Source organism: Pectobacterium aquaticum (genome assembly GCF_003382565.3).
Taxonomy (GTDB): domain Bacteria; phylum Pseudomonadota; class Gammaproteobacteria; order Enterobacterales; family Enterobacteriaceae; genus Pectobacterium; species Pectobacterium aquaticum.
In genome coordinates, this window is sequence record NZ_CP086253.1 from 2,188,267 (window position 1) to 3,111,012 (window position 922,746).

The window sequence follows — 922,746 nt, forward strand, 5'->3', positions numbered from 1 at the left end:
GTTACCAATCCTCACCTATACTCGCTTCACTGCCCGATTTGCCAACGAGCGGCCATGTCGGGTGTGGTGGAACGAAAACGCGAGGAGTAGGTATGGGTATTCTGTCCTGGATTATTTTTGGCTTGATTGCGGGGATTCTGGCTAAGTGGATTATGCCCGGTAAAGACGGCGGCGGTTTTATCCTGACGGTGTTGCTCGGAATTGTTGGTGCGGTCGTAGGGGGTTACATCAGCGTTTTCTTTGGGTTCGGCCGTGTCGATGGCTTTAATTTCGGCAGTTTTGTGGTGGCGGTTGTCGGCGCGCTTGTCGTGCTGTGGGGATACCGCAAGATTCGGGATTAATTTTGTATCCGTTGCCCCTGTGCAGGGGCAACGTGCTTCCTTTCTTATTTCCTGTCTGATGGTTTTTCCCGCATATTCTTGGTGCTGTCAGTGCGCCACGCCTAATGCGTTACGATGCTATCCAGCGCCCGCAGGTGTTCCGGTTGCCATGACAGATTGACTTCGGTGCCGGCTTTCCAGTGCGGCTGAATCTCGTTGGCGGGGAGTTTCACCATAAACTGCGGCTGGCCTGCCACTTCCGTCATCATCCTGACGTGATCGCCCAGATAGATGAACTGCTGAATGCGGGCTTTGACGTGCTGCATGCCGTCATCGACGTGAGCCGCGTTGACGTGAATACGTTCTGGACGGATGCAGAGCGTAATTTTTCGGCCTGACGAGCTAGGACGGACTTTCAGTGCGCGTAGCGAAGTGCCGTCGTCCAGCGTTGCTCGATAGAATGCGCCTTCGGCCTCGGCACGCGTGGCGAGCAGCGTATTGTTTTCGCCGATAAACTGCGCCACAAACGCATTCTCCGGTTTTTCGTAGATGTCGCTGGGGCTGTCCATCTGTTGAATCACGCCATCGTTAAACACGGCGACGCGGTTGGACATGGTCATCGCTTCGCTCTGGTCATGGGTGACGTACACCACGGTTAACTCCAGCGACTGGTGTAGCTCTTTAATTTCCAACTGCATATGCTCACGCAGTTGCTTATCCAACGCGCCCAAAGGTTCATCCATCAGCACCAGCTTTGGCTCGAAAACCAGTGCGCGAGCCAGCGCCACACGCTGCTGCTGGCCGCCGGACATCTGGGCGGGATAGCGATCGGCTAGACTGGTGAGCTTCACGCGATCCAGTACCCGATCCACCTTCTCTTTGATATCGGCACGGTTCAGGCGGCGGATGGAGAGTGGAAACGCCAGATTCTCCGCCACGGTCATGTGGGGGAACAGCGCGTAGTTCTGAAACACCATGCCGATGTCGCGCTGGTGCGGCGGGAGATGGTGCAGCGGGGCGTCGCGCAGCATAATTTCCCCCTGCGTCGGGGTTTCAAAGCCGGCGAGCATCATCAGACTGGTGGTTTTTCCCGAGCCGGATGGCCCAAGCAGGGTCAGAAATTCACCTTCATGGATATCCAGATTAAGGTTTTTTACGATCAGGCGGTCGCCGTCATAGGTCTTCTGAACATTCTTGAAGCTGACATAATTTCTCATTTTTCACTCTCCGGCAGTCACTTGTTATTCATAAGAATGCATAAACCATGCCGGATGTTTAGCGAGTAGAAAATACCGCGTTGCAATGCGTCATAACGCCATTGTTCACGACAACGGGTGCGCAGTAATGGGGCGCATCGAGGGCGGGTGGCACCGTAACGGTGCGAAGGAACGCATATAAAAACGGGAGCTGTCAGGCGTCAGAATGAGGGGGATTCAGCGCCTGAATACAGGCCACAATCACGGAAAAAGCCTGCGTCATGTGGCTCTCTTCCACGCTGGCGTAGCCCAGTAATAAACCGCGCTGCGGCGTCGGTTGCAGATAGTAGCTGGAAAGCGGTTTGACCATCACGCCACGGCGCAAAATCGCAGCACTCAATACAACATCATCGATGTGGGAAGGCAGGCTGAGCAGCATATGCAGCCCAGCGTTGCTGTTGTCTCCGACGTAATCTGCCCCCAGATGCTGTTCGATTAGTGACGTCAATAGCGCGCGACGTTTGGCATACAGCAGACGCATACGGCGGATATGCGCGGCGTAGTGGCCTTCGCGGATAAACTGCGCGAGCGTCGCCTGCGTGAGCCAGTGCCCGCCGCGATAGAGTTCGGAATGTGCCGTCTTCAGCGACTGCGCCAGCAGCGGTGGTAGCACCATGTAACTCACACGCAGGCCGGGGTAGAGCGTTTTACTGAATGTGCCGATGTAGATCACCGGCGATTGCGCCTGTAACCCTTGTAACGCGGGAATCGGGCTACCGGAAAAGCGAAACTCGCTGTCGTAATCATCCTCAACGACCCAGCAGCCGTGCTCCTGCGCCAGTGCCAGCAGCCGTTGACGCCGCGCCAGACTCATCACCGCACCCAGCGGATACTGATGTGACGGTGTCACGCAAATCAGGCGTGGAGCATCGTCGGGTGAGAGCGCTTCTGGCGGTACCAGCCCTTGTTCATCCACATCGACGGGAGCAATGCGCAGACCGTTAATCGTCAGGACATTACGAATGCCCCAATAGCAGGGATCTTCAATCCAGGCCAGATCGCTGGGGTTGCACAGCATTTTAGCCAGCAAATCCATCGCCTGATGAGTGCCTTCGGTAATCAGAATCTGCTCCGGCGTACATTCCACAGAACGGGCGACGCGCAGGTAATCCACCAATGCCAACTGTAGTTCGGGGCAACCGCCAATCGGCGAATAGGAGAGCTGTTCGGGTCGAACACGCTTTGTCAGGCGCGTTTGAATACGCCGCCATAAATCATGAGGGAAGCTGGCGATATCTGGGATGCCGGGCATAAACGCCCCCCATTGCCGGACGGAAGCACCGGCATAGCCCAGTAGATGCATGCCGCGACGCGAGAGCTCATGCTTAGGCTCACGTATCTCCCCGGCGTTGTCGCTGTTCACCGGCTGCATATTGCCATCGGGTAACTGTTCCGTGACGAAAGTCCCGCTTCCTTTGCGCGCTTCAATATAGCCTTCTGCCAGTAGCTGTTCGTAAGCCGTCAGTACGGTATTGCGCGACAGCGACAACTGCTGCGCCAGATCGCGTGATGACGGCAAACGCTCGCCAGCGGCAATCGCGCCATCAAGAATTGCTAGCCGAATGCAGTCGTACAAACGCTTGTTCAGCGCGCCGTCTTGTTGGTTTGCTAAACGCTGAAGCAATAAGTCGGTCAGAAGTGAGCGCAAAAAGTGGATCCTTCAAATATTCAAAACTGGCACTGGATTATAGAACCATCTCGCGTCTAAATGACATCATCATCTTGTAACTAAACTAGCAATCATCGTTCGACTCACCATCGTTCAACGACTAACCGATGTGTTTGAGATACCGGAGCAGACCATGAAGAATAGCGAACTGAATCAACGCCGTCTGGCCGCCACACCGCGTGGTGTGGGTGTCATGTGTGATTTCTATGCCGAGCGTGCGGAAAACAGCACCCTGTGGGATGTGGAAGGGCAGGAATTTATCGATTTTGCCGCCGGGATTGCGGTACTGAATACCGGCCACCGCCACCCGAAGATTGTCGCGGCGGTGCGTGAGCAGTTGGATCGCTTTACCCATACGGCCTACCAGATTGTGCCTTACGGCAGTTATGTCACGTTGGCCGAGCGCATCAACGCGCTGGCACCCATTGACGGTGCGGCAAAGACCACGTTCTTTACCACCGGTGCTGAAGCGGTAGAAAACGCGGTGAAAATCGCTCGCGCATACACCAAACGCCCCGGCGTGATCGCCTTCAACGCGGCGTTCCACGGCCGCACGCTGCTGACGATGACGCTGACGGGCAAAGTGGCACCGTATTCCACAGGGTTCGGCCCGTTCCCCGGCTCTATTTTTCACGCGCTTTATCCGAATGAGAAGCAAGGCATCACCGTTGAACAGGCGTTGGAAAGCGTCGAACGTCTGATGCATACCGACATCGCCGCCGATCAGGTTGCCGCTATTCTGCTGGAGCCGGTACAGGGCGAAGGCGGTTTCCACGTCGCGCCGCCAGCCTTTATCAGCGGGCTGCGTAAACTGTGTGACGAGCATGGCATCCTGCTGATTGCCGACGAAGTGCAGACGGGCTTTGCGCGTACCGGTAAGCTGTTTGCGATGGAATATTATGCGGAGAAAGCGGATCTGATCACCATGGCGAAAAGCCTGGGCGGCGGCTTCCCGATCTCCGGTGTCGTCGGTCGTTCTGACGTCATGGACGCTCCCTCGCCGGGCGGATTGGGCGGCACCTATGCGGGTAACCCACTGTCGGTTGCTTCGGCGCTGGCGGTATTGGACGTGATTGAAGAAGAGAAATTGTGCCAACGCGCACAGCGTCTGGGTGCCGCACTGGTGGAAACACTGGAGAAAATCAAAGCGCAGTGTCCGGCACTGGTGGCGATTCGTGCACAGGGGTCGATGGTGGCGGCAGAGTTTAACGATCCGAATACGGGTAAACCGTCGGCAGAAATTACCCGCCAATTTCAGAAAAGCGCGTTGGAAGCCGGTCTGCTGCTGCTGACCTGTGGCGTACATGGCAACGTGATCCGTTTCCTGTACCCGTTAACGGTGCCTGACGATCAGTTCAGCAAGGCGATGAACATCCTGACGCGCGTATTAACACGATAGAAGAGAAGCTATGCAACTGAAATCATCCATTTCATTGAAACAAAAAACTTTATTCCGTCAACACTGCCTGATTGACGGCGAGTGGCAAGACAGCCAAAGCGGTGAACGTCTGGATGTCACCAATCCGGCGACGGGCGCGGTGTTGGGTAGTGTACCGTTAGTGACGGTGTCACAAACTGAGCGGGCGATTGCCGCCGCAGAGTTGGCGTTAGTTGAATGGCGTAAAAAGACGGGAAAAGAACGTGCCGCGCTATTGCAGGCGTGGGCGCGCCTGATTATGGACAATCAGGAAGATCTGGCTGCGCTGCTGACGGCGGAGCAGGGAAAACCGTTGGCGGAAGCGCGGGGCGAAATCGCCTATGCGACCAGCTTCATCGACTGGTTTGCGGAAGAAGCCAAGCGCATTGAAGGCAGCGTGCTGCAATCCCCGCAGGGGCAGCAGCGTTTGCTGGTGATTAAGCAGCCCATTGGCGTGTGTGCCGCGATTACGCCGTGGAATTTCCCGGCGGCAATGATTACGCGTAAGGTCGGGCCCGCGCTGGCGGCAGGCTGCACGATGATCGTTAAACCTGCCGAGCAAACGCCGTTTACCGCGCTGGCGCTGGCGGAACTGGCGCAGCAGGCTGGTATTCCGCGCGGCGTATTGCAGGTCATCGTCGGTGATGCGCAGTCGGTCGGTAAAGTGCTGTGTGATAGCCCGGTGGTGCGCAAGTTGAGCTTTACCGGCTCGACGGAAGTGGGCCGTATCCTGATGGCGCAAAGCGCGCCAACGGTGAAAAAGCTGTCGCTGGAGCTGGGTGGCAACGCGCCGTTTATCGTGTTCGATGATGCCGATGTGGAGCAGGCGGTGAAAGGCATTCTGGCCTCCAAGTTCCGTAATAGCGGTCAGACCTGCGTCTGCGCCAACCGGATCTACGTGCAGAACGGTATTTACCCGACGCTGGTCGAACGGCTAGTTGAGGAAGTGCGCAAGTTGAACGTCGGCGACGGTACACAACCGGGCGTGACGCAGGGGCCGCTGATTGATGCCGATGCGGTTAGCAAGGTTGAACAGCACATTGCTGATGCGTTATCGCGCGGGGCAACGCTGCTGTTGGGTGGTAAACGCCACGAACTGGGCGGCACGTTCTTCACGCCAACCATCGTCGGCGGGGTGACGCGCGAAATGCGTTTTGCCCGCGAAGAGACGTTCGGGCCTGTGGCACCACTGTTCCGCTTCAGCGATGAGGCCGAGGCGATAGCGATGGCGAATGATACCGAGTTTGGGTTGGCAGCTTATGTCTACACGCGTGATGCCGTGCGTCAGTGGACGGTGCCGGAAGCGCTGGACTACGGCATGGTCGGCATTAATACCGGGTTGATCTCGAATGAAGTCGCGCCGTTTGGCGGGGTGAAGCAGTCTGGGCTGGGGCGTGAAGGGTCACGTTTCGGTATCGAGGACTATTTGGAAATGAAATATCTCTGCGTTGATCTTTCACGGTAGACCGTCGGTAAGAAACGCGTGTCGATAGCCCCTATCGGCACGCGCACACCCGACGCGCAATGTGTCCGGATGGTGCAAGACAATGGTGGCTTGCACCACAACATGGCAAAAATGGCGAAATGGCATCAGATGTAGAGGGGGGTTGTGTATCTCTGATGCTTCTCCTCACCGTTCCCGCCGTCGCGATAGTAAAACATCAATAAAATTTTCGAATTGGCACAATTTATGCTCATATTTTTTTGCGTGATTATCATGATACATGATGCATCAAAAATGCAGCGCACAAAAATTGTGGTTCGTATTTGACCTTATTACGTTGGCTAACACTCCAGGAGCAAAACGATGTCCAAACTCAACAACACATCCAAAGCGAAAGGCCTCTTCAACCGTCCGGTACTGAAGAAAATGGCGGCCGCGGCTTTTCTGGTGACGATGGCCTGTCAGGCGCAGGCGGAATCCTTCACGGTGATCTCATTCGGCGGGTTAAACAAGGATGCGCAGGATAAGGCATTTTACAAACCGTTCGCTACGGCGGGCAAAGGCACGGTGGAAGCCGGCGAGTATAACGGTGAAATGGCGCGTATCCGGGCGATGGTGGAAACCGGACAGGTAGGCTGGGACGTCGTAGAAGTCGAAGGCCCTGAACTGATGCGAGGCTGTAGCGAAGGGCTGTTTGAACCGCTGGACTGGTCAAAACTGGGCGATCAATCTCAGTTTGTTAAAGGCGCGGTGACCGAGTGCGGTGCGGGGATTTTCCTGTGGTCTACCGTGCTGACCTACAACGCAGAGAAGCTGAAACAGGCACCGAAAAGCTGGGCCGACTTCTGGAATGTGAAAGATTACCCCGGCAAACGTGCGCTGCGTAAAAGTGCCAAATTTACGTTGGAAATCGCGCTGCTGGCCGATGGCGTGAAGCGTGACGATCTCTACACGGTGTTGGCGACGCCAGAAGGTGTCGAGCGCGCCTTTAAGAAATTGAATCAGATCAAATCGAATATCCAGTGGTGGGAATCCGGTGCACAGCCGCTGCAATGGTTGGTGTCGGGCGATGTGGTGATGACGTCTGCCTATAACGGCCGCGTCTCGGCGGCGCAGAAAGAAGGGCATGACTTCAAGATCGTCTGGGCTGACAGTATTTACGATCTGGATAGCTGGGCGATCGTCAAAGGCTCCAAGCACAAGGCACTGGCGGAGCAGTTTATCGCGTTTGCCAACCAACCGGAAAACCAGAAGGTATTCGCCGAAAACATCCCGTATGGCCCAACGCACGTCAAAACCACCAGCCTGCTGGCACCAGCGGTCGCCGCCAATCTGCCGACCGCACCGGATAATCTGGCACAGGCCTTGCAAGTCGATACTGAGTTTTGGATCGATCATGGCGAAGAGCTGGAGCAACGTTTTAATGCCTGGGCCGCGCAGTAACGCCGCAGTGAGTGACCGTACGTGATGATGGAGAAAGAGCCTATGTCCCAAAGCGATGTCGTCGCCGCTGTAGCGTCTGGCGGAAACGAAGAAAATTCGACCTTGAAGCAGCAACTGTCGCTCGCGCAGAAAGCCTATAAAAAACGCTCTCTGCTGCTGATTGCACCGCTGTTTCTGTTTATCGTGGTGAGTTTTCTCTTCCCAATCACCTCGATTTTGGGGAAAAGCGTCTCCAACCCAGAATTGCGTGACAATATGCCACAGACCATTGCCGCGATGCGGCTTTGGTCGGGCAACGCTGTACCGGATGAAGCCGTCTTTCGGGCGCTGGTTAGCGATCTGCGCGATGCCCGCAGCAGCGGTAAGTTAAGCACGATCACTAAACGGTTAGGGTATGAAGGGGCGGAATACCGTACGCTGATTACCCGTACACTGCGTAAGCTGCCCGCAGAGGGCAGCGGCGACATACGCGCTCAATTAATACGCGAACAGCCCATGTGGGGCGAGTTGGCGACCTGGCAAACGTTCGATCGCGCGGCGCGGCCTTTCACCAGCTATTACCTGCTGGCGGTGTTTGACCACAAAGTCGATGCCACCACGCAGCAGATTGTCCCGCAGCCTGCCGATCAGGCGCTGTATGTCGATGTGCTGCTGCGTACGCTGCTGATGGCGGGTGTGGTGACGCTGCTGTGCGTGGGGCTGGGATACCCGCTGGCCTATTGGCTGGCGAAACAGCCCTCTAACCGCGCCAACCTGTTGCTGATTCTGGTGCTGTTGCCGTTCTGGACATCGCTGATTGTGCGGACGGCAAGCTGGATTGTGCTGTTGCAGTCCGGTGGCTTGATCAACCGTTCGCTGATGCACATCGGCATGATCGACGAGCCGCTGGTACTGGTGTTCAACCGCATCGGTGTCTACATCTCAATGACCCACATTTTGCTGCCGTTCTTCATTTTACCGCTGTACGCGGTGATGAAAGGCATTTCCCCGAACTACGTACGCGCGGCGATTTCGCTGGGTGCACATCCGTTTATCGCCTTCTGGCGGGTTTACGTGCCGCAAACCTACGCGGGCGTGACGGCAGGGGCGCTGCTGGTCTTTATGATGGCGATTGGCTACTACATTACGCCTGCGCTGCTGGGCGGGCCGAGTGACCAGATGCTGAGTTATTTTGTCGCGTTCTTCACCAATACCACCATGAACTGGGGAATGGCGGCCGCGCTAGGGACGCAGTTGCTGATCATCGTGACGCTGCTGTATGTCGTGTACATCCGTGTCACGCGCACCAATGCGGAAGCCGCGGCGCACTAAGCACACCTTATATTGGGGAGATAACAAATGAGACAGCAGGGTGAAGTGGTGATCCGTCTGTGGAACACGTTCTTTAATTTCTATGGGGCGGCGATGCTGTTGTTTTTAATCGTGCCCGTACTGGTGATTGTGCCGCTCTCATTCAATGCCGGTTCGTTTCTGAGCTATCCGTTGACGGGATTTTCCCTGCGCTGGTATCGCGAATTTTTTAACTCCAGCGAGTGGCTGGGCGCGTTGGGCAACAGCCTGCTGATTGCGCCGCTTGCCACGCTGCTGGCGACGGTGCTCGGCGTACTGGCCTCCGTCGGGCTGGTGCGTGGTGAATTTCGCGGGAAGTCACTGGTAATGGCGGTACTGATTTCACCGATGATTGCGCCGGTAGTGATTGTTGCCGTAGGGATGTTTTTCTTTTTCGCCAAACTGTCGCTGCTGAATAGCTATCTGGGGCTGGTATTGGCCCATGCGATGCTCGGCGTGCCGTTCGTGGTGATTACGGTCACGGCGGTATTGAAGAACTACGATCACAACCTGACGCGCGCCGCCGCCAGCCTGGGCGCTTCGCCGCTGCTGGCTTTTCGCAAGGTCACGTTCCCGCTGATTGCCCCCGGCGTGTTCTCCGGTGCGCTGTTTGCTTTCGCGACCTCGTTTGATGAGGTGATCGTCACGCTGTTTCTTGCCAGCCCGCGCCAACGCACGCTGCCGCTACAGATGTTTGCGGGTATCCGCGAAAACCTCGACCCGACGATAGCCGCCGCCGCCACCATGATGGTCGGTGCTGCGCTTATCCTGCTGATCGTGATGGAGATTTTACGCCGCCGCTCGGAGCGGCTACGGAGTGGGAACTAATCTGGCAAACATCATCAAAAAACAACCAGTGTAAGCGGCTCGGTTGTTATCCGGCGTAAGAAATTATGCTGAGGAGATAGCAGGCTTAGGATGAGCGGCATGGATGCCGCGAAAGCTTGCGCCACGTAGGGAACGTGTCGCAAGCGGTCCGTTAAGCCTGATACCGACGAAGGCATCGCGCAGCGACATAATTAGCGCCGAAAAGCCAGGGTTCGCAGGGCGACGGCGAGTGAGCCGCCCTGCGTCGGGCGCGTGCTACGAGGTAGCATGAAATAACAGTACTGTAGCGCACGAAACGCTCTCTGATTCGGCATAAAAATGTGTTTAAGAGTGCGCTTCGTTAAGAGAAAAGACCGGTTTTCGCTGAAATTTTTTTCAGCTTTTTTTAAAACCCAATTGATGATGCATCAAACACCATTTTGATGTGTGCTGTGTAAAAAATGATTGTACAAAGGCTCAGGAGATTCGGTATGACAGTGCAAAAAACACTCTTGCTGACCGGTGCCAGCCGGGGAATCGGGCATGCCACCGTTAAGCATTTCCACGCGGCGGGGTGGCGGATCTTTACCGCGTCGCGCCAGAACTGGGCGGAGGAGTGCCCGTGGGCGGAAAAGTTGCTTAATCACATTCATCTTGATTTGGAAGATATCGACAGCCTGCAACAGACGTTACCGCTGATTAAGGAAAAGCTGGGCGGGCGGCTGGATGCACTGGTCGATAACGCAGGAATTTCACCAAAGGGTGCCGACGGGCAGCGGCTGGGCGTGCGTGACACGGACTATGCGGCCTGGCTGCGGGTCTTCAACGTCAATCTGTTTTCCTGCGCACTGCTGGCAAACGGCTTGTTCGACGAGCTAAAAGCGTCACAGGGCTGCGTGATTAATGTGACCTCGATTGCCGGATCGCGCGTTCATCCCTTTGCCGGCGTGGCTTACGCCACGTCAAAAGCGGCGCTGTCTGCGCTGACGCGGGAAATGGCCTTTGATTTTGGCCCACACGGCGTTCGTGTGAATGCGATTGCGCCGGGGGAAATTGAAACCTCGATTCTGTCACCAGGGACGGACGACATCATTGAACGGCAGGTGCCGATGCAGCGTTTAGGTAAACCCGAAGAAGTGGCAAGCCTGATCTATTTTCTCTGCACCTCCGGTGCTTCTTATGTCAACGGCGCGGAAATCCACGTTAACGGAGGGCAGCATGTCTGACGGACGACGCACGGCACGTTTTTCCACTTTTCCCTCCGAGGCGTCCAATCAGCCGGTTTTTGCCGACGTTGCATCGCATGGCGATGATCTGATGACGCAGGCGGCTCCGCAGGTTTCCTGTCAGCAGGCATTGGCTATCGCGCAGCAAGAATATGACTTGTCTGGGCAGATGGCGCTGCTTCAGGGCGAGCGCGATATCAATTTCTGCCTGACGGTCACGCCCGATGAACGCTACATGCTGAAAGTCATCAATGCGGCGGAGCCCGCCGACGTCAGTGATTTTCAGACCGCGTTGCTACTGCATCTTGCTCAGCAGGCACCCGAATTGCCCGTACCGCGCATCAGGCCGACAACAGCGGGTCTGCCAGAAACGTGCGTTGAAATTGATGGCGTACTACTGCGCGTGCGACTGGTGAGCTATCTCGCAGGCATGCCGCACTATCTGGCTTCGCCTTCAACGGCACTGATGCCGCAACTGGGGGGCACGCTGGCGCAGTTAGACAACGCGCTTCACGGCTTTACGCATCCGGCGGCGAACCGTTCTCTACTGTGGGATATCAGCCGCGCAGAGCAGGTGCGTCCTTATCTCGATTTCGTTCCTGAGCGACAGCAGTATCAGCATCTTCAGCGCACTTTTGACCGTTATGACAGCCATGTCGCGCCCGAATTGGCGATGCTACGCCGCCAGGTCATTCATAACGATCTGAACCCGCATAACGTGCTGGTAGACGGTTCGTCGCCGACGCGGGTCACCGGCATTATCGATTTTGGCGATGCTGTCTTTGCCCCGTTAATCTGCGAAGTGGCGACGGCGCTGGCGTACCAGATTGGCGATGGCGCGGACCTGCTGGAACAGGTTGTGCCGTTTGTTGCCGCCTATCACCAGCACAGACCGCTGACATCGGCGGAGATCGCGCTGTTACCGGATTTGGTTGCGACCCGCATGGCGTTGACTCTGACGATTGCGCAATGGCGGGCATCACGTTACCCCGACAATCGGGCGTATCTGCTGCGTAATGTGCCGCGCTGCTGGCACAGTTTGCAGCGCATCGCGACCTATTCCCATACCCAGTTTGTGACTCGCCTACAGCAGGTTTGCCAGGAGAACGCGCGATGAATCAGAGAGAAATCACGCCTGAAATGACCACGACAGAGGCGCTGCTGGCGCGCCGTCAGCGAGTATTGGGCAGCGGCTACCGTCTGTTTTATGAAGAACCCCTGCATGTTGTTCGCGGTGAGGGGGTGTGGCTGGTCGATCATCAGGGGAAACGCTATCTGGATGTGTATAACAATGTGGCCTCGGTCGGACATTGCCATCCGGCAGTGGTTGAGGCGATGGCGCGACAGAGCGCACAGCTCAATACCCACACGCGTTATCTGCATCATGCAATTGTCGATTTTGCAGAAGATCTGCTAAGTGAGTTTCCTGCTGAGTTGAATAACGTGATGCTGACCTGTACCGGCAGTGAAGCCAACGATCTGGCATTGCGCATTGCCCGACATGCCACGGGAGGAACGGGCATGTTGGTGACGCGCTGGGCATATCATGGCGTGACCAGCGCGCTGGCAGAGCTGTCGCCGTCGCTGGGGGAAGGTGTTGCGCGTGGCCGCCATGTGAAGCTGATTGACGCACCGGATACCTATCGTCAGCCCGGCGCATTTCTTACCAGCATTCGTGAAGCGTTGGCGCAGATGCAGCAGGAGGGGATTCGTCCTGCCGCGCTGCTAGTGGATACGATTTTTTCCAGCGATGGCGTGTTTTGCGCGCCGAAAGGTGAACTGGCGCAGGCGGCGGCGCTGATCCGTCAGGCGGGCGGACTGTTTATCGCGGATGAAGTACAGCCGGGTTTTGGGCGCACGGGGGAATCAATGTGGGGCTTTGCGCGTCACGGTGTTGTCCCCGATCTGGTGAGTTTAGGGAAACCGATGGGCAACGGGCATCCTATCGCCGGATTGGTTGGACGTTCCGCGCTGTTCGATGCATTTGGGCGAGATGTCCGCTATTTCAATACGTTCGGCGGCAATCCGGTGTCCTGTCAGGCGGCGCACGCGGTGCTGCGAGTGATTCGGGAAGAGCAGTTGCAGCAAAATGCCCTGCGGGTTGGTGATTATCTGCGGCAAGGGCTACAGCAACTGGCGCAGGATTTCCCGCTGATTGGCGATATTCGGGCTTACGGTTTGTTTATTGGCGTAGAACTGGTCAGCGATTGTGAAAGTAAAGCGCCTGCAAGTGAATTTGCGTCGCAGGTCGTGAATATCATGCGCCAGCGCGGTGTGCTGATCAGCGCAACGGGGCCAGCGGCGAACGTGCTGAAAATCCGCCCGCCGCTGGTGTTTCAGGAAGAACACGCCGATGTGTTTTTAACCACGTTGAGCGACGTGTTAACAATCATCGACACCCGCACGTGGGAATAATCAGTCGCGCGGGTGACGTCAAAAGGGAAGGGGATTAGATACGGAACGCTGCAACGGCATGGCTGAGTTCATCCGCACGCTCGGACAGCGAACTGGCGGCCGCGGCGGCTTCGTTCACCAGCGCGGCGTTTTGTTGCGTGACCGTTTCCATCTGTGAAATCGCGATATTAATCTGCCCGATGCCCAGACTTTGTTCATTGCTGGCGGTGGAGATTTCGGTCACGATCGATGCCACGCGTTTGATGTCTTCCACCACGCTTTGAATCATGCTGCCCGCGTCGATGACGGCATGGTGTCCATGATTTGCCTGTTCGACGGACGTCCCGATCAGTTCTTTGATCTCTTTCGCCGCGTTGGCGCTGCGCTGTGCCAGCGTGCGGACTTCGCCTGCGACGACCGCAAAGCCTCGGCCTTGTTCGCCCGCACGGGCGGCTTCCACGGCGGCGTTCAGCGCGAGGATATTGGTCTGGAACGCGATGCCATCGATCACGCCGATGATATTGGTGATTTTCTCTGCGGATGACACCATTTGCTGCATTGCTGATGTCACATCGCCCATCATCTTGCCGCCGTCAACAGCGCGCTGTGAGGCGGTGGTTGCCAACTGGCTGGCGTGAGCGGCATGGGTGGCGTTCTGTTTGACCGAGGACGTCATTTGTTCCATTGATGCCGCGGTTTCTTCCAGTGAACTCGCCTGCTGCTCGGTTCGTGAGGAGAGATCGATATTACCGCTGCTGATCTGGCTGGATGCGGTTGCAATAATGTCGGCGTTGCTGTGTACACGCTCTACGATATCGGTTAGGTTCAGCACCATTTCTCGCAGTGCAGTTTGCAGCTGTCCCATTTCATCGTTCGACGTAATTTCGATGCGGTGCGTCAAATCGCCATTTGCCACTTTTCTGGCTAAATCTACGGCATTTTTTATCGGTACGGCAATCGAGAGAATCAATCGCCAGCCTGATAGGGCAACGATAACGATCCCCGCCAAAAGGGTAATCACTACGGAAAGTAATATATTACTGAAACTATTTTGTGATTCAGAATAGAGTGCTTGCCCCACATCAGATTGTAATTTAATCAACTGGTCGGCAATCTTCTGTAGCGGGGCGTATTCGCTTTTTAATGTGTGGTTAATAATATATTCCAGCGTGTCTTTGTCATTTTTTTGTATTGCATGAATAGCGGGAAGGATAACTTTTTCATTGTACTGCTTGTATAAGACAACGTACTGTTCCTCTAATGTTTGTTCATCGCCTGTTAAATAGGTTTTGCTGTACAAGTCCCATTGCACATCATAAATCTTTTGTGCTTCTTTGATGTGCTCCAACCCCGTCTTGACGTCGTTCGGCTGTGAGAGGTCAACGCTGGCGATTTCAAACATCATGTTGTTCATCTGTCTGGTTACATTGCCCAGATACTCCAGAGCGACCAGCCGATCCTGATACAGCGTTTTCATCGACTGGTTGGTATTGTTCATACCAAAAAGCCCGATAAGAGAGACAACCAAAAGCAGTAATGCCATTAATGACATTACTGAGATTAATTTAAATTTAATGCTCATAAGTACCTCTGAATTACTCCGGGACAAGGAGCGGTATTCTTATATCGACAAAGAAAAGAGAATATTTATGTTGAGATAAACTAAAATTTAAAAATGGCATCAGGGGACTTGCGATAGCGTCAATTTACATTGATTTACAAATAGAATAGTATTTTATGCTGGTTTATGGAATGTAATAACTATATTGTCCTGCATGGAAAGTTAGCGTTACAGCTAACTGACGGAAATAATAGTTAAGGTAACGCCATCGTTGTCCTTTTTTTAAAAACCAGACGCAGCATTTTTTTAAAAAAATGAAACAAAACCAAAGTGAGAGAGACCTCTTGCTTGCCCGTGGCATGACCGGAGCTAGCGGGTTGAGCCACGGCACGCTATTGATCAATAGCAATAAAAGCCAGCATCGTTTCGCTGCCGTCCAGAATATCGGATTGGATTGCCTGTCGAGCGGCGCTGGCATCGCGCCGCTGGAGCGCCGCGAAGACCTCTTCGTGATGTTCGATCGCCATCTGAACGGAAAAATGTGCATAGGCCTGTGCAATTAGCGGGCCCGTACGCATCCACAGGCTGCCGATAAATTGCGTCAACAGCGGCATACGCGCCGCCTGCGCCAGAAACAGATGAAATTCGCTATTTAACCGCAGCGCTTCGCGTAGATTTTTCTCGTCGATCGCCAGACGATTCTGGCGAATATTCTCTTCAATCTGCCCCAGCATCTTCGGCGTAATGTGCGCGGCAGCCAGCTCGGCACCCGTGCCTTCCAGCGCCAGCCGCAATGTGCGGATCTCAATAAACTGGGCCTCGGTCAATTGAGGGACGCGGATATCGCGCGGCGTCTTGAGCACCAGCGCCTGTTCTTTCGCCAGTTGCAGGATCGCATCTCGCACCGGCGTGACGCTGGTACCAACCTGTGCGGCGAGCTCCCGTATTCTCAGGCGATCATCCGGTTTGAGTTGGCCAGTAATTAACGCCTCACGCAGCATGGTATAAACGCTGGAGCCCAGATAGCTGTGATTGATCTGCCCAATTGGATAATTCACTGTTCCCCCAGAGAGAAGCGCCACGCAACGTGATGAAATAAACATGAGTTCGCGCCGCAACAACCCGCGGCGATGAGGCGTTAATATACAATATGATGCATCAACGAGGCTATGGGTGTGTATCGCACGGGTGAAGAATCGACAAGAAAAGATCATGAAATACGCAGTAGGGTAAGTAGGGTAAGTAGGGTATGACGAGGTGTAACCAATCTAAAATTATTGGTTAAGGAAATATTTTATCGCGACTTAACGCAAACCCATTGTTATAAAATTATATATTACCTGACATATTGAGGGTAATGCCTTCAATCGATAGAAATTTCTGTTACCCTATGGGTATTTGAGGTTTTCTGTGGCTACCGTTACCGTCCATTGTCCCCGATGCCATTCAGATGAAATTTATCGCCATGGTCGTAGTACTTCACAACACGAGCGCTTTCGGTGTCGGTCATGTAAACGTGTTTTCCAGTTGACCTACACCTATGAAGCGCGGAAGCCGAGAGTCAAAGAACAAATCGTTGATATGGCGCATAACGGTTCCGCTCTTCCCTCTGTGTAAAAATAAATTGCAATCCTAATATTCTCATTTTGGTATGGTATTAAGTGATATCATTAAAATTGAAATCATTTCATAAGATAAATAATCCCATCCTATCTTTTTCTGATATTGCATCTGTCCCCACATGAAAGCGTGATCTCATTTTGTCTATTCAATATTTTTAACTATATCGTTCTCTTTTTCTTCGTATGTGTTTTTATTTAATCCTGTAAACTCGATGCTAATTATCCTAATGGAAGCGGGGAGATTATCCTCGGGCGGGAAATATATTAATGAAGGACCATGCGCTTTTTATTCCAATTTTATTTTTGACGATTCCATCTCGTCGATCCGATCCTGCGCGTCGCTGACTTGCGATCCGCTAGTTAGACCGTTGCCGTTTTAACGGCTGATCGTTGTCGTTTGTCGGTACGGGTTTTATTCATTAAGTGAAGGAAATCACAATGCAATACACTGGGAAGTACCTGAAGAAAACAGTGCTGATGCTGGCCATGATGGCTGGGCTCAGCGTCGGGCAAAGTCAGGCGGGCGTCGAAATTGAGACGCGCTCGCTGGATCAAATCTATCAGAGTGCGTTGAGAGAAGGCGGTACGGTTACTGTCTATGCTGGCGGTGACGTGCAGTCACAGCAGGCTGGTTTCAAGCGGGCGTTTGAGACACGTTTTCCCGGCATGAAGCTGAATGTGATTGTCGATTACAGCAAATACCATGATGCCCGTATTGATAACCAACTGGCTACCGGCACCCTGATTCCTGATGTTGTGCAACTGCAAACGGTGCAGAATTTCCCTCGCTGGAAAAAAGAAGGTGTGCTGCTGAATTACAAAGCGCGTGGCTGGGACAAAATTTACCCAGAATTCCGTGATGCAGATGGTGCCTGGACCGGTGCCTATGTCATCGCATTCAGTAATTTGGTCAACACTCAGCTTCTGGATGAAAAATCCTGGCCGCGCGAGGTTAATGATTACCTTCGTCCCAGCCTGAGAGGCAATTTGATTCTGGCTTATCCGAACGACGACGATGCGGTGCTGTTCTGGTACAAGCTGGCCGTGGATAAATACGGCTGGGATTTTGTTAAAAAATTGCAGGAGCAGGATCCCGTCTACGTGCGCGGTACCAACGTACCCGGTGCTGAGATCGCGACAGGAAAATACAGCGCGACCTTTACCAGTTCCGGTGCGCTTGTGCCAGCAGCAGATGCTGTGACCCGCTTTGTTCTGCCGAAGTCCGATCCTTTTGTTTCCTGGGCGCAACGTGCCGCTATCTTCAAACAGGCTAAACACCCGGAAAGCGCCAAGCTGTACCTGAGCTGGGTGCTGGATCCGCAAACGCAGACTCAGGTCTCGCGTATGTGGTCGGTGCGTACCGACGTTGAGCCGCCAGTGGGTTACAAACATATCTGGGAATACCGTAACACTCGTCCGCAGGAATTTGCTGATTTCATGTACGATCGCGGTGCGGTAGAACGTTTTCGCTCACAGCTGAGTTTGTATGTGGGGGAAGCGAAAGGCGAACCCACGCCGGGATGGCTTGGTGTGCACCCGGAAGTGCCTTTGGTTAACTAACGCTTGAGATTATTGCGTTACTCCATGCTGGTCACGTTCATCGTGGCCGGCATTACGTTCTGTAAGCTCCACATGTTAAGCACTTCTCGATTAAACACCACGCGATTAAGAATCACACCCGAGAATGGCGGCCTTGTTCTGTGAATAATTGAGCAAGATCACAAGAGGGGATTGCCAATGGCAGCGAACCACCATTGGCGTGTTGAGGAGTAACGCTTATTTCTTGTTGTTGGGCTTCAAGGTTTCGCCAACGTTCAACAGGAAGATCTCGTTATCGCGAGTGGACACGCGAGTTGAGCCATCTTCCATACGGTAGCCGCCTTCGGTGAAGCCGGCACCATTCAGGAACGGCGCAACGGACTGTGGCTGATTGCGCACCGCAGCTTCCAACGCTAACAGGGCATAAGGCTCGATGGTATCGACATCGGCATATTGTCTGTTGGGCTCGGCCATAAAGAAGCCGTTTTGATAACGTGTGCTGATAATGTTATCGCCCACTTTTTCCGCCAGCGACAGATAGTCTTTCACTTTGCTAGCCTGATACAGATCCAGCAGCGCGAACAGGGCGTAAGGATCGTTGTTCTTGGTGGCGAGGTCCACTTTAACCTCTTTACCCGGTGCTGAACCTAATTCACCCAGTCCCTGTGCGCGAGCAATGCCGCGTGCAACACGCCACAGCTCGGCGTCCGGTAACACGGTATAGGCGCGAGCATAGGAAAGCAGGAATGAATTGTCCGCAGGATAAGGCTTGATCACGGTGCCTTTTTTGCCGTAGTAACCGTCACGCGGCAGAACGTAGTTGGAGAGATCTTTGCCGTTAGCCAGCATCGGACGGAATGTGTTATCCGACTCGTTATAGGCATATTTGGCAAAGGCTTTCAGGCCATCGGTTGTCCACGTCAGAAGTTCTTTGCCTTCCGCGCCTAAATCTTTACCCAACTGCAGCTGCATGAGCGCATTTTCGGAATAGATTGTGCTGGTGCGTCCTTTCAGCATCATATTGCCTTCCAGCGCAGTGGGGCCGAACTCTGGGCCAAACTGACGCTGGGCGCGATCGCCGTATTTGGAATGCGTATCGGCATCGTCAGTCGTTTCATCGCGCTTCAGCGCCTGCGTAAACTGATATACGCCGAGCCCGGTCGCTTTATCCCGCGGCAGCACATACTGCTGTGCCAGACGTTTTGCCCAGACCAGCGCGCCGTCTTCTTTATTGTATTTGTACAGCAGCGAGGCGGAATAGATCAGATCGTTACCCGCATTCAGGAAGCTGAGGCCTTTGGTGGCGAAGAAGGGCGGCTGTTGCTCAAACTGGCTTTGCCAGAGCGCACCCATTTTTTGTCCGTATTTACCGTGGCGACTGGTTTCCATGATCTTCCAGTCATAAACGTGCGCATTCCAGAAACCGCGAATAAAGCGTGCGGTTGCATCTTTATCGACGCTGAACATCAAATCGTAGTAGGGATAGGCATTTTTCAGCTCATGCACCATCTCTTTTTCGCTCGGTCCTTCCGGCTGTAGCGTTTTTAGATCCACAAAACGGTGGCCGCCCCAAATCAGCAGGCCGCTCTCATCCTGATAGTGCTGAAAGTGATACTTCACTATCGCTTCGGCACGTTGCTTATAGCTGGGGTTTCCGCTCAGGTTACTGAGCCCGATCAGCACACGCATTAGGTTCTGTTGCGCGGAGAAGTTGGAGAGCACGGCCTGACGACCATCGGGGAAGATCCACTCCATCTGTTTGCCTGTGCGAGGATCGACACCATCAGCAAGTAATGGCGTAGGCGACTGGCCGTGATAGTGGTCGCCGGCTTTGGTCAGCACGTTATCAACATACTGATTGACGATGGTGAGGCGGTCAGGCGTCGCGGCGCTGGCCTGTAAAGCGACCAGACCCGCAAGGAGCGACAGCGCAAATCTTTTCATTTTATTTACCTGTGATGATTCATGCTTGTAATAAAAGGATCCCGCTTGATGAACAGGATCCCCGAGAAAGATGGCATAGCAGTAAGCTGCTGTTAGAAAGGTAAGCCGTTGTTAGAACGTATAGGTGAAGCCGACCTTTCCTTTCCCTTCACGCGATTTCACATCGCGCCCGCTGGCGACATCTTCAACGCCAACGTGGGCTGTCCAGTTGTCGTTGATGGTGTAAGCCACGTCGAAATCCTGTTGGTAGTTATGCTTTTTGTTGTTTTGCAGCACGTAATCCGCGTGATAGTAGTAAGCGGTGTACGCCAGCGTGAAATTGTCGAAACCTTTGTAGGCCACGCCCGCTTCATAGCGGTGACGGTGAGTGTCATCATCCGTGCTGGTACGTTTGCTGCGGGTGATTTTTCTGAGGTCGTAGCGATATTGCGCATGAAGATCCGTCTTATCAGTCACCGACCAGGTCAGTTTCAAACCTGGCGTATAGCGGGCGCCGGAACTCTGGCTAGCGCCGATGTCGCCTACCGTGCCTTCACCGCTGGTGCCGCCGGAATAGAAGCGCGCTTCCAGATTAGGCGTCAGGGTTAATTCAGGCGTTAAGCGGTAGGCATAGCCGGTATAAAAAGCATAAGAATTCGAGACGACATCATCGATGGTCAGATCTTTATTCTTATTATAAAAATTCAACTCAACGCCAACGTACAGGCCATTATCCATAAAATGCCGCATACCAATTTCATCACCGTGATAGCGATTCATGGTTCCCCAGCTATGTTCATAGCTGAGTTTGGTATCAGAGGCTGACGCGGAAATAGCATAAATTTGGGCAAAGAGAATACCGGCCACAAGGTAGCGTTTTTTCATTATGGGCACCATTAATATTGAACGTTAATTATGAAAACTGTGCGCTGATAGACAAAATTCATTCATGAATTCATTTTCTTCATCAACACGGTAGGAAATACGGCGTATTTCCTTTATAAAACTCTGTGTTTCTTAGAAAACGTAGTTGAAACCAATTTTGATTTTCCCCTGACGGCTTGATGATGTGCTGGATTGGCTAATATCATCATACTCAATGTAAGGAGTTAGCTGTTTGTTTAACTTATATTGAACTTTGAACTGATGTTCATAATCCGTTTTCCCATTATCGTAAACCGCGTATTCTCTTTCCGTGAATTCACCCTTGCTATATTTATACGATTTTGTGGTGTTATCGCCGATGTAGTAGTTAAAGACGTAAGTCAGATTAATATTATCCAAACCAGAATACGTTACCCCTGCATCCAGACGATGGCGTCCGGTGTCGGATTTTGATAAATAAGATTCCCCTGCGTAACCATATTTGTCAGAGGTGGAAATGGTTGAATAGCGTGAGCTGCGAGAGGGCTTTTTATATTCATAGCGGTAGCGGCCATAAGTAGACCAGTCGCTGTTAATGCGGTAGTTATATTTCAACCCCGGTTGATACATCATGGTGGCATTGCCGATGGAGAATTCAAAGCTAGGCGTTAAGGTGGCGGCCTTGCTTAACTTGAAGTCTTTACCGATCACCATGCCGCCAGAGCCGCCCTGCATGTCATCATAGGCAACGTCGTAGTTGCTGTTCCCGCCTGCTGACGTACTGAATTTGACTTCGTACGACCAGCCGTTGGTTTTCTTATGAATGAGCTTAATGGAGTCTGCGTGGCGGCGGTCTTCTGTCTTCCAATTATGTTCATATTGGAAAGTGGTTTTGCCGTCGGTTTCTGCCTGGGTGAGGAAAGGCGTGAATCCGGCACAAACGATGAGTAGGTTACGTGTGTATACTTTCATTCTATCTTTCTCTTTTTTGATGAATAAATAATATTATTGACGAGCGCAGTCTCTATCTTTAAAACCAGACAGTGGATGTCATTTTTTGGGCGTAAAAATAGAATCACCAGGAATGATGATGACGCCATTTATAATGTCAGGCAGGGCTTTCTCCCTGGGTAAATCAGCTTGCTATCAATGCATCGATGACTCCTTATATACGACATGGCAAATGAACATTTCACCTATCGTGATGAATGATGCTGATGAATGAATGCCAAAAATGTACGCCATTTACGGGTTCATCTAATTATAAGTAAACTTGATAATTAGGTTGAGTGGCATTATGGTGGAAGGAAAACATCGTTTCATTTATACTGATCACATATTTGGTTACTTTTTGAAATTTTTTGAAATTATTTGGTCTGATTATTTTCAGCGTCAGAAATAGGTGTAACGGAAAAATAGTTGTCAGAGAAGGAGAGGCATCTCTTGAATGTTCGTGATGATAATGATAAGTGATTGAATACCTGTTAACCTGTAATTTCCCTTATATCTCCGCTATCATTCCGAAAATAATCTGTGGAAAGTGATTCCCATAAAAATGAATAAGTCGCTATAAATAGCTAATAACGATCAAACCACGCTGATGCGTCAGCATCAATGTCAACGCTTAAATCTCGAAGGCTTAGATTTCAAAACCGGGGGCAACGTCTTTCACTGGCTTTTTACACTCTTCCGGTTTGGGTTGATTCGCCGGAAGGTTTTTACAGTCCGGCGCAAAAGGATTCAGCGCATCGTGATTCAGATAGAGTACAAACAGGATCAGAATGAGGAGGGGGATCAGGATACGTTTTCTTTTCATGGTTATCTTTAGTTGCGTTGCGGAAGATGTAGATATGTTAAAAAACAGGAAAAATTCTAACGCATTACACGGCTTTTGTCTTTAGCACGCTCGGTTTCCACCTTATTGTAATGGTTCGGCATGACGATATCGGCGGAAGTGAAGATGAAAAAGAGGCGATTTGCGGCGATGGGAAGCGACGGAACTGTCGATTCTGGCGCAGCAGACCGCGAAGAAGATCGTTTAAGCGAACACTTTCCCTGCGCATTAACCACAGCAACCGTGCTCCGCAATGGCGCACGGTTGTTCCTTTTTTGTGCATGAAAATTGAGCGTTTCAATCTAATTTCATAAAAATCAATAGGGTAAAAGCTGGCATGGTTTTCGCTTTAGTGAATTCAATCTTGTATACCAGATGGGATTCACATCATGCCAAGAATGACAGGACTCACGCTTCAGGAATGGAAACAGCATTATCAACAGCAGGCCGATCGCGTGGGCGAGACGCTAGGCGCGCTGCTCGCCAGTTTGTCGCCGGACGATCCGGCCTGGATCGCGCTGGCGACACCTGAGCACCTTCAGGCGCAGATCGCGGCGTTATTGCCTCAGTATCGTGAAAACCCAGACGCACTACCGCTGTTCGGCGTTCCCTTTGCCGTCAAAGACAATATTGATGTCGCGGGCTTACCGACGAGCGCGGCGTGTCCGGCCTTTACCTATCTGGCTGATAAGGATGCGACTGCCGTTGCCAAACTGAAAGCGGCGGGGGCGATTGTCGTAGGCAAAACCAACCTCGATCAGTTTGCGACCGGTTTGGTCGGCACGCGCTCGCCGTTTGGTGCGGTGCCGAATACCTTTAATGGTGAATACATCAGCGGGGGTTCCAGTTCGGGCTCGGCTTCAGTGCTGGCGCGCGGGCTGGTTGCTTTTTCGCTGGGAACGGATACTGCCGGGTCGGGGCGCGTTCCCGCTGGGTTTAACAATATTGTCGGCCTGAAGCCGACGAAAGGGTGGCTATCGGCAAGCGGTGTCGTACCGGCCTGTCGCCTGAATGACACGATTTCCGTGTTTGCACTGACCGTCGAGGATGCGTTTACCGTCGCCGAACTGGCTGGCGGGTACGATGAGACGGATGCCTACTCGCGCTGTCATCCGGGGCGGTCACCGGCTGCGCTGCCAGCGAAGCCGCGCTTTGCTATCCCCAGCGATCCGACCTTTTTTGCTGACGCTGTCGCACAGGCGGCATGGCAGCAGGCGCTGGTCGAATTAGAAGCGACGGGCGCGACGCTGCATCCCATCGATTTCAGCATTTTCACGCAATTAGCCGATCAGCTTTATCAAGGCCCCTGGGTGGCAGAACGCACGGTTGCGGTGGGCGACATGCTACAGCAGCCAGAAAACATGGACCCAGTGGTGCACGGCATTGTGGCGAGCGGCGAGCGTTTCAGCGCGGTAGAGGCCTTTAAAGCGGAGTACCTGCGTGCCGAACTGGCGCGACAGATTCAGCAAACGCTGGCGTCGTTCGATGCGTTAGTCGTGCCGACCTCGCCGACGATCCACACGCGTGAGGCGATGAAGCAGGAACCTGTGCGCTACAACTCCCAGTTAGGTACCTACACCAATTTTACCAATCTGGCCGATCTTTCGGCGCTGGCGCTGCCAGCACCTTTCCGTACCGATGGTTTGCCAGCGGGTATCACGCTGATTGCGCCCGCCTGGCATGACCGTGCATTGGCGAGTTTTGGTCTGCGCTGGCAGGCTCAGTTGGCGCTCACGCTGGGCGCAACGGGAAAAGCGCTGCCTGCGGGAGCGGTTACCTTGCCGCCTTCGGCATTGCACGTCCGCCTTGCCGTTGTCGGTGCGCACCTGACGGGCATGCCGCTGAACCATCAACTGACCCGCCGCGATGCGGTGCGGGTGGAAGAGACGCACACGGCGGAAAACTATCGCCTTTATGCGCTGGCGAATACGCAACCGGCCAAGCCCGGTTTAGCGAAAAGCACCGACGGTGCAGCGATTATCGTCGAACTGTGGGACATCCCGCTGGCGCGCTTTGGTGAATTTGTCGCAGAAATTCCCGCGCCGTTAGGCATGGGTACGCTGACGTTACTCGACGGGCGACAGGTGAAAGGCTTTATCTGCGAACCGGCTGCGCTGAGCGATGCCGTGGATATCACCGAATTCGGCGGCTGGCGTCACTGGCTTGCCCGTCAGGAGGTATCCCATGTTTAAGACCGTGCTGATCGCTAACCGCGGCGAAATTGCCTGTCGCGCCATACGCACGCTGAAACGTCTGGGAATAACCAGCGTGGCGATGTATTCCGATGCGGATAAAAACGCGCAGCATGTGAAAGACGCAGACATCGCCATACCGATTGGCGGCGAGAAGGCCAGCGACAGCTATCTGTGTATCGATAAAGTGCTTGCCGCCGCGCAGCAAACGGGAGCAGAAGCGATCTGGCCGGGCTACGGCTTTCTGTCAGAGAGCTTGCCGTTTGCCGCCGCCTGTGAAAAGGCGGGCATCGCGTTTGTCGGGCCAACCGCGCAGCAAATTGGTGAATTTGGCTTGAAGCACCGTGCCCGTGAATTAGCCGCTGCCGCTGGTGTGCCGATGACGCCGGGAACGCCGCTGCTGGCCTCGTTGGAGGACGCGTTGGCCGCCGCCGAAGACATCGGCTATCCGATAATGCTCAAAAGCACTGCCGGAGGTGGCGGCATTGGTCTGACGCGCTGCGCGGATGCGGTGGCGTTACGCGCGGCGTGGGAGAGCGTACGTCGTTTGGGCGAACAGTTCTTCAGCGATGCAGGTGTTTTCATCGAACGCTGTATCGATCGGGCGCGTCACGTCGAAGTGCAGATTTTTGGCGATGGTAAAGGTCGCGTGGTCGCGCTGGGCGAACGCGACTGCTCATTGCAGCGGCGCAACCAGAAGGTCGTGGAAGAAACACCCGCGCCGCATTTGCCAGCCGCCACGCGCGCGGCGCTGCTGGCCTCCGCCGTGAAGCTGGGCGAACTGGTCAGATATCGCAGCGCGGGAACGGTGGAATATATCTACGACGCCGAGCGCGATGCGTTCTTTTTCCTCGAAGTGAATACCCGTTTACAGGTTGAACATCCGGTGACGGAGTGCGTCACCGGGCTGGATTTGGTCGAATGTATGCTGCGTGTCGCGGCGGATGAACCATTGGACTGGGCGCAACTGATGCAGGCTCCGCATGGCGCCGCGATTGAGGTGCGTATTTATGCGGAAGATCCGCTGAAAAACTTTCAGCCTAGCCCCGGCGTGCTGACCGAAGTCGCGTTTCCCGATGACGTGCGGGTTGATGGCTGGGTGAGCACCGGCACCGAGGTGTCGGCGTATTACGATCCGATGATCGCCAAGCTGATCGTTCACGCGGAAACCCGTGAACTGGCGCTGGAGAAGATGCAACAAGCGTTGAATGCCACGCGTTTGCACGGTATTGCCACTAACCTTGATTACCTGCGCCAGATTATCGCTACCGATGCGTTCCGTAATGGAACCGTGTGGACGCGGATGCTCGACAGTTTTACGCCATCTGCCTCGGTGATTGAAGTGATTCAGCCCGGTACCTGGAGCAGCGTGCAGGACTATCCCGGACGCCTCGGCTATTGGGATATCGGCGTGCCGCCGTCTGGCCCGATGGACGACTTCGCATTCCGTCTGGCAAACCGTATCGTCGGCAACGATGAAGCTGCGGCAGGGCTGGAGTTTACGTTGCAAGGCCCGACGCTGCGTTTCCACCACGAGGCGGTGATTGCGCTGACGGGGGCTGATTGTCCGGCGACGCTGGATGGCGAAATGGTGCCATACTGGCAGCCGCTGACGGTAAAGGCCGGACAAACGCTGACGCTGGGGCGCGCGCAGTCCGGCTGTCGCACCTATCTGGCGGTGCGTAACGGTATTGATGTGCCGCAGTATCTCGGCAGTCGTTCGACCTTCGCGCTCGGGGAATTTGGCGGCCACGCCGGACGAACGCTGCGCGTGGCAGATATGCTGGCGATTTCTCAACCCGACTTGCCCGCCTGCACCACACCCGCGCCCGTGAGTGCACCGCAGGCCGTGGACGCCGCGCTGATTCCGCAGTATGGCAACGAATGGCGCATTGGCGTGCTCTACGGCCCGCACGGCGCGCCGGATTTCTTTACCCACGCGGCGATTGATGAATTTTTCGCGGCGGAATGGCAGGTGCATTACAACTCGAACCGACTCGGCGTGCGTCTGGTGGGGCCAAAGCCAAGCTGGACGCGGGCGAACGGCGGCGAGGCGGGTCTCCATCCTTCCAACGTTCACGACTGTGAATACGCCATCGGCGCCGTGAATTTTACCGGTGACTTTCCGGTGATCCTCACGCGGGACGGGCCGAGTCTGGGCGGGTTTGTTTGTCCGGTCACCATTGCCAAAGCGGAGCTGTGGAAAGTTGGTCAGGTTAAGCCGGGCGATCGTATTCGTTTCCACCCGATCAGCGCGGATGAAGCGCTGGCGCTGGAAAAGGCGCAGTCTGACTGCGTTTCTACGCTGGGTACAGCTCATGCCCCTGCGTTTGACGTTCCCTCGCTGGCGACAACGGCATTCGGCTCCGCCACGGTGCTGGCTACGGTACCCGCTACGGCGACCACGCCAGCCGCCGTGTATCGTCAGGCGGGAGATAACTACGTTCTGATCGAATACGGCGATAACGTGCTGGATCTGGCGTTGCGGCTGCGTATTCATCTGCTGATGGTGGCGATCCGCGCCTCAGAAACGGCGGGAATAGAAGAACTGTCGCCCGGCGTGCGTTCGCTACAAGTGCGCTACGACAGTCGAATTATCCGCCAGCGGGCGCTGTTGGGCGTGCTGCTTCATCTGGAACGTCAGCTTGGCGACGTAAGCCAGATGAAAGTACCGTCGCGCATTGTCTATTTACCGATGGCGTTTGAAGACAGCGCCACGCTCGGCGCGGTGGAACGCTACCGCGAAACGGTACGCGCCAGCGCGCCCTGGCTGCCGAATAACGTCGATTTCATTCAGCGCATTAACGGGTTACCACGCCGGGATGACGTGCGCGACATTATTTTCGATGCCAGCTATCTGATTCTGGGATTAGGTGACGTTTATCTCGGTGCCCCCTGTGCGGTGCCGATCGATCCGCGCCACCGTCTGCTGAGTTCCAAATACAACCCAGCGCGCACCTTCACTGCCGAAGGTACGGTGGGTATTGGCGGGATGTACATGTGCATTTATGGCATGGACTCGCCGGGCGGCTATCAACTGGTGGGGCGCACGCTGCCTATCTGGAACAAATTCCTCAAAAACGATCAATTCATCGCGGGTGAACCGTGGCTGCTGCGCTTCTTCGATCAGGTGCGGTTTTATCCGGTCAGCGAAGCCGAACTGACGGCGCTGCGCGATGACTTCCGCGAAGGACGCGCGGCGATCCGCATCGACGAAACCGAGTTTGATTTTGCTGAACACTCGCGTTTTCTGACGGAGCAGGCCGACGATATTGCCGCGTTCCGTAAGCGTCAGGCCACGGCGTTTGAAACGGAAGTGGCGCTGTGGCAGCAGGAAGATGACAGCACGCCGCAGGAAGTGGTTTCTGCCGCTCCTGTAGAGAACGACGAAGACGCGTTTCAGGTCAGTGCGGATATGAACGGCAACATCTGGAAAGTGCTGGTGAACGTGGGGGATGTTATCGAAGCCGGACAACCGCTGATTATCGTCGAAGCCATGAAGATGGAGCTGACGATTAGCGCGCCGCAGTCTGGTCGGGTGAAACGCATCGGCTGCCAGCCGGGGCGACCGGTCAGCCCCGGTGATGCCTTGCTGTGGTTGGAATAGAGACTGGAATAAAAGGACAAGCTGAATCAACGGCGAGGCGGAGAAAACGATGCGAGCAGGCACACAAAAGAGCAGCAAAGATCGCCCGGAAGCGCTAGCGGAGCGAGTGTATCAAACGCTGAAAAACGACATTTTCGACTTTCGTCTGATGCCGGGCGACCGCTTTAGTGAAAATGAAATTGCCGAACGGATGTCGGTCAGCCGTACGCCAGTGCGTCAGGCGCTGTTCTGGCTGGAGCGAGAAGGCTATGTCGAAGTTTATTTCCGCAGCGGCTGGCAGGTTCGTCCGTTTGATTTCGAATATTTCGAGGAACTGTATGACTTTCGCATCGTGCTGGAGCGCGAAGCCATTCGGCGGCTGTGTGGGATGCCGCCGGGGCGCTGCGCTGAGCTATTGGCGGACCTAAAACGCTTCTGGATTGAAGAACCGCGTCTGGACGATGGCAAGATCGTCTCCCGCTACGACGAAGGGTTTCACCGTGGGCTGGTGATGGCGGCAGGCAACAGCGAAATGGCGCGGGTTCACGGCGAACTGACGGAGAAAATCCGCATTATTCGCCGTCTCGATTTCACCCGCGAAGATCGTATTGACGCGACCTATAAAGAACATGCCCGCATTTTGCTGGCGATATTGCAACAGCACACTGAGGAGGCGCAGCGCATTCTGACCGACCACATCGCCGTCAGTAAGGCCGAAGTCAGAAAGATCACCTTACATATGCTACAGCAGGCGCGGCCTCAATCTGTTTCAACCGCATCTGTTTCACCTGACGCATCACACGATTCCATTCTCACTCAACACGACTTAAGGGCTAATAAATGAAAAGACGTTCATTGCTAAAAGTTTTTGCGCTTTCTGCGACAGTGGTTGGTATGGGGTTGACCTGGAGTGTGCAGGCGGCGGACACCATCAAAGTCGGCATTATGCATTCGCTGTCCGGCACGATGGCGATTTCGGAAACGCCGCTGAAGGATGTGGCGCTGATGACCATTGATGAAATCAACGCCAAAGGCGGCGTGTTGGGTAAAAAACTGGAACCGGTGGTGGTCGATCCGGCCTCGAACTGGCCGCTATTTGCCGAGAAGGCGCGTCAACTGCTGACGCAGGACAAAGCGGCGGTGGTGTTCGGCTGCTGGACATCGGTATCGCGTAAATCGGTTCTGCCGGTGTTTGAAGAGTTAAACGGGCTGCTGTTCTATCCGGTGCAGTATGAAGGCGAAGAGATGTCGCCGAACGTGTTCTACACCGGCGCGGCACCGAATCAGCAGGCGATCCCAGCCGTGGAATATCTGATAAGCGAAGACGGTGGGGCGGCGAAGCGTTTCTTCCTGTTGGGTACTGACTATGTGTATCCGCGTACCACCAACAAGATCCTGCGCGCGTTCCTGCATTCGAAAGGCGTGCAGGACAAAGATATCGAGGAAGTCTATACGCCGTTTGGCCACAGTGATTATCAGACCATCGTTTCCAACATCAAGAAGTTCTCGACGGGCGGCAAGACGGCGGTGGTTTCCACCATCAACGGCGATTCCAACGTACCGTTCTATAAAGAGCTGGCGAATCAGGGAATCAAAGCGACCGACGTGCCGGTTGTCGCGTTCTCTGTCGGTGAAGAGGAACTGCGCGGGATCGACACCAAACCGCTGGTCGGCCATTTAGCCGCGTGGAACTACTTTGAGTCGGTCGATAACCCCACCAATACCGACTTCGTGGAAGCCTACAAAGCCTATGCCAAAGCGAAAAACCTGCCGAACGCGGGCACGGTGGTGACCAACGATCCGATGGAAGCAACCTATGTCGGCATTCATATGTGGGCGCAGGCGGTAGAGAAAGCGGGTACTACGGACGTGGATAAAGTGCGCGCCGCGATGGCCGGCCAGACCTTTGCCGCACCGGATGGCTTTACGCTGACGATGGACAAGACCAACCACCACCTGCACAAGCCGGTGATGATTGGCGAAATTGAGGAAAACGGTCAGTTCAACGTGGTCTGGCAAACCGATAAGCCGGTTCGTGCCCAGCCGTGGAGCCCGTACATCGCCGGTAACGATAAGAAGCCCGATCATCCAATAAAAGCAGCACAGTAAACGTCGTCTCTACACGCCCCGTCCAGCATATCGGACGGGGATACTCCCTCTCTTATATGGCGGACATTGCGATGATGAGTCATCGATTATCTACGTTTGTGCTGTCGCTGTGTCTGATGTTTCCGCTGCTGGTACAGGCCGGGCCTGCGACCGATTTCGCCGCCGCCAGCCGCACGCAGCAGGCTGAACTGCTGCAACAATGGGCCGCCGCGCCAGAACCTGCACGCTTACCGCTGTTACAGGCATTGCGCGACGAGTCGGTTGTGCTTGATCGGAACCAGCAGCCGTTTAGGGATGTGCAGGGCACATTAACGCCGCTGGACGGGAACGCGGAACCGGTTGGTGCGACCAAAAAACTGTTTATGAATAACCGCCTGCGCGGTCTGGTTGCCACCGCGCTGGCCGCGCATCAGCTCGTCAGCGATGATGCCGCAACGCGCCTGAATGCGGTACGGCAACTACAGAGCGACAGCAGTACGGAACAGTTGCCGTTGTTGGTACAACGCCTCAACGTAGAGAAAGATGCGCAGGTACATGAGGCGCTGAATATCGCTATTGCGACCCGGCAATTGAGCGATCCCAACCCGCTGGTGCGCCTTGAGGCGGTCAAACGCTTAGGGCAGACCGGCGACCCGCAAATGCAGGCGCGCTTACAGCCGTTAACGCAGGTACAGAACGAACCGGATACCGGCGTGCGTGCGGCGGCGAAGGAAAGTTTGGATCAGATTAAGCATAGTTTGATTGTCGGCGATCTGCTGGGGCAGGCGTTTACCGGACTGTCGCTCGGCTCTATCCTGCTGCTGGCGGCGCTGGGGTTGGCGATCACCTATGGGCTACTGGGCGTGATCAACATGGCGCACGGCGAAATGCTGATGCTGGGCGCGTACGCAACCTGGCTGGTGCAGTCGCTGTGCCAGCAGTTTGCGCCGAGCTGGCTGGCGTATTATCCGCTGCTGGCGCTGCCTGTGGCCTTCTTTATCACCGCTGGCGTCGGTATGGTGCTGGAACGCACGGTGATTCGTCATCTTTACGGCCGACCGCTGGAAACGCTGCTGGCGACCTGGGGTATCAGCCTGATGCTGATCCAACTGGTGCGGATGCTGTTCGGTACCCAAAATCTGGAAGTCGCCAATCCCGCATGGTTATCCGGCGGGCTGCGCCTGCTGCCAAATCTGGTGCTGCCGTATAACCGCATCGCGGTGATTGTGTTCGTTCTCGGCGTGCTGCTGCTCACCTGGCTACTCCTCAATAAAACTCGCCTTGGCATGAATGTGCGGGCAGTGACGCAAAACCGGGCGATGGCGGACTGCTGCGGCGTGCCGACCGGCCGCGTTGATATGCTGGCCTTCGGGCTGGGCTCCGGCATCGCTGGCTTGGGCGGTGTAGCGCTGTCGCAACTGGGGAACGTCGGGCCGGAGCTGGGACAGGGCTACATCATCGATTCATTCCTTGTTGTCGTGCTGGGGGGCGTCGGGCAACTGGCGGGGACGGTGGTCGCCGCCTTCAGCCTTGGCATTCTCAACAAAGTGCTCGAACCGCAGATTGGCGCGGTGCTGGGCAAAATCGTCATTCTGGTACTGATCGTACTGTTTATTCAGAAACGGCCACAGGGGCTGTTTGCATTCAAAGGACGGGTGATTGACTGATGACGCAATCTATTACGCAACCCATGACGATAACCCTGACGCAGCGTGCACCGCGGCTCATGCTTGTCCTGGGTTCGATCGCTTTTCTGGCCTTGCTGATCCTGCCGTTTCTCGCGCTGTTGCCCGCAGAGCATCCGCTGGCGATCTCCACTTATACGCTGACGCTGATCGGCAAAATCCTGTGCTATGCGATTGTCGCCGTTGCGTTGGATCTGGTGTGGGGCTATGCCGGGCTGCTGTCGCTCGGTCACGGCCTGTTTTTCGCGCTGGGCGGCTACGCGATGGGTATGTACCTGATGCGGCAGGCTGCTGGCGAGGGAATGCCCGCGTTTATGTCATTTCTGTCGTGGACGGAACTGCCGTGGTTCTGGGCGGGAACCCAGTATTTCGCCTGGGCATTGTGCCTGATCGTGCTGGTGCCGGGCGTGCTGGCGTTTGTGTTCGGCTGGTTTGCGTTCCGCTCCAAAATCAAAGGCGTGTATTTCTCGATCATGACGCAGGCGCTGACCTACGCCGGGATGCTGCTGTTCTTCCGTAACGAAACCGGCTTTGGCGGCAATAACGGGTTTACCGGTTTTACGACGCTGCTGGGTTTCCCTATTACGGCCACCGGTACGCGTATTGGACTGTTTGTCGCTACCGTGCTGTTGTTGATCGCCAGCCTGCTCGTGGGATTTGCGCTGGCGCGCAGTAAATTTGGTCGCGTGCTGACGGCGGTACGCGATGCAGAAAATCGTCTGATGTTCTGCGGTTACGACCCGAAAGGCTTCAAGCTGTTTGTCTGGACACTTTCCGCCGTGCTGTGCGGGCTGGCGGGGCGCTGTATGTGCCGCAGGTCGGCATCATCAATCCGAGCGAAATGTCGCCGACCAACTCCATCGAAGCCGCCATTTGGGTGGCGCTGGGCGGGCGCGGGACACTGGTCGGGCCGCTGCTCGGCGCAGGGATCGTCAACGGGGCGAAAAGCTGGTTTACCGTGGCCTTTCCCGAATACTGGCTGTTCTTTTTGGGGCTGATGTTTATTCTCGTCACGCTGTTTTTGCCGCGTGGCGTGATTGGATTACTGACGAGGAAGAAACATGACTGAGTCTTTATCTGTGCCACCGGTTCCAACGCCTGCACAAACCGTCGCGACTCAGCCCGTATTGATGGAGCCAAAGTTCGCGCAGCCGCATCCGTCGGATCGCCATCGGCATCAGACCGATCCGGTGCTGCAACTCGACAAGATTAACGTGAGCTTTGACGGTTTCCGCGCGCTCACCGATCTCTCGTTGCAGATTGGCGTGGGGGAACTGCGCTGCATCATCGGCCCAAACGGCGCGGGGAAAACCACGCTGATGGATGTCATCACCGGTAAAACGCGACCGGATAGCGGCAAAGCGTTTTACGATCAGTATACCGACCTGACGACGCTGTCGCCGGTAGATATCGCCCGCGCGGGAATTGGCCGGAAATTCCAGAAGCCAACGGTGTTTGAAGCGCTGACGGTGTTTGAAAACCTCGACATCGCGCTGAAAACTGACAAATCAGTGTGGGCAAGCCTGCGTGCCAGACTGAACAGCGAGCAGCGTGACCGGATTGACGACACGTTGGCGCTGCTGCGGCTCGGCCACGAACGGCAACGGCCCGCAGGGCTGTTATCACACGGGCAAAAGCAGTTTCTGGAAATCGGCATGTTACTGGTACAGGAGCCGCATCTGCTGCTGCTCGATGAACCCGCCGCCGGGATGACGGACGCCGAAACGGCCTATACCGCCGAGCTGTTCCGCAGTCTGGCTGGCAAACACTCGCTGATGGTCGTGGAGCACGACATGGGCTTTGTCGAGAGCATCGCCGACCGTGTCACCGTGCTGCATCAGGGGCAGGTGCTGGCGGAAGGATCGCTGCGCGAGGTACAGGCGAATGAACAGGTGATTGACGTTTATCTGGGGCGCTAACATGTTAGAGATTGCTGAACTGAATCAATATTACGGCGGCAGCCACATCTTGCGCGGCCTGTCATTTGAGGTGAAACCCGGCGAGATTACCTGTCTGCTAGGGCGCAACGGCGTCGGGAAAACTACGCTGCTGAAATGCCTGATGGGGCTGATTCCCGCGAAGTCCGGCACGATTCGCTGGCAGGGTGAAGCGATTAACTCGCGCAAACCCTATCAGCGCGTGCAGTCTGGCATTGCCTACGTGCCACAGGGGCGGGAGATTTTTCCTCGGTTGACGGTGGAAGAAAACCTGTTGATGGGACTATCGCGCTTTCCGGGCAAACAGGCGCGGCAGGTGCCGGATGAGATCTACCAGCTTTTCCCCGTGCTGGATGAGATGAAACAGCGGCGCGGCGGCGATTTGTCCGGCGGGCAACAGCAGCAATTGGCGATTGGTCGTGCGCTGGCCTGTAAACCACAGTTGCTGATTCTGGATGAGCCAACCGAAGGCATACAGCCGTCGGTGATTAAAGAGATCGGGGCAGTGATTCGCCAACTGGCACAGCGTGGCGATATGGCAATTCTGCTGGTCGAGCAATTTTACGACTTCGCCGCCGAGCTGGCCGACAGCTATCTGGTGATGTCACGCGGGGAAATCATCCAGCGCGGACGGGGTGAAACGATGGAACAGGACGGCGTGCGGGGGCTGGTGGCGATTTGAATGTGATTACTTTAACCCTACGCCGCCAGGACAAAAGTTTCGGGCCGCTCAAGCTAGCTGTGTAATATATAGCTTTAAGAAGATAGTTCATTGTCTATCTTCAGCTAAAAAGGAAACTTAAGGATGAGTACATGGCTGAAAATTTTTGCCGTGCTTGGCATCACTGTTATTGCTGTTGCGGTCGGTTCTCTATGGCCCTACATCAAAATGAATTTTGCTGGAAGTGCACATTATACAGAGCAGGACAAAAGGGAATATGCGTTCTATACCCCCGATTTTCTAAAAACAATGCCACGTATTACCGATCGCTATGACTTCAATTTTTCAAACGTAACCGGCCCGGAAGCTAAAGTCTGGACGATGAACTTCTATGGTACTGAAGATACCAGCAAGGTTCATACTTATCTGACATCGATGGGTTATGAGAAGCAGGAGCGTTGCGATGTTGAGGCGGAATGCTGGCGAGCGGCGGGCACTAAGGACGTCGTGACGGTTGCGACGTTTGATACGGATAACAGCGTGATGGTTCAGGTTTACAGCAGTCCGTCTACTGCGCCACTACCGCCGGAATAACCGTGTAACGACGCAAATCATAGTGTCATTTCTGCTTTGCCTTACTGTATTTTCCATTGGGTGATTTCAAAGTTAACATATATGAATTATCATATGTGTACCTTGAGTGCGTTGGGACCAAAAATGTTACAGCCCGTCCAACTTTTCAAAATCCTTTCCGATGATACTCGGCTATCCATCATCTTGCTGCTTAGAGAAGCGGGAGAATTGTGCGTCTGTGATATCTGTACTGCGACTACGGAATCTCAGCCTAAAATTTCCCGCCATATGGCGATATTACGTGAGTCAGGTTTGGTTCTAGACCGCCGTGAAGGAAAATGGATTCATTATCGATTGTCTCCACACATGCCTGCTTGGGCTGCAGAAACGATTCATACCGCATGGCAATGCCTGCGTGATGACGTGCGTCGGTGTCTGGCTAAATCTGCTTCTTCTTCATGCTGAAATAGGAAGGGGTATATTCTTTTTTCCATATATGATGAGGTTTGAAATGTTATTGGCAGGAATCATATTTTTACTGACCTTGATCTTGGTGATTTGGCAACCCAGAGGTCTCAGTATCGGATGGAGTGCCAGCATCGGGGCCGTATTCGCGCTGTTCTGCGGGGTTATTCACCTCAGCGATATTCCGGTTGTTTGGAATATTGTCTGGAACGCGACGGCGACGTTTATTGCGGTGATTATCATCAGCCTGCTGCTTGATGAGTCGGGATTTTTTGAATGGGCGGCACTGCACGTATCGCGATGGGGAAACGGGCGCGGGCGTCTGCTGTTTACCTGGATTGTCTTACTGGGCGCTGCCGTTTCTGCGTTGTTTGCCAACGACGGCGCCGCGCTGATCCTCACGCCGATTGTGATTGCGATGCTGTTGGCTTTGGGCTTCAGTAAAGGTACGACGTTGGCGTTTGTTATGGCTGCCGGATTTATTGCTGATACGGCTAGCCTGCCGCTGATTGTTTCTAATCTGGTTAACATTGTGTCTGCCGATTTTTTCAACCTTGGGTTTGCTGAATATGCATCGGTTATGGTTCCCGTCGATATTGCAGCGATTATCGCGACGTTGATTATGTTACACCTGTTTTTTCGCAAGGATATCCCTGCAACCTACGACGTATCTCGGTTAAAAGTACCGGCAAGTGCCATTAAGGATCTGGCAACGTTCAGAGCGGGTTGGATTGTTTTGGTGCTTCTGCTTACCGGATTTTTCGTCCTCGAACCTTTGGGGATTCCCGTCAGTGCTATTGCGGCCGTGGGCGCAACTATTCTGCTCGCAGTGGCAAAAAAAGGTCATGCCATCAATACGGGTAAGGTACTGCGTGGTGCGCCATGGCAGATCGTAATTTTCTCACTCGGTATGTATTTAGTGGTCTATGGCCTGCGCAACGCGGGGTTAACGGAATATCTTTCCAGTATTCTGAATCTGTTTGCGGAGAAAGGACTGTGGACTGCCACACTTGGCACTGGCTTTATGGCCGCGCTGCTTTCCTCAATCATGAACAATATGCCCACCGTGTTGATTGGTGCCTTATCTATCGACGGCAGCACCGCATCTGGTGTTGTTAAAGACGCAATGATTTATGCCAACGTCATTGGTTGCGATTTAGGACCCAAAATTACGCCTATTGGCAGCCTGGCGACACTGCTTTGGTTACATGTGTTATCACAGAAAAACATGACGATCGGTTGGGGATACTATTTCCGTATCGGAATTGTCATGACACTGCCTGTGCTGCTTGTCACGCTGGTTGCGCTGGCGCTGCGGCTATCCATCACGTTGTAATGAGATATTGATATGAGCAAAATAACGATTTACCACAACCCCGACTGTGGCACTTCGCGTAATACGCTGGAGATGATCCGTAATAGCGGCGCAGAACCCACGATTATTTACTATCTTGATACGCCGCCTTCGCGTGATGAATTGGTCACACTGATTGGCGACATGGGAATGACGGTTCGTACCTTGCTGCGCAAGAACGTAGAACCTTACACACAACTGGGGCTTGCTGAAGAAAGATTCACTGACGAACAGCTCATTGATTTCATGTTGCAATATCCGATCCTGATAAACCGTCCGATTGTCGTTACTCCGTTGGGAACCCGACTATGTCGTCCATCAGAGCTGGTGCTGGATATTCTCCCCGATCCGCAGCGAGGCGAATTCACCAAAGAAGATGGTGAAAAAATCACTGATAAATTGGGTCAACGCGTGAAATAGAGCCAGAAGGGGTCATCTGGCTCTATGCGTTTTCTCACAGCACCTTATTCAAAAAGTTGATCGTTCGCGGGTGGCGAGGATGGTTCAGCACCTGCCAGGAATCGCCGCTTTCGACAATTTTTCCGTCTACCATAAATACGACGCGGTCAGCGACTTCGCGCGCAAAGCCGATTTCATGTGTGACGACAACCAGCGTCACACCAGATTGGGCCAGTGATTTGATGACATCCAACACTTCCCCAACCAGTTCGGGATCGAGCGCGGACGTCGGTTCATCAAACAGCATCACTTTCGGCTTAAGTGCCAGCGCGCGAGCGATGGCGACGCGCTGTTGCTGGCCGCCAGAAAGGTGACGGGGATAAGACTGTGCTTTATGGCGCAGGCCGACGCTTTCCAGCAGAGTAAAGGCAATATCTTCCGCTTCCTGACGCGAATACAGCTTATGCGCCAGCGGGGCTTCAATGATGTTTTCCAACACGGAAAGGTGGGGGAACAGATTAAAATTCTGGAATACATAGCCGACGTTGATGCGTTGACGTAGCACGTCCTTTTCTTTTAACTCATAGAGCGTATTCCCTTTGCGACGGTAGCCGATGTAATCGGCGTCGATGCGGATAAATCCTTCGTCTACGCGTTCAAGATGGTTAATGGTGCGCAGCAGCGTGGATTTCCCTGAGCCGGACGGGCCAAGGATCACGGTGACGGAGCCGGGAGCTAGTGTCAGCACGTAGACAATTGAGGTACCTTTAGCGAGGCTGATGATCTCGTTAAAACCGGTAGGCAGAATAGAACGCAGCGCCTGCGGCAGAATGATGCGCACGGTGCGTTGACCGTACCGACATGCTTAACTTTGCCCGTCAGCTCTGCTTTGTAGGCACCGATCACGTTGGGGCCGAAATAGGCATCGGAACGGCCGGATTGCAGACTCAGGTTGGCAATGCGTGTTCCGGATGCTGTTCACGGGAAAAGTTTTTCGCCGATCCTTCCAGCGGCGATGTCACCACGTTCCAACCTGCGCGGCCGTTGCTGAGATGGTCGAGGCTGGCGAACTGCCGGGCGGTGGTAAACGGTTCGGAATACGACGTTGAGAGTGTGCCAACCAGACCAATATGCGTGGTGACGGTAGCCAGCGCGGACAACAGTGTCAGCGGTTCAAAGCGATTGAGAAAGTGGGGGATAGATTTTTCATTGATATACAGGCCGTCGGCCACGAAGACAAAATCAAATTTCCCTTGTTCGGCTTTTTTTACCGCATCCAAAACAAAGCCAAAATTAATGCTGGCGTCGGGTACGACGTTTTTATGCCGCCATGCGGACATATTTCCCGCTGCGCCCTGTAATAGTAAACCCAGTCTTAATTGTCGATTTGCAGATGTTTGTTTTTTACTCATTGTCAGAAACCTTTTTATTAATTGAATGTGCTTATTATTAATTGAGCGTACTTATTGTTAATTAAACGAACTTCCATGAAAGTGAAAACAGTCCATCAATAAACCGTCAGCTAATAAACAAGCCATCAATAGGCATTCACGTATTCAATGAAAGGTTAATAAGACGTTAATAGCGTGTTTTCACTATTGATTAGGCGAGGCGTGATGTAAAATAACAAAAATGGATAATGAAATTCAAAAATTTCAGATTATGATATGGCTTGTTTTGTTAGTATGATGTTAATAATCATGTTTCTCGCCGTATCTAAAGGAAGTATTGAATGTCTGATTTGATAGCTGAACGACACGTCACCGCGAATGACGCGATTCTCTCTGCGGCGGTTGCCACGGTTGACCGGCAGGCGTTTCGTGATGCGATGGCAAGGCTGAGCGCGGCGGTCAATGTCGTTACGACGGATGGCCCGGCAGGTAAGGCTGGTTTTACGGCGTCCGCCGTGTCCAGCGTCAGTGATTCGCCGGGCACGCTGCTGGTGTGTCTAAATCGCGGTTCGTCGGTGTATCCCACGTTTCAGGCGAATACGCATTTGTGCATCAATACGCTGGCGGCCCATCATGAAGCGCTGTCGTCGCTGTTTGGGAGCCCGTCGTCTACCGAAGAACGGTTTGCCGCGGCGGAGTGGGACGTGTTACACACGGGTTCACCGGTGTTGCGGGACGCGCTGGTAGCGTTTGACTGTCAGGTTGAAGAGGTGGTGAGCGCGGCGACGCACGATATCTTTATTTGCCGGGTATTAGCGATTAAGCAGGGCGAAAGCACGGATGGTCTGGTGTATTTTTCCCGTCGTTATCATGCTGTTCGCGGTTAATGAAATACACTAACCAGACGCCAAGCCTTGCAGATAAAGTGCGTCGAGCGGGGGCAATGGATAGATCGTAAAGACGCTGCAAGTACCTCCCTGTAAGCTCGAGCCGCGCGGATATGAATCTCATCCCTGAGATTCACCCTTTCAGGGCCGTCGCAAGCGACGTTCAAAGGCGTTCCTAACGCCTTTGTCCTTGGCGCGGACGCTTTACTCTTCTATTCCATTGCCCCCGTTTTCGTTCTGAAAATAGGTTTTTCACCAGTTTTCCAGCGTGAATGATTTAGGGAATAACCCCCTCCGCCGAATTGATCGCGCGGAGGTGATTGTGTTTGTAGGTGATTGAATTTGTAGATAAAAATATTACGATGAAGACAGGACGGCCTGTGGTGAGGTGACTTTCGTGGTGTTCAGGCGATGCAGTGCCGCTTCCGCTAACTGTGCGAAATAGCGAGAAGCTGGCGCAATCGCGCTTTCATCTGGATTGAACTGAGGATGATGCAAACCAAATTCGCTGTTTGAACCAATGCTGACGAACGTGCCCGGTACATCCTGAAGGTAAAGCGCAAAGTCCTCGCCGCTCATTTGCAGTTCGGCGTTTTCTACCTGATAGCCTGCGTCTCGGGCAATTTGCTTGCTGAAATCAGCCCATTCACTGGTGTTCACAACCGCAGGCGGGCCAGGATACCATTTCAGTTCCGCTTTTGCACCCAGCGCAAGGGCGATGCCGCCAATCAATTGCTCTATTCGTTCCGGTATCTCCGCGCGAATCGCAGCATTGTAGGTACGAACCGTCCCTTCCAACTCTACCGTTTGCGGCAGGACGTTCCAGGTGTTGCCGCCCTGAATGCGCGTGACGCTGATGACCAACGACTCCAGCGAGCTGAAGCTACGGCTGGGCAGGGTTTGCAGCGCATTGACGATATTGCAGGCGGTGACGATGCTGTCGATGCCCTGTTCGGGTTTGGCCGCATGTGCGCCTTTGCCCGTAATGTGAATAGCGAAGCGATCCACGTTGGCATAAAACGGGCCGCTGCGTGTCGCGAAGGTGCCAGCAGGAAGTTCAGGCGCGTTGTGCAGACCGAAAACGGCCGCGACATCGGCGAGCGCACCGGCGCGGATAAGCTGTTTGGCGCCGGTCGAGACTTCTTCTGCGGGTTGGAAAAACAGCCTGACTTTACCCGGTAAGACAGATTCGCGTTTTTTCAACAAACAGGCTGCACCCAGCATCACGGCGGTGTGGAAATCGTGACCACAGGCATGCATGACGCCCGCGTGCTGAGAGCGAAACGGCACATCGACTAACTCTTCAATCGGCAGCGCATCAATATCGGCCCGCAGCGCAATCGTCGGGCCGCTGCCGTGACCGATTTCGGCAACGACGCCCGTGGTTAACGCAAGGGGCAACTGGCGGATGTCTTTCTCTTGTAGCCAGCGGGTAATGTGCGCGGTGGTTTGGTGTTCCTGATTGGACAATTCCGGGTACTGATGCAAGTGCCGTCGCCAGTTAATTACCTGTTGCTCGAATGACGTATCACAACAGGGGATAGATTCAGCCATATCAATACACCTCCTTAACAAAACGTAAACACGCTAAAGGTAGCCGATAGCCACTCTACGGATAAATACCGTCTGGTTATATTTCATGCTTTTTATGATGGCGCTTTTTTGTATTCATTTATTATGAATATTTCTGCTAACAAATTCTGTTATTAATATTTATTTTTTACACCTTTATGCAACATTCTTCTTATTCTGTTTTTCGCTATGACTGTTGTTTTTGTTATGACTATTTATTGCTGTGAATAGCGCTAGCACGCTAACGAATAGTCGCTGAAAATAAGGAAACATCGTGGGATATACGCTCAGTTTATTAGATCAAAGCCCCATCGCCGAAGGAATGAATGCGGCGCCATTACCTGAACAGACGCCACAGCGCTTTCTGCTGGGTGCCAGTCAGGAGAGTGCGCGGTTAGCTGCCTCGCTAGGCTGGAGTTTTGTGTTCGCCGGGTTCATTAACGCCAGTGAAACGCTGCTGACGGAGTCTCTCTTGAGCTATCGGGAGTTGAAGCCCGCCAACGCCCAGACGCTGCTGTCACTGTCGGTGATTGCCGCCGAACGTCATGAGGATGCGGAGGCACTGGCCAGCACGCAGCATAATTATAAAGTTTATATTGAGAACAAGCCGCCGCTGACGGTAGGCAGTCAGGAACAGGCTGATAACTTTGTTCGGCAGGCGGGCGCGACGGATTTCCGTATCGTACAGGAGCCGCGTCATGTGCTTTACGGCACGCCGGAACATATTCATCAGCGTCTGGATAGCTACCATCAGCGCTTTGGCGTGGATGAGTTCATCATTCATACGCCTGTAACGTCACCCCGCGAGCGTGAGGCGTCGATTCGGCTGCTGGCGCAGCGTTGAAAACGTGAGCGATGAAGCGCCATAGTGAATACTGATATAGTAGCACCAGTGGTGTTTTTTCAGACAAAACCTTACATATTCCCCCTGCTTGATTGTTCTATACTCAGTAATAAGCAAGATAAGTTTTACTGACAGAGAAGATGAATAGGGGGAAGAAAAATGATTGGTCTCAACCTAGTTTATCCAGTGTCATATAGCTCAATGCCTGACAAACCCGATCATGTTCAGGGCATATCCCGCTCGTCTCATCTGTCTGGTTACCCTAATCAGGACGCGTCTACCCGAACCCGGACGACGTACGAAAATAACGCATCGGTCTTTAAACCACCGATAGCCGATGGGATTAATCGCCCGACGGCAAATAACCAGCTTAATGTTTACGTTTAAGACGGTATCAAGCGGATAAAAATGGGCAATCACGTACTGTAAACGATCGTTTCGGTGCGTAGGTTGCCCTCTTTTTTTCACTTTATTTGCATCAAGCCCTCCTAAAAAAGCATCTTCTTCTATAGTAGTCATTACGCTAGGGATAGTCGGTTTAATCGCCTATTTTTTAGCGTGTCGGCTTTCTAAACTGCGTCGCTTTTGTGTTTCCATGAGCATTGGAATGGCAAATATTTCTATGAGAGAGAACAGATGAAGAAATTACTTAATATTGCATTAATAAGAAGATTTACTGTTATTGCACTGTTTGTTTTTTCAGCATCGGCATGCTCATTGAATCAGGGTACTAGCCATTTCGAAAAAGCATTGCTCACGCCTGAACAGATCAACGAAGCAATCGTTTATCAAAAGGATGCGGATAAAAATAGCGATGTTAAACCGAAAGAGGGGGAAAAATGGTTTAACGTCATCTTAGGGCAGGAGCCCATTATCATTAGCGCCCCCCATGCTACCGAACCGTTTCGGGATGGAAAATATCGTTTCTCTGACGGAGGCGGAACGGCAGCGCTGGCAATCATGTTGGGAAAACTGACGGGTTCGACGGTCATCTATACAACAAAAGCCTCTCCTTCAGACCCCAACTACTACGATAATAATGATTATAAAGCGAGACTAGCCGAATTAATAAAATCACAAAAGCCGAAACTCATTATTGATATCCACGGCAGCCACCCTTACCGACCCTATGATGTTGATATCGGAACCATGAAGGGAAAATCTCTGCTGGGTAAAGACGAACTGGTGACCAAACTCATCACCTCATTGCGAAATGAAGGTATTTCCAATTACTCAAACAACTATTTTGCCGCCTCCAAGAATGAAACCGTCACAAAGTTCGGCGCAGCACATGGCGTACCAACGATCCAACTTGAGGTCAACAGCGTTTGGATGGTGCCAAGTGAGGGTAATTATGAATCACATCGGTTTGCGCAATTGCTCCAGGGCATGGTTCGTTACGTCAATAGCGTAAAATGACAGTCGAACACGCACGATTGAATCACGTCGATCGGTTTATCTGTATTAACTCAGACCTGATCTAGCAATGTTGCTGCGCAGAGCTAAACGTAATCTTACTGGCAGCCCTGTGCCAAAAGCGGATGTTACTTATCCTGACTAAGCAAAAGACAAACGGCAGCATCTATTCGTCCAGTAGTGCTTCAATATCAGCGGACATGATTGCCGTGAGTTTTAGGGTAATCTTTTCTACAGGCCAGTCCCACCATGCCAGCTTCTCCAGTGCCAGAATGTTTTCATCTGTGAAGCGTTTTTTAATGACCCTGGCCGGATTACCACCGATAATTGAATAAGTGGGAACATCAGAGGTAACGGCTGAACGTGATGAAATGATTGACACGTTGCCGATCTTAATGCTTGGCATAATCAGCGCTTGGTACCCAATCCATACATCATTACCCATTATGTTAGCCATGGCGATCGGCTAACGCAGGAAACAAAACGTGAGATCCTTTCCCAAAACGTTCAAGGTGCTACCCATTGGGAGAAAAAATCCCGCTAAGTCACGTTATCACAGTGACGTCTCGGCATACTCCAGAGAAGCTATTTTCCCTTTGTACAAAAGGCTTTTCGCTGTTTTGTGGTTGCATATTACGACTCTATTATGTAGATTTAATAGACAGCTGACGATGGCGTCAACTGACTTGATAGGTTCCACATGGGTGGAGCAATCGCCATGAGACACATGGGTGTCCAGGCTAAGGTGGGTATATGTTACACGCACAAGCTAAAACGAAGAATCAGCGCTCGATTCAAACCATTCGTGACAATACGAGTGTAATCGCGAGCTTTGAGCCTCGTTCTATGTTTCCTGACACTGTTGAAGTGCGTAGGATGCTGAACCGTACCCAGAAGGATTCGCAGCACTTCATCGTTACCCTGAAAAGCGACCTCAAGCGAGCGCTGGACACGACTGTTGTTAAGCCATTTGCGGAGATCGCCATTCGTGGTGAGAACCTGCGCTTTACCGTGAAGCCTGAAAAGCAATATCCAAACCTGTCTTTAAACGACGAAGTTATTGGAATGATTGAAACATCAGTTGCTAATTTCATGGAAAAGCACTTTTCTGCTCACGTCAATCACCGTGAAGCTAAAAATCAGGATTGCAAAAAGGAATGGCACCTTCTCTAATCGGCGACAATTACGCCAAAGATCTTTCCCAACTCCCGTCTTTCCCAGGCGGGAGTTTTGTTTCACACACATCATGCTTTATCCTGCCTGACGATGTCGTAATTCTCCGCCTAACGGAAACAACCTACGATAGCGCCGATTATCATCACATAGCAGTAGTCGAAGAAGTTGCCTTCACCGATCCTGAGTTCATTGCCAGCCACATCGACGATTTGCGTGACAACGACGGGTTGGAGGACAGTGAGATCGTTGATCGCATCATGGTTCTTGAGATGGAGGACGAGGACAAATCTGAAGTGATAGCTCGATTTGCTTATGACAATTTCTCTTTCATAGACCCAAACGAAAACCAAGCTGAAGGTAAGCAAATACGAGGCGCTTATGTTACGCCTGAACGAGCTGGTGCTGGTTTAGCGGGGCAGATTTACCGTCATCTGACGGAAGTCCACAAACATCTAATCTGCGATAACACCCAAACAGTTTATGGGGCAGCCCTATGGGCAAATACAGTTCGCAACGTTGCCGGCCGCGTTGATATTTACAACGCAGCTAAACATGAGTATGTCGAAGAGTTAGGTGATGGAGCCAAAGGGGTAAAAGGCTTCATACCTTGGGACATCGGGAAACTAAACCCCTCATCGTTGGGCAAGTGGCAGCAATATCCCTTCAACTCGGACATCAAGCAATGTTATTACCTGGTGTTGATCATTTCAGCTTAAAGAAACCCTCTTCGGCGGGTTTTATTCCCCCAAAATCAGATCATTGCCTACAAGCTGGCCTTTACGCCGTGGCCGCTTCGCATTAGCCTAATAGGCACATTGACCTGCCCCCAGTATTCAATACGACCGTCAGTTAGTAGTGGTGTGGAGTTGCGAACTTCCGCTGCTCGCTCATAGCTGCCCGTCAACTTTGTGCCAAGAGCGGACAGACTTAGGTGGTACAGATTATTGTCGTAATTGCGGGAACTGGAATCTTCACCCTGCAATTGGCGCTCTTGTGTTAGTTATGCATTACGGAATGTTTTTCGCCATTCTCTGGGGCTGACACCGAATTTTTCCCGAAACTGCAACCTGAACGTTGCAGCAGACTGAAAACCCACTTTCTCAGCGACCTCTTCTACAGGAAGATCCATGTTCTCCAGTAACTCCTGACTCTTATGCAACCGTGCTGCTGTAATCCACTCAATGACGGACATACCGGTCGCTTTCGTGAAATGCCGCGTCAGCGTCCTGCGGCTCATTGAGGCGTATTCGGCCAGAGAATTAATATCGTGCGGCTCCAGAAGGCTCTTTAGCAGGTAATCAAGCACCATGTTAATTCTACAGTCGGCGGTCTTTTGCGTGACGGGATGATTAATATACTGTGCCTGACCACCTTCACGGTGGGGAGGCGTGACCATCCTGCGGGCAATGCTATTAGCCGCAAGGCTGCCAAAATGTTGACGAATAATATACAGACAGCAATCCATCGCTGCAGCCGATCCCGCGGATGTAGTCAGTCCATTGTCATCAACATAGAGTTCATTCAGATTTAAATGAACGGATGGAAACAGCTCCCGAAAATCATCCTCATATTCCCAGTGAGTTGCTGCCATATGCCCATCCAGTAACCCTGCATAAGCCAATACGAAAGTGCCCAGGCACAATCCCACTATCTGGACTCCCGCTTCACGTGCTTTTACCAGCCCGTCAAGCAGAGGACTGGATGGTCGTTTCCGCACATCTCCCCAGAAGGGCACAATGACGATATCAACCTGCGTTAGCACCTCCAGATCATGATCGGCCTGTATTACCGTTCCTTCCTCAGACCAGATGAGACTTGGCTTTTCAGCACATATCAGGCGGGTAAAAAGCTGTTGTTCTGTGACGGTACCACCAAAAAGAATCAGCGGAACTGATACGTGATACGTGCTGAAGCCCTGGGTAACAAGAATGGCAACTGAGATCACAGATATTTACTCCCGGAGGATCGGTTGGTGTCAGAACGTGACAGCTTCGCCGTCAGAAGGCGCTGAAACATAGCTCTGAATATGGTTAACGTATGCATAATCCAGAACTTCCTGTCGTGTGACCAGACAGTGGTTTACAGCTTCCATGTGGGTGGCAACTATTTGGGCTTCAGGCAAGACAAAGTGAGCCTTCAAAATATCCTCTTTACCAAAGATGATTGCGCCAAAGCCCAGAACATGAGCCCAACCGGTATTCATAATCAACACACCAGGCATATATTTGCGCATGTTTTCTTCAATGGCTTTCACCCAGATCGAATCACCAACAAGATATAAAGTTTTTTCTGCTGGATGACGGAACACAACACCACTGGCATCGCCAAGAATTTCGGCCATCTGCGGGTTAGCATAGGCTTCATCTGAACCGTGTTGGCAAGCTGTCTTAATCAGTTCAATATCTTCAAAGCGGCTGGTTTCGGTCAGAGTAACCAGATTAGTAAAGCCCTGAGCACACAGCTGTGTTTCATCGTTCTCATTCTGGACGTAAATCAACTTATCCTTTGGCACAATATATGCTGCGGCCAGATCCCAGTGGTCCGAGTGCGTATGGGTAATAATAATTGCATCCACATCAAGCAGTAAGCTTATATCCAGAGGTAATTCCACCATAGGATTACGAATTTCTGAGCGAGCCGTTCCCTGAAAACCTTCCACTGCATCTTTATCAGAAAGCATGGGATCGATAAGGAACTTCTTACCTGCATATTCGATGATTTGGGTCGCATTACGGACCTGAGTAATTTTCATTTTGTGTTCTCCCGAACGCTATTTAACTTGGTAAGAGCCACGGTAACCATGGCCCGATAACAAATTTTAGTGATAATCGGGCAACCCTACTATGTCTTAAAGGCCAAGTTTCGCTCATATCGGGTCAAAATAGTGCCAGTAAGGTCAGCAGCATAAGCCAAATCTTTTATGTCCGTATCTCGCTGTGAGTTCAATTGGTCGATGCAACGCTATCCTTAAACAGGGTTGGGTTTTCTGAGTTTTCTATTTATGTACAACAATATTGAGCTATTTGTGGTTAAGGCTGCTCAATAACATAATCAACGTGCAATAAAGTGTTTATCGTGGCTGTCTGCACTCTTTTTCATAAAACAGTGGACAAGTCTAGCTTACGTCGTTAACCTACCTACTAGTTGATTGGTTGTCACTAACGATAACCACACTCTTTTCTTAAGAAATCCCTGGAGCCATTATGTCTATTACCGTTAAACCTTCTGCAGCCGCAAATGCTATCCACATGACCCGTGAAGCCGTACGCACTCAGCCTGGCCTGGGTAATCTGACTTTCCAGATGAAAGCCCGTTCCAACGGCGGGTTAACCGTTCGCACGGAAACCGGCGCCACTATTCAGAACGGTATTGTTGATGACAGCCGTGTGGGTAAATTCTCCAATATCGGGGATGAACCTGCAGGTTTACTGGGTACTGATACCGGGATGAGCCCGACCGAATACATTATGCAGGCGCTTGCGGGTTGTTATACAGCCACCCTGACTATGATGGCCGCTGAAAAAGGCATCGACCTTGACGGCATTGAGTTGGATCTGAATTTCGATATCGACCTTAATGGCTTCCTCGGTCTCAACAGCACTGTGCGTAAAGGTGCTAAATCCATTCGCGTTGATGTTCACATGACGAGCAAGACTGCAAGTCGCGAGGAGTTAGAAGCGCTGGTCAGCGAAATGAAAAATACTTCACCTATCCATGACACGCTGGCTAACCCTGTAGAAATGATTACACGCTTAGTGTGAATAAATGATCTGATGTAAAAGACGTAACGATGCCATCACGAAAAACAGGATGGCTGTTACCATCAGGACAGAACAATAGTTAGTTAGTGATACACCTTGCTACCCCAAAAATGCAGGAATATAATCTACCAACTAGTAGATTATATGGAGCAATTATGACAACCATGACGCGGGAAAGGCTGCTCAGTGAGGCCGAACATCTGATGCGCGAAAAAGGCTATTCGGCATTCAGTTATGCTGATTTGTCTAAAATCGTCGGTATTACCAAGGCCAGCATTCATCATCACTTTCCGACCAAAGATATTCTGGGCGAAGAAGTGGTGATTCAGGCATTGGCGGATACTCAACGCGTGTTTGAACAGATTGAGGCCGCAGAAAAAACCGCAGCGCAAAGAATCGCTGCTTATGTTGACCTTTTTGCACAGAGTCATCGCGCATCACTGTTACCGCTGTGCTGTGCATTGTCCGCTGAGACAGCCAATCTGCCCAGCAATATCACTGACCAGACGTCGCGCTATTTCGATATGCAGATTGAGTGGCTAATGAGCGTTGTTTCACGTGGAATTGCTGCCGATGAGATTGCGCCGCAAGGTGAACCCTCTGACCTGGCTTTGATGATCATTAACCTTTGCGAAGGTGCAAGCGTCGTGGCCCGTGCTACGGCGAGGCCAGAAGTTTTTAGTAGCAGCCTCAAATACATAAAGCTGCTCCTTAATACCCGTTAATCCGGAGATTGACAAAATGTTAGACTGGAACAATTACCGCACAGATTTAATGCAACGCCTGGGTGAACTCGGCAAGCTAACCCCGGATACCATGAAAGGCGTGGTTGCTCTGGGAAATGCAGGCAACAAAACAGATCTTCTGGGTGCTAAAGTTCGCGAACTTATTGCAGTGGCGTGCGCAGTTACCACGCGCTGTGACGGTTGTATTGCCTTCCACGCTGACGCTGCCGTTAAAGCCGGCGCAACGGATGCGGAAATCGCCGAAGCACTGGGCGTTGCGATCAACCTTAATGCGGGCGCGGCTGTCATTTATTCAGCACGTACCCTGGATGCAGTAAGCCAGGCTCGCGGTTAAGCGTTAAATATTTCCTCTTTAAAAGGGCATTATTGCCCTTTTTTAATGTCCGCAATTGCCTGCGCATATACCGCAGGCGATTTCACACCCGGTATGCGTTTTACCAGTTGTCCTTCATGAAATATCAGTACCGACGGTAGACCCCATATTTCATATTTGGTCGTCAATACCGGCGCCTGATCGACATTGACCTTTCCTGTCTGGATATCATCATCGAGCCGTTCTACAAACAGACTGAACATCTCTTCGCTTGCCTGGCAGGGCGGACACCACGGAGCAGAAAAACGCACGACTGATATCCCCTCGTACTGTTCTATCTGCCGGAAATTATCTTCGTTATAAGACGTTAAGTTACGCATGTTGATGACCTCAATGAGTTCGCGGGCGTTTACGCAGGTGGCCGTTGCGTTAAACAAATATCGTAATGGTTTTCGTTGACCTACCTACTAGATGGTTGATATAGTGCCAGCCATCAGATGTTTACGCAACTGCAATCCGACGATGTTCAGTCGGTGAGTCTGCCGGACGTTGTCATTCCCCTGTGGGGATAAACCATTTTTGTCTTTGTGAGGTACACGATGAGTAAGCTGTTCACCCCCTACAACCTGTCTGGCATGACATTAAAAAATCGTGTGATTATGGCGCCGATGACGCGCACCCGCACTATGAATGACGTACCGGACGAGGTCGTGGCTTTGTATTATGCACAGCGTGCTTCCGCTGGTCTGCTCATCACCGAAGGTATGCCTGTTTCAGAAGAAGGCCGTGGCTATCTCTATACTCCGGGCATTTACAATGACGCACACGTTCAGGGCTGGCGTAAGGTGACGAAAGCGGTTCATGCCAAAGGTGGCCGTATTTTCGCCCAACTCTGGCACGTCGGCCGTATGTCTCACACCACTCTTCAGCCGGGCCACATTGCACCGGTTTCAGCGGGCACCGTTCAGGCGGTCAATACCACTGTTTTTGCGCTGACCGAATCCGGCGAGCCGGGCCCGGTTGTGCCAAGCCAGCCACGCGCACTGGAAACCCATGAAGTGAAACGCATCACCGCCGACTTTGTACATTCCGCGCGTCTGGCAATGGAAGCCGGTTTTGACGGCGTGGAAATCATGGCGGCGAACGGGTTCATCTTTGACCAGTTCCTCAGCAGCGAATTAAACACCCGCACCGATGAATACGGCGGCTCCGTGGAAAACCGTCAGCACTTCCTGCTGGAAACTATTGATGCCGTGGCTGACGCGGTGGGTAACAGCCACGTTGCCGTGCGCCTTTCTCCCTTCGGCCGTATTTATGACCTCGCGCCGTATGAGGGGGAAGAGGAAACCTGGGAAGCCATCACTGACGCTCTCGGTCAGCGCGAACTTGCCTATGTGCACCTTTACTATCAGCCGGTGTACACCAAAGCCCCGCTGCCGGAAGGATTCCGCCGCCGTTTCCGCAACTCTTTTAAAGGCACCATTATCGCTGCAGGTGGTTTCACTCGCGATATCGCCGAACAGGCACTTGAAGCCGATGAGCTGGATTTAGTGGCGTTTGGCGTCCCTTACATCGCCAACCCTGATCTGGTCGAAAGAATGCAAAACGGCTGGCCGCTGGCAGAAAGTGACCGTACCACGTACTACGGCGTCAGTGGTTCTCCGGAAAAAGGCTATACCGATTATCCGGTCTGGCAGGCTGAATAAATCCAGTGCAGGCGCCGTTCTTCGGGAAGTTAACGCGTCTGTCCCACAATCGTTGAGGAGTCATCATGAAAACGCTTAAACCTACTCTCACCATTGATATCTGGTCAGATTTAGTCTGCCCGTGGTGCTGGATTGCTAAAAAACGATTTGAACAGGGGCTGAACAGTTTTGAGTTTCGCGATCAGGTGGTGATCCGTCATCACAGCTACCGTCTGGCTGGCGGTACCCCAACAATGCCTTTCAGAGAGGCCATCGTAAAAAAGCTGGGTAGCCAGCATTCGGCAGAACTGATGATGAATCAGGTGGAGACCGCCGGTAAATCTGAAGGCCTCACCTACAACTTCGACACCATGATGTTTGGTGATACCGAAGATGCGCACACCCTTCTGACTGCCGCGCGTAAAGCTGGAATAGCGGATGCCGTCGAAGAACGCTTTTACCGCGGCAGTATCACTGAGGGTCGCTCTCTCTTTGACCGTAATGAACTGGTTGCACTGGCCGTTGAAGCGGGCATGGCAAAAATCGACGCTGAAGCCGCTCTTGAAAACGACGATTTCCGTGCTTCCGTTGCCGGCGATGAAGCTCATGCACGCTCCATCGGCGTCAGCGGTGTCCCGGTCTTTGTGATGAACGAAAAATACGCTATCAGCGGTGCTCAGAGCGCAGATAACTTTTTGAACGCCCTGCGTCAGGTATGGGATGAGCAGCAAACTGAGTTTTCAGCCACTGCGGGTCAGACCTGCGGAACCGAAGGCTGCAGCATTTAGCCCGTCAACCGTCGGCACTGACCGTGCCGTCAACTTCTTACCTGTAAATATAGGAGTATGAAAATGAGTGAATTTTTTAAAGGTAAAAAACTACTCGTCGTCGGCGGCACCAGTGGCATGGGACTGGCTGTCGCGCGCATGGTGCTCGAAGCAGGCGGTAGTGTTGTTCTGACCGGCAATAAAAAAGACAAAGCGGAAGCCGTGCAAAAAGAGCTGAGCCCACTGGGCCCGGTTGCGGTTATTGCGGCAAACCTGATGACCGAAGAGGGCATGGAAACCATTCGTCAGGAAATCAACACCAACCACCGCGATATCAGCCTGATGGTCAATGCTGCCGGGATTTTCATTCCCAAAGATTTCACCGAGCACAGCGTTGCCGATTACGACATGTATCTTTCGCTTAACCGCGCCACGTTCTTCATAACGCAGGACGTCGTAAAGAACATGCTGGCGGCGAAGCTGGAAGGATCTATTGTCAACGTCGGGTCGATTGGCGCACAGGCTGCGCTGGGTGACTCACCGTCTTCTGCCTATTCCATGGCAAAAGCGGGTCTGCATGCCCTGACGCGTAATCTGGCGATAGAGCTGGCCAGTGCCGGGATTCGTGTGAATGCCGTGTCACCGGGAATCGTGCATACGCCAATTTATGAAGGGTTCATGGATAAAGCCGACATCGCCGATGCGATGAAGTCTCTGAACGACTTCCATCCGTTGGGGCGCGTCGGGACAGCGGAAGATGTAGCCAATACCATGCTGTTCCTGCTGTCTGATAAAGCATCATGGGTCACCGGGGCTATCTGGGACGTCGATGCCGGCATCATGGCCGTCAGACGCTAATCAAAGCACGTTCAAATGAGCCGCCCCTTACCGGGCGGCATTTTTTTGCAGACCTGACGCTGGATCCCCCGCGCCTGACTATCGCATCGGAAAATCACAATATCCGCCAGACCGCTACTTCCGCCAACCGTTGAGGGTCAGACTGTCGGTTTCTTTTCCTGAGTCACCATCACTATACCAACCAGTACGGCCAGGGCTGAAAAAACCATTCGGGAAGTCAACGATTCACCGAGAAACACGACCCCTCCCAGCATGGTCAGGCAAGGGACGCTGAGCTGGATTGTGCTTGCCGTAATCGAGGCGAGGGAGGGTAAGAGGGTGTACCACAGCACGTAGGCTCCGGCTGATGCGACTGCTCCTGATAGCAATGACAGACTAATGCCCGCGGCATCGTAGTGACCCTCTTTTATAGACAGTACTGAAAGAATGAGCGCCATTGGAACGGCCATAACAAAGTTTGCTGCCGTGGCTGCACCCGCGTTTTGTGTCTTCCTCCCCGTTATCGAATATGCAGCCCAGGCTAACCCGGCCACGATCATCAGAACCGCACTAAAAATGGGGGGCGCTTTAGCTCCAGGTAACAAAAGTATGGCAATGCCCGCTAATGCGAGCATAAGACCGCTTGCTCGCAATACTGACAGTGACTCTCCCTTAAATAATCCGTATATCACCATCGCAAGCTGTACTGCACCAAAAAGTAACAGCGCCCCGGCGCCCGTATCAAGATGGATGTAGGCGACTGAAAAGAAAACCGCATAGACCATCAGATAGAACCCGCTTAACGGACGCCATACGGATATGGAGCTTTTGGTGTGAAGAAACAGGAATGGCAGCAGGACCAGCGCACCGCTGAGCAAGCGTAAGCTGCTGAAGGAAAAGGGATCAATATGTCCCCCTTTGAGTGCCAGACGACAAAGAACAGAGTTTGCCGCGAAAGCTAACATGGCCAGACATACTTTCAGGGCAAGTGCAGTTTTAGCCATTCAGTGAATCCTCAGGAAAAAATAACTACCAATTAGTTGGTAGTTTACATCGAATTTTGAAAGATTAGAAAGCACAACATTCGGTACTCACATTCTCACGAGAACGCCTGGCTTCAGACATCATCGTCGTATGTTTCTGACGGCTGAGGGATATTACATCATGCAAAATACGTTGCCGATATTATCATTTCATGGGTTACGTGGTATTTGTCAAAAGGATTTTCTGATCCAAATAAAATGAGAAAATTGGCTGTGTGTACCCAAACTAGTGGTTCCATCCACCTCTTAAGATCTTAGTGTGTACGGATTGTATAACGTCTGCTCCTCGCTCACAGCAGCCTGTCAGATTTGACTGTGTTCTGCCCGCGCAAACTGTCAGTTCACGTCTAAGCTAATGCAGTTTATCTGCAATCTACGGGTGGTCCGTTTTTGTTGCCGTGAAAAACGGGGTCTGAAACGACCCCGTAGCAGATTCAAACGGGCGGGTTACCGTACGGCCCGTTCTGAATGGAATCTCTGACCTGTAATTCCGACAAGAACAGATTGTCTTTCGAGAAATAGCCGCCGTCCAGCATCGCGATCAGGCGGTTAATCACTTCGTTGATCATATCGCTCACCGGATCTTTGACGCTGGAGAGCGACGGTTTCAAAAACGGGGCGGTGGGAATATCGTCGAACCCGACGACAGAAACGTCGTGCGGTACGGCAACGCCAGCGTCATCCAACGCTTTTATCGCGCCAATCGCCATATCGTCATTGCTGGCGAGAACGGCGCTGAACGATACCCGGTTATCGCGCAGGGCGTTAATGGCAAGCGACCCGCTGCGCGGCGTCCATTTTCCTTTCACAATCAATTCATCCCGTACCGCAATATTGGCCGCCGTCAGGGCATCTTTATAGCCGGAAAGGCGTTCGATAGCCGTCGGCGAATCCAGCGAACCGGTGATAAAAGCGATATCTCTATGGCCGCGCGCGATCAGATGCTGCGTGGCGTTATAGCTGGAACCTTTGTGATCGCAGCAGATGCAGTGGCTCTGGTGTTTACGCAGTTTACGGTTGACCACCATGATCGGCTGCTTGTGCTTCTCGATGATGTCGTCCATTTCATCCACGTTGAGAAAACGGGGATAGATGATGATCGCATCACAGCGTAACCCCAGCAGGAATTGAATTGCGGCTCTTTCTTCATCAGCGCTGTGTTTACCATCGACCAGAATCAACTGACGCCCGTTGTCTTCCAGTTTCTTGGCGGCCTGTGACAGCAGTTCGTTAAAATAGCTGCCGTTATAGAGCGTGTTGGTCACCACCAAACCAATACAGGCTGATTTGCTGGTCGCCAGATTCCGTGCCAGTAAATTGGGCCGATATCCCGTCTCCTCAATGGCCTGATAGACCAGCGTTTTGGTTTCTTCACTGGTATAGCCTTTGCCCGATAGCACGCGCGACACCGTCGCTTTTGATACGCCTGCTTTCTTCGCCACTTCCTGCATTGTCGACATGAGACATCCTGAGACGTTGAATACTCCCATCATTTTACACACTTTATCTCCGTCATACGTCAAGTTGCCTGTGTGTTGGCCGCAAGGGGATGAGTGCGGGTGCGATCGAGAGAAGGATCACATTTCTATGGCGATCGTGGTCACATAAGTAAAATATTAACAATTAATCTATTGAAATTACATTAACGTATAAACACTATCATGTGGAACCGGTTACCCATCGGCGTTTCATCACGTTGCATGGAGCAGGGATACCGGCATGAATACTTTCATAACTGTATGAAATTGAATAATAAATGTGTGCGCATCAAGTGACATTCCCGTTTTGGACGCGTTGAGCGGTGTGTTGAATCTGGTGTAGCGTGCGCGATTACGAGAGATTGTTTATCCATGTCAAAGAATTATGCGGCTGTATCCCGTTCGATCATCGATGCCATCGGTGGTGCTGATAACATCGCTGCCGTGACGCACTGTATGACCCGTCTGCGCTTTGTGCTGAAAGATAATGATGCCGCGAATGTGGCCGAATTGAAGGCGATAAGCGGCGTGCTGGGCGTCGTGAAAAATGATAACCAGTGTCAGGTCATCATCGGCAACACCGTTTCTCAGGCGTACGCCGAAGTGGTGAAACTGCTGCCGGAAGGCGCGGAAGCTGAAAAAACCGTACCAGTGAACAATAAAATTACGCTGCGACGCATCGGAGCGGGGATTCTGGATGCGCTGATTGGCACGATGTCACCGCTCATTCCGGCAATTATCGGCGGCTCGATGGTGAAATTGCTTGCCATGATCCTCGACATGACCGGGCTGTTTGAGAAGGGCGCATCGACGATAACGATTCTGAACGTGATTGGCGACGGCGCGTTCTTCTTCCTGCCGATCATGGTGGCGGCGTCTGCTGCGGTAAAATTCAAAACCAATATGTCGTTGGCGATTGCTATCGCTGGGGTGCTGGTGCATCCGACGTTTATCGATCTGATGGCAAAAGCGGCGCAGGGTCAGCAGGTGGTGTTTATGGGGCTGACCGTCACGGCGGTGAAGTATACCTACACCGTGATTCCGGCGCTGTGTATGACCTGGATTCTGTCTTACATTGAAAAATGGGTAGACCGCATTACGCCAGCGGTGACCAAAAACTTCCTGAAGCCGATGTTAATCGTGCTGATTGCTTCTCCGATTGCCATCATGCTGATCGGCCCGATTGGGATCTGGATTGGTAGCGGAATTTCTGCGGTGGTGTACACCGTGCATGATTATCTGGGCTGGTTGTCCGTTGCCATCATGGGCGCTATCTGGCCGCTGCTGGTGATGACCGGTATGCACCGCGTGTTTACGCCGACTATCATTCAAACCATCGCCGAGACGGGCAAAGAAGGCATGGTGATGCCGTCTGAAATCGGTGCAAACCTGTCGCTGGGGGGCTCTTCACTGGCGGTCGCGTGGCGCACCAAAAACCCGGAACTGCGCCAGACGGCGCTGGCGGCGGCGGCATCGGCCATTGTTGCTGGGATCTCGGAACCTGCGCTGTACGGTGTGGCTTTGCGTCTGAAGCGTCCGCTGATTGCCTGTTTAATCACCGGTTTTATCTGTGGTGCCGTTGCCGGTATCGGCGGTCTGGCAAGCCATTCAATGGCCTCGCCGGGGCTGTTTACCAGCGTGCAGTTCTTCGATCCGACCAATCCGATGAGCATTGCCTGGGTATTCGGCGTCATGCTTCTATCTGTCGTGATTTCCTTCTTCGTCACCTTGCTGCTGGGCTTTGAAGACATCCCGGTAGAAGAACAACCGGAAGAGAAACGCATACAGGGCGACAAGGTTTCCACGCCGCAGCACGCAGCGAACACGAATTAAATGAAGCACTAATTAGCTGAAGTACGAAGGAGAAGAGCGTATGTCTGCATCAACATTTCCCAATGGGTTCTTATGGGGGGGCGCGATTGCGGCCAATCAGGCAGAAGGTGCGTACCTCGAAGGCGGTAAAGGGCTGACGACGGTGGATATGATTCCCCACGGTGTGAATCGTCTGCCGGTAAAACTAGGGCAAGAACCGCGTTTTGCGCTGCGTGAGGATGAGTTTTATCCCAGCCATCAGGCGATCGATTTCTATCATCGCTATAAGGAAGATATCGCGCTGATGGCAGAAATGGGGTTCACGGTGTTCCGTACCTCTATCGCCTGGAGCCGACTTTACCCAAACGGGGATGAGCTGACGCCCAACGCAGACGGCATCGCCTTTTATCGCGATGTGTTTGCCGAGTGCAAGAAGTACAACATTGAGCCGCTGGTGACGCTGTGCCATTTCGATGTGCCGATGCATTTGGTCACCGAGTACGGCTCATGGCGTGACCGGAAAATGGTGGAGTTCTTCGCTCGCTATGCCCGAACCTGTTTTGAAGCCTTCGACGGGCTGGTGAAATATTGGCTGACGTTCAATGAAATCAATATTTTGCTGCATAGTCCGTTTTCTGGCGCTGGGTTGGTGTTTGCCGACGGGGAGAATCAGGAGCAGGTGAAATACCAGGCGGCGCACCATGAACTGGTGGCGAGCGCGCTGGCGACGAAAATTGCGCATGAGGTTAACGCGGAAAATCAGGTCGGCTGCATGCTGGCTGGCGGCAACTTTTATCCGTGGTCGTGCAAACCGGAAGATGTCTGGGCGGCGCTAAATAAAGATCGAGAGAATCTGTTCTTTATTGATGTGCAGGCACGCGGCACCTATCCGGCATATACCGGGCGTTTGTTTAAAGAGAAGGGCATCACGATTGCGTCAGAGCCGGGCGATGATGAGATTCTCAAGAACACGGTAGATTTTGTGTCCTTCAGCTATTACGCCTCCCGCTGCGCCTCAGCGGATATGAACGAGCACAATAGCAGTGCGGCGAACATCGTGAAATCGTTAAAGAACCCGCACATCAAGGCAAGTGAATGGGGCTGGGGAATTGATCCGCTGGGTCTGCGCATCACCATGAACATGATGTATGACCGCTACCAGAAGCCACTGTTTTTGGTCGAGAACGGGCTGGGTGCGAAGGACGAGATTAACGCACAGGGCAAGATTGATGATGACTATCGCATCAGCTACCTGCGCGAGCACATCAGCGCGATGGCGGACGCCATCGGCGACGGCATTCCGGTCATCGGCTATACCTCATGGGGCTGCATCGATCTGGTCGCTGCTTCTACCGGTGAAATGAGCAAACGCTACGGTTTCATCTACGTCGATCGCGACGACCAGGGCGAAGGGACGTTAGCCAGAAAGAAAAAGAAATCGTTCTACTGGTATAAGAAAGTCATCGCCAGCAACGGATCTGACCTGAGCTAAAGGCAATAAGGTTGCTCAGCAATTCCTACGATAGCCCCCTGACGGAGACGTCAGGGGGCTATTTGTTTTCAACAATGCGAAGAATGTAAATTGCATTAGACCAAACCAAACCCTCAATGATTTTTCATGGCCTAATTGTTATGTTATAACATAACACTTGATGCGTGAGGAGATTACCGCGACGAAGGTTTAAAAGCGAAACATTTGTGGTGATGAATCATCCCTAAGCGGAAAAGTAAAAATGCAAACGACCTTGAATCATTAGAGAGTGTGAAATATGGCTGACGTTGTAGCTCGACAGAAAGCAGATGCAAGATTACCTGTGACCGTACTATCCGGCTTTCTCGGCGCGGGAAAGACCACGTTACTTAACCATATTCTGAATAATCGCGCTGGCCGACGCGTCGCGGTGATCGTCAACGACATGTCAGAAGTGAATATTGATGCTGCACTAGTGAGGGAGGGCGGCGCTGAGCTTTCACGAACGGACGAGAAATTGGTGGAGATGAGTAACGGTTGTATCTGTTGCACGCTGCGTGAAGATCTCCTGATCGAGGTTAATCGGCTGGCAAAAGAAGGGCGTTTTGATCAGTTGGTCATTGAATCAACCGGTATCGCGGAACCGCTTCCGGTCGCGGAGACATTCACGTTTGCGGGTGACGATGGGGAAAGCCTTTCGGAAGTGGCTCGGCTGGATACGATGGTGACTGTTGTCGACGGGTATAATTTCTTAAACGATTACGCTTCAGTGGACAGCATTCATTCACGTGGAGAATCGTTAGGCGAGGGTGACGAGCGCAGCGTGGTGGATTTGCTGATCGACCAGATCGAATTCTGCGATGTCATTATCCTCAACAAGACGGATCTTATTGATGCGGCGCAACAGCAGAAGTTAGTTGCGATTATTCGTTCACTGAATCCGAGCGCAAAAATACTGCATGCACAGTTTGGTGCTGTGCCGTTGAACGAGGTGCTCAATACGGGATTGTTTGATTTCGACAAAGCGGCGCAGGCTCCAGGATGGTTGAAGGAGCTACGCGGCGAGCATACGCCTGAAACTGAGGAATATGGCATCGCCAGTTTTGTTTTCCGCGCGCGTCGGCCGTTTCATCCTGCCCGCTTCGCGCAGGTCATGGAAAATTCGCTCACCGGGGTTGTCAGATCCAAAGGCTATTTTTGGTTGGCAAGCCGCCCGGAATATGCCGGATCGTGGTCTCAGGCAGGCGGTGTGGCGCGTCAGGGGCTGGCTGGTTCATGGTGGGTCAGCGCGCCAAAAGAAAGGTGGCCGACAGATAGTGAATCGCTAGATTACATTCGTTCCATATGGGTGGATGGCGTGGGTGATGCGCGGCAGGAACTGGTGTTTATTGGTATCGATATGGATGAATACGCGCTGCGAACTCGTCTGGAGGCCGCACTGCTGACGGACAAAGAAATGGCAGAAGGTCTGGCGATGTGGCTAAATTATCCGGACCCGATAGAGCCCTGGTTTGCGTCATAACGTGTGGGGAATCTAGAAAAGGCCTGATTGCTCAGGCTATGAGGGGATTTATCGTCCCCGTACGTTTCGAGGACGATAAATTTTTCGATGAAAAACGGCATTGTGGTGCAGAAAAAACGATATCACGGAATACGAGAGCCCGTTTACCGCGCTTCCACGTTGAAGTACGCTACGGCGGCGGGCCGACGAACGTATTCTGGCGCAAGTCAATAGACGGTCCACTGGCATTCCAGAGTTCAGAGTCGCGGGGGAGGAAGCGGGAGGTTCGTTTTCTGCTCCGCACAATAGCGGGGAAAACAGGGAACTCGTACCGCAGCCTGCGCCGAATCGAGGCTGCTTAATGCAGTCGTCGGCGGTTAGTGGGGGGCTGACGTACAGGGCACTTTAGGGCTTCAAATGACACATTGGGGGTGAGTAAACGGCGCGATTCTAGCGAAGGAATTCTCCGACAACGAGTTTTTGTATAAAAAATGCTATTCTTTCCTGTAGTTGTAGAATGCGCTGTCACGTGTAAACGTAGTAAAAAGGCCAGAGGTTATCGACGTTAGCGTGATAAGAATGGCGCGTGGTGGGATAGGGGAGTGCATACAATGAATAGCAGGGGAATATGATGAAAATCAGTGTGATAAAGAAAGGGATTGCGGGGCTGTTACTGGTGCTGCCGCTGCACGGGCTTGCTGAGACAAAGGATCCAGATTTGTTCGCTGGCTATACCACGCAGGATCTCACCGCGGCATTACCTGCGCGACTGTTGAACATGGTTCAGCGAGACAACGTGGTCGACCCGGCAAACCACATGGTGCAGACCGAGTATGTTGACCCTACGACAGGCAATAAAGCGTTGGTTTCATTGTTTATGCTGCCGCCTGATAAAGATGGCAATGTCCCGATTGCCTCCAAGCCCAGCGATCTGGATGCAGTGATTGCCAGTACCGAAAAAGAGATGCTGCGCCAGCGTATTAAGCCCGACCAACGTGCGGGAAACATTGACGGTGCGACGCCTTTTCGCTGCTTACAAACGATTCTGAATAACAAGGTTCTGCATTCGCTGTGTTCGACGCTGATTAAAGGGCGCGTGCTGGAAGTACAGGCGATCAACACGGTCGATAATATTCAGGATGAAGTCGGGCTGAATAAGGTCATTGGGCAACAAAATGAATTTGTTATCGGGATGGGAAAAACGCTGCTGGCGCTTAAAAAGTAATATGTACTGACGCCGCAGGCAAACTCTCATCAACATTTCTGAGCGAAGGCGAGCACCTTCGCTTTTTTTGCACCCAAAATCCCCCAGTTCTCCCTTGCCATATTCTCAGCGTTCGTGCATAACTGCCGGTGCCAAAGGGGCGATGCCTGAAATCAGGCATGACGAAACGACATTCATTACGAAATATATTCATCACGAAATGACACCGGATAAACGCTATGCTTTTGTTACTCGTTTTGGCTGTGATTGTAGTCGCCGTTTACGGCTGGTTAAAACAGCCGCAGTATGTATCACCAGAGGTCAAGCCCCAGCCGGAAAACCCACTCTTTCGCGATGGCGCGTTTCATAACCCGGTCGCCCGCCCAACGGTGGCAAGTCAGAGCCGTTGGGCTCTGCTGTACCGATTTCTTTTTGAGAAAGATGATGGTGCGTTGCCAGATACCCATTTGCCGTCGGAAAAAACCGATCTGCACCAGTTGAGTAAAACGGATAACGTCATCATCTGGATGGGCCATTCCAGCTATTTCATTCAACTGGAAGGGAAAACGTTCCTGCTGGATCCGGTATTTAGCGACAACGCTTCGCCGGTGCCACGCACCAACGTCGCTTTCAAGGGCAGCAATGTGTATTCACCGGATGATGTTCCCACCATCGACTATCTGCTGATCACCCACGATCACTGGGATCATCTGGATTATCCCACGCTGAACGCGCTACGCGGGAAAATCCGTCGCATCGTCACGCCAACGGGCGTGGGGTCCTATTTTGTAAAATGGGGTTTCCCGCAGAAAGACATTACGGAAGGCGGCTGGTTCAGTTGTCTGAAAGAGAATGGTGTCGACATCCATGTACTTCCGACACAGCATTTTTCTGGCCGACTCCTCAAGCATAATCAAACGCTGTGGGGTTCATTTGCGCTGATTACGGAACAACATCGTCTGTATCTCGGCGGAGACAGCGGCTATGGTGCGCATTACAAAGCGATCGCTGAGCGTCTGGGCGGATTCGATATCGCGATACTGGAATGCGGGCAGTACGATCGGGACTGGCCCCACGTTCACATGACGCCGGAAGAAAGTGCGCAGGCGGCCAGTGATTTGCAGGCAAAAGCGGTACTACCGAGCCATAACAGCAAATTTAAGCTGGCGCACCACCGCTGGAACGATCCGCTGGAGCGCATTTCTCAGGCGAGTGAAAATCAAGACTGGCGACTGATGACGCCCCGCATTGGCGAACGCGTTCAGGTCGATAACCCGCAGCAGGCGTTTAGCCAGTGGTGGAATTTCAGTTCTATGAAGTGATGCTGCATATCTCAACGAATCTATGCTGTGTCCCTTAACTATTTATTGTACAACTTAGCATGGGTAATAACTGTGCAAAAAAACTTTTAAACGATAAAAATCGCTCCAGAAACGCTTAATATTCAACCAAAAATCACATTTCGGAAAGGGTTCCTACAGTACTTTTTGGTATGTGGGGAGGTTAAGGGACACACTCTAGCTAGCGATCCTCTGAATCAATAAAAGCCTGCCCGATGTGATCAGGCAGATATAATGCTATGCGCGCCAGAAGAAACGTGAAAAAAGCATCAAAATAGGGTAAATCTCCAAGCGTCCCATTATCATCGCTGCACACATTAAATATTTAGCCTCATCTTTGAGAGTACCAAACGTTGAGGCGGTTTCACCAAACCCTAATCCCATATTGTTAATGCATGCCGCGACGGTAGCAAACGAGGTGAGTAAATCATATCCCATCATATTCAGTACCCAGATGAAAAAGATTGTGAAAAGCATATAAAGGAAGAAGAAACTCCATACAGAATGCATGACACGATCATTCACCGTACTGCCACCTACTTTTATATTCATTAATGCACGTGGATGAGCCAGTTGATGTAATTCATGCCGACTTTGTTTCAGCAAAATCAAAAAACGTAATGTTTTAATGCCACCACATGTTGAACCAACACACCCCCCAAAAAAACTCATAAATAACAAAAACACAATAGTGTGAGTTGGCCAGTTCGCATAATCAGCGGTTGCCAGACCGTTATCAGTCATCATGGAACTGGCAAGGAAAAAGGCATGGATGAAACTATCAAACATGTTATACATCCCCGCGTGCCATACTTGCCAGGTAGTGAGGAGAACAACAATACATGTCACCAGCAGAAAGAAACGAAGTTCGGCATTACGCTGAAAAGGTTTCAGGGTACGTTTAGTGATAGCGATATACCATAAGGTAAAATTAAATGCGGAAAGCAGCGAAAATAAACCCGCAACGAATTCAATAGCATGGTTGTTGTAAAAACCGATACTTTCCGTTTGGGTCGAGAAACCGCCTAGTGATACAGTTGATAAACCATGACACAGTGCGTCAAAAGCAGGCATACCTGCAAGCATGTAAGAAAAAGTACAGGCTAATCCGAGCAGTGAATATGTTAACCAGAGACTGCGTGATGTATCTGCCAGTCGAGGCGTCAGTTTTTCTTCTTTAAAAGGACCTGGCATTTCCGACTGATAAAGTTTTGCTCCACCAATACCTAATAAAGGGAGTACTGCAACGGCAAGGACAATAACCCCCAAACCGCCAATAAAATTCAGTTGAGCTCGATAATAAAGATAGGCATGTGGCAGTGAACTAACATCAGCCACAACGGTAGCGCCAGTTGTGGTTATACCGGAAACACCTTCAAATAATGCATCGGCAAAGCTTAAGTTCAGTGCGTCATCCTGCCATATCGGGATGGCGCTAATAAGAGAAAATAATATCCAAAACAGAACGATAATGATAAAGCCATCTCGGGTTCGTAGTTGTATTCCTGCTCGCCGGGTCAGAACCCAGGCTATGCCTCCGAGAGAAAAAAAAGTAATGAACGTACTGAGAAAAACAAAAAAACTCTTCTCTTTGTTCAGCAATGCAATAACCATCGGTGGCAGCATGGAAAAACTGTATAAAAAAACTAAAAAACCACAGATATGTGTTACTACACGAATTTGGGATGAATTAATAGAATAATGGTTTTTCAAACGAAAGCTCCCAAATTTAAAATGAAAATCCACGCAACTGCGTGGATTTTATGAGGTTTGTTAGTCTGCATACAATGCTGTGAGATCGCATGAGACAACAGAGTCTATTTAGACGTTGAACAGGAAGTTCATCACATCGCCATCTTTTACGATGTATTCCTTGCCTTCTGAACGCATTTTTCCGGCTTCTTTCGCGCCTTGTTCACCTTTGTAGGTGATGAAATCGTCATAGGCGATAGTCTGTGCGCGGATGAAGCCTTTTTCGAAGTCGGTGTGGATCTTACCGGCGGCCTGCGGTGCGGTGGCGCCGACAGGGATGGTCCATGCACGAACTTCTTTCACGCCAGCGGTGAAGTAAGTTTGCAGGTTCAGCAGCTCATAACCTGCACGGATCACGCGGTTCAGACCCGGCTCTTCTAACCCTAACTCCGCCATGAATTCTTCACGGTCAGCATCGTCCAGCTCGGCAATATCTGATTCAACGGCGGCGCAGACGGCCACAACGACAGAGCCTTCAGCCGCTGCGATTTCGCGCACTTTATCGAGGTATGGGTTGTTTTCGAAACCGTCTTCGTTGACGTTAGCGATGTACATCGTTGGTTTCAGTGTCAGGAAGCTCAGGTAGCGGATAGCTGCTTTATCTTCATCGCTTAAATCCAGCGAACGCAGCATGCCAGCGTTTTCCAATTGTGGTAAACATTTCTCCAGCGCGGCCAGCTCAGCTTTAGCATCTTTATCACCGCCTTTGGCTCTCTTCTGCACGCGATGAATGGCGCGTTCACAGGTGTCGAGGTCAGACAGTGCTAATTCAGTGTTGATGACTTCGATATCATCAGCCGGATCCACTTTGTTGTTGACGTGGATGATGTTGTCGTTTTCGAAGCAGCGTACAACGTGGCCGATGGCTTCCGTTTCACGAATGTTGGTCAGGAACTGGTTACCCAAACCTTCACCTTTGGACGCGCCTTTTACCAGACCAGCGATATCAACAAATTCCATGGTGGTAGGGAGGATACGCTGTGGCTTAACGATTTCAGCCAGCTTGTCCAGACGTGGATCGGGCATCGGCACTACGCCAGTGTTCGGCTCGATGGTACAAAACGGGAAGTTGGCCGCTTCGATGCCGGCTTTGGTCAGCGCATTGAACAGAGTGGATTTACCGACGTTAGGCAGCCCAACGATACCGCATTTGAATCCCATGTTTATATCACCTTAAATAACTTATTAATCAGGCAATTACTATCTATTGCCTGTCAGAATGGAAATATTTCGGCAGATTATACACGGAATGGCGATTTATCTCGATCTGCCATCCGCATTCTGACCAGATTATGCCGCTTTGAAGGCATGCAAGCGGTTCATCGCTTTGATCATGTCTTCTTTCATCAGGATTTCTGTGCAGCGTACGGCTTCGTCAATGGCATCGTCGATCAGCGTCTGTTCGCTCGTCGGCGGTTTGCCCAGCACAAAGCCAGTCACTTTGCTTTTATCACCCGGATGGCCGATACCGATGCGTAAACGATGGAAGTTCGGGTTGTTACCCAATTTACTGATGATGTCTTTCAGACCGTTGTGGCCGCCGTGGCCGCCACCCAGCTTAAGTTTGGCAATTCCCGGTAATAAATCCAGTTCATCGTGTGCAACCAGAATTTCATCAGGTTGGATGCGGTAGAAAGTGGCCATTGCCGCGACGGCTTTGCCGCTCAGGTTCATGAACGTGGTGGGAACCAGCAGACGAACATCTTGCCCAGCCAGATTCAGGCGGGAGGTGTAACCAAAAAATTTGCTTTCTTCTTTCAGCGGCTGACGGTAAGCGTCCGCCAGACGATCGACAAACCAGGCACCCGCATTATGGCGGGTGGCGGCATATTCCGCGCCAGGATTAGCCAGGCCGACAATTAATTTAATGCTGCTCACGGTATATTCCAGATTACGTGCTTAAACTTACGCAGGGTAGTGTGATAAACGAAAGCGCTAGTTTACACACCGCATGAGGGATAGCCAAATATCGGTGTTGGAATGTAAAAATATTGTTATTTGTTTAGTGGTGTGATTATTCGGATTTTTGTCTATTTGTTTGTTTAAACGTAAAAAAATATTAATCATTCCCCTTATCTGTGATCCCTCCCGCAATCATCTCAGTACATTGTTGCCTATAATTACATCAACAATAAGAGAGTAAACAGTAATGGCACTCCGATTCATCCACAGAATTAATCTGGAGGTGGCAGATGAAACGCAAGAACGTGACAGTACTCGGTAATGTATTGATGGGTATCGGGATGATCATGATGATTGGCGGCATCGGTTTTTCTATCGCCAGCCAGTTCCCGAAACTGAATGTTCCTGAATATATGACTTACATTGATCTGGTCAGTATTTTTTCTGGCGCAATATTTTGGTTGGCGGGGGCGCGTATTAGCGGGCGTGAAGAAGTCGCGGATCGTTACTGGTGGGTTAAGCACTTTGATAAGCGTTGTCGCCGCCAGCGCCATCCATAATCGTTAATGGCGCCATAGGCGTGAATGAAAATTGAACATGAGAGCCGCTGTAGCTTTGCTATGGCGGTTTTTTGTTTTTATAGTGATAGCGTTTTTACAGTGATGAAAAATAAGAAAGCCACCTTGTTACAGGTGGCTTCATCATTATCGTTTGTCATCGGTTACCCGATCAGCGGCGATTAATGTTCAAACATCGCAGAAATGGATTCTTCGTTGCTGATACGACGAATCGCTTCGGCCAACATCCCGGACAGCGTTAGCGTACGAACATTCGGCAGTGAACGAATGTTTTCCGCCAGCGGAATGGTATCGCAGACAATCACTTCATCAATGACAGAGTTCTTGATGTTCTCGTAAGCATTGCCTGAGAAAATCGGGTGTGTGGCATAAGCGAATACACGTTTAGCCCCACGTTCCTTCAGTGCTTCCGCCGCTTTGCACAGCGTGCCGCCAGTGTCGATCATATCGTCAACCAGTACACAGTCACGGCCAGCGACGTCACCGATGATATGCATCACCTGAGAAACGTTGGCACGCGGACGGCGCTTGTCAATGATCGCCATATCGGTATCGTTCAGCAGTTTAGCGATTGCGCGAGCACGCACAACGCCACCGATATCTGGAGAAACCACGATCGGGTTTTCCAGATTTTGTTGCAACATGTCTTCCAGCAGGATCGGGCTACCGAATACGTTATCTACCGGGACATCGAAGAAACCCTGAATCTGCTCAGCGTGCAGATCCACAGTCAGAACACGGTCAACACCCACGCTGGACAGGAAGTCAGCAACGACTTTCGCGGTGATTGGCACACGTGCGGAACGCACGCGACGATCCTGACGGGCATAGCCGAAGTAGGGGATAACGGCGGTAATACGTCCCGCGGAAGCGCGACGCAGAGCATCGACCATCACAACCAGTTCCATTAGGTTGTCATTGGTGGGTGCACAGGTGGACTGGATGATGAAAATATCACCACCGCGTACATTTTCATTGATTTGCACGCTGACTTCGCCATCGCTAAAACGACCGACAGCGGCGTCGCCAAGGCTAGTGTACAAACGGTTGGCAATACGTTGTGCTAGTTCCGGGATGGCGTTACCAGCAAAAAGCTTCATATCAGGCACGAGAAGAACCTCAGGCTTGCGTCCAGAGAAATATTGCACCTGCCAAGCAAGGAAAAACAACAGGTACAACATGCATACGGGTGTATGAATTAAGTTTGCTACAGACTGGCCGCATGGCAGCCGGTGTGTGGCAAAACCTAACGTTGCCCAGAAAGCGTACGGTGTAGCGGAGAGATATTAACACCTCTCGCGACGAAACCGTTTAACCATTCCGGGGCCTGGTCAAGCACCTGACGGGCTGCGAACTCGGTGTCAAACTCTGCAAACACACAAGCCCCCGTTCCAGTCAGGCGCGCCGGGGCATATTCTAGCAGCCATGAAAGTAGCTGTTCAACCTCACGAAAACGTTTTCTTGCGATAGCTTCACAATCATTGACGAAGGTCTGGTTTAATAAAGTTTCTAAATCACGAATTGGCGAATTCCGCGTCAATTCAGGATCGCTGAAAATCAACGGTGTGGCAATACTCACGCCAGGGTGGGCGACCAGATACCATCTTTCTGGCGGATTTGCGGGGGTTAACTGCTCGCCAATGCCTTCGGCAAAGGCAGAATGCCCACGAACAAAGACGGGAACATCGGCACCCAATTGCAGCCCCAATTCGGCCAACGTATCTACGCTCAGCCCGCTTTGCCATAAATGGTTGAGGGCAACTAAAACGGTTGCTGCGTTGGATGAACCACCGCCCAGTCCGCCGCCCATCGGCAGGCATTTCTCAATACTGATATCTGCGCCGAACCGGGCAGGGCGAATATTGTAGCGTTCGCAGTGCTGCTGCAATAAGCGTGCGGCGCGGACGATCAGATTTTGCTCGTTTTCTACACCGTCGACAGGGGTAAGCAGGTTAATCTGCTCGTCATCACGCGGCCGAATCGTCAAGGTGTCACCATAATCCAGAAACTGGAATAGCGTTTGCAGCAGGTGATACCCGTCTTTTCTCTGTCCGGTGATATAAAGAAACAGGTTCAGTTTGGCGGGGGCAGGCCATGTCTCGATAACCGTCGGTTGCATCGCTTATTTAACCATCCAGTTATTCATCTTCAGCTTAATACGCTGGTCACCCTGAACCAGCTCCAGACTGGTTGGCAGCGGAGGTGTCAACTCAGTGTTGTAACTCTGATAGCTGACATTCCAGTTTTGGTTGCCCTGACGATAGGTGATGGTTTTCAGCAGATAGCGTTCATCCAGCGTGAATTCGGTGGCGTCACCTGGGATGCCGAGAATCCACTGGCGCAGATTGTTCAGCGGGATCGCCATGCCAGTCAGTTGCTGAATCATGTATTCGGCATCCTTACCCACGTAACGCTTGCCCTGATTGTCGGTGATTTGCACGCCGTCAGGTTGGGCTCGCAGTTCTAATTCGGTGCTGCCGAGCGGGTTGGTCAACAGTAGCCGATAACGCTGCGGTGGTGTGTCCTGCCAGAAGAAATTGGCTGATACTCTTTTGCTATCGGAGATATAGGCAAAAGCGCCGCGCGTCTGATATTGGCTGAGCTGCTGGACCTTTTGCTGGTGCTGTTGCCACTCTGGCGAAGTGGCACTTTTACCCGTTTGAGTCGGTTGATTAACGCTACAGGCAGCGAGCAATATGCTGGCTAAAGGCAGTAAACGCAGGCATCGGACGGTTTTGGTTGGCATGTCGGTCGTATCCTGTAAATGAACGAAGTTCGTGAAATACGTCACGCTAACGGGCTTACCGCTCAGCGTCAATGATTGTTATTCGTTAATGGCGTTTATTGTTTTTTGTCAAAAAGTGACTACCTCAGACGAGGTGTATCGCGTGCTGTCGCTTTTCTTGCACTCCTGCATCAAGTAGAATGCGGTTCAAACGAAATCCATACTAAGACCGGTATTACTCAGAAACAGCCTAATGACCCTGCTTGCGCTTGGTATTAATCACAAAACCGCACCGGTTTCTCTGCGTGAACGTGTTGTGTTCTCACCAGATAAACTCGGGGTGGCCCTCGACAGTCTGCTACAGCAACCGCTGGTGCAGGGCGGCGTTGTGCTGTCTACCTGCAATCGTACGGAACTCTACCTTAGCGTTGACGAACAGGAAAACCAGCGTGAGCAGTTGATTCGCTGGCTGTGTGAATATCATCAATTGCGCCCGGAAGACGTCAACGGCAGCCTGTACTGGCATCAGGATAATGCTGCCGTTAGCCATTTGATGCGCGTTGCCAGCGGTCTGGATTCCCTCGTGTTAGGCGAACCGCAGATTTTGGGACAGGTGAAGAAGGCGTTTGCCGAATCACAGCGTGGTCATTCCCTGTCCAGCGAACTGGAGCGGTTGTTTCAGAAATCCTTTACCGTCGCCAAGCGGGTTCGGACGGAAACGGATATTGGTGCTAGCGCGGTGTCGGTGGCATTTGCTGCCTGTACGCTGGCGCGGCAGATCTTTGAATCACTGGCGGATGTCACCGTGCTGCTTGTTGGTGCTGGAGAAACCATTGAACTGGTCGCTCGCTATCTTCGCGAACACAAGGTACAAAAAATGGTGATCGCGAACCGCACCCGTGAACGCGCGCAGGCGCTGGCAACGGAAGTGGGCGCAGACGTCATCACGCTGGCAGAGCTGGACGAACAGCTCGTTCAGGCCGATATCGTGATCAGTTCAACGGCAAGTACGCTGCCGATTATCGGAAAAGGGATGATGGAACGAACGCTCAAGGCGAGACGGAATCAGCCAATGCTGATGGTAGATATTGCGGTTCCGCGCGATATTGAGCCGGAAGTCGGCAAATTGCCGAACGTTTATCTCTACAGTGTGGACGATCTGCATGCGATCATTCAGCATAACCTTGCGCAGCGCAAAGCGGCGGCGGTGCAGGCTGAATCTATCGTGCAGCAGGAAAGCTCTGACTTCATGGCGTGGCTGCGTGCGCAGTCCGCGGTGGAGACCATTCGCGATTATCGTGCTCAGGCCGATGAATTGCGTGCGGAAATGACGGCCAAGGCGCTGGCTGCCATCCAACAAGGCAATGATGTTGAAGCGGTGATTCAGGAACTGACCCACCGTTTGACCAACCGTCTGATTCACGCGCCGACCAAGTCCCTTCAGCAAGCCGCTCGTGACGGCGACCAACACCGGTTACAAATTTTACGTGACAGCCTTGGGCTGGACTAGCATTCATCTCTACTATTTATTTCTACTACAGGATTTAACCGCCCGCATGAAGCCTTCTATTGTTGCTAAACTGGAAGCGTTACAAGAACGCCATGAAGAAGTCCAGGCGTTACTCGGTGAGCCCAGCGTCATCGCTGATATGGATCGCTTTCGCGCGTTGTCGCGAGAATATGCGCAGCTCACTGATATTACCCGCTGTTTCCAGCAATGGCAGCAGGCGCAAGAGGATCAGCAAACCGCAGAAATGATGCTGGACGATCCTGAAATGCGCGATATGGCGCAGGAAGAGTTGAAAGAAAGCAAAGCGACTATTGAAGCACTGGAGCAGCAGCTTCAGGTGCTGTTGTTGCCGAAAGATCCCGACGATGAGCGCGGCTGTTTTCTGGAAGTGCGCGCCGGAACCGGCGGTGACGAAGCGGCAATCTTTGCCGGCGATCTGTTCCGTATGTATAGCCGTTATGCTGAAGCACGCCGTTGGCGTGTTGAGGTGGTGAGCGCCAGCGAGGGTGAACATGGCGGTTATAAAGAAGTTATCGCCAAAATCTCTGGTGATGGAGTGTACGGCCAGCTCAAGTTTGAATCCGGCGGTCATCGCGTTCAGCGTGTTCCTGCGACTGAATCTCAAGGGCGCATTCATACCTCGGCCTGTACGGTCGCCGTGATGGCGGAAGTGCCAGAAGCGGAGATGCCGGACATCAACCCGGCGGATTTGCGTATCGATACCTTCCGCTCTTCTGGCGCGGGCGGTCAGCACGTTAACACCACCGATTCCGCCATCCGTATTACCCACTTGCCAACCGGTATTGTCGTGGAGTGCCAGGACGAGCGTTCACAGCACAAAAACAAAGCCAAAGCGTTGTCGGTGTTGGGCGCGCGTATTCGTGCCGCAGAAGTGCAGAAACGTCAGTTGGAAGAAGCGTCAACCCGCCGTAACCTGCTCGGCAGCGGCGATCGCTCTGACCGTATTCGTACTTACAATTTCCCGCAGGGAAGGGTGACCGATCACCGCATTAACCTGACGCTTTACCGACTGGATGAAGTCATGGAAGGGAAACTGGACACGCTGATTCAGCCGGTCGTGCAGGAATACCAGGCCGATCAGCTTGCTGCGTTGTCCGAGCAGGAATAATGACGTATCAGGATTGGTTAATCTCGGCCACGGCGCAGCTTGCGGCGGGAGAAAGCCCGAAGCGAGATGCGGAAGTTTTGCTGGGGTTTGTGACTGGCAAGTCCCGCACGTTCCTGCTGGCGTTTGGTGAAACTGAGCTGAACGCGGCTGAACAGCAGCAGTTAACCGAGCTGCTGCTGCGTCGTGAACAGGGGGAACCTATTGCCTATTTGATCGGCGTGCGTGAGTTCTGGTCACTGCCGCTGGCCGTGTCACCCGCCACGCTGATTCCTCGTCCCGATACCGAATGTCTGGTCGAACAAGCCTTGCTACGCCTGCCTCAAACGCCGTGTGCTGTGCTGGATTTGGGCACGGGAACCGGTGCGATTGCGCTGGCGCTGGCGAGTGAACGGCGTGATTGCCGGGTGACTGGCGTTGATGTTCAACCCGATGCCGTTGCGTTAGCGACAAAAAACGCCCAGCAATTGGGGCTCGACAACGCCCATTTCTTATCCGGAAGCTGGTATTCACCGCTTGATCACACCCGCTTTGCGCTTATCGCCAGTAACCCCCCGTATATTGATGCCGATGATGTGCATCTGTCGCAGGGCGATGTCCGTTTTGAACCTGCCAGCGCGCTGATTGCCGCCGACAACGGACTGGCGGATTTACGCACGATTATTGAATCCGCGCCGCATTATTTGGACGACGGTGGCTGGCTGCTGCTGGAACATGGCTGGCAGCAGGCTGATGCGGTGCGTCAGCTATTGCAGGCCCGAGGATTTACACAAATAGAAACCTGTCAGGACTATGGTGGCAATGACCGCGTGTCGTTAGGACGCTGGTCGGATGCCCCAATTTATTAGGAGCAATGGACGTGATAACTCTTTACCCAGCCACGATATATCTGCATCTGGCAACGGTTGGTATCAGTATTTCCCTGTTTGTGATTCGTTTTTTTTGGCTGTGCCGGCAATCCGCTATGCTGCAACAGCGCTGGGTGAAAATCCTGCCGCATATTAACGACACCTTGTTATTAATCAGCGGTATTGGTTTAATCGTTCTCAGCCATACGTATCCGTTTACTCCCGAGCAAAGCTGGCTGACGGAAAAACTGTTTGGCGTTATCATTTATATCCTTCTTGGCGCTATCGCCTTGGGGAAACGCCCCCGTAGTCAGAACGTTCGCTGGCTGGCGTTTGTATCTGCTTTACTATGCTTTGGTGCGGTCGTGCTGTTGGCACTGACGCAGTCACCGTTGCTGATGGAATAATTATGAGTGCTATTGCTGATTTTGAATTCAACCAGTCACTGCTAAGTGATGGTGTCGTGTTGGTTTCACAGGCGATTCGCCGCGACTTTCCCGCTCAGGATGTGCGGCAAAATCTGCAACAGTTGGTTGAGAGCGCCCGAGCCGCTATTCCTGACGATCTTGAGCAAGATCTTCAGCTTGAAAAACTGATTGAGCTGTTTTATCACACTTGGGGATTCGGTGGTGCGGGTGGCGTTTATCGCCTATCTGATGCGCTGTGGCTGGATCAGGTGCTTGAATCTCGTCAGGGCCTGCCAGTGTCGCTGGGTATCATCTTTCTGCATATCGCCAATGAACTCGGTCTGCCGCTGATGCCGGTGATTTTCCCGACGCAGCTGATTCTGCGCGCCGACTGGCTTGATGAAGAGATGTGGCTGATCAATCCGCTAAATGGCGATACGCTGAGTGAACATGTGCTGGAAGTGTGGCTGAAAGGGAATATTGGCCCGTCAACCCGTCTGCTGGATGAAGATCTGGATGAAGCCGAGAATGTCCTGATCGTGCGTAAAATGCTCGACACGCTGAAAGTCGCCCTGATGGAAGAAAAACAGATGGAGCTGGCGTTGAGAGCCAGCGAAGCCGTGCTGCAGTTTGACCCGGACGACCCTTACGAAATCCGCGATCGCGGCCTGATTTATGCTCAACTGGATTGCGACCATATTGCGCTGTCCGATCTCAACTACTTCGTTGAACAGTGCCCGGAAGATCCGGTGAGTGAAATGATCAAAGTACAGATTCACTCGATAGAGCAGAAACAGATTGTCTTGCATTAAAACAACAGTCTTACATTAAGAAACCGTTTTGCAGTAATGCTACGTTAATTTATTTCCCGACATGAAGGTAAAAGTATGACGAATAAAGTGGTCAAGATAGGGGATATCCCCGTCGCCAATGATCTGCCTTTTGTGCTGTTTGGCGGCATGAATGTTCTTGAATCACGCGATCTGGCGATGCGCATTTGTGAGCATTACGTCACGGTCACGCAGAAGTTGGGCATTCCTTACGTGTTCAAGGCGTCATTCGATAAGGCTAACCGCTCCTCGATTCACTCTTACCGCGGTCCCGGTCTGGAAGAAGGGATGAAAATCTTCCAGGAACTGAAACAGACATTTGGCGTAAAAATTATCACTGACGTGCATGAATCGCATCAGGCCCAGCCCGTTGCCGATGTGGTTGATGTGATCCAACTTCCTGCGTTTTTGGCACGCCAAACCGATCTGGTGGAAGCGATGGCGAAAACCGGTGCAGTAATCAACGTGAAAAAACCGCAGTTCGTCAGCCCGGGGCAAATGGGGAACATCGTCGATAAATTTATCGAAGGTGGCAACGATCAGGTGATTTTGTGCGATCGCGGCAGCAACTTCGGTTACGACAATTTGGTTGTCGACATGCTGGGTTTCAATGTCATGAAGCACGCTTCCAACGGTGCGCCAGTGATTTTTGACGTGACGCATGCGCTGCAGTGCCGCGACCCGTTTGGGGCGGCGTCCGGTGGCCGTCGTGGGCAGGTCACTGAACTGGCGCGAGCCGGTATGGCTGTCGGTCTGGCAGGGCTATTCATTGAAGCTCACCCGGATCCTGCGAATGCGAAGTGTGATGGTCCGTCTGCGCTGCCGTTGGATAAGCTAGAGCCGTTCCTGCAACAGATCAAAGCGATTGACGATCTGGTGAAAAACTTCCCAGAACTGGATACCAGCAAGTAATTTTACTCACTAAAAAACCCGCGATATCGCGGGTTTTTATGTTTATAACGTTCGCCGTTTTCTACGACACAGCGCGATGTCTGTTATTTATAGAGATCGGCACTGATGGTCATGTTGTTGCCTTTGCCTTCCCACTGTCTGGTGATGTGGTAGTACTTGGCACCTTTCTCGCCCGCACGTTTAGCAACGGCTTCGGATATTTGTGTCGTATTGGTGTAGTTCCCGCGGAACTGAATAGAGTCGAAAGGCACCATCTGTGCGGCTGTGGCGTTGTTCAATTCCTGAATTTGTGCGCCATCAGGCAATGTTACCGTGTAACGTCCACCTTTTGACGACTGCGTTTCAAAAAAGTTGCCCACGCTGCGGCTGGGGCTATCGGAGTAAGCAACGCCTGGAATTTCTACTTTCGCTGCCTCTGCACCACCAGCAGCTAGTGCAGCGCGACCCGCATCAGAATCTGCAGGGATCGCATCAGGTTTCTGAAGCTGGCGTTTTGGCGCATCGGCTTTATAGATAAATGCGGTAGCTTTTTGATTAGCACTATTCGAATTCACATCAACCTGACGAACGATGTAGAACGAATAGGCATTTTTCTCTTTTGCTGCTTTCGCAATGGCGTCGATCAGGTCAGGCTGAGTGCTGAATAAACCGCTCACCGTGACGGTGTCATAAGGCTCCAGCAGATAGGCTGCATCTTTCGGCAGCTCTTTCACGCCGTAGATAGTGCGATATTGCACGTTCTGTTTTGCTTTAGGAGCATCTCTATGGTATAGGTCGACGGTCACGTTCCAGTAGTCGCCTGAGTTAGCATCCGTCATAGACTGAACATAAAACGACGCTGCACCCAACTTATCAGCCCGTGTTGAGGATGCCGCGACCGCTTCATTGATCGCGTTAAAACGCCCTTTAAATGTAATTCTTTCAAAGGGTTGCAGGTTTTTTGCCTGTTCAGGCGTAAGTTCCTGCGCAGCCTGCGCTGAAAATGCCGAGAGTGATAACAACAATGTGGATGCAATAACAGTAGTGTTCAGCTTCATAAAAAAATCCTTTCGCCTTCCTGCCACTCGAATTATTTAAGGTATAGCAATCAACCTGTAACGGAATGGGGCTGATTATCGCACGGAATAAATTCTTGTGCTTTAGCATTTTCAGCGGGCGGAAAGGCCATGACACTTCGGCTTGCAACAAGAAAAGTGCTAATAATAACGGTTAATGATTGTTTTGGCATCATAAGGGATATTTATACAATTTATCGTATTAACAACCTTGTAACACATCGTTTTTGTGAAACAGCCCAGAAAAATACTTCTATAATAATGCTACAAAAGGCAGAGAAGACCATGATTTTCGACCAAGAAAGGCTGGCAGAACCTTTGATAACTCGGCTTTTCTGTGAAATTCATTTTATTTATGGATCATCGATCACATTTTCAGTACGTTATAAATGAGTTCGCCTACCGTGAGACGCCTCAAAAAACGTGTGGTAAGAAGATGATAAGTCTCTCTTCCTACCGCGTGAATGCGGGGATACAGGGTGCAGTAGGTCTCGGCGAATTCGTATAACAGAATAGGGTGAGAATAATAACCTTCGTTAAAATAAGCGAAAAGGGTATCAGCATGCGTATTGGTGTACCAAGAGAGCGGTTGGCCAATGAAGCCCGTGTAGCAGCGACGCCGAAAACGGTTGAACAGCTGCTGAAACTGGGCTTTACGGTCTCGATAGAACGTGAAGCGGGAAAACTGGCAAGTTTTGATGATGCGGCATACGAAGAAGTCGGTGCGTCGATCGTTGACAGTTCGGAAGTCTGGCAAGCCGATATCGTCCTGAAGGTGAATGCACCGCAGGATGATGAAATCGAACTGACCCGCGCGGGCAGTACGGTTGTCAGCTTTATCTGGCCAGCGCAAAACCCAGAGTTGCTGGAGAAGCTGGCTGCCCGTCAGGTGACGGTGATGGCGATGGATTCCGTGCCGCGTATTTCGCGCGCGCAGTCATTGGATGCGCTCAGCTCGATGGCTAACATCGCGGGCTATCGTGCCATCGTTGAAGCCGCTCACGAATTTGGCCGCTTCTTTACTGGACAGATTACCGCTGCAGGTAAGGTTCCGCCTGCTAAGGTCATGATTATCGGTGCTGGCGTGGCCGGTTTGGCTGCGATCGGTGCCGCAGGTAGCTTAGGAGCTATCGTTCGTGCTTTTGATACCCGCCCTGAAGTAAAAGAGCAGGTTAAGAGCATGGGGGCTGAGTTCCTCGAACTCGACTTTGAAGAAGAAGCGGGCAGCGGCGACGGCTATGCCAAAGTCATGTCCGAAGCCTTTATCAAAGCGGAAATGGAACTGTTTGCCGCTCAGGCAAAAGACGTCGACATTATCGTCACTACCGCACTGATCCCTGGAAAACCGGCACCGCGCCTGATCACCAAAGAAATGGTGCTGAGCATGAAACCCGGTAGCGTGATTGTCGATTTAGCGGCGCAAACGGGCGGGAACTGCGAACTGACCGTAGCCGATCGTGTCACTGTGACGGAAAACGGCGTCAAAATTATCGGTTACACCGATTTGCCTAGCCGTCTGCCGACGCAATCTTCACAGCTTTACGGCACGAACTTGGTTAACCTGCTGAAATTACTCTGCAAAGAGAAAAATGGCGAAATCGACGTCGATTTTGACGATACCGTGATTCGCGGTGTGACCGTCATTAAAGAAGGTGAAATTACCTGGCCAGCACCGCCGATTCAGGTTTCCGCACAGCCACAGCAGGCGAAACCTGCCGCTGCGGTAGTGAAGGAAGAAGCTAAACCAACGTCGCCGTGGAAGAAATATGCGTTCCTCGTCATCGCCATCCTGCTGTTTGGCTGGCTGGCCGATGTTGCGCCTAAAGAGTTCTTGTCTCACTTTACCGTTTTTGCGCTGTCCTGCGTGGTGGGCTATTACGTTGTCTGGAATGTCAGCCACGCCTTGCACACGCCATTGATGTCAGTCACTAACGCAATATCAGGCATTATCGTTGTCGGAGCATTGTTGCAGATCGGCCACGGCGGATGGGTGTCGTTCTTCTCGTTCATTGCCGTATTGATCGCCAGCATCAATATTTTCGGTGGTTTCACCGTGACTCAGCGCATGCTGAAAATGTTCCGTAAAAACTAAGGGGTAACACATGTCTGGTGGATTAGTAACTGCTGCATACATTGTTGCCGCAATTCTCTTTATTTTCAGTTTGGCTGGGTTGTCCAAGCACGAAACGTCGCAACAAGGGAACATCTTCGGTATCAGCGGTATGGCGCTTGCGCTGATCGCGACGATTCTGGGACCGGATTCTGGCAACGTGGGTTGGATCATCATTGCTATGGCGATCGGTGGATCAATCGGTATTTATCTGGCGCGTAAGGTTGAAATGACCGAAATGCCAGAACTGGTCGCGATTCTGCACAGCTTTGTGGGCTTGGCAGCGGTACTCGTTGGCTTTAATAGCTTCCTCGACCACGGTGAAATTACCGATCCGGTGATGGTCAATATCCATTTGACGGAAGTCTTCCTGGGTATCTTCATCGGTGCCGTGACTTTCACTGGCTCGGTTATTGCGTTCGGTAAACTGCGTGGCAATATTTCCTCCAAGCCATTGATGCTGCCTCATCGCCATAAAATGAATCTGGCGGCGCTGGTTGTATCTTTCCTGCTGTTGCTGGTTTTCGTCAATACGGGCAGCGTAGCGTTGCAGGTACTGGCGCTGATTCTGATGACGGCGATTGCACTGGTATTTGGCTGGCATCTGGTTGCATCGATTGGCGGTGCGGACATGCCAGTCGTCGTTTCTATGCTGAACTCCTACTCTGGTTGGGCAGCGGCAGCAGCGGGCTTCATGCTGAGCAATGACCTGCTGATCGTGACCGGTGCTCTGGTGGGTTCTTCTGGTGCGATTCTGTCTTACATCATGTGTAAAGCGATGAACCGTTCCTTTATCAGCGTGATTGCCGGTGGTTTTGGTACGGATGGCGTGTCCTCTGGTGAGAGTGAAGAAGTCGGTGAATACCGTGAGGCTTCAGCGGAAGACGTGGCTGATTTACTCAAGAACTCAACTTCAGTCATCATCACGCCGGGATACGGTATGGCCGTCGCGCAGGCGCAGTACCCTGTGCATGACATCACCGCAAAACTGCGTGCGCGTGGCATCAACGTTCGCTTTGGTATTCACCCGGTTGCAGGGCGTCTGCCTGGTCATATGAACGTGCTGTTGGCTGAAGCAAAAGTCCCTTACGACATCGTGTTGGAAATGGATGAAATTAATGACGATTTCACCGATACTGACACTGTGCTGGTCATTGGCGCGAATGACACCGTTAACCCTGCGGCGCAAGAAGATCCACACAGCCCAATCGCTGGTATGCCAGTGCTGGAAGTGTGGAAAGCGCAGAATGTCATCGTGTTCAAGCGTTCCATGAATACCGGTTACGCGGGCGTACAGAACCCGCTGTTCTTTAAAGAGAACACGCAGATGCTGTTTGGCGATGCCAAAGACAGCGTTGAGGCGATTCTGAAAGCACTGTAAACGTGACAGGAAGTAGAAAACGAAAGGGGCGATTTCGCCCCTTTTTTACATCTCAAATATAGCGATACGTGGCATCGCCCAAAAATAATGCCAGCACTGAGGCTGGCATTATTTGGTGCTGAGCGAGATGAAACAAGCAATCAGCTGTTACCGCCGTCTTCTAACATAATCGGTGACACGAAATCATCGGGTTTGATTGCAAGTAAATCGCACTTCAAGTGATCGATCACATGCTCGACGGTATTGCCGATAAAGGCAGCGGAAAGGCCGGTTCTGCCCAGCGACCCTAACACTACCACACCCGCCTGCAAATGTTCTGCCAGATCGGGAATCACTTCTTCCGGCAGCCCTTTTTCTACGTGCGTCACGCGTTCATCCAGACTGAACTTCTGCCGTAGGGATTTCATAGCGATAAGGTGCTGCCCGCGAATCGCATCGTTGTAGACGCTGGGATCGAAGTCAGGTAGTTCAATGGCGATATTGATGGGGGTAACAGGGTAGGCACCGACCAGATGAACCTCGGTCTGATCAACCTGTTGTGCCAGCTCCAGCGTTTCCGATACCAGTTTGATATTGAGCGGATCGTGATAAGGGTCTTCGCTAGCCAGATTGACAGCAACCAGCGCACGGCCTTCGACTGGCCAAGGCTGATCTTTTACCATCCAGACGGGGCAAGGACATTTGCGCAGTAGCTGCCAGTCGGTTGGCGTAAAGATAACCGCTTCCAGCCGATCGTGCTGATGCGCCATTTTCAACAACAGGTCATGTTGCCCGGAAATGACTTCCCGAATAATGGCTTCAAAAGGCTTATTGTGCCACACCACTTTGATTTCTATCGAAACGCCAGCGTCAAGGTAGTATTTGCACTGTTCCGCAATCCACTCAGTCCGTTGCTGAATAACGCCCTGACGCATTTCCACCCGTTCATCGGGAGAAAGCAGAGTGGTCATTTCATAAGAGAAATCATAAATCGGCAGAAATGCCTTGATACGGCCGCCAAGTCGTTGAACCAGGTAAACCGCCCGACGCAGCGCTGGTTGGTCATCCTGATTTGGGTCAATAGCTACCAGTAAGTTCTGATACTTTGCCATAGCTCCTCCAAACAGCTGTTACTCCACAGCCTGTCATTCAAGAGTACCGCAATGGAATCGTTTTGGACAACAGAGATAAGCCGCAGAATAACAAAATAGGAAATATCACGGAGGGTGCGGAAAGGAGGGGATAACATTGACGTTGCCACAGTAAAAAAAGCGGCAACGTCAAATGGTTAGGCTGGAAAGATCATTTGCGTGAGGAACCGGCTAATTCGGAAAGGGCATCAATATTCTCGATCGTGATGTATTTTCCTTTGACCGCCAGCGTACCGCTTTTCTGGAAACGCCCCAGCAGACGGCTGATGGTTTCAACGGTCAGCCCCAGATAGTTACCGATATCACCACGCGTCATGGTCAGACGGAACTCACGCGGCGAGAAACCACGTTGCGCGAAACGGCGGGAAAGGTTGTAGACAAATGCCGCCAAACGCTCTTCAGCATTCTTTTTCGACAGCAGTAAAATCATGTCCTGATCGCCACGAATTTCACCACTCATCAAACGCATCATCTGCTGGCGTAAGTTAGGCATTTTCCCTGAGAGATCGTCCAGCGTCTCGAAAGGAATTTCGCAGACCATTGACGTTTCCAGCGCCTGCGCGAAGCTCGGATGTTGGGCGGTCCCGATAGCATCAAAGCCCACTAAATCACCTGCCAGATGAAAACCGGTGATCTGCTCGTCGCCTTGCTCCGTGATGGTATAGCTTTTTATCGTCCCAGAGCGGATGGCGTAGAGCGATCTCAGTTCATCGCCAGCCTTAAACAGCGCCTGCCCCTTCTGGATAGGCTTCTTCCTTTCAATGATGTTGTCGAGCTGGTCGAGCTCGTGTTCATTCAGGGTGAAAGGGATGCATAGCTGACTGATACTGCAATCCTGACAGTGGATTGCACAACCGCCAGACTGGATGCGTCGGATAATTCGCTTTTCCGGGATCATAGGCTTTGCTCAGGCAATAATTGATATTGGTCAATTTTAACAGCTTTTATCGGCTCTGATAAGACCGATAATCACCGGAATAGACCAATAAATAGTGAACTAACTATAATTTTTCAATTTTTCTGGGAAATATTTCGATATATAAGACCTGTGCGGAGATAATATTTTCGCCCATTACGTTACTGAACGGTTAACACGTTGATTAATCCGAATCACTTATGATGATAAGCAATTCTGAGGGCATTTTCGGATGTCTCGAAGCGCAAAAATTATAACGGAAAACTATTCTGTTGAAGTAAAGCGCTGTTTGGGTAAATAGCCTTCGTGAGCGAGCAGCCACTGCTTACGGTGAATGCCACCCGCATAGCCCGTCAGCGCGCCGCCAGTACCGATAACACGATGGCACGGAACCACGATGCTGACAGGGTTGGAGCCGTTTGCCATGCCGACCGCACGCGCTGCGCTGGGGCGTCCCAGTAGCGTTGCAAGTTCTCCGTATGTGGTAATTTCTCCGCAGGGGATTCGACGTAATTCCCGCCAGACCTGCTGTTGAAATTCGGTCCCTACGGAAGCTACGGGCAGCGTATCAATAATCGCTAATTCACCATCAAAATAGCGTTGCAGGCTGTCTGTCAGACCACCGGGATTATGACGCGATTGTAACGAAAAGGGATCATTTCGATAACTGCGATTGAGTGAGCGAAATAAATCGTCTTCATACTCGCGCCACTCGACGGCACGCAAATGATTATTTTCATCAGCAATAATCAATAACTCCCCGAGCGGAGTTGCCATAGTGTCCTGAAAAAATGTCTGCATAGTGATTCCTTACGCGTTTGTCGCTTTCTTGCTTCTCTCGTGAGTAACGTGCCGATTATCCGGCATCCTCAGACGGATTGAAAATAAAGTTTGAATGTGGCGATCGGCACCCCGCTAGAACAAATCCCGTTGACGTACGAACACTTAGGAAAGGCAATGCACATCCAACGTGAGGTATGGAATGCACTTCATCTAACATTACTAATAAAATCAATCGCTAATGTGTAAAATGCTCAATTTGTATTTATGAGAGATGGAACATGCCAATCTTCATCCTACTGCCAGACAACATCATTGTATGGCAATAATATGAAGGTGAACGATGTTGGGATGTTCTATTTTTTTATGGCAAAGGCATAAGCGTGTAGGTAGGGCTTGTCATCATGAAAATTACTCTACCAGTCCCTTACTCGATATGTGCCAGTCAATCCAGTGAACGTTTTAGCATCCTGTTTTAGGTACGAAGAGCTATGTGTCCTACGTTATTTGGAGGAAATACGCAGAATGAAAAAAAAATATGCCGTAGTGGGAACGGGAGGCCGCGCGGGCCTTTACCTGGAATCGATCGCCAGGGATTATCAGGATCAGGGACAATTTGTGGCTTTTTGTGATACCAACCAGACGCGAATGAATTATGCCAACCAGATTGTCCATAAATATGGACACGATACTGTGCCGACGTATTGCGCCGATCAGTTCGAGCAAATGATCGCGGAAACCAAGCCGGATGTGGTTATTGTGACGTCTCTGGATCGGACGCATCATCACTATATTATCCGGGCAATGGAATTAGGCTGTGATGTCATCAGTGAAAAACCGATGACGATTGATGAAGAAAAATGTCAGGCAATTATTGATGCGATTAACCGTACTGGTCGTAAATTACGCGTGACCTTTAATTACCGCTACGCCCCGCATCACAGCAAAATCCGTGAATTAATTGCCGCTGGGTTAATTGGTGAAGTTTATTCCGTTCATTTTGAGTGGCTGCTGAATACTGAGCACGGGGCGGATTATTTCCGTCGCTGGCACCGTGACAAACGCAATAGCGGCGGACTGTTGGTTCACAAATCCACGCACCATTTTGACCTAGTGAATTTCTGGCTGAATAGCGAACCGGAAACGGTCTATGCGCAGGGCGATTTACGTTTTTACGGTAAAGCGAATGCGGAAGCGCGCGGTGTCACAGAATTTTATTCCCGGTCACATAATAGCGTGGCGGCAGAAAACGATCCGTTTGCACTGCATATGAATAAAAGCGAACAGCTGACCGCTTTATATTTAGATGCCGAACATGAAGATGGCTATTACCGCGATAAAAGCGTGTTCGATGACGGCATTAATATTGAAGATGTACTGGGTGTGATGGTGCGCTATAAGAGCAAAGCCATCATGACGTACTCATTAAATGCCTATTTGCCCTGGGAAGGGCTGAACGTGGTGTTTAATGGCAGCAAGGGCCGGTTAGAAATGAAACTGGTAGAAAAATCTTATGTAAACGGAGGCGGACAAAAAGAAGATGAAGGTGCGCTGAATGAGTGTGAAATAAAGGTCTATCCGATGTTTGATGAGCCTTATATCGTACCTGTTGAATTTAAAGCGGGCGGACACGGCGGCGGCGATCAGGTCATGTTAAACGATCTGTTTGGTACACCGGAACCCGATCCATTACATCGCGCAGCAGATTATCGTGATGGCGCAATGTCTATTTTAACCGGCATCGCTGCCAATCGATCATTACGCACCGAACGGCCAGTGAAAATAAGCGAACTGGCCGTTAACCTGAAAAGAGGGAATTAATCAGAGTACCTGCCATTTCAGGCAGCAAACGCTTCCGCATCCGTAGTACCTGTCTGTCCGCATACTGGCAGACAGGCGGAAACCTCCGAATATTATTATAAGGGTTTTATTATGGCGAAAACACGGAACACATTATCTCACCTACTCCTACTCTGTGCAGCGCTTCCCGTAGGCGCGGCATTTTCTCATCCTGCTGACGCCGCCGAGATCCGCATCTCTTGGTGGGGCGGCAACCAGCGACACGAGGCTACGCTAGCAGCGATTAACGCATTTCAAAAAGCCAACCCGACGGTTACTGTTAAAGCTGAATATGCTGGCTGGGACGGCTACCTTTCCCGTTTATCAACCCAGATGGCTGGTGGGCAGGAGCCTGATGTTATTCGTATCGACTGGAACTGGCTGCCGCAGTTTTCCCGCAATGGTGACGGCTTTTATGATTTGAATAAGCAAAAAGATATTCTGGGGCTGGGAGATTTTTCGCCTAACGCCCTGAAAACGGCGGATGTAAAAGGGAAGTTGCAAGGTCTCCCGATTTCGATGACGTCCCGTAGCATGATTTACAACAAAACCACCTGGGATAAAGCAGGCGTCGCCTATCCGCAAACCTGGGATGAGCTGTTCGCCGCCGGCCCGGTGTTTAAACAAAAACTGGGCGACAATTATTACCCGCTTGGCGTTGCTCAAGGTTCAAGCGATGTGCTGGATATTCTGACGCTCGGTCGTAGTTACATGGCACAGAAATACGGCATTGATATGATCGATGAGAAGAAGCAGATCATTGCCTATAGCCGCGATCAAGTACGGGAACTTTTCGGCTTTTATAAAAAGCTGGTTGATTCTCATGTGATACCCGATCAGCGCTATTTTTCCTCATTCGGCCGTACCAACGTCTATGAGATTCGTCCCTGGATTAATGGTGAATTAGCCGGTATGTACTTATGGGATTCAGCCATCTACACCTACTCCAGCAATATGCCGAAGGAGGCTCTGCTGGAAACGGGGCCATTCCTCACGATGCCCAATGCCAAAGATTCGGGGCTGACCACCAAACCGTCTTCGCTGTTCGCCATCAGCAAGAACAGCAAGCATCCTAAGGAAGCGGCGATGCTGATGAGTTTCATGCTGAGTAACCCGGAAGGCGTGAAAGCATTAGGATTGCAAAATGGGATGCCTGCTAACCCGAAAGCGCAAAAATTGCTGGAAGATATCGGCGTGATTAACCCCGGTAATCTGTTAGCGAATGCCTATCGGGCGGCCGCGGAGCAACCTGCGTCTAAAGTGCCTGTTTCACCGTTTATGGAAAATCAGGAGCTGGTTCAACTGTGGACGAGCAGTCTGCAAAAACTGGATTACGGTAACGGAGAAGTGAATAAGGTTGCCGATGATTTTCTGAACAGCGCTAACCGTGTATTAAAGCGTGCCATTCGATAACCAACGATGGCTAACGTGCGATGCCACATCTTTTGCGATATGGCATCGTGACGTTTTTTACACTGTGTCTATGGCCTTTCTGCAGTGAGCTGTACCGTGCTGATGGTGCGTGCGCGAAACCCCGCTTCACAATAGCAAAGGTAAAACACCCACAGGCGCTGGAAAGGTTCATCAAAGCCCTGAGCATTCAGCATATGCCACTGCTGATAAAAGCGCTGTCGCCATTCGCTGAGGGTGCGGGCATAGTCCTGACCGATATCAAACAGATCGCGGGTGATAAAATCGGTATGCCGCGTCATGGTGGTCGTCATCGCAGTAATTGAGGGCAGAAAACCGCCGGGAAAAATGTAGCGTTGGATAAAATCGACATTACGGCTGTAATGGCTGTAGCGCTGATCGGCAATCGTGATCGCCTGAAGCACCATGCGGCCTTGTGGACGCAGCAATTGCTGGCAGCGTTTGAAGAAGGTGGGCAAATACGCTTTTCCGACCGCCTCAATCATTTCGACCGACACCAGTTTGTCATACTGACCGGTCAACGCACGGTAATCCTGTAGCAGCACCGTGACTTTATGGCTCAGCCCCGCGTGCTGAATGCGCTCAACCGCGTAATCATACTGCTGCTGCGACAGCGTGGTGGTGGTGACGTGACAGCCATATTCCCGCGCGGCCAGTTCGGCTAATCCTCCCCAGCCGGTGCCAATTTCCAGTAAATGATCCGTTTCACAGAGTGCCAACTGTTCGCAGAGGCGACGCAGCTTGGCGCGCTGAGCGTCTTCCAGCGTCATTTCGGGTTGCTGATACCAGGCGCTGGAGTAGAGCATCTCGCTATCGAGAAAGCTGCGGTAAAAATGATTGCCCAGATCGTAATGGGCGGCGATATTTTTCTGTGCCTGCTGCGGGCGATTACGACGGCACCAGTGGATGAAACGATGAAATGGCCCCGTCAGCCAGCCAAAGCGCGTTTCAAGCGTATCGATTAGCGCCTGATTTTGCGCCAAAAGCTGGAGAACGAGCGTGAGGTTGGTTGAGCTCCAATCACCATCGATATAGCTTTCGCCGGCAGCGATACTTCCCCCCAGCAAGACACGGCGATAAACGCGGTGGTGATGTATCGTGATTTCACCTTGCAGCGTCGCGTGTTGATCCCCGAATAACGTTTCATTGCCTTCTGGTTCGCGAAGGCGCAACCCTCCGCCGTCTATTCGACTAAGCAGAAGAAACACCACTTTTCTGGCCCGAGTATAGCGAGCGGTATTGCTCGGGTGACGCACCAACTGTGTTTCCGTTGAACTCATGGGGTGTCCTTCTTTCCAGACTGCGGATGAGGATAAACGGGCGAGCGTTTAATCCACAGTTTCAAAGCCTGCCAATATATGGTGCAGGCGGTTTTCATCGTCATTAACGGCAGAGACCAAAGCTGAGCACGCAGGGTGGCACGAGTGAGCGGCTGACGATGCAGCACCAGCGTCGCGTCAAACTCGCGCCCTTGTCTGTGATTCTCGATGTGGATCCGCAGACGTGCGTCGGGCGGCGTGAGACGCCAGTGATACACCATGTCCATCGGGTTAAAAGGCGACACATGAAACGCTTTGGAAACCGGCGTAGAACCATCGGGGACGACGGCATAGGTATGACGTTCGTTCCAAGGGGTATTCCGCACTTCTGCCAATAACCAGCGTAGTTCGTTATGCTCATCGTACAAATAATAGAAATTGACCGGATTGAAATAGCAGCCCAGATAGCGTAGCTGACACAGCAGCAGCACTTTTCCTGTGAGGCGTTCCTCAGTTAGTTCCGCAATCCTATCCTGTGCTTTGGTTTTGATGTCGCCGCCACCGAGGTAATCGCCGCGACAAAATGACGCAGGGGAAAAGCGCTCCAGCGCAATGCCGACATGCGGCAACGCGGGGATCTCATCTAAATCGATTAACGTCATAAATAACGTATAGTCGAAACGATGCGTGACGGGTGTGAAGCGTCGATGCCGAACCTTGCCAACATACAAGGCGCTATTCATCTTGCACACTCTGATGGAGGAGGTTGACGACATCCAGCCCGCTTCTTACGCCATCTTCATGAAAGCCGTTGTACCAATAGGCGCCACAAAACCAACTGCGGTTGTGCCCATTAATACGTTCGCGCTGCTGCTGGTACGCTGTCGTCTGTTGAGTAAACACCGGGTGATGATAAATCGCGTGGTGCAGTATTTTATTCGGGTCGATATCCTGCTGGGGGTTCAGCGACACACAGAAGGTGGTTGATGAACGAATGCCTTGCAGAATGTTCATGTTATAGGTCACGGAGGCCCGTGCGTGGCTAAACGCCTGATCGACTGGCAGACGGTAATTCCAACTTGCCCATGCTCGCGGGTTATGAGGCAGAAGCCGAGTGTCGGTATGCAGGATCACGTGGTTCGGCTGATAGTGCATACCGCCGAGGATTCGTTGTTCATCGGGCGTACTCGTTGCCAGCAGCGCCAGCGCCTGATCGGAATGGCAGGCGAAAATCACCTGATCGAACCGATACGCCTGCTCGGCGGTATGCACCGTAACACCCGCTTCATCGCGCATTACCTGACTGACGGGTGTCTGAATGTGGATCGTTGCCCGATCGCGGATACGTTCTGTGAGTCGCCGCACATACTCCCGTGAACCGCCGGGAACCACCATCCACTGCGGGCGATTGACCAAATCCAGTAGCCCGTGATGGTTGAAGAAGGTCAGGAAAAGCGAAAGAGGAAAATGCCGCATGTCCTCAAGCGACGATGACCAGATCGCGGCCCCCATCGGCAAAAGATAGTGCTGGGCAAAGAACGGCGAGAATTTTTCCTGCTGCAATAAATGGCTTAGTGTCAGCCCCTGATAATCACCGCTGGCAAGATACCGCTTGCACACGCGATTAAAGCGCACAATCTCCGCAACGAAACGATAGAAACTGGGGCGGAGCAGGTTGCTGCGCTGGGCGAAGAGCGTGTTTAACGTATGGCCGTTATATTCCAGACCGGAAACTGGATTACTGACCGAGAAGCTCATTTCTGTCGGCTGACCGGTTAACCCCAACTCATCCAGTAGCGCAATAAAATGGGGGTAGGTTCGCTCGTTGTAGACAATAAATCCCGTATCGATGGCGTAGGTCGTGCCATCCTGAACCACATCGACCGTTGCCGTGTGGCCACCCAGATAATCGTTCGCCTCAAACACCGACACCTGAAAGCGATCGGATAATCTGAGTGCGCAGGTTAAACCAGAAATACCGCTACCGATGATGGCAATCTTCATACTTTTACCTTACTAACCGGCTGGCGAGCAGACGTTGCCATGACTGTGGGAGGACAGAAATCGCGTTGAGCAACAGTGCAAAGGGAAGGCGATCTCGCGAGCCAGCAAATCCAGCGATAGGCTGAGGGCGAAGTAGGCCAGCGCTGCCTTTGAGGCGCCATAGGCTTCCGCTCGATTTTTTCCTCGTCAATGACGCCGCTATCCAGATACTCACAGGTTCCCGCGTTGAGAATCACCAGATCGGCCGTGACACCGTTCAGCGTCTGCTCGATTCCAGAACTCGCCCCAGTAATCAACACGCGCGTCATGCTTGAAGTCTCGATTTCAGATAACCGATTAGCGGGCCAAGCAGAGGAACATGCTGATAAAGCATCTCGCCCATATCGTAATAATCATGCTGGTAGATAACTTTGTTGTCGGCGAAGATCAGGTGGCTACAGCCAGCTAATGTCAGCGGCGCGTTACGCTTTAATGACGGGTGTGCATAGTGCATCGTCCAGAACATCGTCGCACCGCCGCGGAAGGTATGGACATCGGCGATCTCGAACTGACAGTAGCTCAGCTTGTCGAGTGAATGAGAAAAGTAGCGATGCAAAGCACTCAACCCATGATGGCTGGAAACGGGGTCGATAAAGTGAATATCCTGATGATAGATATCACTCAGCTCCGTTAATCTCTCGGCTGTCAGTTCTCGATAAAATGCCCTTATTTTCAGCAGAATAGGCTCATATTCATCATTCTCTACCGAGATGTCGTCTTCCTCACGCGCTTTTTCTATCGTCATAACCACTCCTGTTAAGGTCACCCACTCCCACGCGGTGGAAATGGCTAACAGATAGAGGAACGTCAACGCTTATTAATTGAAAGATATCAACTTAGGTATAGATTGAATCCACCGTTCGTCAAATAAGATTTTGAGGAATGGCTAAGGGTGAGAAGTACATACGGAGGGATGGTATTGCAGAAAAAAAGAAAACATGGCGCAAAATGTAGTGACAACGTCACGCCATGTTTCCTGGGTCGACAGCGGTAGACTGAATGTTATTTCTCAGCGGGTTTAATCAACGTCAGAATCGTGCCCAACTGCTCACGCTGTTCCGCGCTGACTTCGCGCGCAGCGGAATAGCCCGCATTCTGAATAATCATCTCATTCAGGCCAACCAGCCAGTCATAGATATAAAACGCCGTATTATTGGTGGGCGTCAGCGACAGTTTGGTTAAGCGCTGAGAAGCACCGAAGCTGACCGCCTGTTTTTCGGGTTTGGCGAAAATCTTATGACCGCGATTGATGCGGCTGGCAGGGCGCAGGGATTCATCAAGCTGCTGGAAGCCTAGCCAGGCAACGAAGTCACCAAGAATAGTCAGCACGCGTGAAACCTGACGATCGGCTTTATTCTCGCGGTTGATGCCCAACTGCTCGCCGTCGACCAGCATATCGACCAGCGCCTCTTCGATCCGTAAGCGGATGCTGCCGGTAATCAATTCTTCGACCAGCATTTCGATCGTCGCTTTCGGCACGTTCAGCAGATCGAGAAACGGGGCATTTTCCGGCAGGCCGCGTAGATAGTTAATCCAGTAACGATAAACGGCATGCGCATAATCCGCCTCATAGCCGTGATCGATGGTCAAAATTGGTGGTGCAGGCTGATCGATCGCGATCGGTTCATCGGCAAACAGATCGATTTCGATCCCGACACCAAACGGATCGCTATTGGCCGACGGGGCAGAAAGGTCTTCGACATCGGCGTTGAAACCGCCATAGCTTGCCCCTTTTTGTTGCAGATACAGACGACGCAGTTCATCACGCGAAGGCAGCAGCCGTTCCAGCAGTTCACCGTGTACGCCGGTGCGAGTCTGGAGCGATTTGAGCAAGGTTTCTGCGATGCGCTGTTTTTCCGCCGGATCGTCAACATCAACGGGCAGATACCAGTTACCCAGCAGGTTATCGCTGAGTTCACGTTGAAGCTCGCTAAGCTGTTCGCTGATGCGCCCCAGTTTTACATCTCGGTGGACTTCCGCGCCCAGCCACGTTGCCATCCGCGCTACGCCGCGTTTATCCATTGCCAGCATCGTTCCCCAGGCGTCGCCCGGATTACCCACATAGCGCTGTACCGCGGCATCATAGTTTTGCCCGTGCGTAATACGGCGATCGTGACGGGTGACCGCCCAAATCAGCCCCGGTTTACGGTGACTACGCACCTGTGCGTTTTCGCCTTGCGTCTGTTTAACCCAGTGATCCAGCGCCTTGCCGACCACTTTAACGTCGGATCGGTTGCCTGCGGCGCTGCATACCATCAGTACGTTCATTTCCTGATTATCGGTATAGCGCTCCAGCAGATAGGCGCGTTTCGCACGCAATAGCGTGTGCGCCAGTGGATGTTGTGTGCTTTGCTGTGTTGCTGGTGGCGCGTTCCGCGTCTCGCGGATCTCACCAAAGCCGGGGAAATCCAGTACATCAACCTGCTCGAACAGCGCTTCTTTAGGCGGCAAATGCAGTGGGATAAGCAACTCCGCCGTCAGCATCGTTAACTCAGCCAGCGAAAGCTCCGTCGTTTTCCCCGCACGGCCATTCTGAACCGGCCGCACCAGCACGCCGGGATCGTCGGCGCTGTGCAAGCGTTCCAGCGCCGAACCGTCGATTAGACCGTCTGCCGGATTTAACTCATCATCCACCAGTATCCGCAGCGGTGCTAACAGCTTGCGCGTACTGGCCAGATGTTGCAGCGTGTGGCTGAAATGACGATAGGCGGTGGTCAGCGAATTCAGCTCGCCCCACAGTACGGAGAAGAGTTGGGCGCGATCGTCAACGGTGAGGTAAGGCGCTAATTCAATCGCAACCGGCCAGAAGTGGGCTTCCAGCTGTTTTTGCCGTTTAACATCGTGACGCGCGAGATAGTCCCAGAGTTCGACGACTTCATCGCGGCTCATCCCCTCAACGGATTCTGGCTGACGGTGCATCAACAGGGTTTTAATGTGTTCGGCAATATGGCGCTCGTCCAGCTCTTCAAACGTGGTCTCTTGATTGAGATCGTTTAAAAACGCGTTGGCCATGATCTTGCCGATATCCAACTCGCTGAGCAGTTGCAACTGAACGGGGAACGATTTGTTCTTCACGCCCGACTGTCTGCTAAAGCGCGTGACGAGCGCGGTTGCTCGGTCGGACGGATTAATATGATCGATAAAATCCAGCGATTGCCCCTCAAACGAGGTTTCCAGCTTGCCGTTTTCGCCCCCGGCCAGCGATGTGATCAGGTAGGACTTTCCCGCCTGAGACAGGCCAAAAAAGCCGATGGCAATGTCTTTCTGCGCCACGTCGGACAGATGCTGTGCTTTATTGTGATTGCGGCGCAGTTTGACGATCAGACGGTCAGCTTCGATATCCAGACGCGGGGCATTCTGGCGTGTGCGGTCAACCCAGTCGATAGCCTGTTCAACACCTTGCACGACGGCCTGTAGCTGGCCGTGAAGTCGGGTAGAGAGCTGTTTGGGCGTTAATCGTTTCATTTTTTAAATACACTCCCACTATCGATCCAATAATGGGTCGCACCTGAGCCGTTAGCGGATAATGTGTTCAATTTTAGTCGTAAATGATGTGGTGGAACGCGCGTGCCGTCTTCCAGCACCGCATCGGCAATCTCAAAGCGCTCGGGGCTGTCTTGATCGTCGCTTTTCGTCACGGCCAACCGGACGCGCAGCTTACTGTCGCCGACGACCTTGCGCGCTAAATCCTGATCGACGATTGAGAGCATATAGAGCGAAGATGCAGGCCAGCGTTCGTTGTCCAACTGGCGGAAGCCTAGGCAGAGTGAACCACGCACCTGGAAACTGAGTTTCGGGTCAAGCTCGAAATCCGGCGCATCCAGATCGATATCGCTGTAGTAAACGTTATCCAGCGTCAGCGCGTTGCTGCTGTCCATCATGCCGAGGTAGCGCACCGTAGAATAAGGTTGGAAATCACCAACCTTAAAGTAAAAGCCCGGCAGGCGCAGATCGAGCGCCAGCAGGCACAGCATCGCGCCGACGGCGGCAGTGGATTTTGGGTTATCGATGCGCCCGCGTTTGTTAAACGGATACCAGTCATTGGTGTGATAACCATCGAGCGACAGCATCCGGTTAATCGGCAGCGGTTGCAGGTGGCGGAACAGCGCCTGAATTCCTGGGAAGCGCGAAGGGCGACCGGTCAGCAGCAGTACATCGCACGAATACAGCGATACCACTTCAGACATTAGGCGCAGATTCTGCGTGATGTTCATTTTGTTAGACAGGAATTCGCCGTGCAGCTTGTTTAGTTTAAGAATCAGCGGCACCTGCAAAATATCGAAGACTTTGTCGCTGACTGGCAGTTCGCGCTGCACTTCCGTATTGATGTATTCCAGTACTTTTTCCGTTGGTACCTGTTCCAGCAATTCGCCGAAGGTCGATTCGATCTCGGCGCTGGTGTCTAGTGGATCAAAGCGCTCATAGGTTTCAAGAATCGTACGGCCGATCGGGATGAATACCTGCAATGTTACCTGCTGACGCAGCGTGAGCTGTGCGTCCATACGGCCTTCATTGCCAAACAGCTTCGCCATCAGTGCATCTGGGCTGGCCATTCCGGCGGTTTTCAGCGCGGCCTGTAGCGCGGGGAGGATATAAAGCTGAATCACATCCAATAAAATATCGTCGCCCGCGACCTTAAAGCCTTCACGGAACAGCAGGCGCGGAATAATTTTAACGTTGTTGCCGACACCGTCATCGAGCAGATATTGCGTAATGGCGAGGTCAGTGGTGCCGCCACCGATGTCGATTGAGGCAATGCGCAGCGTTTTGCCCGCAGGTTCGCCCTCATCGAGCTCTTTATCGGGGCGCGCCATGCTGGCGAAGAAATCTTCCGCACGGCCGCCAAAGTTCACCTGCGCTTCGTTATACAGGTAAACCATCTGTCCGCATGTGGCTTCATCCCATTCGATTTGCACGTCAGGCACCGGAACTCGGCTCTGCTGCTTGTCGGCTGGCGTGGTGAAATCCTCATCCATCGGGTGCCAATCCATCGCTTTCCAGACCAGCGCGATCGCTTCATGCATGCGGCGGCGGAAAATTTCACGTTCGGGTTTCGGCATCGCGGAAGGCAACGTCAGAATGATATTTCGCAACTGGCGCGGTGCGCTGCTGTGGATCATCTTCAACCGCTGAGCGGCGCTGTTCATCTGCATCAGCGCTTGGGCCAGCAGTTCGGAGAGCATGAATGTCATGATCGAACTGCGGCTGTAGTGCGGTGAAAACACCGGTAGGCGCTCTTCCAACGGCTGGTTGTAGAGCGGCTGGCCTTCATCATTCAGCATGATGGTCAACGGCATGGCTGTCGCTAACGGTTCAGTCTGCGAATGGGCATCCGTCTGGCTAAAACGCCAGCCTGGTGCATAGCTTTCTTCGTCCCACAGATAGCGGCGCGGGCTGGAAATACCACTCGATCCTTCCGTTCCCTGACGCAGCAGCGCCATGTGGCTGGCTTCGCGTCCGACGCGAGTGATTGACGGCCAGATGAACGCGTCATCACGACCGCTTTCCACGGAGAAGTTGTCTTTACCGAACTTCGCCTGCGAGAACTCAACGCGGCTCTCAAACAGTTCGTTGTACAGATAATGTGGCTCACTCAGATCGCGCAACTGCAGTTCATAGGTCTGTTTCAGGCCGTTGCTTTCGTCCGCATGGTCCTCAACCAAAATGCCACAGGTGTGCGAGTTACCGACGTCTAAAATCAGGTCAACGTTGACCGCCGGTTCCTGCAGCGTGCTGGTATTGATGCGAATTTCTGGTATTTCGAGCTGGTTGCCCAGCATATCCAACACATTCAGGTAATGTGCCTGATATTCAAACCCTCTGAGTGCCACTTTTATATCGTGGCTGTCACGGTTTTCCAGCGCTTTAACCCGCTGAGTAAAGACTTCGCGCAGCCAACCGTCTACCCAGGTTTCATCAAGAAATTCACCCAGCTCATCGCTGTGATAGGCCAGCGCGAAACTCCCGCCAGTTTTGATGTCATTGGCATTAGGTGCCAGCGACTCGAACTCGTGGCCTTCTGGATAGGTTTTGGTATCGAATGCCAGACAAATGCGGTGCGTGTTGCCGTCCTGATCAGGCTTATCCAACGCAAGAATCTGCATTCGCGCCCAGTTATCCGGCCCGCCCATGAAAGTGCGCGGCGGGTTAAAGCGGAAGAAGGGCAGCGGCAGCCAAATGTTCTCTAGCAGCTTCAGCGATTGCTCAAGCGAAATACTCAGTTCAGGCTTCACGACTTCCGGCGGCATCCCAGAGGCAGAAGGCAGCAGGAATTTGTCCGACTGTTCATCGTACAGTAGGTGCAGCAGGGGGCCGTTAGCACTTTTACGTACATAGCGGTTAGGTTGTTCAGCCGAAAATCGCGGCTTTAAAGCAAAATCCAAAAACTGAATTCCACTGTCCTGAATCAACGTAATGCGTTGTTTATAATCGGTAATCGTCGCCAGCATGATTATTTACTCTCGCGCTTTATCGTCATCGGGAAAACGGTATCTGTGTCGTAACGACCGATACACTCCGCCGCGGTGCCGGAAGCGCCTTGTTTACAGACCAGTTCTGGCATTTGGAAACGAGAATTATCGGAACAGCGGGCACCGGAGCGACTGTTGATGATCAGATTGCCAGAGCTCATTAATCCTGCTTCAACATTGGCGTGACACGTGACGCCGTCACCGTGAGTGATACGCGCAGTACCTTTTCCATTTTGAATCTGGTAACGCAGGCTAGGCGGCCTGCCCGTAATCGGGGCTTTGCTATCAACAATGACGCGCCAGTTGCCGTTCAGGAACTTGATGGAGCCAATTTTCACCGCGTCGGCTGGCATGACCAGATCATCTTTGCCTGCAGGAATCGCTGGCACTTGCTCGACAACGGGCTCAATTGGTGCAGCAGCAGGCTCTTGCGGTTCCGTGACCGCAGGCGCTTCCGGTTTGGCCGCATATGCTACAGGTGCCGTAGCGATTGATAGCTCAGCGGCTTTCACGACCTCTTTTTCTGCAGCAGGGGGAACAGGTGTGCTTTCTTGCTGTGGCGCAGATTCAGCCGGAGTAGAAGAAGGCAGGGCACGTTTTTCTGGCTTGACCGTCGCAGCTAAATCGGATGTTGGCTTGTCGTTTTGTCCTGACATGCAGCCCCGTATTTGCAGTGACAACATCGCTAATAGCGCAGCGGCAGGCAACAGCCACCACAGTCGGAAGAACGGCGCACGAGCAGTCACTGCCGCAGCGGCGACAGGCGCAGGCGTTGGCACGATGGGTTCCGGTGGGCTGGTAAGATGTTGTTCTGGCTCGGGAACGGGTTCAACCAGCGGTAATGTTGGGGCGCTTGCTGCGGGGGCGGGTGCAACAAAAAGCGGTTCCGCTTCCTTGATGAGCGGTCGCAGGCAGTCTAATGCATCAAGTCGGGATTTTTTATCGAGATTGACAAAGCCCCAGAACGTTAAGACCGGTTTACCATCAACCAAATAAACGTGGTTTGCTCCAGGGAACTGTATCGCTTTTGCCAGCAGGACACCGAAAAGTTTCTGCCCGGCTTTTTCCGCATTTTGCGCACGTTGGCTGATGTCAGCAACAGCAGCTTGATAAGTTTCCAGTAACGCCAGCGCCTTTTCTCGTTCTTCTTCGCTCGCGGCAATCCAGGAGGTGACTTTTCCGTCAACCGGCGAATACCAGTCAATGCGGTCGCCATGCTCGTTGGGTTGGGGAATCGCCAGACAGTCGGCAATCTGCTGTTGTTTTCTGAGACGTAACGTTTCCCGCAATTGAAGTGCTGATGCATAAACTGGCTGCCCGTTCTCACCCAGCGCCAGAAAATCATCCAAACTTCCACTACGTAAAAATAATTTTGCCACGCAAAAGAGACCTTTTGTAATGATGCCTAAAGCAGAAAATAGAGTGTAATCTGCGACAGGGTATACTGTAGTGCGAATGATGGCGAATCAAACGCTTAAAGAAGTGATAAAACTAACAAATATTTGAGTAATAGAAAAAGTGGGAAACAGGAAGTTTACGCACGTGCAGCAGATGACGTCCAGATAATATGATGAAAACGTTGATAAAAACGATGCCTTCTCTTTCAGGCGTGATTTACAGAAACGAGGGATGCTGAGCGACGTCAGCCTCCCTCAAGGCAGTGAAAATTAAAGCTGGACGTTACCCGTGATCAGGTAAGCGGATGAGGTGCTTTGTGACATCGGCGGCAGCGTATCACTGAGGACATTGCCTTTTACGTCGGTAAATTCAATGGGAATATCGTTCATTCCAACGTGCTCAACAATAAAGTGGTTATAATCGGTTTTCTGCGCAGCAATCCATTGGTTATTGCGCATATATTTCATCTCAATAACAGGATATTTCACGTTCCTGAATTGCACCGCAGCCCAATAAGGGTTTGAACCTTCCTTTATTCGATAAATAACGTTGCCCTTTACCGGCGCTTCGATCAGCGTCCAGTCGATATTAATTTTCCCCTCTCGTAGATCGCCTATTTTCTCAAACGCGTTAAACGATAAATCCAGCGCACAATCACCACCTTCAGGATAGAGGTCCGTGACATAAACCACTGTACTGCCTTTTGGTCCATTCACTTTCAGGTAAGCGCCAGCCAGCGACGCCTTCACGCCGCGATAATCCAACTGGTTCCGATTTAATGCCGTGATCTCCATGTTCTGCGGGATCGGATCCAGCAAAAGGGCACCGCCCTGATAGCCAGAGCCCGTCGCAGTGGCGTAGCCGTAACAGATGTCGTCCAGTTCCCACTGGGCGTGGGCGGTATTAATCAGGGGAATAACGCATAATGCAGACAAGGCTAATGAGGTTATTTTATTCATGTTTCACATCCAATATGATTCAAGATTAATAACATAGGTGAGTGGTAAAATAAAAAACCAAAACGGGAATCCATTTTTTGGCATATTGATAATATGGGGTTTTGTATAAATAGGCAAATAGGCTTTATCTTAAAAAAGTAAAGCAGTGAATATATCACTAGGTTTATTTCTATAGAGTGAAACAATTATATATGTGAATAATCGATTTGGATTTAGATAGCATCATCCAAAAAGCGAAGGCGGGCTGCCCGGTGTCAAAAGTGCTCAAAGCCGAGATTACGCAGGAGTATCAGTTGAATTAAGGACAAGTCGCTGAACGAAGGCTGTTCCATGCTTTACCGATAAAACTGATGTTGATAAAAATGCTTACTAGCGTCCGACCTGAATAAAGCCCTCAAAAAAACACATGGATATGAAGGAAGTAGCTCTAGACATAACTGCTGCAATGAAAAGGTGAGCGACGTTTTAACTACATGATTTCCAGTGGAAAGGATTGATTCGTGAAGTAATTGTGCATTAAACAATATTTAACATAATATACATTATGCGAACCAAAAGAAGCATTCGCGGAAACTGGCCGTTACGTTGAGTAAATCCCCGCATCCACAAAACTCTTTTTTGCCTATAATGCACTGAACTAAGCGACGAGTTTAAATCATGGCGATGGCAATTCTACAAACTGAACAGGAATATCTGGCGGCTCTCTCAGAGGTTGAACCGCTGTTCGATCTCGACATGACTGTAGGTTCGGCTGAAGAAAACCGATTTCTATCGTTATGCACAGCCATTCATGAATACGAAAAAAAACATTTTACTGAGTGCTACAAAAAACAGCGCAGCTAATCTGCCGCGCCGCAATCATTACCCAGAATAAGCTCAGGAACTATTGCGGCTTGGCCAACGGCGGACAGCAACAAAAGCAAGTTTTGTTACTGACCGTCGTTATCATAAAGAGATTATGCGCGATGCGCATCAAACACCCTGTGACGCGCCCCATGCATCATACTGCGATTGTATCCCCAGCCACATTTCAGCGCTGACATGCAGAGCTATTTCTAACTGTGCAGCAATGTCTGGCGTGATCTTCATATCGCCGCTCAAGAGCTTTTCTACTATGTCCTGCGGCAAATTAAGCTGCTTTGCCGTTTCTGCAACAGAATGATGGCCGAGATATTCCCGTAACACGTCAGCAGGATGCGATGGATTATGCATAATATTATGAGTCTCAGATTTTATCACATTGATTAATAATGTTTTTTAATTTTGCGAGCAATATAAATCTTGCGCATGCGCAAGAAATAGAAGGTTCCGGTTAGTGTACTTACCTCCTCGCAAGCTGCGGGGGTAAGCACGCTAACGCTTCACCTTCTTGGCTTGCAGAACAACCACAATATCTGTCTTGCTCTGCTCCGATCCTTTGGTGCTGAATACGGAAGGTAAAAATGACAAGCCCGTATTCTGGTCAGTCGATTTATTATCAGCCAAACCGCCAATCAAAATGATATCGCCATCGTTAACTGAGACCGATGTTTGAATATTGCGCTTCATCAGTGTTGGCGAGTTATTCACGCCAGTATCGGTTTTGGCGAAACTGGACAGTTCCTGGCTAATCGTCAGGTCGATGATCTGAGCGCGAACCTCAGGGAAAACGTTAAAAATGACACCACTGGAACGGTATTCGACGGACTGTACCGCATTTTGTCCCTGAAACGTCACATTGCTGATCACCGGCACATCAGAGCCGACTGAGAAACTGGCCGTGCTGCCAGAACGTGCCCGGAGAGATGGCGAACTGACAACCCGAAATCGACTATCAGTGTTGAATAACTCATATAACGCATTGAGATTGCCCGAAGAAAATTTCACAAAGTTATCCATGCTGGCGTTGCTGCCAGATGATCCTATCTGGATCGAAAAACGTTGATTTAACAGTTTAGCCGCGATCGCCAAACCGGAGCCGTTACGTTCTGTGGTCTGGACTTCATAGACATAACCGCCGACATAGATTTCATCACTGGGGGTATCAACGGAAGGAATAACCTGTTGTAACCGTTGAATATCTTCTGATGTGCCATAAAAAACCAATACATCACCCGGCGCAGACACATTAAAGCCATTTTGCACTGTCAGCGAGTTGTTAATGGTGCCAGAACGATTATCTGACACGCCAAATTTACCCTCTGGAACAATGCTGGCCAGCACCGATGCCAGATAAGCAACACTGCGGTATTTTGGTTGATAAACATAGGGATTTTTTGGCGTTTTCTTCTCAATCACAGGCAAATTATAGATGTAATCGACACCATTTTTTGAGGATACACCGATGTTCATATTCTGGAGATAACGCGTGAAAAAGTCCCGTGCATCCTGATCTTCCGTGATATGAAACGATACCAAGCGGTTATCAGTAATGACTTCTGGGGCAAGCATAAACGGCCGCTTAAATACCTGAGAATAAATGAAGGTGACGGATTTGGGCAGCGATACACCATCCAGTTGAAAATCAACACCTTTCGCCAATACCGCTGGCGCCATAAAAAGCATGAAGAACAATGATTTATTCATTTCATACTCCCGCTAAAATAGGTTACTCGTTCGTTATCTATCAGCGCATACATCATCATCCCCTGCCCTATAAAAACCTCTTTGCCAATCAACCGGAAAACTCCATTGCTGTCAGAAATAATGACGAAATCGGCCCCATGAGCTTTTAATGTGCCAGAAATTTTCCACGTTCTGGACAGCGGTAGTGTCGCAACTGGTGGTGAAGGTGCCGCCACAGAAGATAAAGGCGCTGCTGGTTCTGTTTTTTGTGCATGCACAATTTTTTGATTATTTTCCTGCCCTCGGTTAAGGAAGGAATAAACAAAGAAAATAGCGACGGAGATCGACATGATGGAGAAAAAAAGCACAACCCAGAGTTTGGTCTGACGAAAAATGTTCTGCCTTTTATCAACACGCGCCTCTTTGGCATTCTTCTCATCATGAGAACGGTACAAAGAAAAATACTGTGGGTTATATTTTTCCTGATAGCTGGACGTCAGATATTTTGTAAAAGGTTTTGCCCCCATATAAACATCGACGCGATACCGTTTAGCCAATCCTAACGCCAGATGTTTTTGCATGCGGTATGTGGTTTCAATACGTGATTTAATAAAACGGCAGAGCGTCCCCAAATCCTGAGAGATAACGACGATATCACAGGTAAATCCGCTATCCTTATCTGAGAAATGGCGATGTTCAGCAAAAAAAGAACGATGCCCCTTCAGCAACATTTTATCTGTTTCCCAGAAACGCCATGCTTCGTCAATACAGATTAAATCACCGGGTTTGCAAAACGTATCACCTGCCCCTTTATAAGGCAGAAAGTCTTCCTTATTGACATCATCATCAGAAACCGGAATAACAATGCCGGGTGTAATATCTTTTAGTTTTTCATCATTAAGAATGAACTTCATAAAGTTATCATGGGTTACTCCTTCAATGTTCGTCACAATACGACGACCATTTAGAAAAGCAGGCAGCATAACCGAACGAACCACTTCGTATGTTTTGCCTGACCCATTAATGCCAATATACGCGGTAATCGACATAATTTACCCTATCAGCGGAATGCGTCGAATAATGAATCGAGTCAACCAAGCTGAAAGTACAATTTTAATCCCATATGGCAACATCATCAGATTGGCGAAATACCAGACCGAATCAGGAAATTGTGCAAAGACTTCCCGAATATTTATATCGACGGGTAATCGTTCCTGAAGCAAGGGAATAGCCTCAGAAACGAAAAGGTAAATTGCAGTGAAAAATACGAATTTAATGACGATACTTTTAAATAACCAGACAAGAATAGAGTTTAATGCGGAAATAAGAATACCAAACATAATCTCACCTATGCACTGAGTATGATTCGTAAAGCTGCAAGTGACCAGAGAATAGAAGCAAACAGTTGTATTAATGTTCGGAATTTCTCAAGTAAAGTACAATGCGCATCTACTGTGAAAGTTCGGTTATTCCATTCAAAGGAATACGTTGGACATTGTGCGGTTCTGACAGGAATATCGTAATTTTGCAGAAAAGGCATTAAGGAAAAAATGGGGCTCAATATATCCCGTCCGGTGGGTATATTTGATAACTCCGGTGGTGATATTTTAGGGTCTGTTCCTATCACGGTATTATTACCGGATGAAGGAACTGATTCAGCAGGTAGTTCACCCGTAAAAGTGGCATCAGGTTGAATAAAATCCCCCACGGTTGGTTTACTCGATGATGCTGCGGATACATCTGCGGCGGTAATCGGATCACTGGCTGGATACGTTTGCGGTGAGGCAGATTGCCAAATCTTATTCGCTATTTCAGCCGTCACTTCTGGGGATAATTGCGTATCGAGTTCAGCTTGGGAAATACCATCAATCGCTTGCTGTATAGGCAATGATGTCACTGTGTATTGGTCTGTTGATGGTGAATAGTTTTCCTGACAGGAGGCAATCGCTTTGGATGAGTTACTACAATTAACAAGATTAGCGCTACCTGTTTGCCACACATCTTTTTTATCAGCGTCTCTATAAATCACTACGGTTCTTAAATCCTCACGTGTGCTGTCACGTTCATAGGAACGAATTTCATATGCTTTACAGTAATCGCTATTAAGAGAACATATATTGGCTAGTACTTCAGCCAGAGTGGATCCATCATTAGCACGATATTTCCAATAAACGCCTTTGACCCCCACTTCTTTCGACGGATCGTAGACCTTCACTTGTACGGTCGATTCATCCATAAAGAACCATGCTAATGCCCCTGAAGCCGCTAAGATAATCAGTTTGCCGCGGCCAACCAAAGCGCCACTCAGCATCGTACTCATCCACGAACGACCCGTAACCGTCCCCAATCGTAACACGGATGATGATTGTGCTATGGAAGCAGATGATTTACTGATATCCGTTAGCGTACTGTAATAACGTGGATCATTGACGGAAAAGCCGCGTGAAATGAGTTTACTTTTAACGGTATCATTAATAGCCGTGGTGACATGACTGGCTGAATAAGCGAATACGGATGGCGATAATAACAATGAGGCAATTAACAACGGGATCTTCATATCATTCACCATTTGAAAGAATATCAGATGTAATTAAATAGCATTATAAAAAGATGAGATAATTAGTCGTTAACCTTTAAATCCAACAATAACAGCCCAAGCAGATAGCAGCCCCCAAGCAAAGACAATGATAAGAATATTATCAGCCATATAGCACCTCAGCCATGCACAAAGGGGGATATGACTCCCCCCACTTTTGTGCATGCACAAACTTACGCACCGCGCACCATTGAGCGAATATGTCGGATACCTGCGACAGCTAACGCAATACCGATAGCTCCGGCAGCTATCGACATTAAAACAGCAATCACGCTGGAGAAATCAATATTTGCCACCAAGGGAGCAAAATCAATAGAACCGGAGGTTGTTTCGGCGGCACTGACAGATTGCACTGCAACCATTGCCGGAATAACCAATGTATTAACAGCAATACGTTTCATTTTCATAATTCACCTATGTGTTTTTAACAGCACGAACAATAATTCCGAGTGTATAAGAGACTAACCATAAACTCAGAATTGAGGAAAATCCGACACCCCAGACTTGAGCTAAATAGACATAATCCAGTTGGGCGATATTTTCTGAAATTGTTAATGTTATTTTGCTACATACTGCTGAGGGGTCACAAATGGAGCCTTGAATGTCAGTCATTTCTTCTCTTCGGGGATCAATACGATACGCCCTATTTGAAGTTGATTATAAGAGCCAACCCGAAACGATGACGAATGTAACGTATAGAAACCTGCCTGATAAGCTGGCTGTCCCTCTTCAAGGTTTATTTTAATTAGTTCGGGATAATCCCCGCCTAACCAAGCATACCCCAATTGCTCAAACATTTTATATTCTTTCCCGGTTTTTGCTGATACCCCAGAACGGGAATCAAATGTTACCTGAGACGGTTTTATTTCAACTCTGATCATTTATCATTCTCCATTATATATATAATTTAAGCAACACGTAAAAAATTAGATTTTCGATACCATTCAGGAATTGGACAATCGGATACAACGACCTCTCTTTTATTACGTACAAATACCGGACTAAATTTTGAAATATTACAGCGTTGGGCAATATCAATACCTATCTTGCGTAATCTGGCTCGATGCGTTTGAACCTGTTTTTTGTCAAAATTAAAACTATGACCGTGCATCCATTGGATAGCATACATAGCGGTGGTATTGGCTGAACGGGTGTTATCAACGACGCCCTGACGGATTAAATGTTCGCTAATAGTATCAAAGTCCATAGACGTCACCATTAATGATTTATCAAGAGATATAAACGCATCATGTAGCGTGGTTAAAATTGAATAGTCAGTCAATCCCCAGAACAACAAGCCATGTTTTTGCAAAAAACGCGATTTCAGTTTTTGTTCAAAGCGAACAACGCCGTTTTCTTCACAAAACTCAATAACGCGCTGTAAATAACGCACTTCATCAGAATTTTTACCAAATCTGTTTTCAATCTTACATAAAGCATGCAATTTCAATTCATGAGCTTTGTTATACACCGTGGGGTAAATTAATGTGGCGTTGCCCTTTTTTGATAACCAGTCAACAGATTTACCGTTGCTATGTAATCTGGGCATACTATTTCGATAAGGTAATGTCGATAACCCAGAAATATAGTCATCTTCATTCGCCTTCCCTACCCCACGATTTGATGTTAAATGAATTTCCCTGATGCAAGCGCCGTCAGTTACCAGTCCTGCTCGTTCATTTTCTTTTGCCTGACGGGGCCAAATTTTGGTGCATTTGGTGAATGCAGGCAGCCCCAATTCAGAAAGGATCGTGTTATAAACCTGTACGCAGGCATCAATAGTATGAATACCAAAGAGATTTTCTAAGCGATTCCAACGTGAAGGATTGCCTGACATTTTCAGCACAGAGCCTCTCACAGAGATAGACACCTGATCGCAGAACGATCCTTTATGTTGGAACACCGGTTGGCACAGATCGCTGGCCTCCCCACTATCAACGTGGATTCGTAGATAAGCGACATCGCTCAGAATGGGTAGTTGATACCCAAAATCCTGTTCGATAGTCAGCCAGTCGAAGAACATCCGCGCCTCTTAATATGCATGCATACAGTTATGCCATGAAAAAAATGTATCACTTGTCATGCATGTATGCAAGCGTAACCTTACGAGAGCATAACTGTTTAACTATAATGCTCAGAGACAAAAGATGAGGTATCTATGACCACACCCAAACGAACAACGATGGCCATCGTGGCAGAGCGCAAGCTAAGATTAGAAAGAATGGCAATAGATGCTAGCCATACTGCTGGCCGTGCGATCACCTGGACGGATATAGTGAATCATCTGATTGATAACTATGCCAAAGATGCGGCGAAAGACCTCATTCACGCCAGTAAGGCATCCAGAGAGACGTCAGAGTAAAAAAGATAAAAACCGTGGGAAACCACGGTAAAGTTCGGGTGTCACTGAACCCCGAACCGCTTCGCGGTGAAGTTATTGACGAATGAATCTTGTCGAAAAACACAATGATAAGAACTTATGTTTTTAAATAAAAGTGGTATTTAACTCAAGGAGTATGAAATTGACCTCAAAAGAATATGCTCAAAAAATAGCAACCCAGTTATGGGATGCACCACATAACTATAAAGAAATATTAATAAATGCTGAACGTGTTATCAATAATGCCTTCCTTACCAAGGAAGCCAAACAACGATTTTGGGTAGAGCTGTATCATTACCTTGGCGGTAATAAAAACATATCGACAGCCAGTCAAGATTCAGCAAAATTACATGAATTAATAGCAAAAGCCAAATCGATTGTCGTGCAAAAAACACAGCAAGGTAACTGAACATGACAACTGAAAATTACAATGTTATATCCCTGATTGTTTATATAATTTCGGCGGTAATTGCTTTAGGCATGCTAAAAGTTGCAATTGCTCAATTAGATAAATTAACTTATCAAGTTAAAGAGGCTGTAAAATCTAATGAAGAAGCAATAAAATCAAATAGAATCAATGAGTTAGGTGCATTCCTTGAAATGGAGAGTCAGATAAAAACAAATAGGCTGGAATTATCAAAGGCAAGCATTCACGCTTTGGATTTAAAAGACAAGGGAAAACAGGATGAATTGGACTCTGCATCTTTATATCTCAATGAATGCATCGAGAATTATTTAAATTCATTGGATAGGTTATGTTTTTGCATTATTAAAGGTTATTTTGATAATGATGATATGAAAATTGAATACAGACATGTACTAAATGACGCAGTAAAAGAGAATCCGACATATTTTCAGCAATCATCTAAGCATCGAAATATTATAAAGATCCATGAAAAATGGGCAGATAGTTAATGGTTCGCATAATGACGTTATGCTAAAGAGGCCGCTGCGGGATTCGATTTTCGCAGCGGCCTTTTCAACATAACGTGTCGTACATTATGCGAACCAAAAGAAGCATTCGCGGAAACTGGCCGTTACGTTGAGTAAATCCCCGCATCCACAAAACTCTTTTTTGCCTATAATGCACTGAACTAAGCGACGAGTTTAAATCATGGCGATGGCAATTCTACAAACTGAACAGGAATATCTGGCGGCTCTCTCAGAGGTTGAACCGCTGTTCGATCTCGACATGACTGTAGGTTCGGCTGAAGAAAACCGATTTCTATCGTTATGCACAGCCATTCATGAATACGAAAAAAAACATTTTACTGAGTGCTACAAAAAACAGCGCAGCTAATCTGCCGCGCCGCAATCATTACCCAGAATAAGCTCAGGAACTATTGCGGCTTGGCCAACGGCGGACAGCAACAAAAGCAAGTTTTGTTACTGACCGTCGTTATCATAAAGAGATTATGCGCGATGCGCATCAAACACCCTGTGACGCGCCCCATGCATCATACTGCGATTGTATCCCCAGCCACATTTCAGCGCTGACATGCAGAGCTATTTCTAACTGTGCAGCAATGTCTGGCGTGATCTTCATATCGCCGCTCAAGAGCTTTTCTACTATGTCCTGCGGCAAATTAAGCTGCTTTGCCGTTTCTGCAACAGAATGATGGCCGAGATATTCCCGTAACACGTCAGCAGGATGCGATGGATTATGCATAATATTATGAGTCTCAGATTTTATCACATTGATTAATAATGTTTTTTAATTTTGCGAGCAATATAAATCTTGCGCATGCGCAAGAAATAGAAGGTTCCGGTTAGTGTACTTACCTCCTCGCAAGCTGCGGGGGTAAGCACGCTAACGCTTCACCTTCTTGGCTTGCAGAACAACCACAATATCTGTCTTGCTCTGCTCCGATCCTTTGGTGCTGAATACGGAAGGTAAAAATGACAAGCCCGTATTCTGGTCAGTCGATTTATTATCAGCCAAACCGCCAATCAAAATGATATCGCCATCGTTAACTGAGACCGATGTTTGAATATTGCGCTTCATCAGTGTTGGCGAGTTATTCACGCCAGTATCGGTTTTGGCGAAACTGGACAGTTCCTGGCTAATCGTCAGGTCGATGATCTGAGCGCGAACCTCAGGGAAAACGTTAAAAATGACACCACTGGAACGGTATTCGACGGACTGTACCGCATTTTGTCCCTGAAACGTCACATTGCTGATCACCGGCACATCAGAGCCGACTGAGAAACTGGCCGTGCTGCCAGAACGTGCCCGGAGAGATGGCGAACTGACAACCCGAAATCGACTATCAGTGTTGAATAACTCATATAACGCATTGAGATTGCCCGAAGAAAATTTCACAAAGTTATCCATGCTGGCGTTGCTGCCAGATGATCCTATCTGGATCGAAAAACGTTGATTTAACAGTTTAGCCGCGATCGCCAAACCGGAGCCGTTACGTTCTGTGGTCTGGACTTCATAGACATAACCGCCGACATAGATTTCATCACTGGGGGTATCAACGGAAGGAATAACCTGTTGTAACCGTTGAATATCTTCTGATGTGCCATAAAAAACCAATACATCACCCGGCGCAGACACATTAAAGCCATTTTGCACTGTCAGCGAGTTGTTAATGGTGCCAGAACGATTATCTGACACGCCAAATTTACCCTCTGGAACAATGCTGGCCAGCACCGATGCCAGATAAGCAACACTGCGGTATTTTGGTTGATAAACATAGGGATTTTTTGGCGTTTTCTTCTCAATCACAGGCAAATTATAGATGTAATCGACACCATTTTTTGAGGATACACCGATGTTCATATTCTGGAGATAACGCGTGAAAAAGTCCCGTGCATCCTGATCTTCCGTGATATGAAACGATACCAAGCGGTTATCAGTAATGACTTCTGGGGCAAGCATAAACGGCCGCTTAAATACCTGAGAATAAATGAAGGTGACGGATTTGGGCAGCGATACACCATCCAGTTGAAAATCAACACCTTTCGCCAATACCGCTGGCGCCATAAAAAGCATGAAGAACAATGATTTATTCATTTCATACTCCCGCTAAAATAGGTTACTCGTTCGTTATCTATCAGCGCATACATCATCATCCCCTGCCCTATAAAAACCTCTTTGCCAATCAACCGGAAAACTCCATTGCTGTCAGAAATAATGACGAAATCGGCCCCATGAGCTTTTAATGTGCCAGAAATTTTCCACGTTCTGGACAGCGGTAGTGTCGCAACTGGTGGTGAAGGTGCCGCCACAGAAGATAAAGGCGCTGCTGGTTCTGTTTTTTGTGCATGCACAATTTTTTGATTATTTTCCTGCCCTCGGTTAAGGAAGGAATAAACAAAGAAAATAGCGACGGAGATCGACATGATGGAGAAAAAAAGCACAACCCAGAGTTTGGTCTGACGAAAAATGTTCTGCCTTTTATCAACACGCGCCTCTTTGGCATTCTTCTCATCATGAGAACGGTACAAAGAAAAATACTGTGGGTTATATTTTTCCTGATAGCTGGACGTCAGATATTTTGTAAAAGGTTTTGCCCCCATATAAACATCGACGCGATACCGTTTAGCCAATCCTAACGCCAGATGTTTTTGCATGCGGTATGTGGTTTCAATACGTGATTTAATAAAACGGCAGAGCGTCCCCAAATCCTGAGAGATAACGACGATATCACAGGTAAATCCGCTATCCTTATCTGAGAAATGGCGATGTTCAGCAAAAAAAGAACGATGCCCCTTCAGCAACATTTTATCTGTTTCCCAGAAACGCCATGCTTCGTCAATACAGATTAAATCACCGGGTTTGCAAAACGTATCACCTGCCCCTTTATAAGGCAGAAAGTCTTCCTTATTGACATCATCATCAGAAACCGGAATAACAATGCCGGGTGTAATATCTTTTAGTTTTTCATCATTAAGAATGAACTTCATAAAGTTATCATGGGTTACTCCTTCAATGTTCGTCACAATACGACGACCATTTAGAAAAGCAGGCAGCATAACCGAACGAACCACTTCGTATGTTTTGCCTGACCCATTAATGCCAATATACGCGGTAATCGACATAATTTACCCTATCAGCGGAATGCGTCGAATAATGAATCGAGTCAACCAAGCTGAAAGTACAATTTTAATCCCATATGGCAACATCATCAGATTGGCGAAATACCAGACCGAATCAGGAAATTGTGCAAAGACTTCCCGAATATTTATATCGACGGGTAATCGTTCCTGAAGCAAGGGAATAGCCTCAGAAACGAAAAGGTAAATTGCAGTGAAAAATACGAATTTAATGACGATACTTTTAAATAACCAGACAAGAATAGAGTTTAATGCGGAAATAAGAATACCAAACATAATCTCACCTATGCACTGAGTATGATTCGTAAAGCTGCAAGTGACCAGAGAATAGAAGCAAACAGTTGTATTAATGTTCGGAATTTCTCAAGTAAAGTACAATGCGCATCTACTGTGAAAGTTCGGTTATTCCATTCAAAGGAATACGTTGGACATTGTGCGGTTCTGACAGGAATATCGTAATTTTGCAGAAAAGGCATTAAGGAAAAAATGGGGCTCAATATATCCCGTCCGGTGGGTATATTTGATAACTCCGGTGGTGATATTTTAGGGTCTGTTCCTATCACGGTATTATTACCGGATGAAGGAACTGATTCAGCAGGTAGTTCACCCGTAAAAGTGGCATCAGGTTGAATAAAATCCCCCACGGTTGGTTTACTCGATGATGCTGCGGATACATCTGCGGCGGTAATCGGATCACTGGCTGGATACGTTTGCGGTGAGGCAGATTGCCAAATCTTATTCGCTATTTCAGCCGTCACTTCTGGGGATAATTGCGTATCGAGTTCAGCTTGGGAAATACCATCAATCGCTTGCTGTATAGGCAATGATGTCACTGTGTATTGGTCTGTTGATGGTGAATAGTTTTCCTGACAGGAGGCAATCGCTTTGGATGAGTTACTACAATTAACAAGATTAGCGCTACCTGTTTGCCACACATCTTTTTTATCAGCGTCTCTATAAATCACTACGGTTCTTAAATCCTCACGTGTGCTGTCACGTTCATAGGAACGAATTTCATATGCTTTACAGTAATCGCTATTAAGAGAACATATATTGGCTAGTACTTCAGCCAGAGTGGATCCATCATTAGCACGATATTTCCAATAAACGCCTTTGACCCCCACTTCTTTCGACGGATCGTAGACCTTCACTTGTACGGTCGATTCATCCATAAAGAACCATGCTAATGCCCCTGAAGCCGCTAAGATAATCAGTTTGCCGCGGCCAACCAAAGCGCCACTCAGCATCGTACTCATCCACGAACGACCCGTAACCGTCCCCAATCGTAACACGGATGATGATTGTGCTATGGAAGCAGATGATTTACTGATATCCGTTAGCGTACTGTAATAACGTGGATCATTGACGGAAAAGCCGCGTGAAATGAGTTTACTTTTAACGGTATCATTAATAGCCGTGGTGACATGACTGGCTGAATAAGCGAATACGGATGGCGATAATAACAATGAGGCAATTAACAACGGGATCTTCATATCATTCACCATTTGAAAGAATATCAGATGTAATTAAATAGCATTATAAAAAGATGAGATAATTAGTCGTTAACCTTTAAATCCAACAATAACAGCCCAAGCAGATAGCAGCCCCCAAGCAAAGACAATGATAAGAATATTATCAGCCATATAGCACCTCAGCCATGCACAAAGGGGGATATGACTCCCCCCACTTTTGTGCATGCACAAACTTACGCACCGCGCACCATTGAGCGAATATGTCGGATACCTGCGACAGCTAACGCAATACCGATAGCTCCGGCAGCTATCGACATTAAAACAGCAATCACGCTGGAGAAATCAATATTTGCCACCAAGGGAGCAAAATCAATAGAACCGGAGGTTGTTTCGGCGGCACTGACAGATTGCACTGCAACCATTGCCGGAATAACCAATGTATTAACAGCAATACGTTTCATTTTCATAATTCACCTATGTGTTTTTAACAGCACGAACAATAATTCCGAGTGTATAAGAGACTAACCATAAACTCAGAATTGAGGAAAATCCGACACCCCAGACTTGAGCTAAATAGACATAATCCAGTTGGGCGATATTTTCTGAAATTGTTAATGTTATTTTGCTACATACTGCTGAGGGGTCACAAATGGAGCCTTGAATGTCAGTCATTTCTTCTCTTCGGGGATCAATACGATACGCCCTATTTGAAGTTGATTATAAGAGCCAACCCGAAACGATGACGAATGTAACGTATAGAAACCTGCCTGATAAGCTGGCTGTCCCTCTTCAAGGTTTATTTTAATTAGTTCGGGATAATCCCCGCCTAACCAAGCATACCCCAATTGCTCAAACATTTTATATTCTTTCCCGGTTTTTGCTGATACCCCAGAACGGGAATCAAATGTTACCTGAGACGGTTTTATTTCAACTCTGATCATTTATCATTCTCCATTATATATATAATTTAAGCAACACGTAAAAAATTAGATTTTCGATACCATTCAGGAATTGGACAATCGGATACAACGACCTCTCTTTTATTACGTACAAATACCGGACTAAATTTTGAAATATTACAGCGTTGGGCAATATCAATACCTATCTTGCGTAATCTGGCTCGATGCGTTTGAACCTGTTTTTTGTCAAAATTAAAACTATGACCGTGCATCCATTGGATAGCATACATAGCGGTGGTATTGGCTGAACGGGTGTTATCAACGACGCCCTGACGGATTAAATGTTCGCTAATAGTATCAAAGTCCATAGACGTCACCATTAATGATTTATCAAGAGATATAAACGCATCATGTAGCGTGGTTAAAATTGAATAGTCAGTCAATCCCCAGAACAACAAGCCATGTTTTTGCAAAAAACGCGATTTCAGTTTTTGTTCAAAGCGAACAACGCCGTTTTCTTCACAAAACTCAATAACGCGCTGTAAATAACGCACTTCATCAGAATTTTTACCAAATCTGTTTTCAATCTTACATAAAGCATGCAATTTCAATTCATGAGCTTTGTTATACACCGTGGGGTAAATTAATGTGGCGTTGCCCTTTTTTGATAACCAGTCAACAGATTTACCGTTGCTATGTAATCTGGGCATACTATTTCGATAAGGTAATGTCGATAACCCAGAAATATAGTCATCTTCATTCGCCTTCCCTACCCCACGATTTGATGTTAAATGAATTTCCCTGATGCAAGCGCCGTCAGTTACCAGTCCTGCTCGTTCATTTTCTTTTGCCTGACGGGGCCAAATTTTGGTGCATTTGGTGAATGCAGGCAGCCCCAATTCAGAAAGGATCGTGTTATAAACCTGTACGCAGGCATCAATAGTATGAATACCAAAGAGATTTTCTAAGCGATTCCAACGTGAAGGATTGCCTGACATTTTCAGCACAGAGCCTCTCACAGAGATAGACACCTGATCGCAGAACGATCCTTTATGTTGGAACACCGGTTGGCACAGATCGCTGGCCTCCCCACTATCAACGTGGATTCGTAGATAAGCGACATCGCTCAGAATGGGTAGTTGATACCCAAAATCCTGTTCGATAGTCAGCCAGTCGAAGAACATCCGCGCCTCTTAATATGCATGCATACAGTTATGCCATGAAAAAAATGTATCACTTGTCATGCATGTATGCAAGCGTAACCTTACGAGAGCATAACTGTTTAACTATAATGCTCAGAGACAAAAGATGAGGTATCTATGACCACACCCAAACGAACAACGATGGCCATCGTGGCAGAGCGCAAGCTAAGATTAGAAAGAATGGCAATAGATGCTAGCCATACTGCTGGCCGTGCGATCACCTGGACGGATATAGTGAATCATCTGATTGATAACTATGCCAAAGATGCGGCGAAAGACCTCATTCACGCCAGTAAGGCATCCAGAGAGACGTCAGAGTAAAAAAGATAAAAACCGTGGGAAACCACGGTAAAGTTCGGGTGTCACTGAACCCCGAACCGCTTCGCGGTGAAGTTATTGACGAATGAATCTTGTCGAAAAACACAATGATAAGAACTTATGTTTTTAAATAAAAGTGGTATTTAACTCAAGGAGTATGAAATTGACCTCAAAAGAATATGCTCAAAAAATAGCAACCCAGTTATGGGATGCACCACATAACTATAAAGAAATATTAATAAATGCTGAACGTGTTATCAATAATGCCTTCCTTACCAAGGAAGCCAAACAACGATTTTGGGTAGAGCTGTATCATTACCTTGGCGGTAATAAAAACATATCGACAGCCAGTCAAGATTCAGCAAAATTACATGAATTAATAGCAAAAGCCAAATCGATTGTCGTGCAAAAAACACAGCAAGGTAACTGAACATGACAACTGAAAATTACAATGTTATATCCCTGATTGTTTATATAATTTCGGCGGTAATTGCTTTAGGCATGCTAAAAGTTGCAATTGCTCAATTAGATAAATTAACTTATCAAGTTAAAGAGGCTGTAAAATCTAATGAAGAAGCAATAAAATCAAATAGAATCAATGAGTTAGGTGCATTCCTTGAAATGGAGAGTCAGATAAAAACAAATAGGCTGGAATTATCAAAGGCAAGCATTCACGCTTTGGATTTAAAAGACAAGGGAAAACAGGATGAATTGGACTCTGCATCTTTATATCTCAATGAATGCATCGAGAATTATTTAAATTCATTGGATAGGTTATGTTTTTGCATTATTAAAGGTTATTTTGATAATGATGATATGAAAATTGAATACAGACATGTACTAAATGACGCAGTAAAAGAGAATCCGACATATTTTCAGCAATCATCTAAGCATCGAAATATTATAAAGATCCATGAAAAATGGGCAGATAGTTAATGGTTCGCATAATGACGTTATGCTAAAGAGGCCGCTGCGGGATTCGATTTTCGCAGCGGCCTTTTCAACATAACGTGTCGTACATTATGCGAACCAAAAGAAGCATTCGCGGAAACTGGCCGTTCCACTGAGCAAATCCCCGCATTCGTAAAACACCATCTACCTAACGAAAGAAAAACCAAGCTGTATTAATAAGACCGTTATCTACCTCAAAGACGGCAATACTTTCTATTGGCTCCGCTGAAAGCCCATGAATTAACTCATGGTCAAACACCTTATTGCCTAACACGGTACGAGATACCAATTCCGCTCTCAGTTTTGGGCAGGGCGTCCGCATGAGTGATCAACATTTAACCATTGACGTTAATCCAGCCATAAGAACTTGCTCCAAGAACACGGGTTTCATCATGCAGCGTTTTTGTTTCATCGGTACGCTAATCTTCGTTGGCTCGGCTCTGAGCATGTTCAGCGCCATGTGCCTTAACCCTGCCAAGTTTTCTGCGGCGTTTTCTCGGTAAATCTGGCAAGCATCCTCTCGCATACTGACATCTAAAATCCAATGCATGGACTCGATACCCCAATGGGCCCGTATCGCATCTCCGGCCTGCTCTGGGGTTAGTTTGGCTGAACTGATGTAGTAGCGGTACTCCAACTCTGGCGCTTTGCCTTTTGCTGCGCGGTAACTTTCGACCATGACTATGCTGGTTAGCCCGAGCCAGGCAGAGAAATCCCCAACCATATCACTGGCATCCAGTACATGGTAAGTGCGTGCCTCCACTCGGCTTTTCTGCTTCTCAACTTGAGATATGCCCCTGTCAATTGGCGCGCGCCGATGTGGGGTAAAAGCGGCCTGTATCGCTGCCGCTAACTTGCCTTGATTGCCCTTAACTGCCAATAAGTAGTCGCCACCTTTGCTCGTAATCGCCTTGGCAATCTTGGTCTGACAGGCCATCGCATCAATTGTCACGATGGCACCTCGCAAGTCCAACATCTGAATCAGCGCGGGTATCGCGGTGATTTCATTGCTTTTAGCATCAGTTTTAAGCTGGCCCAATACGAGTTGGTTGGCGCTGGCATAGGCACTTACCATATGGATGGTGCTTTGCCTGTCGTCTCTGTCATAAGAGCCGCGCAAAGTCTTGCCATCAATAGCGACGACTTCACCACAGGTTAACTTGTGCACGGCTTTCATCCAGGCGAGAAAACAATCGCGGAATTCAGCGGGCTCAATATTTGAAATTAGGCGAGCAAAGGTATCATCAACGGGCACACCTTTTTCAAATAAGCCCTGTTTAAGGAACCAGTCATGATGGCCGAGAACGTACTCACGAATGTCAGTCCAGCCCTGGCCTCCCGCTATCACTGCGCAGATTGAAGCAAACAAAATATCAAACAGTGGGTAATCCACTTTTGCGCTTTGTCGTTCATCGCGGATGATACTGAAATGCGCTTTGATGGTATCTAAATTCATGGTCACTCCTCAAAAGAGGAGCATAAGATCATAGTCGACTCGTCAGGTCAATGTTGACGTCGAATTGTGCAAAAAACGTTCATGATCTTGCCCTGCAGTTTTGGGTTGTTGAATCGGTTATTCACGTAAAACTCTCTCAGCGCCTCTTTTCCTACCATCGACGGCGTTTCTGCTGGCATACGATACGCTTTGAAATCAGGTGCAAAACATGACACGAATGCATCTATGTCATGTTCGTTATAGGCCTTAAACTGTGCCGCTACGGCCAATTCTGGTGACATGGTTTCTCTCCGATATGTGTTTTTCTATCGTGCCTGAATAAGTAAGTTGTGTGCCAATTATCAAGAAATCAGGAAGGTTCGCTTTACGATTTATCTGAGCCTCAGAGCGTTTTCCTCTACAATGTATTTTCCAGCCCGCTTATTAGGTACATTCCCATGCCAAGACTGACTCAGAAAGACATGACTGAAAGTGAACAACGTCAGCTTAAGACGTTACTCGATCAGGCGCGAAAAAAACAGGACCGCCCGCTGACAAACTCTGAGAGTAATCATATTAAAGACGATTACATCGATAAGCTTATGAAAGAACGTGAAATCGTAGCAAAACAGGCAAAGGCCGAGAAAAAGAAAAATAAGTTTAAACCTGATTCCTCAGCGACTTATGAATGGTCAGCTAGTACAAACCTACGGGGCCGCCGCTAACGTTTACGTCGTGGGCGCTTGTGTCCTTGGCTTGACACCATTACCGAAAAAGATGCCGAGCGGCCGCAATTCGCACGCTCTGGCTTAACGCTTCCAACGATGCAGAACGGATATTCCAACAGTGCCAATACAGACGAATATCGATAGGATTTCCGGCTTGAAATGGTACTAATTCGCCTTTTCCCGTATGCGATGATGCCATATTTTCTGGGATCATCCCCCACCCTAGCCCTCTGAGAATAGCACCGACAAAAGCCGCTGTTGAAGGAACAAATTGCTGCGGCGGTTCAATCGCCTCTGGAACCAGTGATGCTATAAATAAGGACTGTAATCTGTCTTTATTGTTAAATATCAGGAGCGGCGCTTTTTGCAAACTGTCCGCATGGATGCCATCCGCAAAGTACGTCTCGTGAAAAATCGGTGAGCAATACGCGCGGTAACGCATCGTTCCTAAATATTCTACGCCACAGCCTTGAATCGGTTCCGGGCTGGCGCTGACCGCTGCCATGACCCGACCTTCACGCAGCAAGGTTGCTGAATGTTCCTGATCCTCGACGAGGATATCGAGCAAAATACTGGATTGGTGGCAAGCATCGTCCATCGCATCCAGAAACCACCCGTCTATTGAATCCGCATTCACAGCCACTGAAAGACTCTGTCTGGTCGGCATTTCAAGCGTGCTGAAAAGCTCATTCTCCAACATATCTATCTGTTCTGCGTGTCGAAGTAACGCTTGCCCCGTCAGCGTTGCTCGACACGGATTTCCCCTTACGATCAGTACCTGACCAAGCTGATCTTCTAACTGCTTGATACGCTGGCTGATGGCAGACGGCGTGACGTGGAGTTTGCGGGCCGCAATTTCAAAACTGCCGCTACGGACAATCTCCATGAACGCTCTCAGGCAAGGGTAATTCAAGTGCATGATTATTTTTTCTTAACAATATCAGGATGATTTAATCTGCCTTAATTAAAGGTTAGATACAACTTTCACAAAGTGACGAATGCCATATTCGATGTTGAAGAAAATTCAGGTGGGATGTGGAGCAAAAATCACGAGAGGATTGAATATGTCACCCAGCAACCGTTAGGTAGCCGGGTGACGGCGTCACTTTTTTACTTTAACAACGCACGAGGTGACACGTGGTGCTGTTCCAAACGAAAATGCTCTATCGCCTGCGCTAACGACATAGACTGATCTTCCAGCGAACTGGCTGCAGCCGACATCTGCTGTACCAGCGCGGAGTTTTGCTGCGTCACACCATCCATTTCATTGACGGCAATCGTGACTTGGCTAATGCCCTTCGCCTGCTCATCCGATGCCGTGACAATCTCACCGATGATACTTTGCACCGAGCTGACGGCGTGTGTCATATCCTGCATGGTTTTACCGGCATCGTTCACCAGTTTAACGCCGCTTTCAACGCGCTGGCTGGATTCCTCAATCAGTGCGGCAATCTCTTTCACTGCGCTGGCGCTGCGCTGTGCCAAGCTGCGAACTTCCGATGCCACAACGGCGAATCCTCTTCCCTGCTCACCCGCTCGTGCCGCTTCTACCGCGGCGTTCAACGCCAGAATGTTGGTCTGGAAAGCGATACTGTTAATCATGGTGGTAATATCGCCAATTTTCTTCGCACTCTCATCAATCTGCGACATCGTCTGAACCACCTGACTGACCAGCGATTCGCCACGCTGAGCAATTTTTGTGGCATTCTCTGTCAGCGTCGTGGCCTGGTGGGCGTTGTTGGCATTGTGTTTCACCGTTGCGGTAATTTCTTCCATACTTGCTGCGGTTTGTTCCAGCGCAGCCGCCTGCTGTTCTGTACGCGATGCAAGGTTGAGGTTACCGCTGGCAATTTCCGCTGCGCCTTGTCGCACGGAGTCACTGGCGTCTTTGATCTGTCCGACCACCTGACGCAGTTGTGACTGCATCGTATTCAGCGCGAAGAACAGACTACTGCGATCGTTGGGTTGCACATCAATCACATTGCTCAGTCGACCTTCCGCAACGGCCAGCGCAATGGTAGCGGCTTCGCGTGGTTCGCCACCCAGTGGTTTAAGCACTTTGCGGCTGAATACCCAACCCAGCAGCGCGCTCACCAACAGAATGCTGATCACCATCATGATGACGGCATTCATCAACTGGCGTTCAGAAGCGGCCATCACCTGACTCACTGGGACAACAATGGCCAAATGCCATTTATCTGTGCTGTTGCCGATAGTAATGGGTTGCCAGGTAATCAACGCTTCTTCACCCAGAATGGCATCGTCGTGTTGTACCACTGAGGACGTGAAATTGTCCGTCGGTCCTTGCCAGGCTTTGCTTGTCTGAGATTTATCAGGATAAGAGATGACTTTACTCGCACTGGATAGCAGCATCGCGTAACCGCCACCTTCCCAAGGCTTAATCCGGTTAATTTTGTCCTGTAATGACGCAAGCGAAATGTCTGAAGTCACGACTCCCCACAGTTTCCCCTGACTGACAATCGGTGCGGCGACTGACGTCAGCAGCGTTGGAACGCCATTGTAAGCATAAGAGTAGGGTTCGATGAGCGTATCTTTCTGGCTCTTTTGCGGCAACAGGTAGTAATCGCCCTGGCCGGGAGTCAGGAAGGACTGCAGAGGGTGCATTTTGTAATTGCCAGCCTGATCGCGGTCAACAAACCAGGCGTAGCGTCCTTTAGGCGCCTGGCCTGGCTGTTCGGCAAACTCGGCATCACGGCCGTCAAACACATTCTCTTCAAAAATGACTGAAATCGAGAGGTATTCTGGGTTATCCCGCAGAGCATACTCCGTCATTTTATCGACCACCGCGCGGTCTTTAATGCCGGCTGCGGGCAAGGCAACCAGCCCTTGTCCGAGGTTATGCGCCACATCTCGGGCGTAGTTGAGTTCCTGTTGAATTCTTAATGCTTCACTTTGGGCTATTTGCTGTAAATAGCGTTCGGCCAGAGATTTTTGTTCTTTACTAGACTGCCAACTGAGCACCCCAATGGTGACAGCGAAACCGAGTGCGATAGTTAATGCGCCAGTTAACAATACCTGGCCGCGGGTGCTCATTGTCTTTTTTTGTATTAATTGCTTGGCCATTATGGCTCTCCTGATGTTGACCCTGATCGTAATCAACATTCCCTTGCAATGAGTTCCCTGCTACTTGTCTATCGGCGCTTTTTTTTTGAACTTTAGCTGAACAAGAGATAAGGGGCTGAGGGCAGGTATTGTCGGAGAGCACTTTTTACGTCATAAGCTCAATCACAGTCTGATTCCAGATTTTTGTGCATGTTAAAGCCGGTCATCTGGAAACCACTTTTTTCATATAACCCCTTGGCAATCGGGTTATTCGTGGCAACTCTCAGCCCGATTTCGCTAATACCTAATGCGGTTAGCGCCACATCCATTGCGGCAAGTGAGGCTTTACCAAAACCGCGGCCTCGCCACGTAGGCAGGAGACAAAAATCAGAGACCCAGGCAGAATTCTCTTTCAGAACCACCCACAAATAACCAATGATGACACCTGCGTTATTTGAGGAATGAATGCACCATAACTTATTGGCTGCCGTGTGAACGCCCTGCGGTAGCGCAATATCGATCGATTGCGTGGCGATCGCCCTCGCCTTTTCTGCGTCATATCCTCGGGATTCCTGTAGATCCTGAGCATATTCAAGAATAAAAAACTGGCGATACTCGGGGTAATTCCCTTCGGCCATATCCGCTAAATTTACCATTGTGTTCATCATCCTGTTTCCCCTTAGCTGGCAATCCTGACTGTCCTAACGTTTATAACAAAAAAGCCGCCAGTGAGTGCGATCTCACTGGCGGCTTATGGTAAACGAAAAGCGGCTTAGCCTCTCAATTTACTGTGATATTCGCCTTTCAGGGTATTGATTTCAGCTAACATCGCTTTGGCTTCGCTCAGTTTACCGGCATCCGCCAGAGCCTGTGCGCTGTCCACTTTTTGCAGAATTTTATCCAGACCTTCCACATAGGCTTTTCTGTCTGGGCCATCGGCAGGCTGTTTGGCGAAATCAGGCGGCACCTGCGTTTTAGCGTGCTCAACGTGCTCACGGAATGTGCTCAGCGCGGTTTTCAGCGCGGCGGCATCATCCGCTTTAGTGGCGGCGGTATAACTTTTCTGCATACCACGCATATCTTCCGACGTGGTGGCGTTTGCCAAAACAGGGGTCAGCAAACTACCGGCCAACAGCACAGAAAAACAGATCTTGGTCATTTTATTCATCTTGAACTCTCGCTTGTGTTCCACAGCACGACATACTCAGAGAATCTGACCACCATAAATCGGCCAGCCCAATATTGCTCTTGTTATATTGCGTCCTACGCCATCACATACATCACGCAGCAATGACTAGGTTAATTCTATGGTTATTATCGCCAAGATGTTAAATTATTTTTAATTTGTCCTGCGTTTGCCGCCTTCCTGAAACTCGAATTATTCAGGGTATATCTCAGCCTGTCAGTGTGATTGTGTTATGGGCATAGCATTGCCGCTCGCCCTGCTTTCTTGTAACCTCCCTTGCTACAAGCCTAATCCTGAACACAAAAATCTGAAACTACTGGACGTTACATGACAGCTCATACTTCTAAAGATCCTTTGCATGGTGTAACACTTGAAATGCAAGTCAATGCGCTGGTTGCCCGTTTTGGCTGGGTTGAGTTGGGTAAACGGATCAACATCAATTGCTTTAAAAGCGATCCGAGCGTCAAATCCAGTTTAAAGTTTCTGCGTCGGACCCCTTGGGCGCGTGCTGAAGTTGAAGCACTGTACCTTGATTCTCTGGACGGTTCCGCTCTCGTAAAACCAGATGATAGTGCTGTTGATCCTTGGGCTAATAGTCGCAGAAATAAGAGCTAATCAACGTGAAAAAGCCAGTCGTACTTATTGCCGCTGCGCTTCTACTTGTCAGTTGCGCGTCTAAACCACCGAGTTCGCTTGTCACCCCCCTTCCTTCTGTCCAACAGTCGCTGCCGGCGAAATCTCAGCAGAATAAGGAACCCATGCGCGGTGTGTGGCTGGCGACCGTCTCCCGCTTGGATTGGCCACCGGTGGGATCCGTCAATGCCAGCAGCCCTGCTATCCGCATAACTCAGCAGCAGGATGCGCTGAAAGGGAAGCTGGATAAATTAAAAAACCTCGGTATCAATACCGTATTTTTTCAGGTTAAACCTGATGGTACCGCGCTCTGGCGTTCTAAAATATTGCCTTGGTCAGATATGCTAACGGGCAATATTGGTCAGGAACCGGGCTACGACCCACTCCAGTTCATGTTGGATGAGGCGCACAAACGCGGTATGAAAGTTCATGCCTGGTTTAATCCCTATCGCGTCTCCGTTAACACTAAGTCGTCAACGGTGACAGAGCTAAATCGCACCTTGTCGCAAAATCCTGCCAGCGTATTTGTGTTGCATCGTGACTGGATCCGCACGGCCGGCGATCGCTTTGTGCTCGACCCAGGTATCCCAGAAGCGCGAAGTTGGATCACCAGTATCGTGGCCGAAGTCGTGGCGCGTTATCCTATTGACGGTGTGCAGTTCGATGATTACTTCTATGCTGAATCATCCGGTTCGATACTTAACGATGGCGAGACCTTTAAAAGATATGGTCAGGGATTTCGCTCAAAGGCAGACTGGCGGCGATACAATACACAGCAGTTGATTGAGCAGGTGTCGCACACTATCAAGCAGTTGAAACCCGAGGTTGAATTTGGCGTCAGCCCTGCAGGCGTATGGCGCAACCGATCACACGATGCAGCAGGCTCAGACACGCGAGGCGCGGCGGCTTACGATGAAGCTTATGCCGATACTCGCCTGTGGGTGCAGAAAGGGTTGCTGGATTACATTGCCCCACAGATCTACTGGCCTTTTTCACGTGATGCAGCGCGTTATGATGTCTTGGCAAAATGGTGGGCGGATGTGGTGAAGCCCACAAACACACGCCTCTATATTGGCGTTGCGCTGTATAAAGTGGGTGAACCCTCAAAGAATGAACCTGACTGGACAATAAATGGCGGCGTGCCGGAGCTGAAAAAGCAGCTCGATTTGAACGAGTCTATGCCGCAAATCAACGGGACGATTCTGTTCAGAGAGAACTATCTCAATCAACCACAGACCCAGGAAGCGGTTAATTATCTCAGAAATCGCTGGGGCAGTTAGCGCTATACGAAAGAAAGCCCGCATAAAGCCTGATAACAGACTTAGCGGGCTTTCTTTTTAATACTTAAATTTCAAAAACCTTACCGCCTACTGGCACGCCTTGCCCGCTCTTATAATTGCCCCGAACAACGTCTTCGGGGCGAAGATTATTAAATTGTGCATAGTTTGCGACGGCATCGTCCGTAAAACGCCCTGATTCGTCGTGGCTGACATGCGCGCTGCTCTGCTTACGGTAGTAAGTGATGGTAATGGTTTTGGGATTACTCATCTGTTGAGTCATATAAGTAGCCATTTTTCCTCCGTCTATGATTGTGAATATCGATAAATGCCACTCGGTCTGCTGTGGCATGGTCGATAATAGAACTCGACATCGGCTGTCACCAGTGATGGTATGGCATACTGCTTTTTGCCTGTGCCGTGCAAAAAATCAATCAATATTTTGATAAATAAATAATTTATTCGCTCTATATGAATAAAAAGCAGCTTTGACATAGGGCGTTTGACGGGAATTTCTCGTGTGGTTATCTGTCTTTCTATTTAATTTTCCCCAGTGTTAGGAAAGATTTTTTGCTTATTTAATAAGCATGTAAGATTGTTGTGGCATCATGATTAACAATCAATCACTCAAACAATTGATTTATATATGAAAAAATAAAAGTTTCTAAACGAAATAAATCATTGAGTCGGTGACTGAAAAACCCTATATTGGCCGCGTTTTTCTTATAGCAGTTACATGTTTAATTCATTTATTCAACTGTGGTTGCCTGCGAGCACACGGTTGTAGGAGAGATATGATGACGGATAAAGTCCGTATTGACAGTTTAGGTGCGAATTCATTAAACGGAAACAATGAAACCTATTTGGCAAGGCAAGCTGAATTTGAATCGAACGTGAGGAGTTATCCACGCAAATTGCCTCTAGCAATTGCGAAAGCTGAAGGCGTGTGGATTACCGATGTTGAGAATAATCAATATCTTGATTGTCTGGCAGGGGCGGGAACGCTGGCGCTTGGACATAACCATCCTGACGTGCTGCAAAGCATCCAACGTGTCATTACTAGCGGCTTGCCGTTACATACCCTTGATCTGACAACGCCGTTGAAAGATCAGTTCTCCGAGTATCTGCTTTCCTTACTGCCTGGTCAGGGCAAAGAGTACTGCCTCCAGTTCACGGGCCCTTCTGGCGCCGATGCTGTTGAAGCTGCGCTGAAACTGGCAAAAAAATACACCGGTCGTGCTGGTGTGATCAGCTTCTCTGGTGGCTACCACGGCATGACGCATGGTGCGCTGTCGGTAACGGGTAACCTGTCACCGAAAGAAGCGGTCGACGGTATGATGCCTGAAGTCCAGTTTATGCCTTACCCGCATCAGTACCGCTGCCCGCTGGGCATTGGCGGTGAAGCTGGCGTTAAAGCATTGACCTACTACTTTGAAAACCTGATCAACGACGTTGAGAGTGGCGTACGCAAACCCGCGGCAGTCATTCTGGAAGCGGTTCAGGGTGAAGGCGGCGTTAACCCAGCACCTGTTGAGTGGTTGCAACGCATCCGTAAAGTCACGCAGGAACACGGCATTCTGTTGATCATCGACGAAGTTCAGGCGGGTTTTGCACGTACAGGTAAATTCTTCGCCTTTGAACACGCTGGTATTGAGCCAGATATTATCGTGATGTCTAAAGCAGTGGGTGGTGGCTTGCCATTAGCTGTTCTGGGTATCAAAAAGCAGTTCGATGCCTGGGCTCCGGGTCACCATACCGGTACTTTCCGTGGTAACCAACTGGCGATGGCAACCGGCCTGACGACGCTGAAGCACCTCAAAGACAATCAGGTTGCAAACAAAGTCGCTGAGCAAGGCGAATGGCTAAAAGCCAAGCTGGCTGAGCTACAAAAACGCTATCCGGTGATCGGCCACATTCGCGGTCTGGGATTAATGATCGGGATTGAGATTGTTAAACCTAATGAAGCGCAGGATCACATGGGTTGCTACCCGGCTGACGGCGAGCTATCGGCCCTGTTGCAGAAAAAATGCTTTGAAACGGGTCTGATTCTGGAGCGCGGTGGCCGTCATGGTTGCGTTCTGCGTCTGCTGCCTTCCCTGCTGATCAGCAATGCTGAATTGGAAATCTTCCTGGATAAATTTGAAAACGCCCTGCTGTCTGCTGGCGTGAAGCCAGTCTGAGTGGAGCGAATGACCACGATGTCCCAATTAGTGGAAACAGAAGCAGTGGAAACAAAAATTAACCCGATTCTGGCCTCTTCTGCACAGAGTATCGAAGCCTATCAGGAAGCGATTACGCAGAGTAGTCAAGCCGTCATGCAGTGGCTGCAACAGCCTGAGATGTATCAGGGGAAAACCGTTGCTGAACTGCGTGAGCGCATCACGCTGGATTTTAATCCGCAGGGTCTGGGTAACCAGATCGCTATTGATCGTGCAATTGAGTACTTTTTGAAAGACAGCCTGTCGGTGCATCACCCACAGTGCGTCGCTCACCTGCACTGCCCGAGTTTGGTGGTCAGTCAGGCGGCGGAAGTCTTGATTAACGCCACGAACCAGAGCATGGACTCCTGGGATCAAAGCCCGTCAGCCACCATCATCGAGATGAAGCTGATTGAGTGGCTGCGTACTCAGGTTGGCTATCAGTCTGGTGACGCTGGCGTGTTCACCAGTGGTGGCACCCAGAGTAACCTGATGGGGTTGATGCTGGCGCGTGATGCCTTCTTTGCCCGTCAGGGACATTCGATCCAGCAAGATGGATTGGTTGGTAACCTGAAGAAAATTAAAGTGTTCTGTTCTGAAAATGCCCATTTCTCGGTGCAAAAGAACATGGCTTTGCTGGGTCTGGGTTATCAATGCGTTACGCTGGTGAAAACCGATCGCTTCGCGCGGATGGATCTGAACGATTTAGCGGAGAAAGTGGCGCTGGCCAAGGCTAACGGCGAGCAGATTCTGGCGATTGTGGCGACGGCAGGTACTACTGATGCCGGTGCGATCGATCCTCTGCGGGCGATTGCAACACTGGCGGCAGAACACCAGATTTGGGTACACGTTGATGCAGCCTGGGGCGGCGCACTGCTGCTGTCAGAGAAGTATCGCGATTATCTGGACGGCATTGAGTTGGTGGATTCCATCACGTTGGATTTCCACAAACAATTCTTCCAGACCATCAGCTGCGGCGCTTTCTTGCTGAAAGAAGCTCGCCACTATGAACTGATGCGCTATCAAGCGGCTTACCTGAACTCTGAGTTCGATGAAGCACAGGGCGTCCCTAATCTGGTGTCGAAATCATTGCAGACGACGCGTCGTTTTGATGCGCTGAAGCTGTGGATGGGTCTGGAAGCATTAGGCCAACAGCAGTATGCGGCGATCATCGATCACGGTGTTACGCTGGCGCAGCAGGTTGCGCAGTATGTGGATGGGCATGCTTCACTGGAATTGGTGATGCAGCCACAACTGGCAAGCGTACTGTTCCGTTTCCGTCCGCAACAGCTGGCGACAGCGGATGATGCGACTATCGCTTTGCTGAACCAACGCATTGGCGATGCACTGCTGGAATCAGGTCGTGCCAACGTAGGCGTCACCGAGTTTAACGGTGTGACCTGCCTGAAACTGACGTTGCTGAACCCAACTGTCAACCTGGACGATGTCAAAGTCCTGCTGGATCTGGTTGAAAGCACGGCACAGCCTCTGCTGACCGCGTAATCCCCCTGCTTTACCGCATGGTGAAAAGCCGATAACACTTAACAGGTTATCGGCTTTTTCCGTTCTACACTGCCCCTTGGAAAGTCTCAGAGTAGGCAAATTAATCTGTCAGGATGCGGGCGAATTAATACGAATATCCCGGCTTTTTCGGCAATGTATCCAACTGAGGTTTGATGAACGGGTCGTAAACGTCATCTTTCCAGCGCTCCGGCTGGATTTCGTTTAACGCGACAGAAAGCGATTCGTCGGAAGAACCGAAATGCTTCTTCAGGACCGCAGCAAGATCTTCCGCGACGGTTTTCTTCTCTTCTTCAGACAGATTTCTTGGGAAGTGTTTGACATCGATATGGGGCATGGAATGGTCCTTTTCAGTGATGAAACAGCACATTGGTTAATTAAGATAGCTAGTTAGTCACTTTTCGACAACTGGGCATTCTTCGGCATTCGCCTCTCGTTCTGAGGGGCGATTATTCCTGAACCACATCGTTGAAACCCGAGTAACGCTTGACCCATGGTGAATTGCACGGCTAAATGATGGCATGCCTTTCATTATTTATATTGGTATCAGGCACAAGCAAAATATGAAAACGGTCAGGGAGAAATAAGAGCATGATTATTTTTGTTACCGGTGCAACGGCTGGGTTTGGTGAGTCAATTACGCGTAAATTTATTAGTGCGGGCCATAAAGTGATCGCGACGGGTCGCCGTCAGGAACGGCTGGATGCGCTGAAGGCAGAACTGGGTGATGCGCTGTATCCGTTAAAACTGGATGTACGCGACCGTCAGGCGATTGAACAAGCAGTTGCCTCCCTGCCAGCCGAATGGCAGACAATTGATGTGCTGGTGAACAATGCTGGACTGGCGCTGGGTCTGGAACCTGCGCATAAAGCATCGGTAGATGATTGGGAAAACATGATCGATACCAACAACAAAGGGCTGGTGTTCATGACGCGCGCGCTGCTGCCAGCCATGGTGGAGCGTAATATCGGGCACGTTATCAACATCGGTTCTACTGCAGGAAACTGGCCATATGCAGGCGGTAACGTGTACGGTGCCAGTAAAGCGTTCGTACAGCAGTTTAGTCTTGGGTTGCGTGCCGATCTGTCTGGCACCCAAATCCGTGTAACAAATATTGAGCCGGGTCTGGTCGGTGGAACCGAGTTCTCGGCCGTACGTTTTAAAGGGAACGACGATAAAGTCAGTAAAACCTATGACAACACGACGCCGCTGACCGCCGAAGATGTGTCTGAAGCCGTTTTCTGGGTGGCCACCCTGCCAGCACACGTCAATATCAATACGTTGGAAATGATGCCGGTCAGCCAGTCTTTTGCTGGGCTAAGCATACACCGCGAAGGCTGATAACCACCAAGAACGTGCATTAAGGGCATGAATGAATGCTGTTTCATGCCCTTTTCTTTTGTCAGCGACGCCTTCAGTGCGGTGCGGTGCGGTGCGGTGCGGTTATAGTGCCGTTGAAGCGAAGGATGTATACTTCTTGTTATAGGTAACCTTCCTTTTGCACAACGCGTGGAGGTTACAGGGAACGGCGGTCGCCTTTATGTTGTCTATTGCTTGCCGTGCGCGTTATCGTTTTGCGGCACCGGCGTTTGTTTTTATCATTCGTTCTGTCAAGGTGAAACATGAACCACTACTCTTTTTCTTCTCTGATTCGGGCTCTCATCCCGCTTTCTTTGGTAATCGTTTCCGCTGCCTGGCAGCCTGCTGCACTGGCAGAGACGCGGCATATCATTGTCGATTCAGGCGACAGCGCGTTGTCAAAAGAGGCGGCGCGTCAAAGCAAAGAGCAATGGGATTCAACCCGCTCATTACGTAATAAAGTCAATAACCGCGTTGAGAAAGAATTCGATAAAACTGAGAAAGCGATTGATGGGCGTGAAAAATGCAACGCCAGCTACAACGTCAATGCTTACTGGGAAAATACCACCGATCGCTGTCTCGATCGTCGTACTGGCCGCCCCGTTACCCCCTGATTTTTTACCCACGCCTTCTGGCGTGGGGTTCCCTTTTCTTTTTCCGTTATTTTTGTCTGGTTTCAGCATGCCCCGGCCGCTGGCTTGCTGGGATCATTCTGGCGGAAAGCAGTGTGATAGCGGCGATAAGTGCCGAAACGATAAATACGCCGTGGATTGACGAGGCGACTTGCGATGCCAGCGTATCGAGCTGGTTTACGCTCAGCAGGATGCGCTTGGCCGGATCCATTAGCGTCTGGAGTGGATCGCTCACTTCCGGCAATCGCCAGTGCAGACTGATGTTTAGCGTCGCGCCAAGGATTGCCGTTCCCAATGCTGAACCCAGCATGCGGGTAAACATGGCGGAAGCTGTCGCAATGCCGCGAATGGAGTAGTCAACCGAATTTTGTATCGATACCAGGAACGTCGTGCTACTCAACCCCATTCCCGAGCCGATCAAAAATGCTGCGAGCCGCGCCCAGATGAGGTTGCTGTCCGGTTGAACAGTCAGAAGCGTTAGGCTGCCGATAAGCAGCACAATACCGCCGAGCATTGCCGTAAACCGGTAAGACGTCCACAGCATTAAGCGCCCGCTTAGCGTGCTGGCCAGTGGCCAACCAATCGACATCATCGCCAGTATGCTGCCAGCTTCCAGCGGGCTTTTACCCATTACACCCTGAATAAACGTCGGCAAAAAAGCGCTCACGCCCATCATGGCTGCTCCGACGACCAATCCGCCGAGATTGCTGGCGATAATGACCCGATTGCGCCACAGCGCCAATGGAAACAGCGGCTCCGGCGTGCGCTTTTCCTGTCGAACCAGCAGAATGCTGCCCACGGCGGAGATCGCAAGCAGCGGGATCACCCAGTAACCAAACACCTCAGCCTGTAGCAGCGCCATCAGCAAACTGGCGACGGATACAATCAGATAGAACGCCCCCATCCAGTCCAACTGATGCTGGCGTACGGCATTGATCGTTGGCAGATAACGAGCCAGCAGGAAGATGGAGAATAGCCCAATCGGCACGTTAACCCAGAAGACCAGCGCCCAGTTGAAGTGTTGTACGATAAACGCACCCAGCAGCGGGCCGATAATCGCGGAAAAGCCCCATACGCTGGACAAATAGCCCTGTATTTTCGGGCGCTCGGTCGAACTGTACACATCAGCAACAATGGTGAAGGCAATCGGCGTAATCGCGCCCGCTCCCAGCCCTTGCAAAGTGCGGAAGACGATTAGCCAGCCCATCTGCGTCGAGAATCCGCACAGAATCGATCCAAGCAGGAACACGATCATGCCAAAGAAGAATATCTTTTTGCGGCCATACAGATCGGCCAATCGGCCATAGATCGGAATACTGATTGACTGTGTCAGCAAATAGCCAGCAAAAACCCAGCCCAATAGGGAAAACCCGCCTAAATCCGCGATGATGGTCGGCAGCGCCGTGGCGACAATTGTCACTTCAATCGCGGCCGTGAACATAGCCAACATACAGGCAATTAAAATCCAATGGCGATGTGGGACAGGTGTCTGCTGCTGGTTATTCTCTGTTTTCATTATATTTTCAGGATAAGAAGAAAAACTGCCTGTGAGTATAACAGGTGGCGTGGCGGAGAAAATTTATTCCCGCAGAGAAGCGGGAATAGAAGACGAAAGAAATTAATAGCTGACGGCAGAAAGATCGATATAAGACGAGAGATCCCGCTGTTCGGCGCGCGGCAAGTAAGGCAGTTCACCCAACTGCGGTGCCGGAATTTTTTTCCGCAGAACGTGAATGATTTCTGCGTAATTCGCCAGTCCGGGGTTAATACGGTTAGCGACCCAGCCGACCAGCGGTAAACCATCGTTGATGATCGCCTGCGCCGTCAGCAGCGCATGGCTGATACAGCCCAGTTTGATGCCAACAACCAGCACAACAGGCAACTGTTCCTGCACCACCCATTCGGAATACGGACGCAGATCGTTCATGACGGTTCGCCATCCGCCCGAGCCTTCAACCACCACGATATCAGCCGTTTCACCCATGTGGCGCAGGCCTTGCGTCATCGTGCAGTAATCAATGGTTCCTTCGCTGGCGCTGATTTCATCTTCCCGCAGTGCGATAGGATTCACCATGTTATAGGGCAATTCGAGCGTGGATGCGGCCTGTAGCAGCAGTGCATCTTTATTACGCAGGCCTGCTTCCGTCTCTTCGCACCCTTTTGCTATCGGTTTGTAGCCCGCAACCGATTTGCCTGCCAGCGCCAGTTTTTGCAGTAGCGCCTTGGATACCACTGTTTTGCCAACGGCGGTATCAGTACCAGTGACAAAAATACGTTTCAACATGGGATAACTCCAGACCACCTGAATACCAAAAAACAAGCACAGCTAAAATGCTTTCCAAGCGTGAAAGTCTAGGCTATGCCTCATTCAGGCAGTTTGCGTTAGCGCAATGTTTTGTTGCTCTACGGCTTTATGGTTATCCCTGTAGCAGTTTAACCAGCAGCGATCCATTGTAGAGCGCGTCCTTGACGAGTGCGGCACCAGGCATCGTGCCCTGATTATAGAACTGGGTCGCTTCCACCTGGATGTTGTGGCTATAGGGCGGGAATGATTGCTGTTGAATACAGCCTAAAATGGCGGGGTGTAAAATACTGGCGGCTTTATTCAGGGGGGAGCCCACCAGAATTTTATCGGGATTAAAGAGATTCACCATGATGGCGACTATACGGCCTACGTTATGGCCGACATCGTTAATGATATCTTTGGCTAACTGATCGCCATTGAGCGCAGCGTCACACAGGTTCTCAACGCTAAGCGGTGAACCGTGCAGAAGCGAACTCATGGACGTATTCATGCGCTGTTGCGCCAGTTCCAGCATATTTTCCGTGCTAGCGACCGTTTCCAGACAGCCGTGATTGCCGCAGTAGCAACGTTTGCCATAGGGATCGACCTGCGTGTGCCCGATTTCGACTAGATTCCGGCTTCTCGCATGGAGGATACGACCGCCGGTAATCACACCCGCACCGACGTTATGGTCGATCACCACCTGAATCACATTTTGGCAATCGCGCGATGCGCCGTATAGCGCTTCGGCCATCGTCCAGGCGCAGATATCATGCTGCAAATACACCGGCAGCCCCGTGCGCTGTTCCAGTGCTGGACCAATCTCCATTTCTTCAACGTCATAAAATGGCATCCGGTGAATCATGCCCTTACTGGCATCAATCATGCCTGGTGCGGTAATCGCGATTGCCGTTAGCCGTTCCAACCGCTTTTGATGACGAATAAAAAACTGGTCGATTTCATTCAAAATACGATCGAGCAGCGGCTGTGGCGACGCGGCGGGAAGCGGGATTTCTTCTTCCACAACCAGCTTGCTGCTGAGATCGCGCAGCGCCAATAACAGGGTATTATGGCTGATACGTGCGGAAAGATAGTGCCAGGCCTCGGTATCCAGAATTAGGCCGATAGCGGGACGTCCTCTGCTGCCCACATCCTGATATTCAGTTTCCTGCACCAGATGAGCTTCCAGCAGTTCGCGGACGATTTTGGTAATACTGGCGGGCGCGAGCTGAGCGCGTTTAGACAGTTCGATACGTGATATCGGGCCGTATGTATCGATCAGCCGATACACTGCACCGGCATTCATTTGTTTGATTTGATCGATGTGTCCTGGTTGACCGTCGGCTATCACAAACCTAGCTCCTACTCATTCGCATTATTGCTGGCACTGCTGTTGAAAAATTTATCTTTATTATTGCGGTATGACTATTTTTCACGCTGCAAAATAAAAAAACTGCGGGTATGGTGGGGCTTTTCACTAAACTCGTCAAATATTTGATTCGTTATGTGATTTAGCGCGCATATTTTAACGATTATCCACCCAGCATCAGCGACATCAGCACTTTCGCCGCTGCACTTTGCGGCTGATGTCGCGCCGTCACCAGCCAGACTTCCGTTGTGGCGTCCTCTTCTTCCAGCAGCAAATACTTCACGCCATCGACCCGAATACGCAAGAACGACGCTGGCAAGATGGACACGCCCAATCCCGCCGATACCAGCCCGACGATGGTCATTGCCTCGCCCACTTCTTGCGTAATGTAGGGGCTGATGCCATAGCGTTTCAGCAGCGTCAGCGTGTCGTCATACAGCGCCGTTCCAACCGCGCGCGAGAAGAAAACGAACGGCTCATTCGCCAACTTTGTGATGTTGATTGCTCGCCCTGCGTCCTGCTGCGCTAACGGATGGGACTCCTGCACGACGGCAATCAGCGGTTCACGCAGCAGCAACTGATGGTCCAACGCGTCCGGCAACGGATTATTGCGCATAATGCCGATATCGAGCTTACCGTTCAGCAGCGGTTCAATTTGCTGCTTGGTGTTAAGCTCCATCATCTGAATATGCACTTCCGGGTAGGTTTGGCGAAAACGCAGCAGGCTGCTGGAGATCTTTTTGATAAACGGTGCGGACGAGGTAAAGCCGATCGTTAATTCCCCAATTTCGCCGCGTTGAATGCGGGACGCCCGCTCTGCCGCCTGATCAACCTGACTGATAATCGACCAGGCCTCTTTCAGAAACATCTCGCCTGCTGGCGTGAGCTGGACATTCCGGTTATTGCGCGCCAACAATTTCGCCCCCACCTGCTCTTCCAGAATCTGAATCTGTTGGCTCAGTGGCGGCTGGGAAATGCGTAATCGTTCTGCGGCTCGGCCAAAATGCAGCTCTTCCGCGACCGCGATAAAATAGCGAAGATGACGTAGTTCGATATTCATACTTTAAACATATCAATCATGATTATTAATATATTATACAAAATAATATCACTCTTCTATGATCCTCTCATTGTTGTTTTACGCCTGATTTACCTTTCCCGGTAAGGAATTATTGTGAGTAACCTGCCATCTTCTGCACCGAACGACTGGCCTATTTCTACGGCCGACGATGCGGATGATATTGCCCCTAAATCTTCTGGTAAAACGCCTTATATCACGCGTGGTACGCCACAATTTATGCGCGTCACGCTGGCGCTGTTTTCTGCTGGTTTAGCGACGTTTGCCCTGTTGTATTGTGTTCAGCCGCTGTTGCCGGTGCTATCTCAGGATTTCGGTATTTCGCCAGCGACCAGCAGCCTGTCGCTTTCCGTATCGACCGTGATGCTGGCGTTTGGGCTACTGTTCACCGGCCCACTCTCCGACACGATCGGTCGTAAGAATGTGATGGTTGTGTCGCTGATGCTGGCTGCAATCTGCACCGTCATTTGCGCGTTTATGACCAGTTGGAACGGCGTATTGATTATGCGGGCAATGATGGGTCTGTCGTTAAGCGGTGTCGCGGCCGTCGCCATGAGCTACTTGAGTGAAGAAATTCACCCCAGCGTGTTGGCGTTTTCAATGGGGTTATATATCAGCGGCAACTCGATTGGCGGCATGAGCGGACGTCTGGTTAGCGGCGTTTTAACGGACTATTTCCCGTGGCGGGTTGCTATCGGCACAATCGGCGTACTGGCACTCATAGCCGCGATCACGTTCTGGCGTATCCTGCCGGAATCACGCCATTTCCGACCCGGTTCGCTGCGCCCGAAAACGCTGCTGCTGAATAGCAAACTGCACTGGCGCGACGCGGGTTTGCCGCTGCTGTTCCTTGAGGGATTTTTGCTGATGGGCGCGTTCGTTACCCTGTTTAACTACATTGGGTATCGGTTGCTGGCTCCGCCTTATTTACTTAGTCAGGCGGTGGTTGGCTTACTTTCCGTGGTTTATCTCACCGGAAGCTACAGCTCGCCGAAAGCCGGTGCATTAACGGCCCGCTACGGACGCGGCCCGGTGCTGAGCATTGCGATCCTCCTGATGCTAGCGGGACTGGGTATGACGGCACTGAGCCCGCTATTCGCGATCTTTGGCGGGATGATGCTCTTTACCGCAGGTTTCTTCGCCGCTCACTCGGTAGCCAGCAGTTGGATTGGCCAACGAGCGCGGCGCGCGAAAGGTCAGGCGTCATCAATGTATCTCTTTTCTTACTATCTGGGTTCAAGTCTGGCCGGCACGCTGGGGGGGTTCTTCTGGCATTCATTCGGTTGGATGGGGATTGCCGCGTTCCTGAGCGCCCTCTTATTTCTCGCGCTGGCAGTCAGCCTGATACTCAAACGCCGCCTTTAAACCTCTTTCTTACCGGAGTTTGCCTGAATCAGGTAAACTCCGCGTTGTTTCCGCTCACACCCACGATGCCCCCCGTTAATCCTGCCCGAAATAATGACGACCACGATTGCTGAAGTGTCCATTTATCAGTATAAAGATAAGTATGTTGTAACTAAAATGAAGTTTACCTATGAATCACTACGCGCTAATCGATCGCATGAACCGTTGTTTCCAAACGTTAGAGACCAAGCTGGTTCTGATGCAACAACAGTTTGCCGAATATCGGCTGCTAGTTGGTCGCGTCTATTCCCTTCCGCATGTGGAAAAAGGAACGGAGCACGATCCTATCGAGCATATCGCCGTCACGCAGTACGTTGGACAAGAGGCGCGCGATAAAGGGCTAATGCATTTTCAGCGTCTGTTCATTCACCACTACCCGGAAACGCTCAGCAGTAAAAGCGCTATACGCTTGCCGGGCGCACTCTGCTTTTCCGTCAATGCCACCCAATATCAGCAAGCACAGTTGCTCATCGCGGAAATTAACGCATTGAAAAAAGAGCTGGAGCAGATTATTACCGTCGAATCGGGGCTAGAGCCAGAACAGCGCTTTGAGTTCGTCCACACGCATTTGAAAGGATTGATCACGCTTAGCGCTTACCGCTCGCTGACGCTCATAACCAACCCAGCGTCAGTCCGTTTTGGCTGGGCGAATAAGCACATCATTAAGAACATGACACGTGTGGAGCTACTGGAAAAATTGACCAAAAGCCTGAATGCGGCAAAAAACGCAGCACCGTATACCAAGGCGCAGTGGATTGAACATATCGAGCAGGAAATTGACGCGGTCTTGTCGCTGCCGGAAGACGCCATTTTGAAAATTAAACGCCCGGTCAAAGTCCAGCCTATCGCCCGCGTGTGGTATCCCGAACAGCAGAAACAGGTTCAGCATCCCTGCCCGTCACCCCTGCTTGTGCTTTGTCAGCAGGAATCCGGCGGCGACATCCCTATTATCGGCGAACTCAATCCTTATGACGCCAACAACATCAAGCATAAATACAAACCGAAAGCGGCCGAACTTCGCCTGCTCATTCCGCGTTTGCACCTGTATACCGATGCGCCGGAATGAAAAAGAAAAAGCCTGCGGGTAAACACCGGCAGGCTACGGGATAAAGCGCTGACTATCGCGACATTACTTTTTCAGGCTACCGACCATCTCTTCCGGTCGAACCCACGCATCAAACTGTGCTTCGGTTAGGTAGTTCAGTTTGAGCGCAGCCGCCTTCAGCGTCAGCCCTTCTTTGTGCGCTTTTTTGGCAATTTCTGCCGCTTTGTCATAGCCAATGTGCGTGTTCAGCGCCGTCACCAGCATCAGCGATTCATTCAGCAACTGATTGATGCGATCGCGATTCGGTTCGATTCCTACCGCACAGTGCTCATCGAAGCTCTTCATGCCATCAGCCAGCAGACGAATCGATTGCAGGAAGTTATGAATCACCATAGGACGATAGACGTTCAGCTCAAAGTTACCGGACGCCCCGCCGATATTCACGGCGACATCGTTGCCCATCACCTGACAGCACAGCATCGTCAGCGCTTCACACTGAGTCGGGTTGACCTTGCCTGGCATGATGGAACTGCCCGGCTCGTTTTCAGGAATGCTCAGTTCGCCGATACCACAGCGCGGGCCAGACGCCAGCCAGCGTACATCGTTGGCAATCTTCATTAACGATGCGGCCAGCCCCTTCAAAGCACCGTGCCCGTGAACCAGCGCATCACAGGTCGCCAGCGCTTCGAATTTATTCGGCGAAGTCACAAACGGCTGCCCGGTCAGTTCCGCCAGTTCCGCCGCCACGCGCACCGCATATTCGGGATGGGTGTTTAGTCCTGTTCCGACTGCGGTGCCGCCCAGCGCCAGCTCGCAAATGTGTGGCACACTGTTTTCGATATGCTTCAGGTTATGCTGCAACATCGCGGCCCAGCCGGAGATTTCCTGCCCCAACGTCAGCGGCGTGGCATCCTGTAAATGCGTACGGCCGATCTTGACGATATCCTTAAACTGCTCAGCCTTGGACGCCAGCGTGGCATGTAGCGCTTTCAATTCAGGAATCAGGTGTTCGTTGATCGCGACAACAGCGGCGACATGCATCGCCGTCGGAAAGACGTCGTTGGAACTCTGACTTTTGTTGACATCATCATTCGGATGAACCAGCCGATTGTTGCCCCGTTCTCCCCCCAGCAGTTCACTGGCGCGGTTAGCCAACACCTCGTTCATATTCATATTACTTTGCGTGCCAGATCCCGTCTGCCAGATTGCTAGCGGGAATTCCCCAGCATGCTGACCTGCCAACACTTCGTCTGCCGCCTGAATAATCGCATTTCCCCGATCGGCAGACAGAAGCGTAAGATCCATGTTGACGCGTGCTGCCGCGCGCTTGGTTTGCGCCAGTGCATAAATCAGCGCGCGGGGCATTTTCTCTTCAGAAATACGGAAGTGTTCCAGCGATCGCTGTGTCTGTGCGCCCCATAATCGTTCAGCAGGCACATCAATCGAACCCATTGAGTCTTTTTCACTACGCGTCGTGCTCATTACCTTTCCTCCTTAAAACACACATTCAACTAGTAGAAGACATCGAATCACATCGCAGGGCCTATTCTGATAACACTCACTGGCCTTATCACGCTTATTGGGCTACTAACACTGTCTGGCATCGCGCTACATAAAACATTACCATGAAGCGAAGAAGATGCAGTGTATTCATAATTACTCAAGCAATTAACAGCTAGCATCACAGAAATTAACAATTAATGTAATAGCAGGGAGCCGACATGCAAAAAATGCTCAATTGCGTCCAGCACTACGCCTGGGGCAGCAAATACGCCTTAAATGAGCTATATGGCATTGATAATCCCAGTAATTTACCGATGGCGGAGCTTTGGATGGGTGCCCATCCAAAAAGCAGTTCGGCGATTATTGATGAAAAAGGCAACACCCGCAGCCTGCGAGACGTGATTGCAGAAGACGCAACCACCCATCTTGGCGCAACGATCGCGCAACGTTTTGGCGAATTGCCCTTTTTATTTAAGGTATTGTGCGCAGAACAGCCGCTTTCCATTCAGGTTCATCCCAGTAAATCGTCGGCAGAACAAGGCTTTGCGAAAGAGAATGCCGCAGACATCCCACTCGATGCAGCCGAAAGAAATTACAAAGATGCCAATCACAAACCGGAATTGGTCTACGCATTAACGCCCTTTCAGGCCATGAATGGGTTCAGAGAATTATCTGAAATTGTGCAGTTGCTAGAGCCAGTTGCTAGCGCACATCCGTCAATCACCGCGTTTTTACAACAGCCCGACGCGAAGAATCTCGCCATGCTGTTCACCAACCTGCTGAGTATGGAAGGTGAGCAAAAATCGCGCGCGCTCGGCGTCTTGAAAGCCGCGCTAAATAGTCAAAATGAAGAGCCTTGGGCGACTATCCGCGCGATTACACAATACTACTCCGACGACAGCGGATTGTTCTCCCCGCTTCTGCTGAACGTTATTACGCTGCAACCCGGCGAAGCCATGTTCCTGTTTGCGCAAACGCCGCATGCTTATCTGAAAGGCGTGGCATTAGAAGTCATGGCGAACTCAGACAACGTGCTGCGTGCTGGGCTGACGCCGAAATACATTGATATTCCAGAGCTGCTGGATAATGTCGTGTTCGAAGCCAAACCTGCAAACCAGTTGCTGACGACGCCACACCGACAGGGTAATGAACTCAGCTTTCCGATTCCTGTTGAAGATTTCGCTTTTTCGCTGCACGAACTGAGCCAGAGCCCGCAAACGCTCAGCCAGAATAGTGCCGCCATTGTATTTTGTATTGACGGCCATGCCGTCCTGCAAAAAAATGAGCAGCGGCTCTCGCTATATCCGGGAGAATCCTGCTTCATTTCCGCCAGTGAATCACCGATAACGGTTGAGGGACAGGGGCGTCTCGCTCGCGTATTTAACCGATAACTTGTTCCATACGCTACGCTTACCTACGGGTAAGTCGCCAGCGTTTCGCGTTGAAAACGCGCATTTTTTTACTAAAGGATGAATAAAAATGAAGAAGTCGTTAGTCGCCGTAGGCGTTATTGTTGCTCTGGGTGCCATCTGGACGGGTGCATCCTGGTACACTGGCAAGCAGATGGCTCAGCAAATTGATGGTTTTACCGATACGCTGAATACCCAGCTCAAGCAAGCCTACCCGAACGCTGGCCTGAAAGTCGTCTATCGCGACTATAACGGCGGCGTATTCAGCAGCACCCTGGCCTATGTTTTACAGACAGACGGCACAGCAAAAGGTGCCCAATTCCTTGCGCCCGGTGAAGAACTTGTCTTTAACGAAACCGTGTCTCATGGGCCATTCCCGCTAGCACAGCTCAAGAAATTCAACCTCGCTCCGGCGATGGCGTCTGTCCATACCGAGTTGGTCAACACGCCAGCCGTCAAAGCCTGGTTTGAGCTGACGAAAGAGAAGCCGTTCTTTACGGCTGAAACTCGCGTCGCTTACAGCGGTGATACGCAGTCACTCGTTACGCTGGCCCCTATCGACTATCAAACGCCAGAACAGAAATTCGCTTTCAGCGGGGCGCAAGCCGTGTTGGATATCGGGCACGATCTGCGCAGCAGTAAGCTGGATACCACCATCAACAGTGTGAAGATGGAAAGGAAAAACGACTGGGGTCAAACCGAGAACGTCGATCTCACCGATTTCTCCATCAAGGGAACTAACAAAAAAGGCAAATTCGATCTTGATTTAGGCGATGGCAATCTGTCCTTTAAAACGATGACGTTTACCGTAGAAGGCGGTGAACCTGTAACGTTGAGCGGCTTCTCTCTGCAAAGCAGCGCAACGGAAGATGATAAAAATCTGGCGGGCAAACTGGCCGTAACGCTGGGATCGTTAATCATAGGTGACCGTAATCTGGGTTCTGGTAATGTGAGTATGTCCATTTCACAGCTTGACGGCGCGGGCACCAAGCAGTTAATCACCGCCTATCAGGCACAGGTGCAGAAACTGTTGCAGGATCCGACTGCTATCGATCCTGACACTTACCAGCATGACGCTGCCATGTCGGTTCTGCAATATCTACCACAGTTACTGAAAGGCAATCCGCGCGTTGAAATATCCCCGATTAGTTGGAAAAACAGTAAAGGTGAAGGGACGTTCACGCTGGCACTGGATTTAACCGATCCATTGCAGAGTGCGGATAAAGCGAACGATGCAACCCTGTCGGATGAAGAAAAAATCATTCGTCAGTCGGTCAAAAAACTCGATGCTAAACTCAACGTACCGCTGGATATGCTGACAGAGTTGATGGTACAGAGCAGCCCAAAAACCGCCAATGCTGAAGAGCAAAAACAGTTAGAGGATATGGCGAAACAGCAGGCTAACATGGTGGCCGAGATTGGTCAGGGAAACCAACTGAGCGTCACCAAAGACAACACCATTACCAGTTCACTGCACTATGCCGATGGCCAAATTGATTTCAACGGCAACAAAATAGCGCTGGCTGATTTCATCGCACCGTATTTCTCCATTCCAACGGAAGAAGGTGAAGAGTCACTGCCTGGCGCACAGGAAGAACCCGTCACACCACCGGCGCAATAATTCAGCATATCGTGTTATGTGCTAAAACATACGGTGGCCGCACTCGCCGCCACCGTTTTTAAGTTGAACGCTCGTGCTACGGGTCAGGAAAAGCAGTAACAGGTTGTTTTTGCTTAATGATTGTTCAGAATAGTGGAGTTTTGGCGCTAACTGTTGGCTATTTACCTCGATTTCTTTTTATACTTTGTCGTATGAAAAACAGTAATCAGACAATAACATTATGATTGATTCACTCCTGCCATTGACAGACATCCACCGCCATTTAGATGGTAATATCCGCGCCCAGACTATTCTGGAGCTAGGCCGCCAGTACAATATAGCGTTACCTGCCAGCGACATCGAAGCGCTCCGCCCTCACGTCCAAGTCACCAAGAATGAACCTGACTTACTGAGCTTTTTACAAAAGCTCGACTGGGGTGTAGCCGTACTCGGTTCACTGGATGCCTGCCGCCGCGTGGCTTACGAGAACGTTGAAGATGCCATGAAAGCCGGGTTGGATTACGCAGAACTGCGTTTCTCTCCCTACTATATGGCGATGAATCATAAACTGCCGATTGCTGGCGTGGTTGAAGCCGTGATCGACGGCATTACCGCGGGCAGTCGTGATTTCGCTACCGATATCCGTCTGATTGGCATCATGAGCCGGACCTTCGGCACCGAGGCCTGCCAGCAAGAGCTGGACGCTCTGTTGTCCCAGCGGGATCGCATCGTCGCGCTCGATCTGGCTGGTGATGAATTGGGTTACCCCGGTGTGCAGTTTACTTCTCATTTCCGACAAGCCCGCGATGCTGGCTGGCACATTACGGTTCACGCAGGTGAAGCGGCCGGGCCGGAAAGTATCTGGCAGGCGATTAACCATCTGGGCGCAGAGCGCATCGGGCATGGCGTAACCGCTATTATCGATCCGCGTCTGATGACGCACATGGCGGAGCATGGCATCGGCATCGAATCCTGTCTGACCTCTAACATTCAAACCAGCACTGTTGAATCACTGGATAAACATCCGCTGATCCACTTCCTGCGCTATGAAATCCCCGCTACCATCAACACGGACGATCCTGCGGTTCAGGGCATAGAGATCCGTCACGAATATGAGATCGCGGCCCCACTTGCTGGCCTGACGGCGGTAGAAACTCGCAAAGCACAGGAAAACGGCCTGAACATTGCGTTTATCAGCGAACAGGAAAAGCAGCAACTGCGCGAAAAGGTTCTGCGTAAACGCGGTGGTGCGCAGTAGTTTGTATCAACAACACATAGAAAACGGCCAACTCTTGTTAGCCGTTTAATGCGCATTTTTAAAGATAAATTATAGAGATCAGCTACTTGGGTTTGCTGAAGAGTGATGCGTGGTAATCAACCACTGTTTCTGTTTTGCGTCCCAAGCGTAAGTGTAGGTATAGCGTGCTTTGGCTACGCTACCATCACCGAATGTGAACGTGTAGGTTCCGGTATCAACCGCGTCATTACAACCGATGCGGATCGTGCTGGTATCAATCTTACCAACCGGCTTTTTCGCCAGGAAATGTTCGAAGTAATCAATACGCTCTGCGTCAGTCGTACGCGGTTGATCGGACAGCGTTGGCAGCAGCACCGCGTCTGATGCATAGTTTTTCGCAACTTTCTTCGCATCACCCGTTTGCAGCGATGCATTCCAACGGTCAAATAACGACGCAATTTCTTTTTGACTGGTTTTCACACATTCCATACTCTGTGCAGCCTGCACAGAGGCGGAAGCCAACGTCCCTAACATCGCTAAAGTTAACACCGTTTTTTTAAACATATTTCCCTCGTTCTCAAATAATCATCATCAACTGTGTCTTGCTCTATCGACAATTCCTCTCGATGAGCAACTATTGTTATAACGTAATGCAACAAAAAAGTAACACCAAAATGAAACTATCACTGTAATATATTATTTATTGTATTTCCGTCTAGTTACACGTGTTTGTTACAAATGACAACGCCCTCGGGCTGTGTAAGGCCGAGGGCGTTTTGTATGATGCCAGAAAACGATAATTTCTTACTGACGAGGCGTATCCTGTTCCTTGTTTATCCGCTTGGCATAACGCTGAGCCAGCGCGGCGCAGACCATCAGCTGGATTTGGTGGAAAATCATCAGCGGCAGCACCATCGCACCGACAGCAGCGGCAGGAAACAGCACGTTTGCCATCGGGATCCCATTCGCCAGGCTCTTCTTCGAACCGCAGAATACGATGGTGATTTCATCGGCGGTATTAAAGCCCAGCTTACGGGCAACCAGCGTATTCACCACCAGCACAATCGCTAGCAGCACGACTGAGCAGCCGACGACGGCCAGCAATGACCAGACGTTGATCTGTCCCCAAATCCCCTGCACAACAGCCTCGCTGAAAGCGACATACACCACCAAAAGAATTGATGACCGGTCAGTAATATTAATCAGCTTACGGTGACGTTCAACCCACTTGGCAATCAGCGGGCGAGACAGGTGACCAATCACGAAAGGCACCATTAACTGCATGATAATAGAGCCAATAGCGTGCAGTGTATCCGTTTCTCCCCCTTGCGTCTGCATTAGCAAACCGACCAGAATCGGCGAGAGAAACACGCCCAAAATACTGGATGCCGAGGCGCTACAAATCGCCGCTGCGACGTTGCCACCGGCCATTGAGGTATAAGCAATCGCCGACTGCACTGTCGCTGGTAGCGCACACAGATAGAGGAAACCCAGATACAAGGTCGGCGTCAGCACCACGGGCGACAACAGACTCATACCGATTCCCAGCAGCGGGAACAGAATAAACGTGCTGGCAAACACCACCAGATGCAAACGCCAGTGCCCCATACCCGCACTAATCGCTTCACGCGATAGCTTCGCACCGTGCATAAAGAACAGCAGAGCAATCGCCGCCGTGGTCAGGTGCTCAAAGAAAACCTTCACGGCGCCTTCAGCAGGAAGAACCGACGCTGTCACCACCACAAAAATCAGAACCAATAAGAATTTATCAATACGTAACCGTTGTAACCACCCCATGCCCGACACCTTTCCCCTGGCCTGTTATCAGCCGAATGAACACGCTAACAAGACGGGCGATCCTAAGATCGCCTGTTTAAACAAACCATTAACTATCTGGAATAAAACGCGGTAAATCTAGCTATTTTTCACCGTGACGGCTTTTTTCTGCTCGTGGGAAAGCAGCCCCAGCTCGATCAGTTCCATCACCTGAATCGCCTGATGCACGCTGACGGGGTTTTCGCCTTTCCCCGTCAGTGCATCGCGCACTGCCGCGTAGTAAGCCGGATAATTACCCGGAATCGTGGCGATCGTTTGCTCCGCCGTTATGCCATCGCGAGACAGCGTCAGCACACCATTGTGCTTATCCTGCCCCCAGTCGGCCAGCGGTGGGCGTTCGCCCGCTTTCAGACGATCTTCCTGTGGATCGAGACCATATTTAACAAAGCTGCCGCGCGTGCCATGCACGGTGTAGCGTGCAGACGCCGCCGCCACCAGCATGCTGGCGTGCAGGACAACCCGGCGTTGTGGGTAAATCAACGTTGAGTGGAAATAATCTGTGGCCTTACTGCCCGGCCTTAGCTGCGCCATATCCACCTGAATCGCCACCGGCAAGCCAAACAGTTCCAATGCCTGATCCAGCAAGTGTGGCCCAAGGTCGTACCAAATCCCGCTGCCTTCACTGCCGTCTTCCCGCCAGCGCTGGCGCACTTCGGGACGGAAGCGATCGAAATGCGATTCCATATACACCACATTTCCTAACGTTCCCGCCGCCAGCAGCTGTTTAAGTGTCAGAAAATCGCTGTCCCAGCGGCGGTTATGGAAAACAGAAAGCATTTTTCCGACGCGGTCGGCAATCGCACCCAGATCGTATGCTTGTGACAACGTCACGGTAAACGGTTTATCGACGACAACATGCTTGCCCGCTTCCAGCGCCTGTTTCGCCAGCGGGAAGTGCGTGTCATTAGGGGTAGGAATAACTATGAGGTCAATATCGGGATCGTTAAATAACGCCTGAGGATCTTTCTCTACTCGCAGATTGGCCCAATCTGCATGCACTTTTTCAGCACTGCTGCTGGACACAGCCACCAGCTCCATACCTGCCGTACCGGCAATTAACGGCGCGTGGAATGTCTTACTGGCATAGCCATAGCCCAGCAGCCCAACACGAACGGTCTCACTCATGACGATTCCCCTTAACTTATTTTGACTTTGTGATTTCTCACTCAGTATATACCCGCCATCCGCCAGATTGCAGAGAGGGATAACAGCAAGGGGAATCTGTCATATTTCGGAACGTTAGCCACTCACAGCGCTGGGCATCCGTTCTCCCCACACCACGGGCAGCGTTTTGGCTGCCGGATAGTTGATTTCACTGCTGCGACGGCGGAAATCGCTGGGGCTGACGCCGACCCGCTTACGGAACACGCGTGAGAAATACAGCTGATCGTCATACCCCACCACGCGACCAATGTTGGCAATAGACTCCTGTGTTGTCTGCAATAACAGCTTGGCGCGAATCACGCGCTGATCTTCACGCCAGCGCAAAATATTAATGCCCACCTGTTCACGGAACAGATGCGCCAACCGCGACGGCGACAGACAAACATGCCGCGCCACTTCGTCAATACGTAGCTCTCCAGCCAGATTGCTGGTAATAAACTGGCAGGCTTCTATCACACGCGGATCCATGATCTTCTGCGGGCTCTGTGGATCTTCCTCCATCGCGCGGAGCAATAGACGCTCCAGCAGATTCATCCCCAATTCTTCTGAAAAACGACGCCCGGAACGCTGGGTCTGCTCGATATTGGCAAACAGCCTGTCGAATTCCAGCAGCAGTTGATTATTTGGCAGGCTCATACGACCAATACCGCTACTTTTGGTATGCCATTCCAGCCAGTCAGCCCAGTAAGCGCGCGGGCGAAAATAGACCCAGCGGTGATACCAACAGTCGCTGCTCGGTGAACGACCATAAAAATGCTTCGATTTCGGCGGGAACAGCAGCAGGTCACCGGGATTACAGAAAAAGGTCTCATCGCCATCAAAGACCTGACCCTGACCTTTCATGGTGAGGTTAATGATGTAGCCTTTCATGCCATCGGGACGATCGATAAAGAAGTCGAGCGGCCCTTCTGCCAGAATCGGTGTCATACCTGCCACAAGATAAGCGTTGAACGAATATCCCGGCAGCAGCGGATTAGGCTGGGAGTCATGCGCCATACGGTGATACATCAAGCCTCCGGTACACGCGAGTAATGAGAGAACGCGGCAGAGTGATGACCCTGCCGCACGGGCATTTATACCGTTTTCTTCGCCAGCTGTTTGTAGCGGTCGAAGATAACCGCCGCAAGCAGAATCAGACCGCGCACCACATATTGGGCAAACGGCGAGATGTTCAGCAGGTTCATCGCGTTTTCTACCGTACCTAAGATCAGCACACCAGCGATGACATAAGAAATTTTACCGATCCCACCTTTCAACGACACACCGCCCAGCACGCAGGCAGAAATCACGATCAGCTCATACCCGATGGAGGTCATCGGCTGGCCGCTAGTCATACGCGATGCCAGAATGATCCCTGCTGCCGCCGATACCAGACCGGATAAGGCGAAAATGATGATCTTGGTACGTACAACGGGCACCCCGGCCAGACGCGCCGCCTCTTCATTGCCCCCAATCGCCAGCGTATTACGGCCAAAGGTGGTTTTATTCAGCAGCAGGCCAAACAGAATCATGCAGCCGATGGTGATCCAGATTGGCGCTGGCAAACCCAGCCAGTTGGCATAGCCCAGTTCGAAGAAGCGCTCATCTTCAATCCCTACCGCTTTACCATCGGAAATGATGTACGCCAGACCGCGCGCAATCTGCATCGTTGCCAGCGTCGTGATCAGCGCATTGATCTTCAAACGGGCAATCACAAACCCGTTGAGCAAACCGAACGCCACGCCCAGTAGCAGCCCGGCACCGACGCCGATCCACAGGCTTTCACTGATATTGATCACCACCGCCGTCGCCACACCAGCACAGGCAATGATTGACGCAACCGACAGGTCAAAATCACCGGAAGCCAGACAGAACAACATCCCACAGGCCACCATGCCAGACATGGAGATCGCCAGCCCCAGCCCTTTCATATTGATAAACGAGGCGAAGTTGGGGACGAAAATTGCACAACCAAAAAACAGCACGGCAAATACCACCAGCATGCCGTAGTTATCCCAAATACGGGATAATCCCGCGCCGTTTTTCTTCTTTTCTGAAGTTGCAGACGTAACCGTTGACATTATTTTACTCCTTCGCGGTCAGGCAACCGCAGATTCGATATCGGGGGTTCGTAACATGGCCAAACTGAGCACCTTCTGCTCCGTGGCATCGGTATGCAGCAGCTCACCAGAGATGGCTCCTTCGCGCATGACGATAATCCGGTCGGCCAGCCCAAGCACTTCGGGTAAATCGCTGGAGACAAACAGCACCGCGATCCCCTGATTCGCGAGTTCATAGATAACATGATAAATTTCGTGCTTCGCGCCGACGTCAATGCCGCGCGTGGGTTCATCGAGCAAAATGACCTTCATCTCTTCGGACAGCCAGCGGCCAAGAATGGCTTTCTGCTGGTTTCCCCCAGAAAGATTCATAATCAACTGTTCATCGGACGGTGTTTTGATGTTCAACGCCGCAATGCGCTTCGCGGCGTTATCCACTTCCCACTGATTATTAATAATAAAACCGGCTTTCAGGCTCTTACGCCTTGCGCTGATATTGATATTGTCACGCACCGAGTGCACCGGAATGATGCCGTCGGCTTTGCGATCTTCCGGGCAGAGCATCACCCCCTGACGAATCGCATCAATGGGGGAATTCACCACCAGCGGTTTGCCATCCAGCAGCACCTGACCGCTGGTGATTTTGGTCGCGCCAAACAACCCTTTCATCAGTTCGCTGCGGCCAGCGCCCACCAGACCAAATAGCCCGACAATTTCCCCCTGCTTCACGTTCAGGGAAACCGTGGATTTCACCCCCGGCGCTTTTACATCTTTCAGCGTCAGACGCTCTTCGCCGTGCGGACGCAGCGCATAGCCATAGATATCCCCCAGGTTACGCCCTACCATCGCCTGTACCAGCGACTCATGGTTCACCTGCTGCATATCGTCGAACGTGCGCACATAGCGGCCATCTTTAAACACGGTAATGGCATCACTCAGCGCAAAAATTTCTTCCATCCGGTGCGAAACGTACAAAATAACCCGGCCTTCACTGCGCAATTCCTTAATCACGCGGAAAAGCTGCTCGATTTCACGGGCAGACAGCGAACTGGTCGGCTCATCAAAAGCAATAATTTTGGCGTTACGGGCAAGCGCCTTGGCGATTTCCACCATCTGCCACTGCCCGATAGAGAGGTATTTCAGCGGGGTATCAGGATCGATATCCAACCCCAGATGCTGCAACTGAAGTTTGGCTTCATAACGCAGCAGCGAATAGTTCACCATGCCGTATTTATGCGGCAGTTGACCTAAGTAGATGTTCTCGGCGACCGTCATTTCCGGCACCAGATGCAGTTCCTGATAAATGATAGCAACGCCCGCATTCAAGGCATCCATCGTGTTGTTAAACTGCACGGGCTTGTCCTGAATATGGATCTCGCCCGCCGACGGTGAATAGTTACCGCTCAGGATCTTTAACAGCGTCGACTTGCCCGCCCCGTTTTCCCCCATCAATGCATGGATCTGGCCGGCATGGCAGGAAAAACTGATATCCGAAAGCGCCTTAACACCGGGAAATTCTTTACCAATCCCATGAAACGACAAATAGGGTGACTGTGCTGTCATGTCTGTTTCCTCATAACGATGCAGGTAGAGCGCGGATAACTTCGATCAGGATAACGTCGACCAGCGTCATGCTGACCGGCGTTATCCGCGTCTTTACGAAATTAGGCGTGATTACATCAGACCTTTTTTCTCCAGTTCGACCTTAAAGTTGTCACGCGTGATCAGCACCACGTCGGTCACTTCGGTGAATTTCTCTGGCTCCACGCCTTTGGTTACCCAGTCGTTCAGCATCTGGATACTCTTGTAACCGTGAATATCCGGGCTCGGCAGCAGTGAACCAAAGAAGCCCGTTGCCTTATCTTTAGACAGCTCACTCACCGCATCCACGCCGTTGATACCGATACCAATGACGTTTGCGGCTTTAAAGCCCTGACCTTCCGTTGCACGCACGCCACCCAGCACAGTGTTGTCATTCATGCCGATAATCAGCCAGTTTTTCACGCCCGGATGCTGAACCAGCATGGAGTTAGCGGCGTCAAACGCGCCGGGGATATCGTTAGATTTGGTCGGTACTTTGTAGATCTGTTTTTCTGGGAATCCTGCGGTTTTCAGCGCATCCATGGAGCCAGACGTGCGGCGACGTGCGGTATCCAACTCATCAGCGGTAATCGCCATCACGGCGGTTTCCTCTACTTTCCAGCCGCGTTTGGTCATCTCTTTATACAGTTCCTGCCCCTGACGCTCGCCAATTTTGGTGGCTGCCATCATCACCAATGGCACAGTATCCATCGGTTGGCCTTTGGCGTTCACGAATTGGTCATCAACCGCGATCACTTTCAGATCGTAGCTGCGTGCTTTTGCGATAATGGCAGGCCCCAACTTCGGATCCGGCGTACAGATAACGAAGCCTTTCGCGCCACTGGCCGCCAGACTGTCGATCGCGTTCAGGGTCTTTTCACCATCGGGAACCGCGATTTTTATCACATCAAAACCAAGGTCTTTCCCTGCTTTATCCGCGAACTTCCATTCCGTCTGGAACCAAGGTTCTTCCGGCTGTTTAACCAGAAAGCCCAGCTTTACGTTCTCTGCCATAGCTGATTGTGACATAACAGCGGCCAACCCGATTGCTGCCAGCGCCTTAGTGAATTTATGCATGATGTTCTCCGGTGTAATTATCTTTTCATTCGTCAGCAACGCTGAGACGAGTTCGAGTTCCTGGTAGGGTATTTCCGGTCTGGATAAAGGAAAAACACAGACTTAGCACGATTCCTTTACTCAGTAGCATTCAGACGCTTTATGTTTTAGTCGTTATTCCCAGTAAGAATGTAGAGCTTTATCACAGTCCGGAACAATGACAGGTTTGTACATACATTTAGCGAATTTAACCAATCATTAACCTTTGACCCGCTTCACAAAATGGCTGCTGGCGACAGAAAAATACATACTTCCAGCTAACCGCTCCTCACCGCCTCTCGTTATCCCTGCCATCGTAAACACCAACGATCTGGGATTAATGAGGAGCAAAGCATGAGTGCGGGCGCTATTACGATTGGTCTCGACTTCGGCAGTGATTCGGTACGCGCCTTAGCCGTTGACTGCCAAAGCGGGCAAGAGCTGGAAACAGAAGTGGTCTACTACCCCCGCTGGCGCGAGGGGAAATATTGTCAGCCTGCCAACAACCAGTTCCGACATCACCCACTGGACTATATTGAATCGCTGGAACAGGCGGTTAAGGTCGTCGTTTCACGCCTGACGAACGAACAGCGGCAGAACATCATCGGTATTGGCGTGGACTCCACCGGGTCAACTCCCGCACCGATTGATGAGCAAGGTCAGATCCTCGCCCTACGCCCCGAATTTGCCGACAACCCAAATGCCATGTTCGTGCTGTGGAAAGACCACACCGCAATAGAAGAAGCGGAAGCCATCAACGCACTGTGCCGGAGCGGCCAATTCCCAGATTACACCCGTTACATCGGCGGCGTTTATTCATCCGAGTGGTTCTGGGCCAAAATCCTGCATGTTTCCCGCGCCGACGCAGCGGTGCGTCAGGCCGCCGTTTCCTGGATCGAGCTGTGTGACTGGGTGCCCGCCCTACTTTCCGGCACGCAAGCACCTGCCGATATTCGCCGTGGCCGGTGCAGCGCCGGACACAAATCACTCTGGCACCCGAGCTGGGGCGGATTGCCGCCGAAAGACTTCTTGCACGCACTCGATCCCTGCCTGACAGAGACATTACAGTACCCGCTGTTTACCGATACCTGGACCGCCGAACAGCCAGTCGGCACCATCACCGCCGAGTGGGCACAGCGGCTCGGCATCCCCGAAACGGTCATTCTGGCGGGCGGCGCGTTTGACTGTCACGTTGGCACCGTCGGCGCGGGCGCACAGCCTTATACGCTGGTCAAAGTGATTGGCACTTCTACCTGCGACATTCTGATCGCCGACGACGCACGCATTGCCGATCGCACCATCGCTGGTATCTGTGGGCAAGTCGACGGCAGCGTGGTTCCCGGTTATATCGGTCTCGAAGCCGGGCAGTCCGCTTTTGGTGATATGTACGCCTGGTTCGGGCGACTGCTGGGCTGGTCGTTACAGGAAGCAGCGAAAGATCATCCTGAACTCAAAACGTCATTACAGGCGATGGAAGCCAAGCTGCTGGAGCGACTGACCCACAGCTGGGCAGAGAACCCGACGCTGGATCACCTGCCGGTCGTGCTGGACTGGTTCAACGGTCGCAGAACACCATTCGCCAATCAGCGACTAAAAGGCGTGATTACCGATCTCAATCTGGGCACCGATGCCCCCACGCTGTTCGGCGGTTTTATTGCTGCAACGGCCTTTGGCGCGCGCGCCATTATGGAGTGCTTTGAAGATCAGGGCGTTCCCGTCGAGAACGTGCTGGCGCTGGGCGGCATCGCGCGGAAATCCCCCGTCATCATGCAGGTGTGTACCGACGTGATGAATCGTCCTTTGCAGATCGTCGCCTCCGATCAGTGCTGTGCACTTGGCGCGGCGATCTTTGCTGCCGTCGCCGCTGGCGTTCACGGCGATATCCCGACGGCACAGCAGCATATGGCCAGCGGCATCGAGCGCACCTTAATGCCAGACAGCCTGCGCGTCGCCCGTTATCAGCAGCTTTATGAGCGCTATCAGCAGTGGTGCCGCCTCGCGGAACCCGCCTATAGCCCAACGTCTACGGCAAAAAACTAATTTTTATCCCTCTGGGGATCACGTTACAGGAGTCATCATGGATCATTTTAAGCAGCTTGAAGTCTGGTTCGTCATCGGTAGTCAACACCTCTATGGGCCAGAAACGTTACGTCAGGTAAAAGAGAACGCGGAAAAAGTCGTCGCCGGATTGAATCAACAGGCCAACCTGCCCGTTAAGCTGGTGCTGAAACCGCTGGTGAAAACACCGGACGAAATTCTGGCGCTGTGTCGCGATGCCAACTATCAGGATAACTGTATCGGCCTGCTGACCTGGCTGCATACCTTCTCTCCGGCCAAAATGTGGATTGGCGGCCTGAGCGTACTCAGTAAACCGCTGCTGCAATTCCACACCCAGTTCAATGCCGAAGTGCCATGGGACACCATGGACATGGATTTCATGAACCTGAACCAAACTGCGCACGGCGGACGTGAATTTGGTTTCATCGGTGCCCGGATGCGACAGGCGCATCAGGTTATCGTCGGCCACTGGCAGGATAAGAACGCCCATGCCCGTATCGGCAAATGGATGCGGGTTGCCGCCGCCATTCAGGAAAGCAAACAGCTGAAGGTTGCGCGCTTTGGTGACAACATGCGTGAAGTCGCCGTCACCGAAGGCGATAAAGTCGGCGCGCAGATCCAATTCGGCTACTCCGTCAGCGCCTGGGGGCTGGGCGATTTAACCGCCGTGGTCGATGCCGTATCCAAAGGCGATATCGATGCGCTGGTCGAAGAGTACGAAACCAGCTATCAGTTAACCGACGCGGTGAAACTCAACGGCGCGAACCGTCAGAACCTGCTGGATGCGGCACAGATTGAACTCGGGATGAAACGCTTTCTGGAACAAGGCGGTTATCACGCGTTCACCACCGATTTTGAAAACCTGTACGGTTTGAAACAGCTGCCGGGACTGGCGGTCCAGCGTCTGATGCAGCAAGGCTACGGCTTCGGTGGCGAAGGCGACTGGAAAACCGCCGCGCTGCTGCGCATTATGAAAGTGATGGCCGGCGGGCTGTCGGGCGGGACATCCTTCATGGAGGACTACACCTATAACTTCCAGAACGGTAACGATCTGGTCGTCGGTTCCCACATGCTGGAAGTCTGCCCGACAATTGCGAAAGAGCAGAAACCGATTCTGGATGCGCAATACCTGGGTATTGGCGGCAAAGCCGACCCTGCCCGTTTGATTTTCTCAACGCCGGCTGGGCCGTCCCTCAACGCCAGCGTGATCGACATGGGCGACCGTTTCAGAATGCTGGTTAATCTGGTCGATACCATCGAACAGCCGCGCCCGCTGCCGAAACTGCCGGTTGCCCGTGCCATCTGGAAAGCGCAACCATCGCTGGAAGTGGCAGCCGAAGCCTGGATTCTGGCTGGCGGTGCGCACCACACCGTCTTTAGTCAGGCGTTGGATCTCGAACACATGCGGCTCTACGCCGAGATGCAGAACATTGAACTGCTGGTGATCGACAACGAAACCCGACTCCACGAATTCAAAGATGCGCTGCGCTGGAATGAGGTGTATTACAAACTTTGTAGCCGCTAAGTCCGATCTCAGGGGCAGGTTGTCTATGGATACGTGTCCGTGAACAATCTGCCCTTTGTAGGCACTTGTATAGGCACTCACTACCCCACACTCTGATTTTCCATCGCCCTGCCGCCCGACATTGCCCTAAACGCCGTAGTATTTTCCTGTCAATCTATTATTTTTCATTTTCATTCGTTTGTTGTTGAAAAATAAGCGTACTTTTTTCATCCCCCTCTGGACAGGCTTTTTCGCTTGAATATACTTAGTCATCTCAACCACATAACTATTAGACCAATCACCATGACCGTTTATGACTATTTGCTCAAATTCAGGAAAGTCAGCTCAACAGAAAGTTTGGAAAAACTCTTTGATCATCTCAATTATTCTCTGACAGACAGTCAGGAAATCATCAACATGTATCGTGCTGCGGACCATCGGCGGGCTGAGTTGGCATCCGGCGGGCGCTTGTTCGATCTCGGCTGCGTGCCAAAATCCATCTGGCATCACGTTCTGTAGTGGGTAGCAACGAAAAGAATAATTATGCAATAATTTCCTTCCGGAATATTACACCGAACGCTTAGCTCGTTACTGTATAATAGCTTGGTGCTTCGCTTATTAAGCGAAGCTGACCTTCCGCCTCTTGAAGGGGACGGTGATAACCCTACTTTGGGTATGTTGTCGAAAACCCAACAATGCCTGATAATAGTCCGGTTTTGTTTTCTAGGCACCGTAATGACCGAATACGCATTGCTCTTTGTTAGCATCCTTCTGGTAAATAATTTCGTCTTAGTGAAGTTTCTTGGGCTGTGCCCCTTTATGGGCGTGTCCAAAAAACTGGAGACGGCGATTGGTATGGGCATGGCGACCACGTTTGTGATGACTGTCGGCTCCATGTTTTCCTGGCTGGTCAACGAATTTATTCTCGTTCCGCTTGATATTCTCTATTTACGCACCATGGCTTTTATTCTGGTGCTCGCCGTGGTGGTGCAGTTTTCCGAGATGTTCGTGCGCAAAGTCAGCCCTGAGCTATATCGCCTGCTGGGGATCTTCTTGCCGCTGATTACCACCAACTGTGCAGTGCTTGGGGTTGTTCTGCTCAACATCAACCTGTCACACGGTTTCCTGCAATCGACGATTTATGGTTTTGGCGGGGCGGCCGGCTTCTCGCTGGTGATGGTGCTTTTTGCCGCCATTCGTGAGCGTCTTGCCGTGTCGGATATTCCTGCGCCGTTCCGCGGTTCGTCTATCGCACTGATCACCGCAGGCCTCATGTCGCTGGCGTTTATGGGCTTTACCGGACTGGTGAAATTCTGATGAGCGCTATCTGGATTGCCATTGTGGCATTAAGTGCACTAGCACTATTCTTCGGCCTGGTGCTCGGCTATGCCTCCCGTCGGTTTGCAGTCGAAAACGATCCCATCGTGGAAGAAGTGGAAGCCATGCTGCCACAAAGCCAGTGTGGCCAGTGCGGCTACCCTGGCTGTCGGCCCTACGCCGAGGCGGTCGCGCTAAATGGCGAAAGTATTAATAAATGCGGCCCCGGCGGCGAAGCGATGATGCTGAAGCTGGCTGAAAAGCTCAACGTCGATCCGCAACCGCTGGAAGGTGACGCCGATGTTCAAGCCCCCGCGCGCCATGTTGCCTGGATCGATGAAAGCAACTGCATCGGCTGCACCAAGTGCATTCAAGCGTGTCCGGTTGATGCCATCATCGGCAGTACCAAAGCGCTACACACCGTCGTCAGCGATTTGTGCACCGGCTGCGATCTCTGCGTCTCCCCTTGCCCGACGGACTGTATCGAATTACGTCCTATCGCGCCGACTCCCGCTAACTGGAAATGGGATCTCGATACGATTCCAGTACGCGTTATTCAAGTAGAACGACATGCTTAAGCTGTTTTCCGCCTTTAAAAAAGACAGGATCTGGGATTTCGACGGTGGCATTCATCCGCCGGAAATGAAGACGCAGTCCAGCCAGACGCCGCTGCGCCAGATTCCGCTGCCAGAACAGTTCATTATTCCGCTCAAGCAGCACCTTGGGCCGGAAGGCGAGATCTGCGTCAGCGTCGGCGATAACGTCCTGCGCGGTCAACCGCTAACGCGGGGAAAAGGCCGCACGCTGCCCGTTCACGCACCGACGTCGGGAACGGTGAACGCGATTCGTCAGCACACGACAGCGCACCCGTCTGGTCTGTCAGAGCTCAGTATCATCATCGTGCCGGATGGCGACGATCGCTGGTGCGAGCGCCAGACCTTTACGGATTACCGCGCACAAAGCGTTGATACCCTGCTTGCCCATCTGCATCAGGCTGGCATTGCGGGCTTAGGCGGTGCAGGTTTCCCTACCGCGGCCAAGTTACAAGGCGGGATGCGCGGGATTGAAACCCTGATTATCAACGGCGCAGAGTGTGAACCCTATATCACCGCCGACGATCGACTCATGCAGGAGTGCGCCGAGGAGATTATTCAGGGCGTCGAGATTCTGTCATTCCTGTTGCAGCCCAAACGCATTCTGATTGGGATAGAAGATAACAAACCGGAAGCCATCAGCGCCCTGCGATTGGCCTTGGGTAAACGCAGCGACATGCAGTTGCGCGTCATCCCAACCAAATATCCGTCAGGCGGTGCCAAGCAGCTCACCAAGATTCTGACTGGCAAGGAAGTCCCGTTCGGTAAACACTCCGCCGCCATTGGCGTACTGATGCAGAACGTCGGAACGGCTTTTGCCATCAAACGTGCCGTGATCGACGGCGAACCGCTCACCGAGCGCGTGGTGACGCTGACCGGCGAAGCCTTACGCCAGCCCGGCAACGTCTGGGCACGACTAGGGACACCGGTACGCCACCTGCTCAAACAGGGCGGTTTCCACGTCAATAAGCAGCCGATGGTCGTGATGGGCGGGCCGCTGATGGGCTTTACGCTGCCGTCGCTGGATGTCCCTATCGTCAAAATCAGCAACTGCCTGCTCGCGCCGTCACATGCAGAAATGGAGCCGGTTGCTGAAGAACAGTCCTGCATTCGCTGTAGCAAATGTGCCGATGCCTGTCCGGCGGGACTCTTGCCGCAGCAGCTTTACTGGTTCAGCCGCGGGCAGGAACACGAAAAAGCCCGCAATCACCATCTGTTTGACTGCATCGAATGCGGTGCCTGCGCTTATGTCTGTCCTAGCAATATTCCGCTGGTGCAGTATTACCGTCAGGAAAAGGCTGAAATTCGGGCCATCGATGAAGAGGCACAGCGTGCTGCACATGCCAAAGTGCGCTTTGACGCTAAACAAGCCCGTCTGGAACGAGAAAAAGCCGCTCGCGAGTTGCGCCATAAACAGGCGGCGGCTGGCGTATCAACCACGGATAAAGATGCTGTTCAGGCCGCACTGGAGCGCGTACGCCGTAAGCAAACCGCCGCAACAGAGGTCGGTTCGCCAATCGAGGTAATCCCCGATGCACAGCCGGATAACAGCACGGCCATCGCCGCGCGCGCTGCCCGCAAAGCCTTAGCACGTGAAGAACGGGCGCAGCAGGAAACGCCTGCGGCCAATGTTCCTTCTGCCGAGCTTGATGACCCACGCAAAGCGGCGGTAGCCGCCGCCCTTGCTCGCGTTAAAGCGCGTAAAGCTGCACAGCAGTCTGAGGCAAGCCCAGAAGGTACAGAAGACGCGGCAACGCCTGTGGTTTCCAACGTGGTGCCAGAACCGATTGCCGTTGTTGAAGTACAAGAGCAGGAAGATCCACGTAAGGCTGCTGTGGCTGCCGCAATCGCTCGCGTTAAAGCCCGTAAAGCCGCGCAGGCATCGTCATATCAAGAGGAATAAATGGCTTTTAGAATTGCGAGTTCACCGTTCACACATAACCAGCAGCGCACACAGCGCATCATGCTATTGGTCATTCTGGCCTGCCTACCGGGCATGCTGGCGCAAGTCTATTTCTTTGGTTACGGTAACCTGATTCAGGTCGGATTGGCATCCGCCACTGCGCTTATCGCAGAAGGCGTGACATTGTCACTGAGAAAATTCGCCATACGCACCACGCTGGCTGATAATTCCGCCCTACTGACCGCCGTGCTGCTCGGTATCAGCCTGCCGCCGCTAGCCCCCTGGTGGATGGTAGTCATGGCAACTGTCTTCGCTATCATTATCGCCAAACAGCTGTATGGCGGTTTAGGGCAAAACCCGTTTAACCCCGCGATGATTGGCTATGTGGTGCTGCTGATCTCTTTCCCAGTCCAGATGACAAGCTGGCTGCCGCCTGTGCCGCTGCAAACCATTGCCGTCAGTTTCCATGATGCATTAGTTATCATCTTTACCGGACATACGCCTGACGGGTACATCATGCAGCAGTTGATGCACAACGTTGATGGCGTCAGTCAGGCTACCCCGCTGGACACGTTTAAAACCAGCCTGCGCGCCGGCCAAACGCCGCAGAACATTCTGAAACAGCCGATATTTGCCCAATCGCTGTCAGGCATTGGCTGGCAATGGGTGAATATTGGTTTTCTCATCGGCGGACTGTTTTTGCTGATGCGTGGCACCATTCGCTGGCATATTCCGGTCAGTTTCCTGCTGTCGCTGCTGTTCTGCGCCTCGTTAAGCTGGATCATTTCGCCGGAGAAATTCGCGCCACCGATGCTACATCTGCTGTCTGGGGCGACGATGCTTGGCGCCTTTTTCATTGCGACCGATCCCGTTACCGCATCAACCACCAACCGGGGACGTCTGATTTTCGGGGCACTGATTGGGTTACTGGTCTGGCTGATTCGTACCTACGGTGGCTACCCGGACGGCGTCGCGTTTGCCGTTCTGCTGGCAAATATCACCGTGCCGCTGATCGACTATTACACCAAGCCACGCGCTTACGGCCACCATCGCTGAGGAGACGCCTATGATGACGACAATGCGCCGCCACGCGACAACACTGGCCCTGTTTGCTGCTGGCACTACCGCATTAACTGCGGTGGTGAACATGTTAACGGAACCGACGATCTCGCATCAGGCGATGCTGCAACAAAAGATACTGTTGGATCAGGTGGTTCCCACCGAGTTATACAACAGTGACATGCAAAAAGAGTGTTACGTTGTCACTAACCCTGCGCTCGGATCGTCAGCGCCACACCGCGTGTTTATCGCCCGTCAGGACGGAGAACCGGTTGCCGCCGCACTGGAAAGTACCGCACCGGATGGCTATTCTGGTGCTATTCGGCTGCTGGTCGGGGCTGATTTTCACGGTAAAGTACTCGGCGTTCGCGTCACCGAGCATCATGAAACGCCGGGACTGGGTGATAAAATCGAAGTACGAATTTCTGACTGGATCACCCGATTCAGCGGACAAACGGTACAGGATGAGCGGGATGCCCGCTGGGCAGTGAAGAAAGAAGGCGGCATGTTTGATCAATTTACCGGCGCCACCATTACGCCGCGCGCCGTCGTTAACAGCGTAAAACGCAGCGCCCTTTACCTGCAAACGCTACCGTCACAAATCAACACGCTGTCCGCCTGTGGAGAGAACCAATGAGTCAAACCAAAGCACTTTTCGTTGAAGGGTTATGGAAGAACAACTCGGCACTGGTTCAATTGTTGGGCCTTTGCCCCCTGCTGGCCGTGTCATCCACCGCGACTAACGCGCTGGGATTAGGGCTGGCAACCACGCTGGTTCTCACCTGTACCAACATGGCCGTCTCCGCGCTGCGCCGCTGGGTACCAGCGGAAATCCGTATTCCCATTTACGTCATGATCATCGCCTCGGTGGTCAGCACCGTACAGATGCTGATCAACGCCTATGCCTACGGCTTATATCAATCGCTGGGAATTTTTATCCCACTGATCGTGACGAACTGTATCGTTATCGGCCGCGCCGAAGCCTTCGCGTCCAAGAATGCGGTTTTCCCTTCGGCTATTGACGGCCTGGCAATGGGGCTGGGAGCCACCAGCGCACTGGTGGTACTCGGTTCTCTACGTGAAATTCTGGGTAACGGCACGCTATTCGACGGCGCAGATTTGCTGCTGGGCAGTTGGGCTAAAGCGCTGCGCATTGAGGTTGTTCACCTCGATTCGCCTTTCCTGCTGGCGATGCTGCCACCGGGCGCGTTTATTGGTCTGGGGCTGTTGCTGGCCGTGAAATATTTGATCGATGAGAAAATGAAACAACGCCGAGCCCGTGCCGCTTCCGCCGAAGGGAAAGCGGTGCCGACAACGGGTGCCGTAGGGGAATCGCTGTGAACAAGGCTAAGCGGATTAAGATCTTAACGCGTTTACGCGACAACAATCCCCATCCGACCACTGAATTGCAGTTCAGTACGCCGTTTGAGTTGCTGATCGCCGTACTGCTTTCCGCACAGGCAACCGATGTCAGCGTCAACAAGGCAACCGCAAAACTCTACCCTGTCGCCAACACGCCCGAAGCCCTGCTTGAACTCGGCGTAGACGGCGTGAAAGACTACATCAAGACGATCGGCCTATTTAACAGCAAAGCGGAAAACGTCATCAAAACCTGCCGTTTGTTGCTGGAAAAGCATCAGGGACAGGTTCCCGAAGATCGCGCCGCGCTGGAAGCCTTACCCGGCGTAGGACGAAAAACGGCAAACGTCGTTCTGAACACCGCGTTTGGCTGGCCAACGATTGCCGTTGATACGCACATCTTTCGCGTCAGTAACCGGACAGGATTCGCACCGGGTAAAAATGTCGAACAGGTAGAAGAAAAACTGCTGAAAGTCGTTCCGGCAGAATTTAAAGTCGACTGCCATCACTGGTTAATCCTGCATGGTCGTTACACCTGTATTGCCCGTAAACCGCGCTGTGGCTCCTGCCTGATTGAAGATTTATGTGAGTTCGGCGAAAAGGTCGACGCCTAATCTGTCGAGGTCTGGTAGAATCCCCTCTCGCCAGACCTTCTCTCCGTTATTCCACACTCCGCCTCGTCTTTCGCTCTCTCACTCTCAACGTGATCCGCGTGTTCTTTGCGTCCTACTGCTCAGGCAACGATGCTCTCAGGCGGTTTATTCGATGCACTGCAGCGTATTCCTCTATCAAAAAGCCTGTATAAAAGTACAAGTAACCACTATTTAAGGCTAATAAGCTATTTTTAATAGAAAATTTAGTGATTGAAAATAACTTAGAGTGATTATAACAGCATTCATCTTATTGCATGCTATTGATGTATTTTTATACTCACTACATATATAGTTATATGCAAAATATTAAACCGCATATTCATTCATAGTTAATGATATTATCTTGATTTCAACAAAAAGGCAGATTATATCCCTTTCTTAAAAACAAAATATGACAAACCGAGATAATCATTTGAAGTGACAGCAAGTTATGAAATTAAACTCTGCATAAGATTTAATTTCTGGTCTTATCCCGCAACAAAAACCACTTGTAACAAAATATGTAAAAAAGCTTGTCTGTCCGTAAAATCACGTCAATATAGCGCCGTTTTTCCTCACCATAACTAGTCAAAAGAGGTTGCAGTTTCACTGTTTCACTCTTGTTATTTTCTCGTTAAAAAAACGAGATAGGTAAAATCAGAGGTCCTTGTGTCAACAGCAAACAACAACAGCGAATCCCCCGAAAGCGTCAGCATGAACGCCTTCAAACAACCAAAAGCGTTTTATCTCATCTTTAGCATCGAGCTGTGGGAGCGTTTTGGTTACTACGGCCTGCAAGGTATTATGGCAGTTTATCTGGTCAAAATGCTGGGCATGTCGGAAACCGACTCCATTACTCTCTTCTCCTCATTCAGTGCGCTGGTCTACGGGTTTGTCGCCATTGGCGGCTGGTTGGGTGACAACGTCCTCGGCACCAAGCGTGTGATCGTGCTGGGTGCCATCGTGCTGGCGATCGGTTACACCATGATTGCCTACTCAGGCCACAGCGTGACGTGGGTGTATATCGGTATGGCTACCATTGCCGTCGGCAACGGATTGTTTAAAGCCAACCCGTCAGCCCTGCTGTCTACCAGCTATGCAAAAGACGATCCGCGCCTGGATGGTGCTTTCACCATGTACTATATGGCGGTGAACATCGGCTCCTTCTTCTCTATGCTGGCTACACCCGTGCTTGCCGCAAACTATGGCTGGAGCGTGGCCTTCTCCCTAAGCGTCGTGGGTATGATGCTGACGCTGGTTAACTTTATGTTCTGCCGCAAGTGGGTCAGTACACAAGGTTCTCAGCCAGATTTCCAACCAATCAATCTGCAGAAACTCGCTGTCACGCTCGCAGGTATTGTCGCACTGGTCGCACTTTCCACCTGGCTGCTGCACAACCAGAGCGTCGCACGTTGGATTCTGACGCTTATTTCCCTAGCCGTTGTCGCCATCTTCATCAAAGAGATGCTGGCAGTGAGCGGTGCAGAACGCCGGAAAATGATTGTCGCCCTTCTGCTGATGCTGGAAGCCGTTGTCTTCTTTGTGCTGTACAACCAAATGCCAACATCGCTGAACTTCTTTGCTATTCGCAACGTTGAACACGCCATTTTAGGTTTTACCTTTGAGCCAGAGCAGTATCAGGCGCTCAACCCGTTCTGGATCATGGTTGCCAGCCCGATTCTGGCTGCGGTTTACAACAAAATGGGCGACCAACTGCCGATGGCGCACAAATTTGCGGTGGGTATGGTGCTGTGCTCCGGCGCGTTTTTGGTGCTGCCATGGGGTGCCAGCATGGCAAACGAACAGGGTATCGTGTCCGTCAACTGGCTGATCCTCTGCTATGGCCTGCAAAGTATTGGAGAGTTGATGATTTCCGGCCTGGGTCTGGCGATGGTCGCTCAACTGGTACCACAGCGCCTGATGGGCTTCATTATGGGTGCCTGGTTCCTGACGTCAGCCGGTGCCGCCATTATCGCAGGCTACGTTGCGAATATGATGGCCGTGCCTGAGAATGTCGTAGACCCGCACGCGTCTCTTGAGATTTATAGCAATGTCTTCATGCAGATTGGTATCGTCACGGGCATCATCGCCGTTCTGATGCTGTTGACCGCGCCGAAACTGACGCGTATGACGCAGGATGTCACCGACACCCCTGCAGACGCCGTCACGACGACCGCCTCTGCCTGATAACCGGGCAGAACACTTTACGGAAATGATTGTGTGAAGTGTTATTGGTGAAGAGTGAGTGATCGCCAGATGACAAAAAGCCAGACACTGTCTGGCTTTTTTACGTTAGTGCTCATGCACGTCTGGTAACGCTTACTTCACTGGCAGCGTCACATCTTTGAACATTACCTCAATTTCATCATTTGAACGTAGCGCAACGGCAGAATCGACGACATCGCGCGTTAAATGCGGCGCAAAGCGCTGGATGAAATCGTACATGTAGCTGCGCAGGAACGTGCTGCGGCGGAAGCCAATTTTCGTCGTGCTGTAGCTGAAGATGCTGTTCGCATTGATGGTCACCAGATCGGTTTCTATCTCCGGATCGACCGCCATATTCGCAATCACCCCGACACCCAATCCTAAACGCACGTAGGTCTTAATCACATCGGCATCCGTTGCGGTAAAGACGATACGCGGTGTAAGGCCAGCGCGGTTAAACGCGGTATCCAGCTCGGAGCGCCCCGTAAAACCAAAGGTATAGGTAACGATGGGATAAGCGGCCAGTTCTTCGATAGTAATATCGGTTTTGGACGCCAGCGGGTGATCCGGTTTTACCACCACCGCGCGATTCCAGTGGTAGCACGGCAGCATGATCAGATCGTCGTACAAATGCAGTGCTTCGGTCGCAATAGCAAAATCCGCAGATCCTTTCGCAACGGCTTCAGCAATCTGTGTCGGTGAGCCCTGATGCATGTGCAGCGACACGCGAGGATAGCGATCGATGAAACCTTTAATGACGCTTGGCAGCGCGTAACGCGCCTGCGTGTGCGTGGTCGCGACATACAACGACCCTTTATCGGGATAGGTATGCTCTCCGGCAACCGCTTTGATGGCATCGACTTTCGACAACACTTCACGCGCAATGCGGATGACTTCCTGTCCGGCGGGTGTCACCTGTGTCAGGTGTTTTCCACTACGGGCAAAAATCTGAATGCCCAACTCATCCTCCAGCATGCGGACCTGTTTACTGATCCCTGGCTGTGAGGTGTACAACCCTTCTGCGGTAGAAGACACATTCAGGTTGTGATTAACAACTTCAACAATATAACGAAGCTGTTGTAGTTTCATAATTTATCCCATTCCCAATTGAAGTGTGCACGTGGCATCTCACAACGTTCTGACGACGTTCCGTTTTATTGATTTTGATTGCGTCTTAACCGCCTGGCGCATATTTCCATCAATTAATGTCATTTAATCATAAAAACTATTTTTATATAACCATTTCTGCATGGCGGCAGCGATAAAGAATGCGGTGCATGCGATTATCACCGAGGTAAACCGCATCATTCTCTATCACGGATCAACAATCCTCATGCTACTGCGGGACAATCTTCATGCATCTGTTTTATTTAGATATTTCCTGCGATCAAAAAAGCCAGCCTTGCGGCTGGCTTGATGTAGCGCTCTCTTACACATAACCCAGTTATGTGTAGGGTTACTGAAAGAGGTTACTTCTTCCCTTCAACCCATTTGTCATCAATGTAAAACGCTGACCAGCCCGTTGCCTTGCCGTCTTTCTCTGACGAGACATATTGCTGTTTGGTCTTACGGCTGAAACGCACCTGCGTTTTGTTGCCGTCTTTATCGACCACAGGCGCTTCCGCCAGATAGCGCAGTTTTTCCGGTAAACGATCCTTGAATCGGACCAGTTCTTCTACCAGCGGTGCCCGCGTTTCACGAGATTTCGGGAACGTATTAGCGGCAAGGAAGACCCCTGCTGCGCCATCACGTAATACGAAATAGGCATCAGACTTCTCGCAAGGCAACTCAGGCAACGGCACCGGATCTTCTTTCGGTGGCGCGACATCGCCATTACGCAGGATCTTACGCGTGTTACTACACGTCTCGCCGGTGCACGCCATGTATTTACCGAAGCGCCCCATTTTGAGGTGCATCTCGGAGCCACATTTCTCGCACTCAACAATCGGCCCATCATAGCCTTTAATGCGGAACTCACCGGATTCGATCTCATATCCGTCACAGGCGGGGTTATTTCCGCAAACGTGCAGCTTACGCTGATTATCAATCAGGTAGCTGTCCATCGCCGTACCACATTTTTCACAGCGACGCCGAGCACGCAGCGCGTTGGTTTCGGCATCATCACCTTCCAACACGTTCAGCACTTCGGTTTCCGGTATCAGGTTGATCGTGGTCTTACAGCGCTCTTTCGGTGGAAGTGCATAGCCGGAACAGCCCAGGAACACCCCAGTACTGGCAGTACGAATCCCCATTTGACGAGAGCAGGTTGGGCAATCAATGCTGGTTAACACCATCGCATTGGGGCGCATTCCGCCTTCTTCAGGATCCTGTTCAGCCTTTTCCAACTGCTGGCTAAATTCGTTGAAGAATTCATCCAGTACCGCTTTCCATTCCGCCTGATTATTGGCGACCTGATCGAGGCGACTTTCCATCCGAGCGGTGAAATCGTAATTCATCAATTCGCGGAAGTTTTCTTCCAGTCGATCGGTAACGATTTCACCCATTTTTTCGGCATAGAAACGGCGGTTTTCCACTCGAACGTAGCCGCGATCTTGAATGGTGGAAATAATAGAAGCATAGGTAGATGGACGGCCAATCCCGCGTTTTTCCAGCTCTTTAACCAGAGAGGCATCGCTGTAACGTGCCGGTGGTTTAGTAAAATGTTGCCCTGGCAGCAGCTTCTGCAACGACAGCGCTTCGCCCACTGCCACCGTCGGCAACGTGCGATCTTCATCATTTTTACGCAGCGCAGGCATGACTTTCGTCCAACCATCGAAACGCAGCGTACGACCTTTGGCACGCAACTGATAATCAGCAGCTTCCACGATTAACGTGGTGGAATCGTATTGCGCCGGTGTCATTTGACAGGCGACAAACTGACGCCAAATCAGCTGATACAGCTTCTGTGCATCGGCTTCCATATCTTTCAGGTTGTCAGCCAGCACGCCAACATCGGAAGGGCGAATCGCTTCGTGCGCTTCCTGCGAGTTTTCTTTGCTGCTGTAAAGGTTTGCTGACTCCGGCAGATAGCGCTTGCCGAACTCTTCACCAATATAGCCACGCACCATCGTCAAGGCATCCTGACTGAGGTTCGTTGAGTCGGTACGCATGTAGGTAATGTAGCCCGCTTCGTACAGACGCTGCGCCATCATCATGGTCTTTTTCACGCCGAAGCCAAGGCGTGTACTGGCAGCCTGTTGCAGCGTGGAGGTGATGAACGGTGCGCCCGGTTTGCTACTGGTCGGCTTATCTTCACGATCGGCAACCACATAACGCGCGTGCTCAAGCAGACTGACCGCCGCATGCGTTTGTTCTTTATTAACCGGTTTAAACGGCTTGCCGTTGTGGTGTGTCACCTGCATTTGCAGTTGAATATCGCTGCCTGCCAGCAAATCAGCGTGCAGTTCCCAATATTCTTCCGGCACGAACGCTTTGATTTCACGCTCGCGATCGACAATCAGGCGTACCGCAACCGACTGTACGCGCCCAGCGGACAGACCACGGGCGATTTTTTTCCACAGCAGCGGAGAAACCATGTAACCCACCACGCGATCCATAAATCGACGTGCCTGCTGGGCATTCACGCGGTCAATATTCAACGTGTCGGGTTTTTCAAACGCCTGTTTAATGGCATTCTTCGTGATTTCGTTAAACACCACGCGGCTGAAACGCTGATCGTCACCACCAATGATTTCCCGCAGGTGCCAGGCAATGGCTTCCCCTTCGCGGTCAAGGTCGGTTGCGAGATAGATGTGGTCAGCATTTTCCGCCAGCATTTTTAATTCGGAGACAACCTTCTCCTTACCCGGCAGTATTTCGTAGTTGGCTTTCCAGCCATGATAAGGGTCGACGCCCATACGATTAACTAGCGCGGATTTCTCATCCTTTTTGACTTTCTTTTTCGTTTTATCTTTAGTCGTTGAGTCCGCGCTCTTTTTACTGACTGAGCCACTCGTCGGCAGATCGCGCACATGACCGACGCTGGATTTCACCACGTAGTCATTGCCTAAATACTTATTGATCGTTTTGGCTTTTGCCGGGGACTCGACGATAACGAGAGCTTTACCCATATGTACTATTACCTGCTGAATTCTTCTGAAAATCAGATATTTTTCGGGGCATCCAGAGCGGATTCTACTGACTGCGCAAAATCCCACACTCTACCTGATAAATACTGCCACGCAACCTAATTAGCATGGAAACGCGGTTTTATCCGCTTCCCGCCACACTGAATATCGGCAGGTAAGCACCTAAAATGTAGTCCATTTGCATCATAATCTACGCTTTACGCTGAAACCGTATCGCAGTACCCTTCCTCTTGATGCAACAGTTGAAATAACCGCATTGCGTGTTGAAATCGCTGTGTTGATTTTAGAAATAGCCTTGTTGATAGAGTGCAACGCCCCCTTTTTCAAGGGTGAGTACAGGAGTAACAATCATGTCACATGAACATCAGGTTAACGAAGAAAAGCGTCCTATTGACCGCCAGAGCTTATTAATTGAAGCCAATGACATCATTAAACATCACGATGATTATTTGCATGGCATGGTCGCTGATAGCGTAGAACAAAAAAACGGCGTGCTGGTTTTTCGCGGTGAGTTTTTTCTCGATGAGAACGGAATACCAACCTTAAAAAGCACCGCGGTATTTAACATGTTCAAGCATCTTGCGCATGTTTTATCCGAAAAATACGACTTGATCGATTAAAAACGAATGCCCGCAAATTTGCGGGCATTTGATAATGCAGTACCAGTCATATAGACCCTAAATAATTCGAGTTGCGTGAAGGCGGCAACCGAGCGAATCCCCAGGAGCTTACACAAGTAAGTGACTGGGGTGAGTAAGGGCAGCCAACGCACAAGCAGCTTGAAGTATGACGGGAATAGCAATTACAGCAGGGGTTTTGAACCACGTTGCCACCAGCGCAACATCAGTCGTTCTGCGGTATCGCCTGCGCTGCCCGTCAGACGATCCAGCAGGCGTTTACGCCGTGTATAGCGAACGCTTAACACTTCATGACTGGCCATTTCAGCAATCAGCAGATCGTCACTGGTGCCGATAACGTCAATCAACCCCAGATCTTTCGCCTGAGTACCAAACCAGTGTTCTCCCGTCGCTACCGAATCAATATCCAGCGAAGGGCGCATCTGCTGCACAAAATCCTTAAACAGCGTATGTGTGACATTCAGATCTTCGCGGAATTTCTCACGGCCTTGTTCGGTATTCTCACCAAACAGCGTCAGCGTACGTTTGAATTCACCCGCGGTGTGCAGCTCAACATCAATGTCTTTGTTTTTCAGCAAACGGTGGAAATTGGGGATTTGTGCCACAACGCCAATAGACCCTAGAATCGCAAACGGCGCCGCTACGATGCGGTCAGCCACGCAGGCCATCATATATCCGCCGCTGGCAGCCACTTTATCCACGGAGACCGTCAAACGCACGCCGCCCTGGCGTAAACGCTGCAATTGCGAGGCAGCCAATCCATAACCGTGCACCACTCCGCCTGGGCTTTCTAGACGCAGCAATACCTCATCTTTCGGTTTCGCCACGGCGAGCACGGCAGAGATCTCTTCACGCAGCGAACTGACTTCGCCCGCATCCATACTGCCGTTGAAATCGAGCACATACAGGCACGGCTTAACATTTTTCTCTTCGCCACGTTTGGCGCGTTGTTTATCTTGCTTCGCGGTTTCTTTTTCTTGCTTCTTTTCTTGTTTAGATAACAGCTTACGCTCGGTGTCGCTCATACAGGCAGTCTGCATTTCGCGCTGCATTTCCTGATATTGTTCACCTAGATTCGTGACCTGCAACTCACCTTTATGTGGGCGTTTACGCTGCGTCATCCCGAATGCCAGAACGACTAACGCACCAATCGCCACCACGATGGTGAGTACCTTAGCCAGGAATAAACCGTACAGAGAAAGTAATTCCACAAACACCGTCCTCATTGACTGCGTATTAATTAATGTTGGTTTACTCACCAACCATGGCGTTGACGTCGAGCGCCATTCCCTTCCTATAACCTAACTGATGGCACGCAATATGGCGATGTTATTCCTGCGGTTTTTAAGCCTAATGCTGCTTTTTACAACAGCACGGGGATAAATAGAGGCAGTCTCATTGAAAACAGTCGACATTTGAGGCATAACACCCCCATTCACCCTGCTCGGATGCGCCGTTATCTGACGTTCCGATCGGCACGACTGACGCATATCGTCGTGCCGACACGCGATGGCAGGTCTATTATCTGAAGCGTGGCTGTTCTGCGCCACGGCAAGAGGAATTCATTGTGCATTACCAACCTAAAATCGATTTACTGCAAAACCGCATCATTCTGGTCACCGGTGCGGGCGACGGCATTGGTCGGGAAGCTGCGCTGACCTACGCCCGCTACGGCGCACACGTTATCTTATTCGGACGGACAGAAAGTAAACTTCAGTCGGTTAAACAGCAGATCGAGCAGGATCACGGCACACCAGCGCACGTGGTTGTTTGCGATATGCTGGCTTTATCCTCCGCACAATGCTTTCAACTGGCTGACGAATTGGCTCAGATTGTGCCGCACCTGGATGGCGTTCTTCACAACGCCGGATTACTTGGGGAAATCGCCCCTATCACACAGCAAACGCCGGAGATCTGGCATCAGGTTATGCAGGTCAACGTCAACGCAACCTTTATGCTAACGCAGGCGCTGCTGCCGCTGTTATTGAAATCACCTTGCTCTTCTCTGGTTTTCACCAGTTCCAGCGTGGGCCGCGAAGGTCGTGCCGGCTGGGGAGCCTATTCCGTCTCCAAGTTCGCGACAGAAGGTTTGATGCAAGTGCTGGCTGAAGAGTATCGTTCACACAATCTGCGGGTGAACTGTATTAATCCTGGCGGAACGCGTACGGGAATGCGTGCGTCAGCCTTCCCTAACGAAGATCCGATGAGACTAAAAACGCCAGCAGATATTATGCCACTGTATCTCTACCTGATGGGCGATGACAGTCGCCGCAAGACGGGGATGAGTTTTGACGCACAGCCGGGCAGAAAAGCCGGTCTAGCCGAATAATAGAGAAGAGCCGCACGATGAGCGATGAACGCCACCAGCAACGCCAACAGCGCCTGAAAGAAAAGGTCGACGCCCGCATTGCCGCCGCGAATGAAACGCGCGGTATCCTGATCGTCTTCACCGGTAACGGGAAAGGAAAAACCACAGCGGCGTTTGGTACCGTCACGCGAGCGATAGGCCACGGATTACGGGCGGGCGTGATCCAGTTTATTAAAGGCGAATGGCCAAACGGTGAGAAGAACCTGCTGCAACAGCACGGCGTGGAATTTCAAGTCATGGCGACGGGCTTTACCTGGGATACACAGAATCGCCAGACGGATACCGAAGCGGCACAGCACGTCTGGCAGCATGGCAAACGCATGTTGGCCGATCCACAGCTCGACCTGGTCGTGTTGGATGAACTGACGTATATGATTAGCTATGATTATCTGGATTTAAGTGACGTTGTCACTGCATTAAAACAGCGCCCTGCCAGTCAGACGGTCATTATTACCGGACGAGGTTGCCATCGTGACTTGCTGGAAATGGCGGATACCGTGACGGAAATGCGTCCGGTAAAACATGCGTTTGATAGCGGAATTCAGGCGCAGCAAGGTATTGACTGGTAGCCGTTAGTTTTTCATTGTTGATAAGCAAAGCGAAATGAAAACGGGCAGCGAAAACTGCCCGTGAAGCGTATAGAGAGAAGATTATCCGTTGCGCTTAGGCTTTGGCGAGGTACGGCGCGCCGGAGCGCTGTTGATCTGGCTGTGACGTTTTACCGCACGGCGGATCTGGTTCGCCTTCACTCGGCGGCGTTCGCGCTCAACTGGCAGTTTCGATACCGTTTCTGCCGGAAGTTGCACTAATTCACGCAGATAGTTCAGCTGTTCCAGTGGCATTTCTGTCCAGCCACCGCGTGGAATACCTTTCGGCAGCGTAATATCACCGTAGCGCACGCGAATCAGGCGGCTAACCTGCACGCCAACCGCTTCCCACAGACGGCGAACTTCACGGTTGCGCCCTTCGGTCAGCGTCACGTTATACCACTGGTTCAGACCTTCACCGCCCTGATAGCGGATAGTACGGAACGATGCAGGACCGTCTTCCAGCTGTACACCTTTACTCAGCTGTTTGATCTTTTCATCGTCAACGACACCGAAGACCCGCACGGCATATTCGCGCTCAACTTCACGGCTGGGGTGCATCAGGCGATTGGCTAACTCACCGTCGGTCGTGAACAGCAGCAGACCGGAGGTGTTCACGTCCAGACGCCCTACGGCAACCCAGCGAGAGCCCTGAATTTTTGGTAGACGGTCAAATACCGTCGGGCGGCCATCAGGATCGTTACGGGTGCACAACTCACCTTCCGGTTTATAGTACATCAGTACGCGGCACACGGACTCTTCGGTTTCCTTAACGGTAACCACATGACCATCGATACGGATTTTGGTGGCTTTCGTCACTTCAACGCGATCGCCCAGAGTGGCAATCTTACCGTCAACGCTGACGCGTCCAGCCTGAATGATACCTTCAATTTCGCGGCGTGAACCATGTCCGGCGCGCGCCAGAACTTTTTGTAACTTTTCGCTCATTGAGCAACCTCTAGTGTCGCCTTCCCAGGCGTCGGGGGGAGTCATAACTGCTGATAAAATTCAGCCGTTACGTAAAAATTGAATGTACGTAAAAATCGTGTGTACGTAAAAATCGTTCATCGTATTAAAAACTGGCGCGATTATACCGATCTTCGCGCCATTTGTATTCCCATTGTTACCGCTCGTCGCTGCACTTATAGAAACGGCGTGACATCACCAGTGCCTTCACGGGCGACGCGCGGCACGGACTCGGTCAAGTCGATAACCGTCGTCGGCTGTTGACCCAGCGAGCCGCCATGAATAATCAAATCCACCCGTTTTCCCAATCTATCCTGAATTTCTTCTGGATCGGATTCGGCAAAATCATTTCCTGGCAGCATCAGCGTGGTCGACATCAACGGCTCATTCAGCGCAGCCAGCAGCTCCAGTGCGATAGGGTTAGACGGCACGCGCAGGCCGATGGTTTTACGCTTTTCATTCATTAAGCGGCGAGGCACCTCTTTCGTCGCTTTCAGAATAAACGTGTAATTACCCGGCGTATTATTTTTAATCAACCGGAAAGCCGAGTTATCAACATGGGCATATGTCGAGAGTTCAGACAGATCGCGACACATCAGCGTGAAGTTATGATCGCTACCCAGATCGCGAATCCGGCAGATGCGTTCCAGCGCGTTCTTTTCGCCCAACATACAGCCCAACGCGTAACCGGAATCCGTTGGATAAACAATCACCCCACCTTTATGCAAAAATTCCACCGACTGATTGATCAATCGCGGCTGCGGATTCTGTGGGTGAATATAAAAAAACTGGCTCATGACCCTACCTCATACGTCTGACATTGCGCGGCGTTGTGTATTTCAACCCGCGTCATCGTGCAATAGGATTATTATAGAACGTGTTGGCGGTAAAAGATTGTTATTCCATGAATTTGTTATTTCCAAAAGAGATCCATCGCATCAACGCGACTATGCGCTGCCAGCCTTCACCAATAGCGGATGGTGCCAAACAGGTTCGACATCGGCCGGTAGCCACAGCTTGCGACCTAGCTCAATCCAGGCGCATGGCAGGTGGAAATCCGATCCTTGCGACGCCATCAGGTTGAAGTCGCGCGCATAGCGTCCCAACTGCGTGCGCTCATCAGGTGCCTGTTGGCATTGCGCCACTTCCATCGCGATCCCGCTGCTTTCTGCGAAGGTAGCTAGCAGACGCTTTAACCATTTGGCCGTCAAGTCGTAGCGCCCCGGATGCGCCAACACCGACACACCGCCGGATTGATGAATCGCCTCAATCGCTTGCGGGATGGTGCACCACTGCGGTGGCACGTAACCGATTTTGCCTTTCGCCAGATATTTTTTGAACACCTGATTCATATTCGCCGCGATGCCCAGTTCGATCAGGTAACGCGCAAAATGCGCTCGTGTAATCTGTCCTCCCGTCGCCAGACGCTGTGCGCCAGCCAGCGCATCGGGAATGCGGTTTTTTTCCAGACGAGTCGCAATCTGTTCCGCCCGATTTTGCCGACACGCCGCCTGCTGTTGCAGCAAACCCGTTAACGCTGGGTGTGCACTATCCATCCCTAATCCGACAATATGGATCTCATGGTTTTCCCACAGCGTGGAGATCTCCACGCCGGGAATCAACCTCAGCGGCAACCCCTGCTGTGCAATCGCATTCTGCGCTTCGTCAAGCCCAGCCGTCGTGTCGTGATCGGTAATCGCCAGCACGCTCACCCGCATGTCTACCGCGCGACTGACCAGCGCTGTCGGCGTTAAAAGGCCATCAGATGCCGTGGTATGGCTATGCAAATCATAAAGTGGGAACGACGATATCGGTTGAGAATCTTCTGGCACAAGCCTATCCATTAACAAGAATAATGCGAAGACCGCATGATGCCATCAATAGGGCGTAAATGGTAATGCCCGCCGTTTCCCTGAGTAATAAAATAATCCTATTGAAGGTGTTGACATTTTATCGCCGAACCCGTTAACTAGTACACAAGTTCGGTACACAGACAGTAATCAGAATACAAACAGTGAGATGATGATAATGGCAACGCAGAAAATGATGAAGCATGGTTGGTGGCGCTCTTCCCTATCGCGGGTGGACTAATCACGCATCGCTGTTATCACACATGCAGATATTCCCAGGCCCGCTTAACTAAGCGGGCTTTTTATTTGATGGGCACAACATTAAACGGGTAGCAAGAATGCAAACAACACAACCTAAACTGGAACTGCTGCGTACCGAGGCCGTTTACCGTAACGACCCCAGCGCCATCTTCCATCAGCTCTGCGGTGCCAGACCGGCAACGTTGCTGTTAGAGTCGGCTGAAATCGACAGTAAGGAAAACCTGAAAAGCCTGTTAATCGTAGATAGCGCGCTGCGCATCACCGCACTGGGCCAACACGTTTCCATTCAGGCACTCACGGCAAACGGCGCCAGCCTTCTGCCGCTTCTGGATGCCGCGTTGCCAGTAGAAATTACCAATCAGCCGCGTCCGAATGGCCGTGAACTCACCTTCCCGCTGGCAGATGCGATGCAGGACGAAGATGCTCGCCTGCGCTCGCTGTCCGTGTTTGATGCCTTACGCCAGATTCTGACGCTGGTTGCCTGCCCGACAGACGAACGTGAAGCCATGTTCCTCGGCGGCCTGTTCGCCTACGATCTGGTCGCGGGGTTTGAAGAACTACCCGCGCTGAGCCAGCAGCAGCGTTGCCCGGATTTTTGCTTCTATCTGGCAGAAACGCTGCTGGTGCTTGACCACCAAAAACGTGTAACCGCGCTACAAGCCAGCCTGTTTACACCGAACCAAAGCGAAAAGCAGCGTCTGCAACAGCGTCTGGAACAGCTACAACTTCAGCTCACCCAGCCAGCGCCTGCGCTGCCGCGTCAGTCCATCGAAGACATGACGCTGAGCTGCAACCAGAGCGATGAAGCCTTCGGTGACGTCGTCAGTCAGATGCAAGAAGCTATCCGTATCGGTGAAATTTTCCAGGTCGTGCCGTCGCGCCGTTTCTCTCTGCCTTGTCCTTCACCGCTGGCCGCCTACCAAACGCTGAAGGATAGCAATCCCAGCCCTTACATGTTTTACATGCAGGATCAGGACTTCACGTTGTTCGGTGCCTCGCCGGAAAGCTCACTGAAATACGATGCCGACAGCCGTCAAATTGAAATCTACCCCATTGCCGGTACTCGCCCGCGCGGTCGTCGTGCCGATGGCTCGCTGGATCGCGATCTCGATAGCCGTATTGAGTTGGAAATGCGTACCGACCATAAAGAATTGGCTGAGCATTTGATGCTGGTCGATTTAGCTCGTAACGATCTGGCGCGCATCTGTCAGCCGGGCAGCCGTTACGTTGCTGATCTGACCAAAGTTGACCGCTATTCCTTTGTCATGCATCTGGTCTCCCGTGTCGTTGGTACGCTGCGTGAAGATTTAGATGTGCTGCACGCCTACCGTGCCTGCATGAACATGGGCACGCTGAGCGGCGCACCGAAAGTCCGGGCCATGCAGCTGATTGCCGAAAGTGAGAAAACCCGGCGCGGCAGCTACGGCGGCGCCGTCGGCTACTTCACCGCGCACGGCGATCTGGACACCTGCATCGTTATCCGCTCCGCCTATGTCGAAGACGGTATTGCCACCGTTCAGGCCGGTGCGGGCGTGGTGCTGGATTCTAACCCTCAGGCCGAAGCCGACGAAACACGTAATAAAGCCCGAGCCGTACTGCGAGCCATTGCCAGCGCGCACCATGCAAAGGAGATTTTCTGATGGCTGACATCCTGCTGCTCGATAATATCGATTCATTCACCTACAACCTGGTGGATCAACTGCGTGCCAGCGGTCATCAGGTCGTGATTTACCGCAACCATCTGCCTGCCGACGTCATCATCGCGCGCTTACAGCAAATGGAAAAACCGATCCTGATGCTCTCTCCCGGCCCCGGCACGCCAGCCGAAGCGGGTTGTATGCCTGAACTGCTGCAACGTTTACGCGGTCAGTTGCCGATTATCGGCATTTGCCTCGGCCATCAGGCCATCGTGGAAGCCTACGGCGGCCATGTTGGTCAGGCAGGCGAAATCCTGCACGGCAAAGCGTCTGCCATCGACCACGATGCCAGCGGTATGTTTAGCGGTTTACCGCATCCATTGCCCGTTGCCCGCTACCACTCGTTGGTCGGCAGCAACATTCCGTCAACGCTGACCGTCAACGCACACTTCAACACGATGGTCATGGCCGTGCGAAACGATGCGGATCGCGTCTGCGGTTTTCAATTCCATCCTGAGTCGATTCTGACCACGCACGGCGCTCGACTGCTGGAACAAACGCTGGACTGGGCACTGGCTTAATGAGGGATACGATTATGCAATTGTCTTCTACACAACAGTCTTCTAAGAGCCGGGAACCGTCTACAGCTCAGGATGTCATGACCATGCAACACATACTGGAAAAATTATACGGCGCGAACCCTATCAGCCGTCAGGAAAGTCAGGCGCTGTTTGGTGCCATTATTCGTGGTGAACTGGAAGCCAGCCAGCTGGCAGCGGCGTTGATTAGTATGAAAGTGCGCGGCGAACATCCCGATGAGATCGCCGGTGCTGCCACGGCTCTGCTGGCCGATGCGCAGCCGTTCCCCCGCCCTGACTATTTATTTGCCGATATCGTCGGCACAGGCGGAGACGGTACTAACAGCATCAACATTTCGACGGCCAGTGCCTTCGTTGCTGCCAGCTGTGGCCTGAAAATCGCCAAGCACGGCAACCGCAGCGTATCCAGCCGCTCCGGTTCCTCAGACTTGCTCTCCGCTTTCGGCATTAAGCTGGATATGAGCGCACAGGATTCCCGTCAGGCGCTGGACGATCTGGGCGTGTGTTTCCTGTTTGCTCCGCAATACCATCTGGGCTTCCGTCATGCCATGCCAGTTCGTCAGCAGCTCAAAACGCGCACCGTCTTCAACGTGCTGGGGCCGTTGGTTAACCCCGCTCGCCCCCCTCTGGCGCTGATTGGCGTGTATAGCCCCGAATTAGTTCGCCCTATCGCCGAAACGCTGAAGGTGCTGGGCTACCAACGTGCTGCCGTCGTACACGGCGGCGGGATGGATGAAGTCGCGCTTCATGCACCGACGCAGGTTGCTGAGTTGAACAATGGCGAGATCGAAACCTACGAACTGACGCACCGCGATTTCGGGCTGGATGCGTATCCGCTATCGGCATTACAAGGCGGTACGCCAGAAGAAAATCGTGACATTCTCGCGTCACTGCTACAAGGTAAAGGTGAACGTGCGCACGCCGCCGCGGTTGCCGCCAACGTTGCGCTGCTCCTGAGATTATTCGGACAAGAAGATCTGCGCCAAAATGCGCAACAGGCGCTTGAAGTCATTCATAGTGGACAGGCTTATCAGCGCGTTATCGCCCTGTCCGCCAGAGGATAATGGAACCATGCAGGAAACCGTATTACATAAAATTGTGCGTGATAAAGCGCTTTGGGTTGCGGAACGAGAAAAAGCACAGCCGCTGGCCTCTTTTCAGCATGAGATCGTTCCCAGCCAGCGCGACTTTTATCAGGCGCTGAAACAGGATAAGCCCGCCTTTATTCTTGAATGCAAAAAGGCTTCACCGTCGAAGGGATTGATTCGCGATGATTTCGACCCGGTAGCGATAGCTCAGGTCTATAAAGATTACGCGTCTGCTATTTCCGTTTTGACTGACGAAAAGTATTTTCAGGGCGATTTTGCCTTTCTGCCGCAGGTTAGCGCAGCAGTACATCAGCCGGTGCTGTGCAAAGACTTTATTATTTCGCCTTATCAGATCTATCTGGCTCGCTACTATCAGGCCGATGCCATTCTGCTGATGTTGTCCGTGCTGGACGACGAGCAGTATCAGCAACTGGCCGAGGTGGCGCACAGCCTGAAGCTGGGCGTGTTGACAGAAGTCAGTAATGAAGAAGAGCTGCTGCGGGCGATTCAGCTCGAAGCACGCGTCGTTGGGATCAACAACCGCGACCTGCGCGATCTCTCGATTGACCTCAACCGTACCCGAACACTCGCACCGCGTCTGCCTGCTGGCGTCACCGTGATCAGTGAATCCGGTATCAACTGCCAGGCACAGATTCGTGAACTCAGCGCCTTTGCTCAGGGCTTCCTGATCGGCAGTTCGCTGATGTCTGAGCCGGATCTGAACGGCGCAGTACGCCGCGTTATCCTAGGCGAGAACAAAGTCTGCGGCCTGACGCGCGCAGCAGATGCACAGGCCGCCTATCAAGCGGGTGCGCTCTACGGCGGTTTAATCTTCGTCGCCAGCTCCCCACGCTATGTTGACGCCAAACAAGCCGCCGACGTTATGACAGGCGCCCCACTGCGCTATGTCGGTGTTTTCCGCAATGCGCCCGTCGAACACATCGTTGCTATCACAACGCAGTTAGGGTTAGCGGCCGTTCAACTGCACGGTGATGAAGATCAACAGACCATCGACCGGTTACGTCAGCAATTACCCGCGACCTGCCAGATTTGGAAAGCATTAAGCATCGCGGATGTGCTGCCAGAACGCAATTTTACCCACGTCGATCGCTACGTGTTTGACAACGGTCAGGGCGGCAGCGGTAAAACCTTTAATTGGTCGCTGCTGGCGAATCAGTCATTGGATAACGTGCTGTTGGCCGGTGGCCTGAATAGCGATAATTGCGCACTGGCGGCACAGCAAGGTTGCGCAGGACTGGATTTCAATTCCGGGGTCGAAAGCGAACCGGGAAAAAAAGACTCACATAAAATTGCTGCGGTTTTTGCGACATTACGTCAGCCGCAACACTAAAACAGACGGGAAAATTATGACATTACTCAACCCTTACTTCGGTGAATTCGGCGGACAATTTGTTCCGCAGATCCTCATCCCGGCGTTACGCCAGTTGGAAGAGGCTTTCGTCAGTGCACAAAAAGATCCTGAATTTCAGGCCGAATTTACCGATCTGCTGAAAAACTATGCGGGTCGCCCAACAGCGTTAACCTTGTGTCAAAACCTGACTGCTGGGACGAAAACCAAGCTGTACCTGAAGCGTGAAGATTTACTGCACGGCGGTGCGCACAAAACCAATCAGGTGCTCGGACAGGCTCTACTGGCTAAGCGCATGGGTAAAAGCGAAATCATCGCCGAAACGGGGGCGGGCCAACACGGTGTCGCAACGGCGCTGGCTTGCGCCCTGCTCGGCCTGAAATGCCGCGTTTATATGGGTGCAAAAGACGTTGAGCGCCAGTCGCCGAACGTGTTCCGCATGCGTTTGATGGGGGCGGAAGTGATTCCGGTTCACAGCGGTTCTTCCACGCTGAAAGATGCCTGCAACGAAGCGCTGCGTGACTGGTCTGGCAGCTATGAAACAGCACACTATCTGCTGGGAACAGCGGCTGGTCCGCATCCTTATCCAACTATCGTGCGTGAGTTTCAACGCATGATTGGTGAGGAAACCAAAGCGCAGATTCTGGAAAAAGAAGGTCGCTTGCCGGATGCGGTATTAGCCTGTGTCGGCGGTGGCTCTAACGCGATTGGGATGTTCGCTGATTTCATCGACGATACTACCGTCCGTTTGATCGGCGTTGAACCTGGTGGCTTGGGTATTGAATCCGGGCAGCACGGCGCACCGTTAAAACACGGCCGCGTGGGTATTTATTTCGGCATGAAGTCCCCGATGATGCAAACGTCCGACGGACAAATTGAAGAGTCTTACTCGATTTCCGCCGGGCTGGATTTCCCGTCCGTAGGGCCGCAGCACGCCCATCTGAACAGCATTGGTCGTGCCGACTATGTCTCGGTTACCGATGATGAAGCGTTGGATGCTTTCAAAGCACTCTGCCGCGGTGAAGGGATTATTCCCGCACTGGAATCCTCCCACGCGCTGGCACACGCCTTGAAGATGATCAAAGCGGAGCCAGAGAAGGAGCAACTGCTGGTGGTCAACCTGTCCGGCCGCGGTGATAAAGACATCTTTACTGTGCACGATATTTTGAAAGATCGGGGAGAAATCTAATGGAACGCTATCAACCGTTATTTAACCGCCTGTCAGAGAAAAAGGAAGGCGCGTTCGTTCCTTTTGTTACGCTGGGCGATCCCTCTCCCGAGCAGTCCCTGAAAATTATCGACACGCTGATTGCGGCCGGTGCCGATGCGTTGGAGCTGGGCGTGCCCTTCTCTGACCCGTTGGCGGATGGCCCGACCATTCAGGATGCCAATCTGCGCGCCTTTGCCGCAGGCGTCACGCCGGACCAATGCTTCGACATGCTGGCAGCCATACGTCAGAAATATCCAGAAATCCCGATTGGCCTGCTGATGTATGCCAATCTGGTCTTCAGCAACGGTATTGATGAATTTTATCAGCGCTGCGCGCAGGTTGGCGTCGATTCAGTTTTGGTGGCAGATGTGCCGGTGGAGGAATCTGCGCCGTTCCGTACGGCGGCGCTGCGACACGGCATTGCCCCCATTTTTATCTGTCCGCCTAATGCTGATGATGAACTGCTGCGCGAGATCGCTTCTTATGGCCGTGGCTACACCTATTTAGTCTCACGGGCGGGCGTGACTGGGGCAGAAAAGCGCGCACAGTTGCCGTTGAATCATCTGGTTGCCAAACTGAATGCGTATCATGCTGCCCCGCCGTTACAAGGATTTGGTATTTCCGATCCCGCTCAAGTACGGGAAACGCTAGCCTCAGGCGCAGCGGGTGCCATTTCTGGCTCCGCGATCGTACGGATTATCGAAAAAAATCTGAACCAGCCCGACGTCATGCTGTCAGAGTTACACGCCTTTGTAAGTGAAATGAAAGCCGCTACGCGTTCATAACACGTTTCAGGTGCGCGATTTGTGCTTCATACAAGTCCTATCGCGCGCCGAATAATGTTTCAAATTATTTCTCATTTGATTAAATATTAATAATTTCAATTATTATTCAATGTCTGATTTATTATAATTGTAAGCAATGTTTTCCAATTGAAATAATTATTTAATTTCACATCAAAGAAATAAATCAAATAACCATTATTTTTTAAACCGCATAAATCCCACCAATAAAATACGAAGACAATCACAGAAATGAGATCATTTTAAATTTTCTCTTTTTAACGATCTTGTTCACATTACTGTAAGAAATAATAAATAGAATGGAACCGCTGAACAAAAGTGGCAGCGCGTTTTTAAATAATAATTCTCTTTGACTTGGGATAATAAAATGAAAGTTAAAATATTGACGATGATGGTAACTTCTTTAATCAGCTTAAGCTCTATGGCTGTAACGATTGACTATCGCCATGAAATGAAGGATACGGCAAAGAACGATCATAAAGATCGTCTGCTGATGTCCCACCGTTTTGATAACGGTTTTGGCCTGTCAATGGAAGCCACGTGGAAACAGTCAGGTAAAGACAATACGCCAAATAAACCCTATAACGAAACGGTCAGCAACGGTACTGAAGTCACTGCCAGCTACCTGTACAAATTCGATAAAACCTTTGGTTTGGAAGCTGGCTTAAATATGGTTTCCACTTCTGACAACAACAACTACCGTCCATATATCAAAGGAACGGCCAACATTACCGATTCCCTGTACTATGGCCTGCGCTACCGTGCATCCTACCTGCGCAAAAGTGACAGCATTGGTACTTCAGCCCCTTCAGATATGAAAGGCTACACCATCACCAGTACATTGGGTTACAAACTGCCAGCGAACTTTGTGGTTGAATACGAATTTGAATACGACAAGAAAACTAAAGCCGGTTCTGTTGGCTACATTGCTGACAACGACAACTATGGCCTGACTCACAACGTTAAATTAGCGTATAAATATGACAAAAACTGGACTCCTTACGCTGAAGTCGGCAACGTTGTTGGCAGCACAACAACGGACGAGCGTCAGACTCGCTACCGCGTTGGTGTACAATACAGTTTCTAAGGGCTAACGCTATCTAGATAATTGCTGTAATAAAAATAGCGTTTCTTTATTAGTTTGTTATTTCCTGTCTATCAAAACGGCAACGTTATTTACGTCGCCGTTTTTTATGGCGTGCCATCCCTAGCCGCCACCCTTACGGGCCGTTGCTAATGCAACGTTAAAAATTTCTCCCGGAAATTTTTTATTCATCAAACTACATTAACAATCACAATCAGAAGCGATAGCCTAAGCCAAACATAAAGACCCATGGATCAAGCGTAGTATGGATACTTTGCTGATTGTTCCCGGCTTTAAATTTCACATCGGTATCAATATCCATCCACCACACGGACATGTTTACCAACCAATTTTTATCCAGGTTGTAATCCAAGCCCGCTTGTGCAGCAACACCCCAAGAATTTTTCAGGCTCAGATCGCTCAGCCCTGCACTTTTCCCCGTATCATTAAATTTCTCATCGAAGAACAGGGTGTAATTCAGGCCAACGCCCAAATACGGGCGCAATTTATCTTCTTTATCACCAAAGTAGTACTGTGCCACCAGAGACGGCGGCAGGTGTTTCACTTCTGCGATTGTCCCCGTGCTTTGTAAGCCGACTTTATGGTTAAACGGCGTAGCGGCCAGCAATTCAACCCCAATATTATCCGTCACCATGTAGCTGAAAGTCAGACCCAGTTGCGTATTGTTATTCACCTGAAAGGATCCCAAGCTACCCAGCACGTTATCGGAGCTTTCAACCGGTCGTACGGTTGCCGATCCCGCCCGAACAATGAAATCACCCGCTTGATGAGCCTGTGTCAATGCAGGCATGAGCGCCGCTGCCAACAATAAGAAAGATGTCTTTTTCATTACCCACTCCATTTATAGGGTTTAAATTTCGAGCGAAATATACCCCTAAGTAGGTATTCTTGTTTTAAGCCAGATCACATCTTTTAAAGATTTTACGCCCAAATTGAACGAAATCATTTATCACTAACTGATTAAATTTCATGAAATTGATCCAGATCAATAGTATCGCAAGGCATCAAATACGCCACAGGTGACGATAAGCGCCACGATGAGTAGCCATGCCACACTGACCTCATTAGTGAGGCGAAACATCGTTGACGGGGTGCCACAGCGCGAATTAACAGGTTACAATTGGGAGTTAAGTTCTCTCTGTCGATTTATCTTTTTCAAGGAGCCTGCATGCCTATCACGGCTAACACGTTGTACCGTGACACGATGAATTTCACCCGCAACCAGTTCATCAGCATCTTAATGCTGTCACTGTTGACGGCATTCATTACTGTCATACTGAATCATGCACTATCGCCTTCTGGAGACGAGTTACAGATTCTGAGTAGTTCCAGCAGCGATCTGTCATCTTCTGTCGAAGCTGGCTTGATGGATATGATTCAGCAGATGACACCGGAACAACAAACCGTGTTACTGAAAATGTCAGCAGCAGGCACCTTTGCTGCGTTAGCGGGCAATGCGCTGCTGACGGGCGGGGTTCTGATGCTGATCCAGCTGGTTTCTGACGGACAGCGCACCAGTGCACTGCGAGCAATTGGCGCATCGGCACCTTTTTTACTGCGTTTGCTTATCCTGATCCTGCTGTGCACCCTGCTCATTCAACTTGGCATGATGCTTCTGGTCATCCCTGGCGTACTGCTGGCTATTGCGCTGAGTTTATCACCCGTGATTGTCGTCACGGAAAAAAGCGGAATTTTCAACGCGATTAAAGTGAGTACTAAACTGGCTTACGGTAACCTGCGTGCAACCGCGCCTGCCATCGTGATGTGGCTACTGGCTAAAATCGCTATTTTGTTGATCGTGTCGAAGTTACCGATTTCCTCACCGACCGTGCTCGGCGTGGTTCTGAACGGCTTAGGCAACCTGATCTCCGCGCTCCTGCTCATTTACCTGTTCCGCCTTTATATGCTGCTGCGCGCTTAGCTGCCGCTCTCTGCCTATGCTATCGCTCTGGTGGCATAGGTTCCGCCTGATATCCGTTCGCTATCAACCCAATCGTAATTTTCTGCAAATTATTACAATATCTCGGGAATGGTGTTCGACAATAAAGGATAATGGCATGAGCTATCGGATAACTCTCGCGAGTTAAGGTTACGACACTGTTGAGTGATGGATTGACATAATGAAGCAACTTCTTGATTTTATACCGTTGGTCGTTTTTTTTGCGGCCTATAAACTTTATGACATCTATATCGCATCGGGTGCGCTGATTGCGGCAACGGCCCTGTCACTCGTGGTCACCTGGGTGATGTACCGTAAAATAGAGAAAATGACGCTGGTCACCTTTGCCATGGTCGTCGTTTTCGGTTCGCTAACGTTGGTATTCCATAACGATCTGTTTATCAAGTGGAAAGTCACCATCATCTACGGTTTGTTCGCCATTGCCCTGCTGGTTAGCCAGTTTGTGATGAAACAGACCCTGATTCAGAAAATGCTGGGTAAAGAGTTAACCTTGCCGCAACCCGTCTGGGGGAAACTGAATTTCGCCTGGGCTATGTTCTTTCTGGTGTGTGGGCTGGTTAACATCTATATTGCTTTCTGGTTACCGCAAAACGTTTGGGTTAATTTCAAAGTCTTTGGTCTGACCGGCGTGACGCTGCTGTTTACGCTGATTTGTGGCGTTTATATCTATCGTCACTTGCCTAACGATCAGGAAAAGTCAGAAGAAGAAAAAAGCGAGCAACAGCAATAGCCAAAGCGAGATAGACACAATGAGCACACAAAACGTGTTACCACAGGGCGAACTGGTTCTCCGCACGCTGGCAATGCCAGCTGATACCAATGCGAACGGGGATATTTTTGGCGGCTGGTTGATGTCGCAAATGGACATCGGCGGCGCGATTCTGGCGAAAGAAATTGCCGAGGGGCGTGTCGTTACCGTACGGGTTGATGGGATGTCGTTCTTAAAACCTGTCGCCGTCGGCGATGTGGTTTGCTGCTATGCACGTTGTTTACGTACTGGCCGTAGCTCTATCAACGTCAATGTTGAAGTGTGGGTGAAGAAAGTCTCCTCTGAACCGATTGGTCAGCGCTATCGGGCTACCGAAGCATTATTCACCTATGTCGCCGTAGATGAAGAAGGCCATCCGCGCGAACTGCCCGCAGGTAAAAGCAACTTCACGCCAAGCGAGTGATATCGGGTAGCGTAAGCACTTAATTTGTTAATTGATGTGTTGTTACCGGATATAAAGGCATAACGAAAACGGGGCGTCATCTTTGCAGATGACGCCCCGTTTTTTTTCATATCAGCGTGAATTATTCGACTGCCGCCCCGCCGTCAATGTTAAAGACGATGGTCACCACCAAATCTTTGCCCGGCTTATCGGCTTCATAACGCCATTTACGCATGGCCTGTTTGATATCGCGTTCGAACATATTACGCGGCTCGGCAGAAAGCACGCGCACGTTGTCAACACGTCCAGACTCATCCACATCAAACTGCATTTTTACCCGCCCTTCAACGCGCAGGGAAAACGCGCGCGCCGGATACTGCGGCTGTGCGCGGCTCAACGGACGTGGCCCACTTGACTGCGTGCTTGCTGCGGGCGCGGGTGCCTGTTTCACTGGCGCATTCGTCACATTGCGCGTCGGCTCTTCGCTGGTAAACGGCGAAGGTGGCTGTTTTTCAACAGTCGGCTCACGTTTAACTGGTTTCGGCTGCTCAACCTTCTTCACAGGCTTGGGTTCAGGTTTCGGCGGCTTAGGCTTGGGTTCGGGTAATGGCATCGGAACCGGCTGCGGCAATGGCTCCGGTTCTGGAATCGGTTCCGGCTCGGGCTCGGGCTGCTTGATCGGCTCAGGCTCTGGAACAGATTTGGCTGTTGGTGCCGCCTCATAGGCCGCTGGGTTCACCATCACAACGCTGATAGGCTTGGATTCCTGCGGTAATTCGATTGAATGATTAAACGAGGCGTACAACAAACCTGCAATCAGTGAACCGTGAAAACCTACTGAAAGTATGAATGGCCATGAGTAGCGGCGGGTCAAAAAAAACTTTTTTTGCGGCATAGTCTGTCTTTATCCTCTTATGCCGCCCAAGTTTAAATGCAAATAGCAATCATATTCAATAACAACCCGTGGAATTGTTAAAAAAACCAAAGTCGTGGGGGGATTACGCTGGCAAATCAACCTATTGTCCTCGCACTATTGTCTTCAAACAACATCACGTATGATGGTAGAAACACGTTTCTCTTACCCGATAGCGTTTGGCCGCTGGGGTATCAACCCAGTCACAAAACGTAAAGGTACTTTCCCACCTGTGAGGTCGCTATGTTCTACGTCATTTATGCTGAAGATAATGTTGATTCATTAGCAAAACGCCTGTCGGTCAGACCGGACCATCTTGCCCGTTTACAGGCATTACGCGATCAGGGCCGATTGATTACCGCAGGGCCTTTGCCTGCAATCGACAGCGACGATCCCGGTCAGGCTGGTTTTAGCGGCTCCGTGATTATCGCCGAATTCACATCGCTGGATGAGGCAACAGCATGGGCCAACGCCGATCCTTACCTCGCGGCGGGCGTCTATAAACACGTTAGCGTGAAGCCATTCAAGAAAGTGTTTTAAGGGTTAATACTCTAAATAATTCGAGTTTCAGGAAGGCGGCAAGAGAAGGAATCCCGATGAGCTTACTCAAGTAAGTGATTCGGGTGACTGAACGCAGCCAACGCACATGCAACTTGAAATATGACGAGTAATTGATAAAGGTCATGGTTGTACTAAAATGCCATGACCTTTTTCGTCTCTCCCAAAAGCTGAAATATTTTAGTCATTTAACAATGATAGTTTGGCCGCTATTCACTTATAGAGGGTCAGCAATCATGTTAATGCCTGCGATTTTGCGAAACGGTGTTGTACCTATCCGCCGCCGTCATCGCCTCAGTATTCTCTCCGGATTGTTATTGATCATTGGGTTATTTTCTTTTCTGCAATTGGTTTCCGTCGGCGTCATTTCGCAAACGATGACTCAGGTTCGGCAAGATATTTCCGCTAACGAGAACCTGCGTCAGCAACAAGCGTTAATGGATAAAGCACGGATGGAAGTGATGAGTGCCAGCGATAAACTCAACCGCGCGGGCATTTATCTGTTAGTAGACAAAGAAACGGGGTCTGAAGGTAGCTGGCATAGCTTGATGGATGAGGCGGAAGTGTCTCTCAAACAGGCACAGGAGCACTACCAATTACTGGGGACGGTTACAACGGCTGAAGCGGACACCGCGGCGTTTATCGATTTGAAAAAGAGCTATAACCAGCTTTATTCCGGGCTTGTCGAGCTAGCTGAGGGAATAAAAACCACCAATCAGATCGATATTTTCTTTGCCGTTCCGGTACAGGCTTACCAAAGCGATTTTACCCAGAAGTATTCACACTACCTGCAAGATACCGATGCGCTACAAAAACAGCATGGCCAACAATTTTTATCCTCTCTCGATAACGCAAAAACGATTTTCATTACAGTTCTTGGCCTCTTGCTGGCGATCGCCATCACCGTATGGATTGGCGTAAGTCGTATCATTATTCGTCCGCTGACGCACATCATTGCCCATTTAAAACGGATCGCCGAGGGTGACCTTTCGCATGCGGTCAATACAAAGACGCGCGGTACACGCGAAGTTGAACAACTTAACGCCAGCGTCATTCAAATGCAGGAAGGTTTGGTAACCTTGGTCAATCAGGTTCGCCAGGGCGTTGACCATATGGTGACGCAGGTCGATCGGGTAGCGGCAGATAACCATCGGCTTTCCGAACAGGCAAACCGCCAATCCCACGAGCTCAAAATCACCACCGAGCATATTATTCAGCTTAGTCAGCATCTTGAGCAAAATACCCAGCATACCCAACAGGCCAATTTGCACGCAGAAGATACCAGCACAATCGCTGCGCAGGGTGAGACGATGATGAATGACGTCAAAGCGGCGATGTCAGACATTGCAGGCAGAACGCGTGAGATGACAGAAGCCATAGGGATGATTGAGAACGTGGCGTTTCAGACGCATATTTTGTCGTTGAACGCCGCCATTGAAGCCGCACGAGCCGGGGCGATGGGCCGAGGTTTTGCCGTTGTCGCACGGGAAGTCGGCACCCTGGCTTCGCAAAGCAGCCATTCTGCACAAAATATTAATGTACTGATTCGTGATTCTGATAACAGCGTAACCGCCGGAACGCGACTGGTGAACAAACTGAATGACAGCCTGCAGAACATTATTCAGACAGCGAAAGGGACTGGCGCGTTTCTGAGCGAGATCTCGGAAGTATCGCACCAGCAGAACGAGAGCATTCATGAAGTCACCGCCCGGCTCAGTACGCTGAACGACACCGTCAGAGAAAATGCGGGACAGGTTGAAGCCTCCGCACACACCTTCGCCTCACTGCTCGAGCAAACGGAACGCTTAAATAGGTCAGTCTCGCTGTTTATCCTGCCCTCAACAGAGGCTGAGGTTAACCTGATGATTGATCAGCAAGAAATGACACCGCGCATTCCGGCTATGGGATGAGCCGATAAGGGAATAAGCTAAAAAAAATAGCGACCATACTTCAGGTCGCTATTTTCCTCACTGGCTTACCAGTCGTAGGTTACCGCATAGAGCAATGCCCGCCGTTGCTGCTTTTGTTGCAGATAACGGGCAGAGCGAATATGGCGATACGACCGTGATTGAGCCTCCAACCAGCGACTTCTTCTACGCTGAACCTGACGCAACATCCGCCAGCGGGCCACTTCATTCCGACTGCGTTTCATTATGCGACTCTTGTTAATCCACTCGCGCTGGGCATTATACCCCCCTCATTCACGGCGACAATCCGTGAATCACGCTCACCGCCATTCTCTTCTTATATAACGTTTATCCCCTAAATAATTCGAGTTGCGTGAAGGCGGCAAGAGAGGGAATCCCGATGAGCTTACATAAGTAAGTGATTCGGGTGACTGAACGCAGCCAACGTACATGCAGCTTGAAGTATGACGGGGATATTCAGAGGAAAGGCATTTCCCCTTTTATAAATCTATGCGTACACTTTGTTAATTATTTGCAGAAGGGAACAGTGCCGCTTTTATGTCGACATTTTATACCGTAATAAGTTGGTTACTGGTTTTTAGCTACTGGTTGCTGATTGCAGGTGTGACCCTGCGTATTCTGATGAAACGTCGGGCGGTGCCTTCTGCGATGGCTTGGCTATTGGTGATTTATATTCTGCCACTTGTCGGTATTGTCGCTTATCTTTCGTTTGGCGAGCTCCATCTCGGCAAACGCCGAGCCGAACGTGCCAGCAAAATGTGGCCATCAACGGCGAAATGGCTACGCGAATTAAAAGAATATCGCCGTATTTTCGCAACGGAAAACAGCGAAGTCGCTAGCGCGTTATTTCAGTTGTGCGAAAGGCGGCAAGGGGTTGGCGGCGTTAAAGGCAATCAGTTGCAGTTGATGACCACGTTTGATGACACCATTAAAGCGTTATTGCGAGATATTGAACTCGCGCGTAACAACATCGAGATGGTGTTTTACATCTGGCAACCCGGTGGTCTGGTTGAGCAAGTGACCTCTTCGCTTATCGCGGCAGCACGACGCGGGGTACATTGCCGTATCCTGCTAGACTCAGCTGGCAGCGTACAATTTTTCCGCCAGCATCACCCTGAGCTGATGCGCACCGCAGGGATCGACGTGGTCGAAGCTCTGAAAGTCAATCTGTTCCGTGCGTTCCTGCGCCGCATGGACTTGCGACAGCATCGTAAAATCATCCTGATCGACAACCGTATTGCCTATACCGGCAGCATGAATATGGTCGATCCCCGTTTATTCAAACAAGATGCGGGCGTTGGGCAGTGGATTGATCTGATGGCACGCATTGAAGGCCCAGTGGCGACCACATTGGGGATTATCTACTGCTGCGACTGGGAAATGGAGACAGGCAAGCGCCTGCTTCCGCCACCGCCGGATGTTAACGTTATGCCGTTCGAACAGGAGAGCGGCCACACCATTCAGGTTATTGCCTCCGGCCCCGGTTACCCAGAAGAGATGATTCATCAGGCGCTGCTGACGTCCGTCTACTCAGCACGTAAGCAGTTGATCATGACGACCCCCTACTTCGTGCCCAGCGACGATCTGCTGCACGCTATCTGCACCGCCGCCCAGCGTGGGGTCGATGTCAGCATTATCGTTCCATACAAAAACGACTCGGTATTGGTCGGTTGGGCCAGTCGTGCGTTTTTCACAGAGCTGCTCGACGCAGGCGTGAAAATTTATCAATTTAAAGACGGGTTGCTGCACACTAAAAGCGTACTGGTCGATGGACAGCTCAGCCTGGTTGGTACGGTGAATCTGGATATGCGCAGCCTGTGGCTGAATTTTGAAATTACGCTGGTGATTGATGATGCTGGATTCGGCAGCGATTTAGCCTGCGTACAGGAAGATTATATCGCTCGTTCCCGCCTGTTAAACGCCACACAGTGGCAAAACCGCCCTTACTGGCAACGTATCGTCGAGCGGCTGTTCTACTTTTTCAGCCCTCTGCTATAAATACGCGTTTTCCCGTGTTCTAATAAGGCTATTGGGAATTAACAGGAATGACCTTATGGATTTGAATAATCGCCTGACCGAAGACGAAGCATTGGAACAGGCCTACGACATCTTTTTGGAACTTGCGGCTGATAACCTCGATCCGGCAGATATTCTGCTGTTCAACCTGCAATTCGAAGAGCGCGGTGGCGCAGAGTTATTCGACCCTGCTGAAGACTGGGCCGATCACGTTGATTTCGACCTGAACCCTGACTTTTTTGCCGAAGTCGTCATTGGGCTGGCCGAGAATGAAGGTGAAGAAATTACCGATATTTTTGCCCGCGTGCTGATTTGTCGGGAAAAAGATCACAAACTTTGCCACATTTTGTGGAAAGAATAACTCGTTTCGCCTCAACACAAAGCGTCTAAAAACGCAGATGATTCTATTTACGAAACGAAAACGGTGATAATGGAATAGAAGAGTAAAGCGTCCGCGACAAGGATGTCGCGGCTCGAGCGTACAAGGATGTATTCACAGCGTCTTTACGATCTATCCATTATCAACGCTCAACGTACATTGTCAGCAATGCAAGGCGTCTCCCGCAGGAGACGCCTTTTTTACATCAGTCACCGATAAACGGGTTACTGAACTTCCGCTTCCTGCACCGGTAACAACGCCTGCGGATCGACCTTCAGACACGAAACGGCGTGCGTAAAGCTCCCTTCCAGCAAGGGACGGGTTTTCGAGCACTCAGGGCCGACAACCGGACAGCGCGTGCAGAACACACAGCCCGATGGCGGATTGATTGGCGAAGGCAAATCCCCTTCCAGCAGTTGTATCTTCTTGTTCCGCTCCTGATCGGGATCGGGCGTCGGCACAGCGGACATCAGCGCGCGGGTATACGGGTGCTGCGGGTTTTTATAGACCTGATCGTACGTTCCCAGTTCTACCGCATGACCCAGATACATCACCAACACGCGATCGGAAATGTGCTTCACGACCGATAAGTCATGAGCGATGAAAATCAGCGACAGACGCATTTCGCGCTGTAGCTGACGCAGCAGGTTCACCACCTGCGCCTGAATCGACACGTCCAGCGCCGAAACTGGCTCATCACAGATAATCAGCTTCGGCTCCAGAATCAGCGCGCGCGCGATGCCGATACGCTGACACTGTCCGCCAGAGAATTCATGCGGATAGCGGTTGATCAGGTTCGGCAGCAGCCCAACCTTCAGCATCATCGCTTTCACACGATCTTTCACCGTCTGCCGATCCAGTTCTGGATGATAAACGTTTAACGGCTCGGCAATAATTTCGCCTATCGTCATACGCGGGTTCAGCGATGCCAGCGGATCCTGGAATATCATCTGAATATCGCTACGTGCGGCGCGCCATTCATCGGCACTCATGCCCAGCAGGTCTTTCCCCAGCCAGGTAACGCGTCCGTCGGTCGCTTTTACCAGACCGATAATGGCACGCGCCAGCGTAGACTTGCCGCAACCGGACTCCCCCACCACGCCCAACGTTTCGCCTTCATATAAACGTAGCGTCACGCCATCAACGGCTTTCAGTTTTTTCGGCGGCTGCCAGAACCACTGCTTATCATCTCTGACGTCAAAGTGGACTTTCAGATCGTCCACTTCTAACAACACCTTTTTCTCGTCCGCATTGTTCATACCACCTCCTCAATCGCTCTAAAGCAGGCGCGCAAGCGGCCATCACCAAAAGATTCCAGCGCTGGTGCGCTATGGCAGAGATCCATCGCATACGGGCAGCGTGGTTGGAACGGACAGCCTTTCGGTAAGCGTAATAAGTTAGGCGGATTGCCCGGAATGGTTGCCAGCACTTCATCTTCCGCATCCAGACGCGGCACGGCGTTGAGCAGGCCAACAGAATACGGGTGACTCGGATGATAAAAGACGTCGCGTGCAGCCCCGTATTCCATGGTGCGTCCGGCGTACATCACCAGCACTTTGTCACAAATACCCGCCACCACACCCAGATCGTGGGTGATCATGATGATAGAGGTATTGAACTCACGTTTCAGCTCGTTCAACAACGTCATAATCTGCGCCTGAACCGTCACATCCAACGCCGTTGTCGGTTCATCGGCAATCAGCAGCTTCGGCCGGCACAGCAGTGCCATTGCGATCATCACGCGCTGACGCATCCCGCCGGAAAACTCATGCGGATACATCTTCATACGCTTACGCGCTTCCGGCATTTTGACCGCATCCAGCATTTTGACCGACTCTTCAAACGCTTCGCTTTTGCTCAGGCGTTTGTGCAACATCAGCACTTCCATCAGTTGTTCGCCGACGCGCATGTACGGGTTCAGCGAGGTCATCGGATCCTGGAAGATCATACTGATTTCTTCAGCACGCAGCTTATTCAACTGGCTTTCAGGCAAATTGAGAATCTCTTTGCCACGAAAACGTGCAGATCCGCCAATACGGCCATTACGCGCCAGCAGTCCCATCAACGCAAACGCGGTTTGTGATTTACCAGAGCCAGATTCACCCACAATCCCCAGCGTTTCACCGGCGTTGAGTGTGAAGTTCAGGTCGTTAACCGCCGTCACATCACCGTCCTGCGTGTTGAACGTTACCCGGAGATCCTGAACATGTAGCAGCGCGTCGTGCGCGCCAGTTAACTCAATTTTGCTCATGTTGATATCCCTCAGCGATCTTTCGGGTCGAGGGCATCACGCAGGCCATCGCCGATAAAGTTAAAACAAAACAGCGTGACAACCAGAAACGCCGCCGGATAGAACAGTAACCACGGCGACACTTCCATTGAATTCGCACCATCATTCAGCAAAGCACCCCAACTGCTCAACGGTTCCTGCGTTCCCAGACCTAGGAAGCTCAGGAAGGATTCGAACAGGATCATGCTTGGCACCAGCAGAGAGGCATACACCACCACCACGCCCAGCACGTTAGGCACCACGTGGCGCAGCACGATACCGCGCGTGGAGACACCGGAAACCATCGCTGCTTCAATGAACTCTTTACGTTTCAGGCTCAGCGTCTGGCCGCGCACGATACGCGCCATATCCAGCCAAGACACCATGCCGATAGCCACGAAGATCAGCAACATGTTCTGCCCGAAAAACGTCACCAGCAGAATAACGAAGAACATGAACGGGAATGAGTTGAGGATCTCCAGCAGACGCATCATCACCGAATCCACTTTCCCGCCCAGATAACCCGACATCGCGCCATACAGCGTTCCGACGATCACGGCAACCAGCGCCGCAGCAACGCCAACCATCAGCGAGACGCGGCCCCCGATGGCAACACGAACCAACAGATCACGACCCGAGGAATCCGTACCAAAATAGTGTCCAGACGTCATATCCGGCGCAGCCGACATCATTCCCCAGTCCGTATCCGCGTAGTCAAATGCCGACAACATCGGGGCGAAGATAACGAACACGGTAATCACGGCTAAAACAAGCAGACTGGCCAGCGCCGCACGGTTGTGCATAAAGCGCAGGCGCGCATCCTGCCACAAACTGCGCCCTTCGATCTCAGCCTGCTCGGTGAAATTCTCTAACGCTTTAACGTTTTTTCGATTCCAAAACATAACGCCCCCAATTAATAGCGAATTTTCGGATCGATAACAGCGTAGAGCACGTCAATGATCGCATTAAATAAAATGGTTAAGCCACCGACCAGAATCGTCAAACTCAATACCAGTGAATAGTCGCGGTTCAGTGCACCGTTCACAAACAGTTGCCCAATACCCGGTAAACCAAAAATGGTTTCAATCACCATTGAGCCGGTAATAATCCCTACAAACGCCGGCCCCATATAAGAGAGCACGGGCAGCAACGCGGGTTTTAACGCGTGACGCAGGACGATGCGGCGCATCGGCAGCCCTTTGGCACGCGCGGTGCGGATAAAGTTAGAGTGCAAAACCTCGATCATAGAACCTCGGGTAATACGCGCAATGCTGGCGATATAAGACAAAGACAACGCCACCATCGGTAAAATAATGTATTGGATGGCCCCGCCGTTCCAGCCACCGCCGGGCAACCACCGCAGCGTAATGGCAAAAATCAGCACCAGTAACGGTGCGACGACAAAGCTGGGAATCACCACCCCCGTCATGGCAAAGCCCATCACGGTATAGTCCCATTTCGTATTCTGATTCAGCGCGGCGATCACGCCTGCACTCACCCCAAAAACGATGGCAAGAATGAATGCAGCGACCCCTAGTTTTGCAGAAACGGGGAAAGACGTCGCGACCAAATCGTTCACGGAATAGTCTTTGTATTTAAAAGAAGGCCCAAAATCACCCTGTACCAATTGCAGCAAGTAGTTACCGTACTGCGTCATAATAGGGTCGTTCAGATGGTATTTGGCTTCAATATTCGCCATCACTTCCGGCGGTAAATTACGCTCTCCGGTAAAAGGGCTGCCGGGTGCCAATCGCATCATGAAGAACGAGATGGTGATCAGGATAAAGAGTGTTGGAATCGCCTCTAAACAGCGGCGAAGAATAAATTTTAACATTGCTCGTACCTATAAAAGGCTGGCAGCACCGCTGCGTGCGCCAGCCATTATTATTAGTGCTTGATGATATAAAGATCTTTCACGTAAACATTATCCTGCGGATCTTTGCCCGTTAATCCACCCACATAAGGTTTCACCAGTCGGGTATTGGCATAGTAGTAAACGGGTACGATAACTGCATCTTTATTTAGCAATGCTTCAGCCTGTTGATATACGGCAGCACGCTCTTCTTCGGTTTTCACCTGTAAAGATTTCGCCACCAGCGCATCAAACTCTTTGCTCTTATAGTGTGCCTTATTATTGCTGCTGTCCGACAACATACTGTTCAGGAAGGTAGACGGCTCGTTATAGTCGGCACACCACCCGCCACGCGCCAGATCATGCGTTCCCTGTTGGCGAGAGTTGAGGAACGTTTTCCACTCTTGATTTTCCAGTTTCACTTCCACGCCAATGTTCTGCTTCCATATCGAAGACGCTGCAATCGCCATCTTTTTATGAAGATCGGATGAGTTATAGAGCAAATTAAACGTCAGCGGTTTGTCTGCGGTGTAACCGGCTTCCGCCAGCAGTTTCTTCGCTTCTGCGTTACGTTTTTCTTGTGGCCAGGTGAACCATTCTGGGGTCTGCGCGTTGAAACCATCAATATATGGCGGTACAAAACCATAGGCAGGAATATCGCCTTGGTTTTTCACCTTATTGGTCAGAATATCCTGGCTCAGGCCCAGACGCAGCGCGGTACGCACCCGCACATCGTTAAACGGCGGCTTCTGATTATTGATTTCGTAATAGTAGGTGCATAAGTACGGGTCGACTTTCACTTCATTCGGGATTTCTTTCTTCAGCTTTTGAAACAATTCAATCGGCAGTTGGTTATAGGTCATATCAATTTCGCCGCTGCGATAGCGGTTGACGTCAGTCACTTCCGAAGCAATAGGCAGGTACGTCACCTGATTAATCACGGTGTGGGCGTTATCCCAATATTGCGGGTTGCGCTCCAGCACTATTTTTTCGTTCACCACCCAGTCTTTCAGCTTGTAAGCACCGTTGCCGACCCAGTTTTGCGGCTGCGTCCATTTTTCACCGAATTTTTCAACGACGGCTTTATTGATTGGGGACATCGCGACGTAAACAGGCAGCTTATAGAAGTAAGGCACCGCTTCGGACAGCGTAACCTCAAAGGTATGATCGTCGATCGCTTTCACGCCCAGCGTATCCGAGGATTTCTTGCCAGCGATGATGTCATCGATATTCAGCAGATGACCATATTGCAGGTAGCTGGCGTAAGGCGATGCCGTCTTTGGATCGGCCAGACGCTGCCAGCTATAGACGAAATCGTGTGCAGTAACCGGCTCACCGTTGGACCATTTGGCATCTTTACGCAGGTGGAACGTCCACACTTTAAAATCTTTGTTATCCCAGCTTTCTGCTACGCCGGGACTGGTTTTGCCGTTAACGTCGGAAATCACCAACCCTTCCAGCAGATCGCGCGACACGTTGGATTCCGGCACGCCTTCGATTTTATGCGGGTCAAGAGAGGAAACTTCAGCACCGTTGTTACGAACCAATTCCTGTTTTTCTGCTAACTGAACGCCGGCGGGAACGGTCGCGGCAAAGGCAGAAACAGCCATCGTGCTACTTAATGCTGCGATAATAGCGGCAGCGATTCTTTTTTTAGTTGTGATGTGTGTCATTATTTTCTCCTGTAATGTTGTCGTGTTAGTTATCCCAGCACGATTCCTGAATTAGAGCACTGTGAGAAAACGATTAATCGATTCGACTCACAACCCATTCCCACAGAGCAGGAATGGGTAACCAGAGAGTAAACACCAAATTAATCGCTGTTCGCTCACTTCATTTGCATCAAACCGTAAACAGCGGTGGATTAATGCTTAATGATATAGAGATCCTTCACCCGTAGATTATCCAACGGATCCTTGCCGGTAATACCGCCGACATAAGGTTTTACCAGTCGGGTATTCGCGTAGTAATAGACCGGCACGATCGTCGCGTCTTTATCCAACTGCGATTCCGCCTGCTGATAAATCTCTGCGCGTTCATCGTCCGTTTTTGCCTGAACAGCCTGCGCCATCAGCGTGTCGAACGCCGCGCTCTTATAATGGGCCGTGTTATTGCTACTGTCTGACAGCATGCTATTCAGGAACGATGTCGGTTCGTTATAGTCCGCACACCATCCGGCACGCGCAACGTCATAATTGCCTTGATGACGCGTGCTGAGATAAGTTTTCCATTCCTGATTTTCCAATTTCGCGTCGACGCCCAGATTCTGTTTCCAGACCGAGACCGCTGCAATCGCCAGTTTCTTATGCAGATCTGACGAGTTATAGAGCAAACTAAACGTCAGCGGTTTCTCTGCGGTATAGCCCGCTTCCGCCAGCAGTTTTTTCGCTTCTTCATTACGTTTCGCCTGTGGCCAGGTAAACCACTCTGGCGTATGCGCTTTCAAGCCGTCCGTAAACGGAGGAATATAACCATAGGCGGGAATATCGCCCTGATTTTTCACTTTATTGGTCAATATGTCTTGATCAAGCCCCATGCGCAGAGCCGTACGTACCCGTACATCGTTAAATGGCGGTTTCTGGTTGTTGATTTCGTAATAATACGTACAGAGGAAAGGATTAACGTTAACTTCTTGTGGAATTTCTTTTTTCAGCTTCTGAAATAGCTCAATGGGCAATTTATTATTGGTGACATCAATTTCACCCGCACGGTAACGGTTAACATCCGTCACTTCAGAAGCAATCGGCAAATAGGTGACCTGATTAATCACGGTCTTGGCGTTATCCCAATATTGGGTATTACGCTCCAGCACAAGCCGCTCATTCACAACCCAGGATTTCAGGCGGTAGGCGCCATTCCCTACCCAGTTTTCCGGCTGAGTCCATTTATCACCAAATTTCTCCACTACCGCTTTATTTACCGGAGACAGGGATGAGTGATTCAGTAATTTATAAAAGTAAGGGATCGGTTCGCTTAATGTCACTTCCAGCGTATGGTCGTCGAGCGCTTTTACGCCTAACGTATCAGGAGATTTCTTGCTGGCGATAATGTCATCGATATTCAGCAGATGACCATACTGTAAATAGCTGGCGTAAGGAGAAACGGTTTTCGGATCGGCCAGACGCTGCCAGCTATAAACGAAATCTTGTGCGGTAACGGGCTCGCCATTCGACCATTTGGCGTCTTTGCGTAAATGGAATGTCCAGACTTTAAAATCGCTGCTTTCCCACCGCTCGGCCACGCCAGGAATCGGGTGTCCATCCGGATCGGAAATCACCAACCCTTCATATAGATCGCGCGCGACGTTGGATTCCGGCACACCTTCTATTTTCTGCGGATCCAGTGATGACACTTCAGCACCATTGTTTCTCACCAGAGCCTGCTCTTTCGCCAGCTCAACACCGGCAGGTACAGTCGCAGCCTGAACATTCACGCATGACGCCATCACTGCTGCGGCAATCATGCTGGTAACAAAGCATCGTTTTGTTTTGCGAGTTTTCACTTTATAAACGCCCCTGTCTTGATACAACGCCATACCGGACTCCATGCGTAAAAATTGCCGTTACATAGAGCAGAAAAGATCGCCCATTATCCCAATAAATCATAAAATTAATTTATGGATGAATAACGAATAGCGGGTCGATACTCGAAGCTATCAAAAGCAGACACATTCGCCAATATTTTTACATTGATGTTGCTTAATTTTCTTTACTACAGGCTGGTAAATGTTTTATTTCAATCGTCTAATAAAATCATTAACCCATTGATAAGCAATGATTTTTCAATCAATTTTCAGATATTTTTAAAATATTCAGCAATTTATAAATTTTGAGCAAAAAAACATCGTAGTGGGTTTCATCATTTTCACAGCACAAAAATGATGATGCATGCTTATCTTTCGGCGTCATCACCTGACCAGAATGTTATTATTTTAACAAATTCGTTACTCATCTTGCACAAGATGAGTACGCGATTCCCTTAGGGTAGGCCACACGTAAAATAACTCACTCAATTAAGATATAAGCATCGTTTATGCGAACACGTTTTATACGAACAGGTCATTCCGGTTATGTGCACAGCGTTGTGCCCAGAACGCTCCCAACTCTGTCGTACTCCGGTGCCCGCTCCATCCCTTACCATCCCTTTTGGGTATAAAATCAGCTAATTTATCTGGTTAATGATAGGTATTATCAATATCAATTTGCTGAATGGTGTCAGCTTAAAGAAAAGTCGATACGGATCACAAAAAAAACACCCACAAATAGGTATGCTCAACGCATGCTGTAACGGACACGTAGATCTTCTTCGTTTTGACGTAATTTCAAAACAATATTTCAAAAATTTATGATATTGGCGGTTACAGTATTTTAAAAAGCAATAATTGCACCACAACGGCGGCTGACAAGCTCTTTGAGTCAATTAATGCGAAATAGGCAGAAAAGATTAGCAAGGTAACGAAACCACACCCCGTTCGTTTATCTATACTGTTCTATCCTGCGAACAATTGACTGAAAGAGTTTACCATTTATCAGGAGAGCATTATGGCCGTAACCAACATTGCTGAACTTAACGCATTGGTCGAAAGAGTGAAAAAGGCACAGCAGGAATTTGCCACTTACACTCAGGAACAGGTGGACAAAATCTTCCGCGCTGCCGCACTCGCAGCATCGGATGCCCGTATCCCACTGGCAAAAATGGCGGTTGCCGAATCCGGCATGGGGATCGTGGAAGATAAAGTCATCAAAAACCACTTCGCCTCCGAGTACATTTATAATGCCTATCAGGATGAAAAAACCTGCGGCGTCCTCTCTACTGATGACACGTTTGGTACCATTACGATTGCCGAGCCGATTGGCCTGATTTGCGGTATTGTTCCCACCACTAACCCCACGTCTACCGCTATTTTTAAAGCGTTGATCAGCCTGAAGACCCGTAACGGGATTATCTTCTCTCCCCATCCACGTGCAAAAAATGCGACCAATAAAGCCGCTGACATTGTTCTGCAAGCGGCCATTGCGGCAGGCGCACCGAAAGACATCATCGGCTGGATCGATCAGCCTTCCGTCGACCTGTCCAACCAGCTTATGCACCACCCCGATATCAACCTGATTCTGGCGACTGGCGGCCCGGGCATGGTGAAAGCCGCATACAGCTCCGGTAAACCGGCGATCGGCGTCGGCGCAGGTAACACGCCTGTTGTCGTTGACGAAACCGCAGATATCAAGCGTGCCGTTGCGTCTATTCTGATGTCGAAAACCTTCGATAACGGCGTAATTTGTGCGTCAGAACAGTCAGTCATCGTGGTAGACAGCGTCTATGATGCTGTACGTGAACGTTTTGCCACCCATGGCGGCTACATGCTGAAAGGAAAAGAACTGCATGCCGTGCAGGGCATCCTGCTGAAAAACGGTTCACTGAACGCCGACATTGTGGGGCAACCTGCACCGAAGATCGCGGAAATGGCGGGCATCACTGTGCCTGCAAACACCAAAGTGCTGATCGGTGAAGTGACGGCCGTTGACGAATCCGAACCGTTTGCCCATGAAAAACTGTCTCCAACGCTGGCGATGTACCGTGCGAAAGACTTCAATGACGCCGTCATTAAAGCGGAAAAACTGGTGGCAATGGGTGGCATCGGTCACACATCCTGCCTGTATACCGATCAGGACAATCAGCCAGAGCGCGTGAATCATTTCGGTAATATGATGAAAACGGCACGTATCCTGATTAACACCCCAGCGTCTCAGGGCGGTATCGGCGATCTTTACAACTTCAAACTCGCGCCGTCTCTGACGCTGGGCTGTGGCTCATGGGGCGGAAACTCCATCTCCGAAAACGTCGGTCCGAAGCACTTGATCAACAAGAAAACGGTAGCCAAGCGAGCAGAGAATATGTTGTGGCATAAACTTCCTAAATCCATTTATTTCCGTCGCGGCTCGCTGCCTATTGCCCTTGAAGAAGTCGCTTCCGATGGTGCAAAACGTGCATTTATCGTGACCGACCGCTTCTTGTTCAACAATGGCTATGTCGATCAGGTGACGTCTGTACTGAAACAGCACGGACTGGAAACCGAAGTGTTCTTCGAAGTTGAAGCTGACCCGACGCTGAGCATCGTGCGTAAAGGTGCAGAACAAATGCATTCCTTCAAGCCGGATGTGATTATTGCGCTGGGCGGTGGTTCTCCAATGGATGCCGCGAAGATCATGTGGGTGATGTATGAGCACCCGACGACACACTTCGAAGAGCTGGCGCTGCGCTTTATGGACATCCGTAAGCGTATCTACAAGTTCCCGAAAATGGGCGTAAAAGCCAAGATGGTGGCGATTACCACCACATCCGGTACGGGTTCCGAAGTCACGCCGTTTGCCGTGGTGACCGACGATGCCACCGGGCAGAAATATCCGTTGGCAGACTATGCGCTGACGCCAGATATGGCGATTGTTGATGCCAATTTGGTCATGAATATGCCGAAATCGCTGTGTGCGTTTGGTGGGCTTGATGCAGTAACCCACTCACTGGAGGCCTATGTTTCTGTGCTGGCAAACGAATATTCAGATGGACAGGCGTTACAAGCGCTGAAACTCCTGAAAGAAAACTTGCCAGACAGCTACCGTGACGGTGCGAAAAACCCAGTTGCCCGCGAGCGTGTGCACAATGCTGCGACGATTGCAGGTATCGCGTTTGCCAACGCCTTCCTCGGCGTTTGTCACTCCATGGCGCATAAGCTGGGCTCAGAGTTCCATATTCCGCATGGCCTGGCTAACGCCCTGCTGATCTCAAACGTCATTCGCTATAACGCGAACGACAACCCGACCAAGCAAACGACGTTCAGCCAGTATGACCGTCCACAGGCTCGCCGCCGTTACGCGGAAATAGCCGACCACCTGCGTTTGACTGCTCCAAGCGATCGTACCGCGCAGAAAATCGAGAAATTGCTGAACTGGCTGGAAGAAATGAAAACTGAGCTGGGGATCCCAACGTCCATTCGTGAAGCGGGCGTGCAGGAGGCCGATTTCTTAGCTAAAGTAGATAAACTGTCAGAAGATGCGTTCGACGATCAGTGTACTGGCGCTAACCCGCGTTACCCGCTGATTTCAGAGTTGAAACAGATTCTGCTGGATACTTACTACGGTCGTAAGTTCTCTGAAGAAGAAAAAACGGAAGCGGCTGAACCTGCAGTAAAAGCCGCTAAAACTGGCAAGAAAACCGCTCACTAACGTTCTTGCTATTACCGCCTTAGCCTAAAGGCGGTTTATCTCTCAACGATGCCCAACTCTTTTAAGGTTGGGCATTTTTATTACTCGTCCTCAGCATAGATACGCATCACTGCGCCGTGTATTCATCGCCCTGCCTGTAGGATATTTAATCGATTTACTCGCTTTCTTTACGGGTTAATCCCAGCGCAATTTTATAATGTTTACGGCATACGGAAACATAGCTCTCATTACCGCCAATAACGACCTGCTCTCCTTCGTGAACGGCATTACCTTGTGCATCTAACCGCAATACACAGTTGGCTTTACGGCCGCAATGACAGACCGTTTTTAACTCGATCAACTTATCTGCCCACGCTAATAAATAGTGACTCCCAGAAAACAAATCTCCACGAAAATCAGTACGCAATCCGTAACACAATACCGGAATATCTAATTGGTCTACGACATCGGAAAGCTCACTCACCTGCTCGCGGGTTAAAAATTGACATTCATCAATTAACACACAATCTACAGGTTGAACGCGGTGCGCTTTCTCCAGCAATCCAAATAAGGATGTCTGCGGATTAAATAATAATGCCGGAGAAGAAAGGCCGATCCGTGAACTGACTATCCCCACGCCATGCCGATTATCTATTTCTGCAGTGAACACCAGCGTACGCATCCCACGCTCCTGGTAGTTATATGACGACTGCAATAGCGCCGTCGATTTCCCTGCATTCATTGCAGAATAATAAAAATAAAGTTGGGCCACTCGGTCACTCCAAAAGGCAGGCTATATGATCTTCGGGTCGTAAACACTTATTGTAACAACTCGTCTTCACGCTGCGCAATGGGCTATTCATCGGCCATATTTTGTCCATACACCCACCAATGGCGGTCTGTTATGATAAAAGAGATAAACGTTCCTTATAACAACGGCGCGGCATCAATAAGTCATTCTCTGCCGTTTGAGGGAGAAAATCGGCATACCAAATGTATTTTTTTGATAACAGGAAAGTATTTATATTTATGCAACATACGATGCGAGATCTGTTTTAAAAATGATATTTTTTAACAAACTTACAAATTTGACTATTGCAGAAAGGAAAATAGCACTCTATTATCACACCACACGCCACCAATAATATTATTTGAGATTATCACAATGAGCGAAGCACTAAAGATTCTTAACAACATCCGTACTCTGCGTGCCCAGGCAAGAGAATGTACCCTGGATACTTTGGAAGAAATGCTGGAAAAACTGGAAGTCGTGGTTAATGAACGCCGCGAAGAAGATAGCCAGGTTCAGGCTGAAGTTGAAGAACGTGCGCGTAAATTGCAACAATATCGCGAAATGCTGATGGCAGACGGTATTGACCCTAACGAATTAATGCAGTCTTTAGGCTCAGTTAAGGTTGCAGGTAAAAGCAAGCGCGCTGCCCGCCCAGCAAAATATCAATACACTGACGAAAACGGCGAACTTAGAACCTGGACCGGTCAGGGTCGTACACCGGCAGTAATCAAGAAAGCAATCGAAGAGCAAGGTAAATCTTTAGACGATTTCCTGCTGTAATCGTTTATAAATACTGAATACAAAAAAACCCCCGATAACTATCGGGGGTTTTTCTTTGGTAGCGCATATTGCAAAGAGAAAACAGATATGTCGCCATTTTGGGATGCTCTCTGTTTTTTGTAAACAGAGAGCAATCACTACATTCTGTTATTTTTCCTCGGCTTCAATTGTTTCCTGCAGCCACTGCGCAAACTCCTGACCTAAACCATCATGGCGTAAACCATATTCCACGAATGCCTGCATATAGCCTAATTTATTACCACAGTCATGGCTCACACCTTTCAGGTGATACGCTTCTACTGTTTCTTTTTCCATCAACATTGCGATGGCATCGGTTAACTGAATTTCATTACCTGCGCCAGGCGGTGTTTTCTCCAGCAGAGACCAAATATCCGCAGAGAGGACATAACGGCCAACGACGGCTAAATTAGACGGGGCTTCGGAAGCCTTAGGTTTTTCAACTACACCAACCATAGGTGCGCTATCCCCTGCTTTTAATTCCACACCTTTACAGTCGACCACGCCATAGCTACTTACATTCTCAACCGGCTCAACCATAATCTGGCTACGGCCTGTCGTAGAAAAACGCTGTAGCATTTCGCTCAGGTTATCTTTCTTCAGATCGGATTCATATTCATCAATAATCACATCCGGCAGAATAACCGCGACAGGCTCATCCCCAACTAACGGATGCGCGCACAATACGGCATGACCCAGCCCTTTGGCTAACCCCTGACGCACTTGCATAATGGTAACGTGCTTAGGACAGATAGATTGAATCTCTTCCAACAGTTGACGTTTAACGCGTTTTTCCAGTATGGCTTCCAGTTCAAAACTGGTATCGAAATGGTTTTCGATAGAATTCTTAGAAGAGTGTGTAACAAGAATAATTTCATTAATCCCAGCGGCGATACACTCATTAACAACATATTGGATCAGCGGTTTATCTACCAACGGCAGCATTTCTTTAGGAATGGCTTTGGTGGCAGGCAGCATACGCGTCCCTAATCCAGCAACTGGTATGACCGCTTTTTTTACTTTTTTATTCACAATCGACATAAACAGCCTCTTATATACCGTTCAAATAATGAACTTTATTTATCTAATCCAAATAACCGCAAGAGTATAACGATTTTAACAAGGGCATGCTTGTCCCAACGTTACCGTTCAATAAAAATAAGATAACTCCCTACATAGTAGGAAATAAAAAATAATACCGAAAGAGAGGTATTACCCGAATCCCGCACCATCAGACTATTCTGTCGTCAACATCAGTCGTAAACGGCCACTGCCGCTCCATATCTGGCATTGCCATGCTTCACACTGATAATTCAGTTGGTTGAGATAAGCGCCTTCAAGCGTGCCTAAAGGGACACCACTCTTCAACGCTATCTGCTGTCCGTTAACGTTCAACGTCGCATTTAGCCCAGCGGAAATCAGTATCAACTGTTTTAACTGCTGATGATAATATCCTACGAGTAAAGGAAAACGGCCGTCTAGGCTCGCCTGCCGCAATAACTGGTTTACCTGCTTTAATAACGTCGGCAGATACGGCAAACGGTGTTGTTGATCGGCCAAATGCTCCTGAAGCACCCCATTGAACAAGGTCCGAAGCAGTAACGCTGCCAGCGTCCCATTATTATTGACGCCCTGAGTGACATCAAGGCAATAGAACGCTAGCTCAGTCTCCGAAAGCGCGGCAATATCCAACACCAGCGCTGGTTGTTCTGCTGCCGTCAACTGACGATAGTTAATACGGCAACGAGCAAGCGTTTGCTGAACGGGCGGCTGTAGCTGAGCAAGCAGTTTGGTGACCGCTTCAGGAGATTGATTCAGGGAATCCATGTCCTGCATGAGTTGATCCATCTCATTCAGCTGTGAGGTGAACATATCAGGATACAGACAGGACATCACGGCTTCACGCAAACGTGCATAGTCACGAATCGGCTTCAACAACACATCCTGAACACCAAGCCGCAAGACCTTGGCGATGTCTGCCATCTGGCTGGTTGCAGAGATGATCAGTATTGGCGTGTCGTTGTCTTTCAAGCGCAGACGTTCAAGGAACTCGATTCCTCCCATCGTCGGCATATTCAGATCGCAAATCATTAAATCGGGTTGGTTATGTTCAAGAGTACTTAACGCATCTAATCCATTAATGGCTTCCTGAACTGAAGCTCCAAGAGAAGTCAGATAACCAGCGAGCACAGAGCGAAAAACAGCCTCGTCATCAATGACTAAAATATGCTTACCCGCCAGTGGTTTTTCCATCAGTACCCCTTACTTCAAACACCGAATAATCACAGTTGCTTTAGCGCCAGTGTGCCTGATAGACAGCACACTTAGTCTCCTTCGCTACCTGTACTTTAACTACATGCAGCGCGCTTCACTATGCCTCTTTAGCTAGCGGCAACAATTCATCACGCCTCTTTTGCACCGCCTTATAACCCGCCTCAATCGCTTCCTGCGCCCGATGAAAATCTAAGGTAGCAATCTGGGGACAATACGGTTGCAGCAGCACATCTGGTGGATCGCCCGCCATCCGCGTCATCTTCAACCGATTTTCCAGAATCTGGATCGACGTACTCATTATCTCCATCGCCGTTGGCGAACTTTCCGCTGGCTGGCGACGGCTTCGTAGTAAACGTTCACGAATTCTGCTACGCCAATCTTGTGGAACATTCTCCACATCAATGTCCGACGCCGTCGGTTTGATCGACAGCAAATCCTGATGATTAAGGCTGGCGTCGTGCTGGAGATCAACCGCGATAACAATGTCGGCCCCCATTGCCCGTGCCAGAGAAACGGGAACGGGGTTAACCACCGCGCCATCCACTAGCCAGTAATCGTTAAATCGAACGGGGGATAGCAGGCCTGGCATACTGCAAGACGCCCGCATAGCCTGATGCAAGTCGCCTTCCGTCAGCCATAGCTCACGCCCTGTACTAAGGTTGGTCGTCACTACGCCATATTTGATAGCACAGTCTTCAATCTGTGTTGTATGTAACAAATGCTTCACACTATTAAAAACACGATCGCCACGCAACAAACTACCGCGTTGCCAGGAGAGATCCATCAGACGAATCACATCCCAGTAGCCGAAGCTTCTTACCCAGCGATCCATTGAGGATAAACTGTTTGTGGCATACGCCGCACCAACCAGCGCACCGATAGAACAACCGGCCACAACATCAACCTTTACCCCCATTTCTGTTAACGCATTAAACACACCAATATGCGCCCATCCTTTCGCTGCCCCAGATCCCAAGGCTATTCCAATTTTTTTCCGCTGCATGATCGATCCACCTGCCTTCATTTTAGCGCACATTGCTACACGTAGAGTTTCTTAGGTAACATATCGGCATCCTGCATAGTGATCTGTTTATTATCTATCAGTTTTTATCTTAAATTTTCTTCAGGAGACGTCGTGTCAGAATTTTGCCCCTGTTGCAGTGGGTTGCAGTATAACGCATGCTGTCAACCCTACCTCACGCATGCCGCAACAGCGGCTGAACCCGCCATATTAATGCGATCGCGCTATAGCGCCTATGTCAAACACGATGTCGATTACCTTATCGCTACCTGGCATCCCGATCTTCAACCCGAGAAATGGCGTGAGTCCCTCGCGGAAAGTTGCCAGAATTCGCAGTGGCTCGGCCTTACTATACTGGCAACGTCTCCTGGAAAAACGCCCGATGAGGGGTATGTGGAATTCGCCGCACGTTATCTATCTGAAAGCGACAACCAGCGAACAGAAGTGATGCGAGAGCGCTCACGCTTCCTTCGTCAGCATAATCGCTGGTACTATATAGACGGCGTTCATTTGCAGACCGGCAGAAATGAACCTTGCCCGTGTGGTTCCGGCAAAAAATACAAAAAGTGTTGCGGACAATAGAACACAGGCAGTCCCCCACGCGGCCTTATTGCTGCGTTACCCTAAGATCGTTATTTTAGTTTTTGGACAGGATCCACACGCTCATGCAATCCCAAAATATACAAAGAAAAGTATTACGAACCATTTGCCCCGACGCAAAAGGGCTCATCGCGAAAATTACGAATATTTGTTATAAGCACGAACTGAACATCGTGCAAAACAATGAGTTTGTCGATCATCGCACTGGCCGCTTTTTCATGCGGACCGAGTTGGAAGGGATTTTCAACGACACTACGCTGTTAGCCGATCTGGATAGCGCACTTCCCGAAGGGTCTTCTCGCGAATTAACCGCAGCTGGCCGTCGTCGCATCGTCGTTCTGGTGACGAAAGAAGCCCACTGTTTGGGCGATCTGTTGATGAAAAGCGCCTACGGTGGTTTGGATGTCGAAATCTCCGCCGTCATCGGCAACCACGATACCTTGCAGACGTTGGTTGAGCGGTTTGATATTCCTTTCCATCTGGTCAGCCATGAAGGTCTGACTCGCGAAGATCACGATCAAAAAATGATCGCGCAGATCGACCAATACAAACCCGATTACGTCGTGCTGGCGAAATATATGCGAGTGCTGACACCGGCGTTTGTTCAGCACTACCCAAATCAGGTGATCAACATTCACCATTCGTTCTTACCCGCTTTTATCGGTGCTCGCCCGTACCATCAGGCTTATGAGCGCGGTGTCAAAATCATTGGTGCGACGGCACACTACGTCAACGATAATCTGGATGAAGGTCCGATCATCATGCAGGACGTTATTCACGTCGACCATACTTATTCGGGCGACGACATGATGCGTGCAGGGCGAGACGTTGAGAAAAATGTCCTGAGTCGTGCGCTGTACCGCGTGCTGGGACAGCGTGTTTTTGTCTACGGTAACCGCACCATTATTCTGTAATTGGTTGATCGGGCATCTTTTTGTATAAGGATGCGCCGAACGGAATAAAAAAACGGCAACCGCATTTATTTTTGATATATACCGCTTTACAGGGGCGCGGCATTTGATATGATGCGCCCCGCTTGAAGCGAAAGCGTCTTGCAGTAAGGCCAGTGGTGGGGTTCCCGAGCGGCCAAAGGGAGCAGACTGTAAATCTGCCGTCACAGACTTCGAAGGTTCGAATCCTTCCCCCACCACCATTTCAAAGCAGTACTTCTGAATTACATCCCAACGACAAAGCATCAAATTCCCGTCAGGGGAAGGTGAGAACCTTCGACCAAGGTTCGACAAAACCGGCACGGTTTTGAGCAACGCGCAGCGTTGACCCGCAGGGCGAGGAGCGAAGCGACGAGTTATCCTTCCCCCACCACCATTTCAAAGCAGCACTTCTGAATTAAATCCCAACACCAAAGTATCAGATTCCCATTAGGGGAAGGTAAGAACCTTCGACCAAGGTTTGACAAAACCGGCACGGTTTTGAGCAACGCGCAGCGTTGACCCGCAGGGCGAGGAGCGAAGCGACGAGTTATCCTTCCCCCACCACCACTCGCCCCCATAATCAGCGCACTATATAGAATGGGGAAAATAGCCTTATGCCTTCCCTTTCCAGCGCCCAGGAACATAAGAGAACACAGGGAGCTGCCACGACCAGCGGATTGCCGCCAGACGCACGGCCAAACCAATGCTGAATGACGCTAGCAGATTAATATCGTGATTAACGTTAAGCGACTTTAACCCAAGATAGAGAAGTGCGACTAAAAGCGAGACGCTGGCGTACAGCTCTTTTTTCAGCACCATGGGCGTACGGTTACAGAAAATATCACGCAATATCCCACCGAAAATCCCGGTTACGATACCCGCCATCACCACCACCGTCGTTGAATAATTCAGTTGCAGTGCGACGTTGCAGCCAATAACCGTAAAGGCAATCAGCCCCATCGCATCCAGTACCAGAAATAAACGATGCAAGTGGTGCATAACGCGCGCAATGATAATCGTGAAAAGGCCTGCGCCAATGGTGAGATAAATATAGCCAGGATGCTGCGTCCAGCCGATGGGATAATTACCAAGAAGAATATCGCGAACGGTGCCACCGCCAAGCGCGGTGATAAAGGCAATCATGCCTACGCCAAAAATATCCATATTACGACGTCCGGCAGCCAGCGCCCCAGACATCCCTTCAGCCGTAATCGCGATCAGATAGATGTAAGTCAGCACACAAGTTATCCTGTGAAATGTGCCACTCCCTCTGTCCGCTTTACCTGAGAGTTTACGCAGCAGTGCTGCTTGCCCCTTCGGTGGGTTGCGTTGCAACCTCTCTCCAGTTGGCTTCAATGGAATTCGCAGTTAGGGTAGCCTGAGCGATTATGGGAGTTTGCGCCTTCGGCGGAGCGCCATTTTATACCCTAAATAATGACGGGTATGCGCCCTCTCTCCTGCGAGGTGCGGAGTATAGCGGTCGACAAGCCTCATGTTCAACTGAATATAAGTGAATCTTATTTTTAACGATTCCCATCTGCGCCAACCGTCTCTGAAGCCACAGCAATAAGCCCCGTAACCCTATTCGAAAGCGTAGCCTCGCCGTGACGCCATGCCCCATTTTCTGCTACCATCTGGTCACATTTTTTAGCGAATGGCAGCGAACATGAAAGTTGTATCTTTTAATATCAATGGCCTGCGGGCGCGCCCTCATCAGTTGGCCGCCATTATCGAACAACACCAGCCGGATGTGATCGGGTTGCAGGAAACGAAAGTCCACGATGACATGTTTCCGTTAGAGGATGTCGGCCAGTACGGCTACCACGTTTATTACCACGGACAAAAAGGTCACTACGGCGTCGCACTGCTGTGTAAAGAGCAGCCCATTGCGGTTCGTCGCGGTTTCCCAACGGATGAAGACGATGCACAGCGCCGGATCATCATGGCAGATTTTGCCACCGAGCACGGCACACTCACCGTCGTTAACGGCTATTTTCCGCAGGGAGAAAGCCGCGACCATCCGGTGAAATTCCCCGCCAAGACGCGCTTCTATCAGGATCTGCAAACCTATCTGGAACAGCACCATAGCGCGACACAACCGCTGATTGTGATGGGTGATGTCAATATCAGCCCTACCGATCTGGATATCGGCATCGGCGAAGAGAACCGTAAGCGCTGGTTGCGTACTGGTAAATGTTCTTTCCTGCCGGAAGAGCGTGAGTGGATGGCGCGTTTGCAAGGCTGGGGGCTTATCGACACCTTCCGAGCCGCGAATCCAGACAGCAACGATCGTTTTTCGTGGTTTGACTACCGTTCCGCCGGGTTCGATGACAACCGTGGTCTGCGTATTGACCTGATTCTTGCCAGCACCTTTCTGGCCGAGCGCTGCATCGCCACCGGTATTGATTACGATATTCGAGGGATGGAAAAACCGTCCGACCATGCACCGATCTGGGCACAGTTTTCGTTATAAGCGTTTTCGTTGTAGAAATTTTCGTTGCAGAGATAATACGCGGTGAAAATAACATCACCGCTGTGCATCCAAGCCACAGCGGTGATTAATAATAGGCGAAAGTATTAAGCGTAATGCTCTTTAACCCACCGTTATTACTTAACCAACTGCCATATCAGGTTATTCGTTCCCAGCGTTTGCTTGTCCCGTACGCATTGCAGAATCACGCCTTCGACTTTTACCACCGCGCCTTCAGAATAATTCCGGTTTTCATACACGCAGCAACGCAGGCAGTTGTTATTTTGCTCACGCACCGCCGTCCCTGCTCCCCACACTTCCGGTGGAACGGGAACAACAATATCTGCTCCGCCACGATTAGCCTGCGCCAGTGCGGGCAGCACGAGCATCACACTGGCGACACACAAAGACACTAACGATTTCATTGCTCCTGCTCCTTCGCTTTTTTAGCCTGAGGCTTGCGCCGTTTTGATGCACCCGACGGCGGTGCAGAAAGCCCTTTAAACGCCCTCACCGCACCGTTTTGTTTCGCCTGCTGAATCAACTCCTGCAAGGAATTCGTCAGTGGTTGCATAAAATCCTGATAGCGACATTTTTTCTCGCTAATTTGCGTCAACGTGGCTTCCCAATGTGCGGTCATGTCAGGATGCGCAGCGCTCGCAGGCAATGAGTGAATCAACGCCCGCCCCGCTTCACTCGCGTGAATATAGCGGGCTTTCTTAAACAGAAATGTCCGTTTAAATAATAACTCGATAATACCCGCGCGCGTCGCCTCAGTTCCTAACCCATCGGTCGCCCGCAGGATTTTTTTCAGTTCTTTGTCCTGCACAAAACGCGCGATACCCGTCATTGCTGACAACAGCGTGGCATCGGTAAACGGTCGCGGCGGCTGTGTTTGACGCTCAACCACCTCACCGCGTTCACACAGTAACTCATCACCTTTTGCTACCACGGGCAACGGCATACCTTCGTTTTCTTCGTCCCGCTCTTTGCCACCCAACAACGTGCGCCAACCGGCTTCGGCCAGAAATCGCGCTTTAGCAATAAACTTACCGCCCGCGATATCCAGTTCAATGACGCACTTGCGAAACACGGCGTCTGGGCAGAACTGCATGATGTACTGCCGCGCGACTAAACCATACACCTTGCGCTCATTCTCCGTCAGCGAGGCACTTGCGCTGCGGGCGGTGGGAATAATCGCGTGGTGAGCATCAACCTTACCATCGTCCCAGCAGCGGTTACGTCGATCCACATCCATCACCGGCTGTGGCAACAGATCGGGCTGGTGTACGGATATCGCATTCAAGACGGCATGACGCCCAGCAAAATGTTCTTCTGGCAGATAGCGACAGTCAGAACGCGGGTACGTAATCAGCTTATGGGTTTCATAGAGCTTCTGGCACACGTCCAGCACCTGCTGCGCACTCAGCCCGAAACGCTTTGCGGCTTCGATCTGTAACGTCGACAACGAATAAGGCAACGGCGCAGTTTCTGATTCCCGTTTATCATTATAGCTGGTGACAATCGCGGGCTGGCCTTCGATACGCCTGACGACATGTTCCGCCAGCGAGCGATGCAACAATCGCCCTTCTTCATCCTGATAAGGTTCGCAGGATTCGCTGGGCTGCCACATCGCGACAAAACGCTCATCGGCAGGCGTCACGATATGGGCTTTCACTTCAAAGTAATCTTTGGAAACGAAGTTTTCTATCTCTTCATCTCGTCGCACCACCAACCCCAGCACCGGTGTCTGCACGCGGCCAACCGACAGCACGCCGTCATAGCCCGCATTGCGCCCTAACAGCGTATAAGCACGGGTCATGTTTATGCCGTAGAGCCAATCTGCGCGGGAACGCGCCAGCGCCGACACACACAAAGGGATGAACTCTCGGTTCTCACGAAGACGAGAAACGGCACGTTCTACCGCCTGTGGGTTGAGATCGTTAACCAAACAACGGCGTACCTGCTGGCGTTTTTCTTCCGGCAGAGAAAGGTATTCCAGCACCTCATCCACCAGCAGTTGTCCTTCACGATCGGGGTCTCCCGCGTGAATCACTTCGGTGGCATCATTCAGGAGTTTTTTTATGGCATTGAGCTGCTTACTGACCGAGGGCCGCGGCTGCAGCAGCCATTTCTGGGGAATGATAGGGAGATCGGCAAGCGACCAGCGGGCATAGCGCGCATCATAAACATCCGGCTGCGCCTGCTCCAGCAGGTGCCCCACGCACCACGTCACAACATCATTCTGGCCGCAGGCAATAAAGCCATCGCCGCGTCGATGCGGTTTGGGTAACACGTCTGCAATCGCCCGCGCAAGGCTGGGCTTTTCGGCAATAAAAAGTCGCATTATTCACCATCAAGCAGACTGGGCATTTCCCGCGTAACTCGCGGGAAAGCACGCTGTAAAACAGGGTGGAAATCGATATTATTCAAGAGATGACGATCAGAAGTAGTGAACAAACGCATCGGTATCAAGCGGCGTGACCGTGGTCGATGCTTTGAGCACGGGTGTTCCCAGATAGAGGAAACCGACAATTTCATCCTGCTCACGGCAGTTGAACGCTTCACGCACCAGCGTATTATGCGTCCAGGCGCCGCTACGCCAGATACCATTAAAGCCCTGCGCCAATGCCGCCATCTGCATGGCCTGAACCGCACAGCCTGCGGAGACAATTTGCTCCCAAAGCGGGACTTTCGGGTTCTCTTCGCAATGCGCAACAACGGTGATAATCAGCGGTGCGCGATAAGGTGCCTGACGCGCTTTCTCGATACCGGCTTCGTCCAACCCTTCCTGCTGCGCTGCACGGGTCAGTAGCGAACTAAAACGATCCAAGCCGTCATTTTCGATCATAAAAAAGCGCCACGGCTGCATGGCACCATGATCCGGCGCACGCATACCGGCGTGGATAATGTTATTCAATGCGTCACCCGTCGGTGCGGGTGCGGTCAGGCGCGAGGCCGAACGACGATTCAATAGCAATTCAAGAGCATCCATCGCACATCTCCTGTCTGGCAATATAATTTCTGCGGTACAACTCAGTTCTACGGCAAGCCACTTCTACAGTAGAAATGACGGTACGGCAACGTTGCGCGCCACGTTAGCACAAGTAGAAGTTTTGTTACAAGATAACCCCTGACAGGGCGTGCTTCTGCGGCGATTTAATGCTGACTTTTTACTGTCCGCTCATTAGGATACTATCACTCCTTGTGCTTCATCACTTGCCAGAGGGCGAGTTGAAGGACGTAGGGCACACGCTGTTTACCCGTTCATGGAGATATCATGCGCACATTGTGGCGAATTTTTAGCGGATTTTTTAAGTGGACATGGCGTCTGCTTAATTTTATCAGAGAATTTATTCTCAATATTTTCCTTATTGCTCTGATTTTAGTGGGTGTTGGGATCTACTCACAGGTAAAAACGACGCCGGAAGCGGCCACTAAGGGTGCGCTGCTGGTCGATCTGACGGGCGTGGTCGTTGATCAACCCACCGTTAACAACAAACTGCGTCAATTAGGACGCGAATTCTTCGGCGCATCGAACAATCGTCGCCAGGAGAACTCACTGTTCGATATCGTCGACAGTATTCGTCAGGCAAAGAGTGACGACAACATCACGGGAATGGTGCTGGATCTCAGCGACTTTACCGGTGCCGACCAACCGTCTCTGCAATACATCGGTAAAGCGCTGCGCGAATTCCGCGATAGCGGCAAGCCTATTTATGCGGTCGGCGACAGCTACAACCAGTCTCAATACTATTTGGCCAGTTTTGCCAATACGGTGTCATTGACGCCACAAGGCAGTGTTGATCTGCACGGTTTCGCGACCAACAATCTCTATTTCAAGTCCATGTTGGACAAGCTGAAAGTGACCACCAATATCTTCCGCGTGGGAACCTATAAATCAGCCGTTGAGCCGTATCTGCGTGACGATATGTCACCTGCTGCGCGTGATGCCGATGGCCGTTGGATCAATGCTCTGTGGCAGCAGTATTTAAATACCGTTTCCGCTAACCGCCAGATTACGCCTCAGCAGCTCTTCCCAGGTGCAACCAACATCCTTGCAGGCTTGCAGGCCGTTCAGGGCGACACCGCACGCTATGCGCTGGATAACAAGCTGGTCGATGAAGTGGCATCACGTTCCGTGACCGAGCAATCGCTGGTTAAAGCATTCGGCTGGAATAGCCAGAAGAACAACTTTAATTTCATCAGCATTTACGACTACACCATCAAACCGCCGGTGCAAAATAACAACCAGATTGCGGTTGTATTTGCCAATGGCGCCATCATTGATGGCCCGGAAACGCCAGGAATGGTCGGCGGTGATACCACGGCGGCACAAATCCGCGCCGCGCGCCTCGATCCCAAAGTCAAAGCACTGGTACTGCGCGTCAATAGCCCGGGCGGTAGCGTCACCGCGTCGGAGCTGATCCGCTCAGAGCTGATGGCGCTCCGTTTGGCAGGTAAACCAATCGTGGTCTCCATGGGCGGTATGGCAGCATCGGGCGGCTACTGGATCGCTACGCCAGCGAACGCAATCATCTCCAGCGCCAGTACGCTGACCGGTTCTATCGGTATTTTTGGCGTGATTACCACGTTCGAAGAGTCGCTGGAAAGCCTTGGCGTCCACACGGATGGCGTTGCCACTTCTCCGCTGGCCGATCTGTCAATCACGAAATCGCTGCCGCCTGAATTCTCGCAGATGATGCAGTTAAGTATCGAACGCGGTTATAAGAACTTCATTGATATCGTAGCGCAGGCGCGTAAGAAAACGCCTGAGCAAATCGATCAGATCGCGCAAGGTCACGTCTGGATCGGTAGCGACGCGAAAGAAAATGGTTTGGTCGATCAGATCGGCGATTTTGATGATGCCGTGAAGAAAGCGGCTGAGTTGGCAAAACTGGGGCAATATCAGTTGAACTGGTATGCCGAACAGCCAGGTCTGCTCGACACGATGCTGAATCAGGTGAACGCTTCCGTTTATGCCCTGCTGCCCGTTGCCGTCCAGTCTATGCTGCCAGCACCGGTCGCGCAGTTGGCGGAAGTGGTCCGGTCACAGCCGTCCATCATGAATAACCTGAACGACCCGCAGAACCGATACGCATTTTGCCTCACCTGCGGAGAAGTCCGGTAGCGTTTACATTGGTCGCGATATGTACCCTAAATAATTCGAGTTGTGTGAAGGAAACCAACGCACAAACAACTTGAAGTATGACGGGCCTGGCCCGGTAATAGTCATTACTTATGATGATATTACCGGGCTATTTTTCCCTCTATACTTGATTTTTAATCCTGACTCACACCACCATGCGAAAGAAATCCATTTACGTCGCCTACACGGGCGGCACCATCGGTATGCAGCGATCAGCCAATGGCTATGTTCCGGTATCCGGTCATTTACAGCAGCAGTTGGCAAACATGCCGGAATTCCACCGTGAAGAGATGCCGTCGTTCACGATTCATGAATATGACCCGCTGATCGATTCGTCTGATATGACGCCAGCGGATTGGCAATCCATCGCGGACGATATTCAAAACCACTATGATGATTACGACGGTTTCGTGATTCTGCATGGTACTGACACGATGGCGTTCACCGCCTCTGCGCTCTCGTTTATGCTGGAAAATCTTGCCAAACCGGTTATCGTGACAGGGTCACAAATTCCGTTAGCGGAATTGCGCTCGGACGGCCAGACCAACCTGCTGAACGCACTGTACGTTGCGGCTAATCATCCGATTAATGAAGTCGCCCTCTTCTTCAATAACAAACTGCTGCGCGGCAACCGCACCACCAAAGCTCACGCGGACGGCTTTGATGCCTTCGCTTCCCCCAACTATCCGCCGCTGCTGGAAGCCGGTATCCATATTCGTCGGCTGGCGCCCACCGTGGAATGTAGCAACTGTCCGCCGTTGAAAGTGCATCACATTACGCCGCAGCCTATCGGGGTGATTACGATTTACCCCGGCATTTCTGCCGATGTCATCAGCAATTTCCTCCGTCAGCCAGTAAAAGCGCTTATCCTGCGCTCCTATGGCGTTGGCAACGCACCGCAAAGCCCCGGGCTGCTGCATGAATTACGTGAAGCCTCTGCTCGCGGCATTGTGGTCGTTAACCTGACGCAGTGTATTTCTGGGCGCGTTAACATGGGCGGCTATGCGACAGGCAATGCGCTGGCGCATGCAGGCGTTATCAGTGGCTTTGACATGACGGTCGAAGCCGCATTGACCAAGTTGCATTACTTACTGAGCCAGCAAGATCTAAGCACCGATGACATTCGCCAGTTGATGCAGCAAAACCTGCACGGGGAATTGAGCGATAAAGACTGAGTCAATCACGGAGTCGTAATGAAAAAAGCATTGCTATTAGTTGATCTGCAAAATGATTTTTGTCCCGGTGGCGCATTGCACGTTCACGAAGGCGACCGCGTCATTGAGGTGGCTAACCGCGCTATTGAAGCCTGCGTCGCCGCTGGCGTTCCAGTGATTGCCAGTCAGGATTGGCACCCCGCTAATCACGGCAGTTTTGCGGTTAATGCAAATACCACGATCGGAGAACTCGGTGAGTTAAACGGTTGGCCGCAGATCTGGTGGCCGGTTCACTGTGTGCAGGGAACAACCGGCGCTGATTTTCATCCAGCACTGAATCAATCAGCCATTCAGTGGGTAGTGCGAAAAGGAACCCAGCCGGAGATCGATAGCTATAGCGCTTTTTTCGATAACGGACATCGGGTGAAAACCGAATTGGATGCGTGGCTACACGCCAATCACATCACCCATTTGATTATTCTGGGGCTGGCGACCGATTATTGCGTCAAGTTCAGCGTGCTGGATGCCATTGCGCTGGGCTATCACACCGAAGTCTTGGTGGATGGCTGTCGTGGCGTAAATCTTTCGTCAGATGACAGTGAATCCGCATTACTGGAAATGACGCAACGTGGGGCGATACTGACGGATATGGCGCAGTTTCTTACTACGTTGTCTGCCACCCACTAACGCTACGGCTACTGACAACGGGAACAGCGGCAGCCGTTGCGGCTGCCTGCTTATGTTTTACGCGTTGGGTTTCAGCGTAATAATGGCGTCAGCGATGTTAAACTCGCGCTTCAGCTCTTGCTTACTCTTCATCACAATTTCGCCATCAGTGCCAATCGTCATGTGCTCAGCCTGTTCGTTATGGCGAGCCTGCCACATCATCACCATTTGCAGGCAGTTTTCTTTCTGTTCAGCCGTCAACGCGACACCGTCTGGCCATTTGCCCAGCTCCACCGCCGTGACTAACCGTTGGTAAATTTCTGGCGTCATAGCGTCGATCAGATCATTGAGTTCCATATCCGGTTTCTGCTCCGAGAAAGGTCAGATTTATTCTTACTGGGTTTCTGTGCTAACAGCGTTTTTAGTAGCTGAATCGTTTAAAGCAAGCTATCATCTAGTTTATCGCCGTCGCACCTATCACAGACAGATTACCCGTCAACGCGTTCGCCATCAACGTCGTCGATGAAACTCAGTGAAGCCGAATTCACGCAGTAGCGTTCGCCCGTGGTTTTCGGGCCATCAGGGAAAACGTGCCCCAGATGCGCATCACATTGCCCGCAGCGGATCTCAATACGGCGCATATTGTGTGAATCATCTTCCAGATAGCGAATCGCCTCTGAGGAAACAGGCTGATCGAAGCTTGGCCAGCCACAGCCGGAGTCGTATTTACTGTCGGAATAAAACAGCGGAGCCTGGCAGCACAGGCAGTGATAAGCGCCAGTGCGCTTGTTATGCAGCAATTTGCCTGAAAATGCAGGTTCCGTACCACGTTGCTGGGTGACATAGCGCTGCATCTCTGTCAATTCAGTATTGTCGGATGGGGTACGCGAAGCAGAGTCGTTAGTCATAGGAAGTCTCACAGCGAGTGTTATCAATTCAATTAATCATTGATTATAACAAAAAATTAACAACCTGACAGACCGTTCTGGCCTAATATTAGGAATGTTATTAGCATCAATATTTAATTGTGATGCGAATCACATATTGAGATCACACAGGCTTTATATGATGCATTTCACCCTCATATCAGGCTTAGATGTTACTTAGTTACAGGGTCGAGCGGTTTTCGCACAAAGTTTGGTCATAGGTTTGACTTACAGCAACTATTGACACGATTCCGCTTGACGCTCAGCAAGGTTTTTGTAATTTTACAACCAACCTTTTATTCACAAACCAATAGCTGGTGGAATATATGACTATCAAAGTAGGTATCAACGGTTTTGGCCGTATCGGCCGTATTGTTTTTCGCGCTGCGCAAGAGCGTTCTGACATTGAGATCGTTGCAATCAACGACCTGTTAGATGCTGATTACATGGCGTATATGCTGAAGTACGACTCAACTCATGGTCGTTTCGACGGCACCGTTGAAGTTAAAGATGGCCACCTGGTTGTTAACGGCAAAACCATTCGTGTTACCGCAGAGCGCGATCCTGCAAATCTGAAGTGGAACGAAGTCAACGTGGATGTTGTTGCTGAAGCAACTGGCCTGTTCCTGACTGACGAGACTGCACGTAAACACATCGCTGCTGGTGCGAAGAAAGTCGTTCTGACTGGTCCATCTAAAGATGACACCCCAATGTTCGTTATGGGCGTAAACCACAAAACTTACGCTGGTCAGGAAATCGTTTCTAACGCATCTTGCACCACCAACTGCTTGGCTCCGCTGGCAAAAGTCATCAACGACAACTTCGGTATCGTTGAAGCACTGATGACCACCGTTCACGCAACCACTGCAACGCAGAAAACGGTTGATGGCCCGTCTCACAAAGACTGGCGCGGCGGCCGCGGCGCAGCACAGAACATCATCCCATCTTCTACCGGTGCTGCTAAAGCAGTAGGTAAAGTGATTCCTGAGCTGAACGGCAAACTGACTGGTATGGCGTTCCGCGTTCCTACCCCGAACGTTTCTGTTGTTGACCTGACTGCACGTCTGGAAAAACCTGCTTCTTACAAAGAAATTTGTGCGGCAATCAAAGCCGCTTCTGAAGGCGAGCTGAAAGGCGTTCTGGGTTACACCGAAGACGAAGTCGTTTCTACCGATTTCAACGGTGAAAAACTGACTTCCGTATTCGATGCTAAAGCTGGTATCGCTCTGAGCGACAACTTCGTGAAACTGGTTTCCTGGTACGATAACGAAACTGGTTATTCAAACAAAGTTCTGGATCTGATCGCTCACATCTCTAAATAAGCGTCAGCGATGATTCTGTGAAAAAAGGGCGACGTGATGTCGCCCTTTTTTATTGTTTATTGCAGATTTCTTTTTACCACGAAAAACAATCAAAAAAAGGCACTATCATGCATAACACAATGTTCTCACTCCCCGTCACGAAACAAATTAGCGCCACCCTCACCCAGCGTCAGTTGGACCAATTACCCATCATTGTCGTTGATCACCCTGAAGTTCGCGCGGCAGTCGCATTACAAGGTGCGCATCTGCTCAGTTGGCAGCCAACAAACGAAGAGCCGGTGCTCTGGCTGAGCGACAATACGCCTTTTACTCATCACGTTGCGATTCGCGGCGGTGTCCCGATCTGTTTCCCTTGGTTTGGCCCTTTCGCCGATCCTAATCACGGTTTTGCCCGTCTGCTGCCGTGGGAATTTACCGCCCACAGCGAAGATGAACACGGCGTACAGCTCACGTTCACGCTGCAAGACAATGAAGAAACGCGCAAGAGCTGGCCGCATGCGTTCACGCTCATCGCCCGCTTCAAGCTGGGTAAGGAATGTGGCATTGAACTGGAAGCGCATGGTGATTACAGCATTACCAGCGCGCTGCATACCTATTTCAATATCGGCGATATCAGCAATATCCGCATTGCTGGCCTGGGTGAGTCTTTCATTGATAAGGTGGATCAGGGCAAGCTGACAACGCAGCAAGGCGATCTGGTCTTTACCGACCGTACAGACCGCATTTATACCCAGCCGCAGGACACCAGTGTGGTACATGACGCGGTGCTGAAACGTGCTATCGAAGTGCACCATACGCACCATAGCGATGTAGTGTCATGGAACCCCGGTGCTGAGCTCTCTCGTACGATTAGCGATATGCCAGATGAGGGATATAAAACGTTCGTGTGTGTGGAAACCGCGCGAATTAATCAACCGTTTGTCGCCTCCGCCAAGGCGCCGGCTCGTTTGGCAACGGTTATCCGCATAAAGAAATAACCACCGCTGTAATTAGCTATATGGGTGTATGGCGAAACCGCTATACACCTCTTCTGCAAATCCTTTCCTTCCGCTACACCACATCCAAATGCTGTTTACGCGTCGGCGGTGGAAAGGTCTGATCCAACTGCCCGAGATCGTCCTCAGACAACACCACGTCCAGCGCTTTCGCATTTTCCTGCACATGCTTTACAGAACTGGCTTTTGGAATAGCGATCACGCCCGGCTGGCGAATCACCCACGCCAGTAAAAGTTGAGCAGGCGTGATGTTATGTTCACGCGCAATGCGGTTCACCACCGGATGTGAGAATAATCCCTCACGCAAGCGCCCTGCCTGCGCCAGCGGGCAATACGCCATCACCGGAAGCTGCTGTTGCTGACACCACGGTAACAAATCAAACTCAATGCCGCGCGAGGCCAAATGGTAAAGCACCTGATTAGTCATGCAGCGCTGTCCGCCATTTAGCGACCACAGCTCCTGCATATCCTCAAGATCGAGATTGGAGACGCCCCACTGGCCGATTTTTCCCGCCTGCTGTAATCGCTCCATCGCTGCGATCGTATCCACTAACGGGATGCCACCACGCCAGTGCAGCAAATACAGGTCAATGTGCTCGGTTTGCAGTCGCTTCAGGCTGCGTTCACACGCTTGTATCGCCTTTTCGCCTCCCGCATTGTGCGGATAGACTTTCGACACCAGATACACGCTATCACGGCGGCCACGTATCGCTTCACCGACGACGTCCTCCGCCCTGCCTTCCGCATACATTTCGGCCGTATCAATCAGCGTTAACCCAAGATCGATACCCGTTTGCAGCGCCGTCACTTCCTGCGCTTTCATTCGGGCATCTTCGCCCATGTACCACGTTCCCTGACCGATCGCCAGTACGCGTGTGTCATCTGGAAAACGAATCGCTTTTGCCACGCGTTCCTCCCTGTTTGTCGTCAACGTAACCAGTTTACCCTCAACCTAACATGGCATTCGGCGCACCATAAATGTGCAAATGGGGTGATATCACCCCATTATTGTACGGCAGATGCACTATGCTTACGAAGAGCATTAAAAGCGCTCATGAAAAGCATCAGAAGCGATAGCTGACGCCCGCGCTCATTAAGATGCTGTGGTTACTATCAACGATGGGGCTGTCTTTCATTTCGTCAGACAAACGCGTGTAACGACCCACGGCCCAGGCGCTCCAGCTTTGGTTAATTTGATAACCCGCGCTCAGTTCAAGATACGGGGCCCAGCCATCACCAGGGCTATACTGGTTAAAGCCAGAACGAGCGGACTCCTGTGCGCTAACACCGTAGTAATACTGGTTCATGTTTTCACTGAACCAAGAGGCACCGATACCAGGGGTGATACTCAGATCACCCATTGAGAAGCGGTAAAGGTAGGCGGTATCCCATATGAAACCGTTGCTGTAATCCAGCGTATCCCCTGCCAACACGGTACGAATTTCACCCCAGTCGGCGGTATGACGATAAGCTGCACCCGCCATCAGCGTACCGCGGCGTTTGTCCAACTGCTTCATACGCAGATCGTCACTATCTCCCGGTTTAAACCCTAAAGGCAGGTAGTACGCCGTTAAAGAGAAACGATTTGCGCCGTCATTCCACAGGTAGTATCCACCACCCAGCCCGCGGAAATAAAAACTTTCACTTTCATAATTCAGTACAGGAAGCGGATAAACATCATTATCAACACCACGGTACACAGACGTTGAACCCGCAGCGCCAAGGCCCAGCGAGACATCTGCGGCATAGGCTGAAGGCAGGAGCACAGCACCAGAAACCAGTGCGGCCAGCATACATAGTTGAGGTTTTTTCACAGTTTTCTATTTCCTATTACAGATAAATATCATGAAACATGATAGGCCAATTAAACACGTTCGTGCCCAGGTTATATAAAAATAACATTAACGAATACCCTAACTATTCGATAGGTTTTACGTGCGCTAACGTCGGTAATAGGCCGAGTTCTTAAGGCTGAGCGCCTATTCCCTATAATGTTACACGGATTTTCCTGAAAGTGAGTCCTTGAAATATCTTAAAAATACGTCTGTGGACTAGAGGAAATTTTACGGATGCAAACTACGCTTTAATACAGAAGGTGACGTCTTCCTGACCAGCAGGAATGAATAAAATCACGACGCCCTGACGCGACAAGTTGGCATAAGGGTTGCTGGACTCAGGAGATTTCTTCTTTCGGAGGGCAATACATTAATAGGCATATATTCCACACGCTCTCTTAATCTGTGCTAATCGACGAAGGACGGGCATCGCTATGAATATATTTGATCACTACCGCCAGCGCTACGACGCTGCCAAGGACGAAGAGTTCACTCTGCAGGAATTCCTTACTATCTGTCAGCAGGATCGCAACGCTTATGCGAACGCAGCTGAACGATTGTTAACGGCTATCGGTGAGCCTGTAATGGTGGATACCGCCCAAGAATCACGAATGTCGCGCCTATTCTCAAACCGGGTGATTGCTCGCTACCCTGCTTTTGAAGAATTTTACGGTATGGAAGAGGCTATCGAACAGATTGTCTCTTACCTGAAACATGCTGCGCAGGGACTGGAAGAGAAGAAACAAATTCTGTATCTGTTGGGGCCGGTCGGCGGCGGGAAATCCTCTCTGGCCGAACGCCTGAAAGCGCTAATGCAGCGCGTACCGATTTACATCCTCAGTGCCAACGGCGAACGCAGCCCGGTGAATGACCATCCGCTCTGCCTGTTCAACCCGCAGGAAGATGCCGCGATACTCGAGAAAGAGTATGCCATTCCACGGCGCTACCTCGGCACCATCATGTCACCGTGGGCAGCCAAGCGCCTTCAGGACTTTGGCGGTGACATCACCAAGTTCAGAGTAGTCAAAGTGTGGCCATCAATTCTGGCGCAAATTGGGATCGCGAAGACCGAGCCTGGCGATGAAAACAATCAGGACATTTCAGCGCTGGTCGGTAAAGTCGACATCCGCAAGCTGGAGCATTTTGCCCAGAACGATCCCGATGCCTACGGTTATTCCGGCGCACTGTGCCGCGCGAACCAGGGCATTATGGAGTTCGTCGAGATGTTCAAAGCGCCGATCAAGGTGCTCCATCCACTGCTGACCGCAACACAGGAAGGCAACTATAACGGGACGGAAGGCATTGCCGCCCTGCCGTTCAACGGTATTATTCTGGCGCACTCCAATGAATCTGAGTGGGTGCAATTCCGTAACAACAAGAACAATGAAGCGTTTCTTGACCGCGTGTATATCGTGAAGGTGCCGTATTGCCTGCGCGTATCCGAAGAAGTCAAAATCTACGACAAATTGCTGGATCACAGCGAGCTGACACATGCCCCTTGCGCGCCCGGCACGCTGGAAACGCTGGCCCGCTTCTCCATTCTGTCACGCCTGAAAGATCCGGAAAACTCCAGCATCTACTCCAAGATGCGGGTGTACGACGGGGAAAGCCTGAAAGATACCGATCCGAAGGCGAAGTCCTATCAGGAGTATCGCGACTACGCAGGCGTAGATGAGGGAATGAACGGCCTGTCGACCCGCTTTGCGTTCAAGATTCTGTCGCGCGTCTTTAACTTCGATCACAGCGAAGTCGCGGCCAACCCAGTACACCTGTTCTACGTACTGGAACAGCAGATCGAGCGTGAGCAATTCCCGCAGGAGTTGGCAGAGAAGTATCTGGAGCACCTGAAAGGGTATCTGACGCCGAAGTATGCCGAATTTATCGGTAAAGAGATCCAGACCGCCTATCTCGAATCCTATTCCGAATACGGCCAGAACATTTTTGACCGTTATGTTACCTATGCGGATTTCTGGATTCAGGATCAGGAGTACCGTGATCCAGATACTGGTCAGCTGTTTGACCGCGAATCGTTAAACGCCGAGCTGGAAAAGATCGAGAAGCCTGCGGGCATCAGCAACCCTAAAGACTTCCGTAACGAGATCGTCAACTTTGTCCTGCGCGCCCGAGCCAGCAATAGCGGCCGAAATCCAAACTGGACCAGCTACGAGAAGCTGCGCACGGTCATTGAGAAGAAGATGTTCTCCAATACGGAAGAGCTGCTGCCTGTGATTTCGTTTAATACCAAAACCTCAACGGATGAACAGAAGAAACATGATGACTTCGTCGATCGCATGATGGAGAAAGGCTACACTCGGAAACAGGTGCGTTTGCTGTGCGAATGGTATCTGCGAGTGAGGAAGTCATCATAATGACGCACGATGCTGGCAACAGCGTTTGGGGGAAACATGGCCTATTTTATTGACCGACGACTGAACGGCAAAAACAAAAGCACGGTGAACCGCCAACGCTTTCTGCGCCGCTATAAGTCGCAAATAAAACAGTCGATTTCCGAGGCCATTAATAAGCGTTCGGTGACCGACATCGAAAGCGGGGAGTCGGTGTCGATCCCCAATGCAGACATCAACGAACCGATGTTCCATCAGGGCCGTGGAGGACGCCGCCACCGCGTCCACCCGGGCAACGATCACTTTGTACAGAATGACAAAATCGAGCGGCCACAAGGAGGTGGCGGCGGTGGTTCCGGTCAGGGGGATGCCAGTAAAGATGGCGAAGGCGAGGATGAATTTGTCTTTCAGATCTCCAAAGACGAATATCTGGACCTGCTGTTTGAAGATCTGGCGCTGCCGAATCTGAAGAAAACCCAGCATCGGCAAATGAACGAGTACAAAACGCACCGCGCTGGGTACACCGCTAACGGCGTTCCTGCCAATATCAGCGTGGTACGTTCGCTGCAAAACTCGCTGGCACGCCGTATGGCGATGACAGCGGGGAAACGACGCACGCTGCATGAACTGGAAGAGACGCTGGAACAGCTGGCGCATACCGAACCTGCACAATTGCTGGAAGAGGAACGGCTGCGGCAGGAAATTACCGAACTGCGCCAGAAAATCGCCCGCGTGCCGTTTATCGATACGTTTGACCTGCGCTACAGGAACTACGAGCGTCGGGCTGAGCCGTCGAGCCAAGCGGTGATGTTCTGTTTGATGGACGTGTCTGGTTCGATGGATCAGGCGACAAAAGACATGGCGAAGCGCTTTTATATTCTGCTGTATCTGTTCCTCAGCCGAAATTATAAAAACGTCGACGTCGTCTACATTCGCCACCATACGCAGGCGAAAGAGGTTGATGAACAGGAGTTCTTCTACTCTCAGGAAACCGGCGGCACCATTGTCTCCAGTGCATTAAAGCTGATGGAGGAAGTGGTTCGCGAGCGTTACGATCCGTCGCAGTGGAATATCTACGCGGCACAAGCCTCGGATGGTGATAACTGGGCTGATGACTCCCCGCTGTGTCACCAGATTCTGGCGAATCAGCTTCTGCCGATGGTCCGTTACTATAGCTACATTGAAATCACCCGGCGTTCGCACCAGACGCTCTGGCGCGAATATGAAGCACTGCGCGATAGGTTCGATAATTTCGCTATGCAGCATATCCGCGATCAGGATGATATTTACCCTGTCTTCCGTGAGCTTTTCCGTAAACAAACGGTAGGACATTAACTCCCTCTCAGTCGGCCAGCTATCGGTTAATGATTAATCGTTAGCTGGCTGATTTTCTCTTTCCAGAGTTGAAATCACTACCTCATCGTGACATTGTCACAAAGATAACGCTTTCTTTCCGCCAGTGTGCGCATTACCCTGTCGAACCCATAAAACATAGATTTCTGTTTTTGTTATGCAACGATTTGTTCTGATTTTACTGACTCTGGTTCTACTCGGCCCTCTGGGCATCGACATCTATTTACCGCTTATTCCCGCCATCGCCGTGGCGCTGAACAGCCCAGAATCGCTGATTCAGTCCACCGTCGCACTGTTTATTCTGATCATGGGATTAGGCCAACTTCTGGCGGGGCCGCTGGTCGATAAGTACGGTCGACGCCCAATGGCGCTGGCTGGTGTGATTATCTATCTCATCGGCGCGGTCATGGCTGCGCTGGCGACCAGCGCCACGCTGTTCATCCTCTCACGCCTTTTTCAGGGATTAGCCGTCTGCTGTACCGCCGTCGCCATTTTCAGCAGCGTGCGTGACAAACTGAACGGTGACGATGCCGCCAGAACCTATGGCTTTCTTAACGGCACGCTGAACATTGTGCCAGCGCTGGCGCCGCTATTCGGTGGGCTTTTGGCCGAGGCCTTCGGTTGGCGGGCCCCTTTCTGGTTCCTCTCGGGTTACAGCATTCTGGTACTGGCACTCGTCATCCGCTTCCTTCCCGAAACGCGACCAGATTCAACGTTGCCCGTACACGGCTTGCCGCTGCGCCAATACGCACGTCTGTTATCCGATCGCCACTTTCTTGGGTTCGCCTCAGTCAACGCGGGCGCGATGGGGATGGCGTTAACCTATGTCACCTTCTCTCCTGTAGTGTTGATGAATGAGGCCCAGCTCACGCCGCTTGAGTTTTCGATTGCCTTTGGCGTAAACGGTTTTTGGATCATGCTGGTCAGCTTCTTTGCGAATCGCATTATTCGCAAAGTCGGCCGGCCACGCTGTCTGGCTATCGGTAGCCTGCTGATGGGTACGGGTTTTCTTTCGCTGCTTAGCGGTGTCGTTCTCTTACCGGAAGCGATGCAAAACACCTGGCCAACCTACATGCTGCCTGTCGCGCTGGCCTGTGCTGGTCTGGCATTTTTGATCGGGCCGTCCACCAGCTATGCGCTGGAGCCTTATTCCAATGAGGCGGGGATTGCGTCGGCGATGGTAGGATTTGTGCAGATGGCGGGCGGCGCGGCGCTGGGCCTGATTGCTATGGCCATTCCTCTGCCGTCAAAAATCTCACTAGCGCTGGTCATGCTCTGTGCCGCCCTGCTAGCGATACGCGCCCGCCTGCTTACGCGGCACCACAAGAGCAGCATTACATCACTGCCCCGCACGTAGTTCAAAACTAAGTAGTTCTAAACCTAAGTAGTTCTAAACCTAAGTAGTTAAAACCTAACGAGCATACCTTTCCACGGACAAATCATCGGCTTCAATCTCCGGTGATTTGTTCGACAGCATATCCGCCAGCAATTTCCCCGATCCACAGGCCATTGTCCAGCCCAACGTGCCGTGCCCCGTATTCAGGTACAGATTTTTCAGCGGTGAGCGACCCACCAGCGGCGTGCCATCTGGCGTCATCGGACGTAATCCCGTCCAGAAGGTTGCTTGCTCAATCGGGCCGCAATGAGGATAGAGATCGCGCACCACCATTTCCAGCGTTTCACGGCGCTTGGGATTCAGCTCGGTGTTGAAGCCCACGACTTCAGCCATTCCACCAACGCGGATACGACGATCAAAGCGGGTAATCGCTATTTTATAGGTTTCATCCAGCACGGTAGAAACCGGTGCCGAGGCGTCATCTGCTAGCGGGATCGTCAGCGAATAGCCCTTCAGCGGATAAACCGGAATATCAAACCACTGACGCAGTAATCCGGTGGAATAGGAACCGCAGGCCATCACATAGGCATCTGCCACGATGATTTCGTCGTCGCACTGCACGCCCGTGACGCTCTGCCCTTCAACCCGCAACTGACGAACGTTACGCCCCAGTTTAAAGGTGACACCAGCATCGGTAGCCATCGCCGCCAGTTGACGAGTGAACAGTTGGCAGTCGCCCGTCTCATCATGCGGTAAACGCAGCCCGCCGGTCAGTTTTCCCGCTACGTTCGCCAACGCAGGCTCAACCGAGGCCAGCTCATGACGCGTCAACAGTTGATACGGTACGCCAGCCTCTTCCAGCACGGCGATATCACGTATCGCATTTTCATACTGCTGCTCAGTGCGGAACAGTTGCAGCGTTCCACCTTGCCGACCTTCGTACTGGATGCCGGTATCCTGCCGCAGCGCTTGCAAACAGTCGCGGCTGTATTCCGCCAGACGCACCATCCGCGCTTTATTGGTTTTATAGTGGCGTGCATCGCAGTTGATCAACATTTGCCACATCCAGCACAGCTGTGCAGCCGTAAAGTCCGGCCGGATGGCCAGCGGCGCATGGCGCTGAAACATCCACTTTATCGCTTTCAGCGGTATGCCCGGCGCAGCCCAAGGCGCGGCGTAGCCAGGAGAAATTTGTCCGGCATTCCCGGCGCTGGTTTCCAACGCGGGCTCCGGCTGTCTGTCGATCACGGTAACATCATGCCCTGCCTGCGCAAGATACCAGGCGGTACTTACGCCAACGACGCCACTTCCCAGAATCACAACCCGCATGCTACCGCTCTCCCTTTCTCTCCGTTAAAGACCGTTTAATCTGCTAGAAAACTATTTATTTAATGGAACAAAACACTAGGTAACAGGTAAAACTGAAGACTACTCTAGCATTTGGGAAGGAATTGTCACCCGCCTCGGCGATAACATTTATCTATTGTTATCTCTTCGATCCGTTGCTTCTCCATTGGGATCGTAACGAAATAACTGTGAAATCATTCACAAAATACGTATTCGTTTTTTAGCTGAAAAACAGAATAAAAGTAAAAAAGGGGAAAATGTTAAAGTCCAAGTTAATTAATAAGTTAGTTAGATTGCTTATTTTTAAATCGTGATAATCATCACAGCAATTGAATCAACAACATCACTGTCAAGACACTCAAGCCCGTAGTTAAATACAAATTTGCGACATTCATCAAAAAAACGCCTTATCAGTTTAATAACATTGTGTTCACACGGTGGTTATTCATATTTCCAGAGGGCGACGATGAAAATTGGATTAGTCATTAGCGGCGGCGACGTTAGCGGAATAAATAACTTCATCTTTCAGGTGAATAGAATGACTGCCTCTGACATCATCATTTTCGATGGTGGAATTAATGGCCTTATCGATAACTGTTGCAAAGTGCTCACTCGCCGCGATTTAGTGGATTATTCCCTCTCAGCAATGCCCCTGATTACTTCAGGGAGAAAAACCGGAAAGTGTCGAAAAACAGACTATGAGCACATCGTCAAAAACATTCAAAAACAAAAACTCGACGCGCTCATTATGGCTGGAGGAGATGGCTCATTCCAATTTCTAAAAAAACTCAGCCACTATGGTATTCATTGCTATGGCGTAGGAATGACGATTGATAATGATATCTCAGGGAACAGCTATACGATCGGTTTTTCTACCGCCTGTGAGCAGGTAATGAGTGAAGTAGAGAAATTGCGAAATACAGGCCGTGGACTACAAGGTCGGGTATTCATGATTGAATTACTCGGCGGGTATTGTGGCGAATTAACCTTGCAGGCGGCATTAAAGAGCAACGCAGATATCGCACTCATTCCAGAATCACCGTGGGATATTGAACAATTATCACAATGTATTCGGGAGAAAATCGCGGAACAAAACAGCGTAATCATTTTATGCTCTGAAGGTTATACCCATGAGTATACTCCTGGCTTTCAGGGCGCTATCGACACCATTATCAAGAAACTAGAGCATAAGATTGGCATCCGTATCCGAAAAACCATTTTGGGATATGGTTTACGAAATGGCGCGCCCACCGGGGAAGAAATTATTCAGGGCACCCTGTTAGCAGAAGAAGTGGTTCGGTGCATTAATACCGGACTAACCAATAAAATCATCATTATCAATAATAACAACAAAGCCATTCCTATCGACCTGGAGGATTCCGAACGACGTTTGGTTGATGTCGACAGTCACTTTTATAAGCTCGCGAAAGCCCATCACCTTATATGAGGCCATGATTATGTTGAAAGTACTTTGCGTTTGCGGTTGTGGATTAGGTTCCAGTTTCGCTATCGAAATGAGTGCGAAATCCGTACTAAAAAAATTAGGTATTGATGCAGAAATAAATCACACCACGATTTCAGAGGCCTCTGCCTTCAATTATGACGTCATCCTAACCCAGAAAATATTTGCTGACATCCTGAATAGTGATGCCAGTGAAGATGAGAAAAAAAGAATCATCATTCTTAATAAATTGACCGACAAAGATGAAATAGAAGAAAAAATTTTAGCGTATATCCAGGCTCATCAATAGCATGAGGTGAAAAATGAACACCGTTATCAATTTCATTGTGAAAGATTTATTAGGCCAGGCATCCATACTCATCGCACTGATCGCCATGATCGGATTGATTTTACAGAAGAAGTCAGTAGGAAAAATTGCAGAGGGAACCTTCAAGACGCTGCTGGGTTTCCTCATCATGATGGCAGGGATTAACATCATCGTTGATACCCTGACTTATTTGAACAACATATTTACCCAAGGCTTTGGCATGAAAGGCTACATCACCGATGTCGCCGCCATCGCCGGGTTGGCCAACCGCGAACTTGGGTCAGAAGTCGCGTTGACGCTCATGGTGATCTTTGCCGTTAACATCCTTATTGCACGCATTACTCCCTTTAAATATATCTTCCTAACGGGACAGGCTCTGCTGTGGATGGCAACCATCGGCACCGTGATCGGCTATAAATCAGGCTTGACCGGCGCGACACTGATCTTAACCGGAGGCATATTTGGCGGCATTATGGCCGTGCTGATGCCCGCGCTGGCGCAGCCGATTGTCCGTAAAATCACGAATTCCGATGATGTTGCACTGGGGCATTTTTGTACCATCGGGTATCTGGTTCAGGCCGCCGTCGCGCGGTTAGTCGGTAAAAACTCCAAATCCACGGAAGATTTAACGCTGCCTGATAATTTCAAATTCCTGCAGGATACCTACCTGTCGATGGCCGTCGTCATGGTGCCGATGTACCTCATCCCTGCCGTGGCAGCGGGACCGACCTACATCGCGCAGTACGCCAACGGCGTCAATTATCTGATGTATTCCTTCATGCAGTCCATGCAGTTTGTCGCAGGCGTTTTCGTTCTCTACAGCGGTGTCCGTCTGCTGCTTAATGAGCTGGTTCCCGCATTTCGAGGTATCGCCATGCGGCTGGTTCCTAACGCCAAACCCGCGTTGGATTGCCCGGTGCTCTTCCCCTATGCGCCCAACGCCGTGATTGTGGGCTTCCTCGCCACCACCGTCGGTTCCATTCTGGGAATGCTGATCTTCCCAATGTTTGGATTGGCGATGATTTTGCCAGGTTTACTGACCAACTTCTTTGCGGGCGGCACAGCCGGTATTTTCGGTAACGCCATGGGAGGACGGCGTGGCGCAGTCATCGGCGGCGTGGTTCATGGTCTTTTTATTACGCTCTTGCCCGCTATTCTGGTGCCATTACTGGAAGTCTTCGGATTTACTGGCGTCACCTTCAGTGATTCCGATGTCATCGGCACCGGCCTGATATTAGGACATGCCTTCCAGCAAGATTGGTTATTTGTCGCCGCCTTTGTCGCGTTCGTTGCCTTCATTGCTTTTATTGCGAACCGAAAACTCTCGCAATAGCGTATTGGCCTGTCGTCATTATGCAAATAGCTTAAGGAGTCACTATGTTTTCTCTACTCAAACGCTTTTTATCCCCTGGTCCCTCTTCCGACCATCGCGATAATACGGATGACAATCGCGTCAGGGAAATTGAGGAAGAATTAGCAGAGCTTGAATCTCGGTTAGCACAAGATCCGGGTCATAGTGAAACGCAAAAAATGCTAATGATTAAATACAATCAGGCCATTCAACTATTTTCTTCTCATCCTGACTATCGGGAGCGCGTTGATCGTATTTTTATTCAGATAGATGAACTCAGAAATACCATTCGGAAAAATATATGAGGATTTATGAGCATAAAAAATTTCCTTTTGCAGCATGATTGCATTCAACTCGGCGTAATATGTGAGACATGGGAAGACGCTATTTATTGCGCCGCGCAACCGTTAATTCGCGCAGAATGTATCACAAAGCACTATCCTATCGCGGTGATAGAAAACACGAAGGAATTCGGCCCTTATTATGTATTTGATGAAGGCATCGCTATTCCCCATGCACGCCCTGAATGTGGCGTTCGGGAGAATTGTTTTAGTTTACTGACGTTACAGACGCCGCTCTCTATTCAGGGCAGTGAACCGGTGGATATTTTAATTATGTTCGGCGGCATTAACAGTGATGCGCATATTACGGAAGGTATCGCCTCAATCGTCAATCTATTAGAAAAGGACGACATGCTCTCTCGTATTCGAAATGCCACTACGGCAGATGATATTGTCGGAGTATTATGAAAAAGCTTATTTTAGTAAATGGTATTCCCGCATCAGGGAAAAGCACGGTAGCACGTATTATTGCGGATGAATTGAGTTTCCCTCGGTTAAGCCTTGATGAAATAAAAGAGCCGTTCATGATGCAGTTCTGCGATGCCATTGATAGAACGTTAAACAGAAAACTGGGAGTCGCCGCCTATCAGGCCATGTTTAATATCGTTAGACAAGCTCCTGAAAATAGCATTCTGATTCTTGATGCTTGGTTCGGTTTTCGCGAAAGATCCGTATTACAGGACTACCTGGCCTCGTGTGGCATCAACCATACGATTGAAATATGGAATGCCATCTCATCCGATCGGGTAGCGGCGCGATATCAAGCCAGAGCTAATGAAAGAATAAAAGGCCATCCCGGCAACGAGTATCTGCCGGAATTAATTTCACTCGCGCATCAGGCGCAGCCGATGGGTATGGGGAAATGTTACACGGTTGATCAGGATAAGGAAATTAATCATCAGGAATTAATTCAATGGATCAAAACACACCTAGATTAATCGCTTATTTATATTGCTTTTTATGAGGGTAATGATTATGAACACCATGACAACAGCTGAACACCGAGGGTATCAATTAATTTGTAACTCAACAGGCGCTATGATGGTTATTGCCTGCGATCAACGTGGCGGTATGCGAACATTATTAGCACCGACATCAGAAGCACAGGCCGCGATTACCAATGAAACATTAGGAAAAACAAAATATGACATCACTCGCTATCTGGCGGCTGAGGCAGGCTGTGTACTGGTTGATCCGATCTGCGCCATACCGGGTCTTATAGACGAAAAGATTTTGCCCCGCGATACCGGCCTGCTCATCGGGCTTGACGCGTCAGGGTGGGAAACAACGCCAGAAGGCTACCGCATCTCCACAATGGTTGAAGGCGTAACGGCACGTAAAGTGCGTGAATGGGGTGCCACCGGCGGAAAAATCATGATCTACCTTCGCCCAGATAGACCTGACGCCAATACCCGTAACCTTGCCACACTCCGTACCGTGATTCAGGACTTTGCACAGGAAGATTTACTGCTTGTCGTTGAGTTTCTGACCTACCCTCTGGAAAATGAATCTCGCGACGCCTATACCCGCCTCTTGCCCGAACTCATTCCGGCAGGCTGCCAGGCTTGTATCGAGCAAGGCGCAAAAGTCTTGAAGATTCCTTATCCTGGATCGGATGAGGCCTGTGCACGCGTGACTGCACTCTGCGGCGACATTCCCTGGGCCGTCCTGTCTGCCGGCGTCGATCACGCCACCTTTCTCCCTCAGGTAGAGAGCGCGTTGAAAAATGGCGCCTCTGGCGTGATTGCCGGACGCTCTCTGTGGAAGGATTGCATCTCGCTCGATCGCAACGTATCTAAAGAGAAGCTGTCTACGATTGCCGTTTCCCGTCTCAACGATATTCAGGCGCTGTTAAAACGGTATCAACACCGCTAGTTCAGGTGGCATTTCGCGCTCTCTCTGGGAGAGCGCATTTCCCTATCAGCATTTCCCTATCAATAAACAGCGTAATACCGATTTCTTTTTTCTCTTCTCAGCGACCTTTTTCCATCAAACACGCTCAATTCGTCAATTGCCGCGTTGCCAAAGCTCAGCTATAACTAAATGAACAACGATGATTTTTTGACAGGAGCCAGCGGGAAGGCAGTAAACGAGATCTCACGTACAGACTTGTTATGTTAGGGGGCGCGCTGATGGCTATATCGACGGATAATCAGGTAAAAAAAACACTTCGCCTGAGTGATGGACCGGACTGGACGTTTGAGTTATTGCAGGTTTACCTTGATGAGATTGATCGGGTGGCGAAGCTGTACCGTCTGGCGACCTATCCTCATCAGATTGAAGTCATCACTTCAGAACAAATGATGGACGCCTATTCCAGCATAGGCATGCCGATCAACTATGCCCACTGGTCGTTCGGGAAGAAATTTATCGAAACCGAACAGCGTTACAAACACGGGCAGCAGGGGCTGGCATACGAAATCGTCATTAACTCCGATCCCTGTATCGCGTATTTGATGGAAGAAAACACGCTGCCAATGCAGGCGCTGGTGATGGCGCATGCCTGCTACGGGCACAACTCATTCTTCAAAGGTAACTACCTGTTCCGCAGTTGGACCGATGCCAGCTCCATCGTCGATTACCTGCTGTTTGCCCGGCAGTATATCGCGCAATGCGAAGAGCGTTATGGCGTGGACGAGGTGGAACGCCTGTTAGATTCCTGCCATGCGCTGATGAATTACGGCGTTGACCGCTATAAGCGTCCGCAGAAGATTTCGCTCGAAGAGGAAAAGTCCCGCCAGAAAAGCCGTGAGGCCTACCTGCAAAGTCAGGTTAACGATCTCTGGAAAACATTACCGCGTCGCGAACAGGGTGCCGCACCAGAACAAGCCAGACGTTTTCCTCAAGAGCCACAGGAAAACCTGCTCTATTTTATGGAGAAAAATGCGCCGCTGCTGGAGCCCTGGCAGCGTGAAGTTCTGCGTATCGTGCGGAAAGTCAGCCAGTATTTCTATCCGCAGAAGCAGACTCAGGTGATGAATGAAGGCTGGGCCACGTTCTGGCACTACACCATTCTGAACCATCTCTATGATGAAGGTCGGGTCACCGAGCGCTTCATGCTGGAGTTCCTGCATAGCCATACCAATGTGATCTATCAGCCGCCGTACAATAGCCCTTACTACAACGGGATTAACCCGTATGCGCTGGGCTTCGCGATGTTTCAGGACATCAAACGTATTTGTCAGTCACCGACCGACGAAGACCGCTACTGGTTCCCCGATATCGCGGGTAAAGACTGGCTCGATACGCTGCATTTTGCGATGCAGAACTTCAAGGACGAGAGTTTCATCAGCCAGTTCCTGTCGCCGAAATTGATGCGTGATTTCCGGCTGTTTACGGTTCTGGACGACGATCGCAATAATTATCTGGAAATTGCCGCGATTCACGACGAAGAAGGCTATCGTTTGATCCGACAAGAGCTCTCCGCCCAGTACAACCTGAGCCATCTGGAACCGAACATTCAGGTCTGGAACGTGGATTTGCGCGGTAATCGGGCGCTGACGCTGCGCTATGTTCCGCATAATCGCGCACCGCTGGATAAAAGTAGCCAGGAAGTGTTGAAGCACGTCCACCGCCTGTGGGGATTTGACGTCTATCTGGAGCAGGCTAACACGGATGGCAGCATCGAATTGATTGAACGCTGCCCGCCGCGTAACGGGACTACATCCACATAACGGAACTCGGTTCGCAGGTCAGCGACACGACCAAAGACAAAGGGGATTCAGGCAACAACCTGAATCCCCTTTTCACAATGAAACTGCGGTATGAGCCTTAGCGGCGTACTTCTGCGATATCCCGCGGGATAGCACTCTGCATACTGTGCCAGATCGCTCCGCTTTCTTTACCGTAATGTCTGACGACATCCATCACCTGATCGTAGCGCTCTTCGCTACGCAACGCTTCCAACCGACCGTAAAAATCCACCGCCAGCTTGCGGGCTTCCGGATTGGAAAAATAATAACGCCCTACGCGAATATACAGCCCTTTCAGGCCGTTCAGGATCAGACCATAAATCGGATTGCCAGAGGCAAAGGCCAAACCACGGAACACGTTGTAGTCAAGCTGCGCAAAAGCTTCTGCGCTATCGTCTACCGCACTTGCCTGAGTTAATACCTCACGCACTTTTTCCGGGTTATGGCGTAACGCCGTCCGAATAAAAATAGCAGCGATGTTGGTGCGCACGGCCAGCAGGTTATCGATCAGTTGCGGCACGCTATCGTGATCGAGTCGCGCCAGCGTTTCCAGAATATTGAGCCCGGAGGTTTCCCAAAAATTGTTAATCTTTGTGGGTTTCCCGTGCTGTATCGTCAGCCAGCCATCGCGGGCCAGGCGCTGAAGGACTTCACGCAGGGTCGTACGGGTCACGCCAATCAGTTCGGAAAGCTCTCTTTCCGCGGGCAAAATAGAGCCAGGAGGAAAGCGGTTATTCCATATACTTTCGATAATGTATTCTTCCGCGAATCCAGCCGGACTTTGCGCCTTTATAACCATGTGTTTGATAATCCGTAGCGGTGATTGCCGAAAAAAGCTAAGTCATAATACCAGACGAAAGAATCATGATATAGCGCCGCACTCGGGCACCGAACCCTTTCAATGAAAAATTGTGACTGCAAACCGCTCTCTCGCGGCGTAAAACAGTAGACTTCTGCCCGTTTGTAAAGTTTTTACGATATGATAAAAACCATCAAACTATTCTAACGAATAAGGATTCCTCTTCCATTATGATCGGCATGCCCCTTCACCGCGCGCTGTTAAAAAATTTCCTGGGATACGCGCCAGACTGGTACAAACTGACTATTTTTTGCTTTTTGCTGATTAATCCGCTGCTGTTCTATTTTGTCAGCCCGTTTTGGGCCGGTTGGTTACTCGTTGTGGAGTTTATTTTTACGCTAGGCATGGCGCTGAAGTGTTACCCGCTACAGCCTGGCGGCCTGCTAGCACTACAGGCCATCCTCATCGGTATGACCAGCCCGCAGCAGGTCTGGCATGAGGTCACGGGGAATATTGAAGTCCTCATGCTGCTGGTGTTTATGGTGGCAGGCATCTACTTCATGAAGCAACTGCTGCTCTTTGTGTTTACCAAATTGTTGCTGCGCATCCATTCCAAGACGCTGCTTTCGCTTGCGTTCTGTATCGCCGCTGCCTTTCTTTCCGCGTTCCTTGATGCGCTGACCGTGATTGCCGTTGTTATCAGCGTCGCTATCGGGTTTTATGGTATTTATCACCGCTTCGCTTCCCAACAGGGTGAAGACGAGGCCGATATCAGCGATGACAGCACGCTAAGCAGCGAGGAGCATCATCGTACGTTGGAACAATTCCGGGCATTCTTGCGCAGTCTGCTCATGCACGCTGGTGTCGGTACGGCATTGGGCGGCGTGATGACGATGGTTGGCGAACCTCAGAACCTGATTATCGCGAAAAGCGCCGGCTGGGATTTCGTCAGCTTCTTCCTGCACATGTCACCCGTGACCGTCCCGGTGTTTATTTGCGGTATCCTGACCTGCGTGCTGGTTGAGCGTTTTAAACTCTTCGGCTATGGCGTAGTTCTGCCAGACAACGTGCGTCGCGTGCTTGAAGATTACGATCGGGACATGACAGAAAAGCGCACGCCGCAGGATAAAACGCGTTTACTCGTGCAGGCGGTGATTGGCATCTGGCTCATCATCGCGCTGGCGTTTCATCTAGCTGAGGTCGGGTTAATTGGCCTTTCTGTAATTATTATGGCGACGACGTTCTGCGGCGTGACTGAAGAACATGCGATTGGTAAAGCGTTTCAGGATGCCATGCCGTTTACCGCATTGCTGACAGTTTTCTTTGCCATCGTCGCCGTCATTATCGATCAGCACCTATTTTCACCGATTATCCATTACGTCCTGCAATCTTCTGAAAGTGCGCAACTGACGCAGTTTTATCTGTTCAACGGCCTGCTCTCATCGATATCGGATAATGTCTTCGTTGGTTCGGTTTACATTAACGAAGCGCGCAGTGCCTTTGAGAACGGCCATATATCGCTTTCTCAGTTCGAGTTGCTCGCCGTGGCAATCAATACCGGCACCAATCTGCCTTCTGTCGCAACACCGAATGGGCAAGCCGCGTTTCTGTTCTTGCTGACATCCTCCCTGGCACCACTGATTCGTTTATCTTACGGACGCATGGTGGTGATGGCGCTGCCCTACACGATTGTGATGACGCTGGTCGGGTTGTTTTGTATTGAGTTCACGCTGGTACCGTTTACTGACTTTTTGATAAATAATCACTGGATTTCTTTGCCAGATTTGACCATATCGGGCAGTCACTCATAATCACGATCGTGTATAGTAATCGCGGCAGCGACAATTTCGGCCTTGATGATGTTATCAATACCCTTTTCGCCGCCGCAGAATGACAGAAAAGCATCAAATAAACATATCGTTACGTTTTGCACAGTGAAATGATGGCAGTGAAGTCAGAACGGTTTACACTGCTGCTTTAATCATGTTTAGCATGGAATATTTTTATGTTGCGATTTCTTAATCGTTGCTCACGCGGGCGTGGTGCGTGGCTGCTGCTAGCGTTTACTGCTTTAGTGCTGGAATTGACCGCGCTCTATTTTCAGCATGTGATGTTATTAAAACCGTGCGTGCTGTGTATCTATCAGCGCTGTGCGCTGTGGGGCGTGTTCGCGGCAGGTATTGTTGGTGCTATCGCGCCATCAACGGCGTTGCGTTACCCAGCCATCGCGCTATGGATATACAGTTCTTACGAAGGGGTCCGACTGGCATGGAAACACACGGATATTTTGTTAAATCCGTCGCCGTTTACCACCTGTGATTTCTTTGTCAGCTTCCCGTCATGGCTGCCTTTGGACAAATGGCTTCCGGCCATTTTCAATGCGACAGGTGATTGCTCAGTACGTCAGTGGGAATTCCTTTCCATGGAAATGCCACAATGGCTGCTTGGCATCTTCGCCGCTTATCTGTTGGTTGCAGTGCTGGTCTTAATCGCTCAGCCTTTCCGACCTAAGCGTCGCGACCTCTTCAGCCGCTGATCATATACCCTAAATAATTCGAGTTTCAGGACAAACGTAAACGTTTGAACAACGCAAGGCGTTGGCCCGTTAGGGCGAGGCTTATTTATAAGCCTTGTAACGCGGCAAGTGAAGAAATCCCGATGAGCTTACTCAGGTAAGTGATTCGGGTGACTGACAAACCAGCCGGAGGCTGGTTTGAACGCTGCTTGCAGCGGCCCCAAAGGGGCGAGGCACACGCAAGTGTGCCGAGTAGCGTAGCCAACGCACATGCAACTTGAAGTATGACGGGTATAGACCGAAAAGCCCGACGAAAGTCGGGCTTTTGGTAACTGTTTCTACGCTTACAGGCTTGTGCCACCTCTCACGGCTGTGGTCTGTAGATATCGCGATAATGGCCTAATCTTTCGTTAAAAAAAGGCCTTTTTTCCTGCGGGATTCTTCGTGATATTTCATCTGCATCGATCTTTTTTGCCTGACTTTCCATAAAAGCGATAGTGGAAGCCGCAAAATCGGTATACTGCTCACTGTACTCAAGAATAATTTTCTCAAAGTTAATCACATGCTCTCCCTCCTGCTGGTTACGTGGCTCTAAAATTATACAACACGCTGGCGATTGCATAGCGGAAACACTTGCTATTCCTTCTGTAGCTCATCAGAAACCAGTAAAACTTATTGCTTCCTAATACATTTCTACACACGATGAGAAAAAATGCTTAGAAAAAACAATAAATAAGTATTTCAGTCAAACTGTGTGACGAAAGTCATTATTTTACAATTTGGATTCAGACTTATTGGCTGACGGCTCATCGCCTAAAGGAAGATCAACACCATGCCGGGGCAACATTGTATCGAGCGCTTTATCAATTCCTTTTCGTGCTACTGCAGTAGGTTCATCGCTAAGTAGCGCAAAGCCGCCAACAATTATGACCGTCGTCACCACGGTTGCCAGAAGACCTGGAACGCCAGAAACCAGCCAGCGGCCCACTTTTTTCCCGAAGCCTGGCTTTTGTAGATGATCGCTATAATCTGAAGCGCGCTCACCCCATTTTAACCAAATGTCCTGTTCAAGTTTTTTAATGCGATCGGCGTAAGAAAGATCGACTCGATTACTTACTCTCGTTGTCAGCTCATCAACCATAGCCTGAGCTTTGTCACGGTAAGACTGCAAACGACCGGGGGATATAACAATGTGGTCATGAAACTGTTGCAGCTCTTTTTCTATCTGAGCTTCACTGAGCCCAAGCTCCTGCCGAGATTTAACCGCAAGTTCGTCTTTATCACCTTTATACATGGCATAGGCAATAAGCTGTTCTGGATCATTGGGGTCTTTTACAAGTTCTGAAAACACCCATCTCTTTGGTTGCTGAGACATTTTTCTTCCTGAAAACAAAAACGCCCCAATAAGGGGCGAAGTCCATGTGAAATGACGAAGTTACCCTTTTCGTACCTTGTTAAAGGCATCCTTGAATATTTCACGTCCCTGAGCCTGAGATAATACAGCACCTGTTGAACCACTTTTTACAACAGAATTAGCTGATGAAGTTATTCGTTGTGCTGCCACATCCGCAACTGCGGATCTGGAAATATTGCGAATTTCTTCAGGGCTGAGAGTTGGCATGCGATATACATTGCTCATTTTTCAACTCCTTTTAAACCTGTCACAAGTTTATCAAATGATAAAGAATTCGCATCTTTTTTATTCTATTAGTGAGTAATCAAACACTATCGCGCCCATTCCGGCTTATTCAGGATATGGTCCTGCCAGTCCACCACCTCACTCTCACGCACGGCGATATGACGCACGGAGATGCGCTCACGGTGCATGGCCGTTTTATTACCGCAGACCAGCGGGTGCCACTGCGGTAAATCTTCACGTTCATGAATCAGGCGATAAGCACAGGTCGCGGGTAGCCAGTTAAACGTCAGCAGGTTTTCACGCGTCAGCTTAATGCAGTCCGGCTCGTACTCGAAGCGTTTCTCATAGTTACGACACTGGCAGCTTTTAATATTCAGTTGATTACAGGCGACGTTAGTAAAGTAGATCTCCTCCGTATCCTCATCAATCAATTTATGCAAACAGCACTGACCGCAGCCATCGCACAGCGACTCCCATTCATCGTCAGACATCTCAGACAACGTTTTTTGCTGCCAAAAAGGGCGTTCAGTCATGTCTCTTCCCGTTACCTTAGTTGTTAAATCGATAGCGTTGTAAATAAAGATGCGTGATTCTGGCAGGCGCAGCGGGGAAATGTTGCTGCCCGTCTTCAACACGGGCAGCCAGAGGCGTTAGATAATACGCGTACTTAACGTCCGGTCATTGACCGTAATCGTCAGCATATCGCCAGACAGGATCGGACCGACCCCTTTTGGCGTACCCGTTAAAATAATATCGCCCGCGCGCAGCGTAAAGAAACGGCTCATGTAAGCAATCAGCGGCAGAATCGGCGTAATCATATCACGCGTGTTGCCCTGCTGGCGCACTTCATCATTCACTTTTACACCCAGATCGGTTTGCTGCGGATCGCCAAACTCGGCAACCGGAATGAAACCGGAGATCGGGCAAGAACCATCGAACGCTTTGGCTTTCTCCCACGGTTGCCCCGCCTTTTTAAAGTCGGACTGCAAATCACGCAGCGTCAGATCCAGTGCCACACCATAGCCCGCAATCGCCCGAGCGACGCGTTCTTCATTCGCCTGCTTTAACGGCGTACCGATCAGTACAGCCAGCTCAACTTCGTGGTGAACCGAACCCAGATTTTTGGGAATGGCAACGGGCTGGCGTAAGTCACACAGTGCGGTTTCAGGCTTGATGAATAAAACGGGCTCGCTCGGGGTCGCATTTCCCATTTCTTTGATGTGTTCTGAGTAGTTACTTCCTACGCAAACGACTTTATTTACTGGAAAATCAAGCAGCGCGCCCTGCCAGTCTCTGTGTTGATACATGGGTATTCTCCTGCCCTGTCTGTTGGATTATCGCTGCTTTCGTGGCACAGAACACGGCCAAAAGGAAAACAGCTATATAAGAACACGATGGTGCAAAACCATCGTTATATCATCGTAACGGGGGTTACCCCAATAGATTTCAGGCGAGCAAGGCAGGGGATCCGATGAGGGAGAAACGAAGTCCTATCCCATCAAAAAATCGAATCAATTAAATTGTGGCGGGATAAAGTTCAAAAGATGAATATTTATCGCGCGGAATATCCTGCAAATGGCTGAGATATTCCACGCCAAATTATGTTTTCGGCTTTATCTGAAAATGCACTTTGGTATTATTTTTTTACATTTATACCGGCGTGGTTAATAAGCTCTCGACCGGTGGAGGAACTTGCAGATAAAAACCCTGCTCCTGTAGCGCAAATTTCACTTTTTCTATATCGGCATTCGCCAGTTTTTTACGCCCATCCAGCGGTAAAAGCATGGACAAGTGCGGCGTGCCAAAACTTCTCATTAATTCTTCTGGCACGCGTGAGAAATCGTCTTTTTTTTCAACATAAAGATAGGTCTGATCGCGTTTAGCACTTCGATAGATCACACAAAACATTTTTTTTACTCTATTTGATGGGAATGCCATCTTGCCTGTATATAATTGTGACTATAACATGCTTACAGCGCTCTGGAATATCATGCCTTAAATGTTACTCTAGGGATTAAAAGATGCTGAAACTGAGTCAGGATAGATGTCACAAACGCCAATAGAGCTAAAAGGCAGCAGCTTTACCTTATCGGTTGTTCATTTGCATGATTCCCAACCCGAGGTAATTTACCAGGCACTACAGGAAAAAATAGAGCAAGCGCCTGCTTTCCTGAAAAATGCCCCCGTTGTCATTAATGTTGCTGCATTAACAGCGGAAACCGACTGGATAAAATTACAGCAGGCGATTTCATCAACCGGCCTGCATGTCGTTGGCGTCAGCGGATGCACCGACGACGTATTAAAGAAAACTATTGTGCAGGCAGGGCTTCCCCTTCTGAGCGAAGGTAAAGTACAACGCCGGGTCGTCGAGCCCGTCGCCGCCGTTCCTGCCGCAGTGAAAACGAAAGTCATCAACACCCCCGTTCGATCCGGCCAACAAATTTACGCTCGGAACTGTGACTTAATCGTCATAAGCAGCGTGAGCGCGGGTGCTGAGGTGATTGCCGATGGCAATATTCATATTTATGGCATGATGCGCGGCCGAGCCCTCGCAGGCGTTTCTGGCGATGTTCATAGCCAGATATTCTGTACGCATCTGGCCGCAGAACTGGTCTCAATTGCTGGCCGTTACTGGCTAAGCGACCAAATTCCTGAACCGTATTTTGGGCAGCCAGCACGGATTAATCTGAACCAGCTGGACAATGTTTTAACGATAAAACCTCTAGACTAGAATCTCCCAAGGAAACATTTATGGCACGCATCATTGTTGTTACATCGGGTAAAGGGGGCGTTGGCAAGACCACATCAAGCGCAGCCATTGCTACCGGTTTAGCCCAGAAAGGAAAAAAAACGGTTGTCATCGATTTTGACATTGGTCTGCGTAACCTCGACCTGATCATGGGATGCGAGCGTCGCGTAGTGTATGACTTTGTCAATGTTATTCAAGGTGATGCCACGCTGAATCAGGCACTGATCAAAGATAAGAGAACCGATAATCTCTACATTCTGCCAGCATCACAAACACGTGATAAAGATGCGTTAACGCATGAAGGCGTAGAGAAAGTGCTCAACGATCTGGGTGAGATGGAATTCGATTTTATCGTGTGTGATTCACCCGCGGGGATTGAAACCGGTGCGTTGATGGCACTCTATTTCGCAGATGAAGCGATTATCACCACCAACCCGGAAGTCTCTTCTGTTCGCGACTCCGACCGTATTCTGGGTATTCTGTCTTCTAAATCACGTCGTGCCGAGCGTTCTGAAGATCCAATCAAAGAGCATTTGCTATTGACGCGCTACAACCCAGGTCGGGTGAGCCGTGGCGATATGCTGAGTATGGAAGACGTTCTTGATATCCTGCGGATCCCGCTGGTTGGCGTAATTCCAGAAGACCAATCCGTACTCCGTGCTTCTAACCAAGGTGAACCCGTGATTCTCGATACTGAAGCCGATGCTGGTAAGGCTTACGCAGACACCGTTGAACGTCTGCTTGGCGAAGAGCGTCCTTTCCGTTTTGTTGAAGAAGAGAAGAAGGGTTTCCTTAAACGACTTTTTGGGGGATAAATTATGGCTTTACTGGACTTCTTTCTGTCCCGCAAAAAAACGACAGCCAATATTGCCAAGGAACGGCTGCAAATTATTGTCGCGGAGCGACGCCGGGGAGATAGCGAACCCCATTATCTGCCGCAATTAAAGCGAGATATTCTTGAGGTTATCTGTCGATATGTACAGATTGATCCTGAGATGGTGACCGTTCAGCTTGAGCAAAAAGGAGATGATATTTCCGTGCTTGAGTTGAACGTTACCTTACCGGAAGCGGAAGAAACGCCTAAATGATTTTTCTGCTGTAGTATCCCCTGCTTTTACGCAGGGGATATCTATTCCCGTCTTACATCAAATTAAGTGCATTTCATTTCGCAATAAACTGTATATTCAGCCAGTATTTTGTTTCTTGTTGTATTTTTTCACCGTATTCTTATCACCCTATTTGCTGCTTTTCTCATGATTGCTTCATCACAGCAAATAAGGCGTATTGATAAGACGTATTTACCGATGATTAATAATCTTGCACAATTTCACGCAGTTCATCACCATATAACTGGCCGCGCCAGCCAGACAACATTTCCGGCATTCCCGTATCTTGCCCGCTTAATTTCCAGTGCCAATTCAGCAGACGATTAATTTGGCGACGTGAGGCCAATAGCTCGGCGGATAATCCACTCTGTTCGCTCACACGCTGCACCAGTGCTTTAATATCTTTAAACACTTTTTTATAGCTGGGATAGTCGATCAAATTATTCACCGGCGGTGGGCAATCCGCATCAGCAATACCGTCCGTCTGTGCAACACAGTCCAGCAGTGTTTTGCCGTGGTAGCGGATTTCAGGGCCGCTCAGCCCCAGCGAACTCAGTTCACCCAGCGACGTCGGCAGACAACGCGCCACCTGCAACAGATTCTCTTCACGAACGACAAAATTCACCGCGCTGTCTCGCTCACGAGCTTTACGCAAACGCCACTCGGCCAGACGCTGAAGGCAAGCCAGATTCCGGCCACGCAGTTGCCAGGCGTTGCCAAATTCGCGATAGGCCAGCGCAGGTGCCAGGATATCCTGTTTACGCTGACACAGCAGGAGACATTCATCCAGCGCCGCGTTCATCCACCCTGCTGCTTGCGTATCAGCCACCAGTTGAATGGCCATCGGCAACAAATAGAACACATCGGCAGCAGCGTAATCACACTGTTTTTCGCTCAGCGGACGTGCAAGCCAGTCCGTTCTCGACTCACTTTTATCCAGCGTCACGCCCATGTAGTCGGCCACTAGCGCAGCAAAACCATACGAGAGCGGCTTACCTAAAAATGCGGCCAGAATCTGTGTATCGATGAAAGGCGTAGGCAGTGTTCCAAACGCATTGAGAAACACTTCCAGATCTTCACTGCTCGCATGCAGGAATTTAGTGACCTGTTCGTCACGCAGTAACGCCTGAAAGGGTGCCCAGTCGGTAATCGTTAGCGGGTCGATGAGTGAAAGCTGTTCGCCGTCATACAATTGAATCAACCCTAATTGCGGATAATACGTGCGGGTTCTGACGAACTCCGTGTCCAATGCCACCTGCGGAAAGCGTCGCGCCTGGGTGCAAACCTGTTGTAACCCAATGTCGGAAGTGATCAACTGATAATTCAAAACGTCATTCTCTTGGTTGTTTTTACTTTACGGTTCTGGGTCAAATCCGTATCGCCGTAAAAAAGAACGCCGGATAAACCGGCGTGAAAACATCATATCGCGTCCTGCCTCTCTCTGGCAGTCGTTTTTCGTAGAAAATCGTCAGGCGGCAGCATCTTTCTTTGCCGTTTTCTCACCGCGTAACTCGCGCCGCAGAATTTTCCCCACGTTAGATTTCGGCAAATCGTCGCAGAATTCGATCTCTTTAGGCACTTTGTAGCCAGTAAGGTTACGTCGGCAGTGAGTAATGAGTTCCTCTTTCGTTAACGCGTTGTCGCGTCTGACGACAAAGGCTTTGACTGCTTCACCGGAGACCTCATTCTCCACCCCAACCACCGCGGATTCAGACACGTTGGGATGACGGCTGATCACATCTTCAATTTCGGTCGGATAGACGTTAAAGCCGGAAACCAGAATCATGTCTTTCTTACGGTCGATGACTCGCAGGAATCCCTCATCATCGGACGTGACAATATCACCCGTTGCCAGCCAGCCATCTTTTAACACTTCATCCGTAGCGGCAGGCTGCTGCCAGTACCCTAACATCACCTGCGGCCCACGCACCCACAGCTCACCGGATTCCCCCGGACCTGCGTCGTTACCATTATCATCAATGATTCTGACATCCGTTGATGGCATCGGTAGCCCAATACTGCCGCTGTAATGCTTCAGATCGTACGGGTTGCCCGATACGACCGGAGAACTCTCTGTCAACCCGTAGCCTTCGAGCAGATGTTTACCGGTCAATTTTTCCCAGCGCTCGGCCACCGACTGCTGTACTGACGCGCCGCCTCCCGCGGACAGCCGCAGTGCCGAAAAATCCAATTCGTGGAATTCTTTATTGTTGAGCAACGCGTTAAATAACGTATTCACGCCAGTGATTGCGGTAAATGGATACTGTTTCAGCTCTTTCACCACCGCTGGAATATCGCGGGGGTTAGTAATCAGGAGATTCTTCCCACCGAGTTCAAAGAACAGCAGCCCATTCACCATCAACGCATAGATGTGATACAGCGGGAGTGCGGTCACTACCAGTTCAGTTCCTTCACGCAAAACAGCACCGTATGCGCCTTTACACTGCTCAAGATTCGCCAACATATTGCGGTGTGTGAGCATGGCGCCTTTAGCGACGCCCGTGGTACCGCCGGTATATTGCAGAAATGCCAAATCGGAGTTGATCATATCGGGACGAATATACTGCTGGCGGCGCCCTTCCTGCAAAACACGACGAAATGATATCGCATCCGGCAGATGGTATTTAGGCACCAGCCGCTTAATGTACTTCACCACGAAGTTGACCAACGTCCCTTTTGCCGTAGAGAGCTGGTCACCCATGCGGGTCAGGATGACGTGCTTCACTGCCGTGTTATGGACAATTTTTTCCAACGTATGCGCAAAGTTAGATACGATAACAATCGTACTGGCGCCGCTGTCTTTTAGCTGATGTTCCAGCTCACGCGGCGTATACAGTGGGTTAACGTTGACAACCACCATACCCGCACGCAACACGCCAAATAGCGCAACGGGATATTGCAGCAAATTGGGCATCATCAATGCTACGCGATCGCCTTTCTGCAATTTAAGCTGATTTTGCAAATAGGCCGCAAATGCTCGGCTCCGCTCTTCCAACTTGCGAAACGTCATCACTTCACCCATGTTGACGAACGCGGGCCGATCGGCATAGCGCTTCACGCCATTTTCAAACATGTCAATCAACGACGAATAGCGATCCGGATCGATTTCCGCCGGCACATCCGCCGGATAGCGTGATAACCAAATTTTTTCCAAGACGTCACTCCCGAGATATTTTTTTAGTGGCATCGTTGTCACCCTCAGAGGCTTATCGTTATTAACATTATTTTAACCCGACCTACCAGTTAACGAACAAACAATGTTCAGGTTGCGAGAACGATCACTAATTTATTCTTTATTCAAAAAAAATCAGGCAACCTGCGTCGCCTGATTTCTTCACACCGAACTAAATAATTTTAGAATCTACCCCATAGGGCGTTATTGGCGCAGTCAGTTTGGACACGGACAGCGCGGAAAAACCGGAGCGTACACGTAGTACGTGAGGATTTTGAGCACTGCCCAGGTTCAAAATGACAAGTAAAATAGCCCTACTCTTATTCTGTCACGACATTCTCAATCCGTGCCGGACCAGGCCAACTGCCGTCAAATCCCCACCCTGAGCCCCAGCCGTAGCCGTAACCTGCTCGCCATCCCCACGGGCCATAGCCATAGCCGCCGGGTGGTGTTATCAGACGCTGTACGACATTCCAGCGTTTGTAGCCTTGCGCGTCGATCACAACATAACGATAGGGTTTATCACCAATAGCGCCCTGTTCGGTGCCGACAATTGGCCCGACAACGGTGACCAGTTGATCTTTAAAATCGACAGGTTCCAGAAAGCGATTCACATAGGCGATAAAGCGCCCTTCTGACGGCATATCCAGCAGCGGTTTCGCGCCGCTATCCAGCGGCATGCTGGCAATTTCCAACCGCGTTTTATTCGCTTCATTGCGGATGCTAACCACCCGTCCGCCAAAACGTGATTCCTGACCGATATAAATCTGCGGCGCATTCATCACACGCACCAAATCGTCCTGCGGCGTTGGCGACGTGCCTTTAATGGCATCCGGCACCGTGACACAGCCAGAAAGCAGCAGCGCTGTCGCAACCACTATACAGAAGCGTGTTTTTTTCTGATTTATACGCATTTTTTTCATGTGCACAACCATGACACAATCTCCGTCTCAGATATCTGATAGTTAGACTGCTTAGCATCAAATAAGTTGCTGTTTATACACGTCATACTTCAAGCCTGACAGGCATTCGGACTACTCGCGTCCGGGCAATTTCTTCCAGGTCACTTCATTACGCAGGTAGCGCGGTTGCGCATTTTCAACGCTGACCGCTTTTCCTGCCTGCCAGAGCTGACAGGCCAACGGCAGCATGTCCTGCGCCTGCGGCAGCAGCACGTCACCCTTCGCTAATACCAGTGAGGAATGGCTGACCAGTTCAGGATAGGTTTCCCATCCGGTGCCTACCGTGGCCCATTCACCTGACAGCGCGGCAGTTAACACCTGCACCTGTTCAGGTTGCAATACGGCCTCCTCAGACTCGCCCTGCCAGCTACCGTCAGCGTTACGCTGATAGCAGCCCCAGTACACTTCACCCATCCGCGCATCAATGGCCGCCAGCACCTGCGTTGCCTGCGTTAGACGGAAAGCTCCCTGTGCCATCGTCGCCAGTGACGAGATGCCAAGCAGCGGTAAATCCGCTCCCAGCGCCAGCCCTTGGGCAATACCGATGCCAATTCGCACGCCGGTAAAACTTCCCGGTCCCTGACCAAAGGCCAGCGCATCAAGATCCTTGAGCGTCAGGCCGCTGTCGGCCAACACCTGCTGAACCATCGGCAGAATACGTTGTGTGTGTTCACGGGGACAAATTTCGAACAGAGAATGAATTTCACCTTCATTCCAGAGCGCGACGGAACAGGCTTCCGTTGCGGTATCAAGCGCTAGAATTCGCGTAGACATGCCAACCTCAGGCAGGATAAATAAATCTTAATGGACCGTATCATAGCATAAGCCCCTGTCGTGCCGCAGCCCTTCCCACCACCAGTCAGAACCATGCAGCAATCACCAGTTGGGAATTATGTGTTACTCGTCAGGAAAGTAATCGCCTGCTCAATATCGCGAGTACGCGGCGTCGGCGGCAGGCTGTTAAGGAACACGGCACCATACGGACGCATCACCAGTCGATTATCGCAAATCACAATCACACCGCGATCCTCAACGTCACGGATGAGGCGGCCCACGCCTTGCTTCAGGGTAATCACCGCATCAGGAACCTGCACATCGTCGAAAGGCTCGCCGCCACGCAGGCGGCAGTCTTCAATACGCGCCTTCAGCAGCGGATCGTCCGGCGAGGTAAATGGCAGTTTATCGATAATGACGCAGGAGAGCGTATCGCCACGCACATCCACGCCTTCCCAGAAGCTACTGGTCGCCACCAGCAAGGCATTACCTGCCGCCACAAACTGCGACAGCAATTGCGCCTTGCCAGTTTCACCCTGTAACAGCACCGGTAGCGTCAGCGTGGCGCGGAATTCGGCTGCCAAATCGCGCATCATCTGATGCGAGGTACACAGCATAAAGCAGCGTCCCTGATTCGCCTCAATCAACGGCCGCAGCATCGCCGCCAGCCTTTTCGCCGCACCGGGACGATTGGTTTCCGGCAAATTGCGGGGGACGCAGAGCAGCGCCTGATTGGCATAATCAAACGGGCTGGGTAACAGGAGCGTGTTCGCGTTATCCAGCCCCAGCCTATCGGTGAAGTGGAAAAGTTGATCGTTAACAGACAGGGTCGCGGAGGTAAACACCCAGGCCGCAGGCTTCTCTTTTATCAGTTCACGAAAGCGATCGGAGACGGACAGCGGCGTCAGCGCCAACACGAAATGACGTGAATTACATTCATACCAGTAGCTGTAACCCGGTAACTGCACGTCTTTCAGCCGTTTCAGGCGGTTGCGATAGAGCGTGGCGCGCTCAAAAGCGGCATCCAGCAACGCTGAACGCCCGAGCGACAGTTTCGCGACGTCGTAACACAGCTCCAGCGCATCATCCAGCAGCACCAACGCACGCTGAAGCGACGGCTGTTCGAGTACATCACGCAGATTACCGCGAAACCCCGGATCGCCGAGCGCCAGCCGAAAATCCTGCGTACTCTGCGTCAGGCGATCGGCACTTTTTTGCAATTGAGAAGCGTCACGCACTTCGGTGCGGTAAGCAATGATGATGTCTTTCGCCAGATCCAGCAGTTGGCGGCTGGAAAGCTGCTGGCCAAAATATTGGCTGGCGATATCGGGAATCTGGTGGGCTTCATCGAAAATGACGACGTCACTTTCTGGGATCAGCTCGGCAAAACCGCTCTCCTTCACCACCATATCGGCCAGATAGAGATGATGGTTGACCACCACGATGTCGGCATCCATCGCTTTACGCCGCGCTTTCACCACGAAGCACTCTTTATAGTGCGGACAGTCGCTGCCCAGACAGTTATCGTTGGTGCTGGTCACTAACGGCCAGATCGCGCTGTCTTCTGCCACGCCTGAACAGGTCGTGACATCGCCTTCCGTCGTTTCCGACGACCAGCCACGCAGCCGAACCAGCTCGCTCAGCGTTTCACCGGGTAAATCACCGCCGCCGAGCGATTGCTGTTCAAGCCGTTCCAGACAGAGGTAGTTCGAGCGACCTTTCAGCAGCGCTACTTTGCCTTTGTACTTCAGCGCTTGCGCGATCGTCGGTAAATCGCGGCTATAGAGCTGATCCTGTAGCGCTTTCGAACCGGTTGAAATGATGACTTTTTTATCTGAACGCAGGGCGGGCGCAAGGTAGGCATAGGTTTTACCAGTTCCGGTTCCCGCTTCCACCACTAGCGCTGTTTTATCGTCGATGGCCCGCATGACGGCCTGCGCCATCTGCCGCTGTGGTTCACGCGGCTTGAAGCCGGTGATCGCTTTGGCCAGCACGCCGTCATTAGCAAAATCATCAATTACACGATCGTTCGTCACGCCTGCTCTCTTGTTCAAGGGAATGCTTTTACTCGTCATACTTCAAGTTGCGTGTGCGTTGGCTGCGCTCGATCACCCGAATCACTTACCTGAGTAAGCTCATCGGGATTCCCTCGCTTGCCGCCGTCCTGAAACTTGAATTATTTAGAGTAAATTTGTAAGCCGCTAACCGTTTCAGGTCGTGGCAAAATATCGCGCTGATTATGCCAAGAGTCACCCGACGCTACCACCTTAAATCAGGAAAGCGTGCCGCAACCTGCTGTGTTAGGCTTGGCGGCTGGTATTGATGTCATTATTTTAACTATTCCCACCATTTTTAATTATCCTCACAATGGAGACCCCCCACCTCATGGCAATCACACGAATGAATCCTGAAGCCCGCTGGTCAGACGCCGTCATCCACAACAACACGCTCTATTACACCAGCGTGCCAGAAAATCTGGATGATGACGCACAGGCGCAAACGGAAAACGCGCTGGCCGCGTTAGATGCGATTCTGAAACAGGCGGGAACGGATAAGAGCAAACTGTTGGACGTGACGATTTTTCTCGTCGATGCGGATGATTTTTCTGCAATGAACGCCGCGTGGGATGCCTGGGTCGTGCCAGGCAGCGCGCCTGTGCGCTGCACCGTGCAGGCTAAGCTGATGCACCCGAAATTCAAAGTCGAAATCAAAGCGATTGCGGCAATATAAGCTATCGTCTTAGATAATCTGAAGAGGAAGAAAGGTGGTTACTGCTCTTCCTCTTCTTCCCCATCGTCAAAATCGTGCTCTTCGTCGCTGTCATTAAATTCGTCATCCTCTTCGTCAAACATCATCGCGACGGTGTCACCTTGATGATTCTGACGGATCTCCGCAGCAACCAGTGCTATCGCCTGGCCGCTGCTCATGCCCTCAGACATGAGTTCCTGAATACGCTCTACGGCATCTTGTTGCTGCTTGTGCGTCAGCGCGGGCATACCTGCAATCATGATATTTTCCTAGTTGGTAAATTCGCCTGTATCATCGCACGCCCGCTTCGGCATACACCAGCATTTCCGCTTTGTGGTACGCTGTGGTCAGTAAAATCGACACGCTATCGACACAACCACACAGTGAACACAACACGAAAAACATGACTGCCGCCAATACGACTCACGTACCTAACGCAAGCGATTCAACCACCGCAACGGGCTCCGCCGTTATCTATCACGCGCTGCCTTACTACCCGACGGTGCTGCTCGATCGCTTTGCGCCCTTTTCCCAACAGCCGTGGGCGATGTTGCTGCATTCCGGGTTTGCCGATCATCCGCATAATCGCTTCGATATTATGGTCGCTGACCCGCGAGTTACGCTTTGCACACGCGGAGGCAAAACGGAAATCATACGTGACGGCGTCACGAATACCGTAGAAGGCGATCCGTTTACCTTATTGCAAGAGCAGCTTGATTCACTCGCGTTGCCCGCGGAAACACATCCTGATTTCCCTTTTCAGGGGGGCGCACTTGGCCTGTTCGGCTATGATCTGGGGCGTCAGATTGAAACGCTGCCCGCACAGGCCGAGCAAGATATCGATTTGCCGGATATGGCGGTGGGTCTATACGACTGGGCGCTGGTTGCCGACCACCATCGGCAGACGTTAACGCTGATCGTACATCATTCCCTTCAGGCAAAGCTCGACGGGCTAGCGACTCCGCCCGTTAACGCCCCAAAAGCCGATTTCAGCCTTACCAGTAGTTGGCAGCCGAATATGTCACGCGAGGCGTACGGCGAAAAATTCCGCAAAATACAGGACTACCTTTTGGCGGGAGACTGCTATCAGGTCAATCTGGCACAGCGTTTTTCCGCGACTTACGATGGTGATGAATGGCAGGCATTTTTACGATTGTCAGCGGGCAATAAAGCGCCCTTTTCCGCTTTTCTGCGCCTGCCGGAAAATGCCGTCATCAGTGTATCGCCGGAACGTTTTCTCTGGCTGGAAAATCACCGCATTCAAACGCGCCCGATTAAAGGCACACTGCCGCGTCTCGCCCACCCGAATGCCGATAAACAACAGGCGGTGCGGCTCGCTAATTCGGAAAAAGATCGCTCAGAAAACCTGATGATTGTCGATCTTCTGCGTAACGACATCGGTCGCGTCGCGGTACCGGGCAGCGTCCGCGTGCCGGAACTGTTCGTCGTCGAACCTTTCCCCGCCGTGCACCATCTGGTCAGCACCATTGAAGCACAGCTACCGGATGATTGCCCTGCAACCACGCTATTACGCGCCTGTTTCCCCGGCGGCTCAATTACCGGCGCACCCAAAATCCGCGCCATGCAGATTATTGAAGAACTGGAACCCCAGCGCCGCAATGCCTACTGCGGCAGCGTCGGCTACATCAGCCTGTGCGGCACTATGGATACTAATATCACCATCAGGACGTTACTCACCGAACGCGGCAGAATTTACTGCTGTGCGGGCGGCGGCATCGTCGCCGACAGTCAGGAACAGGCTGAATATCAGGAAACGTTTGATAAAGTGGGTCGCATCCTTCCACTGCTGGATGGATCCCAGACAATTCAGGTACCGAATAAATGAGTGAGATCGCCTTGCCACCAACGGCTTTTGCGCTGAACGACTTTATTACGCGCTTTCAGTTACAGCTTCCGCCATCGCTGCGGCCTGTGCACCAGTTGCGTCAGGCTGCGGTTCTGGTGCCGATTATTTGTCACTCTACCCCCACGCTGTTATTGACCCGACGTTCTGCTTATCTCCGTAAACATGCTGGACAAGTCGCATTCCCCGGCGGTGTAGCAGACAATACGGATCGCTCAATCATCGAAACGGCGCTGCGTGAAGCACAGGAAGAAGTGGCTATCCCACCGGAAAATGTAAAGGTTTTGGGCGTTCTCCCACCGTTGGATAGTGCCAGCGGTTTTCAAGTCACGCCTGTCGTCGGACTGATAGACGCACATACGCGCTTTCATCCCAATGAAGCTGAAGTCGCCGAGCTGTTTGAAATGCCACTGGATGAGGCTTTTGCGTTAACACGCTATTACCCGCTGGATATTAAGTACAAACAGCAGCAGCACAGGGTTTATCTCTCTTGGTATCAGCAACAATTTGTTTGGGGGCTGACTGCCGCTATCATCCACCAGCTCGCCTTACAGATTTCCGACAGGCCCTAGGCTCAAGGCCGCGTTCAGCGGCTTTTAGCTCACCACTTCTTTTCTTTCACTAAATATCCTTATTTAAAACGAGGATTTTACGATTAAAAAGCATCCGCTTATATCATTTACAATGACTTAGATCGTATTTAGGATAAGTTAAATTATGTGATGACATAAGTTTATTTCATGCGAAAAAGAAAACCATACGACATATTCCACACTACAATAGCGCGATTTGACGAGTTTTATTCTAATCTTGGGGTATATATCCACTAGAATTCAGGTCATGTCTCGCTGAAACCGAAATCATTAGATAATTCGCAGCATAACTATCTGATTATGATGAAGGAACCGGATGCAGGCGGTCGGGTAATAAGAGTGGGTACGACCCTGAGTCTTTGAGGAGTTTCGCGTGATAAGCGTTTTCGACATGTTTAAGATCGGTATTGGCCCCTCTAGCTCTCATACGGTTGGACCGATGAAAGCCGGTAAGCAATTTGTCGATGAATTGATCACCCAGGATCGGCTAACCGCCACCACGCGCATTGCCGTCGATGTGTATGGCTCGCTGTCGCTGACGGGTAAAGGCCACCATACGGATATCGCTATCATTATGGGTCTGGCGGGCAACATGCCGGATACCGTTGATATTGATACCATTCCCAGTTTCATCCGCGATGTTGAGCAACGCGAACGCCTGCTGCTGGCTAACGGGCAGCACGAGGTCGATTTCCCACGCGAAGGCGGTATGGTTTTCCGCAGTGAAAATCTGCCGCTGCACGAAAACGGCATGACTATCACTGCCTTTGCCGGCAATAAAGAAATTTATAGCAAAACCTATTATTCCATCGGCGGTGGCTTCATCGTTGATGCAGAGAATTTTGGCAAAGACAGCCCCACTGATGTATGCGTTCCCTATACGTTCAATTCCGCCAAAGAGATGCTGGATCACTGCAAACAGAGTGGCCTGTCGCTTTCTGGGATGGTGATGCGTAACGAGCTGGCGCTGCACAGCCGTCAGGACATTGACGCTTACTTTGCCGATATCTGGCAGACAATGCGTGCCTGTATCGATCGCGGCATGAACACCGAAGGTGTTTTACCCGGCCCGTTACGCGTGCCAAGGCGTGCCTCTGCGCTGCGCCGTATGCTGGTGTCTTCCGATAAGTTGTCCAACGACCCGATGAACGTGGTGGATTGGGTCAATATGTTCGCGCTGGCGGTGAATGAAGAGAACGCCGCAGGTGGCCGAGTGGTTACCGCGCCAACGAACGGCGCATGCGGCATCGTCCCGGCTGTCCTTGCTTATTACGACCACTTCATCGAGCCCGTTAGCCCGACCATTTATATTCGTTACTTCCTCGCAGCAGGCGCGGTAGGCATTCTGTACAAAATGAACGCTTCCATCTCCGGTGCTGAGGTAGGCTGTCAGGGTGAAGTGGGCGTCGCCTGCTCCATGGCCGCCGCTGGACTGGCAGAGCTGATGGGTGCAAGCCCGGAGCAGGTTTGCGTCGCCGCTGAGATCGGCATGGAACACAATCTGGGCTTAACCTGCGATCCGGTCGCTGGCCAAGTACAGGTTCCGTGCATCGAACGTAACGCGATTGCTTCCGTTAAGGCGATTAACGCCGCCCGTATGGCGACACGCCGCACCAGCGAAGCACGCGTCTCACTGGATAAGGTGATTGAAACCATGTACGAAACGGGTAAAGACATGAACGCTAAATACCGCGAAACCTCACGGGGCGGACTGGCGATCAAAGTACAGTGTGATTAAAAAGCCGTGTGATTAGCCCGCACCCCTTCGCTTTTTCTTTCCACCGATTAAAAAGCCCCGCCACATTGGCGGGGCTTCATTTTGTCATCTACTTACGCAGAACGGCTTACGCGTCTTCATCCTCTTCCCGATCGATGATGCGTTCTACACGCACCAGTTCAATACGGTATTCGGACACCTCGATGATATGGAAGCGCAGGTTGTACAACTCGATGATGGCACCGACTTTCGGGAACTCATCACTATGTGCCAACAGCATCCCCGCCAGTGAAGCGTACTCTTCCTTCGGATCAACCAGCTCGCTGCTATCCACCACCTGTTGCAACGCGTGTAGATCCGTTCCGCCTTTCACCAACCAGCCTTCGCCGTCTGGGATGATATCCAGCGTTTCGTCTTCATCCGGGAACTCACCCGCAATCGCTTCCAGCACGTCCAGTGGCGTGACCAACCCTTGCACTACGCCAAATTCGTTGGCGATGATGACCAGGCTACCTTTCGCACGACGCAGAACGGGCAGCAGGTTAATCACATCCAGCGTTTCCGGCACGACGATTGGCGGGTTAGCCGCAGCAAAGCTTTCCACATCGGTCTGCGTTTCCAGCGCCACCAGCAGATCCTTGGCACGAACGACGCCGATAAGCTCATCCAGCGAGCCACGACAGATTGGGAACAGGCTGTGAGGCGTATCGAGCAATTGCATACGGATCTGTTCGACAGAACTTGCACTATCTACCCAGGAAATTTCAGTACGCGGCGTCATCACGCTGCGCAGCGAACGCGAGGCTAACGTCAGCACACCGCTGATCATATTGCGCTCTTCTTCAGCGAATTCCTCTGTAGTGAGTTTCTTCTGCGCTTCATCCGCATCCACGTCGTCCGTGTTTTTCCGTGAGCCCATCAAGCGCAAAATAGCCTCTGCGGTACGTTCACGCAAAGGACGGTGCGACTGGTGCTTCATAAAGTTATGACGGGCAATTTGGTTAAACATTTCGATCAGGATAGAGAAACCAATCGCAGCGTACAGATAGCCTTTCGGGATGTGGAAGCCAAGACCTTCCGCCATCAGGCTCAGACCAATCATCAGCAAGAAGCTGAGACACAGAACAACCACCGTTGGGTGCTGGTTGACGAAGTTGGTCAATGGTTTAGAGGCAATTAGCATGACGCCCATTGCGATGATCACCGCCGTCATCATGACGCCCAGATTATCCACCATGCCTACCGCGGTAATCACAGCATCCAGAGAGAACACGGCATCCAGCACGACGATCTGTGCCACAACAGCCCAAAAACTGGCATGAGCGCGATTGCCGTTGCCGTCGTGCGTTTTATTCTCTAGACGTTCATGTAGCTCCATCGTGGCTTTGAACAAGAGGAACACACCGCCGAACAGCAAAATCAGGTCACGGCCCGAGAAACTGAAATCACCAACGCTAAACAGCGGACGCGTCAGTGTGACCATCCAGGAAATCAAAGACAACAGCCCCAGACGCATTAACAGCGCCAAGCTTAAACCGATAATGCGGGCTTTATCTCGCTGTTTGGGGGGTAATTTATCCGCCAAAATGGCGATAAACACCAAATTGTCGATACCCAGAACAATTTCCAGAACCACCAGCGTCAATAAACCTGCCCAGATTGAAGGATCTAGCAAAAATTCCATGTCAGACTCCAGAAAATGAACGAGCAGATGACATCAATGCATGAGCCGCATTGAATGGTAATAAAAAGAGTTGGTGTGAATCAGAGAGATTCTGAATGGGGTCTGAGTGACCAGCTGAGTACAGAAAACCGCCAGCATTAGCGGGAAAACAGAGAACGTTTTGTCGGTGACAGTCCATGGGAAGGGCTGATGCCCGGTGCTCCTAAGCAATTTAAGGGACGTTTACTCTAACAGGTTGTTACCAATTTTCACAAAGAATTTCTTAGACCAGATTCGCATTGATAACACGCCTAAATTTTCCCATTCAGCGCCCTTTTAGCCCTTGGTTTAACTGGTCAGCATTAGAGCATCATCACACTATTTATTTTTTCGATAAGTAAAATAAATCTGTCAGTCACGATTTCTCGCCTGACAACCTGGAGGAATACACTGAATGTCATGAATCCACGGTAAAATTTTTTCTTGCAGCCATACTAATACCGCGACGGTTAACGTTCAGTTTGTGAACGCTGACTCGGTTCCTGACACATTGACTCTTTTTTGATCGTGAACGTGAGGAGGTAGCAAGTGAGTATTGCCATCATGTTATGCACTCACGGCGCCACTGCGGGACCGCTGTTAAAGACAGCAGAAATGATTCTTGGCGAGCAAAGTAATGTCGCCTGGATTGATTTTGTTCCTGGAGAAAACGCCGAAACATTGATAGAAAAATATCAGGAAAAGCTCACGCAGTTAGACACATCACAAGGCGTGCTGTTTCTCGTTGATACCTGGGGCGGCAGCCCATTCAACGCCGCCAGCCGCCTCGTCACCCACAAAGAAAACCATGATGTTATCGCTGGCGTGAATATTCCCATGCTAGCGGAAACCTTTATGGCTCGGGATGATAATCCGTCCTTTTCCGATCTGGTTTCTATTGCATTGGAAGCCGGCAGAGATGGCGTAAAAGCGCTAAAACATCAGGAAGCCGCCAAAGCCACGTCCCCTTCTTCTCCACCGCCCCCAAAAACCAACGCCATCCCCACACCGGCAGGACCCGGCGAACACATGAAGATTGGGCTGGCTCGTATCGACGACCGTCTGATCCATGGTCAGGTCGCCACCCGCTGGACGAAAGAAACCAATGTTTCGCGCATTATTGTTGTCAGCGATGAAGTCGCCGCCGATCACGTGCGTAAAACGTTGCTGACTCAGGTCGCGCCGCCGGGCGTTACCGCGCACGTCGTGGATGTGGCAAAAGCCGTTCGTGTTTATGACAACCCGAAATATGCCGCCGACCGCGTGATGCTGTTGTTCACCAATCCGACGGATGTATTAACGCTGATCGAAAATGGCGTAAATATCACCTCGGTCAATATTGGTGGGATGGCATTCAAACAGGGGAAAACGCAGGTCAATAATGCCGTCTCTATCGATGAAAAGGATATTGCGGCATTCCGTGAATTAGATAAACGCGGTATTGAATTGGAGGTTCGTAAAGTATCAACCGATTCCCAGATTAAAATGATGGACTTGATTAACAAAATGCCGCGTTGATACCTATCGTGCTACGACGGTTATTAACGCTACTGTCACCATCAATAATAGTTTTATAGACCTGACGATTTTCAAGATAGGTATTTATGTCGATATTAAAAAGCTTTACGTCGATATTGAAAACTTTACGTTGACCTTGAAAAACAACGGGGATGGCGATTTATTTTTACTCAGACACATTTTATAGGAGAAGTACGATGGAAATTACCACACTTCAAATTGTGCTGATATTTCTCGTCGCATGTGTTTCGGGGATGGGTTCGATTCTTGATGAATTCCAGTTCCACCGTCCACTCGTCGCTTGTACGCTGATTGGCGCAGTATTAGGTGATTTAAAAACTGGGATCATTATTGGCGGTACGCTTGAAATGATCGCGTTAGGCTGGATGAACATCGGTGCAGCTGTAGCACCCGATGCGGCGCTGGCGTCCATTATCTCAACCATTCTGGTTATTGCTGGCGGTCAGGGGATCGGCGCCGGGATTGCTCTGGCCATTCCGCTCGCTGCCGCTGGGCAAGTCTTAACCATCATTGTTCGTACCATCACGGTTGCGTTCCAGCATGCGGCAGACAGCGCGGCAGAGCGAGGTAATCTGACGGCTATCAGTTGGATTCACGTTTCTGCCTTGCTGCTTCAAGCCATGCGTATCGCGATTCCTGCGGTAATCGTTGCCGTTTCCGTTGGCACCGACGCCGTTCATGCGCTGCTGAACTCCATCCCAGACGTTGTCACTAACGGCTTGAATATCGCCGGTGGGATGATCGTCGTCGTCGGTTACGCGATGGTCATCAACATGATGCGCGCGGGTTACCTGATGCCGTTCTTCTATCTTGGTTTCGTTACCGCCGCCTTCACTGAGTTCAATCTGGTGGCGCTGGGCGTAATCGGTATTGTGATGGCGGTGCTGTATATCCAACTCAGCCCGAAATATAACAAGGTTCAAGGCCAGCCTGTTTCATCAGGCAACAACAACCTTGATAACGAACTGGATTAACAGGAGTGAGAAAAATGGTCGAAAATACGAATGTTAAAAAACTCACTGACGGCGACATCCGCGCGGTGTTTATCCGTTCCAACCTGTTTCAAGGCTCCTGGAACTTTGAACGTATGCAGGCGCTTGGCTTCTGTTTTTCCATGGTGCCAGTGATTCGTCGTCTTTATCCTGAAAATTCAGAAGAGCGTAAACAAGCAATCAAGCGCCATCTGGAGTTCTTCAATACGCAGCCTTTTGTTGCCGCTCCGATACTCGGCGTAACGATGGCGATGGAGGAGCAACGCGCGAACGGCGCGCCCATTGACGATGCAGCAATAAACGGCCTGAAAGTCGGGCTGATGGGGCCACTGGCTGGCGTCGGCGACCCGATCTTCTGGGGTACCGCCCGTCCGGTATTCGCTGCGCTAGGCGCAGGGATTGCCATGAGCGGCAGCCTGTTGGGGCCAGTGCTCTTTTTCGTCCTGTTTAACCTGGTTCGCCTGCTGGTGCGTTACTATGGCGTCGCCTACGGCTACCGCAAAGGGATCGATATCGTCAGCGACATGGGCGGTGGTTTCCTGCAAAAAATGACCGAAGCAGCCTCTATCCTCGGCCTGTTCGTCATGGGGGCATTGGTCAATAAATGGACTCACGTCAACATCCCGATGGTGGTGTCGACAGTGACGAATCAGAGCGGGGAAACCACAGTGACCACCGTTCAATCCATCCTTGACCAGCTTATGCCGGGGCTCGTTCCACTACTGCTGACGTTCGGCTGTATGTGGCTGTTACGGCGCAAGGTAAATGCGCTGTGGCTGATTATGGGCTTCTTCGCTATTGGTATCTTCGGGTACTGGATCGGTCTGCTCGGCGTGTAATGTTCAATGGCCGGGTGCCAATACGCCCGGCCATTTTTATTCACGGACACAAATAGTTAACGGACAAGGGTAATACGGATGACGATGACGGATATCACTCTGGTGGTGTTAATTGCATTAGCACTGGTTTATGCCATCTACGATGAGTTCATCATGGACAAACGCAAAGGGAAAACACACCTCCTCGTCCCGCTGAAGCGGATTAACCGGCTCGATACGCTGATTTTTATCGGCTTAGTCGGCATTCTTATTTATCAGAATGTGATGAGCAATGGTGCCATTATCACCACCTATCTTTTGATTTCGCTGGCCTTCATGGCGTGCTATCTCGCTTATATTCGCCGCCCCAAACTGGTTTTTAAATCAACCGGGTTCTTTTATGCGAATATATTCATTCCTTATATCAGAATTAAAAATATGAATTTATCTGAGGATGGCGTATTAGTTATCGAACTTGAGAAACGTCGATTATTGATACAGGTTGAACAGCTCGACGATTTAGAGAGAATATATAAATTTATGATTGAAAATCAATGAGATAAGCTTACCTTTAAATTATTTAAAATAACGTTGGCTATACACCTCATGTTTAGATGGTATTTTAACCACAATAACTCTGTCGTTATTTTATACGATGCCTCATTACCAACGAACAAATGAAAATAATTATCAATTGCATTATTAACACGTAAAACTTTTAGTGTTGTTTGCACCATAAATAATATGGTAAGGTTGCGCCGTCATTGGGGAGTAGCCGATTTCTGATTAGTCATTATTCATAGTCACTCGTCAGAAATGCTCGTATCAACATACTCGTTCTATCTCCATATTATCGGGGCATAAACGTGGTGCGGGCGGCCAAGCGTGATTGGCAGGCGAGACCATAGACACGTGGCATCATCATTCGGGTTGGGGATGATCTGCGTGTATATGGTTAATCGTCCAGCCGAGGCTACTTAAAATGAACATGTCAGCAACACTTATCCTAGCATTGGGTATGTCAATGGATGCCTTCGCCGCGTCAATCGGTAAAGGTGCCGTCCTGCATAATCCCCGTTTCCGCGATGCCATTCGTACTGGCCTCATTTTTGGTGTTATCGAAGCTATCACCCCGCTCATCGGCTGGGCACTCGGTTTTTTTGCCAGCCAATATATTCTCGAATGGGATCACTGGGTTGCCTTTACGCTGTTACTGATTCTGGGTGGCCGCATGATCGTTGAGGGGCTCAAGGGTTCTTCGGACTGCCGCTGCGAAAAAGTCAAAAATCATAGTCTGGCACTGCTAGTTTGTACCGCGGTTGCCACCAGCCTGGATGCCATGGCAATTGGCGTCGGTTTAGCTTTTCTTCAGGTCAATATTTTCCATACCGCCATGGTCATTGGCTGTGCCACCATGATTATGGTAACGCTCGGAATGATGATTGGCCGCTATATCGGCCCGATTCTCGGCAAAAAAGCAGAAGTTATGGGCGGGCTGGTTCTGATTGGTATCGGCTGCAATATCCTGTACGAACACCTCGGCTACGCCGCCTGATATACCCGTCATACTTCAGATCAACGGGCAGCCCGACTATCGCGCTGCCCGTTTTTATTCTTCTTGATTACGCAACTACCGCGTCGCTATCAACACGCTGATGCAAGCGGACAATAAAGTCCGTTTCACAACTAAACGCGGTGGCCGCCTGCAGCCGCTCGCTGACGTCTGGCGTTGCCCGCCAGGCAAAAGGCGTCATTTGCAATAGCGCCGCAGCCTCACTCCCAGATAGCGGCATCGGATACGCGAGCGTTTGCTGATCCATAAGCTGAAAGCCTGCGAGCACTTCATCTTTGCTCGGATGTAATAACACCTCATCGTAGACTTCTGCTTTCAGTTGATAAAGATGTCGTGGCCCCGGAGATACCGTCACCACCCAACCGCCAATCTTAACGGTGCGCTGTAATTCCGCGTCATTACACGGCGCATAGATCTTTACCACAGCATCAAGGGATTGGTCCTGAAAAGGCAGCCGCTGGCTGGAGGCGACGCAAAACTCAACGTTGTCATACCGCTTTGCCGCCCGCTGAATCGCCGCCTTGGAAACATCCAGCCCGTATATCGTCATCGTTTTGCGCGATGTAAGACGATGAGCAAACTCTGCGGTGTAATACCCTTCGCCACAGCCGATATCCAGCAGCGCCACAGCGCCATCCGCCACAATACGATCAACGTGCTGCGCAACGGCGTCGCGCAGCGGTTGATAGTGACCAGCGTCCAGAAAGCTGCGCCGCGCCTGCATCATTTCAGCGCTATCGCCAGGCTGTTTTGAACGCTTAAACTGTACTGGCAGCAGATTGACGTACCCTTCTTTCGCACAGTCAAAGCTATGTTTACCACACGTCCATTGCCGCGGGTGTCGCTCCAGAGGTAACTGGCATAGCGGACACTGATAACTCATCGGCACATTTTCCTCATTAACAACGTCTGAATTGCATTATGGGTGTAGATAAAAGTATCACGGGTGCAGATAAAACGCAGACAACAAAAAACCCGCACCATGGCGGGTTTTGCAACAGAGCTGTAAAATTACAGCGCAGTGACGTTTACTGCAGAAGGACCTTTCTGGCCATCCTGAATTTCGAATTCTACGTTCTGGCCTTCAGCCAGAGTTTTGAAGCCGTTGCCTTGAATTGCAGAGAAGTGTACGAATACATCTTTGCTGCCGTCAGCAGGAGTGATGAAACCAAAGCCTTTAGACTCATTGAACCACTTAACCTGACCTTTAATCTTTGCCATTTCAAATATTTCCTTTAATTGTTTAAACCGCCAAAAAGGCGTTATACAGACAAACCAAAGTCGTTACTGCTTGAGGCACTAAGATAAGGATCGGCAGAGAAGCAGCATGCAACGCTAAAGGTTGAACTTAAGTCTTCTTTACTGAAAATGCCATTCATATACAGAACTGTACCTCGTTTTACCCAGAAGCGTTATTACACACTATGTAAACGATGGCAAGGGCTTTTTTATCAGTCGTGGACATGCCGCACAAATTCGCGTCATCCTTGATTCATTAATACACGATAATGCCCGCTGACGCCTATATTCACAGGCGGCATCTAACACAGAACAATAAGCGCATTTCAGATTCTATTATGCAAAAAAATACGCGACAGCTCTCGCATTTTTGGCAAAGAGGCATCAGCAATCATAACAAAAAGCTATAATTGGCGCTCTGCTATGAAAGAATATTGACCATTAACAAAAAAGCGTGCCCAACTACAGTCACGCTTATATCAATGTTTAAAATCGATTGCCATTTTATGCTATCTGTATCTTTTGCATTAATATATTACATAATAGAAATTATTTATAACCTAACATTTCGTCACGTTAGGAATTAACTGCTTTGAACCAGCAGCACTAATAATACCACCAAAAAAGTCAATAAGACTAAACTTGCCAGTTTCCAACGTCGCTCTGATTTTGTGCTCATATCACTTACAGTCCTTTTGTATCCAATAGAGACATCTCTCACATTCTTTATGGTTTATCGGCAGTCGTCGGCATTTTCTTAAGGATGCATCAGATTTATCTCTTCTTTTGGCGTAAATTTCACCATGCGTATCGCGATGTATAGTCGCGCAACAGTTCACTACCGTTACCGTTAGACTTTCGTGGTAACCTTAAGTACGATTCATTAAATTAAAGCAACATTTCTGTTACCAAAGGAGCATGATGCGTTCCTTACCCGCGCAAGCGCGTGCTATGTGCCTGCGAACAGTGACTTATTGTGTCATGAGACCCCCTCCACTATTCATTCTCCGCGCTTTTCTGCCTCTTGACTTAAATGATATTGATAATTATTCTCAAGTAATGTTTTCACGGTTTGTAAGGATATCCGCATGATTGGTTTTCACACTCATTTACCTGCCCTACTCCATCGCATCGCGCTACCGTGCGCTCTACTGCTTTTAGTCAGCACCTCCGCTCAGGCGGTTGAAAAGCTTAAAGTCATCACGACCTTTACCATCATTCAGGATATCGCACAAAATATCGCAGGTGATGCCGCGACGGTTGAGTCCATTACTAAACCCGGTGCGGAGATTCATGATTATCAACCGACACCGCGTGATATTGTTAAAACACAGTCTGCACAGTTGGTGCTGTGGAACGGCATGAATCTCGAACGCTGGTTTACGCGCTTTTTCGAGAACGTAAAAAATGTGCCTGCCGTTGTCGTGACGGAAGGTATCACGCCGCTTCCTATCCGCGAAGGTGCCTATAATGGCAACCCAAACCCGCATGCCTGGATGTCCCCTTCCAATGCATTAATCTATATCGAAAATATCCGCAAAGGTCTGGTGCAGGCCGATCCTGCCAATGCAGAGACGTATAACCGTAACGCCAAAGCTTATGCAGAAAAAATTAAGGCTCTCGACGCGCCGCTGCGCGAGCGTCTTGCCCGTATCCCAGAACAGCAACGCTGGTTAGTCACCAGTGAAGGTGCCTTCAGCTATCTGGCGAAGGATTATCAGTTCAATGAAGTCTATCTCTGGCCAATCAATGCTGACGAACAAGGTTCGCCGCAGCAGGTGCGTCGGGTTATTGATACTGTGCGAGAGAAGGCTATCCCTGTCGTATTCAGCGAAAGCACCATTTCTGATAAGCCAGCAAAGCAGGTCAGCAAAGAAACCGGGGCGAAATATGGCGGCGTGCTGTATGTTGATTCGCTGTCTACAGAGAAAGGTCCTGTACCGACCTATATCGACCTGTTACAAGTGACGGTGGAAACCATCGCTAAAGGATTTAATCAATGAGTAGTGATCGAGCAGTACAGTCATTAGACGTCAATGATGTTTCGGTTACTTACAGCAACGGGCATCAGGCTATTCGCCATGCTTCTTTTTCCCTAACCGGTGGAACGATTTGCGCCTTGGTTGGTGTCAACGGCAGCGGAAAATCGACGTTGTTCAAAAGCATTATGGGGTTGGTCAAACCAACCTCAGGGCAGGTATTGCTCAACCAGCAACCGATCTACCAAGCACTGAAACAAAATCGGGTTGCCTATGTTCCACAAACGGAAGACGTAGACTGGAATTTCCCCGTTTTGGTTTCCGACGTAGTCATGATGGGCCGCTACGGGAGGATGAATTTCCTGCGCATCCCCAGCAAACAAGACCGCGCTATTGTGGCGGAATCGCTGGAGCGCGTCGGGCTCTCGACACTGCAACATCGCCAGATCGGTGAACTGTCCGGTGGACAGAAAAAGCGCGTCTTTCTGGCACGGGCGCTGGCTCAACAAGGCAGCGTGTTGCTGCTGGATGAGCCTTTCACCGGCGTAGACGTTAAAACAGAGAACGCGATTATCGACCTGCTCCGCACCTTGCGCGATGAAGGGCATTTGATTCTGGTGGCAACCCATAACCTCGGTAGCGTGCCTGAGTTTTGTGACAACGTTATCTTGGTCAATCGTACCGTTTTAGCCGCAGGGCCGACGCACAGCACCTTTACCCAAAGCAATTTGGAGAAAACGTTTGGGGGTGTTCTGCGACACATCAACCTCGGAGGTTCTCATCTTCACGATGATGACGATGTCCGCTCGGTGACCGTATTAACAGACGATGAGCGTCCGGCCGTGTTCTATGGGTCGACCAAGAGCGATCCTCCTGCGTCACGCGTGATACCGGAGGAGAAACAGCCCTGATGATCGATATCCTGTTGCAGCCATTCAGCTATAACTACATGGTCAAGGCGATCTGGGTCAGCGCGATTGTCGGCGGCGTGTGTGCTTTTCTTTCGGCGTACCTGATGCTGAAAGGCTGGTCGTTGATGGGCGATGCGCTCTCCCACTCTGTCGTCCCCGGTGTCGCAGGAGCCTATGCTCTGGGCCTGCCCTACGCGGCGGGTGCATTTTTTACCGGCATGCTCGCCGCACTGGCAATGACCCTGATTCGTCACATTACCCGATTGCGCGAAGATGCGATTATCGGCTTTATTTTCTCAACGTTTTTCGCTGTCGGCCTGCTGATTATTTCACTCAACCCGACATCGGTTAACGTGCAGTCCATCATTTTCGGCAATATTTTAGGCATCGCCGACGAAGATGTCCTGCAAGTTGAAATCATTATCGGCGTGACGTTCGTGATTCTCTGCCTGCTGTGGAAGGATCTGTTGGCCGTGTTCTTTGATGAGAACCATGCCCGCTCGATCGGTCTTTCCCCACTGAAGCTGAAAATTCTGTTCTTTACGCTGCTGAGTGCCTGTACGGTCGCGGCACTGCAAACTGTCGGCGCAATTTTGGTGATTGCGATGGTGATTACGCCCGGTGCCACCGCTTATCTGCTCACCGATCGATTTGGTCGTCTGGTTGTGATTTCTATTGCACTGGGTGCGATCACCAGCGCGGTTGGAGCGTACCTGAGTTTCTTCCTCGATGGCGCAACCGGTGGCGTGATTGTCACGTTGCAAACCGTCGTCTTCCTGTTGGCATTTGTCTTTGCACCCAAGCATGGGTTGCTGGCCTCGCGCCGCCTGCGGTTACGCGATCAATCAGGAGATGCATTATGACGCTCATTAGCTGGCTCATCGATCCCCTGTCTTACCCGTTTATGCAGCGTGCGCTACTTGCCGCCGTCGTCACCGGTACGGTCTGCGCCGTGCTGTCGTGCTATCTGGTGCTGAAAGGCTGGTCGCTAATGGGGGATGCCATTTCCCATGCCGTGCTGCCCGGTATCGTTGTTGCGTTCTTACTGGGGATCCCGTTGGTCATCGGCGCTTTCGTTTCCGGTATTTTTTGTGCGGTCGCGACGGGATACGTGAAAGAACACAGCCGGGTCAAAGAAGACACGGTAATGGGGATCATCTTTTCTGGCATGTTCGCGCTGGGGCTCGTGATGTTTGCTCGCATCGATACCGATCAGCACCTGAATCATATTCTGTTTGGTAACGTGCTGGGCATCACTCAGCAAGAGCTAACGCAAATATTATTGATTGCTGGAGTGACGCTGGCCGTTATTTTATTGAAACGGCGAGATTTCATGCTGTACTGCTTCGATCCCAATCATGCCCGCGTTATCGGCCTGCCCGTTAAGCTGCTGCACTACGGATTGCTGAGCCTGTTGGCAATGACCATCGTTGCATCATTACAGGCCGTCGGCGTTATTCTGGTGATCGCGATGCTGATTGCACCGGGCATTATTGCCTTCATGGTCTGTAAGCGCTTTGAACGGATGGTTATCGTCGCCACGCTGGTTTCCGTCATTTCCTGTATTGCTGGCACCCTGATCAGCTTCTACATCGATGGTGCCACAGGTCCTTGCATCGTCATCGTTCAGGCACTGTTTTTCGCGCTGTCGCTCACCTACCACCAGCTTAAACAACGTCGTCAGGCCGCATCTCAGTCTGTCACCAACGCGCTGTAATCCTCCAGCCCTCAGCTTTTTAGCATGACGTAACCGGAAAATAACCGTCGGTTACGTCATCAATCCGCTATTTCATTACCTTATCTAACGGATTGAGCGTCATCCTAACCCCGCTATTTTTAATTCCGACTATACTTGTTTCTCATTATCTCGGCCTATCGGTTATCACTGTGCGATAGATTCCATTTTTATTGTGCTCAATGGGTTATCGTAAACGAATCACCCCCAGTGAACAGCAGAGTATCTGGCAACATCAACGGGAGGATGACCTTATGTGGCAAGCTATCAGCCGACTTTTGGAAGAACATCACGGTACTGCGGATATTCAGGAGCGTCGAGAACTATCCGGTGGTGAAATACATCCAGCCTGGTACGTCCGCTACGGTGAGCATGACGTCTTCGTAAAATGCGATAGTCGTGAAATGCTGGCCAAATTCACGGCTGAAGCCGATCAACTTCACTTGCTGAGCCGCAGCAATACGGTGCGTGTACCTGCCGTCTATGGTGTCGGTAGCTCACGCGATAACAGTTTCCTGCTGCTGCAATATCTGCCCGTCAAACCGTTGGATGCACACAGCGCCTGGTGCCTGGGTGAACAGTTAGCACGCCTGCATCAATGGAGCGACCAGCCACAATTTGGGCTGGATTTTGATAACGACCTCTCAACAACGCCTCAGCCAAACAGCTGGCAGCGACGCTGGGTGACCTTTTTTGCTGAACAGCGTATTGGTTGGCAGTTACAGTTAGCGGCAGAAAAAGGGATGCATTTTGGTCACATTGAAACACTGATCGCACGCGTTGAGGAACGTCTGGCAGGACATCAACCCCAGCCGTCGCTCTTGCACGGTGACCTATGGCCAGATAATTGTGCGAATAGTCAGGATGGCGCTTATCTGTTCGATCCGGCCTGCTATTGGGGAGACAGAGAATGTGATTTAGCGATGCTGCCGCGCTATCCTTCCCTGCCCGTGCAAATTTATGATGGTTACCAGAGCGTGTGGCCGCTGGATAAAGGGTTCATCGAGCGTCAGCCCATTTACCAGATTTATTATCTACTTAACCGAGCCAATCTTTTCGGCGGCAAACACATTGTTGAGGCACAACAGCTCATTGAGCGGCAGCTTTTAATCTAAGGCGAAATGGTTGCACTGATATGAAGAGCTTGATCTAAGGTGAGAAGAATACCGCGTCTGGCGCAACGGCTGCGCCAGACCGTTAATCAGACTGGCAACCCTAATAAACGTAACACCAGATAGCCAATACCCGCGATAATCACCGGCAGGATATAAAGCGGAAAGAATTGCACAAAAATCGTGTGTCCAGGAACAATAACACGTGATTCCAGCGTTTCACGCGTGTTCCCACCATCACCTTTCATTTTTTCCAGAATCAGTTGATCTTCAATACCTTCCTTAATAGCCTTCGCCTGACGAGACATCCGGGCACCCGAAACCTGCAAAGCCAGGCCAATAAAAATCAGGATGTAGATCAACCAAAACATCAGCGTCGCCCCACTGAAAAAACGCGTAAAATCAGGTACCGGCGAGTTGTACCAAAAAATATTCAGGAAAGGCGTATTAAAGCGCACCATGTCGACCATCAGGTGCACAAAATCCAGGAGAACAGCATCAATACCCTGTTTTTTCTGGGTATACGCGTAGAGATAATTAGCCAGCGAGACGAAGGTTGAAAGCAGCGCGGGGATAAAAAGGATCCATCCGGCAATGCGTTTAACGACGGCAATTCGGCCAGCCTGTTGATACGTCATGAGAACCCCTTCTTAGCGACGCAACATCGGTAATGTATCGTTTTAGTACGACGGGTAGCCTACTGTAACTTTACGCGCAGTCAACACTTTATCTCCCGCATAGCCAGAGTCGTACCCTGCAACTCGACTTATTAGGGTATAGTTTATCCGTAAACTTTCTTTTCTTTTGCTGACGGAGCCAGTGGTATGTCCTTTGATTCTTCTATACGCGCGGCGATTTTCGATATGGATGGGCTGCTGATTGATTCAGAACCGTTGTGGGACAAAGCCGAACTGGAGGTTATCGCCTCGCTTGGCGTCGATATTTCACGACGAGACTCCATGAAAGATACTCTGGGTTTACGCATCGATATGGTGGTCGAACTCTGGTATCAACGCTCCCCTTGGACGACACCTGCCCGAGACGAGGTTGTCCGCCGTATTGTCGATCGTGCGATGGAGCTCGTTGCTGAACAGCGTCCCCTCCTGCCCGGCGTCGAACATGCACTGCAACTGTGCCGTGAACAGAATCTCAAAATTGGACTGGCTTCCGCTTCGCCGCTCCGCATGCAGCAGCAGGTGCTGCGAATGTTTAACCTGGAAAACTACTTTGATGTCTTAATGTCAGCCGAAACACTGCCATATAGCAAGCCTCATCCAGAAGTGTATTTGAATGCAGCAAACGGACTCGGCGTTCCTCCGACACAGTGTGTGACGCTGGAAGATTCGGTGAACGGCATGATCGCAACCAAGGCGGCACGCATGCGTTCAATCGTTATTCCACAGGCTGAGTTTCGCGATGACGCACGCTGGGCGCTGGCCGATTATAAGCTGGATTCTCTGGATCAGCTTGCTACTGAGCATTTAGCCTGAGAATTTTGGTGTAGGAATTAGGAACAACGAAGTAAAAGAATAGAAAGCAACCATCGCAGGATATGACGAAAGCGTGGCCAGTCTATTGGCTGACCACGTGTTGAGGCATTATAGGAAATCCGCTCGCTTAGGCGAGAAAGCATCGATCAGTACGCTGCCATCTTCCAGCGAGACCACACCGTGCATCTCGTTTTTCACCGCCAGATAGGCGTCGCCGGTTTTCAGGATACGTTTTTCACCTTCGATCACGACCTCAAAGCTGCCAGCGGCAACATAAGCAATCTGATCGTGGATTTCATGGAAGTGCGGCGTACCAATTGCACCTTTATCAAAGTGCACGTAAACCATCATCAGCTCATCGCTCCAGGTCATGATTTTACGTTTAATGCCACCGCCCAACTCTTCCCATGGCGTTTCATCATCAATAAAGTATCTTCTCATCATCCTCTCTCCTCTAACGCTTTTATTGCCCATACCTTTTTATTGCGTCAACAAACCGTGCACGACCGACAACAAGGGTATGGCTATGGATTGCGACATTTTAGCCACATCAGTACCAGAAGAAACATAAAATAAGCAAAACCATGACGGCCCTCAAGAAATAAATAAAACATTATTTCATTTTTATTGAATTCGCATCCCATCCAAACTATCATCCCGCATAACAAGAAAGAACCGGGCAGGTTGAGGAGCAGGTGACGTTGTCACTGCCACGCAGCATCATCTGTTTCGCCCGGCGCTTTCACCAAGAACGGTTAGTCATGAAATGGCCGTTTTTCACATGATGGGCAGCAGCAGGCAACGCGTCATTGAGTAATAAAAAACGAGCGGGCGGTGATTTCACCGATCTGGTCGATGCATTCCGGTGTTAGCACCAGACGCTACACCTTTATCTGGGGCATGGTTGGCGAGAATCACGTTTTCGGTGACATGGGTCACGTCAAGGTTAGCGAGTTACGTTAATCGCTTTCAACCGGAATTACCGGTGTTCCCTACAGTAACAGCTAACGACTAAGTATTTTGTCGCTTATAGAGAGATTACAGATATGATTTTAAATTCTTTTGATTTGCAAGGTAAAGTTGCTCTGATCACGGGTTGTGATACGGGTTTGGGTCAGGGCATGGCTATCGGTCTGGCACAAGCAGGTTGTGATATCGTCGGCGTCAACATCGTTGAACCGAAAGATACTATCGAAAAAGTCACCGCACTGGGACGCCGCTTCCTCAGCCTGACCGCCGACATGAGCAATGTCTCTGGTCATGCTGAACTGGTAGAGAAAGCCGTTGCTGAATTTGGTCACGTTGACATTCTGGTCAACAACGCCGGTATCATCCGTCGTGAAGATGCGATTGAGTTCAGCGAGAAAAACTGGGACGACGTAATGAACCTAAACATTAAGAGCGTTTTCTTTATGTCTCAGGCCGTTGCTCGCCAGTTCATCAAGCAAGGTAAAGGCGGTAAGATCATCAATATCGCTTCTATGCTGTCCTTCCAGGGTGGTATCCGTGTACCTTCTTATACCGCATCAAAAAGCGCCGTTATGGGCGTAACCCGTCTGATGGCGAACGAGTGGGCAAAACACGGAATCAACGTCAACGCCATTGCACCGGGATATATGGCGACCAACAATACCCAGCAACTGCGCGCCGATGAAGAACGCAGCAAAGAAATTCTGGATCGTATCCCAGCTGGCCGTTGGGGTTTGCCACAGGATCTGATGGGTCCATCCGTCTTCCTGGCATCCAGCGCATCTGACTACATCAATGGTTATACGATTGCCGTTGATGGTGGCTGGCTGGCTCGCTAAGGGAAATTTTTCTTAGCAGCATTTCGCCAACCTACGATAAAAAGCACAATTCCGGTTGTGCTTTTTATTTGTTTTTCAAGTTGTTATTTCGATTTTCATGATTCTTTCTCCTGTCAAAATCCTTTCTTAAAAAAAAATCAAAACAACGTTCCGACTTTGATCACACTTTCGATATTGCGTGCATGACGGCAAGGTTAATAGCGCAATATAATCAATCAAAACAGTGTTTCTATTTATAAGGAACTGTTCACACGGTTCCATAAGAAGGTACTCCATGAGTATTTTTGAAAACTTATACACCAGCAGGAAATCGCAGCTCGACGAATGGGTTGCAGCACTTGATAGCCACATTGCCTGCGTTCAGGATAAAGGCCGCAGCCAAAGTCAGCCGACGTTATTATTGGCTGACGGTTTTGATGTGGAAAATTATGCACCTGCGATGTGGCAATTCCCAGATGGGCATAGTGCACCTATTTCTAATTTTGCCAGCCAGCAAAATTGGCTAAGAACGCTGTGTGCCATGAGCGTCGTTACGGGTAATGAGCGTTACCAGCAGTACGCTATCGCACAAAGCGAATATTTCTTGGATCATTTCGTTGATGATAATAGCGGCCTGTTTTTCTGGGGCGGTCACCGCTTTATTAACTTGGATACGCTGGCAGGTGAAGGGCCAGAATCCAAAGCTCAGGTGCATGAATTAAAACACCACCTGCCCTATTACGCGTTGTTGCATCGTGTTAATGCGGAAAAGACGCTGAATTTCTTTCAGGGTTTCTGGAACGCGCACGTTGAAGACTGGGATTCACTGGACCTAGGTCGTCATGGTGATTACAGCAAAAAACGCGATCCAAACGTTTTCCTGCATGCACGCCATGATGTCGTCGATCCGACACAGTGGCCTGTTCTGCCATTAACGAAAGGGCTAACTTTTGTTAATGCTGGCACAGACCTGATTTACGCCGCTTTCAAATACGCAGAATACACGGGCGATAGCCACGCCGCAGCGTGGGGTAAGCATCTTTATCGCCAATACGTTCTGGCACGCAACCCAGAAACTGGTATGCCCGTGTATCAGTTCAGTTCACCACAGCAGCGCCAACCGGTGCCGGAAGACGACAATCAGACGCAGTCTTGGTTTGGCGATCGCGCTCAGCGCCAGTTTGGCCCAGAGTTCGGTGAAATCGCGCGCGAAGCCAATGTGCTGTTCCGTGATATGCGCCCACTGCTGATTGATAACCCACTGGCAATGCTGGATATCCTCCGCACACAGCCTGATGCAGACATGCTGGACTGGGTTATCTCTGGACTAAAAAATTATTATCAATACGCCTACGATGTGGCCAGCAACACGTTGCGCCCAATGTGGAACAACGGCCAGGACATGACAGGCTACCGTTTTAAACGCGATGGCTATTACGGCAAAGCGGGAACGGAATTAAAACCGTTTGCATTAGAAGGTGATTATTTATTACCGCTGGTTCGTGCTTATCGTCTGAGTGGCGATGAGGACCTGTACGCTCTGGTTAACACCATGCTGACGCGGCTGAACAAAGAAGACATTCAGCATATCGCCAGCCCAGTACTTTTGTTGACCGTTATTGAACTGGCTGAGCACAAACAATCAGAATCCTGGGCACATTACGCCGCGCAGTTGGCTGGCGTTCTGTTTGAACAACATTTCCATCGTGGTTTGTTCGTTCGCTCCGCACAGCATCGTTATGTTCGTCTGGATGATACCTATCCGCTGGCTTTACTGACTTTCGTTGCCGCTTGTCGCAACAAATTAAACGATATCCCGCCGTATCTGACACAAGGTGGATATGTTCACGGTGATTTTCACGTTAACGGGGAAAATAGAATTGTTTATGACGTGGAATTAATTTATCCAGAGTTATTAACAGCTTAATTTTATGTTTTTTTTAATGGTTCACAATTAATCAATAGGTAAGCATTATGAATGAAAACAGAATGCTGGGGTTAGCCTATATCTCCCCCTATATTATAGGGCTGATAATTTTTACCGCTTTCCCCTTTGTTTCGTCATTTATCCTCAGTTTTACTGAGTATGACTTGATCAATCCACCTGAATTTACGGGGCTAGAAAACTATCACCGTATGTTCCTGGAGGATGATCTCTTTTGGAAATCCATGGGTGTCACCTTTGCCTATGTATTTCTGACCATTCCATTGAAATTAATCTTCGCATTGTTAATTGCGTTTGTACTTAATTTCAAATTACGTGGTATCGGTTTCTTCCGTACTGCTTACTATGTGCCTTCTATTCTAGGCAGCAGCGTGGCCATTGCCGTTCTGTGGCGTGCACTGTTCGCTATCGATGGCTTGTTAAACAGCTTCCTCGGCGTATTTGGCTTTGACGCCATCAACTGGCTGGGCGAGCCGTCGCTGGCACTGATGTCGGTAACGCTGTTGCGCGTATGGCAGTTCGGTTCCGCCATGGTTATCTTCCTGGCTGCATTGCAGAACGTTCCGCAATCTCAGTATGAAGCGGCGATGATCGACGGTGCATCCAAATGGCAAATGTTCCTGAAAGTAACGGTACCATTAATTACGCCAGTTATTTTCTTTAACTTTATCATGCAGACCACCCAGGCGTTCCAAGAGTTTACGGCACCTTACGTCATCACTGGCGGTGGTCCAACACACTACACCTACCTGTTCTCGCTCTATATCTATGATACGGCATTCAAGTATTTTGATATGGGCTACGGTGCTGCATTGGCATGGGTTCTGTTCCTGGTTGTTGCGGTATTTGCGTCTATCTCCTTTAAGTCGTCAAAATACTGGGTGTTCTACTCCGCTGATAAAGGAGGAAAAAATGGCTGACATGCATTCAAACCTGACTACAGCACAAGAAGTTGCTGCTGCAGAAGTACGCCGCACACTGCGTAAAGAAAAATTCAGTGCCGCGATCCGTTACGTGATACTGCTGTTCGTTGGTTTACTGATGCTTTATCCACTGGCGTGGATGTTCTCAGCGTCGTTCAAGCCGAATCATGAGATTTTCACCACGTTGGGTCTGTGGCCTGCTCACGCCACCTGGGACGGTTTCGTTAACGGTTGGAAAACCGGTACGGAATACAATTTCGGTCACTACATGATTAACACGTTCCAGTACGTGATTCCGAAAGTGGTTCTGACCGTCATTTCCTCGGTGATTGTGGCTTATGGCTTCGCTCGCTTTGACATTCCGTGGAAGAATTTCTGGTTTGCTACGCTGATTGCCACCATGCTGTTGCCAAGCACCGTGTTGCTGATTCCGCAGTACCTCATGTTCCGTGAAATGGGCATGTTGAACAGCTATCTGCCACTGTATTTGCCAGTAGCGTTTGCAACACAAGGGTTCTTTGTGTTCATGCTGATCCAGTTCCTGCGTGGTGTACCGCGTGATATGGAAGAAGCCGCCCAGATTGATGGCTGTAACTCCTTCCAGGTACTGTGGTATGTGGTCGTGCCGATTCTGAAACCAGCCATCATCTCTGTTGCGCTGTTCCAGTTCATGTGGTCAATGAATGACTTTATCGGTCCGCTGATTTATGTCTATAGCGTGGATAAATATCCGATTGCGCTGGCGCTGAAAATGTCTATCGACGTGACTGAAGGCGCTCCGTGGAATGAAATCCTGGCCATGTCCAGCATCTCCATTCTGCCATCCATTATTGTTTTCTTCCTGGCACAGCGTTACTTCGTACAAGGTGTGACCAGCAGCGGAATTAAAGGTTAATAGAGGATTTATCATGGCTGAAGTTATTTTCAAAAAGCTGGAAAAAGTATACAGCAACGGTTTCAAAGCGGTTCACGGCATCGACCTGACCATTAAAGACGGTGAATTCATGGTTATCGTCGGCCCATCTGGCTGTGCGAAATCCACTACGCTGCGTATGCTGGCGGGTCTGGAAACCATCAGCGGCGGTGAAGTCCGTATCGGTGAGCGCGTTGTTAACAATCTGGCGCCGAAAGAGCGTGGGATTGCCATGGTGTTCCAGAACTACGCCCTCTACCCTCACATGACGGTAAAAGAGAATCTGGCGTTTGGTCTGAAGCTGAGCAAACTGCCTAAAGAGCAAATTGAAGCGCAGGTCGCCGAAGCGGCCAAAATTCTGGAGCTGGAAGAACTGATGGATCGTCTGCCACGCCAACTGTCTGGTGGTCAGGCACAGCGTGTGGCCGTAGGCCGCGCCATCGTTAAAAAACCAGATGTGTTCCTGTTTGACGAACCGTTGTCTAACTTGGATGCCAAGCTGCGTGCGTCCATGCGTATCCGTATTTCTGACCTGCATAAGCAGTTGAAGAAAAGCGGCAAAGCGGCGACAAGCGTATATGTTACCCACGATCAGACTGAAGCCATGACCATGGGTGACCGTATCTGCGTGATGAAACTCGGTCACATCATGCAGGTCGATACGCCGGATAACCTGTACCACTTCCCTGTCAACATGTTCGTTGCTGGTTTCATTGGCTCACCAGAAATGAACATCAAGCCATGTAAACTGGTCGACAAAGATGGTCAGGTTGGCGTTGTGGTGGGTAACAACGCGCTGGTGTTAAACAGTGAGAAGCAAGACAAAGTCCGCAGCTATATCGGACAAGACGTCTTCTTCGGTGTTCGCCCAGACTATGTTTCCGTGTCAGATACGCCATTTGAAGGCAACCATTCTCAAGGTGAGTTGGTTCGCGTAGAAAACATGGGCCACGAATTCTTTATGTACATTAAAGTCGATGGCTTTGAATTAACCAGCCGCATTCCTTATGACGAAGGTCGGCTGATTATCGAGAAAGGACTGCATCGTCCGGTATATTTCCAGTTCGACATGGAAAAATGCCATATTTTTGATGCAAAAACAGAAAAAAATATCTCTCTTTAACAGGAGTAGTAACCGATGAAAAAAGCGATCCTACACACGTTAATAGCTTCATCTCTGGCATTAGTGGCAATGCCTTCTTTAGCCGCTGATAATGTTGAATTGAGAATGTCCTGGTGGGGCGGCAACAGCCGTCACCAGCAGACACTCAAAGCGATTGAAGAGTTCCATAAGCTGCATCCAAACATCACCGTGAAAGCGGAATACACCGGATGGGATGGTCACCTGTCTCGCCTGACAACACAAATTGCCGGTAACACCGAGCCAGATGTGATGCAGACCAATTGGAACTGGCTGCCGATTTTCTCTAAAAACGGCGATGGTTTTTACGATCTGAACAAGGTTAAAGATTCTCTGGATCTGACCCAGTTTGAGTCAAAAGAACTGCAAAACACCACAGTCGAAGGGAAACTGAACGGTATTCCTATTTCCGTTACGGCTCGCGTGTTCTATTTCAACACCGAAAGCTGGAAAAAAGCCGGTCTGGAATACCCGAAAACGTGGGACGAGCTGCTGAACGCCGGTAAAGTGTTCAAAGAAAAACTGGGCGACCAATACTACCCTATCGTATTGGAACACCAGGATTCTCTGGCTCTGCTAAATTCTTATATGGTTCAGAAGTACAACATTCCAGCGATTGATGTAAAAGGTCAGAAATTCGCCTACACCGATGCGCAATGGGTTGAATTCTTTGGCATGTATAAGAAACTGATCGACAGCCATGTCATGCCTGATGCGAAGTACTATGCCTCTTTCGGTAAGAGCAACATGTATGAAATGAAGCCATGGATCAGCGGCGAGTGGTCTGGTACTTACATGTGGAACTCCACTATTACTAAGTACTCTGACAACCTGCAACCACCCGCAAAACTGGCATTGGGTAACTATCCGATGCTGCCTGGTGCGAAAGATGCCGGCTTGTTCTTCAAACCTGCACAGATGCTGTCTATCGGTAAGTCAACCAAGCATCCTAAAGAATCTGCTCAGTTGATCAACTTCCTGCTGAACAGCAAAGAAGGTGCGCAGGCTCTGGGTCTGGAACGTGGTGTACCGTTGAGTAAAGCCGCTGTGGCTCAGTTGACTGCAGATGGCGTGATCAAAGATGATGCACCAGCCGTTGCTGGGTTGAAACTGGCGCTGTCGCTGCCACATGACGTTGCCGTTGCCCCTTATTTCGACGATCCACAAATCGTTTCTCTGTTTGGTGATACCATCCAGTCTATCGATTACGGTCAGAAATCGGTGGAAGACGCAGCGAAATACTTCCAGCGTCAATCAGATCGTATTCTGAAACGTGCAATGAAGTAATGTTGCACACCTTTTAGACGCTTATTCATCCCTGCCGTACTGACGGCAGGGATTTTTCATTTAAATTAAAACAACCGCCCTATCCAATTCGATCTCCTTCACAATTTGAAACCCCATTTTACTTTTTGTTACCCAAGACGATCTCGATCACAGAACGTAATTTAATAATAAATAGAATAGAACTTGTCCCAAAAAGAGTAACGCGTCTTTCGAAATAAAGCATTAGAACCATCCTAACCAATAGGGAATATAACGATGAAAGTTAAATTACTAGCTCTGGCAGTTACCTCATTAATTAGTGTGAATGCAATGGCGGTGACTATCGATTACCGTCATGAAATGAAAGATACGCCAAAAAATGATCACCGCGATCGTTTGTCAATATCACACCGTTTTGATAACGGCTTTGGCCTTTCTGCCGAAGCAAAATGGCGTCAGGCAAATAACGACAACACGCCGAATAAACCATTTAATGAAACCGTCAGCAATGGTACAGAAGTGGTTGCCAGCTATGTGTATAAAATTAACAAAACCTTCCAAGTTGAACCAGGTTTCTCTTTAGATTCAAGCTCTACTTCTAACAACTACCGTCCTTATTTGCGTGGGCGTGCGGCAGTTACTGATGATTTCTCTGTTTCTTTCCGCTATCGCCCATACTATTTAAGAAACAGTGGACTTAATATTGGAAAAGCAAACAGTGATCCTTCCGTTGAAAAAGGTTACAATTTAACAACTGTATTAAGTTATAAATTCCTGAAAGATTTTCAAGTTGATTATGAGTTAGATTATAAAAAAGCAACTAAAGCTGGAAAAACACTCTACGACAACGATAATGATAATTTCGATCATGACGTAAAACTTTCTTATAAATGGGATAAAAACTGGAAACCATATACGGCTGTAGGTAACGTAGCTGAGGATGGAAAAACAGATCGCCGTCAGACTCGTTTCCGTGTTGGTGTGCAATACAGCTTCTAATAACGGCCTTGTTATTTAAATAAGCGTCATTAGTTGGCAAAAGGGATGTTAGTGTTAATTGATTAGTCAACGGTATCTTATCATTAACATCCCTTTATTATGATGTCCGTCGTAGGTTAAATTAGTTACGTTTCGTTGTTACCTGTGGCGTTGTTATATGTAATTTAGTTACATGCGCTTTAGCTGTTGAAATGGCTGTGTCTGATTTACCCTCTTCGTGTATGAATGTTATTTCTTTATTAAAGTTTGCGGTTCAGGGTGGTCATTTTTTCTCCGATGTGATGGCTACCCTATTTTTTACCATCGCCCAACGATTTCCCCCTCATTCCCTTTGTCAGGTGATCTATCATGATTGTTCGTTCTCTGCTTGTCGGAGCCATTATGATGTCGGTAAATGGATTAAGTTACGCCCAACCTGTTTTCCCTGTCTGGCCACACGGTGAAGCGCTGGGTGCCTCTTCTTCAATGGTACAGCAGCAAGTGGTCGATCGCAGCAAAGATCCCTCTCTTCCCGATCGGGCAGCAACCGGCATTCGCAGCCCCGAAATTACCGTTTACCCAGCAGAGAAGCCCAATGGCATGGCGTTACTCATCACGCCCGGCGGTTCTTATCAGCGCGTCGTGTTGGATAAGGAAGGTAGCGATCTGGCACCGTTCTTTAATCAACAGGGCTATACCCTTTTCGTGATGACCTATCGCATGCCAGGTGAAGGCCATAAAGAAGGTGCTGACGCCCCGTTAGCCGATGCCCAGCGAGCCATAAGAACCTTGAGAGCCAATGCCGAGAAATGGCACATTAACCCACAGCGTATCGGCATTATGGGATTCTCCGCTGGTGGTCATGTCGCTGCCAGCCTGGGAACCCGATTCGCCCAGTCTGTTTACCCAGCGACGGATGCCATTGATAGCGTAAGCGCACGCCCTGATTTCATGGTGCTGATGTATCCCGTGATTTCGATGCAGGCGGACATTGCGCACGCCGGTTCGCGCAAGCAGCTAATCGGTGAGCAGCCGACGGAAGCACAGGTAGTACGCTATTCGCCAGAGAAACAGGTTACCGCTCAGACGCCCCCAACGTTTCTGGTGCATGCCGTTGACGATCCATCAGTGTCGGTTGATAACAGCCTGGTGATGTTCAGCGCGCTGCGGGAAAAGCAGATTCCCGTCGAAATGCATCTGTTTGAGAAAGGGAAACACGGTTTCGGCCTACGCGGCACCAAAGGACTTCCTGCGGCAGCCTGGCCTCAGTTGCTGGACAATTGGCTGCGTGTTTTACCGATAAGCAACGAACAGCCGAAATAAATCATTACGCCGTCACCGCTTCCGCAGGCAAGGATAATCTCTTATACTGTATAAAATAACAGTTTCATTTGAGAAATTTCATGACTGCGGAAGGACACCTGCTGTTTTCTGTTGCCTGCGCGATTCTGGCTAAAAAAGTTGAGCTCTCGTCTGCGCTGGCTACCGGAGACTGGTGGCACATTATTCCCGGTGCACTCCTTACCGCGCTGCTGCCCGATATCGATCACCCCAAATCCGTCCTCGGGCAGCGCCTGAAATGGCTTTCTTCACCGATTGCTCGCCTCTTTGGCCATCGCGGGTTTACGCACAGCCTCCTTGCTATCGCCGCGGGTATTTTCTTTATTCAGACGCGCTTGCCGCCAGACTGGCCAATTCCGACTGATGCTTACCATGCCATGATCGTCGGTTATCTGAGCCATATTCTCGCAGATATGCTGACGCCATCGGGCGTCCCTCTGCTGTGGCCCTGTCGCTGGCGTTTCCGTTTGCCAATTTTAAACAGCCAAAAAGGCAATCAGTTGGAACGCTTTCTGTGTCTTGCCTGTATCGGCTTTTCGCTGTATCAGCCACAAAAGAATCTGGACTGCTGCACCTACGAACAGTCATTTCGCTTTTTACGGTCAGCGCAAACCTACCTCTTTCAATACGTGAAATAACCACGTTACCTGGCGTAATACCCTAAATAATTCGAGTTGCAGGAAGGCGGCAAGAGAAGGAATCCCGATGAGCTTACTCAGGTAAGTGATTCGGGTGAGTGAGCGTAGCCAACGTACATGTAACTTGAAGTATGACGGGTATAGACATATCTCTGTAACATGATGGAAAAAGACCTGCTATCCTGTGCGCGTTTGTTATTTTTCATCGCAAAAAATCACGCTACCTCCGCCGATCTCCATTACCGCGTGAGATCGTGGGCAGCGTGACGCGATTCACTGATAGGGAGCAAAGCCGGATGAATTTTCCGCTACTCATAAATATTCTGCTATTTGTCGCATTACTGCTCGGATTAGGTTACGCCAGCCGTAACCCATCCTGGAGTCTGGCAAAAAAAGTGTTGCTGGGGCTGGTTGTCGGGGTGCTATTTGGTCTGGCACTGCATCTGATTTATGGTGGCGACAACCCAGTTGTTAAGCAATCCATCTCATGGTTTAACATCGTCGGTAATGGCTATGTGCAACTGTTACAGATGATCGTCATGCCGCTGGTCTTTATTTCCATCCTCAATTCCGTTGCCAAACTGCATAACGCCTCGTCATTAGGGAAAATCAGCGTATTGACGCTGTCCACTCTACTCATCACCACACTGATTTCCGCGTTGGTCGGCGTTTTTGTAACCAATCTGTTTGGTCTAACTGCAACCGGACTGGTGCAGGGCGCCCAGGAAACCGCGCGATTAACCGCGATTGAAAGCAACTATGCGGGTAAAGTTGCTGACCTTAACGTGCCTCAGCTTATCCTGTCATTCATTCCTAAAAACCCATTTGCTGAGCTGACGGGTGCCAATCCGACGTCTATCATCAGCGTCGTCGTCTTCGCCGCGTTCCTTGGCGTTGCGGCGTTGCAGTTGCTGAAAGATGACGCAGTAAAAGGCGAACGCGTTTTAACCGCCATTGACACACTGCAATCCTGGGTGATGAAGCTCGTCCGACTGGTGATGAAGTTGACCCCGTATGGCGTCATGGCGCTGATGACCAAAATGGTCGCCAGCTCTAACCTGCAAGACATCCTCAAGCTGGGCAGCTTCGTTGTCGCGTCCTATCTGGGTCTGGCGATTATGTTCGGCGTCCATGCGCTGATTCTGTCGTTCACAGGCATCAATCCAGCTCGTTTTTATCGCAAAGTCTGGCCGGTACTGACGTTCGCGTTTACCAGTCGTTCCAGCGCAGCGACAATTCCACTTAGCATTGAGGCGCAAACGCGCCGCATTGGTGTACCGCAATCTATCGCCAGCTTTGCGGCGTCTTTCGGCACGACAATCGGTCAGAATGGCTGTGCAGGGCTTTATCCAGCAATGCTGGCCGTGATGGTCGCGCCAACGGTCGGCATCAACCCGCTGGATCCTGTTTGGATCGCGACGCTGGTCGGTATCGTCACCATCAGTTCTGCCGGCGTAGCCGGTGTGGGTGGCGGCGCCACCTTTGCCGCATTAATCGTTCTGCCTGCGATGGGGCTGCCGGTAACGCTGGTCGCACTGCTCATTTCCATTGAGCCGCTTATCGATATGGGCCGTACCGCGCTTAACGTCAGCGGCTCCATGACGGCCGGTACCGTCACCAGCCAGTTAATGAAGCAGACGGACAAAACGGTTTTTAACGCGCAGGATGACGCTGAGTTGACGCACCGCTAAGCCACGCTTGCTGGACAAAAGAAAACGCCGACGGGTGATGCTGTCGGCGTTTTTTTATGACGGACATCCTTGTCCGTCACCCTACGGGCCGTTGCTACGCAACGTTGAAAAACGTTCCCTACGTTTTTTTATGACGCTTTAGTGATAACGATTTCGTCTAATTACGTTACTTAGCGCTGTGGATTGGTGTCATAAGCTTGGCAGCTCTGAAAACCTTTATTGAGAACATAACCCGTGTCGTTGTAGCTCACGAAATAATTCTGCGCGGTGCCATCGCGGTTTTTCAGCAGGTAATCGCTACAGGTGCCTTTGGCATTCACCAGACGTTTTTCCACTCCGCTACCAGCGAGTTGATGAACCTGCTGCTTCGTCATTCCCACTTTTACATCTTTCACCACAGGTTCGTTGACATAGCTTTCTGCCTTGTTATAAGCCGAACATCCCGCGAGCATGACAGCACCTGCTGCCGCAATACATACCAGTAATCTGTTATTCTTCATTTCATCACCTCATTATTAATGGGTCACCCTAAGGCTAGTTGGCGGCGCCCCCTTTTTCAAATCATAACGCAGGGATGTAACCTATTGGCCGATAGTCGAAAACGGGTTATCTATAGGGAAAATGACTACCTGACAGCTTGTTCTTTTTCTTCACGCCGATTCGTTTTACACTCAGGGTATCGTAATAATTCTTTTGCAGTATCAATAAGTTCAGGAGAGGATGGCATGTCATTACAAAACGACATTATCACTGCGTTGGGAGTGAAAAGCAGTATCGATCCAGCACAGGAAATCCGTGTTAGCGTTGATTTTTTAAAGAATTATCTGAATGCTCATCCGTTCGTTACGTCGTTAGTTTTGGGCATCAGCGGTGGTCAGGACTCTACGCTGACCGGTAAACTGTGCCAGACGGCTATCACGGAATTACGCAATGAGACCGGAAATTCTCGCTATCAGTTCATCGCCGTTCGGCTGCCTTACGGCGTGCAGGCGGATGAAGCCGATTGTCAGGATGCCATCGCTTTTATCCAACCGGACCGCGTATTAACCGTCAACATCAAGCCCGCCATTGAGGCCAGTGAAGCCACCTTGCGCGCCATTGGCGTGGAGCTTTCCGATTTTGTAAAAGGCAATGAAAAAGCAAGAGAACGCATGAAAGCGCAGTACAGCATCGCGGGCATGAATGCTGGGCTCGTCGTCGGCACCGATCATGCAGCAGAGGCGGTAACCGGCTTTTTCACCAAATACGGTGATGGCGGTACCGATATCAACCCGATTTTCCGGTTGAACAAGCGTCAGGGTAAAGCGCTGCTGCACGAGCTCGGCTGCCCTTCACATCTTTATACCAAAGCCCCCACCGCCGATCTGGAAGAAGACCGTCCCTCCCTCCCCGATGAGGTCGCGCTGGGTGTGACCTATGAAAAGATCGACGACTATCTGGAAGGCAAACAGATCGAGGCTAACGATGCGGCCATTATCGAAAACTGGTATCGCAAAACCGAACACAAGCGTCGTCCGCCGATTACCGTTTTTGATGACTTCTGGCGATAAGTCATCCCGATGAGCAAACCGGGCGTGGATAACTTCGTCCGGTTTGTTTTTTGATTTTTTCTGTACAGATTTCATAATCAGGTATGAATATGACGCCACAGCGCGCCACGCTCACGGGCCTACTGGCGATCGTTTTATGGAGTACATCCGTTGGGCTTATTCGCAGCCTGACCGAAGCGCTCGGCCCCATCGGCGGAGCAGCGATGATTTACTCCACCAGCACGCTATGTCTACTGGCCTTTTATGGTCTTCCCCGCATTAAAACGCTGCCAAGAATCTATTTGTTCGCGGGCGGTGCGCTGTTTGTCTGCTACGAGATATTTCTGTCGCTGTCTATCGGGCTAGCGAATAGCCGCATGCAGGCGATGGAAATCGGGATGATTAACTATTTGTGGCCCAGCCTGACCATTCTTTTTTCTCTTTTTATCAATCAGCAGAAAAGTCATTCTCTACTCTGGCCTGGCCTCGCGCTATCACTGGGTGGCATCGTGTGGATGATGAAAGGAGAAAGCGACTGGACACCAGAACGGCTGTGGAACAATGTTCTTGCTAACCCGCTGGCCTACGGTCTGGCGTTTTCTGCAGCCTTGACCTGGGCGCTCTACTGCAATATCACTAAACGTTACGGGCAGGGAAAAAGTGGCGTCTCGCTGTTCTTTTTCATCGCCGCACTCGTGCTATGGATTCAGTATTCCTTCAGTGCCGAAGGTGCAATTTCATTAACTTTGCCGAGATCGCTGCAACTGCTCTTTATGGGCGCCTCAACCGCGCTGGCCTATTCCGCCTGGAATGCTGGGATTCAGCATGGCAACCTGACGTTGCTGGCAACTGCCTCTTATTTCACGCCCGTGCTTTCCACACTATTGGCCGCGCTTTGGCTCAACATCACGCCCGCCATTTCATTCTGGCAAGGCGTCGCAATGGTCACGGCAGGTTCACTGCTTTGCTGGTATGCGACACGCTCATCCCCGAGCTGACAGGTTGGTTCGGTCAGGCCTGATTGCTATCTCCCTCGGCGAGGGTTCTCCTCGCCTTTTTCCCTCTGCTTTCCTGCATAGATGTGACTTCAGAGGTTTCCCTCGCAATAAATTGCATTTAAAATATATCTATTATGGTTTTATCAGGACAGGACGCACATGGCGAGAAAACCCCTGGGAAAATACCGACAGCGGGAGATCCGTACCGTTGGATTGATGATCGAGCTGTATGAAAAGCATCATCCTGAAACCGACGATAACGCGCAGTATAAAGATTTATTCAACTACGCCATCAAGCGTCTGGAACGCTGCCAGTTCGGTGAAGATAAACCCGCGTGTAAGCATTGCCCCATTCACTGCTATCAACCCGCCAGACGTGAGGCGATAAAATCGATTATGCGCTGGTCGGGGCCACGGATGTTGTTACGCCACCCGATTCTGGCAATACGCCATTTAATTGACGATCATCGGCCAGTACCGGATTATCCGAAAAAAGAGACCGCGCCAAAAGTGTCAACCGGGCGGGCAACCCGTTTAGCCTCGCAACATACGGCACCAGCGGATACCGACGCGACGTTGAAATAGATAATATGAAGACGAATTAAGATAGGAAAAGGCCGCTTGCGCGGCCTTTTTGGGTGACTCTGTTACTCTTTGGGAGAGGCGTTCTCTACCCTGCTTTTTAGCTTTTGCCCCGGACGGAACGTGACCACACGGCGCGCCGTAATCGGAATATCTTCGCCAGTTTTTGGGTTACGTCCCGGACGTTGGTTCTTGTCTCGCAAATCAAAATTGCCAAAACCTGACAACTTGACCTGCTCGCCATTTTCCAAAGCGCGACGAACTTCTTCAAAAAACAGCTCGACTAGCTCTTTGGCATCCCGTTTGCTCAGCCCGAGCTTCTCAAACAGGTATTCTGACATTTCAGCTTTAGTAAGCGCCATAGGTTCAATCCCTCAAGGATGCTTGGAATCGCTGTTTTAATGCTGCTACGCATTCTGCAACGGTAGCGGCAATTTCCTCTTCTGCCAGTGTACGCGTGGTATCTTGCAGGGTCAGACTGATAGCCAGACTCTTATAACCTTCCGCTACGCCCTTCCCTCGGTACACGTCGAATAAGTTTACGCCAACTAACTGATTTGCGCCAACTTTCTTACACTCGGCCAAAATATCGCCCGCAGGGACATTTTCAGCGACCACAACGGCGATATCGCGACGGTTCGCCGGGAAGCGGGAAATCTCGTTCGCCTCAGGCAATACGCGGTCTGCGACCTTATCCCACAACAATTCGAACACCACGGTGCGCCCGTTAAGATCCAACTTGCGCTCCAGTTCTGGGTGAATAACGCCAATAAATCCAATGCGTTCTCCGCACAGATAAATAGCAGCACTTTGTCCTGGATGCAATGCCGGATTATTTTCGGCCTTGAACTCAACTTCAGACAACTTGCCCGTCAATGCCAGTACCGCTTCCAAATCGCCTTTTAAATCATAGAAGTCAACGGCCTGACGCGCCAGATCCCAATGCTCTTCATAACGCGTGCCAGTAATCACACCCGCCAGCATCAGATCCTGACGAATACCCAGGTCAGCACGGGTGTCCGGTACAAAACGAAGACCGCTTTCAAACAGGCGCAGGCGGCTTTGTTGACGGTTTTGGTTATACACCGCAGCACTCAGCAAGCCACTCCACAGCGATAAACGCATCACCGACATCTCTGCGGAAATCGGGCTCGGCAGACTCAGCGATGCTTCATTAGGGTGGATGAGTCCCTGAATTTTCGGGTCAACAAAACTGTAAGTAATTGCTTCCTGATAGCCGTGATCGACTAATAATGTCTTCACGCGCTTCAATGACAGTGACGCTTCGCGATGCGAGGTCATGATCAAGGGGGCCTGAGTCGGAATATTCGGAATGTTGTTGTAGCCGTAAATACGCGCGACTTCTTCAACCAGATCTTCTTCAATTTCCATGTCGAAGCGCCAGCTCGGTGCCGTCGCCTGCCAACCTGCATCGGTTTTCGCGACGTTACAACCCAAACGTTGCAGAATATCGCTCACCTGCTCATCCGCAATCACATGGCCAATCAGACGATCCAGCTTCTCACGGCGCAGCGTAATCGTTGCGCGAGTTGGTAAATCTGCCTCGCTAGTCACATCAACGACCGGACCTGCTTCACCACCACAGATATCAATCAGCAGTCGAGTCGCGCGTTCAATGGCTTTGTGCTGTAACGCTGGATCGACACCACGCTCGTAGCGGTGAGACGCATCAGTGTGCAAACCGTGACGACGTGCGCGTCCAGTAATCGACAGGGGATTGAAATAAGCGCATTCCAGCAGAACGTTTTGCGTTTCTTCATTGACGCCAGAATGCTCGCCACCAAAGATACCGCCCATCGCCAGCGCATTCTGCTGGTCAGCGATAACCAGCGTATCCGCGTTCAGCTTCGCTTCGTTACCATCCAACAGCGTCAGGGTTTCGCCCTCTTTCGCCATACGCACGATAATACCGCCGCTGAGACGGTCAAGATCGAACGCGTGCATTGGTTGACCGAGCTCCAGCAGAACGTAGTTAGTCACGTCCACCACCGGATCGATAGAACGAATACCACAGCGGCGCAGTTTTTCACGCATCCACAGCGGCGTTGCCGCCTTAACATTGATGCCTTTCACCACACGGCCTAAGTAACGTGGGCATGCCTGCGGCGCATCGACCTGAATCGGGAAAGTATCCTGAATCGTTGCGGTAACGGGCTCAATAGTCGGTTCATTCAACGTCAGTTGATTCAACACGGCGACATCACGCGCCACACCGATAATGCCTAAGCAATCAGCACGGTTCGGCGTCACGCTGATTTCAATCGCGTTGTCATCCAGCTTCAGGTACTCACGAATATCCGTGCCAATCGGCGCATCGACTGGCAGCTCGATGATGCCATCATGATCGTCGGAAATGCCCAACTCGGAAAATGAGCACAGCATGCCTTCAGACGGCTCGCCACGCAGCTTGGCGGCTTTGATTTTAAAATCGCCCGGCAGCACGGCACCGACCGTTGCCACGGCCACTTTCAGACCCTGACGGCAGTTCGGCGCGCCACAGACGATATCCAGCAGGCGCTCACCGCCTACATTGACTTTCGTCACACGCAGTTTGTCTGCGTTCGGGTGTTGCCCACATTCGACGACTTCACCGACAACCACACCGTGGAATGCGCCAGCAACAGGCTCAACGCCATCCACTTCCAACCCTGCCATCGTGATCTGTTCAGATAGCGTTTCACTGTCAACCGCCGGATTTACCCACTCGCGTAACCAGAGTTCACTGAATTTCATGATGTATACCCGCCTTACTTAAACTGTTTGAGGAAACGCAGATCGTTTTCGAAGAATGCACGCAGATCGGTCACGCCATAGCGCAGCATCGTCAGACGCTCCATGCCCATACCGAACGCGAAGCCGGAATACACTTCAGGGTCGATACCGACATTACGCAGGACATTCGGGTGCACCATACCGCAGCCCAAGACTTCCAGCCATTTGCCGTTTTTCCCCATCACATCCACTTCAGCAGACGGTTCAGTAAACGGGAAATAAGACGGACGGAAGCGAACCTGCAAATCTTCCTCAAAGAAATTACGCAGGAAATCATGCAACGTGCCTTTCAGGTTGGTGAAGCTGATGTCTTTATCGACGATCAACCCTTCCATCTGATGGAACATCGGCGTGTGGGTCTGATCGTAATCGTTACGATAAACACGGCCCGGCGCGATGATACGGATAGGCGGTTGCTGCTTTTCCATGGTACGAATCTGAACGCCAGACGTCTGTGTACGCAGCAGGCGTGTAGCATCAAACCAGAACGTGTCGTGGTCAGCACGCGCAGGGTGATGCCCTGGAATATTCAGCGCATCAAAGTTGTGATAGTCGTCCTCGATTTCTGGCCCGGTTACGACGGAAAAACCCAGCTCGCCGAAAAAGGTTTCGATGCGATCTATGGTACGCGTCACCGGATGCAAGCCACCATTTTCAATGGTGCGGCCCGGCAGGGAGACATCGATGGTTTCTTGCGCCAGACGTGCATTTAGCTCAGCGGATTCCAGCATGTGCTTACGGGCATTCAGCGCGTCCTGAACGTCTTGCTTAGCCTGGTTAATGACAGCACCAGCCGCAGGGCGCTCTTCAGCCGGCAACTCGCGCAGCGAGGTCATCTGAAGGGTTAAGTGACCTTTTTTGCCCAGATATTCGACACGCACATTTTCCAGTGCGGCAACATCCTGAGCCTCTTCTATAGCTGTTCTGGCTTTGGCAACCAGCTCTGCGAGATGTGGCATTGTGTTCCTCTTTTTCTGCCTATGTGGCCAACGGTCATGATTGAAGAATGTCGTTTTACTCAAAACGATAAATGTTACTAAAAACAAGAGTAAAAACCGATTATTGTAAACAAAAAAGCCTCCCTATGGGGAGGCTTAAGCGCTACTTTTCGTTTCTTTTCTTACGCGCAAAGCCCCCTGAATTCAGGCGCTAAAGTAAAAAAAGAAACGGAAAATAGCAGCGTTCATACTTGCGTTACCTTGTCTTGTAAATAAGAAAAAATAAACCTGTAGCGCTCGACGAAAAGAGGGAGCCAAAGCTCCCTCTCTCAACTGACTTACGCCAGTGCTGCTTTCGCTTTTTCGACCAGCGCGCTGAACGCTAACTTATCGAATACTGCGATATCAGCCAGAATCTTACGGTCAATTTCAACAGAGGCTTTTTTCAGGCCGTTGATGAATTTGCTGTAAGACAAGCCGTTTTGACGAGCTGCCGCATTGATACGTGCAATCCACAGCTGGCGGAATTGACGTTTACGTTGACGACGGTCGCGGTAAGCGTATTGACCAGCTTTGATTACTGCCTGGAAGGCAACACGATAAACACGCGAACGGGCACCGTAGTAACCTTTCGCTTGTTTCAATATTTTCTTGTGACGTGCACGGGCAACTACACCACGTTTTACGCGAGCCATATGCTCTCTCCTAAAGTCTTATTCTGAATTAAAAAAAGGTTACTTATGCGTACGGCAGACATGCGATAACAAGACCCAGATCCCCTTTGGAGACCAGACCTTTTGGACGCAGGTGACGTTTACGCTTAGTTGACTTTTTGGTCAGAATATGACGCAGGTTAGCATGCTTACGCTTAAAACCACCGCTTGCGGTTTTTTTAAAGCGTTTAGCGGCGCCACGTACTGTTTTGATCTTTGGCATTGTTATTTCCACTTCGCATTGTTAATAAAACGAATCAGATAAGGCGAACAACGCTGTACAACACAGAGGTTGTACAGCCTTGCTACTTGAATGCCTTACTGTTTCTTCTTCGGTGCTAGCACCATGATCATCTGGCGGCCTTCGATCTTCGATGGGAAGGATTCGACAACTGCCAGTTCACTCAGATCGTCACGAACGCGGTTAAGCACTTCCATACCAATCTGTTGGTGCGCCATTTCACGACCGCGGAAACGCAGTGTGATTTTAGCTTTGTCACCATCTTCAAGAAAGCGAATCAGGTTGCGTAGTTTGACCTGATAGTCGCCATCATCGGTACCAGGTCGGAATTTGATTTCCTTGACCTGAATAACTTTTTGTTTTTTCTTCTGTTCCTTTGTGGCCTTACTCTTCTCATAAAGGAACTTGCCGTAATCCATAATTCGGCAAACCGGCGGCTCGGCGTTCGGACTGATTTCGACTAAATCAACACCTGCTTCTTCGGCTTTTTCTAATGCTTCATTTAGACTTACGATGCCCAGCTGTTCGCCTTCGACGCCTGATAGGCGTACCTCGTGTGCGCGAATCTCTCTGTTGATGCGATTAGGACGCGCCGGTTGAACTCGTTTTCCGCCTTTAATACTTATACCTCCAATTGATGAAGACTACGGCTGCGAATCTCTTGTTGCAGCTTACTGATGACTTCACTGACGTCAAGGCTCCCCAGGTCTTTACCACGACGAGTACGGACAGCAACTTTTCCTGCCTCGACCTCTTTGTCGCCACAAACCAGCATATAGGGAACACGTCGTAAAGTGTGTTCGCGGATTTTAAAGCCTATCTTCTCATTTCTCAAGTCTGCTTTTACACGAATGCCCGCTTCTTGCAGTTTTCGGGTCAATTCGTTGACATAATCAGACTGGCTATCAGTGATATTTATAATCACCGCTTGAACTGGGGCTAACCAGGTCGGGAAGAAACCGGCGAATTCTTCGGTCAGAATACCGATGAAACGCTCCATTGATCCCAAAATAGCCCGGTGAATCATCACCGGAACCTGACGCTCGTTGCTTTCGCCAACGTAAGACGCGTTCAGACGGCCCGGTAATGAAAAGTCGAGTTGCACCGTACCACACTGCCACGCACGATCCAAACAGTCATGCAGGGTAAATTCAATTTTTGGGCCGTAGAACGCCCCTTCACCCGGCTGATAGGCGAATTCGATGTTGTTTTCAGTCAACGCGGCGGCCAAGTCGGCTTCAGCGCGATCCCACATCTCATCGCTACCAATACGTTTTTCAGGACGCGTAGACAGTTTCACCACGATTTTTTCAAAACCGAAGGTGCTGTACATGTCATACACCATCTTGATGCAACTGTTCACTTCATCACGAACCTGCTCTTCCGTACAGAAGATGTGTGCATCGTCCTGAGTGAAGCCACGCACGCGCATTAAGCCATGCAGAGAGCCAGACGGTTCATTACGGTGACAGCTACCGAACTCAGCCATACGCAGCGGCAGATCGCGGTATGATTTCAATCCCTGATTGAAAATCTGTACATGACCTGGGCAGTTCATTGGCTTGATGCAGTATTCACGGTTTTCTGATGACGTCGTGAACATCGCTTCTTTGTAGTTTTCCCAGTGACCGGTTTTTTCCCACATCACGCGATCCATCATGAATGGACCTTTTACTTCCTGATACTGGTACGACTTCAGCTTCATGCGTACAAATGCTTCCAGCTCGCGGAAGATCGTCCAGCCGTCGTTGTGCCAGAACACCATACCTGGCGCTTCTTCCTGCATATGGTACAGATCAAGCTGTTTGCCGATCTTGCGGTGGTCGCGCTTAGACGCTTCTTCAAGACGTTGCAGGTAAGAAGCCAGTTGCTTTTTATCTGCCCATGCAGTGCCGTAAATGCGTTGCAGCATTTTGTTTTTGCTGTCGCCACGCCAGTAAGCGCCGGACGTTTTCTGCAATTTGAAATGGTGGCAGAAACGCATATTCGGTACGTGCGGACCACGGCACATATCGATGTATTCTTCATGGTGATACAGACCCGGACGATCGTCACGACTGATGTTCTCATCCAGAATCGCTATTTTGTAGGTCTCGCCGCGTGCAGCGAAGGCATCGCGCGCTTCCTGCCAACTGACTTTTTTCTTAATGACGTCATAGTCAGTGTCGGCAAGCTCGTGCATACGCTTTTCGAGCAGCTCAATATCTTCCTGAGTCAGGGTACGGTCGATATCAACGTCATAGTAAAAACCGTTATCGATAACGGGACCAATCGCCATTTGGGTATCTGGCCACAGTTGCTTAATCGCATGACCCAGTAGATGCGCACAGGAGTGACGAATAATTTCCAGACCGGCTTCATCTTTAGCGGTGATGATGGCTAACTGTGCATCAGTATCGATCTTATCGGTAGCGTCAACCAGCTCGCCATTGACACGTCCTGCGATACAGGCTTTTGCCAGACCGGGACCAATATCGAGTGCAACATCGAGGGGAGAAACGGCGTGGTCGTAATGACGCTGACTTCCATCAGGAAGAGTGATAACTGGCATTATAATTCCCTTATTTACAGTGGTGAGCCACACGAAAGCTCACATGCAAAAAATCGTATATCAATTGAAAATCGAAAGTGTTAACCCTGCTATTTCTCTTTACTCTGTGAAATATATACACATGATGCGAACACTAAAGGTGCGCATTAGCGTGACATGGATAACGTCGGGGCAATAATACACTTTATAACTTACGTGTTAAAGCCGGATGGGTAGCCTGTTCATCTTTGCATCGTGATGCACAGGCTACGGAGGAGGTTACGGTGTCTGCACAGACTTCAGCGATGCATTATTTTTGCGGGAGAATCGGAAGCCAAACCAAATAACGGCAATCCAGAACGGAATTAAGATGACCGAAATACGAATCCCCGGAGACAACAGCATAATCACCAGAATCCCCGCCAGAAACGCCAAGCACAGGTAGTTACCCCACGGATACCAGAAGGCTTTGAACGCAGGAACAATGCCCTTCTCTATCATCGCCTGACGAAAACGCAGGTGCGCAAAGCAGATCATGATCCAGTTAATCACCAGCGTTGAAACCACCAGCGCCATCAACAGTTCAAAGGCTTTGCCTGGCATCAGATAGTTGATCGCTACACCGAACGATGTCGCTAATGCGGACAGCACGATAGAACGAACAGGGACACCACGTGCGTTGACCTTCGCAAGAGATTTTGGCGCATTTCCCTGTTTTGCCAAACCGTACAGCATCCGGCTATTGCAGTACACACCGCTGTTGTAAACCGATAACGCTGCCGTGAGTACCACGATGTTAAGTACGTTTGCCACTATATTGCTATTCAGCGCCTGGAAAATCAGAACAAACGGACTCCCGCCATCGACAACCTTTCCCCACGGATAAAGCGATAACAAAATAGACAGCGCGCCAATATAGAAAATCAGGATGCGATAGACCACCTGATTGGTCGCCTGCGGAATAGAACGCTTCGGGTCGGCCGCCTCGGCAGCGGTAATCCCCACCAATTCCAGACCGCCGAATGAAAACATGATCACCGCCATCGCCATGATCAATCCGCTTGCGCCATTCGGCATGAATCCACCGTGGATCCATAAGTTACGCACCGTTGCCGTTTCACCACCATTGCCACTCAGCAGCAGCCAACTACCGAAGACAATCATCCCAACGATGGCAAGCACTTTGATAAGGGCAAACCAGAATTCTGTTTCCCCAAACATCCGCACATTGACCAGATTGATAAGGTTGATCAGCACGAAGAATATTGCGGCGGACAGCCAGGTTGGCGTTTCAGGCCACCAGTATTGGATATAAATCCCCACGGCCGTCAGCTCAGCCATCCCGACCAGAATAAACATCGCCCAGTAGTTCCAGCCAGCCAGAAAGCCCGCAAAATCGCCCCAATACTTATAGGCAAAATGGCTAAACGAACCCGCTACCGGCTCTTCCACCACCATCTCACCCAGTTGTCGCATAATCAGAAACGCAATCATTCCAGCAATCGCATAGCCCAATAAAACGGACGGCCCTGCCATTTGGATAGTCTGCGATATCCCTAAAAACAATCCGGTACCAATCGCGCCACCCAGCGCAATCAGTTGAATATGTCGGTTCTTTAACCCTCGTTTTAAAACCAATTCCTGTTGATCAGTTGCTATGTTGTTTTGAGCATTTGCCATGTTGTTTTTGTGCTTCCTGTAAAGCCTTCTTCATTTTATAACAATGCCCGCTCACGCCATCAGCATGAAGAATGACGTAAGCAGGCAAAGGGATAGGTGTTTTACGCGTTACACAGTGATTGAGCCATTAACGTTCCGGGATGACACTTTTAAACGTTAACTCCACATCATCACGATCGCGCTCAGCGGCAAGCGCCTCAGGCTCACTTTTCTCTGCATTCTGGGGCAGCAATTTTTTCAATAACGTTAACTGCTGGCGTTGCTGCTCTACGATCTCCTGCAGCAATTTCACTTGCTCATTCGCTCTGACACTCGCCCGATTAACAAAAAACCAGACCAGCGCGGCCAGCAGCACAATCAGCAAGACAAAAACCACTTCTAATATGTTCACAACGACTCCGCTTATAACCACTTATGACAGGTACCTGTGAGCTATCTTACCACCGTGGCATAGCCAAGTTCGATACCCAACCCTATCCGTTATCCACATCGTGTGGATGCGCATCGCTATCGTATTGGTGTAAAAATAAAAAAAAGCCTGTCAGCAAGGACAGGCTCTGGCATTGATAGGGAATATCAGAAAGGGTAATCGTGGTAGCCCATTTGCTCAGAGATATTTCTGGCTGCGGTGTGCAGCATAGCGACATATTCGTGTTTATTATCTTCTGAAAAACGAATCGTTGGGAAAGAAATACTAAGACCCGCAATCACTACGCCAAAGCGATCAAATACGGGCACAGCGATACAACGCAGCCCTTCTTCTTGCTCTTCGTTGTCTTCTCCGTAGCCTTGCTCACGCACGACATCCAATTGATTGAGAAGATCTTCAGCAGTACAGAGTGTGTGTGGCGTGCTGCGCGTGTATTCGACAGTTGATAAAATCTCTTCCACTTCACCGCGATCACGCCAAGCCAACAGCACTTTACCAATTGCGGTACTGTGCAGCGGATTACGGCGACCGATACGCGAATACATACGCAGGTTATACATCGAATCAATCTTGTGGATATAAACGATGCCGTCTTCATCCAACGCGCCAAGGTGGATCGTTTCCCGCGTTAGCGCAGACAACTCACGCATCTGTATATCCGCACTGCGGATTAAATCTACGTTCTGCAATGCCTTTGCCCCAAGTTCAAACAACTTGAGCGTCAGCGAATATTTCTCTGATTCACCTTCCTGCGCAACATAGCCCAGGGATTTCATCGTCTGCAAGAAGCGGTAAACGGTACTCTTGGACATCATGACGCGCTGAGAAAGTTCGGTAATACCAATTTCTCTCTCTTCACCTAATGCCTGTAAAATACCAAAAACCTTTAAAACGGACGACACGGAATCGGGTTGTTTATCTAAATCTGCACTAGCCATTTTTGTGGTTACCCTACTCAGGTTTTTTTGTTTTAAAAAAAATAGAACAATGGTTTTAGTATAAAGGGAACGCTTTGATTATGGCAATGGAGCAATAACGATAATCAAGTTAAGCTTGAGAAATAACCGCGTCAGAGACTTAATAAAATAATATGTAAGAAAATATTTTAAAATAATCCGCGCCATAAAATGTGACGCGGATTTATTAGTATTATTAATGCCAGACTGAATCAGGAACCTTCGCCAGATACAGCGCAGGTTTTCCATCTACGTCAGAAGTAAACAGAACTTGTTTATTATCCGGCGTAAAGGAAGGATGTGGGTGAGTAACCTGACGGTCACCTTCCAACACCTCCCAAGAGGTATTGTGCTGTGCAATGCGATGTTCTTTGCCAGTTTTCAGGTTGAAAACATACAGGAACGGATCGTTCTCAATTTTGTAGCCGCCATCATCCTGCACGTCGACTGGTGCATCGGAACCATCGCCCACCAGCAGCGTACCGTCATAGTTACTCATCAGGTGAGAACACGGCGGCATGACGCGCAGTTGACGATCTTCCAGCGTAACGGGATCGATGCTGCGGATGTAGCGATTGGTATCGTCTTTAAGGTAAGAGACGTAAATCATCGCTGAACCATCTGGAACCCAGAATTCGTGAGTGCAGCTTTCGCCTTCCGCATGCTCTTTGACTTTACGCATGTTGGTGCCATCTTCGTTGATGAACCACATACGGGCATCAACCAAGTCATGCGGACCTTCGTGGCAGAACGCAACCGTGTTGTCATCACCAGGACGATAGATTGGGTGACCCAGCCACTGATTTTCCTGAAGAATAGTCTCTGCTTCCCCCGTGACTAAATCGACACGAATCAGACGACAGCATGGATTAGTGAAGTAGAATTCCTGGAATTTTTTCCAATCGGTCAATGGCTTCCAGTCTTCTTTTTTGATCTCAATACCGACCATTTTAGTGCAATCAGAGTTGGCAACCCAGGTGCCGTAGCCGACCCAATCGTCAGGCACCTGATAAATCGTTTTCTCTTCCAGCGTAGCCAGATCGACACGCATCAGATTGCGGGTATTTTTAACGTAATACAGTGCATCGTCATTAGGAGACAGGAAGCCACCGAAAGTGTTGTCGCCTTTCCCTTCCGTCAACTGCGTGGCGCTCTGCTCTTTTAAATCGAGCAGATAGTAATTCCACGGGCCATCAAACGCAGCGCCAAACAGCAACTTGCTGCCGTCATTGAAGAAACACTTCTGGTAGAAATAGTTACGATGGCAGATAACATCGGGCGGGGTTAAGCGCACAACTTCGGTGCCGGTTGCTGAATCCTGATAGGTATGAAACGTTAGGGGGATCTTGTTACCTTTGGCCATCCGTAAATCCTTAGAACTTATCATGAAGAATCTGACGCCACACGCGGATACTCTTCGATAACCTGACATTTCGTTCGCCCAATAAATCGGTCATCCCGACATCGGTTGTCCAAAAATCAGGCCACCAATCTCATGCGAGACGCCTGTTATATCGGCATTATAGAAACAATGTTTCATTTTTCCGTGATCGTGGTTTTATTTTATAAAACATTCTTCCTATTTTCACCACCTGTTTCAGATCGAATGAAAACATTCGGGCGGAGAAAACGCAGGATCGATGAGCCAATAAATGCAGAAATAACAAAGGCCCGTGTGGGCCTTTGGGAAGGTGTGTTGTGAATTATTTCAGGTATTCGCCGGAGCGCAGTGCTTCGATTCGTTTATCCAACGGCGGGTGTGACATGAACAGTTCGCTGAAGGATTTCGATTTTCCGTTAATGCAGAAAGCCATCATGCTGCTCTCTTCCTGCGGCTCATAGCTGGTCTTCAGGCGCTGCAGTGCAGCGATCATTTTCTCACGCCCCACCAGCTTAGCTGAACCGGCGTCCGCATGGAATTCACGGTAGCGTGAGAACCACATGGTGATGATGCTGGCAAGAATACCAAACACCAGTTCCAGCGCGGTGGCGACAGCAAAGTAAACCAGCGGGTTACCGTTACTGCTTTCACCTTCGTCACGGTTGCCGGACAGGAAACCGGAAACGACTTGTGCGATGAGACGAGAGATAAAGATAACAAAGGTGTTGACGATCCCCTGAACCAACGTCATGGTCACCATGTCGCCATTTGCGATGTGGCTAATCTCATGCGCAATAACGGCTTCCGCTTCGTCACGGCTCATATTTTGCAGTAAACCAGTACTCACGGCCACCAGCGACGCATCACGACGAGCCCCCGTCGCGAACGCATTGATGTCCGGCGCATGGTAGATTGCCACCTGTGGCATCGCGATACCAGCTTGCTGTGACTGTGAACGAACCGTTTCCATCAGCCAGCGTTCAGTTTCGTTACGTGGTTGTTCAATGACTTCACCGCCAACGGACCGTAACGCCATCCATTTAGACATCAGCAGTGAAACAAACGCACCGCCAAAGCCAAACAGCCCAGCCATAATCATTAAGCCCTGGACACTGCTGGACTGAATTCCCGTCAGGCTGAGTACCAGCCCGAAAACCAACATCACCGCCAGGTTGGTGATCAGGAAAAGCGCAATACGCATCATAAAGGTCTAATTTCCTCTTGCAGAAAGATAAAGTTTGCAACACCTACATCGTATGGGTTGCCGTGGCATTTTCAAGCATTCTTAACTTTTCAGTGACTAAATCCACATAACTTTACACTTTTCAAAAGGAAAACAGCGTCCAGCCTGAACTTGCTTACTCAGTACAATATTCGATTAGCTCTGCACGTGTGCCATATCCGTACGCATTGAGGCCTCAACGGGTTGATGTTTAGGTGGTTTAACCCACAGGGTAATCAGTAGCGAGATGACTGACATAATGATGATGGCCATAAAGGTGGCTTGGAAACCGCCCAACTGCGCGGCGATAAACGAACCAGATAATGCACCGATACCGAATCCCTGATAAATCACGCCGTAGTTTTTGCTGTGATTTTTCAGACCGAAGAAGTCACCAACAATCGCCGGGAACACCGTGATATTGCCACCAAAGCAGAAGGCAATGGCGCTGACACAGGTAAAGAACAGAAGCGGATTAAGCGGCAGGAATGTCATCACTGACACCGCCAGAATAGTCACGAACAGGGTAAAACTGATCACCCGCATACGTCCGACATTATCGGAAAGCGCGCCAAGCACAATTCGTCCAACGGTATTAAAAATCGCAATCGCAGACACGGCATTGGCCGCCATTGCCATATCCATTCCGGCCATTTGCACGCCGATATCTTTCACAATGCCAATCAAATACAGGCCGCTCATGCACGCGGTGAAGAAGATAATAAACAGCAAATACGATTCTTTGGTCGCCAACATTTCAGCCAGCGAGAAATCACGCGCCTGCCCCTTAACCGCAGCCTGTTGAACCGGTACTGCAGCAGGTTCTTTCAGTAGTGAGCTACCAACCAAAACCATCGCCATGACAATAATGCCCCAGTAGAAAAAGGCTTCTGACACACCGACTTCCGCAATCAAAAAGCTGTTGACGTATTTGAACAGCAGGCTTCCGGTACCAAAGGCGCCAACAGAAATTCCTGCAATCAACCCTTTCCGGTTAGGGAACCATTTGATCAGATTGGACAGCGTCGTGATGTATGCGGTGCCGTCCGCAAAACCGACAACAACGCCCATCAGCAGATAAATCAGCGTCAAAGACGGGCTTACTGCACTCGCCATCAGCCCCGCGCCCAGCGCGATACCAGCGATCATCGTTAAGCGGCGCAGACCAATACGTTCCTGAAATTTACCGGCAAACAGCGTGGCAAAGGCCAGACAGAAACTGGTGATGGAAAACGTCGTCGCCACAGAGCTCAGCGTCCAGCCGAATTTGTCCACCAGCGGCTGGTTGAATAAACTCCAGGTGTAAATCGTGCCGAGTCCCATTTGGGTGATGATAGTACCGAGGACAATCAATCCCCGGTTAACAGGTGTGGTATTCATGGGCTTTCCCCTACATCAAAAATTGGTCCGATTCACTCGGCACGCTAAAAAATATAAGCTGATGTGGAGAAGAGAAAATCCATCAAAACACTGTCAGCTTATGGGCTGAGGCCAGTATACAAGCGGGCTGACAGTGGTTGTTCGAATGGGGAATGAGATGCCTGAAACGCGGAATGAAATGCCGTTAAAGACGCATCAATGACCTGAACGCCTTTATCTTGCTTCGGCTTACCGGGACTTCAAAATCCAGCTCGTTCAATCGCAGAATATAGGTATTGTTAAACCACGGCACAATTTCACGGATTTTCGTCAGGTTGACGCAGTAAGAGCGATGGCAACGGAAGAAGTACTCTTCCGGCAAGCGACTGCAAAACTCCGTAATATTCATCGGCATGATGAATTCTTCACGCCGAGTATAAACCAGCGTGACCTTTTCCTGCGCAGCCGCATAGTAGATATTGTTAATGTCCGTGACGATAATCCGTTCGTCTTTCATCAGGTTAATAGTGTGCTGCGCACTTCTCGGGGCACTCGCCTGCGCGCCCGTTTCGACAGCCGGTGCTATTTGCCGCTGCTGCCAGGTTGTTTCCAGTTTACGCAGCATCGTGATGATGCGTGATTCATGATACGGTTTGAGAATGTAATCGAAGGCTTCGACTTCAAACGCCTCAACCGCATGTTCTTTGTACGCCGTAATAAAAATGATGTAAGGTTTATGCGCGAATTTGCTGATATTTTGCGCCAGCCAGACGCCATCTAACGAGGGGATATTGATATCCAAAAAGATCGCATCGACGTCGTTATGTTGCAGATATTTCAGTACATCCAGCCCGTCATCAAATGTCGCCGCAATCGTAATATCACTGTGCTGCTTGATGAGGTAACTCAGCTCTTGCTGCGCGAGGAACTCATCCTCAACAATAATGGCTTTCATGGGTTGCCTCCTGTTTGTTCAGCAGCAGAATATCTCGGTTGTGGCACCTGAATGGCATCCGGCAACGCCGACGGGGTTTTATCTTCTCGTGGAATGTAGAAATAAATTTCGGTCCCCGGTTCCAGTCGGCGAATATGCAGCCCATCGCCATAGAGCAAACGGACCCGGTGATGGACATTCAGCAAGCCAATTCTATTCCCTGGCAATTCATTGCGCGCGACGCGATCCATCGTTTCCTGACTGATACCATTACCCGTATCTTTTACCGCGACTAGTAGCTTATCGCTCTGCTCCTTCACGGACAGCACCACGGTTCCTTTGCCTCTGCAAGGCTGGATACCGTGCACAATCGCGTTTTCTACCAGCGGCTGAATTAACAAGCTGGGGATTTTGTACGCTAAATCGTCGTCGATATCGTAAATCACCGTTAACTTGGCTCCGAACCGCGCCTGCTCAATCGCGATATAATCCTGAATTTGGTATAGCTCTTTCTTTATATCGATCAGCGCATCGTCGTTGAGTTCGAGGTTATAGCGCAAATAGCGAGACAGATTGATCACCAGTTGGCGCGCGGTATCGGGATTAATACGAATAGATGAGGAAATCGCATTCAGCGCATTAAAAAGAAAGTGCGGATTGATCTTACTTTGCAGCGCTCTCAGTTCCGCTTTATTTGCCATATCACGCAGTTGCTCGGTGCGGGACACTTCAATTTGCGTTGACATGATTTGCGATAAACCGACAGCCATCACGCGTAATGAATAGGTAATTTTATGCGCATGGCGATAATAAATTTTCAGCGTGCCGGTCACCTGCCCATGCTCCCACAGCGGGATGACAATCATCGAATGGATTTCCGGCGTCAGATGCTGTTCATCATTATTTTTAATGATGATTTTCCCGTCATGAATCGCCTGTTGCGTCATTGGGCTAATAATATCGTGTCCGATATTATATTTTTTTTCCCCAATCCCCACATACGCCTGAATGTGCTGCGTGTTCGTTATTGCCACTGCATCTGCATTAATTTCAGTCCGAATGATCCTACAGATGGCCGTCAATGAATCGCTGTTAATATTGCGGAAATACGGCAGTGTCTTGTGTGCGATATCCAGCGCGAGTTTGGCCTGCCTAGCGGCAATGACCTCTTTTTCATTCGCCACGCTTTGCACCAGCAGGACGATCAGGCCGATACACACGGAGCCAAGAATCATCGGCACCGCAATCTTTGAGACAATATCCAGCCCCAACTCAATCGGCGTCGCCCATGCCACAACCAGCAGCATGGTTAACGACTCACACAGCATGCCGCCCAGAATACCGATGCTCCACTGCTGTTCTTTTTTGACTTTCTTATTGATGTAGCCAGAAGTGATACCGGCGATGATGCTGGTAATCAGGCAAGGTACGGAGGTGATACCATCAATATCAATGAGATAACGGTGTGCCCCCGCAATGATGCCAGTTGCAATGCCTACCCAAGGACCGAAGAGAATACCGCCGGACATCACGGCAATCACACGCACGTTGACGAGCGACCCTTCAACATTAATGCCGGAATACGTACCAAACAGCGCAAACAGCGAAAAGATGGCCGTCACCGTCACCCGCTCTCCAGGCGAGTGCTGCTCTTTTTGCAGTAATTGCCGGAACTGACGCGTTCTTGTCAGGAAAAACAGACAAATCAGCATCAGCGCGGCGCGGTCGAAGACCGCAAGGAGCATTTCAAATATTTCGTGCACGGGACATCCGGTACAGGGTTACGAGCCAGAACTATAGAAAAAATGTGATCCAGATTCCACTTTTTAGTCTGTGAACCGTGTGGAGAGCGCAAAGTATGAAAGCCAGCGGATGCTGGTTTTCGGTAGGACAGGATAGTAAAAACGCTGTTCGTCTACCTTGCTTACACGTCTATTGGCTTATTCAGTTTCAGCAACTGGGTAAATTCCTCCGCAGGCATCGGATGTCCAAACAGATATCCCTGCGCTTCCTCACACCCTTTACCCCGCAGACGCTCGCTCTGCTCTAAGGTTTCCACACCCTCTGCAATCACACCCAGACCGAAACTTTTCCCGAGATACAGGATCGCTCGGACAATCGCCGCATCCGGCGGAGACTCGCACATGGTTCGGACAAACGTTTGATCGATCTTCAGCCGAGTCACCGGGTAGTTTTTAAGCATGCTGAGCGACGCATAGCCCGTTCCATAATCATCAAAGGCAATACCGATTCCTGCTTCACGCAACGTATTTAACGGCTGCAACATACTTTCATCATACCGCAGGATGATATTCTCCGTGATTTCCAGCTCCAGAGAACGGGGTTGTAACCCAGTACGCGCAAGAACATCCATAATCTTTTGCGCCAACATACCGGTACGAAACTGCGCGCTGAAAAGATTAATGCTGATACGAAAATAGCTGTCACTCGCCTGACACCATTCTGCCGCCTGCCTGCATGCCGTTTCGACGATCCAATCCCCGACACGTTCTGCCCATGGGCCGTTTTCCAGTGCAGTAAGAAACGCGGCTGGGCTAAGCACCCCTCTTTCTGGGTGACGCCAGCGCAGCAGCGCCTCCGCCCCAACAATCTCATTCGTCGCCAGTTTGACCTGTGGTTGATAGAACATCTCAAACTCATGCTGCTCGTAAGCGCGCACAAATTCTAACTGGAAAGCATGCTTAGCTTGAAAGACCTCAAGTAGTTCTCGCGTAAAAAAGCGGTAGCAGTTTCGACCTTCAGACTTCGCCTGATACAGCGCTAAATCCGCGCTTGTCAACAGATCCTGCACGGTCAATCCATATTCTGGGTACAGCACCGCACCAATGCTGGCACTAATATTGATTTGATGATCGTCAATAATCATCGCCCGCGAAATTTCATGAATAATTTGCTCTGCGATTTTGCCTGCGACCTTTTTGTCACTCAGACCAGGAAAAAGCAGCGCAAATTCATCACCGCCCATTCTCGCCACAACATCACCGGAGCGAACCGTGGCTTTTATTTTTTTGGCGACATGCACCAGAATATTATCGCCGCAGGAATGCCCCAGACTGTCATTCACATCTTTGAATCCATCCAAATCGACCATCATGATACAAACCGCAGGTTCATTCTTTAGCGCGGTTTCCAGGCTGGATTTCAGCAACGTCCGGTTTGCCAACCCAGTTAACGGGTCCAGATGCGCCAGCAAAAACAGCCGTTCTTCATTTCGCCGCCGTTCTGTAATGTCACGCAATATCGCGCCATAGTTAATATTATCGTTGTCTTCCCACATAGAAACCGATAATTCGACTGGAACCAGACTACCGCCTTTAGCTTGTACGTTGAGCTCCAGCGTTACGCCTTTCATCAGCGAATCCCGATCGGTGACCAAGTGGTTAAGCTGCACGACAAAGGCATCGGGCACGATGGTATTAATACTGCGGCCAATAATCTCCTCGTCAGTATATTCCAGCATGTGTTCCGCTGCGGTATTCCAGAAGGTGATCATCCCCTTCTCATTAACGCACAAAATGGTATCAGGCGAGGTATTGGCAATATTTTCAAAACGCACCTGACTGGCTTTCCGCGCCAGTTCCAAACGTCGCATTTCCAGCTTATCCATCACTAATGAAGCCAGATCCTGCAAATTGTGCTCATCACGTTTGGTGAATGCCGTTCTGGGTTTCAAATCGATAATGCACAAGGTGCCGATGGCATGCCCAGACAACGTAATGAGTGGAATGCCAGCATAAAAACGAAGGTAGGGAACGCCCACAACCAGCGGATTATTTTTAAAACGCGCATCCTTAAGGGCATCGGGCACGACCATGATCTTTTTCTTTAGGATCGTATGGGCACAAAAAGAGATATCGCGAGACGTTTCGCAAAAAGGAACGCCTACGCTGGCAGCAAACAGTTGGTGTTCAGCCTCTACTAGCGACACCAATACGATAGGCACGCTGAAGATGTTAGCGGCCAGACTAATCAGGTTACTCAGACCTGGATCAAATAATACGTTCTTAATGCCATACTCACGAAGAGCAGCAAGACGTTTGTCTTCATCTTTGCTTATTGGGGCACGACTCATGGGTTCCCCCTCCCATCGTATTAATGTTCATATTAGACAAAAATTTAGCGATAAATCCAAAATATTGCAGCAATGATAAGAGCAGCAGGCCAACGTTAGCAAACTCAGGCCCTTCTCTTGCCAAGAGTCAAGACGTATGGTAACTGAGTATTGAGTATGGCAAAAGATCCAGACTCTATCCTCCATGCAAATCATGAATAACAACAAGTAGAAGCATGAATTAAGATAATAGATGAAACGCGAAATAGAAAGATACCGCCGCACTCACAACGTTGAGCGATAAGGCCAGAAAAGAAAGGAGAAGGGTTGGTATATTCAAGTACTTCGACCGGATAACGGCAACCTATTATCAAGTTATTAACAGAATATAACCAACCAGAGAATAATCAGGCGGGGAAATAGGTTATTGAATGCTCAGGTGTATCATTTTTTGCTCGAATCACGACATCCCAAATCCCTGTATAAGGCACCGTTAAATACACTTCGCCTTCCGCATGACGGCAAATAGAGTCCTGCGTAGCACTATTCTCTTCAGTCATGGTTTCCTGTTCACCATTGCTCATTTGCACTTCAAATGTATTAGTACACCGGACAATTACCGTATCACCACCAAACAGACTTAAACACGTGCGAATTACAGACATACATCCTCCGCGACACGCAGTCATGCGCATGCTTAATGAAACGAATTTATTGATTATATTTCCCACAACGGGATGCCCATAAAAGCAAAATGCATACGGCCAGATTGTGATTTAGATCAAGTGACCCACATGTTTAAAGCAAATCAGGGGGAGGAATAAGACGATACTATGACTGCCTGATACTTATTAGGATTCTTGATAATCGAGCGATAGCGCTTAGGGATGCCGACGTTATCTCATCCTGCCACACAGGATTAGCGCCACAAGATAACAACTTAAATCGTATTTCAAGTTGTATTTATGTGCAATTATTACACGTACCAATGACGAACGGCGGTGGCTTTTTTTAAACAAGATTCATACCCGCTTGATAAATGACAACCTAGGTTGTACATTGATCAGATGAAAACGACACTTGCAGAACGATTAAAGACCGCCAGAACTGCACAAGGGCTTAGTCAAAAAGCACTTGGCGACATGATTGGCGTATCTCAGGCCGCCATACAGAAGATCGAGGTGGGGAAAGCGTCGCAGACAACCAAGATTGTTGAGCTTTCCAATGCACTACATGTTCGCCCTGAATGGTTGGCAAACGGCGAAGATCCAATGCGTAGCAGCGAAGTCACTCGCTCGCTTCAGGAACCCAGCATTCCGCCAAAATCCGAATGGGGCACCGTATCAGCTTGGGATAGCACGACAGAACTATCAGAGGACGAGGTGGAAGTGCCCTTTTTAAAGGATATTGAGTTTGCCTGCGGCGACGGACGCATTCAAAGTGAGGATTACAACGGCTTTAAGCTCCGTTTCTCTAAAGCTACGCTGCGTAAGGTGGGGGCAAATACGGACGGTTCAGGCGTTCTTTGCTTCCCGGCTGCGGGTGACAGTATGGAACCCATCATTCCTGATGGAACCACCGTTGCGGTTGATACTAACAACAAACGCATCATTGATGGAAAGCTGTACGCCATCGCTCAGGAAGGCGGCGGCAACGACAAACTAAAACGAATCAAACAACTTTACCGCAAGCCGGGCGGTCTTCTCGTGATCCATAGCTTCAATCGCGAGACTGACGAAGAAGCCTACGAATCTGACGTCGAGATCATTGGCCGCGTGTTCTGGTATTCGGTGCTGCTGTAACACTAAATTAGCGGTATCCCGCGCTATAGCGCTCTCTTTTCTCTCATCAAAGCCGGCGGACCAATACGGACGCCGGCTTGTTTGATCAATACATGTTTTGCCAATAAAAGGGCTACCAGTAACCGCTTTACCAATAAACGTTTCAGCGCTAAAAAACGTTTACCCCCGCCCAAGTAACCTTACCTACGCGCAACAATTTTATACAATCCTCATGCTATTGTTTCATCAACCCTTGTTGATGTTGTGTTATTCATCCTGTCAATGTTGTTCCTTTCCCGCCCTGTGGCGGGATTTTTTGCCCCTCATCTGGCCTTTTTTGCGTGTAGCCTCGCGGGTTGTCATTTCTTTTTACAACCAAAAACAACTCAAATTAAAACTAAAGATGTTGACATAAAAACAACTATAGTTTTAAAATAGACACATGACAGCAGGGCATCCCTGCAAAGGTAACAACTCAGTTTTCACGTCAGTAACAACACACATAACAATAGGGTGATTTATGACTGAACCACAATTTCGCAGTAAAGGTCCTGAGCTTCTGGTCGAACTTTCTCAACACGTTGCCGATACGGTCAAAAACGTCACGGAGTTAGATCCACAAACCGCCGAGCTGGTCGGCAATGCCGTTGCCAAACATATGATGACCGTATGGGGCGGACAGAACGTTTATTTCCCGATGGGAATCTCCTGGCGCGCATCTCAACGCGATCTTCAAATCTATGAAGAGTTTGACGGGCGCAATCACAGCGCTCTGGCTAAAAAATATAATGTCTCACTGCAATGGATTTATAAAATTGTCAGAACGATGCGAAAAGAGGAACTACAGGCAAAACAGCATACCCAGGCATAATGCAAAAAATCATGAATTAAACTCTCAGGCGCTAATTAAAAGAAAACAATAAAAAAGATGATTTAATAATAACTATAATCTTTGCTTTTAATAAAAATGACCTAAATCATAAGAATTGTGCAAATGTAGCAAGGTATTCCTATACGCTGACGTCGGGCAACATACGCAATTTGAAGCATAAAAGATATATTCAAGATAATACCGTCTGGTAATTAATAGAATGGGTACGTTTGCGTATCCATTCTTTTTTATATCTCTCATTTTGCTCTTAGAAAAATCGTCCTTCTGCACTCTTGTCTCTCTTCTTATTCAAATCAATCAGCTAAAAAAACCACAAACATGCATTTACAATGCACAAATCAATTTTTAACCATTCCGAGCGTGATAACGTTGCCCCACAATCCCTTCGGTGTATTGAAGGCGCCGAGTGAAAAAAATAAATGGGGGCAATTGAGAGCAATGAGCGAGAAAGCAAGAAAGCGGTGGCAACGCCGCCCCGGAACCACTGGCGGTAAACTTCCCTGGAATGACTGGCGCAACGCCCTAACCTGGCGCAGAGCAACACAGATTCTGCTATTGGCGATCAACGTTTATATCGGTATCACCTTCTATTTTTGGGTACGCCACTTTGAAACTGGCGGCACGAGCCTTTATATGTCAAGGCCGGGCGGTATTGAGGGCTGGTTGCCAATTGCCGGATTGATGAACGTGAAACTCACGTGGGAAACGGGTAATTTTCCCCCTATCCACCTTGCGTCAATGCTATTACTTCTCGCATTTATTCTCACCAGCCTGTTACTGAAAAAATCGTTCTGCTCCTGGCTATGCCCTATCGGCACGATTTCCGAGTGGGTAGGTGCATTGGGGAAAAAAATAGTTGGACGTCAATTCATTCTTCCGAAGTGGCTGGATATTCCGCTGCGTAGCCTGAAATATCTATTATTAAGCTTTTTCCTCTATGTCGCCTTATCGATGCCAGCACAAGGCATTTATATGTTCCTGATGTCGCCTTACGGCTTAATCGCCGACGTCAAAATGCTCGGCTTCTTCCGCAATATCGGCACCATCACGTTAGTCTGCGTTTTTCTTTTTACGTTTGTCAGCCTGTTCGTCCGCCATTTTTGGTGCCGCTACCTTTGTCCCTACGGTGCACTCATGGGGGTATTTTCGCTGCTGTCGCCTTTCAAGATTCGCCGCAACGCCACCCGTTGTATCGATTGCGGCAAGTGCGCCAAGGTCTGCCCGTCTAACATTCCGGTAGATAAACTGATTCAGGTGAGAACAGCGGAATGCACGGCCTGCATGACCTGCGTCGAATCCTGCCCGGTGGCCTCAACGCTCCATTTTTCGCTGATGAAGCCCTCAGGCTCGCAGGAAAAAGGCAGCGAAACAACTAAACCGCTATGGCGACAAACTGCATTGTCCGGTATCACGATGACGCTACTGGTGCTCGGTATCCTTTTCGGCATGATCGGCTTTGCGATGTACATCGGCGGCTGGGACAGCCCGATTCCCGAACACATGTATTTCCGGCTCATTCCCGACTCACAAAGTATTGGTCATCCATAAAGAAAAAGGGGCCAAATTGGCCCCTGATGTTCATCTGCGCTGAATAGCAGATTACATATTATCGATGATGTCCTGCGCAAACTCGCTACATTTCCGTAGCTTAGCGCCTTCCATCAGACGTTCGAAATCGTAAGTCACGGTCTTGTTCTTGATCGCGCCTTCAACGCCCTTAACAATCAGGTCAGCCGCTTCGAACCATTGCAGGTGACGCAGCATCATTTCAGCAGACAGAATCACGGAACCTGGGTTCACTTTGTCCTGACCCGCATATTTAGGTGCAGTACCGTGCGTGGCTTCAAACAGTGCGCATTCGTCACCGATGTTCGCGCCTGGGGCAATACCGATACCGCCAACCTGTGCTGCCAATGCATCGGAAATGTAATCACCGTTCAGGTTCATGCAGGCGATCACATCGTATTCAGCAGGGCGCAGCAGGATTTGTTGCAGGAATGCATCGGCGATCACGTCTTTTACCACGATCTCTTTGCCGGTGTTCGGGTTCTTGATTTTCACCCATGGGCCGCCATCGATCAGCTCACCGCCGAATTCTTCACGCGCCAACTGGTATCCCCAGTCTTTGAACGCGCCTTCGGTGAATTTCATGATGTTGCCTTTGTGCACCAGCGTGACGGAATCACGGTCGTTGGTAATCGCGTATTCGATAGCAGCGCGAACCAAGCGTTTGGTACCCTCTTCGGAACACGGCTTAATACCGATACCACACTGCTCAGGGAAACGGATTTTGTTAACGCCCATTTCTTCACGCAGGAATTTAATCACTTTGTCTGCTTCAGCAGAACCTGCTTTCCACTCGATACCTGCATAGATGTCTTCGGCGTTTTCACGGAAGATCACCATGTCGGTCAGTTCAGGCTGTTTAACCGGGCTAGGTGTACCTTCGTAGTAGCGTACCGGACGCAGGCAAACATACAGATCCAACTGTTGGCGCAGTGCAACGTTCAGAGAACGAATACCACCACCGACTGGCGTTGTCAGCGGGCCCTTAATCGCCACACGGTATTCACGGATCAAATCCAGTGTTTCTTCTGGCAGCCAGACATCTTTACCGTAGACCTGCGTGGATTTTTCACCGGTATAGATTTCCATCCAAGAAATCGCGCGCTTGCCCTGATAGGCTTTCTTCACAGCGGCGTCAACGACGTTGATCATGGCAGGCGTGACATCGATACCGATGCCGTCGCCTTCGATAAACGGAATGACCGGGTTGTTTGGAACAACCAGTTTGCCTTGAGCGTCAACCGTGATTTTCTGACCTTCTGTCGGTACAACTACTTTGCTTTCCATTAACCTCTCCTTCGAGCGCAATTTTGTTAATGACTTGTAAGATGCGTGTCAATACTACTTGAATATTTAGCCCGCGCCAATCGCAAACCATTTGAGTATAATGCTTTTGTTATCCGCGACTATAAAGATGATGAATAAATTCTCTGTTAAAAATCACAAAGTTAAACGATTCAGCTCACAGCCAGCAAGAAAAAGGCAGCCAGACAACGCGCCGCGCCGCATCGTTTTGTTCAATAAACCTTTCGATGTCTTGCCGCAATTCACTGATGAAGCTGGCCGCCGGACGCTGAAAGATTATATTCCGATTAGCGGTATTTATGCCGCCGGGCGTCTGGATCGCGACAGCGAAGGCCTGATGATTCTCACCAATGACGGCAAACTTCAGGCTCGACTGACCCAACCGACGCAAAAAACGGCCAAAATTTACTATGTTCAGGTCGAAGGTATTCCTGACGACGCCGCATTGACGCGCTTTCGTACGGGTTTAGATCTGAATGACTGCAAAACACTGCCCGCCGGTGCGGAGATCGTACCGGAACCCAGTTGGCTGTGGCCGCGTAATCCCCCTATCCGCGAGCGTAAAAGCATTCCCGACTGCTGGTTAAAAATCACGCTACATGAAGGCCGTAATCGGCAAGTCCGGCGTATGACGGCAAATATCGGGTATCCTACCTTGCGTCTGATTCGATACGGCATGGCCAATCAGACCGTAGAAAACCTGTTACCTGGAGAATGGAAGGAGATAATGGATGTTTAAACCCCATGTGACAGTCGCCTGTGTGGTACAGGCCGAAAACCATTTTCTGGTCGTCGAAGAGTTAATTAACGATAAATTATTGTGGAACCAGCCCGCGGGCCATCTGGAAGCCAACGAGACACTGATTCAGGCTGCAAGCCGTGAGCTGTGGGAAGAAACGGGCATTCAGGCTACACCACAGAGTTTCTTGCGTCTGCACCAATGGATCGCGCCCGACAGCACGCCATTTTTACGCTTTTGCTTCGCGCTCGATCTGCCTACGCGGGTCGCAACCCAGCCGCACGACAGTGATATCGAATGCTGCCGCTGGCTGACCGCCGAGGAAATTCTGCATTCGCGTCAGCTTCGTTCACCACTGGTGGCCGAAAGTATTCGCTGCTATCAGCAGCAAGAACGCTATCCGTTAACCGTATTGGGCGCGTTCAATTGGCCATTTTAGGCATCTTGCTATTCCTGCTGTGAACGGACTTCACCACCGCACGGCAGGAATAGCGATGCAGCCCTCAGTTCAACATGCTAAAATATTCCGCTTGTTTTTCGCATCAATGCGTCAGTAAATTTCAGTTCGTGAGACTTCCATGTCAGATAACAGCCAGAAAAAAGTGATTGTCGGTATGTCCGGCGGTGTTGATTCCTCCGTTTCCGCTTACCTGTTACAGCAACAGGGCTATCATGTTGAAGGCCTGTTCATGAAGAACTGGGAAGAGGATGATGACACGGAATATTGCTCAGCGGCCACCGATCTTGCCGATGCGCAGGCCGTTTGCGACAAGCTGGGTATCGAACTCCATACCGTCAACTTTGCCGCTGAATATTGGGACAACGTGTTTGAACTCTTCCTTGAAGAATACAAAGCGGGCCGTACCCCCAACCCCGATATCCTGTGCAATAAAGAAATCAAATTCAAAGCCTTCCTGGAATTCGCCGCTGAGGATCTCGGGGCAGACTACATCGCGACAGGCCACTATGTCCGTCGTCACGACGTTGACGGCAAAAGCCGTTTGCTGCGCGGCATGGACGGCAACAAAGACCAGAGCTATTTTCTTTATACGCTGAGCCACGAACAGATCGCACAGAGCCTGTTTCCGGTCGGTGAGCTGGAAAAACCGCAGGTACGTAAAATTGCCGAAGCGCTTGAACTGGCAACCGCGAAGAAAAAAGACTCGACCGGTATTTGTTTCATCGGTGAGCGCAAATTCACCGATTTTCTGGCGCGCTACCTGCCCGCACAGCCGGGTCCGATTCTGTCCGTCGACGACAATAAACCGATGGGACAGCATCAAGGGCTGATGTACCACACGCTGGGGCAGCGCAAAGGTCTGGGTATTGGCGGCGTCAAAGACGGCGGCGAAGACCCTTGGTACGTGGTAGATAAAGATGTCGCCAACAATATTCTGTATGTCGCGCAGGGTCACGAACACCCTCGCCTGATGTCGTACGGTTTAATCGCACAGCAGTTACACTGGGTCGATCGTCAGCCTCTCACCGCTGAATTACGTTGTACGGTGAAAACACGTTATCGTCAGGCGGATATCCCCTGCACCGTCACGCCACTGGCCGACGATCGCATCACCGTGCGTTTTGATGAGCCTGTCGCAGCCGTGACTCCGGGCCAATCCGCCGTCTTTTATCTGGACGACGTTTGCCTTGGCGGCGGTATCATTGAAGAACGCTTACAGGAGTAACCGTGGCTAAGAACTATTATGAAATTACGCTGGCGCTAGCGGGCATTTGCCAATCGGCGTATGTAGTCCAGCAACTGGCCCATACCGGTAGCTGTAATAACGATGTGCTGCATACCTCGCTGAACAGCGTGTTAAATCTCAATCCGGCGTCTACGCTGGCCGTTTACGGTAATGACGAGCAGAACCTGAAAGTTGGGCTGGAAACGCTGTTAGGCATTCTGAACACCAGCAGTAATAAAGGCGCGGGCGCGGAATTATCACGCTATGCTTTCAGCCTGATTGCGCTAGAGCGCAAACTGAAAGCGAAACCCGCCGCGCTTGACGAATTGGGCAAACGCATCGGGCAGTTGGAGCGCCAACTGGAGCATTTTGACCTGCTCTCCGAGACGATTGTGAGCGCGCTAGCGGCGATTTACGTGGATGTCATCAGTACGCTTGGGCCACGTATTCAGGTTATCGGTTCACCGGACGTGCTGAAAAACAGCCAGGTGCAGGCTAAAGTGCGTGCCGCGCTGCTGGCCGGTATACGTTCTGCGGTACTCTGGCAGCAAATTGGCGGCGGGCGCTTACAGCTGATGTTCTCACGCGGCCAGTTGGTAAAAGAAGCGAAACAGATATTGGCGCGTTGTTCATCCGTTTGATGCTATTGTTGCCGCTATCCTTGGTGCTGCTGGTGTGATTCACGCCAGCGTCACTAACCCGTTGCAGTTATTGAAACGGCTTGTTATTGAAATCGCCGTTCTTATTGAAATTAATCGTTATTGAAACCAATCTCAGGAGTTGCTTGCGATGGAATTATCCTCACTGACCGCCGTTTCCCCAATTGATGGACGCTACGGCGATAAAGTCAGCACGTTGCGCACCATTTTCAGCGAATTCGGTTTGCTGAAATTCCGTGTGCAGGTTGAAGTACGTTGGCTGCAAAAACTGGCAGCCTGTGCAGAGATCCAGGAAGTTCCTGCATTTGACGCTGACGCAAACGCTTTCCTTGATAAAATTGTCGCCGAATTCAGTGAAGAAGATGCGGCCCGCATTAAAACCATCGAGCGCACGACCAACCACGACGTGAAAGCCGTTGAGTACTTCCTGAAAGAGAAAGTTGCCGCTATTCCGGCGCTGCACGCCGTCAACGAATTCATCCACTTCGCCTGTACGTCAGAAGACATCAACAACCTGTCTCATGCACTGATGCTGGATACCGCTCGCCGCGACGTGATCCTGCCGCACTGGCGTCAAATCATTGATGCGCTGAAAACGCTGGCGCAGGAATATCGCGATATCCCGCTGCTTTCCCGTACACACGGCCAGCCCGCTACGCCGTCCACTATCGGTAAAGAGTTTGCTAACGTGGCTTACCGTATGGATCGCCAATATCGCCAGCTGCAACAGGTTGAGATTCTGGGCAAGATTAATGGTGCCGTTGGCAACTATAACGCCCATCTGGTTGCCTACCCAGAAGTGGATTGGCACCAGTTCAGTGAAAGCTTTGTTACCTCGCTAGGCATCAACTGGAACCCGTACACCACGCAGATCGAACCGCACGATTACATCGCCGAGCTGTTTGACTGCATCGCGCGTTTCAACACGATTTTGATCGATTTTGACCGTGATATTTGGGGCTACATTGCCCTGAATCACTTCAAGCAGAAAACCATTGCGGGCGAAATCGGTTCTTCCACCATGCCGCATAAAGTGAACCCAATTGACTTCGAAAACTCGGAAGGCAACCTGGGTCTGGCGAACGCCGTTCTGGGGCATCTGGCTAGCAAACTGCCAGTTTCCCGTTGGCAGCGTGACCTCACCGACTCTACCGTGCTGCGCAATCTGGGCGTCGGCGTGGGCTATGCGCTGATTGCGTATCAGGCCACGATGAAAGGCATCAGCAAACTGGAAGTGAATCGCGATCGTCTGGCTGACGAACTGGATCACAACTGGGAAGTGTTGGCAGAGCCAATCCAAACCGTGATGCGTCGCTACGGCATTGAAAAGCCATACGAGAAGCTGAAAGAGCTGACGCGTGGCAAACGCGTTGATGCTGCCGGTATTCAGGAATTTATCGATGGCCTGGCGTTGCCAGAAGCGGAAAAAACGCGCCTGAAGGCGATGACGCCAGCCAACTATATCGGCCGTGCTATCGCGATGGTCGATGACCTGAAATAACCGTTCTCAAACCCGATCGCAATCCCTCTCTGGCGGGCGCCCTGCCCGCCAGTTAGCTGCCGCACCATACTCTAAATAATTCGAGTTTCAGGTAGGCGGCAAGGGAAGGACAAATTCGTCGGGAACGAATTTGACCAGCCAAAGGCTGGCCTTCGGTGAGAGACAGGATGTCTCTCATTTCATCCCGATGAGCTTACTCAGGTAAGTGATTCGGGTGACTGACTGAAGCCAACACACATGCAACTCGAAGTATGACGAGTATGACCATTTCCAGCCTGTTTATACCCGGTTTACCCTCCCTGTGGATAATTTAACAAATCAAATAAATACCGTTCGCTGCGTATAATGTTGATACGCGGAAGAGACATACATGAAAGACATGGCCATAGCCGTATTTCGATAAACATGGCCATTTCTATTCGACAGAGGATATAGCGATGCGAATTCTGGTCGTTGAAGATAATGCATTATTGCGCCACCATTTAACCGTTCAGATGAACGAAATGGGGCACCAGGTTGACGCCGCATCTGACGCCAAAGAAGCGGATTATTTTCTGCATGAGAATATGCCAGACATCGCCATTGTCGACCTTGGGTTGCCCGATGAAGACGGCATGAGCATGATCCGTCGCTGGCGCGCCCATCAGGTCAAGCTCCCGATTCTGGTGCTGACCGCCCGTGAAGGCTGGCAGGACAAAGTGGCGGTGCTGGAAGCCGGTGCGGACGATTACGTCACCAAGCCGTTCCATATGGAAGAGGTCGTAGCGCGTTTGCAGGCACTGATGCGGCGCAACAGCGGGCTGGCATCGCAAGTCATCAGCCTGCCGCCCTTTGAGATCGACTTATCGCGTCGTGAACTGGTGATCCACGGATCGCCTATCAAGCTCACCGCGTTTGAATACACCATTATCGAGACATTGATTCGCAACAAAGGAAAAGTCGTCAGCAAAGAGTCGTTGATGTTGCAGCTGTACCCCGATGCAGAACTGCGGGAAAGTCATACCATCGACGTGTTGATGGGGCGGTTACGCAAGAAAATTCAGCAAGCAGAAGCCCCGGATGTGATCACTACCGTACGCGGACAAGGATATCGCTTTGATATTGATATCCCTTCAGGCTCAGCATGAGCGATAAGAAACCGCCCTTCTCGCTGCGTATTCGTTTTTTACTCGCGACAGCGGCCATCGTGCTGGCGCTGTCGCTCGCCTATGGCGTCGTCGCCATTATCGGTTACAGCGTCAACTTTGATAAAACCTCATTCCGTTTGCTGCGCGGCGAAAGTAACCTCTACTACAGCCTTGCGCAGTGGCGCGATAACCAACTGAATATCGTCACGCCGTCCGACGTTGACATCAATTTTCCCACACTGGTGTTGATATACGACGTGCATGGCAACGTGTTATGGCGAGAAAAACACGTTCCCGAGCTGGAAGCGCTAATCAAGCCGGAATGGTTGAACAAGACAGCCTATCACGAGCTAGATACCGACACCGATACCAGCAGCGCGGTATTAACGGGCAATACCTTATTGCTGAGCAGCCTGCGAGCGCTGAACGGCGCGCAGAGTAATGCGTTAACGCACTCCATCGCCGTGAACGTTTACCCGAAGACCGAACATCTCCCTTCCATCACGATTGTTGTCGTCGATCGCATCCCGCAGGAACTCCAACAGCAAGACGTGGTGTGGGAATGGTTCAGCTATGTGTTGATCGCCAACCTTCTGCTGGTGCTTCCCCTGCTTTGGCTGGGCGCTCACTGGAGCCTGCGTCCTATTCAGCATCTGGTAAAACAGATCGCCGAGCTGGAAAAAGGCACGCGCGATCAACTGGATGAAAATTCGCCGCGCGAGTTGTTCAGTCTGGTGAAAAACCTAAATATCCTGCTGAATAACGAACGCCAGCGCTACCATAAATACCGCACAACGCTCACCGACCTCACCCACAGTTTGAAAACACCATTGGCGGTTTTACAGACCACGTTACGTGCACTGCGAACCGGCAAAGAGATCACTATCGATCAGGCTGAACCTATTATGCTGTCGCAGATCAGCCGTATCTCGCAGCAGATTGGTTATTACTTGCATCGCGCCAGCGTGCGTTCTGAACATAATCTGCTGATACGCGAAGTGCACTCGGTTCCGGCGCTGCTGGACGGTTTATGTTCCGCGTTAAATAAGGTGTATCAGCGCAAGGGCGTGGTGTTGACGCTCGATATTCCGCCCGAGCTGACCTTCGTCGGTGAGAAAAATGATTTCATGGAAGTGCTGGGCAATATTCTTGATAACGCCTGTAAATACTGTCTGGAATTTGTCGAAATTAGCGTGCAATACTCCGATCACAAACTGCATCTGATCATTGATGATGATGGCCCCGGCATCCACGAAAGCAAGCGCGAAATGATTTTCCTGCGTGGGCAACGCGCCGACCGTATGCGTCCCGGACAAGGTATCGGCCTTGCCGTTGCGGTCGAAATTATTGAACAGTATCAGGGGGAGATCCTCATCAGCGACAGCGTACTGGGCGGTGCCCGGGTCGAAGCTATTTTCTCCCGCCAGAACCTGAACCAGAATGAGGGGTGAAAGGCAGTACAGCGCGCGATGCTTCCGCTATACTTATCGCCAATATACTGATTGTTTTAAAATACTGATTATTTCAAGAAAAATCATGTCTTCAAGAACAGTCATTTCCTCAAAAAAACACGCTTCTGGAAAACGGTATGAACTATCAGCTCAATCTCGACTGGCAGGATTTTTTAGCGAACTACTGGCAAAAACGTCCGCTCCTGATTAAAGGCGGTTTCACGCATTTTATCGACCCCATTTCACCTGACGAACTCGCCGGTTTAGCGTTGGAAAATGAGGTTGATAGCCGTCTGGTCAGCCATCAAAACGGCCGCTGGCAGGTAAGCCACGGTCCTTTCGAGAGCTACGATCATCTGGGAGAAACTAACTGGTCGCTGTTGGTGCAGGCCGTCGATCACTGGCATGAACCCTCTTCTGCCTTGATGCAGCCCTTTCGACAACTGCCGGACTGGCGCACCGATGATTTGATGATTTCATTTTCCGTTCCCGGCGGTGGCGTAGGACCACATCTGGATCAGTATGATGTTTTCATTATTCAGGGAACGGGACGTCGCCGCTGGCGCATCGGTGAAAAAATCCCGATGAAGCAGCACTGTCCGCATCCCGACCTGCTGCAGGTCGATCCGTTTGACGCCATTATTGATGAAGAGCTGGAACCGGGCGATATCGTCTATATTCCGCCGGGCTTCCCGCACGAAGGCTACTCGCTGGAGAATTCGCTGAACTACTCAGTAGGGTTCCGTGCACCGAATGCTCGCGAGTTGGTGAGCGGCTTTGCGGATTATGTACTTTCCCGCGAACTCGGCAGCTATCGCTATAGCGATCCCGAGATCCCCTCCCGCGATCATATCGCCAGCGTACTACCGCAAGAGTTGGATGCGCTGCAAAAAATGATGCTGGAGCTGGTGCAGCAGCCGGAGCATTTCCAGAACTGGTTTGGCGAATTTATTTCCCAGTCCCGTCACGAGCTCGATCTCTCACCGCCGGAGCCACCTTATCAGGCAGGCGAAGTGTATGAATATCTGCAACAGGGTGAACCACTGCGTCGTTTAGGCGGCCTGCGGGTCATCTGCGTTGGAGATAGCTGCTTCGTTAACGGGGAAAAAGTGAACAGTACGCACAAGGCGGCGCTGTTTGCGCTGGCTGAGCACCCTACTATTGGTGCAGAACGGCTAGGCGACGCGCTGGAAGATCCCTCTTTCCTCGCACAGCTCACGGTGTTGATCAACAGTGGTTACTGGTACTTCGCGGATTAAGACCAATCTTGAATACGGGTTAGTACAAAGATAAGGCGGGAATGTCCCGCCTTATTCATCTATGGAAAATGGAAACACTTACGGCTTCGCGCGCAGCGCCGTCAGTTCAGCAATACGCATAATCACAGATACCGCCTTTTCCATGCCTTCTAACGTGACAAATTCGTGTTTGCCATGATAGTTGTAGCCGCCGGTAAACAGATTCGGGCACGGTAGCCCTTGAAATGACAAGTGTGCGCCGTCGGTGCCGCCACGAATCGGCTTCATATTCGGCTCAATGCCACAATCCCGCATCGCCTGCTGCGCCAACGCGATAATGTGCGGATGCTGCTCAACCTGCTCACGCATGTTGTAATAGGTATCGGTAATCGTGACTTCAATATAGCAATCTGGGTGCAGCCCCGCACCGACCTTTTCCGCAATATCCAGCATCGTCTGTTTACGCTGTTCAAAGCCGTTGCGGTCAAAATCACGCACGATGTAATGCAAATCTGCGCGTTCCACAGATCCTTTCATGGTGTGAAGATGGTAGAACCCTTGATAGCCTTCCGTCTGCTCCGGCGATTGACTCTCCGGCACCTGCTGGTGATAGCGCGAGGCCAGCGTCAGCGCGTTCACCATCACGCCTTTGGCGCTACCGGGATGCACATTGTTGCCCACGATTTTCACCTGAACCGACGCGGCATTAAAATTCTCATACTCCAGCTCGCCGACACCGCCGCCGTCTACGGTATAGGCCCACTGTGCGTTAAACGCTGTGACATCAAAAAACTGCGCGCCCTTGCCAATTTCTTCATCAGGCGTAAAGGCAATACGAATATCGCCGTGCGGTAGCTGGCTTGTCTTCATACGCACTAGCGCGGTCATAATTTCTGCGATCCCCGCTTTATCATCCGCGCCCAGCAACGTTTTGCCATCGGTCGTAATCAGCGTGTGTCCCAGTAGCTGGTGCAGCACCGGGAACATCACGGGTGACAGCACTTCATCCCCCATGCCCAGAGCAATATCACCACCGCGGTAGTTTTCTAGAATCTGCGGATTCACATTCTTGCCGCTAAAATCCGGTGACGTATCCATATGCGAAATAAAGCCGATGGCCGGAACGGGCCAGGCAACGTTTGCCGGAAGCGTCGCCATCAGGCAGCCCTGCTTGCTCAGTACAACTTGCTCAAATCCCAGTTCGAGCAGTTCCTGCTGCAACGCACGCGCCAGTTTCAACTGACCGTCGGTGCTCGGCACCTGCCGAACGCCGGATTTAGACTGTGTATCGAACGAAACGTAATTCAAAAATCTGTCGAGTAATTTATCCATCTTATTTATGTCCGCTGAACCCTGAAAGGCATTATGGATAGGGCTACCCCGGTAGATATTGCGTCAGGTCAGTTTTTTCCCGATTTAACACACTGCCAGACCAGAGGTCAGGCCAAAAAGCGGCGGTGGCGTCACGAAGAATGCCTAAATCAGGTAACAATAGGGAAACATTTGCGCTAATTCAGTGACTGAATCACCACCAATCGTTCGCCCACCAGCCCGCTGAGCAGCGGCACGTTTGTATTTCAAAGCTACGCCCTGTTTCCTCATCTCAGCGAGTTTGAGAATGTGGCATTCGGCCTGCGCATGCAGAAAACACCCGCCGCAGAGATTACACCACGCGTGACTGAGGCGCTGAAAATGGTGCCGTTGGAAGAGCTTGGCGACGGCATGCAGGCGGAAGGCATGGCCGTTATCGCAACGTTCTGCTGTCTGCTGCTCGGCTATCCGTTTGCCTTTAATTCTGGCGCGCTTACCGAAAAAAACTCAGCCGCTGCTGCTGTTTCTACTGATTGTGCCGTTTTGGACCAACTCACTAATCCGCAATTACGGGCTGAAAATTTTTCTGAGTACACGCGGCCATCTGAATGAATTTCTGCTCCGGCCAATGCCAAAAACGTTGACGGCGCGATGAAACTGATCGACTTCCTGCTGCGCCCAGAAGTAGCGGCACAGGTCGAGGAAACCATCGCGAAAGGCGAATGGCAGAACGATGTCGGCAGCGCCAGCACACTGTATGAAACCTACTTCCAGCAGCTAAAAGCCGGTCGTTAATCGCGCACGCTGTCACGACGTTACGACGTTACGACGTTACGACGGCTTCTCTTATGGGAAGCCGTTTTTCACATCACCTAGCAAGCTATAACAGCTAAACCTATCAAATTGACAGCCAAAAGCATTATCCTGACGGCATTAGGAAAATAATTACGCTCCGCTTCTTCTATAATGATTCAACACCCACTGGAATCACGATAAGGAGCACCACTATGCTGCAACTCTCCAGCCACAGTTTTCAGGACGGCGACACTATCTCAGGCGAATTTGCGTTTGCCGTACCGCGTCTGGCCGAAGCCTGCGGGTATAAATCCTCAGCGCGTTTTTCCGAACGGTTTAAAAACCGTTTTGGCTGTTCGCCAACCCAGATTCGTTAATCGTCATCTACAGCACCGCGCTTTCATCCCAAAACGCTCAACGTAAGTTAAAAAAACGCCCTGTTGGATAAACCAGACAGGGCGTTTAATTATCGGAACGATTTTAGCGAATTACTCTTTTTCTTCCTGTGCCAAATCGTTAGCAATTTTCACCGTTTCATCCAGATAAGGATCGGGTGCCTGATAATCTTTCGGCAGATCTTCCAGCGATTTGAGCGGTTTTTTACCTTCTCTCGCCAGTCGATCATTCACCCGCTTCAGACGCATCGCTTCATCATCGTCATTCTCTTTCTCGCGCTGAGCCAGATTGAGCGACACGAGGTTGCGCTTATCCTTAAGCTCGTTGTAGCGGGCAATATCTTGCGCGACATACTGGAATTCAGGATCTTTGGCGATACGCTCCTGATGATGTTCATTCAGTTTGCTAATCAGCGCCTTCAGATCGCCGCTATTCGTGTAGTTAGCCGCTTTGATGCTGTCCCACGGTAACGCATTGTCTTCAAATTTCTCACCGGTATCGACCGTTTCCGTGCCGGTTGGCATCATCACGTCAGGCGTCACACCTTTCATCTGCGTACTGCCGCCGTCAATACGATAGAACTTCTGAATCGTGTATTGCACGGAACCCAGCGCTGGCCAGTCAGGGCGCAGCATCTGATCGTAAATCCGATTCAGCGAGCGATACTGCTGCACGGTGCCTTTACCAAACGTCGGTTCACCCACGATCAAGGCGCGGCCATAATCCTGCATTGCCGCCGCGAAGATCTCGGAAGCGGAAGCACTGAAGCGATCTACCAGCACCACCAGCGGGCCTTTGTAATACACAATACCGTCGGTGTCGCTGTCTTCACGCACTTTGCCATTATTATCGCGTACCTGAACCACTGGGCCGCCTGGGATAAACAGACCAGAAAGTCCTACCGCTTCAGTGAGCGCGCCGCCGCCGTTCGTACGTAAATCAATCACAATGCTGCTGACGTTCTGTTTTTCCAGCTTCTGAAGCTGAACCTTCACGTCATCCGTCAGGCCGACATAGAAACCGGGGATGTCCAGCACGCCGACTTTATCTTTACCGACCGTCTTGACGGACATTTTCACCGCGCGGTCTTCAAGGCGAATGCGTTCACGCGTCAGCGTGACAATGCGGGTTTTCGTCCCCTTTCCAGCAGGCAAGATTTCCAGACGTACCTTACTGCCTTTCGGCCCTTTAATCAGCGCAACGACATCATCCAGACGCCAGCCGATAACATCCACCATCGGTTTGCCGTTTTGGCCTACGCCAACCACGCGGTCACCAACGGTAATGTTTTTGCTTTTCGCTGCCGGGCCACCGGGCACCATGGAATTGATCATGGTGTAGTCGTCATCCATCTGCAGCACCGCACCAATCCCTTCGAGCGACAGGCTCATTTCGGTATTGAATTGCTCAGTGTTACGCGGTGACAGGTAGCTGGTGTGCGGGTCAATTTCACGCGCAAAGGCGTTCATGACGAGTTGGAAAACATCTTCGCTATTGCTCTGCGCCAGACGGCGAATGGCAAACTGGTAACGCTTGGTCAGCGTCTCTTTGATGTCTTTATCATCTTTACCGGTCAGTTTCAGGCTGAGCCAGTCATATTTTACCTTGGCATCCCACAGACGATTAAGTTCACCTGCGTTCTGCGGCCAAGGGGCTTTGCTGCGATCGAGCTCAAACGTCTCATTACCCGTTAGATCGACCGGTTTATCTAGCAGCGACAGTGCATATTGAAAACGCTCAAACCGACGCTTCTGTGCCAGATTGTACAACGCGTACGGAATATCTAGTTGACCGGATTTCAGCGCGTCGCCCAACTGGGATTTTTGCCCAGAAAATTGGGCCACATCAGAGGCCAAGAGCACGTTGTGGCTGTAGTCCAGCATGTTGAGATAGCGGTTAAAAATTTTCTCAGAGAACTGCGCGTCCAGCATAAACTGGCGATAGTGCGAACGCAGGAAACGTGAGGCCACCCTGTCGCTAACGGTAGCATGTTGAGGCTCCTGATGTAGCTGAGGGATCTGCTCAACACGCGTAATGTTTTCATTTGCAAAACTAGAGCCCGCCAGCAGTAAGCCTGCAATGGCGGTTATTCTAACTAAGTTGTTCATGCCCAGGTTGGCCTCCGTATCAGAACTGCAAGTGTTCTGCGCGTACAATCATTGCCAATCCAGAAGCCAATTGTACTCTGACTTCGCCTTTGGCAATTTCAAGCACGGTGGCATCCATGGCGTCTTTGCCGGCTCTGACTTTGATTTCCTGACCGATTTGCAGTTTGGAAACATCCGTAACCGCTACCCGTTGAGGCTCATTGCTGGCAGGCTTTGCCTGACGAGATTGAGCATTAGCGGATTGCTGAGAAGAGGACTGCGATTGGCCGGAAGAAGGCTGACGTGGATTACGCGGTGCGTTGTTTCTGTTTTGGGATGCATTGTTTTGGGATGCATTGTTTTGGGATGCACGGTTTTGAGAGGCATTGTTTGAAGCATCACGGCGCGGCGCACGTTTCTGAGCGGGACGAGGAGTACGCGCTGCTTCTGCCGATTCCCCGGCTGCTTCACGTTTTTTCGCCTGTTGCTCTGCACGCTGAGCCTGAACTCGCGCTTTCGCTTCTTCCAATTGCTTACGAGCATGATCGACATGCTGCTGTTCCAACTCACCGCATGGGTTACCATCCAGATCCACACGTTGGGCACCCAATTTTACACCGTACAGATACCGCCAGCTTGAGGTGTAAAGACGCAGCGCAGAGCGTAATTGCGTCTTACTGACGTTATCGGACTCCGGAACACGCTCAACAAGATCCTGAAAAATACCGATCTTTAACGGACGAGTATCACCTTCAATGGTGAAACAAAGTGGGAACCGCTCTGCCAAAAAGGCAATGACTTCTTTACTACTGTTCAACTTAGGTTGATTTTCCATGAAATTTCCTGATTACAACGGGTTTGCCAACCGGCGCAGGCATGAACAGGCGTCATTATAATGACGCCATCGGCAATTGCCACGTTAACCTTGCTTCAACGTGAGAGAATTGATGAATGTCATCACATCGCTCGCTTCCAGTTGAGCACAAAGTACGCTCACCACCGCCTTCAGCCCTTCTTCATCATCCGCGTCAAAACGCTGATAAAGGGGACTGTCAATATCCAGAACGCCAATCGGTTGCCCGTTAACGACAAGCGGTAGCACAATTTCAGCGTTACTCGCGGCATCACAGGCGATATGACCAGGGAACGCATGGACATCATCCACACGCTGAATGCGATTTTCAGCTATCGCCGCACCGCATACACCTTTGCCAACCGGAATACGCACACAGGCAACCTTGCCCTGAAACGGTCCCAGGAAAAGCGTGTCGTTATCCAACAGGTAAAAACCTGTCCAGTTAACCCCATCCAAACGCTCAAACAGCAGCGCACTACTGTTTGATAAAATCGTAATAAAACGGTTTTCATCCGCGATAAGCGATGACATGTCGCGAATGAGGTCCTGATAAAATTCTTGTTTGTTCATACTTGCTTATTCATAAAGTATATCGTTGTCTTTTCAAAACAGTGCGAACCATTCCCGCACAGACTGCATTAGCATCGGTTACAGAATGCCATAAGATTAGCGCCTTCGCGCGAAGAATCATCCGCTTTACTGTAACGCTGTCGTGCATATCGTGCTATTTCCACCTGTAAAATAATATCGGGCAGAGATCAGAGCCTTATTATGAATTTATCATTCCGTGAGCCTTCAGTTACACTAAATAGCGGTGAATACGTTATCTATCGTGAATATAACAGGACTTAACACCTTTTACTGGATCGCAGGAAAGATGAAAATACAGAGTATAGCCAGCCCTGCGCCGTTTCCTTCTCCCCGGCCACCGTTAACCGATGGCGCAAAAAGTACCGTACCTGCGATCGAACGCTATCATCGCTGCCCTGAATGCGATGCCTTTTTTGCGCTTCCGCCATTGAAGCAAACTCAGACGGCGAGCTGTCCGCGCTGCGATGCCAAAGTCAGTTCAGGCCGAGATTGGAGCATTTCTCGGCTGACTGCGATGGCCGTTGCCATGCTGGTACTGATGCCGTTCGCCTTCACTGAACCGTTGATCAGTATTCGGCTGCTGGGCGTCACCATCAATGCCAGCCTGTTTGAAGGCATTTGGCAAATCACCCGTCAAGGTCATCCGCTCACGGCGAGTATGGTCGCCTTCTGTACCGTTGGCGCACCGCTCACGCTGGTTTTTTCTCTGTTATACCTGTTCTTTGCTCCCCGCATCGGGATGAATCTGCGGCCCATCCTGCTCATGTTGCAACGGCTAAAAGAATGGATGATGCTGGATATCTATCTGGTCGGCATGGCCGTTGCCGCAATCAAAGTCCGTGAATTCGCGGATGTTCAGGCGGGAATCGGGCTGGTCGCCTTTCTGGCGCTGATGATCTTAAGCCTGTTGACGCTGATTCACTTAAATACCGACCAGCTTTGGCAGCGGTTTTATCCGCGCATGAGACCCTTGATTTCGCCGGATCGCTACCGAGTCTGCCTTTCCTGCCATTTCACCAGTTCACCCGACAACCGAGGGCGCTGCCCCCGTTGCCATATTCCACTTCGCTTGCGTCAGCGACAAAGTCTGCAAAAATCCTGGGCAGCGCTCATTGCCTCTATCGTTTTACTGTTCCCCGCCAACCTGTTGCCCATATCGATTATTTATGTCAACGGTGCGCGTACGGAGGACACGATTTTTTCCGGTATTCTTTCGCTTGCGTCAGGCAATGTTCCGATCGCGCTGGTGGTCTTTATCGCCAGTATTCTGGTGCCGTTTACTAAAGTTATTGTGCTGTTCGGGCTGCTGGTGAGTATCCATCTTCGCTCAGAAGGCAACATAATGATGCGCATGAAGATGCTGCGCGTTATCCGTTGGATCGGTCGCTGGTCCATGCTCGATTTATTTGTGATTGCTCTGACGATGTCGCTCGTCAACCGCGATCAATTACTCGCTTTCACCATGGGGCCTGCTGCCTTTTACTTTGGCGCAGCGGTGATTCTCACTATCCTTGCTGTTGAATGGCTGGATAGCCGACTGATGTGGGATAACACTGATGTGGAATAACAATGCAAGATAATACGCCAGGGACACCAACTGAAGCTACCGTGAAGAACAAGCGTCGCCTGTCGCCGTTTTGGCTGCTGCCGCTGATTGCGTTGATGATTGCCGGCTGGCTAATTTACACCAATCAGCAGGAGCGCGGTGCAACGGTCACTATCGATTTTGTCTCCGCTGACGGCATTGTCGCTGGGCGTACCCCCGTACGCTACCAGGGCGTCGAAGTCGGCACCGTGCAAAATATCAAACTGAGTGAAGACTTGCGTACCATTCAGGTCGAAGCCAGTATCAAAAGCGATATGAAGGAAGCGTTGCGCAGCGGCACGCAGTTCTGGCTGGTTACCCCGAAAGCCTCTCTCGCTGGGGTGTCAGGGCTGGATGCGCTGGTGGGCGGTAACTACATCGGGATGATGCCCGGTTCTGGCGAGCCGCAAGAGCACTTTTCCGCGCTGGATACGCAGCCCAAATACCGCGTGAATACTGGGGAACTGCTGATTCATCTTCATGCCGACGATCTCGGCTCACTGAATACCGGTTCGCTGGTTTACTACCGTAAAATTCCAGTAGGGAAAGTCTACGATTACACGGTTTCTCAGGATCGCCGCGGTGTGATGATTGACGTGCTAGTTGAACGCCGCTTTACCCATCTGGTGAAGAAAAATAGTCGCTTCTGGAACGTGTCCGGCTTTAATGCCGACATCAGCGTCAGCGGCGCAAAAATTGAGATGGAAAATCTGGCGGCGTTGGTTAACGGCGCGATCGCGTTCGATTCGCCGGAAGAGAGCGAGAATGCGGGTGCCGAACAATCCTATCGCCTCTATCCCGACCTGGCACAGAGCCAGCGCGGTGTGAAAATCACGCTGAATTTGCCTTCCGGCGACAGCCTATCCGAAGGCCGCACCCCGCTGATGTATCAGGGGTTGGAAGTCGGCTCGCTAAATAAAATCACGTTGAGCCCAGACAACGGCAAGGTCAGCGGAGAGCTCATCATCGATCCTTCCGTGGTTTCGCTGATGCGGGAAGGCACGCGTATCGAACTCAGCAAGCCCCAGCTTTCACTCAGTGACCTGAATGTCTCACGTCTGCTGAGCGGCCCAACGCTGACGCTCATCCCCGGTGAAGGCGAACCGCGTCAGCATTTTGACGTACTGGATAGCGGGCAACAACAGCTCACCCAGCCCGGCGCGCTTTCCATTCAGCTCACGGCTGCACAAAGCTATGGCATTGATAGCGGCCAACCCGTGCTGCTGCACGGTGTCCAAGTCGGTCAGGTCGTCAAACGTACGCTGGACGAACAAGGTGTCAGCTTCCTTTTGGTGATCGAGCCGCGATATCGCCAGCTATTACACCGCGACAGCAAATTCATCGTGAACAGCCGTGTGAATGTGAAGATGGGGCTGGATGGGATTCAAGTGCTGGGTGCCAGCGCGCAAGAATGGGTCAGCGGTGGTATTCAGGTTTTACCGGGCAGCAAAGGTGACGTTCAGGCGCGTTACCCGCTGTTCAGCGATCTCGAAAAAGCCGAGGAAGGCATTCGCGGTGCCACGCCGTCCCCGACTCTCACCTTAGTGACCGACAGCCTGCCGGATATTCAGGACGGCTCCATCGTGCTGTACCGTAAATTTCAGGTAGGCGAAATCATGCGGGTGCGACCGAAGGCGGATACCTTTGAGGTTGACGTTTATATTCGTCCCGAACACCGCAAGTTACTGACGGAAAACAGCGTGTTCTGGGCAGAAGGAGGTGCCCGAGTGCAGTTGAATACGTCGGGCCTGACCGTGCAGGCTTCTCCGCTGAACCGAGCGCTTAAAGGGGCGATCAGTTTTGATAATCTGGAAGGTGCACCGGAAATTAAAAGCGGCAAACGCGTCCTCTACAACAACGAAACGGCGGCGCGCGCCGTGGGGAGCCGCATTATTCTGCGCACCTACGATGCCAGCAAACTCGCGCCGGGCATGCCGATCCGCTATCTGGGAATCGATATCGGTCAGTTGGATTCGCTGAAGTTGTCCGAGCAGCGTAATGAAGTGCTGGTGCAGGCTGTCCTCTACCCTGAATATGTGCGTAATTTCGCCCGTTCCGGGACGCGTTTTTCCGTCGTCACGCCAGAGATTTCCGCTGCCGGTGTGAATCATCTGGAGACACTATTCCAGCCTTATATCAACGTCGAACCGGGTAACGGCAGCGTAACGCGGAATTTTGAGCTGCAGCAGGCCACCATCTCTGATTCTCGCTATCAGGACGGCTTGAATATCAGCGTTGATGCACCGGAAGCCGGCGCGTTGCAGGTTGGTACGCCGGTGCTGTTCCGCGGCATTGAAGTCGGTACGGTAACCGGGCTGTCGCTGGGCACGCTTTCCGACCGTATCGCCGTGTCGCTGCGCATCAGCAAACGCTATCAGCATCTGGTGCGCGACAATTCCGTCTTCTGGCTGGCTTCGGGTTACAATTTGGAATTCGGCCTGACGGGGGGCGTCATCAAGAGCGGAACCTTCCAGCAGTTCATTCGCGGCGGTATCGCGTTTGCCACACCGCCCAGTACGCCGCTCGCCCCCAAAGCACAGGAAGGAAAGCATTTCCTGCTGAGGAACGAAGAGCCTAAAGAGTGGCGGCAATGGGGTACAGCGATTCCGACACCGAATAATTAACGCTATCACCTGACAGGGCAGCGATCGTTGCCCTGTCGTTTTCACGCGTCGCTTTGCCGTTTTCACATGATGTATGAAGGATCCGTGCTACACTTTGCCGCTTCTTCCCCTCGTTTTACTGAATAACCTGTACGGAACCACGCCGTGGCAAAATTTACCCCAGCCAACCTGCCTGCTGAATTTCTCGACACCATGCGGGACATCATGCCTTCATCGCTTTCGATGGAGGATTTTATTGCCGCCTGCCAGCGTCCGCTGCGTCGGAGCATCCGCGTTAATACGTTAAAAATTAGTGTCGATGCCTTTCTTCAGCTCGTGCAACCCTATGGCTGGCAGCTTGAGCCGATTCCCTGGTGTCAGGAAGGTTTCTGGCTGCTGAATGCAGAAGAAGAAAATACGCGGCTAGGCAATACGTTGGAGCACCTGAGCGGACTGTTTTATATTCAGGAAGCCAGCTCCATGCTCCCCGTCAGCGCCCTGTTCCATCGTGACGATGCGCTGGAAACGGTCTTGGACGTCGCGGCTGCGCCGGGCTCCAAGACGACGCAGATTGCGGCGAGACTGAATAATGAAGGGGCTATCGTCGCCAATGAGTATTCAGCCAGCCGAGTAAAAGTATTGCATGCCAACATCAGCCGCTGCGGCGTCAGTAATACCGCGATTACACACTTCGACGGACGGGTTTTCGGCGCGGCGCTGCCGGAATATTTTGATGCGATTCTGCTGGATGCCCCATGTTCGGGTGAAGGCGTAGTGCGTAAGGATCCAGCGGCGATGAGCCACTGGTCACACGAGAGCATTACCGATATTGCTGCCACACAGCGCGACCTGATTCTGAGCGCGTTCCATGCTCTGAAGCCCGGCGGCGTGATGATTTACTCTACCTGTACGCTGAATAGGCACGAAAACCAGCAGGTCTGCCATTGGCTACAGGCGCAATTTTCTGATGCATGCGAATTTGAATCGTTACACGATCTCTTCGCCGACGCCGAACGCGCCACAACGGAAGAAGGCTTCCTGCACGTCTTCCCACAGATTTATGACAGCGAAGGCTTCTTTGTTGCCCGTTTACGGAAAACCGCCAGCGTGCCGCCCCTGCCGCGTCCGGGTTATAAAGTCGGTAAATTTCCATTTTCTCCGGTTGCCCCCAAAGAGGCTGCATTACTCGCACAGGCAGCAGGTAAACAGGGTATTCACTGGGATGAGGCGTTACTTCAACTGTGGCAGCGTGATAGCGAAATCTGGATCTTCCCTGCGGCGTTAACTTCCGCTTTTGGCAATATCAAATTCTCACGTATTGGCATTAAGCTTGCTGAACGCTTCCCTAAAGGTTTCCGCTGGCAGCATGAAGCGGTTGTCGCGCTGGCCGATCCGAATGCAGACAATGCCTACGCGCTGACCGATCGCATCGCCTGCGAGTGGTTTCAAGGTAAAGACAGCTATCCGGAACCGCTTCCTGCTGCGGATGAGCTGATTTTAACCTACCAGAACACACCTGTCGGTCTGGCAAAACGCATCAGCAGCCGGATAAAAAACAGCCTGCCGCGCGACTTAGTGCGGGATGGCGCAGCCTCCGCTCAGCCTCTTTCTAAAGAATAAATGCGGTTTCTACATCAGGTGGCGATAAAACCACCTGATGAACCGCCCATTCTCCCTTTCCTCACTGATTTTCATCTACAATTATCCTGACAGAAGAAAATCGGTAATGTCTGGAGAGCGACATGTTTGCGTTAGTGATATTTGTTTGTTATCTCGGGCATGGCTGTGACGACTTGGTCGTCGGTGCCTACAACACCGAAGCGCAATGTCTGCAAGCGATGGATGAACAGCGCCTGCGTCGCGCAGGTTGCTTCCCCATTGAAGAGTATATTGATGGCTTCTGGATCCCCGCCCAGGAGTACGCTGATTTTTAGTTTTCCCGCCTGAGTATTCTCATCGACACACGCCAAAACCGCGCATGCCAAAATGAAAGTGATTAGCGTGTGCGGCGTTATATTCCGGCCCCAGCGAGTTACCAAAAAAGCACACTGAATTTTAGAGGAATTATGTTCATTCGCTATACAGCAATTAATGAAGCTGAGTGCTTACGGGTTGATGAGGAATAAAGCAATATAGGCTGCTGGGTTCTGAATATAAAATGCAGCACGCGGCGATGAGATATAAAAACAAAAACCCCCAGCTTTACGCTAGGGGTTTTCAGTGCTTTTCTTGACCGCTCCGGTTAAACCATCATCGCTATCGCAAGAGAAGCATTAATTCATTTGGCTTTATTGTAGCGCGACCTTTTACAGTGCGACAACGTTGCCAGCTGATGGACCTTTCTGACCATTTTCAATGGTGAACTCAACCTTTTGGCCTTCGTCCAGCGTTTTGAAATCGTTGCTCTGAATAGCAGAGAAATGTACGAATACATCTTTGCTGCCGTTGTCAGGAGTAATGAAACCAAAACCTTTACCAGCGTCAAACCATTTTACTAAACCAGTCATTTTATTAGACATAGAAATTACCTTAATTTTATAGCGCCTTCCGGCAAATAGGGCCTGTGCACAGAATTTAATTAGCAACAATAAGGAGGCTCAAAAGAAGGGATATCTATGGATAACACTTTGAAATGAGAACTGCTTTACTAAACTGCTTTTTACGTCTGCGAATCAAACCGACGAGCCATTAACTCATGTATCAATATCTTTAGCAAGTATTTATTAAAAAAAACCTTTAAAAGGCTCGTAGAAACGAAATTCGTCTCGTCTCAACATCTTAATTGACAAAAATCGCCAACCGATAGATCAGAAAAACAGCGCCATATGAGGTTCCACCCGTACTATTTTATGAGTGCATACAAAGTACAGAGTAAGCCAAAGGCATCGAAGGCTAGATGCATTATTTCTCATATTGATTTTTTGAAGCAAAAAAAGACTGAATACGATTCCTGTATTCAGTCTAGGGAAATGGCTCTTGGGAGAGCCGTGCGCTAAAAGTTGGCATTTATACAAGCTGTGCTAGCCCTGTAGACTTAAGCTTAGCCAACTCCCCCGCGTTTTCCAGCCTTAGTCTATTCGCAATTATCACAAATGGAACAGGTTTCACACTTTACTTTAACCACAAAGAAGCAATTATTTAACATCAATAAGTAAATCAATTACTTCATGATTTAGTGTCTGGCTGACACAGTTGCTCAGCACGTTCGATAAATGGCTGGAGGCTTTTTTTCTGTCCAGGATGTTTAGGGTCGTCTAGCCAGATGACGTCTATCGGCTGCGCACTCACCTGTCCAGATTTCATTTGCGCAATAGCAACATCGTTTAGCGGATATTGCATCAACGTACCGGTATGTAAGGCGTACAGCGCATTACCAGGACGGCAAATCAGTTGAACTTCTTCACGCGTGAAAGCCCAGCGATCTCCGTATTCAAACCGGCTGATATTTGCCAGTTTAGCGGCAGCAAAAGCATTCACTGAAAGTGAGGCAAGCACGACAGATAGCAAAAATTTCTTCATCATGGTATTCCCGACATGGCGTATTCAGACAATGATGTGTGTGAGTTTTTCGGCCTTATCCGGATCAGAGAAAGACAGCCTCAAACCTTATAAAACAGAAAGTTGTATATTACGACTGACGAGATCATAACGACAGCGAAAGGTGAAGTCGAGTGCGGATTTCAGGAATAATATTGGTCGTTTGGTACGGGCAGAAAGGTCGTTCGGGAGGGGAAAAGGCGAGATAAGGAGAATATTATCCCGCGTCATTCAACTAGTCATTGGCCGACAGAAGCGTCGCTTGTCATTAGGTTGACGGTGCTGCCGCAGACATTTTTTTCAGATCCTGATCGATGAAGAACAGGCCGCCTTCGCTGGCTTTGACTAACGCAAGTTTGTCCAGAATAGAACGGAACAGTTTCTCTTCTTCGTGCTGCTCAGCAACGTACCATTGCAGGAAGTTAAATGTGGAGTAATCCTGCAGCGCCATCGCCTCATGTGCCAGCTCATTAATTTTTGCTGTAATGAGCTGTTCGTGTTCATAGGTCAGCTTGAAGACATCAGCCAGTGAATCAAAATCAATCGGAGGTGCAGCAATCGCGCCTAATACAGGCAGGCTTCCGGTGTCGTCCAGATAGTCAAACAGGCGCTGCATGTGCTGCATTTCTTCCTGAGAATGCGTCTTCAGGAAGCTGGATGCGCCTTCAAAACCTTTGTCACCGCACCATGCACTCATTTGCAGATACAAATTCGCGGAATAAAACTCCAGATTAAGTTGCTCATTCAGCTTCTGAATCATTTCTTTTTTTAACATGCTAACTCCCTATTTTCCCGGCAGGTGAAATTATTTAGGGCATTATGCCTGAAAAAATAAAATAAAAAACACTTTATTAACATTGATAATTAATTAACAAAAATAATAATTAAATCAACAACATGAGATAATGTTATTGATATTTATTATCACTTAACCCTCAAGGTAAATATATTATTGCGAATCGTTTTTATTATCAAAAAATAACAACCGCGAGAGATATCATTTATGACGCTTTGGTATTAAAAATGATTCCCATTTCGTAGTGAGAATAATAAACATCCACATGATAAGGTGAACACTTGCCATTTCTCTGTCACTACTTTACCGTGACACGCATCAGTCTGTGGCCAATAGGCAGGAGAAAATGGTATGGGATACAATCTGGCAGAATTGTCCAAAGAAGATATGGATAAAATTAACGTGGACTTGGCGGCGTCAGGCGTTGCCTTCAAAGAACGTTACAATATGCCGGTCATACCAGAGGTCGTTGAGAGAGAGCAACCCGAGCACTTGCGTAACTACTTTCGCGAACGCGTGATGTTTTACCGCCAGCGGTCGCTACAGTTCTCTCGTTTACCCTACGAACCCAAGTCTAAATAGCAATTCCCCTCTAAAGCTGCCTTGCCGTGGAAAACATCCCTTTCCACGGGTTACATTCTTACACAGCAAAAACGATTTTCTGCTTGCATATCGGCCCGCACAAGAGGTTAATGGAGTAGCAACCTACCCTTTTATCACACGAGGCAAGATATGAGTAAAGGTTTGGATAGCAAAAAGAACAGTAAGAAGAAGCCACTAAAAACGGCAGCCGAAAAACGTGCCGATAAAAAGGCGAAGAAACCACAGGCTGATATTACCTGAGATGTAATGTGACCTAAGTAATGAGCCATGCCGATCGGGTAAACCCCAAAATGGGTTTACCCTCATAATCACAGTTGTTATCTCTTATTCGCGCGCATCCTCAACCATTTCAAGCACCATCAGCAGAAAAGCATATTCCAACGCAATATCATCGTACCGTTTGAAACGACCGGATTTTCCGCCGTGCCCCGCATCCATATCGGTGTATAGCAGCACCAAACGATCGTCTATTTTGACTTCCCGCAATTTCGCCACCCACTTCGCAGGTTCCCAATACTGAACCTGAGAGTCGTGTAACCCGGTAGTCACCAGCAAATGCGGATAGCGTTGCGCGGTAATTCCATCATAGGGGCTATATTGCTTGATATAGTCATAATAGATTTTTTCATTCGGATCGCCCCACTCGTCATACTCGCCGGTCGTCAACGGGATAGACTCATCCAGCATTGTCGTCAGCACATCAACGAAGGGAACCTGGGCAACAACGCCCTTAAATAGATCGGGAGCCATGTTCACTACCGCGCCCATCAATAGTCCACCCGCACTGCCCCCCATCGCGAACATCTTATCCCTGTCACCATAACCTTTTTCTATCAATGCCTGAGACACATCGATGAAGTCGGTGAAGGAATGCATTTTATTGAGCAGGCGACCATCGTCGTACCACTGTTGACCTAGCTCACCGCCACCGCGTATATGCGTTAAGGCAAAGACGAACCCTCTGTCCAGCAAGCTCAGACGGCTAACGCTAAAATCGGGATCCATACTATGGCTATAAGCGCCATAGCCATAGACCAGTATCGGGTTCTTACCAGGGCTGAAATGGTCGCGATGATAAACGAGGGAAACAGGCACATCGACGCCATCTCGAACCGTGATCCACAAGCGTTCGCTCCGGTAATTGTCTGGGGAGAAATCCTTCACTTCGGCTTGTTTAAGTAACTGCTGTTCCCCCGTATCCAGATTCAATTCATACAGCGTACTAGGCGTTGTCATTGATGAATAGCCATACCGCATCAATGCCGTTTCTGGCGTAGGGTTGTACGACAGCCACGTCACATAGCTCGCATCATTAAAGGTGATCGCTTTTTCTTCCTGTGTATGCCAGTGAATCTGGCGTAAGCGGGTCAAACCGCGTTCCCTTTCTTCAACCACCAGCCAATCACGGAAAAGCTCAAAGCTCTCCAGCACACGGTTTTCACATGGTGCAATCAGCGTTTCCAGCGTTTGTTCATCGGGCTTATCTGAACGGTAGAGGCCAAAATTTTTACCTTCTCGATTGGAGCGCAGATAAAACTTATCCTGATAGTGATCGATGCCATATTCATGATCTTTTCGACGTGGAATGCCTACCTGCGGCACCGCGTCCGGGCGCGTAGCGTCAAGCAATAGCACCTCGCTCGTCGTGGTGCTACTGAGATAAATGGTGATGTAGTGCTCTGATGTCGTTTTACTCAGGCTAACGTAATAGGTATCGTCTTTCTCTTCATAGACCAGCTCATCCAACGCCGGATCGCTCCCCAGACGGTGGCGATAGACCTGATACGGCAACAGCGTTTTCTCATGTTTGCGCACGTAATACAGAACTGTTGAATCCGCCGACCATTCTGCCCCTGCGGTTACATTTTCGATCACATCCGGTAGCCATTCGCCGCTGTTCAGATCGCGAAAACGAAGCGTGTACTGTCGACGGGATAAAAAGTCCTCCGAGAGCGCCAGCAGCGTGTTATCAGGGCTAACCTCAAGCGTGCCGAGACTATAAAACTCATGCCCTTCCGCACGTTGATTCCCATCCAGCAGCGTTTCCCATGCGTCTGTTGCCTGCTCAGGTTGACGCAGATAGATGGCATACTCTTTACCCTGCTCATAGCGACTTTGGTAGCAATAGCCTTTTCTGACATACGGCACAGACATATCCGTCGACGGAATCCGTTTGACCATTTCGTCATACAGTGACCGTTTGCGTGCGTCATGAGGTGCCATGACGGCTTTGCTATAGGCATTTTCCTGCTTCAGATAGTCCAACACCTGCGGATCGGTACGCTGGTCATCACGCAGCCAGTAATAATTGTCGATGCGCGTATCGCCATGTGTACTTAGTGCATGGGGTCTTTTTTCAGCTTGAGGTGTCTTCATGGCGTCGGATCTCGTTGTCTTGACATAAAATTTTCGTATTGCAAGAAGAGTGGCACGATTGCCCGGCAATGCCAAGCCACGTCCTTATCTCTTGGTGCGCTTTTGCGCATCGCCTTCCACTGCATGCCCTCTTTAATGCGCACGCAAACGTTTTCGTTTATACTGCGGCCATTTTTCACAACCCGATCAGGTATAAGGTTATGTTAACGATTGGAACCGCCCTGCGTGCGGATGCCACACGAGTGATGCTGCTTGGCTCCGGTGAATTAGGCAAAGAAGTGGCGATTGAGTGTCAGCGCTTGGGAATCGAAGTGATTGCGGTCGATCGCTATGCCGATGCCCCCGCCATGCAGGTTGCGCATCGTAGCCACGTCATCAACATGTTGGATGGCGATGCATTAAAAGCGTTGGTTGAAGCCGAACGTCCTGATTACATCGTGCCGGAAATCGAAGCCATCGCAACTGACATGCTGGTGACGCTGGAAAAGCAGGGTCACCATGTTGTTCCTTGTGCCGAAGCGACGCGCCTGACAATGAATCGCGAAGGTATCCGTCGTCTGGCCGCTGAAACGCTCGGCGTTCCCACTTCCACCTACCGTTTTGCCGACAGCGAAGAGAACTTTCGTCAGGCAGTAGAGGCGATTGGTTACCCTTGTATTGTTAAGCCGGTTATGAGTTCCTCTGGCAAAGGGCAAAGCCTTATTCGCTCTGCTGAGCAGTTAGATCAGGCGTGGCACTATGCCCAGCAGGGTGGACGAGCAGGCGGCGGACGCGTCATCGTGGAAGGGCTGGTTAATTTTGATTTTGAGATCACCTTACTGACGATCCATGCGGTTGACGGCATTCATTTCTGTGCGCCAATCGGTCATCGACAGGAAGACGGCGACTACCGTGAATCCTGGCAACCACAGCAGATGAGCGCGCTGGCACAGGAACGCGCACAGAAGATGGCCAGCGATGTCGTGAAAGCGCTCGGCGGCTATGGCCTGTTCGGCGTTGAGCTGTTCGTCTGCGGCGATGAGGTTATTTTCAGTGAAGTCTCCCCTCGCCCGCACGATACCGGCATGGTGACGATGATTTCTCAGGATCTGTCCGAGTTTGCACTGCACGTGCGTGCTTTCCTGGGGCTGCCCATTGGCGCAGTTCGTCAGTATGGCGCATCGGCTTCCGCCGTGATTTTACCGGAACTGGATAGCAACAACGTGCGTTATCAGGGGCTGGAAAGCGCACTGCTGCCTCATACGCAAATTCGTCTGTTTGGTAAACCGGATATCAGCGGCAAGCGCCGTATGGGTGTCGCGTTAGCCAGTGCGGAAACCACGGATGATGCCGTAGCCATCGCCAAGCGCGTTGCAGCGGGCGTAAAAATCAGCGGCTGATACCGTTCTATTGCTGACGGGTGAAATCAGACATCACTGACGACAGATAAATTGCACGACATAAAAAAAGGCCACTCGCAGTGAGTGGCCTTCGTCATTCAGTCACGAGCAAACTTACGCTTTTGCACCCGCAACGGCTTCACGTGCCAGTTCCGTAATACGCGCGAAGTCACCGCTTTCCAGCGCGTCGTTCGGCACCAGCCAGGAGCCACCCACGCACAGCACGCTTTTCAGCGCCAGATAGTCGCGGTAGTTATTCGGCGTAATACCACCGGTTGGGCAAAAACGGATCTGAGCAAACGGACCTGCGATCGCCTGAAGCGCTTTCACACCGCCATTAGCTTCCGCTGGGAAGAATTTGAACTCACGCAGGCCGTAATCCATACCCAGCATCAGTTCAGATACGGTGCTGATACCCGGGATCAACGGGATATTGCCTTCCGTTGCGGCTTTCAGCAGCGGCTCAGTCAGGCCTGGGCTGATGGCAAACTGCGCACCGGCCTCAACGACCGCAGCCAGTTGCTCAGGGTTTGTTACCGTACCCGCGCCCACGATGGCTTCCGGTACTTCTTTCGCAATCGCGCGAATCGCTTCGATGGCGCAGTCGGTACGCAATGTCAGTTCCAGAACGCGAACGCCGCCCGCGACTAACGCTTTTGCCATCGGCACCGCGTGTTCCAGTTTGTTGACCACAATCACAGGAACAACGGGACCCGTTGTCAAAATCTGTTCCGCGCTCGTTTTCCAGTTTTTCATCAAAAGTTATCTCCAGTCATGCCCGAAGGCATCATTAATTATATAGCGCGCCCCTGCCACAGGGATCTGCGTCGCCGCAGATGTCCGACCGCACCGTGAGCCATACATTAAAAACTGTGCGAGGCCGACCGTCCTCGGCCAGCCCCCCATTACTGACGTATTATCAAAAAATTACTCAAACTCATTCCAGGAACGGCCATCGCGGGTAATCATCGCCACGGATGCCACCGGCCCCCAGCTTCCTGCCTGATACGGCTTCGGTGCATCGTTGTCCATCGACCACGCATCCATGATGGAATCCACCCACTTCCAGGCTTCTTCCACTTCATCACGACGGACAAACAGCGCCTGAATCCCACGCATGGTTTCCAGCAGCAGACGCTCGTAAGCATCCGCTAAATGCTGCTGATTAAAGGTTTCCGAGAAGCTCAGATCCAGTTTTACCGTTTGCAGGCGGTGTTTGTGCTCTAACCCCGGGATTTTGTTCAGAATCTGAATTTCCACACCTTCATCCGGCTGCAAGCGAATGATCAGCTTGTTCTGCGGCAACTGCTGGTAGGAATCATGGAACAGGTTCAGCGCTGGGTTTTTAAAGTACACGACGACTTCTGAACATTTGGTCGGCAGACGTTTACCCGTACGCAGGTAGAACGGCACGCCAGACCAGCGCCAGTCGTCAATATCAACGCGAATCGAAACGAAGGTTTCCGTACTACTGCTTTTGTTCGCGCCCTCTTCTTCCAGATAGCCAGGCACTTTATGTCCCTGAACAAAACCCGCCGTGTATTGGCCGCGTACCGTCGTTTCATGCACGTTGGAGCGATCGATACGACGCAGTGAACGCAGCACTTTCACTTTTTCATCACGGATGCGGTCTGTCGTCAAATCAGACGGCGGCGACATCGCAATCATCGTCAAAATTTGTAACAGGTGGTTCTGGATCATATCGCGCATCTGGCCGGCTTTATCAAAATAGCCCCAGCGCCCTTCAATCCCAACTTCCTCGGCTACCGTGATCTGCACATGGTCGATCGTCCGGTTGTCCCAGTTTGAGGAGAACAGGGAGTTGGCAAAACGCAGCGCCAGCAGGTTCAGAACGGTTTCTTTACCCAGATAGTGGTCGATACGGTAAACCTGACACTCGTTAAAGAATTCCGCGACCTGATCGTTAATGACGCGAGAAGACGCCAGATCGGTCCCAAGCGGTTTTTCCATTACCACGCGCGCGGGCTCTTTATTCAGCCCTGCGGTTCCCAACCCTTTGCAGATCGCACCGAATGTACTCGGCGGCATGGCAAAATAGTTGATAGTAGTCCGGTTTTTCTGGTCAAGCATCTTGCCCAGTTTGTTGAACGCTTTGGTGTCTTCCACATCAAGATTGCAGAAATCCAGCCGACTGCTTAGCGTTTCCCACAACTTATCGTCGATGGCTTCTTTCATAAAGGTGTCAAGCGCTTCGCGCACGACGCGGGTATACTCCGCTTTATCCCAATCCGCACGGCCCACCCCGATAATTCTGGTGTTCGCATGGATGTGACCTGCTTTTTCCAACTGGTAAAGGGAAGGCAGCAATTTACGGCGTGCCAGATCGCCCTTAGCACCGAAAATAACCAGATCGCACGCTTGGGCTGTTGAAGTTACCGCCATGTTCATCTCCTCGTTGCAGGATGCTGTAATTTTATTACAGCGATAATGTACTCTTTTTGACTACAGCCAGTAAACCCATCATAAAAATGCCAAATAATGGTCGGCATTGACTGAAAATCATGCATAAATCGGTCTGTGCAGTGGCTGAAGTCACTTATGCATTCGCCCTAAAACGAAATTTTTCGTCGTTTCTGACAGTCGATTACTTTTCTGAAAGTTAGACACATGTCATGTTCTGGCAAAAAAAGGACCTAACTTAGCCTGTTGCCCTCTGCCAACCACTACAGGGTCGTAGTATATTTTCACGACGTGCATTTTTTCACGTAATGCATGCCAGTGTACCTTTAGTTGGAATTGGAAAAAACTTACATGGCCCTTGTCGTATGAATATGCTGGAAAAAATCCAGAGTCACTTAGAACTCTTGAGCAAATCAGAAAGAAAAGTTGCTGAAGTGATACTGAGCACTCCGCAGACGGCCATTCACTCCAGCATCGCAACCTTAGCCAAAATGGCCGATGTCAGCGAACCAACGGTTAATCGTTTTTGTCGCCGCCTTGAAACTAAAGGTTTTCCCGATTTTAAACTACATCTGGCGCAAAGTCTGGCAAACGGTACACCGTATGTGAACCGTAACGTTGAAGAAGATGACAGCGTTGACGCCTATACCAGTAAAATTTTTGAATCCGCCATGGCTGGTCTAGAGCAGGTTAAATCCAGCCTGGATGTCACCGCCGTGAACCGCGCCGTGGATTTGCTGACGCAGGCGAAGAAAATCTCTTTCTTTGGTCTGGGTGCTTCCGCTGCGGTCGCACACGATGCGATGAACAAATTTTTCCGCTTCAATATCCCCGTTGTCTATTTCGATGACATCGTTATGCAGCGCATGAGCTGTATGAATTCCAGCGACGGTGACGTCGTGGTATTGATATCCCACACAGGCAGAACCAAAAGTCTGGTCGACATGGCGCAGTTGGCACGCGAAAACGACGCGACCGTTATCGCCATTACCTCGGACGGCACGCCGCTGGCGCGTGAGGCGTCGTTGGCCTTGCGGCTTGATGTGCCTGAAGATACCGATGTTTATATGCCGATGGTGTCCCGCATCGCTCAGTTGACGCTGATCGACGTTCTGGCGACGGGCTTCACGCTACGCCGCGGGGAAAAATTTCGTGATAACCTGAAACGGGTCAAAGAGGCCCTGCGTGAGTCACGCTTTGATAAAGACGAGCGATTGATTAACCCCTTCAGGTGATAGATAAGTTTTACGTTATGCTTTGTTTTTTAGCTATATTTTGTACCCTAAATAATTCGAGTTTCAGGCAGGCGGCAAGCGAGGGAGTCCCGATGAGCTTACTCAAGTAAGTGATTCGGGTGACAAATCTGCCGGGAGCAGATTTGAACGCTGCTTGCGGCGGCCCTTAAGGGCGAGGCCCACGACGGGCCGAGTATTTAAGCGCAGTCAACGCACATGAAACTTGAAGTATGACGGGTAATGGAAAATGAGCGGTATCATCAACCTGTTTCATCTTGATATGGTCAGAGACTACGGGCATGGAAAGATGGCAGGGATTACCTGTACAGTATGATAATCAGACTCAACACGATGTTCGGATAACGCAGGTGAAATAGTTTTGTTGTAAAGTGACATTTTGCACCGTTATTCGACGCTTAATCGCAACACTACAGCTTCACAAGTGAACGGAGTTATACATGTCCAGACGGCTCAGAAGAACCAAGATTGTCACCACCCTGGGGCCCGCTACCGACCGTGATAATAATCTCGAAAAGATTATCAGTGCGGGCGCGAACGTAGTACGAATGAATTTCTCTCACGGCACAGCAGAAGATCATCAATTACGTGCCAACAAAGTTCGTGAAATTGCGGCTAAATTAGGCCGCCACGTTGCCATTCTTGGCGATCTGCAGGGTCCAAAGATTCGTGTTTCTACCTTCAAAGAAGGGAAAATTTTCCTGAATATCGGCGACAAATTCTTGCTGGATGCCGATTTAGCGAAAGGCGAAGGCGATAAAGAAAAAGTCGGGATCGATTACAAAGGCTTGCCAAGCGATGTAGTGCCTGGCGACATCTTGTTACTGGATGACGGTCGGGTACAGTTGAAAGTCCTTCAGGTTGAAGGTCTGAAAGTTTACACCGAGGTCACCGTTGGTGGGCCCCTGTCTAACAACAAGGGCATCAATAAACTCGGTGGTGGTCTGTCTGCCGAAGCCCTGACGGAAAAAGATAAAGCCGACATTATTACCGCCGCAAAAATTGGCGTCGACTATCTGGCGGTCTCTTTCCCGCGTACTGGTGAAGACCTCAACTACGCACGTCGACTCGCACGCGATGCAGGCTGTAACGCTAAGATCGTATCAAAAGTGGAACGTGCCGAAGCTGTCTGCTCAGACGCCGCTATGGATGACATAATTCTGGCTTCCGATGTGGTGATGGTCGCGAGGGGCGATCTGGGCGTTGAAATCGGCGACCCAGAGCTGGTAGGGATTCAGAAGAAGTTGATCCGTCGCGCTCGTCAACTGAACCGTGCGGTCATTACCGCCACGCAGATGATGGAATCGATGATCACCAACCCGATGCCAACGCGCGCCGAGGTGATGGACGTCGCCAACGCCGTGCTGGATGGTACCGATGCCGTGATGCTGTCAGCAGAAACCGCTGCGGGCCAGTATCCGGCTGAAACCGTTGCGGCGATGGCGAAAGTGTGTTTAGGCGCGGAGAAAATCCCAAGCATCAACGTCTCCAAGCACCGCCTTGACGTGCAGTTTGATAACACGGAAGAATCCATCGCGATGTCTTCCATGTACGCCGCCAACCACCTGAAAGGGGTTACCGCGCTGATCGCCATGACGGAATCTGGCCGTACCGCCCTGATGATGTCCCGTATCAGTTCCGGTCTGCCGATTTTCGCGATGTCTCGTCATGAGCACACGCTGAACCTGACCGCGCTGTATCGTGGCGTTACTCCCGTGCATTTCGACAGCTACACGGACGGCGTTGCTGCCGCCAATGATGCAGTGATCCTGCTGCGTGACAAAGGGTTCCTGATGTCTGGGGATCTGGTCATCGTCACACAAGGTGACATCATGGGTACTGTGGGCACCACCAACACGATCCGTATCCTGCGCGTGGAATAATCAGTACCATAACCGCTCTGCTGCTGAGGTGGCGGACGGTTCATACCAGCAAAAAGCCGGACGATTTCTCGTCCGGCTTTTTTATCTATGCGGCCTATCAGCCCGCTCTTATCTACCGTATAAGCTAATTACGGTATAAATCATCCCGACAGTACGGTTCAATCTCACCCGGTTTGCGGGTTTTCAACAGCTTCAGAATCCAGGTGTACTGCTCAGGGTTCGGTTTGACCAGAATTTCCACTTCTTCATTCATACGCCGCGCAATATATACGTCATCCGCATCCGCTAGATCGTCCATCGGTGGGCGAATAAACACATCCAGACAACCGTCTTTAGCGTTATACACCGGGAACAGCGGCACGATATCCGCACGACACACTTTCATCAGCCGTCCGACGGCAGGCAGCGTTGCCTTATAGGTCGCAAAAAAGTCAACGAATTCGCTGTGCTCAGCGCCGTGATCCTGATCGGGCAAGTAATAACCCCAGCACCCAGAGCGTACAGAGCTGATAAACGGCTTAATACCGTCGTTGCGAGCATGAATGCGGCCACCAAAACGACGGCGTAACCGATTCCACCAGTAGTCCACCAGCGCATTCTTCTGGTTGTGGAACATGGCAGCCATACGCTGACCGCGCGAGGTCAGCAACATCGCGGGGATATCAACCCCCCACCCGTGCGGAACCAGAAAAATCACGTTCTTCTCTTGTTCCTTAATACGATCCAGAATGTCTTCGCCATGCCAGCGAACATATTTCTCGATTTTCTTCGGGTTCCGAATTCCTACTTCCACCATCATAATCATCGACTGAGGGGCTGTCGCAAACATGTCATCGATGATAGCTTCGCGCTGTGCTTCCGTTAATTCCGGCATGCAGTACAGCAGATTAATGCGGGCACGGCGGCGTGCGCCTTTTGATATTCTCCCGACAAAACGCCCTAACCCACCCAGCACCGGATTTCTTAATCGCGCAGGAACATAGGCAGCGAGCGCCATCACACCAACGCCTAACCAAACCCCCCAATAACGCGGATGAAAAAAGGCGCGTTGAAACTGGGGAACAAATTCAGCGTTCGATTTTTTTTCTTTTTCCATGCCTAAACTCTTCAGATCAATCAATAAACATAATCATCATTGCCGCTCGGCGTTTAGCAACACCAACGACAGTTACGCAAAAACACGCCAGCTCGATAATAAAAAATCAGGAACCTGTGTTCTATCAAATGTTCTATAAATGAAAATGCCGGCAGCAAGCCCCACCGGCATAACATGCAATCAATATCTATCCTAAATAATTCAAGTTGCATGAAGGCGGCAACCGCATGAATCCCCAGGAGCTTACACAAGTAAGTGACTGGGGTGAGTAAGGGCGGCCAACGCACAAGCAGCTTGAAGTATGACGGATATCATTAATCAAACTTAAGCTGCGGTACCACTTCCTTAACCTGCGCAAGATAATCACGACGCTCTTTACCCGCCAGCCCTTCAGAACGCGGCAGTTTAGCCGTTAACGGGTTTACTGCCTGCTGGTTGATCCAGAATTCGTAGTGCAGATGCGGGCCAGTGGAACGACCGGTGTTGCCAGACAACCCGATGCGATCGCCACGTTTCACTTTCTGCCCCGGTTTAACCAGGATGCGATGCATATGCATATAGCGCGTGGTGTACTGACGACCGTGGCGGATGGCCACATAGTTCCCCGCCGCACCGCTACGTTTCGCAATTACGACTTCCCCATCCCCAACTGCCAGAACCGGTGATCCGACCGGCATAGCAAAGTCGACACCTTTATGCGGCGCGACGCGCCCTGTGACTGGGTTCAGACGACGTGGATTAAAGCTGGAGGAAATGCGGAATTGTTTCATGGTTGGGAAACGCATAAAGCCACGCGTCAAACCGGAACCTTCACGATCGTAGAATTTACCGTCTTCTGCACGAATCGCGTAATAATCTTTGCCTCCGGTATTCAAACGGACGCCGACCAACTCGCTCTGCTCGCTTTTACCCTCGAGCATTTCGCGGGACATCAAGACAGAGAAGGTATCGTCTTTGCGTAATTTACGGAAATCCAGTTGCCATTGCAGCGCTTTGATCACGTCCCGCACTTCTGTGCTGGTCAAACCGGCATTTTTTGCACTGCTAACAAAGCTACCACCGACACGGCCATTCAGGACACTATTGCGCCATTCGCCTTTCAGCGTCTCAATACGCTCTTTAAAATCGTTACCCGCGCGCTCATAAATGCGTGTTTCACGGCGGGACATCTGCCAAGTCAAACTTTGCAGGTCGCCGTTTTCTGCTAAAGCCCATGAAATTTGCTGACCGACTTTCAGGTTCCGCAAATCTTTATTCTGCTCTGCAAGCTGGGTGATATCTGCAATATCAATACCGTACTGCGTCAAAATGCTGCTTAAGGTATCTCCCGTAGAGACCACGTACTCATGTATGTCACCTTCATCGGCACCCTTATCATCCAGCTCATCTTGTGGAATATCATCATCCGGCGAGGGTTGGTCTATCGGTTCACTGGCTTCAGGTGTCAACGTACGTAGCTGGCTGGTTTCCAGATCGACATCTTTCACAATAACAGGAGCATCATCGACAACAGGAGCATCATCGACGTGGGGATAAACAAAAGGCCGCCAAACGGCAACAGCCAATGTCACAACGGTAAGCGACCCCAGCATGACACGATGGGGCCGAGGTAAGCTGTTATACGCCAGAGCGATAGTTCGGACTATCTGCTGCACTTATTCGTATCCTCATGATTTTTCCTCCAGGCAGCTCACATACTGGTTTGATAGCTGCAACAAGAAATCGGCATAGCTATCTCTACCCAGTGCAATATTGCTTCCCAATGGATCGAGCACACTCGAGCGCACGTCGGTTCCCTTGGCAACAGCATTAATAACGGCTGGCCTGAATTGTGGTTCAGCAAAAACGCATACGGCTCTGTGCTCAACCAACTGTGTTCGTATTTGGTGTAAACGCTGTGCTCCGGGTTGGATTTCGGGGTTAATCGTGAAGTAACCCAACGGGCTTAACCCGTAATGTTTCTCAAAATAGCCATAGGCATCATGGAACACGAAATACCCTTTACCCCGTACAGGCGCCAGCATCTTAGCAATTTTTTCATCTGCCTGCCCGATTTTATCCGTGAAATAAAGCAGATTCGCGTCTAGTTTGTCCTTATTCTGAGGCATAAGTTCCAATAATTTTGCATGAATGGCTATAGCCGCCTGTTTTGTCATCTCCGGCGACAGCCAAATGTGCATATTGTACTCACCATGATGGTGACCATCGTCGCCGTCATCATGGGCGGCATGGCGATGATCGTGGCCTTTTTCATGGTCATCATGCACCTGTTCATGGTCATTTTCATGATCGTGTCCAGCCTCTTTTTCCAGCTCAGATTTAATCGCGGGGAGCGCGGAAAGCGCGATTTGCTTTTCAGGTGAGACTTTCGCTAACGGCTTTCCGAGAAAGGCTTCCATTTCCGGCCCAACCCAAATCACCAGTTCAGCAGACTGTAAACGCTGGACATCAGACGGACGCAAGGCATAATCGTGGGGCGACGCGCCATCAGGTAACAAAATCTCAGTGGGCGTCAGCCCATCGGCAATCGCCGACGCAATGAATCCCAAAGGACGAATTGACGTAATGACCGCAGCGGATGCCGTGCTAATTGATATCCCGCTTGCGAGTAGCGCACTGGCAAAAAACACACTTTTTAACCATTTTTTTTGCTGAGTAGATTTTTTTTGTTGAATAGATTGCTGCATGAAAGTCGATCCCATCGATTTTTATGGTGTTATTTGTTATATTATAACGTCACATGAGTTATGCAAACCGAATTCTATGTCCACATTGGTATCACTTAATAATATTTCAGTTACATTTGGCAGCCGCAAGATTCTGTCAGATATCTCTCTTACCTTGCAGGCAGGTCGAATTCTGACGCTACTTGGGCCGAATGGCGCAGGGAAATCGACGCTGGTGCGCGTGGTATTAGGTCTACTGTCGCCCACCTCCGGCTCGCTGGTACGGGATCCCGCGCTGCGTATCGGCTACGTTCCGCAGAAGCTGCATCTGGATACCACCCTGCCCTTGACCGTCAGCCGTTTTATGCAACTGCGCCCCAGCGTGAAAAAGCAGGATATTTTACCGGCGCTCAAGCGGGTTCAGGCTGCACATCTGCTGGAACAGCCGATGCAGAAACTTTCCGGTGGCGAAACCCAACGCGTCCTGCTGGCTCGTGCACTGCTCAATCAGCCCCAACTGCTGGTACTCGATGAGCCGACGCAGGGTGTCGACGTCAATGGGCAACTGGCGCTGTACGATCTCATTAACCAATTGCGGCAAGAATTCCACTGCGGCGTGCTGATGGTGTCGCACGATCTGCATTTGGTGATGGCGAAAACCGATGAAGTTCTCTGCCTTAATCAACATGTTTGCTGCTCCGGCACACCTGAAGTGGTTTCACTTCATCCTGAGTTTTTAGCGATGTTCGGCCACCGCGGCGTGGAGCAATTGGCAATTTATCGCCATCATCATAATCATCGTCACGATCTACAGGGACGTATCATTCTGAAAAGACAAGGTGGAAACGACGCATGATAGAACTGTTGTTTCCCGGTTGGCTGGCGGGGATGTTGCTGGCGATTGCGGCTGGCCCGCTCGGCTCATTTGTCGTCTGGCGACGGATGTCTTACTTCGGTGACACGCTGGCGCACGCATCTTTACTCGGCGTCGCCTTCGGTCTGCTGCTGAACATCAACCTGTTTGCTGCCGTCATCGCCGTAACGCTCATTCTGGCGTTGGGACTTGTCTGGCTGGAGCGACGCCCCTATCTGGCTATCGATACGTTACTCGGCATCATGGCACACAGCGCTCTGTCGCTTGGGTTGGTGGTCGTCAGCTTGATGAATAACGTGCGCGTGGACTTGATGGCTTACCTGTTTGGTGATTTGCTCTCCGTCACAACAGAGGATCTGTGGGTGATCGCCGCTGGCGTCATCGTTGTGGTGGCCATTATGTGCTGGCAATGGCGCGCACTACTTTCTATGACGATCAGCCCAGAGCTGGCGCACGTGGATGGCGTGAAGCTACAGCGCACCAAGCTGCTCTTGATGCTGACCACCGCGTTAACGATTGGTATCGCCATGAAATTTGTGGGTGCGCTGATCATTACATCACTGCTGATTATTCCCGCCGCTAGCGCCAGACGCTTCGCACGGACGCCGGAACAAATGGCAAGCATCGCGATTATTATAGGAATGATTGCCGTAACGGGAGGTTTGGCATTTTCAGCTGGTTACAATACGCCCGCGGGGCCGTCTGTGGTGCTGTGCGCATCGCTGCTGTTTATTGTCAGTCTGATTAAGCGACAACGCGCCTAACCTATCAATCACTCAATAGTACAAAAACTCAATAGCAAAAAGCCCTTCCGGACACGTGATTCAGAAGGGCTTTATATTTTGAAGGCTGCTCGATCCGCGTTTATTGCCGGTTAGCCATTATCTGGAATGTACATTGTGCTTGGCGGAAAATGCGGTCCGCAGCGGAAGAAAGATGACAGATATCGGCTCACATTTATAAAAGACTGCCACACGAAACATTCCCATAAGAGATTTAGATACAATGAGTTACGGCTTACAACGTAGCGATAGCATACTGGGTGACGAGCTGTCGTCATCCCAGCGAAACATAAAAAAGGTGTTCACATGAGTTCCTTATATCAATCGATGATTGCCGCTATCGAACAATCGATTAAGGCATGATCATTCCCGAAGTGATTATGCACCAGTTAGCACCGCTGGTTTCCGCCTCAGACTCGCTGCCTGCCATTCTTCTGTCTGTGTTGCTGTGCCAGCTTTTCTGGTTTTCGGGGATCCACGGTTCGCTGATTGTCACGGGCACCATGAATCCATTCTGGATGACCAATCTAGCCGTAAATCAGGCTGTGCTGGCAGCGGGTGACGTCTTACCACATATTATTTCTTAGGCGATACGCTTTTCACCCGTTAACCTAAATCTTCACGCGTTAAGCCAAAATGTCGATACGCATGCTGCGTCGCCATGCGACCGCGCGGCGTACGCTGAATGAACCCTTGCTGAATCAGAAACGGCTCCAGCACGTCTTCAATCGTTTCTCGCTCTTCACCAATCGCTGCCGCTAAATTGTCCAAACCAACGGGGCCACCCATGAATTTATCGATGATCGCCAACAGCAGCTTACGATCCATGTAGTCAAAGCCTTCGGTATCTACCGCCAGCATATCCAGTGCCTGTGTCGCCACATCACCGGTAATCGCCCCTTCTGACTTAACTTCGGAGAAATCACGCACCCGTCGCAATAATCGGTTAGCAATACGCGGCGTCCCCCGCGCGCGCCGCGCCACTTCAAGCGCACCCTCAGATGTCAGATCCAGCCCTAAACACTGTGCGCTGCGACGCACGATATACTGTAAATCCGCCACATTATAAAATTCCAGGCGCTGCACAATACCAAAGCGATCACGCAGCGGCGAGGTTAAAGACCCCGCACGCGTCGTTGCGCCAATCAATGTGAAAGGAGGAAGATCGAGTTTAATTGAGCGGGCAGCAGGCCCTTCACCGATCATGATATCCAACTGATAATCTTCCATCGCCGGATACAGCACTTCTTCCACCACAGGTGACAGGCGATGGATTTCATCGATGAACAGCACATCATGCGGTTCGAGATTGGTCAACAGTGCGGCAAGGTCACCTGCTTTTTCCAGCACCGGGCCCGACGTCGTGCGCATATTCACGCCCATCTCGTTAGCAACAATATTCGCCAGCGTCGTTTTACCCAGACCAGGAGGACCAAAAATGAGCAGATGATCCAGCGCATCCCCGCGCTTACGGGCCGCCTGGATGAAAATTTCCATCTGCTCACGCACCTGCGGCTGCCCTACATATTCGGTCAGCAGCTTAGGTCGCATCGCGCGGTCGAGAAATTCTTCTTCAGGAACGGCGTCAGCGGAAATCAAACGATCGGCTTCTATCATGAATACCTCACAGCGCCGCGCGCAGTGCATCCCTAATCAAGGTTTCACAGTCAGCATCGGGACGCGAAATCTTGGAAATCATGCGGCTGGCTTCCTGTGGTTTATAGCCCAGCGCAACCAGTGCAGCGGCGGCTTCCGCCTCAGGCTCGCCGACTCGGCTGTCTGCGGCAGCGGGTGAAGCCAGCGGAATATCGCTGACTGGATTAAATAGATCGCCACTCAAGCCTTTGAAGCGATCTTTCATTTCAACAACCAATCTTTCCGCCGTTTTCTTACCGACGCCCGGTAGTTTAATCAATGCACCGATTTCTTCACGCTCAACCGCGCTGACAAACTGCGTCGCGGACATCCCCGAAAGAATTGCCAGGGCCAGCTTCGGCCCGACGCCATTCACTTTGATCAGTTCACGGAACAGCGCCCTCTCCTGCTTATCATTAAAACCGAACAGCAGTTGCGCATCTTCGCGGACAACAAAATGGGTAAAGATGATCGCTTCCCGATTGAGCTCAGGGAGTTCGTAAAAGCACGTCATCGGCATATGAACTTCGTAACCCACGCCGTTAGCTTCTATCAGCACCTGCGGCGGCTGTTTTTCCAGAATAATGCCTCTGAGACGACCTATCACGTTGCGCTTCCTTTTACGTAGGGAAAGAATGGCTTGAAGTATGACGACTATATAACATAAAAAAGGCTGGATGAATATCCAGCCTCCTGTTTCAGCGCAGTCTTCCTGCCAGCGGGTTCACTTTCACCGCCGCGGTTCGCAGCAGGCTTTGGCTAAAGTGGCAGTGAGTAATGGCAATCGCCAGCGCGTCGGCGGCATCCGCCTGCGGGCTGGCCGGCAGTTTCAGCAGTGAGCGAACCATATGTTGCACCTGCTTTTTATCCGCCGCGCCCGTTCCTACTACTGTTTGTTTCACCAGCCGTGCCGCGTATTCAAACACGGGCAGATCCTGATTCACACCGGCAACGATAGCCACACCGCGTGCCTGCCCTAGCTTCAAGGCTGAATCTGGGTTTTTCGCCATGAAAACCTGCTCAATCGCCATACAGTCTGGGCGAAATTGCGTAATGATTTCACTGACGCCAGCGTAAATCAGCTTAAGCCGTGTGGGCATATCATCCACCACGGTACGGATACAGCCACTGCCGAGGTACGTCAGATGACGCCCCTGCTGACGGATAATGCCATAACCCGTCACGCGCGAACCGGGGTCGATACCTACTATTATTGTCATCGTGCTACGATTGCCATGGTGCCGATTCGCCCGTGTGGATAGCTGTTGCTACGTTGCATTACCGACCAGCCATTACAGCAGTTCAGCCACCTCATCGGAGATCTCACCGTTGTGGTAAACCTCCTGAACATCGTCGCAATCTTCCAGCATGTCGATCAGACGCATCAATTTCGGTGCCGTTTCTGCATCCATATCCGCCTTGGTGGATGGAATCATCGATACTTCAGCCGATTCCGCTTTCAGGCCAGCCGCGTCTAACGCATCCTTCACATCACCGAACGTTTCCCACGGCGTGAAGACGTCAATTGCACCGTCGTCGTACGTCACGACATCATCAGCACCGGCTTCCAGCGCGGCATCCATCACTGCATCTTCATCCAGACCCGGCGCGTAAGAAATGACGCCTTTCTTGGTGAAGAGGTACGAAACAGAGCCATCGGTACCCAGGTTGCCGCCGGTTTTCGTAAACGCGTGGCGCACTTCGGAAACGGTACGGTTACGGTTGTCACTCAGGCATTCCACCATGACGGCCGTGCCGCCTGGGCCATAGCCTTCATAAATGATGGTTTCCATGTTGGCATCATCGTCACCGCCGACGCCACGGGCAATCGCGCGGTTCAACGTATCGCGCGTCATGTTGTTGGACAGAGCTTTATCGATCGCGGCGCGCAGACGTGGGTTAGAACCCGGATCGCCACCACCCAGACGGGCGGCGGTGACCAACTCGCGGATAATCTTGGTAAAGATTTTACCGCGTTTGGCGTCCTGTGCTGCTTTACGATGCTTTGTGTTAGCCCACTTACTATGACCTGCCATAAAAATCTCCGAAAAAAGCCTGTTCAGGCCGGATAAATAACAAATTCCTCAATCGCCTGCCGGTTGCTCCAGGACTTGGTCAACTGCGCCGCGTGGGGCACATCTAGCCACTGGTAAGCAAGATGCTCGGATAATTGCACCTCGCGCTCAGCAGGTAACGCCAGACAAAACCAGTGTTCGGTATTGTGCGTGACCCCCGGCGCATAGCGACGTCTCAAATGAGCAAATAGCTCAAACTCAATACAGCGTTGACAGTCAAAGAGTGGTAACGCTTCTGCGGATATATCAATGTTAACTTCTTCTTTGACTTCACGCTGTGCGGCATACGGCGCACTTTCCCCTTCTTCTATACTGCCAGTTACCGACTGCCAGAATTCAGGGTCGTCACGCCGTTGCAACATCAGCACCCGTCCGGTGTCACGGGCATAGATCACCACCAGAACCGAAACGGGTCGCTTGTATACCATCTTATTCGTTCTCGGATTTTCCATCCTGAGCCGTTTTCCCTTTCACGACTACCGCAATCGCAAGCTCTTCCAGCGAAGCCGAGTTAGCAAAACTTGGCGCTTCCGTCATCAGACACGCAGCTGCCGTCGTTTTCGGGAAGGCGATCACGTCACGAATGTTATCGGTGCCCGTCAGTAACATCACCAGACGGTCAAGACCAAACGCCAGACCCGCGTGCGGCGGCGTACCATATTTCAGCGCGTCCAGCAGGAAGCCAAATTTCTCACGCTGTTCTTGTTCGGTAATACCCAGAATGCTGAACACGGTTTGCTGCATTTCACCACGGTGAATACGCACGGAACCGCCGCCCACTTCATAACCGTTAATGACCATGTCATAGGCGTTGGCGATCGCCGAAACCGGGTTAACCGCCAATTCGGAAGGCAGCATGTCACGCGGTGCGGTAAACGGATGGTGCATCGCAGCCAGCCCGCCTTCGCCATCTTCCTCAAACATAGGGAAATCGATGACCCACAGCGGTTCCCAGCTATCGTCTTTCGTCAGATTCAAATCGCGACCCAGCTTGAGACGCAGCGCCCCCAGTGCATCGGTCACCACTTTCGCGCTGTCTGCACCAAAGAACAGGATGTCGCCATCTTGTGCCGCAGTACGATCCAACAGCGCAGACAGGATGTCTTCATTCAGGAATTTCGCGACAGGGCTTTGAACGCCTTCCAAACCTTTGGCGCGCTCGTTGACCTTAATGTAAGCCAAGCCTTTCGCACCATAGATTTCAATAAACTTGCCGTATTCATCAATCTGCTTACGACTCAGTTGTGCACCGCTCGGAACACGGATAGCGGCAACGCGGCCTTTAGCATCGTTTGCTGGGCCGGAGAAGACTTTGAATTCAATGTCTTTAACCAGATCGGCAACGTCGACTAGTTCCAGCGGATTACGCAAATCTGGCTTGTCGGAACCGAAACGGCGCATCGCTTCTGCGAACGTCATGATCGGGAAATCGCCCAGATCGACACCTTTCACGTCCTGCCACAGTTCACGCACCAGCTTCTCCATCACTTCACGCACCTGTGGCGCGGTCATGAAAGAGGTTTCCACATCGATCTGGGTAAATTCTGGCTGCCTGTCGGCACGCAGGTCTTCGTCACGGAAGCATTTGACGATCTGATAGTAGCGGTCAAAGCCGGACATCATCAGCAGCTGTTTGAACAGCTGTGGGGACTGCGGCAGCGCATAAAATTTGCCTTTATGTACGCGGCTCGGCACCAGATAGTCACGCGCGCCTTCCGGCGTCGCTTTCGTCAACATCGGGGTTTCGATGTCCAAGAAGCCGTGGTCGTCCATAAAACGACGCACAAAACTGGTGATACGGGCACGCGTTTTCAGGCGCTGCGCCATTTCAGGACGGCGCAAATCCAGATAGCGGAATTTGAGACGCGCTTCTTCGGTATTGGTTTGGTTGGAGTCCAACGGCAGCGCTTCAGAACGGTTAACGATCGTCAGTGCGTTGGCAAAAATCTCGACTTCGCCCGTCGCCATATCTTTGTTGATTTGGCTTTCTGGACGGGCACGGACGACACCGGTAAGTTGGATGCAGAACTCGTTACGCAACTCGGATGCCAGTTTAAATGCGTCCTGACGATCCGGGTCAAAAAACACCTGAACCAGCCCTTCGCGGTCACGCATATCAATAAAAATCAAACCACCCAGATCGCGGCGGCGGTTAACCCAACCGCACAATGTCACTTCCTGGCCCACATGGGACGAATTCAACTGCCCGCAATAATTAGTACGCATCACGATGTCCTTTTACTCATCCGCCAGCTCACACGTTTTCACGGTAGATCACTTTTCACGGTAAATCACAGTGCAAAAACAGTGGCATTTTCGCTGCACGGCATGGTTTTTCTGGGTTACTGTCCGATGAAAAAAGGCGGTTATTATAAAGGATATTCGCCCGAACGATAAGCATGAAGGTAACGCTCTGCGACGCTGCCGCCTACTCTTTTTACGAAATTTCCTTTCCGGTTAACGGAATGTTCACTAATCGAGGCAGAGTTGTTGCAAAACCGATCTTCCCTTGCATGCCTCTTTCAATGTGAAGGACAATACCACCGAGAGCGTTGCTCTGTGGATTTATGAACAGCAAGAGTGGGAAGTGCTTGAGCAGTTTTTAACCCAGTTGGGTGCCGATGAGGAAAATGGCTTTGGCATGATCATGGAAGCCGCACTGTGGGCGGACGAGATTTTATAAACGATGTCTCCCAGTTCACTCGCACTGCCCCGACAATTACGCGATAATGCTCGGCATTCTATTGATGGCGACGACATGATGTATATCGGATTACCACAATGGCAGCATCCCGCCTGGAGTCGGTTGGGCTTAAACGACCTTGCCGACTACAGCCGCTATTTTACCTGTGTTGAAGGTAATACGACCTTTTATGCGTTACCTTCACGCGAGGTTGTCGAGCGCTGGCGTGATATGACGCATGATGACTTTCGCTTTTGTTTCAAGTTTCCCTCAGCGATCAGCCATAAAGCCGCCTTGCAGAACTGTGCTAGCGATGTCGGACTTTTTTATCAATGCCTTGAACCGATTGCACACCGTATCGGACAACTCTGGCTGCAACTTCCCGCGACTTTCAGCCCTGCGCAGTTGCCCGTGCTGTGGCGATTTCTTGATGCTTTGCCGCAGGAATTTAGCTACGGTGTGGAAGTCCGCCACCCGCTGTTTTTTGCCAAAGGCGATGAAGAACGCGCGCTGAATCAGGGGCTACAGCAGCGCAGAATTAACCGCGTGATCCTCGACAGCCGCCCGGTTCACCATGCCGCACCAGAGAGCGCTGCGATGCGTGAAGCCCAGCGGAAGAAGCCTCGCGTGCCGGTTCACGCTGTGCTGACGGCCACGCAGCCGCTGATTCGCTTTATCGGCAGTGAAAAGCAGGAAGAAAATCTTCGTTGGTTCGAGTCATGGCGTAACAAGCTGCCGCAGTGGCGTGAGGCAAATCCCTTCTTCTTTATCCATACACCAGATATCGGTGATGCCCCACCGTTGGCGCAGCAGCTTTGGCCCTTGCTCGCCGAAATCGACCCGACCTTTCCGCCCCCGCCGGATTGGCCACAGCAGGCAACGCTCTTTTGATATATCCGCTGATACCTCTGCCACTGGCATGTGTTAGCCCGTTTGGTTATAAACAATTTTGCAACGCAACGCATTTCCGCTAAAAAAATCGGCCTTTACAGGCGACAGTTGCGTTAGGTAAAGCTATTATTCTGCAAGCCGTTTTCGGTTAGGTTACGGAGTAAAACATGGTAAGTGCGCTCTATATCGTGCTTGGCGCAATCTTGTTGATAAAGCTGTCTATTGATGTTGTGAAACTCAGAATGCAGTATCGCGTGGCGTATGGAGACGGCGGGTTTTATGAATTGCAAACGGCGATCCGGGTACATGGCAATGCGGTGGAATACATTCCGATTGCGGCGATTCTGCTGGTGCTGATGGAAATGAACGGCGCCCTTATCATCATGATCCACTTCTGCGGTATTTTATTGATTACTGGGCGTCTAGCGCACTATTATGGACTTCGGCATCGCGAATTCCGCTGGCGACGTTCCGGTATGTCGGCAACCTACGCCTCACTCATTCTGATGATTGCAGCAAACCTCTATTATCTTCCCTGGGATCTGGTTTTCACGCTGTACTGATGGCGTGAGACAAAAACTATCACCGCCTCTCTCGGGCGCACAGACATTATGCGTCCGGGAATCAAAAACCGTGTCCACACCCTACGTCTACACCATGTGAAAGGTGAAGACCACGGTGTATTCTGCTAGAATGCGCGCCTCTTTATTACTCTCAGTGCACTTTCCGCCATGCCAAACCGCGATATGCTTTTCTCTGTGCCAATTGCCAATTTAGGCGACTGGACATTCGACGAACGCGTTGCCGACGTCTTCCCCGATATGATCCAACGTTCCGTGCCCGGCTATTCCAACATCATCTCGATGATTGGCATGCTGGCAGAACGCTTCGTCCGCCCGGATAGCCACGTTTACGATCTAGGATGCTCGCTGGGCGCCGCCACGTTGTCTATGCGACGTAATATTCATGTCCCAGATTGCAAAATTATCGCGGTAGACAATTCTCCGGCAATGGTGAAGCGCTGCCGCAGCCACATTGACGCTTTCCGTTCCGATACCCCCGTTGAGATTATAGAAGCCGATATCCTGAATATTGATATCGAAAATGCATCTATGGTGGTGCTGAACTTTACCCTTCAGTTTCTGGAACCTTCCCAGCGTCAGGTGCTCATCAAGCGTATTTATCAGGGATTGAATCCCGGCGGCGTGCTCGTGCTCTCAGAGAAATTCAATTTTGCGGACAAAGACGTCGGTGAATTGCTGTTCAACATGCATCTCGATTTCAAACGGGCAAATGGCTACAGCGAGTTAGAAATCAGTCAGAAGCGCAGCATGCTGGAAAACGTCATGCTGACCGATTCAGTAGAAACCCATAAAGCTCGACTGGCAGATGCCGGTTTTGAGCACAGCGAAATTTGGTTTCAGTGTTTTAATTTTGGTTCGTTATTAGCCGTGAAAGCAGAGGAAAAGGCGTGATCGATTTCGGCAATTTTTATCAACAAATCGCAAAAGGCCCGCTCAGCCACTGGCTTAACACGCTGCCTTCACAGCTCAGTAGTTGGCAGCAAGAATCGTTGCACGGTAAGTTCAAACTCTGGTTTAACTCGCTGGAACACCTCCCGTCGTTAACGCCAACGTCCCTGGATTTGAACGACAGCGTCACGGCACGTATGGAACCCGATATTTCCGTCGGCCAGCGTGAAGGCATTGAAAAGCTGCTACGTAACCTGATGCCCTGGCGTAAAGGCCCTTTTTCGCTTTACGGCGTGGATATCAACACGGAATGGCGTTCTGACTGGAAATGGCAGCGCGTTCTGCCGCATATCAGCCCACTGAAGAATCGCCTGATTCTGGATGTAGGCTGCGGCAGCGGCTATCACCTGTGGCGGATGGTCGGCGAAGGCGCCACGATGGCAGTTGGCATCGATCCTATGCAGTTGTTCTTATGCCAGTTTGAAGCTGTGCGTAAGCTACTCGGCGACGATCAGCGTGCGCACGTTCTGCCGCTCGGTATTGAGCAACTCCCCGAACTTGCTGCGTTTGACACCGTGTTTTCTATGGGCGTGCTGTACCACCGCCGTTCCCCACTCGATCACCTGTGGCAATTGAAGAATCAGTTGGTGGCGGGTGGCGAACTGGTGCTGGAAACGCTGGTCATTGACGGCGATGAAAATCAGGTGCTGGTACCGGGAGAACGCTACGCGCAAATGCGCAATGTGTATTTCATCCCTTCCGCCGCAGCCTTGACAACATGGCTTGAGAAATGCGGCTTTGTTGATGTCCGCGTCGTCGATATCTGCACCACGACAACGCAGGAACAGCGCCGGACAGACTGGATGATCACGGAATCACTGGCTGAATTCCTCGATCCTGACGATCCGACGAAAACGGTGGAAGGTTACCCCGCACCAGTACGTGCCGTATTGGTTGCACGTAAACCCGGTATCTACCAGCCCTAAATTACTGCGCTAGACAAAAAAAACCCCAGCAACACGCTGGGGCTTGGTACTTGCCATGCACACCAGATGGTATGCGGCGCGGCAAAATTGAAAAGTGCCGATGTGGTGTTATATAACAACGCTGTTTATCTAGCCTACATCGTGAAATGCCTTACATCAGGATACGTACTGAATTTCACGATCTGGGCTGACAGCCCGCTTCATGGCTTCCACCACATCACCATCCACGCAATACTGGCTAAATTCATCTAATTCCGTCTCAGAACACATCGATACGCCAATTTTGCGATAGCGCATCGGAGAAGGTGTCCACTGGCCTGCCGAGCTGTGTAGTTCTCGGATGCCAGCCTGCTGAAATTTGTGTACGTTAGTCAAGCGCACGCCGGAACCCGCCATAATAATTGGACCGCGACTGGCCTGTGTTAGTTCACGTAATAACCGCAACCCATTTTCCGCCGTCTGCTGCTGCCCAGAAGTCAATATGCGCGATACGCCAAGTTCAGTAAGCTGTTCCAGTGCAATGTATGGGTTCAGGCACATATCGAATGCGCGATGAAAAGTCACCGCCATCCCTTGAGCCACCGCCATGATTTCGCGCATTTTGGGCAAATCAATATGCCCTTCCTGATTGAGTGCGCCGACAACAACGCCGGGAAACCCCATCTCACGAATCTGCTCAATGTCGTATTTGATAGCAGCAAATTCCATCGCGCTGTAGCAAAAATCGCCCCCTCGCGGACGCACAATCGGGTGAACAGGAATCGCGACTTTTTCGCGCGCACCACGCAGCACACCATAGGATGGCGTTAACCCGCCTTCTCGCTGTCCTGCACAGAGCTCAATCCTGTCAGCCCCAGACTGCGCTGCTGTTATCGCACAATCAACGCTATAACAGCATACTTCCAGTTTCGTCATCGCTGCTCCTCCATGTAAACTCCCAGACCACTTTTCTTAATTATCGAAAAATCGACGAATTATCACGTCGATTAAAGTAATAACTATGGCATTCGCATTCATATCGTGAGGAGACAGGAGTCACAATGAACGCGATACAGTGCCGAAATAAACATGACATAAACCACAGTTTTATTAATCTGTTCTATACCCGTCATACTTCAAATTGCAGGTGCGTTGGCTGCGTTCACTCACCCGAATCACTTACCTGAGTAAGCTCATCGGGATTCCCTCGCTTGCCGCCTTCCTGAAACTCGAATTATTTAGGGTATACAGTAAAAGAAAACGGCATGAATAACGTGACACTCCGTTTTATCTTCCAGCCAGTGTTATCTTTCTGATTACGCTACGTACGAGCCATACGTTATTTTTATAGCGTCGACATTTCGCTTGCGACAACATCGCGTATATCACATGGATGAAATTTTATTGTCACTTTCCCGTTGGTTACCGCCAGCGTAGGATTAGAAATTCGCTCTTTTTCGCCTTGCGGAGAACTGAATTTAAGCTTGATGCTCGGCGTACGCAGCGCATCATCAGACAAGCAGGCTAGCGCACGCTGGTGCAGCGTTTCTGCTTCCCCGGGCAGCACAAGTTCCACATGCTCCCATCCTTCATGCGGATAATGCTTTTTCCCCGGCCACGGTAGCTCGATACAGGTAATCTGCCAGGGGCCGACCGTGAGTGCATTCTCCAGAATAAACAAGCAGATTGTGCGGCCATTGATCTGGTTTTCAGACAGCAGGCGGCCAGCCTTTAGCAGCACCGCTTTCCATGATTCAGCCGTCGTATTCTGATGGCAACGCAACGAAATATGGTCAGCATGAAATGCGCCTAAATCCAGCTGTAGCACATCGGCCAATTCCTGTAGCGCTTGCTCGAATCGCGCTAAATCCGTTATCAAATCATCGGGTAACATATCGGGCAACACTCCTCGCGGCATCTCACATTATCAATCACCATTTGCACAGTGAGAATATCACACCCGTGACGCATCCTAATTAAATTCTATTTTTCTCCATGTACATTTATTTACACCTTCATTACGTGAAACGCATTAAATGCAAAGAAAAGGTAATAATACTGTTTGATTAATAAACGAAAATATTTTTTACCAAGTGTAAGCTTCAATACTTCTTGCAATCTATTCTGGGAGGAATCTTAAATAATACGCGCCCCATTGAACGCCGAAAAGAAAACGTATAAATTAAGAAAACAAATAATAACGCAGAGATATCACCATGGTTTTACTCATTATATCCATCGCACTTATCGCTATTGCGGCATATGCTATTTTTCGTCATTTTAAAACCAGAGACTCACATAAAATTGGTGTAAATAGTCGGTCGAAAAAACGTTAAGATCGCGATTGGATTTATTTTTATTCTACCTAAAACTATTTTTTCTTTTTTTTGTCGTGTTCTCCTTATCCTTTTTTCATCTCGTTCCCCTCTTTAACTCCCGCCATGTCGGGTATTTTTTCGCCTGAACATCCCGTTGCCTCGCCCCGTCTGCTGACGAGGAAAGGCAAATATGGTATAAGCAAGGCTTAATTTTTTATTTAAGGTAAACCGGTGAATATTCAGGCTCTTCTCTCCGAAAAAGTCAGCCAGGCGTTAACCGCCGCGGGCGCGCCAGCAGACAGCGAAGCTCAGATTCGTCAGTCGGCAAAAGCACAGTTTGGTGATTATCAGGCCAATGGCGTTATGGCCGTGGCAAAAAAACTGGGCATGCCGCCGCGACAATTGGCCGAAAAAGTCGTCCAACTTTTGGCGCTGGAGGGCATTGCGGAAAAAACAGAAATCGCAGGCCCCGGATTTATTAATATTTTTCTCGATAAGCAGTGGGTTGCGAGCCAGGTTGAGAACGCCCTGAATGCACCAAAACTGGGTTTAACCCCAGTTGAACCTCAAACGATCGTGATTGACTACTCTGCCCCTAACGTCGCGAAGGAAATGCACGTCGGTCACCTGCGCTCAACCATCATTGGTGATGCAGCGGCACGTACGCTGGAGTTTCTCGGCCACAACGTGATTCGTGCCAACCACGTTGGCGACTGGGGTACGCAGTTCGGCATGCTGATCGCCTACCTTGAAAAAATGCAAAACGAAAGCGCCAACGAGATGGATTTGTCCGATCTTGAAGCGTTCTATCGTGAAGCGAAAAAACACTACGATGAAGATGCCGATTTCGCCGAACGCGCGCGCGCTTACGTGGTGAAATTGCAGGGTGGTGATGAATATTGCCGTCAGATGTGGCGCAAGCTCGTCGATATCACCATGACGCAGAACCAGATCAACTATGAACGCCTCAACGTCACGCTGACCAAACAGGATGTTATGGGTGAAAGCCTGTATAACAGCATGCTGCCGGGCATCGTTGCTGACCTGAAAGCAAAAGGTCTTGCGGTTGAGAGCGAAGGCGCAACGGTCGTTTTCCTTGATGAATATAAAAATAAAGAAGGCGAACCGATGGGTGTCATCATCCAGAAAAAGGATGGCGGCTACCTCTATACCACAACGGACATCGCCTGCGCCAAATACCGTTATGAAACCCTGAACGCCGATCGCGTACTTTACTATATCGATTCCCGCCAACATCAACATTTGATGCAGGCCTGGACCATCGTGCGTAAAGCCGGCTATGTGCCTGATTCTGTCAGCCTCGAACACCACATGTTCGGCATGATGCTGGGCAAAGACGGTAAGCCATTCAAAACGCGTGCAGGCGGAACGATCAAACTGTCTGAGCTGTTGGATGAAGCCTACGATCGCGCCCTGAAGCTCATCGCAGAGAAAAACCCACAGATGGAAAGCGATGAGTTAACCGCGCTGGCGAAAGTGGTTTCTATCGGCGCGATCAAATACGCCGACCTGTCGAAGAGCCGCACGACGGACTACGTTTTCGATTGGGACAACATGCTGGCGTTTGAAGGCAATACCGCGCCTTACATGCAATACGCCTATACCCGCGTCGCGTCTATTTTCAAGCGTGCAGCTATACAAGAAGACAGCTTAACACAGCAGATTACGCTGAACGATGAGCGCGAATTTGCGCTTGCCACGCGTCTGCTGCAATTTGAAGAAACCATCACCTCCGTCGCCCGTGAAGGCACGCCACATGTGATGTGTAGCTATCTGTACGATCTGGCGGGTCTGTTCTCTGGTTTCTACGAGCACTGTCCGATTCTTAATGCCGAAAGTGACGACGTGCGTCAAAGCCGTCTGAGACTGGCGCTGCTGACGGCGAAAACGTTGAAGCAAGGTCTGGATACGCTGGGCATCGAAACCGTCGAGAAGATGTAATTCTCCATCGACTGAAAACTTATCTATCGATTGAAAGCAAAAACGCCATTGGTGGCAAACCAATGGCGTTTTTTTATGACGAACATCTTTGTCCGTCACCCCGAGGGGCGTTGCTGTGCAAGGTTGAAAAACGTTCCCTACGTTTTTTTATTCCGCAATGGCATAACGTTGTCACACGCTACGGCGGGCGAAATCTCGAGGACGGAATCCCAGCAGCGCCAGCGTGGCAAAATAGGAACCCGCCCCTGCGACCACGACCAGCAGCAAACGCAGAATGCGCATCGTCATATTGCCGTCATCCCACGCAGGCATCCACCACAGCATACACAGTAAAACCAGCGACATCACAATAACGGCAGCCAGCAGGCGAACCAGAAAACCCCGCCAACCCGGCAGCGGCTGGAAAATATCCTGCTTACGCAGTTGCCAATACAGCAGTCCGGCATTCAGGCAGGAAGCCAGACCGATAGACAACGCCAGACCGGCATGTTGTAGAGGACCGATAAAGATCAGGTTCATCACTTGCGTCAGGATCAGCGTGACTATCGCTATTTTTACCGGCGTCTTGATATCCTGCCGAGAATAAAAACCGGGCACGAGTACTTTGACGACAATCAGTCCCATCAGCCCCACTGAATAAGCAATCAGCGCCCGCTGGGTCATCAGCGCATCAAAGGCGCTAAATTTGCCGTACTGGAACAGCGACACCGTTAAGGGCTTAGCCAAAATGCCTAATGCCACCGCACTCGGCAGCGCCAACAGGAAACACAGGCGGAGCCCCCAATCCATCAGACGGGAGTATTCGTCATGATTGCCACTGGCAAAACTCTTCGCCAGCGATGGGAGCAGGATCGTCCCTAACGCCACGCCCAGTACACCGGAAGGAAACTCCATCAGGCGGTCGGCGTAATACATCCATGACACCGCCCCTTCGCTGAGGAAGGACGCGAAAATGGTGTTGATGATGAGCGAAATCTGGCTCACCGAGACACCCAGAACCGCAGGCCCCATCAGTTTCATCACTCGCCAAACGCTCGGGTCACGCCACTTCAAGCGCGGCAATACCAGCATGCCAATCTTTTTCAGATGCGGTAACTGATAGCCGAGTTGCAGTAAACCGCCAACCAAAACCGCCCAAGCCAGCGCCATCACCGGTGGGTTAAAATACGGGGCGGCAAACAGCGAGAAGCCAATCATGCTGACGTTAAGTAATGTCGGAGCAAACGCGGGCACCGAAAAACGGTTCCAGGTATTTAACACCGAACCGACCATCGAGGTCAGCGAGATCAGCAAGATGTAGGGAAATGTGACTCTTAATAGATCCGAAGTGAGTTCAAAGCGCTCTGGCGTCGCGGCAAAACCGGGCGCGGTCACCATGATGACCCAGGGTGCGGCGACCATCCCCGCCACGGTGACTAACGCCAGAATCAGCGTCAGCATGCCGGAAACATAGGCAAGGAAGGTTCGCGTGGCCTCGTCGCCCTGCTGGCTTTTATATTCGGCCAGAATCGGCACAAAAGCCTGTGAAAATGCGCCTTCTGCAAAAATTCGCCGGAGCAGGTTAGGCAGTTTGAACGCCACAAAGAAGGCGTCCGTCGCCATACCTGCACCAAAAATACGGGCGACGATCGCATCGCGCACAAAGCCTAAAACGCGCGATAACATGGTCATGGAACTGACGGCAGCCAGTGATTTAAGTAGATTCATCCGATTATGTTCTGAACGGTTCAGGACCGATTATTAACCCGTTGAGGTTATCCTGATTACGAGGTGCGACTAGTCTACGCATTGCGCGTGTAATAGCTACCGCACATTGTCATAACCGTCGAACTTTTCAGCTTTTTCTCAGCAATTGTTCAATCATGCGCTGGGACAGCAATGCCTGGTTACCAGATGTTTCCGCTGGTTTCCGTTGTTCAATGGCTGTGATGAAATGCTGTACCGCACCGACAAACGGTAGTGCTGACAAATCCGCTGCGTCTTTTGCCAATCGGGAGAAAACGCGCCAACCAGTTCCCAGCGTTCAGCCTGACTGAGAATCGGCAAATAGGCTTTCTGCGCGATGGATCCCAGCCCAACGACGCCGATACGAGGACGTCGGGTCAAACCGCTATTCTCTGGAACACTTTCCGCAGACGTAAACAGAGGTTTCATAACTGATTTTATACCTGGGACAGATTCATTACGCTAACAGCGCGGCAAGCTGACGTTTGAGTTCAGCGACCTCTTTTTCTAACGCTTCAACCCGCTCGGCCAGCGGTGAATGATCACTTTCGCTGTCCGCTTCGGGAGCGACAATCTCACTGACCTCGCCGCTGAAAAGATGCTGATAGCGGCTTTCTCGTTTCCCTGCTTCACGCGCCAACCGGACGACAAATGGCCCATCCTCACGCTGTTGCAACTGTTCAAGGGTAGACTCGGCTTCACCAACATCTGAAAATTCATACAATCGGGCCGCACGCGTACGCAACTCGCCCGGCGTCTGTGGGCCGCGCAGCAGCAGCGTCGTCACCAGTGCCACTTCGGCAGGCGAGAGTTTCAGGTCACCAAATTCAGAATTGCAAAAACGATGTTCATACTTCACCACTCGATTACCAAACCCGCTGAGCGTGCGCAGGAAATGCTTCTTCACGAGTAAATCCAGCGTTTGCTGAACCTCGCTGTCGCTCAGTTCCATCACGGGTTCGCGGTTGGTTTTTTGATTACAGGCCGTGGTGATGCCATTTAACGACATCGGGTATTGATCTGGCGTAGTGATCTGCTTTTCCAGCATGCAACCCATCACGCGGGCTTCACGAGCATCCAATTGGTATTTCATCATTTTTCCTTAACGCGGAGACTTCCACTCGGCGTTGGTCAGCGCGGTTAATACATGATCCTGCCATTTGCCATCAATGAGCAGATAATTCTTCGCATAGCCTTCACGCTCAAACCCCAAACGTGTCAGTAATCCCCCGCTACGCTGGTTATGCGGCATATAGTTAGCCATGATGCGATGCATATGCTGCTGACGTTGCATATAACGTATTGCTGGCTGCAACGCTTCATACATCAGTCCCTGCCCCTGCCATTTTTGGCCGAGTGAATAGCCCAGATAGCAGGCGTGAAAGGATCCCCGCAGCACGTTGCTGAAATTCGCCACGCCGTATACTTCGTTTTCATTCTGATCCAACAAAAGGAAGTAATAGGCGCTGCCCTGTTTATGCATATCGTTAATCACGCTCAGACGCGCTTGCCAGCCTGATGGATAGCAATGGCTGGCGTCTCTCACGGGTTCCCACGGCTTAAGAAAATCACGGTTTTCAGAATAGTATTCGGCCAGACGCCATGCATCGCGTTCATGGGCCAGACGCACCACCAGCCTGTCAGTTGTCAATTGCACTCTTGCTGGCGTTGAACGGTAGCCAAACATTTTTCCCCCTGCCTCTCCATGTTATCGATAAGTAAAATTCATCGCTGCTGAAAAAATGACTATTCTGCACAAGCAGAAAATATCGGTATTTCCGATAATCCTTACTATAACCACATAAATTCATAGACGTAAAATCCCCGTCGTCGAGTTATTGCGCAGTTGAGTCAGGAAAGGCATTTTTTCTCGCCGAAATGCTACTCGGATAACGTTAAATCGATAAAAAAATATTATCCAACAATAGGCTATACCAAAGTCGAATTAGAGTACAAAATAGTCACGTCTGTTATTTTCCTCCTTTCTTTGTTGTGGTGAAACATGCCTCTGATGTCGCAAGCTCGGAGCTTGGGTAAATATTTTTTATTACTCGATAATATGCTGGTAGTTTTGGGATTCTTCGTTGTCTTCCCCCTTATTTCCATTCGTTTTGTCGACGATCTCGGCTGGGCCGCATTATTGGTCGGTATCGCATTGGGATTGCGCCAGTTTATTCAGCAAGGGCTCGGTATTTTCGGCGGAGCCATTGCTGACCGTTTTGGTGCTAAACCGATGATTATCACCGGGATGCTGCTACGCGCCTCCGGTTTTGTGTTCATGGCGATTGCCGACGAGCCCTGGCTGCTCTGGCTGTCCTGTGCGTTGTCCGGTTTGGGTGGCACGCTATTCGATCCGCCGCGTACCGCACTGGTCATCAAGTTAATTCGTCCGCAGGAACGCGGTCGTTTTTATTCTCTGCTAATGATGCAGGACAGTGCTGGCGCCGTTATCGGTGCCCTCATTGGTAGCTGGCTGCTCCAGTATGATTTTGAGATCGTCTGCTGGGCGGGCGCGGTCATCTTTGTGCTTGCCGCTGCACTCAATGCCTGGCTGCTGCCAGCCTATCGCATCTCGACGGTCAAGACGCCAATACTGGAAGGTCTGACGCGTGTCATTCGAGACCGCCGTTTCCTGATGTATGTGTTAACGCTGACGGGCTACTACATGTTGGCCGTGCAGGTTCTGTTGATGTTGCCCATTATGGTCAACGAGCTCGCCGGAACGCCGTCTGCGGTGAAATGGATGTACGCCATTGAAGCGGGACTATCGCTAACGCTGCTGTACCCTATCGCACGCTGGAGCGAGAAGCGCTTCCGGCTGGAACAACGCCTGATGGCAGGGCTTTTCATTATGTCCGTCAGTATGTTCCCGATCGGAATGACAACGGAACTGCAAACACTGCTGCTGCTTATCAGCCTGTTTTATGTAGGGTCGATTATTGCCGAACCTGCGCGTGAAACCTTAAGCGCTTCGCTGGCGGACGCCAGAGCCAGAGGCAGCTACATGGGGTTCAGCCGACTTGGGTTGGCGCTCGGTGGCGCAATTGGTTACAGCGGCGGCGGCTGGCTATTCGATACCGGACACGCGCTGAATCAACCGGAACTGCCGTGGTTCATGCTCGGCACCATCGGGTTTCTGACGTTAGCCGCACTGTATTGGCAGTTCAATCAACGCCGCATTGAACCCGCGATGCTGGGTGGTCATTAATCTGAATTTTACCGACGCGTTTGATCTCGTCGGTTATGACGATCGGCATTTACGCCCCTGTCCTTACTCTCAGCAGTCCGAAATCTAACCGTTTAGTTTTACTCCGCCGCTTCGTTCTGAAGCGGTATTACCTGCCATTTCAGTGCTATCCTATTGTTTACCCTGCGCATCAGGCGCACGCTGCCCTGTGGAATCGTATCGATTGTTCACATACAGAGATCGTTCATGTGAATAGACTACCGTAGTAATGAATTGTGCGCGTAAATAGCACCAAGAGGTCAGAATAATGAAAAAATCAGGATGGATGGCAACGGCCGCAGTGCTGCTTGCTTTTACACTCAGCGGCTGTAATAAACTCACGCAATACACGCTCAGTGAGCAAGAAGTGAATGAGTACCTGCAAAAACACAACGATTATCAGAAACAGTTGGGTGTGCCTGGCGTGGTAGATGCCCATATCGTGTTGACCGAACTATCTAGCCAGATTGGTCGGGCAGAGCCGGGGAAAGTTACCCTGACGGGCAATGCGAAGGTCGATATTTCGTCTCTGTTGGGCAATCAGGCTGCCGACATGAAGCTGACGCTGAAAGCACAGCCGGTATTTGATAAAACGCAGGGCGCGATTTACCTGAAAGACATGGAACTGGTTGATTACACCGTACAGCCGGAAAAAATGCAGACGGTAATGAAAACGCTAAGTCCGTATCTTAATCAATCGCTAAAAAGCTATTTTGACCAAAAGCCAGCTTACGTGCTGAATGCGGATAAGAGCACAACGGAGTCGATGGCGAAGAAGATGGCGAAAGGCATCGAAATCAAACCCGGCCAGATCGTTATCCTGTTTACTGACTAACGCTGACTCGCCGATAGCATACTCAATGTTTGCTATCGGCATCGTCGGTCTACCGTATCACTCTTCGGCTCCAGATTCAGCGTCTTCGTCGCTTTCGCCCAGCTCATCCCGCATGGCTTCCAGCGCTTCGCGGCACACTATCGCTAGTGTGCGATAAAATGCGGTAGTGGCGTGGCTTTCCACCTTCCCGAGAAAACGATCGCTCCACGGTAAAAGATACTCATCGAACAGGGTAATCTGTGCGGCCGTTTCGTCTTCTTGTGCCTGATCTTCCAGCCATGACGCGGCAAGTAATAAGCTACCAAAATGACCAACCACACCACCGTCATTTAACGGCATGCCGCGCTGTTGTAAAAAGGTACGAATTTCCGCGTCATCAGCATCGCTTTCATAGGATGAACGCAGCGGTGAAACCGCGCCGTTTTCACTATCGAACAACGCCTGATAATCCGCCGCCATTGCAGGCAAATCCAGCCCTTTTTGCAAACGAGCCAACAACGCATCCTGCTCTAACGGCCAGTGCTGCGCCAGTTTCCCCTCTTTAATCAGGGTGAATAGCGGCGTCAGCAAAGGATCCTGCGGCTGGCGATAAAACAGTGTGCCCAATAGGCGGCACACAATAGAAAACTCGTTCATTCATAATCCTAGTTATTTTTAAGTGACAATGCATTGAAGTGAGATTGCTTTAAGTGACAGCGTCACAAATCAGCAAGTTCAGCGATAGCCGGCATTCCACGCTGTTCGAGGAAATCCAACACGCGCCGAGGGCTTACGTTTAATATCCGATCCTGCGGGAAATTCACTTCCCGCAAAATGCGTTCGCAGTGGGTAAAGTCTCCCAGAGAAAAGGCAATATGGGAATCGGAACCTAAAGAAAGTAACCCACCCGCGTCACGAACGGCTTCCGCAATCGCCCGACAGTTTGGCTCACTGCCTTGGCGTGAATGCATGAAAGAAGAGTTATTCAGCTCCAGCGCAACGTTGTATTTCGCCGCGGTTTCCGCAATCGCGCGGATATCGACGGGAAATTTCGGGTTTCCAGGGTGGCTAATGATATGCGCGTCGCCACGTGACATGGTCGCGATCATCGCCGTAGTATGCGTGTCTTTATCCTGTGGTGGAAAAACCGGCTCGTGAAAGCCCGCGATAATTACATCCACTTGACCCAACATCGGTCCGGTGCAGTCGATATCGCCCTCAATGTTTTTAATATTCGCTTCGATACCGCGCAGAATACCAACACCATCAACCAGACGCGGCCAGACGCGCATATTCATAAAGTGCCAATAATGCGGTGCATCCGCCATATCTGGGCCATGATCGGTAATAGCAAACAGGCGGATATTCTTCTGCTGTGCTTCGACGATGTAGTCATGCAGGGTACTGTAAGCATGTGTGCTGGCAACGGTGTGCATATGTAAATCGACGGGATACATAGGTTCTCCTGGGTCAACGTTTGCGAGTCAGCATACCATTTTCAGGGCTATTCCGCAGCCAGCGACCGAAATCACAACACATGACTAACACAAATGAAACATCAACGTTTGTTATAGAGCAGGAGAATGCACGAGGCCAAGAACGAAAAACGGCGAGCAAAGCAACAAATTGCGTTAACTTTAGCTAATTGCGCGCATTGAATGCAGAAGTTTGTTGACGCTGCTCGGCAATTTCCCTACATTAGCGCCGTCCGCTGTTATGTGATACAGCGAGGCCACGGTGAGGTGTCCGAGAGGCTGAAGGAGCACGCCTGGAAAGTGTGTATACGTGAAAACGTATCAAGGGTTCGAATCCCTTCCTCACCGCCATATATTTAACAAAATCAATAAGTTATCTATAAGATTTGGTTTTGTCCTGCATAAAACAATACATAAAAAGTTCGCTCCGGCGGACTTTTTTGTTTGTGAAATCCGGCATCCTCCTCATTAAGCTCGTTTTTCCTGCACCAACTTCCCAACAGACAGATAAAAAAGCTCAGTGTTCCCTCTTGTTCTAACGGTCATGATATTATTCTAAAAACATCATTTACTGCATTAGCGCAAGCTCTGCTCCAGCCAATCGGCTAGTTCCTGCAATTCGTTTTGCTGTTCGGGGAACGTCGTAATCAGTGCCTGACACGCGGCCGCCAAGGCTTCCGGGCGATATGCTGTTCCCTGTAATGCGGAGGCGAGTGCTTCTAACGGCGCGGGATTCAGACTATCGGTATAAATCTGGGCACGGACGATCACGCCGCGCTCCACATCGAAATGTAATTCAACGCCGCCCCAGATAAAGCGGTTATCCAGTAAATGCGAGAAATCCGGCGCCTGACCGAAGTTCCACTCCCAGCTACTTTGACGCGCAAACTGTTCGCTGAATCCGGGTAGATTCGGGTAAGCAGAAGGCGAAATGATTTCCGGTGCGCACTGTTCGCCGAAATAATCAAAGAAGGCCTGCGTCACCGCCTGACTAATGATCTGGTGATCGACAGAGGGCAGCAATTCCACCAGATTGGCGACGCGGGAACGCACGGACGTAATTCCTTTTGCCTGTAGCTTCTTAACGTCTGGGTTCAAATAATCGGCTAAGCGGCTGAGATCGGCATTCAACAGCAGCGTGCCATGATGAAAGCCGCGATCTTTAGTTTCGCGATAGGCAGAACCGGACACCTTGCGCACGCCGTCCGTGGTTTCCACCACCAGATCGTTACGACCCGAGGCGCTAGCCTTTAACCCCAGCAAACTGAGTGCATCCAGCACAATCTGTGTTGAGACGCTTTTGTCGTATTCCGGCTTGCCCGCCATGAAGGTAAAGCAGGTATTACCGAGATCGTGGAAGACCGCCCCACCGCCGCTGCTGCGTCGTGCCAGCTTGATGCCATCTTCTTCCATCCGCCGCGTATTGCACTCTTTCCACGGGTTCTGGGCGCGCCCAATGACTACAGTTTCCGCATTGCGCCATAAAAATAGTACCCGTTGCGTGGTGGGCATCTGGCGAAAGATACACTCCTCAACGGCCAGATTAAACCAGGGATCGTAAGAGTCAGAGATGAGTAAACGCAGAGAGGACATGAGTGGATAGCTCCATGCTGTCAACAAAACAAAATAAGGAAGGAATCAGATGCGGCGGGCCTGCCAGTACGCCCGTTTCCAGTACACGTTATCCAGCGACGAGCGGATGACACCCTGACTGGTGGAGGCATGAATAAACTGGTCGTCTTTGTCATAAATGCCGACGTGCAGCTCACTGCTGCCGCTGCCCGTTTTGAAAAAGACCAAATCACCCGGTAACAGGTTATCGCGGTCAACGCGCTCACCCAGTTCGGTTTGTGCTTCCGTGGTGCGCGGCAACTGCATGCCAAACTTATCGCGAAACGTCAGGTAGACGAAGCCGGAACAATCGACGCCGTTACGATCCAATCCGCCATAGCGATAAGGTGTTCTGTACCATTGCCCCAGTTGGTCGTTTAGCTGTTCCATCACCATAATCGAATCGCTCAGACGCGAATTCGGCGGCGGATTGTGCCGACTACTGCTACAGCCGACCAACATCAGGCTGGCGAGGAGCAAACCATATCGTAGGAGCAAACCAGATCGTAAACGTATCATGCGCGATTACCATAAAACCGCAGAGGCCATCGTCCTCTAGCGTTTGAAAATGCTAGGTATTGGATTAATTTAGCGTTTAATCGGGGTCACTGGCAAGTAAAGGCGATTTTTCCTATTTTCTAACGACGTCATTTTCTGGCAACAGTCAGGCGCTGCGGGTGATGATCCAGTTTCGGCCATCGACCACGTGCCGCTGAAACGTGACACCGAACACAGGAGACAGCACGTCTGGCAGCATGACATCCGTCGTTTTGCCCTGTGCTACCAGCGTCCCTGCCGACAGCAGCCACACGCGATCCGCATGGTGGGCGCTGTGGTTCAGATCGTGTGCGCAAACCACGACGGCAATCCCCAAACGACAGAGTTCACTCAGCAACGCATCCAGTGCCACCTGCTGCGCCACATCCAGACTGTTAGTTGGTTCATCCAGCAACAGCAAACGCGCGTGCGGATTGATCGTCGGCCAAATCTGCAACAGCGCCGCCACCAACCGAACGCGCTGCCACTCGCCTCCCGACAACTGCGTAAGCGGGCGCGCTAGCTTGTCGGTTAACATCAGGCGTTCTGCCAGAAAATGCACCACCTTTTCGACCGCGTCTTCCTGAGCCAGCGGCGGTTGATGCCGTTGCCAATACTGGAATACCGGCATCAGCGCCAGCGGTGGTTGCTGCTGTGCCAGATAGGCGCGCCGCACGGCCAGATCCGCTGCCGTATACTGCGACAGCGGCGTACCGGCCAGCCAGACGTCACCTTCCCCCGCCAGTAAGCCAGCCGCTCTTGCCAGCAGGGTACTCTTTCCTGCGCCGTTCGGACCGATGATGTGCAGCAACTCACCACGACGACACTCCGCGCTCGTCGGTGACAAACGCGGCAAAACGCTGGCCTGCAACATCTGTAATACTGGGGAAACCTGCTGCGTCACTTATTTTGCCAGCGCCTCTTCGATCGCATTCACGATGGCGTCATGGTCTGGTGCCATATCCGGCGCAAAACGCTCAATCACCAGCCCTTCACGATCCACCAGGAATTTTTCGAAGTTCCACAGGATGTCTTCTGGATTCTTGGGCTTACGGCCTTTATTGACTAAACGCGCAAAAAAGTCACTTTTCCAGGTTCCATTGGCTTCCGGTTGCTGACGAATCAACAACTGGTACAGCGGGTGACGGTTCTCGCCATTCACTTCAATTTTGCTGAACATCGGGAACTGAACGCCAAACGTCCCACGGCAGAATTCCTGAATTTCTTCTTCCGAGCCCGGTTCCTGCCCTGCAAATTCATTGGAGGGGAATCCCAGCACGACCAGACCTTTGTCGCGATAGGTTTCGTAGAGTTTTTCCAATGCGTCATATTGTTTAGTCAGGCCGCATTGAGAGGCGACATTGACGACTAAAGCCACCTGCCCTTTAAACGCTTCAAACGTTGTTGCTTTCCCGTCGATGGTGGTCAGCGGAATAGTATAGATTTCAGTGCTCATCGTTTTGCTCCCTTCAGTGATCAACAAGAGTGGATAGAACAAGACATCTCGCTACAGTCGATTGCGTAATAGTAGCCAGATAAACCACGGCGATCCCAGCGTAGCGGTAACCACGCCTATCGGCAACTCCGCTGAGCTTAGCGCAACGCGCGCGACCGTATCCGCCAGTAGCAGCACGCTGCCGCCAGCCAACGCACATCCGGTCAATAAATAGCGCTGATCGGTCAGCCCGCACAGCCGTAACATGTGCGGGATCACCAGACCAATAAAGGCGATGATACCGGCCAGCGCCACGCTCAGGCCGACCTGTACGCCCATCACCAACACGAGAACGGTACGCCAGCGATAGACTGGGATACCTAACTGACGCGCCTGAATCTCACCCAGCGTCAGCCCATTTAACACCGCCCCCTGACGACTCAACCACAGCAACAGCGGCAAGAGTGTCAACATCAACCAGCCGTGTCGCCAGTCAATACCGCTGAAGCCGCCCATCATCCAATACATCAACTGGCGTAAATCGAGGCTGGTACTGAAATAGACGGCCCAGGTCATCACCGCGCTACAGATAATCCCGAGCGCAATGCCGATGAGTAATAAACGGGTATTGGAGATATGCCGACGGGCAAAATGGAGTAACAGAAAGGTAATCAGCAGCGCGCCAGCAATCGCGCTCAGGCTTAACATCCAGACGGGCAACAATCCCTGCCCCAGCAGTACCGTCAGCACTAAGGCCACGCCTGCGCCGTTTGCCACGCCCAGCAGCCCCGGTTCCGCCAGCGGATTATCAAAGACTGCCTGCATCACGGTGCCCGACATTGCCAGACTGGCACCCACCAGCATCACGGCCAGCGTTCTGGGCAAACGCAGTTGCCAGACAAAGAGTTGTTGAGCCTCATCCAGCCAGGCCGTCGGCCAAATCCAACGCTCCCCGGCGCACAGGCTGACGATCAGCGTGAGTGTGAGAAACGCCAACAGCAGTGCCAGACTCCGGCGATCGCGTCTGCACTGCTGTTGTTTTAGCTGGCTGTAATAAGGTAACGGCATCACGTACTTTAGCGGGATATCACCCAGCGGTAATTAAGTATTGTCATGTATGTTAAACGATTTCGCTTACCTTACACGCATTTTCCTTATTACCGCAGCACGGTCAAAACGCCATAGTGCCGCATACCGCCCTTATTTGGTACTGCATACGGCAATATAGTTAAGCTGGTTCCGATTGCGGCGGAAGGTATGAAACATGTTGAAGAACATGCCGCAGTTTTCTTTCTTCAGCGCATTTTTTACGATGCGCGCCGCACCCGCTAGCCCTTCATCATAAATCAGCCCCTGTGGCGTCAGCAGTGTCATTGCGCCGTTATCGTAACTGACCTTGCTAAAACCGCATTCCTGAAACAGCATCACCCAGCGCTCACGCAGCATTGGCTGGGCATGCACATTGATCGCTTTGTGCATCTGTTCCACCGCCTGCAAGGCTCCGGTATCCTTCTCGGAAAGCAGCATGATGTCATGGGTAATCAGGCGGCCGCCCGGTTTCAGCACGCGATAATATTCGGCAATAATGCGGCTCTTGGCCTTGTCGGCATACATCGTCAGCATGGCCTCATTAATCACCACGTCAAAGTGATTATCGGGAAACGGCAGCTCCAGCGCATTCGCCTGCATAATCGTGACCTGTGAGGCTAAACCGTTCGCTGCCACATTTTCTTGCGCCTTCTGTAGCGCGACTTTATCCATATCCGCGCCGATAACCTGACAGCCAAAACGACGCGCAATTTCCATCGCCGTGGTGCCCATATTGCAGGCGACTTCCAAGACTACGCTGTCCTGCCGGAACCCAGCCTGACTGAGCAGCCACTCGGTTGCCCTTCTGCCGCCAGGACGCAGGCGTTTTTTCCCCAATCGGGCTAAAAATTTATGTCCTGCTTCATGATCGCTCATACTCTGTTCTCCAATTCAGCGTGCCGTGATTTTGCTTGCCGAATTCATGCAAGTGATTATTATTTTCATTTACTAGCTTGATGGTAATACCAGCCTCCGAGAGGGCAAATGACATTTGTCAAAAAAGCGCTATCGCCCGATGAATACGGCGAAGTGCTGTTTCAGCATGAGTGGATGCACGGTGAACCCAGCGACGTGGTGTGTGAGCTACTGGCCAAAAGCGAGCGTCTGTTTTTCCGGCAGGATGACATTCTGTTTCGCGAAGGCGACAAAATGCAGCACTGTTTGCTGGTTGAAACAGGAAAATTGCAGGCCTTTCGCCATACCTATGGCGGCGATGAGAAGATTTTCGGGCAGTTTGAACGCGGAGAATTTGTCGCTATTGCCGCTGTATTTATGGATCACGGTCGCTTCCCGATGAATATTCGCGCGCAGAGCGATGGCCACACGCTGATGATCCCACGGCAGGATATTCACCAGTTTTGCTTGCAGCGCCCAGAGCTGGCACTGCGTTTGCTCAACTATCTGGGCAAAAAACTCTACTCGACGATCAACCAAATCGACTGGCTGACGTCCAGCTCCGCGCCACAGCGTCTGGCAGATTACCTGCTGCGCCAGCACCATATTCAGCAAACTCAGCATCTGACATTACCGGTGAGCCGAGGCCAGCTTGCGACGTCATTAGGAATGCGCAGTGAAACGCTAAGCAGGCTAATGTCAGACTGGAAGCGGCAAGGCCACATTACCTATCGGAGTCATCAAGTGGAATTGTGCGATCTGAATTATCTAAAAGAACTGGCTGCCGAAGCCCGGCGGACATTCTGATCGATCTAAGCCTTTGTCGATTCAGGCATGGCAAGCGGATAGAAAAACGGTAGTTATTATACTCTAAATAATTCAAGTTTCAGGAAGGCGGCAAGGGAAAGAATCCCGATGAGCTTACTCAAATAAGTGATTCGGGTGAGTGAACGCGGCCAACGCGCATGCAACTTGAAGTATGACGAGTATATATTTTTTGACAATTGTCATTCCCGCATCATCGGATTATCAACTACGCTTAGCTGACATTGATGAGAGTGATTTACATATGTTAATAATTCTCATTAACACATTTGTCTTTCATAAGACATCGTGAGGGTAACGCTATGCTGGGATTTTTCCGACGAACCTTATCTTTTCATGGAACACGGTCATTTCATGGAGCACGGACACCGCATCCGCAAGCGGACTCGCCGACAGAAACCGTTTCGCATACTCACTGTAGCGAGAGTGAATATTGTTTCTTTAACCACGCCGCGATGTTGCCATTCGATCAGCTTGACGAATGTTGCTGCGGCAACGATCGGCAAGAGAAAACGCCATCTTTACATGATTCATGACGTTTTCATTTTTGCTGACGCCTAGAACTTGATACTTTTGCCACGCGTCATCCAGGCAGCGACAAACTCGGGCACCACAGCGCTAGCGGGGCCGTACATTTTTTCATCAAACTGGCTTTCTACCTGGCTGGGCTCCAGATTCAGTTCTAGCGTGTAGGCACCGTGCGAATGAGCCTCATGGACAAAACCCGCGGCAGGATAGACATGTCCCGATGTGCCAATCGCAATAAAATAATCGGCCTGCGACAGCGCATGGTAAATCTTGTCCATGTGCAGCGGCATTTCACCAAACCACACCACATGCGGGCGTAACGGCGCGGGAAATTGACAGCAGTGGCAGCGTTCACCGACGGCAAGATCGTCTGTCCACTCAAAAATTTGCCCACTTTGGCTACAGCGGATTTTCAGTAGCTCACCGTGCATATGAATCACGCGCTGGCTGCCAGCACGTTCATGCAGGTTATCGATGTTTTGTGTAATCAGCAGGAAATTGTCTTCCAGCATCGCTTCCAGATTCGCCAACGCCAGATGTGCGGCGTTGGGCACAATTTCCGGCTGCTGTAGCTGACGACGACGGGCATTATAAAACGCCTGCACCAGCTCGGGGTTACGCTGAAAGCCTTCCGGCGTCGCAACATCCTCAACACGGTGCTCTTCCCACAAACCATCGGCTGCACGAAAGGTACGGATGCCCGATTCCGCTGAAATACCGGCGCCCGTCAGTATCACCACGCGCGGTTTTTTCACTTCGCTTGCTGCCAGATAGTCACGATGGAAAATACGCGCACGAAGACGCTGTTGCCGCATACGCTTTCCCTTATGAAAACGCCCTAATCGTTGACGCGTATACATACTTTCTCCAACTAGTTATCCATTAAATGTAGCAACGCCGCGCCACGGACACCGCCCGCATCGCCATAACGCGCTTTCTCTATGCGTGGCAGTTTCGCAATTGGTAAAAGTCGTGAAGGAAGGCGCGTCGGCAGAATTTGGTAAATCTCATCAAAATTCGACAGTCCACCGCCCAACACCAAGAGGTGCGGATCGAACAGGGTCAGCAGATTGCCCAAACAGGCCGCCAGCAAATCCATAAAGCGATCGACAAATTCCATCGCCTTTTCTTCTCCGCCACGATAGTGCCGGATAATCGTCACGGCAGGCAGCGCTTCACCATACAGATGCTCGTACAGCCATTCAAAACCACGGCCGGAAATATAATTCTCGATACAGCCTAATTGACCGCAGCCGCACTTCACGCGGGGAATATCCACGCCGATGATATCCAGCGCGTCGGACGGCAGGCGGAGATGGCCGAACTCGCCCGTGATACCGTTACGCCCGTCAACCGGACGTCCGTTAATCACCAGACCACCGCCTAACCCCGTGCCTAAAATCATGCCCAGCACGATAGGATAGGAACGAAACTCCACATCCCAGGCTTCCGACAACACAAAACAGTTAGCATCGTTACTGATGCGAACATCTCGCTGCAAACGCTGCGACAAATCCGTACGCAGCGGTTTTCCCATCGTCGCAGGCAGGTTAGCGGTGAAGAGTGCACCGTCGTTACCTGTCTCCATGCCCGGTACGCCGAGACCGACTTTCCCCTGCATACCAACCTGAGCATCGGCTTCATGCACCAAATTGACCAGCGTCGTGAGTAGGTCATCATAATTATTGCGCGGCGTCGGCACCCGCTTTTGCCACACCTTGTTCAACGCCGCGTCGAACACGCCCAGCTCAATTTTCGTGCCGCCCATGTCAAAACCGTAGTACATGAGTGCTCCTTAGGGTGTGATCGTTTTCCCACGCGATAGGGACTATCCCCGTCATCTCTCAAGCCGCATGTGCGTTGGCTTACTGTCCGCTCAACACGCGGGCAGGATCAATCCGGCTGGCGCGCCGCGCCGGATACCAACTGGCAATCAAACTCAGCACCAGCGACGTGCCCAATACGATAAAGACGTCCAGCAGATGCAATTCTGACGGCAGGAAATCGATAAAATAGATATCTCCGGACAGCAGTTTATGGCCGATGAGTGCCTCAATACCGCGAATAATCGGCGTCAGTTGCAAGGTCACAATTACACCGATCACCGCGCCTATCACGCTACCCAACAGCCCAGCCAATAGCCCGTACCAAATAAAGATAGCCCGAATCAACCCATCTGGGGCTCCCAGCGTACGCAAGACCGCAATGTCGCTACTTTTATCTTTTACCGCCATCACCAGCGTTGACACAATATTAAAACAGGCCACGCCAATCACTAGAATCATCGCCAGATACATGATGGTTCTCACCATCTGAATGTCCCGATACATATAACCATAGGTGCCAATCCAACTGCGAATAGTGACATAAGCATTCGTGACTTCTCCCGCATCGCGCACCAGTTTATTGGCGGAAAACACGTCATTGGCTTTGATGGCGATCCCCGTTACGCTCTGCCCCATGTCCAGATATTGCTGGGCATCCACCAACGGAATCAACGCTAAGCCGTGATCGAGCTGGCCGCTCAGTTGTAAAATACCACTGACGTGCAACCGGATGCGTTTCGGCTGCATCAGCTTCATTTCTGGGTCGCTGTTCGGGATCATCACTGTGACCCAGTCGCCTTCCGCCACATTCAGCGCTTTTGCCACACCTTGCCCAATGATGACCTGCTGTTCTCCCGCACGGAACCGCTGCCAGGCGTCATTAAGCACATAGTTGGGCAGCGCGCTAAGACGTTTCTCCTGCTGTGGATCGACGCCTTTTACCTGAACCGCCTGAAGTTTGGCGCCGTTCTCCAGCAGCCCAGTGAAATTGATATAAGGTGCCGCGGCCGCCACACCGGGCACTTGTTCTATTTTCGGAAGAATGCCCTGCCAGCCGTCGAAAGGCTGATTGACTGGTGCGATCTCGCCGTGCGGAACCACAGCCAAAATGCGGTTGTTCAGTTCGCGCTCAAAGCCATTCATCGCGCTCAGGCCAAGAATCAACACCGCCACGCCGAGGGCAATCCCGAGCGTTGAAATGACCGAAATCAGCGAAACCATGCCGCCACGCCGACGACCGCGGCTAAAGCGCAGGCCAATCAGCAACGAGAGCGGAGGAAATCTCATTGCCGCGCTCCTATCAGGGTCAGTTCCTGCTGCAACTGACCGTCGCGCATTTCCAGTTGGCGGTTCAGTCGGCTAGCCAATTGCAGGTCATGCGTCACCACCAGAAAGGCAGTGCCCTGCCGGACATTCAGCTCTCCCAGCAGTTCAAAAATGGTGTCTGTCGTACGCTGATCGAGGTTCCCCGTTGGCTCATCGGCCAACACCAGCGACGGGCTGTTAACCAGCGCTCTGGCAATCGCGACACGTTGCCGTTCACCGCCGGACAGTTCAGACGAACGGTGGTGGCTACGCGCCTCCAACCCGACAGCCGCCAGCATTTCGCGTGCTTTATCTCGCGCCTGTGACGTTGGCACTTTGCCAATCAGCAACGGCATCGCTACGTTTTCCAACGCAGTGAAATCCGGTAGCAGATGATGGAACTGATAAATAAAGCCCAGCTCGCGATTGCGTAAATCCGCTTTTGCCGCCGCTGAGAACGTATTCAATGGCTGGCCTTTAAAGATAACCTCACCTGAGGTCGGCGTATCCAACCCGCCCAGTACATGCAGCAACGTACTTTTCCCCGAACCGGAACTCCCGACGATTGCCATCATCTCGCCGCTGCTCATTTCAAATGAGACATCACGCAACACGTCGGTAGACAGTTTGCCATCCTGATAGCGCTTGGACAGCTTAGTACACTGCAATAACGGTAAATCATTCATAACGTAAAGCCTCAGCGGGTTGAACGGCGGCAGCGCGCCATGACGGGTAAAGTGTCGATAAGAGGGCAATCACCATCGCGGAAATAGCGATCGTCACGACCTGCACAGGGTCGATCGCCACCGGCAGTGCGGCACCATCCAGCAATACGCCCAATATTGGCATCAGCGTATTCAGTTGGCTGGCCAATAACGTCCCCAGCAATGCCCCTAACAACGCGCCGATAACGCCAGCGCTGCCCCCCTGCACCATAAACACCGCCATAATTTGACGTTGAGTCAGCCCCTGCGTTTGCAGAATGGCGACTTCTCCCTGTTTTTCCATCACCAGTAAACCCAGCGAGGTAATAATATTGAACGCGGCCACCGCGACGATCAGGCTGAGCAACAGCCCCATCATATTTTTCTCCATGCGTACGGCCTGAAATAGCTCACCTTTCCGCTCGCGCCAGTCTTTCCAGACCGTGCCTTCCGGCAGCGTTTGCGTGCTCAGCGTATCAACCGACAGCGGCTTTTCCAGCCACAAACGCCAGCCGGTAATGTGGTTCGCCGGATAGCGCATCAGCCGTGAGGCATCCTGCTGATTCACCAACAGTTGGTAGCTATCCACTTCGCTGTTGGCGGCAAAGGTCCCGGCAACGGTGAAAATACGCTGGCTGGGAATACGCCCCATCGGCGTCAGTTGGCTGGCGCTCGTTACCATCATGCGAATTTGATCGCCAGCTTTAACGCCCAACTGTGCAGCCAGTTTATCGCCCAGAATGGCCTGATATTGACCGGATTGCAGTTGCTGCTGTTTGACGTTAACCAGGTAGCGTGACAGCGGCTCCCGTTCGTCAGGATCAATGCCTAACATCACGCCCACGGCAACGCTGCGGGCGCTTTGTAGGACCACATCGCCCGTCGTCAGCGGCGCAACGCGCGTTACGCCTTCCAGCGAGTCTAAGGAGGAAGCAGGAATCAATGCCGGGTTCAGCGAACCTTGCGGCGTAGAGATGACCGCCTGAGGCATCACGCCCAGAATATTGCCTTCCAGTTCACGTTCGAAGCCATTCATCACGGAAAGCACGGTGACCAGCGCCATCACGCCCAGCGTGATGCCAATGGCGGATAACCAAGAGACAAACCGGCCGAAGCGGTCTGATGCGCGCCCACGCATGTAGCGCAGGCCAATAAATAAAGCGACAGGTTGATACATGAAATCCGTCTGGATAAGGTTGCCAAAGCAAAGTGATCAAGGATAATAAAGGGTAGTACTGCTTTATGGAACCCTAACACCCTCACTCTACGGCTTTTTCTTATTCTCAGCCGGATGCAGGGAGGCGAGACCCGATAATCAGATGATGCCTGAAAATTACCGTTATTCGCTGCCGCCCAAAGCGGGTGACCAGCGCCTGCTGGGCCAGTTAACCGGTGCTGCCTGCGCCGTTGAATGTGCAGAAATCATTGAACGCCACGCAGGGCTGGTGGTGCTTATCGCGCCGGATATGCAAAACGCTCTACGATTGCGTGATGAAATTCAGCAATTTACCGACCAGCACGTCACCACCCTGCCTGACTGGGAAACGCTGCCCTACGATAGTTTTTCTCCGCATCAGGAAATTATTTCGACCCGCCTTTCCACGCTCTATCAATTGCCCAATATGACGCGCGGCGTCCTAATTCTGCCGGTCAACACGCTGATGCAGCGCGTTTGTCCGCACAGTTTCCTGCACGGCCATGCGCTGGTGTTGAAAAAAGGCCAGCGCCTCTCTCGTGATAAGCTGCGTTCGCAGTTGGAGCAGGCGGGCTACCGCAGCGTCGATCAGGTCATTGAACATGGTGAATATGCCACACGTGGCGCGCTACTGGATCTGTTCCCGATGGGGAGCGAAGAGCCCTATCGTATCGATTTCTTTGACGACGAGATCGACAGCCTGCGCCTGTTCGATGTGGATACCCAGCGCACGCTGAATGAAGTGCCGCACATTAACCTGCTGCCAGCCCACGAGTTCCCGACCGATAAAGCCGCCATCGAACTTTTCCGCAGCCAGTGGCGCGAACAGTTCGAAGTACGACGCGATGCCGAACACATTTATCAGCAAGTTAGCAAAGGCGTCTGGCCCGCAGGGATCGAATATTGGCAGCCGTTATTTTTCAGTGAACCGCTGCCGTCGCTGTTCAGCTACTTCCCGAACAACACGCTGCTCGTTAACACCGGTAATCTCGAACAGAGCGCCGAGCGTTTCTGGCAGGATATTCAGCAGCGTTTTGAAAGCCGTCGTGTCGATCCGATGCGACCACTGTTGCCATCAGATTCACTCTGGTTGCGTGTCGATGGTCTGTTCACTGAGCTGAAAGCGTGGCCGCGTGTGCAGTTAAAAACCGATACACTGCCGGACAAAGCCGCCAACGTGAACCTGGCCTACCTGCCGTTGCCGGATCTCGCCATTCAGCATCAACAGAAATCCCCGCTAGATACGCTACGCCGCTTTATCGAACAGTTCGACGGTCAGGTCATTTTCTCCGTCGAGAGCGAAGGCCGCCGTGAAACGCTGCAAGAGCTGCTGGCACGTATCAAGCTGAACCCGATGCTCATCAATACGCTGGAACAGGCACAAGAGCGTGGCACTTATCTGATCATCGGTGCCAGCGAGCACGGTTTTATCGACACGCTGCGCCAGCGCGCGTTAATCTGCGAAAGCGATTTGCTGGGTGAGCGCGTCAGTCGCCGCCGTCAGGATAGCCGCCGCACGATTAATACCGATACGCTGATCCGCAATCTGGCAGAACTGCGGCCGGGGCAGCCCGTCGTCCACCTCGAACACGGCGTGGGTCGCTATGCCGGGCTGACTACGTTAGAAGCTGGCGGCATCAAGGCCGAATACCTGATGTTGACCTATGCGGGTCAAGACAAACTGTACGTTCCTGTTTCCTCACTGCATTTGATCAGCCGCTACGCGGGCGGTGCCGATGAGAATGCGCCGCTGCATAAACTGGGTGGCGATGCCTGGTCACGCGCGCGGCAAAAAGCGGCAGAAAGGGTGCGCGATGTCGCCGCCGAACTGCTGGACATTTATGCCCAGCGTGCGGCGAAAAGCGGCTTTTCCTTTAAGCATGACAAAACACAGTATCAGCTTTTCTGCGAAAGTTTCCCCTTCGAAACCACGCCCGATCAGGCGCAGGCCATCAACGCCGTGCTGAGCGACATGTGCCAGCCGCTGGCGATGGATCGTCTGGTCTGTGGCGATGTCGGCTTTGGGAAAACCGAAGTGGCGATGCGCGCCGCCTTTTTAGCGGTTGAAAACCATAAACAAGTTGCCGTTCTGGTGCCGACAACGCTGCTGGCACAGCAGCACTTTGACAACTTCCGCGATCGCTTTGCCAACTGGCCGGTGAAGATTGAAATGATCTCCCGCTTCCGCAGCGCGCGTGAACAAACTCAGGTGCTAAAGGAAACGCAGGAAGGCAAAGTCGATATTCTGATTGGCACCCACAAGCTGTTGCAGAGCGACGTGCACTGGCGTGATTTAGGGCTGCTGATTGTGGATGAAGAGCATCGCTTTGGCGTGCGTCACAAAGAGCGCATCAAAGCGATGCGGGCAGATGTCGATATCCTGACACTGACCGCTACGCCGATTCCGCGTACGCTCAACATGGCCATGAGTGGAATGCGCGACTTGTCGATCATCGCTACGCCGCCCGCCCGCCGTTTAGCGGTGAAAACGTTCGTGCGCGAATATGACAATCTGGTGGTGCGCGAAGCGATTCTGCGTGAAATTCTGCGCGGCGGACAGGTGTATTACCTCTATAACGACGTCGAGAACATCGAGAAAGCCACTCAGCGGTTGGCAGAATTGGTGCCGGAAGCACGTATCACGATCGGTCACGGTCAGATGCGCGAACGCGAACTGGAACGGGTCATGAGCGACTTCCATCACCAGCGTTTTAACGTGCTGGTGTGTACCACGATCATCGAAACGGGGATCGATATCCCGAGCGCTAACACCATTATCATCGAGCGTGCCGATCACTTCGGTCTGGCACAGTTGCACCAGTTGCGCGGTCGCGTCGGCCGTTCCCACCATCAGGCTTATGCCTACCTGCTCACGCCGAATCCTAAAGCGATGAGCACCGATGCGCAGAAGCGTCTGGAAGCGATTGCCTCATTGGAAGACCTCGGCGCTGGTTTTGCGTTGGCAACGCACGATCTGGAAATCCGTGGCGCCGGTGAACTGCTCGGGGACGATCAGAGCGGACAAATGACCAGCGTCGGTTTCTCGCTCTATATGGAACTGCTGGAAAACGCCGTCGATGCGCTGAAAGCGGGCCGAGAGCCATCGCTGGAGGATCTGATCAACAGTCAGACCGACGTCGAACTGCGTTTGCCTGCCCTGCTGCCCGACGATTTCATTCCCGACGTCAATACGCGCCTGTCGTTATACAAACGTATTGCCAGTGCAAAAACCACCGCCGAGTTGGATGAGTTGAAGGTCGAACTGATCGATCGCTTCGGCCTCCTTCCCGATGCAAGCCGTTATCTGTTGCAGATTGCCGCCTTGCGCCAGCAGGCACAGGCATTGGGTATTCGCCGTATTGAAGGGAACGAGAAAGGCGGTTTTATCGAATTCAGCGAGCAAAACCGCGTCGATCCCTCCCACCTCATCGGCCTGTTACAGCGCGATCCGGGCACCTACCGTCTTGATGGCCCAACCCGCCTGAAATTCATGAAAGATTTGAGCGACCGTCCGCAGCGCATCGAGTTTATCGGTTCGCTGCTGGGGAACATGGCGCAGCATACGCTGGCGGCGTAACTCGTTTTCAACACAGTAAACGGGAACCTTCGGGTTCCCGTGAGGTTGCTAACAAAATCCGTAGAGCGGGAATAACGGATAGATCGTAAAGACGCTGCAAGTACGTCCATATAAGCTCGGATTGCGCAGATATGAATCTCATCCCTGAGATTCACCCTTTCAGGGCCGTCGCAAGCGGCGTTCAAAAACGTTCCTGACGTTTTTGTCCCTGGCGCAAACGCTTTACTCTTCTATTCCGTTACTCCCGTTTTCATTCGGTAAATAGGTTTATCAACAGTCTGACAGGAATCTGCGGGTTCCAACCTCGTCAGCAAACATGTCTCTTTCACTTCATCCGCCTTTACAAGCACCGTCGTAACGCAGTAAAGTCGCCACCTTTTTTATGGCCTGCCATCCTTGGCGGCCACCCTTCTGGGCCGTCGCGGGTGCGACGTTAAAAATTTCTCCCGAAAATTTTTTATGGCATGGGGCACGACGATGTTTATCGGTTTTGACTACGGCACGGCGAACTGTTCCGTGGCAGTGATGGATTCAGGTACGCCACGGCTCCTGTCGCTGGAAAATGGCTCGCCTTATCTTTCTTCCCTGCTGTGCGCGCCCGTGCGCGAAGCGGTTAGCGAGTGGTTATGGCGACACCATCAGGTGAATGCTGAGGGTGAAAATGCGCTGCTGCTGAAGCGCGCCATCAGCTACAACCGCGAGGAAGATATTCGCGTGCAGGCTGATAGCGTGAAATTCGGACGTGATGCGTTGCGCCACTATATGGATGACCCGGAAGAGACGTGGTTCGTTAAATCGCCGAAGTCCTTCCTCGGTGCCGTCGGACTGAAAGCCCAGCAAATTGCGATGTTTGAAGATCTGGTCTGTTCCATGATGCTGCATATCCGCACGCAGGCAGAAAGCCAGCTTGACCAGCCTATTCGTCAGGCCGTCATCGGTCGTCCGATTAACTTTCAGAGTATCGGCGGCGAAGAAGCCAACCAGCAGGCGCAAGGAATTTTAGATCGTGCAGCCCACCGTGCCGGATTTGACGACGTCGTCTTCCAGTTTGAACCCGTGGCCGCCGGGCTGGATTTCGAATCCACGCTGACGAAAGAAACGCGCGTGCTGGTCGTGGATATCGGCGGCGGAACCACCGACTGCTCCATGTTGCTAATGGGCCCAGAGTGGCACAAACAACACGAACGCACGCAAAGCCTGTTAGGACACAGCGGCTGCCGCGTTGGCGGTAACGATCTGGACATCATGCTCGCGTTCAAACAGTTGATGCCGCTGCTTGGCATGAATAGCGAGACGGAAAAAGGCATCGCTCTGCCGATCATGACCTGGTGGAATGCGGTCGCGATTAACGATATTCCGGCACAAAAAGAGTTTCATAGCACCGCCAGCCGCGCGTTAATCAACGAAATGATCCGTGATGCGCGTCAGCCCGAGCTGGTAAAAAGATTGCTGACCGTCTGGCAACAGCGCCTGAGTTACCGTCTGATTCAACTCGCAGAAGAGAGCAAGATTGCGCTGTCCAACCAGTCGGAAACAGCGGCCGATTTGCACTTTATCGAATCAGGTCTGGCAACGCGCATTCATGCTGATGAACTCAATGCCGCCATCGATAATCCGCTCATGCGTATTCAACAGCAGGTGACGCTGGCGCTAGAAACCAGTCAAACCCGGCCGGAAGTGATCTACCTGACCGGTGGTAGCGCCCGTTCTCCCCTGCTGCGTCAGGCTATTCAGCAGTTGCTTCCTGATATTCCTATCGCCAGCGGCAACGATTTTGGTTCCGTTACCGCCGGACTGGCGCGCTGGGCAGAGATAATGTTTCGACGTTAAAATGAAGGTATCAAAAACCGCGAGCACCATCTTCAGGTGTCTCGCGGTTTTTAGATAAGGTGTCAGCGCAAAACCGTAGACGTTGGGGTCAGTTAACTCTGTTGATTCAGGATCAATTGCCCGTTTCGATCTACTGGAATTTGTGTACCAGGATCGCGATCCATGCGGATTTTACCCTGCTGGTCGCCGATTTTATAGGTGACATCATAACCCAGAACTTTTTGTGATTTGTCGTACACCGTCTGACAGCGCTGTTGCTGCGTCGTGTACGTATCATTTTCCTGCATGCCGCTTTGTACGCGGTTACCTGCATAACCACCGGCCAACGCGCCCGCGACCGTTGCAACATCCTTACCGCGTCCACCACCAAACTGGTGCCCCAGAACCCCCCCCGCTACGGCACCCAGCACCGAACCAGCAATCTGGTTTTCATCCTGTACCGGACGACGGTGAGTCACATTGACATTACGGCATTCTTGACGAGGCGTTTTGACCGTTTCTTTAATGGGTGTTGCTGTTAGCACCTGTGCAAACTGGGGTTTAGAGGAAAAAACTTCCATACTCGCCACCGCTGCCACACCCAATGCCGCAGCCACACCAATACCTACACCCGCTAACATGGATTTGTTCACAGGATACCTCCCGAATCTATTCTCACGCATTCCCCACCTGCAATCCTGACGAAACATTCCTGACAAAACATTGTTTTACGCCAGCTCGCGTTTAACGCGATGAATCCGATGGTTCCTTCTGAATATCAGCATTCAGAATTTTCGGCGTGCGTGCTACGCCATCTGTAAACAGTGGAAAGTCTGCACAATGTTTCACACTCTCGCAATAAGACTAATTAACCAAAACTGTCAGATTCGTAACATAAAACCGTCATTTGGGAATTATCTTAACTGGAATTGGTAATAGGACGATATTTTATACTGCCATATCAGCGAAGTAGCCAATAACGCTACGGCTCAGAAACAGGGGGTTGTGAGTAGATCGACGGAAAGAGAGGATCACTGAGGAAGAATAAGATAGCCGCTGACAGAAAAGAATACGGGCATGACATTGCGTTCATGCCCGTATCAGAAAGCGGTCAGTTACGATGGATTAATGCAGCTTCAGACGCGGGCGAATCACCCGGTTGATCCCACCGACCAGCATCATCAAGCCAGTTTTGACATAGCCATGCAGAGCAACCTGGTGCATGCGATAGAGGGAGATATACACGAAACGTGCAATCCGCCCTTCTACCATGACGGAGCCCCGCATCAGGTTCCCCATCAGACTGCCAACCGTACTGAATTTAGACAGTGAAACCAGCGAACCGTGATCTTTATAGACGTAAGGTTTCAGCGTTTGTCCGTTCAACAACGCGATGATATTGCTGTGACAGCGTGATGCCATCTGGTGAGCCGCCTGCGCACGTGGTGGAACAAAACCACCGCCTTCCTGCGGGCAGGAGGCGCAGTCGCCAATGGCGAAAATGTTGGGATCGCGCGTCGTCTGCAACGTCGGCTCAACCACCAGTTGGTTAATCCGGTTCGTTTCCAAACCTGCAATCTCTTTCATCGCATCCGGTGCCTTGATACCTGCCGCCCAAACCATCAGATCGGCTTCAATAAATTCACCGTCCTTGGTATTCAGACCGCCACGTTCTGCGCTGGTCACCATGGTTTTCGTCAGCACACGGACGCCAATGTTGTTCAACTCCTGATGCGCAGCCGCTGAAATACGCGGCGGCAGTGCAGGCAGAATACGTTCGCCCGCTTCCACCAGTGTCACATTCAGCGTTTGGTTATCCAGCCCGTCAAAGCCATAGCTGTGCAGCTGTTTCACCGCGTTATGCAATTCCGCAGACAACTCGACCCCTGTCGCACCACCGCCCACAATCGCGATGTTCACGCGCTCTTTTTCTTCCTGATTTGCCGTGAATTTCAGGAACAAATTCAGCATTTCATTATGGAAACGACGGGCTTGTTTCGGGTTATCCAGGAAAATACAGTGATCTTTCACGCCCGGCGTGCCGAAGTCATTGGAGGCACTGCCTAATGCCACCACCAAAATGTCATACGGGATACGGCGCGCCGCAACCAGTACATCACCTTGCTCGTCACACACTTCAGCCAGTTGAATCTGCTGCTGCTCACGATCGATGTCCGTCAGCATGCCCAATTGGAACTGGAAATAGTGGTTGCGAGCGTGGGCCAGATAGCTCAGCGCATCCATATCGTCGTCCAGCGAGCCGGTTGCCACTTCATGCAGCAGCGGTTTCCACAGGTGGCTGTGGTTGCGATCCACCAGCGTGATCTCCGCTTTTTTCTTGCGTCCTAACTTGTGGCCCAAACTCGTTGCGAGTTCAAGTCCGCCAGCTCCCCCGCCGACAATGACAATTTTTTTGGTTGGTGATGTCAAAATGACCCCCTAAAATGTGAACCAATCGTTAATAAAGAGTAAAAAATAATATCCTTATATAACATAGGGTTCGCGTAAGTTAAGCCTGATATCTGCTGCAAGAATAGCACGCTAGGTTATTTGGTCATACCAAAATTGATATATATCAATTTATTTTGCTACGTAGGTTTTTAGCGAGAAAATTCCATCTTTATTTCAGTGGATTAGCGAAAGTCGGTGGGAAGAGAAAATGCTGAATCGTGCGCAAATGCGCCGTTGGATGAACTAAGAAAAGTAAATAAATTGCGTCATGCCTCCTGATCCCCTATCAAACAAGGGCATCAGAAGGAACGACAGCAGCCATTAATCGCTCATCGCTAATGCAGGGTTAACCGAGCGTTTTGAAGGCTTTTATCCGCTGTAAATGGGGGGAGATGCTTTTGAATTTATGCGTCTGAATATCGTCCCAAACGATCTCGTAATACGTTCCCAACGTCTGCGCGCTACGCTGGCTGTCGAGCATTTCATCCTGACGAGAGAGCATCACCATACAGCGATCGCGGTTCTTTTCACGAAAGTTCGCCACGCACTTCGTGGCAATATCCAGATACTCTTCTGGGCGATCAATTTTCCCGCTCATGTTTTCCTGCGGGAAAAGGTTAGGATTAACGATAACTTGTCGTATATCACACAGGAAACCGACACGTTCGGCCCAGAATCCCCCCAACCCCACGCCACAAATCAGCGGACGATCGTCATCAGACTGCTGAATCGTCTTATCCACCTGCTTGAGCAGATGTTGCATATCATGACGCGGATGCAACGTGCTGTAGCTAATCAGCCGTACATCTTCATCAATAAACTGAAGCTGCAGGACCTTTTCATGGTTGCCGGGGCTGGTCGAGTCAAAACCGTGTAAATAGATAATCATCTTTCATCCTCACCGCAGACTAAGTTGCCTATTTCTCGCCATTTTTATGCCCGTCATACTTCAAGCTGCTTGTGCGTTGGCTTCCCTTACTCACCCCAGTCACTTACCTAAGTAAGCTCCTGGGGATTCGCGCAGTTGCCGCCTTCACGCAACTCGAATTATTTAGTGTATATGCGCTTGCCAGCGCTCGCTGAGCAATGTGAGCGCCTGATTAGCCTGCTTCCAGCGTGGCGAATCCAGCAGTTCCCGACGAGAAAACGAACCCTGATGATATAAGCGCGTCGGTTGTTCCGCTTTGACCGGGGACAGGTTATCCAGCACGCTGACCGCCCCTTCACGATGGTTACAGACCAGAATCATGTCACATCCTGCCTGCAACGCCGCCTGAGCCCGCTCGGGATAGCTGCCCATCACGGCGGCACCTTCCATCGAGAGATCGTCAGAGAAAATGATGCCATCAAAACCCAGCTCTTCACGCAGCACCGTTTTGAGCCAATAGGACGAACCACTGGCAGGACGCGGATCGGCCTCTGTGTAAATCACGTGGGCAGGCATGATCGCATCCAACTGCTGGCGCTGGATCAGTTCTTTAAAAATCAGCATGTCGTGTGCGCGAATCTCCGCAAGCGGACGCGGATCGCGCGGGGTTTCTTTATGTGAATCGGCGCTGACCGCACCGTGGCCGGGGAAGTGCTTACCCGTGACCTTCATACCCGCGCAATGCATGCCGCGAATAAAGCTTTGCGCTACGGCCAGTGCCGTCTCTGGATTGGCATGGAATGAACGCTCACCAATCGCCGCGCTCTGGTGGCCGATATCCAGCACCGGCGCAAAGCTAATATCGATATCCATCGCGATCATTTCTGCCGCCATCAGCCAGCCGCCTTCTTCCGCCAAACGCAGGGCTTCTGATTCGCTATTTAATGCCGCGAATGCCTGCGCGGCAGGCAGACGAGTAAATCCGTCACGAAAACGCTGAACGCGCCCACCTTCTTGATCCACGGACACCACAAGGCGCTCGCGCGACGCCGCGCGGATTTGACGCACCAGTTCGCGCAACTGCGCCGCGTCATGAAAATTACGGGTAAACAGAATCACGCCGCCAACCAGCGGATGTTCCAGCACTTCACGATCTTCTGCATCCAGCTCATAGCTGGCAACGTCTAACATTACCGGACCCACAAAAACCTCATTCTTAAGAGTGTACTGCTTAATGAAATGATCTTTACCACAAAAAGCCTGACTATAGCCGATGACCTAACTGTAGCCGATGATATAGCGCGGGAATGTCCGCTAAAAACTCGGGGTTCTTCGTTTGCTGCCAGCGAACCTCAAGCCACATCAATACCAGATAATCGACCCAGGGGAACCACTGCATCATCTGTTGCTGGAGGCGGCTCACGGAAAACCCTCGCCGATGTCGCTGGTAGCTCTGTAGAAAATGCGTTTGCGCCTGGCTTTCCATCTGGCTGGCTCGCACAATAAACGCCAGTTCAAAGGCAATATCGCCATCTGAGGCATATTCCCAATCAATCAGTATCGTTTCTTGTGGAGTAATCAGCAGGTTTTCAGCATGCACATCGAGGTGGAGAGGTGCCAACGCCAAAGGCGTGGGTAGCGCCGCACGCTGAAAGTAATGGTGGGCACGCAACAACGCGGGCGAACGGCGGCGCGGATCCATCAACTGCCAGTGCTGCGCGAATAGCACTTTGAGATCGATAGAATGGCCGCTACGCGGCTGGCGATGAAGCTGAGACAATATTCGCGCCACTTCGCCATTAGCCAGCATCATCAGGAACTCATCAGAGGTGGCAATGCGCCCCGGCACCCACTCAACAATCAGCCAGTCGTCACGCCACAGTCGCGGCCGTGGTGCGAGACCTATCGCCGACATCTGCCGCAGCAAGGCGAATTCGCGCTGGCGATCGACGCCCATTTTCCGCTCGGTTGGCGACTGCCGACGCGCAAGCCATTCGATGTCCGGCCCACGGATACGCCAGCTTTTACTACTCAACCCACCAACCAGTTCAAAGCGAATATCCGCCATCTCCACAGTTGGGAAATATTTCTGGATCGTCGCAGTCAGCTGCTGGTGGATGCCTGCCTGCTTAATGCTGAACGGCGCCATTGCCTGACCACACAATTTCACCGGTCTGCACCAGCATCAGTTGCATGTCGAGCTGCGGCGATTTCACATCACCACTGACGTCGCTGTACAGCACATACTGCGCGCTGACATAGCGCGCCAGACCAATCGCCTTGCTGCGCGATCCTAAGCTGTCGTCAACCGACAGGCCCAGCGTTTGTTTTGCAGCGGCCAGTTGCTCACGCGGCACCAGCGTAAACGCCTTACCGGAAGATAACGCGCTGTACAACGCGCCCGTCGCTTTCGCGATCGGCAGTGAACCATTGGTGTTATTTTTCACACTATCCACCAGCAAGATGCTGCCCGGCGTGACGCCATCAGCTTTCAGCATTTGCGCCACCAGCGGATTAATGCTGGCTTCCCAGTTCAACGTCTGAATTTTTGGCGGTTGTGGTACGGATTCCCCCGGCGGCGGCGTTGGCGTGGTCGGCACTTGAGGCTCAACGGGCTCAATCGTCGCAGGTGGTTCGGTCGGTTCCGGCGGACGACTGGGGCAGCCTGTCAGGACCAATGCCGCCAGTATCACCCCTAGATACTTTTTCATATTTTCTCTCTCTGCACAGCATTACAAAAACAGATGAAGACGGACCTGACGCGCAGTAGGACTGCTGCGCGTTGAAAAAACCGTCATTTCCGTCTGTGGCGGGATTTCAATGGACTGCACCTCTTCAAAAGGCAGTACATCCAGCCCGTTTTCGTCATACCAATAGAAACGGTAATGCACGGTCACCGCCTGTGAGGCGTCGTTGCTGACGACGGAAGACGCACGCAGTCGGCCATTTTCTGAATCCAGCGACGGGTTCCCCGCGGTAATCTCGGCCGATAACACAGGTGCATCCAATACCAGCGTTTGCCGCTCATTGATGGTCAGCACTTTTGGCGCACTACAACCCACCAGCAGCCCAACCATCAAACACGCGGACAGAAAAAACATCGGGTTACGCATGATGTTCTCGCATGATGGTTTTCTCGCACGACAGTCTACCCATGACTATCGAACCAGGTTCTGTAAGATCTCGTTCTATCAGATCTCGTTCGCCAGCAAAGGCCCTAATGCGCGGCCACCCAACAGATGCATGTGGATATGATAAACCTCCTGCCCGCCGTGTCGGTTGCAGTTAATGATCAGGCGATAGCCATCTTCTGCAATGCCTTCCTGCTGCGCAATTTTACCCGCGACCGTCACCATACGTCCCAGCGCAGCTTCATGCTCGGGAGCCGTGTCGTTAACGGTAGGGATCAAGACATTCGGGATAATCAGGATATGGGTTGGCGTGCGAGGCGCAATGTCACGGAAGGCGGTGACCAGTTCATCCTGATACACGATATCGGCAGGAATTTCCCGGCGGATGATTTTACTAAAGATGGTTTCTTCAGCCATGATTGATTTCCTTGTTAAAGCTGGCGTTGAACGACGTCATCTAGGCAGTATGAGTGACATATTCCATTTCTTTCAACCTTCTTCGTCTATTTCTGGTGCGGGTGGTCAAAATACGACACGCAGGGAAATGATCGGCACACCAGCCTTATAATGGAAAATGTGCATTTGTTGTGTCCATAAAAAAGGGGCTTTCGCCCCTTTTTACCACTCCCCAACAACACATCAGTGGTTACGGATGTAGTCGTCCATGTCGGTTTTCAGGTTATCGGATTTGGTACCGAAAATGGCCTGAACACCGGAACCTGCCACAACCACACCTGCTGCGCCCAGTTTTTTCAGGCCAGCCTGATCAACTTTAGCCACATCGCCTACGCTAACGCGCAGACGGGTGATGCACGCATCTAGGTTAGTGATGTTTTCTTTACCACCAAACGCGCTAACCAGTGCGGCAGCCATTTCAGTGCTGTCCTGTGAGGTTTGCTCAGAGGCGCTATCTTCACGGCCCGGCGTTTTCAGATTCAGTTTGGCAATCAGAACGCGGAAAATGGTGTAGTAAATCAGCGCATAGCACAGACCCACAATCGGGAACAGCCACAGGTTGCTACCGTTGCCGCTCAGTACCACAAAGTCGATCAGACCGTGAGAGAAGCTTGTGCCATCACGCATGCCCAACAGGATACAGATTGGGAATGCCAGACCCGCCAGAATCGCATGGATCACATACAGAATCGGCGCAACGAACATGAAGGAGAACTCAATTGGCTCGGTGATACCCGTCAGGAACGAGGTCAGCGCCGCAGAGATCATGATGCCGCCCACTTTCGCGCGGTTTTCTGGTTTAGCAGAGTGCCAAATAGCAATGGCCGCAGCTGGCAAGCCGTACATTTTAAACAGGAAACCGCCGGACAGTTTACCCGCAGTCGGGTCACCTGCAATGTAACGAGGGATATCGCCGTGGAAAACCTGACCCGCCGCATTGGTGAACTCACCCACCTGCATTTGGAAAGGGACGTTCCAGATATGGTGCAGACCAAACGGGACCAGAGAACGTTCAACGATCCCATAGATACCGAATGCCAGCATCGGGTTCTCATTCGCTGCCCAATGTGAAAACGTTTGGATAGCGCTACCGACCGGTGGCCAGATGAAAGACAGCACAGCACCGGTAATGATTGCCGTCAGACCGGAAATAATCGGCACAAAGCGTTTACCGGCAAAGAAGCCCAGATACTCAGGCAACTGAATGCGGTAGAAACGGTTAAACATATACGCGGCAATCGCACCGGCAATGATCCCGCCCAGCACACCGGTATCTGCCAGATGCTTCGCCGTGATCTCGGCAGCCGGTAGATTAAGAACCAGCGGCGCAATCGCAGCCATGGTCTTAACCATGATGCCATAAGCCACCACCGCCGCCAGTGCGGAAACACCGTCGTTATTAGTGAAGCCCAGGGCAACACCAATAGCAAAAATCAACGGCATGTTGGCAAACACCGAGTCACCGGCCTGTGCCATGACGCTGGAGACAATTCCAGGCAACCAGCTAAAATTGGCCGAACCGACACCCAGCAGGATACCTGCTATAGGGAGTACGGATACGGGCAGCATTAGCGACTTACCTACTTTTTGCAGGTTTGCGAATGCATTCTTGAACATAATTGAGTGTGCTCCTGAGTAATAGTGCTTTTACTTCTGATACTTCATATAAGCAAAGACGGGGAGGACGGCCTTTGCGAGTTGGGGTGTCTTAGCCCCCTTTAATTTTTACGCAGAGTAAAATAAATAGCGTTCACAATGTTTGATTGCTATCACGTTTCCACAAGCCAAAAGGCTGAGATCGAACAGATATTGCACTTTCTTGTGATATATCGCTAAAAAACACGTCCCCCTGAAGAGGAAAAACCTAATCAAGGGGATGATGAAGCGCTATTAATTACACGGATAAAAAAAACTCGGCTATTTTCAGCCACTATTGCGCGGCGGTCAACCGAACCGGGTCGATGTGAAACAGATGGGAGAAATTTTCTGTCGTGGCGGCAGCGAGGGTTTCCAACGATGTGCCTTTCAGTACAGCAAGATATTCTGCTACATCGCGTACGTATGCGGGCTGGTTTTCCTGACCTCGGAACGGAACCGGCGCGAGCCAAGGGGAATCCGTCTCAATCAGCATCCGATCCAGCGGCACGTAACGCGCGACGTCACGCAGTTCTTCTGCATTGCGGAACGTGACGATCCCAGAAAACGAGATATAGAACCCCATGTCCAGCAGCGCTTTTGCCGTGATCAAATCTTCCGTAAAACAGTGCAGAACGCCGCTGCATTTCTCCGCCTGTTCATCACGGAGAATGGCCAACGTATCTTCACGGGCAGCACGCGTATGCACGATGACCGGTTTGTTCAGGTCATTGCCTATACGAATGTGTTCGCGAAACGACGCTTGCTGCTGGGCTTTCGTCTCCTGCTGATAGAAATAGTCCAGACCCGTTTCCCCCATTGCCACCACACGGCTGGCGCTTGCTAGCTCACGCAGCTCGGCATAATCATAAGGGGCTTCCTGATTGAGCGGATGAACGCCGCAGGAAAAGGCCACGTTATCGCGCTCGCCGATTAACTCCACCATGGCACGATAGCCAGGCAGCGTTGTCGCCACCGCCAGAAGGAAACCGACATCACGGCTTTTCGCTTTATCCAGCACGTCGGAGACGTCTTTATGCAATGACTCATAATCCAAACCGTCAAGATGACAGTGGGAATCCACTAACAACATGATATTTACTCGATAGTAATTAAACAGAAAAAGGATGGCTGTCGCGCTTAACCGATGAAGCAAGCGTGCGCTCTCCATCAAGCAGGCGTTCCGTCAGCAGCAGTTCTCGGTTCACACCCGTGACGGTCAGCAATTTTTGCCGACAAGCCAGCCACTGTTGCAGTTCATACTGCAAATGTGCGGAAGGTTCACGCGCCAGACGCTCAACCAATTCGATCTGATCCTGATTCACCCAATGCTCACTTGCCCCCTGCTGCCATTTCATGGCATCCAGCAGTAGCGCGGCCACCCAGTGAATACGAACATCAGCATCGTCATGATTTAGCTGCGGTATCAACGAGAGCTGATCTCGCGAAGCCAGCGCAGCAGAGAATGCCTGACACAGCGCGCTACGCTGTTTCCAACGCTCTGGCTGCAATAACGCCTCGGCGGCTAGCGGCGCACCCGATTGCAATCTCAATGCCGTGCGCAATGCCTTGCTGTCATGGCGGTGGCGAGCATTCAGCCACAGCACGCTCTGCGTCTCACTAGGGACATCCAGATAGTGATACAAACAACGGCTGCGCAAAGTGGCCAATAGCCGGGCTGGTTCACGGCAACCAAATAAAAAGAAGGTATTCTGCGGCGGTTCTTCCAGCGTTTTCAGCAGTGCGTTCGCAGCAGCTTCTGTCAGTTGCTCAGCGGCAGCCAGCCAGATCACTTTTGCTCCGCCTTGTCGGGAGTGTTGATACACTTTTTCCACGACGTCACGCACCGGATCGACACCCAGGCTTTGCTTGCCTTTCTCCGGGCTCAGCACATGCCAATCTGGGTGCGTTCCTGCGGTCATCAGGTTACAAGAGTGACACTGGCCGCAGCTTTTCATCCCATCAGGCCGCTGGCAGATCAGCCAGCGGCTCAGCGCATAAATCAGCGACTCATCGCCCATGCCCGGCAGCGCATGCAGCAACAGCGCATGATGCCCCCTGCCCGCCTGGTATTGGCCGATAAGCTGCCGATAGGATGCATTCAGCCACGGATACCACTCCATCAGCCCTGCTCCTGCACAACAGGCTGCAACCCTTGTTGCTGCAACCATTGCTGTAACGTCGCCTGAATATCCGCACTAACGGCATCAATAGGCTGTGAGGCATCGATCGTCAGGATGCTGCCATCCTCCGCCGCCAGTTCCTGATAGCGGGAACGGGTGCGATCAAAGAAAGCCAGTGACTCTTGCTCAATCCGATCTAACTCGCCTCTCTGACGCGCGCGTTGTAAGCCAATGGCTGGCGGTAAATCAAGATAGAGCGTCAGGTCAGGGCGAAAATCACCGAGCACAGTATCGCGCAGTGAGCGCAGCAGTTGCTGGTCGATCCCGCGTCCACCGCCCTGATAAGCCTGTGAAGAGAGATCGTGCCGATCGCCGATGACCCAGTTTCCATTCGCCAGCGCCGGTTTGATGACATTATCCACCAGTTGAACCCTGGCCGCGTATAACATCAGGACTTCCGCTTTGTCAGTGACCTTCTCATCGGCCATACCTTGCTTGATGAGTTCTCGCAGCTTCTCCGCCAACGGCGTGCCACCGGGCTCTCGTGTGAACACCACGTCTTTCACACCATGTGAGCGCAGCGTTTCCACGACAATATTGCGTGCGGTGGTCTTCCCTGCACCTTCCAATCCTTCAATGACGATAAATTTACTGTTCATCCCGTTCCTTTAACGCTGAGCGGTATACCCTTACAGCACGATTATGGTCTGCAAGGTTAGTGGTAAAACTGTGTCCGCCTTTTCCATCCGCCACAAAATACAGGTATGACGTTTTGGCTGGGTGCGCAGCCGCATCCAATGAGGCTTTCCCCGGCATCGCGATGGGCGTCGGCGGCAGGCCGAAAATGACATAAGTATTGTAAGGCGTCGGCGTGTCTAATGCTTTACGGGTTATCACGCCTTTATAGTCATCACCCATGCCATAAATCACCGTGGGGTCAGTCTGCAAGCGCATACCAAGCCGTAAGCGATTGACAAAAACGGAGGCGACCTGAGTACGTTCTTCATTGATCGCCGTTTCTTTTTCAATGATTGACGCCATCGTCAGTAATTCGTCCGATGTCTTATACGGCAATCCTTCTTCGCGCCCTTTCCAGACCTCATCCACCGTTTTTTTCATGCGCTGATGCGCACGCTGCAACAGGGCAATATCGCTCGTACCTGCCGTGTATGAATACGTATCAGGATAAAACCAGCCTTCCGGGTTCGACTTATCTTTGATTTCCAACTGGGTGGCGATGTCTTGTTCGGTTTTATCGGCCAGTGAATGCTTGATATAAGGTGCTTGTTGCAGCGTGACCAGCCACTCTTTCAAACGTGAACCTTCGACAAAACGGATGGAAAATTGCGCTTCTTTTCCGCTGGACAGCAGCGCCAGCATCTCGCGCACGGTCATGCCCGACGTCAAGCGATACGTACCTGCTTTGAATTTTGCCAATTCAGGTTCAAAACGCAGCAGCCACGGAAAAAATGTGTCATCAGTAGTAATTTTCTGATCGAGAAGCAGCGTTTCCAGCCCTTCTCTTCCCGTACCAGCCGGAAGCGTAAAGATAGTTTCCTTTTCGATAGCCAATGGAGAATCAGCAAAACGCTGCATTTTCTGCCATGCGACCAGTAATATCAGCACAACGGCAGTGATAATCAGCAAACTAATTTTCTTTTTCTTCATAAATCAACCATCTACTAGCAGTCAGGACTTAGGAATTGATAAAGCTCTCGGGAGTGATAACGCCAGATGTGCGCCTGGTTCACAGGGACGATCGGCATTAATGCATTACAAACCAGCACTTCATCCGCATCGGACAGTGCAATCAAGGGTTCGCTGACGATCTGTAGCTCGAAATCAGAATCTGCCAGCAAGGCAATAATATGCTGTCGAGCAACACCCTCCACTCCTGACTCGGATAAATCCGGCGTATAGACCCGGAGCCCTTTACGCCAGAATAAATTCGCGGCACAGCATTCCACTAGCGCACCCGAGGTGTCAAGCACGAGGGTCTCATCGGCTGAGGTCTGGTCAAGATGCGCGCGGATCAGCACTTGTTCGAGCCGATTCAGATGCTTTATTCCCGCCAGCAACGGATTTTTAGCTAGCGCCACCGGGCTGAGATTCAGGCTAATACCCTGCTCACGCCAGCCGGCATAGTGCGCAGGATAGCTGACCTGCATGACGACTCGGGTTGGCTGCGTGCAGCCTTGGGCACTATATCCACGCCCACCGACACCCCGCGTGAGCATCACTTTCACTACGCCGTCAGCTCGTCCCAGTGCTGCCTGTTTCATTTCAGCGAGCAGACTTTCCCAATCAAGCGTCGGAAATAATAAGCGCGTAGCGGCCTGTTGCAGACGCGCGACGTGTCGATCAAGCCAGACAATCTCGCCATCGCATACTCTGGCTGTCGTAAAACAACCGTCACCGTACTGTGTACCCCGATCGAGTACCGAAAGCTGTTCCTGTAACTGGCCATTAATCCACAGCATATAAGCTCCGCATCATTCATCGTCGTCAGCTTGCCAGCAAAGCGGCGTTGCAGACAAGCAGGTGTGTCTGATTTTATGCAGGCAAAAAAAAAACCCGGAGACCGGGTTTTTTAAAAACGCTATCGCAATCAAACTTTACGGAAGATCAGAGAACCGTTGGTTCCACCGAAGCCGAAAGAGTTGCAGAGTACGTATTCTAGGTTACTGACCTGACGTGCCTCATGCGGTACGAAATCCAGATCGCAGCCTTCATCTGGATTGTCCAGATTGAGCGTTGGCGGTACAGCCTGATCGCGCAGAGCAAGAATACTGAAAATAGACTCTACCGCACCTGCCGCACCGAGCAAGTGACCCGTCATGGATTTTGTCGAGCTCACCATCACACGGCTAGCGTCTGCACCAAATACGGATTTCACTGCCTGCGTTTCAGCTTTATCACCCGCAGGCGTAGAGGTGCCATGCGCGTTGATATAACCGATCTGGCTCGTTGCCAGACCCGCGTCACGCAGCGCGTTTTCCATCGCCAGCGCAGCCCCAGAACCGTTCTCAGGCGGAGACGTCATATGATACGCGTCGCTGCTCATGCCAAATCCAACAATTTCTGCATAGATTTTCGCACCGCGCTTTTTCGCGTGTTCATACTCTTCCAGCACCATGAGGCCAGCACCGTCACCCAGTACAAAACCATCACGGTCTTTATCCCACGGACGGCTTGCCGCCTGAGGATTGTCATTGCGCGTAGACAACGCACGAGCGGCACCGAATCCACCGACGCCCAATGGCGTACTGGCTTTTTCTGCACCACCAGCCAACATCACATCCGCATCGTTGTAAGCAATAATGCGAGCGGCCTGACCAATATTGTGCACGCCTGACGTACAGGCCGTAGCGATAGAGATGCTCGGGCCACGCAGTCCGTACATGATGGTAAGATGTCCAGCCACCATATTGACGATGGTTGACGGCACGAAGAACGGGCTGATTTTACGCGGGCCACCGTTCACCAGTGCAGTGTGGTTCTCTTCAATAAGACCCAGACCGCCGATGCCGGAACCAATAGCCGCACCGATACGCGGGGCGTTCTCTTCCGTGATTTCCAAACCGGAATCCTGCATGGCCTGAACGCCAGCAGCAACACCGTATTGAATAAAGGCATCCATTTTGCGAGCTTCTTTACGCGAAATGAATTCCTCAGAATTAAAATCCTTTACTAAGCCAGCAAAACGCGTTGCGTAGGCACTAGTATCGAAATGGTCGATCAGGCTGATACCACTCTGACCGGCAAGAAGAGCACTCCAGGTAGACTCAACTGTATTGCCGACAGGAGATAACATGCCCAGTCCGGTCACAACTACTCGACGCTTAGACACGCTTATCCTCCAGGGAGGGAAAAAAAGACACTGCGGGACAAAAAAACTTAGGCGGTCGAATGACCGCCTAGATATGTTCGCTTACTGCTGGTTAGCCTGAATGAAATCAATGGCTGCCTGAACAGTCGTGATTTTTTCAGCTTCTTCGTCTGGAATCTCAGTATCAAATTCTTCTTCCAGAGCCATTACCAGCTCAACAGTGTCAAGAGAATCAGCGCCGAGGTCGTCAACGAAAGAAGCATTGTTTACGACTTCTTCCTGCTTAACACCAAGCTGTTCAACGATGATTTTCTTAACGCGTTCTTCGATAGTGCTCATACTCTTAAATTTCCTATCAAAACTCGCTTTCGCGATGGTTTTCGTAGTGTATAAAATGTTTGAAAAGATGCAACAAAATCTCGGCTGGTTGAACCACGATTTTGTGCTATTTTGCGGTTATCACCGCAAATAATGCAAATAATTTTCGAGCTTTTTAGATCATATACATGCCGCCATTGACATGCAATGTTTCGCCAGTAATGTAAGCAGCTTCATCAGAGGCTAAAAATACAACAGCACTGGCGATTTCTTTAGCATCACCAAGTCGGTTAGCTGGAACCGACGTCAAAATGCCTGCTCGCTGTTCTTCTGTCAATGCCTGAGTCATATCTGTTTCGATAAAACCAGGCGCGACGACGTTGACCGTAATACCACGAGAAGCCACTTCACGCGCGAGGGATTTACTGAAGCCAATCAGTCCCGCCTTCGCTGCCGCGTAGTTAGCTTGTCCTGCATTGCCCATCGTTCCCACAACGGAACCGATGGTAATGATCCGGCCAAAACGTTTCTTCATCATGGCACGCATCACTGCTTTAGACATGCGGAATACCGACGTTAAATTGGTATCCAGAATATCGTGCCACTCATCATCTTTCATACGCATCAGCAGATTATCACGGGTGATACCCGCATTATTGATAAGAATATCAATTTCCCCGAATTCTGCGCGAATTTCTGCTAATACGCTTTCTACTGATGCTGCATCAGCAACATTCAGCATATAACCTTTACCGTTCTCACCCAGCCAGCCGCTAATGGCTTCAGCACCTTTTTCGCTGGTTGCGGTACCAATGACTTTTGCCCCGCGGGCAACCAACGTCTCGGCGATGGCACGCCCAATACCACGGCTTGCACCGGTAACCAGTGCAATTTTCCCCTCAAAACTCATTGTCTTCTCCGTTCTTATTTCTCAATCGCCGCTGATAGAGAAGCAGGATCGTTCACCGCAGCTGCTGTCAGGGTATCGACGATTCGTTTGGTTAAGCCAGTCAATACTTTACCCGGCCCGACTTCTAGCAGCGACTCAATGCCCTGAGAAGCCATAAATTCAACACAGTCAGTCCAGCGCACTGGGCAATGAAGCTGACGCACCAACGCATCGCGAATGGCTTCCGGCGTGGTTTCGATGCGAGCATCAACATTATTCACAACAGGGATGACCGGTGAATTAAACGTCACGGATTCCAGCGCGACAGCGAGTTTCTTTGCTGCTGGCTCCATCAGCGCACAGTGTGACGGTACGCTGACAGGCAGCGGCAGCGCACGCTTCGCACCCGCCGCTTTACACGCAGCACCCGCACGCTCAACGGCGTCTTTATTGCCCGCGATCACCACCTGACCCGGTGAATTGAAGTTTACCGGAGAAACCACCTGCCCCTGCGCGGATTCTTCACACGCTTTAGCAATGGCATCGTTATCAAGCCCGATAATGGCATACATCGCACCCGTACCTTCCGGCACCGCTTCCTGCATTAGTTTGCCACGCAATTCAACCAGACGAACAGCCTGTTGGAAATCCAGAACACCCGCACAAACCAATGCCGAATACTCACCAAGGCTATGACCAGACATCAGCGCAGGTGTTTTGCCGCCCTGCTGCTGCCAAACGCGCCAGATAGCAACAGAAGCGGTCAGTAACGCAGGCTGCGTCTGCCAGGTTTTATTCAACTCTTCAGCAGGCCCTTGCTGGGTAAGCTGCCACAAATCATAACCTAACGCTTCAGAAGCCTGAGCAAACGTTTCAGTGACGATCGGGTATTCTGCAGCAAGTTCAGCCAACATCCCTACCGTCTGCGATCCCTGACCTGGGAACACCATTGCAAATTGCGTCATATCACAATCCTGTTTAATTAAAAACGAACCAGCGCGGAACCCCACGTAAAACCACCACCGAAGGCTTCAAGCAACACTAATTGCCCTGGTTTAATACGCCCATCACGCACCGCTTCATCAAGCGCTGAAGGCACAGAAGCTGCGGAGGTATTACCGTGACGATCCAGCGTCACAACCACCTTGTCCATCCCCATACCCAGCTTTTTCGCCGTGGCGCTAATGATGCGCAGGTTAGCTTGGTGAGGCACCAGCCAGTCTAATTCACTTTTATCCAGTTGAGCCGCTTGCAGCGTTTCTTCAACGATATGTGCCAGTTCAGTTACTGCCACTTTAAAGACTTCATTACCCGCCATCGTAAGGTAAGCAGGCGTATCCGTATGATTACGATCCTGATGTGGCAACGTTAGCAATTCGCCATAACGGCCATCGGCATGAAGATGGGTAGAAAGAATACCCGGTTGCTCTGACGGCGTTAACAGGACAGCTCCCGCACCATCACCGAACAGAATCAGCGTGCCGCGATCCTCAGGATCCAATGTACGAGACAACGTATCAGAACCGATCACCAGTGCGTACTTCACCGCACCATTTTTAACATATTGATCGGCAACACTCAGCGCGTAGGTAAATCCGGCACACGCAGCGGCCAGATCGAAGGCAATCGTATCTTTGATCCCTAGCAGTTGCTGAACCTGACAGGCTGAGCTAGGGAAAGCATGGCTTGATGATGTTGTAGCAACAATCAAAAGACCGACCTCAGAAGGATCGACATTCGCCATTTCCAGCGCTTTTTGCGCGGCACGGTATCCCATGGTCGCCACGTTTTCATCCGGCGCAGCAATACGGCGCTCACGGATTCCAGTACGTGTGACGATCCATTCGTCCGTTGTTTCCACCCTCTTTTCTAAATCAGCGTTCGTCCTGATTTCTTCAGGCAGGTAGCTGCCCGTTCCGATTATTTTTGTATACATGTACGCTTAATCACTCTTGGGTAATACCGCTTCTAGACGGGCGGCAATCCGCTCAGGAAGCTGCCGCCGTACCGTCTGCATTGCCTGTTCAATAGCAACCGCAAACGCTCTCTGGTTTGCTGCACCATGGCTTTTGATTACAGTTCCCCGTAACCCTAGCAGGCATGCGCCATTATATTGATCGGGATTCAAGTGACCGAAACGCTTTGATAAGCGTTTTTGTAACAAACGCCCTAGCCACTTCAACCACCAGGATTGCTTTTGTTTTTGCCCAGGCCCTGAAGCAGGAGATTTCAGCAGTGACAGGAACATCCTTACCACGCCTTCCACCGTTTTCAGGGTGACATTGCCCACAAAGCCGTCACAGACCATCACATCCGTTTTTCCAGTCAGCAGATCGTTGCCTTCCAGATAACCGATATAATTTATTGATGGTGCCTCTTTTAACTGTGCCGCTGCTTCACGGATAGTGCTCAGCCCTTTGCTTTCTTCTTCACCGATATTCAACAACGCGACACGAGGATTTGTCAGTCCCAGCACTTCTTCTGCCATCACTGAGCCCATCACGGCAAACTGAACCAGCATCGTGCTGTCACAGTCAACATTCGCCCCCAGATCCAACACAACTGTCTTTCCGTGTTGCTGGTGAGGTAATACTGACACCAATGCGGGTCGCTCAATTCCGTCCAGTGGCTTAATCAGGAGCTTGGCCAGCCCCATAAGCGCACCCGTATTACCAGCGCTCACACAGGCCTGTGCCCTACCGTCTTTAATCAACTCAAGCGCTATGCGCATTGAAGTACCACGGCTCGCACGAATAGCCTGCGACGGCCTCGCATCACTAGCAATAACCGACTCCGCCGGAACAATCTCTAAGCGGGAAAGTAAATCAGAATCGACTTTGGCAAGTAATGGAGTAATCGCAGCAGGATCGCCGACTAATAACAAATTGAGAGCTGGATTAGAAGCCAGTGCCTGCAATGCAGCAGGCACTGTTACGCAGGGACCAAAATCCCCGCCCATCGCATCTAACGCCAGAGTTAGGCGTGTCAAGGTATTGCCTTGCAAATAATTCGCAAGAATTATTTAGCAATGACCTTGCGACCGCGGTAATAACCATCCGCAGTGATGTGGTGACGCAGGTGAGTTTCGCCAGAAACTTTATCTACGGATACAGAAGCGGTAGTCAACGCATCATGTGAACGACGCATACCACGTTTGGAACGGCTAGGTTTGTTTTGTTGTACGGCCATGGACCTTACTCCTTATTGCTTATGCTTTAAACTGGCTAATACGGCAAATGGATTTGGTTTTTCCGCCTCTGCAGGCAGTTGACCAAATACCATATCCGCTTCGGACACTTCACAGTGTTCAGAATCATGCACCGGGGCGATAGGCAACATCAGAATAATTTCATCTTCAATCATTGCCAGCAGATCGACTTCGCCAAAACCATCAACGCCGATCGGCTCATACGCTTCCGGTAACGCTTCGGCCTGCTCATCATTGACGACCGGGCTGAAACAGAATGTCGCATGGACTTGATGTTCAAACGGCTTTCCGCAACGCTGACACATCAAAGTGACAGTAACGTCAGCGTTACCGTCAATCACAGCCAGACGCTGATTATCGATATTGAAAGATAAAGAGGCCTGAACATCACTATCCACACTCACCACGGATTCGGCAACACGCTCTACTTGTTCAGCTGAATAGATACCAACGTAATCTAAACGCTTCTGAGCAGTGCGGACCGCATCAAGGGTTAAGGGTAATTTTACCTTTTGCATAGGGCGCGCATATTAACGTCGTAACGACATAGAGTCAAAGAAAAAGGCAGTGATGCACCACCTTTCACCAATATTCGCTTCCAGAGCGGCGCACAGTTTAAAATGCCTTTCATCATTACGCTACGGTTTATCAAAAAATTATGCAGCAGATTGTTCTCGCTTCAACATCACCTTACCGCAAATCCTTGTTAGAAAAGCTGGCTATCCCCTTTGTTTGCGCATCGCCAGACATCGATGAAACCCCTCACCTCGGAGAAAACGCTGTCGATCTCGTGATCCGTCTTGCTGAAAGCAAAGCGCAAACACTGGCCGCGCACTACCCCAATCACCTGATTATCGGTTCCGATCAGGTTTGCGTTCTGGAAAACGCCATAACAGGAAAACCACATAATAAGGATAACGCAACACACCAGTTACGGCAGGCCAGCGGAAAGTGTGTTTCCTTCTTTACGGGTTTAGCGCTCTTCAATAGTGCAACTCAGGAAATGCAGAGTATTGCTGAGCCATTTGACGTGCATTTCCGTACGCTAACGGAAGCGGAAATTGGCGGTTATCTGGAGAAAGAACAGCCATGGAACTGCGCAGGTAGCTTTAAAAGCGAAGGATTGGGTATTACTCTCTTTGAACGACTATCCGGGCGCGATCCTAATACGCTCATTGGATTGCCATTGATCGCGCTAACGCAGATGCTACAAAAGGAAGGCGTAAATCCGCTGACGATGTAAATTGACGATGTAAAGTAAATCGGGATAGCCCGATGAAGAGGCTATCCCGACAGATAAAAATATGTAGGTATATGTGGTTATACTTTTGTCTTGCGCAGTGCTTGCAGACAGCGACGCAGTGCGCTATCTAATGGAGCTTCGACTCTCAGTGTCTCACCGGTGTTCGGATGCTCAAAACGCAGCGCCTGTGCATGCAGGAATAGACGTTTTAGACCTGTGCCTACCAGTTGCTGATCGAATTCGCGATCGCCGTAACGATCATCAAACGCTATCGGATGTCCGGCATACTGAGCGTGTACACGAATTTGGTGCGTACGCCCAGTAACAGGGCTAGCCCGCACCAGCGTCGCGTGTTCAAAGCGCTCTTCTATTTTAAAGCGCGTTTCTGACGGTTTACCGTCGCTGTTTACCCGTACAATGCGTTCACCGCTTTGCAGGATATTCTTTAACAGTGGAGCCTGAACGACCTTGCAGTGAGACTGCCACTGCCCACGAACCAGCGCCAGATAGTCTTTTTGCATGCCTTTTAGTCGCAGTTGTTCGTGCAGAGAACGTAAAGCCGAGCGTTTTTTTGCGACCAGCAAAACACCAGAGGTATCGCGATCGAGACGGTGTACTAACTCCAGAAAACGCGCTTCCGGGCGTAAAGCACGCAGCCCTTCAATCACGCCGAAGCTCAAGCCACTGCCACCATGCACTGCTGTACCCGAGGGTTTATTCAGCACCAACAGGTAGTCATCCTCATAAATAATGCACTCGGCCAACGCCGCCACTTTACCAAAACTGGCAGAAATAGGGGTCTCATCGCGTTCTGCCTGCCGAACGGGCGGAATACGGATGACATCACCATCGAGCAATTTATACTCAGGTTTGACCCGTTTCTTATTTATCCTTACCTCACCTTTTCGCAAGATACGGTAAACCATGCTTTTAGGCACACCCTTTAAGTGGGTATGCAAAAAATTATCGACGCGCTGCCCCGCTTCATCTGCGGAGATCGTCACAAATTGTACTGAAGGATTATCTGTTTTCATGATGCGCGATTCTAAATAGAGCAACCCGATAGCGCCACTTCTTTTTCTGTGCTTAACTGTGTGTCTGACTTATGAAGATATTGTTGCATTGTCGAGTAAGTGGACGGGTGAGTTGGACTGTAGCATCAAACCCTGTCCGTTTTGGTGATAACAACAGAACTATCTTTATACAGACAGGCAAAGTCACCTTGCTATAACGGTATCAGCAGTGGAATAATGCTTTTGCGTTTCCCACGCGGATTTCCGATAAAACAAGGGGAAATTGCGGAATTATTAAATTTGCCTGATGACGCACACACGCAGCAATGGCGTAAGACGTAATGTGAAATCAAGCAGTTAGCGGGCTGCGGATTGCAGCTTGGCCGGCAAATGGAATCAGATCTGGCGACATTATTCAGAAGCTGTTCCCTCAGTAAATGCGCTGTTTTCCATCAGGAAATACAGGCTACCGAAACATGCGTCTCTATGCAGGCGACAACCGGGAGGTTGACGTCCCTGCGATAAGCCACGAGGCCATCGGTTCACTCCGGTCATGCGGTTCTTTTGTCCGCAGCTCTATCAATAATGTAAGTAAAAATAACGAGTAAGTTGAAGATGAAAAGAATGTTAATTAACGCAACTCAGCAGGAAGAGTTGCGTGTTGCCTTGGTTGATGGTCAACGGCTGTATGATTTGGATATCGAAAGTCCAGGTCATGAGCAGAAGAAAGCAAATATCTACAAAGGTAAAATCACACGTATCGAACCTAGCCTTGAAGCCGCTTTTGTTGATTACGGCGCTGAAAGACACGGTTTCCTCCCTCTTAAAGAAATCGCCCGCGAATACTTCCCTAGCAACTATTCTTCCCACGGTCGTCCTAACATTAAAGACGTGTTGCGTGAAGGTCAGGAAGTCATTGTTCAGGTAGACAAAGAAGAGCGAGGAAACAAAGGTGCTGCACTGACCACCTTTATCAGTCTGGCAGGCAGTTATCTGGTCTTAATGCCGAATAATCCTCGTGCAGGCGGTATTTCACGTCGTATCGAAGGTGACGATCGTACCGAGCTCAAAGAAGCGTTGGGATCGTTGCAACTGCCCGATGGCATGGGGCTCATTGTTCGTACCGCTGGTGTGGGCAAATCCGCTGAAGCGCTGCAATGGGATCTAGCTTTCCGTCTGAAACATTGGGATGCGATCAAAAAAGCCGCCGAAGGCCGCCCTGCACCGTTCCTGATCCATCAGGAAAGTAATGTGATCGTCCGCGCTTTTCGTGACTATCTGCGCCCAGACATTGGCGAAATTCTGATCGACAATCCAAAAGTTCTCGATCTGGCAAAAGAACATATTTCTGCACTGGGTCGCCCCGATTTCAGTAGCAAAATCAAATTGTACAGTGGCGAAATTCCGCTTTTCAGCCACTATCAAATCGAATCACAGATCGAATCGGCTTTCCAGCGTGAAGTTCGCCTGCCGTCCGGTGGCTCTATCGTTATCGATACGACCGAAGCGCTAACAGCGATTGATATCAACTCCGCCCGTGCAACGCGCGGTGGTGATATTGAAGAAACTGCGTTCAATACCAACCTTGAAGCCGCAGACGAAATTGCCCGCCAGTTGCGCTTGCGTGACCTCGGCGGCCTGATCGTTATCGACTTCATCGATATGACACCAGTTCGTCACCAGCGTGAAGTTGAAAACCGCCTGCGCGACTCTGTACGTCAGGATCGTGCGCGTATTCAGATCGGCCGGATTTCTCGCTTTGGCTTGCTAGAAATGTCGCGTCAGCGCCTGAGCCCTTCACTGGGTGAATCCAGCCATCACGTTTGCCCACGCTGTAGCGGCACAGGCACGATTCGTGATAATGAATCACTTTCACTGTCTATTCTTCGTCTGATCGAAGAAGAAGCGCTGAAAGAGAATACCAAAGAAGTCCACGCGATTGTTCCAGTTCAGATTGCATCTTATCTGCTGAACGAGAAACGTGATGCCGTTAACGCCATTGAGAAACGTCAAGGCGGCGTGCGCGCGATCATCGTGCCACACGATGGTATGCAGACACCGCACTACTCCGTTGTTCGCGTCCGTAAAGGCGAAGAAAAACCGACGCTCAGCTATTTGCTGCCTCAGCGTTTGGAAACGGAAACGCAGCAGTTGCAAGACGAACAAACGATCGAGCGTAAACAGCCTGAACAACCGGCTCTAGCAACATTTAGTATGGCTGAAATGCCAGAGGAAACCACGCCCCCAGTTACTAAAGAAGCTCCTGCTGTAGCGAAAGCCGCAGAGGATGCTCAACCAGGCCTCATTAGCCGTTTCTTCAGCGCATTGAAAGGAATCTTCGCTTCCGAACCTATTGAAAAAACAGTCGGTGCTGCTGACGATAAGAAAGCGGAAGAAGAGAAATCTACTGAGGGTCAGCGTTCTGAACGTCGGAACCCACGCCGTCAGGGTAATAATCGCCGTGACCGTGGCTCTCGTGACAATCGTGACAATCGTGACAATCGTGACAATCGTGACAATCGTGATGATCAGCGTCGGAATAAGCGACAAAACGACGACGCGATTGTTGAAACCCGTACTGCGGATAATGTGGAGAAAGTCGGTTCGGAAGAACAACCGCGCCGTGAACCACGTGCCGAACGTCAGCGTCGTCGGCAGGCTCCGGCTGAGACAAAAGCACAGCCAGTCATTGATGATTCTGATGACAACGCAGCCGAGCAGGATACACCGACTCAGGTTATGCCACGCCGTCAACGCCGTCAGTTGACGCAGAAAGTACGTGTCCAGTCTGAAACTCAGCAGGATGTCCTCTCTGATAACAGATCGCCTGTTGCTGAAGCATCCGAGCAGATTCAAGCTTACGTCAAGCCAAACGACGCTGCGGTAGACCATAGTGAGGTCGATAACGAGCAGAACGATTCAAATCGTGCCAATGCCGAGAATGGCGGTATGCCGCGTCGATCGCGTCGTTCTCCGCGTCACCTGCGCGTCAGCGGCCAGCGCCGTCGCCGCTATCGTGATGAGCGTTATCCGTCTCAGTCACCAATGCAGTTGGAATTTGCTGCCGCATCACCGGAAATGTCATCAGGAAAAGTGTGGGTTAGCTATCCTCTGGCACGGCCACAGCAGGCTGAACGCCAGCAGCAGAACGAGAATGTTGCAACAATTGAAACTCCGCTGTTACCAGCCGTTATCGAAGCCGCCGTGACTGCACAAGCAGACACAGTGGAATCCAATGCGGTTGAAAACGTTGCTATCACTGAAGCCGTGGTTCAGGAAGAAGTCGCTGTAACCGCAACAGCACAGTCTGCCGACATCATCCAGGATAGCAATGTAGTGGATGCCAAGGTGAGTACCGCAGGCGAAGAAACCACCATCGAGCCAGTGACTGAGAACACCGCCATCGACGATGCTATCGCTGCAGTTACCGTGAATGCCGTTGAAGAAGCAAATACTGTGGAGACTCAGGTCGCTGAAGAAACCGTTGTCGCAGTTGCTTCTGAACAAACAGTGGCTGAAAACGTAGCGACCGAAACGGTCGCAGAAGAGCAACGGGCAGATAGCATCGCTGATGCAACTGAGAAAGCAGATGTGTCAGAACCAATTTCTTCCCCTGCGGTTTCCGCAGTACAGGAAACCAACCTGCCACAAAGCGTTCAGGATGAGCCGGTAACCGCTATCAGCGCACAACCGATTGTGGAAAAGTCTGTATCGAGCGTAACAAAAGCAGCAAGCGTTGCTGCACAACCTCGTTATAAGCTCCACGCGACAGCGCCTATGACAAAAGCGCCAGCCCCAGCCTACCGTGCAGAGCCTGCTCGACATAGTGATTGGGTACGTCCAGACTACCCGTTCTCAGGGAAAGGCTCAGCAGGCGGCCATGCCGCAGTTAACCAGTCAACTGCGCCAGCAACCAAGCCTACGCCAGTTAGCGAGTAATCCAGGCTTCTATAGACAAGCACCCGCCAATTGGCGGGTGCTTTTTTATTCAGAAACTGTCGTTAGCCTAAAAAACTCAACGTCTTAATATCTACACTATCCGTTTTACCATCCAGTTCCACCAAGAAGCGTTTAAAGTGCTCACTCTGCCCATGTGATGCAACAGCATCTTGATTCTTCCAACGCTCGAAGAACACAAACACACCCGGTTTATCCACAACTTCATGCAGATCATACTGCACATTGCCTACTTCCTGTCGGCTTGGCGATACCAAACGTTTTAGCGTCGCAGTAACATCTGCAATGAACTCTGCTTTTGCCTGAATAGTCGCCACAATACGAATTTCCATATACATCCCTTATTTATCAATGAAAAGATAATACTATCAGATGCCAATTCACGCTTAATTTCAAGCATTCATCAACAAACGGATGCATTCGAATAGCTTTACGCTTATCCTTATCCCCCGCCGTATCAGTCCCAAAACCAACCGAAAGATGATGTTTTTTTACTGACCGCCGGAGCGCAATTCCATGACCGCACAGCCCACTATTCTTAAAATCCGTCGCCCTGACGATTGGCACATTCACCTGCGTGACGATCAGATGCTGGAAACCGTTCTCCCCTATACCAGCCGTTTCTTCGGCCGTGCGGTTGTTATGCCTAACCTGACGCCGCCGATTACCAGCGTAGCCAGCGCTATCGCGTATCGTCAGCGTATTTTGGCCGCAGTCCCGCAGGGTGATGATTTTCATCCGCTGATGACGTGCTACCTGACCGATGCGCTTGATGCCAACGAAATCGTGAGTGGTTTTAAGCAAGGCGTTTTTACCGCGGCCAAACTCTATCCAGCTAACGCCACAACAAACTCCAGCCATGGGGTGACTAGCGTCGCCAATATCTCCGGCATTCTGGAACAAATGCAGAAAATTGGCATGCCGCTACTTATCCATGGTGAAGTTACCGACTCTGCCGTGGATATTTTCGATCGGGAAGCGCGCTTCATCGAAACCGTGCTGGAACCATTACGCCAACAGTTTCCTGAACTGAAGGTCGTCCTTGAGCACATTACGACGAAAGAAGCCGCGCAGTATGTTGTTGAAGGTAATGATTATCTCGCCGCAACCATTACACCGCAGCATCTGATGTTTAACCGCAATCATATGCTGGTTGGTGGCGTTCGCCCCCACCTATATTGCCTGCCTATCTTAAAACGCAATACCCATCAGCAGGCGCTACGTGAAGCAGTCGCTAGCGGCTGTGACCGGCTTTTCCTCGGTACGGACTCCGCGCCGCATGCAAAACACAGAAAAGAGTCCAGTTGCGGCTGTGCTGGTGTGTTCAATGCTCAGGCAGCATTAAGTACCTACGCCACCGTTTTTGAAGAAATGAACGCGCTGGATAAACTCGAAGCATTTTGCTCCCTGAATGGCCCACGTTTTTATGGCCTGCCAGTGAACGACAGCTGGATTGAGCTGCATCGTGAAACCGTCACATTCCCAGAAGAAATCGCTCTCGGCGACGAGTCGCTAATCCCCTTCCTGGCTGGACAAAGCCTCAACTGGTCAGTCCGTTAATCGACAAGCCCATCCGCATTATGCCGATGGGCTAAATTTTATTGCACGTCTTGTTCTTCACTTACAATAACTGTATAAATAAACAGTTTAAAATTTGGAGGTCAGCATGCGCGTAGAAATCACTCTTGCAAAAACAACGCCTTTACCCGCCGGTGCCATCGAAGCGCTCAGGCATGAGCTGGAAAAACGTATTCACAAAATTTACCCTGACACACCCATTCAGGTTCGTTATGCAGCCGCAAACAGCCTGACGGTAATGGGAGCAGGCAAAGAAGAAAAAGATCGTATCTCTGAAATCTTGCAGGAAACGTGGGAAAGTGCCGATGACTGGTTTACAGCAGACTAATCTAAAACTTGAAAAATAACGAAAATACAGGCTGTAATGGCACTTTAAAGCGGCATCTCGCCATGTTCTATGACCGAGGATATCTGTTATGAGGGTAGAAAAGCCAGAAGAGACAATGACATTCGGGAAATTGCTGGAGCTGATTGGCGAGCAACAACGCAAGATCGATACTCTGGAATTCGCTTTTTAGTTCTTGGCGTTCTGCCTTGATGAGAAAGCCAACAGGCTGATGATTCACAATTTGACACTGGCGTCTCAAAATGAAAATCGGGATCCAGCAATGAAGAAATACCTTGCCCGACTTGCTGCCGCATTAGAAAAAAATTCAGGGCCTGCTGCAGAATAATGCTCAACTGCCCTGTAACGAAGCCTTCGGGATGAAAGCCCATTCGTCCCGATATTTTATCTGACGCATCGTTTATCCCTTCGTCATACCTGCCTGTCTAATTTTTTTCACGAAAAGTTGAAAATACTTCCCATAAATTAAATAAGTCACAGTATACTGATAAGGCTTGTTTAAAAATAATGATCCACCTGAAGCCTCGTTAGTCACTCATGTTAGTAACTAGTCAATAAGGGGTATTTATGGATAGAAAAAATGAAGTTATTCAGACACATCCTCTTGTAGGTTGGGACATCAGCACCGTTGACAGTTATGACGCCATGATGATCCGTTTGCACTACTTATCCACCTCGGACCAAGCACCAGATGAAGCACATGTAGACCGGACGCTTTGGCTAACGACCGATGTTGCAAGGCAACTGATATACATACTCGAAGCCGGTATTGCAAAAATCGAATCAACAGACTGTGACGCCAGTGATTATCGAAAACATTAGTAATTGATAGCGTTATTAATATTATATTCAATACCCAATTATTTTTTTGAAAACAGTTGCTTTAATAACCACACCGCCTTATTGGCGGTGTGGTTATTTTAGGCTTGTTCTCATTTCTTTTTATAGCATCGATAGATTAAACCACACTCGCCTGATTTTATATCTCAATAATCACCCACTACATCATTATTCAACTAATCGAGTGTCTTTCCGGCACAATTAATTTAATTAGCCGCCATCTTTATTTATCTTTCACCTGAAAACAGGCATCAGGAATATCTATTTCTAGTAAAGAACTTCCATAACCAAATTGAATAAATTATGAATTTAAATTCAAAAAAATTGTTCATAATTATGATAATGTTGCAATTTGAAATTTTATGTTGATTTTATGTTTCTTCCTGTTAAATTTCGCCGGATTGACTACATTACCGATCTGATAAGGAGTATCACCATGCTTTGGCGTAATACCTCTTCTCGTTATGGCCATATCAGCATTCTTTTGCACTGGATTGCAGCGTTAACCGTTTATGGTATGTTCGCTTTAGGGCTGTGGATGGTTACATTAGGGTACTACAATATTTGGTATCACCGTGCCCCAGAGATTCATAAAGCGATTGGCGTGCTGTTATTTGCCATCTTAATCTTTCGCGTGGTATGGCGTTTTATCTCCCCACCACCTCCACCGTTGAAAAGCTACTCCACATTAACCCGCGTCAGCGCGACGCTGGCTCATATTGCGCTTTATGTCATTCTTTTCGCCATTCTCATTAGTGGATATCTCATTTCCACTGCCGAAGGGCATTCTATCTCAGTTTTTGGCTGGTTTTCTGTTCCGGCCATTGTCAGCGGCTTGACGGATCAGGCCGATATAGCAGGCGACGTGCATCTTTATCTTGCATGGGCGGTGGTTGCCTTATCAGCGCTGCACGGTTTAGCCGCATTAAAACACCACTTTATCGATGGTGATAACACGTTGAAACGGATGTTGGGTCGCAACGTTCCTTAACTTTCTGGATTTATGGAGAAATACCAATGCTGAAGAAAACACTACTGAGCCTAACAGCAGTATCCATGCTTGCCTCTGCCGGTTCTGCCCTGGCGGCAGAGTACAAGTTCGATAAAGAAGGCCAGCACGCGTTTATCGAATTCCGCATTAAACACCTCGGTTATAGCTGGCTTTACGGCAGCTTTAACGACTTCGATGGCACTTTTACCTTTGATGAAAAAAATCCATCAGCGGAGAAAGTGAATGTCACTATCAATACCAACAGCGTTGACACTAACCACGCTGAACGTGACAAGCACCTTCGCAGTGCAGAATTTTTAAACGTTATCAAGCATCCGCAAGCAACGTTTACGTCAACTGAAGTGAAGAAAGACGGTGAAGATTACGATATTACCGGCAACCTGACCTTAAATGGCGTCACCAAGCCCGTTAAGCTGGATGCCAAACTCATCGGTCAGGGTGATGACCCATGGGGTAACTATCGTGCAGGATTTCAAGCCGAAGGCACTATCAAGCTGAAAGACTTCAACATTACGACCGATTTGGGTCCAGCTTCACAGGATGTAGAATTAATTATTGCCGTTGAAGGCCTTCGCCAGAAATAAGGCAGCACCGCGCATCAACAGTACACAGCCCTTTCCGTTGGAAAGGGCTTTTTATTGCACGATAAGGCGTTGTCTATTCAGCCTTGTCTTTCGCTACCGGTGCAGGAATGTGCAACATTGACTGCAACAATCCTTTGGATTTATTGAAAATTTTCATCCCATTTTCACGCCCGCTGCGCATCGCCCTTTGTTCTTCTAGCGGCAGCTTCATCTCTTCCTGACACAGCGTACTGCAACAGCCTTCGTATTTTTCGGCACAGCTCGGACATTGGATAAACAGAAGATGGCACCCTTCATTACGGCAGTTAGTGTGGCTATCACACGCCGCTCCGCACTGATGGCAATGCGCGATAACATCATCAGAGATACGCTCTCCCATCCGTTCATCAAACACGAAATTCTTGCCGATAAACTTCAGCGGTAAGCCCTGAGCTTTAGCCTGACGCGTATACTCGATAATACCGCCCTCGACGTGATACACGTTCTTAAAGCCGTGATGCAGCATGTAGGCGCTGGCCTTCTCGCAACGGATACCGCCCGTGCAGTACATGACAATATTTTTATCACGCGCCTCATCCAGCATTTCCACTGCCATCGGCAACTGCTCACGAAAGGTATCCGACGGCACTTCCAGCGCATTCTCGAAATGTCCGACTTCATATTCATAGTGGTTACGCATATCGACGAATACGGTATCAGGATCGTCAGCCATCGCATTAACCTGATCGGCCTTCAGGTATTGCCCGACATTTGCCGGATTAAAGGTAGGATCGTCAATGCCATCGGCGACAATCCGTTCGCGTACTTTCATGCGCAATACCCAGAACGATTTCCCGTCATCTTCCAAAGCAATATTTAAGCGAATCTGATCGAGTGCCGGATGTGCACTGAACAATACAGCTTTGAAGGCATCGAACTGATTATTGGGCACACTGATTTGGGCATTAATCCCTTCAGTGGCAACATAAATACGCCCAAAGACCTTATATTGCTCAAGCTGAATATATAGACGATCGCGAAAGGCTTTTGGATCGTCAATCGTAAAATATTTATAGAAGGAGACTGTGGTACGCGGCTCGGTTTCCGCAAGCATACGCGCCTTCAGTTCCTCATTAGAAATTCGGTTATGTAACACTGGCATGGTGTACGTTCCTGTTTTCATTGAGGTTATCGTGTGACATTCATGACTGGGTCACAGCCTGACACATTGAATCGCCCAGCATCATACCTGATAGCACCAAGCCTGTCAGGGCATGAAATGGATAGCACAACGACAAAGAGTGATCTACCGTAACCCCATGACCTCTGGGATTCATTTTCGCGTTCATGAAGTATCACCATCGAAGGATCTGTCATTATGAGTCAGCTTTTCTCCCCCGTATCACTCGGTAAACTCGAACTGCCCAACCGAATCATCATCGCGCCAATGTGCCAATATTCGGCTGAGGACGGCAAGGCAACAGCCTGGCATACGATGCATTTAGGTAACCTGTCACATTCTGGCGCTGGGCTGCTCATTGTCGAAGCCACAGCAGTCTCACCAGAAGGCAGGATCTCCCCGCACGATCTTGGGCTGTGGGATGATGCGACCGAACAAGCCCTTTCCAACGTGATTCAATCTGTCAAAACTTATTCCGCCATGCCCCTCGGCATACAGCTAGGGCACGCCGGTCGTAAAGCCTCAACGGGAGTTCCCTGGGGCGGACGGGTATTTCTGCGCCCGGAACAGGGGGGTTGGCAGACTATCGCACCATCGGCTGTTCCTTATAACGCAAGTGATGCAACACCACAGGCCATGTCTGAATCACAAATCCGTATGCTAATTGACTCGTTCGTTGACTCAGCTAAACGTGCGGACCGTCTGGGCTTTGACATGATAGAGATTCACGCGGCTCACGGCTATTTACTGCACCAGTTCCTTTCACCGCTGACAAATCAGCGAACAGATAGCTATGGCGGCTCGCTTCAAAGTCGTATGCGGCTGGTCATTGAAATTTACCGCGCGATACGCGACGTTTTCCCTGCGCATAAAGCCGTTGGCGTGCGTATTTCTGCAACAGATGGTGTGGAAGAAGGCTGGGATCTGGAACAGTCTGTACAGCTTAGTAGAGCGCTGCACGAATTAGGCTGTGACTTCATCCATGTTTCCAGCGGCGGGCTATCACCGTTACAGCAGATACATCCTGCGCCTAATTATCAGGTTCCCTATGCGCAGCGGATTAAACAAGAAGTTGGCATCACCACTATCGCCGTGGGGCTGATCACCGAGCCGGAACAGGCTGAAGCGATCGTTGCAACCGGTGAGGCAGACGCTATCGGCCTGGCTCGCGCCATACTCTTCGATCCACGCTGGCCATGGCATGCTGCCGCCCGACTGGGCGCACAGGTATCGGCTCCTCCACAGTATTGGCGCAGCGAGCCACGCTATGCCAGAGGCATTTTCAAGCAGTAATATATGGTGTGTCAGGCGATCCTATCAGGGTCGCCTCTTCCTCCTTTCACCATGTCCATGCCACCAAAGGTCAAAACTCATTCTCTGGGAATGATACGATTAAGATCGTTTTCTGCATAAAAATCAGCCAATAAGGCGGCAATAATTTGTTTTATTGGCAAAGCACCGCAATAATCTATCTTGCAGTTAACCATTAATTCGATTTTTTAACGGTTCGCGTGCTGACTAGCACCAAAATATTAATACTGAGACCATGACCCAAATCCCTTCTTTTAATCGTTCATTGCTACATCCACGCTACTGGCTCACTTGGTTGGGTATCGGCATCCTCTACCTGATCGTTTTATTGCCCTACCCCGTTATTTATCGTATCGGTACTGCGCTCGGCTATCTGGCTATGCGCCTACTGCCAAAGCGCGTCGAGATCGCCACCCGCAACCTTGAACTGTGTTTCCCCGATATGCCACAGGCTGAGCGTGATGAATTAGTCAGAAAGAATTTTGAATCGGTCGGCATGGGCGTAGTTGAAACGGGTATGGCTTGGTTTTGGCCAAACTGGCGTCTCGAACGCTGGTTTACGGTGACAGGCCTTGAGCACATATGCCATGAGAACGAACGGGAGCAAGGCGTATTGCTGATCGGACTGCATTTTTTAACGTTGGAACTTGGTGCGCGAGTTTTTGGTATGCACAATCCGGGAATCGGCGTGTATCGCCCGAATGATAACAAGCTGATTGACTGGTTACAGACATGGGGAAGACTGCGTTCCAATAAATCTATGCTAGACCGGAAAGATATTAAGGGTATGATACGCGCCCTCAAACAGGGTGACATCATCTGGTATGCCCCAGATCATGATTATGGACCGCGCAGTAGCGTATTCGCTCCGCTGTTTGCCGTAGACACCGCAGCAACGACCCGAGGGAGTTATATGCTGATAAAAACAGCACGCCCGGCGGTCATCCCTTTTGTGCCTCGCCGGCTGCCTGACGGCAAAGGCTATGAGCTACTGATCCAACCTGCGGAGCAGGATGCACCGGTAGATAATGAAACTGCGACTGCCGTTTGGATGAACAACGTTGTTGAACAGAACATTCTGCTCGCACTGGATCAATACATGTGGCTGCATCGCCGTTTTAAAACACGCCCAGAAGGCGAACCATCCCTTTATTAAGGAATGCACTACTGTAATCTCAGGAACTGCGACACCTTATGACAGACGAAAAAAAAGCAACGGCATTGATTGCCGTTGCTTTATCTTTCATGCTACTCATTTTCTACACTACAAGCAGTTAGCTTTTGATATGAGGTGCGGGAAGTTTCTGGTAAGACTCAACCCACGCAGCATACGCTTCCGGTTTTTGCCACACATGGTAGTGCAAGCGCGAGATTGTAACGGGATCGCTAAGCAATGCCAGACGCTGATTATTGCTCACCTCTTCTGGCTTACGACTCAAGGCATCACGTACATTCTGCTCACGTACGTCTTCAATTGCTTGGCTAAAACGATGACGCGCCGTTGCCATTGCACTGGCAAGAGCGTTAACTGACGGATCAAAGACAGCCTGCATAAACCCATTATCGAGTCTACGCTGGTGGTTCAACCGGCAATATTCATCCGTAGCGACCAATTCGCGTGGAGGATTAAACTCTTCCGGTATCATCAACAGCTTGGCACGCTTACAACCCAGCCCCAATGACGCGCGGCTCGAATAAACCGAAACGAACGGCGACAAAATCAGTGAGAAGACGATCGGAGCCAGCCACCACAAGAAGCGTAGGTCCAGCCATGCCATGCCAATCGCCCAGACCAGCCCCAGAATCAACTGAGAACCGTGGCGCACAAACGCCTCACTCCAGGGGGTCGCATCGTCGTCACGCTGTGGAGAATTCCACTGCACCGACCAGCCGAGAAACGCACTGACAACAAACACCGTATGGAACAGCATACGAACCGGTGCCAGCAGAACCGAGAATAGCATTTCCAGCAACAGAGAAAGGAATACCCGCACAGCGCCACCGTACTCTTTTGCCCCTTTCGCCCACACCAGAATCACGCTCAATAGTTTTGGCAAGAACAGCAAGACTAATGTCGTCGAGAAGAGCGCAATCGCCAGCTCTGGCCGCCACTGCGGCCAGACGGGGAATAGCTGTCGGGGTTGCAAGAAATACTGTGGTTCCATCAGCGTATGCACAACCTGTAAGGCTGTAGAAAGCATCAGGAACAGAAACCACAGAGGTGCAGACAGATAAGACATCACACCGGTAAGGAAAACGGCACGGTGAACAGGATGCATACCTTTAACCAAGAACAACCTGAAATTCATCAGGTTACCATGGCACCAGCGGCGGTCACGTTTCAGTTCATCCAGCAGGTTAGGCGGTAGTTCTTCATAACTTCCCGGCAGGTCGTATGCGATCCATACGCCCCATCCTGCACGACGCATCAGCGCCGCTTCAACGAAGTCGTGAGACAGAATCGCACCAGCAAACGAACCTTCACCCGGCAGCGGTGCCAGAGCACAGTGCTCGATGAACGGTTTAACGCGGATAATCGCGTTATGTCCCCAGTAGTGTGACTCACCTAGTTGCCAAAAATGCAGGCCAGCGGTGAACAACGGGCCGTAAACACGCGTTGCAAATTGCTGGCAGCGTGCATACAACGTATCCATGCCAGAGGCTTTCGGCGAGGACTGGATGATACCGGCGTTCGGGTTCGCTTCCATCAGTCTGACCAAAGACGTCAGACATTCTCCGCTCATCACGCTATCGGCATCCAGAATAACCATATAGCTATATTGGTTACCCCAGCGGCGGCAAAAATCATCGATATTGCCGCTCTTACGTTTGACACGGCGACGGCGACGGCGATAGAAGATGCGCCCTGCTCCGCCAACATCACGGCACAACTCCATCCAGGCTTTTTGCTCTGCTACGCAGATATTGGGGTCGTTACTGTCGCTCAGGACGTAAATATCAAAATGCTCAAGATTGCCCGTCGCTTCAACCGATTCATACGTCGCACGTAATCCCGCAAACACGCGTTCTACATCTTCATTACAAATCGGCATAATTAACGCCGTGCGATGCTCGGGATTCAGCGCTTCGTTACCCACCGTCGTGGAAGAGATACTGTATTTGTCTCGACCAATTAGCAGTTGCAGGAACCCCATCAGCGCGGTCCAGAACCCGGCCGATACCCAACAAAACAGCACCGCAAACAGAACGAGTATGCCGCTTTGCAACACATAAGGCAGCAACTGCATCACGGAGCGTGTCCAAGGCTGCCCCGCCATTTCGAACGGATCGATCAGCGCCCACCCCTGATAAGGAAGGATGGTTTTCATATACCACGTTGCGATCGCCGTCTGGAACAGCGTCAACGTCAGCAGAATATAGCGACGGATTGTCCCCACCAGACGCCAGCGGTTTTCGGAAATTTTCTCTTCCGGGCTGTAGTGAGGACGAGGCGGTACGGTACGGCCCAACAGACTTTCCCACCAACGAATCAGTGGGTTCGTCCGCCAAACATCAGGGAACATAGAGGCGCGGGTAATGACGGGCATCGCTTTTAATGCCGTCCGCCCTTCCCTGTCTGTGCCGAGCTGCTTACCGTTGTCCAGACCATCAGCCCAGGTCATTTCAAGACGAGCCTGCACGGAATGCAGCGCAGCATCATCTTCAGACTGAACATTGACCTGGCGACCTTCAGACTGGCTATCCTCAGACAAGGCCTGATGCAAAACGGCCTGATCGTTCCAGGCCGCTTGCGGTAATTTTTCGCGAAGAACCTCTGCCTGCGGAGCAGGCAGAGGAAGTTTCTCAATGTAATCGAGAGAAGAAGTTGGCTTATTCATTAGCAGGCAGCTGATTGCTCCAGGTTTCAGTCAATGTCGTCTCGCCATTAACCAACGCAGCTCTCATTTCGGTCGGCTGTTTCGCATCCTTCACACGCAAACGCAGCGTTAGACGCCAGCCATGAGTTACCGGGTTATAGCGAACATTATTTTCTACAATCTCGCCGTTGTCGCCAATGCTGACCTGAGAGGCGACTGGTGCATTCTCATCCAACTCTTTTAAATTCGGTCCAACAAAATCAACAATGTAAGCGATCGTGCCGTCAGGCTGGCGGATCAGGTTAGATTGTTTAACATCACCAGCAGAGCGGCGGGTCTGTTGAACATAGGCAATGTTCGGGGAATGCAGTTGATCTTCGTCACGCGTAAAGTGCAGGCGATATTTAATATCCAGTGGTTTGCCCGTTTCTGGCAACACATCCGGCGTCCAGAAGGCAACGATATTGTCGTTGGTTTCATCCGCGGTAGGGATTTCAACCAGCTCAACTTTCCCTTTGCCCCACTCACCTTTTGGCTCAACCCAGCCACTTGGACGCAGATCGTAACGGTCATCAAGATCTTCGTAGGCAGCAAAATCACGGCCACGCTGCAACAGACCAAACCCTTTCGGATTTTCTACCGCATACGTACTCACGGACAGGTGCTTAGGATTATTCAGAGGACGCCAAATCCATTCACCATTACCGGCATGAATTGACAGACCGTTAGAGTCATTCAGCGCTGGACGGTAGTTCAGCGTCGGCGATGGCTGGTTCGGCCCAAACAGATACATACTGGTCAGCGGAGCAATGCCCAGCTTGCCCACTTTATCGCGCAGGAAAACTTTAGCCTGAACGTCTACGACGCTGTCACGACCAGGATAAACGGTAAAACGGTAAGCCCCAGCAGCACGTGGCGAATCCAACAGCGCATAAATCACCAGGTGTTTATCATTTGGTTTGGGGCGTTCAATCCAAAACTCACGGAAACGCGGGAACTCTTCGCCAGAAGGCAAAGCCGTATCGATAGCCAGACCACGGGCGGACAAGCCATAAATTTGGCCTTTACCTACCACACGGAAATAACTGGCACCTAGCATGCTGACGATTTCATCGTTCTTATCGGCTTTATTGATCGGATAGAGAACTTTAAAACCGGCAAAGCCAAGATTTTTAACCGTTTCAGGATCGTGATTAACGGAACCAAAATCAAAATACTCAGAAGAGTATTTAATCTCATCAACCGTTGTCGCCGTCACTTCATTAATTTTCACCGGAGTATCGAAATACATCCCCTGATGGTAAAACTGGAGCTTGAAAGGCGTCTGTACATTATTCCAGTATGATTTATCGTTATTGAAACGAATCTGCTGGTAGTCCGCAAATTTCATATCACGAAATTGCGCAGGCAGATTACTTTTCGGTGCTTCAAAACCCTTTTGAGCCAGCTTTTCAGCCTGCTGCGCCACATCATCAATAGAAAATGCCCAAGCAGGCACTGCGCTTACAGACAGCATAACGGCCGCGGACAGCCAGCGAAGGCTAGCAACCCGCTGTTTAAACCCAAATTTATTATCCAGCACAGCTCCCCCTGTTGGTGTGCTCCAATCAACTAAAATCCATATTAATGGATAAGTTAGCTTTCCCACAACTTGATAAAGATATTGTCCATCATAATAGGTCAGCGTTTAAACAACGAGAACGATAAAGCATGATAAACCGAGCTGTAAAATGGAAAACAGCCACGGACTATAGCGAATATCAACCTGCGCGTGCGTAGGATTATTCCGTTTACGCCCATGCCATTTCCTCTTGCTCCACCGATAAAAACCGTAACGGATAGCGACGACGGTTCACATGACGTGTGAAGAATACCGAATATAAACATTTGTGTAACAATGCAGGGACAGGTTAAAGTACACGCCTTGGCTGAACCCGGTATTGTTGAATTAAGACTGCTATGCTTTTGTCCGCGCTACAACGGCGAAGTTTCCCAGCCTGGGTCGGCATCTTCGCTATTTTGACCATATTCATTGCACCAGTGATTTCACAAACACTCGTGCTTAATGGGGCTCATACTCATGAAAATGGTACAAGCACGCTTGGTTCTACGACACATAGTGCTACGGCACATACGACCCGCGCGTATGATACAGCAGCATCCACCGGACACAGTGGCAGTATAGCCGAACCGCATCATAATCATACCGGACAGGAGATGTTCGGGCATCACGCGACGCAATCACACCATTCTCCCTCATCACCGTCCATGATGATGGATCATGCTGCTTGCGGTTATTGCGTACTCTTTTCGTATACGCCAGCGTTGTTCGCAACCCGCTCACCCCCCCCCATACTGACGACGTCTTTATCTAAAGCGCTGATTATTCACTTTATCTCCCGCACTGTCCTTCCCGAACGTTATGCTTCTCCTGTCGTCCGCGCCCCGCCTTTCTGAATCACGCATCATCATTTATGTGCATTTATAACGCATCACGCTATACCCTTTTCAGGTGTGGCGTTTGATTATTTTTTGCTAAATGATTTTAGAGGGTTCTATGTCACACCCCAATAAGGCATCAACCACTGTCGCCGCCTCTGGCGCGCGCTCATCTGGGAAAAGTGAGTCGGATAAACACGCGATGGATAATGTATCGCCACGTGCCGCAATTGTTGCCCTGTTCATCCGGCTTCATTTTTATATCGGTATTTTTGTCGGCCCTTTTATTTTTGTCGCCGCTCTCACAGGGACGCTGTATGTCCTGACTCCGCAGATTGAACATCGGCTATATTCACACCAGCTTTTCACCGAAAGTCAGGGTACAACTCACTCTCTGGCGGAGCAAATCCGTGCGGCACAGACGGGGTTTGCTCACCATCAGGGTGCAAAATTACTGGCGATACGTCCTGCACCTGCCGCCGGACAAACTACCCGCGTCATGTTTGCCTTGCCGGAATTGGGGCCATCAGAAAGTCGTGCCGTTTTCATCGATCCCGTGTCGCTGGAAAATCGCGGTAGTGAGATTGTTTACGGCACCAGCGGCATCCTGCCATTCCGTACCTGGCTTGATTACCTGCACCGCGGGCTGCTGTTAGGCGATGTCGGGCGTAATTACAGTGAGCTGGCAGCGTCCTGGCTGTGGGTTGCGGCACTGGGCGGCATTGTTATCTGGTGGTCAACCCGACATCTGTCGTCAGCGGCCAAACGGCGGAAATTTAAAAATAGCCAGACGACGACCGCAAAGACGCAGCGTCTGCGCCACTGGCACGCCACGATGGGGCTGACTCTTGTGCTCGGTTTGCTCTTTTTCTCCGTAACGGGGTTAACCTGGTCGCAGTGGGCGGGAAGCAACATTTCTGTCGCGCGTACCGCGCTAGGGTGGCAGACCCCATCGGTGAACACGCAGTTGCCCGCACCGATGTCTCATCACGATATGATGCACGGTCACAATATGACAGCGATAGTGACGGATGAACACGCTGAACACCATGCGCCGATGCCAATGAGGGATGCTGGAGCCTATTCACTCGCGTTATTTGATGAGATTCTGGCCGCCGCACGTTATGCAGGGATTGATGCGAATAAAATCGAAATCCGCCCAGCCACCAAACCACACCGTGCCTGGACCGTCAGTGAGATTGATCGTTCCTGGCCAACGCAGGTTGATGCCGTGTCGGTTAACCCAGATACGCTGGAGATTGTAGATAAAACCGATTTCAACACCTTCCCGCTTGCCGCCAAACTCACGCGCTGGGGAGTGGATGCTCACATGGGCGTGTTATTCGGTTTACCCAATCAGCTCATCCTCGCGGCATTTGGTCTTGGGCTCTGTACGATGATTGTATGGGGTTATCGTATGTGGTGGATACGTCGTCCAAAATCTCGCCATGACGCTAGTCCGATCAACACACTAACCGCGGTATTATTACTGGTCTCAGTCTTTCAGCGCGTGCTGATTGCGCTTATTACGCTGCTGCTGGCAGTGAGCTTGCCCGTCATGGGGATCAGCCTGCTCATCTTCCTGCTCATTGATGTTGCTCGGTGGTATATGAATCATCCTAAGCAAACTATCGCTAAAAGCTGATTTCTGTAGTGTCATCATTGCCCGACACGGCAATAAAAAACCGCCATTGTGTTACACAACGTGTGCACACAATGGCGGTCAATCAGCCACACAAGTTAACGGTAAGACGTTAGAACGTGGTCCAGTCTGCTAACTCACCTTTGGCTGCCGTTTTTTCTGTACGGTCATTTTTAGGCGCAGCCAGTGCAGGCGCTTCTGCTTTTCTACTTAACGAAGCGCTTTTATACGATGCGCCAAGATTGAACACACTGACCGTACGCGCGAGGTTATTTGCCTGATCCTGTAAAGAGAGCGCAGCGGCGGCAGATTCTTCAACCAATGCGGCGTTTTGCTGAGTTGTGGTATCAATCTGCCCAACGGCCAGGTTGATCTGATTGATTCCATCGCTTTGCTCACGGCTGGCCTGCGCAATCTCGCTGATGAGTCCTGTTACACCCTGCACGTTCATCACCAGTGAGTTCATCGTAACGCCCGTTTCTTCTACCAGCCCCATGCCGTCTTGTACTTTCTTGAACGAATCATCGATAAGCTCTTTGATTTCTTTTGCCGCCGTAGCGCTTCTCTGAGCCAACGCACGGACCTCGCTGGCGACAACAGCAAACCCTCTCCCCTGTTCACCCGCTCGCGCCGCTTCAACGGCTGCATTCAGCGCCAGAATATTAGTTTGGAATGCAATGCCATCAATCACGCCGATAATTTCCGCCATACGCTGTGATGAATCCCGGATACCACGCATTTCCTGCGTTACCGTTTCCATCATGGCACCGCTTTTTTTCACCGTTGCTGACGCGCTGGCCGCAAGATCTGTCGCCTGCGTTGTATTATCGGCGGTATTTCTTATCGTCGATGTCAATTGTTCCATCGATGACGCCGTTTCTTCCAGCGAGCTTGCCTGTTCTTCCGTTCGGGCAGACAAATCCTGGTTGCCCGCGGCAATCTGCGATGCGGCGCTGGAGATCGTTTCTGCGCCATCGCGCACCTGGCTGACAATCTGCCTTAAACTACTGTTCATATTATTCAAGGCAGATAACAGTTGGCCGGTTTCATCTTTACGACCAGTATAAATTTCAGAGGTCAGATCACCTTTCGCGACATTTTCGGCCACACCCAGTGCTTCTTGTATAGGCTGAGTGACGCTGCGGGTGATCAGTGAAGCAATAATCAATCCAGCCAGCGCGCTGATGATTATGATCGTAGCGAGAACCATCAGCGCATTTTTATAGCTGTCACCCACTTCTCGCGCAGAGGATGACATTTTGTCATCCTGTATGTCGATGAACTCGCTGACTTTGCTGGTGTATTTCGCTTGAGTAACACGCGTTACATTGAAGTACTCTTCGGCAGCGGCAGCGGTGTTCCCTGCCAAGACCAGTGATGAGAGTTTGTTCGCTGAACCAAGGAAATCGCGTCGGATATCGCTAATATCACGCAGTACTGCCAACGATTTATCGTCATTGACAGACTGGTTCAAATACTCCATGAGTTCAGATATCGTTCCTGAACGCCCTTTGTTCAGTGTCAACTGTTTGTTAATTTCGCTTTCTGATTTCAGTAGCAGCAACAACTGCTGGTTATTGAGGTAATTATTCAGTTCATCAATAAGCTTGTTACTTTTGACAGTGAGTGGATAATTTCGCGAAACAATCTCATCCATTTTTCCATGAAAATCACTTAGCTTTGAAATTGCAACACTGCCAATGACCAAAAGCATTAATACTAAAAAAGAAAACCCCGCCCCTAATCGATATCCTATACGCCAGTTGGACAAACTCATTAACATCTCCTTAATTAATTTTCTCTATCTGTATAGATGCATATAATTAAAAAATTAATATTTATTCAATAAATACAGATATCGCCAATACCGTTTTCATAACAAAAAATACACATCTCTGGACAGACTATTTATATGCCCTGGTGAGAAACATAAAAAATATGTAGACAGGCATGCTCATCAAACTACACCCATCACGGTGCAATCGAATTGGTCTAGCCAGATACCGCGCTTGATGCCAGACATCTGCACATACTGGCAGTGGAAAAAATGTCATCCTTTACACCTCATCTTTCACTGCACGTTCCCGTACCATAACTAGCTCCTTACATTTCCATGCCCCATAAAATTCAGGAACATTACCGCTACTGAAATTAGGGTTAAATAGCAGCAATAAGGGTGAATAAAAACCAGAACACGTTTTCCTTACGCCGAAGGGGGTATCGGCCTTTTGTAGATAATCTTTATATTTTCTAACTTATGACATTAATATCTATTAAATCGATCATTTTCTTATAATCTATCTATTTATAAGATATACACTTTTCAGGAAGGATAAGCTTTGTATTTAGGATGTAACAAAAAAATCAAAAATAAAAGATAACGATTCGTTATAAAATTAAATAAACACCGTTTAATTTTATATTGTTATTGCATGGGAACTGGTAATGAATAAGATCAAAAAAATAAGGACGATAGAATAATTTCTAGTGATTTTCGATTTCTATGAAAGCAATATTACGGACAGAACGCCTTGAAAAAAATACGCACCCAGATGTCTTTTATCGAGACGTCTGGGTGCGTATTTTGTTATTTACTTTTTGAATCGTTCAAAGATTCAACGTCACATTCCAGCATTACTTTTTCTTGGAAGCCGCTTTAGATTTACCTTTCAGCAATTCCCGGATTTTCTTTAGCTCTTTCTGCGTCAGCGGCACTTCTGCACCGACTTCTTCTGTCCCCTGGCTGTCGACCGATTCAGAAGACAGTTCAGAGGCCTGGTGGCTTTCATCAAAGCTCCTCAGTAACCGGGCACTAACTTCTGCACTGATAGATACTTCGTTTTCCAGAGCAGCCGCTTTGATTTTTTCTTTCAGCTCTGGGGAAATCTTCAGGGACAGGCTAGATATCTCACTCATTTTATTACCTTTCTCATGGGGTAAAATAGTAAGCTATGACAGCCAGCCTACAATGTCCATACTGAAATAAAAATTTAATATTTCTGTCACAGAAATAGTTTAATTGTTCCCTTAGCAAAGAGATTATTATTTCGCTATTTTTATTTCCCTGCCGAATGTTATGTATTTCAATTTTTCACTCTCCAGTCATCAATCATTTTTCTGGTCACGTCGTCTTTGTAACAAATTGGCGAATCGCCGCCTGCCCGACTCCATGCGCTACGCTTACCGCACTTTCTACCATTACGTGCTGAATTATAAGGACAAGGGCAATTACCAGAATAAGACGAAATCGATTCCTGAATAATCTTTTCTTTGATCTGTTCATCAGAAATCCGAGAATTTTTCGCCATACTAAATAGCTTCGCCTAATACCGCTCCACTTTAGCCAGACCATGCTGATTGCCGGGGAACGGTGAAGCGGCATTCATAAATAATTTTACCTGTTCCAGTAACTGCCACATATACCGGCACTGATGGTTACGCGTTATCGTTTCGTGTAACGACAACCACAGCAACTCGATTGGATTCAGCCACGGCGAATACGTGGGCAGGAACAACAACCGGAACTTCGTATTTTTTCCCAGCCACTTTTTCACCTTGTGGCTTTTATGAATGATGTAATTATCAACGACCAGCGTAATGGTTTTCGCTCGCCGATATGTCCGCCGTAATGTCTCTAACAGATTGATAAATAAATCAGAACACTTTTTACTGCCGCCAACGTAATGAACTCGTCCCGTATCCGAATGCAGTGCCCCTGCCAGATAATACTTTTGGTTCTGTCCCGGCGTAGTAATACGTTTCTGTTGCCCTTTGAGCATCCAGTCCGCGCCGATTTTCGGGTTCAGGTCGATATCTACTTCATCCTGATAAAACACGGGATGCTCTGTTTGTTTCCGAGAGACCGCTTGTTCGATGGCGAGTCGTTTTTCCTCATAATCTGGGTCTTTGATTTTCAGTGTTGGCGCGGCTCTGCGCCAGACAATGCCCGCTCGTCTCAGATAGCGATGCAACGTGGAAGGATGCAGCGCCACGTTAAAAAGCCGGTTAACGATAAGTGCCAACAACTCGGTGCTCCAGCGGGAGCGCAGCCAGCCAAAATCCTGAGGAGAGCGTTGAATAAGAAGCGGTAGCATATGCAGGATATCAGCGACTGGCCAGCGCGGTGCTCGTCCGGCTTTGAGGCTCTTTAGTCCTTCAACACCATGTAAAGTAAACCAATTTATCCACCTTCCAACGGATGAGCGGGCCGCACAAAGCAGTCTGGCAACGTCGGTGACAGTCATTCCCCGATGCAGCATCAGTATGGCGATGAGTCGTCTGGAGTAATTTTTATCATGTGTCTGTTGGGCTTCTTTACGCATTAGTCGTCGTTCTTCATCAGGGATTGCTGCTATGATCGGCATCGCTCAGTCCGGTTGGTGATTTGTTTTGATTTGGCGATTGATCAGATCGCACAACTCGGACTGAGTTCCCTTCAAGTGATCTACTATTTGGCGAAGTTATTTAGGTGTAGAAACAGAAAGCAGGGCAACAGCACACACCATCGCAACAGCCAGTGTTGTTTTCATACCGAAGGTCTCATTTTAACCAGAGGATAATCACTGTAGTACAAAATACACACCACAGAGCGATGCCTCACGACAAACCATTATGGGTTAAAAAATTGATCATAAAATATTAACAACATAAAATGCAGGCGCTTCGAGGATAAAAGGAAACAAACGTGCCACATCACTCCCTCTGGGAACTCATCAAACTTACCTACACGATCGGCTTTGTCGTTTCCCTGATCGTGACGTTTTTGTTAAGTAGAGACAAATCGCTGTTCATCCGATTCTTTGCCTCCTTACTGGTGGGGCTAACCTGGCCGTTGAGTTTTCCCGTTGTCCTGCTGTTCTCCATTTTTTGAAGCGGCGTTTCTCTTCCAGACAACGAGCATGATGACTCAATGCAGCCACGCCTATGTTCACCTTTTAGAGGGAATGCCCCGCGATGAGTAACATTCTGATCAGCGCCTGTCTGTCTGGTTTTCCCGTTCGCTATAACGGTACTGAAAAGAAATCTGTCGGCGAGTATCTTGCCCAGTGGCGACAACAGGCGAGACTGATTACGTTTTGCCCAGAACTGGCTGCGGGTTTCTCTACACCCAGACCTTCTGCGGAGATTATTCCCACCTCGGGCAGTCATTCTGTCATCAAGGCTGGCGCCAACGTTGTTGAAGCCACTGGCGGCGATGTAACCGAGCGTTATATTCTGGGTGCCTGGCTAACGCTGCAAATGGCACAACAGAATAACTGCCGCTTCGCTCTCCTGACGGAAGGGAGTCCATCCTGTGGTACACACATCATATACAGCGGGCGATTTGATGGTTCGCAAGTAGCAGGCAGCGGCGTCACCGCTGAATTACTGCGTCATCACGGTATTGAAGTATTTTCCGATCGCGAGATCGAGCGGTTGATCGAACGCGTTGAATATTGCGATCACCATGCTAATGCATAGCATGCGCTGCTGCCCCGTAAACAAGCCCAAACGCGGCAGCAGCATTATGCAAAAACTAGCGGACAACTAATACTGACATTCTCGCATGGCGAACAATGGCGGCAGCATTTGAGCCAAGCAGATAGGTTTTCACATTCGGTCGCCGTGACCCAATGACAATTAAATCTGCATTAATCTCCTCCGCCAGCGCTAACACTTCGTCTCTGGCCGATCCGAAGCTGACGCTGCATGACAAACGCGATGCAGGAAGGTCGATCGTTTTCATCAGTGATTTCAGCTTGTCATTCGCTTTCACCACCACTTCGTTCTCAAACTCCTTTATGCCAAAAGAATAAGCAGATAAAAACGCCGACGCATCTGGGAGGGAATGAAAGAGGTGGATTGCGGCACCTGACATTTTAGCCAACCTGACTGCATGCGTAAGCGCGTGTTTGGTAAGTTCATCTTCTTCTATATCTACTGGCACCAGGATGCTCGTGTACATAATCACCTCTCCCCTACGTGGATAACTGATTACCTGTCAGTATGTAAGAAGCGTAGTCTGCCCCTCGTCAGCAAAATATGATCCCGTTCACTTTTACGCATGTTGCCTGCAACTTTTAGCCCAATCGGCGCATAAAGCGAGCCGTTAGGTCACGGATGAATGCTTTAAAGCGATCGTGAATAGATACGTGACGATTCACCCCAGGGGTGATAACCCATTCCGGTAAAGTGAAATCCATACTGTTCATAAAAGCCGAGCAGCTCGGTGCATAAATGCAGCGCAGAAAAACCAGCACATCGGGTTTCCTGAGCAAGATGCTCAATCAACAGCCCCGCATAACCCTTGCCACGATGATCATCTTCAACGTAAAGCACACACAGCCAGGGATAAAGATCCATTCGGCTGATGAAATCATTGGTAATTAACCCCACACCACCAATAATGTGTTCATCCTTTTTCCAGCAGATATCAATCTGGCAATGGATTTTCCGCATCAATGCAGTGGCTGATACAGTCTTCGTAAAGCATCAATGTCTCATCTGATGCCCCAGGGCGGGATTCCACTTTGTGGATAAATTAACCAAAGATAACCTCGCTACGAAAATCTCCTGACCATCCGGCACATTGTCGTTTGCCCGCTATGCTATCTTTTTTTCCTTCATGCTGTTTCAGGACACTCAACGCCACTCGATTGAACAGCGCCATATGCGCTGCCCCTTCCGCGTCTTTCAGGTTCATCTCATCCTCTCTGAAAACCACATCCAATACCCAATGCCGTTGATTTTCTATGCACCAATGCTCGCGTATCATTTTAGCACGGCGGTAAAAGTGAGGAAAATGACGTCCATCAATTCATGCTTTTTATTCGTTTCGCAGCGTGGGTCGGGTATTTCATTGATATAATTAAAGATAGTCATTGTCTTTCACTGAGAGTTAGTGGAGATAAAGCTCAGATCAATAAAATCGAAATAAGTTATCTATTTCAATAAGTAAAGTGGGATCCCGCCCTGGGCTAGCAGTAGATAATTTACGCATCAGCAGGTGTTAACTTTGTTCTATTACCACCTGCTTTGGTAAAATTTCCAGTATGGTGCGAATGTCAGACATGATCTTTGTTATCAAGATCCTGCGAGTGCCCGCTGAACCATGGCGCTGTCGACGTATTGCTCCATATGGACAATTTTCCCGTTTTTAAGTCGATAATGGTGCGCAAAAGAGGCCGTCATCGCTTTGCCAGTTTTTCGGTAAATACCTGAATACACACCAAAGGCTGCAACTTGATCACCATCCGCCAGAAAGGTATGAACTTGTGCCCGATAATCAGTCCATTCAGTAGCCAGCCTTTGGAATACATTGGCCACGATGTCATCCGGGCCGGTATAAGTTCCTGCATAAGGAAAACCGGCAGCTTCAATCCATATGGCATCGGGAGCCAAAGCGGAGAGTAAATTCTGGCCGTTTTCTTCAGACGGCCCTTCGTAGGTAGCTCGAATAATTTCAAGATTTGTCTTCATTGCTGTTATCCCCATGTCATTTCGCCCGTGGCGACCTTAGCCCCGATTTGCAAGGCGATCCCCATTCCAAGATTTGGATAACGTTGGGTCATCGCGTTAATGAGTTCTGCACTGTTTGTTGCCTTAGCTAATTCTTCTTCGAATGCCAGCAGATAGTTTTTGGTATAAGTGATTGCGGAAATATCACTCGCCGCACCGAGTGCTAAATGCCCTGGTATCACCACTGTTGGTTGATGTTCCGCCATGGCATCAAGGTTTTTGATCCAAGCAGCCCTACCCTCTGCGCCTGCGGTGTCTGCGGTCCACACATGAACACCGGAGAAGATCATGACGCCGCCGAAGATGGCATTGATCGATGGAACCCAAAGATAACGGCGGTTCATGATGCCATCGGCATCAACGATTTCGATGGTTTTACCTTCTAGCTCTAAGCTATGACCATCAAATACTTCAGGCATGACCACGTCAGCCATGGTTTGTGGGCCGTTGTCTTTAAGCTGCGGTCCCCATGTTGCCAGTTTTTTATCGACATTCTTTTTTATAGCGTCAATTGTTGCTGATGCAGCAATGACCCGAGCATCAGGGAATGCGGCCTTGATCGGAGCAAGGCTAAAGTAATAATCCGGGTCGCTTTGGCTAATATAGATCGTAGTTAGTTTTTTACCTGAAACCTTGATTGCTTCAGCTATTGTATTGCCATCGGAAAAGGTGAAGCCTGCATCAATTAGAATGGCTTCATGTTCACCGGTGATTAATACCGGTGCACGGAAGAAACCGTGCTCACCAGCGGGGAAATGAGTCCAATTCAAACTGTTTTTATCTGTGTTGGTAGTTACATTTTTTGTCGTCATCATTTTCTCTCTTAAGTATCAATATACTGTTTATTAATAGGGGATTGCTCGACCAGATAAATCTGACTTGTCCTAAACAATCATTAATTGATTTATCAATGCTTCAGGGTTTGAATAAACATCACTGGTATTCAGCATCCAGTGTTTTGTACCCATAGCGGCGATGAAAGTAGGCACGCATAGGCTGCAAATTCATCGGTCATTAATTTTGCTCTTTCGTCTGCAAACAGACCTGTGGGCAATAATTCAACGTTAACGTCAGGGTTCTCATGCAGTTTAGAAATAGTTGCGGTAGCGCCGTAACACCAGCCACATAAGGGGTCAAACAAATAGATAAGTGTCTTGTTCATAGAGAACTCCTTAGTTGATGAAGTGATAATAGATGAGATATATTGACCATTAAATACATACAAAACATACAGACCGTATGCAAAAAGCACACAATAAAAGCGAAGTAGGTTTAGGTGACTTAGGGAATCTAAGACGTCTGGTCTATTTTGTTGCCGTCGTTGAAACAGGATCTTTCACCGCCGCTGCTGAACGTCTCGGGATCACCAAAGCGGTCGTCAGTCAACAGGTCGCTCGGCTCGAAAAAGAGTTCCGCACTTCTCTTTTGGTGCGGACAACACGCAAGGTGCAGGCGACTGAGGCTGGAGAAGCTTTTTATCAGAGGTGCACCCTCATTTTGCATGAAGCCGAAAACGCGTTTAGTGAACTCGCCGAGGTTGCCGCAGAACCGTCGGGTACATTGCGACTGACCGCGCCTTTTGATTACGGCGTCAGCGTTCTTGTGCCCGCCATCGTGGCGTTCAACCAACGCTATCCGAATTGTAAAGTTGATGCGGTTTTTAATGACCAGATCCTTGACCTGATGTCTGGTAACACCGAACTTGCTATTCGCGTTGGGTGGTTGGCTGATAGTAATTTGCAGGCCCGAAAAATCGGTACATTTCGACAACTCTTGGTCGCATCACCAACCATGTATTCCCAGATAAAGCGGCTTAATGCACCGGAAGAGCTTACCCAACTTCCATTTATCGCTAATACAGCTTTGCGTGACCCGCTTCATTGGAATTTCACGCGAGATGGCATTGAACATAGAAGTGTGACGATGCAGGCGTCTATTTTCTTTGATGCCACACTGGCGGTGCGAGAGGCCGTAAGAGAAGGGGCTGGCATTTCCGTATTACCTGATTTTGCAATCAAGGCTGATTTAACAGCAGGGGACCTGATCCATGTTTTACCACAATGGACGTTACCTGCTGGCGGCATTCATGCTGTTTTCCCATCCGCTCGTTTTCGACCCGTCAAAGTTCGCACCTTTGTCGACTTTTTGGCGAGTCGATAGTCTGAGTTTAACTCCGTATCGTCATCGGCAACAATGACAGCAAAACATCGCGTTCTGGCGCGGCATGTGCGGAGTGCCTGGCATCAGAATCGATAACAACTGAACCAGACACTTTCGCGGTTGGATGTTCTTCAACGAAATACGGGAATAGTCCCAGAGGCCGTTTTTCTGTCTCCTGCTTCCTGTAGTTTTCGACCCAGCTCGGTGATCCTGCGTTCACCCGCTTCCAGTGCCTGTGCGGTGGTATGCACTGAGTAGTTACCAAGATGTAACGGATACGGATGTGGCACCGCCGAACCGAGTACAAACACGGCGTCTTCTGTTTCCGATGCTTCAAGAACAATGGGCGTATCACCTTGTTCAAAGATCACCATCTCACCTGCACTGATAGACGAGTCAGCTTCAAGGGTGCCTTGGGCAAGTGCCAACCATCCCACCGTATGACCGGCAGGCGGTTGGTAGGCCCAGCGTTCTCCCGCTGGCAGCGTCACGAGTAGATAGTTGATGCCATCAGGTGCGGGCACTGGGCTTTGCACGCCATCATAGTTGCCGAGGATGATGTGCGCAGGACCGGCTTGTCGCATGTCTTGAGCCTCAATGTAGCGGCTAACCGGCTCGCTATTTTCAAGGTCAGCAGGCAATGCCATCCAAAGCTGGAAACCTTGGATATGTGGCACATCGGCAGCGGTCAATTCCTTACCATGCCACATGCCACCGCCTGCTCGAGCCCATTCAACGCCCCCATAACGTAGTGTTCCGGAACCGATCGTTGGATCGTTGTAAATCATACCGCCCTTGGTAAAGACAGTCACAGTAGCGATGCCCGAGTGGGGATGGATCGGCATGTTACCGAATGCCCCGATAACAGCCCCTTTCGTTTCGAAAAGATCCAGAAACACAAAAGGTTTTACGATCTGCCCTAAGTCGGATGGACTCATCAAACGGGTGATAGGACCATGCCCATGGCCCCGTGTCCGCTTGGTAATACGCCGCAACGGCAGTGGCGTTTTGTTGTCGTGAATCGTTTTCATTGTATTGCCTCCATTAGTTCATGCAGTGGAACGCTCACGCTCTTCATGAGCGTGGCAATCCTGGCCAGCAGTGATGGTTGATAATCTCTGCTGATCACGCAAAACATTGACTAAATTTTGATGAAATTGTGCGTTGACAGCCCGCCGAAGGGCAGCGAAGCAAGCGGTCCACCGACATCGAGTGTGCCAAGGTCAACAGGGAAGAAGCCGGTGGCTTCCATGATCCCGCGCACTTCTGCCTTAGCGGCAGCGTCGTCACCTGAGTAAAACAACACGCGCTTGCCACCCGCAACTTCTGGCTCTTTCAGCACATTGACGTCGTTGTGGTTGAATGCCTTGACGACTCGAGCGCCTGGAACGAGTTGTTGAATGATCTGACTGGAGTGCTTGCTACCTAGATCAACCGCCTTGATGCCATAGGCTGCAAGCGGATTACTCGGATCATTTGCATCTGGCGATGTGGCCGGATCGAAGAACTCCACTGGGTTGGTACCATCAATGACAATGCGGCCATTCCAGGCTGGCAGACTGCGCAGTACTTTTTCTGCATCGACCCAGCGAACTGCGACCAGCACGATATCTGCGCTTGCGGCTTCTTCCACAGTGCTTGCCTTGATGGATGGTCCGAGTTCTTCAACCAGTGACGCGAGCGAGCTTGGTCCACGGCTGTTGGCGATGGTGGCCGCAATACCGTTTTTGGCGAGAATGCGGGCGAAGTTAGAGCCGAGGGCGCCGGAACCGATAATACCGATAGTCATGATGTATTCCTTTTCACGTAAAGAGGGTTAAAAAAGGGAACTGCCAGTACCCTCGAAGACTTGGCAGCTTTATATGTGGCGTCCCTATTAAGAAGCGCCGATAAATGAAATTATGTCGGTGTCGCGATTACATTTAACTGCGAAAAAAAGCGTAAAAATTTACCAAATAAGAGGGATCGAAAACTTGCCCAGCCGCGCTAGTTCGGCCCCAACATCAGCGATGGTGGTCTTGGCAAGCTCTTGCTCAAGAGCTTCCCGCGCCCGAGTCAAGATGGGTTGTATCGCATCAAGGATGTTGCCGCCTACCGCACAGTTCTCGCATGGCGGTGTCCGGTGGAGCGAAAAAATCGCCGTATCCTCAACCGTTTCGAAAACATCAAGCAAACTGATATTCGCAGCCTGCTTGGCCAACATCGTGCCTCCACCAGTGCCTAGCTGCGACTTGGTTAGTCCCGCTTTACCCAACCGTGCTAATAGCGTTCGGATCACCACTGCGCTGGTATTGACCGAGTAGGCGATCTCTTCTGAACGCATCGGTTTACCGTCGCTGACTGCGAATCCGGTCAGAATGTGCACTGCGACGACGAAGCGGGTACTCATTGGCATAGTGAATTCCATCCGTTATTTACGTGTGCGAAGTCGACTTAAGTAAGAATAGGGTTATCTTGATTGGTTGAATAGATGGTCTAATGTGATTAGACTAATCCAAAAATGTAATGAATAACTTGAATATGCTTGATTTGAATGACGTTGCTTTATTTGTGCAGGTTGTACGCAGTGGGAGCTTTGCTGAAGCAGCAAGATGTCTGGGTATGCCTCCCAATACCGTCAGCAGACGTATCCAGCAACTCGAAGAACAACTCGATACGCGACTATTACAAAGGTCAACCCGTAAACTGGCACTTACCAGTGTGGGTCAAACATTCTATGATCGTTGTGCTGGTGCGGTGGATGGGCTGACCGATGCCGGGCAGGAGTTATTGACCGGAAACCTGGAGCCAAGTGGTCTGGTTCGTGTGGCTGCTGCCGCTGATTTCTTCGATTTTTTTTCTATGGAATGGGCCGCTGATTTTCTGGCTATGTATCCTCGAACCCGACTCGACTTTGTGCTCAGTGATGCCAGAGCTGATTTAATTGGCGATAGAGTCGATGTTGCAATTCGAGCTGGCCGATTAGATGATTCAGGCTACATCAGCCGCCCACTTCTTCGTGCAGGATATGATGGCTTGGTTGCTAGTCCAGCTTATATCGCTAAACATGGGATGCCTGATACGCTACAAGATTTAGCAAACTTGGATTGTGTGAGTTTCGGGCATCCCAGTGGGTTCACAACCTGGCGATTGGCTGGCGCAGCGGGTGTTGAAGAAGATGTACAAATGAGCAGTCGTTTCAGTGGGAATACTATCCAAGCCCTACGTAAGGCAACGCTGGCGGGCCTCGGCATTGCGTTGCTTCCAACGGTTATTACCAAGCGCGACCTTCATGCTGGCCGATTAGTTCCTGTGCTGCCGCAATATAAGCGCCAAGGTTATGCCTTGCATGTTCTTTACCCCAGTCGACGTCATTTACCGTTGGCAGTATCTGCCTTTATTGCATTTTTGGTGGGGAAATTCAGCACAATGTTTAATACCAATGATGGTTCTGAAGCCTAACTCGCGGGTCACTTGATCGACAATTATCATTCGTTTAGCGCACTTCAGATAAGTGGCGTACTGTGAAATGCTACCGATGGGTACAGTGATCTGTCGCGTTGCCGAAAAGCAGGTTTATGAACAGTTGCGCTATCATATTTAGCTTTACTTTATCCTGATACACGCGCTCGATAACAACCAGTCCTCGCGTGAATGTCAAAAGCAACAGAGCGGCTTCGTCTGCTGGCACACGGAGATCAGCCTGATCTTCAGACCGGCTGAGTCTGGTTTTGAAGATTTGTTCTATTTCATCAAGCATATTTTGCAGGGCCTCCCGGATCGGGGCATCCAGAACCCCACTACCCAGTGCAACCTTTGTCGACAAACAACCCCGAGCAGGTTCACCGATGGTCATTGAATTAATGATGAAATTAAAATAACTCTGTATGGAATCGCGTAGCTTGGGTTGATCCAACGCGACACGCATCTGTGCCAACAACGAATTCTTATGCACCTCAAATACACGTAGGAAAAAGGCTTCCTTACTCTGATAGGCGTTGTATAACGAGCCTCGTTGAATCCCCGTAACAGCCGCTAATTCTTGCAACGATGTTTCAGAAAAGCCTTTATTCCAAAAAAGATCCATGGCTTTTTCAAAGATAGCTTCTTCATCGAATTGCCTTATTCCTGCCATGTAAACCGCCCTACATTACGTTAATAGGTCAACCTTAAATCATTCTTGACACATATGTCAATATTGTATAGTTTTGCCTTCATGTTTGTCATGAATGTCAAAGATGAATTAGTCGTGCTGAAAGATAATCGCTTTTAGCTATCACCAATCGGAGAGTATTGAATTATGTCTACTCACAGTCTTTCATCACCCAGTGCGGATAGCACGACTGTGATGAAATATATTTTTGCCGGTTTATGCGCCAGCCTTGTTTCTATAGGCTTAGCGCGTTTTGCCTATACACCATTGCTGCCTGCGCTGATTCAAGCACACTGGTTTTCAGCGTCTGATGCAGCTTATCTTGGTGCGGCCAATCTGGCTGGGTACCTGATCGGCGCTATGCTTGGACGTCCGATTGCAAGTCGATTCTCCAATGAACATACGCTACGTTTGATGATGATCTTGGTTACTGCCGCCTTTTTCGGGTGCGCCGTTCCCGTTTCACTAACTTGGTTCTTTGCATGGCGGCTGATATCTGGTATCTCGGGCGGCGCAATCATGGTTCTTGTTGCCGCAACGGTGCTCCCGCATGTTCCACCCCAGCGCAAACATCTGGCCAGCGGCGCCATATTTCTTGGTATCGGCCTAGGCATTGCAGCTTCGGGAACGCTGGTACCTTTATTTTTGAATATGGGATTACGTAATGCCTGGATTGGGCTTGGCCTCGTTTCTGCCGTTTTTACTGTTGCCAGTTGGTTTGCATGGCCGTCGGTAACCTGCATAAACATGCGTGGAAAACCGGAACGTGTTGAGTCGTCATCCGTACATTTTGGTCGGAGTATTTATATTCTCTATACGCAATATGCATTGATAGCGATTGGTATTGTGCCTGCGGTCATTTTTCTAGTTGATTTTATTGCGCGTGGATTGGGGGCTGGTGCGCATATGGGATCATTGTTCTGGGGGCTTTATGGCCTAGGCGCAATCGTTGGCCCTCCACTGTATGGTTATTTTGCCGATCGGATCGGCCCTCGACTTACTCTGAGTATCGTTTTGCTGGTCGAAATATTGGCAACACTAGTTCTCTATCACGCAACGGATCTGGCCGTCATAGCCGTAGTGACATTTATCATTGGCACTTTACCACCAGGCATCGTTCCTCTTGTTCTGGCGCTCATACATGAGTTAATTCCACTCGATGCACACAAGCAGAATCTCGTTTGGAGTCGGTCCACAACTGTTTTCGCGACATTCCAGGCCATAGCGGGGTATGCATATTCGGCGTTATTTGCTGCTACCAATGGCGACCACCGGATCTTATTCCTGATCGGCGGTATTGCACTGGCACTGGCATTCGCGTTTGAAGCGTTCGCTCGTCTTCGTGTCGGTAACAGACAATCGTTTTTGTCGATAGAGTGAGAGTGAGCGCCGCGCGTAATTACAAGGCGGTCGCCATGAATGGTGAAGTGGCACACTGAATTTGGCTACTGATTGCTGCGGGGGGGGCTTAAAGTCCAAAATTTTCAAAACATTTCCACTTGAGGAAACCCGCAAGGCACATGAGTTGATAGACTCCAGGGTTCATATTGGCAAGATCGTATTAACCACTCGAGCATATCATGCTGCTTAAGCACATCTAGCTCATAGTCGGGTTTGGCAATGATGCCGTTTGCCAGACCTGGCTATGAACGCCGGACATCATGACTCTAAAATATGAACCAACCAGTTTCCCAAATCAATAAGCTCGGCACCGCAAATGGTATGGGGCATTGGATAGGTGTGCCATGACACGGAATGACCTTGTGCTTGTAAAATATCGCGTGCAGTAGCCGCTAGCGTTGGTAAAACGATCCTATCTTGTTCACCATAAGCCAGAAAAACAGGGGTATCACAATTCGCCGGATGTTGTTCAGTAACCGTTGTCGATGCCAACGGCAAATATCCAGATAACCCAAAAATTCCCCCTAAGCGTTGCCCGAAACGAATGCCTGTCATCAGTGACAATGCACAGCCCTGAGAAAAGCCGCCAATTACAATTCGCTCCGGCCTTATACCTCGAGTGATCTCTTGCTGTATCAGACTTTTGTAATAGGCCATTGCGATCCGTAGACCGTCTTCATCTTCTTGTAAAACAAAATTAGGATCCCGTAAGTCATACCAAGCTGCTAAATGTTGACCTCCGGCCCACCTTACCGGTTGTATTGGTGCATTAGGCAATATTACGCGTATGGAACCAAGCTGATGTAAGTTGAGACTCCGGGCTACGGGCTCAAATATTTTCCCCGTCGAACCTAATCCATGTAACAAAATAATTGCTGCTTGCGGTTGGGGACCCGTTTCAAATTCAAGCGGTGGGTGGTGTGGTGTGAGTAATTTCATGATGATTTCATATGCAGAATGGTTGGCGTTGACATTAAAATGATTGTACGAGTATAGTCGTATCAATGCAACGTGATGTCCCTGCCACTATTCTGGAGAAAATGATGAAAATTGAGATTTGGTCTGATTATGCGTGTCCTTACTGCTATATCGGTAAGCGTTATATGGAGCAGGCTTTGGCCGAGTTCAAACATGCAGATGACGTAGAAGTGATCTTCAAAGTCTTTGAATTAGACCCGAGTGCAAGCACGACGGTTGAGACGACAACACTGGAGCGTATTGAACATAAATACCGCAAAAATCGGGCTCAGGCGCAGGAGATGATCGACAGTATTGTTTCGATGGGGGCGGGTGTGGGTTTAGACATGCGCTATGACAGCGTTAATTTTACTAATACTTTTGATGCCCACCGTCTGACTAAGTTTGCCGAAGCCAAAGGGAAAGGGGCTGTGATGAGTGAGCGATTGTTTCGTGCTTACTTTACCGACAATTTGCCACTGGCAGACCATATCGTACTGACCAATATTGCCGTTGAACTAGGGTTAGATCGCCAAGAAACGGAAGCTATGCTGGCATCTGATGCGTTTGAACAAGCCGCCAGAGAGGATGAAATCAAGGCCAGTAAAATGGGCATAAATTCTGTACCTCATTTTGTTATTGATGGTAAACAAACTTTGGTGGGCGCTCAACCCAAAGAATATCTGCTTGCGGCTCTGCATCAGCTTTGGGCGAAAAGAGAAACGGATCTGATACCCGGTATATCGTGTGGTATTCGCGAGTGTAATTAATTTATAACAAAAAATATTTATCGATTATTTATATAAAAAATAAAACAAATTTAGCCAATGAAACTAATTTCATGCGGCTATTGCGTGAGTAAAAAATACATTATCTGAATATTTATCGGCTGTATTAAGGTAATTATTAACCATGAACAAGATATATATCTTATAGATAGAGAAAAATATATGAACATTAAAAATGTTGCATGCCATTCTATGCAATCAATTGTTGCTAGCGCCATTTTAACCTTTTTTACACCGAATCTTATGGCCGCAGAAACACCCCAAAGTGTTAAGGCTGCCAATATTCAAGTGCCTGGTTACTATAGAATGGCATTAGGCAAAGATGTTACTGTCACCGCTTTTTATGATGGCCCAGTTTATCTAACACCATCAGTATTAAAAAATACGAGTGGTATTGACCTTGAAAGTATGATGAAAGCCATGTCTGTTTCGATCACCAAAGATGGGGTGCAAACCTCGGTCAATGCTTATTTAGTTCAACAAAACGGCCGTCTCGATCTGATTGATTCGGGTGCTGCAAAATGTTTCGGTGATTCTTTAGGTAATCTTGTGAGTAATATTAAAGCATCTGGCATTAGTCCTAATGATGTGGATTCAATTATTGTAACTCATATGCATCCAGATCATGCATGCGGCGCAACTAATCCAGACGGAACAGCAGCATTTCCGAATGCTGAATTTATTGCGCCGAAAAAAGATGCTGATTATTGGTTAAGCGAGTCGATGGCTAAGACTGTACCAGAGAATGATCGTAGCTTCTTTGATGCTGCACGCCGTGCTATTGCACCCTATAAGGCATCCGGTCGTTTTCGGACCTTTGAAAAAGGTGAGTCACCAGCTCCCGGAATTGAGAGTATTGATGAATCTGGTCATTCACCTGGTATGACTGGATATCTGATTGGGAGTGGTGACAAACGACTGTTAGTTTGGGGGGATGTGATTCATAGCCATGCAGTACAGTTTAAACATCCTGAAATTTCTGTTGTCTTCGATCATAATCCGAAAGCTGCTATTGCCACCCGCATGCGGATCTTAAATGATGCAGTGAAAGGAAAATTATGGATTGCCGCTGCACATTTGCCATTTCCTGGAATCGGTCATGTAGTTACTGACGGGAAGGCTTATCGTTGGATCCCGGTGGAATACAGCGCTGTTCGTTAATGTGAAATAAAAAAGTCGTCTGAAATTTAATATTCAGACGACTTTTTTGTATTTACAAAAATGCAGTATAGGATATTAAATGAATAAAAATTTCAGGTTGAAGGCTATCTTATAGTTTGTTCATAACTTCTGGCAGACAATGAGACAGACAAAAAAAATAGTTGAGTCGCTGGTTAGGCTACGGGTTGTTATTTTGATACTGAGAGATTGTTTCTAAGATCAAACGATCGTGTGCTAATGGCTTCAAAACGGCATCGAGTAAACCAGGAAAGCGAGCATCCAAATCTTCACGTCGTAGCGACAATCTGTATTCACGCCCAACCCGGTGCTGCCATACTACGCCGCTGTCGCGTAAGATCCGCCAATGATGCGTCATTGTCGATTTTGGTATGTTCGACAAGATATCACAGCAAAGAAATTCATCGCCTTGTGCAATCATATGTATCGCCGCCAGTCGGATTGGATTACCAAGGGCCACAAAAACATTCTCAAGACGAATAGCATCGCGAGTTGGGTGATTTGCTAGGATACTTCTTGAAACCATGTTTTTTTCGTTCATAGTTTTAGAGTACGTGTACCATCGAATCGAGTCAAGATCATAGCTTATAGCAGGGCAGGATTCCACTTTGTTGATGAATTAACCAAAGATAACCTCGCTACGAAAATCTCCTGACCATCCGGCACATTGTCGTTTGCCCGCTATGCTATCTTTTTTTCCTTCATGCTGTTTCAGGACACTCAACGCCACTCGATTGAACAGCGCCATATGCGCTGCCCCTTCCGCGTCTTTCAGGTTCATCTCATCTTCTCTGAAAACCACATCCAATACCCAATGCAGTTGATTTTCTATCCACCAATGCTCGCGTATCATTTGTGACGCTAATTTTCCGTATGCGTCGCCAGCCCTTCATCGGCATAACATGAAGAAAAACGCTGTTTAACAAATTCATACAGCTTTTTTTGGTTCCCTTTAATGCCGACAATAAACTCGCCTTTACGCTGACAGATAAGCCGCAATGTCTCCACCTGACAATGAAGCGCATCCAGCGTGACGGTCGCATTTTCCAGCGACAGACATTCAATAAGCTGGCGGGCCACCGGTCCTTCTTTACCTTTGCTTTCAGTAGATTGTTGATACAACGCAATACCATTGCCAATGTCATAAGCGCTGACGACATGCAGAGCTTGCGCTAAAAAGCCGTTGCCCGTTCCGCGAAGCGTTTTACCGTCAATCGCTATCTGTTTTCTGCCATTACTGCTGCGACGTTCATTAATCCAGCTTAACAGTGCCGACATCAGGGACTGGCTATCTAATGCCTTGATAATATTGGCGATACAGTGACGTTTTGGAATGCCATTAGCAAAAGGAGAATGCTGTCTCAGCCACGGGAGTTGGCACTCACCGAATTGCTGTATGGCTTTCCATCCCGATGCACCGCTTAGCACAGCGGTAAAGGTGAGGAAAATGACGTCCATCAATTCATGCTTTTTATTCGTTTCGCAGCGTGGGTCGGGTATTTCATTGATATAATTAAAGATAGTCATTGTCTTTCACTGAGAGTTAGTGGAGATAAAGCTCAGATCAATAAAATCGAAATAAGTTCTCTATTTCAATAAGTAAAGTGGGACCCCGCCCTGTCTGATGCCCAATGGCGTTGGAAATACTGGATCGCCCGCGCTTTATATTCGGGGCGATTTCTGACAGAAATAATATTCAACATGGAACTAGCGGCTCATCTTCCATGAAGCAACGATGTGCTCCGTGGTTTCTACCTTAATCGTGTTGCCCGGAATAATAAAATCCCGCCACACGTCGTTATAATGCGTGATGAGCTGTTCAGCTTTCAGTTCGCCGCGATTGGCCGTCGTGTGGGCATCAGTTGCAATCGTCAACGCATAGCCGCGGCTGGCTGCATTTTTAATGGTTGCATCAACGCAATAATCCGTCGCACATCCGCAAATCGTAAGGTGGTTAACGCCCAACTCAGCCAGCACATCGGCTAACGACGTGCGATAAAATGCATCACACGCCGTTTTGGTGATCGACAAACTGCCCTCTGGCTGGTGCAACTCAGGTAATAACTGCCACCCATTGCTGCCAGACAGCATGCCGTCTTCTTCATGCTGAATAAAGATCGTCCGATCTGCTGCATCTGAAAGCTGGTTTATCAATGCGACCGTCTGCGCTTGTCGCGCTCTTGGCGTTGCAAACACCGCATTTTGCATATCAATCACTATCAAAACCTGCATCTTTTTTCCTTATTTCGACGCTTAACATCGGCACGTATTATCATCACGGAGGCAACGGCCTACCATCATACCAACCCGCTAGTTCCGGCTAGATCATATTCACTATACCATGAGGATAAAACCTGATTTCCCCTGAACGCAGCAAATCAATATCAAACCAGCGAGTCACGATCGGAACACCGTTTGTCTCTATCCCATGAATGATATCTTGTTGATAAAGCGACTCATCTTGAAATCGAGCCTCATAAACAAAGACAATCTCATGGCCCAGTTTGCCATTGTAGGAGAAAATATTCTCTGAAACGCCCAACAGCGAAAAGTCCTTGGTCGCCGCACTGATTTCCTCCTGAACTTCCCTCTCCGCCGCGGCCTGCGACAGTTCGCCAAAATCGATGCCTCCACCGAGCGGCAACACATAGTGCTCATCTTTTATCGGGTCATGCCCTTCGGCTAACAGAATTTTGCCATTATTGCGGAAAAGACAAACTGCTTTTGCTCTGATCTTTTGCATGCCAACGCTCCAGGTAAACTACAGCACTCTTTTGATAAAAAGATATTTTTGGGTAAACGGACAATTTTTGACAGAAAGACACTTATTGATAAACAGCATGTATCGTAGAAAAATGTCATCTTCTTGTACAGATCAAAATCTTATAGGATGTAATCAAAATGCATTAATAGTTTTTATGTTCAGTTAATGTTTTTCCCTGCCCCCTTTCCTCTCGTTATGTTTAACTTATTGAAGTTATGTATCTCGTATAATTATTTCAGACATCACATGGGTGAAAAAAGATAAATTCATATTTATCTGCCTGACCATTGATCGCCATCATCCTTTCACATTTAGCAGCATCGCTGAGTCATTCTGTGTTTATTTATCTTATTGACTGGTTTTATGTGTATGATGCGCTAAAATTAAGTAACCATTTCTTCAGATCTGGTGGATCGTGTATTAACGCTGTCTGGCAGTATGCGTAAACCATGTCCAAAGCACAAAAGGGAGGAGAAGCAATGCATCCAGATGTGTCCCCAAACGAGAATCCAACATCTGGTGGCCTTGGCCTTGATTCTCAGATCAGCGATATGGAAATGCTTGGCAACATTGTGGAAGAGATCATTCAATCTGGCCATTCCGTCAGTAACAAGGCTATCATCGCTAAATTAGTCCACAAGATTGAAACAGAATCAAATACCGCTTTTCAGGAAAAATATCGCGCATTGTTAGATCTTATTGTTTATAAAACTCAGGATGACTTCCTGATTTAATCAGTAGTCAATACATCGATCTATCATTTTTCAGTAACGTTTATACCTTCCAATTTTGGCATTTTATTTAATGGCCGCTCGGCCGATTATGAATATATGACTATTAAATAACACCGATGTTTATGCTGCTATTATTCTTGAATAATAACTATCAATTTATTAATAATGAGTAGCACAATGTTTATTTATTTTTACTAATCGTTAATATTCATTTCTAAATGTTCAAGGCCAGTGTTATACGTGAACCACTCGCCTATAAAGGCGACCGTACTACGGTGAAATGGAGAGAGATGCAGTTCCCTTGCCCACAATAGTATCTCATCAAATCCCTGCGGTATTTTCTCGTAATATCGAGGGCTACTCTCTCCGTCATTCCGAGTTAGCCCCCTCACATCAATCGACAACAAACAGCCTAGCGCCCTTCTCGGTGTAGGAGCGATGGGCTTCTGCGTTATCCGCAACCTGATAGCTCATTCCCGGTTTAAGGACAAAAACACGACCGTCGTCCAATTCTGTATGAAGCTCGCCTTCAAGGCACAGCAGAATATGCCCTTTAGAGCACCAGTGATCGGCCAGATAGCCAGGCGTGTACTCAACAATACGAACCCGAATATTATCAAAACGCTGTGTTCGCCAGTAGGCGATCCCCGTCTCACCTCGGTGCTCGGTGGGCTCTATTTGCGACCAGTCAGTCGTACCAAACGGAATGTTTTTCATGTCCATATTACTGCCCCTATTCTTTAACGTTATCGGTTAACACTCCGCTTACCGGCAAGCCATCCGGCACATCAGCGTTTGGCGGTACGGTTCCACGGCATTTTCATCAACAGCCTTGCCATACCACAAAAACCCGTCACCCCAGCAAACAGCAACCCTGCCCCAACAAAACCGGAGAGCAGGAAGAAAGCGCTGTTTACGCTGTAACCCAGTAATACACCACCCAGAATCAGTACGCCAGCGACGATTTGAACCTGCCGCATGAGTTCAATCGGCTGTTTACGATTCACTTCCGTCGAAAATCCTACCTTTTTCCATGCACTCATTCCCCCTTCAAGAAGAAATGCCGTTGCAGGGGAAACTGCCTGCGCCAGCAAGTCAGCATTCTGTTCCGAGCGCATGCCGGACAGACAATGGAAAATCACAATCTTTCCTGCCCTCTCATCATCAGGAAGGATATACCCAGCAGAGGAATTCAGCGGGTGCAACCTTGCCTGTGCGATGTGCTCGCGGGCATATTCTTCCGGCTGGCGAATATCAATGAGTATCGCCCCTTCATCTAACAATTTGCGGGCCTGGATCGGTGAGATAGCAAGTGGCGTTGGCATGATCGTGATCCTCTTTTTGAGTGGCTAAAAACCGGCATAATACATCGTTCAACGTGGCATTCAGCCAGCAATGAAGGTGACATCGCTGATTGTCTACGTGCCACCATTAGTTTAGTAAAAACTAATTAAGTGAAATCTAAATTAAATAATGGGCACGCGCAACAACTTTCCACGCGGGGAAAGCAATCCAGACTGGACATCGATTTAGCGACTGATACTCTATAAATAGAAACGCTATTTTAAAAAACAGACATACTGCCGCGATCGCACAAAAGAGATCAGTAACGGTATGGGTAAGTCACTGTATGCATAAGTGCCGTGCAAAAATAATGTTATTTGTGAGCCACCTTGTGGCTCTGTTTACCGTGCCGACTGGGAAACTTGCGATACCGCCAAGATCGTTTCATGAAAAAATTAAAAGACACAGACTGGTATAAAAAGCGTTACTCCAACCGCGTTCTCTTCTGGAGAGAAATCTCACCGCTCGCCTTCCCGATCTTTATTGAAGGCCTTTGCGTCGTGTTAATGGGGGTTTTCAGCACCTTCCTAGTCAGTTGGCTGGGAAAAGAAGCCATGGCGGCCGTCGGTCTGGCTGACAGTTTCAATATGGTCATCATCGCGTTCTTTACCGCGGTCGCATTAGGGACAGCCGTGGTTGTCGCATTCAGTCTGGGACAGCGCAACAGAAAGCAGGCGCGATCTGCCGCTCGTCAATCGATGTCATTACTGGTTCTGTCATCGTTTCTGTTGGTCGCGCTGGTTGAATTCGCCGGCTCAGCGATTATCGATCTGATCGCAGGACAGGCCGACGTACAGGTTAAAGCCCTTGCTCTCACATTCCTTCGCTGGACAGTGTGGGGCTATCCGGCTGTCGCCATCGCGCTGGTAGGCTGTGGTGCGTTGCGGGGTGCGGGCAATACCAAGTTGCCCATGGTCATCAACATTGGGATGAACATTCTCAATATTGCCATCAGTAGCCTGCTGATTTACGGTGCATTTTCCTGGGATGGCCTTGGTTTTGTTGGCGCGGGCATTGGTATTACCATTTCGCGCTATATCGGCGCAGTATTCGTGATTCTGACGCTGATGCACGGTTTTAACGGTGCGCTGCGTATTCCCTTCAAGTCTTACTTTGCGCCTTTTACCCTGTCGATCCTCTATGAAGTACTCAGTATCGGTATTCCCGCCAGTATTGAATCCGTGATGTTTAACATCGGCAAGCTCATCACCCAGCGTTTTGTGGCCGATATGGGAACCGAGGTCATTGCCGGGAACTTTATTGCTTTCTCCATCTCAACGCTGATCAACCTTCCAGGTAATTCGCTCGGCGCCGCCGCCACGATTATCGTTGGCACTCGTCTGGGGAAAGGCCAGGTCATGCAGTCCACCCGCCAGTTGAAGCACATCTTCTGGCTGTCCAATATCGGTCTATGCGTACTTGCCGTACTGTCGGTGCCGAGCGCCAGCTTTTTGGCGTCGTTTTACACCAATGAGCCGGAAGTTATCGAAGTGGCAAAACATCTCCTGTGGCTCAACGCGCTATTTATGCCCATCTGGGCGGCGTCCTGGGTGCTTCCTGCTGGTTTGAAAGGCGCGAAAGACGCCAGCTACACCATGTGGGTGGCAATGGCGGGGATGTGGGGATGTCGGGTCATCGCAGGATATATCCTCGGCGTGATGCTCGGTTTTGGCGTGATCGGCGTATGGATGGGGATGTTCTTTGACTGGATTGTACGCGGGTTCTTCTATTACCGCCGCCTGATGAGCGGGCGCTGGCTATGGCGCTATCGTCCACCGACAAATTAATGATAGCGAGCGGGTTTCCGCTCGCTTATAACACCACAAACGGCTAGCGACTCGGGCTCTTCACCGGAGCAAAACGGGTCGCCATGATAATCAACACGACCACACCGACGGCCATAATCATCCAGGCCTGCTCCAGACCCGCCGTATGCTGGCGTATAAAACCAGCCAGCAAAGGCATCAGGCTAGCGAGGATGTAACCGCCGCCCTGTACAAAACCCATCAATGAACCGGTTTTATGTGACTCGGTCACCTGATCCAACGCCACAATGAGCGATAGCGGGAACAGCGCACCTATACCAACGCCCAGCATAATAATAATGGGATACGTGAACGTCAGTGGAGCCACAATCAACCCAATCATCCCCACCAGCATCACGCTCAAGATAGGAAGCAGCAGCTTACGTCGATCGGGAAAACGGTTGATAAACGTGGACACCAACAGGCCAGAAATCACTTCTGTCAGCGTTAATCCGCCCAACATCAGGCCGCTTTGCGTCGCATCTAACCCCAGTTGAATGTAATACGGCGGCAGCCATGCCAGCACCAGCGTATACGCGCCCGTACCAATGCCGAAGAACACCATCAGCAGCCAGTCCATTCCGCTTCGGCGCGTTGCTATGACAGCCGCCGAATCCTGTTTTGCGGTGTACGCTTTAGGGATACACCGCCAGGCCACCGCAGCCACCAGCGCCAACATTCCCCAGCAGGCCAGCGCACGTTGCCAGCCCCACGCATTTGCCAGCGGAGAAACCGATGAAGCCGCAAACGCCGCACCGGTCATAATCGCCGTGGTATAAAAACCCATGAGGAGACTGCTGTGGCGACCAAAATGGAGCTTGATAAACGACGGCACCAGCGCCTGAATCAAGGCAATCCCGATTCCGGCAAGCGCGGCGCTAACCAGCAGTGCAATACCGCTATTCAGCCACCAGCGGGCGCTGCACGCCAAGGCAATGACCACAATGCCCAGCGTGATTCCCCGATATTCACCAAGACGCGCCTGCAATTGGCCGCCATATAACGCACACCACCCCATCGCGAACACTGGGAGCGTGGTTAGCATCCCCGCCATGCTGTCATCCAGACCCGTTGCAGACTGAATCTGATCCAGCAATGGGCCAATCCCCGCCAGAACAGGACGTAAATTCAGCCCCAGCAGGATAATCGTGAAGAACAGAAAAGCCCGCGTGCGGACTGTTGATGTCACTGCCATGTATAACCTCAATAGCTTGAGTAAATCACTACGACTTGATGAGCATTATCTTCACATAAAGAATCTTAACGTCAAGATAAATTCTTATAACAGACGATGCTGCATGCATTTGATCAATGCTGGCAAGAACGACGGGATATCGACCGACTGGAAAGTGACTGGATAGATGACTGGCGAAACTTGTCGCTAATTTAGTGCCATAAAAAATCTATGGTCACCCCCGTTTTTGCAACACCGATTTTGATTTATGATGGGCTTGCTTAAATCTATACGGCGTCTGATGGGTAACTCTGCGTTGCCCGCGCCACGATGAAGTCCGCACCTGCTGAACCTTAAAAATCCGGCGGCTTCAAAGAGCCATTTTTTATGTCAGGTTCATCCGCAGGTCGCTGTGCCGTTCATGTCATCAATAATCAGTCTTCGCAAAACCAGATGGTAACCCGGTAATACCTCAGAGCTAACAGCCGCTAACTGTTAGCTCTTTTAGTGACTAAAGGCGGTGCGGTGCACCGTCACTGCCCAGGCTATTCGGGCCAGTTTATTGGCTAGTCCGCATGCCACTACGTTCGAGTGATGCCGCGTCTGCTGCACCTTCACCCACTCAGCCAGTCGCCCCGGATTATGCTCGAGCCGCTGCATAAAAACCCGTGCGCACTGGACTAACAGCCGTCGCATATTTTTATCCCCCCGCTTACTTATCCCCATCAGCGTCGTTTTTCCGCCCGTGCTGTACTGTCGTGGGACCAATCCCGTCGAAGCGGCAAAGTCCCGACTGCTGGCGTAGTTTTTCCCATCGCCCAGCTTCGTTGCCAGAAGACTCGCCGTTATCATTCCGACGCCGGGAATGGTCAGCAAACGCTGCGCGGTATCATCATCCGCCATGTGCGTTTTTAGCTCCTGTTCGAGCCCTTCAATCTGTTCGCTGAGATAAGAATAATGCTGATGAAGCCGGAGAAGCAGGCGGGTTAAATAAGGGGGAAGTTGATGTTCTTCAAGCACCGCGGTCAGACGCCGGATAACGGCAATGCCGCGCGGCATACTTATCCCGAACTCCAGCAGGAAAGCGTGCATCTGGTTAGTGGCTTTGACGCGCTCCCTGACGAGGGCATCACGAACGCGATGCAATGCAGACATCGCCTGCTGGTCTTCCGTTCGTGGCGTAACGAAGCGCATAGAGGGCCGCGATGCCGCTTCACAGATAGCTTCTGCATCAATAAAATCATTCTTGTTACTTTTAACAAAAGGCCGAACAAACTGCGGTGAAATGAGTTTAACCTGATGGCCGAGTTGGCTGATGTGTCGGGCCATAAAGTGCGCACCGGCGCAGGATTCCATCACAACGGTGGCGGCAGAACAGGTGGAAAGAAAGGCGGTTAACTGGGTGCGAGAAAACTTCTTACGTAGCAATGCATGGCCGCTTTTATCCTGAGCGTGGACATGGAACGAATGCTTGCCGAGGTCGATACCGATGAGCGTAACGTTTTGCATGATGATCCCCTTCAGAAAGAAAAACACCCTGTCAGCGTACCGCTCACAGGGTGGGGGTGACCATCTCATTAATCCGCCCTAAAAAGAGCGGATTCTTCCGACACATCTAACAACCAACGCTGAGGGTAAACACCCCAGACAGGGTTAGATTAGAAGCGGTAACCTACGCCAACAGCCCAGGCACCAACGTCAACACTGCGGATACGGCTTTGTTCGTAACCCACATCCAGCGCAACGTCCTGCATTGGGTTGAACTGAACGCCCGCACCGTAGGTGAAGCCGTAATCGTCGTTGCTGCTGTTGTTCAAACCGTTGGTCGCGTTGTTCGTTACTTTACCGTGGCTGAAACCAACAACGCCGTACAGGCTTGCCCAGTCATTCAAACGGTAAGCAGGACCCGCAGTAAAGCCCATGTATTGGCCTTTATTGTAGTCGCTGCCATCGCTACCATTTTTTTCCAAGTAGGTGAATGAGCTAATAACGCCCAGTGGGTTATTATCTTGCTCGTAACGATATTTCAGGTTAAAGCCTTTAACTTTATTTTGTACGCCCTGAGCATCACCTTGAGCATAGCCTGCAGTTACAGTACTTTGACCAGCAAATGCAGAACCTGCGCCAACGGCTAATACACAAGCCAGAGCGGAAAGACACGCGATTTTTTTCATATTTACAGCCTCAAATTCATTTTATGAAAGACTCACTAACGGGGCAAATATAACAAATAAATTCGAGAATTGCCGCCCTATAAATATTTATCAATTAGGCTTTAGATGTAACAAATATTGTCAAAATCAACCTATCACCATAATTACATTGAGTTTTTCATTGTGACAGTTAGATTGAAAATAAATTCACAGCAGAACGACAAAGCAGATAATTCTTAATTCTCCGCTCAGTTTGTATGCTATTCGTATTGGACAAAAATAAACCAGTTAAATGATGCGTAAATAAAGGTCAATAAAAGTCAATTCATGCCAGACAAATTGTTTACAATTGGATATAATAGCAACGGAATGTCATATCTGTTTTAAGGCCAAAAGAATGACCTCATTTTCCCATCGCACCCCATCATTTTTACCTGTACTGCTCATCATTATCTCAATGCTATCTATCCAAAGTGGCGCTGCTATGGCTAAAAGCCTGTTTCCGCTCATCGGAGCCACTGGTGTCACCGCATTGCGTCTGGGAATTGGTACGATCATTCTGTGCATCATCTTCAAACCGTGGCGTATGCGTTTTAGCAGTAACCGCCTGCCGCTGCTGGTGTATGGCATGACACTGGGCGGAATGAATTTCTTGTTCTACCTCTCATTGCAGACGGTGCCGCTCGGCATTGCTGTCGCACTGGAGTTCACCGGCCCGCTTGCCGTTGCGATGTTAGCCTCACGCAGATCGATTGATTTTCTGTGGATTTTTCTGGCTGTTGCCGGACTATGGTTCTTATTGCCGCTGGGACACAATATCGGCAATGTTGACTTAACGGGTGCGGCTTGCGCTGTGGGTGCGGGTGCCTGTTGGGCACTTTATATTCTGTTTGGGCAAAAAGCGGGAGCAAACCACGGGCCGGGAACCGTCGCTATCGGCTCCTGCATTGCTGCGCTGATCTTCTGCCCTATTGGTGCGTATTACGCAGAGAGCACGCTGTTCTCGCTCTCGATACTCCCGCTCGGTATTTCCGTCGCCATCCTGTCCACCGCGCTTCCTTATTCTCTGGAAATGGTGGCATTAACCCGTCTGCCCGCCAGAACGTTCAGCACGCTGATGAGTATGGAACCCGCTATTGCCGCCCTCTCCGGGATTCTTTTTCTCGGCGAACATTTATCGTTCATACAGTGGATGGCGCTGATCTTTATTATCATCGCGTCAATCGGCGCAACGCTGACAATAAAACCTGCGGGTGGGGCAAAAGTAACGACTCAAGCCGAATGAGTGTGTATTTCCTTGGGAAAGTGTTGCAGAAAAGTTTCACATTCCCGAGGAGAATGCACAGTAATAAAACGGATATGACGATAGTGAGGATCGGCTAAATCCGCCAAATACCGTTTCCGGTTTCTTGAATAGGTTTTTATTGTCCAGAGGATAATGGAATCCCGACTAAAGAAACTGCGGAGAAAAGACTCTTTATTACCCGTGCCGCTCCAGAGCTCCTCTTTACGCCATGCCCGAAGAGAGGCACGCCGTACCGCCTGAAAAAGCGTGCGAGTAAAGCTGTAATCGACCCAAATCACGACATCAACATTGCGCCATTTGATCTCACGCGTTCGATTATAGTTGCCATCCAATACCCAGCTTTCAGGCTCCAGCGCACTTTCAAGCCGTTGAAAAAAATCGGCATCCGTCCGTTCTTGCCAGTCCTCCAGCCAAAACAATGCATCCATCTCAATGTACGGAATAGCCAGCTTTTCAGACAAGCGGCGAGCGAGCGTAGATTTGCCGCTTCCACTGGTGCCAATAATATTCACTCTCATTCACCACGACTCCTTTTACTCGCACACGCTATATTTTAAGAAGAAAACGATACATTTTAAGAGGGAAACGACGCTGTCATTCTATTTAAGCAATAGCGGATAATAATTATTTTTATCTAACCGATGATGATATTTATCAATATATGACATGATATTTCAATGGAAATTGAATATTACACTTACATCACCGCAGCCACATTATTGGTATCAGAACAATCCTGACTACAAATACCCACACCATTGTTATGCTATAGCTATCCATTTGATAGGTGATTCTTTTCAATATTAATTTTTATCACTGCTATAATTAACCACATTGAACAGTAAGACTATCAATAATTAAAGAGAGGATACTATTATGCCTACCGCCAAACTCGTGAAATCAGCACCGTCCGCACTGCTTTACACTCGCAATGATTTGGATGATAGCGTTAAGGCCTCGACGATCGCGCTGTTAAACCAACTGGTTGTTGATTTCATCGACCTGTCGTTGATTACCAAACAGGCGCACTGGAACATGCGTGGCGCAAACTTTATCGCCGTCCATGAAATGCTGGATGGCTTCCGCACCTCGATTATTGACCATCAGGATACCATCGCCGAGCGCGTGGTGCAGATAGGCGGTGTGGCGCTGGGTACGGTGCAAATCGTGGGTAAACAAACCTCACTGAAAAGCTACCCAACCAACATCCATAGCGTTCAGGATCATCTTAAAGCGCTGGCCGAACGTTATGCGATTGTTGCTAACAATGTACGCAAAGCCATTGGTAAAACGGAAGATGAGGCCTCTGCAGATATTCTAACCGCCGCATCACGCGATCTGGATCAGTTCCTGTGGTTCATTGAATCAAACATCGAATAGTCGGCGTTATCACCCCGTGAACGCGTTCAAGGCTGCTTAGGCAGCCTTTTTTCTGCCAGTCTCCCGACTCAAGCCGCCCTCTTTTCTGGCATAACCCGCACAAACCACGCATTTTATCCGTTAAGACGCTCAAAAAATTAGCTTTTGCCCGTATTAATTGGCCATAACGCTAATCAACGGTTGTTTCCCTTCTGTAAATCAGTTAATCATAGCAGCGCCTTGCCTGAGCGAATCGGAGGTGAAAATTTCACCGCTAGCAAGGCAATAAATAAAGCAACAGGTTAAGCACAGCGCAGGGTAACTGACTCAGGTTTCACTTTCATACGATGTACTATGCTTAAAACGCCTGTAAAACAAAAAGCTTCCACAACTGCTAATAGGAAGGGTTTAATGAAATCACTACTTAAGGTCTCTTTGGCTGCACTGACGATGATGATGAGTGTTTCTAGCTATGCGGCTGAGAAAGAACTGATTGTCGCAACCGACACCGCTTTCGTCCCCTTTGAATTCAAACAAGGTGACAAGTACGTCGGCTTTGACATCGACCTCTGGGATGCGATCGCAAAGCAGCTCAACCTGAAGTACACCCTGAAGCCAATGGACTTCGGCGGCATTATTCCTGCACTGCAAACGCGTAACATCGATCTGGCACTCGCAGGCATAACCATTACTGAAGAGCGTAAAAAAGCAATCGATTTCTCTGACGGTTACTACGATAGCGGCCTGCTCGTGATGGTCAAAGCAGACAACAACGACATCAAAGGCGAGCAGGATTTGGCGGGTAAAGTCGTTGCGGTGAAGAGCGGTACAGGTTCCGTTGATTACGCGAAAGGCAATATCAAAACCAAAGATCTGCGCCAGTTCCCAAACATCGACAACGCCTACATGGAATTGGGCACCAACCGTGCTGACGCCGTCCTGCACGACACGCCAAATATTCTCTACTTCATCAAAACCGCAGGCAACGGCCAGTTTAAAGCGGTAGGTGATTCCATTAAAGCCCAGCAATACGGCATCGCGTTCCCGAAAGGCAGCAACGAGCTGCGTGAAAAAGTGAATGGCGCCCTGAAAACACTGCGTGAAAACGGCACTTATGCTGAGATCTACAAGAAGTGGTTTGGCGTAGAACCTAAGTAATTGCCGATTTAATCTGGAGATATTCCATGCAGTTTGACTGGAGCGCCATTTGGCCTTCTCTGCCCCTCCTGATGGAAGGGGCGAAAATGACGTTGTTGATTTCTGTTCTGGGTCTGCTTGGCGGCCTGGTGATTGGCGTGGTCGCGGGTTTTGCCCGCGCCTACGGCGGCTGGTTTTCCAGCCGCATTTCGCTCGTTTTTATTGAAATCATTCGCGGCACCCCGATCGTTGTGCAGGTGATGTTTATCTACTTCGCCCTGCCGATGATTTTCACATCCGTACGAATCGACCCTTTTGCTGCCGCCGTCGTCACCATCATGATTAACTCTGGTGCTTACATCGCGGAAATCACCCGTGGCTCGGTATTGTCGATTCATAACGGTTTCCGTGAAGCGGGTCTGGCGCTTGGGCTGTCTCGCAGTGCGACGTTACGTCACGTGATTGCCCCACTCGCCCTGCGCCGCATGCTGCCGCCGCTGGGTAACCAGTGGATTATCAGCATCAAAGATACGTCGCTGTTTATAGTTATCGGCGTGGCTGAACTTACACGTTCGGGTCAGGAAATCATCGCGGGCAACTTCCGTGCGCTGGAAATCTGGACTGCGGTTGCCATTATTTACCTGTGCATCACGCTGATCCTCAGCTTTATTCTGCGTCGTCTGGAAAGAAGACTTAAGATTATATGATTGAATTTAAAAACGTATCCAAACACTTTGGCAAGACACAGGTCTTACACAACATCGATCTCACCATCGGTCAGGGTGAAGTGGTGGTCATCATCGGGCCTTCGGGTTCGGGTAAATCCACGCTGCTGCGCTGTATCAACAAGCTGGAAGAAGTTACCAGCGGCGAATTGGTTGTTGACGGCCTGAAAGTGAACGACCCTCGCGTTGACGAGCGTTTAATCCGTCAGGAAGCCGGGATGGTATTCCAGCAGTTTTATCTGTTCCCGCATCTTACCGCGCTGGAAAACGTCGCGTTCGGCCCGATTCGGGTACGCGGCGCGAGTAAAGCCGATGCCGAGAAGCTGGCGCTGGAATTGCTGGCGAAAGTGGGCCTGTCAGAACGCGCCCACCACTACCCTTCCGAGCTTTCCGGTGGTCAACAGCAGCGAGTGGCCATCGCCCGTGCTTTAGCGGTTAAACCAAAACTGATGCTGTTTGATGAGCCGACCTCTGCACTTGATCCAGAACTGCGTCATGAAGTGCTGACCGTCATGAAAGATCTGGCCGAGGAAGGCATGACGATGGTGATCGTCACCCACGAAGTGGGTTTTGCCCATAAAGTGGCCTCACGTCTGATCTTTATTGATAAAGGCCGCATTGCAGAAGATGGCGACCCAGAAACGCTGATTACGAATCCACCCAGCGACCGTCTGCGTGAATTCCTGCAACACGTATCTTGATCAATAAGGGGGCTTTCGCCCCCTTCAGACTGTTGACAAACCTATTTTCTGAACGAAAACGGGAGTAACGGAATAGAAGAGTAAAGCGTTTGCGCCAAGGATGGCGCAATCCGAGCGTACAGGGATGTATTTACAGCGTCTTTACGATCTATCCGTTACTCCCGCTCAACAGACTTTGTCAGCAACCTTAAGGGGGCTTTCGCCCCCTTTCTCTTACCGTTTTATGCCAATAAACGTTACGCTTGCGAGCGTGAGTATTCCCGCTCAATAAACGCTGCAAAATCCTGGCACATCTTCTCGTCCCCTTGCGCATTATCCGCCAGCACGCGGTTACCATCGACCACACGAATACGCGCAGACAGATCGAAATCTGCAGCAGGCTGAGGACGAGCTGCCGCCTTCGCCATCATCTCTTCTGCCTGTTGCCAGGCTTCATCGACCGTCAGATTGCAGGCCTGCGCCAGATAAGCGGGGTTGAAGCCCTCACCAGTCAGACTACGCAATGTATCGTCATGGCTGACGCTATTACCCGGCAGCCAATAGTGCTGCGCTAAATCAGGCCCGATAGCGGGGTTATCCGTCAGATAGCCGTCGCGTTGCAGGAAGTAGCTTCGCGTCTGTTCTACCGCCATCAGCGCCAGCAGGTATCCCTGATAAGAACACGCCAATTCCATCGATAGCAGATGAGGGATCGCCAGCGTCGGGCGTGGGCTACCGCTAATACCCAAAATACGCTGTTCGGTGTCACGCGCCAGTTTCGTCATCGCCTCTCGCGTACGTGCCTCGTCGTCCCACGAATAGAGTTGCCACTCAAAGTACGGCACCAGCAGGATGTGTCGCTCATTGAAAGCGCGCATTGGCTGCTGGGTACTGATATCCGCACGGATTAACTCATCAGGAATCGTCTCTCCCTGCGCATTCTTTGCATAGCGTTTTAACCAGTCAGCGTCACCCAGCAGGCTGTCGCAAAACATGGACTGCGTTTCGGCATAGGCCATCGACGTTGGCGGAAACTCCTGTGAAAAACAGGGCGCATTCTGCTTAATATTGGCAAAATGCGCGGCGTGTCCACCTTCATGGAACAGCGTATTAATACCACTGGCACCGCTGCCAATTTGATCCGGCTTTGCCAGACTGGTGAAATTAATCCGTGCCGGAACCCATTTCCCTTCCTGCACAAACGGCGGCACCGGGCCATGCATAAATCCGTTCTCGTATTTACCTTTGCGCACCAGCAAATCGAGCTGCATTTCTGCACCGTTAAACCCAATACGCAGACGCTTAAAGCTGTTGATCCAACGCTCCAGCGACGCAGAGAAAGGGAAATAGGGATCGAGCTGGCGCGTCACATCGCCCGCGCTGGCATAGCGAATATTCCACGGTTGCAGAGCCTCTTCGCCCTTTTCATCTGCCAGATTTTTCAGGCTACGGGCATTCGCTTCACGGGTCTGTTCCTCAAAAGGATCGAGGATGGCAAAAAGCTGCTCCGGCGTCATCCGCTCCGTCTTGTTGACCTTATAGTCAAAATAGTTGCGGTAGCCCATCTGACGGGCAAAGCGGTTACGCAGTGAAATCAGCTCAGGGAAGCCATTCTGCAACAGCCACTGTTCGAGATCGCGCAGCGCCTGCTGGGAACTTTGACGGTAGGCTTCGGTATCATTGGTCGCCTGATTGGTCAGCAGCTCTCCGAGTGAGGCGGAAACCCGTTCCCCTTTGGCATCCAGATGCGTCATTTCATAGGATTTACGCTTGGCGTATAACGCACTTTCGGCGGTGATGATCTCATCCATCAGCGCCTGAGCCTGCGGGTCTTCAATCACATTGCAGTCGAAAAACCGATACCAACCTTGCAAACCGTGCGACAGCGCCAGCTGTTGCTCATCACGCGGACTGTTTTCCAGTGTCGCAAGATGGGTTCTGAGTTCAGCCAGACGCTGCGGCTGCGAAATAAAGCGCTTATAGGCACTTTCTGCGGCGGAGAAACACTCAGACACCTCATCGTTGCCCGTTCCCATATACAGTTGCCAAAACAGTTCTTCTTTCGCCTGATGAACCGCCAGATAGTCGCGATTCAAGGCGTTAAAATAGTCCGCTACCTGTTGCATGCTATTCCTTCTCTCTTCCAATGACAGCCGTTTGGCTGCGTGAAGTGGCGCGATAAACGCGTCCGAATCCGCTCCGGCAAACCGATCAGCCAAGGCGTTTTTTAATCGTGGCGACAGCCTGTTCCATTGTCGCCGCTTCACCGGCAGCAACCAGACAGCACGCCAGTTGCAGACGAATCGCCTGCGGTATGGCAATTTCACCCGTCAGGCACTGTACCGTCCAGCGCGCGGTGGTGGCGGCATCCTTCGCAATCGGCAATGCATCGGGTGCGACTTTGATCTCCTGCCGAAGTTGCAGCACGTTGGTATTTTGCTGATGAATAAAATGAATTTCTGGGCAGCGCTGCGGGTTGGCATAAACCTCCCCCTCCGTACCGTGCATCAGAAGTGCGCGCCCGTTGATGTCATTAAAAAACGTCCCCACACGGGAAACATACTCAGGGTGAGAAACGCTGGCAACGCGCAGCGCGTCGCTTTCACCAAACGGCGTCGCCACCTTAGCCAGCGTGTGGCTACTGTTACGCACGCCCATACGCCAGCGCAGCTGTAGCTGACGATCGATGGCTGGGCACAGCGTCGATACAGGGATAAATACCGGACTGCCGTTATCAAGCTCCTGCTGCGCCTGCTCGGCATTCTCCGCAATCGTCACGCCAAGGTTACGTAAAATCTCGGCGCTGGTAACGCGGGTCGGATCCTCGCTGACGCCGTGAACCACAACCGGAAAACCCAGTTTTACCAACAGCAGCGCCAGCAGCGGTGTCAGGTTTGCCTGCTTCCGCGCCCCGTTATAGCTAGGAACCACGATGGGCATAGGGAAGCCCGCCGGCGGGGTCAGGCGCAACACATGCTCGTTCATCGCCTGATAAAACCCCAACATCTCAGATTCGGATTCGCCTTTGATGCGAAACGCAATCAACAGCCCACCGAGCTCCAGATCCGGCACGTCACCACGCAGCATCGCGCTATACAGTTCATAAGCCGTTGCCTGATCGACATCACGCGCATGATTTTTCCCGCGCCCCACTTCTTTGATAATTTTGGTGTAATCCATGCTGGCCTCTCATTTGCGGCGACACAGTAAAGAACTTATCAATGAAAATAACATGTTTGGTGGGGTTCTGGTCACTCTGGCGCAGCGGAAATTGCTATTGCGCGGCTTGGTCATGTTGCGCGCCGTTTTTTGCATAGAATCACAAATGATTTCGCATAAGCATGCGGCGAAAGAAAGCCGCGATTTGAGATTGTGTAAAATGAATCGAACTCTTGATTTAGGGAAAGAAAAAGCCCACTAGTTGAAGGCTGGTGGGCTTCGCTTTCTCCGATGTAACATTATTGTTTTAAAACTAATCACATAATGACATTCGCAGCGGTTGTTTTATAAACGTTTATACAGATCAATTTTGCGCTATTGATCGCTAACGCCGATCAATTCACTATCCGGCACAGTTGGCCAGTCGATATCAGTAGCGCTAACATCAACACGACTCAGCAGCACCGCGTATTTTTGCCACTCTGCCAGCGCGGCTTTCTCTTCTTCTGTCGCAATGTCCAAATTAACAGCATACGTTAACTCGTTAATGCGCGATGTTGCCGCAGCTTTGCGTGATGCTAACTCGCTCTGCGCTGCTTTTACTGCCGCTGCTGCCTGCGCTTCTTTGTCGAGCACCCACGCTTTGCCGTTCCAGACATCGAACTCAGTGGATGGTTTCAGCAGCGTGACGTTATCAGGCAGTTCGCCAAACTGCGTCACAGTCTGCGCCTGTCGTGTTTCCGTACTGTAGACCGTCTGGCCGCGATAATCCGGTACAACTGCCCACGCTTTACCGTCAGCGCTGCGGCGCAAAGCTTTGCCGACAGGCGGTAATTCGGGTTCGTCTGCGTAGCTGTCGGCGGGCAGACCAACGCCTTGCATGACATATTCATAACTCGCGCTCTGATACTCTCGCGTCGCGGGGTTAACGTGATAAACCGTAATCCACCCCGAGTTGATGGCTAATCCGTTTTCGTTCAGTTCTGCGTTTTTAATTTGTGTTGAATAGTTGCTCATTATGCTGCTCTCACGATGTAGTTGAATGCGATGTTGCGCGGGCGGTTTTCGTTTGCTGTGGGTACAACTTTTGATGCATCAAATGTGACAATTTTCCCCCTTTGGCCTCCAGCCAAACCTGCTGACGAACCGGTATATCTATTAGCATCAAAAACACCTGCGGTTTCTGTTGTATTGACGCGATCATTTAATTGTCCAATCGTCCCGACTATATTCCTGATTGCATCACTCTGCGCCGACAGCAGCGCACGCCCCGCATCAGCGCCGCGCCCATCATCCCAGCCGCGCACGAACTCGCCACGCAAATCTGGCAGAAAGCCAGAGGGGTAACGGGACGCTAAAACAGGAAATTGTGCGGTGTCGAACTGCTGACCGTTACATTTGAGCCAACCTGCGGGCGCGACGGCGCCGGGGAATGGCAGGGGTAGGCCCGCAATTTCAGCAGCAGTGACTGGGGATAATAGATTTTTATCAGTCCATACTTGGTACTTTGTTGTAACGGTTCCATCATTATTTCCCGTAGCAATTTCTACCCCACCATATGCTGTAGTCGAATCTGGCGATATTCCCGCAGATATAACAGTCCACAAATCATCCGCACGCATAATTAGTGCAGGTGAGTACTGTTTTGCTATCGAGTTAATTTCGTCATTTCGTATTATCTGTGATGGATTGGACATATTGCGTAAAAAAGGTAAAAATACATCGTCGTGCATTGATATTTTTGCGCCAAAGCCACCAAATCCATACTGACCAACTGACATTGGATTGGGTACGTTTTGATTATTCCAAAAGATTCCCCACCCCTTCCACGTGCCATCTTGTAGCGTATTTTGTAGCATCCACTGAGTATCAGAACCCAGTGATGTTGCAATTAATGTTGCGTGGTTTTTATTCCATTTCGTGAATGTGAAAAGAAAAACTGCCGCCAATCCTTGCGTAATACCTAACGGTAGATAACAACGATAAACCCCAGAAGCGGGGGACTGAGCAAAATAATCCTGAACGTTTGTTCCGTCAGGAATCATCACTGCGTCACTGCCCCATCCGAAATCTCCTGCCATCATCACGTTGCCCAATCCAACATTCTGGCGAAATTGGGATTTATCGGGAATATCCGCGCCGTTCTGGTCTTTTGCCAGTTTTCCAGACAACGCATTCAATATCGTGGTCGAGAAGTTCGGGTCATTCCCTAGCGCGTTCGCCAGCTCTTGCAGTGTATCCAGCGCCGCAGGGGAACCGTTCACCAGTGCGGCGACAGCCGCTTTAACAAATGCCGTTGTCGCTACCTGCGTATCATTCGATGCTTGTGCCGCCGTTGGTGCCGTCGGCTTACCCGTCAACGCAGGGCTCGCTTTTGGTGCATATTGCGTATGTGGATCAGCCGCTGAATTGTGTGTATTCAGCTTATTCGCAGCCTCAGTTTTTACATCAGCAATCGCATTCAACACCGTTGCCGAGAAACTGGGATCATTACCCAGTGATTTCGCCAACTCCTGCAATGTATCCAATGCCGCAGGTGCACCATTAATGAGTGCAGCAACAACGGACTTAACAAATGCCGTCGTCGCCACCTGCTGACTATTACTGTCGGTTGCAGGCGTTGGCGCTTTCGGCGTGCCAGTGAAAGTCGGATTATCCTTCGGCGCATATTGCGTATGCGGGTCAGCGGCAGCAGCGTGTGTCGCCAGATCGCTGCCCGTTTTTTCCTGCTCTTTTTTCAAATAGCGGGTACGACTGGCCAATTCTTTAGCCTGTCGGTTTGAAACGCCATCCGGTCCACCCACGACCGGATCTGACGTTTCGATTTGGTAAATGCCGTCAACCCATTGTGGGTTCTCTGACAAATTCGCCATGTTCAAGCGCTCCCATGATTGTAGTTACTGTCGTATATTGCCGTCCGGTTGTAGCGGATAGGCACTTCCCAATATTCGATACTGGCTAGATGGCACCGTGCCGGGGCAAACATCCCAATGGCATTGCGCAGCATTCTGGCCTGATCGTTGGTAATCGGTTGTTTTAGCAGCACGCGATAAACCGCCCACGCCGCTTTGTCGCCATGCACATAAAGGTTGTTGTAGGTGGTTTCGCCGTCGTAGCTCAGGCGGCCAATATTCTCGATCAGCGTGCTCTCGCCGAATCCGAAACGACGGATGATCTCTTTAATGCTCCAAGGCGTACCTTTGCTGCGATGCAGATCGATAGCGGCCTTGATCAGCGCACGTTTAGAGTCATCCGATTCCGCCAGTTCCCAGCCGTCGCCAAACAACGAGAACTGTTCTGCCAGCCAGGGCAACACGCTGCCGTCAGTGATATCGATCAGATAAACCAGCAAAGCATTCAGATCGATGTCATCGAAGCGGTCGGCCAATTCCGCCAGCGAACGAAAGCGGGAGTCAGCCGCCAACGGCGGTGGCAGCAGTTGTAGTGAATCAGCCATTCGACACCCCGACGACGCTGACATTGATGCCCGTACAGTTCGCCCATTCACTGTCATCAAGCACCATCAATGACGGCGAAACGAGCTCCACCTGATACACGCCGGGGATGGATAACGTGGCGATGATCTGGCTTGGGACAATATCGCGCCCCAACGTGGCAGTACGCGTTTCCACCCAGGCCTGCACCGCTTTTTCTGCGGCGGCCTGAACGACGCCAGCCTGTTCGCCGTTAAACAGCGTCAATTTGGCGCTGATGGCGTAATCCACCTGCGTGGGGGATTTGGCGGAAACAAAATCCGTCAGAGGGCGCACCTGTTCGTCAGAGCAAAAACTTTCCACCAGCGAGAGCATGCTGCTGTCCGGCAGGCCAGTACTGAGCAACGGATACAGCACCACTTCACCCGGTTCGGGCGACATCACCGCCACATCGACAATATTTTGGTGTGCCCGCATCGCATGGAAGCGATACGCCAGTTTCGATCCCGCCGTACTGAACGATTCCGGTGCCAGTTGAACACGTTCACGCAGGCGATCGTCATCTTCCTCGGCGGAACCGCCGCTGCTTTTGGTGATATTGACGACGCTCAAATCACTGTCGCCAATCTCATCCAGCAGCGTACTGATCTGGGCAGGCAGCCAGTCATTACCCACATCGCCAGTTTCGGTACAGGTCGCCAGCACGGTGACCCCGCTGCCGCTCGCTCTCAGCAGCGCGTCGCTGTCGGTGGTGAAAATCACGCTGTCTGATGCGCTAACGCGAGTGCCCGCAGGAATCAGCAGATCGCTGACTAACGGCGTTTCAGGGGTAAAGCGCAGCTCTGCACGCGCGGGCTGCGCCGCCAAACGGTAGACGCCGACCAGTTCCGCCAGATAATCCAGCATCGGTGCACGAGCAAAGGCGACAAGGTTCTGCTTGGCGGCTTCCTGGACCGCACTACGCAATAAAGTTTCCCGGTAAGCAAAGAGGTTGATCAGCAGGCGTTCGGCCTGCGCCGGATAGAGTGTTTTCCCCGAATCAGCTTCATATTTCACGATCATTTCAGCAGTAATCTTCGCCGCATCGCGTTCAACAAAATTGGGTTCTGTCAGCGCCATAACAACTCCGTGGTCTGTGTCGCGCCGTTAGCGGTTTTCCAGCTAACGTGCAGCGTCAGGTGAGCCCCATTCACAGAAGGTTTAACCGCCAGTAGCTGGCAGCGAGGTTCCCATCGTTTGATCGCGTCTACCGATTCCCTGACGACATGCGGGATCGCACGATCGATCGGATAATCGAGATACAGATGTAGATTGCTACCAAAGTCAGGCCGATGTGGGTCGCTGCCGCAGGGTGTCCGCAGGATGATGTGAATCGCCTGCATGATATCTGCCGTTCCTTCGACGATGTCGCCAGAACGTTGCAGCGCCGGTTGCCAAAAAACAGATTGAGTTTTCATAGGGGGCTATTGTCGCCCCCGGTGGGAGGGAGGAATATTAAAGCGGTTTAGGAAAACGCTAGTGCGAGTGGTGGTTGGAGTTGCCGCCAGCATCCATGACGCTGCCGCTGGCGCTGACGTTACCAGAGATACTGACATCGCCACTGAGGCTGGCACCGCCGGAACCGGACATCCCGCTCTCGTAGGTGAACTGCCCTTGCACCAGTAGCTTGCCCGTCACCGTCGTCTCTGGCGCATTGATCGTGACCCGCTGGGCGTTAACCACCACGTCAGCACCGCTGCTAATCGCAATATGCTGCACACCGCCGTTGATCGTTAACGTATGCGTTCGGCGATCGTATTCAATATGCGCGCCGTCAGCGAACGTTACCGCCCTTTTGTCCTTATCTGCCAGCGTTGGCACATCAGCGGCGGAGTAAATCGCCCCTAGTACCAGGCCATCTTCGCCGTTGCCGTCCAGCAGAACTTCGACCTGTTCGCCAATATCCGGCAACCAATAATCCTTATTATTCTGCGTATTGCGCTGTAATACCGGCAGCCAGGCGGTACGCAGATTGTCGCACTCGGGTAGACGAACGCGCACCATCACGCGAACCTCATCCACCGCACTGATCGTGCCAATTCGACGAGATAAACTCATGGCAATACCTCCTTTTTACTTTTGGCCGTCTGCGTTGTCTGGCTGCCATCCGGGTGGTAAGTCACCAGCGTTTTTCCGCCGTCCAATTTCCGCTTGCCCGCCGTAATTGGCCCGCGAATCAACCCAATATCTGTGCTGTAGCCACTGCCACGTTCCAGAACATGGCGAGCCGATTCGATCAACCAATGACCAGAAAGTTGGCCGAACGACACCAGTTCCACTTTATTACCCGCCGCTAACTGCGGGCTGCCCATCAGCGTCATCGACCCCTTTTGTTGCTTTTCATTGTGCGCATCCAACGCGGCATCCGTTTTCGTCCTTGCTCCAGAAGCATCCGCCGCGCGCACGTTAACTTTCAGCGTATCCGCACTGCTCTCAGCGCCGGCAGGCTTCATTGCGTTGTTCGCACCGCCGTTGGCTTCATAAACCATCAGTTTCTTTTCACTCCCTTTCTGATACTTCGTCTTGGCATTTTTATAGACGTGGCTGATCGTGTCGCTCAGTGAAAAACGCGCGACGTCCGTTCGCTTAATTTGTCGAACAGACGCCTGATTGCGCAGCGTCGCCAGATGGGAAAAAATCAGTTGGTCGCTGACCACCTTCACGACATAGCCATATTCACTGGCGAGCCGCTTTAGAAAAGCGACATCGGTTTCCGCATATTGCGTAACGCGATCGATCTTGATGATTTGAATCTTCCCTACCAACATCAACTGATGCTTTTTCGCGATACGTGTCGCAATCGCGGCTAACGTTGTATCTTCAAAACCGCGGTTTGATTTGGTCCTCAATGCACGATTGACCGACGTCGCGACGCCGCGAATTATCACTTCGCTAGGCGGTGCGCTAACCTCAATTTCATCAATCGAGAAAGTGCCGCAGTCAAACAGCATTTCACCGAGATAACCCAGCTTGAGCGATAACGTATCGCCCGTACCGGGATACCACTTATCCATCCAGCGGCCATCGGTATCATCGAGCCTAACCTCAATCGAATCCGATTCATTCTTGATGCTGTCGGTATATGTCACGCTGGTGACATACGGTGCGATATCATTGGTGATGTCTTTTTGCTGATACCACAGGGTGAACGCCGGTTGCAGTACTTCCGATACCGCAGGAGAGAGCAAGGTTAGTTCTTCCGTTAACGCAGCCATGGTGGGGTATCCTCCGCTTTACTGGCCTCTGCCTGTTCAATAATCGGAATCAACACCGCCACACCCGATGGCAACAGCGGCACGATGGGGACATGCGGGTTAGCCGCAATGATCCGCGGATAGCCGAGCGGATCGCCGTAATATCGATAGGACAAGGTATCCCAGCGTTCGCCCTGTGTAGTGATATGTTCAAGGTGCATATGCTTCAACCCTCTTCACGATTTCCGCCGTCAGTTTGCTCAGCGCAGGTTCAGCGCCTTTAAATGTGTCGCTCGCGGCATCAACATGTTTGCTGATGGCTTCCAGCTTCTCGATAACATTTTTGCTGTCGACGTCCTGCAACAAGGTGGCAACTTGCTTGACCTGTTTCAGCATTTCATTCGCCGCTTTATTAACCGCTGTAATTTCAGGCATCATCTTCTCGGCCTGAACCGCCGTATCAGATATGGCCTCTGCCGCTTTTTTAAACGCCGGTTCCACCTCACTTAACGGCGTCAATACATTCCCGACTTGTGTTAGCAGTCCGGGAATTTGCAACAGCGCAGTTTCGGGATTGTTTTTCATCCGTTTTACAATCTGCACGGTGGTTCTCGCCGCCTTAACGGCAGACTGCGCCTTCTTGGCATACGTGACAGCCGTGCGTAGTGAAGCTGCAAAATTGCTCACTTTATCGACTGCTTTGGTGATGGCACTGACGTTAGGAACAGGGGTTTCTATCGCTGGCGGCTTGAGCGGATTCTTCGGATCGCCAATGTATTCTCGCAGCGTTAGCTCGGCATTCATGGCCAATACGTTGCCCTTCGCGTCAGTATGCTGGCTGGTCGAGGTCAGTGCCGTAATCACAAACCAGCCGCGATAGTCTCCATTGCCGAAAACTAACGCCATCGCCTGATGCGCCCGCATCGCCTCAGCCAACCGCTTCAGCTCCGTATCGGGCGTGCAGTACTGCTTGTGAAACACGAGACTAATAGTAATCTCGTCTAGTTTCGCACCGATGAACTGCAGGCCAGGTTTGCCTTCAATACGGCCATGCTCGGCATAATCTGCGCCGAATGACGTATTAAAGCCGTCCCAGTAAGCAGTCACTTCAAATTCAATATTTCCTAATACTGCAAACATCAGGCGTACCCCCTGCGCTCACGCTGGGTGAGCAGCTTGTTCAACATATTTTCCAGTTCATTCATGCTAAGCGTCAGCGTCTTCGTCATTTCAGGCGTTGGCGCGGCCTTCTGGCCGTTGAGATAAATGGTGGGTGAGAAAGCAACCTGAACACGCTCGGAAGGGGCTGCGCTGACTAACTTACCTTTCGCTCCGCTGACAGAAGGTGTCATTGCAACTCGCTGTTGCGGAGTTGACATTGTGTCTTCCGTCTTAGGTAATTCAACATGCGGTGTCGGCTGTAGCGACAATGCAGATACCGACGTAGGTTGCAGAACTGGCGGGGTCATAACACCGACAGCAACAGATTGGCCGCCAGCTTCGATAGAGATGGTTTTCGAACCAATACCCAGAAAGTCTTTAACGCTATCAGGGATAAATTCGTCGATCGTTTTCAGGACGTTTTTTAACTCGGGGAAAGCGCTAGTCAGTCCCTTAACCAGTGCATCAATAATCACGCCACCGAGCTCACTTAGGCTGCTGGGAAGCTGAATACCCAGTTCATTGATAGCATTGGAAAAAACTGAATAAATTACACCAAATGGAGACCAATCGAGCAGTAAAGCCGCAATACCTACTATTCCGCCGGATACCGCATTATTGAGCGCCTCCCACCCTGCATTAAAAGCCTGACTGACTTGTGACCAGAGATTTTTAAAGAATGCGCTAACCGGTTCCCAATATCGGTAAATCAGGTAAGCTGCCCCTGCGATTGCCGTTACTGCCAAACCAATCGGATTCATCAGCAGCATACGTCCGAGAAACAATACTGCTCGCCCCGCCATCATCAAGCCGCTACGTAACACGCCGCCGAGCATACGCCCTAATGTTCCAGCACCGCCAACCAGCCGGCTCAACGTCCCCCCAATACCTTGCAACACACCAGTTGTTCTTAATCCCGCATTGAACAGTTGCCAGCCACGCTGAACCTGCAAAATACCGTCCCAAACGCTCAGTAAAGGCGATAACAGTGTGGTAATCCCCAGCTTCGCACCGCTCAATGCCATTCTGAACGCGAATAAACCGGCGACGGCCATCACGATCCCACGAACCAGTTCAGGGTTCGCCGCCGTCCAGGTCACCAGTTGATCCAAAATAGGGATCAGCGCATCACTTAGGGAAACCAATACCGGCGTCAGCGCTTCGCCCACATTGAGCGCAATATTCATCACTGACGTTGTCATTTGATTCCAGCGCCCGGTCAATGTGTCATTCTGCCGGGCGAAGTCGAGCTCCAGCGTTTGCGTGGCTGTGGGGCTGTTCATTCGCTGTTGGTTCGCTTGATAGTTCTGCCAGTTCTGCTTCATCGACATCGCATGATTGACAGCGTCTGGCGTACGAAATACCTCCTGCAATCCGTAGCGCTGCAGTAAACTTTGCTGTGCGTCTACGTTGCCCGCTTTACTGGCCTTATCCCACAGTTGCTGGAATTGACTGCCTTTGCTGTCGATGAATCGGTTACTAATCTGAACCGCAGCGTCGTACTGTGAATACCCACCTTTCATGTAGCTTTTTAGTGACGCGTTATAATCTACGCCCGCGTTGTCGTAGCTGTCGGCAATATCAGTTCGTCCCACCGAATTCATGAAACTCCCCAGCCGGGCAGCCGTGTTCGCTTCTGTATCTGCGCCTTTTGTCGCGCTCAGGCTGGACACCAACTGACTCAATGCCTGATTGCCCGTCGCCCCCATCGCCGTAAATCCTGGAGCCAGCGCCGTCGCGTATTGCGCCATCGACGCCATGGAAAACCCTTGCTTAGTCCCCGCCAGCATGCGGGAGAAGGATTCCTCCAGCGCTTTCGCCCCTTTCAGGTTAAACACGCCATCCAATGTGGCCGAAAGCCCGGTAAGATCGGACAGCGCCGCGCCAGAGGTCGTTGACGTTTTCCCCAGCACCTCTGCCACATCCGTTACCTGCTCTTTTGACATACCGCGATCAAGCAACTGTCCGGCACTGCTAAGCAACGCATCTGGCGTTTGGTTCACCTGTTGAGAATATTGACGCAGGCGCTGCCCCATCTCTTTTTCTTGCTCGCTCGACATCCCATGTGCAACGCTGATATCACGCAATTGCGCCTCAAATGACGCATAGTGTGTGACAGACGCCACAATAGGTGCCATCACTGAACCAAATGTCTCCTTTATTTCCTGGAAACCTTTGATGCGTTCGGCATGGCTCTCACTTAGTGTTTCCTGACGTGACTGACTGCTCGCCAGCCGCTCCTGATTGATTTCCAGTTCAAGCCGCGACTGATTTAATTGGGATACGGTTTGTGTGCAAACAGCACCGAAACGCTCCAGCGACTGATTAAACTGCCGCTGCCGCTCCTGCGCTTGTTTGAGGCTATCGCTAAGTAACTGCCGCGATTTTTTTGTGTCATCCAGCGTGGCACCAAACGCCCTGCCCAGCATGACACCGTTTAAAAGCATATCCACGGTTCACTCTCATTCAGAAAAGCCCCTTGTGGGGCGGATCGGAGACGGCGGCTTGCGCCGCTCCAGTGTGGTTTCCCCATCACAAACCGGGGATAAAACGAGGAAAAGGACGGGTGATAAGCAGGAGGAGAAGACAGGTGGTGAGGGAGGAAAACGGCCAGCGCCCTGTCGCTGGCCGGGGTGGGTGGATGGTGGACTCATTAATCCTGTCAGTAATCAGTCTTCCTCACCGTTCTCACGTTTTATCTGTTCGCTGGCTTCATCCAGCCAGCGTTCAAAGTCGTCCAGTTCCAGCGCATCAATCTCACTCGGCTGAAAGCGAAACCACCTCGCCAACAGGGCCTGTGCTTTCCACAGCAGCGCCGGCTGCGTTATCCAACCCAAGTAACTGCTGAAATCGTTTTTGCAGCGCCATGTAGTCCTGTGCGTCCATCTCATCGATGTCTTCCGGCACCAGACCGGTCATGCGCGACAGCAGCGCGTCGTCCCAATTGCTTGGGTCATCGCTGATTTTTTTCACTGCTTTGATGTCTTTGACTTTCAGACGCTTGAGCGAAATAGACTCCACGCGTTGGCCAGCAGAGGTGGTGTAAGGGAATTGCAGAGAATAGGTTTCAGTGTGCATAACGGCTCCTTAGTAAATGTCGGGAGCAGTATCGCGTGCAGCGAGGAATAACGATTTTAAAGCGAATTAGAAAACGAAACTGGCAGGCATGAGAAAGGGGCAGGCATAAGAAAGGGGCCGAAGCCCCTTTCATTCCTTACTTAATCAATGAGTACCAAATTAACCGCCGATATTGGCGCGGTAGCTATTCAGTTGATCCACGCCGCCCACCATGAAGATGTTGGACAGGTAATCCAGTTCCAGCAGGTCTTCACCGTTCATCACCTGCTTGATGTAGGTACAGCTGAATGCGCTGCTGAAATCTGGGTTTTCGTGCTGCTTGAACGTGCCCAGCGGATTCTTTTTGAACATGATGGTCATGTGCGTCACCAGAGGCACTTCTTCGATACGGCCTTGAGAGCCATAACGTTCCACGCTGGAGCGACACTGTAGCGCCAGCGACTGGTAAGGGTTCGCCGCCGCCAGCATCGCTTCGCGGTAGAAGGAGTTCCATTTGATCTCGCCTTCCAGCTTGTCGAAGCCCGCAGGCAATTCGATCTTGCCGACCATGCCCAGCGCTTTGTGCTCCTGCATGATCATGGAGACATCCGGCAGTTTGATTTCCTGCGCACGCCCCAGCAGGTTGGTGCCGTTGATATAGATATTGGCGTTGGTAATACGGTTTACTTCAATTTTCCCAGCCATCAGTTAGTGCCCTCCAGCGTTACCAGGTATTCCGAGGTGATCTCCGTCTCAAAGGTCAGACGCTCAAGCGGCGGCGGCGGAGTGAATTTGTAGTTAAGCAACAGATGCCCTGCCGCCAGTTCGGTTTGCTCGTTACGCGCAGCATCAAACCAGCATTTGAAGCCCAGCAGCGCGCCGTCACCGATCAGTTTGCGACCGTAAGCGTTGACGGATTCCACCAGCGCATCGATCAGCGCCTGATTGATCGGCATATCGATGTACTGCTGGCTGAAATAGCGGATGGATTCGTTAATCACATCGCCGGTACGACGCACGTTTTCAAAGTTCTTCATGTGCGTCACTGCTGGCCAGGCCGCAGTGCGATTGCCCCACAGGCGCAGGCCGGAGCCGTAGCTGTTGAAAATGGTGCTGATACCCTGCTCGTTCAGCAGGTTCACTTCGCTCTGCGGATCGTCGATCATCGCGGACAGCTGGCGCTCTACGCCGGTGATCCCTTTGATTTCCTGATTGGACGACGACCACCAGAAACCTTTTTCCAGATCGACTTTGGCACGCAGACCGGCGGCACGCGCCGACAGCGGCTCCAGACGTTCGCTGTTGGTTTCCGCGTCGTACACTTTTACATGCGGATAGCACAGACGAGCACGTTCAGAACTGGTGTTGAAGTTGATCGTGCCTTCCGGGCCACGGCCGCTCAGCGCCTGCGCAAAGGTGGTACCGATTGGCGCATCGATATAGGCAATCGCGCCCAGTTTGTCGGCCAGCGAAATCAACTCGGTCGTCACGCTATTTTGCGTACAGAACACCGGCGAAATCAGAATCTTGGCAAAGAAGCCGTACAGGTTGTAGGTATCGTTCAGCAGCTTCATACCGGTGCGTTTGCCCGCGGCGTTGATGCTGCCGATGATGTCGGCGGCAGTCACTTTCGTGACATCAGCAAAGTCATAAGACGCGCTAACTACGGCAGCAACATCAATATTTTTACCCAGATTTTTCAGGACGCCGGTTTGCGCATCCAGCGTATAGTCCTGACCTTCGATAAACGGCTGACCGCCTTCTGCCGCCGTCAGCACCAGCTTGGCAACCACACGGTTTACCAGTTGTGCCGTGCCAGTCGCTTTGTCAAACGTGACTTTTTCTGCGCTCACAGACGACTTGTGTTTCGCCGGATCCAGCACGTTAATGACCAGAACCGTACCCGCACCATGATCGTAAATCGCATCCAGCGCCTGCGGGATGGTATAGCCGCCGAACTGGCTACCAAACTGTGCCGCGTCTTTTTCGGACAGACACAGCGTAACGTCATTTACCGCACCCTGCGGCGCCGTACCAATCAGCCCAATCACCGCGGATTTGACGGTTTTCACCGGACGAGCACCGGTTTCAACTTCAATTGTTTCTACACCATGTAAATAATTAGCGGCCAAGGGTCACCTCCGTTGCGCTATCAGCCAGAATCTGATCCGCGACAGGCAGCAAATAGCCCAGCGCGACCAGCGTTTTCACGTACTCATGATCTGCCGGCAGTTCAGTCACCTGAGCGGGCCAAAGCAGAATTTCCTGACCATCTGCCAGCGTGACGCCGCTGGCGGGGCCGGTGTAGCGGTATTTCATGCGTCTTTCTCCTCATAATTAACCGTGGTAAGCAGCGGACCATCCGTCTGCTCGCGGTCTTCGATAAAAAGGGTTTCTGTGGTGCAATCGATGGCGTAATGCCAGCATCCTTCGGTGTAACCAACGTAGCGGTCACGTACTAGCCGAATACCGCGATGACAGTCAGGCAGTCGGTATCCTCCCAGCGCCTGACGGACGGTATCGAGTGTGGCCAGTACGCCGTCTTCGCCATCCAGCTCCGGTAACAGCACGGCAACCATCAGTTGTGGTCGCTGCGTCTGAACCGGAGAATCCACATCTTCCGGTGCGGAAAATTCGGAACCGCGATACCCCACCAGCACATCGCCAACAGTCAGAAGGTCTGGCACGATCAGAATGTTTTCTGGACAGGACGCAATCCGCCGTGCCGGTAAGTGCTGTTGGAGGCGGGCTATCACCGCATCGATAATTGGTCTGGTATTCATATCCGTTCACCCGCTGTGTTGATGGCGCTAGTATCCGGATAAGGGTTGGCAGCGGCTTTTAATCTGTTTTAGAAAAAACAGCGACGTGATTTATTTGATAAAAAAAACCTAATAGACTGAAAAATAAAAAATTATTTCGATAAAAAAAACGCCAACACAACCGTGCTGGCGTAAAGGAATATGACAATATCGATAACGTGCAAAAACAGAAAAGAAACCAATACAATGGGATTACCGATCCCAATATTTTTCCGGCCGGGCGATGCCAACCATACAATCAACCGCATATTCCACGACATCTATACCAAGGCGGGTGAGATTCGCCAACCAGACGCCACCTACCTCCTTGGTCAATACCGCCATCTTGCGATCGGCCAGATAATCCAGTGCGTGACGCAGCTCCGGCGCTGAGGCATCGGCATACAGCCGCTGCATCAACGCTAGCAGGAACATTTCATTCGCGGTGTAAGGCCGCGTTTTGTTTAATGCGATAAGCAAGTGCCAACGCATCGATTCCTGTCGGATGCGCTGCGTATCAGCCATGATTGCCTCCCGAATACCGCTGCTGCACCAATTCCAGCTTGTTATAAAGCGCATCCAGCTTGGCTTCGATTACCGTCTGACCACGGATGTAATCCTCACGTCGTACATAAACCAGCGGTAAATCGGCGCGGAATTCCAGAAATTCACGCTCCAGCCGCGTCCACCCTTGCTCGCTCTTCTGGCGTGCATTTTCCAGGGCGGCAAAACGCTCGTTCAGTCGCTTTTCAATCTGGGTGAGCAGAATCCGTCCGGCGGCAAACAGGAAACTCATAAACGACAACAACAGGCCGACCAGCGACCAGAATTCCACTTCAATCTTCACGTGTTACCTCCCCTGCCTGTTGTAGCGCGTCGATGTAATCCAGCAGCGCGTTAACCTGCGCACTCAGCGCTTGATAGCGCTCTCCGTTGTCGCTGATGTTGGCGAGAATGTCGCGCTGGGAGACGCCTGAAAGTTGTAATTCGGCGTCAGCGGTTGTGCCGCTGTTGGACGCTGCGCCAGTGCGGCGGGCAGCGGCGGTAGCGTCTGGGGTACCGTCGGTGGACAGACCGAAAGCGGCGTTGTAGTGCTGCACGAAGCCACGAGTAAACACGCACTGCACAGGCTGAACTTTGCCTTTTTCGTCAATGTATTGCTGAGTAACATGGTCAATTTTCCGTTGCAGAGCGGCGTTATCCGCCGCCAGTTTTTGACGCGCTGCGACATAGCGCTGTTCGAGTTGATTCCCACGCTCCACCTGCTGCTGGTATTGCTCCGCCGCCGCGCGTAATAGCTGGTTCTGGGTTTCGGCCTGCTGCTGCTGTAGCAAGTTGAATGCCGCCTGCTGTTTCGCCAGCGCGGTATCCCCCAGTGCTTGCGCCAGTTGATAACCCTGATTACGACCGGTCAGATAGACCGCGAGTAGCAACACCACGACAAGCAGGACGGCGACCACGCGTGGCGAAAGAAAGGATTTCAGGCTATTGAGAAACAGACTATTCCACACAGCTCGCCCTCCCCCAGCTCAAATACCGTGGCGCCAGCTGATGCAAAATGCGGTCGGGATAATGACGGTTTTCACGCCAGTTGGCAGCACTGCGCCCGGCATTGACGGTTTCCACATGACCAAACCAGCGGAGTATGTCCTTCTTGGCGATCTTCGCGCGCTGCTTATCACGCTGTAACCAGCCAAGCCCGCCGTTGTAGGACGACAAGGTCATCGCCATACGTTCGCAGTCGTTGCTGGCGCTGATTCGTGTCCACAGCCAGCGATCGTAGCCCGTCAGAGCACGAATAGCCCAGGCAGGATTAAACGGTTGATTAGCGCGAAGTTCAGGAACGATACCGCTAAACCAGTCGGCGGTGGTCGGCATAAACTGCGCCAGCCCCTGCGCACCGACGGGTGAAACGGCCCGAGGATTCCAGCCGCTTTCCTGATGCAACTGCGCCGCAAAGTCAGCAATCGGGGCATTCATGCCCCAATCCAACCGTGCACTGCGTATCACATCACTGCGATACGCCTGCGCAGCACGAGGGATCGTGTCGGCGCAGACCGTCGCGCTAAAAAGCATCGGGCTAAAAAACAGCGTGATGAGGAGGTGTCGCATATCACAACCCCATCGCTACGCCGATGCAAACGGCTGACACAATCAGCGCACGTCGTAACATCGCGGCGGCAAATACGGTGTGGTGGCCGTCCCGAACCGGAAAACGTCCACGCGGTACAGGTTCATCACCTTGTTCGAGGAACAGACCGGGACGCGCTTTAGGAAACAGCGAACGATCCAGCCAATAGCCTAATACCGCAGCGAGTGAAATAAGCGAGAGCTTATAGACGGTGACGGGAAGCTGTTGCGGTGAAATCAGCCCGATAACAGCAAAGAGAAAAGCGGATGTCACAATCCAGCCGGTAAGACGCGGTTTTTTGATTTTTTTCACGATAAAGCCTCCTGATAAGAATGGAGGCCATTATGCAAAATGCAGGGGTTTGATGATTTTAAAGGAGTTTACGTATTACTAAGACGCAAGATCCCACAGAATTGAACCCTTTCTATTCGTCATCCCTTTCTAGTCTTCATCCTTCACGTTGCCCATACGTAGACTTCCTGCTGATAAAAATCATAACCGATTATCCGTATATGATTTTTATCATCTGTTTTAGTTTCTGCTGATCTTGTTGTTGGATAATGACGTTGTTGCTGGCTGAAACCAGGCTGCCAGCTCCAGAATATCTTTCTCGTTTAGCGTACCTGCGGTATAGCGCAGTAATAGCCACGCCTGAAGCCAGCTGTATTTCGCTTCTGCCAGCTCTCGTCGGGCGTTATACCAATCCTGTTCGGCCAGCAAAATATCCAGATTGATACGTTCTCCGCCTGCGACACTCAACCGCGTGGCGTTGACCGCTTCTTGCGCCGACGAGGCCGTCATTTGCCAGGCCTTAATTTTCGCCGACCCGTTGTTATACAAGTTGTAGTATTTTTTCAATTCCGCCAGCGTTTTCTTGGTTTGGTCGTCCAGCTCCGCCTGACTTTGCTGATATTCCGCCGCGGCCTGCCGCATCGATGCCGAGACGGAACCACCGGAATAAAGTGGGACATTCAGCTGCAAACCGACGCTCTGCGTGTCGTATTTCTGGTTGTAGTTGTATTCACTTTCCGAACGGCTATTGCGCGACGATGCCACCAGCGACAACGTAGGTAAATGCCCAGCGCGGCTGCGTTCGATTTCATAGCGGCTAACCGCCAGCCCCTCGCGCTGTGTCGCCAGTTTGGCATTGTGCTGCACGGCAAGATCGCGCCACTGTGCCAGTGTCTGCTTACTTGACTCCGCAGACGGCGGTTGAGTGAGCGCCAGAGGATACAGCGTCGTAATATCCAGCGCCGTCCCCGTCATATTTTCCAGATCGGTGATCGCAGCATCCAGATTGTCCTGTTGTTCAATGCGCTGCGCTTCGATCAGCGTAAAACGCGCTTCCGTTTCCCGCACATCCGTTAGCGTACCTTCACCCGCCAGCAGCAGACGTTTATTCAGCGCCAGCTGTTCCCGATAGGCCCGCTGCTGCGCATCCAGCAATTGCAGCTTTTCCTGCGCCAGCAGCGCGCTGCTCCAGGCTTGATATAACCGCACCATCAAATCCTGACTGCGATCGCGAAAACGCTGATCGGCCATCAGCGTGCGGGCAACACCTTGCTGATAACGCGCCCAAGCCGCATAGTCCAGCAGCGGCTGGCGCAGTGACAGCGTTGACGTGTAGCTGTCATAATCGCGTTTTAGCGTGTTACCCGTGAAGCTATCTGTTTGGGTGACTTTGGAATGGCTGCGGTTAGCGTTATAGCCATACTGGAGATTGGGAAGCAGATTGGCACGCCCGATCGTTTCTTCTTCCTGACCCGCGGCATGCTCGAACCCCGCCGCACGAAACTGCGCGTCGTTACGTAGCGCTAACTCCCAGGCATCAAGCAGCCCTAATGCGTTGGCACCCGAAGAAAGCAGCCCAAACAGCACGATTATCGCGATCCTTTGCATGATTATTCTTCCGTTAATGCCAGATGCAGGCGATCCATTAAAGGCTTAAAGAGATAATTGACGAACGACCGTTCTCCGGTACGAACAAACCCTTGCACCGGCATACCGGGCTTGACTTCCAGCCCTTCCAGCGCACGTTTCCCGGCCTCATCCACCTGAACGCGCAGGCTGTAATAAGGGGAACCGTCTCGCTCATCCAGCAGGCGGTCGGCGGACAGCAGCTCGACCGTTCCTGCCACGCGCGGCGTCGTACTCTGGTTAAACGCGACGAACTGAAGTTCAACCGGTAATCCCGGCCAGACTTTATCCACCAGCTCTACGGGTAGACGCGCATCCACGAATAAAGGCTGGTCATCCGGCACGATCTCCAGAAGCGTCTGACCCGGCGCGATCACACCGCCTTCCGTAAACACTTTCAGCCCGACCACCGTGCCGGAAACCGGTGCGCGCATCTGAATATTCGCCAGATTGAAATCGGCTTTTTCCTTCTTGCTACCCACATCGCTCAGCAGCGCCCGCACGTCCGCCAGTTCGCTGTTCACTTCTTTGTCGTATTCCTGCTGGCGCTGGGCGATCAGCAGCGTTTGTTGTTCAATATCACGACGGGTACGATTAATATCTCCCGCCAGTTGGGCGATATCGCCGTTAAGCTGCGCCAGCAGACGTTCGTTTTCCAGCATTTTGTTGCGCGGGACATAATTTTCCGCCGCCAGTGAGCGTAGCCCTTGCAGCTGTTGTTCCAGCGTCTCCCGCTGTTTCTGCTTACTGGACATCACCTGACGCTGGGCGCTGAGTGATGCCTCCATCCCTGCGATGCTCGATCGCATTCCTTCCGCTTCAAGCTTGAGCGACTGCTGACGGCTGTGCAGTAAATCACGCTGTAATGCCGTAATCACGCGCATCTCCGGCTTGTCCACTAGCGGTTGCAGGCGAGGCGTCATCACCATGTCACTCAGGCGTTGCTGCTCGGCAAGCAGCCGACCTTCACGCGCCACCAGCTGTAAATACTGACCATCCAGCCCTTCACTCGCCGAACGCGCATCGACCTCATTCAGCGTGAGCAGAATCTGACCGGCATCAACTCTGTCGCCGTCTTTCACCTGGATTTTATCGACGATACCGCCCTGATTGTGTTGCACAACTTTGCGGTTACCGGAAATCACAACGCTGCCATTAACCATGACGCCCTTGTCCAGCGGTGCAAACAGCGCCCACAGAAGAAAACCGCCGAACCCGGCGAGCACCAGCAACCACCCCAGACGCACGGCACGTTTTTCATCGCGCCGCGCCGTCTGGTTCATACTCTCTTCGCTTATTTCTGATGCGGACATGTCTTTCCCTGTATTCGTCATTCCCTGTTACGGCTGGACAGCGGCAGCAGGTGTCATTTGTGCTTGATTAGCGGCACGACGCGGCTGCAATTCGTTCAGAATGTCGCGCGCTGGCCCAAAGCGCTGTTGCTTACCCTGATTGAGCACCAGAATTTTATGCGCCAGCGTGGTTAATGCAGGACGATGGGTAATCAGTATCACCGTCGCACCCCGCTTCTGAAGATGCGAGATCGCCTGCGCCAGTGCCATTTCACCTTCGTTGTCGAGGCTGGAGTTCGGCTCATCAAGTACCAGCAGGCAGGGCTCGCCATACACCGCACGGGCCAGAGCGATACGCTGCCGTTGCCCGCCCGACAGCCCGTTGCCGTCAGCACCAAGAGGTGTATCATATCCCTGCGGCTGGCTAAGAATCATTTCGTGGACGCCAGCCAGCTTCGCCGCCGCGACAATTTTTTCCGCGTCATGCTCGCCAAAGCGGGAAATATTCTCCGCCAGCGTGCCTTTAAACAGCTGTACGTCCTGTGGCAGGTAACCCATTGCCGGGCCAAACGCCGTTTTATCCACCTGACTGAGATCGGCCCCATCCAACCGCACCTTGCCACGCGTCGGTGTTTGCGTCGCAACCAGCAGACGTGCCAGCGTCGATTTACCTGAACCCGATGCGCCCAGAATCACCAACGTTTCTCCCGCCTGAAGCGAGAAATGGATATCCTGCAATCGTGATGCCCCTTGCGGCGTCTGCAATAACACATTCTCGACGCTAAGCTGACCAACCGGTGCGGGCAGCGCCATCGCCTCCGCTTTAGGCGGATAAGCTGTCATGATACGGCTGAGTCGAGACCAGGCTTGCCGCGCACTGCTCAGCGGTTTCCAAATCCCGATAAACTGATCGATAGGGCTCAACACGCGCCCAACAAGAATTGACCCCGCAATCATCATCCCCGGCGTAATTTCGCCCTTAATCGCTAACATGGCCCCCACACCGAGCATCAGCGATTGCAGAAAAATACGTGCATGTTTTGATGCAGCCCCGACAACCGCGGCACGCTCACTTGCCAGATTTTGCAGCGTAATAAAACGGTAGTGTTGCCCCAGCCAACGGCGGCGCAGATTAGGCAGCATCCCCATCGATTCAATGACTTCGGCATTACGCAGTTGCGTATCCGCAAGATGGGTTGCCTGTAGCGCTTCGTGATTTGCCTCTTCCAAAGGCGACGTAGTGAGATACTGGTTCAGCCATGCCAGCAGCACCAGCACCACCGTTCCCCCTAGCGCCAATAGGCCGAGAACCGGATGGATCAGGAATAGCACGAATAAAAAGAAGGGAAACCAGGGAATATCGAAGAAGGCAAACAGTGAGTTGCCCGTAATAAACTGCCGCAGTAGCGTGAGATCGTTCAGCGCCTGACCGGCTTTGGCCTCACCGGCCTCCAGATTGCGCTCAAATGCGGCGTTGAAAACCTGTTGATTCAGTTGTAGGTCGATCCGAGTGCCGAGCCTTACGACCACCAGGCTTCGCACCCATTCGAGTGCCGCCATGAATATCCCCAGACCGGCAATCAGCAGGGTGAGCATCAGCAACGTGGTGCCATTCCCCGAAGCCAGTACGCGATCGTAAACCTGAAGCATATAAATCGAAGGCGACAGCATCAGTAGATTAACGATGGCGCTGAAAATCCCAATGCTCCAAAAGCTGCGCCGGAAAGGACGCAGTATACTCAACAACGAACGTTCCTTATTTGCTAGTTGACTCACTGCGTTTGCCTCTCCTGTCAGGGCTGTTTATGCAACGTACGTGCACTGCCATCAGGCAATATCAGCGTATAGCCCTCTTTTTCCTTACTAAAGAACGCCACGGACTGGCCCTGTTCTTTCGTCAGCGTGATACCGTCCGGCGTCGGCCTCCAGCCTGCTGGTACATCAGATAGCAGCGCTTTTAAACACAGTGCGTCACCTTCAAAGCGCCAGGTGTTATCCGCTAACGGCGTATTGTGTAGTACAACCTCGCACTGTTGTTCCCCACCGCGCAATTGCCATACGCCGCTTAGTTCACTTGCTGAAGGCAACTTCAAACTACTCGCCATACATCCCCCGCTGATTGCACTTAACAACGCCGCGATGATTAACTTTTTCATAGTGGCCCCAAGTCGATAACAGAAAAGGACGGGGGGTTACCCCGTCCTTGCTACATCACACGATAAAATCGGTTGCCGCAGAAGGCTGACCAACAATATGCACAACAAAGTCTGGCGTGGTCTGATCCGCAAAATTCAGCCACAAATCGGTGGTATTGCTATCGGCATCCCAGTTAAGCAGCGCTTCATTGCCACGTCCGGTGAAGGACTCGACAAACTGCAAATCACCTTTTTGATTCAATGCTGACAGATCGATTTTATCGATGCCGCGTTGGAAATCAGTGATGGTGTCATAACCTGTCTTATAGGAAGAATCGCTCGCGCTGGCATAGACAAAAATATCTTTGCCCGCACCGCCCGTCAGCGTATCTGCACCGCCGCTACCATAGATAACATCATTACCCGCGCCACCCTGCAAAATATTATTCGCATTGTTACCGATAATAATATCATTGCCAGTGCCGCCGATTGCGTTTTCGATCGTGACGCCGTGAGCGATAGACACGTTACCTTTCAGGCCGCCAACATCAGAGAATCCGCCTTCATTCAGGTTGATACGCTGATCGTTTCGGTAACCAGAGAAATCAAACGTATCCGTGCCGCCCGCATCCCAAACGGAGAAAATCAGTTTTTGGCTATTGCTGGTGGTGGTATAGAAATCACGACCGGTGTTGGAGTTGAAGCCGTATACCGAATCACCCGTGCGCGTGTTCATGTTTGCGCCGTAAAGATATTGGATCGCCGTGATGTCATCGATCAGCGGACCTGCAGCATAGTGCCCTTGGAAATCACCTCCGGTGTTTTGCTCACTCCAGTAGCTCATCAGGCTGAATTGGCGGGTATCTTCCGCGTAGGTCACATCGCGGTAGGTCGGGTTACCTTCACCTGCATTGTAATCACCAGGGTGATTCAGACCCAGCGCATGACCGATTTCATGCGTCAGCGTCTGCTTGCCGTATTCCGTTGCCGGATTACGTACTGTTTCAGCGTTGTAGTTAAACCAGGCGCTGCCCGCTGCCGAGTGGTTACCCGGCATATAAGCGTAAGCCTGAGTATCGTAGTCCATCTGACCGCTTGAATCACGGGTGTAGTTACCAAACGTGATGGTAGCTTTTTGGGTAGGGCTAACCTGAGTAAACGTGAGATTGGCCACATCTGACCACGATTGCAGAGACAGTTTGGCTTGTTGTTCCTGGGCTGCACTGAATTTCACAAAACCCTGATCGCCAGAAGGGATAGACTTCACGCTCTGTAAGAACGAATAGGTCAAACTAGCGGATTTGCCGAATACGTTCGTGCCATTCCAGGTCAGACCGTCACGGACAATTTCCTTCGCTGCCAGATCGCTTGTGAACGAGGGTTTGCCATTAAGCTGTCCATCACCACGGGAGTGGTAATTATACAGATCGTACACATCACTATATCCCGTACCCGCTGCATGCAATGCCGATTCAGCGGTATCCTTATCTTCATCTCGTAAAGCCATCTTTTCTTCTCCATAAGTCTGATCGGGATGATCAGAATCCTAAATCCCTTCATGCAATCGAGGTATTGCATGTCCCGCACATAGCCGCGGTCTAATCGTCTCCTGGGTAGAAGAAATTCACTAAACATATTTATATCCAAAAAATGCATATAAATAAAAATTATCACTATAAAGAAATAATTAAGAAAGAACGCTAATTACTTTCGTTATTATAAAATGATAAATAATAAGGTCACGGCGACTAATTTTTATTATTGTCATTGGTATGGACAGCAAGAGAAACGGATGCAACACGGCATTCATTTTTGAAAAGGAAGGAATTTTTATTCACTGTGTTAATTTTCATTATGGTACCCGTCCTCGGTTGATAAAAACCGCATGACGTAATGACATATTTTGTCACACGTATTAACGGCATCCTTGCTGTTCCGAGACAAATCTAACAAATAAGAATAAAAAAATATAGCGCTAAATAGGGGATAATTACCCCCTTATTCGACGAACGGATAAAGAGGAATTTGTTATGGCATATCCCGTTGTTCAATCGGGAAGACGGGCAGCGCCGCCAGCAGCTGTGCACCATAGCCTTTAGTCAACAAGCGACGATCGTAAATGACGATTTCACCAAAGCAGTCATGACTACGAATAAGGCGTCCAACCTGCTGGATGAGGTTAAACGAGGCACTGGGCAAACTTTGTACGATAAACGGATGCCGTTTGAGGCTTTTTAACCATTCACCTTCCGTCAGAATGACCGGACTGTCGATAGGCGGAAACGCAATTTTATGGATATGCACCTGAGAAAGGAGCTCCCCCTTCAGGTCCAATCCTTCCGCAAAGGACTGCAAGCCAATCAGCACGCTGGTCTGGCCTTCCTGTACCCGCTGACGGTGTAGCTCTACCAGCCTGTAACGCGGCTTATCTCCCTGAACCAGCAGCATCAGGCGTAAATCGGTCACCTGCGTCAGAAAGAGCTGCATCGCACGCTGGCTGGCAAACAGCATCAGTATCCCTTTATGCTTATCCTGTTTTAGCTCTGCTCGGAAAAATTGCGCCATTTCAGCAATATGCTGCGCTTCAGATTCCATCAGCGGTTCATAACGCATCTTAGGTATTACCAGACGCCCCTGCTCGCGGTGGTTGAACGGCGAATCCAGCGCGATGAAGGTGTCCCCTTCCTGCTCGCTCAGACCAGAAAGCTCCTGTATACGCGCAAAACTGTTCAGCGAACGCAGCGTTGCCGAGGTCATCACAACGTGCGACACCTTCCCCCACAACAGCCTTTCAAGCTGATCACAGACGCGAATGCCCGCACAGTGCAGGTGAAGATGCGGCTGGTTATCGCGCATTTCCCGTGTGATCCATTTGGAGACCGGCGCGTTCGACGATTTCTCCATCGCCGCCAGCCGCCACAGCTTGCTCATGGACTCAAGATAACCCTGTTGGCGACTCATTTTCAGTAATGCCTGATAGACCCGCACCACGTCATGCTTGCCGGTTTTCTCGCTGAGATCGTTAAGCATATACTCTGCCAGCGCACGCAACGTGTCCGTCAGTTTGGACAACCGCACGCAGAGTTCACGCATTTCATCCGGCATTTTGCCCATCGCAAAACGGTACTCGGTTTCCTGCCCGTCATGCGGAAGAAATAACCCGCACATTTGCGAGAAAGACAGCACGCACTCGCGGATCTCCTCACAGTGGCTGGTTAACCGCTCGCTGTTAGCGAGTCGCGGCGGTGACTTAGGGGCAAATTGCGCCATGCACTGGCCGACAAGCTGCACCAGCTGTTCCAGTTGCGCCATCATATAAGCCGGATGAATGTCGCCAGACATCTCCAGCGTATCGCGGGCAACATCGGGAATGTGGTGTCCTTCGTCGAGCACCAGCAGGAGATTCTTCGGGGGAGGAAGTACCGATTCGCTTTCCATCGCCGCCATCACCAGCGCATGGTTGGTGACGACAACATCGGCCTGTTCGATCTCACGCCGTGCGATAAAGAACGGACACTCGCGGTAATAATGGCAGTTGTGCGCAAGGCAGTTCGCTTTGTCCGTACACAATTTCTGCCACAGGCTATCGTCAATTGAATCCTGATAATGATCGCGTAGTCCGTCCCAGACGTGACCTTGCAGCGCTTTTTCAAGCCGCACGCAGGTACGTTTTTCCTCCTTGCTGGCAGACATGACTTCATCATCCAGAAAGAGTGGTAAATCCCCCTGCGCATCGGGATCGGTGGCCAGCATCGCCAGATTACGTGGGCAAATATAACGACGACGGCCAAATGCGGCGGTAAATTTCAGTTCAGGAATAAATTTCTGCAACAGTGGTAAATCTTTGCTGTAAATCTGATCCTGCAACGCCACATTCGCGGTGCTGACCACCAGCGTTTTGTCCTCCGCACGCCCTACCGCAATACCCGGGATCAGGTAAGAAAGCGTTTTCCCGACGCCGGTTGGCGCTTCAATAGCCAAATGGCGCGGGTAATCGCCCGCCAGCGTTTTCGCCACTTCGGCAATCATCTGTCGCTGGGGAACGCGGGAAATAAAATCCGGAATTTGCTCTTGCAGGGCTTTATACCATTGGCCAATCTGCAATTTTATTGCGGGGGACAGCGTCATGCATACTCTGTATCTGTGTAATCTGATCGCCATTGTCCCACAGACGCCCGGCGACGTCAGCCGATATCACGTTCGCGACCATTCCGACCTCGACAATCGTCTGCCCAGCGATTAGGGTAAACTATTATTTTTATCAGACATGTATTTTTATCAAACACGGTCTTTATCGCGAGCGGTCAATTATGTCTTCAGTCCACGCCATTAACCAATCGTACTGGTTTTCGCCACGACTACCGCATGTTGAAAGCCGCAGCACGCGCAACAGCAGCCACGCCTATAAAACACACAGCCATGCACAGTTCTCGATTGGCGCGATAGAACACGGCGAAACGCTTTGCCATTACCGCAACGACGTGTATCACTTGCAGGTTGGCGATCTGATCTTCATCGATCCTCAACAGCCACACAGCTGTAACCCGCTGCCTGGAAAAACGCGCAGTTATCACATGCTTTATCTGGATACCGAATGGTGTCTCGATCAGATCGCGGATCACTGTGGTTATCAGGCGGAGATCTTGCGTTGCAACCGCGTTGTTCTGCGCGATCCTGCACTGTTTATACGTTATCAGCACGTGGTTGCCCTGCTGTATCGGGGAGACATGACATCGGCAGATAACCAGCTCAAAGCAATGTTAGAGCCCATTTGGCGACAATATTGCCAGCCTGCGCCGTCCTGTTTGCCCGCCTTACCCCATCATGCCTCGCAAGCCACGACGCGACACGTACGCGAGCGTCTGTTGAATAATTTGCAAGAATCACCCTCGCTGGAAACACTGGCGGAAGAGCTGAACCTGCGGCGTGAAACCATCGTGCGACAGTTTCGTCACGATACCGGCATTACACCGATGGCCTTTCTGAATAATGCCCGTATTGAGTATGCTAAATCGCTACTGAAACAGGGCACGCCGCTGGTTGATGCCAGCTATCAAAGCGGCTTCTGCGATCAGAGCCATTTCCACAAAACGTTTGTGCAATACACTGCCGCGACGCCGGGTCAGTACGCACGATCAATATTTGACAATAAATAGCAGAACACCTTGTCTAGACTGGCCTCGATTATCTATCGAGGCCAGAAATATCATGTTTATCAATACCCTTTTTTCCGCCGACTCGCTCTTTCCCACCCATTTTCCAGCTCTGGCGCTGGCGCATTTTTTGGCGCTACTGAGCCCTGGCCCAGACTTCTTTCTGCTGACGGCCTATGCCATTCGCTACCGACTGCGCGGCAGTGCGGGAATTTGTCTGGGCATCGCGCTGGGCAACGGCATTTACATTCTGCTGGCAGCGATCGGCTGGGCAGGTATTCAACATTCGCCCACGCTGTTTACCCTCATCGAATTAGCCGGGGCGGCTTATCTGCTCTGGGTTGGCTATCAGTTAGTGAAAAGTCGTTCTGTGCTATCGCTGCAGGCGGAACAACAGTCCGACCGCTGCCCAACGCTGCGTAAACAAATCCTGCTAGGGCTCGGTTCGGCGCTGTTAAACCCCAAAAACATGCTGTTCTACATCAGCCTGATGACCAGCATTCTTGGGCAACATGTGACACCTACGCAGCAAGTCGTCAGCGGTAGCTGGATGTTTTCTGTCGTGCTGGTGTGGGATCTGTTGATCGCCGCGCTGATCGCTCGCCCGCTGATTCAGCAGCGTTTAACCCGCTGGCTGAACCCGATTGAGCGCGGAGCCGGTGTCATTCTGATGTTTTTCGGTCTACTGTTGTTATTTCGATAATTGTTATTTCTATAATTGTTATTTCGATAATTGTTATTTCGGTAATAGATATTTCGATAATGAAGGGCAGTTAAAAAGAGCGGAGTGTTTTGGCCTTGTTTCATGGGCGGAAGGCTTTATAATTCGGAGCAGTTAACAAAAGGATAACCTGATGACTCTTCAAAAAATCGGCATTATCGGTCTTTTTGCCCTGCTCGCCTTAGGTGGCATGTCCGGCATGATGCTCGTGGGCTACATTATTATCGAGCACGCGGGCTGAGGCTTTCGGCCCATAGCGCCCGCCGACTGCACGAACGGTGCCGTACGGAAACGCCGCAATTAACGCAGTCGTTTACGCTAGCGTGACTGTTCAAACTAACGTGGTTGTTCGGGTTAATGCAGTTGTTTTAACTAATGGATTGTTTTAACTAATGGATTGTTCAGACTGAAACGTCTGCCAGTACTCAGGAATACGTACGAAGGTCAGTTGGAACCAGGCCGTAAACTGGTCGGGCGTCGTCGCCATCTGCTGGGCAATCTCGTCTATTGACTGGTAGGCGTAACTCGACACTTCATCGGGATTCATCTGCGGGACGTCATCCGTCACGCCAAAATACACATGCCCCAGTTCATGCTCAATCAGCCCATTATTCAGTTGCAAACGATAGGTCAGCGTGAACATCGGCGTCAGCGCACAGCGTAGCCCCATTTCTTCATACAAGCGGCGATGTGCTGCCTGCAACGTCTCTTCACCGGGTGTAGGATGGCTACAGCAGGTGTTACTCCATAAACCACCGCTGTGGTATTTCTCCTCTGCCCGCTGCTGCAATAATAACTGCTGGCAAGAATTGAAAACATAGACGGTAATCGCACGATGCAATGCGCCTTTTACATGCGCTTCCTGCTTTTCCATTACGCCCGTTGGCCTGTCATTTTCATCAACCAGCACCACTTCAGTCAGCGGCATACCTTTCTCCTGCAAGACCTGATTCTCCGACAATGATTCTGTATTACGGTCATCACAATTCATCTCGCCGCCTGTATTCTCGGCGGCGAGATGAGCTGCATTATAGCAGGGTGAAACTGTCGCGCTTCACGCGCTGTGAATCCAGACCAATCATCACGTCGAACTTACCGGGTTCCACCACCTGCTGCATGCGGGCATTGTAGAACTTCAGCGCGTCCTGATCGAGCGTGAAGGTGACAGTGCGGGATTCTCCCGGCTGTAGCATCACTTTCTCAAAGCCACGCAGCTCCTTCAGCGGACGGCTGATGGAAGCTACTACATCATGGAGATACAGCTGTACGACCGTTTCCCCTGCGCGGCTGCCGGTGTTTTTCACCGTTACGCTGGCGTTGATCGTCCCGTTACGCTTCATGGTCTGGCTGGACAAACGCACATCTGACACGCTGAACGTGGTGTAGCTCAGGCCGTAACCGAACGGATAGAGCGGCCCGTTGGCCTCATCGTAGTAGTGAGAGGTATATTTGCCTGGGTTTTCCGGCGTGTAAGGACGGCCTGATGGCAGGTGATTGTAATAAATTGGGATCTGGCCGACGGAACGTGGGAAGGACATCGGCAGCTTGCCGGATGGGTTATAGTCACCAAACAGCACATCGGCGATCGCATTGCCCCCTTCCGTACCGCTGAACCAGGTTTCCAGTAACGCATCGGCCTGCTGATCTTCACGCACCAGCGCAAGAGGGCGTCCGTTCATCAGCACCAGAACCAGCGGTTTACCCGTGGCTTTCAGCGCGGCAATCAGGTCACGCTGACCTTGCGGCAGGTCGATGTTCGAACGGCTGGATGCTTCATGCGCCATCCCGGCGGCTTCGCCGACCACTGCGACGACGACATCTGCCTTATTCGCTGCTGCCACGGCTTCATCGATCATCACCTGCGGCGGACGTTTATCCACCTGAACGGCATCTTCATACTGATTCAGGAAATCGATAATGCCTTTGTGATTACTGACGTTGGCACCTTTGGCATAGAGAATGGTGGCTTTATCGCCGACGGCATTCTTCAGACCCTGATAAACGGTAATCGTCTGTTTCGCTACGCCCGCGGCAGACCAGCTTCCCATCGTATCGCGCTGGCTGTCAGCCAATGGCCCCACAACGGCAATCGTGCCTTCTTTCTTCAACGGCAGCGTTTGCAGGCGGTTTTTCAACAGCACCAGACTCTTACGCGCCACGTCACGCGCGTCAAGGCGGTGTAAGCGACTTTCCGCATTCGTATCTACCGGATCGGAACCGACTGGCCCCAAGTGACGATACGGATCTTCAAACAGCCCCATATCATATTTCACGTTCAGCACCTGGCGGCTGGCATCATCAATATCCTGGACGCTCACCGCCCCGCTTTTCACCAGCTCAGGCAGATAACGCACGAAATACTCGTCGCTCATGCTCATGCCAATACCGGATTTAATCGCCAGACGCGATGCATCACGCGGATCGCTGGCCACGCCGTGCTTAATCAGCTCTTTAATCGCGCCGTGATCGGTAATGGTGATGCCTTTGAAATTCCACTGATCGCGCAGAACGTCTTTCAGCAACCAGCTGTTAGAGGTGGCTGGTGTACCGTTGATTGAGTTCAGCGCGACCATCACGCCGCTGCTGCCCGCGTCAATCGCCGCTTTGTAAGGCGGCATATAGTCCTGGAACATGCGCTGAGGGCTCATGTCCACGGTGTTATAGTCACGTCCGCCTTCCACCGCACCGTAGAGCGCGTAGTGTTTTACGCTGGTCATCAACGAGTGGCGTCCGGTTACATCATCACCCTGAAAGGATTTGACCACCACACCAGCAATTTTGCTGGTCAACCAGGTATCTTCACCGAAGCCTTCTGACACACGACCCCAGCGCGGATCGCGGGTGATATCCACCATCGGCGCCCAAGTCATGTTCAGCCCGTCTTCCGTCGCTTCATACGCCGCTACGCGCGCACTTTTCGCAATCGCGTCCATATCCCAACTGGAGGCCAATCCCAGTGCGATAGGGAAAATGGTGCGCTGACCGTGTACCACGTCGTAGGCAAAAAATAGGGGAATCTTCAGGCGGCTGAGTTGCATCACCTGATCTTGCATCGCACGGATGTCCGGGCGGGTCACCGTATTAAAAATCGCGCCAACCTGGCCGTTTCGGATCATTTCCCGAATGGCTTCTTTCGGGTTATCTGTCCCAACGCTGATTAATCGGAGCTGGCCGATCTTCTCTTCCAGCGTCATTTTCTTCAGCAGGTCCGTGACAAACGCATCACGTTGCTGATGTGAAGCCGATAGTGAGGCCGGCGCAGACGTCAACTCCTGCGCAAACGCCGGATTACAAGCAAGTCCAATTGCTATAGTCAGTGAAGTAAGCCATTTCATTCGTTATAAAGACCCAGTCAATCCAGGCGTCAGAGCAGAACAGAATAAGGCGCTGAAGCACAAGACAGGTTGAAGATTCCGACGGTCACATCCCTTCTCTGACAAGGTGAAAAACACCTTCTCCTGCCTTAAGCAAATAAGGCTTCCCGATAGTGGTTGCCGCACCGACGCACTCAAATGCACAGCGCGTAATATAGTGCATTTATTGAGGTTTCATTTAATAAAAACTGCAAGAATAATGCTAAACGGTACGCAAAACTTACATTCAACGTGGGTGGTCACAGAAAAGAAATAAATAGCATAGCGCCACATGCGGCGGACAACTGCCGACGCATGCGTATCGGAGGGGGAATTAACGCCGATGTGACTGCAAGCTGAGCGCGCGATCGAGTGCCCCGACCAGCCAGTCAATGTCATGTTCCTGAAATGCCAACGGTGGGCGCAGCTTCAACACGTTACCATGCGGGCCAGCAACCGATGTAAGGACGCGTTCAACTCGAAGTTGTTCAACCACATCCAGCGCCAGCGCTTTATCCGGTGTTTTTGTTTCCCGATCGCTGACCAACTCAAAACCGATAAAAAGCCCTGCACCGCGCACATCGCCGAGACACGCATGGCGATCGGCAAGCAGCGTTAACTCCCGCTTCAATTTTTCCCCAACAACACGGCTGTGTTCCTGTAGCCCTTCCTCACGAATCACGTTTAATACCGCCTGCGCCGCCGCTATCGACACGGGATTGCCACCAAAAGTATTAAAATAAGGAATTTCATCACTGAATGCTGCCAGCACATCGGCTTTTGCCAATAGCGCGGATACGGGGATGCCGTTGCCCATCGGTTTACCCAACGTCACGACATCAGGCACAATATCGTGCCGACCAAATCCCCAGAAATGCTCGCCCGTCCGTGCAAAACCTGGTTGGACCTCATCTGCGATGAAAATCCCACCATTGGCATGAACCACATCTATCGCTGGTTTCAGGTAACCTGCAGGTCCCGGCAATACGCCATCCGAAGAAAAAATGGAATCCGCCAGAAAACCAGCAAATTTGATGCCGTTCGCGGCCATATCATCAATTTGCCGTTGAATTTGTTGCGCGAACCAGACACCCAGATCGGGGGCATTCACGCGATAACGATCGGGAGCAGGCACAAGACGGGTTGTCGCCGCCAAAGGCTGCCCGCTTCCAAGCGCGGGTGACGCACCGGACGTCAACTCGCTGGTCCCGTGATAGGCTTCTCGACTCACAATAATGCCCGTCCCGCCGCTATAGGCTCGCGCTACACGGATCGCCAGATCGTTAGCCTCCGACCCAGTACACATATACATCGCCTTATTGATGGCAGCAGGTACGGTACTGAGAATATCCGCGGAGTAATCCAGAATACGTTCGTGCAAATAGCGGGTATGGGTATTAAGCAGACACATTTGCTTGTGAACGGCGTCGATGACCGCAGGGTGGCAGTGTCCGATACTGGCAACATTGTTGTAGACATCCAGATATTTATGTCCAGCGGCATCCCACAAATATTGCCCCTCACCGCGAACCAGATGTACCGGATTACGGTAGAACAAACGATAAGAGTCCCCTAACACCTGAGAACGCCTATCCGTCAGTCTCCGCGTATCTTCATCCAGCGCATCCGCATGCTCAGTACGAAAGCTATTGGTATCCATGATGGTTGATCGTGTCGCCATAATGACTCCTTTAGGAAAGGTAGTGGCCCGACTGCGTATTACATGAGGAAACGCATCGTGCATGTTCAGATAACACTCACACTACACCAAAAGCAATAAAATACACAAATACAAAAAAATGCACTTTTTTGATGCACAAAAATGCCAAAAAAGTGCAATAAAAACATCACAAAAAAGATGCACGGTTCTGTCTATCTGTTGATCGAACGACTCTGCTTGCAAGAAAATATAAATAAATAATTGATTTATATAATTATATTGACATTATTTTTCGTAAAATCAGAAAGTGGCACGATTAGTGCTAAACCTCAGAACCACTCGCAATAAACACAAAAATGCACAGAATGGATGATTTACCGTTCGAGGCGACGATGACACCGATGCCAACATTTTCCACAACCGTAGGGGAACATTTATGAACCGATCTTTATTTCGCCGCGTCAGTCTGCTCACTGCGTTCACCTGTGCCACGCTGGTTAACGCTGCCGCACACGCGGGTACCATCACGGTCTATACCTCGCTGGAAGAAGATGAGATCAAAGATTACGTCGCACAGGCCAAAAAAGATTTGCCCGACCTGACCATTAACGTACTGCGCTTGTCTACCGGCGACCTTGGACCACGGATTCTGGCCGAATCCAAAAATCCGCAGCATGACGTCATTTGGGGCTGGGCCGTAACCAGCGTGATGGACCCACGGTTGTCTGCATTATTGGAACCTTACGATGCCAAAGGCAGTGATAGCCTTGCCGCCACCTATCGTGCACCAGATCACAAGTGGTTTGCGGCAACCGGCTATATGGCGGCCTTTTGCGTCAACACCGAAGCGCTAAAAGCCAAAAATCTTCCCGTACCCGCCTCCTGGCAGGATCTGACTAATCCGATCTACAAGGGAGAGGTTGTGATGCCGAATCCCGTCTCGTCCGGCACAGGTTACCTACAAATCGCCGCATTGCTACAAGCCAAAGGGGAACAAAACGGTTGGGCCTTTCTGAAGTCGTTGGATGGCAATATCGCCCAATACACCAAGTCCGGCTCTCGCCCCTGCAAAGCAGCACGCACGGGAGAATATGCCATTGGCGTGTCGCTGGCTTTTGCCGCTATGCAGTCAATTGAAGAAGGCTACCCCATCAAAATGGTGATCCCAAACGATGGCGCAGGCTATGAGCTGGAGGCCTCCGCTCTGATGAGCGCAGCCAAGAACAAACCGGATGCCAAGCGTTTCCTCGACTGGACACTTTCCAGCCATGCCGCCACGCTCTACACCAAATATAAAGAGATCGTGACAATCCCTGGCGTTGAACAGTCCAAAGCCGCGCAAATGGCGGGTCTGCCAGCCGATCTCACACACGTACTCTACCCTGTGGACTTCACCAAAAGTGCCAACGAACGCGACGCTACACTGGCAACCTGGCAAAAATCCATCGGTCGATAACGGCCTGTATTCGCAGTAAAGACTGCCGCGCAGCGTCTTCGTACCTTCGCGGCAGCCGTAATTAAGAGGTCCGCATCATGGCACTGGTTATTCAAAATCTCTATAAAAGCTTTGAGGGTTATGTCGCACTCGATCGCATCAATTTGTCGATCGACAATGCCGAATTTGTCTGTCTTCTTGGGCCCAGTGGCTGTGGCAAAACGACATTGCTGCGCATCATTGCCGGATTACTAAGCTGTGATGGAGGAAAAATAACGCTGGACGATCGCGATCTGGTCAACGTACCTGCCAGGGAAAGAGGCTTTGGCATTGTCTTTCAGTCTTACTCGCTTTTTCCCCACATGACGATTGCGCAAAATATTGGCTATGGGCTCAAAATTCGCCAGACGCCTGCCGAGGAAGTTGCCGCACGCGTCAGCGATCTGCTGGACACCGTACGCCTTAGTGGCTTCGGCGATCGTTATCCTGCCCAGCTTTCAGGCGGGCAGCAACAGCGTGTCGCTATCGCACGCGCGCTGGCGGTCAACCCGTCTCTACTATTACTGGATGAACCCCTTTCGGCACTAGATGCTCGCGTGCGCGCCGGATTGCGTCAGGAATTACGCGACGTGCAACAGCGGCTCGGCATTCCCACCTTGATGGTCACTCACGATCAGGAAGAAGCGATGAGCATGGCGGATAAAATCATTTGCATGCACGGTGGACGCATTGTGCAAGAAGGGACGCCGCACGAACTTTACACCAGCCCACGCACACGCTTCGTTGCCGAATTCATGGGGCACAGCAATCTTCTGTCACGCGATGTCGTCAACACGTGGATGCCGGAACTGCTCCCCTCTGCACTACCAGAAGGCGCTGAACTGTTTATCCGACCGGAAAGGATTGCACTACATAAAGCGGAAGGCGCAGAAGGACGGGTCATCAACACCAGTTTCCTTGGGAGCATCCAACGCATACAGGTGGTCTGGAAATCGCAGCCGCTCTTAGTCGAGACCAGCAGCGCCGTGAACTGGAATCCTGGCGACCCCATTCATCTCTCGATTCGCGCAGAAGACTGCGCCTGGGTGCAATCATGAATCAGACACGTCTTCCCCCGCAAACGGTCAGTGACCGCTGGCTTTCTCGTCTGTGTCTGTGGATCCCGCTGCTGGCACTGCTCATGTTCTTCGGCATACCGATGCTGAGTATCGTCTGGCACAGTCTGTTGAACGATCAAAACGGTACCGTTGGGCTATCAAATTATTTGGCGCTAATGGATTCACCCGGCATCTGGCGTGCGACGATCAACAGTCTGTTACTTGGCATCGTCACCACACTGGTGACGCTCTTGCTCGGGTTTATTGTCGCCTATGGGCTGGAATGTACGGCGATGCCAGCAAAGCGTTTTATCGCATTTGCGACCTCGCTGCCGATACTTGCTCCCTCGCTGGTGTTGGGATTGGGATTAATTTTTCTGTTGGGAAGAAATGGAATTATCGGCAATTTTCTTGGCGTGCGATTGGATATTTATGGTTTCTGGGGATTATTGATCGCCAACGTCCTGTACGCACTACCGCAAGCGATTCTCATCATTCGTACCACACTACGTCATAGCGATACTCGCCAGTATGAAGCCGCTAACGTTCTGGGTGCCTCGGACTGGCGACAGTTTTTGGATATCACCCTCCCAAGCCTACGATACGGCCTGCTGAGTGCAGCTTTTGTCATCTTCACCATCACGATCACAGATTTCGGCAACGCCGTTGTCATCGGCGGCAACTTCTCGGTACTGGCGACCGAGATCTACAGCCAGGTGAGTGGCCAAATGAAATTCGGCATGGGAGCCGTCGTCGGGATCCTGCTCCTGTTACCTGCCGCTGCATCGATCTGGATAGAGCGCGCAACGGCCAGACGGCAAAAAGCGATCGGCTCACATGCAGCGATCCCACACATTCCACAACCGCTGCGCACGCGCGATATGTCGTTCTATCTGGCAACCATGGCTATCGCCTTCACAATTGTCGCCGTTATTGGCACCGTCATTATTGCCAGCATGATACGTCTATGGCCGTACCGGCTGGATCTGACACTTAAACATTACGATATCGATCTCGCTGGGGGCTATACGCCACTGTGGACGTCAGTCTGGATCTCCGCACTGGCGGCGGTGGTTGGCACCGTGCTGTTATTCCTGCTGACCTTCGGCGTTCATCGGCAACCCGGCAAAGTTGCCAATGCCGCGGTACTGCTGAGCGCATTGCCTGTAGCTGTTCCCGGGCTGGTGTTGGGGCTCTCTTACGTGTTCACGTTCAATACGGCCGATCTCCCTTGGGGAATGCTGTATGGATCGGCACTGCTGGTGGCATTATGTAATTATTACCACTATCACACGCAAGGCTACACCACGATGATGATGGGAATACGCAATGTGCCGCATGCGATGGAAGACGCCACGACTGTTTTAGGCGGCGGCGTGGTACGTATTTTGCGTGATGTGTATCTACCCGCCATGCGCGTAACGTTGATTTCAGTCGCCATGTTTTTATTCATGCGCTCAATGGTTACACTATCAGCCGTGATTTTTTTGGTCACGCCATCGCTGCCTTTAGGTGCCGTCACCGTTATGCGATTGGATGAAGCAGGCTTTACGTCACAGGCTGCCGCTTTTTCGACCTGTATTATGGGCATCGTAGCGATGACCGCACTCCTTCTGCATCTTGTGACAGAAAAGCGACAATCATGGTAACCGATGTCAAAACATCAACGAATGGACAGCTATGTTAGAAGAAACGCGGTTACATCGCATACAGGCTCTGCTCTCAACATTAAACCGGGTGAGCACCGAGAAAATTATTCAACATCTCGGTGTTTCACGCGAAACAGTACGACGCGATATTGTAAAACTGGAAGCGGCAGGGGTATTACGTCGCGTCCATGGTGGGATAGTCGCAACCACGCAGGAACCGGAGCCGCCGTTATCCATTCGCAATACCGTACGTGAAAAAGAAAAGCAGGCTATTGCCCGTGCGGCAGTACAACAGCTAAAGGCCGGGCAGACGCTGTTTATCGACTCGGGCAGTACAACTTCTCTGTTAGCCGACGAACTGCTTTCCATGCCGGGGATGACGGTCATTACCAATAGCCTAACCGTCGCACAGAAACTCACTTCAGCAGAATCGGTCGCACAGCATAGCGTGATACTACTCGGTGGATACATGGGCGCCTCAGCACAGGCAACCAGTGGTGATATCACCATCAATGAACTGGAACGCTACCGTGCCGACGTGGCGCTGCTTTCTCCGGTCGGTGTCGATGCGGTCTCTGGCGCCACCAGTTTTGCTCACCACGAGGCGGCAATTGCTCGATCCATGGTGCAACATGCCAGAACGCGCATTATCCTCGCGGATCACAGCAAGATCGGCGTCACCAGTCGGGTTGTCTATGCCACCCTGCAGGAAATCGATATGGTGGTGACTGATGCCTCTAGTGCGGATAAACCCGAGTTGTCTTTACTCCAGATGCATTGCCAGCAGGTTATCGTCGCCTGATATCCCTCTTTCCCGTGGTTTATTGCGGACTTTATTGCCGATCCTCACACAGCATACAGGCGGATAGATGCAAGATGATTTCTACCGCCTTTCGTGCTAATCCTAAGGCTTCGTTAACACAAGGAGCCTCAGACATGTATCAGTTGTATATCGCCAATAAAAACTATTCGTCCTGGTCACTGCGTCCGTGGGTGCTGTTGAAAGCACTATCGATTCCTTTCGAAGAGAAACTAGTTGCCTTTGCGCCGGGCATGGCACAGCCGGCATTTAAGGTCTTTTCGCCGACGGCAAAAGTTCCCTGCCTGATCGATGGCGAGACCACCGTCTGGGATTCACTGGCGATTACCGAATATTTGGCTGAACAACATCCCGGCGTCTGGCCTGCTGATGCCAAAACCCGCGCCTGGGCACGCTGTGCCGCTGCCGAAATGCATTCCGGCTTTACCGCACTGCGTAACACCTGCTCCATGAGTTGCGGCGTGCGCGTTAAAATGAACGACATATCGCCTGACCTCAGCAATGACATTACTCGCATCTGCGAACTGTGGCAGGAAGGACTGACGCGCTTTGGCGGACCATTTTTGGCAGGGAAACAGTTTTCGGCCGTGGACGCCTTCTTTGCACCGGTTGTCTTCCGTATCAAAACTTACCAGCTTCCCGTTTCGCCGGAAGCCACTGCCTATTGCGACCATCTGCTAGCGCAACCGGCTATGCAGCGTTGGCTACAGGATGCATTAGCGGAAACCTGGCGTGAAGCTGCGCATGATGAAGAAGTGAAAAAAGCGGGTGAAGTGATAGACGATTTTCGCGCTCAAGCGTGACAGCCCGTCGCATTCGGTGGCTCGCTCGGCCACCGTCAAGACATCCCCTTCCCAACCATCAGGAAGGGGAGTACTGATTATTCGGTTTCGATACTCGCCATGCTCTGCGGTTGGCGGGAAGCCAGTGATTTTTGTTTCTTATAGCTCAACGCGGCGGCAGGCACCTCGCTGACCTTACCGGTTTCCATCCACTTACGCAGGCGGTTAGCATCCGCAAAGTGCGTGTATTTACCGAAGGCATCCAACACCACCAGCGCAACAGGCCGCTGATTAATAACCGTACGCATTACCAGACAGTGTCCCGCCTGGTTCGTGAAGCCAGTTTTGGTGAGCTGAATGCTCCAGTCCGCTTTATAGACCAGATGGTTGGTGTTTCTGAACGGCTGGCTGTACGCCGGGTGGGAGAACGTCGCGGTTTTCTCCTGTGTGGTACTAAGCTGGCCCAACAGCGGATATTGCTTGCTGGCAATCAAAAGCTTGGTGAGATCGCGGGCAGTCGAGACATTATTGATGGACAACCCAGTTGGTTCTACATAGCGCGTGTGGGCCATACCCAACGCACGGGCTTTGGCATTCATCGCGCGGATAAACGCCTGATAGCCGCCCGGATAGTGGTGCGCCAGACTAGCCGCCGCGCGGTTTTCGGATGACATCAGCGCCAGTAGCAGCATGTCGCGGCGGCTGATCTCACTGTTCAGACGAACACGCGAGTAAACCCCTTTCATTTCTTTCGTCTGGCTGATATCGACAGAGATAATTTCATCCAGCGGTTGATTAGCATCCAGCACCACCAGCGCCGTCATCAGTTTCGTCACCGAAGCAATCGGCACCACCACATCAGGATTACTGGAATAAAGGATGTGGTTATCACGCAGATCCACCACCATGGCGCTACCGGAAGCAATTTCCTGATGCGCAGTGCCAGCGGAGTACGTCGGCGCTTTCGCCACAGCCTGAGGCAACATCGCTGCATGGGTTGATAGCACCAACAGGCCAAAAAGAGAAAGCTTAAAATTTTTAGTCATTCTTCAATAACTTAAACAGTATTCTGTTAAATGAAAGGGATGGGCAGCGGCATTATAATTTACCGCCCTTCCCTGCGCACTCATGTAGCAGAAAAGCTTTGTGACAAATTTTGACAAACGGTTTGAGCAACATACTGTTTTCTCTGGCATTACGTTAGCGATGGTTTTATTTTGTGCATCTGGTTGAGCAAACGTAAGCTGACGCCGCTGAATATCCCCGCAGTAATCCCACTTGCCGCACCGGACAGCAGGCAGAATACGGGGTCATGCGCCAACGCGGGAAACCGAGCCAGTTGGACGGAAAAATAGAAACGAGAACAAAACGTCAGCAGCATTAAGGCCAACGGCCACCACGAACCGCTGCGCTGAAAACGACGCGACTCCGGCAAGTAAATACCTGACGTTTTTCCCCACGCCCATCCGATACCCAGCCCAATGATCAACGCCAGCAGAAATCCGCCCGCTGCCGCAAGCGGGAGTCGCAGCGTATGAAAAATCGCACTGATGCCCCACGCCATGAAAATCATCGGCACAAGCAACATCCGCACCAACGATTGCTGCCGTGGCTGGCTAGCTTTTACGCCGGCATAAATCAGGTAACTCAAAACGATCCACACCCAGTAAGGCGTGTGACGCAAAATGATCAGCAAATTTTCCACGGCAGTACTGTTCCTTCATCACTGAGGCCTTCATCAATTAAGCCTGCATCAACGGTAATAGCCAAAACCCGGTGTGACTACGGCGTGACTTTGGCCTGTTCCAGCGCCTGTTTCACCGCATTAATCACGCCCTGACTCGATAACGTTGCCCCCGTTACCGCATCCACCTTGTTAATGTCCTGCTTCTCAATGAGTTCCGGCACAATTTGATCCGTCGCGCTCAGCATCATCGCTTCGGTATCGCCATGCTTCAGCACTTCAGCATTCGCGATCTTCCCGTCTTTAATGCTGACCGTGACCTCAACTTCTGCCGCCTTTCCCTGCGCTTTACCGGGGTAAGCACCGTCTTTATAGTGCACCCCATCGCTACTATGAACGGACAGAGAGCACGCCATCACTAACGTAGCCAGCACCGCCAAAAAAGATTTTTTCATCGTTTTCCCATGTGTAAATAAAAAAATGCAATAACCAGAAAAGAACAATTAATTAAAACCTAATAATTGATAATAAGATTTCGTTTCAATATTATCCAATGGCAGTTGAAGCCGTAACGCACACTCTATACACCGTTCTCTAAGTGCTTTCAAGTGGGTTTCATCATCGGTCATCACGGATATTTCGACGAAATAACCCAGTGATTCAATATAGTCGAGCGTAATATGGAAGGCGTTTAAAAAGTAGATGCTGCGGATTTTATGAATTTCAAAAAGAGGTCGATACCCCAACGTCTGTAACATGCTGTCGGTTTTTTCAAAGCCTTCCACGTTAACCGCTTCACAGCGATCGACTCCTGGCCCTTTGACAATCCAGAGTTTAATGCCCGATGGCTCCATGCGGCGCACCAGCATTTTGATATTTTGCTGTCGCAGGCGATTCTCTGCATCATCGTAATAAACATCATGTTCTTTATTTTCAAAGACGAAAGCCTCGGGATGAAGGCTAAAAAGCGTATTTCTAAAAACGGCTATATCGTCGATGCGAAATTTAAGTTCAACTTCATATTTCCCTGTGAAATGTTCAACCATGTTCTTTCCCCTCACTGGATTCCCTGAAATAAAATTGACTCTCCGCCACACCGAGCAGCGCTTTATTACGCTGTCATACGAGAATTCAAGATAATAATGGTTCAGTCATCCGCAAAATAGATCATACAGGTAACATAATATGGCCCAATGGCCGTCCTCTTATCCTCCTTGATTAACCCCTTACGTCCTATCACATCTTGGTACCGCGATAATCATACGGCGTTATTACCTTACAACGTCAGATATCCCGAGCGCAATTTCCTGGCAACGACTCTCTGTTGACGAATGCTATCGGCGATTACCCAGCAAAAAAATGCGGCCAGAACCCTTGCTGGACGCTGACCGCCGTTAATAGTAGCTGAGAAGGGAAAAACCGCTAGTTCTTCACGCAGTAACTGCTGGTAATCGCAAAATCAGTGCAAAATCGAAGCCGTGGTGGTGCATAAGCTCACGCAAAATCAGCAATCGGGCGGAGAAAGCGTTCTCTAGCGGAATCCCCTTATTTAGTGCTGCCCCTCATGCTGGCAGCAGCGTGCAATACCGGCGATATCCGCAGGTGTGGTTCGGCAACAGCCACCAATTAAGCGTGCACCTGCTGCCTGCCACTCGGGCAAATACGTTATCAATGAGCAGGCGTCATCGTGAGCGCTGCTCCAGGTTTTCGTTACCGCATCATACTGCTCACCGGAGTTGGGATAAACCACCAACGGCAAATCCGTCAGCGAGGACAGGTGCGTCAGCGCGGGTGTCACGTTTTCCAGCGCGATGCAGTTGATACCCACAGCGACCACCTGCGAACAGGCGTTGACCCGCGCCAGCACCGTGCGCAATGGCGTGCCGTCGCTGAGGTGCTCGCTGTCACGCAGCGTGAAAGAGAACCAGGCCTGCGCGTGAGGGAACTCGGCCAGTAACGCAATCAGCGCCTCTATTTCGGCAAAAGACGGCAGCGTCTCGCAGGCCAGCAGATCGGCTCCCGCCTCATGCAGCGCCGCTATACGCGGCCGATGAAACGCCATCATCTCGGCCTGCGGCAGTTGGTAATCACCGCGATACTCCGAACCATCCGCCAGATAGGCACCGTACGGCCCCACCGATCCCGCCACCAGCAGCGTTCCAGCCTGCGAATTATCGCGACGGTAATCATCCCGCGCCTGCGCCGCCAGCTGTACGCTCTTAGCAATCAGCGCTAGTGATTCCGCTTCGCTATACCCGCGCGCCTTAAACCCTTGCGGTGTCGCCTGATAGCTGGCGGTAATCGCACACTGTGCCCCGGCATTGAAATAATCGAGATGCACCTGATAAATCAGCGCCGGGTTTTCAACCAGCACTTTCGCCGACCACAGCGGATCCGTTAAATCACAGCCGCGCACTTCCAGTTCGGTCGCCAACGCGCCGTCCAACACAATCGTTGATGCCGTCGCCAGCATTTCGGTAACCGTATTCTTACGCAATGTCTTCCGCTCCCGTTAATCTACGTTTCTTCATTGACTGCGTGAAATAATAAGCACCATAGCACAGCGCGACAAACGGAATTCCACACCACAGTGCAATCCGCTGGCTTGGGTCAAACGCCAGCCCGACGCAGGCCAGTAGACACAAGAGGAAGCCAAGGATCGGCGTGATGGGGAACCAAGGGGCGTGATATTGCAGATCGGAAAGCGGTTTTCCCGAGCGGACATGGTGACGGCGGAACATATAGTGCGAGGCGCAGATGCTCAGCCACACCGCCACTACGGCAAAACCAGAAATCGCAGACAAAGCCACATAGACGGTATCCGGCGCGACCACGCTGGAAAACAGCGCCAGCAGCCCGCCCAGCATACTGACGGAAATAGCAAAAAGCGGAATGCCACGGCGCGTCAGACGAGAAAAACGGCGCGGCAACGTACCTTCGTTGGACAGCGACCACAGCATACGCCCCGAGGCATACAGCCCCGAGTTAGCGGCAGACAGGATCGCCGTCAAAATCACGAAATTAAAAATATCGGCAGCGTAAGGAATACCAATTTTTTCAAACACCAGCACAAACGGGCTTTTAGCGATACCGGCCTCTTCCATCGGAATGATCGCCGCCAGTACCAGCACCGTCCCCAGGAAGAAGATCACCAGTCGCGCAACGGTCGTACGAATCGCCATCGGCACCACCTTCTGCGGATTCTCGGTTTCTCCAGCCGCGATGCCGATCAGCTCCGTACCGGAGAAGGCGAAGTTTACCGCTACCATCGTCATCAGGATCGGCAGGCCGCCATGCGGGAACCAGCCCGACGCGGTAATATTCTGGAAAAACGGTGCGGGTGAGCCGTCCTGCATCGGAATAAAGCCAAACATCGCGCCAGCACCGAGCACAATAAAAGCGAGAATCGTGACAACTTTCACGATAGAGAACCAGAATTCCCCTTCGGCAAAGAAACGGGACGACACGATATTCAGCAAATAAATCAGCACACAAAACAGCAGACACCAAGTCCAGACCGGCACCTGCGGGAACCAATACTGCATGCAAAAACCGGCTGCGGTCAGGCTAGAGCCCAGTGCAACCGTCCACGTCAGCCAATACAGCCACGCCACAGTATAACCTGTAGCCGGGCTGAGATAGCGGGACGCATACACATGGAACGCCCCAGTTTCCGGCATCGCGACGGACAGCTCACCCAGACTCAGCATCACCAGATACACCACCAGCGCGCCGATCAGATAAGCCAAGAGCGTCCCGGCCGCACCCGTCGTGGAAATAATGTAGCCCGTATTAAAAAACAGGCCAGTGCCGATGACGCCACCGAGCGAAAGCATCACCAAATGGCGAGCTTTCATGGTGCGTTTAAACTGCCCTTCCGTGCCTGATGCGTGTTGTTCCATGATGACCTTTCGTTATAGACGTCTAAACTTCCAGATAGATAAGCTGTTATACCGTCAACTGATTCGTAAAGTAAAGTACAGGCCAGCGAGAGAGTGATGAAGTGCGTTAAATCTGAACAGCCATGATGGAAACACGACGCGTAGGAAGGCAGATGTAAGAAAGCAGATAATGAGGAAACAGTGAGTCTCTATAGCTCACCAATCACGCGTGCAATATCTGTTGAGGTCTTCAACGTGCGGATCTCGCTGAATAATTCGGTGGCGTCGTCGTACTCTTTACGCAAATAGCCGAGCCACTGTTTGATGCGCGCGACGTGATACAGCCCCGTGTCACCCTGCTTTTCCAACTGCACATATTTTTGTAGCAGCAGCATGACCTCCGGCCACGGCATACGCGGTTCGTTATACTTGATCACGCGGCTCAGGTTCGGCACATTCAGCGCGCCCCGCCCCAGCATGATAGCGTCACAGCCCGTTGTCGCCATACAATCCTGCGCGCTTTGCCAGTCCCAGATTTCGCCATTGGCAATCACCGGAATCCGCAATCGCTGACGGATTTCCCCTATTGCCTGCCAGTTAATGCATTCGGCTTTATAACCATCTTCCTTCGTGCGGCCATGCACGGCCAGTTCAGTTGCACCCGCCTGCTGCACCGCGTCGGCAATTTCAAACTGGCGAGCACCGGAATCCCAGCCCAGACGGATTTTCACCGTGACCGGCAAATGCGCAGGCACCGCCTCACGCATCGCTTTTGCGCCCCGATAAATCAGTTCGGGATCTTTCAGCAGCGTCGCTCCGCCCCCACTGCCGTTCACCAGCTTCGACGGGCAACCGCAGTTAAGATCGACACCATACGAACCCAGCTCCACCGCCCGCGCCGCATTTTCCGCTAGCCACTGGGGATATTGCCCCAGTAGCTGAACACGTACCAGCGTGCCTGACGGCGTACGGCTGGCATGCTGTAGTTCTGGGCAAAGGCGATAAAAGGATTTAACCGGCAGGCACTGATCCACCACGCGTAAAAATTCGGTGATACACAGGTCATAATCATTTACTTCAGTCAGCAGTTCTCGCACTAATGAGTCGAGAACCCCTTCCATCGGGGCAAGCAGAACACGCATAACGCTACTCGGTAACCATTCGATCGTTAATCACAGCCATTCAGGCCAAAAAAAGCAGGCAATCTTAGGGGGTATTGTACGGGGAACGCAACGGGAAAGATAACGCTGGGCAGGCCATGAGGTTACCTCTTGTGAACCTATCATCAATAATTCGTGACAAATTTGTACCGACACCGTCCTTACGGACTACAACGAAGTGGCTATTATTTATGTCAGATGCCAAAACGATGTCGACGGTAAAAACCATGTCGAATCTTAAAACCATGTCGAATGTTAAAACCATGTCGACGGTCAAAAATGCCGCGCTGCAACGTCCACAGCTTTCTCTGCCGAATAATGCCGACAAGCTGCTGCTGCACGATTGGGATTACAACTGGCGCAAACGCTTTACTCTTCTATTCCGTTACTCCCGTTTTCGTTCGACAAATAAGTTTATCAGCGGTCTTAGCCCAGCACACGGTATCGGACTCTCAGCGTCTTACTTCTTCACGTCTACCTGATAGAAAATATGCTTACCGAACGGGTCAACCTCATACCCAGTCACTTCTTTACGTGCGGGTTCAAACAGGGTGGAATGCGATAAAAAAGGGAGCCGCTGGGCTCCCTATCTATTTTACTTGTCCGCTGGCTTACTGCGGTTTTGCGGACGCGGTGCGCGGCGTTGGCCTTCGCCACTGCCTTTCCCGCTATTGCCTTTTCCACCAGTACCCCACGGGCTATCGCTATTACCGCCCGCTTTACGCGGCTGGCGATTGCCATCGGCCGGACGGCGTTCACCCTGACCTTGACTGCGCTCAGACTGACCGCGTGGCGCGCCAGACTGTGCGCGAGGAGACGCGTTACGCGCGCCGCCGCCACGATTGCCCTGACGACCATTCACAATCGGTTCTGCTTTGATGGACGGATCCGGCTCGTAGCCTTCGATAGCGATACGTGGAATCTCACGCTTCAACAGACGCTCTATGTCGCGCAGCAGTTTGTGCTCATCCACACAGACCAGCGACAGCGCTTCACCCGTCGCTTCCGCACGACCGGTACGACCGATACGGTGAACGTAATCTTCCGGCACGTTTGGCAGCTCATAGTTCACAACGTGAGGTAGTTGGTCGATATCCAGACCACGCGCGGCGATATCCGTTGCGACCAGCACGCGAATGCTGCCGTCTTTAAAGTTTGCCAGCGCACGCGTACGCGCGCCCTGGCTTTTGTTACCGTGGATAGCAGCGGCAGTAATGCCGTCTTTTTCCAGCAGCTCAGCCAAATGGTTAGCGCCGTGTTTGGTGCGGGTAAAGACCAGCACCTGCTGCCAGTTATTTTCACCAATCAGTTGCGACAGCAGTTCACGCTTGCGACGCTTATCAACAAAATGCACGTGCTGTGTAACCAGTTCAGACGGCGTATTACGACGCACGACTTCAACCGAGGCGGGATTAGTCAGTAGCTTGTTCGCCAGCGCTTTGATCTCATCAGAGAAGGTCGCTGAGAACAGTAGATTTTGGCGTTTAGCAGGCAGCTTCGCCAGTACACGGCGAATATCGTGAATGAAGCCCATATCCAGCATACGGTCCGCTTCATCCAGCACCAGAATCTCAATCTGTGACAGGTCAACGGCGCGCTGATGCTCCAGATCGAGCAGACGTCCTGGCGTTGCCACCAGAATATCTACGCCGCCGCGCAGTTTCATCATCTGTGGGTTAATGCTCACCCCACCGAATACGACCAGTGAACGCAGGCTCAGATACTTGCTATACGCCTTCACATTTTCATCAATCTGCGCGGCCAGTTCACGGGTTGGCGTGAGGATCAGCGCGCGTACCGGACGGCGGCCTTTCCCTTTGTGCTGCGCTTCACGGCTGGTCAGCAATTGTAATAACGGCAGCGTAAAGCCCGCCGTTTTGCCTGTACCAGTTTGCGCGCTGGCCATTAAATCGCGCCCTTCCAGCACGACAGGAATCGCCTGCCGCTGAACGGGAGTAGGATCGCGATAACCCTGCTCGTCAATCGCGCGCAGAATATCGGCACTCAGGCCGAGAGAATCAAATGACATAAAAAGAACAACTCCAGATCCGCTCTGACCGGACAGCAGCCGGTGTAGTTTTCAGAGGGTCAATAAGACGGGTTTGCTGGGCCACTATTTACGTAACAACTCACGTAACACTTCACGTAACAACGACATACGCAACAACCACGGTGAACGAGCACAACTACGGTGCATGACTGTCGCCGATTGTAGCAGAGATTATAAGCACTAAGGGATTTTTATCTGCATCAGCCCGTTTTTATGGCGAGCGTCCTGCCCGCCACCCTATGGGCCGTCGCAAGCGACGTTGAAAAACGTTCCCTACGTTTTTTTATGGCGAGCGTCCTGCCCGCCACCCTATGGGCCGTCGCAAGCGACGTTGAAAAACGTTCCCTACGTTTTTTTATGGCGAGCGTCCTGCCCGCCACCCTATGGGCCGTCGCAAGCGACGTTGAAAAACGTTCCCTACGTTTTTTTATGGCGAGCGTCCTGCCCGCCACCCTATGGGCCGTCGCAAGCGACGTTGAAAAACGTTCCCTACGTTTTTTTATGGCGAGCGTCCTGCCCGCTGTTCATCATCACGCTGACCATCGGCTCGACAGCCTACGCCATTTTTAGACGGAATATTGCGTAATAGCGGATAAGGGAAACAGATAGGCAGAACGCTATCTGGCGCGGAAAAGCGCCAGATAAATGAGCAAGAATTAACGACGATTACCGAAAATACGTAGCAGCATCAGGAACAGGTTGATGAAGTCGAGGTACAGCGTCAACGCGCCCACGATAGCGTATTTACGGAAGCTGTCTTTATCATCAACGGACAGTTGCTCGCCGATGTTTTTCAGCTTCTGGGTGTCATACGCCGTCAGACCGACAAACACCACCACACCGATATAGGTTACTGCCCACATCAGCGCGTCGCTTTTCAGCCACAGGTTCACCAGCGAAGCCAGAACAATCCCGATCAGCGCCATGAACAGCATGCTGCCAAAGCCGCTCAAATCACGCTTCGTGGTGTAGCCGTACAGGCTCATCGCTCCGAACATCCCTGCCGTAATCACAAAGGTGCTGGCGATGGACTCACCGGAGTACATGATGAAAATGCTGGAGAGCGTCAGCCCCGTCAGCGCGGAATAAAGCATAAACAGCGACGTGGCGACCGTGCCGCTCAGGCGCTGCACCATGCCGGAAATCACAAAGACCAGCCCCAGTTGGGCAATGATTAGGCCGAAGAACGTGATCTGGCTGGAGAAAACAAAATTCAGTACGGCGGGCGTATTCGCCGCATGCCAGGAGACGAACGCCGTCAGCAGCAGGCCGCAGGTCATCCAGCCATAAACTTGTGCCATATAGGCCTGAAGACCCGTCTGCGAGCGTTCAACGATTGAACCCGAGCGTGGATATCTGTCCATGATGTTACCTTTGCATAAAGTTATCTGATTAACACGGCGCGAACCGCCCGTTTGAGGCTCGAGACTGAATAGTCTCTCCCCTCCATCCTTTTATCCTAACACAGAAATGGACTACCAGCGTTGCGCGGCCTGCTTATCACTGTCGCGTGATTCCACCCAGCGTTCGCCTTCCGGCGTCGCTTCCCGCTTCCAGAATGGCGCGCGAGTTTTCAGGTAATCCATAATAAATTGGGCGGCATCAAACGCCGCGCTACGGTGAGCGGCACTGACACCAACGAACACAATTTCATCGCCCGGATAGAGTGCGCCCACCCGATGAATCACGCTTACACGCGGCAGTTCCCAGCGCTCGCGTGCCAGTTCGACAATCTCCGCCAGCGCCTTTTCCGTCATGCCGGGATAGTGTTCCAGCGTCAACGCGCTAACGTTTTTCGCCAGATTGTGGTTACGCACCTTACCGGTGAACGTCACCACCGCGCCGTCTTCATCGCACTGCGCCAGCCACTGATATTCATCCCCTACGTTGAAGTTCTCTTCGCCGACCCGAATACGCGTCTCTGCCACGATCAACCTCCCGTTACCGGTGGGAAAAACGCCACTTCATCGCCGTCCTGTAACGGATGCGTGAGCTCAACCAGCGACTGATTGACCGCAGCCAGCAATTTGCCCGACTCCAGCGCCAGTGCCCAGCGTGCGCCGCGTTGGCACAGCGCCTGTCGGACGTCCTCTACGGTGGCATACTCGGCAGGCAGCGACAGGCTGTCTGTCTCGATCAGTTCACGGACTTGTGCAAAAAACAGAATCGTAATCATGCTCCCTCCGCCGTAAAGTCGCCGGATTTGCCGCCGCTTTTCGCCAGCAGGCGCACCGGACCAATCACCATGTCTTTCTGCACGGCCTTGCACATGTCATAGATGGTCAGCGCAGCAACAGAAGCCGCCGTCAGCGCTTCCATCTCCACGCCCGTTTTTCCCGTCAGGCGACACACGGATTCTATCCGAACCCGATTGTGCTCCGGCTGCGCTTCCAGCTCGACAGCAACTTTACTCAGCAACAGCGGATGACAAAGCGGAATCAGTTCCCAGGTACGTTTCGCCGCCTGAATGCCGGCGATGCGCGCGGTGGCGAACACGTCGCCCTTGTGGTGGCTACCTGCAATAATCATCGCCAGCGTCTGTGGTGCCATTTCAACGAAAGCTTCCGCACGGGCTTCACGCACGGTTTCAACTTTGTCGGAAACATCTACCATCGCGGCTTCGCCAGCGGCGTTAATGTGGGTCAATTGTGGCTTAAGTGATGACATAGTGAATAAGGCTTACCGTTAAGAGGATTTTTTCACGTGCGGGTAAAAATTGCACGGCTTCTGGCGCGCATCCAACTGTTCCTGAATGATGCGTTCCCATGCAGTTCGGCAGGCGCGAGTCGAACCCGGCACGGCGAAAATCACCGTCTGGTTAGCCAGACCGGCAAGCGCACGGGATTGCAGCGTCGCCGTGCCAATATCTTCGTACGACACCATGCGAAACAGCTCGCCGAAACCTTCAATTTCCCGATCGAACAAGACGCCAATGGCTTCCGGCACCACATCCCCTGCGGTAAAGCCCGTCCCGCCATTAATCAAAATGCCCTGCACCTCATCGCTGGCAATCCACGCTGAGATTTGTGCCCGAATCTGGTACAGATTCTCTTTCACGATGGCGCTGTCGACGATGCGATGCCCTGAGGACTGCGCCGCTTCGCGCAGGTAGTCACCGGACGTGTCATCTTCCACCGTACGGCGTTCGGACACGGTCAAAACCGCAAGATTGAGAGAAACGAATTCGCTACTGACTTTGCTCATGTCAGGCTCCTTTAAGAATCAGTGATGTCGCGGATTAGCCGCCGATAAATGACAGGTTTTGCGTGATGCCGCTATTCCCTTCATGCAGGAAGTGGGTCTGCTTTTTCGCCGATAGTCCGCCCGAGATACGCATTTTCAAATCATCGAGGTGGCGATCGTCGGCCAGCAAATCACGCAGCGGAATGCCCTGTTCGCCAAAGAGACACAGATGAAGATTACCCACAGCGGATACGCGCAGGCGGTTGCAGCTCAGGCAGAAATCTTTCTCATACGGCATAATCAGCCCAATTTCTCCCTGATAGTCGGGATGGCTGAACACCTGAGCCGGGCCGTCGCTGCGTGCACGTTGCTGCTGCTGCCAGCCTTGTTGCAGCAGTTGCAGGCGGATCACCTCACCGGAAACGTGGTGACGGCGGAACACGTCGCCCCCTTCCCCTGTTTCCATCAGTTCAATAAAGCGTAGTTGAATCGGGCGGTGTTTAATCCAGTCGAGGAAAGTTTGCAGGCTGCCTGCGTTCACATCGCGCATCAGCACCGTGTTGACTTTGACCTTGGCAAAGCCACAGTCAAATGCTGCATCAATGCCGTCCATCACCTGCCGGAATTTATCCTGTCCGGTAATCGCATGAAACTGGCGTGCATCAAGGCTGTCGACGCTGACATTCAGCGCCGTCAGGCCTGCATCTCGCCATTGAGCAACGTCGCGTGCCAAACGGTAGCCGTTAGTGGTGACCGCCAGCGTGCGGATAGCGGGATTTTCACGGATTGCCGCAATGATATCGACAAAGTCACGGCGCAAAGACGGTTCACCACCGGTGAGGCGGACTTTTTCCGTCCCTAATTCGGCAAAAGCGCGGCTGACGCGACGAATTTCATCGAGTGACAAAAAGCGATGTGGAGTAGTGCCATTGGCCTGATAACCATCCGGCAGACAGTAGGTACAGCGAAAATTGCAGACGTCTGTGATAGACAGACGCAAATAGTAGAACTTGCGCGCAAACGCATCAGTCAGTTGACTCACCATAAACACCTTTCCAAATACGGGAGATGCAGGCATTTCTGCCTCGCACCCTGGTGACCGCGAAGGCCACGGCCAGGGCACCGTATCACGCGCAACAAGCGCATCACTTAGGCACCAAGGCTAGGAGTTTGATTCCACTCAGTTATCCGTTAAACAGCCGCGAGATAACCAGTCAAGAATCGTGATTTCATTAAGCAGTCTACTGCGGAAAAGCACAGTCAACCACTCTCAAAATCGATATATAATTTAATATATAGCGAATTTTCAATATCTTATGGTGCACAGCATACGGAAAAATAGGCGGCAGAAATTGTCTCAGGTCATGCCTGCGTCAGGATTTTTCGCGTTTTAAGGTGAAATCAGCTACCTTAGCGACAATTGTCACATGTTATTCATATTACTCTAGCTCATTCATAAGGTTTTCTATGCGCAATCGCACGTTGGCCGACCTCGACAGGGTTGTCGCACTCGGAGGCGGACACGGTTTAGGTCGTGTGATGTCTTCGCTCTCTTCCCTAGGTTCACGGCTAACCGGCATTGTCACGACGACAGATAACGGCGGCTCAACTGGCCGCATCCGTCGTTCTGAAGGCGGTATTGCTTGGGGAGATACCCGCAACTGCCTGAATCAACTGATTACGACGCCCAGCGTCGCATCCGCAATGTTTGAGTATCGGTTTAATGGTAACGGTGAGCTTGCCGGACACAATCTGGGTAACCTGATGCTAAAAGCGCTCGACCACCTGAGCGTGCGGCCGCTGGAAGCCATTAACCTGCTCCGTAACCTGCTCAAAGTGGACGCCTTTTTAATTCCGATGTCCGAGCATCCTGTCGATTTGATGGCGATTGATGAACAGGGCAACCCCGTTTATGGTGAAGTCGAGATCGATCAGCTGGCAGCCTTGCCGCAGGATTTGATGCTGTACCCGACGGTGCAGGCCACGCGCGAGGCGATTGATGCTATCGCAAAAGCCGACCTGATTTTGATTGGCCCCGGCAGCTTTCTGACCAGCCTGATGCCGCTGCTGCTGCTGGAAGATCTGACACAGGCACTCCGCCGCACGCCCGCCCCTATGGTGTACATCGGCAATCTGGGCAATGAGCAGAGCAACCCCGCCGCCCGCCTGACGCTGGTGGAGAAACTATCTTGGATTGAATACAAGGTAGGGAAACCCGTGGTTGATGCCGCGATTGTTGGTCCCAAAGTCGATATCAGCCAGATTGGCGGCCGACTGGTCGTGCAGCAAGCGCTGGCCGCAGAAGATGTTCCTCACCATCACGACCGTGAGTTACTGCGCCAGGCCATCGATCGTGCGCTACAGCTGTTGGGCTCTCAACCCCGTAGCCACGGCGTATAAGTCACGCCAATCAGAATGCCTTCGGGACTCAGGAAACGCGTAACCTGCTGTCCCCAAGGCTCAAGACGTTTTTCCACCAGCAACACATAGCCTTGCGCTTTCAGCGTACTGGTCGCTTCCACTATGTCAGCCACTTCGAACTCCAGCCAGCTTTGCGGTTCAGGAAGATCCGCAGGCCAACTTTCGTGCCCGAAACAGGATTCGCTAGCCTGTGAGAGCGGCCACAGCGCGAAATGCTTCACGCCCTCCATCTCATCACTCACCAGATAGTCGCTCCCTTCCGCAACGGGCTTCAGCGGCAACTTCAGCGTATCAACATAGAGCGCATGGCTGGCAGAAAGGGATTTCACGATCGGCCCGAAACCTGCCACAAACAGCACGTCTACACCCGGTATAGCCTGATCCATCATTGATCCTCAGTGAGCGCTTGCATCGTTAGGATACAGCGATAAATTGTGCGCGTAGTGCCTGTACTTCATCGCGTAGGGCAGCAGCCTCTTCAAATTCAAGATTCTGCGCGTGCGTCAACATCTTGCTTTCCAATTCGCGGATTTTCAGCTCCAGCGCCTTCGGCGTCATCAGTTCATAACGTCCTGCTGGTTCTGCCGCTTTACGATTGCCACGCCCTTTGCCTTTGTTCGTCGGCCGACCCAGTTGCAAGATATCGGAAATTTTCTTATTGATGCCCTGCGGCACAATGCCGTGCTCGGTGTTGTAGGCTTCCTGCTTCTCGCGGCGACGCTCCGTTTCACTAATCGCTTTCGCCATCGATGCCGTAATCCTGTCGCCGTAGAGAATGGCTTTACCACGCAGGTTACGTGCCGCACGCCCAATCGTCTGGATCAGGGAACGTTCAGAGCGCAGGAAACCCTCTTTATCGGCATCCAGAATCGCCACCAGCGACACTTCTGGCATATCCAGCCCTTCACGCAGCAGGTTGATACCTACCAGTACGTCGAACTCGCCAAGACGTAAATCACGGATGATTTCCACGCGCTCGACGGTGTCGATATCCGAGTGCAGATAGCGTACCCGCTCGCCGTGTTCTTCCAGATATTCCGTCAGGTCTTCCGCCATGCGTTTGGTCAGCGTGGTCACCAGTACCCGCTCATTAATCGCGGCACGCAGACGAATTTCGGAAAGCAGGTCATCCACCTGTGTCGCGACAGGTCGCACTTCAATGATCGGATCGAGCAACCCGGTGGGGCGCACCACCTGATCGATCACTTCACCGCCCGATTTTTCCAGTTCATAGTTACCCGGCGTCGCAGACACGTAGATCGTCTGCGGAGCCAGCGCTTCAAATTCTTCAAACTTCATCGGTCGGTTATCCAGCGCTGAAGGCAGCCGGAAACCGTATTCAACCAGCGTCTCTTTACGCGCGCGGTCGCCGCGATACATACCGCCGATCTGGGGAACGGTGACGTGGGATTCATCAATGACCAGCAGCCCGTCCGCAGGCAAATAGTCAAACAGCGTCGGTGGCGGCTCGCCGGGGCCACGACCGGAAAGGTAGCGTGAGTAGTTTTCGATACCGGAGCAGTAGCCCAGTTCGTTCATCATCTCCAGATCAAACTGGGTGCGCTGACTCAACCGCTGCTCTTCCACCAGTTTGTCATTAGCCAGCAGCACCTTTTTACGGTCGGCCAGTTCAACCTTGATGTCTTCCATCGCCTGCAAAATACGCTCACGCGGCGTGACGTAGTGCGTTTTCGGATAGATGGTATAGCGCGGCACCGTTTGGAGAACGTGACCCGTCAACGGGTCAAACAGCGACAGCCGTTCCACTTCTTCATCGAACAGTTCAACGCGCAGCGCGATTTCGTCAGATTCCGCAGGGAAAATATCGATCACCTCACCGCGCACGCGGAACGTACCGCGCTGAAACGCCTGATCGTTACGGGAATATTGCAACTCAGCCAGACGCCGCAAAATCGCACGCTGGTCAATTAGCATCCCCTGCGTCAGGTGCAGCATCATTTTCAGATAGAGATCGGGATCGCCCAGACCATAGATCGCGGATACCGAGGCCACGACGATGACATCGCGCCGCTCCAGCAGCGCTTTTGTTGCAGAAAGACGCATCTGTTCGATATGTTCGTTAACCGACGCGTCTTTTTCGATGAAGGTGTCTGAACTCGGAACATAGGCCTCTGGCTGATAATAGTCGTAATACGAAACGAAGTACTCGACGGCATTATCAGGAAAGAACTCTTTCATTTCGCCATACAACTGGGCTGCCAGCGTTTTATTGGGTGCCAGCATCATCGTCGGGCGATTGAGGTCGGCAATCACATTGGCGATCGTGAACGTCTTACCTGAACCTGTTACCCCGAGCAGCGTTTGGTGCGCTAACCCGTCTTCCAGGCCCTCTTTTAAACGACGAATAGCCTCAGGCTGATCGCCTGCCGGTTTAAAGTCGGAATTCAGTGTAAATACTTTACTCATCGTTAAGCACGCTACTTATCGTTATTACCCATCGCGCAATGCGACGTTCGTGGGTGGATGCTCGGAACATTATTCTGAATGCCAATGACGAAATTCGCTACCGCAATGATACTGGATATAAAAACAGCATCAAGGAAATTATCGCTGGGTTGGACGATTAATCAACCAATGAATTGCTAACACATCTGTTTGCAATCTACCAGATAAAATCATCATGATTTATCCCCAAAGTTGGTAAAAATGTAACATACGGAGATGACCGATGACGTTAATTTATGCAACTACGCATTATTGATGTTCAAGACGCTTGATTTTACTTAAGTGAATGATAATAAATAGATTAAAAAAACCGTGGAGAATAGCGTCAACCTTGCGGCAATCCGCGCCAGCTCTCGGTTAGGCCGTGTTGTCTATCCATAATTCACATAGTTATCCACAGAAATGGTGGATAACTCCCACAACCCCGCATCAGCACTGAGTTAGAGAAATACCCGCTTCATTCGTGATTCCCCCTGATATGGATTTTCTTCACGCTCTTTCTGTGATTTATCGCATAAGGATTAGATGGAAAAAGACTAAAAACAGCCGAGGGAAAAAATGCCACAAGTCAGGCATGACGGGGATTAGAGAAAAACTCAAGAAGGTTTTAGCTATTGATCAGCATGAAAATGTAGGTTTTACGATCATGAAACCGATGCCGGTAAAAAACAACAAAAACCGTTGCTTGATTAAATGCAGGCGAAGGTTTGCTAAAATGATTACCCCGCTAATAACCCAATATCAACGTACTGCCCCAGATTATGCTGCTGAAGATCCGATACATAAGGAATTTCGCCCAGCATTGGCGCGGGCAGGCGTTGTTGCAGAGTTTGCAGATACGGCTGGTGCCATTTTCCGGGTGGCGTGATGTCATTTGCAATCCAGCCGCCAAGGCGCAATCCAGTGTGTTGAATGGCGTGGGCCGTTAACATCGCGTGATTAATACACCCCAATTTGATACCGACCACCAAAATTACGGGAAGCTGTTCCTGTACCACCCAGTCAGCAAACGTATCCTGCTCTGACAGCGGCGTAAACCACCCGCCAGCGCCTTCGACCAGCAGCCAATCCACCTGAGTTTCTAATGCCCGTAGCCCTGCGGACAACGCTGGGAGATGAATAGGCCGCTGATCCACCGCACTGATAATATGTGGTGACGTCGGTTCCATAAACGCCAGCGGATTCACCGCCTGATAATCCAGCCGGACGCTGCTATTGGCCTGAAGCGCCAGCGCATCGCTGTTGCGAATGCCGTCGGCCGTCATTTCACAGCCTGACGCCACGGGTTTATAGCCTGCGGTACGGTATCCAGCCTGATTGGCTGCCTGAAGCAGCGCCGTACTCGCAACCGTTTTCCCAACTTCGGTATCCGTACCCGTCACAAACCAGCGCTCAATCACGATAAATCACTCCATAAACTAGTTGATAACTGAGCGGGTAGCCGCCCTGTTCTTGCGGATAATGGGCAGACAATGCCGCCAGACGCGCCCGGCTCAATAACCCCGGCGCACGCCCGTCGTGCAGCCAGGTCGCACCAATCCCCTTCAGCGATTTCATCAACGCCAATACATCAGGGAAAAAGCAGACCTCACGTTCTTGAACCAAGTGATGGCGATAAGGCTGACAGGCTGCTTCGATAGCGGAGAGCGACAGAAAGCGATTCGTCCGCTGCGTGCCGTCCAGACGCTGCCACGCCTGCGACAATTCACTTAAGGAACCGTCCGCCAGCGTCGCAAACGCCATCACGCCCCCCGGTCGTGTAACCCGATACAGCTCGGCCAGCGCACGCGGTAACGAGTCGCACCACTGCACAGCCAGATTGCTGTAGCTGATATCCACACAGCAATCCGCCAGCGGCAGGTTTTCGATATCGCCTTCCAGATAACGATCGGCAACGTGCTGCTCACGGGCATGCGCCAGCATGTCCACCGACAAATCCAGCGCAGTCACATTCTTACCAGCCTGACGCCAGTGGCGGCTAAAATGCCCGGTTCCGCAGCCCGCATCCAATACCTGTAAACCGCTGTGCAACGGCATCAGCGCCAGCAGGCGTTCTCCGCTGGTGCGTTGCAGTTCGGCAAAGCGATCGTAACACCCCGCCGCACGCCCAAACGCCTGCGCAATCGCCTGCTTGTTATAGTTTTCTGTCAGCATGGTGTAATACCGTAAGCAAGCGATTGATATCTTCCGGCTGGTGTTCCGCCGTCAGCGTAATGCGCAGACGGGCGCTGCCGACAGGTACCGTTGGTGGCCGCATCGCACTGACCCACACGCCCTGTTCACGCAGATGGTTCATCAGTGCCATTGCCCGCGCGTTCTCACCCACAATCAGCGGCTGAATCGCGCTCTGTGAATCCATCAATTGATAGGACGAGTTGGAAAAGCCCGCGCGGAACTGGGCGATGTTACGTCGTAACGCATCGCGCCGCGCGTCGCCCTGGCGGACACAGTTGACCGCCGCGCTCAGCGCACAGGCCTGTGCGGCAGGCATCGAAGTGCTGTAAATCAGATGACGGGCGAATTGCAGGAAATACTCGGCCAGCGGTTCGGCGCACAGGACCGCCGCGCCGCTCACCCCAAACGCCTTGCCGAACGTGACAATAAGCAGTTCGGGTTTAACGCCCTGTTGCCAACAACTGCCGCGACCTTCATCACCCAGCACGCCAATACCGTGTGCATCGTCCACCATCAGCCAGGCATCGTGCGCTCGGCACTGAGCCTGGAGCGCCGACAGTGGCGCGGTATCGCCATCCATGCTGAAAACGCCTTCGGTCACCACCAGCGTCTGGCCGTCCGCAGGTTTCTCTAGCAGCGTTTGCAGATTATCAGGCTGATTATGTTTAAAGCGCCGCAGGGTCGCGGGTGACTGTGCAGCCGCTTCCAGTAATGAAGCGTGACTGAGCTTATCGGCAAAGATACGGTCTTCTGACTGTGCCAACGCCGCCACCACAGCCTGATTCGCGGCATAGCCGGAAATAAACAGCAGCGCACGCGGATAACCCAACCAGTCGGCAAGCTGACGTTCCAGCGCGGCATGAGCATCGGTATAGCCCGTCACATGCCCGGAACCACCGCTGCCAATACCGTATTGCTCAGCGCCCTGCTGCCAGGCGCGCACAATCTCCGGGTGGTGACTCAACCCCAGATAGTCGTTGCTGGAAAAATTCAGGTAGCAGCGGTCGCCCTGCATCAGCCAGCGCCCGCTGCCGCCTTGATTCACCCGCCGTACGCGGTAGGCATCATCGCGCTGGCGTTGTACCAGCGCGGCGTCAATACGTTGCTGCCAGCTCATGATTCAGCACGCCTTGCCCGACGGTTTGCAGGCTGGACGTTATACCGCAGCATTATAAAATTGCTCGCTATCGGCGTTAACCAGTTGTTCCGCCAACCGCTGTTGCTGTTGGTTATCCCCGTATTCGGTCGCCGTCTGCTGCGGATTCAGACCCAGTTTGAGGAACAGCGCCAGATCTTTGTCTTCTTTCGGGTTTGGCGTCGTGAGCAGTTTGCAGCCGTAGAAAATGGAGTTCGCCCCCGCCATAAAGCACATCGCCTGCGTTTGTTCACTCATCTGTTCGCGTCCGGCGGACAGGCGTACATAGGAAGCCGGCATCATGATACGCGCAACGGCAATAGTACGAATGAAATCAAACGGATCGACATCATCATTATCCGCCAGCGGCGTGCCTTTCACCTTCACCAGCATGTTGATCGGCACGCTTTCCGGCGGCGTCGGTAGGTTAGCCAGTTGCACCAGCAGCCCGGCGCGATCGCGCACGGTTTCCCCCAAACCAACGATGCCGCCGGAACAGACTTTAATGCCCGCGCCGCGTACTTTACCCAGCGTATCCAGACGCTCTTGATATGTGCGGGTCGTGATAATGCTGCCGTAAAATTCTGGCGAGGTATCGAGGTTATGGTTATAGAAATCCAGTCCAGCAGAGGCCAAACGCTCGGCCTGATCGTTGTGCAGCGTTCCCAGCGTCATGCAGGTTTCCATCCCCATCGCTTTGACGCCTTGCACCATCTGTTCCAGATACGGCATGTCGCGCTCGTGCGGGTTTTTCCACGCCGCGCCCATACAAAAGCGCGTCGATCCTGCGGCTTTCGCCTGACGAGCCGACTCCAGCACCTGTTCAACCTGCATCAGGCGTTCGGTATCAATCCCGGTGCGATAGCGGGAGCTCTGCGGGCAATATTTACAGTCCTCAGGGCAGGAACCGGTCTTTATCGACAGTAACGTACTGACCTGCACCTGACGGGGATCAAAATGCTGACGGTGGATCTGCTGCGCTTCAAACATCAGTTCCAGAAATGGTTTATTAAATAAGTCTTGCGCTTGCTCAAGCGTCCAGTACATGCGGTCAGCCATCTCGGCATCTCCAAACTAAAAACGTTTCGCCAGTGTAAATTAACCCGATATACTGTCAACCAAATAGAATCCATTTTGGTTGACGAAAGATCATCATGAGCCCGGAAGACATTGCTTTTGACCAGCGCCACATTTGGCATCCCTACACCTCAATGACCGAACCGCTGCCCTGCTATCCGGTGATAGCGGCTAGCGGCGTCGAGCTTCAGTTGGATGACGGACGTCGCCTGATTGACGGCATGTCATCGTGGTGGGCGGCGATTCACGGCTACAACCATCCGGCGATCAATCAAGCGGTGCAGGCTCAGCTCAGCCAGATGTCGCATGTGATGTTTGGCGGGATCACCCATCCGGCGGCGGTGGCACTGTGCCGCCAACTGGTGGACATCACGCCAGAAGCACTGGAATGCGTTTTTCTGGCGGATTCCGGCTCGGTGGCTGTCGAAGTGGCGATGAAAATGGCGCTGCAATATTGGCAAGCACGGGGTGAAACCCGTCAACGCTTTCTCACCCTGCGTCACGGCTATCACGGTGATACCTTCGGTGCGATGTCCGTGTGCGATCCGCAGAATTCGATGCATAGTCTGTATCAGGGCTACCTGCCTACCCATCTGTTTGTCGATGCGCCGCCCTGTGCCGCGATCAACGAAGGCGGTTTTACCGACGAATGGCAGGAAGATGATATTGCGCCGCTACAGGCGATGCTGTCGGTGCACGCTCATGAGATCGCGGCCGTCATTCTGGAACCCATCGTGCAGGGCGCGGGCGGGATGCGCTTTTATCATCCGGCCTACCTGCATCGGGTACGGGAACTGTGTGACCAATGGGGCATTTTGCTGATTGCCGATGAGATCGCCACCGGATTTGGCCGCACCGGCAAGCTGTTTGCCTGCGAGCATGCAGGCATTTCTCCCGATATTATGTGTCTGGGAAAAGCGCTTACCGGCGGCTATATGACGCTCTCCGCCACGCTGACCACCCGCATAGTCGCTGAAACCATCAGCAACGGTGCGGCAGGCTGTTTTATGCACGGCCCTACATTTATGGGCAATCCGCTCGCCTGCGCGGCAGCCAATGCCAGTTTGTCGCTGTTGGCGGAGAACCGCTGGCAGCAGCAAGTGCAAAATATTGAGCGGCAGTTGCGAGACGCACTGCAACCCTGTTCGGATTCTTCGCTGGTGGCGAACGTTCGCGTACTGGGTGCTATCGGCGTGGTGGAAACACAGCGTCCGGTCAATATGGCGCGGCTACAGCGTTTCTTCGTTGAGCGCGGCGTCTGGATTCGACCGTTTGGCCGACTCATTTATCTGATGCCGCCGTTTATCATTCAGCCTGATGAACTGCGTAAGCTGACCGACGCCGTCTGTGCCGCGATTCGTGACGAACGGCTATTTGACTAGCGACTATTTGAGTCAATAAAGTATTTGGATCAATAAAGGCTTGGGTGCGACACGTTTTCTGTCGTGCCTGAACCGTTCACCTGATATCCCCTGCCATGTGTTGCTGTATAACGTTAGCAATGTGAGCTGTGGCACGTAAATTCCATTAGCGTTATGATAATCCCCTCAGCTAATCAGGAATGTCCCATGCGTAATACGTTCATCGTGTGCTGGCAGTATTTACGCGCTTTCGCATTGATTTATCTCTGCCTGCTGGCAGGCAATGCGGTATCCGCGTTACTTCCGTTCACTATCCCCGGTAGTATCATCGGCATGCTGGTCTTGTTCACCCTTCTTGCCTCGCAAATTCTGCCCGCGCAGTGGGTAAAACCGGGTTGCCATCTTCTTATTCGTCACATGGCGCTGCTGTTCGTCCCCATCGGCGTCGGCGTGATGAATTATTACGATCTGGTCAGCCAACAGTTCGGCCCTATCGTGGTTTCCTGCCTGATCAGTACCTTTATAGTGATGTTGGTTGTGGGTTTCAGTACCCAGATAATGCAGCGTGAACGAGCCGTGGCTGGCGATCGCACGCCGCCGAAGGATAACGAATAATGTTCAGCTATTTGTGGTGGTCGCTGCCCCTCACTCTGATTGTCTTTTTCGCCGCGCGTAAACTGGCCGTGCTGACCCGGATTTCCCTGTTGAACCCGTTGCTGGTGTCGATGGCGATTATTATTCCGCTGCTGCTGGTATTGAAGATTCCCTACGAGCACTATTTTCAGGGCAGCAAAGCCCTTAACGACCTGCTGCAACCAGCGGTGGTCGCGCTGGCGTTCCCGCTTTATGAGCAACTGCATCAAATCCGCGCGCGCTGGAAATCAATCATCAGCGTGTGCTTCATCGGCAGCCTGACCGCGATTATCTCCGGCACGCTGGTGGCGCTGTGGATGGGCGCCTCGCCAGAAATCGCCGCCTCGGTGCTGCCTAAATCCGTCACCACGCCGATTGCGATGGCCGTCGCCAGCTCGATTGGCGGGATTCCGGCTATCAGCGCCGTCTGCGTGATTTTTGTCGGTATTCTCGGCGCAGTCTTAGGCCACAGTGTGTTCAACCGCATCGGTATTAAAACTAAAGCCGCGCGTGGGCTGTCGATGGGGACAGCCTCACACGCACTCGGTACGGCGCGCTGTGCAGAGGTTGACTATCAGGAAGGCGCATTCAGTTCGCTGGCGCTGGTCATCTGCGGGATCATCACGTCGCTGATTGCGCCGCTAGTCTTCCCTCTACTCTTGCATGTCGTTGGCTAAATCTGGCGGGGGATGGTGCGTAGCTCGCATCGCCCGCTATAAAATTGAGATACATCTCGCATTTAACAGTTAATTTGCATTCCTTTCATTCAACAAAGAGATTTTGATCACAATTTATTGCTACTCTGCTCCCTAACATGACGTCATTGACGGGTAAAAAGAGTACGCCACCATGCATCCACGATTTGAAAACGCCTTCCAGCAATTACCTGCCAGTCTGCAAGCCGCGATCGGTCCCTTGCTCGATAAACCCGATTTCGCCGCCATGCTCACCGCAGACGACGTGAATGCCGTCTGCGAAGCCAGCCAGCTAGACGCCGACGCGTTGGCCTTTGCGCTATTGCCTCTGGCGGCAGCCTGCGCACAAGCACCGATCTCGAATTTTCAGGTTGGCGCAATTGCGCAAGGGCTCAGTGGCAATTTCTACTTTGGTGCCAACATGGAGTTCAGCGCAGTTCAGTTGCAGCAAACGGTGCATGCCGAGCAAAGCGCCGTCAGCCATGCCTGGATACGCAATGAGCGTGGGTTGCGGACGGTGACCGTGAACTACACGCCATGCGGTCACTGTCGTCAGTTTATGAATGAATTGCGTAATGCCGCGTCGCTGCGCATTCAATTGCCGGGTCGCCAACCTGCTGTGCTCAGCCACTATCTGCCGGATTCCTTTGGCCCCGTCGATCTGCACATCGATACCTTACTGATGGATGACGTCAACCACGGCGCAACCTTGCAGAATGTGAACGCGCTTGCGCGTCTGGCGCTGGATGCCGCTAACCGTAGCCACGCCCCCTACAGCAAAGCCATCAGCGGCATTGCGCTGGAAACCTCAAGTGGCAACATTTATACCGGACGCTACGCAGAAAATGCGGCATTTAACCCGAGCCTGCCGCCTTTGCAAGTCGCGTTGAATCTGATGAACCTTGCTGGCGACGATCCGTGCACCATTAAACACGCAGCTGTCGTTGAGCGTCGTCATGCCGTTGTCAGCCACTGGGCCATTTCGCAAATTATGTTGGCCGAATTAGGCTGCACCGACATTGAACATCACTTTATTGAGGAATAACGGCAGAGGTCAGCGCACGGGTTCAGCAAAAGGAAGTGAGAGAAACGAGAGGTGAATCGATAAAGCCTGCATTTTGACTAAGATGCAAGCCATCTGTAACTATTTAAATTAACAATTCCTGTACATATTTTCTGGGTAATTTAAGATCCGCAGCAGTTTTTATCGACAACACCTGAGTTTTTTTCTGTTATCCGAGAGTAAAAAGTCATGGAATTAGAATACGAAAGCAAACGTCCTCTCCATATTCCCTACGCTGGCCCAATATTGCTTGAATTTCCCCTGCTGAATAAAGGCAGTGCGTTTACCGAAGAAGAGCGTGCTAACTTTAACCTGCATGGCCTGCTGCCTGAAGCCGTCGAAACCATCGAAGAACAGGCAGAACGCGCCTGGCGTCAGTATCAGGAATTCAAACACGATATTGAAAAACACGTGTACCTACGCAACATTCAGGATACCAACGAGACGCTGTTCTATCGCCTGCTGGACGGTCACCTCAGTGAGATGATGCCGATCATCTACACCCCGACCGTTGGCGAAGCCTGTGAACACTTCTCCGATATCTATCGTCGCGCCCGCGGCCTGTTTATCTCCTACCCTAACCGCGCACATATCGACGATATGCTGCAAAACGCCACCAAGCAGAACGTGAAAGTCATCGTTGTGACCGACGGTGAGCGTATTCTGGGTCTGGGCGATCAGGGTATCGGCGGCATGGGGATTCCAATCGGTAAGCTGTCGCTGTACACCGCCTGTGGCGGTATCAGCCCAGCCTACACCCTGCCTGTCGTTCTGGATGTTGGCACCAACAACCCGCAGCGTCTGAACGATCCGCTGTACATGGGCTGGCGCCATCCGCGTATCACTGACGATGAATACTATGAATTTGTTGACGAATTCATTCAGGCAGTGAAACGCCGCTGGCCGAACGTGCTGTTGCAGTTTGAAGACTTCGCGCAGAAAAACGCGACTCCGCTGCTGAACCGCTATCGTGATGAAATCTGTAGCTTTAACGATGACATTCAGGGCACCGCCGCCGTTGCGATTGGCAGCCTGATTGCCGCCAGCCGTGCAGCAGGCACTCAGCTACGCGATCAGACCGTTACCTTCCTGGGTGCGGGCTCCGCAGGCTGTGGTATCGCTGAGCAAATCGTCGCGCAGATGAAGTCTGAAGGGCTGAGCGAAGAAGAAGCTCGCGCACGCGTCTTCATGGTTGACCGCTTCGGTCTGCTGACAGACAAGCTGCCGAACCTGCTCGATTTCCAGAGCAAGCTGGTGCAGAAAAGTGAACTGCTGGCTGACTGGGATTGCAACAGCGACGCGATTTCACTGCTGGAAGTGGTACGCAATGCCAAGCCGACCATCTTGATCGGTGTGTCCGGCCAGCCGGGTCTGTTCACGGAAGAAATCATCCGTGAAATGCACAAGCACTGCGCGCGTCCTATCGTGATGCCGCTGTCTAACCCGACATCCCGCGTAGAAGCCCGTCCAGAAGATATCATTCGCTGGACAGATGGCTCAGCGCTGGTCGCAACCGGCAGCCCGTTTGCTCCGGTTAACTATCAGGGCAAAATCTTCCCTATCGCCCAGTGCAACAACTCCTACATTTTCCCAGGTATCGGGTTAGGTGTACTGGCGTCGGGTGCCAAACGTATCACTGACGGTATGTTGATGGCCGCCAGCCGCGCGCTGGCTGACTGCTCGCCGCTGGCGAATAACGGTGAAGGCGCGCTGCTGCCGGATCTGTCCGATATCCAGCAGGTGTCCAAGCGTATTGCACTGGATGTGGGTAAAGCCGCACAGTTGCAAGGTGTGGCCGTCGTCACCTCTGCCGATGCATTGCAGAAGGCGATTGAGCACAACTTCTGGCAACCGCAGTACCGCAGCTACAAACGTACCTCGTTCTAATGGTGTGTGGCTGCAAAGGCCGCCAAGCGGCAGTAACGGATAGATCGTAAAGACGCTACGAGTACGTCCATGTAAGCTCGGATTGCGCCATCCTTGGCGCAAACGCTTTACTCTTCTATTCCGTTACTCCCGTTTTCGTTCGGCAAATAGGTTTGTCAGTGGTCTGAGCGCGGCACTTGCCGCGCTTTTTTATTCAGCGTTTCAATTTTGGGTCGAGCGCATCACGCAGACCGTCACCCAGTAAATTAAACGCCAACACCGTCAGAAAGATCGCCAGACTAGGGAAGATCGCGACGTGTGGGGCAATCACCATATCCGACCGCGCTTCGTTCAGCATCGCCCCCCACTCCGGCATCGGCGGCTGTGCGCCCAGCCCTAAGAATGACAGGCTGGCTGCCGTGATGATCGACATCCCAATGCGCATCGAGAAAAACACCACGATGGAAGATACCGAGCCGGGCAAAATATGCCGAAAGAGGATCGTCCGATCGCTGGCACCAATGCTGCGGGCCGATTCAATATAGGTAAGCTGCTTCAGCACCAGCGTATTCCCTCGCACTAGACGGGCGAAGGCCGGAATGCTGAAAATCGCGACGGCGACAATCACATTCGCCATCCCACTGCCCATCATCGCCACAACGGCAATCGCCAGCAGAATACCGGGGAAGGCAAACAGCACATCGCATAGGCGCATGATGATCCTGTCTGCCCACCCTTCGTAGTAGCCCGCCACCAGACCGAGCGTCGTGCCGATAATCATCCCGACCAGCACCGAGAGAATGCCCGCCGCCAGCGAGATACGCGTCCCCATCAGGAGCCGACTGAAAATATCACGTCCTAATGAATCCACCCCCAGCCAGTGTGCCGCCGACGGACCTTCATTCAGACGTTCATAATCGAAATAGTTCTCGGCATCATAGGGCATCAGATACGGTGCCAGAAACGCGACCACAATCAGCAGCAGTACAAACACGCCTGCGGTGACCGCGACGTGCTGCCGAAGAAAGCGCCGCCAGAATTCACGCCACGGCGTGCGAACGGGTTTATCCCTAATGACAGGGAGCGTCGCCAGCATAGCTTTACGTCGCCAGTGTCTCATTCCCTTTCCTTATTTATAACGAATGGCTGGATTAATCGCGGCATACAGCATATCCACCAGCAGATTAATCAGAATAAACTCCAGCGAGAACAGCAGTACCTCCGCCTGAATCACCGGATAGTCGCGCATCTCCACCGCATCCACCAGCAGCCGTCCTAGCCCCGGCCAGTTGAAGACCTTCTCCACGACAATTGAGCCACCGAGCAAGAAACCAAATTGCAGCCCCATCATCGTAACCACCGGAATCAGCGCATTGCGCAGCCCGTGCTTCACTACCACCAGCGATTCGCGCACGCCTTTTGCCCGCGCCGTACGCATATAATCTTCCTGCAAGACATCAACAAACGACGCACGGGTGAAACGCGCCATCACCGCCGCCACCGCCGCCCCCAGCGTCAGCGAGGGCAAAATGTAGTGCAGCCAGGTGTCCGCCCCCACCGTCGGCAGCCATCCCAGTTCGACGGAAAAAACCTGCATTAACAGCATGCCGAGCGCAAACGCGGGGAAAGAGAGGCCGGAGACCGCCAGCGTCATTCCGATTCTGTCCGGCCAGCCGTTGCGCCACACGGCGGACACGATACCGATCGCCATGCCAAAAATCACCGCCCACACCATGCTGCACACCGTCAGCCAAAAGGTCGGCATAAAGCGCATGGCGATCTCTTCAGTGACGGGGCGTTTCGATACGATCGACGTACCAAAATCTCCTTGCAGGACATGGGTAAAGAAGTGCCAGAACTGGTGCGGCAGCGGTTTATCTAACCCCAAATCCTGCCGGACCATCTCGATAACGGCAGCATCCGCTTCCCGCCCGGCAGCTAAACGCGCCGGATCGCCGGGTAGCAGATGAACGAATAGGAACACCAGCACCATCACAATCAGGAGCGTGGGAATCAGTCCCAGTAGTCGTTTAATAAAATAATTCAGCATGAACGGTTTTCCACAGACATGCGTCGGACTCCCTATGAGTGAACGAGTGTTGACCACTGCGGGCAGCCTCACGGCCACCCGACTCCCTGGTCATTCTTTTACGATGAGTTATTCCTTCAGGTCGGCCTCTTCAAAACTGAACAAGGTATCCGGCATCACGTAGAACCCAGTCAGTTTTTTGCTATTAGCCGACACCAAACGCTCTGTCGCCAGGAAAATCCACGGCGCATCCGCCCAGATTTTGTCCTGCGCATCGTTGTACAGTTTCTGTTTTTCCGTCCGATCCGTGGTTTTCAGCGCATTCGCCAGATCCGCATCGACTTGCGGATTGCTGTAAAAGGCCGTGTTGAATTGCGCCGGTGGCCAAGAGGCCGTGGCAAACAGCGGCGACAGCGCCCAGTCCGCTTCACCCGTTGAGGCAGACCAGCCGGTATAGAACAGGCGAACCCCCGTTTCTTTCACGCCCTTGCCTTCCACTTCCGCCGCCCGCTGCCCTGCATCCATCGCGGTCACCTGCACTTTCACACCAACCTGCGCCAGTTGTTGCTGCGTGAACTGCAAAACTTTCTGCGCCGTACTGTGGTTATGTGACGACCACAGCGTGGTAGTGAAGCCGTCTGGGTAGCCCGCTTCTTTCAGCAGCTCACGCGCCTTGGCCGGGTCGTAAGGCCACGGGTGATATTTTACCGAATAATCAATGCTGCTCGGCAGTGGCCCTTCGGCCGGTGTCGCATAGCCGGAGAACGCCACTTTAATCAGCGCCTCCTTGTTGATCGCGTAGTTCAACGCCTCGCGTACTTTCGGGTTATCAAACGGTTTCTGCGTCACATTCATACTGATGTAGCGGTGCAGAATCGACGGCGACGCCACCAGCGACAGCTTGTCATTTTTCTCCAGCACTTTGGCCTGCTCGAATGGTATCGGATAAGCAAATTGCGCTTCACCCGTTTGCAGCAGTGCCGCGCGCGTATTGTTATCCACCACCGGACGCCAGGTAATGCTGTCCAGTTTCGGCAACCCCGCCTTCCAATAGCCGCGGAATTTCTCGACTTTGACAAAGTCGGTCTGATTCCAGGTCACAAAACGGTACGGACCGGTGCCGACCGGATGGAAACCAATGTCCTTGCCGTACTGCTTTAATGCTGCCGGCGAGATCATCACCGCCGCGGGGTGTGCCAGATTATTCACGAACGCGGAGAACGGCGTCTTCAGCGTGATTTTCACCGTCAGATCGTCAACCGCCTCGGTTTTGTCGATCATCTTGAACAGGTTATATCGCTTCAGGCGATTGTCGGGGTTACTGGCGCGATCCAGATTCACTTTCACGGCGGCGGCGTTGAACGCCGAGCCATCGTGAAATTTGACACCCGGGTGCAGCTTGACGGTATACGCCAGGCCATCTGGGCTCACGTCATAGCTGTCCGCCAGTATATTCACCAGCTTCATATCTTTATCGAAGCCAAAGAGCCCTTGATAGAAGGACTTCGCTACCGTCTGCGATAGCGAATCGTTGGCATCATACGGATCCAGGCTGGTAAACGTGGACCCCACGGCGATAACCGCATCTTTGGCTGCCCAGACGGGTGAAGCCGCCATCGCAGCGGTTACGCCAGCCACTAACCAGCGCCGCTTTATCGTCATTACGCTCATGCTACGTTCTCCTTGTGAATCCCTGTCAATACGCGCCGGCTATTGGATGGTGCGCAACAAAGTGTCGCTCACCGACCTGAACCAGAGGCGCCGTGATCGGCTCGTCGCCAAGCGCCCGAATCGGGCTGGGTATTTCATCAACCAGCAGTACCTGCTCACGCTGGCGGCGTGAGGGATCGGCAACCGGTACTGCCGACATCAGCTTGCGGGTATAAGGGTGCCGAGGCCGCTCGAATACATCTTGCCGCGAGCCAATCTCAACAATCTGTCCCATGTACATCACCGCCACGCGATGGCTAATACGCTCAACCACCGCCATATCATGTGAAATAAACAAAAACGCGATGCCGAATTCACGTTGCAGTTCCAGCATCAGGTTGATGATTTGTGCCTGAATTGACACGTCCAACGCGGATACAGCTTCATCCGCAATCACCACTTTAGGGTTCAGCGCCAGCGCTCTGGCGATGCAAACACGCTGGCGCTGGCCGCCGGAAAACTCATGCGGATAGCGGCGGGCGTGCTCTGGCTCCAGCCCTACGCGCGACAACAGCCACTCAACGCGCTTTTCCGCTTCCTGCCGACGGCAAATGTTGTGCACCAGCAGTGGTTCCATAATCGAGAAACCGACCGTCAAGCGAGGATCCAATGACGCATAGGGATCCTGAAAAATCAGCTGAATATCACGCCGCAGGTGCTGTAACGCGCCCCCTTTCAGTTGATGGATTCGCTGACCGTTAAAGATAATCTCGCCCCTCTGGCTTTCAACGAGCTGGAGCAACGCACGGCTGGTGGTGGATTTGCCGCATCCCGATTCGCCGACTAGCGAGAGCGTTTCGCCCGGCCAGAGATCGAAGCTGACGTTTTCTACCGCATGCACTTGTCGGGTCACGCGGTTCAATAAACCACTGCGAATAGGAAAACGCGTCACCAGATTGCTGACCTGTAAGATCGGTTCTGACTGCGCGGGAACGGTATCCTGCGGGACGTTATCTGCAATACGCCCCGAGTGTTGATCCAGCAGCGGAAATTTTTCTGGGAACAGTTGGCCGCGCATAGACCCTAACGCCGGTACCGCCGCCAGCAGCCCCTGCGTATACGGATGCTGCGGTGCAGTAAAGATCTGCCCAACGCTCCCCGCTTCGACGCTTTCCCCACGGTGCATAACCAGTACACGCTCGGCCATTTCCGCCACCACGCCCATGTCATGGGTGATGAAAATCACAGCCATTTCCATTTCACGCTGTAGCACACGGATAAGCTGTAGAATTTGCGCCTGAATGGTGACATCCAACGCAGTCGTCGGTTCATCGGCAATCAGCAATGAGGGCTTGCAGGAGAGCGCCATCGCAATCATCACCCGCTGGCGCATACCGCCAGAAAGCTGGTGGGGATAGCGATCCAGCACGTTGCGCGCTTCCGGTATTCTGACTAGATCCAGCATACGCAAGGTTTCTGCTCGCGCGGCGCGTCTGTCCATCCCCTGATGCAAACGAATCGACTCGGCAATCTGTTCACCGACGGGAAAAACCGGATTCAGCGACGTCATCGGCTCCTGGAAAATCATCGCCAGATCCGCACCGCGTAACGTACGCATCGCACGCTGACGGGCACCGCGGAGATCCAGCACCTGCCCATCGCGACGGCGAAATAGCATATCCCCTTGGTGAATCACGCCGCCCGCATGTTCAACCAACCGCATCAGCGCCAGCGACGTCACCGACTTACCCGATCCCGACTCTCCGACGATAGCCAACGTTTCGCCCCGATCGACAGAGAACGTCAAATTACGCACCGCATCTGTCCGCTGCCCCTGCTGCTCAAAATAGACACTCAGGTTGCGCACCTCCACCACCCGTTTTTCAGGCAAAACCAGCCCCGGAACAGGGGAAGATAGCGAGGCATAATGATCCTGTGTGGGCGACATGAACGGCGAATCTCCATATAAATGCGGCTGGAATCAGTGCAACGCGGTCAGGGACAAATTATCAGCGATTTTCGACTATATTTAGCGCAAGGTATGATGTAAAGCGGAAACTGAAATCGGCACGGTGAAAAATTTCTTTTTATAACATTAAGTTAATTGCCGTAAAGACAGGCCATCAGAGGCAATATGTCCTGCAAATCCGCCCACTGTTGCCCGAAATGGTTCAACTTATGGGCAGAAGGCCACTGTTTTACGCCATGACCCTGCCGCTCCGTGCCTAACGAGAATTCATGCGCCAAAAGCCCTATTCCTTGACCTGCCTACATTCACCCCCGTGACGAACTCTGACATAATTAATACTGGCATAGGAAACGGGTTTTCGCCTATGAACGGCGCGTTGCCGCAACACGATTCTTACTGATGAAATAAGCCATATTAATAAAATCAGTCGTATTGATGAAACACACTGTGGAGTGAAGATGGAAAGCGTTAACGCAGGTTTACTGACTCTTGAACAAGCTCTGGAAAACATGTTTTCTCAGGTTCCTTCTCTTACCGAGACAGAGCGCGTATCCCTGTTCGACGCCGCAGGACGGATCACCGCCCATGCGATTGCCTCTCCGATTAACGTCCCGCCTTTCGCCAATTCCGCGATGGATGGCTATGCCGTACGCTGCGCCGATTTGTCTGCTTCAACAACGCTGCCGCTGGCGGGTAAAGCCTTCGCTGGCGCGCCCTTCACTGGCGACTGGCCTGCCGGAACCTGCATTCGCATCATGACTGGTGCGCCAATTCCCGCAGGAGCCGATACGGTGATCATGCAGGAAGAAGCTGAAGTCAGCGAGGACGGTATCCGCTTTCCCCATGAGGTAAAACCCGGCCAGAATATTCGTCTGGCGGGAGAAGATATTCAGGCGGGTGCCAGCGTGTTACCCGTAGGCACCAAGCTGGGCGTGGCGGAGCTGCCGCTGCTGGCATCACTGGGGATTGCGCAGATTGACGTGGTGCGTCGCCTGAAAGTCGCGGTTTTTTCAACGGGTGATGAACTGCAACCCGTCGGCGAACCGCTGGCAGACGGTCAGATTTATGACACTAACCGTTTCGCCGTCCGTTTGATGCTAGAACAGTTGGGCTGCGAGATACATGATCTGGGGATTATCCGTGACGATCCGGCCGCGCTGCGCGCTGCGTTCCACGAGGCCGATCAACTTGCCGATCTGGTGATTAGCAGCGGCGGCGTTTCCGTTGGCGAGGCGGATTACACCAAGCAAATGCTGGATGAACTGGGCGATATCCACTTCTGGAAGCTGGCGATCAAACCCGGTAAACCTTTCGCCTTCGGCAAATTGCAACACGCCTGGTTCTGCGGCCTGCCGGGGAATCCGGTTTCTGCTGCGCTGACGTTCTATCAATTGGTTCAGCCACTGCTGGCCCGCCTGTCTGGCTATACGCAATGGCGCCTGCCGCCGCGTGTTCGCGTCAAAACTACCAGCGCACTGAAAAAGACACCGGGACGCACCGATTTCCAGCGCGGTATTTTCAGCCGCAACGCACAGGGTGAGCTGGAAGTCAGAACCACCGGGCATCAAGGTTCGCACGTTTTCAGCTCGTTCAGCCTCGGTAACTGCTTCATCGTACTGGAACAAGATCGCGGTCGCGTCGCCGCTGGCGAATGGGTTGAAATCGAACCCTTCAACACGCTGCTGGGGCACTGAGTATGTTGCCGGAGCTGAGCGATGAAGAGATGCTGCGCTACAACCGACAGATTGTGCTGCGCGGCTTTGATTTTGACGGACAGGAAAAACTAAAGGCATCACGCCTGCTGATTGTCGGGCTCGGTGGGCTAGGCTGTGCCGCCGCACAGTATCTGGCCGCGGCGGGCGTCGGCCATTTAACGCTGCTGGATTTTGATACCGTCTCTCTGTCTAACCTGCAACGCCAGATTCTGCACCGCGATGCCCGTATCGGAATGGCGAAGGTTGAATCGGCACGTCTGACGCTATCCGACATGAATCCGCATCTTTCGTTCGATACCATTGATGGCGATCTTGATGACGAGGCGTTGAGCAAACTGGTCAGCCACCACGATGCCGTGCTGGACTGTACCGACAACGTCGCCATTCGCAACCGCCTAAACCGTATTGGCTTTCAGCTCAAGAAGCCGCTGATCTCTGGGGCGGCAATTCGGATGGAAGGCCAAATCAGCGTCTTTACCTATCAACCCGATGAACCTTGCTATCATTGTCTCAGCCGTCTGTTCGGTGCCAATGCGCTGACCTGCGTCGAGGCAGGCGTGATGTCGCCGCTGGTGGGCACCATCGGCAGTTTGCAGGCGATGGAAGCCATTAAGCTGCTGACCGGTTACGGCAGGCTGGCGACAGGCCGACTGCTGATGTTCGATGCGATGACGCTGCAATTTCGCGAAATGATGCTGCCGAAAAACCCGCACTGCGACGTCTGCGGCGGAGCGGGCTGACAAAGGAAAGATTGGCATCCGGCACGATAAGCCATTGAATACGGCTAAAATCAGTGACACAGTATCAAGGCAAATCATCACGTAAACTGAGGAACACACCATGAGTAATGCTTTTTTGCAGTCAATCAAGGCTCGTCGTTCAATCTATGCCATCGGCAATACGTTACCGATATCAGAAGATCAGGTTACCGCCCTCATTACCGAAGCCGTTAATGAAAGCCCCTCCTCTTTTAATTCACAAAGCTCACGCGTTGTGATTCTGTTCGGCGAGCAGCATCACAAACTGTGGGATATTGTTAAGCAGCAGTTGAAGAAAATTGTACCGGCGGACGCTTTTGCCCCGACAGAAAATAAACTGGCTTCCTTTGCCGCTGGCGCAGGTACTGTCTTGTTCTTTGAAGACACCGCCGTGATTGAAGCGCTACAGGAAAAATTCGCGCTTTATGCCGATAACTTCCCGGTCTGGTCTGAACATTCAACCGGTATTGCTCAGTTTGCCGTGTGGTCTACGCTGGCGCAGGAAAGAATTGGCGCCACCCTCCAGCACTACAATCCCCTGATCGACGATGATGTTAAAGTACAGTGGGATTTGCCAGCCAGTTGGAAGCTGCGTGCTCAAATGCCATTTGGCTCAATCGAGCAACCAGCCGGTGAGAAAACCTATATTTCCTTTGAAGAACGTTTCCGCGTATTTAAATAATCCGCTGACTCATTCTTTATCAACAAACAGGGACACCGCGCGGTGTCCCTGTTTGTTTTCGCCCCTATTTACGGCATCAACAAGGTGGCGCAAAAACCTGAATTGCCTTTTCTCTGATCCCGAATACCGCTGGCGTTTTGCCAATCAGCTCGCCGTCGGCATTGATATCGTGCGGCTTCGAGGTACTCAACGTCAGTTGTCTGGCAGAAAAGACGCGGACTTTGCGCCAGCGACCGTGCGTTCCCTTTCGGATAAAGGGGATCAGTGCCACCATTTCCCACCAGTGAGACACCTCCAGGCTATACACATCCAACCGACCATCATCGGGCGCGGCACTGTCCGCCACCGCCATGCCGCCGCCGTAGAAACGTCCATTACCCACCGACACCTGTACCGTTCTCACTCGCTCTTTGATGCCGTCATGCTCAATCTCCACGCGAAAAGGACGGCTTTGTTTCAAAAGCTTGAAGGCCGCCAGCGCATAGCCCAATGTGCCCCACCGTTTCTTGGATTTCGCTGACAGCCCGCGCGCCAGTGCTGCTGAAAACCCAATACTCGAGACGTTAAAGAACAGATGCCCGTTAACCTCACCCAAATCAACAACACGCCGCTGCCCGCTAGCGATAACCTGCACAGCCTGCCGAATCTCTCTGGGGATCCCCACTGTACGGGCAAAGTCATTCGCCGTCCCTAATGGCAGCACGCCCAGCGGCAAACCGGTATCGACCAGGCCCCGCGCGGCTGAATTCAGCGTACCATCGCCACCGCCGATAATGACAAAGTCCACCCGATCCGCATACGCACGTATAATATCACTGCATGAACCCGTCTCTTTTTCATCCGGTTCGACGATGCTGATATGGCTTTGCTGTAATAATTCTTTCACATAGCGTGCTGAGGAATCACCGTTCCGCGCTTGTTTATTAATCAATAAAAGCGCTGTTGGGCCTGATTCCTTCGCTGCTGAATAATGGCTCATGGTCATCCACCCAACGTTATAGTTTGATTAAATCTAACCATAGGGATAATCAAACCGACAAGGGAGCTTTAACAAGCCCACAATAAAATACAAAACATTACGTTCCGGCAGCCTGCTGCTAATACTTCCACACCGGAACCACTATACTGAATCTCACAGACGAGCCATTTTTATCCAACGATACAACGTCCCCCATTTGGCGCTACAACGTAATTTCAGTAAAATATGAATTCTAATTTTTTAGGTGAAACAGTGACTTGCTCACCTATCTCATCAATGATTCTCTGGGGAGATTACTTTGCAGACTGGATTCATCAATAACGCACGCTGGCTGGATAAAACACGCGCAATCATAATACTCGGTGCCATGCTGCTCACCGCCTTTCTGGTGATCAGTTTGACCAGCTATGAAGTGGCTAAAGAATCACTGGAAGAAGAGATTGAAGAAAATACCCTGCCGCTCACCAGTGATAATGTCTATTCTGAAATCCAGCAGGATTTGTTAAAACCTATCTTTATTTCCTCCCTAATGGCGCACGATACCTTTTTGCGCGACTGGGTACTAAAAAATGAAAGCGATCCGCAGGCCCTATTCCGCTATCTGAAGGAGATCGATCGCCGCTTCAACACCGTATTTTCTTTTTTCATCTCTGACAAAACGGGGCTTTATTACGATCAGCAACGCATCCTAAAAACTGTCTCGGAATCGTCCCCCGACGATCAATGGTATTTCCAGCACAAAGCGCTATCGGATAACATGCCCTACGTTGTCGATCTCCGCGTCGATCCTGAAGAACGCACGCGTCTGGACATCTTTATTAACCATAAAGTCATGGATTATGAAGACAATTTTATTGGCATTACCGGCGTGGGCATCCCAGTTGAGCGTGTTAAGCACCTGATTGAAAAATACGAACAGCGCTATAACCGGACAATCTATTTCATTGATAAAGAAGGCAACATTACGTTACATGGAGAACGCTACACGCGCACGCTGCAAATTCAAGCACAGCAAGGGCTGACTCGGATCGCGACCGCGATTTTGACTGCCCCTGGCGGCGCTTATGAATATGAGTCAAATGGGAAACATATTTTCCTCAACACCCGTTTAATCCCTGAATTCGGCTGGTATTTGATGGTTGAGCAAACCAGTCACCCTAGTGAGAAGCGGCTGTTCACCACGCTGCTTAAAAATCTGGGTATCAGCACATTCATCAGCATCCTCTTCCTGTTCCTGCTATGGTTGACCATTGGCGGATATCAACGCCGTCTGGAACAGATGGCAACGACCGATAAATTAACAAGTCTAATGAACCGTCAGGCATTTGATTATTTATTTCACCGTCTCAGTAAGAAAAATGCCTTACAGCACAAGCCACTCTCCATTATTCTGATTGATATTGATCACTTCAAAAAAATCAATGACAAGTACGGCCACAACGTTGGGGATCTGGTTTTAAAAGAGGTTTCCGCCATCCTATCGGCCAATACCCGCTCCAGCGATCAATCCTGTCGTTGGGGAGGAGAAGAGTTCGTCATTTTGCTCGACGATTGCGATCTCAACGCCGCACAACAGCGCGCCGAGGCCCTGCGTCAGAGTATTGAAATCACGCATCTTCCCTACCGTGAAGGAAGAATTCAGGTGACAGCCAGCTGCGGCGTTGCTGAATATCGGGCGGGCGAAACGCTAAACATGCTGATTAACCGCGCCGATATCGCGCTCTATCAGGCAAAACAGCAAGGGCGTAATCAGGTGGTCAGTGCCGCGCAATAGCGCGGCATCAATAAAAAGGCAACGGGGAGCTTTATGTCTCCCCGTTATTTCATCATAAATCGTCAAACAGGCTTTTCAGCCATTAAATGCCATCATCTTTTGTCTGCACCCAAAACGCATGCACCAACCCAGGAAAATAACCTAACAGCGTCAGAATAATATTCAGAATAAATACCCCACCGATGCCTTTCCCCAGTAACACACCCAACGGTGGCAGAAGAATAGTCAGTACAATACGCCAAAATCCCATATCAACCTCCGTAACGTGATGATTCCTTATGAAAGTAGTTCAGCACATGGGGTTTGTCAGTACGGGACGAGATGATTGAGAGTAATCTTTACTACACTCAGATCAGCATTAAATAATATCCTTTTGTTCCTATAGATAAATAAAGGCTAATTCACACTTGGCTTTTTTATTACGCGAACATATTAACCTTTACGGCTTTATCCTGAAAACGAAGCAACGCATCAGCAGCGCGTTGCAGGCCTTCTGCGCTCGCCCTTTCATTACGCGATAGTGCTCCATCAATTCCTTCCTGAATTTTGGAGAACACGTTCATAGGCTGGCGCGATGAAACGGGTGCGGTGCCATCGTAAACGACTTTAGACAACGCGGTAGGGGCCATGAAACCCAACAATGATGACGATTCGTCGAGATCCATCTGTCCACTTTGGATCAGGCTATTTACGGCTTCGGTTAACGCTTGTGGCGTCATATTCGTGAAATCGTATTTCTTAACCTGAGTAGCGGAGGTGGCAGCGTTATTTGCACTCGTTTCCTGCGTTTTTTCAGCTAAAACAGCAGCAAACGAGGCTTGATTACCAACCTGAGCCGTTGAGTTAGCGATCGAAGCACGATGCGCAAAAAGGCCATTCTCTCCAGTCTCAATTTTCATATTCTTCCCTCCCAGTCGTTATGAATATGCACTGCATCCAAGCAAACGATATGTCAGCGCCTTCAGTATAGGATTCTCGATGAAAATGTCCCTATTTGATTGGAGGAATAGCGCCGTAAACGTCAACTTGCTCACATGTTCAGCGACATAAAAACGCCCTCCTCGCTCAGTTTATGTGTACCTGAACGCATGGCTGGTATAATAAATACTCATACCTAGCGCCAACTTACAGAGGATCAATCATGAAAAAGCGAGCCATTGCTCTTTTTGCTCTACAGCCCATCACGCAAGCCGCCGCCACAGATTGTGGCAACGCCAACACGCAGTTGGAGATGAACCAGTGTGCTGCTGATGAATATAAAAAAGTGGATGGCGAGCTTAATCGGCTGTATCAGGATGTCGTAAAACGCCTGGTGATTGAAGAACACAAGGCGTTGCTCAAGTCAGCGCAGAGAAAATGGATCGCGTACCGCAACGCTGACTGTGAGTTTCAGACCTTCCCGACAACCGGAGGCTCGGTGCATGGCATGGTGTATTCCCAGTGCCTGACGCAGAAAACCGCCGAGCGCGTAGAAGAATTCAAAAGCATGCTACGTTGTGAAGAAGGGGATTTAAGCTGTCCGCTTTAAGCCACTGCCAAGTGTGGAAAGCGTCACAGACTCAATGCGGGGTAAGTGTTTGAATAGCGGTGGAGAGACGGGGCGATTTGCCCCCCGGTAGCGTTGCTCTACTCCCGTTTTCGAGACGGATTCGGTCAGTCGCTCCAGCATCTCTCTGTTAGCAGTTGCCATGATGCCTACTTTTACGGCATGTTAACAGCACCCGCCCTCGCCTTTAAATTCAAGTGACGACTGAACGAGCAATAACAATGATTAAATGGCCGTGGAAAAACACTCAACCTCAGGTGCAGACGCTTGAACACTGGCACGCTGCCATTTCTATCCCGCTTCTCGCGCCGTTGAGCGATGAAGAGCGCCAGCAGTTGGTCGCTCTTGCCGATCAGTTTCTGAAGCAAAAGCGCCTGATTCCGTTGCAGGAGTTGGTGTTGACGGACATCATGCGGCAGCGCATCGCCCTGCTGTTTTCCCTGCCAGTGCTGTCGCTGGGAATGGATGCGCTGGATGGCTTCCATGAAGTTCTGATTTACCCCGGCCCGTTTATTGTTGAAGAAGAGTGGCAGGATGACATCGGGCTCGTGCATAAGGGGAAAATGGTGCAATCCGGCCAAAGCTGGGATCAGGGACCGATTGTCCTCAACTGGCAGGAAGTGCAGGATTCCTTCGACCTCTCCGGGTTCAACCTCATCATTCATGAAGTCGCGCACAAGCTGGACATCCGCAGCAGCGGCGAAGCGACGGGCGTCCCCCTTATCCCTCTGCGCGAGATTGCTGCGTGGGAACAGCATCTACACGGCGCGATGGATGCCATGCAGGAAGAAATCGATCTGGTGGGCGAAGATGCCGCCAGCATGGATCCCTACGCCGTCCACGATCCGGCAGAGTGCTTTGCGGTGCTCTCGGAATACTTCTTCAGCGCCCCCGAACTTCTCGACGCGCGTTTCTCCGAGCTGTACCGCTGCTTCCAAAAGTTCTATCAGCAAGATCCGCTCACCCGTCTAAAAAACTGGCAAAGCAGTACCCATTACCGTGCTCCATCCATTTACTAACCGATAAAAAAACAGCGAATTGTACACAGCCTAAACAGTCAGACGATAAAGCTGATTTTGCCGTTGACAGTACCGCGGGTGGCGGATATCATGCGCCCCGTTCACACGATTCCTCTGTAGTTCAGTCGGTAGAACGGCGGACTGTTAATCCGTATGTCACTGGTTCGAGTCCAGTCAGAGGAGCCAAATTCCTGTTTTCATGCCGCTTTGCGAATCCCTATGTGATTCTGATTCAATAAGTTAGCATGAAAAGTCTTCCCGATGCATTTTCAGTTTTCTCTCCGCATCGGGAGAATTTGGTGGTCAGATTTGGGGTCAAGTTGGTTCGATGACGGAGTGACCCCCAAATGTCTCTTAACGACTCAAAAATCCGCAACTTAAAACCATCCGCTAAACCCTTCAAAGTTTCTGATTCTCATGGTCTGTATCTGCTGGTTAATCCAGGCGGTTCACGTCTCTGGTATCTCAAATATCGCATCAATAGAAAAGAATCACGCCTCGGTTTAGGTGCCTATCCTAATGTTTCTCTGGCTGATGCTCGTCAACAGCGTGACGGTATCCGTAAATTGCTGGCGCAGAATATCAATCCAGCTCAACAGCGCTCTGCTGAAAGAACCACTTCCTCACCAGAGGAAACCTTCAAATCAGTGGCACTAAGCTGGCATAAAAGCAACAGAGCATGGTCAGAGAACCATGCCGCCCGTCTGCTTGCCAGCATGAATAACCATATCTTCCCTATAATTGGACACCTGCCGGTCACAGAACTGAAAACTCGCCACTTCATCGACCTGCTGAAAGGGATTGAGAAAAAAGGTCTGCTGGAAGTGGCAGCGCGTACCCGGCAGCATATGTGCAACATCATGCGTCATGCCGTGCATAAAGAGTTGATAGAACATAATCCGGCGGCCAATCTGGACGGTATTATCGCCCCGCCCGTTAAACGCCACTACCCTGCCCTTCCGCTGGAGAAACTACCGGAACTGTTAGCCCGCATTGAGGACTACAAGCAAGGACGAGAATTAACCCGCATGGCAGTCTCACTCACCCTGCACCTTTTCATCCGCTCCAGCGAATTGCGCTTCGCCCGCTGGTCTGAGATTGATTTCAGAAACCACATCTGGACGATTCCCGCCACCCGCGAAGCCATCCCCGGCGTGCGTTATTCCGGGCGTGGCGCGAAAATGCGCACGCCGCATATCGTTCCCCTCTCCCGTCAGGCCCTCGCTATTCTGAGACAGATACAGGAAATATCCGGGCATCAGGTGCTGGTATTCCCCGGTGATCACAATCCGTATAAGCCGATGTGTGAAAACACAGTCAACAAGGCACTGCGACTGATGGGTTATGACACGAAAGATGAAATCTGCGGTCATGGATTCCGGGCAATGGCCTGTAGCGCGCTGATGGAATCCGGCCTGTGGTCACAGGATGCGGTTGAGCGCCAGATGAGCCATCAGGAGCGCAACAGCGTGCGGGCGGCGTACATCCATAAAGCAGAATATCTCGATGCCCGACAAGCGATGATGCAATGGTGGTCGGATTATCTGGATATGTGCCGGAAAGCGTATGCCCCACCTTATATTTGTGGGAAGGAAATCAGTTGCACAATGGGATAACCCCTCTGACAAAATAAACCACAAAAATAGCCGTATCAGTCTGTACTGGTACGGCATTTTCTGGCTTCAATTCGGAGAAATTGTTAAGCCATTTTAAATGACTCTGAGGTGTCTGTTAAACCTGTGGCGATTCAGGGTCAACATCACTTCAGCTCTATTTTGAGAGTAAGGGGGCAGGCCCCCTTTCAAGGTGGGGGGTTAATACAATATAGCTGCGTGTTCCAGTAAAACCGTCAATTGAATGAATCACTTCCAGCAGGGCTTCAAGTGACTGAGTATTCTGGGTTCTGACTTTTAGCAGCATGGCACTATCACCTGCGACGGTGTGAATTTCCTCTACATCGGAAAGCGACTTTAAAGAGAGTATTGAGCGCGTTACAGCCCAACTCGATGTATCGACATGGATGAATGCCAGCAGCGGGCGCCCGATTTTGTTGCTGTCCAGCCTGGCCACTGTCCCTGTAATCACCCCTTCACTCTTAAGCCGTTTGACCCGCTCATGTACCGCCGGTGCTGAAAGGTGCAGTTGACGCCCAAGTTCCGAATAGCTTAGTGAGGCGTCTTCAGCCAGGATGGCTAATAATGTTCGGTCCTTCGCATCCAGTTTCGGCTGTTGAATCAGTTTTGTCTGAACGACATTCACATCTTTATCCATCTCAAAAAAACCTGTTGATAGACTAATTTTATAAGGTAATTATGAGAATACTTCTTATGAAATTCAAAAAAAAGTCATATGCAAAAGATTTATTTAGTTCCTCTGTTCCGGTCCTGTGTTGAGACAAACAGAATTAAAAACTCACTCTGCTTCAAATCAGGGTCAATAAAACGGAAAACGCCCGAGATTTTTGGCGACGACAAGGAAGAAATGCAACAACAGGACTGGAGTAGATGAGTATCACAGCACAGCAGTTAAGCTCCTTTCTGGTTCTGGCGATCGTTATGTCCGTCACCCCGGGACCAAACAACCTCATGGTCCTTTTTTCCAGCGTCCGCTTTGGAGCGCGTAAAACACTGGGTCACATCTCTGGCGCAAGTGCCGGAAGTGCACTCATGCTACTTTTAGTCGGCTTGGGACTGCATGAAATATTTACTTTATTCCCTTATATCCAGGTGTTCATGAAGTATAGCGGCGCAGCCTATATTCTTTATTTGTCCTGGAAGATTTTGGGAAGCACCGGTGAAATCAGGTCGGCAGACACATCACATCCAATGAGTTTTATCGGAGCCGCTTTTTTCCAGCTCATCAACCCGAAATCCTGGATTATGGCAAGTGTGGCAATATCCACATGTCTGCCCAGCGTGTTTTCATTCGAGGATATAGCGCTATACACCGTTCTTTTTGCTGCCGTGAGTTTCCCCTGTGTTGGGATCTGGGCCTGGTTTGGTGCAATGATCAAACACTACCTTACGGATGCGCGGTTAGTCAGGCGCTTCAACCAAAGTTGCGCAGGCATACTCGCTCTTTCTGCTTTGTCCATGACGCTGTTTTAACCGTCATAAGACAGTACCAGAACCACCAGATGATGAGAGGACCCTCTGCAAAACGATATGATGATCGGCGTTGGGCCCACCGGCAATTCATAAAGCAGTCTGCCATTCCCGATCCCGGCAGGAACCACTGGTGCAACTTACACTAACCCGCAGGGTATCAACCTGGCACCCTGCACCTACCGTGGTTTCTGCGGTTTTTACGGCTGTGGTAACTTCTCGAAATCTTCCCCGAATATCTGCGTGGTCCCGGCATTGATGGACCGAACCAACTTTATCCTGCTGACTGAATGTACCGCGTTGTATATCGATAAGGCCGAGGATGGCAAAACCGTAAGGTGTGTAACCTTCCTCGACTCTGATGGTAATACCGGCTTCCAGCCTGCCGATACCAGGACTGTTGCTGAGGCACGTAAGAAGCTTAACGTCGCCCACTGACTAAGAGATAAAATAATAAGTAACACTCCACAAGTTTATTAACATACTTGTGGAGTTTTTTTAGATCTAAACACTCAGTCTGCAGCCTTCCATTCAGAAAGCATTTTAAGGGCGCTGTCGTAGTGACCCGTCGCCCCGGCTGTACGTAAAAATTTGGCGCGCTCAACGATGATTTCATCAGGCGCCGGGTCTGCATGCAAAAGGTCGAGCGTCTCAGTCAGGAAGTCATCCAGCGGCATGGCATGCTCGTCATTTCCCTGTCCGAACAACGAGGTACGCACGCCAGGGGGCGCCAGCTCAATCACGCGCACGGGCGTGTCGGCGAGCTGAACACGCAAGCTTTCAGTGAATGAATGAACCGCAGCTTTTGTGGCGCTATAGGTCATGGCAATAGGGAACGGAACAAACGCCAGTGCGGAACTGACATTAATGATGACACTGTCATTCTTTTGAACCAGCTGCGGTAAGAACGCATAAGTCATACGAATGGTCCCCAGAAGGTTGATCTCAACGGTCTGTTGCGCAATCTTCACTGCATCCTGATCCAAAACATTTTCGCTCAACATAATACCGGCGTTGTTGATGACAACATTCAGGTCGGGGTAACGCACTGCCGCGAGTTCGCTCGCCCGGGTAATGGATCCGGCATCAGCAATATCGAGTTCAATGGCCTCGATGCCGGGATAGTCGTTTATGATTTGATCAAGTAAAGCCTTGCGACGGCCAGCGACAATGACCTTATTGCCTGCTTCATGAAAACGTACCGCAAGGCCCAGCCCTATCCCCGAGGTTGAACCCGTGATGAGGATCGTATTACCTGAAACTTTCATATGTTTCTCCGGATTGATGAAAAAGGTAGAATGACAAACGGACAACTATCCGCTTGGAAAATTTAACGGACAACTGTCCGTTAAGCAAGTTTTAATATTGTGGACAGGAGGACTGGTGACACAACAACAAAAAACGGAGCGCCCGGCACGCGCTGATGCGCAGCAAAATCGCGAACGTATTCTGTCGGTTGCACTTGAGGAACTGACCGTTTCCGCAGACGTGCCCCTAAGCACGATCGCGAAGAAGGCAGGCATCGGGCAGGCCACTTTTTATCGCAACTTCCCGACACGGGAGGTATTAGTGATGGAGGTTTATCGCTATGAGATGTTGCAGGTCACAAAGTTTGCAGAACATTTGCTCCGGACCTGCGCACCCGAACAGGCGTTACGTGACTGGATGAATCGCCTTGCCGAATACGCGATGACCAAAGCAGGCCTGGCCAATGCCATTCGCAAGGTATCGCTCTCGCGGGACTGTCCGGAAAAGGCAGGCTATGCCCCTGTCATTGCTGCCGCTCAGTTGTTACTTGATGCCAATAAGAAAGCGGGAACTATCCACCCGGGGGTTACCACTGACGACTTTTTCCTGGCAATTGCAGGGATATGGCAGCTCGATTTTAATGATGAGTGGCAGCCTCGGCTAACCTGGCTCATCGACATGGTGATGGCGGGACTACACGCGGGGGCACCGATACGCCCTGTTTCTCAGTAGACGTCAACCACAGCGTACATGCAGGAGAGTGGCGAAACCGCCGAAGTATCCCGGGATGTTTGAACAATAATTGCCTCGCCTTTTCATTATTTTTTAAGCCTGGTATTGATTGATATTTGCAATACGTGGATCTGGTTAAAAACATCAGGCGCAAAGGCGTTCTTATTTGCCGGGATTACAACATGCTCCATCCTGACAGCGCCTCAGTCGCAAACTTCACTCACACCGCAACTTCCGGGTCGAGCCGTCCAAACCCGGGCCGGTTATCGATCCTATGCGGAGCAGACGCGATGAAGCAAACTGGTTGTACAGGTAAAAAGCGCGCGGTTGGAAATAGCACTGTGCACTTCCGACCTCATCAACGGTAAGAATCTCAGAGCGTTGTTGAGTACATAACGGGCCATTGACCGACGCACGAGAAGTTGCCGAAATCATCAAAAAAAATCCAGTCAGGGAGATGTGCCACGGTTTCATAATATTGATGTTGGAAAACGCCTGAATATGTTCCGATTGTCATATTTGGCCGTCTACGAAAATTTCCCACAACTCTTCTACTGCCCGGGACATCCTTGCTGCGGGTCTGAAAAGTCTGATGTCTATGGGTATCCAAAGCGCACTGTCTTTCTTAGCCGCAACGGCAATGGAGCCGGCATCCACATCCGGCGCTGCTAGGGTTTCTGGTAGCCATGCGATGCCGTCGCCGGCCCTGACCATAGCCAGTAATGTGGCAGCAAGATCAGCAGTGAACGCGATATCCATCCCACGTCTGGCACGATTTACCTGTGAAGTGTTGGAAAGGATCCGGCCGAGTCCGGACTCCGCTGAATAGGACAGGAAGGGAAACTTTTTACTGCCTGAAGCATGCCAGACCGGCTCGCGGGTTGCCGGGTCGCATCTGGAATAAGGCAGTAAAGTTTCCCGTCCGAGCCGGACGCTGAGGTATTTGGACTGATCGAGATTGATGTGCATATGAGGATGGTAATAACAAAGTAGAAACTGTGCGTCACCTTTGTCAATCATACGTTCGCAGGCACTTAACGTGTCAGATAACAGGCGAAAAGAGCCGAAGCGCGCGATTTTTTCGTTATTACGCATCAGCGCCGGAAAAAATGAAAATGACAGAGAGTGTGTAGCGGAAAAAATAACGTCCGGTTTGGTTTCTCCCGCAGCTTCTATAGATTCACTTCTCAGGGTATAGAGTGCGCGAATAAGTTCAGGGATCTGCGTGACGAAAACCTCCCCGGCGCGCGTCAGGCTGACGCCCCGACGATTTCTTTCAAAAAGCGGGGTTCCAAGCCACTCTTCCAGCGAAACAATTCTCCTGCTGAATGCTGGCTGCGTCACATATCGTGAAGCTGCTGCACGGGAGAAATTCAGGGACTGTGCCAGAGCCACACAGTCCTCAAGCCAGGTTAATTCAAGATGATGCCTGTTTTGCATTACAGTCTGCCTCTTTGGCATTAGAACGGAATCCATGAACTGCTTAGGATGAAGTCAGACAGGGCAAAAAGCTCCCTGAACACTACGTCAATGTATTATGCCAATAAATATATGGCATGACATAACCCATTGCGTAGGTACGTAAGTTAGATGTTATTTGACTGAGAACTGCCGGAGAGAACATGCGTATCCTTGACGTTGTAGAAATTACCAAACCCATTGCTTCCCCTATCCGTAACGCTTACATCGATTTCAGCAAGATGACGGCCAGTCTGGTTGCCGTTGTGACAGATGTTGAGGTAGACGGACGCCGCGTAGTGGGATACGGCTTCAACTCTAACGGCCGTTACGGTCAGGGTGGGCTTATCCGTGAACGCTTCCGTAACCGCATCCTCGAAGCCGAACCTGAAAGCCTGCTGAATGCCAAAGGCGACAACCTGGATCCGCATAAGATCTGGAACGTCATGATGAGCAACGAAAAGCCGGGCGGTCACGGCGAACGTTCAGTTGCGGTAGGTACGCTGGACATGGCTATCTGGGATGCAACCGCAAAAATTGCTAACAAGCCGTTGTTCCGCCTGTTGGCAGAAATGAAGGGGGTTGAGGCTAATCCGCGCGTCTTCGTATACGCAGCTGGCGGTTATTATTATCCAGGTAAAGACCTGAGCGCGCTGCGTCAGGAAATGCGCGGCTACCTGAACCGCGGCTACAACGTCGTGAAAATGAAAATTGGTGGCGCATCTCTGGAAGAAGACCGCCGTCGTATTGAAGCCGTGCTGGAAGAAATCGGTAGCGAAGCACGACTCGCCGTTGATGCCAATGGCCGCTTCAATCTGGAAACCGGTATTGCCTACGCGAAAATGCTGCGCGAATACCCGCTGTTCTGGTATGAAGAGGTCGGTGACCCGCTTGATTACTCCCTGCAGGCCGCGCTGTCAGAGTTCTACCCGGGCTCAATGGCCACGGGTGAAAACCTCTTCTCTCATCAGGATGCCCGTAACCTGCTGCGTTATGGCGGTATGCGTCCTGACCGTGACTACCTGCAGTTTGACTGCGCGCTCTCTTATGGTCTGGTTGAGTATCTGCGTACGCTTGATGTGCTTGAGCAGTTTGGCTGGTCACCGTCACGCTGCATTCCTCACGGCGGTCACCAGATGTCCCTGAACATTGCCGCCGGTCTCGGCCTGGGTGGCAATGAAAGTTATCCCGATCTGTTCCAGCCTTACGGCGGTTTCCCGGACTCAGTGAAGGTAGAAGGTGGCCATATCATCATGCCGGAACTGCCGGGTATTGGTTTTGAGGGTAAATCAGACCTCATCAAAGAAATGCAGGCTCTGGCTGAATAAGTTCCTGCTGGCATATCGTCTTGCTTAATTTAATGACGCCCTTCCGTTATGTCGAAGGCAGGGCAAGATCATGAACATTTTATAAACAAATTCAGAACGCTTTGACCTGCAGACCGAGTTGTGATCTTATACTCCCTTTTCCTGGGAGCCATCCATGCAGCTCGATGCCTTTTCTGAGTTCTTTTCCGAACTTCACGACCCGCGCCAATCCGCGAAAATATCCTATCCACTCTTCGACATTCTGTTCCTGACAGTTTGCGCTGTCATCGGTGGCTGCGAGGGCTGGGAAGATATTGAAGATTTCGGGCAAGCGCATAGTCGCTGGTTCCAGGATAAAGGATTGTTTCCAAATGGCTTACCCGTTCACGATACCATTGCTAGAGTGATGTCCAGCCTAGCTCCCGAGCAGTTTCAGGCCTGCTTCCTCAAGTGGATGCAAGCAGTCAACTCTCGTGCCAAGGGGGAGCTGATCGCCATTGATGGCAAGGTTCTGCGTAGTTCCTATAACCGGGACGACCGACAATCGACCATCCATATGGTCAGTGCATTTGCCAGCGCCAACAGCATGGTGCTCGGGCAAGTAAAAACAGACGAAAAATCCAATGAAATTAAAGCGATCCCTGAATTGCTGGCATTGCTCGATATGACGGGTTGCCTGATTTCGATTGATGCGATGGGTTGCCAGACTGAGATTGCCGCCCAGATTGTGGACAAGGGTGGCGACTATCTGTTGGCCGTCAAAGGCAATCAAGAAACCCTGCATCGCGCCGTTCGCAAGTCCCTTGCCCCTCTGATACGGGAAGGCAGTCATCAAGCCAAGATCGAACAATCACGAGGCCGGACAGAGCTCCGAGAATACCATGTGATGCCAGCAGGCGACATGGTAAAACAATTTTCTAGCTGGAAGGGCTTGAGCACGCTGGGCGTGGCGATTGGCTACCGCCGTGATAGCAAGGGCAACGAATCACTGGAATATCGCTATTACATCAGTTCAGCTGCGTTGACCGAAGAACAATTGGCCAAAGCCGTGCGCGGTCATTGGGGAATAGAAAATCAACTGCACTGGGTACTGGACGTCACGATGAAAGAAGATGCGTGCTCTATCTATCGTGGAGAAGCGGCTCAGATATTGGCAACAGTGAGGCATATGGCGCTGAATATGCTGCGAGCGGAGAAAGGCAAAACAGCCAGCATCAGACGCAAACAAAAGATAGCCGCGATGAATAGCGACTATCTGGAGCAAGTCATTGTGGCTGGAATTACAGCAGCGAGTGAAAAATGAACACTCATGCTCTCACCCTGATGTCGAAGGGCGTTGCGGGAAAAGTATATGAAGCTTTTAAGTTATCTCACACCTGAAGGATATAAAAGTTACGGTATTCTACAGGGCGAGGCAATTATTGATCTAAGAAGCCGGACAGATATTGATACCACCGATCTGAAAAGTTTTATCAGAGAAAGGGGCATAGCTGCTGCTGGCGGATATATCAGCCATGAACCGGATTATCAGCTTTCTGAGATTACCTTTCTTCCTGTAATTGAAAATCCGGGAAAAATACTTTGCGTTGGTATGAATTATCAGACCAAGCGCACGGAGTTCAGCATTACTTCGGATGCGCCTACCCTATTCATCCGGTTTCCTGATTCTCAGACTGCGCATCTGGGTGAGATCATGAAACCTGTGCTAAGCGACCAGCTCGATTATGAAGGTGAGCTGGTTATCATCATTGGAAAACCCGGCCTGAACATCACCGAGCAAGACGCCGCAGAATACATCGCGGGTTATTCCTGCTATATGGATGGCTCCGTGCGTGACTGGCAGCATACCTGGTTCACAGCTGGCAAAAATTGGAGCAAAACCGGTGGGTTCGGTCCCTGGCTGGTTACATGTGATGAGGTTCCGGATCCGCAAAAGCTCCAAATAAAAACCTGGCTAAATGGTGAAAGTGTTCAGCAGGACAACACAGCCAACATGGTTCATTCAATAAGCAAAATTATCAGCTACGTGAGCACCTTCACGCAGCTATCTCCGGGTGATGTCATTTTGACAGGATCGCCAGGCAGCGTTGGCCGTTCACGTAATCCGCAGATATTTCTTAATGACGGTGATGTTATAGAAGTTGAAATTGAGTCAATCGGGCGTCTGACTAATTTCGTCGTCGCAGCTTCAAAATAATAAATAAAAATTTACCTGACTGATATTCAAAAGGACCTGGGATCAGCATTTCCTCCCCCTACATCTGCTTCAAATGAGGAAGTTATCATGAGTGAGAATGCTCTTAAAGGTAATGCACTTATCGGGAAAAATCGCTGGACAATAATACTCCCCGCCGTGTTTATCATGTATACCATTTCTTTTTTCGACCGGGTGAATATTGGCATGGCACTGCCCCATATTACGGCCGAAATGGGGCTCAGTTCGGTTGAGGCTGGCTGGCTTGGGAGCGCATTTGCGTGGGGCTACGTGGCTACGCAGTTTACCGCCGGTTGGCTGGCACTCCGTTTTGGTTCGCGCAGAATTATTGGCGTCAGCCTGTTTCTTTTTGGTGCCTGCGCCATGCTTACCGGCCTGACGCGAAACTTCGGTGAACTGGTTGCGATCCGCTTCTTGCTGGGACTCGCTGAAGGCCCGATTCAGGCCGCCACGGCGATGTTTCTGGCGCAGTGGTTTATGAAGCCGGAACGGGGTCGCGCTTTTGGTATCTGGAATCTCAGCCTGGGTGCCGGGGCGTTTCTGGCCGGTCCGATATCTGGCTGGGTCCTCGCGCACCATAACTGGCGCATGATGATGGTGATTGAAGGTGCACCGGCGTGGCTGTTCTGCATCATCTGGTTTTATGTTGTACCCAAAAGCATTCAGGCCGCAAGCTGGCTGAGCGCCGAAGACCGGGATCATATCCAGAAAGACCTGGCGGCTGAGCAGTCAAACTATGTGAAAGAGAAATCCGATCCATGGTGGACCATTCTTAAAATACCCGCACTCTGGCTGATGCTTATCGGATACTCCCTGCATAGCATGCTGGCTTACGGCTTTACCCTCTGGCTGCCGACGGCACTCAAGGATTACGGAACGCTCAGTGAATTCATGGTTGGTCTGATCAGCGGAATGCCCTTCCTGATGACCATGGTGGGCATCTGGTATATCACCCGACGGTCAGATAAATACAATCAGGAGCGGCGGTTGCATGCCGCTATTCCCACCGTCTTGTGTGGTGTCGCTTTATTGACTGCCGCTTTTGTGCCGCTGTCATATTACTGGGTTCAGATAGCATTGTTCATGTTTGTCGGCCTGACAATGAAGATGCTTGTGCCGCTGGTTTACGTCCGGTTGACTGAAGTCCTTCCGACAAAGAAAGCGGTCCCTGCGGTGGCATTCGTAGGCGCATGCAGCAATTTCATTGGACAGTTTGGCGGACCGCTCGTTGCCGGCTACCTGAAACATCTGGGGGGCGGCACTGATATGACGCTCGCCTGGGGCGTTCTGGGCCTGTTCTCAATCGTTGGTGGAGTGCTTTTTGCCCTTGCCGTAGGCCGTGAAGAACACGTCTGGGACATTCGACAGGCGTTCAGGGTTTCTTCCCACAGGACAGTTTCCGCACGGGAATAAAAAACAGAGCCTGCCCCTGCCGTATGGGGCAGGCAGACTTTTTCAACAGATTACGTGTATCAATCGGGAGTGCAATGCGAGGTTACATATCAGAGAGTCCTTGCGGGTTTCTGGCCCGTGCCAGACGACTATTTTCTCACGACAGGGTAGTCTCTGCAGTTAAGTCCTGGTCGCAAATAGCGCTGGCTGCTAAGCGCTAAAAACGGGGGCTCCTTCTGATTAATTAACAATCGATTTGAGCTTTTTTGTCAGTTACAGGTATGTAATAACACCCCCGGAAGCTTAACTCACCTTTATATGGTTCCACCTTACTTTCGCATATAAAAAAATCATGTCCGGTCCGGCGGGCTTCGCGTCTAAGTGGCATAATATGGTCGTAAATATTTACCTGCATTTCTGTCAACTGCTCAGGTGTTCCCTGAAAAGGAAACCGTAGAAATGCCGCTGCACCATCTAAGCTGGTGTGGCCTTCCGGGATAACTTTTGCAAACGTCAGGCTGAAGTTTATTTGTTCAGCGTTACTGGAAGACGGTTCACACATTGCAGCGAAGGATATCGGAAATACATCATTCGGCATTTTTCCGGCTATGCGAAATAATGCCTGGCGCTGCTCGGTGTGGAGCCGCACATTACCAAGATCCGTACTGTTACAGTTATAGCTCAGACTGATACCCGGTAGTGTATGCAGATTTGCCATAATACGCTGCGGGGCTGGCAATACTGGATATTCTCCAGTAAATTCGGGAAGCAGCCCGTCAAAATCCCAGAGCTCAGACTCACGATAGCGACCTGGCGCCAGACCAAAATGACGCTTGAAGGTACGGGTAAATGTTTGCTGCGTACTGAAACCCAACCTATCAACTATTTCGATAACGGAAAGGCTGGTCATTTTCAGCATGATTGCAGCCCTGTATAGCTTTCTTTGGCGGATGTAGGAAGCGAGTGTAAGTCCGGTTTCAGCCCTGAACAGTCGCTGAAGATACCACTTACTGTATCCTGCCCTTACTGAAACATCTTCTAGAGAAATTTTCTGGTCAAGATTTTTTTCAATCCAAATCAATAAATCTCGCGTAAAGCTGTTCATTTTCAATTCCGAAATCTGTACGGATAACCGTCTATGTTCTGATTAGAATGTTCACGCCTGGCATCAGCGATAATGGAGCCTGCTGCAGCATTCACTTAGCTTCAGTCACATACATGCTTTTAGATGACACTCTCAGCAGAAGTATGGCCTAAAATTCAAGGGACTATTGTGTAACCATCACAAACAATGTCAGCTCTTCGGTTGTGTTTCACTTGCCCCCCATCCTTTCTTCAGCATGTCGCTAAGTACAACTCGTGTCCGTTGGTCTGCGACCTTAATGCCGCTTGCCCATGCTACAGCCAAGGCTGCGATGAAAATGTCACGCCCGTTCAAATCCCGACGGGCAAGCCCATCATTTTGAGCTGCCTGAAGAATAGTCTCAGTCTTGTCGATGACATTAAGGCAGGCAGGAGTCAAAGCCGACTGAGCCTGACATGCAGCCTGCAAAGGTTCAGGAAGGCCGTGATAAGCAAGCATCCAGTCGCCCAGCGCGTCGATCCACTTCTCCAGTGATCGTCCGCTATCGCTTTCTTCCGCCTCAATGATCAAACGCTGTTGTTCCAGTACTAAATGATGGTGATCCAGCAGCGAAGCAAGCAATGCATCTTTACTTGGGAAATGACGATAAAGGGTCCCGGCCCCCACCCCTGCTTTTTTGGCAATTGCATCCATAGAAACATTGACGCCCTCGCTCACGAATGCCTGGCGGGCTACATCAAGAATGTGCTTTCGATTACGTTGTGCATCCTTGCGGAGCCCAGCCAGGGAAGACATATCAGTCATAGCAACTTTTGACCTTGAAAAGTGGAGAAACTCTCCGTATATTCTATTAAACGGAGATACACTCCGAATGATACAGAGTGTGGCTGCGTTGTACAACCGGGCAGCATAGATAACGATATATGAAGACCAGACACATGATGCTCGGCAGGCACTTCAGCAACGATTATGGTGATCAAACGGACTGAGGGCATATAGCCGTTTATCACATAAGATCTGCGCCCGCGACGTGATGACACATCATGCTCAGGGTGGGGGAAAGTACAAGTCACGGCTCCTGTTTTACATCCTTTTTCTCAATGAAAATGGCGAAAGAGTAAACGAAACGACGATGGCTACCGTCTCCCACACTTTGAATTTTGGTATTTTCAGCATTACTGGAGTGAGTACTGTTCGCGAAATTATAACGAACTGGTACACAGTGCACATCAAGCGGCGATCGTGATAAGCAAGGAAAGTTGAGTTTTCACTAAGTATTAAGCAGTCAGTAACGCAAACTGGAGAAATCATTATGAAGATAGGTATTTTAGGCACTGGTAATATCGGGAAAACACTCGTCCAGAAACTGACCAAAGCAAGCCATGAAATTAAAGTCGCGAATTCTCGCGGGCCCGAGACGATTGATGCTCAGATCCTGACTTCTGGCGCCCGTGCGGTAACATCTCAGGACGCGATGAAGGACGTAGACGTAATTATTCTCTCAATTCCCTTTGCGAGCCACTCGACGATTAAGCCCCTTATGGCAGACGTTCCTGAGGAAACTGTAGTGATCGACACTGCTAATTATTATCCGGTACGGGACGGTATAATTCAGGATATTGAGAACGGCATGGTGGAAAGCCTGTGGGTTGCCGAGCTGTTGGGTAGGCCGATTGCCAAGGCATGGAACGCAATAGGAGCACGTGCTTTTGCCGAATCAGGGATGGTGTCAGGCAACCCAGACCGTATCGCAATTCCCGTCGCAGCAGACCGAAAGAACGATCGTGATATAGCAATGCGATTGGTAGAAGCAACTGGTTTCGATGCATTCGACGCTGGCACTCTGGCTGATTCATGGCGTCAGCAACCCGGATCGCCAGTTTACTGCACAAACCTCAAAAAGCATGAGATGGCTACAGCGTTGGATACGGCAGATAAAGCACGTCTCCCCAAACGCCGTGACCTGGTAACAGCAGTGGTACTAGAACGTTTCGGCGCAGAGAAGTTGAGTAATTCCGATGCAGATTTCCTCACGACTTTGAACCGCATCATTTACAGATAGATTATGGATTTACTCTCCATGACCCGGCTGTTTTGAGACAGCCGGCTTCCATTTGCTTTTCCGGGACATGTATTGAATCTGTACTATCATTAGCGCCGGTTCAGCCTGTCTGCGCTGGTGCCTGTAGCAGAATATTGAATTTGGTCCCTCATAAATCAAGAGCAATTGCATCTGTGTTGGGGGGTCAAGTATTTATTCCTAACGCTGCCAGCAATGTACTGATTTTAGGCGAACGATGGCGCGATTTTGCATAAATTAATGAAAGCGGAATCGAAGCCTCGGAGTATTCTTGTAGTAGCTCGACCAGTTTACCGTTTTCCAGATATTTACCGACCGCAAAGTCCATTATTTGAACAACCCCCATCCCGCTGAGTGCCGCCTCTAACAGTACATCCGCAGTATCGACGACCAGATTACCCTTAATATCAAAAGCCTGCTGTTCTCCCGCTATATAATAAAACCACTTTGTGCTACGCCCAGTTTTCTGTGCTTTAACAGCCAGACAGTTATGCTGTACCAGTTCCGCTGGCTCTTTAGGGATTCCGTGGCTGTTTAAATATTCCGGTGACGCAACGGTGACAAAACGTAAATGCTTGATGGTTCTTGCGATAAGCCGTGAGTCCTGTACGCTGCCAATTCTAATCGCCGCGTCAAAGCCTTCTTCCACCAAATCAACCAATCGGTCAGTCATAACCGCGTCAATTGTTAATGCCGGATATCTGTCCAGGATCTCTTTGAGCATAGGAATAATTACCAATCGGCCATAGGCAGAAGGTGTCGTTATTTTTAGTTCGCCTTCAGGGAATACAGTTCTGCCGGTAATCGAATGCCCAACCTCATCCATTTCATGCATCAGGCTTCTTGAGGATTCATATAAAAAAACGCCATCGGTAGTCAGACTTACAGAGTGGGTATTGCGGTTAAGCAAGGTAACACGGAGGTCGAGCTCGAGTCTGGTAATTGCACGCGAGACCCCTGATTGGGTGAGGCCCAATGCCTGCGCAGCTTTGGTAAAACTCTGCGTTTCCCCTACTTTAATAAAGATTTTAAGCGCGTTTAAATCCATAAGTCTTCTCTTGCATCTCTTACACGAACATCTATGCATCGTGGAGGTATCAAGATACAAAAAAACCTGACAGAAGTTAAATATCAATGTGTGATTAGTTAAAAGATAACGCTATGTCGCCACAATTATTGCAATATCCTTGCGTGGCGACATCATAGAGGACTATGTACGAGTTGAGCTTAGTCCTGAGGTACGTTGAGCGTGACTTTGCCTGGAGCGAGAAGATGCAGGAAATCCTGTTTAATGACTTTGTCCCAACTACCAATATTATCCGCGTATACTTTAATAATCTTCTCGTCAACGAGAGTGAGCAAGGTGTTTAAATCTTCTCCGGCCGGGGAATAATCCTTATAAGAAATCAGATCGATTCCTCGTGATACCAAAATTGTGGTGTCTATGCTCGCCACCTGCCCCGAGGCAACGCCCAGAATGAGAACTGTGCCATTAGGGACAACATTGTCTAATAGATGAGCCAGTAAATCGCCACCGACGGTATCGACCAGTGCATCAAAGGTTCCCTCAAAAGGAAATTCTTTAGCCAATAGTACCTCGTTGGGTTTAACGTCGCTGGCTTGCAGCCAATCGAATCCACGCTGACTGTGCGCCACCGCCGTAACTTTAATACCGGCATGCATTGCCAACTGAACCAACAAATGCCCGACTCCGCCCGTTGCGCCGGTAACGGCCAGAGACTGGCCCGGCTGCAAATGAAGGGTCCGCAGAGAACGCAGCGCCGTTAATCCTGCCACCGGCAACGCTGCTGCAACCGCTGCTGATACACTCTCTGGCACGATAGCGACATTGGCACGATCGACAACGCGATATTGGCTCCAGGCACCCGAAAAACTCCATGTTAATACTCGCTCCCCAATTTTTGGTCCCTGACCGTCGGTGCTGGTCTCGATCACAATACCAAATGCATCCCATCCGGCAGGCTTATCCGATTCCCAGGGAAAGTCTAATTCTCCCCGATTAAGTGAAATATTGGAAACTCTGATTAAAATATCACTTTCCGTCCTTCTGACCGGCCGCTGTACATCGGTGAATCTAAAACCACCGGTATCTGATTTCACAATTGCTTGCACGTATTCACTCATTGTTATTTTCCTTTTCAATATTTACACATTCATAAATATCCATTAAATAACATTTAAATAAATAACATTATCTATTTTTAAGATAAGCCAATGACGATTCAATAACCAAGATTCGATATCTCAACCTCCTAACCTAACACGACAACTCGATAAACCCTCCTATTATATTGGTGAAAAATGTCATAACAATTATGATTCATATTCTGTTTACAAAAGCTAATAATCGAGGGTATTAGTTTCATTACTGTTAATCACATCGAGTGAATTTTTATGAACAAACCACTTCCAGCGGCAATATATGTTTTAGGTTTTACTCTATTTGCCATGACAACATCTGAATACATGGTCGCAGGATTAATCACATCCATGTCATCTGATTTAGGTGTTTCCATTCCTAAAGTTGGATATTTAATTACTATTTATTCATTAGGTATGGTTTTCGGTGGTCCCTTGCTTGCTACATTTTTAGTTAAACTTAGCAATAAAGCAGCATTATTGACTATTACTGGCATATTTCTTGTAGCCCAAGTCGTCGCAACCGTTTCTGCAACTTATGATCTTTTAGCAGTAGCGAGGTTTGCGACCGGATTATCTTCGGCAGCCTTCTTCGGTTTTGCTCTGTTGACAGCGGCAAAAATGGTTCCACCGGAACGCTTTGGCGTTGCAGCCTCCATCGTATTGGGCGGGATGATGATAGCGACGGTGGCGGGACTGCCACTATCAGCAATACTTGATCAGTATTATGGCTGGAGAGTTTCCTTCGCATTAATTATTGTCCTTACAGCTTTAGCTGGAATAGGTATTATACTGATTGTTCCTAAATTCAAGGCGGAGGCTAAGGGTAGTATTAAGGCTGAATTCGGTTCAATTATAAACAGATCAATCTGGGGGGCATTTATTACGAGTTTCTTTATTATTGCTGCAACATTCGCGACATTCAGTTACTTCGTTCCCTATTTTGAAAACACTGTCGGTTTCAATACTTCATACATCCCGGCTATTCTTTTCGCTTACGGTGCATTCACGGTAATTGGTAACTTCCTTGTAGGTCGACTAGCAGATAAATCGCCGATTAAAGTTGTTTTCACCGGTAGCGTCGTGCTAGTACTTGCACTGTTTGGGCTTTATACCTTCTACGACAATAAAATATTAGTGCTGATATCTGTAATGATTTTAGGACTTACTGGTATTACTCTCACTCCTGCCATGTCCTCACGCGTGTTTAAAGCAGCACCAAATACCTCATTGATTAACACCATGCATACTTCTGTCATTTGTCTTGGTGTAGTGATTGGTTCTTGGGCCGGTGGCTATGCAATCGATCAAGGCTATGGTTACCGTGCACCGGCGCTCATCGGCATTTTTTTAGCCGGATTGGCGATTGTCACCCTACTCCCTGTTTTGAGGAATAACCGTTACGATGAGCCTGCGGTTAATCCTCAGGCAAATATCTGACTATATCTATAGGAATAGACCATGAACAGTGAAATTAATTCATTAGGCTATGAAAATAACATTCAAACCATTCCGGAGTCACATTTATTTTCCGAAAATAATTATAAACAAGGAATCCCAATTATTTACCACAGCGAGAGTGATAAAATTATTGACCAACGCTGCGAGACAAGGTTATTAGATGAGACACCCAACAAGAAGTCAATCACACATAAAATTCATGTAATACGAAAATGCAAGCCAGAACACATCGGGGATATTCTCCTGCGCTCATCAGAAAATGATGAGAACAGTATTATTTTGGATATTAACATTCATACATCCTTAGAAGAAAAAATAAAAACCGGACTATTCCGAACACTTTCGATGCTTTTATTTAAAAAATATAAAGCACTGAGAATTGAGACGCGAACTCTGATTGACAATCATAAAGTTATTAATAGTCTTGTATTGAGCGGGTACAGTTTTGAAGGCATTTCACAAAAACTCAATTCAAAATCAGAATTACAGGAATTCGCAGTTTTTTCCTTATTGAGGGATCACAGTAATACGGCAAAAAGTCTATTATTTCCTGCAGTGGATAGCAATATTTATCGCGATGAGAAAATTGCACTGCGTTTGGCTGAACCAAAAGACACATTTTGTATGTGGCTAGAGCAATCAAATCCTGAATCATCTAAGTGGGGTTTATTCGAAACAGCATCGCTTGATGAAATCAAACAAAAAATTAGTCGTTGTGGGCTTAATTCAGCCTTAGGCCCTAATATTTTGCTCACTATTATAGAATGCTCAACTGGTAATGCTGTAGGAAAAATTGTTATCCGTAATGTTGTACCACCTCATGTAGGTGATGTTGGTTACGGGATATTGCCAGAATATCGTGGTTTGGGCTACGCCGTAAGAGCACTGAATCTTTTGAAAAAATGGGCCTTTAATGAAGCTGGTTATGTACGTTTAGAACTTGGTGTCAAAGAAGGAAATATCGCGTCAGAAAGAGTCGCGCAAAAGGGAGGGTTTGAATTTGAGGGGATGCGTCCGGGACGATTGAAAAATCACGATGGTTCATACAGTAATGAAATGCACTATTTCTTTCTGAACCCGAATATTAGCTATCGCAAAATAGAGGATTGATTAAATGAACAAAAAGTTCATCTCCTTTCTCGAACAGCATTTAGATCATAAAAACGTCGTCGCCTATGTAAACACACCGAATGATGTTGGCGAATATACTTCCCCATCGGTTTCTGGCCGAGTGGATGTTTCCAGTATTGAACAAGTAATTCGTATTGTTAAGCTTGCAGATCAATTTGACGGGGAAACAGCGCTTTATCCCTACTCAACTGGATACAATTGGGGGTTAGGTTCAACAAAACCTCCGTCAGACAACGCCGTGCAGTTAAAGCTGACCGGATTAAATAAAATCCGCGAGATTAATATCGCAGAGGGTTATGCTGTCATTGAGCCAGGTGTGACGCAGGGAACATTATCGCAAAAATTACTGAACACCCATCGCTTTATTAATGTGACAGCCTCATCTGCAGAAACGAGTTTTTTAGGTAATGCTCTCGATCGGGGCGTCGGGTTGAGGCACCAGCGTACAGAAGATCTTCTCGGCCTGGAAATTGTTCTCGCCAACGGGACACTGCACCGTGTGGGCTGGTGGCCGGAACAGGGAAAACATAGCGCATTATACTCCCACGGGATTGGCCCTTCACTGGTACAATTATTCACCCAATCGAATCTCGGAATTATAACCGGTGGCGTTGTACGGCTACTTAATCGACCAGAAAAATCTCGCGTCGCCTATATTTCCTTTTCTCCCGAAAACTTAGAGTATGCTATCAATACCTTCCAGCGTTGGTCAGCACAAGGGTTAATTCATGGTGTACTTAAGGTTTATGATGAAACCTCAACACTGACGTATGGTGCGAATAAGGGCGAGTTTCTCGTTCACCTGCCCCTTTCGGGAGCCGCCTCAGTAGTGTCGGCACTTTCCACCGCGCTGGAAACCGAGTTTGTAAAAGCTGGCGAGAAATTCATCTCTTTGATCTGGAGCGACAGCCCTACGAATCCTTATCAAGATGATATCGTCGCCAATCTAGTTACCGCTGCCTATCAAGGGGATACTAAATATCATGATATACTTCTGGAGAAGACGCTCGGTACTACACCGGCTGAAATAGATGCCGAAGGCAAAGGCTGGATATTTTTCTTGCCTCTGCTTCCTTTTACCGGTCAGGCTATTAAAGAGGCTTATCTACATTTTGACGATATCTTCGAGTCTACTGGCGTGCGCTGCGGTGCCACAATTAATACGCTGAGTGATCAGATTATTGATCTCGTCGTATCCATTCGTTTTGAACGCGTGGAAGAGGAAATAAAAAAAGCTCATCAGGCTCTGAAACTTCTTCATGAAAAATTCAGTGCTTCAGGTTTTTATCCTTATCGTTTGGACGTCGAACATCCTCTCGCCAATAGTCGTAATGCCAGAACGCTTCGTGAAGGCGAAATCATCAGATGTCTGCAAAAAACTTTAGATCCAAAGGGAATTTTCGCATCCGGGCGATATAGTTATTAATTCCACCTAATATGTACTTTTAATATTTAATTATATAGATTCATTTATTGAGGTGTATCAATGATAACTCATGACATTAATACATTTAGCAATATATTAGTTAATCTAAGAGATTTACGCGATGAATTACGTAACTCCTCTCGTGAAATAGAAGAGCATCGCAGGATACCACTCAATATTATTGAAAGACTACGTGGCATTGGAATATTTGGAATGTGTTTCCCGCAATCATGGGGCGGTGCCGGACTGACGTCGATTGAGCAAATCCTTGTGCTGGAAGAACTCGCCCAGGGCGATACGGCTACCGCCTGGTGCGCCATGATCGGTTGTGACTCAGGTATTTATTCAGGTTTCTTGGAAGAAAAAAGCGCCAAAGAGATCTTTCCACACGCCAATCTGGCCGTGGCGGGTTGGATACACCCGCAGGGAAAAGCCGAGATAGTTGATGGCGGCTACATCGTCACTGGCAAATGGCGTTTTGCCAGCGGATCGCCTCATGGCGATGTCATCTCGGCAGGTTGCTTCCTCTACCGTAACGGCAATCTTGTACTGGATGACAACGGCAAGCCCCTTTGGCGAGTCATGCTGGCGCGTCCTGCCGACTACCTTTTTTCCGATACCTGGTTCACCACCGGCCTGCGGGGAAGCGGCAGTCAGGACTACTCCACGCAAGGATTGTTCATTCCCGAACAGCACGCGTTCAATTTCTCGGCACCAAAACGTCAAGGGCCACTGCACAAAACGCCGGATGCAATTTTACGCAAAATGTCCGGTATCCCGCTGGGGCTTGCGAGAGCCTGTCTGGACTATATCTACGATGTCGCCGACGACCGCACAGACAGAATCAATGATGTGAAATGGCGAAACTCAAAGCGCGTACAGGCGGCGGTGGCTAACGCAGAGAATCAGTTATTTATCACCAGAAACGCGGTGCTCACCAGCGTAAGTACATTATGGCAGGCGCTCGAAGCCGATGCCGCTCATGACGATATTACTCATTGGCGCGTGCAGTCAGCTCTGAGTCGAAGAAATGCCTTTCAAACCGCGCGAACCATCGTTTCAAGCATGTATGACCTACAGGGCGGCAGTTCTATCTACACCCATGAAACACCTTTTGACCGCGCATTACGTGATATCAACACCATTTGCCAGCACGCTGTCGCGCAGGAAAAAGTCCTGCAGGTGTGCGGCGATATTCTCCTTGGTGGCAAAGTCGAAGATTACTTTATATAAGGAAGAGAACCGATGAGTGATATTTTTTCGCAAAAGAAAATTCTTGTAACCGGCGCAGGCAGTGGACTTGGCAGAGAAATAGCCTTGGCATTTTCACGACTTGGCGGAAACGTTATTCTTGCAGGTCGAAATACGCAGAAACTCGAAGAAACGGCGCAAGCGATCTCCGAGACTCCAGGAAAATCATGGGTTATTCCTTTCGACGTAAATAATAATCAATCAATAGATAACCTGTTTGATGAAATAAAACATAAAGTCGGCGCTCTTGATATTGCCGTTAATAACGCCGGAGTATTTTCTTTTGGTTTTGTCGATGAAACCTCCAGTGAAGACTTTAATCACGTATTCACTACTAATGTCATTGGTTTGTTTGAAAGTCTGAAGCGCGAACTTCAGTCGATGAAAGAACACCGTGCCGGGACTATCGTTAATATTTCATCAAATATGTCTATCGGGTTGAATATTCCGGGCACGACTGCCTACACCGCTTCAAAGGCTGCCGTCGATGCATTGACCCGCGTCTCGGCAAAAGAGGCTATCACGCACGGTGTGCGGGTTTTCTCAATAAACCCTGGCCCATTGGCCACCGAAATGACCCAACTTCCCGGCGAATCGGCGGCAGACCGTGATAAAAGATGGCGCGATTTGATCCCCATTGGGCGTATTGGCGATGTTAAAGAGATCGCTGAAGCCATTATTTGGTCCTGCTCAGGCCAGTCTGACTACTTAGTGGGTTCACGAATAGTTATCGATGGTGGCCACTCTCTTTAAATTATCATTCCTGAGGTATAGATCATGCAGCCATTTATTATCCGAGACAATGAAGGCGTTCCACTCTGGTTAAATAACGACACCTATACCATAAAGCTGGACAAAGAAAACACCGGGGGGAATATTTCTATTATACAGGGATTTGTGGGGCCGGGAGGGGGTCCAATTTGGCACCTTCATGAAGACGCTGATGAAATTTTTTATGTACTAGATGGACAATTAACAGTAAGAGCCGGAGAAAATATTTTCCATGCCAATCCAGGCGATTTTGTTTATGTTCCCAAGGGGATTTATCATCAATTTAGAAATAACAGTATAAAACCTATCAAGATATTACTAATGTTCTCTCCTGCTGGATTCGAAGGGTTCTTTAGGGAAACAGGAATCGTAGCAAAACAGGGCGTTATACCACCACTACATATTCATGATGCCGAAGCAAACAGACGGGCTATTAAGATTGGAGGGAAATACCTTTCTTTTGTTCCTGACTTTGAAAACCCCGATGTTAATCCAAATTTGTAAGAAACCAAAATGCCGCGAAGTCTTTGCGGCATTTTTATATTACAAATAAATCTGAACGGGTGTTACTTAAAAAACCATCTAACCTTCCATCAACCGTCATTCTTTATTCATCTTATGTGAGGACATGATATTTATCAGCACGGATATGTAAAAGGAGATATGTTATGTCAGACAGGCTCGCTTTTTTTAAGAATAAAAATGTAAACTCAGACTGGTTAACTATCAAAGAAGCAGTTAAAGCATCAAAGAAAAACGGCATCAGGAAAATACAAGAAAGTGATATCTATCGATATGCTCTGCAGGGCAAAATACTCCTTTCGATATACTTTCAGTCTCCCATTACCTTGAGGAAAATAAAATCCTATAACCATAAATTAAAACTAAAACCTAAAGATAATAACTTACCGGACGACAAAATTACGTTGGATGAAATCGATTTTTTTAGCGAGAGTAACTTAACTTTCAGCACCGAAGGTAAATATTTTCACACTGCTCATGGCGTCATTGATACAAGTCTTTTTGGATATGAATATTTTCTCATACAATGCCTACTTGCTCACCATCTAAAAATACCATCACCTGTACTAAGAGGGCACAATAACTATGGAATTACTGTTTCCTTATCTGGGGAAATCTTTCTAGTTCACAATAGAATTTCATTACGCGATGGAATGTCATTAAGCGGCATAGATTTAAGCTTTAATGATACCTATTTTCCTATTTATAACTTACCGAAGGATGCATGTTTTGTTATCAGGCAAACTGAGTTAAATAAACTATTCAACTGGCTGGCTGGAAAAAAAATCACCCTCGGATTCTTCCACACGCATATCATCCCCTCTATCAAGACTATTTTGGCTTGCCTGTAGAAATAATGAAACTATCAGCCCGTTGATAGGAAAGCCTTACAAGTTGCTATCCATTTTTGAACAATGGGCATCTGAGGAAGGCATTACTGATCGATTCAGTGGCGATACGCTGAAGGCTGCGCTTGAGCGCGGCTCGCCCCCTTCCCTGCCAACACAAAAGTAAGATGATGCCCTTCGCTATGAAAACCCGTATTAAGGATTGTATTTTCCGTAATACGGGCTCATCAGCTTTCTCCACACCACTATTTTGTGTTGTCTTGTGTTCTCCCGGCTAGCGCTATATCTGCCACAGGAGAATACCGTGACATCTCATCAGTTATTACGTCTGAAACAGGTTGAAGAAAAAACGGGTCTGAAACGTTCTCAAATCTATCTGTATATGAAAGACGGTACCTTCCCCCGCTCAATCAAGATTGGCCCGGCCAGTGTCGCCTGGCTCGAATCGGAAATTGACGAATGGATCAATATTAAATTAGTCCGCCGCTCAATAAGCTGAAGGGAGAAAACCCCATGATTATCCCGTCACTGAATTACGCCGTATTAACCGATGCCCTGCATGCATTGAAGGATGGCAATATTCGTTACTGTGAATCGCTAGGATTCACTTTCGACGAAATGAATGCCCTCAACCAGTTGTCGCTAGACGAGCTGTTTATCCTCAGTCGGGAGTCTGCGCAGTTTTTGGCTGTGGCGGTTCATCACGACGCATTACGCCTGCTTCTGGCAAAATCCCGTGAGGAGGTTCTGCAGCAGCAACGTATCAATCATGCCATCCGGCTCGGGGGGTCAATTGCGCTACTCAACAAGTATTTTGGCCTCACCTCCAACGAAGTTTGCCTTCGCCGCCGGTTACTGGGCGTCCGTGTGCCTTATGGCCGGACACCAGAGCCGGACGAAGATACGGATGCGGCCATCTGGCGGCAATGGCAACAATGCCGGGTGGCCAACCTGGAATCGACCGATGCGCTGGCCGCCATGATGCAGGTAACGCAAACCCTGCTGCCGAAAGTCGAAGGGTTATCACTGACCATCGTCTGGAAGCGTATCGCACTTTGCGAACGGGAGGCGTCAGACCGGAGGGCCACACATGCCGGATGAGATCGACCGCGATCAGGAATTTAATGAGCAACGACTGGAGGAGATGATTGAACAGAGTCGTTTTAAGCCTGGGTCTACGCCATCATTATTCCATTGTCGTGTATGCGGTAAGCCCATTCCTGAAAAGCGACGGCAGGCGCTGCCGGGCATAACTACCTGCACGGAATGTCAGGAAAAACTTGAACGTCGAAGACGTTAATAATGGTCACAGAGACATGCAGGAATATTTTCCCTGCATGTCTCTATCATTAACTATAAATATACAGTCGTCTTTATTAACTATTTCACTTCCTTTTATTTACCTCAAAGCTTATCCCATTCCACCACTAATCTATCTCTCTCATTTTAACTTTGAATTTATCGTTTATATACCGCCCCGGATATCTGATCCTGAAAACCTCATTACATAACATTTACCCGTATTGACGTTAATTCGCTTGGATCGGGCATTGCTCTTTAAAAATAAGGTTCGGGCTGTCACGAAACCACAATTCAGGGTGCCGCTGAATGTTCTCGCTGACCCGTTAAAACCGGAATGCAGAATTGGGATGTGACATTTATTTAACTCATCGTTGTTTTTATTAGAGGAGGCCACATGCGAAAACCCATTTATCACGTATTTGTCTCCCAGGGAAGTCAGCCCGACCCATTGGGTGAAAAAAACACCTGGTGGACGAAAGTCGGCGTGGCTTTTGCCCATCACGGTAAACCCGGCCTGAACGTGGTACTGACACCCGGCATTGCCGTTTCCGGAAAGCTGGTGCTCCTTGAGCCCAGGGATGACGGCGAGGCGACACAGGATACTCAGGCCATTTAACCGCCCTTATCCCTTTTCCCGGCCCTGCGCCGTCTGATGGCGGTACGCGTTGCCCGGTTTACCGTTCCGAGGCCACCATGCTTTCCCCCACCGTATTTCTGGCGGCGGCCATGCAGTGCGCCGCCAGCGTTCACCCGTCTACGGCACTTGATGTGGCACGGGTCGAATCCGGTTTGAATCCGTATGCCATTGCTGAAATCCTGCCCGGTGGCAAAGGCGTGATTTCACATTTTCCCGCCAGCAGGAATGAGGCCATCAGCCTCGCCGGACGGCTGAAGGCTCAGGGCCGACGCTATTCGGTCGGGCTGATGCAAATCACCAGCACCAATTTCCGTCATTACGGCCTGACCGCCCGTGACCTTCTTGCCCCCTGTACCAACCTGTCCGTCTTTGAGCACATCCTCACCGACTGCTACCGCCGCGGCGGTTCCCTCAAGCGTGCGCTCAGTTGCTACTACTCAGGAAATTTCACGACCGGCCAACAGCCGGAATCTGCGTTTAACCAGACCAGCTACATCAAGCGCATCGGGTACGCCGTACCGTCAACGCGGCAAGACCGGCAGCGACCTCCAGCCGAAAAGGCCCTGCCGGAAATCCATTACCCCGCCGCCGTCATGCGTGGCGAGGTTACCGATAACGCCACGCCAGTTCTGACATCCCTGCGCTACCCCAACGCCGTGATACGCGGCGCGTTACCCATCCCCGGCCCCCAGGAGGAACAATGATGAAACGAATACAGTATGACTGGCCCGTCCTCTCTTCCTTGTTAATGACAACCCCGGTGCTGGCAGCAGACAGCGGGTTTAATAAAGCCAATGAGACGCTGAGCAACACCTCTACCGGCCTGCTCGGACTGGCCGCCGTCACCATCACGCTGGCCACCATGTGGGTGGGATACAAAGTCTTGTTTGACGGCAAGAGCCTCCATGACATGCGCAACGTCATCATTGGCGCCATCCTTATCGTCGGTGCGTCAGGTTTCGGTGCCTACTGGGCGTCATAAGGGAGGCAACGATGGCTACGCTGAACAAAGCGCTGACGCGACCTGCCGCCATAGCCGGCATTCCCCTCGTGCCGTTCGTGATGGTCAGCGGGGCCATCGTCCTGCTGGCGGTCTATGTCAACTATTACCTGATATTACTGGTTATTCCCGCCTGGCTGGAGATGAAGGCAAAGGCCAGAACCGATATTCACTATTTCGGGCTGCTCTGGCTGGCCTTTAAAACCCGTGGCCGGTTTGGCACCAATAAACATTTTGGTGCCAATGCCCTGCTGGCAAACCGCTATGACGCCATCGACGTTTCGGAGTTTATTGAAAAGATGAAGTTAAACGAGCGCGTTACGCTGGATAAGCATATTCCCTACTCCTCCCATATCCATCCCCAGGTAATAAGAAACCGCCAGGGTGATTTGGTTGCCAGTTGGGAGCTGGAGGGCACCGTTTTTGAATGCGAGGACGAACATCACCTGACGTTAATGGCGACGCATCTCAATAACGTGATTCGTGCATATGAAGGCCTGCCGGTTACTTTCTATCTTCACCGTATCCGGGAAAAATACCACGATGCCTTTGATGCAAATTCAGGTATTCCCTTTTCTGATGAAGTGACCCGGGTGTATTCCCAGCCGATCAACGAAAAGCCGTTCTGGCGGCACCGGCTGTTTTTCACCGTCTGCTATGCGCCCTTCTCTCCGCTGGAGAAAAAAGCCATGAAGGCGCAGCCGTCAGGTAAACGCAAAGCGGTGCTGGATGATGCCCTGAAAGTAATGCTGGAACACCGGGATGCGCTGGCTTCGGCGCTGTCCCGCTATACGGCGACGCCACTGGGGATGTATGAAGGCAACGGGCGGGTGTATTCCGCCCAGCTGTCCTTTTATCACCGCCTGCTCACCGGCAAGTGGCAAAAGGTGGCGGTCACGCCTGCGCCGTTTTATGAAACATTAAGCACGCCGGATGTCTTTTTTACCACCGACACCGCCGAGTGCCAGACCGTCGGCAGTTCCCGTTTTTTCCGCAGTCTGGAAATCAAAGATTACTCGCCTGAAACCGCGACCGGCCTGCTGGACGCGCTGCTGTATGCCGAAAGCGAGTATGTGCTGACGCAGTCCTTCACCTGCATGGCCCGCGATGAGGCGCAGAAGCATATTCGTTTGGCGGAAAAGCGCCTGACTTCGGCGGATGACGACGCCATTTCGCAGCGCGAAGAGCTGATTGTGTTGCGTGACCTGCTCCAGTCCGGGCATGTCTCCTGCGGAAAATACCACTTTTCCCTGCTGGTATCTTCAGACAGCGCCGACCAGGTGGTCAAAGACACCAACGCGCTGGCGCAGCCCTTCGCCGACCTCGGCATCATGACGACGCTGTCCACGCTGTCGCTGCCCGCCGCGTACCTGGCGCAACTGCCGGGGGTGTATACGTTGCGCCCCCGTCTGGTGGCCGTCAGCAGCCAGAACTTTGCCGACCTGGCGAGCCTGCACAATTTTCATCCTCATAAACGAAACGGCAATCCCTGGGGCGATGCCATCGCGATACTCAAATCCCCTGGCGGTGGCGGGTATTACCTGAACCTGCACGACAGCCAGAGCGGGCGGGATGACTTCAACGAAAAAACGCCGGGTAATACGGCGATTATCGGTAAAACCGGCTCAGGGAAAACGATGCTGATGACCATGATGCAGCAACTAATGCAGAAGTACCGCAATCCGGCGACGTTCTCTGAATCAGCCCCCCGTAAGCAGCTAACCACCGTGTATTTCGACAAGGACCGGGCGGCGGAGATGGCGATACGCCAGATGGGCGGACGCTACTTCCGTATCCGTACCGGCACGCCCACCGGGTTTAACCCGTTTAAGCTTGCGCCGACCCGGCGGAATATCAGCTTTATCAAACGACTGGTGCGCATGCTGTGCGGCCGCAACGGCAAGCCGCTCGATCCGCGCGATGAGGAGCGGATCAGTGCCGCCGTAGATACCATTATGCTCGACTACCCGCCGGAATACCGCAAGTTCGGTATCACCCGGCTGCTGGAAGTCCTGCCGGAGCCGCCAACCCCCGACGCCCGCATCAACGGGCTACGTATTCGCCTTAAACAGTGGGCGCAGGGCGGCGAGTTCGGCTGGGTATTCGACAATGATGAGGACACCTTCAATATCAGCGACGTCGAAAATTTTGGTATCGACGGTACGGAATTTCTCGATGATGACAACATTCGCGGCCCCATCACGTTTTATCTGCTTTACCGCGTCACCAGCCTGCTGGACGGTCGCCGGCTGGTGATGTTCATGGACGAGTTCTGGAAATGGCTGGCCGATGTCGAATTCTCCCGCTTCTCGCTCAATATGCTGAAAGTGATCCGCAAACTGAACGGCATCTTCGTCCCCGCCACGCAGTCGCCTGACGAAATCGTCAAGCACCCGATTGCCCCGGCGATTATCGAGCAGTGCAGCACGCAGATTTTTCTCGCCAACCCGAAGGCCAGCCGGGGTGATTACGTGGAAAAGATGAAAGTGCCGGAAAGCGTGTACGACATCGTCAGAAACCTCGATCCGGGTGAGCGCTCTATGGTGGTCCTGAAAACGCCGTTACGCACAGGTGAAACCCGGCCTTTTGTGGCGATGGCGAAAATGGATTTATCGGGCCTCGGGAAACTCACCAAAATGCTGAGCGGGAGCGAAGACAACCTGAGACTGTTCGACACCCTGTATCAGGAGGGAATGCCGCCTGATGACTGGAAAGCCTCCTTCCTTGAACAAGCCCTGTAATATTCATGACGGAGGTAATGAAAATGCGGTTCAGAAAACTCATACTGGCATTCTCGCTGTTGATGTCCACCCAGGCGATGAGCGCCGGAATACCGGTATTCGACGCCGTACAGAATACCGAATCCATTAATCAGTGGATCCAGAAACTCCAGCAGTGGCAGGAAACCGTCACCCACTATAGAAGTGAACTTGATGCCTACAAGCAGCAATTAGCCACAGCAACGGGCGTGCGGGACGTTCAGGCATTTCTCCGCGAGGCCAAAAGTCTGAAAACCGATATTGATAATCTTCGTCAAAACGGTATTTCACTGGATGACCTGCTGAGCAACCAAAGCGGGTCATATTCGTCTGAACTGAATAGCCTGTATAACAAATATAAAACGTTCGATACCTGTAACCCGTCCAGCGCTTCACAGCGCTATCTGGACAGCTGCAAACAGAGGATCCTGAATCAGGCTGTAGCAATAGAAAATACGTCCGAGGTTGAAAACAAGATCACGGGCACGCTCGACGATATATCAGATTTATCAGACCGTATTGCTAATGCGCAGGATTCGAAAGAGTCACAGGACCTGGCTAACGCCATCGCGGCCAAAAGCGTACAATTGAATGCGCTCACCAGCCAGTGGGAAATGTCAGTCAAACAGGCTGAACAGCGAGCAACGCTGCTGGAACAGCAAAAACAGAAAGCTTTTGAGCAACAGCAATTAACTGCGCCCGTTGCCGATCTGAACTCTCTATAGGGAGGTTAACATGTTAAAAACCGTATTAACCTTATGTGTCATGTCAAGCATTCTCGTCTTATCCAGTTGTAAAGAGACGAAATCAGAAGCCTGGTATAAAGAACATCCCGATGAAACCTATAAGGTCTATACGCAATGCCTCACGGATGGTGAGGCAAGCGACAACTGCGAGTTTGCGCACCGGGCAGCACTCATGTTTGCCCAGACAGGCAAACCCGGCATTCGGGAAAAATTCGAGACGCTGTTTCAGCAGGAAGCCCAAAAAAGAAAATCCGTCACTCAGTAAGATCCCCGCCAACAAAAACAGGGATCCCTCCCTGTTTTTATCCCCTGTCTGTTCCTGACTAATGAGAGGCACCATGTCCGGTGGTATTTTTGTTGGTATGGACAAAAACATCATGGATGGACTCAATGCCGTGCTAGAAGGTCAGTCTTCTACCTACGGCACCCTAATCAGTGTGATTATCGTCAGTTCCTTCACCCTGTTTATTACGTATCGTGGGTATCAGACGCTTGGCGGCAAACTCCAGACACCGGTTGAAGATGTTGTCTGGGATGTGGGGCGCATGTTGCTGATCACCACCTTTGCTTTAAACCGCGATGGCTGGCTGGATGCCATCATTACGGCCATTGAAGGGCTTAAGGACGGCATCAGTGGCGATGATAATGTCTGGGCACTGCTCGACACGGTGTGGGAAAAGGCACAAGCGCTGGGGCAAATGCTGTTTAATCTCGATACCTCCACCTACGTTAAAGTAAATGGCGGTTTTGCCGAGGTGCTGGTCTGGGGCGGAGCAATCGTTCTGCTACTGGCTGCAACCTTTGTCAACCTGCTCGCCGAAATCACCATTCTGTTAATGACCACCACCGCCCCACTCTTTATTTTCTGTCTGCTGTACGGTTTTCTTAAACCCATGTTTGATAACTGGCTGAAAACACTATTTAACGCAATCTTAACGATCATGTTCTCTGCCCTGTCTGTCCGGATCGCCATCAACTACCTGAATAAAATACTGGATGCCGCCACAGCAACGTCTGCTGAAAGCAATATGGTGACCCTGGCGGCGCAATGTTTACTGGCCGGGATTGCCGCAGGCGTCGTGGTGTATTTTTCAGCGAAAATAGCCACTGCGCTGAGCGGTGCCGCCGTACAGGCCGTGTTACAGAGTGCCGCCATGAGCGGACTGAGCGGGCTGGCCAGCAAATCTGCCGACGTCGCCAGACCCGGCATAAAGGCAGGGGGCCGACTGACCGCCAAAGGTGGCATGGCAGCAGCCGCGACAACCGGCAGGTTCATTGCCGCAGGTGCGGACAAAGCCGTGAACGCCTGGCAGAAACGTGCCACCGCCATCGAAAGCATGAAACGCCAGAATCAGCAGCGTCACCGTTAATCCTCCCGATCGCTAATTTCTTTTCTCCGTCACGCCGTGGCCTCTGCCAGCGGTGCGGCCTTCCTGCATTTATCCGATAAGAGGCTTCCATGAAATTCAGCATCTTGCTTATGGTGCTGTGCGCGCTTACGGGCTGCGCGCAGCATCAGGGCGAACTCCCGCTGGTGTCCGGCGATCCCCAGCCGGTTAATTCCCCCGCCATCATTCAGGAGCTCACTCACCATGTCTGATATTCAGCGCATCATTAATGTCTCGCGCTCTTTTGAATCCATCCTGCTGGAAAAGGAAGAGCGTTCCCGCAAAACCGCCTGGCGGGTGGCCGCTGCCGGGCTGATTCTGGCTGCACTGGCAATTACGGCCATGATTATTCTGCTGCCGCTGAAAACCACTGACATTGAATTGTGGTCGGTGGATAAACAGACCGGTCGTTATGAGTATATGACCCGCATTAAAGAGCGGGATATTGCGTCTGAAAAGGCGCTGGCCCATTCACTGGCGGCACACTATGTCAGACTCCGCGAAGGGTATAATTATTTCTCCCTCCAGCGTGATTACGACGACGTACAGTTATTTAACAGCGACAGCGTGAACCGGGATTATCTGGACGGGTTTAACGGCGACCAGGCTCCGGACGTTATTTTTAATAAAGCCGAATATGTCGTCTATATCGACATTATTTCTAATGTGCATGCACCTGCCACCGGGCCGGATAGCCTGGCAACACTGCGCATTAAGCGCACCCTCCGCCGTATTTCAGATAATTCAGTGAAAACGGACTTCTGGAATATCCGCCTCACTTACCGTTATGTCCCGCATCAGCAACTGACGGACAGTCAGCGTGAAGTGAACCCGCTGGGCTTTATCGTCACCAGCTACCAGCGCGATAAAGAATTGAGGAGCGAATGATGCTGAAAAACATCCTGCTCCTGACGGGCTTACTGGCATCATACGCGGCATGGAGTGCCGCCACCCCGCGCGGCAGCGGCTATGACAGCCGGATGCAGAACGTATCGTATAACAGCCAGAACGCCACCGTGGTGAATACCCGCCCTGGCTACGTCACCACGCTGCTGTTTGACGACGATGAAGCTGTGATTGATGCGCAAGCGGGCTTTCCTAAAGGCTGGACGGTAACGAAAAGTGATAACCGGGTAGGTGTCAGCCCGAACCCCATCACCCAGCCAGTGACGGACGCCAGCGGCAACAACATCAGCCGGGTGTTCCTGCCCACGGCAAAGGACTGGAAGACCAACCTCTTCGTGGTGACCTCAAAGCGTGATTACAGCCTGGAGCTGAACGTGCTGGACCACGATTCCCCCGCGCAGGCGTTCGTTATCCGTTACCACTATCCGGCCGAGGTTCGCCAGCAATCCGCCGCCGCCAGCGCCGCACGTCAGACGCAGCAGCGTGAAAGACAGGAGAAGCAGCAGATAGCGGCGGCATTCGGACAGGCCAGCACGCCACGCAACTGGCGCTACACCAAACGGGTCGCCGCCGGTTCGGCCTCCATCGCACCGGATTTTGCCTGGGACGATGGCCGCTTCACCTGGCTCGGATTCTCGCATCTCAGAACCCTGCCTTCCGTTTTCCGGGTGGTTAACGGACGGGAGCAGGCGCTCACGCCCCGGACGGGTAAGCAGGGTAATTACACCGTGATGGTGGTTCCTGCAGCGCCACAACTGGTGTTGCGTTACGGCACCTCGGTGGTGGGGATCGAAAACGACGGATTCGGGCGCATCCCGATAACCCGCAGCGACACTGTTTCACCATCCGTTACGCTGGAGGCGAAATGACCAATAAACCTGTCCCGGATGAACCGGAAAAAACCACCGCAGAGCGGGAAGCGGAGGCCCGCGAACGCGCCCGTGCGGCAATGGCGTATCAGGAGCCGGAGCAGAAAACACCGCCCGGCCAGCCGGAAGTGACCCGTTTTCGTAAGGCATCCGGTCGCCGCACGCTGATCGTCAGCCTGTTGAGTCTGGCGCTGGTGATCGCCCTGGCATCCGGCGGCGATCGTCTTTTCAGTGCATTGAAAGGGGGTAATGAGAAAGAAGCCGACACCGCGCCGCCGACCTCCGCCGGGAAGACGCTGCAGGAGCGTCAAAATCTGGGCATGGACAGTAACCCGTTTGGCCTGTTCGGGCCGCACACACAGGACGAAACAGACCCTGCCCGCCAGGCTGTCACTCCCGCACCCACCCTGCCACCAGCCCCACCCGCCCTGAACAAGGCAGCCGCACTGGCTGACGGGCTGAACAACGCCCGAACAATGCCGGGTGATAATGCACGCACGTCCCCGGGTGAAACGCGTAACAACGCAGAAACGTCCAACAGTCCGTCATCATCCACGACATACACATCCTGCCCGTCAGTACTGACCAGGGGAAAGGATGGCAACCTGCGCTGCCCGGAGACTGCCGCGCCGGAAACGGGTAACAACGACAATCCGGGCGTCGCCCGTGTCACAGGCGTCAGACGGCTGGGTCTCGATCCTGATCTCTATATCCCGGTGGACCGCTATATCCCGTGTTCGATGATGCGGCGCTTAGTGTCCGATGTCGGGGGGCATATTTCCTGCCTGGTCAGTGAAGATGTTTACAGCGCCAGCAACCATGTGACGCTGATCCCGGCGGGGACGGTCGCCCGTGGCATCTACCGCACCGGGGCGCTGCAACACGGACGCAGCCGGATGTTTGTGCTGTGGACGGAGCTGCGTACGCCTGAGCCCGGCAGCCTGCAAATCCCGCTAACTGATACGCAGGCCAGCGGCCCGCTCGGCGAGGCGGGGATCTCAGGTTGGATCGACAACCATTTCTGGGAGCGCTTCGGCAATGCCCTGATGCTCAGTACCGTGCAGGACGTGGCTGCGGCGGCGTCGGATGCTGCCCCGGGGAAAGACCGCAATACCGACTACACCGAAAACACCCGCGCCGCCACGGCGGAAATGGCGAAAACGACGCTGGACAACAGCATCAATATCCCGCCCACCCTGTACCTGAATCAGGGTGATGTCATCGGGATCATGACAGGCACCGACATTGATTTCTCATCCGTCTGGCAGCTACGACTGAAAAAGAGGTGGTATGAACGCTGAAAACCTGTCGCTGGATTTTATGAAAAACCAGCTGTTTGGTGATTTTATTGCGCAGGACGGCCTGACGGATATTACCGTTAACCGGCCGGGTGAACTGCATACCAAAATCCGGGGGAAATGGCGAAGACATGAAGCCCCGATTACGCTGCGCCAGTGTTACGCCTTTGCCAGAGCGCTGGCGTCGTGGCAGGACGATAATATCGACGATACCTCGCCGATCCTTTCCGCCACGCTTGAGACAGGCGAGCGCATTCAGGCCATCATTCCCCCGGCCTGTGAGCGTAATACCGTGTCTATTACGCTGCGCAAACCCTCATTGGGGCAGAAAACACATCAGTCATGGATTGATGCGGGATTTTATAACCGGGTAAGCGGTAAGGAGCGAACGGAAGGCAAAGATGTTGAACTGGCCCGCTATTTTCAAGGTGAGGAAATTTCCCGCTTTATGGAAAAAGCGGTGGAATACGGCAAGACGATTTTTATCGTCGGTGAAACCGGATCCGGCAAAACCACCTATATGAAAACGCTGCTGCACTCTATTCCCCGGCATCTCAGGCTGACCACCATCGAGGATAATCCCGAAATCCGGTTTTATCACCACACCAACTATGTCCATCTCTTTTATCCGGCGGACGCCGGGGATAATGCCATTGTCACGCCCGGCAGACTGATACGTGCCAATTATCGTATGAACCCTGACCGGATATTACTGGCTGAAATTCGCGGTCGGGAAGCCTGGGATGCACTGAAAATCGTCGGTTCCGGGCATGAGGGATTAATGACTTCCCTGCATGCGGGCAGCCCGGAGGAATGTATTGAAGGGCTCATTGACCGCTGCTATGAAAACCCTGACTGCCGGAACATGCCTTTCGACGTGCTGTTACGCAAGGTGCTTAAGAGCATTGATGTGATAGTCAGCATTGATATTCACGGTGACATACGCCGGATGAGTGATGTTTATTTTAAACCCCTTCATCTCAATGGCATGAGAGGTGTATTCAGAAAAGGACTCCAATAAATAACATATCCAAATACGCTACCCTCGTTTAAATATGAAGGTGACCGAATTGAAAAAATCAATATCCTCCGCATTATTGCTCTGCATTATGGCGTCATATTCAACCTCCGTCATGGCCGCTGACGCCTGTGAAGTGGTGATATGCATGTACGGTAAAGCCACCGGGAACGGCGGCGGCAATGAATGCCATTCGGCCGAACGTGCATTCTTTAATATCGTCAAAAAGAACAAGCACGGTTTTCTGCCAGACCATACTGCCGATGCCAGAAAATCATTTTTACTTGAGTGTGACTCGGCAGCCCCGGCAATTATCAACCAGATAATCAGTAAATTTGGCCGCGTGCGTAGTTAATTAGCGGAGGTTATCTTTATGACCAAACCGGGTTTTATTCAGCATCCATGGACACATCAGCGTGGGGATTCCATGCGCGCAGCCTGTGTTATTGAGCACATTGAAAATGAGGCGATGCACGGATGCGGCCTTTATTATGAAATTTATCACTACCGGGTTGTCTGCCGGTTATTGCAGTTGCTGCAAACGCTGAACGCCACCGACAGAATAACGCTGACAGAGGAAGCCAACCGGCGAGGGTTTACGCTGGATGAAACCAGCATTAAAGAAAGTCGTCAGTGTTATTCTGACATCATCAGGGAAATCCGCGAGAGCCACTATTAATCCCTGTATTAATTTTATTCGCAGGTTCCCTATAGCGCCAAAATATTTCAGCCGAATCAGGCTTAAGGCGTGGTGGTTTTCCGGTTTTTACGGCCCAGCACATTTTTCACGAATTAAGGAGTGAAGAAATGCAGGCCGTAAAAATGAGGCAGCGGACAGAACTATTTTCGCGGGTTAAGGAGCGAAAATAGTTCAGGCGCCGCGCCTCACCGGCAAACAGCCGCGCCCACGCGGATTTTGCCGGCCGGGGGGAGCCGAATAAATTTCGCCGCCCCAGCGAGCGAAAAGCTGTCGCCCACGACAGCGGTTTATTTGGGGGGCATCGCCCCGCACACCGTCGCGGCTAAGTCTCCGGCCAAAAGCCGGTAGCGTGGCGCGACCACCCTCTTTAAAGGTCAGCTTCCCTTTTATTCCCGCGGCGAGGCACGAGCAAAGGGAAGAAAAAGGCGAAAGCGACCGTCTTAAAGGGGGTGGTCGCGCGTAGCGGGCGACGGTGTGCCGCCTTTGACGTTGGGGGTTTTGGCGCGGCGTCCAGCCACGACATTACCCCCATGTGACATGCAGTGAGGGCGTCCAGCCCGAGCGTAATGTCACACGCCGTTACCCGTCATTCGGGCGTTTCAGGGGACTGACGACCACGCGTCGGCTGTTTTCTGAAAGCGCGGATCATGGGCATGAGCGTCGGAGACGTTCAGTGCTTTTCATCCTTTTATGAGCGTCATCAATAGGCGTCGCGTATGGGCGTGGGGTTTAACGTCCATCGGTGACGCCCATGTGATGCGTCCGTCACACCGAAATCAGACCGGAGATCACTGCAATGGGAACTCATCTGATGCAAAGGCTGAATGCCTTTTCGGATGCCTTTTCTTTTTTTCTGCTCTGGCTGCAACTCAACCCGGTAATATTGTCCATATTTGCCGGGCTGACGTTGCCATTTATTTTTCATCTGCCACGTGAAGAAAGAAAAAATGCCCCCTTCTGGTTAAAATCGGTGGCGGGTGTATCCACCTTCTTTTTCATATTCGGCACCCTGTCACCTCTGACCATTCAGGGGCTGAGTTTTTTCTTCAAAGTGCTCGACAATAACATTCTGCTCAGATTATCACTCTGGATACTGACTATCGGATTTACGCTTTCCGGTCTGGCTTTTCATATTACTGCCAGAAGGCTGCTAGCCGGAGAAATCGACAGTCTGAAACACCGGATCATTAAAAAAAGTAAACTGGAAAGAAATGTCAGAACGGATGTTCGCGAAGTCAGAGACATGTTGCCTGACAGCATTGCGTATAATCCGCTGGATTATATTGACCTGAATAAAGGTATTTTTATCGGGCTGGATAAAGACGATCAGCCGCAATATATCACCCCCGAAGAATTTCAAACTCAACACGCAGACCTTATCGGCACCACAGGCTCTGGTAAAGGTGTCAGTGCCTGTGTGCTGCTTTATCAGGCAATACTTTCAGGTGAAGCCGTATTTGTCGAAGATCCTAAAAATGACGAGTGGGCACCACATGTTTTGCGGGAAGCCTGTCAGAAAGCGGGAAAACAATTTGTCCTTATTAACCTGAATGACCTCAATTTTCAGCTTGATTTACTGGCTGATATTTCTCATGAACAACTGGAGGAACTGTTTAATGCCGGTTTCAGCCTGGGTAAAAAAGGCGAAGGTGCTGATTTTTACCGTATCGCCGATCGCCGTGCAGCGAGAAACACGGCAGCTATTTATGAAAAGGGCATGACGTTACGCGACTTATTTAACACTGACTTTATGAAATCCCTCAGTGAAGATGTGCCTGCTTTTTATGGCGAGCTTGAGGAAATCGCTTTAGTGAACTCTATTAATGCCAATAAGGGATTTTCACTAAAGAAAATATTTGATGAAGGCGGATGCTGCTACATCATTGGTTCAATGCGTAACCAGAAAATCATCTCGGCGCAACGCATGATTTTGACCCGACTTATCCAGATAGCCGAAACGCGGGACCGGATAAAAAGGAAGCCCCGGCCCGTCGCTATTTTCTTGGATGAACTTAAATATCACCTTTCCCGCCCTGCGCTTGAGGGGCTTGGCGCAGCGAGGGACAAAGGTGTGCATATCATCATGGCCCATCAGTCGGTTAAAGATTTATATGACTGCCCGGCAGATCTGGAAGGTGACGCCGTTGCCGGTTCAGTGATTGAGAACTGCAAGTTTATGCTGGTTTATCGCCTTCGCGATCCGGATACCGCCGACTGGGTGGCAAGGATGACCGGCTCTATTCTGGTAGACGATGAAATGAGGAAAGTTAAAACGGATATTTCCCTGACGGAGAAAATGGATACTGACAGGATGATCCGTCAGGCTGAACGATATTATATAGACAGCAACATGTTGCTTAACCTCCCCCAATTTGTTGGTTTTGTTTTTACCCAGAATGATCTGGCGAAGGCAACCAAACTATTCCACATACCAGCTAAAAAGCAATATATCGACATTCTTTCATTTGAGAATAAAAAACCTCTGCACATCGAAAAAGAAAATCAGGCTCAAAAACCTTCCATTAATCTGTGAGGCTACCAATGCTTGTTCATAACGTTGCTGAAAGAAATGAAGCTGCAAAACGGAGAATGCGGGCATTGCTGTATTTCCTCAAGGAAGAAACATTCTCTGATTTCCGGACCTTAAAAAGAGTTGTCGGCTATAAAGGAAAACATAACCATGCGATGTATAACCTGCTTAATAAAGCAGTTGCGATGGGCTTCCTGAATAAACATGAATACCCGGTATTGACCGGAAAAAAATCATTGTGGGGGATCACCATGCAGGGACTGGCAATGGTGGTTAGCGTTAATGACAAGGTTTTCCCCGCCTATTTTGAGCCGGGAAAACTCAGACACTCGACGCTGGAACATCGACTGTTAAACCAGCGGGTAAGGATCGCCCTTGAGGAAAAAAGTGGCACAGGCTGGCTCAACGGCGACCGGGGAGAGTTTCTGGCGCGGTACCCAGGTATCCGGCACCGACCGGACGGCATTATTACCTTAAGCAGCGGTGCCATTGTTGCGGTGGAAACAGAACGCTCAATGAAAACCCGCGCCCGTTACATCAGCATCATTAACAGTCATCTTGCCGCCAGCGACGGCGGACGTTGGCACTATGCGATGTATGTTATGCCGGATGATAAAACCAAAGAATCACTGGTCAGGCTGTTTGGCAGCATCAGGACGGTGATGAGAAACAGTGTTCCCGTTTCGTTTGACGCGAAGAACCGCGAGATGTTTCTCTTCCGCACCCTTGATGAACTGGAAAATAGTGTCAGTGATAAACAGGGTGGCCCCTCTTCATCAGTGGGTGACGATGACGGGAGGGAACGCCATGTATGACGTTTTGACTCATGGTGACTGCCTTGACGTACTGCACAGTATGCCGGACAACTCTGTGGACAGCATAGTGACCGACCCGCCCTATGGTATTAAATTCATGGGTAAGACATGGGACTATGATGTCCCCTCACAAGCCATCTGGGAAGCGTCTCTGCGCGTACTTAAACCCGGTGGTCATCTGCTGTCTTTCGCGGGATCCCGTACTCAACACCGGATGGCAGCGCGTATTGAGGATGCGGGGTTTGAAATACGTGACATGATCGTATTTATCTACGAGACCAGCAATGCTGCCCAGGTCCTCATTGAAAGTTTGTCTCCGGACCAGCTCAAATTGCTGGACGCGACATTTGGACGTGACGGAATGCTGGGCTGGGTATACGGTTCGGGCTTCCCTAAATCTCACCACGCGTTGAAACCAGCACTGGAGCCGATTACCCTTGCCCGTAAGCCATGCAAGGGGTCCTTAGCATCCAACGTAGGCGTATATGGTACCGGTGCTCTGAACATCAGCGAATGCAGAATCCCTCTGGCAGAAGGAGAACCACCCTATGATTATCCAAATGGACCGGGTGGCTCTGAGCCCAACCATATGTGGCGAGGCAGAAGTAAAGGTGATGGAAGTATCGCCAGACAAGGAAATCCTGATGGTCGCTGGCCTGCCAATGTTATCCATGATGGCAGTGATGCAGTATTTGCGATGTTCCCGTATACCCCTCAGCAGGTGGAAATTAATAGCGCCAGTCGGTTCTTTTATTGTGCGAAAGCCAGCAAAAAGGACCGCGATGAGGGTAACAATCATATGTGTGTAAAGCCCACAGCACTGATGCGTTACCTCTGCCGTCTGGTTACTCCCACGGGCGGCACTGTACTTGATCCCTTTATGGGGAGTGGAAGCACCGGCAAAGCTGCGGCGATGGAAGGTTTCTGTTTTATCGGTATTGACCGAGAAGAGGATTATGTGAAAATTGCTCGCAGGCGTATTGCGGCAGCCCGGAGTACCACGGCTCGTTCTGGCGATGCAGAAAGGTATATTGATAATTGAAGTCGGGTAACTGCTTCTAAAAATGTTAGCTAAGATATGAGCTAACATTTTTATGGCTCAGGGCCATAACCTAATCTGATAGGCAACTTTGTGCCAGAAGCGGAAGTTGCTACAGTGACTTATCTTAGCCAAAGGAGTAATGGTCAACAACAAGATATTGCTAACTGAGGTATGTATCTAATACTGGGTGGTCGGTCACATTTACCTATAATTCAGAACATTATTATGGCTATAAAAATGTGTACCATACAAAAGATTCATGCATTGCACAGCCGGATTCCTACACAAAGGAGAGTTTATGATTAACGAATCCAGTCCATTCCCAGAAAACGAAATTATACCTTTCTATGACTGTACTGGTATGCCCATCTTTTACCTATACAGTAATGGTGAGCACTTTTATCACTATGATGGCACTCCACTAGCCTATCTTTTTAATAATGAGTATATAATTTCGTATTCAGGTCAATATTTAGGCTGGATATATAACGGGAGCATCATAGATTATAAAAATGGCGCTTATGCTTTTTTTTCAACTCATAGTTCTGGTGGGCCATCACGACCAAGCCGAAAACCTCGACCAAGTAGATTATCAAGAATAAGCAGACCTTCTAAATTAAGCCGTATGGGTAGACCGTCACGACCTTCAAGACAAATAAGGTGGAGTGAGCGCAGTAACATGAGTTTCTTTCCTGATTATTAGACACCCATACTTATAAAAATGCATTATAGATAGTTGAAGCTGATAGAGATTGTATGTGAATAAACAATATGTAGCTATTTAATAGCTGAGGGTGAAGAGGCTATAAAAGAAATTATGAGCATTTATAGGTCTCACTCTATTTGCAAAGAAAAAACTCTGGTCGCTTAAGAACGTGTCGGTCAAAAATTAGCCAAACAAACGCAGGGGAAATAGCACACTTTTTGTGTTTAACTTGCAACAAGTTCTTCGCCTATGTGGCGAACATTATGCCTAAAAGGAGAATCCAGATGGTTCCAATCCAAGAAGTTGATTTTCACACGGATAAAAAAGTCTTCTACAAGCTGCATATTATTTCTCCAACAGGAACTGCACCATTTTTTACAGAGGTGTTTGTTTACGACTCTGAATTTAATCCACCCTTTGCATCAACGGTTACTTTTCATCAGCAGTTTCAGGATTCCAAATCCGCGTTTGCTCATGTTCTTAGTTGGGTGGGAGGCTACAGTAAAAAGCATGGTTACACGGTCAACCAAATCAACAATCCATGTAACTGTGAATTTCTATCACAAGCTGATCAACAACAATCAGTCCACAGTGCCGGGCTCAAAATCCAAGTTAAAGTAAATGGGGCATAACAATGCCAATCACGGCGACAGTTTCTTCGTTGCGGCTTCGCCTCCACTACAAACCTGCACGTCTTAGCGACGTTAGGCGAATCAGAGTAAATATCTATGTTCAGTGAATTAGAAAAGGAATTTCATAAAAAAGGGATCCCTACAGATAAACCAGATTTTTATGATCATCCAAACTTTATTAAGGAAGAGCAACGAGATCCAAGCTACTTGATTAAGTTTGCAAAATTTGTAGCAGAAAAGCCATACACTAATGAGTATCTAGAAAAGGCAGAGAGTATAATTTTTGATGTGGCAAAAATTTTAAGCAAGCAGCTATTAGATAATGGTCGTCAAGGTGCTTGTGTGGATATATCAGGAATTCTTGCTCGTATACTGGAACGTAAAGGTATATGGTGTGCTTGCATTAAAGGCTCTTGCACAATTGATTTTCCAAAAAAGTCTAACGAGGAAACAACATACTACTGGTCATCAGACCATGGCGAATTTACCGCAGGACATGCTTGGGTATTTGCTCCACCATTCTCTATAGTGGATATCAGCTTGAAGCAGCAACCATACACAGGTACTAAAAAAAACTATATCCCTGAAATTATCATGGTAAAAAATGCTGTCAAAACAACATCAACTATAGAAGACATTATCAGTCCTGAAATCAGGATGCTAATGAAAGCTGAAGGAATTCCAAAGCATCTCATGCTTAAATATGGCGCATCCGAGATGAATCTCATCCAAGAAACATTTCCTGCCCAACTGATAGAACTTAATGAAACAAAATTCAAGTTTTCACCTGTTGCTGTTCATGCGTCTACAGAGTCATTGCCGGGTATGAAAAACATGAAGTTTAATGGAATGTATCCTTACGATATGTACAAAAAAACTATAAAAGATAAAGTGCCAAATATTGTCTAACTAGTAAATCCAGGTGACGCCTACGGTGCAACCTGATTCAGGCATTAACGTCCGTTCCTCGCTCATAGCAGCCTGCTGATGTTGCATTAGACTGCTTCATGCCAGAAACGGATGCTACTGACATCATAATATATTAATCAACGGGAGGGCTTGTCAGAGTTTGTTATTTTCAAAATGCTCTGAGGGATACAACACCATCCGAAGACGGACTTGAACAAACCTAACCTGCTAAAGCCCCTCGCCCGAGGGGCAGTTTCGGGTTATAACTTTGTTCTATTTTGTCGACGCATGTTTTCTACTGCTAATGCAAAGTCTGTATTGGTAACATTTTCCTGCCAACGAGACCAAAAATCTATTGTTGCACTTAATGGCTTTTCAGTAGGAGGATCAATTTTAATTCTGCTTGGCAGGAGCACTGAATCACCCACAACCATAGCTTCTCCAACATCCATGATAGGGAGTGCCTCTAAAAGGCTCTCCAAGCTTTCAGGTAATAATTTACGCACCGTCGCTTGGTCATCCGCATTCGTTAAACGCAGAGAAATGATGTTGTTACACTGGCTGAGAATGGTAGCACTTACATCTGAAGGTCTCTGGCTTACAATCATCAACGCAACGCCATATTTACGTCCTTCTTTAGCGATTTTTTCAAATGCTTCTACCGCTCTGCGTTCAACTGGGTTACCTTCTTTTCTTGGTAAGTATAGATGCGCCTCATCACAGACAAAGGCAACTGGTCTGCGACTCTTTGGATCAGTCCAGAATTGAACCTGATAGATGATACGGGCAACCAACCCAATGATTACTGGCAGTATATCGGCCGGAACCTCTGAAAAGTCGATTACTTTTATACTTTGCTTTTGCTCACCAAATTCCATCAGTTTTTCAGCAATCATGCTCAACGAATCGTATTGATTGAATTTATCAGGACTATTAAAGAGGAAACCATAGCGTCGGTCGTTTAAGCGGCTTGCCATGCGAACTAGCAGCCTAGAGAATTCGCCGTTGAATGGACCGTTTTTAGGACCTCTTGATCCATCGACTTTTTCTTCATTTAAATATTTCAGTTTTTCAATGACATGATTTAGAGAATATGGAATTGGACTGTCGAGTGTAAAAGACTGCAACAGATCAGTTCTACCATTCGCTTGCAGGAAAGCTTTCTTTTGCTCGGTAATTGCATCTTGGACAACCACAACTTGGTTATGCGCACTGAATTCACTTCGGTCAACGAATAATGACTGAATCTCTTCTGAATTGAGCAACCAATAGGGTAGGAAGAGTAGTGAATCATCATCTATATTAACCTCATCCGGCCCTGGTATTCTCAATTGTTTCGCATAGGAAAGTTCTTTATATTCACCGTGTAAATCGAACACCACTAGGTTTGAAGATGGTAGTCGCGAACTTCTTTCAAGAATCGAAGCAACAGTCCACGATTTACCTGAACCTGTGCTACCAAGTAGAGCAGCATGTCGCTGAAATAATTTATTGCCATCAACATAAGCGCGTGCATTTTCATTAAGCTTATAAGAACCCAATTCAAGCGAGTCCTCTCCATTGCCACATTCAGAAATCACGCGCATGAATTCTTCTAGGTGGGCGTCTTTAAGTATGTAACAGGTTGAGTCGATTTCAGGAACGTGATCTAGAGATCTTGAAAACTTATACTTTTGAGCAATTGCATCCCATCGGGCCCCGCCCATTAACGTAATCTTGACTGTGTTGACTACGCTATCTTCAAAAGCGTCTATCTCGTCAGCATCATCTACTTGCACTTCTAGGGTAAGGGGATGTGTGACTACTGCTTTGATAACTTTATCAATCATGCCAATGAGCCAACATTCTGTTGCTCCGCTGAGTTGCACTGTTACAAGCTGCCCAACTCTGGCCTTACGCAGATCCTTATCACTATTTACCAGAATGGTTACTTTTCTGGTGTCAACTTCACGAATATTGCCAAGTATGTAGCTGTCATCATTAAAAGTAAAAAGAGCCATATTACCCCCCTAAGAACTCGTTAGTGAAAGCGTCAAAACGCCATAATTCCTTGTCGTCTATATGCAGCCAGTTTTCAAACTTTGAATTGTAGATTCTGCTTTTCTCTGAATTTGTCTGTTTGCAGATAAGCCACATATTTGGGCATTTATCTAACCACTCCTCGATTCTTAGATTTGAATCCCGAGTAATCACTAATGCACGACACTGATCTTGTTCAAGTTTTATCCTAAATGCGTTATTTACAAGTTGGGAATCGTTAAAGCCAAATCCTAAAAAAAGAAAACAGGTATGGTTTCCGACAGCGTTATCGTATTCAGCCAACTGGGCCCTGTCTTTGTGCAATCGTTGATATTTTGCTGTGCCAGGAGTGATCATAGCCCGCACAACGCCTTCAGGTTTGTTGAGAATCCAGCTATTACACTCTATAAGGTGAGATTCCCATTCAAACGTATTTAACGAGCCATGTGGTTTGTGTAATCGAACATGTTTGCATTCAACGATTCTTGGTAGTTGTCTCGGCTTGCCTAAACCTTTATGAATAGATTGAACTGATTTTTTCGCTTCATTCCAATCATAACGTTGAAGAAAGCCCCCGTAAAACCCCGTAATATATGGAATCTTGTGTCGAACAAAAGCGTACTCAGCTAATAAATCGTAATTGGGCGTTGCGACGTGAAGTTGTTTATCGGCCTGGGGCAGTGTCTCTACGAGCTTTTTCAGTAATGAACCAGCGGGCCAATCACGTAATCCTGAAATGATTTGATGAGCGTGAACGTTGTCGTGATAAGCAACAAAGTTGGCAGTTAGTTCAACTATTCGAGTGGTCAGTGCCTCGTCCTTTATGAAGTCCATAGAGGATTCAAAATCATGGCTACCCACATCGAGTGCAGATACAACTTGCTGCCATTGTTGTGTCTGAGCATCTGTCATGCCACTGTTCAGCTTGTCTCGAAGGTGACGCTCTAGTGCTGGCATCCCGAAATTTAGATCAAGTGCACATGACGTTCCTGTGCCAAATAAAACAAACGGCTTTTCAGTAAAAAACTCTGCAATCGCTTGATATGCAGATTCCTTTGTCAACTCCATGCCTTTCCCCACTTAAATCATTAAATATCAGTGGCTACCACCTAAAATCTGCAGCATTAGTACTTTATTCCCTTGCTTTAAGGCTTCAAGTTTTTATTGCGGAGCAATTATCCATAACACTCATTTGTAGAACTATATCAAGTTTCTGCCAATTGGAAGTTATTCCTCCGCGTAAAACAGCTCTTAGATCGCCATCGAAGCAAGTGGATGTGATCGCAGCAATAATGTCCCTTGCATTCATTTTTGAACAGCTTCCCGCTATCTGACGCACCAGTGTCTGAAAGATCCGCTCTTCGCTCGTTACCGACTGTCATACTGAATCGTGTTCTCACGGCCAGATCAAGTCTGAGCCAATACATCTAAAGCGATGAGCGGGCTCTTTGCCGCCCGCCCCCGCAGCCTGCGAATTTTTCCTGACACACAGTGCCACGAAAAATTCGTAGGGAGGTTATACCTTTAACACCACCACGACTCTGCCCACAGAAATATATGGTCAAAGCCGCATTCCTTTACGGCTTCTTACCTTGCCCTCAAGCTTTATCCATCAAATAACGATGCGCTTTTGATGCCGCACTAGCGGCTTTGAAAATAAATCGTTTGTCGTTCTTCAGTGCTTTCAGCCAGGAAGCAATATAGCTTTCGTGCTGGACCTTTCCGACAATCCCAAGATCCGCCATCAGGAACGCGCTTCCCAACTCGGCGATCAACTCCTCAAACGCATAATCCTCACTGCCAAATTTTCCTTTCATTTCACGGTTAAGCCTTTTTTTACCACCGCTCCAGTGAACCAGCTCATGCAGACCAGTAGCGTAGAAATTAGCCGCATCTGAAAACAGATGGCGCTCCGGTAGCCAGACTTCATCAGTTGATGGTTGGAAAAAGGCATTTTGCCCTTTCTCGATGATGTTTGCGCCGCTCTTTCGGAACAGATTTTCAGCCTCCGGCAACGGGTCAAAGATTGCTTCTGAGTTAACTGTTTCAGTTGTCAGCGGAAGCCCATCAATTTGTTCAATATTGAACACGTTGAAGGTTTTCAGCATCGGGATATGGTCGATTTCACCGTCTTCGTTTTCCTTCTCTAAGGTTGTATAGAAAATAGCTATAGTACCGTGCTCACCTTTACGAATCTGTCCGCCTACTGCTTGTGCTTGTTTGTAAGTCATCCAGCGTGAATCACCACAGCCCTGTTTTGACGCGCTGCACCACAACAGCATGATATTCATTCCGCTATACGCGATACCGGTTGCGAAGTTGGAAGGCAACCCAGATATGTCAGACACTCGTTGCCATGGGCAAGACCACGGTTTTACACCGGCTTCAAGCGCTACAATGATGTTGTTGGTGACAGTCTGATAAATATCGGTTTTGGCTTTAGAAAATTTCGTTTTTGAGGAGCCTGACTGCTCCAGCGGGGATACGCTGGTCGCCGCTGCGGTGTTAGGGGCGCTAGTCTGAGTATGCAGGGAAATAGTCATGGTTTTTTCTCCGTCAGTGGTGTGATTTTCGTCTTCGTATCGCCTGACGGTTCGCTTTCCCGGCATCGTTCCGGCCCGGTAAGTGTCAAGGTAGTTGTCACCCCTGGTTAAGTTAAGCGGCCTGTGTTTCCCGCTCCGGATTCAGTGTTACCGGACCTTCCGACTGCCAGTTTCTCGTTTTGCCTGACCAGCGCTCCGGGTGCGCTTTCTGTGCCGTCCGGTACAGGTCATCACGCTGCTTCAGCAGGACATTATCTTCGCCACGGTGACGCTGTCCCGGCGTCACATATCGTATCCCGCTGTGACGATGCTCTTCGTTGTACCAGCGGGTAAATTTATCCACCCACTGACGAGCTTCAATCAGCGTTCTGAACCCCGACGACGGCCACTGTGGAACATATTTCAGTGTCCTGAACAACGACTCTGAATATGCGTTATCATTACTGACACGGGGTCTGCTATGAGACGGCGTGATATTTAGCTCATGCAGTTTCATCTGCAGGGTCTGTGATTTCATCGCTGCCCCATTATCTGCGTGCAGTACCAGTGGCTGACGCCAGCATCCCTCACGCATCACACTGCGTTGCATTAACGCTGCTGCCTGTTCGCCACTTTCCGTTTCATGCACTTCGTAACCCGTGATTTTCCGGCTGTACAGGTCGATTATCATATACAGATAAAACCAGCGACCGCGCACTACCGAAGGTAACCAGGTGATGTCCCAGGACCACACCTGGCAAGGCCCGGTTGCCGTGAATGTTGTCGGAACTGATACCTTTTGTTGCCGTATCTGACGCCCCCTGCGATGCACTTCACCTGACCGCCGTAGTATCCGATAAAACGTTGACTCACTGGCAAGATAAAGACCTTTATCAGCCAACCGTGGCACAATTTGGGACGGTGGAAGGCTGGCATATTCCGGTTCATGGCAGACATCCCTTATCCTGCTTTCTTCCTCAGCACTCAGTTGGTTAAGCGGTACCGGCCTTATCGCATCGGGTCGCCGGTCACGGGAAGAACGCTGCCAGCGACGCAAGGTCCGCAGACTCAGATTGACTTCACGACAGGCAATCATCAGCCGTGCGCCCGATGCTACCGCTTCATTGATCCAGATGATGAACTGTTTCCGTTCATCTTCCGGCGTCAGTCGTCCTCGTCGGTTTCCCCGTAGTAGTCCGTGAGCTTTTTTCGCAGTACCAGTATGGCAGCCGCCTCCGCAAGGGCTTTTTCTTTACGGAGAAGCTCTTTCTTTAGCTGTTTGTTTTCTTTCTGACTTTGCTTTAAGGCTGCTTTATCACCGGGATTTTCAGTTTGCATAAACCCCTGTTTCCACTGAACAAGTTGCTCCGGATAAAGTCCTTTTTTACGGCAATATTCTGCTACTTCGGCCTCACTGAGCGTGGCCGTTTCGACTATCACGGCAAAGCGCGCTTCTGGTGACCACTGGTCTGTTGTTTTCTCTGCACCGGGCACGGGTTTTCCCTCTGATTTGGCCTGATTACGCCAGTTATAAAGGGTAGCTTCGGATATTCCTTCCATCTGTGCAACAGCAGCAACGGTCATATTGTAGGGGGGTAGCAGTTTTGCCAGTATGCTGGCTTTTCGTTCAGGGTAAACACGTTTCATTTGTCATTCCATCACCCTCGGTTTCTTTTTCATAGAGGGTGACAACTATGCTGACACTGAGGGGGCCCGCAAGGGCGCAGAATGCGTGCCATTTACCCTTGCGGGATGGGTTGTGCTGGGAAACGATTAACCGCAAGCTGATACGAGGAACGGAAAACACACGGGAGAAAAAACTGACCCTGCATAGCCGGGCATAGCGCCCCTTAGGCCGCAGCGGTGAAATGGTTTTGGGGTTTGAATAGCTGTTATTAGCTTAGACCTGAGCTGGCAGTATGACCTTCCCCCAAAACGATAAGTCACCTAATTGCATGTCCACTATCCTTGGTAAGACCAATATGATGTGCATCTAAATCAGCACCATGCACCAAAATGCAGTTTGAACTATAAAATTCAACTCCAACTCACAAAATGCTCTTTAAATCAGTAAGTCATGGTATTATCTTGGGCTACCCCTATACCCAGAGTCACAGCCATGATCCGCTGCCACCTCGCCCGAATGATGGGCGAACACAAATTGCGCATTGCAGACGTTGCCAGGGAAACTGGGCTCAGCCGCGCCACAGTGACCTTGCTCTATAAAGAGACGGCACAGAAGGTAGATCTAAATGCCATTAAGCAGATCTGCGTACTATTCGATTGCACTGTTGGTGAGCTATTGGAATTGGTGCCGAGCACAAATGACTAAGGAATGGCCTGATGACATCTGAAGCAGATACCCGTGCAAACTATATCGATCCAGCCTTGGGTGCAGCGGACTGGCAACCAAGCAATATCATTCGGGAGCATTACTTCACCGACGGTAGAAAGTTGTCAGGTGGTGTGCGTGGGCGGCGTTGTTTTGTGGATTATCTGCTTCATAAGGACAATCGCTATCTAGCCGTCGTGGAAGCTAAAAAAGAATCCGAGCATCCAACGAAAGGCCTGCAACAAGCCATCGACTATGCGAAAAAGCTTTGTGTTCGCTTCGTCTATTCAAGCAACGGTAAGCAAACCTACGAATTCGATCTGGAAACAGGCAAAGGCGGCTACATTGAGTTCTACCCAACACCTGTCGAGCTGGAAAAACGCTATGTCGGTGAAACGACGGGTTTAAGTAAAGAACTAAGAAACATCCCGTTTCACTTGGAAGGGGCAATGCAAGCGCGTTATTATCAGGAACTGGCAGTCCATTCCGCTACAGATGCAATCGGTGAGGGCAAATCCCGAATCTTGCTCACACTCGCTACTGGCACTGGTAAAACATTCATTGCCTTTCAAATCGTTCACAAAGTATTTCAGGCTCGCTGGAACCGCGAAAAACCCGGTTCACGCAGACCGCGTGTTCTGTTTCTGGCCGACCGTAACATACTGGCAGATCAGGCCATTAACACCTTCAATCCCTATGAAAAAGACCTGATCAAAATCAATGGTGAGGAAATCCGCAAGCGCAATGGCGTGGTGCCTACCAATGCGCACATCTTTTTTGCGATCTATCAGGCGATTTCGGAACGGGAAAACATTGATGGCTACTATAAAGCTTATCCCAAAGATTTCTTTGACTTGGTATTGATTGATGAATGTCACCGAGGTGCTGCCAATGAAGCAGGTTCCTGGCGAGCCATTCTTGATCACTTCAGTAGCGCCGTGCATTTGGGTTTGACGGCCACACCAAAACGCACGGACAATGTGGACACCTATGAATACTTTGGCCAGCCCGCCTATATGTATTCACTCAAAGACGGTATCAACGACGGTTTTCTAACGCCATACCGGGTTAAGCGCATTAGAACCAATCTGGATGAATTAGTGCTCACCAAAGATGATTTCATCGTCGAAGGTGAATCTGGTCAAGATTTGTATCAGGTCGAAGACTACGACTGCAAAATCATTGTAGATGAACGCACTGAGCTGGTTGCAAAAGCTATTTTGCAAAACATCAACCCGCTGGATAAAACTATTGTCTTCTGTGAGAATCAAAATCATGCGCTAACCATGCGCGACATGATCAACAAATACAAAGCAGTTAAAGACCCGCATTACTGTGTACGAGTCACCAGTGACGAAGGCAAGGTCGGTCGCGAACTACTGGAAAGATTTCAGGATAACGACAAAAACATCCCTACTATTATTACCTCATCACAAATGCTCACTACCGGCGTTGATGCCCGTAACGTACGCAACGTAGTGTTGGATCGAACCATAGACTCAATGGTGGAGTTCAAACAGATTGTAGGTCGTGGTACCCGTGTGTTCGACGGTAAAGACTACTTCACCATCGTGGATTTTCGTGGTGCGACTAATAACTTCTATGACAAAGAATGGGATGGCGAGCCCCAAGCTCCCGAGCCAGGCGGAACCAGAGAACCTACGCCGCCGCCCTATTCACCCGAGCCACCAGAAGGCGGAGACAGGCCAGAATCTGAGCCAAGCGAGCCACACCCACGACTGAAAGTAAAACTCGGTAAGCACCGTGAGATCAAAGTCATCGATATAGAAACCCGCTATATCGACGAGAACGGTAAGCCTCTCTCGATTCAGGAGTTTGTTGAACGGCTAATTCAACAATTGCCAGGACTATTCAAAAGTGTCGATGAACTCAGAGACATCTGGTCAGATCCAGACCTACGCGAACAACTGCTGGCCAAACTGATACAAGGTGGCTTTGACAAAGAGCAGCTATCCGCTCTGCGTCGCATGTTCGAGGCCGACGACTGCGACATATTCGATCTACTAGCATTTTTAGCGTTTGAACAACCCATGGCTACACGCAGATCCAGAGCTGAGGCTGTACGGACTAATAACGCCTTCTTTGATCAATACAAAGAGGAAAAGGCCAAGCAATTCCTGCATTTTGTCCTGAAACGCTATGAACAAGCCGGCACTACAGAGTTGGCACGCAAGTCCCTGCCAGCACTAATTGAACTCTCCGGCCTCGGCACTACCAAAGATGCTTCCATGGCATTTGGCGGCAAACCTGCGCAATTACTCGCCGCATTCAAACAACTACAACACCAGCTTTACCAAGTGAGCTAACCAATGGAACTGAACTTAAAGCCTAACCCATTACATCAGCAAGCACAGATACTACGCATTGATAAAGTAGCGACGCTGATTGGTGAGAACGGCTCTGGTAAATCCAGTATCTTACAGTCAGTATTTGAACAACGGTTAACAGGCCGAGACCACGAAAACCTTAAGATCGTGTGCTTCTCCTCCGGACAGAATGAGAACTACTCCGCAAAGTTTAGTGCCTATTTAAAAAGAGAAAGGCATGCGGGGCGCGGCCTCAATCTTGACTGCTTCTATTTCGACAAATCATGGTCAAAGCTGCTGATCTTTTTAGCTACCGCTATCAAACGCAATGGCAAGGTACGCTCTTTTCTGGTTGAACATGATTATGTTAACGAGTCGCCAGATAAAGACGATATCAGCACAATCTTCAAATGTGCCTTTAAAGTTGATAAAAACTACATCGTACGTGTGCAGGATGCGCTTAAGCGTGAAGAAAGCGGTGAAGCCGATACACTACGTGGAACGCCATACTTTCGCTCCCTGGAAAGCTTTATTACCAACCTAATATCTCGTGAATATGAGTTTGAGGAACCTCTAAGAAAGCGAACCGTTAATCTCACAGCCAATGGGTTAATCCGAGTTTCCTTCGACTACCCAAGGCAAATTCAGGCCGGAGATGATGAAGTTGAAGCTGGTCAGCCTAATCCCCAAGCCATGGTTACTAATTGGGACCCGGAAGTGGCTTTTTTTACTCAAGCAGCCGATAACAACTACTTTATCGATAAGGCACGTTGCCAACTCCTATTCAACAACAATCTTGAGTTGGATCAATTTAGCGATGGCGAATACCAACTCCTGTTTTTGTATGCGCTAATTGACCTCTTTGACTCTGACAGCACATTGTACTTGTTTGACGAAGCAGACTCTCATCTTCACTATAAAAATGTCGAAAAACTTTGGGCGCTTCTGCACAGCATAAGAGGTCATGCAATCACCACAACACACTTGCTCGATTCTATTTCGGCAAAAGAGAATCGTATTGAGCACCTGAAAGTCGTGGAAAAAGGACGGATCAGCGAAGACAACAAGATCAAACAGTTGATCAATCGCCTGAGTGTACTTTCACGCGCAAAATCCGTTGAGTTTGAGGTATGTGGCAAGCTACCAAATATAGCGTTGTTAGATGACTACAACGATTGGGTTATCTTTACCAAACTTGCAGCACATGCAGGCTTAGATATAGACCGGCTATCCACAGTGTATGCCATGAAAAAGTCTTCAAGCTATACAACAGCAAGCGAGACCTTTGGCAAACGTAAGATCGATTGGCTACATAGTCTGAGCAAGATAGAGTCTCCTCTGCTCACAACCAAAATATTTATGATTTGCGATCGGGATGAGGCAGTATTGGATTGGAACGCGACCAATGGTGTACAAGTGAACGGGCAAATATACCGTGACTTGCTCAATGCAGTTCAGTGGCCGCAAAGAATGAGGGTGGCACCATATTTACTTGCGTGGAAGCGCAGAGAAATCAAAAACTATTTACTCTCATACACTGCTTTGGCGCATCACAATCTTCTCAGTCAAATTAACAATGGTGATATTGCTCTGCGCAATCATCTACAGCCCAATAGCCCTAGTGATAACGACGATATTCGCAGGCTCAACGTTAAAGATACCATTAACCCGCTAATTAATACCAACGGCGAAGGTTTAGATCCTGAAAAACTACAAGCCTATATCGATCTGATTCCGCCTGCCGAAATCAGCGAAGACATCACTAATATGTACAATTTTATTATCGGAAAACTTTAAACATGTCACTACAACAAAAAATTGGCCGCATTACCGACATTCTGCGCCGTGACGATGGTATCAGCGGTGCCATGCATTACACAGAACAAACCTCTTGGGTATTGTTCCTAAAGTTTCTCGATGATTACGAGTCCGAAAAAGAAGACGAAGCAGTATTGTCCGGCAAAGGCTATCAACCCGTACTGGATGAGGAACACCGCTGGACAACCTGGGCTTGCCCCAAGACTGCCGATGGCAAGCTGGATTTGGCGCGCGCCAAAACAGGAGATGACCTTACCGATTATGTGAACAGTCAGCTTTTCCCTTACCTGAAAAGCTTTGCCAACGTAACAGTAAATAGCGTAAACCCAAAGTCGTTCACCTACAAAATTGGCGCGATATTTCAATATCTGGATAACAAAGTGGCCTCTGGTCATACCCTGCGCGAAGTGCTGGACATTGTGGATAGTCTGAACTTCCAGTCTGAGTCCGATTTATTCGAGCTCTCATTGGTCTACGAAGGCTTGTTGCAAAACATGGGCGATGCTGGTGGCTATGCGGGTGAATTTTACACCCCTCGCCCTGTAGTGCGAGCTATGGTGCAGGTGATAGACCCCAAGCCCGGTGAGAGTATTTACGACGCGGCGGCAGGTTCATGCGGTTTTTTGGTTGAAGCCTTTGAGCACCTGAAGAGCAAAAAGAATGAACTCTCCACCGAGCAATGGGATTTCATTCAGCGCGATACTTTCTTCGGCTATGAAAAGACCTCGCTGGCTTATGTCATGGGCATGATGAACATGATCCTGCATGGTATCGAGTCGCCCAATCTGTTCCGCGGTAATACCCTGACCCAGAATATTCGCGAGATTCAGGAAAAAGACCGTTACAACATTATTCTGGCAAACCCGCCGTTTGGCGGCAAAGAAAAGTCACAAATTCAGCAAAACTTTCCCATTCAGAGCAATGCCACTGAGTTGCTGTTTTTACAGCACTTTATGAAAACCCTGAAAAGCGGCGGCAAAACAGCGATTGTGGTGCCAGAAGGTGTGCTATTCCAAACCAACAGCGCTTTTAAACAGGTTAAACAAGAGTTGCTGGAAAACTTTAACCTGCACACCATTTTAAGCTTGCCTGCTGGGGTTTTTTTGCCGTATTCCGGCGTAAAAACCAACGTGCTATTTTTTGAACGAAGCGGCGGTACCAGTGATGTTTGGTACTACGAATGTGAGCCAGAACAAAAACTCACCAAAAACAAACCCATCACCGACAACCACTTAAAAGAGTTTGTTGCGCTGTATAGCAGCCGAGAAACCACAGAGTATTCATGGACGGTTTCAGCCAGCAAGTTGGCTGAAGATTATGACTTATCTGCCAAAAATCCAGCCAAACAGAAAGATGCCGAGCACTTAGCGCCAAGCGATATCCTTAAAAAAATTCGCATAAAAGAAAAGCTGGTATCTAGTTTTTTAGATGAAATTGAAGATCTTTTGGCGGGTAAGTAAACATGGAACAGCTACAATATTTGCTACCTAAAAACTGGTTCTGGAAAACCCTTGATGACGTATCTGAAAAGATTACTGACGGAACCCATCACAGCCCTAAGGTTCAATACTCAGAATGGGAACCAGGCAGATTCAAATACGTTACATCCAAGAATATCAAAAAAAAAGGAATGAAGCTGGATGATATCTCATATATTGATCAAGAAATTCACAATGAAATTTACGCAAGATGCGCCCCTGAAGTTGAAGATCAGTTATTAACAAAAGATGGTGCGATGACTGGAATGTGCTGCCTAAACGAATTAGATGAGCCGTTTTCTCTCTTGTCTAGTGTTGCATTAATCAAGCAAAAACGTTCAATCATTTTGCCTAAATACTTGAACTATTACCTCCAGTCACATGTTGGGCAGAACTTTCTCTTGGGAGATATTTCTGGTGCAGCAATTACTCGAACAAATATTAAAAAACTAAAGAGCACTCCAGTACCAGTAGCTCCGATTTCAGAACAAAAATTCATCGTCGAGAAACTTGATGCACTACTCACCCGGATCGACACCACCATTGAGCATTTGCAGGAAAGCATCGCACTGGCTGATACCCTGTTGAAAAGCTCTTTGAACTCAATGCTGACCCAGCGTGAGAATTGGGAATGGGTTAGATTGAATGATGTTTGCCAAATTACCTCAAAACTATGCGACCCAAAGGAAGAACAGTACTTAGATATGTTCCATGTTGGTGGGGCTAACATCACACAGTTTAGCGGCTCACTAATAAACGTAAAGACAGCAAGAGAAGAGAAGCTTATTTCAGGAAAATTTCCTTTTGATACAAGTATGATTTTGTATAACAAGATCCGACCTTATTTAATGAAAGTCGCTAGACCAATCATATCTGGTATTTGTAGTGCAGATATTTATCCGCTCACACCTGTTAGGGAAAAGATGACGAGAGATTTTTTGTTCTATCTTCTGTTATCTGAACAATTTACTCAATATGCAATAGAAGGCTCCAGCCGAGCCGGAATGCCAAAAGTCAACCGCAACCATTTATTTAGCTTTGAGTTCCATTTACCACCATTAGATGAACAAGTGTCTATGTGTAAATCTCTTGATACTTTGGTTGAGAAGACTGACGAAGTAAGTAAAGAACTAGATGGAAAATTGACTTATTTAGCAAGCTTAAAAGCATCAATTCTCGATTCTGCTTTCAAAGGCGAGCTCTAAGGAGGGAATATGGCCAAGCTATTACCAGAATATTTCAGCCCTGAAGATCTGAATATTGAGATTGAAGAAATATTCCCTAACTGCACGGAAGTATTCTATCTTCCGAGTATAAGTGAGCTTGAAGAAGCAGGAATAGACTCGGCTGATCCCAGTAAGTATAAAAGAAAGATTGCTCTATTTAGCGGTCAGGATGGATTTATCTCGATTTTCCCCATATATACCTTGACCACCCATCCGAGCTACTTAAACCAGAAGTATGACCAAATAAATGAAATTGGTATTGAAGTTAACCTTGACTCTGCACCCTATACAAAAGGCGAGGTATCTGAATGCTTACAATTTTTGCCCGCAGGTTTTATCAAAGACATTCGCTATGGTCTAGGATTGACAAAAGAATATCGTACGATAATTTCAGCTATTGAAGAGCATACGGATCACCAATGCCTTCTGATTAATATGACGGAAACGGGTGATACTGATTATGAATGTTTTGTTCTTAACTTAAATGATTATGATGAAATGCGCCGTGCTTGTAACCGCATTACAGAAAGAGCAAGGAAAGTTGCCCGTATGACAAAAGCAACCGCCGCTTACAACCATATCGCCCATCGTTTGGGAAACGTGCAAAAAACATTGCCTACAGATAATGACGCCATTAGCAAGATGCTTCGGATCAAGATAACGGATACTGATAAGCAAGCAGCTATGAGTATGGTCACGGAAGACAAATCAGTTGTAAAACAAACCGACTCACTCACCTTGGCCAAGTTGAAAAATGATATCGAGTTGGTCTCGTTAGAGCGTTTGATTGGTTCTTATGAAGACTTGCTAAGCAAAAAGACTAAAGAAGATACCTGGCAGAAGCTCTTCAATCAGAACCCATTCATCTTGAGTCTTGCTTTCGGCTACCCGGCAATAAAAATATCAGACCAAGCAAGTGTTGGCGGCAAACGTTTGACTGGGGATGGCGAAAAAATCACGGACTATCTAATAAAAAATGGTATAACAAACAACTTAGCTCTCATTGAAATCAAAAAACCTTCTTCCGCGTTACTGAACAAAACCCCTATCGAGGTTCAGTATACTGCGCTTCCATAGAACTTACCGGCTCTGTAACACAAATACTCGATCAGTGTTATCAGCTACAGAAAAATATCGCCACGATTAAAAATAATAATCGAATTTATGACATTGAATCATATGCTGTTCACTGTATTTTAGTAATTGGCACGATGCCGAGTGATGAAGACGAGAAGAAGTCTTTTGAGATGTACCGGCGTAATTCGAAGAACGTACAAATCACCACATTTGATGAGCTCTTACTCAAGTTAAAGCAACTGCACGAGTTTCTCGACAATAGCGATGAAAAAGAGGAGGCTGCGCCGTGAGCCTACAAACAAATTTAAAAGGCCGCTTACGAAATACTTCATTACCTAAAAGTCACGGCCTAATGCCAGTATTTGAGGCGGTGGTAAACTCCATTCATTCTATTGAGGAGACTAATAATACCACTGACGGAAAGATTGTTCTTCGCATCAATCGCACCACTCAAGGCAGCCTAGATTTAGACGCAAAATCCCAATCGCCAATCATCGGCTTCACTATAATTGATAATGGCTGTGGTTTTGACGAAGCCAACTTTAAATCATTTGAAACCCTAGATTCTGACCACAAAATTGACAAGGGGTGCAGGGGTGTTGGCCGCCTGATGTGGCTCAAAGTGTTTGGTCTGGTCGAAGTGGAAAGCCACTTTTTCGATGTTGATGGTGGGCTTAAAAAACGCATATTCCGCTTCGACGATAAATCGGGAGTCCACGGTGAAACGGTTTTAGAAGCCACATACCAAAAACCTGGCACTATTATAAAACTGCTTGATTTTGATGAAAACTTTCGAAAGCAGGTTCCTGCAAAAGGCCAGTCCATAGCCAATCAGTTGCTGGAACATGTTCTATGGTATTTCGTACGACAGGGAAGCGCATCCAAGATACTTCTAGAAGACGCGGACGAAGTGTTTGACCTAGATCTTTTGCTCCAAGAGCATATGCATGCCAGCGCCTTTCTCGAAACAATTACAATTCGTGGCTACCAATTCGAATTAACTCATATCAAATTTCGTGCGTCCGTTAATAAAAAACACCAACTGGCACTCTGCGCAGCTAATCGGCTGGTTAAAGAAGAGTCCATTCAAGGAAAAATTCCTGGACTGTACGGAAAAATTTCTGACGTTTCAGGTGAGTTTACTTATACATGCTACATATCCTCCGACTACCTGAACCAACATGTGCGTAGTGAGCGTACATCGTTTGATATTGCTGAAGATGTTGAGGACATGCTCAACGAAGTAAGCTTTAAAGACATTAGAGAAGCCGTGTTGATTCGTACCAAAGAGTACCTGCAAGATGTTCTGGCAGAAAACGTGTCGGCTGGCCGCAGACGAGTGGATGATTTTATCAACAATCATGCTCCACGCTATCGCCCCATTGCCAATTATGTTGCAGAAGAATTTTTGATCGTTGACCCAGAAAAATCAGACAAAGAGCTGGAGTTACATCTGCATGCTCAGTGGTATGAGGTGGAGCGTCAGTTGGTGAGCGAAGGCCATGACATCATGCTGCCTCAGAATAAGGAGCATGTAGAAGAATATAAAGAACGGTTAGGCGACTACCTACGCAAAGCAGGAGACATTAAAAAATCAGATCTTGCCAATTACGTTTCACACCGCAAGGTTATTATCGACCTGTTACAAAAATCTATTGAGCGACTAGAGGACGGAAAGTACGCCCGTGAAGATATGATTCACGAACTAATCATGCCTATGCGCAAGGATTCCGTCGAGGTTTTCCTAGACTCTTGTAACCTTTGGCTAATCGATGAGCGCTTGGCATTTCATAACTATTTGGCTTCTGATAAAACGCTCAATTCGATGCCAATCACTGGTAATGACTCAACAAAAGAGCCAGACTTGCTCAGCCTAAGAGTATTCGATAATCCACTTCTTGTTAACGACCAGAGCAACTTCCCACTTGCAGCCATTACCGTTATCGAAATCAAACGCCCCATGCGTAATGATATGCGAGAAGGTGAAGAAAAAGACCCTATTGATCAGGCACTCAGTTATTTAGATCGGATACGTGAGGGCAAAGTAACTACAAAATCAGGTCGCCCGATTCCGGGCAACAATGATATACCTGGCTATTGTTATGTGCTGAGTGACCTCACTGAATCCATGCACCGGCGCTGCCGTAGAGCCAATCTGCGGATCACATCTGATGGCATGGGCTATTTCGGTTATAATGAACCTTCTCATGCCTATATTGAAGTAATTAGTTTTGACCAGTTAGTGAAAGCGGCCAAAGAACGTAATCGAGCATTCTTCGACAAGCTTGGATTGCCCGCTGCTTAGGAGCGTAAAGTGACGATATATAATGTTTATCACGAAGAGAGAGGTTATATATCAGATCCTTCGCCTTCCCTTACATTGTTGTCGGAGCTATTAAGTGTCCTTAGGAAGAAAAACGACGCATTGACGATCGTTGATCCTGTGATGGTGTTTAATCCAGCTGAACCGCATAAACATCTTACGGCTTGTAATACCATCTTTGAGTTTGAAAGTTAGATTTTAAGATAAATTTTTCGCATAAGGATAGTACTCATGAACAATAATCATTCCATTTCAAATGCTATCGATAGATTCGATTACTCCATCATAAACATCAATCACAAATTAGACTTCACACCAATTAAGAAACTTGAATTTTATATTAAAGAGGTTGATGACAAAGCATTAATTATTATTGCTTCTACATTTAAAAAAACGTTCTCATTTTTAATTCATCACCACAGGATAAACATATATCCTGACAAAATATCTATGAAGGAAGATGAATGCATACTTTCTCAAGATGAAATAAACTTATTAAAAGAAACATTGTCATTCCTCCCAGGAAAAATTGTTAAAGCTTATATTTGTGATGTGCTTTATTTTTTCAGCAAAAACAATCAATTTTCATTGATGGCAATTGAATGTTATTTGTCACACAAATCGATAGTTGATAATGAAAGCGAAGAATCTTTGTTTTTTTACCGAATGGCGATGTTATTATGCAATATAAAAGGCGATAAATTTAGCACTCACAGGGAAAAAATAAAAAAAGATTTAATAAAGTTAACTAAAAACAAAAAAATATCATATCTTGAAGTGTATAGCATACTGTCCATAGATAAAAAGTTAGAACGTGAAACTAAGTTTATGTTTGCTGAGTTGATTTCAGATATTCCTATTAAATTAATTGAAAGAGAGATTAATATAATTCAAGAAAATAAAAAATTCTCGCCACTTTTATTAAGTATGCAGCAAAATGTAAACATTTATTCGGAACATGCTAGTCGTATTTATAAAGAAATTGAATGTTCAAATAACATCGTTTCTTTAAATGCCAAGATAGTAAAAAACATCTTATTTTTAATCGAGTCGATAGAGACACTTGAGAAAAGAGATATAACTGAAGGATTAAAGATTCAATTATGTTTTCTTGCTGAAAACTATAAAAACAATAGTTCCAGAAATGCTTTATCTGAGATTGGCTGTAACAGTCATAATGTTGAAATAATGATTAACAGAGTAAAAGCGAACGCAGTAATAAAAGGTGAAATGGTCACTATGCAGATTAATGATTATATTGAAGAAATTTCCGAAATGATTGAAAGGACAGACTCAGCCAGTGAAGCCCTCTCATTATTCGGTCAGTATAAATTTAAAGACATCCATCCGTTAGATTATATTAATGATAAAGAAAACTCGAACCAATCTTTTGAAAAATTTTTCAAAAAAATTACAATATCAGATGATGGGAGGACAATATCACACAATCAGGAAAACACTCAATATACAACATTATTTTATTCTGTATACGGTGCAATCTTCAATGCTTCGCTGAGAAAAATTGTTACAAAATTTTCTAACACCACGGAGACACTTAAAGTTTTGGTAGAGAAATCCAATATTTTACCTGAAAAAATGAAGCCTTTTTTATTTACTGGCCTCGAAAGATGGCTTAAAGAAGATATTACTTCCGCCATATTTATTCTCACTCCACAATATGAATCTTTTGTCAGGAATCATTTAAAAAAACGCTCTATCAGTACGGTTACCACTAATAAAGGCTGTCAAGATGAACTCTCATTACCAAACCTTATGAAAAAATCAGAAATTTCCAATATATTCATTAGAGAGTTTGTTTTTGAAATAGAACAATTACTTACTGATTCTTCGGGCACAAACCTCAGGCACAAAGTAGCACATGGTTTACTGACATCTGACGATTTAAAAAATAGTATTCTCGACTACATCTGTTGGCGATGGTTATCTGTGGTTACAGGAAGTTTCAATCCATTTCTTATCGATGGTAAATAAATATCTAAATTCAATACAACTCCATGCTATCGTATACTAATAGATCGATAGCATGGTTAATTTTGATACTTTATTAAAATCACGACAGTAAATGTAATCACTTTACGAAAATCAGTAATAACTTTTATCGAAAAACCTTTTTCTGTTGTGAAATTGATGCTGACCCTGCACTTCTCGATCGTATAGCTATCGTCGCTTTAGCACGATTAGGTGAAGCCTTATCTATACGACATGAAAACATGAGCGGAGGATAGCAAAAGCATGGAAGACTAGCGTCATCATTCCACTCAAATAGGCTGCTGGACAAGGCGTAATTTCTTAATAATTTCACTCAAATTTTTCACTTTTGATAAAGGTGGTCATTCTGGTGGTCTTGACAAGGAGAGTTTTCAGGTTTAGCTTACATATTAGCCAGTTACTGGCAAAGGCGATCCCAGTCAGAGGAGCCAAATTTAAAGAAAGCAGACGTTCACTGACGTCTGCTTTTTTGCTTTTTATCAATTGGTTATCCCCTTCTTTAGGTTCACCCTCGTTCACCAAAAAACACTCGAAGCCATACCCTTTTGCTGGTAAAAATACTGGTAAAGCTGGTTTGCCACCAAAACCACATGGTCGGAAGATTATCAGCGTTCTGTTTGGACACGTATTGAAACCTATCTGTTTCCTGACATCGGTAACAAGGACATTGCTGAACTGGATACAGGCGATCTGCTGGTTCCCATCAAAAAGATAGAAAAGCTGGGCTATCTGGAAATCGCTATGCGGGTGAAACAGTACGCCACTGCCATTATGCGCTATGCCGTCCAGCAAAAGATGATCCGTTTCAATCCGGCCTATGATTTGGAAGGCGCGGTTCAGAAGCCTCAGACGGAACACTGCCCCGCTATCGAACTGGAAGAGATACCTACTCTGCTGGAGCGTATGGAAGCCTATAAAGGCCGTAGCAGACTGACGCTACTTGCGATAAAACTCAATCTGCTGATTTTTGTGCGTTCCAGCGAACTCCGCTTTGCCCGATGGTCAGAGATCGATTTCAAAAGCGCTTTGTGGGTTATCCCTGAACAACGTGAAGCCATAAAAGGGATCAAGCATTCAGGCCGTGGTGCAAAAATGCGCAGAAAGGATTATGTTCCTCTATGCGATCAAGCACTGGCAATTTTGAAAGAACTAAAAGACCTCACCTATGATGTTAACGGTGATGACGGCTTTATCCTGACGGGCTGTTATGATGCGATGAAGCCAATGAGTGAAAACACCATCAACAAAGCACTACGCAAAATGGGCTATGACACAAAAACCGATTTGTGTGGTCATGGTTTCCGAACGCTGGCGTGTAGTGCGTTGATTGAATCGGGTATCTGGCCTGAAGACGTGGTTGAACTTCAGATGAGCCACATGGAAAAGAACAACGTTCGCGCTGCCTACACTCACAAGGCCAAACACCTTGAGCAACGCCGCCTGATGCTGCAATGGTGGGCTGATTTTCTGGATGCTAACAGCAACGAGATGGTTAGGCCGTTTGAGTTTGGGCAGAAGAGATAAATTGATCAAGCTCACGGATAGCGCATAAAGATGTGCTAATGTAATCGCTAAATAGCTTCGCACATTGATGCTTCACTTCTCATCGTGCGAGGCCAACACTGACGGGAGGCCGCACACTTCCAAGTGTAGTGCTATTACACGAAGCTATTTAGTAATGCAGGGGTATCATTCAAATCGAACTTAGAATTTTCACCGTTCTGAGCATAATCAGATCGACTATGTGCGAAATGTAAACGTTATTTTCGTTAGAGGTAAAAATGGGTCTTCACGTTCACAATTTGGGAAATTTACCTAACACTGTAGATGGAAGGGACTACTTCATTTACGTTTTAGATTATGGGTGGAAAGAACCATTAACTGACACTCTGATTGCCAATTTTACAAATATGGCAAGAAAGGCATCTGAATCAAGATCAATGGTAATCTCAGGAATTGAACCTGTACATTTTGCGAATGAGGTTTTTTCTTGGCATTCGATTAATGGTGAAGATGGTGAATCTGTTTTGCCAGCCGTAATGATTTCAACTTTGACTCCGTCATACTTTCGTGAACACAACAATGAAAGCCGTAAAGCAGATGAAATTGATGATCAATTGATGCTGATACCATTAAAAGCGGTTTGTGAGACAACAGACGATGTAATAAGACTAATAAATTCCATTTTTAACGACATTAAACTAAAAAAAGAGCTAACTGGATTTGATGTTGTGAAAACTCTCAAAAAAGGTAATGGAAATAGATTTGCAGATGCATTAATTCTTGAGCCAAATTTTAGTGGTATAGGTGTTAATCTTAAAAAATTATTCAATTGGGGAGGGTAACGGTTACCGTACCGCTGAAAAAGCAAGTCAGACCTAAGTAAGGCAATGCACCATAGAAGCCATCAAATTATAGCATGATTTTAGTTTTTTCTGAAAAATGGAAATTTTATGATCGACGATTGGGATAATATTAAGAAGTGGAATTGGGATAATTTGTTATTAGGTAATGGCTTTAGTATAGGTGTTAGCCCTAACTTTCGGTATGATTCGTTGCTGAGTGTTATAGATGACAAAAAAGTGGGAATGTATCCTCATGCCCGTAAATTATTTTCTGAAGATAAAATTGGAACAACTAATTTTGAAGAGGTTTTAAAAGTCATTTATCATGCTTATTTGGTTAATTTCTGGAATGTTGATGCAATAAAATCATTGTATTTTAATGTTAGAAAATCTCTTATAGAAGCTGTTCGCATTGCCCATGTTGATTATAATAACGTAGACGTAATAAAAATTGAAAAAGCATTATCTAATTATAGGAAAATATTTACAACTAATTATGATCTAATTCCTTACTGGTCAATAATGAACAGTAATTTCTCAGGATATTGTGATTACTTTTGGGGTGATGGATGCACATTCGACCCTAAAAATACAGATCTATGGGGATGTGCAACACCTATTTTTTATTTACATGGTGCGATTCATTTGCGGACTGAACCAAATGGAATAATTAAAAAAGTCAGAGCAACAGGTGAAACGTCAATTAAAGAAATCATTGATGAAACTGACTTAAACAGCATACCACTATTCATTTCCGAAGGAAAGTCCGAAATAAAACTAAGAAGAATTCGTGAAAATGATTACTTGAACTTTTGTTACAATCAATTTATTAACTTGAGTGGGAATTTACTAGTATTTGGTCATGGGCTAGATACAGAATATGACGAACATATTTTACAAGCTATAAAATCAAGTTCCATTAGCAAATTAGCCATAAGTGTTTTTTCTGGAATGAGAGAGGAAAATAAAACTGTTTTCATTAGTCATATTAAGGAGTTTTTTTCTGACTCTACTTTTGAAATAATCTTCTTTGAATCAAAAACACACCCTTTATCGATGAGTCATGTATAGATCTTAAAAACAACAACATTTTTAATTTACAAATATGAGTAATCACAAGGGGTTACCGAGATATTTCAATATAATTAAAAGATATTGCCGTGGGTTAAAAAAAGATAACGGAATTGGTCAATCACAAAAGCAGGGCAAGATCATGAACGTTTTTTGCACAATTCGACGTCAACATTGACCTGACGAGTCGACTATGATCTTATGCTCCTCTTTTGAGGAGTGACCATGAATTTAGATACCATCAAAGCGCATTTCAGTATCATCCGCGATGAACGACAAAGCGCAAAAGTGGATTACCCACTGTTTGATATTTTGTTTGCTTCAATCTGCGCAGTGATAGCGGGAGGCCAGGGCTGGACTGACATTCGTGAGTACGTTCTCGGCCATCATGACTGGTTCCTTAAACAGGGCTTATTTGAAAAAGGTGTGCCCGTTGATGATACCTTTGCTCGCCTAATTTCAAATATTGAGCCCGCTGAATTCCGCGATTGTTTTCTCGCCTGGATGAAAGCCGTGCACAAGTTAACCTGTGGTGAAGTCGTCGCTATTGATGGCAAGACTTTGCGCGGCTCTTATGACAGAGACGACAGGCAAAGCACCATCCATATGGTAAGTGCCTATGCCAGCGCCAACCAACTCGTATTGGGCCAGCTTAAAACTGATGCTAAAAGCAATGAAATCACCGCGATACCCGCGCTGATTCAGATGTTGGACTTGCGAGGTGCCATCGTGACAATTGATGCGATGGCCTGTCAGACCAAGATTGCCAAGGCGATTACGAGCAAAGGTGGCGACTACTTATTGGCAGTTAAGGGCAATCAAGGCAAGTTAGCGGCAGCGATACAGGCCGCTTTTACCCCACATCGGCGCGCGCCAATTGACAGGGGCATATCTCAAGTTGAGAAGCAGAAAAGCCGAGTGGAGGCACGCACTTACCATGTACTGGATGCCAGTGATATGGTTGGGGATTTCTCTGCCTGGCTCGGGCTAACCAGCATAGTCATGGTCGAAAGTTACCGCGCAGCAAAAGGCAAAGCGCCAGAGTTGGAGTACCGCTACTACATCAGTTCAGCCAAACTAACCCCAGAGCAGGCCGGAGATGCGATACGGGCCCATTGGGGTATCGAGTCCATGCATTGGATTTTAGATGTCAGTATGCGAGAGGATGCTTGCCAGATTTACCGAGAAAACGCCGCAGAAAACTTGGCAGGGTTAAGGCACATGGCGCTGAACATGCTCAGAGCCGAGCCAACGAAGATTAGCGTACCGATGAAACAAAAACGCTGCATGATGAAACCCGTGTTCTTGGAGCAAGTTCTTATGGCTGGATTAACGTCAATGGTTAAATGTTGATCACTCATGCGGACGCCCTGATCACAAAAGCCTATAAGATATAGCCAAGTTCAGATTTAAAACAACCAAATCAATAACATTATTTATTCTAAATAGTTTCTCAGAATAATAGATCACTGGAAGGGAACTCAGTCCGAGTTGAGCGATCTGATCAATCGCCAAACATCACAAACCACCAACCGGACTGAGTCATGCCGATCATAGCAGCAATTCCTGATGAAGAACGACGACTGATGCGTAAAGAAGCCCAGCAAACCCATGATAAAAACCATGCCAGACGGATTATTGCCATGTTGATGCTACATCGGGGTATGACCGTCACCGAGGTTGCCAACACGCTCTGTGCCGCTCGCTCATCCGTCGGAAGATGGATAAATTGGTTTACTTTACATGGCATTGAAGGACTAAAAAGCCTAAAGCCCGGACGCGCCCCACGCTGGCCGGTTGCCGATATCCTTCAGGCTCTGCCGCTGCTGGTGCAACGCTCTCCGAAAGATTTCGGCTGGCTGCGTTCGCGCTGGAGTACGGAGTTACTGGCCTGCATCGTTAACCGGCTTTTCGGTGTGACGCTTCATCGCTCCACGTTGCACCGCTATCTGAAACAGGCAGGCATGGTCTGGCGCAGAGCTGCACCGACCCCTCAGTGTCAGCATAGTTGTCACCCTCTATGAAAAAGAAACCGAGGGTGATGGAATGACAAATGAAACGTGTTTACCCTGAACGAAAAGCCAGCATACTGGCAAAACTGCTACCCCCCTACAATATGACCGTTGCTGCTGTTGCACAGATGGAAGGAATATCCGAAGCTACCCTTTATAACTGGCGTAATCAGGCCAAATCAGAGGGAAAACCCGTGCCCGGTGCAGAGAAAACAACAGACCAGTGGTCACCAGAAGCGCGCTTTGCCGTGATAGTCGAAACGGCCACGCTCAGTGAGGCCGAAGTAGCAGAATATTGCCGTAAAAAAGGACTTTATCCGGAGCAACTTGTTCAGTGGAAACAGGGGTTTATGCAAACTGAAAATCCCGGTGATAAAGCAGCCTTAAAGCAAAGTCAGAAAGAAAACAAACAGCTAAAGAAAGAGCTTCTCCGTAAAGAAAAAGCCCTTGCGGAGGCGGCTGCCATACTGGTACTGCGAAAAAAGCTCACGGACTACTACGGGGAAACCGACGAGGACGACTGACGCCGGAAGATGAACGGAAACAGTTCATCATCTGGATCAATGAAGCGGTAGCATCGGGCGCACGGCTGATGATTGCCTGTCGTGAAGTCAATCTGAGTCTGCGGACCTTGCGTCGCTGGCAGCGTTCTTCCCGTGACCGGCGACCCGATGCGATAAGGCCGGTACCGCTTAACCAACTGAGTGCTGAGGAAGAAAGCAGGATAAGGGATGTCTGCCATGAACCGGAATATGCCAGCCTTCCACCGTCCCAAATTGTGCCACGGTTGGCTGATAAAGGTCTTTATCTTGCCAGTGAGTCAACGTTTTATCGGATACTACGGCGGTCAGGTGAAGTGCATCGCAGGGGGCGTCAGATACGGCAACAAAAGGTATCAGTTCCGACAACATTCACGGCAACCGGGCCTTGCCAGGTGTGGTCCTGGGACATCACCTGGTTACCTTCGGTAGTGCGCGGTCGCTGGTTTTATCTGTATATGATAATCGACCTGTACAGCCGGAAAATCACGGGTTACGAAGTGCATGAAACGGAAAGTGGCGAACAGGCAGCAGCGTTAATGCAACGCAGTGTGATGCGTGAGGGATGCTGGCGTCAGCCACTGGTACTGCACGCAGATAATGGGGCAGCGATGAAATCACAGACCCTGCAGATGAAACTGCATGAGCTAAATATCACGCCGTCTCATAGCAGACCCCGTGTCAGTAATGATAACGCATATTCAGAGTCGTTGTTCAGGACACTGAAATATGTTCCACAGTGGCCGTCGTCGGGGTTCAGAACGCTGATTGAAGCTCGTCAGTGGGTGGATAAATTTACCCGCTGGTACAACGAAGAGCATCGTCACAGCGGGATACGATATGTGACGCCGGGACAGCGTCACCGTGGCGAAGATAATGTCCTGCTGAAGCAGCGTGATGACCTGTACCGGACGGCACAGAAAGCGCACCCGGAGCGCTGGTCAGGCAAAACGAGAAACTGGCAGTCGGAAGGTCCGGTAACACTGAATCCGGAGCGGGAAACACAGGCCGCTTAACTTAACCAGGGGTGACAACTACCTTGACACTTACCGCCGACGCTAAAAATCAAAGACCCTCACTATAAGGAAAAGCAGCTTGTCATCGAGCAGGCACTGGCTCAGGAGCAGACGGAACATCCAGTGTTTTATCAGGATGAAGTCGATATCGACCTGAACCCGAAAATCGGTGCGGACTGGATGCTCAAAGGGCAACAGAAACGCATCGTCACGCCGTGACAGAATCAGAAGCATTATCTGGCCGGCGCGCTGCATGCGGGAACGGGGCGCGTCAATTATGTCAGCGGCAGTAGCAAGAGTTCTGATTTATTTATCAACCTGTTAGAGACATTACGGCGGACATATCGGCGAGCGAAAACCATTACGCTGGTCGTTGATAATTACATCATTCATAAAAGCCACAAGGTGAAAAAGTGGCTGGGAAAAAATACGAAGTTCCGGTTGTTGTTCCTGCCGACGTATTCACCGTGGCTGAATCCGATAGAGCGGCTGTGGTTGTCGTTACATGAAACCATAACGAGAAATCATCAGTGCCGTTATATGTGGCAGTTACTTGAACGAGTAAATCAGTTTATGAATGTCGCCTCACCGTTTCCCGGCAATCAACATGGGCTGGCTAAAGTGGAGCGGTAATATGAGAAGCTATTTAGCACCATCAAGACGGCTTCATCTTTAAATGCCTGCGGATAACTCTTATGTGATTTTTTTAAACTCATATAGACCTCTTAATTTATTGACCATACTGTCTCAAAATTAAGTGTCCGATGGGATTAGACCAGAACACGGTTTCATACCATTCTACTTTTCACGTTTTAGTTTATTTAACTTAACCGCTCACATGTGATAGACTACGTGGGGTAAGCGCTTAATTTATTAAAAAATAAATATATCTCACGCGCCTGGTAAATCCGTATCGCCATTACCCAATATTTTTTGCATGATAACAGTATCAACCCAACGTCCGTGTTTAAAACCAACAGACTTTAAGGTTCCTGTCAGTTCAAAACCAAGAGAACGATGTAAAGAAATAGAACCACGGTTTTCACTATTACCAATCACAGCAACTAACTGACGAAATCCAGACGCTTCTGCTTGGTTGATAGCTACAGTAAGCAATGCTTTCCCGATACCCTTCCCCTGTTGTTCAGGATCGATATAGATAGAATCTTCGAGTGTGAAACGATAGGCTGGACGTGGTCGGTATGGCGCAAGATAACAATAGCCAACAACAATACCATCGACTAACGCAACAAGCCACGGCGTTCCAGCATCTTGAACTTTAGTAATCCGCTCTTTCATCTCTTCAATGGTAGGAGGGATCGTTTCAAACGTAGCGATACCATTCACAACGTGCCACGCATAGATTTTTTGAATATCAGGAATATGTTCAGGGCTGACTGGGATGATCTGCATAACAGAACCTCTGATTTAATAAAACTAGAAAAGAATATCATAGGTATCTATGATTAATACTTCTCAAGCAAAGAATTTTTATTATGCATATTGCAATAATGCATGCTTGGAAAAGTAAAATACTATTTTCTTATGCGTAGGAACTTCTATGGTAGCTCAATTCGTATGGTTAGATTTTTTCACTCCCCCTCAAGATCGATATTTTTACCAAAGTCCTTAATCAACCCATTATTTATATATACCTTATATTTAGGAGTTCTTTTAATTCATAAAAATATTGTGTTGTACACAGATCTAGGCACCTTCGGAAGTGAAACGATAGATCGGCATGGTCAATTAAGCATCAGGGTATGACCAAACAAGATGAGAATTGATAAGAGTAGGTTATATTATCAAACCCATTGATATCAAAAAGTTTTCAAGTAATCCATCACAATCTGCTGTATGTCTTCACAAGACATTTCGCAAAATCTTACCGTTGCTACTGTGTCGCCCATTATAAATAACTGTGAATATATCCAGTTCGAGTGTGGATTATCCTGATTACAGATATGTCATGAATGGCATATTTTGGGTGCTTTGCTCTGGCGCCCCCCTGGCGGGATTTACCTGAGCGGCAGGCAGGCCCACGAAAGCTGGTATGCGGAAACGTTGCTTAACTGGGTCGGGATTATCCGAAGAAGTGGGCATCTGAAATCGCGTCCGAAAGCGGTACTGGCGGATAAGGGTCGAAGTAATGTTGAGTTAGCAGATAGCGGTCAGGGTATTCGGCCAGATAGTGCTTCAGCAGCGTAAGTGGAGCGAGGATGGGCAACAGTCCATCGCGATAGTGCAGGATCACCTCGCGCAGTTCACCACGCTGGCGGAGGGTCAACTGATTACGGAAATAACCCTGAATATGCATTAGCACATTGGTGTGATTTTTCCGCGAAGCGGGTTTCTTCAGGATTGTCATCAGTTTTTCGCGATAGGCCACAAAGAAATCATCTAGGTCTTCCCATTCATGCAGCGACGCGACAAAGGGCCCGATCTCACGGTAGCCCGCCTGGTGGTGTGCCAGCAGTTGAAGTTTATAGCGGCTGTGGAAGTCCAGCAACGCGCGCCGCGTGAGGCCGTTGGCACGCAGAGTGTTCAGCTCATGCAGGGCGAAAACACGCTCGACAAAGTTCTCCCGCAGCACCGGATCGTGCAGGCGACCATCTTCTTCAACCGGTAACCACGGGTATTTCTCCAGTAATGAAGCGGTAAAAAGACCAACTCCCTCTTTACGCCCGCGATTGCCTTTTTCATCATACAGCCGCACGCGCTCCATGCCGCAGCTCGGCGATTTGGCACAAGCGATAAAACCCGACAGTTGTCCCAAACGTGAGAGGTAAGTCTCGGCGAAGTCGGCCATTTTCTCCGTTACATCATCGTGTGGGGCATGGCTGAAGCGCATGCGTATGTCGCCTTCAGCCGTCTGTACCAGACGCAGAGCCGGTTAAACATCCGCTGATCCCAATGACGGGTTGAATAGTCATGGCACTCCCCTCTTTACTGCGTATTTCGGGTGAAGAAAAGCGTGACCGTCCCGACGGTGATCCCGAATTTCTTCATCTCTGTTTTATTAAAAAGATGCGTGCCATCCTGTAGGTACATCCAGTCGTCAAAGTGTAACAGCCAGGTACGGCCGTCAGCTTTAACGTTCATACTGTAACGCCAGTTAAAAGCATTACCCGCAGCCTGACCTGTCGCCACACCTTCAATATCGCCCGCGGTACCCTCGTAGCGATCGGCAGCGATGCGCCGGATATGCCACACGCGCTGCTGTTGCTCACCATCGTCATAGACGAAATGCTCGTTGAGCGTCAGCGTGTCGCCGATGACGTTACCGGTGATATCGACGTGGAAGCGGCGCAGCTGTTTACCGCTGCGATCCTGCACCATGCCCCACGCTTCGGTTTTCCCCTGAAAATACTGGAAGATATCTAGCGACGGCTGTTGGTGTCGGTAGTCAGTAACCTCTGTGCTGCAGCCTGTCAGCATTACCAGCATCAGGCACAGTGTCAGAATACGTTTCATTTTTTACCTCCAATCAACTGCTGACGCAGTTCGGGATATTGCGTGCGAGGATCGAGCCAGATGGCCAGAAAACATGTACTGAAGGTTGCAGGCTGGCTCGGACCGAGCGGGGCAAAACTTTTTTGTGACGCCGAGGCGCGGTACCAGAATTGCCCTTGCTTACCGTTAAACACAAAGGCCAGCTGCGCCCCCGGAGTGACGTCAGACCAGAGGGAATGCAGCATACGCAGCCAGGATTCGCTCTGTGGTTCGCGCGCCAGAATGCCCTGCGCCTGCCACTGATCGCGAGTGGCATCAACCAGCTCGTCACGATCGATATTGCGTTTGTAGGTAATAATCAACGCCTGCTCCTGCTCCGGACCGTTATACCGGCCGTCGGGCGTGAGCAGTTGGGAGGTATAGACGGTGAACGGCCCCCAGGTTAGGGTTGCATCACCCACTTTGCGCCAGCTTAACCAGTCGGCGGAATGGGCGACGGGCGTGATGGCCGTCAGCCACAGCAACATCAATAACGCGGTTCTCATTGTCGCTTCCCCATCAAAATGTGGAAAAACAGCATCAGAATCAGCCAGCCCGACGCCATCCAACTGGCGACGATAATGTCAGGCTTCAGGAAGGTCATCGCGCCCAGACGATCACCGATGATGTACGCCACTGGCCCGCCACAGGTCGCCAGCAGCGTCAGTAGCCACGCTGGCAGCGTTGTCGTGCGGGTCAGTTCAGTCCAGACGGTAGCGAACATCAACCACAGCGCCACCATCCACAGCGGCAGCAGCACGTCGCCGTCAAAGTCGATCAGCCCCGTCCACACCCAGAACGCATCAAGACCGCTCCCCGCCGCGGCGAGCAGGAGAGCGTAAAGACGGTGTGCAGGCGACAGCATCAGGCAGGCCAGTATCGCGAGAGCAAGCCACAAAAACAGGCCACGTTCACGAAACAACACCACCAGCGTCCAGTAGAGATCGAACGCTATTGCCATCAGAAAGACCTGCACATTGCGCTTCATACGCGCTCCGCGGTCAGTTGCACCGCACTGATAGTACGTGCGTTAAACCCGGCTTCGCAGTAACCAAAGTAGTAGAGCCACATACGACGAAATCGGTCATCAAAACCGAGCTTTTCAATATCCTGCCAGGCGTGTACAAACCGCTGCCGCCACTGTGCCAGCGTGCGAGCGTAGTCAGGCCCCATGTCGAACAGATTGCGGACGACAAAATCGGTGTGTCGCGTCATCAGCTCACTCATCACCGTAATGCTTGGCAAAAAACCGCCAGGGAAGATGTAGCGCTGGATAAAATCGACGCTTTTGCTGTAGTCACGGTAACGCTGATCCTGAATGGTGATGGCCTGAATCACCATTTTTCCTCCCGGGCGCAAACGTGCCTGACAGGTGCGGAAGAAGGCTGGCAGGTAGCGTTGCCCTACCGCTTCTATCATCTCGACCGACACCAGCTTATCGAACTCGCCGGTCAGATCGCGGTAGTCACACAGCAGGACCTGCACCCGATCCTGCAACCCCGCGCGGGCAATCCGCGCTTTCGCCCAGTGGTACTGCTCCTGCGACAGCGTGGTAGTGGTGACGCGGCAGCCGTAATGACGAGCGGCGAACTCCGCCATCGCCCCCCAGCCAGTGCCGATTTCCAGCAGGTGATCGCTGGCCGTCAGCATCAGCTGTTCACATAGGCGGGCCATCTTTGCCCGCTGGGCTAGGGTAAGATCCTGCTCGTCGGCGGTGAACAGCGCACTGGAGTAGAGCAGTTCTTCATCGAGAAAATGGGCGTAGAACTCATTGCCTAGGTCGTAATGGGCAGCGATGTTTTCCCGCGCCTGCTGCCGATGGTTGCGCCGCGTCCAGTGGCGAAGCCGCTCAACGTGTCTGCCGAGCAGACGAAAGCCGCTTTCCATCTGCTCTAGCACCTTGCTGTTGAACGCAAGAATCTGCAACAGCGGGGTGAGCTGATTCGTCTCCCACTCGCCGTCTATCCAGGCTTCAGCAGCGCCGAGGCTACCGCCAGTCAGCAAACGCCAGTACGCGCCAGGGACAAGGATCTGCACGTCGGCACGCAGTGTGGCGTCAGCATCGCCAAAATGGAAAGTCTGCGCCCCTTCACGTACCGTGATCGCGCCCTCGCGGATACCACTTAGCAAACGAAAGAGCAGCCAGCGCGCGATACGAGCGTTGCGCGGGATGTCGGGTTCAAGCGCAAAGACGGGATCGGTCATGAGCGTTCACTCCTGCTGACGGGATGGTTGTACAGCGGCACACGCTTAAGCCATAGCCGCAGCGCCTGCCAATAAATAGCGAACACAGTTTTCAGCGTCATCAACGGTATACGCAGCAGAAGTGACGTCAGGTTTGCGCGCGTCAGTGGTTCACGGCGCAGCACCAACGTGGCATCGAATACTTTGGATTCCTGATGATTTTCGATATGCATATGCAGCGTTTTACCGGGGCTGTTGAAACGCCAGTGGTAAACCATGTCCATCGGGTTAAAGGGGGAGACGTGGAACGCCTTTTCCAGCGGGCGGGTCTCCTGACTATCGACCGCATGACCATCGACCGCATAGTAATGGCGCTCGTTCCACGGGGTATTGCGCACCTCCGCCAGTATCCAGCGCAGGATGCCCATGTGGTCATAGCAGTAGTAAAAATTGACCGGATTAAAGTGGAACCCGAAATAGCGTAACTGGGTCAGAAGCATAACCCGGCCATCAGGTCGCTCGCCGGTCAGGCTTTCAAGCCGGTCAAGGGCGTTCTCTTTGAGCGGTGTACCGAGCGGATAGTCCGCATCGTGGAAAGCGGCAGCGGCAAATCGGTTACGGCGGATGCCTGCCGATGGCAGCATGTCGAGTTCATCCAGATCGAGCCAAGCCATAAACATGCTGTAGCGAAAATGGTGCACTTTCGGCTGGAGCCGCCGATGGCGTAAAACCCCCTGATACAGGCAACTGTTCATTTCAGTTCCCCTCTCCTGCGGCGGCGATCCCCTTCACCACATCGAGTGCGCTACGTACGCCATCTTCATGAAAACCGTTGTACCAGTACGCCCCACAATACCAGCTCCGCTGAAAGCCGTTAATCTCACCGCGCCGCGCCTGTGCGCGCCAGCTTTTGGGGTTGAACAGCGGGTGTTCATAAACAAAACGCTTCCAGACATAGCGCTCATCAATCGGTGTTTCTGGGTTCAGGGTAACGCAGAACAGGGGGCTACCCTCTGGCAACCCTTGTAAAATATTCATGTTATAGGTGACACAGGCACTATCCTGTTCACGCTCACTCAGGCGATAGTTCCAACTGGCCCAGGCGCGCTGGCGCACCGGCAACCAGCGTGGGTCGCTGTGTAACACCACCTCGTTACGCTGCCAGCCGATATCCCCCAGCACCTCACGCTCGGCCGGCGTCGGCTCGTCAAGCATCGCCAATGCCTGCGCGGAGTGGCAAGCGAAAATCACCTGATCGAACGTATAGCTCGATTCCTCAAGTTGGATCTGAACGCCTCCGTCGTGGCGCATCACCTTCTGCACCGGCGCGTTAAGATGAAGGGTCAGGCGATCGCCCAGTTGTGCCAGCATAGCGCGAATGTATTCCCGCGAACCGCCGGGTACCACGTACCACTGCGGACGATGAGCGATATCCAGCAGACCGTGGTGCTCAAAGAAACGCAAAAACAGCGGTAGCGGGAAGCGGCGCATCTCCTGAAGCGACGACGACCAGATAGCGGCCCCCATCGGCAAGATGTAATGACGGGCGAAAAAACCGCTGAAATGGTGCCGTTCGAGGAAAGTCTGTAGCGTAGCGCTCTCGTCCACCTCACCCGCCAACGCTTCTTTTGCCAATCGATTAAAACGTACGATCGATTTCAGCAGCCCCCAGAATGTAGGATTGACAAGATTACGGCGCTGGGCAAACAGCGAAGCGACAGTATGACCGTTATACTCCAGACCGTTCTCTGGGTTATGCACGGAGAAGCTCATTTGCGTTTTTTGCCCACGGATGCCCAACTCGCTGAGCAGGCCCATAAAACGCGGATAGGTGCGGTCGTTATAGACAATAAACCCCGTATCGATGGCATACGCCCCCTGCGGAGTGGTGACATCAACCGTAGCGGTATGTCCACCTAACGTGGGTTCGGCCTCGAAAAGCGTAACCTGATGGTGTCCGGCCAGCCGCCAGGCACAAGTCAACCCGGCGATACCGCTGCCGATAATAGCAATGTTCATGAACGCACCATCCTGCGCAGCAACGCGCGTTGAAGAAAATTTGGCAGCCCTGCCAGCAGGCGCAAAATCAGGCTGAAACCTGCCGGGAATGCGATGTGACCTTTCCCTTTAGCCAGACCACGACGGATAGCCTCCACAGCGCTATCTACGCTCACCTGACCGGGCATGGAAAAATCATTTTGGCGGGTCAGTGGCGTGTCAACAAAGCCCGGCGAGACGACCGTGACGGCAATCCCTTTTGGCTCCCAATCCAGACGCAGGCTATTGGCAAACCAGGTCAGCGCCGCTTTCGATGCACCATAAGCCTCTGCCCGTGGGAAGTGCAGCCAGTGTGCCATGGAGCTGACCAGCACCACGCGGTTTCCCGAAACCAACTGCCCCTGTAGCGCGGCCAGACAGTTTACCGGCCCCAGAACATTGGTGGTCATCACCCGTTCCACCAGCGCGGCATCCACAACGCCATGATCCAGATATTCACAGGTTCCCGCACAGAGAATGACCAAATCGGCAGCGCAGTTGGACAGCGCCTGACGGCAGGCCTCAGGATCGGTCATATCGAACGACCTAACCGTAATGTTTGGGCTGTATTGGTGTAACGCCTCCAGCCGGTCTGGATCTCGCCCGCAAGCGATGACGCGGTAGCCGTCATCGGCCCAGGATTTTGCGAGCCCCTCGCCTATGCCAGAGCTTGCACCCGTGATGAGGACCGTTTTCATGAACGCACCCTCCTTTTCACACCGCGCACCGCCCAGCCCAGTAACGGAAGGTGTTCGTAGATCATCTCTCCGGCGTCGTAATAATCGCGCTGACGAATAATCAGATCGTCCTGAATATCCACGATTGAGCATCCCTGCAGGGTAAGTGCGTCTCCCCCAGCAACTCGCGGGTGGGCCCAGTGCATGGTCCAGGTTACGGCAAAACGATGGCCGCTGCTGAGGGAAGGGTCAATGGAAAAGTGGCACTGCTCAACATTAGCCAGCAGATGGGTGAAGTAACGCTGGATCGCAACCAGCCCCTCATGTTCACCAAACGGGTCGATAAGCGAAGCATCCGGATGATAAATCGCGGCCAGCGCCGATGGCTGCTGGGTATCCAGCTTAGCGTAGTAATCCACAAATCGGTTGATGACGGATGACAATGTGTTCATGAGTCTCACCTGGGCTTTGAACAACGTGGCGTAATCGCACAATTAAAATCTACACAATTATTTTTATTTGTCCAAGTTTTAACGGGGTTATTTTTTATTTCATAATAATTTCAATAGATTACTTATATCTATTTTACAGATGAAACTTTTTATTCTTAGACGGCGTCACCCGCCCGCCACCTTTGCAGGTGGCAGCGAAGTGAAAGATTGCGAGATGAAAAAAGCGGAATTACAGAGGAATGACGTCTAAGGAAGCGACGTGCTGTTGCCAAAGGTCAATCTGTTTTTTGCGAGCCGCGGTGAGTTTACCGGTGGTGACCAGCAGCCATTTTCGCTCCGGGAAAATCTCTGGTGCCAGAGTGGCTGGCGGTACGGGAAGGACGTCAATGCGAAGCCCCTGACCGGTGCGCATGAGCGCTTCGAGCCAAATTTCGCACGGATCGCTCAGATGCCAACCGGTAATCAGATAGTTATCACCTGGCGCTCTTTTATCCCCTTCAAGGCAAAACGACGTGTAGGAGATGATGATGCCGTCGAGGATTTCGCGCAGGGTCATCATCGCCGGAATATTGGCCGAGACTTTGCTGCGCAGCGGACGCAATACTTCACGGACCAGTTCCGTACGCGGATACTCGCGGCCTGCGTCGTAAATCAGCTGGCGCAGGGATTCGATTTTTCCCTCTTTCAACCGCTGCAACATGCTTTCCTGCAGGGCAAGCCAATTATTTGTTCGACGCGTGCCTGGGCGAGCCAGCAGCGGTTTCACCTGGCTGACCGGAACCCCTTTTTTCACCCAGTCGAGAATTTTTAACGCCTGCTGGACATCGTCATCGCTGTACAACCGGTGGCCACCGTCTGTGCGCATCGGTTTGAGCAGGCCGTAACGACGCTGCCAAGCACGGAGCGTCGTCGCATTTATCCCACAAAGCCGGGAAAATTCACCGATGGAGTAAGACATGTACTCAGCCTGATAGTAAACAATGCTCTCAATATACTACGAATAGCGTCAGGTTGAATGACGTCGTTGTCACCGCGACAAACACCAGATCGAATGGATGGCTGATAGTCACCGGATTGCTCAATACCGGTCCTGGCACCACAATTCCACCATCATCGTGACGCAGAACTCATTGCGGATGCGCAGTACGTCCGCAAAGGACTGGCGTACGGTTAACGTCATGCAGTACAGCAGCAATGGTAGTACCTATTGCCCCCGGCCCCAGATGCGGAAAACACAATTCACCCCGCACCCGCTCATCAGCGGTGAAGATCCTGTTGCGAACCGCGTTATTAACCCCTAACGTGAGCATTATTCTTCACCCTTTGGGTATTCATTGTTTTGATTGACGAGGGAAAATGGAACGCTTGTTTGTCTACGGGACGCTGCGCCCAGGCCACGAAAATGCCTATATTCTGGAAAACATCGGTGGAGACTGGCTGCCGGGTTACGTGACAGGCACGTTTTATGAGCGTGGCTGGGGCGCTGCCGCAGATTTTCCGGGGATCGTGCTGGATGATCACGGGTCGCGCATCAACGGTTATCTATTTTTATCTGATAATCTCGAAGCGCACTGGCCAATGTTGGATGAATTTGAAGACGGCTACGATCGCGTTGAGGTTGTGGTTACTACAGCGGAAGACCAGCAGGTTACGGCATGGGTTTATCAGTTACAGCCACAGACACGCCAGTAGCGTTTAGGGTATATAAATCAAATACGCCCATCGCCCTGCCACAGCCAAATTGAAAAATCCCGCTTATGGCAACCTAAGCGGGACGCGAACATCACAACCTCAATGTTGCTTGTTTCCAAACACCCTAAACAACCGTTATTCATTGCCCCATTGATTCAGGAATGTCGCGATTTCATCAATACGAAACTCGTCAATACCGGCTTCACTGGCCATCTCTTTCTGCGCCTCTTCACTGATCTCTTCGTTATTCATTAAGCGGGTAATCAGCAGTTGGAAATAGCGCGCCAGAGCGTCACGTTCTGACTCGCTCACCGGCTTTTCAGATTCCGTCGCATACTCATCCGTGATGTCATAAAATTTAAGTGGTATTTCATTGCTCATACGTCGTCCCCAAGGGTTAAGGTCTATATCTATTGATATTAGCACCTTACCATAAATCATGCAGTTAATGACATCTAACCACATGAATCTAAAACATAAAACAGGTTATTTAATACCGACTACAACCACACCGACTCGAACCATACACCAAGTCATGAAGATGGCTCATGTCTATTGAAATTAAATCACTTTTACTCACTCGATGAGTCTGGCATAAATTGTGCAATACTATAAACAAGATGAAACCTGCAAAATTATAAAACCTGAAAACCTTGGCAAAGCAAGCAATAATTTCAGGTTTTATATCAAGAATTAGGATGCGAGATCGCAATGAATAAGAATTTTACCTTTACGATTAAGAACACGTGTTTCGATGAAAATTATAACCCCTCCGAAAACACGCGTATTACGACCAACTTTGCGAACTTGGCGAGAGGAAAAAATCGCCAGGAGAACTTGCGCAACGCCTTAACGATGATTGACAATCGCTTCAATTCCCTAGCAAGTTGGGATAACCCCAAAGGGGATCGCTATTCTGTCGAACTTGATATCATTTCCGTTGAGGTTGATATAGAAGGCAATGGCGATAGCTTCCCCGTCATTGAAATACTGAAAACCAATATTGTCGATAAAAAAACTAACGAGCGCATTGAAGGTATTGTAGGAAATAACTTCTCCTCCTACGTGCGAGATTATGATTTTAGCGTATTGCTGGCAGATCATAATAAGAATCACCCCGGATTTAGCACCCCCGATAACTTTGGCGATCTGCATGGCAATATCTTTAAATGCTTCGTAAATTCAGATTGTTACAAAGATAGCTTTAGTAAATCGCCAGTTATCTGCCTGAGTGTTTCAAGTAAAAACACCTACCATCGGACTGGCAATCAGCACCCTGTGTTAGGCGTCGAATACCAGCAAGATGAATATTCATTGACCGATCAATACTTCCATAAAATGGGATTGCAAGCTCGCTATTTTATGCCGCAAAATAGCGTCGCGCCTTTAGCTTTCTATTTTTCTGGTGACTTACTGAGTGATTACACGAATCTTGAGCTGATCAGCACCATCGCCACGATGGAGACTTTTCAAAAGATTTACCGACCTGAGATTTACAATGCCAATTCTCCGGCAGGCCAATGCTATCAGCCAAGCCTGAATCATCAGGATCATTCATTCACTCAAATTGTTTACGATAGAGAAGAACGTAGCCTGTTGGCTATCGAGCAGGGAAAGTTTACTGAGAAAAACTTCATCAAACCATACCACGCTATTCTTGAGCAATGGTCTGCTAATTACGTTCTTTGATTAACCAAACACACAAGGTCACCGATTATTATGAAAATATTGTTACCCACCTCCACGGCTGGCAGCTTACCGAAACCTTCTTGGCTGGCGCAGCCTGAGACACTGTGGTCCCCTTGGAAATTACAAGGTGAAGAATTGATTGAGGGCAAACAAGATGCGCTACGTTTGAGCCTAGCAGATCAACTACAGGCAGGGATTGATATTGTTAGCGATGGTGAGCAAACGCGACAACATTTTGTCACGACCTTTATTGAGCACCTCAGCGGTGTTGATTTTGAGAAACGTGAGATCGTCAAAATTCGTAATCGCTATGACGCGAGTGTGCCGACAGTCATTGGTGCCGTGGTTCGCCAAAAGCCCGTTTTTGTTGAAGATGCCAAGTTTTTACGTCAGCAAACCACGCAACCCATTAAATGGGCACTGCCTGGCCCAATGACGATGATCGATACGCTCTATGATAGCCACTATAAGAGCCGCGAAAAACTCGCCTGGGAATTCGCCAAAATTCTCAATCAAGAAGCCAAAGAATTAGAGGCTGCGGGTGTCGATATTATCCAATTTGATGAGCCCGCATTTAATGTTTTCTTTGATGAGGTGAATGATTGGGGCATTGCCGCATTAGAAAGAGCCGTTGAAGGGCTTAAATGTGAAACTGCGGTACATATTTGCTATGGCTATGGCATCAAAGCCAATACCGATTGGAAAAAGACGCTGGGCTCCGAGTGGCGGCAATATGAAGAAATTTTTCCTAAGCTGCAAAAATCGGCGATTGATATCATTTCACTGGAATGTCAGAACTCTCGGGTTCCAATGGATCTTATTGAACTCATTCGCGGTAAAAAAGTGATGGTAGGTGCCATTGACGTGGCAACTAATACCATTGAGACACCCGAGGAAGTCGCCGATACGTTACGAAAAGCACTGCAGTTTGTGGATGCCGACAAGCTCTATCCGTCGACCAACTGTGGCATGACTCCTTTATCTCGTCGCGTCGCAAGAGGCAAGCTCAATGCGTTAAGTGCGGGTGCGGAAATCGTCCGCAAAGAACTCTTGGCTAAATAACATCGCCAAATAGTCAATCACTTGAGGCGAGTTCAGCGATACATCAGCCTTAATGAAAAGCCCATAAGGGCTTTTCATCTATATACGCATCGGCAAAACGTTAATTACCACATCAAATCATCAGGCACTTTAAAATCAGCATATGGATCGTCTTCATCCTGCTCTTCCTGACTCAGCGCACTATTTAATACAATACTGTTCGCATCTCGCTGCGCAATTTTATCGGCTACGCTTGCAGGGATAATAACGTATTGATTCTCAACGCTGCTATCAACCACCAAACGAGCAATGGCGAGACGACCGCTAATCAGCTGAGCTTGAGTTAGCTTATCCACCGTTATTTTCTTAATTAAATTATTATCGGTGAAGTTAAAATCAATGTCGCCTTTTGAAATAGTGATTCTATTCATTTCAATAAGTTGCTTCACCTGCGCTTTATACTCTTTAGATAAAGCCGCTTGTTTTTGTTGTTCACTTAGCTGTTTATCACGCTCAAGCTGCGCTTTTTTATTTTCTTCCACAGCTTCTCTTGCTTCACGAGCCTGAACGCGTGATTTCTTCGCCGTTCTTTGGACTTTGGCCATTTTTTTGCTGGTCACTAATCCCGCTTTTAGCATCTGCTCTTGTAAGGTGAGCTTTGTCATCTTCGTTCCTAAACCCGTTGAATAATATGTGGGATTATACCTGTAATTTTTGAGGCTGCACCAGGTTGCAGGGGCCGATCGCGGTGTGGAGTGAGTTTGGAGGGGCTAGCAGAAACAATGCCGAAATTCTGCTAATGAGTAGCGCAGAGATTTCGGCACAGGATCAGTCCGAATGATGTCAGACCTTGAGCAGTTTCGCCGTGGCATCGATGTCTATCTCATCTTCCGAGAAGATTAACGTCGTTCCCTGGAAGGTGGTGATCGCCAGTTTTTTCAGCGAGCGCATTTCACCCGGCTTAGCGGTTGATTTCGGCCTGATGCTACCCATCAGTGCCCCCACAGACAGCACCGTATTTTCTTTATCAATGCGGATATCGACAGGCACTTCTTCACTGTAAACCAGATAAGATTTTATCGATGTGAGCTTAATGCGCTCACCTGCGATATAGATGTATTTGCTTTCTGGTAGGACTTTCACAGCATACGCTGACAGCCCCTTGTTATTCGTGGTGGGCTCGAAAGTGACCGCCGCATCTTTCTTAATCAGATCGGGGTTGGCGACCTTAATCACATGAAAATAACGGTTCTCACCGTTTTCATCTTTGATAAATCCAAAGCCCTTATCTTTAAACCAGGTTGTGATCGTTCCGTTCATCGCCATTACCGCCTACTTAATCGTTTATCTACTCAGTTTTTGCAGCGCGCAGTGTAAAGCACAATGCCTGCGCAGACTACGTCTTTGGGTTAAGTATTGATGATAAATTTCTGGTATGCGAAGGAACATTCCCGATGCCGATTCCCCAGCATCGGGAAAGATCCATTTAGCTGATATCACCACCGTTAGTAGCAATCACTTTCTGATACCAGTGGAACGATTTCTTCTTATAGCGATTTCCGCTGCCGGAGATCGTGTCATCCAGTTCGACGTAGATGAAGCCGTAGCGTTTGCTCATCTCGCCGGTAGACATGCTGACCAGATCGATGCAACCCCACGGGGTATATCCCATCAGTTCGACGCCGTCGGCAATCGCGTCTGCCATTGCTTCGATGTGCTGACGCAGATAGTTGATGCGATAGTCATCGGCAATGTAATGATCTGCATCCGGCTTATCCACCGCACCCAGACCGTTTTCGACGATAAACAGCGGTTTTTCGTAGCGGTCATACAGTTGGTTGAGCGCAATTCGCAGCCCCACCGGATCGATTTCCCAGCCCCATTCGCTGGCTTCCAGGAACGGATTGCGCGCCCCGCCCAGCAGGTTACCGTGGGCCGCCGCCGCATCCGGGTCAGTTTTATAGGTGGTGGAAGACATGTAGTAGCTGAAGCCGATATAGTCGACGGTGTGCTGTTTAATCAGCTCCAGATCCCCCGGCTGAATATCCAGTGTGACGCCCAGCGACTGCCACAGACTTTTCGCGTAGTAGGGATATTTCCCGCCCGCCTGCACGTCCGCGCAGTAAAAGTTAAATGACTGCGTCTCTTTCAGCGCCGCCAACTGATTGATGGGGTTGCAGTCATAGGCGTAGTTAGTGGCAAACAGAATCATGCAGCCAATCTGGATCTGCGGATGGGTCTCATGCGCAATTTTCACCGCCAGACTACTGGCGACAAACTGGTTATGCCACGCCTGGAACTTCGCCTGTGGCTCCAACGCGCCGGTTTGTACCGTCAGCCCCTGACTCATGATCGGGAAGTGGGCCGCGCTGTTGATCTCGTTAAAGGTCATCCAGTACTTCACTTTGTGGCCGAAGCGCTCAAGCACCGTGCGGGCAAAACGCTCGAAGTGGCCGATTAACTCACGGTTTTTCCAGCCGTCAAAAACGGTGGCAAGGTGCAGCGGCATCTCATAGTGAGAGATCGTAATTACGGGCTCAATGCCGTGAGCGATGCAGGTATCAATCACCTGTTCGTAATGACTCAACCCCGCTTCGTTGGGCTGTTGCTCAACGCCGTTCGGGTAGATACGCGTCCAGGCAATGGAAAAGCGATAGCATTTGAAGCCCATCTCGGCAAACAGCGCAATATCTTCACGGAAGCGATGGTAGTGATCGATGCCTTTATGGTTAGGATAGGTGTAACGCTGCTCATCCAGCGCGAAGTCAAACGCGTCGGAAGCCACGATGCTTAAACGCGCTTTACCGCCGGGAATGGCATCCACAATCGACAGCCCTTTGCCGTCGATATTGTAGGCCCCTTCGACCTGATTCGCTGCGGTTGCCCCGCCCCACATAAAGCCGTGCGGAAATTTTTCGCTCATGGCACTTATCCTTTATCAATGCTGATTATTTATCGATGATGATTCTTTAATGTCGTGGTTCTGCCTGACGTTGCTTTGATTCAGCACGACCCGAATGGCGGAAATTCTAGAGGAAAAAAGAGGGCATGAACAGAAATAAGAAACCGGTTGCATATCCGGTTTATGCGGTTCTGCCAGCCTAGAGACATTCGCCACGGATAGCGGATTACACGTTATTCTTTCGTCTTCTGAGGCACTTTTCGCGTGGCTGACTTGCTCGTTTGATTGCGCATCTGGCTCTTTCGATGCGTGGTCTCCACGAGTTTCCTGAACGTCGGACACGCCATATGCGATGGCGCAGAACAGTCGGCAACGTGCCGCAGCGTGTCACGCAATACCTTCAACTCCTGAATTTGCCGATCGATGTCGTCGGCCTTCTGATGCAGCGCGGCGCGGGGCAAATCCGGCACCCCATCCTTGTTAAACATGCCGGCGATTTCTTGTAGTGAAAATCCCGCCGATTTCCCCATCGTAATCAACCTGAGTTGCAGCAGCACGTCGGCAGGAAACTGCCGCCGAAGCCCATGGCGGGACACCGAAGCAATTAGCCCAATCTCTTCGTAATAACGCAGCGCCGAAGGCTTGATTCCACTCTTCTGCGCGATTTCGCCTATATCCAGAAATTTCATGCTTGACCTCAAGTCGACTTTAATTCGTAGCATGCTCTGGAACCCACATTCTGACAAGGATAAAAAATGACAATTAACCAACCGGGCGAACCAGAGCACGCCAAATCGGGGGTCACCCTCACACTGGCACTCGCAATACTGTCGGCCTCGCTGGGAACAAGCATTGCCAATATTGCCCTTCCGACGCTGACAGCCGTATTTTCAGCGCCCTTCGCGCAGGTGCAGGCCGTTGTCATCGCCTATCTTGCGGCCATGGCGCTTTCGGTTGTGATCGCGGGTCGTGTTGGCGATCGCTATGGGCTGAAACCCGTTTTTATTGCAGGTCTTGTACTCTTCGCCATCGCGTCGCTGCTGTGCGCCATTGCCCCCCAGCTGTGGTCGCTTATCGGGGCAAGAGCACTTCAGGGGATCGGTGCAGCCTTCCTGATGACGCTCGGTATGGCACTGCTGAGGCAAACAGCCGGTGAGAAGCATGTCGGGCGAGCAATGGGTATAGTGGGAACAGTATCCGCACTCGGTACCGCGCTTGGCCCTTCTGTCGGAGGGTTCCTTCTTGCGATAGCGGGATGGCGTAGCCTGTTCTGGATACAGATCCCGCTAGTCACGATCGTTCTGTTCATGGCCTTTGCTCTATTGCCAGCCACGCCAGTGAAGGAAAAAGCGTCGCCCTCAGGGGGATTGTCGTTGCGGAACACCACGCTGTTGTCGAATCTCACGATCAATGCGGCCGTCACCGCCGTTATTATGACGACGTTAATCGTCGGCCCCTATTATCTTGGCTTGGGTCTTGGACTGAAGGAAACGCTGGTGGGACTGGTGATGGCCATTGGCCCTGCCGTTGCGACCTTTAGCGGGATTCCATCAGGGCGATTGGTTGATACCTGGGGGTTTGGACAGGCACTCATCGTCGGACTCACCCTCGTGATTGCTGGCACCTTTATGCTGGCGATCCTGCCCAATCTGCTCGGCGTCACGGGATACATTCTTGCCATTATTGTCCTGACGCCGGGCTACCAACTCTTTCAGGCGGCCAACAACACCGCCACCCTTGCCGAGGTTCCCGGAAACCAGCGCGGTACCGTCTCTGGCCTGCTTAACCTGTCGCGCAATATTGGGTTGATTGTCGGTGCCTCGATCATGGGGCAGGTTTTCGCTTTGGGTGTCGGTACGGAAGATTTTGCCCATGCCGCCCCCACTTCCCTCGCACATGGCATGCAGCTGACCTTCTTTCTGGCTGGCGGTATGGTGCTTGCCGCCCTTGTCTTCACCCGTCTGCCAAGCTGGGCTGCGCGGGCTCACTCAGCTAAGTCTCAGGGGAAGCGATGACGGCTAACCGCCTATTCTGACGGTTTATGTTGACGCGAGGCAACCTTTGCAAGCTCAGACAATACCGAGGTTGCCTCGTCTAAGCGCTCAGGGACGAGCTTGTAGAACACCCAGTTTTTGATGCGTTTCGATGTGACAATCCCAGCTTTCGAAAGATATTGAAGATGGCCGGTGACGGTCGGCTGGCTCAGGCCGATCTTCTCGGTGATAAAACCGACACAGACCCCATCGTTAACCAGATCCCCGTCCTGCTGTTCCGGGAAGTGCGCGCGGGGATCGGCCAGCCATTCCAGAATGATGAGCCGTTGCTCATTGCCGAGCGCTCGCAGCACATCGGCAGTTGTCGTCACACGCTTGTTCATATAGCCAAACACCTATATAGTTATTTCCATATACAGTTGATAGGAGAATACTATGACAAGCAAACACCAAAGGGCAACCGACTCTGTAACGCTGAAGGACATTTACGCCGCGTCTCAGCAGATCAAAGCAACAATACGCAGAACACCGCTAGACCACTCGCAGGAATTATCCGCTCTTGTTGGTGCAGAAATTCGACTCAAAATGGAAAACCTTCAGCAGACCGGTAGCTTCAAACTACGGGGGGCAGCAAACGTTCTTGCCAACCTGGATGCAGAACAGCGACGCGTTGGCGTCATCGCCCCAACGGCAGGAAACCACGGGTTAGGACTCGCCTATGCTGGGCAGGTCGCAGGCATCCCCGTAACCATCTTTTTGCCACGCGCGGCAGATCCCATGAAGGTCGCAGCCATGAAAGGCTGTGGCGCACGCATTACGTTCTTTGATGACATAGAAGAAGCGAGGCAAGCAGCTATCGCAGCGGCGCAGCAGTCAGGTGCTGCCTTCGTTTCTGCCTACGACAACCCACATATGATTGCAGGCGGTGGCACTGTCGGTCTTGAAATCATGGAAGACTGGATGGATGCAGAGATCATCCTGGTGAACATCGGCGGTGGCGGGCTCATCTCAGGAATTGCGACAGCGGCCAAAGCAATCAATCCCGCGATCGAAGTATGGGGCATACAAAGTGAAGCGAGCCCAACGTTCACCCGCTGGAAAGAAGCGGGTGAAACGATTCCCGTCGATCTGGCCTCCTCCATCGCCGAGGGCTTGAGTGGCTATATAGAGCCCAGCGCGATGACCTGGCCGCTGGTTCGCGATCGCGTCGATCGTGTGCTCACCGTCTCTGAAGACGAAATCAAAGCTGCGATGCTGTCAATGCTCGATCTGCATCGCCATGTCGTCGAGCCTTCAGGGGTGCCCGCTGTCGCGGGAGCCATTCGCTACGCGAAAGAAATTGGCGGAAGCAAAACCGTCTGCGTCATCACCGGCAGGAACATCTCAAGCCAACGCTATCTCACGCTGCTTAATGAGGCGACAGCCGACGTAAACCGGTAGGACAAGCGCCTCTTTGCTGGGCAACCTGCGGGAGGTGCTATAGCATAAATTCGTAATGCGAGCCGTCCGGCAGTTCAACATCCCGGTTCTTGCATTAGATTGGAAAGAGCCATTGATTAAGCGTCAAATGGCCGTTCAAGCATTGTTTTGTCTGGCCTGACGGCGAGAGCGGCAAATTTCGGCATGGTTCTTATCAGCCCACTGAATCAACAACTGCATGGGTTGCAAAAAGGAGTGCCCTAATGGTGTCAGCGTGTATTCCACGCGCGGGGGAACTTCCGCATAGATCGTCCGATGTATGAACCCATCAGCTTCGAGTCGTTTTAGCGTGCGTGACAGCATCTGACGCGAAATATCGTCGATATGGCGATGTAATTCATTAAAACGCAGCGTCTGTTGCGCCAGCGCTTCTAGTATTAACAAACTCCACCGATCGCCGATGCGATCCAGCACATCACGGATCGGGCAAGGATGATCAAACGCGGAATCGTTGGGGTTTTCCGCTGGCGATGTTTTTTGGCTAACCGCGTCATCGTTGAGGGTGTCATTAGTCATTGTTATGTGACCTGGTTGCATACCGGTGACTTCTTGTGGAGAGAAAGTCGGGAATGTACCATCCAGATTCTCTATAGTCTATTTTTGTTACTTAGTCCCAAAACAAGAGAATAAGGAGTCTACATGTCACATATCGCTCTCATTGGCGCCTCAGGCGATGCCGGTTCGCGCATTCTTAAAGAATTATCGGACCGTGGGCATACGGTGACCGCCATCGCACGCTCGCCAGAAAAAATTGCTTCACTGCCGAACGTTACCGCTAAGCAGGGTGACGCGCTGGACAAAGATGCGCTGGTCGCATTATTCAAAGGATATGACGTCGTGGTCAGCGCCGTTAAATTTGGTTCGTCCGATCCGGCTACCCTGATTGCAGCCGTTAAAGCCGCAGGCGTGAAACGCTATCTGGTCGTCGGCGGCGCGGGGAGCCTTGAAGTTGCACCCGGCCAGCGCCTGATCGATCAACCAAACTTCCCTGATGCTTATCGTCCTGAGGCCTCTCGCGGCGCAGCCTTTCTCGACTTGTTAAAACAGGAGAAAGATCTTGATTGGTCATTCCTCTCACCGTCCGCCGAATTTGTTCCGGGCCAACGCACAGGCACCTTCCGCCTCGGCAAAGACACGCTGCTGAGTAACGATAAAGGCAGTAGCATTTCCTTCGAAGACTATGCCATTGCGCTGGTTGATGAAATTGAAAATCCGGCACACTCTCGTCAGCGCTTTACCGTCGGCTATTAAGCCTTGATGGCGATCCGTACATTGATTTCTTCCCTTAGCAATGTGCGGATCTCGCGTTATACCCTTGTATCTTGAAGTTTAGGTATTATTGACAATGTAGGTTTGGCACGGTTCATGTAGCCTGGTTTACCCTGGGGTTTCTAAGCCCGTTATTTAGCTCATTGCGCATGAACCGCGTCACTCATCTGAAACCCGTACAGTTGTTTGACCTCATTTCGTATTTGCAAGGAGGGGTAAAAATGAGTCTGCCAAATTTACTTCACATCGGCATTGATGTTTCCAAAGCCTCCCTCGATGTCGCTATCGGTTCCGCATTGCCGCCCTTTTCCGCCAGGAATGACCTCGATGGCTTTGACGCTATTCTGGCTGAACTGGCAAAACATCCTGTTTCCCTTATCCTCATGGAGGCTACTGGTGGCCTCGAAGCCCCACTCGCTTGTTCGTTACAAGCCGCTGGGTTTGAGGTCGTGGTTATCAACCCACGTCAGGCCAGAGACTTCGCGCGGGCCATGGGATACCTCGCCAAAACCGACACGATTGATGCCAAAGCCTTGGCTATGATGGCCGAGGTCATCGACCGTCATCCTGAGCGCGAACGTTTTATTCAACCGCTGCCAGACCCTCAACGTCAGGCTCTGGCGGCTCTCGTCACTCGCCGACGCCAACTCGTGACCATGCTTGTCGCTGAACGTAACCGCCTTACTCAGGCTCATCCTCAGGCTCGTAAGAGCATAAAAACGATTATTGATGCGCTGAAACACGAGCTGGCTCGCATAGACCACGACATGAACAGGCATGTTCAGATTCACTTCAGCGCCTTGTCCGGTTTACTCAATAGCGTCAAAGGCGTCGGAACCACGACCACCGCTACGTTGCTGGCAGAGATACCCGAACTGGGAAAACTCTCGCGCCGCGAGATTAGTGCGCTGGCAGGCGTCGCGCCCCTCAATCGGGACTCTGGCAAAATGCGGGGCAAGCGGACAATATTTGGTGGTAGGGCCCACGTCCGTAGCGTGTTGTATATGGCAACGTTGGTCGCGACTCGGTTTAATCCGGTGATTCACGCGTTTTATACGCGTCTCGTGACGGCGGGCAAACCGAAAAAAGTCGCGCTGGTTGCCTGCATGCGCAAACTTCTGACTATTCTGAACGCTATGCTCAAAACGGGTAAGGAATGGGATGCGTCTTTTCACCTGATTACCTCATGAAAAATAGTGTTCAAGACAGTTGCTAAATAAGTAGAGATAGCACAGAACGGTATCAGCGAGCTGCGTGAGTTTGTTATGGTATTGACTTAACTCGCTCTCTTTTCATGCATAAGGAGTTTTTGAATGGCTACCTCCCCAACGTATGTGCCGCCAAAAGTCTGGCAGCCGGCCTCTTCCGGCGGTGCTTTTGCCAATATTAACCGTCCGATAGCTGGCCCAACGCACGAAAAAGCGCTGCCCGTTGGCAAACATCCGCTTCAGCTTTACTCGCTGGCAACGCCAAATGGCGTGAAAGTGACAATCATGCTGGAAGAGCTGCTGGCGCTGGGCCATTCAGGTGCCGAGTACGATGCCTGGCTGATTAAGATAGGCGATGGCGATCAGTTCTCCAGCGGGTTTGTCGATGTCAATCCGAACTCCAAAATCCCGGCGCTGCTTGACCAAAGCGGCGAAAAACCGATTCGCGTGTTTGAGTCCGGCTCCATTCTGGTGTACCTGGCAGAGAAATTTGGTGCGCTGCTGCCGAATGACCTCGCCACGCGCACCGAAACCCTGAACTGGCTCTTCTGGCAGATGGGTTCCGCCCCTTACGTTGGCGGTGGATTCGGCCATTTCTACGCCTACGCGCCGGAAAAATTTGAATACCCGATCAACCGTTTCACGATGGAAACCAAGCGTCAGTTGGATGTGCTCAACCGTCAACTGGCGGAGAACCACTATCTGGCCGGCGACAACTATACGATTGCCGATATTGCAGTTTGGCCGTGGTACGGTGGGTTGGTACAAAACACACTTTATTCCGCCGGAGAGTTCCTGTCCGTACACGACTATACGCATGTAAAACGCTGGGCCGACGAGATTGCTGCCCGCCCGGCGGTAATCCGTGGTCGCAAGGTCAACCGTACCTGGGGCGAAGAATCTGAGCAGGTCGCCGAGCGCCATCAGGCAGCCGATCTGGATTAATCTTCTGCCGCCTGCCGAGCAATGCTGGCGGTATTCAACAACTAAAAAAATCGGCCTTTGGCTTCTCCCGTTAAGGAGGAAGCAAAGGCCGAATAGGGGTAATACGCGCGATTGACGAATTAGCGGCGTACTTTCACTTTATTCAGCACCGTCTGAATCGCCGTCGACAGCTCATTGATCTCGAATTTCGCGACGTAAGCATCTGCGCCAACATTGCGTACGTGATCTTCGTTCGCGCTACCGGACAGCGAAGAGTGGATCACGACAGGAATATTCTTCAGATATTCTTCACGCTTGATGTTTCTTGTCAGCGTAAAGCCATCCATTTCCGGCATTTCCAAATCGGTCAGTACAAGCGAAATCTTATCCGAGATAGGTCGGCCTTCTGACTGTGCTTCTTGCGCAATTTGTCGAATCTTGTTCCAAGCATCCTGTCCGGTGACGTGCATACTAAACGGAATACCCATCTGGGTTAGCCCCTGCTCAAGCAACGAACGAGCAACTTTGGAATCTTCCGCCACAATCGCAATCGCACCTGGCGTATAAGGGTAAATTTTATCTTCTGTGCTCTTGAGCTTGGTTTCGCGCTCGCCAGGAATGATATCAAACAGAATCTGTTCAACATCCAGCACCAGTGCCAGACGGTTGCTGTCTTTGTCGTTATCAAGACGCGCGATACTGGTGATATAGGAACCGCTCACGCCCGCTTCAGCGGTCAAAACCTGACTCCACTCCAGACGAACGATATCGTCGACTGACTCCACGGCGAATGCCTGCGTACTACGTGCATACTCCGTGATAAGGAGAATATTCAGACCGGTTTCTGATGAACTGCCAACCACAGCTGGAAGATCGATAACGGGAATGATTTGTCCACGAATGTTGACCATACCCAGCATTGGCGATTTCATGCCAGCCGCTTTGGTCAGCGTAGGCATTGGCACTATCTCACGCAGTTTAAACACGTTGATGCCAAACAGCTCGGATTTGCCACCTTCAGGTGATTTGCCCAGCTGGAATAACAAGAGTTCAAATTTATTAGCAGAGGTGAGGTTTGTTCTCTCATCAATTTCTTTTTGAAAATTATCCATGTTTTCCTCAGTGCGAGTCATTGTCATTATAGGTATACCGTAACAAGGCAACATTCGAGATGTGAGCAAACAGGAACCAACATCCGACCGCTCCACTGTACGTAATAGTCGTGTTCTTCAATCTTATCCAGCGTCAAACGTAAATATTTGTTAAGTGTGTCAGACTTATCATCCAACGATGCTAATGATCGGACCAGTAGACGGATATCAACCCTCTTCAGTATAACAGCCAGCTAGCATCTTTAAGGTACAGGCCACATTCCCTGAATCATTAATATCGGCAGAATTTGCCAACACCTTATCCCAAATCGTGACAGAAATGTTGCCTGAGAAGAAAACCTCACACCGCTCTTGACACCGCAGTCAGAAAAAACCGAAAACATACCGTACGGTTCAGTTTTAATTTTACAAAAATGGTGTGTCAACGTCGTACAGTCGGCCACGAGTGAGCAACATCCCCTCCCTTTTCTGAGTCGCTGTTCCGTACATGTAAATACCGCCCAGATTGGCCATTAGCAGGCTTTAAGAATCTGGATAAAACGAGGAAGTGAGTGCTGAAATTTACGCGTTGGTATAACGACGAGCATAAGCGCAGACAATTGAGGTTCGTCACGCCGCATCAGCGATATACTGGTCAAAATGTGTAGATATTAGCGCAGCGTAAATCGGTCAATGGTGGCAACTAGCTTGAAAAACGCCGAAGGGGAGAAAGACATGACGATGAACAGCAACGGACGACGGGGTTGATAAGCGAAAACGGATTATTTACTATCCAGCGCCGAATAGCGGCATATCTAAATAATTCGAATTACAGGACAAAACGTTGTCGTTTTGCACAACGCTAAGCGTTGACCCGTAGGGCAACGCAGTGAATCCTCTGGAGCTTACTTCAGTAAGTGACTGGGGTGAGCGAGGACAAATCGGCTTAGCTGATTTGAACGCCGCTTGCGGCGGCCCTCTTGGGCGAGGCTCAAAGATGAGCCGAGTATTGCCAACGCATATGCAATTTGAAGTATGACGGGAGAACTGAATTTAGGGCGCGTGGTTTGATACCACACCCCCTAAATTCAGTAGACAGAACAGAAACAAAATTATGGGTAATTCCCTGGGTTGGCAAATCAATTTGTAACAATTTTTTTAAAATTTACTGTCTTGAATTTTTTATAAATTGCCCTGTTCATGAAAAAATTATAAGTGATATCATGGGGTAACAGTAGTTAGACTTAGGTATAGGTCAGCACTATACTTTTAGGATGCCATCTATATCATGGATACTTTCTCGCTTTTATTGAGGCCGTTACATGTCTGTATTTTGCTCTGACAATGAAATTATCAATAACACGATAAAAAGCTATCTTGGCCGAAAATTAAAGCAGTATGGCGACCTGAAATACGCCTACATGATCATGAACAAGAAGAACCCGTCTCAGGTTGTGATCATCTCAAATTACCCGCAGGAATGGGTTAATACCTATAAAGAAAATAATTATCAGCATATCGATCCGGTTATTTTAACGGCGATAAATAAAGTCTCGCCGTTCTCCTGGGAAGACAACATCGTTATTAACTCTAAGCTGAAGTTCTCCAAGATTTTTAATCTGTCAAAAGAGTACGACATTGTTAATGGCTACACCTTTGTCTTGCATGACAACAATAATAATCTGGCGGCGTTATCGATTATGTTTGAAGAACACGCGCCAACAGATATGGAAAATACTGTTGAGGAAAACAAAGACAAACTGCAAATGCTGCTCATCGCCGTTCATGAGAAAATCACCACGCTTTACAAAGAGATGGCGCAAAGCCCGCAGAGCAAAAAGCAAGGTGACAAAGAGATTTTCTCCCAGCGTGAAAACGAAATCCTTTACTGGGCCAGCATGGGAAAAACTTACCCAGAAATTGCGCTGATTCTGGATATCAAAATCAGCACCGTGAAATTTCATATTGGCAATGTGGTAAAAAAACTCGGCGTGCTGAATGCCAAACATGCCATTAGACTGGGCGTAGAATTACAGCTTATCAAGCCTGAACCCTTATAATCCCATCAAGTCTATTTCACCTTAGTGAAATAGACTGCTGTGCGTTCCACAACGCGCGATAACGGCCTTCAGCATGCAGTAATTCACTATGTGTTCCCAGCTGGGAAATCCCCCCATTCTCGACAACCAGAATTCGATGTGCCCCCACAATGGTCGATAATCGATGTGCGATGACAATAACCGTCTTGTCCTGAACCAGCCTGTCAATCGCCCGCTGTACGGCGAGTTCACTTTCGGTATCCAACGCCGCCGTCGGTTCGTCCAGAATCACAATCGGCGCGTCCTTTAGTAATGCCCGAGCAATCGAAATACGCTGCCGTTCACCGCCGGATAACCTGCCACCGATATCACCCAGCCGTGTTTGCCATCCCTGCGGCAACCGTTGAATAAATGCCAGACACTGCGCGGCGTCCGCAGCCTGCTCAACCTCGGCATCGCTGGCATCCGGCCGCGCCATCCGAATGTTCGCCAGCACTGAATCATCAAACAGATAGACATCCTGAAACACCACGGAAATCAGTTTGTTCAATTCACGCGTTGGAATACAGCGGATATCCACGCCGCCGATACACACGCGTCCATGTTGAGGATCCGTATGGCGCATGAGCAGTCGCGTTATTGTCGTTTTCCCCGAGCCTGACGGCCCGACCAACGCCGTCATCCCCTTTTCCGGCAGCACGATATCGACGCTATCGAGCACCGCCTCAGCCTCGTTGGCATAGCGAAAACTCACTTGCTCGAACGTAATCGCATACGTTGTCGGCATCTCGACAGGCTGATGTACGGGAAGCGGTTCAATCGCCAGCAGATCGTCAATGCGATGCAGCGCCGTATTAATCAATTCCAGCACAGCCGTATAGCTGACAAACGTCGCTAGCGGTTCAGAGAACCGCACCACCATCACCATCATCGCAGCGATGATGGCTATATCCCACGCGCCCACCACAACGCCGCTGATACCAAAAATCAGCACACCTTGCAGGCCCAATTCCACGACGCTGGCGACCACCGCACCGGGTTTGGCACCGCGGCGGTGAGCCGACGTTTGTATCTGCTGTAGATGCTGAAAACGCTGACGCAGTGCCGACGTGCGTTCAGCCTGCTGACAGCTGGTTCTCAGGACGGCAAGCCCCTGCACATATTCCACAATATCGGCGCTGGTTTGCTGATTCGCCTCCGCCAGCGCCTGCATCGTGTGCGCAAATGCCGGTCGCCTCCAGCGATAAAGCAGCGCGATGGCGGGAAAGATCAGCAGCAGACTCATGCCTAATCGCCATTCCACCAGCAGCATGACGAGCGCTATCACGATAGGCGTTACGATAGCCAGCAGCAGTTGGTTGACTATCGCCAGCATATAGTTCAGGTTCTCATCCACGCTGCCCAGCAGCAGCGCGTTAATGTCCCCCGCCCGCGCGGACTGGAGCGTGGTTAACGGCATGTTCCGCAGTTGTTCCCCCAAACGCATACGCAGCTCATGGGTCGCTGCCGCAAGCTGCCCGCGATATTCAAACCCTTGTCCATACCAGCGCAGCACCAGCGTCAACAGACTTAGGATCGTCATGATCGCCAGCCACATCGCTATCTCGTGGGAAGCCGCCGCGTGGGTGAACACAGACAGCAGCGGAAACAGGCACGCCAGCGCCAGCCCCTGCGCAACAGCCGCTGCCAGCAGACTTAAGCAACACCGACGGAACAGCCGAGACTGTGAACCCGTCACCCGCTCCAACTGACGATACGTGTGCCACCATGCGGATAACTGCATCGTTATGACGGTATGGTTTTTGTTCATCACGCGCGATCTCCCGACTGTCCGTTGCTCAACGATGTGCTGCACGGTGCGTGGCCTAGCGCCCAGTTCTGCGCCTGCTCATAGTGTCGCCACAGTTCGCTATAGCGGCCTTGTGCTGCCAGCAGTACGTCATGACGACCCGATTCGCTCAGCCTTCCACGGTCGAAGACCACGATCTGGTCAGCATCGCGGATCGTCGACAGGCGGTGCGCCACCATGATGACCGTTTTACCCTGCATCAGGACGCCAAGCGCTGCCAGCAGCGCCGCCTCGTTTTCCGGGTCGGCAAACGCCGTCGGTTCATCCAGCACCAGAATCGGTCGGTTATGCAACAGCGCCCGCGCAATCGCGATACGCTGGCGCTGTCCGCCGGACAGGAACTGACCACGCTCACCGGCCAGCGTGTCGTAACCCTGCGGTAGCGCCATGATAAAATCGTGCGCCTGCGCCGCCGTCGCGGCGGCAACCACCTCTTCCATACTTTTTTCAGGCAAGCCGAGCCGGATGTTATTAGCGATGGTGTCCGCAAACAGGAAGGATTCCTGAAAAACAAACGACACCTGCTGCATAAGCGTGGCGGTTTTCATCTGCCGGATATCAACGCCGCCAATCAAAATGCACCCGGCCGTCACATCCCAAAAGCGGGGAATGAGCCGCGCCACGGTGGTTTTCCCTGCGCCAGACGCCCCTACCAGCGCCGTGACCGATCCGGCTGGCACCTGAAAACTAACGTCCTCCAGTACCCAGTCACTCGCGTGCTGGTCGTAGCGGAAACTGACCTGCTCAACGCTCACGCTGGCATCGGCAGGCAAGGCATCACTTTCCGCTTCCGGCAGCGGCGACAACGCCAGCACGTCCTGAATCCGGCTGATGCTCAATCGGGTTTTCGCTACCATATGGTTCAGCGCCATCATCGGCATGACGGCCTCCGCCATGCCATTACCAAGCAGTAGCACGGCAACCCACAGGCTGAAATCAAGCTCGCCGGCGTGATAGAAACCGTAGGCCACCCAGCACAGCACCAGCAGCGTTGGAAGCGGATTAAGCACCGCGAAGGAGAAACGCGCCGAGAAACCTGCCTGCTGATACCAGCGCGTAAGCACGTCCAGATAATTTTCCAGTGCCTGCTGGTAGCGCCCAAACGTTGAGGCCCCCGTATCGAAGGTGCGCACCACCGGCATTGCCTGCACAAATTCGATCACCGCGGTGCTGACGTCTTCCCGCGCCTGGTTATAGCGCTGGTTCATCTCGCCGGCATTGCGCATCGCCAACCTCAACACCACGGCTCCGATGACCAGCACCAGCAAGGCCGCCAGTGCCAGACGCCAGTCCAGCCAAAACAGCAACGCGCCCGTACATAGCGGTGCTACGAAGGCACGGGCATAGAGCGGCGTGCTGTCTGCCACAAACAGGTGCAGCGCTTTGACATCATCCTGCACGATCTTCGCCAGCGAACCGGTGCCGAGACGCTGCACCTCACCCAGCGGGATCCGCGCCAGTTGTTCCGCCAACGCGCTGCGAATCTGATTCTCCAGCCGAAACGCAGCGTAGTGAGACTGATTAAAGGCCAGCAGACGCAGCAGATAGCTGGCACACAGGCACAGCAACGCTCCGACGATCGTCAACAGCGGCCATGACGCGGGTTGCACGATCAGCAGTTGGATACTCCACGCCAGAAAAAGCAGAAATGCGATGCCAGCCAGAACCGACAGCCCCGACAGGCACATCGCCAGACGAATCTGCCCTCTTACGGGATGCATAATGTGCCAGGCTCGGTTCTGTGACGTAGAAGGCGGCGTGGCAGCGGATGAACCGCGCTCAACAGCGGAATGTGGCATAGTTGTTCTCTTTTCTCCTTCCCGCACAGTCGCCTTACCCGTAACGCAAGCAAATCAACTCGACGGCGGCAATAAAGTCAGGAATAATAACTATTCTCAATTGCATATCTACCCGATTCGAGCCGATTTCTACCCGAATCGGTACGGGTTGCTGTCATCAACTGCGGTGCGATGATCGTCCGATGACCGCACCCCGTCTCTTCAGGAGTCTGTCCATTGAATGCCTCCCCACTGAAAGCCGAAAGCGAGCCTGAAGTCACCCTTTCGAATTTGATCGCTGAACTGCACGTCATGCGGCCGGATACTGGTGCGGACTGTAGCCTGCTGCGCGCTACGCTTCAGGAAGGGCTGGATATTCTGGTGTGGCGCGGACAGTTCCGGCAGCCCACCACCATGCATTTGCACGACGACTGGGGACGCATCAATTTTTCCTGTTCGTTGCAGGGGGATTCACAATTTGCCCTGAAAGGCGATCGGGGACGGGAACATGTACTGAAGCAAGGGGCGGGTTGTATTAGCTATACCCCGGACTGTCAGGGTACGTCATCCTACGCCGGACAGTTTAAAAGCGTCACGGTGTCGCTGAGCCCTGAGTTACTGGCTAGCTGGGTGCCGGATCTCACCGGTAACCTGCAACAGCAGCTGGATTCCGGCCGGCTCTGCACCCACTGCGACTGCAATGCCGAAATGCGGGCAACCGCGCAAGTGTTAAGCCACGCGCTGTCCAGCCTGACGCACCCGCAGCAGGCCGGTGAAAACCGTCATGCGCCGCTGTGGTTACTGGGGCAAAGCATGATTCTGGTGAGTCTCGCCGTCGCCGGACATGCCGACGCGGTTCCCCAGCAAGACGCGCTCAGCCTGGCCGATCGCCAAAAGCTGCTGCGGGCCAAAGATCTGCTGCTGGCGGATCTGTCACAGGCTCCGACTATCGCCATGCTCTCCAGAGAAACCGGATTAAGCGTACTCAAGCTGAAACGTGGATTCCGTCAACTCTTCAATAACAGTATCTATGGGTTATTTCAGGCCGAACGTATGCACGAGGCGCGGCGTCGGCTGTTTGTCACAGGCGCGCCCGTCATGGTGGTCGCCACCGATCTGGGCTATGCCAACGCCAGCCACTTTAGCGCCGCCTTCCAAAAGCAGTTCGGCGTCACGCCTTCTGCTTTCAAACGCCTGAACATTTAGTCGTAGCCAACGTCCCCGTTCATCCCGATACGGGTACAAATAGACTGGATTCGGGTAGCGCCGCAACAGCGAATGATTATCATTTTCTCCATAATAAGCCGGAGAAACTACCATGCTCAATTCCATTGCAACGCCACATCCTTTCCTTGATACAGACGCCTGGCCGGTGGTCTTCTTACACATGCCGGAACAGGTGCCCGACGAGGAATCCGCGGGTTATATGGCGCAGATCGCTCGGTTGTATGCCGCGCAAGAACGCTTTGTACTCTGTATGACGGGTGCCGATCTGCCCCATCGCTCCCCTGTTTTTATGAATGCTTATCTTCAGTGGACGCGCGATAACGTCAGCCTGCAACAACAATACTGTGCGGGTGCGATTCGTATCGAAAGCGACGAAGCCCAAAGGCAAAAGTACGTAGAATGGGCGGAGAACTGGGCGCAGTCTGGGCAGGCGCCGTATGCCTATTTTGTCGTCGCCACCTCGCCTGAAGCACAGGCGCTGGCGATAATGCTGCTGGATCGCGACAAACCATGACGCACAACCCGATAACACGCTATCTGCCCTATTGGTGTTTCTACCTCCATCAGGGCATGATCACCGCCCTCATTATGCAGGGCGTAGCAGGCTATTTTCGCCATGCTGGGCTGGATCTGGCGCAATTAAGCTGGCTGTCGCTGACCTTTCTGCCGTGGATTGCCAAGTGCCTGTGGGCACCGTGGGGTGAGCGTCACACCCTCCCTCTGCGTGGTAATCCCTATTTAGGCAGTCTGGTGCTACTCCAGATCGCGATGGCGGCGACGCTGGTCGTGATTGGCGTCATCTCCCCCGAGCACTCTGTTCTGACTATCATCATTGCGCTGATGTTGCTGGCATTGCTCTCCGCCAGCCACGATATCTATGCCGACGGCATCACGATCTGCACCACTAACGCGTCCAGTCGCGCGCTGGCGAATACCGCACAGGTCGGCGGCAGCTATCTGGGTATTCTATTCGGCTCTTATGCGTTCCTGAGTATTGCGGAACAGGCGGGATGGCGAGGCGGCTTCTTCGCGCTGGCGGGGCTATCGCTGCTGATGCTCATCTTGCCGCTGCGCTATATCCAACAATCCCCTATTCAGCACAGCCAGACTTTGGATCGTCAGAGTCCGGATCGTCAGAGTCAGCAAGCCGCACGCCCGACGCTAAATCGTCTGACGTTTAAAGCACTCTGGCCGGCATTAACCTTCACGGCCATTTTCTATCTGGCAATGCGCGGCATGATGGCGCTACAAACCGTCATGCTGATCGACAGACAGCTTAGCCTGAGCCAATTGGGTATCGTCATGACCGTGTACAGCACCGCCGTCAGCGGCGTAGGGATTGTGCTCGCCAATGCTCTGATTCGACGCATGGGCGCACTGCGCTGCCTGCTGCCCGTGATGGTTGTGCACGCTCTGCTCGCCAGTGTGCTGGCCGTCGGCTACCCGCGGTATTCATTGAACGCCTGGATCGCGCTTTTTGGCGTGGTCAATCTGGCTGCCGCCGTCGGGTTTGTCACGCTATACAACGTCCTGATGGGCTTAGTCAGACCGCATCAGCCCGCTTCCGACTATGCGCTGTTTCAATCGACCGATGCGGCTGTCGCCATGATCGTGTCGATTGCTGCGCTTCAGTTAGCGCATCACACGAATTATCAGACCACGCTAGGCGTACTGGCCTGCTTCGCAGTCGCCAGCCTGTGGCCCGCCAAGCGGCTATCTGTACGGCTTTCCCGCGCGTTTTCAGAGGGAACGTCCCCCGGTGTTGCAAACCAACAGGGACAGGATTCATGACGGGGAGAACGTGCAGGACATCTGCTGTATTCGGGTTGAAATAGACCCGATACGGGTAGCTCAAAAAATGCAAACGATTATCATTTAACTTTCATCATTCTCTGTCTCACACGCTTTCCGTATCGTAGCTTTCCGTATCGTAAAAAAGCGTGTCGTGATGAAAGCCGTTGCCTTTGACATCGATTTTAGTCTTTTCAGGGATTTAATAATGAAAATAATGCGTCTTTATCCGCTTGCCTTAACTGGCGTGTTTCTCTCTTCTTATGCCTTTGCCGCTCAGGACGATACGCTTGTTGTCACCGCCAGCAAACAGTCGCCGTATTCTGCCTCGGCCAATAACGTCTCTTCCACCGTCGTGACGGCACCGGAGCTGAAAGACGCTGGTGTCACCAGCACCGATAAACTCACTCGTGTGATGCCCGGCCTGAATCTCGGCAATAACGGTAGCCTGCTGTTTCCGTCAATCTCACTGCGCGGTGTGTCCTCGGCACAGGATTTCTACAGCCCAGCCGTGACCGTCTACGTGGACGGCGTACCGCAGCTCGCCACCAACACCGTGCAGGCACTCTCCGATGTGGAAAGCATCGAAATGCTGAGAGGCCCACAGGGAACGCTGTACGGTAAAAGCGCTCAGGGTGGCATTATCAATATCGTCACTCAGCAACCGGACAGCACGCCGCGTGGCTATGTCGAAGGCGGCGTCGCCAGCCGTGACGGCTATCACGGCAAAATCAACCTCAGCGGCCCCATTCAGGATGGCCTGCTATACGGTAGCGTCACGCTGCTGCGTCAGGTCGATTCGGGCGCGATGACTAACCCTGCTACCGGCAGCGACAATCTCGGCGGGACAAAATCCAGCGTCGGGAATCTTCGACTGCGGCTGGCACCCGATGATCAGCCGTGGGAAACCAGTCTGGCGCTGACGGAAGACTGCTCGCGCGCCACGCAGGATACCTACCTGCCGTTTGGTGATGCAAAAAACCGGACACTGGAGATCGCCGCGGGTGCCCCCGACCCGACATTGCGCCGCTGCACACACAGCCAGTCGCTGAGCGGAAAATACACCACCGATAACTGGATTTTTAGCCTGATCGGCGCATGGCAACAGCAGAATTACGCGCGCACCTTCCCGAACGGTACGCGAATTGCCGACATGCCGGAGCGCTGGAATCAGGACGTACAGGAGCTGCGTGCCGCGACACACGGCGCAGGCCGCGAAGTGGATATGGTGTTCGGTCTTTACCGACAGAACATGCGTGAAAAACTCGATCTAACCTATATTCAGGCGGGTTCTCCGTTTATGAAGAGCAATGCCAACACGTCGTCGGAGACCTTAGCCGCCTACAGCGATCTGACCTGGCACCTGACCGACCGCATCGATCTGGGCGGCGGGCTGCGCGTGTCACACGATAGAGCCGAAACCCGTTACCACCAGCAGTTCTCAGGTATGAACGTAGGCGACCGCAATAGCGTCGATGACGATCAGGTACTGGGGCAGCTCTCCGCCAGCTATCTGCTGAATAATGATTGGCGTGTCTATACTCGCATCGCGCAGGGCTACAAGCCAACAGGCTTTAACTACTCACCTGCCGCCGGCACACAAGCCATTCCGTACAGCGCAGAGAAATCGATTAACTATGAAATCGGCTCGCGCTATCAGAGTGGCGATGTGCAGCTTCAGGGCGCGGTGTTCCACACCCATACGCGTGATATGCAGCTGTATTCCGGCCCGGTCAGTATGCAAACGCTCAGCAACGCAGGCAGTGCCGACGCTAGCGGCGTAGAGATGATGCTGAAGTGGCAGTTCGTTCCCAACTGGTCATGGGATATCAACAGCACCTATGTCCGTTCTGAATTTACTGGCGACAGCGAGAGCTATCAGGATAAACGCGTGCCCTTCGTACCGCGCTACGGGGCTGGCACCAGCCTGAACGGACTGATTGACACCTCATTTGGTGCGTTGATGCCGCGTCTGGCCTTCAATGTGGTAGGGCCGCACTACTTCGATGGTGATAACGCATTGCGTCAGGGCACCTATACCACGACTGACCTGCGTCTCAGTTGGCAGGCTACCGATCGGGTAAATATTGCAGGCTATGTGGATAACGTCTTTGACCGTCGCTATCGCACCTTTGGCTTTATGAGCGGCACATCAGGCTACGCGCAGGTCAATGAAGGCCGAACCGTTGGCGTAGACGTGCGGGTAGATTTATTCTGATTTCTATTATCGGTATTCGTACCGTAGAAACCTGTCGGGATGGTGTTCAGCCATCCCGATAGCATCGCATTGAATGCCTTTTATCCCCATCTCCTAAGGGTTAACCTACCGTCTCTCACCCTTACAATCCGTTACCGATTAGGATGTCTCCTTGCACCAAAGTCATATTAATGACATTACCCCTGCCCCATACTGCTGGCTTATCACTGAATTCTCATGCCCCGTTTTTCCCTGCTATTTTGTGCCTCGTGCGCCTGCCGGAGACCCGTCATGAAACGTAACACGATCCTGATCTTCACGGTTTCTGCCATCATTTTACTCGCAGCAGCCACAACAATAGGGTGGAAAGTTGGTCGGGGAAACAGCAATGCGCTGTGGGAGATCGTCAGCGAACAATGCGTGCCCAATCAGCAACGCAACGGCAAACCGGCCCCCTGTCTAGAGGTTAATCTGGCAGAGGGCTACGTGCTCTTCGATGACAGAAACGGTCCCTATCACGACCTGTTGCTCCCAACGGATAAAATCAGCGGCATCGAAAGCCTTGAACTCTTGCAGCAAAACGTACCTAATTTCTTTATGCAGGCGTGGGATCGACGCGGCCATCTTTCACGTGAAGCGGGCAAACCGATCAAAGATGATTACCTCTCGCTGGCAATAAACTCACGCTATGGACGCACGCAAAACCAGCTGCATATCCACATTGCCTGCCTGCGCCCGGAAATTTATCAAACGTTGAATCAGCAATTCCCGACGCTCTCTGCCGACTGGAAAACGCTGCCGGTGAAAATCAACGGGCACATCTATCTGGCAAAAACGCTCACGGCGAACGAACTGACGCAAAGCGATCCATTCAAAACACTCGATCGCTACGCCCAGCCGCGGAATGAATCTATCGGCAAATACGGCCTTGCGATGGTCTCCACGCCAGCAGGCGAAAAGGTGCTGCTCGCCAGCAGTCTTGACGTGTTCAATATGAGCCTCGGTTCTGTAGAGGAAATTCAGGATTTTTCCTGTGCGCTGGCTGCTATGCAGCAGCACCTCTCTCAAGGTCACGATACGTTGCCGCTCGTCGTTCCTTTACTGTTTTATCACGGCCAGCGTAGCCCTTATCCCTATACGCTGCGCTGGCTCGACGGTTTTGCTGACGCTATTCAGGCAGAAAAACTCTACAACGCTCCCTTTCCTTTGGTTGACCTCACGGTGATACCAGATGAGGACATCAAGACGCATCGCCGCGTGGCGCTGTTGGAACTGGTGCAAAAACACATTCGCACGCGAGATATGCTGGAACTGGCGCAGGATATCGGGCTATTATTTGAGCGCTGGCAGGTACCACTGCCGCAAAAAAGAGCAATACTGTTTTACATCGCGCGGAGCGGCAACACCTCAAGGCCGGCAGAGTTTATTGAGGCCGTCGCGCAGTCTCTGTCAACGGATCGGGAGGCGATCATGACCATCGCACAGCAGCTTGAGAAAATCGGGTTTGAAAAAGGCATCAAGCATGGCATGCAGCAAGGTATGAAAGCCAGTGCTCGAAACATTGCTCGCCAGCTTTTGCTCAGCGGCATGGAGCCCGCTCAGGTCAGCCAGATTACTCAGTTAAGCGCGACGGAACTGGCGCAGCTTGTTGACTCATCGAATGAGTAGGCTCTAAAAATACAACGCCACGAGATAGTCCGCACTTCCCTACGGTTTATTCTTTATCCCCTCTTTTTCATCATCGACGCGGCCAGCTAAGGCTGCGTCGCGGTGCCAATTTATACGCTCTGGATCACATTTTCTTTGCACCACGTCGTTGTAATTTGTTATGTTATTACATATCGATTTACACTGGCACTATACGTTATCCATGATTAACCGGAACAGACACACAGACGCCATTCTTCAGGTAGAAAACCTGAGCCTGTCTATGGGCGGTGAAACCAAAGTCAGCGATATCAGCTTTACGCTGTTCGCAGGTGAACGAGTCTGTTTGCTCGGTGCGTCCGGTTCTGGTAAATCCCTCACCGCCAAAACAGTCATCGGCACACCGCCGTCGGGCTGCCAGATTAGCGGCCGTATTCGGGTGAATGGCGAAGAGGTCAGTCAGTTGAAAGCACTGGCACGCCCATCGGTTAGCCGCGTTTCGGCCGTGTTCCAGGACTCAGCAACGGCGCTTAATCCTCTCATGCCGTTGGGAAAACAACTGTCTCTGGCGTTGAAAATCCCCTCTTCCTCTGAGCTTTCTGCACTTCTGGCTGCCATGAAGCTGGATGATATTCCCAACCTGCTGCAACGCTATCCTGCCGAACTGTCCGGTGGCCAGCGCCAGCGCATTTGTATCACCCTCGCCCTACTCGGCAAGACACGCCTGCTGGTGGCGGACGAACCGACAACCGCGCTCGATGTCATTACCCAGAAGCAGGTATTGCAGGTCTTACTGGAACGTAGCGCGCAGCCGGATGCTCCCGCCCTGCTGTTTATTACACATGATATCGCCGTTGCCGCCCAACTCTGCCAGCGTGGCCTGGTGATGGAAAACGGGCGAGTCATTGAATCCGGCAGTATGCAGCAACTACTGAATGCACCACAGCAGCCGTATACCCGCAGTCTGGTCGCTGCCGCGCGTCGCGCTGACACGCTTTTATCTGACAATGTGTTACTGACGACGAAGGTATTGCCTTCAGCCGTTGCCGGAGCACTTGCCGGATGAACCGCCACCTGCACGCGGTTTCCTCACCGTTTTTAAGCCTTGAGCACGTCAGCCGCTATCGCCAGACGTCACGTTTGCCGTGGCAAAAGGCCGATCCCGCCAGTGCCATTTTTCACGACCTATCGCTGAACCTGCAACAGCACGAACGCGTCGGGCTGGTTGGTGCCTCCGGCTGTGGTAAATCCACGCTGCTAAAAACCCTGCTCGCGCTTGAAGCGCCGGAAAGTGGCGCGGTGTACTGCGACGGCAACCTGATTAAACCCGGTTCAGTGCGTTCGCTGCTCTGGTATCGCCGCCGCGTTCAGTACATTCCGCAGGATCCGGCAGGCTCGCTCGCGCCACGTCAGCGCATCGCCGATCTCCTCATCGAGCCGCTGAAGCGACTCCGCCCCGATGAGAACCGTCATGCTAATGGAAACCATTCTGCCCGTCTGGGCGAAATCATGGATCAGGTAGGACTGAGCGTCACGCTTCTGGATAAGGTCGCCGGGCAGCTTTCCGGGGGACAGGCACAGCGTGTCGCGCTGGCACGAGCGCTGATTGTTCGACCCGAGTTTTTACTGGCGGACGAGCCCGTCAGCGGTCTGGACTTGCCGCTGCGTGAACAAATTAAAGCCCTGCTTCAGCAGGTCACCGAACAAAACAAAATGGGCTTGCTGATGGTCTCGCACGATATTTCCATGCTCGCCGGGCTGTGCGACAGGATGCTGGTCATGGACGGCGGACGTATTATTGAAGATCGCCCCACAGCCGAGGTGCTGGCTTCGCCGCAGCAGGCGCACACTGCTCATCTGTTGCAGGCCGTCCCCGCGCTATCTACGTCAGGCTATTAGCTCGCTGAAAACACGCTTTTTACCATAAAATATCGCATCAATAACACCTTCCCCCATAACGGGCTTTTTATAACGGATCATGACATGTCAGACCTTACCGCCAACCGCGCACCACGGCCTTATCCCCCGTTGCTTCTGGGTAGCCAGCTTGTTTTCAATATTGGCTTTTATGCCGTCGTGCCGTTTCTGGCGATTTTCCTGCGCGACGACATGCTGCTTTCCGGCTGGGCTATCGGGCTGGTGATTGGCTTACGCACCTTTTCTCAACAGGGCATGTTTTTAGTCGGCGGCGCGCTGGCTGACCGATTCGGCGCGCGCGTGATCATCCTGTGTGGCTGTGTCGTACGTATCAGCGGCTATCTCCTGCTGGCGTTAGGCGACTCGCTATGGCCGATCATCCTTGGTGCCTGCCTGACCGGTGTCGGCGGTGCCCTGTTCTCTCCCGCCATCGAAGCGCTGATGGCACAGGCCGGTACGCAAAGTGAAAAAGAGGGAAAACGCAGCCGCTCTGAATGGTTCGCTCTGTTTGCCATTTGCGGCGAGTTAGGCGCAGTGCTGGGGCCGTTGCTCGGCTCAGTGCTGGCCGGATACGGATTCCAGCGCGTGGCGCTCGCGGGCGCGGGCGTGTTTGTTATCGCGCTCATCATCCTGTTTTTCAGCCTGCCACCGACGCAGCGCAATCGGGGAGAATTACAGATTGCTCCGTGGTGGGAAACGTTCCGCCAGCGCCGCTTTGTCGCATTCATCATTGCCTACAGCGCTTACCTATTCAGCTACAACCAGCTCTATCTGGCACTGCCGGTTGAACTGCATCGCTCCGGCAGCAGCGAGAAAGATCTCGGTCCGCTATTTGTGCTGGCTTCCCTGCTGGTGATCGGATTACAGCTCCCGCTGGCGCGTTTTGCCCGTCGGGTTGGCGCGGCACGCATGCTGCCACTGGGCTTTGCGCTGCTAGCTGCATCGTTCTTTAGCGTCGCGCTGTTTGCCTCCAGCACGCCGCCTGAAGGCTGGCAGCGCCTGCTTCCGGCTATCTCGTTAATTACGCTGCTGACTCTGGGTCAAATGCTGATCGTTCCGGTCGGGATGGATCTTATCCCGCACTTTGCCAACAACCAGAATTTGGGTGCGCACTATGGCGCGCTGGCGTCGATGGGTGGCATCGCCGTTCTGGTCGGCAACTTTATCCTCGGCAGCCAGCTTGACCGCGCGCTGACGCCGTCACCGCAGGCCGCCATTCCGTGGGTGCTGCTCGCCGCCGTGCCGTTGTGCAGTTCGCTGGCCATGATGGTCATCTGCCGCCCGTTTAAATCCGCTTCAACCGTGAATGAATAAGGAAAGATTGATGAATATGCGTAATCGTCTGTGGCCCGTTTCTGGCTTGCTATCAGCAACGCTGCTGCTTTCAGGTTGCTTCAACGAGCCGGAGGAAAATCACACCTCGCATCATGGCGGTCGAATCAAACTGGCGATGCTTCAACCGCCGCGCTCTGGCCTGACGCCGCTGAGCGATGATGCCTTTAAGCTGTCGCGCTGGAGTACGGCAGAAACGCTGGTGGTGCTCGACAAACTCGGCGAAGCCCAGCCTGCGCTGGCGACAAAATGGCAGCAGATCGATGATAAATCCTGGCGTTTTGAACTGCGCCCCAACGTCCATTTTCACGATAACACCGTCTTAAATGCCGCCACGGTAGTGAATGCGCTCACCGTGGCCTCCACTGCCGCCCCCAAACCGCGCATTCTGGACGGCGTACAGTTAACGGTAAAAGCCGATGGCGATAACGCTGTCGTTGTCTCCACCGCTAAAGCGGATCCACTGCTGCCACAGCGTTTATCCAGCCCGCAGTTGGCGATTCTCTCCACCGCGGCATACGGTAAAAATAGCGTCGTCAATCCGATCAACACCGGAAGCGGCCCGTTCGTTCTGCGTACCGTCACCGGCACCAGCAGCGCGGTATTGGATCGATTTGATGGTTACTGGGGTGAGAAAGCACAGGCCAGCGGTATCGACGTCAGCTTTGTGTCCGACGGCGCAGCGCGCGCTGCCGCATTACGTACCGGCACAGCAGATATTGTCGAAGCCATTCCGGTTTCTCAGGCACCGCTGCTGGATCAATCGCTGGTGCATGAAGTCCCCATGCCGCGCACCAATACGCTGTATCTGAATACGCGTCATGGCGTGATGCAAGATCCCGCGATGCGTGCCGCCGTGCGCGATGCGATCAATCGCCAACAACTGGTAGACAACGTGTATGAGAAGCGTGCTGATATCGCGCAGGGTCTGTTAGGTCCCGCGCTGCCGTGGGCTGCGGAACTGCGTCAGCCGGTAACTAACCCAGTCAAAGCCGGTACGCCTGCGGGTGCAACCATCACGCTGGCAACGTTCAGCGATCGCGCCGAACTGCCTGAAGTCGCAGTCTATCTGGCACAGCAGCTCACCGCCGCTGGATTTACGGTGAAACAGGTGGTGCGCGAGTATGCGCAGATCGAGTCCGACGCGCTGGCAGGCAAGTTTGACGCCTTTATTTTATCCCGCGCCACCGTACTGGATTCCGGCGATCCGGTGGCTTATCTGTACAGCGACTTCACCTGCGAAGGGTCGTTCAATATCGCCCAGCTGTGCCGCCCGGAAATCGATCAGGCGCTACAAAAAGCGGCCGCGATTCCTGCGGGTGTTGCACGCCGTCAGGCCATCATGCAGGCAGAAAACCTGATCCTTGCCAGCGATGCCGCGATCCCAATGCTGCATGAGCGTGTGATTCAAGGTGAAAGCGCACAGGTAAAAGACGCACTGCGCGACCCACGTGAACGTACGCTGATTAACGCCGCTACGCATATTGTTACCGGCGCAAAGTAACGGATAGCGCCCCCGCAACCAGAAAGATGACGAGTTTATGAGCGAATCGCTGTATTGCCGCACCTGTGCGACCATCAACCAGACGCAACGCCCACGATACGGCGTGCTGATCCCGCTATTTTCGCGGCTGCTGACGCTGGCGGGGATTGTGGTGCTGATTGGCATGTTGCCGTGGTTATCCGGTCAGGATCCGGCACTGGCGCTGCTGCGCGCCCGTTCCGGCGAGCAGGAAGCGACGGCGGAAACGCTAAACGCGATTCGTCACTCACTCGGGCTGGATCAAGGCCCGCTGCAGTTGCTGTTGAACTGGCTGACGGGTCTGTTGCACGGCGATGCGGGTAACTCCTGGGTTTCTGGTCGCCCGGTCCTTCCGGGGATGTTGCAAGCGGCGAGCGTCTCGCTCACGCTGATGGCGTCTTCGGCGTTAGTGGCCTTCACACTGGCTGCCGTGCTGTGCACCCCTACCTTTCGGCAGGGGTTACGCGGTCAGATTCATCGTTCAGGTGGCCTGTTTGCCGCCTTATTTACCGCGCTGCCCGAATTCCTGCTGGCGTCATTTCTGCTGATTGTTGGTGCTGTCTGGCTACAGTGGTTTCCCCCTTATGGCTGGCTAGGCCTGCACTACGCAGTGCTGCCGTCGCTGGCGCTCGGTATTCCAGCAGGCGGCTACCTTGGCCGGATTATTGCCGACGCGCTATCCGCCACCTTCAGCGAAAACTGGCTCACCACCTGGAGTGTAGCTGGCGTGAACCGTCGTCATATTGCGCTGGCGGTGCTGAAACGCACGTTGCCCAGCGTGATGCCGCTGGTTGGGCTGGTGCTGGTCTCGTTAACTGGCGGTGCCATCGCCGTCGAAAAAGTGTTTGCGATTCCCGGTCTGGGACGCGCCACGCTGGGGGCGGCAGCGGCACAGGATCTGCCTGCTTTACAGGTCGGCGTGCTAATTCTCTTACTCATCGCCTCGCTGGCTGGCATCGCCGCCAGCGGCGTTCGGCTGCTGATTCTTGGACGCGCGCTGCGGAGCGGCGCTATGCCGGTGCCGGAAGAGCGCGGTAGCCCCACGTCTCGTCATGCTATCTGGCTGCCGATTATCTGCGTGCTGCTGCTGGCGCTGCTGTTGCTGGCTGGCCTGCCGCGCGATCCCTACACCTCCGCCTTTCTGCGCCTGCAACCGCCGTCGTTCCTGCTGCCTTTTGGCGCGGATGCGATGGGTCGCGATTTATTGGCACGCGTCGCACACGGTACGTTAAATACTTGTCTGCTGGCGCTGGCAGTGTCGCTGGCCTGTCTGGCGATTGGCCTGTTAGTTGGGCTGTTTCCGCGTCTGTTCAGCGGCCCCATCGAAGTGACTAACGCCCTGCCGCCAGTGATTGCCGGGCTGCTGGTTGCTGCGGTCAATGGTCCGACGGCAACGGGCGCGGCGATTGCCGTGATTGCCGTGAGCTGGGCACCGCTCGCAGCCCACACGGCGGCACTGGTCGCCGAAATCAATGCGCGCCCTTATATTCGGATGCTGCCGATCCTCGGCGTCGGCCCAATACGGCGCAGCCTGTTCTATATTCTGCCCGCGCTGATTGGTCCGCTTTTCCGTCACGCTATGTTGAAACTGCCTGGCATCGCGCTGGCGCTGGCATCGCTCGGCTTTTTAGGCCTGGGCGCGTCACCACCGACGCCAGAATGGGGACGCGTTCTAGCCGAAGGGATGCCGTATATCGAACGTGCCTTCTGGGGCGTGCTGGCACCGGCCGCCGCACTCGGCGTGCTGTCGATACTGGCCGTGAGCGCAGCGAACCTTTCCGGTCGCCACAAGCACTAATCTATTGCGCTATCGCAGAATACTGCTTAAGCGCCGCTTCTCTCCACGTTCACAGCCCTGCCAGATTTCACGATGGCGGGGCTGGGCATCTTCAGTTACGCTGTGAGCTAACTTCTGCCTAAGTACAGAATTTAAAGGAGAGAATATGCATAACAGCGGATCCCACGTCAGTCTTACCGTCACTCAGACTCTGGATAAACTGGAAGCGCTGTATGATGACGCCGTCTCAGCGCTGCGCGACGCCATCGGGGACTTCATCAATGATGGCACGCTGCCTGATGCTAACGCGCGCACGGCGGGGCTGTTTGCCTATCCAGCCTTACGCGTCAGTTGGAGTGGCAATTCGACCGGTCATCCCCGACATCGCGCCTATGGGCGTTTTACCCATCCCGGCAGCTACTCCACTACCGTTACCCGTCCGGCATTTTTACGTGCTTATCTGGCGGAACAGCTGGCGCTGCTGGAAGGCGACTATGACGTCACCATCGAGGTCAGCCCATCACAACAGGAAATCCCGTTCCCCTACGTGCTCGACGGTTCCGATCTGATCCTTGACCGTTCCATGAGTGCAGATATCGCCAAGCATTTTCCCACGACAGAGCTGTCGCAGATTGGGGACGAGACGGCAGATGGGCTGTTTCACGCGACCACTACATCGCCGCTGTCGCACTTCGACGCGCTGCGTACCGATTTCTCGCTGGCGCGGCTTCGTCACTACACCGGCACGCCGGTAGAACATATTCAGCCGTTCATTCTCTTCACCAACTACACCCGTTATGTCGATGAGTTTGTGCGCTGGGCCTGTGCGCAGATTGCCGATCCCGATAGCCCGTATGAGGCGCTGTCCTGCGCGGGCGGGATTTATATCACCGCCGACACGCCCAACCCCGAGCAGACGGTGTCCGATCTGGCCTGGAAGAACCACCAGATGCCGGCCTATCATCTGATTCCTCGTCAGGGTAAAGGGATTACGATGGTCAACATCGGCGTCGGGCCATCCAACGCGAAAACCATCTGCGATCACCTCGCGGTGATGCGCCCGCATGCCTGGCTGATGATCGGCCACTGCGGCGGCCTGCGCGAAAGCCAGTCCATCGGCGATTATGTGCTGGCGCACGCTTACCTGCGTGACGATCACGTACTCGACGCCGTGCTGCCGCCAGATATCCCGATTCCCAGCATCGCCGAGGTGCAGCGCGCGCTGTACGACGCGACCAAGATGGTCAGCGGGATGCTGGGGGAAGAAGTTAAGCAGCGCCTGCGTACTGGCACGGTTGTGACCACCGATGACCGCAACTGGGAGCTACGCTATGCAGCCTCTGCCCTGCGGTTTAACCTCAGTCGCGCCGTCGCGGTAGATATGGAAAGTGCGACGATTGCCGCACAGGGGTATCGCTTCCGTGTCCCTTACGGCACACTGCTGTGCGTCTCGGACAAGCCGTTGCACGGCGAAATCAAGCTGCCGGGACAGGCGAACCGTTTCTATGAAGGGGCGATTTCGGAGCATTTGCAGATTGGCATCTGTGCCATCGATCTGCTGCGGGCAGAAAGTGACAAACTGCACTCGCGTAAACTGCGCACCTTTAACGAGCCGCCGTTCCGTTAATCGAACGGCGTTGTTCAGACAGCCGACCCTATTCAGGCGGTCGGCTGCTCTGGCGCGACTAAATACGTTATGTTATAACAGACCAAATTCCATAGCGGATAAGCCCAATGAAAAAAGGTCTGTCAGTTCTGTTTCTTTCCCTGGTGGCAGCACAAGCTTCCGCTTTTCAGGCGAAAATAGCCCAGTCCGATGATGCTGGGTTACGTAATATCGATGAGGCCAAGCGCACCTTCTCTGGCTTTACGCCAATGGGACTCCAAACCATTCACCTCGGTCAGTGCGATGCGACCTCTGTTAATGGCTGTGGTTGCCCATTTTGCACTCAGCTGCGACTTATTGGGCGCTAGGCCTATACGCGCAGAGCAAAAGCGCCACATCCGTGGCGTTCGTGGTTGCTGACAAAGTCCGTCGAGCTGGGGTAACGGATAGATCGTAACGTCGCTGTAAACACTCCCCTGTGCACTCGGCTTGCACAGATATGAATCTCATCCCTGAGATTCACCCTTTCAGCGGCTGGTTAGCGGTTTCACGTATCGATATCCGCGTAATCAGGCACGTTCTCGATCTGGGTGGCAGCCCCAGTTGGTAGCGATTATGTTGGCGCGGCTCCTGACATGCTGTCTGCCACAATAATCTCTATCAGAAACTTGCCCAATCTGACGTACCCGAGGCTGATGCACTGGAAGACGCAGGGAGTCTGGCAAGCGAGAGTGTCTGTGTGACAGGCTTCGGCGTGGACCGTTGATCACGGACTATTTTGAACACCGAGACTTCTCTGACAAGCTGATCCGCTTGCTCCTTGAGACTCTGCGCCGCCGCCGCTGACTCTTCCACCAACGCGGCATTCTGCTGTGTTGTCTGATCCATTTGGCTAACCGCGATACCAACCTGTTCTACCCCCGTCGACTGCTCAGCACTTGCAGAGCTAATCTCTGATACGGTATCGCTTAACTGGCGGATGGACATCACGACCTGCTGCATCGTTTCTCCCGCTTTATTCACCAATACCGAACCGAGCTCGACACGTTCAACGCTCGCCGTAATGAGATTTTTGATTTCTTTAGCCGCTTCTGCGCTACGCTGCGCCAGATTTCGCACTTCTCCCGCGACAACAGCGAACCCTCGCCCCTGTTCGCCCGCTCGGGCCGCCTCGACAGCAGCGTTAAGCGCCAAAATATTCGTCTGGAATGCAATACTGTCGATGACGTTGATAATATCCGCAATGCTGCGCGAACTTTCATTAATGGACTTCATCGTATCCACCACGTCATTGACGACATTGCCCCCCTGAAGCGCCACGGTACTCGCATTTTGGGCCAGTACATTCGCCTGACGTGCATTATCAGCGTTATTTTTTACTGTCATACCCAATTGCGTCATGGTTGAAGACGTTTCTTCAAGCGCGCTCGCCTGTTCTTCAGTCCGTGATGACAAATCAGCATTACCCTGCGCAATCTGCATACTGGCCGTCGCGACACTCTCCGCACTACTCCTGACACCAACGACCATCCGCGTCAGCGCACTTTGCATCTCTTTCATGGCCTCCAATAGCAGGCCTGTTTCATCATGACTATTTACATCAATTGAACCGCTGAGATCGCCGGCGCTGATACGCTTCGCGGAAGAAAGCGCAATGGATAACGGTGCGGTTACGCTGCGGGTTAATAGCCAGGCGGCAAGGCAGCCTAAAACGGTAGAAAACGCTGATAGCGTCAGCAGCCATAGCAGTGCATTAGTGATATGTTCTTTTGTCGTCTGTTTGGCCGTATCAACCAATGATACCTGTAATGCCATCAGCTCATTTAGTTTGTTAAAATAAATGCCTTGAATTTTCGCTATGTCACCAAATACCACTTCTGTCGCCAACGCATCCTGATCTTCCATGGCGTAGTTGATAGCGTTATTAACCGACAGGCTATACTGTTTTCTTATATCAATGAGTTGATTAAATAATTCTCGTGCATTTTCCATGCGGATACTACTATCAAGCTTTTTATATATTTCGCTTGCCACGTCAGTGGTTTTTACTATATCAGCCTTAAGCTGTCGTTTTTCTTTATTTTTATCCTCAGGGAGAAGAATAATATCACGCAAAGTACGGACGTTTGTGTTAAGCACGTCTTGAATATTGCGCAGCATATCCACCTTGACCATTCTGTTTTCAGTAATTTCATCAAGTTGAGCACCAATATTCTTCATGAAAAAGTAACTAATTGATGATAAAAAAAGTGTCAATACAATTAACAAACCGAACCCAAGAAAAAGTCGGTTGCCAATTTTTATATTTTTCAGAAAGTTCATTTCAGCACCAGAATATTACGTTTGGAAAAATTTCACTCGATCACGATGCGTTGACATATTAAGCCACTGTCTATCTAACGAAGAAGGACAAACAGTAAAGCTAACCACTATCGCACGAGGCTCCCTGGCTTCTCTAAATCTCTTATTTCCTGATGCAGGTAACAGAAAACAGGCATAAGAAATCCATTTGGCCATATTTTTTTATAGTTCACATTGCATATGTATACTCGTCATACTTCAAGTTGCATGTGCGTTGGCTACGTTCAGTCACCCGAATCACTTACCTGAGTAAGCTCATCAGGATTCCTTCGCTTGCCGCGTTATTCGGCCTTATGGCCTCACCCCTTCGGGGTCAGCGCAAGCGCTGTTTAAAAACGTTTTACCGTTTTTGTCCTGAAACTCGAATTATTTAGAGTATATAACTATTTACCTGGTTAAATAATTTTAAAGACTCCGATTTTATTTCACTCCAAATCTCACCGTATGCATGAAAATAACTGAAAACAACCCATCTATAATAATGGTTAAGTTTTTAGCGTTCACGTTACCAGCCTAGATAAGCATGACGTTTAATGAATGTCATTCATTTATAAAAATGACATCGAGATTCAGCCTGCTAAGTTTCATAACTCTACACTATCGGAAATAAAATATCGATCGGAAATAACGATCATTAAACCGTTCAATCCCCTCTATTCGATCGTTTTTTTCTATCAAAAAATAATAATGGGAAAAATCTGAGTTCCATTAATTAAATCAGATTTATAAGTTAGAAGGCTAATAATTAAGATTGAGTAACAAAACCGTCTATATCATTACGCGTTGTGACACTCAATATAGTGTAACGTGACTGAACTAATTAGATTTAAAGCATAATGGCAGGTTCCCGCGTCTCGCAGGAGAATAAAAAAAGCCAGTCAGTAAGGGCTGACTGGCTTTCGGAGTGAACATAATCGGGTGCTGCGTGTTTCCGTCTCGTTTTTCACTCTACCGCATATTCCTTCATTTTATTTTCGTCAGGCATTGTGCCATTGAGTTTCTTGAGCACTTCCTTCGCTTCCTTCAATACTCGGGCACATTGCTCGCGCGTGATGGTAAGCGGTGGCTCAATCCTGACCGATTTAGCATTATTTAAGGTGCCCGCAACCAGAACATGACGTTGAAACAGCTCTTTCGCGAAGGCATACCCGATCTCATTTTTCCTGAACTCGATAGCCTGCAACAGCCCCATTCCTCGTGCTTCGATAATTAATTGAGGATATTCGGCTGCCAGTTGCTGTAAGCCCTGCAACAAAAATTCCCCCTGTATGGTGGCCTGTTCCGGCAGATTCTTCGTCAGCAACTCATTAACCGTCGCCAGCGCCGCCGCGCAGGCCAGCGGATTGCCGCCAAACGTGGTGGTATGCAGGAATGGATTTTCAAACAGCACGGAGAAAACGTCTTCCGTTGCCACCGTTGCGCCAATCGGCATCACGCCGCCGCCCAGCGCCTTCGCCAGACACAGAATGTCGGGCTGCACGCCATAATGCTCACAGGCGAACATCTTGCCCGTGCGCCCCATGCCGGTTTGTACCTCATCCAGAATCAGCAATGCCCCAACCTCATCGCATAATGCTCTGACGGCAGGCAAGTAATTTTCCGGTGGCACAATCACGCCGCCTTCTCCCTGAATGGGTTCAAGGATGATGGCAGCCACGTCATCACCGGTCTTCTGGCATTGCTCAACCTGCTTGCGCATGGCGTTGATGTCGCCAAAAGCAACATGATGGAAGCCGGGTAACAGCGGCATGAAGGGACGACGAAACGCAGGTTTAGCAGTGGCGGAAAGCGCACCCAGCGATTTCCCGTGGAATGCGCCTGTCGCGGCGATAAAGGTATATTTACCGCGCGGTGACTGGTAGGCCTTCGCCAGCTTTAACGCTGCCTCAACCGATTCCGTTCCACTATTGCAGAAGAAGCTGTATTTCAGATTGCCCGGCGTCAACGCCGCCAGCGTTTTCGCCAACAGCCCCCGCAGCGGATCAAGCAGTTCCTGACTGTGCAGCGGTTGTCTGGCGAGCTGGCGCTCAACGGCGGCAATCACGCTAGGGTTACGATGCCCGACGTTAAAAATGCCGTAACCGCCGAGGCAGTCCAGATATTCATTCCCTTGGGTATCAATCAGCGTATTCGGGCCGCTGGCGCGCCATTCGACTGCGCCGTAATCGCCGCCGGTGGTGACAGATTTTCGGTACTCCAGAAAACCCGGATTGACGTATTCACGAAAACAACTCAAAACCTCTCGATTCAGTGCCGCCATGTCATCGTGGGATAGCGTGTCACTATGAATCCAATGCAGTGCCTGCTGAGTACACTCTAGCGGGTTAAGGTGGGCGTTTGATCTGGACAAAATGCGCTCCTTGAAAACGGACATCACGCGATGCCACTTTAATTAATGCACATAACACGCCAGTCGCCCGCCCCAAATTAGAATAAAATATAAAAACGCGATATAATCCAAAAATTCAGTAAATTATTTGAAATAAATACGAATAGGAGGAATTAATAACCAATAAAAATGGCACATGCCAGTATGAAGAAAATAAAAGCAACACGTGATGCCCCGCTTTTGCGCAGCGCGCCCTTTTTTGGGGCACGCCGAGGCTGGACAAACGCGCTATATCAGTACCTGTTTCTCGTGCAGGACAAACAGAATCCCTAAGCAGGCAGAAGATCATCAGTGCCGGATCATGATATGACGCACGATGGTGTAATCCTCCAGACCGTACATCGACATATCCTTGCCGTAGCCGGACAGCTTCTGCCCGCCGTGCGGCATTTCACTCACCAGCATGAAGTGGGTGTTCACCCAGGTACAGCCGTATTGAAGGCATGCGGCCAGACGGTGTGCCCGCCCGATATCGCGCGTCCAGACCGACGAGGCCAGCCCGTAATGCGAGGCATTCGCCCAGCCAATCACCTGCGCTTCATCATCAAACGGCGTGATGGAGATAACGGGTCCAAACACCTCTTTCTGGACGATTTCGTCTTCCTGTTTTGCCCCCGCCAAAACCGTGGGTTGGAAGTAGAAACCCTGCCCTTTCACCCGCTCGCCGCCGGTCACCACCGTAATGTGCGGCAGCGCTTTGGCACGTTCGACAAAGCCAATCACGCGCTCCAGTTGCGGCTCAGTAATCAGTGGCCCTAGCTCGGTGGTTTCATCGTGCGGATCGCCGATTTTCAGCGTCGCCACCGCTTTTCCTAATGCTTCTACGACCTCATCGTAGATCGCACGCTGTACATACAGTCGACAGGCCGCGGTACAGTCCTGCCCCGCATTGTAAAAACCGAAACTGCGGATCCCATCAACCACCTGATCGATATCGGCATCGTCGAAAACAATCACCGGCGCTTTGCCGCCCAGCTCCATGTGTGTGCGTTTTACGCTCGCGGCAGTATGCGACAGAATATGCGCACCGGTTGCAATCGAGCCGGTCAGCGACACCATGTTCACTTTCTCATGCCCCGTCAGCGCATCGCCGATATCTGCCCCACGCCCGAATACAATATTCACCACGCCAGCGGGCAGTATCTCCGCCAGCAGATGCGCCAGATAGAATGTGGTCAGCGGGGTTTGCTCCGCCGGCTTCAGTACCACGCAGTTTCCTGCCGCCAGCGCCGGTGCCAGCTTCCACGACGCCATCATCAGCGGATAATTCCACGGGGCGATGGACGCCACCACACCAACCGGATCGCGCCGGATCATCGAGGTGTGCCCTTCGAGATACTCTCCCGCTGCCGAACCGCTCAGACAGCGTGCCGCACCGGCAAAAAAGCGAAATACATCGGCGACCGCAGGCACTTCATCATTCAGCGCCGCATGGTAGGGCTTACCGCAGTTCAGCGATTCAAGCTCGGCAAACGTTTCGGCGTGTTCCTCAATGGCGTCGGCAATCTGTAGCAGCAGCGTCGCGCGCGTTTTCGGCGTGGTTTGTCCCCAGTGTGCAAAGGCGGACTCCGCAGCCAGCACGGCTGCATCAACCTGGTGCAAATCGGCCTGCGCAATGGCGGCAATTTGCTCTCCTGTGGCAGGATTAAATACCGCTAACGCCTCGCCTTTCCCCGCGACCAGCTTGCCTTCTATGAGTAATTTATCGTGCATACATTTTCCTTACAGAGAGAAAACCATCTTGTTTTTCATCACTATCTGCAAAATGTCTGTGCAAAAAACCTGCCACGTTGCGCTTACCTGTCGCTCTGTTCTGCAACCTGCGGCATTACACATTACACTAAGGCGCGTTGCCCGACCCTTTCTGCGTCTGCGTGGCGGCCTGTCTGGCTTCCTCCGCCAGCGCTTCAATCTCTTCTTCCGTCAACTGCTCTGATGCCTCATGCACCTTTGCCAGCCCTTCGCTGACCGTCACCTCTTTGGGATCGTCCTTCGTCGCCATCGTCATTCCTCTCAATTAAATAATACGTCAACAACGATAAGTGTAGTCGACGGCGAGAATCCGCCAATCTGAAGAAGAGTTAACGCTGCTTTCCGGTTTGTCATATATGATAATAATTATCAATTACATTAGATTTATGAACGATTATCCTCCTGAAATCCAACAGCATGCATGACGCAGTGGAAAATCGCCGCCTTGCTGCTACTGGGGTAAGGAAAATAACTGACATCCATATATTCTAAAAAACTTATAAAAATTTCATATTAATAACCAATCACACTATAAAGAGTCTCCCTCTTCGCATCCAATGTAAAAATAGCAGAAAGACAGTCAGCTATATTCCCGACGTGAATAGCGATGTCGCGGCAGCCATTTTTATTTTTCGGCACTTATCAAGTGGTCTGACGTTGACTTCATTACCAAAAAGGGATTCATTTTATTATTTTTTAAACTAATCATTTAAAAACAATACAATATGCAAAAATACCTCGTTGGAGGTAGAAAAAGAGACGTTAGGATATGGTTTTTTGCGATTAACGTTAACGAGAACAAAAAGTAAAAGAACATAAAGCACAACAAAATAAGAACAAGAATTTAATCAGTTTTGAAAATCGCCTGTCATTCATTAACAACCACATCAAGAAGCACACCTTCAAATTATTAATAAATTAAATTTACACTTAAAAAACTAAATAAACCAAAAGGCGCAATTATTGCGAGCGAGATCTTTTATTTTCAGGAAATAGCGCAAAGATAAAAATTAATAGATTTAGATCAAGAAAACAAATAACAACCCGTCCATATAGTAGCCGTAGTAAAAACTCACTTATTTTAATTCTAACTAATCAATTCATCTTATAAAGCAATGCAATGGGGCTACTATGGACTTCATCATTCAATTAGTCATTGTCCTAATCTGCCTTTTTTACGGGGCAAGAAAAGGCGGGATCGCGCTGGGTTTATTAGGCGGGATTGGACTTGTTATTCTGGTCTTTATTTTTAAACTACAACCGGGTAAACCGCCCGTTGACGTCATGCTGGTCATCATTGCCGTGGTGGCTGCGTCGGCAACGCTTCAGGCATCGGGCGGGCTGGATGTGATGCTGCAAATCGCAGAGCGTATGCTGCGGCGTAACCCGAAATACGTTTCGATTATCGCGCCGTTCGTCACCTGTATTCTGACTATCCTGTGCGGTACCGGCCATGTGGTGTATACCATTCTGCCGATTATTTATGATGTCGCTATCAAGAATAATATCCGTCCTGAAAGACCGATGGCCGCCAGCTCGATCGGCGCTCAGATGGGGATTATCGCCAGTCCGGTCTCTGTTGCGGTGGTGTCGCTGGTTGCCATGTTGGCTAATTTCACCTTCCAGGGTAAACATCTGGGATTTCTCGATCTGCTGTCGATTACTATTCCCTCTACCCTGCTGGGTATTCTGGCAATTGGGATTTTCAGTTGGTTCCGCGGCAAGGATCTGGACAAAGATGAAGACTTTCAGGCATTCATCGCCGATCCAGAAAACAAACAGTATGTATATGGCGATACCGCCACGCTGCTCGACAGAAAACTGCCGCGCAGTAACTGGATCGCCATGTGGATCTTTCTGGCAACCATCGCGGCGGTAGCGATTCTGGGTGCCGTTGAAGAGCTGCGTCCAGTCTTTGCCGGTAAGCCGCTGTCGATGGTGCTGGTCATCCAGATGTTTATGCTGCTTTCCGGTGCCATCATCATTATCGCGACCAAAACCAATCCATCATCAATCTCGAAGAATGAAGTGTTCCGTTCGGGGATGATTGCCATCGTCGCGGTATACGGTATCGCCTGGATGGCGGAAACCATGTTCGGCGCGCATCTGGAAGAGATCAAAAGCACACTCGGCTCAATGGTGAAGGTCTACCCGTGGGCTTACGCCATTATCCTGCTGATTGTGTCCAAGTTCGTTAACTCGCAGGCAGCGGCGCTGGCGGCGATTGTGCCCGTTGCGCTAGCCATCGGGGTGGATCCAGCGTATATCGTGGCGTCTGCACCAGCCTGTTATGGTTACTACATTCTGCCGACCTACCCAAGCGATCTAGCGGCTATCCAGTTTGACCGTTCCGGTACCACTAAAATCGGTCGTTTCGTTATCAACCACAGCTTCATTCTGCCGGGCCTGATTGGCGTGAGCACATCCTGCGTCTTTGGGTGGGTGTTTGCCGCGATGTACGGCTTCCTGTAAGTCATTATCTGCATTCAACCGCTCAGCAGAACGTGGCGGTAGATGCCAAAGTAAGAAAAAGAAACGGGCGCATTGATGATTCAATGCGCCCGCTTTCATTATCGCTATTTACATTATGACGAGGATTATCCCCGCTGGGCTGGCTGCGTGCTTATCCCCTTGAGCTCACGTTCGTAGGCCTGCGCTTTTTTCTCATCGAACTGGTGCTCCCACTTGGCGATGACCAACACTGCCAGCGCATTTCCTACCACGTTCAGCGCGGTACGCGCCATGTCTAGGATACGATCAACGCCCGCAATAAACGCCAGACCTTCCAACGGAATACCGACGCTGCCCAGCGTCGCCAGCAGTACGACAAACGACACGCCCGGTACACCGGCAATGCCTTTGGACGTCAGCATTAGCGTCAACACCAGTACGATTTCCTGCCCAATCGACAGCTCGATGCCGTAGAGCTGTGCGATGAAGATCGCCGCAATACTTTGGTACAGCGTAGAGCCATCGAGGTTAAAGGAGTAACCGGTCGGCACCACGAAGCTGGTGATCGACTTCGGTGCACCATAGGCTTCCATTTTTTCAATGATGCGCGGCAACACGGTTTCGGAACTGGCAGTGGAGTACGCGAGGATCAACTCGTCCTTCAGGATACGGATCAAGAGGGTGATACGCAGCTTACACAGGCGTGCGACGATACCGAGCACCACCAGCCCGAAGAAGAAAATCGCGGCATAAACCAGCATAACCAGCTTGGCTAACGGCCACAGCGACGCAAAACCGAAGTTGGCAACCGTGACGGAAATCAGCGCAAACACCCCAATTGGCGCATAGCGCATGATCATGTGCGTCACCTTGAACATGGTTTCCGACACGCCGCGGAAGACGTTCAGCAGCGGTTCGCGGTGATCTTTCGGCAACGAAGATAGCCCCAGACCAAATAGCACCGAGAAGAAAATAATCGGCAGCATTTCACCGTGAGCCATCGCCGCGAAGATATTCGGCGGAATCAGCGACAGCACCGTCCCCACCAGACTGTGCGAACCGCTCTGCACCTGCTCGGTGGTCTTTTGATACTGCGAGATATCCACGGCGGTCAGCGTCGACATGTCAATGCCGTGGCCTGGCTGGAAGATGTTCGCCAGCGTGATGCCAAGGATAATCGCCACTGTCGTGATGATTTCAAAATAGAGGATGGTTTTGAAGCCGATGCGTCCGAGCTTTTTGGCATCCCCTACGCCCGCAATCCCGACAATCAGCGTGGCGATCACAATCGGGACAACAATCATTTTGATCAGGCGGATAAAGATGTCGCCCGCAGGGCTAAGAATATTGCTGATGAGCCACTGGCGGCTTTCTTGCTGTTCATGCAGCACGGCACCGAGTGCAATACCCAGAACCAATGCGATAAGGATTTGCCAGGCAAGGCTGATTTTTTGTGTTTTCATCGTCATTTTCCGTTTTAAACTCCCCGCCATCATAAACATGGCGCTAGCGCGACTCCGGCGCAATGCGAACCGAAAAAATCAACGTGGAGGTGACTGACTAGTGAGAAGGATGTCTGATGGATTAACCCGCCATACCTCAAGCCGCTTATACGTTGTTCAAAACGCACACGTTTTGTCCTGCAACTCGCATTATTTAGGGTAAACTTGCTATTGTGACACCAAAATTGTTAGCATAATTATTCAATAAAAACGCACAAGTATTTGTATCACCTAACAAAAATACAGACATAAGTTATTGTTATAATAGGGATGTTACTATTCCGGCACGTTCAGATCAAGCAGATTATCGGCACGATAAACCCTATTTATGCTGAATCAAGTACAGAAAACGGCGGGTAACGCGATACAAAAAATCGCGACGAAATCGAAAGGTAAAGACCTGCCCAGAGGGAAAGAATCAGCCCGTAGTTTTACAGCTACGGGATTTTTCATCATATCCTCCAACCGCTAAATTTTACTTATATAAGGATATATTGTCGCATTTTCTCAAAAAACAATATCTTCACACCATAATTAGTAGAATGAAAATCACTAGTCAAGCAAAAATATTGAAATATCGCCAATTATTCGGGTAAACTACCTGTATACAGGGAGAGAAATAGCCTAATAAAAGGGATGTAATATGCAATTATCAGAATATTTAAAATACAAAATGGAATCTGAAAGAGTTCTTGCCACTCATCTGGACAGTATGGCAGATAAAATTAAAGATGATACAATAAAAATTGGTGATGATTTACACAGTGGTATAGAAAGAGCAACATGGTATTCATCCTGTTTTATAGAAAAATATAATTCTGACTGTCAGCAACTAAAATCTGAAAATGAAAGAATGTATTTGGCTATTAAACAGATATACAAGAGAAAAGATGTAATAATAGATATGCTAATAGAGTATCTTAAAATACTTTTAAAAGATACTGAAGAAAGAGAGCAAGAATTAATAGCTAAAGCCATATTAGGCGTATCAGTTGCATCAGAGTTCGCAACAAGCCGAGCAGTAAAAATGTCAGTCGCTTATCTGCTTGCAAAGCATATTGCAACTTCGTTGAATTTTTCACTATCCATTCGCAGAACGATTAATAAATACTCGCTGATAGGGCTGAGTGCTCTCACATTTCATGGGAAAGTTCAGAAGGCGGCAATGTCTGCACGACACCTGCATGACGTATGTCCGGAGCTATACTGGTCTCTCTATGCTATGCAGGTTGAGATGTTATACTTCGTATTTGAAGAGCGCCTGTCTCCCTACGTGCCCAAAAATCCCTATGACAAGATCGATATCACAGAAGCAATAAACGGAATTCTAAAAAAATGAGCTTACAAAAAATAATTTCTTATGCCGTTAAAGAGTTTATTAACACCTATACCACAATGGCATTAATGATTGTTTTGGGGGTTTTATTCTACGAATTCATCCCCGACCATTGGGGTAAGTTGACTATTCTTTCGATTGTTATTATTGTTTATGTAGACATAAAATTCTTTTCAAAAAAATCAGGCCGAAAATAATTCGGCCTTTAATATAATTTTAGTAGGCTACATTCTGCCAAAGCATGTAAGCGCTTGTTCTTGCAATAACATGCTCCCATTCAATAGAAGCAAACTTGAATGATACGCTTTCCTGTGGCTGAACTTCATTATGTGTCAGTGAATTAGGGTAGAAAAAGCGAATGTTGCTGATAAGTGCATCCCGAAGCTTCATCTTAAAATAAAGTTCATTTCCACCAGACTGCGCCGTTCGGTAGAACGAAAAAATGCACTCCAGCTTTTCCTTATCATTAATTGCCTGAGCGAACAATGGCGTGGCTTTATCAATTGGCTTTCGGATTTCTACAGGAAGCATGGAAATATTCTCTTCCCGACTAATGTTGTTCACCAACTCATAAACAAAAATTTCATTCTCATGTGCCGATTGATACTTATTGCCAATAGAGTCCAGAGATGAACATCCTGCTGATATCAGTCCCTGTTTTTCCCCGGTAACGCTAAGATAAATAAGATTGGACATTATGTCTCCATACAAAGAAATTCCATTCTACGGTTCAGAGCCGTAGTTCCTATTGCATGGATATAATACTCTCTCAGGTAAGGTTTTAAAACACACCCCCTAGCAGGATAGTTGTCACGACTTAACATTTAACCAGTTGGGGCGTTAAGGCTTGATTGTGCCGTGCTATAGTGAAAAACGTAAACAAGCGATCTTGAGTAAATTGCTGCCTCCTTTAAACATGACTATTGCTGAAGTGGCAAGAAGTGAAAGGATTGGCCTGCAAACGTTCTATAATTGGCGCGATAAAGCCAAACAAGAAGGTCGTCCTGTGCCCGGAAATAAATCCACCCCAGAGCATTGGTCGGCAGAAGCAAAGCTTGCCACCGTGATTGAAACGACGAGTTTAAATGAAGCTGAACTCAGCGAATATTGTCGTGAAAAAGACTTGTATGTCGAACAAGTAAAGACCCGCCCAGTCAGAAAAAATGCTGGCTGGGCATCGGGTTAGGAAACGGTTATGTCATTCAGATTTGGTAATCAATCACCGCTTCATCGTTAGCCGAGAACACCTTATCTTTAATGTCATCCAGCGACATTTCTGTATTACACAGCTGAATAAATTTCCAGGCATAGTTACGTTGTAACTGACCCTTTTTTAACCCCAGCCAGACCGTGTTCGCTTCAAACAAATGCTCGGCATTCAACCGTACCAGACCTTTGTCTCGCATCGGATCGAATGACATATCGGCCACAATCCCCACCCCGAGCCCCAGTTCGACATAGGTTTTAATCACATCCGAATCCTGCGCGCTCAGCGTAATATCCGGTGACATGCCCACAGCCTGAAACGCGCGATCCAGGCGCGAGCGACCGGTAATTCCCTGACGATAGGTAATCAGCGGCTCCGCATTCAGCATCTCCAGCGTAATAACCGGTTCCTGCGTCAGCGGATGGTGCTCCGGCACAATCACCGAATGGTGCCAGCGATAGTAGGAAAACGCCGCCAGCGAGGGAGCGTTAATCAACTGCTCACTGGCAATGCCGATATCGGCCTCACCGGAATGGAGCATCGCCACGATTTCATCCGGCGTGCCCTGATTCAGCACCAGACGCACCTGCGGATACAGCGAGCGGAAGGCTTTAATCACCGGCGGCAGGCTGTAACGCGCCTGCGTATGCGTGGTCGCGATCACCAACTGACCGGTGTCGTTATTGGTGAAGACATTCGCCAGCCGCCGGATATTGCTGGCGTCATTCAGAATGCGCTCTGCCACCACCAGCAGCTCTTTTCCCGGTTCGGTCATGCCTAACAGGCGTTTGCCGCGACGGATGAAGATTTCAATCCCCAACTCTTCTTCTAGCTCGCGGATGTGGCGACTTACGCCGGATTGGGAGGTAAACAGCGTATTCGCCACCTCGGTCAGGTTGTAATTGCACCGTGCTGATTCACGAATAATCTTCAGTTGCTGAAAGTTCACCTTTCACTCCCTTGTTCTTTATTACAGATAGCAATATTGATGCAAGTAATGAGAGCCAGAACAAATAAGCAAATGGAGTTGATTATATTTTTTTATACTAACGGTATGTCTGTCGCGCAACCTTATCTAACAAGGAATAGATATAAATAGTAAAATCAAATAGTTAGATGAAGTCACTTTTGTTACGCACGCACCGTTAATCAACCATTTCGCTATGATTTATGCCTTTCCGGTCTATTTATCTCCGCGCTTTTATTCCCTTTTTCCCGTATTTCTGCTCAGTCTAAATAGGACGCACGACTTCAAGCTGACGTGCTATCACTGCTATGATGACGGTCAGAATCAGAGACAAGGTGGCAGCATGCAGGGTGTACCGGAACAGTTTACCGATGAGAGAGACTATGCCCAGTTCCGGCACTTACCGGCGCTGCCCGGCATTGAGCTTTATCACGCGCACATCTGCCGTTATGCCTTTGAGCCGCACACGCATGAAGCGTTTGGCATCGGCACCATCGATGACGGTGCGGAGCGATTCCGCTATCGTGGTGCCAAGCATATTGCGCCTGTCGATTCGTTAGTGTTGATGAACCCTGATGAGCTACATACGGGGGAATCCGCGACGGAAGACGGCTGGCGCTATCGCATGATCTACATTCCACCCGATGTGTTGGAGAACGTCTCCGGCGAGAAAGGCTGGTGGTTTACCGACGTCGTGCGCCACGATCCGGCAACCGCACGCCAGTTGGCGATGACGCTGGCCGCGCTGTGGCAGACGACCGACCCATTGGCAAGTGAGAGCCTGCTGCTGTCGCTGATTGCGCTTTTCCGGCCTCACGCGCACATTGCCCAACGCCAGAGGATTGAACCGCTGCACCGCTTTGATGTGGTGAAGGATTACTTACGGGAAAACTTCGCCCACACGATTACCTTGAAAGAGCTGGCGGCGCTGGTTTCCCTCAGCCCGTATCATTTCCTGCGCCAGTTCAAAGCGCAGTTTCATGTCACGCCGCACCAGATGCTGATGGCAATCCGACTGTATGAGGCTAAACAGATGCTGACACGCGGTATGGCGGCCGCCCATGTCGCCGTCGCCGTCGGGTTAACCGATCAGGCGCATCTGACTCGCACCTTTGCCCAGCGCTATGGCGTCACGCCCATTCGCTACCAAAAGCAGGTGTATCCAGTTCGCCGCTAACGCTTTCAGCACGCATGCTTTCACCGCTTCCCCACAGATGATATACCCTAAATAATTCGAGTTGCGTGAAGGCGGCAACCGAGCGAATCCCCAGGAGCTTACACAAGTAAGTGACTGGGGTGAGTAAGGGCAGCCAACGCACAAGCAGCTTGAAGTATGACGGGAATAAACAGCAATATCCTACAATAATTCATCGCCGACCCTCCCTAGACTGGCGCGATGCACTATTGTGAAAAAACGGGTTTATTATGCTGATTGGTGTTTTATTTGCGCTTGCCGCTGGGCTGATGTGGGGGCTGATTTTCGTTGGGCCAGTGCTCGTACCGGACTACTCTGCGGCCTTGCAGTCCACCGGACGCTATCTGGCTTTTGGATTGATTGCCTTACCGCTGGCGTGGCTCGATCGCCGTCGTCTGCGCCAGTTAACCCGCCGCGACTGGCTGGAAGCCACGAAGCTCACGATTATCGGCAACCTGCTGTATTACTTCCTGCTCGCCAGCGCCATCCAGCGTACCGGTGCGCCGATCTCGACGATGATTATCGGCACCCTGCCCGTGGTGATTTCTGTCACCGCGAATGTGTTGTATAGCAAGCACGATGGCCGCGTAGCCTGGCGTCGGCTGCTGCCTTCGCTGCTGCTGATTGCGGCGGGGTTGGTTTGCGTCAATATGGCGGAACTGAAAGGAACCACCGTCGAATTCGATTTATGGCGTTATGCCAGTGGGATTGTGATGGCGTTTCTCGCCGTGGTTTGCTGGACCTGGTATCCACTGCGCAACGCCCGCTGGCTGCGCGACCACAAAGGCAATACGCCGACCACCTGGGCCACGGCGCAAGGGCTGGTCACGCTACCGCTGGCGTTGGTGGGGTATATCGTGGTGTGCGGCCATCTGGCGCTAACGGATAGCACCTTTACGCAGCCGTTCGGCCCACGGCCTGAGGTTTTCATCCCGCTGATGCTGGCGATTGGGCTGTTTTGTTCGTGGATCGGTACGCTGTTCTGGAACGAAGCCAGCCAGCGTCTGCCGACGGTGCTGGTGGGGCCACTAATTGTGTTTGAAACGCTGGCGGGGCTGGCCTATGCCTTCATCATCCGGCAATCCTGGCCGCCGCTGTTGACGCTCTGCGGCATCATCTGCCTGATTGTCGGGGTGATCTACGCCATGCGGGTGAAACCGGAACCTGTGATTGTGGAAGTTCAGGTGCCGATTTCACGGACTGAGTGAAAGCGAGTGAGGAAATAAGACAAGCCGGTCTTTATGTCCGGCTTGCCAGCTTCTGAAACAGTGCGGTCAGTTGCGCTTCATCCCTTGCACCCTGATGCTGATCGGTCACCTTGCCGTTCGCATCAATAATAAATGAAGTTGGCGTGCCGCTGACCTGATAGCGCTCTTTGGTAATGCCTAACTGATCGCGCACCACCGGATAGGTCACCTTATGGTGCGCCAGCATTGAGGTGACATCGACGCCGTCAGGATCGGTGTTAACCGCCACCACCACCACTTTATCGCCATATTCCTGACTCAGTTTCTCCAGCGCGCCCATTTCGATCATGCAGCCACCACAGCCCGACGACCAGAAATTCAGGTACACGCTTTTCCCCTGCCAGCGTGATAGATCCACCTGCTGCCCTGACAGATCGTAGGCCGCCAGCGCCGGTGCCTGCGCCCCGACGCCAACCTGTTCTTCCTTACAGCCGCTCAGTGCCGCTGCGCCCAGCAGACACAGCGCGGTAATCGCGTTACGCCATTTCATGATGATTCACCTCTTCACCAAAATACTTGCCGTGTTGCAGGCGGATAATGCGGTCAGCAAACCGACCTAATTCAGGATTGTGCGTCACCATCACAATGGTACGCCCCTGCCGATGCAGATCTTTCAGCAGATCCAGCACCCGCTGTTCATTCTCTTCATCCAGATTCCCCGTCGGTTCATCGGCGAAAATCACCGGAGGCTCATTCACCAACGCACGGGCAATACACACGCGCTGCTGCTCACCGCCGGAAAGCTGGCTCGGTAAGTGATCGACGCGATGCGCCAGCCCAACCTGTTCCAGCACGCGTTGCGCCGCCGCTTCATCCACCACGCTATGGTAGTGCTGCGCCAGCATTACGTTTTCCAGCGCGGTCAAAAACGGAATCAGGTGGAACTGCTGGAATACCAGCCCGATCTTATCGGCACGGAACTGGCGTCGCCCTTCTTCATCCAGCCCAGCGGCATCGACGCCGTCCAGCAATACCTGCCCTTCACTCACCGTATCCAGACAGGTGAGAATATTCATCAGCGTGGTTTTACCCGAACCGGACGCGCCCATGATGGCGACAAACTCGCCGCGCGCGATACGGATATTGATGTTCTCCAGCGCGGTAACCTGACCAAAGCGTTTATAGAGCTGGCGAGTTTCAATCACCGCTTCCGCGGCCTGCGCCCTTTCCTGCACGTTCACCTCTACAGACATCGAGCTACTCTCCTTTCAAGACTTTGGCTGGTTCGACGTAGATCGCCCGCCGAGTGGGAACCACCGCCGCCACGGCAGCAACCAATAACGATAGCACCAGCGTGAGCGGGAACACCGGTAACCGCAGCGAGATCGTCGCGTTGAATACCGCCATCCCCAGCACCTGAGCCAGCAGATACCCCAGCAGCGAACCGCACACCACGGCTGCCAGTGCGATGATGCCGGTTTCGGCCAGCATCTGCCGGATGATGTCTCGTCCGCTCGCGCCCAGCGCCTTCTGTAGCGCAAATTCGCGGGCACGTTCACCGACAATCGCCATCAGCGTGGTGTTTACACACAGGGAAGACAGCACGAGGATCACCGCCGATACCAGCCCCATCAGCCCTTTGATTTTATTCAGCACCTGGCCTTCCGACGCCGACACCTTCAGGATCGGGCGGATCTCCAACTGCGGATACTGCTGCTGAAGTTGGGCAGCGAAGCGATCGACCTGCCCCAGATCGTTGCTGACGCTCAGCAGCGCATTACTGATCGCGCCCTCTTTATCCAACCACTTTTGCGCCAGATCCAGATTTACAATCAGCATGTTGTCTGTCGCATCGCCGGATTCTACGATGCCTTTGATCTGCAACCGCTGCTTCCCGCCATCACCCACCAGCGTGATGCTGTCGCCGACTTTGACGTTCAACCGCTCCGCCAGCTTCACCCCGATCATGGCATTACGGTCATCAAAGCTGACGCCAATCCAGTTACCCGTGACCTGCCAGTACGGTGCCAGCTGCCGCAGCGATTCGAACCACACGCCCATCAGCACCACTTTTTCCAGCTCCGTACGCGCCATACCGTACAGATAAGGACTGGACGCATTGATCAACCCAGCAGGTGCGTTGTCGATAATCGGCTGAAACGTGCTTTGTGGAATCGTATTGCCCCGCGCTGGCCCGATGTAAAAATTCGCACCGAAGGTGCGCAGTTCCTGACTCATCTTGGCGTTGATATCGAAATAGACGGCGGACATCGCCGTCACAATCGCCGCTCCCACCGTCAGCGCGGCGAACACTACGCTGACGCGCTGCATACGCAGTCGCAGTGCGCGAAACACCAGCCGCCAGAACATGCTGTTCATCCAGCTATTAGCGCCCATACAGCACCTCCACCGGATACAGTTTGGCGATCCGGCGCGCCGGGAACCACGTTCCGATGATGGCAATCAGCATCGAGATCACCAACACACAGGGGATAACGATCCACGCAAAACTCAGCGGTACGCCGAACAGCATCAGGCCAATGGCTTTCGCCAACCCCCAGCCTGCAACACAGCCCGCGATACCACCAGCCAGACCGCTCAGCGCGGCTTCGAGATAAAACAGCAGCATGATCTGCCACTGGCGCGCGCCTAGCGCTTTCATCAGCCCGATCTCTTTTGCTCGTTCCATAATGGTGCTCGTCATCAGCGAGGCAATCCCCATCGCTGCCGCCACCAGCGCGGCGAAGGTCACCACTGCCAGAAGCAGTTGGATCTTGTCGATCACCACGCCTTCCGACGCGGCGACCTGCCAGATAGGACGTACCACCGAGCCAGAAATCGCTTCTTCCAACTGGTGCGCAATCGAAGAGACATACGCGGTGCAGTACCAGAGGTCATACTCTTCGGCATTCAGCGCTTCCAGATTTTCCCGCGCCCGCCGCGACAGTTCATTTTCCGGCACGGTCAGCGCTGACACGCGGATGGCCTGAATTTTACCAGCCAGCCCCAACAGCGATTGCACTGTTGCCAGCGGCATCACCAGACGGCTTTCTTCATCACCGCCGCTGCTCAGAATGCCGCTAACCTCTACCGTTGCGTCCCCTTTTGCACCGTGCAAGGCGAGTTTATCCCCGACTTTCCAGCCCGTTTGCGCCGCCAGCTGTTTTCCTACCAGCGTCTGCGCCACATTTTCCGTCGTCACCGGTTCCTGCGGCCACTGCCCCGCCACCTGCCAGTAGGGGCTAACGGTCATTTGTCCCGAGCGATAGTCTTCTTCATCCGGCACCGCAACAGGCTGAGAAAAGAAGGTGCCCAGCACGGCAATCGGCTGTCCCTTGATCTCGACATCGCCGCTCAGCAGCGGCGCAAAGCCGACAATGTTATTGCGCCAGAAGATATCTTTGATGTTCGGCAGCTCGGCCTCATCGAGGAAATCCTGCCCTTCCAGCGGATTACTGCGTTCGCCAAACAGCGCGGGTAGCGCCGCTTGCCCTGCTGGCTCAATCAAAATATTCGCGCCGTAGGACTTCAGCTCACGCGCCATTTTGTCGCCGATATCGATGGACACCGCCAGCAGCGCAGAGATCAACCCCGCCGCCAAAAACACGGTCAGCACCGCCAGCGATTTACGCCGAATATTTCTGCGCCAGGACTGACGTAACAGTCGCCACAGCATGATTATTCCTCCTCAGCCTGCTCGCCAGCCGCCGCTTTGGCAGTGGCAAATTTCGCGGGACTTTCGCGGAAGCGGTTGTAGTTGGCCTCCGACGAGAAGAAGTACGTTTTACCGCCGTAGCGATATTTATGTTCCGCATTCACGTTGGTCAGTTTGGAGCCATCAACCGGATCGATAACGTCCATCGACACCACCGTCGAGAAGTAATTCGTGCCTGCCGCCAGTGAGGCTCGCCCAATCACCAGCTCATTATCGTCGTTGCTCCAGCCTTCAATCGGCACCGGATTACAGCCGCCCGCCTTCCCGATAGAAGGAATGAAAATATGCACGCCGCAGGCGACACAAATCACCTGATTGCCTTCCATCACGTAGCCCTGATCGCCGCACAGCAGGCAGGCGTCAAACACTACGCCAAGACGCAGGCGGTCGGGATAGCGGTTAATGATGAAAAAGCGCACGGTCTTGCCGTCATCGGCAATCCACACGAAGCGATGCAGCTTGCCATCACGCACTTGCTCAATCGGAATATGCACTTTGCCATCGGCCGCCAGCGTCACGGGCTGTGCTTCAGACAGACGAGGCGGTTGCGACGCGACCTTGTCCCAATAAAGCTGGGCCAACACCACCACCAATAACGCGGTGACCGTTGCCAACAACGTGCGGCGCAGCGTGCGATAGCCTGCTGTCGCTTTACGCTTTTCAATCGCCTCATGCGTGGCCAACATCTGGCGATGCGCATGCCGCAGCGGCCAAACCAGCCCGGCAGCCAACACCGCCATGAACAATGCGCTGAGGTAATTTAATAAATACGCGCTGTTGGTGACGTGCGCCACATAGCTCAGACGCGGCTTGGTGAGCCCCAGCGCCTGTAATTTCATCAACAGCAGCAGCAGATTACCGCTTATCGGCAACAGCAGAAGTGCAACCAACAGCGCCAGAAGCGGCCAGCGCAGTAAACGAATGCGGCGCGTAATCATGCCGCACAGCGCGGCACAGAACACCAGCCAGCCAAACGCCAGCAGCACCGCGCTGAAATTCAGCAGCAGATCGGTATTCACCACATGGGTGGTTGTCAGCGCGGTCAGATTGGGATCGTTGCCCCACTGCACCGCCGCTCCCGCTACCAACAGCGCCTGCCACAGATAGCCAAGACGCGGGTGGGAAAAACACTGACAGGCCAGGAACAGGATCAAGGCAAGCGCTTGAAGCGCCGTAAATCCCAGCAGAAACGCTTGCCCGTTAGGAAAATGCACGCCAATAAACGTCCCGGCAAACAGCGCCAGCAGCGTGATCCAACCCAGCGATTTGACTGTCGGCGTGGAGCGATGGCTCCAGTTCAGCCCTAGCAATAGCGCTATCGGCAGGAAGGATTGGAGGGTCGTGATAAAAAAATTCATATATACCCGTCACCTTTCAAGTTGCAGGTGCGTCGGTTGAGTGCGATACCGAGTGGCATCAGCACGTTGGCCGGAAAATCACCGCCTCTACGGGCAACAAAAGTGTACCCGCAGAGGCGTGAACATGGCCGCGACAGAACATCGCGGACAGAAGACCTTATTCTAAGCCGACGTATTTGAAGTCAAAGCTGACATCAAACGGTTTCCACCAGCGGCCTACGCCCGTTTCACCATCAGTGTGACGGTGCATACCAGCTTTTGATGGCGGATCGATGTGGTAAGTCACTTTGTAGTTGCCCACGCCCATCATTTTGATGTTCGCGCCGTAGTGCGGGCCATCGCTGGCAACCATCGGCATGAAGGTGCCTTCCTGCTTCGCACCGGTATCGGTGTTAGTCAGGGTGTACGCGATGGTCAGGAACGGCATCCACTCACCGGCACCGAAGCCATTCTTGTTACCTTCAGCGGCGTGGATATCGGCTTCCAGATGGATGTCCGCTTTCGCGGCAGGCAGGCCCATGCCACGCGGTTCCATGTCGATAGGTTGCAGATAAACAGCGGCAATTTCCATTTCGTTCATGGAAACCGGCTCACCCGCTGGGTATTCTTTAAACGCCAGCGCGGCAGGTGCAGTGAAAATACCGGCAATAACGGCACCCGCAATCAGACTTTTTTGCCTCTTCATCAAACCCATCCTCATCTCAGTCGTCCCTCTTCGCTTAATTCGCTAAGCGATTGGGGTTGTTATGGTTATTTGCTGCTCTTATTGCTTTCAGTATTAAATTCACGTCGAATGCCTTCTTTATCAGATGGCAGCGCCCTGCGCCGCATCACCCATAAGGCGATTAGCGCCGCGACCACCAGCACACCCTGTGGAATCAGCGTCTCAACATAAGGATAAATCCCCAACCCGCTGATTTCCGGTACGCCGGTCAGCAACGTCGGTTCAAACAGTTTGCCTTCGATCAGTTCCAGCACGCCTTTACCCGCGAACACAAACGCCATCAGGTACATAAAGCATCCGGTAAACATAAAGAACGGCTTCAGCGGCAGTTTGACGATGGTGTAACGCATCACGAAGTAGGCAATCAGCAGGATCACACAGCCGATGACAAGCCCAGCCAGAATAGAGAGATGCCCCGCCATGTTGCTGGCATCACCGACCAGCGCGTAATAGAACAGCACCGTCTCCGCACCTTCGCGGTACACAGCCAGAAAGCTGGTTAGCCATAGGCCGATCATGGAACCGCTGCTTAGCGAATGCGACAGTTTGCCTTCCAGATAAGCCTTCCATTGCCGCGCTTCCACTTTGGACAACAGCCAGTAGCTCATGAAGAACAGCATCTCGACGGCAATCAGCATCGTAATGCCTTCCAGCAGCTCACGGCTGGCACCGGAATGGGTGAACACAAGTTGGAAAATGACGGCGGTAATCACACTACACAGCAGCGCGGCGTAAACCGACTGGCGAATCAGCGGCAGCTTGTCCTGCTGATTGTTTTTCACCAGATAGGCCACGATCGCTGCCACAATCAGCAAGGCTTCCAAACCTTCGCGCACAATAATCAGCAGGCTGTATATCAACAGGCTCCAGTGGGTTTCGCCACCGTCGCCCAGCATGGTCACGGCCTTCGCCAGTTCCTGCTGCAGCGCGTCGGCCTGCCCTTGCAGTTGCTCCGCAGGCTGTTTGGCGTTCATCAAACTCACCAGACGGGTGAAATAGCCTTCGAGCGTCGATTTGAATGCCGCATCGCGAGAACCAATTTTGTTCTCCATGCCAGTCGCTTCAAACAGATCGAAATAGGTGTCCTGCACCGCCATGATGGCGGGCTTGACCTGGCCTTGACGGTATTGCGCGATCGCAGCGGCAATGGCCTGATTGATATCGTCGGCGACTTTCGCCCAGTTCGCATCCGGCATCGCACCGGTATCCGCGTTCGCGGCAGATGTCGCCGTCACCTGCTGGCTGTCACGCGTTGTTGGCAATCCCGGCAAAGCATCTTCGATATCCTGCAACAACGTGGTGACCCGATAGGCGATATCCGTCAGTTGATCGGGCTGGCTGGCTAACGTAATCAGCGCGGAGAATTGTTGATTAATGGAAGCCGCCTGCTGCGCCGAGCGATTCTGCCTGACCGACATCTCCATTTCAGAGTTTTTAAAACCCTGATAGTGCGCCTGCTGCACGCTCTGACTGGCCTTTTTGTAATCGCCGACCTGATATTCCGTCACGGCTAGCGCGAGCTGATCATCGATGATTTTGAAACTCTGCTGCCAGTACGGCGCAATGTCGGTGTTGTCATAGGCACCGTGCTGCTCCTGCGCGACCAGTTTGTGCCCTTCCGACAGCACGGGCAGAACGGCATCCAGTTCGCCCTTCAGCCAAGAGATTCTCGCTTGCACCTCGTCCTGCGGTTTGCCTTCGCCAATCATGCGGCGAATTTCACCGAAGGTCGCTTCCAACTGATAGCTTTTTTGCGCAGAAATGTTGATGCGGATAGGGCCTTCAAGGTTTTCAAACACCTCGAAATAGGCCATCTGAACTTCGGTGCGGGCATCATCCGGCTTTTGCTGCTCATAGAGCTGAGCCGTTTTATCCAGCCGAGTTTCGATATCTTGAATAAATGAGGCGTAATCGGTCGCGGCAACGGCCACTGAACAACTCAACAGCCAACACAACACGAGAAGCGTTCTTTGCAAGATAGACATAAGCGAGTGATAAAGCACAAATGATATTTATTCTTATTATCACTTTGAAGCTGCCATCTGTCTTGATTTACGTCACGAAAACATAAGCAACAACCACTTTAGTGTGTAACAAATGGTTTCAGGTTTAATTTTATACCCTAAAATAACGTTTTATTTCTATAACCCTAGAAAAATCCGGTTTTTCGATCTCAAAAGCGGCAAAAAATCACCAATAAAATATAGCAATAAATATGCCAAAACTTTAAATCACCTATTTCAAGACTAGAGACCCCCGTCTTAAAGTGGCATTTCTTTACATTACCACAGTCAGATTTACAGAGAAAAACACCATTTTCCTCTGTAATCCAACGCATTACACGCATCACGGTTAACACGTTTCACCGACCATGCTGGGCGATTACCCTCGCGTTCAGACGACGGTCAGAAACCAAGAGAAACCAGCAGAGTCCTTTCTGCTCGGTTCATCCCCCATCCCATCGTCTCTCTCATGTTCAACGCGTGCACGTATTCTTTCTGTCGCTCGTTCACCTCGCAGTGGATCAGAATTTTTCCCATCCCTCACCGCTGCGACCCTGTGCGGCTGGACAGGTTATCGTTGCCATCCTTAATGCTGGACGTCACGTTGTTGATTTCCGTCGTGCTCTGCCGGATGACCGTCACCGTATCGCGCAAACTTTTCTGCAATTTCTTAATATCGGGAATCAGTCGTCCCGCACAGTTGTTGCCGAACTCCGCTAAAGACTGAATCCTGATGCCACTCCCCACGCCACTAACAGTGGCAGCCACTATGAACAGCACCATTATTTTTATGCTGACATTTCTTAGAAATTCCATAATGCACTCCGCGACGTTAACAAATATTTCCCGCCCGCACGCTCTGTCGGAAAAGTATTTACTTTTTACTCATGACGGTGCCGCCCGTTGTCTCGTGCCCTTATCCCACGCGATCTCACAGACGTTCTGGAATTCCCTGATTCATGCCCTATTAGATGGGAAATTAAGCTAAAAAAATTAACGAATAGAATGCGTTATCTTCCTTTAGATACCAATTCCCGTTGTTTTAAACAGCCGACAGGCATGGCTACCCCAACCCAATCGGTGGCACATAGCGTTAATATCGTAAAAACAGTATAGGCATTAACAGATAAAGAGGATAAATACGCTGTCACGTTATTTTCCAGACGAATGTCCTATGGAAAAGGTCTCGGCACTCAACACGTTAGGACGATTTATCATCGCCCTGAGCATGACCACGATCAGTAAATTAATTTTCTTTATCGGTGATTATTGAAGGTTAGATGACTGCATCAACAGCCTGCCGCAGGAATGCAGTTCTTACGATCCAAGACTCGGCTTTGGAGAATAATCATGCAGAAAGTGCTTACCGTCTGCCCGTATTGCGGGTCAGGCTGCAAAATTAACCTGCTGGTAGAGAACGGCAAAGTGGTTGGTGCAGAAGGCGCAAACGGCGTCACAAATGAAGGTGAGCTGTGCCTGAAAGGCTATTACGGCTGGGATTTTCTTAACGACACGAAAATTCTGACGCCGCGTTTAAAGCAGCCGCTGATTCGACGCCAAAAAGGCGCACCCTTTGAGGCCGTATCCTGGGATGAAGCTATCGACTTCGCCAGCTCGCGATTAAAAGCCATTAAAGAGAAGTACGGTGCCGAGTCGATTATGCACACCGGCTCGTCACGCGGTCCCGGTAATGAAACCAATTACGTGATGCAGAAATTTGCCCGGGCGGTCACCGGGAATAATAACGTCGACTGCTGCGCCCGACTCTGCCACGGTCCTTCGGTTGCTGGGCTACAGGTTACGCTGGGCAACGGCGCAATGAGTAACTCTATCTGCGAAATCGAAAAAACCGACTGCATCCTGATTTTTGGCTACAACGCCGCAGACTCACACCCCATCGTGGCGCGTCGAATCCTGAAAGCGAAAGCGCGCGGGGCAAAAATCATCGTGTGCGATCCGCGCCATATTGAAACCGCCCGCATCGCCGATCTGTGGCTGCCATTGAAAAATGGCTCCAACATGGCACTGGTCAACGCGTTCGCTAACGTGCTGATCAACGAAGGCCACTACGATAAAGCATACGTCGCTCGCCATACCGAGGGCTTCGAAGAATTCAGCAAGACCGTCGCGAAATACACGCCGGAGTATGTCGCCGACATCACCGGACTGTCGCCGAAATTGATTCGCGACGCGATGCGGATCTATGCCGCTGCGCCGTCCGCCACCATTCTCTGGGGAATGGGCGTGACACAGTGGGGCCAAGGCGTTGATGTGGTCAAAGGGCTGTCCGGCCTGGCATTGCTGACCGGGAATCTGGGGCGTCCGAACGTTGGCGTCGGGCCGGTGCGGGGGCAAAACAATGTGCAGGGTGCCTGCGACATGGGTGCGCTGCCCAATATGTTCCCCGGTTATCAAAACGTCACGGATAAAGCGGTGCTGGCGAAATTTGCCAATGCCTGGGGCGTACCTGCACTCTCCGACAAAATCGGCTACTCGCTGACCGATCTCCCGCACAAGATAAAAGAAGGGAAGATCCGAGCCAATTACGTGATGGGCGAAGATCCGCTGCAAACCGAGCCGGATCTGTCAATGCTGCGCGATGCGTTCAACGAGCTGGACTTGCTGATCGTACAGGACATCTTCATGACCAAAACCGCTGCGATTGCCGATGTGATTTTACCCGCAACCTCCTGGGGTGAGCACGAAGGGGTCTATACCGCCGCCGACCGAGGATTCCAGCGCTTTTATAAGGCCGTGGAGCCGCAGGGCGATGTGAAACCCGACTGGGAAATCATCAGCTTGATGGCTACAGCACTCGGCTATCCGATGCACTATAACAACACGCAGGAGATCTGGGACGAGCTGCGAGCACTCTGCCCGCTGTATTACGGCGCAACTTACGAGAAAATGGCGGGACTGGGTTATGTGCCGTGGCCGTGCCCGACTGAAGACAGCCCCGGCACGCCGTGGCTGTACGCCGGTAATCACTTCGATCGTCCCGGCGGAAAAGGCTTACTGCTCACGGCCGAGTGGCGACCGCCGATGGAGCTGGTGGATGAGGATTACCCGCTGGTCTTGTGCACCGTGCGCGAAGTTGGCCATTACTCCTGCCGTTCCATGACGGGTAACTGCACCGCATTACAAACGCTGGCGGATGAGCCGGGCTACGTGCAGGTTAGCCCCTATGACGCCGAACGTTTAGGCATCCACGACCAGCAGCTCGCTTGGATCTCGTCACGACGCGGCAAGGTGATCTCTCGCGTTGCCGTCAGCGAGCGCATCAATAAAGGTGCCGTCTACATGACCTACCAGTGGTGGATCGGTGCCTGCAATGAACTGACGCTGGATCATCTCGACCCAGTATCCAAAACGCCGGAATACAAACACTGCGCCGTTAAACTGGAAGCCATCGACGATCAGCAGGCAGCCGAGAACTATGTACAGCAGGAATACAGCCAGTTGAAAGATCGGCTGCGCAGCACCGCAGAAAACGTCAGTTAATCTCCCTTACCTAAGCCGCCGCGAACCTCAGCCGTCAGGTAAACGCCGTGGCGGCTTAGGAAAATACATACTCTAAATAATTCGAGTTTCAGGAAGGCGGCAAGCGAAGGAATCCCGATGAGCTTACTCAGGTAAGTGATTCGGGTGACTGAACGTAGCCAACGCACATGCAACTTGAAGTATGACGAGTATAGATGGTTTAGACACCGTTTAACCTTCCTCACCGATAATGCCTTTATCCCGCACCTCATCTTGTAAAATTTCATGAATGAAAACGGATAAATTTCGGTTAATCGATAATAAACTTCTACGCAGCAATTAAATTTTCACACCTCTGTTTATCTTTTAAAATTATGTTGCTATCACCGACCTTCCCTCATCACAATTGTTCTTTATTACAATTTAGCGCAATTTGCGTTTTATTTTACAATGCTTTAATTTGTTTTTAACAAAAAGAGCCCCCTTATAACGGCAGTCATAAAATCGATCAAAACAATCACTAAACAATCGGTTAGATTGATGCTGGCGGGGATAAAAGGAATATTATTGTTGCTCGCATAGAGGTCATTTATGTTACCGATTACCGTTACCTTATCACTTCCTCATTATCTGTCATTTATTATTCGTATTGACCCTGGAAGCTAACTCACGCCTTTCATTCTTATTCCCCTGAACGTCGCTGACATCGGGAAATAAGCTAATTCCATCCCTTTCGATATGCGGTTATAAAAACCGTACGGTTTTGGGCTCCCCAAATTCGCTGAAAGAAAGGCAGTAAATTATTCAGAATATAATAAAAAACAGGAGATTCACTGTGCTCACTATTCTCGGTTTCTCTATGGTCATCTGCTTTATGTACCTGATCATGACCAAGCGGATGTCTGCGCTGATCGCGCTGATTCTTGTCCCTACGCTGTTTGCACTGGCAGCGGGTTTCTATCAGGGGCTGGGAACGATGATGCTGGATGGCATCAAAACACTGGCACCAACCGGCGTTATGCTGACGTTTTCTATTCTCTACTTCGGTATCATGATCGATGCAGGGCTGTTCGATCCGCTGGTACGCTTCATTCTCCGGCTGGTTAAAGGCGACCCGCTGAAAGTGTTGGTCGGCACCGCCGTATTAACCTTGATGGTAGCGCTGGACGGCGACAGTACCACGACCTATATGATCGCGATTGCTGCATTCCTGCCGCTCTATCAGCGGTTGGGAATGAACGTACTGGGGTTAACCTGTCTGGTTAACATTGCCAGCGGCGTGATGAACCTTTCCCCGTGGGGCGGCCCCACCGCGCGTGCCGCCGCCGCATTACGTGTTGATGCACTGGACGTTTTCCTTCCGATGCTCCCAGCGATTATTTTAGCCAGCCTGACACTGGTCGGCGTGGCCGTGTTCCTGGGTCTACAGGAGCGTAAACGGCTGGGGATCATTGATGTCAGCAACTTCCAGAATACGTCGATCAATCTGGGCAACGGCAGCGATGAAGAAAGCGACGCCAATCGCCGCCCTAACATGTTCTGGCCGAACTTTATCCTCACCACCCTGCTGCTAGTGTTTCTGGTGATTGGTATTCTGCCAATTCAGGTGCTGTTTATGCTCGGTTTCGCTATCGCCGTCATGCTCAACTATCCCAAGCTGGAGGAGCAAAAAGCACGGATTGGTTCACACGCGGCTAACGTGTTAGCGGTAACATCACTGATTTTTGCCGCTGGGATTTTTACCGGGATTTTATCCGGTACAGGTATGGTGGATGCCATGGCGAAGAGCCTGTTGCAGGTGATACCCGAAAGCTTCGGCCCGTATCTTGCGGTATTCACTGCGCTCATTAGCCTGCCGTTTACTTTTTTGATGTCCAACGATGCGTTCTATTTCGGAATCTTACCCGTTATCGCCCAGACGGCGGTCAATTATGGTATTACTCCAGAGGAGATCGCCCGCGCGTCGATTGTCGGCCAGCCGTTCCACCTGCTCAGCCCGCTGGTACCGTCGCTCTACCTGCTGGTCAGTCTGGCAAAAGTGGACATCGGCGATCACCAACGCTTTGCAATCAAATGGGCGATTTTTGTCAGCCTGTCACTGCTGGTCGGTGGTATTGTCTTCGGCGCGTTTCCGTTCTATCACCAGTAAAACAGGCCTGCTCCGGCCTTGCCGGAGCAGGCTTTACTGACAGGCGAGCCGTGCTGACAAGAACATAACGATTCCTCGTAACACCAGCCCCTAAACGACATAGCAGGATAGCCATGGCTTTAACTCCTCTACAAACAAGGATTGTCAGACAGATTGTCGCCTATATTCGCCGCGAGCAGTTGCCGCTCGGCGCTCATCTGATCGAATCGTCACTGGCGCAGGTACTGAACACCTCGCGCACGCCGGTCAAAGTCGCACTGCGGTATCTGACGGAAAAAGGCATGCTGCATTACCACCGCAACCGGGGATTTTATCTTAACCGCCATGCCCATGAATTAGGGCATTTGGTTACCGAGTTAGCCGCCAGCAGCGAAGAACCGCTCTACCGGAAGATTGTCGACATGCGCCTCTCCCGTCGGTTGCCGGAACAGTTTTCAGAAGTGGATCTGATGCGAGAATGTCAGGTGTCCCGCTCCGTACTGCGTAACGTTCTGACGCGTATTCAACAGGAAGGTTGGCTCGAATTTCGCACAGGTCAAGGCTGGCGAACCACGCCAATCATCGATTCCGTCACGGCCTATGAGGAAAGTTTTACGTTCCGCCTGCTGGTCGAGCCACTCAGTTTGCTGTCGCCGCAGTTTCGTATCGATCAACACACGCTCAATGCCTGTCGTAAGCAGCAGGAAGACATTCTCAATGGGGGTTATCTGACGCTCACACCGCATGAAATGTTCGATGCCAATACGCACTTTCATGAAACGCTGCTTGCCTGTAGCGGCAACCGCTTCGCCCACCATAGCTTGCAACGAATCAATCAATTACGGCGTCTGGTGGAATATCGACAAGGGAGCCCAGTCTTCAATCCCAAGCGGTTGGAACAGATTGAAGAGCATCTGGCGATTCTGGATTTCCTGCAACGGGGAGAGATAGAAACCGCGGCAGAGTGGATGAAAAAACATCTGGAAAAAGCGTGCCACGATAAGGTAAGCATCGATCTTTTTCGGTGAAATAACCAACAGCTCAGTCTCAAATCATCAGTAACATATGTTTAAAAAATAAAAAACACCATTTTAAACACGCCAAACGCCCAGATAGTTACAAACAGAAACACATAGAGCAATAATTAAACGTCAAATCAACAACACAAAAATAAAGCATTTGCCAAAAATTAAAAGTCACGATTTAAATAATTAAAAAATTAATTTTTTTATAAAATGATCTGTATATAAACTTTTCGTTAATTGTTCTTTTATTTTTACTTAATCTTTAAGTAATTCACCATATGTTTTATTGATGTGGTCCCCTGTATTATTAGCAACACTACTTCAACACCTTAGCCCATCGACTTTCATTAGCGAAAAACCAAATTAATTCATTGTTTAACAATGAATTAATAAAAAAACCATGCTTTCCAGGATCTTCGCATCACATCCCTATTTATCATTACAAGTGACATGGACATGCATTTTTCGCATGACAAAGATCACAATTACATAACAATCCGCAGAAAAAAAATGTAAAAAACAAGAATCGTTGTAATATCGGCGGGCAGACACAACACCCCAATAACAGGTTCGGGTGAGGAGTTGGTGTATTCAGGGAAAGCACCAACCATCCATCACGCGGCAATAATATTGTGTTGTCTGAATCAATTCATCAACATGAGGTTTATATGCAAAGGCAGAAGTTACTTGTACAGATAGTCTTGGCTATCGTCTTGGGAATATTAATCGGCTGGGCTTGCCATCAATATCTTGACGGCAGTCGAGCAAAAGAAGTTGCATCTTATTTCAACATGGTTACCGATATCTTCCTGCGTCTGATCAAAATGATCATCGCGCCACTGGTCTTCGCTACGCTAGTTTCCGGCCTGGCAAGCATGGGAGGAAACTCTTCTGCCGTTGGCCGTATCGGTATGAAAGCGATGATCTGGTTTGTCAGCGCCTCGTTCATTTCTCTGCTCATTGGTATGCTCTTCGCTAACCTGTTCCAACCCGGTGCGGGCATGAATCTCGAAGTCCCCGTACAGCATGTTGCGACAGGCCTGAATACCGACAGCTTTACACTTAAGAGCTTCATCAGCCATATCTTCCCGAAAAGTATCGTCGAAGCGATGGCGAACAATGAGATCCTGCAAATTCTGGTGTTCTCTCTGTTCTTCGGCTCCGCGCTTGCCTATGTAAAAGGCCACAACAAGCACGCGACCACGATCATTTCCATGATCGAAGAGCTGACCAAAGTGATGTTCCGCGTGACCGACTACGTGATGGCGCTGGCCCCTATTGCTGTCTTTGCCGCAATCGCTTCCGCGATTACCACGCAAGGTCTGGGCCTGCTTTACGACTTCGGTAAACTGATCGGTGAGTTCTACCTCGGTCTGGCCGTACTGTGGGGCGTTCTGTTCCTGGTTGGCTACCTGTTCCTGGGCAAAGGCATCGTTAAACTGGCGAAACTGATTCGTGAACCGACCATGCTGGCTTTCGCCACGGCGAGCAGTGAATCGGCTTATCCGAAAACCATGGAAGCGCTGACCAAATTCGGCGTGCCGAAAAAAGTCACCAGCTTTGTGCTGCCGCTCGGTTACTCGTTCAACCTCGACGGTTCTATGATGTACCAGTCCTTTGCGATTCTGTTTATCGCACAGGCTTACAACATCGACCTGAGCGTTACTGAACAAATCCTGATTCTGCTGACGCTGATGATCACCAGTAAAGGGATGGCGGGCGTAGCGCGAGCTTCCATCGTGGTGGTTGCCGCAACGCTGCCGATGTTCAGCCTGCCGGAAGCCGGTATTCTACTGATCATCGGTATTGATCAGTTTCTGGATATGGGCCGTACTGCAACTAACGTCATCGGTAACAGTATCTCTACCGCCGTTGTGGCCAGTCTGGAAAAAGACGTGCGCGATGATGATGAGGAAGAGGCCGCCGACGAAGTCGTCGCCTATAAGGAACCTCAGCAGGCTACGCAAAATAGCTAATGCTGAGTGAGTGAATATGTCATCTATAGCGGCCTTCGGGTCGCTATTTTTTTATCTCTCGTTGCCTGCCCACATTTCGTTTCATCATCTGTATGGTCACGACGCTTAGAGTCCAGACGCCGATGACAGCCCTTTCATGTAGCGCCAGAATTTCTCAGAAGCCACATTCAACCGCGCATCGAGGCGATACAGATAAACCCCCATGCGGATCACGGCATTTTCCATGCTCAGGATCGCCAGCTCTTTGTTTTTTAGCTCTTCCTGAATGGAATAATCCGGCAGCCAGGCAATACCATAACCTTTCTTCGTCATACGTTTGAGCAAGTCGCTCATGGAAGAAACAAAATTGACCGTAAACTTATCGCTGTCGACGCTGGATAAGTAGCGACTGACCTGACGCCCCATGTAGCTCGTTTCGGTATAGTTGAGTAGCGGCACCGATGAGGCACTGACATCAAACAGTGGCTTCCCTGCACTATCACACGCGCAGACCGGATAAAGCCGGGACTCCAGTATCTTCTCGTGCATGAAGGGCTCCCCCATCAGATCCTCATTGTAGAATGAAAAAATGAAGTCACTGCGCCCTTCTTTTAGATTCAGCACCGCCTCATCGACATCAATCGATTCGACATAAAAGATTTTTTCCTGCGGGTCCGGCACGTCTTTTAACAGCTCCGGCATGATGAATACCGACAGCGAATGTGCCGCGGCGATAGTGATCTTATTCTTGTAATTGTCCCCGCCGTGCAGCTTATTGAGCTGATACTCCAAATCGTCCAGCGTATTGCGGATATAGGCGTGGAACACGCGCCCCTGCTCGGTTAACTGTAGCGGCAACGCGCTACGGTCGAAAATATCAAACCCAACCGCCGCTTCCAGCGCCTGAATTCGCCGACTGAATGAGGATTGAGAAATATTCCGCTTCTCGGCTGCCAGCGTAAAACTCCGGTGTTCTTCCAGCACAATAAAATCATACAGCCACTTGGTTTCGATATTGTTCAGCATCGTCCCTCACTCAAAACGCTCAGCGCCATGTTTTCGCTCCCTATGTCAACGTTCTGCATCGCCAACAAAGATACTTTCCACCGAAGGCCGTTAAACCCAGTAAAAGCATAGAGATGCCAATAGTTATGCAAATCATACATAGCAGATGGGAATTTAGCAATTCACATTGCCAGGCAGTGTGAGATTATCCTTTTAATTTCATAATGCTACAGGGTTAACAGCATGAACAGTCTCGTGGGAATTCTTGGCGGTATGGGGCCGGGTGCAACCGTCGATGCGATGCAAAAACTGATCAAAAACACGCCAGCCTATCGGGACCAAGACCATATTCCGATGATTGCGGTTTCTATTCCTGATATCCCTGACAGAACACAATGCATTCTCCAGCACAGCGCGTCACCGCTGGATAAAATGCTGCAATATATGAAAATTCTCGAAAATGCGGGTGCTGAATGCATCATTATCCCGTGCAATACCGCGCACTATTGGTTTAATGACTTAAAACAGCAGTGCCGTGCGGAAATGATCAGCATTATTGATGTGACCTGTCAGGCAATTAAGCATGCCAATACCACACGCGTCGGCCTATTGGCGACGACAGCGACGGTCAAAGCGAGAATTTATCAGGACAACCTGATTACCGATAATATTGATTGCTACACGCCGGATGATGCAGACCAACACCAGGTAATGGAAAGCATCTACGCGTATAAATCTGGTGATATCACCGGAGCCTATAGCCTATTGTCACCGGTAAAAGATCGCCTGTTGCAGGCTGGCGTTGAGAAAATTATTCTGGGTTGTACCGAGCTTCCCTTGATCCTGGAGCAGGAAGTCAGAACGTCACCGCAACACTATGTCGATGCGACGGAAGAGTTAATTAAGAAAACGGTTGAGTGGTATTTTACCCACAGTCCGAGAAATGATATCGCCGCCTGATTCGCCGTTTCCGACAGATAATGGGTCCGGTGAAATATCTACCGGACCCGATTCAAAACGGAAAAAACAGTGTCATTACCAGCCTTTTACCGCACCACCATTAAAAATACGGTTCGCAGCCTGTTCAACTTCATCAGACTGATAGGCTTGAATAAACTTTTTGACGTTCTCCGCCTCTTTATTATTTTCACGCGTCACAATGATATTCACATACGGTGATTCTTTATCTTCAATAAAAATACCGTCTTTCGTTGGCGTTAAGCCCGTTTGCTGAATATAGGTCGTACTAATAATGGCTACCGTCACTTGCGGATCGTCTAACAAACGCGGCAACTGTGCCCCTTCCACTTCCATAATACGCAGATTATGCGGATTCGTCGTGATATCCAGCACCGTCGGCAATAAGCCCGTGTCAGGCTTTAGAGTAATTAATCCGGTCTTTTGCAATAGCAGCAACGCTCGCCCCAAATTGGTAGGATCGAAAGGAATCGCAATGGTATCGCCGTCTTTCAGATCGTTGATATTTTTAATTTTCTTCGAATAACCCGCCATCGGGAAAACGAAGGTATTTCCTACCGCCACCAGCTTATAACCGTGTTCACGGTTTTGCTGTTCGAGGAAAGGACGATGCTGAAAGACGTTCGCATCCAAATCGCTTTTATCCGTCGCCTCGTTCGGCAAGAGTGAACCGCTGAACCCTACCAGCTCAACCTCCAGACCATACTTTTCTTTTGCCACTTTCTTCGCGACATCGGCGACGTCCTGTTCCGCGCCGTTAATCACACCGACTTTAATGTGGTTGGCAGAGTGACTTGCGCTATCGCATGCCGTCAACGCCATCGCCGCCGTAACCATTCCTGCCACCAGCGCTATACGCCATTTATTCATCATTCTGGTTTACCTGATATCGTAACTGTATCGATTTAAAGAGAAAAACAGTAACGCCCCATAATTCACCGAGTCAAATAACTCCGCGTTCTATGAATATGCATTTCATCATTTGGTCAACGAAACGAATATATACCCTAAATAATTCGAATTTCAGGAAGGCGGCAAGAGAAGGAATCCCGATGAGCTTACATAAGTAAGTGATTCGGGTGAGTGAACGCAGCCAACGCACATGCAACTTGAAGTATGACGGGTATAAGGATATCTGTTAAGCCGATTCCATTTTACCTATCTGCTATTGCTCACCTCTACATTCCCCCGCATTATGACGTTTTGATGACTTTGAATTCACACGGCGAAACCATGATTAATGTGGCTTTGGTTGACGATCACATCGTTGTACGGTCTGGCTTTGCACAGCTTCTGACGTTAGAAAATGACATTCAGGTTGTTGGACAATATGCTTCTGCGGCACAGGCGTGGCCCCATCTACTCAAACAGCCGATTGACGTCGCCGTGATTGATATCGCCATGCCGGACGAAAGCGGCCTGTCGTTATTAACCCGTCTGCGTCAGCAGCGCCCCAATTTTCGCGCCATTATTCTGAGCATCTATGACACCACGGCGTTTGTACAAAGCGCGCTGGACGCGGGTGCAGGCGGCTATCTCACGAAGCGCTGTGGCCCGGAAGAGTTAGTACAAGCGGTTCGCGTGGTCAGCAGCGGTGGCCTTTACCTGTGTGCTGATGCACTGCACGCCATTCGCCATCAGCAGCAGCCACCGAAGGAGTTGCTGGCGCTGACCCCACGCGAACGAGAAATATTCAGCTTGCTGATCAACGGGATTAGTGTGAAAAGCATTGCTGAACAGCTCGAACTCAGCCATAAGACGGTTCACGTTCACCGTGCCAATATTCTCAGTAAATTACAGTGTGAATCCACGGTAGAACTGGTGCACTTTGCACTGCAACACCAATTGCTGGCTGGGAAGTAAATCATGCGTCGCCTGCACGTCATCGGCATGACGCTGTTTCTGGCCTTTTTCTATAGCCTGATTTGGCTGGCGCTGTGGACCATCAGTTTCTATTTGAGCAACAACGGCCAGCAGGCAGCGCTGCTGTTACCGCAAGGGCTGCGGCTGGCGTTGATGATTTTGCTTCCGCGCAAATACTGGCCGACCTTACTGCTTGCGGAAATCGCCATCCAGAGCTGGCTTATCAGCGAACAGCTCATGACGCGTTCGCTGCTGCTACTTTCCCCGTTCCTTAGCCTGATTCCGGCCATCATCACGCATAAAATTTGGCATCGCTATACGCTTTATTGGCAGCGACTTCTGCTATTACTGGCCGCGCTGACGCTCAATACCGTTCTGCACGGCATCGCTATCGGCCCTTGGTTACATTCGCAGCTGACGCAAACGCTGCTGGCCACGTTTACCGGCGGCGTCCTGCTGATTCCGTTCATCTATCTGCTGTACGAATACATCAAACAGCAGCATTTGCAGACACTGCTGGCACAGGAGATCCCCGATCCGCCGCTGCGTACCTCGCTGCTGATTTGGTGTTCGCTGTTTTTTTCTATCGGTGTTTGCCTGCAAATGACGTTCACACCCGAGATGGAACGCCTGCTGCTGATTTTCGTTTTTCTCCCTAACGTGGTCATGGCATATAAATTCGGCTGGCAAGGCGGCGTGCTCTCCGCCGTGCTCGGCAGCCTGATGATTGCCGTCACACGTCAGGTGAGCGGAGCCTTCGACGATCTGCGCGAACTGGAGCTCTTTCTCTCCACGCAGGCACTACTCGGCATTGGGCTGGGGATCGCGATCAGCCGTCAGCAACAGCTGGCACAGCGGCTCCAGCGCTATCGTCATCAGTTGGAGCAGGAGCTGAAAACTCGGCGGCGACTCATGGAGCGCATCATCCACACCGAAGAGGCCGTACGCAAAGACATCGCGCGCGAGCTGCACGATGACATCGGTCAAAACATCACTGCCATTCAGATTCAGGCCATGCTGGTGAAACACAGCGCACCGGCCGAGGCGGCTCAGCATGCCGCCGGACAAATCAGCGAGCTGTCGCGGCGCATCCACCACACCACCCGCCAGCTTCTGCGCCAGTTGCGCCCGCCGGTGCTGGATGAAATGGTGTTGGATAAAGCGCTGCATCATCTGGCGGATGAATTTGCCTTCTCGGCTCGCGGTATCCAGTTTCAGCTGGATTATCAGCTCCCCACGCCTCCGCATGATGACGTCGTGGTTTTCACGCTTTACCGGCTGGTGCAGGAACTGCTTAACAACATCAACAAGCACGCCAGCGCGACGCAGATTACCGTTCGGCTTTCCCAACAGGCTGACCTGATTACGCTCAACGTTATTGATAACGGTGTGGGCATCGCACAAGACAGATCGCATCCGACAGGCGGTGGCTTTGGCCTGCGGGGCATCGAGGAACGCGTACAGGCGTTGGGCGGTAACTGGTTGGTAAACGCTGCCACCCTTAGCGAATCTGGCACGCTGCGTGGTACGCACATAATTGTTAACTTGCCCACAAAATTTAAACAAAAAGACGACTAACTAGGAATTATTCCTAGCTATCTAAAACCTTGTCTCATCCTTTTTAATTCACATCCCTCTACTCTTCTCTCAACGCGACGGAGAACCCTATGCAGGCACCCATGTTTTCTACGGGACAGGACTCACTGGGACAGCTTTCACCCACACAAATCAGCCAGCGTTATCGCTACTGGCGACCACGGTTGCTGATTTCTATGGTCATCGGGTACGCCACGTTTTACCTGACGCGTAAAAGCATCAACTTCGTCATGCCGGTGATGCAGTTGGAATTAGGGTTAAGCAAAGGCGATATCGGTCTGTTGGGGACGCTGTTTTATCTCTGTTACGGCGCATCCAAGTTTATTTCCGGCATCGTGTGCGATCGCAGTCAGGTGCGCTGGTTTATGGGTGTCGGGCTGATGATTACTGGCGTGCTGAACATTCTGTTCATGTACTGCCAGTCGCTCACGGGTTTGCTGATTGTCTGGGCGCTGAATGGGTTCTTTCAAGGCTGGGGTTGGCCGCCTTGCGCCAGACTGCTGAGCAGTTGGTATTCGCGCAATGAGCGCGGCCTCTGGTGGGGATGTTGGAATACGTCGATCAACATCGGCGGTGCGGCGGTTCCACTGCTGGCGGGCTATCTGGCCTCCGAGTGGGGATGGCAGGCGGCGCTGCTGGTGCCGGGCATCATCGGCATTGTGATTGGTCTGTGGCTGTGCTGGCAGCTGTGTGACAAGCCGCAGCAACAGGGGTTACCAAGCGTCGGCCAGTGGCGGCGCGATTCGCTGGAGCTGCGTCAGGAGCAACAGAGTCCACCGATGCCGATGCGCCAGATTCTGCGCGATGCGATTTTGCGGAACCGTACCATCTGGCTGCTTGGGGTTTCCTACATTCTGGTGTACCTGATTCGCATCGCACTGAATGACTGGGGGAACATCTGGCTGTCGGAGAGTCACGGTTTCAACCTGCTCAGCGCGAACGCCACGCTGTCGCTGTTTGAACTGGGCGGATTGATGGGGGCGCTGTTTGCCGGCTGGGGTTCAGACCTGCTGTTTCGTGGTCAACGCGCACCGATGATTTTGCTGTTTGCATTAGGGCTGTTTTTAACCATGACCGCGCTGTGGCTGGCACCGATTCACCACTATTCACTGCTCGCGGCCTGTTTCTTCAGTATCGGTTTTTTTGTTTTTGGACCACAGATGTTGATTGGTCTGGCTGCGACGGAATACAGCCATAAGGATGCCGCAGGCACGGTGACAGGTTTTCTGGCGTTGTTTGCCTATCTGGGGGCAGCGCTGGCGGGCTGGCCGCTGGCACAGGTGCTGCAACACTACGGATGGTCGGGATTTTTTACTCTGCTGGCATTGGCTTCAGCCTGCATCGGGCTCTTACTGATGCCGTTGCTGATGGCAGGTGTCAGTCGCCGGGAACGTTTGATGACATCAAAATAGCAATAACAACAGATAGACACCTATAAAGGAAAACATCATGAAACTGAGTACCTTAACTACCCTCATCGCCGCTGGACTGACCGTTGCTGCCGTTACCACCACCACCGCTCGGGCGGAAGGTCGCCTAGTCATTTACTGTAGCGCCACGAACGCCTTCTGCGAGGAAGAAGCCAAGGCCTTCGGTGAAAAATACGACGTTAAAACCTCCTTTATCCGCAACGGTTCCGGCAGCACGCTGGCGAAAGTCGATGCAGAGAAGAAAAACCCACAGGCTGACGTCTGGTACGGCGGCACGCTGGACCCACAATCTCAAGCAGGTGAAATGGATCTGCTGGAACCCTATCAGTCTAAAAATCTTGATCAGATCATGCCGCAGTTCCGCGATCCGGCCAAACGTAAAGGCAACTACTCATCTGCCGTTTACGTCGGCATTCTCGGTTTTGGCGTCAACACCGATCGTCTGAAAGAGAAAAACCTGCCAGTGCCACAGTGCTGGAAAGATCTGACCAATCCGGTCTACAAAGGCGAAATTCAGATTGCTGACCCACAAAGTTCCGGTACGGCCTATACCGCACTGGCAACCTTCTCCCAGCTTTGGGGACAGGATCAGGCCTTTGATTACCTGAAGAAACTGAATACCAACGTGTCGCAGTACACCAAATCCGGTATTGCCCCGGCACGTAACGCTGCACGTGGCGAAACCGCTATCGGTATCGGCTTCCTGCATGACTACTCGCTGGAAAAAGAGAAAGGCGCACCGCTGACGCTGATCTCCCCGTGTGAAGGCACCGGCTATGAAATTGGCGGCGTCAGCATCCTGAAAGGCGCGCGCAATATGGATAACGCCAAGCTGTTCGTTGACTGGGCGCTGTCAAAAGAAGCACAGGAACTCTCCTGGAAGAAAGGCCAGTCCTACCAGATTCTGACCAACACCACCGCCGAAGCCTCTCCGCTGTCGCTGAAGTTGCAAGATCTGAAACTGATCAACTACGACATGGACAAATACGGCGCAGCAGACGTGCGTAAAGAGCTGATTTCCAAGTGGGTTAACGAAGTCAAAATGGGCCAATAATCTCGATTCATTGCCCTTGATTCATTGACCTTTATTGATTGCAAAAACAGCGGGAACACAGCGTTAAGCTCACATTTCGCTTAACGCCGTGTTCTCAGCATCGCTAATTAACCATTACTCAATATTATTCACCAACCAACACCTGTGACGATTCAATCTCATAAAACAACTCAATATCCCTAAATAATTCGAGTTGAGTGAAGGCGACAACCGAGCGAATCCCCAGGAGCTTACTCAGGTAAGTGACTGGGGTGAGTAAGGGCAGCCAACGCACAGGCAACTTGAAGTATGACGGGTATAAAACTTGCACGCACCAGGGAACCATATGTCACACACACTAACTCTTTCACCGACGCCTAAGCGGGATCCCGTTTTCCTGTGGCTGGCGCTGATTGCAGCAACATTTTTGCTGCTGCCAGCGTGGAGCCTGGATTACGGCCTGCTGGATGCCTCACGCGATGAACTGCTGGCGGCCTACAGCTGGTCGAGCCTGAATATCAGCCTGCTGTGGTTCCTGCTCCCAGTAGGGTTGCTGGCACGTCCACTGCTTACGCCCGGTCGGGAACAGCGTGGCCGCCACCGTTTTGATGCGGCTTACGCGTTGTTCTGTGCTCTTTTCGTGGTCATCAGTGCCACGGTTGAAGGACGCGGAATGGGCTATGGCACTATTGCGCTGTTTGTCGCGCTGAGTGCGATTATTACGCTGGCGCTCTCTAGGCTGGACTGGCTGGGTGGCGATCGCTTCGTCATCGGCTCGCTCATCAGCATCATCGCGCTGATTGGCGTCTTTATCCTTTACCCCAGCATCGCCATCTTCATCCCGATGTTCACCAACGATAGCGGTGAATTCGCGCCGCTGTCATTTATGCAGATTTTGGGTCAGGCGCACATCTTACGAGTGATCTGGAACTCATTCCTGCTGTCGGTTGCCGTCGGTATCGGCTGTACTTTCTTCGGTATGGTGCTGGCGATCTATACCTCGCGCATCGCCCGCCGTTCCGCGATTATTGGCAGAATTTTCTCTATTCTGCCTATCGTTACGCCACCGTTTGTTGTCGGGTTAGGCGTGACGCTGATGATGGGCCGCTCCGGTTACATGACCGAGCTGATGGTGAATTGGTTCGGGCTGACGAACACCAACTGGCTGTACGGTTTTACTGGCATCTGGCTGGCGCAGGTGCTCGCCTTCACGCCAATGTCATTTATGATTCTGGAAGGCGCGATGAAGACGATTCATCCGTCGCTGGAAGAAGCGTCGTACACCCTGCGTGCCAACCGTTATCAAACCTTTCAGAGAGTTTTCCTGCCCTTGCTGAAACCGGCGCTCGCCAACTCGTTCCTGATCGTGATCGTCCAGTCGCTGGCCGACTTCAGTAACCCACTGGTGCTGGGCGGCAACTTCGACGTACTCGCCACCCAGATTTACTTCTATATCACCGGTGCACAGCTGGATTACCAGTCAGCCAGTACGCTCGGCGTTGTCCTACTCGTGTTCTCACTGGCCGTATTCTGCGTGCAATATCTGTGGATCGGTAAACGCTCCTACGTGACGATTTCCGGTAAATCCTCTCGGGGTGATGTGCAGCCGCTACCCGTTTCGCTGGTGTGGATCGTCAGCATCCTGCTTTATGTCTGGATTGCCTTTAACGTCCTGCTGTACGGCAGCATTTTCTACGGCAGCTTTACCGTGAACTGGGGCGTGGATTACACCCTGACGCTGGCAAACTTCAGCAAGCTGTTCGGGCAAGGCTTTAGCGACGGCGCCTGGCCTTCCCTGCTGGATACGCTGTTGTTCGCGGGTATCGCCGCACCGATTACGGCACTGTTCGGGCTACTTATCGCCTACATCGTGGTGCGCCAGCAGTTCTACGGCAAGAAGGCTATCGAGTTCACCACCATGCTGTGCTTTGCGGTGCCGGGCACCGTTGCCGGTGTGTCTTACATCCTGGCCTTTAACAGCGCGCCGGTTTACTTAACGGGAACCGCGGTGATTGTCATCATGTCGATGGTGATGCGTAACGTGCCGGTTGGTATCCGTGCGGGTATTGCCGGACTGGGACAGTTGGATAAATCGCTCGATGAGGCGTCGCTCAGCCTGCGTGCGGGTTCGATGCGCACGGTGTTCTATATTCTGCTCCCGCTGCTGCGTCCGGCCATTTTGTCTGCGCTGATATACAGCTTCGTGCGCGCCATTACCACCGTCAGCGCCATTATCTTTCTGGTTACACCGGATACTCGCGTCGCCACGTCTTACATTCTTAACCGCGTGGAAGACGGTGAATACGGTATGGCAATTGCCTACGGTTCCATCCTGATTGTGGTCATGCTGGCCATTATTTTCCTGTTCGATTATCTGGTCGGTGAAGCGCGGGTTTCCCGAACGAAAGCCAAGAATAATGCCTAAGCGGAGTGATTACCTTGAATACTGAAAAAAGCTTTGTCGAACTGAAGCACATCACTAAACGCTTCGGCAACAACACCGTCATTGATGATTTGAATCTGGCGATCCCTCAGGGAAAAATGGTCACGCTGCTGGGGCCGTCTGGCTGCGGTAAAACCACGGTACTACGGGCCGTTGCCGGTCTGGAAAAGCCGACGGAAGGCCAGATTTTCATTGATGGCGAAGACGTCACCGAGCGCTCCATTCAACAGCGTGATATCTGCATGGTGTTCCAGTCTTACGCCCTCTTCCCGCACATGTCGCTGGGGGAAAACATCGGCTACGGGCTGAAAATGCTCGGTCGCCCAAAGGCGGAAATCAATCAACGCGTAAAAGAAGCGCTGGCGCTGGTCGACCTGGAAGGATTTGAAGATCGCTACGTCGACCAAATTTCTGGTGGACAGCAACAGCGTGTCGCTCTGGCGCGTGCGCTGATCCTCAAACCTAAAGTTCTGCTGTTCGATGAGCCGCTGAGTAACCTTGATGCCAACCTGCGCCGCAGCATGCGTGAGAAAATCCGTGAGCTTCAGCAGCAGTTCAACATCACCTCGCTGTATGTTACGCACGATCAGAGCGAAGCCTTTGCGGTATCCGACATGGTTCTGGTGATGAACAAAGGAAAAATCATGCAGTTGGGTGCGCCGCAGGAGCTTTATCGCCAGCCAGCTTCCCGCTTCATGGCCAGCTTTATGGGGGATGCCAATATCTTCCCTGCCACCTTTACGGCAGACAGTGTGAATATCTACGGCTATCTCATTCCGCGTCCGCAGGGCTTTGCCGCCGGATTAAGCGAATCCGTCGTCGGTATTCGTCCGGAAGCCATTACGCTCAGCCATCAGGGTGACGAAAGCCAGCGCTGCACCATCACGCAGGTCGCCTACATGGGGCCGCAGTACGAAGTGCAGGTGGACTGGCATGGTCAGTCTATGCTGTTGCAGGTTAACGCAACCCAGCTTCAGCCGAATCCGGGCGACAGCTACTATCTGCAAATCCACCCTTACGGCATGTTTGTGTTGTCCGAGCAGTAAACATCGGATAACTCACTATCCACCACAAACCGGGAGCGCTTGCTCCCGGTTTTACTTTTTACAAACACCTAAAAAGCCGACAAACGTCAGTTTCTCTTCGGCCTGCGTGATTACACCGGAATATGCACACCGATTACGGATTCACTGCGCGATTTGTTATGATAATGCTCTTTCAAGTACATAATCACGCACGGAATAGCCGCAATGAAACAGAAACCCATAACACTAAATGATGTCGCCGAGTACGCTGGGGTTTCCTATCAGACAGTTTCCCGTGTGCTGAACCAAGCGCCTCATGTTTCATCCCGTACTCGCAGTAAAGTCGAACAGGCGATGGCAGCGCTTAACTACACGCCTAATCGCGTCGCCCAGCAGTTGGCAGGGAAAACCATCACCACGCTGGGCCTGGTCACTACCGATCTTTCGCTGCACGCGCCGTCACAAATCGCCGCCGCGATTAAGACCACAGCCAGCCAGCTAGGGATTAACATCGTGATATCCATGCTGAGCAGCCCGGATGTCAACACCTGCAATAACGCCGTTAACGACCTGCTTTCTCAGCGTGTCAGCGGCGTTATCGTGAATGTTCCGCTATCCACGGATGACGTCGCCCACATTAGCCAGACCTGTGCCGACACACCCGTCCTGTTTATGGATGCCGATCCGCATACCGACATACTCAACGTCATGTTCGACCCCGATCAAGGCGCACGTTTAGCCATCACGCATCTGGTACAACTGGGGCATCAACACATCGCCCTGTTGACCGGACCAATGACGTCGATCTCCGCCCGTCTGCGTTATGAAGGCTGGCTAGCCGAGCTGGAAAAACAGCAGCTCACCCCCGCTTCAGTGCTACACGGTGACTGGAGCGCCGCATCCGGTTACCACCAGACGCTGGCCCTGTTGGGAGAATCCCTGCGCGTCTCGGCCATTGTTGTCGCGAACGATCAAATGGCGCTTGGCGTCCTGCGTGCGCTGCACGAGTATGGCCTGCGCGTACCGGAGCAGATGTCAGTGATCGGCTTTGACGATACTCAGGACAGCGCGTATTACACGCCGCCACTGACAACCATTCGCCAGGATTTCAGGCTATTAGGTAAAGAAGGCGTCACTCGTTTGCTCGCCACGCTGTGCGATCCTACCCAGAGCACATCACTGCTATTACCCACCGAACTGATCGTACGCCATAGCACCGCCGTACATTCATCAACCCATGCCTCCCTGCAAGAACTCACCAAAAACCTGTTGGACATTACACGCCAGCTACAAAGGCTGTAATCCTTTATGTTTGTAACCCCTTATGTTTGTAACCCGTTACACGATTTGTAACCCTTTACACAACAGCACCTTTTTCACTTTCGATGCCAAACCTTAACAAAATAAGATTATAAACAATAAGTTATTTATCATCTCTCGTTGATTTATTGCGTAACGCTTTCCAAATTCGATGTATCGCCACTCACTTTACAAACGATCTTTGTGATCGCTTCCACTTTATTGTCACGTTCCACTTTACTCGCCCTGACGAGTCGATATGTTATGAGCAACAGAAATTGTGAGCGAATAACAAATTAACTATCCAATCACAGAAACAGACTCAAGACGTTCAGGAGCCAAGCCATCATGAGCGATACCGTTTTACCGTATCCAGCACGCCATCGCGCCACACTGCAAGAGATCCTTGCCCGGCGTGATTGGGAAAATCCAGCCTGTACTCACTATCAACGGCTCCCCGCTCACCCACCGTTCAACAGTTGGCGCAGCGTGGCTGCCGCACAGCAAGATGAGCCTTCTCAGCGGCTTCGCTGCCTGAATGGTGAATGGACATTTAGTTATTTCACCCACCCGGAAGCCGTACCGGAAAGCTGGTTACAGCAGGATCTGCCTGACTCAGATACCATTCCGGTGCCTGCCAATTGGCAACTACAGGGTTATGACACCCCGATTTACACCAACGTAAAATACCCGATTCCCGTCAACCCACCTTATGTGCCAGAAGACAATCCTACAGGTTGTTACTCGCTCACTTTTAAAGTCAATCACGACTGGATCAGTAGCGGACAAACCCGGATTATTTTTGATGGCGTTAACTCCGCATTTTATCTCTGGTGTAACGGTCACTGGGTGGGATATTCACAGGATAGTCGCCTACCTGCGGAGTTTGATATCGGCCGCTATCTGACGACCGGAGAGAATCGGTTGGCGGTGATGGTGCTACGTTGGTCTGACGGCAGCTATCTGGAAGATCAGGACATGTGGCGTATGAGCGGCATTTTTCGCGACGTCATCCTTCTGCATAAACCAGCGATTCACCTCAGCGATATCCAGCTCACTACGCCGCTCAGCGCCGATTTCCGCCACGGCACGCTGGATATTCAGGTGAAGGCAACACTCTCTGAAGCTGAGGCCAAAAACCATCGCGTCCACGCACAGCTTTGGCGTGGTAATAAGCTCATCGGTGGTACGCGGCAGGCGTTCGGCAGCGATATTGTCGATGAGCGCGGTGCCTATCATGACAAATCTTTTCTCCGCATCGACGTGCCACAGCCCGACCTGTGGAGCGCCGAACAGCCGCACCTGTATCGTGCCGTCATTGCATTGGAAACGTCGGAAGGCGAACTGATCGAAGCGGAGGCCTATGATGTCGGTTTCAGAAAAGTTGAAATCCGCAGCGGCCTGCTGCTGCTGAACGGTCAACCGCTGCTGATCCGCGGCGTTAACCGTCACGAACATCACCCACAACACGGTCAGGTCATGGATGAAGACACAATGCGGCGCGATATTATGCTGATGAAACAGCATAATTTTAACGCCGTACGCTGCTCACATTATCCTAACCATCCGCTGTGGTATCGGCTGTGCGATCGCTACGGTCTCTATGTTGTGGATGAAGCGAACATTGAGACGCACGGCATGCAGCCGATGAATCGTCTGTCGGACGATCCCGTCTGGCTGCCGGCCTACAGCGAACGCGTATCGAGGATGGTACAGCGCGACCGCAACCATCCCAGCATCATTATCTGGTCATTAGGGAACGAATCCGGCTACGGCGCAAACCATGATGCGCTTTATCAATGGATCAAACGCCACGATCCGACTCGCCCTGTACATTACGAAGGCGGCGGTGCAAATAGCCGTGCAACCGACATTGTGTGCCCTATGTACGCCCGCGTTGATGAAGACCAGCCCTTCCCCTGCGTCCCCAAATGGTCGATCACCAAATGGGTCAGCATGCCAGACGAGCATCGGCCCCTCATCCTCTGCGAGTATGCACACGCGATGGGCAACAGTCTGGGAGGGTTCGCCCGCTATTGGCAGGCATTCCGCCAATATCCTCGGTTACAGGGCGGATTTATCTGGGACTGGGTCGATCAGGCACTGACCCGCCGCGATGAACAAGGCAATGCCTATTGGGCGTACGGCGGAGATTTTGGCGACATGCCTAACGATCGCCAGTTCTGTCTGGACGGCCTGCTTTTTCCCGATCGCACCCCGCATCCCAGTCTGTATGAAGCCCAGCGGGCACAGCAGCACATTCAATTCGCCTGGCAGGCTGAGTCGCCGTGTGAGCTGCGTGTCACCAGCGAATACCTGTTTCGCCATACGGACAATGAGCAGTTGAACTGGTGCATTACGCTAAATGATAAGACGCTCGCAGAAGGTTCGCTGCCGCTGACGCTCGCTCCGCAGACTACCCAGATACTGACGCTGCTGGAAGCCCTTCCCATAGTCGATCGTGCAGGAGAGCTTTGGCTTAATGTTGAAGTCGTACAGCCGAAAGCCACCGCCTGGTCAGAAGCTAATCACCGCTGTGCCTGGGATCAGTGGCAGCTTCCTGCACCGCTTCATCTTCACGAGGCACCGTGTTCTGGACAGAAGAATCCCCCTGTTCTGCGATCGTCCGATGCGTACTTTGACATCATTCAGGGTGAACAGCACTGGCGCTTTAACCGCCAAAGCGGCTGGCTGGAACAGTGGTGGACGGCGGATACTCCAACGCTGTTAACCCCCTTGCAGGATCAGTTTGTTCGCGCACCGCTGGATAACGACATCGGTATCAGCGAGGTCGATCGCATCGATCCACGCGCCTGGGCCGAACGTTGGAAATCGGCCGGACTTTATCAATTGCAGACGCAGTGTGTTGCGATTCAGGCTGACCAACTCGCCGATACCGTACACATTATCACCGAGCACATATTCCGCCATGCCCGACAAATCCTGCTGCGGAGTAAAAAGCGCTGGCAGATTGATGCACATGGCGTGATGACCGTGGATGTCGATGTTGATGTCGCCACGACGCTGCCGTCACTGGCCAGAGTGGGCTTGAGCTGCCAGTTAGCCGACGTCGCGCCTCAGGTCAGTTGGGTCGGGCTTGGGCCTCATGAAAATTATCCAGACCGACAGCTCGCGGCACAGCATGGGCACTGGAATCTGCCGCTGGATAACCTGCACACTCCTTACATTTTCCCAACGGAAAACGGTCTGCGCTGTAACACGCGTACGCTGACGTATGGCAAATGGACCATCACCGGAAACTTCCACTTTGGGTTAAGCCGCTACGGGCTAACACAATTAATGACGTGCACTCACCACCACTTATTAGAAAAGGAAAAAGGCGTTTGGCTCAATCTGGATGGCTTCCACATGGGAATTGGCGGCGATGACTCTTGGAGCCCTAGCGTTCATCGCGATGATTTACTCACGGCGACGCATTATCACTATCGCGTCGCTCTTCAACATCATCAGCCGTATTGATATGAAAAAACAGTATTAAAAAAACAACGGAAGAGAGCGGGTATACCGCCTCTTTTCATCCTGGTTGTACCCAGCAGGTATATATCCGCCGTCAAAATAAACGCTGCGGATATATACCCTTGTATCTTGAAGTTTAGGTATTATTGACAATGTAGGTTTGGCACGGTTCATGTAGCCTGGTTTACCCTGGGGTTTCTAAGCCCGTTATTTAGCTCATTGCGCATGAACCGCGTCACTCATCTGAAACCCGTACAGTTGTTTGACCTCATTTCGTATTTGCAAGGAGGGGTAAAAATGAGTCTGCCAAATTTACTTCACATCGGCATTGATGTTTCCAAAGCCTCCCTCGATGTCGCTATCGGTTCCGCATTGCCGCCCTTTTCCGCCAGGAATGACCTCGATGGCTTTGACGCTATTCTGGCTGAACTGGCAAAACATCCTGTTTCCCTTATCCTCATGGAGGCTACTGGTGGCCTCGAAGCCCCACTCGCTTGTTCGTTACAAGCCGCTGGGTTTGAGGTCGTGGTTATCAACCCACGTCAGGCCAGAGACTTCGCGCGGGCCATGGGATACCTCGCCAAAACCGACACGATTGATGCCAAAGCCTTGGCTATGATGGCCGAGGTCATCGACCGTCATCCTGAGCGCGAACGTTTTATTCAACCGCTGCCAGACCCTCAACGTCAGGCTCTGGCGGCTCTCGTCACTCGCCGACGCCAACTCGTGACCATGCTTGTCGCTGAACGTAACCGCCTTACTCAGGCTCATCCTCAGGCTCGTAAGAGCATAAAAACGATTATTGATGCGCTGAAACACGAGCTGGCTCGCATAGACCACGACATGAACAGGCATGTTCAGATTCACTTCAGCGCCTTGTCCGGTTTACTCAATAGCGTCAAAGGCGTCGGAACCACGACCACCGCTACGTTGCTGGCAGAGATACCCGAACTGGGAAAACTCTCGCGCCGCGAGATTAGTGCGCTGGCAGGCGTCGCGCCCCTCAATCGGGACTCTGGCAAAATGCGGGGCAAGCGGACAATATTTGGTGGTAGGGCCCACGTCCGTAGCGTGTTGTATATGGCAACGTTGGTCGCGACTCGGTTTAATCCGGTGATTCACGCGTTTTATACGCGTCTCGTGACGGCGGGCAAACCGAAAAAAGTCGCGCTGGTTGCCTGCATGCGCAAACTTCTGACTATTCTGAACGCTATGCTCAAAACGGGTAAGGAATGGGATGCGTCTTTTCACCTGATTACCTCATGAAAAATAGTGTTCAAGACAGTTGCTAAATAATTCGAGTTGCGTGACAAAAACGTCAGCGTGTTGAACAACGTGATGCGTTGTACCTTTAGGACAAAGCCCACTACGAGCAGAGTCAACCAGGGAAACCAACACACATGCAGCTTGAAGTATAACGGGTATAATGCATATCGGAGAAAACAACATGTACTACCTACATAATAAGAATTTTTGGATATTCGGCCTGTTTTTCTTTTTCTATTTCTTCATCATGGGGGCTTACTTCCCCTTCTTTCCTATTTGGCTTCATGATATTAACCAAATAAGTAAAAGCGACACAGGTATTATCTTCGCTTGCATTTCCTTTTTCGCCCTGTTATTTCAACCCATATTTGGTTTGCTCTCCGATAAATTAGGGTTGAGAAAACACCTGCTATGGCTTATTACCACTATGCTGGTGTTCTTTGCTCCATTCTTTATTTATGTTTTCGGCCCATTACTAAAATACAACATCGTTTTAGGTTCTATCGTCGGTGGGATTTATCTGGGGTTCATCAACAACGGTGGTGCACCGGCTATTGAGGCCTATATCGAGAAAGTCAGCCGCCGTAGCCAGTTTGAATTTGGCCGTGCGCGTCTGTTCGGCTGTCTCGGCTGGGCGCTCTGTGCGTCTATCGTCGGTATTATGTTTACCATCAATAACCAGTTTGTTTTCTGGCTGGGCTCCGGTTGTGCCATCATCCTCGCCATCCTGTTGCTGCTGGCGAAACCAGAGGCCTCTTCCAGCGCGCTCGTTGCCGATCAGGTAGGCTCCAACCAGAAACCGTTCAACCTAAAAATGGCAGCCGAACTGCTAAAAGAACGCAAAATCTGGTTCCTGACGCTCTATGTTGTCGGCGTTTCTTGCACCTATGATGTGTTTGATCAGCAATTTGCCAATTTCTTCACCTCATTTTTCGAGACCCGACAGGAAGGAACGCGAGTATTTGGCTACGTCACCACGCTGGGTGAATTGCTTAATGCCAGCATCATGTTTTTTGCCCCGCTGATTGTGAACCGTATCGGTGGTAAAAACGCCCTGCTCATTGCTGGGACGATTATGTCCGTGCGCATTATTGGTTCTGCCTTTGCCAGTTCCGTGCTGGAAGTGATTGTACTGAAAACGCTGCACATGTTTGAAGTGCCGTTCCTGATTGTCGGCTGCTTCAAATACATTACCACGGTCTTTGAAGTCCGTTTTTCCGCGACAATTTATCTGGTGTGCTTCTGCTTCTTTAAACAGGTATCCATCATCTTCATGTCGATCTTTGCTGGCAATATGTATGACAGCATCGGTTTTCATGGCACTTACCTGATTTTAGGCGGCATTGCCCTTTCCTTTACAGCGATCGCCCTATTTACACTGTCAGGAAAAGGGCCGCTGTATGCGTTTTCCGATAAACAGAAAGCGCCGCTGAATACACTCTAACGATGCCAAGGCGCGATAAAATGCCGGTATTTGCCAAAAATATCGGCAGATTGCACATTCTCTCACCGAACAGTGCGATTTTGTGGTTTACGCCTTTGACATGCGCGACACACGCCGTTATCATGCGCCCCGTTCACACAATTCCTCTGTAGTTCAGTCGGTAGAACGGCGGACTGTTAATCCGTATGTCACTGGTTCGAGTCCAGTCAGAGGAGCCATTTTAGAAAATCCCGCTTAAGGAAACTTAAGCGGGATTTTTGTTTTTATCACTTTATTCAATATATTCACGTGAAAAGTGTCCCCGATACACATTTCATTCTCCCTCAGCATTGGGAGAAGGTGGTGGTCTGATTGGGGTCAAATTGGTTCGATAATAGTGTGACCACCATAGGTCTCTCACGACACAAAAGTCCGTAACGTAAACTCTTCTGATTACGTCTTAAGAGTCTCAGATCCATAGCATGATGACTTCGTTGTTAACGGAAAGAAGTTACCCCTGCATCTTGATGACAACTTTTCCCTTTGCATGCCCTTGGGCAAGGTAGGTCAGTGCATCTTTTGTTTCAGCAAAAGAAAACACCTTGTCGACCACTGGCTTGATCTGTTCCGTTTCAAGGAGTTTGCCAATTTGGGTCAGTTGAGCACCATCAGGTCGAACGAAATGAAATGTGTAGGCAGTGCCCCGCTTTTTCGAAAGACGCATAATCTTTCGGCTCATCAACCAGAAAACAAAAGTCAGAAAAAAGTTTAATCGCCGAGCCCGTGCGAACGTTGCATCTAACGGCCCGATGAGAGAAACAATTATTCCTCCAGGCTTAAGCGTGTTGATAGATTTTTCAATCGCATCACCTCTGAGAGTGCCAAGTACAATATCGTAGCCACTCAGCACGTTTTCGAAGTCTTGCTTTTTATAGTCAACCACATCATCTGCGCCAAGATGACTTACCCATTCGACGTTGCCTGTACTCGTGGTCGTTCCCACCGTTGCCCCAAAGTGTTTCGCCAGTTGGATTGCAAAGGTACCAATGCCCCCCGAACCTGCTGGGATCAAAACCTTCTGACCAGACCGGAGTTTGGCGCGCTCAATCAGTGCCTGCCAGGATGTGAGGCTCACCATCGGGAGCGAAGCCGCCTGCACAAAATCCAGGTTTGCTGGTTTCATAGCCGCAGCGCTCTCAGGCACCACGGCAAATTCGGCGAGAGAGCCGGTTCCCCTATCGAAAATGCTGGCAAAAATTTCATCGCCTGGCGCGAAACGAGTCACACTGCTCCCTACTGCGATGACGACACCAGACAGGTCACTGCCCAATGTTGCAGGGAGCGTAAAATGCAGAACTGGCTTAAATATTCCGGTAGGGATCATATTGTCGATAGGGTTTAGCCCCACAGCGTAAACGTTAACCAAGATTTCATCGGCGTTGAGCGAAGGATAATCTACGTCATCGAATCCCAATTCAGGATGCTTACCATAACGTTTAAACGTGAAAGCTTTCATCGTCTTATTATTCATTTTTTATTTATCCTGTCGTATCAAGCTGAAGACTATTACGCACCACTTTGTCGAGGAATTTTGCGGGCGCAAATCTAAGCAAAAAATTCAACTGACCTGCCAATTTCCCCGCCGTGTAGCGTAACTTAGGCTGTGAACTCTGAGCCGCTTTAACGACGACTTCCGCCACCATCTCAGGGCTTTCCGCCTCAGCCATCGCCTTACCAACAACTTTCGTCAACTTAGCCCGAATACTTTCATACTCATCAAGCTTCGTGTCTGGTTCTATATTATTGACTTCAAACTGAGTTTTTATGTACGCAGGTTCGATCACAGACACTCTTATGCCTTGAGTCCGTAGTTCATGATCCAGTGATCCCGAATACCCTTTGACCGCATGTTTACTGGCTGCATAAAGTGCCACATACGGCAACGGAATCGTTCCCAATATCGAACCGATGTTGATGATGCGACCACTGCCCTGGCGGCGCATGTGGGGAACGACCGCCCGAACCAATCGGACTATACCGAGGAAATTCGTGTCGAAAAGGCTCTTAGCCTGTTCGATCGAACTTTCTTCTGCCGCCGCCGGCGCAATACCAAAGCCTGCATTATTCACCAAAATATCGATCCGGCCTTCCCGCCGCAGCAGCTCATCAATAGCGGCCTTTACGGACGCGTCATCGGTGACATCAAGCGCCAATAAAGGAAAGGAATGCTTACCGGCCTGAGAGCCGCGTCGACTCGTGCCATAGACCGTATACCCCGCGGCTAATAGTTTATTAGCCGATGCCTCGCCAATTCCTGACGAGGCTCCCGTAACAAGCGCTACACGTTTATTTGTCATGCTGAAATAAGACCTTCATAAGTGGTTGGGGCATACTCCTCTGCAGAACACCCAAAGACTGTTATTCGCGTCCTGCAGAGTGTGACTCATTGGTTAAAGGGCTTTATATCGCTCTGCAGCTTCATCTTGTTTGATGTCTGAAAGCAAAACCTGACGCGAAGCATCGAGGGTGTCCCAGCGTGCAGCATTATGTAAAGGTGGAATAGTGACGAGTTCGCGGCGATCAAAGCCAATCAGTGCGGCATCCACTAACTCGCCCACTTCCATGAATTTTGGAGAATGACTGATGTCGATACCTGCACGGTCCCAAATTTCCGTATAAGTACCGGCAGGAAGTACCGCCTGAATATAAATGCCCTTAGATGACAGCTCGACATTCATTCCCTGAGACAGGAAAAGCACAAAGGCTTTGGTTGCGCCATAAACCGTCATCGCAAATTCAGGGGCTAAGCCGACTACAGAGCTGATATTGACGATCGATCCTTCACCCGCTTGCACAAATCGTGGTGCCACGGCACTGGCCAGTCTGGTCAGGGCGGTGACATTAAGCGCGATAAGGCGTTCTATCGAATCAGGCGTCTGCTCGGTGAAGCTGCCCGACTGCGCGATACCCGCGTTATTAATAAGAATGCCAATCTGCGCGTCTTCCCGCAGGCGAGCTTCGACCACGGCTAAATCACTCGTTTGCGTAAGGTCAGCAGGCAAAACATCGACAGAAATGCCATTTTCCTGTCGCAGACGATCGGCAAGTGTCTCTAACTTTGCTTTGTCGCGGGCGACCAGAACCAGGTCGTGCCCCCGGCGGGCGAACCGTTCAGCGTAAACCGCACCAATACCCGTTGATGCGCCTGTAATGAGAACTGAAGCTTTAGTCATAAGTTGATCTTCTCTATTAATGTATAAACAGAATTAATGTGTAAACAGAATCCGCAATGTGCGATGCAGGTAGAACCATGACACCTGCCGCTTTACTTGCTGGTCTCGGTAAGCGACGGGTAATCGGTATATCCCGCTGCGCCACCGCCATAAAGTGTTTCAGGATTGAGTGAGGCCAGAGACGCGCCCGTCTTCAGCCTTTCGACTAGATCCGGGTTGGAGATGAACGGACGACCGAACGCGAACAGGTCGGCTTTGCCTTCAGAGAGGTGAGTTGAAGCCAATGTCAGGTCATAGCCGTTATTGCCAATATAGGTATTTTTAAAGCGCCGGCGCAGAGAATCGTAATTAAACGGTGATGCATCACGCGGGCCGCCCGTAGCACCTTCAACGACGTGGAGATATACAATGCCTAATGCATTGAGTTGATCAGCGACGTAGTCATATTGTGGCTGCGGATCACTGCAAGAAATCGCATTCACAGGGGATACGGGTGAAATGCGCACACCCGTGCGATCTGCACCAATCTCCTCTTTAACGGCCGCCGTGACTTCTAACAGCAGGCGCGCACGATTCTCGACAGAGCCGCCGTACTCATCCGTACGCTGATTGGCACCGTCTTTAAGGAACTGTTCCAGCAGGTAGCCATTCGCACCGTGAATCTCAACACCATCAAATCCAGCGGCAATCGCGTTGGCTGCTGCTTTCCTGAAATCGTCGATAATGCGCTTTATTTCTCCCAGTTCGAGCGCACGTGGCTCAGAGACGTCCGAGAATCCATTGTTCACAAACGTTTTAGTCTCGGCACGAATGGCTGAAGGGGCAACTGGCGCTGCGCCATCAGGTTGTAAGTCGACATGGGATATACGCCCTACGTGCCATAGCTGTACGAAGATATGCCCGCCTTTGGCATGAACCGCGTCAGTCACTTTACGCCATCCTTCAATTTGCGCTGGCGTGTAGATCCCTGGGGTATCTTGATAGCCCTGTGCTTGTGCGGAGATCTGCGTAGCTTCAGTAATCAACAGACCTGCTGTGGCACGCTGCGCGTAATACGTTGCTGCCAGCTCGCTGGGTACCAGACCTTTTCCTGCACGATTGCGTGTCAACGGTGCCATCACAATGTGGTTGGCGAGCGTTAATGGCCCAAGGCTATAGGGTTGGAATAATTGTCGGTTCGTCATGTTTGTTCCCTTGATAGTGATTTGTGAAACGCTAAACATAATGATGATGATCGTAATCTAAAAAGTCAAACAGTTTGATTACGATCATCATCAATGTATACTTATGACATAAATTTATAAGAGAGGACCCTAAAGCGATGAAAGTTTCGAAAGAGCAGGTTCGCGAAAATCGAATGCGTATCGTTGAGACTGCCTCAGTGCTGTTTCGTGAGCGGGGGTATGACGGCGTGGGTATAGCAGAACTCATGTCCGCCGCAGGTTTAACGCACGGCGGATTTTACAAACACTTTAGCTCCAAGGCTGATTTGATGTCGGAGGCGATGAGTTGCGGTTTTTCACATTCGATAGAAAATACCGTGGGTGTCGATATGGCGGGTTTTGTAGAGCAATATCTCTCTCGCAAGCATCGTGATTCGATGGGAAATGGCTGTGTGATGTCAGCGCTTGGTGTGGATTCAGCACGCCAGTCAGCATCAATTAAGGAAAGTTTCGCAGTGGGAATTGAGAATCAACTGGCAACATTAGAAAACGAGAACGGGTCGGGAGACGACGTGCGTGCCGAAAGAATTAGCGCCCTTGCGCACCTTGTTGGCGCACTGGTGTTGTCACGTGCCTGCCCAGATGATTCCGCCCTCGCCGATGAGATTCTCTCGGTTTGCCGCTCACGTATTCTCAGTCAGGAAGCACTATTTCCCGGCAAGTGACTGTGTTCGCCGGACACCACCAGTGTCGGACGCTGGATTTTTCAGGGAAATACATCTCGCCAGTCGTTCAGAATGTGATCGAACAGAACATGTTGAAGCGCTGCCATATCCGATGGCACAAATTCTTCGGCAAGTTTGTGTGAGTTTTCAAACGCTGGCGCACCGAAAAAAGAGTGGAGCGGATCTTAGACGGGGTCGTATTTCAGGGATGAATGATACCGCTCTCTCAATAAGATTAATGCCCGTATTTAAAATTAAAACCTAATGCATCGCCCGTCGTGTCGTATTCGCGGAAGTTGTAAATCAGAGGCTTCCATTTTGACGAGTCGATGACATCATTTGATCCTAATAGCTCGCTCTCCACCCAGACATTCACAATATCCAGTTCGACAAGAATAAAACGCCCTTTGTCCGTCGTGCTAACGGTCTTACATTCCGCCTGGATAGGGCATTCAATCACCCGAGGCGGTGTAATATCGGTAGAGGCTTCAGTGTGAAGGCCGACTTTGGAGAATTTATCGTGGCAGACCTGAACGCCCCATTTAATCTGACCTTCAGACAGCGTATTGCTCCCAGTCAATTTACCCAGCGCTTCAACTTTCTCCCACAGTTTGTAATCAGGAATATTAATCACAACATCAGATCCGGATAATAAATTACTGCAGGTCTTACTTCCTTTTGTGACACCGATAATAATTTTATCTCCGAGAGAAATTGACGACGATACAGAAGCAACATTGATACTTCCGTTGTTCTTATCCGTCGTCGTAACAAGGAAAACTGGGAAGCCATAATAAAACGAACTGAGTTTTACGTTCTTTTTCATTTGAGCTAAGACCTCATTATCGAGTAGTGTTATATTTTTTCATTTTTACTCTTTTATTTATTTTTAACAATAACCCTAATTGAGTACCAATGAGGGTGTTTTTATACCCAATATCTCTAATAGAGGGGAGCATAAAAAATAACTTAATGTGACTATTCCTTGATGTTAGTTTTCATCTCCTCCAATTAAGTCAGATAAATAACCAAAGAGAGAAGCGTTGCTCCCTGATAATGTGGCCTTTCCGCGAAGTATTACGGTATTGTAAAAAATTAATTAGCAGAAAATAATTCACAAACATTAAAAGAGGTATATGATATGCACTATATGGTTTTTCCCTTCCCGCCCTGCAATGTGGCTGGGTAAAGCATGAGGTTTAAACATGGAACGAATTGTTATACCCGCGAATTATGTTCATACCCGTACAACGCCTTTCTGGACAAAAGAAACAGCCCCAGCGTCTATCTGGAAGCGCCATTTGGATGTAGGGACACGGCAAGGCGTCTACCCACGCTTGTGCGTGATGCAAGGGACAATTCGTTATTATGGTTATGCCGATGGGACAAGCCCTGAGCCCGTCGAAACGCTGACTATTGAAGCCGGACAATTTGGTGTATTCCCGCCAGAAAAATGGCACAGAATCGAAGCGTTATCTGATGACACGCTATTTAACGTAGATTTTTATGTCGATCCAAAAATTCTGATAGAAGGTTGAGGTAAACATAATGACAAGTGAAAATAAAGGTTATTCATTAACACTATTGAATCGAGAAAATAATAAAAAAGCAGAAAAAGCTTATCTTAAACCGATGGCTTTTTATGTGCCAGATTTCGCCGCAGGTGCAGTCGTGGAATTACTCAACGAATTACCTTCAACCAGTGAAAATAACAAAGGATTTTTACTAACCGTCACGAATAATAATAACGGCGTATCCGTTGATAAAGATCTCGCTACGGTCGAAGAATTAAAAGACAAGACGATTTCAGCTGACGCAGTAAAAGATCTGGTTAATATCGTGCGTGGCTACGATGCGGATGAAGAGACTAACGTCTGTGGCTGGTAAAAAAGTATAGACTCGCCATACTTCAAGTTGCATGTGCATTGGTTTTCCGCAGCGCGGATTGATTATTTAAGCGTTACCTTTCGTACCCCTACTCATTTAAAAAACAGGCGCTGGATGTCTTTTGACTTAACGAGCGCCCCTGTACCCTACTCTTCGATTATTCAAAATAGCCATTCATGCCACAACACAGGCTTACCAAGGTAACCATCGATATCTCCACACTGTTTATCCGCATCGTTCGCTAACCCTGAAAAATAGCCAAGTTATAATTATCTTGCTATCTAATTAAGTAAGAAAATCCTGTCTATAGCGGTTCGTATAACACAATCATCTCATTCTGGAGAAGCAAAGTGTAAATTAATAATTACAATGAATATTATTAGCGTGATTAAATTAAGAAGAGAAATTAAATATATTTTAAAAGCCTATAAAGCGTTATTAAAATAACCATAAATACTTAAACATTTTTTATATAATGCCGATTTATTATCAAATCACGTGGTCTGCCTGCGTTTATGGCTACAGCACACAGCGTCGTCTTCCACGTAGCAGGATAGAAAGAATAAAAAGACTGTAGTCGCAGATGAAAATACATGGAGTTTTTTCAAATGAAATCAAGCAATATTCTGTTGTCCTCACTATTCATGACAGCCCTTTTTGCATCAGCAGCTGCTAATGCGGGCCCGAAATTCAATGTCACCTTTAAGAATCTTGGCGCATCCAGCGCTCCGGATGCCATTTTTTCGCCAACGACGACAGCAGAAGTTTTTTCACAGGCGAATGCGTCACCTACACCGAGTGAATTCGTCAAGTCTGGGAATTCAAATCAATATACGATCTCCAATCCAATCAGTGACGTCGGTTCAATGCATGTTCGTTACAAAGTTGGGGCCAAAGTCTGCCAGTTTGATATGACGTATACTGTGAAGTATGTGTTGGGAAATAAAATCCCCCAATGGACTAAGAGCACCACGCCTAGCAACGGCGCACGCTGTGACCTGAGGGTGACGTATGCCAACGTCAATACTCACGACTCAGATGTAGAAATTACCATGAGATAACACCCGTACTGAAAAATAGCTGAGCAACCACTCAGGCATTTTTTATGAATAGGGGTAAGCAACATGAGTCGTTACTTATCCCTTAATCACAACGAGTGAGAAGAACGAATGATTAACTTCAATGGCCTTTCAAAAAGTACGGTGGCAGATGCGCAGTCCACCAATGACAGTCGCTCGATAAAAAAGCAGGAAAATGTATCCGAAAGCACACAGTCTGCGTCTACAGCGTCTGATGGTTATTCAAATAAAAAAAATAGCGGCATTACCACACTGGCAAAACAGCTCAGCGATGCCGCCGTCAGGGCCGAAGCCAGAGATGCAACAAACGATCGCAATGCATTGGCGGCCAAGGCCAAAAGTGCGCATAATGAAATTCTCGGTGTGAATTACGCCAACAACAGAAAAACCCACGATGCGGAAGTCCCCAATAGTGATGACCCCGAGCGATTAGCCAGAGCGAAACAAGCTACAGCGTATACCAATGGTCAAGGAAGTAACCCCTTCAAAGGCTTGTCTCGTGAACAGCTGGCGCTGATTACCTATGACGACAGCGGAACCTTTACAGTGAATGAGCGGCGTGCAGCCTGGAGCGAGGCTTATGACCAGGAGCAAGTGTGGCGCACAATGGCCATAGCACAAAGCAAACTGGAGTGGAATCGCGGCGAGTTTAAACAAACCGAATTTTTCAAAATGGTGTTAGATCACCATGAGAGTCTGCCATTAATCGAACAAGCACAGGCACCTGAAGGCTATGTACCACGTCTGAAGTACCTGATAGAAATGGACTTCAACTTTATGACTGGGGAATCAGGCAAAGACGCCGATCCGTTCAACCGCCTGTTTGAGCTCCTTTCCCCCACCAAGCTTCACTTAGAAGATGGCAAACTCACTCTGGATGCCACCAAAGATGCCTGATAATTACACCTGCACAGGCATTTACGACTGTGCTGTGATGACGCCAAAAGCGCGGGTTTGATCTTTTTTTCGTGTGACTTTATTGGCGTACATAGCAGCATCCGCTCGGCGGATCATACCATCCGGTTCATCGACGGAAGGATCTGCCGTGACAATCCCTATGCTTGCGCCTAAATATTCAATATTGACCGAACCGAGCGAACTGGCCTTACCGAGAGAATAGCTCCCCTGCAACAAAGGCGTAATGTCGTCTCTTAAGGAAGCAATCACGCATTCATTCTCTCCCGGCGCAACGTTGACCATACGGGCAAAGACAAATTCATCACCACCAAGACGCCCGACGACATCACCCGGATTCCCCCACGCCAGCAAGCGTCGCCCCACCTCTTGCAAGAAGATATCACCGGCTTCGTGGCCGAACTGGTCGTTAATTTTTTTAAAGCCATCGAGGTCAATGAACACAATCAACACCTGCTGGTGGTCATTCCCGGCCTGAGAAAACATCGCTTCCAGCGAGTAATGTTGTTTATCATCGATTAAAAAGCCCCCTATTTTATGCAACATGCCTGAGATTCATCGGCGCCGTCAGGCTAAGCCCTCCATTCTGCTATTGCCATCACACTTACCCATTAAGGCAGCACGATCTGTTTGACTTTCCCGCGTGCGAGGACTTACAACAGCAGCACAGGCGTGTAACTAGTTTTCTAGGCAAGACCTGAAGCTTTCCCACTCAGCATCATGGGAAGAGCTTCAGGTCTTTTTTCGTTTCTGGATCAGGGGAATCGTCGTATGAGCCATACAGCAGCAGATAATAACGCGACAGCCTACACCACCACTGCGGAAAAAATCATCACGTTAGTCGGTGGAATTGACAACATTGAGCATATTGAACACTGTTCTACACGGCTACGGCTAAGCCTTTATGACAACAGCCAGGTAAACCAGAACGAACTGGAAAAGGTACCGGGCGTGCTGGGCGTTCGGGTTAACGTACAGTGTCAGGTGATTATCGGCAGCGAAGTGATGCAGGTGTACGAGGCGGTGCAGAACCTCGCGGCAGGCCGTAAGAAAACAGATCGCGCCGTGCCAGCAAAAACCAATCGCACCGCTTTTGTTATCGATTTTATCATCAGCGTTTTTCAGCCGCTGGTGCCTGCGATTGCTGGCGGCGGCGTGCTCAAATCGCTGTTACTGCTGCTGGATTTGCTCGGTTGGCTCACCAAAGACAGCTCAACGTATAAAGTGCTGGATAATATCGGTTCCGCCCCACTCTATTTTCTGCCGATCCTGGTGGGTATTACCACCGCGATGAAGCTGAAAGTGAATGTATTGGTCGCCGTTTCCGCCGTCTCTGTCATGGTGCTGCCGGCCATGTCTAAACAGTTGGCGGACGGTGCGGAATTTCTCTCCTTCGACCTGAAAAACGTCGCTTACGCGTCGCAGGTTTTCCCGGCGATTCTGTGCGTCATTTTCTATGCGCAAACCGAAAAGCTCTTTAATCGCTACTCGCCGAGCTCCCTGCGCATTTTCCTGTCACCGATGCTGTCGCTGTTGGTCACAGTTCCCGTCACGCTGTTGGTTCTTGGCCCGCTCGGTTATGAACTCGGTGCGGGTCTGGCTAGCGTGATCCTCTGGCTGTACAGCAAGTTGGGCTTTGTGGCAACGGGGTTGCTCGCCGCTGCGCTGCCCTTTATGGTGGCCTCGGGGATGCATAAGCCCATGCTGCCTTATGCCGTGTCCTCCATGAGCCAGTTTGGCAAGGAAATGCTCTATCTGCCCGCGTCGCTTGCGCACAACATTGCCGAATCAGGTGCCTGTATGGCAATTGCGCTCAAGAGTAAAGACAAAACGCTAAAATCGACGGCGCTTTCAGCCGGTATTTCCGCCCTGTTCGGCATTACCGAACCCGCGCTGTACGGGATTACGCTACTGAATAAAAAGGCGCTCTACAGCGTGATCGCAGGTAGCTTGGTCGGCGGCGCGTTTATCGGATGGATGGCGATTGAAGCCTTTGCGCTGGTTGGCCCCGGCCTGGCTAGCATCTCCATGTTTATCTCACCGGAAAACAGCTGGAACATCGTCTATGCCATCGCCGGTGCCGTGCTCTCTTTTGTCATCGCCTTTCTCTCCGCCCTGTTCCTCTGGCGGGAAGAGAAGCCTCTCGTCACCGTAGAAGAAAGCCATCACGCGATTACCGAATGCCAGTTCACCAGCCCGATTGAAGGAAAAGTGATTCCGCTGGACAACGTGAATGACGAGATTTTCTCCAAACGGATTATGGGTGACGGCATCGCCATCATCCCCGAGAAAGGTGTGCTTTATGCGCCCGCGAACGGCACCATTGAGAACGTATTTGAAACCGGCCACGCTGTCAGCATGCTCACCGACAGCGGTGCTGAACTGATTTTCCATATCGGCATTGATACCATCAAACTCAATGGTCAGGGCTTTCAGCCGAAAGTCACGGCCGGCCAACAGGTTAATACTGGTGATATCCTCGTTGAATTTGACCTCGATAGCCTCATCGCCGCCGGTTACGATCCCGTCGTCATGATGGTTATCACCAACAGCGAGCGCTTTCGCGTGATACCGGAAGCCACTGACGTCGTCATCCCTCCCCACACCATCATCATGACCTTAAAGGAGTCTGTGTAATGGATAAAAACATCGCATTCCCGGAACACTTTTTATGGGGCGGCGCGATTGCCGCGAATCAGGCCGAAGGCGCATGGAATGAAGACGGCAAGGGGCCGTCGGTCGCGGACGCCATTACCTGGAAGCCGAATCTCGATCTGAAAAATTACCATGCCCACATGGCGCTGACGGACGAAAATATCGCCGATGCGCTCAACGGAAAAAATGACGCGTTCTATCCCAAACGACGCGGCATCGATTTTTATCACCGCTACCAAGGCGATCTGGCGCTGTGTGCCGAAATGGGCTTCAAGGTGCTGCGCGTCTCTATCGCCTGGTCGCGCATCTTTCCAACCGGAGAAGACAGCGCGCCGAATGAGGCTGGTTTACAGTTTTACGACGATCTGTTCCGCGAGATGCGCAAACACGGCATCGAACCGCTGGTGACGCTTTCACACTACGAAATGCCGCTGGCGCTGAGTGAGAAATACAATGGCTGGGTGCACCGCAACGTGTTGGATGCCTTCGTACGCTTCAGCAATGTCTGCTTCGATCGCTATAAGGATCTGGTGCGCTACTGGCTGACCTTTAACGAGATCGACAGTATCCATCGTCATCCGTTTACCACCGCGGGTATCCGTGAAGAAAAAAGCGCGCCGGGGCAGGCCAAGCAGGATATTTATCAGGGGCTGCACCACCAGTTTGTTGCTTCTGCCCTCGTCACCCGCGACTGCCATGAGAAGATCCCAGGCAGCCAGGTCGGTTGCATGCTGACCAAGCTGACGACCTATCCGCACTCCTGCCGCCCGGAAGATGTCGAAGCCGCGCTGAAAAAGAATCTCGAAAACTACTTTTATGCCGATGTGCAGGTGTTCGGTGAATATCCGCCGCTCATCAAGCGCGACCTTGAACGACGTGGCATTCACCTCACCATGCAGCCCGACGATCTGGCCATTCTCAAGCAGCACACCGTTGATTTTGTGTCGTTCAGCTATTACATGTCGCTCACCGAATCCACGCAGCCGGACGCCGAGAGAATTCCGGGCAATACCGTTCTGGGCGTGAAAAACCCGTACCTGCCAGCCTCAGACTGGGGATGGCAGATCGACCCTGTCGGGCTGAAAATTTCCCTGCTGGAGCTTTACGATCGCTACCAAAAGCCGCTGTTTATTGTCGAAAATGGGCTGGGTGCAAAAGACGTTGTCGAAAACGGGAAAATCCACGATCCTTACCGCGTTGACTACTTCCGTTCACATTTCGAGCAAATGCGTGAAGCGATTGGCGAAGGCGTTGAACTGATGGGGTTCACCAGTTGGGGAGCAATTGACATCATCAGCGCGGGCACGTCACAAATGTCCAAACGCTATGGCTTTATCTATGTCGATCAGGATGATGAGGGCAACGGTTCTCTGGCACGACTGAGGAAGGATTCGTTCTACTGGTATCAGAAAGTCATCGCGACCAACGGTGCCGACCTCACCTGACAGACAGCGCTACCGCAGACTACGTGTGCAATGACAGGACATGACTGTGATTGGAAAAACGTAATGAGAAAACCAGCATGATTGGAAGAAAAACGTGATTAAAGTGAAAAAAGCGTTAAATAACAGCATGCTGTTAGTCGACCATGAACAGCAGGAGATGATCCTGTTGGGTAAAGGCATCGGATTTGGTGCCAGACCCGGTTCATTGATTGATGTGACGCACGTTGAGCAGGTTTTCATTCCGCTGGAAAACCTGAAATCACGGCATTTTCTTTCATTGACCGACACGATTCCTGCGGCTTTTTTTGATATCACCCATGAGATCGTCACGCTGGCGCAAAGTCAGTACGCCGAAAAACTGAATTCAGTGCTGTTCTTTACGCTGGCGGAACATCTCTATTTTGCGGTTGAACGCTGTAAAACGGGCAACCACTTCATCAATAAGCTCAGTTGGGAAGTGAAACGCTATTACCAAAAAGAGTACGCCCTCGGCGTGCAGGCAAAAGATCACGTGTCGGCGCGCTTTAACGTCACGCTACCCGATGACGAAGCCATCAACATTGCGTTTCACCTCATTAATGCCGCTGGCAGCGCCGAAATTGCCGATGCCCACCAGCAGGTTCAACTGGTGAATCGTCTGGCAGAGATTGTCCGCTACAAATTAAACAAGAATATCGATGTCAACGCCGTCGATTACCTGCGCTTTATCACCCATCTGCGTTATTTCTCCGAACGAGTGATTGCCCGCAAAATCGCACCGGGACGCACGGACGATTTCTATCAGGAACTGCTGAAACACTACCCTGAAGCGATGGCGATCTCTTGGGCCATCAGGGATTACGTGCAGGAAAAATACCAGATGGCCTTGCCGAAAGAAGAGCTTACCTGGCTGACCATGCATATCAGCAGGCTGGCCGAAAGCCAGACGCCGTAGCAATAACCTTACTCAAGACAGCCAATCATTACGGTTTTTATCGAGATGCTGACAAATAAAACCGAGATCGCTCCTGAGGAGTGAGTATGTTGACTCCCATCACGATAGTGAATAAATCGCGTTAATGAGATTGCAAACAAGAGTGATTATCATATATTGTTTTAGTCACCTGCCGAAAATATCTCCTTATTTTATTCAGTTACGCATCACATTCACTCTGGAGAAGATAATAACATGTCAAAAACGCTGTCTGTTCTGCGCAAAAAAGCGCGCCTGCTGACATTAGCGTCATCGCTAATGGTTGCCTATGCCCTGCCTGCTGCTGCCGCAGACGACTCTCTGACGCTTTACACCACGCGTGAACCCGGCCTGATTCAGCCGCTGCTGGATGCGTTCACCAAAGAGACGTCGGTTAAAGTCAATACCGTGTTCATCAAAGACGGCATGCTGGAGCGTGTGAAGGCAGAAGGCCAAAACTCACCGGCTGACCTGCTGATGACCGTTGATGCCGGTAACCTGATCGATCTGGTAGATGCCGGTGTCACACAGCCGATTCAGTCCAGTGCATTAACCGAGGCTATCCCAGCAGCGCTGCGCGACAAAGATAACCAATGGTTTGGTCTGTCGATGCGCTCTCGCGTGCTCTATGCAGAAAAATCACTGCCGCTTACCGGCATTACTTACGAAAATCTGGCCGATCCGAAATGGAAAGGCAAGGTGTGTATCCGCGCGGGTCAACACCCTTACAATACCGCACTGATTGCCGCGATGATCGCCCACCACGGTGAAGCCAAAACCGAAACCTGGCTGCGCGGTGTCAAAGACAATCTGGCGCGTAAAGCCACCGGTGGCGACCGCGACGTTGCGCGAGATATCCTCGGCGGCATCTGCGATGTGGGTCTGGCGAACTCTTATTATGTCGGCCACATGAAGAATGCCAAAGAAGGCACCGACGCCCGCAAATGGGGCGATGCCATCAAAGTCGTTCAGCCTACCTTTGAAAACGGCGGCACACACGTCAATATCAGCGGTGCAGCCGTTGCACGTCACGCGCCGCATAAAGATCAAGCCGTGAAATTGATGGAATATCTGGTCTCCGCTCCGGCTCAGCAGATCTACGCTCAGGCAAACTACGAATATCCGGTTCGCAAAGGCGTCACGCTGGATTCCACCATTGGCAGCACGATTGGTGACGTTACTGTGGATAGCATTCCGCTGACCGACATCGTTAAATTCCGTAAACAGGCCAGTCAGTTGGTAGATAAAGTTGGATTCGATCAATAAGACCGGTTCGTCAACCCTGCGCGGCGCCTTCGGGCGGCCGCGCCTCTTTTTTTCTCCGCTTCGCATCGCTGCCGTGGTCATTGCTCTCGGCGTACTGGCTCCGCTGGTTTCCCTGCTTTGGCTAGCCGCTGGCGCAGGCGTCGGCCATTGGGATCACCTGATGCGCTACGTGCTGCCCGATGCCGCACTCAACACGCTGCTTCTGCTCGTCGGCGTCGGCGCACTCGTCATGGTGATTGGTGCTGGCTGCGCCTGGCTGGTGACGGCGTTTGATTTCCCCGGCAGACAGTTCGTCAGTTGGGCGCTGCTGCTGCCGCTGGCGATGCCAACCTATATTGTCGCTTTTGCCTGGCTCGATCTGCTGCATCCTATCGGGCCGATTCAGGAAGCGATCCGCAGTGTGCTGGGCTACGACAGCCCGCGTCAGTTCCGCCTGCCGGACCTGCGTTCTATGACGGGTGCAATTCTGCTACTCGGGTTGGTGCTCTATCCGTACGTTTATCTGACGATGCGCGCAATGTTTATCAGCCAGCCCGCACACCTGCTGGAGGCCGCACGCACGCTGGGATTGAGCGCAACAGGCACCTTCCTGCACGTCGCCTTGCCGATGGCGCGCCCTGCGCTGGCCGTTGGCACCAGCCTGGCCTTGCTGGAAACGCTGAATGATATTGGCGCCTCCGAATTCCTTGGGGTGAATACGCTGACCGTGACGGTTTACACTACCTGGGTCACCCGTTCGGATTTACCCGCCGCCGCGCAGATTGCCTGCACGATGCTGACGGTGGTTATCCTGCTGCTGACACTGGAATATTACGGCCGGAAAAACCAGCGCTACGGCACCAGCCGACAGATGCGCGGCATTCTACCCGCCCCGCTGAAAGGGGTACGCGCTTGGCTGGCGACCTGTGCGACCGCGTTGCCTATCCTGCTCGGCTTCATCGCCCCTGCCCTCTTTCTGGCATGGGAAAGCGCTAAGCGGCTGGGCGATAGCGTGACGATCTCCGCTGGCCTGATACAGTCATTGCAGAACTCGCTTCTGCTGGCCGTTGGCGTCACGCTGGTCGTCACGTTCGTCAGCCTGATTATTGCGTGGTATGCCCGTCATTCCGCCATCGCTGACCGCTCACCGGAGCGCCGCCGCACCCTATTGAGAATCGCCTCGCTGGGCTATGCCGTACCCGGTACGGTACTGGCGATTGGCATGCTGACGCCCAGTATGGCGACGGATAATTTTCTCGCTGAATTGATTGGCTATAAAGGATTGCCACTGCTTTCCGCCGGTATCCTGCTGGTGGTCTGCTGCGCCATTCGCTTTATGGCGATTGGGATTGGTGCGCTTGATGCTGGGCTGACGCGCATTCCGCCCGTGATGGAACAGGCATCGCGCCTGCTGGGCGAAAGTGAATTCGTCACCTTTTTCCGCGTGCACCTTCCCCTACTGCGCCCTGCGCTGGTGACCAGTGCGCTGCTGGTGTTTGCCGACGCAATGAAAGAACTCCCCGCCACACTGCTGCTGCGGCCGGTTAATTTCGAAACATTGGCAACCGTTCTGTATGCCGAAGCCGCCAGAGGCACCTACGAAGAGGGCGCGATTGCCGCACTGCTGATTGTGCTGGCGGGTACGCTCCCCGTTGTGCTGCTGGCTCGCAGCCAGCTAAAAACGTCGGTTGAGAAAGAATGAAAATCATGAGGAAGAGTCAAGGTGTCTGAGGCTACACTCGTTCTGAATAATGTCCACGTCGCCTACGGGCACAAGCACAATGTGCATCACGTGCTGAACGGTTTTTCCATGGAAGTTGCCGCGGGTGAACTGGCCTGTCTGCTGGGCGCATCAGGATGCGGTAAAACCACGGCTTTACGCGCGATTGCGGGTTTTGAGCACCTGACTCAGGGAACGATTCACGTCGGCGGACGCTGCGTGGCGGGCCCGGCCGTGCATCTGCCGCCGGAACAGCGCAACGTCGGGATGGTGTTTCAGGACTATGCCCTGTTTCCCCACCTGACCGCCGCGCAGAATATTGCCTTTGGCCTGAGAAAACAGCCGAAAGATCTCCAGCAGTCGCGCGTGCGCGCCATGCTTGAGCTGGTCGATCTCGTCTCGCTGGCACAGCGCTATCCGCATGAAATGTCCGGTGGACAACAGCAGCGTATTGCACTCGCGCGAGCACTGGCCCCGCAGCCTGCCGTCCTGCTGCTCGATGAACCGCTATCCAGCCTCGACCCCGACAGCCGCAAACGACTGGGACAGGAAGTGCGCGACATCCTACGCGATGCCGGACAAACCGCACTCTTAGTCACGCACAGCGAACAGGAAGCCGAACTGATGGCCAGCCACATTGGCTATTTGAAAGCAGGCACGTTGGAATGGCGGGAACAACGCGAGAAACAGAGCAATCTACAAAGAGAATGGTAATGCGGTTCGATGAACTGAAATCGGCTTCTGATGTGAAGCCGATTTATTACTTACTTTTGAATCTGGAAGCGAATACCGGTTTATTCCGTCGACGCCTCGTTTCACTATCCCTGTGCATTCCTGAATTTTCCACCAAAACAATATGTTCAACTAAAGCAATCTCATCAGTTTTAGCTAAACCTTTAGCGGCAACGACAAGTTTTTTTCTCAGCAGATCGGTGGCGAGACCCGTTTTCTCTGCATTCGCGGAAAGTAATGCAGGGAGCATATCATCCATAGAACGCTCGAAAGCAACCATGTCAGCATCTGCGGCATCAGGGGAAATGTCTTCACCATAGAGATCAGCAAGAGAAAACGCATTTCTCTCCCGTATGGCTTCGGATTTTGATGACATAATCGCTCCTTAAATCTGGATGTTTATTATACAGCGATGACATTAAGGTGGGCAAGTTTAGTGTAGGGACAGCGATGCGAATTCAAAAACTCCGTCTCTGTTTTAATATTTCTGATACGAGTAACGTTAAATTTATTGGGCTGCGTAAAGTCTTTTTCACGGTAATACACCGTCACCTGTACCCTTCCTATAAATCGTTCATCCTTCAACACCCTCTTAATCGTCGAGCGACACTTCATGAAGTTATTCTTTAGTACACTCAACGGTACTTTGCGCTTTCGCTGTCTGGCATACGCCCAAGCGAGTGCAGGATCCAAATAGACATAATCAATAGCCGTTAAATAACCACGACCTAAAGCCAGAGAGAGATTGAACTCAGCGTTCTTAAAACTCGCAAAATTTGAATCCATGATGATGTCTAAGCCTTCGGCTGTCGCTTTCATGTAGATATATTCAACAAGATTCGATGCTGCACGTTGAAAGAGTGGCGCATTGGTTTCTTCGTAGTAAGGCAATAGTCGACGAAATTCATCAGCATCTATCACCAGAATATTAGAAAAAACGCGGAGCCTTTGGTTAATCAACTCAGACTTGCCAGCACCGGGAGAGCCTGCCGTAAAAAATACTGCAGGGGTCACCGATTTCATCAGGCCAGCAGTGATCGCGTTATAAACAATATCCTTTATCGCCTCAGCAACAGCCTCCGCCAATGCAGAGATTTTTATGTCATCCATGAATTCCCTTACCGCCATTCCTTATGGTGCTTGCGAGGCAATATAACGAGTAGCCTAATAGAAACGGTAGGTTTAAATGAGAAAATGCACTGACCAAACGTAAAACTGGCATACGCCCCGCAAAACAGAGAGGCGCTATGCCAGATACGTTCACTATCACCTTAGGGCAATACGATTATTGCTATCCCTGCCTGTGCTTCTCCGCATACTCGGGACTGTTGATCCACTGATGATCCGCTTCCCAGGTGAAACGCCACTGGCGCGTCGGGCCGGCCATCACATTCAGATAGTAGCTGTCATAGCCTGCAAGGGTGGCGACCGGATGGTAGCCGCGCGGCACCTGCACCACATCCCTATTGTAGACCGCCATACATTCATCTAATGAACGGTCATCGGTATAGACGCGTTGCAGGCAGAATCCCTGTTCTGGATTCAAACGATGGTAGTAGGTTTCTTCCAGATAGGTTTCCTGCGGCGGATTATCGACATCGTGCTTGTGGCTGGGATAAGAGCTGGTGCAGCCTTCATCGGTGTACACTTCGACCACCAGCAGGCTGTCTGCCGCTTTGTCCTCCGGCAAAATATTATGCACATAGCGCTGGTTATTGCCGACACCACGCTGCTCCGCGTCAATATCCTGCGGCGCGATCAGCCGGGTCGGATGCGTGCCGAATCCCGGTGCGGCGCAAACTGCCAGCTCCAGCGCCGTGTGTGCCGCCACCGTAATCGTCTCTCCCGTCGTGACATAAACCGCATAGGGTTTTCTGCGCTCAAACGGGCTCATTCTGTCGCCAATCTGCTCAAAGCGCTCACTCGGCGTGACCACCGTTGCCTTGCCGCTGACCAGCACCAAACAGCGTTCGTTATCGCTGGCGGGCAGCGATAGCACTTGTTCCGGTGCCAATTGATATACCTCGAACCCCACGTAGCGCCAACCCGCCGTTTCCGGTGTGATGTGCTGCGTCCGCCCGTGTTCGTCAGGGACGCGATGGCGTGATAATAGTCGGGACATCTTTTGCCTCCTTATCTCCCCCGATTTCAAACTGCCTGCACGTTGATCTACTGGCAGCTTGAAGATGCGGGGGATATCACCACGAATCAGATCAATTCCGCCTGCTGGGCGAAACGTTGCAAGTTATTGTAGCCTAGCGTCGCGTACGTCAGCGGATGCGCAACAGCCGGATCCTGTTCCGCTTCGACCACCAGCCACCCGCTATAATTATGGGCTTTCAGGACGCTGAACACCGCCGGATAATCGACGCAACCATCGCCCGGTACGGTAAAGACGCCGCTCAGCACCGCGTCCAGAAAACTGGTCTTGCGGTTTTTCACGTCTTTCAGCACGTCTGGACGAATGTCTTTACAGTGAACGTGATTGATGCGGTTAATCCAGCGCGTCGCCACCGCCACCGGATCGGCACCCGCGAACGTCAAGTGTCCGGTATCCAGCAGCAGCCCGACTTCCGGCCCGGTATGTTCCATTAGATTATCTACGTCCTGCGCGCTTTCAATCACCGTGCCCATATGGTGATGATAGGCAATCTGCACGCCCTGACTTTGCGTGTAGCGCGCAAACTCGGTCAGCTTTTTGCCGTATTCCGGCCAGCGCTCTTCGGGGAAACGCGGGCGCAGATGAACCGGTTTCTGTTGGTCGCCGTGAATCGCGCCCGTCACTTCGGCAAACACCAGCACCGTCGCACCGAGGTCGCGCAGCAACGTCAGATGCCCCTGCACCGCTTCAATTTCTTCTTCTACTGAACGAGTGAGCAGTTCGCCGGAATACCAGCCGGAGACTAAGCGCAGATCGTGCGCTTGCAGGATCGGCCCCAGCACGCTGGCCTGACGCGGGAATTTATTACCTAATTCAAAACCGGCAAAACCGGCCTGCCGTCCTTCGCTCAGACAGGTTTCCAGCGGGGTGTCCGCGCCCAGAGAAGGCAGATCGTCATTGGTCCAGGTGAGTGGATTAATACCAAGTTGAACGCTCATGTTATGTCCCTTATTCAAACACAGAGGAATGGGTTAACCGCGCTGACGCCAAACGGCGATCAGTTGCAGGTAGTTATGTTTAACTTGCTCAATCAATTCGGCGTCATCGATCTCGTTACGCAGCCACTTTTGCGCGGGCTGGGCAAACAGGGTGCGGCCGACGGCAAAGCCTTTGACAATCGGGAAACCCACGGCGGCACTGAAGCCTTGTTGTAATGTTTCCAACGGCGCATCCAGCCCCAGAATGACCACGCCCCGACAGTAAGGATCGCGCTGTGCCAGCAGCGGCGTGAGTTGTTCCCAGCCTGCGGCAGACAGCGGCGGCAGTTTCCACCAGTCTGGCCGCACGCCGAGGTTGTAGAAGCGTTGAATCGCACGTAGATAAAACGCATCGCTGTGCGGCATCCCCGCGGGCAGAATGACTTCAAGCAGCAGTTCATGGCCGGATTGACGACAGGCCTGATAGACCTCTATCACCTTCATTTCCTGCTCGCGCCGTAGCGCGTGGGCATCTTCCGGGTGGAAGAACACCAGACATTTCACTACGTGCTCCAGCGGCCAGCTCACCAGTTGTGAGCCAATATTGCCGCGCTCCATCATTAACGGGCGCGATCCCGGCAGCTCAATCGGTCGGCCAATCCACCAGCCTTTTCCGGTGATGTCGTTCAGCGCATCCTGCCCGAACGTGCCGTCACACAGCAGACCGGCTTTACCTTCCAGCCCCGCCTGTTGTGCTGCGTCATAGCTGGCACGCAGAATCAGCTTTTTCAGTGCCGGAATACGGCTGATTTCAGTACCGCAGTTCAGCGCCATGTCTTCCAGTTGGCTGCGGTGATCGAACGCGATCACGCACAGCTCATGCCACTGTTTACGCCGTGTCGTAACGCGGTGCAGATGGTTAAGCTCTTCGTCCAGATCGGGACGCGGCACGCTCGCCGCCCGTGCTAAATAGTTATCCAGTTCGATCTTGCTTGGCATCGCTGGGGCACAGCCGTGGCGTGACACCACCAGCGCACCGCAGGCATTAGCGTACGCACAGGCTTTCTCCCAGCCTTCACCGTTGAGATAACCACGCAGCAGGCCGGACATAAACGCATCGCCCGCCCCCAGCACGTTCAGCACATCCACGCGCACGCCTTTAATCGTGATGCCTTTATCCAGATGGTCAGGAATCTCGTCGCTAAACACCGAGCAACCCAGCGCCCCGCGTTTACACACCAGTTCCGCCTGCGTGTGCTGCCGCACCGCGCGTAGCGCCTGCAAGGTATCCGTGCTGCCGCCCGCAATGTGGAACTCCTCCTCGGTGCCGACAATCACGTCGAACAGCGACAGCACCTGCTGCAACTGCTCCGTGACCGCCTGCGCTTCAACAAAACGGGTTTCGCCATCGCCTAGCGACGTCAGCCCCCACAGCACCGGACGGTAATCGATATCCAGCGCCGTTTTCACCCCGTTGCGCCGCGCGTATTGCAGCGCCGTTAGCACCGCTTCGCGCGTATTCGGATGGGAGAGATGCGTGCCGGTAATCGCCAGACAGCGTGACGACGCAATGTAATCCTCGGTGAAATCCTCCGCTGAGATCGCCATATCGGCGCAGTTGTCGCGGTAGAAAATCAGCGGAAAGGTATCGCGATCTTTGATGCCCAACAGCACCAGCGCCGTCAGACGTTCCTTATCGGTAATTAAATGGCTGGTATCGCAGCCGACCTGATTCAGCTCTTCACGCAGGAAGCGCCCCATATGCTCGTCGCCCACCCGCGCCAACATAGAAGAACGCAGCCCTTGTCGTGCCGTGCCGTAAGCCACGTTGCCGGACGACCCACCCAGATACTTGGCAAAACTGCCCATATCTTCCAGACGCGCGCCGATTTGCTGCCCGTACAGATCGACAGCAACGCGCCCCATGCAAATCACATCAAACGTCTTTTCCTTACTCATAGCGGCCAATCCTGTAAAAAAGTCGCGTAAAAAAGCCTTATATACCCTAAATAATTCGAGTTTCAGGCAGGCGGCAAGCGAAGGAGTCCCGATGAGCTTACTTGAGTAAGTGATTCGGGTGACTGAACGCGGCCAACGCACATGCAACTTGAAGTATGACGGGTATAAAAAGAAGAAATCACGTCAGCTGGCTGATTAGCCCACCTCGTCCACATTCACCCAGCGCGCCGTTTCGTGTGACTGCACGATCGCATCCAGAACTCGCGAGACTTTCCAGCCCTCTTCGAAATCCGGCCACATGGGGACGTCAGCCGCAATACCGTCGATCAGATCGCGCACCTCTACCGTTTTCTGATCGTTAAATCCAATACCGTGTCCGGCGCTGGCGCAGAAGGCCGCATAGTCAGGATGCTGCGGCCCAGTCAGCAGCGTTTTGAATCCCTGCCGGTTCTCTGGGTCGTCATGTCGATAGAGTTTCAGCTCTGCCATACGTTCCTGCGTGAAACTCAGCGTGCCTTTGGTGCCAGTGACCACGTAGGTCAGGCCCATTTTGCGGCCGCAGGCGATGCGCGACGTTTCAATCACGCCGCGTGCGCCGCTGACAAACCGCACCATCGCATGCGCCTGATCTTCATTCTCCACCTGTACTAATTCGCTGCTGCTCGGTGCCGTTGGACGCTGCGTAATCACCGTTTGCAGATCGCCGCAGACGCTGGCGATATCCCCCACCAGATACTGTGCCATGTTGACGATATGCGCCGCCAGATCCCCCAGCGCCCCCAGCCCTGCCGTTTCTTTAAAACAGTGCCAGTCGGCGGGTTTATTCGGATCGGCCAGATAATCTTCGTTATGCGTGCCGTAAAAATGCACCACTTCGCCAATCTCGCCGCTGGCGATAATCTCTTTGGCCAGCTGTGAGGTCGGGTTCTTCATGTAGTTGAACCCCACCAGCGTTTTCACGCCCGCCTGCTGCGCGGCATCGACCATTTCTCGGGCATCACGCGCGTTCAGCGCCAGCGGTTTTTCCGAGTAAACGTGCTTGCCGTGCTGGATGGCCGCCATCGCCATCGTTTTATGCAGAAAATTCGGCGCGCAGATATCCACCACGTCAATGCCTGGGTCCGCCACCAGCGCACGCCAGTCCCCCGTTGAGCGCTGGAAGCCAAACTCCTGTGCCCGTTTGGCCGCCAGTTCCGGCGACACTTCTGCCAGCATCGCCTTCACCAGATTGCCTTTCAGCGGGAAGACCGTCGGCGCCTGCGCGTAGGCGATGGCATGCGCACGACCGATATAGCCGGTGCCGATTAACCCAATGCGTACATCCTTCATATCCACCTCGGTGCGAAAAAAGAGTCGGTACGGGTGCGGCTCAAATAGCGCCGCGACGGCTCTTGGCGTAGGTGTCGAACGCCACGGCCAGCACGATAATTAACCCGGTGATAATCTGCTGGTAGTAAGCCGATACGTTCATCAACACCAGTCCGTTAATCAGGATCCCCATGATGATCGAGCCGATAATCGTGCCGCTTATCCGGCCGTAGCCGCCCATCAGCGATGTGCCGCCAATGACCACCGAGGCGATAACGCGCAGCTCGAAGGTGATCCCCGCAACCGCTTCGGCGCTGCCGAGACGGGCGCTGAGAATAAAGCCCGCCAGTCCGGCCAGACAGCCAATCACGATGTAGACGCTGACCAGCACGCGTTGCACATTCACCCCGGCCAGACGCGCGGCTTCGGTGTTGCCGCCGATGGCGTATACAAAGCGACCCCAGCGGGTTTTATGCAGCGCGAGATAACCCAGCAAGGCGACCAGCGCGAAGATCCAGATCGGCACCGAAATACCGAGAATTTCGCCTCGTCCCCACCAGCGATAGCCGGGGTCGAAACCGGCAATTGGCGCGCCGTCGTTCATTACCAGCGTTAACCCGCGCCAGATCGTCATCCCGCCCAGCGTGACGATGAACGGCGGCAGACGCAGTTTGGTGACACCCAACCCATGCAGGAAACCAATGAAGGTGCCCATCGCCAGACAGACGCCCAATGCAACCAGCCAGCTCAAGCCGTACCAGGCATCCGGATCGACGGTGGTGAAGTTGTCGCCTTTAATGACCGAAGCGGCGGTGATGGCGCACACCGCCAGAATCGAGCCGACGGACAGGTCGATCCCGGCAGTCAAAATGACGAACGTCATCCCTACGGCCATGATCCCGTAGATGGAGACTTCGGTCAGGATGTTGGTGATGTTGCGTTCGGACAGGAAGTTACTGTTCTGCGACTGAAAGAAGATCAGCAGCAGAATCATGAAAATAAACACGCCAAAGCGTTCAAAAAAGGCAATCGGGTCAAAACGTCCACGCGAATTGGACGGCGTAATGCTCTTAGAAAGCGGCTGCTGGGACATGCGTCACCTCCGTTATGCTGCGTGTAATGCGTCGTGGCAAATGGCCATCATCGTCATCAGTTTTTCTTCTGTGGCGTCATCGCCATGAATTTCCCCGCTAATCCGCCCTTCGCTGAGCGTGATAATGCGGTCGGAAATCGCCATGATCTCCGGCAGGTCGGAGGAAATCACAATCACGGCGACGCCCCGTTTCGCCATATCGAACAACACCTGATGCACTTCGGACTTGGTGCCAACATCGATGCCGCGCGTGGGCTCATCCACGATCAATACTTTGGGGTTCAGCGCCATACAGCGGGCAAGAATCACCTTTTGCTGGTTCCCGCCCGACAGCTTGCGCACCTCCTGCTCGCTGTTCACCATTTTGATGTGCAGCGCCTGACGATAGGCCTCGATCAGGTCGTCCTCCTTACGGATGTCGACAAACCAGCGCCAGCGCATCAGCGACGAGAGGTTAGATAGCGAGATATTTTCCCTGATCGACAGCCCCAGCACCGCGCCCTCTTTCTTGCGATCTTCCGGCACCAGCGCGATGCCTTGCGACAACGCATGCAGCGGTGTAGAGGGATAATAGGGTTCGTCATCCAGCACAAATTCACCGGTAGAGAACGCGTCGGCACCAAACAGGCAACGCGCGATTTCCGTACGTCCTGCGCCCACCAGCCCGGCAATACCGAGCACTTCGCCCGCATGCACCTGAAAGCTGATGTCCTTTAGCGCAATGCCGTGCGCATCCAGCGGCGGTTTTTCCCGGCTTAAGCCCTTCACCGCCAGCCGTACCGGCTTATCCTGATGATGCGTTTCCGCAGGCGGACGGCGGTTAAACACCACGTCACGGCCGACCATCAGGCGAATAATCTCCTGCACATTCGTGCTGGCGACATCCCCAGAACCGGTGTAGCGGCCGTCCTGAAAGACGGTAAACCGATCGCACAGCTGGAAGACTTCGTGCAGCCGGTGCGTGACATACACCACGCTCACACCGCGCCCTTTCAGCTCGCGCACCACGCGGTGCAGGCTGTCAACTTCACTGTCGCTCAGCGCCGCCGACGGTTCGTCCATCACAATCAGCTTGGCGTTCAGCGTCAGCGCTCTGGCGATTTCCACCATCTGCTGCTGCGCCACGCTCAAACGCGCGACCTGCGTCGTCGGCGCAATGTTCAATTTCAGATAATCCAGTACCGCTTTCGCCTCGCGATTCACCGCCAGCGCGTCCACGAATACGCTACTACGCTGCGGTTCGCGTCCCAGGAACATGTTCTCCGCCACGCTCATATTGGGCAGCAGATTAAATTCCTGATAAATGGTGATAATCCCCCGCTTTTGGCGCTCCACGGGCGATTCAAGCGGTAACAGCGTCTCGCCACCAAACCAGATATCGCCGCTGGTCTGCGGCTGCGCCCCTGCCAGCGCCTTCAACAGTGTCGATTTGCCCGCGCCGTTTTCTCCCAATAGCGCATGAATCTCTCCCGGCTGTACGGTCAACTGCGCGTTGCTCAGCGCCCAAACACCGGAGAAACTCTTTGCCAAATTGGTAATGTTCAGTAGGGGTTCCGTCATGTTTACCTTCCTCCCGCAAGGCCGCGCGGACGCGGCCTGCTGAATACCTGTTATGTAGAGAGCGATTTATTTACCCGCTTCGCCAATACGTTCGGCATCGTTCAGGTTATCTTTGGTAATCATGGTCGGTTGGTAGTCGGCCCCGGTGATAGGCGCTTTACTGCGGATGTTATTGGTCAACTGCGTCAGTGCGGTCGTCACCGCGTAGCCCGGACGTTGATCGGCAGTTACCGCCAGCCAACCGTCGCGTACGCGAGCCAGCGCTTCCGGCACGGCGTCAAAGCCGGTCACCATTACGTCACCGGGTTTCAGACCTTGCCCTTGTAACGCTTCAATCGCACCCAGCGCCATGTCGTCGTTCGCAGAGAGGATCACCTGCGGGCGTTTAGGCAGCGAAGGAAATACACTTTCAACAATGCGCATCCCTTCGGAACGCATCCAGTTCCCCGTCTGGTCTGCGACGATGTGGTATTTGCTCCCGCCTGCTTTCAGGCTGTCGCGAATCCCCTGCGTACGCTCGATGTTAGAAGACGAACCCGGTTGACCGGTCAGCAGAATGATCTCTGCGCCATTCGGGAATTTGGTTTTGACATAGTCGGCAATCGCCTGACCGCCTTTGTAGTTATTGGCACCAAAGTGCGGCACCGCTTTCTCTGTTTTTACCGAACGATCCAGCGTCACCACCGGTAGCTTGGCATCCTGAATATCGGTAACCGCGCTGGACACCGCGTTGACGTCATTCGGTGACACTACGAAGCCCTGTGCCCCACGCGTAATGGCATTTTCCAAGTCGGCGGCCTGCTTCGGTGAGCTACCCTGCCCATCCAGCACCTGCAAATTCACGCCCAGTTCTTTGGCGGCTTTAACGGCGGTGCGCTGCATGTGTACTTCAAACGGCATAGCGAGATTCGGCGTACTGAAAACGATTTGTTCATTTTGGGCCTGAGCAAAACCAGACAGACCCAGTGCGATGGCGATTGCGGAAACGCTGATGATCTTTTTCATATGTCTTTTCTCTGCTTCTGTTATGAGTATGGGTGTAGGGTTGAAAGCAGGTAAAACGCGATGTGCCAATGCCGATACGGTTACACGGCGACCTCCTTGCCTTGAGCCAGTGATTCAAAGGCTTTATCCGCCAGATTCAGTGCACGCTCACCGTCCAGCCCGGAGCATTCCGGCTGTGTGCGGCCATTCAGTACGTCGACAAAGTGCTGCCACTCTGCCGCGTAGGCGGCGTGATAGCGTTGCAGGAAGAAGTATTCGGGTTTCGCCGCCAGACAGCCGTCGTCGGTCCACTGCTCGACCACGTTTTCGCGGATGTTGCCCGCGCTGAGCACGCCTTTCGCGCCATGCAGTTCGAGGCGCTGATCGTAGCCGTAGCCGGAGCGGCGGCTGTTGACGATGGTCGCCATCGCGCCAGAGGCGAATTTCAGCACGATGAATGCGGTATCGATGTCGCCCGCTTCACCAATCGCCGGATCGACCAAATTACTGCCTTGTGCAAAGACCGACACCGGCTCTTCGCCCATAATGAAGCGCGCCATATCGAAATCATGGATCGTCATGTCGCGGAACATACCGCCGGAAACGCGGACATACTCAGCAGGCGGCGGCGACGGATCGCGGGAGATAATCAGGAGAGATTCCGGCTTGCCGATACGGCCTTCACCCGCCAGCGTTTTGACGCGGCGGAATTGCGGGTCGTAGCGGCGATTGAAGCCGACAAACAATGGTACGTTCTGCTGTTTGACGACGGTCAGGCAATCGCGAACCCGGGCAATATCCAGGTGCACCGGTTTTTCACAGAAAATGGCTTTGCCGTGTTTGGCAGCCAGCTCAATCAGGTCGGCGTGCGTGTCGGTCGCGGAGGCAATCAGGACGGCGTGCACCGCCGGATCGCTCATGACCTCGTCAACCGTTTTTACTTTGGTATGATAACGTTCTGCCAGCACCGTGGCATTTGCCGGGTTGGGATCGACCACCGCGTGCAGGTTGGTTTCTTTGTGTGCCGCGATGTTCACTGCATGGACCTGGCCGATGCGGCCCGCGCCCAGTAAAGCGATGTTAAACATAGATGCTCCCTTGCTGCCTGAGTGGCGTGTAATGCCAGACTGAAAAAGTGACGGATAACGGCTAGTCGCATTCTCCCCAGCCCCATCACCCGCTCTTTACCGCGAATCCTGATAGATAAAATAAAACATTTATTTCAGTTTTGTATAAATTGAAAATTATGTTTTTGCGCGCCAGTTAACATTTTCATGACATCTTCGCTGTTTTCTGCAACCCCAATCACACATCGAATGAGTATGTCTGTGCCGGTATACAGGAATATCAGAGGATCGGTCAGGCGCTGGCGTAAAAAGGAGGGAAAAATGAAACCGCGGTTTGAAAATGAAATGGATGTTTCAATTTAATTCGGGAATCTAGAGGAAGGATTAGGCAGCACTAAAGATCGCAAACGTTATCTGCACAGGCTGTCCCTTCGTCAAATTTTATGCGAACGAGGAGAAGGTTTCGTGCGCTACAATACTGCTATTCCATGCTACCTCGTAGCACGCGCCCGACGCAGGGCGCTCAGTCGCCGCCCTGCGAACCCTGGCTTCCGGCTAAATTATGTCGCTACGCGATACCTTCGTCGCCATCAGGCTTAACGGACCGCTTGCGACACGCTCCCGGCGTGGCGCAAGCTTTCGCCGCGTCCATGCGGCTCATCCTAAGCCTGCTATCTCCTCAGCATAATTTCTTACGCCGGATTACGGCCCCCCTACTTGCACCCTTGCGTTATTTGTAGATAAGAGACAGTGATGCAGGGGAGATCACCTAATATTGCCGTGCGCGGGAGAGCGCGGCTTTCACGCTATTGGCGGCAGACTCAATCTCTGGGTTATCCGCAACCTGTGCCGTACCGGTGCGCCACCAGGATTCGTAGCCGTGCGTCATGGTCTTCGGCAGTACTTTGATATCGAGCAGTACTGGTCCCGGATGTTCACGTGATTCCGTCAGCGCCTGCCTGAGCGAGTCTTCATCATGCACCCGCCACGCTTTGCAGCCGTAGCTTTCCGCATTCTTGGCGAAATCCACCGGAATGAGTGCGCCGCGCAGTTGCCCCGACTCCGCATCGCGGTAGCGATTTTCCGTACAGAAGCTCCCCATTCCCTGACTCATTTGCAGGTTGTTAATACAACCAAAGCCCGCGTTATCGAATAGCAGCACGGTGATTTTGATGCCCTCCTGTACCGCCGTTTGCAGTTCGGTATGCAGCATTAAATAAGACCCGTCGCCGACCATCGCGTAGACCGGCTGTTGCGGTGCCGCAAGGCGTGCACCAATCGCCGCCGCAATCTCGTATCCCATACAGGAATAGCCATATTCCAGATGATAGCTGTCCGGCGTTTTCACCTGCCACACGCGCTGTAGATCGCCCGGTAACGAACCCGCCGCTCCCACCACAATCGCGTTGTCTTCCAGTTTCTCATTCAGAATGCCCAACACACGCGTTTGCGTCAGGTGGGTATTCAGCATCTGGCGGTATTCATCCAGCTTGTCTTCCAGACCATCCACCACTTCTGGCACCAGTTCACCGCTATCCTGCACGGTAAACAACCGCTGTAGCTCGCGTTCCCATTCAGCACGAGCCTGTTCGACGGCCTGCTGCCAGCCGCTACGATACGATGCCGTCGCCAGCCGTTCAGACAGCGCTTCCAACCCGACACGCGCATCGGCGATCAGGGGTAGCGCATCCAGTTTTAACGCATCGAACTCGGCAACGTTGAGCAGTAAAAATTCGACGTTCGGGTTCTGAAACAGCGACTTGGAGCCAGTGGTGAAATCGGTTAAACGCGTCCCGATACCGATAATCAGATCCGCCTCATGCGCCAGCCGATTCGCCGCCAGCCCGCCCGTCACGCCAATACCGCCGCAGTTCAGCGGATGTGATGACACAATCGCACCTTTACCCGCCTGCGTTTCGCCAAACGGAATCGCAAATTGCTCGGCAAATTGCGCCAGCGCCTCATGTGCGCCGGAATAACGGACACCGCCGCCGCAAATCAGCATCGGACGACGCTTTTTCGCAATCAGCGCTGCCGCCTCATCCAACCGTGCCGCATCCGGCGGGCGTCGTTCGAGGTGATGGACGCGCTTGCGGAAAAACGATGCCGGATAATCCCAGACTTCCGCCTGCACATCCTGCGGTAAACATAGCGTCACCGCGCCGGTATCGGCCGGATCGGTCAGCACGCGCATGGCGTTAATCAGCGCACTCATCAGTTGTTCAGGGCGATTAATGCGATCCCAATAGCGGGAAACGGGTTTGAAGCAGTCATTGGTGCTGATCGACAGATCGTGATATTGCTCGACCTGCTGCAACACCGGATCTGGCTGTCGGCAGGCGAAGAGGTCGCCCGGCAACAGTAGTACCGGAATGCGGTTGGCGGTGGCGGTCGCCGCCGCAGTCACCATATTTGCCGCCCCCGGCCCCACCGACGACGTCACCGCATAGATTTTCCGCCGCTTGTGCTGTTTAGCGAATCCAACGGCGATCTGTGCCATTCCCTGTTCGTTGCACCCCTGATGCACGGTGAGACGATTCGCCTCCTGTTCCAGTGCCTGGCCGATGCCCAGCACATTGCCGTGACCAAAAATGGTCATGACGCCCTGCACAAAGGGGGATTCTTCACCGTCTACGCTGAGGTATTGCTGGTTGAGAAACCTGACCAGCGCCTGCGCCATGGTGATGCGACACGTATCCATTGATCTACTCCTTCACGTAAGGGAGGATTAAATTACTGATCCCTGCTGCAATATCGAGATACACGGGTATACCACGGGGCGAGGCGTCCCTGCGGGAACCTCATCCCCGTGTTCCCCCTAAAACTACACATTCTTGATGCAGCACATTTCTGGTTCTTGTTATCGTTACTAACGTGACACACATCCTCACTCCAGCGTGGGCATGACGAAGCTGCTGGTGTGGTGTTCCAGACGGACGCTGGCGGGCCAGCGGCTGGTGACGGTTTTCATGCGGGTGTAGAAGCGCACGCCGTCGTTGCCGTGAACGTTCAGCGGCCCAAAAATGGAGCGCTTCCAGCCGCCGAAGCTGTGGAATGCCATCGGCACCGGAATCGGTACGTTCACGCCGACCATGCCTGCCTGCACCTCTTCGCAGAACTGACGCGCCGTTTCACCATCGCGGGTAAAAATAGCGGTGCCGTTGCCGTATTCATGGTTGTTAATCAGCGTCACTGCCGTCTGGTAATCCGGCACGCGCACCACGGACAGCACCGGGCCAAAAATTTCTTCCTGATAGATCGTCATCTCCGGCGTGACGTTATCGAACAGCGTCGGCCCGATGAAGTAGCCTTGCGGGTGCCCCTGAACAGACAGCGTGCGGCCATCGATGCGCAACGTCGCGCCCTGATCGACGCCACTTTGAATATAGTCGGCAATCTTCGCCCGGTGCGGTGCGCTGATCACCGGCCCCATTTCATTTTCCTGCCCGTCCACCAGACCTGGCCCGACGCGCATTGCTTTGATCTGTGCGCTCAAACGCTGATGCAATGCTTCCGCGGTGTCATCTCCGACAGCCACCACCACCGACAGCGCCATGCAGCGTTCGCCTGCCGCGCCAAAGGCCGCGCCCATGATCGCGCTGGCAGCCATGTCCATGTCGGCATCCGGCATCAGGATACAGTGGTTTTTCGCCCCGCCCAGCGCCTGACAGCGTTTGCCGTGCGCCGATGCCGTCTGATAAATGTATTCCGCTACTGGCGTCGATCCCACAAAGCTTACCGCCTGTACCCGCGGATCGGTCAGCAGGATGTCCACCGCTTCTTTGTCACCCTGAACAACGTTAAACACGCCATCCGGCAGGCCCGCTTCTTTCAGCAGTTGCGCTAACAGCAGCGAAAGCGACGGATCTTTTTCCGACGGCTTAAGCACAAAGGTATTGCCGGTCGCCAGCGCAATCGGGAACATCCACATGGGCACCATCGCGGGGAAGTTGAAAGGCGTAATCCCGACGCACACGCCGAGCGGCTGCATGAGCGAATGACTATCCACCCCAGTACCGACATTCGCCGAGTGTTCGCCTTTTTGCAGATGCGGAATACCACAGGCAAACTCAACGACTTCCAGACCGCGCGTCACCTCCCCCACGGCATCGGAATAGACTTTGCCGTGCTCCTGTGAAATCAGACGGGCCAGCGTATCCATTCGTTCTTCCAGCAGCGCCTTGAAGCGAAACAGCACGCGCGCACGGCGGAGCGGAGAGTGTTTTGACCACGCAGGGAATGCCGCCGCCGCGCTGGCAATCGCCTGCTCGACTTCCGCCTTATCAGACATCACAACCTGGCGAATCTGCTCGCCCGTCGCTGGGTTATACACCGCGGCGTAGCGTTGGCTGTTGCTGGAGGCAATCGCCCCCTGAATGAAGTTAGATACGGTTTCCATGTTTACACCTTTGTGGGTTTTGAGGAGACAAACGGCTGACATCGGATTACAGTATATGAAATGAACATTCCATTTAATGTAAAAATAAAATAAATGTTGATTATTGTGATCCGCTGCGAATTTTTATGTAAACTTGAAGACAGCCGTCCATAAAGACAGGCGAGCAGCCTCTGAAAATAGTCGTATCGATAAAAGGTGTGCCGCCGGAAATGTCATACAGATAAAACAACCGTATCCAGAAATGAATTTTCTGTTCCGTTTCAGGCGCCAGTCATGAAATCGCCCTAATGGGATAGGTTCTTATACGTCTTTGGGAGATAACCCGATATGCCCATGGCTACCAGCCTGAGAGAGTTACAGGAACAGATCCGCGAGCGTTATGATTCGCTCAGCAAGCGGTTACAGCAGGTGGCGCACTATGTGCTGGATAATACCAACAGCATCGCGTTCGATACCGTCGCGGTGATCGCCGAACGCGCTGACGTTCCCCCCTCAACGTTGATTCGTTTCGCCAACGCCTTTGATTTCAGCGGCTTCAACGAAATGAAACAGCTGTTCCGTATGAATCTGGTGGAGGAAACCGCCAGCTATACCGACCGGGCGCGGCTGTTTCGGGCGATGGAAGCTGACGCCGTGCCAGAAACGCCGCTGGATATTCTGCATGAGTTTGCCCGCTCAAACGCGCAGGCGATGCAGCAGTTAGCGGCACGTACCCCGCAAGAAGATCTGCAAAAAGCCGTCGATTTGCTGGCTCAGGCGGAAACCATCTATATCGTCGGACTGCGGCGCTCGTTCAGCGTCGCCACTTACCTCACCTATGCGCTCAGCCATCTGGAAAGCAGCCCGATTCTGGTCAACGGCTTGGGAGGCATGTTTCGTGAACAACTCAGTCGAGTCAACTCACGCGACGTGGTGGTTTCCATCAGCTTCTCGCCCTATTCACAGGAAACCGTGATGGTCAGTGAGATGGCCGCGAAGGCCGGTGCGCGGCAAATCGTGATTACCGACAGCCAGATCAGTCCGCTGGCAACACTCAGCGACGTTTGCTTTGTCGTGAAGGAAGCGCAGGTTGATGCGTTCCGTTCACAGTCCGCCACGCTATGTCTGGTGCAATCGCTAATGGTGTCGCTGGCCTACCGGCAGGGAAACGGCGCAGATCAGAGTGAAAAACAACAGCGCAGCGGTAATGACTCCAATTCGTTGAATTGAGGTGTACTGCTCGCTTTTGAGGTTTTCTTATGGCCAGCGTTACTGTTCATTGTCCCCGTTGTCAGTCTGCTCAGGTTTACCGACATAGGCAGAACCCTAAAAGCCGTGGCAGTGTACTGGCCCTACACCTTCGGTCCACGCACCGATGAGACATGTCGGGAGTTGCTGGCCCTTTTGACGCCGTTCAGCATCGGCATGATAACCAGTGATAACTGGGGCAACTATGCCAGAGAAGTACCGAAAGATAAGCATCTGACGGGTAAAATCTTTACGCAGCGCATTGAGCGTAACAACCTGACTCTCCGTACCCGAATCAAGAGGCTGGCTTGCAAAACGATTTGCTTCTCGCGTTCAATAGCGCTCCACGAAAACGTCATTGGAGACTTCATCGAAAAATAGATGTTCTACTCATTGGCGGCATTACCCGATTATTATCGCAGGTGTACCCGTCATCATAGCCCATGTTATTAAGCTTGGGAGGGTTGTAACCGATTAATATGAATAGTCAAAAACATGATCTCATCGGTGGTGAGATAGCAGGCGTAATTTTTTTCCACATAGTCATACACCTTCATCGCACAGGCATAGGCCCGCGGCATCAATTCGGTAATCCCTTGATAGAGAGAATCGTCGCCGTGGTTCACGGTTTCCCGATTTAGCAAACGCAGAGCGAAAAATTTCAGATGCGTAATCAAGCGCTGATAATTAAGCGAATGTTCATCAAACGTGATGTGTAGATCGTATTTCAGAATGGTCAGAATATCTTTAATGATACCCGCGCTTTGCACCGTGCTCTGCATATCGCTGTTATTCGTTGCATTCGCCAAATGCAGCGCAATAAATCCCGCTTCATCCTCCGGCAAATCGATATCCAGTCTGGTGCGAATCAGTTCCAGTGCCTCTAACCCAACGGTAAATTCACTGCGATAGAACTGGCGAATATCCCACAGCATCAGGTTCTTGATCGTCTGCCCTTTCTTATAGCGTTGAATAGCAAAGTTAATATGGTCGCTTAAGGCCAGAAATAACGTGTCCTGGACATCAAGCTGTAGCGTTTTTTGCGCCAGAGTAATAATCTGCTGCGTGACCGCAAGACAGTCGGGTGGAATGTCCGCCAGCAGTTGTGACAGCACATCCGCTATGCCGTCGCTTTTCTTCACGAACTGGCTTTCTATGCGCCGCGGATCGATAGGATCACCCACTTTCTTGCCAAAGCCGACGCCTTTACCAATCACCACAATTTCCCGTTGGTCATTTGCCAGCACCAGAACGGCGTTATTGCTCAGTATTTTTTCAATGATCATCGCATCAGCCGTCCTATCTGACGGGAAGGCACGCTGGCCTTACCTGCTGTTTTGCACTTTGGAAACGTATAGCCTATTCGCGTTAACAAAAAAAAACCTGATACCAACATGTCTGAATAACATGCGTCGTATCAGGTTTCGCTCGGACTCAGGCCCGATCACGTCCTTCTTATCGGGTTATATCTGCTAACCGCCCTAGACTCAAACCGAGGTCGGGTAATCTGTGATGAATATCACCGATAATGTCCTCACCTGAGCAGGCGCGTTCCTGTGCCAGCCCTCTCAGGCATGCAGACTCACCGCTCGTGTCCGTCGTCGCTGTCGTGCACGCCATTACCATTGAGCCTCACGAGTCGCTGCAACAGCCTGAGCAACGTCATTCCATCCGGCGACCCCAGCCCCGTACAGGCGTCCCACCCTTCAGAGGCCACAAAGGCCCCATTATTTCCCCGCACGATATCCTTGCAGCTATTACGGTTACGGTACAACAAGGGAGGAATAAACAGCGAGGCCGAATGGGTTAACGCGAGCATACGTGCCAGCAATCCCGCCCACAGCGGTGCAACCGCGCTGGTTCCCCCAACAACGCCTTCCCGTCCGTTAACTTCTATCAGATAGCCAGTTTCGGGATCGGCATTACCGCTGACGTCCGGTACGCCACGGTGTTGCAAAGGATGATGACCGCCATATTTGTCGACCAGAGACATCCCTAACTGCCAACCGGGCAACGCGAAGTGCCGGCTGACGCCACCGCCTGTCGCGCCGCCGTCTCGGCTATGCCAGGTGGTTTCCTCCATCGTTTTTTGCAAGCGAGTGCCGCCACAGGCTAAAACGTAGGGGCTGGATGCGGGGAAATCGACGTGCAAACCATGGGGTTCGCCATCCTTTGAGCCGTGATCGCCAGACGCCACGCACACCGTAATCCCTAGCGCCGCGGCGGTCTGAAAGGCCTGGTTGTACACCTGTAATGACTGCGCAGTCCAGCGTGGTTCACTGGATCCCCAGCTAATCGAAATCACCGACGGTGCATTTTTCTCATCATGAATCGCCGCATTAATCGCCTCTAAAAACCCGGCATCGGTATTCGGAGCAAAATACACCACAATTTTCGCGGCCGGTGCCAGCGTACCCGCAATTTCGATATCCATCTGCACTTCGATATCGATCGGGTTCACCTCTTTGTCGTCATCTGACGAAGCAAGGGCATTCTTAGCCCCTCCCACACAAACATCGACGATCTGCGGCGGGTTGACGCCCATGCGTTTAAAATAGTGCTCTAACTGCGGTAAGCGATACCCGCCCCCCAATTCAATAATGCCAATACACTGCCCCGCGCCGTCATGTTCTGGAAAGTGGTAAAAATCCGCCAACTCGAGTGGCGTATAGCCTGATACTCCTTTGGCCGTATTGGAGAAGGCGTCGTTCATACGTAGGCAACAGTTTGTCGCCAGACGCTCATCAAGGCCTAGTACGGCGATAACTACGCCTTGTAGGTATTCAGGTAGATAAATTCCCCCTGCTCTGCCACGAAATGCCCCCTGTTTGTGGTCATACCGGGCCAAGCTCACGCGAAATGCCTGCTCCATTTGCGCCACTGTCCCCGTCAAGAAGACGGTACGGCTGGCAACATGTTCACGCTCGACAGAGAGCCGATAATGCCGTGCAAACGCTCGGACATGCTCTAGATCGGCCTCATCAGCGCCGAACTTTCTGGCATAACTGGCGCGCGACAGCGGTTTATTGGCGTTGATGCCGCCAAATTGCGGATCGATGCTATCGTGTAGTTCGGTGTAATACTCATCATCTGGCGTCGTAAAACGCAACACCAGCATGACTCTGACGCTTTCATTAACATTACAGCGTTCGCGGTACAGGGCGTCAGCGATATTTCCGCGTTCACTCCCTTTCAATAATTGGTAAGTCATCGTCTTCTCTCCACTCAGCTATTTGCCGTCTGGTTCAATTTGACTCAATGCCGCATAAATCTGGCGTTTGTCGTTCTGTGACAGATGCTCAACATTAATAGAAGAAAGAAACGTCGCCTCTTGCTGAGGCGCAAAATGCCCGCCATTCGCAAGATAACGTTTAATACTCACCAAGAGCTGGTCGTCAATCGTGAGTAGCGTGGGTCTAATGGTGTCGTTCAGCGAAAGCGGCGTCCAGTCGCTCTCCGGTGTCGCAAGCCAGTCCGCCATATAACGATACTGAATCGCTTTGCTGGCATTCATTAATGACGTAAAAAACAGCGGTGTACTCTGCGGGGATAAACCCACGGCAGCAGATTGCTCCCGCGCCTTACTCAAAATACGTTCCTCTTGTTTTAGATCCTCAACGGGCAGGTGTTGACGGGCCTTATACCCCGCAACATCTTTCATCAACACCATCCGTTCCTGAATCAGTTGATAAATACCAAGAGGGTTGTCCTGCGTTGCGGCATAGAGAGGAACACACCAAACAGCGCTCATCGTTAACGAGATAACAGTGGAAATAGGCAAATTCATCGGGTTGCACTCTCCTGTTAGCACTACCATGAAGATCTATGGCTATACCCGTCATACTTCAAGTTGCATGTGCGTTGGCTGCGCTCACTCACCCGAATCACTTACTGAAGTAAGCTCATCGGGATTCCTTCCCTTGCCGCCTTCCTGAAACTCGAATTATTTAGGGTATATGTTTTTATTTCGCCATTGCGGCAGGAGATAATAGGTTTCGCGATATGAATCTTCCATGATGAAACTATTTCAATCATTACCCTCAGGACACACTTCGTCTTAAAAATGCTCCGACTCGTCACGACAATCGTGGTTAAGCTATTAAATTATCATCAATTTATCGCTAAAGACTCAGAAGCGTCATCTTCAGTACGACATGATTAAGATACAAACGATAACCAAATGAAATAGTTCATATTAGTTACTAAATGAATTAACTCCGCAAAGCCAACACGCACAAAAAAGCCCGTCACGGCACTCGGCGATGACGGGCTTGATTAACACCCTAAACGAACTAAGATCGATTAGTGCTCGGTGAGGCCATACAGCGAGCTGCGACGCTGTAGCATCTGACCACCGTCACGCGTCAACGGTACCCAACCAACAGCGCCACGTTTCACCGTTGGTTCGGTGAACAGCAGATCAAACGGTATCGAGACGTAGAAGCCTTTGCTAAAGCTTCCTTCACCATATTCAGCAGCGCTGACGTTGGTTTTGGTCGCAAAGGCACCCGCAATGATTCCGCTATCAAAGCGGCGAGAGAGATCGAGGGTGACCCCCTTGTCCCCTGCCAGATAACGACCCACACTCACCTTCGCGACCGCACCTTCCACAAACGGCAGTTCCCAGTACGCGGTCAGATGGCCGGTGACCACATCGTAATCGGCCATCCGCATAATATCGTTCCAGTCACGCTGTTTGGCATAGTTCACATCCACCCCCAGCGCCCAGCTTTTACCGAATGGACGATACAGCACTTCAGATCCGACACCCGCGTACATCATTTCCAGATAGCCGCCGTAGACCTGGGTATACCAGTCCTGCGCCGGATTATCTCTGCGAGTCAATTGCAGGTTGGTCAACAACAGATCCGAAGAAGTAACGTATTCACGCACCCAGGTTCTGACGCGCGGCAGGGCAGCACCATCCGCCGGTGGTGTTTTATAGTTGAACTTGTCGTAGTTATTCACCAGATTCAGCGTTGCCGTTCCGCCTACGCTCCAGTGATCGCTCAGACGATAGTCCACGTTGCCTTTCAGGGCGACCTGATACATGTAGAAGGATTCAGGGCCACCGAAAGACTGCGTCAGCGTCGGATCTAATGAATACGTCAGACGATCGGGTTCTGCGAGCAGCACCTGCTGACCACGCACGTTGGATGCTGGCTCTTTACGATGCGTTTCAGGTTCTGGTTGACCCAGTGGAACGGCAGCCTGCTTAACCTGGTGCCAAGCTTTAGCATCCACCTCCGTGCTGGCAATCGGTAGACGCTGGCTGCGCTGCACAATGTGGTATTCATCAATACTGCCCGGTACATGATTCGCCAATACCGTCGCCGCACGCTGTGTTGCCTGATCGCTGTCACGATATTTGGTCTGATCGGCAACAATGGTGACCTGCTTTTGGTCCGCGTAGATATCAGCGTCCTTAAAGCCGGCCTTATCATTCAGCTCTTTCGACACGAGCTGCCAGTTTGTGCCTTTGCCATCCTGTACCGGCGCATAGACGGGTGGTGCATCGTCTAAATAGTTCGGCTTCAGGTCGTTGAAATTAGTGCGTAGGGTAAAGCCCCACATCAAGGTGTTGCCGCGCTGCCATGATAACGTGGTATCTAACACCTCGCCCACCCGGTAGACTGCGCCGATATTGAAGGGGGAATCGTGTTTGAGCTGCTGTGGCACATTAGTGGATGACGTTCTTTCTGCGCTATAGTCGTTACCATCATATTCGAGTTTCAGGCGCAGAGGATCCCAGGGTGTCTGGTACTCAACGCCACCAAACAGCGCAGCAGGGCCATGGAAGAAATTGCCCACCTCAAACTGGCCAGTTTCAGTGCTCTGAGTACGATTACAAAAGCTGGCTTTCAGCGAACAGGCTGGGTTTTTAATATTGCCGCTCTCGGCCATATTGCCCCACCCCATCCCCAGGGTGAAATCAAACGGCCCCATACGTTTACTGGCGACCAGATATTCGCTATCAAACAACCCCGTACCCGCAATATCACGCAACCCTGCAGAAACATCCGGCATCCAGTAGCTTTCCTGCCACAAACGGGCTTTGACATCGAATGACTTATCTTTGTAGGTTTGGCTACCGCTGAAATTAGGGTCATTACTATAAGGACGAGTACGGATATCGGTATAACGCACCGTCGTTTCCAGCCAGTCAAAGAGCTGGAGCGAGATGGAATAACGTCGATATTCTTCGTTGTCACGGTAGTTCAGGCTAAACTCACCGGTTTGCGCCATACGCGCCGTCGGCATCTGCAACAACCCCGTACCGCCAAAATCAGACTGTGAGACTCCCACCGGCTGAAAGCGCAGATTCGGGTTGGTCGCAGTACGGTTGCTTTCGGTTTCAGCCGCCATCGCCTGTGCACTCAAGATGCTGCCCATCGCCAACGACAGACAGCCTAGTTTAACGTTTCTGTTCTTTGTCATTCGAGTGGCGTCCGGTTAGCAAGGTAGTCAGCAAGCTGCTCGTTGAGTGATGACATATCCTGTGGCAAAACTGAGGGATTAAAGCCAATAAAGAGCGTTTCGCCCGCGGCGGGTTCAACATGCTGGCGGTTCCACAGCGCCAGCGGCACTTTGCGCCACGTGCCATTTCCCCCAATCAGATAGCCGTAGCTGTTATCCGCGCCCGCGAGACGTCGCCGTCCAGAGAGATAATTCTCGACCGACCATCCGGCACGCAGTGCCACTTTCCCCGATGTCTCCAGTTCACCCACATCGGCAGACGTATTCACCAGACCGAGCAGGGACAGTTTGTCATCATGAGGCGCGATGTACAGTGCATATTCCCCCACCAGAGGGCGATTATTTTCTATATAGACACGTACGCGGTCAGGATTCAGCTCGGTACGGATACGACCCGCCACATTAATCGGGCTAATCGTCTTTCTTAGCAACCAAGCGGAGATCGCCAGATCGCCATTACCTGAATTACGCCAGCGCGTTTCCAGTTCAGCCAGATTTTGCAGCAAGACATCCCCTTGCACACGAACCTTCTGTGTCGTCGCAAAATCAGAAATAAACGCCGTTTGCCAGTTGATACTCTGTGGCCAGGGAACCTGTTCGTAAAATTTTTCAAGACGCGTGCCATCATCCAATTTGACGACGGCGATCGTCTGTTGAGGCGATTTCACAGTCAACTGCGCAGACGTCGCAACACCGGAAACCAGCAGCAACAAGGTAGCGATACGATTAAGTGCTAACATTGCAGCCCCTTATTGGACGTAGGGTTTTAATACGGTGAATGTGACCAAGGCCATATCTGGCCCCATATACTGCTGGCTTTGAACCACATTTCCATTAACCGGATCGAGCCAGTAGCGATTAGTGTAAGACTCATTCAACGCGGGGATGGTCACCTGCTCATCAAAACGCAGCAGCGCACGTGAGGTATCCAGGATTTTTACGGTTTCTTTGCCACGCGCCTGAAAAACAGACCGAGTATCATAACCGCCACGGAAGACCTGAGCCCATTCAACCCGACTTTGCCATGTCATTGGCGTCGATGTCTTCAATAAGCCTAACGTCAGGGGATCCTGTTGCAGGTTATCCACATAGGTAATGTCTTCACCGAAGCCCTGTGTTTTCACCAAGCGGCCATGTTGGATCGCGACGATATTTTTATCGGCCCCGATCCATTTCAACTGATTCTGCTCGGCAAAAGCGAGCACGACAAACGCTTGCGGTGCTTTCCCCACCTTCAAATACGCTGAGGCATAGGGCGTGTTAGCAACCTGTTTGGCCGTCACGTGGGTGTCATCCTGCCCGAAAAACGCCAATTTGAAGGTTTTGCCCACCTGTTCCATATTTTGGGAACAACCCGTCAACAGAAGAGAGAAAAGAGGGATGGCAATCAGCGCTTTCATTTCTGCTATTCGTTTTATTCTTGTCATGCGATGAAGTTCTCGTTGAACCGCGTAGCCCAGAAAAAGAAAGGCCACCGAAGTGGCCTTGGGAGTAGTGAGACGTTAGGTTCTCGTTGTCGTACTCGTACTCGTAGCAGTGGTGCTATCGTCATTGCTGGCGACAGCAACAGCGACACCAACAGCAACAGCGGCAGCAACACCCACACTAATCAGTGCAGTGGTACCCGCAGCAACACCCGCACCCGCAGCACCAGCGGCACCAGCAACGCTTGCGCCGGCAACTGTGGTGGTGGTGGTACCGGTGGTCGCGGTGCCAGCAGCCGTAGCGCTGGAGACGCCATCAACAGCAAACGCGTTTGACGACATGGCCAGAACAGCGGTCAGCGTGATTAACGTTTTCTTCATTACGATTTCCTTTTAAACATGAAGTACTTCAGGGTGAGGTATCGTCGAAAAGACCATACTTCGTCCTTCATTCCAGCCAGCATAACGGCAAACCGATTTGGTATTACGTCATTACCGACCGTTACTGGGATCCTCCCAGTAATGTGTTACCGTTCAATGGCGCTAGGACCACCTCTGACAAGCAACACCAGAAAGCAAAACGACAACTCAATTTTTGCAACACCGTTAAAAATAGCAAGATCCCGATGTAATAAACAGCAATGATCTCGGTAAAAAAGCAGATTTCTTTAATGAAATTTACAGTATTCCCGAAAAAAAATCATAGATATCTTAACGATATCTATGTATTCATTCAGCAATATAAAAAACGCCAGATATTTCCTAATCTGGCGTTTTATTAACAAACCGCGCTATCTAAGCATAAGAAACGACTATTCCAGCCATTCGGTATGGAATACGCCTTCTTTATCCGTACGCTTATAGGTATGCGCGCCGAAATAATCACGCTGAGCCTGAATCAGGTTAGCAGGCAGCACGGCTGAACGGTAGCTGTCGTAATAAGCAATGGCCGCTGAGAAGGTTGGCGTCGGGATGCCTTGCTGAACCGCGTAAGAGACGACGTCGCGCAGCGCTTGCTGATATTCGTCCGCCACTTTCTTGAAGTAAGGTGCTAACAGCAGGTTAGCGATATCCGCTTTCTGCTCATACGCATCGGTGATTTTTTGCAGGAACTGTGCACGGATGATACAGCCCGCACGGAAAATCTTGGCAATTTCACCGTAGTTCAGATCCCAGTTGTTCTCGTCGGATGCTGCTTTCAGCTGTGAGAAGCCCTGAGCATAAGAAACGATTTTACCCAGATACAGCGCACGACGCACTTTCTCAACAAACTCGGCTTTATCGCCACCGAATGCCTGAGCCGTTGGGCCAGTCAGCACTTTAGAGGCAGCAACACGCTGATCTTTTAGTGAAGACAGGTAACGAGCAAACACGGATTCCGTAATCAGAGACAGCGGTTCACCCAGATCCAGAGAGCTTTGGCTGGTCCATTTACCGGTACCTTTGTTAGCTGCTTCATCCAGAATCACGTCAACCAGATAGTTACCGTATTCATCTTTCTTCCTGAAGATATCGGCAGTGATTTCAATCAGGTAACTACTTAACTCGCCTTTGTTCCACTCAGAGAACGTCGCGGCAAGCTCGTCATTGCCCAAATTCAAAGCCTGTTTGAGCAATGCATAGGCTTCGGCAATAAGCTGCATGTCGCCGTATTCAATACCGTTATGCACCATCTTAACATAGTGGCCTGCACCATCAGCGCCAATGTAGGTCACACAGGCTTCGCCATCAGCACGTGCGGCAATCTGTTCCAGAATCGGCGCAACCAGTTCATACGCTTCTTTCTGGCCACCCGGCATAATGGAAGGCCCTTTCAGCGCGCCCTCTTCCCCACCAGATACGCCTGTACCGATGAAGTTAAACCCTTCAGCGGACAGTTCGCGGTTACGGCGAATCGTATCTTTATAGAAGGTGTTACCGCCATCGATCAGAATATCGCCCTTTTCCAGGTAAGGTTTCAGCGATTCAATCGTTTTATCGGTTGCTTCACCGGCCTTCACCATCAGCAGAATACGGCGGGGTTTTTCCAGGGATTCGACAAACTCTTCAACGGTGTAAGAAGGAACCAGTTTTTTACCCGGATTTTCCGCGATAACTTCATCGGTTTTATCGGAAGAACGGTTAAAGATGGAAACGCTATAGCCACGGCTCTCAATGTTCAGCGCCAGATTGCGCCCCATCACCGCCATACCGACAACGCCAATTTGCTGTTTGGACATTAAAGCAACTCCTGTCTGAAGGATAACCTGCCTGCAACGGCGACAACGCCTCGCGTTGCGACCTCGCAAGCAATTTAAAAACAGGCCGACATGGTAACTCAGCTTGGCGTGAGTGGGTAGTGATTGGTTTGATAGCGAAAGCTCACCCAATCGGAACGTATGGTGGGAAAAAGAAAAAACCGCAGAACGATTCAACGATCTGCGGTTTTACAGCGAGTTATCACTCAATATTACTTTTTCAGCAGCGCCTTAATACTTTCTTTAAATTCGGCACCAAACTCAGGGTTGCGTAACCCATAAGACACAAATGCCTGCGCGTAACCCAACTTACGGCCACAGTTAAAGTTCTTGCCTGACATTTGCACAGCATCCACCTGCTGAGTCGCGATCATATCGGCAATCACATCCGTTAACTGAATACGTCCCCATGCACCGGGAACCGCTTTTTCCAGCAGTGGCCAGGCATCGGCGGTTAACACATAACGCCCTACCGCAGAAAGGTCAGACCCCGTTTCAGAAGGTGCCTCAGGCTTTTCAATCATAGATGTAATCGCTGCGGCATCACCTGGGTTCACCAGCGGTTTGTCGCAATCGACGACAGAGTACTCGGGCAGTACCTCATAAGGACGATGTTTCACCAGCACCTGACTACGCCCTGTTTCTTCAAAACGGGAGATCAACAATGCCAGGTTTTCCTTCGTTTGATCGGCTGTGCTTTCATCCAGCACCACATCCGGCAACACCACCACAAACGGACTATCGCCAATGATTGGGCGAGCACAAGAGACCGCATGCCCTAACCCTAGCGTTTCCCCTTGACGAACGTTCATGATCGTTACGCCTTTCGGACAAATGGCCTGAACTTCTGCCAACAGCTGACGCTTAGCCCGTTCTTCCAGCAAGGACTCAAGCTCAAACGAGGTATCGAAATGGTTTTCAATTGCGTTTTTCGACGCATGCGTCACCAGAACAATTTCTTTAATCCCCGCCCTCACACACTCGTTGACGATCTTCTCAATCACAGGGCGGTCAACCAATGGCAACATTTCCTTAGGAATTGCCTTGGTCACTGGTAACAAATTCATCCCTAAACCTGCTACAGGGATAATCGCTTTCAATGATGTCATGGATTGACTCTCTTCAATCTAATGGTTTTTATCTGGAGAACGATTGTGTTTTATCGAACACTTTTCACTTAGCAGCGTAATCCCACAACGCCACGCATGACACTAAGATTACACCTAATCAGCCACAAAGCGATCTCAGGTTGAGACTTTTTATGATGTGCTGGAACGTTCTGTTTTTATCATCGTGCCAGTAAAGAACATTCCGCAACAAAATCATCTTTATGAATCTATTTAGAAAAGGTCAGCGTGCGTCCCTGTACGTTCAAAACGCAAAACGTCATCGGTCAGCTTGTAAATAAGAAGCCAATCCGGCTCGATATGCGCATCTCTGTAGCCTTTATAGTTTCCCTGGAGGGGGTGATCCTGATATTCCTGTGGCAACGGTCGTTTGTCTTCAAGCAAAAGCTGCATAAGCGTTTTAAGCTTGTTCATGTTTTTATGTCGCCGTTGCGCTTTTTTCACATCACGTTGGAATTGACCAGAATATGCAATTTCCCTTTGCTTTTTCATCCATTAGATCCCTAATTTATCAAACAGATCGGCGGCGTCTTTTGCTGTATAGACATCAACCCCTTTCTCGCTGTCAGCCATCGTTTGTGCGGTAAGCTTATTAGGGACATGCATATCAAATGGAAGTGCTTTTTCTTTAGCCACTTTCGTTAACGTTATGCGCACCAGATCCGATACCGTCAACCCCATGCTAGCCAACACTTCCGCTGCTTCATTTTTAAGATTCTCATCAATACGGGCACGTACAAATGCATTCGCTGCCATAATATTTTCCTCCATTCAATGTGTACTCAAAATGTAGCTCAATTGAGCTACAAAAGCAAAAACATATCCACTCCTGCATTCGTTACTTTTTCTGATACATCAGACAATTCTGGTGAAACAGGGTGATATACTTGAACGACGATTTAGAGATAACGTTTAATACAATAAAGGTGAAATTGTTGATGAAAGGGATCGTGCTCGCAGGGGGAAGTGGTACTCGGCTATATCCGATTACTCGCGGTGTTTCTAAGCAGCTACTGCCTATCTATGATAAGCCGATGGTTTATTACCCCATTTCGGTTCTCATGCTCGCGGGTATCCGTGAAATACTGATTATCACTACGCCCGAGGATATGCCAGCATTTCAACGCCTTTTAGGCGACGGAAGCCGTTTTGGCATTGAGCTTAGCTACGCGATTCAACCTAGGCCTGATGGACTTGCCCAAGCTTTTATCATCGGTGAAGAATTCATCAATGGGGAACGCTGCGCGCTAGTGCTCGGTGATAATATTTATTTCGGCCAGAGCTTTGGTAAAAAACTTGAAGCCGTTGCAGCTAAAGACAAAGGGGCAACAATCTTCGGTTACCAGGTCACCGATGCCGAGCGGTTTGGCGTTGTCGAATTTGATCAGGATTTCAGAGCGTTATCGATAGAAGAAAAACCGGTTAAACCAAAGTCTAATTGGGCCGTCACTGGACTCTACTTCTATGATAAAAATGTCGTAGAGATGGCGAAACAGGTCAAACCATCACACCGCGGCGAGTTAGAAATTACTACATTGAACCAAATGTATCTTGAGCAAGGTACGTTGAATGTTGAGCTGCTGGGAAGAGGTTTCGCCTGGTTGGACACTGGTACACACGACAGTCTGATTGAAGCGTCACAATTTATCCATACTATTGAAAAGCGTCAAGGGTTGAAGGTTGCCTGTCTGGAAGAGATCGCATTCCGAAAAGGCTGGCTCTCTAAACAGCAAGTTGCTGACGAAGCAAAAGTAATGAGCAAAACGTCCTATGGGCAGTATTTAACCCAACTTATCGCAGAGAAATAATATGCAAGTCATTGATACTATTATTCATGGCGCAAAAATTATTCAGCCGAAAGTATTCGGTGATGCCAGAGGCTTCTTTCTGGAAACGTTTGAAAAGAGACGTTATCAGGAGATGTTGGATATCGATGTAGACTTTGTTCAGGATAATCACTCTCGTTCAAGTAAAGGTGTATTACGAGGCCTGCATTTCCAGAAAACAAACCCACAGGGGAAACTAGTTCGTGTTGTACGCGGCGAGGTTTTTGATGTCGCGGTAGATATTCGTCAGGATTCACCTACCTACGGGAAATGGTATGGCGTCACACTGTCAGAAGAAAACAAAACCCAATTTTGGCTTCCACCGGGGCTGGCGCATGGTTTTGTCGTTCTCTCAGATACCGCAGATTTCGAGTACAAGTGTACTGATTATTATGATCCTAGCGATGAAGGTTGCCTGCTATGGAACGATCCTGAAGTTGGCATTGAATGGCCGATAACCGCCCCTTTACTATCTGAGAAAGATAAACTAGGGAAATTATTCAAGGACCTGGCAAAATGAAAATATTACTGACAGGTGCAAATGGGCAATTGGGTCGCTGTTTTCAGGATCGTCTGCCAACTGAGTGGGAAATCCTAGCAACCGATACTGCTGAGCTTGATATTACTGATTTAGCGCGCGTTGAAGAAATAGTAAAAGATTTCCAGCCTGATGCTATCGTCAACGCTGCTGCGTACACTGCAGTAGACAAGGCTGAATCAGAACCTGAACTTGCAGAAAAGATTAACGTTACGGGCCCAGAGAATTTAGCGATTGCCGCCAGCAAGCAAGGTATTCGGTTAGTCCATGTTTCTACTGACTACGTCTTTGATGGTAATGCTACTGAGCCTTACCACGAAGATAGTGCGACGAATCCGTTAAGTGTTTACGGTAAAACCAAGCTGGCGGGTGAGCAGGCAGTGACACAAGCTGCGCCTGAAACAATTATTGTGCGTACTGCTTGGGTATTTAGCGAATACGGCAATAACTTCGTGAAAACCATGCTCCGGCTAGCCAAAGAACGTGACACGTTGAGCATCGTTAACGACCAGCGTGGCTGCCCAACTTATGCTGGCGATATTGCGCAAGCGATTATTGCACTGCTACAGCAACAGGCTGCTGGGGGGATTTATCACTACACGGGTGATAAAGAAGTTAGTTGGTTTGAATTTGCCCAAGCGATATTTACTGTGGCGGTACAGAAAGCGGTGCTGAGTAAAGCGCCGACGCTCACGCCGATCACCACAGCTCAGTATCCCACACCAGCACACAGACCTGCTTATTCAACGCTTGCTGGGGACAAAATAAAGGGATTGGGAATTACGTTATCTGATTGGCAGAGTGCGTTAAGCACAACAATTGGCGATTAAAGCCTGGGCTGAGCCATATCGATAAACATTGTTAAACGCCTGATGCTATTACATTAGGCGTTTTTTAAGATAGTAAAATTCGCTGAGTCAAAGATGGAACGCCACTCTTTTTCCTGTCGGAAGTTTCACCTTGAAAGCGGTCACATTCCGTTTCAGGATGGAAAATCGGTAATGCCTTCAATCGATAGAAATTTCTGTTACCCTATGGGTATTTGAGGTTTTCTGTGGCTACCGTTACCGTCCATTGTCCCCGATGCCATTCAGATGAAATTTATCGCCATGGTCGTAGTACTTCACAACACGAGCGCTTTCGGTGTCGGTCATGTAAACGTGTTTTCCAGTTGACCTACACCTATGAAGCGCGGAAGCCGAGAGTCAAAGAACAAATCGTTGATATGGCGCATAACGGTTCCGGTGTGCGCGATACCGCCAGAACGCTGAAGATAGGCATCAACACCGTCATACGTGCTTTAAAAAATTCTCTCCCCAGCGCATAACTTCTTCTCCGGTCGCTCACGCCGACGTAGCCGGTAAGTGTCAAGGTAGTTGGCACCCCCGGTTGATTTAGGCTGCCTGTTTTTCCCGTTCTGGATTCAGCATTACCCTGCCTACCTGATGCCAGTTTCGTGTTCTGCCAGACCAGCGTTCAGGCCGTTGCGTTTTTGCCTTTTTGTACACCTCATCCCGATTTTTCAGCAACACACCGTCTTCTCCACGATGTCGCTGACCCGGCGTCACATATCTGATACCGCTATGTCTGTGCGTTTCGTTATACCACTGCGTAAAATCCTCTACCCATTCACGCGCCTCATCCAATGTACCGAACCCCGATGACGGCCACTGCGGGATATATTTCAGTGTTCTGAACAGCGACTCCACATACGCGTTGTCGTTACTGACTCTTGGCCGGCTGTGAGATGGCCTTATTGCCAGCTCATGTAGCTTCATTTGCAACGTCTGTGACTTCATCGCCGCACCATTGTCCGCATGCAGTACCGGCGGGGATTGCCAGCATCCTTCCCGGAGGACCGTGCGTTGTATCAGCGCTGCCGCCTGCTCACCACTTTCAGTTTCATGCACTTCATATCCCACGATTTTTCGGCTGTAGAGGTCTTCCACCAGATACAGGTAAAACCAGCGCCCCTTTACGGTTGACGGAACCCATGTAATGTCCCATGTCCACACCTCATTCGGCCCGCTGGCCTGCCAACTCGTAGCCGGGGTGACTTTCTGCGCTGCCCGTTGCCGTCCCCGGCGATGCACCTCTCCATGACGACGCAGTACCCGGTAAAAGGTTGACTCGCTTGCCAGATAAATCCCCTTATCCGCCAACGCCGGTACGATTTGTGACGGGGGGAGGCTGGCGTAGTCTGGCTGATGGCACACTGCCAGTATCTGTTGCTCTTCTTGCTCACTTAACTGGTTCACCGGGGAGGGCCTGACCGCGCTAACACGCTTGTCTTCCCACGACGTTTGCCAGCGTCGCCACGTCCGTTCACTTAATCCCGCTTCCGTCAGCGCTATTGACAGCCGAGCTCCTGACGCCATCGCGTCCCGCACGTAACCGATAAGTGCCTGCCGCTCTGTTCCGGGCGTCAGTCGTCCTCGTCGGTTTCCCCGTAAAAATCCCGCAACTGCTTTCGCAGCACCAGTATCGCTGCCGCCTCCGCCAGCGCCTTTTCCTTACGAACCAGTTTGCGTTTTAGTTGTTTAACTTCTTTCTGGCTTTGTTTGAGCGCCGCTTTGTCAGTGGGCGAAGACACCTGCAAAAAGCCTTGTTTCCACTGACTAATCTGTTCCAGGTAAAGCCCTTTTTTACGGCAGTATTGCGCGAGTTCTGTTTCGCTGAGTGTAGCTGTTTCGATAATCACAGCCAGCCGGGCTTCGGCTGACCATTGGTCTGTAGTTTTGTTTGCACCCGGCACCGGTATTCCCTCTGCTTTCGCCTTGTTACGCCAGTAATAAAGGGTAGCTTCCGATATCCCTTCCATCTGCGCAACTGCGGTGACGGTCATGTTGTAAGGCGGTAGTAATTTAGCCAGTGCAGCCGATTTACGTTCTGGTGAAATTCGTTTCACGATCTGTTCCCATCTTGTCATTAGTATTTTCGATGGGGGTGACAACTATCCTGACAGAGGGGGTATGCTTATAACACCAAAACAGGCGGCGTTCTGGCTTATACGTTCGGGCCGCGAAGCGATGAAACTTGCCGTGAACTGCTGGCTCTGCTCACTCTCTTCAGCATTGGCATGATAACCAGCGACGGCTGGGGCAGCTATGCCAGAGAAGTGCCGAAGGAGAAGCACCTGACAGGTAAAATTTTTACACAGCGCATTGAGCGTAACAATCTGACGCTCCGTACCCGCATCAAGCGTCTGGCACGCAAAACGATTTGCTTCTCACGCTCAATTGAGGTTCACGAGAAAGTCATCGGTTCCTTCATCGAAAGATACATGTTCTACTAGGCTGTGTCCCTTAATCACCTGAGCTATAGTAACTACTTGTTCCCACAACACATTGAACTATGGCCCGATACGATCTTCCCGATGAAGCATGGAGCATCATCCAGCCCTTGCTGCCTGCTGAACCCACATCCCCACGGGCCGGACGCCCATGGGCTGAGCATCGTAAAATCATTAACGGTATGTTCTGGGTGTTGTGTTCTGGCGCACCCTGGCGCGATTTACCTGAGCGATATGGTTCGTGGAAAACGGTTTATAATCGCTTTAACCGGTGGTCAAAATCGGGTGTTATTAACATTATTTTCAATAGGTTACTTTCGTTACTTGATGCAAACGGCCTTGTTGACTGGTCTGCCACGGCGCTGGATGGCAGCAATATCCGCGCGCTGAAATGTGCTGCCGGCGCTCAAAAAAACATATCGATATCACCGCAGATAATGGGCTGGGTCGCTCTCGCGGTGGTTTTGGCACCAAAATCCATCTGGCGACAGACGCAGACGGTCTGCCGTTAAACATTGTACTGAGTCCCGGACAGGCTCACGAAAGCCAGTTCGCATTACGCCTGCTGGATGGTATTGGTGTTCAGCGTCAGAACGGCAGTATGAAACGTCGTGGTCATGCGGTGCTGGCTGATAAGGCTTACTCGGGACATGCACTTCGCAATGAGCTGAAACGAAAAGGGATAAAAGTGGTTATCCCCCGAAAATCTAATGAAAAAATGGCATCGGATGGGCGTTCACAACTCGACCGTGATGCCTACCGAAATCGCAACGTTGTTGAGCGGTGTTTTGGCCGCTTGAAAGAATACCGTCGCATCGCTACTCGTTACGATAAAACGGCGAGAAATTATCTGTCGATGGTGAAACTGGGCTGCATCCGGCTCTTTTACAAGAAGTTATGCAATTAAGGGACACAGCCTAATTGGAGGCATTACCGGAAAACCGTGGATCATTACTCGCCTGTTCCACTTTGGCTATCCTTGGCTGTGTTAATCTCGGTTACTACCTTAAGAAGTGACAGTACCTGTAATTCTCATAACATGCTTTCAGCAAAAAAATGGTTTGCAGCTGTACTCTCTTCTTTTGAAAAAAAGAAATACATTAATTTCTCATCAGGTAAGAAATCACCTTGTCCTTTTTCAATTCTCCGACCATCAATCCCTTCTGCATACATAGCACCTGTTGGGAAAGTCTTTTTTTCGTTTGAATTGTGGTATACAGCAATGACAACATTCTCTTCAGCAGGAATTAACGCCTTGAATCCATGGTCAAAGGCTAAAAACTTCACATCACTTTGTGGCGATCCAGCCAGTATTTTTCCTGCTTGAACGTAAGCAGCAAGACTGAGATTTGGGCTGCCATCTTTACTTGTCAAACCGAAATATCTGATTCTCCCTCGCGGGTCCTTTTCAGTATAAAAAGGCAACACGAACGGAAAATAATGTTTAACCCCAGCGCTATAACCCACTATTGCTTTAGCAGCAATTTGTACAGCAACATCCATATTCTGCTGGTTGACGGTTGTCAGATCGTCCGAATAAGACTTTACTCCTGATTCAGTGATCCATACATTGCCAGAAAAACCCTTTGACTTGAGCCATGATTTATATTGAGTCAACGTCTGTATCAGCTCCTCGGCAGTTTCATAGGTATGAAAACTAAAATCACCTTTGGACTCAAAAAAATCTTTTCGTGATGAGATTGTTTTAGAAAATTCCGTATTAGCATAAAGACTACCAGCAAAGGTGCCATTAACGACCAAAACATCATTACCAATAGCATTGTGCATTTCTCTGGAATATGAAAGATATCTATCTACATATGCCACCATGTCCTTAACAGACAATCTTTGACCTTGCACATTATTGGGCTCATTTTTAGGTTCTATGCCAATCCAAGTCTTCTTCCACCTTTGGGTAACTTTAGGGAAATCAGTCATGATTTTATCAGAACTAGGAAATCCCAAGTTACCGAACATTGGAACTTGAACAGCCTCTAATATTTGTACATTAGAATTTTGATACTGTTTCCTGAGACTGTCTGTTTTATAATTACCATCCCACACTCCATTATTAGGAGATAAATCAAGCCAGATCAATCTTTCTCTTGCAACATTAATGTCAATCCGCTTTAACAGTTGTATATATTGATGCCGAAGATTTTCATCTTTAACAATATAATTCAATGCAGCATCAACACCAAAATAATCAGGTAGTTTTTTTGGCTCAAGTGAATATATACCTTTTACAACCCCCTTAATATTTAAGTGATAATATCCACTAGGTAAATTCAACTTTACCTTTGACGTGCAGTTAGCACTGGCTACGTTACCGGAGTCGGCTTCGCGTCCCATAATGTCTGAGATGGAATAGGACAGGTTATCTTCACAGGGCGATTGCACTATTTCGATCCACGCATCCTTATCAGATTCGACCACATACTGATCTAACTCTTTAGCACGCCAAAAAGTACCTACATCCGCCAAAAGGGTATGGGGTAGCATAGCGACACATAATGTGCTACCTAATATTATAGATTTGCTCCGTAAGAGACGGTTCAAGATTGCGACAACCCCCAGATTCATACTCTATTCTCCCGCTAAAGGCACCGCATTTGCATTCAGAATAGCAATCACACGCTCGACATCTTCTGCAGTATCCACTCCCTGTGGTGGAACACCATCCCAATGTAATACATGGATAGGGATCCCCAACCAAAGTGCCCGCAACTGCTCAAGCTTTTCGCTCATCTCCAACTGGCATGGCGGCGTTTTCGTGATTTTATCTAAAATATCAGCGCGATAAGCATAAATACCAATATGCCTTGAATAAGCTTTTATATCCCATTGTTCAGGAGGCAACTCGCGATTGAATGGCACCGCCCATCTTGAGAAGGTGATAGCATGGCTATCTTTGTCACACATAAGTTTGACAACATTAGCATCGTGTAGCTGGTTCATCGTTTCAATAGGAACTGAAACTGTGCCCATTGAAAAATTTGCCGATTGCCTGCAAAAATTAGCAAATGCGCGCAGCAACGCTGCCGGAACCAAGGGCTCATCACCCTGCACATTGATTATGATGTCACTACCTGACCACCCTATGTTTCGAACGACTTCTGCTGTTCTATCTGTGCCCGATTCATGATTAACATCAGTCATGATGCCAGGCACATCATAGGCACGAAGAACAGACTGAATACGTGCGTCATCGAAAGCTACCACAATATCTGCATCTTGCAACGCGCAACGGACGGCGTCATATACACGCACGATCATCGGCTTACCAGAAAGATCGATCAATGGTTTACCTGGCAGCCGAGTGGAACCATAACGTGCCGGAATAACAACTTTTAACCTAGATTCACTGGACTGCACCATATCTCTCCCATTGCGCAATCAATGGCTGATAGGCCTTCTGGAGAGAAAGCCCCCCGCTTGCAAAATACGCTCAACAACCTCCCTTGCCACCCCTTTCCCACCTTGGGATACAGGGCGGGATTCCACTTTGTTGATGAATTAACCAAAGATAACCTCGCTACGAAAATCTCCTGACCATCCGGCACATTGTTGTTTGCCCGCTATGCTATCTTTTTTTCCTTCATGCTGTTTCAGGACACTCAATGCCACTCGATTGAACAGCGCCATATGCGCCGCTCCTTCTGGGTCTTTTAGCTGCATCTCATCTTCTCTGAAAACCACATCCAATACCCAATGCAGTTGATTTTCTATGCATCTGATGTAGCCCCCTGAAACACCAGACAGTAGCTGTATCTCCAGATAAGAGATAGGCTTGAATATATGTCTAACACTAACGCCAATTTTGAGATGACCGGGATCCTGTTAGGGCAAGAAGTCCGTAAACGTAAAACTCCTCAGGAGAAGATCGCCATTATCCAGCAGACGATGGAGCCGGGCATGAATGTCTCCCATGTCGCCCGCCTGTATGGTATCCAGCCCAGCCTGCTGGATCTATATCAGGAAGGCAGCCTCACCGCCGTGGCGGCCGGAGAGGAAGTCGTTCTTGCTTCTGAGCTTACTGCTGCTCTGAAGCAGGTCAGGGAGCTTCAGCGACTTCTGGGCAAGAAGACGATGGAAGTTGAGATCCTGAAAGAAGCCGTGGAGTACGGCCAGTCGCGAAAATGGATAGCGCACGCGCCCTTGTTGCCAAAGGACGGGGAATAGCCCTGGTCAGCCGCACCATGGGCGTGTCGCGTGCGCAACTGTCACTGCGGATTAACCGTTCTGCCGACTGGCAGGACAGGCGCTGTAACCGGCGTAATGACGAAGCAGACGCAGGAATACTGTCGGCTATCCTGAACATTATCAGCGACATGCCGAGTTATGGTTATCGACGCGTGTGGGGCATCCTGCGCAAGCAACGTCGCACAGAGGGACAGGCCCCTAACGGCTTTACAGGATAATGAGCGAGCATAACCTGTTGTTGTTGCATGACAAGCCAGAGCGACCGAAGCGTGAACATAAGGGCAAAATCGCGGTAGCAGAAAGCGATATGCGCTGGTGTTCAGATGGCTTCGAGTTCGGCTGCGACAACGGCGAAAAACTGCGGGTAACGTTCGCGCTGGACTGCTGCGACCGTGAGGCCATAGACTGGGAAGCAAGCACGGTAGGCTATGACAGTTCGACGGTGCAGGATGTGATGCTGAGGTCGGTGGAAAAGCGCTTCGGCGACTGGTTGCCGGATACAGCGGTGCAGTGGCTGACGGATAACGGCTCAGCGTATACCGCGAATGAAACGCGGAGGTTCGCGAGAGAGCTGAATCTGGTGCCCTGCACAACAGCGGTGAGCAGCCCGCAGAGTAATGGCATGGCGGAGCGGTAGCATTTTCCAGCGACAGACATTCAATAAGCTGGCGGGCCACCGGTCCTTCTTTACCTTTGCTTTCAGTAGATTGTTGATACAACGCAATACCATTGCCAATGTCATAAGCGCTGACGACATGCAGAGCTTGCGCTAAAAAGCCGTTGCCCGTTCCGCGAAGCGTTTTACCGTCAATCGCTATCTGTTTTCTGCCATTACTGCTGCGACGTTCATTAATCCAGCTTAACAGTGCCGACATCAGGGACTGGCTATCTAATGCCTTGATAATATTGGCGATACAGTGACGTTTTGGAATGCCATTAGCAAAAGGAGAATGCTGTCTCAGCCACGGGAGTTGGCACTCACCGAATTGCTGTATGGCTTTCCATCCCGATGCACCGCTTAGCACAGCGGTAAAGGTGAGGAAAATGACGTCCATCAATTCATGCTTTTTATTCGTTTCGCAGCGTGGGTCGGGTATTTCATTGATATAATTAAAGATAGTCATTGTCTTTCACTGAGAGTTAGTGGAGATAAAGCTCAGATCAATAAAATCGAAATAAGTTCTCTATTTCAATAAGTAAAGTGGGATCCCGCCCTGCCTTGGGATGTGACTACATAATCCGCAGCCTCTAGGCTGTGTCCCTTAATTGCATAACTTCTTGTAAAAGAGCCGGATGCAGCCCAGTTTCACCATCGACAGATAATTTCTCGCCGTTTTATCGTAACGAGTAGCGATGCGACGGTATTCTTTCAAGCGGCCAAAACACCGCTCAACAACGTTGCGATTTCGGTAGGCATCACGGTCGAGTTGTGAACGCCCATCCGATGCCATTTTTTCATTAGATTTTCGGGGGATAACCACTTTTATCCCTTTTCGTTTCAGCTCATTGCGAAGTGCATGTCCCGAGTAAGCCTTATCAGCCAGCACCGCATGACCACGACGTTTCATACTGCCGTTCTGACGCTGAACACCAATACCATCCAGCAGGCGTAATGCGAACTGGCTTTCGTGAGCCTGTCCGGGACTCAGTACAATGTTTAACGGCAGACCGTCTGCGTCTGTCGCCAGATGGATTTTGGTGCCAAAACCACCGCGAGAGCGACCCAGCCCATTATCTGCGGTGATATCGATATGTTTTTTTGAGCGCCGGCAGCACATTTCAGCGCGCGGATATTGCTGCCATCCAGCGCCGTGGCAGACCAGTCAACAAGGCCGTTTGCATCAAGTAACGAAAGTAACCTATTGAAAATAATGTTAATAACACCCGATTTTGACCACCGGTTAAAGCGATTATAAACCGTTTTCCACGAACCATATCGCTCAGGTAAATCGCGCCAGGGTGCGCCAGAACACAACACCCAGAACATACCGTTAATGATTTTACGATGCTCAGCCCATGGGCGTCCGGCCCGTGGGGATGTGGGTTCAGCAGGCAGCAAGGGCTGGATGATGCTCCATGCTTCATCGGGAAGATCGTATCGGGCCATAGTTCAATGTGTTGTGGGAACAAGTAGTTACTATAGCTCAGGTGATTAAGGGACACAGCCTAGTACCAAAGAATGTGCATCGGAAGGGGCGTAAAAACAACCAACAATCCCAGCCAAGGGAAGTTCAACAACATCATCACCCACATATGCGTATCATCTAACATCTGCTCGCGTTTAATTGCCTCGTAAGCTTCACGCTTTTCCAAGTGTCCTGTTATGGTTACATCGAATTTAAGCTGCTGGATTCGAAAATCCAGCGCTTTACTGCTTTTCCCTGACAGCACACCTGCACGTAAACCGTGCGCATGTAACAACGCAATAGCTAATCCATCTCTGACATTGAATGCTTTAAAGCGCTCTCCTTGTTCATCCAAGTATAATGAACCGTCGGTCAGCACCCCATCAACATCAAATAACACCAAACGAATCGGCCCTTGATACACCGATCTCATCCTTATTCAATCTCCAAAGCAGGCAAAGATTTAATTAGCTCGTCGACCGATTTAATCTGAGTTAGAAAAGGCGCTAATGCAGCCAGAGGCAGAGCACTGGGACCATCACAACGCGCATTATTGGGATCGGGGTGAGACTCAAGAAACAGCCCTGCTAGCCCGACGCCCATTCCCGATCTTGCTAGCTCTAAGACTTGCCGACGGCGACCACCTGAAGCTGCACTACCAGGATCTCTACGCTGGAGGCTATGAGTAACATCGAATATGGCCGGCAACCCATCGCAAGCTTCAATCATTTCTCTGAACCCCAGCATATCGACTACAAGATTATCGTAGCCGAATTGTGCACCACGCTCACAAAGGATGATTTTTTCGTTCCCCGCTTCGCGAATTTTACTCACGATATGCTTCATTTGCTGAGGGCTTATAAATTGCGGTTTTTTGATGTTTATCACACGCCCAGTTTCTGCAATAGCGACGACCAAATCGGTTTGTCGAGCGAGAAACGCAGGAATCTGCAACACATCAACCACTTCTGCGACTACAGCTGCCTGCTCTGGCTCATGAACATCAGTAATTACCGGTACATCGAAACGCTTTTTAACTTCTTCAAATATTCTCAATCCCTCTTGCAAACCGACGCCACGAAAAGACTTAACGGATGAACGGTTTGCTTTATCAAAAGAGGCTTTGAACACATAGGGGATACCAAGTTTACTCGTTACATTGACATAGTGTTCAACAGCCGATAACGTTGAATCTAAATCTTCCAAAACGTTAATACCGCCGAATAATACAAACGGACGTTGGTTTGAAACCACTATATTTTTTGAAATTACAACTTCCATAATTAAACCCTTACCCACTATATTTGAAGAGAAACCGATACAATTAAGAACTATCAGTTTCAATACATTACAACATCAACCATTATTCAGAATGAATAATTAACACATCAGTTATATTATTCGTCCTATAAGGCACACTCACTAACAAGCTTGGAAATCAGTTTGAATGATTAATCACGCGGTTATTTTTTAAAAATACCGACCAGATCATCGCGGTCGAAAACAAGCAATGCAGAAATTTTTCGCCGCTCCATTAATTGCAGTGCATCCTCCGTGCGCGTGCCAACAGAGACGCGTACGGGGTTGCGGGTCATCACCTCAACGGCTTTGCGATCAAAAAAATCTTTACCGTGTTGTTCAAGAGCCCGCCGGATATCACCATCGGTAATAACGGCCCAACTGTCTTTGGTGCGAACAATAGCAAGCCCTAAGCTGGAGTGCGTTATCGTCGCAATAACATCCATTAAGGGTGTATATTCCTCCACCAAAGGCAGCGTACCCTTGAACATCTCATACTCAACTTTGCTTAGTAGACGTCTTCCAAGTGAGCCACCGGGGTGGAAACGGGCAAAATTCTCAGGCTTGAAACCACGAGCTTCCATCATGGTTATCGCCAACGCATCCCCCATTGCCAAGGTAGCGGTGGTAGAAGACGTTGGTGCCAATTGCAGCGGACATGCCTCTTGCTTGACATGTACATTAAGATGGCAATCAGCCGCACGCGCCAATGTTGAATCTGGATTCCCTGTGATACCAATCAAAATATTACCGTTATCCTTCAGGAAGGGTAACAACTTAACAACTTCGTCGGTTTCACCTGAATTAGAAATGGCAACAAACACATCTTCATGCGTTACCATTCCCAAATCGCCGTGATATGCCTCACCAGGATGCATGAAAAAACTGGGCGTACCGGTGCTTGCCATAGTTGCTGCAACTTTCTTACCTATTATCCCTGATTTTCCCATACCACAGATAATAACCCGACCTTTGGACTCGAGAATATATCTAACAGCCCAATTAAATTGCTCATCCAAGTTATTAGAAAGCCCAGCAACAGCTTTAGCCTCAATATTAAAGACATGGCGTGCAACTGCGACATAATCGAGGTTAGTATCAAATATCGTGCTCATATTTGCCATTCTTCTCTTATCTATTATTAATATTGGGAATGTTTTTCCACTTCACAAACACGTTCCCACGATGAAGTCTCTGGATTATAGCGTTTGATAACTCTTCCAGGGGCACCTACAATAACTGAATAATCAGGAAAAACACCTCTTACAACTGCATTCGCGCCCACAACACAACCTTTGCCAAGAATCGTACCAGCTTGAATTCGAGCACCAACGCCGATAAAACAATTTTCGCCAACTTCTGTTTTTTTTATTATATTCGGTTGTTCAAATACGGGGAGAGCGATATTTGTATAAGTATGATCTGTATCAGTGATAAATACATTACTAGAAATCAAACAACCGCTACCAATATGCAATTCTGTGCTAGCAATGACATGAAAACCTTGTCCTATCGATACATTGCTATGTATAAACAATCGTCCTTCACCATGACATTCGGCTCGCAACCCCGGAAAAATTCGAACTCGTTCTCCAAAATACATTTTCAGTGAATTCATTAAAAAGACAGGTTTTCCTATATAACCAGGAAATTCAAACCGCCCCAAAATAAACTTATAAAAAAAAGCACGTAGCACCCAAATAATTACATGTATTTTATTCATCATTGTCCAATCCGATCAGGAAACAAAAACGAGTGGATACTTAAAGTGCTTACAGCACCATAAGAAGTAATTGTAAGAAGTCCGGCCATAAAACAAACGACAATAGTTATAATTAATGATTTAGATTCACAAAATCTATTCTTCAATGAAGAGTATAGTAAAAAAGGAAGACAAATCAGTATATAAGCAAAATATCTCTCGGAGATTTTTGGCGTGGCAGAAAAAAGCAAAATAAGAAAGAAATAATAAAAAAAATAAAAATGAATGCGAGCGTAACCAATAGCTAAAAATATAACCACATGAAGAATTATAATTAAAAAATACCCAGTTGTAAAAACTGACGTTATATTGAAATTTTTATATTCATAATAATCGGTATATCTTTGAGAATAAAAACCTCCAGCAAGTTGTATTATGCTTTGAAGTCCTTCAAATTTACCGATTAAAAATGCAACCAAAAATGCAGTAACAACACTAACAGTCATTTTTTTTGAGTAGCTGAAATTTATTTTCAAAAACTCAACAATAAGCAAAGGCGCTACTGAGATGGCAGAATTATGAAAACATAGAGAGAGACTAAAAAATAACAACGTCAGCCAAAACTTTCTATTAAGAGCAAACATATAAGAAATAAAGGCCAAAGGAACGCCAAATGCAGATCTAATATGCCCACCAAAATATGCAATCTCGAAAGATAAAAAAACTGCATAGGTAAAAATCAATGCAAGCGAAGCTTGATGCCAACGAGCATTTTCACCTATATATTCTACAGCAAGCTTATTACACATATATACTAAATAAGCTGATATAAAAATTGAAAATATTAAATAAACCTGAAAATCCGAAGATATTAGCACCTTAAACAGCGCAGCGAAAGGCCAATATAAAAGCTCACTATTACCATAGTCTTGAATACCTATATCTCTTGCCCCAGATATATCCCCAAGCGACTGAAACGTATAATAATAATGGATAGTATCATTGCCTGCATCAAAAGGACGCAACCCTACAAAAATCAATAACTTTAAAGAAACAATAAAAAATGCAGTTAAGAAAAAAATGAATCCTTCTCTTCTTTTAGCCGCATAAGATATAAATAACAAAAAGACCAACACATCCATCATGATATAAAAAATATCACTTCTAAAAAAACTTTCAATACTTAAAGAAGATTGCATTAACGCTGCCTTTTTCTAACTCAGGTTCTCCGAAAATGCTAATTCAGCATCATCCCAAAAAAACAAAACCGATGAAAAATATATACAACAAGGTAGACACAATAGTAATTATTGGTTTTGACATACTAATTCCATCTGAAAGGCGAATATACAGAGAAAGAACAAACCTCAAAGAAAAATAAAACAACCCAGCAAAAACTGAAAGAGAAATTAAAGAGTTCTCCAATGCAGAAAAATATTTCAAAATAAAAAAAACGCTCAACAAAGATATAGTTGCTATTAAAACTAATCTAGATTTTTCGTTAATTTGCAAATACTCAATTACGGGCCCATGAGCACTAGAGAATGCTAGTCCAGCAGAAAGAGCTAGAGTTGCCTTAGCAAAATCCGGCCCCGCATTACCAAGAAAGTCAGCAAAGAAAGGAGCTACGACTGCAATACCGATAACAGCCATACAAGATACTAAAAAAGTCCTAAATTGAAGTTTTTTCAATAGATTCTGACGTTCTTTATCCCCTTTCAATTCAAACAAAAATGGTTCACTGGTTTTCGATAGTGCCATAGCCGGAAACATTGCTGTCAGCGATAACATATAAACCAAGTCATAACTGCCAGCACGGTCAACCCCCATAACAGCATTTACCAATAAAACATCTAGCCTGTTCACTGAAGCCATGATAGCAATGGGTAAACCAATGACAGATAGTTCTTTAAAATTTTGCTTTAATATCGGCACAATTTTTCCAATGCCACGCAATGGATAAGCTTGTAAGTTTTTTCGGATCTGTGTCAGCGATAAAGATTGTGCAAGCAACATGGCCAATGAAGCAGACCATGCCATTGGCCAAAGTAACACGCTACCTATCAATAAAGGGGCACGTAACAGCCTTTGGGTAAAATTCAAGTGTATTTGTGCAGAAGAAGTACTGCCAATATGACGCCAAATAGTGTTTGCCAAATTATAAGTAATGGTTATCGGTATAATAGAAACGCTCAAAAAATATACACTAGCCGGCACATTACCATCAAGAACATAGTAAGCAATAACAGGATAAAGGACGACCAGCAAAAATGTTCCACACAATACAATAAATAAAACGGTGAACAGTGCCTGAGAAACTGGTAGTTTATTCTCACCACTGCTTTGAATCACCCGACTGATCAATCTTTCTCCACCTAAAGCAAGAAAGGGTATCATTAGCGTACTAAAATTTGAACCGACTCGAAATTGACCAAACTCTTCGGCTGTCAATATTCGAGTCAATAGTATGGTAGCGCAAAGCATCAGGAGATTGCCCACGACATTCGAAAGAATACCTAAATAAACACTCTTAGAATTCATTTACACTAGTTTCTCAGCAATACGCTGCGCGGTAATCTCTAATGAGTCATCTAAATAATGACCCGGAATAAAATAACGTGCACGCAACTCAGCAAAAATAGCTAATGGATCACGCCAGGTTAGAAGCATATTCAAACCGCCAGCAGAAAGTTCCACAATAGAAGACTGCAAAGAAGATACATCCGTTACCCGAGTTATGCCTGGGAGATGATCGTAAAAAGCATTTCCGAGCACAATTGTCGGTAATCTACGCAGATATGCATCTAATCCAGTCATCGAGTTTACAGTAACAACAACAACTGCGTTAGACAGATCATCATCCAAACTGGCTTGAGACAAAGTTGTGCGCTGCGATCGACTCAACAATTCATACATCTCACAACTATACCGCTGTTTGTATAAAGGATGCTCACGAACCCTAACGGGATAAGGTAGCCCTTCAGCAGCAGCCATCACCATACTGACAAACTCTCTGTCACCTAACCCCAACGGATTATGGTGAATATTATTCGCATCATCAGGCACCTGAAGCGCAACAAGAATATGCTTACTATTTTCTTGCATATTTCTGCGACCTGAATCCAGACACTGCTGATAATCAGATGTTGGATATTTCGCTAGTGACATGGTATCCCATTCTGGAGGAACTGCGTTAAATGGCCGTAATAAGCCGATTAAAGCGTAATCAATCCCTCGAAAGATTGGATTACGTTTAAAGCGCTTAGGTCTGGCAACAGCCTCAGGAGAATAACCACTACCGGTCAATTCAGCAACCGACTCTCTAAAGGAACAGTTAGCATTTACACCGCAAGTATCGAAAATAGTCGTACCATTTGGGCCTTGTTCGAAGAAATAGCGCCTTCCAGTGTAACCACTACGGTCCAAGTAAAAAGATAATGACTCACAGGCAATACGCGTATCCCCAGAAAAGAGAACAACATCTGGCTTAAAATTTTCTACATATGAAGCCATTGTTACTATATATCTTTGCGCTCTACGCCTTAAAGCATATAGATATTTCTCTCCAAAACGCTTACCAGTAACCGCATGGTAATATGCGACAGCGTCAAGTTCCTGCTTGTTGACAGATAAGTTGATGTCAGCAGCTTGAGGAGATTTAAAAATCTGCCAGGGGAGTAACCGAACATTCCGCCCTTGGCTTTTCATATACAACCAACCGCTTGGAAAAATAGCCAAATGTAAAAATTCAGCGTTGGGGTCTCTAACTTTTACGGCGTCTTCAATCGCGCTGAAAAACCTCGCGAAAGTATCATAATAGATGATGCTAAGATATCTCATTGAAAAATCCTATCAACCCATGCAGAAACCGAATATCTATCTCGAATCTCCGAAGAAAATGGTAAGCTATTTTCTGCCAGAAATGCATCATCAATATATGGATTGCTCCGATCGACAACCAACACTGCGTTTGGATTGTAAATGTCATAATTGACGATATCAGCATTAGTGGTGATCAGCTTACGCTGTGCACCAACTGCCTCCAGACTTCTCATGGTAAGCCCAAGTTGATCTGGGCGATTCACATCAATTACGGCTTTACTGTCAGCAATTTTATCAACAACATCCGAAAGTTTCATACCGACAAAACTCACGTATTTTTTGCCAAATCGACGGAAACCAGGGTCGATAAAGGCCCGTAGCCGATACAATATTCGTGATGGATAATAACAAAATACAAATACACGGCGTTCACGAGACTTCAAATCATCAAGAATTTTTTCTAGCACTTTATAGCGATCTGTATGAATTGTACCGATAAAACAGGCGTCATAAGTATGAGGACATGTCCATGCTGCAGAACGATCAAAATCCCGACCATAAAACAACGGTAAGAATTCAAGTCGTGAGTTATTCTCGACATCGGATCGGTCAAAAGAAAAAACGCAATCAAATTCGTTTAAAATGTTCCGTGCGTTCGGATTGTAGTGCATTGAGTCCCATAAATACAAACATAGCCGAGCTTGCGGCTGTGTCAGCCGCAACTTATGTAACATTGACTGAGAAATTGCTTCACCACGCACAATCAGAATATAATCGTATAAATGGCTGCTCGTTACCTTGATTATATTTTCATAATAACGATTTGTTTTCTTAGCCAGCAATCGGCGATCGATACGAACCAATGACTTTGTCAAAAATGAATTGTCTGGGCGATCGTTAAAATAGTCAACAAGCGCCCCTTTTCGCTCCAATTCGTCCTTTATCAACTTCTCATAACCAAAAAACATAGGCGCTATAAACAGGATCCGTTTGCCTGACAAGGTCATCCTATCCCCTCCATGCAAGTATGCATCGACATCATTTTAGCAAACCCTTTTCACGCATTTCAGTTACAGAGCGTTCATAACCCGAATCACTGATTTCTTGTGTTTTTACCCAATCACAGAAAGCTTTAATTCCCTTATCAAATGATACTTGAGATACAAAACCAATCTCCCGCTTCACCTTACTGAGATCAGCCATGTTATGTCGAATATCCCCCACACGGAAATTTCCTGATATACGAATGCTTCCGCCTTTACCGTAGTTCGCCTTTAATGTATTTGCTACGGTCAGTACATCAATTGATTCACCAGTGCCGACGTTATAGGCCACCCCAGTGACATCGGAATCTACAGCAGCAATCGTTGCGGCAACAACATCATCAATGTAGACAAAATCTCGACTTTCTTTTCCATCCTCAAATATGTTCACATCCTTGCCTTGCAGCAATAACGTAGAAAATATTGAGAGAATACCTGTATAGGGATTTTTTAGCGATTGTCCTGGCCCATACACATTTTGATAACGCAGCGCGACAGAACCAACCCCCAAAGCCGTGCCACTGGTCAGCACGAGCTGCTCTTGTACTTGCTTGGTAATACCGTAGATAGAAGTTGGATGAATTAGAGAAGTCTCATCAGTTGGTACAAGCTTAGCGATATCGCCCGTTTCAGGATCTCTGCATTCAAAAATACCATTTTCCAGATCGGAAAGATTTCGTGCTTCTGGGTAGACAAAACCATTGCGTCCCTGGTACTTACCTTCACCGTATATTGCTCTCGATGAAGCAACCACGACACGTCTGACGGACTCACTTCCAAGTTCTTTCTTGGCCAAGATATCTAACATCAGCGAAGTACCACGCACATTGACATCCACATAACGATCAATTTCATACATGGATTGTCCAGTGCCTGTCTCAGCAGCCAGATGGATGATAGCATCACAACCAGGCAATACTTTAGCCCAATCATTACGGTCACGAACATCCCCTTTTACAAACCGAACAGCTTTAGGCAATCGCTGCACTAATGCTGAAGACTCAGGGGTTTCCCCATGGATCTGTGGAGAAAGACTATCCAGCACAACAACTTCATCACCGCGTTTCGCTAGAGCAATTGCCAAAGCACTGCCGATAAAACCCGCACCACCAGTAATCAAAATCTTCACTTAATAAAACTCCTCTATAACGCCTTCAAATATCTATTCCTAAATGACTTCGCCTAATACCGCTCCACTTTAGCCAGACCATGCTGATTGCCGGGGAACGGTGAAGCGGCATTCATAAATAATTTTACCTGTTCCAGTAACTGCCACATATACCGGCACTGATGGTTACGCGTTATCGTTTCGTGTAACGACAACCACAGCAACTCGATTGGATTCAGCCACGGCGAATACGTGGGCAGGAACAACAACCGGAACTTCGTATTTTTTCCCAGCCACTTTTTCACCTTGTGGCTTTTATGAATGATGTAATTATCAACGACCAGCGTAATGGTTTTCGCTCGCCGATATGTCCGCCGTAATGTCTCTAACAGGTTGATAAATAAATCAGAACACTTTTTACTGCCGCCAACGTAATGGACTCGTCCCGTATCCGAATGCAGTGCCCCTGCCAGATAATACTTTTGGTTCTGTCCCGGCGTAGTAATACGTTTCTGTTGCCCTTTGAGCATCCAGTCCGCGCCGATTTTCGGGTTCAGGTCGATATCTACTTCATCCTGATAAAACACGGGATGCTCTGTTTGTTTCCGAGAGACCGCTTGTTCGATGGCGAGTCGTTTTTCCTCATAATCTGGGTCTTTGATTTTCAGTGTTGGCGCGGCTCTGCGCCAGACAATGCCCGCTCGTCTCAGATAGCGATGCAACGTGGAAGGATGCAGCGCCACGTTAAAAAGCCGGTTAACGATAAGTGCCAACAACTCGGTGCTCCAGCGGGAGCGCAGCCAGCCAAAATCCTGAGGATAACGTTGAATCAGAAGCGGTAGCGTATGCAGGATATCAGCGACTGGCCAGCGCGGTGCTCGTCCGGCTTTGAGGCCCTTTAGTCCTTCAACACCATCAATTTATCCATCTTCCAACGGATGAGCGGGCCGCATAGAGCAGTCCGGCGACGTCGGTGACGGTCATTCCCCTATGCAGCATCAGTATGGCGATGAGTCGTCTAGAGTAATTTTTATCATGTGTCTGTTGGGCTTCTTTACGCATTAGTCGTCGTTCTTCATCAGGGATTGCTGCTCTGATCGGCATCGCTCAGTCCGGTTGGCAGGGCGGGATTCCACTTTGTTGATGAATTAACCAAAGATAACCTCGCTACGAAAATCTCCTGACCATCCGGCACATTGTCGTTTGCCCGCTATGCTATCTTTTTTTCCTTCATGCTGTTTCAGGACACTCAACGCCACTCGATTGAACAGCGCCATATGCGCTGCCCCTTCCGCGTCTTTCAGGTTCATCTCATCTTCTCTGAAAACCACATCCAATACCCAATGCAGTTGATTTTCTATGCACCAATGCTCGCGTATCATTTGTGACGCTACCCGTGCGTCTACCCCCAATGAACTGACATACCAACGCGACTCTCTGTGTACCACCTTTCCCCGTTCACCACGCTCACTCACCACTTCTATTAACGTACGAATTGTCGGCCAGCGTTGTTTTAACTCCTCAGGAAAGTCCGCATCTATCTGCATCACCTGACGATATTCCGTCCGCCCATGAGCTTGATTATTTTCCGTATGCGTCGCCAGTCCTTCATCGGCATAACATGAAGAAAAACGCTGTTTAACAAATTCATACAGCTTTTTTTGGTTCCCTTTAATGCCGACAATAAACTCGCCTTTACGCTGACAGATAAGCCGCAATGTCTCCACCTGACAATGAAGCGCATCCAGCGTGACGGTCGCATTTTCCAGCGACAGACATTCAATAAGCTGACGGGCCACCGGTCCTTCTTTACCTTTGCTTTCAGTAGATTGTTGATACAACGCAATACCATTGCCAATGTCATAAGCGCTGACGACATGCAGAGCTTGCGCTAAAAAGCCGTTGCCCGTTCCGCGAAGCGTTTTACCGTCAATCGCTATCTGTTTTCTGCCATTACTGCTGCGACGTTCATTAATCCAGCTTAACAGTGCCGACATCAGGGACTGGCTATCTAATGCCTTGATAATATTGGCGATACAGTGACGTTTTGGAATGCCATTAGCAAAAGGAGAATGCTGTCTCAGCCACGGGAGTTGGCACTCACCGAATTGCTGTATGGCTTTCCATCCCGATGCACCGCTTAGCACAGCGGTAAAGGTGAGGAAAATGACGTCCATCAATTCATGCTTTTTATTCGTTTCGCAGCGTGGGTCGGGTATTTCATTGATATAATTAAAGATAGTCATTGTCTTTCACTGAGAGTTAGTGGAGATAAAACTCAGATCAATAAAATCGAAATAAGTTCTCTATTTCAATAAATAAAGTGGGATCCCGCCCTGGTCCGGTTGGTGATTTGTTTTGATTTGGCGAAAATATTTAGGCTAATCGTTATTAAAACTTAATCAGGACAACAATAAATTTAATATAATCACTAAAACCCAGAAACCCAGGGCGACCGCATGAGTGCTCTTTTTTTACCCACTCTTAGCGGTTCATAATCAACATCGTTCAGGTAATGATTCTGACTGGCTACTAATCACACAATAATTGATTGAAAATTAACCTTCATACGTTCAAAAAACGTTCGTGATCTTGCCCTACCCAGAAACCATTCATGCCGAACATTAATAAGCAGATTTATTAACAAACCCCTTAAAAATGGTGAAAAATATAATTTTCATATCTAACCACACACTCCACGACTGAATATATTCAAGATCAAACTCTATTCTTTTCTCCATTTTTTCAAGAGTATCTGTTTCTCCTCGCCAGCCATTTATTTGTGCCCAGCCAGTAATGCCCGGTTTCATTTTGTGACGTAGCATATAACCATCAATCAGTTTTCTGTATTGTTCATTATGGTAAATAGCATGTGGGCGTGGTCCGACAATTGACATGTCGCCTAATACGACATTAAAAAATTGGGGTAATTCATCCAACGATGTTTTCCTGAGAAAACCACCGATCGGAGTTAAGCGCGGATCATTTTTTCTTGCCTGTATGACATCATCACCATTCTCCATTACGGTCATACTACGAAATTTCCACACTTCTATTGCTTTGCCATCCAAACCGTAACGCATCTGTTTGAAAATAACAGGCCCAGGAGAGGTCAATTTAATCAGTATGGCAATAATCAAAAGTATTGGAGATATCATTAATATAATTAATAAAGAAATAATTATATCTTCGAGCCTTTTGATAATTCTATTTATTCCACTCATGGGCGAATCATAGAGTGATATAACAGATATACCATTTACTGTTTCACTACGAGAACGCAATACATTAAATGTGAATATATCTGGTACTAACAATACCGTGCAAGTTGTATCTGATAATTCTCTAAGTATGTGATTGATGAGTTTAGATTCGTTCATGGGTAATGTTATATACACTTTATCTATATCACCATTCCGCGCACTCGTTATTAAGTCATCAACCCCACCCAGCCATTTAACATTCAAAGTGTTATATGTATCAGAAACAGAGTTTTCATCTGGCATATAATAGCCAATGACATTTAACCCTACCCAAGGTGCATTCATGATACTCCGAATTAAATGCCCACCAGCAACGGAATCACCAACAATCACAATTTTCCGCTGATTATAACCCATTGCTCTTAAATACCTGACAATTATCCGGATAGATATCCGAGCCAAACAAAAGCCAATTAATGAAACAAAAAACCATGTTAAATAATAAGTAAAATCAATAAACAAGCTGGGTATAACAGAAAGAACCCCCGCACTAAAGATAATACTTAGCAACCAGTTTCTAACTAATGAATACATTTCAAGTCTAAAATTAACACCTCGCCATGAACGATAGAAATCGGTAATTCCACCGACCATTTGAAATGTCGAGAGACTAATTAAAGCTATCAACCAGTGCTTTAAGAAAACATCACCATAAATAAAAAATGAAAAAAATAAAGTGCTTGACAATATCACAGCTATATCAGAAACTCGCTGTAATATTGAAATGATTGAAGCATTGGAGTATATAAAATCCCCTTGTCTTTTAATCATCTTCCCTCTCTTTTATTTGAAATAATAAAACCCATAATAATTTTCATCTTTATTTATTTTTATATATCCCTTCAAATTAATAAGGTGAAATCATAATTTTCAAGAAACATATAGTGATTAGCAAATCCAGCTCATATAACCATAAATTTTTTGTGCGTTAATTCCCAGCGAGATATAAACTCACTCTTATTTATCGGTCTCAGCGTTATTGCGTTTAAGGATATGAAAATCAGGCCGATACGAAAAAATTAATGATTACCAGAAAATAATTTATGCCTGAAAGCACAACCTGCAACCAAAAATTCGTATGGCTGCAGGTCACACTTAGTACGCTAGCTGTTCTTATCCGACTTATAATCATAAGTATAGTAATGATAATTACCATACCCATAATAGCTAGCGGCACGCTTAACAATGGCATTAAGAATAACACCCTTAATTTCTGCACCATTCTGTTCAAAGCGACGGATACTGACCTCAATTTCTTTTAGCGTGTTAACTTCGAAACGAGCAACCAGTAGAGACGTTCCCGCGTGACGGCTTATGATCGCTGCATCCGTCACAGCCAAAATTGGCGGCGTATCCAACAGAACTAGATCGTAGTGTTCCCCTGCCCAGTGAATAAATTCAGCAAAGCGGCTGTGCATTAATAGTTCCGACGGATTCGGTGGAACCTGGCCACGGGCAATAAAATCCATATTCTCTACGGCAGTTTTTCGCACGCTTTTTGCCACGTCACACTGGCCGGATAAAATATCCGATAGGCCATCAGTGCCATGCGTTCCCATCAACTCATGGGCATACCCTTTGCGCATATCGCAGTCAACAATCAGCACACGCTGCCCCGCCTGAGCGATCACGGCTCCCAGGTTAGCACTGACAAAGGTTTTACCAATGGAAGGGCTAGCACCCGAGATCATCAGCACATTGTTTTTGGCTTCCATCATGGCAAAATGCAAACTGGTGCGTAAGCTGCGAATGGCTTCGATGGCTAAATCAGTTGGATTACCCACTGCCAGCAGCTCCGTAGAACGAGTATTGCTTTTTTTACTCTTAGCCAACAATGCTTTGTCTTTTTTCTGTTGCCATTCAGAAAGCGGCACGCTGGCGTAGACGTTAATACCTAATTCTTCCAGCTGTTCTGGGCTTTCGATGCCTTTATGTAACAGCGTTTTCAGTATGACGAAAGCTGTTGATGCCATGCCGCCCAGAATCATTGCCAGCAAAACAATCAGTGCCTTTTTCGGCTTTACCGGCTTGGGCTGAATCATAGCATTGTCGACAATACGTACGTTTCCGACGGTACTTGCTTTGTTAATACTGAGCTCTTGCTGTTTATTCAACAGTTGCATGTAGACTTCCTGCCCTGCCTGCACATCTCGCGTTAAGCGCAAAATCTCCTGCTGGGTTTTGGGCATTGCCCCTACACGCTTATTGAGCTTATCGCGTTCCTGTTCCAACGTTTTGCGTTTTTCCATCAGGGCCCGGTAGGCTGGGTGCTCTCGAGTATACAGTTTAGATATTTCTGCTTCTTTAAACGTTAGCTCATTCAATTGTGCTTCAACCGCAACGGTCGTATCCAGCACCGCCTTAGCTTCCAAAGAAAGATCGACCGATTCATTCTGCTGGCGGAATTGGTTAAGCTTGTTTTCCGCGTCATTCAGTGAGCTACGCACATTGGGAAGTTGTTCTTTAAGGAACTCAAGACTTTTACCAGCCTCTTCCGATTTACGTTCGACGTTTTGTTGCAGATAATTTTGGCTAATACTGCTCAGTATCTTCGTTGTTAGCGTCGGATCTTCACCTTCCAGACTCAGCGCCAATACTCCCGTGTCCTTCCCTTTATCCGCGACAGAGAAATTATCCAACAGATCATTAATCGCGGTTAACTGATTCAGCTTTTGAATACGGAAAACCGTACCCGGCTCTGCATCAATGCCACTCACCAACAATGTAATGCCGTTATGATTTTCGAGTTGGCCAACACGTCCGGTGAATTTCACCGCGTCGCCCTCGTCCGCTTCCACCGCATATTGCTGATTAGGTAATACTTCAAGGGATAATGTTTCATCCTGCCAAGACTCAGGTACATCAAGGCGAGAGACGGCTATTTTTCCCGGTTCATTGCCTGTTAGCCGAGCAATACCTTTACCCACTAACGGGAAATATTTTTGCTCAACATCAATATCCAGCGCCAGATCGTTCACCGTTTTGCCAATCACCATGCGGGATTTAATCAGTTCTACTTCAGCAGCAGACTGGGGTTTGGCATCTGGCAACATGCTGGAAATGTCATTTAATAACGAATTACCCGAGCTTTGTTCCACCTGAATCAATGCATCGGCTTTATAAACCGGTGTGGCTAACATGGCATACATAATGCCTAAAACGGTGAACACTGCTGTCACACCAATAATCAACCAGCGGTTATCCAGCAATGTCCCTAATAAACGCCCTAAATCGATCTCATCTGAATTAGTTTCAGATACTTTTACTGAAGTTTTCTCTGTCATCGGATTCTCTGACGATTAACGATTTAACGCCTGCACCCATTTTTGCGCAGACCGCTCAAGTTGTGAGTAAACGAATTCAAATGCTTCGCGGCTTTTACGATACGGATCGGCTATTTCCTGCTGGTTTGACCAGTGCCCGAATAGCATGGTTTTGCCCCGCACTTCTGGCGCAATGCGGCTCACCCCATCGATATGACCTTTCTCCATCACCAGAATCAGATCGTACTGGCGGCATAGCGCAGAGGTTAATTGCTGCGCTTCGTGCCCTTCAAGAGAAAGATCATGATGACTTGCCACCTCGGTTGCCATCGCATCGGCGGGCTTCCCTACCAGTGCGCCTAACCCAGCAGACGCGATTTTTTTCGTCGGCAAAGCCTGTTTTAACAACCGCTCTCCAGTCGGAGAACGGCAAATATTGCCCACACACACCACCAAAATTGAATCAAACATAGTTATCTCTACGGCCAGTTACGAACACGTAATGAGCCCTCGGTTAACTCATTAAAGCCGGAAATGGTCGGTACAAGTTGGCTGATAACACGGTTCCAGCGAACAATCGGCGCGGTGGTGACATACACGATGTCATACGGTTGTAACTGAAACTCTGTGCCCATCACCATCGCGGTAGCATCTTGAGCATTCAATTGGTAAATATTTGCCAGTTTAGGGCCTTGGGTGCCGCGCAATGAACGAATTACAAAGATCCCTGTAGCATCCGAAAATGTCTGATCCATCCCTTCCGCATTGCCTAATGCTTCCGTCAGCGTCATGCCACTGCGGTCCATTTTGAGGGTACTTTGCTTTTTGACTTCCCCCATAACGAACACTTTCAGATCATCGTTACGTGGGATGTAGAGGATATCACCGGGGTAAAGCAGATGGTTTTGTGAAAGGTCGCCATTTTGCATCAGCGCCTGAAGCGAGAGTCGTTGTTCTTTACCATTGTGGGTTAATACGATATTACGCCAGTCGGCATTTTCAGTGAGACCACCCGCTCTGTTGATTGCGTCTAGTACTGTCAATGGCACGTTGGTAATTGCCTGTTGCCCTGATGTCGCGACTTCACCCGTTACGTAGGCCTTCTGTGAACGGAAGGCTGCAATGCTGACATCGACTTGCGGTGATTCAATGTACTGAGCCAAACGGCCCATGATCTGATCGCGAACTTCAGTGACTGTTTTGCCAGCAACGCTGACTTTGCCAATATAGGGGTAAAAAATCGTGCCATCGGAATGAACCCAGTTACCGGTATCGGCTGCGGTACGGTACGTGCCCGCTGGTGTCGTTAGCTCAGGGTGATCCCACACCGTCACCATGATGACGTCACCAATACCGATGCGATATTCATAACCCTGCAATTCTTTCTCTAGGGCAGGGTTAGTCTGCGCGATCAGTGGTTTAGGGCGCATTTTTTCGACTAAATAAGGCGTCATCGGGTAAACATTGACAAGCTTATCGATATTGAAATCCGCATCCTGCTGCTCGACTACATTTTTACCGCTAGTAGAAAGGTGGGAACCGGGAATCAAGGTACAACCGCTAAGTAGCGCTACCGACACCATCAAGGGCATCAATTTTAGTTTGTGCTTTATCATCCTGTCTATGCCATCGCTCTTAATAGAAAATTGTGCAGATCCCTACAAAATAGTCAGTAATTATAGAGAAAAACTATTCAGATGAACTCAAGATCTAACGTATAAAATAAGGGTAAATCTCTCTTTAGCAACTTTTCGATCCTGCTATTACCTATCTACAGTGAGAGGGCGACGAAACCATGCTAGTACTCGAGCCATCGAGGTTATTAACGTCACATAGCCAGAGAAAATCAGCAAAAAGACGCTTAACATAATAGACTCACTTATGTTGTTACGCTCGCAAATGATGCCAGCTGTTGCAAATAAAGTAGCGATAGCCACAATCACTGCCAACGTCTGGTTCTGCGTAAATCCCGAACGAAGCAATACGTGATGCAAATGTTCTCGATCGGCTTTGAAAGGATTTCCGCCTCTTGCAAGACGCCTCATCATTACGGCAACCATATCCATGAGGGGAACAGCAATCAGCCATAGTGCAGTAACGGGTTGGATTACGCGCCCTTCCCCTTGAGTCGCCAAGAGCAGTAGCCATATAACAGAGAATCCGATCAGCGTGCTCCCCGCATCGCCCATAAAGACTTTGAATTTTTTCCCGAAAAACATACCCGAGTTTAAGAAGGTATACGGTAATGTTGCCGCCAGAAAACACAGACTCCAGCGAGCAAGTTCGTTACTCCCTCCGAGATAAAAAACGATAACCAAAGCGCTAAGCGTAACAAATGAAAGTCCACTAAGTAAGCCGTCCATCCCATCAACCATATTGAAAGCATTGATAGAACCCCAGACCGCAAAAAGTGTGACCACATAACTGAACGAACCCAAAAAAATTTCATCACTAGAGAAAATATTTCCTAAAGAGGAAATAGACAACCCCGTGAACATCATCACGATAGCAACACACGCTTGTAATACGATTCGCGGTAAAACAGGCAGGTGAAAACGGTCATCAATAATGCCCACAACTAGCAGAACCGTTGAGCACACCATATATAGGAAAAAGTGCGGCAGCAAACCAGCTTGATGTAGATAAAGTACCCACAGTGCTAAATAAATTGACACGCCACCAACCAATGGAATATGGCCTTGATGTTTTTTACGGACGTCAGGTTTGTCCACCAATCCGATTTTAAACGCCGCCTTTCTAGCCAAAAAAAGCGAGGCAAAAGCACTAATAAATATTAGAGTGGACTCTTGCATATCTGTACCATCGTAGCCCATATTGAGTTTTTGCTTTAGACACGCTACCGCCCTTGGCTTGTAGCTACCAATGCACTATCAAACTATGGAACCAACCTTTAATTTCTCTTAAAAACAAAAATTTAGGGTAAAGACACGGTTATTTTTTCGTATACACCTTGACCTTAGGGAACTGCAGCAACTATCTTCACTTATTTAAAAATCACCTGTCTTTAAGCCAATGCTTGCCCTTCGGCTAACCTTGCCTTTCAGCTAACATAGTATTGACCACTCAAGTAGGAGCACAAGAACAAGATGTTTAGGGCGGGGTTTTTAGGAATAAGACTATGAACATCCATTGTGGCAAAACCTCCATAAGTATAAAAAACCGACTAAAAGAATAAAGTCAGCCTGCTTCAGTCATAAACACGGCTGCGCAGGATGTAAAATCACATGATTATGTGGAGATTAACAGCGGCGCGTTATTCTATGCTTGGATACATAGCATGATCAAATGTTACGTCTTGTATCTCCGTTATACAGCATAAAATTTTGCTTAAGGGCAACAATGGGATTTTTTAACATGAGTTGACCTTAATCTGACATGCTGCGTATAAAAAACACACAAAAACACGTCATCATTCCTACCCACAATCCCGCATAGTAAAGAATATCCCTGCAAATTCTGGTTCATCGGTGCCTGCCCTGATAGGCTATCGGGGTTATGTCCATTTAAAGGTGAAAAAAGAGATATGGAGTGGATCGCTGATCCAACGATATGGGCCGGATTGGCCACGCTGGTTGTCCTAGAACTGGTTCTGGGCATTGATAATCTTATCTTCATTGCCATTCTGGCTGAGAAACTACCAAAAGAACAACGCGATAAAGCCAGAGTCGTCGGTCTGTTACTTGCCCTGATTATGCGCCTGGGCCTTCTGGCGTCCATTTCGTGGCTGGTGTCTTTGACTACCCCCCTCTTCACGTTCCTTGGGCACACATTCAGCGCTCGCGATTTCATCATGCTAATTGGCGGGCTATTCCTACTCTTTAAAGCCACTATGGAGCTAAACGAGCGCCTCGAAGGGAAGGATGAGGAGCAGCACGCTCAACGTAAAGGCGCGCGTTTCTGGCCGGTAGTGGCACAGATCGTGGTACTGGATGCCATATTCTCGCTGGATTCGGTGATTACCGCCGTCGGCATGACCGATCATCTGCTGGTCATGATGTCCGCCGTGACCATTGCTATTTTCCTGATGTTGCTGGCCAGCAAGCCGCTGACCCGTTTTGTCGCTGAACACCCGACCATCGTTATCCTGTGTCTCAGCTTCCTGCTGATGATTGGTTTCAGTCTGGTCGCAGACGCCTTTGGTTATCACATCCCTAAAGGCTACCTCTACGCCGCGATAGGTTTCTCGGTGATGATTGAGATGTTGAATCAGGTTTCCATGTTTAACCGCAGGCGCTTTCTCTCCTCCTCGGTTCCACTGCGCCAACGTACTGCGGAAGTGGTTTTGCGTATCTTACGCGGTAATCATGAAGACGCTGAGCTGGACAATCAAACCTCATCGATGATTGCAGATAACACCCGGGCAGGTCAGGAAGTCTTCAATATTCAGGAACGCCGTATGATAAAGCGGGTATTGGGGCTGGCGCAGCGAACCATCAGCAGCATTATGACGTCGCGGCATGACATCGACTCGGTTGAGCTGGATATTACACAGGATGCGCTCGCTAAACTGTTAACGACCAACCAGCATTCCCGACTGGTGGTGACCGACAGCAATACCTCCGACGAACCGTTGGGTATCGTACATGTTGCCGATTTACTCCAGCAGCAGCTAAACCGAGAGCCGTTCAATCCACGTATTCTGATTCGTCAGCCGCTGGTCTTTCCTGAACAGCTTTCACTTTTACAGGCTTTGGAACAGTTTAGAGAAGCGCGAACACACTTTGCGTTTGTCGTTGATGAATTTGGTTCGATGGAAGGGATAGTGACATTAAGCGACGTAATGGAAACCATTGCTGGCAATCTGCCGCGCGAAGGGGAAGATCGCGATGCGCGCCACAGCATTCAGCAGAATGACGACGGCAGTTGGATCGTAAATGGCTATATTCCACTGGAAGACTTAACGATGTATGTTCCGCTGACGCTGGATGAAAAGCGCGAATACTACACATTGGCAGGGCTGTTAATGGAGCACGCGCAGCGGGTTCCACAGGTGGGCGATACACTATCAATCGATGGCTATCAGTTCACTATTCTGGCAGTGGAAAGTCATCGTATCGTGGAGGTCTGTATCACACCGAACGACGAACCACAGACTGATTTTGAAGTGTGATGCTAAGCATAGCCTTATCTTCAATTGTTGCCTATATAGGCAGCTTTAATTTCATACCCTATAATGTTTCCTATATAGGCAACATTATAGGTAAAACAATGAGCAATAGACTCGCGATAGGTAAAAAAATAGCCGATACGCGGAAAGAGATGGGAAAAACTCAGCAACAGATGGCCGATGCAACGGGTATTTTCAAAACCACGCTATCGAAGATAGAAAATGGCCGTTTCACCGGTTCCCTCGACATACTAGAGCGCTACCTTGATTCTGTCGGGCTTCAACTTACCGTAGCACCAAAACAACATACCTTACCCAGATGGGACGAAATTGACGATTTATTCTCTGAGGACAAATGATGGTTCTATCATCTCTGCCAGGAAAAGTTGATCGTCTGACCGTTTTTTCCAGTGAAGACGAAACTGGGATATTAACCCATGGTTCTGTTCATTATTATCAACCCACACAGGATAGACTCAATGTATCACTAACCATGACAGGAAATGGCATGGATGGTTACTCATCTGGCGCATTGCATCCCATATTTTCTCAAAATTTACCTGAAGGCTTTAATCGCCGCTACATTTCTGAAAAACTGGCACGCTATGCCAACGTTAACGATATGTACCTTCTTGCTTTACAAGGCGATCGTGGGATTGGAATGCTAAACTACGCGGGTGAATTTACGCTCCCAGACGCTGAGCCAATCAGCCTGTCAGATATATTGACCTATCAGGGAACCGAACCCTTGTTTCCTCAATTGTTGGAAAAATATTATCTGCGCAACTCTCTGGCTGGTGTGCAACCCAAAGTCAGCATTTCAAAGACAGACCGAACCCTTGAACAGAAAGATTTGATCGTTAAGTCGTTCGATGATGAATTTCCACTTTTGACCGTTAACGAGTTCGTCTGCATGGAGGCAGCAAAGTATTGCAGATTGAATGCTCCCCAAGTTTATTTATCAGAAAATCTTGAAACCTTTGTTATCGAGCGTTTTGACAGACCGAATGGCAACGCTCTCGGCTATGAAGATTTTACGACGTTATTGAAAAAACCAAACACTCCTGATGCCAAATATACCGGTAGTTATGAAACGTTACTAAAAGCCACGTTGCTCTATACTGGCAGTCTTTCTGAAGTGGAAAAAATGTATCAATACATCGTATTTAACTGCTTGATTGGGAACGGGGATGCTCATTTAAAAAACTTTGCGCTGCAATATACCCAGGACATGAAAAATATTTTTGTATCACCCATTTATGACGTCACGCATACCCTCATCTATGATTCAATAGACAACAAAATGGCTTTAAAATTAGCCAACAGCAAAGTTTTCCCAGACAAAAACCATCTATTGGCATTAGCTGAATCTCAACACTTTAAGATTCGTGGCGCAAAGGAAATGATTGAATCAACGGCTGACGGAATTCTGGAATATATTGAGCAGTCATCTGAAATTTCACTATTTGATGGTTTGAAAACGTCTATCGCACAATCTGTCTCGACTGTCATGACTACGCAATATGCTAACAAACCCTACCGCCATGACAGAAAATTGAAATTTGAGTAGCTCTACGACACAATCATGGCATCTTATCAAGAGGTAAACATCGCCAATATGAATGATGAGATCGTTTTGACACTGAAAAAACAGATGCCTGACATCAAGATGATTTACCTCTTTGGTTCCCAGGCAACAGGCAATGCCAGAGCAGACAGCGACGTTGATATCGCAATCATGGCTACGAGAGCCTTGGATCCCGTTGAACGCTGGGAGCTCTCCCACCAGTTAGCAAAAGCAGTAGGTCATGATGTCGATCTTATCGATTTATTGCAGGCCTCGACGGTATTAAAAATGGAGATCGTTCGTAACGGCAAGCTACTTTACGATGCGGAAGCAACGGCGGGAGAATTTGAAATGACAACACTTTCAATGTACCAGCATCTGCAAAGAGAGCGTGCGGATATCATTCATAGCTTTAATCAGGATCTAAAAGCATGACAGATATCTTACTCAACAAAAGCAGCACCTTTAGAGCACGTAGCTTAAAGGTGCTGCTGTTTACCTCATTTCGATTATCAGGCTGGCACCATAATTTCGGTAGCAATCACCACCACAATCAGCCCAACTAAAACCGGAACCGATGTGCGCTTCACCACCTCGAACGGCGATATTTTCGCCATCCCGGCAACGGCAACGACTACGCCGGATACCGGAGAAATGGTACGGCCCAAGTTGGAAGCCTGAAGCATCGGAATCGCTAGATAGGCAGGGTTGATGCCCATTTGTGACGCCAGCTTTGGAATCAGCTCAACAAACGCATAGAACGGCGCATTGCCCGAGCCCGTTGTCATCGCAGCCAACATCGTGATCGCAACCAGCACCAGCATAATCACCAACCCACCGCTGCCAAATGACTGTGCCAGGCCAATCAGGCCGCTGATAAAACCAATTGTGCCAAGCCCCTGGGCAAAGACACCAGCGGCAACTAACAGGATAACGACGCTAGAGAAGGCATCGGCCATCCCACGGTAAGCCACATCCAACCCGTCAAACACTTTTTGCGCATTGAACGAACGGACAAATTCCAGCACCGCGGCCAGCACCATACAGATGACCAGTACAGTGATAATGTGGAGTTCCGGCCCCCATTTGCCATCAAACACCAGTACACCCATGATCGGCGTAAACGGCAGAATGGCGTAAAAACGCGGGGCATCCGTCGTGATCTCGCTGACGTCCAGAATCTCATGGCTGACATTCGCTTTGTTATCCAGATAGCGCTGCCAGAAGAAATGCGCGACGGCCATGCACACGATCGCCATGATGGAAATAGGCAGCGTGGCTTTAAAGGCAAAATCCACTAACTTCATCTGCGATGCCTGTGCAGCAAGCACTACGTCGCCCGACGTCGGTGACAGGATCAACGCCACAGGGGAAGCGCAGATTGCGGCAGCGGCACCGCGACTGATACCGACGTTCACCATGATGGGGAACAGGGTTGCCATCAACAGCACACCGAGTCCCGTGGCCGATGACACCGCCAGCGACATTAGACAGGCGACAAAATAGGCCGCGATCATCAGTAAGTAAGGTGAGTTAATCATTTTCAGCGGGCGAGAAACCAGCTTCACGACAACATCATTGGCACCGATGTGCGTCATATAAGCCGCAAATCCACACAGCACCATAATCATCATGCCGAGATCACCACCGCGGCTCATCAGCAAAATTTTTACGTATTCAACAATATCCGTTGCGTTCCAGCCCGTCGCCTTCGCACTGGCTGGTAATACGTTTTTCCCCAGCATGGCACTGATTGCCAAAAGTAAGAGGCCGCCCACCAGCAACACGCCAGTCGCGGAGTACCCTTTTATAATGTAACGACCAACCAGAATCGTTACAGCAACACCAATCAAAAGTTCGAGCATAGTGGGTTTCGATACCTGAGTAATAAATTATCTGACAGACATTCCTCGGCAGCGGAATAGCGCCGCACCGAAAACAGGGAGCGAAGTTTACTGCTTTAGAAAATAAAAAAAGAGAAAAATATTAACATTCGGCGTTAAAAAAGAGACACGGAGCACATAGTCAGTCTGGAGGATGATAAACAGAAGGAAAACGTTGGCGAGAAGCTGCCGATTTACTGACAGGAATCAGCAAACCGGCTATCCCCGTCATACTTCAAGTTGCATGTGCGTTGGCTGCATTCAGTCACCCGAATCACTTACTTGAGTAAGCTCATCGGGATGCCTTCTCTTGCCGCCTTCCTGAAACTCGAATTATTTAGGGTATAAAACGGAGTATTTAGAAAATTAAAGACGATCGAGGAGTTGCTTCAGGTCTTTACCCTTTTGGCTTTGCTGGTTTTGGCTGGCCCAATCATTCAGGCGTTTTTTCAATTCGTCCTGCAAGCGCTTACGCAGCAGTTGATCCACCTGCAATTGGTAATTCAATTTATCCCACTCGCCATAGATGCGTAACGGGATCGCCGTGTTTTTCAACACGCTGACCAGTTGCTCATCCCCCTGCCACCCTTGCGTGATAGAGACATTCAAATTCACGCCACACGTCTGGGCTGGCAAATCGAATTGGCCAACACCGGTTAGCGACAGCAGCTCTGAGCGGCCCGAGAGATCGGTAAGACGTAGCTTACCCGCATTCAGTTGTACTTTCCCGGTCAGCTGTTGTAGCTCGGTGTAACGCTCGTAACGCTCTTGACCTCGCACGTTTCCGTTGCTACGCGCCACGGCCATCTGCACCATTTGCTGGATATTCAAACCCTGTAGACGAACATTATTACCTTGCAGCGTCGCTGTCCCCTGCCACTGCTGGAACAACGCAGGTAGTGCAAAGCTATTGCCGCTGAACTGCCCCACCATCGACAATTTCCCACTGACCGTCTCAGCGGGCAGCGCAAATGCGGACATCAACTGGGATAACTCAACATCCTTGAGGTCTGGCCGTAGCGTGATGTTGGTCGATAACTTCGTCACCACTTTACCGGGTAATGAGAAGTGTCCACCGCCCAGTTCACCGCTCAAGGTCGTCACATCCAGCAGCCCCGGATGATTGTCTGCCCGTAGTGTAAATTGGCGAATATTAAGCCCACGATAGATCAGCGCCGCGGCCTGTAATGACAGACGCGCAGTGAATGTCTGTAAGCCGTCTTCTGGCTTGGCTAACCCGCTTTCATTTGAAATCACAGGGGCTGATGATTTAGCCAACACGGCAGCGGCATTGTTCTCTTTTACCGACGCGATCCCCAGCAGGGAATCCAAATCCAGCTTCTCAGACAACAGCTCCAATTCGTAATGGGGGATATCCCCCAGCGTCACGCTACCGGTGCCAGACAGTTGGCTATTATTGGTATTGAGTGAAAGCTGGCTAAACGTGATTTTTTCAGGCTGCTGTTGATAACTTGCCTGAACGCTACCCGTTCCACTGATACCGCTTGCCGGAATGCCTGCGCCCTGAAGCTGGTAATCTAGCTTGGTGATATTGGCATTGACCTGCTGGGGGAAATGCAGTAAATCGACATCTGCGGCAAGAGAGAAGGCAATATCGCGCTGATCGCGATTGATACGGCTTGATAATTCGATGCTGACCTGGCGGTCGCTGTTCTGCTCCATCGCAAGATTAATATCGCGAACATTAATCTGTTCGTTGTTGCTGCGTTGCAGAACCAATAGGCTATCGGCGACTTTGATCTTATCAATATCCAGCCGCCAGTGCCGTTCCTCAGATGGGGTCTGCGATCCTGCTGGGGCAATGGGCGCAGTGGTAGACTGTTTGGCTTCACTTTCCGGCGTCAGGCGAATAATGGCACCTTTCAGCATCACCTGTTTGACCGCGAGCTTGTGCGACAGCAGCGGCCACAGTTGCACATCAAGACGCATGTTCTCGGCGCTGACAATCGGCGCACGGGATCCCGGCGCGCTCAACGACATCCCGCCTGATAATATGCTCAGTTGCGGCCACACATGCCAACGCAGATCGCCATCCAGTTGAAGGCGATAGCCGCTACGTTCCTCAACTTGCTTCACCATGTAGGCGCGGAAGTCATTGGGATTAACCAGTACGACCAAGGCCGTCATTCCTGCCACCAGCACCACAAGCAGAATTGCCAGCGTCGTCAGAAATCTTCTCATGCCATCCTCATTGTGAAACGCACGGCTACCTGCTTTTTACCTTACAGGCCGACCGCCAGACGCTTAGTCTTTATCGATCCGGCTCGCTACCGCACCCTGTTGATCTTTATACTTGGCATCCTGACGGCGGTTGTAAGGACGAGCCGCCGACCCGGAAAGTGGTTCAAAACTCAGAGCGCCAATCATCATGCCGGGGCGTAGTGCCAACGGCAACTTACCTGAATTATAGAACTCCAGCACAATTCTTCCTTGCCAACCTGGATCAATGCGGTGTGCGGTGACGTGAACCATCAATCCCAGACGGGCTAGCGAAGAGCGACCATCCAGCCAGCCAACCACATTATCCGGCAGCGTAACGGATTCAAACGTCACTGCCAGCGCTAATTCTCCTGGGTGTAGGAAAAATGCCTCACCTTCTGGCAAATTGATTTCATCACTCATCACGCGATCCAGCGCCGCGCTGACTTCATCTTTCGGGCCACTTAAGTCAATGAAGGCCGCAGTGTGTCCGCGGAAGACGCGAAACTGATTTCCCAAACGAACATCAACGGTCGCACCACTGATCCTCTCAGTAGGCGGACGGGGTGTAATCACCAGTCGGCCATCATCCAGCCAGGCTTCAATGTCACGGTCACACAGTCTCATCTTATTCTCCATTCGATGCCGGTATCTATCAGATAAACCTCATCTACCCGTCATGCTGCTCGTTGCCCCGCGTTAGTGATGCTACGCGGGTTATTTAGGGTATCGACTACTCAAAAAACTGGCTTATCTTGGCTTTCAAAATATCAATCGCAATACGGTTTTTCCCGCCGCGCGGCACGATAATGTCGGCATACTGCTTAGAGGGCTCAATAAATTGCAGGAACATCGGGCGCACGGTCTTCTGATACTGTTCCATCACGGAGTCCATTGAACGCCCACGCTCATTCACATCGCGACGCATACGGCGCAGCAGGCAAATATCCAGCGGTGTATCGACAAAAATAGAGAAATTCATCTCACTGCGCAGGCGCGCATCCGTCAGCAGCAGGATACCTTCCAGGATAATGACCTTTTTCAGCTCGATATGCACGGTTTCCTGCTTGCGGGTGTGCTCAACATAGCTGTACTGCGGGACTTCGATCGCCTGACCCGCTTTCAGCATCTGTAAATGCTTGAGTAGCAGACTATGATCCATCGAGCTCGGGTGGTCATAGTTAGTTTTTACCCGCTCTTCCATCGTCAGGTGGCTTTGATCTTTATAATAACTGTCTTCAGATATCACCCCGATATGCTGATCACCAACCTGATCGCGCAATTCTCGATACAAGGTGCTGGAAATAAGACTTTTACCCGAAGCGGATGCTCCTGAGATCCCGATGATGACACACTGGTGAGACTGATCAGTCATGGTATTAACGACCTGATTAACATAAATAAAAGAGAGGGGAATGCGCCAACGAGCGCTTTGACGCGGCAATTATAGGGAGTTACCCCCCTTCACGCCACCCTTTCTGCGTATTGTGCCCGAGGGAAATCGCATGCTGGCGCAGGATCAAGCCGGGGCAGAGCCCCCCGGCTGATTACTCTTTGGTGGAAGCGTTACAGCGCCCGGAAAGAAATCTCGCCTGGAATCGTGTCACCCTGCCAGTAGAGCTGAGCGGCAACCTGCCCCGCCAGTTCGCGGTACAGAGAAGTAAACTCGCTATCCGGCTGGCTGACCACCGTCGGCTCACCGCGGTCAAGGTCTTCACGCAGGGAGATATGCAGAGGAAGCTGACCTAACAGGGAACAGTGATATTTTTCCGCCAGCTTCTGCGCGCCGCCAGTGCCAAAGATCGGCTCCAAATGACCGCAGTTGCTACAGATATGTACGCTCATATTTTCAACGATGCCCAGCACTGGCACGCTGACTTTTTCAAACATCGCAATGCCCTTCATGGCATCCATTAGCGCGATATCCTGTGGCGTCGTCACGACGACCGCACCAGTGACAGGAATACTCTGCGCCAGCGTCAGTTGAATATCACCCGTACCCGGCGGCATATCTAATACCAGATAGTCCAAATCCGGCCAGAGTGTATCCTGCAGCAGTTGCAATAACGCTTTGCTGGCCATCGGCCCACGCCACACCATGGCGTTATCGTCCGTCACCAGATAACCAATCGAGTTGGTTGCCAGGCCGTGCGCGATAATCGGTGCCATATGTTGGCCATCTGGCGAGGTTGGGCGCTCACTGGCCGAGCCCAGCATGGTCGGAATGGAAGGACCGTAGATATCGGCATCCAGAATGCCCACATTGGCACCTTCAGCCGCCAATGCCAGCGCCATGTTGACCGCCGTACTGGATTTGCCGACGCCGCCTTTCCCGGAACTGACGGCAATGATGTTTTTCACGCCCTTCACGCCGGCCTGATCGTTAACCCGGCGCAGCGTCGCGATATCGTGCGTTAAACGCCATTCAACCGCCTTTGCGCCTGATAAACGTAACAACTCATCGCTAACCGTTTCCTTTAATACAGCTAAACCGCTCAGCCAGACAAACGGCATCGTCAGGTCGATATGCAATACGTTGTCGAGCTGCGCACAATGGCGCAGTGCATTCAGTGTCGTCAGGTTATTTTTCAGTGTCGGGTGCTGAAAAGTAGATAAAACCCCGGTGACCATCGCACGTAGTGCTTCAGGGCGTTGTTCGGGGACTGTCGCGTTCATTCCGGCTCCTTGAAATTCTCATATTTGACCGTTGAGACCGTATATAGCATACCAGAGCGAGGGAAGCCTGACGCCCTTCGGCATCAAAAACGTGGAAACGCTACGCAAATAAAAATCTGCCATGGGGTTTCCTGCCGTTTTTACTCACGCCAGCGGTTTACGCAACAAGGCGCAATCGGTTAACATCGATCTCCCTCTATTCACAAAAGAAAGCAAGTTCCTCATGACTCAAGTCGCAAAGAAAATCCTGGTAACGTGCGCGCTGCCTTACGCTAATGGTTCAATCCACCTCGGTCATATGCTTGAACACGTTCAGGCCGATATTTGGGTTCGTTACCAGCGAATGCGCGGCAACCAGGTTCACTTTATCTGTGCGGACGATGCTCACGGCACGCCAATCATGCTGAAAGCACAGCAGATGGGGATTGCGCCAGAACAGATGATTGCGGCAATGAGTCAGGAACATCAGCAGGACTTTGCCGGTTTCAATATCAGCTATGACAACTACCACTCTACGCATAGCGAAGAGAACCGTGAGCTGTCAGGCCTGATTTATGGCCGTCTGAAAGAGAACGGTTTTATTAAAAATCGCACCATTTCTCAGCTGTACGACCCAGAGAAAGGCATGTTCCTGCCGGATCGTTTCGTCAAAGGCACCTGCCCGAAATGTAAGGCTGCCGACCAATACGGCGATAACTGCGAAGTCTGTGGCGCGACCTACAGCCCTACAGAGCTGATCGAACCCAAATCAGTGGTCTCTGGTGCCACGCCAGAAATGCGTGAAACAGAACACTTCTTCTTCGACCTGCCTGCGTTCAGCGAGATGCTGCAAGCCTGGACGCGCTCCGGCGCATTGCAGGAGCAAGTCGCTAACAAGATGCAGGAGTGGTTCGATTCTGGCCTGCAACAGTGGGACATTACCCGCGACGCACCGTACTTCGGCTTTGAAATCCCCGATGCACCGGGCAAATATTTTTACGTCTGGCTGGATGCGCCAATCGGCTACATGGGGTCGTTTAAGAACCTGTGCGACAAGCGTGGCGATCTGAATTTTGATGATTTCTGGAAGAAAGACTCCGATGCAGATTTGTACCATTTCATCGGTAAAGACATCGTTTATTTCCACAGCCTGTTCTGGCCAGCCATGCTGGAAGGCAGCGGTTTCCGTAAACCGACAAACCTGTTCGTGCACGGCTATGTCACGGTCAACGGTGCCAAGATGTCTAAATCACGCGGCACCTTCATTAAAGCGGGCACGTACCTGCAACATCTGGATGCCGATTGCCTGCGTTACTACTATGCGGCCAAACTGTCTTCTCGCATTGATGACATCGACCTCAATCTGGAAGATTTCGTGCAGCGCGTGAATGCTGACATCGTTAACAAAGTCGTGAATCTGGCATCACGTAATGCTGGTTTCATCAACAAACGCTTTGACGGCAAGCTGGCGGACACGTTAGCCGACGCCGAGCTGTACAAAACCTTCACCGATGCCGCCACCAGCATTACCGAAGCCTATAACAACCGTGAATCTGGGCGTGCCATTCGTGAGATCATGGCGTTGGCAGATATCGCCAACCGCTACGTTGACGAACAGGCACCGTGGGTTGTGGCGAAAGCAGAAGGTCGGGATGGAGATCTGCAGGCCATTTGCTCAATGGGCATCAACCTGTTCCGCGTACTGATGACATACCTGAAACCGGTCCTGCCTTCTCTGGCAGAACGAACAGAAGCGTTTTTGAACACGGAACTGAGCTGGGATGCGATTGCCACGCCGCTGCTGAGCCATCAGGTTAGCCCATTCAAAGCGCTGTTCAACCGCATCGATCTGGATAAAGTTAACGCAATGGTTGACGCGTCGAAAGAAGACATGGTCGCCGCACAAAAAGTCGTGTCTGGCCCGCTGGCAGACAACCCGGTGCAGGACACCATTAACTTTGACGATTTTGCCAAAGTCGATATGCGTATCGCACTGATTAAGCAGGCTGAACTGGTTGACGGTTCAGACAAACTCTTACGTCTGACGTTGGATCTGGGCGGCGAAACCCGTCAGGTTTTCTCCGGCATTCGTGACGCTTATCCCGATCCGGCTAAGCTAGAAGGCCGCTTAACCGTGATGGTCGCCAATCTGGCTCCGCGTAAAATGCGCTTCGGCATATCAGAAGGTATGGTGATGGCAGCCGGTCCCGGCGGGAAAGATATCTTCCTGCTGAGCCCAGACAGCGGCGCTCAGCCTGGGATGCAGGTCAAATAACCACCACATCAAGCCGGATTTTTATCCGGCTTTTTTTGCAACAATTCCTCCACAAACTCCCGCTTATTCCCCTTTGACCGGCTCGTCACGCCACATTATTTGTAACCATGAAATAACAAAATCGCTATGCGATACAATATATAGCGAATGAAAAATATACCTCTTTATAGGTGTTATGGGGGTTTAAATACTTAAATTTTGATTTTGCGCAAAGCCCACAATTTATGTGTTGTTAAATTGCTCGCAACAAAAATGACACATAATTACACAGGGAAACTAATGCAACTGAATAGAAGAGGTTTCTTTAAAGTTTGCGCGGGGGGGATGGCTGGAACCACTCTCGCGGTATTGGGCTTTACACCCACGGAAGCAATGGCATCAGTACGTCAATATAAGCTGTTACGTGCGAAAGAGACGCGTAACAACTGCACATACTGCTCGGTCGGTTGCGGTGTGCTCATGTATAGCCTGGGCGATGGCGCCAAAAACGCGAAGCCTTCTGTTTTTCATATCGAAGGTGATGCGGATCACCCAGTCAGCCGTGGCTCCCTTTGCCCGAAAGGTGCGGGTCTGGTCGACTACATCCACAGCGAAAACCGCCTGCTCTACCCAGAATACCGTGCGCCAGGCTCAGACAAATGGCAACGAATCAGCTGGGACGACGCGATCGAACGCATCGCGCGCCTGATGAAAGCTGACCGCGACGCCAACTTCCAACGCACCAACGCCAAAGGCGAAACCGTCAACCGCTGGCTGACTACCGGTATGCTGTGCTCTTCTGCCGCCAGCAACGAAACCGGCATTCTCGACCAGAAATTTGCCCGCTCTCTCGGTATGGTCGCCATCGACTGCCAAGCTCGCCTGTGTCACGGGCCAACCGTCGCCGCGCTGGCACCGACATTCGGCCGTGGCGCAATGACCAACAACTGGGTTGATATCAAAAACGCTAACGTCATCATCGTCATGGGCGGCAACCCAGCAGAAGCCCACCCGGTCGGTTTCAAATGGGCCGTTGAAGCGAAAACACACAACAATGCGAAGCTGATTGTGGTCGATCCGCGTTTTAACCGCTCCGCTGCCGTTGCCGATCTCTACGCACCGATTCGCGCAGGTTCAGATGCCGCCTTCCTGTTGGGTATCGTTAACTACCTTATTACGAACGATAAAATTCATCGTGAATACGTGGTGTCTTACACTAACGCCAGCCTGATCGTGCGTGATGATTTCAGCTTTGACGAAGGCTTGTTCAGCGGCTACGACGAACAAAAACGCCAATATGACAAATCCAGCTGGCAGTATGAGTTGGATGAGTCCGGTTTCGCCAAACGCGACAACACGCTGTCCCACCCACGCTGCGTTTGGAACCTGCTGAAAAAACATGTCTCCCGCTATACGCTGGAGATGGTGACATCGCTGTGCGGCACCTCAGCCAAAGATTATGAAGAGATTTGCCGTACGCTGGCTGAAACCTGTGTACCGAATAAAACTGCAACTTTCATGTATGCACTGGGTTGGACGCACCACACCAACGGCGCGCAAATTATCCGCTCCGCCGGCATGATCCAGCTTCTGCTGGGGAATATTGGTATGGCAGGCGGTGGCATCAACGCCCTGCGCGGTCATTCCAACATTCAGGGGTATACTGATCTGGGTCTGCTGTCGTTAAATCTGCCGGGCTATATGCCACTGCCGTCAGAAAAGCAGCCGGATCTGAAAACCTATCTGGGCCAAATTACGCCAACCGCCGTATTGCCCGATCAAGTTAACTATTGGAAAAATACGCCAAAATTCTTTATCAGCATGATGAAGAGCTTCTACGGCGATCACGCACAGGCCGCGAATAACTGGGGTTATGACTGGTTGCCGAAGTGGGATCGTAGCTACGACGTTATGGTGCAAACCGAGCTGATGGTGGAAGGCAAAATGAACGGCTACATCGTTCAGGGCTTTAACCCTGTCGCGGCGTTCTCTAACAAGAATAAAGCGACCGAAGCGCTCTCCAAACTCAAATACATGGTCATCATCGATCCGCTGGTAACAGAAACCTCTACGTTCTGGCAGAACTATGGTGAATTCAACGACGTGGATACGAAGTCCATTCAGACTGAAGTCTTCCGTCTGCCGTCTTCCTGCTTTGCTGAAGAGAATGGTTCTATCGCCAACTCCGGCCGCTGGCTGCAATGGCACTGGGCGGCGGCCGAGCCACCAGGAGAAGCCCGTCACGACGGTAAAATCCTCGGTAAGTTGCTGATGCGCCTGCGTGAACTGTATAGCGAAGAAGGCGGTACTTATCCTGATCCAGTGATGAATATCAACTGGAACTATAAAGACCCGGAAGATCCGACGCCGGAAGAGATCGCGCGCGAAGCCAACGGGATGGCGCTAGCTGATATCTACGATGACAGCGGCAAACTGATTCTGAAGAAAGGCCAGCAGCTCGCCGATTTCTCACAACTGCGTGATGACGGTACCACGTCCAGTTTCTGCTGGATTTACGCTGGGAGCTGGACAGAAGCCGGTAACCAGATGGATAGACGCGACAACGCCGATGCCGGTCTGGGCTGTACGCCGAACTGGGCATGGTGCTGGCCGCAAAACCGCCGCATTCTCTACAACCGCGCCTCCGCCAACCTGCAAGGAAAGCCGTGGGACAGCAAGCGTAAATTGCTGGAATGGACCGGTCAGAAATGGCAAGGCATTGATGTGCCTGACTTCGCCGCCACCGTCCCACCAGGCAAAGACACCGGACCGTTCATCATGCTGCCGGAAGGTCTGGCGCGTTTGTTCTCCGTAGACAAACTGGTAGACGGGCCGTTCCCTGAACACTACGAACCGATCGAATCGCCTATCGGCACTAACCCACTGCACCCATCGGTGATTTCCAGCCCAGTCGTGCGTTTGTTTGCACGTGATGCGAAAACCATGGGTACCGCGAAAGATTTCCCTTACGTGGCAACGACATACTCGATTACCGAATTGTTCCGTCACTGGACAAAACACGCGCGTCTGAACGCGATTGTGCAACCAGAACAGTTTGTTGAGATCGGTGAAAATCTGGCGAAGAGCAAAGGCATTAAGGCGGGCGATGAAGTCAAAGTCTCCTGCCAGCGTGGCTACATCAAAGCCAAAGCGGTGGTCACCAAGCGTATCAAAACACTGGAAATTGCCGGACGCAGCGTGGAAACCATTGGTATTCCCTGCCACTGGGGCTTTGAGGGAACCACGCGTAAAGGGTTCCTGGCTAATACACTCACCCCGAGCGTCGGTGACGCTAATTCACAAACGCCTGAGTACAAAGCGTTTTTGGTTAATGTAGAGAAGGTGTAAGGGTAGCCAACTATGTCAATGCAATCACAAGATGTTATTAAACGTTCGGCCACCAACGGCTTTACACCGCCTCCGCATGTGCGTAACGACAAAAGCGAAGTGGCAAAACTGATCGATGTCACCACCTGTATCGGCTGTAAAGGCTGTCAGGTGGCCTGTTCAGAGTGGAACGACATTCGTGACGACGTCGGCCATAACCTCGGGGTTTATGATAACCCAGCGGATCTGAGCGCCAAATCCTGGACGCTGATGCGCTTTTCCGAAGTGGAAGAGAACGATCGTCTGGAATGGCTGATCCGTAAAGATGGCTGCATGCACTGTAGCGATCCGGGCTGTCTGAAAGCCTGTCCTTCCGCTGGTGCGGTTATTCAGTATGCCAACGGTATCGTCGATTTTCAGTCCGAACACTGTATCGGCTGCGGCTATTGCATCGCCGGCTGCCCGTTCAATATTCCACGTCTGAATAAAGAAGATAACCGCGTCTATAAATGTACGCTGTGCGTCGACAGGGTCAGCGTGGGGCAAGAACCTGCCTGCGTGAAAACCTGTCCGACGGGTGCCATTCGTTTCGGTACGAAAGAAGAGATGAAGCATCTGGCAGAAGAGCGCATCGCCGATCTGAAAAGCCGTGGTTATAAGAATGCAGGCCTCTATGACCCGCAGGGCGTGGGCGGTACACATGTGATGTATGTTCTGCACCACGCAGACAGGCCATCGCTCTACCACAATCTGCCGGATGATCCGCAGATTTCCACGCCGGTCAATCTGTGGAAAGGTATTCTGAAACCACTCTCTGCATTAGGGTTTGTCGCCACGTTCGCTGGGTTAATGTTCCACTACGTCGGTGTGGGTCCGAACACAGAAGAAATGGAGCATGAACACGAGGGAGAAGAGAAAAAAGGGGGAGACAAACATGAGTAAACCACAAATGATTTTGCGTACCAAGTTTATCGATCGCATCTGTCACTGGATTGTGGTGATTAGCTTTTTCTTGGTCGCGCTCTCAGGTATTGCTTTGTTTTTCCCGACCCTGCAATGGCTGACACAGACATTTGGTACGCCACAAATGGGGCGCATTTTGCACCCGTTTTTTGGCGTGCTGATCGTCATTTGCCTGATCCCGATGTTCTTCCGCTTTGTTGGCCACAACATTCCGAAGAAGCGTGACTTGCCGTGGTTCCTCAACATTATTGAAGTGTTGAAAGGCAATGAGCATGAAGTCTCTGAAGTGGGTAAATACAACCCAGGTCAGAAGATGATGTTCTGGAGCATCATGGGGCTGACGCTGGTACTGCTGATCACTGGGGTTATCATGTGGCGCCCGTATTTTGCCCACCTGTTCCCGATTGATATCGTGCGCTACGCTATTCTGATTCATGCCGTTGCGGCTATCGTCCTCATCCATGCCATCCTGATCCATATGTACATGGCGTTCTGGGTTAAAGGGTCGATCAAGGGCATGATTGAAGGCAAGGTCTCCAAGCGCTGGGCGCGTAAACACCACCCACGCTGGGCGCGTGAAATGGAAGAGAAAGAAGCGAAGAAATAATTCACTCGCTTTTGATCCCACCGCATTCGCAAAGTCCGTAGTGCGGTAGTAACGGATAGATCGTAAAGACGCTGCAAGTACGTCCATGTAAGCTCGGATTGCGCCATCCCTGGCGCAAACGCTTTACTCTTCTATTCCGTTACTCCCGTTTTCGTTCGACACATAGGTTTGTCAACGGCCTCAAATGCCCGCCTAGCGGGCATTTTTCTTTTTATCCGCAGTCAGCACGAATCGTTATAACTTAAACCCAAAAGTCATAATGATCTCCTCTTCCTCGTCTATCGCTCAACAGCTATGATGCAGTATCATTTTTAAATAGACATCCAGACATAAAGATAGCTATAAAGTAGTGACGCAGAAAACATAACAATACTGCCATCGACACGACACACTTTCATCAACACAAGATCCCTTTATAAAACGCCATGGAGCTGATAATGAAGAAATTTACGCCCGCCCTGCTTGCACTGAGCTTACTGACAGCATTACCGGCACTGGCGAATCAAAATGCCACTATTGCTCCCGTTCCGGCCACTATCGCCAATCATGATGGCCCAGTTCGCATCGCGGTTATCCGCAACTTGGGTTCCGACGACAACACTACGCAATTTGTTTCCGGCGTGCTCGAAGAAGGTAAAAAACTAGGCTTCAAGGTCAGCACCTTCCTGAGCAACGGCGATGATGCCCGTTTTCAGGATTTCGTGAATCAGGCGATTAGCCAAAAATATGATGGCATCATCCTGTCACAGGGCCGCGATCCCTACTCTACCGATTTGATTAAACGCATCGTCGACAGCGGCATTGCCGTTTCCGTATTTGACACCGCCGTAAATGGCGATATTCCGGGCGTGACCGTCACCCAGCAGGATGACGCCTCCCTGACTAATGAATCACTTGGCCAACTGGTGAAGGATTTCAACGGTAAAGCCAACATTATTAAACTGTGGGTCGCTGGCTTCCCACCGATGGAACGCCGCCAGCTTGCCTATCAACAGATCCTGAAAGCTAACCCCGGCATCAAAGAACTGGAATCGATTGGTGCAGTGTCCTCTGACGTTCAGGGCGATACCGCTAACAAAGTCGGCGCGGTGCTGGCGAAATACCCGAAAGGCAAAATCGATGCCATCTGGGGATCGTGGGATGCTTTCAGCCAAGGTGCTTATAAAGCATTGAAAGAAAACGGCCGGACCGAAATCAAACTGTACAGCATCGACATCTCCAATCAGGATTTGCAGCTAATGCGCGAAGCGAGCAGCCCGTGGAAAGTCAGCGTGGCTGTCGATCCTAAACTGATCGGTAAAGTTAACCTGCGTCTGGTTGCCAACAAGATTGCTGGTGAAGCGACACCTGCGACCTACGAGTTCCGCGCTGCCGCGATTCCACAGGCGCTGTTAGCCAGCCAGGCTGGTGCAGTCAACGTCGCCGGATTGGCGAAAATCATCCCAGGCTGGGGCCAAACGGATGATTTTATCGCACCGTGGTTTGCTACACTGGAAGCCAAACAGGCGAAATAATAGGAGATAACTCATGGCATCGACCCCTCTGCCCACCCCCGATTACAGCCGTAATATGCGGCTGATTGGGCACAGCGATCAGGGTGGCAGACCCGACGGCGTGCAGGTGATGGTTCATCGCGGCTACGCTTACATCGGGCATATGGTTTCACAAGGCGTGTCGATTGTGGATGTGCGCGATGCCAAGAATCCCAAGCCGGCGGGGTTTATTGCTGCCCCGCCCGGCACCTGGAATATCCATCTGCAAACGCATGATGACCTGCTGCTTGTCGTTAACGCGCGCGATTTGTTTGCCGACGCCAGCTTCGCCGAGGAAAAGGTCTATTACACTCGCTCCGTCGCCGACACGGTCAGTACCAAACAGCAGGACAAAAGCTGGAGCGCTGGATTACGGATTTTCGATATCTCAACACCGGATAAACCACGCGAAATCAGCTTCCTGCCGCTGGACGGTATCGGCATTCACCGCATCTGGTACGTGGGCGGGCGCTGGGCCTATGTCTCCGCGCTGCTTGATGGCTACAGCGACTACATCTTTTTGACTATCGATTTGGCCGATCCGCAGCGCCCGGAAGTTGCTGGCCGCTACTGGCTACCCGGCATGCACACCGCCGGTGGGGAAACCGCAAGCTGGCCGGAAGGCAAGCGTTACGCACTGCACCATGCCATCATCAGTGGTGACACCGCCTATGGTAGCTGGCGCGATGGCGGATTGACGCTGTTGGACGTGAGCGATCGCACCAATCCACAGCTCATCAGCCACCGTAACTGGAGCCCACCGTTTGGTGGCGGTACACACACGGCACTACCGTTGCCGGATCGCGATCTGCTGATCGTGTTGGATGAAGCAGTATTGGATAATCAGGAAGATGGCGAGAAATTGATTTGGGTGTTCGATATTCGTGAACCGAGCAATCCGGTGAGCATCGCCACCTTTCCGCAGCCGAAAGAAGCGGACTATGTGAAGAAAGGCGCACACTTTGGCCCACATAATCTGCATGAAAACCGGCCCGGCAGCTTCATTAGTTCGTCACTAATTTTCGCCACGTACCAAAACGCAGGGGTACGGGCTTATGACATCAGTAACCCGTATCAGCCGAAGGAAACGGGTGCACTGGTGCCTGCTGCGCCAGACAGAATGGTCGACAAGCGCCCCGGCAGACCGCAGATTATTCAGTCCTGCGATGTGTTTGTTGATGCCGGCGGCATCATCTACAGCACGGATTACAACGCGGGTTTGTCGATCATCGAATACCGAGGTTAATCGAAAAAAAGCCCTGCGGATCAATGCAGGGCTTATTGTTGTGCGTAGCTAACTTAGTCCAGCGCCAGCACCGACACCCACATTGGCCCCTGACCGACGGCATAACGCGCCAGCGGTTGCAGATCGCCCGAGTTCTGGTCGATGTGATACACCTCAAGGTGCTGCGATTTCTGCCCTGCTGAAATCAGGAACTCACCGGTGTTGTCGATATTGAAACCGCGCGGCTGCGTTTCGGTTGGCTGATGTCCGGTCAGCGTTAACGTGCTGCCGTCTTCAGACACCTGGAAAACACTCAGCAGGCTGGCAGTACGATCGCTGATGTACAGGAAGCGACCATTCGGCGTGATGTGAATATCTGCCGCCCAGCGCGTATCGCTAAAGCCTGCAGGCATAGCATCCAGCGTTTGCACTTTCTGCAATTCCCCGTTGGCTGCATCCAACTGATACACATCCACTGAACTGTCCAGTTCATTCACACAATAGGCAAAACGTTGATTCGGGTGGAAAGCCATATGGCGTGGACCGGCACCCGCTACCGTCGTCATTTCAGCCTGACGGTGTACGCTCAATTCGCCAGCCGCACCCAGATCGAACAGACGGATGCGGTCTTCTTTCAGGCACGGTGCCCATACAACAGAATTGGTTGGATCGATATTGGTAGAGTGGCACCCTTCCAGTCCGTCCAGTTGTTGGATCGGCTCGCCGACAATGCCGTCAGCGCTAATTGGGCTAACGCTGACGCAGGCGCCGCTGTAAGACGCGCTAAACAGGAAACGTCCGTCGTTGTCGGTCGACAGGTGCGTCGGGCTGCCCGGTAATGATGCGCCACCCGCTTGCGTCAATTTACCTTGTTCATCAATACGATAGCTCAGAACCCTGAAATCAGGACGCACGCCAACATACAGGTGACGCTTGTTCGGTGCGATCACCATTGGCTGAACCTGCCCTGGAACGTCAACGGTTTGCAATAATGTCAGATTTCCCTGAGCACCGAGTTGCCAAACATGAATCTGCTGGCTTTCCGGGCTGGCGACATAAACCACTTGCTGCATCGTATTCTCCTTATTTTTCACGCGAATGTGGCGACTCAGGAAGGCTCAAAAGAGGTTGGTTCATCAGAAGGATAACGAACTTGCTCAACCTGACGCACGGTATACCATAAATGACCAATTACTCTATTCTACAGAGACATCGCAAGGCTACTATTGATTTAAGGGTCATGACGAAAATGCGTTGTAATGGTGTTTTTCAATGTAAGTACCGATGACTTTTTCATGTATTTCAAATGAGCGTGAAAAGCAGGTTGTTTTACTCGCCAGACGTTTAATATGAATTCGTAAATTAAGGTTATGTCGCTCAATTCGCTGCGTGAATATCTTATCTGTCAGGTGTTTTTCTGACTCAATTTCTCGTGCGTAGCTACCATCTCATCGTTGATGTTGTCAATCGGGACCATTCTGTACCAAAATAGCCGACAACATCAGTAGCATTCTTTAGTGACGGGTGCCTTCTCTGAATGCAGATCGTCCACAACGCAAACGCAAAGGTAGGCTAATGTGGGTAATTCCAACAAATCAGCATTGCAACATGCCGTAAAACTGCTGACATTTTTTCTATTTACGGTTAATGCACACGCTGACGACCCGTTATTAGCGCCACCTTCCCAGATCCCGTCCTCACTCACCGCCTCAGACAATCAAGCTCGTGGGATACTCACTGCGGTGGCACAAGCGACACTTTCCAGCGATCTGGCAGGACGAATCATCGAATTACCGTTTAAAGAAGGGGAGTCATTCAAGAAAGGCGACCTATTGGTGCGCTTTGATTGCTCGATTTATCAGGCACAACTAGCGGCATCACAATCCGCCATGCGGGCTGCAGAAGCCGAGCTAAGCCAAAATCAACAACTGGCGCAAATGAAATCGGTGGGAAAACACGTTGTCGCACTCTCTGCCGCGCGTTTTTCACAGGCACAGGCAGAAAGTCAAGTTTATCAGATTCAGGTTAATCGCTGTCGCCTTGTCGCTCCCTTTGACGGACAAGTTGTCAAACGTCGTGCTCAAGCCTATGAAAGTGTTGGCCTTGGTACCCCGATAGTCGATATTGTCAATAACCATCATCTTGAAATCACGTTACTGGTTTCCTCTCGCTGGCTGTCTGTTATCAAACCCGGCCTGCCGTTTACGTTTACCCCCGATGAAACGGGTAAACCTCTGCGAGCCAGTGTCTCACGGTTGGGTGCGCGTATCGATGAGAGTAGTCAGACACTCAGCCTGACAGGGACAATCGACACCAAGGACACCGCGCTGATAGCTGGCATGAGCGGTACGGCAAATTTCTCGGAGAAACCGTGAGCACGACGCTGCCCGTTTCTGGCGAACGTATTTTCGCCCGTTTTTTAGATATTGAACGTCAGGTACGTTCAGCCAATACCACGGAAGAGTTGGCCTATTGTATGGTCAACGACAGCCACACATTGTTCGGTTTCCATCATGCTGCATTATTGATTAACGGTACGGTTCGGGCAGTCACAGGAGTAACGCAACCCGCACCTCATGCACCTTTTGTTGCATTTATTGAGCGCGCTTTTACACAATTGCTGCAAACCCAACAATATGAACAGTGCACTGTGGTTAACGCCGCATCACTGGATCAGCAAAGCCGCGACGACTGGCAGGCGTTGTCTGCCGCCGAAGTGCTGTGGGCCCCTCTGAAAGATCGCAAGGGTCGCACGTTTGGCGGAATCTGGTATGCCAGAGATACCCCCTGGCAACAGGCAGAACAGGTACTGGTGGAACAACTTACTCATACCTATAGCCACGCCTGGTTGGCACTGGAGCCACTGCGTGCCTGGAAGCGCCCACGTTGGCAGTGGAAATTCGCAATACCCTGTGTGCTGATCGCCGCCTGTCTGTTTATTCCCGTACGTCAATCTGTACTGGCACCAGCAGAAGTGATCCCTCTCAATGGGCGAGTCGTCGCAGCCCCACTCGATGGCGTGATTCAATCATTTACCGTGCAACCGAATCAACATGTGCGCAAAGGTGATGTATTAGTGCGTATTGACGATACCACACTGAAAGCACAAGCCGATGTGGCCGAACGGGCATTAAACGTGGCAGAAGCAGAATACCGCGCTAACTCACAACGCGCCTTTCAGGATGCAGACTCCAAAACAAGGCTGGACTTCCTTGCGGCACAGGTAGCACAAAAGCGAGCTGAACGGGATTATGCGAATGCATTGCTGAACCGAACAGAAATTCGTGCAGAACGTGACGGGATTGCTGTATTTGCTGATGCTGAACGCTGGACGGGTAAACCCGTGCGAACAGGGGAGCGATTAATGGAGCTTGCCGACCCATCATCTGTATCGCTGCGTATCGAGCTGGATGTTGGTGACGCTATTCAGTTAGAACCCGACGCGCCTATTACTCTCTTTCTGGATAGCGATCCCCTGATACCGCATGCCGCAGTACTAGAACGTATCGCGTATGAGTCTGAACTTACGCCGATCGGCAACCTTGCTTACCGTTTGGATGCTCGCTTTACCGGCACGCCTCCGCGTATTGGATTACGTGGGACAGCAAAAGTCTCTGGTGAATACGTTCCTTTGGCTGTTTATCTCTTTCGACGCCCACTTGCAGCAATGCGTCAATCGGTAGGGCTATGAGTGAATATTTACCCCCCTTAAGAACGGATCTGACTATCACGGAATCCGCCGTAGGACTGGATGGTGCTCCGCAATGGGTCTTGGTCGATCCGGTCACGGGTCGCTATTTCAAGCTCACCCCCTCAGCAATGCGTTTATTACGGCACTGGTCCCTCCGCTATCCCCAACGCGTACTGGATGCCGCTAACCAGGAACCCGGGCTACAACTTCAAGCTAAAGAACTTGAAATATTCGTGCGTTTTTTGAGCAATAATGACTTGATTGCTGCGAGTAATGCCGAACAACGTAAAAAGTATGCATCTAAGGCAGCCGCATCACGCGTCAGCCTGTGGAAGAAACTGCTACATCAATACCTTTTTTTTCGTATCCCCTTGTGGCGACCGGACCCATGGCTGAATCGCTGTTGGCCTATACTGCAACGCATTGGCCCTCTCTTTCTACGCATTACGTTACCATTGATTCTGCTACTGGGGGGATTTCTTGTCAGCCGCGACTGGGTCCGTTACACCCACACATTTCCCCATCTTTTCAGCCTACAGGGGATGGCAACCTTTGGCATCACGCTTATCTTCGCCAAATTCATCCATGAACTAGGGCATGCCTTTATGGCCAAACGCGCCGGATGTCGGGTGCAGAATATGGGCGTTGCTTTTATCGTACTCTTTCCTCTGTTTTACACTGATGTCAGCGATGCCTGGAAGCAAAAAGATCATCGAGCCCGCTTATTGATCAGCGCAGGAGGTATTTTCGCTGAATTGATACTGGCCTCTATTGCTCTACTTACGTGGTCACTGTTGCCAGACGGCCCGATCCGTACCGTCGCATTTATGCTCTCCGGTGTCACATGGGTAACAACGCTGATTATCAACCTTAACCCACTGATGCGTTTTGACGGTTATTTTCTACTGAGTGACTTCTGGCGAGTAGAAAACTTACAGGAACGTGCCTATGCGTTGTGCCGCTGGCGGCTGCGTGAAGTGTTATTTGGTTACGGTCAGCCTGCGCCACAGACGTGGTCACCAGCAATGCAACGTAAATTGTTACTCTGGGGCTATGCCTCATGGATATGGCGTTTTTTCCTGTTTTTCGGTATCGCGCTGCTGGTGTATCACTTTTTTATTAAAGTCGTTGGCATTGTGCTGATGCTGGTAGAAATAGGGTGGTTTATTGTGCTCCCCATCGTCAAGGAAGCCTATATCTGGTGGACCATGCGTAAAATTGCTCATCCCGTTAATCTGCTGCGCTCAGGGCTGATTGTGGCAGCCATACTGGTGCTGGTGCTGTTTCCCTGGCACGGCAGCATTCGTATTCCGGCAGTACTGGAAGCAGAAAACGTCAGTGTCATGTATGCCCCCCTTGCCGCTCAGGTAAAAGCGTTATATGTCACCGAGAGCCAGCAGGTAAAAGCCGGTGACGTGTTACTGGAACTGACGTCATCGGATCTAGATTACCGCATGAATATTGAACGCCAGCAGATTGCCGTCTTGCAGCAAAAGCGACAACGCGGTGCCGTGCGCCAGGAAACCGCAAGCGAAACGCAGATTATTGATCGCCAATTGGCCGAATCGCTCGCCCGTTATCGAGGCCTTGATGCACAGCGACAACGATTATCCATCACCGCGTTGCAGGCAGGACAAGTGAGAGATGTGGCTCGTGATATGACGGAAGGTCGCTGGTTAACGGCGGATATGCCCCTGCTGCGCATCGTTGAACAAGGTGCAGGAAAGGTACAGGGATATTTACCGGAAGACACGCTAAAACGGGCGAAAACAGGCATGCAGGGTGATTTTATCGCAGACGATCCTGCTTATCCTCGACTGGCAGTACAACTGAAAGACATTGCCCCCACCGGCACTGCTTGGTTACAGCAGGAAATGTTGGCCTCCGATCGTCACGGGCCTATCGCTGTACGCCGTGACCGTGATCATAATCCTCAACCTATTCAGGCGCAGTACCGCGTTCGTTTCGTGGTAAACGGGGGACCATTCCAACTGCCGCAGCAACCGTTACGCGGTAGCGTAATTCTGGAAGGGGAAAAGGAATCCCTCCTTGGTGCTGTGTGGCGTCGGGTAGCGGCATTGGGTATCAGAGAAAGTGGGTTCTAATTCGTTGAAGATGAACCGTTCCACAGCAATGCAATATATTATTCGATTAATTATATTACGTTGTTTTTTATGTGATGGGATAAGAAATATTTTATTTTATCAGCGACAGATCTCTCCGGCTTAGACTATGTTTTTATAGTGGTTAACGTTCTGACCACAATATCGATTACGACACAACATCCTGATTGCCCCATCCTCTGGGGTTAAAACATTATGATTAAAATTAATTATCAGATGCGCTTCACTATACGATGAGGTCGTCATCTGTCTAAGGAGAGATGAGTAATGAAGCGAGTTCAACGTTTGTTTATCAAATCAATTCTTGCTGGCGCATTAGGTTTTGCTATGTTCCCAGCGTCAGCAGATGCTTGTACTTACGAGCCTTATTTGGGCTCCGTTTGCTATATGGCCAGCAACTATTGTCCTGAATCTTACTTACCTGCCGATGGACGGACAATGAGCGTATCCCAAAATCAGGCACTCTATGCCGTGATTGGCAACCTTTATGGTGGTAGCGCACCGAATACCTTCGCGTTGCCCGATTTACGGGGCAGAGCAGCGATAGGTGCCGGCAGACTTAATGGTAATACCCCGCTTTATAATGCCGGGCAACAAGTCGGGCAGGAAGGCGCACCGTTTATTGCGTCTACATCAGTCACGCTGACGGCCTCTCAGATTCCGCCGCATACACACCCCGCCACCCTGACGTTGAACGGCTCTGCCGGTACGACACCGGTGGCCAGCGGTTCCGTTTCTTTGGCGCTTTCTGGCAGCATCACCAACCTACCTTTCAGCGCCGTCGCCAGTCTTCCCGTGACCGGTATTGCCAAAATTGGTTCGTCCACCACAACCGGACGTAGTGCTAACCTGACCGATAAAGCCTTGTTGACCACGGTTGTTGGGCCTGCAGCCCAAATCTATGCCCCTTCTGGCACCAATGATCGGCAGGTGGGGCCGGATGGCGGCGTGACAGGTACCGCGAGTGGCTCGGTCAGTGGTACTGCTAGCGGTGGACAGTTAGCGGGAACAGCGTCAGGCAATGTCAGTCTGCCGTTAACCGCTGCAGTTTCGGTAGGGCCAAATGCGACGCTTCCAGCTCCGGTAGTCATTCAGGTACCCGTATCGTTGCCGGTGCGCGATCCGTCATTAACCATGACCGCCTGTATTGCAGTGAATGGTCTTTATCCGCCTCGTCCTTGAAGTGATGATCAGCGCAAGGGGGACAGGTTGCTGTCACCCTTGCGACAAACGATGCTCATGTGACATAGTTGTGCGGAAAGTAGCATTAAATGCTAAAAAACTGTTAATTTACTCAACCAGACATAATGTAAATGATTGTTGTAAATCGACACAGTCATTGATTATAGCCGGTAATTATTTTTAATCGTTCTTGATACTAACCCGCTTTATTGTTGACAGCACTTCGTGGCTTTGGGGTATCTCTATGTTATGGCGTCATCTGTTCCGTAAGAAAGGCAACTACCCAGTGTGCTCTCGTAAAGAGATTTCTGACATACCATTGGGATATGTATTAGAAGCTCGCATGTTGTTTGATGGTGCCATTGCCGCTACCGCAGATCAGGCCAGTACCACGCAACATACCTCCCAGGACACGAATGCAGAGGCATCGGTGCATACCGATAACACCGACAGTACAGCGGTGGCTATTGATAGTAATGTAATACAGCCCCACAAAGAGGTGGTTTTCATTGACACCTCGGTGGCTGATTACCAAACATTGGTAAACCAAGTGCCTTCTGGTGTAGATGTCGTATTGCTGGACAGCAGCAAAGACGGACTGACCCAGATGGCAGAGTGGGCACAAACCCACCACGGTTATGATGCAATTCACATTATCAGCCATGGCAGTGAGGGGCAGGTTTCACTCGGAACACTGGCGTTAAACACGAATACCGCGTTAACAAGAGCCTCTGATTTAGCCACTCTCGGTTCTGCCCTCACAGAGACAGGAGACATTCTGTTCTATGGATGTGATATTGGGTCACCCGGAGGATCCGCATTTATACAGCTGTTAAGTGATACAACTGGCGCTGACATTGCGGCTTCTAACGATAACACCGGTGCTGCCGCGCTAGGCGGTGACTGGGTACTCGAAACATCAGTGGGTAGTATTCAGGCCGATGTCCTGAGCGTATCCGATTACTCACACGTGCTCTCAACGGTAACATTTGTCGTAGATTCGCAAGAAGATACGGATGCAAATAATAATAATATGTTCGTGCGCACTATCGACGGGGCGAGTTTCACGTTTAAGGCTGGCTCAACAATCACAGGAAAGAGCGCGAGTTATCTCGATATTCAGGAAGATACAGACCCTAATTACCAGATTTCCGGTGGTGGGATTGGGCCGGGGATCTATTCGCTATCCGACCGTAATGGCGGTAGTGGTATGGATTTCGAGATCTCGGTACAAAGTGGCTATAGCTTTGATTTGACGGGATTCGAAACGCAACTTCGAACCGGTAATCTGACGATTTATTATGTTAAAGAGGGTGTCACCAATTCTTTCTCTCTTACTCCTGGCGCGGATTCATTTCATACCTACAGTGGCTTAACAACATTGAATGATGTGACGTCAGTGGTATTTACCTCGGATGACTTTGGCCTTTTTCAAAACATTATTATCACCGATGTTAAAGCGATTACGCCAAAAGACTCGACCTCTACGCTAACCGCTGGCGCCGCTAGCGAGGCGACAACGTTTTCTACCACGGCGACGTCAGTGGGCAGCGCGACGTCACTGATGGATTTCACGATTACGGACACCGGTGATTCGGACGGGGCAGCCACTACCGTCAGCGAGTTATACGCAAACGTCAGTGGAAGTGCGACATCATCAGAACTGAGTAATATGACCTTTCTGCTCAGCGGCCCCGATGCCTCTAACGTGGTGGGCACGTACGACAGTAGTACTGGTAGAATCACATTTTCTGGGCTGAATGTGTCGATTAGCGACGGCGGCCACGAAACCTATACCATCAAAGCCTATCTCAACGATAACGCCAGCAGTAACGACATCACCGATCATCACACGGTAATACTGTCCATCAATGCCAGTAACGTGGCCACTGAGTCGGGAAGTTCCACCTTTACGGGTGCCCAGACCAGCGTGACCAACGGTAGCGGCGCCAGCATTGACGTCGTCGCCACCAAGTTGATTTATAACCAAGCACCCTCGACGTCGGTGGTCAGCGGAATTAATTTCACCAATCAGCCCGTGATCTTCGCCGTTGACGATCGTGGCAATATTGATACTGATTTCAGCAGTTCGGTGACATTGAGCGAAAATGGTAGCGGCTCGCTGACCGGCACCACCCAGGTAACCGCCTCAAACGGTATTGCCACCTTTAGCGGAGTGAAGTACACCTCGGCCAGTGATGCCGATGCTAACTTCGTGCTGACGGCGGCGTCCGGTAGTCTCGCCAGCACCACATCAGCTGCCATTAATCCCGATGTGGTTGCCACAGGATTGGTCTTTTCCACGCAGCCAACACCAACTGTTATTCAAGACGGGCAGAGTACGTCCTTCACCGTAACCCCCGTGGTACAGGCAGTCGATGCCAATGGCATGGTAGATCAGGATTACACCACCAATATCGTGCTCTCGGTGACTGACCCTAACGACAGTGTCGTCGATGGAACGGTCAATAGCCTGACAGTCACCTCTGGCGATCAGGATGCCAGCGCTACGACGGTAACATTAACGCAGTCTGGCGGTATCGCCACTTACACGGGACTGATCATTCAGTACACCAACAGTGGCAGCGCCAATACACTGGCGTTGCGCGCAACCTCGGGCGCACTAACAGCGGTCAACAGTTCATCAATAACGTCAACCGTCAATACCGCCCCGGTATTCAGCAACCTGAACGGTGGTACGACCTATACCGAAAATGGCAGCGCGGTGGTGATGGATAACAATGTCACCGTCGCCGATACCGAATTGGATGGCCTGAACAGTGGGCAGGGCAACTATAACGGTGCGTCGATCACTCTCGCCCGCAATGGTGGAGCCAGCAGTAACGATCTCTTCGGCAATAGCGGGCTGTTAGGCACGCTGACGCAAGGACAAAACTTCACCTACAACGGTACGACGGTGGGCAGTGTCACAACCAATTCCGCTGGCACGCTGACGCTGACGTTCAATAGCAGTGCCACCTCGGCGATGGTAGATGCGGTGCTGCAATCCCTGACCTATACCAACAGTTCTGACAATCCACCGACCAGCGTCACCCTGAACTGGACCTTTAATGACGGGTCGCTCAATAGCACGGGGACTAATCAGGCGGTGCTGGCCATCACGCCAGTCAACGATGCACCGACCATCAGCACCCCGTCTGTCAGCAAAACTTTCAATGAAGATAGCGCCCAGAGCTTTAGCGCCGCCGATTTTGGTTTCAGTGATGTGGACAGCAGCGACACGCTGCAATCCATTACCATCGTCACGGCACCGACCGCCGGTGAGCTGTTTATTGACGCCAATAGCGACGGTGTGCGCGGCGTCGGCGATACGTTGCTTGGCGATGGTGCGGTGGTCAGTGCGGCCGACATCAGCAAACTGACCTTCCACCCGGCGGCGAATGCCAACGGCGCGGGGTATGCCACCTTTACCTGGACGGTCAGCGATGGTACAGCATCGTCCACTGACATAGGGAGCATGACGCTCAATGTAACAGCGGTCAACGACGCACCGGTCATCAGCGACACCAATATCAGCAAAACCTTCAATGAAGATACGGCCCAGACGTTCACTGCCTCAGACTTTGGTTTCAGTGATGTAGACACTGGCGACACACTGCAATCCATCACTATCGTCACCGGGCCGAGCGCCGGTGAGTTGTTTATTGACGCCAACAATGACGGGGTACGCGGTGGCGGCGATACCTTGCTTAGCAATGGCTCGGTGGTCAGCGCGGCTGACATCGGCAAACTGACCTTCCGCGCGACGGCAAATGCCAACGGCGTGGGTTATGCCACCTTCACCTGGAAGGTCAGTGATGGTACGGTGTTGTCCGGCAATACCGGGACGATGACCCTCAACGTAACATCGGTTAACGATGCGCCGACGTTATCGAGCGGCATGACGGTAAACCTGGCCTCAACGACGGAGGATGTGACGTCATCTGCCACTACGGTGTCGTCGTTGCTTAACGGCGCAGGCTATGGGGATGTCGATAGCGGGGCATCCGGCGGCATTGCGATTACTACCGCGGCAGGGAATGGCGACTGGCAGTACTCCACGGATAATGGCGCTAACTGGTTTAGTATCGGGACAGTATCTGGCTCATCGGCGCTGCTGTTAGGCTCAACGGCGCAGCTTCGTTATGTACCGGACAGCGCCAATGGTGAAACGACCACGCTGAGCTTCAAGGCGTGGGATCAAACCAGTGGTAGCGCGACAGTTGGTGGCAGTAAAGGCCTAGCGGACACCTCGACATCTGGCGACAGCAGCGCATTCTCGACCAACAATGCACAAGTCTCATTGGTCGTCACCAGTGTGAATGATGCCCCCACTATCGACAGTACAGTCAGTAGCCAAAGTGCAACCAAAGACGCCGTCTTCAGCTTCACCGTGCCAGTGGGTACTTTTGTCGATGTCGATAATGGCGACGTGTTGACACTGAGCGCAACACAGTCAGATGGCTCGGCACTCCCGAGCTGGCTGAGCTTCAATCCCGCTACCAGAACCTTCTCAGGAACACCGGCTAACGCTGATATCGGTAATCTGACGATCAGAATAACGGCAACGGACAGCAGTAATGCATCGGTTAGCACCACCTTTGGGTTAACGGTCAACGACAATAACCACGCACCTGTGGTCGCCACCCCCCTCGCTGACCAGACTATCGCACAAGACGGCAGTCTCAGTTTTAGCGTTCCGACAGGCACATTTACCGACTCCGATGTGGGTGACACCTTAACCCTCAGCGCTACGCTGGCGGACGGCTCTGCCCTGCCGAGTTGGCTCAGCTTTAGCTCGGCCACCGGCACCTTCTCTGGTACGCCGGGCAACAGTGATGTCGGCAGCCTGAGCATTAGGGTGACCGCCACCGACGGCAGCAATGCCGCGGTCAGCACCACCTTTGCACTGACCGTCAGCAATATCAATGATGCACCGGTGGCTTCCGGCAGCGTGTCGCCACAAAGCGTGGCGCAGGACAGCCCGCTGAATTTCACCCTGCCGGGCGGCCTGTTTACCGACTCCGATGTGGGCGATACCTTGACCCTCAGCGCCACGCTGGCGGACGGCTCTGCCCTGCCGAGTTGGCTCAGCTTTAGCTCGGCCACCGGCACCTTCTCTGGTACGCCGGGCAACAGTGATGTCGGCAGCCTGAGCATTAGGGTGACCGCCACCGACGGCAGCAATGCCGCGGTCAGCACCACCTTTGCACTGACCGTCAGCAATATCAATGATGCACCGGTGGCTTCCGGCAGCGTGTCGCCACAAAGCGTGGCGCAGGACAGCCCGCTGAATTTCACCCTGCCGGGCGGCCTGTTTACCGACTCCGATGTGGGCGATACCTTGACCCTCAGCGCCACGCTGGCGGACGGCTCTGCCCTGCCGAGCTGGCTCAGCTTTAACCCGGCCACCGGCACCTTCTCCGGTACGCCGAGCAACAGTGATGTCGGCAGCCTGAGTATCAGGGTGACGGCGAGCGATGGCGATGCCGCGGTCAGCACCACCTTTGCACTGACCGTCAGCAATATCAATGATGCACCGGTGGCTTCCGGCAGCGTGTCGCTACAAAGCGTGGCGCAGGACAGCCCGCTGAATTTCACCCTGCCGGGCGGCCTGTTTACCGACTCCGATGTGGGCGATACCTTGACCCTCAGCGCCACGCTGGCGGACGGCTCTGCCCTGCCGAGTTGGCTCAGCTTTAGCTCGGCCACCGGCACCTTCTCTGGTACGCCGGGCAACAGTGATGTCGGCAGCCTGAGCATTAGGGTGACCGCCACCGACGGCAGCAATGCCGCGGCCAGCGCCACCTTTGCACTGACCGTCAGCAATATCAATGATGCACCGGTGGTTTCCGGCAGCGTGGCACCACAAAGCGTGGCGCAGGACAGCCCGCTGAATTTCACCCTGCCGGGCGGCCTGTTTACCGACTCCGATGTGGGCGATACCTTGACCCTCAGCGCCACGCTGGCGGACGGCTCGGCGCTGCCGAGCTGGCTCAGCTTTAACCCGGCCACCGGCACCTTCTCCGGCACGCCAGCTAACGGCGATGTCGGCAGCCTGAGTATCAGGGTGACGGCGAGCGATGGCGATGCAGCGGTCAGCACCACCTTTGCACTGACCGTCAGCAATATCAATGATGCACCGGTGGCTTCCGGCAGCGTGTCGCCACAAAGCGTGGCGCAGGACAGCCCGCTGAATTTCACCCTGCCGGGCGGCCTGTTTACCGACTCCGATGTGGGCGATACCTTAACCCTCAGCGCCACGCTGGCGGACGGCTCTGCCCTGCCGAGCTGGCTCAGCTTTAACCCGGCCACCGGCACCTTCTCCGGCACGCCAGCTAACGGCGATGTCGGCAGCCTGAGTATCAGGGTGACCGCCACCGACGGCAGCAATGCCGCGGCCAGCGCCACCTTTGCACTGACCGTCAGCAATATCAATGATGCACCGGTGGCTTCCGGCAGCGTGTCGCTACAAAGTGTGGCGCAGGGCAGCCCGCTGAATTTCACCCTGCCGGGCGGCCTGTTTACCGACTCCGATGTGGGCGATACCTTAACCCTCAGCGCCACGCTGGCGGACGGCTCGGCGCTGCCGAGCTGGCTCAGCTTTAACCCGGCCACCGGCACCTTCTCCGGCACGCCAGCTAACGGCGATGTCGGCAGCCTGAGTATCAGGGTGACCGCCACCGACGGCAGCAATGCCGCGGCCAGCGCCACCTTTGCACTGACCGTCAGCAATATCAATGATGCACCGGTGGTTTCCGGCAGCGTGGCACCACAAAGCGTGGCGCAGGACAGCCCGCTGAATTTCACCCTGCCGGGCGGCCTGTTTACCGACTCCGATGTGGGCGATACCTTGACCCTCAGCGCCACGCTGGCGGACGGCTCGGCGCTGCCGAGCTGGCTCAGCTTTAACCCGGCCACCGGCACCTTCTCCGGCACGCCAGCTAACGGCGATGTCGGCAATCTGAGCATTAGGGTGACCGCCACCGACGGCAGCAATGCCGCGGCCAGCGCCACCTTTGCACTGACCGTCAGCAATATCAATGATGCACCGGTGGCTTCCGGCAGCGTGTCGCTACAAAGTGTGGCGCAGGGCAGCCCGCTGAATTTCACCCTGCCGGGCGGCCTGTTTACCGACTCCGATGTGGGCGATACCTTAACCCTCAGCGCCACGCTGGCGGACGGCTCTGCCCTGCCGAGCTGGCTCAGCTTTAACCCGGCCACCGGCACCTTCTCCGGCACGCCAGCTAACGGCGATGTCGGCAGCCTGAGTATCAGGGTGACCGCCACCGACGGCAGCAATGCCGCGGCCAGCGCCACCTTTGCACTGACCGTCAGCAATATCAATGATGCACCGGTGGTTTCCGGCAGCGTGGCACCACAAAGCGTGGCGCAGGACAGCCCGCTGAATTTCACCCTGCCGGGCGGCCTGTTTACCGACTCCGATGTGGGCGATACCTTGACCCTCAGCGCCACGCTGGCGGACGGCTCTGCCCTGCCGAGCTGGCTCAGCTTTAACCCGGCCACCGGCACCTTCTCCGGCACGCCAGCTAACGGCGATGTCGGCAATCTGAGCATTAGGGTGACCGCCACCGACGGCAGCAATGCCGCGGCCAGCGCCACCTTTGCACTGACCGTCAGCAATATCAATGATGCACCGGTGGTTTCCGGCAGCGTGGCACCACAAAGCGTGGCGCAGGACAGCCCGCTGAATTTCACCCTGCCGGGCGGCCTGTTTACCGACTCCGATGTGGGCGATACCTTGACCCTCAGCGCCACGCTGGCGGACGGCTCTGCCCTGCCGAGCTGGCTCAGCTTTAACCCGGCCACCGGCACCTTCTCCGGCACGCCAGCTAACGGCGATGTCGGCAATCTGAGCATTAGGGTGACCGCCACCGACGGCAGCAATGCCGCGGTCAGCACCACATTCAGCATGTCGGTTACCCCTGCTGCCGTAAACGGTGGCGATCCTGAATTCAGACTGGGGAGTAATGATCAAACACCTATAATGTCACCGACGAATTCGGTGACGATAACTTTGGGCCAGTCACAGAATACCCCCATTACGCTGGGTAGCATATTCTCTCAAGCGTCACTTCCAGGGTTTGATGCCAACAGAACGACCAATACATCAACGGTAACATCAACGCTTTTTCAGTCTCCTGTAAATCAACCCCAAGCAGGCGCAATGCCCATGGGCCAGATAGCGAATACGTTTGCGCCGGGAAGCCTTGATGTGGGGACGACAAGCCGGTTTGATAGCTCACTTGGCGCGTTCCCCAGCTTTAATAACGGCGGGGCGTTAGGGGGAAATTCTACCTTATCGGGTGTGTTCTCTGGCATGAATCTTCCATCGATTACGCCGATGGAAGTGTTCTCCCGCGGAAGTTGGCAAGGGGTTAACGTTGATAACAACAGTCGCACCCCACTGACATCACTACCGGATGCAACTGCCATGGAATTTGCACCTAACTTAGAACAGCAGTTACAAAGCATTGGCAATTTGAAATTACAACGACTGGCGGTTATCGAACAGGCGTTGCTTGATATGGATAAACACAGCATTGAGGCAGAACGTTCATGAGTACAACAATAATGACAGCAGCAAACGAGGTTAGAAAGCATGGGGGGATCGTGTCCAAAGGGCGAAAATTGTTCAGTCTTAGCCTGATCATGGTGACAATCAGCGGCTGTGCCGTCACCACTGACCCGATTTCGAAGCAACAAAGCACTCAGCGAGCCCAGCAAGACAGAGTGGTGATGTTCAGTCAGCAGGAGCCGGTAAGCACATCGATTACGCTCTACGATGCCATGGCCAGGGCACTCAAGTACAACCTGGAAGCTCGGCTGAAGGTCATGGAGCAGGCACTGTCACAGCAACAGTTGGAGCTGGCACGCTATGACATGCTACCGCGTGTTGCGATGTCTGCCGGTTACGTTGGGCGTAACAATGCCAGTGAATCCCGTAGCCGCAATATTTTTAGCGGTAAAGAGTCCGTGGAGCCTTCAACGTCATTAGATCGCGATCGTAACGTTGCCGATCTCACCATGGTGTGGAACGTGCTCGATTTCGGGGTGAGCTATGTCACCGCCAAACAGCGTGCCGACCAACGCTGGATTGCCGATGAACGCAAACGCAAAGTGGTACACACCATCCTTCAGGATGTACGCTCAGCCTATTGGCGTGCTGTCACCGCTGAACGACTGTTAGGGCACATTGATGATTTACTTGCGCGCGTCAATCAAGCGCGAGAAGCCAGTGAACGCATGACAACACAGCAAATTGGCGACCCGGTAGAAGTACTGAGCTACCGCAGAGCGCTAATTGAAGCGACTCGGCAGTTAGAAGAGCAGCGTCGTGCGTTATCATTAGCAAAAACCGAATTGGCTGCGCTAATGAATATGCCCTTGGATACACCTTATACGCTGGCATTGCCAGACAGTAAGGAAATGGCCGTTCCCCAGCTAACGATGGATATGAAAACACTCGAACTGAGTGCATTGACCCATCGCCCTGAACTCAAGGAGCAGGATTATCAAGCACGTATCCACGCGGCGGAAACCCGCAAGTCACTGCTGCGTATGTTACCTGGTGTTGAGATTAGCGCTGGCGGCCACTATGACAGCAACTCCTTTCTCATCAATAACAGTTGGGTAGACGTAGGGGTAAAAGCGACCTGGAATCTGTTTAACGTGATATCTGGCCCAGCCGCCTACAAAACGGCACAAGCAAACGAATCTGTCTCAGAAGTACAACGCCAAGCCATGTCATTGGCGATCATGGCACAGCTGTATATTGCGCGGGCCAACTTCAGTGAAGCCCAGAGACAGTACAAAACCAGCACCGAACTGCATGAACTTGACGGTCAGATTGTCGAACAGTTACGAAACCGCTACAAGGCACACGGCATCGGTGAGTTACAACTGATACAAGGTGAGCTTAATGCACTCAACGCCAACCTGCGTCAGGATTTAGCGTATGCTGAGTTGCGTAATACCTACGGTCAGATCCTTTCAACCGTGGGGTTCGACCTGTTACCCAAAACATTACCTACAAATAATCTGGCTGATATCAGTAAGGCGTTACGTCAGTCTGAAATGAATTGGCAGCAGGGTAACATCACTACATTGCAATCTTTCTGATGGGGTTATGCTTTCACTGGCATAAGTAAAGCAGAAGATGGTTAGATTTTGATCCGGTAGTGGGGCATGAGCAGGGAGGACATCGCCCCACTGTTGTTCTTAGCCCCTTCGCTTATAATACTTTGACCGGAATGTGCTTATGCGTCCCATGCACAACCCAGCGCAAAGAATATAGCTTCGAAGTCGAATTATCTGGAGACCGTTAAAGCGTGGCTCTCGCCGATCAGGTCACTTGTGTAGACTGGCGTAACGGTAAGGCAACAAAGAAAGGCAAAGTGACTACTGATGAATTAGAAATCATCAGAGCAAAAGCTAAGGCTTTGATTGGCTAACAATTCCGTTCGGTGGTGCTAGAAAACACCACCTACTACTATCTGAAAAGACCAATAAATCATCATCGTTACTGCTGATACCACTATTTTTCCTCTTCTTCTTTTTCGTTCATCTTCATGGCATCAGCGACCTTGGTATCCATCATGTGGTCATTTTTGCTCAGGTAGAGGTTAAACAGCCGATCAAACTCGCCCATGAGCACTTTTTCAGCAAACGGTTTGTCGGTATCCTTGATAATTGCTGACGATATGGACAAGAGGAGATGAGCGGATAATCAGGGAGAAATAAGATGAAAAATAGATAGGCCGGATACAAAAAAAGCCTCCGGCTAAGGAAGCTTTTATGCTGCACTTTATGCAGGACAGAATCAAAAACAATTCATAACTTGTTGATTCTATTGAATGTGTGGCGGAGGAGTAGAGATTCGAACTCTAGAACACTTTCGCGTCGCCGGTTTTCAAGACCGGTGCCTTCAACCACTCGGCCACTCCTCCGCAATGACGCGCACTATAAACAGTACACCGCACATTGTAAAGCCACGTTGTGTTCAACTGCTTAAAAAATAGATGATAAGCCGTTGAAAGCATAGAAAATCGACAATGGTGTTGTAAAACCGCCCGTTTAACCTTATTTCCCACTGCCGATCTGAATCCTTCATCATCAAATAAGCCCAGATATTTTTATCTCGCTGTTGTCTGTCTATTTTTCGCCGCGTCCTTTATCGTAAGACTCATTTGATACACACATTTTTATTTGCGAGACAACGATGACCTACCGAGTAATTGCACTTGATCTTGATGGTACACTACTGAATCAACAGAAAAAAATCCTGCCCGAATCGCTCAGCGCACTCGCGCTGGCCCGTCAGCAAGGCATAAAAGTGATGATCGTCACCGGACGCCACCACTCGGCAATCCACCCTTTTTATCAGGGGTTGCAGTTGGATACGCCCGCCATCTGCTGTAACGGCACCTACGTTTATGATTACCAGCGAGGTCAAGCGTCGCACACCAATCCACTCTCTGTCGAACAGGCCAAAAATGTCATCACGCTGCTAGAGGAATGTGATATTCATGGGCTGATGTATGCCGATGATGACATGTATTACCAGTATCCTACCGGGCACGTAGTCCGCACGCTGGCATGGGCGGCTAACCTGCCGGAACAGCAGCGTCCTCGTTTCGCTCAGGTAGAAAATCTGGTGCGTCAGACTGAAGCGTCCCACGCGATCTGGAAATTCGCGACAACGCACGCCGATGTTCCCACACTGAACCATTTCGCCGCAGAAGTGGAAAAGCAGCTCGGGTTGGCCTGCGAGTGGTCATGGCAGGATCAGGTTGATATCGCCCAAACCGGCAACAGTAAAGGCAAACTGCTCCAGCAATGGCTTGGCGAACAGGGCATCAGCATGAAGGACGTCGTAGCATTCGGCGATAACTTTAACGATATCAGCATGCTGGAAGGCGTAGGATTAGGCGTCGCGATGGGCAATAGCGCCGATGAAATCAAAGCGCGAGCCGATCTGGTGATTGGCAGCAATGAAGAACCCAGCATCGCCGATGTCATCCGCACCCGCATTCTGGCATAACCAACGGTAACGCAATCAGGCAAGCGAGAGCTGTCGCTTTTCCTGATTGCGTTCGACGAGAAAACTGACTTACAGCGCGCTGCCCAACACCTGCCGCAGGTACGCCCCCGCCCCCATTAATCCTGGCTGTTCATGGGTAATCAGGTACACAGGGATATCCTGCATATAGCCTTTGAACCGTCCTTTGTCTTCAAAAGCCGCCCGGAAACCGGAGGCTTTAAAGAACTCCAGAAAGCGCGGAACGATGCCGCCAGCAATATACACACCGCCAAATGTGCCTAAATTTAACGCCAAATTGCCACCGAAGCGTCCCATGATAACGCAGAAGAGCGACAGCGCGCGGCGACAGTCCACATCCGTATTGTTGACAGCACGTTCGGTAATATCTTTCGGCTCCAATTCCTCCGGCGTGCGGTCATCAGACAGCACCACGGCACGGTAGATATTCACCAGCCCCTGCCCGGAGAGTATACGCTCAGCGGAAACATGCCCGAGCGACTGGCGCAAAACAGAGAGAATTTTGTCTTCTTCATCGCTATTCGGCGCGAAATCTACATGCCCGCCCTCACCCGGCAGGCTAATCCATTGATTGGCGGCATGGACCAAATGAGCGACGCCTAATCCCGTGCCTGCACCATACACAGCGATCGGTTTACCTGGCACGGGCTCCCCGCCACCAAATTGGAGTAAATCCGCGTTAGCCATCACCGGCACCGCCATGGAAACGGCGGTAAAATCGTTGATGACCTCAAAGTGGCGCAGACCCAGACTCGCTTTCATTTCTGCGATGGAAAATGCCCAGGTGTGGTTCGTCATTGCCACCCAGTCACCGGTAATCGGGCAGGCAATCGCGATACAGGCATCCTGTACCGTGACCTGTCGCGAATCGAGATAATCACGAATGGCCCCTTCCAGAGAAGGGAAATCCAGCCCGGAATAGGTTTCGATTTGCGACAATTCGCCCGTTGTAGCATCACATAGCGCCAAACGCGTATTGGTGCCACCGACATCGCCCACTAAAACAAAGTGCGTCATTCTTCTTTTCCCCTCAAACAAAGCAGATACCCGATCATTGCGCGAAAACAGCCAGCTACGCTATGGCCATATAACTTTCTAGTGATAAGGATCTCATTTATGTCTAAAAGCTGCGGTTAAGTTAAAAGTAATCGATTACATTTAGAAAACACAAATTGTAATCGATTACTTTTAAGAGGGATACCACATGGTTTCTTCATCTGAAAACACAGCGACCAAATCGTTACAGCCGGCCTTCGTGGTTCCCAGACTGTCACTCATGATGTTTCTAGAGTTCTTCATCTGGGGTTCATGGTCTGTCACCCTGGGCCTAGTTATGACACAGCACAACCTGGCCGCCATGATTGGCGACGCCTTCTCTGCCGGACCGATCGCCTCAATCCTGTCGCCGTTTGTACTGGGTATGGTGGTTGACCGCTTCTTCCCATCACAAAAAGTCATGGCGCTGCTGCACCTGCTCGGCGCGGTCATCCTGTGGTTTGTGCCCACCGCGTTAATCAACGAAGATGGTTCACAACTGCTGATCCTGCTGTTCGCCTACACACTGTGCTTTATGCCAACGCTGGCGTTAACCAACAACATCGCGTTCCATAACCTGACTAACAGTGAGAAGAGCTTCCCGGTTGTGCGGGTATTCGGCACCATTGGTTGGATCGTTGCCGGTGTCTGCATCGGGACGGCGGGCATCTCCGCAAGCGTCAATATTTTCTACGTCGCTGCCGCCTGCTCTGCCATTCTGGCAGCCTACAGCCTGACGCTGCCGCATACTCCAGCGCCAGCCAAAGGCTTGCCGCTGGCAGTGCGCGACCTGTTCTGTGCTGATGCATTTGCGCTGCTGAAGAAAGGCCACTTCCTGGTCTTTGCCACCTGCGCCATGCTGATCTCTATTCCGCTGGGCACCTACTACGCTTACACCGCCTCCTTCCTGAGCAATGCGGGTATCAGCGACGTCAGCACCGCGATGTCGTTTGGTCAGATGTCCGAAATCGTCTTCATGCTGATCATTCCGCTGCTGTTTAGAAAGCTGGGCGTGAAATACATGCTGTTCATCGGCATGCTGGCGTGGTTCGTACGCTATGCCCTCTTCGCGATGGGCGTGAATGAAGAAACACGCTGGTTGCTCTACATCGGTATCCTGCTGCACGGTATCTGCTATGACTTCTTCTTCGTCATTGGCTTCATCTATACCGACCGCATCGCGGGAGAGAAAATCAAAGGTCAGGCACAAAGTATGGTGGTCCTGTTCACCTACGGTATCGGTATGCTGCTGGGCTCACAGGTTTCCGGTGCGCTCTATAACCGTCTCTTCAACAACGGCACGTTAAACGCGCCTGAAATCTGGGCGACCTTCTGGTGGATCCCTGCGGTTGCCGCAGCCATCATCGCCGTCATTTTCCTCTTCTCCTTCAAATATAAAGAAGAGCGGGCTTAAGCATTTGAGACGGATTAGTTAACGAAAAAATGGGATGAGGTCGCCTATGGCACCTCATCCCACTGCATTCTCCGCTATCGCAATCGTGCAACGGTATTCATGACCACACCCGTTGCCAAAGGAGGTAATAATGAAGACGTTAAAAGGACCGGGTATTTTTCTCGCCCAGTATATTGGCGATCAGGCTCCCTTTAACACGCTGGAAAATCTGGCGCAATGGGCAGCCGGATTAGACTTTAAAGCGCTACAAATCCCCTGCAATCACTCGCACATTTTCGATCTGGCTACAGCCGCCGACAGCCAAACATACTGTGATGATGTGAAAGGTCTATTGGCACAGCATGGGCTGACCATCAGCGAACTGTCGACCCATCTGGAAGGCCAACTGGTTGCCGTCCACCCTGCGTATGACGATGCCTTTGACGATTTCGCACCACCGGCTTACCGCCGCAATCCACAGGCTCGCCAAGAGTGGGCTATCGCGGCAACCAAGCAGGCAGCAAAGGCCTCTTCACGCTTAGGACTAAACGCCCACGCTACATTTTCCGGTGCGCTGGCCTGGCCCTATTTTTACCCCTGGCCACCGCGTAAAGAAGTCCTGATTCAGGAAGCCTTTAAAGAACTCGGTCGCCTGTGGACGCCGATCCTCGACTGTTTTGACGAGCACGGCGTGGATGTGTGCTATGAGCTGCATCCGGGAGAAGATTTACACGACGGCGTAACCTTTGAACGCTTCCTTGATGTCGTCAATCATCACCCGCGCGCCAACATTCTTTACGATCCTAGCCATATGCATTTACAGCAGATGGACTACCTCGGCTTTATCGATCGCTACCATGCACGAATCAAAGCGTTCCATGTGAAAGATGCGGAATTTAACACGTCGAGCAAAAGCGGCGTCTACGGCGGCTATCAGTCATGGGCTGAACGCGCCGGGCGCTTCCGCTCACCGGGAGATGGTCAGATCGATTTCGGCGGCATCTTCAGCAAGCTGGCCCAATACGACTACGACGGTTGGGCGGTGCTGGAGTGGGAATGCTGCCTGAAAGACAGCAACTGCGGTGCGAAAGAAGGGGCTGCATTCATCAACCGCCACATTATTCCCGTCGCAGGACGCGCTTTTGACGATTTCGCTGCGACCAGCGACGATCGTCCGTTAGTCAGAAAAATGTTGGGATTAAAAGAGGAGAACGCAGAATGATTCGCGTTGGCATTATTGGTTCCGGTTTTATTGGCCCAGCACATATTGAAGCGATTCGTCGCCTTGGCTTCGTTGAGGTGGTGGCGCTGGCAGAAAACTCGCTCGATCTGGCACAGCAAAAAGCGCGTCAGCTCAACATTCCTCATGCCTACGGCAGCGTCGCTGATTTGTTAAATCATCCCGGTATTGATGCGATCCATAACTGCACGCCGAACCATCTTCATGCGGCGATCAATAAGCAGATTATTCAGGCAGGCAAGCACGTCTTTTCGGAAAAGCCGCTGTGTATGACCAGCGAGGAAGCGCGTGAACTGGTGGCGCTGGCGGAAGAAAAAGACGTTGTCCACGGGGTCAGCTTTGTCTATCGCCAATTTGGCATGGTGCAGCAGGCTGCCAGCATGATTAAGCGTCAGGAGATCGGCCGCGTCTTTGTCGTACACGGTGGCTATCTGCAAGACTGGATGCTGCACGACACCGACTATAACTGGCGTGTTGAACCGGAGTACGGCGGCGTTTCCCGTGCAGTGGCCGACATCGGCTCGCACTGGTGCGACACGGTGCAGTTTATCTCCGGTCGGAAAATTGTCGACGTCTTCGCCGATTTAGCCATCGTCCATCCGATCCGAAAATCCAATCGGAACGGCACAGCCACATTCTCATCATCCGATGCGCCGCCAGAGTACGACAACAAACCGGTCAAGACCGAAGACTACGCGACCGTGTTACTGCGCTTTGAGGATGGCAGCCGTGGATCCTTTACCGTTTCTCAGGTCAGCGCTGGCCGGAAAAATCGCCTGACGTTTGAAGTGAATGGCAGTGAACAGTCGCTGGCGTGGGATCAGGAAACGCCGCAACAGCTGTGGATCGGTCATCGTGATAAACCGAATCAGATGTTGTCGGACGATCCTGGACTGCTGAACCCAGAAGCCGCCGCCGCGGTCCACTTTCCCGGTGGGCATATCGAAGGCTGGCCAGATGCGTTCAAGAACATGATGGCGAACTTTTATACCTATCTGCGTGACGGCAAACAGCCGTGCGTCGATCCGTGCAACTTCGCCACCTTCTACGATGGCGCGAACATCATGTTCATCATTGACGCCATCGTGCAAAGCCATCAGCAACAAACGTGGGTGAAGGTCGCCAATTAAGGCATCAGACCGTTTATTCTCTCACGGTATTCATCCCGCAGGTGCGACGCCTGCGGGATGCAGCCAGAGATATTTATGGTAATCTGCTCAGCCAAGCATAAGTAGCGTGAGTGCCTTCTGAATTATGTCGATTCAAAAAATAGCACGGATAGCGGGGGTCTCGGTTGCCACCGTTTCACGGGTGTTGAACAACATTGGTAGCGTGAAACCGCAAAACCGGGAACGTGTTCTCAATGCGATAAAAAGCAGCAATTATCAGCCGAACTTACTGGCCCGGCAGCTACGTACCGCGCGCAGCCAGATGTTATTGGTCATGGTTTCCAACATTGCCAACCCCTTCTGCGCCGATGTGGTGAAAGGCATTGAGGCGGAAGCGGAAGAAAACGGCTACCGCATTCTGCTGTGCAACTCCGGCTCCGACATCGTTCGCGCCCACTCCAGCCTGCAACTGCTGTCCGGCAAAATGGTCGATGGCGTGATCACCATGGACGCCATTTCAACGCTGTCTGCGCTTCAGGACATGATTGGTGCCGCACCTTGGGTGCAGTGTGCCGAGCATGATGATACGTCCGCCGTTTCATCCGTCGGTATTGATGACGCAGAGGCATCCCGCTTCGTGATTAATCACTTTATTGACAAAGGCCGCCGTCGTATCGCCATGATTAACCACGATATGAATTACCTCTACGCCCAACAGCGAGAGAAAGGCTATCGTGACGTGATCGCAGGGAATGTGCTTGATTATAGCAAGGTAGAATATGCCAGTGCGCTGAGCTATGAAGGCGGAAAAGCGGCAATGACTGCACTGCTTAACGCTACAGAACGCCCGGATGCCGTCTTTGTGGTCTCCGATACGCTGGCCGCAGGCGCGCTGTCTGCCATCTGTGAGGCGGGGCTAAGTGCGCCGCAGGATATTGCCGTGATCGGTTTCGATGGTTCGGAGCTGGGCTACATCACCTCGCCTCAGCTCAGTACGATTCAACAGCCATCCGCACATATCGGCAGAGAGGCCGTGAAGCTGTTATTACAACAGATCGACCAGCCGGACAGCGAAACAGAAAAGCGCCTACTGGAATGGACGTTTGTCGAACGGGCATCCAGCTAACCTGAATAGAATAAAACCAATCCTTTTTCATATCTGATAACCTGCGGTCCGCTGACCGCAGGTTGAATCTATTCCTTACTTACTTTTTACCTTACTCAGTTTTTCATACAGAGACTGATAGACTGCGCGCTAGATGTGGGTGGAACAATACCTTTATCATCAGCCTATCGTTACGCCGTGATCGACACGCTCTTAATCTGCGCATAGATCGTTTGCCCAGGATGAAGCATGAGATCGTCCCGTGCCCACGGTGTGATACGGGACCACAGCGTCTGCTGGCCGACCGCAAGCTTCACTTCAACCTGTCCATCGACATCAATGCACTCCACCACGCTGGCACGCAGCACATTACGGATGCTGCTTTTTTCCGGTGGCTGTAGCACCAGAGAGACATCGGCAGCATTCACGCGAATGCGTAACGCAGCGTCCTGCGGGAGTTCGACTTTTCCGACCCACACCTGCTGGTCGCCTAATGCCAGCGCCGTCATCGCGTAATGCTCATGCTGAGCCAACACACGCGTACTCAAAATAGTGCTCTGTTCGTCTTTCGGTAACCACGGGCGTAGCGCGCTGCTAGCCCACACCTCTTCCAGCAGACCCTGCGCTTTCACTTTGCCTTTATCGAGCACCACAACATGATCGGCTAACCGGACAATCTCTTCAAGACTGTGGCTGACATACAGGATCGGAATATTGACTTCTTTCGCCAGACGTTCCAAATACGGCAACAGCTCGCGCTTTCTGGGTAAATCCAGCGACGCCAGCGGTTCATCCATGAGCAGCAATTCCGGTGTGGTCAGCAAGGCCCGACCAATCGCGACACGCTGTTTCTCTCCACCGGACAGCGTCCGTGGATAGCGATTTAGCAGCAGTTCGATACCCAGTAAACTGACGATATCATCGAACTGCGATTCCATTGTCTCAGCCATACCGTAGCGTAGATTACCGCGCACGCGATAGTGCGGAAACAGCCGAGCATCCTGAAATACATAGCCGATTCGCCGCTTTTCCGGCGGAAGAAAAATACGCTGCTGCGTATCCACCAGCACATGATTATTGAGCACAATCCGTCCGCTATCTGGCCGAGTCAGGCCAACAACAGCGTTGATCAGCGAGGTTTTCCCTGCCCCGGATACGCCGAAAATAGCGGTAATACCGTTCGCAGGCAGTTCAGACTGAACGCGAAGTTCGAGGCTACCCAGCTGTTGATGAAAATCGAGTTGCAGCATTATCCCCCCAACCGCTTGCGGCTCCAGTTTGTTAGCCATTCCGATGCTAACAGCGCAGCCAGCGACAAGACGATGGCAATGCTACACAGTCTTGCTGCATCAGCCTCCGCGCCGGGCGTTTCAATCAGGGTATACATCGCCAGTGGAATGGTTCGGGTTTCGCCAGGAATGTTAGAAACAAACGTAATGGTCGCGCCAAACTCGCCAAGCGAACGGGCAAACGCCAATACGGTTCCAACAACAATCCCGGGAAAAGAGAGAGGTAATGTGATGGTGAAAAACACGCGCCAGGGCGAGGCACCCAATGTCCGAGCAGCCTGTTCCAGATGCGTATCGACAGCATCAAGCGAAAGACGGATCGCCCGAACCATCAGCGGAAACGCGACAATCGCCGACGCTAGTGCAGCACCGCGCCAGCTAAAACTAAAGCTGAAACCGAACCAGTCATAGAGCCAGGAACCGATTACACCGCGTCTTCCCATCGCCACCAGCAGCAAATAGCCAATAACCACGGGCGGTAACACCAGTGGTAAATGGATAATGCTATCCAGCAGTGATTTGCCGGGGAACCGACAGCGCACCAAAATCCACGCCATCAGTATCCCAAACGGCAAGCTGCACGCCACAGCCACAACGGAAACTTTGAGGCTCAGCTCAACCGCCTGCCATTCGTAATCACTCAGCATCATTAACGCGGCGCGAAGCCGTAACGTTTAAATACGGCTGCTGCTTCCGGCGTTTTCAGGTAGTCATAAAAACCGGTAACCGCCGCGTTTTTATGCTCTTTGACTATCGCCATCGGGTATTCGACAGGCTTGTGGCTCGTCGCTGGGAATGTACCGATAACCTTAACTTTGTCGCTGGCAACCGCATCAGAACCGTAAACGATGCCCAGCGGGGCTTCTTCACGTTCCACCAGCGCCATCGCTGCCCGTACGTTGTTGGCACGCGCCATCAGCGGGGAAAGTTCATCCCAGACTTTCAGATTCTGTAAGGCTTCTTTGGCATAGATCCCAGCAGGCACGTGATCTGGGTCGCCAACGGCCAGACGTCCGCCTTTTAGCAGGCTTTTCCAGTTGGTTTTATCGTCAATTTTAATGTCTTTCTGCGCACTCGCCTTCGGCGCAATCACCACCAGCTCATTGCCCAGCAGCGTGTGACGCGTCGCGGTATCCATCAGGTTTTTATCCTGCGCGTAGTCCATCCACTGTTGGTCAGCGGAGATGAACAGATCGGCAGGCGCACCTTGCTCAATCTGGCGAGCTAGCGTTGAGGATGAGGCATAAGACGCGACGACAGCGACGTTTTTCTCTTTCTGATATTGCGTAGCGATTTCCTGCAACGCATTGGTCAGTGATGCCGCGGCGAACACCGTGACTTTATCTTCTGCTACAGCGGGCAACGCCATTCCTGCACTGAGGGTTAGTGCGGCAAACCATTTTAACCATTGCTGCTTCATTCTTGTCTCCTGACAATTATCGTTGTGTAAATAATGATATAACGAATGATGAAGCAGTGTCATGCGCTTTAAAGAGGTATATTACCCGTCATACTTCAAGTTGCATGTGCGTTGGCTACGTTCACTCACCCGAATCACTTACCTGAGTAAGCTCATCGGGATTCCTTCTCTTGCCGCCTGCCTGAAACTCGAATTATTTAGGGTAGATATGGGGGTAGAAAAGAAATGTCCGGCCAGAAGCCGGACATCAAAATAGGAAAGGATCGTGAATCAGTGCTGATTCTTTGCGCGCTGACCGTCGGAATGACCGATGCGGGACAACACGTTAAACACTTCGCCCAGGCAATAAATCGAGCCCATGATAATCACCATCATCACAGGAACCATGGCAACTGCAAACAGCAGGCTCTTCAATAACTCCAACATGCTTACCTCACTTGTTGCAACGGTTACCGTTACTTTAGCCCGTCTATACCCGTCATACTTCAAGCTGCTTGTGCGTTGGCGCCCTTACTCACCCCAGTCACTTACTTGTGTAAGCTCCTGAGGATTCGCGCGGTTGCCGCCTTCACGCAACCCGAATTATCTAGGGTACAATGCGCTATTTCACTGTAAACCGAGATCGTCGTAATTGCCACGTAGTCTACCGCAGTAATAGAAATTAGTGCGTCTATTTGTGCGATTTGCCCCTGATGAAGAAAATAGCGACAATACAGAGAAGTAAACTCACCAACGGTGCCCTCACTATGCAGGCTGAAATTCTTCTCACCCTGAAACTCCAACAGCGTTTATTCGCCGATCCGCGGCGCATTGAATTGCTCAAGCAAATTCGTCATACCGGTTCAATCAGCCAGGGGGCCAAACTGGCGGGGATTAGCTATAAAAGCGCCTGGGATGCCATCAATGAGATGAACCAGCTAGCCGAACAGACCATCGTCGAACGCATGACCGGCGGCAAAGGCGGTGGCGGGGCTCAGCTCACCCGCTACGGCGAACGTCTTCTCCAGTTGTACGATTTGCTCGCGCAGATTCAGCAAAAAGCCTTTGATGTCTTGCAGGAAGACGGTCTGCCGTTAGATAGCCTGCTGGCAGCCATCGCGCGTTTCTCGCTGCAAACCAGCGCCCGTAATCAGTTTTTTGGAACCGTGCTCGCACGCAGCGAAGAACAGGTGCAACAACATCTGGATATTTTACTCGCCGATGGTAAAACAACGATCAGCGCCCTGATTACGCAACAAAGCGCCGAGCGCCTGCAATTGCAGAAAGGGAAAGAGGTGTTGGCACTGATTAAAGCACCGTGGATCGATGTGTACGCTGCCACATCCAACACGCCCGCGGTCGATAACATTTTGCCCGGACAAATTCAGGCCATTCAGCACGGTGTAGAAAACAGCGAAATTCTGATTACGCTGACCGGGGGGGAAACCCTGTGTGCCATGGTGCCGAATGCCTTGCTTGAGCAGCAAAAGCTGCAACAGGGAGCGGATGTGAAAGCCTGCTTCAATGCGGACCGGGTCATCATCGCCACACTTTGTTAATGTCGCTTTAGCGCTATCGCCGTCTGACGAAGGATAGAGAATGTCATTGTTAAACATCACTCAGGGGCTGTTTCGTCTCAGCGACACCCGCATGCTGCGTCTGGACGACCTGACGCTCGAACAAAACCAGTGCTGGGCCTTTGTCGGGGCCAACGGAAGTGGTAAATCTGCATTGGCACGGTCGCTATCCGGCGAACTGTCGCTATTGAGTGGTGAGCGAACCACGGGATTTCAACGCCCTGTTCGCCTGTCATTTGAACAATTACAAAAACTGGTTTCCGACGAGTGGCAGCGCAATAACACCGATCTGCTCAGTGAAGGTGAAGACGACACTGGCCGCACCACGGCAGAAGTGATTCAGGATAGCCTCAACGATCCCGCGCGTTGCCAACAGCTGGCACACCAGTTTGGTATTGCGCATTTGCTGGAGCGGCGCTTCAAGTACCTCTCTACGGGGGAAACCCGTAAAGCGATGCTATGTCAGGCGCTGATGCCCCAGCCCGACCTGCTGATTCTCGATGAGCCTTTCGATGGGTTGGACGTTGCCTCCCGCCAGCAACTTGCCGATGAGCTGAGGAAACTGGCAGGCACCAGTTACACGCTGGTGCTTATTCTGAACCGCTTTGACGATATACCTGACTTTATCAACCATGTCGGTGTACTAGCAGACTGTACGCTGACCCGCGTCGGCGAGCGTGAAACGATCCTCTCTGAAGCGCTGGTGGCCCAGCTCGCATTTAGCGAAAAACTGTCGGGAAGTTCGCTGCCAGAGCCGGAAGATCCGCAGCGATATATGACGCTGCCATCTGACGAGGCACGCATTAGGCTGCGTAACGGCGTGGTGCAGTACAATGATCGCCCTATTCTGCACGAGCTAACGTGGGAAGTATTACCCGGTCAGCATTGGCAGATTATCGGGCCCAATGGCGCGGGGAAATCGACACTGCTCAGCCTGATTACAGGCGACCATCCGCAAGGCTACAGTAACGACCTCATGCTGTTTGGCCGTAAACGTGGCAGCGGTGAAACCATTTGGGACATCAAGCGCCACATCGGTTACGTAAGCAGCAGCTTTCATCTGGATTACCGCGTCAGCACCAGCGTGCGCAACGTTATCCTGTCGGGCTTTTTTGACTCTATCGGGATTTATCAGGCCGTTTCCGACCGTCAGCGCCACCTGACAGAACAGTGGCTCACTCTGCTTGGGCTCAATGGCGCTATCGCCAATACGCCGTTTCAGTCGCTCTCCTGGGGCCAGCAGCGTCTGACGCTGATTGCCCGCGCATTAGTCAAACACCCTGCCCTACTCATTCTTGACGAACCGCTACAGGGGCTTGATCCGCTCAATCGCCAACTGGTACGCCGCTGGCTGGATATCTTGATTGGCGAGGGCGAAACGCAGCTACTCTTTGTCTCGCATCACGCAGAAGACGCGCCAACGTGCATCACGCATCGGCTCACTTTCGTCCCGCAAAATGATATCTACGGCTACCAGATTGATGCGTTATGTCAATAACACCTGAAAGCAGGGATGATAACGCTACCACAAAATAAAATGTAGGGTAAAAAGCGAGTCTCATTTACACTGTAATCTATACTTAGCTAAGGTTATTCGTAAAAAAATCATCGATAACAGGTGCTGATTCTCGCTGCAGATCACCTTTTTCAGCATCCAGCCATGTTATTTTGCCGTATTGCGATAATAGAGGTTATTATGAACGTTCTTGTTACAGGTGGTAGCGGTTACATAGGGAGTCATACTTGCGTACAGTTGCTCGCTGCTGGGCACACTCCCATCATTCTCGATAACTTGTGCAACAGCAAGGCTAGCGTCGTTAAAACCATTACACGCTTAACCGATAAAACACCCGTTTTTTATCAGGGCGATATCCGCGACAGCGCACTGCTGGACGATATTTTCGCTACGCATTCCATTGATTCTGTCATCCACTTTGCCGGCTTAAAAGCCGTGGGCGAGTCAGTGCGTGAACCGTTGAGCTACTATGATAATAACGTCTACGGTACGCTCGTGCTGGTAGAGGCGATGAAGAAAGCCGGCGTGAAAAACCTGATTTTTAGCTCCTCTGCCACCGTCTATGGCGATCAACCGCGTACGCCCTATCAGGAAAGTTTCCCCACAGGGCACCCTGCCAGTCCTTATGGCCGCAGCAAGCTGATGGTCGAGCAAATCCTACAAGATTTACAGCATGCTGAACCGGAATGGAGTATTACGCTGTTACGGTATTTCAACCCAGTGGGTGCCCATCCATCGGGTGAAATGGGCGAAGATCCGCAAGGTGTGCCTAATAACCTGATGCCTTATATCGCTCAGGTTGCGGTAGGCCGTCGCGACTCGCTGGCGATTTTCGGTAATGACTACCCTACCGCTGACGGCACTGGCGTGCGAGATTACATCCACGTCGTCGATCTGGCTGACGGTCATATCGCCGCCATGAACACCCTGCAAAATCGTGCTGGCGTGCATATTTATAATCTGGGCGCAGGCGTAGGCTACAGTGTATTGCAGGTCGTCGAGGCTTTTAGTCAGGCCTGTGGCAAACCGCTGGCTTACCATTTTGCCCCGCGTCGTCAGGGCGATCTGCCTGCTTATTGGGCAGATGCCGAGCGTGCAGCGAAAGATCTTAACTGGCGAGTCACACGCTCGCTGGAAGAAATGGCGCAAGACACCTGGCGCTGGCAATCCAACCACCCCAATGGGTACGACGAAGCGTGACGGCGCGTTTTCACACCGAGTGACGGATTAGGGGGAAGAGCCGATCTGCTGGCCTTCCCCTAACATTGCAGACATCGGCCAACCCTCTCTATTTATCGGGCCTCTACAGGAGCAAGTCATGTTGAATGAAAGTCTTAGCACGCTGGCACCCGATGGTCAGCCGTTTCAGTTAACGACCTTGCAGAATCAGGCAGGTATGCGCGTGAGCCTGATGGACTGGGGTGCAACCTGGCTTTCCTGTGCGCTCCCGCTACCGGAAGGTGAGGTGCGAGAAGTCCTACTGGGCTGTGCCTCACCCGAGCAGTATCCGCGACAAAGCGCTTATCTCGGCGCATCGATTGGCCGCTATGCCAACCGCATAGCCAAAGCCACGTTCAGTCGAGAAACCGAAACGTTTCATCTGGTTCCAAACCAGAATGAACACCAGCTGCACGGTGGCCCAGAAGGCTTTCATGCCCGCCGCTGGCGAATCGCCAGTCAGGATGCAACGCAAGTGACTTACCAATTGCATTCACCGGATGGCGATCAAGGGTATCCGGGGCATCTCAACGTACAGGTGACGTACGCGCTGACCGAACATAACTCGCTGGAAATCTCGTATCAGGCGACCGTAGAGAAAGCCTGCCCCGTTTGTCTGACCAACCACGCGTATTTCAACCTTGATGGCGATTTGACTGACGTCCGTAAGCACCAATTGCAGCTGTTTGCCGACTATTATTTGCCGGTCAATAGCGCGGGCATTCCCAACGCCGATCTGACACCAGTAAACGCGACCGGAATGGATTTCCGCCAACCCAAAACGCTGGAAGAAGATTTCCTGCGCGACAGCGATCAAATGGCCGTCGGTGGCTACGATCACGCTTATTTATTGCATCGCACCTGCGGTTCCAGCGAAAGCCCGGCTGCCAATTTGTGGTCATCCGATGGCCGCGTGCTGATGAGCGTTTTCACCAGCGCCCCCGCCTTACAGCTCTATAGCGGCAACTTTCTGGCCGGAACCCCCTCGCGTGACGGCGGTCAGTATGAAAACTATGCCGGTGTCGCACTGGAAAGCGAGTTCCTGCCGGACAGCCCAAATCACCCAGACTGGCCGCAGCCCGACTGCTGGCTGAAACCGGGGAAAGTCTATCGCTCGGATACCACGTACCAGTTCCTTACCCAGTAACCGAACAGCAAAAGATAATTAACCCATTGATAACATTGGCAGATGGCTATCTGCCAATTTACAAAACTACTTTACAAAACTATGCCATTCCCCGCTTGCCGCATTCCAACTCAGACGCTTACACTGCTATGAGGTTCAAAAAGGAAACGCTATGTCCGCATCATCACGGTCACCATTATTCATTCATCATCTGCGCCATAAAGGCAGGTGGGGATGGCTACTGGCGCTGTGCTGGCTTTTCCTGAATGCGCAACTGGCTATCGCAGGTCATCAATGCGATATGACAATCAGCCAGACCTCCCCCGCTATCCAGCATCAGGCACATCTGCAACAGGCTGACATTCAGCCGTTATCATCTCACGCTCAGCATACGGCTACAGCGTCTTACGCTGCTGACCAGCAAACGCCGCTGTGCGAAAAACACTGCGTGCCGGATAGCGTGAAGCAGGATAATGGCTCGCTGGCATTATTAGCACTGCCGGTCAGCGGTGAGCTGGTCTTAGCGGATAACCCTGTCCACCTTACCCCAGCCTCTGATGTCTGGCTTTCCCCCCCTGCGGTCGGCCCTCCGGCTGAGATCCGCTTCTGCCGATTTAGAGAATAACCCAAGCGATTGATAACCCCTGCGCCAGCGGGCGCAACGTCTTGTTTATCAATTATTTTTATTGGGATTTTTTTATGCGTATTACTTATATGGCGCTGATTAGCGGCCTGATTTTTTCTGTTTCTTCCTTCATCTTCCCCGTGTGGGCCAACGACCACCAGCATCACGCGATGATGCCGACCACTCCCCCAGCGGCTACGACAGCCGTTTATCAGACCACTGGGATTGTTAAGCAGTGGAACGCTAACAGCGTCACGCTCTCCCACGCGCCGATTGCCGGCCTCAAATGGCCTGCCATGACGATGGCCTTCACGCTGCCATCCAGCGGAGAAATAACGCCATTGCCAGCCAACACCCCAGTCACGTTCAGCTTTATCCAGAAGGATAGCGGCTACATCCTGACCGCGATTACGCCACAGCAGCCTTAACCGGAGCACAACATGAACTTATCCAAACACGACGCTGCGCGCGCGTGTCTGGCGATGTTGCTGTGGCTGCCTGCCGCCGTCTTTGCGGCAGATCTGAGTCTTGAACAGGCTTTACAGGCGGCAGAGCGTTATTCCGCCGACCTGTCAGCCAATCAACACCAGATTAACGCGCTCCAGAACATGGCCGACTCTGCCACGCAGCTTCCCGACCCTAAGTTGAAATTTGGCGTCGAAAATCTGCCATTAGGCGGCAACAACGGTAGCCGACTCACGCGAGAAGGGATGACGATGCAGCGTATCGGCATCATGCAGACCTACGTCAGCAGCAGTAAGCGTGATAGCAAAGCGCAGGCCATTCGGGTAGAAGCCGATGCGCTACAAAGTAATAGCGAGAGTATCCGTGCTCGTCTGCAACGGGAAACGGCACAGGCATGGCTGGATCTGGCACTCTCACAGAAAGCGTTGGGCGAGGTCACAGCACTGGTCACAGAAAGCCAGCGGCAGATCGCATCGCAAAAAGCGAATGTGGCGGCAGGCGGTGAAACCAGTAGCGTGCTGGATGCCCGCCTGACGTTGGCAACCATGCAGGACAGGCAGTCTGATGCAGAACGGGATACTCGCATCGCACATGCCCGGCTGGTGCAGCTTACCGGCATCGCAGATATCAATGTAAACGGCGATCTTCCCCGCTTTGAACGGCTGCCAGCCTCACCAGAGGTGCTGGGCAATGCCATTCATCAGCATCCAGAAATGCAGCAGGCACAGCGTGAAGCCGAGCTGGCTCAGGCTCGCTCCGCACAGTCGGCCGTTGCCACGATCCCCAATGTTGATGTTGAAGTCTATTACGCGAAGCGTGGAGATGATTACGACGATATGGCGGGCATGATGGTGACAGTCGATCTGCCGCTGTTCACATCCAAGCGTCAGGACAAGGACTACGCCGCAGACGTCTCGCGCAGCATGGAAGCTCGCGACAGAGTGTTGCTCACCGAACGAGAGCATCAGGCGCAACTCAATACGCTAATTGCTCAATATCAAGCCGCACAGTCTCGCTGGCAGCGCCAGAACAACGAGGTTCTCCCTCTCCAACAGCAGCGCATCAAACTGATTCAGGCTCAGTATCAATCCGGCAGCAGTAATCTTTCCGCCGTACTGGATGCCCGTCGGGCGTTGCTCGAAAGCCGGATTGCCGCTCAGGATACCGCTCGGGAGATGGCGCAATATTGGGCTGCCATCCGTTATCTGACACCACAAGGAAGCCCTACGCGATGAGCAAAACAGTCACGAACAAATCATTGAGGTTTAGCCTGATGACACTGGCTATTCTCAGCGCGGGTGGCGTGAGTTATCTGGTTGGCAAACAGCAAACGCCGCACTCGCTTTCTACCGCAGAGCCAGCACGTGCCGTTCTCTATTGGTATGACCCGATGGTGCCGGATAAACGTTTCGACAAACCGGGGAAATCGCCCTTTATGGATATGGAATTGGTGCCCCGCTACGCCGATTACGTGCAGGAGGACGGCGGTGTCATCGTCAGCGCTCGTCAGCAACAAAATCTCGGCGTTCGCACCACCCGCGCGGAAATGCGCGAACTGACTGACCGCACTACAGGTTATGGCACCGTCGCCCTCAACGAACGCGGTTTACACACGTTGGTGGCACCCAGCGGCGGCATTGTCGAGAAACTCACGGTCAATGCGCTGCAACAACAGGTGAAGAAAGGCGAAACGCTAGCCACATTATGGAACCCGACCTGGGCGGCGGCACAGCGCGAATATCTGGCGGTACGGCAGTTGGGCGACGACATGCTGACTCAATCAGCCCGCCAACGGCTGGCGCTGTTATTTATGCCGGAAGCGATTATTCGGCAGGTCGAGCGGAGCGGCAAACCACAGGACAGGATCGCGATTACCGCACCAGAAGACGGCTATGTGAATAAGCTGGAGGTGCGGCAAGGCATGCAGTTAAGCCCTGCTCAGCCGTTATTCGAGCTTGCTAGTCTGAACCCAGTTTGGATCGATGTCGATTACCCCGAAGCGCAGGCGGCACAGCTCACTCTCGGCAGCGACATCAGCGCAACCAGCCGTGCCTGGCCGGACAAAACCTTCCACGGCAAAATCAGCGAACTGCTACCCGTACTGGACAGTACCACGCGCACGCTAAAAGCCCGTGTCGTGCTGGATAACCCGCAACAGCAGCTTAAACCCGGCATGTACCTGACCGTGCTGCTTTCTCACGCTCAGGCACAACCGCGTCTGGCGATCCCGCAGGAGGCGCTATTGGTCAGCGGTAGCCAAAACCGGGTCTTACTGAGTGATGGCAACGGCCATTTCACCCCACGCAACGTCACGGCAGGCGCATCGCTGGGCGACTGGGTGGAAATCATCGATGGACTGAAAGCAGGCGACAACGTAGTCACTTCGGGTCAGTTCCTGATTGATTCCGAAGCCAGCCTGCGCAGCGCCTTACCACAGTTTGATGCGGAGACATCGGCAAACCCAGCAACGCCGACTGCCCCCGCGGGCTACCACACTCAGGGAGTCATCAGGGCGATAAACGGCAATCAGGCCACCATCGAACACGAAGCAGTTCCGGCACTCAACTGGTCGCCAATGACGATGGACTTCACGCTGCCATCGTCAGGGCTGCCACAGGGAGTGGGGATCGGCAGCACCGTCAGTTTCCAGTTCAGCATGGACGACAGTGGGATTCGCGTCCTGCATTTTTTACCCGCTGACGACCCGCATGCTGGCCACGGAGGTCATCCATGATTGCCTACATCATTCGCTGGTCGCTCAAAAACCGTCTTCTGGTTTTACTGGCCGCGCTGCTCATGGCGGCGTGGGGCCTGCTGTCTCTACAAAAAACGCCGCTGGATGCCCTGCCCGATTTATCGGACGTACAGGTCATCATTCGCGTCAGCTATCCGGGGAAAGCGCCGCAGGTGGTGGAAAATCAGGTGACCTACCCGCTGACGACCACCATGCTTTCCGTGCCGGGTTCCAAAACGGTACGGGGCTTTTCCATGTTCGGCGATGCCTACATTTATGTACTGTTTGAAGACGGCACCGATCCTTACTGGGCACGCTCCCGTGTGCTTGAATATCTCAGTCAGGTGCAATCCAGCCTGCCTGCCGATGCGAAAACCTCGCTCGGCCCAGATGCCACCGGCGTCGGCTGGATCTACGAATACGCACTGGTCGATCGCAGCGGCAAATACAGTCTGGCCGATCTGCGCGGTTTTCAGGACTGGCTGCTGAAATATGAGCTGAAAACCGTTCCCGATGTAGCAGAAGTCGCCAGCGTGGGCGGTATGGTCAAACAGTATCAGATCGTCGTCGACCCAGAACGCATGCGAACGCAGGGCATCACCCATCAGCAGATCGTCAGCGCTGTTCAAGCAGCCAATCAGGAAAACGGCGGTTCCGTGCTGGAGTTGGGCGAAGCGGAGTACATGGTGCGCACCACCGGTTACCTGAAAACCGCGCAAGATTTCAACCAGGTGGTAATGACTACCCGCAACGGCATTCCTGTGCTGTTGCAGGATGTGGCAACGCTCAGAGAAGGGCCGGAGATGCGGCGCGGCATCGCAGAACTGAATGGCGAAGGCGAAGTGGCGGGCGGCATCATCGTCCTGCGCTATGGCAAGAATGCGCTGAATACACTGCATGCCGTCAAAGCGCGGTTACAGGAAATACAAAAAAGCCTGCCCGCAGGTGTAGAAATCGTCCCAACCTACGACCGCTCGCAGCTGATTGAACACGCCATCGATACGCTCAGCTTCAAGCTGCTGGAAGAGTTTGTTGTCGTCGCGATCATCTGCGCCCTGTTTCTTTTTCACTTCCGCTCGGCGTTGGTGGCGATCATCAGCCTGCCGTTGGGGATTCTGGGGGCGTTCATCATCATGCGCTATCAGGGCGTGAACGCGAATATTATGTCGCTGGGCGGTATCGCGATAGCCATCGGCGCGATGGTGGATGCCGCGATTGTGATGATAGAAAACATGCATAAAGTCATTGAACAGTGGCGGCATGAAAACCCAGGGAAGCAGCCGCAGAATAACGAGTGGTGGCAGTTGGCAGAACGAGCTGCGGTGGAAGTGGGTCCCGCGCTGTTTTGCAGCCTGCTGATCATTACGCTGTCGTTTGTCCCGGTGTTCTCACTGGAGGCACAGGAAGGCCGCATGTTTTCACCGCTGGCCTTTACCAAGACCTATGCCATGGCCGTCGCCGCCGGATTAGGAATTACGCTGGTGCCGGTATTAATGGGGTATTTCGTACGCGGCAAGATACCGGACGAACAGGCGAATCCGATTAACCGCTGGCTGATTGCAGCCTATCACCCAGTGTTGCAAAAGGTATTGAGCTACCCGAAAACCACGCTGCTGATTTCCGGCCTGCTGTTGCTACTGACGCTCTTTCCGCTCAGCCGTCTGGGGAGCGAATTTATGCCACCGCTGGATGAAGGCGATCTGCTGTATATGCCTTCCACCCTGCCCGGCATCTCTGCACGGGAAGCTGGCCGACTGCTGCAACAGACGGACCGGCTGATTAAAACCGTGCCCGAAGTCGAGTCGGTCTTCGGCAAAGCGGGCCGTGCCGAAACGGCAACCGACCCAGCACCATTAACCATGCTGGAAAGCACCATTCGGCTGAAACCGCGCGACCAGTGGCGTGAGGGCATGACCATGGACAAGTTGGTGGCTGAGTTGGATCGTACCGTCAGCCTGCCGGGTATCGCGAACGTGTGGGTACCGCCGATTCGCAACCGGCTGGACATGCTGGCCACCGGCATCAAAAGCCCGGTGGGCATTAAGGTTAACGGCAATAATCTGGAAGACATAGAGCGTACTGCTGCACAAATCGAGCAGGTGGTGAAACGGGTTCCGGGCGTGACGTCTGCCCTGGCGGAACGGCTGGCGGGCGGGCGCTATATCGATATTGATATCAACCGTCAGCGCGCCGCACGCTATGGCGTGTCCGTCGAAGAGCTTCAGTCGGTGGTTTCCACACTCATCGGCGGGCAAAATATCGGCGAAACCATTGAAGGCCGCCAGCGTTATCCCATCAACATCCGCTACCCGCGTGAATTACGCGATTCGCTACAAAAATTGCGTGACCTGCCCATCGTGACGGCCAACGGCAGCAGAGTGACGCTGGCAGAGCTGGCTGATATTCGCGTCAACGAAGGACCACCGATGCTAAAAAGTGAAAACAGCCGCTTGTCGGACTGGATTTATGTCGATCTACGCGGCCGCGACCTAAAATCTGCCGTTGAAGACATGCAGCAGGCCGTTGCCCAACAGGTCACGCTGCCGGAAGGCGTTTCACTGAGCTGGTCCGGTCAGTTTGAGTATCTGGAACGCGCTACGGAAAAAATGAAAGTCGTCGTGCCCTTTACGCTGCTGATCATTTTTGTGCTGCTGTATGTCACCTTCAACCGCATCAAAGACGCGTTGCTGATTATGGCAACGTTACCTTTCGCGCTGATTGGCGGCGTCTGGCTGCTCTATCTCCTTGGCTATAATCTTTCCGTAGCGGGTGCAGTGGGCTTTATTGCACTGGCGGGCGTGTCGGCGGAATTCGGCGTCATCATGCTGCTGTACCTCAACCATGCAGTAGAGAAACACCGTGTGGCAGGTCAGGCGCTGTCACGCCAGCAATTGATGGATGCCATCCACGAAGGGGCGGTTCTGCGCGTACGGCCAAAAATGATGACCGTGGCAACGATTATGGCAGGGCTGCTCCCCATCATGTGGGGGGGCGGCAGCGGATCCGAAATCATGCAGCGGATTGCCGCGCCAATGATAGGCGGGATGGTGAGTGCCCCTCTGCTGTCGATGCTGGTGATTCCAGCGGTCTACCTGTTATTGCACAAGGGGGATTCCGGTTTGCTGAAACGGTAAAGCCAGAGCGTGATTTTACGCAAACAACCTGCGGATAAATCACGCTTGCCATCGACTATCGATTGCCGATAACCGTTCTACACCCCTATAATGAAATCAGTTATCACAGAAATCTTAGGATAGGAAGGAGTTTAGCTATGGCTGTAACTAAGCTGGTACTGGTAAGACACGGTGAGAGCCAGTGGAACAACGAAAACCGCTTCACAGGCTGGTACGATGTCGATCTATCCGACAAAGGCCGTTCAGAAGCCAAAGCCGCAGGTCAGCTGCTGAAAGACGAAGGTTTTGCCTTTGATTTCGCGTATACCTCCGTGCTGAAACGTGCCATTCATACACTGTGGAATGTACTGGACGAGCTGGATCAAGCCTGGTTGCCAGTTGAGAAATCCTGGAAACTAAATGAGCGCCACTACGGTGCGCTGCAAGGTCTGAATAAAGCCGAAACCGCTGAGAAATACGGTGACGAGCAGGTTAAACAATGGCGTCGTGGTTTTGCGATTACGCCTCCAGAGTTGACGCGTGATGACGAACGTTTCCCAGGTCACGATCCGCGTTACGCTGCTCTGAGCGACAAAGAGCTGCCGCTGACTGAAAGCCTGGCGCTGACCATCGAACGTGTTGTGCCTTACTGGAACGAAACCATCCTGCCACGCGTCAAAAGCGGTGAGCGTGTGATCGTTGCGGCTCACGGTAACTCACTGCGTGCACTGGTGAAATACCTGGACAACCTGGGCGAAGACGAAATTCTGGAACTGAATATCCCAACTGGCGTGCCGTTGGTTTATGAGTTCGACGAGAACTTCAAGCCTATCAAACGTTACTACCTGGGCAACGCAGACGAAATCGCTGCAAAAGCTGCCGCAGTAGCGAATCAGGGTAAAGCGAAGTAATTTTCCCCTGAATGACAAAAACCCGGCCTGTGCCGGGTTTTTTATATAGCATGCTATTCGATATTACTTGCTACGGCGCTCGCGTACCGCAGAAGCCAGTTGACGCAGCAGGGATTCTGTATCTTCCCAGCCAATGCAGGCATCGGTCACGCTGCGGCCATAAACCAGCGGCTCGCCGCTTTCCAGATTCTGGTTGCCTTCGACCAGATGGCTTTCCACCATCACGCCCATAATCGCTTTCTCGCCCTGCGCGATCTGCCCGCAGACGTCAGTGCAGACATCCATCTGCTTTTTGAACTGCTTGCTGCTGTTCGCATGGCTGAAATCGATCATGACCTGCGGTGTCAGGCCCGCTTTTTCCAGACCAATTTTCACGTCTTTCACGTGCTCAGCGCTGTAGTTCGGCGTTTTACCGCCGCGCAGAATAATGTGGCAATCGTTGTTACCGCTGGTATTCACGATAGCCGAATGGCCCCATTTGGTGACAGACAAGAAGCAATGTGGTGCGCTGGCGGCGTTGATCGCATCAATCGCGACCTTGATCGTACCATCGGTGCCGTTTTTAAAACCGACAGGGCATGACAGGCCGGATGCCAGTTCACGGTGTACCTGAGATTCTGTCGTACGTGCGCCGATAGCGCCCCAGCTCATCAGATCCGCCATATATTGCGGCGTGATCATGTCCAGAAACTCACCCGCAGCCGGTAAACCGATGTCGTTAATTTCCAGCAGCAGTTGGCGTGCAATGCGCAGGCCGTCATTGATCTGGAAACTATTGTCCATGTGCGGATCGTTGATTAGCCCTTTCCAGCCAATCGTGGTGCGTGGTTTTTCAAAATAAACCCGCATAACCACTTCCAGATCGTCGCTCAGCTCGTTACGCAGCGCCAACAGACGCGCGGCATACTCTTTTGCTGCTTTCGTGTCGTGGATCGAGCAAGGACCAATCACCACCAGCAGGCGGTCGTCATTGCCGTTAAGAATTTTATGGATGGCAGTACGCGCGAACGATACCGTTTCCGCGGCCTTCTCCGTGGCTGGAAACTTTTCTAGCAAAGCAACCGGCGGCAAAAGTTCATTAATTTCTTTAATTCTTAAATCATCATTTTGGTAATTCATAAATAAATCCATCGGTTCCGAAACGGTATGTTAACCCCATCCAATACGCGCCATCCCGCCTGTACGGGTCGTCTGAGAAACGGGATGTTTCATATTGAAGATTGATTATTATATGTCAAGCTGGTGTTGTCGGGGCGCTAAAATCAGCGGGATTTACGCGATCAAATGCTCTCAGATACCGCATCCGTCCTATTTTCACCAGAAAATAGCGCAACGGACAGATCGGGTGAACCACAGAATAGGTTTTCTCTGTGGGTTTCAGTAAAGTAGGATAAAACCGCAACTCAGGGTGATCTATGGCACATAACCACAGCCACACAGAATCAGGTAACAGTAAACGTCTGCTGGCCGCATTTGTCATTACCGCCACGTTTATGGTGGCAGAAGTCATTGGCGGCCTGCTGTCCGGCTCCCTCGCCCTGCTGGCGGATGCAGGCCATATGTTAACGGACGCCGCCGCGCTGTTTGTCGCGCTTGTTGCCGTACGTTTCGCACAGCGCAAACCTACTGCTCGCCATACCTTTGGCTATTTGCGACTCACTACCCTCGCCGCCTTTGTGAACGCGCTGACGCTGATACTGATTACCGCCTTCATCTTCTGGGAAGCTATTCAGCGCTTCTATGATCCCCAGCCCGTCGCTGGCGTCCCTATGCTGCTTGTCGCTGTTGCCGGGTTGGTGGCAAATATCGTGGCATTTTGGCTGTTACATCATGGCAGCGAAGAGAAAAATATTAACGTCCGCGCGGCGGCCCTGCATGTGCTGGGCGATCTGCTCGGATCCGTTGGCGCGATTGCTGCTGCCATTATCATTCTTTATACCAACTGGACGCCTATCGACCCGATTCTCTCTATTTTGGTGTCATGTCTGGTGCTGCGTAGTGCGTGGGCGTTATTGAAAGAGAGCATTCACGAGTTGCTGGAAGGTACGCCGAGCCAGCTCAGCGTTGAGGTTCTACAGAAAGATCTGACGCTGAATATTCCCGAGGTTAGAAACATTCACCATGTGCATTTATGGCAGGTGGGCGAGAAACCGATGATGACGCTGCATGCACAGGTGGTTCCCCCTCACGATCACGATGCGTTGTTAAGACGTATTCAGGAATATTTACTGAAGCATTACCAGATTGAACACGCGACGGTTCAGATGGAATATCAACGCTGTGATGATGACCACTGTGATTTCCACTATCAGGAAAGTCATCATCATGAAAGCCATGATGCAGAAGGTCACCACCACAAGCATTAAATTTGGCTTACGCGCCGTGTGAAACCGTGCTGACGCGGTTTTCCTGAGCGCTCTTAATCCACAGCCAGGAGCCGTTCAGGGCAATCAGCGTCAGGATCGCATACTCTACCGCCATCGCATACACGCCCTGATAAGCAAAAATCACCACGCTTATCACATCAATCACCACCCACAGCAGCCAGTTCTCGACGTATTTGCGCGTCATCAGGATCATCGCCACAATCGACAGCACCATCATGGTGGAATCCCAGAATGGGAACGCATCTGGCTGGAGAGTCGGCATCTGCACAGACAACCCCAGCCCCTGCATACCGGAAACGGCAATACGCGTCAGCACGGCAAACACCGCGTCAATGTAGAATGTCATCAAGCCAATCGCGACAACGCACGCTACCGACCAGCCAATGAGCTTCTGCACCGGTAGCCAGCGGATGCGTAACGCCACTTCCTGCGAATCTGTCTTGCGCGTCCAGGCATACCAGCCATAAATGTTGGCGACAAAAAAGAAGATTTGCAGCAACAGGCTGGCGTAAAGCTGAATCTGGAAAAAGATCACGGCAAACAGCGTAACGTTAATCAACCCAAACAAATAGTTGATGGTTTTTTCCTGACTCGCAAACCAGATACACAGCAGGCCAAACAGCGTACCAATCGCCTCAATCCAGGAAAGCGCATATCCCCCTTCCCCCAAAGGGATATGAATTAAAATATTGCTGGTACTTAAAAAGTCCATCTCACCACCCTGTCTCAATTATTGTAAAAAAAGCTATCAAGAGGCCCAAGATCTCCGTCAGGCATTCCCTTTCACACGCAATTTTAGTGAAGCCGCAAAATCCAGCATGCGATTAAGCGGGATTAACGCACCTTCTCGCAGGGCTGCATCAATATGAATCTCGTGAGCGTCACCGCCTTGCTCCAGGCCGTTAGCAATCGCCTCAAGCCCGTTCATCGCCATCCACGGGCAGTGGGCGCAGCTGCGGCAGGTTGCCCCTTCGCCCGCGGTGGGCGCTTCCAGCAACGTTTTCTCCGGGCAGGCCTGCTGCATCTTGTAGAAAATACCGCGATCGGTCGCCACAATCAGCTCGCGCTGTGGCAGCGTTTTCGCAGCCTGAATCAGTTGGCTGGTTGACCCAACGGCATCAGCCATCTCTACCACGCTCTGCGGCGATTCGGGATGAACCAAAATTGCCGCATCGGGGTACAGCACCTTCATGCGCTGCAGCGCCTGCGTTTTAAATTCGTCATGCACAATGCAAGCGCCCTGCCAGCACAGTACATCCGCCCCTGTCTGCTTTTGTACATAGCTTCCCAGGTGACGGTCCGGTGCCCAGATAATCTTTTCTCCCAGGCTATCCAGATGCTCGATCAATTCCACCGCGATGCTGGATGTGACCACCCAATCAGCACGCGCTTTCACTGCCGCGGAGGTATTGGCATACACCACCACCGTTCGGTCCGGGTGCGCATCGCAAAAACGGCTGAACTCATCAACAGGACAACCGAGATCGAGCGAGCATTCTGCTTCCAGCGTGGGCATCAGAATCGTCTTTTCCGGGTTGAGTATCTTGGCGGTCTCTCCCATAAAGCGGACCCCCGCTACCAGCAGCGTTGATGCCGAATGGGTGCTGCCGAAACGCGCCATTTCCAGCGAATCCGCTACGCAGCCGCCGGTTTCTTCCGCCAGCGCCTGAATTTCAGGATCGGTATAGTAGTGCGCGACCATGACGGCATTTCTTTCCCGCAGCAGCGTTTTTATCCTGCTACGATAGTGCTGTTTTGCATCAGCCGATAAGGGTCTGGGCTTCGGCGGAAAGGGATAAATGGTCTCATTGCTATCAAAAAGGATACTCATTATAAACTTCCACGATGACAACTCGGGTTGTAACACCTGATACTCATTAATGATCAGTATCGACGTTTTTTATCCTAAACAAAATACCGAAAATTCGCCCTAAAGTCGCGGTATTTTTTCCATATTACCCACCATTCTGTTTACTATGCTTAAAATGGTGAGGTGGAATGCGTACGTGGCATGACTCGTAGAAAAGAGACGTAGAAGAGGGACAAAGAGAGAAATGGCATGGCCAGCCTCTATATCAGACTATATCGCGATACCCTGACCGTCAGAAACGTGGACACGAAACAAGAGGTGACGGAGCAATCAGAAACGCCTTTTACCACCACACGTTTACCGATCAGGAAATGACACAAAATTTAGCGGCGACTTGCCTTCGATCGTCAGCCGCCAATCAGACGCAGCGCTTTAGGCGAAGAAGCGATGCCAGTACAGAGAGATAGGAATAACCAAAACCAACGCAGGCAGGAAGTTAACCACCGCAAATGATTTGATCTGCGCGATCCTTAGCCCTACAGCAATCATGATAATTCCTCCACAGGCAGAAAAATCACCCATAGTGATCTCTGTCATAAAGGGCATAATCAATTTGGCGGAGAAGAATAGCAGCGTCTGGATAATAACCTGCGGTATCGCAATCGACATCACGGCAAGACCAAGCGTGATGGAAAAAATCAGCGCGGTGAAAATATCCAAAGCAGATTTGATGATCAGCAGTTGATAATCACCAGTGAGTCCTTCCGTCAACGCCCCAACCACACCGGTTCCGCTGGCACAAAACAGGACGATTAACGCGGTAAAATTCTGAGTGTAGACATCCTGCGGCAAACGGTGCTCCTGTGCAGGCAGCACGCGGTTTAATCCTTTCTGAATCATCGTACCGGCCCACTGCACACCAGACTCCATACGTAACAGTTCACCTAACGCAACGCCAATCACAATAGCCAGCGCCACCGCAGGCAGTTGCTGGACTTTCACAACCAGCGTCACCCCCATTGCAATCGACACCATCGCAAATGCTGGCGGAAGGCCATCTTGCAAACGCTGAGGGATAAAACGACGCAAAGCAATACCCAGACCACTACCAATCAAGATAGCGGCACCATTAATCAACGGACCAATCATATATCTTCCTAAACAGGGCTACACGCGTTTCCCTGTGGCAATGACTCCATCCCTGCTCGATAGAATTAGAAAACAGTTCCTGACGGGTTATATAGTTCATAGAGAGGGGCAAAGACCTAATATACCGCAAAGTCTTAACGAGTAGGGAATGATGATGGCTTTATCTCACCGATGCGACATGTGCGATATATGATTTAAAATGAGTTTATTCGAGGAAGGAAATTTACTGCCGAAGTGGTGGGTCGTGCAGGATAACTCGGCCTCCGGCCTCGCCCCTTCGGAGTCAACGCTAACGCGTCGCTGTCTCGCTTCGCTCGGCTCGAACCTGCGACCAATTGATTAAAAGTCAAGATACTTGCTATGTGAATAACGAGAGGAATAGCGATTGTATAATGTTGAATTGCTAGGAGATGGTGGGTCGTGCAGGATTCGAACCTGCGACCAATTGATTAAAAGTCAACTGCTCTACCGACTGAGCTAACGACCCGCAATGCGGAACTACTTTGATACTTAATGCTGCTATAACTGCACTTGAAATTGGTGGGTCGTGCAGGATTCGAACCTGCGACCAATTGATTAAAAGTCAACTGCTCTACCGACTGAGCTAACGACCCAATTTCATGCTGCTTTAGCGTTTTGCTATTTGCCTTGGCAACGGCGGCACATATTACTGATTTAAATTTTCGGCGCAACCTATTTTCTTAAAAAACTGTTTGATTGCTTACTCTTAAGACGTTTAGGCACAAAAACCGCTCATGATGCGCAATTTTTGTGCCAATTAAGACGGGGTTACGATGCAGATAAACGTTTTTGTGCCTGCTTTGCACTTTCCGTATTGGGGTACATTTTTACAACTTGCTGGTAAACGGCCTTGGCTTTATCAACCTGACCTTTTTCCTGCATGATCACCCCAACCTTCAGCAACGCCTCGGAACTTTTTGGTGACTTGGGATAATTTTTGACTACATTGGCGAAATAGTACGCCGCATCGTCCTTTTTCCCCTTGTTGTAATTCAACTGACCAAGCCAATAGTTAGCATTAGGTTGATACGTTGAATCTGGGTACTTTTTGACGAATGCCTGAAATGCGCTGATAGCCTGATCGTACTGTTTTTTCTCCAGCACGAGGGCGACTGCGGCATTGTAATCTGTATTCGCATCACCCGTACTGGCTGGTGCCGCCGTATTGGCAGCACCAGTATCAGTACCCGCCGCAGCGGCAGGTGCACCGTCTGTCGGCGGTGTAGAAGATGATTGCGAACTTAATCCATCAATCTGCTGATAGATCTGTTTCTGTCGTTCAACAACCTGATTCAACTGATACTGACTTTCCTGAATCTGACCACGTAGGCTGTCGATATCACGCTGATTATCAGAGAGCTGCTGTTGAAGTTGGGTTAAAAGCTGACTGTGAGCGTTAGAAATACGCTCCAATTGAGTGACGCGATCTTCGACCGAGCCTGAGCCGACATTACTGATTGGCGCTTGGGCAGTAGCGGCCCAAGGGACCGCTACGCCAACCAGTAACGACAGACCCAACAGGTGATGTCTGAAGTTACTGCTCATGCGATTCTCTTAATATACCAGAACGGCACGACGGTTTTTGGCATAAGCCGCTTCGTCATGACCGAGAACAGCTGGTTTCTCTTTACCGTAAGAAACGATAGAGATCTGATCGGAAGAAACGCCTTTACCTTGCAGGTACATTTGTACCGCGTTGGCACGACGCTCACCCAGAGCGATGTTGTATTCTGGCGTACCGCGTTCGTCCGCATGACCTTCGATAGTCACTTTGTAAGACGGGTTGCTACGCAGGAATGCAGCGTGTGCGTCCAGCATCTGAGCGAATTCAGAGCTCACATCGTACTTGTCCAGACCGAAGTAAACGATGTTGTTGCGCTGTAATTCTTGCATCTGCAAACGAGCTTGCTCAGAAGAAGACATGTTGCCGCCGTCCATCATGCCGTTGTTGCCTGCACCCATGGAAGATTGGTCATTGTCTGCGTTCTTGTTGGAGCTACAAGCGGCCACTGCCAGTACCGGCAGAGCCAACATCAGGCCTTTCAGCACTTTATTGAATTGCATTTCTTATGTCCTTTGACGAGTTTATTGTACATATCTGTACTTATAGATACGGCGACCAGGCAGGGAATTTAACCTGTCCATCAGTAGCCGGAAGACGCGCTTTGAAACGCCCATCTGTCGAAACCAACTGTAGCACTGAACCCAGCCCTTGTTTGGAACTGTAGATCACCATCGTGCCATTCGGTGCGATACTTGGCGTTTCGTCTAGGAACGTGTCCGTCAATACTTGTACGGCACCCGTTACCAGATCCAGTTTGGAAATATGCTGAGCTCCACCATTCGAGCTCACCGTTACCAAAAATTTCCCGTCGGCGCTCACATCTGAGTCCTGATTCTGAGAACCTTCCCAGGTCAGACGCTGTGGCGCGCCGCCGTTAGCATTCACTTTATAAACCTGCGGACGACCAGCCTGGTCTGAAGTATAGGCCAAGGTCTGGCTGTCTGGGAACCAGGTTGGTTCCGTGTTATTGCTGCGACCATCGGTCACCTGGCTGATTTGCCCAGATCCCAGATTCATCACATACAGATTCAAGCTACCACTCTTAGACAGTGCGAACGCTAACTTGCTGCCATCAGGAGAGAAAGAAGGCGCACCGTTGTGACGCGGGAAGGAAGCAACCTGACGGATTGCACCATTTGCCAGTGTCTGAATAACCAACGCAGAACGGCCACTTTCAAACGTTACATAGGCCAGCTTGCTGCCGTCTGCGGACCAGGCCGGAGACATCAGCGGCTGTGGTGAGCGGTGAACCACAAATTGGTTGTAGCCGTCATAATCCGCAACGCGCAGTTCATAAGGGAACTGACCACCGTTAGTCTGAACGACGTAAGCGATACGGGTACGGAACGCCCCTTTGATACCACTCAGTTTCTCAAACACTTCATCACTGGCTGTGTGCGCCGCATAGCGCAACCACTGCTTGGTCACTTTGAACTGATTCTGCGCTAATACGTTGCCCGGGTTACCCGAAGTATCGACGAGTTGGTAAGAAACCAGATAGCTGCCATCAGCACTTGGTTGAACCTGACCAACCACAACCGCATCGATGCCCAATGCCGTCCATGCTGCTGGCGTCACTTCAGATGCCGTTGCAGGTTGCTGAGGCATACGGTTTGCATCGATCGGGTTGAATTTTCCGCTGTTACGCAAGTCAGCACCCACGATGCCGCCTACGTCTTCAGGCGCAGCGCCCGGGCCAGCCCATTTGAACGGAACAACACCGATAGGACGTGCAGAGTCTACCCCTTGGGTAATCTCAATACGTACTTCCGCGTGCAGCGCCGCTGCCCACAGCATTAAAAAGCTTACTGCAATTTTCAGTACTTGCTTCATCTCATCTCCCTTATCCAGACGCGAAGTCTACGATAAATTAGCAGAATTTTAACAAAAACAAACCAATGTCAACAAAACAACATAACCTGGTTTATTTACCATCGTAATAATCTTAAACCTATGGGTAAACAGCCCGGTTACTGCGGTTTAAAGTCTATTGGCGCATTTTTAAAAGCCTCATAAACATCCGTACTGGGTGGCTTCGGTATTCTAGCCTGTTTGGCAGCCGCAATAGCCGCCTGGCATAACGCCGGATCGCCGCCTTCAGCAGTGACATCAATCAGCAGACCATCTGGCGCCAGCTTAATCCGTAACGTACAGGTACGCCCTTTGTAGAGCTGCCAGTCATAAAACTTGCTCTGAATGGCTGAACGCACCTGACTACCATAGCTATCAAGCGCTGCACCTGATGCACCGCTCTTCTTATTGTTACCTGTGCCCGCAGGCGCACCGCCACCAGACTTCGGCGCATTTTTCGATGAAGCCAACCCGCCCAGCAAATCATCAACGGCACTTTCCTGCTTAGCCGCTTCTGCGGCCGCTTTCTTTTTATCCTCAGCGGCTTTCTTAGCTGCTGCGGCTGCTTCTGCTTTCTTCGCTGCTTCAGCGTCAGCTTTTTGCTTAGCCGCCTCAGCTGCTGCTTTTTGTTTAGCTTGTTCAGCCTCTGCGGCTGCCTTTGCAGCTTCTGCTTTAGCGGTTTCTGCTGCCTTCTGCTTAGCGGCTTCAGCGGCTTTTTCTTTAGCCTCTTCTTCCGCCTGCTTCTTAGCCGCAGCGGCTGCAGCGGCCTGTTTCTTCGCTTCGTCTTCCGCTTTCTTTTTAGCGTCTGCCGCCGCTTTCGCCTGCTGTTCAGCTTCAGCCTTCGCTTTTGCTGCTGCAGCTTCGGCTTGCTTCTGCTGTTCTTTTGCCTGCTGAGCCGCTGCTTCAGACTGCTTACGCTGTTCAGCCTGTTCCTGAGCCTGCTTTTTCGCCTCTTCCTGCGCTTGCAGACGCTCTTTTTCCAACTCTTTCAGCCGCTGCTGTTCAGCCACTTGCTTCTGCTGGAGTTCTTCGGCCTGCCGTTCAGCTTGCTTCTGACGCAGCTGTTCAGAACGTTTCGCATCGGTCTGCTGCTGCTGTTGGCGGTTATATTGCTCCACCACTGCGCTCGGATCGACCATTACAGCATCAATTGACGAGCCTCCGCCGCCCCCGCTGGCATCCATCGTTTGCGTCGACGAACTCCAGAGCAGCAAAGCAATCAGTATGATGTGCAAAACAGCCGAGATGATCACGGCACGTTTCAGCTTATCGTTTTGTTGGTTTGCCTTTAACACAAGCGATTCCCAAAAACAGTGTTGCCAGAAATAGGCTTAACGATCATTACCGTAATACGCTCATTTAAATCGGTTGCGTCATCAAACCAACGGATTTTACGCCAGCCTGATGCAACAAATTCAACGCTTTAATGATCTCATCATAAGGAACATCCTTCGCGCCACCAATTAAAAAGACCGTCTTTGGATTAGCTAACAGTCGTGATTGCGCTTCAGCAACCACCTGTTCTGCTGGGAGTTGCTCAATACGGTTTTGTTCAATCACCAGGCTATATTGTCCTATGCCCGAAACCTCTACGATCACGGGCGGATTATCGTTGCTGGAGACCGTTTTTGAGTCGGTCGCATCAGGCAGATCCACCTCAACGCTCTGCGTAATAATCGGTGCTGTCGCCATAAAAATCAGCAGCAGCACCAACAACACATCCAGTAGCGGAACAATGTTGATCTCGGATTTCAGCTCACGACGGCCTCTGCGTACTCGTGCCATGCTCCCCCCTGATTACTTGCTGTTGTCGCTGGAGAACGCCTGACGGTGCAGGATCGCGATAAACTCTTCCGTAAAGTTGTCGTAGTTCTGCTCCAGTTTGCCCACCCGCTGGTTAAGGCGGTTATACGCCATAACCGCAGGAATAGCTGCAAACAACCCTATTGCAGTTGCAATCAAGGCTTCAGCAATACCAGGAGCAACCATTTGTAAGGTTGCCTGCTTCACTGCGCCCAGCGCGATGAAAGCGTGCATAATTCCCCAAACAGTACCGAACAGACCGATATACGGGCTGATAGAACCCACGGTGCCCAAAAATGGAATGTGTGTTTCCAGCGTTTCCAATTCACGGTTCATTGAAATGCGCATTGCACGAGACGCCCCTTCCACCACCGCTTCGGGCGCATGACTGTTGACACGATGCAACCGTGCAAATTCTTTGAAACCTGAATGGAAGATTTGTTCAGTGCCCGTCAGGCTATCGCGGCGAGTCTGACTTTCCTGATAGAGGCGCGACAGTTCGATACCCGACCAAAATTTGTCCTCGAACGCCTCAGTCTCACGCGTCGCCGAGTTCAGAATTCGGGTACGTTGAATAATGATCGCCCAAGAAGCGATAGAAAAACAGATTAAAATCAGCATGATTAGTTTGACCAGAAGGCTTGCCTTCAGGAACAAATCAAAAACGTTCATGTCAGTCACTGCTTGAACTCCGCGACAATAGACTTAGGAAGCGCAATTGGCTTCATTTGATGTGGATCGATGCATGCGATCAAAACTTCAGCATGGCTTAGCAGGATGCCATGAGCATTGAGAATACGCTGTGCGAAAGTCAGAGAAGCACCGCGCATCGAGATAATCTCACTTTGCACTTCCAGCATGTCGTCGAGGCGCGCAGGAGCAAGATACTCCACCGTCATCCGACGAACAGCAAACGCGATATGCTCACTTAGCAAAGCTTGCTGGTGAAAGTTGCGCTCACGCAACGCCTCAGTCCTTGCCCTTTCATAAAAGGCAACATAGCGTGCATGGTAGACAACGCCACCTGCATCAGTGTCTTCAAAGTAGACTCGAACTGGCCAGCGAAACAACGAATTACTCACTCTACATCCCAGTAATGCATTAAACCTCGCTACTATACGCAAGAGGAATCAGGTTTGGAATGGATTGTGGCAACGGAAAGAAAATAATTATGGGCTGCAAGCAACCCATAACTAAATGGAATAGGAGGCTATTTTAACCGAAGAAATAGTACAATCCTGCGCACAGGATCACAAAGGCGGGAAGTGGGGCGAAAAACACGCGCCAGAGCAGACGATGTGGACGGAAACCAACGCCATGAACAACGCCAGCACAAACGGCCCAAATTAGCAGCAGCCCCTGCCAAACAGCGAGTTCGCTAGTTCGCGCCGCAAAGCGCGTCGGATCCCAGAACACACAACCAGCCAGCAGCAACGCTACGATAAGGGAAAGAGCCCTTATCGGGCTCTTATCCATCAGGCGATAAAATTTATCGACCAGATCACTCATTGCTTATCTTCTTCAGTTGCCTCACTCTGCTCAATAGCCAGGGCCGTGATGATCCCCAGTGAGCAAGCAAGAAGCGTTCCGAGTATCCAGGCAAAATACCACATAAATTAAGCTCCTTACTTAGTACATAGAGTGAGTGTTTTGCTCAATCTGCTCTTTGGTAATGCGACCGAACATCTTGTAGTAACACCATGCGGTATAAGACAGCACGATAGGAACGAAAATCATCGCAACCACTGTCATGACTTTCAGCGTCAGCAGACTCGATGTCGCATCCCATACCGTCAAGCTGACGTTAGGCACAGTCACTGACGGCATGATGAACGGGAACATAGCGATCCCTGCGGTCAGAATCACACAAGCGATAGTCAGAGAAGAGAACAGGAATGCCCATGCTCCTTTCTCTGCGCGCGCCATAAGGGTAGTCAGCACTGGCAGCACTACGCCCAGAGCAGGGATAGCCCACAATACCGGATGGTTATTGAAGTTGATCAGCCAGGCACCCGCTTGATGAACGACTTCTTTACGCAACGGGTTAGACTCAGCCGCGGTGTTAATCGCAGACGTCACCACATAACCATCAATACCGTAAACGACCCATACGCCAGCCAAAGCAAACGCCACCATCATCACCAACGCGGAAATCTGCGCAGCGGATTTGGAACGCACGTGCAGGTCGCCCGTGGTCCGCATCATCAGGTAGGTTGCACCCTGAGTCAGGATCATCGTCAGACTGACGACACCCGCCAACAAGCCAAATGGGTTCAGCAGTTGGAAGAAGTTTCCGGTGTAGTACAGACGCAGATATTCATCGACGTGGAATGGTACGCCCTGCAGCAGGTTGCCAAATGCCACACCAATCACCACCGGTGGGACAAAACTACCGATGAAGATGCCCCAGTCCCACATGCCACGCCAGCGCGGATCTTCGATTTTTGAACGGTAGTCGAAGCCGACAGGACGGAAGAACAGTGAGGCCAGCACCAGAATCATGGCAATGTAGAAACCAGAGAACGCGGCGGCATAAACCATCGGCCAGGCAGCAAACAGCGCGCCACCAGCGGTGATCAGCCAGACCTGGTTACCGTCCCAGTGCGGCGCAATACTGTTAATCATGACGCGACGCTCGGTATCGCCACGTCCCATCAGACGCACCAGAATGCCCACGCCCATGTCAAAACCATCAGTGATAGCGAAGCCAATCAGCAAAATACCGATCAACAGCCACCAGATAAAACGTAAGACTTCATATTCAAACATAGTGGACTCCTGTTTACCGTGCTTCCTGCGCAGCCGCTATAGGTTGTTCAAAATGGTAGCGCCCTGTTCTCAGGCTACTTGGCCCCAGACGTGCGAATTTGAACATCAGATACATTTCTGCAACCAGGAAGAGCGTATACAGACCACAGATCAGCCCCATGGAGAACAGAATATCCCCTGCAGTCAGTGATGACGTCGCAACGGCTGTCGGCAGAATCTCACCGATAGCCCAAGGCTGACGGCCGTATTCAGCCACAAACCAGCCGGCTTCGATAGCAATCCACGGCAGCGGAATACCGTACAACGCCGTACGGAGCAGCCAACGTTTTTGACCAATTTTGTTGCGCAGAACGGTCCAGAAAGACAGGCCGATGATCAACAGCATGAGAATGCCGCAGCCCACCATGATACGGAAAGAGAAGTACAGCGGCGCAACACGTGGGATAGAATCTTTAACCGCCTGTTGAATCTGCGTTTCTGTCGCATCAGAGACTTTCGGCGTATAGCGTTTCAGCAACAGGCCATAGCCCAGATCTTGCTTAGACTTTTCGAACGCTTCTTTTACCGCCGGGTCAGTATTGCCCGCGCGTAATTCTTCCAGCAACTGGTAAGCCTTCATACCATTGCGAATACGCACTTCATGCATCACCAGCAGTTCTTTCAGACCGGTAACTTCTTTATCAGTAGAACGCGTGGCAATGATTCCCAAGGCATAAGGAATCTTGATGTCATAGTTATTTTCCATCGTATCCTGATTCGGGATGCCGATCAGCGTAAAGGATGCCGGAGCAGGTTGTGTTTCCCATTCGGCTTCAATCGCTGCCAGTTTGGTTTTCTGTACGTCACCCATTTCATAACCAGATTCATCACCCAGTACAATAACGGACAGGACAGAAGCCATACCGAAACTTGCTGCGATAGCGAATGAACGCTTGGCAAACGCAATGTCACGGCCTTTCAGCAGATAGTAAGAACTGACACCCAGAATGAACATCGCACCCGTACAGTAACCTGCCGCTACCGTGTGAACGAATTTCACCTGAGCAACAGGATTCAGTACCAGATCGGCGAAACTTACCATTTCCATACGCATAGTTTCGAAATTGAAATCCGAAGCGATGGGGTTCTGCATCCAGCCATTGGCAACAAGAATCCACAGAGCGGAGAAGTTAGAGCCCAGCGCGACTAGCCAGGTCACAGCCATATGCTGCACCTTTCCTAAGCGGTCCCAGCCGAAGAAGAATAAGCCAACAAAGGTCGATTCCAGAAAGAACGCCATCAGGCCTTCAATCGCTAACGGCGCGCCGAAAATATCCCCGACGTAGTGAGAGAAGTATGACCAGTTAGTCCCGAATTGAAACTCCATGGTCAATCCAGTAGCGACCCCCAGAGCGAAGTTAATTGCGAATAACTTGCCCCAGAATTTGGTCATATCTTTATAGATTTGTTTGCCGGACAGCACATATACCGTTTCCATAATCGCCAGCAAGAACGCCATCCCGAGCGTTAATGGTACGAATAGAAAATGGTACATTGCGGTTAAGGCAAACTGTAAACGTGACAGTTCGACTACATCAAACATTTTGACTCCTTGCTCCTCGCAGGAAGGGATTAGCTTGCAAACGCTGACAAGCTGCCAAACATCCGGCCATTACACCCAAAAGAACACAACAAGAATTGCTTTAATACAAGCTGTAATGAACGTTAGGAATACCGTTCATCAGGGCAGTCACACCGCAACCCCCCAGCAGCAAGCTCAAGATAAATCACAAGTATTACAAATTGCGTACCCCATAGGGAGGTAGCCGTATATTACGCCTGTAATCCCCTATAATAAATAGGTTTTTACGTGACCCAGACTAGGTTTTTGGCTTCAAATCAACTTTTCAACCAAAAGACACGAAAGGCGATAATTGACCTCGCGCAATTTAAGCCTATTTCAGAAATTATATCCAGAGGCGTTTTTTGATCTAAAACAATTTAATGCTTCTCTCGTGATTAATGCGTTGCATTAATTTCTTTATTGCACTCATTGTTAATGTGATGTTGCTTTTCGGTTTAATTAAAATTAATTCAGCAATATAATTTTTACTTTCAGTTATCGATTATTCACATGCTTTTCTCATCTTCTATTTTATGTCAAATTTTTATTTTTATTGCTGGCAACCGTGCAATATTTCTTGCTAAACAGGGTAATGACTCCAATTAGTTGAATTGAGGTGTACTGCTCGCTTTTGAGGTTTTCTTATGGCAAGCGTTACTGTTCATTGTCCCCGTTGTCAGTCTGCTCAGATTTACCGACATGGGCAGAACCCTAAAGGCCGTGATCGGTTTCGCTGCCGCGATTGCTACCGCGTGTTCCTGCTCACTTATACCTATGAAGCCCGTAAGCCCGGTGTCAAAGCGCAAATTACGTACCGAAAGATAAGCATCTGACGGGTAAAATCTTTACGCAGCGCATTGAGCGTAACAACCTGACTCTCCGTACCCGAATCAAGAGGCTGGCTTGCAAAACGATTTGCTTCTCGCGTTCAATAGCGCTCCACGAAAACGTCATTGGAGACTTCATCGAAAAATAGATGTTCTACTCATTGGCGGCATTACCAAAAAAGCCACCCGAAGGTGGCTGGTATATTTAATCGACTCATCGATTAACGCGGTAATATTGCTTTTACTGCATCGCCGATATCCGCTAGGCTGCGAACGGTTTTAACACCCGCTGCTTCTAACGCTGCGAATTTATCGTCAGCAGTACCTTTACCACCCGCGATGATGGCGCCAGCATGGCCCATGCGCTTGCCTTTCGGTGCTGTCACACCCGCGATGTAGCCGACAACCGGCTTCGTCACGTGCTCTTTAATGTAGGCAGCCGCTTCTTCTTCTGCCGTACCACCGATTTCACCGATCATCACGATGGCTTCCGTTTGCGGATCCTGCTCAAACAGCTTCAGGATATCGATGAAGTTAGAACCTGGAATCGGGTCACCGCCGATACCTACACAGCTGGACTGACCCAGACCCGCATCGGTCGTTTGCTTCACCGCTTCATACGTCAGCGTACCAGAGCGAGAAACGATACCGACTTTACCCGGCAGGTGAATATGGCCCGGCATAATACCGATCTTACATTCGCCTGGCGTGATCACACCTGGGCAGTTAGGGCCAATCATCCGCGCACCGCTCTGGTCGAGTTTCACTTTCACCGTCAGCATATCCAACGTCGGGATACCTTCGGTGATACAGATGATCAGCTCAATACCTGCGTCAATCGCTTCCAGAATGGAGTCTTTACAGAACGGAGCGGGGACGTAGATAACCGATGCCGTTGCGCCCGTCGCTTCTACCGCTTCACGCACCGTATTAAATACTGGCAGACCCAGATGTTCCGTGCCGCCTTTACCCGGCGTCACACCACCGACCATTTGCGTACCGTAAGCAAGTGCTTGCTCAGAGTGGAATGTCCCCTGACTACCGGTAAAACCCTGACAGATAACTTTGGTATTTTTATTAATCAGAATGGACATTATTTATCCCCCACTGCTGCAACAACCTGCTGAGCTGCACCCGTCAGGCTGGTCGCGGCAATAATATTCAGGCCGCTATCCGCCAGTTTCTTGGCACCCAGTTCCGCATTGTTTCCTTCAAGACGTACAACAACCGGTACGTTAACACCCACTTCGGCTACCGCACCGATGATACCGTCAGCGATCAAATCACAACGTACGATGCCACCAAAGATGTTAACAAAGACGGCTTTTACCTTGTCGTCAGACAGGATGATTTTGAACGCTTCAGTCACACGTTCTTTCGTCGCACCGCCGCCTACATCGAGGAAGTTAGCAGGAGAACCGCCGTGCAGCTTCACGATGTCCATCGTGCCCATCGCCAGACCCGCACCGTTCACCATACAGCCAATGTTACCGTCCAGCGCAACATAGTTCAGTTCCCACTGCGCTGCATGCGCTTCACGGGAATCTTCCTGACTTGGGTCGCGCATTTCACGCAGCTCAGGCTGACGGAACAGGGCATTGCCATCCGCACCCAGCTTGCCATCCAGACAGATCAGATCGCCCTGCTTGGTGATAACCAGCGGGTTGATTTCTACCAGCGCCAGATCGCGCTCAAGGAACAGCGTCGCCAGACCCATAAAGATTTTGGTGAACTGAGCCACTTGCTTACCGCTCAGACCCAGTTTGAAGGCCAGTTCACGGCCCTGATAAGGCTGTGGGCCGACCAGTGGATCGATCGCCGCTTTATGAATCAGCTCCGGCGTTTCTTCCGCCACTTTTTCAATTTCTACGCCACCTTCGGTGGACGCCATGAACACCACGCGACGCGTGCCACGGTCAACAACCGCGCCCAGATACAGCTCTTTGTCGATATCCGTTGCGGCTTCAACCAAGATCTGATGAACCGGCTGACCCTGTGCGTCAGTTTGATAAGTAACGAGTTTTTTACCCAGCCAGTTTTCAGCAAAGGCACGGATATCTTCTTTATTGCTGACGACTTTAACGCCGCCCGCTTTACCGCGGCCACCAGCGTGAACCTGACATTTTACGACCCACGGACCCGCACCAATTTTAGACGCGGCTTCTTCCGCTTCACGCGGTGTGGTACAGGCATAGCCGGTCGGTGCCGGTAAACCATATCGAGCAAAGAGTTGTTTTGCCTGATACTCGTGTAAATTCATGATGTTCTATCCATTTAGGTTTGGAGATAAGTCGGCAGACGGTTTTTCATCACCGAGTCTTTCGGTAGAGAAAAGCGCCATTAACTCTCTGATATATTTGGATAACGCCGCTGAGAAGAAGCGGCCTGCATAGCACATATGCCTAATATATACCCTAAATAATTCGAGTTGCAGGAAGGCGGCGACGCAGTGAGTCCCCAGGAGCTTACACAAGTAAGTGACTGGGGTGAGCGAGGAAAGCCAACGCACATGCAGCTTGAAGTATAACGGGTATACTTCGGGCGGAAACCGTCAGGGTTATCCGCCCGAGAGCCTATCTGTCGGACTACACGTCTAACAGTAGACGCGCTGGATCTTCCAGCATCTCTTTCACTGTCACCAGGAAGCCAACGGACTCACGGCCGTCAACCAAACGGTGATCGTAAGACAGCGCCAGATACATCATAGGCAGAATAACGACCTGACCATCAACCGCCATCGGGCGATCTTTAATGGCGTGCATACCCAGAATCGCACTCTGCGGTGGGTTGATGATCGGGGTAGACATCAGAGAGCCAAAGACGCCGCCGTTGGTAATCGTGAAGTTACCGCCCAGCAGTTCTTCAACCGTCAGTTTGCCGTCACGGCCTTTCACAGCCAGCTCTTTGATACGCTTCTCGATGTCGGCCATGCCCAGCGCATCCACATCACGCAGCACTGGCGTAACCAGACCACGCGGGGTAGATACCGCGATGCTGACATCGAAGTAATTGTGATACACCACATCTTCGCCATCAATAGACGCATTCACTTCTGGATAACGCTTCAGCGCTTCGACCACCGCTTTGATGTAGAAGGACATGAAGCCCAGACGTACACCGTGACGCTTCTCAAATGCGTCGCCGTACTGCTTACGCAGATCCATGATTGGCTGCATGTTGATTTCGTTGAACGTTGTCAACATTGCCGTGCTGTTTTTCGCTTCCAGCAGACGTTCTGCAACACGCTTACGCAGACGCGTCATCGGTACGCGTTTTTCGCTGCGCGCGCCCAGAGCAGGTGCTGAAGCCGCCGCCGGAGCCTCGGACTTAGCCGCTTTAGCAGGCTCCTTCTTCTGGGCAGCCAAATGCTTATCCACGTCTTCACGGGTAATACGACCGCCGACGCCGCTGCCTTTGATCGCAGTTGCATCGAGATCGTGCTCTGCAATCAGACGGCGGATTGCAGGGCTAAGCGCATCGCTGTTCTCTTCTTCCAGCCCAGCAGTATGGCGCTGTGCTGGTGTTGATTCTTTGCTCTGTGACTTCTCGCTGGTTTCTTTACCGGAGCTATCGCCACGGCGAATACGGCCCAGTAGCTGGCGAGACGTTACGGTCGCGCCTTCTTCTTCCAGCACGGCATCCAGAATGCCTGCTTCAGAGGCAGGCACTTCCAGCACAACTTTGTCAGTTTCAATTTCAACCAGCACTTCATCACGCTGAACGCTATCGCCTGGTTTTTTATGCCAAGTAGCAACAGTGGCGTCAGCGACGGATTCAGGCAGGTCGGGTACATGAATATCTACGCTACTCATTATCTATCCTTTTATTTAATCAACGTTCAGCGCGTCATCAACCAGATCTTGCTGTTGTTTCTGGTGTACGGACATATAGCCAACGGCGGGTGATGCAGACGCCGGGCGTCCTGCGTAACGTAAAGAAGCCCCAAACGGAATCACTTCACGGAAATGGTGCTGACTGCAATACCAGGCTCCCTGATTCAGCGGCTCTTCCTGACACCACACGAAATCGTGAACATGGGCAAACGGTTCCAGCGCAGCTTGAACGGACTGATGCGGGAACGGATAAAGCTGTTCGATACGGACGATCGCGACATTTTTTTGCTCGTTCTTGCGGCGCTGTTCCACCAAATCATAGTAGACCTTACCGGAACAAAGCACGACACGCTTCACGGCTGCCGGATCTAATTCTTCTACTTCACCAATCGCCGGCTGGAAGGAACCATTTGCCAGTTCATCCAGTGAAGAAATCGCCAGCGGATGGCGCAGCAAAGATTTCGGTGACATAACCACCAGCGGACGGCGCATACCGCGCAGCGCCTGACGGCGAAGCATGTGATACACCTGTGCTGGCGTTGACGGAATACAGACCTGCATATTTTGCTCAGCGCACAACTGCAGATAGCGTTCCAGTCTGGCAGACGAGTGCTCAGGGCCTTGACCTTCGTAACCGTGCGGCAGCAGCATGACCAGACCACACATGCGGCCCCATTTCTGCTCACCAGAGCTGATGAACTGGTCGATAACGACCTGCGCACCGTTGGCGAAGTCACCAAACTGCGCTTCCCAGATAGTGAGGGTGCGCGGTTCTGCGGTCGCATAGCCGTATTCAAACGCCAGAATCGCTTCTTCGGATAGCACGGAGTCCCAAACATTGAACTCACCCTGCCCGTTGTGCACGTGGTTCAACGGCGTGTAGCTGGAACCATTTTTCTGGTTATGCACCACAGCATGGCGATGGAAGAACGTACCGCGACCGCTGTCCTCACCAGACAAGCGAATCGGAATGCCTTCATCGACCAACGTGGCGTAAGCCAGCGTTTCTGCCCCGCCCCAATCAAACGGTTTGTTGCCCGCCGCCATTTCAGCACGGTCGGTATAAACCTTGGCAACGCGAGGATGGATTTCAATCCCTTCTGGCACTTCGCTGATACGCTTCGCCAGTTCCTGCAAACGCTTCATTTCCGTTGCATGCGGATAAGGTTCATCCCACTCATGGTTCAGATACGGCGTCCAGGTAAAGGACTGCATATCCATCTGACGCCATTCTTCCACCACGCATTCACCCGCATCCAGCGCATCGCGGTATAGGTTAACCATCTCGGTGGCATCTTCCAGCGTGATGGATTTTTCCTGCTCCAGACGATCGGCATAGACCTTACGCGGCGTCGGGTGCTTCTTGATCTTCTGGTACATCATCGGCTGCGTTGCACTTGGCTCGTCAGCTTCGTTATGACCATGACGGCGATAACAAATCAGATCGATGAACACATCACGTTTGAAGGTATTACGGAAATCCAGCGCCAGACGCGTAACAAACGCCACCGCTTCCGGGTCGTCTGCGTTAACGTGGAAAATCGGTGCCTGTACCATCTTGCCGATATCGGTACAGTATTCGGTTGAGCGAATATCCAGCGGGTTAGAGGTGGTGAAGCCGATACGGTTGTTGATAACAATACGTAGTGTGCCGCCAACTTCGTAGCCACGCACCGTCGACATGTTCAACAGCTCCTGCACCACGCCCTGACCGCTAATTGCCGCATCACCGTGAATAGTGATAGGTAAAACACGCGGGCCGCTTTCGCTATTCAGACGATCGAGACGCGCACGTACCGAGCCCGTCACTACTGGGCTGACGATCTCCAGATGCGATGGGTTGAACGCCAGCGCCAAATGCACCAGACCGCCAGCTGTCTCAAATTCAGACGAGAAACCTTGGTGATATTTCACGTCACCGGTACCGAGGTGTTCTTTATGCTTACCAGCAAACTCGTCAAACAGATCCTGAGATTTTTTTCCCAATACGTTGATCAGCACGTTGAGGCGGCCACGGTGTGCCATCCCCAATACCACTTCGCGAGTACCGTTTGCACCCGCATGGCGAATCAGCTCTTTCAGCATCGGAACCAGTGCATCACCGCCTTCCAGCGAGAAACGCTTGGCACCCGGATATTTGGCACCCAGATAACGCTCCAGCCCTTCGGCTGCGGTTAACTCTTTCAGGAAACGGCGTTTTTCTTCGAGAGAAAATGACGGTTGCCCCATTACCGATTCGATACGCTGCTGGATCCAGCGTTTCTCTTCCGTACTGGTCATGTGCATATATTCTGCACCGATAGAACCGCAATAGGTGCGTTTCAGCGCGTCATACAGATCTTCCAGCTTCATGGTGTCTTTGCCGATGGCAAAAGACCCCACGTTGAAAGATTCCTGCAGATCATCCTGCGTCAGGTTGTGGTAATCCAGATCCAATTCTGCAACAGGTTCCTGCGGGCGCAGGAAGATCGGGTCCAGGTTAGCTTGCTGATGTCCACGGAAGCGGAACGCATTGATCAGTTGCAATACCTTGACCTGCTTAGCATCAATATCAGGATCGGTGACTGACGAGGTAAAGCGCGAAGAGTCTTTCGCCAGACGGCGGAAATATTCACGCGTTTTGGAATGGAGTTGATCCGGTTTGACCCCACTCGTAGGCAATTGCTGGAAGATCGAGCGCCAGCTATGTTCGATCGAGTCAGGATCGGTTAAAAAATCTTCATAGAGTTGCTCTATGTAGGACTGATTCGCACCCGCCAAATAGGAGGAATCCAGCCAGGCCTTCATCGCGCCGTTCTGCATTATGATCCCTTAAGCTAATAAGCTTCAGTTTTCGCCGTGGTTAACATGTAATTAGTGTCCGTATATTGTTCGCCGTAAAAACGGTTCACTTGCCGTACTTCGGTACGCGCTTAGGGTATCCATCCCCCCCTAAGGAACCTTTAAAAACCGGTTCGGGCGCGTAAGCCGGTTTTTAAAGGTTTCCTGCGCTCCCTCTGAAGAATAGCAACTTCAGAGGGAGATACATGTTTTACTGCTTAATCTTTATGCAATAACACGTTACGTACTGACGAGTCATTACGCGCTACGGTGCAACAGCATCGATTTAATATGACCAATAGCCTTGGTCGGATTCAGCCCTTTCGGACACACGTTGACGCAGTTCATGATGCCGTGGCAGCGGAAGACGCTGAACGCATCGTCCAGATCGTCCAATCGTGGCGTGGTTTCAGTATCGCGGCTGTCAATCAGGAAACGATACGCTGCCAACAGCCCCGCAGGTCCGACAAACTTGTCCGGGTTCCACCAGAACGACGGGCAAGATGTTGAACAGCAGGCGCACATGATGCATTCATACAATCCATCCAGCTTGGCACGTTGTTCAGGCGATTGCAGATGCTCACGCGCCGGCGGATTTTTCCCATTATTCAACAGGTAAGGCTTTATTTTCTCATATTGAGCATAGAACTGCCCCATGTCCACTACCAAATCACGAACAACCGGTAATCCAGGTAAAGGACGGATAACAATTTTGCTGTTTCCGCGACGTAACGCAGAAACCGGCGTAATACAGGCCAGCCCATTTTTGCCGTTCATGTTGACGCCATCGGAACCGCAGACGCCTTCGCGGCAGGAACGACGGAATGACAGCGTCGGATCCTGCTCTTTCAGCAGCATCAGCGCATCCAGCAACATCATGTCGCGGCCTTCTTCCGCCTCTAACTGGTAATCCTGCATCCGCGGAGCATCGTCAACATCCGGGTTGTAACGATAAATAGAAAATTCGAGTTTCATCGTTTGATCTCCGCAATTAATAAGTACGTACTTTCGGCGGGAACGCCGGACGCAGTTTAGGCTGCATGTTCACCTCACGGCGCGTCATGCTGTCGGTTTGCGGCAGATACAACGAATGGCACAGCCAATTTTCATCGTCGCGCTCTGGGTAGTCGAAGCGGCTATGTGCGCCACGGCTTTCGGTACGGAAGTTGGCCGATACCGCCGTCGCATACGCGGTTTCCATCAGGTTATCCAGCTCCAGACACTCGATACGCTGGGTGTTGAACTCGCTTGAGGTATCATCCAAACGCGCATTTTTCAGGCGCTCACGGATCACTTTCAGCTCTTCCAGCCCTTTCGCCATCGCATCGCCTTCACGGAAGACAGAGAAATTGTTCTGCATACAGGATTGCAGCGCCTTGCGGATTTCAACCGGATCTTCCCCTGAACGGGTATTGTTCCAGCGGTTCAGACGGTCGAGCGAGGCTTCAATATCGGATTCGCTGGCATCACGGCTTTCGCCCTGCTCGTTCAACGACTCTTGCAGGTGAATACCCGCTGAGCGACCGAATACCACCAAGTCGAGCAACGAGTTACCGCCCAGACGGTTAGCACCATGAACTGAGACGCAGGCAATTTCACCCACGGCAAACAGCCCTGGAATCACCACATCTTCGCCTTTCTCATTCACCGTCAATGCCTGACCGCTCACTTTGGTCGGAATACCGCCCATCATGTAGTGGCAGGTTGGGATAACCGGAATGGGTTCTTTCACCGGGTCAACGTGAGCAAATGTGCGGGACAGCTCCAGAATGCCCGGCAGACGGGATTCCAGAACATCTTTACCCAGATGGTCCAGCTTCAGCTTGGCGTGTGGTCCCCACGGGCCTTCACAGCCGCGGCCTTCACGAATTTCGATCATGATGGAACGGGCAACCACATCACGGCCAGCCAGATCTTTCGCGTTTGGCGCATAACGTTCCATGAAGCGTTCACCGTGCTTGTTCAGCAGGTAACCGCCTTCACCACGGCAGCCTTCTGTCACCAGCACACCCGCACCAGCAATACCGGTCGGGTGGAACTGCCACATTTCCATGTCCTGCAACGGAACGCCCGCACGCAGTGCCATGCCCACGCCGTCACCGGTATTAATGTGTGCGTTGGTCGTGGACTGGTAAATACGGCCTGCGCCGCCAGTTGCCAGCACGGTCGCTTTCGCTTTGAAATAGACCACTTCACCGGTTTCGATACAGATCGCCGTACAGCCGACCACCGCGCCATCCTGATTCTTCACCAGATCGAGGGCATACCATTCGGAGAAAATAGTGGTGTGATTTTTCAGGTTCTGCTGATACAGCGTATGCAGCAGGGCATGACCGGTACGGTCAGCGGCAGCCGCAGTACGTGCGGCCTGTTCGCCGCCAAAGTTCTTGGATTGACCACCGAACGGACGCTGATAAATGCTGCCATCATCCAGACGGGAGAACGGTAACCCCATGTGTTCCAGTTCCAGAATCGCTTCCGGACCGGTTTTACACATATATTCAATCGCGTCCTGATCGCCAATGTAATCCGACCCTTTTACGGTGTCGTACATGTGCCACTCCCAGTTGTCCTCATGGGTGTTGCCCAGCGCAACGGTGATACCGCCCTGCGCGGACACAGTGTGAGAACGGGTTGGGAACACTTTCGATAACAAGGCACAAGACAGGCCCATTTGGGAAATTTGCAGCGCGGCACGCATACCTGCGCCACCCGCGCCAACAACAACGGCATCAAATTCTCTGACTGGCAAATTCATCACGCACCCCACACCACAATAGTTCCATAAATGACGTACACCAACAGCGCAACCACAATCGCCAACTGTAAAGTCAGGCGTAAGGCCAACGGTTTAATGTAGTCGGTCAGCACTTGCCACATTCCTATCCAGGCATGAACCAGAATGGAAAATAACGTTAGCAGTGTGAATACTTTGGTGAGGGCCATCGCGAAGAAACCACGCCAGATTTCATACGTGATGTCGCCAGCCGTAGCAATAAAACCAATAATATAAATTACATACAGAACAATGACGATGGCGGAAGCGCGAATCAGTAACCAATCGTGTACGCCATTGCGTCCTAACGCAGAAGCATTGCTTACCATACGAGGACTCCAGCCAGAATTGAAAGCACGACAGTAATAATAAAGGAGATATTTGCAGAACGCTTGCCTGCGGCAAAGTCTTCTTCTATATAGCCAAAATCCATCAACAGGTGACGTATACCACCAACAATGTGATAAGCCAACGCGACGAGGATGCCCCAAACGATAAACTTGACGATGAAGCTATCCATAATTTCCGCAGCACGCAGGAACCCTTCCTCTGAAGAAAGAGAAGTGCCTAACAGCCACAGTAAAATACCGACAGCGACAAAGGTGATAACGCCGGAGACGCGGTGAAGAATAGATGCTATCGCAGTAACGGGAAACTGGATCGTCTGCAATTCCAGATTGACAGGTCTTTGTTTTTTCACAGATTTGCCCACACAGCTTTTATTATTGTTTCTTCCTCCGGGCCTGATGTGAGGTCAGACAGCATGAAAGTTACAGCCCTGAAAAGTGGGTTTACGATACGCGCTCAAACATCGACATTCCGGTGTCTAAACAGCGCATGATCCTTTCATACTGGGTGCTCCTACTGCAGGGTGATTCCGGAGACCTGTCGGCAGTATAGGTACTTCACATTCCCATTACAATTCCCATACAAACTGTTTGGTGACATTTGCCCCGAACAGTGATTTAGATCACGAATTTCACAATTAATATAAAATTGATTATCCGATTTGACAAAAGTTCAACATTTCAATTACAACTAGGGGATTGAATTCCTTATGATGTGTTAAAGCACGACGGCGACACTTCCACACTGGCGTAACTTATGTAACAGTGAGGAGAGTCCACGTAAAAGTCATAGGTAATGACTACAATCTATTCAGAGCACAACGCATTTATCTGAATATCGTTAATTACCTGGAGAACGAATTTTTCATCCTGAATGCGGCTATCCGCCTTACTCTGTATCCTATTTGACGACTGTGTCACGACAGAGTTTCACCGGCCATTATCCGCCCGGTGCACAGGCATGACGGTATTTCTTCAGTGAAAATATTTAAAATTAAAGCGCTAAGGAGACTGTAAATGGCTGATAAGAAAGCAACACTTACTCTAGAGGGTAAAGATCCAATTGAGCTAAATGTCCTATCGGGTACATTGGGGTATGATGAGATTGATATTCGTCCCCTCGGTTCTAAAGGTTACTTCACGTTTGACCCCGGTTTTACCTCTACCGCATCTTGCGAATCCAAGATTACCTATATCGACGGCGACGAAGGCATCTTGCTACATCGTGGCTTCCCGATTGCCCAACTGGCTGAAAAATCGAATTATCTTGAAGTCTGTTACATCCTGCTGTTCGGCGAAACCCCGACGGTAGAACAGTATGAAACCTTCAAGACCACCGTGACACGTCACACCATGATTCATGAGCAGATTACTCGTCTGTTCCACGGTTTTCGCCGTGATTCACATCCAATGGCTGTCTTGTGCGGCGTCACCGGTGCACTGGCGGCGTTCTACCACGATTCACTGGACATTAACATTGAGCGCCACCGCGAAATCGCGGCCTACCGCCTGCTGTCCAAAATGCCGACCGTTGCAGCAATGTGCTACAAATACTCACTGGGCCAGCCGTTTGTTTATCCGAAAAACAACCTGTCCTACGCGGGTAACTTCCTGCACATGATGTTCTCCACCCCTTGTGAAGAGTATGTTGTGAATCCGGTACTGGAACGTGCTATGGACCGTATCCTGATCCTGCATGCCGATCACGAACAAAACGCCTCGACGTCTACCGTGCGTACTGCTGGCTCGTCTGGTGCGAATCCATTTGCCTGTATCGCCGCGGGGATCGCCTCGCTGTGGGGACCGGCGCACGGCGGCGCGAATGAAGCCTGTCTGCGTATGCTGGAAGAAATCAGCAGCGTGGAGCACATCCCTGCGTTTATCGAGCGTGCTAAAGACAAAAACGACTCCTTCCGCCTGATGGGCTTCGGTCACCGTGTGTATAAAAACCACGATCCGCGCGCCAAAGTCATGCGTGAAACCTGCCATGAAGTGCTGAAAGAGCTGGGCAGAAAAGACGACCTGCTGGAAGTGGCGATGGAGCTGGAAAATATCGCGCTGAACGACCCGTACTTCATTGAGAAGAAACTGTACCCGAACGTCGACTTCTACTCAGGCATCATCCTGAAAGCGATGGGTATTCCGTCTTCCATGTTTACCGTTATCTTTGCGATGGCGCGTACCGTGGGCTGGATTGCGCATTGGAGCGAAATGCACGCCGACGGCATCAAGATTGCCCGTCCACGTCAGCTGTATACTGGCTATGACAAACGTGACTTTACGTCCAATCTGAAAAACGACTAATCCATTCAGTACGTGTAAAAAGGCCGGATTTTCCGGCCTTTTTTTATAACGGCACTAAAGGGATGACTTACAACCTAAACTTTGCGTGAATCGCAATAAATAGCCATCCGGATCCTGTACCAGAAAATTACTTTCCCCGTGGTACACCTCATGATCGCGATACCAGCACGTTTCCACGGGTCTGCGTAGCGTATAACCCGCACGTTCAATCTCCGCCGCCAGCGCCTGAGCATCTGGGCACTCAATCGATAAATTCATACCACGACCAAACGGCGGTTCTAAAGGCTCCACACGCCAGGGTGACTCGGTTAAATAATCCTGTTCCAGCATCAGTTGGCTCCCATGAAAAGAAAGGAACGCGAACTTATCTTCAGGCCTGTCGTACTCAATCTGAAATCCCAAAACGTGGCAATAAAACGCCAGACTCTTTTGTAAATCAGAGACAATCATTTCTGGAATTAACGTATTCATCTTGCGCATAAATCACTCACATTATTACTTCTGGCAACTCGGGCACCAATAGAACGGGCGTGATGACAGTATCGTTCTTTCGATGATCCCACCGCAGCGCTCACAGCGTTCCCCTTCACGATGGAAAACCTTGAACGAAAAAATCGCCCCGTGATGTCGATTCTCATCAACGGTGCCACGCGTGTTGTAGGACAAACGGGGAATCTCCAGCAGCGCTCGACTTAACCTCTGCAACTGTTCCTCATTCAACTGCGCTGCCGTGTGTTGCGGCGCAAGCTGTGCCTGCCAGAGAATCTCGACGCGCAGATAATTCCCCAGCCCAGCGAGAAAAGCCTGATCCAACAGCAGCCCACTAAACTGGCGACGACGAAAACGGGGTAATAACAGACGCTCACACACCTGTTCCGGCGTCAGTGAGAGATCCAAGACATCGGGGCCGATACGTTGCAGGAAAGGATGCGTCGAGAGCGTCTCCGGCGTCAGCATTTCAATATCTGACGCGCTGTAGAGCAGAATAGCGCGATCCTGCGTTTCCAGCCGGACGCGCAAATCCCGCTTTGTTTCCGGTGATTCACCCGCACTCACGGCTCGCCACACGCCATAAAGCTGATTGTGGCTATACAACACCCGATCATTGCTAAAATAGGTCAGCAGCGCTTTTCCGCGCGTTTCAATCTGCCTGACCTGCTGCCCGACCAATTCTGCCTCGTATGGCTTCAATTCTGGAAATGCAAACCAGACACGCGTCAGCGTTTTGCCCACAACAGCCTCAACCAGCTTATCGGCCGTCCGGCGAATTTCCGGTCCTTCGGGCATACCTTACTCCCTGAAATTCAGACATATTGCGCAATTAACCACACTCTCGGTTAACTACACTAATGCAGGGCGCCCCCCGTCACCGCCATATCAACCTGCTGCACCAGCGATTGCTGGATCATCACTTCCAGCGCCGCCGTGACTAACGGCGTGGGCATGCTCGGTTCACCGGGGTGTCGTGCGGCCTGTTCAGGTGAATAGGGGATATGAACAAATCCACCGCGAACCGTATCACCCTGTTGGTGCAACTGGTGTAAAAGGCCGTACATCACGTGATTGCAGACAAACGTCCCTGCGGTTTGCGACACCGAGGCGGGAATGCCCGCCACGCGCAATGCCTGTACCAGCGCTTTCACCGGCAGCGTCGAAAAATATGCCGCAGGCCCGCCTTCCACTACCGGCGTATCGATCGGCTGGTTGCCTCGGTTATCCGCGATTCGGGCATCATTAATATTAATCGCCACGCGTTCGACAGAAATATCAGCACAGCCGCCCGCCTGCCCCACCGCGATCACCACTTCCGGCTGCCATTCGGCTATCGCGCGGTAAAGCTGTTCCAGTGACAGATCGAAGACGCAAGATAAACGGCAGGCCACCACGCGTGCACCGCCAATTTCTCGCTGATGAAGTCCTTTTACCGCCTCCCATGAGGGATTAGTCGCTTCCCCCTCAAAAGGTTCAAACGCCGTGATCAAAACGGTTTTCATCGGTTATCCCGCCATACAAAAATAATGATTATGCCGCCGCAACAGCGATCTGATGCTGGCTAAAGCAGTGTCGCAGCTTGCGGGCAAACAGCAGCGCGTGTTGTCCATCGCCGTGAATACACACGGTATCCGCCTGCACGTTCACCCAAGAGCCGTCAATCGCTCTGACCCGCTGACGTTGAATCATCTCCAGCGTCTGCGCCAGCGCCAGTTCATCGCTGTTAATCAAGGCCCCCGCCTGCGTGCGCGGCACCAGCAATCCGTCAGGCAAGTAGCAGCGGTCGGCGAACACTTCCTGACGCGTCTCCAGCCCCAACCGTTGCCCAGCGCGGATTAACTCGCTTCCCGCCAGACCGACTAAGCGTAACGCCGGATTCACCACCTTCACCGCCTTGGCTATCGCATCGGCCAGCGCCGGTTCGTATGCGGCCTGATTGTAAAGCATGCCATGAGGCTTAACGTGCGACAGTATTCCTCCTTCAGCCGCGACAATCGCGCTCAGCGCGCCAAGCTGATACACCACCTGGGCAAAGACAATTTCCGCAGGTACATTCATCGCCTTGCGACCAAAATTCTCACGATCGGGAAAGCTCGGGTGTGCGCCAAGCGCAACCCCATAGCCGATCCCCCAACGCACCGACTGACGCATAGTTTGTGCGTCACCAGCATGAAACCCGCAGGCAATATTGGCTGACGTCACCAACTTCAGCAGCGCTTCGTCATGCTCGCCCCCCTCACCCAGATCGGCATTCAGATCAATAATCATGCAGCCTCCACGCCAGCTGTTCGAGGTAACGCCGCTGTTCTTCGGCCGCTTTTTGCGCCTGTGCCTGCGTACAGTGAATAAAATGTATCGGTTCACCGAGTCGGGTTTGCGCTAAATGGAATAAATCCGCTTCGATCACCGTCGCAATACGCGGGTAACCGCCGGTTGTCTGCGCATCCGCCAGCAGTACAATAGGGTGACCATTGTGCGGAACCTGCACGACGCCCGGCAGCAGCCCATGCGATGGCAGCTCGCGCGGTTTGCTACCCGGTAATGCGGCACGCTTTAGCTCTGCGCCCAATAAACGGTAGCCCATGCGGTTACTTTGCGGGCTCAGTTGCCAGGACGTTCGCCAGAACAATTCCTGCATCTCTTCGCTGAACTCCTGATACTCCGGCCCCGGCAATGCCCGCACGCGGTTGCCGAACAACAGCTGCTTGATACCGACTTCTCGCGTCAGTTCGCGAGTCGGCGTTCCCAGCAGAAGTTCATCGCCATCCATCAGCAAGCGTCCGTCAAAGCCCCCAAAACCGGCTTTCAAATCGGTACTGCGCGACCCGAGCATTTCCGGCACATCCACACCGCCGGATAACGCTAGGTAGCTACGCATTCCGTTACGTGGCATACGCATTTTCAACGTTTGCCCCGGCTTCACGGCGAAACGCCAACCTGTCCAGAGCGGTTTGCCATCTAAGTCGGCATGGCAGTCCGCACCGGTCAGTGCCACCCAGCAGGCGGTGGTGAATGTTGCAGTAAACTTGCCCAGCGTAATTTCCAGCGCGGCAGCATTCTCCGCGTTGCCCACCAGCAGGTTGGCCATTGTCAATGCAGGCAGATCGAGCGCGCCTGACTGGCTGATACCCAAACGGCGAAAACCGACGCGACCGCCGTCCTGCACCGAGGTATGCAATCCGGCATGGATAACCTTCAGCATACGCCCTCCTTCTGTGGAAGAAACCGAACGTTATCGCCAGGACGCAGCAACGTTGGCGGCATCGTTTGTGGATTAAACAGCTTCAGCGAGGTGCGACCAATCAGTTGCCAGCCACCCGGCGTCGCCAGCGGATAAATCCCCGTCTGCGCGCCGCCAATCCCGACCGATCCCGCAGGCACACGCAGGCGTGGCTCGGCGCGACGCGGCATATGCAGTTTCTCGTTTAATCCGCCAAGGTAGGCAAAGCCCGGCTGGAAGCCCAAAAAGTAGACCACATACTGTGCGGCCGCATGTGCTTCAACAACCTGACTCACTGTCAGGCCACTGTGAGCGGCAACCTCCGCCAAATCTGGCCCCGCCTCTTCGCCATACACAACGGGAATATCGATATCGCGTGGGTCAAACGCCAGCGATTCACTCTCTTCCCACCAGCGCTGCAAGCGTTCAATCGCATCCAGCGCCACCTGCTGCGGATGCGCCAATAGCACCGTTAGATTGTTCATGCCCGGAATCGCTTCCAGCACCTCTTCATGATGATTCAGGCGCTCGGCAAGCCCCCATATCCGCTGCTGGCTCTCCAGCGACATTGGCGGTTCCAGTTCCAGAACGACAGCCCTCTCGCCCAGAAGATAACACCGTGTTCGTTGCAATCTTTCCTCCTGAATCGCGTTTTATCCGTCATGGTGAACATGGCTAAATGATTAGTGTTGCTTACCGATATATTTTCCTCCCAACAGCGAAGCAACAACGGTGCCAACATAGAAGACATCGCATCATTCACGTGTGATACAGAGACTTTCAGCCCCTCACGCGGGGTTAGGAATATCAATAAATGTCACATCAAAACCATGCAGTGCCGCCAGCCATTCGCCCAACGCTTTGATGCCGCCACGTTCGGTGGCATGGTGTCCGGCAGCAAAGAAATGCAGCCCCATCTCACGCGCGATGTGGATCGTTTGCTCAGACACTTCACCAGTAATAAACGCATCAACCCCAAAGCGCGCCGCTTGCTCAATAAAGCCTTGACCGCCGCCGGTACACCAGGCCACGCGTTGTATCTGTTGCGGTGCATTATCCCCGCAATGCAGCACGCTACGCCCCAGCCGTTTTTCTACACGGCGGCAAAAAGCATCTGCCGTCATGGGCTGCGCCAGTTCACCATACGGCACCAGCGGCTCGATCGTGCCCTGCACCTGAATCTCTAGCAGCGCCGCCAACTGTGCGTTATTCCCCAGTTCTGGGTGTGCATCTAGCGGCAGATGATAGCCGTACAGGTTGATATCATTGAGCAACAGCGTTTTCAGTCGGTTACGCTTCATGCCACAGACAATCTGCGGTTCGTTTTTCCAAAAATAGCCGTGATGAACCAGAATCGCATCGGCCTGCTTTTCTACCGCCGCATCCAGCAGCGCCTGTGAGGCCGTTACGCCCGTCACAATTCGTTTTACGTCCGCACGTCCCTCAACCTGTAAACCGTTCGGTGCGTAGTCCTGAAACGTCGCCGTGCTCAGTTTCTCGTTAATGATTCTTTCCAATTCCACATTACGCATACTTGCTTTTCTCTTCTCGATCGTTATCCGCCATACCGATGTTTTTGGCCGCCTCAAACGCCACCAGCGTATTCTGACGCGCGGTTTTGTGGTCGACGATGGGCAGCGGATAGTTCAGCCGATGGTGGTGTTTATCAGCCCAACGATGGGGCTGATGAATCTCTTTATCCGGCACGGCCGCTAGTTCGGGCAGCCAGTGACGAATAAACCGACCTTCAGGGTCGAAGCGCTCGCCCTGCGTTGTCGGGTTAAAAATACGAAAATAAGGTGCCGCATCGGTGCCTGTCGATGCCGCCCACTGCCAACCGCCGTTATTCGCCGCCAGATCGCCATCCAGCAGTTGCGACATAAAGTAGCGTTCGCCTTCGCGCCAATCGATCAGTAAATCTTTGACGAGAAAACTGGCGCAAATCATACGCAAGCGATTGTGCATCCATCCCGTTTCATTCAGTTGACGCATCGCTGCATCCACGATCGGGTAGCCCGTATTCCCCTGCTGCCAGGCGGCTAAATCTTCCGGCGATTCTCGCCATTTCACCCACTGCGTCCACGCGATGAACGGTCGGTGTTTACACAGTTGCGGCCAAGAGACAATCAGGTGGCGATAAAACTCACGCCAGACCAGTTCGTTAAACCAAGTGAATGCTCCCCCCTCACCCCGTTCCAGCATCTCCGGGCATTCAGCACGCAGACGGTTAAAACATTGGCGCGGCGATACGATCCCAAGCGCTAGATACGGAGAAAGTTTGCTGGTGCCGGGTAGCGCCGGAAAATCCCGCTTCTGGTCATAATCCTGCACCTGTTCGCGACAAAAACGCCGCAGTTGCTGCAATGCTGCACGTTCGCCGCGAGGGAAATCCTCACTATCCACTTCGCGCTGCGGATAGCTGAACGGTGCCAGTTCCACCATGTTATCGATCGGCTCACCTCGCGCCTCCGGTGCTGGCACGCACGTCGTATCCGACTCCAGCAGGCGTTTGATAAAGGCCTGACGAAAGGGCGTAAACACTTTATACATCTCGCCGTTGCCCGTCAGCACGCTACCCGGCGGTAACAACAGGCTGTCATGATAACCGTGACAAACCACGCTATCGGCCAGCCGATCTTTCACCTGCTGATCACGCAGGCGCTCGTTGATTTCATACTGATAATGGTAGAAAAGATCGGTGGCCTGCTGCTGCGCACAAAACTGCACCAGCCAGTCAACCGACGACGCAAAGTCAGCACATTCGTGGTAATGCAGCGGGATACCTTTTTCTGCCAGCGCGTACTGCACCAGCGTCAGGTTCTCCCGCAGAAAGGCTGCCTGACGCGGAGCCATATCGTGCTTTTCCCACTGCGCAGGCGTAGCGATAAAGACGGCCAGCACGGTGGCAGTAGGATCCTGACAGGCCGCGTACAGCGCCAGATTATCGGTAACGCGCAGGTCGTTGCGTAGCCAGACTACATGCGTGGTCATGACATTCCTCGAGCGGTCAAACTAATGTCCGTAACGCAGGCGTAATGCCTCGGGGTACGGCTCAAAATAACGCTGCTGAGCCAGATACGCATCGGGGTATTCCGCCATGTAATGTTTTAGCAACGTGATAGGTGCCAGCAGCGGCTGCAAACCCTGTCGATAGCGATTGATGAGCTGCGCCAGCTCCTGTCGCTGCTGAGAATTGAGCTGACGTCGGAAGTAACCCTGCACGTGCATCAACACATTGGTGTGGTTGCGCCGCGTCGCAGGCGTTGACAACAGTTTCATCAACCGCTTCCGGTATTCAACAATGTAGTCTTCCAGTGACTCCCACTTATCGATTCCCGCAACAAACGGCCCCAGTTCGCGGTATTCCGGCTGGGAATGCGCCAGCAACAGGAGTTTATAGCGGCTATGAAAAGCAATCAGCGCACCACGGCTCAGCCCGTTTTTCCATAGCTGATTCAGTTCGTGTAACGCATAAACGCGTTCAATGAAATTTTCTCGCAAGCCAGGATCCTGCAGGCGTCCGTCTTCCTCAACCGGTAGCCAAGGCATTTGCCGCATCAGCTCCTGTGTAAATAAGCCGATACCACTTTTACGCGCATCCTTTTGCGTTTCATTGTAAACCTTCACGCGCTCCATACCGCAGCTCGGCGATTTGGCGCAGACGATATAACCGCATAAGTGCTGAAGCTGGCTGACTTTTTCAGCGGAAAACTCCGCCATCTGTTGGGTAACATCCAACGACGAACCATTGCTGGCACGCATCGTGATATGGTTTTCCCCTTCTCGCACCAGCCTGAGTGCTGGACGCGGCACCGGTAAACCAATCGCCATTTCCGGGCAGACCGGCTCAAAACGAAAATAGGGTGCCAGTTGTTCAGCAGCAAACGTCAAACGCTTGTGTCCGCCATCAAATCGCACAGGACTACCGAGCAAACAGGCGCTGATACCAACAGGGATGAGTTCGAGCGTCATGATTTATCCTTATACCCGTCATATTTCATTCAAGTTGCACGTGTGTTGGCATTCTACAAACGCTCTTATCAGCATAGCGGATTTCACCACAATTCTGTGCAGTCACAGCGAAGAATAAAGTAATAAATCATGAGATTGGGAAGAAATACCGGAAGAAGATGCAGGAAGGGAAAAGGGTAAACCGTGTCAAAACAACCTTAAACCGATATTTCACCGGTTCATTTTTCGTGTTTATCTGCCGAGAATGACAGATAAACACGAGAAACCTTACGCGCTGGCCTTAATAGAAATCGCAGGCGGCGGCTTCGGACTGCGCCATCCAGACGGGTTTATCGCTGGTTTTCAGCCAGACGCGGTGTAAATAGCTGTAAAAACGCGCCCGATCGCGACGAAACAGCATCACCGGTAACGCCAGCACGCCGATGGCAATCACGGCGGCGCGACGCAGGAGAATACGGTGCAAGGGATAAGCAGTATAAAGCGACATAATGATCCTCCTCTGGGATAAGCCCCCTTATTCAGCGGCGCTTTTCATAACGATAGAATAAGAACTGTGACATTGGTTAAAATTTTACCGCCTTTTCTGAAAGTTTACTACTCATCTGACCAGTAAAAGATGAAATAATCGCCAATTTTTTTCGTCATCACGTCATTAAGTTACAGCAAGGTTAAAAATAAACTTACCAATAGTTAATTTATGGTTTTAGGTTGGATCACTTTACTCCCTCTTCTTTAATGTTCTCTTCTCGTTGCCTTCAACTTTGCTGACGCCACAACCCCCTTATGGCCTACACCGCCTACTTTTAATCCCATTTTTATACTTTTTTTACGCCCACAGACAGGAAATTTGCACCTTCTTTTCCTGCGTTTTCCTACTCTGACGCTGTCTATTCTGTTCTGGAGGTGTGTTGTGACGCTTAGCATCGTCTTAGGCGGCCTGCTCGTGCTGCTGTTACTGGTCTATCTGGTTTATGCCTTGTTGAAGGCGGAGGAATTCTGATGGCCGCTGACGCTTTTTTACTGATCTTTGGTCTGCTGCTCACGGTACTGATCGTAGCCCAACTGCTGGGCAGCGGACTGGCCCGTCTGATTGAGGGTGAAACGGGTGCGCTCCTGCAAAAGTTTGAAACGGGAACGGCGCGCCTTTTCGCTTTCGATACGTCGGAGATGCGCTGGCAACAGTATGCGGCGGCTATTCTGACGCTCAACCTGATCGGCATTGTCGTGCTGTTTGTGCTGTTAATGGCACAGGGGGCTCTGCCGCTTAACCCAGAAAATATGCCAGGGCTGTCGTGGCATTTGGCATTAAATACGGCAATCAGCTTTGTGACCAACACCAACTGGCAGGCTTACAGCGGCGAAAACACGCTCAGCTACCTGAGCCAGATGGTTGGTCTAACGGTACAAAATTTTCTGTCCTCCGCCAGCGGTATCGCCGTCGCTTTCGCGTTAATCCGCGCATTTTCCCGTCGCTGCGTCGACACGCTGGGCAACGCGTGGCTCGATCTGTTTCGCATCACGCTGTATGTGCTGCTGCCACTGTCTCTGCTGTTAGCGCTGTTCTTTGTCAGTCAGGGCGTATTGCAGAACCTGCTGCCCTACCAGCATCTGACTACGCTGGACGGCGCAGCTCAAACCCTGCCGATGGGGCCCGTCGCCTCACAGGAAGCCATTAAACTGCTGGGCACCAACGGCGGCGGTTTCTTTGGCGCCAACTCAGCACACCCGTTTGAAAACCCGACCGCGCTGAGCAACATCGTGCAAATGCTGGCGATCCTGTTGATCCCTACTGCGCTGTGCTTCGCCTTTGGCAAAGCCGTCAGCGATAAGCGGCAAGGCCACGCGCTGCTGTGGGCGATGGCGCTAATCTTTATCGTCGCCGCTGCCGTGGTGATGAAAATGGAGGTCAACGGTAACCCACATCTGCTGGCCTTAGGCGCGGACAGCGCCGCGAATTTGGAAGGCAAAGAGACGCGTTTTGGCGTCCTGACTTCCAGTCTGTATGCCGTTGTCACCACGGCCACCTCAACGGGCGCGGTGAACGCGATGCATGACTCCTTCACCGCCCTCGGCGGCATGGTTCCCATGTGGCTGATGCAAATTGGCGAAGTGGTGTTCGGCGGTGCCGGTTCTGGCCTGTACGGCATGCTGCTGTTCGTGCTTCTGACCGTCTTTATTGCCGGCCTGATGATTGGTCGCTCGCCGGAATATCTGGGCAAAAAGATCGAAGTCTATGAGATGAAGATGACGGCACTGGCGATTCTGATTCCACCCGCACTGGTGTTACTCGGCACGGCGCTGGCGCTGAGCACGGAAGCCGGACGCAGCGGCATTCTGAACCCCGGCGCACACGGTTTTAGCGAAGTGCTCTATGCCGTGTCCTCCGCCTCGAACAACAACGGCAGCGCGTTTGCCGGCCTGAGCGTCAATACGCCGTTTTATAACGTCCTGCTCGCTGTCGCCATGCTGCTGGGCCGCTTTGCCGTCATGGTGCCCGTGCTGGCTATCGCCGGTTCATTGGTCGTGAAAAAACGCCAGCCGGAAAGCAAAGGCTCACTGTCGACGCGCAGTCCGCTGTTTATCGGCATGCTCATCGCCATCGTTCTGCTGATTGGTGCGCTGACATTTATCCCTGCACTGGCGTTAGGGCCAGTCGCTGAACATTTACAGTTCGGCCTGACTCACTAAGGCTGGAGACTTTTTATGACTCGTCACACGATGAATCATCAGGCAACACAGGAACCGACCTCAGCCCAACAGGGTGAGGCCTCCCGCCAGGTTGGCAAACGTAAACAGCAAACGCTGTTTGACAGAACGTTAATCCGTTCGGCGCTGAAAGATGCGTTAAAGAAACTCGACCCGCGCATACAGTGGCGCAACCCAGTCATGTTTGTGGTGTATCTCGGCAGTATGCTGACCACCCTCGTCTGGCTGACTATTCTGGCAGGTAAAACAGAAGGGAATGCCGTGTTTACCGGGCTAGTGTCACTCTGGCTGTGGTTTACCGTGCTGTTCGCCAACATGGCCGAAGCACTGGCGGAAGGTCGCAGTAAGGCGCAGGCAAACGCGCTGAAAGGCGTCAAGAAAACCAGTTGGGCTAACAAGCTCGCCGCGCCGCATCACGATGCCAGCTCAGAATCAGTGCCAGCCGACAGCCTGCGCAAGGGCGATATCGTGCTAGTGAGCGCGGGCGAAACCATTCCGTGCGACGGTGAGGTACTGGAGGGCGGCGCGTCCGTCGATGAAAGCGCCATCACCGGAGAATCCGCGCCGGTGATCCGCGAGTCCGGCGGCGATTTCGCCTCCGTCACCGGCGGCACCCGCGTGCTGTCCGACTGGCTGGTGATTCAGTGCAGCGTCAATCCCGGCGAAACCTTTCTCGACCGAATGATTGCCATGGTTGAAGGTGCACAGCGTCGGAAAACGCCGAACGAAATCGCCTTAACCATTCTGCTGATCGAGCTGACACTGATTTTCCTGTTGGTGACTGCCACGCTCTACCCGTTCTCCTGGTTCGGCGTACAGGCGAATAACAGTGGCGATGTCGTCGGTGTGACCGTACTTGTCGCTCTGCTGGTCTGTCTGATCCCGACCACCATCGGTGGCCTGCTGTCAGCGATCGGCGTAGCAGGGATGAGCCGGATGTTGGGGGCTAACGTGATCGCCACCAGCGGCCGTGCTGTTGAAGCGGCAGGCGATATCGACGTTCTGCTGCTGGATAAAACCGGCACCATTACGCTAGGTAACCGTCAGGCTTCCGCTTTCCTGCCCGCGCCGGGCGTGACCGAGCAAGCGCTGGCTGACGCCGCACGCCTCGCCTCTTTAGCCGATGAAACGCCCGAAGGCCGCAGCATCGTGGTGTTGGCAAAGCAGCGCTTTAATCTGCCGGAGCAGGACTTAACGTCGCTAGACGCCACCTTTGTTCCTTTTACGGCCCAGACACGCATGAGTGGCGTGAATTTTGGTCAGCGCACCATTCGTAAAGGTGCCGTCGATGCTCTGCGTCGCTACATTGAAGCGAACAATGGTGACTTCCCGCATCTGGTTGAAGAAGCGGTATCCAACGTCGCACGCAGCGGGGGGACGCCACTGGTCGTTGCAGAAGGCAAGCGCGTGCTTGGTGTAGTGGAACTGAAAGATATCGTGAAAAGCGGCATCAAAGAGCGCTTTGCCGAGCTGCGCAGTATGGGGATCAAAACCGTGATGATCACCGGCGACAACCCGCTCACGGCAGCGGCGATTGCCGCAGAAGCTGGCGTCGATGATTTTCTGGCGGAAGCGACACCCGAAACCAAGCTGGCGCTGATCCGCCAGTATCAAGCCGAAGGTCGACTGGTGGCAATGACCGGTGACGGCACGAACGATGCTCCCGCGCTGGCACAGGCCGATGTGGCGGTGGCCATGAACTCCGGCACGCAGGCAGCAAAGGAAGCGGGCAACATGGTTGATTTGGATTCTAACCCGACCAAGCTGATCGAAGTGGTGCATATCGGCAAACAGATGCTGATGACGCGCGGCTCGCTGACCACGTTCAGTATCGCCAATGACGTGGCGAAATATTTCGCCATTATCCCGGCTGCTTTTGCTGCCACCTATCCTCAGCTCAATGCGCTAAACGTGATGCAACTGCATTCCCCCACCTCGGCCATGCTGTCGGCGGTGATCTTCAATGCGCTGATTATCGTGTTTCTGATCCCACTCGCGCTCAAAGGGATTCGCTATCGCCCCATGAGCGCCGCGGCGCAGTTAAGCCGCAATCTGTGGATTTATGGTCTTGGCGGGCTGCTGGTGCCGTTCCTCGGTATCAAGCTGATTGATATGTTGCTGACTGGGCTGAATTTGGCTTAAGGACTGACGGGTATACGCTATGCGCTATTTACGTTCTTCTTTGTTTTTATTCTTATTATTACTGCTGGTTACCGGTCTGGCCTACCCGCTACTGACAACGGTGCTGGCACAGTGGCTGTTCCCCACACAGGCAAACGGATCGCTGGTTTACCGTGAGAATACCGTCGTCGGTTCATCCCTGATCGGGCAATCGTTCAGTCGGGCGGGCTATTTTCAGGGGCGTCCGTCGGCCACGTCAGATGCCCCGTATAACGCACTGGCGTCCGGCGGTAGCAATCTGGCCGCCAGCAATCCGGCGTTGGATAAACTGATCGGTGAACGCGCCGATCACTGGCATCAGGCGATCGGCAACCAGCAGCCGGTGCCAGCTGAACTGTTGACGGCCTCCGGCAGCGGGCTGGATCCGCAGATTTCCCCAGAGGCAGCACGCTATCAGGCACTCTATATCGCGCAGGCCAGAGGGATGTCACTCCAGCAGGTACAGCAACTGATCGATCGTTTTACTGAGACGAGTAAGCCCGCATTCATTGGGCAGACGGCGGTCAATGTCCTGTTGCTGAATCTGGCGCTGGATAAGGAAAAGCCCCTGCCGTAATCGACAGTGCGTTACTATTAATTATTATACGGGGAGCCAGACTCCCCGCCGTCTTTGCTACGGCCTGAGCACCGTTCAGGCCGCGCTAATAAGGGATAGAACATGATTGACGGTGAAGATCGTCGCCCGGATCCCGATAGCCTGCTGGCTCAGGTCGGTGCGCCACCGCGCGGCAAGCTGAAGATCTTTTTTGGTGCCTGCGCGGGCGTTGGGAAAACCTATGCCATGTTGCAGGAAGCCCAGCGGCTACGGGCGCAGGGATTAGATATTCTTGTCGGCGTGGTCGAAACCCACGGCCGCAGCGAAACCGCCGCGCTGCTGGAGGGTTTACCGCTGCTGCCGCTCAGGCATTTTCGCCATCACGGTCGCCACACGGTTGAATTCGATCTGGATGCGGCACTGGCGCGCTGTCCGGCTCTGATTCTGATCGACGAACTGGCGCACAGTAATGTAAACGGCTCTCGCCACCCAAAACGCTGGCAAGACGTGCAGGAACTGCTCAATGCAGGTATTGATGTCTTTACCACGGTGAATGTTCAGCATCTGGAAAGCCTGAACGATGTGGTCGGCGGCGTCACGGGGATTCGCGTACGGGAAACCGTGCCAGATCCAATCTTCGATCAAGCCAGCGAAGTGATTCTGGTGGACTTGCCGCCGGACGATCTGCGCCAGCGCCTGAATGAGGGCAAAGTGTATCTGCCGCTTCAGGCTGAGCGCGCCATCGAGAACTTTTTCCGTAAAGGCAATTTGATCGCCCTGCGTGAGCTGGCGCTGCGGCGCATGGCGGATCGGGTTGACGATCAAATGCGCGCGATGCGTGCCGGAAAAGGGCGTGAGCAGGTGTGGCATACGCGCGATGCTATTCTGTTATGCATCGGCCACGGCACGGGCAATGAAAAGCTAGTACGTACGGCCGCGCGGCTGGCGGCACGGTTGGGCAGCGCCTGGCACGCCGTTTACGTCGAAACGCCGCGTCTGCACCGTTTGCCCGAACCGCAGCGGCGCGCCATCTTGCGGGCACTCAAGCTGGCACAGGATTTAGGGGCAGAAACCGTTACGCTGTCCGAACCCGACGAAGAGCTTGCCGTCCTACGCTATGCGCGTGAACATAATCTCGGCAAAATCGTCATTGGTCGCCATGTGGAGCAGCGCTTCGGCTGGTGGTGGCGCACCCGCTTTGCCGAACGGCTCGGCAGGCTGGGACCGGACCTCGATCTGGTCGTGGTCGCCGTGCAAGATGACGTGCCAGCCACGCCGATAAAAACACCGGATACCCGCGGATTGGTAGAGAAATGGCGTATGCAGCTGTTTGGCTGTGGGCTCGCCACGCTGCTGTGTGCCTTCATCACCCTGCTCGCCTCGTGGTCGCCATTTGCCATGCTGGAGCCGGTCAATCTGGTGATGATTTATCTGCTAGCCGTGGTGATCGTCGCGCACGTCTTTGGCCGCTGGCCGTCGGTGTTCGCCGCTATCATCAACGTCGCCAGTTTCGACCTCTTCTTTGTCCTGCCGCACGGCACGTTTGCCGTGTCGGATGCGCAATATCTGGTCACGTTTGCCGTGATGCTTAGCGTCGGCTTGCTGGTCGGTAATCTGACCGCTGGCGTACGCTATCAGGCCAGAGTCGCCCGCTATCGCGAGCAGCGCGTCCGCCATCTGTATGAGATGTCCAAGGCGCTAAACCGCAGCCTGTCCAGCACCGATATCGTCGAAGCCAGCCAGCATTTTCTCAGCACGACGTTTCAGGCCAGGATCGCGATTCTGCTCGCCGACAGCCTTCATCATACGTCGCCCAAACTTGCGCAGCCTACACGGGACAGCCAGCAGTTGATTGTCGATCATGCTGTCGCCCGCTGGAGCTTCGATCATCGCGCGCCTGCCGGAGCGGGAACATCCACCCTGCCCGGCGTGTCGTATCAGATCCTGCCGCTCGCCACCACACAGCAAATCTTCGGCGTGTTGGCAATCGAGCCGAATAACGCTCGGCAGTTGATGATCCCCGAGCAGCAGCGCCTGCTGGAAACCTTTACCGTGCTGATTGCTAATGCGCTGGAACGTCTGCACCTGATGCAAAGTACGGAAAATGCCCGGCTGGATGCCGAGCGTGAGCAGTTGCGTAACTCGCTGCTTGCTGCACTTTCCCACGATCTCCGCACACCGCTGACTGTCCTTTTTGGTCAGGCCGAGATTCTGACGTTGAATCTGGCAAGCGTAGGGTCGCCTTATGCTCAGCAAGCCAACCAGATTCGCCAGCACATTTTAAACACCACGCGGCTGGTGAATAATCTTCTCGATATGGCGCGTATTCAGTCGGATGGCTTTAACCTGCGCAAAGAGTGGCAAACGCCGGAGGAGCTTATCGGCAGTGCCCTACAACAGTTGGAAAGCGCACTGGCGAAAAACACCATTCAGGTTAATCTACCTGATGAGATGGTTCTGGTTTATTGTGATGCAGGGCTGGTCGAACGCGTATTCATTAACCTGCTGGAGAATGCGCTGAAGTACGCTGGCGAACAGGCCACCATCGTGATTTCAGCGAGCATTATTTCAGCAAATTGGGTTCCAGAGAGTACAGCCTCACAGCCCGATACGCAGGAAAGCGCGCTGGAAATCATCGTGCAGGACAATGGCCTGGGAATTGAACACGGTCAGGAAAGCATGATTTTTGATAAATTTTCCCGCGGACACAAAGAGTCATCGATTCCCGGCGTGGGACTGGGGCTGGCGATTTGCCGAGCGATTGTGGAAATTCACGGCGGTCGTATCTGGGCAACAAATGCAGAAAACGGCGGCGCGGCTTTCCATTTCACCCTACCGCTGTCGGCACCGCCGGATCTCGAACCAGAAGATATTGAGGAGCACTAAATCCATTGCAGGCCACTATTCTGATCGTTGAAGATGAAAAAGAGATCCGTCGTTTCGTTCGTCAAGCGCTGGAAAGCGAAGGCTGCCGCGTGTTTGACGCCGAAACGATGCAGCGCGGCTTGCTGGAAGCGGCCACGCGCAAACCCGATCTGATTATTCTCGATTTGGGCCTGCCGGACGGCAACGGTATCGACTACATCCGCGATTTACGTCAGTGGAGCAGCCTGCCCGTGATTGTGCTGTCTGCCCGTACCGACGAACAGGATAAAATCGATGCGCTGGATGCCGGTGCCGATGATTACCTGACAAAACCATTCGGCATCGGCGAGCTGCTGGCACGGCTGCGCGTCGCACTGCGTCGCCACAGCAATATGCAGCAGGAAACGCCGCTGGTGAGCTTCAGTAATATTACTGTCGATTTACTTAATCGACAGGTGAATCGCGGTGGTCAGGAACTGCACCTGACGCCTATCGAGTTTCGCCTGCTAGCAACACTGCTCGCCAGCCCCGGCAAAGTGCTGACGCAACGCCAGCTCCTGACGCAGGTTTGGGGGCCGAACGCCGTCGAGCATAGCCACTATTTGCGCATTTATATGGGGCACCTGCGCCAGAAGCTGGAAAGCGATCCCGCAAGACCGCGTCATCTCTTGACTGAAACCGCTATCGGCTATCGTTTTATGCCGTAAAATCCTCTTCCTGTATCAGGCAAGATCCTCTCCGTAGTACGAGACTGTCTTTTCTTCAGGAATATGCCGCCATAAGTAGTTGGTTAATTTACGCTTTGCTGTCTGCCGTGTGCACCGCAAGGTTATTCTGATCGATAATCTCAGCGTGATCTTCGCTGTCGTGCTGGCAGTCATCCTGCTGGGAGAAAAAATTTCGCTGGTGGCGGGAGCTGGAGTGGCGCTGATTTCCGTCGGAGCGCTACTTGTCGCGTTGGGATAAAGGCATTCTGCGTTTTCTGTCCGTACACGATTAAAAATGGTTCATCGCGCTTAAGCGTGAACCAATAGAAAACGGCGGTAAAAGTGGTTAGTTTTGTATTCGCCAAAACACTAACCGACCACTCAACCGCCGTCTGCCATGAATGCTAACCTCTCTTCCCTTTTCTGGGAAGGCTTTACCGTTGACTCCTTTTCCCATTCCTCATCTGATGCGCTGCTTATTACGCTTCGCCCAGAACCCAGTTTTACACCCCAGTGCCGCCGGTGTGGCCGAAGAGACTGTGCCGTTCATGATGTCTCTGTACGTCAGGTTCGTGAGCGGGATTTGCTGCACTGGCGCGTCACGCTTCTGGTTCCTGTTCGTCGTCTTCGCTGCGCCTGCTGCGGTGTTGCCACCGAACGTATCTCCTGGTTGCCTGAGAGGCAGCGTTACACCTCTACATTATCAGTCTGGGTTGAGTCTCTTAGCCGTCTACTCCCCGTGAAGCACGTAGCACAGCTGACAGGCCTGCACTGGCACACCATCAAGAATATCGACCTCCGCCGTTTGCGTCGGGAATTGCAGGAGCCAGAGCGACATACACTTCGTCGCCTGATAATGGATGAGTTCGCCCTGTTTAAAGGTCATCGCTATGCCACTGTGGTCGTGGACGCTGATACGCAGCAGGTGCTGTGGGTCGGGGAAGGTCGCAGCCGCGCGGCCTTCCGCCCGTTCTTCACCTGGCTGGGACCGGAAGGCTGCGCGGCTATCGAGTCTGTCGCAATGGACATGAACACGGCGCTGGACCTTGAAGTCAGGGAGCAATGCCCACAGGCGGAAGTGGTCTATGACTTGTTCCACGTGGTGGCGAAGTTCGGTCGCGAGGTCATCGACAGGGTGCGGGTTGACCAGGCGAATCAGCTACGTGACAACGCGAAAGCCCGGAAGGTTATCAAGCGCAGTCGCTGGCTGTTGCTGCGTAACGCTGAAAATCTGCCAGCAGGTCATGATGTAAAGCTGGCAGAGTTGCTGGAGGCAAACCAGCCGCTGAACACCGTGTACGTGATGAAAACTGCGCTGAAAGAGCTGTGGTATGCGCCGGATAAGGAGGTCGCCCGGCATCGCTGGGATGAATGGTACAGGCAGTCTCAGGAGAGCGATATAAAAGCGCTGCAGCAGTTCGCAGATAAGCTCAAGGGCTACGTGAGCGGGATAATCGCCAGTGCTGAACATCGTCTGAATACGAGTGTGCTGGAGGGGATGAATAACAAAATCAAGGTACTAAAGCGAATGGCTTATGGATACCGGGATAACGACTACTTCTTCCTGAAAATTAAAGCAGCGTTCCCCGGTAAAGCGCGATGAACCTTAAAAAAGGCGCTGCAAGCAGCGCCTTTTCAGACCATTGACAAACCTATTTACCGAATGAAAACGGGCATAACGGAATAGAAGAGTAAAGCGTTTGCGCCAGGGATGGCGCAATCCGAGCGCACAGGGACGTGTTTACAGCGTCTTTACGATCTATCCGTTATTCCCGCTCTACGACTTTGTCAGCAACCTCAAAGGCGCTGCAAGCAGCGCCTTTTCACTTATTTAGCCGTTGCGAGTACCGCACTGACAATCTCTACCGCTTCTTTCTCGATACACTCGCGGTGTTCCACCCCGAGGAAACTTTCACAGTAGATCTTGTAGGCTTCTTCCGTACCGGAAGGACGCGCAGCAAACCAGCCGTTCTCCGTCATCACTTTCAGGCCACCAATCGATGCCCCGTTGCCCGGCGCAGCGGTCAGGCGTGCGGTAATCGGATCGCCAGCCAGCGTGCTGGCTGATACTTGCTCAGGCGACAGCTTAGACAGCACCGCTTTTTGCGCATGCGTCGCGGAAGCCTGAATACGGTTGTAGCTCGGGGCGCCAAAGCGCTGTGCCAGCTCATCATAGTGCTGCTGCGGGTTTTTGCCCGTCACGGCCGTAATTTCCGCCGCCAGCAGACACAGAATGATGCCGTCTTTGTCCGTCGACCACGGCGTGCCGTCAAAGCGCAGGAAAGAAGCCCCAGCACTCTCTTCACCACCGAAGCCAAAGCTACCATCATACAGACCGTCAACGAACCATTTGAAGCCAACCGGCACTTCCACCAGCTTACGGCCCAAATCAGCGACCACGCGGTCGATCATTGCGCTGGATACCAGCGTTTTGCCGACGGCAACAGACTGCCCCCACTGTGGACGATGCTGGAACAGATAGTTGATCGCCACTGCCAGATAATGGTTCGGGTTCATCAGCCCAGAAGGCGTGACAATACCGTGGCGGTCATAGTCAGGATCGTTAGCAAAAGCCAGATCGAATTTGTCACGCAGCGCCAGCAGCCCAGCCATCGCGAATTCTGACGAGCAGTCCATACGGATCACACCGTCGTGATCCAGCGACATAAAGCGGAATGTCTGATCGACGGCATCGTTAACCAGCGTCAAATCCAGCTTGTAGTGCTCTGCGATACGCTGCCAGTAGGCAATGCCGGAACCACCCAGCGGGTCGACGCCCAGCTTCAGACCCGCGCGTTGAATCGCCGCCATGTCCACCACGCTAGCCAGCCCTTCTACATAGGCCTGAACCAAATCCTGTTCATGGACGTGCCCGCTTTTCAATGCCTGATCCAGCGTAATGCGTTTCACGTCACGCAGTTCATCCGCCAGCAACACGTTCGCACGCGTCTCAATCACACTGGTAAGGTTGGTATCCGCAGGGCCACCGTTCGGCGGATTATACTTGATCCCACCATCTTCCGGCGGATTGTGGGACGGCGTAATCACAATGCCATCCGCCAGCGCACCGCCCTGACGATTGTGAACCAGAATCGCGTTAGACACCGCAGGCGTTGGGGTAAAGCCATTATCCAACTGCACGATCACATCCACACCGTTGGCAGCCAACACTTCCAGCACGGAGATAAACGCCGGCTCGGAGAGCGCGTGAGTATCTTTACCAACATAGCACGGGCCGCTGATGCCTTGCTTTTTACGTTCTTCTGCAATCGCCTGCGCAATTGCCAGAATGTGCGGTTCGTTAAAGCTATGACGCCCCGCGCTACCGCGATGGCCAGACGTACCGAATTTCACCGCGTGCGCTGTGTTGCCAACTTCTGGGCGCAGCACATAATATTGTGACGTTAACTGTGCCACATTAATCAAATCGCTCTGCTGGGCAGGCTGTCCGGCCCTTGGGTGATTAGCCATTGGCGCTTCTCCCTAACGCTGTGGTTAGATAAGTGGTTAATAGATAGTTAGATGGTTCCGCACACTTTTTCTGTCAGTTCTGCGGGGAACTGCATTGCCAGCATGATGTGCCCAACCATGCTGCGTTTACGACCGGTATTCGTGTTGGTGATCACCCAGTATGGCGTGCCTGGGATATGTTTGGGCTTGGTGTGTGTGCCATGCTGAAGCAAGGTTTGCTGGTCGCCCGCGAAATAGACTCGGGTGCGGCCATGAAGAGATTCTGTCGCGGCAGCAAATTCCTGCGGCGACAGGGTATACAGCGTGGACAGAACCAGCATAAAGCGATTGATGGCTTTATTCTGTTCAGCGTATTCATCCGACAGCAGCAGCTCACGCAGGGTTCGTACCCGATCGCGCGGGCTCGGCGCAGCCGCAGGCTGAGACGTTGTCGTCGTTGCGGCAGCCGCTACCGCAGGCGTTGTGACAGGCTGCCCAGCAGTAAATTTCAGCATGCGCCGTAAAATATCTGATGCGCTCTCACCAATATGCTGTGTGTGGCTGGCAATATAACGATAAAGCTCTTCGTCGACTTCAATAGTTTTCATCTTTATCCAGTGCTGTTTTTACCCATTATCATGCAAATTACAGAGACGTTCCCCTTCTGTAACCCGACATTGATGGGTAGATGACTCAAATCAAAAGGATTATACAGGCGTTCAAACATTATCGAACAGCGGCATAGTGGGACAATACCAAAAGTCAGACTATGCCCCAATGCCTTTCATTCCTTGCTGCCCCTTCAGTGACAACATTCATTCTAAAGTCATGATACCCTAAGCCCATGTCTCTCTGAATGAACTTCACCATGAAATTGAATCATCGTAGGCTTTATGCGCACCAGCCCACAGATAAACTTCCTGTCATCCTGATTCATGGCCTGTTTGGCACATTAGATAACCTTGGTGTATTGGGCCGGGATTTGCAAAACACGCATGACATTCTGCAAATCGATTTACGCAATCACGGTTTGTCGCCACGTTCATCGCAGATGAACTACCCCGCGATGGCACAGGATGTGCTGGCATTACTGGATGAACTCAACATCGAACGCGCGATTGTTATTGGGCATTCGATGGGCGGAAAAGTCGCCATGGCGCTCAGCGCGCTCATTCCCGAACGGTTGGACAAGTTGGTCGCCATTGATATCGCGCCGGTGGATTATCAGGTGCGCCGCCACGACACTATCTTTGCCGCACTGCGTGCCGTAACCGAAGCGGGTGTGACATCACGCGCGGAAGCGACAGCATTAATGCGACAGCATATAAAAGAAGACGGCGTGATTCAGTTTTTGCTGAAATCCTTCCAACAGGGAGAGTGGTGTTTTAACGTACCTGTTTTGTGGGATGAATACGAAAATATCGTCGGCTGGCAAGACGTTCCAGCCTGGCAAGGGCCAATCCTGTTCATTCGCGGCGGCGATTCTCCCTATCTGGACGATTCCTACCGCGATTCACTGCTTCGCCAGTTCCCGGCGGCGCGTGCGCATGTGATCAGCGGTGCCGGTCACTGGGTTCATTCAGAAAAACCCGATGCGGTTTTGCGCACTATCCACCGTTTTCTGGACACAAATTAACCAGACGATACTGACACTGGCGGATTCACGATAACGGCGACAGTTAACCGTTGTCGCCGCCAGTGCGGCTAGGGTATGATGGCCCCCGCAGTAGAGGGACGGCTGATTCAGCCACAAGCATTGTAACCACTTCATCAGAATGCACGTATAACTTCCCGATATGTTTCACAGATAGAAAACCGCCACCTGACAACCCTGTAGCAGGATGAGAATAGGCATCGGTTTTATCTTTTGAACAAGACGGACAGCGCTGTGTGTTTTGGTCCGAATACCTTGCAGTATCATTACTTATGGCAAAAGAACAAACGGATCGCACCACACTGGATCTGTTCGCAGACGAGCGACGTCCGGGCCGCCCCAAGACCAACCCGCTCACGCGTGACGAACAACTAAGAATCAACAAGCGTAATCAACTACGTCGCGACAAAGTTCGTGGGTTGCGCCGTGTTGAATTAAAGATTAACAGCGACGCCGTCGATATCCTGAACAGCCTTGCTGAAGAGCGGAACATTAGCCGCAGTGAATTGATTGAAGAGATGCTGCTGGCGCAGTTGGCCGAACAGCAATCCTGATTGACGTAATCTGATATTTATATAACGTAGTATTTAAATAACGTTGTATTTAAATAACGTTGTATTCACATCTTGTGCGGCGCCATTCCTGACGCCGCCTGAACATTCACCCAAGATTACACACGCTATCTCAGATTAAAACGACGCTTAGAATTTTTCCCAGTTGTCGTTACTGGGCGGTAGCGCCTTGCCTGTACGCGGTGCAATCACTGGCGTTTTCTGCACCGGTTTTGCCCTCACTTGCAGTCCTGACTGCGTATCAGACAGTTGGAACAGCGATACAGTCTGGTTCAACAGCGCCGCCTGCTCTTCCAGCGACAAGGCTGCTGACGAGGCCTGTTCAACCAACGCGGCGTTTTGCTGCGTTACGCTGTCCATTTCCGCCACCGCCTGACCAACCTGTGCTATCCCTTTGCTTTGTTCTTCCGAGGCAGAGGCAATTTCACCCATGATATCCGTCACGTTGGTTACCGCACGGACGATATCCTGCATGGTGTCACCCGCGTCGATAACCAGATTGGAACCAGTATCCACACAGCGAACAGACTCAGAAATCAGTCCTTCAATCTCTTTCGCCGCCTGCGCACTGCGCTGCGCCAGACTGCGTACTTCGCCCGCCACCACGGCAAACCCGCGACCTTGTTCACCTGCACGCGCCGCTTCTACTGCCGCGTTCAGCGCCAGAATGTTGGTCTGGAACGCGATGCCGTTAATCACGGTGGTGATCTCTGCGATTTTTCTCGAGCTGCCGGAGATTTCCGCCATGGTTTTCACCACGTTCTCAACGATTTCACCCCCCTTCTTCGCCGTTGTCGACGCTTGCAATGCCAGTTGGCTGGCATGGTTGGCGTTTTCGGCGTTCTGTTTCACCGTTGCTGTCAGTTGCTCCATGCTCGCCGCGGTTTCTTCCAGCGCGGAAGCCTGCTCTTCGGTACGTGAAGACAGATCGTTGTTGCCTGCGGCAATCTCAGAAGCACCCTGATAGATGGAATCCGTGCTGTTTCTGATCGTGCTAACCGTGCTGGCCAAACTCCCCTGCATTTCACGCAGCAATGGGAACAAGCGACCGACACAGTTATTACCAAAGTCCAGAATCGGTTTACCCAAATGACCAGAAGCAATCGCGCTAAAGTGATAACGCAGATCGTTCAATGGACGAACCAGACACATCACCAGATAGCGGTCGGTCAGGAACAGCATAATCAGACCGATAACCAATCCACTCAGTAAAATGTTCTGCCCAATCGTGGTGATTTGTTCAAAACGAACACCCGCTGCATCAAATTTCTCTGCGCTGGCGTTACTGAATGCGGAGAGAGAGACGCCAAACTGACGGCTCAATGGCGGCACAACGTTCTTGGCCTGATTTTGGTAGTCATCCAGCGCGTTGGAAGCGGCCTTCTGGTAAAGCGGTTCAACCCCCTGAGTCACGAGGTTATTCCAGTCACGGCTGACGGCCTGTACTAGCGCTGCATCCAGATCCGCATGGTCGATAGCATTAAACGCCACCAAATCAGATTTCAGTTTATCCAGCGCGACAAGTGCTGAAGCCTGCTCTTTATCTGCGGTGGCATTATCACCGCTGCGACGCGCGTCAACCGCACGCGCCAGACGGGTTACCATACGGAAATATTGATCGTTGCCCTGGTTGATAAAATTCATGTTCTGAACCAACAAAGTGCTGGTTTTTGAGGTCGCCGTCATCTCTTTAAAAGAGAACATGGTATATATTGATACGCCCCCCCAAAGAACACAAAAAATGCCCAGCACCCATAGCATCGCGGTTCTGATGGCAATATTTTTTATAAGTTTCATCGTTCACTCCAAATCAGGAAAATGGTTAAAAAGATTTTTATCGCTAATCAACCGATATGAATCAGAAAATTCATAACATGAAACAAGTCACTTCTCCCTAGCGTTCACATTTCACCGAGTTGAAAACTCAAAAACCACGCTAATTCATCGGCTAAATACAGAGAATATTTAGCGTTCTCGCTACATTTATTAATATAAATTTTCATACTGAAAATAAACCCACTTATTTTTATAGATATAAGCTATCTAATCATAGGCTTGCGAGATAATTCACCGCACGCATCCTGCGGGCGTTAGCATGGACATGTTATTAGGCGACAGAGCAGTTTGAATGCAATTTCACTTTATTCTTTAACATCAAAAGAATACCTCCCTTATAGACTTGTATTACTTCAGTTGCAAATGGTTATAATTCTTATTCCCATTCATTGGGGATATTCCCGAGAAATGTGCCAGATTTTCAATTCTATAAAAGCATTATCTTTTGTACGCATTTTATTCCTCACGAATAGTCATCTTCAATTCCATAGTTTTATTATCCACAAACAGAAGCCTGCTTTTAATTACAACCGAAACAAACCATAAAATAAAAAGTACATTCATAAAAAATGAAACGCCGTTATAAATAAATAACCATAAGTCTATTAAGGGAATGTACACATAATCTCAGACGATAACATGATCCCTATTCATTATAGGAAATTTTGCATCAGTCGCGATGTTTTCGTTTTCTGACTTACCTCGCATTTCACACACTCTTGATTTACGCATCCTTACCGATACGAGTTTCTCCCGATGTGAGTGTCTGTTATTATTAACAGATAAGTGGGTGAAATATTACACCATACCATTAGGAATCAAGAGGTTATTCAATTCATGGCACTCATCGGAATATTCTTTGGCAGTGATACTGGCAACACTGAAAACATCGCCAAAACGATTCAACAGCAGTTAGGAACCAACGTCGCTGATGTTCATGACATCGCCAAAAGCAGCAAAGAAGACCTCGAAGGTTTCGATATTCTGCTGCTGGGTATTCCAACCTGGTATTACGGTGAAGCTCAGTGCGATTGGGATGACTTCTTCCCGTCGCTGGAAGAAGTGGATTTCACAGGAAAATTGGTTGCCCTGTTTGGCTGCGGCGATCAGGAAGACTATGCAGAATACTTCTGTGATGCCATGGGCACCATCCGTGACATTATTGAGCCTCGCGGTGCAACAATTATCGGCCACTGGCCAACAGACGGCTATTACTTTGAAGCCTCTAAAGGACTCGCTGACGACAATCACTTCATCGGCTTGGCTATCGATGAAGACCGTCAGCCTGAACTGACCAGCGAACGCGTAACGACGTGGGTGAAACAGATCAGCGATGAGTTGAACCTGGAAGAACTGGTGGGCTAAGCCATTTCGGCTCTGATAATCCCGATCAGAGCCGAAACAGAATTGATAGGTAAAACCTTTGATAATAATTGATACATTTTTTTAACTTCTATCAGTAAACCTGTACAATAATCCCATCGGCTTTGTATGTGCATCAACATTTCCTCATTCATCAACAACGGATTGCGTTGTATACCAATAGTGTGAATGGGGACAATATTGTTAACATTCGCTTGTTTTCATTTTGTATGCGCGGTTCTATAATTGAGACGCTTTTGCATTTTTTGCGCCGACCGATGTCATAGGCTAGGCAGCCTCCATTGATAAGTAAGCAACAGGATTAAACCCGCATGACTGACAACAATACCGCATTAAAGAAGGCCGGCCTAAAAGTCACTCTTCCAAGACTGAAAATACTGGAAGTGTTACAGGACCCTGTCTGCCATCACGTCAGTGCGGAAGATTTATATAAAAAACTGATTGATATGGGCGAAGAGATTGGTCTTGCTACCGTCTATCGCGTACTCAACCAGTTTGATGATGCGGGTATCGTAACCCGTCATAACTTCGAAGGGGGCAAATCCGTCTTTGAATTGACGCAGCAGCATCATCACGATCACTTAATTTGCCTCGACTGTGGCAAAGTCATTGAATTCCGGGATGAATCTATCGAAGCACGTCAGCGCGAGATCGCAGAAAGACACGGCATCAAACTGTCCAACCACAGTCTGTATCTCTATGGGCATTGCAGTGAAGGGGATTGCCGAGAGGATGAAACCCTGCACGATTCCACACGATAAATCGACCGCATAAAAAAATAAAACCGCCTAGGCGGTTTTATTTTTTTCTTCTTACCGGTGCCTTAGCCAACCCAAGTATCTCGTAGCCCAACCGTACGGTTAAACACCAGATGTTCTGCACTGGAGTAAACGCGGTCAGCACAGAAATAGCCTTCGCGCTCAAACTGATACGCTTTCTCTGCTTCTGCCTGCGCCAGGCTTGCTTCTACAAAACCTTGCGTAATTTTCAGTGAGTCTGGATTAATCGTCGATAGGAAGTCTTCCGCCGCGCCTGGGTTTGCCACACTGAACAGGCGATCGTACAAGCGGAATTCAGCTGGTACCGCGTGTGCCGCAGAAACCCAGTGGATAACGCCTTTCACTTTACGACCATCAGCCGGATCTTTGCTCAGCGTTTCCGCATCATAACTACAGTAGATCGTGGTGATAGTACCCTGCTCGTCTTTTTCAATGCGCTCTGCTTTGATCACATAAGCGTTACGCAGACGCACTTCTTTACCCAGCACCAGACGCTTGTACTGCTTGTTGGCTTCTTCACGGAAGTCAGCACGATCGATGTAAACTTCGTGGCTAAATGCGACCTGACGTGAACCCATTTCTGGCTTGTTAGGATGGTTTGGCATCGCAACAAACTCTTCATGCCCGGCGGGCAGATTCTCGATCACAACTTTGACCGGATCCAACACTGCCATGGCACGCGGAGCGTTCTCATTCAGATCGTCACGGATACAGGACTCAAGCGCGGCCATTTCCACGTTGTTATCCTGCTTCGTTACGCCGATGCGCACACAGAATTCACGGATAGAGGCTGCGCTGTAACCACGACGACGCAGACCAGAGATGGTCGGCATACGCGGATCGTCCCATCCTTCAACGACGTTTTCCACCACCAACTGATTCAGCTTACGCTTGGACATAATCGCGTATTCGAGATTGAGGCGGGAGAACTCGTACTGACGCGGATGGCAAGGAATGGTGATGTTATCCAGCACCCAGTCATACAGACGGCGGTTGTCCTGGAATTCCAGCGTACACAACGAATGCGTGATCCCTTCCAGCGCATCGGAAATGCAGTGGGTAAAGTCATACATCGGGTAGATGCACCACTTGTTGCCCGTCTGGTGATGATCGGCAAATTTAATACGATACAACACCGGATCGCGCATCACGATAAAGGACGATGCCATATCGATTTTTGCACGCAGACAGGCTGTACCTTCCGCAAACCCGCCGTTACGCATTTTTTCAAACAGCGTCAGGTTTTCCTGCACGGTGCGATCGCGGTAAGGGCTGTTTTTGCCCGGAGCCGTCAACGTACCGCGGTATTCGCGAATCTGCTCAGGCGTCAGTTCATCAACGTAAGCCAGCCCTTTACCGATCAGTTCAACCGCATAAGCGTGCAGTTGATCGAAATAATCAGAAGAATAGCGAACGTCGCCGCTCCATGAAAAACCCAGCCACTCGACGTCACGTTTGATCGACTCAACGTATTCGATATCTTCTTTTACCGGGTTGGTGTCGTCAAAACGCAGGTTGCATTGCCCCTGATAGTCACGCGCGATACCAAAATTCAGGCAAATAGACTTTGCATGTCCAATATGCAGATAGCCGTTCGGCTCTGGCGGGAAACGCGTCTGAATATGGTCATGCTTACCGGACGCCAGATCTTCATCAATAATCTGACGGATAAAGTTGGTTGGGCGGGCTTCAGCCTCACTCATTCTTCATTCCTCAATGCTAAAACGACGTATAACCGACAATGATCCAACAAGCTACGCTGGGAAACAACCGTTAGTTTCATTTAATTATTCATAACGAAAAAAAAGGGCGAGATTGCTATCTCGCCCTATCCATATCATCGGTATAACACCGCGTTAAACGATCAACATCGTCGTATTACGCCTTGTCATACTATATCTTTTCATACTCCGCTTTCAGCGCGGTCGCTATCGATTCAGCCTGCGTACCCACAACAATCTGTACGCTCTGCTTATTCAGACGAATAACGCCCGCCGCACCAAGACGTTTTGCCTGTGCATCATCAACCAGAGAGGAATCAGCCACGTTCAAACGCAGGCGTGTGATACAGGCATCAATCCCCGTCAGATTAGCTTTTCCGCCCAGCGCCTGCAAATAGCCCCGCGCCAACACCGCTGCATCGCTTGATTTCTCGCCCGCAGACGCCGTACTCACGTCATAGCCATCGGCTTCGCTACCGCTCACAGCCAGTTCACGCCCCGGCGTTAACAGATTGAAGCGAATGATGGTAAAGCGGAACACCACATAGTAAATGACGAAGAATACCAGTCCCTGAGCAAGCAGCATATACCACTGGGTGGCCAGCGGGTTACGTGAGGACAGCACCATATCAACCAGACCCGCACTGAAACCAAAACCGGCGATCCAATGCATGCTGGCCGCGATAAAGACGGAAAAACCGGTCAGCAGCGCATGCAGGAAATACAGCACTGGCGCAACAAACATAAAGGAGAATTCCAGCGGCTCGGTGATCCCAGTAAAGAAGGAGGCAAATGCCGCCGCCAGCATAATCCCGGCCACTTTGCTTTTGTTCTCAGGGCGCGCACAGTGATAAATCGCCAACGCGGCTCCCGGCAGGCCGAACATCATAATCGGGAAAAAGCCTGCCTGATAACGTCCGGTGATCCCCACGACAGCTTTGCCAGAGTCGATAGACTGTTGGCCAGCAAGGAAGTTAGGAATATCGTTGATACCCGCGACATCAAACCAGAACACAGAATTCAGCGCATGGTGCAATCCAACAGGAATCAGCAAGCGGTTAAAGAAGGCATAAACCCCAGCGCCAACCGAACCCAACTGCTGAATGTATTCGCCGAACGATACCAGCGCATTGTAAATCACCGGCCAGACGTACATTAAAATGAACGCGATCAGAATCATCAGGAAAGAAACCAGAATCGGCACCAGACGACGGCCGCTGAAGAACGACAGTGCCTTGGGCAACTCAACCTGACTGAAGCGGTTATACAGCTCGGCGGACATGACACCGACCAGAATCCCGATAAACTGGTTTTCAATCTTGCCAAACGCAGCAGGTACCTGTTCAACAGGGATCCGTTGGATCATGGCAATAACGGCCGGCGAACACAGCGTGGTCAGCACCAGATAACCGACAAAACCGGTCAATGCTGCCGCACCATCTTTATCTTTAGACATACCGTATGCGACACCAACGGCAAACAGCACGGCCATGTGCCCGATAATCGCCTCACCTGATTTGATAAGGAGTGCCGCCAACGCGTTCTCGCTTCCCCAGCCAACCGGATCAATCCAGTAACCTATCCCCATCAGGATAGCGGCAGCAGGCAGCGTCGCGACAGGCACCATCAATGCCCGACCGACTTTTTGTAAATAGCTCAGAGTACTCACTTTTCCCTCTCTTACCTTTGCGAGGTAATGAAATGTTGTGGGGCAAACAAACCTGCCAATAAATTTCACTGCCGAAGAACGTCGCTGTCGAAAACGTCACTGTCGAGAAAACATGGCAGCGGTAGTTCTTAGGGGGAGTGTAAGAAAAATAATTCGCTACACAAATTAAACCCCGTAATTATGTGATAAAAATCACCAAAAAACTGCATACAAAAAGTTTATACCTGAATAAAACCCCAACTTATTTCAAGATTAAAAAAAACGGAGTAGACTAATTTTAATGCATAGACAAAACGCGCAACTGGCGCGATTTGCGCAATAACGTATTTAATTCCACTAAAAATCAGGAGAGCGCCGATGAGACTCATTCCTTTAACTACCGCCGCCGACGTCGGAAAATGGGCCGCCCGCCACATCGTTGAGAAAATCAACGCGTTCAAGCCCAGCGCAGAGCGTCCTTTTATTCTGGGATTGCCGACGGGCAGTTCACCGTTGGAGGCCTACAAATCACTGGTCGCCATGCACAAAACCGGTCTGGTGAGCTTCAAACACGTCATCACTTTCAATATGGATGAATATGTCGGCCTGCCGACCGATCACCCAGAAAGCTATCATACCTTCATGCATCAGAATTTTTTCAATCACGTTGATATTCCGCGTGAAAACATTAACCTGTTGAACGGCAACGCAGAAGACACCACAGCAGAATGTCGCCGCTATGAAGAGAAAATAAAGTCCTACGGGAAAATTCATCTTTTCATGGGCGGCGTGGGCAATGATGGACATATCGCCTTCAATGAACCCGCCTCCTCTCTGGCCTCCCGCACCCGCATCAAAACGTTGACAGAAGAAACCCGTATCGCCAATTCCCGTTTCTTCGGCGGGGACGTCAATCTGGTGCCTAAATTTGCCCTGACCGTGGGTGTCGGTACGCTGCTTGATGCCGAAGAAGTGATGATTCTGGTGACCGGTCGTAACAAGGCGCAGGCGCTACAGGCTGCGGTAGAAGGCAATGTTAACCATATGTGGACTATCAGCTGTCTGCAACTTCACGCTAAAGCCATCATGGTTTGTGACGAGCCTTCAACAATGGAGCTGAAGGTAAAAACCGTTAAATATTTCCGTGAGTTAGAAACGGAAAGCATGAAAAATCTCTAACCGATGCGGGAGTCGATGATGTACGCATTAACCCATAGCCGGATTTTCACTGGCCACCAGATTTTGGATAATCACGCCGTCGTGATTGCTGATGGGATGATCGAGCGAGTCTGCCCACTTGCCGAGCTTCCTGCCTGCATTGAACAACACGACCTGAGCGGTGCGTTCCTCGCCCCGGGTTTTATCGATCTCCAGTTGAACGGCTGCGGCGGCGTGCAGTTCAACGACTCGCTGGACACGATCTCCGTCAAGACGCTAGAGATCATGCAGCAGGCGAACGAGCGTTCAGGCTGCACCAGTTTTTTACCTACGCTGATTACCTCCAGCGATGCATTTATGAAGCACAGCATCGATGTGATGAGAGACTGGCTGGCGCAGAATAAGCATCAGGCGCTTGGGCTTCATCTCGAAGGTCCGTGGCTGAATGTACTCAAGAAAGGCACGCATGACCCTGCCTTTATTCGCAAACCAACGCAGGAGCTCGTCGACTTCCTGTGCGCCAACGCAGATGCCATTACGAAAATCACGCTGGCACCGGAAGAAGTCGAACCGTCGGTTATCCGCCAGCTAACAGCGGCGGGCATTATCGTTTCTGCCGGGCATTCCAACGCCACCTGGGAACAGGCAAAGCTGGGTTTTGCCGCTGGTATTCGTTTCGCTACCCACCTGTTCAACGCCATGCCGTATCTGACCGGCCGCGAACCCGGATTGGTCGGCGCGATTTACGACGCCCCGGAAGTCTATTGCGGTATTATCGCGGATGGACGACACGTTGACTGGGCCACTATTCGCAACAGTAAACGTATCAAGGGCGATAAGCTGGTGCTGGTGACCGACGCCACGGCACCGGCCGGTGCGGATATTGACCAGTTCATTTTTGCTGGTAAAACCATATACTACCGCGATGGTATTTGTGTCGATGAACACGGCACTCTGAGCGGTTCGGCACTGACCATGATCGAAGCCGTGCGTAATAGCGTCGAACATGCGGGTATCGCGCTGGATGAAGCAATTCGGATGGCAACGCTCTATCCTGCTCGCGCCATCGGCGTGGATAAGCAGTTAGGTAGCATTGAAAGCGGTAAAGTGGCCAACCTGACCGTCTTTGACCGTGACTATCACATTCTCAAGACGTTTGTTAACGGTAATCCTGTTTGGGGATAAAACGAGAAACGCCTTGGGGTAAAGCGGAAATACCTAGGGGTAAACTGAGATAAGGTTTACCCCTACGTTGAGTTAAACCTAAGCGAGTAACTTCTTAATGACCACAGGCGGACAAGCGCAGATAGGGAATGTCGATCTGGTTAAACAATTAAACAGTGCGGTGGTTTACCGCCTGATTGACCAGCAGGGTCCGATCTCACGAATTCAGATAGCAGAACAGAGCCAGCTTGCCCCCGCCAGCGTGACCAAAATCACCCGCCAGCTTCTGGAACGTGGGCTCATCAAAGAAGTCGATCAACAGGCCTCCACCGGTGGCAGACGCGCCATTTCGATTATCACCGAAAACCGCCCTTTCCATACCATAGCGGTACGCCTTGGTCGCTATGACGTCACTATTGCGCTGTACGATTTGCAGGGAAAAGCGCTGGAAGAAGCGCACTACGATCTGCAAGAAAAAACGCAGGAGTCGCTAGAAGCCGCACTCTTTCACGTTATCAGCGGCTTTATCGCCAGCCATCAACGCCGTATTCGCGAGCTCATTGCGATCTCGGTTGTTCTGCCGGGGCTGGTTGATCCCGTTGCGGGCATCGTCCGCTATATGCCACACATCAGCGTGAATAACTGGCAACTGGTCGAAAATCTGCAACGTCACTTCAACGTCACCAGCTTTGTCGGTCACGATATCCGCAGCCTGGCGCTGGCAGAACACTATTTCGGTGCCACCCACGATTCACTGGATTCCATCCTGGTACGCGTCCATCGCGGCACAGGCGCGGGTATTCTCGTCAACGGGCAAATTTTTCTCGGCAGTAACGGCAACGTGGGCGAGATCGGCCATATTCAGATCGATCCACTTGGCGATCGCTGCCACTGCGGCAATTTCGGCTGTCTGGAAACCGTCGTCGCCAACGCCGCCATTGAACAACGCGTACAACACCTGCTGGGTCAGGGCTACCCCAGCAAGCTTTCTACCGATAGCTGTACGATTTCTGCAATTTGCAAAGCGGCAAACCGCGGTGATGCCCTCGCCCGTGAAGTTATCGAACAGGCCGGACTCAATCTGGGCAAAGCACTGTCCATCGCGATCAATCTGTTCAATCCTCAGAAAGTCGTGATTGCTGGTGAAATCACCGAAGCAGAAAAAACGCTGCTTCCTGCGATCCAACGCTGCATCAACGCGCAGGTGCTGAAAGAATTTCGTCACAACCTGCCGATTGAGGTCTCCAGCCTCAACCACCTTTCCGCTATCAGCGCGTTCGCGTTGGTCAAACGGGCGATGCTAAACGGTGTGTTGCTACAGCAATTGCTCGAAAACGCCTGATTCCCTTTCTAGCCGGATTATGTAATCACTAAAAATCCGGCCTTTCCCTTCTATGAATTTGACGAATCAACACCAAAAAACCGAATAAATTAACGAAACGCCATGCTTATGGCTTTTTTCATTAAATAATATTGAATTCCTATGGCACTTTGATGCTAAATCAATGGCACTGAGTTCGAATCTGTCATTACTGGGAGTCATGTATGTGTTCTATTTTTGGTGTGCTTGATCTGAAAAGCGATCCTGTTGAACTGCGTAAGAAAGCGCTGGAATTATCCCGTTTGATGCGTCACCGCGGGCCAGACTGGTCCGGCGTTTATGCCAGCGACAAAGCCATTCTGGCTCACGAACGTCTGTCTATCGTTGACGTCAACACGGGTGCACAGCCGCTTTACAACGCCGAGCGCACCCACATTCTGGCCGTTAACGGTGAAATTTATAACCATCAGGCATTGCGTCAGCAATACGGTGACCGTTACGCGTTCCAGACTGGCTCCGACTGCGAAGTGATTCTGGCGCTGTATCAGGAAAAAGGCCCTGAATTCCTGGATGAACTGCGCGGCATGTTCGCCTTTGCCCTGTATGACAGCGAAAAAGACGCCTACCTGATTGGCCGTGATCACCTCGGCATCATCCCGCTGTACATGGGTTACGATGAGCACGGCAACCTGTATGTCGCTTCTGAAATGAAAGCGCTGGTGCCGGTTTGCCGCACCATCAAAGAATTCCCGGCTGGCAGCTACCTGTGGAGCAAAGACGGCGAAATTCGCGAGTATTACCAGCGCGACTGGTTTGATTACGACGCCGTAAAAGACAACGAAACGGATAAAGAAGCGCTGCGCGATGCGCTGGAAGAAGCGGTGAAAAGCCACCTGATGTCTGACGTGCCCTACGGCGTGTTGCTCTCTGGCGGTCTGGATTCCTCCGTTATCTCAGCAATCACCAAAAAATATGCGGCACGTCGCGTAGAAGATGACGAGCGTAGTGAAGCCTGGTGGCCTCAGTTGCACTCTTTCGCCGTCGGTTTGGAAGGTGCACCAGATTTGAAAGCCGCGCAAGAAGTCGCTAACCACTTGGGCACCGTGCACCACGAAATTCACTTCACCGTGCAGGAAGGGCTGGATGCGATTCGCGACGTGATTTATCACATCGAAACCTATGACGTCACCACGATTCGCGCCTCAACGCCGATGTACCTGATGTCCCGTAAAATCAAAGCCATGGGCATCAAGATGGTGCTGTCAGGCGAAGGGTCTGACGAAGTGTTCGGCGGTTACCTCTATTTCCACAAAGCGCCAAACGCCAAAGAATTGCATGAAGAAACCGTGCGTAAGCTGCTGGCACTGCACCAGTACGACTGCGCCCGTGCGAACAAAGCGATGTCAGCCTGGGGTGTGGAAGCTCGCGTACCGTTCCTGGACAAAAACTTCCTCGATGTCGCGATGCGCATCAACCCACGCGACAAAATGTGTGGCAACGGCAAGATGGAAAAACACATCCTGCGCGAGTGCTTTGAATCTTATCTGCCGCACAGCGTTGCATGGCGCCAGAAAGAACAGTTCTCTGACGGCGTAGGCTACAGCTGGATTGATACGCTGAAAGAAGTAGCGGCTCAACAGGTTACCGATCAGCAGTTGGAGACAGCTCGCTTCCGCTTCCCGTACAACACGCCAAGCTCCAAAGAAGCGTATTTGTACCGTGAAATCTTCGAAGAGTTGTTCCCGGTTCCAAGCGCAGCAGAATGCGTACCGGGTGGCCCGTCTGTCGCCTGTTCGTCAGCTAAAGCGATTGAGTGGGATGAATCTTTCAAGAAACTGGATGATCCATCAGGCCGTGCGGTTGGCGTACACCAGTCAGCCTACAAATAATTCGATTTAATTTCTTCAATCAACGGGCCTTTCATGGCCCGTTTTTGTATGCTTAATTGACTGGGAATGCGTGCTTTTTGGCGTTTTTCTCACCATACTGTTCACAACCCAAACAAACGGTACATTGAGGGCACTTTTCGGGAAAAAACTAGTTGACGCAATTAGGCCAACTACGCATAATGCGCCCCGCAACGCCGATGAAGGTGACGCGGAAAAGATGGCTACGTAGCTCAGCTGGTTAGAGCACAGCACTCATAATGCTGGGGTCACAGGTTCGATTCCCGTCGTAGCCACCATCTTTTTTGCGGGAGTGGCGAAATTGGTAGACGCACCAGATTTAGGTTCTGGCGCCGCAAGGTGTGCGAGTTCAAGTCTCGCCTCCCGCACCATATCATCTTCTCGGTCTGACATCGCTTTTCGAAGCTTGTTAGTGTTTTGTAGTGATTGGGGTATCGCCAAGCGGTAAGGCACCGGTTTTTGATACCGGCATTCCCTGGTTCGAATCCAGGTACCCCAGCCATTTCAAAACATATGCTGAAAAATTCGTTGTCCTGTTGGGGTATCGCCAAGCGGTAAGGCACTGGTTTTTGATACCAGCATTCCCTGGTTCGAATCCAGGTACCCCAGCCATATACTTGATAGTAGAAGATTTGTTGAAGTAAAGTAACATTAGCAGTACATTTGGCTACGTAGCTCAGCTGGTTAGAGCACAGCACTCATAATGCTGGGGTCACAGGTTCGATTCCCGTCGTAGCCACCATATTTTTGGGGTATCGCCAAGCGGTAAGGCACCGGATTCTGATTCCGGCATTCCGAGGTTCGAATCCTCGTACCCCAGCCAAATAAAGCTGGTAAAACAGCAAAGAAACGGGGCGACAATCGAAAGATGTCGCCCCGTTTTGTTATGTCATGCGACAAAAATTTTAACGCTCACCCTACGGTTACTCCCCTTCTCTATTTTAAATACGAAGTTCCCCCTTCAATAGGCGGAAACAACACTCTACTCTTCTACTTGGCCCCAAGCATTTCCCTAAAGCTCGTCAGAAAGCCATAGCGCCACGCAAAATAAATTCCTAAGCCCGAGGCGATATGCTGTCATATCTCACGATACGAAGCCCTTGAGGGCGTTTCACGCCAAGTGAAGAATCCGCTCTATCCAACGTATGTAAAAATCCCATCTGGAAGTGATTCGGGAGGACTCCCCGTTCTTGTCATGATCCTAAATAGCTTCGCCTAATACCGCTCCACTTTAGCCAGACCATGCTGATTGCCGGGGAACGGTGAAGCGGCATTCATAAATAATTTTACCTGTTCCAGTAACTGCCACATATACCGGCACTGATGGTTACGCGTTATCGTTTCGTGTAACGACAACCACAGCAACTCGATTGGATTCAGCCACGGCGAATACGTGGGCAGGAACAACAACCGGAACTTCGTATTTTTTCCCAGCCACTTTTTCACCTTGTGGCTTTTATGAATGATGTAATTATCAACGACCAGCGTAATGGTTTTCGCTCGCCGATATGTCCGCCGTAATGTCTCTAACAGATTGATAAATAAATCAGAACACTTTTTACTGCCGCCAACGTAATGAACTCGTCCCGTATCCGAATGCAGTGCCCCTGCCAGATAATACTTTTGGTTCTGTCCCGGCGTAGTAATACGTTTCTGTTGCCCTTTGAGCATCCAGTCCGCGCCGATTTTCGGGTTCAGGTCGATATCTACTTCATCCTGATAAAACACGGGATGCTCTGTTTGTTTCCGAGAGACCGCTTGTTCGATGGCGAGTCGTTTTTCCTCATAATCTGGGTCTTTGATTTTCAGTGTTGGCGCGGCTCTGCGCCAGACAATGCCCGCTCGTCTCAGATAGCGATGCAACGTGGAAGGATGCAGCGCCACGTTAAAAAGCCGGTTAACGATAAGTGCCAACAACTCGGTGCTCCAGCGGGAGCGCAGCCAGCCAAAATCCTGAGGAGAGCGTTGAATAAGAAGCGGTAGCATATGCAGGATATCAGCGACTGGCCAGCGCGGTGCTCGTCCGGCTTTGAGGCTCTTTAGTCCTTCAACACCATGTAAAGTAAACCAATTTATCCACCTTCCAACGGATGAGCGGGCCGCACAAAGCAGTCTGGCAACGTCGGTGACAGTCATTCCCCGATGCAGCATCAGTATGGCGATGAGTCGTCTGGAGTAATTTTTATCATGTGTCTGTTGGGCTTCTTTACGCATTAGTCGTCGTTCTTCATCAGGGATTGCTGCTATGATCGGCATCGCTCAGTCCGGTTGGTGATTTGTTTTGATTTGGCGATTGATCAGATCGCACAACTCGGACTGAGTTCCCTTCAAGTGATCTACTATTTGGCGAAGTTATTTAGTTCACCGATACGCCTATTTTTCATACGAATACCAACAGAGTTGAAATTGTAATATTCAGAAACATAGGGCATCATTTGCAACCAAGCACGGTTTAAAACGCATGTTCTACGAAGTTGAATTTCTGACTGACGTGATTGTTGCATCCGTTCAATGCGATCATGCCTAAGCTTGATGAAGTGGCAGACGGCAAGTGGCTGGTTGAAATTGAAGGTAAAATTAGTATCCGCGATCTGACCCATAACCTATATCCCTGTGGGCAAAGTGCGCGTTAGCGGGATTGATATGGAATTCGATTGTAGGATTGATGTTTATCAAAAATAACAACCACCAATTTTAAATAAGGAATAGTTTAATGGCTGAAAGATCTATCGGCGAAGAAATAAAAGACAAAGCAGATTATTTATTAAGCAAAGGAATAATAGAATCTTACCTGCATAAACATATATTCTCACTTATTGAACTAGGCGAAGTAAAATCATCTGGAAAAATAGTAGACTCTATATTGGATAATTTTCAAAAAAATGAATTAACCAATAAAAAAGACCCTGATGAAAAAGAGTACTTTTTTAAAAAAATATCACAACTAAATAAAGATAAAATAATTCTTTCAGAGGAAAATTCGCATCTTAAAGAACAACAAAAAATATATAAGTCAGAATTTGACATAGTCATGAGAAAAATTCATGAAAAAGAAAATGAGATTAAAAAGCTAACTGAAGAAAATAAAGAACTGAGAGAAAAAACACAACAATCAAAAATTGATAAGAACATATCTGGGTATGTGGACTCAGTAAAAGAAAAACTAAATATTGATGATAGATTTTTCATAATAATGTCGCATATTTGGTCAGGCTGCGGCATGTTATTTTGTATTGGAGCAATAGCAGCAGCATTTTGTACATTCATAGCAGGTATTGACACCCTTTTAAAAAATGAAGAATTAAACTCAGTGAGTATATTTTACTTATTTACACGCGGCCTGTTAGGAATTGGCTTACTTTCGTGGCTTTCCTATGTCTGTTTCAGCAATTCAAGACGTTACACTCACGAATCAATTCGGCGAAAAGACCGCCAACATGCATTGATGTTCGGGCAAATTTTCCTACAGATTTTTGGCGGAACAGCTTCAAAAGAAGATGCGATCCATGTATTTAAAGACTGGAATATGTCCGGTGATACCGCATTTTCTGGTAAAACAGAACAACCGCCATCCGTTCATGGATTGTTAGCACAAATAAAAAATATGCTGCCAGCAAAATCTGACAATGCTACTGATACAAGTAAAAAAGAAGATAGTAACTAACAAAAGGGAAGAGGTTTTTTATGTCGCTCCGCTGGTTACAATTAGATGAAAAAAGACTTTCACGACAATGGGTTTTTAGATTGGCAATAGCTATACCGTTTGCAATAAGTTTCTTATTGTGCATTCCATTATGGTTCGAAACAACATTCGATTTTTCATCTGCTGGCTATGCAAAATTCCTTTCGATGTTTTCATTACCTATAGGTGTATTGTCTCTATCAATTCCTTGGGTTGCTATTGTCGCGCATATACACAGGACGATCCAAACGGAGGTACAAATTGAACTCATTAACCAGAAAAACGTCAGTGAACGATTTCACTCACATCAAAAATATGTAACAGAGAGCCTTTCATTTATAAAAGGAAATAAAATACAAATAAGAGGATATGATATAAAATTAGAAATATCAGATCCATACTCTCTTTATCGTGATTTTTTCCCTAACTCATCTCCAGATAACGGGATCATCTTAGACACTAAAGAAAGTCATGCTTTAAATATCATAGTATCCTTATCAGATATAAACAAAAATCTAGAAAAAACATACAATTATATAAATAAAAACAAAGAAGTTAACGTAAATATATTGGCCATGAATTTACTTGAGGTTATCCTTGACATGTCAAATATAAAAAGATCCTTATCAATAAATAAAACAGAGATAGAATTAATAAGAAAAAATAAAGAAATTTTATTTTTAGAAGATAATAGAAAATATAATTTTTCCACTTATTTCTTTAGCGAAAAAGAACTAAAATCATACCTAGAAGAAATACGTTCAATATCTTACAGGGTTCTATATTTATTAGATATTGAAAATAACGAATATTATACTCACATAAATAGATACATATTTGAGGATGAACATAATTACTTCTCTATGGTGTTTGAAAAAATGAAGGATACGGGACAATCCAGAGCAAGGTTCGTCTTTGGAGAGAGCGCATTTACTCCAGAAAAATTTGAAAAATTCAATTCATTTTTGTCCGAGTAATAAATAATTTATGCCTATGTATTTCCAGAACAATATCAAACATTGGTAACTAATTTATATACAGTAAAAGTACAGCCCTCAGTTAACAGGGGGCTGTATGGCAGTTCGTAAACAAGCATCAGGAGAATGGATGTGTGAGAACTACCCGCACGGACACGAAGGCAAACAGTTTGCTACCAAAGGGGAAGCCGTCGCCTTTGAACGCTTCACAATAGATCAATCGAAAGATGTCGCCCCGGACCTTGTACATGATTCTGTGTAAATGCCATTTCTCAGAAGTGACCGTCCAGGCGGTCACCGAACTCGATAATAAAGCGGCTCATCGCCAGCCGCCAGTTTTGGATCGGCATCGTCCATTTTTTTGATGCCGACTGGATCGCCAGCCACACCACTTTCCTTACTGAGTCATCTGTCGGGAACACCTTGCGTTTCTTTATGGCATGCCGGATGACGCTGTTCAGCGATTCAATGGCATTGGTCGTGTAAATCACCTTACGGATGTCATCCGGGTACGCGAAGAATGTTGACAGATTCGCCCAGTTTGCACGCCAGCTACGGCTGATTTGCGGGTAGCGCTCATCCCAGACCCTGGCGAATGTTTCCAGCTCCTGCAACGCCGCTTCTTCCGTCGCGGCCCCATAAACCGCCTTCAGGTCGCGAGTGACGGCCTTATAGTCCTTCCATGAGACGAAGCGCAGGCTGTTGCGCACCATATGGACGATACACAACTGGATGCGGGTTTGCGGATATACCGCGTTGATAGCGTCAGGGAAGCCTTTCAGACCGTCAACGCAGGCGATGAGAATGTCGTTCAGACCTCTGTTTTTCAGCTCCGTCAGCACATTCAGCCAGAACTTCGCCCCTTCATTCTCCGCCAGCCACATACCCAGTAGTTCTTTCTGACCGTCGATATTGATGCCCAAGGCCAGGAACACGGATTTGTTGATGACACGACTGTCCTGACGGACCTTAAGGACAATACAGTCAAGATAAACAATGGGATAAAGGCTATCCAACGGCCGATTCTGCCATTCAACAACCTGCTCCATCACCGCGTCCGTGACCTTTGAAATCAGGGCCGGCGACACATCCGCGTCATACAGTTCCTTAAACGTCGCGACGATTTCGCGGGTAGTCATGCCTTTGGCGTATAACGACAGGATTTGGTTATCCATGCTGGTTATCCGAGTCTGATTTTTCTTCACCAGTTGAGGTTCGAATGTGGCGTCACGATCGCGCGGAGTACGCAGTTCGAGCGGGCCATCGCCAGTAATGACAGTTTTTGTGGAATAACCGTTGCGTGCGTTAAGACCCGCTTTGGGCTGGTTTTTCTCGTACCCGAGATGGTGGGACATTTCAGCATTAAGGGCGGCTTCAACACTGATTTTTTTCAGCAGGCGATCGAACTGGCTGAGATCATCAGGTGTTTTGAGATTTTTGGCCAGTTCGTTAGCCAGTGCCTGTAATTGTTTTTCGTCCATAAATTAACCTGCTTTTGATGTTGGATTGAACATATCAAAATCAGGCAATTACACAAATTTATGTACAGGCTCTCGCCCGTTTTGTTGTGTCTGGTATTAACATAGTCTGGTGTTAATATATCCAAACCAATCATTCGATTTTCCTAAAAGGGCGGGCATGAAGGTTTTATCGACATCCTGTGTTATTCATGATCTCAGCCACGTTGTGCTGCCACGTCAGAATGACATCGGCCAATCGCGATGGGCTGTCATACGTGCGCAGTTAACCACGCTGTTACTCAGCGTGGCGTTGCTATTTTGCTTCATCGCGTCGACTTATGCCGCCAATGTCACTTCTTTTAAGATGTCATCGCAAACGTTCGCTGACCGGATGAATGCCAATCTGACGAAACTCAATATCCCTCTCGCATTGACCATTAAGTTGGAAAAGGGAAGTTCCATCGATGACTTTCAGCACATTTTTAACGAGCATGTTGGATTAATTGGGTCGTTAGAGAGTAAAAGCCAACAGCTTAATGGAATCTTGCTACTCAACGCCGCGTCAGAATCCGCAGAAGCAACAAGACAGAATCTGCAAATCGTTACAGCCGCATTTTCTGCGCTATTGGGTGAGAACAATCTTGAAAGCTCTGAGGTGACTGAGATGATGTTCGGCCTGCTTCAGGATAGCCAGACCTCAGGCAAAGGCGTTCGGCAGGTCGGAAAGGTTCGATTTACAGCAACAACCAATGAGGACACCGATATTATCTTCACCGCCGAGCCCATACTCTAGCGGGTGGCATCCTCATTATTCATCAAACGCCAATGGCATATTTCAATGCGCGCTGTTTTAACACGCCAGCGCGCTGCGCGACCATCAGCGCCATATTGCGAGCAAAGCTCAGCGGTGGTAACGCATTACTGAACGCGTTATAGAAGAGATCCATCCCGCTTTGCATCATCAGGTTATCCGGCATACGGCGGCACTGATAGCGGCGTAACACGCGCTCACAAGCCCATTCTTCTCCTGCATTGCGCGCGTTAATTAACACATCCAGCAGCGCCTCAACGTCGCGATATCCCAGATTCACCCCCTGCCCCGCCAGCGGATTGATGGTATGCGCGGCATCACCCAGTAGCACCAATCCTGGCTTGATATAGCTTTGCGCATGACGTCTGACCAACGGGAATGATCCCGCAGAAAGCGCCTTAACCGCGCCCAATCGTTCAGGAAACGCAGCCGCAATTTCTTTATCCAACTGTGTAAGCGGCATCGCCTGAAGCTGACGAATACGCGACGGACTGTCGTACCACACCAGCGATCCCCACTCATCAAACAGCGGTAAAAACGCACGCGGGCCGCTTGGCGTGAACTGCTGCCAAGTCACATCCTGCTGGGGTTGCGAGGTCTCTACGCCGATCAACATACAAGACTGACGATACTGCCAGCCGCTGATGCCAATCCCCGCCCACTGGCGAACCTGAGAATTCGCGCCATCGGCGCCAATTACCAGCGCAGCCGTCAGTTGTTGCCCATCGGCAAGCTGTAAACACCAGCCATCATCGGTGCGTTGCAAGTTCTGCGGCGTAACTGGGCAATAGCATTGGCAGCGATCCTCTTCCTGCAAACTTTCCCAGAGCGCCCGTTGCAGCACCCGGTTTTCCACCATAAAACCCAGTTCAGGCAGGTGAATGTCGGCAGCATCAAAAACGACTCTGGCATTCGCCCATTCCCAGGTTTCCAGCCGACGGTAAGGCGCGCTGCGCATCTGCTGCACTCGCTGCCATGCGCCTAGCTCTTTCAGTAGCGCAACCGACGCATAGCCAATCGCCGAGATCCGTAAATCTGGCGGGCTGGCGGCATCAAACGGCGTCGGCATGTCCTGCTCAATCACCGCAACTTGAAATCCTTGCTGTGCCAGCCCAAGCGCCGCGGCCGCGCCAACCATGCCACCGCCAACCACAATCGCATCGTAATGCATATTGGCTTTATCCTCTCTGGTTCTGGTTTATTCACACCAGTAAAAATGCATGAAAATAGTGTACTGGATTTGCGGGTAACTTTTCAGAAAAGCCGCATTTTTATAGAAAGTAAGGCGTTATCAAGTCAGCGTAGTTTCCGGCGCTGGTCACAACGCCGGTGAGCGATTACAATAAACACCCCAAATGAGGGGGAATCTTTCTTATCCGCACTGAGTAATGGTAAGTCGATGACAAAAAAACTGCATATTAAAACCTGGGGCTGTCAGATGAATGAGTACGATTCATCAAAGATGGCTGATTTACTGGGAAGTACGCACGGCTATGAGCTGACTGAAATCGCTGAAGAAGCCGATGTCCTGCTGCTCAATACCTGTTCGATCCGTGAAAAGGCGCAGGAAAAGGTCTTCCATCAACTTGGCCGTTGGAAAACGCTGAAAGATCTCAATCCTAACCTGATTATTGGTGTTGGTGGCTGCGTGGCCTCACAGGAAGGCGCGCATATTCGTGAACGTGCGCACTACGTCGACGTTATTTTTGGCCCGCAAACCTTGCACCGCCTGCCGGAAATGATTAATCACGTTCAGGGCACCCGTAGCCCCATCGTTGATATCAGTTTTCCTGAAATCGAAAAATTCGACCGCCTGCCAGAACCGCGAGCCGAAGGGCCAACAGCTTTCGTCTCCATCATGGAAGGCTGCAATAAATACTGCACATTCTGCGTTGTGCCTTATACCCGTGGCGAAGAAGTCAGCCGCCCGTGCGATGATGTGTTGTTCGAAATCGCTCAACTGGCCGCACAAGGCGTGCGTGAAGTTAACCTTTTAGGGCAGAACGTCAACGCCTATCGCGGCGAAACCTATGACGGTGAAATCTGCTCCTTTGCTGAGCTGCTGCGCTTGGTCGCCGCTATTGACGGGATCGACCGTGTCCGCTTTACCACCAGCCATCCGATTGAATTCACAGACGATATTATCAGCGTCTATGAAGATACGCCGGAACTGGTCAGCTTCCTGCATTTACCGGTACAAAGCGGCTCTGACCGCGTGCTGACAATGATGAAACGCCGCCATACCGCGCTGGAATACAAAGCAATCATTCGTAAACTGCACAATGCACGTCCGGGCATCCTGATCAGTTCTGACTTTATCGTCGGTTTCCCTGGCGAAACACAGGCTGACTTTGAACAGACGATGAAGCTGATTACCGATGTGAATTTCGATATGAGCTATAGCTTTGTCTATTCCGCCCGTCCCGGAACACCGGCCGCAGAGATGGTCGATGACGTGCCGGAAGAAGAGAAAAAACAGCGTCTATACCTTCTGCAAGAGCGCATCACCCAGCAGGCAATGCGATTTAGTCGCCTTATGCTGGGCACCGTCCAGCGTATTCTGGTAGAAGGCACCTCACGTAAAAGCGTGATGGAGCTATCTGGCCGTACGGAAAACAACCGTGTCGTCAATTTCGAAGGCACGCCAGATATGATCGGTAAATTCGTCGATGTGGAAATCGTTGATGTTTATACCAACTCGCTGCGCGGCATCGTGGTACGTACCGAAGATCAAATGGATCTGCGCGTACATGAATCACCGTCTTCCGTGATTGCGCGTACCCGCAAAGAGAATGAGATCGGCGTCGGGTTCTATCAGCCGTAATCGATGTACGCTTCAGTCTCAGCGTGATTGATGGGTGGCTTTGCCACCCATTTTTTATGGCAGGCTATCCCTGCCAGCCACCCTACGGGCCGTTGCTTCGCCACGTTGAAAAACGCTCCTGCGTTTTTTTATGGCAGGCTATCCGCTTCAATTTCATGCCGCTTACATTTGCTTTTGCGAGGCGGCATCCCAATATCATGATTGTGACTTGCACCATCGGGCATTCACGATGAATAATTCACTCATAGGGCGGACACATCAGGCCGTCTGACAACTGTTCACTTTGTGCGGGCAGGATGGAGCCAGCACAGTAACGCTCAAGAGGAATAATTTGAACGTAACGACAAAAGAGATTGCCCTTGAACCCGCCGATAACCAACGCCTGCTCAGCCTTTGCGGTCCGTTTGATGACAATATTAAACAGTTAGAACGCCGCTTAGGCATCGAGATCAACCGCCGGGATAATCAATTTAAACTGGTCGGCAAAAGCCTGCTGACGCAAGCTGCCGCCGATATCCTGCATCGTCTATATGTCGATACGGCCCCAATACGTGGCGTCATCGGTGATATCGATCCTGAGCAAATTCACCTTGCGATTAAAGAATCTCGCGTGCTGGAACAGTCTGCAGAACACATTCCTGACTATGGCAAAGTGGTCAATATCCGCACCAAACGCGGCGTGATAAAACCGCGCACGCCAAATCAGGCACAGTATGTCGCCAATATCCTTGATCACGACATCACGTTCGGCGTTGGCCCTGCGGGAACAGGGAAAACCTACTTAGCTGTCGCTGCCGCCGTAGATGCACTGGAGCGTCAGGATATTCGCCGCATTCTGTTAACGCGCCCAGCCGTCGAAGCGGGTGAAAAGCTGGGTTTCCTGCCGGGCGATCTGAGCCAGAAAGTCGATCCTTATTTGCGCCCACTTTATGATGCCCTGTTTGAAATGCTGGGCTTTGAGCGCGTCGAGAAGCTTATCGAACGTAACGTGATTGAAGTCGCGCCACTGGCTTACATGCGTGGCCGAACGCTGAACGATGCCTTTATCATTCTGGATGAAAGCCAGAACACCACCATCGAACAAATGAAAATGTTCCTGACACGCATCGGGTTCAACTCAAAAGCGGTCATCACCGGTGACGTCACGCAGATCGACCTGCCGAAGAATCTGAAATCCGGCTTACGCCACGCGATAGAAGTACTGGCCGATGTGGAAGAGATCAGTTTTAACTTTTTCCACAGCGAAGACGTGGTTCGCCATCCGGTGGTCGCGCGGATTGTGAATGCCTATGAAGCGTGGGAAAATGCCGAACAGAAACGTAAAGACGCCTTAGCAGAACAGCGTAAGCGTGAAGCACAGGCTGCGGCATCAGATCAGGAGCAAAAATGAGTCAGGTGATTCTGGATTTACAAATCGCCAGCGAGCAAGCACAGGGGCTACCGGAAGAAAAAGACTTTCAGCGCTGGCTGGAAGGCGTTCTGCCGCAGTTTCAGGAAGTCTCTGAAGTCACCATCCGTATCGTGGATGAGGCCGAAAGCCGCGACCTGAATAACACCTATCGTGGTAAAGACAAGCCGACCAACGTGCTATCGTTTCCTTTTGAGGCACCGCCTGAAGTCGAGCTTCCTTTGCTTGGCGATTTAATCATCTGCCGTCAGGTTGTCGAGCGTGAAGCCGCCGAGCAGGAAAAAACCGTAGAAGAGCACTGGGCGCACATGGTTGTCCATGGTAGCCTGCATCTGCTAGGGTACGACCATATCGAAGACAGCGAAGCCGAAGAAATGGAAGCGCTGGAAACCGAGATTATGCAGGGCATGGGCTATGCCGATCCTTACCTTGCAGAAAAAGATGGCCTCACCGAATAAATAGAAATACATTTTATCTAGCCCGAAATCGGGAAGATATCGGGCATTTGTATTCACACATCAGCCACTGTGCCGCTTCCAGTTGCTGGTAATAATCCTTTAACAAGAGTGATGTTAATTAAAACGCATGAGCGACGACCATTCTCAAAACAGCGATGCACCCAGTCCCAAAAAGGGCTTCTTTTCTCTTATTCTTAATCAGCTTTTTCACGGCGAGCCAAAAGATCGTAACGGCTTACTCACTCTGATTCGTGATTCCGAACAGAATGAACTGATCGATCCTGAAACACGAGATATGCTCGAAGGCGTCATGGATATCGCCGACCAGCGTGTACGCGACATCATGATCCCTCGCTCGCAGATGATTACGCTCAAGCGCGATCAAACGCTGGAAGAGTGTCTGGACGTGATTATCGAATCCGCCCATTCTCGTTTCCCCGTGATTAGCGAAGATAAAGACCACATTGAAGGCATCCTGATGGCGAAGGATTTGCTGCCGTTTATGCGCAGCGATTCCGAACCATTCAGTATGGATAAAGTTCTGCGTTCCGCCGTGGTTGTGCCGGAAAGTAAACGCGTTGATAGAATGCTGAATGAGTTCCGCTCGCTGCGTTATCACATGGCGATTGTCATCGATGAGTTTGGTGGCGTATCCGGCCTAGTCACGATTGAAGATATTCTTGAGCTGATTGTCGGCGAAATTGAAGACGAATACGACGATGAAGAAGACAGAGATATTCGCCAGCTTAATCGCCAGACCTACACCGTTCGTGCGTTAACCGATATCGAAGATTTTAACGAGGCTTTCGGTACACGGTTCAGCGATGACGAGGTCGACACCATTGGCGGCTTGGTTATGCAGTCTTTCGGCCATCTTCCTGCCCGTGGCGAAACCATCGACATAGAAGGTTACCTGTTTAAGGTTGCGATGGCGGACAGCCGCCGTATTATTCAGGTTCATGTCAGAATCCCTGATAATGCCCCTCAACCAAAATTGGAAGAATAATTTGGCAATGGTTGTCGCTTCTTTTCTACAACGCCAGCAGGTCAAAGCCCTGCTGGCGCTCTTATTTGGTGCCTGTGGCACGCTGGCATTTTCTCCCTTTGATTTCTGGCCCGCGGCGATTCTCTCGCTCATGGGTTTACAGGCGCTGACGCTCAA

826 protein-coding genes, 13 tRNA genes, 3 other RNA genes, 45 pseudogenes, 2 riboswitches and 2 other annotated features (1 of these 891 only partly in view) are annotated in these 922,746 nt (G+C 50.8%); of the genes and pseudogenes, 433 read left to right on the forward strand and 454 right to left on the reverse strand.

Going from position 1 to position 922,746, the window contains the following annotated elements:
• Positions 1–92 precede the first annotated feature (92 nt).
• A complete protein-coding gene (locus DMB82_RS10075; RefSeq protein WP_102116457.1) occupies positions 93–341 on the forward strand; it encodes a GlsB/YeaQ/YmgE family stress response membrane protein in 249 nt (82 codons plus the stop codon).
• A gap of 101 nt (positions 342–442) precedes the next feature.
• On the opposite strand, the gene DMB82_RS10080 is transcribed toward DMB82_RS10075, so the two are convergent.
• Positions 443–1,537 carry an ABC transporter ATP-binding protein gene (locus tag DMB82_RS10080; protein ID WP_102116458.1) on the reverse strand — a complete coding sequence of 365 codons (1,095 nt, stop codon included), beginning with the start codon at positions 1,535–1,537 and terminating at the stop codon, positions 443–445.
• A 193-nt stretch (positions 1,538–1,730) separates the two neighbouring features.
• Positions 1,731–3,224, reverse strand: coding sequence for a MocR-like pyridoxine biosynthesis transcription factor PdxR (pdxR, locus tag DMB82_RS10085; protein ID WP_102116459.1), 1,494 nt, complete (start codon positions 3,222–3,224; stop codon positions 1,731–1,733).
• Positions 3,225–3,378: 154 nt separating this feature from the next.
• Between pdxR and DMB82_RS10090 the strand changes: the two genes are divergently transcribed.
• The 8 genes from DMB82_RS10090 to DMB82_RS10125 all read left to right on the forward strand — a co-directional run bounded on the left by DMB82_RS10090 (position 3,379) and on the right by DMB82_RS10125 (position 13,326).
• Positions 3,379–4,644 (forward strand): 4-aminobutyrate--2-oxoglutarate transaminase, encoded by a 1,266-nt coding sequence (locus tag DMB82_RS10090; RefSeq protein WP_116162908.1) that lies wholly within the window; start codon positions 3,379–3,381, stop codon positions 4,642–4,644.
• A gap of 10 nt (positions 4,645–4,654) precedes the next feature.
• Positions 4,655–6,127 (forward strand): NAD-dependent succinate-semialdehyde dehydrogenase, encoded by a 1,473-nt coding sequence (locus tag DMB82_RS10095; RefSeq protein ID WP_102116461.1) that lies wholly within the window; start codon positions 4,655–4,657, stop codon positions 6,125–6,127.
• Between the two features lie 342 nt (positions 6,128–6,469).
• On the forward strand, positions 6,470–7,549 hold the full coding sequence (locus DMB82_RS10100) for an ABC transporter substrate-binding protein (RefSeq protein ID WP_116162910.1): 1,080 nt from the start codon (positions 6,470–6,472) through the stop codon (positions 7,547–7,549).
• A 42-nt stretch (positions 7,550–7,591) separates the two neighbouring features.
• Complete coding sequence (locus DMB82_RS10105) at positions 7,592–8,860, forward strand: ABC transporter permease (RefSeq protein ID WP_102116462.1); 1,269 nt, start codon at positions 7,592–7,594, stop codon at positions 8,858–8,860.
• A 27-nt stretch (positions 8,861–8,887) separates the two neighbouring features.
• Complete coding sequence (locus DMB82_RS10110) at positions 8,888–9,706, forward strand: ABC transporter permease (protein WP_039544793.1); 819 nt, start codon at positions 8,888–8,890, stop codon at positions 9,704–9,706.
• A 470-nt stretch (positions 9,707–10,176) separates the two neighbouring features.
• On the forward strand, positions 10,177–10,911 hold the full coding sequence (locus DMB82_RS10115; RefSeq protein WP_116162912.1) for an SDR family NAD(P)-dependent oxidoreductase: 735 nt from the start codon (positions 10,177–10,179) through the stop codon (positions 10,909–10,911).
• Complete coding sequence (locus tag DMB82_RS10120) at positions 10,904–12,028, forward strand: phosphotransferase (protein ID WP_116162914.1); 1,125 nt, start codon at positions 10,904–10,906, stop codon at positions 12,026–12,028. Before DMB82_RS10115 ends, DMB82_RS10120 begins: the two co-directional genes overlap by 8 nt.
• Positions 12,025–13,326 carry an aspartate aminotransferase family protein gene (locus DMB82_RS10125; protein ID WP_116162916.1) on the forward strand — a complete coding sequence of 434 codons (1,302 nt, stop codon included), beginning with the start codon at positions 12,025–12,027 and terminating at the stop codon, positions 13,324–13,326. The genes DMB82_RS10120 and DMB82_RS10125 overlap by 4 nt, the downstream gene beginning before the upstream one ends.
• 34 nt (positions 13,327–13,360) lie before the next feature.
• Here DMB82_RS10125 and DMB82_RS20850 read toward each other — a convergent pair whose 3' ends face one another.
• The 3 genes and pseudogenes from DMB82_RS20850 to DMB82_RS10135 form a co-directional block, all read right to left on the reverse strand.
• Entirely contained in the window at positions 13,361–14,170 is an 810-nt protein-coding gene (locus DMB82_RS20850; protein WP_478212266.1) for a methyl-accepting chemotaxis protein, read from the reverse strand.
• 12 nt (positions 14,171–14,182) lie between these two features.
• A pseudogene (locus tag DMB82_RS20855) lies at positions 14,183–14,887 on the reverse strand (Tar ligand binding domain-containing protein); the annotation flags it as partial.
• 371 nt (positions 14,888–15,258) lie between these two features.
• Positions 15,259–15,924: a GntR family transcriptional regulator gene (locus DMB82_RS10135; RefSeq protein WP_116155517.1), complete on the reverse strand. Its 666-nt coding sequence runs from the start codon at positions 15,922–15,924 to the stop codon at positions 15,259–15,261.
• A gap of 352 nt (positions 15,925–16,276) precedes the next feature.
• Between DMB82_RS10135 and DMB82_RS10140 the strand changes: the two are divergent.
• Both DMB82_RS10140 and DMB82_RS10145 read left to right on the forward strand, forming a co-directional pair.
• Positions 16,277–16,471: pseudogene (locus DMB82_RS10140) on the forward strand (IS1 family transposase); the annotation flags it as partial.
• 455 nt (positions 16,472–16,926) lie between these two features.
• Complete coding sequence (locus tag DMB82_RS10145; RefSeq protein ID WP_116155291.1) at positions 16,927–18,048, forward strand: ABC transporter substrate-binding protein; 1,122 nt, start codon at positions 16,927–16,929, stop codon at positions 18,046–18,048.
• Between the two features lie 216 nt (positions 18,049–18,264).
• On the opposite strand, the gene DMB82_RS10150 is transcribed toward DMB82_RS10145, so the two are convergent.
• The 4 genes from DMB82_RS10150 to DMB82_RS10165 form a co-directional block, all read right to left on the reverse strand.
• The gene (locus DMB82_RS10150) at positions 18,265–19,971 is read right to left on the reverse strand and encodes a pectate lyase (protein ID WP_116162922.1); all 1,707 of its coding nucleotides are present in this window, start codon (positions 19,969–19,971) and stop codon (positions 18,265–18,267) included.
• A 111-nt stretch (positions 19,972–20,082) separates the two neighbouring features.
• The gene (locus DMB82_RS10155; protein ID WP_116162924.1) at positions 20,083–20,835 is read right to left on the reverse strand and encodes an oligogalacturonate-specific porin KdgM family protein; all 753 of its coding nucleotides are present in this window, start codon (positions 20,833–20,835) and stop codon (positions 20,083–20,085) included.
• 132 nt (positions 20,836–20,967) lie between these two features.
• Positions 20,968–21,786: an oligogalacturonate-specific porin KdgM family protein gene (locus DMB82_RS10160; protein WP_116162926.1), complete on the reverse strand. Its 819-nt coding sequence runs from the start codon at positions 21,784–21,786 to the stop codon at positions 20,968–20,970.
• 667 nt (positions 21,787–22,453) lie between these two features.
• Complete coding sequence (locus DMB82_RS10165) at positions 22,454–22,630, reverse strand: hypothetical protein (protein WP_167469145.1); 177 nt, start codon at positions 22,628–22,630, stop codon at positions 22,454–22,456.
• A gap of 407 nt (positions 22,631–23,037) precedes the next feature.
• Here DMB82_RS10165 and atzF point away from each other — a divergent pair, with 407 nt between their 5' ends.
• From atzF to arsC, 12 genes and pseudogenes are all read left to right on the forward strand, one after another.
• On the forward strand, positions 23,038–24,840 hold the full coding sequence (atzF, locus tag DMB82_RS10170; protein ID WP_116162928.1) for an allophanate hydrolase: 1,803 nt from the start codon (positions 23,038–23,040) through the stop codon (positions 24,838–24,840).
• The gene (gene uca / locus DMB82_RS10175; protein ID WP_116162930.1) at positions 24,833–28,447 is read left to right on the forward strand and encodes an urea carboxylase; all 3,615 of its coding nucleotides are present in this window, start codon (positions 24,833–24,835) and stop codon (positions 28,445–28,447) included. Before atzF ends, uca begins: the two co-directional genes overlap by 8 nt.
• A gap of 49 nt (positions 28,448–28,496) precedes the next feature.
• The gene (locus tag DMB82_RS10180; protein WP_109225727.1) at positions 28,497–29,270 is read left to right on the forward strand and encodes a GntR family transcriptional regulator; all 774 of its coding nucleotides are present in this window, start codon (positions 28,497–28,499) and stop codon (positions 29,268–29,270) included.
• Positions 29,267–30,535: an urea ABC transporter substrate-binding protein gene (gene urtA, locus DMB82_RS10185; RefSeq protein WP_102116480.1), complete on the forward strand. Its 1,269-nt coding sequence runs from the start codon at positions 29,267–29,269 to the stop codon at positions 30,533–30,535. Before DMB82_RS10180 ends, urtA begins: the two co-directional genes overlap by 4 nt.
• A gap of 56 nt (positions 30,536–30,591) precedes the next feature.
• Positions 30,592–32,181: an urea ABC transporter permease subunit UrtB gene (gene urtB, locus DMB82_RS10190; RefSeq protein ID WP_116162932.1), complete on the forward strand. Its 1,590-nt coding sequence runs from the start codon at positions 30,592–30,594 to the stop codon at positions 32,179–32,181.
• An 11-nt stretch (positions 32,182–32,192) separates the two neighbouring features.
• Positions 32,193–33,268: pseudogene (gene urtC / locus DMB82_RS10195) on the forward strand (urea ABC transporter permease subunit UrtC).
• Between the two features lie 61 nt (positions 33,269–33,329).
• Positions 33,330–34,118, forward strand: coding sequence for an urea ABC transporter ATP-binding protein UrtD (gene urtD / locus DMB82_RS10200; RefSeq protein ID WP_189654452.1), 789 nt, complete (start codon positions 33,330–33,332; stop codon positions 34,116–34,118).
• A 1-nt stretch (position 34,119) separates the two neighbouring features.
• Positions 34,120–34,818, forward strand: coding sequence for an urea ABC transporter ATP-binding subunit UrtE (gene urtE / locus DMB82_RS10205; RefSeq protein WP_010295596.1), 699 nt, complete (start codon positions 34,120–34,122; stop codon positions 34,816–34,818).
• A gap of 123 nt (positions 34,819–34,941) precedes the next feature.
• Positions 34,942–35,391, forward strand: a complete 450-nt coding sequence (locus DMB82_RS10210; RefSeq protein WP_116162934.1) for a hypothetical protein — start codon at positions 34,942–34,944, stop codon at positions 35,389–35,391.
• 123 nt (positions 35,392–35,514) lie between these two features.
• Positions 35,515–35,835 carry a metalloregulator ArsR/SmtB family transcription factor gene (locus DMB82_RS10215; RefSeq protein ID WP_109225761.1) on the forward strand — a complete coding sequence of 107 codons (321 nt, stop codon included), beginning with the start codon at positions 35,515–35,517 and terminating at the stop codon, positions 35,833–35,835.
• Between the two features lie 46 nt (positions 35,836–35,881).
• Positions 35,882–37,171: an arsenic transporter gene (locus DMB82_RS10220; RefSeq protein WP_116162936.1), complete on the forward strand. Its 1,290-nt coding sequence runs from the start codon at positions 35,882–35,884 to the stop codon at positions 37,169–37,171.
• Between the two features lie 12 nt (positions 37,172–37,183).
• Positions 37,184–37,609, forward strand: a complete 426-nt coding sequence (arsC, locus tag DMB82_RS10225) for a glutaredoxin-dependent arsenate reductase (RefSeq protein WP_116162938.1) — start codon at positions 37,184–37,186, stop codon at positions 37,607–37,609.
• A 34-nt stretch (positions 37,610–37,643) separates the two neighbouring features.
• Here the strand turns inward: arsC and DMB82_RS10230 are convergent.
• The 3 pseudogenes from DMB82_RS10230 to DMB82_RS10240 form a co-directional block, all read right to left on the reverse strand.
• Positions 37,644–38,333: pseudogene (locus tag DMB82_RS10230) on the reverse strand (amino acid ABC transporter ATP-binding protein); the annotation flags it as partial.
• A 101-nt stretch (positions 38,334–38,434) separates the two neighbouring features.
• Positions 38,435–38,545 (reverse strand): annotated as a pseudogene (locus tag DMB82_RS10235) (ABC transporter substrate-binding protein); the annotation flags it as partial.
• Positions 38,545–39,000 (reverse strand): annotated as a pseudogene (locus DMB82_RS10240) (LLM class flavin-dependent oxidoreductase); the annotation flags it as partial. The pseudogenes DMB82_RS10235 and DMB82_RS10240, both read right to left, overlap by 1 nt.
• Positions 39,001–39,320: 320 nt before the next feature.
• On the opposite strand from DMB82_RS10240, the gene DMB82_RS10245 reads away from it, so the two are divergent.
• Entirely contained in the window at positions 39,321–39,866 is a 546-nt protein-coding gene (locus DMB82_RS10245) for a flavin reductase (RefSeq protein WP_039489376.1), read from the forward strand.
• 357 nt (positions 39,867–40,223) lie between these two features.
• Here DMB82_RS10245 and DMB82_RS10250 read toward each other — a convergent pair whose 3' ends face one another.
• Entirely contained in the window at positions 40,224–41,420 is a 1,197-nt protein-coding gene (locus DMB82_RS10250) for a M20 peptidase aminoacylase family protein (RefSeq protein ID WP_116162940.1), read from the reverse strand.
• Between the two features lie 292 nt (positions 41,421–41,712).
• Between DMB82_RS10250 and DMB82_RS10255 the strand changes: the two genes are divergently transcribed.
• From DMB82_RS10255 to DMB82_RS10265, 3 genes are all read left to right on the forward strand, one after another.
• On the forward strand, positions 41,713–42,282 hold the full coding sequence (locus tag DMB82_RS10255; protein ID WP_226888136.1) for an LLM class oxidoreductase: 570 nt from the start codon (positions 41,713–41,715) through the stop codon (positions 42,280–42,282).
• Between the two features lie 159 nt (positions 42,283–42,441).
• The gene (locus DMB82_RS10260; protein WP_116162942.1) at positions 42,442–42,669 is read left to right on the forward strand and encodes a hypothetical protein; all 228 of its coding nucleotides are present in this window, start codon (positions 42,442–42,444) and stop codon (positions 42,667–42,669) included.
• Between the two features lie 249 nt (positions 42,670–42,918).
• Positions 42,919–43,701 (forward strand): ketol-acid reductoisomerase, encoded by a 783-nt coding sequence (locus tag DMB82_RS10265; protein WP_116162944.1) that lies wholly within the window; start codon positions 42,919–42,921, stop codon positions 43,699–43,701.
• A gap of 163 nt (positions 43,702–43,864) precedes the next feature.
• On the opposite strand, the pseudogene DMB82_RS10270 reads toward DMB82_RS10265, so the two are convergent.
• Positions 43,865–44,143: pseudogene (locus tag DMB82_RS10270) on the reverse strand (LbetaH domain-containing protein); the annotation flags it as partial.
• Positions 44,144–44,451: 308 nt separating this feature from the next.
• On the opposite strand from DMB82_RS10270, the gene DMB82_RS10275 reads away from it, so the two are divergent.
• Both DMB82_RS10275 and DMB82_RS10280 read left to right on the forward strand, forming a co-directional pair.
• Positions 44,452–44,871, forward strand: a complete 420-nt coding sequence (locus DMB82_RS10275) for a hypothetical protein (protein WP_039316115.1) — start codon at positions 44,452–44,454, stop codon at positions 44,869–44,871.
• Positions 44,856–45,590, forward strand: coding sequence for a hypothetical protein (locus tag DMB82_RS10280; RefSeq protein ID WP_116162946.1), 735 nt, complete (start codon positions 44,856–44,858; stop codon positions 45,588–45,590). The genes DMB82_RS10275 and DMB82_RS10280 overlap by 16 nt, the downstream gene beginning before the upstream one ends.
• 284 nt (positions 45,591–45,874) lie before the next feature.
• On the opposite strand, the gene DMB82_RS10285 is transcribed toward DMB82_RS10280, so the two are convergent.
• Together DMB82_RS10285 and DMB82_RS10290 are read right to left on the reverse strand one after the other, a co-directional pair.
• On the reverse strand, positions 45,875–46,825 hold the full coding sequence (locus DMB82_RS10285) for a GlxA family transcriptional regulator (RefSeq protein WP_116162948.1): 951 nt from the start codon (positions 46,823–46,825) through the stop codon (positions 45,875–45,877).
• A 24-nt stretch (positions 46,826–46,849) separates the two neighbouring features.
• Positions 46,850–47,626 (reverse strand): MBL fold metallo-hydrolase, encoded by a 777-nt coding sequence (locus DMB82_RS10290; RefSeq protein WP_116162950.1) that lies wholly within the window; start codon positions 47,624–47,626, stop codon positions 46,850–46,852.
• Positions 47,627–48,077: 451 nt separating this feature from the next.
• On the opposite strand from DMB82_RS10290, the gene DMB82_RS10295 reads away from it, so the two are divergent.
• From DMB82_RS10295 to DMB82_RS10305, 3 genes are all read left to right on the forward strand, one after another.
• Positions 48,078–48,635, forward strand: coding sequence for an OsmC family protein (locus DMB82_RS10295; RefSeq protein WP_116162952.1), 558 nt, complete (start codon positions 48,078–48,080; stop codon positions 48,633–48,635).
• A 155-nt stretch (positions 48,636–48,790) separates the two neighbouring features.
• A complete protein-coding gene (locus DMB82_RS10300; RefSeq protein ID WP_116162954.1) occupies positions 48,791–49,360 on the forward strand; it encodes a TetR/AcrR family transcriptional regulator in 570 nt (189 codons plus the stop codon).
• A gap of 16 nt (positions 49,361–49,376) precedes the next feature.
• On the forward strand, positions 49,377–49,715 hold the full coding sequence (locus DMB82_RS10305; RefSeq protein WP_116162956.1) for a carboxymuconolactone decarboxylase family protein: 339 nt from the start codon (positions 49,377–49,379) through the stop codon (positions 49,713–49,715).
• 29 nt (positions 49,716–49,744) lie between these two features.
• Here DMB82_RS10305 and DMB82_RS10310 read toward each other — a convergent pair whose 3' ends face one another.
• Positions 49,745–50,074 carry a thioredoxin family protein gene (locus DMB82_RS10310; RefSeq protein ID WP_016246487.1) on the reverse strand — a complete coding sequence of 110 codons (330 nt, stop codon included), beginning with the start codon at positions 50,072–50,074 and terminating at the stop codon, positions 49,745–49,747.
• 219 nt (positions 50,075–50,293) lie between these two features.
• Here DMB82_RS10310 and DMB82_RS10315 point away from each other — a divergent pair, with 219 nt between their 5' ends.
• The 3 genes from DMB82_RS10315 (at position 50,294) to DMB82_RS10325 (ending at position 53,004) form a co-directional block, all read left to right on the forward strand.
• Positions 50,294–51,400 carry an alkene reductase gene (locus tag DMB82_RS10315; protein ID WP_116162958.1) on the forward strand — a complete coding sequence of 369 codons (1,107 nt, stop codon included), beginning with the start codon at positions 50,294–50,296 and terminating at the stop codon, positions 51,398–51,400.
• 65 nt (positions 51,401–51,465) lie between these two features.
• Positions 51,466–52,167, forward strand: coding sequence for a DsbA family oxidoreductase (locus DMB82_RS10320; RefSeq protein ID WP_116162960.1), 702 nt, complete (start codon positions 51,466–51,468; stop codon positions 52,165–52,167).
• 63 nt (positions 52,168–52,230) lie between these two features.
• Positions 52,231–53,004, forward strand: coding sequence for an SDR family NAD(P)-dependent oxidoreductase (locus tag DMB82_RS10325; protein ID WP_116162962.1), 774 nt, complete (start codon positions 52,231–52,233; stop codon positions 53,002–53,004).
• Positions 53,005–53,141: 137 nt separating this feature from the next.
• Here the strand turns inward: DMB82_RS10325 and DMB82_RS10330 are convergent, their stop codons facing one another.
• Both DMB82_RS10330 and DMB82_RS10335 read right to left on the reverse strand, forming a co-directional pair.
• Positions 53,142–53,987: a DMT family transporter gene (locus DMB82_RS10330; protein WP_116162964.1), complete on the reverse strand. Its 846-nt coding sequence runs from the start codon at positions 53,985–53,987 to the stop codon at positions 53,142–53,144.
• Positions 53,988–54,460: 473 nt separating this feature from the next.
• Entirely contained in the window at positions 54,461–55,486 is a 1,026-nt protein-coding gene (locus DMB82_RS10335) for a LacI family DNA-binding transcriptional regulator (RefSeq protein WP_116162966.1), read from the reverse strand.
• Between the two features lie 390 nt (positions 55,487–55,876).
• Between DMB82_RS10335 and ascF the strand changes: the two genes are divergently transcribed.
• The 5 genes from ascF (at position 55,877) to DMB82_RS10360 (ending at position 62,814) form a co-directional block, all read left to right on the forward strand.
• The gene (gene ascF / locus DMB82_RS10340; protein WP_116162968.1) at positions 55,877–57,337 is read left to right on the forward strand and encodes a PTS cellobiose/arbutin/salicin transporter subunit IIBC; all 1,461 of its coding nucleotides are present in this window, start codon (positions 55,877–55,879) and stop codon (positions 57,335–57,337) included.
• 40 nt (positions 57,338–57,377) lie between these two features.
• Entirely contained in the window at positions 57,378–58,808 is a 1,431-nt protein-coding gene (locus DMB82_RS10345) for a 6-phospho-beta-glucosidase (RefSeq protein WP_116162970.1), read from the forward strand.
• Positions 58,809–59,085: 277 nt separating this feature from the next.
• Positions 59,086–60,309 (forward strand): zinc metallochaperone GTPase ZigA, encoded by a 1,224-nt coding sequence (zigA, locus tag DMB82_RS10350; RefSeq protein WP_116155267.1) that lies wholly within the window; start codon positions 59,086–59,088, stop codon positions 60,307–60,309.
• Positions 60,310–60,916: 607 nt separating this feature from the next.
• Positions 60,917–61,513: a hypothetical protein gene (locus DMB82_RS10355; protein WP_228399990.1), complete on the forward strand. Its 597-nt coding sequence runs from the start codon at positions 60,917–60,919 to the stop codon at positions 61,511–61,513.
• Positions 61,514–61,731: 218 nt separating this feature from the next.
• Positions 61,732–62,814, forward strand: coding sequence for an MBL fold metallo-hydrolase (locus DMB82_RS10360; protein WP_102116500.1), 1,083 nt, complete (start codon positions 61,732–61,734; stop codon positions 62,812–62,814).
• 255 nt (positions 62,815–63,069) lie between these two features.
• Here the strand turns inward: DMB82_RS10360 and DMB82_RS10365 are convergent, their stop codons facing one another.
• The 3 genes from DMB82_RS10365 to pth form a co-directional block, all read right to left on the reverse strand.
• Positions 63,070–64,527: a TrkH family potassium uptake protein gene (locus DMB82_RS10365; protein WP_102116539.1), complete on the reverse strand. Its 1,458-nt coding sequence runs from the start codon at positions 64,525–64,527 to the stop codon at positions 63,070–63,072.
• Positions 64,528–64,653: 126 nt separating this feature from the next.
• Complete coding sequence (gene ychF / locus DMB82_RS10370) at positions 64,654–65,745, reverse strand: redox-regulated ATPase YchF (RefSeq protein WP_102116501.1); 1,092 nt, start codon at positions 65,743–65,745, stop codon at positions 64,654–64,656.
• A 129-nt stretch (positions 65,746–65,874) separates the two neighbouring features.
• The gene (pth, locus tag DMB82_RS10375) at positions 65,875–66,462 is read right to left on the reverse strand and encodes an aminoacyl-tRNA hydrolase (protein ID WP_010274897.1); all 588 of its coding nucleotides are present in this window, start codon (positions 66,460–66,462) and stop codon (positions 65,875–65,877) included.
• A 314-nt stretch (positions 66,463–66,776) separates the two neighbouring features.
• Between pth and ychH the strand changes: the two genes are divergently transcribed.
• Positions 66,777–67,046, forward strand: a complete 270-nt coding sequence (gene ychH, locus DMB82_RS10380) for a stress-induced protein YchH (protein WP_029368994.1) — start codon at positions 66,777–66,779, stop codon at positions 67,044–67,046.
• Between the two features lie 24 nt (positions 67,047–67,070).
• Positions 67,071–67,229, forward strand: a complete 159-nt coding sequence (locus DMB82_RS10385) for a hypothetical protein (protein ID WP_167469147.1) — start codon at positions 67,071–67,073, stop codon at positions 67,227–67,229.
• On the opposite strand, the gene prs is transcribed toward DMB82_RS10385, so the two are convergent.
• The 3 genes from prs to lolB form a co-directional block, all read right to left on the reverse strand.
• Positions 67,226–68,173, reverse strand: a complete 948-nt coding sequence (gene prs, locus DMB82_RS10390) for a ribose-phosphate diphosphokinase (RefSeq protein ID WP_010274915.1) — start codon at positions 68,171–68,173, stop codon at positions 67,226–67,228. The genes DMB82_RS10385 and prs overlap by 4 nt on opposite strands.
• A gap of 137 nt (positions 68,174–68,310) precedes the next feature.
• On the reverse strand, positions 68,311–69,183 hold the full coding sequence (gene ispE, locus DMB82_RS10395; RefSeq protein WP_102116503.1) for a 4-(cytidine 5'-diphospho)-2-C-methyl-D-erythritol kinase: 873 nt from the start codon (positions 69,181–69,183) through the stop codon (positions 68,311–68,313).
• A 3-nt stretch (positions 69,184–69,186) separates the two neighbouring features.
• Positions 69,187–69,810 carry a lipoprotein insertase outer membrane protein LolB gene (gene lolB, locus DMB82_RS10400; protein ID WP_102116540.1) on the reverse strand — a complete coding sequence of 208 codons (624 nt, stop codon included), beginning with the start codon at positions 69,808–69,810 and terminating at the stop codon, positions 69,187–69,189.
• 232 nt (positions 69,811–70,042) lie between these two features.
• Between lolB and hemA the strand changes: the two genes are divergently transcribed.
• The 6 genes from hemA to kdsA (DMB82_RS10430) all read left to right on the forward strand — a co-directional run bounded on the left by hemA (position 70,043) and on the right by kdsA (DMB82_RS10430) (position 75,422).
• Positions 70,043–71,299, forward strand: a complete 1,257-nt coding sequence (gene hemA / locus DMB82_RS10405) for a glutamyl-tRNA reductase (protein ID WP_102116504.1) — start codon at positions 70,043–70,045, stop codon at positions 71,297–71,299.
• 46 nt (positions 71,300–71,345) lie between these two features.
• Positions 71,346–72,428 (forward strand): peptide chain release factor 1, encoded by a 1,083-nt coding sequence (prfA, locus tag DMB82_RS10410; RefSeq protein ID WP_116155263.1) that lies wholly within the window; start codon positions 71,346–71,348, stop codon positions 72,426–72,428.
• Positions 72,428–73,273, forward strand: coding sequence for a peptide chain release factor N(5)-glutamine methyltransferase (gene prmC, locus DMB82_RS10415; RefSeq protein WP_116162971.1), 846 nt, complete (start codon positions 72,428–72,430; stop codon positions 73,271–73,273). Before prfA ends, prmC begins: the two co-directional genes overlap by 1 nt.
• Positions 73,274–73,278: 5 nt before the next feature.
• Entirely contained in the window at positions 73,279–73,680 is a 402-nt protein-coding gene (locus DMB82_RS10420) for a SirB2 family protein (protein ID WP_116162973.1), read from the forward strand.
• A gap of 2 nt (positions 73,681–73,682) precedes the next feature.
• On the forward strand, positions 73,683–74,492 hold the full coding sequence (gene sirB1, locus DMB82_RS10425) for an invasion regulator SirB1 (protein ID WP_102116508.1): 810 nt from the start codon (positions 73,683–73,685) through the stop codon (positions 74,490–74,492).
• Positions 74,493–74,567: 75 nt separating this feature from the next.
• Positions 74,568–75,422 carry a 3-deoxy-8-phosphooctulonate synthase gene (kdsA, locus tag DMB82_RS10430; protein ID WP_039480687.1) on the forward strand — a complete coding sequence of 285 codons (855 nt, stop codon included), beginning with the start codon at positions 74,568–74,570 and terminating at the stop codon, positions 75,420–75,422.
• Positions 75,423–75,505: 83 nt separating this feature from the next.
• On the opposite strand, the gene ydgH is transcribed toward kdsA (DMB82_RS10430), so the two are convergent.
• Positions 75,506–76,459 (reverse strand): DUF1471 family protein YdgH, encoded by a 954-nt coding sequence (ydgH, locus tag DMB82_RS10435; RefSeq protein WP_102116509.1) that lies wholly within the window; start codon positions 76,457–76,459, stop codon positions 75,506–75,508.
• A gap of 580 nt (positions 76,460–77,039) precedes the next feature.
• Here ydgH and pntA point away from each other — a divergent pair.
• Positions 77,040–78,569 (forward strand): Re/Si-specific NAD(P)(+) transhydrogenase subunit alpha, encoded by a 1,530-nt coding sequence (gene pntA, locus DMB82_RS10440; RefSeq protein ID WP_102116510.1) that lies wholly within the window; start codon positions 77,040–77,042, stop codon positions 78,567–78,569.
• A 10-nt stretch (positions 78,570–78,579) separates the two neighbouring features.
• The gene (pntB, locus tag DMB82_RS10445) at positions 78,580–79,968 is read left to right on the forward strand and encodes a Re/Si-specific NAD(P)(+) transhydrogenase subunit beta (RefSeq protein WP_116162975.1); all 1,389 of its coding nucleotides are present in this window, start codon (positions 78,580–78,582) and stop codon (positions 79,966–79,968) included.
• Positions 79,969–80,108: 140 nt separating this feature from the next.
• Here the strand turns inward: pntB and uspE are convergent, their stop codons facing one another.
• The 3 genes from uspE to ogt form a co-directional block, all read right to left on the reverse strand.
• Complete coding sequence (uspE, locus tag DMB82_RS10450) at positions 80,109–81,059, reverse strand: universal stress protein UspE (RefSeq protein ID WP_102116511.1); 951 nt, start codon at positions 81,057–81,059, stop codon at positions 80,109–80,111.
• A gap of 190 nt (positions 81,060–81,249) precedes the next feature.
• On the reverse strand, positions 81,250–81,996 hold the full coding sequence (gene fnr / locus DMB82_RS10455; RefSeq protein WP_005968491.1) for a fumarate/nitrate reduction transcriptional regulator Fnr: 747 nt from the start codon (positions 81,994–81,996) through the stop codon (positions 81,250–81,252).
• A 282-nt stretch (positions 81,997–82,278) separates the two neighbouring features.
• Positions 82,279–82,815 carry a methylated-DNA--[protein]-cysteine S-methyltransferase gene (gene ogt, locus DMB82_RS10460; RefSeq protein ID WP_102116512.1) on the reverse strand — a complete coding sequence of 179 codons (537 nt, stop codon included), beginning with the start codon at positions 82,813–82,815 and terminating at the stop codon, positions 82,279–82,281.
• A gap of 504 nt (positions 82,816–83,319) precedes the next feature.
• On the opposite strand from ogt, the gene DMB82_RS10465 reads away from it, so the two are divergent.
• Complete coding sequence (locus tag DMB82_RS10465) at positions 83,320–84,615, forward strand: Gfo/Idh/MocA family oxidoreductase (RefSeq protein WP_116162976.1); 1,296 nt, start codon at positions 83,320–83,322, stop codon at positions 84,613–84,615.
• Between the two features lie 111 nt (positions 84,616–84,726).
• Positions 84,727–86,046 carry an ABC transporter substrate-binding protein gene (locus tag DMB82_RS10470; protein ID WP_102116514.1) on the forward strand — a complete coding sequence of 440 codons (1,320 nt, stop codon included), beginning with the start codon at positions 84,727–84,729 and terminating at the stop codon, positions 86,044–86,046.
• A gap of 68 nt (positions 86,047–86,114) precedes the next feature.
• Here DMB82_RS10470 and DMB82_RS10475 read toward each other — a convergent pair whose 3' ends face one another.
• The 9 genes and pseudogenes from DMB82_RS10475 to DMB82_RS10515 form a co-directional block, all read right to left on the reverse strand.
• Positions 86,115–87,344, reverse strand: coding sequence for an SAM-dependent methyltransferase (locus DMB82_RS10475; RefSeq protein WP_116162978.1), 1,230 nt, complete (start codon positions 87,342–87,344; stop codon positions 86,115–86,117).
• The gene (locus DMB82_RS10480; RefSeq protein WP_116162980.1) at positions 87,341–88,066 is read right to left on the reverse strand and encodes a DUF1365 domain-containing protein; all 726 of its coding nucleotides are present in this window, start codon (positions 88,064–88,066) and stop codon (positions 87,341–87,343) included. Before DMB82_RS10480 ends, DMB82_RS10475 begins: the two co-directional genes overlap by 4 nt.
• Positions 88,059–89,327, reverse strand: coding sequence for an NAD(P)/FAD-dependent oxidoreductase (locus tag DMB82_RS10485; protein WP_116162982.1), 1,269 nt, complete (start codon positions 89,325–89,327; stop codon positions 88,059–88,061). Before DMB82_RS10485 ends, DMB82_RS10480 begins: the two co-directional genes overlap by 8 nt.
• A gap of 78 nt (positions 89,328–89,405) precedes the next feature.
• Positions 89,406–89,587, reverse strand: a pseudogene (locus DMB82_RS10490) (short-chain dehydrogenase); the annotation flags it as partial.
• 44 nt (positions 89,588–89,631) lie between these two features.
• Positions 89,632–90,111, reverse strand: coding sequence for a nuclear transport factor 2 family protein (locus DMB82_RS10495; RefSeq protein ID WP_116155256.1), 480 nt, complete (start codon positions 90,109–90,111; stop codon positions 89,632–89,634).
• Positions 90,112–90,368: 257 nt separating this feature from the next.
• Positions 90,369–92,831, reverse strand: a complete 2,463-nt coding sequence (locus tag DMB82_RS10500; protein WP_116162983.1) for a putative virulence factor — start codon at positions 92,829–92,831, stop codon at positions 90,369–90,371.
• Positions 92,828–95,815 carry a virulence factor SrfB gene (locus DMB82_RS10505; protein WP_116162985.1) on the reverse strand — a complete coding sequence of 996 codons (2,988 nt, stop codon included), beginning with the start codon at positions 95,813–95,815 and terminating at the stop codon, positions 92,828–92,830. Before DMB82_RS10505 ends, DMB82_RS10500 begins: the two co-directional genes overlap by 4 nt.
• Before the next feature lie 2 nt (positions 95,816–95,817).
• Positions 95,818–97,215, reverse strand: a complete 1,398-nt coding sequence (locus DMB82_RS10510) for an SrfA family protein (protein WP_116155253.1) — start codon at positions 97,213–97,215, stop codon at positions 95,818–95,820.
• A 288-nt stretch (positions 97,216–97,503) separates the two neighbouring features.
• Complete coding sequence (locus DMB82_RS10515; RefSeq protein ID WP_102116525.1) at positions 97,504–98,193, reverse strand: expansin EXLX1 family cellulose-binding protein; 690 nt, start codon at positions 98,191–98,193, stop codon at positions 97,504–97,506.
• 215 nt (positions 98,194–98,408) lie between these two features.
• Between DMB82_RS10515 and DMB82_RS10520 the strand changes: the two are divergent.
• A pseudogene (locus tag DMB82_RS10520) lies at positions 98,409–98,495 on the forward strand (OsmC family peroxiredoxin); the annotation flags it as partial.
• 355 nt (positions 98,496–98,850) lie between these two features.
• The gene (locus DMB82_RS10525) at positions 98,851–99,036 is read left to right on the forward strand and encodes a hypothetical protein (protein WP_116162987.1); all 186 of its coding nucleotides are present in this window, start codon (positions 98,851–98,853) and stop codon (positions 99,034–99,036) included.
• Between the two features lie 129 nt (positions 99,037–99,165).
• Here the strand turns inward: DMB82_RS10525 and DMB82_RS10530 are convergent, their stop codons facing one another.
• From DMB82_RS10530 to DMB82_RS10570, 9 genes are all read right to left on the reverse strand, one after another.
• Complete coding sequence (locus tag DMB82_RS10530) at positions 99,166–99,405, reverse strand: HigA family addiction module antitoxin (RefSeq protein ID WP_116162988.1); 240 nt, start codon at positions 99,403–99,405, stop codon at positions 99,166–99,168.
• Between the two features lie 141 nt (positions 99,406–99,546).
• A complete protein-coding gene (locus DMB82_RS10535) occupies positions 99,547–100,758 on the reverse strand; it encodes a type II secretion system protein GspD (RefSeq protein ID WP_116162990.1) in 1,212 nt (403 codons plus the stop codon).
• Positions 100,755–101,786, reverse strand: coding sequence for a zonular occludens toxin family protein (locus DMB82_RS10540; RefSeq protein ID WP_116162991.1), 1,032 nt, complete (start codon positions 101,784–101,786; stop codon positions 100,755–100,757). Before DMB82_RS10540 ends, DMB82_RS10535 begins: the two co-directional genes overlap by 4 nt.
• Positions 101,787–101,789: 3 nt before the next feature.
• Positions 101,790–102,077, reverse strand: coding sequence for a DUF2523 family protein (locus DMB82_RS10545; RefSeq protein WP_116162993.1), 288 nt, complete (start codon positions 102,075–102,077; stop codon positions 101,790–101,792).
• Positions 102,078–102,085: 8 nt separating this feature from the next.
• Positions 102,086–103,294, reverse strand: coding sequence for a hypothetical protein (locus tag DMB82_RS10550; protein ID WP_125176103.1), 1,209 nt, complete (start codon positions 103,292–103,294; stop codon positions 102,086–102,088).
• A gap of 212 nt (positions 103,295–103,506) precedes the next feature.
• Positions 103,507–103,740, reverse strand: a complete 234-nt coding sequence (locus DMB82_RS10555) for a hypothetical protein (protein ID WP_116162996.1) — start codon at positions 103,738–103,740, stop codon at positions 103,507–103,509.
• Positions 103,741–103,747: 7 nt separating this feature from the next.
• The gene (locus DMB82_RS10560; protein WP_125176106.1) at positions 103,748–103,945 is read right to left on the reverse strand and encodes a hypothetical protein; all 198 of its coding nucleotides are present in this window, start codon (positions 103,943–103,945) and stop codon (positions 103,748–103,750) included.
• Positions 103,942–104,214, reverse strand: a complete 273-nt coding sequence (locus tag DMB82_RS10565) for a single-stranded DNA-binding protein (protein ID WP_116162998.1) — start codon at positions 104,212–104,214, stop codon at positions 103,942–103,944. Before DMB82_RS10565 ends, DMB82_RS10560 begins: the two co-directional genes overlap by 4 nt.
• Before the next feature lie 26 nt (positions 104,215–104,240).
• Entirely contained in the window at positions 104,241–105,356 is a 1,116-nt protein-coding gene (locus DMB82_RS10570) for a phage/plasmid replication domain-containing protein (protein WP_116162999.1), read from the reverse strand.
• Between the two features lie 135 nt (positions 105,357–105,491).
• On the opposite strand from DMB82_RS10570, the gene DMB82_RS10575 reads away from it, so the two are divergent.
• The 4 genes from DMB82_RS10575 (at position 105,492) to DMB82_RS10590 (ending at position 107,013) form a co-directional block, all read left to right on the forward strand.
• Positions 105,492–105,695 carry a hypothetical protein gene (locus DMB82_RS10575; RefSeq protein WP_116163001.1) on the forward strand — a complete coding sequence of 68 codons (204 nt, stop codon included), beginning with the start codon at positions 105,492–105,494 and terminating at the stop codon, positions 105,693–105,695.
• 160 nt (positions 105,696–105,855) lie between these two features.
• Positions 105,856–106,122, forward strand: a complete 267-nt coding sequence (locus DMB82_RS10580; protein ID WP_125176108.1) for a hypothetical protein — start codon at positions 105,856–105,858, stop codon at positions 106,120–106,122.
• A 2-nt stretch (positions 106,123–106,124) separates the two neighbouring features.
• Positions 106,125–106,628 carry a hypothetical protein gene (locus tag DMB82_RS10585; protein ID WP_116163004.1) on the forward strand — a complete coding sequence of 168 codons (504 nt, stop codon included), beginning with the start codon at positions 106,125–106,127 and terminating at the stop codon, positions 106,626–106,628.
• Between the two features lie 199 nt (positions 106,629–106,827).
• A complete protein-coding gene (locus tag DMB82_RS10590) occupies positions 106,828–107,013 on the forward strand; it encodes a hypothetical protein (RefSeq protein WP_116162987.1) in 186 nt (61 codons plus the stop codon).
• A 129-nt stretch (positions 107,014–107,142) separates the two neighbouring features.
• On the opposite strand, the gene DMB82_RS10595 is transcribed toward DMB82_RS10590, so the two are convergent.
• The 9 genes from DMB82_RS10595 to DMB82_RS10635 form a co-directional block, all read right to left on the reverse strand.
• Entirely contained in the window at positions 107,143–107,382 is a 240-nt protein-coding gene (locus DMB82_RS10595; protein WP_116162988.1) for a HigA family addiction module antitoxin, read from the reverse strand.
• Positions 107,383–107,523: 141 nt separating this feature from the next.
• Entirely contained in the window at positions 107,524–108,735 is a 1,212-nt protein-coding gene (locus DMB82_RS10600) for a type II secretion system protein GspD (protein WP_116162990.1), read from the reverse strand.
• On the reverse strand, positions 108,732–109,763 hold the full coding sequence (locus DMB82_RS10605) for a zonular occludens toxin family protein (RefSeq protein ID WP_116162991.1): 1,032 nt from the start codon (positions 109,761–109,763) through the stop codon (positions 108,732–108,734). The genes DMB82_RS10600 and DMB82_RS10605 overlap by 4 nt, the downstream gene beginning before the upstream one ends.
• A gap of 3 nt (positions 109,764–109,766) precedes the next feature.
• Positions 109,767–110,054: a DUF2523 family protein gene (locus tag DMB82_RS10610; RefSeq protein WP_116162993.1), complete on the reverse strand. Its 288-nt coding sequence runs from the start codon at positions 110,052–110,054 to the stop codon at positions 109,767–109,769.
• A gap of 8 nt (positions 110,055–110,062) precedes the next feature.
• A complete protein-coding gene (locus tag DMB82_RS10615; protein ID WP_125176103.1) occupies positions 110,063–111,271 on the reverse strand; it encodes a hypothetical protein in 1,209 nt (402 codons plus the stop codon).
• Between the two features lie 212 nt (positions 111,272–111,483).
• The gene (locus DMB82_RS10620; protein ID WP_116162996.1) at positions 111,484–111,717 is read right to left on the reverse strand and encodes a hypothetical protein; all 234 of its coding nucleotides are present in this window, start codon (positions 111,715–111,717) and stop codon (positions 111,484–111,486) included.
• Between the two features lie 7 nt (positions 111,718–111,724).
• The gene (locus DMB82_RS10625; protein ID WP_125176106.1) at positions 111,725–111,922 is read right to left on the reverse strand and encodes a hypothetical protein; all 198 of its coding nucleotides are present in this window, start codon (positions 111,920–111,922) and stop codon (positions 111,725–111,727) included.
• Positions 111,919–112,191 carry a single-stranded DNA-binding protein gene (locus tag DMB82_RS10630; RefSeq protein WP_116162998.1) on the reverse strand — a complete coding sequence of 91 codons (273 nt, stop codon included), beginning with the start codon at positions 112,189–112,191 and terminating at the stop codon, positions 111,919–111,921. The genes DMB82_RS10625 and DMB82_RS10630 overlap by 4 nt, the downstream gene beginning before the upstream one ends.
• 26 nt (positions 112,192–112,217) lie before the next feature.
• A complete protein-coding gene (locus DMB82_RS10635) occupies positions 112,218–113,333 on the reverse strand; it encodes a phage/plasmid replication domain-containing protein (RefSeq protein WP_116162999.1) in 1,116 nt (371 codons plus the stop codon).
• 135 nt (positions 113,334–113,468) lie between these two features.
• On the opposite strand from DMB82_RS10635, the gene DMB82_RS10640 reads away from it, so the two are divergent.
• From DMB82_RS10640 to DMB82_RS10650, 3 genes are all read left to right on the forward strand, one after another.
• A complete protein-coding gene (locus DMB82_RS10640) occupies positions 113,469–113,672 on the forward strand; it encodes a hypothetical protein (protein ID WP_116163001.1) in 204 nt (67 codons plus the stop codon).
• A 160-nt stretch (positions 113,673–113,832) separates the two neighbouring features.
• The gene (locus DMB82_RS10645; protein WP_125176108.1) at positions 113,833–114,099 is read left to right on the forward strand and encodes a hypothetical protein; all 267 of its coding nucleotides are present in this window, start codon (positions 113,833–113,835) and stop codon (positions 114,097–114,099) included.
• 2 nt (positions 114,100–114,101) lie between these two features.
• Positions 114,102–114,605: a hypothetical protein gene (locus DMB82_RS10650; RefSeq protein WP_116163004.1), complete on the forward strand. Its 504-nt coding sequence runs from the start codon at positions 114,102–114,104 to the stop codon at positions 114,603–114,605.
• A 163-nt stretch (positions 114,606–114,768) separates the two neighbouring features.
• Here DMB82_RS10650 and DMB82_RS10655 read toward each other — a convergent pair.
• The 3 genes and pseudogenes from DMB82_RS10655 to DMB82_RS10665 form a co-directional block, all read right to left on the reverse strand.
• Positions 114,769–114,927, reverse strand: a pseudogene (locus DMB82_RS10655) (steroid delta-isomerase); the annotation flags it as partial.
• A gap of 21 nt (positions 114,928–114,948) precedes the next feature.
• On the reverse strand, positions 114,949–116,076 hold the full coding sequence (locus tag DMB82_RS10660) for an ISAs1 family transposase (protein WP_102119602.1): 1,128 nt from the start codon (positions 116,074–116,076) through the stop codon (positions 114,949–114,951).
• Between the two features lie 47 nt (positions 116,077–116,123).
• On the reverse strand, positions 116,124–116,357 hold the full coding sequence (locus DMB82_RS10665) for a nuclear transport factor 2 family protein (RefSeq protein ID WP_420892621.1): 234 nt from the start codon (positions 116,355–116,357) through the stop codon (positions 116,124–116,126).
• Positions 116,358–116,513: 156 nt separating this feature from the next.
• Here DMB82_RS10665 and DMB82_RS10670 point away from each other — a divergent pair, with 156 nt between their 5' ends.
• Complete coding sequence (locus tag DMB82_RS10670; RefSeq protein ID WP_010296014.1) at positions 116,514–116,780, forward strand: YjbD family protein; 267 nt, start codon at positions 116,514–116,516, stop codon at positions 116,778–116,780.
• Positions 116,781–116,820: 40 nt separating this feature from the next.
• Here DMB82_RS10670 and DMB82_RS10675 read toward each other — a convergent pair whose 3' ends face one another.
• From DMB82_RS10675 to DMB82_RS10690, 4 genes are all read right to left on the reverse strand, one after another.
• Positions 116,821–117,702 carry an HTH-type transcriptional regulator ArgP gene (locus DMB82_RS10675; protein ID WP_116162238.1) on the reverse strand — a complete coding sequence of 294 codons (882 nt, stop codon included), beginning with the start codon at positions 117,700–117,702 and terminating at the stop codon, positions 116,821–116,823.
• A 191-nt stretch (positions 117,703–117,893) separates the two neighbouring features.
• Positions 117,894–119,867, reverse strand: coding sequence for a methyl-accepting chemotaxis protein (locus DMB82_RS10680; protein WP_102117669.1), 1,974 nt, complete (start codon positions 119,865–119,867; stop codon positions 117,894–117,896).
• 158 nt (positions 119,868–120,025) lie between these two features.
• A complete protein-coding gene (locus DMB82_RS10685; protein WP_116155293.1) occupies positions 120,026–120,502 on the reverse strand; it encodes a GNAT family N-acetyltransferase in 477 nt (158 codons plus the stop codon).
• 116 nt (positions 120,503–120,618) lie between these two features.
• Entirely contained in the window at positions 120,619–121,014 is a 396-nt protein-coding gene (locus DMB82_RS10690; protein WP_102117668.1) for a cytochrome b562, read from the reverse strand.
• Positions 121,015–121,359: 345 nt separating this feature from the next.
• Between DMB82_RS10690 and DMB82_RS10695 the strand changes: the two genes are divergently transcribed.
• Together DMB82_RS10695 and DMB82_RS10700 are read left to right on the forward strand one after the other, a co-directional pair.
• Positions 121,360–121,647, forward strand: a complete 288-nt coding sequence (locus tag DMB82_RS10695; RefSeq protein WP_102117667.1) for a VF530 family protein — start codon at positions 121,360–121,362, stop codon at positions 121,645–121,647.
• Positions 121,648–121,652: 5 nt separating this feature from the next.
• Positions 121,653–122,945, forward strand: coding sequence for a glycoside hydrolase family 10-like protein (locus DMB82_RS10700; protein ID WP_102117666.1), 1,293 nt, complete (start codon positions 121,653–121,655; stop codon positions 122,943–122,945).
• A 64-nt stretch (positions 122,946–123,009) separates the two neighbouring features.
• On the opposite strand, the gene DMB82_RS10705 is transcribed toward DMB82_RS10700, so the two are convergent.
• Complete coding sequence (locus DMB82_RS10705) at positions 123,010–123,237, reverse strand: hypothetical protein (RefSeq protein ID WP_102117665.1); 228 nt, start codon at positions 123,235–123,237, stop codon at positions 123,010–123,012.
• A 499-nt stretch (positions 123,238–123,736) separates the two neighbouring features.
• Here DMB82_RS10705 and DMB82_RS10710 point away from each other — a divergent pair, with 499 nt between their 5' ends.
• Together DMB82_RS10710 and DMB82_RS10715 are read left to right on the forward strand one after the other, a co-directional pair.
• Positions 123,737–125,122: a diaminobutyrate--2-oxoglutarate transaminase gene (locus DMB82_RS10710; RefSeq protein ID WP_029367562.1), complete on the forward strand. Its 1,386-nt coding sequence runs from the start codon at positions 123,737–123,739 to the stop codon at positions 125,120–125,122.
• An 18-nt stretch (positions 125,123–125,140) separates the two neighbouring features.
• Positions 125,141–126,643, forward strand: coding sequence for a pyridoxal phosphate-dependent decarboxylase family protein (locus DMB82_RS10715; protein ID WP_420892622.1), 1,503 nt, complete (start codon positions 125,141–125,143; stop codon positions 126,641–126,643).
• A gap of 124 nt (positions 126,644–126,767) precedes the next feature.
• Here DMB82_RS10715 and pptA read toward each other — a convergent pair whose 3' ends face one another.
• Positions 126,768–126,998: a tautomerase PptA gene (pptA, locus tag DMB82_RS10720; protein WP_039519521.1), complete on the reverse strand. Its 231-nt coding sequence runs from the start codon at positions 126,996–126,998 to the stop codon at positions 126,768–126,770.
• Between the two features lie 254 nt (positions 126,999–127,252).
• Here pptA and ydfG point away from each other — a divergent pair, with 254 nt between their 5' ends.
• Positions 127,253–128,002, forward strand: coding sequence for a bifunctional NADP-dependent 3-hydroxy acid dehydrogenase/3-hydroxypropionate dehydrogenase YdfG (gene ydfG / locus DMB82_RS10725; protein ID WP_102117662.1), 750 nt, complete (start codon positions 127,253–127,255; stop codon positions 128,000–128,002).
• 281 nt (positions 128,003–128,283) lie between these two features.
• On the forward strand, positions 128,284–128,634 hold the full coding sequence (locus DMB82_RS10730; RefSeq protein WP_102117661.1) for a DUF1283 family protein: 351 nt from the start codon (positions 128,284–128,286) through the stop codon (positions 128,632–128,634).
• Positions 128,635–128,680: 46 nt separating this feature from the next.
• On the opposite strand, the gene DMB82_RS10735 is transcribed toward DMB82_RS10730, so the two are convergent.
• The 4 genes from DMB82_RS10735 to DMB82_RS10750 all read right to left on the reverse strand — a co-directional run bounded on the left by DMB82_RS10735 (position 128,681) and on the right by DMB82_RS10750 (position 133,365).
• The gene (locus tag DMB82_RS10735) at positions 128,681–130,168 is read right to left on the reverse strand and encodes an MDR family MFS transporter (RefSeq protein WP_102117660.1); all 1,488 of its coding nucleotides are present in this window, start codon (positions 130,166–130,168) and stop codon (positions 128,681–128,683) included.
• Between the two features lie 102 nt (positions 130,169–130,270).
• Entirely contained in the window at positions 130,271–130,936 is a 666-nt protein-coding gene (gene bioD, locus DMB82_RS10740) for a dethiobiotin synthase (RefSeq protein ID WP_102117659.1), read from the reverse strand.
• Between the two features lie 133 nt (positions 130,937–131,069).
• Positions 131,070–132,287: a sugar metabolism global transcriptional regulator Mlc gene (gene mlc / locus DMB82_RS10745; RefSeq protein ID WP_102117658.1), complete on the reverse strand. Its 1,218-nt coding sequence runs from the start codon at positions 132,285–132,287 to the stop codon at positions 131,070–131,072.
• 181 nt (positions 132,288–132,468) lie between these two features.
• The gene (locus DMB82_RS10750) at positions 132,469–133,365 is read right to left on the reverse strand and encodes a LysR family transcriptional regulator (protein WP_102117657.1); all 897 of its coding nucleotides are present in this window, start codon (positions 133,363–133,365) and stop codon (positions 132,469–132,471) included.
• A 114-nt stretch (positions 133,366–133,479) separates the two neighbouring features.
• On the opposite strand from DMB82_RS10750, the gene DMB82_RS10755 reads away from it, so the two are divergent.
• Together DMB82_RS10755 and tus are read left to right on the forward strand one after the other, a co-directional pair.
• Positions 133,480–134,748, forward strand: a complete 1,269-nt coding sequence (locus DMB82_RS10755; RefSeq protein WP_116155246.1) for an MFS transporter — start codon at positions 133,480–133,482, stop codon at positions 134,746–134,748.
• A 169-nt stretch (positions 134,749–134,917) separates the two neighbouring features.
• Positions 134,918–135,853: a DNA replication terminus site-binding protein gene (gene tus / locus DMB82_RS10760; RefSeq protein ID WP_116155245.1), complete on the forward strand. Its 936-nt coding sequence runs from the start codon at positions 134,918–134,920 to the stop codon at positions 135,851–135,853.
• A 63-nt stretch (positions 135,854–135,916) separates the two neighbouring features.
• Here tus and fumC read toward each other — a convergent pair whose 3' ends face one another.
• Positions 135,917–137,314 carry a class II fumarate hydratase gene (fumC, locus tag DMB82_RS10765; RefSeq protein ID WP_102117654.1) on the reverse strand — a complete coding sequence of 466 codons (1,398 nt, stop codon included), beginning with the start codon at positions 137,312–137,314 and terminating at the stop codon, positions 135,917–135,919.
• A 239-nt stretch (positions 137,315–137,553) separates the two neighbouring features.
• On the opposite strand from fumC, the gene manA reads away from it, so the two are divergent.
• From manA to add, 3 genes are all read left to right on the forward strand, one after another.
• Positions 137,554–138,726, forward strand: a complete 1,173-nt coding sequence (manA, locus tag DMB82_RS10770) for a mannose-6-phosphate isomerase (RefSeq protein WP_116162242.1) — start codon at positions 137,554–137,556, stop codon at positions 138,724–138,726.
• Positions 138,727–138,814: 88 nt separating this feature from the next.
• On the forward strand, positions 138,815–140,365 hold the full coding sequence (locus DMB82_RS10775) for a YdgA family protein (RefSeq protein WP_116162244.1): 1,551 nt from the start codon (positions 138,815–138,817) through the stop codon (positions 140,363–140,365).
• A gap of 220 nt (positions 140,366–140,585) precedes the next feature.
• Entirely contained in the window at positions 140,586–141,602 is a 1,017-nt protein-coding gene (gene add / locus DMB82_RS10780) for an adenosine deaminase (RefSeq protein WP_116162246.1), read from the forward strand.
• A gap of 78 nt (positions 141,603–141,680) precedes the next feature.
• Here add and DMB82_RS10785 read toward each other — a convergent pair whose 3' ends face one another.
• The 7 genes from DMB82_RS10785 to DMB82_RS10815 all read right to left on the reverse strand — a co-directional run bounded on the left by DMB82_RS10785 (position 141,681) and on the right by DMB82_RS10815 (position 149,278).
• Complete coding sequence (locus DMB82_RS10785; protein ID WP_116162248.1) at positions 141,681–142,145, reverse strand: SgcJ/EcaC family oxidoreductase; 465 nt, start codon at positions 142,143–142,145, stop codon at positions 141,681–141,683.
• Between the two features lie 240 nt (positions 142,146–142,385).
• Complete coding sequence (locus DMB82_RS10790; RefSeq protein ID WP_102117649.1) at positions 142,386–143,378, reverse strand: bile acid:sodium symporter family protein; 993 nt, start codon at positions 143,376–143,378, stop codon at positions 142,386–142,388.
• 117 nt (positions 143,379–143,495) lie between these two features.
• Complete coding sequence (locus tag DMB82_RS10795) at positions 143,496–144,542, reverse strand: oxidoreductase (protein WP_102117648.1); 1,047 nt, start codon at positions 144,540–144,542, stop codon at positions 143,496–143,498.
• A gap of 114 nt (positions 144,543–144,656) precedes the next feature.
• Complete coding sequence (gene araC, locus DMB82_RS10800) at positions 144,657–145,589, reverse strand: arabinose operon transcriptional regulator AraC (protein WP_102117647.1); 933 nt, start codon at positions 145,587–145,589, stop codon at positions 144,657–144,659.
• Positions 145,590–145,654: 65 nt separating this feature from the next.
• The gene (araH, locus tag DMB82_RS10805; protein WP_102117646.1) at positions 145,655–146,641 is read right to left on the reverse strand and encodes an L-arabinose ABC transporter permease AraH; all 987 of its coding nucleotides are present in this window, start codon (positions 146,639–146,641) and stop codon (positions 145,655–145,657) included.
• 18 nt (positions 146,642–146,659) lie between these two features.
• Positions 146,660–148,183 (reverse strand): L-arabinose ABC transporter ATP-binding protein AraG, encoded by a 1,524-nt coding sequence (gene araG / locus DMB82_RS10810; protein ID WP_116162250.1) that lies wholly within the window; start codon positions 148,181–148,183, stop codon positions 146,660–146,662.
• A 111-nt stretch (positions 148,184–148,294) separates the two neighbouring features.
• Positions 148,295–149,278 carry an arabinose ABC transporter substrate-binding protein gene (locus DMB82_RS10815; RefSeq protein WP_116162252.1) on the reverse strand — a complete coding sequence of 328 codons (984 nt, stop codon included), beginning with the start codon at positions 149,276–149,278 and terminating at the stop codon, positions 148,295–148,297.
• 372 nt (positions 149,279–149,650) lie between these two features.
• Between DMB82_RS10815 and DMB82_RS10820 the strand changes: the two genes are divergently transcribed.
• The 11 genes from DMB82_RS10820 (at position 149,651) to dtpA (ending at position 161,908) form a co-directional block, all read left to right on the forward strand.
• Positions 149,651–151,336: a ribulokinase gene (locus DMB82_RS10820; protein WP_116155240.1), complete on the forward strand. Its 1,686-nt coding sequence runs from the start codon at positions 149,651–149,653 to the stop codon at positions 151,334–151,336.
• Positions 151,337–151,373: 37 nt separating this feature from the next.
• Positions 151,374–152,879: an L-arabinose isomerase gene (araA, locus tag DMB82_RS10825; RefSeq protein ID WP_116162254.1), complete on the forward strand. Its 1,506-nt coding sequence runs from the start codon at positions 151,374–151,376 to the stop codon at positions 152,877–152,879.
• A 282-nt stretch (positions 152,880–153,161) separates the two neighbouring features.
• Complete coding sequence (gene ydgT / locus DMB82_RS10830; RefSeq protein ID WP_102117642.1) at positions 153,162–153,377, forward strand: transcription modulator YdgT; 216 nt, start codon at positions 153,162–153,164, stop codon at positions 153,375–153,377.
• Positions 153,378–153,593: 216 nt separating this feature from the next.
• Positions 153,594–154,175, forward strand: a complete 582-nt coding sequence (rsxA, locus tag DMB82_RS10835; RefSeq protein WP_010296121.1) for an electron transport complex subunit RsxA — start codon at positions 153,594–153,596, stop codon at positions 154,173–154,175.
• Positions 154,175–154,753: an electron transport complex subunit RsxB gene (rsxB, locus tag DMB82_RS10840; protein ID WP_102117641.1), complete on the forward strand. Its 579-nt coding sequence runs from the start codon at positions 154,175–154,177 to the stop codon at positions 154,751–154,753. The genes rsxA and rsxB overlap by 1 nt, the downstream gene beginning before the upstream one ends.
• Positions 154,746–156,671: an electron transport complex subunit RsxC gene (gene rsxC, locus DMB82_RS10845; RefSeq protein ID WP_116162256.1), complete on the forward strand. Its 1,926-nt coding sequence runs from the start codon at positions 154,746–154,748 to the stop codon at positions 156,669–156,671. The genes rsxB and rsxC overlap by 8 nt, the downstream gene beginning before the upstream one ends.
• Positions 156,672–157,727 (forward strand): electron transport complex subunit RsxD, encoded by a 1,056-nt coding sequence (gene rsxD / locus DMB82_RS10850; RefSeq protein WP_102117639.1) that lies wholly within the window; start codon positions 156,672–156,674, stop codon positions 157,725–157,727.
• 10 nt (positions 157,728–157,737) lie between these two features.
• Entirely contained in the window at positions 157,738–158,367 is a 630-nt protein-coding gene (gene rsxG / locus DMB82_RS10855; protein ID WP_116162258.1) for an electron transport complex subunit RsxG, read from the forward strand.
• Entirely contained in the window at positions 158,364–159,071 is a 708-nt protein-coding gene (locus tag DMB82_RS10860) for an electron transport complex subunit E (protein ID WP_102117637.1), read from the forward strand. The genes rsxG and DMB82_RS10860 overlap by 4 nt, the downstream gene beginning before the upstream one ends.
• On the forward strand, positions 159,068–159,703 hold the full coding sequence (nth, locus tag DMB82_RS10865; RefSeq protein WP_102117636.1) for an endonuclease III: 636 nt from the start codon (positions 159,068–159,070) through the stop codon (positions 159,701–159,703). Before DMB82_RS10860 ends, nth begins: the two co-directional genes overlap by 4 nt.
• Before the next feature lie 687 nt (positions 159,704–160,390).
• Positions 160,391–161,908, forward strand: a complete 1,518-nt coding sequence (dtpA, locus tag DMB82_RS10870; RefSeq protein WP_102117635.1) for a dipeptide/tripeptide permease DtpA — start codon at positions 160,391–160,393, stop codon at positions 161,906–161,908.
• 132 nt (positions 161,909–162,040) lie between these two features.
• Here dtpA and cysB read toward each other — a convergent pair whose 3' ends face one another.
• Positions 162,041–163,015: an HTH-type transcriptional regulator CysB gene (gene cysB, locus DMB82_RS10875; RefSeq protein WP_116162260.1), complete on the reverse strand. Its 975-nt coding sequence runs from the start codon at positions 163,013–163,015 to the stop codon at positions 162,041–162,043.
• A gap of 380 nt (positions 163,016–163,395) precedes the next feature.
• Positions 163,396–165,996 (reverse strand): type I DNA topoisomerase, encoded by a 2,601-nt coding sequence (topA, locus tag DMB82_RS10880; RefSeq protein ID WP_102117633.1) that lies wholly within the window; start codon positions 165,994–165,996, stop codon positions 163,396–163,398.
• 368 nt (positions 165,997–166,364) lie between these two features.
• On the opposite strand from topA, the gene DMB82_RS10885 reads away from it, so the two are divergent.
• Positions 166,365–166,634 (forward strand): YciN family protein, encoded by a 270-nt coding sequence (locus DMB82_RS10885; RefSeq protein ID WP_102117632.1) that lies wholly within the window; start codon positions 166,365–166,367, stop codon positions 166,632–166,634.
• 182 nt (positions 166,635–166,816) lie between these two features.
• Here the strand turns inward: DMB82_RS10885 and sohB are convergent, their stop codons facing one another.
• Positions 166,817–167,863, reverse strand: a complete 1,047-nt coding sequence (sohB, locus tag DMB82_RS10890) for a protease SohB (RefSeq protein WP_102117679.1) — start codon at positions 167,861–167,863, stop codon at positions 166,817–166,819.
• Positions 167,864–168,219: 356 nt separating this feature from the next.
• On the opposite strand from sohB, the gene DMB82_RS10895 reads away from it, so the two are divergent.
• Both DMB82_RS10895 and cobO read left to right on the forward strand, forming a co-directional pair.
• A complete protein-coding gene (locus DMB82_RS10895) occupies positions 168,220–168,981 on the forward strand; it encodes a YciK family oxidoreductase (RefSeq protein WP_102117678.1) in 762 nt (253 codons plus the stop codon).
• Positions 168,982–168,998: 17 nt separating this feature from the next.
• Complete coding sequence (gene cobO / locus DMB82_RS10900; protein ID WP_102117631.1) at positions 168,999–169,589, forward strand: cob(I)yrinic acid a,c-diamide adenosyltransferase; 591 nt, start codon at positions 168,999–169,001, stop codon at positions 169,587–169,589.
• Between the two features lie 81 nt (positions 169,590–169,670).
• Here cobO and rluB read toward each other — a convergent pair whose 3' ends face one another.
• From rluB to rnm, 3 genes are all read right to left on the reverse strand, one after another.
• The gene (rluB, locus tag DMB82_RS10905) at positions 169,671–170,555 is read right to left on the reverse strand and encodes a 23S rRNA pseudouridine(2605) synthase RluB (RefSeq protein ID WP_102117630.1); all 885 of its coding nucleotides are present in this window, start codon (positions 170,553–170,555) and stop codon (positions 169,671–169,673) included.
• A gap of 194 nt (positions 170,556–170,749) precedes the next feature.
• Positions 170,750–171,370, reverse strand: a complete 621-nt coding sequence (locus tag DMB82_RS10910; protein WP_102117629.1) for an L-threonylcarbamoyladenylate synthase — start codon at positions 171,368–171,370, stop codon at positions 170,750–170,752.
• A 150-nt stretch (positions 171,371–171,520) separates the two neighbouring features.
• Positions 171,521–172,405: an RNase RNM gene (rnm, locus tag DMB82_RS10915; protein ID WP_116162262.1), complete on the reverse strand. Its 885-nt coding sequence runs from the start codon at positions 172,403–172,405 to the stop codon at positions 171,521–171,523.
• 220 nt (positions 172,406–172,625) lie between these two features.
• Positions 172,626–172,730: a sequence feature (Trp leader region), on the forward strand.
• 31 nt (positions 172,731–172,761) lie between these two features.
• On the opposite strand from rnm, the gene DMB82_RS10920 reads away from it, so the two are divergent.
• The 7 genes from DMB82_RS10920 (at position 172,762) to DMB82_RS10950 (ending at position 180,477) form a co-directional block, all read left to right on the forward strand.
• Positions 172,762–174,324 (forward strand): anthranilate synthase component 1, encoded by a 1,563-nt coding sequence (locus DMB82_RS10920; protein WP_109225184.1) that lies wholly within the window; start codon positions 172,762–172,764, stop codon positions 174,322–174,324.
• A complete protein-coding gene (locus DMB82_RS10925; RefSeq protein WP_010275261.1) occupies positions 174,324–174,902 on the forward strand; it encodes a glutamine amidotransferase-related protein in 579 nt (192 codons plus the stop codon). The genes DMB82_RS10920 and DMB82_RS10925 overlap by 1 nt, the downstream gene beginning before the upstream one ends.
• A gap of 83 nt (positions 174,903–174,985) precedes the next feature.
• Entirely contained in the window at positions 174,986–175,984 is a 999-nt protein-coding gene (trpD, locus tag DMB82_RS10930) for an anthranilate phosphoribosyltransferase (protein ID WP_095699431.1), read from the forward strand.
• A gap of 7 nt (positions 175,985–175,991) precedes the next feature.
• Positions 175,992–177,359, forward strand: a complete 1,368-nt coding sequence (trpCF, locus tag DMB82_RS10935) for a bifunctional indole-3-glycerol-phosphate synthase TrpC/phosphoribosylanthranilate isomerase TrpF (protein ID WP_116162264.1) — start codon at positions 175,992–175,994, stop codon at positions 177,357–177,359.
• Between the two features lie 13 nt (positions 177,360–177,372).
• Positions 177,373–178,566 (forward strand): tryptophan synthase subunit beta, encoded by a 1,194-nt coding sequence (gene trpB / locus DMB82_RS10940; RefSeq protein ID WP_189645114.1) that lies wholly within the window; start codon positions 177,373–177,375, stop codon positions 178,564–178,566.
• Positions 178,566–179,372, forward strand: a complete 807-nt coding sequence (gene trpA / locus DMB82_RS10945) for a tryptophan synthase subunit alpha (RefSeq protein ID WP_102117623.1) — start codon at positions 178,566–178,568, stop codon at positions 179,370–179,372. The genes trpB and trpA overlap by 1 nt, the downstream gene beginning before the upstream one ends.
• A gap of 385 nt (positions 179,373–179,757) precedes the next feature.
• On the forward strand, positions 179,758–180,477 hold the full coding sequence (locus DMB82_RS10950) for an oligogalacturonate-specific porin KdgM family protein (protein WP_116162266.1): 720 nt from the start codon (positions 179,758–179,760) through the stop codon (positions 180,475–180,477).
• A 211-nt stretch (positions 180,478–180,688) separates the two neighbouring features.
• Here DMB82_RS10950 and ompW read toward each other — a convergent pair whose 3' ends face one another.
• The gene (gene ompW, locus DMB82_RS10955; RefSeq protein ID WP_116155225.1) at positions 180,689–181,324 is read right to left on the reverse strand and encodes an outer membrane protein OmpW; all 636 of its coding nucleotides are present in this window, start codon (positions 181,322–181,324) and stop codon (positions 180,689–180,691) included.
• 339 nt (positions 181,325–181,663) lie between these two features.
• On the opposite strand from ompW, the gene DMB82_RS10960 reads away from it, so the two are divergent.
• From DMB82_RS10960 to yciA, 3 genes are all read left to right on the forward strand, one after another.
• On the forward strand, positions 181,664–182,416 hold the full coding sequence (locus DMB82_RS10960) for a YciC family protein (protein WP_102117620.1): 753 nt from the start codon (positions 181,664–181,666) through the stop codon (positions 182,414–182,416).
• Between the two features lie 199 nt (positions 182,417–182,615).
• Entirely contained in the window at positions 182,616–183,185 is a 570-nt protein-coding gene (locus tag DMB82_RS10965; protein ID WP_095699426.1) for a septation protein A, read from the forward strand.
• 19 nt (positions 183,186–183,204) lie between these two features.
• Entirely contained in the window at positions 183,205–183,627 is a 423-nt protein-coding gene (gene yciA / locus DMB82_RS10970) for an acyl-CoA thioester hydrolase YciA (RefSeq protein ID WP_010275288.1), read from the forward strand.
• A 121-nt stretch (positions 183,628–183,748) separates the two neighbouring features.
• Here the strand turns inward: yciA and tonB are convergent, their stop codons facing one another.
• The gene (gene tonB / locus DMB82_RS10975; RefSeq protein ID WP_102117619.1) at positions 183,749–184,501 is read right to left on the reverse strand and encodes a TonB system transport protein TonB; all 753 of its coding nucleotides are present in this window, start codon (positions 184,499–184,501) and stop codon (positions 183,749–183,751) included.
• Positions 184,502–184,762: 261 nt separating this feature from the next.
• Here tonB and DMB82_RS10980 point away from each other — a divergent pair, with 261 nt between their 5' ends.
• Together DMB82_RS10980 and DMB82_RS10985 are read left to right on the forward strand one after the other, a co-directional pair.
• A complete protein-coding gene (locus DMB82_RS10980; protein ID WP_102117618.1) occupies positions 184,763–185,059 on the forward strand; it encodes a YciI family protein in 297 nt (98 codons plus the stop codon).
• A gap of 254 nt (positions 185,060–185,313) precedes the next feature.
• Positions 185,314–186,987 carry a Tar ligand binding domain-containing protein gene (locus tag DMB82_RS10985; RefSeq protein ID WP_102117617.1) on the forward strand — a complete coding sequence of 558 codons (1,674 nt, stop codon included), beginning with the start codon at positions 185,314–185,316 and terminating at the stop codon, positions 186,985–186,987.
• 65 nt (positions 186,988–187,052) lie between these two features.
• On the opposite strand, the gene DMB82_RS10990 is transcribed toward DMB82_RS10985, so the two are convergent.
• Positions 187,053–187,229, reverse strand: a complete 177-nt coding sequence (locus DMB82_RS10990) for a YciY family protein (RefSeq protein ID WP_125176083.1) — start codon at positions 187,227–187,229, stop codon at positions 187,053–187,055.
• 313 nt (positions 187,230–187,542) lie between these two features.
• On the opposite strand from DMB82_RS10990, the gene cls reads away from it, so the two are divergent.
• Both cls and DMB82_RS11000 read left to right on the forward strand, forming a co-directional pair.
• Positions 187,543–189,003, forward strand: a complete 1,461-nt coding sequence (gene cls, locus DMB82_RS10995; RefSeq protein WP_102117616.1) for a cardiolipin synthase — start codon at positions 187,543–187,545, stop codon at positions 189,001–189,003.
• A gap of 55 nt (positions 189,004–189,058) precedes the next feature.
• Positions 189,059–189,382, forward strand: coding sequence for an HI1450 family dsDNA-mimic protein (locus DMB82_RS11000; RefSeq protein WP_102117615.1), 324 nt, complete (start codon positions 189,059–189,061; stop codon positions 189,380–189,382).
• A 242-nt stretch (positions 189,383–189,624) separates the two neighbouring features.
• Here DMB82_RS11000 and oppF read toward each other — a convergent pair whose 3' ends face one another.
• From oppF to oppA (DMB82_RS11030), 6 genes are all read right to left on the reverse strand, one after another.
• Positions 189,625–190,659, reverse strand: a complete 1,035-nt coding sequence (gene oppF, locus DMB82_RS11005) for a murein tripeptide/oligopeptide ABC transporter ATP binding protein OppF (protein WP_102117614.1) — start codon at positions 190,657–190,659, stop codon at positions 189,625–189,627.
• Positions 190,656–191,651, reverse strand: coding sequence for an ABC transporter ATP-binding protein (oppD, locus tag DMB82_RS11010; protein WP_102117613.1), 996 nt, complete (start codon positions 191,649–191,651; stop codon positions 190,656–190,658). The genes oppF and oppD overlap by 4 nt, the downstream gene beginning before the upstream one ends.
• Positions 191,652–191,662: 11 nt before the next feature.
• Complete coding sequence (gene oppC, locus DMB82_RS11015) at positions 191,663–192,571, reverse strand: oligopeptide ABC transporter permease OppC (protein WP_102117612.1); 909 nt, start codon at positions 192,569–192,571, stop codon at positions 191,663–191,665.
• Positions 192,572–192,582: 11 nt separating this feature from the next.
• Positions 192,583–193,503 (reverse strand): oligopeptide ABC transporter permease OppB, encoded by a 921-nt coding sequence (oppB, locus tag DMB82_RS11020; protein ID WP_102117611.1) that lies wholly within the window; start codon positions 193,501–193,503, stop codon positions 192,583–192,585.
• 53 nt (positions 193,504–193,556) lie between these two features.
• Positions 193,557–195,194, reverse strand: coding sequence for an oligopeptide ABC transporter substrate-binding protein OppA (gene oppA / locus DMB82_RS11025; RefSeq protein ID WP_102117610.1), 1,638 nt, complete (start codon positions 195,192–195,194; stop codon positions 193,557–193,559).
• 191 nt (positions 195,195–195,385) lie between these two features.
• Positions 195,386–196,984, reverse strand: a complete 1,599-nt coding sequence (gene oppA / locus DMB82_RS11030) for an oligopeptide ABC transporter substrate-binding protein OppA (RefSeq protein WP_267132210.1) — start codon at positions 196,982–196,984, stop codon at positions 195,386–195,388.
• 1,078 nt (positions 196,985–198,062) lie between these two features.
• Here oppA (DMB82_RS11030) and adhE point away from each other — a divergent pair.
• A complete protein-coding gene (gene adhE, locus DMB82_RS11035) occupies positions 198,063–200,738 on the forward strand; it encodes a bifunctional acetaldehyde-CoA/alcohol dehydrogenase (protein WP_102117608.1) in 2,676 nt (891 codons plus the stop codon).
• Between the two features lie 154 nt (positions 200,739–200,892).
• On the opposite strand, the gene DMB82_RS11040 is transcribed toward adhE, so the two are convergent.
• Positions 200,893–201,489, reverse strand: a complete 597-nt coding sequence (locus tag DMB82_RS11040; protein WP_102117607.1) for a thymidine kinase — start codon at positions 201,487–201,489, stop codon at positions 200,893–200,895.
• A 393-nt stretch (positions 201,490–201,882) separates the two neighbouring features.
• On the opposite strand from DMB82_RS11040, the gene hns reads away from it, so the two are divergent.
• On the forward strand, positions 201,883–202,290 hold the full coding sequence (gene hns, locus DMB82_RS11045; protein ID WP_102117606.1) for a histone-like nucleoid-structuring protein H-NS: 408 nt from the start codon (positions 201,883–201,885) through the stop codon (positions 202,288–202,290).
• Between the two features lie 147 nt (positions 202,291–202,437).
• Here the strand turns inward: hns and galU are convergent, their stop codons facing one another.
• From galU to rssA, 3 genes are all read right to left on the reverse strand, one after another.
• On the reverse strand, positions 202,438–203,349 hold the full coding sequence (gene galU / locus DMB82_RS11050; protein WP_095699417.1) for a UTP--glucose-1-phosphate uridylyltransferase GalU: 912 nt from the start codon (positions 203,347–203,349) through the stop codon (positions 202,438–202,440).
• A 195-nt stretch (positions 203,350–203,544) separates the two neighbouring features.
• Positions 203,545–204,561 carry a two-component system response regulator RssB gene (gene rssB / locus DMB82_RS11055; RefSeq protein ID WP_116162270.1) on the reverse strand — a complete coding sequence of 339 codons (1,017 nt, stop codon included), beginning with the start codon at positions 204,559–204,561 and terminating at the stop codon, positions 203,545–203,547.
• 118 nt (positions 204,562–204,679) lie between these two features.
• A complete protein-coding gene (gene rssA, locus DMB82_RS11060; protein WP_102117604.1) occupies positions 204,680–205,585 on the reverse strand; it encodes a patatin-like phospholipase RssA in 906 nt (301 codons plus the stop codon).
• Between the two features lie 132 nt (positions 205,586–205,717).
• Between rssA and DMB82_RS11065 the strand changes: the two genes are divergently transcribed.
• From DMB82_RS11065 to DMB82_RS11085, 5 genes are all read left to right on the forward strand, one after another.
• The gene (locus DMB82_RS11065; protein ID WP_102117603.1) at positions 205,718–206,185 is read left to right on the forward strand and encodes a YchJ family protein; all 468 of its coding nucleotides are present in this window, start codon (positions 205,718–205,720) and stop codon (positions 206,183–206,185) included.
• 83 nt (positions 206,186–206,268) lie between these two features.
• Positions 206,269–207,117, forward strand: a complete 849-nt coding sequence (gene purU, locus DMB82_RS11070; RefSeq protein ID WP_102117602.1) for a formyltetrahydrofolate deformylase — start codon at positions 206,269–206,271, stop codon at positions 207,115–207,117.
• A gap of 154 nt (positions 207,118–207,271) precedes the next feature.
• Positions 207,272–207,356: transfer RNA gene (locus tag DMB82_RS11075), tRNA-Tyr, on the forward strand.
• 43 nt (positions 207,357–207,399) lie between these two features.
• Positions 207,400–207,529, forward strand: a non-coding RNA gene (locus DMB82_RS11080) — RtT sRNA.
• Between the two features lie 43 nt (positions 207,530–207,572).
• Positions 207,573–207,702, forward strand: a non-coding RNA gene (locus tag DMB82_RS11085) — RtT sRNA.
• A gap of 45 nt (positions 207,703–207,747) precedes the next feature.
• Here the strand turns inward: DMB82_RS11085 and DMB82_RS11090 are convergent.
• Positions 207,748–208,374, reverse strand: a complete 627-nt coding sequence (locus DMB82_RS11090; RefSeq protein ID WP_102117601.1) for a trimeric intracellular cation channel family protein — start codon at positions 208,372–208,374, stop codon at positions 207,748–207,750.
• Positions 208,375–208,395: 21 nt separating this feature from the next.
• A riboswitch (glycine riboswitch) is annotated at positions 208,396–208,491 on the reverse strand.
• A 310-nt stretch (positions 208,492–208,801) separates the two neighbouring features.
• On the opposite strand from DMB82_RS11090, the gene xthA reads away from it, so the two are divergent.
• A complete protein-coding gene (gene xthA / locus DMB82_RS11095) occupies positions 208,802–209,608 on the forward strand; it encodes an exodeoxyribonuclease III (RefSeq protein ID WP_102117600.1) in 807 nt (268 codons plus the stop codon).
• A 197-nt stretch (positions 209,609–209,805) separates the two neighbouring features.
• Here the strand turns inward: xthA and DMB82_RS11100 are convergent.
• The 3 genes and pseudogenes from DMB82_RS11100 to DMB82_RS11110 form a co-directional block, all read right to left on the reverse strand.
• A pseudogene (locus DMB82_RS11100) lies at positions 209,806–210,030 on the reverse strand (DUF1496 domain-containing protein); the annotation flags it as partial.
• Positions 210,027–211,952, reverse strand: coding sequence for a DNA topoisomerase III (locus tag DMB82_RS11105; RefSeq protein WP_116162272.1), 1,926 nt, complete (start codon positions 211,950–211,952; stop codon positions 210,027–210,029). The gene DMB82_RS11105 and the pseudogene DMB82_RS11100, both read right to left, overlap by 4 nt.
• Positions 211,953–212,048: 96 nt before the next feature.
• Entirely contained in the window at positions 212,049–212,600 is a 552-nt protein-coding gene (locus DMB82_RS11110; protein ID WP_116162274.1) for an NAD(P)H nitroreductase, read from the reverse strand.
• A 285-nt stretch (positions 212,601–212,885) separates the two neighbouring features.
• Between DMB82_RS11110 and sppA the strand changes: the two genes are divergently transcribed.
• From sppA to pncA, 3 genes are all read left to right on the forward strand, one after another.
• Positions 212,886–214,736, forward strand: coding sequence for a signal peptide peptidase SppA (gene sppA / locus DMB82_RS11115; RefSeq protein ID WP_102117596.1), 1,851 nt, complete (start codon positions 212,886–212,888; stop codon positions 214,734–214,736).
• Positions 214,737–214,909: 173 nt separating this feature from the next.
• On the forward strand, positions 214,910–215,929 hold the full coding sequence (gene ansA / locus DMB82_RS11120; protein ID WP_116162276.1) for an asparaginase: 1,020 nt from the start codon (positions 214,910–214,912) through the stop codon (positions 215,927–215,929).
• Between the two features lie 18 nt (positions 215,930–215,947).
• Positions 215,948–216,595, forward strand: a complete 648-nt coding sequence (gene pncA, locus DMB82_RS11125) for a bifunctional nicotinamidase/pyrazinamidase (RefSeq protein ID WP_116155977.1) — start codon at positions 215,948–215,950, stop codon at positions 216,593–216,595.
• 57 nt (positions 216,596–216,652) lie between these two features.
• On the opposite strand, the gene DMB82_RS11130 is transcribed toward pncA, so the two are convergent.
• Complete coding sequence (locus DMB82_RS11130; protein WP_010295246.1) at positions 216,653–216,931, reverse strand: YeaC family protein; 279 nt, start codon at positions 216,929–216,931, stop codon at positions 216,653–216,655.
• A gap of 131 nt (positions 216,932–217,062) precedes the next feature.
• Complete coding sequence (msrB, locus tag DMB82_RS11135; protein ID WP_029367374.1) at positions 217,063–217,482, reverse strand: peptide-methionine (R)-S-oxide reductase MsrB; 420 nt, start codon at positions 217,480–217,482, stop codon at positions 217,063–217,065.
• A 344-nt stretch (positions 217,483–217,826) separates the two neighbouring features.
• Here msrB and gapA point away from each other — a divergent pair, with 344 nt between their 5' ends.
• Both gapA and DMB82_RS11145 read left to right on the forward strand, forming a co-directional pair.
• The gene (gene gapA / locus DMB82_RS11140) at positions 217,827–218,822 is read left to right on the forward strand and encodes a glyceraldehyde-3-phosphate dehydrogenase (RefSeq protein WP_102117593.1); all 996 of its coding nucleotides are present in this window, start codon (positions 217,827–217,829) and stop codon (positions 218,820–218,822) included.
• Between the two features lie 107 nt (positions 218,823–218,929).
• Complete coding sequence (locus tag DMB82_RS11145; RefSeq protein WP_102117592.1) at positions 218,930–219,799, forward strand: D-hexose-6-phosphate mutarotase; 870 nt, start codon at positions 218,930–218,932, stop codon at positions 219,797–219,799.
• Positions 219,800–219,872: 73 nt separating this feature from the next.
• Here DMB82_RS11145 and DMB82_RS11150 read toward each other — a convergent pair whose 3' ends face one another.
• Together DMB82_RS11150 and DMB82_RS11155 are read right to left on the reverse strand one after the other, a co-directional pair.
• A complete protein-coding gene (locus DMB82_RS11150; protein ID WP_116162278.1) occupies positions 219,873–220,724 on the reverse strand; it encodes an aldo/keto reductase in 852 nt (283 codons plus the stop codon).
• A gap of 157 nt (positions 220,725–220,881) precedes the next feature.
• A complete protein-coding gene (locus DMB82_RS11155; RefSeq protein WP_116155979.1) occupies positions 220,882–221,631 on the reverse strand; it encodes a MipA/OmpV family protein in 750 nt (249 codons plus the stop codon).
• Between the two features lie 455 nt (positions 221,632–222,086).
• Here DMB82_RS11155 and yeaG point away from each other — a divergent pair, with 455 nt between their 5' ends.
• The 3 genes from yeaG (at position 222,087) to DMB82_RS11170 (ending at position 226,707) form a co-directional block, all read left to right on the forward strand.
• Positions 222,087–224,021, forward strand: a complete 1,935-nt coding sequence (gene yeaG / locus DMB82_RS11160; protein ID WP_039489567.1) for a protein kinase YeaG — start codon at positions 222,087–222,089, stop codon at positions 224,019–224,021.
• Between the two features lie 36 nt (positions 224,022–224,057).
• On the forward strand, positions 224,058–225,332 hold the full coding sequence (locus DMB82_RS11165) for a YeaH/YhbH family protein (protein WP_116162346.1): 1,275 nt from the start codon (positions 224,058–224,060) through the stop codon (positions 225,330–225,332).
• A gap of 175 nt (positions 225,333–225,507) precedes the next feature.
• Positions 225,508–226,707 (forward strand): multidrug effflux MFS transporter, encoded by a 1,200-nt coding sequence (locus DMB82_RS11170; protein ID WP_102117588.1) that lies wholly within the window; start codon positions 225,508–225,510, stop codon positions 226,705–226,707.
• 54 nt (positions 226,708–226,761) lie between these two features.
• Here the strand turns inward: DMB82_RS11170 and DMB82_RS11175 are convergent, their stop codons facing one another.
• The gene (locus tag DMB82_RS11175; RefSeq protein WP_116162280.1) at positions 226,762–228,015 is read right to left on the reverse strand and encodes a D-amino acid dehydrogenase; all 1,254 of its coding nucleotides are present in this window, start codon (positions 228,013–228,015) and stop codon (positions 226,762–226,764) included.
• Positions 228,016–228,499: 484 nt separating this feature from the next.
• Here DMB82_RS11175 and DMB82_RS11180 point away from each other — a divergent pair, with 484 nt between their 5' ends.
• The 8 genes from DMB82_RS11180 (at position 228,500) to DMB82_RS11215 (ending at position 235,168) form a co-directional block, all read left to right on the forward strand.
• Entirely contained in the window at positions 228,500–229,480 is a 981-nt protein-coding gene (locus DMB82_RS11180; RefSeq protein ID WP_116162282.1) for a 6-phosphofructokinase, read from the forward strand.
• Positions 229,481–229,490: 10 nt separating this feature from the next.
• Entirely contained in the window at positions 229,491–229,784 is a 294-nt protein-coding gene (locus tag DMB82_RS11185) for a PTS sugar transporter subunit IIB (RefSeq protein ID WP_010295258.1), read from the forward strand.
• A 13-nt stretch (positions 229,785–229,797) separates the two neighbouring features.
• Positions 229,798–231,135 carry a PTS sugar transporter subunit IIC gene (locus tag DMB82_RS11190; protein WP_014915314.1) on the forward strand — a complete coding sequence of 446 codons (1,338 nt, stop codon included), beginning with the start codon at positions 229,798–229,800 and terminating at the stop codon, positions 231,133–231,135.
• 44 nt (positions 231,136–231,179) lie between these two features.
• Complete coding sequence (locus DMB82_RS11195; RefSeq protein WP_010295260.1) at positions 231,180–231,458, forward strand: hypothetical protein; 279 nt, start codon at positions 231,180–231,182, stop codon at positions 231,456–231,458.
• Between the two features lie 6 nt (positions 231,459–231,464).
• Positions 231,465–231,902, forward strand: a complete 438-nt coding sequence (locus tag DMB82_RS11200) for a PTS sugar transporter subunit IIA (protein ID WP_116162284.1) — start codon at positions 231,465–231,467, stop codon at positions 231,900–231,902.
• Complete coding sequence (locus DMB82_RS11205; RefSeq protein ID WP_102117583.1) at positions 231,899–232,432, forward strand: P-loop nucleotide/nucleoside kinase family protein; 534 nt, start codon at positions 231,899–231,901, stop codon at positions 232,430–232,432. Before DMB82_RS11200 ends, DMB82_RS11205 begins: the two co-directional genes overlap by 4 nt.
• 37 nt (positions 232,433–232,469) lie before the next feature.
• Positions 232,470–233,369, forward strand: coding sequence for a tagatose-bisphosphate aldolase (locus DMB82_RS11210; RefSeq protein ID WP_116162348.1), 900 nt, complete (start codon positions 232,470–232,472; stop codon positions 233,367–233,369).
• Between the two features lie 257 nt (positions 233,370–233,626).
• Positions 233,627–235,168, forward strand: a complete 1,542-nt coding sequence (locus DMB82_RS11215; RefSeq protein WP_116162350.1) for a SpoVR family protein — start codon at positions 233,627–233,629, stop codon at positions 235,166–235,168.
• A 97-nt stretch (positions 235,169–235,265) separates the two neighbouring features.
• On the opposite strand, the gene fadR is transcribed toward DMB82_RS11215, so the two are convergent.
• Positions 235,266–235,985 carry a fatty acid metabolism transcriptional regulator FadR gene (fadR, locus tag DMB82_RS11220; protein WP_102117582.1) on the reverse strand — a complete coding sequence of 240 codons (720 nt, stop codon included), beginning with the start codon at positions 235,983–235,985 and terminating at the stop codon, positions 235,266–235,268.
• 230 nt (positions 235,986–236,215) lie between these two features.
• Between fadR and nhaB the strand changes: the two genes are divergently transcribed.
• Both nhaB and dsbB read left to right on the forward strand, forming a co-directional pair.
• Positions 236,216–237,796 carry a sodium/proton antiporter NhaB gene (gene nhaB / locus DMB82_RS11225; protein ID WP_102117581.1) on the forward strand — a complete coding sequence of 527 codons (1,581 nt, stop codon included), beginning with the start codon at positions 236,216–236,218 and terminating at the stop codon, positions 237,794–237,796.
• A gap of 194 nt (positions 237,797–237,990) precedes the next feature.
• A complete protein-coding gene (dsbB, locus tag DMB82_RS11230) occupies positions 237,991–238,521 on the forward strand; it encodes a disulfide bond formation protein DsbB (RefSeq protein WP_116162286.1) in 531 nt (176 codons plus the stop codon).
• A 343-nt stretch (positions 238,522–238,864) separates the two neighbouring features.
• On the opposite strand, the gene DMB82_RS11235 is transcribed toward dsbB, so the two are convergent.
• The 6 genes from DMB82_RS11235 to DMB82_RS11260 form a co-directional block, all read right to left on the reverse strand.
• Positions 238,865–239,062 carry a DNA polymerase III subunit theta gene (locus DMB82_RS11235; protein ID WP_102117674.1) on the reverse strand — a complete coding sequence of 66 codons (198 nt, stop codon included), beginning with the start codon at positions 239,060–239,062 and terminating at the stop codon, positions 238,865–238,867.
• A gap of 210 nt (positions 239,063–239,272) precedes the next feature.
• Positions 239,273–239,875 carry a hypothetical protein gene (locus DMB82_RS11240; RefSeq protein ID WP_116155821.1) on the reverse strand — a complete coding sequence of 201 codons (603 nt, stop codon included), beginning with the start codon at positions 239,873–239,875 and terminating at the stop codon, positions 239,273–239,275.
• 60 nt (positions 239,876–239,935) lie between these two features.
• Positions 239,936–240,139: a hypothetical protein gene (locus DMB82_RS11245; RefSeq protein WP_080726787.1), complete on the reverse strand. Its 204-nt coding sequence runs from the start codon at positions 240,137–240,139 to the stop codon at positions 239,936–239,938.
• 86 nt (positions 240,140–240,225) lie between these two features.
• Complete coding sequence (locus DMB82_RS11250) at positions 240,226–240,672, reverse strand: YcgN family cysteine cluster protein (protein WP_116155820.1); 447 nt, start codon at positions 240,670–240,672, stop codon at positions 240,226–240,228.
• A gap of 117 nt (positions 240,673–240,789) precedes the next feature.
• On the reverse strand, positions 240,790–241,446 hold the full coding sequence (locus DMB82_RS11255) for a fumarylacetoacetate hydrolase family protein (RefSeq protein WP_010295272.1): 657 nt from the start codon (positions 241,444–241,446) through the stop codon (positions 240,790–240,792).
• 343 nt (positions 241,447–241,789) lie between these two features.
• Entirely contained in the window at positions 241,790–242,047 is a 258-nt protein-coding gene (locus DMB82_RS11260; RefSeq protein WP_102117577.1) for a YcgL domain-containing protein, read from the reverse strand.
• Between the two features lie 136 nt (positions 242,048–242,183).
• Between DMB82_RS11260 and minC the strand changes: the two genes are divergently transcribed.
• From minC to minE, 3 genes are read left to right on the forward strand one after another with little or no spacing between them, the layout of a single operon-like run.
• Complete coding sequence (minC, locus tag DMB82_RS11265) at positions 242,184–242,870, forward strand: septum site-determining protein MinC (protein ID WP_102117576.1); 687 nt, start codon at positions 242,184–242,186, stop codon at positions 242,868–242,870.
• 20 nt (positions 242,871–242,890) lie between these two features.
• Complete coding sequence (gene minD, locus DMB82_RS11270) at positions 242,891–243,703, forward strand: septum site-determining protein MinD (protein WP_102117575.1); 813 nt, start codon at positions 242,891–242,893, stop codon at positions 243,701–243,703.
• Between the two features lie 3 nt (positions 243,704–243,706).
• Positions 243,707–243,976, forward strand: coding sequence for a cell division topological specificity factor MinE (gene minE, locus DMB82_RS11275; protein ID WP_005968801.1), 270 nt, complete (start codon positions 243,707–243,709; stop codon positions 243,974–243,976).
• A 220-nt stretch (positions 243,977–244,196) separates the two neighbouring features.
• Here minE and rnd read toward each other — a convergent pair whose 3' ends face one another.
• The 5 genes from rnd to DMB82_RS11300 form a co-directional block, all read right to left on the reverse strand.
• On the reverse strand, positions 244,197–245,321 hold the full coding sequence (gene rnd / locus DMB82_RS11280) for a ribonuclease D (RefSeq protein WP_102117574.1): 1,125 nt from the start codon (positions 245,319–245,321) through the stop codon (positions 244,197–244,199).
• Positions 245,322–245,462: 141 nt separating this feature from the next.
• The gene (fadD, locus tag DMB82_RS11285) at positions 245,463–247,148 is read right to left on the reverse strand and encodes a long-chain-fatty-acid--CoA ligase FadD (RefSeq protein WP_125176087.1); all 1,686 of its coding nucleotides are present in this window, start codon (positions 247,146–247,148) and stop codon (positions 245,463–245,465) included.
• 338 nt (positions 247,149–247,486) lie between these two features.
• Positions 247,487–248,089 carry a Slp family lipoprotein gene (locus DMB82_RS11290; protein ID WP_276530364.1) on the reverse strand — a complete coding sequence of 201 codons (603 nt, stop codon included), beginning with the start codon at positions 248,087–248,089 and terminating at the stop codon, positions 247,487–247,489.
• A 111-nt stretch (positions 248,090–248,200) separates the two neighbouring features.
• On the reverse strand, positions 248,201–248,902 hold the full coding sequence (gene tsaB, locus DMB82_RS11295; protein WP_116162292.1) for a tRNA (adenosine(37)-N6)-threonylcarbamoyltransferase complex dimerization subunit type 1 TsaB: 702 nt from the start codon (positions 248,900–248,902) through the stop codon (positions 248,201–248,203).
• Between the two features lie 116 nt (positions 248,903–249,018).
• Positions 249,019–250,938: a DNA repair helicase YoaA gene (locus tag DMB82_RS11300; protein ID WP_478212265.1), complete on the reverse strand. Its 1,920-nt coding sequence runs from the start codon at positions 250,936–250,938 to the stop codon at positions 249,019–249,021.
• Positions 250,939–251,287: 349 nt separating this feature from the next.
• Here DMB82_RS11300 and DMB82_RS11305 point away from each other — a divergent pair, with 349 nt between their 5' ends.
• On the forward strand, positions 251,288–251,632 hold the full coding sequence (locus DMB82_RS11305) for a RidA family protein (protein ID WP_102117569.1): 345 nt from the start codon (positions 251,288–251,290) through the stop codon (positions 251,630–251,632).
• Positions 251,633–251,670: 38 nt separating this feature from the next.
• On the opposite strand, the gene DMB82_RS11310 is transcribed toward DMB82_RS11305, so the two are convergent.
• Positions 251,671–251,910: a YoaH family protein gene (locus tag DMB82_RS11310; RefSeq protein WP_102117568.1), complete on the reverse strand. Its 240-nt coding sequence runs from the start codon at positions 251,908–251,910 to the stop codon at positions 251,671–251,673.
• A 143-nt stretch (positions 251,911–252,053) separates the two neighbouring features.
• Here DMB82_RS11310 and pabB point away from each other — a divergent pair, with 143 nt between their 5' ends.
• From pabB to DMB82_RS11325, 3 genes are all read left to right on the forward strand, one after another.
• Positions 252,054–253,496 (forward strand): aminodeoxychorismate synthase component 1, encoded by a 1,443-nt coding sequence (gene pabB, locus DMB82_RS11315; protein ID WP_116162296.1) that lies wholly within the window; start codon positions 252,054–252,056, stop codon positions 253,494–253,496.
• Positions 253,493–254,086, forward strand: a complete 594-nt coding sequence (locus tag DMB82_RS11320) for a CoA pyrophosphatase (protein ID WP_102117566.1) — start codon at positions 253,493–253,495, stop codon at positions 254,084–254,086. Before pabB ends, DMB82_RS11320 begins: the two co-directional genes overlap by 4 nt.
• A 394-nt stretch (positions 254,087–254,480) precedes the next feature.
• A complete protein-coding gene (locus DMB82_RS11325) occupies positions 254,481–255,845 on the forward strand; it encodes an L-serine ammonia-lyase (protein WP_102117565.1) in 1,365 nt (454 codons plus the stop codon).
• A gap of 106 nt (positions 255,846–255,951) precedes the next feature.
• Here DMB82_RS11325 and DMB82_RS11330 read toward each other — a convergent pair whose 3' ends face one another.
• Entirely contained in the window at positions 255,952–257,508 is a 1,557-nt protein-coding gene (locus DMB82_RS11330) for a TerC family protein (protein WP_116162298.1), read from the reverse strand.
• Between the two features lie 567 nt (positions 257,509–258,075).
• Here DMB82_RS11330 and manX point away from each other — a divergent pair.
• The 5 genes from manX to mntP all read left to right on the forward strand — a co-directional run bounded on the left by manX (position 258,076) and on the right by mntP (position 262,430).
• Positions 258,076–259,044, forward strand: a complete 969-nt coding sequence (gene manX, locus DMB82_RS11335) for a PTS mannose transporter subunit IIAB (RefSeq protein WP_116155813.1) — start codon at positions 258,076–258,078, stop codon at positions 259,042–259,044.
• Positions 259,045–259,241: 197 nt separating this feature from the next.
• Positions 259,242–260,039 (forward strand): PTS mannose/fructose/sorbose transporter subunit IIC, encoded by a 798-nt coding sequence (locus DMB82_RS11340; RefSeq protein ID WP_102117562.1) that lies wholly within the window; start codon positions 259,242–259,244, stop codon positions 260,037–260,039.
• A gap of 14 nt (positions 260,040–260,053) precedes the next feature.
• On the forward strand, positions 260,054–260,896 hold the full coding sequence (locus DMB82_RS11345) for a PTS mannose transporter subunit IID (RefSeq protein WP_102117561.1): 843 nt from the start codon (positions 260,054–260,056) through the stop codon (positions 260,894–260,896).
• Between the two features lie 78 nt (positions 260,897–260,974).
• On the forward strand, positions 260,975–261,433 hold the full coding sequence (locus DMB82_RS11350) for a DUF986 family protein (RefSeq protein ID WP_116162300.1): 459 nt from the start codon (positions 260,975–260,977) through the stop codon (positions 261,431–261,433).
• A gap of 424 nt (positions 261,434–261,857) precedes the next feature.
• On the forward strand, positions 261,858–262,430 hold the full coding sequence (gene mntP / locus DMB82_RS11355; RefSeq protein ID WP_102117559.1) for a manganese efflux pump MntP: 573 nt from the start codon (positions 261,858–261,860) through the stop codon (positions 262,428–262,430).
• A 67-nt stretch (positions 262,431–262,497) separates the two neighbouring features.
• On the opposite strand, the gene rlmA is transcribed toward mntP, so the two are convergent.
• The 3 genes from rlmA to DMB82_RS11370 form a co-directional block, all read right to left on the reverse strand.
• Entirely contained in the window at positions 262,498–263,331 is an 834-nt protein-coding gene (rlmA, locus tag DMB82_RS11360) for a 23S rRNA (guanine(745)-N(1))-methyltransferase (protein WP_102117558.1), read from the reverse strand.
• A gap of 128 nt (positions 263,332–263,459) precedes the next feature.
• Complete coding sequence (gene cspE / locus DMB82_RS11365; protein WP_005968829.1) at positions 263,460–263,669, reverse strand: transcription antiterminator/RNA stability regulator CspE; 210 nt, start codon at positions 263,667–263,669, stop codon at positions 263,460–263,462.
• Between the two features lie 41 nt (positions 263,670–263,710).
• Complete coding sequence (locus DMB82_RS11370; RefSeq protein WP_102117673.1) at positions 263,711–263,827, reverse strand: DUF2627 domain-containing protein; 117 nt, start codon at positions 263,825–263,827, stop codon at positions 263,711–263,713.
• A 948-nt stretch (positions 263,828–264,775) separates the two neighbouring features.
• On the opposite strand from DMB82_RS11370, the gene DMB82_RS11375 reads away from it, so the two are divergent.
• The 5 genes from DMB82_RS11375 (at position 264,776) to DMB82_RS11395 (ending at position 269,427) form a co-directional block, all read left to right on the forward strand.
• On the forward strand, positions 264,776–265,690 hold the full coding sequence (locus tag DMB82_RS11375) for a metal ABC transporter substrate-binding protein (RefSeq protein ID WP_102117557.1): 915 nt from the start codon (positions 264,776–264,778) through the stop codon (positions 265,688–265,690).
• Positions 265,687–266,577: a manganese/iron ABC transporter ATP-binding protein gene (locus DMB82_RS11380; RefSeq protein WP_102117556.1), complete on the forward strand. Its 891-nt coding sequence runs from the start codon at positions 265,687–265,689 to the stop codon at positions 266,575–266,577. The genes DMB82_RS11375 and DMB82_RS11380 overlap by 4 nt, the downstream gene beginning before the upstream one ends.
• Positions 266,577–267,440: a metal ABC transporter permease gene (locus DMB82_RS11385; protein ID WP_011093949.1), complete on the forward strand. Its 864-nt coding sequence runs from the start codon at positions 266,577–266,579 to the stop codon at positions 267,438–267,440. Before DMB82_RS11380 ends, DMB82_RS11385 begins: the two co-directional genes overlap by 1 nt.
• Entirely contained in the window at positions 267,437–268,294 is an 858-nt protein-coding gene (locus DMB82_RS11390) for a metal ABC transporter permease (RefSeq protein WP_102117555.1), read from the forward strand. Before DMB82_RS11385 ends, DMB82_RS11390 begins: the two co-directional genes overlap by 4 nt.
• 272 nt (positions 268,295–268,566) lie before the next feature.
• Positions 268,567–269,427 carry a fructosamine kinase family protein gene (locus DMB82_RS11395; protein WP_116162302.1) on the forward strand — a complete coding sequence of 287 codons (861 nt, stop codon included), beginning with the start codon at positions 268,567–268,569 and terminating at the stop codon, positions 269,425–269,427.
• Between the two features lie 86 nt (positions 269,428–269,513).
• Here the strand turns inward: DMB82_RS11395 and DMB82_RS11400 are convergent, their stop codons facing one another.
• A complete protein-coding gene (locus DMB82_RS11400) occupies positions 269,514–270,062 on the reverse strand; it encodes a YniB family protein (protein WP_039358273.1) in 549 nt (182 codons plus the stop codon).
• A gap of 186 nt (positions 270,063–270,248) precedes the next feature.
• On the opposite strand from DMB82_RS11400, the gene hxpB reads away from it, so the two are divergent.
• Positions 270,249–270,914 carry a hexitol phosphatase HxpB gene (hxpB, locus tag DMB82_RS11405; protein WP_102117552.1) on the forward strand — a complete coding sequence of 222 codons (666 nt, stop codon included), beginning with the start codon at positions 270,249–270,251 and terminating at the stop codon, positions 270,912–270,914.
• Positions 270,915–271,022: 108 nt separating this feature from the next.
• On the opposite strand, the gene DMB82_RS11410 is transcribed toward hxpB, so the two are convergent.
• Complete coding sequence (locus tag DMB82_RS11410) at positions 271,023–271,355, reverse strand: cupin domain-containing protein (RefSeq protein ID WP_010275594.1); 333 nt, start codon at positions 271,353–271,355, stop codon at positions 271,023–271,025.
• A 313-nt stretch (positions 271,356–271,668) separates the two neighbouring features.
• Between DMB82_RS11410 and DMB82_RS20730 the strand changes: the two are divergent.
• The 11 genes and pseudogenes from DMB82_RS20730 to DMB82_RS11460 all read left to right on the forward strand — a co-directional run.
• A pseudogene (locus DMB82_RS20730) lies at positions 271,669–271,877 on the forward strand (5-dehydro-4-deoxy-D-glucuronate isomerase); the annotation flags it as partial.
• Between the two features lie 83 nt (positions 271,878–271,960).
• Complete coding sequence (gene kduD, locus DMB82_RS11415; RefSeq protein ID WP_102117551.1) at positions 271,961–272,722, forward strand: 2-dehydro-3-deoxy-D-gluconate 5-dehydrogenase KduD; 762 nt, start codon at positions 271,961–271,963, stop codon at positions 272,720–272,722.
• A 274-nt stretch (positions 272,723–272,996) separates the two neighbouring features.
• Positions 272,997–274,628 carry a pectate disaccharide-lyase PelW gene (gene pelW / locus DMB82_RS11420; protein ID WP_116162304.1) on the forward strand — a complete coding sequence of 544 codons (1,632 nt, stop codon included), beginning with the start codon at positions 272,997–272,999 and terminating at the stop codon, positions 274,626–274,628.
• A gap of 47 nt (positions 274,629–274,675) precedes the next feature.
• The gene (locus DMB82_RS11425; protein ID WP_102117549.1) at positions 274,676–275,566 is read left to right on the forward strand and encodes a carbohydrate ABC transporter permease; all 891 of its coding nucleotides are present in this window, start codon (positions 274,676–274,678) and stop codon (positions 275,564–275,566) included.
• On the forward strand, positions 275,559–276,464 hold the full coding sequence (locus DMB82_RS11430) for a carbohydrate ABC transporter permease (protein WP_102117548.1): 906 nt from the start codon (positions 275,559–275,561) through the stop codon (positions 276,462–276,464). Before DMB82_RS11425 ends, DMB82_RS11430 begins: the two co-directional genes overlap by 8 nt.
• Positions 276,465–276,477: 13 nt before the next feature.
• Complete coding sequence (locus tag DMB82_RS11435; protein ID WP_102117547.1) at positions 276,478–277,605, forward strand: ABC transporter ATP-binding protein; 1,128 nt, start codon at positions 276,478–276,480, stop codon at positions 277,603–277,605.
• A 15-nt stretch (positions 277,606–277,620) separates the two neighbouring features.
• On the forward strand, positions 277,621–278,910 hold the full coding sequence (locus DMB82_RS11440) for an ABC transporter substrate-binding protein (protein ID WP_116155808.1): 1,290 nt from the start codon (positions 277,621–277,623) through the stop codon (positions 278,908–278,910).
• A gap of 255 nt (positions 278,911–279,165) precedes the next feature.
• On the forward strand, positions 279,166–279,888 hold the full coding sequence (locus DMB82_RS11445; RefSeq protein WP_116162306.1) for an oligogalacturonate-specific porin KdgM family protein: 723 nt from the start codon (positions 279,166–279,168) through the stop codon (positions 279,886–279,888).
• Positions 279,889–280,236: 348 nt separating this feature from the next.
• On the forward strand, positions 280,237–281,190 hold the full coding sequence (gene paeX, locus DMB82_RS11450; RefSeq protein ID WP_102117544.1) for a pectin acetylesterase PaeX: 954 nt from the start codon (positions 280,237–280,239) through the stop codon (positions 281,188–281,190).
• A gap of 80 nt (positions 281,191–281,270) precedes the next feature.
• Positions 281,271–281,777: pseudogene (locus tag DMB82_RS11455) on the forward strand (metal-dependent hydrolase); the annotation flags it as partial.
• A 365-nt stretch (positions 281,778–282,142) separates the two neighbouring features.
• The gene (locus DMB82_RS11460; protein ID WP_102117921.1) at positions 282,143–283,537 is read left to right on the forward strand and encodes an L-cystine transporter; all 1,395 of its coding nucleotides are present in this window, start codon (positions 282,143–282,145) and stop codon (positions 283,535–283,537) included.
• A gap of 170 nt (positions 283,538–283,707) precedes the next feature.
• On the opposite strand, the gene osmE is transcribed toward DMB82_RS11460, so the two are convergent.
• On the reverse strand, positions 283,708–284,037 hold the full coding sequence (gene osmE / locus DMB82_RS11465) for an osmotically-inducible lipoprotein OsmE (RefSeq protein WP_102117920.1): 330 nt from the start codon (positions 284,035–284,037) through the stop codon (positions 283,708–283,710).
• Between the two features lie 225 nt (positions 284,038–284,262).
• Between osmE and nadE the strand changes: the two genes are divergently transcribed.
• The 3 genes from nadE to DMB82_RS11480 all read left to right on the forward strand — a co-directional run bounded on the left by nadE (position 284,263) and on the right by DMB82_RS11480 (position 286,649).
• Positions 284,263–285,087 (forward strand): ammonia-dependent NAD(+) synthetase, encoded by an 825-nt coding sequence (nadE, locus tag DMB82_RS11470; protein ID WP_102117919.1) that lies wholly within the window; start codon positions 284,263–284,265, stop codon positions 285,085–285,087.
• An 89-nt stretch (positions 285,088–285,176) separates the two neighbouring features.
• Complete coding sequence (gene yddG, locus DMB82_RS11475) at positions 285,177–286,064, forward strand: aromatic amino acid DMT transporter YddG (RefSeq protein WP_116155804.1); 888 nt, start codon at positions 285,177–285,179, stop codon at positions 286,062–286,064.
• A gap of 159 nt (positions 286,065–286,223) precedes the next feature.
• The gene (locus DMB82_RS11480) at positions 286,224–286,649 is read left to right on the forward strand and encodes a nitrous oxide-stimulated promoter family protein (RefSeq protein ID WP_102117917.1); all 426 of its coding nucleotides are present in this window, start codon (positions 286,224–286,226) and stop codon (positions 286,647–286,649) included.
• Positions 286,650–286,711: 62 nt separating this feature from the next.
• Here DMB82_RS11480 and ihfA read toward each other — a convergent pair whose 3' ends face one another.
• The 18 genes from ihfA to DMB82_RS11570 all read right to left on the reverse strand — a co-directional run bounded on the left by ihfA (position 286,712) and on the right by DMB82_RS11570 (position 306,560).
• Complete coding sequence (gene ihfA / locus DMB82_RS11485) at positions 286,712–287,008, reverse strand: integration host factor subunit alpha (RefSeq protein WP_009112984.1); 297 nt, start codon at positions 287,006–287,008, stop codon at positions 286,712–286,714.
• A 4-nt stretch (positions 287,009–287,012) separates the two neighbouring features.
• Positions 287,013–289,400 carry a phenylalanine--tRNA ligase subunit beta gene (gene pheT / locus DMB82_RS11490; RefSeq protein WP_116162308.1) on the reverse strand — a complete coding sequence of 796 codons (2,388 nt, stop codon included), beginning with the start codon at positions 289,398–289,400 and terminating at the stop codon, positions 287,013–287,015.
• Positions 289,401–289,414: 14 nt separating this feature from the next.
• Positions 289,415–290,398 carry a phenylalanine--tRNA ligase subunit alpha gene (pheS, locus tag DMB82_RS11495; protein ID WP_014915263.1) on the reverse strand — a complete coding sequence of 328 codons (984 nt, stop codon included), beginning with the start codon at positions 290,396–290,398 and terminating at the stop codon, positions 289,415–289,417.
• Positions 290,399–290,506: 108 nt separating this feature from the next.
• Positions 290,507–290,631: a sequence feature (Phe leader region), on the reverse strand.
• Positions 290,582–290,626, reverse strand: coding sequence for a pheST operon leader peptide PheM (gene pheM, locus DMB82_RS11500; RefSeq protein ID WP_106120997.1), 45 nt, complete (start codon positions 290,624–290,626; stop codon positions 290,582–290,584). Its footprint overlaps the feature before it by 45 nt.
• A gap of 84 nt (positions 290,632–290,715) precedes the next feature.
• Entirely contained in the window at positions 290,716–291,072 is a 357-nt protein-coding gene (gene rplT, locus DMB82_RS11505) for a 50S ribosomal protein L20 (protein WP_005968887.1), read from the reverse strand.
• Between the two features lie 43 nt (positions 291,073–291,115).
• Positions 291,116–291,313 carry a 50S ribosomal protein L35 gene (gene rpmI, locus DMB82_RS11510; RefSeq protein WP_010275699.1) on the reverse strand — a complete coding sequence of 66 codons (198 nt, stop codon included), beginning with the start codon at positions 291,311–291,313 and terminating at the stop codon, positions 291,116–291,118.
• A gap of 95 nt (positions 291,314–291,408) precedes the next feature.
• Positions 291,409–291,951, reverse strand: coding sequence for a translation initiation factor IF-3 (gene infC, locus DMB82_RS11515; protein ID WP_102117915.1), 543 nt, complete (start codon positions 291,949–291,951; stop codon positions 291,409–291,411).
• A gap of 2 nt (positions 291,952–291,953) precedes the next feature.
• Positions 291,954–293,882, reverse strand: a complete 1,929-nt coding sequence (gene thrS, locus DMB82_RS11520) for a threonine--tRNA ligase (protein ID WP_116162310.1) — start codon at positions 293,880–293,882, stop codon at positions 291,954–291,956.
• Positions 293,883–294,140: 258 nt separating this feature from the next.
• Positions 294,141–295,541 (reverse strand): amino acid permease, encoded by a 1,401-nt coding sequence (locus tag DMB82_RS11525; protein WP_116155802.1) that lies wholly within the window; start codon positions 295,539–295,541, stop codon positions 294,141–294,143.
• Positions 295,542–295,668: 127 nt separating this feature from the next.
• A complete protein-coding gene (locus DMB82_RS11530; RefSeq protein WP_039489642.1) occupies positions 295,669–295,932 on the reverse strand; it encodes a YebO family protein in 264 nt (87 codons plus the stop codon).
• Positions 295,933–296,117: 185 nt separating this feature from the next.
• The gene (gene kdgR / locus DMB82_RS11535; RefSeq protein ID WP_102117912.1) at positions 296,118–296,909 is read right to left on the reverse strand and encodes a DNA-binding transcriptional regulator KdgR; all 792 of its coding nucleotides are present in this window, start codon (positions 296,907–296,909) and stop codon (positions 296,118–296,120) included.
• A 214-nt stretch (positions 296,910–297,123) separates the two neighbouring features.
• Positions 297,124–298,290, reverse strand: coding sequence for an oligogalacturonate lyase (ogl, locus tag DMB82_RS11540; protein WP_116162312.1), 1,167 nt, complete (start codon positions 298,288–298,290; stop codon positions 297,124–297,126).
• A gap of 340 nt (positions 298,291–298,630) precedes the next feature.
• Positions 298,631–299,512 (reverse strand): protease HtpX, encoded by an 882-nt coding sequence (htpX, locus tag DMB82_RS11545; protein WP_102117910.1) that lies wholly within the window; start codon positions 299,510–299,512, stop codon positions 298,631–298,633.
• Between the two features lie 174 nt (positions 299,513–299,686).
• Positions 299,687–300,910 carry an L-lactate MFS transporter gene (locus DMB82_RS11550; protein WP_116162315.1) on the reverse strand — a complete coding sequence of 408 codons (1,224 nt, stop codon included), beginning with the start codon at positions 300,908–300,910 and terminating at the stop codon, positions 299,687–299,689.
• A gap of 184 nt (positions 300,911–301,094) precedes the next feature.
• Positions 301,095–301,844 (reverse strand): LytR/AlgR family response regulator transcription factor, encoded by a 750-nt coding sequence (locus DMB82_RS11555; protein WP_102117908.1) that lies wholly within the window; start codon positions 301,842–301,844, stop codon positions 301,095–301,097.
• Positions 301,841–303,586 carry a sensor histidine kinase gene (locus tag DMB82_RS11560; protein ID WP_116162317.1) on the reverse strand — a complete coding sequence of 582 codons (1,746 nt, stop codon included), beginning with the start codon at positions 303,584–303,586 and terminating at the stop codon, positions 301,841–301,843. The genes DMB82_RS11555 and DMB82_RS11560 overlap by 4 nt, the downstream gene beginning before the upstream one ends.
• Positions 303,587–303,747: 161 nt before the next feature.
• On the reverse strand, positions 303,748–305,916 hold the full coding sequence (locus DMB82_RS11565; RefSeq protein ID WP_116162319.1) for a sensor domain-containing phosphodiesterase: 2,169 nt from the start codon (positions 305,914–305,916) through the stop codon (positions 303,748–303,750).
• 386 nt (positions 305,917–306,302) lie between these two features.
• On the reverse strand, positions 306,303–306,560 hold the full coding sequence (locus DMB82_RS11570; protein ID WP_102117905.1) for a hypothetical protein: 258 nt from the start codon (positions 306,558–306,560) through the stop codon (positions 306,303–306,305).
• A gap of 402 nt (positions 306,561–306,962) precedes the next feature.
• On the opposite strand from DMB82_RS11570, the gene DMB82_RS11575 reads away from it, so the two are divergent.
• The 3 genes from DMB82_RS11575 to DMB82_RS11585 all read left to right on the forward strand — a co-directional run bounded on the left by DMB82_RS11575 (position 306,963) and on the right by DMB82_RS11585 (position 310,116).
• Positions 306,963–307,697: an XRE family transcriptional regulator gene (locus DMB82_RS11575; protein ID WP_040032427.1), complete on the forward strand. Its 735-nt coding sequence runs from the start codon at positions 306,963–306,965 to the stop codon at positions 307,695–307,697.
• Between the two features lie 499 nt (positions 307,698–308,196).
• Positions 308,197–308,547, forward strand: a complete 351-nt coding sequence (locus DMB82_RS11580) for a Mor transcription activator family protein (RefSeq protein WP_010297884.1) — start codon at positions 308,197–308,199, stop codon at positions 308,545–308,547.
• A 459-nt stretch (positions 308,548–309,006) separates the two neighbouring features.
• Complete coding sequence (locus tag DMB82_RS11585) at positions 309,007–310,116, forward strand: 4Fe-4S binding protein (protein ID WP_116162321.1); 1,110 nt, start codon at positions 309,007–309,009, stop codon at positions 310,114–310,116.
• A 51-nt stretch (positions 310,117–310,167) separates the two neighbouring features.
• Here DMB82_RS11585 and icd read toward each other — a convergent pair whose 3' ends face one another.
• Positions 310,168–311,421, reverse strand: a complete 1,254-nt coding sequence (gene icd / locus DMB82_RS11590; protein WP_010275741.1) for an NADP-dependent isocitrate dehydrogenase — start codon at positions 311,419–311,421, stop codon at positions 310,168–310,170.
• Between the two features lie 130 nt (positions 311,422–311,551).
• Here icd and rluE point away from each other — a divergent pair, with 130 nt between their 5' ends.
• The 8 genes from rluE (at position 311,552) to DMB82_RS11630 (ending at position 319,860) form a co-directional block, all read left to right on the forward strand.
• Positions 311,552–312,178: a 23S rRNA pseudouridine(2457) synthase RluE gene (rluE, locus tag DMB82_RS11595; protein WP_226887658.1), complete on the forward strand. Its 627-nt coding sequence runs from the start codon at positions 311,552–311,554 to the stop codon at positions 312,176–312,178.
• On the forward strand, positions 312,171–312,617 hold the full coding sequence (locus DMB82_RS11600) for an NUDIX hydrolase (RefSeq protein WP_102117900.1): 447 nt from the start codon (positions 312,171–312,173) through the stop codon (positions 312,615–312,617). Before rluE ends, DMB82_RS11600 begins: the two co-directional genes overlap by 8 nt.
• A gap of 139 nt (positions 312,618–312,756) precedes the next feature.
• The gene (gene mnmA, locus DMB82_RS11605; RefSeq protein ID WP_102117899.1) at positions 312,757–313,863 is read left to right on the forward strand and encodes a tRNA 2-thiouridine(34) synthase MnmA; all 1,107 of its coding nucleotides are present in this window, start codon (positions 312,757–312,759) and stop codon (positions 313,861–313,863) included.
• 2 nt (positions 313,864–313,865) lie between these two features.
• The gene (gene hflD, locus DMB82_RS11610) at positions 313,866–314,504 is read left to right on the forward strand and encodes a high frequency lysogenization protein HflD (protein ID WP_116162325.1); all 639 of its coding nucleotides are present in this window, start codon (positions 313,866–313,868) and stop codon (positions 314,502–314,504) included.
• A gap of 148 nt (positions 314,505–314,652) precedes the next feature.
• Positions 314,653–316,023, forward strand: coding sequence for an adenylosuccinate lyase (gene purB / locus DMB82_RS11615; RefSeq protein ID WP_102117897.1), 1,371 nt, complete (start codon positions 314,653–314,655; stop codon positions 316,021–316,023).
• A gap of 437 nt (positions 316,024–316,460) precedes the next feature.
• On the forward strand, positions 316,461–317,150 hold the full coding sequence (gene phoP / locus DMB82_RS11620) for a two-component system response regulator PhoP (protein WP_102117896.1): 690 nt from the start codon (positions 316,461–316,463) through the stop codon (positions 317,148–317,150).
• Positions 317,147–318,601, forward strand: coding sequence for a two-component system sensor histidine kinase PhoQ (gene phoQ / locus DMB82_RS11625; protein ID WP_116155792.1), 1,455 nt, complete (start codon positions 317,147–317,149; stop codon positions 318,599–318,601). The genes phoP and phoQ overlap by 4 nt, the downstream gene beginning before the upstream one ends.
• Before the next feature lie 137 nt (positions 318,602–318,738).
• Positions 318,739–319,860 (forward strand): ribosomal protein uL16 3-hydroxylase, encoded by a 1,122-nt coding sequence (locus tag DMB82_RS11630; RefSeq protein ID WP_102117894.1) that lies wholly within the window; start codon positions 318,739–318,741, stop codon positions 319,858–319,860.
• 78 nt (positions 319,861–319,938) lie between these two features.
• Here the strand turns inward: DMB82_RS11630 and pepT are convergent, their stop codons facing one another.
• Positions 319,939–321,171, reverse strand: a complete 1,233-nt coding sequence (gene pepT, locus DMB82_RS11635; protein ID WP_116162329.1) for a peptidase T — start codon at positions 321,169–321,171, stop codon at positions 319,939–319,941.
• A gap of 209 nt (positions 321,172–321,380) precedes the next feature.
• On the opposite strand from pepT, the pseudogene potA reads away from it, so the two are divergent.
• The 4 genes and pseudogenes from potA to DMB82_RS11655 form a co-directional block, all read left to right on the forward strand.
• Positions 321,381–321,549 (forward strand): annotated as a pseudogene (gene potA / locus DMB82_RS11640) (spermidine/putrescine ABC transporter ATP-binding protein PotA); the annotation flags it as partial.
• A 27-nt stretch (positions 321,550–321,576) separates the two neighbouring features.
• A pseudogene (gene potB / locus DMB82_RS11645) lies at positions 321,577–321,772 on the forward strand (spermidine/putrescine ABC transporter permease PotB); the annotation flags it as partial.
• Positions 321,763–321,945: pseudogene (gene potD, locus DMB82_RS11650) on the forward strand (spermidine/putrescine ABC transporter substrate-binding protein PotD); the annotation flags it as partial. The pseudogenes potB and potD, both read left to right, overlap by 10 nt.
• Before the next feature lie 212 nt (positions 321,946–322,157).
• Positions 322,158–322,322: an AraC family transcriptional regulator gene (locus DMB82_RS11655; protein ID WP_226887657.1), complete on the forward strand. Its 165-nt coding sequence runs from the start codon at positions 322,158–322,160 to the stop codon at positions 322,320–322,322.
• 111 nt (positions 322,323–322,433) lie between these two features.
• Here DMB82_RS11655 and prc read toward each other — a convergent pair whose 3' ends face one another.
• The 3 genes from prc to DMB82_RS11670 all read right to left on the reverse strand — a co-directional run bounded on the left by prc (position 322,434) and on the right by DMB82_RS11670 (position 325,854).
• Entirely contained in the window at positions 322,434–324,449 is a 2,016-nt protein-coding gene (gene prc, locus DMB82_RS11660) for a carboxy terminal-processing peptidase (RefSeq protein ID WP_102117892.1), read from the reverse strand.
• Positions 324,450–324,468: 19 nt separating this feature from the next.
• On the reverse strand, positions 324,469–325,263 hold the full coding sequence (gene proQ / locus DMB82_RS11665) for an RNA chaperone ProQ (protein ID WP_116162331.1): 795 nt from the start codon (positions 325,261–325,263) through the stop codon (positions 324,469–324,471).
• Between the two features lie 84 nt (positions 325,264–325,347).
• Positions 325,348–325,854 (reverse strand): GAF domain-containing protein, encoded by a 507-nt coding sequence (locus DMB82_RS11670; RefSeq protein ID WP_102117890.1) that lies wholly within the window; start codon positions 325,852–325,854, stop codon positions 325,348–325,350.
• Between the two features lie 307 nt (positions 325,855–326,161).
• Here DMB82_RS11670 and yebS point away from each other — a divergent pair, with 307 nt between their 5' ends.
• The 4 genes from yebS to DMB82_RS11690 all read left to right on the forward strand — a co-directional run bounded on the left by yebS (position 326,162) and on the right by DMB82_RS11690 (position 331,997).
• On the forward strand, positions 326,162–327,442 hold the full coding sequence (gene yebS / locus DMB82_RS11675) for a membrane integrity lipid transport subunit YebS (RefSeq protein WP_102117889.1): 1,281 nt from the start codon (positions 326,162–326,164) through the stop codon (positions 327,440–327,442).
• A gap of 2 nt (positions 327,443–327,444) precedes the next feature.
• A complete protein-coding gene (locus DMB82_RS11680) occupies positions 327,445–330,084 on the forward strand; it encodes a PqiB family protein (RefSeq protein ID WP_116162333.1) in 2,640 nt (879 codons plus the stop codon).
• Between the two features lie 144 nt (positions 330,085–330,228).
• The gene (gene rsmF, locus DMB82_RS11685; protein WP_116155788.1) at positions 330,229–331,683 is read left to right on the forward strand and encodes a 16S rRNA (cytosine(1407)-C(5))-methyltransferase RsmF; all 1,455 of its coding nucleotides are present in this window, start codon (positions 330,229–330,231) and stop codon (positions 331,681–331,683) included.
• A 122-nt stretch (positions 331,684–331,805) separates the two neighbouring features.
• On the forward strand, positions 331,806–331,997 hold the full coding sequence (locus DMB82_RS11690) for a YdfD/YebW family protein (RefSeq protein WP_010302631.1): 192 nt from the start codon (positions 331,806–331,808) through the stop codon (positions 331,995–331,997).
• A 19-nt stretch (positions 331,998–332,016) separates the two neighbouring features.
• Here DMB82_RS11690 and DMB82_RS11695 read toward each other — a convergent pair.
• From DMB82_RS11695 to ftnA, 4 genes and pseudogenes are all read right to left on the reverse strand, one after another.
• Positions 332,017–332,115 (reverse strand): annotated as a pseudogene (locus tag DMB82_RS11695) (extensin family protein); the annotation flags it as partial.
• A 254-nt stretch (positions 332,116–332,369) separates the two neighbouring features.
• A complete protein-coding gene (gene cspE / locus DMB82_RS11700) occupies positions 332,370–332,582 on the reverse strand; it encodes a transcription antiterminator/RNA stability regulator CspE (protein WP_005967874.1) in 213 nt (70 codons plus the stop codon).
• A 646-nt stretch (positions 332,583–333,228) separates the two neighbouring features.
• A complete protein-coding gene (locus tag DMB82_RS11705; protein WP_102117840.1) occupies positions 333,229–333,585 on the reverse strand; it encodes a YebY family protein in 357 nt (118 codons plus the stop codon).
• A gap of 283 nt (positions 333,586–333,868) precedes the next feature.
• Positions 333,869–334,375 (reverse strand): non-heme ferritin, encoded by a 507-nt coding sequence (ftnA, locus tag DMB82_RS11710; protein WP_010275837.1) that lies wholly within the window; start codon positions 334,373–334,375, stop codon positions 333,869–333,871.
• A gap of 372 nt (positions 334,376–334,747) precedes the next feature.
• On the opposite strand from ftnA, the gene DMB82_RS11715 reads away from it, so the two are divergent.
• Positions 334,748–334,978, forward strand: coding sequence for a DNA polymerase III subunit theta (locus DMB82_RS11715; RefSeq protein ID WP_103940486.1), 231 nt, complete (start codon positions 334,748–334,750; stop codon positions 334,976–334,978).
• Between the two features lie 345 nt (positions 334,979–335,323).
• Here DMB82_RS11715 and DMB82_RS11720 read toward each other — a convergent pair whose 3' ends face one another.
• A complete protein-coding gene (locus DMB82_RS11720; protein WP_116162335.1) occupies positions 335,324–337,375 on the reverse strand; it encodes a S9 family peptidase in 2,052 nt (683 codons plus the stop codon).
• A 200-nt stretch (positions 337,376–337,575) separates the two neighbouring features.
• Here DMB82_RS11720 and purT point away from each other — a divergent pair, with 200 nt between their 5' ends.
• Positions 337,576–338,754, forward strand: a complete 1,179-nt coding sequence (purT, locus tag DMB82_RS11725; protein ID WP_116162337.1) for a formate-dependent phosphoribosylglycinamide formyltransferase — start codon at positions 337,576–337,578, stop codon at positions 338,752–338,754.
• 114 nt (positions 338,755–338,868) lie between these two features.
• On the opposite strand, the gene DMB82_RS11730 is transcribed toward purT, so the two are convergent.
• Together DMB82_RS11730 and zwf are read right to left on the reverse strand one after the other, a co-directional pair.
• Complete coding sequence (locus DMB82_RS11730; protein ID WP_116162338.1) at positions 338,869–339,510, reverse strand: bifunctional 4-hydroxy-2-oxoglutarate aldolase/2-dehydro-3-deoxy-phosphogluconate aldolase; 642 nt, start codon at positions 339,508–339,510, stop codon at positions 338,869–338,871.
• A 171-nt stretch (positions 339,511–339,681) separates the two neighbouring features.
• Positions 339,682–341,157: a glucose-6-phosphate dehydrogenase gene (zwf, locus tag DMB82_RS11735; RefSeq protein ID WP_116162339.1), complete on the reverse strand. Its 1,476-nt coding sequence runs from the start codon at positions 341,155–341,157 to the stop codon at positions 339,682–339,684.
• Positions 341,158–341,540: 383 nt separating this feature from the next.
• Between zwf and DMB82_RS11740 the strand changes: the two genes are divergently transcribed.
• Entirely contained in the window at positions 341,541–342,410 is an 870-nt protein-coding gene (locus tag DMB82_RS11740) for a MurR/RpiR family transcriptional regulator (RefSeq protein ID WP_102117834.1), read from the forward strand.
• Positions 342,411–342,868: 458 nt separating this feature from the next.
• A complete protein-coding gene (gene pyk, locus DMB82_RS11745; protein WP_102117833.1) occupies positions 342,869–344,311 on the forward strand; it encodes a pyruvate kinase in 1,443 nt (480 codons plus the stop codon).
• A 124-nt stretch (positions 344,312–344,435) separates the two neighbouring features.
• Here the strand turns inward: pyk and lpxM are convergent, their stop codons facing one another.
• The 3 genes from lpxM to znuA form a co-directional block, all read right to left on the reverse strand.
• Positions 344,436–345,407: a lauroyl-Kdo(2)-lipid IV(A) myristoyltransferase gene (lpxM, locus tag DMB82_RS11750; protein WP_039544604.1), complete on the reverse strand. Its 972-nt coding sequence runs from the start codon at positions 345,405–345,407 to the stop codon at positions 344,436–344,438.
• Positions 345,408–345,721: 314 nt separating this feature from the next.
• Complete coding sequence (gene mepM / locus DMB82_RS11755) at positions 345,722–347,062, reverse strand: murein DD-endopeptidase MepM (RefSeq protein WP_116155785.1); 1,341 nt, start codon at positions 347,060–347,062, stop codon at positions 345,722–345,724.
• Positions 347,063–347,074: 12 nt separating this feature from the next.
• A complete protein-coding gene (gene znuA / locus DMB82_RS11760) occupies positions 347,075–348,094 on the reverse strand; it encodes a zinc ABC transporter substrate-binding protein ZnuA (protein WP_102117831.1) in 1,020 nt (339 codons plus the stop codon).
• Positions 348,095–348,170: 76 nt separating this feature from the next.
• On the opposite strand from znuA, the gene znuC reads away from it, so the two are divergent.
• The 3 genes and pseudogenes from znuC to DMB82_RS11775 all read left to right on the forward strand — a co-directional run.
• Positions 348,171–348,929: a zinc ABC transporter ATP-binding protein ZnuC gene (gene znuC / locus DMB82_RS11765; protein WP_102117924.1), complete on the forward strand. Its 759-nt coding sequence runs from the start codon at positions 348,171–348,173 to the stop codon at positions 348,927–348,929.
• The gene (gene znuB / locus DMB82_RS11770; RefSeq protein ID WP_102117830.1) at positions 348,926–349,711 is read left to right on the forward strand and encodes a zinc ABC transporter permease subunit ZnuB; all 786 of its coding nucleotides are present in this window, start codon (positions 348,926–348,928) and stop codon (positions 349,709–349,711) included. The genes znuC and znuB overlap by 4 nt, the downstream gene beginning before the upstream one ends.
• Before the next feature lie 374 nt (positions 349,712–350,085).
• Positions 350,086–350,307, forward strand: a pseudogene (locus DMB82_RS11775) (PTS transporter subunit EIIC); the annotation flags it as partial.
• 28 nt (positions 350,308–350,335) lie between these two features.
• Here DMB82_RS11775 and ruvB read toward each other — a convergent pair.
• The 6 genes from ruvB to aspS form a co-directional block, all read right to left on the reverse strand.
• On the reverse strand, positions 350,336–351,346 hold the full coding sequence (ruvB, locus tag DMB82_RS11780) for a Holliday junction branch migration DNA helicase RuvB (protein ID WP_102117923.1): 1,011 nt from the start codon (positions 351,344–351,346) through the stop codon (positions 350,336–350,338).
• A 7-nt stretch (positions 351,347–351,353) separates the two neighbouring features.
• A complete protein-coding gene (gene ruvA, locus DMB82_RS11785; RefSeq protein ID WP_102117829.1) occupies positions 351,354–351,971 on the reverse strand; it encodes a Holliday junction branch migration protein RuvA in 618 nt (205 codons plus the stop codon).
• Between the two features lie 91 nt (positions 351,972–352,062).
• Entirely contained in the window at positions 352,063–352,584 is a 522-nt protein-coding gene (gene ruvC, locus DMB82_RS11790; RefSeq protein WP_116155782.1) for a crossover junction endodeoxyribonuclease RuvC, read from the reverse strand.
• Between the two features lie 72 nt (positions 352,585–352,656).
• Positions 352,657–353,400, reverse strand: coding sequence for a YebC/PmpR family DNA-binding transcriptional regulator (locus DMB82_RS11795; RefSeq protein ID WP_010275900.1), 744 nt, complete (start codon positions 353,398–353,400; stop codon positions 352,657–352,659).
• Between the two features lie 23 nt (positions 353,401–353,423).
• Positions 353,424–353,867, reverse strand: a complete 444-nt coding sequence (gene nudB / locus DMB82_RS11800) for a dihydroneopterin triphosphate diphosphatase (protein ID WP_102117827.1) — start codon at positions 353,865–353,867, stop codon at positions 353,424–353,426.
• A 1-nt stretch (position 353,868) separates the two neighbouring features.
• Positions 353,869–355,665, reverse strand: coding sequence for an aspartate--tRNA ligase (aspS, locus tag DMB82_RS11805; RefSeq protein WP_116162340.1), 1,797 nt, complete (start codon positions 355,663–355,665; stop codon positions 353,869–353,871).
• 301 nt (positions 355,666–355,966) lie between these two features.
• Here aspS and DMB82_RS11810 point away from each other — a divergent pair, with 301 nt between their 5' ends.
• The 5 genes from DMB82_RS11810 to cmoB all read left to right on the forward strand — a co-directional run bounded on the left by DMB82_RS11810 (position 355,967) and on the right by cmoB (position 359,471).
• Positions 355,967–356,122, forward strand: a complete 156-nt coding sequence (locus tag DMB82_RS11810) for a hypothetical protein (RefSeq protein WP_228399991.1) — start codon at positions 355,967–355,969, stop codon at positions 356,120–356,122.
• A 78-nt stretch (positions 356,123–356,200) separates the two neighbouring features.
• Positions 356,201–357,013 (forward strand): DUF72 domain-containing protein, encoded by an 813-nt coding sequence (locus DMB82_RS11815; RefSeq protein ID WP_102117825.1) that lies wholly within the window; start codon positions 356,201–356,203, stop codon positions 357,011–357,013.
• A 167-nt stretch (positions 357,014–357,180) separates the two neighbouring features.
• Positions 357,181–357,576 carry an MAPEG family protein gene (locus tag DMB82_RS11820; RefSeq protein ID WP_011094055.1) on the forward strand — a complete coding sequence of 132 codons (396 nt, stop codon included), beginning with the start codon at positions 357,181–357,183 and terminating at the stop codon, positions 357,574–357,576.
• A 168-nt stretch (positions 357,577–357,744) separates the two neighbouring features.
• Positions 357,745–358,488, forward strand: coding sequence for a carboxy-S-adenosyl-L-methionine synthase CmoA (cmoA, locus tag DMB82_RS11825; protein WP_010306764.1), 744 nt, complete (start codon positions 357,745–357,747; stop codon positions 358,486–358,488).
• Positions 358,485–359,471 carry a tRNA 5-methoxyuridine(34)/uridine 5-oxyacetic acid(34) synthase CmoB gene (gene cmoB / locus DMB82_RS11830; protein WP_116162341.1) on the forward strand — a complete coding sequence of 329 codons (987 nt, stop codon included), beginning with the start codon at positions 358,485–358,487 and terminating at the stop codon, positions 359,469–359,471. The genes cmoA and cmoB overlap by 4 nt, the downstream gene beginning before the upstream one ends.
• A 156-nt stretch (positions 359,472–359,627) precedes the next feature.
• Here cmoB and cutC read toward each other — a convergent pair whose 3' ends face one another.
• Both cutC and DMB82_RS11840 read right to left on the reverse strand, forming a co-directional pair.
• Entirely contained in the window at positions 359,628–360,386 is a 759-nt protein-coding gene (gene cutC / locus DMB82_RS11835) for a copper homeostasis protein CutC (protein ID WP_116155771.1), read from the reverse strand.
• Positions 360,387–360,795: 409 nt separating this feature from the next.
• Positions 360,796–361,344, reverse strand: a complete 549-nt coding sequence (locus DMB82_RS11840) for a VOC family protein (protein WP_102117822.1) — start codon at positions 361,342–361,344, stop codon at positions 360,796–360,798.
• Between the two features lie 655 nt (positions 361,345–361,999).
• Between DMB82_RS11840 and argS the strand changes: the two genes are divergently transcribed.
• The gene (gene argS, locus DMB82_RS11845; protein ID WP_102117821.1) at positions 362,000–363,730 is read left to right on the forward strand and encodes an arginine--tRNA ligase; all 1,731 of its coding nucleotides are present in this window, start codon (positions 362,000–362,002) and stop codon (positions 363,728–363,730) included.
• A 171-nt stretch (positions 363,731–363,901) separates the two neighbouring features.
• On the opposite strand, the gene murJ is transcribed toward argS, so the two are convergent.
• The 4 genes and pseudogenes from murJ to rimJ form a co-directional block, all read right to left on the reverse strand.
• Entirely contained in the window at positions 363,902–365,437 is a 1,536-nt protein-coding gene (murJ, locus tag DMB82_RS11850; protein ID WP_102117820.1) for a murein biosynthesis integral membrane protein MurJ, read from the reverse strand.
• A gap of 240 nt (positions 365,438–365,677) precedes the next feature.
• A pseudogene (locus DMB82_RS11855) lies at positions 365,678–365,884 on the reverse strand (gfo/Idh/MocA family oxidoreductase); the annotation flags it as partial.
• 28 nt (positions 365,885–365,912) lie between these two features.
• Positions 365,913–366,548: a YceH family protein gene (locus DMB82_RS11860; protein WP_102117819.1), complete on the reverse strand. Its 636-nt coding sequence runs from the start codon at positions 366,546–366,548 to the stop codon at positions 365,913–365,915.
• Positions 366,549–366,557: 9 nt separating this feature from the next.
• Positions 366,558–367,142 carry a ribosomal protein S5-alanine N-acetyltransferase gene (gene rimJ, locus DMB82_RS11865; protein WP_039480408.1) on the reverse strand — a complete coding sequence of 195 codons (585 nt, stop codon included), beginning with the start codon at positions 367,140–367,142 and terminating at the stop codon, positions 366,558–366,560.
• A gap of 315 nt (positions 367,143–367,457) precedes the next feature.
• Here rimJ and mdtH point away from each other — a divergent pair, with 315 nt between their 5' ends.
• Complete coding sequence (gene mdtH, locus DMB82_RS11870; RefSeq protein WP_102117818.1) at positions 367,458–368,663, forward strand: multidrug efflux MFS transporter MdtH; 1,206 nt, start codon at positions 367,458–367,460, stop codon at positions 368,661–368,663.
• Positions 368,664–368,949: 286 nt separating this feature from the next.
• Complete coding sequence (locus DMB82_RS11875; protein WP_039358045.1) at positions 368,950–369,516, forward strand: lipoprotein; 567 nt, start codon at positions 368,950–368,952, stop codon at positions 369,514–369,516.
• 57 nt (positions 369,517–369,573) lie between these two features.
• On the opposite strand, the gene DMB82_RS11880 is transcribed toward DMB82_RS11875, so the two are convergent.
• Positions 369,574–370,152: a TorD/DmsD family molecular chaperone gene (locus tag DMB82_RS11880; protein WP_102117817.1), complete on the reverse strand. Its 579-nt coding sequence runs from the start codon at positions 370,150–370,152 to the stop codon at positions 369,574–369,576.
• 62 nt (positions 370,153–370,214) lie between these two features.
• Positions 370,215–370,952 (reverse strand): phosphatase, encoded by a 738-nt coding sequence (locus DMB82_RS11885; RefSeq protein ID WP_102117816.1) that lies wholly within the window; start codon positions 370,950–370,952, stop codon positions 370,215–370,217.
• Positions 370,953–371,231: 279 nt separating this feature from the next.
• Here DMB82_RS11885 and DMB82_RS11890 point away from each other — a divergent pair.
• Positions 371,232–371,321 (forward strand) — tRNA-Ser (locus DMB82_RS11890).
• 225 nt (positions 371,322–371,546) lie between these two features.
• On the opposite strand, the gene DMB82_RS11895 is transcribed toward DMB82_RS11890, so the two are convergent.
• The 6 genes from DMB82_RS11895 to DMB82_RS11920 form a co-directional block, all read right to left on the reverse strand.
• The gene (locus DMB82_RS11895; protein WP_102117815.1) at positions 371,547–372,563 is read right to left on the reverse strand and encodes a lipoate--protein ligase; all 1,017 of its coding nucleotides are present in this window, start codon (positions 372,561–372,563) and stop codon (positions 371,547–371,549) included.
• A 45-nt stretch (positions 372,564–372,608) separates the two neighbouring features.
• The gene (locus DMB82_RS11900) at positions 372,609–373,100 is read right to left on the reverse strand and encodes a C40 family peptidase (protein WP_102117814.1); all 492 of its coding nucleotides are present in this window, start codon (positions 373,098–373,100) and stop codon (positions 372,609–372,611) included.
• 145 nt (positions 373,101–373,245) lie between these two features.
• Complete coding sequence (btuD, locus tag DMB82_RS11905) at positions 373,246–374,022, reverse strand: vitamin B12 ABC transporter ATP-binding protein BtuD (RefSeq protein WP_102117813.1); 777 nt, start codon at positions 374,020–374,022, stop codon at positions 373,246–373,248.
• Positions 374,023–374,574 carry a glutathione peroxidase gene (locus DMB82_RS11910; protein WP_102117812.1) on the reverse strand — a complete coding sequence of 184 codons (552 nt, stop codon included), beginning with the start codon at positions 374,572–374,574 and terminating at the stop codon, positions 374,023–374,025.
• Between the two features lie 51 nt (positions 374,575–374,625).
• Positions 374,626–375,621: a vitamin B12 ABC transporter permease BtuC gene (gene btuC / locus DMB82_RS11915; RefSeq protein ID WP_116162342.1), complete on the reverse strand. Its 996-nt coding sequence runs from the start codon at positions 375,619–375,621 to the stop codon at positions 374,626–374,628.
• A gap of 132 nt (positions 375,622–375,753) precedes the next feature.
• On the reverse strand, positions 375,754–376,518 hold the full coding sequence (locus tag DMB82_RS11920; RefSeq protein ID WP_116162344.1) for a class I SAM-dependent methyltransferase: 765 nt from the start codon (positions 376,516–376,518) through the stop codon (positions 375,754–375,756).
• A 108-nt stretch (positions 376,519–376,626) separates the two neighbouring features.
• Here DMB82_RS11920 and DMB82_RS11925 point away from each other — a divergent pair, with 108 nt between their 5' ends.
• Entirely contained in the window at positions 376,627–377,343 is a 717-nt protein-coding gene (locus tag DMB82_RS11925; RefSeq protein ID WP_116155766.1) for a Crp/Fnr family transcriptional regulator, read from the forward strand.
• Between the two features lie 575 nt (positions 377,344–377,918).
• Here the strand turns inward: DMB82_RS11925 and cobB are convergent.
• From cobB to lolC, 5 genes are all read right to left on the reverse strand, one after another.
• Positions 377,919–378,749, reverse strand: a complete 831-nt coding sequence (cobB, locus tag DMB82_RS11930; protein WP_102117807.1) for a Sir2 family NAD+-dependent deacetylase — start codon at positions 378,747–378,749, stop codon at positions 377,919–377,921.
• Positions 378,750–378,760: 11 nt separating this feature from the next.
• Positions 378,761–379,675, reverse strand: coding sequence for an N-acetylglucosamine kinase (gene nagK, locus DMB82_RS11935; RefSeq protein WP_102117806.1), 915 nt, complete (start codon positions 379,673–379,675; stop codon positions 378,761–378,763).
• A 79-nt stretch (positions 379,676–379,754) separates the two neighbouring features.
• Entirely contained in the window at positions 379,755–381,002 is a 1,248-nt protein-coding gene (gene lolE, locus DMB82_RS11940) for a lipoprotein-releasing ABC transporter permease subunit LolE (RefSeq protein WP_102117805.1), read from the reverse strand.
• Positions 380,999–381,706 (reverse strand): lipoprotein-releasing ABC transporter ATP-binding protein LolD, encoded by a 708-nt coding sequence (gene lolD / locus DMB82_RS11945; protein ID WP_102117804.1) that lies wholly within the window; start codon positions 381,704–381,706, stop codon positions 380,999–381,001. The genes lolE and lolD overlap by 4 nt, the downstream gene beginning before the upstream one ends.
• Entirely contained in the window at positions 381,699–382,901 is a 1,203-nt protein-coding gene (gene lolC, locus DMB82_RS11950; RefSeq protein WP_102117803.1) for a lipoprotein-releasing ABC transporter permease subunit LolC, read from the reverse strand. Before lolC ends, lolD begins: the two co-directional genes overlap by 8 nt.
• Positions 382,902–383,043: 142 nt before the next feature.
• Here lolC and mfd point away from each other — a divergent pair, with 142 nt between their 5' ends.
• Together mfd and yegD are read left to right on the forward strand one after the other, a co-directional pair.
• On the forward strand, positions 383,044–386,496 hold the full coding sequence (gene mfd, locus DMB82_RS11955; RefSeq protein ID WP_189338677.1) for a transcription-repair coupling factor: 3,453 nt from the start codon (positions 383,044–383,046) through the stop codon (positions 386,494–386,496).
• Between the two features lie 477 nt (positions 386,497–386,973).
• A complete protein-coding gene (yegD, locus tag DMB82_RS11960) occupies positions 386,974–388,326 on the forward strand; it encodes a molecular chaperone (RefSeq protein WP_102117802.1) in 1,353 nt (450 codons plus the stop codon).
• A 92-nt stretch (positions 388,327–388,418) separates the two neighbouring features.
• Here yegD and DMB82_RS11965 read toward each other — a convergent pair whose 3' ends face one another.
• From DMB82_RS11965 to yceD, 22 genes are all read right to left on the reverse strand, one after another.
• Positions 388,419–388,958: a glycine zipper 2TM domain-containing protein gene (locus tag DMB82_RS11965; protein WP_095699857.1), complete on the reverse strand. Its 540-nt coding sequence runs from the start codon at positions 388,956–388,958 to the stop codon at positions 388,419–388,421.
• Positions 388,959–389,430: 472 nt separating this feature from the next.
• Positions 389,431–390,735 carry an NAD(P)/FAD-dependent oxidoreductase gene (locus DMB82_RS11970; protein ID WP_039471560.1) on the reverse strand — a complete coding sequence of 435 codons (1,305 nt, stop codon included), beginning with the start codon at positions 390,733–390,735 and terminating at the stop codon, positions 389,431–389,433.
• Between the two features lie 367 nt (positions 390,736–391,102).
• A complete protein-coding gene (ycfP, locus tag DMB82_RS11975) occupies positions 391,103–391,645 on the reverse strand; it encodes an alpha/beta hydrolase YcfP (protein WP_010297273.1) in 543 nt (180 codons plus the stop codon).
• A gap of 162 nt (positions 391,646–391,807) precedes the next feature.
• The gene (gene nagZ / locus DMB82_RS11980; protein WP_116163055.1) at positions 391,808–392,827 is read right to left on the reverse strand and encodes a beta-N-acetylhexosaminidase; all 1,020 of its coding nucleotides are present in this window, start codon (positions 392,825–392,827) and stop codon (positions 391,808–391,810) included.
• 61 nt (positions 392,828–392,888) lie between these two features.
• Positions 392,889–393,773, reverse strand: a complete 885-nt coding sequence (thiK, locus tag DMB82_RS11985) for a thiamine kinase (protein WP_116155763.1) — start codon at positions 393,771–393,773, stop codon at positions 392,889–392,891.
• On the reverse strand, positions 393,754–394,335 hold the full coding sequence (gene lpoB / locus DMB82_RS11990) for a penicillin-binding protein activator LpoB (RefSeq protein ID WP_010297262.1): 582 nt from the start codon (positions 394,333–394,335) through the stop codon (positions 393,754–393,756). The genes thiK and lpoB overlap by 20 nt, the downstream gene beginning before the upstream one ends.
• Before the next feature lie 21 nt (positions 394,336–394,356).
• Positions 394,357–394,737 (reverse strand): YcfL family putative periplasmic lipoprotein, encoded by a 381-nt coding sequence (locus DMB82_RS11995; protein ID WP_116163057.1) that lies wholly within the window; start codon positions 394,735–394,737, stop codon positions 394,357–394,359.
• A 78-nt stretch (positions 394,738–394,815) separates the two neighbouring features.
• Positions 394,816–395,172, reverse strand: a complete 357-nt coding sequence (gene hinT / locus DMB82_RS12000) for a purine nucleoside phosphoramidase (RefSeq protein ID WP_102117799.1) — start codon at positions 395,170–395,172, stop codon at positions 394,816–394,818.
• Positions 395,173–395,394: 222 nt separating this feature from the next.
• Positions 395,395–396,828, reverse strand: a complete 1,434-nt coding sequence (ptsG, locus tag DMB82_RS12005) for a PTS glucose transporter subunit IIBC (protein WP_116155762.1) — start codon at positions 396,826–396,828, stop codon at positions 395,395–395,397.
• A gap of 313 nt (positions 396,829–397,141) precedes the next feature.
• Positions 397,142–397,939: a metal-dependent hydrolase gene (locus DMB82_RS12010; RefSeq protein WP_102119073.1), complete on the reverse strand. Its 798-nt coding sequence runs from the start codon at positions 397,937–397,939 to the stop codon at positions 397,142–397,144.
• Positions 397,940–397,958: 19 nt separating this feature from the next.
• The gene (holB, locus tag DMB82_RS12015; RefSeq protein WP_102119072.1) at positions 397,959–398,969 is read right to left on the reverse strand and encodes a DNA polymerase III subunit delta'; all 1,011 of its coding nucleotides are present in this window, start codon (positions 398,967–398,969) and stop codon (positions 397,959–397,961) included.
• Complete coding sequence (gene tmk / locus DMB82_RS12020) at positions 398,969–399,628, reverse strand: dTMP kinase (RefSeq protein WP_116163059.1); 660 nt, start codon at positions 399,626–399,628, stop codon at positions 398,969–398,971. Before tmk ends, holB begins: the two co-directional genes overlap by 1 nt.
• A complete protein-coding gene (mltG, locus tag DMB82_RS12025; protein ID WP_102119070.1) occupies positions 399,618–400,637 on the reverse strand; it encodes an endolytic transglycosylase MltG in 1,020 nt (339 codons plus the stop codon). The genes tmk and mltG overlap by 11 nt, the downstream gene beginning before the upstream one ends.
• Positions 400,638–400,651: 14 nt before the next feature.
• The gene (gene pabC / locus DMB82_RS12030; protein ID WP_116155761.1) at positions 400,652–401,449 is read right to left on the reverse strand and encodes an aminodeoxychorismate lyase; all 798 of its coding nucleotides are present in this window, start codon (positions 401,447–401,449) and stop codon (positions 400,652–400,654) included.
• 128 nt (positions 401,450–401,577) lie between these two features.
• Positions 401,578–402,819, reverse strand: a complete 1,242-nt coding sequence (gene fabF, locus DMB82_RS12035) for a beta-ketoacyl-ACP synthase II (protein ID WP_102119068.1) — start codon at positions 402,817–402,819, stop codon at positions 401,578–401,580.
• A gap of 81 nt (positions 402,820–402,900) precedes the next feature.
• The gene (gene acpP, locus DMB82_RS12040) at positions 402,901–403,137 is read right to left on the reverse strand and encodes an acyl carrier protein (RefSeq protein ID WP_005970506.1); all 237 of its coding nucleotides are present in this window, start codon (positions 403,135–403,137) and stop codon (positions 402,901–402,903) included.
• A gap of 154 nt (positions 403,138–403,291) precedes the next feature.
• Positions 403,292–404,026 (reverse strand): 3-oxoacyl-ACP reductase FabG, encoded by a 735-nt coding sequence (fabG, locus tag DMB82_RS12045; RefSeq protein WP_010276180.1) that lies wholly within the window; start codon positions 404,024–404,026, stop codon positions 403,292–403,294.
• Positions 404,027–404,040: 14 nt separating this feature from the next.
• Positions 404,041–404,970 (reverse strand): ACP S-malonyltransferase, encoded by a 930-nt coding sequence (fabD, locus tag DMB82_RS12050; RefSeq protein WP_102119067.1) that lies wholly within the window; start codon positions 404,968–404,970, stop codon positions 404,041–404,043.
• Positions 404,971–404,987: 17 nt separating this feature from the next.
• A complete protein-coding gene (locus DMB82_RS12055; protein ID WP_102119066.1) occupies positions 404,988–405,941 on the reverse strand; it encodes a beta-ketoacyl-ACP synthase III in 954 nt (317 codons plus the stop codon).
• Between the two features lie 6 nt (positions 405,942–405,947).
• Entirely contained in the window at positions 405,948–406,994 is a 1,047-nt protein-coding gene (gene plsX, locus DMB82_RS12060) for a phosphate acyltransferase PlsX (RefSeq protein WP_102119065.1), read from the reverse strand.
• Between the two features lie 29 nt (positions 406,995–407,023).
• Positions 407,024–407,194: a 50S ribosomal protein L32 gene (rpmF, locus tag DMB82_RS12065; protein ID WP_005970518.1), complete on the reverse strand. Its 171-nt coding sequence runs from the start codon at positions 407,192–407,194 to the stop codon at positions 407,024–407,026.
• 12 nt (positions 407,195–407,206) lie between these two features.
• Positions 407,207–407,731, reverse strand: a complete 525-nt coding sequence (yceD, locus tag DMB82_RS12070; protein WP_095699871.1) for a 23S rRNA accumulation protein YceD — start codon at positions 407,729–407,731, stop codon at positions 407,207–407,209.
• 140 nt (positions 407,732–407,871) lie between these two features.
• Between yceD and DMB82_RS12075 the strand changes: the two genes are divergently transcribed.
• Complete coding sequence (locus tag DMB82_RS12075; protein ID WP_102119064.1) at positions 407,872–408,456, forward strand: Maf family protein; 585 nt, start codon at positions 407,872–407,874, stop codon at positions 408,454–408,456.
• 77 nt (positions 408,457–408,533) lie between these two features.
• On the opposite strand, the gene rluC is transcribed toward DMB82_RS12075, so the two are convergent.
• The gene (rluC, locus tag DMB82_RS12080) at positions 408,534–409,490 is read right to left on the reverse strand and encodes a 23S rRNA pseudouridine(955/2504/2580) synthase RluC (protein ID WP_102119063.1); all 957 of its coding nucleotides are present in this window, start codon (positions 409,488–409,490) and stop codon (positions 408,534–408,536) included.
• Between the two features lie 594 nt (positions 409,491–410,084).
• Here rluC and rne point away from each other — a divergent pair.
• Entirely contained in the window at positions 410,085–413,408 is a 3,324-nt protein-coding gene (rne, locus tag DMB82_RS12085) for a ribonuclease E (protein WP_116163060.1), read from the forward strand.
• Positions 413,409–413,470: 62 nt separating this feature from the next.
• On the opposite strand, the gene DMB82_RS12090 is transcribed toward rne, so the two are convergent.
• Positions 413,471–413,758, reverse strand: a complete 288-nt coding sequence (locus tag DMB82_RS12090) for a putative quinol monooxygenase (protein ID WP_102119061.1) — start codon at positions 413,756–413,758, stop codon at positions 413,471–413,473.
• Positions 413,759–413,942: 184 nt separating this feature from the next.
• On the opposite strand from DMB82_RS12090, the gene pyrC reads away from it, so the two are divergent.
• From pyrC to DMB82_RS12120, 6 genes and pseudogenes are all read left to right on the forward strand, one after another.
• Positions 413,943–414,986: a dihydroorotase gene (pyrC, locus tag DMB82_RS12095; RefSeq protein ID WP_116155756.1), complete on the forward strand. Its 1,044-nt coding sequence runs from the start codon at positions 413,943–413,945 to the stop codon at positions 414,984–414,986.
• A 106-nt stretch (positions 414,987–415,092) separates the two neighbouring features.
• Positions 415,093–415,332 (forward strand): DNA damage-inducible protein I, encoded by a 240-nt coding sequence (gene dinI / locus DMB82_RS12100; protein WP_116155755.1) that lies wholly within the window; start codon positions 415,093–415,095, stop codon positions 415,330–415,332.
• 88 nt (positions 415,333–415,420) lie between these two features.
• Positions 415,421–415,678: pseudogene (locus DMB82_RS12105) on the forward strand (hypothetical protein).
• Positions 415,679–415,917: 239 nt separating this feature from the next.
• Positions 415,918–416,172, forward strand: a complete 255-nt coding sequence (bssS, locus tag DMB82_RS12110; RefSeq protein WP_102119058.1) for a biofilm formation regulator BssS — start codon at positions 415,918–415,920, stop codon at positions 416,170–416,172.
• 454 nt (positions 416,173–416,626) lie between these two features.
• Positions 416,627–417,181 (forward strand): cytochrome b, encoded by a 555-nt coding sequence (locus DMB82_RS12115; protein ID WP_102119057.1) that lies wholly within the window; start codon positions 416,627–416,629, stop codon positions 417,179–417,181.
• Positions 417,182–417,210: 29 nt separating this feature from the next.
• Complete coding sequence (locus DMB82_RS12120; protein ID WP_102119078.1) at positions 417,211–417,786, forward strand: YceI family protein; 576 nt, start codon at positions 417,211–417,213, stop codon at positions 417,784–417,786.
• Positions 417,787–417,859: 73 nt separating this feature from the next.
• Here DMB82_RS12120 and trhO read toward each other — a convergent pair whose 3' ends face one another.
• Positions 417,860–418,927: an oxygen-dependent tRNA uridine(34) hydroxylase TrhO gene (trhO, locus tag DMB82_RS12125; RefSeq protein WP_116163062.1), complete on the reverse strand. Its 1,068-nt coding sequence runs from the start codon at positions 418,925–418,927 to the stop codon at positions 417,860–417,862.
• 216 nt (positions 418,928–419,143) lie between these two features.
• On the opposite strand from trhO, the gene DMB82_RS12130 reads away from it, so the two are divergent.
• Entirely contained in the window at positions 419,144–420,238 is a 1,095-nt protein-coding gene (locus DMB82_RS12130) for an NADH:flavin oxidoreductase/NADH oxidase (RefSeq protein WP_102119055.1), read from the forward strand.
• Positions 420,239–420,491: 253 nt separating this feature from the next.
• Positions 420,492–421,412, forward strand: coding sequence for a Kdo(2)-lipid IV(A) acyltransferase (locus DMB82_RS12135; protein WP_102119054.1), 921 nt, complete (start codon positions 420,492–420,494; stop codon positions 421,410–421,412).
• 118 nt (positions 421,413–421,530) lie between these two features.
• Here the strand turns inward: DMB82_RS12135 and mdoH are convergent, their stop codons facing one another.
• Both mdoH and DMB82_RS12145 read right to left on the reverse strand, forming a co-directional pair.
• Entirely contained in the window at positions 421,531–424,095 is a 2,565-nt protein-coding gene (gene mdoH / locus DMB82_RS12140) for a glucans biosynthesis glucosyltransferase MdoH (RefSeq protein WP_102119053.1), read from the reverse strand.
• Entirely contained in the window at positions 424,088–425,590 is a 1,503-nt protein-coding gene (locus DMB82_RS12145; protein WP_102119077.1) for a glucan biosynthesis protein G, read from the reverse strand. Before DMB82_RS12145 ends, mdoH begins: the two co-directional genes overlap by 8 nt.
• A gap of 443 nt (positions 425,591–426,033) precedes the next feature.
• Here DMB82_RS12145 and DMB82_RS12150 point away from each other — a divergent pair, with 443 nt between their 5' ends.
• Positions 426,034–426,531 carry a DUF2946 domain-containing protein gene (locus DMB82_RS12150; RefSeq protein ID WP_116163064.1) on the forward strand — a complete coding sequence of 166 codons (498 nt, stop codon included), beginning with the start codon at positions 426,034–426,036 and terminating at the stop codon, positions 426,529–426,531.
• Positions 426,532–426,631: 100 nt separating this feature from the next.
• A complete protein-coding gene (locus tag DMB82_RS12155; protein WP_102119051.1) occupies positions 426,632–428,158 on the forward strand; it encodes a PepSY-associated TM helix domain-containing protein in 1,527 nt (508 codons plus the stop codon).
• 109 nt (positions 428,159–428,267) lie between these two features.
• Here DMB82_RS12155 and DMB82_RS12160 read toward each other — a convergent pair whose 3' ends face one another.
• From DMB82_RS12160 to DMB82_RS12175, 4 genes are all read right to left on the reverse strand, one after another.
• Entirely contained in the window at positions 428,268–429,932 is a 1,665-nt protein-coding gene (locus DMB82_RS12160; RefSeq protein WP_102119050.1) for a methyl-accepting chemotaxis protein, read from the reverse strand.
• A gap of 857 nt (positions 429,933–430,789) precedes the next feature.
• Positions 430,790–431,071 (reverse strand): hypothetical protein, encoded by a 282-nt coding sequence (locus DMB82_RS12165; RefSeq protein ID WP_102119049.1) that lies wholly within the window; start codon positions 431,069–431,071, stop codon positions 430,790–430,792.
• Positions 431,072–431,238: 167 nt separating this feature from the next.
• Complete coding sequence (locus tag DMB82_RS12170) at positions 431,239–431,463, reverse strand: hypothetical protein (RefSeq protein WP_116163066.1); 225 nt, start codon at positions 431,461–431,463, stop codon at positions 431,239–431,241.
• A gap of 15 nt (positions 431,464–431,478) precedes the next feature.
• Positions 431,479–432,519, reverse strand: coding sequence for an IS630 family transposase (locus tag DMB82_RS12175; RefSeq protein ID WP_228399992.1), 1,041 nt, complete (start codon positions 432,517–432,519; stop codon positions 431,479–431,481).
• 320 nt (positions 432,520–432,839) lie between these two features.
• On the opposite strand from DMB82_RS12175, the gene DMB82_RS12180 reads away from it, so the two are divergent.
• Positions 432,840–433,025 (forward strand): GhoT/OrtT family toxin, encoded by a 186-nt coding sequence (locus tag DMB82_RS12180; RefSeq protein ID WP_102119047.1) that lies wholly within the window; start codon positions 432,840–432,842, stop codon positions 433,023–433,025.
• A gap of 83 nt (positions 433,026–433,108) precedes the next feature.
• On the forward strand, positions 433,109–433,615 hold the full coding sequence (locus DMB82_RS12185) for a 2-thiouracil desulfurase family protein (RefSeq protein WP_116164261.1): 507 nt from the start codon (positions 433,109–433,111) through the stop codon (positions 433,613–433,615).
• A 55-nt stretch (positions 433,616–433,670) separates the two neighbouring features.
• Here the strand turns inward: DMB82_RS12185 and DMB82_RS12190 are convergent, their stop codons facing one another.
• From DMB82_RS12190 to DMB82_RS12215, 6 genes and pseudogenes are all read right to left on the reverse strand, one after another.
• Positions 433,671–434,099, reverse strand: coding sequence for a universal stress protein (locus tag DMB82_RS12190; RefSeq protein ID WP_102119045.1), 429 nt, complete (start codon positions 434,097–434,099; stop codon positions 433,671–433,673).
• A 164-nt stretch (positions 434,100–434,263) separates the two neighbouring features.
• The gene (locus tag DMB82_RS12195) at positions 434,264–434,593 is read right to left on the reverse strand and encodes a GNAT family N-acetyltransferase (RefSeq protein ID WP_338044899.1); all 330 of its coding nucleotides are present in this window, start codon (positions 434,591–434,593) and stop codon (positions 434,264–434,266) included.
• Between the two features lie 82 nt (positions 434,594–434,675).
• A pseudogene (locus DMB82_RS12200) lies at positions 434,676–434,915 on the reverse strand (transposase); the annotation flags it as partial.
• A 302-nt stretch (positions 434,916–435,217) separates the two neighbouring features.
• Complete coding sequence (locus DMB82_RS12205) at positions 435,218–435,613, reverse strand: nuclear transport factor 2 family protein (RefSeq protein ID WP_102119075.1); 396 nt, start codon at positions 435,611–435,613, stop codon at positions 435,218–435,220.
• Positions 435,614–435,618: 5 nt separating this feature from the next.
• Complete coding sequence (locus DMB82_RS12210) at positions 435,619–436,467, reverse strand: MBL fold metallo-hydrolase (protein ID WP_226887659.1); 849 nt, start codon at positions 436,465–436,467, stop codon at positions 435,619–435,621.
• A gap of 128 nt (positions 436,468–436,595) precedes the next feature.
• Positions 436,596–436,814, reverse strand: coding sequence for a hypothetical protein (locus DMB82_RS12215; RefSeq protein ID WP_189338678.1), 219 nt, complete (start codon positions 436,812–436,814; stop codon positions 436,596–436,598).
• A gap of 77 nt (positions 436,815–436,891) precedes the next feature.
• On the opposite strand from DMB82_RS12215, the gene DMB82_RS12220 reads away from it, so the two are divergent.
• Positions 436,892–437,812: a LysR family transcriptional regulator gene (locus DMB82_RS12220; protein WP_102119043.1), complete on the forward strand. Its 921-nt coding sequence runs from the start codon at positions 436,892–436,894 to the stop codon at positions 437,810–437,812.
• 131 nt (positions 437,813–437,943) lie between these two features.
• Here DMB82_RS12220 and DMB82_RS12225 read toward each other — a convergent pair whose 3' ends face one another.
• From DMB82_RS12225 to DMB82_RS12235, 3 genes are all read right to left on the reverse strand, one after another.
• Positions 437,944–438,750: a pirin family protein gene (locus tag DMB82_RS12225; RefSeq protein ID WP_226887660.1), complete on the reverse strand. Its 807-nt coding sequence runs from the start codon at positions 438,748–438,750 to the stop codon at positions 437,944–437,946.
• A gap of 203 nt (positions 438,751–438,953) precedes the next feature.
• Positions 438,954–439,601, reverse strand: a complete 648-nt coding sequence (locus DMB82_RS12230) for an NADPH-dependent F420 reductase (RefSeq protein ID WP_102119041.1) — start codon at positions 439,599–439,601, stop codon at positions 438,954–438,956.
• Between the two features lie 159 nt (positions 439,602–439,760).
• Positions 439,761–440,207, reverse strand: a complete 447-nt coding sequence (locus DMB82_RS12235; RefSeq protein WP_102119040.1) for an Rrf2 family transcriptional regulator — start codon at positions 440,205–440,207, stop codon at positions 439,761–439,763.
• Between the two features lie 125 nt (positions 440,208–440,332).
• Here DMB82_RS12235 and DMB82_RS12240 point away from each other — a divergent pair, with 125 nt between their 5' ends.
• Positions 440,333–441,253: a LysR family transcriptional regulator gene (locus DMB82_RS12240; RefSeq protein WP_116164259.1), complete on the forward strand. Its 921-nt coding sequence runs from the start codon at positions 440,333–440,335 to the stop codon at positions 441,251–441,253.
• 70 nt (positions 441,254–441,323) lie between these two features.
• Here DMB82_RS12240 and DMB82_RS12245 read toward each other — a convergent pair whose 3' ends face one another.
• Complete coding sequence (locus DMB82_RS12245; RefSeq protein ID WP_102119038.1) at positions 441,324–441,926, reverse strand: TetR/AcrR family transcriptional regulator; 603 nt, start codon at positions 441,924–441,926, stop codon at positions 441,324–441,326.
• A 213-nt stretch (positions 441,927–442,139) separates the two neighbouring features.
• On the opposite strand from DMB82_RS12245, the gene DMB82_RS12250 reads away from it, so the two are divergent.
• Together DMB82_RS12250 and DMB82_RS12255 are read left to right on the forward strand one after the other, a co-directional pair.
• On the forward strand, positions 442,140–443,324 hold the full coding sequence (locus DMB82_RS12250) for a YbfB/YjiJ family MFS transporter (RefSeq protein ID WP_226888506.1): 1,185 nt from the start codon (positions 442,140–442,142) through the stop codon (positions 443,322–443,324).
• Positions 443,325–443,385: 61 nt separating this feature from the next.
• A complete protein-coding gene (locus DMB82_RS12255) occupies positions 443,386–443,535 on the forward strand; it encodes a zinc-binding dehydrogenase (protein ID WP_228399993.1) in 150 nt (49 codons plus the stop codon).
• A gap of 68 nt (positions 443,536–443,603) precedes the next feature.
• Here DMB82_RS12255 and DMB82_RS12260 read toward each other — a convergent pair whose 3' ends face one another.
• Positions 443,604–444,284, reverse strand: a complete 681-nt coding sequence (locus DMB82_RS12260; protein ID WP_102119035.1) for an alpha/beta hydrolase — start codon at positions 444,282–444,284, stop codon at positions 443,604–443,606.
• Positions 444,285–444,385: 101 nt separating this feature from the next.
• On the opposite strand from DMB82_RS12260, the gene DMB82_RS12265 reads away from it, so the two are divergent.
• Together DMB82_RS12265 and DMB82_RS12270 are read left to right on the forward strand one after the other, a co-directional pair.
• The gene (locus DMB82_RS12265; RefSeq protein ID WP_208644341.1) at positions 444,386–445,072 is read left to right on the forward strand and encodes a DsbA family oxidoreductase; all 687 of its coding nucleotides are present in this window, start codon (positions 444,386–444,388) and stop codon (positions 445,070–445,072) included.
• A 180-nt stretch (positions 445,073–445,252) separates the two neighbouring features.
• Positions 445,253–446,251 (forward strand): MBL fold metallo-hydrolase, encoded by a 999-nt coding sequence (locus tag DMB82_RS12270; protein WP_116164257.1) that lies wholly within the window; start codon positions 445,253–445,255, stop codon positions 446,249–446,251.
• A 178-nt stretch (positions 446,252–446,429) separates the two neighbouring features.
• On the opposite strand, the gene DMB82_RS12275 is transcribed toward DMB82_RS12270, so the two are convergent.
• The 4 genes and pseudogenes from DMB82_RS12275 to DMB82_RS12290 form a co-directional block, all read right to left on the reverse strand.
• On the reverse strand, positions 446,430–446,780 hold the full coding sequence (locus DMB82_RS12275; protein WP_116164263.1) for an ArsR/SmtB family transcription factor: 351 nt from the start codon (positions 446,778–446,780) through the stop codon (positions 446,430–446,432).
• Between the two features lie 108 nt (positions 446,781–446,888).
• Positions 446,889–447,796, reverse strand: a pseudogene (locus DMB82_RS12280) (ISAs1 family transposase).
• Positions 447,797–447,976: 180 nt separating this feature from the next.
• The gene (locus DMB82_RS12285; RefSeq protein ID WP_116155110.1) at positions 447,977–448,501 is read right to left on the reverse strand and encodes an isochorismatase family protein; all 525 of its coding nucleotides are present in this window, start codon (positions 448,499–448,501) and stop codon (positions 447,977–447,979) included.
• An 88-nt stretch (positions 448,502–448,589) separates the two neighbouring features.
• Entirely contained in the window at positions 448,590–449,012 is a 423-nt protein-coding gene (locus DMB82_RS12290; protein ID WP_116155109.1) for an NUDIX hydrolase, read from the reverse strand.
• A 500-nt stretch (positions 449,013–449,512) separates the two neighbouring features.
• Between DMB82_RS12290 and DMB82_RS12295 the strand changes: the two genes are divergently transcribed.
• The gene (locus tag DMB82_RS12295) at positions 449,513–449,767 is read left to right on the forward strand and encodes a biofilm/acid-resistance regulator YmgB/AriR (RefSeq protein WP_102119495.1); all 255 of its coding nucleotides are present in this window, start codon (positions 449,513–449,515) and stop codon (positions 449,765–449,767) included.
• Positions 449,768–450,160: 393 nt separating this feature from the next.
• Here DMB82_RS12295 and DMB82_RS12300 read toward each other — a convergent pair whose 3' ends face one another.
• Together DMB82_RS12300 and DMB82_RS12305 are read right to left on the reverse strand one after the other, a co-directional pair.
• On the reverse strand, positions 450,161–450,490 hold the full coding sequence (locus tag DMB82_RS12300; protein WP_116155108.1) for a DHCW motif cupin fold protein: 330 nt from the start codon (positions 450,488–450,490) through the stop codon (positions 450,161–450,163).
• A 65-nt stretch (positions 450,491–450,555) separates the two neighbouring features.
• Positions 450,556–451,092, reverse strand: coding sequence for a rhodanese family protein (locus tag DMB82_RS12305; protein ID WP_102119494.1), 537 nt, complete (start codon positions 451,090–451,092; stop codon positions 450,556–450,558).
• 405 nt (positions 451,093–451,497) lie between these two features.
• Here DMB82_RS12305 and DMB82_RS12310 point away from each other — a divergent pair, with 405 nt between their 5' ends.
• Positions 451,498–452,898, forward strand: a complete 1,401-nt coding sequence (locus DMB82_RS12310) for an EmmdR/YeeO family multidrug/toxin efflux MATE transporter (RefSeq protein WP_116155107.1) — start codon at positions 451,498–451,500, stop codon at positions 452,896–452,898.
• Between the two features lie 43 nt (positions 452,899–452,941).
• On the opposite strand, the gene DMB82_RS12315 is transcribed toward DMB82_RS12310, so the two are convergent.
• From DMB82_RS12315 to ompX, 3 genes are all read right to left on the reverse strand, one after another.
• Positions 452,942–454,111 (reverse strand): MFS transporter, encoded by a 1,170-nt coding sequence (locus DMB82_RS12315; RefSeq protein WP_116164021.1) that lies wholly within the window; start codon positions 454,109–454,111, stop codon positions 452,942–452,944.
• A gap of 483 nt (positions 454,112–454,594) precedes the next feature.
• Positions 454,595–455,599 carry an IS110 family RNA-guided transposase gene (locus DMB82_RS12320; RefSeq protein ID WP_228399994.1) on the reverse strand — a complete coding sequence of 335 codons (1,005 nt, stop codon included), beginning with the start codon at positions 455,597–455,599 and terminating at the stop codon, positions 454,595–454,597.
• Positions 455,600–455,748: 149 nt separating this feature from the next.
• Entirely contained in the window at positions 455,749–456,264 is a 516-nt protein-coding gene (gene ompX, locus DMB82_RS12325) for an outer membrane protein OmpX (RefSeq protein WP_039480180.1), read from the reverse strand.
• Between the two features lie 376 nt (positions 456,265–456,640).
• Between ompX and rhtA the strand changes: the two genes are divergently transcribed.
• Complete coding sequence (gene rhtA / locus DMB82_RS12330) at positions 456,641–457,528, forward strand: threonine/homoserine exporter RhtA (RefSeq protein WP_116163290.1); 888 nt, start codon at positions 456,641–456,643, stop codon at positions 457,526–457,528.
• Here the strand turns inward: rhtA and DMB82_RS12335 are convergent.
• A complete protein-coding gene (locus DMB82_RS12335; protein WP_102119490.1) occupies positions 457,516–458,067 on the reverse strand; it encodes a shikimate kinase in 552 nt (183 codons plus the stop codon). The genes rhtA and DMB82_RS12335 overlap by 13 nt on opposite strands.
• A 358-nt stretch (positions 458,068–458,425) precedes the next feature.
• Between DMB82_RS12335 and dps the strand changes: the two genes are divergently transcribed.
• The 4 genes from dps to glnQ all read left to right on the forward strand — a co-directional run bounded on the left by dps (position 458,426) and on the right by glnQ (position 461,471).
• Positions 458,426–458,929, forward strand: coding sequence for a DNA starvation/stationary phase protection protein Dps (gene dps / locus DMB82_RS12340; protein ID WP_102119489.1), 504 nt, complete (start codon positions 458,426–458,428; stop codon positions 458,927–458,929).
• Between the two features lie 390 nt (positions 458,930–459,319).
• On the forward strand, positions 459,320–460,066 hold the full coding sequence (gene glnH, locus DMB82_RS12345; protein ID WP_116163288.1) for a glutamine ABC transporter substrate-binding protein GlnH: 747 nt from the start codon (positions 459,320–459,322) through the stop codon (positions 460,064–460,066).
• Between the two features lie 26 nt (positions 460,067–460,092).
• Complete coding sequence (glnP, locus tag DMB82_RS12350; RefSeq protein ID WP_010294864.1) at positions 460,093–460,752, forward strand: glutamine ABC transporter permease GlnP; 660 nt, start codon at positions 460,093–460,095, stop codon at positions 460,750–460,752.
• Positions 460,749–461,471, forward strand: a complete 723-nt coding sequence (gene glnQ, locus DMB82_RS12355) for a glutamine ABC transporter ATP-binding protein GlnQ (protein ID WP_102119487.1) — start codon at positions 460,749–460,751, stop codon at positions 461,469–461,471. Before glnP ends, glnQ begins: the two co-directional genes overlap by 4 nt.
• A 236-nt stretch (positions 461,472–461,707) precedes the next feature.
• Here the strand turns inward: glnQ and DMB82_RS12360 are convergent, their stop codons facing one another.
• Positions 461,708–463,576 carry a M3 family metallopeptidase gene (locus DMB82_RS12360; protein ID WP_116163286.1) on the reverse strand — a complete coding sequence of 623 codons (1,869 nt, stop codon included), beginning with the start codon at positions 463,574–463,576 and terminating at the stop codon, positions 461,708–461,710.
• 85 nt (positions 463,577–463,661) lie between these two features.
• A complete protein-coding gene (gene ybiB / locus DMB82_RS12365; protein WP_116155102.1) occupies positions 463,662–464,630 on the reverse strand; it encodes a DNA-binding protein YbiB in 969 nt (322 codons plus the stop codon).
• On the opposite strand from ybiB, the gene DMB82_RS12370 reads away from it, so the two are divergent.
• Positions 464,629–464,871, forward strand: coding sequence for a hypothetical protein (locus DMB82_RS12370; RefSeq protein ID WP_103941301.1), 243 nt, complete (start codon positions 464,629–464,631; stop codon positions 464,869–464,871). The two genes, ybiB and DMB82_RS12370, sit on opposite strands and share 2 nt — an antisense overlap.
• Positions 464,872–464,984: 113 nt before the next feature.
• Here DMB82_RS12370 and DMB82_RS12375 read toward each other — a convergent pair whose 3' ends face one another.
• The 27 genes from DMB82_RS12375 to dinG all read right to left on the reverse strand — a co-directional run bounded on the left by DMB82_RS12375 (position 464,985) and on the right by dinG (position 489,898).
• Entirely contained in the window at positions 464,985–465,626 is a 642-nt protein-coding gene (locus tag DMB82_RS12375; RefSeq protein WP_116163284.1) for a tail fiber assembly protein, read from the reverse strand.
• Complete coding sequence (locus tag DMB82_RS12380) at positions 465,626–467,482, reverse strand: phage tail protein (protein ID WP_116163282.1); 1,857 nt, start codon at positions 467,480–467,482, stop codon at positions 465,626–465,628. The genes DMB82_RS12375 and DMB82_RS12380 overlap by 1 nt, the downstream gene beginning before the upstream one ends.
• 2 nt (positions 467,483–467,484) lie before the next feature.
• Positions 467,485–468,066 (reverse strand): phage tail protein I, encoded by a 582-nt coding sequence (locus DMB82_RS12385; RefSeq protein ID WP_102118678.1) that lies wholly within the window; start codon positions 468,064–468,066, stop codon positions 467,485–467,487.
• Positions 468,059–469,162, reverse strand: a complete 1,104-nt coding sequence (locus DMB82_RS12390; protein WP_116163280.1) for a baseplate assembly protein — start codon at positions 469,160–469,162, stop codon at positions 468,059–468,061. Before DMB82_RS12390 ends, DMB82_RS12385 begins: the two co-directional genes overlap by 8 nt.
• Positions 469,153–469,500 (reverse strand): GPW/gp25 family protein, encoded by a 348-nt coding sequence (locus tag DMB82_RS12395; protein WP_010286901.1) that lies wholly within the window; start codon positions 469,498–469,500, stop codon positions 469,153–469,155. Before DMB82_RS12395 ends, DMB82_RS12390 begins: the two co-directional genes overlap by 10 nt.
• A 58-nt stretch (positions 469,501–469,558) precedes the next feature.
• Complete coding sequence (locus DMB82_RS12400) at positions 469,559–470,140, reverse strand: phage baseplate assembly protein V (protein WP_116163279.1); 582 nt, start codon at positions 470,138–470,140, stop codon at positions 469,559–469,561.
• Positions 470,137–471,297, reverse strand: coding sequence for a phage late control D family protein (locus DMB82_RS12405; protein WP_102118681.1), 1,161 nt, complete (start codon positions 471,295–471,297; stop codon positions 470,137–470,139). The genes DMB82_RS12400 and DMB82_RS12405 overlap by 4 nt, the downstream gene beginning before the upstream one ends.
• Positions 471,285–471,497, reverse strand: coding sequence for a tail protein X (locus tag DMB82_RS12410; RefSeq protein WP_116163277.1), 213 nt, complete (start codon positions 471,495–471,497; stop codon positions 471,285–471,287). Before DMB82_RS12410 ends, DMB82_RS12405 begins: the two co-directional genes overlap by 13 nt.
• Complete coding sequence (locus DMB82_RS12415) at positions 471,487–472,416, reverse strand: phage tail protein (protein WP_116163275.1); 930 nt, start codon at positions 472,414–472,416, stop codon at positions 471,487–471,489. The genes DMB82_RS12410 and DMB82_RS12415 overlap by 11 nt, the downstream gene beginning before the upstream one ends.
• Positions 472,416–474,884 carry a phage tail tape measure protein gene (locus DMB82_RS12420; protein WP_116163296.1) on the reverse strand — a complete coding sequence of 823 codons (2,469 nt, stop codon included), beginning with the start codon at positions 474,882–474,884 and terminating at the stop codon, positions 472,416–472,418. The genes DMB82_RS12415 and DMB82_RS12420 overlap by 1 nt, the downstream gene beginning before the upstream one ends.
• A 222-nt stretch (positions 474,885–475,106) precedes the next feature.
• A complete protein-coding gene (locus DMB82_RS12425) occupies positions 475,107–475,250 on the reverse strand; it encodes a GpE family phage tail protein (protein WP_094431851.1) in 144 nt (47 codons plus the stop codon).
• Positions 475,195–475,515, reverse strand: a complete 321-nt coding sequence (locus DMB82_RS12430) for a phage tail assembly protein (RefSeq protein ID WP_103971147.1) — start codon at positions 475,513–475,515, stop codon at positions 475,195–475,197. Before DMB82_RS12430 ends, DMB82_RS12425 begins: the two co-directional genes overlap by 56 nt.
• Before the next feature lie 159 nt (positions 475,516–475,674).
• Positions 475,675–476,199 carry a phage major tail tube protein gene (locus tag DMB82_RS12435; protein WP_039506891.1) on the reverse strand — a complete coding sequence of 175 codons (525 nt, stop codon included), beginning with the start codon at positions 476,197–476,199 and terminating at the stop codon, positions 475,675–475,677.
• Positions 476,199–477,626, reverse strand: a complete 1,428-nt coding sequence (locus tag DMB82_RS12440; protein WP_116163273.1) for a phage tail sheath subtilisin-like domain-containing protein — start codon at positions 477,624–477,626, stop codon at positions 476,199–476,201. Before DMB82_RS12440 ends, DMB82_RS12435 begins: the two co-directional genes overlap by 1 nt.
• Positions 477,616–477,813, reverse strand: a complete 198-nt coding sequence (locus DMB82_RS12445) for a hypothetical protein (RefSeq protein WP_095699136.1) — start codon at positions 477,811–477,813, stop codon at positions 477,616–477,618. The genes DMB82_RS12440 and DMB82_RS12445 overlap by 11 nt, the downstream gene beginning before the upstream one ends.
• On the reverse strand, positions 477,810–478,277 hold the full coding sequence (locus DMB82_RS12450) for a Gp37 family protein (protein ID WP_116163271.1): 468 nt from the start codon (positions 478,275–478,277) through the stop codon (positions 477,810–477,812). Before DMB82_RS12450 ends, DMB82_RS12445 begins: the two co-directional genes overlap by 4 nt.
• Before the next feature lie 231 nt (positions 478,278–478,508).
• Entirely contained in the window at positions 478,509–478,820 is a 312-nt protein-coding gene (locus DMB82_RS12455; protein ID WP_102118687.1) for a hypothetical protein, read from the reverse strand.
• A complete protein-coding gene (locus DMB82_RS12460; protein WP_010294923.1) occupies positions 478,813–479,142 on the reverse strand; it encodes a hypothetical protein in 330 nt (109 codons plus the stop codon). The genes DMB82_RS12455 and DMB82_RS12460 overlap by 8 nt, the downstream gene beginning before the upstream one ends.
• Positions 479,132–479,806, reverse strand: coding sequence for a hypothetical protein (locus DMB82_RS12465; RefSeq protein WP_116163269.1), 675 nt, complete (start codon positions 479,804–479,806; stop codon positions 479,132–479,134). Before DMB82_RS12465 ends, DMB82_RS12460 begins: the two co-directional genes overlap by 11 nt.
• Positions 479,796–480,407, reverse strand: a complete 612-nt coding sequence (locus DMB82_RS12470; RefSeq protein ID WP_116155093.1) for a transglycosylase SLT domain-containing protein — start codon at positions 480,405–480,407, stop codon at positions 479,796–479,798. Before DMB82_RS12470 ends, DMB82_RS12465 begins: the two co-directional genes overlap by 11 nt.
• A gap of 1 nt (position 480,408) precedes the next feature.
• Positions 480,409–480,738: a putative holin gene (locus tag DMB82_RS12475; protein ID WP_010281025.1), complete on the reverse strand. Its 330-nt coding sequence runs from the start codon at positions 480,736–480,738 to the stop codon at positions 480,409–480,411.
• Between the two features lie 219 nt (positions 480,739–480,957).
• A complete protein-coding gene (locus DMB82_RS12480; protein WP_116163267.1) occupies positions 480,958–482,325 on the reverse strand; it encodes a TolC family outer membrane protein in 1,368 nt (455 codons plus the stop codon).
• Positions 482,326–482,327: 2 nt separating this feature from the next.
• Positions 482,328–483,656 (reverse strand): HlyD family type I secretion periplasmic adaptor subunit, encoded by a 1,329-nt coding sequence (locus DMB82_RS12485; RefSeq protein WP_102118691.1) that lies wholly within the window; start codon positions 483,654–483,656, stop codon positions 482,328–482,330.
• Between the two features lie 27 nt (positions 483,657–483,683).
• Positions 483,684–485,411 (reverse strand): type I secretion system permease/ATPase, encoded by a 1,728-nt coding sequence (locus tag DMB82_RS12490; RefSeq protein ID WP_102118692.1) that lies wholly within the window; start codon positions 485,409–485,411, stop codon positions 483,684–483,686.
• 17 nt (positions 485,412–485,428) lie between these two features.
• Positions 485,429–485,740 (reverse strand): protease inhibitor Inh/omp19 family protein, encoded by a 312-nt coding sequence (locus DMB82_RS12495; RefSeq protein ID WP_102118748.1) that lies wholly within the window; start codon positions 485,738–485,740, stop codon positions 485,429–485,431.
• A gap of 106 nt (positions 485,741–485,846) precedes the next feature.
• Positions 485,847–487,277, reverse strand: a complete 1,431-nt coding sequence (locus DMB82_RS12500) for a serralysin family metalloprotease (protein ID WP_116155090.1) — start codon at positions 487,275–487,277, stop codon at positions 485,847–485,849.
• A 521-nt stretch (positions 487,278–487,798) separates the two neighbouring features.
• Positions 487,799–489,898: an ATP-dependent DNA helicase DinG gene (dinG, locus tag DMB82_RS12505; protein ID WP_102118694.1), complete on the reverse strand. Its 2,100-nt coding sequence runs from the start codon at positions 489,896–489,898 to the stop codon at positions 487,799–487,801.
• Positions 489,899–490,080: 182 nt separating this feature from the next.
• On the opposite strand from dinG, the gene DMB82_RS12510 reads away from it, so the two are divergent.
• From DMB82_RS12510 to DMB82_RS20860, 3 genes are all read left to right on the forward strand, one after another.
• A complete protein-coding gene (locus DMB82_RS12510) occupies positions 490,081–490,926 on the forward strand; it encodes a helix-turn-helix domain-containing protein (protein ID WP_102118695.1) in 846 nt (281 codons plus the stop codon).
• 52 nt (positions 490,927–490,978) lie between these two features.
• Complete coding sequence (locus DMB82_RS12515; protein WP_102118696.1) at positions 490,979–491,626, forward strand: LysE family translocator; 648 nt, start codon at positions 490,979–490,981, stop codon at positions 491,624–491,626.
• 151 nt (positions 491,627–491,777) lie between these two features.
• Complete coding sequence (locus DMB82_RS20860) at positions 491,778–491,885, forward strand: membrane protein (RefSeq protein ID WP_010297573.1); 108 nt, start codon at positions 491,778–491,780, stop codon at positions 491,883–491,885.
• 144 nt (positions 491,886–492,029) lie between these two features.
• Here DMB82_RS20860 and idi read toward each other — a convergent pair whose 3' ends face one another.
• From idi to DMB82_RS12535, 3 genes are all read right to left on the reverse strand, one after another.
• Positions 492,030–492,572 carry an isopentenyl-diphosphate Delta-isomerase gene (idi, locus tag DMB82_RS12525; protein WP_116163294.1) on the reverse strand — a complete coding sequence of 181 codons (543 nt, stop codon included), beginning with the start codon at positions 492,570–492,572 and terminating at the stop codon, positions 492,030–492,032.
• A gap of 100 nt (positions 492,573–492,672) precedes the next feature.
• Entirely contained in the window at positions 492,673–494,979 is a 2,307-nt protein-coding gene (gene bglX, locus DMB82_RS12530; RefSeq protein ID WP_102118697.1) for a beta-glucosidase BglX, read from the reverse strand.
• Positions 494,980–495,331: 352 nt separating this feature from the next.
• Positions 495,332–496,678, reverse strand: a complete 1,347-nt coding sequence (locus DMB82_RS12535; protein WP_116163265.1) for an aspartate aminotransferase family protein — start codon at positions 496,676–496,678, stop codon at positions 495,332–495,334.
• A gap of 415 nt (positions 496,679–497,093) precedes the next feature.
• Between DMB82_RS12535 and DMB82_RS12540 the strand changes: the two genes are divergently transcribed.
• The 5 genes from DMB82_RS12540 (at position 497,094) to DMB82_RS12560 (ending at position 502,461) form a co-directional block, all read left to right on the forward strand.
• Entirely contained in the window at positions 497,094–498,113 is a 1,020-nt protein-coding gene (locus DMB82_RS12540) for an ABC transporter substrate-binding protein (RefSeq protein WP_102118699.1), read from the forward strand.
• A gap of 77 nt (positions 498,114–498,190) precedes the next feature.
• Positions 498,191–499,189, forward strand: a complete 999-nt coding sequence (locus DMB82_RS12545; protein ID WP_116155087.1) for an ABC transporter ATP-binding protein — start codon at positions 498,191–498,193, stop codon at positions 499,187–499,189.
• Entirely contained in the window at positions 499,186–500,838 is a 1,653-nt protein-coding gene (locus tag DMB82_RS12550; RefSeq protein ID WP_116163263.1) for an ABC transporter permease subunit, read from the forward strand. The genes DMB82_RS12545 and DMB82_RS12550 overlap by 4 nt, the downstream gene beginning before the upstream one ends.
• A gap of 31 nt (positions 500,839–500,869) precedes the next feature.
• Complete coding sequence (locus DMB82_RS12555) at positions 500,870–501,640, forward strand: DeoR/GlpR family DNA-binding transcription regulator (RefSeq protein ID WP_116163261.1); 771 nt, start codon at positions 500,870–500,872, stop codon at positions 501,638–501,640.
• 134 nt (positions 501,641–501,774) lie between these two features.
• Complete coding sequence (locus DMB82_RS12560) at positions 501,775–502,461, forward strand: glutathione S-transferase family protein (RefSeq protein WP_116163259.1); 687 nt, start codon at positions 501,775–501,777, stop codon at positions 502,459–502,461.
• A 77-nt stretch (positions 502,462–502,538) separates the two neighbouring features.
• Here the strand turns inward: DMB82_RS12560 and pbpG are convergent, their stop codons facing one another.
• The 7 genes from pbpG to dusC all read right to left on the reverse strand — a co-directional run bounded on the left by pbpG (position 502,539) and on the right by dusC (position 509,147).
• Entirely contained in the window at positions 502,539–503,486 is a 948-nt protein-coding gene (pbpG, locus tag DMB82_RS12565; RefSeq protein ID WP_102118704.1) for a D-alanyl-D-alanine endopeptidase, read from the reverse strand.
• A gap of 149 nt (positions 503,487–503,635) precedes the next feature.
• Positions 503,636–504,145: a DUF6622 family protein gene (locus DMB82_RS12570; RefSeq protein WP_116163257.1), complete on the reverse strand. Its 510-nt coding sequence runs from the start codon at positions 504,143–504,145 to the stop codon at positions 503,636–503,638.
• Between the two features lie 77 nt (positions 504,146–504,222).
• Positions 504,223–504,579, reverse strand: a complete 357-nt coding sequence (locus DMB82_RS12575; protein WP_102118706.1) for an FMN-binding protein — start codon at positions 504,577–504,579, stop codon at positions 504,223–504,225.
• 48 nt (positions 504,580–504,627) lie between these two features.
• The gene (cyaB, locus tag DMB82_RS12580; RefSeq protein ID WP_102118707.1) at positions 504,628–505,170 is read right to left on the reverse strand and encodes a class IV adenylate cyclase; all 543 of its coding nucleotides are present in this window, start codon (positions 505,168–505,170) and stop codon (positions 504,628–504,630) included.
• 503 nt (positions 505,171–505,673) lie between these two features.
• Positions 505,674–506,621, reverse strand: coding sequence for a homocysteine S-methyltransferase (gene mmuM / locus DMB82_RS12585; protein WP_116163255.1), 948 nt, complete (start codon positions 506,619–506,621; stop codon positions 505,674–505,676).
• The gene (gene mmuP / locus DMB82_RS12590) at positions 506,614–508,026 is read right to left on the reverse strand and encodes an S-methylmethionine permease (protein ID WP_102118710.1); all 1,413 of its coding nucleotides are present in this window, start codon (positions 508,024–508,026) and stop codon (positions 506,614–506,616) included. The genes mmuM and mmuP overlap by 8 nt, the downstream gene beginning before the upstream one ends.
• A 188-nt stretch (positions 508,027–508,214) precedes the next feature.
• Complete coding sequence (gene dusC, locus DMB82_RS12595; protein ID WP_116163253.1) at positions 508,215–509,147, reverse strand: tRNA dihydrouridine(16) synthase DusC; 933 nt, start codon at positions 509,145–509,147, stop codon at positions 508,215–508,217.
• Positions 509,148–509,356: 209 nt separating this feature from the next.
• Between dusC and DMB82_RS12600 the strand changes: the two genes are divergently transcribed.
• Positions 509,357–509,647, forward strand: coding sequence for a hypothetical protein (locus DMB82_RS12600; protein ID WP_116163252.1), 291 nt, complete (start codon positions 509,357–509,359; stop codon positions 509,645–509,647).
• A gap of 113 nt (positions 509,648–509,760) precedes the next feature.
• Here the strand turns inward: DMB82_RS12600 and rhlE are convergent, their stop codons facing one another.
• The gene (rhlE, locus tag DMB82_RS12605; RefSeq protein WP_116163250.1) at positions 509,761–511,194 is read right to left on the reverse strand and encodes an ATP-dependent RNA helicase RhlE; all 1,434 of its coding nucleotides are present in this window, start codon (positions 511,192–511,194) and stop codon (positions 509,761–509,763) included.
• 234 nt (positions 511,195–511,428) lie between these two features.
• On the opposite strand from rhlE, the gene DMB82_RS12610 reads away from it, so the two are divergent.
• The gene (locus DMB82_RS12610) at positions 511,429–511,785 is read left to right on the forward strand and encodes a hypothetical protein (RefSeq protein WP_228399995.1); all 357 of its coding nucleotides are present in this window, start codon (positions 511,429–511,431) and stop codon (positions 511,783–511,785) included.
• 86 nt (positions 511,786–511,871) lie between these two features.
• Here DMB82_RS12610 and DMB82_RS12615 read toward each other — a convergent pair whose 3' ends face one another.
• The 6 genes from DMB82_RS12615 to moaA form a co-directional block, all read right to left on the reverse strand.
• Positions 511,872–512,579 (reverse strand): Bax inhibitor-1/YccA family protein, encoded by a 708-nt coding sequence (locus DMB82_RS12615; RefSeq protein WP_102118713.1) that lies wholly within the window; start codon positions 512,577–512,579, stop codon positions 511,872–511,874.
• 111 nt (positions 512,580–512,690) lie between these two features.
• On the reverse strand, positions 512,691–513,143 hold the full coding sequence (gene moaE, locus DMB82_RS12620) for a molybdopterin synthase catalytic subunit MoaE (protein ID WP_102118714.1): 453 nt from the start codon (positions 513,141–513,143) through the stop codon (positions 512,691–512,693).
• Between the two features lie 2 nt (positions 513,144–513,145).
• The gene (gene moaD / locus DMB82_RS12625) at positions 513,146–513,391 is read right to left on the reverse strand and encodes a molybdopterin synthase sulfur carrier subunit (protein WP_039357379.1); all 246 of its coding nucleotides are present in this window, start codon (positions 513,389–513,391) and stop codon (positions 513,146–513,148) included.
• Positions 513,388–513,882 (reverse strand): cyclic pyranopterin monophosphate synthase MoaC, encoded by a 495-nt coding sequence (gene moaC / locus DMB82_RS12630; RefSeq protein ID WP_102118716.1) that lies wholly within the window; start codon positions 513,880–513,882, stop codon positions 513,388–513,390. Before moaC ends, moaD begins: the two co-directional genes overlap by 4 nt.
• 18 nt (positions 513,883–513,900) lie before the next feature.
• Positions 513,901–514,419 carry a molybdenum cofactor biosynthesis protein B gene (moaB, locus tag DMB82_RS12635; protein WP_102118717.1) on the reverse strand — a complete coding sequence of 173 codons (519 nt, stop codon included), beginning with the start codon at positions 514,417–514,419 and terminating at the stop codon, positions 513,901–513,903.
• 34 nt (positions 514,420–514,453) lie between these two features.
• Positions 514,454–515,443 (reverse strand): GTP 3',8-cyclase MoaA, encoded by a 990-nt coding sequence (moaA, locus tag DMB82_RS12640; RefSeq protein ID WP_102118718.1) that lies wholly within the window; start codon positions 515,441–515,443, stop codon positions 514,454–514,456.
• Positions 515,431–515,579, reverse strand: a riboswitch (molybdenum cofactor riboswitch). It overlaps the preceding gene by 13 nt.
• Before the next feature lie 286 nt (positions 515,580–515,865).
• Between moaA and yvcK the strand changes: the two genes are divergently transcribed.
• The gene (gene yvcK, locus DMB82_RS12645; protein WP_116163248.1) at positions 515,866–516,798 is read left to right on the forward strand and encodes a uridine diphosphate-N-acetylglucosamine-binding protein YvcK; all 933 of its coding nucleotides are present in this window, start codon (positions 515,866–515,868) and stop codon (positions 516,796–516,798) included.
• On the opposite strand, the gene DMB82_RS12650 is transcribed toward yvcK, so the two are convergent.
• The 6 genes from DMB82_RS12650 to bioB all read right to left on the reverse strand — a co-directional run bounded on the left by DMB82_RS12650 (position 516,774) and on the right by bioB (position 523,654).
• On the reverse strand, positions 516,774–517,205 hold the full coding sequence (locus DMB82_RS12650; protein ID WP_102118720.1) for a VOC family protein: 432 nt from the start codon (positions 517,203–517,205) through the stop codon (positions 516,774–516,776). The genes yvcK and DMB82_RS12650 overlap by 25 nt on opposite strands.
• Before the next feature lie 28 nt (positions 517,206–517,233).
• Complete coding sequence (gene uvrB / locus DMB82_RS12655) at positions 517,234–519,246, reverse strand: excinuclease ABC subunit UvrB (protein ID WP_102118721.1); 2,013 nt, start codon at positions 519,244–519,246, stop codon at positions 517,234–517,236.
• A gap of 758 nt (positions 519,247–520,004) precedes the next feature.
• Positions 520,005–520,685, reverse strand: a complete 681-nt coding sequence (gene bioD, locus DMB82_RS12660) for a dethiobiotin synthase (RefSeq protein WP_116163246.1) — start codon at positions 520,683–520,685, stop codon at positions 520,005–520,007.
• The gene (gene bioC, locus DMB82_RS12665; RefSeq protein ID WP_116155113.1) at positions 520,678–521,439 is read right to left on the reverse strand and encodes a malonyl-ACP O-methyltransferase BioC; all 762 of its coding nucleotides are present in this window, start codon (positions 521,437–521,439) and stop codon (positions 520,678–520,680) included. Before bioC ends, bioD (DMB82_RS12660) begins: the two co-directional genes overlap by 8 nt.
• Complete coding sequence (gene bioF / locus DMB82_RS12670; RefSeq protein ID WP_116163244.1) at positions 521,420–522,577, reverse strand: 8-amino-7-oxononanoate synthase; 1,158 nt, start codon at positions 522,575–522,577, stop codon at positions 521,420–521,422. Before bioF ends, bioC begins: the two co-directional genes overlap by 20 nt.
• Before the next feature lie 39 nt (positions 522,578–522,616).
• Positions 522,617–523,654: a biotin synthase BioB gene (gene bioB / locus DMB82_RS12675; RefSeq protein WP_102118725.1), complete on the reverse strand. Its 1,038-nt coding sequence runs from the start codon at positions 523,652–523,654 to the stop codon at positions 522,617–522,619.
• Positions 523,655–523,749: 95 nt separating this feature from the next.
• On the opposite strand from bioB, the gene bioA reads away from it, so the two are divergent.
• The 5 genes from bioA to DMB82_RS12700 all read left to right on the forward strand — a co-directional run bounded on the left by bioA (position 523,750) and on the right by DMB82_RS12700 (position 529,311).
• Positions 523,750–525,054 carry an adenosylmethionine--8-amino-7-oxononanoate transaminase gene (bioA, locus tag DMB82_RS12680; protein ID WP_116163242.1) on the forward strand — a complete coding sequence of 435 codons (1,305 nt, stop codon included), beginning with the start codon at positions 523,750–523,752 and terminating at the stop codon, positions 525,052–525,054.
• Between the two features lie 186 nt (positions 525,055–525,240).
• A complete protein-coding gene (locus tag DMB82_RS12685; RefSeq protein WP_010303345.1) occupies positions 525,241–525,648 on the forward strand; it encodes a CidA/LrgA family protein in 408 nt (135 codons plus the stop codon).
• Entirely contained in the window at positions 525,648–526,343 is a 696-nt protein-coding gene (locus DMB82_RS12690) for a CidB/LrgB family autolysis modulator (RefSeq protein ID WP_116163241.1), read from the forward strand. The genes DMB82_RS12685 and DMB82_RS12690 overlap by 1 nt, the downstream gene beginning before the upstream one ends.
• 172 nt (positions 526,344–526,515) lie before the next feature.
• The gene (gene cdd / locus DMB82_RS12695) at positions 526,516–527,406 is read left to right on the forward strand and encodes a cytidine deaminase (RefSeq protein ID WP_116163239.1); all 891 of its coding nucleotides are present in this window, start codon (positions 526,516–526,518) and stop codon (positions 527,404–527,406) included.
• 207 nt (positions 527,407–527,613) lie between these two features.
• Positions 527,614–529,311, forward strand: a complete 1,698-nt coding sequence (locus DMB82_RS12700) for an NAD-dependent malic enzyme (protein ID WP_116155073.1) — start codon at positions 527,614–527,616, stop codon at positions 529,309–529,311.
• A gap of 193 nt (positions 529,312–529,504) precedes the next feature.
• Here DMB82_RS12700 and gsiD read toward each other — a convergent pair whose 3' ends face one another.
• From gsiD to DMB82_RS12725, 5 genes are all read right to left on the reverse strand, one after another.
• Positions 529,505–530,410: a glutathione ABC transporter permease GsiD gene (gsiD, locus tag DMB82_RS12705; protein ID WP_116163237.1), complete on the reverse strand. Its 906-nt coding sequence runs from the start codon at positions 530,408–530,410 to the stop codon at positions 529,505–529,507.
• A gap of 9 nt (positions 530,411–530,419) precedes the next feature.
• A complete protein-coding gene (gene gsiC / locus DMB82_RS12710) occupies positions 530,420–531,340 on the reverse strand; it encodes a glutathione ABC transporter permease GsiC (RefSeq protein ID WP_107333060.1) in 921 nt (306 codons plus the stop codon).
• 108 nt (positions 531,341–531,448) lie between these two features.
• The gene (gene gsiB, locus DMB82_RS12715) at positions 531,449–532,990 is read right to left on the reverse strand and encodes a glutathione ABC transporter substrate-binding protein GsiB (protein ID WP_208644325.1); all 1,542 of its coding nucleotides are present in this window, start codon (positions 532,988–532,990) and stop codon (positions 531,449–531,451) included.
• 25 nt (positions 532,991–533,015) lie between these two features.
• Positions 533,016–534,917 (reverse strand): dipeptide ABC transporter ATP-binding protein, encoded by a 1,902-nt coding sequence (locus DMB82_RS12720; protein WP_116163235.1) that lies wholly within the window; start codon positions 534,915–534,917, stop codon positions 533,016–533,018.
• A 152-nt stretch (positions 534,918–535,069) separates the two neighbouring features.
• Positions 535,070–535,216, reverse strand: coding sequence for a hypothetical protein (locus DMB82_RS12725; RefSeq protein WP_167469152.1), 147 nt, complete (start codon positions 535,214–535,216; stop codon positions 535,070–535,072).
• Between the two features lie 180 nt (positions 535,217–535,396).
• Here DMB82_RS12725 and moeA point away from each other — a divergent pair, with 180 nt between their 5' ends.
• The 3 genes from moeA (at position 535,397) to DMB82_RS12740 (ending at position 538,093) form a co-directional block, all read left to right on the forward strand.
• The gene (gene moeA / locus DMB82_RS12730) at positions 535,397–536,632 is read left to right on the forward strand and encodes a molybdopterin molybdotransferase MoeA (protein WP_116155070.1); all 1,236 of its coding nucleotides are present in this window, start codon (positions 535,397–535,399) and stop codon (positions 536,630–536,632) included.
• Positions 536,633–536,634: 2 nt separating this feature from the next.
• On the forward strand, positions 536,635–537,393 hold the full coding sequence (moeB, locus tag DMB82_RS12735) for a molybdopterin-synthase adenylyltransferase MoeB (protein WP_116163233.1): 759 nt from the start codon (positions 536,635–536,637) through the stop codon (positions 537,391–537,393).
• Positions 537,394–537,493: 100 nt separating this feature from the next.
• On the forward strand, positions 537,494–538,093 hold the full coding sequence (locus DMB82_RS12740) for a nitroreductase family protein (RefSeq protein WP_116163231.1): 600 nt from the start codon (positions 537,494–537,496) through the stop codon (positions 538,091–538,093).
• Positions 538,094–538,169: 76 nt separating this feature from the next.
• Here DMB82_RS12740 and DMB82_RS12745 read toward each other — a convergent pair whose 3' ends face one another.
• Positions 538,170–539,078, reverse strand: a complete 909-nt coding sequence (locus tag DMB82_RS12745; RefSeq protein WP_102118737.1) for a lipid kinase — start codon at positions 539,076–539,078, stop codon at positions 538,170–538,172.
• A 292-nt stretch (positions 539,079–539,370) separates the two neighbouring features.
• On the opposite strand from DMB82_RS12745, the gene DMB82_RS12750 reads away from it, so the two are divergent.
• Positions 539,371–540,846, forward strand: a complete 1,476-nt coding sequence (locus tag DMB82_RS12750; RefSeq protein WP_116163229.1) for a sensor domain-containing diguanylate cyclase — start codon at positions 539,371–539,373, stop codon at positions 540,844–540,846.
• 82 nt (positions 540,847–540,928) lie between these two features.
• On the opposite strand, the gene DMB82_RS12755 is transcribed toward DMB82_RS12750, so the two are convergent.
• Both DMB82_RS12755 and DMB82_RS12760 read right to left on the reverse strand, forming a co-directional pair.
• On the reverse strand, positions 540,929–541,096 hold the full coding sequence (locus DMB82_RS12755; protein WP_095699068.1) for a YqaE/Pmp3 family membrane protein: 168 nt from the start codon (positions 541,094–541,096) through the stop codon (positions 540,929–540,931).
• Positions 541,097–541,265: 169 nt separating this feature from the next.
• Positions 541,266–541,745 carry a hypothetical protein gene (locus DMB82_RS12760; protein WP_116155067.1) on the reverse strand — a complete coding sequence of 160 codons (480 nt, stop codon included), beginning with the start codon at positions 541,743–541,745 and terminating at the stop codon, positions 541,266–541,268.
• Between the two features lie 242 nt (positions 541,746–541,987).
• Here DMB82_RS12760 and DMB82_RS12765 point away from each other — a divergent pair, with 242 nt between their 5' ends.
• The 4 genes from DMB82_RS12765 to DMB82_RS12780 all read left to right on the forward strand — a co-directional run bounded on the left by DMB82_RS12765 (position 541,988) and on the right by DMB82_RS12780 (position 545,027).
• Entirely contained in the window at positions 541,988–542,374 is a 387-nt protein-coding gene (locus tag DMB82_RS12765; RefSeq protein WP_116155066.1) for a lysozyme inhibitor LprI family protein, read from the forward strand.
• A 239-nt stretch (positions 542,375–542,613) separates the two neighbouring features.
• Positions 542,614–543,411: a DgsA anti-repressor MtfA gene (gene mtfA / locus DMB82_RS12770; RefSeq protein ID WP_102118741.1), complete on the forward strand. Its 798-nt coding sequence runs from the start codon at positions 542,614–542,616 to the stop codon at positions 543,409–543,411.
• A gap of 110 nt (positions 543,412–543,521) precedes the next feature.
• Positions 543,522–543,597, forward strand: a tRNA-Asn gene (locus DMB82_RS12775).
• A gap of 161 nt (positions 543,598–543,758) precedes the next feature.
• Entirely contained in the window at positions 543,759–545,027 is a 1,269-nt protein-coding gene (locus DMB82_RS12780) for a tyrosine-type recombinase/integrase (RefSeq protein WP_116163227.1), read from the forward strand.
• Between the two features lie 154 nt (positions 545,028–545,181).
• On the opposite strand, the gene DMB82_RS12785 is transcribed toward DMB82_RS12780, so the two are convergent.
• Positions 545,182–545,682: an Lrp/AsnC family transcriptional regulator gene (locus DMB82_RS12785; RefSeq protein ID WP_015697692.1), complete on the reverse strand. Its 501-nt coding sequence runs from the start codon at positions 545,680–545,682 to the stop codon at positions 545,182–545,184.
• A 233-nt stretch (positions 545,683–545,915) separates the two neighbouring features.
• Between DMB82_RS12785 and DMB82_RS12790 the strand changes: the two genes are divergently transcribed.
• Positions 545,916–546,518, forward strand: a complete 603-nt coding sequence (locus DMB82_RS12790; RefSeq protein ID WP_015697693.1) for a LysE family translocator — start codon at positions 545,916–545,918, stop codon at positions 546,516–546,518.
• A 509-nt stretch (positions 546,519–547,027) separates the two neighbouring features.
• On the opposite strand, the gene DMB82_RS12795 is transcribed toward DMB82_RS12790, so the two are convergent.
• Complete coding sequence (locus DMB82_RS12795) at positions 547,028–547,783, reverse strand: SDR family oxidoreductase (protein WP_103162509.1); 756 nt, start codon at positions 547,781–547,783, stop codon at positions 547,028–547,030.
• A 115-nt stretch (positions 547,784–547,898) separates the two neighbouring features.
• On the opposite strand from DMB82_RS12795, the gene DMB82_RS12800 reads away from it, so the two are divergent.
• Positions 547,899–548,495 (forward strand): TetR/AcrR family transcriptional regulator, encoded by a 597-nt coding sequence (locus DMB82_RS12800; RefSeq protein WP_103162508.1) that lies wholly within the window; start codon positions 547,899–547,901, stop codon positions 548,493–548,495.
• Between the two features lie 513 nt (positions 548,496–549,008).
• On the opposite strand, the gene DMB82_RS12805 is transcribed toward DMB82_RS12800, so the two are convergent.
• Positions 549,009–549,935, reverse strand: a complete 927-nt coding sequence (locus DMB82_RS12805) for a LysR family transcriptional regulator (RefSeq protein WP_015697700.1) — start codon at positions 549,933–549,935, stop codon at positions 549,009–549,011.
• Positions 549,936–550,117: 182 nt separating this feature from the next.
• Between DMB82_RS12805 and DMB82_RS12810 the strand changes: the two genes are divergently transcribed.
• From DMB82_RS12810 to DMB82_RS12825, 4 genes are all read left to right on the forward strand, one after another.
• Positions 550,118–551,281 (forward strand): mandelate racemase/muconate lactonizing enzyme family protein, encoded by a 1,164-nt coding sequence (locus DMB82_RS12810; RefSeq protein ID WP_103162507.1) that lies wholly within the window; start codon positions 550,118–550,120, stop codon positions 551,279–551,281.
• 154 nt (positions 551,282–551,435) lie between these two features.
• Positions 551,436–552,563, forward strand: a complete 1,128-nt coding sequence (locus tag DMB82_RS12815; RefSeq protein ID WP_116164942.1) for an ISAs1 family transposase — start codon at positions 551,436–551,438, stop codon at positions 552,561–552,563.
• 48 nt (positions 552,564–552,611) lie between these two features.
• Entirely contained in the window at positions 552,612–553,457 is an 846-nt protein-coding gene (locus tag DMB82_RS12820; RefSeq protein WP_103162506.1) for a fumarylacetoacetate hydrolase family protein, read from the forward strand.
• 87 nt (positions 553,458–553,544) lie between these two features.
• Positions 553,545–554,888 (forward strand): MFS transporter, encoded by a 1,344-nt coding sequence (locus tag DMB82_RS12825; protein ID WP_103162505.1) that lies wholly within the window; start codon positions 553,545–553,547, stop codon positions 554,886–554,888.
• A 223-nt stretch (positions 554,889–555,111) separates the two neighbouring features.
• Here the strand turns inward: DMB82_RS12825 and DMB82_RS12830 are convergent, their stop codons facing one another.
• On the reverse strand, positions 555,112–555,972 hold the full coding sequence (locus DMB82_RS12830) for a helix-turn-helix domain-containing protein (protein ID WP_116164694.1): 861 nt from the start codon (positions 555,970–555,972) through the stop codon (positions 555,112–555,114).
• A 189-nt stretch (positions 555,973–556,161) separates the two neighbouring features.
• Positions 556,162–556,755, reverse strand: a complete 594-nt coding sequence (locus DMB82_RS12835) for a TetR/AcrR family transcriptional regulator (protein ID WP_103162504.1) — start codon at positions 556,753–556,755, stop codon at positions 556,162–556,164.
• A gap of 508 nt (positions 556,756–557,263) precedes the next feature.
• Here DMB82_RS12835 and DMB82_RS12840 point away from each other — a divergent pair.
• Positions 557,264–558,013, forward strand: coding sequence for an NADPH-dependent F420 reductase (locus tag DMB82_RS12840; protein ID WP_116164692.1), 750 nt, complete (start codon positions 557,264–557,266; stop codon positions 558,011–558,013).
• Between the two features lie 184 nt (positions 558,014–558,197).
• On the opposite strand, the gene DMB82_RS12845 is transcribed toward DMB82_RS12840, so the two are convergent.
• Both DMB82_RS12845 and DMB82_RS12850 read right to left on the reverse strand, forming a co-directional pair.
• Positions 558,198–559,079 carry a LysR family transcriptional regulator gene (locus DMB82_RS12845; protein ID WP_116164690.1) on the reverse strand — a complete coding sequence of 294 codons (882 nt, stop codon included), beginning with the start codon at positions 559,077–559,079 and terminating at the stop codon, positions 558,198–558,200.
• Between the two features lie 179 nt (positions 559,080–559,258).
• Positions 559,259–560,176 carry a zinc-binding dehydrogenase gene (locus tag DMB82_RS12850; RefSeq protein WP_116164688.1) on the reverse strand — a complete coding sequence of 306 codons (918 nt, stop codon included), beginning with the start codon at positions 560,174–560,176 and terminating at the stop codon, positions 559,259–559,261.
• A 270-nt stretch (positions 560,177–560,446) separates the two neighbouring features.
• Here DMB82_RS12850 and DMB82_RS12855 point away from each other — a divergent pair, with 270 nt between their 5' ends.
• The 30 genes from DMB82_RS12855 (at position 560,447) to DMB82_RS13000 (ending at position 586,858) form a co-directional block, all read left to right on the forward strand.
• Positions 560,447–561,631 carry an MFS transporter gene (locus DMB82_RS12855; RefSeq protein ID WP_116164686.1) on the forward strand — a complete coding sequence of 395 codons (1,185 nt, stop codon included), beginning with the start codon at positions 560,447–560,449 and terminating at the stop codon, positions 561,629–561,631.
• Between the two features lie 21 nt (positions 561,632–561,652).
• A complete protein-coding gene (locus DMB82_RS12860; protein ID WP_116164684.1) occupies positions 561,653–562,762 on the forward strand; it encodes a GNAT family N-acetyltransferase in 1,110 nt (369 codons plus the stop codon).
• Positions 562,763–562,766: 4 nt separating this feature from the next.
• Positions 562,767–564,209, forward strand: coding sequence for an FAD-binding oxidoreductase (locus tag DMB82_RS12865; protein WP_116164682.1), 1,443 nt, complete (start codon positions 562,767–562,769; stop codon positions 564,207–564,209).
• Between the two features lie 60 nt (positions 564,210–564,269).
• Positions 564,270–565,442 carry an acyl-CoA dehydrogenase family protein gene (locus DMB82_RS12870; RefSeq protein ID WP_116164680.1) on the forward strand — a complete coding sequence of 391 codons (1,173 nt, stop codon included), beginning with the start codon at positions 564,270–564,272 and terminating at the stop codon, positions 565,440–565,442.
• Positions 565,443–565,454: 12 nt separating this feature from the next.
• Positions 565,455–566,213 carry an SDR family NAD(P)-dependent oxidoreductase gene (locus tag DMB82_RS12875; protein ID WP_116164678.1) on the forward strand — a complete coding sequence of 253 codons (759 nt, stop codon included), beginning with the start codon at positions 565,455–565,457 and terminating at the stop codon, positions 566,211–566,213.
• A gap of 24 nt (positions 566,214–566,237) precedes the next feature.
• Positions 566,238–566,735, forward strand: coding sequence for a cupin domain-containing protein (locus DMB82_RS12880; protein WP_116164676.1), 498 nt, complete (start codon positions 566,238–566,240; stop codon positions 566,733–566,735).
• Positions 566,736–566,899: 164 nt separating this feature from the next.
• A complete protein-coding gene (locus DMB82_RS12885) occupies positions 566,900–567,604 on the forward strand; it encodes a hypothetical protein (protein WP_338044910.1) in 705 nt (234 codons plus the stop codon).
• Positions 567,605–567,905: 301 nt separating this feature from the next.
• Positions 567,906–568,100, forward strand: a complete 195-nt coding sequence (locus DMB82_RS12890) for an AlpA family transcriptional regulator (RefSeq protein WP_047611253.1) — start codon at positions 567,906–567,908, stop codon at positions 568,098–568,100.
• 14 nt (positions 568,101–568,114) lie between these two features.
• Complete coding sequence (locus tag DMB82_RS12895; protein WP_116164674.1) at positions 568,115–568,702, forward strand: DUF2857 domain-containing protein; 588 nt, start codon at positions 568,115–568,117, stop codon at positions 568,700–568,702.
• Positions 568,692–568,901, forward strand: a complete 210-nt coding sequence (locus DMB82_RS12900; protein WP_032693551.1) for a TraR/DksA family transcriptional regulator — start codon at positions 568,692–568,694, stop codon at positions 568,899–568,901. The genes DMB82_RS12895 and DMB82_RS12900 overlap by 11 nt, the downstream gene beginning before the upstream one ends.
• Positions 568,902–569,297: 396 nt before the next feature.
• The gene (locus tag DMB82_RS12905; RefSeq protein ID WP_116164672.1) at positions 569,298–569,519 is read left to right on the forward strand and encodes a hypothetical protein; all 222 of its coding nucleotides are present in this window, start codon (positions 569,298–569,300) and stop codon (positions 569,517–569,519) included.
• Between the two features lie 77 nt (positions 569,520–569,596).
• Positions 569,597–570,244 (forward strand): lytic transglycosylase domain-containing protein, encoded by a 648-nt coding sequence (locus DMB82_RS12910; protein WP_116164670.1) that lies wholly within the window; start codon positions 569,597–569,599, stop codon positions 570,242–570,244.
• The gene (locus DMB82_RS12915) at positions 570,241–570,522 is read left to right on the forward strand and encodes a TrbC/VirB2 family protein (RefSeq protein WP_395038432.1); all 282 of its coding nucleotides are present in this window, start codon (positions 570,241–570,243) and stop codon (positions 570,520–570,522) included. Before DMB82_RS12910 ends, DMB82_RS12915 begins: the two co-directional genes overlap by 4 nt.
• Before the next feature lie 11 nt (positions 570,523–570,533).
• Complete coding sequence (locus DMB82_RS12920) at positions 570,534–573,281, forward strand: VirB4 family type IV secretion/conjugal transfer ATPase (protein ID WP_116164668.1); 2,748 nt, start codon at positions 570,534–570,536, stop codon at positions 573,279–573,281.
• A 23-nt stretch (positions 573,282–573,304) separates the two neighbouring features.
• A complete protein-coding gene (locus DMB82_RS12925; protein WP_116164666.1) occupies positions 573,305–574,024 on the forward strand; it encodes a TrbJ/VirB5 family protein in 720 nt (239 codons plus the stop codon).
• Positions 574,025–574,034: 10 nt separating this feature from the next.
• A complete protein-coding gene (locus DMB82_RS12930) occupies positions 574,035–574,310 on the forward strand; it encodes an EexN family lipoprotein (RefSeq protein WP_116164664.1) in 276 nt (91 codons plus the stop codon).
• Positions 574,311–574,383: 73 nt separating this feature from the next.
• Positions 574,384–575,415 (forward strand): TrbL/VirB6 family protein, encoded by a 1,032-nt coding sequence (locus tag DMB82_RS12935; RefSeq protein WP_116164662.1) that lies wholly within the window; start codon positions 574,384–574,386, stop codon positions 575,413–575,415.
• Between the two features lie 89 nt (positions 575,416–575,504).
• Positions 575,505–575,645 (forward strand): hypothetical protein, encoded by a 141-nt coding sequence (locus DMB82_RS12940; RefSeq protein WP_167469183.1) that lies wholly within the window; start codon positions 575,505–575,507, stop codon positions 575,643–575,645.
• The gene (locus DMB82_RS12945; protein WP_064367705.1) at positions 575,638–576,321 is read left to right on the forward strand and encodes a VirB8 family type IV secretion system protein; all 684 of its coding nucleotides are present in this window, start codon (positions 575,638–575,640) and stop codon (positions 576,319–576,321) included. Before DMB82_RS12940 ends, DMB82_RS12945 begins: the two co-directional genes overlap by 8 nt.
• The gene (virB9, locus tag DMB82_RS12950) at positions 576,321–577,208 is read left to right on the forward strand and encodes a P-type conjugative transfer protein VirB9 (protein ID WP_116164660.1); all 888 of its coding nucleotides are present in this window, start codon (positions 576,321–576,323) and stop codon (positions 577,206–577,208) included. Before DMB82_RS12945 ends, virB9 begins: the two co-directional genes overlap by 1 nt.
• Positions 577,205–578,509: a VirB10/TraB/TrbI family type IV secretion system protein gene (virB10, locus tag DMB82_RS12955; protein WP_116164658.1), complete on the forward strand. Its 1,305-nt coding sequence runs from the start codon at positions 577,205–577,207 to the stop codon at positions 578,507–578,509. Before virB9 ends, virB10 begins: the two co-directional genes overlap by 4 nt.
• Entirely contained in the window at positions 578,499–579,527 is a 1,029-nt protein-coding gene (virB11, locus tag DMB82_RS12960) for a P-type DNA transfer ATPase VirB11 (RefSeq protein ID WP_116164656.1), read from the forward strand. The genes virB10 and virB11 overlap by 11 nt, the downstream gene beginning before the upstream one ends.
• Positions 579,528–579,576: 49 nt before the next feature.
• Positions 579,577–579,879 carry a TrbM/KikA/MpfK family conjugal transfer protein gene (locus tag DMB82_RS12965; RefSeq protein ID WP_116164654.1) on the forward strand — a complete coding sequence of 101 codons (303 nt, stop codon included), beginning with the start codon at positions 579,577–579,579 and terminating at the stop codon, positions 579,877–579,879.
• 18 nt (positions 579,880–579,897) lie between these two features.
• Positions 579,898–580,203, forward strand: coding sequence for a hypothetical protein (locus DMB82_RS12970; RefSeq protein ID WP_116164652.1), 306 nt, complete (start codon positions 579,898–579,900; stop codon positions 580,201–580,203).
• An 817-nt stretch (positions 580,204–581,020) separates the two neighbouring features.
• Positions 581,021–582,757, forward strand: a complete 1,737-nt coding sequence (locus DMB82_RS12975; protein ID WP_116164650.1) for a type IV secretory system conjugative DNA transfer family protein — start codon at positions 581,021–581,023, stop codon at positions 582,755–582,757.
• Positions 582,758–582,765: 8 nt separating this feature from the next.
• Positions 582,766–583,569 (forward strand): MobC family replication-relaxation protein, encoded by an 804-nt coding sequence (mobC, locus tag DMB82_RS12980; protein WP_116164648.1) that lies wholly within the window; start codon positions 582,766–582,768, stop codon positions 583,567–583,569.
• Positions 583,562–584,611, forward strand: coding sequence for a DNA-methyltransferase (locus DMB82_RS12985; protein WP_116164646.1), 1,050 nt, complete (start codon positions 583,562–583,564; stop codon positions 584,609–584,611). The genes mobC and DMB82_RS12985 overlap by 8 nt, the downstream gene beginning before the upstream one ends.
• A 298-nt stretch (positions 584,612–584,909) precedes the next feature.
• Entirely contained in the window at positions 584,910–585,314 is a 405-nt protein-coding gene (locus tag DMB82_RS12990) for a 4-fold beta flower protein (protein ID WP_125176145.1), read from the forward strand.
• A 287-nt stretch (positions 585,315–585,601) separates the two neighbouring features.
• Positions 585,602–585,949, forward strand: a complete 348-nt coding sequence (locus DMB82_RS12995; RefSeq protein ID WP_116164644.1) for a hypothetical protein — start codon at positions 585,602–585,604, stop codon at positions 585,947–585,949.
• 96 nt (positions 585,950–586,045) lie between these two features.
• On the forward strand, positions 586,046–586,858 hold the full coding sequence (locus tag DMB82_RS13000; protein WP_116164642.1) for a hypothetical protein: 813 nt from the start codon (positions 586,046–586,048) through the stop codon (positions 586,856–586,858).
• A 260-nt stretch (positions 586,859–587,118) separates the two neighbouring features.
• On the opposite strand, the gene DMB82_RS13005 is transcribed toward DMB82_RS13000, so the two are convergent.
• From DMB82_RS13005 to DMB82_RS13020, 4 genes are all read right to left on the reverse strand, one after another.
• Entirely contained in the window at positions 587,119–588,858 is a 1,740-nt protein-coding gene (locus DMB82_RS13005) for an ATP-binding protein (protein ID WP_116164640.1), read from the reverse strand.
• A gap of 1 nt (position 588,859) precedes the next feature.
• Complete coding sequence (locus tag DMB82_RS13010) at positions 588,860–589,945, reverse strand: SIR2 family protein (protein ID WP_116164638.1); 1,086 nt, start codon at positions 589,943–589,945, stop codon at positions 588,860–588,862.
• 530 nt (positions 589,946–590,475) lie between these two features.
• Positions 590,476–591,420 carry an ArdC family protein gene (locus DMB82_RS13015; RefSeq protein WP_116164636.1) on the reverse strand — a complete coding sequence of 315 codons (945 nt, stop codon included), beginning with the start codon at positions 591,418–591,420 and terminating at the stop codon, positions 590,476–590,478.
• 112 nt (positions 591,421–591,532) lie between these two features.
• Positions 591,533–593,046, reverse strand: a protein-coding gene (locus tag DMB82_RS13020) for an IS3 family transposase (RefSeq protein WP_116156697.1) whose coding sequence is annotated in 2 segments (ribosomal slippage) — positions 591,533–592,593 and positions 592,593–593,046 — 1,515 coding nt in all. Because the reading frame shifts where the segments join, the coding sequence is not laid out codon by codon here.
• A gap of 499 nt (positions 593,047–593,545) precedes the next feature.
• Between DMB82_RS13020 and DMB82_RS13025 the strand changes: the two genes are divergently transcribed.
• From DMB82_RS13025 to DMB82_RS13095, 15 genes and pseudogenes are all read left to right on the forward strand, one after another.
• On the forward strand, positions 593,546–593,731 hold the full coding sequence (locus tag DMB82_RS13025) for a helix-turn-helix domain-containing protein (RefSeq protein WP_478212267.1): 186 nt from the start codon (positions 593,546–593,548) through the stop codon (positions 593,729–593,731).
• Between the two features lie 11 nt (positions 593,732–593,742).
• Entirely contained in the window at positions 593,743–596,058 is a 2,316-nt protein-coding gene (hsdR, locus tag DMB82_RS13030) for an EcoAI/FtnUII family type I restriction enzme subunit R (protein WP_116165026.1), read from the forward strand.
• A 3-nt stretch (positions 596,059–596,061) separates the two neighbouring features.
• Complete coding sequence (locus DMB82_RS13035) at positions 596,062–597,855, forward strand: AAA family ATPase (RefSeq protein ID WP_116165024.1); 1,794 nt, start codon at positions 596,062–596,064, stop codon at positions 597,853–597,855.
• Positions 597,856–597,857: 2 nt separating this feature from the next.
• On the forward strand, positions 597,858–599,336 hold the full coding sequence (locus tag DMB82_RS13040; protein ID WP_116165022.1) for a class I SAM-dependent DNA methyltransferase: 1,479 nt from the start codon (positions 597,858–597,860) through the stop codon (positions 599,334–599,336).
• A gap of 2 nt (positions 599,337–599,338) precedes the next feature.
• A complete protein-coding gene (locus tag DMB82_RS13045) occupies positions 599,339–600,559 on the forward strand; it encodes a restriction endonuclease subunit S (RefSeq protein ID WP_116165020.1) in 1,221 nt (406 codons plus the stop codon).
• Positions 600,560–601,270: 711 nt separating this feature from the next.
• Positions 601,271–601,947: pseudogene (locus tag DMB82_RS13050) on the forward strand (Shedu immune nuclease family protein).
• On the forward strand, positions 601,944–603,962 hold the full coding sequence (locus tag DMB82_RS13055; RefSeq protein WP_116165018.1) for an ATP-binding protein: 2,019 nt from the start codon (positions 601,944–601,946) through the stop codon (positions 603,960–603,962). Before DMB82_RS13050 ends, DMB82_RS13055 begins: the two are co-directional and overlap by 4 nt.
• A 249-nt stretch (positions 603,963–604,211) precedes the next feature.
• Positions 604,212–605,972, forward strand: coding sequence for a DUF4209 domain-containing protein (locus tag DMB82_RS13060; RefSeq protein ID WP_116165016.1), 1,761 nt, complete (start codon positions 604,212–604,214; stop codon positions 605,970–605,972).
• A 585-nt stretch (positions 605,973–606,557) separates the two neighbouring features.
• A pseudogene (locus DMB82_RS13065) lies at positions 606,558–607,514 on the forward strand (tyrosine-type recombinase/integrase); the annotation flags it as partial.
• Positions 607,515–607,771: 257 nt separating this feature from the next.
• The gene (locus DMB82_RS13070; RefSeq protein WP_116165014.1) at positions 607,772–608,335 is read left to right on the forward strand and encodes a hypothetical protein; all 564 of its coding nucleotides are present in this window, start codon (positions 607,772–607,774) and stop codon (positions 608,333–608,335) included.
• A 108-nt stretch (positions 608,336–608,443) separates the two neighbouring features.
• Positions 608,444–609,406, forward strand: coding sequence for a DUF4917 family protein (locus DMB82_RS13075; protein ID WP_116165012.1), 963 nt, complete (start codon positions 608,444–608,446; stop codon positions 609,404–609,406).
• 225 nt (positions 609,407–609,631) lie between these two features.
• Positions 609,632–610,759: an ISAs1 family transposase gene (locus DMB82_RS13080; RefSeq protein ID WP_102119602.1), complete on the forward strand. Its 1,128-nt coding sequence runs from the start codon at positions 609,632–609,634 to the stop codon at positions 610,757–610,759.
• A gap of 191 nt (positions 610,760–610,950) precedes the next feature.
• Positions 610,951–611,397 (forward strand): annotated as a pseudogene (locus DMB82_RS13085) (helix-turn-helix domain-containing protein); the annotation flags it as partial.
• 62 nt (positions 611,398–611,459) lie between these two features.
• Positions 611,460–612,973, forward strand: a protein-coding gene (locus DMB82_RS13090; RefSeq protein WP_116156697.1) for an IS3 family transposase whose coding sequence is annotated in 2 segments (ribosomal slippage) — positions 611,460–611,913 and positions 611,913–612,973 — 1,515 coding nt in all. Because the reading frame shifts where the segments join, the coding sequence is not laid out codon by codon here.
• A gap of 36 nt (positions 612,974–613,009) precedes the next feature.
• Positions 613,010–613,606, forward strand: a pseudogene (locus DMB82_RS13095) (IS630 family transposase); the annotation flags it as partial.
• A gap of 258 nt (positions 613,607–613,864) precedes the next feature.
• Here the strand turns inward: DMB82_RS13095 and DMB82_RS13100 are convergent.
• A complete protein-coding gene (locus DMB82_RS13100) occupies positions 613,865–614,386 on the reverse strand; it encodes a GNAT family N-acetyltransferase (RefSeq protein WP_102118672.1) in 522 nt (173 codons plus the stop codon).
• Between the two features lie 594 nt (positions 614,387–614,980).
• On the opposite strand from DMB82_RS13100, the pseudogene DMB82_RS20795 reads away from it, so the two are divergent.
• Positions 614,981–615,133 (forward strand): annotated as a pseudogene (locus tag DMB82_RS20795) (IS5 family transposase); the annotation flags it as partial.
• Here the strand turns inward: DMB82_RS20795 and DMB82_RS13105 are convergent.
• The 11 genes and pseudogenes from DMB82_RS13105 to DMB82_RS13155 all read right to left on the reverse strand — a co-directional run.
• Positions 615,105–615,866: pseudogene (locus DMB82_RS13105) on the reverse strand (YbgA family protein); the annotation flags it as partial. The pseudogenes DMB82_RS20795 and DMB82_RS13105 overlap by 29 nt on opposite strands.
• A 53-nt stretch (positions 615,867–615,919) precedes the next feature.
• The gene (locus DMB82_RS13110; protein WP_014914878.1) at positions 615,920–616,447 is read right to left on the reverse strand and encodes a DUF3833 domain-containing protein; all 528 of its coding nucleotides are present in this window, start codon (positions 616,445–616,447) and stop codon (positions 615,920–615,922) included.
• On the reverse strand, positions 616,444–616,971 hold the full coding sequence (locus DMB82_RS13115; RefSeq protein WP_116164039.1) for a hypothetical protein: 528 nt from the start codon (positions 616,969–616,971) through the stop codon (positions 616,444–616,446). The genes DMB82_RS13110 and DMB82_RS13115 overlap by 4 nt, the downstream gene beginning before the upstream one ends.
• On the reverse strand, positions 616,968–617,453 hold the full coding sequence (locus tag DMB82_RS13120) for a DUF2878 domain-containing protein (RefSeq protein WP_116164037.1): 486 nt from the start codon (positions 617,451–617,453) through the stop codon (positions 616,968–616,970). The genes DMB82_RS13115 and DMB82_RS13120 overlap by 4 nt, the downstream gene beginning before the upstream one ends.
• Entirely contained in the window at positions 617,450–618,670 is a 1,221-nt protein-coding gene (locus DMB82_RS13125; RefSeq protein ID WP_102118669.1) for an SAM-dependent methyltransferase, read from the reverse strand. Before DMB82_RS13125 ends, DMB82_RS13120 begins: the two co-directional genes overlap by 4 nt.
• The gene (locus DMB82_RS13130) at positions 618,667–619,404 is read right to left on the reverse strand and encodes a DUF1365 domain-containing protein (protein WP_116164035.1); all 738 of its coding nucleotides are present in this window, start codon (positions 619,402–619,404) and stop codon (positions 618,667–618,669) included. Before DMB82_RS13130 ends, DMB82_RS13125 begins: the two co-directional genes overlap by 4 nt.
• Position 619,405: 1 nt before the next feature.
• Positions 619,406–620,668, reverse strand: a complete 1,263-nt coding sequence (locus tag DMB82_RS13135; protein WP_116156244.1) for an NAD(P)/FAD-dependent oxidoreductase — start codon at positions 620,666–620,668, stop codon at positions 619,406–619,408.
• The gene (locus DMB82_RS13140) at positions 620,665–621,384 is read right to left on the reverse strand and encodes an SDR family NAD(P)-dependent oxidoreductase (protein ID WP_116164033.1); all 720 of its coding nucleotides are present in this window, start codon (positions 621,382–621,384) and stop codon (positions 620,665–620,667) included. Before DMB82_RS13140 ends, DMB82_RS13135 begins: the two co-directional genes overlap by 4 nt.
• Positions 621,381–621,815 (reverse strand): nuclear transport factor 2 family protein, encoded by a 435-nt coding sequence (locus DMB82_RS13145; RefSeq protein ID WP_102118665.1) that lies wholly within the window; start codon positions 621,813–621,815, stop codon positions 621,381–621,383. The genes DMB82_RS13140 and DMB82_RS13145 overlap by 4 nt, the downstream gene beginning before the upstream one ends.
• A gap of 229 nt (positions 621,816–622,044) precedes the next feature.
• Entirely contained in the window at positions 622,045–622,773 is a 729-nt protein-coding gene (locus tag DMB82_RS13150) for a MerR family transcriptional regulator (protein ID WP_014914870.1), read from the reverse strand.
• Positions 622,774–622,834: 61 nt separating this feature from the next.
• Positions 622,835–623,065 (reverse strand): annotated as a pseudogene (locus tag DMB82_RS13155) (2-dehydropantoate 2-reductase N-terminal domain-containing protein); the annotation flags it as partial.
• 106 nt (positions 623,066–623,171) lie between these two features.
• Here DMB82_RS13155 and DMB82_RS13160 point away from each other — a divergent pair.
• Positions 623,172–623,507, forward strand: a complete 336-nt coding sequence (locus DMB82_RS13160) for a gamma-glutamylcyclotransferase family protein (RefSeq protein ID WP_116164031.1) — start codon at positions 623,172–623,174, stop codon at positions 623,505–623,507.
• Between the two features lie 135 nt (positions 623,508–623,642).
• On the opposite strand, the gene DMB82_RS13165 is transcribed toward DMB82_RS13160, so the two are convergent.
• Positions 623,643–623,888, reverse strand: coding sequence for a YmjA family protein (locus DMB82_RS13165; RefSeq protein ID WP_102118663.1), 246 nt, complete (start codon positions 623,886–623,888; stop codon positions 623,643–623,645).
• A gap of 330 nt (positions 623,889–624,218) precedes the next feature.
• On the opposite strand from DMB82_RS13165, the gene DMB82_RS13170 reads away from it, so the two are divergent.
• The gene (locus tag DMB82_RS13170) at positions 624,219–625,196 is read left to right on the forward strand and encodes a DUF1852 domain-containing protein (RefSeq protein WP_116164029.1); all 978 of its coding nucleotides are present in this window, start codon (positions 624,219–624,221) and stop codon (positions 625,194–625,196) included.
• Positions 625,197–625,226: 30 nt separating this feature from the next.
• Positions 625,227–626,258: a methionine synthase gene (locus DMB82_RS13175; RefSeq protein WP_102118661.1), complete on the forward strand. Its 1,032-nt coding sequence runs from the start codon at positions 625,227–625,229 to the stop codon at positions 626,256–626,258.
• Between the two features lie 104 nt (positions 626,259–626,362).
• On the opposite strand, the gene DMB82_RS13180 is transcribed toward DMB82_RS13175, so the two are convergent.
• From DMB82_RS13180 to DMB82_RS13195, 4 genes are all read right to left on the reverse strand, one after another.
• Entirely contained in the window at positions 626,363–626,902 is a 540-nt protein-coding gene (locus DMB82_RS13180; RefSeq protein WP_102118660.1) for a DUF2058 domain-containing protein, read from the reverse strand.
• Positions 626,903–627,080: 178 nt separating this feature from the next.
• Positions 627,081–627,563 (reverse strand): cold-shock protein, encoded by a 483-nt coding sequence (locus DMB82_RS13185; protein WP_116164027.1) that lies wholly within the window; start codon positions 627,561–627,563, stop codon positions 627,081–627,083.
• 160 nt (positions 627,564–627,723) lie between these two features.
• Positions 627,724–629,160 carry a glycoside hydrolase family 1 protein gene (locus tag DMB82_RS13190; protein ID WP_116164025.1) on the reverse strand — a complete coding sequence of 479 codons (1,437 nt, stop codon included), beginning with the start codon at positions 629,158–629,160 and terminating at the stop codon, positions 627,724–627,726.
• Between the two features lie 212 nt (positions 629,161–629,372).
• The gene (locus DMB82_RS13195; RefSeq protein ID WP_102118657.1) at positions 629,373–629,828 is read right to left on the reverse strand and encodes a helix-turn-helix domain-containing protein; all 456 of its coding nucleotides are present in this window, start codon (positions 629,826–629,828) and stop codon (positions 629,373–629,375) included.
• 66 nt (positions 629,829–629,894) lie between these two features.
• On the opposite strand from DMB82_RS13195, the gene DMB82_RS13200 reads away from it, so the two are divergent.
• Positions 629,895–631,154 (forward strand): MFS transporter, encoded by a 1,260-nt coding sequence (locus DMB82_RS13200; RefSeq protein ID WP_102118656.1) that lies wholly within the window; start codon positions 629,895–629,897, stop codon positions 631,152–631,154.
• A gap of 11 nt (positions 631,155–631,165) precedes the next feature.
• Here the strand turns inward: DMB82_RS13200 and DMB82_RS13205 are convergent, their stop codons facing one another.
• Positions 631,166–631,516: an ArsR/SmtB family transcription factor gene (locus DMB82_RS13205; protein ID WP_102118677.1), complete on the reverse strand. Its 351-nt coding sequence runs from the start codon at positions 631,514–631,516 to the stop codon at positions 631,166–631,168.
• Between the two features lie 52 nt (positions 631,517–631,568).
• On the opposite strand from DMB82_RS13205, the gene DMB82_RS13210 reads away from it, so the two are divergent.
• Positions 631,569–632,573, forward strand: a complete 1,005-nt coding sequence (locus DMB82_RS13210; RefSeq protein ID WP_116164023.1) for a threonine ammonia-lyase — start codon at positions 631,569–631,571, stop codon at positions 632,571–632,573.
• 135 nt (positions 632,574–632,708) lie between these two features.
• On the opposite strand, the gene DMB82_RS13215 is transcribed toward DMB82_RS13210, so the two are convergent.
• Positions 632,709–633,149: a winged helix-turn-helix transcriptional regulator gene (locus tag DMB82_RS13215; protein WP_102118654.1), complete on the reverse strand. Its 441-nt coding sequence runs from the start codon at positions 633,147–633,149 to the stop codon at positions 632,709–632,711.
• Positions 633,150–633,251: 102 nt separating this feature from the next.
• Here DMB82_RS13215 and DMB82_RS13220 point away from each other — a divergent pair, with 102 nt between their 5' ends.
• The 3 genes from DMB82_RS13220 to yghU all read left to right on the forward strand — a co-directional run bounded on the left by DMB82_RS13220 (position 633,252) and on the right by yghU (position 636,034).
• Positions 633,252–633,863, forward strand: coding sequence for an NAD(P)-dependent oxidoreductase (locus DMB82_RS13220; RefSeq protein WP_102118653.1), 612 nt, complete (start codon positions 633,252–633,254; stop codon positions 633,861–633,863).
• Between the two features lie 239 nt (positions 633,864–634,102).
• A complete protein-coding gene (locus DMB82_RS13225) occupies positions 634,103–635,071 on the forward strand; it encodes an IS110 family RNA-guided transposase (RefSeq protein WP_102119603.1) in 969 nt (322 codons plus the stop codon).
• A 123-nt stretch (positions 635,072–635,194) separates the two neighbouring features.
• Positions 635,195–636,034, forward strand: coding sequence for a glutathione-dependent disulfide-bond oxidoreductase (gene yghU / locus DMB82_RS13230; RefSeq protein WP_102118652.1), 840 nt, complete (start codon positions 635,195–635,197; stop codon positions 636,032–636,034).
• Between the two features lie 119 nt (positions 636,035–636,153).
• Here yghU and DMB82_RS13235 read toward each other — a convergent pair whose 3' ends face one another.
• Entirely contained in the window at positions 636,154–637,125 is a 972-nt protein-coding gene (locus DMB82_RS13235; RefSeq protein WP_116164717.1) for a chemotaxis protein, read from the reverse strand.
• Between the two features lie 1,301 nt (positions 637,126–638,426).
• Between DMB82_RS13235 and DMB82_RS13240 the strand changes: the two genes are divergently transcribed.
• Positions 638,427–639,164, forward strand: coding sequence for a LuxR family transcriptional regulator (locus DMB82_RS13240; RefSeq protein WP_102118650.1), 738 nt, complete (start codon positions 638,427–638,429; stop codon positions 639,162–639,164).
• 16 nt (positions 639,165–639,180) lie between these two features.
• On the opposite strand, the gene DMB82_RS13245 is transcribed toward DMB82_RS13240, so the two are convergent.
• Together DMB82_RS13245 and DMB82_RS13250 are read right to left on the reverse strand one after the other, a co-directional pair.
• Complete coding sequence (locus DMB82_RS13245) at positions 639,181–640,953, reverse strand: ABC transporter ATP-binding protein (RefSeq protein WP_116164716.1); 1,773 nt, start codon at positions 640,951–640,953, stop codon at positions 639,181–639,183.
• On the reverse strand, positions 640,953–642,791 hold the full coding sequence (locus tag DMB82_RS13250) for an ABC transporter ATP-binding protein (protein ID WP_116156253.1): 1,839 nt from the start codon (positions 642,789–642,791) through the stop codon (positions 640,953–640,955). The genes DMB82_RS13245 and DMB82_RS13250 overlap by 1 nt, the downstream gene beginning before the upstream one ends.
• A gap of 216 nt (positions 642,792–643,007) precedes the next feature.
• Here DMB82_RS13250 and DMB82_RS13255 point away from each other — a divergent pair, with 216 nt between their 5' ends.
• The 13 genes and pseudogenes from DMB82_RS13255 (at position 643,008) to DMB82_RS13310 (ending at position 658,154) form a co-directional block, all read left to right on the forward strand.
• Positions 643,008–643,976 (forward strand): helix-turn-helix transcriptional regulator, encoded by a 969-nt coding sequence (locus tag DMB82_RS13255; RefSeq protein ID WP_116164714.1) that lies wholly within the window; start codon positions 643,008–643,010, stop codon positions 643,974–643,976.
• A 112-nt stretch (positions 643,977–644,088) separates the two neighbouring features.
• The gene (locus tag DMB82_RS13260; RefSeq protein WP_102118646.1) at positions 644,089–644,511 is read left to right on the forward strand and encodes a hypothetical protein; all 423 of its coding nucleotides are present in this window, start codon (positions 644,089–644,091) and stop codon (positions 644,509–644,511) included.
• The gene (locus DMB82_RS13265; protein ID WP_116164712.1) at positions 644,508–645,788 is read left to right on the forward strand and encodes an MFS transporter; all 1,281 of its coding nucleotides are present in this window, start codon (positions 644,508–644,510) and stop codon (positions 645,786–645,788) included. Before DMB82_RS13260 ends, DMB82_RS13265 begins: the two co-directional genes overlap by 4 nt.
• Positions 645,789–645,996: 208 nt before the next feature.
• Positions 645,997–648,006, forward strand: coding sequence for a TonB-dependent siderophore receptor (locus tag DMB82_RS13270; protein WP_116156256.1), 2,010 nt, complete (start codon positions 645,997–645,999; stop codon positions 648,004–648,006).
• Positions 648,007–648,276: 270 nt separating this feature from the next.
• A pseudogene (locus DMB82_RS20685) lies at positions 648,277–649,029 on the forward strand (CDP-diacylglycerol diphosphatase); the annotation flags it as partial.
• Positions 649,021–649,653, forward strand: a pseudogene (locus DMB82_RS20690) (Rpn family recombination-promoting nuclease/putative transposase); the annotation flags it as partial. The pseudogenes DMB82_RS20685 and DMB82_RS20690, both read left to right, overlap by 9 nt.
• A 202-nt stretch (positions 649,654–649,855) precedes the next feature.
• Positions 649,856–650,698, forward strand: coding sequence for an ATP-binding cassette domain-containing protein (locus tag DMB82_RS13280; RefSeq protein WP_189645139.1), 843 nt, complete (start codon positions 649,856–649,858; stop codon positions 650,696–650,698).
• Positions 650,695–651,531 carry an ABC transporter ATP-binding protein gene (locus DMB82_RS13285; RefSeq protein ID WP_116164708.1) on the forward strand — a complete coding sequence of 279 codons (837 nt, stop codon included), beginning with the start codon at positions 650,695–650,697 and terminating at the stop codon, positions 651,529–651,531. The genes DMB82_RS13280 and DMB82_RS13285 overlap by 4 nt, the downstream gene beginning before the upstream one ends.
• Before the next feature lie 84 nt (positions 651,532–651,615).
• On the forward strand, positions 651,616–652,863 hold the full coding sequence (locus DMB82_RS13290) for an MDR family MFS transporter (protein WP_116156259.1): 1,248 nt from the start codon (positions 651,616–651,618) through the stop codon (positions 652,861–652,863).
• A 10-nt stretch (positions 652,864–652,873) separates the two neighbouring features.
• Positions 652,874–654,385, forward strand: coding sequence for an ABC transporter substrate-binding protein (locus DMB82_RS13295; RefSeq protein ID WP_116156260.1), 1,512 nt, complete (start codon positions 652,874–652,876; stop codon positions 654,383–654,385).
• A gap of 37 nt (positions 654,386–654,422) precedes the next feature.
• Positions 654,423–656,201 (forward strand): ABC transporter permease subunit, encoded by a 1,779-nt coding sequence (locus tag DMB82_RS13300; protein WP_116164706.1) that lies wholly within the window; start codon positions 654,423–654,425, stop codon positions 656,199–656,201.
• A 145-nt stretch (positions 656,202–656,346) separates the two neighbouring features.
• Entirely contained in the window at positions 656,347–657,807 is a 1,461-nt protein-coding gene (locus tag DMB82_RS13305) for an AMP nucleosidase (protein ID WP_116164704.1), read from the forward strand.
• Between the two features lie 107 nt (positions 657,808–657,914).
• Positions 657,915–658,154, forward strand: a complete 240-nt coding sequence (locus tag DMB82_RS13310) for a hypothetical protein (protein ID WP_102118633.1) — start codon at positions 657,915–657,917, stop codon at positions 658,152–658,154.
• 292 nt (positions 658,155–658,446) lie between these two features.
• Here the strand turns inward: DMB82_RS13310 and DMB82_RS13315 are convergent, their stop codons facing one another.
• From DMB82_RS13315 to DMB82_RS13330, 4 genes are all read right to left on the reverse strand, one after another.
• The gene (locus DMB82_RS13315; RefSeq protein WP_102118632.1) at positions 658,447–660,108 is read right to left on the reverse strand and encodes a methyl-accepting chemotaxis protein; all 1,662 of its coding nucleotides are present in this window, start codon (positions 660,106–660,108) and stop codon (positions 658,447–658,449) included.
• A 982-nt stretch (positions 660,109–661,090) separates the two neighbouring features.
• Positions 661,091–662,497: a putrescine aminotransferase gene (gene ygjG / locus DMB82_RS13320; protein ID WP_208644348.1), complete on the reverse strand. Its 1,407-nt coding sequence runs from the start codon at positions 662,495–662,497 to the stop codon at positions 661,091–661,093.
• A 327-nt stretch (positions 662,498–662,824) separates the two neighbouring features.
• Entirely contained in the window at positions 662,825–664,249 is a 1,425-nt protein-coding gene (gene patD, locus DMB82_RS13325) for an aminobutyraldehyde dehydrogenase (RefSeq protein WP_039498720.1), read from the reverse strand.
• 127 nt (positions 664,250–664,376) lie between these two features.
• A complete protein-coding gene (locus tag DMB82_RS13330; protein WP_167469184.1) occupies positions 664,377–664,538 on the reverse strand; it encodes a hypothetical protein in 162 nt (53 codons plus the stop codon).
• A gap of 881 nt (positions 664,539–665,419) precedes the next feature.
• On the opposite strand from DMB82_RS13330, the gene DMB82_RS13335 reads away from it, so the two are divergent.
• Entirely contained in the window at positions 665,420–666,760 is a 1,341-nt protein-coding gene (locus tag DMB82_RS13335) for an anaerobic C4-dicarboxylate transporter (protein ID WP_102118629.1), read from the forward strand.
• A 125-nt stretch (positions 666,761–666,885) separates the two neighbouring features.
• Here the strand turns inward: DMB82_RS13335 and gltP are convergent, their stop codons facing one another.
• Positions 666,886–668,202 carry a glutamate/aspartate:proton symporter GltP gene (gltP, locus tag DMB82_RS13340; RefSeq protein ID WP_116156264.1) on the reverse strand — a complete coding sequence of 439 codons (1,317 nt, stop codon included), beginning with the start codon at positions 668,200–668,202 and terminating at the stop codon, positions 666,886–666,888.
• A gap of 682 nt (positions 668,203–668,884) precedes the next feature.
• On the opposite strand from gltP, the gene DMB82_RS13345 reads away from it, so the two are divergent.
• Entirely contained in the window at positions 668,885–669,580 is a 696-nt protein-coding gene (locus DMB82_RS13345; protein ID WP_116164698.1) for a hypothetical protein, read from the forward strand.
• Positions 669,581–669,793: 213 nt separating this feature from the next.
• Here DMB82_RS13345 and DMB82_RS13350 read toward each other — a convergent pair whose 3' ends face one another.
• On the reverse strand, positions 669,794–670,273 hold the full coding sequence (locus tag DMB82_RS13350) for an Hcp family type VI secretion system effector (protein ID WP_039326242.1): 480 nt from the start codon (positions 670,271–670,273) through the stop codon (positions 669,794–669,796).
• A gap of 157 nt (positions 670,274–670,430) precedes the next feature.
• Here DMB82_RS13350 and DMB82_RS13355 point away from each other — a divergent pair.
• Positions 670,431–670,721: pseudogene (locus DMB82_RS13355) on the forward strand (transposase); the annotation flags it as partial.
• 58 nt (positions 670,722–670,779) lie between these two features.
• On the opposite strand, the gene cbl reads toward DMB82_RS13355, so the two are convergent.
• On the reverse strand, positions 670,780–671,733 hold the full coding sequence (gene cbl, locus DMB82_RS13360) for an HTH-type transcriptional regulator Cbl (protein ID WP_116162375.1): 954 nt from the start codon (positions 671,731–671,733) through the stop codon (positions 670,780–670,782).
• A gap of 361 nt (positions 671,734–672,094) precedes the next feature.
• Here cbl and DMB82_RS13365 point away from each other — a divergent pair, with 361 nt between their 5' ends.
• Positions 672,095–672,928 carry an AraC family transcriptional regulator gene (locus DMB82_RS13365; RefSeq protein ID WP_116162372.1) on the forward strand — a complete coding sequence of 278 codons (834 nt, stop codon included), beginning with the start codon at positions 672,095–672,097 and terminating at the stop codon, positions 672,926–672,928.
• A gap of 248 nt (positions 672,929–673,176) precedes the next feature.
• Positions 673,177–674,154 carry a DMT family transporter gene (locus tag DMB82_RS13370; RefSeq protein ID WP_116162370.1) on the forward strand — a complete coding sequence of 326 codons (978 nt, stop codon included), beginning with the start codon at positions 673,177–673,179 and terminating at the stop codon, positions 674,152–674,154.
• 31 nt (positions 674,155–674,185) lie between these two features.
• Here the strand turns inward: DMB82_RS13370 and DMB82_RS13375 are convergent, their stop codons facing one another.
• The 8 genes from DMB82_RS13375 to DMB82_RS13410 all read right to left on the reverse strand — a co-directional run bounded on the left by DMB82_RS13375 (position 674,186) and on the right by DMB82_RS13410 (position 682,701).
• Positions 674,186–674,683 carry a TlpA family protein disulfide reductase gene (locus DMB82_RS13375; RefSeq protein ID WP_116162368.1) on the reverse strand — a complete coding sequence of 166 codons (498 nt, stop codon included), beginning with the start codon at positions 674,681–674,683 and terminating at the stop codon, positions 674,186–674,188.
• Positions 674,670–675,386, reverse strand: a complete 717-nt coding sequence (locus DMB82_RS13380) for an ABC transporter ATP-binding protein (protein WP_102118620.1) — start codon at positions 675,384–675,386, stop codon at positions 674,670–674,672. The genes DMB82_RS13375 and DMB82_RS13380 overlap by 14 nt, the downstream gene beginning before the upstream one ends.
• A gap of 4 nt (positions 675,387–675,390) precedes the next feature.
• Positions 675,391–676,530: an ABC transporter permease gene (locus DMB82_RS13385; RefSeq protein WP_161973282.1), complete on the reverse strand. Its 1,140-nt coding sequence runs from the start codon at positions 676,528–676,530 to the stop codon at positions 675,391–675,393.
• On the reverse strand, positions 676,520–677,809 hold the full coding sequence (locus DMB82_RS13390; RefSeq protein ID WP_109226005.1) for an ABC transporter permease: 1,290 nt from the start codon (positions 677,807–677,809) through the stop codon (positions 676,520–676,522). Before DMB82_RS13390 ends, DMB82_RS13385 begins: the two co-directional genes overlap by 11 nt.
• A 2-nt stretch (positions 677,810–677,811) precedes the next feature.
• Positions 677,812–679,206 carry a Fe-S-containing protein gene (locus DMB82_RS13395; protein WP_116162366.1) on the reverse strand — a complete coding sequence of 465 codons (1,395 nt, stop codon included), beginning with the start codon at positions 679,204–679,206 and terminating at the stop codon, positions 677,812–677,814.
• A gap of 157 nt (positions 679,207–679,363) precedes the next feature.
• The gene (locus DMB82_RS13400) at positions 679,364–679,891 is read right to left on the reverse strand and encodes an iron transporter (protein ID WP_102118673.1); all 528 of its coding nucleotides are present in this window, start codon (positions 679,889–679,891) and stop codon (positions 679,364–679,366) included.
• A 65-nt stretch (positions 679,892–679,956) separates the two neighbouring features.
• Positions 679,957–681,915, reverse strand: coding sequence for an FTR1 family iron permease (locus DMB82_RS13405; RefSeq protein ID WP_102118617.1), 1,959 nt, complete (start codon positions 681,913–681,915; stop codon positions 679,957–679,959).
• 558 nt (positions 681,916–682,473) lie between these two features.
• Positions 682,474–682,701 carry a hypothetical protein gene (locus DMB82_RS13410; protein WP_226887598.1) on the reverse strand — a complete coding sequence of 76 codons (228 nt, stop codon included), beginning with the start codon at positions 682,699–682,701 and terminating at the stop codon, positions 682,474–682,476.
• A 582-nt stretch (positions 682,702–683,283) separates the two neighbouring features.
• Here DMB82_RS13410 and fdhF point away from each other — a divergent pair.
• The 4 genes from fdhF to DMB82_RS13430 all read left to right on the forward strand — a co-directional run bounded on the left by fdhF (position 683,284) and on the right by DMB82_RS13430 (position 690,542).
• Complete coding sequence (gene fdhF, locus DMB82_RS13415) at positions 683,284–685,434, forward strand: formate dehydrogenase subunit alpha (RefSeq protein ID WP_116156271.1); 2,151 nt, start codon at positions 683,284–683,286, stop codon at positions 685,432–685,434.
• Positions 685,435–686,248: 814 nt separating this feature from the next.
• Entirely contained in the window at positions 686,249–687,562 is a 1,314-nt protein-coding gene (locus tag DMB82_RS13420; protein WP_102118614.1) for a CitMHS family transporter, read from the forward strand.
• 113 nt (positions 687,563–687,675) lie between these two features.
• Entirely contained in the window at positions 687,676–688,569 is an 894-nt protein-coding gene (locus DMB82_RS13425) for a GntR family transcriptional regulator (protein ID WP_102118613.1), read from the forward strand.
• Positions 688,570–689,234: 665 nt separating this feature from the next.
• The gene (locus tag DMB82_RS13430) at positions 689,235–690,542 is read left to right on the forward strand and encodes a dicarboxylate/amino acid:cation symporter (protein WP_102118612.1); all 1,308 of its coding nucleotides are present in this window, start codon (positions 689,235–689,237) and stop codon (positions 690,540–690,542) included.
• A gap of 105 nt (positions 690,543–690,647) precedes the next feature.
• Here the strand turns inward: DMB82_RS13430 and hypT are convergent, their stop codons facing one another.
• Positions 690,648–691,547, reverse strand: a complete 900-nt coding sequence (gene hypT / locus DMB82_RS13435) for a hypochlorite stress DNA-binding transcriptional regulator HypT (RefSeq protein ID WP_102118611.1) — start codon at positions 691,545–691,547, stop codon at positions 690,648–690,650.
• A gap of 222 nt (positions 691,548–691,769) precedes the next feature.
• Between hypT and cuyB the strand changes: the two genes are divergently transcribed.
• Positions 691,770–692,486: a cysteate racemase gene (cuyB, locus tag DMB82_RS13440; protein ID WP_102118610.1), complete on the forward strand. Its 717-nt coding sequence runs from the start codon at positions 691,770–691,772 to the stop codon at positions 692,484–692,486.
• 75 nt (positions 692,487–692,561) lie between these two features.
• On the opposite strand, the gene DMB82_RS13445 is transcribed toward cuyB, so the two are convergent.
• Positions 692,562–693,377, reverse strand: a complete 816-nt coding sequence (locus DMB82_RS13445; protein WP_102118609.1) for a MetQ/NlpA family lipoprotein — start codon at positions 693,375–693,377, stop codon at positions 692,562–692,564.
• Between the two features lie 360 nt (positions 693,378–693,737).
• Between DMB82_RS13445 and DMB82_RS13450 the strand changes: the two genes are divergently transcribed.
• The 11 genes from DMB82_RS13450 (at position 693,738) to DMB82_RS13500 (ending at position 709,598) form a co-directional block, all read left to right on the forward strand.
• A complete protein-coding gene (locus tag DMB82_RS13450) occupies positions 693,738–694,367 on the forward strand; it encodes a response regulator transcription factor (RefSeq protein WP_010285873.1) in 630 nt (209 codons plus the stop codon).
• Between the two features lie 3 nt (positions 694,368–694,370).
• Positions 694,371–695,945, forward strand: a complete 1,575-nt coding sequence (locus DMB82_RS13455) for an MASE1 domain-containing sensor histidine kinase (protein ID WP_116162362.1) — start codon at positions 694,371–694,373, stop codon at positions 695,943–695,945.
• Between the two features lie 89 nt (positions 695,946–696,034).
• A complete protein-coding gene (gene uhpC / locus DMB82_RS13460) occupies positions 696,035–697,375 on the forward strand; it encodes an MFS transporter family glucose-6-phosphate receptor UhpC (RefSeq protein WP_116162360.1) in 1,341 nt (446 codons plus the stop codon).
• A 37-nt stretch (positions 697,376–697,412) separates the two neighbouring features.
• Entirely contained in the window at positions 697,413–698,447 is a 1,035-nt protein-coding gene (locus tag DMB82_RS13465; protein ID WP_039492791.1) for an ABC transporter substrate-binding protein, read from the forward strand.
• A 325-nt stretch (positions 698,448–698,772) separates the two neighbouring features.
• Positions 698,773–700,851 carry an ABC transporter permease gene (locus DMB82_RS13470; protein ID WP_116162358.1) on the forward strand — a complete coding sequence of 693 codons (2,079 nt, stop codon included), beginning with the start codon at positions 698,773–698,775 and terminating at the stop codon, positions 700,849–700,851.
• A gap of 5 nt (positions 700,852–700,856) precedes the next feature.
• Complete coding sequence (gene fbpC / locus DMB82_RS13475; RefSeq protein ID WP_039473674.1) at positions 700,857–701,915, forward strand: ferric ABC transporter ATP-binding protein; 1,059 nt, start codon at positions 700,857–700,859, stop codon at positions 701,913–701,915.
• A 204-nt stretch (positions 701,916–702,119) separates the two neighbouring features.
• Positions 702,120–703,196, forward strand: coding sequence for a LacI family DNA-binding transcriptional regulator (locus DMB82_RS13480; RefSeq protein WP_116162356.1), 1,077 nt, complete (start codon positions 702,120–702,122; stop codon positions 703,194–703,196).
• Between the two features lie 345 nt (positions 703,197–703,541).
• Positions 703,542–706,673 carry a beta-galactosidase gene (locus DMB82_RS13485; protein WP_116162354.1) on the forward strand — a complete coding sequence of 1,044 codons (3,132 nt, stop codon included), beginning with the start codon at positions 703,542–703,544 and terminating at the stop codon, positions 706,671–706,673.
• Between the two features lie 294 nt (positions 706,674–706,967).
• On the forward strand, positions 706,968–707,936 hold the full coding sequence (locus tag DMB82_RS13490) for an IS110 family RNA-guided transposase (protein ID WP_102119603.1): 969 nt from the start codon (positions 706,968–706,970) through the stop codon (positions 707,934–707,936).
• A gap of 181 nt (positions 707,937–708,117) precedes the next feature.
• Positions 708,118–709,380 carry an MFS transporter gene (locus tag DMB82_RS13495; protein ID WP_102118987.1) on the forward strand — a complete coding sequence of 421 codons (1,263 nt, stop codon included), beginning with the start codon at positions 708,118–708,120 and terminating at the stop codon, positions 709,378–709,380.
• Positions 709,381–709,522: 142 nt separating this feature from the next.
• Positions 709,523–709,598: transfer RNA gene (locus DMB82_RS13500), tRNA-Asn, on the forward strand.
• Between the two features lie 272 nt (positions 709,599–709,870).
• Here the strand turns inward: DMB82_RS13500 and DMB82_RS13505 are convergent.
• From DMB82_RS13505 to DMB82_RS13520, 4 genes are all read right to left on the reverse strand, one after another.
• Positions 709,871–710,890, reverse strand: a complete 1,020-nt coding sequence (locus DMB82_RS13505) for an NADP-dependent oxidoreductase (RefSeq protein ID WP_116162233.1) — start codon at positions 710,888–710,890, stop codon at positions 709,871–709,873.
• Between the two features lie 7 nt (positions 710,891–710,897).
• Positions 710,898–711,716: an oxidoreductase gene (locus tag DMB82_RS13510; protein WP_116162231.1), complete on the reverse strand. Its 819-nt coding sequence runs from the start codon at positions 711,714–711,716 to the stop codon at positions 710,898–710,900.
• 93 nt (positions 711,717–711,809) lie between these two features.
• Entirely contained in the window at positions 711,810–712,592 is a 783-nt protein-coding gene (locus DMB82_RS13515) for an SDR family NAD(P)-dependent oxidoreductase (protein ID WP_116162229.1), read from the reverse strand.
• Positions 712,593–712,684: 92 nt separating this feature from the next.
• Positions 712,685–713,776, reverse strand: a complete 1,092-nt coding sequence (locus DMB82_RS13520) for an alkene reductase (RefSeq protein ID WP_102116557.1) — start codon at positions 713,774–713,776, stop codon at positions 712,685–712,687.
• A 137-nt stretch (positions 713,777–713,913) separates the two neighbouring features.
• Here DMB82_RS13520 and DMB82_RS13525 point away from each other — a divergent pair, with 137 nt between their 5' ends.
• Positions 713,914–714,480, forward strand: a complete 567-nt coding sequence (locus DMB82_RS13525) for a TetR/AcrR family transcriptional regulator (RefSeq protein WP_116155736.1) — start codon at positions 713,914–713,916, stop codon at positions 714,478–714,480.
• A gap of 235 nt (positions 714,481–714,715) precedes the next feature.
• Here DMB82_RS13525 and DMB82_RS13530 read toward each other — a convergent pair whose 3' ends face one another.
• Positions 714,716–715,306: a flavin reductase family protein gene (locus DMB82_RS13530; RefSeq protein WP_102116559.1), complete on the reverse strand. Its 591-nt coding sequence runs from the start codon at positions 715,304–715,306 to the stop codon at positions 714,716–714,718.
• A gap of 379 nt (positions 715,307–715,685) precedes the next feature.
• On the opposite strand from DMB82_RS13530, the gene DMB82_RS13535 reads away from it, so the two are divergent.
• From DMB82_RS13535 to DMB82_RS13550, 4 genes are all read left to right on the forward strand, one after another.
• A complete protein-coding gene (locus DMB82_RS13535) occupies positions 715,686–716,018 on the forward strand; it encodes a TehB family protein (RefSeq protein WP_116162227.1) in 333 nt (110 codons plus the stop codon).
• Positions 716,019–716,028: 10 nt separating this feature from the next.
• Positions 716,029–716,367: a DUF1869 domain-containing protein gene (locus tag DMB82_RS13540; protein ID WP_116162225.1), complete on the forward strand. Its 339-nt coding sequence runs from the start codon at positions 716,029–716,031 to the stop codon at positions 716,365–716,367.
• A gap of 608 nt (positions 716,368–716,975) precedes the next feature.
• Positions 716,976–717,428, forward strand: a complete 453-nt coding sequence (locus DMB82_RS13545; RefSeq protein WP_039487680.1) for a hypothetical protein — start codon at positions 716,976–716,978, stop codon at positions 717,426–717,428.
• Positions 717,429–717,536: 108 nt separating this feature from the next.
• A complete protein-coding gene (locus DMB82_RS13550) occupies positions 717,537–718,343 on the forward strand; it encodes a hypothetical protein (RefSeq protein ID WP_116162223.1) in 807 nt (268 codons plus the stop codon).
• A gap of 21 nt (positions 718,344–718,364) precedes the next feature.
• On the opposite strand, the gene DMB82_RS13555 is transcribed toward DMB82_RS13550, so the two are convergent.
• Positions 718,365–718,907 (reverse strand): GGDEF domain-containing protein, encoded by a 543-nt coding sequence (locus DMB82_RS13555; RefSeq protein WP_228399996.1) that lies wholly within the window; start codon positions 718,905–718,907, stop codon positions 718,365–718,367.
• 225 nt (positions 718,908–719,132) lie between these two features.
• Here DMB82_RS13555 and DMB82_RS13560 point away from each other — a divergent pair, with 225 nt between their 5' ends.
• The 6 genes from DMB82_RS13560 (at position 719,133) to DMB82_RS13585 (ending at position 727,092) form a co-directional block, all read left to right on the forward strand.
• Positions 719,133–720,998 carry a beta-glucoside-specific PTS transporter subunit IIABC gene (locus DMB82_RS13560; RefSeq protein WP_116162221.1) on the forward strand — a complete coding sequence of 622 codons (1,866 nt, stop codon included), beginning with the start codon at positions 719,133–719,135 and terminating at the stop codon, positions 720,996–720,998.
• Positions 720,998–722,461, forward strand: coding sequence for a glycoside hydrolase family 1 protein (locus DMB82_RS13565; RefSeq protein ID WP_116162219.1), 1,464 nt, complete (start codon positions 720,998–721,000; stop codon positions 722,459–722,461). The genes DMB82_RS13560 and DMB82_RS13565 overlap by 1 nt, the downstream gene beginning before the upstream one ends.
• 94 nt (positions 722,462–722,555) lie before the next feature.
• Positions 722,556–723,395 carry a PRD domain-containing protein gene (locus DMB82_RS13570; protein ID WP_116162217.1) on the forward strand — a complete coding sequence of 280 codons (840 nt, stop codon included), beginning with the start codon at positions 722,556–722,558 and terminating at the stop codon, positions 723,393–723,395.
• A gap of 234 nt (positions 723,396–723,629) precedes the next feature.
• The gene (locus DMB82_RS13575) at positions 723,630–724,679 is read left to right on the forward strand and encodes a Fe(3+) ABC transporter substrate-binding protein (RefSeq protein ID WP_102116565.1); all 1,050 of its coding nucleotides are present in this window, start codon (positions 723,630–723,632) and stop codon (positions 724,677–724,679) included.
• Entirely contained in the window at positions 724,663–726,360 is a 1,698-nt protein-coding gene (locus DMB82_RS13580; RefSeq protein WP_116162215.1) for an ABC transporter permease, read from the forward strand. Before DMB82_RS13575 ends, DMB82_RS13580 begins: the two co-directional genes overlap by 17 nt.
• A 21-nt stretch (positions 726,361–726,381) precedes the next feature.
• Positions 726,382–727,092: an ABC transporter ATP-binding protein gene (locus DMB82_RS13585; protein WP_102116567.1), complete on the forward strand. Its 711-nt coding sequence runs from the start codon at positions 726,382–726,384 to the stop codon at positions 727,090–727,092.
• Between the two features lie 46 nt (positions 727,093–727,138).
• On the opposite strand, the gene DMB82_RS13590 is transcribed toward DMB82_RS13585, so the two are convergent.
• The 12 genes from DMB82_RS13590 to DMB82_RS13645 form a co-directional block, all read right to left on the reverse strand.
• Positions 727,139–727,486, reverse strand: a complete 348-nt coding sequence (locus DMB82_RS13590) for a hypothetical protein (protein WP_102116568.1) — start codon at positions 727,484–727,486, stop codon at positions 727,139–727,141.
• Between the two features lie 26 nt (positions 727,487–727,512).
• Positions 727,513–728,220 carry a zeta toxin family protein gene (locus tag DMB82_RS13595; RefSeq protein WP_167469125.1) on the reverse strand — a complete coding sequence of 236 codons (708 nt, stop codon included), beginning with the start codon at positions 728,218–728,220 and terminating at the stop codon, positions 727,513–727,515.
• A gap of 181 nt (positions 728,221–728,401) precedes the next feature.
• Positions 728,402–729,232, reverse strand: coding sequence for a 5-deoxy-glucuronate isomerase (gene iolB / locus DMB82_RS13600; RefSeq protein WP_116162213.1), 831 nt, complete (start codon positions 729,230–729,232; stop codon positions 728,402–728,404).
• A gap of 86 nt (positions 729,233–729,318) precedes the next feature.
• Positions 729,319–730,209 (reverse strand): myo-inosose-2 dehydratase, encoded by an 891-nt coding sequence (gene iolE, locus DMB82_RS13605; RefSeq protein WP_116162211.1) that lies wholly within the window; start codon positions 730,207–730,209, stop codon positions 729,319–729,321.
• A 33-nt stretch (positions 730,210–730,242) separates the two neighbouring features.
• Entirely contained in the window at positions 730,243–732,147 is a 1,905-nt protein-coding gene (locus DMB82_RS13610; RefSeq protein WP_116162209.1) for a bifunctional 5-dehydro-2-deoxygluconokinase/5-dehydro-2-deoxyphosphogluconate aldolase, read from the reverse strand.
• A 195-nt stretch (positions 732,148–732,342) separates the two neighbouring features.
• Positions 732,343–733,476 (reverse strand): Gfo/Idh/MocA family protein, encoded by a 1,134-nt coding sequence (locus tag DMB82_RS13615; RefSeq protein ID WP_116162207.1) that lies wholly within the window; start codon positions 733,474–733,476, stop codon positions 732,343–732,345.
• A gap of 40 nt (positions 733,477–733,516) precedes the next feature.
• Positions 733,517–734,548: an ABC transporter permease gene (locus DMB82_RS13620; protein ID WP_116162205.1), complete on the reverse strand. Its 1,032-nt coding sequence runs from the start codon at positions 734,546–734,548 to the stop codon at positions 733,517–733,519.
• A gap of 12 nt (positions 734,549–734,560) precedes the next feature.
• The gene (locus DMB82_RS13625) at positions 734,561–736,108 is read right to left on the reverse strand and encodes a sugar ABC transporter ATP-binding protein (RefSeq protein WP_039540701.1); all 1,548 of its coding nucleotides are present in this window, start codon (positions 736,106–736,108) and stop codon (positions 734,561–734,563) included.
• 66 nt (positions 736,109–736,174) lie between these two features.
• A complete protein-coding gene (locus DMB82_RS13630) occupies positions 736,175–737,113 on the reverse strand; it encodes a substrate-binding domain-containing protein (protein ID WP_102116574.1) in 939 nt (312 codons plus the stop codon).
• An 80-nt stretch (positions 737,114–737,193) separates the two neighbouring features.
• The gene (gene iolG / locus DMB82_RS13635) at positions 737,194–738,180 is read right to left on the reverse strand and encodes an inositol 2-dehydrogenase (protein WP_116162203.1); all 987 of its coding nucleotides are present in this window, start codon (positions 738,178–738,180) and stop codon (positions 737,194–737,196) included.
• 748 nt (positions 738,181–738,928) lie between these two features.
• Positions 738,929–740,860, reverse strand: coding sequence for a 3D-(3,5/4)-trihydroxycyclohexane-1,2-dione acylhydrolase (decyclizing) (gene iolD, locus DMB82_RS13640; protein ID WP_116162201.1), 1,932 nt, complete (start codon positions 740,858–740,860; stop codon positions 738,929–738,931).
• Positions 740,861–741,046: 186 nt separating this feature from the next.
• Entirely contained in the window at positions 741,047–742,558 is a 1,512-nt protein-coding gene (locus DMB82_RS13645; protein ID WP_116155724.1) for a CoA-acylating methylmalonate-semialdehyde dehydrogenase, read from the reverse strand.
• A 327-nt stretch (positions 742,559–742,885) separates the two neighbouring features.
• On the opposite strand from DMB82_RS13645, the gene DMB82_RS13650 reads away from it, so the two are divergent.
• The 3 genes and pseudogenes from DMB82_RS13650 to DMB82_RS13655 form a co-directional block, all read left to right on the forward strand.
• Positions 742,886–743,767 carry a MurR/RpiR family transcriptional regulator gene (locus DMB82_RS13650; protein ID WP_102116577.1) on the forward strand — a complete coding sequence of 294 codons (882 nt, stop codon included), beginning with the start codon at positions 742,886–742,888 and terminating at the stop codon, positions 743,765–743,767.
• A gap of 29 nt (positions 743,768–743,796) precedes the next feature.
• Complete coding sequence (locus DMB82_RS20800; RefSeq protein ID WP_404825876.1) at positions 743,797–743,916, forward strand: IS1 family transposase; 120 nt, start codon at positions 743,797–743,799, stop codon at positions 743,914–743,916.
• Positions 743,891–744,166: pseudogene (locus tag DMB82_RS13655) on the forward strand (IS1 family transposase); the annotation flags it as partial. The gene DMB82_RS20800 and the pseudogene DMB82_RS13655, both read left to right, overlap by 26 nt.
• Before the next feature lie 68 nt (positions 744,167–744,234).
• Here DMB82_RS13655 and licT read toward each other — a convergent pair.
• The 11 genes from licT to DMB82_RS13710 all read right to left on the reverse strand — a co-directional run bounded on the left by licT (position 744,235) and on the right by DMB82_RS13710 (position 755,806).
• Entirely contained in the window at positions 744,235–745,071 is an 837-nt protein-coding gene (gene licT, locus DMB82_RS13660) for a BglG family transcription antiterminator LicT (RefSeq protein WP_116155723.1), read from the reverse strand.
• A gap of 296 nt (positions 745,072–745,367) precedes the next feature.
• Positions 745,368–746,996: a S53 family peptidase gene (locus tag DMB82_RS13665; protein ID WP_102116579.1), complete on the reverse strand. Its 1,629-nt coding sequence runs from the start codon at positions 746,994–746,996 to the stop codon at positions 745,368–745,370.
• 18 nt (positions 746,997–747,014) lie between these two features.
• Positions 747,015–747,572 (reverse strand): chorismate mutase, encoded by a 558-nt coding sequence (locus DMB82_RS13670; protein WP_102116580.1) that lies wholly within the window; start codon positions 747,570–747,572, stop codon positions 747,015–747,017.
• A gap of 515 nt (positions 747,573–748,087) precedes the next feature.
• On the reverse strand, positions 748,088–750,223 hold the full coding sequence (locus DMB82_RS13675) for a YjbH domain-containing protein (RefSeq protein ID WP_116162199.1): 2,136 nt from the start codon (positions 750,221–750,223) through the stop codon (positions 748,088–748,090).
• Positions 750,220–751,002 (reverse strand): capsule biosynthesis GfcC family protein, encoded by a 783-nt coding sequence (locus DMB82_RS13680; protein WP_116162197.1) that lies wholly within the window; start codon positions 751,000–751,002, stop codon positions 750,220–750,222. Before DMB82_RS13680 ends, DMB82_RS13675 begins: the two co-directional genes overlap by 4 nt.
• Before the next feature lie 9 nt (positions 751,003–751,011).
• A complete protein-coding gene (locus tag DMB82_RS13685) occupies positions 751,012–751,689 on the reverse strand; it encodes a YjbF family lipoprotein (protein ID WP_116162195.1) in 678 nt (225 codons plus the stop codon).
• A 75-nt stretch (positions 751,690–751,764) separates the two neighbouring features.
• On the reverse strand, positions 751,765–752,067 hold the full coding sequence (locus tag DMB82_RS13690) for a hypothetical protein (RefSeq protein WP_116162193.1): 303 nt from the start codon (positions 752,065–752,067) through the stop codon (positions 751,765–751,767).
• Between the two features lie 431 nt (positions 752,068–752,498).
• Positions 752,499–753,905: an NADP-dependent phosphogluconate dehydrogenase gene (gndA, locus tag DMB82_RS13695; protein ID WP_116162191.1), complete on the reverse strand. Its 1,407-nt coding sequence runs from the start codon at positions 753,903–753,905 to the stop codon at positions 752,499–752,501.
• Between the two features lie 230 nt (positions 753,906–754,135).
• On the reverse strand, positions 754,136–755,032 hold the full coding sequence (locus tag DMB82_RS13700; RefSeq protein WP_102116586.1) for a sugar phosphate nucleotidyltransferase: 897 nt from the start codon (positions 755,030–755,032) through the stop codon (positions 754,136–754,138).
• Positions 755,033–755,263: 231 nt separating this feature from the next.
• Positions 755,264–755,542, reverse strand: a complete 279-nt coding sequence (locus DMB82_RS13705) for a type II toxin-antitoxin system YafQ family toxin (protein WP_103972206.1) — start codon at positions 755,540–755,542, stop codon at positions 755,264–755,266.
• A gap of 3 nt (positions 755,543–755,545) precedes the next feature.
• Positions 755,546–755,806: a type II toxin-antitoxin system RelB/DinJ family antitoxin gene (locus DMB82_RS13710; RefSeq protein ID WP_102116587.1), complete on the reverse strand. Its 261-nt coding sequence runs from the start codon at positions 755,804–755,806 to the stop codon at positions 755,546–755,548.
• 182 nt (positions 755,807–755,988) lie between these two features.
• Here DMB82_RS13710 and rfbA point away from each other — a divergent pair, with 182 nt between their 5' ends.
• From rfbA to DMB82_RS13730, 4 genes and pseudogenes are all read left to right on the forward strand, one after another.
• The gene (rfbA, locus tag DMB82_RS13715; protein WP_116155746.1) at positions 755,989–756,858 is read left to right on the forward strand and encodes a glucose-1-phosphate thymidylyltransferase RfbA; all 870 of its coding nucleotides are present in this window, start codon (positions 755,989–755,991) and stop codon (positions 756,856–756,858) included.
• A 1-nt stretch (position 756,859) separates the two neighbouring features.
• On the forward strand, positions 756,860–757,396 hold the full coding sequence (gene rfbC, locus DMB82_RS13720; protein WP_116162189.1) for a dTDP-4-dehydrorhamnose 3,5-epimerase: 537 nt from the start codon (positions 756,860–756,862) through the stop codon (positions 757,394–757,396).
• Positions 757,393–758,244, forward strand: a complete 852-nt coding sequence (gene rfbD, locus DMB82_RS13725; protein WP_116162187.1) for a dTDP-4-dehydrorhamnose reductase — start codon at positions 757,393–757,395, stop codon at positions 758,242–758,244. Before rfbC ends, rfbD begins: the two co-directional genes overlap by 4 nt.
• 224 nt (positions 758,245–758,468) lie before the next feature.
• Positions 758,469–758,785, forward strand: a pseudogene (locus DMB82_RS13730) (IS1-like element transposase); the annotation flags it as partial.
• A 23-nt stretch (positions 758,786–758,808) separates the two neighbouring features.
• Here DMB82_RS13730 and DMB82_RS13735 read toward each other — a convergent pair.
• Positions 758,809–760,322, reverse strand: a protein-coding gene (locus DMB82_RS13735; protein WP_420892623.1) for an IS3 family transposase whose coding sequence is annotated in 2 segments (ribosomal slippage) — positions 758,809–759,872 and positions 759,872–760,322 — 1,515 coding nt in all. Because the reading frame shifts where the segments join, the coding sequence is not laid out codon by codon here.
• A gap of 63 nt (positions 760,323–760,385) precedes the next feature.
• Between DMB82_RS13735 and DMB82_RS13740 the strand changes: the two are divergent.
• Positions 760,386–760,709, forward strand: a pseudogene (locus DMB82_RS13740) (IS1 family transposase); the annotation flags it as partial.
• A 59-nt stretch (positions 760,710–760,768) separates the two neighbouring features.
• Positions 760,769–761,613, forward strand: a protein-coding gene (locus DMB82_RS13745) for an IS5 family transposase (protein ID WP_116164933.1) whose coding sequence is annotated in 2 segments (ribosomal slippage) — positions 760,769–761,114 and positions 761,114–761,613 — 846 coding nt in all. Because the reading frame shifts where the segments join, the coding sequence is not laid out codon by codon here.
• A gap of 125 nt (positions 761,614–761,738) precedes the next feature.
• Here the strand turns inward: DMB82_RS13745 and DMB82_RS13750 are convergent.
• From DMB82_RS13750 to DMB82_RS13760, 3 genes and pseudogenes are all read right to left on the reverse strand, one after another.
• Positions 761,739–763,289 carry a glycosyl hydrolase gene (locus DMB82_RS13750; protein WP_116164936.1) on the reverse strand — a complete coding sequence of 517 codons (1,551 nt, stop codon included), beginning with the start codon at positions 763,287–763,289 and terminating at the stop codon, positions 761,739–761,741.
• 3 nt (positions 763,290–763,292) lie between these two features.
• A complete protein-coding gene (kdsB, locus tag DMB82_RS13755; protein ID WP_116164938.1) occupies positions 763,293–764,084 on the reverse strand; it encodes a 3-deoxy-manno-octulosonate cytidylyltransferase in 792 nt (263 codons plus the stop codon).
• 138 nt (positions 764,085–764,222) lie between these two features.
• A pseudogene (locus DMB82_RS13760) lies at positions 764,223–764,435 on the reverse strand (transposase); the annotation flags it as partial.
• Between the two features lie 96 nt (positions 764,436–764,531).
• Here DMB82_RS13760 and DMB82_RS13765 point away from each other — a divergent pair.
• Positions 764,532–765,540: pseudogene (locus DMB82_RS13765) on the forward strand (IS3 family transposase); the annotation flags it as partial.
• A 4-nt stretch (positions 765,541–765,544) separates the two neighbouring features.
• On the opposite strand, the pseudogene DMB82_RS13770 reads toward DMB82_RS13765, so the two are convergent.
• The 18 genes and pseudogenes from DMB82_RS13770 to wecA form a co-directional block, all read right to left on the reverse strand.
• Positions 765,545–766,033, reverse strand: a pseudogene (locus DMB82_RS13770) (ISAs1 family transposase); the annotation flags it as partial.
• A gap of 138 nt (positions 766,034–766,171) precedes the next feature.
• Positions 766,172–767,016 (reverse strand): IS5 family transposase gene (locus DMB82_RS13775; protein WP_116164933.1). Its coding sequence is split into 2 segments (ribosomal slippage): positions 766,172–766,671 and positions 766,671–767,016, totalling 846 coding nucleotides; the frame shifts between segments, so codons are not numbered across the junction.
• A gap of 59 nt (positions 767,017–767,075) precedes the next feature.
• Positions 767,076–767,459 carry an HAD family hydrolase gene (locus tag DMB82_RS13780; protein WP_116164725.1) on the reverse strand — a complete coding sequence of 128 codons (384 nt, stop codon included), beginning with the start codon at positions 767,457–767,459 and terminating at the stop codon, positions 767,076–767,078.
• Positions 767,460–767,470: 11 nt separating this feature from the next.
• A complete protein-coding gene (kdsA, locus tag DMB82_RS13785) occupies positions 767,471–768,316 on the reverse strand; it encodes a 3-deoxy-8-phosphooctulonate synthase (RefSeq protein WP_116164727.1) in 846 nt (281 codons plus the stop codon).
• A gap of 182 nt (positions 768,317–768,498) precedes the next feature.
• Positions 768,499–769,449: a KpsF/GutQ family sugar-phosphate isomerase gene (locus DMB82_RS13790; protein ID WP_208644349.1), complete on the reverse strand. Its 951-nt coding sequence runs from the start codon at positions 769,447–769,449 to the stop codon at positions 768,499–768,501.
• Between the two features lie 26 nt (positions 769,450–769,475).
• On the reverse strand, positions 769,476–770,060 hold the full coding sequence (locus tag DMB82_RS13795; protein WP_208644350.1) for an acyltransferase: 585 nt from the start codon (positions 770,058–770,060) through the stop codon (positions 769,476–769,478).
• The gene (locus tag DMB82_RS13800) at positions 770,057–771,235 is read right to left on the reverse strand and encodes an EpsG family protein (RefSeq protein ID WP_116164731.1); all 1,179 of its coding nucleotides are present in this window, start codon (positions 771,233–771,235) and stop codon (positions 770,057–770,059) included. The genes DMB82_RS13795 and DMB82_RS13800 overlap by 4 nt, the downstream gene beginning before the upstream one ends.
• Positions 771,236–771,284: 49 nt before the next feature.
• Complete coding sequence (locus tag DMB82_RS13805; protein WP_116164733.1) at positions 771,285–772,577, reverse strand: lipopolysaccharide biosynthesis protein; 1,293 nt, start codon at positions 772,575–772,577, stop codon at positions 771,285–771,287.
• Positions 772,578–773,876: a capsular polysaccharide export protein, LipB/KpsS family gene (locus tag DMB82_RS13810; protein WP_116164735.1), complete on the reverse strand. Its 1,299-nt coding sequence runs from the start codon at positions 773,874–773,876 to the stop codon at positions 772,578–772,580.
• Entirely contained in the window at positions 773,873–774,865 is a 993-nt protein-coding gene (locus DMB82_RS13815) for a WaaS/CpsH family glycosyltransferase (RefSeq protein WP_116164737.1), read from the reverse strand. Before DMB82_RS13815 ends, DMB82_RS13810 begins: the two co-directional genes overlap by 4 nt.
• A 31-nt stretch (positions 774,866–774,896) precedes the next feature.
• Complete coding sequence (locus DMB82_RS13820) at positions 774,897–776,030, reverse strand: NAD-dependent epimerase/dehydratase family protein (protein ID WP_116164739.1); 1,134 nt, start codon at positions 776,028–776,030, stop codon at positions 774,897–774,899.
• Positions 776,031–776,083: 53 nt separating this feature from the next.
• A pseudogene (locus DMB82_RS13825) lies at positions 776,084–777,113 on the reverse strand (IS630 family transposase).
• 44 nt (positions 777,114–777,157) lie between these two features.
• Positions 777,158–778,255 (reverse strand): ISAs1 family transposase, encoded by a 1,098-nt coding sequence (locus DMB82_RS13830; RefSeq protein WP_116166572.1) that lies wholly within the window; start codon positions 778,253–778,255, stop codon positions 777,158–777,160.
• A gap of 378 nt (positions 778,256–778,633) precedes the next feature.
• Positions 778,634–780,043, reverse strand: a complete 1,410-nt coding sequence (gene wcaJ / locus DMB82_RS13835) for an undecaprenyl-phosphate glucose phosphotransferase (RefSeq protein WP_116164287.1) — start codon at positions 780,041–780,043, stop codon at positions 778,634–778,636.
• A 332-nt stretch (positions 780,044–780,375) separates the two neighbouring features.
• Complete coding sequence (gene wzc / locus DMB82_RS13840; protein WP_116164285.1) at positions 780,376–782,556, reverse strand: tyrosine-protein kinase Wzc; 2,181 nt, start codon at positions 782,554–782,556, stop codon at positions 780,376–780,378.
• Positions 782,557–782,571: 15 nt separating this feature from the next.
• On the reverse strand, positions 782,572–783,006 hold the full coding sequence (locus DMB82_RS13845) for an arsenate reductase/protein-tyrosine-phosphatase family protein (RefSeq protein ID WP_116164283.1): 435 nt from the start codon (positions 783,004–783,006) through the stop codon (positions 782,572–782,574).
• An 8-nt stretch (positions 783,007–783,014) separates the two neighbouring features.
• Positions 783,015–784,151: a polysaccharide export protein gene (locus tag DMB82_RS13850; RefSeq protein ID WP_116164281.1), complete on the reverse strand. Its 1,137-nt coding sequence runs from the start codon at positions 784,149–784,151 to the stop codon at positions 783,015–783,017.
• Positions 784,152–784,298: 147 nt separating this feature from the next.
• Positions 784,299–785,348 carry a UDP-N-acetylglucosamine--undecaprenyl-phosphate N-acetylglucosaminephosphotransferase gene (gene wecA / locus DMB82_RS13855; protein WP_116164291.1) on the reverse strand — a complete coding sequence of 350 codons (1,050 nt, stop codon included), beginning with the start codon at positions 785,346–785,348 and terminating at the stop codon, positions 784,299–784,301.
• A gap of 731 nt (positions 785,349–786,079) precedes the next feature.
• Between wecA and DMB82_RS13860 the strand changes: the two genes are divergently transcribed.
• The 4 genes from DMB82_RS13860 to mntA all read left to right on the forward strand — a co-directional run bounded on the left by DMB82_RS13860 (position 786,080) and on the right by mntA (position 789,665).
• Entirely contained in the window at positions 786,080–787,666 is a 1,587-nt protein-coding gene (locus tag DMB82_RS13860) for a TerC family protein (protein ID WP_116164279.1), read from the forward strand.
• Positions 787,667–787,764: 98 nt separating this feature from the next.
• Positions 787,765–788,022 (forward strand): helix-turn-helix domain-containing protein, encoded by a 258-nt coding sequence (locus DMB82_RS13865; protein ID WP_102116803.1) that lies wholly within the window; start codon positions 787,765–787,767, stop codon positions 788,020–788,022.
• Positions 788,019–789,233, forward strand: a complete 1,215-nt coding sequence (locus DMB82_RS13870) for a type II toxin-antitoxin system HipA family toxin (RefSeq protein ID WP_116164277.1) — start codon at positions 788,019–788,021, stop codon at positions 789,231–789,233. The genes DMB82_RS13865 and DMB82_RS13870 overlap by 4 nt, the downstream gene beginning before the upstream one ends.
• A gap of 15 nt (positions 789,234–789,248) precedes the next feature.
• The gene (gene mntA / locus DMB82_RS13875; protein WP_225586570.1) at positions 789,249–789,665 is read left to right on the forward strand and encodes a type VII toxin-antitoxin system MntA family adenylyltransferase antitoxin; all 417 of its coding nucleotides are present in this window, start codon (positions 789,249–789,251) and stop codon (positions 789,663–789,665) included.
• Between the two features lie 77 nt (positions 789,666–789,742).
• On the opposite strand, the gene dcuC is transcribed toward mntA, so the two are convergent.
• From dcuC to apbC, 5 genes are all read right to left on the reverse strand, one after another.
• Complete coding sequence (gene dcuC, locus DMB82_RS13880; protein ID WP_116164275.1) at positions 789,743–791,095, reverse strand: anaerobic C4-dicarboxylate transporter DcuC; 1,353 nt, start codon at positions 791,093–791,095, stop codon at positions 789,743–789,745.
• Between the two features lie 384 nt (positions 791,096–791,479).
• The gene (asmA, locus tag DMB82_RS13885; RefSeq protein ID WP_116164273.1) at positions 791,480–793,315 is read right to left on the reverse strand and encodes an outer membrane assembly protein AsmA; all 1,836 of its coding nucleotides are present in this window, start codon (positions 793,313–793,315) and stop codon (positions 791,480–791,482) included.
• Between the two features lie 63 nt (positions 793,316–793,378).
• The gene (gene dcd, locus DMB82_RS13890) at positions 793,379–793,960 is read right to left on the reverse strand and encodes a dCTP deaminase (protein ID WP_102116608.1); all 582 of its coding nucleotides are present in this window, start codon (positions 793,958–793,960) and stop codon (positions 793,379–793,381) included.
• A 106-nt stretch (positions 793,961–794,066) separates the two neighbouring features.
• The gene (gene udk, locus DMB82_RS13895) at positions 794,067–794,708 is read right to left on the reverse strand and encodes a uridine kinase (RefSeq protein WP_010281304.1); all 642 of its coding nucleotides are present in this window, start codon (positions 794,706–794,708) and stop codon (positions 794,067–794,069) included.
• Positions 794,709–794,899: 191 nt separating this feature from the next.
• Positions 794,900–796,009: an iron-sulfur cluster carrier protein ApbC gene (gene apbC / locus DMB82_RS13900; RefSeq protein WP_116164271.1), complete on the reverse strand. Its 1,110-nt coding sequence runs from the start codon at positions 796,007–796,009 to the stop codon at positions 794,900–794,902.
• A gap of 223 nt (positions 796,010–796,232) precedes the next feature.
• Here apbC and metG point away from each other — a divergent pair, with 223 nt between their 5' ends.
• The 6 genes from metG to DMB82_RS13930 all read left to right on the forward strand — a co-directional run bounded on the left by metG (position 796,233) and on the right by DMB82_RS13930 (position 805,917).
• On the forward strand, positions 796,233–798,263 hold the full coding sequence (metG, locus tag DMB82_RS13905) for a methionine--tRNA ligase (RefSeq protein WP_116164289.1): 2,031 nt from the start codon (positions 796,233–796,235) through the stop codon (positions 798,261–798,263).
• Positions 798,264–798,542: 279 nt separating this feature from the next.
• Positions 798,543–801,590 carry a formate dehydrogenase-N subunit alpha gene (gene fdnG / locus DMB82_RS13910; protein ID WP_102116609.1) on the forward strand — a complete coding sequence of 1,016 codons (3,048 nt, stop codon included), beginning with the start codon at positions 798,543–798,545 and terminating at the stop codon, positions 801,588–801,590.
• A gap of 12 nt (positions 801,591–801,602) precedes the next feature.
• Positions 801,603–802,511 (forward strand): formate dehydrogenase subunit beta, encoded by a 909-nt coding sequence (gene fdxH / locus DMB82_RS13915; protein WP_102116610.1) that lies wholly within the window; start codon positions 801,603–801,605, stop codon positions 802,509–802,511.
• Complete coding sequence (fdnI, locus tag DMB82_RS13920) at positions 802,504–803,139, forward strand: formate dehydrogenase-N subunit gamma (protein WP_102116611.1); 636 nt, start codon at positions 802,504–802,506, stop codon at positions 803,137–803,139. Before fdxH ends, fdnI begins: the two co-directional genes overlap by 8 nt.
• A 437-nt stretch (positions 803,140–803,576) precedes the next feature.
• Positions 803,577–804,653, forward strand: coding sequence for a sugar ABC transporter substrate-binding protein (locus DMB82_RS13925; RefSeq protein WP_116164269.1), 1,077 nt, complete (start codon positions 803,577–803,579; stop codon positions 804,651–804,653).
• A 13-nt stretch (positions 804,654–804,666) separates the two neighbouring features.
• Positions 804,667–805,917 carry an LVIVD repeat-containing protein gene (locus DMB82_RS13930; protein ID WP_102116613.1) on the forward strand — a complete coding sequence of 417 codons (1,251 nt, stop codon included), beginning with the start codon at positions 804,667–804,669 and terminating at the stop codon, positions 805,915–805,917.
• Positions 805,918–805,970: 53 nt separating this feature from the next.
• Here DMB82_RS13930 and pgl read toward each other — a convergent pair whose 3' ends face one another.
• Complete coding sequence (gene pgl / locus DMB82_RS13935) at positions 805,971–806,969, reverse strand: 6-phosphogluconolactonase (RefSeq protein WP_102116614.1); 999 nt, start codon at positions 806,967–806,969, stop codon at positions 805,971–805,973.
• Positions 806,970–807,134: 165 nt separating this feature from the next.
• Positions 807,135–807,341 (reverse strand): annotated as a pseudogene (locus DMB82_RS13940) (IS1 family transposase); the annotation flags it as partial.
• Positions 807,342–807,473: 132 nt separating this feature from the next.
• Here DMB82_RS13940 and DMB82_RS13945 point away from each other — a divergent pair.
• From DMB82_RS13945 to mazF, 7 genes and pseudogenes are all read left to right on the forward strand, one after another.
• Positions 807,474–808,271 carry an efflux RND transporter periplasmic adaptor subunit gene (locus DMB82_RS13945; RefSeq protein WP_102116615.1) on the forward strand — a complete coding sequence of 266 codons (798 nt, stop codon included), beginning with the start codon at positions 807,474–807,476 and terminating at the stop codon, positions 808,269–808,271.
• A complete protein-coding gene (locus DMB82_RS13950; RefSeq protein ID WP_116164267.1) occupies positions 808,268–809,587 on the forward strand; it encodes an efflux RND transporter periplasmic adaptor subunit in 1,320 nt (439 codons plus the stop codon). Before DMB82_RS13945 ends, DMB82_RS13950 begins: the two co-directional genes overlap by 4 nt.
• Positions 809,584–811,692, forward strand: coding sequence for a site-2 protease family protein (locus tag DMB82_RS13955; RefSeq protein ID WP_116155696.1), 2,109 nt, complete (start codon positions 809,584–809,586; stop codon positions 811,690–811,692). Before DMB82_RS13950 ends, DMB82_RS13955 begins: the two co-directional genes overlap by 4 nt.
• A gap of 285 nt (positions 811,693–811,977) precedes the next feature.
• A complete protein-coding gene (locus DMB82_RS13960) occupies positions 811,978–812,892 on the forward strand; it encodes a phage tail protein (protein WP_102116618.1) in 915 nt (304 codons plus the stop codon).
• A 244-nt stretch (positions 812,893–813,136) separates the two neighbouring features.
• Complete coding sequence (locus tag DMB82_RS13965) at positions 813,137–821,476, forward strand: putative Ig domain-containing protein (protein ID WP_228399997.1); 8,340 nt, start codon at positions 813,137–813,139, stop codon at positions 821,474–821,476.
• A gap of 50 nt (positions 821,477–821,526) precedes the next feature.
• Positions 821,527–823,035 carry a TolC family protein gene (locus DMB82_RS13970; protein ID WP_102116620.1) on the forward strand — a complete coding sequence of 503 codons (1,509 nt, stop codon included), beginning with the start codon at positions 821,527–821,529 and terminating at the stop codon, positions 823,033–823,035.
• Between the two features lie 59 nt (positions 823,036–823,094).
• Positions 823,095–823,367, forward strand: a pseudogene (gene mazF, locus DMB82_RS13975) (endoribonuclease MazF).
• A gap of 407 nt (positions 823,368–823,774) precedes the next feature.
• On the opposite strand, the gene DMB82_RS13980 reads toward mazF, so the two are convergent.
• A tRNA-Ser gene (locus DMB82_RS13980) sits at positions 823,775–823,862 on the reverse strand.
• Between the two features lie 272 nt (positions 823,863–824,134).
• On the opposite strand from DMB82_RS13980, the gene DMB82_RS13985 reads away from it, so the two are divergent.
• Positions 824,135–824,956 (forward strand): pyridoxal phosphatase, encoded by an 822-nt coding sequence (locus tag DMB82_RS13985; RefSeq protein WP_116162728.1) that lies wholly within the window; start codon positions 824,135–824,137, stop codon positions 824,954–824,956.
• Positions 824,957–825,025: 69 nt separating this feature from the next.
• On the opposite strand, the gene glk is transcribed toward DMB82_RS13985, so the two are convergent.
• On the reverse strand, positions 825,026–825,991 hold the full coding sequence (gene glk, locus DMB82_RS13990) for a glucokinase (RefSeq protein WP_116162726.1): 966 nt from the start codon (positions 825,989–825,991) through the stop codon (positions 825,026–825,028).
• A gap of 187 nt (positions 825,992–826,178) precedes the next feature.
• Here glk and DMB82_RS13995 point away from each other — a divergent pair, with 187 nt between their 5' ends.
• The 4 genes from DMB82_RS13995 to DMB82_RS14010 all read left to right on the forward strand — a co-directional run bounded on the left by DMB82_RS13995 (position 826,179) and on the right by DMB82_RS14010 (position 830,877).
• A complete protein-coding gene (locus tag DMB82_RS13995) occupies positions 826,179–827,423 on the forward strand; it encodes an MFS transporter (protein WP_116162724.1) in 1,245 nt (414 codons plus the stop codon).
• 130 nt (positions 827,424–827,553) lie between these two features.
• Positions 827,554–828,624, forward strand: a complete 1,071-nt coding sequence (locus tag DMB82_RS14000) for a sugar phosphate isomerase/epimerase family protein (RefSeq protein ID WP_116162722.1) — start codon at positions 827,554–827,556, stop codon at positions 828,622–828,624.
• Entirely contained in the window at positions 828,621–829,772 is a 1,152-nt protein-coding gene (locus tag DMB82_RS14005; RefSeq protein ID WP_116162720.1) for a Gfo/Idh/MocA family protein, read from the forward strand. The genes DMB82_RS14000 and DMB82_RS14005 overlap by 4 nt, the downstream gene beginning before the upstream one ends.
• A 124-nt stretch (positions 829,773–829,896) precedes the next feature.
• Positions 829,897–830,877 (forward strand): LacI family DNA-binding transcriptional regulator, encoded by a 981-nt coding sequence (locus DMB82_RS14010; protein WP_102116626.1) that lies wholly within the window; start codon positions 829,897–829,899, stop codon positions 830,875–830,877.
• 170 nt (positions 830,878–831,047) lie between these two features.
• On the opposite strand, the gene modC is transcribed toward DMB82_RS14010, so the two are convergent.
• The 4 genes from modC to DMB82_RS14030 form a co-directional block, all read right to left on the reverse strand.
• Positions 831,048–832,106: a molybdenum ABC transporter ATP-binding protein ModC gene (gene modC / locus DMB82_RS14015; RefSeq protein ID WP_116162718.1), complete on the reverse strand. Its 1,059-nt coding sequence runs from the start codon at positions 832,104–832,106 to the stop codon at positions 831,048–831,050.
• Positions 832,106–832,795 (reverse strand): molybdate ABC transporter permease subunit, encoded by a 690-nt coding sequence (modB, locus tag DMB82_RS14020; RefSeq protein ID WP_102116628.1) that lies wholly within the window; start codon positions 832,793–832,795, stop codon positions 832,106–832,108. Before modB ends, modC begins: the two co-directional genes overlap by 1 nt.
• Positions 832,795–833,565 carry a molybdate ABC transporter substrate-binding protein gene (gene modA / locus DMB82_RS14025; RefSeq protein WP_116162716.1) on the reverse strand — a complete coding sequence of 257 codons (771 nt, stop codon included), beginning with the start codon at positions 833,563–833,565 and terminating at the stop codon, positions 832,795–832,797. Before modA ends, modB begins: the two co-directional genes overlap by 1 nt.
• A gap of 270 nt (positions 833,566–833,835) precedes the next feature.
• Positions 833,836–833,991 (reverse strand): AcrZ family multidrug efflux pump-associated protein, encoded by a 156-nt coding sequence (locus DMB82_RS14030; protein WP_010302737.1) that lies wholly within the window; start codon positions 833,989–833,991, stop codon positions 833,836–833,838.
• 320 nt (positions 833,992–834,311) lie between these two features.
• Between DMB82_RS14030 and modE the strand changes: the two genes are divergently transcribed.
• From modE to gpmA, 10 genes are all read left to right on the forward strand, one after another.
• Complete coding sequence (gene modE, locus DMB82_RS14035; RefSeq protein WP_116162714.1) at positions 834,312–835,103, forward strand: molybdenum-dependent transcriptional regulator; 792 nt, start codon at positions 834,312–834,314, stop codon at positions 835,101–835,103.
• Between the two features lie 40 nt (positions 835,104–835,143).
• On the forward strand, positions 835,144–836,619 hold the full coding sequence (gene modF / locus DMB82_RS14040; protein ID WP_116162712.1) for a molybdate ABC transporter ATP-binding protein ModF: 1,476 nt from the start codon (positions 835,144–835,146) through the stop codon (positions 836,617–836,619).
• 198 nt (positions 836,620–836,817) lie between these two features.
• Entirely contained in the window at positions 836,818–837,837 is a 1,020-nt protein-coding gene (gene galE / locus DMB82_RS14045; RefSeq protein ID WP_102116632.1) for a UDP-glucose 4-epimerase GalE, read from the forward strand.
• A gap of 118 nt (positions 837,838–837,955) precedes the next feature.
• Positions 837,956–839,002, forward strand: a complete 1,047-nt coding sequence (galM, locus tag DMB82_RS14050; protein ID WP_116162710.1) for a galactose-1-epimerase — start codon at positions 837,956–837,958, stop codon at positions 839,000–839,002.
• Positions 839,003–839,153: 151 nt separating this feature from the next.
• Positions 839,154–839,606, forward strand: coding sequence for a hypothetical protein (locus tag DMB82_RS14055; RefSeq protein WP_116162708.1), 453 nt, complete (start codon positions 839,154–839,156; stop codon positions 839,604–839,606).
• A gap of 74 nt (positions 839,607–839,680) precedes the next feature.
• Complete coding sequence (locus DMB82_RS14060; RefSeq protein ID WP_116162706.1) at positions 839,681–840,034, forward strand: copper-binding protein; 354 nt, start codon at positions 839,681–839,683, stop codon at positions 840,032–840,034.
• Between the two features lie 12 nt (positions 840,035–840,046).
• Positions 840,047–841,306 (forward strand): TolC family protein, encoded by a 1,260-nt coding sequence (locus DMB82_RS14065; RefSeq protein ID WP_116162704.1) that lies wholly within the window; start codon positions 840,047–840,049, stop codon positions 841,304–841,306.
• The gene (locus tag DMB82_RS14070) at positions 841,303–842,805 is read left to right on the forward strand and encodes an efflux RND transporter periplasmic adaptor subunit (RefSeq protein ID WP_116162702.1); all 1,503 of its coding nucleotides are present in this window, start codon (positions 841,303–841,305) and stop codon (positions 842,803–842,805) included. The genes DMB82_RS14065 and DMB82_RS14070 overlap by 4 nt, the downstream gene beginning before the upstream one ends.
• Positions 842,802–845,939: an efflux RND transporter permease subunit gene (locus DMB82_RS14075; RefSeq protein ID WP_116162700.1), complete on the forward strand. Its 3,138-nt coding sequence runs from the start codon at positions 842,802–842,804 to the stop codon at positions 845,937–845,939. Before DMB82_RS14070 ends, DMB82_RS14075 begins: the two co-directional genes overlap by 4 nt.
• Before the next feature lie 137 nt (positions 845,940–846,076).
• Positions 846,077–846,829 carry a 2,3-diphosphoglycerate-dependent phosphoglycerate mutase gene (gene gpmA / locus DMB82_RS14080; protein ID WP_010302707.1) on the forward strand — a complete coding sequence of 251 codons (753 nt, stop codon included), beginning with the start codon at positions 846,077–846,079 and terminating at the stop codon, positions 846,827–846,829.
• 63 nt (positions 846,830–846,892) lie between these two features.
• Here gpmA and aroG read toward each other — a convergent pair whose 3' ends face one another.
• Positions 846,893–847,948 carry a 3-deoxy-7-phosphoheptulonate synthase AroG gene (gene aroG / locus DMB82_RS14085; RefSeq protein ID WP_102116640.1) on the reverse strand — a complete coding sequence of 352 codons (1,056 nt, stop codon included), beginning with the start codon at positions 847,946–847,948 and terminating at the stop codon, positions 846,893–846,895.
• Positions 847,949–848,244: 296 nt separating this feature from the next.
• Between aroG and zitB the strand changes: the two genes are divergently transcribed.
• The gene (gene zitB, locus DMB82_RS14090; protein WP_116162699.1) at positions 848,245–849,195 is read left to right on the forward strand and encodes a CDF family zinc transporter ZitB; all 951 of its coding nucleotides are present in this window, start codon (positions 848,245–848,247) and stop codon (positions 849,193–849,195) included.
• Between the two features lie 7 nt (positions 849,196–849,202).
• Here the strand turns inward: zitB and pnuC are convergent, their stop codons facing one another.
• The 17 genes from pnuC to cydA form a co-directional block, all read right to left on the reverse strand.
• On the reverse strand, positions 849,203–849,928 hold the full coding sequence (pnuC, locus tag DMB82_RS14095) for a nicotinamide riboside transporter PnuC (protein ID WP_116162697.1): 726 nt from the start codon (positions 849,926–849,928) through the stop codon (positions 849,203–849,205).
• Positions 849,929–849,985: 57 nt separating this feature from the next.
• Positions 849,986–851,047, reverse strand: coding sequence for a quinolinate synthase NadA (nadA, locus tag DMB82_RS14100; RefSeq protein ID WP_102116643.1), 1,062 nt, complete (start codon positions 851,045–851,047; stop codon positions 849,986–849,988).
• 411 nt (positions 851,048–851,458) lie between these two features.
• Positions 851,459–852,175 (reverse strand): DUF554 domain-containing protein, encoded by a 717-nt coding sequence (locus tag DMB82_RS14105; RefSeq protein WP_102116644.1) that lies wholly within the window; start codon positions 852,173–852,175, stop codon positions 851,459–851,461.
• Between the two features lie 235 nt (positions 852,176–852,410).
• Positions 852,411–852,546: non-coding RNA, RtT sRNA (locus DMB82_RS14110), on the reverse strand.
• 40 nt (positions 852,547–852,586) lie between these two features.
• A tRNA-Lys gene (locus tag DMB82_RS14115) sits at positions 852,587–852,662 on the reverse strand.
• A 51-nt stretch (positions 852,663–852,713) separates the two neighbouring features.
• A tRNA-Lys gene (locus DMB82_RS14120) sits at positions 852,714–852,789 on the reverse strand.
• A 175-nt stretch (positions 852,790–852,964) separates the two neighbouring features.
• Positions 852,965–853,741 carry a cell division protein CpoB gene (gene cpoB, locus DMB82_RS14125; RefSeq protein WP_102116645.1) on the reverse strand — a complete coding sequence of 259 codons (777 nt, stop codon included), beginning with the start codon at positions 853,739–853,741 and terminating at the stop codon, positions 852,965–852,967.
• A gap of 9 nt (positions 853,742–853,750) precedes the next feature.
• Positions 853,751–854,260: a peptidoglycan-associated lipoprotein Pal gene (gene pal / locus DMB82_RS14130; protein WP_010299226.1), complete on the reverse strand. Its 510-nt coding sequence runs from the start codon at positions 854,258–854,260 to the stop codon at positions 853,751–853,753.
• 40 nt (positions 854,261–854,300) lie between these two features.
• Positions 854,301–855,593, reverse strand: coding sequence for a Tol-Pal system beta propeller repeat protein TolB (gene tolB / locus DMB82_RS14135; protein WP_102116646.1), 1,293 nt, complete (start codon positions 855,591–855,593; stop codon positions 854,301–854,303).
• 137 nt (positions 855,594–855,730) lie between these two features.
• Complete coding sequence (tolA, locus tag DMB82_RS14140) at positions 855,731–856,906, reverse strand: cell envelope integrity protein TolA (protein ID WP_102116647.1); 1,176 nt, start codon at positions 856,904–856,906, stop codon at positions 855,731–855,733.
• Between the two features lie 64 nt (positions 856,907–856,970).
• On the reverse strand, positions 856,971–857,396 hold the full coding sequence (gene tolR, locus DMB82_RS14145; protein ID WP_102116648.1) for a colicin uptake protein TolR: 426 nt from the start codon (positions 857,394–857,396) through the stop codon (positions 856,971–856,973).
• 12 nt (positions 857,397–857,408) lie between these two features.
• Complete coding sequence (gene tolQ / locus DMB82_RS14150) at positions 857,409–858,095, reverse strand: Tol-Pal system protein TolQ (RefSeq protein WP_102116649.1); 687 nt, start codon at positions 858,093–858,095, stop codon at positions 857,409–857,411.
• Positions 858,092–858,496 (reverse strand): tol-pal system-associated acyl-CoA thioesterase, encoded by a 405-nt coding sequence (gene ybgC / locus DMB82_RS14155; protein ID WP_102116650.1) that lies wholly within the window; start codon positions 858,494–858,496, stop codon positions 858,092–858,094. Before ybgC ends, tolQ begins: the two co-directional genes overlap by 4 nt.
• A gap of 133 nt (positions 858,497–858,629) precedes the next feature.
• Positions 858,630–858,923 (reverse strand): cyd operon protein YbgE, encoded by a 294-nt coding sequence (gene ybgE, locus DMB82_RS14160; protein ID WP_102116651.1) that lies wholly within the window; start codon positions 858,921–858,923, stop codon positions 858,630–858,632.
• A complete protein-coding gene (gene cydX, locus DMB82_RS14165; RefSeq protein ID WP_102116652.1) occupies positions 858,920–859,027 on the reverse strand; it encodes a cytochrome bd-I oxidase subunit CydX in 108 nt (35 codons plus the stop codon). The genes ybgE and cydX overlap by 4 nt, the downstream gene beginning before the upstream one ends.
• 16 nt (positions 859,028–859,043) lie before the next feature.
• Positions 859,044–860,183, reverse strand: coding sequence for a cytochrome d ubiquinol oxidase subunit II (cydB, locus tag DMB82_RS14170; protein ID WP_103860243.1), 1,140 nt, complete (start codon positions 860,181–860,183; stop codon positions 859,044–859,046).
• A gap of 13 nt (positions 860,184–860,196) precedes the next feature.
• Complete coding sequence (cydA, locus tag DMB82_RS14175; protein ID WP_116162695.1) at positions 860,197–861,765, reverse strand: cytochrome ubiquinol oxidase subunit I; 1,569 nt, start codon at positions 861,763–861,765, stop codon at positions 860,197–860,199.
• A 665-nt stretch (positions 861,766–862,430) separates the two neighbouring features.
• Between cydA and DMB82_RS14180 the strand changes: the two are divergent.
• Positions 862,431–862,762 (forward strand): annotated as a pseudogene (locus DMB82_RS14180) (IS1 family transposase).
• A 72-nt stretch (positions 862,763–862,834) separates the two neighbouring features.
• Here the strand turns inward: DMB82_RS14180 and sucD are convergent.
• The 8 genes from sucD to sdhC form a co-directional block, all read right to left on the reverse strand.
• Positions 862,835–863,707, reverse strand: coding sequence for a succinate--CoA ligase subunit alpha (gene sucD, locus DMB82_RS14185; protein WP_102116655.1), 873 nt, complete (start codon positions 863,705–863,707; stop codon positions 862,835–862,837).
• Positions 863,707–864,873, reverse strand: a complete 1,167-nt coding sequence (gene sucC / locus DMB82_RS14190; RefSeq protein ID WP_010299192.1) for an ADP-forming succinate--CoA ligase subunit beta — start codon at positions 864,871–864,873, stop codon at positions 863,707–863,709. The genes sucD and sucC overlap by 1 nt, the downstream gene beginning before the upstream one ends.
• Before the next feature lie 325 nt (positions 864,874–865,198).
• Positions 865,199–866,425 carry a 2-oxoglutarate dehydrogenase complex dihydrolipoyllysine-residue succinyltransferase gene (gene odhB / locus DMB82_RS14195; RefSeq protein WP_116156554.1) on the reverse strand — a complete coding sequence of 409 codons (1,227 nt, stop codon included), beginning with the start codon at positions 866,423–866,425 and terminating at the stop codon, positions 865,199–865,201.
• Positions 866,426–866,440: 15 nt separating this feature from the next.
• On the reverse strand, positions 866,441–869,248 hold the full coding sequence (gene sucA / locus DMB82_RS14200; RefSeq protein WP_102116657.1) for a 2-oxoglutarate dehydrogenase E1 component: 2,808 nt from the start codon (positions 869,246–869,248) through the stop codon (positions 866,441–866,443).
• Between the two features lie 276 nt (positions 869,249–869,524).
• Positions 869,525–870,241 (reverse strand): succinate dehydrogenase iron-sulfur subunit, encoded by a 717-nt coding sequence (locus DMB82_RS14205; protein ID WP_010299189.1) that lies wholly within the window; start codon positions 870,239–870,241, stop codon positions 869,525–869,527.
• A gap of 16 nt (positions 870,242–870,257) precedes the next feature.
• Positions 870,258–872,024, reverse strand: coding sequence for a succinate dehydrogenase flavoprotein subunit (gene sdhA / locus DMB82_RS14210; protein WP_039535911.1), 1,767 nt, complete (start codon positions 872,022–872,024; stop codon positions 870,258–870,260).
• A complete protein-coding gene (gene sdhD, locus DMB82_RS14215) occupies positions 872,024–872,371 on the reverse strand; it encodes a succinate dehydrogenase membrane anchor subunit (protein ID WP_010284997.1) in 348 nt (115 codons plus the stop codon). Before sdhD ends, sdhA begins: the two co-directional genes overlap by 1 nt.
• Entirely contained in the window at positions 872,365–872,754 is a 390-nt protein-coding gene (gene sdhC, locus DMB82_RS14220) for a succinate dehydrogenase cytochrome b556 subunit (protein ID WP_010284996.1), read from the reverse strand. The genes sdhD and sdhC overlap by 7 nt, the downstream gene beginning before the upstream one ends.
• Before the next feature lie 652 nt (positions 872,755–873,406).
• On the opposite strand from sdhC, the gene DMB82_RS14225 reads away from it, so the two are divergent.
• A complete protein-coding gene (locus DMB82_RS14225; RefSeq protein WP_102116658.1) occupies positions 873,407–874,693 on the forward strand; it encodes a citrate synthase in 1,287 nt (428 codons plus the stop codon).
• 54 nt (positions 874,694–874,747) lie between these two features.
• Here DMB82_RS14225 and DMB82_RS14230 read toward each other — a convergent pair whose 3' ends face one another.
• From DMB82_RS14230 to DMB82_RS14275, 10 genes are all read right to left on the reverse strand, one after another.
• The gene (locus tag DMB82_RS14230; protein WP_102116659.1) at positions 874,748–875,173 is read right to left on the reverse strand and encodes a bleomycin resistance protein; all 426 of its coding nucleotides are present in this window, start codon (positions 875,171–875,173) and stop codon (positions 874,748–874,750) included.
• A 15-nt stretch (positions 875,174–875,188) separates the two neighbouring features.
• Positions 875,189–875,980, reverse strand: a complete 792-nt coding sequence (nei, locus tag DMB82_RS14235) for an endonuclease VIII (protein WP_116163673.1) — start codon at positions 875,978–875,980, stop codon at positions 875,189–875,191.
• 59 nt (positions 875,981–876,039) lie between these two features.
• A complete protein-coding gene (gene pcp, locus DMB82_RS14240; protein WP_116163675.1) occupies positions 876,040–876,687 on the reverse strand; it encodes a pyroglutamyl-peptidase I in 648 nt (215 codons plus the stop codon).
• 28 nt (positions 876,688–876,715) lie between these two features.
• Positions 876,716–877,453: a 5-oxoprolinase subunit PxpA gene (gene pxpA / locus DMB82_RS14245; protein ID WP_102116662.1), complete on the reverse strand. Its 738-nt coding sequence runs from the start codon at positions 877,451–877,453 to the stop codon at positions 876,716–876,718.
• On the reverse strand, positions 877,443–878,387 hold the full coding sequence (gene pxpC, locus DMB82_RS14250; protein WP_116163677.1) for a 5-oxoprolinase subunit PxpC: 945 nt from the start codon (positions 878,385–878,387) through the stop codon (positions 877,443–877,445). The genes pxpA and pxpC overlap by 11 nt, the downstream gene beginning before the upstream one ends.
• Positions 878,381–879,037 carry a 5-oxoprolinase subunit PxpB gene (gene pxpB, locus DMB82_RS14255; RefSeq protein WP_102116664.1) on the reverse strand — a complete coding sequence of 219 codons (657 nt, stop codon included), beginning with the start codon at positions 879,035–879,037 and terminating at the stop codon, positions 878,381–878,383. The genes pxpC and pxpB overlap by 7 nt, the downstream gene beginning before the upstream one ends.
• A 156-nt stretch (positions 879,038–879,193) precedes the next feature.
• Positions 879,194–879,937 carry a type 2 GTP cyclohydrolase I gene (locus DMB82_RS14260; protein WP_102116665.1) on the reverse strand — a complete coding sequence of 248 codons (744 nt, stop codon included), beginning with the start codon at positions 879,935–879,937 and terminating at the stop codon, positions 879,194–879,196.
• A complete protein-coding gene (gene phrB / locus DMB82_RS14265; protein WP_116163679.1) occupies positions 879,930–881,396 on the reverse strand; it encodes a deoxyribodipyrimidine photo-lyase in 1,467 nt (488 codons plus the stop codon). Before phrB ends, DMB82_RS14260 begins: the two co-directional genes overlap by 8 nt.
• A gap of 21 nt (positions 881,397–881,417) precedes the next feature.
• Positions 881,418–882,377, reverse strand: a complete 960-nt coding sequence (locus DMB82_RS14270) for a YbgA family protein (RefSeq protein ID WP_102116667.1) — start codon at positions 882,375–882,377, stop codon at positions 881,418–881,420.
• Positions 882,378–882,657: 280 nt separating this feature from the next.
• Positions 882,658–882,864 carry a YbfA family protein gene (locus DMB82_RS14275; protein WP_102116668.1) on the reverse strand — a complete coding sequence of 69 codons (207 nt, stop codon included), beginning with the start codon at positions 882,862–882,864 and terminating at the stop codon, positions 882,658–882,660.
• A 423-nt stretch (positions 882,865–883,287) separates the two neighbouring features.
• Between DMB82_RS14275 and kdpF the strand changes: the two genes are divergently transcribed.
• From kdpF to DMB82_RS14315, 8 genes and pseudogenes are all read left to right on the forward strand, one after another.
• Positions 883,288–883,377, forward strand: a complete 90-nt coding sequence (gene kdpF, locus DMB82_RS14280; protein ID WP_014914657.1) for a K(+)-transporting ATPase subunit F — start codon at positions 883,288–883,290, stop codon at positions 883,375–883,377.
• Complete coding sequence (gene kdpA, locus DMB82_RS14285) at positions 883,377–885,065, forward strand: potassium-transporting ATPase subunit KdpA (RefSeq protein WP_116163681.1); 1,689 nt, start codon at positions 883,377–883,379, stop codon at positions 885,063–885,065. Before kdpF ends, kdpA begins: the two co-directional genes overlap by 1 nt.
• Positions 885,066–885,080: 15 nt before the next feature.
• Positions 885,081–887,225, forward strand: coding sequence for a potassium-transporting ATPase subunit KdpB (gene kdpB, locus DMB82_RS14290; protein WP_116156547.1), 2,145 nt, complete (start codon positions 885,081–885,083; stop codon positions 887,223–887,225).
• Positions 887,226–887,244: 19 nt separating this feature from the next.
• Positions 887,245–887,820, forward strand: a complete 576-nt coding sequence (gene kdpC / locus DMB82_RS14295; protein WP_116163683.1) for a potassium-transporting ATPase subunit KdpC — start codon at positions 887,245–887,247, stop codon at positions 887,818–887,820.
• A gap of 102 nt (positions 887,821–887,922) precedes the next feature.
• Positions 887,923–890,685: a two-component system sensor histidine kinase KdpD gene (kdpD, locus tag DMB82_RS14300; RefSeq protein WP_102116672.1), complete on the forward strand. Its 2,763-nt coding sequence runs from the start codon at positions 887,923–887,925 to the stop codon at positions 890,683–890,685.
• Between the two features lie 5 nt (positions 890,686–890,690).
• A complete protein-coding gene (gene kdpE, locus DMB82_RS14305; protein ID WP_102116673.1) occupies positions 890,691–891,371 on the forward strand; it encodes a two-component system response regulator KdpE in 681 nt (226 codons plus the stop codon).
• A 118-nt stretch (positions 891,372–891,489) separates the two neighbouring features.
• Positions 891,490–891,630 (forward strand): annotated as a pseudogene (locus DMB82_RS14310) (EamA family transporter); the annotation flags it as partial.
• A gap of 138 nt (positions 891,631–891,768) precedes the next feature.
• Positions 891,769–892,974, forward strand: coding sequence for an ISL3 family transposase (locus DMB82_RS14315; protein WP_102119601.1), 1,206 nt, complete (start codon positions 891,769–891,771; stop codon positions 892,972–892,974).
• 224 nt (positions 892,975–893,198) lie between these two features.
• Here DMB82_RS14315 and pgm read toward each other — a convergent pair whose 3' ends face one another.
• Together pgm and seqA are read right to left on the reverse strand one after the other, a co-directional pair.
• On the reverse strand, positions 893,199–894,842 hold the full coding sequence (gene pgm, locus DMB82_RS14320) for a phosphoglucomutase (alpha-D-glucose-1,6-bisphosphate-dependent) (protein ID WP_116164316.1): 1,644 nt from the start codon (positions 894,840–894,842) through the stop codon (positions 893,199–893,201).
• Between the two features lie 47 nt (positions 894,843–894,889).
• Complete coding sequence (gene seqA / locus DMB82_RS14325; RefSeq protein ID WP_116164318.1) at positions 894,890–895,429, reverse strand: replication initiation negative regulator SeqA; 540 nt, start codon at positions 895,427–895,429, stop codon at positions 894,890–894,892.
• A gap of 260 nt (positions 895,430–895,689) precedes the next feature.
• Here seqA and ybfF point away from each other — a divergent pair, with 260 nt between their 5' ends.
• A complete protein-coding gene (ybfF, locus tag DMB82_RS14330; RefSeq protein WP_102116675.1) occupies positions 895,690–896,457 on the forward strand; it encodes an esterase in 768 nt (255 codons plus the stop codon).
• A 290-nt stretch (positions 896,458–896,747) separates the two neighbouring features.
• Positions 896,748–897,029, forward strand: a complete 282-nt coding sequence (ybfE, locus tag DMB82_RS14335) for a LexA regulated protein (protein WP_010285457.1) — start codon at positions 896,748–896,750, stop codon at positions 897,027–897,029.
• Positions 897,030–897,176: 147 nt separating this feature from the next.
• On the opposite strand, the gene DMB82_RS14340 is transcribed toward ybfE, so the two are convergent.
• Positions 897,177–898,844 (reverse strand): methyl-accepting chemotaxis protein, encoded by a 1,668-nt coding sequence (locus DMB82_RS14340; RefSeq protein ID WP_116156546.1) that lies wholly within the window; start codon positions 898,842–898,844, stop codon positions 897,177–897,179.
• Positions 898,845–899,720: 876 nt separating this feature from the next.
• Between DMB82_RS14340 and fldA the strand changes: the two genes are divergently transcribed.
• Positions 899,721–900,248, forward strand: a complete 528-nt coding sequence (gene fldA, locus DMB82_RS14345) for a flavodoxin FldA (RefSeq protein WP_102116677.1) — start codon at positions 899,721–899,723, stop codon at positions 900,246–900,248.
• Between the two features lie 329 nt (positions 900,249–900,577).
• On the forward strand, positions 900,578–901,027 hold the full coding sequence (fur, locus tag DMB82_RS14350) for a ferric iron uptake transcriptional regulator (protein ID WP_039356497.1): 450 nt from the start codon (positions 900,578–900,580) through the stop codon (positions 901,025–901,027).
• A gap of 62 nt (positions 901,028–901,089) precedes the next feature.
• On the opposite strand, the gene glnS is transcribed toward fur, so the two are convergent.
• Entirely contained in the window at positions 901,090–902,748 is a 1,659-nt protein-coding gene (glnS, locus tag DMB82_RS14355; protein WP_116164320.1) for a glutamine--tRNA ligase, read from the reverse strand.
• Positions 902,749–902,938: 190 nt separating this feature from the next.
• Entirely contained in the window at positions 902,939–904,435 is a 1,497-nt protein-coding gene (nagE, locus tag DMB82_RS14360) for an N-acetylglucosamine-specific PTS transporter subunit IIBC (RefSeq protein WP_102116679.1), read from the reverse strand.
• A gap of 357 nt (positions 904,436–904,792) precedes the next feature.
• Between nagE and nagB the strand changes: the two genes are divergently transcribed.
• From nagB to DMB82_RS14410, 10 genes are all read left to right on the forward strand, one after another.
• Complete coding sequence (nagB, locus tag DMB82_RS14365) at positions 904,793–905,593, forward strand: glucosamine-6-phosphate deaminase (protein WP_102116680.1); 801 nt, start codon at positions 904,793–904,795, stop codon at positions 905,591–905,593.
• An 18-nt stretch (positions 905,594–905,611) separates the two neighbouring features.
• Entirely contained in the window at positions 905,612–906,757 is a 1,146-nt protein-coding gene (gene nagA / locus DMB82_RS14370; protein ID WP_116156543.1) for an N-acetylglucosamine-6-phosphate deacetylase, read from the forward strand.
• A gap of 97 nt (positions 906,758–906,854) precedes the next feature.
• Entirely contained in the window at positions 906,855–908,078 is a 1,224-nt protein-coding gene (gene nagC / locus DMB82_RS14375; protein ID WP_116164322.1) for a DNA-binding transcriptional regulator NagC, read from the forward strand.
• Between the two features lie 203 nt (positions 908,079–908,281).
• Positions 908,282–909,946 (forward strand): asparagine synthase B, encoded by a 1,665-nt coding sequence (gene asnB / locus DMB82_RS14380; protein ID WP_116164324.1) that lies wholly within the window; start codon positions 908,282–908,284, stop codon positions 909,944–909,946.
• 219 nt (positions 909,947–910,165) lie between these two features.
• Positions 910,166–910,242 (forward strand) — tRNA-Met (locus DMB82_RS14385).
• Positions 910,243–910,250: 8 nt separating this feature from the next.
• Positions 910,251–910,335, forward strand: a tRNA-Leu gene (locus DMB82_RS14390).
• A 56-nt stretch (positions 910,336–910,391) separates the two neighbouring features.
• Positions 910,392–910,466, forward strand: a tRNA-Gln gene (locus tag DMB82_RS14395).
• A 35-nt stretch (positions 910,467–910,501) separates the two neighbouring features.
• Positions 910,502–910,576 (forward strand) — tRNA-Gln (locus tag DMB82_RS14400).
• Positions 910,577–910,629: 53 nt separating this feature from the next.
• A tRNA-Met gene (locus tag DMB82_RS14405) sits at positions 910,630–910,706 on the forward strand.
• A gap of 6 nt (positions 910,707–910,712) precedes the next feature.
• Positions 910,713–910,787 (forward strand) — tRNA-Gln (locus DMB82_RS14410).
• 392 nt (positions 910,788–911,179) lie between these two features.
• Here the strand turns inward: DMB82_RS14410 and DMB82_RS14415 are convergent.
• Both DMB82_RS14415 and DMB82_RS14420 read right to left on the reverse strand, forming a co-directional pair.
• Positions 911,180–912,220: an IS630 family transposase gene (locus tag DMB82_RS14415; protein WP_228399992.1), complete on the reverse strand. Its 1,041-nt coding sequence runs from the start codon at positions 912,218–912,220 to the stop codon at positions 911,180–911,182.
• Positions 912,221–912,303: 83 nt separating this feature from the next.
• Positions 912,304–912,564 carry a hypothetical protein gene (locus DMB82_RS14420; RefSeq protein WP_167469148.1) on the reverse strand — a complete coding sequence of 87 codons (261 nt, stop codon included), beginning with the start codon at positions 912,562–912,564 and terminating at the stop codon, positions 912,304–912,306.
• Here DMB82_RS14420 and DMB82_RS14425 point away from each other — a divergent pair.
• The 4 genes and pseudogenes from DMB82_RS14425 to DMB82_RS14440 form a co-directional block, all read left to right on the forward strand.
• Positions 912,490–912,646, forward strand: a pseudogene (locus tag DMB82_RS14425) (S24/S26 family peptidase); the annotation flags it as partial. The gene DMB82_RS14420 and the pseudogene DMB82_RS14425 overlap by 75 nt on opposite strands.
• A 31-nt stretch (positions 912,647–912,677) precedes the next feature.
• On the forward strand, positions 912,678–913,628 hold the full coding sequence (locus DMB82_RS14430) for a hypothetical protein (RefSeq protein WP_228399998.1): 951 nt from the start codon (positions 912,678–912,680) through the stop codon (positions 913,626–913,628).
• A 20-nt stretch (positions 913,629–913,648) separates the two neighbouring features.
• Entirely contained in the window at positions 913,649–914,623 is a 975-nt protein-coding gene (locus DMB82_RS14435; protein WP_116163010.1) for a hypothetical protein, read from the forward strand.
• Between the two features lie 97 nt (positions 914,624–914,720).
• Positions 914,721–914,843, forward strand: a pseudogene (locus DMB82_RS14440) (site-specific integrase); the annotation flags it as partial.
• Between the two features lie 52 nt (positions 914,844–914,895).
• On the opposite strand, the gene DMB82_RS14445 reads toward DMB82_RS14440, so the two are convergent.
• Entirely contained in the window at positions 914,896–916,104 is a 1,209-nt protein-coding gene (locus DMB82_RS14445) for an IS256 family transposase (protein WP_116163012.1), read from the reverse strand.
• 157 nt (positions 916,105–916,261) lie between these two features.
• On the opposite strand from DMB82_RS14445, the gene DMB82_RS14450 reads away from it, so the two are divergent.
• Entirely contained in the window at positions 916,262–916,876 is a 615-nt protein-coding gene (locus DMB82_RS14450) for a hypothetical protein (protein ID WP_116163016.1), read from the forward strand.
• Between the two features lie 22 nt (positions 916,877–916,898).
• Here DMB82_RS14450 and ubiF read toward each other — a convergent pair whose 3' ends face one another.
• Positions 916,899–918,065, reverse strand: coding sequence for a 3-demethoxyubiquinol 3-hydroxylase (gene ubiF, locus DMB82_RS14455; RefSeq protein ID WP_116163018.1), 1,167 nt, complete (start codon positions 918,063–918,065; stop codon positions 916,899–916,901).
• Positions 918,066–918,293: 228 nt separating this feature from the next.
• Between ubiF and miaB the strand changes: the two genes are divergently transcribed.
• The 5 genes from miaB to lnt all read left to right on the forward strand — a co-directional run.
• Positions 918,294–919,718, forward strand: a complete 1,425-nt coding sequence (gene miaB / locus DMB82_RS14460; RefSeq protein ID WP_102116687.1) for a tRNA (N6-isopentenyl adenosine(37)-C2)-methylthiotransferase MiaB — start codon at positions 918,294–918,296, stop codon at positions 919,716–919,718.
• Positions 919,719–920,049: 331 nt separating this feature from the next.
• On the forward strand, positions 920,050–921,108 hold the full coding sequence (locus DMB82_RS14465; protein WP_116163019.1) for a PhoH family protein: 1,059 nt from the start codon (positions 920,050–920,052) through the stop codon (positions 921,106–921,108).
• The gene (gene ybeY / locus DMB82_RS14470) at positions 921,105–921,584 is read left to right on the forward strand and encodes an rRNA maturation RNase YbeY (RefSeq protein ID WP_010298791.1); all 480 of its coding nucleotides are present in this window, start codon (positions 921,105–921,107) and stop codon (positions 921,582–921,584) included. The genes DMB82_RS14465 and ybeY overlap by 4 nt, the downstream gene beginning before the upstream one ends.
• A gap of 127 nt (positions 921,585–921,711) precedes the next feature.
• Entirely contained in the window at positions 921,712–922,590 is an 879-nt protein-coding gene (gene corC, locus DMB82_RS14475; protein ID WP_010285415.1) for a CNNM family magnesium/cobalt transport protein CorC, read from the forward strand.
• 7 nt (positions 922,591–922,597) lie between these two features.
• On the forward strand, positions 922,598–922,746 hold the beginning of the coding sequence (gene lnt, locus DMB82_RS14480; RefSeq protein ID WP_102116689.1) for an apolipoprotein N-acyltransferase. It continues 1,381 nt past the right edge of the window; 149 of the gene's 1,530 nt are visible here — the first part of the coding sequence; its start codon is at positions 922,598–922,600; the stop codon falls past the right edge of the window.

Bases quoted from the DNA above. Each gene is read 5' to 3' on its own strand.
- yegD (WP_102117802.1), top strand. From the start codon at position 386,974: ATGTTTATCGGTTTTGACTACGGCACGGCGAACTGTTCCGTGGCAGTG.
- DMB82_RS11430 (WP_102117548.1), top strand. From the start codon at position 275,559: ATGGCTGACATGCATTCAAACCTGACTACAGCACAAGAAGTTGCTGCT.
- DMB82_RS11580 (WP_010297884.1), top strand. From the start codon at position 308,197: ATGACTGAACCACAATTTCGCAGTAAAGGTCCTGAGCTTCTGGTCGAA.
- DMB82_RS12765 (WP_116155066.1), top strand. From the start codon at position 541,988: ATGAAAAAGCGAGCCATTGCTCTTTTTGCTCTACAGCCCATCACGCAA.
- DMB82_RS10920 (WP_109225184.1), top strand. From the start codon at position 172,762: ATGCAAACAACACAACCTAAACTGGAACTGCTGCGTACCGAGGCCGTT.
- DMB82_RS14010 (WP_102116626.1), top strand. From the start codon at position 829,897: ATGTCGATTCAAAAAATAGCACGGATAGCGGGGGTCTCGGTTGCCACC.
- trpD (WP_095699431.1), top strand. From the start codon at position 174,986: ATGCAACACATACTGGAAAAATTATACGGCGCGAACCCTATCAGCCGT.
- DMB82_RS13015 (WP_116164636.1), bottom strand. From the start codon at position 591,420: ATGACTATTTCCCTGCATACTCAGACTAGCGCCCCTAACACCGCAGCG.
- DMB82_RS11375 (WP_102117557.1), top strand. From the start codon at position 264,776: ATGATTGGTTTTCACACTCATTTACCTGCCCTACTCCATCGCATCGCG.
- DMB82_RS13110 (WP_014914878.1), bottom strand. From the start codon at position 616,447: ATGAAACGTATTCTGACACTGTGCCTGATGCTGGTAATGCTGACAGGC.
- oppC (WP_102117612.1), bottom strand. From the start codon at position 192,571: ATGTTTTGGAATCGAAAAAACGTTAAAGCGTTAGAGAATTTCACCGAG.
- DMB82_RS13025 (WP_478212267.1), top strand. From the start codon at position 593,546: ATGGGCGAACACAAATTGCGCATTGCAGACGTTGCCAGGGAAACTGGG.
- DMB82_RS12905 (WP_116164672.1), top strand. From the start codon at position 569,298: ATGCGAAAACCCATTTATCACGTATTTGTCTCCCAGGGAAGTCAGCCC.
- DMB82_RS11680 (WP_116162333.1), top strand. From the start codon at position 327,445: ATGCAAGATAATACGCCAGGGACACCAACTGAAGCTACCGTGAAGAAC.
- DMB82_RS13130 (WP_116164035.1), bottom strand. From the start codon at position 619,404: ATGAACAGTTGCCTGTATCAGGGGGTTTTACGCCATCGGCGGCTCCAG.
- cyaB (WP_102118707.1), bottom strand. From the start codon at position 505,170: ATGGTTGAACATTTCACAGGGAAATATGAAGTTGAACTTAAATTTCGC.
- DMB82_RS13930 (WP_102116613.1), top strand. From the start codon at position 804,667: ATGGCATCGACCCCTCTGCCCACCCCCGATTACAGCCGTAATATGCGG.
- DMB82_RS10290 (WP_116162950.1), bottom strand. From the start codon at position 47,626: ATGAAAATTACTCAGGTCCGTAATGCGACCCAAATCATCGAATATGCA.
- DMB82_RS12160 (WP_102119050.1), bottom strand. From the start codon at position 429,932: ATGAGTTTGTCCAACTGGCGTATAGGATATCGATTAGGGGCGGGGTTT.
- DMB82_RS11480 (WP_102117917.1), top strand. From the start codon at position 286,224: ATGGCGAGAAAACCCCTGGGAAAATACCGACAGCGGGAGATCCGTACC.
- DMB82_RS13525 (WP_116155736.1), top strand. From the start codon at position 713,914: ATGAAAGTTTCGAAAGAGCAGGTTCGCGAAAATCGAATGCGTATCGTT.
- phrB (WP_116163679.1), bottom strand. From the start codon at position 881,396: ATGACCACGCATGTAGTCTGGCTACGCAACGACCTGCGCGTTACCGAT.
- cdd (WP_116163239.1), top strand. From the start codon at position 526,516: ATGCATCCACGATTTGAAAACGCCTTCCAGCAATTACCTGCCAGTCTG.
- dsbB (WP_116162286.1), top strand. From the start codon at position 237,991: ATGTTGCGATTTCTTAATCGTTGCTCACGCGGGCGTGGTGCGTGGCTG.
- DMB82_RS12270 (WP_116164257.1), top strand. From the start codon at position 445,253: ATGAACATTAAAAATGTTGCATGCCATTCTATGCAATCAATTGTTGCT.
- DMB82_RS12175 (WP_228399992.1), bottom strand. From the start codon at position 432,519: ATGCCGATCATAGCAGCAATCCCTGATGAAGAACGACGACTAATGCGT.
- DMB82_RS13680 (WP_116162197.1), bottom strand. From the start codon at position 751,002: ATGTTAGCACTTAATCGTATCGCTACCTTGTTGCTGCTGGTTTCCGGT.
- DMB82_RS10600 (WP_116162990.1), bottom strand. From the start codon at position 108,735: ATGAATAAATCATTGTTCTTCATGCTTTTTATGGCGCCAGCGGTATTG.
- ybgE (WP_102116651.1), bottom strand. From the start codon at position 858,923: ATGAGTGATCTGGTCGATAAATTTTATCGCCTGATGGATAAGAGCCCG.
- rsxD (WP_102117639.1), top strand. From the start codon at position 156,672: ATGGCTTTTAGAATTGCGAGTTCACCGTTCACACATAACCAGCAGCGC.
- DMB82_RS12405 (WP_102118681.1), bottom strand. From the start codon at position 471,297: ATGGCTGCGTTAACGGAAGAACTAACCTTGCTCTCTCCTGCGGTATCG.
- DMB82_RS11585 (WP_116162321.1), top strand. From the start codon at position 309,007: ATGAGCGAGAAAGCAAGAAAGCGGTGGCAACGCCGCCCCGGAACCACT.
- dcd (WP_102116608.1), bottom strand. From the start codon at position 793,960: ATGAGACTGTGTGACCGTGACATTGAAGCCTGGCTGGATGATGGCCGA.
- thiK (WP_116155763.1), bottom strand. From the start codon at position 393,773: ATGGCGCCGTTCAGCATTAAGCAGGCAGGCATCCACCAGCAGCTGACT.
- DMB82_RS13795 (WP_208644350.1), bottom strand. From the start codon at position 770,060: ATGATGAATAAAATACATGTAATTATTTGGGTGCTACGTGCTTTTTTT.
- DMB82_RS14450 (WP_116163016.1), top strand. From the start codon at position 916,262: ATGAAGGTTTTATCGACATCCTGTGTTATTCATGATCTCAGCCACGTT.
- DMB82_RS13250 (WP_116156253.1), bottom strand. From the start codon at position 642,791: ATGCCACATTCCGCTGTTGAGCGCGGTTCATCCGCTGCCACGCCGCCT.
- adhE (WP_102117608.1), top strand. From the start codon at position 198,063: ATGGCCGTAACCAACATTGCTGAACTTAACGCATTGGTCGAAAGAGTG.
- ydfG (WP_102117662.1), top strand. From the start codon at position 127,253: ATGATTATTTTTGTTACCGGTGCAACGGCTGGGTTTGGTGAGTCAATT.
- DMB82_RS12940 (WP_167469183.1), top strand. From the start codon at position 575,505: ATGAAATTCAGCATCTTGCTTATGGTGCTGTGCGCGCTTACGGGCTGC.
- DMB82_RS13060 (WP_116165016.1), top strand. From the start codon at position 604,212: ATGAACAATAATCATTCCATTTCAAATGCTATCGATAGATTCGATTAC.
- araA (WP_116162254.1), top strand. From the start codon at position 151,374: ATGGATCATTTTAAGCAGCTTGAAGTCTGGTTCGTCATCGGTAGTCAA.
- trpA (WP_102117623.1), top strand. From the start codon at position 178,566: ATGGAACGCTATCAACCGTTATTTAACCGCCTGTCAGAGAAAAAGGAA.
- DMB82_RS10670 (WP_010296014.1), top strand. From the start codon at position 116,514: ATGCCAAGACTGACTCAGAAAGACATGACTGAAAGTGAACAACGTCAG.
- DMB82_RS13965 (WP_228399997.1), top strand. From the start codon at position 813,137: ATGTTATGGCGTCATCTGTTCCGTAAGAAAGGCAACTACCCAGTGTGC.
- DMB82_RS12780 (WP_116163227.1), top strand. From the start codon at position 543,759: ATGTCTCTTAACGACTCAAAAATCCGCAACTTAAAACCATCCGCTAAA.
- DMB82_RS13510 (WP_116162231.1), bottom strand. From the start codon at position 711,716: ATGACAAATAAACGTGTAGCGCTTGTTACGGGAGCCTCGTCAGGAATT.
- rpmI (WP_010275699.1), bottom strand. From the start codon at position 291,313: ATGCCAAAGATCAAAACAGTACGTGGCGCCGCTAAACGCTTTAAAAAA.
- DMB82_RS13400 (WP_102118673.1), bottom strand. From the start codon at position 679,891: ATGAAGAGGCAAAAAAGTCTGATTGCGGGTGCCGTTATTGCCGGTATT.
- DMB82_RS12435 (WP_039506891.1), bottom strand. From the start codon at position 476,199: ATGGCTGGGAAAATTGAAGTAAACCGTATTACCAACGCCAATATCTAT.
- urtD (WP_189654452.1), top strand. From the start codon at position 33,330: ATGGAGCCAAAGTTCGCGCAGCCGCATCCGTCGGATCGCCATCGGCAT.
- iolB (WP_116162213.1), bottom strand. From the start codon at position 729,232: ATGTCCCGACTATTATCACGCCATCGCGTCCCTGACGAACACGGGCGG.
- DMB82_RS14030 (WP_010302737.1), bottom strand. From the start codon at position 833,991: ATGTTGGAGTTATTGAAGAGCCTGCTGTTTGCAGTTGCCATGGTTCCT.
- DMB82_RS11195 (WP_010295260.1), top strand. From the start codon at position 231,180: ATGTTTTCTCTACTCAAACGCTTTTTATCCCCTGGTCCCTCTTCCGAC.
- DMB82_RS13630 (WP_102116574.1), bottom strand. From the start codon at position 737,113: ATGAAAAAGATCATCAGCGTTTCCGCAATCGCCATCGCACTGGGTCTG.
- DMB82_RS11600 (WP_102117900.1), top strand. From the start codon at position 312,171: ATGTTTAAACCCCATGTGACAGTCGCCTGTGTGGTACAGGCCGAAAAC.
- DMB82_RS11410 (WP_010275594.1), bottom strand. From the start codon at position 271,355: ATGAGAAGATACTTTATTGATGATGAAACGCCATGGGAAGAGTTGGGC.
- DMB82_RS12420 (WP_116163296.1), bottom strand. From the start codon at position 474,884: ATGCTTTTAAACGGTGTCATGCTGGGCAGGGCGTTTGGTGCCACGCTG.
- asmA (WP_116164273.1), bottom strand. From the start codon at position 793,315: ATGAGAAGATTTCTGACGACGCTGGCAATTCTGCTTGTGGTGCTGGTG.
- DMB82_RS11390 (WP_102117555.1), top strand. From the start codon at position 267,437: ATGACGCTCATTAGCTGGCTCATCGATCCCCTGTCTTACCCGTTTATG.
- DMB82_RS10595 (WP_116162988.1), bottom strand. From the start codon at position 107,382: ATGCATAATCCATCGCATCCTGCTGACGTGTTACGGGAATATCTCGGC.
- kdsA (WP_116164727.1), bottom strand. From the start codon at position 768,316: ATGGAAGTTGTAATTTCAAAAAATATAGTGGTTTCAAACCAACGTCCG.
- DMB82_RS10485 (WP_116162982.1), bottom strand. From the start codon at position 89,327: ATGAAGATTGCCATCATCGGTAGCGGTATTTCTGGTTTAACCTGCGCA.
- DMB82_RS13565 (WP_116162219.1), top strand. From the start codon at position 720,998: ATGGATAAAAACATCGCATTCCCGGAACACTTTTTATGGGGCGGCGCG.
- DMB82_RS13750 (WP_116164936.1), bottom strand. From the start codon at position 763,289: ATGAATCTGGGGGTTGTCGCAATCTTGAACCGTCTCTTACGGAGCAAA.
- DMB82_RS10505 (WP_116162985.1), bottom strand. From the start codon at position 95,815: ATGCTGGCGACGATTACCGATTATAAACAACGCATTACGTTGATTCAG.
- prmC (WP_116162971.1), top strand. From the start codon at position 72,428: ATGACGTATCAGGATTGGTTAATCTCGGCCACGGCGCAGCTTGCGGCG.
- sirB1 (WP_102116508.1), top strand. From the start codon at position 73,683: ATGAGTGCTATTGCTGATTTTGAATTCAACCAGTCACTGCTAAGTGAT.
- DMB82_RS13280 (WP_189645139.1), top strand. From the start codon at position 649,856: ATGATTAACCGGAACAGACACACAGACGCCATTCTTCAGGTAGAAAAC.
- DMB82_RS13135 (WP_116156244.1), bottom strand. From the start codon at position 620,668: ATGAACATTGCTATTATCGGCAGCGGTATCGCCGGGTTGACTTGTGCC.
- kdpD (WP_102116672.1), top strand. From the start codon at position 887,923: ATGATTGACGGTGAAGATCGTCGCCCGGATCCCGATAGCCTGCTGGCT.
- rluC (WP_102119063.1), bottom strand. From the start codon at position 409,490: ATGAAAACAGATAATCCTTCAGTACAATTTGTGACGATCTCCGCAGAT.
- znuB (WP_102117830.1), top strand. From the start codon at position 348,926: ATGATAGAACTGTTGTTTCCCGGTTGGCTGGCGGGGATGTTGCTGGCG.
- DMB82_RS12415 (WP_116163275.1), bottom strand. From the start codon at position 472,416: ATGTTTGCAGTATTAGGAAATATTGAATTTGAAGTGACTGCTTACTGG.
- oppB (WP_102117611.1), bottom strand. From the start codon at position 193,503: ATGTTAAAATTTATTCTTCGCCGCTGTTTAGAGGCGATTCCAACACTC.
- DMB82_RS10155 (WP_116162924.1), bottom strand. From the start codon at position 20,835: ATGAAAAAACGCTACCTTGTGGCCGGTATTCTCTTTGCCCAAATTTAT.
- tolB (WP_102116646.1), bottom strand. From the start codon at position 855,593: ATGAAGCAAGTACTGAAAATTGCAGTAAGCTTTTTAATGCTGTGGGCA.
- DMB82_RS11205 (WP_102117583.1), top strand. From the start codon at position 231,899: ATGAAAAAGCTTATTTTAGTAAATGGTATTCCCGCATCAGGGAAAAGC.
- kdpC (WP_116163683.1), top strand. From the start codon at position 887,245: ATGCGCTATTTACGTTCTTCTTTGTTTTTATTCTTATTATTACTGCTG.
- hypT (WP_102118611.1), bottom strand. From the start codon at position 691,547: ATGCTGAACAATATCGAAACCAAGTGGCTGTATGATTTTATTGTGCTG.
- pgm (WP_116164316.1), bottom strand. From the start codon at position 894,842: ATGGCTAATCACCCAAGGGCCGGACAGCCTGCCCAGCAGAGCGATTTG.
- DMB82_RS10660 (WP_102119602.1), bottom strand. From the start codon at position 116,076: ATGAATTTAGATACCATCAAAGCGCATTTCAGTATCATCCGCGATGAA.
- pxpA (WP_102116662.1), bottom strand. From the start codon at position 877,453: ATGATTATTGATCTGAATGCCGATCTGGGTGAGGGGGGCGAGCATGAC.
- DMB82_RS10690 (WP_102117668.1), bottom strand. From the start codon at position 121,014: ATGAATAAAATGACCAAGATCTGTTTTTCTGTGCTGTTGGCCGGTAGT.
- DMB82_RS12880 (WP_116164676.1), top strand. From the start codon at position 566,238: ATGCAGCCATTTATTATCCGAGACAATGAAGGCGTTCCACTCTGGTTA.
- wcaJ (WP_116164287.1), bottom strand. From the start codon at position 780,043: ATGATTAAAAGACAAGGGGATTTTATATACTCCAATGCTTCAATCATT.
- DMB82_RS12450 (WP_116163271.1), bottom strand. From the start codon at position 478,277: ATGAATACCAGACCAATTATCGATGCGGTGATAGCCCGCCTCCAACAG.
- DMB82_RS12430 (WP_103971147.1), bottom strand. From the start codon at position 475,515: ATGCACACTGAAACCTATTCTCTGCAATTCCCTTACACCACCTCTGCT.
- DMB82_RS12260 (WP_102119035.1), bottom strand. From the start codon at position 444,284: ATGAAATTACTCACACCACACCACCCACCGCTTGAATTTGAAACGGGT.
- DMB82_RS12685 (WP_010303345.1), top strand. From the start codon at position 525,241: ATGCGTAATACGTTCATCGTGTGCTGGCAGTATTTACGCGCTTTCGCA.
- hns (WP_102117606.1), top strand. From the start codon at position 201,883: ATGAGCGAAGCACTAAAGATTCTTAACAACATCCGTACTCTGCGTGCC.
- DMB82_RS13545 (WP_039487680.1), top strand. From the start codon at position 716,976: ATGAAATCAAGCAATATTCTGTTGTCCTCACTATTCATGACAGCCCTT.
- DMB82_RS11180 (WP_116162282.1), top strand. From the start codon at position 228,500: ATGAAAATTGGATTAGTCATTAGCGGCGGCGACGTTAGCGGAATAAAT.
- mtfA (WP_102118741.1), top strand. From the start codon at position 542,614: ATGATTAAATGGCCGTGGAAAAACACTCAACCTCAGGTGCAGACGCTT.
- ftnA (WP_010275837.1), bottom strand. From the start codon at position 334,375: ATGTTAAAAAAAGAAATGATTCAGAAGCTGAATGAGCAACTTAATCTG.
- DMB82_RS13425 (WP_102118613.1), top strand. From the start codon at position 687,676: ATGGCTTTAACTCCTCTACAAACAAGGATTGTCAGACAGATTGTCGCC.
- ybfF (WP_102116675.1), top strand. From the start codon at position 895,690: ATGAAATTGAATCATCGTAGGCTTTATGCGCACCAGCCCACAGATAAA.
- ihfA (WP_009112984.1), bottom strand. From the start codon at position 287,008: ATGGCGCTTACTAAAGCTGAAATGTCAGAATACCTGTTTGAGAAGCTC.
- gsiD (WP_116163237.1), bottom strand. From the start codon at position 530,410: ATGAGACACTGGCGACGTAAAGCTATGCTGGCGACGCTCCCTGTCATT.
- pcp (WP_116163675.1), bottom strand. From the start codon at position 876,687: ATGAAAACCGTTTTGATCACGGCGTTTGAACCTTTTGAGGGGGAAGCG.
- DMB82_RS13235 (WP_116164717.1), bottom strand. From the start codon at position 637,125: ATGGATAATTTTCAAAAAGAAATTGATGAGAGAACAAACCTCACCTCT.
- DMB82_RS12785 (WP_015697692.1), bottom strand. From the start codon at position 545,682: ATGGATAAAGATGTGAATGTCGTTCAGACAAAACTGATTCAACAGCCG.
- DMB82_RS13470 (WP_116162358.1), top strand. From the start codon at position 698,773: ATGTCACACACACTAACTCTTTCACCGACGCCTAAGCGGGATCCCGTT.
- DMB82_RS13375 (WP_116162368.1), bottom strand. From the start codon at position 674,683: ATGAAATGGCGTAACGCGATTACCGCGCTGTGTCTGCTGGGCGCAGCG.
- DMB82_RS11320 (WP_102117566.1), top strand. From the start codon at position 253,493: ATGAGTGAGATCGCCTTGCCACCAACGGCTTTTGCGCTGAACGACTTT.
- DMB82_RS13985 (WP_116162728.1), top strand. From the start codon at position 824,135: ATGACCTACCGAGTAATTGCACTTGATCTTGATGGTACACTACTGAAT.
- atzF (WP_116162928.1), top strand. From the start codon at position 23,038: ATGCCAAGAATGACAGGACTCACGCTTCAGGAATGGAAACAGCATTAT.
- DMB82_RS10245 (WP_039489376.1), top strand. From the start codon at position 39,321: ATGTCTGATTTGATAGCTGAACGACACGTCACCGCGAATGACGCGATT.
- moeA (WP_116155070.1), top strand. From the start codon at position 535,397: ATGGAAAGCGTTAACGCAGGTTTACTGACTCTTGAACAAGCTCTGGAA.
- DMB82_RS13830 (WP_116166572.1), bottom strand. From the start codon at position 778,255: ATGACTATCTTTAATTATATCAATGAAATACCCGACCCACGCTGCGAA.
- DMB82_RS12190 (WP_102119045.1), bottom strand. From the start codon at position 434,099: ATGTACACGAGCATCCTGGTGCCAGTAGATATAGAAGAAGATGAACTT.
- DMB82_RS13145 (WP_102118665.1), bottom strand. From the start codon at position 621,815: ATGAACACATTGTCATCCGTCATCAACCGATTTGTGGATTACTACGCT.
- gsiB (WP_208644325.1), bottom strand. From the start codon at position 532,990: ATGAGCGTAATGACGATAAAGCGGCGCTGGTTAGTGGCTGGCGTAACC.
- yddG (WP_116155804.1), top strand. From the start codon at position 285,177: ATGACGCCACAGCGCGCCACGCTCACGGGCCTACTGGCGATCGTTTTA.
- ycfP (WP_010297273.1), bottom strand. From the start codon at position 391,645: ATGATTATCTATTTACACGGTTTTGACTCGACCAGCCCCGGCAACCAT.
- DMB82_RS20850 (WP_478212266.1), bottom strand. From the start codon at position 14,170: ATGGGACAGCTGCAAACTGCACTGCGAGAAATGGTGCTGAACCTAACC.
- DMB82_RS13330 (WP_167469184.1), bottom strand. From the start codon at position 664,538: ATGGCGACGAAGGACGATCCCAAAGAGGTGACGGTCAGCGAAGGGCTG.
- DMB82_RS10310 (WP_016246487.1), bottom strand. From the start codon at position 50,074: ATGCGTAACTTAACGTCTTATAACGAAGATAATTTCCGGCAGATAGAA.
- DMB82_RS13350 (WP_039326242.1), bottom strand. From the start codon at position 670,273: ATGTCCAATCTTATTTATCTTAGCGTTACCGGGGAAAAACAGGGACTG.
- DMB82_RS13700 (WP_102116586.1), bottom strand. From the start codon at position 755,032: ATGACATCATTGAAAGCGATTATCCCTGTAGCAGGTTTAGGGATGAAT.
- holB (WP_102119072.1), bottom strand. From the start codon at position 398,969: ATGGAGTGGTATCCGTGGCTGAATGCATCCTATCGGCAGCTTATCGGC.
- DMB82_RS10145 (WP_116155291.1), top strand. From the start codon at position 16,927: ATGCAATACACTGGGAAGTACCTGAAGAAAACAGTGCTGATGCTGGCC.
- DMB82_RS10965 (WP_095699426.1), top strand. From the start codon at position 182,616: ATGAAGCAACTTCTTGATTTTATACCGTTGGTCGTTTTTTTTGCGGCC.
- yceD (WP_095699871.1), bottom strand. From the start codon at position 407,731: ATGCAAAAGGTAAAATTACCCTTAACCCTTGATGCGGTCCGCACTGCT.
- DMB82_RS11290 (WP_276530364.1), bottom strand. From the start codon at position 248,089: ATGAAAAAAATGCGTATAAATCAGAAAAAAACACGCTTCTGTATAGTG.
- DMB82_RS10625 (WP_125176106.1), bottom strand. From the start codon at position 111,922: ATGACTGACATTCAAGGCTCCATTTGTGACCCCTCAGCAGTATGTAGC.
- DMB82_RS10535 (WP_116162990.1), bottom strand. From the start codon at position 100,758: ATGAATAAATCATTGTTCTTCATGCTTTTTATGGCGCCAGCGGTATTG.
- galU (WP_095699417.1), bottom strand. From the start codon at position 203,349: ATGTCGATTGTGAATAAAAAAGTAAAAAAAGCGGTCATACCAGTTGCT.
- DMB82_RS13125 (WP_102118669.1), bottom strand. From the start codon at position 618,670: ATGACCGATCCCGTCTTTGCGCTTGAACCCGACATCCCGCGCAACGCT.
- fldA (WP_102116677.1), top strand. From the start codon at position 899,721: ATGGCACTCATCGGAATATTCTTTGGCAGTGATACTGGCAACACTGAA.
- iolE (WP_116162211.1), bottom strand. From the start codon at position 730,209: ATGAGCGTTCAACTTGGTATTAATCCACTCACCTGGACCAATGACGAT.
- DMB82_RS13205 (WP_102118677.1), bottom strand. From the start codon at position 631,516: ATGAACAAGCGTGTGACGACAACTGCCGATGTGCTGCGAGCGCTCGGC.
- purU (WP_102117602.1), top strand. From the start codon at position 206,269: ATGCAATCCCAAAATATACAAAGAAAAGTATTACGAACCATTTGCCCC.
- DMB82_RS10385 (WP_167469147.1), top strand. From the start codon at position 67,071: ATGAAAATTGAACATGAGAGCCGCTGTAGCTTTGCTATGGCGGTTTTT.
- DMB82_RS10715 (WP_420892622.1), top strand. From the start codon at position 125,141: ATGTCCCAATTAGTGGAAACAGAAGCAGTGGAAACAAAAATTAACCCG.
- ydgT (WP_102117642.1), top strand. From the start codon at position 153,162: ATGACCGTTTATGACTATTTGCTCAAATTCAGGAAAGTCAGCTCAACA.
- DMB82_RS12370 (WP_103941301.1), top strand. From the start codon at position 464,629: ATGCTGGCCTCTCATTTGCGGCGACACAGTAAAGAACTTATCAATGAA.
- asnB (WP_116164324.1), top strand. From the start codon at position 908,282: ATGTGTTCTATTTTTGGTGTGCTTGATCTGAAAAGCGATCCTGTTGAA.
- minD (WP_102117575.1), top strand. From the start codon at position 242,891: ATGGCACGCATCATTGTTGTTACATCGGGTAAAGGGGGCGTTGGCAAG.
- DMB82_RS13405 (WP_102118617.1), bottom strand. From the start codon at position 681,915: ATGTCTATCTTGCAAAGAACGCTTCTCGTGTTGTGTTGGCTGTTGAGT.
- DMB82_RS11345 (WP_102117561.1), top strand. From the start codon at position 260,054: ATGGTCGAAAATACGAATGTTAAAAAACTCACTGACGGCGACATCCGC.
- DMB82_RS10710 (WP_029367562.1), top strand. From the start codon at position 123,737: ATGATGACGGATAAAGTCCGTATTGACAGTTTAGGTGCGAATTCATTA.
- bssS (WP_102119058.1), top strand. From the start codon at position 415,918: ATGGATAGAAAAAATGAAGTTATTCAGACACATCCTCTTGTAGGTTGG.
- rplT (WP_005968887.1), bottom strand. From the start codon at position 291,072: ATGGCTCGCGTAAAACGTGGTGTAGTTGCCCGTGCACGTCACAAGAAA.
- DMB82_RS10815 (WP_116162252.1), bottom strand. From the start codon at position 149,278: ATGCATAAATTCACTAAGGCGCTGGCAGCAATCGGGTTGGCCGCTGTT.
- mfd (WP_189338677.1), top strand. From the start codon at position 383,044: ATGATGCCTGAAAATTACCGTTATTCGCTGCCGCCCAAAGCGGGTGAC.
- ogt (WP_102116512.1), bottom strand. From the start codon at position 82,815: ATGCAGACATTTTTTCAGGACACTATGGCAACTCCGCTCGGGGAGTTA.
- DMB82_RS13960 (WP_102116618.1), top strand. From the start codon at position 811,978: ATGAAGCGAGTTCAACGTTTGTTTATCAAATCAATTCTTGCTGGCGCA.
- glk (WP_116162726.1), bottom strand. From the start codon at position 825,991: ATGACGCACTTTGTTTTAGTGGGCGATGTCGGTGGCACCAATACGCGT.
- DMB82_RS10300 (WP_116162954.1), top strand. From the start codon at position 48,791: ATGACAACCATGACGCGGGAAAGGCTGCTCAGTGAGGCCGAACATCTG.
- DMB82_RS13290 (WP_116156259.1), top strand. From the start codon at position 651,616: ATGTCAGACCTTACCGCCAACCGCGCACCACGGCCTTATCCCCCGTTG.
- araH (WP_102117646.1), bottom strand. From the start codon at position 146,641: ATGTCAACGGTTACGTCTGCAACTTCAGAAAAGAAGAAAAACGGCGCG.
- DMB82_RS13650 (WP_102116577.1), top strand. From the start codon at position 742,886: ATGCCCATGGCTACCAGCCTGAGAGAGTTACAGGAACAGATCCGCGAG.
- mobC (WP_116164648.1), top strand. From the start codon at position 582,766: ATGCTTGTTCATAACGTTGCTGAAAGAAATGAAGCTGCAAAACGGAGA.
- apbC (WP_116164271.1), bottom strand. From the start codon at position 796,009: ATGAACGCGACAGTCCCCGAACAACGCCCTGAAGCACTACGTGCGATG.
- rhtA (WP_116163290.1), top strand. From the start codon at position 456,641: ATGACCTCATTTTCCCATCGCACCCCATCATTTTTACCTGTACTGCTC.
- DMB82_RS11880 (WP_102117817.1), bottom strand. From the start codon at position 370,152: ATGAACGAGTTTTCTATTGTGTGCCGCCTATTGGGCACACTGTTTTAT.
- DMB82_RS13845 (WP_116164283.1), bottom strand. From the start codon at position 783,006: ATGTTTGATTCAATTTTGGTGGTGTGTGTGGGCAATATTTGCCGTTCT.
- DMB82_RS11305 (WP_102117569.1), top strand. From the start codon at position 251,288: ATGGCAATCACACGAATGAATCCTGAAGCCCGCTGGTCAGACGCCGTC.
- fumC (WP_102117654.1), bottom strand. From the start codon at position 137,314: ATGAGCACGACGCGTAGTGAAAAAGACTCAATGGGTTCGATTGATGTG.
- DMB82_RS12740 (WP_116163231.1), top strand. From the start codon at position 537,494: ATGAGTAATGCTTTTTTGCAGTCAATCAAGGCTCGTCGTTCAATCTAT.
- DMB82_RS10215 (WP_109225761.1), top strand. From the start codon at position 35,515: ATGTTACAGCCCGTCCAACTTTTCAAAATCCTTTCCGATGATACTCGG.
- DMB82_RS10575 (WP_116163001.1), top strand. From the start codon at position 105,492: ATGACCACACCCAAACGAACAACGATGGCCATCGTGGCAGAGCGCAAG.
- DMB82_RS10265 (WP_116162944.1), top strand. From the start codon at position 42,919: ATGAAGAAATTACTTAATATTGCATTAATAAGAAGATTTACTGTTATT.
- DMB82_RS12795 (WP_103162509.1), bottom strand. From the start codon at position 547,783: ATGAAAGTTTCAGGTAATACGATCCTCATCACGGGTTCAACCTCGGGG.
- glnH (WP_116163288.1), top strand. From the start codon at position 459,320: ATGAAATCACTACTTAAGGTCTCTTTGGCTGCACTGACGATGATGATG.
- DMB82_RS10685 (WP_116155293.1), bottom strand. From the start codon at position 120,502: ATGGTAAATTTAGCGGATATGGCCGAAGGGAATTACCCCGAGTATCGC.
- DMB82_RS10695 (WP_102117667.1), top strand. From the start codon at position 121,360: ATGACAGCTCATACTTCTAAAGATCCTTTGCATGGTGTAACACTTGAA.
- DMB82_RS12925 (WP_116164666.1), top strand. From the start codon at position 573,305: ATGCGGTTCAGAAAACTCATACTGGCATTCTCGCTGTTGATGTCCACC.
- DMB82_RS10330 (WP_116162964.1), bottom strand. From the start codon at position 53,987: ATGGCTAAAACTGCACTTGCCCTGAAAGTATGTCTGGCCATGTTAGCT.
- DMB82_RS14105 (WP_102116644.1), bottom strand. From the start codon at position 852,175: ATGATTGGTCCGTTGATTAATGGTGCCGCTATCTTGATTGGTAGTGGT.
- icd (WP_010275741.1), bottom strand. From the start codon at position 311,421: ATGGAAAGCAAAGTAGTTGTACCGACAGAAGGTCAGAAAATCACGGTT.
- DMB82_RS13210 (WP_116164023.1), top strand. From the start codon at position 631,569: ATGACAAGCAAACACCAAAGGGCAACCGACTCTGTAACGCTGAAGGAC.
- DMB82_RS13270 (WP_116156256.1), top strand. From the start codon at position 645,997: ATGAAAATAATGCGTCTTTATCCGCTTGCCTTAACTGGCGTGTTTCTC.
- fadR (WP_102117582.1), bottom strand. From the start codon at position 235,985: ATGGTTATAAAGGCGCAAAGTCCGGCTGGATTCGCGGAAGAATACATT.
- fnr (WP_005968491.1), bottom strand. From the start codon at position 81,996: ATGATCCCGGAAAAGCGAATTATCCGACGCATCCAGTCTGGCGGTTGT.
- DMB82_RS10950 (WP_116162266.1), top strand. From the start codon at position 179,758: ATGAAAGTTAAAATATTGACGATGATGGTAACTTCTTTAATCAGCTTA.
- glnQ (WP_102119487.1), top strand. From the start codon at position 460,749: ATGATTGAATTTAAAAACGTATCCAAACACTTTGGCAAGACACAGGTC.
- iolG (WP_116162203.1), bottom strand. From the start codon at position 738,180: ATGTTTAACATCGCTTTACTGGGCGCGGGCCGCATCGGCCAGGTCCAT.
- DMB82_RS12265 (WP_208644341.1), top strand. From the start codon at position 444,386: ATGATGAAAATTGAGATTTGGTCTGATTATGCGTGTCCTTACTGCTAT.
- ansA (WP_116162276.1), top strand. From the start codon at position 214,910: ATGCGAAAGAAATCCATTTACGTCGCCTACACGGGCGGCACCATCGGT.
- ychF (WP_102116501.1), bottom strand. From the start codon at position 65,745: ATGGGATTCAAATGCGGTATCGTTGGGCTGCCTAACGTCGGTAAATCC.
- uspE (WP_102116511.1), bottom strand. From the start codon at position 81,059: ATGGCAAAGTATCAGAACTTACTGGTAGCTATTGACCCAAATCAGGAT.
- bioA (WP_116163242.1), top strand. From the start codon at position 523,750: ATGAGCCCGGAAGACATTGCTTTTGACCAGCGCCACATTTGGCATCCC.
- DMB82_RS12485 (WP_102118691.1), bottom strand. From the start codon at position 483,656: ATGTCCGCATCAGAAATAAGCGAAGAGAGTATGAACCAGACGGCGCGG.
- DMB82_RS11255 (WP_010295272.1), bottom strand. From the start codon at position 241,446: ATGTATCAACACAGAGACTGGCAGGGCGCGCTGCTTGATTTTCCAGTA.
- rne (WP_116163060.1), top strand. From the start codon at position 410,085: ATGAAAAGAATGTTAATTAACGCAACTCAGCAGGAAGAGTTGCGTGTT.
- DMB82_RS14315 (WP_102119601.1), top strand. From the start codon at position 891,769: ATGAATGCTAACCTCTCTTCCCTTTTCTGGGAAGGCTTTACCGTTGAC.
- DMB82_RS13495 (WP_102118987.1), top strand. From the start codon at position 708,118: ATGTACTACCTACATAATAAGAATTTTTGGATATTCGGCCTGTTTTTC.
- DMB82_RS10620 (WP_116162996.1), bottom strand. From the start codon at position 111,717: ATGAAAATGAAACGTATTGCTGTTAATACATTGGTTATTCCGGCAATG.
- DMB82_RS13100 (WP_102118672.1), bottom strand. From the start codon at position 614,386: ATGCAGATCATCCCAGTCAGCCCTGAACATATTCCTGATATTCAAAAA.
- seqA (WP_116164318.1), bottom strand. From the start codon at position 895,429: ATGAAAACTATTGAAGTCGACGAAGAGCTTTATCGTTATATTGCCAGC.
- DMB82_RS12220 (WP_102119043.1), top strand. From the start codon at position 436,892: ATGCAAAAAGCACACAATAAAAGCGAAGTAGGTTTAGGTGACTTAGGG.
- DMB82_RS13710 (WP_102116587.1), bottom strand. From the start codon at position 755,806: ATGGCAGCGAATGCATTTGTACGTGCCCGTATTGATGAGAATCTTAAA.
- pncA (WP_116155977.1), top strand. From the start codon at position 215,948: ATGAAAAAAGCATTGCTATTAGTTGATCTGCAAAATGATTTTTGTCCC.
- DMB82_RS11875 (WP_039358045.1), top strand. From the start codon at position 368,950: ATGAAAAAATCAGGATGGATGGCAACGGCCGCAGTGCTGCTTGCTTTT.
- nagK (WP_102117806.1), bottom strand. From the start codon at position 379,675: ATGTACTACGGTTTTGACATGGGCGGCACGAAAATTGAGCTGGGCGTG.
- DMB82_RS13690 (WP_116162193.1), bottom strand. From the start codon at position 752,067: ATGAAGAAAACGTTAATCACGCTGACCGCTGTTCTGGCCATGTCGTCA.
- virB10 (WP_116164658.1), top strand. From the start codon at position 577,205: ATGACCAATAAACCTGTCCCGGATGAACCGGAAAAAACCACCGCAGAG.
- DMB82_RS13115 (WP_116164039.1), bottom strand. From the start codon at position 616,971: ATGAGAACCGCGTTATTGATGTTGCTGTGGCTGACGGCCATCACGCCC.
- sdhA (WP_039535911.1), bottom strand. From the start codon at position 872,024: ATGAATTTGCCAGTCAGAGAATTTGATGCCGTTGTTGTTGGCGCGGGT.
- sucA (WP_102116657.1), bottom strand. From the start codon at position 869,248: ATGCAGAACGGCGCGATGAAGGCCTGGCTGGATTCCTCCTATTTGGCG.
- msrB (WP_029367374.1), bottom strand. From the start codon at position 217,482: ATGACTAACGACTCTGCTTCGCGTACCCCATCCGACAATACTGAATTG.
- modA (WP_116162716.1), bottom strand. From the start codon at position 833,565: ATGAAGCAGCAATGGTTAAAATGGTTTGCCGCACTAACCCTCAGTGCA.
- dps (WP_102119489.1), top strand. From the start codon at position 458,426: ATGCCTACCGCCAAACTCGTGAAATCAGCACCGTCCGCACTGCTTTAC.
- DMB82_RS12720 (WP_116163235.1), bottom strand. From the start codon at position 534,917: ATGTCGCCCACACAGGATCATTATGCCTCGCTATCTTCCCCTGTTCCG.
- DMB82_RS14070 (WP_116162702.1), top strand. From the start codon at position 841,303: ATGAGCAAAACAGTCACGAACAAATCATTGAGGTTTAGCCTGATGACA.
- DMB82_RS12390 (WP_116163280.1), bottom strand. From the start codon at position 469,162: ATGGCGCTGACAGAACCCAATTTTGTTGAACGCGATGCGGCGAAGATT.
- DMB82_RS13195 (WP_102118657.1), bottom strand. From the start codon at position 629,828: ATGAAATTTCTGGATATAGGCGAAATCGCGCAGAAGAGTGGAATCAAG.
- DMB82_RS12615 (WP_102118713.1), bottom strand. From the start codon at position 512,579: ATGGACAGATATCCACGCTCGGGTTCAATCGTTGAACGCTCGCAGACG.
- DMB82_RS11670 (WP_102117890.1), bottom strand. From the start codon at position 325,854: ATGAACAAACAAGAATTTTATCAGGACCTCATTCGCGACATGTCATCG.
- ydgH (WP_102116509.1), bottom strand. From the start codon at position 76,459: ATGAAGCTGAACACTACTGTTATTGCATCCACATTGTTGTTATCACTC.
- yebS (WP_102117889.1), top strand. From the start codon at position 326,162: ATGAAAATACAGAGTATAGCCAGCCCTGCGCCGTTTCCTTCTCCCCGG.
- phoP (WP_102117896.1), top strand. From the start codon at position 316,461: ATGCGAATTCTGGTCGTTGAAGATAATGCATTATTGCGCCACCATTTA.
- tsaB (WP_116162292.1), bottom strand. From the start codon at position 248,902: ATGTCTACGCGAATTCTAGCGCTTGATACCGCAACGGAAGCCTGTTCC.
- DMB82_RS11165 (WP_116162346.1), top strand. From the start codon at position 224,058: ATGGCCTATTTTATTGACCGACGACTGAACGGCAAAAACAAAAGCACG.
- DMB82_RS10795 (WP_102117648.1), bottom strand. From the start codon at position 144,542: ATGAGTGAGACCGTTCGTGTTGGGCTGCTGGGCTATGGCTATGCCAGT.
- DMB82_RS12930 (WP_116164664.1), top strand. From the start codon at position 574,035: ATGTTAAAAACCGTATTAACCTTATGTGTCATGTCAAGCATTCTCGTC.
- DMB82_RS12895 (WP_116164674.1), top strand. From the start codon at position 568,115: ATGATTATCCCGTCACTGAATTACGCCGTATTAACCGATGCCCTGCAT.
- DMB82_RS12130 (WP_102119055.1), top strand. From the start codon at position 419,144: ATGAGTCAGCTTTTCTCCCCCGTATCACTCGGTAAACTCGAACTGCCC.
- add (WP_116162246.1), top strand. From the start codon at position 140,586: ATGATTGATTCACTCCTGCCATTGACAGACATCCACCGCCATTTAGAT.
- DMB82_RS10210 (WP_116162934.1), top strand. From the start codon at position 34,942: ATGAGTACATGGCTGAAAATTTTTGCCGTGCTTGGCATCACTGTTATT.
- uvrB (WP_102118721.1), bottom strand. From the start codon at position 519,246: ATGAGTAAAGTATTTACACTGAATTCCGACTTTAAACCGGCAGGCGAT.
- DMB82_RS12115 (WP_102119057.1), top strand. From the start codon at position 416,627: ATGCTTTGGCGTAATACCTCTTCTCGTTATGGCCATATCAGCATTCTT.
- wecA (WP_116164291.1), bottom strand. From the start codon at position 785,348: ATGCAAGAGTCCACTCTAATATTTATTAGTGCTTTTGCCTCGCTTTTT.
- ruvC (WP_116155782.1), bottom strand. From the start codon at position 352,584: ATGACAATAATAGTAGGTATCGACCCCGGTTCGCGCGTGACGGGTTAT.
- DMB82_RS11720 (WP_116162335.1), bottom strand. From the start codon at position 337,375: ATGAAGACACCTCAAGCTGAAAAAAGACCCCATGCACTAAGTACACAT.
- DMB82_RS12360 (WP_116163286.1), bottom strand. From the start codon at position 463,576: ATGCAACAGGTAGCGGACTATTTTAACGCCTTGAATCGCGACTATCTG.
- DMB82_RS11380 (WP_102117556.1), top strand. From the start codon at position 265,687: ATGAGTAGTGATCGAGCAGTACAGTCATTAGACGTCAATGATGTTTCG.
- DMB82_RS13175 (WP_102118661.1), top strand. From the start codon at position 625,227: ATGAAAATATTGTTACCCACCTCCACGGCTGGCAGCTTACCGAAACCT.
- DMB82_RS10260 (WP_116162942.1), top strand. From the start codon at position 42,442: ATGATTGGTCTCAACCTAGTTTATCCAGTGTCATATAGCTCAATGCCT.
- DMB82_RS13925 (WP_116164269.1), top strand. From the start codon at position 803,577: ATGAAGAAATTTACGCCCGCCCTGCTTGCACTGAGCTTACTGACAGCA.
- DMB82_RS13165 (WP_102118663.1), bottom strand. From the start codon at position 623,888: ATGAGCAATGAAATACCACTTAAATTTTATGACATCACGGATGAGTAT.
- zitB (WP_116162699.1), top strand. From the start codon at position 848,245: ATGGCACATAACCACAGCCACACAGAATCAGGTAACAGTAAACGTCTG.
- urtA (WP_102116480.1), top strand. From the start codon at position 29,267: ATGAAAAGACGTTCATTGCTAAAAGTTTTTGCGCTTTCTGCGACAGTG.
- DMB82_RS10590 (WP_116162987.1), top strand. From the start codon at position 106,828: ATGGCGATGGCAATTCTACAAACTGAACAGGAATATCTGGCGGCTCTC.
- DMB82_RS10515 (WP_102116525.1), bottom strand. From the start codon at position 98,193: ATGAATAAAATAACCTCATTAGCCTTGTCTGCATTATGCGTTATTCCC.
- DMB82_RS10525 (WP_116162987.1), top strand. From the start codon at position 98,851: ATGGCGATGGCAATTCTACAAACTGAACAGGAATATCTGGCGGCTCTC.
- DMB82_RS11250 (WP_116155820.1), bottom strand. From the start codon at position 240,672: ATGACTGAACGCCCTTTTTGGCAGCAAAAAACGTTGTCTGAGATGTCT.
- cydB (WP_103860243.1), bottom strand. From the start codon at position 860,183: ATGTTTGAATATGAAGTCTTACGTTTTATCTGGTGGCTGTTGATCGGT.
- btuC (WP_116162342.1), bottom strand. From the start codon at position 375,621: ATGCCGTTACCTTATTACAGCCAGCTAAAACAACAGCAGTGCAGACGC.
- patD (WP_039498720.1), bottom strand. From the start codon at position 664,249: ATGCACGATAAATTACTCATAGAAGGCAAGCTGGTCGCGGGGAAAGGC.
- DMB82_RS12250 (WP_226888506.1), top strand. From the start codon at position 442,140: ATGAAATATATTTTTGCCGGTTTATGCGCCAGCCTTGTTTCTATAGGC.
- DMB82_RS12990 (WP_125176145.1), top strand. From the start codon at position 584,910: ATGATTAACGAATCCAGTCCATTCCCAGAAAACGAAATTATACCTTTC.
- DMB82_RS13850 (WP_116164281.1), bottom strand. From the start codon at position 784,151: ATGATAAAGCACAAACTAAAATTGATGCCCTTGATGGTGTCGGTAGCG.
- DMB82_RS13620 (WP_116162205.1), bottom strand. From the start codon at position 734,548: ATGTCCCAGCAGCCGCTTTCTAAGAGCATTACGCCGTCCAATTCGCGT.
- DMB82_RS12985 (WP_116164646.1), top strand. From the start codon at position 583,562: ATGTATGACGTTTTGACTCATGGTGACTGCCTTGACGTACTGCACAGT.
- DMB82_RS10570 (WP_116162999.1), bottom strand. From the start codon at position 105,356: ATGTTCTTCGACTGGCTGACTATCGAACAGGATTTTGGGTATCAACTA.
- DMB82_RS12320 (WP_228399994.1), bottom strand. From the start codon at position 455,599: ATGCAAAACGTTACGCTCATCGGTATCGACCTCGGCAAGCATTCGTTC.
- cutC (WP_116155771.1), bottom strand. From the start codon at position 360,386: ATGACGAAACTGGAAGTATGCTGTTATAGCGTTGATTGTGCGATAACA.
- fdnG (WP_102116609.1), top strand. From the start codon at position 798,543: ATGCAACTGAATAGAAGAGGTTTCTTTAAAGTTTGCGCGGGGGGGATG.
- DMB82_RS12825 (WP_103162505.1), top strand. From the start codon at position 553,545: ATGAGTGAGAATGCTCTTAAAGGTAATGCACTTATCGGGAAAAATCGC.
- DMB82_RS11110 (WP_116162274.1), bottom strand. From the start codon at position 212,600: ATGGATGCTCTTGAATTGCTATTGAATCGTCGTTCGGCCTCGCGCCTG.
- DMB82_RS10500 (WP_116162983.1), bottom strand. From the start codon at position 92,831: ATGAAACGATTAACGCCCAAACAGCTCTCTACCCGACTTCACGGCCAG.
- DMB82_RS12285 (WP_116155110.1), bottom strand. From the start codon at position 448,501: ATGCAGGTTTTGATAGTGATTGATATGCAAAATGCGGTGTTTGCAACG.
- DMB82_RS10335 (WP_116162966.1), bottom strand. From the start codon at position 55,486: ATGTCGACAATGCAGGAAGTGGCGAAGAAAGCAGGCGTATCAAAAGCG.
- DMB82_RS11440 (WP_116155808.1), top strand. From the start codon at position 277,621: ATGAAAAAAGCGATCCTACACACGTTAATAGCTTCATCTCTGGCATTA.
- ybiB (WP_116155102.1), bottom strand. From the start codon at position 464,630: ATGGATTACACCAAAATTATCAAAGAAGTGGGGCGCGGGAAAAATCAT.
- DMB82_RS14230 (WP_102116659.1), bottom strand. From the start codon at position 875,173: ATGCGCAAGATGAATACGTTAATTCCAGAAATGATTGTCTCTGATTTA.
- DMB82_RS13455 (WP_116162362.1), top strand. From the start codon at position 694,371: ATGCGTCGCCTGCACGTCATCGGCATGACGCTGTTTCTGGCCTTTTTC.
- DMB82_RS11630 (WP_102117894.1), top strand. From the start codon at position 318,739: ATGAACTATCAGCTCAATCTCGACTGGCAGGATTTTTTAGCGAACTAC.
- pxpC (WP_116163677.1), bottom strand. From the start codon at position 878,387: ATGCTGAAGGTTATCCATGCCGGATTGCATACCTCGGTGCAGGACGGC.
- DMB82_RS13000 (WP_116164642.1), top strand. From the start codon at position 586,046: ATGTTCAGTGAATTAGAAAAGGAATTTCATAAAAAAGGGATCCCTACA.
- yciA (WP_010275288.1), top strand. From the start codon at position 183,205: ATGAGCACACAAAACGTGTTACCACAGGGCGAACTGGTTCTCCGCACG.
- DMB82_RS10315 (WP_116162958.1), top strand. From the start codon at position 50,294: ATGAGTAAGCTGTTCACCCCCTACAACCTGTCTGGCATGACATTAAAA.
- dinI (WP_116155755.1), top strand. From the start codon at position 415,093: ATGCGCGTAGAAATCACTCTTGCAAAAACAACGCCTTTACCCGCCGGT.
- DMB82_RS13120 (WP_116164037.1), bottom strand. From the start codon at position 617,453: ATGAAGCGCAATGTGCAGGTCTTTCTGATGGCAATAGCGTTCGATCTC.
- DMB82_RS10075 (WP_102116457.1), top strand. From the start codon at position 93: ATGGGTATTCTGTCCTGGATTATTTTTGGCTTGATTGCGGGGATTCTG.
- DMB82_RS11175 (WP_116162280.1), bottom strand. From the start codon at position 228,015: ATGCGGGTTGTGATTCTGGGAAGTGGCGTCGTTGGCGTAAGTACCGCC.
- araC (WP_102117647.1), bottom strand. From the start codon at position 145,589: ATGTATCACCGTATGGCGCATGACTCCCAGCCTAATCCGCTGCTGCCG.
- DMB82_RS12830 (WP_116164694.1), bottom strand. From the start codon at position 555,972: ATGAACAGCTTTACGCGAGATTTATTGATTTGGATTGAAAAAAATCTT.
- DMB82_RS11210 (WP_116162348.1), top strand. From the start codon at position 232,470: ATGAACACCATGACAACAGCTGAACACCGAGGGTATCAATTAATTTGT.
- DMB82_RS11575 (WP_040032427.1), top strand. From the start codon at position 306,963: ATGAAAACGACACTTGCAGAACGATTAAAGACCGCCAGAACTGCACAA.
- DMB82_RS10320 (WP_116162960.1), top strand. From the start codon at position 51,466: ATGAAAACGCTTAAACCTACTCTCACCATTGATATCTGGTCAGATTTA.
- DMB82_RS12310 (WP_116155107.1), top strand. From the start codon at position 451,498: ATGAAAAAATTAAAAGACACAGACTGGTATAAAAAGCGTTACTCCAAC.
- DMB82_RS13200 (WP_102118656.1), top strand. From the start codon at position 629,895: ATGACAATTAACCAACCGGGCGAACCAGAGCACGCCAAATCGGGGGTC.
- DMB82_RS12225 (WP_226887660.1), bottom strand. From the start codon at position 438,750: ATGAGTCCATCCGACTTAGGGCAGATCGTAAAACCTTTTGTGTTTCTG.
- DMB82_RS11900 (WP_102117814.1), bottom strand. From the start codon at position 373,100: ATGATACGTTTACGATCTGGTTTGCTCCTACGATATGGTTTGCTCCTC.
- DMB82_RS14065 (WP_116162704.1), top strand. From the start codon at position 840,047: ATGAACTTATCCAAACACGACGCTGCGCGCGCGTGTCTGGCGATGTTG.
- DMB82_RS11860 (WP_102117819.1), bottom strand. From the start codon at position 366,548: ATGAAATACCAATTGGATGCTCGTGAAGCCCGCGTGATGGGTTGCATG.
- DMB82_RS10100 (WP_116162910.1), top strand. From the start codon at position 6,470: ATGTCCAAACTCAACAACACATCCAAAGCGAAAGGCCTCTTCAACCGT.
- prc (WP_102117892.1), bottom strand. From the start codon at position 324,449: ATGAACAACTTAGTTAGAATAACCGCCATTGCAGGCTTACTGCTGGCG.
- DMB82_RS10115 (WP_116162912.1), top strand. From the start codon at position 10,177: ATGACAGTGCAAAAAACACTCTTGCTGACCGGTGCCAGCCGGGGAATC.
- DMB82_RS13645 (WP_116155724.1), bottom strand. From the start codon at position 742,558: ATGGAAACCGTATCTAACTTCATTCAGGGGGCGATTGCCTCCAGCAAC.
- phoQ (WP_116155792.1), top strand. From the start codon at position 317,147: ATGAGCGATAAGAAACCGCCCTTCTCGCTGCGTATTCGTTTTTTACTC.
- osmE (WP_102117920.1), bottom strand. From the start codon at position 284,037: ATGAAGAATAACAGATTACTGGTATGTATTGCGGCAGCAGGTGCTGTC.
- DMB82_RS13430 (WP_102118612.1), top strand. From the start codon at position 689,235: ATGCAAAGGCAGAAGTTACTTGTACAGATAGTCTTGGCTATCGTCTTG.
- nagB (WP_102116680.1), top strand. From the start codon at position 904,793: ATGAGACTCATTCCTTTAACTACCGCCGCCGACGTCGGAAAATGGGCC.
- DMB82_RS10560 (WP_125176106.1), bottom strand. From the start codon at position 103,945: ATGACTGACATTCAAGGCTCCATTTGTGACCCCTCAGCAGTATGTAGC.
- DMB82_RS13540 (WP_116162225.1), top strand. From the start codon at position 716,029: ATGACAAGTGAAAATAAAGGTTATTCATTAACACTATTGAATCGAGAA.
- DMB82_RS20860 (WP_010297573.1), top strand. From the start codon at position 491,778: ATGACTCTTCAAAAAATCGGCATTATCGGTCTTTTTGCCCTGCTCGCC.
- DMB82_RS11215 (WP_116162350.1), top strand. From the start codon at position 233,627: ATGGCTATATCGACGGATAATCAGGTAAAAAAAACACTTCGCCTGAGT.
- fur (WP_039356497.1), top strand. From the start codon at position 900,578: ATGACTGACAACAATACCGCATTAAAGAAGGCCGGCCTAAAAGTCACT.
- miaB (WP_102116687.1), top strand. From the start codon at position 918,294: ATGACAAAAAAACTGCATATTAAAACCTGGGGCTGTCAGATGAATGAG.
- DMB82_RS11550 (WP_116162315.1), bottom strand. From the start codon at position 300,910: ATGAATACCACACCTGTTAACCGGGGATTGATTGTCCTCGGTACTATC.
- DMB82_RS13160 (WP_116164031.1), top strand. From the start codon at position 623,172: ATGGAACGCTTGTTTGTCTACGGGACGCTGCGCCCAGGCCACGAAAAT.
- aroG (WP_102116640.1), bottom strand. From the start codon at position 847,948: ATGAATTACCAAAATGATGATTTAAGAATTAAAGAAATTAATGAACTT.
- DMB82_RS12755 (WP_095699068.1), bottom strand. From the start codon at position 541,096: ATGGGATTTTGGCGTATTGTACTGACTATTCTTCTGCCACCGTTGGGT.
- DMB82_RS11715 (WP_103940486.1), top strand. From the start codon at position 334,748: ATGGGATACAATCTGGCAGAATTGTCCAAAGAAGATATGGATAAAATT.
- ompW (WP_116155225.1), bottom strand. From the start codon at position 181,324: ATGAAAAAGACATCTTTCTTATTGTTGGCAGCGGCGCTCATGCCTGCA.
- bioF (WP_116163244.1), bottom strand. From the start codon at position 522,577: ATGAGCTGGCAGCAACGTATTGACGCCGCGCTGGTACAACGCCAGCGC.
- DMB82_RS14430 (WP_228399998.1), top strand. From the start codon at position 912,678: ATGGCTGAAAGATCTATCGGCGAAGAAATAAAAGACAAAGCAGATTAT.
- mnmA (WP_102117899.1), top strand. From the start codon at position 312,757: ATGTCAGATAACAGCCAGAAAAAAGTGATTGTCGGTATGTCCGGCGGT.
- oppA (WP_102117610.1), bottom strand. From the start codon at position 195,194: ATGACACACATCACAACTAAAAAAAGAATCGCTGCCGCTATTATCGCA.
- moaC (WP_102118716.1), bottom strand. From the start codon at position 513,882: ATGTCATCACTTAAGCCACAATTGACCCACATTAACGCCGCTGGCGAA.
- znuA (WP_102117831.1), bottom strand. From the start codon at position 348,094: ATGCAGCAATCTATTCAACAAAAAAAATCTACTCAGCAAAAAAAATGG.
- DMB82_RS13665 (WP_102116579.1), bottom strand. From the start codon at position 746,996: ATGACTTACCAATTATTGAAAGGGAGTGAACGCGGAAATATCGCTGAC.
- mntA (WP_225586570.1), top strand. From the start codon at position 789,249: ATGGCATCTTATCAAGAGGTAAACATCGCCAATATGAATGATGAGATC.
- DMB82_RS11145 (WP_102117592.1), top strand. From the start codon at position 218,930: ATGCATAACACAATGTTCTCACTCCCCGTCACGAAACAAATTAGCGCC.
- DMB82_RS12810 (WP_103162507.1), top strand. From the start codon at position 550,118: ATGCGTATCCTTGACGTTGTAGAAATTACCAAACCCATTGCTTCCCCT.
- DMB82_RS10640 (WP_116163001.1), top strand. From the start codon at position 113,469: ATGACCACACCCAAACGAACAACGATGGCCATCGTGGCAGAGCGCAAG.
- pabB (WP_116162296.1), top strand. From the start codon at position 252,054: ATGACTGCCGCCAATACGACTCACGTACCTAACGCAAGCGATTCAACC.
- DMB82_RS13140 (WP_116164033.1), bottom strand. From the start codon at position 621,384: ATGAAAACGGTCCTCATCACGGGTGCAAGCTCTGGCATAGGCGAGGGG.
- DMB82_RS13815 (WP_116164737.1), bottom strand. From the start codon at position 774,865: ATGACCTTGTCAGGCAAACGGATCCTGTTTATAGCGCCTATGTTTTTT.
- DMB82_RS12995 (WP_116164644.1), top strand. From the start codon at position 585,602: ATGGTTCCAATCCAAGAAGTTGATTTTCACACGGATAAAAAAGTCTTC.
- DMB82_RS12515 (WP_102118696.1), top strand. From the start codon at position 490,979: ATGTTTATCAATACCCTTTTTTCCGCCGACTCGCTCTTTCCCACCCAT.
- DMB82_RS10470 (WP_102116514.1), top strand. From the start codon at position 84,727: ATGGCGAAAACACGGAACACATTATCTCACCTACTCCTACTCTGTGCA.
- DMB82_RS14435 (WP_116163010.1), top strand. From the start codon at position 913,649: ATGTCGCTCCGCTGGTTACAATTAGATGAAAAAAGACTTTCACGACAA.
- pntA (WP_102116510.1), top strand. From the start codon at position 77,040: ATGCGTATTGGTGTACCAAGAGAGCGGTTGGCCAATGAAGCCCGTGTA.
- DMB82_RS13870 (WP_116164277.1), top strand. From the start codon at position 788,019: ATGATGGTTCTATCATCTCTGCCAGGAAAAGTTGATCGTCTGACCGTT.
- DMB82_RS13675 (WP_116162199.1), bottom strand. From the start codon at position 750,223: ATGACAAAGAACAGAAACGTTAAACTAGGCTGTCTGTCGTTGGCGATG.
- DMB82_RS10775 (WP_116162244.1), top strand. From the start codon at position 138,815: ATGAAGAAGTCGTTAGTCGCCGTAGGCGTTATTGTTGCTCTGGGTGCC.
- DMB82_RS10275 (WP_039316115.1), top strand. From the start codon at position 44,452: ATGTTACACGCACAAGCTAAAACGAAGAATCAGCGCTCGATTCAAACC.
- ompX (WP_039480180.1), bottom strand. From the start codon at position 456,264: ATGAAAAAAATCGCGTGTCTTTCCGCTCTGGCTTGTGTATTAGCCGTT.
- DMB82_RS11245 (WP_080726787.1), bottom strand. From the start codon at position 240,139: ATGAGCAATGTATATCGCATGCCAACTCTCAGCCCTGAAGAAATTCGC.
- DMB82_RS12650 (WP_102118720.1), bottom strand. From the start codon at position 517,205: ATGGATCAGGCTATACCGGGTGTAGACGTGCTGTTTGTGGCAGGTTTC.
- DMB82_RS11740 (WP_102117834.1), top strand. From the start codon at position 341,541: ATGAATATGCTGGAAAAAATCCAGAGTCACTTAGAACTCTTGAGCAAA.
- bioD (WP_102117659.1), bottom strand. From the start codon at position 130,936: ATGTTGAAACGTATTTTTGTCACTGGTACTGATACCGCCGTTGGCAAA.
- DMB82_RS10125 (WP_116162916.1), top strand. From the start codon at position 12,025: ATGAATCAGAGAGAAATCACGCCTGAAATGACCACGACAGAGGCGCTG.
- DMB82_RS10925 (WP_010275261.1), top strand. From the start codon at position 174,324: ATGGCTGACATCCTGCTGCTCGATAATATCGATTCATTCACCTACAAC.
- licT (WP_116155723.1), bottom strand. From the start codon at position 745,071: ATGATCATTGAAAAAATACTGAGCAATAACGCCGTTCTGGTGCTGGCA.
- pal (WP_010299226.1), bottom strand. From the start codon at position 854,260: ATGCAATTCAATAAAGTGCTGAAAGGCCTGATGTTGGCTCTGCCGGTA.
- pheT (WP_116162308.1), bottom strand. From the start codon at position 289,400: ATGAAATTCAGTGAACTCTGGTTACGCGAGTGGGTAAATCCGGCGGTT.
- DMB82_RS11895 (WP_102117815.1), bottom strand. From the start codon at position 372,563: ATGTCCTCTCTGCGTTTACTCATCTCTGACTCTTACGATCCCTGGTTT.
- DMB82_RS13480 (WP_116162356.1), top strand. From the start codon at position 702,120: ATGAAACAGAAACCCATAACACTAAATGATGTCGCCGAGTACGCTGGG.
- cydX (WP_102116652.1), bottom strand. From the start codon at position 859,027: ATGTGGTATTTTGCCTGGATACTCGGAACGCTTCTTGCTTGCTCACTG.
- pptA (WP_039519521.1), bottom strand. From the start codon at position 126,998: ATGCCCCATATCGATGTCAAACACTTCCCAAGAAATCTGTCTGAAGAA.
- DMB82_RS10105 (WP_102116462.1), top strand. From the start codon at position 7,592: ATGTCCCAAAGCGATGTCGTCGCCGCTGTAGCGTCTGGCGGAAACGAA.
- DMB82_RS11435 (WP_102117547.1), top strand. From the start codon at position 276,478: ATGGCTGAAGTTATTTTCAAAAAGCTGGAAAAAGTATACAGCAACGGT.
- DMB82_RS13520 (WP_102116557.1), bottom strand. From the start codon at position 713,776: ATGACGAACCGACAATTATTCCAACCCTATAGCCTTGGGCCATTAACG.
- DMB82_RS10735 (WP_102117660.1), bottom strand. From the start codon at position 130,168: ATGAAAACAGAGAATAACCAGCAGCAGACACCTGTCCCACATCGCCAT.
- lolD (WP_102117804.1), bottom strand. From the start codon at position 381,706: ATGAATGATTTACCGTTATTGCAGTGTACTAAGCTGTCCAAGCGCTAT.
- DMB82_RS11310 (WP_102117568.1), bottom strand. From the start codon at position 251,910: ATGATTGCAGGTATGCCCGCGCTGACGCACAAGCAGCAACAAGATGCC.
- ychH (WP_029368994.1), top strand. From the start codon at position 66,777: ATGAAACGCAAGAACGTGACAGTACTCGGTAATGTATTGATGGGTATC.
- DMB82_RS13610 (WP_116162209.1), bottom strand. From the start codon at position 732,147: ATGAGTAAGGAAAAGACGTTTGATGTGATTTGCATGGGGCGCGTTGCT.
- DMB82_RS13010 (WP_116164638.1), bottom strand. From the start codon at position 589,945: ATGGAGTTGACAAAGGAATCTGCATATCAAGCGATTGCAGAGTTTTTT.
- galE (WP_102116632.1), top strand. From the start codon at position 836,818: ATGAACGTTCTTGTTACAGGTGGTAGCGGTTACATAGGGAGTCATACT.
- DMB82_RS12290 (WP_116155109.1), bottom strand. From the start codon at position 449,012: ATGCAAAAGATCAGAGCAAAAGCAGTTTGTCTTTTCCGCAATAATGGC.
- DMB82_RS14420 (WP_167469148.1), bottom strand. From the start codon at position 912,564: ATGGGTCAGATCGCGGATACTAATTTTACCTTCAATTTCAACCAGCCA.
- pntB (WP_116162975.1), top strand. From the start codon at position 78,580: ATGTCTGGTGGATTAGTAACTGCTGCATACATTGTTGCCGCAATTCTC.
- DMB82_RS10680 (WP_102117669.1), bottom strand. From the start codon at position 119,867: ATGGCCAAGCAATTAATACAAAAAAAGACAATGAGCACCCGCGGCCAG.
- DMB82_RS10750 (WP_102117657.1), bottom strand. From the start codon at position 133,365: ATGAATATCGAACTACGTCATCTTCGCTATTTTATCGCGGTCGCGGAA.
- DMB82_RS10180 (WP_109225727.1), top strand. From the start codon at position 28,497: ATGCGAGCAGGCACACAAAAGAGCAGCAAAGATCGCCCGGAAGCGCTA.
- DMB82_RS13465 (WP_039492791.1), top strand. From the start codon at position 697,413: ATGAAACTGAGTACCTTAACTACCCTCATCGCCGCTGGACTGACCGTT.
- dusC (WP_116163253.1), bottom strand. From the start codon at position 509,147: ATGCGTGTTCTGCTTGCCCCGATGGAAGGGGTTCTCGACTCATTAGTG.
- DMB82_RS14000 (WP_116162722.1), top strand. From the start codon at position 827,554: ATGAAGACGTTAAAAGGACCGGGTATTTTTCTCGCCCAGTATATTGGC.
- DMB82_RS12885 (WP_338044910.1), top strand. From the start codon at position 566,900: ATGTCAGACAGGCTCGCTTTTTTTAAGAATAAAAATGTAAACTCAGAC.
- dcuC (WP_116164275.1), bottom strand. From the start codon at position 791,095: ATGCTCGAACTTTTGATTGGTGTTGCTGTAACGATTCTGGTTGGTCGT.
- DMB82_RS11370 (WP_102117673.1), bottom strand. From the start codon at position 263,827: ATGAATGGCATTTTCAGTAAAGAAGACTTAAGTTCAACCTTTAGCGTT.
- DMB82_RS13220 (WP_102118653.1), top strand. From the start codon at position 633,252: ATGTCACATATCGCTCTCATTGGCGCCTCAGGCGATGCCGGTTCGCGC.
- DMB82_RS10250 (WP_116162940.1), bottom strand. From the start codon at position 41,420: ATGGCTGAATCTATCCCCTGTTGTGATACGTCATTCGAGCAACAGGTA.
- DMB82_RS12375 (WP_116163284.1), bottom strand. From the start codon at position 465,626: ATGAGCAACTATTCAACACAAATTAAAAACGCAGAACTGAACGAAAAC.
- DMB82_RS11330 (WP_116162298.1), bottom strand. From the start codon at position 257,508: ATGGAATTTTTGCTAGATCCTTCAATCTGGGCAGGTTTATTGACGCTG.
- DMB82_RS11170 (WP_102117588.1), top strand. From the start codon at position 225,508: ATGCAACGATTTGTTCTGATTTTACTGACTCTGGTTCTACTCGGCCCT.
- rsxC (WP_116162256.1), top strand. From the start codon at position 154,746: ATGCTTAAGCTGTTTTCCGCCTTTAAAAAAGACAGGATCTGGGATTTC.
- pelW (WP_116162304.1), top strand. From the start codon at position 272,997: ATGAGTATTTTTGAAAACTTATACACCAGCAGGAAATCGCAGCTCGAC.
- zwf (WP_116162339.1), bottom strand. From the start codon at position 341,157: ATGGCGGTAACTTCAACAGCCCAAGCGTGCGATCTGGTTATTTTCGGT.
- gapA (WP_102117593.1), top strand. From the start codon at position 217,827: ATGACTATCAAAGTAGGTATCAACGGTTTTGGCCGTATCGGCCGTATT.
- DMB82_RS12920 (WP_116164668.1), top strand. From the start codon at position 570,534: ATGGCTACGCTGAACAAAGCGCTGACGCGACCTGCCGCCATAGCCGGC.
- DMB82_RS11395 (WP_116162302.1), top strand. From the start codon at position 268,567: ATGTGGCAAGCTATCAGCCGACTTTTGGAAGAACATCACGGTACTGCG.
- DMB82_RS10550 (WP_125176103.1), bottom strand. From the start codon at position 103,294: ATGAAGATCCCGTTGTTAATTGCCTCATTGTTATTATCGCCATCCGTA.
- DMB82_RS11565 (WP_116162319.1), bottom strand. From the start codon at position 305,916: ATGAGTCGTGCCCCAATAAGCAAAGATGAAGACAAACGTCTTGCTGCT.
- moaA (WP_102118718.1), bottom strand. From the start codon at position 515,443: ATGGTGAGTCAACTGACTGATGCGTTTGCGCGCAAGTTCTACTATTTG.
- DMB82_RS11460 (WP_102117921.1), top strand. From the start codon at position 282,143: ATGAATTTTCCGCTACTCATAAATATTCTGCTATTTGTCGCATTACTG.
- DMB82_RS13955 (WP_116155696.1), top strand. From the start codon at position 809,584: ATGAGTGAATATTTACCCCCCTTAAGAACGGATCTGACTATCACGGAA.
- DMB82_RS13530 (WP_102116559.1), bottom strand. From the start codon at position 715,306: ATGAAAAAGAACGTAAAACTCAGTTCGTTTTATTATGGCTTCCCAGTT.
- DMB82_RS12915 (WP_395038432.1), top strand. From the start codon at position 570,241: ATGATGAAACGAATACAGTATGACTGGCCCGTCCTCTCTTCCTTGTTA.
- DMB82_RS14060 (WP_116162706.1), top strand. From the start codon at position 839,681: ATGCGTATTACTTATATGGCGCTGATTAGCGGCCTGATTTTTTCTGTT.
- galM (WP_116162710.1), top strand. From the start codon at position 837,956: ATGTTGAATGAAAGTCTTAGCACGCTGGCACCCGATGGTCAGCCGTTT.
- DMB82_RS13305 (WP_116164704.1), top strand. From the start codon at position 656,347: ATGCATAACAGCGGATCCCACGTCAGTCTTACCGTCACTCAGACTCTG.
- rpmF (WP_005970518.1), bottom strand. From the start codon at position 407,194: ATGGCCGTACAACAAAACAAACCTAGCCGTTCCAAACGTGGTATGCGT.
- iolD (WP_116162201.1), bottom strand. From the start codon at position 740,860: ATGGATACGTGTCGCATCACCATGGCGCAGGCGCTGGTCAGGTTTCTC.
- virB11 (WP_116164656.1), top strand. From the start codon at position 578,499: ATGAACGCTGAAAACCTGTCGCTGGATTTTATGAAAAACCAGCTGTTT.
- DMB82_RS10095 (WP_102116461.1), top strand. From the start codon at position 4,655: ATGCAACTGAAATCATCCATTTCATTGAAACAAAAAACTTTATTCCGT.
- purT (WP_116162337.1), top strand. From the start codon at position 337,576: ATGTTAACGATTGGAACCGCCCTGCGTGCGGATGCCACACGAGTGATG.
- cls (WP_102117616.1), top strand. From the start codon at position 187,543: ATGTCGACATTTTATACCGTAATAAGTTGGTTACTGGTTTTTAGCTAC.
- proQ (WP_116162331.1), bottom strand. From the start codon at position 325,263: ATGGAAAATCAACCTAAGTTGAACAGTAGTAAAGAAGTCATTGCCTTT.
- DMB82_RS11425 (WP_102117549.1), top strand. From the start codon at position 274,676: ATGAATGAAAACAGAATGCTGGGGTTAGCCTATATCTCCCCCTATATT.
- sdhD (WP_010284997.1), bottom strand. From the start codon at position 872,371: ATGGTAAGCAATGCTTCTGCGTTAGGACGCAATGGCGTACACGATTGG.
- uca (WP_116162930.1), top strand. From the start codon at position 24,833: ATGTTTAAGACCGTGCTGATCGCTAACCGCGGCGAAATTGCCTGTCGC.
- pheS (WP_014915263.1), bottom strand. From the start codon at position 290,398: ATGCCACATCTCGCAGAGCTGGTTGCCAAAGCCAGAACAGCTATAGAA.
- cobO (WP_102117631.1), top strand. From the start codon at position 168,999: ATGAGCGATGAACGCCACCAGCAACGCCAACAGCGCCTGAAAGAAAAG.
- ybeY (WP_010298791.1), top strand. From the start codon at position 921,105: ATGAGTCAGGTGATTCTGGATTTACAAATCGCCAGCGAGCAAGCACAG.
- DMB82_RS11655 (WP_226887657.1), top strand. From the start codon at position 322,158: ATGCTGCAACTCTCCAGCCACAGTTTTCAGGACGGCGACACTATCTCA.
- DMB82_RS12150 (WP_116163064.1), top strand. From the start codon at position 426,034: ATGCTTTTGTCCGCGCTACAACGGCGAAGTTTCCCAGCCTGGGTCGGC.
- ubiF (WP_116163018.1), bottom strand. From the start codon at position 918,065: ATGCATTACGATGCGATTGTGGTTGGCGGTGGCATGGTTGGCGCGGCC.
- gpmA (WP_010302707.1), top strand. From the start codon at position 846,077: ATGGCTGTAACTAAGCTGGTACTGGTAAGACACGGTGAGAGCCAGTGG.
- pyk (WP_102117833.1), top strand. From the start codon at position 342,869: ATGTCCAGACGGCTCAGAAGAACCAAGATTGTCACCACCCTGGGGCCC.
- purB (WP_102117897.1), top strand. From the start codon at position 314,653: ATGGAATTATCCTCACTGACCGCCGTTTCCCCAATTGATGGACGCTAC.
- DMB82_RS10495 (WP_116155256.1), bottom strand. From the start codon at position 90,111: ATGACGATAGAAAAAGCGCGTGAGGAAGACGACATCTCGGTAGAGAAT.
- DMB82_RS12610 (WP_228399995.1), top strand. From the start codon at position 511,429: ATGGCGAGCGTCCTGCCCGCCACCCTATGGGCCGTCGCAAGCGACGTT.
- DMB82_RS11995 (WP_116163057.1), bottom strand. From the start codon at position 394,737: ATGCGTAACCCGATGTTTTTTCTGTCCGCGTGTTTGATGGTTGGGCTG.
- DMB82_RS13180 (WP_102118660.1), bottom strand. From the start codon at position 626,902: ATGACAAAGCTCACCTTACAAGAGCAGATGCTAAAAGCGGGATTAGTG.
- cysB (WP_116162260.1), bottom strand. From the start codon at position 163,015: ATGAAACTACAACAGCTTCGTTATATTGTTGAAGTTGTTAATCACAAC.
- DMB82_RS12555 (WP_116163261.1), top strand. From the start codon at position 500,870: ATGTTAGAAGAAACGCGGTTACATCGCATACAGGCTCTGCTCTCAACA.
- kduD (WP_102117551.1), top strand. From the start codon at position 271,961: ATGATTTTAAATTCTTTTGATTTGCAAGGTAAAGTTGCTCTGATCACG.
- moeB (WP_116163233.1), top strand. From the start codon at position 536,635: ATGTTGCCGGAGCTGAGCGATGAAGAGATGCTGCGCTACAACCGACAG.
- DMB82_RS12745 (WP_102118737.1), bottom strand. From the start codon at position 539,078: ATGACCATGAGCCATTATTCAGCAGCGAAGGAATCAGGCCCAACAGCG.
- odhB (WP_116156554.1), bottom strand. From the start codon at position 866,425: ATGAGTAGCGTAGATATTCATGTACCCGACCTGCCTGAATCCGTCGCT.
- DMB82_RS13185 (WP_116164027.1), bottom strand. From the start codon at position 627,563: ATGGCGATGAACGGAACGATCACAACCTGGTTTAAAGATAAGGGCTTT.
- DMB82_RS13490 (WP_102119603.1), top strand. From the start codon at position 706,968: ATGAGTCTGCCAAATTTACTTCACATCGGCATTGATGTTTCCAAAGCC.
- DMB82_RS10360 (WP_102116500.1), top strand. From the start codon at position 61,732: ATGCTTTTGTTACTCGTTTTGGCTGTGATTGTAGTCGCCGTTTACGGC.
- dinG (WP_102118694.1), bottom strand. From the start codon at position 489,898: ATGACGCTGTCCCCCGCAATAAAATTGCAGATTGGCCAATGGTATAAA.
- DMB82_RS12935 (WP_116164662.1), top strand. From the start codon at position 574,384: ATGTCCGGTGGTATTTTTGTTGGTATGGACAAAAACATCATGGATGGA.
- DMB82_RS11260 (WP_102117577.1), bottom strand. From the start codon at position 242,047: ATGTTTTGTGTGATCTATCGAAGTGCTAAACGCGATCAGACCTATCTT.
- rimJ (WP_039480408.1), bottom strand. From the start codon at position 367,142: ATGTTTGGCTACCGTTCAACGCCAGCAAGAGTGCAATTGACAACTGAC.
- gsiC (WP_107333060.1), bottom strand. From the start codon at position 531,340: ATGCTGAATTATTTTATTAAACGACTACTGGGACTGATTCCCACGCTC.
- DMB82_RS11190 (WP_014915314.1), top strand. From the start codon at position 229,798: ATGAACACCGTTATCAATTTCATTGTGAAAGATTTATTAGGCCAGGCA.
- thrS (WP_116162310.1), bottom strand. From the start codon at position 293,882: ATGCCAGTTATCACTCTTCCTGATGGAAGTCAGCGTCATTACGACCAC.
- DMB82_RS10630 (WP_116162998.1), bottom strand. From the start codon at position 112,191: ATGATCAGAGTTGAAATAAAACCGTCTCAGGTAACATTTGATTCCCGT.
- wzc (WP_116164285.1), bottom strand. From the start codon at position 782,556: ATGACAGAGAAAACTTCAGTAAAAGTATCTGAAACTAATTCAGATGAG.
- rhlE (WP_116163250.1), bottom strand. From the start codon at position 511,194: ATGTCATTTGATTCTCTCGGCCTGAGTGCCGATATTCTGCGCGCGATT.
- DMB82_RS13670 (WP_102116580.1), bottom strand. From the start codon at position 747,572: ATGAATTTGCCTATTTCCACTGTTATCTCGTTAACGATGAGCGCTGTT.
- DMB82_RS14415 (WP_228399992.1), bottom strand. From the start codon at position 912,220: ATGCCGATCATAGCAGCAATCCCTGATGAAGAACGACGACTAATGCGT.
- DMB82_RS14270 (WP_102116667.1), bottom strand. From the start codon at position 882,377: ATGACGCTCGAACTCATCCCTGTTGGTATCAGCGCCTGTTTGCTCGGT.
- DMB82_RS13380 (WP_102118620.1), bottom strand. From the start codon at position 675,386: ATGTCTGTAGAGGTGAACGTGCAGGAAAGGGCGCAGGCCGCGGAAGCG.
- DMB82_RS13555 (WP_228399996.1), bottom strand. From the start codon at position 718,907: ATGTTGCATAAAATAGGGGGCTTTTTAATCGATGATAAACAACATTAC.
- DMB82_RS13240 (WP_102118650.1), top strand. From the start codon at position 638,427: ATGTCTGTATTTTGCTCTGACAATGAAATTATCAATAACACGATAAAA.
- DMB82_RS10820 (WP_116155240.1), top strand. From the start codon at position 149,651: ATGAGTGCGGGCGCTATTACGATTGGTCTCGACTTCGGCAGTGATTCG.
- xthA (WP_102117600.1), top strand. From the start codon at position 208,802: ATGAAAGTTGTATCTTTTAATATCAATGGCCTGCGGGCGCGCCCTCAT.
- DMB82_RS13150 (WP_014914870.1), bottom strand. From the start codon at position 622,773: ATGTCTTACTCCATCGGTGAATTTTCCCGGCTTTGTGGGATAAATGCG.
- DMB82_RS12055 (WP_102119066.1), bottom strand. From the start codon at position 405,941: ATGTATACAAAAATAATCGGAACGGGCAGCTACCTGCCTGAAGAAATC.
- udk (WP_010281304.1), bottom strand. From the start codon at position 794,708: ATGACTGATCAGTCTCACCAGTGTGTCATCATCGGGATCTCAGGAGCA.
- DMB82_RS13535 (WP_116162227.1), top strand. From the start codon at position 715,686: ATGGAACGAATTGTTATACCCGCGAATTATGTTCATACCCGTACAACG.
- cuyB (WP_102118610.1), top strand. From the start codon at position 691,770: ATGAACAGTCTCGTGGGAATTCTTGGCGGTATGGGGCCGGGTGCAACC.
- DMB82_RS12395 (WP_010286901.1), bottom strand. From the start codon at position 469,500: ATGAAAACTCAATCTGTTTTTTGGCAACCGGCGCTGCAACGTTCTGGC.
- DMB82_RS13590 (WP_102116568.1), bottom strand. From the start codon at position 727,486: ATGTCATCAAAATCCGAAGCCATACGGGAGAGAAATGCGTTTTCTCTT.
- DMB82_RS11445 (WP_116162306.1), top strand. From the start codon at position 279,166: ATGAAAGTTAAATTACTAGCTCTGGCAGTTACCTCATTAATTAGTGTG.
- manA (WP_116162242.1), top strand. From the start codon at position 137,554: ATGCAAAAAATGCTCAATTGCGTCCAGCACTACGCCTGGGGCAGCAAA.
- rluB (WP_102117630.1), bottom strand. From the start codon at position 170,555: ATGAGCGAAAAGTTACAAAAAGTTCTGGCGCGCGCCGGACATGGTTCA.
- DMB82_RS13450 (WP_010285873.1), top strand. From the start codon at position 693,738: ATGATTAATGTGGCTTTGGTTGACGATCACATCGTTGTACGGTCTGGC.
- DMB82_RS12400 (WP_116163279.1), bottom strand. From the start codon at position 470,140: ATGAGTTTATCTCGTCGAATTGGCACGATCAGTGCGGTGGATGAGGTT.
- DMB82_RS12245 (WP_102119038.1), bottom strand. From the start codon at position 441,926: ATGGCAGGAATAAGGCAATTCGATGAAGAAGCTATCTTTGAAAAAGCC.
- modF (WP_116162712.1), top strand. From the start codon at position 835,144: ATGTCATTGTTAAACATCACTCAGGGGCTGTTTCGTCTCAGCGACACC.
- DMB82_RS13685 (WP_116162195.1), bottom strand. From the start codon at position 751,689: ATGACAAGAATAAAACGAATAGCAGAAATGAAAGCGCTGATTGCCATC.
- DMB82_RS12510 (WP_102118695.1), top strand. From the start codon at position 490,081: ATGTCTTCAGTCCACGCCATTAACCAATCGTACTGGTTTTCGCCACGA.
- DMB82_RS12445 (WP_095699136.1), bottom strand. From the start codon at position 477,813: ATGAAATACCGCTACACCGGCCCCGCCAGCGGCGTCACGCTGGCAGAT.
- DMB82_RS12790 (WP_015697693.1), top strand. From the start codon at position 545,916: ATGAGTATCACAGCACAGCAGTTAAGCTCCTTTCTGGTTCTGGCGATC.
- topA (WP_102117633.1), bottom strand. From the start codon at position 165,996: ATGGGTAAAGCTCTCGTTATCGTCGAGTCCCCGGCAAAAGCCAAAACG.
- cspE (WP_005967874.1), bottom strand. From the start codon at position 332,582: ATGTCTAATAAAATGACTGGTTTAGTAAAATGGTTTGACGCTGGTAAA.
- fdhF (WP_116156271.1), top strand. From the start codon at position 683,284: ATGCAGAAAGTGCTTACCGTCTGCCCGTATTGCGGGTCAGGCTGCAAA.
- trhO (WP_116163062.1), bottom strand. From the start codon at position 418,927: ATGCCAGTGTTACATAACCGAATTTCTAATGAGGAACTGAAGGCGCGT.
- DMB82_RS14225 (WP_102116658.1), top strand. From the start codon at position 873,407: ATGGCTGATAAGAAAGCAACACTTACTCTAGAGGGTAAAGATCCAATT.
- DMB82_RS12315 (WP_116164021.1), bottom strand. From the start codon at position 454,111: ATGGCAGTGACATCAACAGTCCGCACGCGGGCTTTTCTGTTCTTCACG.
- nadE (WP_102117919.1), top strand. From the start codon at position 284,263: ATGTCATTACAAAACGACATTATCACTGCGTTGGGAGTGAAAAGCAGT.
- cspE (WP_005968829.1), bottom strand. From the start codon at position 263,669: ATGGCAAAGATTAAAGGTCAGGTTAAGTGGTTCAATGAGTCTAAAGGC.
- DMB82_RS10980 (WP_102117618.1), top strand. From the start codon at position 184,763: ATGTTCTACGTCATTTATGCTGAAGATAATGTTGATTCATTAGCAAAA.
- DMB82_RS11570 (WP_102117905.1), bottom strand. From the start codon at position 306,560: ATGTCTGTAATTCGCACGTGTTTAAGTCTGTTTGGTGGTGATACGGTA.
- fdxH (WP_102116610.1), top strand. From the start codon at position 801,603: ATGTCAATGCAATCACAAGATGTTATTAAACGTTCGGCCACCAACGGC.
- DMB82_RS12550 (WP_116163263.1), top strand. From the start codon at position 499,186: ATGAATCAGACACGTCTTCCCCCGCAAACGGTCAGTGACCGCTGGCTT.
- nadA (WP_102116643.1), bottom strand. From the start codon at position 851,047: ATGAGTATCCTTTTTGATAGCAATGAGACCATTTATCCCTTTCCGCCG.
- cydA (WP_116162695.1), bottom strand. From the start codon at position 861,765: ATGTTTGATGTAGTCGAACTGTCACGTTTACAGTTTGCCTTAACCGCA.
- DMB82_RS10790 (WP_102117649.1), bottom strand. From the start codon at position 143,378: ATGGGGTGGTTACAACGGTTACGTATTGATAAATTCTTATTGGTTCTG.
- znuC (WP_102117924.1), top strand. From the start codon at position 348,171: ATGTCCACATTGGTATCACTTAATAATATTTCAGTTACATTTGGCAGC.
- kdpB (WP_116156547.1), top strand. From the start codon at position 885,081: ATGACTCGTCACACGATGAATCATCAGGCAACACAGGAACCGACCTCA.
- DMB82_RS10615 (WP_125176103.1), bottom strand. From the start codon at position 111,271: ATGAAGATCCCGTTGTTAATTGCCTCATTGTTATTATCGCCATCCGTA.
- DMB82_RS13070 (WP_116165014.1), top strand. From the start codon at position 607,772: ATGGGTCTTCACGTTCACAATTTGGGAAATTTACCTAACACTGTAGAT.
- cobB (WP_102117807.1), bottom strand. From the start codon at position 378,749: ATGTATACGCGTCAACGATTAGGGCGTTTTCATAAGGGAAAGCGTATG.
- DMB82_RS10910 (WP_102117629.1), bottom strand. From the start codon at position 171,370: ATGAGCCAGTTTTTTTATATTCACCCACAGAATCCGCAGCCGCGATTG.
- DMB82_RS12805 (WP_015697700.1), bottom strand. From the start codon at position 549,935: ATGCAAAACAGGCATCATCTTGAATTAACCTGGCTTGAGGACTGTGTG.
- mltG (WP_102119070.1), bottom strand. From the start codon at position 400,637: ATGAAGAAAAAGAAAATTAGTTTGCTGATTATCACTGCCGTTGTGCTG.
- DMB82_RS10280 (WP_116162946.1), top strand. From the start codon at position 44,856: ATGGCACCTTCTCTAATCGGCGACAATTACGCCAAAGATCTTTCCCAA.
- tus (WP_116155245.1), top strand. From the start codon at position 134,918: ATGAATCACTACGCGCTAATCGATCGCATGAACCGTTGTTTCCAAACG.
- DMB82_RS14205 (WP_010299189.1), bottom strand. From the start codon at position 870,241: ATGAAACTCGAATTTTCTATTTATCGTTACAACCCGGATGTTGACGAT.
- ispE (WP_102116503.1), bottom strand. From the start codon at position 69,183: ATGCAACCGACGGTTATCGAGACATGGCCTGCCCCCGCCAAACTGAAC.
- DMB82_RS10120 (WP_116162914.1), top strand. From the start codon at position 10,904: ATGTCTGACGGACGACGCACGGCACGTTTTTCCACTTTTCCCTCCGAG.
- DMB82_RS12195 (WP_338044899.1), bottom strand. From the start codon at position 434,593: ATGCGGAAAATCCATTGCCAGATTGATATCTGCTGGAAAAAGGATGAA.
- tmk (WP_116163059.1), bottom strand. From the start codon at position 399,628: ATGAACAGTAAATTTATCGTCATTGAAGGATTGGAAGGTGCAGGGAAG.
- DMB82_RS14260 (WP_102116665.1), bottom strand. From the start codon at position 879,937: ATGCGTAATGTGGAATTGGAAAGAATCATTAACGAGAAACTGAGCACG.
- urtB (WP_116162932.1), top strand. From the start codon at position 30,592: ATGGCGGACATTGCGATGATGAGTCATCGATTATCTACGTTTGTGCTG.
- DMB82_RS10355 (WP_228399990.1), top strand. From the start codon at position 60,917: ATGATGAAAATCAGTGTGATAAAGAAAGGGATTGCGGGGCTGTTACTG.
- rfbA (WP_116155746.1), top strand. From the start codon at position 755,989: ATGAAAGGGATCGTGCTCGCAGGGGGAAGTGGTACTCGGCTATATCCG.
- DMB82_RS13800 (WP_116164731.1), bottom strand. From the start codon at position 771,235: ATGCAATCTTCTTTAAGTATTGAAAGTTTTTTTAGAAGTGATATTTTT.
- DMB82_RS12545 (WP_116155087.1), top strand. From the start codon at position 498,191: ATGGCACTGGTTATTCAAAATCTCTATAAAAGCTTTGAGGGTTATGTC.
- DMB82_RS13505 (WP_116162233.1), bottom strand. From the start codon at position 710,890: ATGAATAATAAGACGATGAAAGCTTTCACGTTTAAACGTTATGGTAAG.
- araG (WP_116162250.1), bottom strand. From the start codon at position 148,183: ATGACAGCACAGTCACCCTATTTGTCGTTTCATGGGATTGGTAAAGAA.
- fdnI (WP_102116611.1), top strand. From the start codon at position 802,504: ATGAGTAAACCACAAATGATTTTGCGTACCAAGTTTATCGATCGCATC.
- DMB82_RS10090 (WP_116162908.1), top strand. From the start codon at position 3,379: ATGAAGAATAGCGAACTGAATCAACGCCGTCTGGCCGCCACACCGCGT.
- modE (WP_116162714.1), top strand. From the start codon at position 834,312: ATGCAGGCTGAAATTCTTCTCACCCTGAAACTCCAACAGCGTTTATTC.
- DMB82_RS12975 (WP_116164650.1), top strand. From the start codon at position 581,021: ATGGGAACTCATCTGATGCAAAGGCTGAATGCCTTTTCGGATGCCTTT.
- DMB82_RS10985 (WP_102117617.1), top strand. From the start codon at position 185,314: ATGTTAATGCCTGCGATTTTGCGAAACGGTGTTGTACCTATCCGCCGC.
- DMB82_RS11555 (WP_102117908.1), bottom strand. From the start codon at position 301,844: ATGAAAGCCATTATTGTTGAGGATGAGTTCCTCGCGCAGCAAGAGCTG.
- DMB82_RS13080 (WP_102119602.1), top strand. From the start codon at position 609,632: ATGAATTTAGATACCATCAAAGCGCATTTCAGTATCATCCGCGATGAA.
- nudB (WP_102117827.1), bottom strand. From the start codon at position 353,867: ATGGTATACAAGCGACCCGTTTCGGTTCTGGTGGTGATCTATGCCCGT.
- DMB82_RS12235 (WP_102119040.1), bottom strand. From the start codon at position 440,207: ATGCCAATGAGTACCCGCTTCGTCGTCGCAGTGCACATTCTGACCGGA.
- DMB82_RS10305 (WP_116162956.1), top strand. From the start codon at position 49,377: ATGTTAGACTGGAACAATTACCGCACAGATTTAATGCAACGCCTGGGT.
- DMB82_RS12840 (WP_116164692.1), top strand. From the start codon at position 557,264: ATGAAGATAGGTATTTTAGGCACTGGTAATATCGGGAAAACACTCGTC.
- rssA (WP_102117604.1), bottom strand. From the start codon at position 205,585: ATGCAGCGGAAAAAAATTGGAATAGCCTTGGGATCTGGGGCAGCGAAA.
- gltP (WP_116156264.1), bottom strand. From the start codon at position 668,202: ATGAAAACACAAAAAATCAGCCTTGCCTGGCAAATCCTTATCGCATTG.
- ybfE (WP_010285457.1), top strand. From the start codon at position 896,748: ATGGCAAAAGAACAAACGGATCGCACCACACTGGATCTGTTCGCAGAC.
- DMB82_RS11525 (WP_116155802.1), bottom strand. From the start codon at position 295,541: ATGGCAAATGCTCAAAACAACATAGCAACTGATCAACAGGAATTGGTT.
- DMB82_RS11340 (WP_102117562.1), top strand. From the start codon at position 259,242: ATGGAAATTACCACACTTCAAATTGTGCTGATATTTCTCGTCGCATGT.
- DMB82_RS13035 (WP_116165024.1), top strand. From the start codon at position 596,062: ATGGAACTGAACTTAAAGCCTAACCCATTACATCAGCAAGCACAGATA.
- DMB82_RS12090 (WP_102119061.1), bottom strand. From the start codon at position 413,758: ATGGAAATTCGTATTGTGGCGACTATTCAGGCAAAAGCAGAGTTCATT.
- DMB82_RS10885 (WP_102117632.1), top strand. From the start codon at position 166,365: ATGTCACATGAACATCAGGTTAACGAAGAAAAGCGTCCTATTGACCGC.
- pgl (WP_102116614.1), bottom strand. From the start codon at position 806,969: ATGCAGCAAGTGGTTTATGTCGCCAGCCCGGAAAGCCAGCAGATTCAT.
- hinT (WP_102117799.1), bottom strand. From the start codon at position 395,172: ATGGCTGAAGAAACCATCTTTAGTAAAATCATCCGCCGGGAAATTCCT.
- DMB82_RS10545 (WP_116162993.1), bottom strand. From the start codon at position 102,077: ATGTTTGGTATTCTTATTTCCGCATTAAACTCTATTCTTGTCTGGTTA.
- DMB82_RS10610 (WP_116162993.1), bottom strand. From the start codon at position 110,054: ATGTTTGGTATTCTTATTTCCGCATTAAACTCTATTCTTGTCTGGTTA.
- DMB82_RS13260 (WP_102118646.1), top strand. From the start codon at position 644,089: ATGCTCAATTCCATTGCAACGCCACATCCTTTCCTTGATACAGACGCC.
- DMB82_RS11910 (WP_102117812.1), bottom strand. From the start codon at position 374,574: ATGAGCACTGAAATCTATACTATTCCGCTGACCACCATCGACGGGAAA.
- DMB82_RS11690 (WP_010302631.1), top strand. From the start codon at position 331,806: ATGTTTGCGTTAGTGATATTTGTTTGTTATCTCGGGCATGGCTGTGAC.
- corC (WP_010285415.1), top strand. From the start codon at position 921,712: ATGAGCGACGACCATTCTCAAAACAGCGATGCACCCAGTCCCAAAAAG.
- mmuP (WP_102118710.1), bottom strand. From the start codon at position 508,026: ATGGAACAACACGCATCAGGCACGGAAGGGCAGTTTAAACGCACCATG.
- DMB82_RS13705 (WP_103972206.1), bottom strand. From the start codon at position 755,542: ATGAAAAAGCAAAGGGAAATTGCATATTCTGGTCAATTCCAACGTGAT.
- DMB82_RS10325 (WP_116162962.1), top strand. From the start codon at position 52,231: ATGAGTGAATTTTTTAAAGGTAAAAAACTACTCGTCGTCGGCGGCACC.
- DMB82_RS10080 (WP_102116458.1), bottom strand. From the start codon at position 1,537: ATGAGAAATTATGTCAGCTTCAAGAATGTTCAGAAGACCTATGACGGC.
- pnuC (WP_116162697.1), bottom strand. From the start codon at position 849,928: ATGGACTTTTTAAGTACCAGCAATATTTTAATTCATATCCCTTTGGGG.
- DMB82_RS14055 (WP_116162708.1), top strand. From the start codon at position 839,154: ATGTCCGCATCATCACGGTCACCATTATTCATTCATCATCTGCGCCAT.
- yvcK (WP_116163248.1), top strand. From the start codon at position 515,866: ATGCGCAATCGCACGTTGGCCGACCTCGACAGGGTTGTCGCACTCGGA.
- DMB82_RS10665 (WP_420892621.1), bottom strand. From the start codon at position 116,357: ATGTCACCAGAATTGGCCGTAGCGGCACAGTTTAAGGCCTATAACGAA.
- fabD (WP_102119067.1), bottom strand. From the start codon at position 404,970: ATGACGCAATTTGCAATGGTGTTCCCAGGTCAGGGATCGCAGACGGTA.
- DMB82_RS10990 (WP_125176083.1), bottom strand. From the start codon at position 187,229: ATGAAACGCAGTCGGAATGAAGTGGCCCGCTGGCGGATGTTGCGTCAG.
- lpxM (WP_039544604.1), bottom strand. From the start codon at position 345,407: ATGGAAAAAGAAAAAAAATCGAACGCTGAATTTGTTCCCCAGTTTCAA.
- DMB82_RS12205 (WP_102119075.1), bottom strand. From the start codon at position 435,613: ATGAAGACAAATCTTGAAATTATTCGAGCTACCTACGAAGGGCCGTCT.
- cpoB (WP_102116645.1), bottom strand. From the start codon at position 853,741: ATGAGCAGTAACTTCAGACATCACCTGTTGGGTCTGTCGTTACTGGTT.
- DMB82_RS12230 (WP_102119041.1), bottom strand. From the start codon at position 439,601: ATGACTATCGGTATTATCGGTTCCGGCGCCCTCGGCTCTAACTTCGCC.
- urtE (WP_010295596.1), top strand. From the start codon at position 34,120: ATGTTAGAGATTGCTGAACTGAATCAATATTACGGCGGCAGCCACATC.
- zigA (WP_116155267.1), top strand. From the start codon at position 59,086: ATGGCTGACGTTGTAGCTCGACAGAAAGCAGATGCAAGATTACCTGTG.
- DMB82_RS10785 (WP_116162248.1), bottom strand. From the start codon at position 142,145: ATGTTTAAAAAAACGGTGTTAACTTTAGCGATGTTAGGGACGTTGGCT.
- ptsG (WP_116155762.1), bottom strand. From the start codon at position 396,828: ATGTTCAAGAATGCATTCGCAAACCTGCAAAAAGTAGGTAAGTCGCTA.
- ogl (WP_116162312.1), bottom strand. From the start codon at position 298,290: ATGGCCAAAGGTAACAAGATCCCCCTAACGTTTCATACCTATCAGGAT.
- DMB82_RS12970 (WP_116164652.1), top strand. From the start codon at position 579,898: ATGACCAAACCGGGTTTTATTCAGCATCCATGGACACATCAGCGTGGG.
- DMB82_RS12845 (WP_116164690.1), bottom strand. From the start codon at position 559,079: ATGGATTTAAACGCGCTTAAAATCTTTATTAAAGTAGGGGAAACGCAG.
- DMB82_RS10860 (WP_102117637.1), top strand. From the start codon at position 158,364: ATGAGTCAAACCAAAGCACTTTTCGTTGAAGGGTTATGGAAGAACAAC.
- DMB82_RS11820 (WP_011094055.1), top strand. From the start codon at position 357,181: ATGGTAAGTGCGCTCTATATCGTGCTTGGCGCAATCTTGTTGATAAAG.
- metG (WP_116164289.1), top strand. From the start codon at position 796,233: ATGACTCAAGTCGCAAAGAAAATCCTGGTAACGTGCGCGCTGCCTTAC.
- DMB82_RS13170 (WP_116164029.1), top strand. From the start codon at position 624,219: ATGAATAAGAATTTTACCTTTACGATTAAGAACACGTGTTTCGATGAA.
- DMB82_RS13245 (WP_116164716.1), bottom strand. From the start codon at position 640,953: ATGAACAAAAACCATACCGTCATAACGATGCAGTTATCCGCATGGTGG.
- hxpB (WP_102117552.1), top strand. From the start codon at position 270,249: ATGTCCTTTGATTCTTCTATACGCGCGGCGATTTTCGATATGGATGGG.
- nagA (WP_116156543.1), top strand. From the start codon at position 905,612: ATGTACGCATTAACCCATAGCCGGATTTTCACTGGCCACCAGATTTTG.
- DMB82_RS13265 (WP_116164712.1), top strand. From the start codon at position 644,508: ATGACGCACAACCCGATAACACGCTATCTGCCCTATTGGTGTTTCTAC.
- DMB82_RS12815 (WP_116164942.1), top strand. From the start codon at position 551,436: ATGCAGCTCGATGCCTTTTCTGAGTTCTTTTCCGAACTTCACGACCCG.
- DMB82_RS10705 (WP_102117665.1), bottom strand. From the start codon at position 123,237: ATGGCTACTTATATGACTCAACAGATGAGTAATCCCAAAACCATTACC.
- DMB82_RS11240 (WP_116155821.1), bottom strand. From the start codon at position 239,875: ATGTCTCAGCAACCAAAGAGATGGGTGTTTTCAGAACTTGTAAAAGAC.
- oppD (WP_102117613.1), bottom strand. From the start codon at position 191,651: ATGAGCAAAATTGAGTTAACTGGCGCGCACGACGCGCTGCTACATGTT.
- DMB82_RS11105 (WP_116162272.1), bottom strand. From the start codon at position 211,952: ATGCGACTTTTTATTGCCGAAAAGCCCAGCCTTGCGCGGGCGATTGCA.
- nei (WP_116163673.1), bottom strand. From the start codon at position 875,980: ATGCCCGAAGGACCGGAAATTCGCCGGACGGCCGATAAGCTGGTTGAG.
- DMB82_RS12185 (WP_116164261.1), top strand. From the start codon at position 433,109: ATGAGTAACATTCTGATCAGCGCCTGTCTGTCTGGTTTTCCCGTTCGC.
- DMB82_RS10540 (WP_116162991.1), bottom strand. From the start codon at position 101,786: ATGTCGATTACCGCGTATATTGGCATTAATGGGTCAGGCAAAACATAC.
- yeaG (WP_039489567.1), top strand. From the start codon at position 222,087: ATGAATATATTTGATCACTACCGCCAGCGCTACGACGCTGCCAAGGAC.
- prfA (WP_116155263.1), top strand. From the start codon at position 71,346: ATGAAGCCTTCTATTGTTGCTAAACTGGAAGCGTTACAAGAACGCCAT.
- moaD (WP_039357379.1), bottom strand. From the start codon at position 513,391: ATGATTACGATTCTGTTTTTTGCACAAGTCCGTGAACTGATCGAGACA.
- oppA (WP_267132210.1), bottom strand. From the start codon at position 196,984: ATGATTGCCGCAGCAGTGATGGCGTCATGCGTGAATGTTCAGGCTGCG.
- pabC (WP_116155761.1), bottom strand. From the start codon at position 401,449: ATGCTGTGGATTAATGGCCAGTTACAGGAACAGCTTTCGGTACTCGAT.
- DMB82_RS10465 (WP_116162976.1), top strand. From the start codon at position 83,320: ATGAAAAAAAAATATGCCGTAGTGGGAACGGGAGGCCGCGCGGGCCTT.
- paeX (WP_102117544.1), top strand. From the start codon at position 280,237: ATGATTGTTCGTTCTCTGCTTGTCGGAGCCATTATGATGTCGGTAAAT.
- ascF (WP_116162968.1), top strand. From the start codon at position 55,877: ATGTCAAAGAATTATGCGGCTGTATCCCGTTCGATCATCGATGCCATC.
- sppA (WP_102117596.1), top strand. From the start codon at position 212,886: ATGCGCACATTGTGGCGAATTTTTAGCGGATTTTTTAAGTGGACATGG.
- DMB82_RS12600 (WP_116163252.1), top strand. From the start codon at position 509,357: ATGTCAGATGCCAAAACGATGTCGACGGTAAAAACCATGTCGAATCTT.
- DMB82_RS13190 (WP_116164025.1), bottom strand. From the start codon at position 629,160: ATGAGCGAAAAATTTCCGCACGGCTTTATGTGGGGCGGGGCAACCGCA.
- glnS (WP_116164320.1), bottom strand. From the start codon at position 902,748: ATGAGTGAGGCTGAAGCCCGCCCAACCAACTTTATCCGTCAGATTATT.
- tolR (WP_102116648.1), bottom strand. From the start codon at position 857,396: ATGGCACGAGTACGCAGAGGCCGTCGTGAGCTGAAATCCGAGATCAAC.
- DMB82_RS12945 (WP_064367705.1), top strand. From the start codon at position 575,638: ATGTCTGATATTCAGCGCATCATTAATGTCTCGCGCTCTTTTGAATCC.
- DMB82_RS10530 (WP_116162988.1), bottom strand. From the start codon at position 99,405: ATGCATAATCCATCGCATCCTGCTGACGTGTTACGGGAATATCTCGGC.
- lolE (WP_102117805.1), bottom strand. From the start codon at position 381,002: ATGAGATTTCCTCCGCTCTCGTTGCTGATTGGCCTGCGCTTTAGCCGC.
- glnP (WP_010294864.1), top strand. From the start codon at position 460,093: ATGCAGTTTGACTGGAGCGCCATTTGGCCTTCTCTGCCCCTCCTGATG.
- rsxA (WP_010296121.1), top strand. From the start codon at position 153,594: ATGACCGAATACGCATTGCTCTTTGTTAGCATCCTTCTGGTAAATAAT.
- rlmA (WP_102117558.1), bottom strand. From the start codon at position 263,331: ATGAGTTATCAGTGTCCGCTATGCCAGTTACCTCTGGAGCGACACCCG.
- DMB82_RS11400 (WP_039358273.1), bottom strand. From the start codon at position 270,062: ATGACGTATCAACAGGCTGGCCGAATTGCCGTCGTTAAACGCATTGCC.
- DMB82_RS12240 (WP_116164259.1), top strand. From the start codon at position 440,333: ATGCTTGATTTGAATGACGTTGCTTTATTTGTGCAGGTTGTACGCAGT.
- bglX (WP_102118697.1), bottom strand. From the start codon at position 494,979: ATGAAATGGCTTACTTCACTGACTATAGCAATTGGACTTGCTTGTAAT.
- DMB82_RS13005 (WP_116164640.1), bottom strand. From the start codon at position 588,858: ATGGCTCTTTTTACTTTTAATGATGACAGCTACATACTTGGCAATATT.
- sucD (WP_102116655.1), bottom strand. From the start codon at position 863,707: ATGTCCATTCTGATTAATAAAAATACCAAAGTTATCTGTCAGGGTTTT.
- DMB82_RS10150 (WP_116162922.1), bottom strand. From the start codon at position 19,971: ATGAAAAGATTTGCGCTGTCGCTCCTTGCGGGTCTGGTCGCTTTACAG.
- murJ (WP_102117820.1), bottom strand. From the start codon at position 365,437: ATGAATCTACTTAAATCACTGGCTGCCGTCAGTTCCATGACCATGTTA.
- DMB82_RS12495 (WP_102118748.1), bottom strand. From the start codon at position 485,740: ATGGCGAGTAGTTTGAAGTTGCCTTCAGCAAGTGAACTAAGCGGCGTA.
- DMB82_RS13075 (WP_116165012.1), top strand. From the start codon at position 608,444: ATGATCGACGATTGGGATAATATTAAGAAGTGGAATTGGGATAATTTG.
- minC (WP_102117576.1), top strand. From the start codon at position 242,184: ATGTCACAAACGCCAATAGAGCTAAAAGGCAGCAGCTTTACCTTATCG.
- DMB82_RS12335 (WP_102119490.1), bottom strand. From the start codon at position 458,067: ATGAGAGTGAATATTATTGGCACCAGTGGAAGCGGCAAATCTACGCTC.
- lolB (WP_102116540.1), bottom strand. From the start codon at position 69,810: ATGCCAACCAAAACCGTCCGATGCCTGCGTTTACTGCCTTTAGCCAGC.
- uhpC (WP_116162360.1), top strand. From the start codon at position 696,035: ATGCAGGCACCCATGTTTTCTACGGGACAGGACTCACTGGGACAGCTT.
- DMB82_RS14005 (WP_116162720.1), top strand. From the start codon at position 828,621: ATGATTCGCGTTGGCATTATTGGTTCCGGTTTTATTGGCCCAGCACAT.
- modC (WP_116162718.1), bottom strand. From the start codon at position 832,106: ATGCTGCAACTCGATTTTCATCAACAGCTGGGTAGCCTCGAACTTCGC.
- DMB82_RS10605 (WP_116162991.1), bottom strand. From the start codon at position 109,763: ATGTCGATTACCGCGTATATTGGCATTAATGGGTCAGGCAAAACATAC.
- DMB82_RS12860 (WP_116164684.1), top strand. From the start codon at position 561,653: ATGAACAGTGAAATTAATTCATTAGGCTATGAAAATAACATTCAAACC.
- DMB82_RS12210 (WP_226887659.1), bottom strand. From the start codon at position 436,467: ATGATGACGACAAAAAATGTAACTACCAACACAGATAAAAACAGTTTG.
- nhaB (WP_102117581.1), top strand. From the start codon at position 236,216: ATGATCGGCATGCCCCTTCACCGCGCGCTGTTAAAAAATTTCCTGGGA.
- pbpG (WP_102118704.1), bottom strand. From the start codon at position 503,486: ATGACTAAAAATTTTAAGCTTTCTCTTTTTGGCCTGTTGGTGCTATCA.
- DMB82_RS10960 (WP_102117620.1), top strand. From the start codon at position 181,664: ATGCCTATCACGGCTAACACGTTGTACCGTGACACGATGAATTTCACC.
- DMB82_RS12295 (WP_102119495.1), top strand. From the start codon at position 449,513: ATGCATCCAGATGTGTCCCCAAACGAGAATCCAACATCTGGTGGCCTT.
- DMB82_RS13300 (WP_116164706.1), top strand. From the start codon at position 654,423: ATGAGCGAATCGCTGTATTGCCGCACCTGTGCGACCATCAACCAGACG.
- DMB82_RS12215 (WP_189338678.1), bottom strand. From the start codon at position 436,814: ATGAACAAGACACTTATCTATTTGTTTGACCCCTTATGTGGCTGGTGT.
- modB (WP_102116628.1), bottom strand. From the start codon at position 832,795: ATGATGCTGAGTGATTACGAATGGCAGGCGGTTGAGCTGAGCCTCAAA.
- DMB82_RS10650 (WP_116163004.1), top strand. From the start codon at position 114,102: ATGACAACTGAAAATTACAATGTTATATCCCTGATTGTTTATATAATT.
- DMB82_RS13215 (WP_102118654.1), bottom strand. From the start codon at position 633,149: ATGCAACCAGGTCACATAACAATGACTAATGACACCCTCAACGATGAC.
- DMB82_RS12560 (WP_116163259.1), top strand. From the start codon at position 501,775: ATGTATCAGTTGTATATCGCCAATAAAAACTATTCGTCCTGGTCACTG.
- rluE (WP_226887658.1), top strand. From the start codon at position 311,552: ATGAATAAATTCTCTGTTAAAAATCACAAAGTTAAACGATTCAGCTCA.
- DMB82_RS10565 (WP_116162998.1), bottom strand. From the start codon at position 104,214: ATGATCAGAGTTGAAATAAAACCGTCTCAGGTAACATTTGATTCCCGT.
- DMB82_RS10345 (WP_116162970.1), top strand. From the start codon at position 57,378: ATGTCTGCATCAACATTTCCCAATGGGTTCTTATGGGGGGGCGCGATT.
- DMB82_RS13310 (WP_102118633.1), top strand. From the start codon at position 657,915: ATGAAAAAAGGTCTGTCAGTTCTGTTTCTTTCCCTGGTGGCAGCACAA.
- DMB82_RS12910 (WP_116164670.1), top strand. From the start codon at position 569,597: ATGCTTTCCCCCACCGTATTTCTGGCGGCGGCCATGCAGTGCGCCGCC.
- DMB82_RS11185 (WP_010295258.1), top strand. From the start codon at position 229,491: ATGTTGAAAGTACTTTGCGTTTGCGGTTGTGGATTAGGTTCCAGTTTC.
- DMB82_RS11840 (WP_102117822.1), bottom strand. From the start codon at position 361,344: ATGTTACCCGATGATTTGATAACGGATTTAGCGCGATTCGAGCAAGCG.
- DMB82_RS11705 (WP_102117840.1), bottom strand. From the start codon at position 333,585: ATGATGAAGAAATTTTTGCTATCTGTCGTGCTTGCCTCACTTTCAGTG.
- DMB82_RS11885 (WP_102117816.1), bottom strand. From the start codon at position 370,952: ATGTATCCCGTCGATTTACATATGCACACCGTTGCCAGCACACATGCT.
- DMB82_RS13045 (WP_116165020.1), top strand. From the start codon at position 599,339: ATGGAACAGCTACAATATTTGCTACCTAAAAACTGGTTCTGGAAAACC.
- DMB82_RS13225 (WP_102119603.1), top strand. From the start codon at position 634,103: ATGAGTCTGCCAAATTTACTTCACATCGGCATTGATGTTTCCAAAGCC.
- DMB82_RS11795 (WP_010275900.1), bottom strand. From the start codon at position 353,400: ATGGCAGGTCATAGTAAGTGGGCTAACACAAAGCATCGTAAAGCAGCA.
- DMB82_RS13345 (WP_116164698.1), top strand. From the start codon at position 668,885: ATGCAATTATCAGAATATTTAAAATACAAAATGGAATCTGAAAGAGTT.
- DMB82_RS12380 (WP_116163282.1), bottom strand. From the start codon at position 467,482: ATGGCGAATTTGTCAGAGAACCCACAATGGGTTGACGGCATTTACCAA.
- acpP (WP_005970506.1), bottom strand. From the start codon at position 403,137: ATGAGCACTATCGAAGAACGCGTTAAGAAAATCATCGTTGAACAGCTT.
- DMB82_RS13615 (WP_116162207.1), bottom strand. From the start codon at position 733,476: ATGAAGGATGTACGCATTGGGTTAATCGGCACCGGCTATATCGGTCGT.
- DMB82_RS13385 (WP_161973282.1), bottom strand. From the start codon at position 676,530: ATGGGCGCTAATAGCTGGATGAACAGCATGTTCTGGCGGCTGGTGTTT.
- DMB82_RS10585 (WP_116163004.1), top strand. From the start codon at position 106,125: ATGACAACTGAAAATTACAATGTTATATCCCTGATTGTTTATATAATT.
- pyrC (WP_116155756.1), top strand. From the start codon at position 413,943: ATGACCGCACAGCCCACTATTCTTAAAATCCGTCGCCCTGACGATTGG.
- DMB82_RS12455 (WP_102118687.1), bottom strand. From the start codon at position 478,820: ATGGCTGATACGCAGCGCATCCGACAGGAATCGATGCGTTGGCACTTG.
- DMB82_RS11815 (WP_102117825.1), top strand. From the start codon at position 356,201: ATGTATATCGGATTACCACAATGGCAGCATCCCGCCTGGAGTCGGTTG.
- DMB82_RS11350 (WP_116162300.1), top strand. From the start codon at position 260,975: ATGACGATGACGGATATCACTCTGGTGGTGTTAATTGCATTAGCACTG.
- DMB82_RS13485 (WP_116162354.1), top strand. From the start codon at position 703,542: ATGAGCGATACCGTTTTACCGTATCCAGCACGCCATCGCGCCACACTG.
- hemA (WP_102116504.1), top strand. From the start codon at position 70,043: ATGACCCTGCTTGCGCTTGGTATTAATCACAAAACCGCACCGGTTTCT.
- DMB82_RS13370 (WP_116162370.1), top strand. From the start codon at position 673,177: ATGCTGATTGGTGTTTTATTTGCGCTTGCCGCTGGGCTGATGTGGGGG.
- DMB82_RS13335 (WP_102118629.1), top strand. From the start codon at position 665,420: ATGGACTTCATCATTCAATTAGTCATTGTCCTAATCTGCCTTTTTTAC.
- minE (WP_005968801.1), top strand. From the start codon at position 243,707: ATGGCTTTACTGGACTTCTTTCTGTCCCGCAAAAAAACGACAGCCAAT.
- gndA (WP_116162191.1), bottom strand. From the start codon at position 753,905: ATGTCCAAACAGCAAATTGGCGTTGTCGGTATGGCGGTGATGGGGCGC.
- yghU (WP_102118652.1), top strand. From the start codon at position 635,195: ATGGCTACCTCCCCAACGTATGTGCCGCCAAAAGTCTGGCAGCCGGCC.
- lolC (WP_102117803.1), bottom strand. From the start codon at position 382,901: ATGTATCAACCTGTCGCTTTATTTATTGGCCTGCGCTACATGCGTGGG.
- DMB82_RS11385 (WP_011093949.1), top strand. From the start codon at position 266,577: ATGATCGATATCCTGTTGCAGCCATTCAGCTATAACTACATGGTCAAG.
- idi (WP_116163294.1), bottom strand. From the start codon at position 492,572: ATGCCGCTGACTGAAGTGGTGCTGGTTGATGAAAATGACAGGCCAACG.
- DMB82_RS12690 (WP_116163241.1), top strand. From the start codon at position 525,648: ATGTTCAGCTATTTGTGGTGGTCGCTGCCCCTCACTCTGATTGTCTTT.
- DMB82_RS13365 (WP_116162372.1), top strand. From the start codon at position 672,095: ATGCAGGGTGTACCGGAACAGTTTACCGATGAGAGAGACTATGCCCAG.
- DMB82_RS13625 (WP_039540701.1), bottom strand. From the start codon at position 736,108: ATGACGGAACCCCTACTGAACATTACCAATTTGGCAAAGAGTTTCTCC.
- DMB82_RS13865 (WP_102116803.1), top strand. From the start codon at position 787,765: ATGAGCAATAGACTCGCGATAGGTAAAAAAATAGCCGATACGCGGAAA.
- DMB82_RS10635 (WP_116162999.1), bottom strand. From the start codon at position 113,333: ATGTTCTTCGACTGGCTGACTATCGAACAGGATTTTGGGTATCAACTA.
- rsxG (WP_116162258.1), top strand. From the start codon at position 157,738: ATGATGACGACAATGCGCCGCCACGCGACAACACTGGCCCTGTTTGCT.
- kdpA (WP_116163681.1), top strand. From the start codon at position 883,377: ATGGCCGCTGACGCTTTTTTACTGATCTTTGGTCTGCTGCTCACGGTA.
- mdtH (WP_102117818.1), top strand. From the start codon at position 367,458: ATGCCTCTGATGTCGCAAGCTCGGAGCTTGGGTAAATATTTTTTATTA.
- DMB82_RS13315 (WP_102118632.1), bottom strand. From the start codon at position 660,108: ATGAACTTTCTGAAAAATATAAAAATTGGCAACCGACTTTTTCTTGGG.
- DMB82_RS12145 (WP_102119077.1), bottom strand. From the start codon at position 425,590: ATGCTGTCTGTAAGCGCAGTGCCTGCTTGGGCATTTTCTATTGATGAT.
- DMB82_RS12385 (WP_102118678.1), bottom strand. From the start codon at position 468,066: ATGGCTGATTCACTACAACTGCTGCCACCGCCGTTGGCGGCTGACTCC.
- DMB82_RS11130 (WP_010295246.1), bottom strand. From the start codon at position 216,931: ATGGAACTCAATGATCTGATCGACGCTATGACGCCAGAAATTTACCAA.
- DMB82_RS12540 (WP_102118699.1), top strand. From the start codon at position 497,094: ATGAACCGATCTTTATTTCGCCGCGTCAGTCTGCTCACTGCGTTCACC.
- DMB82_RS12500 (WP_116155090.1), bottom strand. From the start codon at position 487,277: ATGGCTTTACGAGATGAAGATAAGGATACCGCTGAATCGGCATTGCAT.
- DMB82_RS13805 (WP_116164733.1), bottom strand. From the start codon at position 772,577: ATGAATTCTAAGAGTGTTTATTTAGGTATTCTTTCGAATGTCGTGGGC.
- moaB (WP_102118717.1), bottom strand. From the start codon at position 514,419: ATGAGCAAAGTCAGTAGCGAATTCGTTTCTCTCAATCTTGCGGTTTTG.
- DMB82_RS10160 (WP_116162926.1), bottom strand. From the start codon at position 21,786: ATGAAAGTATACACACGTAACCTACTCATCGTTTGTGCCGGATTCACG.
- DMB82_RS10110 (WP_039544793.1), top strand. From the start codon at position 8,888: ATGAGACAGCAGGGTGAAGTGGTGATCCGTCTGTGGAACACGTTCTTT.
- DMB82_RS12870 (WP_116164680.1), top strand. From the start codon at position 564,270: ATGATAACTCATGACATTAATACATTTAGCAATATATTAGTTAATCTA.
- DMB82_RS12820 (WP_103162506.1), top strand. From the start codon at position 552,612: ATGAAGCTTTTAAGTTATCTCACACCTGAAGGATATAAAAGTTACGGT.
- DMB82_RS13040 (WP_116165022.1), top strand. From the start codon at position 597,858: ATGTCACTACAACAAAAAATTGGCCGCATTACCGACATTCTGCGCCGT.
- cmoA (WP_010306764.1), top strand. From the start codon at position 357,745: ATGCCAAACCGCGATATGCTTTTCTCTGTGCCAATTGCCAATTTAGGC.
- DMB82_RS11730 (WP_116162338.1), bottom strand. From the start codon at position 339,510: ATGAAAAACTGGAAAACGAGCGCGGAACAGATTTTGACAACGGGTCCC.
- DMB82_RS12855 (WP_116164686.1), top strand. From the start codon at position 560,447: ATGAACAAACCACTTCCAGCGGCAATATATGTTTTAGGTTTTACTCTA.
- DMB82_RS12760 (WP_116155067.1), bottom strand. From the start codon at position 541,745: ATGAAAATTGAGACTGGAGAGAATGGCCTTTTTGCGCATCGTGCTTCG.
- nagC (WP_116164322.1), top strand. From the start codon at position 906,855: ATGACCACAGGCGGACAAGCGCAGATAGGGAATGTCGATCTGGTTAAA.
- bioB (WP_102118725.1), bottom strand. From the start codon at position 523,654: ATGGCTGACCGCATGTACTGGACGCTTGAGCAAGCGCAAGACTTATTT.
- trpCF (WP_116162264.1), top strand. From the start codon at position 175,992: ATGCAGGAAACCGTATTACATAAAATTGTGCGTGATAAAGCGCTTTGG.
- DMB82_RS12075 (WP_102119064.1), top strand. From the start codon at position 407,872: ATGCAGCAGATTGTTCTCGCTTCAACATCACCTTACCGCAAATCCTTG.
- DMB82_RS10165 (WP_167469145.1), bottom strand. From the start codon at position 22,630: ATGAAAAGAAAACGTATCCTGATCCCCCTCCTCATTCTGATCCTGTTT.
- virB9 (WP_116164660.1), top strand. From the start codon at position 576,321: ATGCTGAAAAACATCCTGCTCCTGACGGGCTTACTGGCATCATACGCG.
- DMB82_RS12155 (WP_102119051.1), top strand. From the start codon at position 426,632: ATGTCACACCCCAATAAGGCATCAACCACTGTCGCCGCCTCTGGCGCG.
- DMB82_RS12135 (WP_102119054.1), top strand. From the start codon at position 420,492: ATGACCCAAATCCCTTCTTTTAATCGTTCATTGCTACATCCACGCTAC.
- mntP (WP_102117559.1), top strand. From the start codon at position 261,858: ATGAACATGTCAGCAACACTTATCCTAGCATTGGGTATGTCAATGGAT.
- DMB82_RS10220 (WP_116162936.1), top strand. From the start codon at position 35,882: ATGTTATTGGCAGGAATCATATTTTTACTGACCTTGATCTTGGTGATT.
- tonB (WP_102117619.1), bottom strand. From the start codon at position 184,501: ATGCCGCAAAAAAAGTTTTTTTTGACCCGCCGCTACTCATGGCCATTC.
- DMB82_RS13560 (WP_116162221.1), top strand. From the start codon at position 719,133: ATGAGCCATACAGCAGCAGATAATAACGCGACAGCCTACACCACCACT.
- DMB82_RS12535 (WP_116163265.1), bottom strand. From the start codon at position 496,678: ATGGCGACACGATCAACCATCATGGATACCAATAGCTTTCGTACTGAG.
- DMB82_RS13445 (WP_102118609.1), bottom strand. From the start codon at position 693,377: ATGATGAATAAATGGCGTATAGCGCTGGTGGCAGGAATGGTTACGGCG.
- DMB82_RS10480 (WP_116162980.1), bottom strand. From the start codon at position 88,066: ATGAATAGCGCCTTGTATGTTGGCAAGGTTCGGCATCGACGCTTCACA.
- DMB82_RS12480 (WP_116163267.1), bottom strand. From the start codon at position 482,325: ATGCAAAGGATCGCGATAATCGTGCTGTTTGGGCTGCTTTCTTCGGGT.
- DMB82_RS11000 (WP_102117615.1), top strand. From the start codon at position 189,059: ATGGATTTGAATAATCGCCTGACCGAAGACGAAGCATTGGAACAGGCC.
- pepT (WP_116162329.1), bottom strand. From the start codon at position 321,171: ATGGATAAATTACTCGACAGATTTTTGAATTACGTTTCGTTCGATACA.
- DMB82_RS13285 (WP_116164708.1), top strand. From the start codon at position 650,695: ATGAACCGCCACCTGCACGCGGTTTCCTCACCGTTTTTAAGCCTTGAG.
- sucC (WP_010299192.1), bottom strand. From the start codon at position 864,873: ATGAATTTACACGAGTATCAGGCAAAACAACTCTTTGCTCGATATGGT.
- DMB82_RS10475 (WP_116162978.1), bottom strand. From the start codon at position 87,344: ATGAGTTCAACGGAAACACAGTTGGTGCGTCACCCGAGCAATACCGCT.
- DMB82_RS13295 (WP_116156260.1), top strand. From the start codon at position 652,874: ATGAATATGCGTAATCGTCTGTGGCCCGTTTCTGGCTTGCTATCAGCA.
- DMB82_RS10675 (WP_116162238.1), bottom strand. From the start codon at position 117,702: ATGCACTTGAATTACCCTTGCCTGAGAGCGTTCATGGAGATTGTCCGT.
- DMB82_RS14340 (WP_116156546.1), bottom strand. From the start codon at position 898,844: ATGAAACTTATAAAAAATATTGCCATCAGAACCGCGATGCTATGGGTG.
- DMB82_RS13595 (WP_167469125.1), bottom strand. From the start codon at position 728,220: ATGGATGACATAAAAATCTCTGCATTGGCGGAGGCTGTTGCTGAGGCG.
- DMB82_RS12470 (WP_116155093.1), bottom strand. From the start codon at position 480,407: ATGCGACACCTCCTCATCACGCTGTTTTTTAGCCCGATGCTTTTTAGC.
- oppF (WP_102117614.1), bottom strand. From the start codon at position 190,659: ATGAACAATGCGGACGAGAAAAAGGTGTTGTTAGAAGTGGACGATCTG.
- fabG (WP_010276180.1), bottom strand. From the start codon at position 404,026: ATGAGTTTTGAGGGGAAAATTGCACTGGTTACCGGTGCAAGCCGTGGT.
- DMB82_RS13810 (WP_116164735.1), bottom strand. From the start codon at position 773,876: ATGAGATATCTTAGCATCATCTATTATGATACTTTCGCGAGGTTTTTC.
- rfbC (WP_116162189.1), top strand. From the start codon at position 756,860: ATGCAAGTCATTGATACTATTATTCATGGCGCAAAAATTATTCAGCCG.
- aspS (WP_116162340.1), bottom strand. From the start codon at position 355,665: ATGCGTACTAATTATTGCGGGCAGTTGAATTCGTCCCATGTGGGCCAG.
- bioC (WP_116155113.1), bottom strand. From the start codon at position 521,439: ATGCTGACAGAAAACTATAACAAGCAGGCGATTGCGCAGGCGTTTGGG.
- DMB82_RS11200 (WP_116162284.1), top strand. From the start codon at position 231,465: ATGAGCATAAAAAATTTCCTTTTGCAGCATGATTGCATTCAACTCGGC.
- DMB82_RS12300 (WP_116155108.1), bottom strand. From the start codon at position 450,490: ATGGACATGAAAAACATTCCGTTTGGTACGACTGACTGGTCGCAAATA.
- DMB82_RS13790 (WP_208644349.1), bottom strand. From the start codon at position 769,449: ATGAGCACGATATTTGATACTAACCTCGATTATGTCGCAGTTGCACGC.
- DMB82_RS12410 (WP_116163277.1), bottom strand. From the start codon at position 471,497: ATGCACCTTGAACATATCACTACACAGGGCGAACGCTGGGATACCTTG.
- DMB82_RS20800 (WP_404825876.1), top strand. From the start codon at position 743,797: ATGGCCAGCGTTACTGTTCATTGTCCCCGTTGTCAGTCTGCTCAGGTT.
- DMB82_RS12850 (WP_116164688.1), bottom strand. From the start codon at position 560,176: ATGAGTGAATACGTGCAAGCAATTGTGAAATCAGATACCGGTGGTTTT.
- DMB82_RS12305 (WP_102119494.1), bottom strand. From the start codon at position 451,092: ATGCCAACGCCACTTGCTATCTCACCGATCCAGGCCCGCAAATTGTTA.
- kdsB (WP_116164938.1), bottom strand. From the start codon at position 764,084: ATGGTGCAGTCCAGTGAATCTAGGTTAAAAGTTGTTATTCCGGCACGT.
- DMB82_RS13395 (WP_116162366.1), bottom strand. From the start codon at position 679,206: ATGAATTTTTTTATCACGACCCTCCAATCCTTCCTGCCGATAGCGCTA.
- ruvB (WP_102117923.1), bottom strand. From the start codon at position 351,346: ATGATAGAAGCCGATCGTTTGATTTCCGCTGACGCCGTTCCTGAAGAA.
- DMB82_RS10420 (WP_116162973.1), top strand. From the start codon at position 73,279: ATGGACGTGATAACTCTTTACCCAGCCACGATATATCTGCATCTGGCA.
- DMB82_RS11925 (WP_116155766.1), top strand. From the start codon at position 376,627: ATGACATTTGTCAAAAAAGCGCTATCGCCCGATGAATACGGCGAAGTG.
- DMB82_RS14075 (WP_116162700.1), top strand. From the start codon at position 842,802: ATGATTGCCTACATCATTCGCTGGTCGCTCAAAAACCGTCTTCTGGTT.
- hsdR (WP_116165026.1), top strand. From the start codon at position 593,743: ATGACATCTGAAGCAGATACCCGTGCAAACTATATCGATCCAGCCTTG.
- mdoH (WP_102119053.1), bottom strand. From the start codon at position 424,095: ATGAATAAGCCAACTTCTTCTCTCGATTACATTGAGAAACTTCCTCTG.
- DMB82_RS13860 (WP_116164279.1), top strand. From the start codon at position 786,080: ATGGAGTGGATCGCTGATCCAACGATATGGGCCGGATTGGCCACGCTG.
- rsxB (WP_102117641.1), top strand. From the start codon at position 154,175: ATGAGCGCTATCTGGATTGCCATTGTGGCATTAAGTGCACTAGCACTA.
- arsC (WP_116162938.1), top strand. From the start codon at position 37,184: ATGAGCAAAATAACGATTTACCACAACCCCGACTGTGGCACTTCGCGT.
- DMB82_RS12900 (WP_032693551.1), top strand. From the start codon at position 568,692: ATGCCGGATGAGATCGACCGCGATCAGGAATTTAATGAGCAACGACTG.
- DMB82_RS12170 (WP_116163066.1), bottom strand. From the start codon at position 431,463: ATGGCGAAAAATTCTCGGATTTCTGATGAACAGATCAAAGAAAAGATT.
- DMB82_RS12700 (WP_116155073.1), top strand. From the start codon at position 527,614: ATGGAATTAGAATACGAAAGCAAACGTCCTCTCCATATTCCCTACGCT.
- DMB82_RS12865 (WP_116164682.1), top strand. From the start codon at position 562,767: ATGAACAAAAAGTTCATCTCCTTTCTCGAACAGCATTTAGATCATAAA.
- DMB82_RS10295 (WP_116162952.1), top strand. From the start codon at position 48,078: ATGTCTATTACCGTTAAACCTTCTGCAGCCGCAAATGCTATCCACATG.
- kdsA (WP_039480687.1), top strand. From the start codon at position 74,568: ATGACGAATAAAGTGGTCAAGATAGGGGATATCCCCGTCGCCAATGAT.
- DMB82_RS12165 (WP_102119049.1), bottom strand. From the start codon at position 431,071: ATGAGTGAGATATCTAGCCTGTCCCTGAAGATTTCCCCAGAGCTGAAA.
- DMB82_RS13390 (WP_109226005.1), bottom strand. From the start codon at position 677,809: ATGCTGTGGCGACTGTTACGTCAGTCCTGGCGCAGAAATATTCGGCGT.
- lpoB (WP_010297262.1), bottom strand. From the start codon at position 394,335: ATGAAAAAGTATCTAGGGGTGATACTGGCGGCATTGGTCCTGACAGGC.
- DMB82_RS12835 (WP_103162504.1), bottom strand. From the start codon at position 556,755: ATGACTGATATGTCTTCCCTGGCTGGGCTCCGCAAGGATGCACAACGT.
- DMB82_RS11920 (WP_116162344.1), bottom strand. From the start codon at position 376,518: ATGAGCGATCATGAAGCAGGACATAAATTTTTAGCCCGATTGGGGAAA.
- kdgR (WP_102117912.1), bottom strand. From the start codon at position 296,909: ATGGCTAGTGCAGATTTAGATAAACAACCCGATTCCGTGTCGTCCGTT.
- DMB82_RS13575 (WP_102116565.1), top strand. From the start codon at position 723,630: ATGTCAAAAACGCTGTCTGTTCTGCGCAAAAAAGCGCGCCTGCTGACA.
- DMB82_RS14275 (WP_102116668.1), bottom strand. From the start codon at position 882,864: ATGTCGCTTTATACTGCTTATCCCTTGCACCGTATTCTCCTGCGTCGC.
- DMB82_RS13515 (WP_116162229.1), bottom strand. From the start codon at position 712,592: ATGACTAAAGCTTCAGTTCTCATTACAGGCGCATCAACGGGTATTGGT.
- DMB82_RS13550 (WP_116162223.1), top strand. From the start codon at position 717,537: ATGATTAACTTCAATGGCCTTTCAAAAAGTACGGTGGCAGATGCGCAG.
- DMB82_RS12575 (WP_102118706.1), bottom strand. From the start codon at position 504,579: ATGAAAAAATCTTTTTTGGCGGTGCTGGCTACGTTAGTGATGGCGTGC.
- DMB82_RS12010 (WP_102119073.1), bottom strand. From the start codon at position 397,939: ATGTTGTTAGTGGATTCCCACTGTCATCTTGACGGTTTGGATTATGAG.
- rssB (WP_116162270.1), bottom strand. From the start codon at position 204,561: ATGGAAAAACCACTGGCGGGTAAGCATATTTTAGTCATTGATGACGAG.
- DMB82_RS10730 (WP_102117661.1), top strand. From the start codon at position 128,284: ATGAACCACTACTCTTTTTCTTCTCTGATTCGGGCTCTCATCCCGCTT.
- htpX (WP_102117910.1), bottom strand. From the start codon at position 299,512: ATGATGCGTATTGCGCTTTTCCTGATCACCAACCTGGCGGTGATGTTG.
- DMB82_RS14445 (WP_116163012.1), bottom strand. From the start codon at position 916,104: ATGGACGAAAAACAATTACAGGCACTGGCTAACGAACTGGCCAAAAAT.
- DMB82_RS10555 (WP_116162996.1), bottom strand. From the start codon at position 103,740: ATGAAAATGAAACGTATTGCTGTTAATACATTGGTTATTCCGGCAATG.
- DMB82_RS13995 (WP_116162724.1), top strand. From the start codon at position 826,179: ATGGTTTCTTCATCTGAAAACACAGCGACCAAATCGTTACAGCCGGCC.
- rfbD (WP_116162187.1), top strand. From the start codon at position 757,393: ATGAAAATATTACTGACAGGTGCAAATGGGCAATTGGGTCGCTGTTTT.
- DMB82_RS12875 (WP_116164678.1), top strand. From the start codon at position 565,455: ATGAGTGATATTTTTTCGCAAAAGAAAATTCTTGTAACCGGCGCAGGC.